We start from the raw sequence: 922746 nt of genomic DNA on the forward strand, positions 1-922746 counted from the left end.
GTCTCGGCTTCGGCGGCGTCGCCGAACTTCACCTTGTCGAGCTTGGTCACGCCATCGACCAGATGCGCTACATCGGCCCCAAACTGCGTAGTGATCTCAGCCAGAGAGGTGCGGGTGTCCTCCACCGTGTCATGAAGCAACGCGGCGACCAGCGTGGTGGTGTCCATACCGAGCTCGGCCAGGATCGTCGCCACCGCCAGCGGGTGGGTAATGTAGGGGTCGCCGCTCTTACGCAACTGCCCGCGATGACGCTCCTCCGCCAGGTCGTAACCGCGCTGCAGCAGCCGCGCATCGACCTTGGGGTGGGCGTTCTGATGAATGGCCAGCAACGGTTCGAGCACCGGCTTCACGCTGGACTGGCGCGGCGCGGCGACCAGTCGGCGAGCCAGCCGGTCGCGAACCCGTCGCCGGTACTGCGGAGTGTCGGAGGCCTTGGGTGCGGCGTTCTTGGGGGCGACCATGCGAGCCGATGCGCTGCGCGGGGAGGTGGTGTCCTCACCGCTGGGCTCGGCCGGCGGCTTCACAGCCGCCGGGGAGGCGGCCGGGGCGGTCGGCGGCCGGGTGGCCGGGGTCGAGGGAGGAGCAACCGATCGCGTCGGGGCGGGCGGCAGGACGCCTTCGGGAGCACTCGAGGGAGCACTCGAGGCCGTGGACGGAATTGTCGGCTGGGTCGTCGGCGGGGTCGCTGGAGCAGTCGATGACTTCGGCGCATTCGCAGCCTCGGCGGCATCACTCGATGGCCCGACGGCGTTCAGCGTCTCGGTGCCGGGCAGAGCAGATCCAGTTGCCGCTTCAGGTGTCAGCGTCTGCTCCTTAGATAGACCGTAATTTCAGTCTAGAAGATCGTCCTCCGGAGCGCTTGCCGGGTTCGAACCCGACGGTTCAGACCCGAAGCAGTGCCGTCACCCGGGGGCCGGACGAGCCGGACAGGCCGGACAGGGCAGCGCGGCCGTTGAGGAAGCCGATCTCCAGCAGCACTCCGGTTCCGGAGATCTCGGCACCCGCCTCAGTCAACAACTGCGTAGCAGCCGCGAGTGTTCCCCCGGTGGCCAGCACGTCATCGACGACGTACACCCGGCGGCCGTCGAGGACACCCAGCGGCACCTCCAAAACCGCCGTGCCGTACTCGAGTTGGTATTCGCGGGTCACCGTGGGCGGTGGGAGCTTTCCGGCCTTGCGAACCAGTACCAGCCCACAGTTCAGCTCGTTCGCGAGGGCGGCCGCGAGCACGAAGCCCCGAGCCTCGACGCCGGAGACCAGGTCGACGCCGCCGGCCGCCCGCGCCGCGTCAGCCAGAGCTCGGACGGCCATGCCGAAGGCCTGCGGGTCAGCCAGCAGGGGCGAGATGTCCTTGAAGAGCACACCCGGCAGCGGGAAGTCCTGAACGTCTCGCATCCCGGTGCTGACCGTGGCCGCGACCTCGGCGCCGGCATCGCCGACTGGGCCACTCATCAACGACGACGCTGCGGGCGCGCCCCGGGCTTCGGGGCCGGCATCGGTCCTGAGCCGCGTCGAGCCGCCGCGGCGGCCGCGACGGCGACCGGGGAGATCTCGACCGCCTCGTGCTTGTCACTGGCCCGCTTCGCCATCACCCGGCGCGTCAGTTGCTTGTAGGCCGGCTGCCGCTCGGTCAGGTCCACGACCAGCGGGGTGGCCAGGAAGAGTGAGGAGTACGCCCCGGACGCCAGCCCGACGAAGAGGATCAGCGCCAGGTCCTTGATGGTGCCCACACCGAGGATTCCGGCACCGACGAAGAGCAGACCGGCGACCGGGAGCAGCGAGATCAATGAAGTGTTGATCGAGCGCATGAGCGTCTGGTTGACGGCCAGGTTGGCCGCCTCGGAGAAGGTCATCCGGCTACCGGCGAGCAGGTTCTGAGAGTTCTCCGAAACCTTGTCGTAGACGACCACGGTGTCATACAGCGAGAACCCGAGAATGGTCAGCAGTCCGACCACCGTCGAGGGCGTCACCTCGAAGCCGATGAGCGAATAGATTCCGGCGGCGATGATGAGGTCGTGCAGCAGCGCAATCATCGCACCGACCGCCATCCGCCATTGGAAGCGGAACGAAATGTAGATCGAGACCACAATCAGGAACACGATCAGGGCCTGGATCGCCGACTTGGTGACGTCACGACCCCAGTCGGAACTGACCGTGGTGGCGTTGATGTCACTCTTCGGGATACCGGTCGACTTGGAGACCGAGTTCTCGACGTTGTTCAGCTCAATCGCGCCGACCGACTTCGTCTTGACGACGATCTGGCGGCTGGCACCGCTGCCGACCTCCTGGGCCGCGTCGGCCGGTGGTAGGCCGGCGGCGTTGAAGGCGTCCTCGACCTGACTGGTCGAGATCGACGAGCCGTGGGTCTGAATCTGGAACTGGCTGCCGCCGGCGAACTCCACACCGAAGTTGAAGCCACGAATCACGAACGCCAGGATGCAGATCGCGATCATGATGCCGGAAGCCAGATACCACCGCTTCCGCGAACCGATGAAGTTGTAGTTGGTCTCGCCGCGGTAAAGCTTGGTGAAGGCGCTCATCAGCTCTGGCCCTTGCTGTCGTCGTCAGATGACGTTCCGGCGTTCTGTGCCCGCAGTCGCGCTCGACGAGCAGCCGCTCGTTCGGCTGCGGTGCCCGACGCCGGGCTCACCTTGGGCGACGGCTCGGCCGCCGGCGCTGGGCTCGGTTCGGTTGCTTCGAGCGGATCTGCCTCCGAACCCACCGTCGACACCGTCGGCGCTGCGGCGGTTGGTGTGACCGCGTCGCTATCGACCGCAGTGTCGGCCTCGTCCTGATCGCCGAGCTCATCGCCGACGTTGGCCTCGGGCTCGGCGACCGCAACGGCAGTCGGCGCGGCCTTGGCCGACGGCTTGCTGAGACGGATCGATCCGGTCGGAACGCGCGGTTCGGGATCAGCCGGTGGGGCCGTCTTCGTCCGGCGCTTCACCTGCGTCGAGTCATCGGCTACGACACCGCCCGCCCGTGCCGAGTTGAGCCCGGTAAAGCCCGCGGACCCGAAGGTGGCGCTGCGCGATAGCAGTGACACCAGCGGGTGGGTGAAGAGGAAGACGACGACGAGGTCGAGGATGGTGGAGAGGCCGAGGGTGAATGCGAAGCCCTTCACGTCACCGGCAGCGAAGAAGTAGAGCACCGCCGCGGCGAGGAAGGAGACCGTATCCGCCGAGAGAATCGTGCGCCGGGCCCTAACCCAGGCGCGCGGCACCGCGACCCGCATGGATCTACCCTCGTGCACTTCGTCCTTTATTCGTTCGAAGAACACGACGAATGAGTCAGCGGTGATACCCACCGCAACGATGAAACCGGCGATACCGGCGAGGGTCAGGGTGAAACCGATCTGCCGGGAGAGGAAGACGATGCAGCCGTAGGTCAGGCCGCCGGAGACCACCAGCGATGCGATGGTGACCAAACCAAGCCCGCGGTAATACAGCAGCGAGTAGATCACGACGAGGGCCAGTCCGATGCCTCCGGCCAGCAGGCCGGCCTTCAGCTGAGCGCTGCCGAGCGTGGCACTCACGTTGGAGGCGGTCAGCGGGTCCCCGAAGTTCAGGGGCAGCGCGCCGTAACGGAGCTGGTCGGCCAGATTGGTAGCCGAGCTCTGCGTGAAGGAGCCGCTGATCTGCGTGCTGCCACCATTGATCGCCGACTGGTTGTAGGGCGAGGAGACCACCGCGCCGTCGAGGGTGAAGGCCACGAAGTTAGCGCAGGGCACGCTGCTCGTGCCGCAGCTGGTGTAGTCCGGGGTCGCAGTCGACCCACTGGTGTTGTGCTTGGTCGTGTAGTCGGCCCAGGCCGCCTGGCCGCTGCTCTTCAGATCGAGCGAGACGATCCACTGGTTGGTCGAGTTCAGCTGGGCTGAGGCATCGCTGATCTCGGTTCCGGGCACGATCACCGGGCCGAGGAAGTACACCAGCGTCGGCTTGTCGTGCGAGTCACAGGCCAGCAGGGTCTGCGCCTGCTTGGTGTCCGGCGGGCTTGACGCACAGTCGAAGTGCGACGCCGTCGCCTGCAGAAGCTGCTGCTGGGTCGAGGTGAGCTTCTCGTAGTCGGTCTCAGTGGTCGGGATCGGGAAGTCGAGAACTGAGAAGGGGTTCTCGGTCACCGTGGTGCCCGAGAGGAGCGTCTGCTGCGCCGGGGTGAGGGTGGGCGTCGCGGCCGCGGCCGCCGGAGTGCTTGCCGCCGCACTGGCCGGGGCCGCCGCCGAGGTCGGCGCGGCCGATCCGGAGGCTTGGTGCGGCGCAGCCGCCAGCTCACGAGCCGAGGCGTCCTGCGGGCTCAGTTGCCGGGACGACTCGTCCTTGGGGGCCACGCTCGACGACCCATTGGCCGACGGGCTGGTCGACGCCGCGCTGGCCGAGGCGGCCGGAGATGTCGATGCGCCTGAGCCGGACGCCGTCCCCGCGCTCGCACTGGCCGCGGAGGCCGACGCCGCGGCGGCGGCGGCCGCCGCCACCGGCTGCACGACCGGCATGATGAGCGGCCGGAAGTTCAGCTGGGCGGCGCTGCCGATACTGGCCAGCTGATCGGCGGCGTTGTGGCCGGGGATCGAGATGACGATGCGGTCACTGCCCTCGATGACGACCTGGGCCTCAGAGACACCGTAAGCGTTTACGCGCTGATCCATGATCGAGCGCGCCTCCTCCATAGAGGACTTCGACGGCGTCGAGCCGTCCGGCGTCTTCGCCTGGAAGACGACCTGTGTCCCGCCTTCGAGGTCGAGCCCGAGCTTCGGCGTGCGTGACTGGCCGGGCCAGAAGACGATCGCATAGAGGACAACAAAGATGGCGAGCAGCGCTAAGAAATAACGCCCGACGCGCAGCGTTCCGGCGGGTGGAGCCACTGGGGAAATTCTCCTATAGATGAGTGCTGGATCCGGCGCAGATTGCCGGCAGCACGAGGCCATGAAAACAGACCCGCGGGACGAATGTCGCGCAGGTCATACGACAGTATGACCGAAGGGGCAAGCAGACGCTCCCCAGGTCATCGGTCGATCGATCAGTCAGACGTCTGAGTGCCCGCCTGCGTTCCCGGTTCTGGATCCGATCCGGTCGCCTGCTCACCGACTGCCTGCTCCCCCAGACGGTACTGGGCGGGCAGGGAGGCGATGTCACGCAGGGCGGCGAAGGCCCACTTGACCTCGATGCCGGGCGCGATTCGCAGCAGCACCGTGTCCCCGTCCGGATCAATGGCGACGACCTGACCGTAGAGGCCGGAGGTGGTCATCACCTCACTACCGAGGCCGATCGTGGCCCGACGGGCGGATTCGGCGCCGGCAGCGCGCTGTTTGGCCCGCTGGGCGAAGAGGAACATCCCAGCGAGGATGAGGATGATTATGACGAGCGGAAGAATCTTCATAGCAAATCCCTAGCGGTAAATCAGACCCGGCGGTGTCGGCCGTAGCCCCGATGCGCGGCGGCCAACTGAAGAGGCAGCAGCCCAGAAGTGAGTGTCACTCCTGGAACAGGGTAGGCGCTGATGGGTCCACTCCGGCACCGAATCGTCCGCTCGCCAGGTATCCGTGGGCCGCCGAGGCCGGCGGAGTGAGACCGAGATGATGCCAGGCGGCAGGCGTCGCGACCCGCCCCCGGGAGGTTCGCGCCAGCAGCCCGGCCCGCACCAGGAATGGCTCAGCCACCTCCTCCACGGTCTCAGCCTCCTCGCCGACGGCGACGGCCAGCGTCCCGACCCCGACCGGTCCCCCGCCGAAACGCCGCACGAGCGCGTCGAGCACAGCCCGGTCTAGGCGATCCAGACCGAGCTCGTCGACGTCGTAGACGGCCAGCGCGGCGCTGGCCACTGCTTCCGTGACGACGCCATCGGCCCGAACCTCGGCGTAGTCCCGAACCCGACGCAGCAGCCGGTTGGCGATGCGGGGAGTGCCCCGCGATCGCCCGGCAATCTCCACCGCACCGTCGTCGCGCAGCGGCACGCCGAGGAGGGCGGCCGAGCGATGCAGCACCGTCTCCAGTTCCGCGACGTCGTAGAAGTCCATGTGCGCGGTGAAGCCGAATCGATCGCGCAGCGGGCCGGTGAGCAGACCGGCCCGGGTAGTGGCCCCGACCAGCGTGAAGGGTGCGAGCTCCAACGGGATGGCAGTGGCGCCCGGCCCCTTGCCCACCACGACGTCGACCCGGAAATCCTCCATCGCCATATAGAGGAGCTCCTCGGCGGGCCGGGCGATCCGATGGATCTCGTCGATGAAGAGCACCTCGCCCTCGGTCAGACTGGTCAGCAGGGCGGCCAGATCACCGGCCCGTTCGATGGCCGGACCGCTGGTAACCCGAATCGGCACGCCCAGTTCAGCCGCGATGATCATGGCCAGGCTGGTCTTGCCCAGCCCGGGCGGGCCGGAGAGCAGCACATGATCCGGCGGACGATTGCGGCGCATCGCGCTCTCGAGCACCAGTTGCAGCTGCTCGCGGACCTTCGGCTGACCGACGAACTCGTCCAGGTGCTTCGGCCGCAGGCTCGCTTCGACGTCGCGTTCGTCAGCCACTGGAAACGGCGAGGCAAGATCGGTCTCGGCGCCGGAATCGGTCGCCTGTGGGTCGTTCATGCTCACAGCTAATCACCTGCCTGAGACGACGTCGGGTGGCCCACTATCGAGTGCGACCGAGAAGTTGAATGCTGCGCCGCAGCAGCGCCGGGACGTCGGCTTCGCTCTCGCCGGCGTCGACCTCGGCCGCCAGCACCTCGATCGCCTCGCCGGCTTCGCGTGCGCTGAAACCCAAGCCCCCAAGCGCGCGGACGAGCTGTTCGCGCCACGGAGCAACTGCCGTGACGCCGAGGCTGCTGGCTCCGGCGGCTGACTCGTCGGACTGATCGATGGCCCCGATCCGATCACGCAGTTCCAGGACCACCCGCTCGGCGCTCTTTCGACCGATGCCGGGAACTTTCATCAAAGATTGCAGGTCATTCGTCGCGATCGCCCGTCGGACCTCGCGGGGCGCGTGGACCGCGAGAATCGTCTGGGCCAGCCGTGGTCCGACTCCGTTCGCAGTCTGCAGCAGTTCGAAGAGCGACCGCTCGTCGTCGTCGGCGAAACCGAAGAGGGTCAGTGAATCCTCACGGACGACCAGGCTCGTCGACAGTCGCGCCGACTCCCCCAGCCGCAGCCGGGCCAGCGTTCCGGGTGAGCAAGAGACGGCCAACCCGACACCGCCGACCTCGATGACCGCTCCATCCGGCCCGAGCGCGGCGACCAGCCCGTGCACGCTGGCGATCATGCGACCGTCCCGATCGCGCGGCGCCCGGGCGCCGGTCGGCGCGCCGCCTGCTGTGCCGCTTGCTGTGCCGCCTGCTGTGCCGCCTGCTGGGCCGCCACCAGTCGGCTCTGCGCGGCGCCGCGCCAGATGTGGCAGATGGCCAGGGCGAGCGCGTCAGCCGCATCCGCCGGCTTCGGCATCGATTCGAGGTTGAGCAACCGGGTGACCATGGTGCCGACCTGAGCCTTCCCCGCGGTACCGGATCCGGTGATCGAGGCCTTCACCTCACTCGGGGTGTGCATCACCACGGGTATCCCCTCGCGGGTGGCAGCCAGCACCGCCAATCCGGCGGCCTGCGCGGTCCCCATCACGGTGCGCACGTTGTGCTGGCTGAAGACCCGCTCCACCGCCACGACGTCGGGCTTGAACTGCCGCACCAGATGGGTCACCGCGTCGGAGATGATGACCAGACGATCACCCAACTCCGCATCGTGCGGAGTGCAGATCACGTCCACATGCAGCATCTGCAGACGCCGCCCAGCCGTCCCCTCGACGATGCCTACGCCGCATCGCGTCAGCCCGGGGTCAACGCCCAGTACCCGCACTCGTCCTCACCTCTGCCCTTTATGTTCTCGCGCCGCGACCTGTAGTCGAACGGTCGTTCGAGCTTACGACGAGCGGTTGGGGCTGCTGGGACGACACGCAGCGCGCTTGTCTCAGCTTTCCCGGCTAGCGTTACGGCATGTATTCGTTGCCGAGCCTCCCCGCTCGACGTGCCGTCCGCCCGAGCCCCGTCTTCCTGGCTTTTGTCGCTCTCACCGCATTCGGCGGGTTCCTGGCGTGGCAAGAACCCAGTCTGCTGGCCGCGCGCTTCGGGGTCTTCCTGCTGGTCCTGAGCGGGTGGGTCGTCTCGCTCTGCCTGCACGAGTTCGGCCACGCCTACTGCGCCCACCGGGCCGGCGACAGCAGCATCGAGGCGCGCGGATACCTCACGCTCAACCCGTTCAAGTACGCCCACCCGGTGCTGTCGATCGCGCTGCCGCTCTTCTTCATCCTGCAGGGCGGCTTCGGCCTGCCGGGCGGGGCGGTGTACCTGCACCCCCACACCTTCAAGTCCAAGCGTGAACGGGTCATCGCCGCCGGAATCGGACCGGCCTCCAACGTGATAATCGGTGTGCTGTTGCTGATCAGCACCGTCGGGAAGACCTACCAGGGTCCGCATCTGTACTTCTGGTCCGCGGTCGCCTTTCTCGGCTTCCTGCAGCTCACCGCGGCCGTGCTGAACCTGATGCCGCTGCCCGGACTCGACGGCTACGCGATGCTCGAGCCGTTCCTGCAGCCCAAGACCCGGCAGTCTCTCGAGCCGTTCAAGCCATGGGGAATGCTCGTCGTCTTCGCGCTGCTGAGCGTCCCGCGCCTCAACGCCTGGTTCTTCCAGTTCGTCGACGACATCTACCGGGCGACCGGGGCCGATCCGGTCCTTTACCAGTACGGCAGCCTGCTGCTGCGTTTCTGGCAGTCGCTTTAGGTATTCGGCCGATAGCTCGGCTGGCTACTCGGCCGATAGCTCGGCTGGCTACTCGGCCGATAGCTCGGCTAAGACCTCGTCGCTGGCGTCGAAGTTGGTGAAGACGTTCTGCACGTCATCGCTGTCTTCCAGGGCGTCGATCAGTCGAAGCACCTTGCGGGCACCATCGGCGTCGAGTTCGACCTGCACGCTCGGAACGAAGGAGGAGTCAGCCGAGTCGTAGTCGATTCCGGCACTCTGCAGCGCGGTGCGGACCTGCACCAGGTCGGTGGCCTCGCAGATCACCTCGAAGGACTCGCCGAGGTTGTTCACCTCTTCGGCACCGGCGTCGAGGACAGCCAGGAGCACATCGTCCTCGGTCTGGCCGGCCTCCGGCACTACGATCACACCCTTTCGGGTGAACATGTAGGAGACCGAACCCGGGTCAGCCATCGATCCGCCGTTGCGGGTCATCGCCAGGCGGACCTCTCCGGCGGCTCGGTTGCGGTTGTCGGTCAGGCACTCGATCAGCACGGCGACGCCGCTGGGGGCGTACCCCTCGTACATGATCGTCTGCCAGTCCGAGCCGCCGGCCTCGGCGCCGGAGCCGCGCTTGACGGCGCGCTCGATGTTGTCCAGCGGCACCGACGTCTTGCGGGCCTTCTGGATGGCGTCGTAGAGGGTCGGGTTGCCGTCCGGGTCACCGCCTCCGGTGCGAGCCGCGACCTCGATGTTCTTGATGAGCTTGGCGAAGAGCTTGCCACGCTTGGCGTCGACGACCGCCTTCTTGTGCTTCGTCGTCGCCCATTTGGAATGCCCACTCATGCTGAATTACCGACCCTTCTCACTTCGCTCTGCGTCTGCTCATCTGCGTCTGCTCATCTGCCCTGCCCTGCCATGCCATGCCCCGGCTCGCGAGCGGACCGCGGGCCCGCGTGGCTACCGCGTCCGCGACCATCTCACAGAAGTAGGCATGAATACGACCGTCTCCCGTCAGCTCCGGGTGAAAGGACGTAGCCAGCAGATGCTGCTGACGAACCGCCACTATCCTACCGGCGGCCGGACCCTGGGCTACGGTGGCGACCGCGGTTGCCTTCGGCCCGATGGCCTCGACCCAGGGGGCCCGGATGAAGACGGCCCGCATCGGCGCTCCGGCCACCCCGGCGACCTCGAGCTCGGCCTCGAAGGATTCCACCTGGCGGCCGAATGCGTTGCGCCGCACCGTCATGTCGATGCCACCGAAGGTCTCCTGACCGACCACACCGCCGGTGATGCGATCTGCCAGCAGGATCATGCCGGCGCACGACCCGTACGTGGGGAGTCCACCGGCGATCCGGGCCCGTAGCGGCTCCAGAAGCTCGAAGATGCGGGCCAGTTTGACGATCGTCGTCGACTCGCCACCAGGCAGCACCAGCCCGTCCACGTCGGCCAGTTCCCGCTCGCGACGTACGGCCACGGCGTTCGCCCCGGCTGCTCGCAGCGCCTGCAGGTGTTCGCGGACGTCACCCTGCAGGGCGAGGACGCCGACCGTGGGCGGCAAACGCCTTACCAGCCGCGCTCGGCCAGTCGATGTGGCTGCGGGATCTCCTCGACGTTGATGCCGACCATGGCCTCGCCGAGACCCCGGGAAACCTTGGCGATGACATCCGGGTCGTCGTAGAACGTGGTGGCCTTGACGATCGCCTCAGCCCGCTGGGCCGGGTTTCCGGACTTGAAGATGCCCGAGCCGACGAAGACGCCCTGGGCCCCGAGCTGCATCATCATCGCAGCGTCAGCCGGGGTGGCGATGCCACCGGCGGTGAAGAGCACGACCGGCAGCGCGCCGGTGCGAGCGACCTCGGCGACGAGAGCGTAGGGAGCCTGCAGCTCCTTGGCGGCGACGAAGAGTTCGTCCTCGGGCAGTGAGCTCAAGCGGCGCAGCTCGCCACGGATCTGGCGCATGTGTGTGGTGGCGTTGGAGACGTCGCCGGTGCCGGCCTCACCCTTGGAGCGGATCATCGCCGCGCCCTCGGTGATGCGGCGCAGTGCCTCTCCGAGGTTGGTGGCCCCGCAGACGAAGGGAACCGTGAAGGCCCACTTGTCGATGTGATTGGCGTAGTCCGCCGGGGTGAGCACCTCGGACTCGTCGATGTAGTCGACGCCGAGCGACTGCAGCACCTGGGCCTCGACGAAGTGGCCGATCCGGGCCTTGGCCATCACCGGGATCGAGACCGTGTTGATGATCGACTCGATCATGTCCGGGTCACTCATTCGGGATACCCCGCCCTGGGCGCGGATGTCGGCCGGCACCCGCTCCAAGGCCATGACGGCGACGGCACCGGCGTCCTCGGCGATCTTGGCCTGCTCCGCGGTGACGACGTCCATGATGACGCCGCCCTTGAGCATCTCGGCCATCCCGCGCTTGACGGCGGCGGTACCGGTGACCGGGGTCGTGCCGGCGGCGGTATCAGGCTGGTTCAGGGCAGAAGTTGACTCGACAGACATGCCCCAATCTTACGTCCCCGCGCGAGTGGAATCTGACAACCATCATCGCGCAGGGACGGACCGGGGGCCGCCGCCGGGCGCGGCGAGCCAGCCGAACTCAACGCGAGGTGAGTGGAGTCCCGTTCGTCGCCAGCACGACCCAGGCCCCACCCGGGGTGACCGAGATCGGCTTGCCGGCCGCGTCCCGGTAGGTGGTGCCGGAGTTGATCGTCGGCCGGGACCAGGTCCCGTCGATGCGGTGACCGTTGCGGAAGATCGACACCTTGCCGCTGCCGACGGAGTGCGTGTACTGCGACGGGTTGCCGTTGACGTCGATATCCCCGGGGTGCGGTGAGACCGCACAGAACTGGACGATAACGTTCGGCGTCGCGATGACCGCACCATCGGCCGCGCGCTGGATGTTGCCGTTGATCACCCGCATGTACTTCTTCAGCGAGGCGTTCCAGGTGAACCCGACCGGGGTGCCGCCGACCTTGGTGCTGAGGCTGGTCGCCACCGGCGTGGCGGCCAGACCGGCGCCGGAGGCACTCCAGACCAGGCCGATGCTCTTGGCCTTACCGGCGCCGGGCACCGAAACCTTCGACAACGGGAGCACCACGTTGATGTAGGTCGATTGTCTGCGCTGCACCCGGTAGAAGCCCTTGTCGCCCCGATCCTGGATATACGGGTGCAGGATCGATGCGTCGAGAATCTTCAGCGAATCACCACCACCGCCGGATGCCACCAGCACGATCGGGCCGTACTGGGTGAGTAGTTCGGGGTCGCTGGCCCGGGTGCTGCGGATGTAGCCGGCGATCGGCTTCTGGCTGGCGAAGACAGCCACGTCACGGGTCAGGCCGCCCTCGGCCTGCTCGATGTACACGATGTCGGCCTTGTCGATCCCGACCTGCGGGCGACCTGGGGCGGTGTCGTCGATCTTGACCGCGATCACCGGGCCGGTCGGGACGGTTCCGGTGCCGGTGAGCGGGTTCACCGGCGGGGGCGCGGCGGGCGCCGGGGTGGCGGTCGGCGTCGGTGAGGCGGTGGGTGACGGGGTTGCCGTCGCCGTGGGCGCGGCCGCCGAGGACTTCGAGGAGCCATTCGACACCAGCGCATAGGTGGCTCCGGCGCCGCCGATGACGAGCACCGCGACGAGCGCGCCGGCGATCCCCTTCTGGGCGCCACTCATCTGACCGATTCGACCTGCGATATTCACTGTGATTCCTCTACTGAGACGTCTTTGGAGCGGTACTGGACGGCCCGAACCGGATAGGTGAAGGCATCGTCGATGTCAAAGAACTGCGGAAGTTCACGATGCCCTGCCAAGTGCAGAATCCGTGGCATTCGGCGGGCCCGCAGCCCCCGCGTGTCGCGCACGGCATCGTTGTAAAAGCGACGGGCTATCACCAATCGGGCACAGGCTTCGTGCAGCTCGGCACCGGCCCGGGCGGAGACGAGTGCTGAGTTCTCCGCCAGTTCGGCGATGCTGCGCCCGACCCGGTTCTCGATGACCTCGCGCCGATCAGGGGCCGCATGCAGGGCCTCGATGGCCACCCGGGCCAGGACAGCCGGGTCGAAGCCGGCGCTCACCCCGGCTTCGTCGGCCGAAACCGACTCCGCGGCCTCCAGCAGAGCGGCCGCCCGGCGCACCAGTTGGGCGTCCAGAGCGGCAAAGGCGGCATCCACCCGGGCGTGCAGGCGGTCCAGCCGAGTCAACGTGAAGGTGATCCAGAACGTCGCCAGAACGGCGAGCAGCAGGATCGCGACCCACGCGACTACAGAGAGCATGATCGAAGAGCCTAGCGGCACCCACGGCTACGCCGTCCCAATCACCGGCCGTTCCTCAGAAATCGCGGGCCACCGCTAGAGGCGCGGCAGCTGCGAGGCGCCGGCGATGGCAATCTCGTAGACCCGCAATACCTGAGTGACGATCACTGACCAGTCATACGGGGCGACCGCCGCTGCCCCGGCCGCGACGAGCTCGGCCCGGCGCGGCGCATCGTCAAGGACCCGGCTCAGCGCAGCGGCCAGCCCGGCCGCGTCGCCGGCGGGTGCGAATTCACCCGCCGTGCCATTGCCCAGAACACGGCGGAACGCCTCTATATCACTGGCTACCACCGCGACCCGGGCCGCCATCGCCTCCAGCAGGATGATCCCGAAGCTCTCCTGGCCGGTGTTCGGCGCACTGTAGACGTCGATGCTTCGCAGCAGTTGCCTCTTGGCCGACTCGCTCACCTGCCCGAGAAGGTCCACCCGGTCGGCCAGCGCCGGTGGGAGCTGGCTGAGGAAGTCCTCGGCGTCCCCGCGGCCGGCCACCACCAGCTTCAGCTCCGGCCGTGTTGTGACCAGGATCTCCAGAGCGGAGACCAGCACGTCCATTCCCTTGCGTGGCTCGTCGTAGCGGCCGACGAAGCCGATCACTCCCCCTCGGGGCGGAGGCCCCGACGGGTCGCGAGGGTATTCGGGCAGCGGCTGGGCTGACTCGAAATGCTCCACCGAGACGCCATTCGGGATGACCACCGCGTCGGCCCCGAGGTGCTCGACGATGACCCGACGGGCCGCCTCCGACACTGCGATCCGCCCGGCCAGCTTCTCCAGAAACGGCTGCAGCACGCTGTCGAACATCGACAGCACTCTCGACTTCGGGTTGCTGGCATGGAAAGTGGCGACCAGTGGCCCGTCGCCGATCATGCAGGTGAGCAGGGAGAGGCTCGGCGGTGCCGGCTCATGCACATGCACGACGTCGAAGCCGCCGTCCTTCAGCCAGCGCCTCACCCGCGCAGCGGAGACCAGACCGAATTGCAGACGCGCCACCGAGCCGTTGTACGGGATCGGAACGGCCTTCCCGGCCGCAACCACGTAGGACGGCAGCCCCGGCATGTCCTCATCTCCGGGGGCGAGGACGCTCACGCTGTGACCGAGCTCGATGAGCGTCTCGGCCAGGTCCCGCACGTGCGACTGCACGCCCCCGGGGATGTCCCAGGAGTACGGGCAGACCAGGCCGACCTTCATCGTCGGGTCACGTCCGGGCCGAACGGGGCTTGAGATCGGCCAGCCACAGCTTCTGGAGCATGTGCCAATCGGCCGGATGGGCGGCGATGCTCTCCGCGAAGCGGTCGGCCAGCGCCTGGGTGGCCGACCGGATCTGATCCACCCGATCGCCGTCGGCCAGGGTGATCGGCGGGAAGATGCGCTGGCCCCAGCCGTCTTCGGTGTACCAGAGCGTCACCGGCAGCAGTGTCGCTCCGGTGCTGGTGGCCAGGAGGGCGGGGCCCGCGGGCATGCGCGTCGCCTCGCCGAAGAAGGTGACCTCAACACCGCGCCGGGAGAGATCGCGGTCACCCAGCAGGCAGATCACCCCGCCCTCGCGAAGCCGTTCGGAGAGCACGTCGATGGGGTTGCGCGCACCGCCGGTGAGCGGCAGGACCTGCATCCCGATGCTCTCCCGATAGGCGACGAACCGGTCGTAGAGCGACTCCGGCTTCAGCCGCTCGGCGACGGTGGTGAACGGCGAGCCCCGCTCGATCAACCAGAGCGCTGCGACGTCCCAGTTCCCGCTGTGCGGCAACGCCAGCACCACACCCTTACCGGCCGCGATCGCCGCATCCAGATGTTCGGTGCCTTCGGTGGCGGTCTTGGCCAGGACGGCCGAACGGGGCATCTTCGGCAGCCGGAAGGTCTCCATCCAGTACCGGGCGTAGGAGCGCATCGCCGCCTGGACCAGCGAATCCAACTCCTTCTTACTCGTCTCGCCCGCGGTTTCGTGTCCGATCACCCGGGCCAGATTGGCCCGCAACTGCGTCACCGCCGGGCCGCCTCGCCGAGTACCCGCGTCTGCGGCTAACTGAAATAGCCGGCGCGCCACCGGAGCCGGGAGGGCCTTCACACCGGCCCAGCCCGCCGCGTAGCCGAGGTCGGCCCCGTGCTCAGCGGTGGACGTGAGCAGCCGCTCGATCGCCGTGCGCGTCGACTGCATCGGCGAGCCGCTCATGCGGCCAGCTGACGTGACTGGGTGTGCACGGTGGCCAGCCGCTGGACCACGGTTATCGCCGAGGCGGCGACCAGCAGCCAGAGGGCGACGGCCTGGGCGAACGGGAGGCCGAGGAAGGCCCCGGAGACCCCGGTTCCCACCAGCACGATGATGAGCCGCTCCGTCCGCTCCGCGATACCGACGTTGCAGGTGAGCCCGACTCCCTCGGCCCGGGCCTTGATGTAGGAGGTGAGAGCCCCCAGGATCAGGCAGAGCAGACAGGCCAGCACCATCCACTTCTGTGGGTCGGGCCCGAAGCTGAAGTACCAGGCGATGGTCGCGAAGACGGAGGCGTCCACCAGCCGATCGGTCGTCGAGTCGAGGACGGCACCGAACTTCGTCGAGCCGACGACCCGGGCCACCGCCCCGTCGACCATGTCGAGCATCACGAAGCCCCAGATCAGCAGGGTGCCGAGAAACCACCAGCCGCGGGTGAAGAAGATGACTGCACTAGCCGTAGCGCCGATCGTCCCGAAGATCGTGATGACGTCCGGCGTGACGCCGAGGCGCGCCAGCGTGGCGGCCAGCGGGTTGACGAACCGGGAGAAGAACAGACGTAAACGGGCGGTGATCACGCCTTACGATATCGAATACCGAACCGCGGCTTACTTGCCTGGAAGCTTCAGCTTGCTGAGGTCGGGCATGTTCATCCCCGGCGGGAGCTGTGGGGGCACCGACCCGCCGAATCCGCCGCCGGGGAGGCCGCCCGGGAATCCGCCGCCGAAGCCCGAGTTGCGCGGCGGCGTCGGTCCGCGACCGGATCCGCGCCCCTTCTTCCCCTTCTTGCCCTTCGCGTTCTTGACGTTCTTGCGCCGCATTCCGGGCATGCCCATGGCGCCGCCCATCTGCTTCATCATCTTGCTGGCCTCGAAGAACCGGTCGACCAACTGGTTGACGTCGCTGACCTTGACGCCGGAGCCGTTGGCGATCCGCAGTCGTCGTGAGCCGTTGATCATCTTCGGATTGGCCCGCTCAGCCGGGGTCATACCGCGGATGATGGCCGCTGTGCGGTCGAGGTCGCGGTCATCGACCTGACTCATCGCCTCCTTCATCTGCCCCATGCCGGGCATCATGCCGAGCAGATTCGAGATGGGGCCCATTCGCCGGATCGCCTGCAACTGCTCCAGGAAGTCCTCGAGGGTGAAGTCGCCGCCGGACTGCAGCTTGCCGACCATCCGCTCGGCTTCGTCCTGGTCGAAGGTCTTCTCGGCCTGCTCGATGAGGGTGAGCACGTCACCCATACCGAGGATGCGGGAGGCCATTCGATCGGGGTGGAAGACGTCGAAGTCCTCGAGCTTCTCGCCGTTACTGGCGAACATGATCGGTTGGCCGGTGACGTAGCGGACCGATAGCGCCGCACCACCGCGGGCGTCACCGTCGAGCTTGGTGAGTACGACACCGGTGAAGCCGACCCCTTCGGCGAAGGCCTGGGCGGTGTTAACCGCATCCTGGCCAACCATTGCGTCGACCACGAAGAGAGTCTCGTTGGGCTGGACCGCGTCGCGGATGGCCGCCGCCTGATTCATCATCTCGACGTCGATACCGAGACGTCCGGCGGTGTCCACGATCACCATGTCGTGCTGAGCCCGCTGCGCGAACTCGATCGACTCGCGGGCAACGCTGACCGGGTCGCCGACGCCGTTGCCGGGCTCAGGTGCGAAGACCGCGACACCGGCCCGCTCGGCCACCACCTGGAGCTGGTTCACCGCGTTCGGACGCTGCAGGTCGCAGGCCACCAGCAGCGGCGTGTGTCCCTGCTCGCGCAGCCACCGGGCCAGCTTTCCGGCCAGGGTGGTCTTGCCCGCACCCTGCAGACCGGCCAGCATGATGACCGTCGGCGGGTTCTTCGCGAACTGCAGCCGCCGGGTCTCACCACCGAGGATCGTGACCAGTTCCTCGTTGACGATCTTGATGACCTGCTGGCCGGGGTTCAGCGCCTTGGAGACGTCCTCACCCGTGGCCCGCTCCTTGATCGCCGAGATGAACTGCCTAACCACGGGCAGTGCGACGTCGGCCTCCAGCAGCGCGATGCGGATCTCGCGGGCGGTTGCGTCGATATCGGCCGCCGAAAGGCGACCCTTGCCGCGGAGTCCGGAGAAAGCGGCGTTGAGGCGATCAGAGAGCGTGTCGAACATGACAGCAAGGGTATCTCCCAACTCCGGGCGCGAAATCCGGATGACAGCGGACTTACGGTTACTTCATGTTCACCGCACTTCGATCGCGTGATTTCCGGCTGCTCTGGATCGGACAATCGGCGAGCGTTATCGGTGACAATCTGGTTGTCGTCGCCCTCGCACTCTTCGTCACCCGACTCACCGGCCGGGCCTCGGACGTGGCCGCCGTGCTGGTCGCCTACTCGCTGCCCATGGTGGCCTTCGTCCTCGTCGGCGGCGTGTTGGCCGACCGCCTTCCCCGGCAGCGGGTCATCGTCAGCACCGACCTCATCCGCGCCGTGCTGCACGGGGTGCTGGCGCTGCTGATCGCGACCGGCACGGTGCGCGTCTGGCAGATGGTCGTCATCGGGGTCTGTTTCGCGACCGCGGAGGCCTTCTTCCGCCCGGCGTACACCGGGCTCATTCCGCAGACCGTCGCTGAGTCCGACATCCAGTCGGCGCAGGCGCTGAGCGGAATGAGCAGCTCGCTGGCCGAGTTCGCCTCGCCCGCGCTGGCGACCGCGCTGGTCCTCGGTGTCGGTGGCGCGACGGCCTTCGGGCTGGACGCGCTCACCTTCTGTGTCTCGGCGTTCTTGATCTGGCGGGTGCGGCCGCGAAGTCGCGGCGACGTGGCGGTCGAACCGGCGCCCGTGCTGCGCGAACTGCGTGAGGGCTGGCTGGCGCTACGCGAGCGCACGTGGGTCTGGGCGACGATCCTGTCGTTCTCGGTCACGCTGCTGCTGGCTCTGGCGCCGTTCTTCGTGCTCGGCGCCACCGTCTCCCGCACGCAGTACGGCGGTGAGGGGGTCTTCGGGTTGACGAACGCGTGCTGGGGCATCGGCACCGTCACCGGCGCCGTGATCGCATCCCGGTGGCGCCCGCTACATCCGATGCGCACCGGCCAGATCGCCTCGCTCTGGTGGCCGCTGGCCATCGCCGTCTACGCCGCCGGCGCCCCGCTGCCGATTACCTACCTGTCCATGACGCTGGCCGGAGTCGGGATCGGCATGTTCGGCGTCTGGTGGGAGACTGCGCTGGCTCAGCGGATTCCGCCTCATCTGCTCTCCCGGGTCTCGGCCTGGGACTGGATGGGGTCGCTGGCACTGCTGCCGCTGGGTTACCTGCTCGCCGGCTTGCTGGCCGACGTCTTCGGTGCCGTCCCGGTGATGCTCGTCGGCGGACTCGCCGGCGGTGTCTCCATGCTGCTCGGGCTGGCCCCGGCCTCGACTCGGCACCTTCGGCGCCTCGAGGAGCCGGCTCTGCCAGTGGCGGATACGCCACTGGCAGAGCTCACCTCCAGCTGAGATCGGCCTAGATCAGCCCGGCGCCACCGTCGACGTAGATGACCTGGCCGGTGACGTAACCGGCCTCCTCACCCGCGTAGAAGGCGACGGTGTTCGCGACGTCGGCGGGCAGACCGCCACGGCGCACCGGCACGGTCGACGCGACCGCCTCCCGCATCTGCTCGATCGTGCCGCCCACCCGTTCCGCGGTGGCGGCCGTCATGGCGGTCTCGATGAACCCCGGGGCGACCGCGTTCGCGGTGATCCCGAAGGGGCCGAGTTCGATGGCGAGGGTCTTGGTGAAGCCCTGTAGCCCGGCCTTGGCCGTTGCGTAGTTCGCCTGGCCCCGGTTGCCCAGCGCCGAGGTCGAGGAGAGGTTGATGATGCGTCCGTACTTCGCGGCCACCATGTGCTTCTGGGCAATCTGGCTGACCAGGAACGCACCCCGCAGGTGCACCTCCATCACCAGCGTCCAGTCGTCGTCGGTCATCTTGAAGAGCAGGTTGTCACGCAGCACACCGGCGTTGTTCACCACGATGTGCAGGGCGCCGAACTTCTCGACGACCGCGTCGACCGCGGCCTGTACCTGGTCGCGCTTGCTGACGTCCGCGGCGACGCCCAGCGCGCTGCCGCCGGCCGCGACGATCTCCGCGGCGACCGCCTCGGCGGCACCGAGGTCGAGGTCGAGTACCGCGACCTTCGCGCCGCCGGCCGCCAGCCGGCGGGCCACTTCAGCCCCGATCCCCTGAGCGGCACCCGTTACCAGTGCTACCCGATCAGCTACACCTGCCATGTTTTATTGCCCTTCTTCTTTGTTGTGTTCGGTATTTGAAGCGGCTTCCCAGCCGACTGGCTCAACTTCGCCCGCCACCGACCAGGCGGCGTACGCCAGCCAGCCAGCGGTCGGGGTCGGTGGCTTTCTGCACCCAGTACGAGGCCACCTCTGGGTGCGGAAGTATCAGGAACTTCTCCTGCTCCAGCCCGTCGACGACGGCATCGGCGACCCGTTCGGTGCTGATGATCTCGCCCGAGGCGGCCACCGTCTGGGCCGACGGGTGATTCTCCGCGAGCGGATCCATCAGCAGCGGCGTCGCCACCCCGAGCGGGCAGAGGACGCTCACGCCGATGCCCTGACCACCGTAGGTGACGGCCAGCCACTCGGCGAAGGCCACCGCCGCATGCTTGGTGACGGCATACGGTGCGTCGCCGGGTGAGGTGAGCAGGCCTGCCGCCGATGCGGTGTTCAGCAGATATCCACCGCCGTTGGCGAGCATCGTCGGTACGACCGATCGCGCGGCATGCACGTGGGCCAAGACATTGATGTCGAAAGTGCGCTGCCACTCTTCGAGGCTCGCCTCGACGCCACCGCCGGTCGTGATACCGGCGTTGGAGCAGAAGAGGTCGACCCGCCCGAAGCGGTCGATCGTGGCGGCGACCAGGGCTTGGATCTGTGCCGGATCGCTGACGTCGGTGCGGTCGGAGACCACGATTCCGGTGGGGAGGGTGTCGTTGATCGACGCCGCCACCGCGCCGGCGGCGTCGCCGTCGCGGTCACTGACCACGACCGCCTCAGCGCCGAGTGCGGCGAAGCGCCGGGCCAGTTCGGCCCCGATGCCGCTGCCGGCTCCGGTGATCACGACGACCTTGTCGGCGATCTGCATCTACTTCTCCCCTAAGGTCGCTGTGGTGGTCGCTGATGTCGCTGATGCTGTCGGTTCGGAGACGGAGCCAGGTTGCGCGGGGCCCAGCCGACGCAGCGTATCGACCAGCACCCCGGGCGAGGCGAGCTCGGGGGTCGGCAGCAGTGCGATCACCGGCGTCCGCACGCCGGCCGTGGCATAGGCCTGGACCTTCTCGCGGCACTCCTCGGGCGTGCCGTGCAGGACCAGCTCGTCGATGACGTCCTCGGGCACCGCGGCGAGCGCGCGCTTGCGATCGCCGGCCTTCCAGAGTTCACTCATCGGGGCCAGCTTCTCACCCCGTCCGAGCCAGCTGTGGAACGCGGCATAGGCCGGGACGGTGAGGTACGCGGTGATCATCATCCGGGCCAGGTTGCGGGCGAAGTCGGCGTCCTCGGTCGGGCAGACGAAGATGCGCGCGACGACATCCGACGCCGAGTTGTCGACCGCGTCCAGGCACTGTGCGACATCGGTTGCGGCGAGCCAGTTGAGGATGACCCCGTCGGCCTCGCGGCCAGCCAGTGCGAGCATCTGAGCGCGTAACGCAGCGAGCAGGACCGGCGGCGGCGACGTCGGCGCGGACTCCAGCTTGAACCGCTTGATCGTGAAGGTGTCGAAGGTGCCGTCCACCCGCTCGCCGGCCAGCGCGCTATTCACGAAGCGCAGTACGTCGCGGGTGCGTTTGAACGGCTGATCGAAGTCGAGGCCGTTCCAGTCCCGAACGATCGCTGGGCTGGAGGCACCCAGCCCGAGGCTGAACCGCCCGGGCGCGGCGGCCGCGAGAGTGGCGGCGGACATCGCGATGAGGGCCGGCCCGCGGGTATAGGTCGGCACGATCGCCGTGCCGAGCTGAAGCTGCGGCGCCCAGACCGAGGCAAGTGCGAGCGGGGTGAAGGCATCGGCCCCGTTCACCTCGGAGGACCAGACGTCGCTGTAGCCGAACGCGGGCAGCGCGCTTACCAGCTGGGCTTGATCAGCCAGTGGGATGCCAGTCAGCGGGATGGTGAGTCCCCAGCCCATCTCAGCCCGCACCGGCTGAGGTAGAACGGAATTCCTTCGGCGAGAAGCCCATCGTTGACTAACCCTTCGTCAGTTCGGCGTGCGCGGATTCCAACAATGCGGGCACGGATGCAGCGACCTCGGCGAAGCCCGGACCAACCGTCTTTCCCTGGGCAAACCGCGCGGCGATACCCTCGCCGACCACGGCGAGTTTGAAGTACCCGAAGGCGACGTACCAGCTGAGGTCCGACAGGTCTCGGCCCGACCCGGCGGCATAGCGGGCCAGTAGTTCGTCGGGGCTGAGGAATCCCGCCGAGGGCGTCATCTTCGGCATCACCGAACCGCTCTCCAGCGCCAGGCGGTGGTAGACGGCGAGCAGGCCGATGTCGGTGAGCGGGTCACCCAGCGTCGCCATCTCCCAGTCGACCACTGCGGCCACCCGCCCGAAATCCGGGTCGAAGATGACGTTGGTCATTCGGTAGTCACCGTGCACGATGGCCGGCGTCTCGGAGTCCGGGATGGAGTTGGTCAACTCGTCGACGACCTGCGCGAAGATGTCCAGCGGCCGGGTCTCGGAGGCGTCCCACTGCTTGTGCCAGCGGCTGACCTGCCGCTGCAGATAGCCGACCGGGCGACCGAAGTCCGCGAGGCCGACCTCGTTCGGGTCGATGGAGTGCAGCGCGACCAGCGTGTCGATGAGCGCCTCGCCCGCTGATGTCGCCTGGGGCGGCGTCACCGCGGCCACGTCCTGGTCGCGGTCGAGCACCACGCCGTCGACGAAGCCCATCAGGTAGAACGGGGCGCCGAGCAGCTCCGGATCGCGGCAGAGCGCGACGGGTTCGGCCACCGCGACTGACGATCCGGTGAGCGCGCTGATGACCCGGTACTCCCGAACCATGTCGTGCGCGGTGGGGAGCACGTGGGCCAGCGGCGGGCGACGCAGCGCCCAGCGATTGGCTCCATCCGTGATCCGGTAGGTCAGGTTGGACTTGCCGCCGACGATCACCTCGCCGACGAGCTCCCCCTGCCGCAGCCCCGGTTTCGCCGAATCGAGCCAGCTGGTGAGGAGATCGAGGTCGACTCCGGGCAGGGTGCGCGAACCCGGCTGTGAAACGTTTGGCAGCTCTGTCACAGTGCCCACGTTAGAGATCGCCGATCGATAGGGATAGGGCACCCCCGCAATTGACCCGACGCCCCGGCAGACTGCAGACCTGCTACAGCCCTACTGCAGGCCTACTGCGGCCCTACTACAGCCCTGCTGCGGCCCGGAAGCTAGCCGACGACAGCCCCGAAGACGGTCCCTACGCCGTAGGTCACCGCGGCCGCGATGCCACCCAGCAGCAACTGCCGGGCGCCGGCGAAGACCCACGAACGCGACGTGAATCGCGAGCTGACGGCGCCGGCGGCGAAGAGCGCCACCGAGGAGAGCAGCGCGCACAGCAGCACCGACTTCGCCCCGAGGAGGTAGGGCAGCAGCGGGATCAACGCCCCCACCGAGAAGGCGGTCAACGAGGATCCGGCCGCGACCCAGGGGCTTGGCAGGGCACCGGGTTGGACGCCGAGTTCCTCCAATGCGTGGATTTTGAGGGCCTGCTCCGGGTCACGCGACAGCTGCCGGGCCACTTGGTCAGCCAGTGCCCGGTCGACACCGCGATCCACGTACATCTGGGCCAGTTCCTCGAGTTCCGCCGCCGCGTTGACCGTCAACTCGTGGCGTTCGACGTCGATCTCGGCCCGAATCGACTCGTTCTGGCTCTGCACCGACACATATTCACCGGTCGCCATCGAGAAGGCGCCGCCGACCAGGCCGGCCAGCCCGGCCAGGGCAATCCCGGCCCGCGAGGTATCCGCCGCCGCGACCCCGGCGATCAGGGCGAAGTTCGAGACCAGGCCGTCCATCATGCCGAAGACCGTCGGACGCAGCCAGCCACCGGCGACGTCACGGTGCTGGTGGTGGATCTCCGCGCTGGCGAGGCTACTCATGACGCTGCTCGGCCGTGGCCGGGGGAACCGCCGGGGTCGGGGCCGTGGGAACCGCCGGGGTCGGGGTCGGGGGAACCGTCGGCGTATCGGCCGGATCGCCGGCAGGCTCCTCCCCTGTCGTCTCCTGACCGCCGGTTGATTCGCTCTCCTCGGCCGGTGGGGTGGCCTCAGCCGACGACGCCTCGCGTCCGTCGGTGTAGATCGGCCCCGATGGCACCGAGCGGTTGCGTAGGAACCAGATCAATGCGCCCACGAAGACGATGATCGAGGTCCAGTCGTTGAGGCGCAGTCCGAGGATGTGGTTCGCGTGATCTTCCCGCAGCGCCTCGATCCAGGCCCGACCGACCGTGTAGAGCATCACGTAGAGGGCGAAGACGTTTCCACGTCCGAGGGTCCAGCGGCGGGAGGCGTAGATGAGAAAAAAGGCCAGCGCGATGTCCCAGATCGATTCGTAGAGGAACGTCGGCTGGAAGTATCCGATCACGATGGCGTGCCCGTTGTCATCGAGCAGCGAGCTGCCGGTGACCACGTCCACCCGATGAATCGCCAGCTTCCAGGGCAGGCTCGTCGGGCCGCCGTAGAGCTCGTTGTTGAACCAGTTGCCCCAGCGTCCGATGCCCTGGGCCAGCACGATTCCCGGCGCCGCGGCGTCGGCGAAGGAGCTCAGTCGAATCCCCTTGCGCCGGCAGCCGATCCAGGCTCCGACGCCGCCGAGTGCCACCGCACCCCAGATTCCGAGGCCGCCGTCCCAGATCTTGAAGGCGTTCTGCGGGTGGGCCGCGGTGTCCGGCGGCACCGCCTTGAAGTACAGCTCGGGGTCGGTGATGACGTGGTAGACCCGGCCACCGATGATGCCGAAGACGATCGCCCAGCCGGCGACGTCCCAGATGTCTTCGTCGACTCCGCCGACGGCCCGCCAGCGGCGAATCGTCAGCCATACCGCGACGAAGATGCCCAGCACAATGCAGAGCGCGTAGGCGCGAATCGGCAACGGGCCGAGATGCCAGACGCTCTGAGAAGGACTAGGGATCGAAGCTAGAACTCGCACCAAGTAACCGTAGACGAGTCGCAGTTACTAACGTGAATGCCATGACCGAACAGACAACCGCCGTCGTCGTCAGCAGACCGGGTGGCTCCGAGGTGCTCGAAGTGCGCGAGATCGAACTCGCCGCACCGGCTCCGGAGCAGCTGCGAGTGCAGGTCTGCGCCTCCGGCGTCAACTTCGTCGATGTCTACCAGCGTGAGGGCATCTACCCGATCCCCACGCCGTTTCCCCTCGGGATGGAGGGGGCCGGCACCGTCACTGCCGTCGGCGATGCCGTAACCGACATCCAGGTGGGCGACCGGGTGGCCTGGTCGACGGCGCTGGGTTCGCACGCCGCAGCGTTGAACGTGAATGCGGCCGACGTGGTCGCCGTCCCCGACGGGCTGGAGCTGGAGATTGCCGCGGCCGCGATGCTGCAGGGCATGACGGCGCACTATCTCGCGACCTCCACCTACCCGATCCAAGCCGGTGACACCGTATTGGTGCACGCTGCGGCCGGCGGCGTCGGGCAGCTGCTGGTGCAGCTGGCCAGCCGGCGCGGGGCCCGGGTGATCGGCGTGGTCTCGACCGACGCGAAGGCCCAGAAGGCGACGGCGGCCGGGGCCGACGCGGTGCTACGCAGCGAACTCACGGCCGACCCGGCGGCCTTCGCCGCGGCAGTGCGTGACCTGAACGGCGGGGTCGGCGTGCAGGCGGTCTACGACGGTGTCGGCGCGGCCAGCTTTGACGCATCGCTGGCCTCGCTTCGCCGACGCGGGACACTGGCCATCTTCGGCGCGGCCAGCGGGCAGGTGCCACCGTTTGACGTGCAGCGGCTGAATTGGGGTGGCTCACTCTTCGTGACGCGCCCGACCCTGGCCGACTACGTCGCCACGGCCGAGGAGTTCCGCTGGCGCTCCGGGGAGATCCTCAAGGCGCTGGCGGACGGGACGCTGGCGCTGGAGATCGGTGGCCGCTACCCGCTGGCCGACACCTCCACCGCCTACGACGATCTGGAACGGCGGCGCAGCACCGGCAAGCTGATCATCACCCGCTGACGGCGGGCGTGCTGACGCTACGGCCTTCAGTCGAGTCCGGCGCGCAGCTGAGCGGTCAGCTCACCGACCGCGGCGACCCCGGCCGCGTCTGGGCTGTCGAGCAGCTTGCGCACCAGGGCCGACCCCACGATGACGCCGTCGGCGAAGCCGCCGATCTCGCGGGCCTGGCTGGCGTTCGACACCCCGAGACCGACGCAGACCGGGATGTCGCTGACCGCCCGGGTCCGGGTCACCAGCGCCCGGGCCGCGTCCGAGACGTCGGCGCGGGCTCCGGTCACGCCCATCGTCGAGGCGGCATACACGAAGCCCCGGCAACTGGCGGTGGTCGAGCGCAGCCGTGCCTCGGTCGAGGAGGGTGCGACCAGGAAGATGCGGTCGAGAGCGTGCTTGTCGGTCGCGGTGAGCCACTCCGCCGCCTCGTCCGGGATGAAGTCGGGGGTGATCGTCCCCGATCCTCCGGCCGCGGCCAGGTCGGCGCAGTAGCGATCGACCCCGTAGCGATCGATCGGGTTCCAGTAGGACATCACTACCGCCGCGGCGCCGGCGTCGCTGATCGCCCGGACCGCGCGCAGCACGTCCCGCATGGCGACCCCGGCCTCGACGGCCGGTTCGACGGCGGCCTGGATCGTCGGGCCGTCCATCCCGGGATCGCTGTAGGGCACCCCGACCTCGATCACATCGACGCCGTTGGCCACCATGGCCAGCATGGCGTCGATGGAGACCTCCACGCTCGGGAAGCCGACCGGAAGGTAGCCGATGAGGGCGGCCCGACCGCCGGCCTTGGCCTGCTGGAGCACCCGCTGGAGTGGGGTCTGGGCGATGATGTCGGCGCTCATCACTTGACCAGCCCGAAGTAGGCGGAGGCGGTCTCGACGTCCTTGTCGCCCCGGCCGGAGAGGTTCACCAGGATCACCGCATCCGGGCCCAGTTCGCGCCCGACCTTGATGGCACCGGCCAGCGCGTGCGCCGACTCGATCGCCGGGATGATCCCCTCAGTGCGGCAGAGCAGCGAGAAGGCCTCCATCGCCTCGGCGTCGGTGATGGGGCGGTACTCGGCCCGGCCGATGTCGTGCAGGTAGGAGTGCTCAGGTCCGACGCCGGGGTAGTCCAGGCCGGCTGATATCGAGTGCGACTCCACGGTCTGGCCGTTCTCGTCCTGCAGCAGGTACGAGCGCGCGCCATGGAGCACGCCGGGCGTTCCGCCGGTGATGGTGGCCGCGTGCCGACCGGTCTCGACGCCGTCGCCGCCGGCCTCGAATCCGATCAGGCGCACCGCCGGATCGTCGATGAAGGCGGCGAAGATCCCGATCGCGTTACTGCCGCCGCCGACACAGGCGGCGACGACATCGGGCAGGCGTCCGACCCGTTCGAGCACCTGAGCCCGGGCCTCATTGCCGATGACTCGGTGGAATTCACGGACCATTCGCGGAATCGGGTGCGGACCGGCCGAGGTCCCGAAGAGGTAATGGGTGTCATCGACGTTGGCCACCCAGTCCCGGAAGGCCTCGTTGATCGCGTCCTTCAATGTTCGGGATCCGGTGCGCACCGGGACGACCTCGGCGCCGAGCAGTCGCATCCGAGCGACGTTGAGCGCCTGGCGACGGGTGTCCTCCTCACCCATGTAGACGGTGCAGTCGAGGCCGAGCAGGGCCGCTGCGGTCGCCGTCGCGACACCGTGCTGGCCGGCGCCGGTCTCGGCGATAACGCGGGATTTTCCCAGGCGCTGGGTCAGCAGCGCCTGCCCGAGAACGTTGTTGATCTTGTGCGATCCGGTGTGGTTCAGATCCTCGCGCTTGAGCAGAATGCGGGCGCCGCCGGCGTGGCTGCCGAACTTCGGTGCGTCGGTGAGGATCGAGGGACGGCCGGCATAGTCGCGTAGCAGCCGGGTGAGCTCGTCGGTGAAGGTCGGATCGGCGATCGCCGCGTCGAAGGCGAGGGTGAGTTCGTCGAGGGCGGCGACCAGCGCCTCCGGGACGAAGCGCCCTCCGTAGACGCCGAAGTGGCCGGTGGGGTCGGGTACGACAGTGGTCATTGCAGGCTCCAGAAGAGGTCAGAAGGCAGATGGGTGGGGGTGACGCGACGTCACCGGTGCCATCGCCCGCTGTGATTCAGAGCCGCATTCATACCCGACAGCTTAGCGGGCGGAGTAAAGCGCAATTGCTGCGCACTAGAGTGGCGATGTGGTCTTGGCGCTGGGCAGACGTGAGTTCACCGCCAGTGATCTGCTGGTGATGGCGATCGTCAATCGCACCCCGGACTCCTTCTATGATCGCGGCGCGACCTTCGCCTTCGAGGCAGCGCTGGCTCGAGTCGACGAGGTGGTCTCCCAGGGGGCCGACATCGTGGACATCGGCGGGGTCAAGGCGGCGCCGGGCGCCGAGGTCGACACCGCCGAGGAGCTCGATCGAACGGTCAGCTTCGTCGCGGCGGTCCGCGCCCGCCATCCCGACCTGCTGATCAGTGTCGATACCTGGCGCCACGAGGTGGGGCGCGGAGTCTGCGAGGCGGGCGCCGACATCCTCAATGACGCCTGGGGCGGCCACGACCCGAAGCTCGCCGAAGTGGCGGCCGAGTTCGACACAGCGCTCGTCTGCACCCACGCCGGCGGCCTCGAGCCACGCACCCGCCCCCACCGGGTCAGTTACCCGGACGTCATGGCCGACGTACTACGTCGCACCGTCGCTCTGGCCGAACGGGCGACGGCGGCCGGGGTCGACCCTCGGCGAATCCTCATCGACCCCGGTCACGACTTCGGCAAGAACACCCGCCATTCGTTGGAGGTCACCCGTCGCCTGACCGAGATGGTCGACACCGGTTGGCCGGTGCTCGTCTCGCTATCCAACAAGGACTTCGTCGGTGAATCGCTGGACGTGGCCCTGGACGATCGCCTCGTCGGCACGCTGGCCACGACGTCGCTCTGCGCCTGGTTCGGCGCCCAGGTCTTCCGGGCCCACAATGTGGTCGAGACCCGGCAGACGCTGGACATGGTCTCGACGATCCGCGGTACCCGCCAGCCGGTGCGCAACAAGCGCGGGCTGGCCTGAACGGGTGAGCGGTCCCGGCTCGTTCTCCGCGGTACCAACGTTCCACGGCTCGCAGTGGAGCGTCACCGAACTCATCGCCGAGAAGACCGCTCAGGCGACGCGGGTCGCCGTCGTCATCCCGGCCCGCAATGAGGCAGCGACGGTCGGCGCGGTGGTGGGGCAGATTCACAGTGCGCTGATGCGCGCCGCGCCCCTGGTCGACGAGCTGATCGTGATGGATTCGCTCTCCACCGACCAGACCGCGCAGGCGGCCCGAAACGCCGGAGCCGCCGTTCACTCCGTGGCCGACGTACGCCCGGAACTCGGCGTACGCCCGGGGAAGGGCGAGGCGCTCTGGAAGTCCCTCTTCGTTACCGACGCCGAGGTGCTGGTCTTCGTCGATGCCGACCTGCTCGACTGGGGCGTCCACTTCGTCACCGGTCTGCTCGGCCCTTTGCTCAACCATCCGCGGATCGAACTGGTGAAGGGTTTCTACGATCGGCTCTTCGACGACCGTCCCGACGGCGAGGGCCGGGCGGCCAAACCGCAGGGCGGGCGGGTCACCGAACTGGTGGCCCGTCCCCTGTTGACGCTGCGCTGGCCGGAGTTGACCGGGCTGGTGCAGCCTCTGGCCGGTGAGTGGGCGATCCGCCGATCGCTCATAGAAACACTGCCCATTCCTGTCGGCTATGGCATTGAGCTAGCGACCCTCCTCGACACCGCCGCACTGCGCGGCGTCGAGGCGATCGCGCAGGTCGACCTCGGCCGACGCGCGCATCGCCATCAGACGATCCACGATCTGGGCGTGATGGCAACCGAGATCATCGCGGTTGCCGATCGGCGATCCGGCCTGCGCCAACCAGCTGGAGAGGATGAGCAGACCGTACTGCGCCAGTACGAACGGGGCAGCGACAGTCACTGGCTGCAGCGCCGGGTTCCCTTGGGCGAGAGGCCGCCGCGGGCCACCATCGACTGAAGTCAGCGCGTGGTGCGCGGCGTCGCCGGATGCGCCCCAGCGGTTACCAGTTCGGCCACTGCGGCGCGGGGGTCGGCCTTGGTGACCAGCCCCTCGCCAACCAGCACCGCGTCGGCACCGGCCGCTGCGTACTCGATGAGATCGAGCGGTCCGCGCACACCGGACTCGGCGATCTTCACGACGTGCTTGGGCAGGCCGGGAGCAATCCGTTCGAAGGTGGAGCGATCGACCTGAAGGGTGGAGAGGTTGCGTGCGTTGACTCCGATGACCTGAGCGCCGGCGTCCAGGGCACGGCTGGCCTCGTCTTCGGTGTGCACCTCGACCAGCGCGGTCATGCCCAGCGACTCGACCCGCTCCCGCAGCCCGACCAGCGTGTTCTGATCCAGCGCGGCGACGATCAGCAGCACCAGGTCGGCGCCGTTGGCCCGGGCCTCGTGCACCTGATAGGAGCCGACGACGAAGTCCTTGCGCAGCACCGGAATGTCGACCCGGGCTCGGACGGCGCGCAGATCGTCCAGGGAACCGCCGAAGCGTCGCTGCTCGGTAAGGACGCTGATGACCCGTGCTCCACCGGCGGCGTAGTCGGCCGCCAGCGAGGCGGGGTCGGCGATCGAAGCAAGCGCGCCCTTGGACGGACTACGCCGCTTTACCTCCGCAATCACCCCGACTCCAGGGCTCATCAAAGCAGCCAGGGCGTCCTTGGCCGGAGCTGCCGCTGCCGCGCGTTCCTTGAGCTCATCGAGTGACGTCAGCGCCTGACGGGCGGCTACGTCTTCACGCACTCCCGCCACGATCTCCTGCAGAACGTCGGCCATCCCAGTCACCGCCCCCAAACTAATGTGTATAACGCGATGCTAACCAGCCAGCATCGACTCACGTGCATCGGGTAGCGACGGCGGCCACATTTCATGCTGTGGGATCCTCGCCCCGGTCCAGTGATTTCCACAGCGCGAGATCACGGGCCGCCGGTGATAGTTGACCCTCCTCAGCCACCGGGGGCGCCCCCTCTGCGGCGGCGTCCGCGTCGGCGGTGAGCGAGGTACCGGAGAGGTCCTTGGGCGCTTCGTAGCGACGCGACATGGTGGTCCACCGGGGCGCCCGCACGACGACGACGATCGCGGCGAGGATCACCAGCGCACCGGCGACCACTACCAGTAGCGGCCACACGGCGTGGGTCACCACCTGCACGGACGCGTCGACACCGACACCGACACCGGAGTGCGCGGCCTTGACCAGCGCCAGCCCATGCCCGGAGGTGATGGGACGTAGCCCGACGATGCCCTGCCAGACGAGCGCTGCCCCGACCACGACCAGCAGCGCTCCGATCAACTGACGGACCCGGGCCCCGGTCGCCAGCAGCGCGATCGTGGCGGCTAGCGCCACCACGGCCAGCCCGCTCGTCGCCGGCTGTAGCGAATGGCCGCTGGCCAGCAGCACGTCGTCGCTGAGCGGGCGCGGTCGGCTGACGGTGATGCTGCGCCATACCCGGCCCGCCGCGAGCAGTGCGGTGGCCCCGCCGAGGGCCAGCAGCAGCAGTACGACCGCGAGTTCGCGGTAGCTTCCGGCCGGCTTGGCAGACGTCGTCACGAGCTCGGTGAACCGACCGGTCGAAGCGTCTGAGCCGTCGCTATCGCCTGCAGCACGGCTCGTGCTTTGCTGCGGGTCTCCTGGTCTTCGTTGGCCGGGATGCTGTCGGCGACGATGCCGGCCGAGGCCTGTACGTAGGCGATGTGATCACGGATCACGGCGGTGCGGATCGCTATCGCCAGGTCGAGATCACCGGCGGCATCGAGGTAACCGACGGCTCCTCCGTAGATGCCGCGCCGGACCGGTTCGAGCTCGTCGATCAACTCCATCGCCCGCACCTTGGGCGCGCCGGTCAGCGTCCCGGCCGGGAAGGTGGCGGTGAGTACGTCAAAGGCGTCCTTACCCTCGGCCACCTCACTCTGAACGCTGGAGACGATGTGCCAGACATGGCTGTACCGCTCGATGGCCCCGAACTCGACGACCTCGACCGAGCCCTGCTTGGAGATTCGCCCGAGGTCGTTGCGGGCCAGATCGACCAGCATGATGTGCTCGGCCTGTTCCTTCGGGTCATTCATCAGCTCGGCGGCCAGCGCGGCGTCGGCCTCAGGTGTGGTGCCCCGACGCCGGGTGCCGGCGATCGGATGCAGCACCGCCCGTCGCTCGGTGACGGTGACCAGGGCCTCTGGGCTGCAGCCGACGATGTCGAAGTCGTCGAGCTTCATGAAGTACATGTAGGGCGACGGGTTGAGCGTCCGGAGCACGCGGTAGATGTCGAAGGAATCCGCGTCGGTCGGGACCTCGAAGCGCTGCCCGATCTGGATCTGGAAGACCTCACCGGCCCGCACCGCCTCCAACGCCCGCTCGACCGCGGGCTGATAGTGACCGTCGGGCGTGCGGGAGGTCGCCGGCGGGGCGAGGACCGGCTCCGAGGTGGCGATCGTGGACTCGGCCGAGGTCGCCAGCGCCTCCTGCATCGCGTCCAGACGGGCGATCGCGTCGTCGTAGGCGGCGTCGAGCTCAGCGTCGCTCAGCTGCGGGTTGACGAACGCGTTGGCGATGAGAACGACGTTGCATTCGTGGTGGTCCACGGCTGCCAGGTCGGTCACCAGCAGCATGGTCAGCTCCGGGAAGCCGAGATCGTCGACGGCGTCTTCGGGCAGCCGCTCGATTCGCCGGACGACGTCGTAGGAGAGGTGGCCGACGAATCCGCCGGTGAGTGGAGGTAGGCCCTCCAGGCGAGGACCCTTGATCGCCCGCCACGCCGCCCCGAGCGCCTGCAGCGGATCGGCGTCTTCGCCGACCCCCTCCGGTACGAGGCCGGTCCAGCTGGCGCGGCCATCCCTGCTGCTCAGCGTGGAGACGGAGTTGACCCCGACGAAGGACCAGCGTGAAAACGATCGACCCGGTTCGGCCGACTCGAGCAGGAAGGTTCCGGTGCGCCCGGCGGCGAGTTTGCGGTACACCCCGACCGGCGTCTCGGCGTCGGCGAAGAGGGTACGGGTGATCGGGACCATCCGATGGGTCTGGGCCAGCTCGCGCAGCTCGTCCCGCTTGATGCTCACGAGCTGACCTCGAGAACGCCGGCGTCGAAGCAGGTGCGATCGCCGGTGTGGCAGGCCGCACCGATCTGATCGACCTTCACCAGCAGCGAGTCGGCGTCGCAGTCGAGCGCCACCGATTTGACGTACTGGGCATGGCCGGAGGTGGCGCCCTTGACCCAGTACTCGCCGCGGGAACGCGACCAGTAGGTGGCTCGGCCGGTGGTGAGCGTGCGGTGCAGCGCCTCGTCGTCCATCCAGCCGACCATCAGGACCTCATCGGTGTCGTACTGCTGCACGACGGCCACGACGAGGCCGGCGGCGTCGCGTTTCAGCCGGGCCGCGATCGCCGGGTCCAGGGCCGAGGGGTTGCTCATGGCACCAATTCTGCCTGCTCCGCCAAACTGTGTTTACCGCGCGGTATTCGACACCCACCGGTGACGCGTCGACTACGGCGCGACGTCCGCCGCGACGGGCAGGACGACCGTGACCAGGCTGCCGTCGGAGACGGAGCTCTCGAAGGTGACCGTGCCGTGATGCGCCTCGACGATCGAGGCGACGATCGACAGACCGAGACCGCTGCCGCCGCGGGCACGGGTACGCGCCTTGTCGGCCCGCCAGAATCGTCCGAAGACCTGCGACGCCTCCTCCGGCGGAAGGCCGGGCCCACTGTCCTTGACCTGGAAGACGGTGGAATCTCCGTCGCGCGCCGCCCGTACTGCGATGGGGCCGGCCGGGTCGGTGTGGATGGCGGCGTTGGTGATGAGGTTTCGAAGCACCCGCAGTAGCTGGTCCCGGTCGCCCACCAGCATCAACCCGGGCTGGGCCGATACGTCGATGCGACGCAACGGGTAGGCGGCGCGAGCGCCCATCACCGCATCGTCGACCAGCTCACCGGCGTCGATCAATTCCCGATGAATCACGCTGCCCCGATCGCTGCGGGCCAGGATCAGCAGATCGTCGACCAGCCGCGACATACGGGTGCCCTCCGATTCGATGCGATCCAGCGCGTCGGCGCTCGCCGCGGCACTCTCCTGCGCGCCGCTCTGGCGGCGCATCCGGGCCAGTTCGGCGTAGCCACGGATCGAGGTGAGCGGTGTGCGCAGTTCGTGTGAGGCGTCGGCCAGGAACTGGCGCATCCTGGCCTCGCTCTCGACCCGAGCTCCGAACTCCTCCTCGACTGCGCTGAGCAGCGTGTTCACCGAAGTGGCCAGCTGCCCCACCTCGGTCTCCGGTTCAGTGACGTCGACCCGGCGATTCAGGCCGCCGCCCTCGGGCGACAGCTCGGCGGTGACGGTCTGGGCGGTGCGCGTGACCTTGTGCAGTTGGCGCAGGCTGAGCCGCACGCCGTACGTGGTAAGCAGGAAGGCGATGACGATCGCACCGGCGCCGATGCTCAACTCCAGGACGATCAGCCGGTGCAGAGTGGTATCCACCTCGCCGGTCCACAGGCCGGTGATGACGATGAACCCCCGGTTCGGCACCGCCACCGCGCGCAGGCTCACGCCGTTGGTGGTGCGAACCGACTGAGGCTCATTCGGGTGCGCCAGCAGCTGCTGGGTGTCTTCGGCGCTGGTATGCAGCACAATCACGTCTGAGTCGGCCTCAGCCGTCAGGCTCACGGGTTCGCCGTTGGCCTGGTAGATCGCCAGCCACTGCTTCTGAGGGCCGTGGACTCCCGTGGTCCCGGTGAGCGGGGGGCAATGCCCGAAGGTCAAACAGTCCGCGAGTGAACTCGACGCGGGCTGGGCGACGCTCTGTAGCTGCTGATCGAGCCGATCGGTGAGGAAGATATTGAGCGCCACGTAGGTCGAGGCTCCGACCGCCATGACGATGAGGGCTACTAGGGCGACGACCCCGGTGGTGAGCCGAGCTGAGAGGGTTCGCGGCAGCAGGCGGTAGACGATGCCGCGGCGGCGAGTCGTGCCGTCTGGCGGCGGCACATTCTCGAACGGCACTGCATCGATGTGACCGGTCACGCCTTCGGGCTCGACACTCATCTCGAGTTCGCTCGGGTCAACCCATTCGGGTGCTGCTACTTCCGGGGACTTACTCCACCTCACGTCCGCGGAGCTTTGATCACGTACCCGGCGCCGCGCACGGTGTGGATGAGCTTCGGCTCAACCGCGTCGACCTTCTTGCGCAGGTACCCGATGTAGAGCTCGACGATGTTGGACTGTCCCTGGAAGTCGTACTTCCAGACCCGGTCGAGGATCTGGGCCTTGGAGAGGACGACGCGGTTGTTGCGCATCAGGTAGCGCAGCAGCTCGAACTCGGTCGCGGTGAGGTGAACCTCCTCGCCGGCCCGGGTCACCTCATGGCTGTTCTCATCCAGTTCGAGGTCGGCGATCTGAAGCACGCCCGGGCGCGCCGTATCGGGTGACGAACGACGCAACACCGCATGGACCCGGGCCAGTAGCTCTTCGACGCTGAATGGCTTGACCACGTAGTCGTCGGCTCCGGCCCGCAGCCCACCGATGCGGTCGTGCGCGGTGTCACGGGCGGTGAGGAAGATGACCGGCACCTGGGAACCGGCGCTGCGCAGGTTGGAGAGCACGCCCAGTCCGTCCATCCCGGGCATCATGACGTCCAGGACAACCAGGTCGGGGTCGCTCTCGGCCACGGCGGCTAGCGCCGAGGGCCCGCTGTCGGCGGTGACCGTGTCGAACCCGTCGAAACGTAGGGCAGAAGAGACCAGGTGGGTGACGTTCTCTTCGTCGTCCACTACAAGGACCCGACGCCTTTTTTCGGCTGCAGCGGTCACTGAGAACTCCCTAATCTTGCAGTCGCTAACTTTTGGCTGTGTCCAGCCTGAGCGTCGCGTCTGAGTTTAAGATGGTAGTTGTCTGTGATTATCCTAAGCAGACGAAACTAATCAAGTTAGCCAGATCCGGGTCGCAGCCCGTCGAAAGGTCGGTGGCTGGAAGCTAGGCGTTCGGATTGGGGTCGATCGGCGAGCCGCCCACCGACTCCAGCAGCGAAAGATCGGCCAGCGGCTCCTCAGCCGCCGGCTCAGCGGCGGCGCGGCGGGACTTGCGCCGTGACGTCACCTTGTCGTTCGCCTCCTGCTGCTCGAATCGCCAGTCGTGCACCCAGTGGTAGGACGCCGGCAGCAACCCCATCACGATCGCGCCGAAGGTGGTGATCACCAGCATCAACGGCACTTCCGGGTCACCGCTGGAGGTGTCCAGCAGAAAGTCGACCGCCACGACCAGCGACAGCAGCTGCCCGAGGAGGAAGAACCAGCGGCGACGCTGCGACAGGAACCAGCCGATACTGACGATGATCGCGACCAGGTAGACGAGCGCCACCACCCCGGCGAAGGCCTCGCCCAGGCGAGAATTGGTGATGTCCGGCGGGTCGACCGGGAAGACGGTGCCGTGCATCAGGAAGATCGCCGAGTACGTCAACAAGAACGGAATCGGGGCTACCCCACAGGCGATAGCACCGATGACGACGGGAGGAGTGTCCTTGAGGTCGTCCTCGCTAAACATGCATCCTCCTCGACCAACGTACGTAACAGTCTGTTACCTACCAGACAGTAACGTTGATTCGCCTGTAACGCACCCTCTTGCGGGCGCAATCCTCCTCGATGAAGATACGCGGTCGCCGCGACTTCAGCGCGTCGGAATTCCGCCCGCCCGCAGGGCCGCCTTCACCTCGCCGATCTTGATCTCCCCGAAATGGAAGACACTGGCCGCAAGGACCGCGTCGGCACCGGCGGCGACGGCCGGCAGGAAGTCCCCGACGTCCCCGGCGCCACCACTGGCGATCACCGGGACGCCGACCGCGGCCCGAGCCAGGGTGATGAGCTCCAGGTCATAACCGTTCTTGGTGCCGTCGGCATCCATCGAGTTCAACAAGATCTCGCCGGCGCCGAGTTCGGCCGCTCGGGTCGCCCACTCGATGGCATCGATGCCGGTGCCGCGCCGTCCGCCGTGGGTGGTCACCTCGAAGCCGCTCGGTGTCAACGCGCTCTCCTCGGTGGCGAGGACGCGACGGGCGTCGACCGAGAGCACCAGGACTTGGTTTCCGAATCGGTGGGCGATCTCGCGCAGCAGCTCCGGTCGGGCGATCGCCGCAGTGTTGACACCGACCTTGTCGGCCCCGGCCCGCAGTAACGCGTCCACGTCCTCGACTGAGCGGACACCGCCGCCGACGGTCAACGGGATGAAGACCTGCTCGGCCGTGCGGCGCACCATGTCGTAGGTCGTCTCGCGCTGCGAGGAGGACGCGGTGATGTCGAGGAACGTCAGCTCGTCGGCGCCCTCGTCGTTGTATCGGCGAGCCAGCTCAACCGGGTCCCCGGCGTCACGCAGATCAGCGAAGTTGACTCCCTTGACCACGCGACCGGCGTCGACGTCCAGACAGGGGATGACTCGTACCGCGACAGACATTCCTCAAGTCTCCCATTCGTGCTGAACTCAGAAAGGCAACCGGCGCGCGCTAGCGGACCGAATCAAGCGCTTCGGGCAGCGTGAAGGCGCCGGCGTAGAGCGCCTTCCCGACGATCGCCCCCTCGACTCCGAGGTCGGTCAGCGCAGCGATGGCCCGCAGGTCATCCAGCGAGGAGACTCCCCCGCTGGCCACGACGGGCTTGTCGGTGGCCGCGCAGACATTGCGCAGGAGCTCCAGGTTCGGGCCGGTGAGGGTGCCGTCGCGGTGCACGTCGGTCACCACGTAGCGGGCGCAGCCGTCGGCGTCCAACCGGGCCAGCGTCTCGTAGAGGTCACCACCGGACTCGGTCCACCCACGGGCGGCCAGGGTCGTCCCCCGCACATCGAGGCCGACCGCGATCTTGTCGCCGTGCTTCGCGATGGCTGAACGCACCCAATCCGGCGACTCAAGAGCAGCGGTGCCGAGATTCACCCGCGCGGCGCCAGTGGCCAGTGCGGCCTCCAGCGAAGCATCGTCACGAATTCCACCGGAGAGCTCCACCGCGACGTCCAGCTTGGCGACGACGCCGGCCAGCATCTCGCGATTGGATCCCCGCCCGAAGGCGGCGTCGAGGTCGACGAGGTGGATCCACTCGGCGCCGTCCCGCTGCCAGGTCAGGGCCGCCTCGAGCGGATCACCGTAGGAGGTTTCGCTGCCGGCCTCCCCCTGGACCAGACGGACTGCGGCTCCGTCGGCGACATCGACGGCCGGAAGTAGGACGAGACTCATGGTGGCGCCTTTCAAAACTGTTTGCGATTGACGATGAAGGCGATCAGCACCGGCGAGGCGACGACACAGATCAGCGCTACGACGAGGACCTCGCGCAGCGACCAGGTGAAGAGGTAGGTGACCAGCAGTACGCACATGAGCAGCGTGCCGAGCGCAGCCCAGCGCTCCCGGTTGCGCTTGTACTGCGAGCCATGCTGCCAGAGCCGAACTCGCCGCCACAGCAGCGCCCGCCGCTCCCGCCGGTGCCGCCGCTGCGCCTCGGCGGCCTGCTTGGCCGCCTGCTCGGCCTGCCGCTGGGCTAGCAACGCCTGCTGGGCCGCCTGACGCTGCTCACGAGTGCGGGCCCGCTCCTTACTCATGGCGGCTCATCGGCGGCTCATCGGTGTCGCGCCGTCACAGCGTGGCCAGCCAGTTGCCCAGCACCACCGCGCCAGCGTCGGCCGACTTCTCCGGGTGGAACTGGGTGGCGCTCACAACTCCGTGCTCGACCGCCGCGACGAAGTCCTCGCCGTGGTGGGCGGTGGTGACCAGCCCGTCGGTGTGGTGGACGGCGTAGGAGTGGACGAAGTAGAAGCGGGTCTGTGGATCCAGCCCGGCGAAGAGCACCGAGTCGGCCGGCGGGGTCACCGTGTTCCACCCCATGTGCGGCAGGATCGGGGCCTGCAGCAGTTCGACCCGCCCGCTGAGCACGTCCAGTCCTTCGGATTCGATCCCGTGCTCGACGCCGGCGCTGAAGAGCACTTGCATACCGACACAGATTCCGAGAACCGGACGCTCGGCGGCGACGCGCTTCTGCAGGATTTCGCGGGCATTCACGCCGTCCAGACCGGCCATGCAGGCGGCGAAGGCACCGACACCCGGCACCACCAGTCCGGCGGCCTCGATTGCGGCCCCCTCATCGGCGGTGACCGTCACCTCGGCCCCGACGCGCTGCAGCGCGCGGTAGGCCGAATGCAGATTGCCGGAACCGTAGTCGAGGACGACGACGCGCTTCAGAGCACACCCTTGGTCGAGGGAATGCCGTGCACGCGCGGGTCGGGCTCGGCGGCGGCCCGCAGGGCCCGGGCGACGGCCTTGTACTGGGCCTCGGTGATGTGGTGCCAGTCCCGCCCGCCGTGCACGGTGACGTGCAGGGCGATCGCTGCGTGGTAGGTGAATGACTCGAAGACGTGCCGGGTCAGCGTGGTGGCGTAGTCCGGGCCGATCGTCGGCGGCGCGCCGTCGGGCTCACGGTGCACGAGGTACGGACGACCGGAGAGATCGACCGCGGCCTGCACGAGCGCCTCGTCCATCGGGATCATCGCGTCACCGAAGCGTCGGATGCCGCGCTTCTCACCGGCGGCCTGGGCAAACGCCTGCCCGAGTGCGATCGCGGCATCCTCCACCGTGTGGTGGGCGTCGATGTGAGTATCACCCTCAACCTGGACCCGCAGGTCGAAGAGCCCGTGCTTTCCGAAGGAGGTGAGCATGTGGTCGTAGAAACCGACACCGGTGGAGATCTCGGTGGTGCCGGTTCCGTCGAGATTGATCTCGACCATCACCTTCGTCTCAGAGGTCGTGCGGTCGATCCGCCCGATGCGCTCGCTCACGTAGTTTCTCCTTGTTCGATAGGAAGATCCAGCACCTCGGTGAGAGCATCCCGGAAGGCGTCCATCTCGGTCGGCGTGCCGATCGAGACCCGCAGCCAGCCAGCCGGGCCGACCTCGCGAATCAGCACTTCACGATCGACGAGCTGCTGCCAGACGTCGTGCCGATCGGGGGTGAATCCGCCGAAGAGCACGAAGTTCGCGTCCGAGTCAGCGACCTGCAGCCCCATCGAACGTAGCCAGTGAGCGGTCTCATCTCGGGTGTCGCGGAGCTCGTCGACTCGGGCCAGCAGCTCCGCGCTGTTGGCCAGAGCCACCCGCGCCACCGCCTGACTCACAGCCGACAGGTGGTACGGCAACCGTACGATGCGCACCGCGTCGACGATCTCCGCACGGGCCGCGAGGTAACCCAGTCGCCCGCCGGCCAGCGCGAAGGCCTTGCTCATCGTCCGCGTCACCACCAGGTTCGGGTAGCGCGGAAGCAGTTCGAGGGCACTCGGGGTGCCGGCCCGGCGGAACTCGCCGTAGGCCTCGTCCACGACCACGATGCCGCCGACGGCGAGGGCGGCCCCGCAGATCGCCTCGATGCGCTGCAGCGGCAGCGCGGTCCCGGTCGGGTTATTGGGTGAGGCGAGCAGGATCACCGAGGGCTCCTCCCGCGCGATGAGTGCCAGCGCCGCATCCAGCTCGATGGTGAAGTCCTCGGCCCGCTGCCCGACGACCCAGCGGGTGTGCGTGTCCCGGGCGTACTCCGGATACATCGAGTACGTGGGGGTGAACGAGAGTGCGGTTCGTCCAGGGCCGCCGAAGGCCAGCAGCAGTTGCACCATCACCTCGTTCGAGCCGTTGGCCGCCCACACCTGGGTGCCGCGCAGACCGTGGCCGAGGTAGGTCGCGAGATCCTCGCGCAGCGCGACGGCATCCCGATCGGGGTAGCGATTGAGCTCGCCGGCCAGCTCGCGCACCGCATCGGCCATCTCCGCAGCGACCCGGGCCGACGGCGGGTACGGGTTCTCGTTCACATTCAGCTGCAAGGCGACGTCGAGCTGCGGGGCACCGTAGGGCGTCTCGCCGCGCAGCTCCGGGCGTAGCGGAACGTCGTAATCGCTCGGCAGGACCGGAGCCGGCGAGGTCGAATCGCTCTCGGTGAGGCGCGCCGATACCGCCGCTCCGTGGGCCGGCAGGTCCTCGGCGTTCGACAGCGCCAACACATACGGCGCTGCGGCGACCAGCGCCTCGTGGCTGTACTCGACGAGGTGGACACCCTTGAGAAAGGACTGCACCGACAACCCCGAGGCGTGCCGAGCCGTGCAGCCGGTCGGCAGCACGTGGTTGGAGCCGGCGCAGTAGTCACCCAAGGAGACCGGGGCGTCGGGGCCGACGAAGATGCAGCCGGCGTTGCGAACCCGCTCGGCCCAGTGGCGGGCGTCGCGCGTGATCACCTCCAGGTGCTCGGCCGCGTAGGCATCGACGACGGCGAGGCCCTGCTCGAGGTCACGCACCACGACGGTGGCCGACTGCTCACCCTGCAGCGCCGCGGTGATTCGGTCAGTGTGCTTGGTGAGGCCTACCTGGCGGCTCAGTTCGGCGTCGACGAGGTCGGCCAGGTGCACCGAATCGGTGACCAGGACGGAGGCGGCCAGCGGATCGTGCTCGGCCTGACTGATCAGATCGGCCGCCACGTGCACCGGGTCGGCGGTGGCGTCGGCCAGGATGGCGATCTCGGTCGGGCCGGCCTCGGCGTCGATACCGATCACCCCACGGAGCAGTCGCTTGGCCGCGGCGACGTAGATATTGCCGGGACCGGTGACCAGGTCCACCGGCTCGATCCCGAGCTCGGAGTCCCCGTAGGCGGCGACGGCGATGGCCTGGGCGCCCCCGATCGCGTACACCTCCTCGATTCCGAGCAGCGCGCAGGCGGCGAGGATCGTCGGGTGGGGCAGTCCGCCGAACTCCTTCTGTGCCGGGGAGAAGACGGCGATGGACCCGACACCGGCCACCTGTGCCGGGACGACATTCATCACGACGCTGGACGGGTAGACCGCCAAGCCGCCGGGAACGTAGAGGCCGACCCGTCCGACGGCGATCCAGCGCTCGGTGACGGTGCCGCCCGGTACGACCTGCGTGGTGACATCCTCGCGGCGCTGGGCATTGTGCCCGATCTTGGCCCGTCGGATCGACTCGACTAGAGCGTCTCGGACCTGCGGATCAAGCTGCTCGGCGGCCGAACGGAGCGCGGTGCGGGCCACCAGCGGCACCGGCACATCGACTCCGTCGAAGCGGCGAGTCGCGTCCCGGGCGGCTGAGTAGCCATGCTCACTGACCGCGTTCACCAGGGGCTCGACGACCGACATGGCGGCGGCCACATCCACTTTCGCCCTCGGCAGAACACGCCGGAGATCGGCGGGGGCGGATGAGGTCAGGTCCAATCTGCGCAGCACCCGGCCAGTTTACGGGGCGGCGCCGAGCGGAATTCGCTCAGCGAGTCTCGCCGGCGGAATCAGCACCGGAATCGACACCTGATTCGACGCCCGAGTCGATACCCGAATCGGCGCCGTATCCAGGCGGGAAACCGGTACCGGGGTCATCAGGGTCATCGGAGTCATCAGGGTCATCGGGGTCATCGGGGTCATCGGCGGATTCGCCGTCGCCGCGCCCGAGATCGGCGTGATCATTGAAGAGCACGGCCAGTGTGTAGACGACCACGGCGGCGAAGGCTTCGAAGGCGAGCATCGGCTTGGCGTGGACGGCCAACTGCATCGTGATCACGCTGTTCGGGGCGCCGGTCGCCTTGCCCGAGCCGACCGCGGTGCCGACGACCGAGGTGAGCAGTGCACCGACGAGTCCGCCGACGGCCAGGGCCAGCACCATCAGCGGTCCTCGAGTGCCCCGCCGGCTCCAGGCCACCGCGCCGAAGATCGCGCCGGCCAGCGCGGTGTACAGCGCGAACCGCCCGTCGGAGGCGATGAAGGATTCGGTCTCGTCCGGGATGATCGCGTCCTTCGAGACGACGTAGCCCAGCGGGCGTCCCGGGGCGAAGTGCGCCCAGATGAGCCCCAGGAGGGCGCCGACGACCACGAACGCGACGAGCAGAATCCCGAGCTCGATCATCTCTCGGCGCCGGCTCTGGGGTTCCAATTCGCCGGTAGCACCGCCCGCGCCACCATCGGTAGCGAGGGCTGCCTCGCCCAGCGGTTGGCCAGACGGCGGCGGATAGGCCGGGGCAGAGGATGTCACGTCACTCAGTGTGTCAGTTCTCGATTAGACGAGCATCAGCGAGCACGGCCAGCGGAGCCCGCCACGCGCCGGGCTCAACGATCGGGTCTGCGCCGAGCATGACCAGAGCCGCCGGCTCACCGACGCGCAGCAGACCCGAGCGCATCCGCATTCCGGGAGCCTGGGCCGCGAATTCGGTGGCACTGCGCAGCGCCCCCAACCGGCCGAGACCGGCGTCGGCCAGGCGATCCAGCTCTCGCGGGTCGACCCCGATCGGGGCGCCGGGACGAAGTCCGAAGTCGGTTCCATAGCGCAGCCGCACACCGGCGCGATGCAATGCCGCGGCGTTCGCCGCCGCCTCCCGTCCCTTGCCGGCCGAGAAGAAGGACTGCAGCGTGCTCACGACCGAAATGCCGGCCGCCGCGATCCGGTCGATGAGCTCCTCGGAGAGTCGTTCGGTCGGCGTGTGCGCCAGTTCGTCGACGCCGGCGTCGACCGCCCGGGTCACCATGTCGGCCCGCAGCGCATGAGCCACCACCGCCAGTCCGGTGGCGTGGGCGGCCTGGACGATCGCCTCGAGGATGGTCGGCGAGAGCACCGCGAAGCCGTCGGAGCCGTCCCCCCGATCGAGGATCACCTTGATCACGTCCGCCCCCTCGGCGGCGCACCGGCGGACGAGTTGCTGGGCGTGCCCCGCGGAGTGCACGTACTGCGCGGCCGGGTGGGCTCCCCGACTCTCACCCGGAAAGCCGTCCGGGGCGGTGAGCATCGGCCCGGAGGCGCTGACGAAGGGCAGGGCCGGGGTGGGATCACGACGCCCGGTGCGCAGCCTGGCGGCGCGGGCCGCCGACGACCCCAAGTCACGCAGGCCCAACACCCCGCTACGGGTCAGCGTGTGAAGTACAGTCGGGTCGTCCGGCAGGTGTACGTGCGCGTCACACACAGCCGGGCCGATCCAGGTCTCGCCGCCCCCGATGACCGGGAGGTCGGTGTCGAGGATCTGCGAGCCCACCGGTCCGAGGTAGGAGATCCGACCGCTCGAGTCGATGATGAGCGCTCCGTCGAATGGCTCGCTCGCGCCGCCGGCCCAGATCCGGCCGAGGAGGGTCGCGCCCCCGGCCAACGACTCGCCGACGCTCGTGGGGCGCCGAGTGCGCCGTTGGAACCGCTGCATTCGCGCCGCCACCACTGAGCCGAAGAGCCGTTCGACGCTGGAGGCCGCCGCTCGCGTGCGCAGCCCGCGCCGCTCCGGTGATGTTCGGCCAGCCATCGTGTCATCCTGCCATCTGCAAGGGGGCTCGGGTCGGATCGCCACGATTCTTCTGGCCCGGGCCGGACTGAGCCAGTTCAGCCGGACTGGCCGGATGAAGTCAAGTCAGATCAGGCTCAACCAGGAGCACCCGGGGACAATGCGAGATGCAACGCGTCCAGGTGGGCCGGGGAGACCGCTCGCTCAATCTCGAAGCGCCGCAGCCGCTGCAGCGTAGCGGCGCGTCGGCGCCGGCTGATCAGCCTGACCGCGAGCAGCGGCACCGTAAAACTGCGGCTCGGCACACCGATACGGCGTAGCTCCCGCTGCACGTCGCCCCGGCTCTCGCGCACCAGCCGGCGCATCGTCACCTCGGTCGCGCCGATCGTCTGCGCACCGGCCAGCCGCTGCAGCAGGAACTGCAGCGCGCCGCGAGTCAGCAGCAGCCCGACGGCCACGAGGCCGACCAGAACACCGAACAACTGCGCTCCGTTGACGTAGACGACGATCGACAACGCGAGGACAACCAGCCCGGCGACCAGCAGAAACTTCGCGATGTAGTCGCCGACCACCCGGCTGACCAGGTAGCGAGCCAGCATCCACTGCGACAGTTCGTTGCCCTGCCGGAACGCACCGACCTCCACGTAAGGCCCCTCGCCCGGGTTGGCATGACCAGCCGAATAGCGCCGGCCGCCGCCGTTCGGTTGGCTCGGGAGAATCTCGTAACTCATACCCCTACAACGCTCGGCCCGGCTAGATAGTTCTCACCGACGCGCTGCCGACGCCGAAATCACTCAGCAGCCCGGTGTAGGGCTTTGGATTCGGCGCCGCGAACTCGGCGTGATCTCCGGTTCGCAGCCGCATCGTCACCAGGGACTGCACGAAGAGGGTGGCGGCCGCGACCCCATCCACCACGGGAACGCCGAGAGTCTCAGTGAGCTCGCCGCAGAGATCAGCCATCCCAGCACAGCCAAGCACGATCGCATCGGCGCCGTCGGCCGCGATCGCCCGCCGACACTCGTCGAGGATGAGGCGCTTGGCCTGGGGATCGGTGTCGAGTTCGAGCACCGGGACGTCGCAGGCCCGGACATTGCGGCAGAGCGACTGCACGCCGTATCGCTGCGCGAGCTCCCAGGCCCGCCCGCGGGTGCGATCCAGCGTAGTGATGACGCTGAAGCCGCGGCCGAGGAAACTCGCGGCTCGCAGGCCGGCCTCGGCGATCCCGACCACCGGTCCGCGAGCAATCTCGCGGGCCGCATCCAGCCCCGGGTCACCGAAGCAGGCGATGACATAGCCATCGGCCCCGGCGAGTTCACCGACGGCGATCTCCTGCAGCACGCCCGGAACACTCAGTGCCTCGTCGTAGTGGCTCTCGATCGAGACGGGTCCCATCGACGGACTCACGGCTTCGACCAGTGTGCCCGGGCCGGCTACTGCCCGGGCACACTCACCGATCTTCTCCGTCATCGACCACGTGGTGTTCGGGTTGATGATCTTGATGAACATGGACGCCCTACACCGCCGAGCCGTCGAGCGCGGACTCCATCAGCGGATCCTCGGCCGGCCGCAGTGAACCGTCGGTGAATCGCGAGCGCGCCGCCAGCAGGTAGTAGACGCTCAGGCCGAGAGCCATTCCGACGAACCAGCTGTACTGAGCAGCCGTCGGCATCCAGGAGACGAGGGACTCAGGCGTCAGGACGGGGATCATCGCCACGATGGCGCCGACGGCGGTCGCGATCACCGCCGGCGGGTTGACGCCGTTGCGATAGAAGTAGCGTCCTCGCTCGGAGAGGGTGAAGAGGTCGTCGACGACCACCCGCTGCTTACGTACCAGGTAGAAGTCGGCGATCAGCACACCGAAGAGCGGACCGATGAAGGCGCCGAGAGTCTCCAGCGTGTACTTGATGACCTCCGGGCTGTTGTAGAGGTTCCACGGGGTGATGAGGACCGAGCCGACGGCGGCGATCATGCCGCCCATCCGCCAGCTGATCCGCTGCGGGCTGACATGGGAGAAGTCGAAGGCCGGCGAGATGAAGTTGGCGACGATGTTGATGCCCATGGTGGCGATGACGAAGGTGAGCGCGCCGAGCACAATCGCAAACGTGCTGTCGATCTTCGCGACGGTCTCGATCGGGTCGGTCGTCAACGTGCCGAAGACCGGGATGGTCAGCGAGGTGGTGAAGACGACGAGGAGGGAGAAGAGCAGGAAATTAACCGGCAATCCGAGGAAGTTCCCCTTCTTCACCGCCGAGAAGCTCTTTCCGTAGCGGGCGAAGTCACCGAAGTTCAGCATCGGCCCGGAGAAGTAAGAGACGACCAGCGCAATCGCACCGAGGGTCACCGACACCGCTTCCCATCCACCCTTGTGAACGCTTCCGATGTCGAGGGTGAGCTTGCTCCAGCCGGCTTTGTGGATCAAGTAGCCGAGCAGGCAGAACATCACGATGTAGACGGCCGGCCCGCAGAAGTCGATGAACTTGCGGATGGTCTCCATGCCGGTCCAGAAGATGGCCGCCTGCAGCACCCAGAGGATCGCGAAGGTCACCCAACCCAGGAGCGGCAGACCGAGGAAGCCGTAGTCCGCGGTGACGTTGTACTTGGCCAGCGAGGGGAACAGCTTGATGAGGACGACGGTGAGAGCCAGCGACGCGAGGTAGGTCTGAATGCCGTACCAGGCTACCGCGATCAATCCCCTGATAACTGCGGGCACATTGGCGCCGCGAACGCCGAAGACGCTGCGGCAGATGACCGGGTACGGGACGCCGGTGAGCTGGCTCGGCTTGGCGACGAGGTTGCAGAAGATGTTGACGATAGTGATTCCGGCGAGCAGCGCGAAGAGCACCTCCCACGGGCTTAGCCCGAGAAAGAAAAGACTTCCCGCCGTGATGTATCCACCGACGCTGTGCACATCGGACATCCAGAAGGCGAAGATGTTGTACGCGCCCCAGGTCTGCTTCTTCAGCGGCGCCAAGTCTTCGTTGGTCAGGCGCGGGTCGTAGCCCGGCTTGATGAGGCCGCCGCCGATCGGCGCGCCGGCGGCCTCGACCAGATCGTTGTGGCCGGGCGTGGATCCCGGCGGGAGGCCGCCGGCCCGGGTGGCGGCCAGCGGTTGCGCGGTGGACTGTTTAGGTGCGGCGGTGTCGGTCATCGAGGCTCCTACCCGGAACAAGCGGACGAGTCGGTATCGGGCGCCTCGCCATTGAGGGCACCTCGAAACTAACTACGCCGTGTTGCACTCCGATGACTAAAGAGATATATCCGTTGCCGCTTCGGATAAATCTGATTGCACCGCCTCCTCCGAGAACAGCCCGGTGTCACGCGGAAGCGAGGCGATCAAACCCTGCAGGCGACGGTGATGCATCTGGGAGGCGGCGATCAGGGCCTCGCCGTCGCGGCGCACGAATGCGTCCAGCATCTGCTGGTGATCCGCGTGCAGCAACGCCCGATCCGCCGGTGGCACGTAACTCATCGGCTGCAGCGGTTCGGTGATGTTCCAGGCCGAGGAGAACATGTGCAGCAGACGCTGCATTCGTGAGGGGGTGAGCAACGCCAGATGGAATCGTCGGCTCTGCCGATGGTAGGCCCGCGGATCGCCGGTTATCACGGCCTGCAGCAGCGCCTCGTGGGCCTGCAGGGCGAGCGCATCGTCCTCAGCAGTGGCGAGTTCAACCGAGCCTCGAAGGGCGGCACCTTCCAGCACTTCGCGCACCAGATAGAACTGCTGAAGCTCGTCCGGCGTCAACTGGGCGACCGTGTACCCAGCCCGTGGCCGGTGCTCGACCAGACCCTCGCCGATCAGCGTCTTCAGCGCTTCGCGCACCGGGATGCGACTGACGTCGAAGCGGTCGGCCACCTCGTCGACCGGCAGCGAGGTGCCCGGAGCGGCGTAGCCGGAGAGAATCACCTTGCGCAGGCCGTCGAGCACGGTCTCCTGCGTGCTTCCGGACGGCTCCGGCGAGAGACGAGCCAGCCATGGCGCCGGCGGTCGGGGAATTCGCATGGTCGCTCCGTCCGAGTCGCGGGGCCGATCAGCCGACGCCGGCGGTCGAACCTGGTGCCGACCTGCTCAGCCGGCGACCGCGTTCGATCCGAGGAGGGCCTTCAGATCACCCATCAATGAGGCTGAGGGGGTGACCCGGTAGTTGTCGCCGACCCTGAGCACATGATTGCGCTCGCCGTTGAGCAACTGCAGGTGTACTTCGGTGGTGCCTGGATGGGCTGAGAGTACTTCCCGGAGGCGATCCACGAGAGGGGGTGTACAGCGAGCCGGCGCGATCGAGACCAGAACGGGACCTCGGGCAACCTCGGCGCCGCCGATCTTGAGATCGGGCACAGTGAGATCACTGACGATCAGTTTCACTGTATCTTCACGGGAGTCCGTGCGACCACGCAGCACCACGACCGCGTCCTCGGCGATGTTGATACCCACCTGCGCGTAGGTGGCGGGGAAGAACATCACGTCGATGGAGCCTTCAAGATCCTCCAGCGTGGCCTGGGCCCACGGCGCTCCGGCCTTCGTCACCCGCCGGTTCACCGACGAGAGAATTCCGGCGACGGTGACGCTCTGCGGCTCATCGGTGGCCTCGGCGATCAGCGTCGCCACCGAGTGATCCGCCGCCGCCGCGAGGACATGTTCCAGCCCGAAGAGAGGATGGTCGGAGACATAGAGGCCGAGCATCTCCCGCTCGAAGGCCAGCAGCACCGACTTGTCCCACTCGATGTCGGGCACCTTGACCGCGAAGACGTCATCCAGTGGCGAGTCCGCGCCACCGTCGCCGAAGCCGAACAGGTCGAACTGCCCGACCGCCTCGGCCTTCTTGGTGTCGAGCACCGCATCGACCGCCGGCTCGAAGACGTTGACCAGGCCGCGCCGCTTGTGCCCGAGCGAGTCGAAGGCACCGGCTTTGATGAGTGCTTCGATGGTGCGCTTGTTGCAGACCACCGCGTCGACCTTGCGCAGAAAGTCGGGGAAATCAAGGAAGTCACCCTTCGCCTTGCGAGAGGCGACGATGGAGGCGACCACGTTTGCGCCGACATTGCGGACGGCGCCCATGCCGAAGCGGATGTCGGTTCCGGTGGGGGTGAAGTTTGCCTGCGAGGAGTTGACGTCCGGCGGCAGCACCTTGATTCCCATTCGGCGGCACTCGGCGAGATACACCGCCGACTTGTCTTTGTCGTCCTTGGTCGAGGTGAGCAGCGCAGCCATGTACTCGGCCGGATAGTTTGCCTTGAGATAGGCCGTCCAGTACGAGACCAGCCCATAGGCCGCCGAGTGAGCCTTGTTGAAGGCGTAGTCGGAGAAGGGCAGCAGCACGTCCCAGAGCGCCTTGATTGCGCCGGCACTGAAGCCGCGCTCCTTCATCCCGGCGCTGAAGGTCTCGTACTGGGCATCCAGCTCGGCCTTCTTCTTCTTGCCCATCGCCCGGCGCAGCAGGTCGGCCGCGCCGAGTGAATACCCGGCCACCTTCTGCGCGACTGACATGACCTGCTCCTGATAGACGATCAGGCCATAGGTCTCACCGAGAATCTCCCCCAGCGGCTCCTCGAGCTCCGGGTGAATCGCGACGACCGGTTTGCGATTGTTCTTGCGATCGGCGTACTCATTGTGCGAGTTCATGCCCATCGGGCCCGGGCGGTAGAGCGCTCCGACCGCCGAGATGTCTTCGAAGGCGTCGGGGCGCATGCTGCGCAGCAGCGCGCGCATCGGACCGCCATCGAGCTGGAAGACACCGAGCGTGTCGCCACGGGCCAGCAACGCGAAGGTGACCGGATCGTCCAGGGTGAGCGTCTCCAGCACCACCTCCTCGCCCCGGTTGGCCTTGATGTTCACCAGCGCATCGTCGAGGACGGTGAGGTTGCGCAGCCCCAGGAAGTCCATCTTGATGAGGCCGAGCTTCTCGCAGGATGGGTAGTCGAACTGGGTGATGATCGCGCCGTCCTGCTCCCGACGCATGATCGGGATCAGGTCCAGCAGCGGTTCGCTCGACATGATGACGCCGGCGGCATGGACGCCCCATTGACGCTTCAAACCCTCCAGACCGGTGGCGGTGTCGACGACCCGCTTCACCTCGGAGTCGGCGTCATAGAGGCTGCGGAACTCGCCACCCTCGTTGTAGCGCTCGTGCGTCTTGTCGAAGATCCGGCTGAGCGGGACGTCCTTGCCCATCACCGCGGCCGGCATCACCTTGGTGATGCGGTCGCCCATGGCGAACGGGTAGCCAAGCACGCGGGAGGCATCCTTGACGGCCTGCTTGGCCTTGATCGTGCCGTAGGTGACGATCTGCGCGACCCGCTCGTCGCCGTACTTCTCGCTGACGTAGCGGATCACCTCGCCGCGGCGGCGTTCGTCGAAGTCGATGTCGAAGTCAGGCATCGAGACGCGGTCAGGGTTGAGGAAGCGCTCGAAGATGAGGCCGTGCTGCAGCGGATCCAGGTCGGTGATGCGCATCGCGTACGCGGCCATCGAACCGGCTCCCGAACCGCGACCCGGTCCGACCCGGATGCCGTTCTTCTTGGCCCAGTTGATGAAGTCGGCGACCACCAGGAAGTAACCCGGGAAGCCCATCTGGACGATAACGTCGACTTCGAAGTCGGCCCGCTTGCGGACCTCGTCCGGAATACCGGCCGGGTAGCGGTAGTGCAGGCCGGTCTCGACCTCCTTGACGAACCAGCTGTGCTCGCTCTCGCCCTCCGGCACCGGGAAGCGGGGCATGTAGTTGGCGTCCTCGTTGAACGTCATGCCGCAGCGCTCGGCGATCAACAGTGTGTTGTCGCAGGACTCCCGCAGGTCGTACTTGTCGGCCCATAGCGAGCGCATCTCGGCCGGGGACTTGAGGTAGTAGGAGTTGCCGTCGAACTTGAACCGGTTCGGGTCGGCCATGGTCTTGCCGGACTGGACGCAGAGCAGCACCTCGTGGGTGTCGGAGTCCTCGGCGTGGGTGTAGTGCAGGTCGTTGGTAGCGACCATTGGCAGGTCGAGGTCCTTGGCCAGACGTAGCAGCCCGTCACGAACTCGCAGTTCGATGTCGAGCCCGTGGTCCATGAGTTCGAGAAAGTAGTTCTCCTTGCCCATGATGTCGCGGAACTCCGCGGCGCTGGCCCGAGCCTTCTCGTAGTCGCCGATGCGAAGCCAGGTCTGGATCTCACCGGACGGGCAGCCGGTGGTGCCGATCAGCCCCTCGGAGTACTCGCTGAGCAGCTCTCTGTCGGCTCGCGGCTTGTAGAAGAAGCCCTCGAGACTTGAGCGTGAGGCGAGGCGGAACAAGTTGTGCATGCCGGTGGTGTTCTCGGCCAGCAGAGTCATATGGGTGAAGGCGCCGCCACCGGAGACGTCGTCGTCGCCGCCCTCATTCCAGCGGACTCGCTTGCGGTCGTAGCGGGAGGTATCGGGTGTGAGGTAAGCCTCCATCCCGATGATGGGCTTGACGCCGGCGTCCTTGGCCTTCTTGTAGAAGTCGAAGGCGCCGAAGACGTTGCCGTGATCGGTCATGGCCAGCGCCGGCATGCCCATCCGGGCGGTCTCGGCGAAGAGTTCGGTGAGTCGGGCCGCCCCGTCGAGCATCGAATACTCGGTGTGTACGTGTAGATGAACGAAGGAATCCGAGTCGCCGTTACTCATGCCGTCACCACGTCCTTGATTGTGCCCTCTGCCTCTGACACTTCTCGACCACGGCACGCCACGAGTCTCTTAGCCTCGACCTCAGCTTGAGCCCATTCGACCATGATTCCCAGGCAGTCATAGGCTCAGCCGATGATCGCGAGCGGAGCCACACCCAGCAGTCTCGGCCACCGGTGACATTCTCCACTCTCGCCCTGATCGGGGTGATCGCGCTTCTCGGCCCGCTGCTGGCGCTGCCGGCGGGCTGGCACCTTCCGGTCGTGCTGGGCGAGCTCCTGGCCGGCCTGCTCTTCGGCGCCACGGGATTGGATCTGGTGCACAGCGGCGACGCGACCTTCACCTTCCTGGCCAGCATCGGATTCGCGCTGGTCATGTTCGTCGCGGGCTCCCGGGTGCCCGTCCGGGACGCCCGCCTTCGCGGAGCGCTGCGCGTCGGGGCGCTGCGGGCGGTCGGCGTTGGGCTGCTCAGCGCCGGCGCCGCATTCGCCATCGCGCGGTCCTTCCATACGGGCCATGCCGGTCTCTATGCCGTGCTGATCGCCTCCTCTTCGGCGGCGCTGGTCTTGCCGATCGTCGATTCGCTGCGCCTGGAGGGCTCGGACGTGCTGGCGCTCCTGGCGCAGGTCGCGATCGCTGACACGGTATGTGTGGTGGCGTTGCCGCTGGCCATCGATCCGGCGCACGCAGCGCGGGCGGCGGTCGGCGCCGTCGTAGTCCTGGCAACCTCGGGCCTGCTCTTCTGGGCACTTCGCAACCTGGACCGCTCCGGCGTCCGGCAACGAGTGCATCGCCTCTCCGAGGACCGGAAGTTCGCCCTCGAACTGCGCATAAATCTGGCGATCCTCTTCGCGCTGGCCGCCCTGGCCGTGCAGGTTCACGTCTCGATCATGCTGGCCGGGTTCTGCTTCGGGCTGGCCGTCGCCGGTGTGGGTGAGCCCCGCCGGCTGGCCCGTCAGCTCTTCGCCATCACCGACGGCTTCCTGGCGCCGCTCTTCTTCGTGTGGCTCGGGGCATCGATCGATCTGGGTGCCCTGGTCCGTCACCCCAAGTTCATCGGGCTCGGGGTCGCGCTGGGCGCGGCCGCCATCCTCTGCCATGCGCTCATGCGGCTCAGTGGCCAGCGGGTCGCACTGGGCACGCTGGCCGCGGCCCAGCTCGGTGTGCCGGTGGCGGCCGCGACATTGGGAACACAGCTGCATCTGCTCGATGCCGGCGAGTCGGCGGCGCTGCTGCTCGGCGCGGTGATCACGATCGCGGCCGCGATTCTGGGCGGCAGTCTGGCCGCTCGTTCACCCAGCCGCACCGGTGAAGCCGCGAGTTGAGCAGACGTCGGTCAGGAGCGGGTGAGGCTTGGTCAGAGCGGGTCAGGACTCCGCCCGCAGCACGTCCAGCGCATGTTGAAGGTCGTCGGGAAGTGGAGCCTCCAGCTCGATCCAATCTCCGGACGACGGGTGGGCGAATCCCAGGGTGCGGGCGTGCAGCCATTGGCGAGTCAGGCCGAGACGACGCGCGAGTGTGGGGTCGGCACCGTAGGTGAGGTCACCGACGCAGGGGTGGCGCACTGCGGCCATATGCACCCGAATCTGATGCGTCCGCCCGGTCTCCAGATGCACGTCGAGCAGTGACGCCGCCCGGAACGCCTCGACCGTGTCGTAGTGGGTGACGCTGGGTCGGCCGCTGGCCACCACTGCGAACTTCCAGTCCGACGAGGGATGGCGGTCGATCGGGGCATCGATGGTGCCACCGCTCGGATCGGGGTGGCCCTGTACCAGTGCGGAGTAACGCTTGTCGACGGTCCGCTCCTTGAAGGCGCGCTTGAGTACGGTGTAAGCCAGTTCGCTCTTCGCGACCACCATCACTCCGGTGGTACCTACATCGAGACGATGCACGATCCCCTGCCGCTCCGAGGCACCAGAGGTGGAGACCCGGTATCCGAGCGCCGCCAGCCCCTGCACCACCGTCGGGCCGGTCCAACCGACACTGGGGTGCGCGGCCACACCGACCGGTTTGTTCACCGCGACCACGTGCTCGTCGTCGTAGAGCAGCGTCATGCCCTCGGCCATCATCGGCTCGGTGGGTGGTCCGGCTGTAGGTTCTGGCATCGTCACGTCCAGGACGGCAGACGCGCTGACCTTGGCCGAGCGGGACGGGACGACGCCGTCGACCAGCACAGCCCCCTCGTCGATGAGCGCAGCGGCCGCCGTACGGGAGAAGCCGAACATCCGGGCCAGCGCCACATCGAGTCGCAGGCCGTCGAGTCCATCCGGCACCGGCATGATGCGCGCGCTCATGAACGAGACCTTCGCGGACGGGCGCCGTCCAGTTCGATGCCCCGTATGGCCAGAATAGCCGCCAAGACCGCACCGCAGACGACGGCCGAGTCGGCGATGTTGAAGATCGGCCAGACGTGACCGTCGTCGGCGAAGACGCTGATCCAGTCGACGACATGGCCCCGACCGACGCTCGGCGCGCGGAAGATTCGGTCGCCCAGATTCCCCAGCGCGCCGCCGAGGATGAGTCCCAATGAGATCGCCCAAGCCACCGACCGTAGCTTCGCGGCGAAGCGGATGATGACCGCAACGATTCCGGCCGCAACCAGGGTGAAGAGCAGAGTTGCCCCGGCGCCGACCGAGAAGGCCGCCCCGGAGTTCCGCGTGTACACCAGGTAGACCACACCGTCGAGGGTGCGCACCGGTGCGTGATTCTTCAGCTTGGCGACCACTAGCGCCTTGCTCAGCACGTCGGCCAACAGCGCCGCCACAGCCACGGCGGCAAAGACACCCAGGCGCCGGGGCCGGGCCGGGGCCGCCTGCACCGGGGTCGTCGCTGTCATCCGGACCGGTTCTTCTCGCGCTGCCGATTCAGCGTCTGCAGCAGTCATGGGTCCTATTGTCGCGCACGTCGCGGGCTCCGATGGACGCCGCCGAGCGCGACCCGGTTCCTCGACCGGCTATCGACGCTCTTCCCGCTGCTTGCAGGCCACGTCCAGCGTCGCCATCGGAAACGCCTGCAGGCGTGCCTTCGGGATCGGCTTGCCACAGCTCTCGCAGTAGCCGTAGGTGCCGGCGTCGACTCGTTCGATGGCGTGCTGAGTCTGGGTGAGCAGGTCAAGCCGGTTGGCCGCGATGCTCAACTCCTGCTCGCGTTCGAAGGTCTTGCTCCCGGCGTCGGCCTGATCGTCGCCGGCACCGTCAGCACTGGACTGCTGGTCGGTCAACTGGCGCATCGATTCGTCGTACTCGTCACGCATGCGCGCGACGTCGGCTACCAGTGCGCTCCTGATTGAAGCCAACTCAGCGTCGGAGAAGTCGACACGGGCCGTTACGGCAGGAGCCGATGAACCGGCGGTGCTAGCGGGGGCGGGGGGCTGCGTGGCGGAGGTCTTCACTTGTGCTGCTTTCTGTGCCGATGCCGTCATGTGCTCCGGTCCCTTACCTGTAACGACACCGGTTGCTGCGGCTGACTTACGAGCCACGGGCGCCGCTGTCGGGGGTTGCTTCGGGACCGCTGCAGACACTGTATTCGTTTCTCCGGCCCTCGCCACGTGCGACGCCTTTTTGGTCGGTGCGACCTTCTTCACTCCGGCCGGCGGGGCTGCCTTCGTCGACCCGACCGGCTTGGCCGGTGCCGCCTTCTTGACCGGTGCGGCCTTCTTCGCGGGCACAGCCTTCTTGGCTGGTGCGACCTTCTTGGCTGGTGCGACCTTCTTGGCTGGTGCTGCCTTCTTGGCGGGTGCGGCCTTCTTGGCTGGTGCTGCCTTCTTCACTGGTGCTGCCTGCTTGGCCACCACCTTCTTTGCGGGGGGCGCCTTCTTAGCCACCGCCTTCTTGGCTGGTGCTGCCTTAGCTGGTGCTGCCTTAGCTGGTGCTGCCTTCTTAGCTGGTGCGGCCTTTTTAGCTGGTGCTGCCTTCTTCGTCGACACCGCCTTCTTAACTGGCACGGCCTTCTTCGTCGCCGCCTTCTTAACTGGCACGGCCTTCTTGGCCGGCACCGCCTTCTTAACTGGCGCGGTCTGCTTGGCAGACGCGGCCTTCTTAGCTGGCGCCGCCTTCTTGACCGGTACCGGACGGGCCGCCGAAGGGGCGCGAGTAGCGGGTACCGCCTTCTTGACCGCCGCTTTCTTGACCGCCGCCTTCTTGACCGCCGCCTTCTTGACCGCGGCCTTCTTGACCGCGGTCTTCTTGACCGCCGCCTTCTTGACCGGCGTCGACTTCGCGGGAGGCTTCTCCCGTGTCGCCTGTTTCGCCGCGCCGGTAGTACCGACGCGTCGCAGGGCTCGTCCTAGTCGTCCGACGGCTGTCATTTTGCTTACCATCTCCTTGGCAGAGCACAGACATAACACGGAATCCCACAAAGGTGGCTAAGGATACGAGGCGCATGAATCGTTGCGCTAGTGTCCACGCCGAAGTTTTGCTATCGAATTGTTACAGCCAGCAACGAAAACGAGCGGCGGCACGCTCAAAGCGGATGCGACCTTTCATGCGCACCGGCTAAGCTGACAGCGCAGAAACGTGCAGTACCCCCGCGAAGACGAGGACAAGTAGCACCGAACGGGCCGCCGAAACGGTCATAAGGTGTCGAAATCACCTCCGAGCACCGGAAGAACGGGCTGAGCACCCAGCGTCGACACCTTCGATACTGGCAAGGCAGCCTCAGTAGAACCGGACCAGTAGTGACAACGAAGTGGACAGCACGGCCCCTGCGCCGTGAGTCAATGAGGGTGGTACCGCGGCAGCGAACAGCTGTCGTCCCTCGAGCGAAGTTCGAACTCGAGGCAAGAGGAGTACCCCGGTGACTGACCAGTCCCCCACCGTGCAGAGCGATACGACCGATCTGCGATCGGACAGTTATGCAGCCCTGCCGGCGCACGTCGATCTGGCGGCCATGGACCGCGAGGTGATCGAACTCTGGCGGGCCCGCGATGTGTTCCAGCGAAGCATCGACGCCCGCGCGGAGGGGCCTCAGTGGACCTTCTACGAAGGACCACCGACGGCCAATGGCCTGCCGGGCACCCACCATGTGGAGGCCCGGGCCTTCAAAGACGTCTTCCCGAGGTTCAAGACGATGAAGGGCTACCACGTACCGCGTATCGCCGGCTGGGACTGTCATGGGCTACCGGTCGAACTCGCCGTCGAGAAGGAGCTGGGGTTCACCGGCAAGCCCGACATCGAGCGCTACGGCATCGCCGAGTTCAACGCCCACTGCCGGGAGTCGGTGCAGCGCAACGTCAGTGCGTTCACTCAGATGAGCGAGCGGATGGGCTACTGGGCCGACTACGACCGCGCCTACTGGACGATGAGCCCGGACTACGTGGAGTCGGTCTGGTGGGCCTTGAAACAGATCTTCGACAAGGGGCTGCTCACCGAGGACTTCCGGGTCGCGCCGTACTGCCCGCGCTGCGGGACGACCTTGAGCGATCACGAGGTCGCCCAGGGATATGAGGACGTCACCGACCCATCGGTCTACGTCCGCTTCCCGCTCACCTCCGGTCCATGGGCCGGGTCGGCCGACCTGCTGGTCTGGACGACCACGCCGTGGACCCTCGTCTCCAACACTGCCGTCGCCGTGAACCCGAAGGTCAGCTACGTCGTCGCCCGCACCGACGCCGGGACCTTCGTGGTCGCCGAGCCGCTGCTGCGGCGCACGCTCGGCGAGGACGTCGAGGTGCTCGACCGGCTGCCGGGCACGGAACTTGAACGCTGGACCTACCAGCGGCCCTTCGAACTGGTCGAACTGCCCGATGCCAACTTCGTCGTCCTGGCCGACTATGTCACCACCGAGGACGGCTCCGGTCTCGTGCACCAGGCTCCGGCCTTCGGCGCCGACGACCTGGCCACCTGCCGGGCCTACGGACTGCCCGTGGTCAACCCGATCGGGCCGGACGGTCATTTCCTGGCCGATACCGGACTGGTGAGCGGGCTCTTCTTCAAGGATGCCGACGAGCCGCTGGTGGCCGAGTTGCGCAGTCGCGGGCTGCTCTTCAAGCATGTGCCCTACGAGCACGCGTACCCGCACTGCTGGCGCTGCCACACCCCCCTCATGTATTTCGCCCTCCCGTCCTGGTACATCCGCACCACGGCCATCAAGGAGCAGCTCCTCGCCGAGAACGAGGCGACGAACTGGTACCCGCCGACCATCAAGCACGGGCGGTTCGGCGACTGGCTCAACAACAACATCGACTGGGCGCTCTCCCGCGACCGTTACTGGGGTACCCCCCTGCCGGTGTGGCGCAACGATTCCGACCCGACCCAGCTCGTCTGCGTCGGCTCGCTGGCTGAGCTCGGCGAGCTGGCCGGAACCGATCTGAGCAATCTCGACCCACACCGCCCGTATGTCGATGACATCACTTTCACCCGGCCCAGCGAGGAGGGCACCTATCGCCGGGTTCCGCAGGTGATCGACGGCTGGTTCGACTCCGGCGCCATGCCGTTCGCCCAGTTCGGCGCGCCCCATCGCAACGCAGAGGCTGCCCGCGCGGCCTACCCGGCCGACTTCATCTGCGAGGCGATCGATCAGACCCGGGGCTGGTTCTACACCCTGATGGCGGTCGGCACCCTCGTCTTCGACCAGAGCTCGTACCGCAACGTCCTCTGCCTGGGACACATCCTGGCCGAGGACGGCCGGAAGATGAGCAAGCACCTCGGCAACATCCTGGAGCCGATCCCGCTGATGGACCAGCACGGCGCCGACGCGCTGCGCTGGTTCATGCTGGCCGGCGGATCGCCCTGGTCGGCCCGTCGGGTCGGGCACAAGACCTTGGAGGAGATCGCCTCCAAGGTGCTGCGCACGTACTGGTCGGTCGCCTCCTTCCAGTCGCTCTACGCCCGTGCGAACAACTGGACCCCGGCGACAGCCGGCCACTCCGGTGGGGTGGCCCCGACCGAGTTGGATCGGTGGGCCCGAAGCGAGGCGCACCGGGTCACGGCCGAAGTGGACGGGGCACTGGAGTCCTTCGACACCGCCCGCGCCGGCAAACTGCTCGCCGGATTCATCGATGACCTCTCCAACTGGTACGTGCGCCGCTCCCGGCGCCGGTTCTGGGACGGCGATCCGGCCGCGTTGCAGACGCTGCACGACTGCCTGGAGACGCTGACCCGTCTGATGAGCCCGCTGGTGCCCTTCATCACCGAGCGCGTCTGGCAGTCTCTCTTCGCCCAGACGTCCGGAATCGATTCGGTGCACCTGGCCTCCTGGCCGGTGAGTGACGCCTCGCTCGTCGACACCCGGCTGAGCGAGCAGGTGGCGCTGGTGCGCCGGCTGGTCGAACTGGGGCGGGCCGCCCGCGCCGAGTCCAGCGTGAAGACCCGCCAGCCGCTGGCCACTGCCCTCATCTCCGCACCCGGGTGGGGCGAGCTGCCGGACGAGCTTCGCGCCCAGGTGGCCGAGGAGCTCAACACGATGGCGCTGGCCAACCTCGCCGATACCGGTGAGATGGTCGAGCTATCGGTGAAGGCGAATTTCCGCGCCCTCGGCAAGCGGTTCGGTAAGCGCACCCAGCTGGTGGCCAACGCAATCGGTGGCTCCGATCCGGTAGCGCTGGTTGAGGCCTACCGTGCCGGATCGGCGCGTGTCGAGTTGGACGGAGAGACGCTGGCTCTGGAGGAGGACGACCTCATCGTCAGCGAGACTCCGCGCTCGGGTTGGGCCGTGGCCAGCTCCGGCGCCGACACCGTCGCGCTCGACCTGGAACTCACGCACGAGTTGCGCCAACTCGGCCTGCTCCGCGACATCGTCCGGCTGGTGCAGGAGGCTCGCAAGAACGCCGGCCTGGAGGTGACCGATCGGATCCGGCTGAACTGGCGGGTCGGTGGCTCGCCGGACCCGGCCGAGGCGCTCCGTGCGCACGCCGGGCAGCTGGCCGACGAAGTGCTGGCTACCGAGTTGGTCGAGGGACCGCCGGTGGAGGATGTCGAGGGCTACTTCAGCACGACCGACGACGCCCTCGGCCTGCATCTGTGGCTACGGCGCAGCTAGGAGCCGCAGAGGCCGCAGCCCGACATTCCCAGGGCTGCGGCTTCGCTGCGGGTCATCGCTACCGCGCCGTTGCCCAGCAGCGAGCAGCCGGCCCGGTGATAGCGAAGCCGCCGCTCGGTCACCCAGACCTGAGTCTCGTCGATCCCACGGCCGTCGTTGGCTGGGCGGGCCGGCGCGTCGATGGTCAGATTGAGCACTGCCGCGACGACGCCTAGCAGCGCCGACGCGGCGAAGAGGATCCAGCTGCGCTGCACGGCGCCGAGCAGGATCAGCAGCACCCCGGCAGCGAGCAACCCCACCGTCGACAGCAGCAAGAATCGACCCGGGAATGCCGAGACAGGCGGGCGATCCTCTTCAGGATCACTCCGCCTGTCTCGTTGAGTACTCGTGGTCAATTCACCACCGGTCAGGACCGAACTCAGTCCTGGCGGGCCGGCTGGTTGTTGTTCGCGTCATTGTGCCCCTGGCTCGGCGGCTCGGCCCGACCGCTGGCGTCCAAGTCACGCAGCTGCGACTCGAGGTAGCTCTTGAGGCGGGTGCGGTACTCGCGCTCGAAGGTTCGCAGCTGCTCGACCCGCCGCTCTAGGGCTTCCTTGCGCTGCTCGAACTGAGCGGTGATCGTCGCCGCACGCTGCTCGGCGTCGGAGACGGTCTGCTGGGCCTTCGCCGTGCTGTCTTCGTTGAGCTTCTTCGCCGTGGCCTGAGCCTCGGCGACGTGCTGCTCGGACTGCGCGCGAGCCGAGTTGACGGTCTGGCTGGCGTTGGCCTGCGCTTCCGAGACGAGACGTTCGGCCTCTGCCTTGGACTGGGCCAGGTGAGTGTCGGCCGTCTGCTGGGCCAGCGCGAGCATCTGGACCGCCTGCAGCGTGTGCTGCTGCTCGCCGGCCGGCTGCTCGGCGGCTGGTGCGTTCTGGGCCGCCGCGGCTGCCTGCTGCTGGGCAGCGACGGCCTGCTGCTGGGCCTCGTGGGCCGCCTGCTGCGCCGCCTGGAGCTGCTGGCGACTCTCATTGAGCTGCTGCTCGGTCTGCGCGAGCTGGTTCTGCAGCGCCACCAGCTGGTGCTGCGTCTGGTCGCTGCCCTGGGAGAGGGCGCTCTGCAGCTCGTTCACCTGCACCTTGAGCCGGTTGTTCTCGTCGTGGGCGGCGGCCAACTCGGTGGCGGAGGCACCGTCATCGCCTCGCGGTGCCTCGACCGGTGCGCTGGGGGCTCCACCGGTCGCGCGGAGGTGGTTGTTCTCTTCGATCAACCGGGCAAGCTCCTCCTCGACCTTGTCGAGGAACTCGTCAACCTCTTCCTCGTCATAGCCGCGTTTACCGATCGGCGGCTTCTTGAAGGCCACTGCGTGTACGTCAGCGGGAGTAAGCGTCATTGGTTCACCTCGTGATAATCGTCAAGCGGGAACCGGGCGGCTCCGACGCCATCTCTTTTGTTGCACGGTCGTACGAACTGCTGCTGTTGCGAATGATGCAGGTGTGACAGGGGGTGATGCAAGTATTTCCGAAACTGCACTGCTGCCAGTCTGGCCGCCATCCCCCGCTACCCGCCGAGCTGGAGCGCGAGGGATCGCAGCGCAAAGATGGCGATCAATAGAATCATGATGCTGACATCGAGACTAATCTCGCCTATCCGGATGGGCGGAATCAAGCGCCGCAGCAGACGAACCGGGGGGTCAGTGCTGACATAGACCGCCTCGACCCCGAGCGCGGCGAAGCCGGCCGGCCGCCAGCTGCGGGCGAACTGCCGGGTGGTCTCGATGACGATTCTGGCCAGGATCAGCACCAGGTAAACGTAGAGAGCCAGCGCAGCACTGGCCCAGAACACGTTCACTTGAGGGAACCTTCCGAATCGACGCCTGACAACTTTCCCCCATCATCCCACATGAGGCTGGAACGACAGTGCCCGTGCGCCGCTACGACTGGTTGAAAAAGCCACCCTCGACGATGCGCTGCTTGTCCTGGGCGGTGACGGTGACGTTGTTCGGGCTGAGCAGGAACACCTTCGCGGTGACCCGCTCCAGCCGACCGTGCAGGCCGAAGGTCAGGCCCGCTGAGAAGTCGACCAGGCGCTTGGCGTCGGCATCATCCATCTCGGAGAGGTTGACGATCACCGGTGTGCCGGCCCGGTAGTGCTCGCCGATCGTGCGGGCCTCGTTGTAGGTGCGCGGATGCAGCGTCGTGATCCGGTACGAAGGAGCGTCGAGTTCTGCGAAGTCGACGGCGTCGATCTCATCCCAGGCCGCGTGCCCCGCGGCCGGGGCGCCGCTCGTCTCGACCTCGCGGGCGTAGCCGGCACCGGCGCGGGCGTACTGCGGTGCCGCGACCGTCCGCTCCACACCGCGACCGGCGGCGCGTGGGTAGCTCTCTGCCGCTTCGCCGACGAACTCGTCCTCGTCCTCAACCAGGCCGAGATAGACGCCCATCTTGCGCATGGCTCCGGGCATGTGTTCCTCCAGTAGATCCGCTGCGTGGCTTGTCTTCAGACTCGATGTAACGGTGTTGACAACTGTCTTGTAGCTGGGGTGGAGCTGACTGACGCGCAGTGCACGGTCGTGCTGCACCAGACGCTAGCCGAAACCGGTGGTTCTATGGCCGAGCAACGCCGATCCGACACGAACATGTGTCGCGCCGTGCCGGATCGCCGCCGGGAAGTCGCCACTCATCCCGGCCGAGATGGCGGTCGCAGCCGGGTGTTCTCGCTGTAGATCCGCTGATATTCGCGCCAATTCGGCGAATGCCCGGTCGGCGTCAGCCCCGTTCGGGGCGACCGCCATCACGCCGCGCAGTCGCAGTTGGGGGCGCTGGGCGACATCGGCCGCAAGCGCGTTCAGCACACCCTCGACCACGCCACCCCGCGTCGGGCTAGCGGCCGAATCACCGTATCTATCGAGGTTTACCTGCAGAAAGACGTCGATCTCCCGCTCCGCCCGCTGGGCCGCATCCGACAGCGCCGAAGCAAGTTCCGGACGATCCACCGAGTGCACCGCATCGGCGTAGCGGGCCACGGACCTGCACTTGTTGGTCTGCAACTGCCCAATGAAATGCACCCGAACCGCACGATCAGCCAAATCGGTCGGAAGTTTCCCCCGAGCCTCCTGATCACGGCTCTCGCCGATGTCGCTCACACCGAGGCCGAGCAGCAGCTCGAGGTCCTGGACTCCGAAGCCCTTGGTCACCGCGATGAGCGTGATCTCGGCGGCGTCACGACCAGCGGCAGCCGCCGAGTCGGCGATGGCGGCCCGCACTCGCGCCAACGCGGTGACGAGCTCCGCTGCGCGCTCGGGGTCGGCCGAGCGCGCAGCGGACGGGGCGTCCATCATCGGCGAAAGTCGTTATCCGCGCAGGAAGTCCGGCACATCCAGGTCATCATCGACCGCGATGGCCCGCCGCTCCCCGGCCGACGGAAGCGGCCAGCCGCTGCCGTTACTCGACTGCGCGCCGGCCGACGTCGACGACGCGGAGGAAGACGCCGCGGATGCCGTGGTGGAGGTGCTGGGCGGGGAGACGTTCGTCGATGTGATCGACGGCTCCCGGCGAACCTCCACCTTCTTATAAGGAAGCTGTCCACTGTCGAAACCGGCAGCGATGACCGTTACCTTGACCTCGTCACCGAGCGTGTCGTCGATGACCGCACCGAAGATGATGTTGGCGTCGGGGTGGGCCGACTCGGCGACCAGAGACGCGGCGTCGTTGATCTCGAAGAGGCCCAGATCCGAACCGCCGTAGATTGAGAGCAGCACTCCGTGCGCCCCCTCCATGCTGGCCTCCAACAGCGGACTCGCGATGGCGATCTCGGCCGCGTTGCGGGCCCGGTTCTCACCGCGGGCCGAGCCAATCCCCATCAACGCAGAACCCGCCCCGCTCATGACGCTCTTCACGTCGGCGAAGTCGAGGTTGATCAGACCCGGCGTCGTGATCAGATCGGTGATGCCCTGCACACCGGAGAGCAGCACCTGGTCGGCACTGCGGAAGGCGTCCATGACGCTGACGTTGGAGTCCGAGATCTGCAGCAGCCGGTCGTTCGGGATGACGATGAGCGTGTCGCACTCTGCCCGCAGCTGCTCGATTCCCTCCTCGGCCTGGGTCGCGCGGCGCTTCCCCTCGAAGCTGAACGGGCGGGTGACCACACCGATGGTGAGGGCGCCGAGCTTGCGGGCGATGCTCGCGATCACCGGCGCTCCACCGGTGCCGGTGCCACCGCCCTCGCCTGCGGTCACGAAGACCATGTCGGCACCCTTGAGCACCTCTTCGATCTCGTCGCGGTGATCTTCAGCCGCCTTCTTGCCGACGTCAGGCTGAGCGCCGGCACCGAGGCCACGGGTGAGTTCACGTCCGACATCGAGCTTGACGTCGGCGTCGCTCATCAGCAGCGCCTGGGCGTCAGTGTTGACCGCGATGAACTCGACGCCCTTGAGACCGACCTCGATCATTCGGTTGACGGCGTTGACTCCGCCTCCGCCGACACCGACGACTTTGATAACCGCGAGGTAGTTGTGCGGTGGTGTCATGTTTGTTCGTTCCGTTCTTCCGGCGCTGCGCTTGGTAACCGTGGGTGCTGTCGACTCGTGAGGGGCGAGCCTCTCGACTCTCACCCTCAGGTAGACCGTTAACGTTATGTCAACCTGCGATGTAATTCAGGACGCTAACGAACACCCACGCCGTTTCAAGCAGGCGCGCCGTGCAACACGCCGACCGCCCGCACATTCATCGGCGATCTCACCACCCGCTCAGCCGCTGGGCGCTGCCCCGAGCACTCGGTCCAGGTATCGATTGCCGAACAACCCGGCTGGATCCAGCCGATTGCGCAGGGCCACGAACTCGTCGAAGCGCGGATACCGGAGCCGCAGCGCGGCGGCGTCCAGGTAGTGCATCTTGCCCCAGTGCGGGCGCCCGCCCACGGCGGCGGCGATCCCCTCCATCGCCTGGAAGTACTGGTCGTGGGGCACACCTACCGGCAGGTGAATCGCGATGTATGCACTCTCCCGCTGATAGGCGGTGGAGAGCGGGATGTCGTCGGCGGCCGCCACCCGGACCTCGACCGGGAACGCGATCCGCCAGCCGTTGCGTTCGATCGTGACATCGAGTTCGGTGAGCACCTGCTCGAGCGCCTCGCGGGGAACGGCGTACTCCATCTCGACGAAGCGGACCCGTCGCGGCGAGGCGAAGACCCGATAGGAGAGATCGGTGAAGTCTCGGGCCCCGAGGGCTCGGGCGGCGATGCCGTTGAAGCTGCGGACGGTCGCCGGCAGGCGACGGCCGGTGGCGATGAGCGCGCCGAAGATCGTGTTCGCCATGAACTCGTCGTCCCACCATCGCCGTCGGGTCGAGAGCGGACGAAGGCCGTCGGTCACCGGCACCCGCGTATTGCGCTTGGTCAGCGTGCGATCGGTATGCGGAAACCAGTAGAACTCGAAATGGTCGGTTCCCTCGACCAGCTCGTCCAGCTGCTCGAAGACCTCAGCCAGCCGCATCGGCCCCTCCTGGGCGCGGAGCGCGAAGAGCGGCTCAGCCTGCAGAGTGACGGTCGAGATGACCCCGAGGGCACCGAGGCCGACCCTAGCGTGTGTGAAGACGTCGGTGTTCTCAGTCGGCGTGCAGTTCAGCGTCGACCCGTCGGGCTGGACGAGTTCGAGCCCGCGGATCTGGGTGGCGATCCCACCGAAATGCAGGCCGGTGCCATGGGTTCCGGTCGAGACGGCTCCGGCTATGGTCTGGACGTCGATGTCACCGAGATTGGTCAGGGCCAAGCCCTCGGCGGCCAGATCCCCGTTCAGCTGATGCAGCGACGTGCCCGCCCGGACCCTGACCAGCCCGGTCTCGCGCTGCAGGTCGACGATGCCGGAGTAGGCGTCCATTCTGAGCTGGAGCTGCTCCGGGCGGCCGATACCGGTGAAGGAGTGCCCCGTTCCGATCGGACGGATCCGGGTGCCGGCGGCGGCGCTGCGGGCCACCGCCTCGCTGAGCTGCTCAGCGCTGCTGACGCTTACCTCGGTCACCACCTCGGCGCGCTGATTGCCCGCCCAGTTCTCCCAGGTTCGGACTGAACTCACTGATACTTCCCTTCGTCCCGTGGCTGGCTTCGGCTCAGACATCCCGAAGCATCCTCAGCGAACCGATTTGATCCGGTAGATCATCGCCGCACCGGCCAGTGTCGTCACACCGGCGGTGGCGAATAGGACCGGATACCCGCCCAGGCTCGAGATGATCAGGCTCGCAACCAGCGGAGCCAGTGCCTGCGGTCCGACTGAGCCCACGTTCATGATGCCGAGATCCTTGGCCCGCGACAACGCATCCGGCAGTACGTGGGTGATCAACGCCTGATCGACGGACATGAAGGCACCGTATCCGGCACCCAGCAACGCCGCGGCAACCATCGCCGACGGAAAGCTCGGAAAGAAGGTGAGCAGGATGCAGGCCATCGCCTGTAGCAGTGACGCCCAGAGCACGAAGATCCGCCGCCGGCCGCTGCGGTCGGAGAGGTAGCCGCCGCCGTAGGTTGCCGTGACGGTGAAGACGAGGTAGATGAGGGTGAGGATCAGCAGCCCACCATCCGGATCCTTGAGCTTGAGATCGTCCTGCAGGAAGAAGAGCAGATAGGTGGTACCGAGGGCATTGCCGATGTTCACCAGTAGGCGCCCCCCGAACCCCCAGGCAAAGTCGGGGTGTTCTCGCGGCGAGATCCACATGCCGGCGACGATCGAGCGCAGCGTCAATGGCGCCACCGCGACGGTGATGCCGGTCGACTCCCGGTAGAACCGGATGAAGGGCCACGCGGTGGCGACCAGGGCAACCGCGAGGATCGAGTAGGCGAGCAGGCCGGAGTTTCCGGTGGCCGTGATGACGACGAGCCCGAACAGCAGGCCGACCGCCTGCGGGCCGTAGATCGCGCTGGAGATGGCGCCGCGCTGCCGATCCGGAACCTCGTCGGCGATGGCCGCGGTGAGGCCGGAGGTGGCCATATTGATGCCGAGGGTCGCGAAGAGCCAGCACGCGCCGAGCGCCACCGGGCTGGTCTGAGCGCCGGTGAGGAGCAGTCCGACCGCGAAGACGGCGACGCCGGCGATAACCCATACCCGGCGCCGTCCCAACTTGGAGCGGGTCCGGTCGCAGAGGGCGCCGAAGAGCGGCAGCGTGATCAGTGCCGCGACGCCGGCGGCGCCGTTGATGGCCCCGAAGTCGCGGATCTTGTGGGCATGATCGATGACGTCGAGCTGGTTCGGCAGCAAAAGCTGGATCGGCACCAGATTGGCCATCCAGAAGCCGAACCAGAGCAGGCTGAAGCGAAGTGTCCAGCCGCGGGAGACCGGCGTCTGCGGCTCAGCTGTGAGGAGTTCCTCGGATCCGCTCATCGGACCTCGAACGGAGGTGTCTGGCCGGAGAAGTCGTAGCTGCCGTGCGAACCGGTGCGGGCCGTCCCGTGGTGAATGATGCGATACTCCCCTCCTGTCGTGCCGACTGGAATCTGCCAAGTAATACTGATGATTGAGCCCTGCTCACGGTCGCGACGGCCGGGACGCAGCGCGTTGCCGAGCCGGTGCGGCCGCCCGAGTCGGTACCGGTCTCCAGGTCGGGATCGAGATCGCTGCCACCGCAGCATGGTCTGCGGATCCCCGTCGTCCGCGACGCGCTCCCACCCGGGCTCGGCGCCGGGCTCTCGTCGCTGCACCTCCAGGAAGCGCTCGACACGTCCGACGCCGTTGTTGAGGTTCCCGCTGTGGAAGGAGACGACCACTCGGTCGCCGGGGCGGTAACGCGGGCGCGGTCCGGCGATCAGATCTCCGAAACGCCGCCCGGCATCCAGCCGGTCCAGCGGTTGCCGGTAGCTGACCCGAGGCGGCCGAGGTGCCGCCGGCGGCTGGGGCAGCAGTCCGGGCCCGGTTGGAACTCGGCGCTGAACCATCGCCTCGGCGAGCTCATGGGCAACCTGGCACATGGCCGGCAACTGCCAGCGACCGAAGAGCGTGCTCCCCCCCTCGTAGCGCTGTTCGTCGTACTCCGCGGGCGTGGTGACGTAGTGCAGGTAGCCGTTGCTGTAGCCGCAGACAAGCACGTGGTCGAGGTCGGCGCCCAGGACGCCGGCCACGGTACGACGCAACTGCAGCCCGGCGACGATCGTCACTTCGGCCGGAACCCCCAGCAAGTACAGGTCGCCGATGCGCAGCAGTTGCATCGGCGCGGCGTCGGCCACGAACGGAACCCGCCGATTCAACGTCGCGCCGCTGACCGCCACGCACTTCGGAGCCTGTCGACCGGCCAGGTCCGGCTGCAACCGATAGCGCAGCCGGTTGGTCCAGTCGCCGATCCGCCCCCGACCCTCACGAAATCCGGCGAAGCCGCGCCCGTCGGCGCCGGCGCCGGCCAGCGCCGAACTGCCGGCACATACCTGCCCGGTGCGATGTACCTCGCCATCACCGGTGAACCGCGGGGCAACCGGTAAATCCGCGAAGCGGACGTAGGACATCACCGCATCCAGGTGGACGGGCATCGGGGTGGCGGGGACCTGGGCCAGGGCCAGTGCGCTGGCCGCCTGGCGAGCGCCGATCAGCGAAGCGTTGGCGAACTCGTCGTCGGTCGGGCCGTGCCCGGGGCGCAGCGCGAGGTTCGGCGACATGTCGCCGGAGTTCGTCTGGGCGAAAGCAAAGACCGGCCCAGCACTGGCCCCAGAGCCACGCTCCGGCGGTACCGATCGTTCACAGCTGTACGCAGCGAATCCCTTGTTGTCGGAGCTGATCAGGTTGTTCTTGTTGGTCATGCTCGTGCCGTGCGTCGCGAAGAAGTGCACCGCCGCCGTCAGCTCGCCGCCCCGCTCGATCCGCAGCAGGGTGCTCAGCGGGTCCACCGCGTGCGGGAAGGGTGCCCGGTCAGCGGCCGGATTGCGTTCGAAGGAACTGCGCGATCGGTTCACGCTGGCCCCGAACAGTTCGGCCTGCGTGAGCCTGAGGATCGCATCGGCTGGGTTCTCGGTCAGGTCCCGTTCGGCCCGCCGCACCGCGGTCACGATGCCGCCGACGATCGCGTCGAAGGTGGCGGGACGGAACCCGTGTGTCGTGCTGTTGTACATCCGGTGGTGGGAGTAGCCCCCGGGTCCACAGTGGGTGTGGGTAGCGGTGATCAGCGTGTTCGTCGCGTCGTAGCCGCCGCCGCCTTCCGCGGCCAGCCGGGCCAGGACCGCCCGGTGCACGCTGTCGAAGATCAGCGGCAACTCGGCGACCACCAGCAGCACCCGTTCCACACCATCGCCCCCGGCGGCCGAGCGGGCAAAGATGAAGGCTCGGGCGTTGAGGCGCAGATGGATGCCGGCGCTGCGCTGGGTCCGCTTGCCGTAGCCGAGCATTCCGCAGTCCGCGGGCTCACCGGTGATGTCGGCCCGACCGGATCCGACCCTGAAACCGACGTTGGGCACAGTGCTCCTCTGCAGCGTCCACGGCGACGATCGGACGAACGTAGCATCACAGACGGCGCGCTGCCCGGCGCGATCACATCCCAGCGAAAGGCGAGCCTCGTGCTTGATCTGGATGCAGTAGGTACCAGCAACGGCGTCGACGGCCTGCGTGCAGCCACCGCCCACCTGCAGCCGCCCTATGCCGTGATCGATCTCGGAGCGCTGCGCCACAACGCGCTCGACATGACCCGCCGGGCGTCGGGGACGGCCATCCGGGTCGCCAGCAAGTCGATCAGGTGCCGGGCCATCGCCGACAGCGTGCTGGCCGTCGACGGGTTCCACGGCGTGCTTGCCTTCACCCTCCCGGAGGCCATCTGGCTCGCGTCGGGCGACTCGGACCTGCGTGACATCGTGGTCGGCTATCCGACCGCCGACACTGACGCGATCCGGCAGCTGGCGGCCGACGACGAGCTACGAGCCCGAATCACTCTGATGGTGGACTCAGCCGATCACCTGGATTTCCTCGCCACCGCCACCGCCACCGCCGCCGCCACTGCCACCGACACTGCCACCGACACCGCCGCCGACACCGCCGCCGACACCGCCGCCGACACCGCCGCCGACACCGCTACCGCGGCCAGTGCCGGCGCCGCGCCTCTTCGGGTGTGCCTGGACCTGGACGCCTCGCTCCGTGCCGCCGGCGGCCGAATTCACCTCGGGACCCGGCGCTCCCCCACTCACTCGCTCGACCAGGCCATCGAGCTGGCGCAGGCGATAGTCGCCCACCCCGGCGTGACGCTGGTCGGGTTGATGTCCTACGAGGGGCAGATCGCCGGCATCGGCGACAATCAGCCAGGCTCCGGGTTCAAGCGAGCGCAGATCCGTGCGATGCAGCGGATCTCGGCGGCCGAGCTGAGCCGCCGCCGCGCCGAGGTGGTGGCGGCCATCGGCCCGCTGGCCGACCTGGAGTTCGTCAACGGCGGGGGCACCGGAAGTCTGGAGCGCACCTCGGCCGAGACCGCGGTCACCGAGATCGCCGCCGGCTCCGGCCTCTTCGCGCCGGCACTCTTCGACAACTACCGAACGTTTCACCCGCTTCCGGCGGCCTACTTCGTGCTGCCGGTGGTACGGCGCCCGAGCCCCGGCATCGCCACCGTGCTCGGTGGCGGTTGGGTGGCCTCGGGTCCGGCCGGCCTGGACCGCCTCCCCACCCCGACCTGGCCCCGGGGCCTGAAGCTCTCCGCGCTCGAGGGCGCGGGCGAGGTGCAGACGCCGCTCAGCGGGGCGCCGGCCGCGCAGCTGCAAGTCGGCGACCGGGTCTGGTTCCGCCATGCCAAAGCCGGCGAGCTCTGCGAGCGGGTCAACGAACTGCATCTGGTAGACGGTGGGGAGATCGTGGCGACGGTGCCGACCTACCGGGGTGAGGGGAAAGCCTTCGCTTAGCGGGGCGCCCGACCAGGCGTCGCCAGGTGGATCAGTGGGAGTACACCAGGCTGGGATCGCTGACGTCGAAGACGGTGCCGGCGTGCTCCAACAGGGCCGGCAGCAGCGCTGCCTTCTCCGCGTTTTGTTCGGCGCGCCCCCAACGGACCCAGCGGCCGTCGGCGAGTTGCAGCGTGATCGAACTCGGGCTCTGCGAGTTGATCGACGTCAGTCTGCTGCGGATCTGGCTGGAGAGGGCGGCGGCCACGCTGGCCACTCCTTGCCCGGTCGCGTCGTCCCCCGACTGGGCGTCGGAGGGAACGCTTGGAATGAGGAACTTCGGCAGGCCGCTCGGGGCGGCCGAGACGGCGCGGAACTGCCGCCCGGTCTTGTCCACCAGCATGTACCCGTCAGAGGCGACTACGTAGCCGACCGGCTCACGTTCCTGGACGGTGATGGTGACCGTGCTGGGCAGGCGCGTGCTGACCGTCGCGCTGGCCACGTCGGGAAGTCGCTCCACCCGGTGCGCGATCGCCTCGGTGTCCAGGCGCAGCAGCGGCGCCCCGGTGCCGATTCCGGCCGCCGTCGTGATGGCCTGCCGGCTGAGCACGGAGGTGCCCTGAACCTGAACGTGCTTGGCGCCGAGAAGTGAGCTGAAGGCCAGCACCCACACCAGACCCACGACCATTAGCGCCGCCCCGCCGAGCCAGGCCAGCCGCCGCCGGGTGAGCAAGGCCGCCCGCCCGCTCACGGTCGCCCGTAGGCGCCCCGGTCGGCGATGGCGCGCAGCATCTCCGGGCAGAGCAGGTAGACGTTACCGATCCCCATGGTGATCACGATGTCACCCGGACGGGCCAGCGCCGCGATGCGCGCCGGAGTCTCGGAGAAGTTCGTTTCGTAGACGACCTGCTCGGCCGGCAGCGGGATCTGATCCGAGATGAGCGCCGCGGTGACGCCTGGGATCGGCTCCTCCCGCGCCGGAAAGATGTCCATCACCACGGCGATGTCCGCGATCGCCATCGACTCCGCGAACTCGCGGGCGAAGGTCTGCGTCCGGCTGTAGGTCCCCGGCTGGAATACCGCGATGACGCGCCCCTCACCGGCGACCGCCTTCGCCGCCGTCAGCGACGCGGCGATCTCGGTCGGGTGGTGGGCGTAGTCGTCATAGACCCGCACCCCGTTGGCGATTCCATGAAGCTCAAAACGCCGATGTACGCCGGCGAAATTCGCCCACGCGGTGCGCACCTTCTCCAGGTCGAAGCCGAACTCGGAGGCCAGGGTCAGCGCCGCGGCCGCGTTCAGGGCCATGTGATGGCCGACCAGCGCGCCGACCCGCAGTCCGGCCTCGGAGACTCCGGAGCCGAGCGCGTCGAACTCGACGGAGTCGGAGTGCTCCACCACTGAGGTGACCCGAACGTCGGCCTCGGCCGATTCGCCGTAGGTGAGGACCCGGCGTCCGATCGAGCGCGCGTACCCGGCCATTCGCACGGCCCCCGGATCGTCGGCGCAGCACAGCAGCAGGCCGTCGACATCCAACCGGTCGACGAAGATCTCGAAGGCCCGGAAGATGCCCTCAAGATCTCCGTGGTTCTCCAGATGATCTGCCTCGACGTTGGTGATGATCGCCGCCGACGGACGCAGTAGCAGGAACGATCCGTCGCTCTCGTCGGCCTCGATGATCGCCAGTTCGCCACTGCCGAGGTGCGCGTTGAGCCCAGTCTCGTAGAGATTGCCCCCGATGGCGAAGGAGGGATCGAGGCCGCAGGCCTGGGCGGCGACGGTGAGCAGCGACGTGGTCGTGGTCTTGCCGTGGGTCCCGCTTATGGCGATACAGCGCCGATCCTCGAGCACACTGGCCAGCGCCGCGGCCCGCCGGATGACCCGCTTCCCACTCCCCCGTGCGGCCACGAACTCCGGATGGGACGGGTTGATCGCGGTTGTGTAGACGAACGTGTCGGTGTTGTCGAGATGGTCGGCCGAGTGTCCGATCAGCACCTCGGCCCCGACCGCGCGCAGCGCGGTGACGGTGGATGATTCGCGGGCCTCACATCCGCTCACCGACACGCCGCGGTTGACCAGCAACCGGGCCAGTGCACTCATCCCGGCCCCGGCGATCCCCATGATGTGCACCCGGCCGAGGTCGGCCAGCGCCGGGATCTCGTCGGTGGCGGCGCTGCGCACCAGGGCGGCACCGGGCGCGGCCCAGTCCTCCGGCCGTTCAGCGGAGGCGTCTTGCGTCGGGCGGGTCACGGTGTCATTCTCCTGCATTCGGCTGGGTGGCGGGGTCAGATTCGGCGAGTTCGAGGACGGCCCGGGCGAGGACCTCATCGGCGTCCCGGACGCCGGCACCGGCCGCGGCGGCGGTGAGCCGGGCCAGGCGAGCGGGATCGACCAGCCGTGGGACCACCTCGTCGATGATCCACTGCGCGGTGAGATCGGCGTTGTCGACGAGAATGCCACCGCCGGCTGCGACCACCGGTTCGGCGTTGCGACCCTGCTCCCCGCCGCGCAACGGGAACGGCACGTAAGCCGCCGGGAGACCGACCGCACTCAACTCGGCCACCGTCATCGCACCGGAGCGGCAGAGCACGAAGTCAGCCGCGGCATACGCGTACTGCATCTCTTCGACGAACTTCACCGCGACGTAGGGGGCTGCGGTCTGCTCCATCCCCTCATCGGCAGGTTGGCCGGCATCGTTGCGCGGGCCGACGATGTGCAGCACCTGCACGTCAGCGCTGGCGAGTGCCGTGCGCGCTCCGGCGACGGCGGCGTTGATCGCCTGCGCGCCCTGCGAGCCACCGGTGACCATCAAGGTGATGAGGTCCGGTCGCAGTCCGAATCGCCGGCGGGCCTCGTCCCGCAATGCCGCCCGATCGAGGTGACTGATCTGCGGACGCAGCGGAATGCCGATCGCTGTGGCGTGCGGGAGGCGGACCCCGGTCGAGGCGGTGAAGACGTGCCGGGTCAGCCGGGCCCCGACCTTGTTGGCCACACCGGGGCGGGCGTTTGCCTCGTGAATCACGATGGGGATGCCAAGTCGGCGCGCGGCCAGGTAGGCCGGCATCGCGATGTAACCGCCGAATCCGACGACCACGTCGGCGTCGACCCGGCGCAGAATCTCGGTGGTCGCCTTCACCGCGTTGCGCACCCGCCCCGGGGTAGCCAGCAGGTCCCGGTTGAGCTTGCGGGGCAGCGGGACGGGAGGAATCAACTCCAGCGGGTACCCCCGGGCTGGGATGAGGCGGGTGTCCAGGCCGCGCACTGTACCCAGCGCGGTGATGACCGCCGCCGGATTCAAACGGCGGACGGCGTCGGCCACCGCCATAGCCGGTTCTATATGCCCGGCGGAGTGACCTCCGGCGACCACGATGCTCGGATTGGCTGAGTTCGTCATGTGCGACGGGAGTCCGATCGCCGGTTCGGGTCTGACGCCGACCTCCGGGGCCGGCCGTCGGTGCCGGTGGCGGCAAGGTTCGGTGTGCGGGGCGGACGCGCCGCCGGGCGGGCCGTGGATTTGGCTGCGGGCTTGACCGGCGGTTTGGCTGCCGGTCTCGCTGCGGGCTTTGGCGGCCGCTGCGCTTCGGCTGGCGACGTCGCCGGCCGCCGTCCTCGCGCGGGCGCCAGATAGGGCTTGGCCGCGGTGATGCGCAGCCACCGCTCGATGCGACTGCGCTGCCCGCTGGCAGTTCGAGCCTGGGCGGCCGCCACCGCCTCCGGCTCGTGGCGGGCAAACGACACCAGCATCCCGAAGACCACGAAGGTGGCCAGCAGCGAGGTGCCGCCGGCCGAGATGAACGGAAGCGGGATGCCGGTGACCGGAAGCAGACCGGTCACGTAACCGATGTTGATCAGGGCCTGGCCACAGATCCAGATCGTGGCGGCACCGGCCACCAGCCGGGCGAAGGGGTCGGCGCTGCGTCGCGAGATCCGCATGCCGGTGTAGGCGAAGAGACCGAAGAGGAGCAGCACCACCACGGTCCCGATGAGGCCGAGTTCCTCACCGATGACGGAGAAGACGTAGTCGGTGTTCGCGTTCGGGACCCAGGTGTACTTGGACGTCCCGTTACCGAGGCCGACCCCGTAGAACCCACCAGACGCGAGCGCATAGAGACCCTGCACGGTGTGGTAGCCGCTGCCCTGCTTGTCTTTGAACGGGTCGGTGAAGGTGAGCAGTCGCTGCAACCGGTAGCTCGCACTCACCGCGAGTAGGGAGACGGCCCCGGCAACGAGCAGCAGCAGGCCGGCGAAGTAGCGCAGTGGCAGGCCCAGCGTCCACAGCAGTCCGATGAGAATCATCAGCAGACATAGGGTCGTTCCGAGGTCTGGTTCGAGCATGACCAGCCCACAGACGAGCACGAAGACCGGCACCAACGGGACGAAGACGTGCCGGGCCCGGGTCAAGGTCCCCCGCTGCTGCTTGCGCACCAGCAGGTCGGCCCCCCAGAGCAGAATGGCGAGCTTCGCGAACTCCGACGGCTGAAACGGCAGCGGTCCGAGGTCGATCCAGCGGCGGGCGTTGTAGTTGAGAACACCGACACCCGGAATCAGCACCGCGGTCAGCGCCAGAAAGGCGATGAGCAGCGCCGGATAGACGATCATGCGGTACGAGCGGGGCGGCATCCGTGCGGCGACGTAGAAGATCGGCAGACCGATGGCGACGAAGAGCACCTCTTTGACCAGCTGGCTCCAGATCCCGCTGTTGATCTCGCTACCGGCCGAGATCGTCGTCGAGGCGGCCATCATGATGCCGAAGGCCAGCAGTCCCCCGCCGGCCAGAATGATCAACTGCAGGGAGGCGAAGGGACGCTCCAAGTAGCGCTGTCCCTGAGCGGCGGCGCTGCGCAGACCGTCGCGGGCGCGGACGCGCTCCCGGCGGGCTGGCGGTACCTGCGCGCTCATGAGGCACTGACGGGTGCGGCCGCCGAGCCCGATCCGGGGTCGAGCCGACCCTCGTCGAGCACCGCGGCGACGAAGGCCGCACCGCGGGCCGGGTAGCCGGTGAACATGTCGTAAGAGGCTGCGGCCGGCGCGAGCAGCACTGTGTCACCCGCCTTCGCCGCCGCCGTCGCGGCCCGCACCACCTCGATCATCGCTCCATCGTCGGTGCTGGCCACCGTGAAGACCGGCACATCCGGTGCGTGTCGCAACAACGCGGCGGCGATCACAGCGCGGTCGGCCCCGAGCAGCACCACCGCCCGCAGTCGCGGAGCGAATTCGGCCACCAACTCATCTACCGGCGCATCCTTCAACTGGCCGCCGGCGATCCAGACCACTCTTTCGTACGCGGCCAGCGAAGCCGCAGCCGCGTGCGGGTTGGTCGCCTTGCTGTCGTCGACGTACCGCACGCCGCCGCGGGTCCCCACCAGCTGGTTGCGGTGCGGGTCGGGGACGAAGCTGCGCAGACCTTCGGCGACCGCCTCGCTCGTCACACCGTAGGCGCGGGCCAGGGCGGCGGCGGCCAGGGCGTTGGCCACGTTGTGCGCACCGACCGGACGGATCTCGTCGGCCGCGATCAGGTCGATGCCGGAGCCGGAGCCACCGCCGATACCCGAGCCGGGGCCATCGGTGAAGGCCCGGTCGACGAGCACCCCGCCTCGCACTCCCAGCTGCCCGAGAGCGGGCTCGGCGAGCGTGACCGTGACGCCCCTGGTCGCCGGGCGACGCAGCAGTTTCGCGTCGAGCAACCGGCTCACCAGCGGATCGTCGGCATTGCCGATGGCGATCGGGGTGTTCCAGATCTTGGCCTTGGCCTCGGAGTACTCATCCATCGTGATGTGCCAGTCAAGATGGTCTGGGGCCAGGTTGAGCACGGCCGCCGCCGCCGGACGCAGCGTGGAGGACCAGTGCAACTGATAACTGGAGAGTTCCACGGCCAGCACATCCAAGTGCTGATCACTGGTGACGGCGTCGATGATCGAGACCCCGACGTTACCGACCGCCAGTGCCCGCAGGCCGGCCGCGCGCAGGATCGACTCGAGCATGCGGACGGTGGTCGTCTTCCCATTTGTGCCGGTGATCGCGAGCCACGTCGCGGCATTGGGCCCGCGCAGTCGCCAGGCGAACTCAACCTCGCCGAGCACCTCGATCTGCGTCTGGGCCGCGTGCACGAGCACCGGGCTACTCGGCCGGAAGCCCGGTGAGGTGACGACCAGCGACACCCCGTCCGGGACCACGTCGACCGCACCCAGAAACTCTGCACCGGCGGCGACGAGCTCATCGACGCCGGCCGGACGGGCGTCGTCGGTGAGTAGTACCCGGGCTCCGCGGCTGAGCAGCACGCGGGCCGCACTGGCTCCGGCAAAGCGAGCGCCACAGACGAGCACGGTGCGGCCGTGAAGCTGCAGCGGCGTTACGGCCGGCGCAGTCGGATCATCCATGGCCGGAGAACTCGGCATAGAACAACCCCATCCCGAACGCCACCGAGACTCCGGAGAGGATCCAGAAACGAACGATGATGGTGACCTCGTCCCACCCGGCGAGCTCGAAGTGATGGTGGATGGGAGCCATTTTGAAGACCCGCCGGCCGGTTCCGGTCCGTATCCGGGTGAACTTGAACCAGCCGGTCTGGATGATCCCGGAGAGGGTAACCATGACGAAGAGGCCACCGAGCACGATCAGCAGCAGCTCCGTACGGCTGAGGATCGCGAACCCGGCCATCAGACCTCCGAGCGCCATCGACCCGGTATCACCCATGAAAATCTGCGCCGGGGAGGCGTTCCACCACAGGAAACCGAAGCAGGCACCGACCGCTGCGGCGGCGACGATGGCGAGATCCCGGGCGTCGCGAACTTCGTAGCAGCCACCGTGGAAGGTCGGCGCGCAGGGGTTTCGAGCCTGAATGAAGGCGATCAGCGTGTAGGCGCCGAAGACCATGGCCGACGCACCGGCGGCCAGGCCGTCGAGACCATCGGTGAGATTCACCGCGTTGGAGGTCGCCGACACGATGATGTAGGCGACGACGATGAACCCGACCACGCCGAGCCCGATCTCCGGGATATCCCGGACAAAGGAGAGGTAGGTCGAGGCCGGGGCGAGACCGAGGTGGTTCTTGAAGAGCAGGGCCATACCGGCGAAGGTCACGCCGACGAAGAACTGACCGCCGAACTTGGCCCGGGCTCGCAGGCCGAGGTTGCGCTGGCGACGGAGCTTGATGAGGTCGTCGAGAAACCCGACCAGGCCCATGCCGACGAAGATGTAGAGCAGCAGCAGCCCGGAGGCCGTCGGGCCGGCACCACTGCGCAGGATCGAAACCAGGTGCGCGCAGATATAGCCGAAGGCGGTGGCGCCGACGATGACGACCCCACCCATGGTCGGCGTTCCACGCTTGACCAGGTGGCTCTGCGGGCCGTCGTCGCGAATCTCCTGGCCGAATCCGTGCCGCCGGAAGTACGCCACCACCAGCGGCGTGCAGAGAATGGAGCAGAGCAATGAGGCCACCGCAGCGGCCAGAACAGTCCTCACAGCTCTACGCCCTCCGCTCGCCCATCCGAGACATCCTCGCCCAAGGCGACCGCGATCCGTTCGAGGCCCGCCGAGCGGGACGCCTTGACCAGCAGAATGTCACCCGGACGGATCCGAGCCCGCAGTTCGGCGACCGCCGCGTCGACGTCCGCTACCCAACCGGACTCGCCGTTCCAGGAACCCTCCAACGACCCGCCGTGCGCGATGGGCTTAGCCAGCTCGCCGACCGCTAGTAGATGGGAGATGTCCAGCCGGACCGCCAGCCGTCCGAGGGCGTCGTGCTCGGCCTGCGAATCCTCGCCCAGCTCGCCCATCGGCCCCAGCACCGCCCAGGTGCTGGCCGCCCGGGCCCGTCCGACGTAGGCCAGCGCCTTCAGCGCGGCCCGCATGGATTCGGGGTTGGCGTTGTAGGCATCGTTGATGATGACCACACCGTCGGCCCGCTCGGTGAGCTCCATGCGCCAACGCGATCGGGCCGTCGCCGAACTCAAGGCGGCGGCGATCTCATGAATGTCCAGACCGCACTGCAGCGCCACCGCCGCGGCGGCGAGCGCGTTGCTGACGTGGTGCTCACCGATGAGGCGCAGCTGCACACGGGCCTCGTGCGGTCCCGCGACGATGGTGAACCCGGCCCGGCCGAAGTCGTCGAGCACGATCTCGACGGCGCGGACATCAGCGCCGGCCGACTCACCGAAGCTAACAATCCTAGCTTTGGTGCGGGCGGCCATCGCCGAGACCGCCGGATCGTCGAGATTGAGCACGGCGACTCCCCCGTCGACGGCCGCCGGCAACGATTCGACGAGTTCCCCCTTCGCCTGGGCGATCGCCTCCCGTGAGCCGAACTCACCGATGTGGGCCGAGCCGACGTTCATCACGACGCCGATCCGGGGCGGGGCGATCTCGGTGAGGTAGCGAATATGGCCGATCCCGCGGGCGCCGGTCTCCAACACCAGAAACTCAGTGGTCTCCCCGGCCTGAAGCACGGTGTACGGATGCCCCAGTTCGTTGTTGAAGTTCCCGGCCGGTGCCACCGTGGTGCCCCGTACCTGCAGCACCTGGGCCAGCAAGTCCTTGGACGAGGTCTTGCCACTCGAGCCGGTGATGGCGATCGTGATCGCGTTCAGCCGGCGCGCCACCGCCATGGCCAGTGCCGCGATCGCCGCCTGCGGATCGTCGATGACGATGGCCGGGCCGTCGACATCGTGGGTGACGAGCGCGGCCACGGCGCCCCGCGCGTGTGCGGCGCCGACGAAGTCATGGCCGTCGACGTGCTCCCCGGCGATGGCAAGGAAGAGCGACCCCTCGCCGACCTTCCGCGAGTCGTACTCCACACCGGCGGTCACCAGCGCGGTCGGGTCGGCATCGGCATTGAGGGTCCCGCCGACGATCTGGGCGACCTCACCCAGCGTCATCGCGATCACGAGGCGAGCACCGCGCGGGCGACGTCCCGGTCATCGAATGGGTGAATCTCGCCGTTGATCTCCTGCCCGGCCTCGTGGCCCTTGCCGGCGATCAGCACGGTGTCTCCGGGCTCGGCCAATCCGATGGCGTGGGCAATCGCCGCGGCCCGATCGCCGATCTCGATCACCTCGGCCGGGTGGGCATAGGGATCGACACCGGCCAGCATGGCCGCGCGAATAGTGGCCGGGTTCTCCGATCGTGGGTTGTCGTCGGTGACGATGAGGATGTCGCTGTCCCGAGCGGCGACGGCTCCCATGAGCGGACGCTTCTGCCGATCGCGGTCACCACCGCAGCCGAGCACGATGATCAGCCGACCCTGAGTGAGCGGGCGCAGCGCGGCCAACGCCCCCTGCACCGCCGCCGGCTTATGGCTGTAGTCGACGACGACCAGAAACGGTTGTCCGCTGTCGATGCGCTCCATCCGCCCCGGCACCGATGCCGCCGCCACCGCCGGCGCAGCAACCTCCAGGGAGACACCGGCATAGTGCAGAATCGCCAATGCCAGCACGGCATTCGCCACGTTGTAGCGCCCGGGCACCTGACAGCCACCCTGCCCCTGCTGCCCCGGCCCGCTGACCCGGAAGGACGTGCGGCCACTACCGTCGACGGTGATGTCGCGCGCCGTCCAGGTCGCGGGGACATCGTCGCGGGTGCTGACCGTAACGGCCCTTCCGGCAAGCTGCTCGGCCAGCCGCACTCCCCACTCGTCGTCGACCATCACGATCGGCACCAGCGTGCGCCAGTCGAAGAGGCGGGCCTTGGTCTGGAAGTAGTCCTCCATCGTCGGGTGAAACTCCAAGTGATCGTGCGAGAGGTTGGTGAAGGCGCTCACGGCGAAGTCGATTCCGTCGGCCCGGCCCAGGGCCAGCGCATGGCTGGAGACCTCCATCGCGACGCTCTGCGCGCCGCGTTCGATCATGCGGGCCAGTAGTGCCTGAAGATCGGGGGCCTCCGGGGTGGTGAACCCGGTGTGCACCGACTCGTCGCCGATCATCGTCGCCACCGTGCCGATGAGACCGCAGCCGATTCCCGCGGCCTGCAGGCCGGCTCGCACGAAGAAGGTCGTGGTCGTCTTCCCGCTCGTGCCGGTGACGCCGATCATCTGCAACGCGACACTCGGGAAGCCGTAGACCTGCGAGGAGACCGACCCCAGTCGAGCCCGGACGTCGTCGACCACGATGCCGGTGATCACGACATCGGTCGGGGTGTCGTCCACCACCTTGTCCACCAGTTCGGCCAGCAGTTGTGCGCCGGCGGCGTCGGTGAGGATCGCGACCGCGCCGCGCGAGATCGCCTCGGCCGCGAAGCGGGCCCCGTGCCCGGAGGCGCCGGGGAGCGCGGCGAAGAGGTCGCCGGGAAGAACCTGCGAGCTGCTTGCGGTGATCCCGGTGACTTCGATCTGGGCGACCTGCGCACCGTCGCGGCGAGACGGGGCCGTCTGCGAATCGAGGGGAGCCGTATCTATAGCAGCGGAATCTGTAGCAGCGGAATCGATGGCGAAGGTGACGATTTCGCCTTCGCAGACCTGGGCGATCAGGCCCAGCGACGTGTGCGTGACGGTTGCCGGGCGTGGCCTCGGCTCGGACTTCGATGCGGCTGCCACGTCAGTAGAACTTACCGTCGCGGGCAGCGCGTCCGTGCACAAGGTGCGGCCGGGGACGACTCCCGCACAGGCTCACACTCAGCACACGCCGTTGCCGTAGAAGATCCGGATCGTGTCGCTGCAGGTGAACAGCGGTACATGCTTCGACGTCGACCCGGTCGGGGCGATCTGTGCGTGCTGCACCTCGTAGGTCGCGATCTCGTGGAAAAGCGGAGCGGCGACGTCGCCGCCTTCGAGCCCGTGGGCCGGAGCGTCGACCATGATCGCAACCACGAACTGCGGATTGTCAGCCGGAACCATGCCGGCGAAGGTGTCCCAGTTCAGCGTGCTGCTGTAACGGCCGCCGTGCGCCGGATCAGGCTGCTGGGCCGTGCCGGTCTTGCCGGCCACCCGGTACCCCGCGATCGCCGCCTTCTTACCGGTGCCGCCGGCCAGGGTCACCGACTCCAGCATGGTGCGGACGGTCTGCGCGGTGCCGGGCGAGACGACGCGCACTCCAGCCGGCTGCGGTGTGACAGTGACGCCACCGTTGGCCTCGGTCACCGACTGGGTAATGCGCGGCGGGATGCGCACCCCGTTGTTGGCGATCGTCTGATACATCGAGGCCAACTGCAGGACCGTCATGGCGATTCCCTGCCCGATCGGCAGGTTGGCGAAGGAGGAGTCCGACCAGGTGTCCATCGGCGGCAGGATCCCGGCGCTCTCGCCCGGCAATTCGATGCCGGTGGTCTGGCCGATGCCGAACTTCTGCTCGTACTCGTCCCAGGTCTGGGGACCGAGCTTCTGCGCGATCTGTAGCGTGCCGACATTCGAGGACTCGGCCAGGATGCCGGTCGCGGTGAAGGGCTGGGTGGGGTGGCCCCACGCGTCGTTGACGGTGACCCCACCGGTGGTGATTCGACCAGGGACGTCGAAGACCGACGAGGGGGTGATGAGGCCCTTCTCCAGAGCTGCCGAGAAGGTGACGACCTTGTTCACCGAGCCCGGCTCGAAGACGCTCTGGATCGGGGCGTTGAGCGCGGTGCTCGAGGTGATGGTGCTCGGGTCGGCTGAGTTGAAAGTGCCGTTGCCGGCCAGCGCCAGCACCTGGCCGGTCTTGGTCAGGATCGCCACCTGGACGCCACGGGCTCCGGAGGCGGACTTGGCCGAGTCAGCGTAGCGCTGGGTTGTGAACTGTAGATCCTGATCGAGGGTGAGCTGCACGTTGGCGCCGTTGACGGCGTTCTTGCGGTCGTCCGGGCCGCTGGGGTTCATCTGCCCCTTGCCGTCAACCGAGTAGGTGAGCGAACCGTCATGTCCGGCCAGCAGCGAGTTGAACTGAGCCTCGATGCCGGCGGCCCCGGTGCCGTCGGAGTGCACCAGCCCCACGACGTTCGCCCCGGTCGTCTGCCCCGGATACTGCCGTTGCGTGGTGGCCTGCGTGTAGATCCCGTGCAGCGGCTCATCGTTGATGGTGAGGGCCTCGATCTTGTTCGCCGCGACCAGGCTCACCGCCTGGGCCAGCAGTGCGTACTGGCTCTTCACGGCCAGCGCCTTCTCGATCGTTGCGGCCGGGACACCGACCAGCGGTGCCAGCGCGGTGGCGTAGGCGCCGCGTTCGGCGGCCGAGATCTGCTCCGGATCGGCGGTGATGTCCTGGGCGTCGGTGGTGTACGCCATCGGCGTTCCGTTGCGGTCCAGGATCTCGCCGCGCAGCGCATGCAACTCGATCGTCGCCGTTCGCTCGGCGTTGGCCGCCGTCGCGTAGCCGCCGTGGTCGAGACCCTGCACCTGCACGAGGCGGGCACCGATGACCAGTAGCAGCACGCAGACCGCGGCGAATCCCCAGTGCAGCCGTCGTTCGGAGCGTCCAAGTTTCAACTCGCGCGGTGGCTTCGGTGGCTTCGGCGGACGGGCCGGCGCCGGTCGGCGGGGCTGAGCTGGTCGGCGGGGCTGAGCCGGACGCTGCCCTGACGGCCGCCCCGGGACCGGGTGTCCCTGCACCTGGCGCTGCTGTGCCGTCCGGGGCTGTGTTGCCCGAGTCTGGGCCGTCCGGGGCTGGGCCGTCCGGGGCGCGGGGCGCTGCTGCCCGGTCCGGGGGGCCTGGGTACGGGGGGCCTGGGTACGGGGGGCCTGGGTACGGGGGGCCTGGGTACGGGGGGCCTGGGTACGGGGGGCCTGGGTACGGGGGGGCTGGGTACGGGGGGCCTGGGTACGGGGGGCCTGGGCGCGGGTCTGGGTGGGGCGCGCCGGCGCATCGGTCGGCGGCCGATTCATCGGGGGGCTCCGTCGATCGGGACCGTCGTGGGGGCGGGCGTCGGTGTCGGTGTCGGCGTCGGCGCGGCGACCGCGGCCACCGGAGTACCCCGCAGCGAGACCTTGCCGTTCGGGGCGACGACCAGGAACGCGGGATTGCCGGCCGGCACCATACCCAGCTTGGTCGCCGCGGTGGCCAGCGCACCCGGGGCCTGCGCGGCCGCGACCTGCGCGCTGAGCTGCTGGACCTGGCCGACCAGATCCTGATTGGTCGCCGCCAGCTCGTGCCGGCGCAGCTCATCGGCCGCGGCCGCAGTGTTCAACGCGAGCAGGGCGCATAGGCCTCCGAGCACCAGACCCATGATCAGCAGGACGAATGGCAGCCGACGGGGAGTCGCGGCACCGGCGGCCGGGGTTGACGCGCTCATCATGCGGAGAGCCGAACTCGCTCGGCGGCCCTGAGCCGCACCGATGCCGCCCGGGAGTTCTCCTCGATCTCAGCCTCGGTGGCCGTCTCCCCCCGGGTCAGCAATCGTAGCTGCGGGCCGCTCTGGGCCAGCGTGACCGGCAGGTCGACCGGAGTCGTGTCCCGAGCCAACGCGGCGAAGTGCTGTTTGACGATGCGGTCCTCCAGCGACTGGTAGGAGAGCACCACGATTCGGCCGCCGACGCGCAGGGCCGCGGTGGCGGCCGGGATAGCGCCTTCGACGGCCTCCAACTCCGAGTTCACCTCGATACGCAGCGCCTGGAAGGTTCGCTTGGCCGGATGCCCGCCGGTTCGCCGGGTAGCCGCCGGGATCGCGTCCCGCACCAGCTCGGCCAACCGAGCGGTGGAGTCAAGCGGGGCGACCCTGCGCTCCCGGCCGATCGCCTGGGCGACCCGTAGCGCGAACCGCTCTTCGCCGTACTCGCGCAGGATGCGGGCCAGGTCCGAGACCGGGTACGTATTCAGCACCTCGGCCGCCGTGAGCCCCTGACTCTGGTCCATGCGCATATCCAGCGGCGCGTCCTGGGCGTAGGCGAAGCCACGCTGCGCCTGGTCGAGCTGCATCGACGAGACTCCGAGGTCGAAGAGAACACCGTCGACGTGCTCGAAGCCCAGTTCGGCCAGCACTGAGGGCATCTGGTCATAGACCGCGTGCACGAGATGGGTGCGGCCGATGAAGGGCGACAGCCGCTGCGCGCTGCGTGAGAGTGCATCCAGATCGCGGTCCAGGCCGACCAGCGTCAACTGCGGATGTGCGGCAAGCAGGGCTTCGGCGTGACCACCGAGGCCCAGAGTGGCATCGACGACGACGGCTGGGCGGTCAGCCAGCGCTGGTGCCAGCAGCGCCAGCACACGATCGAGCATGACCGGCACGTGGACCGCCGGTGGCGGGCTGGTAGGGCCGCTCATGCTTGCTCCGTTCTGCTGCTCAGGCCGTCGCTGTGCTGCTTGCTGCGATGTCGTGCGCTCAGGTCCCCGCCCGTCCCGTGGCTGCCCTGGCACCGGGGAAGTGGTGTCAGGGCCGAGGTCGTCGGGGACGGGAGGAGGCCTGAGCAAACGGCAATTCGGTGACGCACTGCGGTCTGGGGGTGGATTTGGGAGGAAACTTGTGGTGATGGGGCGGAGTTGCGGCGGAAAGGATTGAAGGCTGGGGCAAGGTGCGGGGGAAGGTGGGGGGAAGGTGGGGAATCTCAGAAGAGTCCGGGCAGCACCTCCTCCTCAGCCTCGGCGAAGGCCTGTTCAGTGCTGTCGAGGTAGCTCTGCCAGGCGACCGCGTCCCAGATCTCGACCCGGGTGTTGGCGCCGATCACGACGCAGTCCTTGGTGAGCCCGGCGTAGGTCCGCAGCGCCTGGGGGATGGTGATCCGGCCCTGCGCGTCCGGCACCTCGTTGGAGGCGCTGGCAAAGAAGACCCGGCTGTAGTCACGCGCGCGACGGTCGGTCATCGGCGCGGTTCGCAGCAGGTCGGTGAGACGCCCGAACTCCCCGATACCGAAGACGAAGAGGCAGCGCTCCTGCCCCTTTGTGATCACGAGGCCACTGTCCAGTTCGGAGCGGAACTTCGCCGGCAAGGCAAGGCGGCCCTTGTCGTCCAGACGCGGCGTGTGCGTGCCGAGAAACAAGACAATTCACCCGCGCCCTTCTATTCGGAAGCCACCTGATCCCCACTCTCCCCCACCGTACCCCACCATTCACCACCGTCAACTCAGAGACACGGTCGATTCGGCGGCCCATCCCCCACGTAGTGGCAGCCGTTGGCGCTTCCTGCCCTCCGCGAACGATGCTCGTGAACGCGCCCCGCGTGTCGCCGCCGCCCTCCGCTCGCCCGCAGCTCGGGCGCAATTGGCCTGGTGGCACTACAGTGCGAAAGCGGCATACTCGATGCAAGTGTCAGTTGCGCGCGCCCAGACTCACGCCCCAGACGGACGACTACATGAATGCGAGGCAACGCCGGTGAGCGTGGCAATCAACGGCTTCGACGGTTCGCCGGCCCCTGTCGATGTACAGGCGACCGCCGCCGCCATCGCCGCCAACATCGCTCGGGTCATTGAGGGGAAGCCAGAGGCGATCGAGCTCGGCTTGATCGCGCTGCTCGCCGAGGGACACCTGCTGATCGAGGACATTCCGGGCGTCGGAAAGACCACCTTCGCGAAGGCGATCGCCCGCTCGATCGACTGCACGGTGCGCCGAGTGCAGTTCACGCCCGATCTGATGCCGAGCGACCTGACCGGAGTAAGTGTCTTCAACAGCCTCACCAGCGACTTCGACTTCAAGCCCGGGCCGGTCTTCGCCAACGTCGTCATCGGCGACGAGATCAATCGCGCCTCCCCCAAGACGCAGTCCGCGCTCCTCGAATGCATGGAGGAACGACAGGTCACCGTCGACGGTCGGACGTTCACCCTCGAAGCACCGTTCTTCGTCGTCGCGACGCAGAACCCGATCGATATGGAGGGCACCTACCCACTGCCCGAGGCTCAGCGGGATCGATTCATGCTGCGTGTGTCGATGGGGTACCCAACCCACAACGCCGAGATCGCAATGCTCTCCGAACACGCCGCCGCCGACCCGATGGCCGATCTCGGTCCGGTCTGCGACGCCGAGACGATGCGCCGCCTCATCCGGGCGACCCGCGACATCTTCGTCGCCGATTCACTGAAGGCCTACGCCGTGGATATCGCAGTGGCCACCCGGCGGTCTCCGCACGTGAAGCTCGGCGCCTCTCCCCGGGCCTCGCTGCAACTCCTGCGTGCCGCGAAGGCCCGGGCCGCCGTACGGGGGCGGGGACATGTGCTTCCCGATGACCTACAGGCGATGACCATTCCGGTGCTCGCGCACCGAATCCTGCTCAGCTCGAGCGGCGCCGCGGCCGGGGTCACCACCTCGACTCTGCTCAGCACGCTGCTGAACGCGGTTCCGATACCGACCCAAGTCAACTCGGTCAACTCGGTCAACCCGGTGAACACCGGTGGCGTCGGTGCCCTGCCCGCAGCCCGCAGCCAAACCGCGGGCGCGCCTGACTACCAGGTGGGCTAACCGGCATGAAGCGGGTGCACCCAGGTTTCACCAAGCGAGCACGCTGCCTGCTCGCGGCCGGTGTCGCCGCGGTCGTCTGCGGAGCGGTGCTGAGCGAACAGGAGCTGGTTCGTGGGGGTGCCTTCGCCGCCGTCATTCCTATCGTGGCCGCGATCGTCGTCGGTCGTGAGCGGCTGACCATCTCCAGCACCCGCCGCCTGGAACCGAACCGGACCGCGGTCGGGGAGCGCGCGATCGTACAGCTGACGGTGACCAGTCGCTCCGCACTGCCGACCAGCAGTCTGATGCTCGAAGACACACTGCCCCGTCAGGCCCGAGGCCGGGCCCGCTTCGTGCTGGACCGGCTCAGTCCGCACCAGACCCGAACGGTCGGCTACCGACTACCGGAACTTCCTCGCGGTGAGCACGCTGTGGGTCCGCTGCACATCCGGCTCACCGACCCATTCGGTCTGATCGACCGCACCCGCTCGTTCACGGCGCGCTCGACACTGCTCGTCACCCCGAAGGTGGAACTGCTCCCGCGGGGTTCGACGAGTCTGGTCGCCGGATTCGGCGACGGCGTAGCCAGCGCCTACATCGGCAGCAACGGCGTCGACGATCACACGACGCGGGAGTACCGCGACGGCGACGACCTGCGCCGAATCCATTGGCGTCTGACCGCACGCGCCGGGACCTTGATGGTGCGCCAGGACGAGCAGCCGGCGCCGAGTGACATCATGCTCGCCCTCGACGTTCGATTCAGTGCCCACCCGATCTCTTCATCGGGGGCCGGCGAGCCGGCCGTCTCGGCGAGCTTCGAGTGGCTGGTGAGCGCGGCCGCCAGCATCGCAAGCCACCTCATCACCGAACATCGGCCAGTCACGATCTTGGATACGCCCCAGAACGTCGGCGGCATCCGATTCGCCGCCCGTGACGAGCTATTGACCTACCTCGCCCTCGCGCAGCCCCGTCAGGACGTGCATGCGTCGGAGATGGTCGACCGGATGGCCGCGGGCGCCGATCATTCGATGACTATCGCGCTGCTCGCCGGGCTCGACGAGGCAACGGCCCAGCGCATGGTCGACAAGGCCCGCGGCCGGGGCCGATCGCTCGCCATCGTCATCGACACCGACAGCTATGGCGAGCTCGAGGCAGATTCCCCGCCGACTGCGGCCCGACCCGGCTCCGGCGGTGCCACGGTCGAGGTCGATCAGACGGCGGCAGCCGCTGCCTCGTGGGCACCGTCGGCGGCGCTGCAGCACGCTTGCGGCCTGCTCCGGGCGGCCGGATGGACGGTGTCGATCGCCGGCCCGGGCGAGTCGGTCACGAACGTCTGGTCTCGGTTGCTGGGGCAACCGGAGTTGCTGGGAGGCCTGCGATGACCCGGCCTTCGGCCACTCTCGAGTCGGGAGGGTCGACGGCGACGGCCCCGCAGGCGCGACCACCAACGGGACGCCCCCCGACCCACCGGTCGCCGCTCGGACCACCCGCACTGGCACTCACGCCGGACACGCGGGCGACGCTGATCGTGATGGTGGCGACCTGCTGTGCGGTGGTGCCGCTGCGGGCGCTGTTCACCGATACGAACTGGATCTACTTCACCTGGCTGTCGATCGTGCTGCTGCTGGCTCCGGCCGCGGCACTGCGGATGCGATGGGAGGCGCATATCGCGCAGGTGCTTCCCGGCCTGGCATTGGTGACCCTGCTGGTCACCGCCCGCTTTCTGCCCGACCAGGCGATTGGTGGACTCCTGCCGACCCCCGGCTCGGGCGCGGCGATCTCCAGCTACGGCGCTGACCTCGGCACCTACATCCGCGATACCGTGTCGCCGGACCAGTCCATCCCGGCAGCCATCTTCGTCCTGACGGTCCTGATGGTCGCGGTCGGCGTCTTCAGTGACGCCATCGCAGTCGTCTTCCGAGCGGGTGCGCTGCTCGCCGCGCCGTATCTGCTGATCCTCACCCTCTGCGCGTCAGTTCCACGCACGCCCGTCCCGTGGTGGTCCTTCGCGGTGGTCGCCGCGGGCTACCTGCTGCTGCTCTCCGAGGGGGCGCGCGAGCAGCACCTGCGCTGGGGACCGGTGATGGCCGGTCGCAATAGTTCCGACTCCTCCCCCCGTCGGGTCTCCGTCGTCGCCGCCACCGGAATGCGAATCGGCGCCGTTGCTTTCGTGACTGCACTGGTATTGGCGGCGGTGCTGCCGAGTAATTCGCACAATCCGCTGGCCAACGCGGTCCACAACGGCGATTCGGCCACCAATGGCAGCGGCGGCAACGGCACGGCGCTCGACCCGTTCGTGTCACTGAAGGGGAACCTCAAACGCACCACCCCCATCCCATTGCTGTCCGTGCACGTCACCGGCGCGAACCCGTACTACCTGCGGCAGCTGGTACTCGACAACTTCACCGGGACGCGGTGGCAGCAGAGCCTCAACTCGCCGACCGTCGGTCTCCGGCAGGACGACCTGCCGATGATCCCGGATGACCAGCCGGCGAATGCGGTCCAGTACGACGCCAACATCACCGTCAAACAGCTTTCGGGCAACGCACCGACCCTGCAATCTCCGTCCGCTATCCACGGTCTGGCCCGAGGCACGACGTGGAACGAACGAACCGCCGTGGTCGGCGGTCCAGGTCTGCGCTCCGGCGAGCGTTATACGGTCACCGTCAGCGCTCCTCAGCCGACCAGCGCAGACCTGGCCGCCGCACCAGACCTGGTCAACCCGACGATCAGCGATGTCGCCGCAGACCTGGACACTCCAACCACCCTCCCTCCCCAGATTGCTCAGTTGACCGCGCGAATCGTGGCCGGTCTGACCGGCCCGTATGCCAAGGCCCGCGCGTTGTCGGATTACTTCACGACGCCGGCCAACGGCTTCACCTACACGCTTTCGACAAAGCTGGGCGACTCCGGCAACGATCTGCTCGACTTCCTGACGAATAAGCAGGGTTTCTGCCAGCAGTACGCGGGCGCGATGGCGGTGATGCTGCGATTGGCCGGGGTCCCGTCCCGGGTCGTCATCGGCTACACCCACGACCAGGCCGACAGCGGCGGAAACTTCGGCGTGACCACCAGCGATGCGCACGCCTGGGTGGAGGCCTACTTCACCGGATTTGGCTGGACTGCCTTTGACCCCACTCCGTTGAACGGCGCGGACGCGGCCCGGGCCCAGAGCCTGCCTTATGTGCCGGCTCCGGTCACCAACAACCAACCGGTTCCGAGTACCTCGCCCCGGGCGACGGCGGCTCCGGTCGCACCGACCAAACCCCGCAACCAGCCCTCAACTGATGCAAGTTCCGCGAACTCCAATCAGAGCGCATGGTGGTCGGGTCCGCTGGGCACCGTGAGCGCCTCAGTGTTGGGGCTGCTTGCGGTGACGCTGATCGTGCTGCTCATTCCAGTCGCGCGTCGTGCAGTGCTGCGTCAGCGAAGGATTTCGGCGGCTACCGCCGACCCGCTCTGGGACGAACTCACCGCGACCGCACGGGACCTGGGCTACGTCTGGTCACCGTCGAGATCACCGCGCCAGGTCACCGCTCTGCTCGGTGCCACTGCTGTTCAGGGCGAGGCACTGAATTCGCTCACGACCCTGTCTGATGCCGTCGAGCAGGCTCGCTACGGCCGACCGAGCAGTAGCGCGCACAGGGGTGCCGATCGGGCGCTGGTGGAGGACCTAAAGGCGGTGGAGTCGGCGCTGCGGGACAACCGCGGCAAAGCGGCACGTCTACAGGCCCGCTTCATGCCGGCGGACGGGTGGAGCGGGCTGCGACTGGTACTACGCGGAGGCTGGGGCCGCAGCAGGTCGCGAAGCAGTTCCGGAGGAGATGGCGCTGACGGCTAGTTCTCGTCGAAGCGGCGCTTGAGCCGATCTTCCATCCGACTGCGAACGCCGTCCTTGCGAGCCGTGTTGCTGTTCGCCTGGTTCGACGCCGTCGGCGGCGCCGCGTTGCGGGCGGTGAGCAGCGTGGTGGCGTAGACGCAGGACGCGACTATCAGCACAAATCCGAGAACACCCAGCACGATGAGCTTGGCCGCCAAGCCGGCGAGCACGATGGCGAGGCCACCGACAACACCGAACAGACAGAGCACCAACCATCGGCGAGCATGCGACCTGGGGCGGGCGCTGCGCACGGTTGTAGCGAACTTGGGGTCTTCGGCGTAAAGCGCCTGTTCGATCTGGTCGAGCAGTTGTTGCTCACGATCGGAGAGCGGCACTGTGCCCTCCTTAGCTTTGGGCTGATGCGAAGTAGATCTACGGGCAATTCTGAGGGGCAAATCTAACGGGCAATACTTTAGTTGTACACGTTCTGACGCGTTGTGGCTGGCATTCGTTCAAAGTTTCGCCGAACGAGTAACACACCTGTCATGTTCGAGCATACGAGCCGTTTCGGCTTGGCGAAAGCTGCAACCGAAATAGGCGGAGATCTTCTCAGGTTCATCGCCGCCGACTCGGTCATTTCGGGCGTTGACGGTTGGTTTCGGGCGCCCGTAGCAGCGAAGCCCGGCTCAGCGCCGAATCCCCGAAGCGGGCCCGTGCGGCGTCTGCCACCAGCTCCGACTTGGCCCTCGCCCGGGCGCGCGCGTCCGGCGCCGACGCGGCCAGCGGCCGGCCACTGTCGGCCGGCACCGGGTCGAGATCGAAACTGAGCTGCTGCGACGTGCTCGCTGCCTCGCGCAGGTTCTCGCACTTCACGCCGACCAGCCTGATTCGCGGGCGATCCAAGGCGAGGTGATCGTAGAGATCGGCCACCTCGGCGTGAATCGCATCGGTGGTGTCCACCCAGGTCGGCAGCGTTCGCACGCGGGTGATCGTCGTGAAGTCGGCGAAGCGGATCTTGATCCCGACGGTCCGAGCAACCAATCCGCGCGATCTCACGCGTGCGGAGACGTCGGCCGACAAGCGCAGGAGTTCGGTGTGGACCTGATCGGCCCGGGTGAGGTCTGTGTCGTAGGTCCGGTCCGAGCTGATCGAGCGCTCAGGCTCTCGCTCGGTGACGGCCCGCGAGTCACGCCCCCAGGAGAGATCGTGCAAGTGCTGTGCCGTGCTGACGCCAACCGCGCGTCGCAGGGTGTCCAGCGGAGTCGCGGCAAGGTCGGCGACGCTGCGGATGCCGAGGCGGTGCAGTGGTTCGGCGGTGCGCGCCCCCACCCCCCAGAGCACCGTCACCGGGAGCGGATGCAGGAATTGCAAGACTCCGTCCGCCGGGACGACCAGCAGGCCGTTCGGTTTGCAGCGGGCCGAGGCCAGCTTGGCCACGAACTTGCTGGTGGCCACGCCGACCGAGCAGGTGAGTCCGAGCGCGTCGAAGACGCTCCGTCGAATGCCCTCGGCGGTCTCCCGGGGCGGGCCGTTGAGTCGGCGGACGCCGGAGATGTCCAGGAAAGCCTCGTCGAGCGACAGCGGCTCGACGTGCGGCGTGACATCCCGCAGAATCGCCATGACCTGCTGGGATGCGGCGGTGTAGGCCTCCCGGTCGGGGGCAATCACCACCGCCTGCGGGCAGAGCCGAAGCGCCTGGCCGATCGGCATAGCGCTGCGGACGCCGTATCGTCGTGCGGCGTAGGACGCCGCGGCCACCACCCCGCGCACTCCCCCGCCGACGATGACCGGCTTGGAGCGCAGCTCGGGGCGGCGCCGGATCTCCACGCTGGCGAAGAAGGCGTCCATATCGACGTGCAGGATTGTGCAGCCTGCGTCGTCGGCCGAGGCATCTGAGGCGGCCCGAGGCACATCGGCGCTACGCCCCATCAGTCACCTGCCCCATCAGTCACCTGCCCCATCAGTCACCCGTCCCATCGGACATCCGGCACCGGCAGCCATGCGGCGGGTCGAACCTAGGCGGGGCGTCGGGCGAGCAGCCGCAGCCGCCCGGCGATGTCACGAAATGGCGGTAGCTGCGCCCCGAGCGATTCGAGCTCGCCGACCACTTCGGCCGCGTAGGGCAACCCGTCTATCTCGCCACCTGGGATGAGTTCGGTGAAGACGCCGACCCCGTGAACCTGCTCCACCAGTAGACCGGCAGTAACGCAGGCCGCAGTCACTTCCGCAACTCCGAGACGCAGCTGACGGGCCTGACCGGCATCGGCGCCGGCATCATGGGCGCCAGCAAGGACCCGCAACTCCTGCAGCGCCACCCCGACTTCGCCCGAGAGCACCCGGGCCAGGACCGTGGAGACGGGGTTCGCGACCAGGATGCTGATCAGCCCGCCCGGCCGAACCGAGGCCGCTAGGAATGACACCGCGCCGGCCAGGGCATCGATCGAGTCGAGCGCCTCCAGGACACCGTGCGCGACGACCAGGTCATAGCCACCCTCCGGCGCATCGCTGAGCCCGGTGGGGTCGGGTGCCTCGAGGTCGCCCTGGACCGCCTTCACGTGCGAGGAGACGCCGGCCTCCTGCGCCCGTCGGTTCAAGGTGGCGAGAGCATCGATGCTGATGTCGAGCACTGTGACCTCGGCGCCGGCCTGGGCGAGGGGGACGGCGAGCGTGCCGGTGCCGCCGCCGCAGTCGAGGACGGTCGGGGTTCGCCCAGCGACGGTGACCTCCTGCAGCGACGCGCGAACGAGGCCCCAGACCGCCGCTTGGCGGAGAGCAGAGGGGCGGCTGCCGGCTGCGCGCGGATCACCGCCGCCAATCACCGATGATCGAACGTCTGATGAATAGCGGTCGGCGGGGCCGCCGTCGTCGAGTGCCACGGTCATTGACCCTAGTCGTGATGCATACACAATTTCACTGCCTGACCATTTTGACCCTAGTTCTGCGGCGTGTTCACGGGTGACGTCGTCTATCAGCTCGCGATCGGCTCGGCGAGCAGGCCGAGTGAGCCCTCCACGATTCGCAGGAAATCGAAGGCGGCTCGTAGTTGGTCGTCGGCGTCTCGCGAGGTCACAACGTTGACCGACCCGGCCTCGATCGCCTCCCGCTTGCCGGCGCCGGAGGCGAAGTAAGCCGCCCAATCGGAGAACTCGGGCGCGGTGGAGTCGATCAGCACCCAGGCGCTTCGCAACCGACGAGGACCGGAGGCTGGACGAGCACGCTCGGCCAGCAGCGCCGCCGCGGTTCGTAGCGCGCTGAGATGGGCCAGCCGGAACCGCTCGGCCGCGCTCGGCGCGTCCACCGCTTCAGCAAGGACGCTCCGCGCGTGCGAGACGAGCGACACCGCGCTGCGGGAGACGGGCGCCGGCGGAACCCCAGTGCCGCCGGTGGAGAGAATCGAGTGAACCATGGAGAATACCCCTCTGTTCGAACTTATGTTCGATCGTATCGCATCTGCAACCGCTGTTCAAGGATCTGCCGCGACTACAGGTGAGTCGCAGAGCCCAGCGATGTCAGACGCTAGCGAGGGGGTCTGACAATTTCCGGTCCCGGAGTGCAGCTCCGAGACGCAGCGCGGATGCGCAGCAGTCTGGGGAGCCTGGCGTTCAGTCGCTCGCGGCAGTTCCGGTTGGATCGAAGAGATCAACCACCTCACCGACGATCACCACGCTGGGCGCGCTCAGGCCGGCTTCCCGAACCTGGGACGCCAGGTCGCCGAGCGTGGACCGCACCGTCTGCTGGCCGGCGAGAGTCGCTCGGTGTATCGCCGCGGCGGGAGTCTGAGCGGGGCGACCGTGCCGAATAAGCTCGCTCGTGATCTCCCCCAGGTGCTCCATGGCCATCAGCAACACGATCGTCGCCGGGCCGGTGGCCAGCGTGGCCCAATCGAAGCCCTTCGAGCCGCTGGCCGGATCGAGATGCCCCGAGACAACCGCGAAGTCGGCCGCCACCCCACGATGGGTCAGTGGAATCTGCGCGGCCGCGGGAGCGGCCAGTGCCGAGCTGATTCCGGGCACAACACTCACCGGAATACCGGCTGCCATGCAGGCCAGCATCTCCTCGGAACCGCGACCGAAGACGAATGGATCGCCACCCTTGAGACGGACCACCCGCTTCCCGGCTCCGGCCCGGGCAATCAGGATCTCGTTGATCTGCGCCTGCGTCAGGTTGTGTCGATGGGCGGACTTTCCGCAGTCGATGATCTCCACGTGATCGGGCAGATCGGCCAGCAGTTCTCTGGGAGCCAGGCGGTCGACCACGACGACATCGGCCTCCGCGACCAGGCGGCGGCCACGGACGGTGATCAGCTCGGGATGGCCGGGACCGCCACCGACCAGTGCCACCGACCCATGCTTGGCCGCGCGCACCGGGCGGGATTCGAGCGAACCGAGATCGATCGCCAAGGCGATCGCGTCCCGCAGGGCGAGCGAACGCTGCGGGTCGTCTCCGCTGGTGATTGCGACGGTGACTTCGCCGCGGCGCAGCAGAGCCGGAGTTCGGGCTGACCCACCGGGCGCGTGGTCGGAGCGAATACAGAAGACCCGCGCTCGGGCCGCGACCGACGCCACAATCTCATTGGTCCGGGCATCGTCGGTGCAGGCGCAGACGAGCCACGCGCCGTCAATGTCGCCCTCGACGAAGGTTCGCCGGGTGACGGTGAGCTGTGGGCCGGCCTGAGCGTTGAGCTCGGCGACGACCTCAGGCGCGACAACCTCGATCTGAGCCTGCGCCTCGAGCAGGCGGGTGACGCGGCGAGCCGCCACCGCACCGCCACCGACGACCAGCACCCGACGCCCGGCCAGGTCGAGCATCAGCGGGAAGTCAGTCACGGACATATGGTCGCAGGCTCCGCCGATAGGACCACCAGCGAGCCGCCGCATTGTGCTGCAGAGCTACCTCCGGCAGCGCGTGGCAGCCCAGTGTCTGACGCCGCCGCGCCCGCGACCGGCGGCATTCAGTTGGGGAATTCGGCGACCATGCCCGCCGCCACGGTCGCCCCAGAGGCGTCGTCGACGAGCAGGAAGGCACCAGTGGAACGATTCGTGGCGTAGGCATCGACGATGATCGGATCGGCCAGCCGGATGCGGACGTTCCCGATGTCATTGAGCCCGAGTTCCGTAGCGGGCTCACTCGTCACGGTCGCCACATCGAGCTTGCTGACCACCCCGTCCACGACCGCCCGCACGTCGCGGGTGGTGTGACGCAGCGAGAATCGGTCGCCCGCGCGGAGCGGACGGTCGGTCAGCCAGCAGAGGGTGGCGGTGACCTCTCGGGTGACGACCGGTCGCGGATCACGATCGACCGCGAGCAGGTCCCCGCGGGCGATGTCGATGTCGTCGGTCAGGCGCAGCACGACCGAGCGCCCGGCGGGTGCCTCAGTGAGCTCGCCGTCGGGCGTATCGATGCCTTCGACGGCGCTGCTGCGCCCGGACGGGAGCACGACGATCTTGTCGCCGACCCGTAGCGTGCCGGCCTCGACCCGACCGGCGTATCCGCGGTAGTCGGGGTATTCGGCTGAACGGGGCCGGACGACGACCTGTACCGGGAATCGGGCTGGAACATCCAGGGCCGGCCGCGACTCGACATCCTCCAGGAACTGCAGCAGGGCGGGCCCGGTGTACCAATGCATGTGGGTCGATGCATCGACGACGTTGTCGCCGGCCAGGGCCGCGATCGGGATCGGGGTGAAACTCGCAAGTTTCAAGCTGGCCGCGGCTGCCGCGAAATCGGTGACGATCTGGTCGAAGACATCCTCCGCGTAGTCGACCAGATCCATCTTGTTCACGGCGAGCACGACGTGTTCTACCCGCAGCAATTGCGCGACGGCGGCATGCCGCTTCGTCTGCTCAACCACACCGCTACGGGCGTCGACCAGAATCACCGCGACGTCAGCCGTCGATGCACCGGTGACTGTATTTCGGGTGTACTGCACATGACCCGGCGTGTCGGCCAGGATGAACGTGCGCCGGGCAGTGGCGAAGTAGCGATAGGCCACGTCGATGGTGATGCCCTGCTCGCGCTCGGCGCGTAGCCCGTCGACCAACAGCGCCAGGTCGGCGCCGTCGTAACCACGTCGTTCACTTGCAGCCTCAACGGCGGTGAGCTGATCGCTCAGCACTGCCTTCGCATCGTGCAACAGGCGGCCGACGAGGGTGGATTTGCCATCGTCGACCGAGCCGGCCGTAACGACACGCAGAAGCTGTCCTGGCATGAGGTTAGAAGTACCCCTGACGTTTCCGGTCTTCCATGGCGGCCTCGCTTGCGCGATCGTCGGCCCGCGAGGAACCCCGCTCGGAGATGGTCGAAGCTGCCGTCTCGACGAGAACAGCGGCGACATCGGTAGCAACTGAGCGGACCGCTCCGGTGCAGGTGACGTCCCCGACGGTACGGTAGCGGACCGACTCGACGCGAACCGTCTCACCATCCCGCGGCTGGGTCCAGCCGGTGACGGCGACGATCATGCCGTCGCGGTCGAAGACCTCACGCTCGTGGGCGTAGTAGATGCTGGGCACCTCGATGCCCTCACGTTCGATGTAGGCCCAGATGTCGAGCTCGGTCCAGTTGGAGAGCGGGAAGACACGGACGTGCTCACCCGGGCGGTGCCGCCCGTTGTACAGATCCCAGAGTTCGGGGCGCTGGTTACGCGGATCCCACTGGCCGAAGTCGTCACGCACCGAGAAGACGCGCTCCTTGGCCCGGGCCTTCTCCTCGTCGCGGCGCGCGCCGCCGAGCACGGCGTCGAACTTTCCGGCGGCGATGCCATCCAGCAGCGTCACCGTCTGCAGCGGGTTACGCGGCTGCCCCGGGGTCTCGTGAACGCGGCCGGTGTCGATCGACTCCTGCACGCTGGCGACGGTGAGCTTGAGGCCCATCTCGGCCAGGTGACGGTCGCGGTACTCGATGACCTCATCGAAGTTCTGCCCGGTGTCGACGTGCATCACCGCGAACGGCACCTTGCCCGGCCAGAAGGCCTTAGCTGCGAGGTGCAGCATGACGATGGAGTCCTTGCCACCGGAGAAGAGGATGACCGGGCGCTCGAACTGGCCGGCCACCTCGCGGATGATGTGCAGTGACTCATCCTCCAAGTCGGTGAGCCAGGAGCGGTTGAGCACATCGGGGCTTGTCGCATTACGCCCTAGTTGGACGCCAGCCCCGCCCACCGGACGGGTTGCAATTGCAGTCACAGGACTCTCTCCTTTTGCAGTAGAGCAACCAGCTCGTCGACGACGCCGTCGACCGTCCGATCACTCGTGTCTAGCCGAAGTTCAGGGTTTTCCGGTGCTTCGTATGATCCGTCGACGCCGGTCAGGCCGAGCAGCCCACCATTGCGCTGCTTGCCATAGAGGCCCTTCACGTCACGGGCCTCGCACACCGCGACCGGTGTGGCGATGTGAATCTCAAAGAAGCTGACTCCGGCGCCACGGTGCGCGTCCCGGACCGCATCCCGGGCCTGGGCGTACGGGGAGACAACGGAGGCAATGGTGACGACTCCGTGCGCCGACAGCCGCTGCGCAACCCAGCCGATACGGGCCACGTTTAGGTCGCGGTCCTCGCGGCTGTACCCGAGCTCCGTCGAGAGGACCGGCCGAACCGCATCGCCGTCGAGGATCTCGACGGCCACTCCCCGACCGGTCAGACGGGCGGCCAGGGCATTGGCGACGGTGGTCTTGCCGGAGCTCGGAAGGCCGGTGAGCCAGAGCGTTGCACCAGTCGTGCGCACGCCGGATGCAACCGCGCCGTCGGGCGCGAATCCGGTCTGGGCATCGAGCGACATGTTCGTCCTTCGCATGGGCTGCGCACGGCAGCGATGGCGGTCAGCTACTGGTGAGATCGACTTGACAATTGGCTACCTGAGAGTCAGCCGGGCATACGCCGGGAATCATCAGGAGCAGGATCGGTCCGTCATCGCCTACCGCAGAGGGCAGCGAGACCGCTCGGGGAACCGATCAGTCAGGACATCAGACACGCCGCGCTGGTCACGCGCTGCAGATCAACATGCAGGCGAGCGACGAGCAGGACGGTGAACATGAGCTAATCGTCTCACACGCTCGCGCAGTTGGGCCAGCGGCGTAACGTATGTAACGCTCTAGCTCGGTCACTGTCGGCTAATCCCGCTCAGATGCTTGTCTCGTCCATCCGGTGCTCATCCGCTCGGGTGCGGCCGTGGCAGTGCAGACTTAGTCGCCAGCTCAGCCGCCTGCGTCGACACGGCCGGCTTGAAATGTCGTCACAAGACTTCCACGAGAGGAACCGTTGCATGGCCGTGCGCCGAGGACAGGGTCAATGGGCGCTGGGATACCGCGAGCCACTGAATCCGAATGAGCGTAGTAAACGCGACAATGACGGGCTCCTCGTCCGCCAGCGGGTCCTCGACATCTATCAGCACACCGGCTTCGCCGGCATCGACGCAGCGGACCTGCGCGGTCGACTGCGCTGGTACGGCCTCTACACGCAGCGCCGTCCCGGGATCCCGGGTGGCCGCACCGCCATCCTCGAGCCGGAGGAGCTCGAAGACGAGTACTTCATGATGCGCATCCGCACTGACGGCGGCGCCACTACGTCGGAGCAGCTGCAGGTCATCGGCGAAATCTCCACCGAATTCGGACGCGATGTGGCGGATATCACCGACCGCCAGAACATCCAGTTGCACTGGATCCGGATCGAGGACGTGCCGGAGATCTGGCGCCGGCTGGAGGCCGTCGGGCTCAACACGACCGAGGCCTGCGGCGACACCCCCCGCGTCATGCTGGGCTGCCCGCTGGAAGGCGTGGCGCAGGATTCGGTGCTGGACGCGGGACCGCAACTGCGTGAGACCGTCGCGAAGTACGTCGGCGACCCGGCGTTCTCCAACCTCCCGCGCAAGTTCAAGACCTCGATGACCGGCTGCTCACGCCACTGCACCAACCACGAGATCAATGACGTGTCGTTCGTCGGCGTGATCGGCCCGGACGGCACGCCCGGCTTCGACCTCTGGGTCGGCGGCGGCCTCTCCACCAACCCGATGTTTGCGCAGCGCCTCGGCGTCTTCGTGCGCCCGGAGGAGGTCAGCGACGTCTGGGTCGGGGTCATCTCGATCTTCCGCGACTACGGCTACCGCCGCTCCCGCAATCACGCGCGCTTGAAGTTCCTGGTGGCCGACTGGGGTCCGGAGAAGTTCCGCGAGGTGCTGGAGACCGAGTACCTGAAGCGAGGTCTGCCCGACGGGCCGGCGCCGGGCAAGTCCCCTTCGCACCGCGATCACGTCGGCATCGAGAATCAGACGAACGGCCGGGTGAGCGTTGGCGCCACGACGAAGGCCGGGCGCACTTCGGGTACGGCCATCCAGGCGGTCGCCGCGCTTGCCAAGCGGGTTGGACTCGCCGACGGTGGCCGGGTCCGGCTTACGCCGCAGCAGGGCCTGGTCGTCCTCGACGTCGATCCGGAACAGGGTGACGCGGTCGCCGACGAACTCTCCGAGCTGGGCCTTTCGGCGCGTCCGTCGGTCTTTCACCGCGGGACGATGGCCTGCACCGGGATCGAGTTCTGCAAATTGGCTCTCGTCGAGACCAAGGGCCGGGCGGAGATCATCCGCGGCGAGCTCGAGCAGCGCCTGCCCGACTTCGACACCCCGATCACCATCAACGTCAACGGCTGCCCGAACTCCTGCGCCCGCTTCCAGATCGCCGATATCGGCTTCAAGGGCATCGTCCAGAAGGGTGACGAGGGCGACGTCGAGGCGTTCCAGGTCCACCTGGGCGGGCAGTTGGGCACCGAGGCCTCCTTCGGCCGCAAGTTCCGGGGCCTGAAGGTCACCGCCGAGCAGGCACCGGAGTACGCCGAGCGGGTGCTGCGCGGCTACGTCCAACGGCGTACCGACGACGAGTCATTCGCCAGCTACGTCGCCCGGGCTGAGGAAGACTGGTTGCTGTGACCCGGCGCGGCGCGGCCCGACTCGCCCGGTTGCGGAATGACTGAACGGGCGGCACCGTTCTACTGTCCGTACTGCGGTGACGAGGATCTGCGTCCGTTCGGCGAGAAGCACGGCGAATGGCGCTGCGGTTCCTGCCGTCGGGTTTACCGGCTCGGCTACATCGGCATCGCACGGGACTGGACGGACGACGTGCAGCCCGATCGGCCGATCGAGGATCGCACCGATGCGGCGCCGACAAGCAGTGAGGAAGGGCAATGACCGTCACCGACAGCACGAGCGGACTGAATACCACCGCCAAGCTTGCTGAGAACGCACGGCTAGCGGAGCTTGCCGCGCGCGCCGGCGAGGAGCTTGACGCCGCCCCGGCGACCGAGATCCTGGCCTGGGCCGCCGATCAGTTCGGGTCGGACTGGTGTGTCGCGTCTTCCATGGCCGACGCCGTGCTCCCCCACTTGGCTGCCTCGGTGGCGCCCGGAGTGAATGTGGTCTTCCTCGACACCGGCTATCACTTCGCCGAGACGATCGGTACCCGTGACGCCGTCGCGGCCACGATGAAGTTGAACCTGATCACCGTCAAGCCAAAGCGGACCGTGGCCGAGCAGGATGCCGAGTTCGGCCCCCGGCTCTACGAACGCGACCCCGATCTGTGCTGCGCGATGCGCAAGGTGGCCCCACTGGCCGATGCGCTGGAGCCGTACGTGGCCTGGGCCTCGGGTCTGCGTCGCGACGAGGCGAGCACTCGCAGCAACGTCCGCGTGGTGGAGTGGGACGCCAAGCGTTCGATGGTGAAGCTCAACCCCATCGCCACCTGGACCGAGGACGACGTGCAGCGCTACATCGCCGACAACGGTGTGCTGGTCAACCCGCTGCTCTCCGACGGCTACGGCTCGGTCGGGTGTGCCCCCTGCACACGGCGTCTACTGGAGGGCGAGGATGCCCGCGCGGGACGCTGGGCAGGGTTGACCAAGACCGAGTGCGGCCTGCACACGTAGCCACCGGCCGTCGCCCATCTAGGTGCATGTCAGGCGTCGATCCGCCGGTCGCCGGTCGGGCTGCCGAGGCCGGCGCCCGCCCTGGCCTATTCTGTCGGAATGGCCGAGCCTTCGAGCGCAGCACCGGCTAGTTCGCCGCGCGCCGCCCGAGTCGTTACCTGGACGCCGGAGCAGTTCGCCGGCAATGTCTACGAACTGATGGTGATCTACGCGCGGGCGATGGGGTACCCGCCGTCGGCGGCCGGCTATCGCGCCGACACCGCACGTCGACACATCGCCAACGCCGGATTCGACGTACGGGTCGCCGTCGACCCGAATGGTCGACCACTGGGATTCGGGTACGGCTACACGACGCAACCCGGCCAGTGGTGGCATGACCTGGTGCACCGGGCAGTGCGGGCCGACCTGCGGGCGGAGTGGATGGTGGATGCCTTCGAGCTCTCCGAGATGCACGTGGTTCCGGAGGCCCAGGGGCATGGGATTGGCCGTGAATTGCTGCTCGATCTCTGCCGGACGCTTCCGCAGCGATCGATCCTGCTCTCCACTCCGGATGCCAATACCCGAGCCTTCCGCCTCTACCGGTCGGTCGGCTTCGTCGACCTGGCCCGTAGCTACCTCTTCCCGGGTGACTCCCGGCCGTTCGCGGTGTTGGGGGCTCGGCTCCCACTCGTCGACGACGTCTGAGTAACCACCCGGGCAACCGACCGTCGTCGGCTGGACGGGCGGTGGTTAGCCGGCGGGAACCGACAATCCCAGGTTGCTCCAGACCTCGCGGGTGGCCGTCGAGCGGTTGAAGGTGATGAAGTGAATCCCCGGGACGCCCTCGTCGAGCAGTCGCTGCACCATCAGCGAGGTCTCGGCGATCCCCAATTCGCGAACCGCCTTCTTGTCGTCGGCGACCCGCTGGAACTTCTCGGCCAGGGCCTTCGGGAAGGGAGCGCCGGAGAGCTGCTCGGAACGGGCGATGGTGCCGATCGCGGTCACTGGCATGACCCCGGCGATGATCGGGATGTCGCAGCCGGCGGCCACCACCCGATCCCGCAGGCGCAGGTAGTCGTCGCCATCGAAGAACATCTGGGTGATCGCATAGTCAGCCCCGGCGCGGCACTTCTCGACGAACCGCCGAGTGTCCTCCTCGACCGAAGTCGACCTCGGATGCTTGAACGGGAAGGCGGCGACCCCGACACAGAAATCACCTAGCCCGCGTAGCAGCGTCACCAGCTCGTGGCCGTAGCTGAGACCCTCGGGGTGCGCGATCCAGTCACCCATCGGATCGGCACCGGGCGGGTCGCCGCGCAGCGCCAGCAGGTTCGATATTCCGGCGTCGGCGAAGCGTCCGACGATCTCCCGAAGTTGGGCGACGGAATGGTCAACCGCCGTCAGGTGCGCGACCGGAAGCAGCGTGGTGTCACTGGCGATCCGCTCGGTGATCTCGATCGTGCGGTCCCGGCTGGAGCCACCGGCGCCGTAGGTCACCGAGACGAAAGACGGCTTGAGACTCTCCAGATTGCGAATGGTGTTCCACAGCACGCGTTCATCGTCGGCCGTCTTCGGCGGAAGGAATTCAAAGGAGATCGTCGGCCCGGAAGAACTGAGCGCCTCTCGTACAGTGCGAACCATTGCGCAAGCTTAACTGCGACGGGTGGGAGGCTGGAGCCATGAGCGCCCCCATCGTCATCGTCGGTGCCGGGCTGGGCGGCTTGTCGGCTGCGCTGCATCTAGCCGGCGCCGGTCGCGAAGTCACGGTGCTCGAGCGAGCCGCAACCCCCGGCGGGCGGGCGGGCGTCATCCACGATTCCGGCTACACCTTCGACACCGGCCCCTCTGTGCTCACCATGCCGGAGCTGATCGCGGACGCCTTCGCCGCCGTCGGGGAGGAGCTCGAGGACTGGCTGAAGCTGACCCGCCTGGACCCGGCCTACCGGGCCCGCTTCCACGACGGCTCGACCATCGACGTGCTGAGCGATCCACAGCGCATGGCGGCGCAGATTGGCGAGCTCTGCTCGGCGGCCGACGCGGCCGGGTACCTGCGCTATGTCGATTTCCTGCGCCGTCTCTACCGGGTCGAGATGCCGAACTTCATCGATCGCGACGTCAGCCAGCCACGCTCGCTCATCAATCCCGGGATGATTGAACTCCTCCGGATGGGCGGGATGGGGCGGCTGGCACCAAAGGTGGCGCACTATCTACGCGACGAGCGCCTGCAGCGGCTCTTCACATTCCAGGCGCTCTACGCCGGGGTCGCCCCTACTCGTGCGCTGGCGCTGTACGCGGTCATCGGTTTCATGGACAGCGTCAACGGGGTCTACGCGCCGAGCGGTGGAATGCATGCGCTGCCGAGCGCGATGGCGGCCGCGGCGGCCAAACACGGGGTGACCCTGCGCTACCGCACTGAGGTGGCGCGGGTGGAGGTCCACCAGGGGCGGGCTACGGCGGTGATCACCGCCGCCGGCGAGCGGGTTCGCGCCTCGACCGTGCTGATCAACGCCGATCTCCCCGAGGCGTATCGCCGGCTGATTCCGTCCGGCGCACCGCGCCGGCTGGCCCGGGTCCGGTACTCCCCCTCCTGCGTCGTGCTGCACATCGGCACCCGGACACCCCCGCCGGCGACGACCACGCACCACGTGATCAGCTTCGGCGCCGCCTGGGATCGCACCTTCGACGAGATCATCACCCGCGGGGAGGTGATGAGCGATCCCTCCATCCTCATCAGCACGCCATCGCTGAGCGATCCGTCGCTGGCGCCTGAGGGGCGGCACACCCACTTCGTGCTCTTCCCAGCACCCAATCTCGACCACTCCCGCCCACTGCACTGGGACGAGCTCGCCACCGGCTACCGCGAACACATGATCGAGACCCTGCAGGCCCGCGGATTCACCGGACTCGGCGACGGCATCGAGGTCGCCCATCTGGTGACGCCCGCTGATTGGTTGCGGCAGGGGCTGGGTGCCGGCACGCCGTTCGCGGCGGCGCACACCTTCACCCAGACCGGCCCGTTCCGCTCACAGATGCAGGCTCCCGGCTACGAGAACGTGCTCTTCTGTGGCTCGAATACACAACCGGGCGTGGGGGTACCGATGGTGCTGATCTCCGGCAAGTTGGCGGCCGCGCGAATCATCAACGGCGGTGTTCTGCGACGATAGGTGCATGTTCGGCCGCGACCTAGACGCAGCTGGGGTGAGCGTGCCCATCGAACGGGCCGGTTTCGAGGAGGCGCGGCACCTCAACGCCTCGCACGGACGGACGTTCTACCTGGCCACCCTGCTGCTGCCGGCGGCCAAGCGTCCCTACGTACACGCTCTCTACGGCTTCGCCCGGTACGCCGACGACATCGTCGACGAGCTGCCACCCCAGGTCGCCGCGCCCCGCTTCGCCCGGTGGAGTTCAACCGTGCTTCGGGAGCTGGAGTGGGGCGACTCGAGTGACCCGCTTGTCCGGGCCTTGATAGTGACCATCGCACGCTGGCAGATCCCGCTGAGTTACTTCGCCGACTTCCTCGAGTCAATGCGCAACGATCTCACCGTCACCCGATACGCCGACTACGACGAACTCTCCGACTACATGTGGGGCTCGGCGGCGGTGATCGGTCTGCAGATGCTGCCGATTCTCGGACGAGCCGACTCCGGACAGCGGTGGGATGTCATCGAGCCGTTCGCCATTGACCTGGGCCTCGCCTTCCAGCTCACGAACTTCATCCGCGATGTCGGTGACGATCTCGACCGGGGACGGATCTATCTGCCCCAGGAGAGTCTGCAGCTGTTCGGCGTCGATACCGAGCGATTACGCCGGCGGCAGGTCGACGAGCCGATCCGAAATCTGCTCGCGCACGAGATCGCCCGGGCCCGTGCCCTCTATCTGCGGGCGCAGCCCGGGATCGAGCTGCTGCATCCGAGTTCGCAGGATTGTCTACGCACCGCCTACACGCTGTACTCCGAGATCCTCGATCAGATCGAGCGGGTCGACTACGACGTCTTCAGCTCTCGGGTGGCGGTGGGACTTCCTCGGCGCGCCCGGGTCGCCGTTCCGGCCGCGGCGCACGTGTTGCGCCGAGCCAGACCCAGATGGCAAGAGTTGTGAGAATCATCGAGAACCCGAAGAACAGATCCTCCACCGGCGCATAGGCGATGCGTGGTCCGAGAATCCGGTCGGCGTTGTAGCGCACCACCGGTAGGCCGGTGAGCACCGCGTTGGTCAGCAGCTGAAACAGCAGCACGATGGCGTATGCCGTCCAGAAGGCCCGTCGTCGGATGAGAATCGTCTTCAGAATCAGGCAATCCAACACCACGGCGAGCACCACCATGACGGCCGCGGCCCCGGTGTAGCTCAGGTAGCTCATCCGCCCTCCTGCCCCGGCGCGTGGCCTTCGCCGTCAACCGGCTCGTCACCGATCGGCCACTGCGGGCGGCGGGCTCGCACCGCCTCCAGCGTGAGGATCGCGCAGGTGGGAGTCACCAGGAAGAAGAGCAACTCCTCCAGCGGCAGACCTCCCGGCAGCGTCACCCCGACCAGGAAGTGCCGGTTGTAGCTCCAGTCCCGATGGGCGATGGCGAGCAGGTCCCAACCCCCGAAGATCAGCACCACCGGCAGCAGCGTGGCGAGCAGCCGCTGCCAGCGCCGGTAGACGTGCGTGTGCAGCCAGATCTCCAGCGGGGCGGTCCCGATCAGGCAGACAGCCAGTAGCCCGAGGTAGACCCAATGCGACATCGACGGTGACCGGCTGGCGCTCTGCGGGCGTTCGGGACGCTGCCGCGACTAGTAGCCGGCCGCCTGGGCCCGGCGCTTCACCTCGGTGCCCCGGTTCTCCCGCAGGGCCTGAATCGGTGTCCCGGGCAGCGAATCATCTTCGCGATGCAGCCAATCGACGATCTCGGCGTCGGAGAACTTGGCATCGCGCAGTACGTTGATCACGCCGACGACGCCCTTGACGATGACGCCGTCCTGGATGAAGGACGACGGGATCCGGCGCACGCCGTCCTCGCCCCGGATGGCGACGAGCTCGCCGTCGCGGACCAGCTGGTGAACCTGGGTGACGATGACGCCCAGTTCCTCGGCGACGTCGGGGAACCCACTCATCTCTACTGACTCGGACATGCCCATCAGCCTCCCACGTCGCCGAAAGTCGGACGCTAGTACTCCCCCGCTCGCCAAGTCTCGCCGGGAGGTTCAGCTGAACGCAGTGAATCGGCGTCGGTGAGTGGTTTGGCCTGTCCTACGAAGCGGGTCAGCTCGGTACCGGTCAAGACCTGGACCGGGAACATGGCCGCCGCGGCCGAGCGGCGCACGCTGGGCAGCGGCAGTTCGACGGTCGACGCCGCGAGGACGACGTTGCCGTAGCGCCGCCCCTTCAGCACCGCCGGGTCGCTGACCAGCAGCACATTGGGCAGTCGGGTCGCGATGGTGGCGACCACCCGACGCAGGTACGTCAGCGGCGGTCCGTCAGCCAGGTTCGCGACATAGGTGCCGCCCGGGCGCAGCACCCGAGCCACCTCGTCCACGAACTCGGCGGTGGTGAGTTCGGCCGGCACCCGGGCCCCGAGAAAGGCGTCCAGGACGATGACGTCGGCGCTGGCCGTTTTCAGCGCCGCGACACCCTCCTGGCCACCCTGCGGCCGCACCCGCACCCGGGCGTTGCGGGCGAACGGCAGCCGGGCCCGGATGAACTCGGTGAGACGCTCGTCCGGTTCGAAGACGATCTGAGGGGAGCCGGGACGGGTAGCGGCCAGGTAGCGCGGGAAGCAGAAGGCTCCGCCGCCGATATGGGTGACCGCCAGCTCGCCGGGCGGCAGCGCGTCGACGATGTCGGCCAGGTGCTGGACGTACTCGAGGTCGAGGTAGGTCGGATGGTTGAGGTCGACGTAGGACTGCCGGACCCGATCGACCAGAAGCAGCCAGCCACCAGGGCGATCGGCGTCGGCCAGTAGCTCCGCATGCCCCGATGAGACGTCGATTCCGCCCGTCGAAGAGTCATCGTCACGGGCCACAGGGCCAGCCTAGAGGCAGGCTAGAGGCAGGCTGACCACAGCCGAGCGGTCCGGTCGGAATGTCAGAGAACCTGGGGCGTCGATGAGTGTCTGGAAGTGATCGCGGCCGCTTCGAACTAGAGTGTAGGGGTGCAGAGGGCCGCAGCAGACTCAGCCGCAGCCGATCCGATAGTCGGCCGCGTACTGGAGGGTCGCTACCGAATCTTCGCCCGAATCGCCCGCGGCGGCATGTCTACGGTGTACAGCGCAATCGACGAGCGACTGGACCGACGGGTGGCCGTCAAGGTGATGTCCGGTGCGCTCTCCGCTGATCCGGCCTTCGCCGATCGCTTCGCCCGCGAGGCGCGCGCGGCGGCGAAACTCTCCCACCTCAACGTGGTCGCCGTCTACGACCAGGGCAGCGACGCCGACCACGTCTTCCTGGTGATGGAGCTCGTCCCCGGCCGCACGCTGCGCGACCTCATCACCGAGCGCGGCAAGCTGAGCGAAGCCGAGGCCGTCTCCATCATGGAGCCCGTACTCGGAGCGCTGGCCGCGGCTCACCGGGCGGGGCTGGTGCACCGCGACATCAAACCGGAGAACATCCTGCTCTCCGACGATGGCGTGGTGAAGGTCGCCGATTTCGGGCTGGCCCGAGCCGTCGACACCGATCCGTCGTCTACGCGCACCGGCTTGATGATGGGCACCGTCGCCTACTGCGCGCCGGAGCAGATCTCCCGTGGCGAGGCCGACCAGCGCTCGGACGTCTACGCCGCCGGTGTCGTCCTCTTCGAACTCCTCACCGGCGCGGTGCCCTACGTCGGTGAGAACGCTATGTCGGTGGCCTACCAGCACGTGCACAGCCGGGTGCCGGCTGCCTCATCACGGGTTCGGGGTATCGACGAGTCGCTCGACGATCTCATCATCCGGGCCACCGACAGCGATCCCTCCTTCCGCCCGGCCGACGCCGGCGTGATGCTGGCTGAACTGCACGACATCCGCGACGAGTTGAGACTTCCGGTGACGGCGGTGCCGCCTCGGACGCGACCGGCGCGGCGGGCAGCCGCCTCGTTCGACATGGCCGGCGCGAGCAGTCTCGACTCGGTCGCCACCACCGAGTACATCGCCCTCGGCGGCTCCGGGGCCGCTGGACCGAACGCGACGACCGTCGCCCCCCTCGACCAGTTCCTCGACCCCGCCGACCGCACGCGACGGGCGGCGCTCCCGCCGAACGCCGACGCGGCCGCTCGAGAGGGCAATCGGGACGCCACCGTGAGCAGGCCCTCCCGGGCCAAGGCGCCGCTCAGCCGGGCCGCGCAGGTCAAGCGGCGGCGACGTCGACGCACGTTGATCGCATTTCTGGTGCTAGCGCTACTGGGCGCCGCAGCGGGTTTCGGCGCCTGGTGGATGGTCGCCGGTCGCTACACCGCGATCCCGAACGTCCACGGCGCACCCTTCGACACCGCCAGCGCCGCGCTGCACCAGGCCGGATTCACCAACGTCGTGGAGAAGAAGGCGTTCGACGAGATAGTGCCGAAGAATTCGGTCATCTCCACATCCCCGAGCGCTGGTGATCGCCTGCTCCCGTCGAAGCCGGTCACCGTAGTGGTCTCCTCCGGTCAGGAGCGGTTCACCCTCCCCGACGTGCGCAAGGGCACCGAAGCGGGCGCCCGGGCCGCCCTGGCGAAGGTGGTGACCAGCGATGGTACGGCGGCGCTGCAGGTGGTCGTCACCCAGCAGTCGAACGACAGCGTGGCGAAGGGGCAGGTGATCGGCACCAACCCTCCGGCCGGCACCGCGGTGAAGCGGAATGACGCCGTGACGGTCATCGTCTCCAGCGGGCCACCGATCGTCGCGATCCCGGACGTCTCCGGAAAGTCGCAGGGCGACGCCAGCGCCGCACTGAAGACCGCGGGCTTCAAGGTGGCGACGGTGAGCGCCTACAGTGACACGGTCGCCGGCGGCGTGGTCATCTCACAGAGCCCGGCGGCCGGTCAGCAGGCGGTGAAGTTCAGCTCAGTAACCCTTACCGTCTCCCAGGGACCGGAGTATGTCGACGTCCCGTCGGTGGGCGGACAGCCGGCGGACTCGGCGAACCAGACACTCACCGGCGCGGGATTCAAGGTGGTCATCAACAAGGTCTACGGCGGCCACCTCGGCTTGGTGGTCGGCATGGACATCGACAAGAACGACCAGAATCCGAACGACTCCGGTCAGGCCCGGGTCGGCGCCACCATCACCCTGGACGTCGCTTGAAGGGGTCGCCGACCGAGGTAGGGCAGCGTTGATGGCACGGTCAACTCCGGCGAACCGGAGACGCTCGCTGATCGGCGCCCACGTAAGTGTCGGCAAGGGCCTGGTGAAGGGCGGTCTGGCCCGGGCCGAGGAGCTGGGAGCCGAACTTGTCCAGGTTTTTGTGGGCAATCCCCGCGGCTGGGCCGACCCGAAGGTGGACCCGGTGGCTGACGAGCTCTTCCGCGTCACCGCCGCGGATCGTGGCATTGCCGTCTTCGTGCATGCGCCCTATCTGATCAACTTCGGCTCTCCGTCGCCGCAGACCCTGCACAAGTCCTCGGCAGCGTTGGAGTTCAGCCTGCGCCGGGCGATGGCGATAGGAGCCCGCGGCGTCGTCCTGCACGCCGGTTCGGCGGTACTGGGTAATCGCTGGGAGGACGCAATGGCCCAGGTGCAGGCGGCCGTGCCCCCGCTGGTGGAGCAGACCCTCGGCAGCCAGGGCGGCACCCAGTTGCTCATCGAGCCGACGGCCGGTGGTGGCGGAGCACTGGCCTCAGACCTCCCCTCCCTCGCGGCCTACCTTGACCTGCTGGGACGCGACGAGCGCATCGGGGTCTGCCTCGACACCTGCCACCTACACGCCGCCGGCCACGACCTGTCGTCGGAGAAGCAGATGAGCAGCGTGCTGCGCTCCGCCCACAAAGTGGCCGGGGTCGGCGGTGTCGGGCTGATCCACGTCAATGACAGTCGCGATCCGGTCGGCTCCAAGCGGGATCGGCACGCCGCACTCGGGGCTGGAAGCATCGGCCTCGACGCGTTCAGCGCGCTCTTCAGCACTCCCCCCAATCGGGGCGTTCCGCTGGTCGTCGAGACGGCGGAGTGCGATCACGCCGCCGATATCGCGCTTCTGAAGAAGCTTCGCTCCGCCGCCACCGGCGCCCGCTGAGTCGTTCGTCCGTCGTTCGTCCGCCGATCGGACCGCTGCTCCGGCTACCCCTCAGTCGCAAGCCGGTGTCAGCGGCTTACGAGTGGCTCAGGAGCGGTCGAAGCACTTCGATGGCCCGGTCGACGTCGTCGTCGCCGATATCCAGATGCGTCACCAGGCGTAGAAAGGCCGGACCGAGTGCCGAGACCAGCACTCCCTGAGCCCGAGCCTGAGCGGCGACCTCAGCCGCACCCGGGGCGTGCAACACAACGATATTGGTTGGTGAAACCGCGTTCTCGCCACCGAGGGCGGTAGCCAGCCGCTGGGCCCGGGTGTGGTCCTCGGCCAGCCGTGGGATGTTGTTCGCCACCGCAAAGCGTCCGGCCGCAGCGATCAGGCCGACCTGGCGCATGCCGGCTCCGTAACGCTTTCGCCAGACTCTGGCCTGGGCGATCAGCTCACCGGAGGCCACCAGTACTGACCCGATCGGTGCCCCCAGCCCCTTGGATAGGCAGACGGAGACGGTGTCGAAACCGGCGGTCAGTTCGTGCAGTGGGGTACCGGAGGCGACGTGTGCGTTCCACAGCCGGGCGCCATCCAGGTGCAGCCCGAGCGAATTCGCCTTGGCCAGCTCCACCACGGCTTGCACCTGATCGGCCGGCTGCACTGTTCCGCCACCGAAATTATGCGTATTTTCCAGGGCAATCGCCGCGGTTGAGACGAGGTACGGGCCGGCATCCGGGGTGATCAGGTCGGCCACCGCGTCGGCGTCCAGACGGCCGCCATCGGCCCGCCAGGTCCGGAACGTGATTCCGGAGAAGACAGCGGCGGCGCCGAGTTCGGCCCGGGCCACATGGGCCAGGCTGTCGCAGACCAGTTCCTGCCCGGGTGCCACCAGCAGGCGCATCCCGAGCTGGTTGCCCAGTGATCCGGAGGCTACGAAGAGCCCGGCCTCGAAGCCGAGCAGATCGGCGACCTCGGCCTCAAGCGCGTTCGCCTCCGGATCGTCGCCGTAGACGTCGTCGCCCACCTCGGCGGCGAACATGGCCTCGCGCATCTGCTGCGTCGGACGGGTGACGGTGTCCGAACGGAGGTCAACCGGCCGTGAACCCGACGGCATCAGCCCTCACGACGGCGACGGTCGGCCACCAGCCGCTCGGCGACGCGGAAGGCCAGTTCCAGCGACTGCTCGATATTCAGGCGCGGATCGCAGGCCGTCTCGTAGCGGCGTCCGAGATCGGCGGCCGTGAGTTCGGCGGTGCCACCGATGCACTCGGTCACGTCGTCGCCGGTGAGCTCGACGTGCAGCCCACCCGGATGGGTGCCGAGATCGCTGTGCACGTCGAAGAAGCCGTCGACCTCGTCGATGATGCGGTCGAGGTGGCGCGTCTTGACGCCGTCGGCCGTCTCTTCTGTGTTGCCGTGCATCGGGTCGCACTGCCAGACGACAAGATGCCCGGTGGCCCGAACCTTCTCCACGATCGGCGGAAGCGCATCACGCACCTTGGCGTTGCTCATCCGGCTGATCAGGGTCAGGCGCCCCGGAGTGCCGTCCGGGTCCAGTCGCTCGACCAGTTCGGCGACGAACTCCGGTGTGGTGGTGGGGCCGAGCTTCACGCCGATCGGGTTGGCGATCCGGGAGATGAAGTCGATGTGCGCCCCATCCATCTGACGCGTCCGCTCGCCGACCCAGACGAAGTGACCGGAGAGGTCGTAGGCCTTGCCCTCTTCGACGCGGGTGAGGGCACGTTCGTACTCGAGGATGAGGGCCTCATGCGAGGCGTAGAGCTCGACGCTCTCCAGCGCGGCGTCGTTCACGCCACAGGCGCGCATGAAGCGCACGGCCCGGTCGATCTCACCGGCCAGCTGCTCGTAACGCGAACCGGTGTCGGTGCTGCGGGCGAAGGCGGCGTTCCAGGAGTGCACCCGGTCCAGCGAGGCCAGCCCTCCCCCGGCGTAGGCCCGGAGCAGATTCAGCGTGCTGGCCGCCGTCGAGTAGGCCCGCAGCAGCCGGCGAGCGTCGGGCGTGCGGTCGCCCTCCAGCTCGTTGACCATGTCACCGCGGTAGGAGATCTGGCCGGTGCTGTCGGTGTCCGACGAGCGGGGTTTGGCGTACTGGCCGGCGATGCGCCCGAGCTTCACCACGGGCATCGACGCGCCGTAGGTGAGCACGACGGCCATCTGCAGCAGGATGCGAACCTTGCCGGCGATGTCCGCCTGCGAACTGGTGGCGAAGGTCTCCGCGCAGTCACCGCCCTGCAGCAGGAAGGCCTCTCCCTTGGCCACCGCGGCCAACCGCTCGCGGAGCTGGTCGACCTCGCTGGCCACCACCAGCGGCGGCATTCCGGCCAGCGTGAGTGCGCTCTCACGCAGCACCAGGTCGTCGGCCCACTTCGGTTGCTGGGCCGCCGGCAGGCCGCGCCAGGCATCGATCCCCAACGGATCACCGGGGTGAGTGGGCAGCAGCAATGAGTCGTTCACGTCCCCAAGGGTAGGCGAACCGTCGAATAGTTTCTCCTACCCGCCCGCGAGGGCGGTGCCGGGCGATCGGCCGACCGCAGCGAGACCCAGATCGCACCGGGTGAGCGGCGCGCATGGATTCAGCCGCCCCGACGTGAGCGAAGCATGAGGAAGCCCCAGATGACGCCCAGTTTCGCGCCTTACCAGCCTTGAATCGAAGTCGTCCGGGCGAGCTGCGCCGGGCCGGAGTGAGGGCCTGCGGGCCCCGATCCACCCTTCGAGTAACTGGAGCACCAAAGTGGCTGACATCGTCTTCATCCTCCTGACGCTCGCAACCTTCGGGTTGCTGGGCCTCTGCGCGCGGGGGGCCGAGCGGCTGTGAGCATCGCCAATATCGCCGGCCTGGTCGTCGCGGTAGCGCTGGTCGTCTTCCTCATCGTCGCCCTGCTCTTCCCGGAGCGGTTCTGATGAGCGACACCACGGCCGGACTGATCTTCCTGGGCTCCCTGATCCTGGCCCTGGCGCTGGCGCACCGACCCCTGGGCGACTACATGGCCCGAGTCCTCACCAGCACCCGACACAGCCGCCTCGAGCGGGTGATCTACACCGGAGGCGGGATCGACCCCGAGGCCGATCAGACCTGGAGCCGTTACCTGCGCTCGGTGCTGGCCTTCAGCCTGGTGTCAGTGCTCTTCCTCTATGGCTTCCTCCGCCTGCAACACCACATCTGGCCGCCGTTCGCAGTGCCGCCGATGAGCACCGACCAGGCTTTCAACACTGCGGCCAGCTTCGTCACGAACACCAACTGGCAGAGCTACTCCGGTGAGAGCGCGCTGGGCTACCTCGTGCAGATGGCCGGCCTGGCTGTGCAGAACTTCACCTCGGCGGCGGTCGGGGTCGCCGTCGCGGTGGCCCTCGTCCGAGGATTCGCGCGGAGCAAGACCGACCGCTTGGGGAACTTCTGGGTCGATCTGACCCGGATCAGCCTGCGCATCCTGCTGCCGCTCTCGTTCGTCGCTGCGATCGTCTTCGTCGGCGCCGGGATGATCCAGAACCTGCATCACTACGTGGACGTGAACACCCTCACCGGCTCGACGCAGACGATAACCGGAGGCCCGGTGGCCAGCCAGGAGGCGATCAAGGAGATCGGCACCAACGGCGGCGGCTTCTACAACGCCAACTCAGCCCACCCGTTCGAGAACCCCACCGCCTGGACGAACTGGCTCGAGGTCTTCCTGCTGCTGGTCGTCTCGTTCTCACTGCCCCGGACGTTCGGGCGGATGGTCGGTGACCTGCGGCAGGGGCGGGCGATCGTCACCGTGATGGCGATCCTCGCGATCGGCAGCGCACTGCTCAACGTCGGCTTTCAGGGGGCGCACCACGGCACCGTCCCAACTGCCGTCGCAGCCGCCACCGAGGGAACCGAGACCCGCTTCGGCGTGGCCGACTCAGCCGTCTTCGCCTCGGCCACGACGCTCACCTCGACCGGGGCCGTAGACAGCTTCCACGACAGCTACACCAGTCTCGGTGGCGCGGTGACCCTGGTCGACATGATGCTCGGTGAAGTCGCGCCCGGCGGCACCGGCTCCGGCCTCTACGGGATGCTGATCCTGGCCGTGCTCTCCGTCTTCATCGCCGGCCTCATGGTCGGGCGAACGCCGGAGTATCTCGGCAAACGGCTCGCAGCGAGGGAGATCAAGTTCGCTTCGCTGTACATCCTGACCACCCCGGCCATCGTGCTGGTCGGCACGGCGATCGCGATGGCGATGCCGGCCCAGCGGGCCGCGATGCTCAACTCCGGACCGCACGGACTATCCGAAGTTCTCTACGCATTCACCTCGGCTGCGAACAACAACGGATCGGCCTTCGCCGGCCTCTCGGTGAACACGCATTGGTACAACACCGCGCTCGGACTGGCCATGCTGCTCGGTCGCTTCCTGCCGATGATCTTCGTTCTCGGCCTCGCCGGCTCCCTGGCCCGGCAGCGGCCGGTGCCGGAGTCAGCCGGAACACTGCCCACCCACCGACCGCTCTTCGTCGGCCTCGTCTCTGGCGTCACGATCATCGTGGTCGCCCTCACCTACTTCCCGGCGCTGGCGCTGGGACCGCTCGCAGAAGGACTGCACTGATGGTGCGCACACTCAATCGCTCGGTCAGCCACGTGACCCAGACCCACCCCGACGAACGGCAGGCGGCCAAACCCACGGGCTTCTTCAGCTCCGGTCTGCTCGACCCGGCACTGCTGCTGCGGTCGCTCCCGGACGCCCTGGTCAAGCTCGATCCACGCACGCTCTACAAGAATCCGGTGATGCTGATCGTCGAGATCGGCGCCGTCTTCACCACCGTGCAGGCCGCCGTCCAGCCCTCGGTCTTCGGCTGGCTCGTCGTCGTCTGGCTCTGGCTCACCGTGCTCTTCGCCAACCTCGCCGAGGCGGTGGCCGAGGGACGGGGCAAGGCCCAGGCCGACGCCCTGCGTCGCGCCAAGACCGACGCCGTAGCCCGCCGCCTGATCGATCCCGGCGACTTCACCGGCGCCGAGGAGCGGATCGCCGCTGCTCGGCTGCGGCAGGGCGATCGGGTCGTCTGCGAGGCGGGCGATCTGGTTCCCGGCGACGGAGATGTCATCGACGGGGTGGCCAGCGTCGACGAGAGCGCGATCACCGGCGAGAGCGCGCCCGTGATCCGTGAGAGTGGTGGGGACCGCAGCTCGGTCACCGGCGGGACGACCGTGCTGTCAGATCGGATCATCATCCAGATCACGCAGAAGCCCGGTGAGAGCTTCATCGATCGGATGATCAGCCTGGTCGAAGGCGCCACCCGGCAGAAGACTCCCAACGAGATCGCCCTCAACATCCTGCTCGCCTCGCTGACCGTGATCTTCCTGCTGGCGACGGTGACGCTGCAGCCACTGGCCATCTTCGGCAAGGCAAACGCGCCTGGCATTCCGAGTTCGGCCGCCTTGGACAACAACGGAGTCACCGGCATCGTGCTGGCGTCACTGCTGGTCTGCCTAATCCCGACCACGATCGGCGCGCTTCTCTCAGCGATCGGGATCGCCGGGATGGACCGGCTGGTGCAGCGGAACGTGCTGGCCATGAGCGGGCGGGCGGTCGAGGCGGCCGGCGACGTGAACACCCTGCTGCTCGACAAGACCGGCACGATCACCCTCGGCAACCGACAGGCGGCCCGCTTCGTCCCGCTCGGTTGCGAAGATGCCGAGTTGGCCGATGCCGCGCAACTCTCCTCGCTGGCCGACGAGACACCGGAGGGGCGCTCGGTCGTGGTGCTGGCCAAGGATGAGTACGGCCTGCGCGAACGCCAGCCCGGTGAACTCGCCCACGCCGTCTTCGTACCCTTCACCGCACAGACCCGGATGAGCGGGGTCGACCTCACCGACGCCGCGGGTCGAACGATTCGACGGGTTCGCAAGGGCGCCACCGGCTCGGTGGCTGCCTGGGTCCGCGACAACGGCGGAACGGTGCCCCCGGAGATGACCGCGATCATCGAGCAGATCAGCGCCGACGGCGGCACTCCGCTGGCGGTGGCCGACCAGCAGCAGACGCAGGCGCCGCAGGTCCTCGGCATCATCGACCTCAAGGACGTGGTCAAGCCGGGAATGGCCGAACGCTTCGCCGAACTGCGCCGGATGGGTATTCGCACAATCATGATCACCGGCGACAATCCGCTGACCGCCAAGGCGATCGCGGACGAGGCGGGAGTCGACGACTTCCTGGCCGAGGCGACGCCGGAGGAGAAGATGGCGTTGATCAAACGCGAACAGGCCGGCGGCAAGCTCGTCGCGATGACCGGCGATGGCACCAATGACGCACCCGCCCTGGCTCAGGCCGACGTCGGCGTAGCCATGAACACCGGCACCTCCGCCGCGAAAGAGGCGGGAAACATGGTGGATCTGGACTCGGACCCGACGAAACTCATCGAGATCGTGGAGATCGGCAAGCAGCTGCTGATCACCCGCGGGGCGCTGACCACCTTCTCTATAGCCAACGACGTCGCCAAGTACTTCGCCATCATCCCGGCGATGTTCGCGGCGCTATACCCGGGCCTGGACCGGCTCAACATCATGCGCCTGCATTCGCCGGAGACGGCCATCCTGTCGGCCGTCATCTTCAACGCGTTGATCATCGTGCTGCTCATTCCGTTGGCGCTACGCGGGGTGCGCTACCGCCCGAGCTCGGCCAGCCAGATGCTGCGGCGAAACCTGGCGATCTACGGCGTCGGTGGGGTCATCGCGCCGTTCCTCGGCATCAAGCTCATCGACCTTCTCATTCAGTTCATTCCAGGAATCAGGTAACCAGCCATGTCCTCCGCCTTCCGGTCGGCCTTCGCCGCCCTCCGAATGCTGCTCATCTTCACCGTCATTCTCGGCATCGCCTACCCGCTGGCCGTGACCGCGCTGGCTCAATTGCCGGGGCTCAGGCACCAGGCCGACGGCTCACTCGTCAGTCATGACGGCCGGGTCGTCGGATCCAGCCTGCTGGGGCAGAACTTCCTGGATAAGAAGGGCAATCCGCTGCCGGCCTACCTGCAGCCGCGCCCATCGGCGGCCGGTGACGGCTATGACCCGACGGCTTCCGGGGCCAGCAACCTCGGTCCGGAGTCGATCGTGGACACGCTGCCCAACCCAGCGGTCAAGGATGACTCCGGCACCCAGAGCCTGCTGACCCGGGTCTGTTCCCGCAGCCTGGCCGTCGGGCGGTTCAACGGGGTCAGCGGCGCCCGCCCGTTCTGCACCTCCGACGGCGTCGGCGCGGTGCTCGGTGTCTTCTGGTCCGGACCCGGGTACCAGGGCCACGTGACCCGAGTCGTCAGCCTCAACCAGGTCGCACCGGCAGTGCCGTTCCTTCAGCAGTACCAGGGGGTTCGCATTGAGGACGCGACCTTCGGCGCTGACTACAGCCACGCCCAGGTGATCGCGATCCGGGGTGAGGCCCCAGCCGACCCGGCGGTGCCGGCCGACGCCGTAACCGCCTCGGGCTCGGGGTTGGACCCAGAGATCAGCCCCGCCTTCGCGAAGATCCAGCTGGCCCGCATCGCCGCGACCCGCGGCATCCCCGCCAGCGAGGTCGCCCAGGTGGTACAGGCGCATACGACGGGGCGCGACCTCGGGTTCATCGGGGCGCCCAAGGTGAATGTCCTCGCGGTGAATCTGGACCTCGACCGGCGCTATCCGGTGAAGGACTGAGATGGACGGCGGCGCCGCGGCGACCCCGGTGCGGCAGACTGGGCAGATGCCCACCGAGGTGCAGTCACCGCCGGAGCGTTCACCGCAGACCGCCGGTGACCGACTGCGGGGCACGCTGCGGGTCTATCTCGGCGCCGCGCCCGGCGTGGGCAAGACCTACGCCATGCTCGAGGAGGGGAATCGCCGCCTCGAGCGGGGGGCCGACGTCGTGGTCGGCTACGTCGAGACACACGGACGGGCGCACACCCTCGATGCGATCGCAGCACTGGAGGTAGTCCCCCGCCGTCAGGTGCGCTACCGCGACCGGGTCTTCGAGGAGATGGACGTCCCGGCGATCCTGGCCCGCCATCCGGAGGTAGTACTGGTCGACGAGCTCGCGCACAGCAACGTCCCGGGCTCGGCGAACGCCAAACGCTGGCAGGACATCGAGGCTCTGCTCGCCGCCGGGATCGACGTGCTCTCCACCCTGAACATCCAGCACCTGGACAGCGTCAACGATGTCGTCGAGAAGGTGACCGGCGTACCGCAGCGGGAGACCGTTCCCGACGCCGTGGTGCGCCAGGCCGAACAGATTCAACTCGTCGACCAGACCCCAGAGGCACTGCGGCGACGGATGGCCCACGGCAATATCTACGCCGCCGAGAAGGTCGACGCCGCGCTGTCGAACTACTTCCGCGCCGGAAACCTCACCGCCCTTCGCGAGCTGGCCCTGCTCTGGGTTGCCGACCGGGTCGAGGAGGGGCTGCAGCGCTACCGCACCGAGCATGAGATCGCCGAACGCTGGGAGACCCGCGAACGGGTAGTGGTGGCGCTCTCCGGTCGCGCCGAGGATGCCGTCCTCATCCGCCGGGCGGCCCGGATCGCCGCCCGTACCGGTGGTGCCGCGCTCTCGGTCGTGCACATTGCCGGCTCCGATGGCCTGCTCGGCGCCGACCCGACGGCTCTGACCAGCCAGCGGGCGCTCGCGGAGTCACTCGGCGGCAGTTACCACGTCGTCCGCGGCGATGACCCGGCCACCTCGCTGGTCGAGTTCGCCCGGGCGGTGAACGCCACCCAGCTGGTGCTCGGCGCCTCCCGTCGCCCGCAGTTGCGAGCCCGGCTCATCGGGCCCGGTGTCGGTGCCCGGCTGGTGCAGCTCTCCGGGGACATCGACGTCCACATAGTCCCCCACAACACACCGGACTCACCCGGCGCATCTCCCCGCTTCGCCGCCCCGGGCTGGCTGGTCGCGCTGCGTCCGTCGGGCCGCCGAGCAGTCGCCGGCTCCGCCCTGGCGGCCGTTCTGCTCACCCTCTGCACGCTGCTGCTGTCTGCCGAGCGGACCCGGCTCAATCTCATCTCGGCGGTGCTCATCTTTCTGCTGGTGACGGTGGCCATCTCCACCTACGCCGGGGTGCTGGTCGCCGTGGTCTCGGCCGTGGTCGCCTCGGCACTGCTGAACTACTACTTCACCCCTCCGCTTCATCGCTTCACGATCAGTGAGCGGAACAACGCCCTGGCCCTGGCCGTCTTCGTGATCGTGGCGGTGGTGGTGGCGGTGCTGGTGGACCGGGCCGAGCGGCGCCGGCGCGAGGCGACGCGGGCCGCCGCCGAGGCCAATACGCTGGCCGCCGTCGCCGGGAGTGTCATCCGCGGCGACTCGGCGCTGACGGACCTGCTGGGTCAGTTGCGGGAGATCTTCGGGATGCGGGCGGTGGCGCTGCTGGAGCGCGTCGACGGGCAGTGGCGACCGGCCCGCTCCGTCGGGCCGCAGCCGCCGCAGACGCCCGAGGAGGCTGACGTGCTGGTGACCGCGGATGAGACGACGGCGCTGGCCATGGCCGGACCCGTGCTGCGGGCCGATGACCATCGCGTCCTGCGCGCCTTCGCGATCCAGGCCGCGGCGGCGCTGCACACCGAGCGGCTGGCCAGCGAGGCGGAGCAGACCCAGCCCCTGCGTGACCTGGACCGGACCCGCACGGCCCTGCTGGCCGCTGTCAGCCACGACCTACGCACTCCGCTGGCCGGGGCGAAGGCGGCGGTGAGCAGCCTCCGGGATCCGAGCGTCACGTTCTCCGAAGCCGATCGCCGCGAACTACTGGCCACCGCCGATGAATCGCTGGACCGGCTCAATCGACTGGTCGCCAATCTGCTGGATATGAGCCGGCTGCAGGCCGGTGCGATGGCCGTGCACCGGGTACCGGTGGAGGCCGAGGACGTGATCGCGCTGGCCCTGGACAGCGTCGGCCCCGCCGCCGACCGGGTGCGTGTCGCCGTGCCGCTGACCCTGCCGCCGGTGAGCGCCGACCCCGGCCTACTGGAGCGGGTACTCGGCAATCTGCTCGAGAATGCGCTGCGCATGGCCGGCGGCGCGACGATCGCCGCGAGTACCCGCGCGGACCGGGTCGAGCTGCGCGTCGTCGACCACGGCCCCGGTTTGCCGAAGCGGGCTCGCGAGACGGCCTTCGCCCCGTTCCAGCGCTTCGGCGACACCTCGAACGTCACCGGCGTCGGCCTCGGGCTGGCGCTGGCCCGTGGCTTCGCCGAAGCAATGGACGGGACCCTCGAGCCGGAGGAGACACCGGGGGGTGGCCTGACCATGGTGGTCACACTGCGCGCGGCCACCCGTGATCGGCTGCCGCAGGCCCCGCCCCATCTGGCTGAGGGACTACCCGGCTGATGAGGGTGCTGGTCGTCGATGACGAGCCACAGATGGTCCGTGCGCTGCTGATCAACCTGCGGGCGCGCGGCTACGAGGCCTCCGCCGCCGCCTCCGGGGCAGCGGCCCTGATCGAGGCGGCGAAGCATCCGCCGGACCTGGTGCTGCTTGATCTCGGGCTGCCGGACATGGATGGCAGCGACGTCATCACCGGGCTGCGGGGATGGACCGCGGTCCCGATCATCGTCCTCTCCGGCCGAACCGGCGGGTCGGAGAAGGTGGCGGCGCTGGATGCGGGCGCCGACGACTACGTGACGAAACCCTTCGGCATGGACGAGCTGATGGCCCGGATGCGCGCGGTCACCCGCCGGGGCACCGCCGAGCCCGGTGGCACCGGGGCCAGGGTCCGGATCGGAGACCGCCAGATCGACCTGGCGACGCATCTGGCCCAGGCCGCCGACGGAACCGAGATACGCCTCACCAAGACGGAGTGGGCGCTGTTGGAGCGACTCATCCGCAACCCCGGAAAGCTGATCACGCAGCGCCAGCTCCTCACCGAGGTGTGGGGACCGGCCTACGCCGACGAGTCGGGGTACCTGCGCTTTCACTTCGGTCAGCTGCGCCGCAAGCTCGAGGCCGACCCCGCCCGACCCCGGCACCTGATCACCGAGCCCGGCCTCGGCTATCGCTTCGCCGACTGAACCGACTGAACCGACCCGTCGGGGCTCGCGCGATCAGCCGAAGAAGACCTCAGCCTCGGCATAGAGCTCGGTCGAGACGGTCTTGAGTTCGCGGGTCGCGTCGGCCAGTGGCACCCGCTGGATGTCGGTGCCGCGCAGCGCCACCATCTTGCCCCAGTCGCCGTCCTTCGCCGCGTCGACCGCGTGCAGGCCGAATCGAGTGGCGAGCACCCGGTCGAAGGCGCTTGGGGTGCCGCCGCGCTGGATGTGCCCGAGAACGGTGGTGCGGGCCTCTTTGCCGGTGCGCGACTCGATGGCGCTGGCCAGCCACTCCCCGATTCCGCCGAGGCGAGCATGCCCGAAGGCGTCGACGCCCTTGTCCAGCACGAAGGATTCGCCCGAACTGACGTCCGGCATGGCGCCTTCGGAGACGACGAGGATCGGTGAGTAGTGCGACTGGAACCGGCTCTCCACATAGGCGCAGACCCGGTCGAGCGAGAACGGCACCTCCGGGATGAGGATGACGTTGGCCCCCCCGGCCATTCCGGCGTGCAGCGCGATCCAGCCGGCGTGGCGCCCCATCACCTCGACGATGAGCGCCCGGTGATGGGACTCGGCGGTGGTGTGCAGCCGGTCGATGGCCTCCGTCGCGATGTTGACCGCGGTGTCGAAGCCGAAGGTGTAGTCAGTTGCGTTGAGGTCGTTGTCGATCGTCTTCGGAACCCCGATGACGTTGACGCCGAGTTCGTGCAGCTGGGCCGCCACTCCGAGCGTGTCCTCGCCGCCGATGACGATGAGCGCGTCGACACCGAGGGCGTGCAGGTTCTCCCTGATCCGGTCGACACCGCCGTCGACGGCATACGGGTTGGTCCGCGACGAGCCCAGAATCGTGCCGCCGCGGGGCAGGATGCCGCGCACCTCGGGAACCCCGAGCTGCATGGTGGCATTCTCCAGCGGCCCTCTCCATCCGTCGCGGAATCCGACGAACTCGAAGCCGAAGACCCCAACGCCCTTACGCACCACGGCCCGGATGACCGCGTTCAGTCCTGGGCAGTCGCCGCCACCGGTGAGGACTCCGATTCGCATTGCTTCTCCTGGGTCGGGTTGACGGGTACAAAACGCCCCTGGCTGCGGACGATACCGGTTGGCTAACTCATTTCGGCGTTGCCCGGGCAGTCGTGACGCGAGGTTTCTCGGGAGAGCTCAGGCCCCGCTCGGCACCGGCAACGGTGGGATCGCCCGCCAGCGGGCCAGATTGTGCCGCGCGTCGGCCAGCGCATCGTGCTGATCCTCGGGCTGCTCGGGCTGGGGTGGGCGCCCCGCATCCTCCCAGCGCTGGCGAAGCTCGTGCGTGAAGCGCGGAATCTCGCGCGGCAGGGCGCGCATATCTCCCCAGAGCTGAGCCAACACGACGTGGTCATAGCCGGCGATCCAAGCCCAGAGTTCGATCGGTTCGCCGGGCTCGAGGAAGAAGGCCAGCAGGTCGTCGCGAATCTGAGCCCGGCTTCGCCATGCCTTGTCAGCCGGTGACGGCAACTTGTCCAGTACGTTGCGACGCACCCACGGAATCGCTCGATCGGGGTTGAATTCGCGTGACACGGCGTAGTACTCGCGGCCGTCCTCGGCCGCTACTCCGATGGAGACGAGGTCAATCGTGTTGCCGTCTTCGATGAATTCGCAGTCGTAGAAATAGCGCACGCAATCCCCAGGATCGTTATAGACGGGTGTCAAGAGACGTGTTGGGAATTTAGCTACCCGGCGCGCTCGGTCGGTACACGTTCGCCGACTTCCAGCACCTCAGCCTTTGAGCCTGTAGTACTGGTCGTCGCGGAGCCGGCGCCTCGAGCCGGCACCGAGCCGCTTCGGCTCGACCCGAAGGTGGCCACCGTGCCCTGCGTCTGCTTCACCTTGGCTGCGTAGAGGTCCACGTACTCCTGACCGGAGAGGAGCATCAGCTCATACATGATCTCGTCGGTCATGGACCGCTCGACGAAGCGGTCGCCGGCCATTCCCTCGTAGCGACTGAAGTCCAGCGGCTTTCCGATGCGCACGCCGGGCCTCGGGCGGAGCTTGGGCAGGACGCGACCGGTCGGCTGAATTGTGTCGGTGTCGATCATCGCGACCGGGATCACCTCGACGCCGGCCTCCAGCGCCATCCGCGCCACGCCGGTCTTGCCCCGGTAGAGCCGCCCGTCCGGCGAACGGGTGCCCTCCGGGTAGATGCCGAGGATCTTCCCGGACGCCAGCACGCGTACCCCGGTGTCGAGCGCGTCCTGCGCGGCGTCGGCGCCGGATCGATCGATCGGCACCACTCCGACACCGGCGAAGAACTGCTTGGCGAACCATCCCTTGAGCCCCGGCGTCACGAAGTACTCCGCCTTGCCCAAGAAGATCACCTTGCGGGGAACCAGCAGCGGGAGGAAGAACGAGTCGCAGAAGGAGAGGTGGTTGCTGGCCAGGATGACCGGCCGATCGGTCGGCAGGTTCTCCGCACCTTCGAGATACGGCCGCCAGATAAGCCGCAGCGGCGGCCCGATCAGGAGGTACTTGGCCAACCAGTACAACATCGGCTCTCCTCCCTATCCGCGAGACTCTTCATGGCGATCGTGAAGACCGCCTCGATAGCGACACTGCGCAATGACACGCGACGCTGGGTAATGACATTAGTGCCGTAGCCAGCTGACCTACAAGGTAGCCGCTGTCGGCTAGGCGCCAAAGACGTGCATGATTAAGGTCATTGCAGTCAACGTCACAGACATCAACGTCACGCCGTCACCAGCACAGACGTCCACATCACATCCGCTGCATCTCGAGTGGATCCCCCGGATCGAGGTCTCTCCGAATGTCACTGCTCGCGGGCTCCGAGCCCTTCTCGATCGACGGCGGCCGGATCGGCGTTCTCGTCAGCCACGGCTTCACCGGAATGCCGGCGAGCATGCGACCGTGGGCCGAACACCTGGCCGCGCAGGGTTACACCGTCCGGCTGCCGCTGCTGCCTGGGCACGGCACCAGTTGGCAGGACATGAACACGACGACCTGGCAGGACTGGTACGCGACCATCGAAGCGGCCTACGACGAGCTCGCCGCCCGCTGCGATCAGGTCTTCGTCTGCGGGTTGTCCATGGGCGGGACACTGGTGACGCGGCTGGCCGAAGAGAAGGGTGACGCGGTCGCCGGCGTCGTCCTGGTCAACCCGGCGTACGCCACCGAACGCAAGGACGCCGCGCTCGCCAAGTACATCAGTTGGCTGGTCAAGTCGATGCCGGGCATCGCCAGTGACATCAAGAAGCCCGGCGTCACCGAGCCCGGCTACGACCGGACGCCGGTCAAGGCATTCGTGTCGCTACAGCAGCTCTGGAAGACCGTACTGGCTGATCTGGGAAAGATCACCGCACCGGTGCTGCTGCTGCGAAGCCGGGAGGATCACGTGGTGGAGCCCCTCTCCGGGCGCCTGCTGCAGAGCAACGCGACCAGCACCACGGTCCGCGAGATCGTGCTGGAGAACAGCTACCACGTGGCCACCCTCGACAATGACGCACCGCTGATCTTCGATGAGAGCGTACGTTTCATCAGCGATCTGGTGCGCCCGTCGGCCGACGAACCCGCGTAGCGACACGAATCGGACTCGGGCCAGCGAGACTGTGGCGCGGACGGACGAGGTGCAGCACTATTCAAGTAGAGCGGTGCTGAGCAGAGAGGAGTCGCGAGGTGACTGACGCAGCTGCGCAGCCGGGGCAGTCCCGCGACGCGGAGCTGGCGAACGGTTTCGTGGCGACCACCTACGTTCCCCTCGGTGACGTGATCGCCGAGGATGCCGACCTCGTGTTGTCCGCGTTGACGCGCGCCCGCATCGCCGCGTACCTGCTCTCACCCCACGACGGTGTGATCAGGGTCTTCGTGGATGCCCAGGAACGGGCCGACGCTCGCTCGATCATGCACGCCACCGGTGCTCGCTCGGCTGACCCGCGCGAGGACCTGGATGCGGGCGCACTGGAAGGGGCCGACCCCCAGGCCGGCTCCGACACCGACGCGCTCTTCGCCGAGCTCACGTCCGATTGGCACGTTGACACGGTGGCCGCCATCCGCGCGGCCGAGCGGCAGCTGGCCCAGGACGAGGCCGAGCGGCTGGCCCAGCTTCCCCCGCCGATCGACAGCGAGCCCGACCCGGAAGACATCGAGCACTACGTGGCCCCACCACCGCCGCCACTGCCGCGGATCAGTGGGGCGACGATCCGGGGGCTGCTGGTGATCCTGGTCGGGATCGCGGTGCTCGCCTTCGGCGACCTGCTGCAGTTCGATCCGAACTTCACCCTGCTCCTCGGCGTGGCTGGGATTCTCCTCGGCGCCGGCATGCTGGTCATGCGGCTGCGCCCGCACTCGGACGACGACGATCCGGACGACGGAGCCGTGCTCTAACCACCCCGGGCATCACAGCTAGTCGTTGAGTTCGATCTCCACCAGCACCGGGCGATGGTCACTCGCCGCCTCCACATCGGGCGATCTCAGAACGGCCGCAGACGCCACTCTCAGCGCCGGCGGGACGAAGACCGCGTCGATCCGCCGTCGCGGATGATCCCGGGGGCCTGAGGTCGCGCCCGGCACCTCGTCGATGTCGGCACTCGCCTCCCCGGCATGCGTCAGCCCCCAGGCGTCGACCCGCTGGTCGCTGAGCGCCAGCCAGGCCGGTGAGCCCGGATCGTCGTTGACGTCGCCGGCGATGATCGTCGGGGTCTGGGCGGGCACGGTCGCCGCGATTCGGGCCTTCAGCTCCTCGACATGACGCAAGCGCGGTGCTGCGACCACATCGAGGTGCACTCCGGCGACCGCGAAATCGACGCCGCGCAGTCGGAGCTGGGCCAGGACCATCCCGCGACGATGCAGGCGGGGGTCGCGGCTGAGGGCGAAGTCAGCGGTAGCGACGACGTCCACGGCCAGCGAGGAGAGGATCAGGTTGGCCCCGGCCGACCGTCCCCCGCCGACCACCACCAGCGAGCTGTGCCGAGCCAGTTCGGCGCAGCGGGAACGCCAGCGCAGGAATCTGGGCGCCTCCTGCAGGCAGACCACGTGCGGATCGGCGTCGCGGATGATCCGGGCCACCTTGGACCCATCGTCGCGCAGGGATCTGACGTTGTAGCTGAGCAGGCGCAGGGTGGTCATTCAGGCGCCCGGGTCGGGGCCACCGCGCTGCCCGCTTGATTCCCTGCGCTGCTCGGGTCACTCCCATCGAGCACGTCCAGCCCGTCCAGTGCGCCCAGGACGTCCAGCCGAGCCAGGTCGGCCGCTCCGATCAGGCCCGCCTCCGGTCCGAGCGCCGCGGCGACGATCTGCGCCTGCGGGCGGAAACCGCGTCCGGTGAGCGAGTGGGCGAAGGTTGCCCGGGCCGGCCCGAGGAGAAGATCCCCGGCGTCGCTCACCCCACCGCCGATGATGAAGAGCGAGGGGTCGAGGGCGGCGGCCAGATTGGCCAGCCCGCGTCCTAGCCACTGCCCCATCGCGGTGTAGATCTCCACCGCCGACGGGTCACCCTCGCGGGCGGCCTGGGTAACCAGCGGGCCGGTGATGGCCGCCTGGTCGCCACCGGCCAGATGCAGCAGCCGTTCGGCCCCGATCGGTGAAATCGCAGCCAGCTCACGCGCGTCCCGGGCCAGGGCGTTGCCGGAGGCATACATCTCCCAGCATCCCCGATTGCCGCAGGCGCAGCGGCGCCCCTCGGGCACCACACTCATATGCCCGTACTCGCCACCGACACCGTAGGCACCGCGGAAGAGGCGCCCATCGAGGATCAGCGAGCCGCCGATCCCGGTACCGATCGTGACGCAGACGACCACCGACTGGCCGACCGCCGCACCGAATCGGTACTCCGCCCACGCCGCGGCATTGGCGTCGTTCTCCACGGTGACCGGGACCGTTATCCGTTCCCGCAACGCCTCGCGCAGCGGCTCGTCACGCCAGGCCAGGTGTGGTGAGAAGAGCACGGTGGCCCGGTCACTGGAGATCCAGCCGGCGGCGCCGATCCCGACGGCGACGATGTCGTGGTCTCGGCTGAGCTCCCCGACCACGTCGCAGATGACCTGTTCGGTCTGGATGACGTCATCGCCAGGAGTGGCCCGGCGCACCGAGGCAACAATGCGTCCCCGGTCGTCGACCACTCCGGCCGCCACCTTGGTTCCGCCGATATCGACGCCTATCGCCAGTGCCACGCTTACCTCGTCGCTGTCGGGTGGCGGCGGGCCGCCATCACGGTCTGTAAACACAGAGTCTGACAGGTCGCACCGCTGCCTACTCGACCGGCAACGTCAAGCAAGTTTCGGCTTGCTCACACGAATAGCTTTTCCCTACCCAGGCCGAGCCGGGTGTGGCAACGTCCTCGATCGTGGCTAACTGGGGACGCCGCGGGCACTCGCCACGCGCAAGCATCGGCGGCATGCTGTCGGCATTGCTGCTGCTGATCACCTTCGCGGTGGTGAGCCCCCGGGCCGTGGCCGGGTACACCAGCATGATTCATCAGGCTCGACACACTACGGCCGTCAACGATGTGATGAACGCGGCCACCACGCTGTCACTCTACGAACTCGACACCGAGCAGCCTGAGGATCTCAACCTCCACGTCAGCTCGACCTCGCCGCTGCCGGACGGCGGGACCCTGGTTACCAGCCCCGGCAACAGCCTGGACGTCCTCGCCATCGCCGGCACGTTCTGCGTCGCCGGGGCCGACACCGACGGACGCAAGGTGTTCTTCGATTCCCGCGTCGGACATCTCACCGACGAGCCGCTGGGTCCCACCTGCAGCGCCAGCGGGTTCACGCCGTCACTCGGACGCTGAATCCCCGAACGAGATGTGCTGCACCGGGCGCTGAGTTGTCGGCCGGGTGGTGGCCGCCTCCAGCAATGCGCGAAGCGCCTCAACTGCGGCCGTGGCCGCGGTGGCGATCTTCTCGCTGACCTCCGGACGGTCACCGCGCAGTACCGAGATCACCTGACAGATCGGGCACCAGGTGCACTCCGGGGCGCCGGTCGCGATGTGCGAGGCGTCGCCGAGATTGTGAGCGGCCCAATCCTGCATCGCCGCGAAGAGCTTGCTCGCCTCGTCAGCGACACTCCCCAGCGGCTCCGACCCGTCGGTTGTCTCACTCATCGGCTGTCTCTCCGTCTGCGGGCGCGTCGGCCCCGTTCTCAGTGGCGGTGGCGCGCGACTGCGGCTGCGTGTGCGGCTGCGGCTGCGGCTGCGGCCATGTCGCCGGGTCTGGCTCGAAGTAGACCCTTAGTTCGCCGTCCGCCACCTCGCCGCTGACGACACTGCAGCGGCGCAGCACACTGGGCAGCGTGAGGATCCGCCGATTTCCGGCCACCGTGAGCACAAGCTCATCACCGACGCGGGCCGCATCCACCACCGCTCGGCTCACCAGCGGCAGCCGCAGCCGCAGCAGGAACTGGGCACCGACCGCCTCCACACTCATCAACGGAGCGATGCCGTCGACCGCGGGGTCAGCGACCGACACCGGGTCGAGACTCTCGGCGCCCGCCAGCGAGCCGTACAGCTCGTCGGCGACCTCGCTCAGCGCGGGGACTCCGACGGGTTCCCCGCCCCGGTAGGTGATCTGCTTGATGGGCAGGCCGGCGAAGGACTCCTCGATCAGACCCATCTGCCGACGCTGCGCGACGACCCATCCCTGACGGAACGCATCCTCGCCCTCCGGAAAGAGCTTGTTGGCCACCACCATGTCGACGTTGTAGCCGTAGAGGGCGAGGGCGGTGAAGGTGCGGCGGGTCTCGGCCAGCACGACCGCCTCCGGCGTCAGCACCAGACGGACGCTGGTGACATCGGGGTCAGCCAGCATCCCCCGGACCAGGGCCAGGTCGTCGTTGAGGCGCAGCAGGGCGTCGAAGAGGTCATCCGGCGGCAGCGCATCGCCACGCCCGAGGATCGCGGCCAGCGGGCGGATGCCGCGCGCCAATCGCCGTTGTACCGGGAACACCTTCTGCAGATACCACCCCAGCGCCTCCGGAAGCGCCAGCAGTCGCAGCGTCTCGGCTGTCGGTGCACAGTCGACGATGAGCACGTCCCAGCTGCCGCTACTGGCCAGGTCGTGGACGGCTAGCAGGGCCAGCACCTCGTCGATGCCGGGCAGTACGGTCAGTTCCTGCGCGGTGATCGGATCAACCCCGCCGCGGGACAGGACCTCGAGCAGGTAGCGCTGGACGTCGGCCCAGGCGGCCTCGAAGCGGCGCTGGGTGTCGATCTGCACCGACCAGAGATTCTCGGTGACCTCGACCGGTTCGCCACCGAGTTCGACGTCCAGGGTGTCGGCCAGCGAGTGAGCGGCGTCGGTGGACAGCAGCAGAGTCTTGACCCCGCGCGCAGCGCAGCGCAGCGCGGTCGAGGCCGCCACCGTTGTTTTGCCGACACCGCCCTTTCCGGTGAGCAGAACAATGCGCATCTCAGCCATCGATCGATTCGACGCGCTTCTTCAATCCCTTGAGTGCAGTGTCGACGATGACGCGTTCGGCCTTGCGCTTCAGCATTCCGAGCACCGGAATAGCCGTATCCACGGTCAGGGCGTAGACGACCTCGGTGACCCCGGGCGCATCGGTGGAGCGCAGCACGTAGGAACCGACCTGCGCCTTCTGCATCTGGCCCTTGACCAGATGCCAGCTCACCCCGGCGTCGCCGTGCCAGTCGTACTCCAGCTCGTAGCGATCCTTGACGATGCTGGCGTCGATGGTGAACGCGACCCGGTGGGCGAGACCGTCTTCACCGACCGCCGTGATCTCGACGGACTTGATCTCGTTGACCCACTCCGGGTAGGACTCGAAATCCGAGATCACCGCCATGATCTGGGCCGGTGCCGCGGTTATGGTGATCGACTGGGTGGACTGATCAGGCATGGGGCAACGTTACCGGCCAGCGGCCTCGAGTTGATCCTTCACGGCCCAGAAGTTGCGTTTCGCACGTAACGCGTGGGATCGCTGAGCCCGACGGACCGCCCGCCGACCGAGGCGTCCGCTCGTCGAATCCAGGCGCAGGAAGTAATGCAGCACCACGCCTTCGTAGGCCGGTTCGAGCCAGATCTCCATCGAACCCGACATTCCCTGCCGACTGAAATCGGTACAGGATGTGACGAACCACTGGATACCCAGCGGCCCCCGGTCGCGGTCTATTCTCAGTGTCATTCCTGGCCACCAACGTGACCAGTTCGTCTGGTCGGCGATGACCGGCGCGACCGCCACCGGGGCGGCCGCGATCCACGTCGCGTCGACCAGATCAACCTCAGGCATCGGTACAGGATGACACTCGTCCGAAGGGGGACGTCAGTCGGCCGGCGGTCGACGGTCCCTACTATGGTGTGAAGCATTCCACACCAATGCACTTGGACGGAACAGGGCAGACAACGCTTTAGGAAAGGGCACCAGCCGTGCGCGAGATCGCCGTCCCCAGCACCAATATCGAGGCTCCCTATAGCAGCACGGCGCAGTGCGTCTTCAACAATGCTCGGGACTACCCGACGCGGGTAGCGCTACGCCGGCGCGCCGAGAGCGGCTGGTCCGACGTCACCACCACAGACTTCGCCAACCAGGTGACCGACGTCGCCAAGGGCTTGCTGAACGCCGGGATCGACGCCGGTGACCGGGTAGCGCTGATGAGCAAGACCCGGTACGAGTGGACTGTCGCCGACTTCGCCGTGCTGGCGATCGGCGCCGTCGTGGTACCGATCTACGAGACCTCCAGCGCCGAGCAGATCGAATGGATCCTCGCCGACTCCGGCGCCAAGGCAGTCTTCGTGGAGTCGCAGGTGCACGCCGGGCTGGTCGAATCGGTGCGATCGGCCGCCCCCGATCTCGCCCACGTCTGGCTCTTCGACGAAGACGCCTTCGAGGCGCTGCGGGTGCAGGGCGCCGACGTGGCTACCGAGGAGATCCAGAAGCGTCTGGAGGCGACCTCGCTCGAGGACGCGGCATCGATCATCTACACCTCCGGCACGACCGGTCGCCCGAAGGGTTGCGTGCTCCTGCACCGCAGCTTCATTGCCGAGATCACCGACGTGACGGCCAACCTCGGGGACCTCTTCGAGATCGGCTCATCGACGCTGCTGTTTCTGCCCATCGCCCACGTTTTCGGACGGGTTATCGAGATCGGCGCCATCGCGAACGGCACCGTACTCGGCCACACCGCGGACATCTCCAACCTGCTCCCCGATCTGGCGTCGTTCAAGCCGACCTTCATCCTCAGCGTTCCGCGGGTCTTTGAGAAGGTCTTCAACACCGCCAAGCAGCGCGCCCACGCCGATGGCAAGGGTTCGATCTTCGACAAGGCGACCGACGTTGCGATCAGGCACTCCGAGGCGGTCGAGACCGGCCATGTCGGCCTCCGGCTGAAGTTGACGCACGCTGTCTTCGACAAGCTCGTCTACTCCAAGCTTCGGGCTGCACTCGGTGGCGAGTGCCGCGCCGCCGTCTCCGGCGGCGCCCCGCTCGGCACCCGGCTCGGGCACTTCTTCCGCGGTGTCGGGGTAACGATCTACGAGGGGTACGGCCTCACCGAGACCACCGCCGGAATCGCGGTCAACCGCCCCGGCAACATCCGTATCGGAACCGTCGGCCAGCCGGTTCCCGGCGTATCGGCCCGAGTCGCCGACGACGGCGAACTGCTTATTCACGGCACGCTCGTCTTCGACCGGTACTGGCGCAACGAGGCGGCGACGAGCGAGGCGATCGACGCCGACGGCTGGTTCCACAGCGGCGACATCGGCGAGATCGACTCCGAGGGATACATCAAGATCACCGGTAGAAAGAAAGAGATTCTGGTGACCGCCGGCGGCAAGAACGTCGCCCCGGCGGTACTCGAGGACCGGGTCCGGGCGCACTGGTTGGTGAGTCAGTGCCTCGTCGTCGGAGACGGCCAGCCCTACATCTCCGCACTTGTCACGATCGATCCGGAGGCCTTCCCGACCTGGCTGAAGGACGCCGGTCGCTCGGAGACCACCACCCTGGCCGATGTGGTCGACGACCCGGCGCTGCGCGCGGAGATCCAGGTGGCCGTCGACGACGCCAACAAGGCCGTCAGCAAGGCTGAGGCGATTCGCAAGTTCGTCGTCCTGCCGACTGATTGGACCGAGGCCACCGGCGAGCTCACACCGTCGCTGAAGCTCAAGCGCAACGTGGTTGAGAAGCAGTGTTCGGAATTGATCTCAGGGCTCTACTCGGACGTGCAGAAGGTCTGAGGTGACCCGGCTTCTCGCCCCAGCGCTGGAGGCTCACCGATCGAGCATCTCGCGCAGGGTGGCCGCCGCGCCCTCCCATTCCCACTCCGCGACGACCCACTGACGGCCGGCCTGACCCATCGAATGGGCCAGCGCGCGGTTCTGCAGCAACTGCGCGCAGCGCTGCACGATCGCCACCTGGTCCCGACCGTCGACTAGGTAACCGGTGCTTCCGTCCAGGACCGCGTCCGGGGCACCGCCGGAGTCGCCGGCGATCACCGGCAGGCCCATCGCCGAGGCCTCCAGGTAGACGATGCCCAGGCCCTCGACGTCCAGCCCGTGACGTCGTGTTCGGCACGGCATCGCGAAGACATCCCCGGCGGCGAAGTGGGCGGGCAACTGCTGATGCGGGACGGGGCCGGTGAAGAACACATCGTCGACGACACCTTCGCGTAGAGCCAGTTCGCGGAGTGACTGCTGGTACCGCCCGTCACCGACGATGAGGAGTGCCGCATCTGGGACGAGCTCTCGCACACCGGCCAGCGCGCTGATCAACGCATCCTGACCCTTGCGCGGAACGAGCCGTGAAACGCAGACGATTGTCGGTCTGGATCCGAGTCCGAGACCGGCTCTGACCTCGCGGCCGGCCTGCGGATCGGGGGTGAAGACGGCGGTGTTGACCCCGGGAGCCAGCCGTTCAAGCCGGGCCTCGGCGCCCATCGCCGCCGCGAGGCGGATCCGGGTGTACTCCCCCAGGTACGTCACGATGTCGCACTCCCGTCCGATGCGACGCAGCATCTGGCGAGCACCCGGAAGCTTCGCCCAACCGACCTCATGTCCGTGGGTGGTCGCGACGAGTTGCTCCACGCCGGCCCGTCGTAACGCCGGTGCGAGCAGTCCGAGCGGCGCCGCGGCCCCGAACCAGACAGCCGTCGCCCTGAAGTCGCGCGCGGCGGCGGTGATGGCCCGACTGGCGGCCGGTGTTGGCAGGAGCATGCCGGTGCCGTGCCGGATGACCCGGAACGGCTGCGCCGCGTCGAATTCCGGCGCGCCCGGAAAGTTCGACGCGTAGACCAGGAGTTCGTCGGCCGGCTGCCGGGATGCCATGGCGTGCACAAATGACTGAATACCACCCTGCCGAGGTGGGAAGTCGTTGGTGACGATCAGCGTGCGCCGGGTGCGCTGCGCCACGGGGCGACTCCGTTCCTACGACTGAAGCTGGTCCGGCTAGGACGTCAGCTGAGCTGGGCCCGCAGATAGCTCGACCATTGGGTGACGAACTGCGCGGTCGATAGACCGAGGAGAGACTTTAGCGCGCCCGTGACGGCCTGGTCGGGGGTTGCCGCCGGAACGGCCTGAATGGCCGCTGCGACCGCCCGGTAGAACTTGAGCAGGCCCGCCTCGCCGGCCCGCTCGGCAATGTAGCGGCAGGCCAACCAGGACTCTTCGTAGACCGGCGCGATTCGGCTGTTCTCGCTATTGAAGTCACCGCTGGTCGGCAGTGCCTTCGGCAGCCTTGCGGCCCGGATCTCGCGGCGCAGCTCGGCGGCGGCGAAGGTAGTGGTCTGGCCGCTGCCGAGATTGGCGACGTACTCGGCGAACCCCTCGATCAGCCAGGTCGGCATCTGACTGCCGACCGTGGGACGGGTGGCGATGAGCGTGACCTCATGACGCACGACGATCTGTTCCCCGATGTCGCTGAGTTTCTCGAGATTGGCCGGATTCAGCACCACCCGTTGGCCCAGCAGCTGTCCGACTTCGGGGTTGTCCACATCGGCGACGGAGACCGCGTCGATCTGATCGAGGACCAGGTCATTTCCGATGACGGCCGACATCTCAGCCTGGGTGTCGGGAATGACGACGGCGACCTCCTGGGTCCAACCCGATCCCCAGACCGCCGTCACGGCCTTCACGGCTCGATCTACGACCCCTGCATAGGTGGTGAGGAGCCCGGCGAACTTCGGGTGCGCCAGCACGAGGCTCGACGCACCCCGGTAGGCGTCGACCTTGCCGAAGTCCCAGAGCCCATGCCAGCTCGCTCCGGCCGCGTCGGCGAGATCGGAGTCGCTGGAGATCACGGTGCGGCCGTCCCGATGGACGAAGGTGAGCCAGAGCGAGTGGAGGGTGGGGGCTGCATCGACGTCACGCAGCGCATAGGCCAGCTGCACCTTCACGATCGTTGCGTCGGCGTCAAGCCGCGCAGTCGCCGCGTCGGCCGCCTCAGTTGCGGTAACCGGTGAGTCGATGGTCTCGGCCCAGGACGCCAGCGGCACGTCCGCGATGTTGTCGAAGGCGGCCAGTTGCTCATCGCGGAAGCCGGCCGCCGCCGCCGATGAGTCGAGACCCGCCGCGAAGCGCGACCGGTCTCGAGAGATCATGGCACCGCTCTGCCGGGCCAGCAGCGCGGCGATCTCCGCCTGCGTCGGCGTGGTCTGCGGCCCGGCGGCAGGAACGTTGCCAGTGCTTGGCGAGGCCCACGCGACAACGGCGACCAAACCGAGCAGGGCGACGAGAATCTGTGTCGCGCAGGCAAGCAGTACGGTGCGTCGACGTCGGTGTTTCAGCACGCCAATCAGGTTAGCCGGGTTGCTCCGGTGTAGCCGTCTCCAGCCGAAACCGTGATCACCTTGACGTTCTCACCGCTGGTGGGCGCCGAGACGGCCAGGCCACCGCCGATGTAGATCTCCACGTGTCCGATCGGGTGGTACAGGAAGATCAGATCGCCGGGCTCGAGCTGGCCGAAGCTCACATGCGTGCCGTAGCTGTACTGCCCCTCCGCGCTGTGCGGCAGAGAGATGCCAGCTGAGGCATATGCCGCCGAAGTCAGACCGGAGCAGTCGTAGGCCCCTGGCCCACCGGCACCGAAGACGTACGGCTTGCCGACCTGGGCGAGAGCAAAGGCGACCGCCTTGCCGGCCGCGGCCGTCGGCGCGGGTGCCGTGACCGGCACTGCGGCCTTCACTGCCACAGCTGTATCGGCCACCGTGTTCGTGTTTCGGTAGGCCGTCTGCTGAACGGCGGTCAGGGTGGCGAGCAGCCCCTGGTACTTGGCGATGGACTGGGCCAGTGTGGTGCGCTGCGCGTTCAGCGAGTCACGGGTCTTCGTCGCGACGGCCAGTGCCGCGGCCGCGCTCTTCTTGGCCACGGCGGATGCCTTCGCCGCGGCGTCGAACTGGACGACGACGTCACCGCGATTGGTGGAGATGAGGTTCAGGTTGCTCACCGTGTCGAGGTACTGCTGGCCGCTGTCGCTGGTGAGCAGCGCGCCAGTCGAGCTGAAGGCCGGAGATTCGTACTGCGCGACGACAACTTCGCTGAGGCGGGCGCGGGCGGCCTTGAATGCCGCCGCCGCCTGTACGGCCTGCCGCTGGGCGAGATTCGCTGCGGACTGCTTGGCCGACACGTCAGTCTGGGCGCGGTCGTATTTTTCGGTGAGCTGGCTGCTCTGAACAGCCAAGACGTCGAGTTTCTGCTTCGTGGCAGCGACCGAAGTCGGATCGGCGCCAGCCACGACCGGCAACGCGAAACCAACACCAGCTACGAGGGAACCCGCAAGCAAAAGTCGAATGCCATTACTAAGGTTCTTCAACGCCACAGTTGGCGCAACTCCTTCTTCCCTTGACCGCCTACCGAGTTAGCTGACGGGTTCGGGCCGGAAGAAGCCCTACGGCGCTCAGTACTACCCAGTAGCGATACTCGGCAGTAGAGAGACACTGATTCACCCCAGGAACGGTTGGGTCCCCGGTTCACAGGCAAGCAGCAGAGATGGCAGCCATAAAAGCTGCACCCCCGTGCGAAGCCGTCGTCGTGATTCGGCGGTGACCAAACGGTGAATCCCGGACGGGAATCGGCTAGACGTAAGGTCTCGGAAAGATTACGGGATGATCGCGTTCCTGAGCAACGGTGACACGACCCAGTATGAGAGTCACCTTTGCACCCGGGCGCCGACTCCAGGGTTTACCTACCCCCAGGCCTGAGATTTCGCACAATTCGTGACCCACGACACAGCTGGTCTGTGACGTCGCTCATCCGGCTCGGCTACGGCGTGAAGCTTTCGCGTTAAGACCCTGTCGGGTTTCATTGGAGATCGGTGCGGCCGCCGCCGAACCACTCCCCACTGACGGACTTAGTCGCAACGGAGGAACCAGTCCACCGTCGGCCAGCGCGGCGAGGGCCGATCGTTCCTGCAGGTCGAGTTCGACCACCGCGACCTGATCGCCGCTGTCCAGCGGAGAAGTGTCGAGTTCGGACCTGGCGAGCGGCGGACTGGCCAGTAAGACGGTGATGACACAGTCGGCACAGCCGGTGTCGCGGATGGAACAGGTTCGGCAGTCGATCAACATGGTTACCTCCAGGACGTGAACCGGTCGGCGTCGGCGACGCCATAACCCATCGCCAAGGTATGGAGGGGGTCTGACAAATTCGGTTCTGACCGCTGCGCGGCGGGTCGAGAGAAATTGTCGGACCCTGTGATTAGCGTCCGATTCGTGAGTTCGACAACAGCCCCCGCGTTCATCCAGACCAGCCTCGACGATCTTGACGAGACGCTTCAGCAGACCACCTTCACCGTCGTCGATCTGGAGACCACCGGCGGCCGGGCCGGCACCGATGCCATCACCGAGTTCGGTGCCGTGCGCGTACGGGGTGGCGTCGTGCTCGGGGAGTTTCAGTCGCTGGTCGACCCCGGCATCGGTATCAGTCCGTTTGTCAGTGTGCTCACCGGCATCACCGACTCAATGGTGATCGGGGCGCCTCCGGCCGGCGAGGTACTGCTCTCCTTCCTCGAGTTCGCCCGCGGAAGCACACTGGTCGCCCACAACGCGCCGTTCGACGTCGGCTTTCTGCGCGCGGCCGCCGACGCCGGACAGATCCCCTGGCCAGCCTTTCCAGTACTCGACACAGCCGTACTGGCTCGTCGAGTGCTGACTCGGGATGAGGTACCCAACTGCAAGCTCTCCACACTGGCGGCCTACTTCCACGCAACCACGACGCCGGTTCACCGCGCGCTGGCCGACGCTCGCGCCACCGTCGACGTCCTCCACGGGCTGATCGCTCGGCTCGGGAACATCGGCGTCCAGACGCTGCCTGACCTCAAGGCCTTCACTAGCAAGGTCTCCGACGCGCAGCGCCGGAAGCGGCACCTGGCCGACGGCCTTCCTACCTCGCCTGGCGTTTACATCTTCCGCGACGAGCGCGGCGAGCCGCTCTACGTCGGGACCAGTCGAAACATTCGCTCGCGGGTGCGGCAGTACTTCCTGGCCAGCGAGACGCGAAGCCGGATGGGCGAGATGGTCGGCTTAGCGGCCCGCGTCGATCCGGTGGAGTGCAGCCATCCGCTCGAAGCCCAGGTGCGGGAACTGAGGCTGATCGCTGCCCACAAGCCGCGCTACAACCGCCGATCGAAGTTCCCGGAACGTCAGGTCTGGTTGAAGTTGACCGAGGAGGCCTACCCCCGTCTGTCCATAGTCCGCGAGGTAAGCGACGACAATGCCCGCTACCTCGGACCGCTGCGTACCCAGCGGCAGGCCGAAGCGATCCGAGACGCAATCCACGACGCGGTTCCGTTACGACAATGCAGCGACCGCCTCTCGCTGCGCCGTCGGGTGCGGGCCGCGTGCACACTGGCCGGGATAGGTCGCTGCTGCGCCCCCTGTGAAGGTGAGGTCAGCCCGGCCGGCTACGCCGAGTTGGCCGATCTGGTCGCGCTCGCCTGGTCCGGTGACGCCCGCCCGCTAATCGAGCCGCTCCAGCTGAAGGTGGAGCAACTGTCGACGGCCCAGCGTTACGAACATGCCGGTGTTGTCCGTGATCGGATGGCGATCGTGGTCCGCGCCTGTGCTCGCATGCAGCGAATCGGTTCGCTCACCCGCATAGAGCAATTAGTGGCGGCCGCCCCCGACGGCTCGGGAGGTTGGGAGCTCTGCGTCGTCAGCCACGGTCGTCTCACCGCTGCGGGGGTAGCGGTGCGGGGCAGATCACCATGGGAGGTGATCGAAGCCCTGCTAACCAACGCCGAGGCGGTACGTCCCGGGCCCGGCCCACTGCCGGCCGCCTTGGCCGAGGAGACCGAATGTGTCCTGCGCTGGCTAGAACAGCCGCTTACCCGGCTCGTGCAGACGTCGCAGGCCTGGTCTCACCCCGCGTTCGGGGCCGGATCGCTCACGCTGGCCGGCTACGCCAATGAGGGCCAGGCCAATGACCGCCGCCGACGCGAAATGGACCCCTTCGCTGACCGCCGGCGGCTTCCGTTGCTGAGCCGACCGGCGCGGTGACCCGCCCGCGCTGCCGGGATTGTCGATAGGATCGCGACCATGATCACTGCGATCGTCCTGGTCTCCGTTGAGTCCGACAGCATCCCTGAGGTTGCCCAGCAACTGGCTGACCTAGATGGCGTCAGCGAGGTCTACTCCGTCTCCGGCGACGTCGACCTGATCGTCATCGTGCGGGTGCGTGAGTTCGACGACATTGCCGCCGTGATCGCCGGCCGAATCAGCAAGGTCTCCGGTGTGCTGCACACCGATACCCACATCGCGTTTCGGGCCTATTCACAGCACGATCTCGACGCCGCCTTCTCGATCGGCTACTCCGAGTCGTGACGGCGAGATCGCCGTCGCGTCGCCGGTGGCCAAGGCAGGGTGGCGCCGTCATTCCCCGGCCGGTCGTCGGCCGCGTCAGCTAACAGCGTTAGCGGTCGCCGCTATCGCGGGCTGACGCACTGACCCGCACCCACTCCGCCAGCCGCGTTGCCGCGCAGCCGCTGTCGATCGAAGTACGGGCGACCTCGAGGCCCTGGGCCAATGCGTCTAGCAACGGCGCGCCGCCGAGCCCGTCGAATGCGGCGATCCCAGCGGCAGCATTGAGCAGGACGGCATCGCGAACCGGCCCCGGAGCACCGCCCAGCACCTCACGTACGACGGAGGCGTTGAAGATCCGGTCACCTCCGCGCAGGTCGTCCGGAGCGACGGTGGCCAGACCGAGAAGCTTTGGGTCGAGGACGCTGTGGCGCACCTCTCCGGCCTCAGCCGTCCACACCTGCGAGGTCGTGGTCGTGGTGAGCTCATCCAGCCCGTCATCACCCCGGAACACCATCGCGGTGTCGCCGCGATCGGCCAGTACCTGCGCCACCACCGGGGCCATCCGCAGATCGGCGCAGCCGATCGCCGCGGCCTCCGGGCGAGCCGGATTCGTCAACGGACCGAGCAGGTTGAAGGCTGTAGGGACGCCCATCTCCCGTCTCGGGGCACCGGCGAACCTCATTCCCGCGTGGTAAACCGGCGCAAAGCAGAATCCGATCCCCGCCTCGGCGACGGTTCGGGCCACCCCGGCCGCCGGCAGATCAATCACCACGCCAAGCTCCTCCAGCACATCCGCGGTTCCGCAGGCCGAGGAGGCCGATCGGTTCCCGTGTTTGGTGACCTGCCGCCCGGAGCCCGCGACGACCAACGCCGCCATTGTGGTTATATTCACCGTCTGCGCGAGGTCTCCCCCGGTACCGACGAGATCCACCGAACGTCCGGAAACGGTCACCGGGACGGCCCGGTCGCGCATCGTCGAGGCCAGGGCCCCCAGTTCGGCGGCGGTCTCCCCCTTAGCCCGCAGCAGCACCGCGAAGGAGGCGATCTGGACTGGCGTCGCATCACCGCCCATGATCTCGTTCATGGCCCACGAGGCGTTGGCCCCGCTCAGCTCCTCACGACGCAGCAGCGTGGCGAGGGTATTCGGCCAACTAAAGGCCGCAAAGGCCGTAGGCACATTAGTCATAGCCTCTGCGCGCCCGATCGTCGCCCGTTCACGATGTACTCAGCGAACTACGACGTCAACGAACCACGGGGATGCCGGCCAGCCGCGCGCGAAGCTGATCAGCCACCACCGTGGCCGCGGTAACCGGATCAAGTGGCGCGCTGATGACAGCGTCGGCCAGTGACCAGCTGGCCAACCAACCATCCTGAGGCCGCGCCACCAGAACGATGATCGGTGGGCAGTTGTCGATCTCATACTTGAACTGCCGGGCCAGGCCCATACCACCGGTCGGCTGCGCCTCGCCGTCCAGAATGACCAGGTCCAACTCGCCGGAATCGATCTGCGCGATCACCTGAGCGCTGGTCGAGCATTCGATCCAGTCGATCCGGGCCGAATCGGGCGATGGGCGACGCCCGATGGCCGTCCGCACCTGATCGCGCACCTCCGGTCGGTTGCTGTAGACCACAACATTGACCCGTTCGTTCTGCAGCGATGGCGACGTCATGGGAGGAGTCATGGAAGGAATCGTATCCAGACGGGCCAGCCACGATATTGACGGCTCCGCAGTCTGGCCGCAGTCGGGCCGCAGTCCGGCCGCAGTTTGGCCGCAGTTTGGCCTGAGCTCGAGCTTGTTCTGTGCCCCGATAGGCGGTGCACGGCCCCCGCTGAGGTGCTCGGATGGCCCTGGGAGACCAACTCGTCGCAGGGCTCAGGCTCAGGCCGGATATGCGGCTTATCGAACTCCAGAGCAGCCACAGACAAATCCCGGGCTATACCTCGATCCCTCCAAGCTGAGTGCCGAAAACTCAAGGTGATTGCCCAACCAGACGCGACACGCACCGTTCGGGTGACCCCAGCGTCAGCGGTGCTGGTGCGCAGGCAATAATGCGTACGTGACTTCAACCGCCACAGCGCCCGCCTTCGAATCCAGCAAGGTGCACTCCCTGACGCGGCCGAACCTCGTAAGTGTCGGCACCATCGTCTGGTTGTCCAGTGAGCTGATGTTCTTCGCCGGCCTCTTCGCCATGTATTTCACGGTGCGTGCCGCTAACGCCGGTAACTGGCCGATGAAGCTTCCGAACGGCGAATACCCCGACCTGGTGCTGTGGCACGGCATCCCGATGTACGCGCTGCCTTTCACGATCATCCTGGTGCTCTCCAGCGTCACCTGCCAGTACGGCGTCTTCGCCGCCGAGCGGGGTGACGTCTTCCTGCTGCGCCGCTGGTTCTTCCTCACCTTCCTGATGGGCTTCATCTTCGTACTCGGGCAGGCGAACGAGTACCGCCTGCAGGTCGGCGACGGCAACACGATCTCGGCCACCGGTTACGGCTCGGTCTTCTTCCTCACTACCGGCTTCCACGGGCTGCACGTCATCGGTGGCCTCATCGCCTTCATCCTCTTTCTCGCCCGAACCACTCTGGGTCGATTCACTCCGGCGCAGGCCACGGCCGCGATCGTCGTGTCCTACTACTGGCACTTCGTCGACGTGGTGTGGATCGGCCTCTTCTTCGTCATCTACCTGCTGCGCTGATGCGGACGAGCTGCCCGATAGCCGAGCAACCGACCGTATCGATATCTGAGAAGGGACGTCCGTGACCGAAGAGTTCGACGTCGACGACCTGGGGTTCACCCCCGCGGTCTCGGCCACCGGCGCGACCGAAACCGTCGCCTCGGCGACGAGCAAAAAATCACGTCAAGGTCGCAAGACCTGGCGTAAGCGGATCACCTCCGTCCTGGTGTTGGGTGCAGCGCTGGGCGCAATGGGCGGTGCGTACGCCATGTTCGCCACCTCCTCCGGCGCCGACGGCACCTCCTCCAGCCAGGCCGACATCGACGCGGGCCAGCAGCTCTTTGAATCGAGCTGCATCACCTGTCACGGCGCCAACCTGCAGGGCATCAAGGACCGCGGTCCCTCGCTCGCGGGTGTCGGCGGTGCCGCTGTCTACTTCCAGGTCAGCACCGGCCGCATGCCGGCCAGCGGCCAGGGAGCGGAGAACCTCCGCAAGACGGCCAAGTTCGATGAGCAGCAGACCGAGCAGCTCGCCGCCTTCGTGCAGTCGATCGCGGGCGGCCCCGAGGTGCCACAGGGCAACCTGCTCCTCGGTGACGACAAGCTCGCTGAGGGTGGCGAACTGTTCCGGCTCAACTGTGCTTCCTGCCACGGATCGACCGGCAAGGGCGCTCCGCTGTCGGCCGGCGCGGTCGCACCAGGGTTGAACGAGGCCACCGACCGCCAGATCTACACGGCCATGCTCACCGGACCGGAGAACATGCCGGTCTTCGGTGACAACCAGCTCACGCCGGATCAGAAGAAGGCAATCGTCACCTACGTCCGGTCGCTGCAGACGGCGAAGGATCCGGGCGGCAGCGGAATCGACCGGATCGGGCCAGTGTCTGAGGGCCTCGTTCTCTGGGTCGCAGGGGTCGGCGCTCTCGTGATCGCCGTGTTGTGGATTGGCGCGAAGTCATGAGTGACGCAGAAGTTCCCACCATCGAAGAGATCCAGACGATGACGGCCGACGAGGCGATGATCGCCGGAGCGGCCGTCGACGGTGTGACGATCGTCCATCGCCGGGACCGTTTTCCGGTGCGCGGCACGAAGGCCGAGAAGCGCCAGGAGCGACTCGTCTCCTCACTGTTTCTGCTCTCCGGGCTGGCCGGCGTTGCGTTCGTAGTCGTCTTCGTCGCCGTTCCGTTCCACTACGAGGGTCCCTTCACCGCGCAGAACTACCGGTTCTACACGCCGCTGCTCGGCAGCCTGCTGGCCGTCATGCTGGTCCTGATGGGCATCGGCTCGGTCCTCTGGGCCAAGTGGCTCATGCCCGAAGAGGAGGCCGTTCAGGATCGCCACCAGGAGCCTTCGACCGAGCAGGACAAGTTGCTCACCGCGGCCACCCTGAGCTCTGGTCTCAACGACACCGGCCTGCCCCGCCGTTCGATGCTGCTGCGCTCCTTGGTGGTCGCCGGTGGCGCCGTGGCAACCGTGCCACTGGTCGCGCTCGTCGGCGCCATGATCAAGAAGCCGGGCGACCAGCTGCACTACACGGCGTACCGGCAGGATCCGGCTGAATTCCCCAACGGCGTCCCGATCGTCTACTCCGATGGTCGCCGGGTCAGCCCGAACGACCTCGACCCCGGCGGCATCGCCACGGTCTTCCCGGGCGTTCCCGGGGCGATCAAGCTGGCCTCCTCGCCGACGCTCATCATTCGGCTTCGCCCGGGGCAGCGAGTGCACGCCCGTACGGGTCAGGAGTCAGACAACTTCGGTGACTACGTCGCCTTCTCCAAGATCTGCACCCACGCCGGATGTCCGGCCTCGCTCTACGAGCAGCAGACGACCCGCCTACTCTGCCCGTGCCACCAGTCGCAGTTCGAGGTTCTGCAGGACGCGAAGCCCGTTTTCGGGCCGGCCACCCGTCCGCTGCCGCGGCTACCGCTGGGTGTCGAAATTATCGATGGGCGGCAGTACTTTGTAGCTAAGAGCGACTTTCGGGAACCGATCGGCCCCGGCTATTGGGAGCGCAAAGCATGACGACGACAGCACCGACCAAGAGCTCCAAGAAGCCTTCCGGCACGCCCCGCACTCCGCAGGGTAAGGCCGGAGAATTTCTGGACTCCCGTCTGGTCATCGCCGGTCCGATCCGCAAGCAGCTGAACAAGGTCTTCCCTGATCACTGGTCGTTCATGCTTGGCGAGATCGCGCTCTATTCGTTCATCGTCCTGCTGCTCACGGGCACCTACCTCACCTTCTTCTTCGACGCCTCAATGGCGGACGTCGTCTACAACGGCTCTTACATCCCGCTCCGGGGTGTGACCATGTCGAAGGCCTACGAGTCGACGCTGCACATCTCCTTCGATGTGCGCGGTGGTCTGGTCGTTCGTCAGATCCACCACTGGGCCGCCTTGATGTTCGTGGCCGCGATGCTCATCCACATGCTGCGCGTCTTCTTCACCGGAGCGTTCCGCAAGCCACGTGAGTTCAACTGGATCATCGGTGTGCTGCTGCTGGTTCTCGGTGTCGTCGAAGGCTTCGCCGGTTACTCACTCCCCGACGACCTGCTCTCGGGTACCGGACTCCGCATCGCCGACGCGATCATGCTTTCGACGCCGGTGATCGGTACTTGGCTGTCGTTCCTCGTCTTCGGTGGCCCGTTCCCCGGCGACGCGATCATCGGCCGGTTCTACATCGCCCACGTATTGCTTATCCCGGCGATCCTGGCCGCACTCATCGGCGCTCATATGGCACTACTGATCCGCCAGAAACACACCGAGTTCCCCGGCCCCGGCAAGACCGAGGCAACGGTGAGCGGCGAGCGAGTCTACCCGGTTTACGCGGCGAAGGCCGGTGGCTTCTTCTTCATCGTGGCCGGCGCCATCTCCGCTCTCGGTGGCCTGGTGCAGATCAACCCGATCTGGCTCTTCGGCCCCTACAACCCGGCCCAGGTCTCGGCCGGCTCGCAGCCGGACTGGTACATGGCCATGCTGGACGGTTCGACCCGTCTCTTCCCGTCGTGGGACATCAGGCTCTTCGGCTACACCATCCCGGCCATCTTCTGGCCGACCGCTGTGCTGCCGATGATCCTGATCGGTATGGCCATCTCCTACCCGTTCCTCGAAGCGAAGATGACCAAGGACCGGGCGCATCACAACCTCCTGCAACGGCCGCGCGACGTGCCGGTCCGCACCAGCCTGGGCGCGATGGCGCTGACGTTCTGCTTCGTGCTCTTCGTATCCGGTGGAAACGACCTCATCGCCAAGGCCTTCGGCATCTCCTTGAACGCCATGACCTGGGGCGGTCGAATCGCGCTGATTGTGCTGCCGCCACTCGCCTACACCGTGTCGTACGTGCTCTGCCTGGGATTGCAGCGGCATGACCGCGAGGTGCTCGAGCACGGCATCGAGACCGGCATCATCATGCGCCTGCCCACCGGGGAGTTCATCGAAGTTCACCAGCCGCTCGGCCCGGTGGACGACCACGGTCATGGTCAGCTCAGCTACGCCGGCACGCCGGTACCGAAGCGGATGAACCGCATCGGCGCTGGATCGGCTCGCCACATCCGTGGTTTCTTCTTCCCGGTGAAGGAGAAGCCAGAGATTCAGGCGGCCCTGGACGAGGCGATCGCCGCGGAGAGTGCTCACGCTTCGGTCGGTGCCGGTGAGTCTGAGGAGCTGGTGGCTCACGTTCCCGCCGAGATCGAGGACTAGCCACTCCCCCACCCGTTGATCGCTGTCCGCAGCAGTCAAGGTTCCGGGCGCAAGCACGACTACGAAAAGCACGACTACGAAAGGGCCCGGGTCACCACGACGAACGTGGTGACCCGGGCCCTTTCACCTGTGTCCGCGGGCCGCCGCTGCCCTCGCAGACACCCAGGACCACGTCCGGGCGCACGTCCAGACGTCAGCCTGCGAGAATCCAGCAATGCCACAAGTCGACGAACCGCCAATCACGATCCGCTTGGCCAGGCCAGCTGACACGGCGGCGCTAGCCAGACTCCGGCATGGCTGGTCCGAGGAGAACGCCGGCGCCCCGATCGAAGACACTTCGTTCAATGAAGAATTTGCTCAGTGGTTTGCTGACGAAGCAGACCGTCGGGCCACCTACCTGGCCGAATCAGCGGGTCTGGCCATCGGCATGATGAACGTGGTCGTCTTCCAGCGTATGCCCCGTCCAGCGCAGCCATCGACGTGTTGGTGCTACCTCGGGAACGCCTTCGTTCTCCCCGATTACCGCAACCGTGGCACGGGTCGCCAGCTACTCGAGGCCGTGCTCGGTCATGCGCAGGCCATCAACGCGGTGCGGATCGTCCTCGCCCCGAGCGAGCGCTCAGTGCCGTTCTACGAACGTGCTGGCTTCGGGGCAGCCAGCATGCTGATGGCTATGACGCTCGCTGAATGATGCACCGGATCCGCGACCCAAGGTAGCGGTCTAGCGGAGGGGCTGCCGTCCGCCGATGTAGTACTCGAAGAGCAGCCCGCTGACGGTGGTCAGGATCAGCACGACGCCGACCAGCATCAGCCACACCTGCACCAGTGCGGCGCCCGCACCGGTCACCGTCGCCGAGAGGGCGATACCGACCGGCCAGTAGCTGCCCGGGCTGAAGAAGCCGAGCTCGCCGGCACCTTCGGCGATCTCGGCGTCGTCGAGATCCTCCGGTCGCGGGTCGATACGGCGCGAGACGAACCAGAAGAACGACCCGGCGAGCCCCATGAGCCCACCAGAGAGGATGAGCGCCGACAGACCGGCGTACTCGACGTGCCCGTCCGCCCCGTTGGTCCAGAAGCCATAGATGCCGGCGATAACGAAACAGAAGAGTGCGATAAGCAGAAAGAGTCGAGCTTCGACCTTCATTTGTGTCCGATCTCCTTCTTACGACGCGGACTTGACGTTGCGGTCGGTGTTGAACGGGTGCGTGGTGGTGGCGTATGGGGCCTGCCCGATCTCGGCCAGCGCCTTGCTCTGTCGAGCCGGATCCGTCGGGCCGATCTTGGTCAGCGCGTCAAGATACTGCCGGTAGACGTCAGGATCGACAACCCTTACTTCGAAGTTCATCTGCGAGTGGTACGTCCCGCAGAGTTCCGCGCAGCGACCGACATAACTTCCGTCGGTCGTCGGTGTGATCTCGAAGCGGTTGTCCCGCGCGGTGCTCGTGGTGCCGTACGGAATCACGTCGCGCTTGAAGAGGAACTCCGGCACCCAGAAGGCGTGGATCACGTCAGAGGAGTGCTCGACGAACTGCACCGTCTCACCGCGCGGGATCAGCAGGATCGGAATCTCCTCGCTGCTACCGACCGTCGACGGCGCCTCAGCCGGGCTGGTGCCCGGGTAGGTCAACTGGGTTCCGTGATCCTGCAGGTATTCGAACTGCCAGTTCCACTTGAAGGCGTCGACCTGAACCAGCACATCGGGATTCTTCGACAACCGGTTGACGTTGTTCTCGGTCTTCACCGTGAAGAAGAAGAGACCAGCGATGACGAAGAACGGAGCGATTGTGTAGGCCCACTCGATCACGTGGTTGTAGCGCGTCTGCTTCGGCAGTTCGTCGGACTTCTTGCGGTACCGGATGCAGGCCCAGAATATGAGCCCCCAGACGCAGACTCCGACCGTGAGGGCAGCGACGGACGACCAGGTCCAGAGGACCCGCATTTTGGTGGCCTGATCAGTCACACCGGTCGGCCAGCCGAAGCGCAGCTTGGCCTCGATGTCGTGCGCGGAGCAACCCGCGAGCGAGACCATGGCGGCAGCCGACAACAGCATGAAACGCACCGGGCGCATCCAACGCTTACGCTGCACCGATTGACCACCTCTCGAGCTTCTGCAAAGTCAATTGGGAGCCTATCGGACACCTACCTTGCGCTCCGTCAGGGGTCGGCGTGCCGCGGGTCACGTGCGTCATCGGCGATACTGGGGTGCCGGCGTCGTCGCTGCGACGTAGTCGCCGGATCGCCGGTGACGTGGTCACCGGACCGTTGGTGACGTGGTCACCGGCTGACCCCTACGTCGTCGCAGAGGAACACGGGTATAGAGACTGTGTGTGGTCTGATCGGATTTCTCTCAGCGGACGCGGGCGCCGCGAAGGCGGAGTCGCTGATCGAGGGTTCGCTCTCCTCCATGCGCCACCGGGGCCCGGACGAGGGTGGAATCTGGGCCGACGCCGACGTCGTCATCGGGTTCCGGCGTCTGTCGATCATCGACATCGACCACTCGCACCAGCCGCTGCCGTATCTCAACGGCCGCTACCACCTGATCTTCAACGGCGAGATCTACAACTACATCGAACTGCGCGAGCGGCTGGTCCGCGAGTTCGGTGCGGTCTTCGAAACCGACGGCGACGGCGAGACGATCGTCGCCGGTTACCACTACCTCGGCGAGAAGGTCGTGCGCGAGCTGCGTGGCATGTTCGTGTTCCTGATCTGGGATGCCGAGGAGCGCGTCGTCTTCGGCGCGCGGGACTGGTTCGGGATCAAGCCGATGTACACCTACTCCGACGAACGAGGAGTCTTCTTCGGCAGCGAGAAGAAGTGCCTTCTCGACGTAGCTCTACCCGGCACCACGGCGGAGGTCGACCTCACGGCCCTGCAGCACTACCTGACACTGCAGTATGCGCCCGAGCCCGGATCCATGCATCGACGAATCCGCCGCATCGAGTCCGGTACGTACTTCACGCTCCGGCCGGGCGAAGAGGTCGTAGCCCACCGTTACTTTCACCCGGACTTCGCCATCCGGCCGGTCAGCGACCCGGCAGCCCTCTACCGGCGCATCACAGCGGCGCTGGAGGAGTCGGTGGCCCTGCATATGCGGGCTGACGTGACGGTCGGTGCGTTCCTCTCCGGCGGGATCGACTCGACCGCCATCGCGGCGCTGGCCAAGCGGCACAACCCGAAGCTACTCACCTTCACCACCGGGTTCGAGCGAAGCGGGTTCTCCGAGATCGACGTCGCCGCCGAGTCGGCCGCCGCCATCGGCGTCGAGCACATCACCAAGGTGGTGAGCGCTGAGGAGATGATGCAGACGCTGCCGCTGATCATCTGGTACCTGGAGGACCCGGTCGCCGACCCGGCGCTGGTCCCGCTGTACTTCATCGCCCGTGAGGCTCGCAAGCACGTCAAGGTGGTGCTCTCCGGCGAAGGCGCCGACGAACTCTTCGGTGGGTACACGATCTATCGGGAGCCGATCTCGCTGCGCCCCTTCGAACGGGTGCCGATGCCGCTGCGCCGCCAGCTCGGGAAGCTGGGCGAGCAACTGCCGGAGGGGATGCGGGGCAAGGACCTGCTGCGTCGCGGGTCCATCGAGATCGAGCAGCGCTACTACGGCAATGCGCGCATCTTCCGCAATGACGAACTGGCCGACACCGGACTTCTCAAGACGTTCGATCCGAAGCTCTCCCATCGGGACGTCACCGATCCGCTGTATGCCCGCACCAGGCACCTCGACGGCTCGACCCGGATGCAGTACATCGACCTCTTCACCTGGCTGCGCGGCGACATTCTGGTCAAGGCCGACAAGATGACGATGGCCAACTCACTTGAGCTGCGTGTGCCGTTCCTGGACACCGGCGTCTTCGAGGTTGCCTCCACCATTCCGACCGACCTGAAGATCACGAAGGAGACGACCAAGTACGCCCTGCGCCAGGCGCTGACCGATATCGTCCCGGCGCACGTGCTGAATCGGGCCAAGCTGGGCTTCCCGGTCCCGATCCGGCATTGGCTCAAGGACGAGATGTATGACTGGGCGCGGAGCATCATCACCGACGCCCAGACCGCACACCTCATCGACCCGGCCGAGGCACTGCGGCTGTTGGATGCGCACCGGGCCGGGCCGCACGACTACTCGCGCAAGATCTGGACGCTGCTCGTCTTCATGCTCTGGCACGGCATCTTCGTCGATCAGCGGATCCATCCGGTCGTACCCGAACCGGTCTACCCGGTGAACATCTGATGGGCTCCATGTTCTCGCGGATCGCCAGTCTGTTCGGCGGGCGCTCGGGCAGCGCCTCACCGCGCAATCGCCAGCGCGCCGACTATCTCGGCGACTTCACCGGAGTGGCCCGCGCCGAGTATGCACCGAAGCCGAACGGACGGCCGGACCCGGGCGAGATCGTGTGGACCTGGGTCAGCTACGAGGACGACCCGAAGCAGGGGAAGGACCGTCCGGTCCTGCTCATCGGCCATGACAGCCGCAGCACCTCGCTGCTGGGCCTGGCGCTGACCAGCAAGGACCATCACGCCGGTGCCCGTGTCACTGGTGGCGTCACTGAGACCCGCGATGGGCGACACTGGTTCGACCTGGGATCAGGCGCCTGGGATCCCCAGGGACGCCCAAGTGAAATCCGTCTCGACCGTGTGCTGCGGATCGACCCCGCGGCGGTGCGGCGCGAGGGTGCAAGCATCGACCGGGCTCGATTCGACGCTGTGATCGCCGCCCTCAAGCAGGCGAAGGGCTGGCGCTAGCGCTCGACCGCCGCAGGGTGGCAGCTACTGCGGCCGGACGGCTAGCCAGTCTGCTACTCGGTGGCGATCGTCTTCAGGAACGGCGCGACCTCGCTGGCCGCCTCGTCTCCGTAGGACTCGGCCAGGCGATCAGCGAAGTTCTGCATGGTGACGGTGTGTTCCTGGGTCCCCACCGTCTCCAGTACCAGCGTGGCGAGCAGGCTGCCGACCTGGGCCGACCGCTCCCAGCCCAGTCCCCACGAGCGGGCGGCCAGCAGCCCGGCCCGGAAGCCGTCGCCGACCCCGGTCGGATCGACCTTCGCCCGTTCGCGGGCCACCGGCACGCGGATCGTGTCGGCGCCGCGTGCCTCGATCTCGACGCCGGAGGATCCCAGCGTGGTGATCCGGACCTCGACGCGAGCGCGGATCTCGTCATCACTGAGTCCGGTCTTGGACGCGAGCAGACTCTTCTCGTAGTCGTTGGTGAAGAGCAGGGTCGCCCCGTCGATCAATGAGATCAGCTCCTCACCCGACATTCGGGCGATCTGCTGAGAGGGATCGGCCGCGAAGGCGAACCCGAGCTGGCGGCACTCCTCGCTGTGACGGACCATCGCGGCCGGGTCGTCGGCGCTGATGACGACCAGATCGGCGCCAGTGCGCTCGACGGCGGGGGCGAGCTCAATGTTCCGGGCCTCACTCATCGCGCCGGCGTAGAACGACGCGATCTGATTCATCTCTTCGTCAGTCGTGCAGACGAAGCGCGCGGTGTGGTGCGCCTCCGAGACGTAGACGGAGTCACAGTCGACACCGTGGCGCTCCAGCCAACTGCGGTACTCCGCGAAGTCAGCCCCGACGGCGCCGACCAGCACTGGGTTCTCGCCGAGCTGCCCCATCCCGAAGGCGATGTTTGCCGCCACACCGCCACGACGGACGACGAGGTCATCGACGAGGAAGGAGAGGGACACCTTGTGCAGGTGCTCGGCCAGGAGGGAATCCGAGAACTTGCCCGGAAAGTGCATCAGATGGTCGGTTGCGATGGAACCGCTCAGGAGAACAGGCATGGTGCAGACGCTACCGAACGCGGAAGGCAGCGCCAACCATCACGGTCGGCGCTGCCTTTTGCGATCTTGCTGATGTTTGTGTATCGGGCCAGCCTTCGGCGACTAGCCGCAGAAGGAGTTACCGCAGGCACAACCGCCGGAGGCCTGCGGGTTGTCGATGGTGAAGCCCTGCTGCTCGATGGTGTCGGTGAAGTCGATCGTCGCGCCGACGAGGTACGGGCCACTCATCCGGTCGACGACGACCGGGACGCCTTCGTAGTTCAGTTCGATGTCGCCGTCGAGGGTGCGCTCGTCGAAGAACAGCTGGTACTGCAGGCCGGAGCAGCCACCGGGCTGGACGGCGACGCGCAGACGAAGGTCGTCGCGGCCCTCCTGCTCGAGCAGGACGCGGACCTTGCCGGCGGCAGCGTCGGTCAGGGTTACCGACGTGGCCGGTGCGTCGGCGGGTGCAGCGGTCAGTTCAACCTGAGTCGCGGTGTCGATTGCGGTCATTCAGTACTCCCCAAGGGATGGAAAACGGTGGTCGAGACGGTGTCGGAATCGCGATTACACGAGCTGCGAACTCTCAGAGACCAATTCAGCTCCCTGTGGGAACCATCATGGGCTCAGCCGATATTCCCATCGTAGTGGAAAAGTCCGGCAACTGAGGCTCAGCGGCGCACTTCACCGTCCACCACGGCGACCGGAATGCTGGTCAGGCCACGCGTGGCCGGTCCGGAGATGCGTTCACCGGTCGAGGTGAAGCGCGAATCGTGGCACGGGCAGACGAACCCCTCGCTGGCCGAGAGATAACTCACAGGGCACCCTTGGTGCGGACAGACCGCATCGACGGCGGTGAAGTCCCCCGGTTGCAGCTGAAGCACGAAGGCCGGATCACCGGTACTGGGGTCGGTGACCGGCAGCGCGGCGCCCACCGCTACAGCGGATGCTTGGGCCAGGACTGCCCCGCCACCCGGGGTGGGTACCGGTGTCGGCGCGACGCCGGCCTGCCGGGACCGGTGCACCGGCCGCAGCAGGGCAGCTGCGGCGGCGATCAGCAGGGTCACCGCGCCCGCCCCCGCGGCGAGGACGCTGCGGCGGCCGATCGCATTGGAGGGCGATCGGTCGCCCGACGCAGTGGGGCGGCTGAAGAGAGCGGTCACCTCGAAGACACCGCCGCTACCGGCGATCAGAATTGGTGTGAAAGCGAAGAGGTAGACCACGTCGTCACTGGTGTACCAGGGGTCGGCCCGCCAACTCACCGTCAGCCAGAGTGGCAGCACCAGCAGCATCCCGCCCAGTGCCGCGACCCGGGTGAAGAGCCCGCAGGCGAGTCCCACGCCGACCGCCAGCTCACCCAGAGCGATCAGGAGCCCGAACGCGGAGCTGTGTGACTGGACCGGCCCGAGGAATGAACCGATCGGGCTAGCGGTGCGGGCCGCTGTGACGGTGGCGTGCAGCGACAGTGCCGAATGCCCGTCGAGGAACCGCGGGTCGGCGATCTTCGAGATGCCCCCGTAGAGAAAAACGTAGGCCAGAAATGCCCGCAGTGGCAGCAGCAGCCACCCCGGTTCGCCGGCCCGGGCACGCCAACGATCGGACAGCTGGGGACTCATGTCGGCAATTCTCCCCCGTCTATCCCCCGCTTATCCCCCGCACCTGACCACCCGCCTGACCACCCGCCTGACCACGTATCCATCGCCGACCGAATCCCACCACCCAGTCATCGCCCGGTCACTCTCCGACCGACTCGACGGTCGAGCTGCCCACTCCTCCCGGCCCCGGCGAGAGCAAGCAGGCAGAATCAGCTCGAGCCATGGTCGGCGCCATCGCATTTGCGCACTATTCTCATAGGCGTGAAGATTCTGCCCCGACGCTCCACATCGGACGCCTCCGCCCAGCAGTTGGATTCGACGCCTGAGGTGAGCGCCACCTCAGGCGCCGCCGCCAAGGGTCGCCCCACGCCCAAGCGTCGAGACTCCGCGCCGCGCCGGGCCCCGGTCGTCGCGCCGCCGCAGAATCGTCGCGAGGCGATGAGCTGGCAGAAGAACCAGGCGAAGGCGGCTAAGGCCACCTCCGCTACGCGGTCCGGATCGGCCGCACCGGCCCGTGGAAGCGTGGCCTATCGAGATGCCTACCGTCGCGGCGACGAGTCAGTTCTGCCCAAGCGTGACCGCGGGGCCACCCGCCGACTAGCCCGCGATTGGGTCGATTCACATCGAATGATCAGCAACTACATGCTGATTCTGTTCCCGCTGATGCTGCTCGGCTTCCGCATCCAGTACGTGAACGTCGTCGTGCTCGCGCTGTTCATGGTGATCGTGGGCGAGTGGTTCCTCACTGGTCGCAAGGTGCTACTACTGGCCAAGAGTCGCGGCATCGAGACGCGGGAATCGCCACTGAGCATCGGTTTCTACGCCGGAAGCCGCTCCTACCTGCCCCGCCGCTGGCGTCTGCCGGCGCCGCAGGTGAACCGCGGCGACACGATCTAGTTCAGCCCGGCCTTCTCCGGCAGCGTCTAGCTAGGTTGATTAGCCAAGGACTCATCGGCGGCGGCGTCTTGGATGCCCAACGCCTCGACCAAGGGACCACCCTCGCTTGCCGGAACCGTTCGGTCCTCGTTAGCTGACTCCTCGACCAGCCCGGCCGGGGTGCGCGGCGCCGCCACCTGCCAGGATGAATCCGGGTTGGTCAGGTCGAGCATGCAGACCTCAGCGAAGTGAATGAGCTCCGCCTCAAGCTGCTCCGGCGATCGCGTACGCCCTGATCGCCACCAGTGGTGGGTTATCGCGGTCACCGCACCGATGAGCCCGATCGTGCCGATGCTGTAGTCACGCTTGATCACCTCACCCCGGCTGATCGCCCGCTGGACCTCGATATCGACGATCTGGGTCCACTTCTCGCGCTGCTTGAACCGGTAGTCCTCAACGGCCGGACTGACGCCGATGATCTCGACGTGGATTATGCGCACGTAGATCGGATCATTTACCGTCTCCCGCACATAGGTGGTGAGCCCGGCGACCGCGCGCTGCTGCATGGTCGCCTCCTCAAGCCCCATCAGCGACTCGAAGACCTTCATCCAGACCCGGTTGGTCAGTTGGCCGTGCACCTCCATGAGGAGCGCTTCGCGGCTGTCGAACTCCTCGTAGAAGTTGCGAGTCGAGACGCCGGCCCGGCTGCAGATGCGCTCGATCGGGGTGGCGGCGTATCCGTCGGTTCCGAATAGTTCAGTCGCACTCTCGACCAGGCGTGCGTGCCGGTCAGCCCGGCGCTGCTCGGCGGTGCGCCCGCCATAGGCGCGGTTACTCATATTGCCCACCTCCGGCCCTCATTCTGAAAGGAGCATAGGGCCGTAGACGAACGCACCGTCATGAAAAAGGGTGACCTGTGTGACACCTTGTTCGGCCAGCTGGGGCCACGTCTCGCCAACCCAGCTCTCGGCGTCGGACTGGCTCGGATGCACCGGATTCTCGATCTCTGCGAGCGCTGAGCGACTCGGGCCGGACTCGTTTTCACTGGCCGCGCTCTCGAGTTGCCACGTCCACGCCATGCTCATTCCACCCATCTGGTCAGCGACACGTTCACTTTCACGACATCGCCGTTGACGATATCCCGTTAGGTCCGCATACGGACAGTGCCGAATCGCTCAGATCGATGGATGGACGCGCGGAGCGCCGAGCGGCGTGTCCGTCCCACATCCGAGGAGGCAAGATAGCCCGGTGACCGACGACGAGAACCTGCTCGCTGACATCATCGACTGGCCGGACTCGGACTCGGCCCGCGCCGAGTCCGAACGCTTCGCGGTTCACCCCGGTTGGGGTCGGTTGGCCGGTCTCGCCAAATGGGCGGCGGCCGTCCAGCAGCAGTCACCGGCCCGTCGGTTCCTACGTCCTAAGCTGGTCATCTTCGCCGGCGACCACGGACTCGCCGAGGCAGACATCTCGGCCCATGAACCGGGCTACACCGCCGCGCAGCTCGCCGCCCTGCGGGACGGATCGTCGCCCATCAATCGGCTGGCTGAGCTCTCCCGGGTCGGGCTTCGGGTGGTGGACGTGAGCTCGACGCGCCGCAGCGGCGACGGGACGGCCGCCTCGCCGGACCAGTCCTGGATCCGGGACGCCAGCGGCCGGGCCGACCTGGAAGATGCGCTGGACGCCGACCAGACGCGACGCGCCCTTCAGCTCGGCGCAGACATCGCGGACGCCGAGATCGAGGCGGGCACGGACCTGCTGCTCCTCGGCGACGTCGGCCGAGGCAGCACCGCGGTCGCCGCAGTGATCGTCAGTGTGCTGGCCGGCGCCGAGCCGCTGAAGTGCATCGGACGGGGCTCTGGGGTCGATGACGAGGGGTGGATGCGCAAGATGACCGTCGTGCGCGACGCCCGGCTGCGGGCCTGGCCGCAGCGGCATGAGCCGGCCGAGCTGCTTCGGGTCACCGGCGGCGCCGACTTCGCGGCGATGACCGGCTTCCTCCATCGAGCGGCCGCCCGCCGCACCCCGGTGCTGTTGGACGGTCTGGTCAGCGCGGCGGCCGGAATGCTCGTGCAGCGGGCCGATCCGGTGGCCGTGCAGTGGTTTCATGCCGCGCAACGCTCCAGCGAAGCCGGTCACGCCCTCGCGCTGACGCGCCTCGGGCTCACCCCGATCCTGGAGCTCGGGCTGGCCACCGGTCAGGGTGCGGGCGCGCTGCTCGCCTTCGAACTGCTGCAGGCTTCGCTCTCGGTACAGCGCTAGCTAGCGCACGTGCGACGGCACGAACGGCGGCTTCACGATCACCACCGGCGACGGACGCCCCCGCACGTCCAGCACGACCTCGTCACCCTCAGCCACCCCAGCGTCAACCGAGACCAGAGCGAGCCCGATGCCGCGCTTCAAAGTCGGTGAGAACGTCCCGCTGGTGACCTCGCCGATGACGCCACCGGTGGCGTCGAGCAGCTCCATGTGAGCCCGTGGAATTCCCCGTCCGACGGCGCTGAGACCCCAGAGGACGCGCGCCGGTCCGGCCGCCTTCTCGGCCAGCAGCGCCTCGCGACCCCAGAACGTCTCTTTCTTCCAGCCGACGGCCCAGCCCGATCGAGCCTGCAATGGTGATATCTGGAGGGAGAGGTCCTGCCCGTGCAGCGGATACCCCATCTCGGTGCGCAGCGTGTCGCGGGCACCGAGGCCGGCCGGCATCCCACCGAAGCCGCTGATCACCTCGGTTAAGGCATCCCACACCTGCACGCTGGTGTCCCACTTCGGCAGGAGTTCATAACCGTGCTCGCCGGTGTAGCCGGTGCGGCAGATACGAATCGGCTCGCCGTTGAAGGTGTCGTCGATGTAGGCCATATACGGCAGGTCGTTGGCCAGATCGAGGGCAGCGAGAACGTCAGCCGATCGCGGGCCCTGCACCGCCAGGACTCCGTAGTCGCGGTGCTGCCCGCGGACCTCGATCCCATCGGGCGCGGCCGCTACCAATCGCTCGACCACCGCAGCGGTGTTCGCCGCGTTCGGCACCAGGAACACCTCGTCATCGCTGACCAGGTAGGCGATGAGATCGTCGACGACACCACCCGCCGAGTCGCAACACAGCGTGTACTGAGCCGAGCCCGGCGCAATACGCCGAAGATCATTGGTCAAACAGCTGTTGACGAACTCCGCCGCACCGGGGCCCGCCACCAGCGCCTTCCCCAAGTGTGAGACGTCGAAGATGCCGACCGCGTCACGAACCGCGGCGTGTTCCTTCAACACGCCCCCGCCGCTGGCCGTGTATTCAATCGGCATCTCCCAGCCGCCGAAGTCGGCCAGCTTCGCCCCCAGCGCGACGTGGCGGTCATAGAGCGGGGATCGCAGTAACTCAGTCATGCTGACACGCTACGACGAGGTGGCCGGTGCGCCGACAGAGGTACGTCAAACCGGGGACAGCTAGGGTGGGCGGATGGCAACAGTCTCACTGGTCGGCATCGACGCTCAGCTTCCGAAGACGGTCATCGTCGGCGTTTTAAAGGGGCCGGACGGGCCGGTCCTGGCTCCCGGCGCCAACGTGGTGACATCGGTGCTCGGGCGGAAGCTGTTGGCCGCGTTGAAAACGTTGGCCGCCACCGGCCGCGCCGAGGAGATAACGAAGGTCGCGACATTGGGCCTGGCCTCCTTCGACCTCGTGGTCGCGGTCGGACTCGGCGCACCTCAACCCGGCGGGGCGCTGGAGCCGGAGACGGTTCGCCGAGCCGTCGGGGCGGCCGTCCGTAGCCTCTCCGGCACGAACGCCGTTCACGTGGCGATCGGAACCGGCGCCGACCTTGCGATCTCGGCCGCGGCCGCCGAAGGGGCGCTGCTCGGCGGCTACAGCTTCACCGAGTTCAAGTCCTCCCCCAAACGAGCCGGTGCCACCCGCATCGGCATCGCCACGAGCGATCCCAAGAGCCGCCCCGCGGTGGCGTCACTACGCCGGGCCAAGGCGTTGGCTGACGCCGTCGTACTGACCCGCGATCTGGTGAACGCGCCGCCGAACGAGATCTACCCGGCCACCCTGGCCAAGCGGTTCAGCGATGCGGCGACGGCCGCCGGCATCGCCGTGGAGATCCTCGACGAGCGAGCCCTCAAACGCGGCGGCTACGGCGGCATCCTCGGAGTCGGGGCGGGCTCGGTCCGACCGCCGCGGTTGGTTCGGGTGAGTTACTCGGGCACTCGCGCGCGCACCCGGGTTGCCCTGGTCGGCAAGGGCATCACGTACGACTCGGGCGGCCTGAACCTGAAGCCGGGTAGCGGCATGGCCACGATGAAGTCCGACATGGGAGGGGCCGCCGCCGTGGTGGCCACCGTCGTCGCCGCGGCCAAGTTGCGACTGCCGATCGAGGTCACCGCCACCGTCTCGCTGGCCGAGAACATGGTGTCGGGGAGCTCCTACCGCCCATCGGATGTACTGACCCTGCGCAGCGGCAAGACGCTCGAGATCGCGAACACCGACGCCGAGGGTCGTATCGTGCTGGCCGACGCGATCTCGCGAGCCTGCGAAGACAGCCCGGACTACCTCATCGAGGCCTCGACCCTCACCGGCGCCCAGGTGGTCGCGCTCGGCAACCGGGTCATCGCTGCCATGGGTGAGCCGGTCTTCCGGGACCGTGTCACCGCAGCCGGCAACTCGGTCGGCGAAGCCGTCTGGTCGATGCCGCTACCCGACGATCTGCGTCCGGGACTGGAGTCGCAGGTGGCGGACCTCAGCAACCTCCCGGCCCAGGGCTGGGGCGGCATGCTCGCGGCCGGATTGTTTCTCGGCGAGTTCGTCAGTGAAGGCCTGCCCTGGGTTCACCTCGACATCGCCGGGCCGTCGTTCAACAGCAGCGCACCTCACGGCTACACGCCGAAGGGCGGCACGGGAGCGGCGGTGCGCACCCTCCTCGCGTCCCTGGAACTGCTGGCGACAGAGGGGTGAGGTAGTCGGGTCAGGTAGTGGGGCTGGAGGCTCCGGGAGGGCCGGTCTCCCCCGCCAATTTCCGCTTCTGGGTCCACTCACGCATCCGCTGCGGATACCCGACCATCGCCGCGTCGTAGAGCGGGATGGCGTTGCGCTTGGCGAAGTCGGTGGCGCCGTCAGCTCCGTCAACCCGACGGCGTGTCCACTCCCCGGATGAGGCGACCAACACAACAGTTGTCTCGGTCACCGCGGTCCGGGGCTCGAGATAGGCCTCGACGCCCTCGCGAGACGCGACGAACTCCTGCAGATGGCGGGTGTCCGCCGATGTGGCAGTGCGCAGTTCGCCCGCCCCGTCACTCTTCCGCCGGCCGAAGAAGCGCATGCCGTTCCCCTCGCATTTCCGGTGTGCCACCGCGATCGATGTTCCATGATGACACCGTCCAGCCATGCGTTGTCACAGATCCGAGCCAGGAGTGCCAAGATAGACACCGACAACCACTGCGCCGCAGCGGGCACCGTCGGAATTGGTGAACGCCGCTACGTGTTCAATCTTGGTTAAAGATCTCAATACAGCTTCTACAGGAGACATACCGTGGCAGACCACCAGGCCGATCTCGTCATCCTAGGCGCCGGAAGTGGGGGCTACGCCGCTGCGCTGCGCGCCGCCGAACTGGGCAAGTCCGTAGTGCTAGTCGAGAAGGACAAGGTCGGCGGCACCTGCCTGCACCGCGGCTGTATCCCGACCAAGGCGCTCCTGCACGCCGGCGAGGTCGCTGACGCGTCCCGGGAGGGCGCGCAATTCGGCGTCGTGGCCACCTTCGAAAGTATCGACAGCGTCGCCCTGAACGCCTACAAGGACGGGGTTGTCTCGCGCCTCTACAAGGGGCTGCAGGGCCTCATCAAGAGCCGCAACATCAACGTCGTCGAGGGCGAGGGTCGTCTCGTCGGACCGAAGACCGTTGCGGTCGGCGACGACACCTACACCGGTGCCAACGTCGTGCTGGCCACCGGCTCCTACGCTCGGACGCTGCCGGGTCTGGAGATCGACGGCACTCGCGTCATCACCAGCGACCAGGCCCTGCAACTCGATCACGTACCGGGGTCGGCCATCATTCTCGGCGGCGGGGTCATCGGCTGTGAATTCGCCAGCGCCTGGACCTCCTTCGGAACCAACGTGACCATCGTGGAGGCACTCCCGCACCTCGTGCCGCTGGAGGACGAGGCCAACTCCAAGCTGCTCGAACGCGCCTTCCGCAAGCGCAAGATCGCCTTCAAACTTGGTGTTCGCTACGAGCGCTTCGAGCACACCGACTCCGGCGTCCGGGTCTTCCTGGCCAGTGGCGAGGCGATCGAGGCCGATGTCTTGCTGGTGGCCGTGGGCCGTGGACCGACATCGGCCAACCTCGGGTACGAGGAGAACGGCATCACGCTCGACCGCGGCTTCGTCGTCGTCGATGAGTACTGCCGGACCGGTGTCGACGGCGTTTACGCTGTCGGCGACCTGATCCCGACGCTGCAGCTGGCCCACGTCGGATTCGCCGAAGGGATCCTGGTCGCTGAGCAGATCGCCGGGCTTCCGGTCGTACCGATCGACTACGCGGGTGTTCCGCGCATCACCTACTCCGAGCCGGAGGTCGCTTCGGTCGGGCTGACCGAGGCCGACGCGGTCGAGCGGCTGGGCGCCGACAAGGTGACGACGCTGACCTACGACCTCGGCGGCAACGGCAAGTCGCAGATTCTCAAGACCCAGGGCGCGGTGAAGCTGGTCGCTGAGAAGGGCGGTCCGGTCCTCGGTGTGCACATGGTCGGGGCGCGGGTCGGCGAACTGATCGCCGAAGCGCAGCTGATCTACAACTGGGAGGCGCTGCCCAGTGAAGTCGCCCAGCTGATCCATCCGCATCCGACCCAATCCGAGGCGCTTGGCGAAGCGCACCTCGCGCTGGCCGGAAAGCCGCTGCACACCCACAACTAAACGCCACTATCCGCCCGCTCCACCCCCAGCACCATCGTTCATAGCCGAAGGAGTTTTTGTAATCATGCCGGTGTCAGTAACCATGCCCCGCCTTGGTGAAAGCGTCACTGAGGGAACCGTTACCCGGTGGCTCAAGGCCGAGGGTGATCACGTCGATGCCGACGAGCCGTTACTGGAAGTCTCAACCGACAAGGTCGACACCGAGATCCCTTCGCCTGCCTCTGGAACCTTGATCTCGATCAAGGTGCAGGAGGACGAGACGGTGGAGGTCGGCGTCGAGATCGCGGTCATCTCCGACGGCGACGACGCTGGCGCAGCACCCGCTGAGACCCCCGCCGCCGAGACCCCGGCCGCCGAGACCCCGGCCGCCGAGGCCCCGGCCGCGCCCGCTGAGCCGGCACCGGTTGCGGCGGCACCGGCCGCAGCACCTGCACCGGCCCCCGCCCCCGCACCCGCACCTGTCGCAGCTGCTCCCGCCCCGGTTGCTGCCACTCCGGCTCCCGCACCCGCACCGGTTGCCACCCCTCCGGCTGCAGCGCCGGCCGCGGCCCAGGGTGCGGTCGAAACCGACGAGGACGAAGAGGGTGGCGGCACCTACGTCACCCCGCTCGTCCGCAAGCTCGCCGGCGAACACGGCGTAGATCTGGGCAGCGTCGCCGGTACCGGCGTCGGCGGCCGCATCCGCAAGTCGGACGTGCTCGCGGCGGCTGCGGCGAAGCAGTCCGCACCCACCGCTCCCGCAGCGGCGCCTGCCGCCGCACCGGCACCGGCGGCCACACCGGCGGTATCCCCGCTGCGGGGCCGCACCGAGAAGCTGACCCGCCGTCGCCAGCTCATCGCGGCCCGGATGGTGGAATCCCTGCAGGTGAGCGCGCAGCTCACCACCGTGGTCGAGGTCGACGTGACCCGGATCGCGCGGCTTCGCGAGCGGGCCAAGGCCGACTTCCTGGCGCGGGAGGGTGTGAAGCTCTCCTTCCTGCCGTTCTTCGCGGTGGCGGCGGTCGAAGCCCTCAAGTCCCACCCGGTATTGAACTCCTCGATCGACACTGAGGCCGGAACGATCACCTACCACGAGAGCGAACACCTGGGCATCGCCGTGGACACCGAGGCCGGGCTGACCGTGCCGGTGATCCACGACGCCGGTGACCTCAACCTCGCGGGCACCGCACGCAAGATCGCTGACCTGGCCGAGCGCACCCGCACCAACAAGATCAGCCCGGACGAGCTCGGTGGCGCGACGTTCACACTCACCAATACCGGTAGTCGCGGCGCCCTATTCGACACGCCGATCCTGAACCAGCCGCAGGTCGGCATCCTGGGAACCGGGACCGTGGTCAAACGCCCGGTCGTCATCGACGATGACGATCTCGGCGAGACCATCGCCGTCCGCTCGATGGTTTACCTGGCGCTGAGCTACGACCATCGAATCATCGACGGGGCCGACGCGGCGCGCTTCCTCACGACGATCAAGGACCGGCTCGAGGGCGGCAACTTCGAGCGCGCACTCGGGCTCGCCTAACCACAAAACATGAAGGTTCTCCTCGCAGGTGCCTCCGGAGCGATCGGGACCGCGCTGTCCCGATCGCTGGTGCAACACGGACACGTGATCCGAACATTGGTGCGCCGGCCGGCGAGCGGTTCGACCGAAGTGACGTGGCGGCCTGATCGGGGCGAACTCGATCAGGCCGCACTCAACGGCATCGATGCGGTCATCTGCCTCTCCGGGGCCGGAGTAGCCGAGAAGCGCTGGACCGACGAGTACAAGCAGGTCATGCGCTCCAGCCGGATCGACTCGGTCTGCACACTGGCCCGGGCCATCACCGAAACCGCTACTCCACCGAAGGTCTTCCTCAGCGCGTCCGCCGTCGGTTACTACGGGGATGCCGGCGCGGCGGCTATCGACGAGTCGGCTCCCGCCGGTGACGGATTTCTGGCTGGCCTCTGCGTGGACTGGGAGGCGGCGACCGCCCCGGCCGAGGCGGCCGGAGTCCGGGTGGCTCATCTGCGGACCGGTCTCGTGCTCGACGCCAGCACCGGACTGCTGGCGAAGCTGGCACCGTTGTACCGGTTTGGCCTGGGCGGCAAGCTCGGCAGCGGCGAACAGTACTGGCCGTGGATCTCCCTGGTGGACGAGATCGCTTCGATCGAACACCTGCTGACCAGCGAGGTGCATGGCGGGGTGAACCTCACCGGCCCGGCGCCAGTGACCAACGCTGACTTCTCAGCGACCCTCGGACGCGTTCTGCACCGTCCGGCCGTCCTCCCGGTGCCTGGCTTCGCGCTGCGGGCGGCACTCGGCGAATTCTCCTCGGATGTGCTCACCGGCCAGCGCGCACTTCCGGTCAAGTTGAAGGCTTCCGGTTTCGCCTTTCGACACTCCACCCTCACCGAAGCGCTGACGACCAGCCTCGGACGGGCTCAGACCCGGGTCTGACCCGAGATTCGGTACTGCGACCCGACCCGGCGCAGTGTCGTCCGCAGCGTCACTGCGGACTGCCCCGGGGCGCTGCTGCGTTTGGTTGTGCCGCAGACCAGCGTGGATGGCGCCAGCGACGCCGACGAGGTCACCACCAGGTCGGTGGACGTCAGCGGTGACCGGGAGAGGCGTGCTTCGGCGTGGACGTCGGCGAAGGTGGTCCGGACCCCGATCAATCGACAACCACGGGGTGCCAACGTGGCCAGTAGCGCTGCGTCCTGGTTGCGCAGCCCCGCCGAGTCGTACACCTGCCCGAGGAGACCGGGGTTGTTCGTGGCATAGGCCTGCTCCCGAAGCTCATCCAGCACGACGAGCCACTTGGCGGCCAACTCGTCCGGGGTCGATGGCCGACCTGCCTCGGCGTAGCCGGCAGCGCCGGTGGTGCGCTCACCCCGTGCGCGAGGATGGAGGCTAACTGCGGCAATTGCCAGTAGCGCGATCAGCGTGCCGAGAAGCATTGCGGCGCGCCCGGACCGACGCCGGGGCCGGGTAGTCCCCGGGCCACGCTGATCCGAATCATCAGTAAAAGGTGGACGGTCCGGCGAGCCCCGGGTAGCACGATGCACACCGCCGCCTCGCCGTCCGGAGTCTTTCAGCGCGCTGCCGAGGCCACCCTCGCTGGGTTCGTCGGGTTCGAGAATCGGTAGCAGCGGCTCGACCCTGGTGGCCCCCGGGACGGCGCCGGCATTGAGTTCGAGCGTCGACGGCCGCCCGCAGCGCCTGAGGTCAAGCGCGAACTCGGCTGCGGTGGGCCGCTGAGACGACTCGATTGAGAGGGCGCGCACGATGAGGGTGGCGAGCTCGACCCCGAACGGAGCGACCCGCCGGTCGAGGTCCGCGAGGTCGGCGGTGGCGGCCAGATGTAGCGCCTGGTCGGTGGTCGAAGCTCGCCAGAGCGCCTCGCCGGTGAGAGCATGGAGCAGCGTCGCGGCGAGCATGAAGACGTCGCTCGCCGCCGTCGGGGCGCCGCCACGGGCGACCGCGGGCTCCAGGTAAGCCGCCGTGCAGCGGACAGGATCATCGTCGACGGCTCGGACCGCACCGGCGATGCGGGCGACGCCGAGATCGGCGAGCAGCGGAGCGCCGCCAGCCGTGAAGAGCACGTTTCCCGGCGTCACGTCACCGTGAACTACGCCGTGTTGATGGGCGTAGGCCAACGCGACACCGACCGGAGCCAGTGCAGCGACCGCCTCGTCAACCGTGAGGAACCGCCGCCGACTGAGCAGATCGCGTAGCGACCCACCGACGGCGAGTTCGAGCACCAGCACCACGTGATCCTCGGTGTAGGCGAGCCTGTGCAGCCGAATCAGGTGCGGGTGATCGAGCGTCGTCAGCAGCGCGGCCTCAGTCCGCGCCGCCCGGACCTGGGCCGGGTCGCCCAGCCGAAGACGCTTGAGCGCCACCGGGCGGCCATCGTGCACCGCCCGGGCTCGCCAGACCTCGGCGGAGCCGCCGACACCGAGGCGTTCGGAGATGGCGTAGCCGTCGAGCCGCCAGGACGGCGCCGGAGACGCTCGACGGTTGCCGGGGCGCGGGGTCATGAAGAGCAGGCTAGAACAGATCGCAACTTACAGGGGAAAGTTATCCACAGGGTGGCGCCGGGTCGCCGCCGGGGCGTTGCGACGCCGCCCCGCGGGGGTTTATAGGCTGACCCAATGACTGCCGACGAACCGACGATTCTGGCGACTTCTGGGGGCATCCGGGCCGGACGCCGGGTGCGCTGGGAGTTCAATTCGCTGACCGAGTACGCCATCGAACTGGCCGGAGTCGATGGTCGCGCACCCCGCGTCTGCGGAATCGGAACCGCAGTCGGTGACGACTCGGCCTGGATCGCCGCCTTCTACGCGGCCTGCGGGGTCCGTGGCCTGGACGCGAGTCATTTGGCCTTATTTCCCATGCCGAATGTCGATGACATCACCGAACTGCTGCTCGGCCAGGACGTCATCTGGGCCACCGGTGGAAGCGTCGCGGGGCTGCTGGCGATGTGGGATCTCCACGGCGTGGGTGCAGCACTGCGGCAAGCCTGGGAGGCCGGGGTCGTGCTCACCGGAGTGTCTGCGGGTTCCATCTGCTGGCACACCGGAGGCACCACCGACTCCTTCGGCCCCGACCTACGCCCGGTGACCAACGGCCTGGGATTCGTGCCGTTCTCCAATGGAGTCCACTACGACTCCGAGGAGCAGCGCCGGCCGAAGTTCCAGGCGATGATCGCCGACGCGACCCTGCCGGCGGGCTACGCGACCGACGACGGGGCCGGCCTGCTCTACCGCGGGACCCGGTTCGTCGAGGCGGTGGCCGAACGGGACGGCGCCGGCGCGTACTACGTCGAGCGCTCGTCCGACGCGACGGCGGTGGAGACGAGACTGGATATCCGCCGCCTCCGCTGATGGCGGGCCGGAGCCGCGACTCGGGCTCATCGGCGGGCGGCGGGCCGGCACCGCGTACCGTTCGTGTTGTGCCGAACCCACAACCGCTGAACGTGCTGACCCCAGGTCTGGTCGAGTACACCGAAGCGTGGGAACTACAGCGGCAGTTGCACGACGAGCGGGTGGCCGATGCTCGTCCCGACACCGTCCTGCTGCTCGAACACCCACCGGTCTTCACGGCCGGGCGTCGCACTGAGGCCTGGGAGCGTCCCACCGACTCGACGCCGGTGATTGACGTCGATCGGGGCGGCAGAATCACCTGGCACGGCCCCGGGCAACTGGTTGGCTACCCGATCCTCAAGCTGGCCGATCCGATCGATGTGGTGGCCTACGTACGCCGGATCGAGATGATGCTCATCGGTGTCTGTGCCCAGTTCGGAGTCGCCGCCGGTCAGGTCGAAGGGCGTAGCGGTGTCTGGTTGCCGGCTGACGAGCTGAGGCAGCAGCGCAAGATCGCGGCAATCGGCATCCGTATCGCGCGAGGCGTCACCCTGCACGGCTTCGCGTTGAACTGCGATCCCGACCTCAGCGCATACGACCGGATAGTTCCCTGCGGGATCGCTGACGCCACGGTTACTTCGCTCACGGCCGAGACCGGGCGCCCGGTGACGGTGGCCGACGTTCTTCCCGCCGTCTCGGCTCGGCTCGGCGATCTCCTCGCGTTTTCCAACGATTCTGTACCGGACGAAGCAGCGGCGCCGCCAGAATCGACGACCACACCTGAGTACGCGAGCGGCGTAGCCTGACTTGGTGACCCTCGCTCCTGCCGGCTCCACGGGCCAGACCGCCAACACCACGACCAATCCAGTGAGCGCACCCGTGGAGGGCCGCAAGCTGCTGCGCATCGAGGCGCGCAACAGCGAGACCCCGATCGAGCGGAAGCCGCCGTGGATCAAGACCAGGGCCCGGATGGGCCCCGAGTACACCGCCCTGCAGTCGCTGGTACGGCGCGAAGGCCTGCACACGGTCTGCCAGGAGGCCGGCTGCCCGAACATCTACGAGTGCTGGGAAGACCGCGAGGCTACCTTCCTCATCGGCGGCAGCCAATGCACCCGCCGCTGCGACTTCTGCCAGATCGATACCGGTAAGCCGGACCCACTCGACCGTGACGAGCCGCGGCGGGTCGCCGAGAGCGTGCAGACGATGCAGCTGCGCTACGCGACCATTACCGGAGTCGCCCGCGACGACCTCGACGACGGCGGGGCCTGGCTCTACGCCGAAACGGTGCGCCAGATCCATGAGCTGAACCCGGGCACCGGGGTCGAGCTCCTGATCCCCGACTTCAACGCAGACCCCGCCCATCTGGCCGAGGTCTTCGGCAGCCGCCCGCAGGTGCTCGCCCACAACGTGGAGACGGTGCCGCGTATCTTCAAGCGCATCCGGCCGGCCTTCCGTTACGAACGGTCGCTGGAGGTGATCACCCGGGCCCGCGACGCTGAGTTGGTCACGAAATCGAATCTGATCCTCGGCATGGGCGAGACCCGGGACGAGGTGAGCCGGGCGCTACGCGATCTCTTCGAGGCCGGCTGCGAGCTGATCACGATCACCCAGTACCTGCGCCCGAGCCCCCGACACCACCCGGTCGAGCGCTGGGTCAAGCCGGAGGAGTTCGTGCAGCTGCAGCAGGAGGCCGAGGAGATCGGCTTCGCCGGAGTGCTCAGCGGTCCTCTGGTTCGCTCCTCGTATCGGGCCGGGCGGCTGTACCAGCAGGCGATGGCCGCTCGCGGCTGATCCCGCCGGCCGCTCGCGGCTGATCCGATGCCACTCGTGGAGATGACCCCCGCCGGCACCGCCTATTCTTAGAGGCATGGCAAAGAATGCGGGTGCGTCGAAACCCGCCAAATTGACGCGTGCAGAGAAGAAGGCGGCCCGAGCGGTCAAACGGGCCTCACGGAAAGAGACGTTCCGCCAGCTTCGCGAAACCTTCACCATCACCCGCAAGGCCGACTCGAAGCTGATCCCGCTTCTGATCATCGCCTTCGTGGTGACGGCTGCGGTTCTGTACGTGGTGCTGCTACTGATCTTCGGATCGGTCTGGCTGCCGATCCTCCCGGCCGTCCTCTTTGGTGTGCTGGCGGCATTCGTCCTCTTCGGTCGCCGTGCTCAGGCCTCGTTGTACGCCCAGGCCGACGGTCAGCCCGGCGCGGCGGGTTGGTTGCTGCAGAACCAGCTCAAGGGTGACTGGCGGGTGACCCCGGCGATCGTCGGGAACTCGCAACTGGATGCGGTGCACCGTCTCGTCGGGCGTCCCGGCGTGGTGCTCGTGGGCGAAGGCTCACCGGCCCGCGTCCGCGGTCTCATCGCCCAGGAGAAGAAGAAACTCTCGCGGCTCACCGGCGAAACCCCGATCTACGACATCGTCGTCGGCTCCGGTGACGGCGAGGTCTCACTGGCGAAGCTGAGCAACCATCTGCGCAAGCTGCCGCCGAACCTCTCCAAGGATCAGGTCAGCGCGCTGGATCGTCGGCTGCAGGCGATGAGCGCTACCCGTGCTCCGTTGCCGCAGGGTCCGATGCCGGCCGGCGCCAAGATGCGCAACGTGCAGCGGGCCGCCCGCCGCAAGTCCGCTACGTGACCGCAGCGCCCCACCCGAGTGCTGAGCCGAGCGTCGACCCGGCCGGACGGCAATGACCACCCCTCAGGCCTATCGAGGCGAGAAACTCGGCTTGGCTGCCGACGGACCAGGGTCGCTGGCCAGCTTCGCCACCCGCACCGGAGCCTTCATCGTGGATTCGGTGGCCGCGTTCCTGGTGGCGTCGATCTTCGTCCAACTCTTCGGACATCACACGGACGCGGCGAGTAGGTTGCCGCGCTCCTGGGTGCTCATTCCGTTCTTCGCCGACTACGTCTTCGGAATCCTCTTCGCCGGCCGCACGCTGGGGATGAACCTGCTCGGACTGCGCGTCATCCGGGTCGATGCCGACGTCGCAATCGGGCCGCTGCGGGCCATCGTCCGCACTGCTCTGCTGAGCTTGCTGGTGCCGGCGGTGATCGTCGACCGCGACGGCCGCGGACTGCATGATCGGCTCACCGACACAGCGGTGATCCACGCGCCGCGCAGCCTTCGCGGGCGGTAAAGCTAAGGCCCTTAGGCTACGGAGCTGGAGATCAGCTGAGAGTCGCCCCAAAGCGGCCCGCGTTACATGTCGGAAACATTCGAGATACCCTGCGGCAATTCGTGCTCCTTAGCATTTGCGCCGTTACCCACCACGAGTCCGGAGGACGGATGTTCACAAGCTCCGAAGAAGTCCTGAAGTACATCAAGAGTGAAGGCGTCGAGTTCATCGACATTCGCTTCACCGATCTTCCAGGCGTTCAGCAGCACTTCAACGTGCCTGCCTCGAATTTCAACGAGGGCTCCTTCACCGAAGGTCAGATGTTCGACGGTTCGTCGATTCGCGGTTTCGCCGCGATTCACAAGTCTGACCTCAAGCTGATTCCGGACCCGGCCACGGCGTACATCGACCCGTTCCGCAAGGCCAAGACCCTCAACATCAACCACTCGATCGTCGAGCCGCGCACGGGCGAGCCGTACGACCGTGACCCCCGCCAGGTCGCCACCAAGGCCGAGGAGTACCTGAAGTCCACCGGCATCGCCGACACCGTGTACTTCGGCCCGGAGGCCGAGTTCTACATCTTCGACGAGGTTCGTTACGAGTCCAAGATGAACGGCGGCATGTACTTCGTCGACTCGGTCGAAGGCGCCTGGAACACCGGCCGCGAGGAGGAGGGTGGCAACCTCGGGTACAAGACGAGCGTCAAGGGCGGCTACTTCCCGGTTCCGCCGTACGACCACTTCGCTGATCTCCGCGACGAGATCAGCACCGAACTCATGAACGCTGGGCTGAAGCTCGAGCGGGCGCACCACGAGGTGGGCACCGGCGGCCAGGCCGAGATCAACTACGAGTTCGACACGTTGACCCACGCCGCCGACCAGATCCTGCTCTTCAAGTACATCGTGAAGAACGTCGCCTGGCGCAACGGCAAGACCGCGACCTTCATGCCCAAGCCTCTCTTCGGCGACAACGGGTCGGGCATGCACTGCCACCAGTCCCTCTGGAAGGACGGCAAGCCGCTCTTCTACGACGAGACGGGCTACGCCGGGCTCTCGGACATCGCTCGCTGGTATGTCGGAGGCCTGCTCAAGCACGCCCCGTCGGCCCTGGCCTTCACCAACCCGACGGTGAACTCCTACCACCGCCTGGTTCCGGGCTACGAGGCCCCGGTCAACCTGGTCTACTCGGCCGGTAACCGCTCGGCCTGCATCCGGGTACCCATCACCGGCACCAGCCCGAAGGCCAAGCGTATCGAGTACCGCGTTCCGGACCCGTCGGCCAACCCGTACCTCGCCTTCGCGGCGATGCTGATGGCCGGTATCGACGGCATCAAGAACAAGATCGAGCCGCCGGCGCCGATCGACAAGGACCTCTACGAGCTCCCGCCGGACGAGGCCGCCTCGATTCCGCAGGTTCCGGGCTCGCTGAGCGAGGTTCTGGACGCCCTTGAGGCCGACCACGACTATCTGGTCGAGGGTGGCGTCTTCACTGAAGACCTCATCGCGACGTGGATCGACTACAAGCGCACCAACGAAGTCGACCCCATCCGGCTGCGTCCGCACCCGTACGAGTTCGACCTGTACTACAACATCTAGGTTGTCCCGCAACTAGGCACAACTCACGGTTCACCGGCGAAGGCCCCCAGAAATGGGGGCCTTCGCCGCATTGTGACCAAGTTATCGACCTATATCTCGCGTGTGCCGCAGGCCGGATTCTGGGGACTCAGCGGCGTGCTGGGCCGCCGTCGGGGCGCGCCAGGGCTGCAAATCAGAATTAGTTGATGCACGGTGTCAGTACCGAGTGAGATAGTGGAGCAATGCCTCGGCCAGACCACAACGACGACGCGCGCTCCGGCGCACCGGTCGTCGGGTTCGCCGGGCTCCTCCCAGAGCGCATGCTGCGCTACCGGCGCCCGCTCTGGTGGCAGGAACTGCTCCTCATCGCCGTCAGCTACTGGCTCTACGGCCAGGTCCGCAACGCGATACCGAATAAGCTCGCCATCGCGCAGAAGCATGCCCGCGGAGTACAGCACCTGCAGGATGTGCTGCATCTCAACTTTGAACTTTCGATCAACCAGTTCGTGGCCGCGCATGAGCCCATCGCCCAGGTGATGGACTACTATTACGCGACCCTGCACTTCGTTGTGACCATCGGCGTGCTGGTCTGGCTCTTCGTGAAGCGACCGGCGCTCTACCGCGGCGCCCGTACCGTCCTCTTCGCGACTTCCGCGGTGGCACTGGCCGGCTTCTACTTCTTCCCGCTCGCGCCGCCCCGGCTGATGCCGCAGTACGGCTACGTCGACACACTGCTGAAGTTCCACACCTGGGGATCGCTGGCCGATCCGAAGATTGCCGAGCACTCCAATCAGTTCGCGGCCATGCCGAGCCTGCACATTGGTTGGTCGCTCTGGTGCGGCATCACCATCGCCGCCTGCGCCAACCGGGCCTGGGTACGCGTTCTCGGCCTCTGCTATCCGCTCGCCACGCTGATCGTCATCGTCTCGACGGCCAACCACTACTTCCTGGATGCGGTTGGCGGAGTCATCGTGCTGGCCGCTGGCTTCGCCATCCAGTACCTGCTATCCGGCCACGGCGCCTACGTATCCCCGGTTGGTACGCCGGCCCCAATGCCGAGCCAGCAGCGCATCGAAGCCAGCTAGCCTAGAGCGGACCGTAGAAGACCCGTTCGACTACCGCGCGGGCCCGCCGGGCGTTGCGCCGATAGTCGTCGATGAACTGGCCCGGATCAAATCCCGCCGGATAGCCCAGCACCCGGCCGACACCGACCAACGACGTCCCCTGAGTCGGTAGTTGATCGGCCGGCTTGTCGCGGACCAGCATGATGGCGTTGCGGGCGCGGCTGGCCAGTCTCCAGGCGTTGGCCAGCAGTTCGGCGTCGCTCTCGGTCAGCAGGCCGGCATCACGGGCGGCCGACATCGCATCGAGGGTGCGCGGGGTCCGCAGACCCGGCACGGCATGCCCGTGCGCCAACTGCAGCAGCTGAACTGTCCACTCCACGTCAGCCAGGCCACCACGGCCCAGCTTGAGGTTCGTGCTCGCGTCGGCTCCGCGAGGGATGCGTTCGGTGTCGATCCTCGCCTTGAGTCGTCGGATCTCGATCAGGTCCGCATCGGAGACACCATTCACCGGGTAGCGCACCGGATTGATCAGCTCGGTGAAGCGCAAGCCGAGGTCCACGTCGCCGACGAAGAAGTTCGCGCGCAGCAGCGCCTGCGCCTCCCAGGCACTGGACCAGCGCGCGTAGTAGGCACCGAAGGATGCGAGCGAGCGAACCAGCGGGCCGTTGCGCCCCTCCGGGCGGAGGTCGGCGTCGAGAGTCACCGGCGGGTCGCTCGACGGCGCAGCGAGCAGCCGCCGCAACCGCTCGGCGATGGCGCTCGCCACCCGGGCCGCGACCTCCTCGGTCACCTCGGCATCGCGCGGTTCGAAGACGAACATCACGTCAGCGTCGGAGCCGTACCCGATCTCGGATCCGCCGAGGCGCCCCATGGCGATGACCGCAAAGAGGATCGGAAGCTCGCTCACTCCGAGTTCCTCGGCCACCGCCGCCGTAGCCACCTGCAGCGTCGCATCCAGGGTGGCTTGGGTCACGGCGGTCAGCGATTCGTTGACCTCCATGATGTCCCAGTTGTCGATGAGGTCGGCGAAGGCGATCCGTAGCAGCTCCTGCCGCCGTACCCCGCGGATAGCCGCGACCGCCGCCGCCGGGGAGAGCTGACGCAGCGCCGAGTCGATCATCGTCGCCCGGACGTCCTGCATCGGGCGGGGCACCAGATCCTCGTCGCCGGCCAGCATCTGCAACGCCTCCGGCGCCCGTTCCAGCATTCCGGCCACATAGCGGCTGGTGCCCAGGACGTAGCCCAGGCGCGAAGCGACGGCACCACCGTCGCGCAGCAGCCGCAGGTACCAGGGGGTCCCGCCCAGGGCCTCGGAGACCCGCCGGTAAGCCAGCAAACCGGCATCCGGGTCGGGTGCCTGGGAGAAGTATTCGAGCATCGCCGGCAGCAGCGCGCGCTGCAGGGCGGCGCGGCGCATCAGACCGACCGTCAACGCCTCGATGTGGCGCAGCGCTTCAGCGGGCTGCCCGAACCCGAGTGCGGCCAGCCGACGCTCGGCCTCCCCCGCCGTGAGGCGCAGCTGATCCCCCGGCACACGGGCCACCGCCTCCAGCAGCGGGCGGTAGAAGAGCTTCTCGTGCAAGCGGCGCACCTCCCGCACATGTAGCGACCATTCGGCGTTCCAGACCGCCCTGGCGTCGCCTCGGGCGTCCGGGCGGAACCCCATGGTGCGGGCGAGGACGCCCATCGCCTGCTCGTCGTCGGGCAGTGTGTGGGTCCGGCGCAGGCGGCGCAACTGCAGCGCATGCTCGGCCGAGCGCAGGAAGCGGTAGGCCGCGTCCAGGCTCACCGCGTCGTCCACCCCGACGTACCCGCCGTCGCGCAGCGCCCGCAGCGCCGGCAGGGTGGCGGCGACCCGCAGCGACTCGTCGCTGCGGCCGTGAACGAGTTGCAGGAGCTGGACGGCGAACTCCACGTCCCGCAGACCCCCCGGCCCGAGCTTGAGCTCCCGAGGCGCAATCGCCTTGGGCAGTAGAGCCACTACGCGACGCCGCATGGCCTGCACGTCGGCGACGAAGTTCTCCCGTTCGGCCGCCTTCCAGACCATCGGTGACACTGCGTCCAGGTAGCGCTGCCCCAGCGTGCGGTCACCGGCCGCCGGGTGCGCCTTCAGCAGTGCCTGGAACTCCCAGGTACTGGCCCATCGTCCGTAGTAGGCGATGTGGCTGGCCAGCGTGCGCACCAGCGGACCGGACTTACCTTCCGGGCGGAGCGCGGCGTCCACCTCCCAGGCGGCCGAGCCGCAGATACGCATCATGTGCCCGGCCAGGCTCGTCGCCGTCCCGAGCGCGGCGTTTTCGTCGATCTCCGCGGCCGCCGGTCCCGAGTCAGCCGGTGCGTCTGTGCCCGGTTCGTCTGTGCCCGGTTCGTCTGTGCCCGGCTCGGATTCGCCCGGTTCGGCGACGAAGACCACGTCGACATCGGAGAGGTAATTCAGCTCGTAGGCCCCGGCCTTTCCCATCGCCACGACGGCCAGCCGACACGGGGCCACGTTCGGGGGGAGGCTAGCTCGGGCCACGGCCAGACCCGCCCGCAGCATGTGGTTGGCCAGGCTGGTGAGTGCGGCCGTCGTGGTCTCCAGATCCTGCTCGCGGGCCAGGTCACGTCCGGCGATCGCCACCAACTCCCGCCGGTAGGCCAGCCGCAGCGCGGAGGCCGCGACGGCGCCGGTCACCGTGGCCGGAGTTCCGGCGGTGCCGGTGACGGGATCGTCGGGGTCGGCGCCGACGGCGAGGATCAGCCGCGCGCCGGCGGCATGCCGATCGTGCGCCCCGCCGAGCAATGCCGTCCAGTGTCCGGGGCTGGCCACCAGATGATCGCCGAGAGCGATGGAGGAGCCCAGCAGCGCGATGAGTCGGGTCCGGAAACGAACGTCGGTGGCTAGTGCCTGCCGGAGCTGCGCGGTCGGCTCCAGGTGTGCATCCATCGACTCGACGAGCGCCGCGAGGGCGGCGACACAGCCGTCCGGGTCGGCCGAGCGACCGATCGCGGCGACGATCGCCGCTGCGTCGGAGTTGGTGGGGTTGTTGCTGTCGACGTCCCAGAGCTGCAGCAGGTCACCGGTGAAGAGGTCGGCCGCCGCGAAGGGCTGTTCGAAACCGATGCGCCCCATCCGCGACGCGACACGGCGCAATGGATGCGCATCGACCGGCGGCGGAGTGCGAGGTTCGGTCGTCACCGCGCATCCGGCGGCAGGAGTTCGATCGGGACCGGACCGGAGGGGCGGGCCGCCTGCATCTGCATCGCCAGCGCCGCCCGGATCTCGGCCGGGTCGGTGATCGCATCGGCCATCTGCGTCGCCACGGTACGTACCTTCGGCACCGATGACGGGTCGAGCACCACGCCGGCGAACGCCGCCGCGAACGGTGCCCATACCTCGGCCAGGTCAGGGTGCACAGCGTCGGCTCGGGCCAGGATCCGCTCCACGTCGTAGCCGGTCAGCGCTTCGGCATCCGCCGTGGCCCAGGCCCGCACGACCTCGGGGGTGGTCTCGATGTGGAACTGGGTGCCCCAGGCCACCCGGCCGACGCGAAACGCCTGGATGTCGCAGCCCGGTGAGCTGGCCAGCTGGATGGCGCCCGGCGGTAACTCGAGGACAGCGTCAAAATGCCATTGGATGACGTCAGGTGTGATCGGCAGTGCCTTGAAGAGTGGGTCGGTGGCCGACGACGCGCGCTTGGCGATCAGCTGCGCCCCGAACTCCGGACCCTCTGGGCTTGGACCGACCTCTCCCCCGGTGGCCGAGGCCAGCAGCTGCCCGCCGAGGCAGATGCCGAGCGTCGGGACCTCGTCATCGACCGCTGCCTTCAGCAGCGCCCGCAGCTGCGGCAGCCACGGCGCCACCTGGTCGTCGTTCGCGCCCATCTCACCGCCGAGAACGAGGAGGCCGCTGTGCCCGCCTAGCGTGGCCGGCAACTGATCGAGCTCGTCGTCAAGATACGGGCGCCGCAAGTCCAGGGTGAGCCCGGCTGCGGTCAGCCAGTCGCCCAGCGGACCGAGAGGGTCGGCCGGATCGTTCTGTACGACGAGGACGGGGGAAGGCGACACCACTCAACAATACTGAGGCCGACGCCGACGACTTCGCCGAGGGAGCTGCTACAGCGAGGGAAGGTACCGCCGCAGCTCGAAGGGAGTCACCTCAGCGCGGTAATCCACCCATTCCTCCCGCTTGTTGCGCAAGAAATAGGCGAAGACATGCTCGCCGAGCGTCTCGGCCACCAACTCCGAGGACTCCATCAGCTGCAGTGCATCGGCCAGATTGTGCGGGAGTTCGCTGTAGCCCAGCGCCCGCCGGTCGGCGTCGGTCAGGGCCCAGACGTCGTCCTCGGCTCCCGGCGGGAGCTCATACCCTTCCTCGATGCCCTTCATGCCGGCCGCCAGCATCACTGCGAATGCGAGATAGGGGTTGCAGGCGGAGTCCAGCGAACGCACCTCAACCCGGGTGGAGTTCGCCTTTCCGGGTTTGTACATCGGGACCCGGACCAGAGCTGAGCGGTTCGCATGCCCCCAGCAGATGAAGGTGGGCGCCTCGACGAGTTCGCCGCGCGCGGCGTAGCCGTAGAGACGTTTGTAGGAGTTGACCCACTGATTCGTCACGGCGGTGATCTCGCCGGCGTGCCGTAGCAGCCCGGCGATGAAGGCCCGAGCCGTCTTGGAGAGGTTCAACGGGTCCGATGGATCGTGGAACGCGTTGTGGTCACCCTCGAAGAGCGACAGATGGGTGTGCATTCCGCTGCCCGGACGGTGTCTAAACGGTTTGGGCATGAAGGTCGCCTGGGCGCCGTGGGCCAGCGCCGTCTCCTTGATGATGTGCCGGAAGGTCATGATGTTGTCGGCGGTGGAGAGCGCGTCGGCGTAGCGCAGGTCGAACTCCTGCTGGCCGGGCGCCACCTCGTGGTGACTGAACTCGACCGAGATACCCAGGCCCTCCAGGGCGGACACCGCGTCGCGGCGGAAGTCGCGGGCCGGCCCCTCGGTGGTCATGTCGAAGTAACCGGCATTGTCGAAGGGCTCCGGCTCCTGCCCGTCCGTCGGCCGGTTCTTCAGCATGAAGAACTCGACCTCCGGATGGGTGTAGAAGGTGAAGCCGCGCTCGGCGGCCCGGCTGAGCGCCCGGCGCAGCACGTAGCGGGGATCGGCCCAGGACGGGGAGCCGTCCGGCATCTGAATGTCGCAGAACATCCGCGCCGAGTCGGCGACCGTGTCTCCCGCCTCAGGCAGGATCTGGAACGTCGCGGGATCAGGACGGGCGAGCATGTCGCTCTCGCTGGCCCGGGCGAAGCCCTGGATCGCCGAGCCGTCGAAGCCGATGCCCTCCTCGAAGGCTCCGTCCAACTCGGCGGGGTCGATCGCCACCGATTTCAGGTAGCCGAGAACATCGGTGAACCAGAGTCGAACGAACCGAATCTGGCGCTCTTCCAAGGTGCGAAGCACGAATTCCTGTTGCCGATCCACGGTTCTCCACTCTTGCTTCGCTCGATGACGCCTTGATTACCGCGACGTTACCTGTGTAGGCGGTATCGCGCGCGGGTCGCCGAAAAGCCCCACCGCGGCGGGCCAAACGCGATTGTCGGGCGCCGAATACAGCTCAAACGCTAAAGAACTTAGCGTCTCGACGGCTGAGTGGATCAACCGACTGGTCAGCTGAGCGCGCTGCCGGCCTTCCAGGTCGCCCATGGAACCGTCCAGTCACCGTTCTGCCACACCTGGAGCGTGCTGCCGCCGGTGTTGATCACCTTCACCACATCACCGATCTGAGCGTGCTGATAGAACCATTTCGCATTGGCCTGGTTCAGGTTGAGGCAGCCGTGCGAGAGATCCCGCGATCCCTGGGCCCAGACGGTGGTGTCGAGCTCGTGCAGGTAAACGCCGTCGGTGCTGATCCGGGTCGCCCAGTAGATGGGCTCCCGATAGCCGCCCTTGGCATTGACCGGCAGCCCGTAGGTGGAGGAGTCCATGATCACCGGGTTGCCCTGGCCGATGACGGTGTAGGTGCCGGGCTGGGTCCAGTAGGAGATGGTGAGCCCGTTGACGACCTGGCTGCCGCCCTTACCCATCGACGTCGGCATCTTGCGCTGCAGAACGTCGTTGAAGTAGACGCTGACCTGCTTGGTCTTGTCGTCGGAGATCGAAACGTGCTTGGCACCGATCGTGAAGCTGACCGACGAATCGGTCTCGCCGTAGAGCCCCGGGCCGACCTTTACACCGTAGACGTTGGCCTTGACGCTGACTTTGGTCCCCGATGCGTAGTAGTTCTGTGGGCGCCAATGGGCGTTCGAGTTGTCGGTCCAGTACCAGCTTCCGGCGACGGCCGGGGTCGTGGTGACCACCAGGGCCTTCTCAGCGGCGGCGCGGTCGGTGATCTGCTCGTCGAAGTGGGCAACGACCACGATGCCGACTCCGTAGACACCGCCCTGATTGAGCGGCTGCCCGCCGGTCGTGTTGAGGTACACCTTCGTCATGTTCCCGGGCGTGAGGGTGGTGAAGCTCGAGGTCTGCGTGGTGAGACTTCCGGCGTCGTTCACCGCGTCGGCCTTCATCCGGTAGGAGCGCGAGTACCCGAGCGGCTCGGTCGCCTTCCAGGAGGCGCTCGTCGGGTCGAGGGCACCGGCGACCACCTTGCCGGCGTCGTTGGTGACCGTCACAGCCGTCAGCTTGCCGCCGGTGACCGAGGCGGTGACCGGTGCGACCGGGCTGACGTTGGCCGCGCCGTTGGCCGGGGAGAGGGCAACCGCGGCCGGCGTGCTGCTGGGCGCGGGGGTTGCCGTCGGGGCGGGGGTGGCGCTCGGAACGTCGGCGCCGCTCACCTGGGATGCCCCGGCCGACGGCGAGCCGTCGGCCACCGTCTTGGGGTTACAGGCCGTCAGGGCAGTGGTTGCGATGACCCCGCAGACCACCAGGGCAGTGGCGCTCCAAGCCGTATGGGCTGAGCGTCGCCACCGTCGTACTGCCACCACTTTGCCTCCCAGCAAGTCGCTTGCCCCACGCGCGGCACCCTGGGGGAGATGCTCGGGAGCGAAAATTTATGCGCGACCGAGGGGGCCGCGTACTCCATTGTGCCGAATCCAGGTGGCGAATGCCTGCAGATCTGATCACGATTCGCTATCGCCAGGGATTCTGATCTGTTGCTTATTGTCTCATCCAGAACCCCTCCCGCGTGCCAAGCTCGCGGCCGGGTCGCCAGACTAGAGGCATGCGCCAACTCAGACTCGCCCTAGCTCAGGTACCGCTCATCGTCGGTGACTTCGCCGCGAACTCCCGCGCCGTGCTGGAGTGGACAGCCGCTGCGGCCGCCGGTGGGGCACAGCTTGTGCTCTTCCCCGAGATGACTCTCACCGGCTACCCGCCGGAGGATCTGGTCTTCCGGCGCTCCTTCGAGGACGCTTCGCGGGCCACCCTGGAGGCCCTGGCCCGGGCCCTGCAGGCGGCCGGCCAGGGCGAGATCGGCGTCGTCGTGGGCTTCCTGGACGAGTCGGGAGGTCCGCGCAACGCCAGCGCCTTCTGCCACCGCGGCGCGGTGACCGCGACCTACTTCAAGCACCACTTGCCCAACTACGGGGTATTCGACGAGGAGCGCTACTTCATCCCGGGAGACAGATTCAGCCTGGTGCGGTTCCGGGAGATCGACATCGCGATGACGATCTGTGAGGACATCTGGCAGGAGGGCGGCCCCTTCGCGGTGGCGGCCGAGGTGGGGGTTGACCTGGTGGTCAACATCAACGGCTCGCCGTATGAACGGAACAAGGACGACGTCCGGCTTGAGCTGGCCACCCGCCGGGCGGCCGAGGCCCGGGCCACCGTCGCCTATGTCAACCAGGTGGGCGCCCAGGACGAGCTGGTCTTCGACGGCGACTCGTTCGTCATCGCATCCGACGGGAAGCTGCTGGCCCGGGCTCCGCAGTACACCGAGGACCTCTACCTCGTCGACCTCACCTTCGACGGTGCGGCGGCGAGCCGAACATCGACTGCGACCGCGACTGCGACTGCGACTGCGTCGATGCCGCTGGACGCGGTCGACACCGGTACCGCACCCGTGCCGCCCTACCCGCCGGTGGCGGCCGACATCGCCGAGCGGATCTGCGACGAGGCCGAAGTCTGGGGCGCGCTCGTGCTGGGCACCCGCGACTACGTCCGCAAGAACGGCTTCCGCTCCGTCGTGGTCGCGATCTCCGGTGGTATCGACTCGGCCGTCGTCGCCGCGATCGCCGCCGACGCGATCGGCGGCCAGAACGTCTACGGCGTGGCCCTGCCGAGTGAGTACTCATCAGAGCATTCGGTCTCCGACGCCGTGGATCTGGCCGAGCGCATCGGTGCGCATTACCGACTGATACCGATCGCTCCCATGGTGGATGCATTCGTCGGCTCGCTCGGGCTGACCGGCGTGGCCGAGGAGAACGTCCAGGCGCGGGTTCGTGGGACCACCCTGATGGCGCTGTCGAACGCCGAAGGGCACCTCGTGCTGGCGACCGGCAATAAGAGCGAGCTGGCCGTCGGCTACTCGACGATCTACGGCGACGCGGTCGGGGGCTTCGCGCCGATCAAGGACGTCCCCAAGTCGCTGGTCTGGGCGCTGGCCCGCTGGCGCAACGCCGACGCCGCTGCCCGGGGCGAAGTCGAACCCATCCCGGCGAACTCGATCGAGAAGCCACCGTCGGCCGAATTGCGCCCGGGCCAGCTCGACAGTGATTCACTTCCCGACTACGAGCTACTCGATGAGATCCTGGCCAACTACGTCGACGGCGACAAGGGCTTCGACTCGATCGTGAAACTGGGCTTCGACCCGGAGTTGGTGACCCGGGTGGCCCGGATGGTGGATACGGCCGAGTGGAAACGCCGGCAGTACCCGATGGGGCCGAAGATCAGCTTCAAGTCGTTCGGACGTGACCGCCGGCTCCCGGTCACGAATCACTGGCGTGAACACCCCGCGCAGGGGTAGCCCGAACGACCTGTGAGTGGGTTCACAGCGACATCTACCGGACATGGGTGCAACATTATGGACGTCCACCCATATGAGCCCGGGGACCGAGCGATCGGCCTCGAGGAGAACGGGGTTTGATTGTCATGAGCGAGACCCTCTACGGCGCTGTCACGTCGCGCCGCATCACCATCCGCGACCTGCAGCAGGCGAAGGCGACCCATGAGCGCTGGACCATGCTCACCGCTTACGACTACTCCACGGCGCGCTGCTTCGACGAGGCCGGCACCCCCGCGCTGCTGGTCGGCGACTCAGCGGCGAACGTCGTGTACGGCTACGACAGCACTGTCCCGGTGACCGTCGATGAACTCCTCCCGCTGGTCCGCGGCGTCGTCCGTGGTACCAAGCGCGCACTCGTCGTTGCCGACCTTCCGTTCGGCAGCTATGAGGCCTCCGCTCAGCAGGCCCTCGAAACCGCCGTGCGGTTCATGAAGGAGGGTGGCGCCCAGGCGGTGAAGCTTGAGGGCGGCCACCGGGTGCTTCCGCAGGTGGAGGCGCTCACCAACGCCGGCATCCCGGTGATGGCTCACATCGGGCTCACCCCCCAGTCGGTCAACACGCTAGGCGGATACCGCGTTCAGGGCCGAGGGGACGAGGCGGCCCATCGGTTGCTCCTGGACGCCAAGGCGCTTCAGCACGCGGGCGCCTTCGCCGTGGTGCTCGAAGTTGTGCCCGCCGACGTAGCCCGATCGGTCACCGAGCAACTCCAGATCCCGACGGTCGGCATCGGCGCCGGCCAGGACTGCGATGCCCAGGTACTCGTCTGGCAGGACATGGCCGGACTGCGCGGCGAGCGGAAGCCGGCCAAGTTCGTCAAGGAGTTCGCCGACGTGGGGTCAATCCTGCGGGGTGCGGCCACCCAGTTCGCCGACGAAGTGCGCAGCGGCGCCTACCCGGCCGCGGAGCACACCTACAGCTGATCGGGCCGCTAGAGGCCGGTGATGCGGATGCCGGCGTGCGTCTTGTATCGACGGTTCACCGCGATGAGGTTGGCGGTGAGCGCCTCGACCTGACCGGCGTTGCGCAGCCGCCCGCCGAAGATGCCGCGCACGCCGGGCAGCAGTTCGGCCAGCGCCTGCACCGTGTCGGTCGCTGATCGCTCTTCGCCGAGCACCAGGACGTCGAGGTCCAGGTCGCTGACCGTCGGGTCGGAGAGCAGCACAGCACTCACGTGGTGGAAAGCGGCGACCACGGTGGAGTCCGGGAGCAATCGCGCTGCCTCCTCGGCTGCACTACCGTCGTCGGTCAGCAGCGGGTACGGGCCGCGTTCGTCGAAGCCCATCGGGTTCACGCAGTCGACGACGATCTTGCCCTTCAACTCGGTGACCAGCCCGGTGAGCGTCTTCTCGTGAGCCTCCCAGGGCACCGCGACGACAATCACATCGGCCGCGGAGGCTGCGCCCGCGTTGGAGGCTCCGGTGACCCGGCCGCCGGTGATTCGGCCACTGAGCTCATCTGCGGCCGTGTGAGCCCGCTCGGCGTCTCGCGACCCGATGATCACGCTGACGCCGGCGTTGGCGAATCGATAGGCCAGTCCCTGGCCCTGCCCGCCGGTGCCTCCCAGGATCGCGATGGTCAAAGCGGTGACGTCAGTCAAGGAGTTCTCCTAATGCACGGCTAGCTCGGTCCGCAGGCGCTTTCCACCGGCAGAGATCCGACGTTACGCGAAGCCGTACTGAGACTGATCAGCCGTACCTGCATCCCAGTCTTGGCGACCACTGAGATGCTGACGCGATCCGGTATGCCGTCAGGCACCGGCCGGGGCTGTGGGCTTAACGGCCGGTTCGGCGCGCTACGACCTTCTTAGCCGGAGCCTTGCGGGCGGGCGCCTTCTTCGCCGGCGCCTTGGTGGCCGGCGCCTTGCGGGCCGGAGCCTTGCGGGCCGGAGCCTTGGTGGCGGTGGTCTTCTTGACCGGTGCCTTCTTCGCGACGACCTTCTTCACGGGTGCCTTCTTGGCCACAGCCTTGGCGACGACGCTCTTGGCCGGCGCCTTCTTCGCGGGCGCCTTCTTCGCAGGTGCCTTCGCGGCCACAACCTTCTTGACCGGCGCCTTCTTCGCGACGACCTTCTTGACCGGCGCCTTCTTCGCGACGACCTTCTTCGCGACGACCTTCTTGGCGGGTGCCTTCTTGGCGGGTGCCTTCTTCGCGGGAGCCTTCGCGGCCACAACCTTTTTGACCGGCGCCTTCTTCGCCGGTGCCTTCGCGGCCACAACCTTCTTAGCGGGCGCCTTCTTCGCGGCCACCACTTTCTTCGCAGGCGCAGCTTTCTTCACTGCCGCTTTCCTAGCGGGCGCCTTCTTGGCCGGTGCGGTCATCTTGTGTTCCTCCTAGAGAGAACGAACGGTCTGAAAAAACCTTCGATAACACACAGTTGACGATGGCTAACCGCCGTCGTCAATACGCCACGCCGCATTCATGTTGCCGACGGATCGCGGTAACTCACCGCGACGAATACGCCGAACCATTCAATCCTGATCGGACTCCTCTAGTTTATAAGCCTTTTCTCGGTCGGCAATCGTCTGTAACGCGTGGGCTGCGGCATCGGCGGTTTCGAACGGCCCAATTTTATTTTCGCTGTCGACGTCTGCGAAAACCTCGACGCGATGATGGGTAACGCAGTACCAGAACGTCCCATCCTGATCCTTGGTGGAGAACATCGAATCACTCCTGTCATGGCGAACGTAGCGCTGCCCGACGTGGCAGTTGCTGCCTATCTGAGTATTCCTACCCAGATAGGCAGCGGACGAGTCGACCTATAAGCCGGGTCCTGTCCCGACGCGAACGCCGGGGGCGATCATCCATCTACGCCTACCGTCACCGGCAGGCTCTAGCGGTCTACCCGCAGACTCGGGCGAGCAGCCCTCGAACGCCTGCGCAAGCCAATGAAACATTGGCTCTTCTCGACCTTGCTCCGGGTGGGGTTTACCTAGCCGCCGCAGTTGCCCACGACGCTGGTGGTCTCTTACACCGCCGTTTCACCCTTACCCACACGCGAACGCGTGGGCGGTCTCTTCTCTGTGGCACTTTCCCGCGGGTCGCCCCGGGTTGCCGTTAACAACCACCCTGCTCTGTGGAGCCCGGACTTTCCTCGGCGAAGTCGGTAAGGACTTCGACGCGATCGCCCGGTCGGCTCGTCCGCCGCGCCGCCGATGCTACCTGGTTGCCGCCTCGATAGCCTTCGGTACGTGACGCTCCCCCATATCGCTCTCCTCCTGATCGCTGGATTCGCCGGAGGGTTCGTCAACGCGATCGCCGGTGGCGGGTCGCTCCTGGTTTTTCCGGCTCTTCTGGCGACTGGCCTCGGCACGGTCGCCGCCAACGTCACCAACTCGGTGGCCCTATGGCCGGGCTACATCGGCAACCTGGCCGGTCTCGGGCGAGCCGCCGTGGACGAGGCCCGGGCCAGGGTCGATCTCGCCCTGATCGCGGTGCTCGGCGCAGCGGTTGGCGCCGCCACTCTCCTCGTCACCCCGGAAGGCGCCTTCGATTTTGTCGTGCCGATACTGGTGATCGTCGCGTCACTGCTGGTCGGCGTCCAGCCGGTGATCGCCCGGCGGATCGGTGCCGAACAACACCGACGGCCGGTGGCTCTTCGCGTCGCCGTGGGTGTCGGCTCGTTTTATGGCGGCTACTTCGGGGGTGGCCTCGGCGTCATCCTCTTGGCCGCGATCGGTCTGACGATGGCGGCGCCACTGCGCGAGATGAATGTGCTGAAGGCCGTACTGACGATGGTCGTCTCGACGGTCTCACTCTTGACCTTCGTCTTCTTCGCTCCGGTGCACTGGGGCGACGTCGCCGTCATCGCGCCGGCCGCGCTCCTCGGCGGCGTACTCGGAGGCCGGGCCGCTCGCGTCGTCGACGAGCGTGCGCTCCGGATCGCCATCGTCACCTTCGGGCTGGGTATCGGCCTCTGGTTGGGCATCCGCGTCTACGCCTGACCACTCGATCCGCACCCACTGGAACGTCCCGCAACGGTGCCTACCACGCCCCAGCGTCGCCGAACCAGCCTAAGAAATAGGGGACTTCTCGTCCAGTCGCTCGAGGTGGCTGATGTCATTGACCAGGCGGACCGAGGCGTTTCCGTCGGCGAAGTAGTCGATGATCGAGATCGAGGCGGTATCGAGATGAATTCGGAACAGCGTCTCGTGCGGTGCGCCGAGGGCGAGCCGTAGCAGCGTCTTGATCGGGGTGACGTGGGTAACCACGACAACCGTCTGCCCGGGGTAGGCGCTGATCAGCTCGTCACGGCCACGGCGTACCCGCTGCGCCACCTGCGCGAACGACTCACCGCCGGGGGCCGGTATCTCGCCGGTGCTCGAGAACTCGGCGAACTCGACCGGCCAGCGACTCGTCACCTCCGCCATGCTCAACCCCTCCCAGGCCCCGAAGTCGAGTTCGACCAAGGCGGGAACTGCGCGCACCGGCGCCTCGCCGGCGATCACCTGAGCCGTCTGCAGACAACGCGGCAGTGGCGAGGCGACCACCGCGGCGACGCCGGGTATCCGGCGCAGTCGCGCCCGTAGCGACTCGGCCTGGGCCTCGCCGTCGGCCGAGAGCGGAAGATCATTGCGACCGGAGAAGAGCCGCTGCGGTGAGTGGGTCGTCGAGCCGTGGCGCACCAGGATCAGGCGGGTGGGAACGCTGGAACTCGGTGTCCAACTCGGCGCGGGAGTTGTCGAAGGGGCCGGAGTGCTCGCCGCAGCCGGAGCGCTCGCCGCAGCCGGGGCGCTCACCACAGCCGGAGTGCTCGCCGCAGCCGGGGGGCTCACCACAGCCGGACCGTTAGCCGCGGCCGGATCGGTGGATCGACTGGCCGGCGGCCGGGGCGAAGCCTCCGAACCGCCCGATGCGCCCGATGCGCCCCCAGCGGCCACCCGTTTGACCTTCGGTTCGATGCCCGCGGCACGATCCATCGCCTCGTTGGCCAGCCGGTCGGCATACTTGTTCCGCTCCCGCGGGATCCACCGGTAATGGATCTCCTCGAACTGCAGGGCCAGCTCCAGAGCCTCGTCTCGCAACGCCCGCATTCCTGCGTGTTTGGCCTGCCAGCTGCCCTTCATCTGCTCGACGACCAGTTTCGAGTCCATCTGGACCATGACTGAGGTAGCGCCGAGTTCGGCCGCGGCCCGCAGCCCGGCGATCAGCCCGCTGTACTCGGCCACGTTGTTCGTCTGGACGCCCAACGGTTCGTTGCGCTCGGCCAGGACCTCACCGCTGTCGGCGTCGAAGACAACGGCTCCATACGCGGCCGGACCCGGGTTACCTCGTGACCCGCCGTCGGCCTCGACGATGACGTGACGTCTCACAACCCGGACTCGGCGGTGCGGACCAGGATGATGCGGCAGTTGTCGCAGCGCAGCACCGAGTCCGGTGCCGCACTGCGTAGTGCTGAGATCTCGCTGCTCGCCAACTCCATCCGGCAGCCCTCGCAGCGCCGCTGGCGCAGCATGGCCGCACCCGTCCCGCCGTTCGGGGTACGAACCTTCTCATACAGCGCCAGTAGATCGTCGGGGATCTCAGCGGCGATCGACTCGCGCTGCTGGCTACGTTCCTGATGCGCGGCGTCAATCTCGGAGAATGCGCGGTCGCGGGCGACGAGGAGGTCGTCGCGCTCCACCTGAACGGCGCCGCGCAGGGTGAGGCGTTCGTTCTCCTGCCCCTCGAGGCCTTCGCGCTGCTCCATCACCTCGATGACGGCATCCTCGAGGGTCGCCTGGCGGCGGGCCAGCGACGTGATCTCGTGCTGCAGTCCTTCGAGGTCCTTCGCCGCAAGGCCGCCGGAGGTCATCCGCTGCTCATCGCGGGCCGCCCGCTCTCGCACTCCGTCCACCTCGCCCTCGATGCGCGTCTGCTCAGCTATGACGTCTCCGAGTTGGGTCTGGATCTCGACGATCTCCTCGTTCACCCCGGCTAGGCGCCGGTCGGCATCCTCCAGGGCGGCGAGTTCGGGCAGCGTCTTGCGCTTGTGCGCCAGCTGGGCCAGGGCGGTGTCGACGGCTTGCAGGTCGAGCAGTCGGAGCTGGGATGCGGGTTCAGCGATCACGGTGAAGACGGACTCGATTCTGGTGATGGGGCGTGCAGTGTCCATGGGTCGGTGACCTGAGTGGACACTGCAACCTTAAGGCCATCGGCGGTATCACCGAAGTGTGTGCTCAACCGCAGCGAAAGTTCGTCCAGCCAGGGCGACTCGGTGGCCCAGTGAGCGGCGTCCACCAGGGCCATCGCCGCCGGGCCCAGTTCGGTGACCGCCTCCACCGCCGGGTGGTGGCGAAGATCAGCGGTGACGTAGGCATCCGCCCCGCCGCGGCGAGCGGCTTCGATGAGTGAACCGCCCGCTCCGCCGCAGACGGCAACCGTCTCCACCCGACGCTGCGGGTCACCGGCCGCCCGCACTCCCCAGCTGGTCGCCGGCAGCGAGCGAGCGCAATGCTGGGTGAACTCGCGCAGCGACATCGCCTCGGCGAGCGTTCCGATCCGACCGGTACCGAGACGGGAGTTGACGGTGGCCTGCTCGAAGATGTCGAAGGCGGGCTCTTCATAGGGGTGCGTGGCGCGGAGGGCGGCGATCACCGGCTCACGCCGCCGGCGCGGCAGCACCATCTCCAGCCGGCTCTCGGGCACCTCGGCCCGCTCCCCCACCGTGCCGATCGTGGGATCGGCGCCCGGCAACGGTCGAAATGATCCGACCCCTTCGGAGACGAAGCTGCAACCGTCATAGTCTCCGATCGCCCCGGCCCCCGCGGCGGCGAGGGCCGCTCGGAGTTGATCGGTGACCGCGGTGGGAACGAAGACGACCAGCTTGTCCAGGGCGGGCAGCGGCAGCGGGTCGAGGGGACGCAGCGAGGAGAGGCCGAGTCGGGCCGCGAGCGCATCGGAGACCCCGGGGACGGCGACGTCGGCGTTGGTGTGCGCGACGAAATGCGCCACCCGGGAGCGGATCATCGCGTGCACCAGCCCACCCTTGGGGTCATCGGCGGCAACGCCGTGGACACCCTTCATGAGCAGCGGATGATGAGTGATCAATAGCTGCGCTCCGGAGTCAATCGCCTCCGCTACGGTGTCGGGCACGGCATCGACGGCCAGTAGCACCCGCTCGACCGGCTCACCCGGATCGCCACAGACCAGTCCGACCGCATCCCATGGCTCGGCCGTCGCCGGGTCGAACCACGACTGCATTGCCTCGATCACGTCAGCTAAAAGGACCACTGTGCAGACGTTACCGCCGCCGGCGCGGGGGTGAGAATCTGCGCTGGCGCAGCCCACCGGGCCATGGCAGAATCCGTCACTCACAGCGCGGACAACACCCGCGCTCAGGGTGGAGGGACCCTCATGATTTTTGCTGACGGAACGTTGGGACTCATCGTCTTCGGACTCTGGATCTTCTGCATCATCGACGTGATCACCACCGATGAGTCGCAGTGCCGGAACCTGCCGAAGCTGGCCTGGCTGTTCATCGTGCTCTTCCTCTTCGACATCGGTTCGATCATCTGGCTCATCGCGGGAAGCGCGCGCACCAACAAGGCCGCCAGCGGACTGCCGTACAAGGGCAACGCCGGCAATGGCAGCCGCTTCCCCGAGTACGAGCGTCAGGGCCGCATTCCGGCCACCAACCCCGACGACGACGAGGCCTTTCTGCGCCAGTGTCGGGAGCGGGCCGAGAAGCAGCGTCAGCAGCTCAAGCGAAACCAGCAGGCCCAGGAAGACGGCGCCTGAATCGCGAATTTCGGCACTTATTTCTACTCCGGTTCGCCGGGAACACAACGCCAAATCGTGTGATCACGATGACAGATCCGGGCGCCCCAAAAAGGTCTAGCGTGTGCTCTGTGCCCACGAATGGTTCACACGAATTAGTAGGGAAATGCGGGAGAATCACGCTCAGCATCCCGATCTCCGGCCCCGGCGAAGTCCTGCTCCCAGTGCGCGGCAGCAGCGAAGCATTCGCGGCATGGGCTGACGCCCCGCTGCAACGCAACACCCGCGTTGTGGTTGTCGAGCAGATATCCGCTCGCTCGGTTCACGTCACGCCGATCCCATAAACAGCCAGGCCACTCAGGCCGGCGTTCGGCCGCGACGGTTGCGAACAACCAGCGGCACTAAGGAGAAAGTCCAGATGCTTTTCTGGCATGTACCAGCCCCGAACGAAGCACTGCTCATCTCAGGCTCCAAGCGCGGTTCGGCGGAGTTGCAGTTCCGTATCGTCACCGGTCACGGCACGTTCGTCCCGCCGGTAATGCAGAAGGCGCGACTGCTGTCGCTGGCCCTGCGCGAGTCCCAGATCATCGAGGATTGCGTTACCCGCCAAGGGGTGCGCCTGACCATTCAGGCGGTGGCCGCATTCAAGGTCGGCGACGACCATCAGTCCATCGCCAACGCCGCCCGGCGATTCCTCACCGAGCAGGAGCGCCTGGAGGAACTGGTCGGACGGATCTTCGCCGGGCACCTACGCTCCATCGTCGGCGCACTCACCGTGGAGGAGTTGATCCGGGAACGCGAGCGGGTGGCACAGGAGGTGAAAGACGGCAGCCACAGCGAGATGGAGAAGCTGGGAATCGTGGTGGATGCCCTGCAGATTCAGGAGATCATCGACAAGAGCGGGTACATCACCAACCTGGCCGCACCTCACGTGGCGGCCGTCGCCAGCGCGGCCCGAATCGCGGCCGCCAAGTCCGATCAGGAGGCCTTCGAGCGAGAGCAGGAGGCGGGCGCACTGAAGGCACTCTACGAGCGCGACGCCTCGATCAAGATGGCCAGCTACGCCGCTGAGACCGAGAATGCCCGGGCCAAGGCGGCGCAGTCGGGCCCGCTGGCTCAGGCCCAGGCAACCCAGGAGGTGATCGAGCAGCAGACCGCGCTGGCACGACGCCAGGCCGAACTGGCCGCCCAGCAGCTTGAGGCTGACGTCCGGCGACCGGCCGACGCCGAGGCGTACAAGCAGCGCACGATGGCCGAGGCGCGGCGGGACCAGGCGAAGTTCGAGGCTGAGGCCGAGGCCTTCCACGCCACGACGCTGGCCGACGCCAACGCCCGCGCCGTCTCGGTCAAGGCACGGGCCGAAGCGGATGCCGATGCCTATCGCCGCACCGCCAAGGCCGACGCGAGCGCCGCGGCAATCTCGGTCGAGGCCCAGGCCGAGGCAAACGCCGAGGCGTACCGGACCACTGCGATCGCCGAGGCACGGGCCAAGGCGGTGCAACTCGAAGCCGACGCCGACGCCGAGGCCAACTCGGTACGGGCCGCGTCCTTGAGAGACGGCAATCAGCAACTAATTGCGGCCAATCATCTGATCGAAGTACTTCCGATGATGGTCGAGGCGGCCGCCAAGGGGCTGGCCGGGAGCAACCTCACAGTGCTCAACGGCGCGGAGGGACTGGGACAGATCGTCACCGGCTTGGTGGGTCAGGGCCTGGCCATCTTCGACACCCTCAAGAAGGCGACCGACCACGCCGAGACAGCCGTTCAACGCAGCGAGTCCGGTCCGGCGGTCACCGCCGGACCGGCCTCAATCGAGGCGGCCCCGACGCTGGCGGCGACTCGCAACTAGCAGGCCCGCGCCCAGCACCAGCAGCAGCAGGGCAAGGCCCGTGCTCTGCCGGGCGGAGACACCGGTGGCGGCCAACGCCCCGGTGTTCTCCGTCTTGGCGCTCGGCCGAGCCTTGGGCGGCGTGATGGTCAGCGCCTCCACCGCGAAGTGGGTGGTCGGCGAGATAACGGTCAGCTTCACCGGCAGCGAGAAGACCGAACCGGCGCCGTTGGTGAAGACGACCCGATAGAGATACCCATTCTCGCCCTTGGTCGCGACGAAGGTCAGGAGCGCGTCCCCGGACGGGTCGGCGCCGCTGATCCAGGTCCGGCCGCCGTCCTTCGACTTCTGCCAGACGTAGGTCGGCCCGGGGAAGCCGCCGGCGGTGGCCCGGAAGGTGACCACCTGTCCGGCCCGGACGCTCACCGCCTTGGGCTGAAGCAGGATCTTGGGAAGCGATGCATTGACCAGCAGGAACGACGACGAGCCGGTGGAGTCGACCGGAGGCGTGAGCACGCCGCCGCCGACCACCGGCGGAGTCGGCGCAACCAGCACGACCGGCGGTACGAGCGTCGCGATCACGTAGTAGCTGCCGGTGCTGAGGCCGGCGATGAACCCGCTCGCCACCGCGTTCCCGCTGGCGTCGGTGACCACGAGCAGTGTGATCGCGCCGCCCGGGAAGGTACCGCTGGGCGCGGTCGCGGGTGCGGTGAAGAGCACCTGCGCACCGGGTACCGGATTGCCGTACTGATCGAGCGCCGTCGCGGTGAGCGGCAGTCGGAACGGACGTCCCACGAGAGCGATCTGGAAGGTGCCCGTGGTGGCCACCACGGTGACCGCGGCGCCGGCCAGGTTGGTGAGGGCGAAGACGGCCGAAGAGACGGTCGGGGAGACCGCACCGGCGCCGGAGATGACACCGACGACGCTGTACGTGCCGGACTTGGTGCTGGCGGTCAGGATCGACGAGGTCGCCAGGCCGTCGAGGCCGGTCACCTCGGTCTCAACCGCCGTCGCATTGCCGAAGGTGGCCGTGGGGACGGTGAGGCCACGTGGCCCCACCGGTGCGGTGAAGACGACCGTGACACCGGGCTCCGGGTTTCCGTAGCTGTCGGTGACCAGGGCGGTAATCGGTGCACCGAAGGCGGTTCCAACCAGCGTCGACTGCGGTGTGCCGGCTTGAGCGGTGATATGTGCCGGGGCACCGCCACCGAGTTCGTTGGGCAGTACCACTGGCACCCGGGCCGGGGTGAGACCACAGGCGACCCCGGGGGCCGATGCGACGTTCAACGCGGCCCGGCCGGTGCGGACGTTGACGCAGAAGAGGGCGTCGACGGCGGCGTTGTCGGCCGGGTTCAGAATCGGGCCGTAGCGGTTGGCCGAACTCGGTGCGATGGTGGCGATCGGCTGGAACGGGTCGGCCGTCGAACTCGCCGGGGCCAGTGCCACCACGTTCAACACGACCGGGGTGAACCAGTTGGTCGCATCGAAGGTGACGGCGGCCAGGTTGTCGCCGCCGGCGGCGACGAAGCGACCGTCGCAGCTGCACGGGTCGTAGATCACGAAGCGGCCACCGGTGTTGATCCGGTACGTCACTGGGCCGGTCGGGGCGGCGCTGAGCCGCAGCGTCAGCTGCGAACCGACCTGATCTCCGGCGGTGACCACAAGGGCCGGCGGCGAGACGATGAGACCGCTCTTGACGGTAAGCAGATTGACCACGACCCGCAGCGGGGTCTTGAGCGCCTTCGCGTACGCCTGGTACGCCGGATCGGTGCTGGTGACGGTGTGTGTGATGACATTCTTGCCATTCGGGTCAAGCACCAGCGCCGGATTCGCTGTACCGCCAGTCGGCTGGGTTGGCGGGGGCGGGGCAAGCGTGGCGGCGACGGTGATCGTCACCGGCAGGAACCAGTTCGTGGAGTCGAAGGTGATGCTCTGGGTGGCGGCGTCGAAGCGGGCGTCCGCGCTCGTCACGGTGAGCGTCGTCGGGTCGAAGCCGAGGGCGATGGTGACCGTCGTGCCGGCGGCCGGGGCGGCGGCCAGCACCACCGTGTAGCTACCGGTGATCCCCTGGGGCGGGGTACCGGCCAGCACGCTGACTCCGCCGTCGGGTTGGGTGATGATCACACCGGGCTGCGATGCGCCGAGCAGGTTCACGTACACGTTGCGGATCGACACATGGTTGTACCGATCGTCGCCGCTCTGGCTGCTGTGGCTGATCGTCTCGACGGTCGCGCCGGGCGCGGTGACCGCGCCGGTGATCGCTCGGACGAGCACCGTCTTGGGCCCGGTCTCGCCCGCGGCGAAGACGAGAACCACGTTGTCCGACCACGTCAGGCCCCCGTCGATCGAGACCTGGGCGAACGGCGTGCCGGTTGCGAAGGCGGCCGAGATGTTCACGTACACGGTCGCCTTGGGCGGCGTGGCCAGGCGGACGGTGTAGCTGTCAGTCGCACCGTTCGTCGTTACCGCGGTCGAGCCGCCGGTCTCGGTGATGATGATGGACCCACTCCCCTGGTCGATCACCGTCACCGGTACGACCGTCGGGGTGTTCGCCTCAGCCACGGTGCCGATCGTGATCTGACCGGTGGATCCGCCGGTCGCCAGGACTCCGCTGATGATCGGGGTGAGCAGGCTCGACAGACCGGTGAGGAGGGTCGAGGCGGCAATGACGAACGGGCCACCGCCGGGCTGATGCAGGTTCTGGTAGCTGATGTTCAGTCCCTGCCCGAAGACACCGGTGGGCGTGGTGAGGATGTCGTGGGCGTCACCCACCGCCAGCACGTAGAGCTGGCTGGCTCCGGTCCCGCCGTCGACCGAGACCGGGGCGTCGATGTTGTACACCGGCACCGCGATCCGGACCGGCAGGGGCAGCAGGTTGGTGGCGAAGGTGTCCACCATCGGGCGCCCGGTGGTGGGATCGATGAGGGCGGAGGTGATGAAGGTGAAGAGGTCGTTGCCGGTGCCGGCCTCAAGCCTCAGTTCGGCCTTGTTCGAGTAGACCAGGAACGTGTCGTTCCCGGCGCCGCCGTAGATGGTGGTCGGGAACCTGTTGCCGCGGCTCAGGAAACCGATGTTGGTCTGGGTGGTCGCGAACTGGTCCTCGGGGAGCACGTACGGCGCGACCCGCGGCAGGTAGTAAAGCTGTCCGACGTCGAAGGTGTCGTTACCGTCACCGCCGTTGATGGTGGTGATCGCGCTGTTGTCGTCCATGGCGAAGAAGTCGTCGCCGCCGAGGCCGTTGACGGTGAGCCGGCTGTTGATGTGCTCGTCGTAGTTGATCCGCTCCACGTCCTGACGCTTGCGCCCGAGCACGTCGGTGTAGGTGCCGTGCAGCAGCGCCACGAAGGCCGGCGACTGGGCCTGCGGCTGGTCGGGGATGAAGGAGGAGCCGCGCATCAGGAAGACATCAGGTCCGTCGGCCCCATTGACGGTGAGCGTGTTCCGACCACCCAGCGGCCCGGTGTTGAGAACGTCGATGCGGTAATCGTGGGTGGCCGCCGCGTCGCTGCCCCAGGTGTTGACGACGTAGGTGTTGTCACCCAGTTCACCGTTGAGCATCAGGCTGTCGCGGACTAGTTGGCCGCTGTACTGGTCGCCGGAGGTGTCGACGTGCTTGCCGGTCATCGTCTGCAGCCGGTCGACCTGGAAGAAGTCGTTGCCGTCGGGGCTCAACCCGCAGTTGGTGCTGACGTTCGTCGGCGGGCAGTTGCCGGTGTTCGGCGTTGCACCGTAGACGTTGGTCTGGCCGCCGAGCAGCGTCTGGTCGAAGTAGAAGTTGTCATCGCCGCGACCACCGAAGATGTTCGTCGGGTGACCCACCACGATGCCCCGGAAATGCATGGTCGATCCGACTGCGGGGCCGGTGACCGGCTCCAGGTACTCACCGTAGATCCAGACGGTCGCGGCGAAGATGAGGCTGCTGACCGCGGTCTCCACGTCGTTGCCGACCAGCAGCCGCACCTCACCGCTGGCCGCCGCGATCAGCCCCAGAGCCAGCACGACGCTGCCGTCCAGGGTGCTACCGCTGCCGAGCAGGGTCAGGTCGGCGTCGGTGCGGCCAGTGGCGAACGGCACCCGCAGCCGCACGTCGCCGTGCACCGACTGGGCGCGCAAGACATTCAGCGCGCCGTCGGTCTCGGTGAGGTAGATGCCACCACCGGGCAGTGCCACCGCCCCGATCACGTCGCCGCCGAATCCGTCGGCGTAGGCGTAGAGGCGACCGGTGGCCGAACTGCTGGAGTTGATCCGGACATCGCCGGAGGCATCGGAGGTGTAGGTGCCGATCGAGCCGCCGTGGGCGATCAGATCGATACTGCGGGCCACGATGCTCGCCCCGGACGCGCTGTGGTTGTCCAGGATCGAGCCGGCGTCGGTGACCAGCGCGATGTCGGAGGTGAGCGAATCAGCCAGCGCCACATTCAGGTTGCCCTGGGTCTGCTCGATGAAGATGCCGGAGTTGGCCAGGGCCAGTAGCGCGCCGACGGCGGCGTTCGAGGAGTGGATCTCTAGGTAGTTGACCGTCGGGGTGACGAAGCCGATGCCACCGTGCAGGGCCAGCAGGGTGATGTTGTTGCCGGTCACCCGCGCCACGCCGTCGTCGGTCGCGGCGACGTCGAAGATCGAGGCCGGGTCGTCGGCGGCGATGAGTACGACGTCGTTGTTGGTCGAGGTGATGGTGCCGACCCGCAGGTCGCTCACCGTCTCGGTGTCGGTGATTCGCCCGTTGGTGAAGAGATCGATCTCGCCGACCTGGTCGCTCTGCGACAACTGCAGCGCCGGGTTACCCAACGCGAAGAGCGTGGCGTCGACGTTGGTGTGGGCCACGAACGTCACCTGGGTGCCGGTCGCGACGTGCCGGACGTTGATGTTGTTGCCGGCGCTGAGATCGGTGAAGTTGTAGGTGCTGTCGATCGGCGTCAGCACGTTGCCGAAGACCATCAGCACCGGGTCGTTGTCGACGAAGGGCTGATCCGGCCGGAAGAACACCCGGTAGAGACCGGTGCCGGGGAGGTTGGTGACCAGGTCCGGCGGGTTGTGCAGGTTGACCTGGATCGCCTCCGACGGCCATTGCGGCGCGTCGTTGCCCCACGCGCTGTCGTTCACGACGATGTCGATGTTGCCGCCGGCGTGGATAGGTCCGAGGGTCGGCGCGAACGGCGTCTGGTTGGCCCGCAGGATCGAGGTGATGTCCAGGACGACGTTGCCCAGCGCCTCGGCGACCAGGGAGATGAAGCGGGTCGGGTCGACGTTGTCGACGATGTAGTCGCTCTGCACCAGCAGCACCGGAATCGGAATACGGATGCTGATCCCGAAGAGGTTGAAGAGGATTCCGATCGATCCGGCCGGAGCCTCGAGCACCAGTGTGTTCGTCTCGATGAGCGGGCTGTCCGGTCCGGCGAAGATGTTTCCGCGCCCGTTGTTGACCACGGTGCTGCCGATCGGGTTGTAGATCAGCCCGTCGATGGTGACGTCGGAGTCGGCCACACTCCCGGCGAAGTTCTCGATGTCGACCGCGGTGGGTGTGAAGATCGGCGGCCCGACGTGGAAGGTGAACGGGATCTGGTTGAGCTGGACGGTGACCGTCGCGCCCGGGTTGTTCAGGTTGACGACATTGATGATGTGGGTGGTCAGCGCCCGGCTGGAGTAGTTGTAGATCTTGACGAAGTCGAAGGTGTTCTGCTGGACGAACTTCCCCTGGCTGCCGTCGATGAGGCTGGCCGGTGCGGTCGATCCGCCTTCGGTCTGGGAGACGCTGGCGTTGAAGAGCGCCGTCGCGCCGCCGTTGTTGACGATGTCCTGAACCTCGATGATGCGCCCGGACGGAATGGTGTCACCCAGGTCGTAACTGTTGCCGAGGTCGTCCTTCACCGTGATGCCGTAGAGCTTCACGATCTTGCCGCTCGAGTCGACGATCAGTTGCGGATCGGGTGTGTGCAGGTAGACGTCGGCGTTCCAGTGGATGGTGCGCTGGGCGTTGTTGTGGCTGCTGCCGTGGTTGCCGCCGCCGTCGAAGACGGCTCCGTCGTTGTCGTGATCGGTGTTCCAGTTGGTGACGTTCTGCACGACCTCGACGTCGAGGTGGCCGGTGCGGATGATCGCGGTGGCGTTGGCCGTGACGTCGGAGTCGCTGTTGTAGGTGATGTTCTCGGTGGTGTTGGTGTCACCGCCGAAGCAGCTGCAGTGGGCGTCGGTGTTGGCCGCGAAGCTGAGGTTGAGTGCGTTGGCCGCGATGCCCACCGTCTCATACCCGACGATCTTGGTGGCGCCGTCGATCTGCACCTGCTGGCCGGTGTTCGCGGTGATGGTGGCCTCGGCGTCGGACGCCGCGCCGAGGGCTGACGCGTGGGTGTGGCCGTTGTTGTGGGCGGTGATGCTGTCGGTCTGGGCGGTCAGTTGCACGTTGTCGGCGGTGAGGTGGGTGCCGGACTCGAGGTGGACGGTGGTGGTTCCGGTGACGTCCAGGTTGTTGGTTGCGTCGCCGTCGTCACCGGCGTGGGCGTCGACCCCGAGGCCACCCCCTTCGGCGCTGGTCGAGATGTTGCCGTTCACCGCGCTGTGGGCCTCGATATTGATGTTGTTGCCGGCGGTGATACTTCCGGCGATGTCGGTGAGGGTCGTGTAGTTGTCGGTCGACTTCGAGTAGGCGCTGACCCCGGCCCCGAGGCCGCCGCCGCTGGCGTTGGCCGACGAGATGGCCTGCACGAAGTTGAGCGGCGCGATCTTCACGCTGTCACCGGCGGTGAGGTTGGTGCCGGAGTCGAGCTTGACGGTGGTGTTCCCGGTGGCGGTCGCCTTGGCCTGCGCGCTGCCGACCGAGATGAGGCCGCCACCGCCGTTGGAGGAGTTCGCGCTGACGCCGGTCGAGGAGTTTGTGGTGATGGTGATGGAACCGACGGTGGTGAGCGAGGTGTTGGCGCCGACCTCGACGTTCACGTTCACCGTCTCGGTGGCGTTGGTGTTGGCGTGCGTGGAGTTGATGAAGCCACCCCCGCTGCCGGTCACCGTGGCGGTCGAGAGGACACCGCCACCGGCGGCCGGGCCGGTGATGCCGACCGGCGCCAGCTGCTGGGTGCCGCTGCTGGTCGCGGTCAGGTCGACGATGAGGTTCTGATCGCCGGTTCCGACGCCGATGGCGACCGGGGCGAGCTTGATGGTGCTGGCGCCGACTCGTCCGGTGCCGTCGAGGGTGAGCGGTGACCCATTCGGGGTCGAGGCCAGCTGGAAGGACGTGCCCGTGGCGTTGACCACGTAGTACCGGCCGCCGTCGGCCAGGCCGCCGATCGGCTGCTGACCCGGCGCGTAGAGACCCTGCTTGATCGCCGCGCCGGCGGCCGACTTGTCCGGCGTCAGCGGCAGCGCCTGCTGCGGGATGGGGTTGTTGTCACCGTCCACGCAGGTTCCGGTCGCGTGGCAGAGGGAGTCGGCGAGCTGGATCTGGTTGGCGTTGATGTTGATGACGTAGTAGGTGACGCCGTTGGTCAGACCACCGATCGGCCCGGTACCACCGTCGTAGACGACTGCGGTGCCGGTGGCCAGCCCGTGGTTGTGAATCAGGATGCGGTTGTCACTGTTGTTCTGCACCGGGTAGATCGGGTTGTTACTGCCATCGACGTTGATGCTGACCAGCGCGCTGCTGAAGACGGCGATCGGGGTGGGCGCGGTGTAGGTCACCGGGGTTCCGTTGCCGAACGGGTTGGTGGCATTGATCGTGTTTCCCGAGACATTCGCCCCGGTCAGGTTGATCACGGCGGTTGAGGAGTTGGGGTCGAAGAGCTGGATGTGCGAGTCGTCGACCACGTGCACCCGGTATAGCCCACCCGGGGTCAGGCCGGGGATCGCGCTGCCACCGGAGGGGACTTCGTAGATGACCAGGTCTCCCTCATGCAGGTTGTGGTTGAGGGGGACGAAGGTCGGTCCGACCATGCGCCCGAAGGAGATCGTGCTGGTGGCCGGATCGATGTTCGCGCCCCCGAACGTGCTGCCCAGCCGCACGCTGTTGGCGTTGACCACGAAGACGTTGTACTGCGCGTTGTTGGTGAGTCCGCCGACGTTCGGGTTCCCGGCGTTGGTGTAGGTGACGGTGTTGCCGGTGAGCAGGCCGTGCGGCGCGGTGAAGGTGATCGTGTTCGTGCCGGTGTTCACCCCGGTGCTGGCGTCGAAGAAGCCGGTGTTGCCGCTCGGCGGCGGGGCGGTGGTGTTCTGCTGGGCGGTGACGGTGATGCTGCCGCCAGAGTAGATCTGCGCGTTCGGTGCGATGTTGACGTTCACCGTCGGCGTGTTGTTGATCGTCGAGTTGTTCCCGACGATGTTCAGCAGGATCCCGGCCGACGTGCTGCGCGAAGCCGACGTGGCCACCGGCGAGGAGGCCGCCCCAAGGCTGATGTCGCCGACGGTGGTGATCACCGAACCGCTGCTGGCCAGATCCGCCTCGACGGTGGTCGTGGTGGTTGCGGTGGCCCCGGCATTGCTGACCCCGACGCCGGCGACGCTGGTGTCGCTGATGAGGGCGGTGCTGGCGTCGCTGCCGGACGCCTGCACCGAGATGGAGCCGGCACCGGGGGCGGCGTTGGTCGCGCCGTGGGCACTGCCGAGCATCTTGGCCCGGGTGATGCCGAAGTCGTTGGCCGCCGGGTTGCTCACATCGACGGTGGCCAGGCCGCCGTTGACCGAACCGCCGGAGGCGGTGGCGCTGTTGGTGGCGTTGGCGATCACGGAGATCGCGGCGCTGGGCGCGTTCAGCAGGGCGCCGGCGCCGATGACGGCCGAGGTCACGCTGGCTGCGTCGACGGTCGCCGTCGGTGAGGAGTCGTGGGCGGAGATGAAGCCTCCGCCCTGCGCCCCCGAGGTGGCCGACGCGGTGCTGGCGCCGACGGCCTTCACGATCAGCCCGGTCGCCCCGCTCAGCCGTCCGTCGAACTCGGCCGTGAAGGCGCCGGCCGTGCGGCCGATCGGGATGCTCGCGCTGCCGGCGATGAAGCCGCCGTTCACCGAGTCGCTCAGGGCGGTGGCGGTGTTGGTGCCGTTGGCCAGCACGTTGACCAGGCCGCTGGAGGCCAGCGCGCCACCACCAGTGGTGGCCGAGACGTTGGCCCCGTTGAGCACTTCGGCGTCCACCGCCGAGCCGCTGATCGAGCCGAGGCCGATGCCGATCGAGAGTGTGGTCCCCTCCACGGTGTTGGCTCCGGCCGCCTTCACGGTGGCCTGGTGGGAGGCGAGCACCGCCCCGTTGAGCTGAGCCGCGACCGCAGCGCCGACCTGCGCCTTGGCGAAGAAGATGCCACCGGTGATCAGGCCACCGCTGGTGCTGGAGACCTTGGCCGCGGCGTAGTTCTGGTGGCCCGCGCCGTCCGGGGTGAGCGTGGCCGACACGAGGACCGTTCCGGTCGAGGTGAGCGCGGTGCTCGCGGCGACGGTGGCGCTCACCCCAGCTGAGGCCAGCACCTCCGCGTCCACCGAGACGCCGGTGATGCCGACGATGCCGAAGTTCTTCACGTCGACCGTGGCGACGGCGGTGTTCTGCCCGCTGGCTGACACGGTGAAGTCACCCGAACTGGTCGTGCCGCCGGAGTAGGAGGCACTGGTCGGCGCGGCGACCTTGGCCGTCGGCAGCAGCGCGACCAGGTTGATCGCGCCGGCCGCCAGTTGGGACGGGGTGGCGGTGGCGTGATCGGTCGAGGTGGCGGTCACCGAGATGGCGCCGCTGACGTGCACCGTGGTCGCGGTCGCGGTGACCGCAGCGGTGACCGAGGCCGAGGATAGGACCTCCGCGTCGGCACCGGCACCGCCGCCGGTGATGAGGCCGATGGCGACGATCGCCGAGGTGGCGGAGGCGCTGTTGTTCCCGCCGGCACTGACCGTGAAGGAGCCGGCGCTGCCGATCGGGGCGCCGCTGCTGGCCAGGGTGGCGGCGGCGACGGTTGCGGTCGGGATGCTGACGCTGCCGGAGATGAGGCCGATGTTCGCGGCGTCGGTACTGGCGTTGGCGGTGTTGCCGGAGTTCGCGAAGACGCCGATCGCCCCGCTGGAGCTGATGCTGCGGGAGCCGATCTGGGCGCTGACCGCCGCGTCCGCGGTGACGCTCGCCGCCACCCCGGCGACCGAGATGGTGAAGAGCCCGATACCGACCGACTTGGTGCTCGCCTCGGCGTCGTTGGCACCGGCCGCCTTGACGGTGATGCCGGTCGAGGCGGTCACGGCGCCGTTGAGCGTGGCGGTGACGGCGCCGGCGACGGTTGCCGTGCCGATGTAGACCCCGGCGTCGATGAGGCCGCCGCTGGCGCTCTCCGCGCTGGCCGAGGCGAAGTTCTGGTGGCCGCTGCCGTCGGCGGTCAGAACGGCCTGGACGGTGACTGCACCGGCGGCGGTGATGGTGGCACTACTCGCGACTGAGGCGGTCACATCCGCCCGGGCCAGGATCTCGGCGTCCACGATCACGCCGGAGCCACCGGCGAGGTGGAAGCTTGCCACCTTGGCGGTGGCGATGGCGACGTTCTGCCCGTTCGCCCCGACCAGGAAGGCGCCGGAGGTGGTGACGCCACCGTTGAAGGCGGCGTTGGTGTGCGCACCGACCTTGGCCGTCGGGGTCAGCGCCGAGAGGGTGTAGCCGCCCACCGCGACCTGCGACGGGGTGGCGGTGGCGCGGTTGGTGGAGGTCGCCGTGACGGAGACCGTGCCGGCACCGGCGTTCACCGTGGTGGAGCTGTCATCGACGAGGGCGTCGACGGCGGCGGCACTGGTGATCTCGGCGTCGGATCCGGCGTAGCCGCCGACGATGAAGCCGACCTCGATGATCTCCGACGTGGCCGTCGCGTTGTTGGTGGCGGTGGCGGCGACGCTCAGACCCTGGCTCTTGAGCACATCACCGAACTCGGCGTGGGTGCGTCCGGCGATCGTGGCGATCGGGATGGTGCCACCGGCGCTGATGATCCCGACGCCGGCGGTGTCGGTGTCGGCGGTGGCGGTGTTGTGCGAGGTGGCGGAGACGGCGACCGCGCCGGACGAGGTCACCGTCCCGCCGAGGATGGTGGCATCGGTGACCGCGCTACCGGCGATGAGCGCCTGGATGCCGGAGACCGAGACCCCGAAGGCGCCGAGCGCGAAACTCTTGGTCTGGCCGTCGGCCCGGTTGCCGCCGCCGGCCGAGACCTTCACGCTGCCCGAGTTACTGACGTTGCCGTTCAGTTGCGCGGTGACGGCCGCCGCGACGATGGCCTGGGCGATGAAGACACCGATCGAGATGCCGCCGCCGGCGCCGGAGAAGATGCGAGTGCGGGCGTAGTCGGCGTTGCCGGCGGCGTCCGGCGTGGAGGCGGCGTTGACGCTGACCAGACCGGTCGAGGCGATGGTGCTGGACTTGTTCACGGTGGCCCGGATCGCGGCCTGTGAGGTCACCTCGGCGTCGGCGTCGACGCCGCTGAGGCCGCCGACGGAGATGCTGATGATGGTTGCCTCGGCGTCGGCCTGGTTCTGCCCGGCGGCGCTGACGGTGATCGAACCGGACGCGGTGATCTGCCCGTCGACGGTCGCGGTCGTCGAACCGTTGACAGTGGCGGTCGGCAGTAGCGCGCCGATCGTGATGCCGCCGGCCGTCCCACCCGGGGTGGTCGCGGTGGCGTGGTTCTGCGAGGTGGCCCCGACGGTGACCGCGCCGCCGGCGGCGATGTTCGCGAAGGTGGTGAAGCTGGCGGCGGTGGTGCGGTTCTCGGTCGCGGTTGCGATGGTGAGCCCGGCGGCAAACCCACCGGCCTTCACGTTCAGGACGAACGCGCTGACGGTATTCGTCCCACCCGCGGTAACCGAGACGCTGCCGGCGACCGGGCCGTGGCCGCCGAAGGAGGCGGCCGTGGTTCCCTCGATGGTGGTTATCGCCACGCCGGCCCCGACCCCCACCGCACCGACGCCGATCGAGTAGGCGATGGCCGGGGCGCTGATCGTCGAGTTGGCCGAGACATTCACCGCGCCGACCGGCGAGGCCGAGCCGATCGAGACGTTGCCGATGGTGGCGGTGGTATTGCCATCGATGCTGGCCACGGCGACGGCCGCCCCGACGGCGATCGCTCCGATCTGGCCACCGATCGCGCTCGGGGTGACGCTCCGGTTGCCGATCGCGGCGACGGTGACGCTTCCGCCAGCCTGCGGGATCGTCGCGTTGTCGTCGATGTGGGCGTTCTGATCGCTGTGGTCGTTGATCACCGCGATCTGGCCGCCGACCGCCACCGCACCGGCCTGGCCGCCGAAGGCGAGTCCGGAGGAGGTCTCGTTGGTCGAGGCGATGACGGCGACGTCACCGCCGGCCGAGATGCTCGCGTTCGAGCCGATCGAGGCGTCGGCGTGACTGTCGACGTTGGCGATCACCAGCGAGAGGCCGATGCCGACGAAGCCGCCCGCGGCGCTGCCGGCTAGGCCGGCGAAGCCGAAGTTCTCCAATGCGGCGACGGCGACGCTGCCGCCGGCGACGATCGTCACGCCTTGGCTGATGGCCGCCACTGTGCCTTCGGGGAGGCCGGGATTGGTGACGCCGCCGCTGATCTGGCCGGCGGTGGGCGCGTTGCTCTGGATTGAACTGGTGGCGTCAGCGGTGTGGTTCTTGATCAGCGTGTTGCTGCGACTGGTCGAGCTGCCCGAGGTCCCGCTGAGGATGCCCTGGAATCCGCCCGAGCCGGTGGCCTGGGTGTCGGCCTCGCCCTGCGGATCGCCATTGGAGGAGAGCCCGTTGGTCGATGGCCCGGGGCCGTTGCTGTAGTTCGGGTTGGGCTGGGTGCCGATCGTCCAGACCGAGACCGAACCCGCCGCCCCGACGAACCCGCCGCCGACACTCACCGCGTAGCTGGCGATGTCCTTGGCCGCGAGGGCGTACACGCCGACGTTGTTCCTGGCGTGGACGGTGGCGTAGAGGCCGAGGTAGGCCTTGGTGGTGGTGTCGACGACGCCCACGTCGACGCCGCCGGCGATGCCGACCGCTCCCCCGGCCAGCGCTCCGGCGATGGTCAGCGTCTTGGTGAAGTCGGCGGCGGAGACGTTGACCGACTGGGCCGCCCCGGCCCCGGCCTTGGTGTTGACCAGCGTCGGTGCCTGCGCGTTGCTGTCGATGAACGCGATCGTGGTGGCGTGCAGCAGCGTGATCCCGATGCCGCCGGCGACGCCGACGAAGCCACCGGCCAGGCCGAGGGTGAGACCGAAGATGTCCTCGCTGGAGCCGGCCTGGACGGCGAGGCCGTTGAACGGCGCCGTGACGAAGTTGTTTCCGTTGAGCTGGCCGGCGTAGATCGCAGCCAGGGTGACACCGGGCTGGGTGGCCAGCGCGTCGACGGTACTGCCCGCGCTGATGAAGGCCTGAGTGTCCTTCGTCGCCAGGGTGACTCCTACCCCGGCGCCGATGCCGACGATGCCACCGGCGACCCCACCGGCCACCATGATCACCTTGGTGTCGTCGCGGGCGGCGACGAGCAGGTTGTTGCCGGCGGTGATCGTGTCGCCGAAGCCGGTGTCGGCGTAGGTGTGCGTGTTCAGCGAGATCACCGAGACGGCGCCGGCGATACCGGCGATACCGCCGCCGCCGGCCAGGGCCACTGAGACGATGCTGTCCTTGGCGCTGGCGTTGACGACGATGTCCTGCGCCGCGTTGACGGTGCTCTGCGCTCCGATGTAGGCGTTGGTGTTGAGGTGGATGAGCCCGACCGAGGCGCTCGGCGCGACCCCGGCGTACAGGCCGACGGCCAGCACTCCGGAGACCATCAGCTGGTGGTAGTCGTTGCCCGCCGCAACCAGCACCGACTGGCTGGTGCTCGCGCCACTGTTGGCTGCGTTGATGGTCGCGAACTTACCGATAAACGCGTCGGTGTTGCTGGTGACGACATTGACGCTGCCGCCGACGCTCACGCTGGCCCCGGCCGAGATCGCTCCGCTGATCCCGACCCCGGAGATGTCGTCGCTGTTGCTGGCGGTGACTGCGATGCCGCGGAATCCACTTCGGCTTCCGTTGAGGACTGTGTGGATTCCGGTGACCTGCGCGGCGTTGCCCGAGGGAGTGCTCCCCGAGGGGACGATGCTGTGCGAGCGCCCAGCCCCGGCGGCCGCGGCGTTGAGTGTGATCGCCTGCTGGGCGATGCCCGAGCAGGTGCCGGTGGCCTGGCACTTCGTGGCGGCGAGCTGGATGGTGTGGGCGCCGGTGACGATCGCGTAGTACGTGTGACCGTCGACCAGCCCGCCGATCGGAGCCTCGCTCCCCGAGCCGTAGACGACCGCGTCGCCGGTGTTCAGCGTCATGTCGTAGGGCAGGTTGATCGAGTTGCCGACCACGTCCAGCGACGGGGTGAAGTAGGGCGAGCTGTTCTGCGGGGTCACCGCCGAGTTGGTGGCGACCAGTCGCTGCGACTCGCCGCCTCGGGCCGGCGCAGTGAGGGTGATGGCCGGGCCGCCGGAGGTTGCCGACAGCTGCACCTCGGTCGGGGAGATGACGTGCACGTAGTAGGGGGTGCCGCCGGTGAGACCGATGATGTTCTGGCCGCCGCCGTTGTCGTAGATGACCTGCTGCCCCTCGGTGAAGCCATGCAGGTAGCCCAGGTTCAGGGTGCGGTGATCACTCTCGACGGCGGTCGTCGGGGCAAAGCGGATGTCGGTGTACTGCTCGTCGTGGGTGCCGGTGGCGACGGTGAGGCTGGCGTCGTTGGTGGCCAGTGCGTTGACCGTGGAGTCATCGCCGATGAAGGCGGTCGTGGTCTTGTTGACGATCGGCACCGCGCCGGCCGCACCGACCGCGGCCGAGCCCGACACCGAGAGGTTGCCGGCAACGACGGCCAGCGTGAGCTGCTCATTGGCCGAGACGCGCGCGCTGCCGTGCGTATTGATCGTCGAGCGGAAGCCGGCACAGGCCGCCGGTGTCCCGGCCTCGCAGAGGCCGCCGATGAAGGCCTTCGTCACGATGGTGAAGACGGAGACGGCGGCGTTCACGCTCACCGCGACTGAACCGCCGAGGCTGACGCTGGCCGAGACCGAGGTGACCTTCTCGCTCGAGGTCGAGTCGACGGTGACGTTGCCGTTGGCGTTGGCAACGACGCCCGTCGCGATCCAGGCCTGGGTGTCCTTGCTCAGCGTCTCGACGTCGACGCCGGCTCCGATGCCGGCCGACCCACCCGCGGCCAGCGCACCGGCGATGCCGAGGATCGTCGTGGTGTCCGTGGCGGCCAGCGCGATGCCGTTGGTCGAGGAGGCGCCGCTGTTGTTGCCGTTGACGGTTACGCCGCTGTCCACGTGGGCGTGGGTCGAGTCGTCCAGGACGTCCACGGTGGCCGACCCGGCGACTCCCGCGTCACCACCCGCCGAGCCGCCGATGGCGAAGATCTTGATGCCCTCGTTCTGGCTGGCCCGGACCGACAGGCCGCTGTTGCCCTTGGCCTCGATGTCGCTGCCGGCGCCGACGTAGGCGTCGACGTAGCCGCTGCGGATGAGGATGGAGGAGGAGATCCCGACTCCGGCGCTGCCGCCGATGGTGACGTTGCCGGCGTAGAGGCCGAGGTCGGAGGCGTCGTCGGAGGCGGCCAAGGCCACGTTGCCACCGGCATGCACGATCGTCGACTGGCTACCGTTGCCCTCGATGTAGGCCCGCGTGCCTGGTGGCACATCCCCTTCACCGCTGCCCTGGTTCATCACCAGCACGATGAAGGAACCGGCCACCGCGGCTTCGGTGGAGGCGGCGGCGTCGACCGAGATCTCGGTGACCTTCTCCCCGGCCGTCGCACCGATGGCGATGTCGCCCCCAACCGTGACGTGCGCCCCCTGGCCGATGAAGGAGCGGACGTCCTTGTTGATCACGTCGACGACCAGGCCGAGCCCGACCCCGACGTCACCGCCGGAGAGGGCGACCGCACCGGCGAGGTTCACCAGGGAGGTCTGGTCGCTGGAGGTGATGGAGAGCGACTGCCCGGGCGTGGCCGGGCCGGCCTGGTTCACCAGCGCGGCGGCGGCGATGTAGGCCTGGGTCGCCAGGTTGATGACGTCCACGATCACCGAGCCGCCGATGGCGACCCCACTGGTGCCGGCCGCGCCCGCGATGGCTACCGAGCTCACCGCCGGCGGGGTGATCTTCGGGATGTCGGGCACCAGCGGGCTGATCGACTGGGCCGCGTTGAGGCTCATCGCGCCACCGGCATCGATCCGGGTGACCGCCGTCGTCGAGGAGTCGATGTAGGTGCGGGTGCTGATGTCGATGATGTTCACCGCGACCGCCGCGCCGACCCCGGCGTCGCCGCCGAGGGAGAGCGCCCCCGACGCGGCAATGTTCTGCAGGCCGAGCGGGGCGGTGGAGTTCATCGTCAGCGCGCCGGTGAGGGTGACGTGCGAGCCGCTGCCGATCGAGGCGGTGCTGTGGAAGGTGATCACCTGAACGCCGACGGAACCAGCGACGCTGGCGTCCCCGTCGCCTCCAGCCGCGGCGATCCCCCACACCACGAAGTCGTTCTCGGCCCGGTCGGGTGTCACCGCGCTGACGACCAGGCTGGAGCCGGTGATGGTGGCGCCGGTGCCGATCGAACCGCTGTTGGTGACGCTGGCGACGTTGAGCCCGACTGCGGCGCCGATGTTCGTGCTGCCGAGCTTCAGCGCGATCCCCATCGCCTTGCCGGTCGCGTCGGTCTCGTTGGTGGCGGCGACGATGACCGCCCCGGTGCTGAGGATGGAGAGGCCGGGAGCGACCGAGGCCGTGTTGGAGTCGGTGACCCAGTTGACGCTCACCGCCGCGCCGACACCGACCCCGGAGCCGCTGTTGCCCGACTGCGAACTGGCCTGGCTGTTACCGGAGGCCACGTTGTCGCTGGCGGACGGGAGCGTCCCGGTCTGCCCGCTGGTGCTCGGGGTGTTGTTGACCTGGCTGCTGGCCTGCTGGTCGGAGTTGCTGCCACTGCCCTTCTGCGAACCCTGGGCGCTGGCTGTCACGTTGGCCGCGCCCGAGTCCTGCGTCGTCGCGGTGATCGCGACCGATGCGCCGCTGAGGTTGCGGGCGGTCGCAGCCAGGGTGGTGTCGGTGACGACGTTCACCGCGATGATCGCGCCGACGGCGACGCTGTCGCTGGCCGCCTTCGCGTCGCCGGTGATCGTGCTGGAGCCGGTGTGCGTGGCCCGGATCTGGATGTCGCCGGTCGCGGCGAGCAATCCGGTGCCGGGGGCGCCGAGCCGGGCCGTGGTGACGTTGGTGGTGATGTTGATACCGACGGCCGGGCTGACCGCCACCGAGCTCCCGGCGGAGCCGGCGGTGACCTGGTTGACGACCGGCTCGGCGGAGGTCGCGAGCAGGGTGACGTTGCGGCCGCCGGTGAGGCTGGCGTTGTCCTCCACCTCGGCCCGGGTGATGTTTGTGGTGAGGACGTTGATGGCTACCGAGGCTCCGACGCCGACCTTCCCGCCGCCGCCGATGCTGGCGTCGGCCTTGGCCTTGGCGCTGTCGGAGCGAAGGTTCTGCGCGACCAGCGAGATGTCGCCGGTGCCGGCGCCAACCGTGGCCGTCGTGGTGACGAAGGCTTCGGTGCGGTCGGTGACCAGGTTCAGTGAGACGGCGCCGGCGACCCCGACGTCCTTCGATCCGGCGCCCGCGTCGGCCTCGACATCGAAGGTGTGCACCGTGTCGCCGTTGAGGTTGGTCATCGTCGACTCGGCGTCGAAGCCGTTGCTGGTGACCTTGCTGAGGCGTCCGATCGAGGCCTGGTTGGTGATGGTGACCAGGTTGATCGAGACGGCCGCACCGACACCGACGTCCTCGGCCTTCACCGCGGTGCCGTCGGACTTGACCGTCCCGTCGACGTTCTCCGACGTGCGCAGGCTGACCACGCCACCGGCGATGAGCGTGAGCGACGCGGGCAGGGTCGCGGTGGCGCTGACGTCGGCGATGTTGAGGGCGACCGCCGCGGCGACCGCGATCTTGCCGTCGGAGGTGGAGGCCGATGGGGACGCGCTGGTGCCGGTGCCGCCGCCGCCGTTGGCCGTGTCGGTGTCGGTGGCGTTGCTCCGCTCGGTCGCCACCTGACTGTCGACCCCACCCGACGGTGCACCGCTGGAGGACTTGCCCGGGGCACCGCTGGCCGACGCGCTGGCGATGGCGGAGTCGACCGAGGAACCGAAGGCGGAGAAGGCGATCGCCCCACCGGCAGTGATGTTGCGTCCGGTGGTCGAAGTGACGCTGTGCTTGAGCAGGTTGAGAGCGAGACCGACCCCGATGGAGGCAGTGCTGCCACCGGTGGCCACCGCGCCGGCGGTGGTGGCGGCCCCGGCCGTCTGGCTGGCGTTGGCCGCGAAGGCACCGCTGAGGGCGATGGTGCCATTGCCCGGCAGCGTTCCGATGGAGGTGGTCGTGGTGACCGTGGAGAGCGTGACCGCGACCGCCGGCGTGATGTCGACCTTGCCTCCGGCAGCGCCCATCTTCGCTTCGGTGGTGGCCAGATCTGCCGCCGTCGCCGTGAGCGTGAGGTTGCGGGCGCCGGTGAGCACGATCCCGTCATTGAGCTTGGACGAGGTGAGATCGGTGATGAGGTTGAGCGCGACGCTGGCCCCGATGCCGACGCTGGTCGCGGTGACCCCGCCGACGGTCGGCTCGGCGGTGGCCCTCGAGACCGCGTTACTGGCCGAGATGATTGAAGCGTCGCCGCCGGTCAGGGTGACGGTGCCGTCGATGAGGGCGGTGGTCGTCTGGTTGACGATGTTCAGGCCGAGCGCGCCGGCTACCGAGACCTTGCCACCGCCGGCACCGGCCACCGCGTCGGCGCCGTAGGTCGACTGGGTGTCCGGTGCGCCCTGCGGCCGGATGACGCTGGTCACGGTGGCGCTGACGGTGATGTCGTGGGCAGTGACGCTGTTGTTCCCGGTTGGCAGGGATGCGGTGTTGGTGACGTTGGCCAGGTTGATCGCCACCCCGGCACCGATGGTGACGGTGGTGCCCTTGGTGGCTGAGCCGTCCGCACCGGCGGCGGCATCCGTGTTGGCCGAACTGGCCAAAGTGACCAGACCGCCAGAGGTCAGCACGAGGTTGGTACCGACCAGAGTGGCCAGCGAACTCGTCGTCGCCAGGTTGACTCCGATCGCCGCGGCAACACTGACCTTCCCGCCGGAGGTCGACGCGGTCGGAGCGGTCGCCGGGCCCGACCCCTTGCCGCCGTTGGCCGTTGCAGTGGAGTCGGCATTGCTCCGCTCACTCGCGACCTGGTTATCGACACCGGAGCCCCCGCTGCCCCCACTTCCGCTGTTCTCCGGCGCACCCGCCGCCGACGCACTCGCGATCGCGTTACTGGCCGAACTCCCGAACGCGCTCAACGTCAAGTTCCCACCGGCCTTGATCGACCTCGCCGTGGTCGCCGAGACCGCATGATTCGCAATAGTCAACGCCAGGCCAACACCGACCGCAGCCGTCGACGCACCGGTCGCCGTCGCCCCGGCACTGGTCAATGCACTTGCCGTCTGACTGGCATTGGCGGCGAAGGCACCGGTGAGCGTGAGTAGCGTCCCAGTAGCGATCGTCGCGGAGGTGGTGACGTTGGAGATCGTGATCGCGACCGCGGGAGTGATGTCGACCTTGCCCCCGGCTGCGCCCATCTTCGCTGCCGTAGTCGCCAGATCGGTAGCAGCGGCGGTGAGGGTGATGTTGCGGGCGCCGGAGATCGGGATGTTGTCGACGAGGGTCGCCGACGTGGTGTCGGTGATGAGGTCGAGGGCGACGCTGGCCCCGATGCCGACGCTGGTCGCGGTAACCCCACTGACGGTCGGGAACGCGGTCACCGTCGAGGCGGCGCTGCTTCCCGCGGTCATCGTCGCGTCGCCGCCGAGCAGCGTCACCGGCGACGCCACCTGAGCGGTGGTCGTCTGGTTGACGATGTTCAGCGCCAGCGACCCGGCGACCGAGATCTTCCCGCCACCGGCACCCGCCACCGACGCCGCGCCATACGTGGACTGGGTGTCGGTTCCGACCGTGGTCTCGGTCGCGCTCACCGTCAGATCATGGGCAGTCGCCGAGTTGCCGGCCGGGAGCAGAGCAGTGTTCGTCACGTTCGCGAGGTTGATCGCGACGCCGGCGCCGATGGTGACGGTGGTGCCCTTGGTGGCTGAACCGTCCGCGCCGGCGGCGGCGTCGGTGTTGGCCGACGATGCCAGAGTGAGAATGCCACCAGAGTTCAGAACGAGGTTGGTACCGATCAGAGTGGCCAGCGAACTGGTCGTCGCCAGGTTGACTCCGATCGCCGCGGCAACACTGACCTTCCCGCCGGATGTCGACGCGCTCGGTGCAGTTGCCGGGCCCGACCCCTTGCCGCCGTTGGCCGTTGCCGTGGAGTCGGCGTTGGAGCGTTCGCTCGCGACCTGGTTGTCGACACCGGAGCCCCCGCTGCCGCCGCTGCCGCTGTTCTCCGGCGCACCCGCCGCCGAGGCGCTGGCGATCGCATTACTCGCCGAGGAACCGAATGCACCGAGCGTCAGGTTTCCACCGGCCTTGATCGACCTCGCCGTGGTCGCCGACACCGAATGATTCGCGACCGTCAGAGCCAGACCCACCCCGACTGCCGCGGTCGACGCACCGGTCGCCGTCGCCCCGGCACTGGTCAGGGCGCTGGCCGTCTGCGTCGCGTTCGCCGCAAACGCGCCGGTGAGGATCAGGACGCCATTGCCCGTCAGCAAACCAAGCGATGCGGTTGTCGTGACGTTGGAGATCGTGATCGCTACCGCCGGGGTGATGTCGACCTTGCCGCCCGCGGCACCCATCTTGGCTGCCGTGCTGGCCAGGTCGATGGCGGTGGCCCCGAGCGTGACGTTCCGCGCTCCGGTGAGCGTCACGTTGTCGGGCAGGCTGGCCGAGGTGACGTCAGTGATCAGGTCGAGCGCCACGCTGGCCCCGATCCCGACGCTGGTCGCGGTAACCCCACCGACGGTCGGGAACGCCGACACGGTCGAGGCGGCGCTGCTTGCCGCGGTGAGTGTGGCGTCGCCACCGGTGAGCGTGACCGGCCCGGCGACCAGCGCGGTCGTGGTCTGGTTGACGATGTTCAACGCCAGCGACCCGGCGACCGAGATCTTCCCGCCACCGGCACCCGCCACCGACGCCGCGCCATACGTGGACTGAGTGTCGGTTCCGACCGTGGTCTCAGTCGCGCTGACTGTCAGATCGTGGGCAAATACCTTATTGTTCCCGACCGGCAGCGATGCAGTGTTGGTGACGTTGGCGAGGTTGATTGCCACCCCGGCACCGATCGTCGCCGTCGTCCCACTGGTGGCCGAGCCGTCCGCGCCGGCCGCGGCGTCGGTGTTCGCCGATGACGCGAACGTCACCAGGGCGCCTGCCGTAAGCGTCAGCCCGGTTCCAACGAGAGTGGCCAGCGAACTGGTCGTCGCCAGGTTGACTCCGATCGCCGCGGCAACACTGACCTTCCCGCCGGAGGTCGAGGCACTTGGCGCGGTTGCCGTCCCCGATCCCTTGCCGCCGTTGGCCGTCGCCGTGGAGTCGGCGTTGGAGCGCTCGCCGGCGACCTGGTCGTCCACGCCCGATCCGCCACTGCCGCCGCTGCCACTGTTCTCCGGCGCCCCTGCGGCCGATGCACTGGCGATCGCATTGCTCGCCGAGGAACCGAACGCGCTCAGCGTCAAGTTCCCACCGGCCGTGATCGACCTCGCCGTGGTCGCTGACACCGCATGGTTCGCGATCGTGAGCGCCAGGCCAACACCGACCGCCGCCGTCGACGCACCGGTCGCCGTCGCCCCGGCACTGGTCAGGGCGCCGGCCGTCTGGCTGGCGTTCGCCGCAAACGCACCCGTCAGGGTCAGCAGCGCACCGGTCCCCACCGTCGCCTTCGTCGTGACGTTGGAGATCGTGACCGCGACCGCCGGGGTGAGTGCGACCTTCCCACCGGCCGCACCCATCTTTGCTGCATTCGTCGCGAGGTCAGTCGCTGAAGCGCTGAGGGTGATGTTGCGAGCGCCGGTGATTGGGATGTTGTCGACGAGGGTCGCCGACGTGGTGTCGGTGATCAGGCTCAGGGCGACGCTGGCCCCGATGCCGACACTCGTGGCGGTCACGCCCCCGACGGTCGGGAAGGCGGTCACCGTCGAGGCGGCGCTGCTCGCGGCGGTGAGGGTGGCGTCGCCGCCGAGCAGCGTCACCGGTGAGGCAACCAGGGCGGTCGTGGTCTGGTTGACGATGTTCAGCGCCAGCGACCCGGCGACGGAGATCTTCCCGCCGCCGGCACCCGCCACCGAGGCCGCGCCATACGTCGATTGGGTGTCGGTTCCGATCGTGGTCTCGGTCGCGCGCACCGTCAGGTCGTGAGCCTTCACAGCGTTGTTCCCGGCGGGCAGTGACGCGATGTTGGTGACGTTGGCCAGGTTGATCGCCACCCCGGCCCCGATCGTCGCCGTTGTCCCACTGGTGGCTGAACCGTCCGCGCCGGCCGCGGCGTCTGTGTTCGCCGAGCTGGCGAATGTGACCAGGCCACCAGAGGTCAGCACGAGGTTGGTACCGATCAGAGTGGCCAGCGAACTGGTCGTCGCCAGGTTGACTCCGATCGCCGCGGCGACGGAGACCTTCCCGCCGGAGGTCGAGGCGCTCGGTGTGGTTGCTGTACCCGATCCCTTGCCACCATTGGCCGTTGCCGTGGAGTCGGCATTGGAGCGTTCGCTCGCGACCTGGTTGTCGACACCGGAGCCGCCGCTGCCACCGCTTCCGCTGTTCTCCGGCGCACCGCCCGCCGAGGCGCTGGCGATCGCATTACTCGCCGAGGAACCGAATGCACCGAGCGTCAAGTTGCCACCGGCATTGATGCTGCGAGCAGTCGTCGCCGACACCGAATGATTCGCGACCGTCAGAGCCAGACCCACCCCAACTGCCGCGGTCGACGCACTGGTCGCTGTCGCCCCGGCACTGGTCAGGGCGCCGGCCGTCTGAGTCGCGTTCGCCGCAAACGCGCCGGTGAGGAGCAGGACGCCATTGCCCGTCAGCAAACCAACCGATGCGGTTGTCGTGACGTTCGAGATCGTGATCGCGACCGCCGGGGTGAGGGCGACCTTGCCGCCGGCGGCACCCATCTTCGCTGCTGTGCTGGCGAGGTCGATCGCCGTGGCTCCGAGCGTGACGTTCCGCGCTCCGGTGAGCGTCACGTTGTCAGGGAGGCTGGCCGTGGTCACGTCGGTGATCAGGTTCAACCCAACCGATGCACCGATACCGACACTGGTCGAGGTGACCCCACCGGCGGTCGGGAAAGCAGTCACCGTTGAGGCGGCGCTGCTCGCGGCGGTGAGCGTGGCGTCGCCACCGGTGAGCGTGACCGGCCCGGCGACCAGCGCGGTCGTGGTCTGGTTGACGATGTTCAGCGCCAGCGACCCGGCGACCGAGATCTTCCCGCCACCGGCACCCGCCACCGAGGCCGCGCCATAGGTGGATTGGGTGTCGGTTCCGACCGTCGTCTCAGTCGCACTCACCGTCAGATCGTGGGCAAATACCTTATTGTTTCCGACCGGCAGCGATGCGGTGTTGGTGACGTTGGCGAGGTTGATCGCCACCCCCGCCCCGATCGTCGCGGTAGTGCCGGAGGTCGCGGAACCATCGGCCTTCGCCGACGCATCCGTGTTCGCCGAGCTAGCGAGCGTGACCAGCCCACCGGATGTCATTACGAGGTTGGCACCGAGCAGGGTGGCCAGCGAGGTCGTGGTCGCCAGGTTGATGCCGACCGCGGCGGCAACACTGACCTTGCCCCCCGACGTCGACGCGCTCGGCGTCGTCCCGGTGCCAGATCCCTTGCCGCCGTTCGCGGTCGCCGTGGAATCGGCGTTGGACCGTTCCGCCGCGACCTGATTGTCAACGCCGGATCCCGAACCACCACCAGCACCGCTGTTCTCCGGAGCACCACCCGCCGACGCACTCGCCGACGCTGACGAGCTCGACGAACCGAAAGCGCTCAGAGTTAGCGCGCCACCAGCGGTGATGCTGCGAGCGGTAGTCGCTGCGACCGAATCGTTCGCAATATTGAGGGCAACACCAACACCCACCGCCGCGGTCGAGGCGCCAGTCGCCGTCGCACCCGCCGTCGTTGAGGAGGACGCGGTCTGCACCGCATTCGCCGCGAACGCACCGGTCAGCGTGAGCAGAGTTCCCGTGCCCACGGTGGCGCTCGTGGTCACGTTGCCGATCGTCACCGCGACCGCCGGAGTCAACGCGACACTGCCACCAGCCGCGCCCATCTTCGCCTCAGTGGTCGCTGAATCAGTCGCGGTCGCCGACAGGGTCACGTTCCGGGCACCAGTCAAGGCCACACCGTTGGGAATGGAGGCAGTGGTCGTATCGGTGATCAGGTTCAAACCAACCGATGCACCGATACCGACACTGGTCGACGTGACACCACCGGCGGTCGGGAACGCCGTCACAGTCGACGAAGCATTGCTGGCCGCGGTCACGACCGCATCGCCACCGGTCAGCGTCACTGTCGAACCGACCAGAGCCGACGTGGTCTGGTTGACGATGTTCAACGCCAACGATCCGGCGACCGAGATCTTCCCGCCACCCGCACCGGCCACCGAACCCGCACCATACGTCGACTGGGAGTCAGCGCCGACAGTTGTTTCCGTCGCGGAAACGGTCAGGCTCTTCGCCTTCACAGTGTCCCCGGCCGGAGCCACCGCAGAGTTAAGTACATTCGCCAGGTTGATCGCCACCCCGGCACCGATCGTCGCCGTCGTCCCACTGGTAGCCGAACCGTCCGCCTTCGCCGACGCATCGGTGTTACCCGACGACGCCAACGTCACCAGACCACCAGAGGTAAGGATCACGTTGGCACCGAGAATCGTGGCCAGCGAAGAGGTCGTCGCCAGGTTGATCCCGACCGCCGCGGCGACCGACACCTTCCCACCCGACGTGGACGCACTCGGCGTCGTCCCGGTGCCAGATCCCTTGCCGCCGTTCGCGGTCGCCGTGGAATCAGCGTTGCTTCGCTCGGCCGCGACCTGATCATCAACACCAGAGCCAGACCCACCACCAGCACCGCTGTTCTCTGGAGCACCACCCGCCGAGGCACTCGCCGACGCTGACGAGCTCGACGAACCGAACGCGCTCAGAGTCAATGCGCCACCGGCAGTGATGCTGCGAGCGGTAGTCGCAGAAACCGAATCGTTCGCAATATTGAGCGCAACACCAACACCCACCGCGGCGGTCGAGGCGCCAGTCGCGGTCGCACCAGCGGCCGTTGAGGAGGACGCGGTCTGCACCGCATTCGCCGCGAACGCACCGGTCAGCGTGAGCAGAGTTCCCGTGCCCACGGTGGCGCTCGTCGTCACGTTGCCGATCGTCACCGCGACGGCCGGCGTGAGGGCGACCTTCCCGCCGGCCGCGCCCATCTTCGCCTCAGTCGACGCCACATCCGTCGCGGTCGCCGACAACGTGACGTTGCGAGCACCAGTCAACGCAACTCCGTCGGCGATGCTGGCCGTGGTCGTATCGGTGATCAAGTTCAACCCAACCGAAGCCCCGACGCCGACGGTCGTCGACGTGACACCGCCGGCGGTCGGGAACGCCGTCACCGTCGACAACGCACTGCTGGCCGCCGTCACGATCACATCGCCACCGGTCAACGTCACCGTCGAACCGACCAGAGCCGACGTGGTCTGATTGACGATGTTCAACGCCAACGATCCGGCGACCGAGATCTTCCCGCCACCAGCACCCGCGACCGACGCCGCGCCATAAGTCGACTGGGTGTCAGCGCCGACAGTTGTTTCCGTCGCGGAAACGGTCACGCTCTTCGCCTTCACAGTGTCCCCGGCCGGAGCCACAGCGGAGTTGAGTACATTCGCCAGGTTGATCGCCACCCCAGCACCGATCGTCGCCGTCGTCCCACTGGTAGCCGAACCATCCGCCTTCGCCGACGCATCCGTATTCGCCGACGACGCCAACGTCACCAGCCCACCAGAGGTAAGGATCACGTTGGCGCCGAGAATCGTGGCCAGCGAGGTCGTGGTCGCCAGGTTGATCCCGACCGCCGCGGCGACCGACACCTTCCCACCCGACGTCGACGCCGACGGCGTAGCCGAAGTACCCGATCCCTTACCGCCGTTCGCGGTCGCCGTGGAATCAGCGTTCGACCGCTCCGCCGCGACCTGATCATCAACACCGGAACCAGACCCACCACCAGCACCACTGTTCTCCGGAGCACCACCCGCCGACGCGCTAGCCGAGGCTGCCGACCCCGACGAACCGAAAGCGCTCAGAGTCAGCGCGCCACCAGCGGTGATGCTGCGAGCGGTAGTCGCAGAAACCGCATCATTCGCAATATTCAGCGCAACACCAACACCAACCGCCGCAGTCGAGGCACCAGTCGCCGTCGCACCCGCCGTCGTCGACGACGACGCCGCCTGCACCGCATTCGCCGCGAACGCACCGGTCAGCGTGAGCAGAGTTCCGGTCCCGACTGTCGCGCTTGTGGTCACGTTGCCGATGGCGACCGCGACTGCGGGCGTCAACGCGACACTGCCACCAGCCGCACCCATCTTCGCCTCAGTCGACGCCACATCCGTCGCAATCGCACTCAACGTGACATTGCGAGCGCCGGTCAGCGCCACACCATTGGGAATGGATGCAGTGGTCGAGTCGGTGATCAAGTTCAAACCAACCGATGCACCGATACCGACACTGGTCGACGTGACCCCACCGGCGGTCGGGAACGCCGTCACCGTCGACGAAGCACTGCTGGCCGCGGTCACGACCGCATCGCCACCGGTCAGCGCCACTGTCGAACCGACCAGAGCCGACGTCGTCTGGTTCACGATGTTCAGCGCCAGCGACCCGGCGACCGAGATCTTCCCGCCACCGGCACCCGCCACCGAACCCGCACCATACGTCGACTGGGAGTCAGCGCCGACAGTTGTCTCCGCCGCCGAGACCGTCAGACTCTTCGCCTTCACAGTGTCCCCGGCCGGAGCCGCCGCGGAGTTGATGACGTTGGCCAGGTTGATCGCCACCCCGGCACCGATCGTCGCGGTAGTCCCGGAGGTGGCCGAACCATCGGCCTTCGCCGACGCATCCGTGTTCGCCGAGCTAGCGAGCGTGACCAGCCCACCGGAAGTCATTACGAGGTTGGCACCGAGCAGGGTGGCCAGCGAGGTCGTGGTCGCCAGGTTGATGCCGACCGCGGCGGCAACACTGACCTTGCCCCCCGACGTCGACGCACTCGGCGTCGTCCCGGTGCCAGATCCCTTGCCACCATTCGCCGTCGCCGTGGAATCGGCGTTGGACCGTTCCGCCGCGACCTGATTGTCAACGCCGGATCCCGAACCACCACCAGCACCGCTGTTCTCCGGAGCACCACCCGCCGACGCACTCGCCGACGCTGACGAGCTCGACGAACCGAAAGCGCTCAGAGTTAGCGCGCCACCAGCGGTGATGCTGCGAGCGGTAGTCGCAGAAACCGAGTCATTCGCAATATTCAGCGCAACACCAACACCCACCGCCGCGGTCGAGGCGCCAGTCGCCGTCGCACCCGCCGTCGTCGACGACGACGCGGTCTGCACCGCATTCGCCGCGAACGCACCCGTCACCAACAGCAACGCACCAGTGCCGACCGTCGCCTTAGTCGTCACGTTCCCGATCGTCACCGCGACCGCCGGCGTCAACGCGACACTGCCACCAGCCGCGCCCATCTTCGCCTCAGTCGACGCCGCATCCGTCGCAATCGCACTCAACGTGACATTGCGAGCGCCGGTCAGCGCCACACCGTTGGGAATGGATGCAGTGGTCGAGTCGGTGATCAGGTTCAAACCAACCGATGCACCGATACCGACACTGGTCGACGTGACACCACCGGCGGTCGGGAACGCAGTCACAGTCGACGAAGCACTGCTGGCCGCGGTCACGACCGCATCGCCACCGGTCAGCGCCGCTGTCGAACCGACCAGAGCCGACGTCGTCTGGTTCACGATGTTCAACGCCAACGAGCCGGCGACCGAGATCTTCCCGCCACCAGCACCGGCCACCGAACCCGCACCATAAGTCGACTGGGAGTCAGCGCCGACAGTTGTTTCCGTCGCGGAAACGGTCAGGCTCTTCGCCTTCACAGTGTCCCCGGCCGGAGCCACCGCAGAGTTAAGTACATTCGCCAGGTTGATCGCCACCCCGGCACCGATCGTCGCCGTCGTCCCACTGGTAGCCGAACCGTCCGCCTTCGCCGACGCATCGGTGTTACCCGAAGACGCCAACGTCACCAGACCACCAGAGGTAAGGATCAGGTTGGCACCGAGAATCGTGGCCAGCGAAGAGGTCGTCGCCAGGTTGATCCCGACCGCCGCGGCGACCGACACCTTCCCACCCGACGTGGACGCACTCGGCGTCGTCCCGGTGCCAGATCCCTTGCCGCCGTTCGCGGTCGCCGTGGAATCAGCGTTGCTTCGCTCGGCCGCGACCTGATCATCAACACCAGAGCCAGACCCACCACCAGCACCGCTGTTCTCTGGAGCACCACCCGCCGAGGCACTCGCCGAAGCTGACGAGCTCGACGAACCGAACGCGCTCAGAGTCAATGCGCCACCGGCAGTGATGCTGCGAGCGGTAGTCGCAGAAACCGAATCGTTCGCAATATTGAGCGCAACACCAACACCCACCGCGGCGGTCGAGGCACCAGTCGCGGTCGCACCAGCGGCCGTTGAGGAGGACGCGGTCTGCACCGCATTCGCCGCGAACGCACCGGTCAGCGTGAGCAGAGTTCCCGTGCCCACGGTGGCGCTCGTCGTCACGTTGCCGATCGTCACCGCGACGGCCGGCGTGAGGGCGACCTTCCCGCCGGCCGCGCCCATCTTCGCCTCAGTCGACGCCACATCCGTCGCGGTCGCCGACAACGTGACGTTGCGAGCACCAGTCAACGCAACTCCGTCGGCGATGCTGGCCGTGGTCGTATCGGTGATCAAGTTCAACCCAACCGAAGCCCCGACGCCGACGGTCGTCGACGTGACACCGCCGGCGGTCGGGAACGCCGTCACCGTCGACAACGCACTGCTGGCCGCCGTCACGATCACATCGCCACCGGTCAACGTCACCGTCGAACCGACCAGAGCCGACGTGGTCTGATTGACGATGTTCAACGCCAACGATCCGGCGACCGAGATCTTCCCGCCACCAGCACCCGCGACCGACGCCGCGCCATAAGTCGACTGGGTGTCAGCGCCGACAGTTGTTTCCGTCGCGGAAACGGTCACGCTCTTCGCCTTCACAGTGTCCCCGGCCGGAGCCACAGCGGAGTTGAGTACATTCGCCAGGTTGATCGCCACCCCAGCACCGATCGTCGCCGTCGTCCCACTGGTAGCCGAACCATCCGCCTTCGCCGACGCATCCGTATTCGCCGACGACGCCAACGTCACCAGCCCACCAGAGGTAAGGATCACGTTGGCGCCGAGAATCGTGGCCAGCGAGGTCGTGGTCGCCAGGTTGATCCCGACCGCCGCGGCGACCGACACCTTCCCACCCGACGTCGACGCCGACGGCGTAGCCGAAGTACCCGATCCCTTACCGCCGTTCGCGGTCGCCGTGGAATCAGCGTTCGACCGCTCCGCCGCGACCTGATCATCAACACCGGAACCAGACCCACCACCAGCACCACTGTTCTCCGGAGCACCACCCGCCGACGCGCTAGCCGAGGCTGCCGACCCCGACGAACCGAAAGCGCTCAGAGTCAGCGCGCCACCAGCGGTGATGCTGCGAGCGGTAGTCGCAGAAACCGCATCATTCGCAATATTCAGCGCAACACCAACACCAACCGCCGCAGTCGAGGCACCAGTCGCCGTCGCACCCGCCGTCGTCGACGACGACGCCGCCTGCACCGCATTCGCCGCGAACGCACCCGACACCAACAGCAACGCACCAGTACCAACCGTCGCCGAAGTACTGATGTTGCCGATCGTCACCGCGACCGCAGGAGTGATGGCAACCTTGCCGCCAGCCGCGCCCATCATGGCGACCGTGGTGGCGAGATCCGCACTCACCGCGGAGAGCGTCACGGCGCCGGCTCCGGTCAGGGTCGCCGCGTTACCGAGCGCCGCGACCGTGGTGTCGGTGATCAGGTTGAGCGCAACTGAGGCACCGAAGCCGAGGCTGCCGGTGGTCGTCGTCCCGCCGCCGGTCGGTAGTGCCCGGGCCGTGGCCATCGCGGTCGAGCCGGCGGTGATGGAGATGCTGCCTGCCGCCGTCACCGTCGCCGCTCCGTCGACCCGTGCTGCGGTCGTCAGGTTGACGATGTTCAGCGCCAGCGACCCCGCGACCGACACTCCCCCGCCACCGGCCCCAGAGGAGGCCAGCGCACCGAACATGTGACCGCCGGCCACCGGCTGTGGGCTGACACCCGGAGTGAGGGTCGCCGAGACGATGAGCCCGGCGGCCGAGCTGACCGAGTCACCAGCCGGCAACACGGCGGTGTTGGTGACATTGGCCAGGTTGATCGCGACGCCGGCGCCGATACCGAGCGACGCAGCGCCGGTCGCCGACCCGTCGGCCACGGCGCCGGCGGTCGTTCCGGCGCTGGATGCCAGCGTGATCACCCCGGCCGCACTGAGCGAGAGACCGGTACCGACGAGTGTCGCCGAGGAACTTGTCGTGGCCAGCGTGATCCCGATAGCGGCGGCGACCGAGACCTTCCCCTTCGAGGTTGAAGCTGAGGGCGTCGCCGTCGATCCTGTCCCACCTCCGGTTGGTGCGAAGGCGTCGGCCACGCTTCGGTCGCCGGCCACCTGACCGTCCACCCCTCCGGCCGGCGCGCCCGCTGAGCCGTCACCGGGGGCGCCTCCGGCCGAGGCGGTGGCCGACGAGATGTCAGTCGAGGAGCCGATCGCGATGAGCGCCAACGCGCCACCCGATTTGATCGACCGGGCGGCGGAGGCGAGGACGGAGTGATGAGCGAAGGTCAATGCCGTGGAGACTCCGGCCGACGCGCTGCCGGCCTGGGCCGCACCGGTCGCGGTCGTCGTCACGCTCGCCGTCTGCGTTGCCTTGGCGGCGAATGCCCCGCCGAGGGTCAGCGTGCTCGCGGCCGGCCCTCCGACACTCGTGCTCGTCGTGACGTTGGAGGTGCTGATCGCGACTACGGGTGCGAGGGCCACATCCGCGGAACTTGCGCCATTCGTGGCCTGGGTAGTCATGGCGTCGGCCGCGGTGGCCGTCAGGGTGACGCCCCGGGAGCCGATCAGCACAGCGCCGTCGCCGATTGAAGCGGCTGTTGTGTCGTTGATGATGCCGAGTGCGAAGGAGGCGCCGATGCCGGTCTCGGCGGTGCCGGGGCCGCTGTCGGCCGAGAGCGCCGAAGTCATGGTGGTCGCCGCCGAAGTTGCACTGAAGGAGGCGTCCGCGGTGCCACCGGCGAGGGTCACGCTCGGTGCCGCGGTCTTCGTCGAGACGAGGGATGCCGAAGTCGTAAGGGAGACGGTCTGGATCGCGACCGACCCGGCGACACTGATCTTGCCGCCGCCACCGGCACCGGAGGTCGCTGTCGTTGTGTAGCTGTCGGAGGAGCTGGGGGCGCCAGTTGCGTCAGTCGGGCCGACTGCGGCGATGAGGCTCAGGCCCCGGGCCGCGATCGTCGCACCGGCTGCCACGTCGGCATGGACGGAGGCGTTGGCGACGTTGATGGCCACCGCCGCTGCGATGGTCCCGGCCCCGCTCGGGGGGCCGCGAGCCGCAACTGCGCCGGAGGCGTTGGAGAGGGCCGAGGTGTTGAGGGTGGCGTGCAGGGTGAGCAGCCCGCCGGTCACGACGGAGACCCCACTGACCGAAGCATCCGCGCTGGAGTTGTGGATGTTCACCGTGACCGCGGCCGCCACCGTCACCACCCCATCAGGAGTCTGCGGGGCAGGCGGACTCGGCAACCCGCCGGTACCGCCGCCACCGCCAGCCAACGCGCCCCCGGTGGTCGGCGCCGCGGAGTCGGCGAAGGTTCGAGCGCTGGCCACCTGGGCCGCCGGGGCCGGTTGGTTGCCGTCGTCACCGGGCCCACCGGTGGCGCTGGCCGTCGCCTGGCTCCGCGTGGAGGTCGCGGCGGCGGCCAGGAAGGTCACCGCCGAGCCGGCAACCACGTTGCGCAGTGTGGTCGCCTGGACGAAATGGTTGGCGAAGGTGAGCGCGAGCACCGGTCCGACCGCCGCTCCACTGGCGTCGACCGCTCCGGTCGCGGTGGTCACGACCGGGACGGTCTGAGTCGCGGTCGCCGAAAGCGTGCCGCTGATCGTCAGTGTCGATCCGGTACCGACATTGGCCGTCGTCGTCACGTTCGAGGTGGTGATCGCGACGACCGGGGCGATGGCGATGCGACCGGCGACGGCGCCCCCCTTGGCCGTCGTAGTGGTCGGATCGACCGTGGTCGCCTGCAGCGTCAGGTTGCGGGTACCGGTCATCACCGCACCGTTGGCGATACCCGAGTTGGTCTTGTCATTGACCAGGTTCAGTGCCACCGCGGCTCCGATGCCGACGACGGTCGCACCGGTCGTTCCGGGTAGCGCCTGCACGTCGTTGTCGTTCGCCGAACTGGCCGAGAGCTGCACGTCGCCGCCGGAGATCGTGACCGGGTTGGCCGCGGCGATCGAGGCGTCGGTGGTGAGGGTCGCGACGTTGACGGCGAGCGATCCGGCGACCCCGACCCGAGTGGCCCCGCCCGCTCCCGACGTCGACATCGCGGCGAAAGCGTTGTGAGCGCCACCGGTCTTGGGCTGGGAGAGGGCCTCCACCTTCAGCGTCGTGGCCTTGACCGTGACGTTGCCGACGAAGGCACGGTCGATGACCGTGGCCAGGTTCACCGCCACCGCGTTTCCGACGCCGGCCGAACTGCCGCTCACTGCGGCGCCATCGGCGTCAGAGGTCGAGGTCCCCCCGGTGGCCGCATGCACGACGATCGGGGCGCTGCCGCCCGACCCAGTCGGGTTCGTCGCCGTGACCGTGAGGCCGGCGACCTTAGGGGCGATGAAGGCGGTCGTCGTCGGCGTCAGGTTGGTGAAGGCAAGCGCGCCGGCGATCCCCACCGCGCCGGATGGCGTGTTGGCGTATCCACCGGGCTTGGTGGCGGTCGCGGTGTTGGCGTTCGGGCTCTGCCCGTTGGCCGTCGATCCACCCGGGCTGGCCTTCGCGGTTGTGACGATCGCGTTGTTCGAGTCGGCCGCGACCAGGATGCTGCCGGCGCGAACGCCGGTCGCGCTCGTCGTGTCGATGAACGCGGCGGTGTTGGCGACGACGGTGGCCAGCGCGATGCCGGCACCGGCAGTCGCGGTCGAGGCGTCGGCGGTGGTGTTCACCGCCACGGTGTTTACCGCGAGAACCTGGAGGACCCCGGCCGCCTGGATCGAAGTTGTGCCCGATACGTGGGCGCTGGCCCGGCTGGTCACGTCGGCGCGGGCGAGGGCGGCGTCGACGGCGGTGCTGGCCCCAACGCCGTTGATGCTCACCGTCGCCTTGACCGACGAGGCGGCCCGTACCGTGACGTCACCGCTGGAGATGATCGCCGACGCGCCGGTGAGCGCGACCGTCGCGGTCGAGGAGCCGGTGGTGGAGAGGACACCCGGCACGGCGGTGACCGAGGAGGGCACGTCCGACGCGTCGGCTTCCAGGTCGACGTTCCCGGCCCGAATCGTGGCACCCAGGATCGATACCGTGGCCGCCGCCGGGTCGCTGCCCGTCTGCGAGTCTGATGCCTTGAGGGTCACCGTGCCGTCGTGCCCCGGGTTGGTCGTGTCGATGGTGACGCCGGCGTTCACCGTGATCGTCGTCGCGTCGATCTCCAGATTGACGCCATGCAGGATCAGATTGCCGATGACGACGATCGTCACGCCGCCGGCCAGATCCGAGATGGTCAGCGAGACGGTGGGAATCGCGAACGACACACTCTCCATCGAGCCGGTGGTACTGGACACTTTCAGATTTCCGGCCACGTTCGGATCGGGCCCGACCTGCAGCGTGTCACCGGCAGCGGTCCCGGTGACGACCAGGTTCGCCGTCCCGGTGATCGTGATCGGTTCGAGGCCGGCGTAGATGATCGGGCTGCCCTCGAAGACGACCGACCCCGACTGCGACCCCGAGGGGACAGAGGTGACGTCGCCGCCGACACCGTCGAGGACGAGCGTGTCGAAACCGCCGGCGCCGCCGTCGACCGAACCGCTGAGGCGGCCGCCGTGCGAGACGACGAATGTGTCCCGGTTCCCCGACGCGCCGATGAGGCTGCCGAACCCGTCGAAGCGCTGCCCGGCGACTGAGCCCGCGTTCGAGCCGTCGACGTTCCAAGTGGTGTCCGGGGCTGGTCCGCGCAGCGTGTTGTTGCCCCCGCCGGCCCGCACCGCGGATACCCCGCTGTAGGTCAGCGAGCCGAGGCCGGCGCCGGCGACCGAACCGCCGTGGGACGCGTCAACGCTCCAGTCGAGCTGCCCGGCGCCGACGGAGAGCGCATTGCTGCCGGCACCGCCGATGAAGGTGATGGGCACCGTGATCGCGCCGCCGGAGAGGTCGATGTTGAGATTCTTCGCGGTGGCCGAGGTGCCCGCGATGGAGAGCCCCGAGACACTGGCGAGCGGCCGGCTGCTCACGCTGCCGTTATCGATGACGATCAGATTCGCGCCGCTCACCCGTACCGAGATGTTGTGCACCCCGGAGCCAGTCGCCTGGTAGTTCCACGGGGTGGCCGGGGCGTCGCTGCCCGACGTCGGCGCCGGAGTTGGAGCGGGAGTCGGATCGGGGTTGGAACCCGGGGCCGGAGTAGCCGGCGCCGGAGTGGCCGGCGCGGGCGTCGGCGTTGATGTGGGGTCGCCCGGGGCCGGCGTCGGGTCCGGGCTCACGACCGGCGCCGGAGACACAACCGGTGCGGGAGTGGCCGCCGGGGTGGGGTCGGGCGTCGGCTCTTCGGTCGGCGCCGGAGTGGCCGCGGGTGTGGGTTGCGGTGTGGGAGCGGGAGTCGGATCCGGCGTGGCCACCGGAGTCGGGTCCGGCGTCGCAACCGGCGTCGGGGTGGCCGACGGCGTGGCGGCAGGTGTCGCGGCCGGCGTCGGAGTCGGGCTGGCGTGCGATGTCGGCCCGCAGGTCAACGTGCTGCTGGAGCTGCTCGAGCTCGACGAACTGGTCGTTGTCGTGCCATCGGTGGTCGTCGTCGTAGTCTGCGGTTTCGCGTCGTTCGAGTGGCTGACGCAGGACGGATTCCCGCCGATCGAGGGCGTCGTCTTGGCCGGCTTCACGGGTCGCGAGACGACCCGCAGCGTCGGCCTTGTAGCTGGCTTGGATACGACCTTTAGCTTTGCTTTCTTGACGTTCTGTCCGGACGTCGACCGATAGACGACCTTCGCAGTCGCCCGCTTCGGACTGGCTTTGGGATGGCGGGCAACCGCCGCCGCGCGCTTCGCGACGAGCGGCAGCGGCTTCGAAGTCGGCTTCGGAGTCGCCGCCGGCAGGTGCAGGTTGACGGTGACGCTCACCCGGTTCACCGGCGCCGCTGGCCCGGGCGAGGTGGTAAAGGCCGAAGCCATCGGCGCGAGTGCGAAGGCGAGCGCGAGGGACACGACGAGCGCGATGAACGACGTCACCGAACGGCGGCGATTGAGCGCACAAAGAGGACGCCGAAGGCGGCCCGCAGGCCCGCCAGCATCCCCAACCCTCATTGCCTTCGTCCCCCAGACGATCCGACAGTTGTCTCACTGCAGGAGGCAGGCGCCGGAGGAAAAATACTCTCCGGCACTATTTCGTCACCGACAAGATTGGTCACTGGATGACCTACACGACCTAGCCGGTCCAACGCGTCACAGAGCGTAACAGTGAGTGAAACGCATCACAATGCCCTGATGTCAAATAATCGTGAAAATCTTCGTTACCGGAGACGCCTCCCCCGCGCGCCCGCTACGAATGTCGCAGCCGACGTGGTAAAAGCCACACTCCGTATCAACTACCAATGGACCAACTCCTCTCCCAGGTCAACCACCAACGAGAGGAACAGAAAAGTGCGTCTCAACCGTGTCGGGGCAGCCTTCGTAGCAGTGACCGCCGCCTTCTTCGGCGCTGCACTCATCGCCGCTGCACCGGCTCAGGCCATGAACCCGTGTCTCGGCGACAACCCGCCCGAGACCTGCACCGTCCAGGACCCGGGGCCGGTGGCGATCCCACCGACTGCACCGGCCGCCCTGGCCGCCACCTCCGTCCTCCAGTCGAACGTCTATCTGCAGTGGCAGGACAAGGCGACGACCGAGACGGCTTACTCAGTCCGCCGAGTTCTCAACGGGGCGAGCACGACCTCGTCGCTGCCGGCGAACTCGACCGCTTTCGCCGATGTGGTTCCTGCCGGATCGACGGTTGACTACTACGTCAGCGCCGTCGCCTGTATCGCCAACGGACGTTGTGCGAGCAGTGCCGCGGCCCACGTGAGCGTGACCACTCATCCGGCACCGGCTAGCCCGTCGGGTCATCTGACCTCGATCGGCGTCTACAACGGGTACTTCTACCTGGCCGGTTGGGCCATCGACTGGGACACCACGGCACCCATCAATGTGGCCGTGATCCTGGACGGCGTGGTCCAGTCCTCGAATCCGGCCGCCGGTGTGGTGAGTGGGCTGAACCAGACGAATCCCGGTTACGGCGATTCCCACGGCTTCGGTTTCTACCTCAGCAAGAGCGCGGTGAAGGGCACCCACCAACTCTGCTTGCGCGCGATCAACGTCGGCGGCGGCTCGGACACCGACCTCTACTGCACGAGCTACGTGACTCCGGGCAAGCCTTCGGCAGCGAGCGACCTGACGGTGAAGAACACCGGAACGGCGATCATCGTCAGCTTTACCGACAACGCCAACGACGAGGCGGGCTACTACCTACAGCGCAGCCTGGACGCCGGCACGACCTGGCTCGAGGTTGGCAGCGAGTACGCCCCGGTCCCGGGCGTCGGCGCCAAGGGCAGCGCCACCGACGTCTCGTCACCACCGGTCGGTACCTGTTACCGCATCATGATGACGAACGCCTACGGAGACTCTCCGAGCCCCTCCACCTGCACCGCGTAACGGCGGCAGCGGGCGGCAAGATCGTCCCCCGAAACACCCGAGGAACCCGGGTGAGGCGCCGGGAGCTACCAGCACTCCCAGACCTCACCCGGGTTCGTCGGCGTCGGTGAAGAGGTCGATGCCGCGACGGGCCGCGTCGGCGACCAGCACCCGACTCACCAAATCGGCGAGGAGACCGCGGTCAGCCGACGGCAGGCGCGCCAGCATCGCGGTGACGTCCGCCTCGAACCGCGCCGACACCTCCGCCACCAGTGATCGCCCCTCGTCAGTGAGCTCGACCTGAACCGAGCGTCGATCGCGGCCCGAGGGCACCCGGACGACCAGGCCGCGCCGCTCAGCCCGGGCCACCAGCCCGGTGATACTCGATTTGTCGAGCTCCAGCAGTCGCGCCAATTCGTTCATCGTTGGTCGGCGGTCCCGCAGGACGCCGAGGAGACGGGTCTGAATCATCGACAGCTCACGCTCGGCCGCGCGTCGCTCCAGCGTGCCGTAGACGGCGAAGGAGAGTTGCGCCAGCCCATCGACGCTGGATAGTGCCCGCTCGCTTCCTGCCACGCCGCCACCCTAGCTTGCCTTAGTACGTGGCACCAACTAGATTGGTACGTGACGCCAACTAAATCGGTTGGAGCAGAAATCGGTAGCGCAAGGAGGAACCATGCCGAAGGTGAATGCCGCCGTCGTGACGTCGTTCAGCGAGCCGCCGCACTACCGGGAGTTCGACCTCCCGCAGCCGGCTGGCGATGAGGACATCCTGGTCGACGTGCTCGCCGTCGGGTTGCACCCGCGGACTCGAAGCGGTGCCGCGGGGACGCACTACACGAGCACCCAGACGCTGCCTATGATCCCCGGGATCGACGGGGTTGGCCGGCGTGCGGACGGCCGATTGATCTACTTCGTGGCCGGCGACGACGTCATCGGAACGATGGCCGAGAAGGCCGTCGCGGATCGGCGCCGCAGCATTGAGCTCCCCGCCGACGTGGACGTCAGCAAGGTCGCCGCCGCCATGAATCCCGCGATGTCGGCCTGGGTCGCGCTGCGGCGCCGGGTCCCGATTCAGAGCGGGCAGAGTGTGCTGATCCTCGGCGCAACGGGGAACGCCGGCGCGATGGCCGTCCAGGTGGCCAAACGGCTCGGGGCCGGACGCGTCGTCGGAGCGGGTCGTGACCTCTCCCGGCTCCAGTCACTGGGGGCGCGCGGGGCGGATGCCGTCGTCCAGCTCACCGATGACGCGAAAGCCACGGCCCGAACCCTCGGCGAGTCGGCCGCCGAGGTCGACATCGTCCTCGACTACCTCTGGGGCGAGCCGGCCCAGAACGCGATGATGGCGCTGCTCACCGCGCGCTCAGATCGCAGCCGGGCCCTGGATTGGGTTCAGATCGGCTCGGTCGCCGGTCCGACGATCGAGTTGCCGTCGGTCGCGTTGCGCTCAGCCAACTTCCGCCTGCTGGGCAATGGCCAGGGTGCGGTCTCGAGGAAGGTTTACCTCGCCGAACTTCCTTCGCTGGTCGAGGAGATCAGCTCCGGCGCATTGGCCGTCACGGCAGACCCCGTTCCGCTGGCCCGAGTCGAGGAGATCTGGAGGCAACCTGACGCCCCCGGCCAGCGAACGGTCCTGATCCCCTAGCCTTCTCACCGATGGGCTGTATTGCCGCGTTACCGACCGGTACGATCCGCCAGTGACGACGCTCAGGGGCCGACCGACGCGCGGTCGGAATTGGCTGCTGCGGATACTCGCGGCGGCTCTCTGCTTCGCGTTGCTCGGCGCTGAACCGGTCGCTCTGGCCGGGCCGGCGACGCCCTACTTCTCCGGTCAGGAGTCGTTCGAGAGCACCCCGGTCGGCTCCGTACCCGCGCCCTGGAAGTTCGTCGAATACACCCCGGGGGTGTCGACGGCGCAGGTGGTCAGCGGCGCGGACGGCACTCACTACCTCGAGATCACGAGCCCGAAGCCGAATCACGCACGCCTCGTCGCCACCGTCGCCGTGAAACCGAACTCGATCTACCTCTGGCACGCGATGATCAGGGCCCGCGGCGTCGACGCCGGGCATGTCGGAGCGTTGCTCAACCTGGACAACGACACCGGCGGCACCGAGCCCGTGCGCGCCGATACCTGGTCCTCGGCCGACCTCTACATCCGCACCGGAAACCAGGCCGAGCTGGGCATCACCTTCGGCCTGGGAAATTTCTATGGCGTCACCAAGGGCGTGGCCGACTTCGACTCGCTGCGATTCTCGGAGGTCTCGGCCATCCCAGCGGGCGCGTCGACGAAGAAACTCAGCACCGCGGCGGTCGCGCCAGGCGCAGCATCGCACGCCGCGCAGAACCTGGCCGCCGAACGCCTCCCGTCGAGTCCGCCCAAACCGATCTACCCGCTGCTGATCCTTCTTGTCCTGGCCATCGGCGGCGCTGTCGTGCTGCTGCGGCGAAGTGGGGCAACGGGTTCCGCGCCACCCGTGGAGTCGCCACCGGATACGGAGAAGCCAGATGTCGCGTAGGAAAGCGGCCGCCCACGTGGAGGTGGTCGACGGTCTGCGGGGCATCGCTGTGCTGCTGGTCGTTCTCTTCCACCTCTACCTGCTGTCGTTCTGGGTCATCCCCATTCCCGGAACCGGCGGCTCGCACACCTTCGAGTTCATCCAGAGCTGCGGCAACCTCGGGGTCGAACTTTTCTTCTTTCTCAGCGCGTTCTGTCTCTTCTATCCGCACGCCAAGGTGATGGTGAACGGCGCGCCGGTACCCACCATGCGGCACTACACCTATCGGCGCGCCATCAAAATCCTGCCGTCCTACTGGTTGTGCATCATCCTGATCCTGCTCTTCCTGCCGGACCTCTACCCGATCAGCTCGCGGATCGGCACGCCTAAGGACCTGCTGCTGCACTTCTTCTTCCTGCACAACCTCTTCCCGGATACCCGGTCGAGCATCAACCTCGTGCTGTGGTCACTCGGCGTCGAGGTGCAGTTCTACGTCGTCTTCCCGCTGCTGGCTCGCGCCTTCCGGTGGAAGCCGTGGCTCACCTTCGCCGGCATGCTCGCGGTGGCGATCGGGTACCGCACCTGGGTTCGTCAGCACAGCCTCACCGGTTTCGACGTGGACCACTGGAACAACCAACTCCCCGCATTCTTCGACCTCTTCGCATTCGGAATGCTCACCGCCTATCTGCTGGTCTGGGTGCGCAACCGAGGGGCGGCGACCGTCGCGCTGCGGACGCTGTTCACCGTCATCGGTGTGGCCAGCTTCGCCCTCATGCTCTACGGATTCGACTGGCTCTACGACAACCGGTTCGCCGAGAACGCCGGAACGCTCTGGCGCTCTGAGAATCGGCAGTGGCTCGCGGCGACTTTCGCCGGCATCACCCTGGGCTTCACCTTCGCGGCCACCCCGATTCGGCGACTGATCGCGAACCCGGTGCTGACGTTTCTCTCCGTCATCTCCTACAACCTGTACCTCTGGCATCAGATCGTGGGACTGGTCGTGCGCGACCACATCTACCGCGCCTCGACGCCGACTCCGACCGACGACGCGCACTGGCGGATGCCCTACTTCTGCATCTCGTTCGGGCTGTCGATCCTCACCGCGACCGTCATCACATACGGGTTCGAACGTCCGTTGCTCAACCGCGGCGTGCGCGGGGTCTACCGGCAGGTGCGGGAATTCTTCACATCGTCGCGGGGCGCAGCCGCCGGCCCGATCGAGGAACTGCAACCCGCCGCCGCCAGCGACTTTCCCTGAGCCGGGGACGGTGGCCCCAACCACCGGCCTACTGAGTTACCAACCCGAGGTGAGGGTCTGCTTTCCCCGAGGTGACACTTCAATCTCCAAGCCGCCGGCACGCCGCCGTATCGGCGGCGCCGTGGGACGCTGCCGCCGGGTCGCGGCGACAGCTGAAGTCGAATGGTAGACGCGGCGACCCCGCACGCCGGTCAGCCGAAGCCAGCGTAGGTACCCAGGCTCAGAACGAGCCCGGCCAGGGTGAACACGATGAAGGTTCGCGTAAAAGGACGCCAAGCGGCAATGATGGCTACCGCCGCCACGCACCACGGGACCAAACTCAGCCCGTAGCGGGCGAGAACTACTGGGAAGTACAGCCGGGAATCCAGGAAGACCTGGATCTGCACGATTATCGGGAAAGCCAGCAGCCCACCGATTAGGGTGGCGCCGAGCTGCCAACGATAATCGCCGCGACGGAAGATGAAAACCAGACCCAGCGTGGCCGCGCCAGTTACGAGGATGAAAGCCCTCATCCACAGGACCATCAGCTTGCCGTTCAGCACCACGGGCAGGAAATACTCGTTGGTGGGTGGGAAGCCGCTGAAGAGTGTGCTGCCCCATTCGTCGAAGGGAAGGCCGCTGATCGGGCGACCGCTTACCCCCTTGATCGGGTTGATCCAATCCGCCTGGCCGCGACCGGACTGGAAGATCGCCCAGCCCTTGTAGACGACCAGCACACCAAGTCCGATGGCAATGACGCCCATGAGGTAAGTCCTGGCCTGGGCGCCCCGGCTCTCCGCCTCGAGATTCGGCTTCCGCTCCGCCTCGACGTTCGGCTTGTCTCGGTGCTCATTCCGCCAAGCGACCACAGCCATTACCGCAAACATTGCACCCATCGCCAAGAACGGCAGCGCGTTTATGACTTTGGTAGCGGTCACCAGGGCCGCTGCCACGAACAGCGGAATGGGTCGCACCTTGCGATCAACCAGAGCTTGCGCCATGAAGTAGAGCGCGACCGCACCGCACAATGGCGCCGCGGCGTCGTTAGTGACGGTGCTGGAGGCATAGATCACTGACGGAGAGGTCGCCAGCAGAAGGCCACCGGCGATCGCGACCAACAGAGGCACCCGGAATCGGCGCAATGCGAGGTAGAGAACGAACATCGCGCCGCCCAGCCAACCGACGCCGACGAGCCGGGCCATCGTGATGAAGTGTCCCGAACCGCCATAGATCGCTGCGCCGAGTCGAGCCAAGTAGCCCGTAATCAGGTAGTACAGCGGCGGATGGCCGAAGTTGTAGTCCTGCCCGCCGGCTGGGAAGGCGCTAGCTGGTGGCACGACCCGCAGATTGCAGGGAGGCCAGGTGACAATTTTGATCGCCATGCCATGGCAGGCGGCCTCGCCACGTAGCGCGGGGGCGAGGACGCCACCTTTCGCCGGAATCTCGCCGTGGGAGATTCGCCAGACGTAGTCAATGTGGGTGGTCTCGTCGAAGGGCGAGAGCCCCGGAGAGCGATGCACACTCGTGACGACAAGTGCCGCGGCGACGCCCATGAATACCAGCAAAACGAGAAAGTGAATGAGGAGAGCTTTCCAGCTCGTACTCCGGAAACGGGCGGTTAGCCCAGTCGTTCCGGCACTCGACTCGGGCGCTTTCTCGGTCTCGCTCAAACCTTCGCTGTCGGCCGAACGGCTCGATTCGGACGAAGCGACGGGCACGGTTGAGGTTGTCGCTGGCATTCTCGCCGTGTCCTCTCGCGACGCGCTAACTTGCTGATACTGCGTCCCATCGGGATCCGGCGTGTTCGCGGGCGGACTCGTCAAAACTCTCTTCCCCCGCCTCTCGGCGTTGCACTGTTCGTTATCGACGAAGGAGAGGCTATCAGCATTGGGTGAGGCGTCGGCCCTTGCCGCACAGTCGCCTTTTACGCCGTCTCTGTGGCCTCGCCCGAAGATTCAAAGCGGCCAGATGGGTGGCGAAACATGGATATTGCGAACTGGGGTGGGCGCTGACGGGTTCGAACCGCCGACCGCTCGGGTGTAAACCGAGAGCTCTTCCGCTGAGCTAAGCGCCCCATCCAACCCGCGCCACCTCACCAGCGGCGGGGCCGTTGGCAAGGGTACCTGGCGAGTCGCCGTCGCCCACAATCGACGACGGCGGCCGACCAGCCGTCGCGGACGTGACGATCGCCGCGTCCGGGTGGTGGGTGTGCCGGCTCCACAGTCGCATTGCGTACCGTAATTGCCGTGCTCAGGACCCTGCGACAGCCTCGCTACGCCGCGCTATCGGCGTTGATGCTGCTCGTCGCCGGACTCTGCGTCTTCCTCGGCACCTGGCAGATCGCCCGGCTGGCGACCAAGCGGGATGAGAACGCCGCCCTGCGCCACAACGACCACGCCGCCACCGCTCCGATCTCCGACGTCCTGCCCCTCGCCGGCAGCGGCCCCGCACCGAGCACCGACGAGGTCGAATACCGGCGGGTCAGTGCCACCGGAACCTACGACGCCACCCAGCAGCAGCTCGTGCGGCAACGGATCGTCGGCGGCGACACCGGCTACTACGTGCTCACGCCACTGCGCACCGACGGCGGGACGGCGCTGGTGGTACGCGGGTTCATCTCGGCCACCGGAGTCGGCGCCAATGAGAAGGTCACCGCGCCCGCACCCCCCACCGGGCCGGTGAGCATCGTCGGACGCGTCCGGATGGCCGAGACCCGCGAGGACAAGGCCGACCAGCTACCGAAGGGGCAGGTCGAGTCGATCAACCCGGGTGAGCAGGCGCCGCGCCTGGGAGTGGGCGTCTACCAGGGGTGGCTCCAGCTCCCCGCCGGTCAGCCCGGCACCGAGAACCTGACTCCACTCGCCGAGCCGGATCTCTCCAACCCGGCCGGTGGGGCGATCGAGCCGCAGCATCTGGCTTACATCATCCAGTGGTATCTCTTCGCTGCCCTCGCGCTGGCCGCCCCGATCGCCATGGCGCGGGCCGATATCAAGCGCGCTGACCAGGACTTCGATGCCCGGGAGTTCGACCACCAGGATGGCGCCCTGGATTCCGAGGTTGCGGCCGTCCCGGCCGCGATGACCGAGGAGGAGCTGCGGGCGAAGAAGCTGGCCGACCGCTACGGGCGGTAGCTCAGGCGGCGGTGAGCTGCTGAATAGCCTCCCGCCAGGCGTTGGCGTCGCGTCCCTGACCCGGCGAGTTCATCTCGGCGAACCGGATGATGCCCTCCTTGTCGATCAGGAAAGTGCCACGGTTAGCCATCCCGGCCTCGGTGTTGAATACGTCGAAGGCCTGCGCGACCGCGCCGTGCGGCCAGAAATCGGCCAGCAACTGAAATTCGAAGCCCTCACGCTCGGCGAAGATCTTGTGCGAGTACGACGAGTCGACGCTGAGCGTCAGCACCTCGACGTCATCGTTCTGGAAGGAGGCCATGTCATCGCGCACGACGCCCAGCTCATTGGTGCAGATGCCGGTAAAGGCGAACGGGTAGAAGATCATCAGGACGGCCTTCTCGCCACGGAACTGCGAGAGGGTGACCTCTTCGTTGTTCTGGTCGCGGAGGGTGAAGTCCGGGGCTAGATCGCCCACGGCTAGCGGCATACTCAGCGCCTTTCGGCTGGACGGGATCGGCGGGTGGCCAGCCGGGCACCGGCCCAGTCCGGGCCGATCGAGGCCAACGACGTCTGGGAGAGCCCAGCCGTGGGGGCAGCCTCGGCGATTTCGGAGGGCTCCACATAGCCATCGCGGCCACGCTTGGGCGTCAGGAGCCAGATGAAGCCGTTGTCGGCCAGTGGGGCTATCGCGTCTACGAGCGCGTCGACCAGATCACCGTCGTCGTAGCGGTACCAGAGAACGACGACATCGACGACCTCGTCGGAGTCCTCGTCCACCATCTCTTCGCCGGTGCGCGCTTCGATCGCATCGCGTAGTTCGGGGTCAACATCGTCGTCCCAGCCAAGTTCCTGCACGATCATCCCGGGCGAGATACCTAGCCGCTCAGCTACATCTGGCGTGGACCGCGGATTCGCGCTCGTGGCCAGAGCATCGTCCCCAGAGGCGGGGGGCGTAGTCACGAAGGATTCCTCCAAGTGCTCAGTGGCGGGCGGGCGACCGCCTGTGTGTCTTAGAACCTATCCCGTGACACGCCGCTTGCTAACACCTGCCTGGGCAGCTCACCGTGTGAGGGAGGACACTTATGGGGTGACTCGTGACAGATTCAGCATCATCACAGACGGCCTACCCAGCCAATTGCCCGATATTGACGCCGATGAGACCCGGGAATGGGTCGAATCCCTAGACGCGGCGATCGACGCCGACGGGCGCCAGCGTGCACGCTTCCTCATGTTGAAGCTGCTCGAACGCGCCCGTGAACGACAGGTCGGTGTCCCCGCCCTGCGCAGCACCGACTACATCAACACAATCCCCCCCGAGCGCGAGCCCTGGTTCCCCGGCGACGAGGACATCGAGCGCCGGATCCGCGCCTACATTCGCTGGAACGCGGCCATCATGGTGAGCCGCGCGAACAAGACCGTCGGGGTCGGCGGGCACATCGCCACCTACGCCTCGGCCGCCTCGCTCTACGAGGTCGGTTTCAATCACTTCTTCCGCGGTAAGGACCTCGCCTCTGGGACGGGCGACCAGATCTACTTCCAGGGCCACGCCGCCCCTGGCATCTACGCGCGCGCCTTCCTCGAAGGGCGCCTCACCGAACAGCATCTCGACGGCTTCCGGCAGGAGAAGTCACGGGCCCCGTACGGCCTCTCCTCCTACCCGCACCCCCGTCTCATGCCCGAGTTCTGGGAGTTCCCGACCGTCTCGATGGGCCTCGGCCCGATCGGGGCCATCTACCAGGCCCGGTTCAACCGTTACCTCACCGCCCGCGGTATCGCGGACACCAGCAACTCCCACGTATGGGCCTTCCTGGGTGACGGCGAGATGGATGAGGTGGAGTCCCTCGGCGCGATTGGCGTGGCCGCTCGGGAGGAGCTGGACAACCTCACCTTCGTCATCAACTGCAACCTGCAGCGCCTGGACGGGCCGGTACGCGGCAACGGCAAGATCATCCAGGAGTTGGAGACCTACTTCCGCGGCGCCGGGTGGAACGTCATCAAGGTGATCTGGGGCCGGGACTGGGATCCACTGCTGGCCAAGGACGGCGACGGGGCGCTGGTGAACCAGATGAACACCACGCCGGACGGGCAGTTCCAGACGTACACCACCGAGAGCGGCGCGCACATCCGCGAGCACTTCTTCGGCGGCGACCCGCGGCTGCGCAAGATCGTCGAGGACATGAGCGACGACGCGCTGCGCAAGCTCTCCCGAGGCGGACACGACTACCGCAAGGTGTACGCGGCGTTCCAGGCGGCGCGGGCCCACGTCGGGCAGCCGACGGTGATCCTGGCCCACACCATCAAGGGCTGGACGCTGGAGAGCTTCGAAGGGCGCAACGCCACGCACCAGATGAAGAAGCTCAACGCGGCCGACCTCAAGGCCTTCCGCGACCGGCTCTACCTGCCGATCTCCGACGAGGCGCTCTCGGCCGACCTCCCGCCCTACTACCACCCGGGCGAGAAGAGCGACGAGATCCAGTACATGAAGGAGCGGCGAGCCGCGCTCGGCGGTGCGCTACCCAAGCGCGTGGTCCGGGCCAAGCCGCTGACCCTGCCGGGCGAGGCCGCCTACAAGGAGCTGCGGGCGGGTTCGGGCAAGCAGCAGGTGGCCACCACAATGGCGCTGGTTCGGCTGCTCAAGGACCTCATGAAGGACAAGGAGATCGGCAAGCGCTTCGTGCCGATCATCCCGGATGAGGCCCGCACCTTCGGTCTGGACGCCATCTTCCCGACGGCGAAGATCTACTCGCCGCACGGGCAGGAGTACGAGGCGGTCGACCGGGACATGCTGCTCTCCTACAAGGAGTCGAAGACCGGCCAGATCCTGCACGAGGGGATCAGCGAGGCCGGTTCGGCCGCGTCGCTCATCGCCGCCGGCAGCGCCTACGCAACCCACGGCGAGGCGATGATCCCGTTCTACATCTTCTACTCGATGTTCGGGTTCCAGCGCACCGGCGACCAGTTCTGGCAGATGGCCGATCAGCTCGGCCGGGGGTTCGTCCTCGGTGCCACCGCCGGGCGCACCACCCTCACCGGCGAGGGCCTGCAGCACGCGGATGGGCATTCGCTGCTGCTGGCCTCCTCCAACCCGGCAGTGGTGGCCTACGACCCGGCCTTCTCCTTCGAGATCGCCCACATCTTCCGCGAAGGCATGCGACGGATGTTCGGCGAAGGGGGTCCGAACGGGGTCGGCGAGGACATCTTCTACTACCTCACCATCTACAACGAGCCGATCTCCCAACCGGCGGAGCCCGAGAACGTCGACGTCGAGGGCATTCTGCGGGGTATTCACCGCTACTCCCCCGCGCTGGCGATCGACGGGCGCCCGCGAGCCCAGGTGCTGGCATCGGGAGTCTCGCTCCCCTGGGCGCTGAAGGCGCAGCAGATACTCGGCGACGAGTGGGGCGTCGATGTCGACGTCTGGTCGGTGACCTCGTGGAACGAGCTGCGGCGCGACGCCGTCGAGTGCGAGCAGGCCAACCTCCTCGAGCCGTCGGATTCGCCGCGGGTCCCGTACGTGACCACCGCCCTGCAGGGCGCGCCGGGACCGTTCGTTGCGGTCTCGGACTGGATGCGGGCGGTGCCGGATCAGATCTCACGCTGGGTTCCCGGCGAGTACACCTCGTTGGGCACTGACGGGTTCGGTTTCGCCGACACCCGCGGCGCGGCACGGCGGTTCTTCCACATCGACGCGGAGTCGATCGTGGTCTCCGTGCTCGGCGAGCTGGCCCGTCGCGGCGAGGTGAAGCGGGAGGCGCCCCGTGACGCGATCGACCGGTACAACCTGCGTGACGTCACCGCGGCCGAGGTCGGCACCGTGGGCGGCGACGCCTAAGAACCGCTGTTGCACCGCGAAGGTCCTGCGGATCGTGCGTCATAGCGCGCGATCCGCAGGACCTTTCGCATGAGCGTGAGGTAAACGCTGCCGGGGCAGCCGCACCTCGATCGTGAGCCCTCCGGTCGGGTTGGCCCGAGCCTGCGAGCTTCCCCCGTGGGCCTGAGCGACCGAACGGACGATGGTCAACCCCAGCCCAGCGCCGGTGCGGTGGTTCAGCCGATCACCGCGGGCCCGGCGGAACGGTTCGAAGAGCCCGTCCACTGACTCCTCCGCCAGGATGCCGCCGGTGTTCGAGACCCGGATAGCGGGGTCGGCCGCGACCTCAACCAGGACCGACCCGCCCCGCACGTTGTATTTGATCGCGTTCTGCACGAGATTCTCGATGAGCCGCTCCAGCAGCACGGCCTCCCCCATCACGATCCTCGGCACCGTCCTCAACTCCAGCCGGACGCCGGCCCGCTGAGCCGACGCGAGATGACGATCAACGACGTGCCTGGCTAGCTCGTCCAGGCGCTGCGGCCCCGTCTCGACCAATCCACGATCGGTCTCCGCGAGCACCAGCAGCCCCTCCATGAGCTGCTCGCTGCGTTCGTTCGTATCTAGCAATTGCCGCCGGAGCAGCTCCAACTGCTCCGTCGTGGGTTCGTTGCTCATACCGACTTCGATGAGCGCCCGCTGCACGGCCAACGGTGTCCGCAGCTCGTGTGAGGCGTTGGCCGCGAACCGCCGCTGCCCCTCGTACCCGTCCGACACCCGGTCCATCAACCCGTCGATAGCGGTGGCCAGCCGCACTACCTCGTCGCGGCGGGGCAGCATCCGATTCCGCTCGCTGAGGTTCTGTATACCCATTCGCGACACCGACTCGGTCAGCAGACGAATCGGCCGAAGCACCCAGGTGATGAGACCGACCACGGCGGCCGTGGCGATGAGCAGACCGGCGATCAGCAACTGCCAATAGCGACCCGGGTGCTGGACGTAGCAGTCGGGGTACCCGAAATCACGCCACATCCCGCTGCAGTGCACCACCGTCGATCCGCCGGCCGCGCCGGAGATATTACGCAGCAGTTGGGCCAGCCAGCTGAAGTAGAAGCATCCGAAGATACCGAACGCGAGGAGCGCGATCAGCAGGCGCCGAGTGGGGGTGAACCGCACGAGGTCGTCACCCCCAACCGGTAGCCGACGCGGGGAATGGTCTGCACGATCGCCGGATCCCCCAGCTTTCGACGCAGGGTCATCACCGCGACCCGCACCGCGTTGGTGAACGGGTCGGCATTCTCGTCCCAGGCCTGCTCCAAGAGCTCCTCGGCGGTCACGACACGTCCCTCAGCCCGGAGCAGCACTTCGAGCACGGCGAACTCCTTCGGGGTGAGGTCCAGCACCCGACCGTCGCGCAGCGCGCTGTGCCGTGGGATGTCGAGGACGAGCCCGTCCTGCTCCAGAACCGGTTGGGTCGCCGCCCGGGAGCGCCGTCCCAGCGCCTGTACCCGGGCTGCGAGCTCGGCGAATGCGAACGGCTTGGTCAGGTAGTCGTCGGCTCCGAGGCCGAGACCGTCGACCCGATCGCGGATGCCGGCGGCGGCGGTGAGTAGCAGTACTCGAGCGTCGTTGCGGGTGTCACTGAGCCAGCGGCAGAGTTCGTCGCCGCTGCGCCCGGGCATGTCTCGATCGAGGACGACGACGTCGTACCGGTGCACGCTGATCCGCTCGAATCCGGCGTCCCCGTCGTAGCAGACGTCGACGGCCATCGAGAGTCGCCGCAGACCCTCGGCCACGGTGTCGGCCAGTAGTCGTTCGTCGTCAGCCACCAGTACCCGCATCGCTCTTCCCCGCTCCCAGTCATGACTCCGCGCTGACGGCTCAGTCTCGCCGAACTTTCATAAGGCGGCGATAAGCACACGCCGAACGGCCCCGATAGCCCGCCCTGGCCAGAGTCCTTTACAGCACCGGCAGCCCGAGCCCGGTGAACGGATTGGAACGGCATGCTCGACCAGCACCCACACTCTCCAGCCCGGCGCCCGGCAGCCTCCAGGCATTGGGCTTACCGCCTGATTGCGCTGAACATGATCGTCGCTGCGCTCTTCTTTGTCCGCCTCGGCTCGCATCGCCTCGGCTTCGGCGGGTATCGCGGCGATCTGGACGTCTACCGGCTCGGCGTCGACTCCTGGCTGCACAACCGCGGGCTCTACAGCGAACTACCTCGCACCCAGCATGGCGGCCTGCTCCTCTTTACCTATCCACCCTTCGCCGCGGTGCTCATGCTTCCGCTGGCGATCGCGCCACTCACCACGGCGAATCTCGCGATCACGGCGGCTAGCATGGCCGCTCTGTGGTGGACGATCCGACGTGTGTTCAACCTCCTCGACGGCGGGCAGAACGGGACGCGTGGCGCCGTTTCCGTCGGGCGTCTGCGCATCTCATTCGGGGAGTTGGTCGCGCTCCCGTTGGCGCTGCTTCTCGAGCCCACCCGCAGCGACCTCTGCTTCGGCCAGATCAACCTGCTGCTCATGTTTCTCGTCGCGTTCGACTGCCTCGGCCCGTTGACCGTACACCGCGCCGATCGTCACCGAGGTTGGTTCGTCGGTATGGCCGCGGCCGTCAAGCTGACACCAGCGATATTCCTCTTGTTTTTCCTGGCCATCGGCGACCGTCGCGCAGCCCGCAATATGGTCGCTTCCTTCGCCACGATGAACCTGATCGCATACCTGTTGGCTCCGAGCCAGACGGAGCTCTACTGGCGCCACATCGTTTTTCAGACCGGACGTATCGGCGAGCCGATCTTCGCCGGCAACCAGTCCCTGCTCGGCCTACTGGCCCGCGCCGGACTAACCGGACCGAGCCTTTCACTGGGCTGGCTAATGCTGAGTGCGCTCGCTGCGCTTCTGGCCTGGCGAGGCATGCGCCGGATACTTCGGTCGCTCCCGCCCGATCGTGCCCGGGTCTTCGCCCTGCTGGTGAACGCGCTGGCCGGGCTGCTCATCTCGCCGATCTCCTGGACGCACCACTGGGTCTGGGGCGTGGTCGGCCTGCTGGCCCTCACGTTTGATGCTGCCAATCACGGGCGTCCTCGACACCTCGTGGTCGCGGTTTCTGGTTTGCTGCTGCTGGCTGTCGCGCCACCGTGGTGGTTGCCCAACCATGAGGGGCGCGAACTGACCTGGAACCTCAGTCAGCAGGTCCTCGGCTCGTCCTATGTGCTCGGGGCGTTTGCTGCGCTGCTCACGCTCGTCCTGCCGCGCTCGAAGCGCGAAGGTCCTGCGTATTGCGCGTCATGGCGCACAAGACGCAGGACCTTTGCGACGGTGCGGGTTAGTCGGCCGACTTCCGGCGACCCTCCCGCGTCGTGATCGCGTCGAGCATCAGCCCGACGCCGATCGCGAACATCCAGATGTCCTTGGCGACGGGAGTGCCCTGCTGGGTCGGGAGCGGACGGCCTGGCGCATGCATCCCCGGCGTGCGCCACCACATACCGAGCAGTGATCCGGAGAATCCAGCCAGACCGGCCCCGGCCAACCCGGCCGGGACGATCGGGGTGAGCAGCGCCGTACCGAGCGCGACCTCGCTCGCCGCGACCAGCTTCAGAAACTTCTTCGACTCGATGCCCGACAACGCCGGGTAGGCGCCGGCGGCCATGCCGTGGATCGCGGCCGCCGTCTGTTCATCTCCTTTGAGCTTGCCCAGGCCCGCGTTGAGAATGAACGCACCGGTGGCCAGCCGACCTGGTGCCCGCCGCAATTTCGCCGAGAGACTCATCCGATTCCTCCGTACCGCAGTGGATTAATAGCGCGCGCCGACCACCACCGACGCGAGGGCGTCCAACTCGTCGAGTTCCGATGCACTGAGCTGGACGTCCATGGCGGCGATGTTCTGCTCGAGCCACTTCACTCGCTTCGTTCCCGGGATGGCGACGATCGAAACACCGAGGCGCTCCGGCTGCGCGTAGACCCAGGCGAGGGCGACCTGCGCCGGCGCGACACCCTTGCTCGCCGCGACCCCGGCGACGGCATCGGCGATGGCCTGGTTGGCCACCCCGGCCTCGCCGGCGAAGCGCGGGTTGACGCCGCGGAAATCCTTCGAGCCGAGCGAGGCGATGTCGATGGTCGCGGTCAGGAAGCCGCGTCCCAGCGGCGAGTAAGCCACCAGCGCGACGCCGAGCTCACGCATGACGTCCACCGCCTGGGTCTCCACCTCCCGCGTCCAGAGGGAGAACTCGCTCTGCACTGCGGTGATCGGATGCACCGCGTAGGCCCGGCGCAGCAGGTCACCGTCAACCTCGGAGAGGCCCAGATGACGTACCTTTCCCGCCTGCACGAGCTCTGCCATCGCGCCGACCGTCTCTTCGATCTCGACGTCCTGCGGCGGCCGGTGGGAGTAGTAGAGGTCGATGTGGTCTACGCCTAGACGCAGCAACGACGCGTCACAAGCCCGCTTCACGTAGGCCGCCGAGCCACGAATGCGCCGATCGGCGTCGCCGCCCGAGCGGTCGATCCCGAACTTGGTGGCCAGCTGCACCTCGTCGCGTCGCCCCACGATGCCGCGACCGACCAGCACCTCGTTGTGCCCGGTTCCGTAGATGTCGGCCGTGTCGAGGAAGGTCACCCCGGCGTCCAACGCGGCGTGGATGGTGGCGATGCTGCTCTCCCAGTCGGTGTCGCCGTAGTACTCGCTCATGCCCATGCAGCCAAGGCCCTGAGCCGAAACGTTGAGTCCGGCCAGATCAATGCGGTCCAAGTTGATGCTCCCTCAATGGTGGTTTCGCGGTTCCTCCTCGAGGCTAGCCCTCTAGGAGGAACCGCCCCGCGCGATCAGAACTCGATGAGCAGGGCCTGGGCCGGGCCGATCGCCCGCATGCTCCGGCACACCGCCGCACCGCTCGAGCCACGAATCTCGGCACTGTCGCCGGCGGCCAGCGGCAGTTCGCCGAGTTCGACCGCCCCGACGGTGACATGCAGGTGCAGTCGCGACGTCACATTGATCACAGACTCGCCACCGTCCTCCAGCTCCAGCACCCGAAGCGTGGCGCCGGCCGTCAGCGCAGAGCCGTCAGCGACCACCGAGTCGAAGAGCCTGTAGCTGGGTGGACCGGGTGGCGTGCCCGGCCGCAGCAGCATCTGGATGAAGCGCAGCGGCTGTCGATCCGACGCATTCCGTTCGCTGTGCGTGATCCCGACTCCGGCCCGCTGGTACTGCAGCTGGCCGGGATGAACATCGTGCCGCCGGCCCGTGTCGTCGGCGTGCGTGAGCACGCCCTCGAGGACCCAGCTGAGGATCTCCACATCACGATGCCGATGGGCGTCGAACCCGGCACCCGGTGCGAGGTGGTGCTCGTCGTGGCCGATCAGCGCGCCGAATCCCATCCGCTGCGGATCGAAGTAGGCACCGGCCGAGAAGGCGTGCCGCGAAGTGATCCCGCTGCCGGAGCTGACGAACCGCTCCTCGCCCCGCAGGATCCGAATCATCGCGCCGAGTCGGGTGTCGGGGCGGGCTGGATGGTGGGCTGGATTGCGGGCTGGATGGTGGGGCGGTGGCTGTGGTCGGCGGCCCAGGCCAGCAGATCCTCCATGCCCCAGGCATTGACGACGCTCTCCACCGGCACCGCACAGCGGGCGGCCCGGTCGCACCCATAGGGCTGCCAATCCAGTTGCCCGGGCGCGTGGGCGTCGGTGTCGATCGAGGTCAGGCAGCCGGCCTCGACCGCCAGGCGCAGCAGCCGCTTGGGCGGGTCCTGCCGTTCGGGACGCGAGTTCACCTCGACCGCGACGCCGAACTGCCGGCAGGCGGCGAAGACTATCTCCGCCTCGAACTCCGACGGGGGCCGCAACCGCTTGCCGGTGACCATCCGGCCGGTGCAGTGACCGAGGATGTCCAGGTGTGGGTTGGAGATCGCGGCAACCATCCGCGGCGTCATCTCCGCCGAGGGCATCCGTAGCTCGCTGTGCACACTGCCGACGACAACGTCCAGCCGCCCGAGCAGCTCCGGCGTCTGGTCCAGCGTCCCGTCAACCAGGATGTCCACCTCGATGCCGGTGAGAATCCGGAATGGCGCCAATTCGCGGTTCAGCTCGGCCACCACGTCGAGTTGGCTCTCCAGACGCTCGGCGGTGAGCCCGTTGGCGACCTTCAGGCGCGGCGAATGATCGGTCAGCACCATGTATTCATGGCCGATCAGCAGCGCCGCCTCGGCCATCTCGCGAATCGGGGAGCCACCGTCGGACCAGTCCGAGTGGGTGTGGCAGTCGCCGCGCAGGGCGCCCCGCAACTCCGCACCGGCCTCGGCCAGCGGCTTCTCCCCGGTCGCCTCGACCCGGCGCAGGTACACCGGCTCCTCTCCGGCGAAGGACTCGACGATGCAGCGGGCCGTCACCTCGCCGACGCCGGCCAGCTCGCGCAGGGTTCCCGCCTCGGCCCGATCGCGCAGGTCGTCGGTGGAGAGTTCGGCGCAGACGTTGGCTGCGGTGCGGAACGCCTTGACCCGGTAACTCGGTTCGTGCGCACGCTCCAGCAGGAAGGCGATACGACGTAGATCGGCCACCGGGTCGCGTTCGGTCATATCAGTTATTCTCGCCCCAGCGGTATCCGGCGTGGGACGCTGGGCACATGGTTGCGGGAGAGTCGGTTTCTGGAAGGCTAGAGCCGTGAGACTCACCAGCGACGACGCGAGTTCGGCGGAGACGATCCGGCTCATCGAGCAGTCGGCCGGACGCATCGCCACCGTCAGCGTGGCTCGGATGGATGAGCAGCTCAGCTGGTTTCGTGCGCTGCCGGCCGATCAGCGCTCCTGGGTGGCCCTGGTGGCGCAGGCCGGCGTCGCGTCCTTCGTCGAGTGGCTGCGCTCCCCCGACGAGGTGCTGCGACTCACCGGCGAGGTCTTCGCCGCCGCCCCCCGGGCGATGGCCCGCATGGTCACGCTGCAGCAGACCGTCGAGCTGGTACGGGTCACCATCGCGGTGGCCGAGGAGCAGATTCCGCAGCTGCTCGGTGCCAGCGAGGACGCCGCCCGGTTGGAGCTACTGCGCTTCAGCCGGGAGATCGCCTTCGCAGCGGCCCGCGTCTACGCCCGGGCCGCCGAGTCGCGCGGTGCCTGGGACACCCGGCTGGAGGCGCTGCTCATCGACGGGTTGGTCCGCGACTCGGCCAGCGAGCTCTCGCCGGCCAGCCAGATCGCCGCCCTGGGGTGGCGGTCGACCGGCCCGGTGACGGCAGTTGTCGGTCCAGCACCCGATCGTCCGGTGGACGAGGTGCTGGCCGACGCGCGGAAGATAGCTAATCAGCTTAGCCTTGACGTTCTGGCCGGAGTTCTGGGCGGACGCCTCGTCATGGTGCTCGGAAGTGTGACCGATCCGCTCCTCGTCGCCACCGACATGCTCGAGGCCTTCGGCGACGGACCGGTGGTGGTCGGGCCACTGGTCGCCGACGTCAATGACGCCAGCGCCGTCACGCGCAGCGCTCTGAGCGGCCTCGCCGCCGCGCCCGCCTGGCCGGGAGCTCCGCGCCCGGTGGCCGCTGATTCGCTACTTCCGGAGCGGGCCCTCAACGGCGACGTCGATGCCCGAATCGCGCTGATCGACAGTATTTATAAGCCATTGGTGGAGGGCGGCGACGTACTGGTCGAGACGGTCGCGACGTTCCTGGCCAACGGCGCCGCCCTGGAGAGCACCGCCCGCGCCCTCTTCGTGCACACCAACACGGTGCGCTACCGGCTGCGGCGAGCGAGCGAGGTCTGCGGTGAATCTCCCACCGATCCGCGAGGCGCCTTCATCATCGCGCTCGCCCTCGCGCTCGGTCGCCTGGGCGCTCCCGTCGTATGAGACGGTGAGGTAACCGTGGGTAACGATTGGATGAATCCTCTTAGCACGGGCCGTGGATTGCCTCACTGAGAGGGTAGTCACTTAGAGGTTAGCTACAAGCACTCGCCCGATATTGCTGTGCGCGTCGCCCTGGCTCATTACCCGGCCGGGACGGCACAGTTGAGGGCATGATCGCGATTCTTGCTCCGGGACAGGGCGCGCAGACGCCCGGCATGCTTTCGCCGTGGCTCGAACTGCCCGGCGTCGCCGAGCAGGTGGAGCTCTTCAGCGACACGGCCAAGCTTGATCTGCGCCGTCTCGGCACAACGGCCGATGCCGACGAGATCAAGGACACCACCGTCACCCAGCCGCTCATCGTGGCACTGAGTCTCATCGCCGCCGGTCAGCTCGGCCTGGAGACCACGCACAGCACTTTCCTGGCCGCCGGACACTCGGTCGGCGAGGTGGCGGCCGCCGCCATCGCCGGCGTACTCAGCACCGCGGATGCCGTCGCCCTCGCCGCCCATCGGGGCGCCGCCATGGCCGCGGCCTGCGCACTCGCCCCGAGCGGGATGACCGCGCTGCTGGGTGGTGACCCGGACGAGGTGGTAGCCGCCATCGAGGCGGTCGGTCTCACGGCGGCCAACCGCAACGGAGCCGGACAGATCGTCGCCGCCGGCGCCCAGGACGGGCTAACTAAATTAGCCGCGAATCCGCCGGCCGGGGTCCGAGTCCGCCCGCTGCCGGTGGCCGGAGCGTTCCACACCGATTTCATGACCAGCGCGCAGCGCCCGCTGGCCGAGTTCACCCATGACCTGACGCTGAACGACCCGACCCATCTGCTGCTGAGCAACTATGACGGCACGGCGCTGGCCACCGCATCCCTGGTCATCTCCAACCTGATCGGGCAGCTCACCCGTTCCGTGCGCTGGGACCTGTGCCAGGCGACGATCGCCCACCTGGGGGTCAACGCCGCGATTGAGTTGGCCCCGGCCGGTGCGCTGGCCGGCCTCGCCAAACGCGAACTGCCGGAGGTCAAGGTGGTGGCCCTGAAGACGCCGAGCGACCTTCCGGCCGCCCTCGCGCTGCTGGATAACTACGGTGCGGTCAGCCAGGGTGAGCACACCCCTGACTTCCAGGTTGTCGTAACACCGGCCAAGGGCGTCTTCACCCGTCACGACGATCTGCACGAGGGGCAGCAGGTCGCCCGCGGCGCCCGAATCGGCACCATCACCACCAACCGGGACGCCCACCCGGTGATCGCACCCAGCGCCGGCGAGCTCGCCGAATGGCTCAAGCACGATGGCGACATCGTGGCCGCCGGACTCCCCGTTGCCCGTCTCCAGAGCGAAGCGTAGGTAGCAATGACCCGTCTCCTCTCCGCACCAGTCGCGCCGGCCACCCGAATCCTCGGCCTCGGGCACTACCGGCCGAGCAACGTCATCACCAACCACGATCTGGTCGCGCGCGGTGTCGACACCAACGACGAATGGATCCGCACCCGCGTCGGCGTGGTCGAGCGACGCTATGCCAATCCGGATGAGACAGTCGTCGACATGGCCGAGTCGGCCGGCAGCAAGGCGATGGCCGCCGCCGGGCTCAGCGCCGCTGACATCGACATGGTCATCGTCGCCACCTGCACGATGACCACGCCCATTCCGGCGGCGGCGCCCCATGTCGCCTCCCGCCTCGGCATCGAGGCTCCCGGCGCCTACGACATCAGCTCCGGCTGCTCCGGGTTCGTCTACTCACTCAATGCCGCCTCCAGCGCCGTCCTCACCGGACAGGCCCGCAACGTGTTGGTGATCGCCTCGGAGCGCTTCTCCGGCTGGCTCGATTTCAGTGACCGCAGCACCTGCATCATCCTCGGCGACGGAGCCGGCGCCGCCGTCGTCGGAGCGGCCCCGGAGACCGGCATCGGGCCTATCGTCTGGGGCAGCGACGGCGCCCAATTCGACGCGGTGGCCATCGACGAAGAGTCCCGCTTCTTCCGCCAGGAGGGGCAGGCGGTCTACCGCTGGGCGACCAGCGAGATCGCGCCGGTCGGAATCGAGGCCTGCCACCGGGCCGGTATCGAGCCGAAAGACCTGGCCGCCTTCATCCCGCATCAGGCCAATCTGCGGATCATCGACCAGATCGCCAAGAAGATCGGCGCCGACAACGCCGTGGTGGCCCGCGACATCGTCACCTCGGGGAACACCTCCGCCGCCACGATCCCGCTGGCCTTCTCGCGAATGGTCGAGGCCGGCGACATCTCCTCCGGCGACCCGGTCCTGCTGCTCGGCTTCGGCTCCGGCCTGAGCTACGCCGGCCAGGTCGTGCTCTGCCCGTAGCAACCCAGCCGCCGCCCGCGCGGCGCCCGCCTTTACCCGCATCAACCTGAGCAACACCAACCGAAAGGAAATGCAGTGGCATCCACCGACGAAATCCGGGCCGGCCTCGCCGAGATCCTCAACGAGGTAGCCGACGTGTCCCCCGAGGACGTGACCGACGAGAAGACCTTCTCCGACGATCTGGATGTCGACTCGCTGTCGATGGTCGAGGTCGCCATGGCGGCTGAGGAGAAGTTCGGCGCGTCGATCCCCGACGACGAACTGGCGAATCTGAAGACCGTCGGCGACGCTGTGAACTTCATCGCCAGCCACTCCTGATCACTTCGGTGATCCCCCTGTTTCACAGCGGAACCCGTTCCAGGGTCCGCTGAAGCGGTACTGAATCGAAGACGGCGAGGAACCCAATGACAATCGACGTTGTAGTCACCGGACTCGGAGCAACGACGCCACTCGGCGGGGACGTGGCGACGTACTGGGACGGTCTGATCTCAGGCCGTTCCGGCGTCGCCACGATCGAAGCCGACTGGGCCCAGTCGATCGCGGTGCAGTTCGCCGCGCAGATGACGGTGGACCCCGCTGACGTACTGCCCCGGGTTCTGTCCCGTCGACTGGACCGCAGTGAGCAGGCGGCCCTGGTCGCGGCCCGACAGGCCTGGGCGGATGCCGGATTCACCGGAAACTCCGAGGAGAACGGCCTCGACCCGACGCGGGTCGCAGTCGTCATCGGCACCGGCATCGGCGGCGTCACCAGCCTGCTCACCCAGTACGACATCATCAAGGAGAAGGGCCCGAGCCGGGTCTCTCCGCTGCTGATCCCGATGAACATGCCCAACGGTCCGGCGGCCTACGTCGGACTCGAGGTCGGGGCCCGGGCCGGTGTCCACACACCGGTGAGCGCCTGCGCCTCCGGTGCCGAGGCGATCGCCTACGGCCTCGATCTGATCCAGCTCGGACGGGCCGACATCGTCGTCGTCGGTGGCACTGAGGCCTGCGTCCACCCGCTGACCATGACCGGCTTCGCCCAGATGCGAGCGATGAGCACCCGCAACGACGAGCCCACCGCGGCCTCGCGCCCCTTCGACAAGGGACGCGACGGGTTCGTGCTCGGCGAAGGCGCCGGTGTCTTGGTGTTGGAGACCCGCGCCAGCGCCAACGCGCGCAATGCCCGCATCTACGCCTCCTTCTCCGGAGCCGGAATCACCGCAGATTCCCACGACATCGTGCAGCCCGACCCGGCCGGCAACGGTCAGCGCCGGGCCGCCCAGACCGCGCTGGACCGCTCCGGCCTGGACATCGCCGACGTCGTCCACGTGAATGCGCACGCCACCTCGACACCGGCCGGCGATGGAGCCGAAGCCGGCTGGATCGCCGACATGCTCGGCGAGCAGACGGTGGTCACCGCCACCAAGTCGATGACCGGGCACCTGCTCGGGGCAGCCGGCGCCATCGAGTCGATCGCCACCGTGCTCACCGTCTACAACGACCTCGTGCCACCGACGATCAACCTCGACGATCCGGACGACGCGGTGCGCGTGGACATCCCCCGCGAGGCCCGCAAGATGGCCGTTCCGGCCGCGATGAGCGACTCCTTCGGATTCGGCGGCCACAATGTCGCCCTCCTCTTCAGCAAAGCCTGATCCAGCTGTCTGGGTCCTCAAGAAAGGCGAGTGAGCTATGACAGCACTTGCACAGCCCGACGTGGCCGAAACGACCCTCGACCCGCGCGATCCGCTGGTCCGTCTGGGCCTGCTCCTGGATGCCGGCAGCGTCAAGATGATGCACGCCCGCGACGACAGCGGGGTGCAGTCGGTCACCGGAACCATCAGCGGTGCGCCGGTCGTGGCCTACGCCTGTGACCCCTTGAAGATGGGTGGGGCGATGGGCGAGGAAGGCTGCGTGCACATCGTCGATGCCATCGACGAGGCGCTGCGCACTCGCGTGCCGGTCATCGGACTCTGGCACAGCGGCGGCGCCCGGCTGGCCGAGGGAGTCACCGCGCTGCACGCGGTCGGCCTGGTCTTCGCCGCGATGATCCGCGCCTCCGGCCGGGTCCCGCAGATCTCCGTCGTCCTCGGCCCGGCGGCCGGTGGCGCCGCCTACGGGCCGGCGCTGACCGACCTGGTGATCATGTCCGAGGCGGGCCGGGTCTTCGTGACCGGACCCGAGGTCGTGCGCAGCGTCACCGGTGAGAGCGTCGACATGGAGTCACTCGGCGGGCGGGACACCCACGGACGGCGCAGCGGCGTCGTCCACATCACCACCGACAGCGACGCCGACGCGATCGAGGCGGCCCGCGACGTCACCGAGCTGCTTGCCCTACAAGGCAACTTCGACCTCGACCTGGTCGGCCCTGACCGTGACCTCGCCGGCCTGCTGCCGGAGAACCGCAAACGCGCCTATGACGTGCACCCGCTGATCACCGGGGTGCTCGACACCGACAGTTTCGTCGAGACCCACACCATGTGGGCGCCGAACATCGTCACCGGGCTGGGTCGGCTGGCCGGACGCACGGTCGGCGTGATCGCCAACAACCCGCTGCGTCTGGGCGGCTGCCTCGACTCGGCCAGTGCCGAGAAGGCCGCCCGCTTCGTGCGCATGGCTGACGCCTTCGGGGTGCCGCTGGTCGTGCTGGTCGATGTGCCCGGCTACCTGCCGGGAGTCGGACAGGAGTGGGACGGCGTGGTCCGCCGCGGAGCGAAGCTGCTGCATGCCTTCGGCGAGGCGGTGGTGGCCAGCGTGACGCTGGTGACCCGCAAGTCCTATGGCGGGGCCTACATCGCCATGAACGGCCGATCGCTCGGAGCGAGCGCCGTCTACGCCTGGCCCGGCGCCGAGGTGGCGGTCATGGGCTCGTCGGCCGCGGTCGGCATCCTGCACCGCAAGAAGCTGGCCGCCGCGCCGGCCGAGGAGCGGGAGGCACTGCACGCCAAGCTGGCCGCCGAGCATGAGCTCATCGCCGGCGGCGTGGCCCGAGCCATCGAGATCGGCGTCGTCGACCGGGTCATCGAACCGAACCACACCCGGGCAATTCTCGCCGAGACGCTGGCCGCGCAGCCGGCCAGTCGAGGCGCGCACGGCAATATTCCGCTCTAACCGCTCCTAGTCGGCAAATTCAAGGTAGAAAGATTCGTAGGTTTCTCACGTTCGTGCCGATTGGTGCTATCCGAGGTCAGATTCTGCCGAGGAGGAGCGACACAGATGGCTGCACCCGATGCAGGGAGCGCACGCCGTTCGGGACGTCTGATACGTGTCGTTCTTGTGGCCGTCCTGCTGGTGGTCTGCCTGCAGATCGTGCACGCGGTCGCGTTCCGGGTCTACTTCGTCCCCTCAGCGTCGATGGAGCCGACCCTCTGCGGCGGCGCGGACTGCCGACATGGCAACGACCACATCCTGGTGAACCGGATCTCGTTCCGACTGCACCCGGTGCACCGCGGAGACATCGTCGTCTTCAGTCGCCCGCCGGCCCTGGACAAGACGATCACTGAGAAGAGCGTCGTCAAGCGGGTGGTCGCGGTCGCCGGTGACAAGGTCCGCTGGGCCGGTCCGGTGCTGTGGATCAATGACAAGGTGCAGCACGAGACTTATGTGAACCCGGCCTGCGCGGCGCTCGCCCCGGATTGGAGTGGGGCGACCGTGCTCGGGGCGAATCAGGTTTTCGTGATGGGTGACAACCGCTGCAACTCCGATGACAGTCGCATCTTCGGCCCCATTTCGACCGGCACGATCATCGGCCGCGTGACCGCGATCGTCTGGCCGATCAGCCGGGCAACGTCGTTCTGAGTCAGCGCGTGCGCGCCGACGGGGCAGACTGGAGTAATGGTGCCCCCCGCGAACTCGGCTGAGCACCGCCGAATTCCACTGCGCCAGGTCATCAAGCCGGCCCTGGGCATTCTGGCCATCCTGCTGGTCTTCAACTATGTGCTGCTGCCGCAGATCGCCGGCGCCCGCAAGACCATCCATCTCCTCTCCGACGTCAACATCGCCTGGCTGACGCTGGGGATCGTGGCCGAGATCGCCTCACTGCTCGCCTACGTCCGGCTGACCCAGCGCACGCTGCGGGTGAGGTCACCCGGCTACTGGCGACTGGCCCAGATCGACCTCAGCACGATGGCGGTGAGTCATGTCGTTCCGGCCGGCGCAGTGGTCGGGGTCGGCCTGGGGTACCGGCTGCTGCTGCGGGCTGGGGTCCCGGCCCAGAAAGCCGCCACCGGCAAGACGCTGCAGACGGTCGGTTCGGCCGTCGTTCTGAACGTGATCCTCTTCGTCGGGCTCATCTTCGCCCTCACCCTGCACGGGGGAGATTCGCTCTACGGGCCGATCGCCACCCTCGGAATGCTGATGATCCTCGTCGTCGCCGTGGCCGGTGCCCTGATCGTCCGCCGCCAGGCCACGATCATCTCACTGGTCAGTGCGCTTCTGGCCCGCCTCCCGCACGTCGACCCGGAGTCCGGCGCTCGATTGATCACCGCCCTGGCTGCGACCCTGCGCGAACTCGGCTCGGACCGTCGCTTTCTGCGCCAGACCCTGATCTGGGCGACCGTGAACTGGCTTCTGGACGCCTTCTCGCTCTGGTGCAGCGTGCGGGCCTTCGGCCATTCATTGGGGCCGGTCGGGTTGATCGTGGCCTACGGCCTGGCCAACGTGGCGGCGGCACTGCCGATCACGCCGGGCGGGCTCGGCGTGGTGGAGGGGATCCTGGTGCCGACCCTGGTCGCCTTCAACGCGACGCGCGGCATCGCGATTCTCGGGGTACTGGCCTGGCGGTTGATCAGCTTCTGGATTCCGATCCCGATCGGGCTGGCCTGTTACGCACCGCTGGTGACCCACCACGACCGGCATCAACCAACCGATGAGCCCTCGACGGAACCGGCCAGCAACGACCAGTCGGACTACCCGACCAGTCGGACTACCCGACTCAGACGACTCAGCCTGCTCAGACGACCTGATGGAGCAGGGTCACCGGAGAACCGTCGCCGGCGTAGCGGTAGGGCTCCAGTTCGGCGTCCCAGGCGGTGCCCAGCAACTCCTGCAGTCCATGGGTGTAGTCATCGGCGGTACGGGCGCGAGCCAGCAGCCCACGCAGACGCTCCTCGGTGACCATCACATCCCCGTTGGCCGAGACCAGACTGCGGTGGAAGCCGCGTCCGGGAACGTAGGCCAGACGCTCGGCATCAGAGTCAGCAGTGCCCTGCTCGGTCACCTCGAAGACCAGCATCGGCCAGGCCCGCAGCGAAGCGGCGAGCCGGGTGCCCGTGCCCAGCGGCGCCATCCAGTTGGCCTCGGCCCGCAGATGTCCGGGGGCAGCGGGCTGTTCGGTCCAGCTCAGCTTGTCCGGTCGTCCCAATACACCCGCGAGCGCCCACTCGACGTGAGGAGCAATCGCGGCAGGGCAGCAGTGAATAAACACCACGCCTCGGCTTGCCGTCGCACCATGCGCACGGGAAGTCGTCATCGCACACCTCCGCTTCGTCGACGAAATCGTCTTCCCCAACGTCTCGTCTGAAAGCTAGTGGTACGCGTGCCTACCATTGTGGCGCATGTTCATGGTGTTACGCCACCCCAAACTCTGAGAAATGCCTCAGGATTGCGTCGCATCAATCAATGGCCCCGGGCGATCCACTCCGCCAGCGCCGGCGCCTCGGCCCCGATTGCGGTGTCCTCGCCGTGCCCGGTATGCACCACCGTCTCCGCCGGTAGGACCAGCAGTTTCGTGCTGATCGACTCGATGATCGTGTCGAAGCTGGAGAACGAACGTCCAGTTGCCCCGGGGCCGCCGTTGAAGAGGGTGTCTCCACTGAAGAGACAGTGCAGCGCCGGCACGTAGAAACAGACCGCGCCCGGCGAATGCCCCGGCGTATGCAGTACCTCGAGTTCGATCGAGCCGACCTGAATCCGCTGGCCGTCGGCCAACTCAGCATCCGGGGCCCGGCCCGGGTGGGTCAGTTGCCACAGCGGCGCCTCGGCCGGGTGCAGCCAGACCGGGGCGTCCTTGGCCGCGGCGACGGCGAGCGCCGCATCCACGTGGTCGTCGTGCGCGTGCGTGCAGGCCACCGCGATGAGGCGCCGGTCGCCGATGGCCGCGAGGATCTCCACCGAATCGTGGGGCGCATCGATGAGCAGGCACTCCTCGTCGTCGCCGACGATCCAGACGTTGTTGTCGACGTCCCAGGTACCGCCGTCGAGTGAGAACGTCCCCGAGGTCACCAGATGGTCGATGCGCATGCCGGGCGGCTCGCTGACCACGATCAGGCCCCGAAGACGACGACGGAGCGCAGCACGTCGCCGCGACCCATCGCCGCGAACGCCGCCTCGACGTCACCCAGGCCGATCGTCTCGGTGACGAACTTCTCCAGCGGCAGCCGGCCCTGCAGGTGCAGGTCGATGAGCATCGGGAAATCGCGGGAGGGGAGGCAGTCGCCGTACCAGGAGGACTTCAGCGCCCCGCCCCGGCTGAAGAAGTCGAGCAGCGGAAGCTCCAGCTTCATCTCGGGCGTCGGCACGCCGACCAGCACCACCGTCCCCGCCAGGTCGCGGGCGTAGAAGGCCTGCTTGTAGGTCTCCGGACGCCCGACGGCGTCGATGACGACGTCAGCGCCGTTGCCGTCGGTGAGGGCCTGGATGCCCTCGACGGGATCGCTGCCGCGCGAGTTGATGGTGTGCGTCGCGCCGAGTTCCACGGCTCCGGCGAGCTTGCGGTCATCGACGTCGACCGCGATGATCTTCGCCGCGCCGGCCAACCGTGCTCCGGCCACCGCGGCCGCCCCGACCCCGCCGCAGCCGATGACGGCGACGCTCTGCCCGCGCTTGACCGCGCCAGTGTTCATCGCCGCGCCTATTCCGGCCATCACCCCGCAGCCGAGCAGGCCGGCCACCGCCGGTGAGACGGCCGGATCCACCTTGGTGCACTGCCCCTGATGCACGAGCGTCTTCTCGGCGAAGGCTCCGATACCGAGAGCGGGGCTCAGCGGCGTGCCGTCGGCCAGCGTCATCTTCTGTTCGGCGTTGTGGGTGTTGAAGCAGTACTGCGCCTCGCCGCGTCGACAGGCCCGGCACTGGCCGCAGACCGCACGCCAATTCAGCACGACGAAGTCACCGACCTGCACATCGGTGACGCCCGACCCGATCGCCTCGACGATGCCCGAGGCCTCATGCCCGAGCAGGAAGGGGAACTCGTCGTTGATGCCCCCCTCGCGATAGTGCAGGTCAGTGTGGCAGACCCCGCAGGCCAGCACCTTGACCAGAACTTCGGCCGGTCCTGGATCGGGCACCAGAATGGTCACCAGCGACACCGGTTCGCCCTGCTTCAAGCTGACAACGCCCTGAACTTCGTGGCTCATCGACATCCGTCCTCACGGTTCGTCTTCGGTTAATTCGAAGAATCTCAGCTGGCAGAGGTGAGATGACTAGACCGTACTCATCGCCCGCAGTCCCTCCACCGAGGGCACAACGTAGTAAGCGCCGCTGAGCGCGCTCGTGTAAAGGGTGAGTGCGTCGCGGATCCCATCCTCCGCTCCGGCCATCCGACGTAGCATCCGATCCAGGCGATGCTGGTCGACGCTGAACCCGATGAACATCGTGCCGTGCTCGGAGACGGTGCCGTACGGGGAATTGCGGCGGAAGATGTCCAGCTCCTCGCCGCCCTCCTCAACCACGGTGCGGGAGACATGTGAGGTCGCCGGCTTCACGTCATCTTCGAGTTCGATGCTGGCCAGTTTCGTCCGCCCTATCACCAGCTCCTGTTCGTGCTCGTCGAGTTTCAGCCAGCTCGCCGTGTCATGCGCCCATTTCTGGACCAGCAGCACGGATCCGCCCGCGCCGGGGGCATCGTCGGGGAGGACGACCAGTTCGACCGCCTCGGTGAGCGTCGGGTTCTCGGTTCCGTCCTGGAAACCGGTGAGATCACGATTGTGCTGATAGGCCCACCCGGTCACCTCACTGCCCAGCGCGGCGACCGGGGCCAGCCCGCTGATCAGCTCGGCCGCAATGTCGAAGACGAGATCCTGCGCGGCTCCGGCGACCCAGACGAAGGCATCGTGCTGGGTGGCGGGCATGGTGAACCCGTCGACGCCGGTGATCGGCTCGGTGAATGCCCGGACGCCGGGTATCGCGTACTCATTCGCGACGGCGGCCAGTAGCTCCGGCCGCAGGCCGAGCACGATGTTGACGCCGCCGACGGTGGTTGCCGGCTCATCGAGGGCACAGACGGCCCGGACGAAGTCAGCCTCGGCCACTCCGTCGATCCGGTCGAACTCCAGATAACAGTGCGCGGAGGTTCCAATTGCGAAGATTCCTGACTGCGCAGTCGCCATTCGACCGACTCCCCCAACCGACCAACCCGTCAACTCGTCAGTACCAAGTCTGGCGAACGCCGCCATCGCGCCCGCAGGCGGGTCCGGAGAATCTGCCAATCGCTTTTAAGTAGACATATTGGCCGGGGCGGAGCAAGTTGTATATGACCGCCATTAACCCCCCGTCCACGAGGTAGCCCAAATTGTTGGTCCCACGGAGTGCCGAATGGGGGCTGCTGCAGCGCCAACTCGGTACCACCGCCGAAGGCCGGGATGTCCAGACCGCGCTACTTGTGGGCGAGGGTGGCGTCGGCAAATCGCATCTGACTTTCCAACTCACCCAGCGCGCCCGCCAGGAGGGGCACTACGCCATCGTCGGTCGCGCCGACGAGTTCGACAGCGGCGCGCCCTATGCCGTCTTCCGCGATGCCCTCTCCCAAGTAACCGGCCCTCCTCTGTCGCCGCAGGCTGCGCACGCCCTGAAGCGGGCCCGAGCGGCGATCGATGTTCCGGTGTCCGCTGTCGACGCGAAGGGCCCCACGGCTCGCCTGGAGGAGGTGATGCTCGCCTTCGCCGAATTGCTCAAGCTGCTGAGTGCCGAAGGCTCAGTGCTGCTCGCGCTGGAGGACATGCACTGCGCCGATCCGGCCTCGGTGACGTTATACGGGCTGCTGTCTCGGCAGCTGCGCGGCGTACCGATGCTGATCGTGCTCACGTTACGGCCGGGACATCCCGAACGCACTGGGGACCTGCTGCCCTTCGTGCAGCGCCTGGAGGCCGAGAACCGGGCGTCAGTGATCGAGCTGGGCGCGCTGCACAGTCGCCAGATCGCCCACCTGATCGCCAGTGAACTGAAGGCGGTCCCGTCGCAGCACCTCACGACATTCGTCACCGAGCGAAGCGGCGGCAACCCACTCTTCGCGAAGGAACTGATAGCCCAGCTGATCAATGACGAGGCGCTCGACCTCGGCACGGATCCGGTCACGCTCAAGGTGACCGAGCCCGACCAGTCCCAGCACGCCGCACAACTGCTCGGCCGTTTCTTCTCGGCCGGAGGTACCGAGGTCCAGGTCGGCAAGGCCCTGTCGATCTTCGCCCGATTCCCACTCACCCAGCTCGACATTCTGCAGCGACTGACTGGCCTCGATTCCGACCAGGTCACCTCCACCTTCGATTCCCTCGTCGCCAAGAAGCTACTCATGAAGTCGTCTGACGGCGGCTATCGCTTCGTCCACCCGATCATGAAGCAGACGCTGTACAACGCGATCGGCGACGCGGAGCGGCGGGGCATGCATGCGGCCGCGGCCGAAATGCTGGTACAGCGCAGGCACACCGGGGTCGACGTCGACATCTTCGACCTCGCCACCCACATCTGCAGCTCGATCTCAGAGCGGGATCCGGACGCGGCCGCGGTGGCGCTCGAGGCCGCCGACGCCGCCTGGTCCCGCTCGCCGCTGGTCGCGGCCGGCTGGTTACACCGAGCGGCCGGCCTCCTCCCGGAGGATTCGGACGAGCGAATCGCCATTCTGATTCGGGAGGCGGAGGGGCTGATCCTGAGCGGCCGCTCGGCCGCGGCCGCCGACCTGATGGAGGAGCTGGTCCACACCCTGCCGCCCGAGCGGCGTACCACCGAATTCGTCCGGCTCGCCTCGAGGGCCCTCTTCGACACGATGCGCCTCACCGAGGCGATCGAGGTGCTGGAGTCGGCGCACCCGGAGCCGGATGAGACCTTCGGCATCCACGCACGGCTGGCCAACATGCTCAGTCACGCCGGTCGCAGCGGCGACGCCGAGAAGCACTACGTCGCCGCGATGAACTCCTCCGACGTCCCGGTCGACATCTCCCGCACCGTCGCTGTCATTCACCTCCTTTCGTTTGCCTCGGCCACCGGACGCAGCGACGACGTCTCCGCCCTTCGCGCCACCCTGCAGACGCACTTCCAGGCCTATCCGCCGACCATTCGGGCCGAACTCAAACCGACGATCACCCAGTACGCGGCGTCCGGGCCGGCTGGGCTGGCCGCCGCCGAGGACGACTTCGCCGAGGTGCGGCGGCTGCGCGAGGGCATCGTCGGGGTCAGCTCCGGCGGTTTCGCCGAGGTGAGCGAGGTGATGATCGCCTGGTTGCGCGGCCGCTGGAGCGAGGCGCTGGCGGCGGCCCAGACGACGACCGGGATGCTGGAGACCTTCGGCACCCAGCGCCCGCTGCGGGTGATTCGCGCGATCACCACCCTGATCCTCACCGATCGCGGCGAACTCGACGAGGCCGTCGCGGTCTGCGAGAAGCTACGCGGCTCCAGCACCTTCCTGGATCCGTTGGAGGTGGTCGCCCGGGCCCGGATCGCGCGCCTGCGGGGCGACCTGGAGACAGCACAGGAGATGCTCCGCTCCTACTGCGAATTCGGGGCCCGCGCGCGGCGCTACACCTTCCTCAGCTTCGTCGCCCACGAACTCGTCGACATCCTGCTGGAGACGAACCCGACCCAGGCCGCCGTGGTCGCCAAACAGAACTTCGAACTGCTGCGTCCAGTGAGTTGGTCGCTGCTGGACGTCTACTCGCTGCGCGCGCTCGGCGCGGCGGCCGGCGACGTGCAGGCCGCACACTCGGCTGCCCTGATCGCCCAGCGCGAGGGACTGCTCTTCGAACACGCGAAGTGCTTGCTGGTGCTGGCCGAACTGGGCGCCGACGCGCAGACGAATCTGGCCGGTGCCTTCGAAGGTTTTGACGCGGTCGGTGCTACTCCCTGGCGGCAGCGCGCCGCCTCGGCCAAGAACACCAGCGACGCGGCCCGGCACATCGGCAGCCAGCCCACCGTGAATCTCACTCCGTCGGAGCGAAACATCGCCCGCTTGGTGAGTGAGGGGATGTCGAACAAGCAGGTGGCGGCCGCCCTGCACTACAGCGCCAAGACCGTCGAGGTGTACCTCTCCAGGATATATACCAAGACCGGGCACGCGGGGCGCTACGAACTGATCCGCGCTGTGTATCAGGGATCGCTGGTCCTGGAGGAGAGTCAGAACTAGCGCGGGTGGGGCAGTTCGGCGGGTCGGGCCGGTCGTTCGGAGCGCCTACGTCACCTAAGCTGGGGTGCGATGACTAACTCCGACGACGACGAGCAGATTTCCTTCGCTGAACTGGGCATCGACGAACGCGTGCTGCGCGCGCTGGTCGACGTGGGCTACGAGAGCGCCTCTCCCATTCAGGCGGCAACGATCCCCGCACTCCTCTCCGGGCGCCACGTCGTCGGCCTGGCCCAGACGGGCACCGGCAAGACCGCCGCCTTCGCCATCCCGATCCTCTCCCAGATCGACCTGACTCAGCACGAGCCGCAGGCCCTGATCCTGGCCCCGACCCGGGAGCTGGCCCTGCAGGTGTCGGAGGCGATCAGCAAGTACGCCCACCACATGCCGGGACTGAATGTGCTGGCAATCTACGGTGGTCAGAGCTATGGAATCCAGCTCGCCGGGCTGCGCCGCGGCGCGCACATCGTCGTCGGGACGCCCGGGCGGGTCATCGATCACCTGAACAAGAAGACGCTGGATCTCACCAAACTTCGCTTCCTCGTGCTCGACGAAGCCGACGAGATGCTGCAGATGGGCTTCCAGGAGGACGTCGAGACGATCCTGGCCGACACTCCCGAAGACAAGCAGGTGGCCCTCTTCTCGGCCACCATGCCGTCGCAGATCCGGCGAATCTCGAAGCGGTACCTCACCGACGCCGCCGAGATCACGGTCAAGTCCAAGACGATGACGGCGGCCAACACCCGGCAGCGCTACATCCAGGTCGCGAACCCGCAGAAACTCGACGCGCTCACCCGGGTCCTGGAGGTTGAGCCATTCGAGGCGATGATCATCTTCGTCCGCACCAAGAGCGCCACCGAGGACCTGGCCGAGCGGCTACGGGCCCGGGGCTTCGCCGCCGCCGCCATCAACGGAGACCTCGTTCAGGCCCAGAGGGAACGCACCATCGGCCAGTTGAAGACCGGTGATCTGGACATCCTGGTCGCCACCGACGTCGCCGCCCGCGGCCTCGACGTCGAGCGCATCAGTCACGTCCTCAACTACGACATCCCGCACGACAGCGAGTCCTACGTGCATCGCATCGGACGCACCGGCCGGGCCGGGCGGTCGGGCGAAGCGCTCATGTTCGTGACGCCGCGGGAGAAGCACCTGCTCGCCTCGATCGAGCGGGCCACGCGCCAGCCGGTCACCGAGATGCCGCTGCCCACCGTCGACGATGTGAACACCTCGCGCGTAGCAAAGTTCACCGATGCCATCACAGCGAGCCTCCTCTCCCCGGAAATCTCTTTGTTTCGTGGGTTGATCGAGGATTATCAGCGCGAGCACAACGTTCCGGTGGTGGACGTCGCAGCGGCCCTGGCCGTCCTCTCCCAGGAGGACTCCTTCCTCCTCAAGCCCGAGCCGCCGGCGCCGCGCCGCGCCGCGCGCGAGGGCAGCGGCGAACGAAACTTCGATCGCCCCGACCGCGGTCCGCGCTCCGACCGTCCGGATCGCCCGCGCCGTGGCGACGGCGACGATCGCGGACGCCCGCGCCGCTCCGACGTGGAGATGGCGACGTACCGCATCCGGGTCGGGCGCCGGCAGAAGGTCATGCCGGGCTCGATCGTCGGGGCCATCGCCAACGAAGGTGGGCTCGGACGGGCCGACTTCGGCGCCATCGACATCCGGGTCGACCACACGCTGGTCGAGTTGCCGAAGGATCTCTCAGCGAGCACCCTGGCCGCGCTGAAGTCGACGCGCATCTCCGGCCAACTGATCGAGCTCGCCCTCGCGAGCCCGGCCGATATGGCACCGTCGGAGGGCGGCAATCAGGGCGGCTATCAGGGCAAGCGCCCCAGCCGCCCGGGCTCGGTCGGCTCGGCCGGCGGCAAGAAGTTCGCCGACAAGCGCCCGTCCAAGGACGGGAAGGCGAAGGAGAAGAAGCCCCGCCACCCGCGGTAAACCTGGTCGAGTTTCAGTGAGCGCCGCGGCGATGGGGGTGGCAGCATGTCGGCTATGGCAGCGGGGTGGGGAGGCGCGCTGGTGGTCTGCGCCCTGACGCTTTTCATCAGCATTTCCATAAGCAAACGACGGTGGTCACGAATCCCGACGTTCGTACCAGCGGGTGGATGGGGTGCGGTCTGTGTCGATGCGCGGAGCAGATACGCGTGGCGGGGCATGCTTCTGGAGTCGTCCGGCCTGCGCCTCGTCACGGCCAAGGGAATGACCGTAGGAACGCTGAGTTGGCGCGACATCGCAGAGACTGATGTCGGCGCTGTCACGGTTGCCAATACGGTTGTTAGTCATGTCGGGCTGATCCTCACCCTGAAGACCGGCCGAACCTTGCAATTTCTCTTTCCTTCGCCGACGACGATGATGACGTACCCGAGCGGACTCGCGCTGCGCGCCGCTTCCGAGATCGACAGGCGCCGAGGCGCAGCGATCCCGTCCGACTTCGTGTGGCCGCAGGAGTAGTTGCCTGAGTAGTTGGCTGAGTAGTTGGCTGAGTAGTTGGCTGGCGGCAACCGCGGCTCGCTAGGCCGTGCCGACGAAGTAGGCCGTGCGCACAGCGACGCTGCGCAATTTGCCGGCCTCGCCGCCAACCTCGACCCGCCAGAGCGCGGCCGAGCGATTCACTCCGTCCTGATACCCCGGCCCGATCGGGCCCCAGACGTCTCCATCGTGGATGCAGGCGAAGTAGCCGACCCAGGAGGGCTGCGTGCTGCTCTGGCCCCAGGCACCTCCGTCGCGGACGGTGCATCGGTCCCCGTCGGCCAGCACTAGGCCAAGCGGCTGCGGGACTTTCGGCGGTGACGTCTTCGCGGAATTCGAGTCGGCCGTCATGCGGACCACGCCGCGCACCCAGGGGTTACGCAGGCAGAGCACCTGGGTCGTCTGCGGCGTCGGCCAGCAGGCGACGGCGTACGCGGCGGACGGCGAGCAGCCGAGGATGTTCGGGTCAACCGCGGCCACCGACGATTGAGTGCCACCCGGCGTGCAGGCCAGCGGCACGCTGGTGTCGGTGGTGACGCTGTAGCCCGCCGCCGCGCGCCCCGTTGAAGTGACCGGACGGACGACGACCCGGACCGTGGCCGGGGTGCTGCGCGGACGGGGCGTTGAACTGGGCCGTGGAGGGGGCAGCACAGTTGGTGCCACAGTTGGTGCCACAGTTGGTGCCGGAGTGGGTGCCGGAGTGGGTGCCGGGGTCGGCACCACTGTCGGTGTCGCGAGCTGGGACGTCGGAGTGACCGACGGGCCCGCCTGCACCTTCGAGGCGGTACAGGCGGTGACACTGCCTGCCGCAACGATCAACAGAACAACGATCATCCGTTCAGAAACCGTCTTCAACACCGTGGCCCTCCGCCAACATCCGACGCGTCGACTTCGGACCGAGTTGGTCCGCTCGTCTACTAGATGCCAGCGCGCCCCGATTTGATGCAGAAGACCGGTAACGAATCAATTCCAGTTGCGCCACCCCACGATCAACGCCGTCGATCTCAGTTGGAGTCCCGGAGCCGGGCCGCCGCCCGTTCGGGTGAGATGTCGTTGATCCAGACGCCGGCACCGGACTCGGAACCGGCCAGGTACTTCAGCTTTCCGGTGGCCCGTCGGATCGTGAAGATGTCGCAGGCCAGGTGCCAACCCTTCCCCCAATCGCCGACCGGGGCCTGGTCCCACCCGGCGATGTAGGGGGCGGGCGAGTCCCAGAGCCGATCGAAGCGGGTCAGCACATCCAGGTAGACCCGAGCCAGCTCGCGCCGCTCGGCCGCGTTCAGTTCGGGGAGGCTGCCCAGGTGGCGCCGGGGCACGATCCGCACCTCGTAGGGCCAGCGAGCGGCGAACGGCACGTAGGCCACCCAATGCTCCCCCGCGATCACGATTCGATCGGCGGCGGCGAGTTCGGCCTGCAGCAGGTTGCACTGCAGGCATCCGTCGCCGCCGGCGGCCGCCTGCAGGAACGAACGCCCGGTTCGGGCGATCCGGGTCGGCACGAAGGGGTAGGCGTAGATCTGGCCGTGCGGATGGGCCAGCGTCACTCCGATCTCGTCACCGCGGTTCTCGAAGCAGTACACGAAGCCGACATCCGGCCGGGCCTGCAGCTCCTCAGTGCGGTTGGTCCAGGCATCGATGACCGTCTCCACCCGACGTGGGCTGAGCGAGGCGAAGGACGCGGTGTGGTCGTCGGTGAAGACCACGACCTCACAGCGCCCGACACCGGGCCCCGAGCGGAATGGCGGCTCATCGATCACCGGCACGCTGGCCGCGGCCGAGGCGGCCAGCGACGGGAACCGGTTTTCGAAGACGACGACGTCGTAGTGATCGTCGGGCACCTCGGTCAGCATGTCCCCGCGGGTCGGGCAGAGCGGGCAGTCCGAGGTCGCCGGACGGAAGGTGCGCTGCTGCCGGTGGCCGGCGATGACCGTCCATTCCCGGGTGAGGACGTCCCACCGGGCCTGGGAGGTGATCTCGGCCGGCTCCAGCCCGCGCCGGTCGACGGCGGTGTGCTCGACGTTCGGCTCGTCGTCGAAGTAGAGGAGTTCACGCCCGTCCGAGAGCCGGGTGCGAACCGGTTCCCGCGGTACCCCGGTCGCGTCGGCGGGCCCATTCTCTCCAATCGGCTCTGCCGCCTCCCCGATCGCCTCCTCGCTCATCGGGTCCGCGCCGTGGCCGACGAGATGGGGGTCAATCGCACGGAGAAGGAGGCCGGCTCAACCCGCAGCTGGTGCTGAGGCAGCACACCGGGGCCGCAGGAGGCGGTGCCGAGCCCGTTCTGGGCCAGGTCCACGTTGACGTATACGGCGTCCCGCGGCCTCAGCTCGAAGGTGTGCCGAGCGCGCTCCAGATCGTGGCTCGTCCACCGCCGGACCGTCAGCTCGACCGTCGGCGCACCCTCGATTAGGATCCCGTCTCCCGCCGAATCGACGAGTCGGGTCCAGCGCACACCGCGACGGCTGCCGTTCTCCTGGGGGTAGACGTAGGGCGTCTGCCAATCGTCGACGCTCAGTCGGTGCCGCCCCACTCGTGCGGCGGCCCCACTGTCGCGGTACGCCTCACCCGGGCCGCCGCCGAACCATTCCACATCGGTGATCCTGCTCGGAAGCTCCAGCAGCAGACCGAGGCGGGGCAGCGGCGCCGGCCACTCGCCCTCGGGCGCGACCTCTACATCCAACCGCAGCCCATCGTCGGTCAGCGGGCTCCAGAGGTAGGTCACCAAGAGCCCGAGATCACTCGAGGAGGCGGCCACGCGGGTGCGTACCTCAAGCCGCTGCCGCTGGAAGTCGACGTCGATTGTGCGATGGCGCATCCGGTGCAGGCCGAGTCGGCGCCATACCGGCTCCATCGCGACTCCGTGCTCACCGCGATCGTTGTCAGTCGGAGCGCGCCACACATCCAACTGCGGGCCGACCACGGCCACGCCACCGATTCGCAGCAGCCGGCCGGAGCGAGCGTCGAAGGCCGATCGGTCGAGGTCATCGGTCACCGGGGCACCGGCCCGAGCCGGGGTCGCGAGCGCACCCTGTCCCCAGGTGATCTCATGGCCGGCCGGCGCCCACGGCTGGTCGGCGGCGAGGACGCCGCGGACGGTGAGCCACACCTCGCCGGCCGCACTCTGAACGGCCGCCTCCACCAGATCGGGCAGCGCAACGTTCGCCTCCCGCCCAGCGGGCACTGCTGCGACCAGCAACTCCCCCGCACCGAGCACCCAACCCTCCTCGGAGATCTCCCACACGAAGCGCAGGTCGCCGGTGTCGGCGAAGTCCCGCCCGTTGCGAATGTTGATGCCGTCGCCGGTGACGCCTATCCGCACCGGCTCGATGACCTTCTTGAACTCGATGAGGCCGGGCGAGGGGCGACGGTCGGGGAAGACGAGGCCGTCGGTGATGAAGTTGCCGTCGCTGCGCTCCTCACCGAAGTCGCCGCCGTAGGCGAAGTACTCGACACCGTCGGCGGTCTGCTGGCGCACGCCGTGGTCGATCCACTCCCAGACGAATCCACCCATGATTCGCGGATACTTCTCGAAGAGTTCCTGGTACTCGGTGAGGCCGCCGGGGCCGTTACCCATCGCGTGTGCGTACTCGCACTGCATGAAGGGGATGGCGCGCCGGTGTTCGTCGTTGGCCGGGTCGATGGTCATCGGCTCATCCCCGCGTCCGATCGCCTCCACCTCGGCGTGGGTGGCATACATCCGGCTGTACACGTCGACGTAGGCGCTGTCCCAGTCACCCTCGTAGTGAATCGGCCGGTTCGGGTCCCGGTGCCGCACCCATTCGGCCATCGAGGCCAGGTTGGCGCCGTGCCCCGACTCATTGCCCAGCGACCAGATGATGATCGAGGCGTGGTTCTTGTCCCGCTCCACCGTGCGTTCGATCCGGTCCAGCAGCGCGCCCTGCCACTTCGGGTCATCGGAGGGATTGTGCCGCCATTCATTGGGTTCGAAGCCGTGCGTCTCCAGGTCGCACTCGAGCACCACCCATAGCCCGTACTCGTCGCAGAGGTCGAGGAAATCAGGATGCGGAGGGTAGTGGCTGGTGCGCACCGCATTGATGTTGTGCTGCTTCATCAGCCGCACGTCGGCCAGCATCGTCTCGGCGTCCATGACCCGGCCGTGGTCGGGATGCCACTCATGACGGTTCACCCCGCGCAGCAGGATCGGCGAGCCGTTGACGGTGAAGACCCCGTCGACGATCGCCACACGCCGGAATCCGACCCGCACCAGCACCGACTCGCCCTCGGTAGCCACCGTCACGTCGTAGAGGTGTGGGGTCTCGGCCGTCCACGGTGTGACGCCGTCGAGCCGGTGCGCGACATCCGGGTCGACCGAATCCAGTCCCAGCTCGATGCAGCTGATCAGCGCGGGAGCACTCGTATTCACGCGCAGGGTGGCCGAGCCGGACGCCGCGTCGTAGTCGGCGTGGACGAAGACGTCATCGAGCGGGTTGAGCGCGCGCTCGATCAGCGTGACGTCGCGGAAGATGCCCGACAGCCACCACATGTCCTGATCCTCGAGGTAGCTGGCCGCCGACCACTGGTGCACGCGTACCGCGATGACGTTCGGGCCCGGGCGCAGCAACTCGCCGATCGAAAACTCGGTGGTGAGGCGGCTGCCGGTGGCGAAGCCGACCTCGACCCCGTTGCACCAGAGCGCGAAGTGCGAGTCGACGCCGTCGAAGCGGAGCACGGCGCGGCGCCAGTGGTCATCGAGCTCGGCCCCATCGAGTTCGAACGTGCGCCGGTACTCCCCGGTCGGATTCTCGTCCGGGACGAACGGCGGCTCGACCGGGAACGGGTACAGCACATTCGTGTAGTTCGGGGATCCGTACCTTCGATCGTCACCGCCCTGGAGCTGCCAATGGCCGGGAACCGCTATCTCATCCCAGGCTGTGTCGTCGAACTCCGGCCGCTCGAACCCGGTCGATGGATCGTCGGCGGTGGGGCTCCAGCGAAACCGCCAGGTGCCGGTGAGATCGAGGCGGCGCGCGTCGCTGACCAGCCGGGCGCGCGGCCGGCATCGTCCGGACCCCGGCAGGACCGAAGTCAGCGGAGCGGAGGAGTCGTGCATTCTTTGTGCCTTTCGACGACGGTTGCCGGAGGTGCCGGCGGTCGGGGGCTCGACCTGTGCCGAGTGGGCAGCGTCAACCCTTGCTGCCGCCGAGCGTCAGGCCGGCGACGAACTGCCGCTGAAGCAGCAGGTAGATGACCAGCGTCGGGATGAGGGTGATGGTGGCTCCGGCCGCCAGCAGACCGTAGTCGGTGAGGAACTGTCCCTTGAGATTGTTGATCGCCGTCGTCACGGGCAGCCGGTCTCCGGCGTTGATGAACAGCAGCGCCCAGAAGAAGTCGTTGTAGATCCAGATGACCTCCAGGGTGCCCAGGGCGGCCAGCGCCGGGCGGCAGAGCGGCATGATGATCTGCCGGTACTGACGCCACACGCCCGCGCCGTCGACCATCGCGGCCTCGGTGAGCTCCATCGGCAGCGCCTTCATGTAGTTGCTCAGCACGAAGGTGCAGAAGCCCAGTTGGAAGGCGACGTTGACCGCGATGACGCTGTAGTAGGTGTTCAGCAGGTCACCGGAGTCACTGATGCTGTACGGAATGGGCGTGTGCCGGAACATCTCGAACAACGGCGCAGCCAGCACCTGCGGCGGCAGCATGTTTCCGGCGGTGAAGACGATCAGCAGCGTTACGTTGAACTTCCAGGAGAAGCGGGCCACCGCGAAGGCCATCATCGAGGCGAAGAAGAGCGTCAGCAGCACGGCCGGAATCACGATGTAGACCGAGTTCATCACCGAGTGCGAGAAGCCGCCCTGGGTCCAGGCCTGGGTGAAGTTGTGCAGCGTCAGGGTTCGCGGCCAACTCCAGTAGCCGTACTTGTCGGTCTCCTCCTTCGGCCGCAGTGACGTGTAGAGCGTCCACAGCAGCGGGATCAGCCAGACGATCGACATCACGATGAGGAAGATGTGCACCCCGAAGTGATGCTTGGCGTGGCTGACCGGCTTCCTCGCCGCGCCGATCGGGTCCAGGTCGGCCGCCGACGGTACCTCAGTGGCGAGAGACATCAGCGCTCCTCCTTTCGGAACGTGCGGGACAAGTAGGTGACGATGGGGATGAGCGCGACGACCAGCAGGATCACGGCCAGGGCCGAGCCGACGCCGATCACCTGTCCCTCACCGACGAGGTTCTGGATGACCAGGGCGCTGATCAGCTCCAGGCCGTTGGTGCCTCCGTTGAAGACGTAGACGATGTCGAAGGCACGCAGTGACTCGATGATGGTGATGACCACGACGACGATGTTGATCGGGCGCATAGCCGGGAAGACGACCTGGAAGAACGTCTGGGTGGCACTCGCGCCGTCGATGGCCGCCGCCTCCTTGATGGAGGGATCAATCCCCTTCAGGCCGGCCAAGTACAGGATCATGATGTAGCCGACGTGCTTCCAGGTGGCAGCGATGAGGGCGGCCCAGATATTGATGCTGGAGTCGCCGAGCCAGTCGATCGCGTTCTTGTGCCCAGCCGTGCCCAGCACGCTGTTGATCAGCCCCAGATCGCGGGAGTACATCAACTGCCAGATGATGCCGACCAGCGCCAGCGACATCATGACCGGAATGAAGAAGACGGTCTGATAGATGCGGCTGCCCCGTAGCTGCTGGTCGAGCAGCACGGCCAGCAGCAGCCCGATCGGTGTCGCCACGAAGGAGAGGAACAGCAACCAGAGCAGGTTGTGCTCGATGGCCGGCCAGAACGGTGGATAGGTGCGGAAGACGAAAGTGTAGTTGCTGAAACCGGCCGATCTGATGTTGCTGAGACTCAGGCCGTTCCAGGTCGTGAAGGAGAGAAGTATCGACAGGACGGTCGGGATCCAGATCAGGACCGCTTCGATCAACACCGGGATCGACACCATGACCGCGAGCGTGATCTTGTCGCGCTTGGTCAATCGCTGGACGTGGCGGTTCTTGCGTTTGGGCGCGTCGACAGGTCGAGTATCGCTGGTCACGTGCTACTCCAAAATGGCCCGGTCGGCCGATGCCGTTCTCTCGGCGCGGCCGACCGGGACCAGGGTTGTACCGATCGACTACTGCTGGGCGTACAACGTCTTGGCCTGGGCTTCCACGTTCTTGGTGTCGAAGTTGCCGTCCTTCAGGAAGGTCTGCAGCGCCGGGATCATGGTGTTGTTGGCGAAGGCGGGGAGCGCGTCGCGGTCCAGGAACTGCGAGATGTTCTTCGCCTCGGCGATGACCTTCTGCGCCTTGGCCTGGATCGGGGTGAAGGTCGAGGTGTCGGCCTTCTTGTTGGTGGCGACATTGCTCGGGTCGAGTTTGGCGTAGGCGTTCTGCCCGTCCGCGCTGCCGAAGTATTCGAGCATTGCCTTGGCCGCGCCGTTGTCGCCGCCCTTCTTCGAGAGCATGAACCCGTCGATCGGAGCCTCGATGGCGTCCTGACCATTGGCCTCGGCCAGTGCTGGGAAGGGGAAGAAGTCGACATCGGCCAGCACCGCCGGGTCGGTGAACTGCTGGGTGACGAACGATCCGAGCAGGTACATGCCGGCCTTGCCGTTGGCGATGGAACCGGCGGCCTCCTCCCAGGTGAGCCCGAGCGCACCCGGCGACGTGTAGGGCAGGATCGCCTTCCACTCGTCGAAGACGTCTTTGACCTTCTGCTGGTCCCACGACTCCTTGTGGGCCATCAGGTCGACATGGAACTGGTAGCCGTTCAGGCGCATGTTCAGGTAGTCGAACGTACCCATCGCCGGCCAGCCGTCCTTGTCGGCGAAGGCGATCGGAATCAGCCCGTCCTTCTGCATCTTGACCGCGAGCGCCTTGTAGGCGTCCCAGGTGGTCGGCACCTCGTAGCCCTTCGCTGCGAAGACGCTCTTGCGGTAGAAGACCGCCCACGGATAGTTGTAGTTCGGCACGAAGTACTTCTTGCCGTCGTCGCCGGTAGAGGCGGCGAGGATGCCGTCGCTGAAGTTCTCGGTGCCGATCTTCTCCCAGACGTCGTCGAGCGGAGCGACCAGACCCTTGCTTGCGTAGTACTTCATCCGGTAGCCCGCGAACCAGGTGAAGCCGTCGTCCGGGCTGCCCTGCAGATAGCTGTTGATCTGGTTCTGGAAGTCGTTGTGCGCCTTGGTGTTGATGGTGACCTTGTCGCCCGAGGATGCCTCGAAGGCGCTCACCATTCCGGCGATCGCTTTCTTCGGTACGTCGTCGGAGGCACTCGATCCCAGCGTGGTCGTCTTGGAGGTCGACGAACCGGACCCGCCCGAACTGCCACCGGTGCAGGCGTCCAGCAGCGGGATGGCTCCGATGCCGGCGATGCCGGCGGCCATGCCTTTCAAGAACGTGCGGCGGCCTGGGTTGAACCCGGCCAAGTTGGGTAGTTCTCCGGACATTTGGCGCCTCCAAGGCGAACGAGCGGGCAATGTGATCTGGATCGCAACACTTCAGAACCACCCATAATTCAGCAGAAACGATCGGCAATGTCAAGCATCTGGGCCAACTTGCAACGTAGCCGCGATCAGCGCCCTGAACGCGCTACATGGCAAGTATTACTTTGCCCACGACGCATTCACGCCAGCAGCCACCGGGTCGCAGCTCATCCCTACAGCTAAACAAAACACAAACTTTATGACGGGCCTACGGTGAATATTGTTGAAATCAACATTCGCCGCTAACGTCTACCCCGATACCCCCCAAGGAGGCAGCAGTTGAGCGCGGAACTCTCGTCCCCGTCGGCGATCAGCGTGGGCAGTGACCGAGGAACCGAACTCATCCTGACCTCGGTCCCCGGTGCGCTGCCGCGAGCGGTGCGCCTCGGACCGGTCACCGCCGGGCTCACCGCGGCGGACAGCGTTCGGGCGGTCGGCCTGGCCGGCCCCTCCCCCTCGGTCCACCACGCCGCCGGCCGGGCGCTGCCGATCCTGCCGGAGGTCTCCCAGGGCTGGCTCGGCCAACCCGGGTTACGCGGGCACCGCATGACCGGTGCCGACTGGTCCAGCGCCTTCGCCGTTCGCCGGATAACCCCCGAACCGAGTCCCGAATCCGCCGCCACCCGCGGTCTGCGGGTTGAGGCTGAGGACCCGTTGCGCGGACTACGCCTGACCACCGAGGTCGAGAGCGTCGCCGGTGGCGCGATCCGTATCCGACATCGCCTGGAGAACCTTCAGGAAACCGCTTACTTTCTCGATACCCTCGACGTCTGTGTGCCGCTGCCCGACCGCACCGGCGAGATCCTCGACCTGACCGGACGCTGGGGGCGGGAGCGCTCCCCGCAGCGGCGGCCGATCGCCGACGGCGTCTGGCTGCGCGAGGGCCGCAGTGGAAAGACCGGCCCGGAGTCGGCGACGCTGCTCACCGTCGGCACCGACGGCTTCGGTTTTGGTCACGGCGAGGTCTGGGGCGTGCACCTGGCCTGGAGCGGTAATTCCCGGCATTTCGTTGAGCGTTCCTCCTCCGGCCTGACCGTTCTCGGTGCGGGTGAGCTACTGCTGCCGGGCGAGGTGATACTCGCCCAAGGCGACTCGTACAGCACTCCGTGGGTCTACTTCACCGCGTCCGGCGCGGGCCTTGACGGGCTCGCCGCCCAACTGCACGACCACCTGCGCGCGGCCAACCCGCCCTCGCCGGCCCCACGTCCGGTGACGTGCAATGTGTGGGAGGCGGTCTACTTCGACCACGACCTGACCCGGCTGACCGAGCTCGCCGATCGCGCCGCCGAGATCGGCATCGAACGCTTCGTACTCGACGACGGGTGGTTCGGCGGGCGGCGCCACGATCGGGCCGGGCTCGGCGACTGGCGCGTGTCGGAGGAGGTATGGCCGAACGGCCTCGGGCCGATCGTCGATCACGTGCGGGGCCTGGGCCTGCAGTTCGGTCTCTGGTTCGAACCCGAGATGGTGAACGCCGACTCCGATCTCTATCGGGCGCACCCCAAGTGGGTCCTCGGCGTGCCGGACCGGCCGCTGCCTGAGTTTCGCCACCAGCTGGTGCTCGATCTCGGTCGGCCAGAGGTGCAGGATCACCTCTTCGACCAGATGCACGCCGTCTTGGCCGGCTACGGCATCGGTTACGTGAAGTGGGACCACAACCGCGCGCTCGGCGACGGGGCGTCGGCCTTCCGCGGTGGTGCGGCGGGGGTCCGCCAGCAGACCCTCGGTTTCTATCGGCTCCTGGATCGGCTTCGCGACGCGCACCCCGACGTGCAGTGGGAGTCGTGCGGCTCGGGCGGTGGCCGGATAGACCTCGGCGTGCTGGAGCGCACCGACCGGGTCTGGACCTCGGACATGACCGACGCCCTCTCCCGGCAACTGATCCAGCGCTGGACCGCCCAGCTGGTCGCCCCGGAGTACCTCGGCGCGCACGTGAGCGCCTCACCCAACCATCAGACCGGTCGCGAACTGTCGCTGGACTTCCGCGCATCCACCGCATTCTTCGGCGACTTCGGCGTCGAGTGGGACATCACCACCGCGACCGAGGACGAACGCTCCCGCCTGGCCGAGTGGATCACGCTCTACAAACGGCACCGCGGCGTACTGCACGGCGGCCGGATGGTCCGCGTCGACACCGTCGACGACGCCCGCTGGATCTATGGCGTACACACCCACGACCAGACTGAGGCCGTCTTCGCATACGCGCAGTTGGACGAGTCGACGCACGACCCGGAGCCGTTTCGAGTCACCGGCCTGGATCCCACGCGCTCCTATCGGGCCAGCCAGATCGCGCCGATCCAGCGCTCCGGGCCACCCGAACGGGGCGACTATCGATGGCCGGGTGAAGGGATGGTCCTCTCCGGCGCCGCCCTTGCCGTCGTCGGCCTGCCGGCCCCGGCGCGGTGGCCGCTGAGCTCGCTGCTGATCCACCTGACCCAGGCATAATCACACCAATAGAGATTCAGAGAGGGACGACTCCATGTTGGCCAGCCAGCGCCACACAACGATCATGGATGAGATCCGCCGAACCGGTGCGGTTCGGGTGCAGGACCTGACCGCACAGCTCGGCGTCTCGGATATGACAATCCGGCGCGATCTCGAACAACTCGCCGAGCGGGGTCTGGTCCACAAGGTGCACGGCGGGGCGGTGCTGACGCTGAACTCCTCGGTGGAGCTCGGCTTCGAGACCAAGGCAAAGCTGCAACTGCCATCCAAGTCGGCCATCGCCCAGATGGCCGCGACGCTGATCCGCCCCGGCTCGGCGATTGCCCTCTCGGCCGGAACGACCACCTGGAACCTCGCCTCCCTGGTCGCGAAGATCCCCGGGCTGACGATCGTCACCAACTCGACGACCGTGGCCGACCTGATCGCCAACACTCCCGGCGCCGGCGACCAGACGCTCATTCTCACCGGTGGAGTCCGTACCCCGAGCGCCGCACTGGTCGGCCCGGTGGCTGACCTCAGCCTGCGCAGCCTGCACGTCGACCAGCTCTTCCTCGGCGCCCACGGTATGCACCCGACGGCCGGCTTCACCACCCCGAACCTGGCCGAGGCCGAGACCAACCGGGCCCTGATCGAGTGCGCCAGCCAGGTCGTTGTCTGTGCCGACTCAACCAAGTGGGGATCGGTCGGCCTCGCCTCCTTCGGCGCCCTCTCGACGGCTCACGTGCTGATCACCGACGACGGACTCAGCGACGACGCCGCGTCGCTACTTCGGGAGAAGGTCGGGAAGCTGCGGATGGCGAAGCTCTCGCACGAAGACAGCCCGACGATCGTCGGCTGATTCGTTGACGCACAGCCACGAAGAGCAGCCGGTGGTCGGGGTTGAGACGGGTGTCGGGATGGCGCCGGGGCGTATCAACCTCATCGGCGAACACACCGACTACAACGCGGGATTCGTCCTGCCCTTCGCGATCGAACAGCACTGTCTGGCCCGGATCCGGCCGACGGTTGACGCCGCCTCCGACGCGCCGCTGATCGTCCACTCCCGGCAATCCGACAGCCGCGTCGAGATTGCGCGAGGCGACGTCGTGCCGGGCGCGGCTTGGATCGACGGGCCGTCCGGCTGGGCGGCCTACGCCGCCGGGGCGCTCTGGGCCCTGGTCGACGCCGGCATCCTGCCACGCGGCGCGCTGGCCGCAGAGGTCGAGCTGGACAGCACAGTTCCGATCGGAGCCGGCCTCTCCTCCTCGGCCGCCATCGACTGTTCGGTGGTCGTCGCCGCCGACCGTCTCTTCGGGCTAGGGCTCCCGCCGGCCCAGATCGCCCAGCTGGCAACCGTCGCCGAGACCCGGTTCGTCCGTGCGCCGACCGGCGGGATGGACCAGCTCGTCTCCGTCCTCGCCGAACGTGACCACGCGCTCTTCTGCGACATGCGCAGCCTGCAGACCGAGCTGATCCACTTCGACCCATCGGCGAACGGGCTGGAGGTGCTGGTGGTTGACTCCCGGGCGCCCCATCAACTGGTGGCCGGCGAGTACCGCAACCGCCGGCTGGCCTGCGAAGCCGCGGCTCGTCAGTTCGGTGTGCCCGCGCTACGGGACATCGACGAGGAGGAGCTCCCCCGGCGGCTGGCCGGTCTCGACGACGATGTGCTGCGGCGCCGGGCTCGGCACGTTGTCACCGAGAACGCCCGGGTTCTGCAGACGGTCGAGTTGCTGCGCGGCGGGCGCATCCGAGAGATCGGCCCGCTGCTCGTCGCCTCACACGCCTCCATGCGCGACGACTTCGAGATCACCGTGGCCGAGGTCGACCTCGCCGTCGAGGTGCTCCTCGCCGGCGGGGTGCTCGGAGCCCGCATGACCGGTGGCGGCTTCGGCGGTTGCGTCATCGCGCTCGCCGAGGCCGGCACGTCGGCGGCGCTGGCCACAGCCGTCGACGAGGCCTACGCCGCGCGGGGCTTCAGCCCGCCGGCCCACTTCGTGGCCCACCCCGGTGACGGCGCCGTGGCGCTGGCTCGGTAGAGCATCGGGGTGAAGGTCATTAGAGCCTCGGGGTGAAGCTCAGTAGTGCCTCGGGGTGAAGACCGTCGTCATCTCCGGTCCCGGGAAGGCCTTGGTCCGACTGGAGCCGATGATCAGCAGGGTCCGCATGTCGACGTGCTCGGCGGTGAGTTCGCCGAGGGTGATGACGTCGATCGTCTCGACCTCGCTGCCGACCGCCCGGCCGACGACCACCGGTGTGGCCGGGTCGCGATGCTGGAGAAGCACCTCGGTCACCTCGGCGATGTGCCCGCGCCGGGTCTTCGACGCCGGGTTGTAGAGCGCCAGCACCAGATCCGCCTCGGCCGCCTTCTGCAGTCGCTGCAGGATCACCGGCCACGGCTTGAGCTGATCGGAGAGCGACAGCACGCAGTAGTCATGCCCCAGCGGTGCCCCGACCCGGCTGGCCACCGCGTTGGCCGCGGTGACGCCGGGGAGCACTCGCACCGAGACGTCGGCGTAACCCTCCTCGGCGCGCACTTCGAGCACGGCGGCGGCCATCGCGAAGACGCCCGGATCACCGGAGGAGACGACCGCGACCCGATGGCCGCGCCGCGCCAGGTCGAGGGCGAACTCGGCGCGCTGGGCCTCGACCCGGTTGTCGCTGGCGTGGCGCCGCTGGCCGGGCCGGACCGGCACCCGGTTCACGTAGGTCGAGTAGCCGATGATGTCGGTTGCCGCGGCGAGTTCGTCGCGGGCCTGCGGGGTGAGCCACTCAGCTCCGGCCGGGCCGAGTCCGACGACGACGACCTCACCGGGCGGCTGAAGCTCGACCTGAGGTTCGGACGTCTGGGCGGTGCTTGACTCAGAGATGGTCGCGCCGACTGCATCACCGGCGGCGATCGCTCCCGGCAGCACGACCGTGGCCATGTACGGGATCTCGTCCGGGTCGACGCCGGCGAAGGGCTCCACCCGCTGATCGGGATGAGAGGCCCGGCGCACGTAGAGCGCCTCATCCAGCCGCCCGCTGGACTCCAGCGCGGCCCGGATCCCGGCGGCGTTGCGGCTGACCTTCATGAAGACGGCGGCGTCGGTGCGGGCGAGCCAGCTCTTCAGGTCGTCCTCGGCCAGGGTCCCGGGCAGGATGGTGAGCACTTCGTCAGCCTCGACCAGCGGTGCCCCGGCCGCGGCGGCTGAGGCCGAGACCGAGGTGATGCCCGGCACGATGACGCACTCGAAGCGGTCCCGCAGTCGCTTGTGCATGTGCATATACGAGCTGTAGAGCGTGGGGTCGCCCTCGGCCAGCAGCACCACATTCCGACCGGCGGCCAGGTGGATGGCCAGCCGCTCGGCGCTCTCGGTGTAGAAGTCGGCGATCGCTCCGGCATACCCACCGGGGTGCTCCGTGCTCCCCCGGGTCACCGGATAGATGAGCGCCTCCTCGATCTGCCCGGCCCGCAGGTAGGGAGCGGCACAGCCCCGGGCCAGCGAGCGGCCCGGCGCGCCGCCGTGGTAGGCGACGACGTCGGCGGCAGTGATCAGCCGCGCCGCCTTCACCGTGACCAGCTCCGGATCCCCCGGGCCGACGCCGATGCCATAGAGCGTGCCGGCCGGCACTTCGGACGTGGGCATCTACTCGACCTCCGACGCGATCGCGTTCACCGCGGCGACGGCCATGGCGCTTCCGCCGCGACGCCCGTTGACCACCAGGAACGGCAGGCCGAAGGGGTTTTCGGCCAGCGCCGTCTTGGACTCGGCCGAGCCGATGAAGCCGACCGGAAGGCCGAGCACCGCCGCCGGGCGTGGCCCACCGGCGGCGATCATCTCCAGCATGTGAAAAAGGGCGGTGGGGGCGTTCCCGATCGCCACCACCGCACCGTCGATGGCCTCACCCCAGAGCTGCAGCGCGGCGGCCGAGCGGGTCGTACCGAGATCGGCCGCGAGCTCAGCGACTCCGGGTTCAGCCAGCGAGCAGCGGATCTCGTTGGCGGCCGGCAGGCGGCGGCGGGTGATGCCGCTGGCGACCATCTGCGCGTCGCAGAGGATCGGCGCGCCACTACGCAGGGCCTGCCGGGCCGCACTCACCACGTCCGGGCTGAAGGCGACATCGGCCGCCAGGTCGACCATGCCGCAGGCGTGGATCATCCGCACCACGACCTTCTCGACGTCGGCCGGGAAGCGAGCCAGATCGGACTCGGCACGAATCGTCGCGAAGGAGCGCCGGTAGATCTCGGCACCATCGCGTTCATAGCGGTAACCGACGGGCGCAGCAAGGTGCTGTGCCGGCTGCTGGGCCGACTGCTGGGCCGGCGGCTCGGCCGACTGCTGGGCTGGCTGTTGGGTGGTCGTCTCCGACACGTTCATCCGGTCTGTGCTCTCTGATCTGGCTGGTGGAGTGGCTCACTGGTGGTCAGGGCCGACGGTCCCGATTCGGAAACGGTGTAGCCGCCCGGTCCTGCAAGTACGTCGACAAAAGGTGTGTTCGGGTGACCGCAGCGGCGGCTGCAGCCACTCCAATGCACCGGAAGTCCCGGCAGCCCCACAATGTCTGCCACGTCGGGCACGCGCCGCCGGACAGCCACTGCGCGTGCGGCGTCAGCCTGGACGTCCGCATGCGATTTCGCGCAGCCTGGACGCCCTGCACAGGCGGTGAGATTGTTCCAGATCGACTCGTCACCGCAGTCCAGGCCGCCGCCGCGGATGAGTTGCACCACCCGCCCCGGCTCAGTGACGTCGGGGAGCACGATGCTGCGCCATGGGGTGATCCGAGCCGGCCGGTCACCGGTCAGCTCAACCAGCAGATCAGCCAGCAGATCAGCCTGGGACGCGCTCAGCCGCCCCAGTGGTGCCACCACGACCACCGCCGACAAGCCTGCGGGCTGAGCGATGATGCCAGCCGGCGGAAGTGCCTCGCCGCCGAATCGGACCGGGGCGGCGCCCGTCAGATCGCGGCCGACCCCGGCGCCCGATGCTTCCGCTTCCAATGCTTCCAATGCTTCCGATGCTTCCGATGCTTCCGGGTGGGCGGTGGCGAACTGTTCGGCCACCAACTCAGCGCCGTTGGCGAGGTCGCTGATGCGCCAGGCGGTCGAATCCAGCCTGTGCCGCACGTTCAGAAAGGCACCGGCCACCCCGACCATCACTCCGGCCAGCCACGCTGGATCACCGCCCGGAACCCGGAAGCCACCCGGATAGACGCTCCATCCGGTGGCGCTCTGCCGGGCCGTCACGTCGGCCCTCAGCGGCTCGACGTCCCCGCTGCCGTCGTCGAAGGCGAAGAGAAAGCGTCCGGAGAGCTCCTGCAGTTCAGTGGTGGCGCAGAGTGCCCGGTCGAGCGCGGCGACGTAGGACGCCAGCCCGGCTCCCCCGTCCCGCAGCCCAGCCAGCGGGGAGGCCACGATGTTGCGGACCCGTTCGTGGGTGGGCGACGGCAGCAGGCCCAGCTCGGCCAGGTCGTGGCCCAGGAGTTCGGAATCAGTCGCGCCGATCGAGCGGATCTGCACGTTCCCCCGCGACGTCAGCTCGAGTCGCCCGTCACCGAATCGCGAAGCCAGGGCGCTGAGGCCGCGCAGGACCCGGGGGTCGACGAACCCGCCAGGCAACCGCACGCGGGCCAGTAGCCCATCAGCCGCCTCGTGCAGGGTGAGCGCCCCGGGGCAGCGGTCAGCCTCGGCGTGCGCAGGAAGCAGGGTCACCCCGCCACCCTAACCGGGCAACACACTCGTCCAGCCACGCCAATAGGTCACCCTAAGATCGGGGCTACACGATCAGACGAATGTGACTGACGAATTCGATTTGGGGCCCGCCGCGTGATCCTGCTTCTCTCCACCTCCGACACCGACCTGCTCTGCGCCCGCACGAGCGGCCAGGCCTACCGGCTGGCGAACCCGGCCCGGGTCGCGGTCGATGAGCTGGCGCCCCTGCTCGACGGCGTCGACGCGGTGGTGCTACGACTGCTTGGGGGGCGCCGGGCCTGGGAGGAGGGCACCGACGCGCTGCTGGCCAGTGGACTACCGGTGGTCGTACTCGGCGGCGAGCAGGCGCCCGACGCCGAGCTGATGGAGCTCTCAACCGTCCCGGCCGGCATCGCCGCGCAGGCCCACGAGTACCTCTCCTACGGCGGCACGGAGAACGTCGGGCAGCTGTACCGGTTTCTCTCCGACGCGCTGCTGCTCACGGGCCTCGGCTTCGAACCACCGCTGATCACCCCGAACTGGGGCATCCTCCCCCGCCCGGAGCCGCTCCCGCTTCCCGGCGGCGCAACCCGCCCGACCGTCGCCGTGCTCTTCTACCGCGCCCAGCAACTGGCCGGCAACACCGCCTACATCGACGCCCTCGCGACGGCCATCGAGACCGCCGGTGGACGGGCCCTGCCGATCTTCTGCGCCTCACTGCGCACCGCCGAAGCGCAGTTGCTGGCGGCGCTCGCCGAGGCCGATGCCCTCATCACCACCGTGCTCGCCGCCGGTGGCAGCACGCCGGCAGCGGTTGGCGCCGGCGGCAATGATGAGGACTGGGACGTCGGTGCGCTGGCCGCGCTGGACATCCCGATCCTGCAGGCGCTGGCCCTGACCAGCTCGCGATCACAGTGGGAATCCAGCGACGACGGTCTCACCCCCCTGGACACGGCGACCCAGGTCGCGATCCCCGAGTTCGACGGACGGATCATCACGGTTCCCTTCTCCTTCAAGGAGATCGACGCGGACGGGCTGTCGGTCTACGTCCCTGACCCGGAGCGCTGTGCGCGCGTGGCCGGCATCAGCGTTGGGCACGCCCGGCTGCGGCATGTGCCCAACTCGCAGAAGCGGGTCGCGCTGATGCTGTCGGCGTACCCGACGAAGCATGCCCGTATCGGCAACGCGGTCGGCCTCGATACCCCGGCCAGCCTGGTTGCGCTACTGCGGCTAATGCGCGAAGCGGGGTATGACATCGGGCCGCTCGACGGTCCGGACGCTCTGCCGGGGGTCGAGGCGCAGGATGGTGACGCGCTGATCCACGCACTGATCGCTGCCGGCGGTCAGGACGAGGGGTGGCTCACCGCCGAGCAGTTCGAGGGGAACCCGGTGCGCATCAGCGCCGCGGACTACCGACGCTGGTACGACACGCTTCCGGCTGACCTGCGGGCGTCGATGGAACAGCACTGGGGCCCGGCCCCCGGGGAACTCTTCGTGGACCGTTCGGCCGACCCGGACGGCGAAATCGTGCTGGCCGCGCTCACCGCCGGGAACGTCGTGGTGATGGTGCAGCCGCCACGCGGATTCGGACAGAACCCCGTCGCGATCTACCACGACCCGGACCTGCCGCCGAGTCACCACTACCTGGCCGCGTACCAGTGGCTGCGCAACAGTTTCGGCGCCGACGCGATGGTTCACGTCGGAAAACACGGCAACCTGGAGTGGCTGCCCGGGAAGAACGCGGGAATGTCGGCCGCCTGCGGCCCGGACGCGGCGCTCGGTGACCTTCCACTCATCTACCCGTTCCTGGTCAACGACCCGGGTGAGGGCACGCAGGCCAAACGGCGGGTGCACGCCACCATCATCGATCACCTGGTACCGCCGATGGCCCGGGCCGAGAGTTACGGCGACATCGCCCGCCTTGAGCAGTTGCTGGATGAGTACCAGCAGATCGCGGCGATGGATCCGGGCAAGCTGCCGGCGATCCGCGCGCAGATCTGGACGCTGATGGAGGCCGCCAAACTCGACCACGACCTCGGCTTGGAGAACCGGCCGCACGACGCGGAGTTCGACGAGTTCCTGCTGCACGTCGACGGGTGGCTTTGCGAGATCAAGGACGCGCAGATCCGGGATGGACTGCACATTCTCGGGGCGGCACCGACGGGGACGGCCCGCGTCAACCTGGTGCTCGCGATGCTGCGGGCACGACAGGTCTGGGGTGGGTCGGCATCGCTTCCGGGCCTGCGTGAGGCGCTCGGTCTCGATGAGGAGGCCGGTGAGCTGGGTGCGACGGACGCCGTCGAGGCGGTGGCGCACGAACTCGTTCAGCGGATGGAGAACAGCGCCTGGGATGCCTCGGGGGTGGCGGGAATCGTCGCCGACGTGCTGGCCGATGCCCCGTTGCCGGCGCCACCGGACCGGCAGGCCGTCACCAACGTCCTTACTTTTGCAGCAAATGAGGTGATTCCGCGACTGGCCGGGACGGCCGACGAGCTGACCCGGACGCTGCACGCGCTCAATGGCGGCTATATCCCGGCTGGGCCGAGCGGCTCGCCGCTGCGGGGTCTGATCAACGTGCTGCCGACCGGACGGAACTTCTATGCGGTTGATCCGCGGGCGGTGCCGAGCCGGCTGGCCTGGGAGACCGGACAGGCGATGGCCGACTCGCTGCTGCAGCGCTACCTGGCTGACACCGGCGAGTACCCACGTTCGGTGGGGATCTCGGCCTGGGGTACGTCGGCGATGCGCACCTCGGGTGACGACATCGCCGAGGTGCTGGCGCTGATGGGCGTGCAGCCGGTGTGGGACGAGGCCTCGCGTCGGGTGAGCCGCTGTGAGCCGATTCCGCTGAGCGAGCTGGGGCGTCCGCGGATCGATGTCACCGTGCGGATCAGCGGATTCTTCCGAGACGCCTTCCCGCACGTGGTGACGATGCTCGACGATGCCGTCCGCATGGTGGCCGAACTGGAGGAGGACCCGTCGCAGAACTACGTGCGTGCGCATGCCGACGCCGATACCGCCGAGCACGGGGACCGCCGCCGGGCCACCACCCGGATCTTCGGCTCGAAGCCGGGCGCGTACGGGGCCGGCCTGCTGCCGCTCATGGACAGTGGGAACTGGCGGGATGACAAGGACCTGGCCGAGGTCTACGCGGCGTGGGGTGGCTTCGCCTATGGTCGTGACCTCAACGGCCGCGAGGCGCGGACGGAGATGGAGTCGACCTACCGGCGCATCAATGTCGCGGCGAAGAACACCGACACGCTCGAGCACGACATCGCCGACTCCGATGACTATTTCCAGTATCACGGCGGCATGATCGCCACGGTGCGCGCGCTCACCGGAAGGGCGCCGAAGGCTTACATCGGTGACTCGACCCGGCCGGAGTCGGTGAAGACACGATCGCTGAATGAGGAGATGGCCCGGGTCTTCCGGGCCCGCGTGGTGAACCCGCGGTGGATCGAGGCGATGCGGCGGCACGGGTACAAGGGGGCCTTCGAGCTCGCGGCGACGGTTGACTACCTGTTCGGATATGACGCCACCGCGGGGGTCGTCGCCGACTGGATGTACGAGTCGATCACGAAGAGCTATGTGCTCGATCCGGAGAACCGCAAGTTCTTGGCCGAGTCGAATCCGTGGGCGCTGCACGGCATCGCCGAGCGGTTGCTGGAGGCGGTGGATCGGAAGATGTGGGCTGAACCCGACGCTGAGCTGCTGGCCGAGCTGCGCGAGGTTTACCTGGAGACCGAAGGCGACATCGAGGGCCGATGAGCGATGCTCTCTTGGTCGGACGGCGAGCACGGGTGACGGCGGTGCACTTGGAGCGGGCGGTGCACGGGTGACGGCGGTGCACTTGGAGCGGGCGGTGCACGGGTGACGGCGGTGCACTTGGTGCGGCACGGTCAGTCCGATTGGAACGCGGCTCGGCGCCTCCAGGGCCAGAGTGACGAGCCGGTACTGACCGAGCTTGGGCAGATCCAGGCTGGGGAGGCGGCCGAGCGGATGCGGTCGGTCGGTGTGTCGTCCATTCTCAGCAGCGATCTGCGTCGCACTCGCCAGACCGCCGAGATCATCGGAACCCGGTTGGAGGTTCCGGTGCGCCTGGATCCGCGGCTGCGCGAGCAGTCCCTCGGAAAATTCGAGGGATTCGCGCTGCAGGCAGCCCTCGATGCCACCGAGGGGCACGACTGGACTGACGCCGATGCGGCGCTGGAGGCCGGCGAGAGCCTGCGCGATGTCGCTGTCCGGATCACCCCGCTGGTCGAGGAGATCCGCTCGGGGCTCTACGGAGACCAAGTTGTACTCGTCAGTCATGGCGACACCATCCGGGTGGCCCTGACGGTGATCGCCGCACAGGATGGCGCGCCTGATCTCGGCGGCATCCAGTACGCGAGTCCAGCCAACGGGTCAGTGACGACGGTCAACTTCACCTAGGCGACCTTCCCTCGCCCTTGATCGAATCTGCTCGCGCGTGGTCGGACTGCTCGCGCGTGGTCGGACTGCTCGCGCGTGGTCGGACTGCTCGCGCGTGGTGGCTCAGCTTGTATCCGTCGATCCGCGTCAGAACGGCGGTGGATCGTCGTCGATTGTTGGGCCATCAGCCGTTGGTCCGTCGAGAGGGGGCCCAGCATCGCGCTGGCTGCCGAGTTCGGGGTGCTGAGCGCGGGCAGGCAAGTCACCATTTGCCGGGTCACCGTTGGCCGGGTCACAGTGGGCCGACCCGCCGATCTGGACCTCACCGTTGGGGTTGTGCACCTCGCCGTCGGCCGATTCGCCTTTTACGAGTTGGTTGTTTTCGGCGTCGGCGAGCGGCGGGGTGTGGTTGCGGTAGGTGTGGCCGGTGGGTGAGGTCCACTCGTAGTAGGTGGTGCCGGTGGCGTCACGGACGGCGGTCGTGGTCCAGCCGGTCTCGTGTTTCAGGCGGTGGTGACATCGGCATTTCGGGTCGAGGTTCACCTTGTCGGTCGCCCCTTCGGGGAACGGCACTCGGTGATCGAGGTCGGCGAGTTTGGCCGAGACCGCACAGGTCGGGAACGAGCAGACCTGGTCCCGGGCTATGACGTAATCGGCGAGGTCCTGAGGTGGGGTGTACTTCGTTCGTCCATAGTCGAGAAGCTCCCCAGTGACGGAATCGGTGACCAGCCGTCGCCAGGTTCCGGTGGGGTCGGCGGCGATCCGTCGAGCGACGGCGGCCGGAACCGGTCCGTGCCCCTCCAACTCACCGGGCAGGTCATCCGCTCCCGCCAGGGTCGTCAGTGCGACAGTTACCTGCACGGTGGGTCGGGTGCCATGCTGGGTCGGGACCCGGCCCGAAGTGAGGGTGTCCGCGAAGACGGCAGTAAACGCGTCCGCGCGACGCTGATCGGCGCTGCGCGTGTCCTCCCGGCAAGTGCGAGCGGCGAGAGCGCGAACGGTGGTCATCACCGCAGCGGCATCCTCGGCCGGCAGCAGCGCCCAGATCTCGGCCATCCCATCCGGACGGGAAGTGTGCTCCACGGTCCGCTTAGCGAGCGCCTCCCGGTGCTGCCGTTCAGCACTGACCTGATCATGTCGCAGGACAGCTCGCTTCACCGACCGGGCAAAGAGCTGCGGGGTCTGATCCACCGCCCGGGTCAGCACGCTGGCCTCGATCGCGGCCAGGACAGCCGGGTCACTGACGCCGACGGTTTCGCGGGCCAGGACGCTGGTGTGTCCGTCGGTGATGACGCCCCGTTTCAACAGGTCCATCGCAGCCGGGAGCTTCGACACCAACTGCGTTGCATGGGACAGTTCGAACGCCGCGACCCGCGGCGAGATCATCAATGCGGTCGAGATCTCAGCGTTGGCGCATTCGTGACCCAACTCCAGGCTCAGTCCGCCATCGGTGACCCGCTGCGACACCACCGCGACTCCCTCCGTGCTCGCTGCGTTCAGCGCCGCGGTGTGCCGACGCAGCGCGATCAGCAGGTCGATGCGACCGGCCGGCGACAGCCCCCACGGATCCAGCGCGCTCAGCAACGAAAGATCAGCCGGATCGGGGTCGATCGTGGCGAAATGCTTCGCGAAATCATCCGGAGAAGTCAGGACATCCAAGATTGTTGTCGGTGGACCGTGCAACACTTCAGCAGACATCGAGGCGTCGTCGAGCAGGTCGGCGACGCTCTCCGCGCAGAACGGCTCACCCAGCTGGACGGCGTCTGACCCAGCGTTCTGGACGAAGTGCAAGCCATCGTCCGACGCACACGCAGCATCGGACGCACAGTCCGGCCCACCGCCGTCGTCCGGGTCGAATGATTCGCCATCCATCAGATACTCGTATATACGTTCGATACGAAGTGGAATGGATGATCCGTCTAAAAATACGGACTAAACCTCCACAAGGCCTACCTGGCGGATTGATTCGGGCGCTCTAAAGCCCCGCGACGGCGCCGATCACCGTTACCGCGGGGGGTCGGAAGCGCGACGCCTCAGCTGCGAGTTCGTCCAGACGGCAGCGGATGACCTCGACCGCGTCGCTGGCGCCATCGATGACCGTGACTGTCGGCGTCTCGGCCGGCAACTGCGCGGCGAGCAGCGCGGCCGCGATGGCCGGCATGCTCCGAACACCCATAAGAACAACCAAGGTCGCCCCGGACCGGGCCAGCGCGCCCCAGTCGACCCGCGACTCCGGATGCCCCGGCGGGACGTGACCGGAGACCACGGTGAAGGCCTGGGCCACATCCTTGTGCGTCACCGAGACGCCAGCCAGGGCCGGCAGCGAGATCGCGCTCGTCACCCCGGGCACGACCTCAACACGGATGCCGGCCGCAGCGCAGGCCCAGACCTCTTCCAGGCCGCGTCCGAAGACGAACGGGTCACCACCTTTCAAACGCACCACATTCGATCCGGCGCGGGCCTCGTCCACGAGGTGCGAGTTGATCACCTCCTGGGGCATCGAACGGCCTCCGGGAAACTTCGCGGCGTCGACGACCTTCGGGGTACGTCCAAAGGAGAGTTCCAGCTCGTCCAAAAGCTCCAGCGGCGCCAGGTGATCGGTGACCACCACATCCGCCTCGCCGAGCAACTGCCAGCCGCGGCGGGTGATCAGCCCCGGATCGCCCGGCCCTCCCCCGACGATCGCCACCCAACCCGGCGCGACCTGTTCGCCGCTACTCGTCATGCTTGTCGGTCACACCGGCGCTGTCGAAGGTGGCGACCTCGGCCAGAATCGCTGCCGCCGACTGAACAATCGGCAGTGCAAGAGCCGCCCCCGATCCCTCACCGAGCCGCATATCGAGGGTGAGGACCGGTGTCAGGCCCAGCGCGCGCAGCGCAAGATTGGCGGCGGGCTCAACCGATCGGTGACCGGCGATCAGCGCCCCGACCACCTCGGGGGCAAGCGCCTGCGCCACGAGCGCAGCCGAACCGGCGATGACACCGTCGAGGATGACCGGGACCCGGGCCGCCGCCGCACCCAACAGGAAGCCGGTAGTCGCGGCATGCTCCAGGCCGCCGAGGTCAGCCAGCACGGCTAGCGGATCATTGACGTCACTCCCGCCCCGAGCCAACGCCCGGGCGACCACCTCGACCTTGTGGGCATGCATCTCGTCGCTGATCCCGGTGCCGAAGCCAGTTACGGCGTCGGCCGACGATCCGGTGAACCTGGCCACCAGCGCGGCCGACGCGGTGGTGTTGGCGATCCCCATGTCGCCGGTAATGAGGCAGCGATTCCCTTCAGAGATAAGGTCATTCGCAATCTGGATACCGACCTCGATCGCGGCCAGCGCCTCATCCGGACTCATCGCCGCCGTGACACTGAGATCAGCCGTCGCTCGACGCACATTGCGACGGAGCAGTCCCGGCAGGTCGGCGACCACTGCCGCCGCGTCCTCGCTCATCCCCACGTCGATCACCGCTACGCTCGCCCCGGCCTGTCGAGCCAGCACGTTGATCACCGCGCCACCGGCCAGGAAGTTGGCGACCATCTGGCCGGTCACCTCCTGAGGCCAGGCGGTGACGCCCTGGGCGTGGACGCCGTGGTCGCCGACGAAGACCGCGACTGCGGCCGGCGACGGAATCGGCGCCGGCGCCTCACCGGCCAGACCGGCCAGCTGGACCGAGATGTCCTCCAGCGCGCCGAGCGAACCGCGTGGCTTGGTGAGGCGATCCTGATGGTCCCGCGCGGCGGCGACGGCCTGCGGGTCGAGGCCATGGATGGCGGCGATCGTGTCGGAGAGGAGCTGGCTGGTTGACATCACTGGATCTTTCTGTCGGGATTCTGTCGGCAAGTATGGAGGTCCGCGGCAATCGGCTGCCGCACCGGGTTCAGCTCATCGGCGAAGCTCCGGACGAACCATCGGCAGGTCAGGCGCCACGCCGACGTCCAGCAACCGGTGCAGCGCGTCGGTGTCGAGGTGCTCGACGACCAGATCAGCCAGCACGTCGAAGCGGCGCTGCCGCACGTCGGCGAATCGAACTTCGCCCTGCGGACGGTACGAGCTGCCGGTGAGCGCGGCGACCTCCTGCAGGAATGCCCGCCGAAACTGGTCGTTCTCGAGTACACCGTGCCAGGTCGTGCCCCAGACCGATCCCACCCGGCAGCCGTCCAGGAACCGATCCCCGCCGTAGACCTCAGTGATCCCATGGTGAATCTCGTACCCGAGGACCGGAAGTCCGTAGGCGGTACCGGCCGGACGTCCGAGCGTCTTGGTCTTCGCGAAGCGAACTCGGGTGGGCAGCAGGGCGAGCCCGCTGACCGTGCCGGCTCGACTCTCGACCTCGTCGACGATCTCCGCAGCGAGCATCTGATACCCACCGCAGACGCCGAGTATCGGCCCCCCGCCGGCTGACCGTCGCGCCAACGCGGTGTCCAGGCCCCGGCGCCGAAGCCACTGCAGATCCTCCACCGTCGCGCGGGTGCCCGGGATGACGACGAGGTCGGCGTCCGATAGCGCTTCAGGGCGGTCGACGAACCGCACACTGACGCCCGGTTCCACGCAGAGCGCGTCGACGTCGGTGAAGTTGCTGATCAGCGGCAACCGGATGACCGCGACCGTGAGGCTCGCCGACGGATCACCTCGCACCTCGTTAACCGCGGGCAGTCCGAGCGAGTCCTCGACATCCAATCCGAGGTCTCTCACCCAGGGCAGCACCCCGACGGTGGGACGGCCGGTGAGCCCCCGCAGCGTCTGGAGGCCGGGAGCCAGCAGAGCCGGATCACCCCGGAATTTGTTGATGATGAAGCCGGCGATGAGCGCCTGATCGGCCTCCTCGAGCAGCGCCAGGGTGCCGTACAGCGATGCGAAGACCCCACCCCGGTCGATATCGGCCACCACGACCACCGGCAGCCCAGCCGCGCGGGCCAGTCCCATGTTGGCGATGTCATCGCTGCGCAGGTTGATCTCGGTCGGACTTCCGGCGCCCTCACAGATGACCACGTCGAAGCGACTGCGCAGCTGGGCCAGCGAGTCGAGCACCGTCGTCATCAGTCGCGGTTTGAGGTCGCGGTAGCTCAACGCAGTCACCTCAGCCACCGGGTGTCCGAGGAGGACGACCTGACTGCTGCGGTCACCTCCTGGCTTCAGCAGCACCGGATTCATGATCGCCTCCGGTTCGATCCCGGCGGCCGCGGCCTGCATGACCTGGGCTCGTCCGATCTCGCAGCCATCAGCGGTGACCCCCGAGTTGAGCGACATGTTCTGCGCCTTGAACGGCGCGACCTTCACTCCCTCACGGGCCAGCCAGCGGCAGAGCGCCGCCGTGACGAGCGACTTGCCGGCGTCCGAGGTGGTGCCGGCGACCAGCAGCGCGTTCACCATCCGCCGCTCCAGCCGACGGCCGCGGCGCCCCCGAGGAGCACCACAGTGGCGCCGACCTCGATGAGGGCGCCGAAGACATCGCCGGTGACACCCCCCAGCCGCCGCACGCAGTGGCGCCGGAAGAGCGTCGCCACGAAGTGACTGAGCAGCAGGACGGCAGCCAACTCGCAGACGCCGCGCAGACTGAAGCCGGCCAGGCCCGCCGCGACGAGACAGGCGGCCAGCCCGAGCAGGCCGATGACCAGCCGGACGGGGAGTTCGGCCGTCCCGGCGACCAGTCCACCGAAGCCGCCCTCCAGTTGCGGCCGGGCGGACGGGACGGATGGCGCGGCCGCGTCGAGAGCGGCGAAGCGGCCGGTTGCCTGGGCTGCGGCCAGTAACACGAAACCCTGGGCCAGACTGCCCGCGGCGAATAGCGTGCTCAGCGAAGCCACCTGCGCGAGCAGGGTGAGAAGCAGGACGGCGACGCCGAAGGGGCCGATATCCGACTGCTTCATGATGACCAGCGCCTCCTCGGCCGGCCGCCGGCTGCCGAGACCGTCGGCGACATCGGCCAACCCGTCGAGGTGCAGTCCACGGGTCAGGGCGGCGAGCACGGCGATACCGACGACCGCCCCCAGCAGCGGCGAGCCGGCGCCGGGAATCCAGCTCACCGGGTGCCAGAAGAGACTGGCCGCCACACCGGCCGCGACACCGAGCCCGGCACCGACCAGCGGCAGCCACCGCAGCGAACGGCCGGCGACTGCACGGTTCGGATCGGGGACGAGGTGCGCCGGCACCGGCGCGACCGTGAACAGCGCCAACGCCAACCAGAGTGAGGTCATTTCAGCCGCTGCCCGATGCCCACCGTGGCGAGCCAGACTTCGTCCGAGGCGGCCGCAACCGCGGCGTTGAGACGTCCCAATTCGTCGCGGAAGCGGCGTCCGGCCGCCGTTGCCGGAACTACGCCCGAGCCGACCTCGTTCGTCACCGCCACCACGTCACGTTCGGTCATCGACCACGCCCGCAGTAGCGCCTCGATCTGCTCCGCCAGCGCTTCGGTCGCCTCTCCGCTGCCGTCCCAGAATCCGATTCGGTCCATGGTGGCGGTGAGCCAGGTGCCGAGGCAGTCCAGAAGGACCGGCACCGAGCCCGGCTCCCGCAGAACTGCCGCTACGTCGGTCGTCTCGACCGTGCGCCAGGTCGACGGACGCCGCTGCTGGTGGAGGCGAACGCGTTCGCGCCACTCGACGTCGTCGGCCGACGGGACCGGACCTGCGGCCACGTAGAGCACTTCATGGCGGGCCAGCAACCGCTGCTCGGCCAGCCGCGACTTGCCGGATCGGGCTCCGCCGGTGATGAGAACGCGCTGGTTGGTGGGTAGTTCTCGGATGGTGAAGCGTCTGAGCTGTTCGGCCACCGGTCCCTCGAGCGGGAAGCTGACGGTGAGCTCAGACGGCAGTAGCGACAGGTCGTCGGCCGTCACCCGCGCCGAGGAGGTGTGATGCAGCAGCGCGCCGGTCGAGAGAGAGACCAACCAGGCCAGGCTGCCATCCTCAATACGAATCGGACGAGCGGCCCGTGGCGGCCGTGCCCCGGTGGCCAGGCCGAGCGCCCCGATCCGCGCCTCGAACAGCGTGGTCTGCACGATCGCCGGGTCGACGTGCTGCAGGTCGTAGCCAGTGACCAGCAATACGTCGATATTTGCTAGCGAAACTCCGGCCAGCGCCGCCGACGCCGCCACCCCCTCGCCACAGTCGAGGAGGATGCGACCGGCGACCGGATCGTCCACCAGGACGCCGAAGCTCCGTCCCACGCTCAGGTTGCGGACGCTCATTCCGGCCTCGCCGATCGAGCGGCGGCGCGGGCGGCCAGCAGCGCGCTCTTGGCCGCCAGCACCCCGGCGGCAGCGAGCGCGACCCGACGCGACAGCCGAGCCGCCCGCCGGATGTCAGCGATCTGGGGCGCCGGACCGTCGCCGAGCGTGCCGCGGTCCTCAACCGCATCGCCATAGACGTTCACCCCGCCCAGGCTCACTCCGAGGGCACCGGCGAAGGCTGCCTCCGGGTGCCCGGCGTTGGGGCTCGGGTGATGCGACGCGTCCCGGCGAAGGACCCGCCAGGCACTACGCACCGAGCCGTCGGCGGTGGGGGCCAGTACGCAGGTCAGGACGGCGGTGAAGCGGGCCGGTAGCAGGTTCGCCAGATCGTCGAGCCGGGCCGCCGCCCAGCCGAAGTTCTGGTAGCGCTCGCTGCGGTAGCCGACCATTGCGTCCAGCGTGTTCACGGCCCGATAGCCGATCACCGCCGGCAGGCCGCCGAGCGCCGCCCAGAACAACGGCGCCACCACCGCGTCGGAGGTGTTCTCCGCCAGTGATTCAACGGTGGCTCGGCTGAGCTCGGCCGAATTCAGCCCGTCCGAACTACGGGCACAGAGGTAGCCCAGTCGCCCGCGAGCGGCATCAAGGTCCCCGCCGTCCAGCAGCTCAGCCATTCGCTGCCCCTCGCGAATCAGCGAAGTACCACCGAGCGTTGTCCAGGTGACCGCCGCCAGCAGAAGTCCCCGCACGGCTGGACGGCCGCGTAGTAGCCGTTCGACCAGAACCCCGGCGGCAATCGGCGGGCCCACATTGAGCGCTACGAACCGGACTCCGGCGGCGCGGGTGTCGCCGTAGAGGGAGAGTTCAGCGGCGGCGGCCATCCGCCCGAAGCCGGCCACCGGGTGCCAGCGGGCCGGGTCGGCCAGCACCGCGTCGAGGGCCACGGCGCCGACGATCGGCAGCACCGCGGCGATGGCCGCCTTCGGACCAGCGGCGATAGCCGCCTTCGGACCAGCGGCGACAGCCGCCTTCATCCCGCACCCCCAAGGGTCACGGCCAGCGCGCTGGTGAACGCGTCGACGGTGGCCCGCTCACGAACCGCGATACGCAGCCACTGCGGGCCGAGCCCGGGGAAGGTGTCACCACGACGGACGGCGAAGCCACTGCGGCGCAGCCCGAGGCGAAGCTCGTCGGCCGAGCTGTGGCGCGCCATCAGGAAGGAGGCCGAGGCCGGACGCACCGTCTCCAGCCCGAGTTCATCCAGTTGATGCTGCAGATACTCACGATCGGCAGCGAGCTCACAGGCCCAGCGGTCGGCCTCGGCTACGGCCTGGGGCTGCGAGCAGGCGGTGATCGCGGCCAGCGCCGGCGTGCTCACCGGCCACAGCGGCTGAGCCGAGGCGAGGAGGCGGATCAGCTCCGGCTCGGCGAGTAGGTAGCCACAGCGCAGCCCGGCCAGGGCCCAGGTCTTGGTGAGGCTGCGCAGCACGACCAGCCCGGGGAGGTCGCGACCCGCGGCCAATGACTCCGGCTCCCCCGGGACGCAGTCACCGAAAGCTTCGTCGACGACCACGATCCGACCCGGTCGGCAGAGCGTGGCGATCGAACCGGCGGCATGCAGAACCGACGTCGGATTCGTCGGATTACCGATCACGATCAGGTCCGCGTCAGCCGGAATCATCCGAGGATCAAAGGTGAACGGTGGCGGCAGCAGGATCCGTTCGACTTCGTGCCCGGCGGCCCGAAGCGCGGCCTCCGGCTCGGTGAACTGGGGATGCACCACGACGCAGTGCCGGGCCTTGACGGCGCGGGCAATGAGCACGAAGGCCTCGGCCGCCCCAGCGGTGAGCAGGACCTCCTCCTCGGCGCGGCCGTGCCGTTGCGCCACCGCGACTCGGGCGGCGTCCGGACGCGGGTAACCGGCGAGGTCGAGCAGCGAAGCCTCGAGGGCTGAGCGCAACCACGGCGGCATCGGCGCGTGGCGCACGTTCACGGCGAGGTCGATCAGTCCCGGGCCCACCTCGGCGTCGCCGTGATGGGTGAGATCCGGCTCCCGGAGCAGCTGATGTGAGTTCATCGCTGAGCGACCACCGACCACATCATCGGCTCGAGGCCAACTCGACCCGGGCCGCCGCTGAGACGAAGCGGGTGGCCGCGTTCGGCAGCCCGGCCCAGTGCAGGTGCAGGTAGGAGGCATGTAGCTGCCGCTGAACATGCCCCTCGACGACCTCCTGCCCGCCCGCGTCCCAGCTCCAGGCCGGCGCCGTCGAGGCCGCGGGCGCACAGGCGGTGCGATGGAACTCATGCCCGCGCACTCTCGTTCCGGCCTCGGCCAGCACCGACGAGGTGCGGGCGAGGGCATCCCGGTAGCCGATGGTCAGGCGCGGCGTCATGCTGGCGTCGGTGGCGATGACATCGCACATCGGGGCGCCGTCCAGCGTGTGAGCCAGGTAGAGCAGTCCGGCGCATTCAGCGGCCACCGCCGCACCCTGACCGATTCGCTGGGAGATGTCACGACGCAGCGGCTCATTGGCCGACAAGGCCGCCGCATGCACCTCGGGGAACCCGCCGCCGATGACGATTCCCCTTGTTCCATAAGGCAGTTCTTCATCGACGGTGGGGTCGAAGCGCTGCACTTCGGCACCGGCGGCGGTGAGCATCTCGGACGTCTCGGCGTAGGAGAAGGTGAAGGCCGGTCCGGCGGCGATCGCCACCACCGGGCGATCGCCGGCGGGCTCGGCCACCGTCGGCGACCAGGCGTCGCCGGCCAGCGGCGGGGCGCGTCGGGCGAGCGCGACCACCGCGGCCAGATCGACCGATGCGGCGACCACCCCGCCCAGGTCGGTGACGGTGCGGCGGGCCAGTTCGGAGCGCTCCGCGGCCGGGACCAACCCGAGGTGGCGCGACGGCGTCACCAGGGCGTCGTGGCGGCGAATCGCGCCGAAGACCGGCATGCCGATCTCGGCCAGCCCGTCGCGCAGGATCTGCTCGTGGCGATCACTCCCGACCCGGTTGAGGATCACCCCGCCGATGCGGAGCTCCCGGTCGAAGGAGGCGAAGCCGTGCACCAGCGCCGCCACTGATCGCCCGGCCGCGGTCGCGTCGACGACGAGCAGGACCGGTGCCTGCAGCAGCTTGGCGACGTGAGCGGTCGAGGAGAAACCGCGCTGGTCGGCGACCCCGTCGTAGAGCCCCATGACGCCCTCGATGACCGCGATGTCGGCCGGTGCCGGGGTGCGCGCACCGTGCAGGAAGAGCGGCACGATCCGCTCCTCGCCGACCAGCCACGGGTCGAGATTCCGCCCGACCCGCCCGGCGGCCAGGGCGTGATAGCCCGGGTCGATGTAGTCCGGGCCGACTTTGTGCGGGGAGACCGCCAGGCCCTGGGAGCCGAGCGCGGCGAGCAGCCCCGCGGTCACTGAAGTCTTGCCCTGGCCGCTGGCCGGGGCGGCGATGATCAGCCGTGGAACATTCACCATTCGATGCCCCGCTGCCCCTTCTGGCCGGCGTCCATCGGATGCTTGATCTTCGTCATCTCGGTAACCAGGTCGGCCGCCTCGATGAGTGCGGGATGGGCCCGACGACCGGTGATGATGACGTGCTGGTGTCCGGGTCGGTTGCGCAGTGTCTCCACTACATCCTCCACGTCCACCCAACCCCAGTCGATGGGGTAGGTGAACTCGTCGAGGACGTAACACCCGTAGGTCTGCGCGGCGAGGTCGCTCTTGATCTGCTCCCAGCCCTCCCGGGCCGCCTCGGCGTGGTCGTCGGTCGGTCCGCGCTGCAGCCACGACCACCCCTGCCCCATCTTGAACCAGTCCACCGGGGCGCCCTCGCCGGTGAGTTCATGAAGCCGTCCGAGGGCGAGCATCGCGTTCTCCTCGCCGACCTTCCATTTCGCGCTCTTGACGAACTGGAAGACCCCGACCGGCCAACCCTGATTCCAGGCTCGTAGCGCGAGCCCGAACGCGGCCGTCGACTTGCCCTTCATGTCGCCGGTGTGCACGATCAGCAGCGGCCGGTTGCGCCGCTGCCGGGTGGTGAGCCCGTCGGCCGGGACGGTCTCGACCTGCCCCTGCGGGCTCATCGGGAAACTCTCATCAGGCGGCATCCTTGATTGCGCGGACGGTGTCGGCCAGAGAGTCAGCCGCAGAGTCTCCCAGGGCGAGATCATCCAATGAAATGCAGGGCGCTTGCAGCTGGGCGGCGAGCTTGCCGGCCAGTCCGAGACGAATCCGCCCCGACTCGCAGTCGACGACCACACACGCCGCGCCGGTACCGGCCAGCAGTGCGGCCGCGGCCGTCGGCTCTGCGCCGCGGGTGTGCCGGGCGTCGGTGACGATGACGACCAGCGGGCGCCGCTGCGGATCGCGCAGTCGCTCCCGCTCCAGGGTCTGGTAAGCCAGCAGCAGCCCGTCGGCCAGCGGCGTGCGGCCGCCGGTCGGCAGTTCAGTGAGCCGGGCGGCCGCGGCCTCGACCGAGGAGGTGGCGGGGAGGGCGAGGGTCGCGGAGTCCCCGCGGAAGGTGATCAGCCCTACCTTGTCTCGTCGCTGATAGGCATCGAGCAGCAGCGAGAGCACCGCACCCTTCACGGTGGCCATCCGGCTGCGGGCGGCCATCGACCCGGATGCGTCCACGACGAAGAGGACCAGATTCCCCTCCCGCCCCTCACGCAGCCCCTCACGCAGATCACTGCGGTGCAGGATCAGGCCGGCTCCGGTTCGGCCGCGGGCACGCTGATGGGCCGCCGCCGCGAACATGGTGGCACTCAGATGCAGGTGACGGATCGGTCCGTAGGGTCGGATTGCGCGGGTCACCTGCCCGGTGTCGGTGATCGCCTTCGAGCGACGTCCGGGCGCGCCGGCTCCGACCCCCGGTACCTCCAGTCGGCGGGTGCGAAACGGCGTCGAGGGCGCGCTCAACTGGGTGGCCACCCCGGACGGGGAGTCGGCCGAGGCGTTCGCCGGTACCTCCGCGGGCTCTTGATGCGCGTGCTCCTTCTCGTGCTCCGCACCGCCCGATCCGGGCCCGTCCGGCCCGGATTCACTTTGCTGCGGCCCGGACGACTCTTCGTGTTCGGGCTCGCGGTGCGAGGAGTCCGTCGCCGTCCCCTCGGCTTCGTGCCGCGGGTCAGCCTCGTCCCCGTCCGGAGCCCCGCCATCGTTGGGCGGGTCGGGCTCCAACTCGGGCTCCTGGGAGTCGGCGAGTGCCTGCTCCAGTTGCTCCTCGTCGAGGCCGGGGGCATCGAAGGGGTTACGCCGTCGGCGGTGCGGCAGCGCCAGTCGGGCGGCCACCCGGACGTCGTCGACAGTGACCTCGTCACGCCCGGCCCAGGCGGCGTGCGCCACCGCGGCGCGCGCGGTCACGATGTCCGCCCGCAGCCCGTCCACCTCGAACGCGGCGCAGACGTAGGCGATCCGGGCCAGCATCGAGTCGGTCAGATGTACCTCGCCCAGACGGTCGCGGGCGCCCCCGATGGCGTCGGCCAGGGCCCGCTCCGCGTCGGCATAGGCGGCGGCGAACGCACGGGGATTGTCGTCGAAGCCGAGCCGGCGCCGCACCACCTCGGCCCGAAGCGCCGGTTCGCGGGGGGCGCTCACCTCGACGGTGAGGCCGAAGCGATCCAGCAGTTGCGGGCGCAGCTCCCCCTCCTCCGGGTTCATCGTCCCCACCAGCAGGAAGCGGGCGGCGTGCCGCACGGAGACCCCCTCCCGCTCGACGTAGGAGGTGCCGAGGGCGGCCGCGTCCAGCAGCAGATCCACCAGATGGTCGTGCAGCAGGTTCACCTCATCGACGTAGAGAACACCCCGATGGGCCGCGGCCAGCAGTCCGGGCTCGTAGGACTTGACGCCTTCGGTGAGCGCCTTCTCGATGTCCAACGATCCGACCAGGCGGTCCTCAGTGGCGCCGACCGGCAGCTCACGTAACTCGGCCGGGCGGTGTACCCACGGCACCGGCTGAACGTGCGGGCCGTCCGGGCAATTCAGGTCCGGCGCCTTCGGATCGCAGGAGAAGCGGCAGCCGAGCACGACATCGACACCCGGCAGCACAGCGGCCAGCGCGCGGACCGCCGTCGATTTGGCCGTACCCTTCTCGCCACGGATCAGGACGCCGCCGATGGCCGGGTGCACCGCGTTGAGGATCAGGCCCAGCCGCAGGTCGTCCATACCGACGATCGCACTGAACGGAAACTGGGGCACGGCTGGCGGCGACTCGAGGGCCGCCGGCCCCGACTGCTCGTCGGGCAAACGCTGGGGATCGTGCTTGCCGTGCGGTTCGTGCTTGCCGTGCTTGTGAGACGGGACCACCGATGTCGCTCCAACCCTCGGCGGGTGTCCGCGCCCGCCGTTCGGTACGTCCGGCCGACCAGCGGGCCAACCAGGACGGGTGGAATTTTCTGGCTCCCCGCACGCTCCGCGGTACCGGAAGGCGCCGCATCGAGCCGGGTCACAGTGGCGGGACCACCCCGGAATCGACGCCCGCGAACGACCGTAGTCACCTCGCGCGCGGCCTCACCGGTGTTCCTCCAGACCGTCACCGGCAATCATCGCATGTCCTCTGACGCCGCTCCGGCACCCCGGCCAGCCCATCGAAGCGACCGCCCGGCGGCGGATCAGGCAGACTGGGCGCGTGCCAGAACCGATCAACTCAGCTCGACCCGGCTCAGCGTCGCTGGAGCCGATCGTCGTGATCGGGATCGGCGAAGACGGTTGGGACGGGCTCTCAGCCGCGTCCCAACGACTGATCCGGGACGCTGACGTCGTGGTGGGCAGCGACCGCCAGCAGGCGCTCATCGCCGGCCATGCCCGCTCGAGCGAACTCTGGCCGTCGCCGATGACCCAGGCGCTGGCCGGGTTGCGCGACCGTCACCCCGGCGAGCGGATCGTGGTGCTGGCCAGCGGAGACCCGATGTTCTACGGGGTCGGCGCCAGCCTGGCCCGGCTCTTCGGGCCCGACGCCCTCGACATCCGCCCGTTCCCCTCCTCGGTGTCCCTGGCCTGTGCCCGGCTGGGGTGGCCCCAGGCCGATGTCGATGTGGTGAGCGCCGTCGGGCGGCCACTGAGCGCGGTCACCCGGCTGCTGCAGCCGGGGCGGCGAGTGCTCGTCCTCGTCGGCGACCAGAACGCGGCCGCCGAACTGGTGGAGCTGCTGCTGCGTAACGGGCTCGGCGGCAGCCGGGTGCACGTTCTGGAGCATCTCGGTGGGCCCGCCGAGCGGCAGCGAGAGGGCATCGCGTCTCAGTGGGCGGGGAATCCGCACGCCAAACTGGCGATCATCGCCCTCGAATGCAAGCAGTCTGACGACGCGGACAACTCAGCGGGAGCCCCCCTCGCACTCACCCCAGGTCTGCCCGACGACGCGTGGAGCAGCGACGGCGTCCTCACCAAACGCGAGGTGCGCGCAGTGACTCTCGCCCTGCTGGCTCCGATGCCCGGCCAACTGCTCTGGGACGTCGGGGCTGGAAGCGGCAGCATCGCCGTGGAGTGGATGCGTAGCCACCACACCTGCCGCGGCATCGCGGTCGAGGTCCGGGATGACCGGCGCGCCTACATCTCAGCGAACATGGAGCGGTTCGGAGTGCCGGCCCTGCAGATCGTGGCCGGCCAGGCCCCGCAGGCGCTGGACGGCCTGCCCGCACCGGACGCAATCTTCATCGGCGGGGGCGTCACCAACGACGGCGTGGTCAAGACCTGCCTGGAGGCGTTGAAGTCGGGCGGGCGGCTCGTGGCCAACGGCGTCACCATCGAGACCGAGACCGAGCTGGCCGTCTGGCAGCAGCGGGTCGGCGGCGAGCTGAGCCGCATCACCGTCTCGCACGCCGCCGCGATCGGCAGCTTCACCGCGTTCCGGCCCGCCCTCACCGTCACCCAGTGGAGTTACATCAAATGAGAAAGCGATCCCGACGATGACCGTGCACTTCATCGGGGCCGGCCCCGGCGCCGCGGACCTGATCACGCTCAGGGCCCGTGACCTGATCGCGGCCGCCCCGGTCTGTCTCTACGCCGGGAGTCTCATTCCGGCTGAGGTGCTCGCGCACGCTCCCAGCGGTGCTCGCCTGGTCGACACCGCGCAGATGACGCTCGATCAGATCATCGACGAGCTGAGCCGGGCCGACGCCACCGGCCTCGACATCGCCCGCCTCTGCTCCGGCGACCCGTCCATCTTCAGCGCGGTCGCGGAGCAGATGCGACGGCTGGATGATCTCGGCATCGACTACGACGTCTGCCCGGGAGTGCCGGCCTTTGCCGCCGCGGCGGCCTCGCTCAAGCGCGAACTCACCGTCCCGCTGGTCTCGCAGAGCATCGTCCTCACCCGCACCTCGGAGCGGGCGACGGCGATGCCGGACCGGGAGACTCTGGCCACCCTGGGCGCCTCCCGGGCGACCATGGTGCTGCACCTGGCGGTGCAGCGAATCGACGCCGTCGTCGCCGAGCTGATCCCGGTCTACGGAGCTCAGACACCGGTCGCGGTGGTCGCTTACGCCTCCCGGGCGGACGAGGTAATCCTGCGGGCCACGCTGGCCACCATCGCCGCGCAGGTGAAGGAGACCGGTCTGCGCCGAACCGCGGTCATCATCGTCGGAGACGCCCTCGGCGCCGCCAACTTCTGTGACAGTCACCTCTACTCGACGGACCGCGACCGTGCCGTCACGTCCTGAGCAGCCGCTGCGGGTCCTTCTCCTGGGCGGCACCGCAGAGGCCCGGACGCTGGCCAAGGCACTCGATGGCAGCGATGACGTCACGGTCATATCTTCGCTGGCCGGGCGGGTGCAGCGGCCGGCGCTGCCGGTCGGCGAACTGCGCGTCGGCGGCTTCGGCGGCGCCGACGGCCTGGCTGACTATCTGACCAGCGAGCGGATCGACGCGCTGGTCGATGCGACCCATCCCTTCGCCGGGTCGATTACCGGCAACGCCGTCGCCGCGGCCGACGTGGCCGGTGTGCCGCTATTGATGCTGCGCCGACCGGGCTGGCGCGAGCAGCCGGGCGACGACTGGCACCGGGTCACCGACATCACCGCGGCCGCCGAATTGGCCCGCCAGCTAGCGCCCGCCGACTCCTGGATCTTCCTCACCACCGGGCGCCGGGACCTTGCGCCTTTCACTGGTGATTCCGACCATTCCTACCTCATCCGCAGCGTCGACCCGCCGGTCGTGGAACTGCCGCCGAAGCACAGCCTGCTGCTCGACCGCGGCCCGTATACCCACCAAGGCGAGCTGGCTCTGCTACGCCGGCACGACATCCGGGTGCTGGTGAGCAAGGACAGCGGCGGCGAGATGACCTACCCCAAACTGTTGGCGGCCCGTGAGCTGAGGATTCCGGTCGTGCTCATCGATCGCCCCGCGCTACCGGATGGCGACCAGCCCGTCACCGATGACGTCGTTGCTGCCGCCGAATGGTGCCGTCAACAATCAACCCGAGGTAAGAGAGAATCATGCGCAAAATACTGGTGATCGGCATCGGTGCCGGAGACCCGGACTACGTGACGATACAGGCCGTGAAGGCGTTGAACGACGCGGACGTCTTCTTCGTCGCCAACAAGGGCAGCGCCACCGAGGAGCTGGTCCGGTTACGTCGCGAGATCTGCGAGCGGTTCATCACCGACCCGGCCTACCGGTTCGTGGAACTCCCCGATCCGGCCCGCGACCGTAAGGCCGAGGACTATGAGCGGGCCGTGGCGCAGTGGCACGTCGAGCGGGCTGAGCAGTACGAGGCGATGTTCCTCGACGAAGTCGGCGAAGACGGCTGCGGGGCGTTCCTGGTCTGGGGCGACCCGATGCTCTACGACAGCACTCTGCGGGTCATCGACCAGATCATTGCCCGCGGGCGGGTCGAGTTCACCTATCAGGTGATTCCCGGGATAACCAGCATCCAAGCCCTCGCCGCCCAGCACCGGGTACCGCTCAATCGGATCGGCGAGCCGATCCACATCACCACTGGCCGGCGGCTGCTGGAGACAATCCCGGCCAGCCCCGACATCGTCATCATGCTCGACGCGAACTTCGCCGCCAACGACGTCGACGGCCTCGACCCGGCGACGGAGATCTTCTGGGGCGCCTACCTCGGCACCGAGAGCGAGGTGCTGATCTCCGGCCGCCTCGACGAGGTTGCCGAGGAGATTCTCCGTACACGCAAGGAGATGCGGGCCGAGAAGGGCTGGATCATGGACACCTACCTGCTGCGGCAGCCAGTCTCATCGAGCAACGACTGATCGCGGCTCGCTAGCTTCCGGAGGGGCCGAACCGCTCGATGCGGATCTGCCGGCTCGGCACACCCAACTCGACGAGCAGCGAGCTGGCCGCTTCAGCGAACGGGGTGGAGCCGCAGACGAAGACGTCACGCTCGGGCCCATCGGAGGACGCTTCGGACGACAGTTCGGCCTTTGCCAGTGCCGCCACCTCGGCTGCGGTGAGCCGCCCGGCCGCCCGGTCGCCGTAGGCCTCGCGAGTGATCGCGATGAGCGCGCCCGCGGCCACCAGTTCCTCGGCGTAGGGAAGCGTCGCGAACGACCTGGACGAGACCGCCAGCCGCAGCCGGTCGGCCCTCCCGAGGTGGATCGCGTGCCGCAGCATCGCGATCAGTGGGGCCACGCCACTGCCGCCGCCGAGGGCAAGCGCGTCCGACTCGGCGTCCCAGACGAACCAACCACCGATCGGGCCGCGGATCTCCAGTGAGTCACCGACCTCAACCACGTCGGCCAGGAATGACGAGACCTCCCCGTCCTCCAACCGTTCGACGAAGAACTCCAACAACGGGTCGGACGGCGCCGACGAGACAGAATATGAACGCTGTGCCACGTAGCCGTCATCAGCCCGCAGCCGGATCACGTAGTGCTGGCCGGGCAGGTGATCGACCCGGTCAGGCACCTCCAGACGCAGCATCACCGACCGCTGCGTCGGGTGGCTCACTTCGCGCACCGTCGCGTTGCGCCAACCACCGACCGGTGCGCGCGGCGTGAAGCTCTCGGTCACCTACAGATCGCCCTGGTAGCGCTGCTCGGTCCACGGATCGCCGTGATCGTGGTACCCGTTCCGCTCCCAGAATCCCTGCTGATCGTGGTCGAGCAGGGTCAACTGATTGACCCACTTGGCGCTCTTCCAGAAGTAGAGGTGTGGGACCAGCAGGCGTACCGGACCTCCGTGCTCGGGGCTGAGCGGCTGCCCACCGAAGGTCCAGACGACCCAGGCCTTCCCATCGGTGATGTCGGCCAGCGGAAGATTGGTGGTGTATCCGGTGGTGCAGGTGGCTAGGACGAAGGCCGCCTCCGGCTTCGGCTTGGCCAGCGCCAGAAGCTCATCGACGCTCACCCCATCGAACCTGGTGTCGAACTTCGACCACGTCGTCACGCAGTGGATCGCGCCGTTGTAGCTCGACTGCGGCAGCGCGTGCATCTGATCCCAGGAGAGCGAGATCGGGTTCTCGACCAGTCCGTCGACGCTCATGCTCCACCGGTCGGTGTGGACCACCGGCGTCACCTCGGCCGTCAGTACCGGCCAGTCCGAGCCGACGTCGTACTGCCCGGGTGGCAGCCTCGGATCCCGTTCACGGTGCAACCGCCCGGTGAATCCCCGTGTGCTTACCATCGCGTGCTGCCTCCGATTCGAAGGAGATGAGGTCATCGCTGAGGCGATTACTGGCACGCTACCCGCTGGCGGTGTCGAGCGAGTTACCAGGATTGGCCGGGCCGATTCGCCGCGGCGTCGGGCGAGACCGCTCACTCTGCGCTCCGGCGCGGCGGATCCGGGAGCATCGGCATGCTCAGCCCCTCCGGCGTCCCGACCAGCACCCCGCGGGTAATCGAGGACGAGCCGTAGCGATCCCGCACTTGATCGAGCACGGCGTCGAGACTGCGTCGGTCGTGGGAGTCGAAGGGGAGTTCGAGTTGGATGGTGTCGGCATCGTCGAGGTTCGCCACGGCGATACCGATCAACGTGATCCCCTGCTCGGCGATCAGTCCGGCGCAGGCGCCCAACAACTGCCGGAGCGCGGCCAGCACCACCGCGGTGTCATCGGTCGGGGCCGGCAGCGTGTGGGACCGGGTCGCCCGGGTGAAGTCGTCGAAACGCAGGCGCAGCACAACCGTACGGCCGACCCGGTGGCCCGCGCGCAGCCGCCGGCAGACCCGATCCACCAGACTGATCAGGCGGACGTCGAGTTCGGCCGGTGAGCGGCGGCGGCGCCCCAGGGCGCTCTGTGAACCGACGGACCGACGCCGTCGCCCGGCCGTGACCGGGCGCGGATCGTGATTGTTGGCCAGTGCGTGCAGGTGCCGCCCGGAACCGGCGCCCAGCATCGACACCAACGTGCGCTCGTCGAGTTGGGCCACGTCGGCGACGGTGACGATGCCGCGGGTGAGCAACTTATCCGCGGTGATTCGCCCAACGCCCCATAGTCGCTGCACCGGGAGCGGGTGCAGGAACTGCAGTTCGCCCTCCACCGGCACGACCAGCAGCCCATCCGGCTTGGCGACGCCGCTGGCCACCTTGGCCAGAAACTTGGTTCGGGCCACCCCGACGGTGATCGGAAGCCCGACGCGCTGCAGCACCGCGGCGCGCAGCCGGGCGGCGATCTCGCTGGGCCGGCCGGCGATTTGGCGCAGCCCGCGGACGTCGATGAACGCCTCGTCGATGGAGATCGGCTCCACGATCGGTGACGTGTCGTCGAATACGGCGAAGACCGCCTTGCTGGCTGCGCTGTACGCGGTCATTCGTGGCGGCACCACGATCGCCTCCGGGCAGAGCCCGAGCGCCTGCCGTCCCCCCATCGCGGTGCGGACCCCGCGAGCCTTCGCCTCGTAACTTGCGGCCAGCACCACGCCGCCACCGACGATGACCGGTCGCCCCCGCAGTCGCGGATCGTCGCGCTGTTCGACCGATGCGTAGAACGCGTCGAGATCCGCGTGCAGGATCCCGGGCTCGTCGCTCACCGGCCCAGTATCGCACATCTGTTCGATACTGGCCGGCTATGCCGCTGCCCGCTCAGCCGATCAACGAGGGCTCACAGGGGCTCACCAGGGCGTTGACGTACTGGAGCGCACCACCAGGCTCACGTCGTAGGGCTCGGGCGAGTCGACCTCCTCGCCGCGCAGCAGTGCCCGCAGGGCCGATCCAAGCGCCTGCCCCCGGGTACGGATCGGTTGCGCGACGGTGGTCAGCGGCGGGTAGGCGTGCTGCGCCAGTGGTGAGTCGTCGAACCCGATCACAGAAAGTTGGTCCGGGACGTGCACGTCCGCCTCCTGCGCACCACGCAGGGCGCCGAGCGCGATCTGATCGCTGAGCGCCAGCAGCGCGGTCGGAGGTCTATGAGACTCCAGCAGCGTCTGCGCGGCAAGGGCACCGGCGTCCGGATCGTTCGAGGCGCACTCCAACACCGAGATCTGGTCCCAATCGAGACCGGCCGCCACCATCGCACTGCGCACCCCGCCGAGTCGCTCCCGCATGACCCGGTAGGCGATCGCCGCCTGCCGGTGCGCGTCGGCCATCCCCTGACGACCGTCTGGCAGCAACGGCATCGTCAACACCGCGATGCGGCGATGGCCGAGTTCGATCAGGTGGTTGGCCGCCAGGACCGCCCCAGCGAAGTCGTCGATGCTCACCAGTGGCACGCCGTCGAGGGCCGGCTGGTCGAGTACCACCATCGGCTTGCCCCGCGCCCGTGCCGCGGCGACGGCGAGACTCTCGTCCGGAAGCGACTGGATGACCCAGGCGTCGACTGAGGCATCGCGGATTCGCCGCAGGTCGTCCTCACCGTCGGAGGCGGCATGCACCAGGAGTCCGAAGCCGTCCAACTGCACCTCGCGGGCCAGACCGTCGAGGAATCGGACGGCCGTCGGGTCGGAGAAGGCGTAGGAGAGGCCCTGGTCGACCAGCACTCCGACCGCACCGACGCGTGCCCCGCGCAATTGCCGCCCGGCCGGATCCGGTCCGGCGAAACCCAGTTCTTCGGCCCGCTGCAGGATTCGGGCCCGCAGCGCCTTGGAGAGCTGGTCGGGGTGGTTGTAGGCGTTGGATACGGTCGCCCGCGAGACGCCGAGATCCTCAGCGAGCTTTACGAGCGTTATGCGTTGTTGTGACGTGCGCATCAGTTTTCTCCCGAGCGGCATCTAGATCGATCCAGTATCGTTGTACTAGAACGTTCTAGTAAAGCGATTCTGACAAGTTTGTTGGATCGGAAGAAGCAGTATCCAAAGAGGAGAAACACCATGGCACAGCACGCACACACCCCAGAGGTCGTCCCCGCCAGCCCGCTGTTCAGCGAGCTGCGTGAGCAGCTGGCCGAGCGTCGCGCCGCCCGTAAGGCCCGTCGCGAGCTCGAGCGCGAACTCGCCCACTACAGTAGCGCCGCCGATCGTCTCGAGCTCGATGCGATCCTTAGCCGCCACTCCATCGAAGAGACCGCCGAGATCCGCCACGTCCTCGCCGTCATCGATGCCAAGGCCGCCTGACCTCCATCACCGTTTGGTAATAACTTCAGAGCCGTAGCACGCCGAGCCGCGGACGTACTCTGAAGAATGTCTCGCACCCGCCGTTGGCTGATCTTCGCGACGGGACTGGCGTTACTGATCAGTGTGCCGGCCGCGGTCGGCACACTTCCGGTGGCCGGCAGCAGTACCCCGGCCGCTGAGCTGCTGGGCCGGATCAACAGCTCGGCCGGGGCAACATACTCCGGCTACGCCGAGTCCAACGGGGGCCTCGCCCTCCCGGTCACACAGCAATACAGCGTGCTGGCCAACCTCTTCGGCGACCAGACCCAGATGCGGGTCTGGTCGCGAGGGCCCGCCGACTGGCGCGTCGACTCGCTCTCCGTGGACGGCGAGACCGACCTGTACTCCGACACCGCGGGCACCTGGACCTGGGACTACGAGACGAATCAGGTCATCCGCACCACCTACGGGCCGAACCAATTGCGGCTGCCGGTGCCGGCCGACCTGCTCCCCTCCAACTTGGCTCGGCGCCTGCTCAGCGAGGCGACCTCCGGCGAAGTCAGCCGGCTTCCGACCCGCCGCATCGCGCAGCGCAGCGCGACCGGCCTGCGGCTTACTCCGGCTGCTTCGGCCAGCACGATCGACCGGGTGGACGTCTGGGCCGATGAGGCTACCGGGATCGCGCTCCGCGTCGAGGTCTACTCCCGGGGCGAGCAGAACCCCTCACTCACGAGCGCCTTCCTCGATTTCCGCACCGACGATCCCTCGCCCGACATCACTCGCTTCATCCCGCCGCCCAGCGCGACCGTACGGGAGACCAATCAGGCGGACATCGCCAGTGCGGTGAATCGCTTCGGCCAGCTCACGCCGCCGACCGAGCTCGCCGGGCTGCCGCGAAACACTCTCCTGCAGGGCCTGACCCGAGTCGGTACCTACGGCCGGGGCGTCACCGAACTTGCCGCGATTCCACTTCCGGTCAGCACCGCCGACGGGTTACGCGAGCAACTGAAGAAGGTGCCCGGCATCGCGACCACTTCTGACTACCAGCTCGGAGTCATCGGGCCGGTCAGCCTGCTGCTCGGCCCGGATCTGAACCGACGCGCGGCCTGGCTCCTGGTCGGCACGGTCGACCCCGACACCCTGCGCAGCGCTATCGACCGTCTCCCGACGAGCCTGCGGCGCCCCCGGTGATCAGAACAACCGGGCTGACCAAACGATTCGGCTCTTTGGTCGCCGTCGACACGGTCGATCTCGATGTGCGGGAGGGCGACATCTACGGCTTCCTCGGCGCCAACGGCTCGGGGAAGACCACGACCGTACGGATGCTTCTCGGCTTGGTCCTCGCGACCTCAGGGTCGATCGAGGTGCTCAACGAGCCGATGCCGAAAGCCGCGGGTCGGGTTCTTCCGCAGCTCGGTGCGCTCGTCGAAGGTCCAGGTTTCTATGGCCATCTCTCCGGACGGGCCAATCTGGCCACGTTCGACGCCAGCGGCCCGGGCGGTGGGCCCGCCCCTCGGCTCAGCCGTACCGAGCGCGGTCGTCGCATCGACGAGGTGCTGGAGCAGGTTGGTCTGGACGCTGTGGGCCGACGCCCGGTGCGGGCCTACTCGCTGGGGATGCGACAGCGTCTCGGGCTGGCGGCCGCTCTGCTGCGCCGGCCACGACTGCTCGTGTTGGACGAGCCGACAAACGGGCTTGATCCGCAAGGCATTCGGGAGATTCGCGAGCTACTCCTGCAGTTGCATCGCGACGGCACGACCATCTTCCTCTCCAGCCATCTGCTGGCCGAAGTGGAGCAGCTGTGCACTCGGGTCGGGGTGCTGGACCGGGGCCGGTTGGTCGTGCAGGAGGAGCTCGGCGTCTTACGTCGCCCGACCGGTAACACGGTCATCCGCACTCGGGACGTCGAAGCGACACTGGCTCTGCTCGACGGGCGGGTGCTGGAGCGGGATGGCGACCGGCTGGTTGTCGCCGACGCGAACGCTGCGGAGTTGAACGCCCACCTGGTCGCTCATGCGGTGCGGGTTGACGAGCTCGGCCCGCAGCGCCGCAGCCTCGAGGAGGTCGTGCTCGACCTCACCGATCCCAGCCGCACCGCATCGACCAACACCGCTGCACCTCAGCTGCCGCAGAAGACTTCGGCCGACGCTCTCGGGCCACATGACGGGCTCCAGCCAACCGACGGAGCAGGCCGATGATCACGGTCGAACTGGTCAAGCTCTTCCGCCGCCCGCGAACCTGGATGACGATCGCCCTGCTCGTGTCATTGCCGACCATCGTCGCGGTCCTGCTGGCGACCACGCACCTGGGGCCACGACCGGGTCAGGGGCCGGCCTTCCTCTCGGCCGTCCTCACCAACGGATCGCTCTTCAGCGTTGCCGCACTGGCCATCGTGCTGCCGCTCTTCCTGCCGGTCGCCGTCGCCGTAGTCGCCGGCGACATGGTCGCCGGCGAGGCGCAGGGTGGAACGCTGCGCTACCTGCTCATTCGACCGGTCGGGCGCACCCGGCTGCTGGTGTCCAAGCTGGTGGCGATCTTCGCCTTCGTGGCTGTGTCGGTCGTCGTGGTAGCCGGTTCGGGCTTCCTGCTGGGACGTCTCCTGCTGGGAAATCAGCCGATCGAGGCCGCCGTCACCAGCGTCTCGGGAACGCCGTTGACACCGGGAAACATCGTCATTCGCACCCTCGTCGCGGTCGCCTACGTCGCGTTCTCAATGCTGTCGGTGGCGGCGATGGCCCTCTTCCTCTCCACCCTCACCGACTCCCCCATGACGGCCAGCCTCGGCGCCCTGGCCTTCCTCATCGGCTCGTCGCTGCTGCTCACCCTTGACGCATCACGGGCGATCAAACCCTACCTACCGACCAGGTATTGGCTCTCCTTCGTCGATCTCTTCCGGGATCCGATCCTGCTCCGCAACGTAGAACGGGGTGTCGCGCTGCAGGCCGTCTACGTGCTGGTGCTGCTGGCTGCGGCCTGGGCGAACTTCTCGAGCAAGGACATCACGAGCTGAGGCGGATGCAGTCGGCGGACGACAGCGGCACGGGTGGTCCATCGGAGAGCTCCGCCAGCACCATCTTCTGAACGAGAGAGTCCGTAGGCAGGGCGGTGTGAGACACCGTCGACGTCGCACAGACGCTCTGAACGCTCATGTTCAGGGCTCCGGCGAGGACGGCGGAGTCCGGGGGTAGCACCACGCTGTCGTGGGTGGTCCAGATCGAGACGTAGCTCGGGCCGGAGGGAGTCTCGTCACCTGAGTTCAGCTCGGTGAGCAGTTCGCTTCCGGTGCCCAGCTGCTGACAGGCCAGCGGGCACTCCCCCGGCACCAATGAACCGAGATCCGCCAGCCGGGTGCCGTGCTGGGGCGAGCCGAGGGTAACCAGCCGGCGAACCAACCTAGTGCCCCCGTAGTCGCGGAGCCAGAGACGGGCAACGACACCGCCGGCCGAGTAGCCGACCACATCGAGCGATCGCGCTCCGGTTCGGGTCTGCAGGTCGGAGGCCGCCGACGCGACGGTCTGAGCCTGCTCGTTGAGATCTCCGGTTCCCCCGTCGGGCAGGTTCACCACCTGCACATCGGCTTTCCCGGCGGCCTTCAACTTCAGCAGCAGCGCATCCAGCGCGCCCGTGGAGCCGCCGTAGCCCGGGATCAGCAGCACCGGGCCAGCATCCTCCTGCGCGGGCGCGCTGGCGGCGGCGCTGCTGTGTCCTCGCAGCGCGAGGGTGAGGCCGGCGGCCGCCAGGATCACCAGCGCGGCCGCCAGGCTCAGGTACAACCGGCGACGAGCAGGCGAAAGCGAGGCGAGTAGCACCCGTCCATCATCCGCGCGAATGCTAAGTCAGTGGGGCAGAACTGCGCCTAGCGGCGGCCCTCGCGGACCGCGTCGCCGTCCATGCAGCGCTGGGCCTGTGTCCTGGTGAGTGGCTTCTCGACCAGGGCGACCTGCAAGTTCTCCGCGGCGACCGGACGCAACCCGGCGATAAGCAGCTCAAGGTGGCGCCGCCACGCCGTCGGCGCCACCGCACGCGTCATCTCGATGATGCTGCGGACTGACCAGAAGATCATCGAGATGTCGGTGCTGGTGACCTCCGGGCGAATCCGGCCGTTCTGCTGCGCGCGCTCAAGCAGCGTGGCCACAATCTCGCGGAAATCATCCATCGCGCCCAACTCGGCGTCCGAGTGACTCCAGAGCCGCTGCAGGCAGCTGGGCTGCTTCGCCTGAAACTTCCCGGCGTTGAGGAGCAGCGTCTCCAGGCCGGAGCCGTCGACGAGACCATCTGCGTTCTGGGCCAGCACCAGCAACTCTCGCCGCATACTGCCGACAAGCTCATCGATGAGGGCCTGCTTGGTCGGAAAGCGGCGATAGAGCGTCCCCATGCCAACTCCGGCGGCCCGGGCCACCTCCTCGACGCTCGCATCGAGCCCGTACTCGGCGAACACGAAACGCGCCGCATCCAGCAGCCGTTCGCGGTTCTCCGCCGCGTCGCGACGCAGCGGCCGGACGGCAACCGACGCCTCATCCGGGCAGCCCGGTTTGGCCGTAGCCGCACGCATCGTCACGCCCTGCTCACGTCCTTGCTCATGTCTCTGCTCATGTCTTGGATTACTCGGATTCGTCCCCGACGACGGTACCAGCGGCGACGAGGGCGAGCGCTGGATGTGACATGGCTGCCTGCTCCTGCTGGTGGGAGTCCCGGACCACGTTCAGCTTGGGAATGAGCAGTCCGGCGAGGGTCGCGAGCACCAGTGAGATGGCCAGCAGCGCAAAGCCCGCGGTGTAGCCCGACTCCGCCGGCAGGCCGCTCGGCAGCGTGTTCGCGGTGACGACACTGGCCACGACGGCGGCACCGATCGAACCGCCGATGGTGCGGATATTGGCGTTCATGCCGCTGGCCACACCGGTCTGGTGGGACGGGACGGCGTCCACGATGATGCTCGACATCGACGAGAAGGCCAGCCCGAAGCCAGCACCCAGCAGCGCCATGGCGAGCAGAATCTCCCAGACCTGGTCATGGGCAAAGGCCAGGATCAGGAACGGCGGAACGCTGATGGCCGATCCCGAGACGAGCACCGCCTTGGCCCCGAAACGACCCGACAACGGCCCGGAGATCGATCCGCAGATGAACATCGCCACCGTCATGGGCAGCACCAGCACGCCGGAGAGCGTGATGCTGGCGGTGAAGCCATAGCCGGCGGTGGCCGGCGTCTGGACGAACTCGGGGATGAACGCGAAGGTGCAGTAGAGACCGACACCGAAGAGGAAGGCGACCAGGTTCGTGGTCCAGACGGCCGGGATACGCATCATCTTCATGTCGATGAGCGGCTGCTCCGAATGCAGCTCGAGCGCCACCCAGGCCACAGCCAGCACGACGGCGGCGATGAGCAGTCCGATGACGGCCGGCGAACCCCAGCCCCAGGCCGGCGCCTGGCTGACGGCGACCAGCAGAGCCACCAGCCAGCCCGACATCAGGATCGCCGCGCCCCAGCTGATCCGACCCGGCGTACGCACCGGCGACTCCGGAACGACGAAGTGGGTCGTGACGGCGACCACGATGACGATCGCCGCAGGGATCCAGAAGAGCCAGTGGTAGTTCAGCGTGTTCACGATCGGGCCGGCCAGCACGAGCCCGAGCCCACCACCGACGGCCAGCAGAGCGGCGATGACACCGACCGCGCCGGCCACCTTCTCACGCGGGAACTCGTCGCGGATGATGCCGAAGGAGAGCGGGATGATGCCACCGCCCGCTCCCTGGATGGCCCGGGCGATGATCATCACGCCGATGGAGCCCGCGACCGCGGCGAGGACCGAGCCGACAGCCAGCGCCACCAGGACACCGACCAGCACCTTCTCCTTGCCCACCATGTCGCCGATACGCCCGAGGATCGGGGTGCAGATCGACGCCGACAGCAGATAGGCGGTGAGGACCCAGGTGACGTTGTTCTGCGTTGTGTGCAGATCGCTCTGCAGCAGGGGCAGCACCGGCGAGACCAGCGACTGCAGCAGCGAGTACGCCGCTACGCCGAGCGCGAGGACGACGAAGGTCACTTGGTAGCGGTTACGTTTGGCGGCGGCGGCCATCTCTTCAATCTCCAGTCGGCACAGAACCGGAGTGTGGTATCCGGAAACTTAACTGATCCTATCGAGATAAGCGGAGCTCTCCCTCCGCCTGAGCGGACTGAAAGCGGAATCACAACCCCCCGGCTGGGGTGCTGGCCTGCTCGCGGGGCGGCCTCGTCTCGAGTTTAATAGGCGACCGGGCGCTCAGAGATCACCGAGTGCTCCCAATCGGCCAGCAGCGCGCGGATCGCGGAGACCAACGCGAGTGGCTGATCGAGCATCACCGCATGCCCGGCCGTCGGGATCTCAATAACCGGGGCGATCCGGCCCAGGCGGTCATACATCGCCTCGGTGAGGTCCTCGGTTGCGAGGCCGAGCTCGGCGCGGAAGAGCGCGACCCGACATTCGAGACGGTTCAGAGTAGCCAAGCTCATAGCGGTCCGGCGGAAGACCTGCGGGTCGAATTTCCAGGCCCAGCCGCCGTCCATTGGACGCACCGAATTCTCCGCGATATGCGCCTTGACGTAGTCCAGCATGACGTCCTGGTCGGGCACCGGGCGGAACCGGGCCACGGCGGCCTCGCGGCTCGGATAGATCTTCAGGGGACCGAACGCGCCCCGGCGACGCGCAGCTTCGTCCTCCGGCGTCAAGTCCCAGACCGGTGAGTCGATGGTCATGATTCCGGCGATCTGCGAGCCGGCCAGGGTGGCGGCGGTCAGCGCCACGAAGCCGCCCATGCTGTGCCCGATGATGATCGGCTTGCTTCTGATACCGGCCTCGGCGCCGACGGCCAATACCTCACGCGCCCAGGATTCGAGGGCGTAGTCGGACCGCCGACCGCTGTCGCCGTGCCCGGAGAGGTCGATCGCCACGACCCGAAGATGCCGGCTCAGTAGTGGCGCGACGTGATCCCACCACTGGGCATGGGCCGCGCCCCCGTGAACCAGGATCAACCCTTTCGATCCGGCGGGTCCCCAGGCTCGGTAGTTGATCTCGACACCGTCGACCTGAAAGCGGCCGACCTCGGCCTCGTCGGCCAGGGCCTGGCGGAACCAGCTCGGCACCTCGTCGGCTTTTACAAAACTCATAGGTTTGTTATACCAACTGACAACGCACGGACCAGCCCCGATAGTGTCGGCAGTAGCTAGGTTCACAACGTTCGGGGAGACCGCGATGAAGTATCTCAAGCTTGGTTCGACTGGCCTCGACGTCTCGGCAATCTGCCTGGGCTGCATGAGTTTCGGCAGCGCGCAGGCCGGCAACCACGCCTGGACGCTGGACGAAGAGACGAGTCGCCCATTCATCAAGCAGGCCCTCGACGCCGGCATCAACTTCTTCGACACGGCGAACGTCTACTCGGCCGGTACGAGCGAAGAGATCGTCGGCCGAGCACTGCTCGACTACGCCGATCGCGACGAGATCGTGCTGGCGACCAAGGTCCACGGACGCATGCGCCCCGGGCCGAACGGAGCCGGCCTCTCCCGCAAGGCCATCCTGGCCGAACTCGACGCGAGCCTGCGCCGGTTGGGCACCGACTACATCGACCTGTACCAGATCCACCGCTTCGACTACGACGTGCCGCTGGAGGAGACCCTCGAAGCGCTCCACGACGTGGTGAAGTCCGGAAAGGTGCGCTACCTCGGCGCGTCGTCGATGCACGCCTGGCAATTCGCCAAGGCGCTCTACCTGGCCGACCTCAACGGCTGGACCCGGTTCTCCACCATGCAGAACCACTACAACTTGATCTACCGCGAAGAGGAGCGGGAGATGCTGCCGCTGTGCTACGAGGAGGGCATCGGGGTTATTCCGTGGAGCCCCCTGGCCCGCGGGCGGTTGACCCGTCCGTGGGATGAGACGACGGCTCGCGGCGACACCGATGAGTTCGGAAAGTCCCTCTACAGCGAAGGGGATCGCAGCATCGTCGAGCGGGTGGCCGAGGTGGCCGGTGAGCACGGTGTCACACCGGCGCAGATCGCGCTGGCCTGGGTGTCCCAGAATCCGGCGGTAACCGCGCCGATCATCGGGGCGACCAAGGTCGCACACATCGACGACGCGGTGGCGTCACTGGAGATTGAGCTCAGCGACGCCCAGACGGCCCGGCTGGAGGAGAACTACACACCCCACCAGGTGGCCGGGTTCCGCTGATCCACGATTTCAGTGGGCCTGACGGCTCATCCAATCGCTGCACTTGACGGCTCATCCAATCGCGACGAACGAGATCTTCCCTGTTCCGTAGTTGTCCACGGTGAGGTCGTAGTCGACGCGGTCGAAGTGCTGGTACATGTGCTTGACGAGCTCGGTCGGAGCCTGCGATAGCGGGAAGTACGGCTCGTTGAGGCGAACTCCCGGGTTACGCGGGTGCTCGAAGACCGCCGATACGACGTTGCAGACCTCGACCAGATTCTCGATGACGTCGATCCGGACGTCGCGCTCGGCGGCCATCTCCTTGGCCGCCAGCGGCGGAAGCAGGGCGAAGGCGCTACCGACGAACGCGGCCGCCTCCGGGCTCCACAGGATCGCCACCTGGTTCTTGGCCTGATCGTCCCAGTACGTCACGATCATGCCCCCGGCGCCGTCGACCGGCGAGATCTTGTCGACGGCCGCGATCTCGCAGTCACGACCGATCGTCGCTTCGATGACGTCTTTCACGGACTTGGCGGACGGGAGAAACATGGATCAGTCCTTTGAGGATGTACTGGATGAGCGGGTTTACGGAGGTGTGCTGAGTCGGCCAGAGTCGGCCAGAGTTAGCCGGCCTCAGACGCAGGCGGCGATGGCTTCGCGCAGATCTTCCGGGGTGAACGGCTTACCCACGAGGAAGGCGGCTCCGGCGTCGGCGGCCTGCTGGCGCATCGCGTCGGAGCGCTCGGAGGTGACGAAACCGAAGGGGACGTCCGAACCGCGGGCCCGGATGGTGCGCAGCGCCTCGATACCGGTGACGTTGGGCATGTTCCAGTCGGAGAGGACCAGGTCGGGCGAGCCGTTGATGACCAGTTCGACGAGCTCAGCGCCGTCGGAGGCCTCGGTCACTTCGCAGTCGAAGCCTCCGTGGCGGAGCGCGCGGACGACGATACGGCGCATGACGGCGGAATCGTCAGCAACGATTAGGTGCATCACAGACCTCCGAGCAGGTGGTTGGACGGAGCCGCTTCCCAGAGGGAGGCGACGATGTGGTGCTCGCCCCAGGCCATCACGGTGACGGTGCGCAGCTGGGCCGACGGGACAGCCAGCATGTGAGCGTCGATGACGACCTGCGGCAGCGAGAGCGACGAAGGCGACGGCAGCATCGACTTGACGTTGCCGCCGACGATGTTGGCCAACTCCCCGACCGCGTCGGCGAGTTCCTCGTCCGGGACCTTGTCCTCGGAGCCGAACATGGTCGAGGCCACCGCCGTGCCACAGGCGCGGGTGGTCGCGAGAATCAGCTGCCCCGACCAGCCACCCATGATCGACACGGAGGCGACGACCTCGTTGTGGGTCGGCTTCGCGGCCGCGGCCTCGTCTTCGATCGGGAGGATCTCCTCGAACATGAACGAGGTCCAGACCGCCGAGATCAGTTCAGCGAGGTCTGCTTTGTTGGGTACTTCCGCGAGGGAGGTCATGAATGTGCTCCGGCTGGAGTGAGGCCGAGAAGATCCAGCTTCTCGACGATGTCATCGGGGGTAAAGGGCTTGATCACGTACTCATGGGCACCGGCGGCGAGGGCACGCACGATCTGGCCGTGCTCACTCTCGGTGGTCACCATCATCAGGGTGACGTCGGAGTACTTCTCAATCGCACGAACGGCCTTCACGAACTCAAGACCGTTCATGTTCGGCATGTTCCAGTCGATGAGCGCCAACGTCGGCGGCTCCTCGGTGGCGTTGAGCAGGTCGAGTGCCTCCTGGCCGTCACCAGCTTCGGTGACCTCGAATCCAGCGGTCGTGAGCACTCGCCGAAGGATCATGCGCATGGCGCGTGAATCGTCGATCACCATTGCTTGCAAGACGAACTCCTGGCCTGGCTGACAACCGGGCGTTCCGGCATGCCCTCCCATCGGCCGACGGGGTGCCACCTTAAGCAAACGGCGACAATCCGATCGCAGATTCCTGCGCAGGCACCGCGCTGGCCCGGGAGAAGCGAACCTCGTCGGTGATCGACCCCTTGCGCAGCAGCTTCACGTCCCGGAAGTAGTTCTGGTACAGCCGCCACGGCGCGACCGGCCCCTGCTTCGGCCAGGCGCTCTGCGCCCGCAGCACATAGCCGGACTTGAGGTCGATGATCGGGCCGAGCTCGGCCGGGTCGAGGTTCTGTGGCGCGATCGGGGTGACGATCTGATACCCGCTGGCATCCATGTACTTCAGTAGCCGCGACACGTAGTGGGCGATGAGATCGGCCTTGAGCGTCCAGGAGGCGTTCGTGTACCCGATCGTGAGCGCGAAATTCGGTACGCCGGAGAGCATCATGCCCTTGTAGGCGAGCGTGCTGGAGAGATCGACCGGGGCCCCGTCCACGCTCAGCGTCATACCGCCGATTCCGAGCATGTTCAGGCCGGTCGCGGTGACCACGATGTCGGCCGGCAGCTCGGCACCGGACTTGAGCTTGATTCCGGTCTTGGTGAAGGCGACGATCCGGTCGGTGACGATCTCGGCGTCCCCGTGGCGGATGGCCCGGAACAGGTCACCATCCGGGACGACGCAGAGGCGCTGGTCCCACGGCTCATAGTTGGGGGCGAAGTGGGTCTGGACCGCATAGCCTTCGGGGAGCTGACGAGTCACGCCGCGGCGCAGGATCGACTTCATCAACTGCGGCCGGCGGCGGCTGAGCTGGTAGCTCAGCATGGTGACCAGGACATTCTTACGGCGGACGATTCCATAGGCCCGCTGCGGCGACAGATGCCGGCGCAGCTTATCGGCGATCGGGTCTTTCGAAGGCAGCGAGATGATGTAGGTCGGCGAGCGCTGCAGCATGGTGACGTGCGCGGCCCGCTCGGCCAGCGACGGGACCAGAGTCACCGCGGTCGCTCCGCTGCCGATGATCACCACCCGCTTGTCGGTGTAGTCGAGGTCCTCGGGCCAGTGCTGCGGGTGCACGACCTGCCCGGCGAACTCATCGACCCCGGCGAACTCAGGGGTATAGCCCTCGTCGTAGCGGTAGTAGCCGGCGCAGACCTGCAGAAACGAGCAACTGATCAGCACCGTCTCGACGCTGCCGTCGACCGTTGTGCGCTCGGCCGTCACCGTCCAGCGGGCCTCGACCGAGGACCACTCGGCGCTGATCACCCGATGCCGGTAGCGGATCTTCTCCTCGACGTCGTAGTCGGCCGCGACCTGGCGTATGTAGTTGCGGATCGACTCGCCGTCGGCGATCGCTTTGGCCTCCGTCCACGGACGGAAGTCGTAACCCAGGGTGAACATATCGGAGTCCGAACGGATACCCGGATAGCGGAAGAGGTCCCAGGTACCCCCCATCGCCTCCCGCGACTCTAGGATTGCGTAACTCTTGCCCGGGCTGTCGATCTGCAGGTGACAGGCGGCGCCGATGCCGGAGAGACCAGCCCCGACGATGAGCACATCTACCCGCTCGACTGACATGTCACTCCTTCACTCGTCAGGAAGAACCACAACGACTCGCCTGGACGGTATCAGGTACTGGCCGTCCACGGAACTGGCGTCGCGGGTCTCTGTGCCGCGCCGGTGACCGCGACGATAACTCGTCGGCGCCTCTCATATCGTCCCGAGACTGACCGATAGAAGGTGTGTCCGGCACCATCGCGTCTTGATGAGAGAGAAGTTCACGTATGTCGCAGTCATGCTCGCCCGCTGCAGAACCGCAGGCCGACCAGTACGCCCGTATGGTCACCACTCTCTCGGCTCACCGCGAACTGCTCGCCCTCAACGCGACCCTCGGCTCCTACCCGTTCCGTAGTGCGCAGTCGAGCCAGACGCCGGACACCTCGTCAACGATGAACAACGATGCGGCCCAGCTCCGCCGCCAGGGGGCCTGATGTCTTCGAACGAAGATCTCGATCTCGAGATCGTCCAGGAATTTCTGATCGAAAGCCACGAGAACCTCGATCAGCTCGACCGGGACCTCGTCTCGCTGGAGCAGACGCCGGATTCCCGCGAGCTCCTCGCCAGCATCTTCCGCACCATCCACACCATCAAGGGAACCAGCGGATTCCTCGCCTACCACCGGCTCGAGGCCGTCACCCACGCCGGTGAGAGCCTGCTGGCCAAGCTGCGCGACGGTGCCTTCCGGATGACACCGGACACCGCCGACGCGCTGCTGCGCATGGTCGACGCCGTCCGGGCGATCCTGGTCAACATCGAACAGCAGCACAACGAAGGCGACGCCGACGTCACCCCGCTGGTCGAGGAGCTGCGCGCGCTGCTGGAGAGCAAGCTGGCCGAGGCTGCGGCCGGCGAAGCCGCCCCCTCCGTTGACGCCGACGCTGAGGTCGAGGCTGTCGTTGACGCGACGGCCGAGCCGGTCGCTGCGGACGCAGCCCCCGCCGCCGGCCCGAGCGGGCTGGAGATCCTGAAGCCGAAGGCGCCGGCCAAGCCACGTGCCCCGCGAGCCAGCACCGCCAAGGCCGCCCCGAAGGCCGCTCCGGCGAAGGCCGCTCCGGCGAAGGCGATTGCGGCCAAGACCGCCGCCGTCACTCCGGTCGAGACCGCAGTCGTCGAGCCGGTCACCGCCAAGCCAGCCGCCGCGAAGGCTCCGGCCAAGGCCGCTGCGGCCAAGGCCAACCCGAACGCCGCCGCCCCGGCCGAGGCCGATGGCCGACCGGGCATCGGCGACTCGACGATTCGCGTCGACGTGACCCTGCTCGAGCAGTTGATGCGTCTGGTCGGAGAGCTCGTCCTGGCCCGCAACCAGATCGTGCAGCGGGCCAGCACCATCGAAGACGATGAGCTGGGGCGCGCCTGCCACCGGCTCAACCTGGTGGCCGGCGAGCTGCAGGAGGGTGTCATGCGCACCCGCATGCAGCCGATCGACCACGTCTGGTCGAAGCTCCCGCGAGTCGTGCGCGACCTCAGCTCACAGCTGGGGCGTACCGTCCGCCTCGAGATGGAGGGTGGCGACACCGAGCTCGACCGCACCCTGCTGGAGGCGGTCAAGGACCCGCTGACCCACCTGGTGCGCAACGCCATCGACCACGGCATCGAAGACCCCGAGACGCGCCGCGTCGCCGGCAAGGACACCACCGGTGTCCTCACGCTGCGCGCCGCCCACGAAGGCGGCCAGATCCTGGTCGAGATCAAGGACGACGGCAAGGGCCTCGACCCTGAGGTACTCGGTCGTAAGGCTGTCGAGAAGGGCATCGTCACCCAGGCCCAGCTCGACTCGATGGGCCCGAACGACATCCTTCAGCTCGTCTTCGTCCCCGGTTTCTCAACCGCCTCGGCCGTCACCAACGTCTCCGGACGAGGCGTCGGCATGGACGTGGTGCGCACCAACATCGAGCGGATCGGCGGCTCCATCGACGTCGACTCCACGGTCGGTGTCGGTACGGCCTGGCGTCTGCGCATCCCGCTGACCCTGGCGATCGTCCCCGCCCTCACCGTCGAGTGCGCCGGCCAGCGTTTCGCCATCCCGCAGGTGAACCTGCTGGAGCTGGTAAGCCTGGACGAACGCAGCTCGGCCGGCGTCGAGAACATGGCTGGAGCCGAGGTGTACCGCCTACGCGGCTCGCTGCTGCCGCTGGTCCGCCTCGACGAGGCGCTGAAGCTCAAGCGCGCCACCGACGAGGAGGTCGGCACCCTGGTGGTCGCCGTCCTGGAAGCCGATGATCGTCGATTCGGGCTGGTCGTCGACCGGGTCCTCGACACCGAGGAGATCGTCGTCAAGCCGCTGTCCAGCGCGTTGAAGGAGCTCGGCCTCTACGCCGGCGCCACCATCCTCGGTGACGGCGCGGTCTCCCTCATCCTCGATGTGCAGAGCCTGGCCCGCCGCCGGCTGCGCGCCGTCGACTCGCACGAAAGCGCACAGAGCCAGCGCAGCCGGGGTGCCGGAGCCGGCTCCTCGGAGCGTCAGCTGCTGGTGGTCGCTCTCGGCGGTGACCGTCGGGTCGCCGTTCCGCTCGACGTGGTCACCCGTCTCGAGCAGTTCCCGGCCGACAGCATCGAGCGCGTCGGCCGCCGTGATGTGGTCCGCTACCGTGGCGCGATCATGCCGCTGGTGCGCCTCTCGGAGCACCTTGGCAGTGGCTTCAACGATGACCGCGAGACCATCCCCGGCGTCGTCTACTCCGCCCACGGACGCAGCGTCGCGCTGGCCGTCGGCGAGATCGTGGACATCGTCGCGGAGAGCTCGGTCGTGCACAGCGACGTCGAGGACATCGGCCTCATCGGATCGGCGGTCATCCGTGATCGCGTCACCGAGATGCTCGACGTCCGCGCGGCGATTCTCGCCGCCGACCCGATGTTCTTCGCCGAGGACGCCACGTCCGGAGCAGCCTTCACCGGCGAGTACTTCGCCGACCAAGAGCAGTTCTCGGGCGAGAACTACGACCTGATCGGAGCCAACTGATGGCCACCCTGCTGGCGACCTTCCACCTCGGCGACTACCTCTGCGCGGTCCCCGTCGGTGAGGTTCAGGAGGTGCTGATGGAGCAGACGCGCACGCCTGCCCCGGGTGCCTCGAAGTACGTCACCGGTCTGATCAACCTGCGCGGCCAGGTCGTCACCGCGCTCGATCTGCGTCTGCGGATGGGCGTCGCCACCACGGTCGAACAGCGTCCGTCGATGAACGTCGTCGTCTGCTTCCGCAACGAGGTCTGGAGCCTGCTGGTCGACAGCATCGGCGACGTCATCGAGGTCGAGGAGTCGCAGTTCGAGGCGCCGCCGGAGACCCTGCACGGTGCACTGCGTGAGCTGATCACCGGGGCCTACAAGCTCGACGGACGACTTCTGCTCGTCCTCAACGTCGAGCGGGCGCTGGACGTCAGCACCGAACCCGCCGCCGCCTGATCGGTAGCCGCAGCGACCGCCCAGTACTCTGATCGCGACGATGAGCTACTGGATTTCATTCTTGATCATTGGTGAAGCATGACGATCTCTCTAGTGAGTGCGCCGATCATCGGCTTCGATCTGGTGCGCCACCCGCACGGGTCGGCGGTGGCTGAGATTCTGCTGCTCGGGCTGAGCCTCGAGGCGCAGGATCTGCCGCTATTTGCCACCGGCTCAGCCAGCGATCCCGGATTCGGCCTGTGGCGGGCGCGAGCGATCGCGACCGATCCGATCTCCCGCCCGCTGCGCAGCGTCCGGGACACGCGACGCTCCGGTGCAGCGGTGAGCGAAGCACGGCCGGTCCAGGCCCGGCCGGCCGATCCGCGGCCGGAGACGAACCCCTCACTGAGCGCGCAGGAGCAGTTGGCCAGCGCCATCGATGCCCTGCTGCACAGCATGATCATCGATATCGACGTGCTGGAGCAGCTGATCCGCCGCGATGTTCTGGGCTGGTGTACGCCGGGTTCGCCGTTTCCGATGGGCGAGACGGAGTCCCAGCGAGGAGTGCCGGTTGACCCCGACCACGCCCGCCTGGCCGCCAATGCCCTTGTGGATGCCATCGCCGCCGAATGGGTGGCCGACCTCGATGATGAGTTCGCCGCCCGGCTGCGCACCCCCCTCGATCGGGTTCGGGGCGGACTCCCCCACCGCGCGCCGAATGTCGGCCCCTGCGCGCTGCCGATCATGCGCATTCTGCAGGATCTTCGCCAGCTTGGCCCGGACGGCTGTATCCGGCTGCGCGGTGTGAACACCGTGCTCGGTTCGGGCGTCGAGACCTGGGCCGCGGCCGTGCACGAGACCTCCTGGGCCGTCATGACAACCGGCCGGGTGCACGCCGCGGCGACTGCGCAACTGCTCGCCGTTCAGGCCTTCGGTGAGAGTGGCCTCAACGCCGCCGACGGGGCCGAGGGAATCTGGAACATCGTGAGCGGGCACCTGCACGCGAGCGTCGTCGGTGACGTCCTGGCCGAGGAGACCAAGCAGTCGCTGGCCAAGGCCTGGGTCACTGCGCTCGCCAGCTAGCCGTCCGTCCAGATCTGTCTGCGAACGTCCTGCACATTGCGCGTCATAGCGCCCAATGTGCAGGACGTACGAACGCGGAAGCGGGGGTGGTCGCGGGCTAGCGGGGGCGGTAGACCGGAACCCGGCCGATCTGCTCGCGCACCCAGCTGTCGTCCACGCCGATCGTCGTCTCGGCGCCGCCGAGCAGCAGGTAAGCGTCCGGGCGGCAGACCGCGCGGATGCGCTGCAGGATCTCCCGCCGCGTCTCCACCGAGAAGTAGATGAGGACGTTACGCAGGAAGACCACGTCGAACTGGCCGATCGCCGGCAACGGCTGGGAGAGGTTCAGCTGGCGGAAGGAGACCATCTTGCGGATGTTCTCATTGATCTGCCAGTGCATTCCGGCCTTGCTGAAGTGCTTGACCAGCTTCATCGCCGGCAGACCGCGGTTGATCTCACCCTGCGTGTACGTGCCGCGCTGGGCCTGCGCGATGATGCCGGGCGCGATGTCGGTGGCCAGGATCTCGCAACCTGCGGCACCGGCACCCAGAATGCTGTCTTTCACGATCATTCCGATGCTGTACGGCTCCTGACCGGTCGAGCAGGCGGCCGACCAGATCCGCACATTGCGGGTTCCGTGCACACTTCGGCTGAGCTTGGGCAGGATCTCGGTCTCGAGCGCGACAAAGGGCTGGCTATCGCGAAACCAGGAAGTCTCGTTCGTGGTCAGGGCCTCGACGATGTCGTCGCGGGTACGTCGATCCGCGGTGCTACGGGTGTGTTCGACGAAGGTCGAGACATCCGACTTTCCGGAGAGCCGGGCCAGTGGAGCCAACCGGGACTCGACCAGGTACTCCTTACCTGGCTCGAGGACGATCGCCGCATCGGAACGAAGTACCGTGCAGACCCACTCGAAGGCTGCAGTGCTGATTGGCATTAGGTATTGCTCCGCCTAACTGCTACTGGTTGCGTCGCATTCACCGGTGAGGTGACTGAGTGGGACGACGCGATAGGTGAGATCCGACGCAGGATGGCGTCGGCGATGACATGTACATCAAGCAACTCTTCGGCGAGACCATCCCCGGCCACCGCGCCGGGCATTCCCCAGACCACCGAACTTGCCTGGTCCTGTGCGATTACCTGTCCGCCGGCGGCCCGAATCTCCCCTGCGCCGCGACGACCGTCGCTCCCCATACCAGTGAGGACAACCCCGAGTACTCCAGAACCGAACGCCCTCGCCGCTGAGCGGAAGAGCACGTCCACTGCAGGGCGGCAGAAGTTCTCCGGCGCCCCTCCCCCAAGTTTTGTATAGGCGTTCGGGCCGGTGACGTCGATCTCCATGTGCAGGTCACCCGGCGCAATGTAGACGCTTCCCGGCACCAGCAGTTCACCACCGGCCGACTCTCGCACGGTTAACTTGCAGACCCGATCCAGGCGCTCGGCAAGGAGCTGGGTGAAGATCGGCGGCATGTGCTGGACGATCAGAATCGGCACCGGGAAACTGGCCGGCAACAGCGGTAGGACCTGGTTCAGTGCCTCCGGGCCGCCGGTCGAGGTGCCGATGACGAGCAACTTGATGCGCGCGCCCCCGGCGGCCGAGGCCCGCTTCGGGACGGCATTCTGGTTGGCCCGCGTCCCGGAGTCGGCCACGGCGGAGGCGCTCGGCACACCCGGACGTAGGGCTACCGGCGGGAAAGTGCGCTCAGCTGGACGCGCTGGCGCAACCGCCGACGGCAGAACTGACGAGGGTGGGGCCGGGCGCGTAGTCGCGGGGGTACTCCGCGGCGACTGGCCGGGTCGGGGCGCCGGTGATGACGGGGCGGCGGCCTCTGACAGCGCTGGAGGAGTGGACGGGCGCAGGGAAGCCGGTTGAGTCGGCGACGCCAGGAGCGGCTCGGTCGCGGGCACCGGTAGCGCGGGATGGACCTGAGCGGGCTGCTCGACCTCGTCCGGGACGACGACCGCGGCCGCGACCTGGGTGGCCGCCGATCGGGACACTCCGGCGCTGTTGCCGGGCTCGGCCCACGGTGCGACGCCGGTGAGGGCAAGCACCCGCGGGATGAGGTTGATGCGGACGTTGTTGCGGGACTCCTCGATGCTGTTGGAGTGTGCGGGCTTGGTGACATAGTCGGTCGCGCCGGCCGCGAGCGCGTCAAAGGTGATGCGCGCCCCTCGCTCGGTGAGCGTGCTGAACATGATCACCGGTATGCGCCGCCCGCTGCGACGCAGCGCCCGTACGGTGTTCACGCCGTCCAGGACGGGCATCTCGATGTCGAGCACGATGACATCCACAACCGTCGTCTCAAGCGCATCCAACGCCAGCTGTCCGTTGGCCGCGGAGGCGACGATCTCGATCTGCGGATGCTCGGAGAGCGTGTCGGAGATCAGTCGGCGGATGACCGCTGAGTCATCGACCACCATCACTCTCGCGATTCGCATGAACCCCCTATCGACCACGACGGGCCGGGCATGAACGGAAAGCGGTCAGACCGCAGCCGCAGACGCAGCCGCCCGCAACTCTAGGGATTTCCCTACTCGGGTCACCGCAGCCGCGTGCACCGCACACGCCTGCCGGCACCGCCTCAGGTGAGCGGGCGGGTGGCCCCGAAGTAGCCGTAGTCCACCGCGTTCATCGGCGTGATCTTGATGACGTCGCCACTGTGCGGGGCCTGCACCACGTTGCCGCCGCCGAGGTAGATGGCGACATGCGAGATGTTGCCCGCCCCGCCGGCCGGCGACCAGAAGACCAGGTCACCCGGCATCAGGTCGGCCACCGACGGGTGCAGCGACCCGGCCTCGACGTACTGTTCGGCCGCGTTGTGGGTCAGGCTGATGTAGGGACCCCAGGCGTACATCATGAGCCCGGAGCAGTCGAAGCCGACGATGCTGCCGTCGTTGGCCGAATCGGCGTCAACGGCGACTCCGAGCGTCGGGCCGGAGATGCCTCCGCCGGCCCAGGAGTACGGCGTGCCCAGCCAGCGCAGCGCGCGGTTCACCGCGGTCTGCCCGGCGGCCGGTGTCCAGCGGCCGGTGTTCGGTGCTATCGGGACGCTCTGGGCCGAGGCCACCTGGTTCGCGTACTGCACCTGCAGCGCCCGGGCCTGCGCCGCGGTGAAGGCGGGGACCGCGGCCTGTTCGGCGGCCAGCGCCTCGGCTGCCGCCGCCTGAACGCTCTTGGCGGCGCTGAGGGCCTGGTTCAGCGACGCCTGTTCGGCTCGCGCCTTGGCCGAGGCGGCCCGAGCCGCCGCCACCGCCTGCTCAGCGGCGGTGGTCGCCGCCCGCTGGCGCTGCAAGGCGTCCTTCGCCGCCTGCTCGGCCGTCGTCACCGCGGCGAGCGCCAGGCCGAACTGGGTCAACACATTGGCCTGCTCGGCGGAGAGTTGCTGCTTGAGACCGGTCTGGTCGAGCAGAGTCTCCAGGTCGGGCGCGGAGATCATTGCGGCCACCGACGAACCCGGCACGTTGTTACCACTCTCGTAGGCCGTGATGACCATGCTCACGACCTGCGCGTGCTTCTCCTCGACGGTCTGCTGGGCGGTCCGCCGTTGCTGCTCGGCCGCGGCGGCGGCGTCGGCCGCCGTCTGTTGTAGTTCCATCTGCCTCGTGTAGCGCTGCTCAGCGACCTCAGCGGCGCCGTTGGCGGCCGCGACGCGGCCCCGAGCGGCGACGATCTTGGCGGTGAGGGCGGCCACCTGCGCGTCGGCTGCGGATTTCTGCGCCTCGGCCGTGCTGGTTGACCCCGCGGATGACGCCCCCACCGGCGCCGGATCGGCGGCGGCGCTGCGAGTGGTGGTGGTGATGCACAGCAGCAGGCAGAGCAGAACCGGCAGGGATGCGGCGAGTAACTTTCTACCGGTCTGTGCGGCGATGCCAGCCATCCGAACTGCTCCTGATCCGTCAGACGCGCACCGTCCGTGTCGCTGCTTCAGACCGTTCAGCGCGCGTTCCCGTCCGTGGGTTCACCCCTTCTCTTCGGCAGTACGGCCCTATACCTGAGCTTCCGGACTGGGCTTCCAGTTAGGGCGCCGGCTGCGACGCCGGCGCTTGAAGCAGGCGTCCCTCCCGCAGTCCGGAGGCGGTCTTCGAAGCGACCAGCAGCCAGGCCGCGACCAGCACCAGAAAGAGCAGGGCCGCGCCGTCGCCGAGCCAACCAACGTGGGTGCGTAGGGATAGCCCGGAGAGGGCAGTGACGCAGGTGCCGAGCGGAAACGTGAACGACCACCAGGTCATCGCGAAGGGCAGCCCCGGCCGGGCTGTGCGGTAGGTGATCCGGCCGGCGATGACGCTCCAGAGCAGCGCGAATCCGAGGGCCGGCACGGCGTAGCTCAGGCCGAAGGCCTGCAGCGCCGCCCCGGGGCCGGCCGACAGCAGGCGGCGAGCATCCCCGCCCAGGAGGTTGGCCGCGGTCACCGACTGCCCCAGCGGCCCGAGCACGATCCACAGCGTGGGCACCAACTGCGGCGGCGGAGGGCCGTGCCTTCCCAGGCGCAGACAGATCAGGGCGATGACGACGGCGGACCCGACCAGGGCGATGGTGAACATCGTGTAGCACCCGATCAGCAGGGCGATCCGTACCGAAGCGGTCGGGGCGTGCGGAATCAGCAGAGCGCCGGTGGAGGCCGAGACCATCGGCGGGACCACCGGCATGAGCCAACCACCGAATGCCACCTTCGCTCGACCCGCGGACGTCCGATACGGAATCCAGGCGAAGGCCATCAGACCGAGAAGCGTCCCCGCGCTCCAGAGTGTCCAGTCCACATCAAGTGCCAGCCGTGCACCGAGAATGTGCTGGCCCAGCAGGAGCGTTGCGGCGCCGACCGTCATCAGCGCCATCGGCGGAGCGCCGTAGAAGTGCCCGAGCACGGGATGCGACAGATATCCGCGGGCCGTCGCCGGGTGATGGCGCCAATGGACGGCAGTGGCGACGGTCAGTACCACCAGCAGCAGCGCGGCGATCGCCCACATCAGGATGGCGAAGGCTCGCAGGCCGGGGAACTGAACCGGCAGACCAGCGGCGGCCACGGCCACGATTCCCGTGCCCATCACGGCGGCGAACCAGTTCGGCGGAAGGTAGGCGAGGCCCGAACTGGCAGCGGCGGGAGTAGGGACAGCAGGGCCTGTGGGGGCGGTAGGGGCGGCGGCGCCGGGTCGGTCGGCAGCGAGGGAGGTCGTCACCCCATCAACGATCCGATGACCGAGGCGTCTGCGGTAGACCGCTTGAACTTGCAGCGTTACAAAGTAGATTGGTAACCGGCTACAAGCCGGTTTTGTAGCCGTAGAAGGAGGTGCCGCTTGCTCAGTCCACATGTGCCGGACCTCGCCGCGCTCGAGGTCTTCCTGGCTGTCGCCCGGACGGGCAGCCTCAACGCCGCCTCGGCCGAAGTAGGAGTCAGCCAGCAGGCGATCTCGGCCCGGATCACCTCCATCGAGTCCCAGATCGGGATCGTGCTACTCAGCCGAACTCCCCGTGGCTCAACACTCACTCCGATGGGCGTGGTGGTGGCCGAATGGGCCTCTCGTCTGCTCGTAGCGGCGGCCGAACTGGACGCCGGACTGGCCTCGCTACGCCAGGATCGTCGCGCCCGACTACGCGTGAGCGCCAGCCTGACCGTGGCCGAGCAACTGCTGCCGGCCTGGTTGGTGGCGCTCCGCGCGGGGAATGAGCAGCGCGGCGAACCGCTCACCCAGATCGAGCTCACCGCGACCAACAGTGATGCGGTCGCGGCGATGGTTCGCGACGCGGCGGCTGAGCTGGGCTTCGTCGAGGGCCCACAGGCGCCGAAGGGGCTGCGCAGCCGGGCGGTCGGGCATGACCGTCTTGTCGTGGTAGTGCCCCCCGATCATCCCTGGAGCAGGCGTCAGCGCCCCCTCACCGCGGCCGAGCTGGCGCGCAGCCCGCTGGTCACTCGTGAGATCGGCTCGGGGACGCGGGATGCGCTGGACGCGGCACTGCGCCGGGCCCTCGGCGCCGACCCCGAACTCGCGGCACCGGCACTGGCCCTCTCGACCGCCGCCGCCGTTCGATCGGCGGTCATCGCCGGAGCGGGACCAGCGGTGTTGAGCGAGCTGACGGTGGCCGATGACCTGAGCACGGGGCGGCTACGCGGGATCCAGGTCGAAGGACTGGAGCTGAGCCGGACACTGCGGGCGGTCTGGCTCGGCGGGGCGACGCCCCCGTCCGGAGCAGCTCGGGACCTGGTTGCGATCGCCGTTGCCCATCCAGCCGGCCGGCCCTGACCACAGCCACGACCACAGCCACGACCAGGCAGAGATTTCGACTGGATACCAACTGGATACAGTGCCCGCATGACCCTCAAACGACTCGGGCTATGGATGATCGGCGTCGCGGTCGCGCTCATCGCGCTCGCCGGCGCGGTGATCGTCCACACCGCGGGTCCACCGTTCGTCGACACCTTGCGCAGCCCGATCTTTCAGACCCCGATGCACAACACCCTGAATCTGCAGGCCGGCGACTATCTGGTGTATGAGAACGCAGCGAACTTCTCCGCCTCTCCACCGGATAGCGGCTCGCTGCGCGGAGTGACGATTGTCGGCCCCGACACGCAACCAATACCGCTTTCGATACCGTCGACCGTGCAGAAGCTCAACCGCGACGGCGACACCTTTTCGTCGGTGGTTGAATTCCACGCGCCGCAGGCTGGCGCGTATGTGATCACCGTCGTCTCCTCGAATGCCGCCACTGTCGTGATCGGGCGTGACCTGGGGAAGCTTGTCCTCTCCATCCTGGGTTGGGTCGCCCTCGGACTCCTCGGTGCGGCCATGCTGGTGGCCGGAGTCATCATGCTTATCGTGGCCCGGTCCAAGCGACGCCGCGAGACGGCAATAATTGCGATCTCCCCGACCGTGACAGGCTATCCGGCCGGGGCATCGAACGGCTGGCCGATACCAATCTCCGGGTCGCCGACTGGCGCACACACTCCCGCACCGGCGCCGCCACCCCGACCGGGCTGGTATCCCGACCCCGAGGCAAGGCATAAGTACCGCTGGTGGAATGGCCAGCACTGGGAAGCCCCATTGCCCGATCAGCCGGAGGAGAAGTAATTGGTTCGGACAGATAATTACTTCGACGATCGAACGATCTTGGGAAAGCCGAATGATGTCGGAATGAAAAGCGGAATGAGAGTTCCGCCGGGAGCCTCAACGTAACCCCAGTGACGCTGAGACCCCCGACGGAACATGGCAGCGGCGCGCCGTCGGATCCGACTTGCGCGCCTTAGACGAATCGTCATACTGGTCTAGACGAAACGCTGAAGTGCCCAGATTTACGAGAAACCTGAACTCCTCTTCCGTGGTCCGCATTACTCTGTGTCATTCAAGTGTGTATCCAAAACGTGAAAAGGTAAAGGCTTAGCTAGGTAGTTGCGTGATCAATTGCTTTTAGGTTGCTATCGCAGCGAATAACCGGCTTTTGCTACTCGTCAGTAATTGACTAGTAGCGCCCAGTACCGGTGCAACCGCAATTTGTCTGAACAACCCGCAGCGCGAATTGCCGGCGCGAATTGGATCACAACCACGGCGTCCCTGCGGCCGATGTCGGGGGATCCGTGTTTGATGGTCGTATGGAACCAACCCCCTTCTCGCTGGTCAGCTCGATCGCCGCCAACCCGCTCACTGCCCACCAGTTCCGCGCCGAGGTCGATCCTGAGTGGACGATCGGCGGTAAGCCCAATGGCGGCTACCTGCTGGCTATGATGGGGCGCGCGGCCGCCGCGGTGGGCCAGCACCAGCACGTCATCGCTGCCTCCGCGCACTACCTCAGCTCCCCCGACCCGGGGCCGGTAAACCTGGAGGCCGAGGTGCTGCGGGGCGGCCGATCGGCTAGCCAGGTCAGAGTTCGTATGGAGCAGGAGGGACGCCCGCGCGTCGAAGCCCTCTTCACAACCGGCACCCTCGACGTCGACACCAAGCCGTTCTGGGAGGCCGGCCTCCCACCCCGACCGGTCGCCCAACCCGATGAGTGCCTGCGGATCCCAAGCTCGTCACCCAGCGGGCTGCGGGTGGCGATCATGGATCAGGTGGATCTGCGCATCGAGCCGAGCACCCTCGGATTTGCCAACGGAGCCCCATCAGGCCGCGGCGAACTGCGCGGGTGGCTGGCCCTGCCCGCCGGCGAGGCCTTCGACCCGACCTCACTGCTCTACGCAGTCGACGCGTTTCCCCCGGCAACTTTCGAGATCGAGCTGACCGGATGGGTGCCCACGCTGGAACTCACGGTCTACGTTCGCGCGCTCCCCGCCCCCGGGCCGGTGCAGGTTCTGCAGCGGGCTCAGCTGATCGACGCGCAACGGGTCGACGAGGCCTGCTACGTCTGGGACTCCACCGGACGACTGGTGGCGCATGGAACCCAGCTGGCCGGCATCCGCCTGGGCTGAGCCCAGGTCACAGGTCGATGACCTCGAAGGAGACGGCGAAGCGGGTGCCGAGCCTGCCGCCGGTCTCCCGGGCGATCGACTCCAGAAACTCCTCCGGGTCGGCCATGGCGTGGTCGCCGAGGCCGGCCAGATAGGCCGCATGCTCCTGTAACGAGGCGATGCCCAGCTGCAGGTAGTCGGTCGTATCCACCCCATGGGCGGCTAGCGGTGAGCCGGCGACCAGCAGTCTGGTGGCGCTCCACGGCGGCAGCCCCTCATCCAGCAGTTCCCGGAAGACCCACCGGTTTCCGGCGTCGCGGACCCCGTCCAGCACCGCGCGCCCAACCGCGATGTGGTCAGCTTGATTCAGCGCCCCCGGCCCCCAGCGCTCGGAGAAGTTGCCCGTGATGACCACATCCGGCCGATGTCGGCGCACCGCCCGCGAGACGTCGCGGCGCAGCGCCAAACCGTACTCCAGCACCCCGTCCGGATACCCGAGGAACTCCACCTGCTGCACTCCGACGACGGCCGCCGACGCGATCTGCTCCCGCTCCCGCAGCGGTCCGCACTCCTCGGGAGCCAGGGAGTCGATTCCGGCCTCACCGCTGGTCGCCAGGCAGTAGACGATCCGCTTACCCTGCGCACTCCAGCGGGCGATCGCCGCCGCCGCGCCGTACTCCAGGTCATCGGGGTGCGCCACGATCGCCAACGCACTGGACCAACTCTCATCAACATGTTCCAACTCAGCACTCATTCACCCAGTCTGCGCCTGCACCGGCAGGATCTGACGGGGCAGCACCGCTCCGGCGCGGCGAGCCCGCCACTCCCGCGGATAGCCCAGCGACACCTCCTCGAAGCGCACGCCGTCGTAATACGTGGTGCGCGGAATATGCAGGTGCCCGTAGACGACGGCCGCGGTGTTGAAGCGTCGGTGCCAGTCGGCGGTCAGCTCGGTTCCGCACCACTGCGCGAACTCGGGAAAGCGCAGCACCCGCGTCGGTTCCCGGACCAGCGGCCAATGATTGACCATGATGATCGGCACCAGCGGATCACACTCGGCCAGCCGGGCTTCGCTGTAGGCGACCCGATCCCGGCACCAGGCCTCACAGCTGTCGTAGGGCTGCGGATCGAGGAAGCGTTCGTCGGTGCAGACCACCCCGGCCGCGTAGGCCCCGGCCAGTGACTCGGCCTTGTCGGCACAACCTTCGACCCGGAAGGTGTAGTCGTAGAGCAGGAAGAGCGGGGCGATCGTAACCGCACCATCCGGCCCGCTCCAGACCGGGTAGGGGTCCTCGGGGGTGAGCACTCCCAACTCGCGACAACTCTGCACCAAGTGCTCGTAGCGGGCTACGCCGGACAGTTGCACCGGGTCGGTCGGGGTCGTCCACAGCTCGTGGTTGCCCGGGGCCCACACCACCTTGGCGAAGCGCTGGGACAGGTAGTCCAGTACCTTCTCGACGGCGTCGGAGCGCTCCGCGATATCGCCGGCGACCAGCAGCCAGTCCTCATCGCTGTCCGGACGGAGATCGAGCGTCAACTCCAGGTTCTCCCGGTAGCCGATGTGCAGATCGCTCGTCGCGAATAGTTTCCCAGCCATACCTAGGTTCTACCGGGTCCGCCGCCTCAGCAGCACAGCAGCCGGGAGCAGGGAGCCGGCGACGACCGTCTGAAGCCGGCGGGGAACGGACGGAGGGCAGGCGCCGTCGAAGCCCAGGCGGGCATCGATATGTGTCGCTCTACTGGCCGGTACGACGGATTTCGCGGCTGAACTTGATTCAGCTCACATGGCCTAACGCAGTGCCGATGCTGTGGGGGTCAACTTTCCACCTGTCGTACCTCGGTTGCGAGGGCGTTTCAATATAGGACCTGCCAATGCCTGAAATCAGCACCGAATCGCGCAGCGCCGCCGCTGCGGAACCGCAGCGCCGCGGCTTCATCGGCCGGATCGCCGACCTCTCCATCTCTACCAAGGTCATCTCGTTGATCTCGGTCGGCCTCATCGGCATGGTCGCGGTCGGTGCCGTCGGACTGGTCGGGCTGTCGCGGACCAACCGCTCGGCTCAGCAACTGGTGTCGAACATCGCCGTACGGGCCAATGACTTCGGCGCCACCCGCGAAGCCTTCGCCCGGATGCGAATCAACCTCGTCCAGGGCGGCACGTTCGCCCGCCCGGCCGACATTCAGGACGGTCTGGAGACGTATGAGAAGAAGAAGGCGATCACGCTGGCCGGCCTGCAGAAGTACGCCGCCGGGCCACTGACCCTGAACCAGCGTTCGATCATGGAGAAGACGGTGACCCCCGGCATCGCGCAGATCATCTCCATCGCCGACGCCAAGCTGATCCCGCTGGCCAAGACCCCGCACACCCAGGCTGAAAACCTTGAGTTCTCCTCGATCTACGGCGATGAGGTCGGACCGATCGTCGACTCCCTGCAGGATGCCATCAACGACCTCAGCGCGGTCGACACCGCGCAGCTGCAGTCCGGGCTCCACCACATCGCCGAGACCCGTCGTAGCGCCAACACCCTGCTGCTGATCATCGTCGCGGCGGCCGCGATCGCCCTGATCGGGATCGGAATCGGCTTGGTGCGCCTGATCGCTCCGCCGATCCGCCGGGTCGAGGCTGTCCTCGCCGGCTTCGCCGATGGCGACTTCACCGGATCGGCCGGTGTCACCAGCCGCGACGAGATCGGCCGGATGGCCGCCGCCCTCGACCGGGCCCAGTCCTCGTTGCGCTCGGCCTTCCAGGCGATGAACGCATCGGCCGGCAGCCTGGCCGGCGCGGCCGAGGAACTGAGCACCGTCGGCAGCCAGGTCTTCACCAGCGCCGAGCTCACCTCGACACAGTCCACTGCGACCGCCGATGTGGCGCTCGAGGTCTCAGCGAACGTCCAGACCGTCGCCGCCGCCACCGAGCAGATGAACGCAAGTGTTCGCGAGATCGCCCAGTCGGCCGCCGGTGCGGCCGAGGTCGCCGCCAGCGCCGTCCATGAAGCGCAGACCGCCACCGACACGGTCAGCCGTCTCGGCGACTCCAGCTCGGAGGTCGGCGAGGTCATCCGGGTCATCACCAGCATCGCCAAGCAGACCAACCTGCTCGCCCTCAACGCGACCATCGAGGCCGCCCGCGCGGGCGAGGCCGGCAAGGGATTCGCCGTCGTCGCCAGCGAGGTCAAGGACCTGGCTCAGGCCACGGCGAAGGCCACCGACGACATCGCCGGGCGTCTGGAGGCCATCCAGTCCGACACCCATGACGCGGTGAGCGCCATCGGTCGAGTCTCCACCGTCATCGAGGAGATCAACCGATTCCAGCTCGTCATCGCCTCCGCGGTTGAGGAGCAGTCGGCCGCCACCGCCGAGATCGCCCGCAATGTGCACAACGCCGCCGACGGCGCGGAGGAGATTTCGCGCAACCTGACCTCAGTCGTCGAGTCGGCCCGCAGCTCCAGCGAGGGCACCGGCCAGTCGGAGCGCTCCGCCCTCGAAGTGGCCCGGCTCTCGGTCGACCTGCGTCACTCGCTGTCGGGCTTCAAAGTCTGAGCCGCGACGTCTCATCCGTGACCGGCTGATCCGGATCTACTGGCGGCCGCCAGTAGATCCGGTGATGCGGAAGATTCATCGGACCGATGAAGCCGCTCCCGGAGGTGGCGAAGCCCCCGCGGGCATAGAAGCCGAGCGCCGAGTCACGGGCGTTGGCCCAGATCCCCGTACCCACCGACGCCGCGGCCCGCTGCGCTGTGCGCAGTAGTACCGAACCGACGCCATGACGCTGGTACTGCGGATCCACCGCCATCAGCGCCAACCGCAACCCGATCTGCAGCGGATCACCCGCAAAAGGCGCCTCAATCAGCGTCAAGCATCCGATTGGCCGCCCGACCGCAAGGTCGGCCCCAGCCAGATGCAGTGTGGTTGGGAGGCCATCCTCGGGGGTCGTGGCATCCAACTCCGGATTGCCGTCACGCAGCACCGCCCGTCGCAGCGGCTCGATCTCCTCCGCCCGCGCCGGCGCGACCTCGATACCTCGCTCGAGCACCCGAAGCCGCTCACCCCACCACCGCCCGTCCAGGCTCATGACAGCGGCCACCGCTCCTGCCGCCAGGCGGCGTCCCAGAACATCCATTCATAGCGCGACGTCGTCACGAAGTGGGCCTGAGCCCGGGTCGCCTCCGTCTCACTGAGTCCCGCGCCGACTTGATCGGTCACCGCCAGCACCTCGTTCACCACCAGCGCGAACTCCTCGCCGGCGTAGGTGTCGATCCAGCGTTGAAAACGCAGGTCGGGTGAGCCCGCAGCGGCGAGCTCGGCTCCGACGCGGGCGTAGATCCAGTAGCACGGAAGCACGGCGGCCAACCCCTCGGCGAAGGTGCCGCCATAGGCGGTCGCCAACAGATAGCTGCAATACGCCCGCGTGGTCGGTGAGATGACCGCGGACTCGAGCTGCGTCGCGTCGAGTCCCAGCTCGCCGAGGAGGCGACTGTGCAGTGAGAGTTCGACCTCCACCGCACCGGCGGCGTGGCGGGCGAACATCGCGGTCTGCTCATGCGTTGCCGCCTTGGCCCCGACAATGGCCAGCGCCCGCGCGTAGTCGCGCAGGTAATGCGCGTCCTGGGCAACGTAGTAGCTGAAGGCCGCCGGGTCGAGATCGCCGTCGGTGAGACCGGTCAGGAAGGGATGACCAAGAATTGCCGGGTAAATCTCCTCGATGCCCGACCACAGTCGCGAACTCCAGGAGGAGGGCGGATCGAACGGGTCAGATGGTTGGATCACACCGGCGGCCACCCCACGATCCTGCCTTATGCTCAGATCGTGGCCTCCTGGGATGACATTCGCGAGATCGTCGCCGCGCTGCCCACCACGTCGGAGGATATCGGCGGCCCGACCCACTCCTGGCGAGCCGGCGACAAGAACCTGGTCTGGGAGCGGCCGCTGCGACGCGGCGACGTGGCCGCCCTGGAGGCGGCCGGTCAGCCGGTTCCCGCCGAGCCGATCCTGGCCGTGCGCACCGCCGACCTCGGGGTCAAGGAGGCGCTGCTGGCCGACGATCCGGATGTGTACTTCACGACGCCACACTTCGACAACTACCCCGCGGTGCTCATACAGCTGGAACGGATAGATGCCGAAGAGCTTCGGGAGCTGATCGTCGACGCGTGGCTGGCGCGGGTGCCCAAACGACGAGCGATGGAGTACCTCGAGAGCCGGCAGTGATGCCCCCGCTGGACGCGGTGGTCGTCGGATCGGGGCCGAACGGGCTGGCCGCGGCCCTGACCCTGGCCGAATCCGGTCTCAGTGTGCGGGTCATCGAGGCGTCCAGCGGCCCCGGCGGGGGTTGCCGCACGGCCGAACTCACGCTTCCAGGCTTTCGGCATGACGTCTGCTCAACGGTGCAGTCGATGGTGGAACTCTCCTCGTTCTTCACCGGTCTGAACCTCACCGACCTCGGAGTCCGGCTACTCCGCCCGCAGATCGCCTACGCACAGCCGCTCGACGGCGGCCGGGCCGCGCTCGGATTCAGCGACCTGGAGGCAACGGCGGCCGGCCTCGGCCGCGACGCCTCCGCGTGGCGGCGACTACTCGCCCCGCTGCTCCACCGGTCCGAGCAGCTCTTCCCCGAAGTACTCGGGGATCTGCGCCGGCCTCCGCGGCATCCCGTCACGCTGTGCCGCTTCGGGCTGCCGGGTCTGGTGCCGGCCACGACACTGGCCGCGGGTCTCTTCCGGGAGGAGTCGACCCGCGCCCTCTTCGCCGGTCTGGCCGCGCACAGCATGCGCAGTCTGCATGCGCCGCTCACCTCAGCCTTTGCCATGGTGCTTGCGTTGAGCGCGCATGTGGGTGGCTGGCCGGTGGTCGAGGGTGGCAGCGTGGCGATCAGCGACGCTCTGGTGCGCCGGTTGGTGGAACTCGGCGTGGAGTTCGAGTACGACCACGAGGTGACATCGCTGGCCGAGCTGCCACCCAGCCGGGTCACCCTGCTCGACCTCTCACCCCGGCAACTTCTGCGGATCGGCGCAGACCGGTTGCCACCTCGCTATCGCCGCCAACTGCAGCGTTTCCGCTACGGACCGGGAAGCTTCAAGGTCGACTACGCCCTCAGCGAGGCGGTGCCCTGGGCGAACCGTGACTGCCGGCGGGCGGGCACTCTGCACGTCGGAGGCTCGATGGCCGAGATCGCAGCCAGTGAGGGCCGGGTCGAAGCCGGCCGGCATAGTGACACCCCATACGTGCTCGTAGTGCAGCCGAGCGTGGTCGACCCAACTCGTGCGCCGGCCGGAAAGCACACTCTCTGGGCCTACTGTCACGTGCCGAACGGCTCGGCCCTTGATCGCACCGAGGCGGTGGAGCGCCAGATCGAGCGGTTCGCACCGGGCTTCCGGGATGTCGTACTGGCCCGCTCTACCCGGACGGCCGCTGAATACCAGCGGTACAACCCGAACTACGTCGGCGGCGACATCAATGCCGGGCGGGCCGGGGTGGCCGCCGCGTTCCTGGGTCCGGTTCCGGGCGGGTTACGGTACGCACCGCTGCCCCGATGGTCTCGCTATCGCACCGCCCTGCCCGGCGTCTACCTCTGTTCGGCCTCAACGCCTCCGGGCGGCGGCGTACACGGCATGTGTGGTCAGAATGCAGCCCGGGAAGCCATCGCCCGCGAGTTCGCCTGAGAGGGCTGGGTCTGCCGTTACTTCGTGCGGCGCACGAAGCTGGCCATCGCCGCGCCGTGATCGGCACAAGGATACATCACCAGTAACCCGTCGTCGGCCGCGTGCGTGTGGAAGGCGGCCTGAACAACCGTCGGCACTTCGGCCAGCACCAGCGTTCCCCGATCAGCCAGCACCCGGCGGTGCGCGGCGACCACGGTCTGCACACCGACAACGTCGATTACGGTCACGTCGGAGAGGTCCATGCGAATGAACTTTCGCCGATGACTGAGCTGCACATCGATCAGGGCCGCCACCAGTTCGGCGCTCCCACAGTCCATGCTTCCAGATACCTTGATGTATGAGCGGCCACCTTCGCTGCGCAGGGCGTCCACGCGCAGCGTCGACATCTCATCCGACGCGCTCAGAGTCGATTCCATCGTCAGTTCCTCTCCCCGCGGCCTTAGTCAGCTTCCGACAGGAGATCCACCGCAACCCTCGACCGTCCGTCGAAGCTCAATTACCCGCAGCTAGAAATTCATAAACATCCGCCTGCCCATCATCCTCTTTTCCGCCCCGAGCTCAACCCTCTGCCACCGCCGCCGATAGGGGTGCCAGCAGGTCCGACGAAAGGGACTGAGGATGGTCGCCAAGGTGATCAGTTTTGACACTCTGCGTAGCGCCGGGTCACGTCGCAGGGGCACGGTCGGTGTCGGCGGCTCCGTCGGTGCCGTGGATGGTTACGCGGATCGTTACGGGGTGGCAACCGGGCAGGCCGGGCAACCCCGGCAACTCAGGCCGCACCCTGTCATCACCGGCAGTGTGCGCGGCGGTGGCAGCGCCGAGGTCGACCTCGCCGTATCCCTGCTGCGCTCGATCACCGATGGCACTGACGTGCTGAGCCGCCTCACCGGACTCCCTTTCGCCGATGGGCATGAGCCCGACTTCCTCGCGGTTCGCCGCGGCCCGAATGTGCCGGGCGTGCTCCCGGGTGGCTTCACGACGACCGGCTGGACCGACGCGGCCGGCAACACCGTTACCTGGTTCGCCGCTGGACGGCAGCCCCACGCGTATCAGGGCGTCACCGTGCTCTACGCCGACGGCAGCACGCGGGATGATCATGCGCACCTGTGCCGGGTGGCGCTGGAGGGGCTCTCCCGGCACCTGCAGGTCGCCAGCCGCCCACGTGCGAGAAATGTTCATCCGCTGAAGCCGTCGTTGACCCCGGCCTGACCCACCGCCTCTGTCAGTATCGGTAGGTGCGCTCTCCCGATGGCCCGACCGGCCCAGACCAGGCTGGGCAGAACCTGACGGGCCCAGACCCGGCTGCGCGTCGAAGCGTCGAGTGGCTCGGCGTGCGCACCCTGGCCGTGCTCGTCCTCACCGGACTCGGCGCCGGCGCGGGCGGCGTGGGGCTCACGCTGCTGCTTCATCTCATCCAGCACCTGGCCTTCGGCTATACCGAGAACACCTTCCTCATCGGTGTCGAACATGCCTCCGGTCGACGGCGGGTCATCGCGATGACTATCGGTGGCCTCATCGTCGGACTCGGGTGGTGGGCCCAGCGAGCCCATCTGACGATCGTCACCGTTCGCGAAGCGCTGCGTGAGCGCCGGCCGCGCCTGCCCATCCCCAGCACGCTCTTCGACTCCATCCTGCAGATCACCGCGGTCGGTTTCGGCGCGTCGCTCGGACGGGAGGGAGCACCGCGGCAGCTCGGTGCCTCGATCGGCGTGTGGCTGGCCGCGCGGGCCGGCTTGTCACTCGACCAGCAGCGCACCATCATGGCCTGCGGAGCCGGAGCCGGGCTGGCGGCGGTCTACAACGTGCCGCTCGGCGGAGCGCTCTTCACGCTGGAGGTGCTGCTCGCCTCGGCGGCCCGTGCCGACATCGTCGCGGCGGTGCTGACCAGTGCCACGGCCACCGCCGTCGCCTGGCCGGTCCTCTCCAACCGCCCGACCTACACCGTCGCCGAGCTACATCTGACCGCGACGGCGTTCACCTGGGCCATCGTCTTCGGCCCCATCGCCGGCGTCGCCGGGGCGGCCTTCATGCGCCTGGCCGCCGTCGCGTTGCGCCACCAGCCCCACGGCTGGCACCTCCCGGTCTTCACCACCTTCACCTTCGCCCTGGTCGGGGTTGTCGCCATCGGGTTCCCGCAACTGCTCGGCAACGGAAAGGGCGCCGCGCAACTGGCCTTCGACGCGACCCCGACGATCGCGTTGCTGGCCACGCTGGCCCTGTTGAAACCACTGGCCACCGCCCTCTGCCTGCGCAGCGGGGCCACCGGTGGGCTGCTCACTCCGGCGCTGGCCACCGGGGCACTACTGGGGGCAGCCGCGGGCGGGGTGTGGACAATGTTCTGGCCCGGCAGCCCACTCGCCGCGTTCGCAATCATCGGGGCAGCGGCCGTGCTGGCGACGACCCAGCGGGCCCCGCTGACCGCGATCGCGCTGGTCATCGAGTTCACCCACACCGGTGAGACGCTGCTCGTCCCGATCATGATCGCGGTGGGGACAGCGACTCTGACATCCCAGCATCTGCCGGCCTGGAGCCACCTCACCAACGCCCACACCGCGACCTGATTCGGTCGCCCCAGAGCCGAAATCACCCCAGGCTAGGATGGCCGGGTTGCGCACTGGGGGGTGTGATGGGGCATATTTCGGGACCGGGCACCGTAACCAGTCGTCTGGCCGGTCTCCGTGCTGCCCGTTTCGCCGCTGCCCCGCTTCCGGTCAGCCGGGGTGACCTGGTCGGCCGGGGCAGCCCAATCGGCCTTGTCGGCCTAATCGGCCTGGTCGGCGCGCTGCTGGCCGCCGCACTCCTCACCGGCTGCACCAGCCGGGCCACACCTTCTCCGTCGGCCAGTAGCTACGTGCTCCCGGCCGTCTCGGCCGCCGACACCGCTCGTACCGCCGCATACCTGCGCGGCACCGGAGCACCCCTGCTCGGCATGCATCGCTCCGCAGCCACCGTGGCGCTCAACTACACCGACGACGGGTGCCGGGCCCTCACCGCCCTCATCTCGCCGCAGAATCAGGATCGTCTTGCCCGGGCCGCGTTCGCCGTCCCAGATGCGGTGCTCAACGAACTGGCGGTCGCCGAGATACATGCGATCGCCACCATGCGCGCCTGCAACACGAACACCTCGACGAAACAACTGGTGGCCGTCGACGGGCTGCTGGCCAAGCGCTTCGTCCAACTGGGCGTTGTCTCATGACCGGCCGGCATAACCTGAAACTGGCATCAACGACAGTCAGCGGCATGAACGGCTCGCCATCGTGAGCTGGCTCTCGGGTCGGGTGACGGCAACCCGTGCCGTGACCGCAATCGTCACGCTGACCGCGATCTTCCTAACCGCGACGCTGCTGGCGATACCCGGCTCGGGAGCGGTCGGGCACCAGATCACCATGCTGGCCGCCGGTGACTCCTTCTCCTCCGGTGAGGGACTCAGCGACTCCAGCGGTGGCTGCGCGCAGCCTTCGGCCGCCGGCTCCCAGGTCTACTCCCAGATCGCCGCGCAGAGTTCGTCGGCTGAGGTCTCGATCGCCCGGCCGGTGGTGGTACTCAGCTGCACCGGCGCCCGTTACCGGCAGCTCATCCCCTCGACCCAGAACCCGCAGGGGCAATGGATGCCCGCGATCGGACGCTTCGACCTGGTCACCTTCACCTACGGCGGCGACGATCTGGACCTCGTCGACATCATCCGCGAATGCATCGGGCTCGACGCCTCACCCGACCTGCAGAGCAGCGTCGAAGGCACCGTCGAGGCGTCCGGGGATGAACCGGATCGGCTCTGCCCAAATCAGTCCCAGATCAAGCAGGCCATCACCGACGGCATCTCGGCCGGCTACGGCGATTTCCTGACCGACGTCGGCAACGACATGGTCACCTCGGGCGGAAACGTCGTCGTCCTCGGCTATCCACAGATCGTGGAGGACCCAGCCAAATGGCAGGGATTGAGCAAGGCGATCGGGGTCTGTATGGGGCTGGGAACGGTAGATGCGGTTGAGGTGCGCTCGCTGGTGAGTGACCTCAACGCGGCCATCGCCACCGCCGTTACGAGCGCGAACGCCACGCGCCCCAACGGCGTCCACTTCACTTACCTCGATGTCAACAACGGTGGCACCGCCGGGATAGATCGCAACGATGCCCGCCTCTTCGAGCCCATGAACGGCCCGCACCACAATCTCTGTTCGGCCGACTCCTGGATGAATGGGGCAACCACCCTCGACTCCGAACGAGGCTCGTTCCACCCGAACGAGAAGGGCCACGAAGCCGAGGGCAGCCTGCTGGGCGAGGTGGTGACCAGCCATCTGGACTGGAGCACGCTCGGTCAGATCACTCCCCCACCGGTCGCGGGCACATCTGTCTCGCCGTCCCCGACCGACGTCCCGGGTCGCACCCCGCGCCCCAAGAAGGCGACACCCACGCCGCTGCCGACCACCCACACGGTTGTGGTTCCCGGGCGCGGCATCATCGTCGTGCCCGGTCCCCCGCCCGCCACGCCGGGTCCGGGTCCGGGTCCGGGTCCGGTGAAGAAGACCCCCCGCCCCGGCGCCACTCCGAGTCCGTCGACGCCGGCGCCGACTGAGGTCGTCACCCCCGAGCCGCAGCCCACCGACGTGCCGATCGAGACACCCACCGAGTCGACAGATCCGGGAGCCTGACCCAACGACGCAGGTCGAGAGGTCGTCCGACCGGCCGCTGACCACCCTACGTAGGTGAGGCCGGCCGGAGCAGTTCCGGGGACGATGCCTGAAAAGGTTGCGCCCGATCTTCGCCGCGCGCGGCACCCGCCACCATTGGAAGGCTTCTGGCATCACATATGGCCGTTCTCATTGTTCATTCGACCCTGTCGAACTCGCTTCAGCTAACCGCCATACCAGCGGGCTTTCCGGCCGCGCCGACCGACGCATCGACCTCTGACGTACCGTCGCCGTCCCCGTCCCCGTCCCCGTCGCCGTCGCCGACTCCCACGCCAGAACCCACGCCGAGCCCGACCCCAGAGGCGACCCAGACGCCGGCCACCAGTGCCGCCCCCACCACCGCCTCCGTCGCCCCGGCTTCGCCCAGCCCGACCACGTCGAACTCCTCGTCGGGTGTCAGCACGACGGCAGTGGTCATCGCGCTTCTTGTCGTGCTGGCCCTGGCTGGTTGGCTCATCTACTACTTCGCCCGTCGCAGCCGCCGGGCCGGGCCGGCCAATCCGCCTTGGGAGGCGAACCTGGCCAACGCCGCCGGTACGGCCCGCTGGATGTCCGACAGCCTCACCCCGAACATCGCCAATCGGGCCAACAGTGGGGAGCAGGCGGTCCGCATGTGGACTGAGAACAGCGCCGCCGTGAGCGATCTCGAGCGCCGCCTGTACGAGCTGGCCGGGGGTGCGACCAGCGAAGCCGACCGCACCCGCGCGCAGCAGCTGGCCAACGCCGTCTCCGATCTTCGCGGCGCCCTCGACAATGACGTACGGCTGCGCTCAGCCGACGTGGCGACCCTGGATCCGACGGCGGCGGCGATCCGCCCGTCGCTCATCCAGGATTCGGCCACCGCCATCACCACGGCCCGGGCCCGACTCAGCGAGGTACTACAACCGCCCATCCCGCCGCACTCCTGATCCGGGGCCGTACTCATCCGGGGAACTCAGTCGGTTCATCCTCTCCAGGTGATCTCTCGATCAGTGTCGTGGCTCCATCATGGAGACTCGTCGCCCAGGTCGGCAGAGGAGGTTCCATGGCCGCGGATTCCTATGAAGTAAGGGTGGTTGGCTCACTTGGTCGGGCCGCGCGAGAGGCGTTCGACGATGTCTGGATCGACACTGAGCCGACGACGACTGTGCTCAGTGGCGAGTTGGACCAGGCCGCGCTACACGGGTTACTGGACCAGGTGCGGGCGCTCGGCCTGGAGCTCGTCGACATTCGAAGAGTGGACGGAGCCTAGCTCTTCCTGCTCTCGATCCACTGCGTTGCCCGATCGTAGGCCAATCGGGTCGAGGCGCCGATCACGATGTCGGCCCGCACAATGTGCATGTCGTCGGCGGACTCGAAGCGGTCGAAGCGGCTCAGCTGCTTCCAGAGCTCGGGATCGACGCCGCTGAGGTAGAGCTGCCCGCCGCCGGCTCGCAGCCGTCGCAGGTAGTCCTCCACTACGACGACGAAGGTCGCGCCCACCATGGTCCGGCCGCGCAGGCGCAGCACCACCACCGCCGACGGCGCGAAGGCCGGGTCCGGCAACAGGGTCTGCAGCGTCCGGGCGCCGGCGTAGAAGAGGCTGCCGTAGATGTCCAGCACGGTCACCGTCTCAGCGGTGAGTCGTTTGGGGGCCGGATGCTCCTCGAAGCGCTCGAAACCCTCTAAACCCTGTCCCGCGACACCGCCGATCCCGGCCGGGACAAGCTCGACCACCCGCAGATCCAGCGCCTCCTGATTGAGCTGCAGCATCAGGGCCAGCGCCACTCCGATACCCACTGCGGCCGCCACCGGCAGGAAGAGGGTCGCCAGGAAGGTAGTGGTCATCCCGACCTTGGAGATGGTGCTGGTCAGCCAGATTGTCTCGATCTGGCTTACCCGCAGCGATGCCACGCCGGCCACGATGAGGACGCCGGCCAGCGTCGGCATCGCTACCTTGCCCACCAATTCGGCGAAGAGCAGCAGGATAAGCAGCAGCCAGAGTCCGCTGAAGATCGCGCCCCAGCGGCTGCGCGCACCGGCCGTCACGTTGAGCGACGTCTGGCCGACCGAACCACCGACCGGCTGACCCTTGAAGAGTCCGGCGGCGATGTTGCCGACGCCTTGGCCGATGAAGTCGCGGTTGGCGTCCGAGAGCGTTCCGTTCGGATTGGGCGCAGCCTCCGCCACGCCGGCGCCCTGAATCAGCACGATGGCGGTCACCGCCAGCGCCCCGGTGACGACGCTGAAGTTGAGCGCGCTGAGCGGGGGAAGGTGCGGCATTGGCAACCCCAGCGGGATCTCACCGGAGTCATGGACCCGGGGCACACTGTCCGCGCCGAGCAGGATGACCAGCAGCGTCGGAATGAGTAGCGCCAGCACCGCCGACAGCGGGGCCAGTCTGGTCCGCGAAAGACCGACCGTCAGCGCGATCGCTGACAGCCCGGTCGCCAGCGACGGAAGCTGCGACCAGTGCAGGTTCTGCAGCGTGTCAACGGTTTTGGCCAGGCTGAACGACCCATGCGCGGTGTAGCCGAGCAGGGTCGGGATCTGGCTGAGGATGATGTTCACCGAGATACCGGTGAGGAATCCGATCATCACCGAGTGCGGTACGAACCTGGTGTACCGCCCGAAGTGCAGAACCCCGGCGACGATCATCAAGACGCCCGAAAGCAGTGTGAGCAGGAAGAGCGCGTCCGGGCGATCGGCCGCCGAGACGCCGGCCAGCGCGGACCCGGCGGCCAACGCGGCGGCGCTGGTGGTGGTCACCACCATCAACTTCGTGCTGGTCGAGAAACCGCCACCGATCCGACCGGCGAAGCTCGCGTAGAGACCGTGCACCGGACTGACGCCGACCAGGACGCTGGAGGCCATTCCGTCCGGGACACTGCCGATGGCCCCGGCCAGACCGGCCAGCACGTCATCACGCCAGCTCTCTCGCGGCGGAGCGCTGTGGCGCAGTCGAGGCAGCGCGGTGGCGACCTGGACGCGCGCTCGCGCACGCCAAGTCACGTCGGTCATGTCGGGCTCGTCCGGCTCGTCGGGCACATCAACCAGGCTGACCGACCGGCGACCGGCCGGCATCATCTGAGCAGCGTGAGACGGGCCGCCGGTTCAGGTCACCCCGTCGTTCGCCTAGGACCAGTTGGAGCGGATGAACAGATCAGCGCCTATTCCGCCGGCCAGGCGGGTGGCGTCGCTCAGCGAGATGAGCAGCGGGGCGAGCAGCGTGGCGAGCGGACTGGACTCCACCTCCACCTCGAGCGCCTCCCGGCCGGCCATCCTCAGCAGCCGGGCGCCGCCGCTGCTGCTGCCGAGGTCGACCGTCGTCTCACCGACGCGCACGGTCACCTGCTGGTCGACGATGCGCCAACCGCGGATGTCCAGGATCTCGTCGTAGGCCATCCGTCGCATGCAGAGGCCATGGGGGCCGACGGTGAGCACCGACTGGTCCCAGGCGAGCAGCGTCGTCGGCGGATCGGAGGGGATGACCGCCCGGAACGCACCACGATGACTCGACCCCGAGTAGAGCCCGATTCCCATATCGTCGTGGGTGATCAGGTGCTGGGCATTCTCGACCTGCATATGCATCCGCAGCGCCTTGTGGAAACCGACGTGCGCTCGTGGCAGCCGCAGCGCGTTCAGCAGCGAGGTGTCCGTGCGGCCGGCGATCCAGTCCAGAAAGGCATAGACGAGGCCGCGTTCGCCCAGGAAGCGCTCCTCGGCGAACCCGTGCCGCCAGGAGCGGTAGCGGTGGAACTCCTCCGGATCGATGCCTCGCTGGGTGTTGGTGGGCTCCAGACGCCAGTCGTGCAGCTCACCGTCGATGTCGTAGACCGGACGAACGAGCTCATCGAGATCGCTTGGCGGCCGAACCGGTATCGCACGGGTGTACACGGTGGCGCGGAGCATCTCGGCTCCCTCACCGGCCAGCAGGCCGCCGACCTGGGACTGGTTGCGCCGCCGTTCATCATAAGAACGCAGCATTTTCTCGCCCCCAGTCAGCCGTCAGACGACTCCCACTTCATCCACCGTACTACTAACCGGCCAACCGGCAATGCCTCTTTGTGAGCGACAAATCGGGGTTTCGTCGCGCGGGGGAAGCTACCCGCTAAGCCGCTTCACTTGCCGGGTCGGGCCCGCCGGCGACCGACCGGGTCGACGACCACGGCGACCAGAATCAGCAGAAACACGAAGGCCCCGAGGACGACGAACGGGTGCCACCAGGTCTCCCCGATCCAGTACAGGTGGGTGCCGAGCCAGCCGTCCTCCGACGGGCTGGTGCCGAAGAGGTAGCGCCGCACGGTGGGGATCGCCAGTGACCCGATCGCCGCCAGCAACATCAGCGAGAGGAAGGAGATCAGCAGCATGCGCGACGCACCCCAGGCCGCGATGGCCAGGCAGTAGGTGCCGGTGATGGCCAGCAGCAGCCCCGGGAGCCCGAAGACGGCGCTCTGCTGGATCGCGGCGGCGATACCCAGGATCAGGGCTCCGGCGCCGATCATCGCCAGTCGTTTGGGGGCCGGATCGACGAGTGTGCTGGCCCGGTAGCCGGTCAGGGTGACGGTCCGCATGGACGTCAGGACGGGTCGGACCACGGATGGGATCTGCTGGACCGAACTCACCGCGGCGGTGACCGTCGCCGCGGCGTGGGTCGTCGTCCGGGTGAGTAGCGAGGTGCCGAGCTCGGTCTTGAAGGTCTCCTCGGGCACCGGGCAACTGCGCAGCTTCGCCGCCACCGCTGCCGGGAGGGCCGGCTGGATGGCATGCAGCCGGGTCACGTCCGACGCCCACTGCACTGCGGTGGGCGTGACGTTCGGCTTGGCGCCGTCGCGGGGCACGATCTTGGCCACCCGCGGGGCCTTCGGTGCTCTCGGTGCTCTCGGTGCGTTCGGGGCGGCTCCACCCAGAATGGTGGCGGCGACATTCGGCAGCTCGTCGGCCGCGACGACCTCCTGCACGGCCCGGGCCACCCACAGCGCGGTCAGTGGCAGGCTGGCCGGTGCCGGTATCGAACCGTCGTCGAGGTAGGCCAGCTCCTTCTCGATGTCGGCCCGGGTGAGTACCGAAGCCTCAGGCGCGCCGGTGTCGGAGAGACCACGGGGTGGGAGTGGGTACCCCTCAACCGGGATGGGGCCGGCGATCTGCCGATCGCTGAGCAGATCGATGAGCCAGCTCACCGCCGAGCTCGTGGGATCAGGACGTTCGCGCGACTTCATCTCGATGCGCTTGGGGTCCAGCAGCATGTGGATGAGCCAGCCGGCACCGTCGAAGCGACCCCACATCCAGTCGTTGGCCCGCCAGGATTCCTTGTAGAAAGCGCCGAAGTGATGCAGCTGCATACCGTTCAGCTTGCGCACCGCGGTCTGGCGCAGCGGGTCGAGCAGGGTGCGGGTGTCAGCGCTGACCTGGATGAATTCGACCGGCTGCTCGAGCTCGGCGTTCACCGGCAGGATCGCCCGATGGGCCGCGTGCAGGTTGAAGAGTCGAAGCGCGACCTGCAGGGCCTCATCTCCGTCGCGGCGCAGGTAGCTCAGGTAGGTGCCGACGTTGCGGGCGGCCGAGGCGCGCCGGCCGTCGGTCGACTGCGGATGCGCCTGCGGTGGCGTATCGGTCGGCGCGTCGGCGCCGGTCGGCTGGGTACGAGTACGGTCGGCCACCGGCACCCGATCGACGAAGAGGGCCAGCGTCTGCAGGGTCTGCTCATCGAAGACCGCGGCCAGCGCTGTCCAGGCACTGACCAGGATTGGCCCCGGGTCAGGATTCTGCTCGTCACAGACCCGGGACGCCAGATAGCGCTTCGTCAGCTGGTGCGCGACCGCCGGCAGTGGCGTGCTGCGCAGCGCCTCGTCCTCGGTGCACTGGGCGTCGACGAAACGCTGCACATTCAGCCTCGGATTGCTGACCAGGGCGAGCTGAAGTTCCTTTCTTTTCATAGCGATCCACACCCGGTCGGTAGCGTTGTCGACCAGGTCGTAGGCGTTGCGCAGCAGGGCCAGCGCGGCCGCTTTGGCTCCGTCGAAGGCAGGCTTACCGAAGACGGCGAGATCCTGGTAAGTCTGAGGGATCCGCGTCGTCCAGTCGGCACTGAGCCCGTCCACCGCTCCCTGCCGGCAGTCCGGCTCGCCGGTCGGGCTGGACAGCGCCTCAGCCCAGAGGGCCGGAACGACATCATTCGCCTCACTCGGCGCCTGACCGGACCTGGCGCTGGGTTTGGTGGCGGGCCAGGTGGTGATGCGGCGCAGCAGCGCGTCGATGACCGGTCCCGACGTCTGGGCGGCCTGACGTTCGACGAAGTCGTTGAGCACCTGGTCGGTGAGCAGCCCCGGCTTGGCCGGATCGAGGCGGGCACCGAGCTCGGCCAGCTGCAGACGCGCGTCCGAGCGCGCGCTGATCCGGTCGTTGTGATCCTGGATGGCGCGCAGATCACCGGTGATCGACTGGTTGGACAGGGCCACCAGATCCTTCAGCAGACCGTCGACCAACCCGAAGGGGGTGGCGAATGAGTCGCTGGGCTGGCTCAGCAGCATGTCCGGCGCGTCACCCCCGGACGGAACCACGTACAGAAGCACCCGGCGTACCACGCCGTCGGCCCCCGGACGGTCAAGAATCGCCTGCAATAGTGGGGCAATCGGGCGGTTCGCCAGCAGCCCGCCGTCGGCGACCCAATGCGATCGGGTGGTGTTGGCGAAGGAGCGCATCGCCGGACGCATCGGATGGTCCTTGCTGGCAGCGACCGCCTCCGATTCGTCGAAGGGGACGAAGGATGGCTCGAAGGCGGCGGGGAAGGAGGCGGTGCTGCGGGCGGCCAGCGCCAGGGCGGCCCGGGCCTCATCGTGGCCGTCGCCGGTGAAGTCGGAGTCGGAGAACATGAACATGCCGTGGTGTTCGACGTCCTGCACCAGCGTGCCGTAGGAGTCGGTGAAGCGACTGGTCTCCCCGTTGAGGAGAGTCGTGGTGATGAAGAGCTTCACCTCGGCCTCGTCGAGGCGCCCGCTCGGGCGCCCGACCGGTGGCATCGCCACCGCCCCCGGCATCTCGGCCAACGCCTGGGCCAGACCGCTGAACAGCTGCTTGTCGCCGTACATCAGCGACGGAATGCTGGGATCGCGGGGATCGCGCAGCAGTGTCCCCAGCGATCCGAGGCGTAGCCAGAGATCCCGTAGGCCGCCGAGATCCTTCCCGGTCGCCCGCGCGTAACCCAGCAGCGCGGCATTGATGCCGCCGGCGCTGGTGCCGGAGAGGATGTCGGTGTCGACGACGGTGTCGAGCGCCTCCAGCAGGTGCAGGTAGCGGGCTTTGATGTTCCGCTCCGGAGTTGCGCTCGCGTCCTGCACCGGCAGTTGGTCGGCGAAGGTGAGCTGGGTTCGCCACTGCGAGGCCTGGCAGAGCAGATCAATCTCTCGGACAATCCCGCCCATCCAGATCGCCAGGCTCACTCCGCCGGTCATGGTGGTGGCGATCCGGAGTACCTGAGTCGCTGGGGTCACCCGCCGGTCGGCGGTGGGGTCAACCGCCGAGGTACCGGCGGCGCCGGCGGCGCCGGTCGAGCTGGTCGGGCCGGATTCGTCACGCACCGAGTGAGTCCCCATAGCAAACCTCCGGCAGCCTCGCGGTGACGCGATCTCAAACCTATACAGACATTTGACCGGTAGTGCGGCTAAATTGGCAAGGAAACCGGCCAAATCGCCGCCCACAAGCGATTTCTCGAATGACCTGAACGTCAGGAGTGAATCATGTCGAGCAGCGCAGCAGTTTCGGGATTCACGCCGAGCGTCGACGGTTTCCCTTTCACGAACTCATTTCCACCGGCGCCGGCGGTACAGCTCGATCTCGGGCCGGCCGGCCGCGTCGGAATTGGGGATGTGAGCGGCGGCGTCTGTGGCGGGATGGTGTTCGCCGTGCGCGACTACTTCGAGACCGCCACCGCGATTCCGCAGCTCAGCCAGCCACCGGCGCCCGGAACCCCCCTCTTCGAATACATCGTCGGACGGCTACTCGACAGCTGGGACGTACCGAACGGGGTGCTGCGCTATGCCCAGTGGATGGCGCTGCCCTCCACGCATGTCCGGCTGCCGCTCATCTCCGAACCCGGCACATTCGAACTGACCGTCTCCAAAAGCTGGCCCGCCATCCGAGCCGACATCGACGCCGGCCGGCTGAGCACGCTCGGGCTGGTGACCGTGCACGGAACCGATCTCAAGCAGCTCGGCAAGAACCACCAGGTGCTGGCCTACGGCTACTCGCTCGACGACGCCGGGGCACTGACGCTGCACGTCTACGACCCGAACACCCCAACCGACTCGGCCGACGGCGTCGTCATTCAACTCGACGTCAGCGACCCCTCGACGGTGACCACCATCAGCCACAACATCAACATCGGTGAACCGACCCTGCATGGATTCTTCCGCGCTGACTATGCACGAAAGAATCCGCCGACTGATACCGGCTGATGCCACGGTCGGCCATTTGTTACCTGTCAGTAATCGGCCTGGCGCACCCGGTATATCAGTCGAAAGTCTCCGGTGAGGACAACCTGTGACTCCGATATCTACGACGCGCACGACTCGGCAGTAGCCGCTACATTCCCCTGGGGTCCTGGATAGTTACGACTGTCCAGGAAAAGTGTTTCAAAATTCTCTGGGGGAATGTTATGTCTAATTTGCTACCGCTTGTACTGTCCGTAGATCCGCAAGGCGAGATGCTCGATGCGGCCCGCGCCTGCGAGGCGGACGTCTTTCTCGAGACCTACGGCAACACCGCCGAGGAGTGGGAGGAGGAGTACGGCGCCTACGAGAGTTCTTCGATCTTCATCGCACTCGCCGAACAGGGCGGTGACGTTCTCGGCGCCGCCCGCCTGCTGCTGCCGAGTTCGGCCGGGTTCAAATCCCTGGACGATACTTCGCGACCGCCGTGGAACGTCGACGGCTATCGGGCCGCCGAGGCGGCCGGAGTCGACCTCTCCCGGACCTTCGATTTCGCGACGATCGGCGTGCGCCGTGGTCTTGAAGGCGCGGCCCGCTTCGCCTCCGCCGCGATGTTTCACGCGATCAGCAAGGTGGCACTGGCCAACGATCTGCCCAACGCCGTGATGATCATGGACGAGCACGCCAGAGCGCTCGTGACGGCGATCGGCGGGACAACGCACGTGCTACCCGGCACGCACACCGCGCCCTACCTCGGCTCGCCGGCCAGCACACCGCTCTGGTCGAATGTGCCGCAGATGCTCGACAACCAGCGACGGCTCTACCCGGACGCCTACCGTCTCATCACGCTGGGAATCGGTCTGGACGGCATTTCACTGCCGGCGCAAGCGGACTACGTGTTGTCGCGTCGCTTCGCCGAGCCCGTGCTCGAGAGCGCCTGAACGTCATCGGGGCGGGTCGCCCGGAAGTTCGGGCAACTGCACCACTGCGCGCGGTGTCGTCTCGTAGGTGATGTCGGCGAAGGTCGTCCACTCGCGCATCCAGGTCTCGACCTGCGTCGGCCGAAGCGGTCGGGAGAGGTGGTAGCCCTGCAGTACGTCGACCCCCATCGCCACCAGGTCCGCGGCGGTGGCCGAGTCCTCGACCCCCTCAGCGACGGTGCGCAGGCCGAGTGCCTTGGCCATCTGCAGCGTCGACGCGACGATCATCTGGCTGCGGGGATCGTGGCGCATCGCGGTGATGAAGGAGCTGTCGATCTTCAGTTCCTGCACCGGAAGATCGCGCAGATAGGAGAGGGAGGAGAAGCCGGTTCCGTAGTCATCGATGGAGATCTGCATGCCGTGCCTGCGGATGTCCAGCAGAACTGAACGCGCACGCTCTGGCTCGTTCAGGAACGAGTCCTCGGTTACTTCAATGACCAGGCTCGAAGCCGGTACGTCGGCCTCCTCCATCGCTTTGTAAAGCGCCGGCAGGAAGGAGCCACTCATGAGTTCCGGCGGGGCGCAGTTGATGGCGACCCGCGGATCGAGCCCACGCGTACGCCACTCGGCCAGATCGCTCAGCGCGATGCGCACCACCTCAGCCGAGAGTGCGGGCATCAGGCCGGCCCGGCGTGCGGCCGGCAGGAAGACGGCCGGCGAGAGCAGCCCCTCCTTGGGGTGCTGCCACCGCACGAGAGCCTCCAGACCGCCGATCCGCTGGGTCTCGGCGTCGATCTGAGGCTGGTACCAGAGTTCCAATTGGCCGAAGAGGATGCCCTTGCGCAACTCCTCCGCTATCTGCAACTTCTCCCGCGAGAAGTGGTCGAAGTGCGCGTCGTAGACCAGCGCACCGGCGCGGTTGACCTTCGCCTGGTACATCGCCACGTCGGCCCGACGCAGCAGCTCACCGCTCTTGGTGTCGGAGGCGGCGCTCGTCGTCACCCCGATCGAGGCGTCAGTGCCGATGCTGATGCCCTCGACGGTGAGGGGCTGGCGGAGTGCTCGCAGGATGCTCTGGGCGGCGGCCATCGCCTCGATCTGGTCGGGGCCGGGCACGACAGCGGCGAACTCGTCGCCACCCAGGCGAGCGACCATGATGCCCGGATCGAGGGCCGTGCGCATCCGATGCGCCACCAGCTGAAGCACCGCGTCACCGGCGGCGTGGCCGAGCGTGTCGTTGACGTCCTTGAAGCCGTTGAGGTCGAGGATCATCAGCGAGAACGGCTGATGCGCGGCCAGCCGTTCGGCGATCAATGCCAGCACCGCGCGGCGGTTCGGAAGACTGGTCAGATCGTCGCTTCGAGCCAGCGCATACGCCTCGGCCGCCCGGTTCGCCTCATTGAGCGCGACGACCAGGCGCCCGCCCACCGCGAGAAGAGTAATCAGCGCGACGGCGACCAAGTACTTGCCGACGGCATCAGCCGGATGAAAGACCAGGACCGCCAGCGCAGCCAAACCGGCGATGAGGAAGAAAGCCGGGCGCTGCCGACGGGGAACTACGTCCGGCACGGCAAACGGCTGCTGACACGCCTGCGTCACGAGAAGCGCGAACGCGATGCCGTAACAAGAGTCGTTGACCAGCGACGAGTCGTAGACACCGGCGGAGAGATAACCGACGAAGTGGGCATCGGCGTACGCGAAGAGCGCGAACACGAGAATAAGGACGCCCGAGTGCCGGAATCCCCCACGAGCTCGCAACATGATCTGCGCGACCACCAAGACTCCGAGCGCCACATCGATCAGCGGATAGAGCAGGGCCACCAGCAGCGGCACCCCGTCGTTGTTGAACTGCGAAGCGACCGGAGACAGCAGAACGGCGCCGGCAACACAGACCGTCGCTCCGCAGATCACGACCGTTTCAAGCCACGCTGACAGCGTCGTCCTGGTGACCCGGTGCCCGGCGTCGGTGATGAGGTACGCCGCCAGCGCAACGTAGGAGACCAGGAAAAGCCATTCACCCGGTGACGGGAATTTCGTCAGGTCCGGCTGGGTGTTCGCGTTGAGCACCGCTGATCCCGCTGCCCAGAAGGCGATGGAGACGACCAGGATTCGTAGCGAACGACGCCGCCTCGGCTGCGCGATCATCGCTATGACGATCCAACCCAGCAGTAGGACGAAGAAGGCGACAAGGCCGCCGGCAACCATCGACTGCGTAACACCCGGGTCGCTCGAGGCGATGAGGCTGACCGTCACGTAGGAGATCGCCAAGAAGGACCAGGCGACGATGCCGGCCACGCGCACGGCTCGATCCCCCACGATCGCTAGCCTATGCGTCATATCTCTCCCATCGGCGGAAGATATCGATACTTGAGGTGCCAACTTCGAGTGGACGACGACCGGGCTTCGTTAGAGCATTGAGGAAACCACCGTCCGACTTCTTTTCCTAACGCTGGTAGGCCCCCAAATACTCTCAAAATGTCAGTAACAGTCGCTGCTTTGCGCTGCCGTCAGTACTGCGATTGCTCGCGTCAGACAGATATCACGGGCTGCATCCACGCTAACAAATGTGTCCATCCTCACGTAAGGAATCCCATGCACGACCTTGCCCCCGAAATTCACCGTCAGCGTCTCGTCGTCGAAGGAATTCCGAAGCGGAACATCGAGGCCGAGGAGATCGTCAACTTTCTGTCAAAGCTCTCCGTTGAACTCGATATGGTCACCCTCATCGAGCCGGTGACCCACCAGTCCCCCAAGTTCGGCTGGGCCGGATGGATTCACTGGGAGACCTCGGGCGCGCACTTCTACGCCTGGGACGAACCGCAGCTCTTCTTCTCAGTCGACATCTACACCTGCAAGGCGTTCGACAACGACGCGGCGGTGGAGTTCACAGCCCGCTTCTTCGACACGACCACGATCGTCAGCAAGGCGTTCTGAGCCGGGCTGTACCGCGGTTCGGTACGGCCCGCGCCGCGGATCGAATCCAGTCTCAGATGGCGCGCGCACCGGGCGTGGACTTTGCGACGATCGCCGGGTCGCTCGTCACGACTGCACCCAGCGCCTCGTCGATCCGGGCCATCGCGTCGGCGTCGATCTTCACGCCGGCGGCCTTGACGTTCTCGGCTACCTGCTCCGGGCGGGATGCCCCGACCAGCGCGGCCGAGACGTTGCTGTTCTGCAGCACCCACGCCACCGCCAGCTGGGCCATCGACAGACCCAGGTCGGCCGCGATCGGCTGGAGCAGCTGAACTCGGGTCAGCACGTCGTCGTCCAGCCAGCGCTTGATCATGTTGGCGCCGCCCTTGACGTCGGTTGCGCGGGACCCCTCCGGCGCCTGCTCCCCCGGCTTGTACTTTCCGGTCAGCACGCCCTGTGCGATCGGCGACCAGACGATCTGTCCGATGCCCAGCTGCTCGCAGGTCGGGACGACCTCGCCCTCGATCACTCGCCACAGCATGGAGTACTGCGGCTGGCTCGAGACGAGTGAGATGCCGAGTTCGGTGGCCAGCGCGTGCCCGGCACGGATCTGATCGGCGGTCCACTCGCTCACCCCGATGTAGAGCGCCTTGCCGGCGCGAACCACGTCGGCGAAGGCCTGCATCGTCTCTTCCAGCGGGGTGAAGACGTCATAGCGGTGCGCTTGGTAGAGGTCGACGTAGTCCATCTGCAGCCGGCGCAGCGACCCGTCGATACCCTCCAGGATGTGCTTGCGGGACAGGCCGGTGTCGTTCTTGCCCTTCGGATCGGGGCCGACCGGCCAGTAGACCTTCGTGAAGATCTCCAAGGACTCCCGCCGCAGCCCCTTCAACGCCGTCCCGAGAACCTCCTCGGCCTTGCCGTTGGCGTAGACGTCTGCGGTGTCGAAGCTGGTGATTCCGACGTCCAGGGCCGCCTTCACACATTGGGAAGCGACGTCGTTCTCGACCTGCGAACCGTGGGTGAGCCAATTGCCGTAAGTGATCTCGGAGATCTGCATGCCGGAGTTGCCGAGGTATCTGAAGTCCATACCGTCATAATTGATGGGTATCACCGGCAATGCAAACAGCTCTGACAATTCAGCAGGAGAATCGCCGGACCCGCGAAATCGGCCCAGCGAGATGGCCCAGCGAAATCGGCCCAGCGAAATCGGGACCAACCACCGAGCACAACTCATCGGCCGCACCGGACAGAACCTCGGAGATGACGTGAGCGACGACAGCGCTCCTGCGGCTCCACCCGATGCCGCTGGCTCCGATCCCGCTGGCTCCGATCCCGCTGCCGATGCCGCTGAGGACGGGCCGGAGTCAAGCGCGGTCTCCAGCGCAGCCATCGAGCGGGCTATTCAGCTCGTCGCCGGCATCATCGCTCCAACCACGCTGCTCACCGCGCTGCTCTATTATTTCGGCTTCGTCGCCACCGACTCGTTCTACGAATACTTCGGGGTGGACGCGGCGACCGTCCAGTTCTCGACGCAGAACTATCTGCTGCGAAGTGTCGGCGCCCTCTACGTCCCGATCGGGACGATCCTCCTGCTCGCGCTGCTCTCGCTCTGGATACACCCGTGGCTCTCCGGCCGGCTCGAACGCGACGGCTCGAAACCCTGGGCCCGGTGGGCGGTACGAGCCGCGCTGGCGCTCGGCGCACTCGCGGTCTTCTACGGGGTGCTCTCCGTCTCGCTTCCGGATGACATTCCGCAGTCGAGCTTGGGCACGCCGCTGGTGCTCGCCTTCGGGATCGCCCTGCTGAGCTATATGCGATACGTGCTGAGACTCGGCCGGCTGCGCAGCGGATCCGGCGGTTCCCGCCGGCGGGTGCCGATGACCCGCCGGGACGTGGCCACCATCGGCCTGGTCCTGGCGCTGCTCGTGGTGACCGGCTTCTGGGCCGCGAACAGCTATGCCGAGGCCTACGGCCGGGGGCAGGCCATCGACCTGGGCAATCACCTCGATCGGCGCCCCGCCGTCGTCCTCGATACGCACGAGGAGCTCTTCCTGCGCATGCCGGGAGTGAGCGAGACGGCCCTGCCGAAGTCGTCGCCCGACCAGAAGTTCCTCTTCCGCTACCGGGGACTGCGGCTGCTGGCTCAGTCAGACGCGCGGATGTTCTTCGTCTCCGACGCCTGGGACCCCGAGACGGGTCAGACGCTGATGCTCATCGACGACGGAACGATTCGCCTCCAGTTCACCGGCAGCTGATCGCCCGCAGCTGATCGTCAGGAGTCAGGGCGTCGGCGACGGAGTCGGCAGTGGAGTAGGCGTCGGTTCGCTCGGGGGCGGGAGTGGCGTCAGGACCGGGCAGCCGTCGAGTTGCACGGAGGTCGACGGAAGCGGGCAGCCGGTCGATCCCCACAGTTGCGCGACGCTCTGCCACGTCACGGTCTGGGGGTGTGCGACGCTCACGGTGACGCTGTGCGGGATCTGGTTGCAGACCGGCGCCGCCCGCGTGGTGCAGGGCAATTCGGAGGTGAAGACGAGGCCGGCCGTGAAGTAGCCCTGGGCCGGGAAGTCCCGGTGGATCGGGGCCGGCCGGGTCGGTTTGAAGTTGAGGTCCACCTGGCAGGTGGTGATACCCGTGGTGTCGTCGTTGGCGCTCGCGCCGACGGTGGTGCCGGTGCAGTGATCGTCGACGATGTGGAACGGGCTCCCCGCCGGGCTCACCTTCACGCTGACGACCTTGGCCGAGTGAACGGTGGAGGAGTGCAGGTACATCGGTGCGCCCTGAGTCGGGCCGGTGTGGCCGACCGGGACGTAGCCGGTGGCGGTGGAGCGGCCCACGTAGCCCCAGTTGTTCCAGACGCCACTGTCATTGCTGCCGAGCGACGGGCCGCCCACGTGGATCGCGGACTTACCGCCGTTTCCATTGCTGCGTGATGGGCTCGGCTGGGACGTGCCCTCGGTGGCCGGTGCCGAGTGGGACTCGACGCCCACGCTGGAGAGCAGTGTCGCCGAGGCCGACGGCTGTGGGTTGGCGGCCGACGGCGTCTTCCCGCCGCAGCCAGTGAGCAGGAGCGCAGGCAGCAGCGCGGACATCAGCGCGCAGGCCAGCCCCGTCCCCGGCCCGGTTGAACGCCTCATCATCACTCCTCGCCGACCAGCCCCACCCGACTCTCCGGAGGCCCTTCCCGGGGCCTTCCCTTCCGGGTGCCGCTCCCTTTGGTGCCGCTCCCTTTGAGTGAGGTGGTATCTCCCAGTCTGATACCGCACCGGCATCCAACGGAATGCCGCGGCCGCATCCGCCGCCGGTTTGTGACTAGCCGTCGATCAGCTGAGTTCGACGGCGCTACCGCTCACCACGATCCCGCTCTTCTCGTCTGCGTCGATACCTACCGTGATCAGGCTTGGCCTCCCCATATCCACTCCCTGGTGGACGGTGATGGTCGCCGGCAACTCGACCAGCCGCATCGCCCGCAGCCACCCGCCGAGCGCCGCGGCGGCGGCACCGGTTGCCGGGTCTTCGACGATTCCGCCGGGTGGAAACGGGTTTCGAGCGTGGAAGACGTGCGCCGACTCCCGCCAGATGAGGTCGACGGTCGTCCATCGGCGAAGCGCCATCAACTCTGACAGCCGATCGAAGTCGTAGTCGAGGTCGGCCAGCCGAGCCCGGGTCGAGGTGGCGAGAATGGGATGCCAGGCACCGGCGTAACCCACACCTGGCGGCAAGCTCGGATCGAGGTCCGCCGCGCTCCAACCGAGTGCCGCCAGCAGTTCGCTCAGATCCTCGTCAGCCAGCGTCTTCGTCGCGGGGGTGACACTGGTGAGGCTCGCCGCGATCAGCCCACCGTCGTCGGCGGTCGTCGCGGTGGTGGCGGTGGTGACCGGCACCGGGCCTACTTGAGTGTCGAGGCGCAGCGTCCCGGTGCCGGCGCGTTCGGCGTACGCGACCGCCGCCGCGATGGTGGCGTGACCGCAGAACGGAACCTCGGCCAGCGGCGCGAAATACCGGACGGTGAAGCTGCGCTCCCCGTGCGGCACCAGGAACGCGGTCTCGGAGTAACCGAGGTCGGCCGCGATCTGTTGCATCTGACTCTCGGCGAGCCCGGTTGCGTCCAGTACGACGCCGGCCGGATTCCCGCCGTTGACGTCGGTCGTGAACGCCGAGTAACGCAGCACATCACCGTTGCCTGTCATGGACTCCACCGTAGCGGCGAGGCAATGACCACCCAGAGCAGACTGGGCGCATGAGCAGTCTGGGCGTATGAGCAGACTGGACGCATGAGCAGACTGGACGCATGAGCATGTCCCGGCTGGCCCGATCTTGACCGCGACCGAGTTCGTGCTGCTCGTTCTCGCCGGTGTCGGTGCCGGGCTGGCCGCGAGCGTCGCCGGCCTCGCGTCGCTGGTGAGCTACCCGGCGCTGCTCGCCGTAGGTCTGACTCCGGTCGCGGCGAACGTCACCAACACGGTCGCGATGACCCTGAACACGGTCGGATCGGTCTCCGGCTCCTACCCTGAGCTGTCGGGGCAACGCGGACGGGTGGTGCGTCTGGTCAGTGCCGCGCTCGTCGGCGGCATCATTGGCGGCGCGTTGGTGCTACTCACCCCAGCCGACGCCTTCGAGAAGGTGGTCCCCTGGCTCATAGCGTTGGCCTCAGTCTCCATGTTCGTGCCTCGACGCCGAGCCGTTCCCAGCGTCCGTCACGAGCACCCCATCGAACTCACCGTGGGCGTGGGACTGATCGGAATCTACGGAGGTTACTTCGGCGCGGCCTCCGGGGTGCTGATGCTGGCGCTGCTGCTGCGCCTTACCGACGACTCGATGCCCCGCAGCAACGCCCTGAAGAACGTCGCCCTGGGGGTCGCGAACGCGGTCGCCGCGGTCGGCTTCGCACTCTTCGGACCGGTGAATTGGGCGGTTGCCCTCCCGCTGGCGATCGGTTTCGGTATCGGTGGCCGACTCGGCCCGATCATCGCCCGGTCGGCACCCGAGACGCCACTGCGAATCGTGATCGCACTCCTCGGCCTTGGGCTGGCCCTCGATCTGGGGATACAGGCCTACGGTTGAGGCATTGACCATCGCTTGCTAGCTCTCACTGGAGGAGCACCCATGCGCGACTATCCGCAGATGATCGCAGTGAACAACTTGATCGAGCCGGTGCCGCGGCGGATCCGGGCCACTCTCGGCGGACAGGTCGTGCTGGACACCGTCGCCGCTCGGTATGTCTGGGAGTGGCCGTATTTTCCGCAGTATTACGTCCCGCTCGGGGATGTGAACTCCGACCTACTGGTCGATGAGGCGCACTCCTCCAAGCTCAGCCGCGGGACGGCTCGCAGATTCGGCCTGCAGGTCGGCGACCTCTCCCGCCCGTCGGCGCTGCGCGTCTTCAGCGGCGACGTGATCGATGAGCTCGACGGCCTCGCCCGCTTCGAGTGGGAGGCCCTGGACGCCTGGTTCGAGGAGGATGAGCAGATCTACGTCCATCCCCGCAACCCCTACGTGCGAGTGGATGCGCTTCGCTCCAACCGCAGCGTCCGGGTCGAACTGGAAGGCGTGCTGCTGGCCGAGTCGAACTCACCGGTGATGGTGTTCGAGACAGGGCTGCCGACGCGCTACTACCTCGATCGGACGGCCGTGCGCTTCGATCATCTGGAGGCGACCTCGACCGTGAGCGAGTGCCCTTACAAGGGAACAACCAGCGGCTACTGGTCGGCGCGCATCGGTGACGTCGTGCATGACGATCTCGCCTGGACGTACGCCTTCCCGACCCGGCAGTTGCTGCCGATCAGCGGGATGATCGCCTTCTACAACGAGAAGGTCGACACCTTCCTCGACGGGGTGCTTCTCGAACGTCCGGAGACGCACTTCGTCAAGCATTGACCAGCTGGGGTTTGTGCGGTGCCGCGAAGCACTACGGGCGGCTGGCGGTCACCTTCAGCGTGACGCCGTTCTCGGCCAGGATCGAGTCGGTGTAGCGGCGTGTGTTGATCCAGGTGACCAGCGCGAGCACCAGATTGCCGCCGACGACGACTGCCGTCTCCCAGTGTGCCGGTACGTGGGTGGCGCGATTCGGGTCCGGCACCTTGGCCCAGATGATCTGGCGGTTGTAGACGGCTAGGAAGGTCAGCACGTAGATCGTTGTTATGACGCCCCAGTTGAGAGCCTGACCCCAGGGCCGAGCGGCCCGCTTCTCCGGTGTGTTGTAGAGCTTCTGCAGGGCTCGCCGCGGTCCGACGTCCAGGTAGCGGTAGGCGACCAGCCACCACAGCAGGATGTAGTAGTGGAACCAGTTGATCGCCATCGCGGCGACCACCACATGCACGGTGTACTCGAAGAAGTTGCGGAAGGTCACCCAGCGACCGATGAACCACCCGAAGGACTGGGGATTGCGGTTGAGGTACGCCGCGATCGGCAGTGCCGATATGAAGAGGGCGATCCGCCCACCCCAGTACCAGAGCGGACTCTTGTGGGCGAGCGCCCACGGGCCGACGATGAAGAGATCGCCGGTGACCACCACGATGTGCAGGGTGAACATCCGGATGGCGATCTGGTTCGAGAAGAGCGGGTTCAGCAACTGGGTCGGTCGCCGATGGGCTTGATAGATCTGCCGGACGCCGACACTGAAGCCCCAGGCCAGCAGCGCGGTGTAGACGATGGTCGCGAGAACGCTCATCGGCTTACTACTTCTTCGAGGAGTGCGTCAGCTTGTGCAGCAGGGCCTTGATGAGCACCAGCGGATGGGTGATCACCAGATTGAACTTCCCGCGAAAGGAGTTCAGATCGTCGGCGACACCGAGTTGGCGCAGCGGGGAACTCAGGTCGAAATACACCTTCTCGTTGACCATCGAGTCGCCTTCGAACTCGAAGATGAGGCACATGGCGAAGTCCACCCTGCGACCAGTGGCGGGCAGGCCGCGCCAGTTGCCCAGATGAGTGCCGGTGAATCTCCCTTCGACGAGCACAGCGTCGGTCGTCGGCGAGACTCGGGTCGGGATGAACGCAAAGTCCGGGAATGCACCGTGGTTCTGGCCGAGGAAGTCCTGCACTCGCGCGGCACCGTCGTAGAGTTCGCCGTCGGCGACGATCTCGTACTTGGCGTGGCCGAAGACGCCGGTGCAGCCGGGGAAGTCGTAGGCGTTCTCCAGGCGCATGTGCTCGTTGACGATCGCCACCCGTGGGTCGACGGCGGTCATTGCTCCGCACCCCGCCGGCTCCAGAGCGCGAAGGCGTTGGGTAGATCCTGCAGGGTCGGGACGAGCTCCGGACATTGTCGGCGCAGCACGTCGAGCATGGTGTTCTGTTTTATCCACTCCATTCCCTCGGACGTATAGACCTCGTCGGTGAAGTGCGTGGTGAAGAAGCGATCACTGTTCAGCCGTCGGGAGGCCATCAGGATGAAGATGCGGAACGCCGTGTCGCTGAAGGCGAATCCCTCCGGCCGGTCCTCAGCGAACATCCCGGAGATCAGGTCGACGCTGCTCAGGTCACCGCCGTAGACGTCGCTGAGTTCGGCGGCCCACTCCTTGTTGCTGGTGATGTCGTCGAAGCTCTCCGGGACCGGAAGGTGCAGCAGCCGCCGGAATTCGCTGTAGCGGGGTACGCCCAACTCCCGGCTGCGCAGGATGTCGACCGCGGCTAGGTCCATGAGCTCTCCGTTGTCCGGTCGTTTGAAGGTCTGCAGGTATTTGGGGAAGTTGTGCAGCGTGACCAGACCCGGATTCATGGTGCCGAAGGTGTACATGAGGTCGGTGAGGGCGTTGTCGCGCAGCACGTCCGCGCCGGCTGGTCCGCTCAGCTCATCGAACTCCTTGGGACCGATGGTGGCGGCATCGTCGGTGGCCGATCGGAAGTCGAAGTGATCCGGAATCAGCGGATGCATGCGGTAGACGGCAACGAACTCCTCGGTGAGAGCAAAAGGCACGCCATAGTCCGCCGTCTGGGAGCCGGGGATCCCCGAGATCGCCTCGTCTTTGCTGAGTCGTCCGAAGACGTCATGCAGCCTCTTACCCTCCAATCCCCACCAGTTGGCGTGCAGCGCAGTGACCGCGGTCGGGTGCGCGGTGACCGCGGGCGTCCACTCGACGGTGTGGATCTTGGCGAGCAGGGCGGCATTGATGAGACGAGCGCGCTGGAAGGTCGTCTCGTCGTCCCACTCTGGGTACGCCTCACTCAACATCTCGCAGATGCTGTTGTGTTCGTGGACGAAGAGCGTCTGCAGCATCCCTAGGCCGAGCCAGAAGCCGGGCGAGAGTGTCGGGTTCTTGGTGGGGTCGTCCGGTATCGGTGGGAGGCCGTTGACCAGCTTCAATTTGCCTCCCTCGTGACTGCGGAGGAACTCCTGCTCGGCGAGGCTGTTGCCGTAGATCTGCGATCCGTCCCACCAGTGGGTGAGGATGTTGACGTGGGTCGGCGGCTGGTCTGAGTCAGGCGGCATGGTCGTGTCGACCGGGGTCCGCATGACCTGTACCGGCGGGGTCGGCCAATCGTCGCCGGCGACGGCCGGGAGCACCCACGGGTTGTCCTTCGGACTGGTGCCGTGCCGGAACCAGTCGTGGATCATGAACTGCAGCCACGCCGCGATCAGCGCGTTGCCGCCCGCGGCCGGGATGAGGTCGCCGCGGGTCATCAGCCGGCGACTCACCTCGCGGGGGTTGGGCTCAAGGATCCGGTCGGTAGTGGGCCAGGTGTCAGCGATCGGCACGTTACGCCCGAATCGGGTGCCGGCCATACCCATCTCGGGATGTTCGAGATCGTTCCAGCTGCCGTCGAAGGTGCGCTGGGTTCGGAACGCCTCGTCGAATGGCGGTGGCTCAACCGGATTGACCGCCGGCATACGGGAGGTGTCGTAGAGGTTCTTCTCCCTGAGAATATTGCGGATTCCGATCAGGTCGAGCAGTCCTAGAGCCTTGGGAAGCTTGTACCATCCGACCTTCCGGTCAACCGCCTCCGCTGCGCTGTCGTAGGCACGGGTGAAAAAACCTGGCTTCTCCGGCCGATCCGATGTGCTCTCGCCAGTGGTCTCTTCGGTGTCACTCATGACCGCTCCATTCCGCACTCACGGATAGACCTGCACTTGGGATCACTCGTCCGCATCGACGCACCGAGCCGGCGCAGCGAGGTCAGTTGGGACTCGAAGTGAGCTCGGTCACACGCAGTATCTCTCTGTGCGCTCGTCTCGTCTACGGTCAGCGGCTCCGCGACGTACCCGCGTGACAGTGCCGGCCGAGTCAAGTGAGCTCGTCGGCGAGCAGATCCATCAGCAGCGAGTCGTGCCAGCTGCCGTCGCTGTCACGTTCGTTGCGTCGCAGGATCCCGACCGGGCGGAACCCGACCTTCGAGTAGCAGCGGATCGCCGCCAGGTTGGCGACGGCCGGGTCGATCTCCAATCGGTGATGGCCATGCTCGCCGATGATGTGCCGGGCCAGCGTGCGTACGGCATCAGCGCCCAACCCCTGGCCGTGCAACGTCGGGTCGAGGTAGATGTCGATCGAGGCATGCCGGTAGTCCGGCTCGGTCTCAGCCGACCACTGGATCCAGCCGGCGACCGCTCTCCCAACGTCGATGACGAACGGCGTTGAATCGGGCTCGTCGCGATCATCCTGAACGGCGGTGACCATGTCTTCGCCGCCCCGCCAGCGCGCACGGACCTCTGGTGTCCGTCGGATCGCAGCCAGCGCCGGAACGTCAGCCGCGGTCACCGGCCGCAGACAGACTCGCTCGCCGCGCAGGATAGGGCTGCTCGCCCCCTCACTAGTGGTCACGATCCTCTCTCTGTGATTCATGGCAGACCATTCTCAATCTCGTCGGCCGGGCTCGAACTGAGGGACTGTGTGTCATTCGAGTCATCCGACCGCACGCCCGGCGGTGGCCGGCCGTCGCCGCCAGCACCGACGGGCTCGGTGCCGATCGGTATGGGGGGTGGGTGGTGTTGGGTGTTTCGGACGGGTTGTTGGGTCGGGTCGATCCAGGGTGGTGGGATCCAGTAGGGGATGCCGTCGTTGATGTAGACCTGCCAGCCCATTTTCTGGAATGTCCGGTGGTGGAATCCGCAGAGTAGGCAGGTGTTGGTCACTGCGGTGATGCCGCCGTCTTGCCAGGGTGTGACGTGGTGGGCCTGCGTCCAGGTCGCGGGCATGGTGCAGCCGGGGAAACAGCAGCCACGGTCTCGGGCGAACAACGCCAGCCGCATCGTGGGGGTGGCGCAGCGTTTCGTTCGTCCGACGTCCAGCACCCCACCGGTGCGGCTCAGGGTCGTGGTGATGATTTCGGTCTGATCAGCTAAGCCCAGCGCCTCGTCCACCGAGATCAGGTCCCCGTGCGGGGTGCTCGCGTAACCCTCGCGGGTGAGCAGTTGTTCGTCGCTCATGGTGATCAGCAGCGTCGTCGGCACCCCACCACTAGGCGGTAACCCACCGTCGGCCAGCAGCCGGAGGGAGGAGTCCAGCAAGGCGTCGTGGCGGCGTTGCGCCGGGGTCCGCCGATCCGCCTCCACCGCCCCGCCACCGACACCGCCGCTGTCGCCGGCCGCGCCGCCCGTCGTGCCGGTCTGACCGGCACCGGCACCGGTGTCGCTGGCCGGGGCGGGGGTCGCGGGGGTGGGGGCGCTGAGACAGTCGAGGACCGCTTCCAAGGCGGCGCCGCAGGCCGGGGTCAGCGCCCCGGTCGGGATGACCATCCCATCCGGGCGCCGGGCCAACGTGAACCCCCGGTTTCGCTGCTGCCGGGCATCAGACGGTGCGGTGCCGTCAGGGTCCAGATGGGCCACCACCCGGGCCGCCAACTTCGCGAGGTCTCGGGGGGTGAACCAGCGGGCCTGGGCCACCAATTCGCTCTGGACCCGGGCCCCGTGCTCAAAGTCCAGGTCCTCGCTCAACCCGTCCAGCGTGGTGGTGATGACCTTCGCATGCCCAGCCGAGATCACCCCCGTCTTCTGCACGGCCGCGGTCTCACCGAACACCGGCTCCAATACCTCCCCGGTCAGACCGGTCCGCGGACCCAAGTCCTGCGCCGCCCGCACCCGGGCCTTCGCCTCCCCCGGATCGACCCGCAACACCCCCACCAACAACGCCTGCGGGGACGCGAACCCGAACTCACCGGCCACCCCTCGTCCCATCACCGCCGACAGCAGCAGATGCTCCACCGCAACCTCACGGCGGCGGTGCGTCTCCCACCCCTGCAGCAGTTCCAGCAACTCAGTGGAGGTCAGCGACGGCAACGGGGCGTCGAGCAGGGTGTCGACCGCCGCCGTGACCGCCGCCAACAGGGCAGCCACTTTCGGTGATGCGTCGACTTCAGGCCCTCCAACCATGCCCCCGACACTACTCGAACACGTGAGCGATGACAACCCGAATCATCAATAAAACTAAGGTGATTCGCACAATCAAAGAAGGCTGGAGTGGTCCCGCCGCGAACCTACAACACCCCACCGACAATCGGCGATGGTTGTCCACAGGTAGGCGGGAGTATCCACATCTGCGCGCAGCCAGCGCCCGTCGGTTTGAATCGAGACAACCATGGGAAGGAAGCAAACGGAGGCGGCGCTCCCCCTACCGCCTCCCCAGCTTTGCCAGAAGTCGCGCGACCGGTGGAACGAGCCATCAGGAAGCAGCCGCCAAGTCACGCGACCGAGCACCGTGACTGATCGAGCGCCGTGCTGATCGAGCACGTGAATGATCGAGCACGGGGACTTAGGAGAACAGCGTGACGCAGTCGGACCAAGAGACCAGCACCCGGCTGATGCAACAGCATCGCAACGTCGTCACTCGAGCTGCCGCGCTCACCGCGGTCGGTGGCGTCCTCTTCGGCTACGACACCGGAGTCGTCGGTGGCGTACTGCCGAACATCGCTAGCCAGTTCAATCTCACCAACCCATTCCAGAAGGGGTTGGTCGTCGCGATCCTGCTGGCCGGCGCCGCCGTCGGAGCGCTTATCGCCGGACGGCTCGCCGATCAACTGGGACGGCGGCGCGCGATCCTGATCACCAGCATTGTCTTCGTCATCGGCCTGCTGCTCTCCTCGCTCGCGCCGGCACTCTGGGTGTTCTGGATCAGCCGCTTCATCATCGGGCTCGGCGTCGGCTCTACGTCATTCGTCGTCCCGCTGTACATCGGTGAGATTGCCCCACCCGAACGACGTGGGGCGCTCGTCTCGCTCAACCAATTGTCGGTGACCGTAGGCATTCTGGTGAGCCAGTTAGTGGCCTACTTCCTGGCCGGCCACGGTGATTGGCGAGTGAGCGTGGGGTTGGCCCTGCTCCCTGCGATCATCCTCGGACTCGGCGTCCTGCAGGAGCCGGAGAGCCCAGCGTGGCTGGTGCGTCAAGATCGCGAGGACGAAGCCAGAACCGTGCTCGCCACCATGCGCGACAGCGAGCAGGCGATAGACGACGAGGTGGAGAAGATCCGCGAGGTCGCCCAGGAAGAGCGGAAGGGTTCCATCGGCGAACTGCTCGACAACCGCCTCCGGCCGGCCCTCATTCTCGGCGTTTCGCTGGCCATCATCCAGCAGATCACCGGCATCAACACCGTTATCTACTTCGCGCCGACTGTACTTCAGGAGGCCGGACTGGGTAGCTCGGCTTCGCTGCTCGCGCTGGTCGTGGTCGGCGTGGTGAACGTAGTGCTGACGCTCGTCGCGATCCGCTACCTGGACCGGCTGGGCCGGCGCCCGCTGCTGATCTGGGGCATGGTTGGCATGACCGCCGGGCTGGTCGCCCTGGCCCTGGCCTTCGCGATCGGGATCCACGGTGCTGGTGCGGTCTTTGCCACTGCCGCGTTGGCCTTCTACGTGGGCGCATTCGCCGTCAGCCTTGGTCCGATCGTGTGGTTGCTGATCGCCGAGATCTTCCCGCTTCGGGTTCGCGGGCAGGCGGCGTCGATCGCGACGATGTCCAACTGGGCGGCGAACCTCGTCGTCGCCGTCTCATACCTTTCGATCATCTCGGCCATCGGGGAGACCGGAACGTTCATCAGCTATGCCGTGGTCACCGCACTGTCGCTGATCTACGTCGTGAAGAAGGTTCCGGAGACGAACGGGCTAACCCTCAGCCAGATCGAGGCTGAGCTGAATCCTTCCGGCACGGCGGCCCCCGAGACGGGAAAGGTCGGCGCCATCACCCCCAGCGGATGAAGCAGAACAGACGCCACGAGTGCAGTCTCGCCTTATGAGCCGAATGGAGGCTGCGATTCCGGGGAGGTCTCTTGGCGACAACAGGTGGCGAGGATCAGCAGCCGGCAAGCGAGCGACCGAAACGGCAACCGGAGAGCTACACCTGGCCGCTAGTAGCGATCGTCGTAGCGATCCTGCCGCAGATTCTCGTTCCGTCCCGGTACCGCGTGGGCCCGCCGGCGATCGTTCCGATCATCGAGATCGTGGCCTTCCTGGTCATGCTCGGAATCGCCGCCAAGCCCGGACCAGTGCCCCGACAGGCGCGGCCAACCATTCTGATCCTCTTCGGCCTGCTGATCGCGGCCAACACCGCCGCCGCCGCCCGCCTGGTGTGGCTCGTTCTGGACGGCGGCCAGGTGGACAGCACCCCGCTCACCGCGGCGCGACTGCTTGTCGCCGGCGTGATGGTGCTGATCGCGAACGTGATTACGTTCGGTCTGCTGTATTGGCAGCTTGACGGCGGCGGCCCAGCCGGGCGCGTCAGCGAAGACCCGCCGTACCCCGACTTCCTGTTCCCACAGACCGTGTCACCGCAGCTGTCGGCGCCCGGCTGGCGACCGAGCTTCCCCGATCACCTCTACGTGGCCTTCACCAACGTCGTCGCCTTCAGCCCGACCGATGCAGATCCACTGACTCCGCGGGCCAAAGGACTCATGGGTCTACAGGCCATGATTTCCCTCGGGGTTCTCGTGGTTGTGCTCGCCCGGGTCATCAACATACTGCCGAGCTGAGCAGCCGCTCGGCAGTATGTTGAGAGCCTCGATCAGGTCTGAGCCGGCTCCACCAGCGGTAGCCCGGCGTCCAGTTCGCGGGCCGTAGCTTCGCGATGACGCTTTCCCATCCACCAGAAGGACACACTGATCGCCAGGAAGATCACCAGCGGCACCGCCTCGGTGAAGAGATAGCTCCACTTCTCACTCTGTACCCAGTCGTCGGAGAAGCGGTAGTCATCGCCGAACCACTCATCGCCCGCTCCGGGAAAGAGGACCTGGATCGTGCAGAAGACGATTCCGGCGCAGCAGAGAATCGTGATCGCCGCCAGCATCGGCGCCCGGTACGGGCGCGTGTCGTTCGGACGTCTGCGCCGCAGCACCCAGGCCGCCGGGAAGATTCCGAGGTAGGAGATGAGGGTCGTCGAGATGGCCAGACTCAACGCGACGGAGAAGAACTTGTACGCGTTGCCGTCGGTGATGAGCGCCGTCGCGACCAGGACCGCGGTCGACACCACACCCGACAGGATATTCACCCGCAGCGGGGTGCCGAATCGAGCCGAAAACTTGCCGAGACTACGCGGTCCAGCACCGTCGTAGCAGGAGACGGCGAGCGTTCGGTCCGACCCCATGATCCAGGTCAAGCCGGAGGTGAAGGCGATGATCGCCACCAGAATTCCGGCCACCCAACCCATCACCGTTCCGAAGCCGCTCAGGGTTGCGGTCACCGTTCCGTCGCTGGCCGTCGTGACGCTTCCGCCGAAGACGGTCAGGGCCTGCTTGATGGCGTCGGGAAAGCCAGCCAAGCCGGTCGACTGGGCCGCGGGAAGAACGGTGAGAATTCCCAGCACCGGCAATCCGTAGAGCAACGCCGTGGCGAGAACCGATTTTGCGATGCCGGCTGGGACGTCATTTGCGGCGTCCTCCATCTCTTCACCGGCGGCGCTCGGCAGCTCGAACCCGACCAGGCTGAAGAGAATCAGCGGAACCAGCAGCACAAAGCTGGAATAGGTCGGCTTCAGGTATTCGTGAAGCGGCGGTCCATGGAATCCGTGCTTCGCACCGTAGGCGATGACCAGAACGGTGAAGAAGCCGAGCAGCAGGAAGCGCGCGATCGCCCCGATGGTGGCTACCCACTTGCCGACCTTGAAGGAGAGGATTGCGAAGACCACGCCGGCCCAGATGAAGATGAATCCGAAGATCAGCGTCGGCGTAGTCCCCCAGCTGTTGCCGTCATTCATAAAGACGGTCAGGCCGCCGATGGCCGTCCCGACGAGAGTCCCGCCCATCCACACCGGGTTCGTCACCCAGTAGAAGAAGTTGTTGATGGCCCCGGCGAGGTGACCGAAGGCCAGACGGACCCAGATGTACGGCCCACCCTCCTCGGTGTATGCCGCACCCAGCTCGGAGAGGATCAGCGCCGACGGAACGGCGAAGAGGACGACGGCCACGATCAGCCAGGTGAACCCGGCGCCGCCCTCGGTGGCCAGCGTTCCCAGGCCGTCCACTCCGACGAGGGTGCAGACCAGGAAGAAGAAGATATCGGCGCGGCCGAAGTGCTTCTGCAACTTGGCCTTCTCGGCCAGCGCCTCGGCTGGTTCGTCCACATCGTTGGTTGGGGGTGCGAGCGTCATGCATTCTCCTGGGGCTGGAGGGGCTGATGGGGCTGGAGGGGCTGGAGGGGTTAATGGGACTGGAAGGGCTGCGGGACTGGAAGGGCTGCGGGACTGATGAGACTGGAGGGGCTGGCGGAACTAATGAGACTGGAGGGCCTGGAGGGGCGATGGAGACAGCTGTAGGGGTTGGCGCCGCAAGTCGCGTCGTAGCCGGTTCTGACCGCGGCGTCGGGGTAGAAGTCGGACTGCGCACCGCTGCCTAATTCGGTTCGCCTCGACAGATTCAACGATTGATGTTTCACCCGGATTACACAAAGAAAGCAGCCGAAAAGCAGAACGCGGCCTCGAGCACCTAGTAGGGCTCGAAGCCGCGTTGCCGCTGCGGTGTGCGCACATGTCGTTACGTACAGGTGCAGGACTTGATCGAATCCCCCGATACGATCTCGCATCCGTCACCCAGCGTATCCAGCGGAATTCCCCAATTTCGCTGAACACTCTTCGCATTCAGGCCTCATCCCCCGAGTCAGCCTTGGTGCGAGTAACTCTGTGCTGCATTTGCCGTACCCCCCGGTACCGCGTAAGGACAATGTTTCCTCGGAAACTATTCGACGTCAAATCGAAACCGAAAGTTTTTTTCTCGCTCGGCCACACCGCTGCGGTCTTGACAACAGACGGCGCGCGTAGTGACGTGGACCACAGATGATTTGTGTGTGTCCACAACAAACGCTTCTGGAGGATCGCTGTGCCCCGATCGCGTCGCCTGCTAGCCGGAGCCGTTCCGCTCGTCTTCACCGCCGCTCTACTGGTCGCCGCCGCCCCCTCGGCCACCGCGGCCTCCCCGGCCGCCGCCCCAAACGGGCCGGGCACATCCAGCCACCAGAGCCTGGCCCGCAAGGACTGCGTGGGAACGGCGCGTAACACCGCCTCCAAGGTCTGGTTCACGGTGGCCAACGGCGTCCTCTCCGACGTCTACGCCCCAACTGTCGACACCACTCAGGTCGAGACGATGCAGTACCTGGTGACCGACGGCAAGACCTTCACCGACCTGCAGACCCGGGACATGACCTATCGCGCGGTCGCGGACCCGACCGGGATGCTCTGCACAGTGACGGCCACCGCCAAGTCCGGCGCCTACCGGCTGATCACCAACTACTTCACCGACCCGGCCCGCAGCAGCGTGGTGGTGCACACCAGCTATCTGCCACTCACCACTGCGGCCCGGGGCAACCATGTGTACGTCCGCCTGGACGCCAATGCCGGCGGCACCGGCGGCGGTGGCAGCACCAACGTCGGGGGCGATTCGGCGTTGATCGACACCTCCACCGCTACCGCGGTCCCGGTCTCCTACGACACCCAGAGCCAGACCGGCCACGCGTATGCGACACCAAGCTATCTGGCGCTGCGGGGCAACCTCCCATTCACCTCGGTCAGTAGCGGATTCGTCGGCACCAGCAGCGACGGACTCACCGAACTCGACGCCTCGCACACGCTCTCCCCGCGCTACACGACCGCGACGAACGGCAATATCGAACAGACAGCGGGAGTGCAGACCGACTCCAGTGGCGCCTTCACCCTGGCGCTCGGCTTCGGCTCCAGCCGGGTAGCTGCGGTAGGCGCTGCAACCGCCACCGCGCACGCCTCGGTCAATGCAGTGGCGGCCAGCTACGAACTCGGCTGGCTCGGCTACGACGCCGGTCTGCGGGTGCCGAGTGCGATCGTGCCCGGGCTGAGCACCACCCAGCTGATCACCGCATTCAAGGACTACTACCAATCCGCCAACGTGGTGAAGGCCTCGGAGGACAAGACCTACCCCGGTGCCATCGTCGCCGGCCTGGACGCTCCGTGGGGACAGTCGATCGCCGGCTTCTCCACCGGGTATCGCGAAGTCTTCGGACGCGACCTCTACGAGGCTTGGACCGCGCTCTACACCGACGGCGATCTCGCCACCGCGCAGGCCACCGTGCGGTATCTGCTGTTGAAGAGCCAGCTACCCGACGGATCGCAGCCACGCAATTCGACGCTGGATGGCGCCAAAGCCCCGGACTCGTTCAACATCCAGCTCGATGAAGCGGCCTACCCGCTGCTGATGGCGCTGCAGTCCGGGCTCGCTTCGGACAACGTGCTCTGGCCGCACGTGCGGGCCACCGCCAACTTCCTCATCAGCCACGGGCCGAGCTTCGGCGTCGAGCGCTGGGAGGAGCAGACCGGCTACTCCCCCTCGACGATCGCCGCGGAGATCGCCGGTCTGGTGGCTGCGGCCAGCATCGCCAAGGTGCACGGCGACGCGGCCGACGCGCGCATCTGGCTGGCCACCGCCGACCAGTACCAGCGCAGTATCAAGAGCTGGGGAGTCACCTCGACCGGCTCGCTGTCGAGTCAGCCCTACTTCATCCGCCTCTCCAAGACCGGCGACCCGAACGCCGCAATCAGCTACGGCCTCGGCAACGGCGGCCCGACCCTGGATCAGCGGAATGTGGTGGATCTCGGCTTCCTGGAGTACGTCCGCCTCGGCGAACTGTCACCGACTGACCCGACGTTGAGCAATTCGTTGGCCGTAGCCGACGCCAATCTGAAGAAGAGCACCAGTAGCGGTCCCGGATGGCTGCGCTACAACGGCGATGGCTACGGCGACTGCTACGTTCCCAGCGACACCAGTTGCACCGTGAACGGTGCCCCCTGGACGAACAACTTCTCCGGAACCGGACATCCGTGGCCGGTCCTCGGCGCGGAACGGGCCCAGCAGTACCTGGCGCAGGGCAACCGGACGGCCGCCGCCTCAATTCTGGCGACCATCAACAAGATGAACTCCGGACCGGGACTCGTCCCGGAGCAGGTCTGGGACAAGCCGAACCTCCCGGCCTCCCCTTACGGCAGTGATCCGGCCACGGCGTCGATCGGCTTCGTCAACGGTCAAGCCGACGGATCGGCCTCCCCGCTGAGTTGGGGTTCGGCTGCGCAGGTTCGACTCACCGCGGACCTGGTGGCCGGCCGCAACCTAGAGCTGCCCACCCAGACCAAGGCTCGATACGTAAGCCACCAGCAGCTGGGCACCACGCTGCAGGTGGACAGCCCGCTGGACGCGACGGCCGTCGACAAGACGATCACAGTGAGCGGAACCGCCGTCGCCGGCGCCACCATCGACGTGGCCGAGATCGCCACCGACGCCAACAACGCCACGATCACGGCCAAGGCCACCGCGAAGCTCGACGGATCCTTCTCACTGAGCTTGACCGCGGCGGCCGGTACCAACGTGCTGGTGATCAGCAGCACGGCACCGAACGGTGGTACGGCTCAGGTCGTGCGATCGGTGATCAACGACGCGGTCAACGGGACGCTGCTCTTCGAGCAGGCCGATCCCACCGGCGATGACAATGGCCCGGGAAACTATGCCTACCCGACGGCCGGTGACTTCCACGCCGGCGCCTTCGACCTCACCAACTTCCAGGTCTACGACACGGGGAGCACGGTGACGTTCAGGGTCCAGACCCGCGACCTGACGGCCACCTTCGGCTCGACCAATGGCGCCCAACTCGACGATGTCTACGTCCATGTGCCGGGAGCCGCAGCCACCTCGACCAGTCCGTCCTATCCGGGGATGAACTACCAGCTCGCCCCGGCGGCGGCCTGGAGTCGGCTCATCGAGGCGCAGGGCTTCGGCAACCAACGTTTCGTGGACAGCAGCGGCGCCACCCTCGGGGACGTGACGACGAGCGCGAACTCGATCTCGCGGTACGTCACCTTCAGCGTCGACAAAGCTGCCCTCGGCGGAACACCCGGTAGCGGATGGGGATTCACCGTCGTGCTCACCGGGCAGGACGGCACCCACGGCACTGACCAGACGCGCGGATTCTCCTCGACTCCCGGCGGCTACAACTTCGGAGTCTGCGCGACGGCAGAGGCCACGCCGATCTGTTCGGCCGATCCGAACACCGTGCCGAAGGCGGTGGATGTCCTCACCCCCACCGGCACCGCACAGTCGGATGAGCTCAACTATGTGCTGCACACTCCGGTCGTACTGCAGGACATCACTATCCCCTGAAAGTTAGTTCGCTCTTCCGTCTGACAGACCACACGTTGTGACACAATATGGCCAGACGTAACATTCGCCTTGGCCCAATACGTTCGTCGCTGCTTGGAGTTCGCATCTCGTGATGTCCTCGGCCGCCCGGTCAACCGCATCGCCCGGCGGTGCCAACCCGCCAGGACCGAGTTCCGCCCGCTTCGTCAACCTGGCCGCCCGCTGGATACTCGAGGGTCGTCGTATCGACATGCAGGGAATCGCCGACGAACTCGGCGTTTCGCGAGTCACGCTCTTCCGTAACGTCGGCAGCCGTGACGTGCTGCTCAGCGAGGCGCTCTGGGTCATCACCGAACGCACCCTCCAGCTGGCGGCCAGCCAGTGGGAGGCCGAACGCCCCGACGGCGCACTGCTGACCACCGGAACCGGTCGGAATCTCAATTCGCTGGTCACCCAGTCCCAGGGGCTGCGCCGCCTGCTCGATGATGAGCCGGCGCTGACCCTTCGCGTGCTGACCGACCCCCGGGGCCGGGTGCAGACCGGTGTCGTCGCCTTCATCGAGGCACTGCTGCGCCGGGACATGGCCGAACTCGGCTTCGTCCCGCTGATCGAACCGGGGGCACTGGCCTATGCCCTCGTGCGGATGGGCGAGTCCTTTCTCTACGCGGACGTGCTCGCCGCCCGTCAGCCCGACGTGGAGCTCGCGAACCGGTTGCAGCAGGCGCTGATCGAGGGCATTCGCCCGTAATTGCCGGCAGAGCGAACTACGGGCGGAGCGAACTACCGGCCGAGCGAACTACCGGCAGAAGGCCTAGGCCGAAACCGTGAGCTGCTCCGGGTCATCGAGCTGGCGCTTGTCCCGCTCGATGGCGGCGATCACTTTCTCCTGTGTCATGGCGGAGTTCACCGCCCAGTAGAAGATCAGCAGACTGAACCCGATGACGACGACCAGGTCCCACCACTCGGCGAGGTGGGTATGCGAGCTGACACCGTTGTGTTCACCGGTGTAGCGGCCAATGCTGCCGATTATTGTCATGCCGAGCAGCCACGGGCCGAGCCACGCTGCCGGCCGCAGCATGCTCAGCGCGTCGGTGCCGGCAACCGATATACCGATGCCGAAGAGCATCAATCCGACGAGGATGGCGCAATCGATCTTCCACATGGTCTGGAACCCGCCCCAGTAGAGCAGCAGACTGGCCGAGCAGAAGGCGGCCGGAGTCAGCACGTTGGAGTAAGGCATCTGGTACGTGCGATGACGGTGCGGGTCACGCTTCTTCAGCGCCGCCAACGAGACCGGGGCGAAGGCGTACATGATGGCGGTCGCCCCGGTGACGACGTTGACCAGCTTGTTCCAGGAAGGGAAGGGGCCAAAGGCCGCGACGCCGACCACGAAGGCCAGCAGGATCGAGACGACCGGCACTCCCCGACGGTTGGTCTGGGCGAGCGCGCTCGGCATCTCCCGCTCCTCGCCCAAGGCGTAGGAGAGGCGGGCCGAGGTTCCGACGTAGACGATTCCGGTTCCCGACGGGGAGACGACGCCGTCGATGACGATCATGGCGGCCAGCCAGGTGGCGCCGACGGCGAGCGCCAAGGTGTGCCAGGCACCCTGGTCGGTGGCCGCATTTCCGCCGAGAGGGTTGAGCCACCCGTCGGCCACGTCGGCCGGGTTGACCGCCCCGATGAAGACGACCTGTAAAAGTATATAGATTCCACCTCCGATGGCCATCGCGGTGATGATCGCCCGGGAGAGATCACGCTTGGGGTCGCGCGCCTCCCCGGCCAGCTGCACCGCCTGTTCAAAGCCCTGCAGGGCGAAGACGACACCCAGTGGGAGCGCGGCGAAGACACCGTGAATACCGAAGGGCATGAAGCTGCCGCCAGCGTGGAAATTCCCTATGTGGAAAGAGAGTGAGGCGATGACGATGATGGTGAGGACCGGGATCGCCGTCTTCCAGATGACGACGATGGCGTTGCTCTCGGCCATGAACTTCGCACCGGCCAGGTTCATGGCCGTGAAGATCACCATTGCGATGGCGGCCACCACCAGGCCGCGTTCGTTGAGCAGACCCTTGTTCGAGCCCGTCTCATTGATCATATTGAAGTGCTTCTGCACCGAGGCCAGGCTGTTGGCGTAGGCGATCGCACCGAGAATCTCGATCGGCGCGATCATCACCGCCTGCAGCCACGATGTCCAGCCGGCGACGAAGCCGGCCAGCGGACCGTGGGAGAAGTAGGGGAAGCGACCTGTTCCGCCGGCGACCGGGTAGGTCGCGCCGAGCTCGGCGTAGACGAGTGCCAGCACCGTCAGAATCACCACGGCGATCATCCACGAGATGATCGACGCCGGCCCGGCCGTCTCTGAGGCGGTGAGGGCACTCAGCAGCCAGCCCGACCCGATGATCGAGCCGAGCGAGACGAACATCAGTCCGTAGTAGCCGACAGTTCGCTGCAGCCCACCGCCTCGAGGACTCTCAGTGCTCTGAACATCGGTCATCGCGGTACATCGATCATCGCGTTGTCCTCACTGTGGACGCGCCGCGCTGAAGTGGGCGCGATTTCGGACTCTGCTACCTAAAAGCCACCGTCGTCAATACCCAACGGGCGCGCCGGGTGACTCTGGGTATTTCACCCGCGTTTCCATTGCGTTCAACTTCGTCTGCGAACCGGCGACGCATGCATCACCGCGGAGGGACTATGCAGCCGCGGGCGGTCGGGACGGCACGCGACGCGGCGAGATTCGTGTGAGTGCCACGCCGGGCGGCGCACTGGCTTGCATATTGATGCGGCGGCGAATGTTTCGGAACCTACGAGAAAATTACGTAGGGAAGAGTCGGGTATGAGCATTGAGATAGTGTCTGCAGGCATAGAGCAAACCCAGGAAACGGACCTTGATCGGGTGTCTGGCCGGCCAGACTCCCCGGACATCCTCGGACTCTTCTCCGAGGGTGCGGCAATCGATCCGCAGCGCGGGCTGACGATCGGCGCAGTGTCGCTCGACGACGTCGCACGGCGCTACGGCACCCCGGCTTATGTCGTTGACGAGGGCGCGCTGCGAGCTCGTGTTCGTCGATTCTCCGAAGCGCTGAGCGGGCAGTGGAGTAACTCGCAGGTCGTCTTCGCCTCGAAGTCCTTTCCGTGCGTCGCCGCGTATCGGCTGATGGCCGAGGAGGGTATCGGGGTTGATGTGGCCGGCCCGGGTGAGTTCGCTGCGGCCCTACGAGGTGGTGTGCCGGCGGCCAGCCTCGTCGTGCACGGCAACGCCAAGACCCAGGCCGAGATCGACACGGCAGTGGAGGCCGGTGCCGGTCTGATAGTCGTCGATAACCACGACGACATCGACCGGCTGGAACGCGCGGCCAGCGACCGGCAGGACGTCCTCGTCCGTGTGCTCCCGGACGTCAGAGCCGACACCTACGAGGCGGTGGCGACCGGAGCGAAGGGATCGAAGTTCGGCCTGCCGCCGGAACAGGCCCGACTGGCGATCAAGCGCATCCGGGCCAGCACCAACCTGAATCTGGCCGGAGTGCATACGCACATCGGCAGCCAGATCATGGATCTCGAGCCATTTACCGAGGCGGTGCGTGTGCTCGCCGATCTCGGTGAGTTCGACACCTACGACCTGGGCGGCGGCCTCGGGGTTCGCTACACCTACAGCGACGACCCGCCCGAGGTCGAGGAATGGATCGGCGCGCTCGCCGACGCGGCCCGGCGCTACCTGCCGGCGGCCTCACGCCTGCTCATCGAGCCGGGGCGCAGCCTGGTCGCCCGCTCTGGGCTCACGCTGTACCGCATCGTCGGAATCAAACGTGGCGAGCGAACCATCGTCGCCGTGGACGGCGGCATGGCCGACAACCTGGAAGTCTCCCTCTACGGCCAGCGCTTCGAGGCGGCGCTCGTCGACCGGGTGGCCGGGGCTGCCGGGGAAGAGGTCGATCTGGTCGGGCGGCACTGCGAGTCCGGGGATCGCATCAGCTCCGGGGTACGACTGCACCATCCTGCGGTGGGCGACCTGATCGCCGTCCCGGCGACCGGTGCCTACTGCTACACGATGGCCAACAACTACAACGGCGCGATGCGAGCACCGGTGGTCTTCTGTGCCGACGGGGACGCCCGAGCAGTGGTGCGCCGCGAGACGCTCGAGGACTACTTCGCCCGCGATCAGTCATGAGACCCGCTGCTGCGGAGAGACCACACCGGCTCAGCTGAGCCCCAGCCGTGCCGATAGGGCTCTCACAGGCATCCATCGATGCCCCTCAGTACGGAGTGATTCTCATGAGTGAAGTTCGGCGCCGGCCAACGTCGGTCGTGATGTCCAGCATCGCCGGTCGTCTCGTCGCGGCCTTCCTGGTGGTGACGATGGCGACCGTGGCCGTCGGACTCGTCGGGTTGCACGAGCTTGCCGCACTGAACGCAAAGGCCAAGGGCATCTATGCCGCCGGCGCGGTTCCAGCCGAGGCGGTCCGGGGTCTGGAAGGCACCTGGTTCCACTACACCACCGACTTGACGCAGAGTGGCCTCACTGCGGTGCTACCGGCGGCCGAGATCGCGGCCGTCACCGCCGACAGCAAGGTTCAGATCAAGAAGCTGACCGACGACATCGCCAGCGTGCAGAAGATGCCGCTCACCCCGGCTGCCTCGGCCGCGGTCACCACACTGGCCAGCGACGTCGCGAATTACCTGAAGGACATCACGCTGCTGCCGCAGGCCCTGGCCTCGGGTGACCGTGGCCAGACGAGCTCACTGCTGGCCGAGACCCAGGAGATCCAGAATGGGATTCCGGCCATTCTGGCCTCGGCGGCGACCGCTCAGCTCAACGGCGCCAAGGCCCAGGCCAAGGCGGCCGAATCCGCGTATACGCGCGCCCGCACGCTGATCATCGTGCTGATGATTCTCGGCTTCGGAGTGGGGGTGGCGATCGCGTTGCTGACCGCCCGCTCGCTGATCCGCCCGATCCGTCGCACCGAGGCGGTCCTGCAGCGTCTGGCCGCCGGTGACCTCACCGGCCGGGTCCAGACCAGGGGCCACGATGAGCTGGCCCGTATGGGTGAGTCGCTCAACACCAGCCTTGAGTCCGTGGCTGAGGTGGTCCGCCTGATCAACACCTCGGCCGGCGATCTCGCCGACGCCAGCGACAACCTCACGGGAGTTGCTTCCTCGATCTCGGAGTCGGCTGATGTAGCGGCCGGCAAGGCCGCATCCGTAGCCCGCTCCTCGGAGGAGGTGTCGGCGAATGTGGCCACTGTGGCGACCGGCGCCGACGAGATGTCGGTAAGCATCCGCGAGATCGCCGTCAACGCGAGCCAGGCCGCCACCGTCGCCGCCGATGCGATGGCCGTCGCCGAGACCGCCACCCAGACGATCTCCAAGCTCGGCGACTCCAGCGTCGAGATCGGCAATGTCATCAAGGTCATCACCTCGATCGCCGCCCAGACCAACCTGCTCGCCCTGAACGCGACGATCGAGGCGGCCCGGGCCGGGGAAGCCGGAAAGGGATTCGCGGTCGTGGCCAGCGAGGTCAAGGAGCTCGCTCAGGAGACGGCCCGCGCCACCGACGACATCGGCCAGCGCGTCTCGGCGATCCAAGCCGATACGGCCGGCGCCGTCGAGGCCATCGAACGGATCTCGGAGGTGATCGGCCACGTGCACGGCTTCCAGATCACCATCGCCAGCGCCGTCGAGGAGCAGAATGCCACCACCGATGAGATGGGGCGCAATGTCGGCCAGGCCGCTGTCACCTCGGCCTCCATCGCCGACGGCATCTCGGCCGTCGCCGCTGCGACCCAGACGGCCAGCGACGGCGCCCGGCGCTCGGGCGAGGCGGCCACCGAACTGGCCGGCATGAGTGCGCAGCTGCGCGGTGTCATCAGCCGCTTCACCGCCTGATCATCACCTGATCATCACTGGAGGGAATTCCAGCTCAGGGCAGCTCCATCGTCTCGGCTCGCCTGACTTCGGCCAGGGCGGCGCAGAGCACGTCGACGGTCGTGGTCGTCGCGTCAATCCGGGTCGCATCGGCGAGCAGGCTGCTCATCAGCAGCAGCGTGTGGGCCAGTTGAACGTCTGGCGAAGTGTCGGCCCGCTCCTCGGATTCGGCCATTCCGAGGGCACCGACGAGGGCCCACAGCAGCGTCTCGGCATCCAACTGCGGATACCACCCGGCCGTGGTGGTGGCGCAGCTGCGTACCGCCGCCTCGGCGCCGTCAGCGTCGAGGCCATCCGGGTTGAGCCGCTCCAGAAGATCACGCGTCACCGAGCCGATCAGGCCGTTGACCTGCTCACGGTCCAGACGCAGCAGCTCCCCGCGCGCGTCGTCGAAGGCGACGAGGTCACCGGCCCGGCTCGCCGTGACGACCGCATCGAGCGCCGCAGCGATCGATCGAGCCGGTTCGGGCCAGCGCTGATACGGGTTCATTCAGTTCCACCCGGCCGGCTGCCGCGCCGCCAACACACTGCCGGCACAGGCGATCACCAGCAGCCCGACCGCCAATCCGAGCCCGGCGGCCGCACCCACATGTAGCACCAGCAGCGCACCGGCGACCGCCCCGATGAGCATCATCGCCACCGCCAGCAGGCGCCGCAGGACGGCCGGACCGTGGCCGCCGCCGCGCAGATCCGCGGCCAGCCCGGTGATCGTCATGGTGAGGACGGTGGTGGTGAGATCGGGGACGGCCAGCTTCCGTACCACCGCGTTCTGCAGCCCCATCGCCACCGCGGCCAGAGCCGCCAACGAGTCCACGGCCACGCCGGTGAACGGCGTGCCGGCGATGATCGCGATCAGCAGGGCGGCGGTAAGCAGGAGTAGCTCCCCGGTCACGCAGGCGCGTAGCAGCGCGGCCCGCTGTGACTTGATCCGCCCGATCAGAGCGCCGCCCACCGCGGCACCGACCAGGAACCCGCCGAGGGCGAATAGCGACGCGCTGAGCGAGAAGCCGGGGGCACCGGCCAGCGCGAAGCCGACGAAGACGACGTTGCCCGTCATGTTGGCCACGAAGACCCGGCCCAGACTCAGGATGCTCACCGCGTCGACCGCGCCCGTCACGATGGTCAGCACGAGCAGCAGCGCCGGCAGCGGGCCGTGCTTCGGGTCGGCGACCAGAATCCGCAGACCGGTCGACGTCTCTTGAGTTTCAGACACGGGATAAGCAGATCACGAGGCTGACCGCGGCCGCGAGCAGGTAGGCGGCGATGGTGAGGTTGATCAGACTCAGTTGCCGGGCCACGGTGAGCCGGGTGCGATTGAGCCACCAGGCGATCGCCGGGATCACCAGGATCGCGTGCAGCGCGATGCCGTGGAACGCTTTGAGGAAGCCGGCGGTGTTGTAGGCCAGCGTCAGGTGACCGGAGTGGATGAGCTGCTCACCCCGCACGATCATCGCGATGCCCGCCGCGAGTCCAGCCATCAGGAGCAGAAACCCAGCCCGGATGGCCCGTTGCATGGGTGGCGAGGCGTTCACGCCGGCCCGCAGCGACGCAGCGGCGAAGGCTCCGAGGGTCACGATCAGGACTGCCCCACCGACGGCCAGGCTGAAGGCGACGACCTTGTCCGAGGCGTTCGCGGTGTCGAAGTGCGAGGGCACGTCTCGCCACGCCTGGATAGTCACGCCGGCCACCTCGACGACGCAGTCGAGGGCAAAGACGGAAAGTAGCGCGCCACGCAGGCGCGACGACATCGTCAGGTACGAGGTGACCCACGTGATCGAGAGGAGAACGACGCCGAAGGAGACCCCGAAGGTGATCGGTTTACGCCAGGAGAGCGGCCCGAGCCACGGGCGAGGGTAGGCCCAGAGGGCGAGGAGGTGGCTCAGCCCGACGAGGATGAGGCCTACTCCGATGCCGCAGCAGAGAACTTCAACCGCCGAGAGCCTGCGCCGGGCGCCGGGTCGCGGTGATGCTTCAAGCCGCAAATCGTTCTGCACAGAATGATTATTGCACAGAACGGTATGCAGTAGGCTGGGGCGCATGCCCGCTCCCCGATCTCGTCCGCCCGAGAGCCAGCGTGGTCCCGGCGTCGCCTTTCTGCTGGCTCAGGTCGGCGCCCGGGCCGCCGAGGAGTTCGCCAGCTCGCTCAGCGAGCTCGACATCAGCCCGGGTGTCGCCGGCATCATGCGGCTGCTCATGGCCGATGCCGCGATGACTCAGCAGCAATTGGCGCTGACCCTCGGAACCGCACCGAGCCGCGTCGTGGCCTATGTCGACGACCTCGAGCAGCGCGGCTGGATCACCCGCACCCGTGACGCCAATGATCGGCGGGCCAACATCATTTCACCGACCGCCGATGGGCGCCGGGCGTTCGCCGGTATAGCCACCACTGCGCGCCGCCACGAGCAGCGCATCACCGGCAGCCTCTCCGACGATGAGGCGGCAACCCTCCGGGAATTGTTGACCCGTATCGCCGCCAGCCTCGATCTGACCGAGGGTGTGCACCCCGGATACCGCGCCGAATAGCGCTGGGCGGCCGCCGTCGTCGACACGCCGTAGCGCCCAATTCGCTCTTCTACCGGAAGGGCCGTCGGGGCTACCATCCGCAGTGCAGGCGGATGGTCTCGCCGACCACGCCCAAATCTGGGGGCCAGATGTTTCCACAGCTGCCGAAGTCGATCAATCACCTCATTCCGAAGTTGGTCGGGCCGCTACGGGACGTCCCAGCGGTTCGTGGCCTGTTGAGCGGCCTGATCATCAACGAGTTCAGCTACTCGACGACGCTCCGGCCGCGCCCGCTGTCGTTGATGAGCGACTACACGAGCTGGGAGAGTCTCACCGACCGCAGCTACTCCGGTCGCCACCTCCCCCCGGCCAGCGATGAGACGATGGCCGCGCTACCGCCACTGGCCGACGTCGTCGCGCTGTTTCGTCGGGACGAGGAGATCAAGTCCACCGACACCAGCGTCATGTTCATGTTCTTCGCCCAGTGGTTCGTGGACAGCTTTCTGGCCACCGACATGGTGGACTTCCGCCGCAATCACTCCAACCACGAGATCGACCTCTGCGAGATCTACGGTCTCTCGCCCAGCCAGACCGACCTGCTCCGGGCCCACGAAGGCGGTCGGCTGAAGAGTCAGCTGATCGATGGCGAGGAGTACCCGCAGTTCTACTTCCAGCCGCGCGATCCCGGCGCAGCGCTCGCGGTGAAGCCGGAGTTCATCGGACTATTCGACGAGAACTTCGTCCTGAACGTCATCCTGGGTGACGCGCCGGATGACCGCAAGGACTCCTTCTTCGCCGTCGGCCTGGCCCACGGTAACTCGACCATCGGCAACACCATCATGAACATCGTCTGGCTGCGCGAGCACAACCGCCTGGCCGGACTACTCGCCGCCGAATACCCGGAGTGGGACGACGAGCGGGTCTTCCAAACCGCTCGCAACGTGACCATCGTGCTGCTGCTCAAGATCGTGGTCGAGGAGTACATCAAGCACATCGGCCCCTGGGACGTGCCGGTGGAGATGGTCAATCTGATCGCCGACGGCGAGCGGTGGAACCGAACCAACTGGGCCGCGGTGGAGTTCAACATCCTCTATCGCTGGCACATGCTGGTCCCGGACGCGATCGGTTCCGGGCCGGACGAGATCGGGCCGGACGCCGTCCGCAACAACAACCCTCTGGTGATCTCAGAAGGAATCGAAGCGTTGATGCGGCACTGCTCCAATGTGCTGGCCGGCAAGATCGGGCTCTTCAACACGCCTACTTTCCTGGTTGATCGTCACGGTGACTCCCCCTCGATCGAGGAGCGCACGGTCCAGCTGGGTCGCCAGGCGCGGCTGCGTTCCTACAACGAATATCGGGTGGCTTACGGCTACAAGGCGATGTCCAGCTACTCCGAACTCACCCACGACAAGGTGGTCCAGCAGCGGTTGGAGGCGCTCTACGGCGACATCGACAACCTGGAGTGGTACGTCGGGATCTTCGCCGAGGGGTATCCCGACTACATGATGATGGGTGAGCTGCTCACCTCGATGGTCGCCAACGACGCCTTCACCCAGGCCCTGACGAATCCGCTGCTGGCCCGGCACGTCTACTCGCCGCAGACCTTCTCCCCCCTTGGGTTGAAGACCATCGAGGAGACGACGAGCCTGCAGCAGATCGTCAAGCGCAACTCCAGGGATCCCGACAGCGTCTACGTCAGCTTCAGCTGCTCGGGCAAGTAGCCGCCTCGTCAGCGGGCGGTGAGAACATCCCACGTCCGGCTGTCGAAGGTGTCCCAGCTGACCGTAATCGGCTTGGTCACGAAGCCCCAGGTCGCCACCGTGAAGGTGACGGTGCTGCTCGTGGAGCTGAACGACTGCAGGTCGACGTAGTGGTTGGGGTAGGAGAGGCCACCCGGCGTGGGTCCGAGCAGGCTCGCGTCGATCAGCAGCACCACCGCGCCCCCGGCCTTCCGTAGCGCCTCAGCACCCGGCATGATGGCCGAGCCATAGGTGAAGGGACGCAGGATCGCGGTAGCCGTCGTGGTGTGCATCCCCGCGATGTGCGACAGCCAGTTGTCGACGTCGGCCGGCGAACTGATCCAGGCCGCGTCATCGCCGCTGGTGGCACTGGTGATCCGGGCCGTCAAATTACCCGAGTCCTTGATCGTCGCCAGGAACAGCCAGTTGGCCGCGGTGATGACGTTCCCGTTGCCGTCTGGCGTCGTGTTGGGTGGGCTGCTGCGCAGCTCGCTGCTCGCCGTGTAGGTCGTGCCGTCCGGCGTGGTGAAGGCGCCGCCGTTGGCGATCGAATGCAGCGTATCGACGAAGCGCGGCTGATCGCGGCGGACCAGTTCGAACTCGGCGGTGGCCGGGCCGCAGGCTCCGGTCGCGGCCTGGTTGATGCTTCCGCTCGGGTTGCTCAGGATTCGCACGACATCGGCCAGCGTCGCCGCCTTGCCGACGTTCGGGAAGGCCGAGGTAGCCCAGTCCGAACGGAAGGCGAGAAGCTGAGGCTGCGCCGGCAGCCAGGTCGGGATGTCGACGGTCAGTGTGCCGGTGGTGGCGGCCGCGGAGGCCGCCTTCGACGGCGAGGTCGCGACCACCGACCAGCTCACGGTCTGGTTGGCCGGCAGTCCGGTCTGGGCAATGGCGAAGCTCGTCTGGCCAGCGGCCGGTACCACTGTGCTCTGGACCGTCATCCCGGCCGATGCGGCCGTCGGCCGCGACGTACGAGTGACGAGGAAGGCCGTCTCGTCTCTGACCGTGTCGCTCCAGCTCAGCGTGGCGGCGGTCGAGCTGACGTTGGAGAGGGTGAGGCCGGTCGGCGCCGCGGTCCGCGGAGTCGGCGTCGGCCTGGGCAACGGGTCACCGCCATCGCAACTCGCCGGTGGCACCGGGCCGTTACAGGGATTGATGGCCGATGCCGACTGAGCCGGCAGCAGCGCCAGGGTGCCGGCGGCAGCCACGGCGGTGGCGGTGCTGATCAGTAGAATGCGAGCAGCTGGGCGGATCACAGAACGTCCTTTACTCCGGTGGGATATGCCGGAGTAGCAGAGCGCCGAGTGGGTCGGCTGATACCTAGCCGGCGGGCAGCATCGCTCGCAGCCGGGCGACGAGAACGTCGCGGTCACCGCCGGCGGCTACCGCTTGACCCAGCAGGAAGAGGGTGAGCGGGCCGAACCGCCGCTCGAGTGAGTGCGCTATCTCTCGGGTCAGGTCGAGAAGATCATCGGTCTTCGCGAGGGGTTCGACACCGAGGTCGGCGGCGACCCGGGCCAGCCAATCATCGCTGGTCATGTAACTCCGATCATCTGGTCCAGGCAAGGCTTCCCGTCGGGTGGCCAGACGCGGTCACCCGACGGGAAGGGAGTTCGGATCGAACTGCTGAGTTCGATCGAACTGCTGAGTTCGATCGAACTGCTACGGCAGGTAGTAGTTCGGGTTCGGCAACTTGAACGTGCGGTCGGCGCTGCCGCCGGTCAAGTCGCTGTACTGATCTCCGAAGTTGGCGACGATGTCGTACCCGAGCGACTCGATATGTGCCCTGGTCGCGGACTTGTAGTGGATCGTCGTGCAGGATCCGTTCGGGTCGTCGGCGCAGGCCTTCTTGAGGTAGTCCGGGTAGTCGGCCACGGCGGGCTTGGTGAAGAGGCCGTCCTCACCGTCATTGAGTGTCGTCGGGGCCGGGTAGCCGGCGTCGACACCGATACCGTCGGCGGTCAGGTTGCCCAGTGTCACCGCCTCCTGCGCCGCCGGGCGGCCGGTCAGGAAGAAGATCGCGTAGCCGTGCTTGGCCGCCGAGGTCGCCATCGCCACCATTCCGGGGACGGCCGGAAAGAGCTGGCCGTTGACGAAGGTGGCGTTGCTGGTGGGGTTGTAGGCCCAGTTGCTGGCGATCTCATAGTTCCAGGTGGCTAGTGATGTGTCGTCCACATCCAGCACGATCGCCTTGGTTTTATGGGAATGCGCATAGTTCAGGTAGCGGGTGCCGTCGGCCGCGACCCGGCTGGCCTCCCTGGCGTAGTTGCTGTCGGCGGCGAAGGTTCCGGTGCCGAGTGGATCTCCGTAGTAGTTGCGAATCTGCTGCCGGAGGACGTCGATGTTGGTGATCTGGTCGGCCGAGCGCGGGGTGAAGGTGTGGATCGCCGGCTGGGCGACCGCGCTGTACGCGACGCCTCCCCCGGCGGCGACCAACACCGCAGCCAGCCCCACAAGTAAGGTCTTTGTTACGCGCGACAACTGCCTGAATCGCCTGACAATACGCATGATTCTCCTTCTGCTCGAGACGTTCTATCGACGCTATCGACCGCGCAGCATTCCGTAAAGGCACTCAGCGACCACACCGGTGCGCCGGCATCGCATTGCTTCGAGAATCATCAATGTTTACAGACATATTCAACCGGTGCCACAGGGTCACGGTGGACTAATTTGTTCGTCCACCGACCGTATACAGCCCGGAGTGATCTGTGTATGTTGTGACCCACAACATATTCCTCGACACCGCTCGGCGCTACCCCCCGTGATCGAGCCGCCCATCCGTTCAGTGTTGAACAGGAGTCCCCCGTGAGCCGTCGAACCACCCCCTTCGCCATGCTCGTATGCCTCGTCGCCGCCCTGCTGGTCAGCGCCTTCTCAACCGCAGCTACCGCCCGGGCCGCAGCGACCCGCTGCCCGTGGGTCGGTTCCACCGCGCCTGTGCCGACCCGGGTGAGCCAGGTCGTGGCCGCGATGTCGCTGGGCGAGAAGATCACCCTGCTGCACGGGCAGTACGGCTCCTCCTACGCGGGGCTGACCCCCGCCATCCCGGACCTCTGCATCCCGGCCATGAACTTCCAGGACGGGCCGGCCGGTGTCGGCGACGGACTCACCGGAGTGACCCAACTCCCGGCGCCGGTGGCCGCGGCCGCCACCTGGGACCCGGTGGCCGAGCGGCAGTACGGGGCGGTCCTGGGCGCCGAGCAGGCCGGCAAGGGAACGACGATAACGCTGGCACCGACGGTAAACCTGGTGCGCGATCCACGCTGGGGACGGGCCTTCGAGTCGACCGGTGAGGACCCATACCTGGCTGGACGAACCGGTTCGGCGCTCATCCAGGGCATCCAGAGCCAGGGGGAACTCGCCCAGGTCAAACACCTCGCCGCCTACAACCAGGAGACGAACCGCAACACCGCCGCCGACAACGCGGTGGTCTCGACTCGGGCCCTGCAGGAGCTTTACCTCCCGGCCTTCGGCACCGCCGTCAAGTCGGGCGCGGTCGCCTCGGCCATGTGCTCCTACAGCACCGTCAACGGCACCCCGGCCTGCCAGAACAACTACCTCCAGAACAGCGTGCTGCGATCCCAGCTCGGCTTCAACGGCTTCGTCACGTCGGACTGGTTCGCGACCAAGTCCACCGTCGCCTCGGCCAACGGCGGTCTGAACATCGAGATGCCGGGCGACACCTACTTCGGCAGCGCTCTCTCGGCGGCGGTCGGAGCCGGCACCGTCTCGGTCGCCACGATCGACTCGATGGTCAGCGCGATTCTGACGCAGATGTTCGGCTTCGGTCTCTTCGACCGAGCGCCAACCGGCTCGCCAACCCGTGTGGTGACGACGGACGCGCACATCGCAGTCGCCCGTGCGGTGGCCGCGGAGGGGACGGTTCTGCTGAAGAACACGGCCGGCACCCTGCCGATCACCGCCGCCGCCCACACCATCGCCGTGATCGGAGACGACGCGGCCGATCATCCGCAGTACACCGGAGGGGGCAGCGCCAACGTACGGGCCGACTACCAGGTTGCGCCACTGCTCGGCATCCAACGTCGCGCCCCGGCCGGCACCTCAGTCCTCTTCGACCCGGGCCTAAGCGCGTCATCAGCGGCGGCAACCGCAGCCAAGGCCGACGTCGCCGTCGTCTTCGCCAGCAAGTACGAGACCGAGGATAGTGATCTCAGCAGCATCGACCTGGACGCGTCGTTGAACACGCTCATCAGGACCGTCGCCGCGGCCAATCGGCACACCGTTGTCGTGCTGAACACCGGATCGGCCGTCACGATGCCCTGGATCGACGAAGTAGCGGGCGTACTCGAAGCCTGGTACCCGGGGCAGGAGAACGGCACCGCCATCGCCCAAGTGCTCTTCGGCGACGTCAACCCCGCCGGCCACCTACCGGTCACCTTCCCACGGTCACTGGCCGACGTGCCGGCGCAGACCACGGCCCAGTGGCCAGGCCTCAACGGGAATGTCCAATATTCCGAGGGATTGCAGGTCGGCTACCGCTGGTATGACCAGCAGGGCATCAGCCCACTCTTCCCGTTCGGCTATGGCCTGTCCTACACCACCTTCGCCTACAGCGACCTGCGCATCTCACCCATCAACGCCGGCGGCACGGTGACCGTCGGCGCGACCATCACCAACACCGGTACCCGCAGCGGTTCGGACGTCGCGCAGCTCTACATCACCGCGCCGGCTGTGGTCGGGGAGCCGCCGAAGCAACTCAAGGGATACAAGCGGGTGACCCTCAGTCCCGGGGCCAGTACCCGGGTGTATCTACCGCTCAACCTCAAGGATCTGGCGGCCTGGTCCACGTCGGCGAACGCATTCGTCACCACGGCCGGCACCTATGGCATCTGGGTCGGCGACTCCTCCCGTGACCTACCACTGCATGCGGTCCTGCCGATAACCTCCGGCCGTCCCGGACGAACGGTATCGGTCACCAATCCCGGGCCGCTGGACGTCACCGCCGGCGTCGGCTTCACACGAGCCCTGCCGGCCACCGACTCGGCCCGGGCAACGCTGCGCTTCAGCGCGACCGGGCTCCCCGCCGGGGTGGCTATCAGTAGTTCCGGCCAGCTCTCCGGAACACCGCTGCGTGCCGGCACGAGCACGGTGGCGGTGACCGCATCCGACGCGGCCGGAGCGTCCGGGTCGGCCACGTTCATCGTCACCGTCAACCCGGCACCCGACGGCAGCGCGCTCACCGGACCGGTCACCGGACTCGGCGGCCTCTGCCTTGATGTGCGGGGGGCCTCCGACGCCGACGCCACCGCAGTGGAGGTCTTCCTCTGCAACGGCACCAACGCCCAGCAATGGACGCGGCATCCGGATGGCACCCTTCGAGCGCTCGGAAAGTGCCTCGACGTCGCCTCCGCCGGCCGGACGGACGCAACGCCGGTCCAGCTCTACACCTGCAACGGCACGGCGGCCCAGCAGTGGACGCCCAGCTCAACCTCCGCGCTGGTCAACACAGGGGCAGGACTCTGCCTGGATGTTCCGGCCGGCTTGGCCGTGCCCGGGGTTCAGCTGCAGATTTATCACTGTAACGGCACGGCAGCCCAGCGCTGGCTGCTCTCCTGACGGGCTCGAATCAGCTTCGCTCGAATCAGCTAGCTCGCAGCGTCTGCAGGAACGACTCCATCGCTTTGACCATGTCGATCTCCTGCGGGTGCAGCAGCCACTGCAACTGCAGCCCGTCCATGACCGCGATGATCTGCACCGCCGTGACTGCAAGGTCGAGATCCGCTCGCAGCACGCCGGCGGCCTGATCTCGCCGCAGCGCCTCGACGACCAGCGAGCGCATCATCGCGTAGCGATCGGTCCACCAGGCGTGGCCGGGATTTTCGGGGTCAACCCCCTCGGCCGAGAGGGTGGCGAAGAGCCGGATGAGTCCCGGCCGCTGCGCGTTCTCGGACGTGAGTTCAATGAGCGCGTCCAGATAGCTGCCTTGGAAGTCCCAGAAATTCTCCACATCCGAATCCTGCCGCCGCTCCAGAACCGCCAGCAAAAGATGGGTCTTCGTCGCGAAATAGTGCAGCAGCCCCTGCTGGGTCAGACCGGCGGTCGTCGCAATCGCCGCCATCGGCGCGCCCCGGAATCCCTTCGTGGCGAACGCTTCCTGCGCTGCATCCAGAATCTGGTCCCGCTTCGAGACAGATTCGGATTGCGTAGCGCTCGTCATGGCCCGATGGTATCGGGCGTTCTACTCCTTCGCCTGTAAAGCCACGGTGACCTCGTTCCGCGCCTAGGCGGAGTGTCGAAACCCGCCGCAGACCCCCTACCGATTACTCGGTAGGGGGTCTATGGTCCAGATCACATCGCTCTGTGCGAGTGAAGAATCCCCCTCAAGTAAGCAGGTGCAACCTATGCGTCGCCGTCGTCTTTACTCCTTAGTCGCAGCAACCGTCGCCTCCACCACCTTCGTCACGACCGCCTTCGCGGCCACCGTCACCACGGCCGGCGCGGCAACTCCGGGACCCCTCGCTCCGTCGGTGACGGCCCGGCCCTGGCTGGCCACCGACCTCACTCCGGCCCAGCGGGCGAACCTGCTGATAAAGCAGATGACCCTGCCCGAGAAGGTCGATCTGATGACCGGCAATCAGGGAGACGCTCCGTACGCCTACTACAACGCACCCATCGTCCGCCTGGGCATTCCGGCCCTGAAGATGGCCGATGCCAGCTCAGGAGTCGCACCCCGCGGCTGGTCGCTGCTCGACACAGGTCAGAACGCCACCTCGCTTCCGTCCATGCAGGCATTGGCCTCGACCTGGTCCACCACCACCGCCACCAACTACGCCAAAGTGGTCGCGGCCGAGGTGCTCGAGGCCGGGCAGAACGTGCTGCTCGGCCCCGACGCCGACATCATCCGTCAGCCATTCTGGGGACGGGCCGATGAGACCGAGAGCGAGGACCCGACCCTCAACGCGAACATCACCGGGGCCTACGTGAATGCGGTGCAGTCCCAGAACGTGATCGCCGATCTCAAGCACTACCTGGGCTACAACCAGGAGACGAACCGAGGTAGCGGCCAGAACGACGTCGTGAGCCAGCGAGCGCTGCGCGAGGTCTATGCCCTTGCCTTCGAATCCGTTGTAAAGACGGCTGATCCCGGTTCGGTCATGTGTTCGTTCAACAAGATCAACGGCGAGTACTCCTGCGACAACGCGCTAACCCTGCGGAATCTGCTCAAAGGGCAGCTCAAATTCACCGGCTTCGTGCTCACCGATTTCGGCGCTCTGCACGACACGTTGAAGGGGCTGCAGGGGGGCACCGACATGGAGACCGGCACGCTGACCGTCTATGACGGCGCGCTGTTGGCCGCGGTCAGCAACGGAACGGCCTCCGAGGCCCAGGTGGACCAGAGCGTGCTGCGCATCCTGACCACGATGTTCCGTCTGGGTGTCTTCGACCGCTCTTACACGCCGTCGGCGATTCCGGTCGCCGCTCACGACGCCGTCGCCCGCAAGACCGAGGAGTCGGCCATCACCCTGCTCAAGAACTCAGGCGGGGCACTCCCCCTCAGCCCGGCGACGAAGTCGATCGCGGTGATCGGTGCGGACGCGAACATCCTGGCCGCACCGAGCGGCGCGCCCTGGGTGAGCCCCACGCAGGAGACGCCTGTGCTCAACGGAATCCTGGCCCATGCCGGGAATGCCAGCGTCAATTGGGTCGCTGGGAACGACCCGGTCAATGCCGCGTCCATGCTGGAGGCGAGCAGTATGACCACGGTGCCGTCCTCGGTACTGACCCCGACGAACGGGATAGGCACCGGCCTGCAGGCCTACTACTGGGACAACACGTCGTTCCAGGGCTCGCCGGCAACCAGTCGGGTGGAGCAGCAGGTCAACTACGACGTCGGCTTTCTGACCACGTTCGGGTTGTGGGCCGGACAGACCTCGCAGGTTCCCGAACCCCCGGTGACATCGCCGACCGATCAGCAGTCGGTCGTCTACGACGGGAAGATCACCGCGCCGAAGACGGGCGACTACGTCCTCGACCTCACCGGGTTCGGGCAGGCCACGTTGAGCTTGGACGGCAACCAGATCATCAATATGACCGGAGCCGACGGGCGCAAGTCCAATGCCGCTTCGCCGGTGCTCTCCCTCGCGGCCGGGGTGCCGCACACGCTGCACATCACCTACCAGGCGACGCATCCGTTCGACAGCCTGGAGCCGGGGACGCTGCTGCTGCAGTGGAAGACACCGGCCAGCACCTACTCACCGGCGATCAAAGCGGCGGCCGCCGCGGCCAAGAAGGCTCAAGTCGCGATCGTCTACGTGCGCACCTACGAGGGCGAACAGCGTGACCGCGTCTCGCTGAAACTGCCGCAGAGTTCGAATGAACTGATCGCTGCGGTCCGGGCCGCCAACCCGAACACCATCGTGGTGCTGGCCAACTCCGGACCGGTCACCATGCCGTGGCTCAGCTCAGTACCCGCGGTCGTCGAGACGTACTTCGGCGGCCAGGAGCAGGGCGCCGCTCTGGCTAACGTGTTGTGGGGCGATGTGAATCCGAGCGGGAAGCTCACGGTCACTTACCCGACCAGCGACACCGCCATCCCGCCGGGGGTCACGAACCCCTGGGCCACCGCGACCAATCTCAACGTGACCTACGGCGAGGGCATCAACGTCGGCTACAAGGCTTACGACGTGGCGGGTATCAAGCCGCTCTTCCCGTTCGGCTTCGGCCTGTCATACACAACCTTCGGCTACGCCAACTTGAGGGTCACACCGGCGGTGGTGACCGCGAAGACACCAGTCAACGTGAAGTTCCAGGTCACCAACACTGGCGTCGTCTCCGGGGCCGAGGTGGCCGAGGTCTACGTCGGGCTGCCCAGCAGTACGGGTGAGCCGCCGAAGCGCCTAGTCGGCTACGCGAAGCGCACGATCGCGGCGGGCGGCGTCAGTGCCATCACGGTGACCATCGATCCGGCCGGTCCGACGAACCCGCTCAGCTACTTCAACACCACCAACGACAAGTGGCAGATCGCCGCGGGTACCTACACGCTGTACGTCGGTTCGTCGGAGCGCAATACCCCGCTGAGCACAACCTTCAACATCGCCACCGCCGTCTGAGGAAGGGAGTCCAGCTGGTCAGCGTTGAGCCGGCCCGGTCTGCTATGGACCGGGCCGGCCCGGGCTACCTCGTCGCGGTCGGTTGTCGAGATCTGCGACCAACTCATCGCCCGAGCGCATTCGCCAGGCGTCGGTGATCAGCTCCTTCAGACGATCGGCGCCGACCTGCTCCAGGCGCAGCATCACCAACGGCCAGCCGTCGTAACCCGATACGGTGAAGAACGTCTCGGGTTCTCCGAGGAGCAGGGCTTGCTTCTCCGCTTCATCACCGACGAAGAGGACGGCGATATCGGTGCGAATGATCCGGCGTCGACCCGGGATTCGCTCCGGGTAGGACCAGACGAATCCCTTCCCCAGGACACGAAAATCGAAGCCCTCGGACTCGATCTCGACCACACCCGGCAGCGCGAGCGCGACATCGCGGACGTCGGTCTGGTCAGCCATTGCGATCGCTCACCGGTTGCGCTCTGCACACGCCAACAGGCTAATCGGCAACCCTGACAGGGGTGCGCCTGAGCCTCTTGGCAAACTGTCGACAGTCGACTACGTTACGTGAAGCGGATGTGAGACTGGGGGCGCCTGGGCCTCTGGTCCACCGCCTGCCCGAGGGGTGCCATATGCAACCGTCACTGCGTCCAGCTCATCCGCGCCAATCTTCGCCTTCACGATTCCTGCGCCGCGGCGCCGTCGCCACCCTGGCCTCGGTCCTGCTCGCGGCCGCCCTCACCGCAGTGCCGGCCAGCAGCGCCAGTGCGGCGAGTCTCGTCTCGCTCGTCAGCTACGACTCGACGTCATTGGCGCAGTACAACACCAAGTGGTCGAACATCTACGGCCCGCTCGACAACGCGACCCAGAGCGTATCGAGCAAGGGTGTCTTCACCGCCAGTGACGCCCCGTTCAAGACCGGCGTCGACTACAGCGTCTTCGACCACCTCAAGTACATGGCCGTCAGCAACGAGACGTTCCCCGTGCCGAAGACCGGAACCGTCACTTTCTCGGTTGATATCAAGGCAAGTACGCCCGGCGCGGTGGCCGGGCACGTGGTGCACGGTCAGTACGGGCCGCCCGGTTCCTACGATCCGGGCAATCTCTCGGCCAAGCCGTACCAGGCATCGGTGCTGGAGGGTCAGCAGGCCGGCGTCGTGCTGAACATGATCGACTTCTGCAGTGGGCAACTCTTCGACTGGTTCATCTCGAGCAACTACGCGTTCCCGCTGATCGAGCGACTCCCCACCAGCATCACCAATAACACCACCAGCCCGAACTGCCCCGGGGCCACGACCGTCGGTCTGGACAAGGCCTACACCCAGATCATCAAGAACATCCCGATTCGGGCCGGGGTCAGCCACAACGTCGCGATCACCTACGGTCAGATCGGCTCGCTCAATTCGGTCACCTACTCGTTGGACGGCATACCGGTGGCGATCGTTACCAATGTCGGCGTTCCGCTGGATAAGCAGCACGCCGCCTTCAGCGGTACCTACCCGTCACTCGGGTCCGGGGAGCCACTCGTCGGAAAGATAAAGTCGGTCGCCATCGGCCACGGTCTGTTCAGCCTGCTCGACGCCTTCCCGTTCCAGTTCGGCTGCACCCCGCCGAGCGCCGACGGGCCTGGGGTCTGCGACCCGGCGACGTCGCCCTACAGCGTGTCGATCCCGGCGTCCGAACGAGCCTTCGGCCAGGGGGCAATCGGTTCCTTCAGTAATTTCCGGGTGCTGACGATCGGCTAGCGGTCGGTTAGCGGTCGGCCGGTAACGGCTGGCTAGGAGTCGAAGCCGAGACCGAGACGGTCCAAGGTGCGCAGAAAGACGTCGCGATGTCCTTCATTGCGATCGGCCTTGGCCAGCGATCGCCGGGTCATCTGAATTCCGGCGTACTTCACCGGCTCGGGCGGAAAGGGCAGCGGGCGGCTACGCACCATCTCCAGTTCGGTGCGTTCCGTGGCCTGGCCGGCGAGGAGGTCGAGCATGACGTTGGCCCCGAACCGGGTCGAACCGACGCCGAGGCCGGTGTAGCCGAGCACATAACTCACCTGCCCACCCAGCGCCGTGCCGTAGAAGGCGCAGAAGCGGGTGCAGGTGTCGATGGCGCCGCCCCACCGGTAGTCGAACCGAACCTCGGCCAACTGGGGGAAGGTCTCGGCGAATTGACGGGCCAGCAACTCGAACGTCGCCGACCGCTGGTCGTATCTGGGCTTCACCGAGCCGCCGAAGTAGTAGACCGCGTCGTAACCGCCCCAGAGAATGCGATTCTCCGGGGTGAGGCGGTAGTAGTGGAACTGGTTGGCGCTGTCACCGATGCCCTGCCGGTTGCGCCAGCCGATGGCCTTGAGCTGGGCCACGGTGAGCGGTTCGGTCGCCAGCACATAGTCATAGACCGGGACGATGAACGGTCGCACCCGGCGCAGCAGGTTCGGGAAGACGTTCGTGCCAAGGGCAACTCGCTTCGCCCTGACGCGCACTGACCCCGCAGCTGGTTCCACCGTCACCACCACATCGCCGCCGTCACGATCCAGAGCGGTTGCCCGGGTCGTCTCGCAGATGCGGACACCCAGTGTTTCACAGGCCTTCGCCAACCCCCAGGCGAGCCGGGCCGGGTCGAGGATGGCGGTGTTGCGGCGGTTCCAACTCCCAGCCAGGTAGGTCGGGGAGTCGACCTCGCGGCGCACCGCCTCGGCGTCCAGGAACTCGCCGTCGGCGGCCCGCAGCTGATCGACCTGGTACGGCTCGGTTGCGACGTCCAACTCTCCAGTGCGCTCCCATCCACAGTCAATGCCATAGCGGATAAGGGCTTCCTCGATCTGATCGAGATTCTCCAGCCCGAGCCGGTGCAGCGTCTCGTACTCAGTGCCGAAGCGTTCTCGCCCGTTCGACTCGCCGTGGGTCAGGCTCGCCGCGCAGAAACCCCCATTGCGTCCGGAGGCGGCCCAGCCGACTCGCTCGCCTTCGATGAGCAGGACGTCACGATCGGGGTCGCGCTCCTTGGCCAGCAGCGCCGTCCAGAGGCCGGTGAACCCACCGCCCACGACGAGGAGGTCAGTTCGGGTGTCCCGTTCCAGCGCGGGGCGAACCGGCGGTCGCTGCGAGTTGTCCAGCCACACCGAGATAGGTCGAGCAGTTCGCCAGGAGTCGAGCGCGGGACTGGTCATTTCGCCACCCTACGCAGGGGCGGTATCCAGCCGGGCCGCGGCCGCGTTCAGGTAGCGCTGTTCGGGGATGCTGTTGGTGAGGCGGGCCGCGGCGGCATAGTCACGCTGCGCCGCGCCGAACTGCCCGTCCAACTCGAGTAGATGGGCCCGCACGGCGAAGAGGCGGTGACTCTGGCGCAACTGCCGATCCTGCAGCAGCGGCTGGATGCGGGTCAGTCCGGCGCGCGGTCCGTGCACCATGGCGACCGCCACCGCGTGATTCAGGGTGACGATGGAGCTTGGCGCGATGTCGCTCAGCATCCGGTAGAGCACCTCGATCTGGGGCCAATCGGTGAGGTGGCTCGCCGCTGCTTCGGAGTGGACGGCGGCTATCGCCGCCTGCAGCTGGAACGGGCCGACTGGCCCAGCTGGAAGTGCCGTCTCGATCAGAGTCGCGCCTTCCCGAATCCGAGCCTGATCCCAGCGCGTCCGATCCTGCTCGGCGAGCGGGATCAGCTGTCCGTCGGCGTCGGTGCGGGCGGCGCGACGAGCATCGGTGAGCAGCATGAGGGCCAGCAGCCCACTGATCTCAGGGATCCGAGGAAGTCGATGATGTAGCTCACGGGTGAGACGAATCGCCTCGTTTGTAAGGGAAATGTCGAAGAGCCCGGCCCCGGAGGTGCTGCTGTGCCCCTCGGTGAAGATGAGGTACAGCACCTGGGTGACCGCCTCGACGCGCTGCGGCAGCTCATTTGGGGGCGGCGTCGTGAAGGGCGTGTCGAGCTGCCGCAGACGCGCCTTGGCCCGGCTGATCCGCTGGGCCGTCGTCGCCTCCGGCACCAGGAATCCGCGGGCGATCTGAGCAGTGGTCAGCCCGCCGACGGCCCGCAGCGTGAGTGCCACCTGAGCCGGCCGCGGAAGCGCAGGATGACAGCAGAGCAACAGAAGCAGCACCGAATCATCCACCACGGGCTGCTGATCGGCGCCCCGCGAGAGCGGCTCCCGAGTCGAGGTCTGCCGGGCGACGAGATCTTCACGCTGGGCCCTCGCCCGGTCACTCCGCCAGCCGTCGAGGAGGCGTCGGGAGGCGACGGTGATCAGCCAGGCCGTCGGGTCATCCGGGACACCGTCGCGCCGCCACTGCCTGGACGCGGCCAGCATGGCCTCCTGCAGCGCGTCCTCACTCGCCTCGAAGTCCCCGTAGCGACGCAGCAACGCAGCCAGGACTCGCGGCGCGCAGCTACGCCACAGGTCCTCCAGCCCGTCGGCGCTAGTCGTCTTCGCTGCCGAGGGTCATGACCGGCCGGAGTTCAACGCTTCCGCCCGGCTGGGCGAACTGCGCGGCGATCTCCTCGGCCCGGGCCCGAGTCTGGCAATCGATGAGGAAGAAGCCGGCCAACTGCTCCTTCGTCTCGGCGTATGGTCCGTCGGTCGCCAGGTGCCCCTGCGGACTCCACGCATAGATGGTGGACGAACTGGGGTCGCCGAGGGCCTCGGCACTCACGAACTCCCCCGACGCTGAGATCTCCTCGAGCAGCTCGCCGAACTCCGCATCCATCTTGTCGTTCAGTTCCTGAGGCAGTGCTCGCCCCTCATCGGTGTAGATGGAGGTGGGGTGCCCCCACGGATCGGGGTTGCTGTGGATCAGAATCACGTACTTCACGACGAATCTCCTTCGCGGCTGGTTGCCCGGCCGCCGGTCTGCGGCCGTTACCTACCTAGGTCGGAGCCACTAGTTCTCTCTCGACACTAGTGAACGGTTCTCGCGCCCCGATCGGAAGGACGGGCGGGCGTCAGTGGACAAACCAACAGAAAATTCATGCGCCGCGCTCTTGCCTTCGCCCGGCCGATGCGTCTAGCGTCACACTGTCGATGCCGGTACCGCCGGTACCGGCACACTCATAGCGTGCACGAACGCCCATACATTTGCGGCTTATTTGGCATGCTCGGATACATTCGGGGAGAGCCATGCGTGCTCGTTTTCTAGTTCCTGCGGTGCTGGCCCTGGCTGGTGGTATCGCCGTCGTCCCACTCGCCCAAGGAGCCTCTGCCGCCTCCTCCGTCACGGCCGGATCGGTGCCGCCGGATCAGGATCCGTTCTACGCGGCACCGGCCAACATCGACACCTACCAGCCCGGTCAGATCGTGGCCAGCCGTCCGTCGCCGATCAGCGTCTCAGGAGTGAAGGCCACCGCCGCCCAGATCTCCTACCGCAGCAATGACTCGCACAATGCGGCCATTCTCGCCGTCACCACGATCGTCGTGCCGGGTACGACCTGGACGGGTAAAGGGGCGCGCCCAGTCGTCTCGATGCAGGAACCAGAGGACAGCGTCGGGCTGAAGTGCTCACCCTCCTATGCCTACGCCTCGGGCGCGGGCGAGCCGCTGGACTCGCTGGCCGCCCTACTCGGCAAGGGATGGGCCGTCGCGATCCCCGACTTCGAGGGCCCGAAGTCGGTCTTCCTGGCCGGCCCTGAGGCTGGACACGCCATTCTGGACGGCATCCGGGCGGTGAAGCAGTTCAACACACTGGGGATCGGCGCCACCAACCCATGGGCCCTCACCGGCTACTCCGGCGGTGCTGAGGCGACGGGCTGGGCGGCACAACTGCAGCCCTCCTACGCCCCCGACGTGAAGCTGCTCGGAACGGCGGTCGGCGGGTTGCCGGCTGACCCGACCGCGGTAGCCCGATCGATCGACGGCGGCATCTTCTCCGGTTTCGAGTACGCCGTCTCCTACTCACTCGCCGTGGAGTTCCCGGAATCCGGCATCACCGGCCTGCTGAACGACCGTGGGCGAGCCGACTTCGCGGATGCCTCGAAGGGACTCTGCCTCACCGACATCCTCTCCAAGTACGCGTTCCGCAAACTGTCCGACGATGTCACGGTCGCCGACCCGCTGACGGTCCCCTCGGTGGCCGCCGTACTCAAGCTCGACACGCTCGGGGCCACGGCACCGGTGTCGAGCAACCCGATCTACGACTATCACGCGATTCCCGACGAGATCGTCCCGCTGGCCCAGGACGACGCCCTGGTGAAGAACTGGTGCAAGGGCGGAGCCGTCATCCAGACGCACCGTGACCTCTTCGCCGAGCACGCCCTGGAGGCGGTCGTTCAGCAGACCGACATGGTCAACTTCCTGGCCGCCCGCTTCGCCGGGAGCAAGCCGACCAACAACTGCTAGATCACCCTGCGGGGGTGTCAGAGAGGCCTTCACCGGTTCGGTGCGGGCCTCTCTGACGTCAGGTCAGGTGGCCCAGAAAGCGCTCGGGGGAGGCGAGAAAACCGCGCCAAGACGTAACCAGGTCCGTCTCGTCGTAGTCGACCGGCCGGATGCCGCTCTCGTCCAGTTGCAGCAGCAGGGCACCCGGCATCGCGGCGAGGATCGGTGAGTGCGTCGCCAGCACGATCTGGCTACCGGCGGCCAGCATCTGCGACATGAGCGTGAGCAGCACCAGACAGCTGTCGAAGGAGAGGGCCGACTCGGGCTCATCGAGGACATAGAGCCCCGGGTCAGAGACCATCGCGGCCAGGATCTCCAGGAATCCCTCGCCATGGCTGCGGGCGAGTACGTCGATGCCGCCCATCCGCTCCCCCCACCGACCACCGCCGCTGAACCAGTCGGCCTGAGCATGCAGACGCTCAGCTCGCAGGAAGAGGCCGCCCGTCGCGCCGCCGACGGTGTAGTGAAGACGCATCGATCGGTTCAGATCGGAGTCCTCGCGGGACGACTCGGCCGCCGCGCGCTGCAGCCAGTCACTCCGAAATGCCGTGATACGCCGGCCCCAGGCAGCGGCCAGCCCCTCGACCAGCGTCGACTTCCCGGAGCCGTTCTGCCCGATCAAGATCGTCAGCCCCGGGCTGAGATTCAGCCCCTCCTCGACGACCTGCGCGACGACCGGCATCGTGTACGGCCACGCGGAGAGGTCGGCTCGGCCGCGGTCGACGCTCACCGCCTTCACTGGGGCTCCCGGTCGGCGACTGGCCATTGGCCCATCATTTCACGCAGAAAACTGCTTCCATCTTCCGCGCCGAGTCTTAGCATCGAGGCATGGCACATGATTCTGAGTGTGATCGGATCGTGGTTGAGCTCTCGGTGGTCGAGGCGCTGATGGTGGTTGCTGCTCTGCGCCAATACATGCCGTACTGGTCCACGGCCGATGAGCTGACTCCGGCCGAACAATTGATGCGCTCGCGCCTGCACGTGGACGACGTCATCCTGAAGCTCCGCACGGCTGCCGCCTGACACCAGCCGCCGCCTGACACCAGCCGCCGGTCGATCGCGACCCAGCCCGGGCTGTCGAGTTTCGAAGGGCTCGAACGCGGGTAGAGGAAGAACGGGACACGTCAATCGGACTCTCCCAGCTCAAGGGAAGGTTCCGCTCATGTCCACCGACGCACTGGTCTTGCTCAAGGCCGATCACCGGGAGATCAAGGCCGTTTTCCGCAGTTTCGCCAGCGCCGGCGATGGCGCCCACAAGACGAAGGGCACGCTGGTCAACCGCATGATCGAACTGCTGACCGTGCACACCTACCTCGAGAACGAGCTCATCTACCCCGAGGTCCGCAGGCTCATACCGGAACTGGAAGGCGACGTCCTCGAGTCCTATGAAGAGCACCATGTGGCCGATCTGCTCTGCACGGAGCTGGCGGTCCTCAGCCCGGATGCAGAGCGATTCGACGCAAAGACGACCGTGCTCATCGAGAACGTCACCCACCACATCGACGAAGAGGAGCAGGAGTGGTTCCCGCAGGTTCGAGCCGGCCTCGGGCGCAAGCAGCTAGCCGACCTCGGCGCCCAGATGCTGGAGCTGAAGAAGACAGCGCCGCGCTCGCCCGCCCAACCGAGCGCGCTGAAGAAGGTCGTCGACGCCGTCATCCGATGAGCGAAGCGAACTCTCCGGCCGGCAATCGCGCCCCGACCAGCCGGCTCCTGCACGGCATCGACCGCCTCGCGTCGCGACCGATGCTGGCGGTCGTCGTTGTCGCGGCGGACGTGGTCTGGGTGCTCATCAGCGTCAGCATTGGCTTTCCGGCCCGGCTGGAGACCATCTTCCAGACCCTGGTCGCCGCGCTGACGTTGGCGATGGTCTTCGTCATCCAGCACACCCAGGAGCGCGACCGATCGGTCAGCAATCGCAAACTCGATGAAATACTCAGCGCGTTGCCGCACGCCGACAATGCCCTCATCGCATTTGAAGAGGCCTCTGATCAGGAGCTGGCGACGGCGCGGCACAGTCATCGCCGGCTGCGCCAGGACGCGATCGAATAGCTGCGATCAGGCCACGGACAACGACCTCAGCTGCGCGAAGGAATCGCGGAGAACCTGCGAGAGGTCAAGGTCGTCACGTTCGGTGACCCACCGCTCGAAGGCGACGCGGAAAACGGCTACCCCGGTCTCCGCGGCGAGGCTCGCCTCCGGTTCCGTTACCCCGCGGCCACGCAGTCCAGCGGCGAGGGCGACGGCCAGCGACGCCATCTTGGTCAGCTCCCGCTCGCGCAACTCTGCGTTGGCGGCGATCACCGAGTAGCGCTGGCGCGCATGTTCGTGGTGCGGGCCAAGCGCCGACGCCGCGGCACCCAGGGCCAGCGAGATCGCCTCCATCGCAGACACCGAAGCCGGCGACGCGTCCAGTGCGGAGAGGATATTCGCCTGAAAATTGCCCGAGCCCGCGAAGAGAACCTCTCGTTTGTCGGCGTAGTAGCGAAAGAAGGTGCGCGCAGTGAGGCCAGCCCGCTCGGCGATCTCGGCAACCGTCGTCTGCTCATATCCGCGCTCGATGTAAAGCTCCATCGCCGCTTGTCCCAGCCGACCAGCCGCATCCGGCTGCCATCTCACCATGGAGCGAGTCTAGGCGATGTCACGGTATGACATGAAGTGCTACGGTAGTGATGTCATCAAGTGACATCACGCTCGACGGTGAGCGAGGACCTACGGAGGAAGTCATGCGCGTATTCGTCACGGGAGCATCCGGCTGGATCGGCTCCGCCGTCGTCTCGCAACTACTTGAATCGGGCCACGAGGTGGTCGGATTGGCCCGCTCTGATGCGGCAGCGGCGACGGTGGCCGATCTTGGTGCTGAGGTCCTCCGGGGCGACCTCAACGATCTCGACCTGCTGCGATCCGGCGCCGTCGACTCCGACGGCGTGGTTCATCTCGGCTATCACCACGATTTCTCCCAGATGGCGGAGGCGGCACAGTTGGATCGGCAGGCCATCGACGCCTTCGGCGCAGTCCTGGAGGGCAGTGGTCGACCCCTGGTCATCGCCTCCGGAACGCTCGGCCTGGCTCCGGGTCGAGTCGGGACCGAAGCGGATACCCCCGACCCCGGCGTCCACCCGCGGGTTGCCAACTCATCCGCGGCACTCTCTTACGCCGATCGGGGCGTACGTTCGGCAGCCGTGCGTTTCGCACCCACCGTGCATGGTCCGGGTGATCATGGATTCATCGCCGTTCTCGTCGCCATCGCCCGCGAGAAGGGCGTGGCCGGCTATATCGACGACGGCAGCAACCGCTGGCCCGCCGTGCATCGCCTCGATGCCGCCCGCCTGGTCCGCCTCGCAGTTGAGCAGGCGCCCGCGGGCTCGGTGCTGCACGCCGTCGCCGAAGAGGGTATTCCGACGCGGACCATCGCGGAGGCGATCGGCCGTGGCCTCGGCGTTGCGGTCGAGTCCATTCCGGCCGAGAAGGCCGATGAACATTTCAACTGGATCGGACGCTTCTTCGGTGCCGACGCCCCGGCCGCAAATAAGGTGACCCGCGAACTGATGAGCTGGGAGCCCACGCAACCCGGCCTGATCGCCGACCTAGACGAAGGAAGCTACTTCCGCACCGTCGCCGGGTGAGGTGCTACCAGCCCAGTTCGTGCAGCCGTTCGTCGCCGATACCGAAGTGGTGACCCACCTCGTGGATCACGGTGCGCCGCACCTGCTCGACCACCTCCTGCTCGTTTCGGCAGACGGCGCAGATCGCGTGCCGGTAGATGGTGATCTGATCCGGCAGCACGGCTGAGTAGTGCGAGGTCCGCGCGGTCAGCGGAACGCCCCGGTAGAGCCCGAGAATGCCCAGCTGCGGCGAATCCTGGTCAACGGTGACCGCGACATTGCGCATCACCCGGCCCAGCTTCGGGGGGAGGCCGTCCAGAGCCACCGACACCATCTGCTCGAACGCGGCAGGGTCAACCAGATCCATGGGTTCATCGTCCACCCTGTCGCTATGGATTCGGGAGGGCGTCACCCGGGAACACGAGATGGGCCTGGCGCACGCCGCCATGCGGCATCTCTAGCGGCATCTCTAGCGGCATCTCTAGCGGCAATGCGGCGTCCGATGGTCTGATGTACGCATGCCTATCACCAACGGCGAGATCGCCGAACTGGCAAGACAGGTCGTTGACCAGATCGACCCCACGCTGGGGATCGTGATCTCTCCGGCTGATCCGGTCGACCCCTATCGGTGGGAATCCGGAGCCTGGACGGTGACGGCCGGACGCGCGACCAGCTATGTCACCGCCGCGATGTCCCCGGAAGAGGCTCTCGCGAAGCTGACCGAGGACCTACAGCCGGGCTGATCGAGGTGCGCACGGTTAGCTGAGACGGCGGCGAATCAACCAGAACGACAGTCCGATGAGTATCGCCGCGAGTCCGACGTAGAGCGAGAACTCGTACCACTGAAAGGTCCAGTAGCGGCCGGCCGGCTGGTAGGTGACGTGCTGCTGATAGTCGGCCAGGCAGTGACCGGTGTTCAGGCACTCCGAGTCGGGCCTGATCTCGATGCTGCTCACGCTGTGGCCGGACGCGTCGGTGACGTAGTTGGAGATGATCCAGTCCCCGGAGTGGGTCAGTCCGACCGCAGGCGTGCCTGTCTTGGGCAGAATCCCCGGCGGCGGATCGATCGGACCGACCGCGCGCAGCGGACTGCGGAAGTGTGGTCGGATGCTGGTCAGCACGAGCACCTGCATCACGATGTACCCGACCAGGGTCACCGCCATCGCCGGCAGTGTGCGACGCAGCAGAATCCCCGCACAGACGCCGAGGGCGAAGGCGAAGGCGGCATAACCGATCGGGGCAATGTTGCGCTCGTTGAAGATGTCCTCCTGGAAGCGGCTGTTGTTCACCTCGTCGATCTGGCTGTACCACCAGGTGACGACGAGGCTCGCCAGCCCGGTGATTCCGACCGCCGCGACTCCGACGATGGCCACCTTCGCAGTGAGCCAGCGAACGCGGGACACACCCTGCGTCCAGACCATCCGGAACGTGCCACTCTCCAGCTCGCCGGCAACCAGCGGCGCACCCCAGAAGACTCCGATCGCGGCCGGCAGCACCAGCAGGAGGGGCCCCAGCAGTTGTCGCACCGGCGCATAGTGGGAGAGGAAGGCGTCATAGTTGGGGCCGCCGCAGTTGGGGTTGCTCGGACAGGTCGCGAGCCCACCGACGGTATAGATATGCCGCAGGTCAAAGCCGGTGAAGGCGAGCATGATCGCGAGCGCGGCCAGCAGCGCACAGACGGCGAGCCCTTGCGTGCGGAACTGCCGCCAGGTCAGCCAGGTCATCGTCGGATCCCCAGGGTCGGGCGATCATGGATGACCCGTTCGGTGGTCGGGCTCATGTAGGCGAGCACAAGGTCCTCCAGACTGACCCGCTCCACCGTCCAGTGCGGGTCGTGGATCGGTGCTTCGGTGCGGACGAGCAGCGTGCTCTGCCGATCGGTGTGGCTGGCCGAGATGACCGTCTGATCACTCGGCAGCGTCGAGGTGTCACGACGCGCGCCGACCAGCAGGTGATGGCTGCCCAACAACTCTTCGACGTCGCCGATGAGCCGCACCCGGGAGTCGATGAGCACGATCAGGTAGTCACAGACCCGTTCCAGATCCGCGACCAGGTGCGAGGAGAGCACGATACTGACGCCATCCTCAGCGACGATCTCCATCAGTGTCTGCAGGAACTCGCGGCGGGCGAGCGGGTCGAGGCTGGCCACCGGCTCGTCCAGCAGCAGCAATTCGGGGCGCTTGGCCGTCGCCAGCGTCAGGGCCAGCTGCGCCTGCTGGCCGCCAGATAGCTTGCCGGCTCGCTGCCCGGTATCGAGATTTAGCCGAGCGATACGACGCGCCGCCACCGAGGAGTCCCAATTCGGGTTCAGCCGGGCACCCAACGTCAGGTGATCGGCGACGCTCAGCCGGGAGTAGGTCGGGGTGTCCTGGGCGACGAAGCCGACTCGCCCCAGCTGCTCAGCATTCGCCGCGGGCGGCTGGCCCAGCACACTCACCGACCCCGTTGACGGGGCGAGCAGGCCCGCGGCGAGATTGAGCAGAGTCGACTTGCCGGCACCGTTCGGGCCGACCAACCCGACCACACGTCCGTCCGGAATCTCCAGAGTGCAGTCCGACAGCGCCCACTTGCGCCGGTAGCGCTTGCCCAGCGCCGCTGCTTCGAGGACCGCGCTCACGCTACGACTTCCTCGGCGGCGTCGCGAAAGGTGGCATCGAAGAGCGCCCGGATGCTCTCCGGGTCGAGGCCGGCCAGCCGGGCCTTGGCGAGCCAGCGTTCCAGGTCGCGCCGCAGCGCCGGGTGAGCGGCCCGCCCGCCCTCACCGAGGGTGGCGGTGATGAAGGTGCCCACCCCGGGGCGGGCGCTGGCCAACCCGGCATGCTCCAGTTCGCGGTAGGCCTTCAGCACGGTGTTCGGGTTGATGGCCAGCGTCGCGACGACGTCCTTCACCGTCGGCAACTGATCGCCCTCGTCGAGCAGCCCCAGACGCATGGCCTGCCGGACCTGATGCACGAGCTGCAGATACGGCGAGACTCCGGAGTGTGTATCCAACCTGAACTCGATCATCGTGTCCCGTCCGCTCACGCCAAAAGTGGCCTGCGCTAATTAACTAGGTAACTAGCACTATGACCTTGGCTAGGCGACTCTGTCAACCCTCACCGCGGAGTCTCCGACGGGGGCAGCAGCGAGCGCCGCCTCCGCGTCCGTGGGGTCGGGGTCGCGGAGGCGGCGCCTGCCTGGGGCGTCAGCTACCGATCGGAGTGGGGTCGATCGGCAGCGGCGGCACCGGCAGCGACCCGCGGATGCGGTCCTGGGCCTGGCACTTACTGGTGCAGTTCGAGGCACCGGCGGAGAGTTCGATGGCGTCCTCGCCGAGCACGCCGCCCATCCGCCCGCCTGAGGTGACGCTCCAGCTGGTGGTGGTGCCGTCCTGGAAGGTCTTCGTGGCGACCTGTGGGCTGTCCTTGCCCAGCAGCATCTGGTGGTAGCCGGTGGCACTCTGCGCCGGTGTCACCGGATCGAGCCCGTCACCGTAATTCACCTTGCCGGTAAAGGGATTCACGAAGTAGAAGAGAGTCGGGCCGAGTACATGCACCAACGTCACGGGCGTACCGAACTCCGGCTCCATCTGGAAGATGCCCCCGGTCGGGGCGTCCTTGGCCTGTACCTTCATCTTTCCGCCCGAGGTCGAGAGGGTCGCCACCAGGCTGTCGTCCTTCACCTCGAGTTCGGAGAGCCGGGCCCCGGATCGCTGCGCGCCGGTCAGCACCGGCACCTTGGAGGCGAAGATGACCGTCGGCTTGCTGACCATGCGATCGGGCGTCGGTGCCCCGGTCAGCGAGTAGCTGTAGACGCCCAGGGTCGCCGGATCGATGTCGAAGGTGACGTTGATGCCGCGCACCGCGATACGGCCGCTGACCGCAAGGTCCTTGAACTTGACGTCCTTGCCGAGGGCCGGGTTGTAGGTGACGCCATTGACGGTGACGGCGAAGTCGCCGGTCGCGCTGGCCTTGGCATCGGCTGTGGGTGCGGTCACGAGACCGACCGAAAGCGTTGCTGCGAGCAGCGCGACGGCAGCACCGCGCACGTGGCGGGAGGGGTGGGAGGGGATCATCTCTGGCTCCGTAGGTAGTGGGGGTAGAGGAGTGGCCGCGTCGTGCGACTCCTCACTTTCTCCCGTATCGGAGGTACTAGTTCCCATACGCCGATCGCAGTAGTACCGGGCGATTGAGCAGGTCGTAGTCCGATCGGCCTATGGCGAACTGAACTCTCGGTGCGGGAGAAACGTAGTAACCCCATTGAAAGGAAAAATCATGAAACGCCCTCTGCTCATCTCGGCCTTCGCAGTCGCGGCCGCAGCGGTCGCGGCGGCCCCGGCCGTCGCCGGCCTCTCCGGCAACCCCTCATTCAGCCATCAACTTCCGGTCCGGGTGCCGGCTCAGACCCTGGCGCCACTGCTGGTTGCCCATGAGGGAGACGACACGGCGTCCCCGAGCTCGTCGCCCTCGGCTGCCCCTTCCAGCGCCGGACGCTCCGCCGCTCACCCGCCGGTTCATCCCAGCCCGTCACCCGATGCCCAGGAGCGCCATTCCGCTGCACCGGCCCGCTCACCTGAGCTCGGTGACGATCGTGGTGCCACCATCGAGCCGGGCGATGATCACGGCGGCGCCGTCACCGCCACCACTGGACCCGCCAGCACTGGATCCGTCACGAATGAGCCCGGCGACGACAGCCGCCGAGGGTCATCCTCGCCCAGTGGAGAACACGGTCGGGGTTGAGGTCTTGAGCGAGGTCCGGGAGCAGGCGAGGGACGGCACTCGCGAGTGGGTGACCCTCGTCGAAGCCACTCCCCCAGGCGCACCCGAACCGCCGGTGCAACTGCGCCGGTTGGTGCTGCCGATTGCGGCGGCCGCGATCGCCGTGGCGCTCATCGTCGCGGTGGTCGGTTCGCTGGTCAGCCGGCGGATCGCCGAAGCGCAGGCCGTCCACGACGTAGCCCAACTGACCGATGTGCTGGCCGACGGTGTCATCCAGCCGGCGCTCAGCGACCAGATGCCGACCGATCCGGCCAGGACCGCGGCCGCGCTGGATCCCTTGGTGCGCCAGCGGTTGCTGCCGGCGTCGGTGGTTCGCGTGAAGATCTGGAGCCCCTCCGGCACCGTGCTCTACTCCGACGAGCCACGGCTGGTCGGGCAGACATTTCCGCTGGAAGAGGAGGCCACCGAGGCCCTCACCGAGGCCCGCACCGACGCGGACATCAGCGACCTGAGCCGGCCGGAGAACTCCTTCGAGCGCACCCAGGGCAAGCTACTCGAGGTCTACCGTCCGATCTGGACCCCGGACGGGCATCCGCTGCTCTTCGAAACCTACTTCCGCTACGACAGTGTGGCCCAGCGCAGTCACGAACTATGGCGCGGTTTCGCCGGAGTCATGCTGAGCAGCCTGCTGGCCCTTCTGCTACTGCTGGCTCCGCTGGTCTGGTTACTGCTCAATCGGGCCCGCCGGGTCCGGGCCCGCCAGGAGGAGGTGGTGCGGCAGGCCCTGGCCGCCTCGGAGGAGGAGCGTCGACGGATCGCCGCCTCGCTGCACGACGGGGTGGTCCAGCAGTTGGCTGCCACCTCCTTCGCCGCCGCCGGATACGCCGAGCAGGCGGGCGACACACCGCTCGGCGCCGGGCTGCACTCACTCGCCGACACCGTGCGGGGCAGCATCGCCGGCCTACGCTCACTGCTGGTCGACATCTACCCGCCGAGCCTGCGCCTGTCGGGACTGACGCCGGCTCTGCGAGACCTGGCCCGCGCTGAGGCGGCGGCCGGAGTTGAAGTGCAGGCGCGCATCGATGAGGCGGCCGCCAGCACCCTGCCGGAGGCGACACAGGAGGCCATGTTTCGCGTGGCCCAGGAGGCGTTACGCAACGCCGTCCGGCACGCGCAGGCCAGCCGGGTTGAGCTGGCGCTCTTCACCGAGGGTGAGACGGTCTGCCTACTCGTGCAGGATGATGGTCACGGGTTCACGGTCGCCGAGCCGGCCGGCAGCGACCATTTCGGGCTTCGGCTCATGGGCGACGCGGCCCGTCGCTGCGGGGCCCGGTTGGCCGTCGCCAGCGACGAGCGGGGAACCGCACTGAAACTCGAGGTGGCAGCGTGATTCGCGTTCTCGTCGTGGACGATCATCAGCTGGTGCGGGCCGGCTTGGCGACACTCCTCAACGCCGCGCCCGACATCGAGGTGGTCGGAGAGGCGGCCGACGGCGCGGCTGGCGCGGACGCCGTGCTCGAGCTACTACCCGACGTCGTGCTGATGGACCTGTCGATGCCGGTGCTCGATGGCGTCGGCGCCATCCGGCGGATCAGCGCCGAGGCACCGCCGGCGCGAGTCGTCGCGCTGACCTCCTTCTCCGACCATCAGCGGGTGAGTGAGGCCCTGACGGCCGGGGCCGTCGGGTATCAGCTCAAGGACTGCACTCCGGCGCAGCTGCTGGCCGCGGTGCGTGCGGCGGCCGTCGGCCAGGTGCCACTGGACCCGCGGGTTGCCGGCGCGCTGCTGCCGACGCGACAGGCGCAGCCGGCCGAGACCCTGAGTGCCCGCGAGGTCGAGGTGCTGCGGCTGACGGCGTCGGGCTTGGCCAACAAGCAGATCGGACGGCGCCTGGGCATCAGTGAGAGCACCGTGAAGGTCCATTTGAGCAACATTTTCAAGCGGATCGGCGTGACCGACCGGACTTCGGCCGCGATGTGGGCCCGCGAGAATCTCCCGGCGGAGTAGCCCCGCCGGCCGCGGTCAGGCCGACAGCCGCCAGGCCAGCAACCCGAAGAGCACACCCAGCGCGTTGGTGGCCCAATGCAGTCCGATGCTCGGCAACAGGCTGCCGCTTCGCCGGCGCAGCTCGCCGAAGACCACACCGCCGAGAGATGTGAAGATAACCGCGCCGAGTACCGAGACGACCTGGGCGGCGCCGCTCGACCCGCCGAGCGCATTGCGAATGGCGTCGTTGCTCGCGGCCAGATTCAACGATGGCAGCACATGCCAGCATCCGAAGAGCAGAGACGTCGAGATGAGTACCCAGCGCGGCTTCAGGACCCGGCTCAGCAGTCCCCAGAGGACAGAGCGGAACGCGACCTCCTCCAGCAGCACCGTCCCGATCGGGATGCGCACGAAGGCCGTGAAGAACGCGGCCGCGGCACCGGTGTGATACCGGTCGTCGCGAAAGGCGTCACGGGTAAGCGGAATCAGCACGCCGACCAGGTAGACGAGCGCGACCAGAGCGATCAGCACGGCGGCCCAGCGCAGACCGGTACCGAGCCGGTCCCGGCCCAGCCCGAGCTCACTCCAGCTCAGCCCGATCGCGCGGGCCAGCACCAACAGCACGACGGCGGCCAGCGGGCCGAGCCAGAGGCTGCTGCCGTGCACATAGTGGTCAGCCACGTTCAGCGCGACAAGAAGGAGGATGACACCGCAGACGGCGAGCACAACGCCGCTACGCGATAGTTGCCGAGCCCCACCCTGAGGCGACGCCAACGTCATTCGAACCCGAGGAGGAAGTCCCCCGGGGCCCCGGCAGACCACACCGCAGCGCCCACGACACAGCGCACGGCACGGCGACAGGTCACCATCCGATAGTAACGGGCTGCGTTGCGGTGGCTTGGCTACGCCGCCTGCTCACTCCATGAGTCCAGGGCACCGGCCGGCTCCAGTTGCCACTGGGCGAGCGGGCGACCGAAGTAATAGCCCTGGGCGAATCCGCAGCCCAGCGCTTGGAGAGTCTCGGCCTGGTAAGCGTTCTCGACCCCCTCGGCGATGATCGTCAGTTCCAACGCGTCAGCCAGGGCCACGATCGTCTTCAGCACCGTCATCCGTTTGCCGCCGGAGGCGATGGAGGCGACGAACGACTGGTCGATCTTCAGGATGGTCGCCGGGAGATTGTCCAGCCGGCTCAGCGACGAGTAGCCGGTGCCGAAATCGTCGATGGCGATCTCCGCGCCCAATTCCCGCAACCGGCTCAGCGTGGCGATCACCTCTGGGTAGTCGGCGTCGAAGGTCGACTCGGTGACCTCGATGGTCAGGTGCTCGGCGCCGAGGCCGGTCTTGGCCAGGACCGCGGCGACGTTCTCCGCATACTGAGGATTGCGGAGCTCGTGCCCGGAGGCGTTGACGGCGATGCTGCGCGGCATTCCAGTGCGCCCCATATGAGCCGCCGTCGCTGCGCACGCCTGCTCGAGAACCCATTCGCCGAGCGGGTGGATCGCCCCACTCTTCTCGGCCTCGGGGATGAACCGGTCCGGCCCGACGAGGCCGCGGTCGGGGTGAATCCAGCGCACGAGTGCCTCATCGCCGACCACTCTGCCGGTGCGCAGGTCGACCACCGGCTGGAAGTGAACCGCGAACTCGCCGGCGGCGAGGGCACGGTAGATCTCCTCGGCCGCGCCATCGCTGACGTCGACGCCGTGCTGCGATGTGCGACCACCGCCGCGATTCTTCGAGTCGTAGAGAGCGAGGTCAGCCCGTCCGAGCAGCTTCGTGCGCGAATCGCCCTCGCGCAGTTCGGCCACGCCGACCGAACAGGCGATCTCGCCGATGACCGCCTGGCGCAGCTGGTCACCGAGCGCCGCGGCCTGATTGGCCGAATAGCCCGGAAGAATAAGCGCAAACTCGTCACCGCCCTGACGGCAGAGCAGCTGCCCAGGGGTGACGATCTGGCGCCAGGTGCCGGATACCGAGCAGAGCAGCCGGTCCCCCTCGCCGTGGCCGTGGACGTCGTTGACGGCCTTGAAGTCGTCGAGGTCGAGCAGCACGACTGAGAGCAGTTGGCCGTTTCGCTGGGCCTGAGTGATCGTCTCACTCAGTCGGGAGTCGAACTTGCGCCGGTTGGCCAGCCCGGTCAACGAGTCTCGCTCGGCGGCGGCCGCAGCCCGAGCCAGCCAGGCGACGGTGCAGGCCACCGTGAAGAGAATCGCGTGCTGAATAGCGACATCCGACAACGGAAGGCCGGCCTTGCGAAAGGCGAAGCAGGCGCAGACCTCGATGAACAGCACCTGGGGTAGCGCCTTCACCCAGGGAAAGAAGGAGGCACAGCCGACGGCCGGGAGCAGGTACAGATATGAGGTGTCCACGGTCGCACCGGGACGACCGATGTAGCGAACCGACAGGGTGACCAGGATCGTCCCGCCGAAGATCAGGATCTGATCCTGCAGGCCGCCCAATTTGAAGTGGTGTCCAAAGCGCACGATCAGGTACCCGCCGACGATGCACATCGCGGCCAGCGTCCACTCGATCCAGCGCGTGGAGGGGGCGGAGGAGCCCAGCATCAGGGTGACGGCGCCGATGCTGCCGGCCAGGATGTAGGCGCTACCGGTGAAGAGCGCGAACAAGCGGTGCGAGCCGACCGCCGGGCTGCGGGTGGCCAGGGCCCAGGTCCGCTGCGCGCTCAGCGTGACAGCTGTCTTCTGGGTGTTCTTCTGGGTGTTCTTCTGGGTGTTCGGGGCAGCTTGAAGGAGTGCTTTACCACCGTAGGTACGCACACGACACTCCATTGTCTTGACCGAACGGTTGCTGTCTCCACAACAACGCCCTCAAGTCTGCCCCGTCGCGCTCACCTTGTCGCCACGAAATGAAGCAGGCTAGGCCGATGTGTCACCGATGTGTCACCGCACGTGCGGTATCGGATACCCGCCACGCCCGCGCCGTAGCCGCCAATGGCGTCGTACGCTGGGTGGACAATTCTGATCGAGGTCGGGAGCAGGTGCCATGACAACGCTCGCCATCATCGCGCTGACGGCGTTTGCCGTCTTCGCGCTCGCCGGGGTGCTTGTGTTGAGATTCGTCTGGAGATCCCTGCGCCAGGTGCGCGCGCGGATGTTCGGGGCGCGCTCCTACGTCACCGCACCCGGGCCCCGCCGGGACGCGATCACGCTGCGTCGCCGGCTGGCCGACGAGATGCGCTCGAGTCGTCAGATGCTCACCGCGGCCCCTGAGGCTCGAATGTTTCAGGCGCAGGCCGGGCCGGTGCTCATCGACATACTCACCACCGCCGGCGGCTTGGACGCCGAGCTGGCCGAGATCGAACGCTTCGTCGATCCCGGTCAGCAGCGAGCCGCGTTGGCGCTGGTCGCCCCGCAGGTGCAGCAGCTGATCGACACCAGCTACTCCGCCCGCCAGACCATCCTGCGCACGGCGGCGGCCGACCGCGAACGGGACCTCGCCTCGCTGCGCGACACCGTCGCCAACGAAGCCGCGTCGCTGGCCTCCTATCAACGCAGCAAGGACGACCTCGCGCTCTAGTCATCCCCGGCACTCTGCCCCGCGTTGTCGGCTTGCTGTGCCACGATGACACGATGACCCGATGACCCGATGACCCGATGACCCGATGACCCGATGACCCGATGACCCGATGACCCGATGACCCGATGACCCGATGACCCGATGATCAGCAAGACGTGATGCGCCAACCTGGTGTGATGCGCCACCCAGATGTGATGCGCCATGTTGGCGACGACGAGCGTCGGGCTCGCCTGGGACGGCGGCACGCACTCGGTCCCGAGTCTGAAGTCGGTTCGCCCGAAGCCGTCACCCAGGCGATGACCGTGCTGCACTCCACCGAGCCCGCCACGGTCTATCTCTCCTGCTGGGCCCGCGGACGGTCGATCACCATCGACGATATCGACCGCGCCCTGTACGAGGACCGCAGCCTGGTGAAGCAACTGGCGATGCGACGCACCCTCTTCGTCTTCCCGCGCGAGCTTCTGCCGGCGGTCTGGCCCAGCGCATCGGCCCGGGTGGCCGGCACCGAGCGCGCGCGCATGTCCCGGGACGTGGTCAAGAGCGGTCTGGCCGCGGACGGCGACGACTGGCTCGACCGAGCCCGGGGCGAGGTCCTGGCCCTTCTCTGCGCCGCCCCATCGGGGTATCCGGCTACGGCGATCCGCCAGGGCGTGCCGATGATCGACCTGAAGGTGACCGGCTCCTCCGGCGAGGTCTGGTCGGCGTCACGGGTGCTTACCCATCTCGGTGCCACCGGCGACATCATGCGAGGAGTCAACGCCGGGCGCTGGAACACATCCCGTCCTCGCTGGACGCTGACGCGGCACTGGCTCGGCGAGCTCACCCCGGCCCTCGCTCCCGGGACGGCGGCGGCGGGGTACCGAGAGCTGGTGCGCCGCTGGCTATACACCTTCGGCCCGGGCACCGAAGCGGACATCGTCTGGTGGCTCGGAGCGACGAAGAGTGTGGTGCGGGCCGCTCTCACCGACCTCGACGCCGTACCGGTATCACTCGATGGCGGCGCAGTGGGTTGGCTGCTTGCGGACGATCTGGAGGTCGTGACCACCCCCGAGCCGTGGGCCGCGCTGCTGCCGGTACTGGATCCGGGCGTCATGGGGTGGCAGGGGCGGGACTTCTACCTCGGACCGCATCGCGAGCAGATCTTCGACACCCGGGGCAACGCCGGAACCACCGCCTGGGTGGACGGGCGGGTGGTCGGATGCTGGGTGCAGGACGAGGTGGGGGCCGTGCGCGTGCGACTGCTGGAGGCGGTCTCGGCCCGGGCCAACCGCGCGTTGCAGGACGAGGCGCGGCGTCTCACCGAATGGCTGGGCGGTGTCAGTATCGGCACCGTCTATCGCTCGGCGCTGATGAGATGAGTCCGACTCGAGCCACCGGTCAGCGGTGGTCGACCTTGCGGCAGATGCACTGCCTGGACATCGCGTTGAGTTGCGTCGCCTTACAGAATCGCTGACCGATCACATCGTGATTGGCCAGCGAGTGCTGGCAGACCGGGCAGGCTACCGTCGCTTCGGCCAAGACGTTCGTCGCGGTGCTGGGGTGGACGGATGTCATCGTGCGCCTCATCGCTGACCATGTGTCACGGTCGGCCTCGTGAATCGTCGATGGCGGCGCCGGCAATGACGGCCGGCACACGAAGGAGCATCAACACCCTTACCCTACGCGCGATTGGCTACCTCGATCAGTCGGCGAGAGTCAGATCAGCAGCGTCGGGCTCGGTGCGGCGGCGGGCTGGCTGAGGCGAGCGAGGTGCAGGGTGAGGTCGGCGCTCACCGCCACCTGGGCCGGGAGAGCCTTGAGGATCAGATCGAACACCTCCGCCCGCGCTGAGGCGGGCAGTTCGAGATAGGCCGAGATCGTCGACAGATGGCCAACGTACTCGTGAGCCGGCAGCGTGAACCGGCGCTCAATCGTGGATTGCCGCACGTCGCTGAACTGAACTGATCTCATCAACTCTGTGGCCGGCCACTGCAGCAGGCTCTGCTCCGGTGTTCCGTCCGGCGAGGGTACGTCGTCGGCGGCCACGAACCTCAGCTTGGCTGCGCGGACCGCCTGCTCAACGTCCGGGTCGGCGAGCCGGATCGGTCCGCCGAAGGAGGCGAACGTCCCGGACGGGTTGAGCAGTGCCGCGACCCGCGCCCAGCGTCGAACCGGCTCGGTCCAGTGAAGCGATGCCGCCGCGAAGACGAGATCGTAGGTGTTGATCAGCGGCGGGGTCAGCTGCGGGGTCAGCTGAGCAGTCAGCCGAGGTGTGAGCGGAAGGTCCTCGAAGGCGCCACAGATCGTCGCCACCGTCGGCGGGACGTGCTTCGCCAATTCGGTGAGCATCGCGGCGTCAGGGTCGGTTGCGGTGACGGCCACTCCGCGCCGAGCGAAGACCCGGGTGGCCTTGCCGGTGCCGGCACCGATCTCCAGTGCGGTCAGGACGGGCCGACCGGCGTAGGCCAGCACCGAGTCGACGACCTCGTCGGGATACCCGAAGCGATACTGCTCGTAGGCCGCAGCCACCGCCCCGAAGCGTCGTGCCCGTTCAGTCACTCAGCAATACTGGCATCGCCCGATGATGTCGGGCTGGTCGGTCTGTGATTAACGCAATGTTCTTCTGGACGCAGTCTCGCCGTGCGGGGACCCGAAATACGCTCTTCTGAATCAATCTAGTTGTCAGGAGAATCCGATGCGGGCTTCGGTCACCAGTACCCGACTGGCCGAGCAGTCTGTGCTCACGGTGACGGGTGACGTCGACTTCGGACTCGCGCCGTATGTGGACACTCCCCTGTTGAATGCGCTCGACCCCGAATCCGACTGCCGAGGCGTGGTCGTCGATCTGAGCGCGGTCGACTACATGGACTCGATGGGGCTGAGTGTTCTCGTCCATGCCGCGAATCTCGCCGCCCGCGAGCGACGCACCTTCTCACTCGTCCTCGATCCCAACCAGCGGGTCGAGACGCTGCTGCGGATCACCGGTCTCACCGATGTCTTCGCTGTGCACAGCACGCTGGCCGAGGCGCTCGGCGCTCCGGCCTGAGACGGCCACCTTCGGCCGCGTTAGAGTCGACCGTCATCGGCAATCGGCAATCGGCAATCGGCAATCGGCAATCGGCAATTGAGGGAGACCCCCGCATGACCAAGAGCGAAGCGGCGAGCAAGTCGCCATCCGAACTGATCGACGGAAGAATCGCCGACCTGGGCGACTGGCGCGGTGAGACGCTCAGCCTGCTCCGCGGCCTGATCAAGGAGGCCGACCCGGAGGTCGTCGAGGAGTGGAAGTGGCGGGGCGTCCCGACCTGGTATCACGACGGCATGCTCTGCACCGGGGAGAGCTACAAGGCGATCGTCAAGGTGACCTTCGCCAAGGGGGCGAAGCTCGATGATCCGGCCAAGCTCTTCAACTCCAGCCTCGAAGGCAACATCCGCCGCGCCATCGACTTCCACGAGGGCGACGCCGTGAACGAGGCCGCCTTCAAGGCGCTGGTGCGGGCCGCGGTGGATCTCAACCAGTCGAAGGCCTAGCCGGAACCAGCAGCCCCGAGACGGTTCCCGGCACTTCCCGGTAGCCTCCTCTCGGTGTGACTGTGGCGCTCCCCCGCAAGCCGGGTCGGCTTAAGGCCGGGTCGGCTCAGGCCGCACCGGGCACGATGCGCAGGTCCCGCACTGCTCCGCCGTCCAGCGCGGCCAGGGCCTGCTGATACTCAGCGCTGTCGTGGGCGCTGCGGGCCTGCTCCACCGACGCGAATTGGATGAGCACCGTGCGGGTCAGTTCGCCGGCCTCGTAGATCTGCTCGGGCAGGCCGCGGGCCAGGAAGGTGCCACCGGCTCCCACCAGCGCCGGCCCAGCCAGTTTCGCGTAAGCCGCGAGCTTGGCTTCGTCGATGATCTCCTTGTACGTGCTGATCCAGTAGGCAGTCATGACGTCCATCCTGCCGGAAGCGGCCAGCTCGCTCTGACCGGGCTAGCCGACCCCACGCAGCACACATCGCATCGTCGGTTCGGCGGCGAAGGTGGCCGCCGCCGTCCAGTCGGCGGTTCCGCCAGCCGGGACGCTGACCTTGGTCGTGGCGTAGTCCAGCACGGTGGCCGACGTGGTGGTGAAGAAGACGGTGATCGTCAGGATGACCTTCTTCCCGCCGGTGTTCACCGCCTTCCCCTTGGCCTGCCAGCCGCCTGGCTTGGCGGTGCAGCTCGTGATCGACACCTGACGGCGCAGCTTCACGTCATTGGGGATCTGCCCCGGCGACGGCAGCGGGTTCTGCACCGGAAGCGGGCTGGCCGAGGCCTTGCTCGCCGAGGTCTTCGCGGCCGAGGTCGGCGACTTGCTCGGGGGCGGTGTGGAGGTGGAGGAGGTGCAGCCGCAGAGCACCGCCGCGGTCGACAAGATGAGCAGAGCGGCGGTTACCTTTGCGAACACATGACTCCTAGTCGGACCGGACATGAAACGAGACTATTACCCATCCTCACCCCGCCTGCGGATCAGGCCGGCGCCGGTCAGCAGCGCTCCGAGGAGTATGGCCAGCAGGCCGAACGATATCGACGGGCCGAGGGCCTGGACTCCGGTCGTGGAGAGATGCGGTGGCGTCGTCGTCGTAGCGGAGCCGCCGCCGTCACCGCCGACTTCAGCACCGCCCACCGCCGCGCCGATCACAACGATTGCGGTCGCGGACGGCGAACTCACCGGGGCTCGGTCGCCGGGCGGGGTCGCGGTCGCGGTGGCCGTATTGACGATGTCGCCGGCGGCGGCCTCAGCCTGCGTTATCTCATGGGGCGCCGCCGAGCAGGTAACCGATCGAGTCGGGGCCAGCGCGGCGGCCGGGCAACTGATCGCCCCCGCCCGGGCATCGTGGACGACCAGGTTGCTCAGCGTCACGTTGCCGGTGTTGGTGACCACAAACGTCCAGAGGATGGTGTCGCCGGGGCCGGTGACACCATCGCCGTTGTTGTCGATCACCTGGGCTCGCTTGACCAGCTCCAGGCTCGGGCCGGTGGGGAGGGCGACGGTGGCGCTCGAAGGGGGCGAGATGACCTGGCTACCGCCGCTGCCGCCCGCCGTGGTCGCGATCACCGTTGCCGTGTTGTTCAGGGAGCCGGCGTCGAAGTCGGCCTGGGTGAGTATGTGTGGCTGATCGGCTGTGCAGGTCGTCGCCTCACCGGGAGGCAGGAGCGGCTGCGCGCAGGTGACCGCCCCGGCGACGCGGTCCACCACCGTCACCCGCAGTGTGAACGGCCCGGTGTTGGTGACCAGGAAGGTCCAGGACACCGCATCACCGACGTCGAGTGATCCGTTGTTGTTCGAGTCGGTCACGGTCGCCTGCTTGACCAGGCTGACCGACGGCGGTCCGACGAAGACGGGGATCAGCGCCGTCGACGGCGCTGAGGTCGTCGGCGTCCCGTCCGGATCCGTCGCGCTCGCGGTGGCGCTGTTGGAGATGACGCCGTTGTCGATGTCGGCCTGGGTGACCACGTAGTCGGCGGTGCAGGTAAGTGAGCTGCCCGGCGGGATGGACGAGGTCGGGCAGACCGGGGTGAGCGCCGGTCCAGCCGGGGCGGCGAGGGTGTCGGCGATGCTGACGTCGTCCAAGGTGACGTTGCCCGTATTGGTCACCTCGAACTCGTAGCTCACCGATTCACCGGCTTTCGACACCAAGGTATTCAGCGAGGACTTCACCACCGACAGCGCCGGCGCAGCGTTGGCCAGCACGGCCGCGGTAGACGAAGCGGAGTCGACGCTGGCGCCGGATGGGCCGATCGCACTGGCCACCGCGCTGTTGTCGATCCGTCCGTGATCCATGTCAGCTTGGGTCACCCGGTAGGTCGAGGTGCAGGTTACGGCCGCGCCCGGGGCCACCGGGGTGGCCGGGCAGAGCACGGTCGGCGGCGGGCCGGCCGGCGCGGTGAAGGTGTCGGCGACCGAAAGAGCGGTGAGCGTGACGTTGCCGGTATTGGTGACTACGAAGGTGTACGCGACGTCGGCTCCGGCCGCCACAACACTGGTCGGTGAGGCGGACTTGGCTACCGTCAACGCCGGTCCGGGTGGTACGACGACGTCGGCGGTCGAGGAGTTGGAGGCGACGTGCTGGCCGGCCGGGCCGACCACGTTGGCCACCGCCGAGTTGTCGACCCGCCCGTGGTCGACATCGGCCTGGGTCACCGTGTAGGTCGAGGTGCAGGTCGTGAAGGTGCCGGGTGCGAGGCTAGTCGCCGGACAGCTGATGGCGATGCCGGGGCCGGCCGGTGGGGCGAGGTTGTCGTCGATGGTCAGGTTGGTGACGCTGACGTTGCCGGTGTTGCTCACCACGAAGCTGTAGTCGACCGTCTGCCCGGCGGCGGTGATGGTGCTCGGGGTCGCCGACTTGGCCAGCGACACCGCCGGCGACTGGGTCGCGTTCACCGAGGCATTCGACGGGTTTGAGGTGACCGCCGATCCGGTCGGGTCAACTCCGCCGGCGGTGGCGCCATTGCCGACGCTGCCGTTGTCGAGGTCGGCCTGGGTGACCGCATAAGTTGAGGTGCAGGTCGTCGAATCGCCCGGCGCGAGGGTCGTGACCGGACACGATACCGCCAATACGGGAGCAGCCGGTGCGATCAGGGCGTCGGTGATGGCCAACTGCGAGATGGTGTCGTTGCCGGTGTTGGTGACCAGGAATTCATAGCTGATCTCATCGCCGACCGCCGACACGCTGCCCGGGCCGGCGCTCTTGACCAGCGACAGGGCCGGCGTCTGCGGAATGGTGACGGTGGCGACGCTGTCGTTCGACCGGACCGGGTCATCCGCCGGATCGGTGGCGGCGGCGTGCGCGGTGTTGCGGATCTGCCCGCTGTCCACGTCGGCCTGGGTGGCGGTGTAGCTGGCCAGACAGGTGGTGGTGCCGTGCGGGGCCAGGGTGGTCACCGGACAGGTGATCGGGGCCAGCGGCGGGGCGGCGGGCGAGTCGAAGGTGTCCTCGATAGCCAGCCCATGCAGGGTCACGTTGCCGGTGTTGGTCACCTGGAAGCTGTAGCCGACCACCGCGCCGGAGTCGGAGACCGTCGTCGGCGCCGCCGACTTGACCAGCGACAGTCCGGGGGCCGCCGGTACGGTGACCGTCGCGGTCGATGGGTCGGAGCTGACCACGGCGCCGCTGGGGGCCAGGCCGGTCGCGGTGGCCGAGTTGCCGACCGAGCCATGATCCACATCCGCCTGGGTGAGCAGATAGCTGGCCGTACAGGTGGTGCTCTGAGTCGGCGACAGGGCGGTCACCGGGCAGGAGACGGAGAGTGGCGGCCCCGCCGGAGCGGTGAGCAGGTCATCGACGGCCAGGCCGGTGATCGTGGTGTCTCCGCTGTTGGTCACCACGAAGGTGTAGTTCACCCGGTCACCGACGGCCGTCTCCGTCGTCGGGCTCGCCGACTTCTTCAGCGTCAGGGCCGGGCTCTGGCTCACCGGAACCGACGCGGTCGAGTCGAGGGAGGCGACCGGACTCCCGTCCGGTGCGGTGCCGGCCGCCGTGGCGTCGTTGTCGATCGACCCGTTGTCCACGTCGGCCTGGGTCGTCGTGTAGCTACCGGTGCAGAGCGCGGTGGCGTTGGGGGGCAGCGGCGCGGTCGGGCAGGCCACGGCCAGGGCCGGCCCGGCCGGGGCGTGCAGATGATCGGAGATGGAGAGGCCGGTCAGGGTCACGTTCCCCGTGTTGGTAAGGGCAAAGTCGTAGTCGATCGGTGCCCCCACGCCGACGACCGGGGCGGTGTAGATCGCCGACTTCACCAGCGCCAGCTCGCGGATCTGGGTGACGGCGACGGTGGCGGTGGCCTGCGCGGAACTCACCGGGCCGCCGCCGGGTGTGACCCCGTTGGCCACCGCGACATTGGTGATCTGACCGCGGTCGAGGTCGGCCTGGGTGACGGAGTAGGTCGCGGTACAGGTCGAGGTCTCACCGGGCGCAATTGTCGCCGGGGCGCAGGCAGCCGGCGCCGACGCGCTCAGCAGTGGATCGTCGATGGCCAGCGAATTGACGCTGACGTTGCCGGTGTTGCGCACCTGGAAGCTGTATTGAATCGACTGGCCGAGGCGCTCGACGCTCGTCGGATCGGCCGTCTTGGTCAGCACGAGGGAGGCCGACGGGTTGATGACGACCGTCGCGGTGGAGGGGTTGGAGGTGACCACGCCGTCGCTGGGGTCGAGGCCGGTGACAGTCGCGGTATTGCTGATGACGCCGTTGTCGGCATCCGCCTGGGTCGCCAGGTAGGTGGCGTTGCAGGTCGTGCTGGCCAGCGAGGCCAGCGTGGTCTGCGCGCAGGTCACGCTCAATTCAGGACCGGCCGGCGCGGCGAAGACGTCCTGCACCGCGAGGCCGTGGATGGTGACACTGCCTGCGTTGGTCACGATGAAGCGGTAGACGATCTGGTTCCCGGCGGTGGCGATCTGAGCCGGGGTCGCGGTCTTCTGCAGCAGCAGATCCAGGCTCGTGTTGGCGATCACGATCGCCGTCGACGGGTTGGAGGACGCCGGATTGCCTTGCGCATCAAGGCCGTTGGCCGTCGCTGTGTCGGTGATGGTGCCGGTGTCGAAGTCGGCCTGCGTCGACACATAGCTGGAGAGGCAGGTGGTCGAGGCGCCGGGGGCGAGGATGGTCACCGGGCAGACCGCGGCCGAGGCCGGCCCGGCCGGGCTCACCTGCGTGTCGAGGATCGTCAGGTCGGAGATGGTCACGTTGCCGGTGTTGGTTACCGCAAACGCGTAGGTGACCGACTGCCCGACCGTGTCGATGCTCCCCGAAAGCGCCGACTTGATCAGCAGCATCGCCGGGTTCTGGGTAGCCGTCACGATCGCGGTCGAGGGTGCGGAGGTGACGGGCTGCCCCTGCGGATCGCTACCACCGGCGGTCGCGGTGTTGTCGATACCGCCGGCGTCGATGTCGGCTTGGGTGGTGGTGTAGTCGGCCGTGCAGGTCGTCGAGGCGCCCGGTGCCAGCGACGTGACGCTGCAGGCCGGGGCGGCCGCGCCGGCGAACATCGGATCGTCGATGGCGATGGCCCCCACCGACACGTTTCCGGTGTTGGTCACGGTGAAGGTGTAGGTGAGGACCTGTCCGGGCTCGGTCACGGTGCTGCGGGAGACCGATTTGACGAGCGTCAGCTCCGCGTTCTGGGCCACCGTCACCGTGCTGGTCGACGGCGGCGACGTGATCGTCAAACCCGCCGGAGTCTGCGCGCTCGCGGTTGCGGTATTGACGATCGAGCCGTGGTCGATGTCGGTCTGGGTCGCGGTGTAGGTGGCGCTGCAGGTGATCTGCGCAGCGGGCGCGATGCTTCGCTGCGGGCAGCTCGCGATGACCGGCGGCCCGGCCGGGGCGGCCAGCGTGTCGTTGATCGACAGCAGGGACATCGTCACGTTGCCGACGTTGCTGACCACGAAGGTGTAGGTGACCGGTTGCCCGGCGGTGGTGATCGTCGCCGGCGACGCCTTCTTCTCCACGCTCAGCGCGGGGGTGGCCGGCACCGCGACGATCACGGATGAGGGCGGGGAGGTGATCGGATTCCCCGACGGGGTGAGCCCGGTCGCGGTGGCCGTGTTGGTGATCGACCCGCTGTCGATGTCGGTCTGGGTGACGACGTAGGAGGTGGTGCAGTCCGTCGCGGCCCCCGGAGCAAGGGTGGTCGCTGCGCAACTGATCCCGGCGCCGGTCGGGACGGCGGGGGGTGCGAACAGATCACCGATCGCCAGACCGCTTACCGTCACGTTGCCGGTGTTCGTGACGTGGAAGGTGTAGGCGATCGTGGAGCCCGCGGTCGTGACGGAGGTCGGGTTCGCCGTCTTTACCAGGTTGAGCAGGGGGGTCGCGTTCCCGGTCGCCGTTGCCGTCGCCGGTGGTGCCGTGACCGTGGCACCGCCGGGACCAACTCCGGACGCGGACGCAGTGTTCTGCACCGATCCCGCATCCAGGTCAGCCTGGGTCACCGCGTGGGTCGCGGTACAGGTCGTCTTGGCCGACGGGGCCAGGGTGCCCGTCGCGCAGAGCGGAGCGTTGGCGCCGGTGAACATCGGGTCGGTGACGGCAAGGCCCGCGATGGTCTGGTTGCCGTTGTTCGTCACCGTGAACGTGTACGTCAGCACTTGGCCGACGGTGTCGTAGATCGTCGGGCTGACCGTCTTGGCCAACTTCAGGGACGGGGCGGCGGCAACGGTGACGCTCGCCGTGGACGGGTCGGAGACGACCGGACTCCGAGCCGGGTCCAATGCGTTGGCGGTGGCCGAATTGTTGATCGAACCGTTGTCGATATCGGCCTGGGTGGCGGTGTAGGTCGCGCTGCAGATGGTATTCGCGCCCGGCACGAGCACGGTGACCGGACAGGCGATCGGCGCCAATTGTGGGCCCGCCGGGGCGGCGAGCGTGTCGGCGACGGCGAGGTTGGTCACCGTCACGTTGCCGGTGTTGGTCACCGCGAAGGCGTAGGTGACGCTCTGGGTGGCCGCCGTGATCGTCGCCGGCGAGGCCGACTTGGTGATGCTCAGCGAAGCCTGCTGGGTGACGCCTACGGTGGCGGTCGACGGCGGCGAAGCAACCGCATTCCCGGCTGGGTCGATGGAGTGGGCCGTCGCCGAGTTGCTGATCGAGCCGTTGTCGACGTCGAGCTGGGTGACGCTGTGGCTGGCCGTGCAGACCATCACCGCGCCCGGCGGCAGCGATGAACTGGGACAGCTCACGGACAGCGCCGGACCGGCCGGCGGGGTCAACGAATCCGTGACGCCGTTGGCGCTCAGGGTCACGTTGCCGGTGTTGCGAATCGTGAAGGTGTACTGCACGATCTGGCCGACCGCGGTGACGGTGGCCGGTGTGGCCGCCTTGAGCAGGCTCAGCGACGGCCGCGGCGGCACCGCGACGGCCACGGTGGCCGGCGGTGAGGTGATGGGTGCACCATCGGGCCCAGTTCCGCTCGCCGTCGCGCTGTTGCCGATCGTGCCGTTGTCGACGTCCGCCTGCGATGCGGTGTAGGTGGCGGTGCAGGTCAGACTGGCCCCGGGAGCCAGCGCCGTGGCCGGGCAGATCGGAGTCACCGGCGGGCCGGCGGGACTGCTGAAGGAGTCGGCGATCGAGACCCCGCTGATCGTGACGTTCCCCTGATTGGTGACCACGAAGGTGTAGACGACCTGCTCCCCGGCCCGGATCACGGTGGTCGGGGAGGACGTCTTGGCGACCGACAGCGCCGGCGACTGGTTCACCGTGACGAGGGCCGATGAGGAGTTGGAGGCCACCGAGGTGCCGGCCGGATTGGCGCCGCTGGCCACCGCGGTGTTGGCGATCGAGCCGTGGTCCACGTCGGCCTGGGACGCGGTGTAGGTCACCGTGCAGGTCGTCGTCGCCCCAGCCGCCAGCGTGGTCACCGGACAGCTCACGACGCCGGAGAGTGGCCCCGCCGGAGCGTGGTTGATGTCGGTGACGGCGAGGTGGGTGATTGTCTGGTTGCCCGAGTTGGTCACGGCGAATGAGTACGTGATGACCTGGCCGGCCTGACTGATGGTGGCCGGCGCGGCGGACTTGGAGAGCGACAGGGCGGCGTTGGTCACCGCGTTCACCGTCGCGGTGGACTGGTTGGAGGTCACCGCGGAGCCTCCCGTGGCGGTGCCGGTGGCCGTCGCGGTGTTGTTGATCGAGCCGTTGTCGAGGTCGGCGGCCGTGGTGAGGTAGGTGGCCGAGCAGCTGGTGGACCCGTTGGGCGCGAGGCTGGTGGCCGCGCAGGTGATCGGCGTCAGTTGCGGTCCGGCGGGAGCGGCGAGTGAATCGCTGATCGCGATGCCAGAGACGGTCACGTTGCCGGTGTTCACCACGGTGAACGTGTACGTAATGGTCCGGCCCGCAGTGGCGAAGGAGGAGGGGCTGGCGGCTTTGGTCAGCTGCAGCCGGGGGCTGGTGGCGGCGGTGACGGTGGCTGTGCTCGGGGCGGAGGTGACCCGGGCGCCCTGTGGGGTCGTTCCGCTCGCGGTGGCGGTATTGACGATGGAGCCGCGATCCACATCGGCCTGGGTGCTCAGGTACGAGGCGGTGCAGACCGTCGCCGCACCGGGGGCAAGGGCGGCCGCCGCGCAGGTCGGCGCATGGACGCCGGTGAACATCGGATCGTTGACGGTAATGCCGGAGATGGTCGTCTGCCCGGAGTTCGTGACGGTGAAGGTGTAGCTGACGTTCTGCCCGGGGCCGCTGATGGTGGTCGGCGATGCTGCCTTGCTCAGGGTCAGCGCTGAGGTGACGTTCACCGTCACGGCGGCGGTCGACGGCGTGGAGGAGACCGTAGCCCCGGCTGGTGTGAGCGCCCTGGCCAGCGCGGTGTTGTTGATCGAGCCGTTGTCGACGTCGGCCTGGGTCGCGGTGTACGTCGCTGTGCAGCGCACGTTCGCTCCCGGCACCAGGGTCGCCGGTGGGCAACTGACGACCAGGGCCGGCGCGGCCGGGGCGGAGAGCGTGTCGGAGACTCCCACGCTGGATAGCGTGACGTTGCCGGTGTTGGTGACCAGGAATTGGTAGCCGACCTGCTGGCCGAGGGCGGTGATGGTGGTCGGCGTCGCCGTCTTGACCAGGTTCAGCGAGGCGGTCGGGGGGATGGTGACCACCGCGGTCGAGGCCGGCGAGGTGACGGTGTTGCCCCCCGGGTCGCTGCCCTGCGCGACGGCCGAGTTCTTGATCGTGCCCTGGTCCACGTCGGCCTGGGTCGCGGTGTAGCTGGCGGTGCAGTTGGTACCCGCGCCCGGCGCCAGGGTCGTGGTGGCGCAGGTGACGGTCGGTGTCGGCCCGGCGGGCGAGGTCATCGCGTCGAGGATCGAGAGGTTGCGGATCGTGACGTTCCCGCTGTTGGTCACCGCGAAGGTGTAGGCCACCTTCTGCCCGGCCGCGGTGATCGTCGTCGGCAGCGCGGTCTTGGTCATCGTCAGCTTCGGGGACGCGCTCACCGAGACGGTGGCGGTGGACTGCGCCGAGGCGACCGCCCGCCCCTTGGTGTCGGTTGCGTTGGCGATGGCGGCGTTCTTGATCGAGCCGTTGTCGACGTCGACCTGGGTGACGGTGTACGTGGCCGTGCAGGTTGTCGCGGCGTTCGGGGCCAGCGTGCTGGTCGGACAGGTCACCGTCGGCGCCGGCCCGGCCGGCGCGCTGAACGTGTCGGTGATGGCCAGCGCGTTGAGCGTCAAGTTGCCGGTGTTGGTGACCAGGAACGAATAGGTGACCTTCTGCCCGGCGCCCGAGACGACCGTCGGCGAGGCGCTCTTGACCAGCGACAGCGATGCCCCCGGGGCCGCGGTCACACTGGCCACCGACGGGGTCGAGACGACCGCGGCGTTGGTGGGGTCCAGACCGGAGGCGGTGGCGGAGTTGGTGACCGACCCCTGATCGATGTCGGCCTGGGTGGTGGCATAGGTCGCGGTGCAGGTCGTCGAGTCATTCGGGCCCAGCGTCGTCGTCGGGCAGGTGATCACCGGAACCGGGCCCGCCGGCGCGGTGAAGGTGTCGGCGATCGAGATGCCGTGGAGGGTCACGTTTCCGGAGTTGGTCACGACGAAGGAGTAGGCGATCGACTGTCCGGCCGCGGTCACCGTCGTCGGCGCCGCCGTCTTGCGGATGGTCAGGGCCGGCGTGCGGGTGACGTTCACGGTGGCGGTGGAGGCGTTCGAGGCGACCGCTCCCCCGACGATGTCGGCGCCGTTGGCCACCGCGCTGTTCACGATGCTGCCGTTGTCCATGTCGGCCTGGGTCACCGGGTAGGTGGCGGTGCAGGTGGTCGAGGCGGTGGCGGCGAGGGTGGTGACCGGGCAGGTGATCACCGGAACCGGGCCCGCCGGCGCGGTGAGGGTGTCGGCGATCGAGATGGAGCTGATCGTCGAGTCGCCGGAGTTGGTTACCCGGAAGGAGTAGGTGACGGTCTTGCCGGCTGCGTTGACCGTCGTCGGGGTCGCCGTCTTGGCCAGGGTCAGGGCCGGACGGATGGTCGGCACCGGCACGGTCGAGGAGTTGGTCACCGTGCGGTTCAACGAATCCGCGCCGCTGACCGAAGCCGTGTTGCTGTTTCCGCTCACCGGGGCCGTCGCCGTGCAGGTGTAAGTGGTCGAGGCACCGGCCGCGAGAGTCCCGATGGCCCGGGCACAGCCGGCGGTGGTCGCGTCGGTGACCGCAACCGAGGCGAGGCTGGTGTTGCCGGTGTTGTTGACGGTGATCGTGTAGGTGACGGTCTCGCCGACGCGGTAGGCCGCCTTGTCGGCCGTCTTGCTGATGGAGATGGACGGGCTGAGGACGGTGACCACGGCCTGCCCGGCCCCGGAGAGTGCGTCGCCCTGGGCATCCGTGCCGGAGACGTTGGCGACGTTGGTGAAGGTGCTCGACCCGGCGACCCCCGTGCAGGTGTACGTCGTGGTGCCGTTGAGGTTCCCGATGTTCTTGTTGCAGGCCGGGGTCACCGGGTCGTTGACGACCACGCTGGTCGCGGTGCTGCCGACGACCGGATTGGTGACGCTGATCGTGTACGTGACCGTGTCCCCGGCATGCACCGTCGAGGGCGATGCCGTCTTGGTGATCTGCAGGACCGGGATGGGCACCGACATGACCAGTTCCTGGGCCAGGTAGGAGTCACCCGAGGTGCTGAAACTCAGGCTGGCCGCCGTGTCGCCCGGTTTGATCACGGTTGGCGCGACGGGGAATTGCTTGGCGTCGACCGAGAAGTTGTTGACCGCGGTGTTGGGGTAGGTGCTCTGCGCGAATGATGTGAAGAAGTTGGTGTTGGAGGCACCGGGACCGGCCGGGTCGGTCTGGGCCGTGCCGTTGATCGACAACTGATCACCGGTGATTCCCCAGTCACCCTCGTAGGCCACCACCCCGACCGTCGCCTGCCCGCTGACCCGGAACCCCGAGATCGATGTGGTCGTCGGCGAGTCGGTGGAGTTCTGCCGGACATGCCCGTCGTAGACGAAGACCTCCCGCTTGGTCGGCGCGTTCACCGGGTCGGCCGCGGGGTAGGAGTAGACGAGTACGAGCGACCAGCCGCCCATGCATCCGAAGCCGGCCGGCGTCCAGACATTCGCGGTGGTAATGGTCAGCGGGGTGCCCGTCGGGGCGTTGGCGAAGGAGGGCGTCACGTTCGCCGCCGCTGAGTAGAACTGGGGCTGGTTCACGGCGACGTTGCTGATCGTGTCTGCCGTGTAGCGCCCGGCGCCCACCGCGATCGTCGGGTTGGCCCCCACGGTCAGCTGCACCGGCGTGGAGGCGGCGGCACCGGGCGGCTGCACCGCGCTGGGCGAGTTGCTGGTGTTACAGCGCGATGTGACGGTGGAGTTGGTGCCGGTTCGGAAGACACCCGTGTCACCGGCCCAGAGCAGCCGCGCGTAGGCGATCGATGCCCCGGTCGGGATCGTCAGCCGGATGCTCGAGGAGTTGAACCAGTTCTTACCCGTGTCGGCGCCGGTCTGGGTCATATAGAAGTTGTCGTTGACGCCGCTGCTCTGGGTGCCGCTACGGGTTGTTGCCGAGGTGCAGGCGGTGTTGCCGGCCGGACAGGCGAGGTTGGCGTTGCCGGCCAGCAGGGCGTCGCCGTAGACCTGCTGATCGAAGGCGAGCGAGAGGGGCGCCTCGACGGCGGCCTGCGCGGCGGGCGCGAAGCCGACACCGAGGCCGACGGCCAGCGCGGTGACGAGCAACGCGGCGAGAAAGCGCCGAGAACGTGCGAACTGCACCGATGGCACCGCCTCTCCCGCCGAAGTGTGCGTTTAGGCGACTAGCCGCCGACTGTAGCGTTTCAGCCTCGCCCCGCAACGGCCTAATCCCCGGAGGGTGATTGCACTTGGGCGCCTTCCCACCCACCCGGCGGTCTCCCTCGCACCGTGAAACCCTACTGGCTAGTAGTCTTCGCTGAAACCAACCGGCTGCGCGACAGCCATGCCCCTGAGGGAGAGCCATGCCGAGGCGAATGACCGTGTCCGAGAGCATCGTGATCGCGCTGGATCCGCAGGCCATCTACCCGCATCTCAGCGATCCGACGCAGACGCCCCGCTGGAGCCCGGAGAACACCGGCGCCACCGCCGCGTCAATCGGGGCGAACGGGCTGGCAGCCGGAGCGACGTTCGTGGGACGGAACAAGCGCCACGGCTTTCGCTGGTGTACTCAGTGCACGGTCACCGCCGCTGAGCCCGGGCGGCGCTTCGCCTTCCGCGCCCACAAGATGGGGCTCGGCACGCCTCGAGTCTCGGCACCGATCGCGAGCTGGGAGTACACGCTGGAGACGGTCGAGGGGGGTACCCGGGTCACTGAGACCTGGACCGACGACCGCACGAAATGGCCCGACGTCATCGCCGCCGTCTTCGACCGCATCGTCACCCGGAAGAAGTCCTTCGCCGAGTTCAACGCCCGCAACATCCACATCACCCTGCGCAACCTCAAGACGACGCTCGAGCAACAGCACCGGGTCCCCAGCGCGGACGGCCGGGCCTAGACCAGTTCGCTGCCACCGTCGACGTAGAGAACCTGGCCGGTGACGTAGCCTGCCTCCTCCCCGGCCAGGAAGGCTGCGGCGTTGGCGATATCCGCCGGTAGCCCGCCGCGACGCACCGGCAGGGCGGCCGCGACCGACTCGCGCAGCGAATCGATTGTCATGCCGATCCGCTGCGCGGTGGCCGAGGTCATCGCCGTCTCGATGAAGCCGGGGGCGATCGCGTTCGCCGTTACCCCGTAGGGGCCAAGTTCGATGGCCAGCGTCTTGGTCAGCCCCTGCAGCCCGGCCTTGGCCGCCGAGTAATTGCTCTGCCCACGGTTGCCCAGAGCCGAGGTCGACGACATGCTGATAATGCGCCCGTAGCGCTGCTCGACCATATGCCGCTGCGCGAGCTGGCTGCAGATGAACGCACCGCCGAGATGGACGTTCATGACCGTCGACCAGTCGTCATCGCTCATCTTGAAGAGCAGGTTGTCCCGCAGAACACCGGCATTGTTCACCAGAATGTGCAGGCCGCCGAACTCACCGACCAGCTCGTCGACCACGGCCGACACCTCCTCCCGCCGGGTCACGTCGGCCCCGAAAGCACGGGCCGATCCGCCGGCGGCGACGATCTCATCGGCCGTCCGCTGCGCGAGTGCGGCATTGAGATCGAGCACACCGACCTTCGCGCCATCCGCGGCCAGACGCGATGCGACGGCGGCGCCGATGCCTTGCGCCCCACCGGTGACCAGTGCGACGCGATTATGCAGACCTGGCATGTTTTGCTCCTCTTCCAGTTTGTGACGGCCCTCAGTGAAACCGACCGCGCGTCGGCCCACCAGGGCGGGCAGCGGCGCCCTTGGACTTCTCGACAGCCTGAGAATCAGTCGCGGGCCGACTGGGCCAGCTCGCGAACCACATCGCGGAATTCAGTCAGCGTGCGTTCAAAGATCTCGGCCACCGACAGCACCTCGTCGATGCGACCGGCGACCTGGCCGAGCTGGGCCAGGCTCGACTCGAGGTCGCCTCCGTAGTACAGCGTGGTGACCTGGGCCAGCACCGAGATCACGTCCGGATCCTCCATGTTTTCCAGGCGATTGGAGAGCTCGGTGCGCAGCACCCGCATCGGCCGTCCAACGGCGCGGTTGATGAGGACGGTGTCGGTCTCGGCCGCGGCAACCACCGCCGCCTTGATGTTCTGATGCACAGCCGACTCCCGGGAGGCGAGCATGCGGGTGCCCATCTGCACTCCCTCCGCACCGAGAGCCAGCACCGACGCCAGGGAACGGCCGTCGACGATCCCTCCGGCCGCGATGACCGGGACGTTCACCCGCGAGGCCACCAGCGGCACCAGCACGGTGGTGGATACCTCACGGGGGCTCTTGAAGCCGGCCCCCTCGTTCCCTTCCACGATCAGCCCGTCCACACCGGCGGCGACGGCTTTGAGCGCGGCAACCAGCGACGGCACGACGTGATAGACGGTCAATCCGGCCGCCTTGAGCATCGGTGTGTAGGTGGCCGGCGAGCCCGCCGAGGTCGTGATGAAGCGGACACCCTCGTCGATCACCATGTCGATCACCCGCGGATCCTTGGCGAAGAGCAGCGGGACGTTGATTCCGAACGGTTTGTCCGTTCGCTCCCGCACACCGCGGATGTCGCTGCGAACCTCCTCGAGTGAGAGCGAACCCGGCACCAGACCCATACCTCCGGCCTCCGACACCGCCGCGACCAGCTCGGCCCGGGCCACCCACCCCATCGGGGCGGAGAGGATCGGAATGGAGATGCCGAGAGCGCTGGTTACCCTATTCTCAAAGTACATTCTGCGAGAATAGGGAGGCGCACCTCGTTCTCCTAGGGCGTTGCGGCCACGCGTTGTGCGATCTCACAGGCGAGTTCTCGCACGGCCGGCGCCGCACCAGCCGGTGTCAATCAGCTGGCGTCGATCAGCTGGCGTCGATCACCAGTTGGGCCAGTCGCTCGAGGTGCCGCGGCGATCCACCGAAGAGATGTCGATCGGCCGTGGAGCGTTTGAAGTACAGGTGCGCGGCATGCTCCCAGGTGAAGCCGATGCCCCCGTGTACCTGAATCGCTCCGGCCGTCACGTCGGCGGCGGTCTGCGAGCAGGCGACGTGCGCCAGGCTGGCGGCGATGCGGGTGTCGTCGACGGCGGCATCGAAGGCCCAACCGGCGTGATATGCGGCTGACCGGGCGTGCTCGACCTGCACGAGCATGTCGGCGCAGCGGTGCTTCACCGCCTGGAACGACCCGATTGGCCGACCGAACTGCAGCCGGGTCTTGGCGTATTCGACCGAGAGGTCGAGCATGCGTTCAGCCGTGCCCAGCTGCTCGGCGGCCAGCAGGGCCACCGCGCGATCGGTGCCTGATTCCACGGCTTGGCGCCCAGCCCCCGGCGCGCCGACGAGCCGGGCCGGCACCGCGGCGAAGTCGAGAACGCCTTGGCGCCGGGTCGCATCCAGCGAGCCCATCGGCGTGCGGCTCAAGCCGGGCTGCGTGACGTCGACGAGGAACAACGACTCGTCGGCCAGCACCAGCAGCTGATCGGCGTCGCAGCCGTCGAGCACATGTGCCGCGCTTCCCTCCAGGGTCCAGGCGGCAGCGTCCTGGTGAGCACTGACGCCCGACACCGCGGGCAGCCAGGCTCCGTGGCGATCGGTGGCGACTACGGCCAGCATGGACTCACCAGCGCAGACGCCGGGCAGCAACTTCTGGGCCAGAGTTACATCCCCGCTCGCCAGCAGCACCGGCACCGCTAATCCGGCCACGGCCAGAAACGGCGTCTGGGCCAGCGAGCGACCAAGCTCCTCGGCCACGAGCTGCAGTTCCACCACACCCGCACCTCCCCCGCCCAGCTCCTCCGGCACACCCAGACCGATCAGGCCGAGTTCGCCGAGTTCCCGCCAGCGCGCGCGGTCGAGTTCGGTGGCGACCGAGGCCCCCCGGGCCATCGACTCGGGCCACGACGTGGCGATCACCTTCGCGGCCAGGTCGCGCAGGGCCAGCTGCTCCGACGAGAATTCGAATTCCATAACCTTCTTCTCCTCCATCAGAACGTGCCGCCGTCCACGACTATGCGTTGATCGGTCAGGTACTGCGCACCCGATCCGACGAGAAAGCAGACGACGGCGGCGACGTCGCTCGGGGCACAGACGCGCCCGAACGGCGACTCCGCGTCGGCGTCGCGGATGTCCTCCATGCCACGCGTCGCCCGCATCATGCGCTGCCCCATGTCGGTGTCGACGAGGCCCGGAGCCACGATGTTGACGTGCACGCCCCGGTCTCGCTCCTCCATGGCTAGCGTGTGGGCCAGCGCCTCGACGGCGGCCTTCCCCATCGAATACGGTGCACCGCCGGCCATGTGATGTCGGGTGGCGATGCTGGAGATGAAGACGATGTCGGAGCGGGCGTTGCGGCGCAGATGCGGCAGCGCCGCGCGGCTGAGCTGGTGCGGCCCGACCGCGTGTACCTCCAGCAGTCGGCGCACCTCCTCGACGCTCGTGCCGGCCACGTCATGACCCCGACTGGCAATGCCCGCGTTGTGCACCAGGATGTCGAGCTGGCCGAAGTCCTCGACCACCTGGGCGATGAGGCGCTGCGCACCGTCGACGTCGGCGACATCGCTGCAGTAGGCCTTGCCGTAGGAGGGCAGCGCGGCCACGGCAGCCTCAGCCGACTTCACGTCCTTGCGGTAGGTGATCGCGACGGCCGCGCCGGCGGCCGACAACGCCTGGCTGATGCCGAGGCCGATTCCGCGCCCGGCCCCGGTGACCAGGGCGACCCGACCAGCGAGAGGAGCATCAGCCACGGGGCACCTCGCGCCACGGGATGCGAGTATCGACGCGGATGTCGCCGGGCAGACCCAGCACGCGTTCGCCGATGAGGTTGCGCAGGATCTCGGCCGATCCACCCTCGATCGTGTTCGCCCGGGCGCGAAGGTGCTTGCGCTGCAAGGGGGTCGGGTCATCGCCGTCGTCGTATTGCCGTTCGTAGGATCCGTACAGCGTCGCCTCCACACCCAGCAGCTCCATGCAGAACTCGTAGACGTGCTGGTTCAGTTCAGCGCCGTAGAGCTTGCCGATGGAGCCGCGCGGTCCGGCGTCGGCCCGGCCGTGTTCGGCGCGCTCCCGGTCACCGGAGAGGCGGTTCACCTCGGCGTCTACGAAGAGCTGGGTGAGCCGCGAACGTAGCGCCGGCGTGTGCAGCTCCGGGCGGGAACGCCACAGCTGGAACGCATCGGCGATGGTGCCGGCGTTGCGCACGCTGGAGCCGCCGCCGATCGCGTTGCGCTCGTTCATCAACGTCGTCATCGCCACCGACCAACCGGCGCCGACCTCGCCGAGGCGCCAGCCATCGGGGATGTAGGCCTGCTGCAGGTAGACCTCGTTGAATTCGGCCTCGCCGTTCATCTGGCGCAGCGGCCGCACCTCGACTCCCGGCGCCTGCATGTCGATGACGAAGTACGTCATTCCCTTATGTTTGGGCACATCCGGATCGGTACGGGCCAGCAGCAGGCCATACCGCGCCTTATGCGCCGCACTGGTCCAGACCTTCTGCCCGTCGATGAGCCAGCCATCCCCGCTCCGCACGGCCCGAGTGGCCAGACCGGCGAGGTCAGACCCCGCGCCGGGCTCGCTGAAGAGCTGACACCAGATCTCGTCGCAGATGTAGAGCGGGCGCAGCAACTTATGCTGCAGCTCCACCGACGCGTGCCCGACCAGTGTCGGGGCCGCCATGCCGTAACCCATCGGATTGAGCCAAAACACCTCCGGCCCGCCGGCCGCCTGCAGGATCGTGTCACTCACCGACTGCAGGCCGGGGGCAACACCCAGCCCACCCAACCCGACCGGGAATTGCACCCAGGCCAGTCCCGCGTCGAAGCATGCCTCGAGAAACTCGCGCTGGGAAACCTGCTCGGGTGGATACTCGGCGACCACCTGCAGTGCGGTCGAGCTCACTAACTCACGTTGATCCACGGTGCTGCCTCTCGTCATCGGGTGCCGGACACGGCGTCGGCCGGCACGGCATCCGGCACTCTGTCCGGCACGGCATCCGGCATTTTGTCCAATGCCGTACCCACCGCGTTGTTGAACAGCGCCGACCCGCTGAGTCCCTGACCACCGTCGACGATCACCTGGGCGCCGGTGACGTAGGCGGCCAGCGGCGAGCAGAGCACGACGGCCATCGCCGCTATCTCCTCCAACTCCGCGTAGCGCCCGAGCGGAACCATCGACGTCCAAGTCTCCTCCCCGGCGACGTCACCGAGGCGGCGCATACCCTCTGTCCCCGCGGTCGGTCCGGGCACGATGGAGTTGGAGCGGATGCCGTAGCGACCCCACTCCAGCGCCAGATTACGCATCAGGCTGTCGACGCCGGCTTTGGCCGCGCCGACGTGGGCCTGATAAGCGAAGGGGAGGTAAGCCTGGGCGGCGGAGACGAAGAGCAGCGCCCCACGGGTGCGACGCAACTGGTCGAAGGCGGCCCGGGAGGTGTTGAAACTCCCCAGCAGATCGATATCGACGACGGTGCGAAACCCGTTCGGGCTGAGATTCTCCGCCGCGGCCACGAAGTTGCCGGCAGCACCGCAGACGACCACGTCGGCGGGGCCGGCGCTCCGCTCGCTCGCGTCCAGGGCCGCCGCCAACTGCTCGGCATCGCGGACGTCGGCGACCTGGGTGAGCACACGATGTCCGAATCCGTTCAGCTGCTCGGCGGCACCGGCCAGCCGGTCGGCGCTGCGCCCGCAGATGGCCACGTCGGCACCGAGGGCGGCGAAGGCCGACGCGATCCCGAGATTGATACCGCTTCCGCCGCCGGTGACGAAGACGACTCGGCCGGCGAACAGGTCAAGCGGTAGGAACTTGGTTACATCCACGAAGCAGGCCTCTCTAGGGTGTATCGGTGAGCAGGGACGGGCGGGCGACCGCCAGTTTTGCCCGTACGGTTCGGGTGATCACGTCGCGTACGAGCGGGTTGCGGTAGTCCAGTGACCCCGACCGCAGTCGCTGGGCGAGCTCGGTCTCATCGGCACAGCCGATCAGCTCCAGGTCACGGTCATGGTGACGGGCCAGCTCCGGCCCGAGCGTGAGTTCGCGGCGGACGACGGCCAGCACGTTGGCCGACACCCGCACGTAGAAGCGCAGGTCGTCGTCGGCGGCCGGAAGCATCGATTCGGTAAGGAACTCCTCGACCGCGGCCAGCAGGTCGATCGCCGACGGCACGTCGTGGGGTGTCTGGCTCACGCGGTCGCCTCCAGCAGGGACCACTCGACTTCGCAGACGCGCCGACCGAGCGCGGCCAGCTCCACCGAGCGGGTGGTTCCGCGCAGGTGCCGCATCGTCTGTCCAAGGCAGATGACGCCCCAGCGCAGTGTGGCCAGCGCCTCGAACCAGTGCAGTTCCTCGACGCTGACGACCAGCCCGGTCTGGGCGGCGTAGGCATCCAGCAGCGGCTCGTACTCGCCCAGTCCGGCCACTGGCCGCGGGCCACCGAATCGCCAGCTCGAAGCGCAGAGCCATCCCAGGTCCTCGCGCGGGTCACCGGTATGGGCCAACTCCCAGTCCAGCACCGCGCGCAGCCCGGACTCGTCGACGATCAGGTTCCCGAGGCGGAAGTCGCCGTGCAGGATGACCTCCGGCACCGCAGCCGGGCGATGGTCGTCCAACCAACGCAGCCCCAGCTCGAAGGCCGGATGGGGTTGGCCATAGGAATCCAGCGCATCACGCCAGCGTGCGACCTCGTCACCGGCGGCGACCAGCGCGGCCGGCGCGTGGTCGAGGGGGATGCGGTGCAATCGGCCCAGCGCGTCGCCGAGCTGCGCCGGTAGTAGCGTGCGGGCGCGGGCGAGCTCCCGGTCGTGCAGGATGCGCTTGGGCAGCGTGCGGCCGTCGACGAACTCCATCAGCAGGAAAGGGGCGCCGAGCGTGGCGAGTCCGCTCTCCACGGCGTGTACCCGCGGAGCGCAGACGCCACCCGCGCCGGCGATCGAGAGCAGCTCGGCCTCGACATCCAGCGGGTGACCGGCTCCGAGGGTGTCGCCGTCGACTCGCAGCACATAGCGGGTCTCGGCGACCTCGACCAGGAACGTCGCCCGCGAGGCGCCGCCGGTGAGCCGGCGCAGCGTCACGTCGTCCGTCGGGTCGGCCAGACCCAGCTCCACCAACAGCTTGCCGACGGCCTGCGGCGACGGTGACGCCGCGAGGTCAGCGCTCATCGGGACGGTTCCTCGGAGCGGTTCCACGGAGCCTTGCCCTGGTCGGCCAGGATCCGGCGGGCCACCACCATGCGGTGCACCTCGTCGGGTCCGTCGTAGATACGGGCGTAGCGCGCTTCGCGATACATCAGATCAAGCGGGGTGTCCTCGGTGAGGCCGAGCGCCCCGTGCACCTGGATCGCGCGGTCGATGACGTTGTGCAGCATCCGGGCGCCCCAGAACTTGATGAGGCTGATCTCCACCGCGGCTCGTCCGTCGAGGTCGTAGGCACGGGCTGCGTCGAGCGTCATCAGCCGCGCCGCCTGGATCTCCGCCGCCGATTCGGCGATATAACGCTGGATCTCGCCCTTCTCGGCGAGGTAGGACCCGTGTGCGAAGCGGGACTTCGCCCGATCGCACATGAGCTCGAAGGCCCGCTGTGCCTGGCCGAGCCAGCGCATGCAGTGGAAGATCCGACCGGGCCCCAGCCGGCGCTGGGCCACCACGAAACCGTCGCCCCGTGCGCCGACCAGGCTGTCGACCGGCACCCGGACGTCGGTGAGGCTGATCTCGCAGTGGTCACCGAGCGTGGTGCCCATCGTCTGCAGAACACGGTCGATCTTCAGCCCCGGGGTGTCCATCGGGACGAGGATGGCCGACAGCGCGCGGTGTGCGTCGACGCCCGCGGGCTCAGTGCGGGCGAAGACGGTGGTGAATCCGGCCCGGCTGGCCCCGGTGGTGAACCACTTGTGCGCATTGACGACCCACTCGTCGCCATCCAGGCTGGCGTGGCTGCGGATCTGGGTCGGGTCGGAGCCGGCCACGTCGGGTTCCGTCATCGCGACACAGGGCAGCACGCGTCCGGCGACCATCGGGTCCAGCCACCGCTCTCGCTGGGCGGCGGTCCCGAATAGTTGCAGCATGATCGAGTCCTGCGTGGTGCTGGTTCCGGTGGCGAGCTGACCGAAGTAGGAGCGGCCGATGATCTCGTTCACCAGCACGTACTCCATGAACGGCAGGCCACCGCCACCGATCTCAGCCGGATGTCCCAGCGCCCACAGCCCGTCTCGCTGCGCGGTCCCCTGCAACTGGGCCATCGCCGCCTCGGCGGCCGGCCCTCCGGCCAGCAGCACTGATTCGGCCGGGATCACCGTCTCGTCGATGAACGCCCGCATCCTCGACTGCAGTTCGTTCATGCTCGTCGCCGCTGTTCGAAGGGCAGATTCTTCTCGGGATCGCTATCCCGGCTCAGCCCCAGCAGGCGTTCTCCGATGATGTTGCGCTGAATCTCCGACGTGCCGCCGGCGATGCTGATGGTCTTCATGGCCAGGAACTGCTGGACGGCATCCGGTGCCGGCCCACTCGTCGGCCAACCGACTATGGAGACCGGATCGATGTCACCGGCCAGCGTGCCGGCCCACTCATCGAGGTCAGCGTTGGCCAGCTTGCGTACCGACCCCTCGGCGCCGGGGGCCGAGTCCCCGGCTTCGGCGTGCGAGCGGATCGTCGTCATCTGCAGGACCTTCTCCGCCACATGCAGCCTTAGCAGTTCATCGCGCAGCACCGGTCGTTCCCAGGCTCCCGTGCGCTGGGCCAGTCCGGCCAGCGCGGCGGCCCGTCCCGGCCCGACCGACGGACGCCCGCTGATGCCGTTACGTTCGGACATCAGGGTGCTGATGGCCACCGCCCAGCCGTTGTTCAATTCGCCGAGCAGCGCCTCCGTGGGAACCACGACATCGGTGAGGAAGACCTCATTGAACTCGGCCTCCCCGGTCATCTGACGCAGCGGACGCGGCGTCACGCCGGCGGAGTGCATATCGAGCAGGAAGTAGCTGATCCCCTTGTGTTTAGGCAGGGTTGGGTCGGTGCGGGCCATCAGCAACCCGAAGTCGGAGATGTGCGCGAAGGAGCTCCAGACCTTCTGGCCGTTGACCAGCCACCCGCCCGCATCGTGCTCGACGGCCCGGGTCGACAGCGACGCCAGGTCCGATCCAGCGCCGGGTTCGCTGAAGAGCTGGCACCAGCGCTCCCGCCCCAGGGCCAACGGCGGGAGGAAGCGCTGCTTCTGCTCGTCGGTGCCCCACTGCAGAATGGTCGCGCCGGCGAGGGCCAGGCCGACGAAGTCGGATTCCGGCCGGCCGGCCCGGTGGTCGGAGAGTGCCTCGGAGACACCGGCGGCCTGCTCTGGGGTGAGACCCAATCCGCGGTATTCGATCGGCCAGGTCGGAGTCGCCAGGCCGGCCTCACCCAGTTTGACGAACCACTCGGCGCTGCGCTGCTCGTCGGCCAGGATCGCGTCGACGAGCTCCCACTGCCCCAGTTCGGAGGCCTGCAGCCAGTCCTCGGGGAGATTGCCGGCCAACCAGGCCCGAGCGATCGTGGCGATCTCGGCCGCCGACGCGGCGGCACCGATCTCGATCATGCCGATACCTCCTGCAGCAGAAAGGGTTCTAGCCGAGCTCGGTGCGCGGCCGGGTCACCCAGCAGGGCCTGGGTGGCCCGCGCGCGCCGCAGGAAGAGGTGGGCGTCGTGTTCCCAGGTGAACCCGATTCCGCCGTGCAGCTGAATCATGTCCTTCGCGGTCTGCAGGAAGGCCGGCCCGCAGTAGGCGGCGGCGACGCTCGCCCCCATCGCGGCTGCTTCGCTGCCCGGTTGCTGCCAGGCGGCCCAGTACACCGCTGAGCGGGCCAGCTCGACCCGGACCGCCATGTCGGCCAGCCGGTGCTTCACGGCTTGGAATGCCCCGATCTCGCGGCCGAACTGCCGCCGGGTGCGGGCATACTCGGCGGTGATCTCGGTGGCCCGCTCGCTGGCGCCGAGTTGCTCGGCGGCCAGGTAGATCGAGGAGTTGATCAGCATCTTCTCGATCGCCGATGCGCCGGCACCGGCGGCACCGATTCGGCGTCCGGGTGCACCGTCGAACTCCAGCGCGGCGATGGCGCGGGTCTGGTCGAGCACCGCCAGCGGGCTTCGCCGCACACCCTCGTCCGACTGGACAGCGAAGAGGGAGAGGCCGTCGGCCTCCCGCGCCGCCACGATCAGAACGTCGGCCTCGGCCCCGTCGAGCACCAGCGCCTTCGCACCCGAGATCCGTCCGCGGGCGTCAGCGGTCGCGCTCACCGCCGTGTTCAATGCCCGGTTGTCGAATCGTCCATCGGCCTCGACGACCGCCAGCGCCAGGGTCAGCTCGCCCTCGGCAACCGCCGGCAGCACCTCGTGGGCGTAGGCATCGTCATCGGCGGCCAGGATCGTCTGAACCCCGAGGACGGCCGTGGAGAGGAACGGCCCGCCGAGCAGTACCCGCCCGGTCTCCTCGGCCACGATCGCCAACTCGACCGGTGAAGCGCCGGCTCCCCCGAAGACCTCCGGGATGGCGAGGGACTGCAGCCCGGCCTGGCGGGCCAGGTCGCGCCACAGTTTCGGGTCATGACGGGTTCCGGATTCGGCGAGGTCGCGGGCGGATCTCAGGGACGCGCGCGCTTCCAGCATCCGTCGCACGCTCGATCGCAGGCTGCGTTGTTCATCGGTCCAGGCGAACTCCATGTGAATCAGCTTGGAGGAGCGGGCGTCCAGTTCCAACGCGCCGCCGCCGGGGCTTTGGACTGTTCGACAAAGGCCTGCCGTCAGGGCCTGCGGGCTCACTTGACGCCGGTTCGCCGAACAACGCACTATCGCGAAAGGTCGCCATAAACGTGGCGTCCGCGATGAAGGGAAACTCCGCCCATGATGACAGGCGAGGAATACAAGGCCTCCCTCAACGACGGTCGCAAGATCTACTTCGAAGGCCGGCTGGTGGAGAATCAGGCGACTGAGCCTGCCTTCGCGGTTGCCGTGCAGGCCACCGCCGACGGGTACGACAAGTACTACACATCCGAGCCGGGCGCGGTGAATCCGATGGTTACCGCGCCGCGCAGCCAGGACGAGCTGCGCAGCCGGATTCCGATCCTTGTCGAATTGGACCAGGCCCTCAACGTCACCTACCAGTCACTGATGACGCTGCTCGTCGCCGCGCCTCGGATCCGGCCGGTGTCGCCTGAACTCGCGGAGCGGATCGAGACGTATGTCGAGGACGCCAAGCTGCGCGACATCCGGGTCACCGAGTGCATCACCGACGCCAAGGGCGATCGCAGTCAGTCTCCGATCGGGCAGGAGGATCCCGACGCCTATGTGCGGGTGGTAGAGCGGCGCGAGGACGGCGTAGTGGTCCGTGGGGCGAAGCTGCACATCACCGCCGCCTCGCTCGGCCACGAGCTGATGGTCATGCCGACCAAGAAGATGAAGCCGGGCGAGGAGGAGTGGGCCATCGCCTGTGCCATCCCGGTGAACTCTCCGGGTGTGTCGATCATCAACACGACGAACGATCCACGCGGGCGTGACCGCCGCGACTATCCGGTCAGTGATCGGCTGGCCACCCCGGACGGTTTCGTGATTCTGGACGACGTCTTCGTCCCCTGGGACCGGGTCTTCCTGGACGGGCAGGTGGAGCATGCCGCCGTCTTCGCCCACTCCCTGGGACTGTGGGAACGTCTGGGCGGAACGTCGTTCATGTGCGAGCAGGCCGACGAACTGGTTGGCCTGGCTCACCTCATCGCCGAGGCCAACGGGCTGAGCAAGGTGTCGCACATCCGCGAGAAGATCGACGAGATGATGATCCACGCGACCATGCTGCGGGCCGGACTGGAGGCCGCACTCTCCAAGGCTCACAAGACGCCGGAGGGTTACTACTACCCGGACGAGCTGTACACCAACGCCGTGAAATACCAGGGCGCGGCGAACTTCAACATGATGGTGCGCCACCTGCACGACATCGCCGGCGGCGGAGCGATCACCGCGCCCTCCGTAGCCGACTTCGACAACCCGGCCACCGCGGCCTATGTCGAGAAGTACATGCAGGCGTACCCCGCCTTCTCCGGCCGCTATCGCACCCAGTTGTTCCATGCGATCCGCGACCTCACCGCTGACGCCCACGGCGGGTGGCACCTGGTCACCAACCTGCAGTCCGGCGGCGGCCTCTTCGCGCAGCGGCTGGTCACTCGCAAGCACTACGACATCGCGCGGGCCCGAGCGCTGGCCCTCAAGGTCGCCGGCATCAGCGGGGCCTGAGGCAGTCCGCACATCCAGCGAGCACATTTGCCCACCGGGCCGCACAATGTATCGGTGGACGGCCGGGGGCGTGCGGTAGGCGTTCGTCGCGGTCCGGTGCCGCTGTGGTCTGCGCTCGGCTTGGTGCTCGCCGCACCCGCGCTCACCTGGTGGGCGATCGGACCCATCGGCCGGCATTGGCCCGACCACGAGTTCGGGCCGTACCACGTGCCGCTCGGGCTGGAACGAACCGTCGGCGTTGCCGCCGTCGTGATCGTCGCCGCTGCGGTCGTCGGCATCGCGGGGTCCTACCGTGGCCACCGGTCTGCCGAACGAGGCCCGACACGCTCAGCAACAGCATTGCTGGCTGCGGCGGGTGCGCTCGTCGCGGCCGCGTGGCGGGAGGAGACGGCCGGAGTTGTCGGCGCCAACATCGGCGGTGGACTGCTGCTGCTGGTCGGCCCAATCGCCATAGCTGCGCTGCTGGTCGCAGCCGTCCGTCTCGAACACCGCGCCCGCGGCGTGACAATGCGCCACCCACGGCTTCTCATCTGCCTTGCGGCGCTCACCGCGCCGGTGTTGTTCGTCGTGCCCGTCGGTCTGACCTCCTACGACCAGACGATCGGCGTCATCAGCGATCACGAATACGCAACCCCGCAACCGGGCGACGCGCACAGCGAGGTCCGCGAGCGGCTCGGGCGGCCGCTGCGCGAGCCGGTTGACTGGCTCTTCGCGCCGACGCCGTCCGAAACGGCCTGCGAGTACTACGAAGGCCCGAGCTCGGGCATCGACCCGACGATCTACCAGTTCTGTTACCGCGATGAGCTTCTGGTATCCAAGCAGACCAGCCACGGCCCGCACTGACTCCCGCGGCAGATCGGCTCAGGTCTATATGTTCGGTCGGTCAGGTCGGGCTCGGTGCGCGGTGCCGCCGCTCAGGCCGGGAGGCTCTCGTGGGCGGTGTCAGCGAACTCGTTCGCCCCGAAGTAAGCCGACTCAACGCGGCCCTGCTCCTTGAGCAACTGGGCCGCACTGCCCTCGAGCACGATTCGCCCGTGGTTGAGCACGATGGCCCGATCCGAGACCGACAGTGCCAGGGCAACGTGCTGCTCGACCAGGACGACCGCGATCCCCTCGTCCTTGGCCAGATCGCGAATACCGGGAAGCATTTCCTGGACGATGATCGGGGCCAGCCCGAGGCTCATCTCGTCGATCAGCAGGATCTTCGGCTCGGCCAGCAGCGCCTTGCCGATGGCCAGCATCTGCTGCTCGCCACCGGAGAGGAGACCGGCTTTGCGGGACTGCAGATTCCGCAGCGCGGGGAAGCGATCCAGCACGAACTGCTCCCGTGTCTTGCTGGGCTTGGCCCGAGCCATCCGGAAGTGCTCCCGCACGGTTAGGTCAGCGAAGACGCCGCGGTCGTCGGGCACCAGCATCAGCCCGGCCCGCACCAGCGACGTCGTGCGCCGCGAGGTGACCTCCCGGCCGAGGGCGGTGACCGAACCACCCATCAGGTCGATCAGCCCGACCATCGACAGCAGCGAGGTCGTCTTGCCCGCACCGTTCGGTCCGAGCAGGGCGATCACCTCGCCCCGCTCGACGGTGAGGGAGAAGTCACGGATCGCGGCCACCCGGTTGTAACCGGCGGTGATCGCATCTGCCTGCAGGACAACGTCAGCCATGGTTCGCCTCAATCGGAACTCCGAGATAGGCCGCGATGACGGCCGGATCATTGCGAGCCTCGTCTGCGGTGCCCCGGAAAATCAGCTTCCCGAACTCCAGGACGTAGATCGTGTCGCAGACGCTGAGCACCAGGCCCATGTCGTGATCGATGAGCAGCGCTCCGGGACCGGTGTCGACGATGCGCCGGATACGTCCGGCGAACTCCTCGCTCTCGGCGCTATCCAGACCGGCCGCCGGTTCGTCCAGCAGCAGGGTGGAGCACCCGCCGGCCAGTGCGCGGGCGACCCCGACCAACTTCTGCTGCCCGAGCGTCAGGTCACCAGCCCGTACGCCGCCCGAACCGGGTAGTCCCACGATCTCGAGCGCTCGCTCGACCATCGCCGTTCCGGGATCGTGGCGCAGGAAGAGGTCGCGGAAGATGGTGGATGGTCGCGGTGGGCGCGCCCCGGCCAGGATGTTCTCGGCCACCGTCAGGCTGGCGAACAACTCCCCCGACTGCCAGGTGCGCGACAGCCCCGCGGCCCGGCGCTGATGCGGTCGTAGCGAATCGATCCGCCGGCCGCCCATCGAGATCTCCCCGCTGGCTTTCGCGAATCCGGTGAGCGCGTCGACGAAGCTGGTCTTCCCGGCACCGTTCGGGCCGATGAGCCCGACGATCTGCCCCGGTGGCACCGAGATCGACACGTCCTGGTTAGCGACCACGCCGCCGTAACGGACGGTGATGCCGCGGGCCTGCAGCCCGTCGGAGGAACTGGTAACCGGCTCAGTGCTGGACATGCGCGGCACTCCTCTCAGCCGGAACCGGCGTACGCACCGGCTCGGTTGGCGGACTCAGCGGTGGGTGGCTGCTGCGCTCGGACATCCACCGGCGGACCCAGTCGATCTGCCGGACGGTCTCGCCGGCGATGCCACTCGGGTTGATGATCGCGGTGAGGATCAGGGCCAGGCCGGAGATCAGCGCGTAGATGTTCCCGGTGTCCCAGATCTGGTTGATGATCGTGTAGACGATCCCGAGCGGGGCCAGGCAGCCGGCCACCGCCGCGCCGCCCCACGAGGTGATGCCGCCCAGGTAGGCGATCGCCAGCACCTGCAGGCCGACGAAGACGGTGAACGAGGCGGCCGACAGCTGCCCGTGCCCGTAGCCCAGCAGGCAGCCGGCGACCCCGGCGATGAAGGCCGAGAGCGCGAAGCCGATCAGCTTGGTGAAGCGGACGTTGATACCGGCCGACGCCGCGGCCCGCTCATTGGCCCGGACGGCCAGGAAGGCCCGCCCGAGGTCACCGGAGACGATACGGACGAAGAAGAGGACCACGATAACGGCGATGACCAGCACCATGATCGAGAAGGAGAGGCGGCTGACGTCGCGACCGGCCCGAATCGAGAAGTTGATACCGAAGAGGTGGGGATCGGCGATCGGATTCCCCTCGGCCGGAGTGAGGCTGTAGTTGTTGAAGACGAAGCGTTCGATGGCCAGCGCCGCGGCCAGCGTGACGATCGCCAACTGCGCACCGCGGATCCGTAGCGCCGGCAGCGCGACGATCACGCCCAGCGCCGAGGCGACGAGGGCCGAGAAGAGAATCGCCAGCGGGAACGGCCAATTCCAGTTCGTGGTCACCTTCGACAGGGCGAAACCGGCGGCACCGGCGAAGGCGGCCTGAGCCAGCGAGATCTGGCCGAGGTAGCCGGTGATGAGTACGTAGGAGAGCGCCAGCAGCATCATGACGATCGACGTCGTGAGCCCGAAGCGGTACACGCCGTTGGTCAGCGCCAGGCCGGCCCCGACAACGACGACCACGATCGTGGCCGGAATCGGGCGGATACGGGGAATCGTCACGTCAGGCAGCCGCATCGTCTGCAGCGAACCGCGGGAGGGCAGCCGCTTACCGATGGCGAAGAGGATGATCATGACGATGATGAACGGCACGACCTGATCGATTCCCGCGGCCGCCCACTTCGGCCACCAGGTGTAGGTGACCATGAACGTGAGGATCGACTGCAGCGCACCGAGCAGCAGACCGGCGATGGTGGCGACCACGATCGAGGACATCCGGGCGACGAGCATGACCGCCAGCGCCGGCACGACGTAGAGCGTGTAGTTGGTCGGGTTGATGCCGGTGAGCGGGCTGGCCAGGATGACACCGATGGTGCTCAACGCCGAGGCGAGCACCAGCGCGACTCCGGCCAGGCGGTCCGGCGAGAATCCCATCAGAATCGCCGCGCGCTCGTTGTCCGAGGCGGCACGAGTGGCAACGCCGGCCCGGGTGAATCGCAGGTAGGCCCAGATGAGCGCCGACAGCACCACCATGACCGCCGCCATCAGGATCTCGGCCAGGGCGATCGGTGCGCCGAAGATGATGTACGTCGTGTCCGGCATGAGGGCGGGCACCTGGACGGTGTCCGAGCCGAAACGGATGATCACCAGCGCCTGCAGGGTGATCATGAGGGCCACCGACACGACCACCTGGGCCAGCGCCGGGGCGCGGCGGACGGGACGGAAGACCAGGTAGTGGACGAGGATGCCGACGAGCACTGCGGAGGCGATACCGATGGCCATCGCCGGCGCTGTGGTCATCGGCTGGTTTCCCAGTTGGATCGAGCCGATCGGCAGCACCAGCTTGCCGTCGATACGCAGCTGGGCGTAGACGTAGCCGCCCCACATGGCGATGGCACCCATCGCGAAGTTGATGATGCCGGTCGCCCGGTAGACGAGCACGAGGCCGTTGGCCAGGCCGACGTAGATCGCGCCTAGCCCCAGTCCCAATACTGCGAACTGCAGATACGTGCCCATGTGACTCCTACCTTGTCCTCGGTACAGCGGCTTGCTCGGAACGACTAGAGAGAAAGTGCCGGAAATACTGGAGGGTGCGGCTGCCGGCGGCGGGGACGCCGGCAGCCGCACTCATCGTCAGGTGCTCGGGAGAACCGACGTGTCCAGGTCGAAGTAGCCGTCCGGCTCGCCGGGCTTGAGCGTCCCGTCCTTCTGGACGACGAAGTAGATCGCCTGGTGGCTGCACGCGGTCGGTGCACCCGGCCACTGCTTGCCGTCGCAGGTGATCTTTCCGCCGGCGAACATCTGCAGGTCCTTCACCTGGCTCATCGCGGTCGAGACCGCGCTGGCCGTGATGTCACCAGTGATTCCGTCCATGACCTGGGCCAGTGTTACCAGGCCGGCGAAGGAGTAGAGCGAACGAGCCGACTGCTCCCCCGGGTGTCCGGTGGCCTTCATCGACGCGGCGAACGCGTCGAGCTGCGCCTGAATGGCCGGCGGTGCGTAGGAACGCGAGCTCGGGATCCACAGCCGGGGCTGCGATACCGAACCGGCGGCCGACTCGCCCATCTTGGCTACGAACTGTGAGCAGGAGCCGGCGAAGATCGTGCCCTGGAAACCCTGGGCGCGAAGCGCGGTGAACAGCTTGGTGCAGCCGTCCTCGGAGAGGGCGATGATGCCGCCGACCTCGGGCTTGCTCTTCAGCTGGGCCGCGGCGGCAACCGTGTAGTTGACGCTCGTCTCGTCCAGATACTGAACCTGGACGTTGAGGCCCAGGTTCTTGGCGATCGGATTGATCAGCGAGTTCACGTAGGTGTGTGTGGCCGGCGCATCGACGATGGCCAGCGAGGCGTTCGTCTTGCCCAGCTTCTTGATGATGGTCATCGAGCCGACCGCGCTGACCGCCGTCGGGCCCGTGAGGTAGAAGCCGAGCGGGTACGGCGTGGTGTCCATCAGGCCGGAGCCGGCCAGTGTGCCGACCACCGGAATCTTGGCCGCCATCAGAATCGGCTTCTCGCCGCCCATGCTGGTGTCGTAGGCGTCGAGGACCACCGGGTAGTTCTTCGAGACGAACCCGTTGGCACAGTTGACCGAAGTCTCGGGGCTGCCGTCACCGGCGCAGAGATCCACCTTCAGCTTGTGGCCGTTGATGCCGCCAAGCACGTTGTTGATGTAGTACTCGGCAGCCTCCACGCCGTAACCGGTCTGTGGGAACGCTGCCGCGCCGTTCATCGGGGCCTGGGCGCCGATGGTGATGGTCGAGCCGGTAGCGACCTTGCCGGCCGCCAGGCTTCCGGTGGACGCCGCGTTCGAACCAGAGCTACTCGTTGACGAGCTGCTGCAGCCGCTGACGACCAGAAGTGCGGTCACCGCAGCTGCGGCCACCGCCAACGATCTCTTTCTTTTGATGCGAAGCACCGTTCCTCCATATGAGTTGTCGAGCAATGCTGGAAAGTCCCAGCAATGTCAGGTCTGCGGGCCCGCTTTCCGCCGCTGGAGGTGAGCCTCTGCGCAGTGCAATGGACTGTCAACGAAGTGACTCAGGCCTCATTGGAGCGGGCTCCAAACGAATGTGTGAGGTTCGCGCGGTACCGATGCGCAATCGACACAGGCGATACGCACAGCGATACTTGCCGACCCGCTGGCCGACCCGCTGGGCGACACATCGGCCGGCTGGGGCGGGTAGAGGCACCGCCTGCGAGCGTTCTGGTGGACCTGATCGCCGAATGCGGCGGGCGCGGAATCAACCCGGTTGGAGAAAAGCTCAACCCTTTAGGTCTTGAGGTAGCCGCCATCGAGAACGATCGACTCACCGGTGTGGAAGATCTGGGTCGGGTCGGCCAGAAAAGCGGCCACCGCTGCAAAATCCTCCGACCGGCCAAATCGACCGAGCGGCGTGCGGGCCACGATCCGCCCGCGCAGCTTCTCCGAGGCCTGGCTGGTCAGGTCAGTGTCGACCCAGCCGGGCAGCAGCACATTGGAACGTATCCCGGCGCGGGCGTATTCGATCGCGATCGTCTGCATCAACGCGACCACCGCTGCCTTGCTCGCGCTGTACGGCGCGAAGTTGCGCATGCCGTGCCGGGCGGCGATCGAGGAGACGGCCACCAGCGCACCGCCCTCACCATGCTCGAGCATGTGCGCGACCGCGGCCCGCATCGTCGCGACCACACCGTCGACGTTCACCGCCATCACCCGGTGCCACTCCTCGGTGCTCTGCTCATGGAATGGTGCGGCGACCGAGGAGATACCGGCGTTGGCGAAGACCGCGTGTATCGGGCCGGCGCGCTCGATGGCCTGGGCGAACGCCAGCGCTACCTGCGTCTCGTCGCTGACGTCGCAGGCGAAGCTGTGCACCGCCACCCCGTGGACACCCAGCCGCTGCACGGCGGCGGCACTGGCCACCTCGTCGCGGGCGAGGATCACCACCGCCGCCCCGGCTCGGGCAACGCCCTCGGCCAAGCCCAGGCCGATGCCCCGGTTCCCGCCGGTGATGACCACCGTTCGACCGCTGAGCGAGGTCATCTACGGCGACCCAGTTGCCGGCGGCTCATTCCTTCGGGCTCAACCCGGCCGCCTCACGGGCCATCGCCACCGACTCCTTCATCGGGTAGTGCTTACGGGTGACGATGCGCTGCGCATAGAGGCCGCCGCCGGACTGCACGTTCGTCACGTAGTGCCAGCCGCCGAAGGCATCGGCGACCATGTCCCGGATGGCGTGCATGATCCGCAATCGGTCCTCCCCGGAGACGTCGGGGTTTCCGGTCATGTACTGACGGATATGCCCCTCGAGTTCAGGCAGTTCGAGGTCGCCGATCGTCGGCGCGGTCAGCACCGAGCCACCCGCGATGTCGATCAGATTCCGGGCCATCGTGTTGAACTCGGCCGCCCCGTGGTACTTCGCGGCGTTCGTGTAGAGCTCATCGGGGTAGACGAACCCGTCTTCGGTGCTACGCGCGTGCGCGATGGCCGCCTCGAGCCCGGAGCGCACCAGCGTGGCGTAGATGACCAGCTCGCTGATCTTCTCCTTCACGTGCGCGACCCGCCCCAACCCGTTGGCCTCGGAGACCAATTCGGCCAGCCCGACCAGCAGGTCGGCGTCATGAGCCATCTCGGCCACCCCGCCCAATCGCTCCCAGAGCCCCAGCGAATGCGCGAAGAGAGCGGAGAACTCCGTCTGCCCATCGAGGAAGATGCGCTCGTTGGGGACGAAGACATCGTCGAAGATCACGAAGCAATCCGGCATCTGCCGCTTGCGCGACATCGGGTAGTGACGGTCATCCTCACCCCGGAACGCGTACGTGGTGTTGATCGTCGACAGTCCCGGGGCGTTAGCCGGCACGGCACAGGCGATCGCGTAGTCCTCCTCGCCCGGCCCCATCTTCTTGGTCGGCATCACGAAGAGTTCGTGGGCTAGTGATGCGCCGGTGATGTGCAGCTTGGCCCCCCGGATGACGACACCATCGGGGCGGCGCTCGACGACCCGCAGGTAGGCGTCGACGTCCTGCTGCTTGCTCGGCGAGAGCGCGCGATGGCCCTTGGCATCGGTGATGCACTCAGTCACGCGCAGGTCGTTGTCGGCCACGTAGTCCAGGTGGGCCCGTACCCGTTCGGCGTACTCCGGGTGCGCCGCCTGCAGCTGGGGCAGCACGGTGCGCAGGGTCATCACCGAGGTGAAGGTCGTGTGCGCCAGCATGTCCACCCCGCGCAGCAGACCGACGATCTCGCGCAGCGCGGCCGCCGACCGCGGTGGGGCGAGCAGCGGATTACGCGCACCCGGATCGTCTGAGTAGAACGTGTCGTAGCAGTCGGCGACCAGTCCGACGGCGATCCGGGTCGTCGGATCGGTCGTCAGGTCCTCGATCCGCCGCCCATCGATGTAGCTGACCCGACCGTCAGCAAGGGAATCCACATACTGTTTGCCACCGAGCACTGTGCTACTCCTCTAGGTCTGTGCGGCCATCATGACGAGCATTGGACGACTTCTTCCAGGGGCCGCCCGCAGCTGCTTGGAGAAACCTCCACCGCCTAAACGGCGCCGCCGCCGACGGCCGCAACCCCGGGGCTCCAGTCGGTGAGTTCGCGCTTGAGGACCTTGCCACTGGCGTTCTTCGGTAGCTCGGATACGAACCAGTACTCCGTCGGAACCTTGTACCGACCCAGATGCTCGTTGCTGTACGCGTAGAGCTCGGCGGGCGTGGTCTGGACGCCCGGCCGCACGACGACCCAGGCCCGCACCGCCTCGCCCCAGTGATCATCCGGCACGCCGACGACGGCGATCTCCGAGACGGCGGCGTGCTCGGAGAGGACGTGCTCGATCTCCAGCGGGTAGACGTTCTCGCCGCCGCGGATGATCATGTCGTTGGCCCGGCCGTTGAGCCAGAGATAACCCTCTTCGTCGAGGTAGCCGAGGTCACCGGCCCGAAACCAGCCGTCGCCGGGCAGTGACTGGGCACTGCGCTCGGGCATCGCCAGGTACCCGGACATCGTGCAGTTGTTGCGGGTCACGATCTCCCCCACCGTCCCGGTCGGCACGTCGTTGAGGTCCTCATCGCAGATGCGCATCTCGATGCCGACGCCGGGGCGACCCACCGAACCGAGCAGCCGCTCCTCCCCGGCCGCGGCCCGGCGGTGATCGGCCGGGGTGAGCCAACTGGCCGATCCGTTCTCGGTCCCGGCTCCGAAGCAGTTGGTGAAATCGCACCCGAACAGCTCCATCGCCTCACGCAGCAGAGCCGGCGGCATCGGTGCGGCCCCGTAGCTGATGATGCGCAGCTGGTCGTAGTTCGCCTCGCGGGCCCCCGGCACGTTCATCACCGTCTGCAGCATGGTCGGGACCAGGAAGACCGCGGTCGGGCCGTCGGGCCGGGCCAGCCAGGACTGCACCTCAACCGGCTCGAACTGTTCGAGGAGCAGGATCGGGACGGCGAAGTAGATGCACATCAAGGTCTGGAAGTAGCCGGCCGAGTGAAACAGCGGCGACGAGGTGAGGTACACGTCGCTGCGGCTCATCGACGTCTCGAGCAGTTGGACGATGCAGACCGAGTGGGTCATCCGGTAGGAGGTCTGCACGCCCTTCGGCATCCCGGTCGTCCCGCTGGTGAAGGCCAGAATCGCGATGTCCTCAGCTCCCGCCTGCTTGGGTGCGGGCTCGGCGTCCGGACGGCCGAGGAGCAGATCCTCGTAGAACCCGGCCTCCTCGGTCTTGCGGTCGAGACAGACGACGTGCTCGAGCGAGGCGTGCTGGTCCTGGATGCCGGCCAGCAGTTCGGTGTAGCGCCCCGAGTGGAAGAGCACCTTCGGCTCACCGCGGGAGAGCAGCACGTCGGCCTCCCGCCGGCTGAGCCGGAAATTCAGCGGCATGAAGGTGGCGCCGAGCTTCAGGGTCGCCAGCAGCACCTCGACGTGACGCAGGCCGTCGGTCGCCATCGTCGCCACCCGGTCGCCGGGCCCGATACCCTGCTCGCGCAGCAGGTCGACGAGCTGGTTCACCCGATGATTGAGCTGGTTGTAGGTCACCCGCCGGCCGTCGCCCAGGATCAGGGCCGTCGTGTCGCCGGCCCGCCGCGCCGCCAGGCGCAGCCAATCACCGGGCAGCACGTTGAACGAGGTGTAACTTCCATCGCCTTGGTAAGTCGTTATCGGTACCGATTGCACGTCAGAACTCCAATGAAAGTCGGTAAATCAGGGCTGGAGGCGAAGCTCCCGCTTGAGGATCTTGCCGCTGGCGTTGGTGGGCAGGGCGTCGACGAATCGGAATTCCGCCGGCACCTTGAACTTGGCCAGCCGGGCAACGCAGTGTTCGCGCAACTCGTCGGGCGTGACGACCACACCTTGGCGAACGGTAACGAAGGCCCGCACGATCTCCCCCCAGTGCTCGTCGGCGACGCCGATCACCGCGCTCTGCACCACCGCGGGGTGTTCGGCCAGCACGGTCTCGATCTCGCTCGGGTAGACGTTCTCACCACCGCGAATGATCATGTCCTTCTTGCGTCCGTGCAGATACAGGTAGCCGTTCTTGCCCACGTAGGCCATGTCACCGGCCCGGAACCAGCCGTCGCGGAAGGCCCGCGCCGTCTCCTCGGGCATGTCCAGGTAGCCGTCCATCAGCATGTCGCTGCGGGTGGCGATCTCGCCGACCTCGCCCACCGGGACGTCGTTCATGTCGTCATCCACCAGCCGGAACGCCACGCCGTGCGAGGGCTTGCCGATGGAACCGAGCAGCTCCGGCTCGCCGGCCATCGCCCGGCGATGGTCGGCCGCGGAGAGGACGGCCTGCAGGCCGGCCTCGGTGCCGGCGCCGAAGGCATTGATGAAGTCGCAGCCGAAGACGTCCATTGCCCGCCGCAGCAGGGTCGGTGACATGGGCGAGGCGCCATAGTAGATGCAGCGCAGGTTCCTCAGTTGCAGTCCGTCGACCTCTGGCCGCTGCAGCAGCATGCTGATCATGGTCGGCACCATGAACATCGCGGTGATCTCGTCCTTGACCAGGATCGGAAGGAGATCGTCCGGGCTGAACTGCGGCAGGATCAGCGACGTGAAGCCGTACCACACGCTGGCCAGCAGGGCGCAGACTCCGCTGATATGGAAGGTCGGGGCGGCGACGTAGCGCAGGTCGTCGGTACGCAGGTCGTAGTCGGCGATGTGCCCGGCGATCATCGCCTTGATCATCCGTTGGGACTGCACCACACCCTTGGGTAGCCCGGTCGTTCCGGAGGTGAAGGCCAATCCGATCGTGTCAGTGTCGGAGGAGACGACGGGCGGTTCGACGTCCACGCCGCAGGCCAGCAGTTGCGCATACTCGCTCTGCTCACCGTCACCGTCACCGTCGCCGTTACCGTCGAAGGCCACGTAGATCCGGATGCTCTCCACGGTGTCGGCGAAGCCGGCGAGCAGATCGGCGTAGGCGGAATCGTAGAAGAGGGCGACCGGCTGGGCTCGTTCGATGAGCACCGCGACCTCCGGCCGGGTGAGGCGGTAGTTCAGCGGCACGTAGACGGCCCCGAGTTTTAACGCGGCTAGCACAACCTCGATGTAGCAGTTGGAGTCGAGGGCGAAGACCGCGAGGCGATCCCCCTTCCCCACCCCACGGGCGGCCAGCGCTGACGCCAGTCGATTCACCCGCGAGTTGACCTCGGAGAAGGTCAGAAAAGACTGGTCCGGGAAGAGGAAGCAGGGCTTGTCGGGGTCACGGGCGGCGCTGAGGGGCAGCGCCTCACCAAGCGTGATTCGCAGGCTTGAGGCCAAGGCCGGGGTCGCCAGATACCCTCGGGCGGCATCCAAATTTTCAGTCATGATCTTCCTCCGGGAGAGGTGATGGTCTCCAGCGCCGCGGTGCCGGAAGGGCTGGGGGTGACCGCCAGCTGGCGAAGCGCGTCCTTGCGGATTTTGCCGGTGCCGTTGCGCGGGAGCGCGGCCAGCAGGTAGAAGTCGACCGGGACCTTGTAGCCGGCCAGGTGATCACGGCAGAGCAGTTCGAGGTCCAGGGGCGACGGCGGGTCACCGCGGTACTCGACGAAGGCAACCGGCAGCTCGCCCCAGTACGGGTCCGGGCGTCCGACGACGGCGGCCGCGGTCACCGAGGCCGGCCGGGAGAGTACGGTCTCGATCTCGGCCACGTAGATGTTCTCGCCGCCGCGAATGATCACGTCACGGCTGCGCCCGCCGAGCGTCAGGTACCCGTGCTCATCGAAGTAGCCGAGGTCACCGCTGAAGAACCACCCGTCCCGCAGGGCGATCCTGGTCTCTTCCGGATCGTCGAGATAGCCGCTCATCACGACGTCGGTGCGGGCGGCGATGTGGCCGACGACGCCGGCCGCCACCTCGATGCCGTCCTCGTCGAGGATGCGCAGATCGACGCCGATGATCGACTGACCGACCGTGGTGAGCAGGTCGATCTCGCCGGCCAGCGCCCGGCGGTGGTCCTCCGGACGGAGGTAGCTCTGCAGGTTCGACTCGGTCCCCGAGCCGTAGAGGTTCCAGAAATCGCACTCCGGCCAGCGGGCCAGTGCCCGCTGCAGCAGCGCCGGTGGCATCGGGGCACCGCCGTAGAGAATCTGCCGCATGCGCTCGGAGGCAGCGGCCGGCCGCTCCAGGTCGAGAATCGCGTTGATCATGGTGGGCACCAGGAAGCATCCGGTGAGCAGACCTGAGCTCATCGCCTCATCGGTGACCTGTGGATCGAACTGCTCGGTGATCAGGGAGGCGCACCCGACGGTCAGCTGGCCGAGCACGACGAAGAGGCCGGCGGCATGAAACAGTGGCGAGGCCGTGTAGCGCACCTCGCCCGGCTTCGGCAGACACTCCCAGAGCTGGGCCGCGACGGCCTTGACCATGCGGTGCGACTGCAGGACGCCCTTCGGCTGCCCGGTCGTTCCGCTGGTGAACATGATGATGAGAATGTCGTCGTCGGCCACACTGATGCGCACCTCACCCGAGTCACCCTGACTGATCAGGTCGGAGAGGTCATCGCCGAGCGATCCGTCCAGTGACAACAACTGCGGTGGGGCCGGCAGTGCTTCAACGAGGCTGCGCCCCACGGCGACGTAGCGATCGCAGACGAAGAGGAAGTCGGCATCCGCGCGCCCCATCAGGGTCTGCAGCTCCTCATCGACCAACCGGAAGTTCAGCGGGACGAAGGTCGCGCCGAGCTTGAGGCAGGCCAGGAAGAGCTCCACGTACTCAAAGGTGTCGACCGAGAGCACAGCGACCCGGGTCGCCTTGACCACCCCTCGCGCGGCGAGGGAGTTGGCCAGCCGGTTGACCCGCTCCTCGACCTCCGCGAAGGTACGACCAGACCCAGCCGGATCGAGCAGACAGGGCAGCGTCGGAAAGAGCCGGGCGGAACGGGTGATGGCCTGGCCAACTCCGAAGTCCGGACGCTGCATTCGTGCTCCCTACCCGTATGGCGGATTCTGTGTGCCCGGTCACGCTAGCGCCGCCCCCACACTTCGGCGAGAGTCCGGCCGGTGCCCGTTTGGAGTTCCATCCAAACGGTTCACCGGTCGCTGTGCCGACCCTCCAGCCCGTGCGCCCGCGCGTCCCAGCAGTCCGGCCCGATGCCCGCCTTACGCAGCTCGCCCTTCTGCACCCGTTCGGTCGGGGTGAGCGGCAGTGTCTGGAAAATCTCTATGTAACGCGGCACCATGAAGTACGGCAGTCGCTCGCGCAGGGCGGCGTGCAGGGCGGCGAGATCGAGCTTCGCCGCCGGCTCCAGCTGCAGGCAGGCCATGACCTCCTGCTCACCGTCGGGACTGTTGACCCCGACAACGGCGGCCAGCTTCACTTCGGGGTGCCGCATGATCTCCGCCTCCACCTCGACCGACGAGATGTTCTCACCGCGCCGCCGGATCGCGTCGACGTTGCGGTCGACGTAGAAGAAGCGATCCTCTTCGTCCTGGCGCACCAGGTCGCCGGAGTGCAGCCATAGATTGCGCCACTTGAGCGCCGTCGCCTCCGGGTTGTGCTGGTACTCAAGCATCGTCGACCAGGGCTCACGGGGGCGCACGATCAACTCGCCGATCTCGCCCCGTGGCACGTCCAGGTCGTTGGCGTCGACCACCCGGGCCTCGAAGTCCGGCCGCACCCGTCCGCTGCAGAACGGCAGATCCTCGCCATAGCGTGCGGCCAGGGCCAGCACCGCTTCGGTCTGACCGAGGCCGCCGGCGATCTCGACCCCGAACCGCTTCTTGAACGTCTCGTTCTCGTTGACGATCGGCGCCATCACCACCTTGCAGAGCGTGGTCTCCGCATCGTCGGGTCGCTCCGGCTGGGCCAGCACGAAGTTCACCATCGCCGCGATCATCGTCGTCTGGGTCGCGCTGAAACGACGCACGTCGTCCCAGAAACCGGTGGCCGTGAACCGCTCGACCAGCGCCGCCGCGCCGCCGACCTGAAGTGGCGCGAGCACCCCGGTCCACTGCCCGGCGATGTGGAACTGCGGCAGTGTCACCAGCACGACGTCGTCGAGGGTGGCCAGCCCCCAGTGCTCGACGCTGACGTAGCTGAAGCCCAGCCCGTGCGGCTGCACCACACCCTTGGACGGGCCAGTGGTCCCCGACGTGTACACGATCGCCGATCGATGCCAGACCTGAACCGGCTCCTCGGCTCCGCCACCGGGGCCGTCGGTGAGCACGGCGTCGAAATCCAGCACCTCGAAGCGTCCGGGGGGCAGCGCGGCACCGGTGCCGCCGCGAACAATCACCCGCCGTAGCGCGGGGACGTCGGCCTCGATGAGGGCCAGCCGCTCGCAGTACTGATCCTCGATGACCATGGTGTCGGCATCCGAGTTGTTGATGACGTGGGTTAGCAGGCCGCCACGGTAGGCGGTGTTCACCTGGGCCTGCACGCGGCCGTGGTAGTTCGCCCCCAGCCAGGTCAGCACGTGGTCCACGTGGTTGTCGAGCATCAGCAGCACGGCCTGCTGCCAGCCGATGCCCAGCTCGCGCAGCGCCGAGCCACGGCGATCGGCCTCGCCCGCCAGTTCGGCGTAGCTGACCCGGCGATGGCCATCGAGTAGTGCCGTCCGGTCGGGCCAGCGCCGCGCCCCGGCATCGAGCAGCGCGGGAATCGTGCGGTCAGTGAGGGGTACGTGCAGATCGACCGAATTCATGAGTTGAGCAGAACAGGTCGGCGCAGGTTCTGCTCAGACTTCCTCGGTCGCGTTTGTGGTAGTCGACAGCCTCGACAGGCCAGTGGCGAAGAGGCTCTGCGCCTGTAGCGCCACCGAGACAGTCAGCAGCGCATCCAGCCGTTCGGGCTCGATCGAGGAGACCTCGCGGATGCGGTTGAGGCGGTATCGCACCGTGTTCTCGTGAACCCCGAGAGTCGCCGCGGTGGCCCGGATCTGGGCCTGGCTGCCGACGAAGGCCCGCAGTGTCTCGACGAGGGCACCGGCGTTCGCCTCGTCGTGCTCCACCAGCGGGCTGAGCAGATCCTCGGCGTGCTTTAGCGCGCCCTGGATGCCGTCCCGGCGGGTGACCAGCCGGATCAGTTCCAGGTCACGGGCGAAGACCAGCCGTGATTCGGTCGCCGCGTCGCGCAGCAACCCGGCGATCTCGCGAATCTTCTCGGCCGCCGTCGGAAGTTCACCGAGTGAACGGCAGGGGTCGGAGACCACCGCGAATCGAACCCCGAAGCGTTCGTTGAGGGGTGCGAAGGCGTGACTCAGCGCCTCCGCCAGTGCGGCGCCGGCCGCCCCCGTCTCGGTCACCGGTACTTCGAGCAGCAGCAGGTCGGCACCCGGGACCCCGGTATAGGCCACGCATTTCGCGCACCCGTCGAGCGACTTGGAGACCAGCTGCGCGGCCGAGCTGCGCCGGGTGTTGCCGGTCGCGTCGATGTCGTCGAAGCCGTCGGCGTACTGCAGGCGTAGCACCACGTGGCGCCGGTCGACATCGAAGCCGAAGGACTCGGCGCGGGTGGTCAGCGACTCCAGATCGCGCCGCCCGTAGAGGATGTCGGCGAAGTACTCCTCGCGCTCCTGGCGGTAGATGTCGGCGTTGCGCTGATCGGAGAGCAGCTTGAGCGAGACCGCCATGGCGGCCTGCTCCAGGGCCTTCGAGTCGACCTGGCTGAAGGATCGCCCCAGTTCGCAGAGTTCGAGGTAGCCGACGCACTCCCGGTCGATCAGCATGCGGACCAGTAGCCGGCGGCAGCGCAGTTCGGGGGTGGCGCGCATCATCACCGTCGATCGGCCGTCATCCAACGCACCGAGCGCGTCCTGGACCCACTGCAGTTCCACCTGGGCCGGGGTGATCGCCGGACACGCCTTCATCTCCAGCGACTCCGGAGAGGCCCAGGAGAGCATCTCCAGCTTCGGCCCGTAGAGCACCACCGGCTTGCCCAGCAGTTCGACGATCAGCGACAGGATGGCGTCGATGTCGGCGCCGTCCAGTACCGCCCGAGTCACCCGGTTGTGCACGGCCGCCGACGCCCCGAGCACCTGGCGCTGCTCGTCGATGATGCGGGCCCGCTCGCCGAGTTGCTTGTAGAGCCAGCCCTGCCGCACGGCCAGCGCGCTCAGCCCGGCGAAGGCCTGCGCGAGCTTCACGTCACGGTTGGTGTACTCGTGCCGCTCGCCCTGATTGTCGACGTAGATGATTCCGATGACCTCGCCGCCCACCACGAGGGGGACGCCGAGCATGTCGAGAACTCCCCACTGGCGCATGGTGCGCTGAATGGTGCGCGGATCCTGGGTGGCGTTCTGGACGAGGACGGGAGCCGCGGTACGCACGATCTCGGCGGTGAACTGGTCGTCGTCGACGCCGGCCACCAGCCGGCTGACCCCAGCGTCGATGCGCCGCCCCACGCAGTAACCGACCTGGCCCTGGAAGCGGCCGTCGTCGCGGCGCAGGTACACCGAGCAGCGACTGACCTTCAGCAGTTCGCAGAGGCGCTGCCCGACCAGCCGAAGCACGTCGTTGATCTCGGCTGAGTCGCTGGTAGTGAGTAGCGCGACCTCCTCGAAGGCGCCCACAACCTCACCGTAGAGCTCGCCGGAACCAGCGGACTCGAGAGCGAAGAGCTCTGAAATTGTCACCGATCGCTCCTGTCCGTCCGCCATGCGGCCGCCGCGGCTGGGCCGCGCACGCTCATGACCTCTCCCACAGTGTGCACCTTCATCCCGCCCGGTCGAGTGCGTGTAAAGCGGCGGCGGCCAGAACCGAGACCTGCTCACGCTGCCATTCGACGTCAAACCCGTCGTCGCCCATGGCACCGGTCTGGTACCGCTGGTAGATGCCCTCGCTGATGCAGGTCAGGCGCCACAGGGCGAAGGCGAGGTAGTAGTCGAGGCCGTCCACGGCCCGCCCGGTTGCCCGGGCGTACAGCTCCACCAGCTCGTCCCGGCGCAGAAATCCGGGGTGGGCGGTGGGTGATTCGAGCAGCTCGACCTCGCCCGGTTCGCGCCAGGTGGCCAGCAGCCAGCCCAGGTCGGCCATCGTGTCGCCGAGGGTCGCCAGCTCCCAATCCAGGACGGCGTTCACCCGACCGTCCGGGGCCAGCAGCAGGTTGCCCGGACGGTAGTCGCCATGAACGAGCCCGGTGAATCGCTGCACCGGGATCGTCCGCGACAGGCGGCGGTGCACCTCGTCGACCATCGGCAGGTCCCGCCCGGTGGATGCGTGGAACTGATGGTGCCAGCGCTTGAGCTGGCGCTGCAGGTACTGCCCGCGGCGGGCCAGGGTGTTCAACCCGATCGCGTCCAGGTCGAGCAGGTGGATGCGGGCCAGCACGTCGATGAGCTCGGCCGACGCCGCCGCACGGGCGGGCCGCGGGTAGGCGCCGCCGTCGGAGTCGGTGGTCACCACGACACCGGGCACCAGGTTCATCACGTAGAACGGCGCCCCGATGACGTCAAGGTCCTCGCAGTGACCGAAGGTCGTCGGGACCGGCACCGGCGTATCGGCCAGCGCGCTGATGATCCGATGCTCACGCCCCATGTCGTGGGCTGACTGCAGCACCCCGCCGGTCGGTGGACGGCGCAGCACATAGCTGCGCCCGGCCGAGTCGTCGACCCGGTAGGTCAGGTTCGACCGTCCCCCGGCGATCAGGGTGAGCGTCAGCGGTGGGCTCACCGCAATCGATGCGCTCTCCAACCACTCGACCAGCCGCTGCTCGTCCATCGCACGGTCACCTCCCTGAGTGAAAACACCTTGCTTGAGCGCGATTAGAGCATCGCGGCGGCATCGCCCCCGCAGGCCGGCGACGGGCGGTTTGGAGCAATCTCCAAGCCGGCTCAATCCGCGACGTTCTCGGGTTGGACCGCGATCGCTAAGGTCAGCAGTCATGAGCGACTGGCAAGAAATAGGCAGCCACCCATTCCTCGGCGTCGGACTGCGTGACGGCGCCGCGCGCGTCGAGTTTCGCCGCCCGGCCCAGCTCAACGCCTTCGACTCCGAACTCTCGGTCGAGCTACTGCGTGTGCTGCGTGAACTGGGCGCCGACGACTCGGTGCGCAGCATCCTGATCACCGGTGCCGGACGGGCCTTCTCGGCCGGCGCCGACATCAAGAGCGAGTTCGGCGGCGAATCCGGGCCGCCCCCTGCGGGCGAGATCGAGCGGGGGCTGCGCGAAGTCAGCAACACCACGATCATGGTGCTGCGGGAGATGCCCAAGCCCGTGGTGGCGGCGGTGAACGGGGCGGCGGCCGGCATCGGCTGCTCGCTGGCACTGGCCTGCGACCTGGTGGTCGCCTCGCAGTCGGCCTTCTTCCTGCTCGCCTTCGCCAATCTCGGCCTCACCGCCGATGGCGGCGCCAGTCTGACCGTGCCGGCCCGGGTCGGCATGGGACGAGCGTTCGTGATGGCGCTGCTGGCCGAACGGGTGCCCGCCGCCGAGGCGCTGAGCTGGGGCCTGGCCGATCGGGTGGTGGCCGACGACGAACTGGTCGGGGTGACCGAGGAGCTGGCCCTGCGCCTCGCCGCCGGCCCGACGCTCTCATACGCTGCCACCAAGCAGCTGATCAACCGCAGCGCCCTCGGCGGGTTGTCCGAGCAGTTGGATCTCGAGGCCACTCTGCAGGGCAAGATGACCGCCACCGAAGACTTCGCCGCCGCGACGGTCGCCTTCACGCAGAAGCAGCGCCCGACCTTCACCGGGCGCTAGGTATACGACAAGCAAGGTTTGGGTATACGACTAGCAAGGTTTGGCCCGACGCCCGAGCCAAGTCCTTTATGCGGCGGCGCGGTTGTGCTGTGTTGATTGGTGTTCGGGGTTGGGTTGCCCTGGTGGGTCGGGCGGGCGGCTGGGGTAGCGGTGTCCGGTCGGGGTGGTGGTGATGACCTCCCCCGGGCACTCCGGGTTGAGGTTTTGGGTCCAGTCGGGGGCCTGCTTCGCGTGGTTGCAGGCTTCGCACAGCCCCTGCCCGTTGGTAACACTGGTCGGGCCGCCGTCGGCCGCCGGTTGGATGTGGTCGGCGTGGCGGATCGGGGCATCACACCACGGGGTGCGGCAGGTTTGGTCACGCAGCAACAGGAAGTGACGCTGGTTGGCGGTAAACAGCCGGGATTGGGTCTCCATCGCCGCTAACTGGTGGGTGTCAGGGTGGGTGTAGAGGCGGCGCAGGAACATCGCCGTCTCCCCGCTGGGGTCGGTGACCATCCGCCGGGCGAGCCCGGCGGGGATCGTCCCGGCCCCGATGAGGTGAGCCGGTTCGTCCGTGCCGGTGCCTGATGTGAAGAGGGCCTGGTCGGTGATGATCAGGTTCACCGCGACCGGAACATCTACGGCACGGGCTTGCCCAGTGAGACGCTCCACGAACGTATCGGCCATCACCTGACCCCGGCTGCGGTCTTCCGATCCGACCCCGACCACGGTGGAGGCATGGGAGTGAAGCGCGGCGTAAGAGGCGACACCCTGCGATACCGGCAGCAGGGCACTGACCCGGACCATGCAATCCGGCGCCGGGCGAATCGACACCCGCCGATCCTGCTCAGCCTGAGCCAACCGGCCCACATACCCGTGCGGGTCGAGACGGTAGGCGATCTTCTTGACCAGGTCCAGGGCCTGACGGTGACCCAATGGCTCCAACTGCGGCGCGACCTCCGCGTCGACGGCCGCTCGGTGTTCCGGACTCAGCCAGCTGGTCTGCCCAACGATCTGCAGCACCCTCCACTCCGGCACAGCGCCGGCCGCCAGCCGCTCGAAGGTGGCGGGGAGTTCCGTGGTGAGGGTGACCGCTTGGCTGATATAGCAGGTGGCCTGGTGGGGCGATATCCGCCGGGCCAACGCGACCTGCGCCGCCACCCCGCGTCCGGCCCGCTGCCCCGCCACTCCGGCCGCCACCCCAGCTGCGACGTGACCGGCTCGCTGCGACACCACAAACTTCGCCGTTGCCCGGGCCTGCGCAGCCGCAGCCACCGCCTTGATCTCCTCCAACAACCGGATCTGATCAATCAACTCCGCAGCAGAGTCGGCCTCGGGGGCCTCGGCGAGTGCGTCCTTGATCGCAACAAGCATCGCCGCGCGGGACGGCACTTGATGGCGGGAGAACATGCGTTTGATTATACCGCCCGTAGACGAGAAGGCAAATCCGACTAGGACAGTTTAGCCTTATTTAATATGGGAAAATTTGCGAGTCGCGCCCGGCTGATGGCTCGATGTGCTGCGTCCTGCCAGCTGCCAGCGCAGGTGGATCAGCGGCCCCGCCAGACCGGCTCTCGCTTCTCGGCGAAGGCGGTCGCCCCTTCGATTGCGTCGCTGGAGTGGGCCACCGGGTCTGCGATAGCGTCCTGCAGATCCCAGGCCTGCGAGCTTGACCAGTCGCGGGACTCGACGATGATCCGCTTGCTGGCAATGACTGCGAGCGGGCCATTGGCCGCCACCTGGCCGGCCAGCTCGAGCGCCGCAGTGAGCGCATCCCCGTCGTCGACGAGGCGGTTGACCAGTCCCAGTTCGCAGGCCCGCTCGGCACTGAAGTGATTCCCCAGCAGGGCGAACTCCATCGCCTGGTGGTACGGGATCCGCTGGGGAAGCCGGAGCAGGCCGCCGCCACCGGCGACCAGGCTGCGCCGCACCTCGGGGATGCCAAAGCTAGCCCCCTTAGCCGCGACGACGAGGTCGCAGGCGAGAACGATCTCGAAGCCCCCGGCCAGCGCGTAACCCTCGACCGCTGCGATCAATGGCTTGGCCGGCGGCCCGTTCACCAGGCCGGCGAAGCCGCGCCCTTCGACGATCGGGAGTTCGCCCCGGACAAAGGCCTTGAGATCCATGCCGGCGCAGAAGGTGCCGCCGGCGCCGGTGATGATGCCGACCCGGAGCTCGTCGTCGGACTCCAGCTCGTCCAGGGCGGTCGAGATTCCCTGCGCTACAGCCAGGTTGACCGCGTTACGAGCCTGGGGGCGGTCGATGCAGATGATCAACGCACCACCCTGGCGGGTGGCGGTGACTTCGGGCGCGTCCATGGTTCCTGCAGCTACCGTGCGGCCATGCGGATCGAGCCGTCGAGCCGGATCGTCTCGCCGTTGAGCATCGGATTGCCGATGATGTGTTCGACCAGCGAGGCGTACTCGTCCGGATAGCCGAGACGGCTCGGGTGGGGAACCTGGCGCCCCAGCGACGCCTTGGCGTCTTCCGGGAGCGAGGCCAGCAGCGGCGTCTCGAAGAGCCCGGGCGCGATGGTGACGACCCGGACCTGACGCTCGGCCAGTTCGCGGGCGATGGGCAGCGTCATGCCGACGATCCCGGCCTTGGACGCGGCGTAGGCCGCCTGCCCGATCTGGCCGTCGAAGGCCGCGACCGAAGCGGTGTTGACGATGACCCCGCGTTCCTCACCGAGCAGGTCCTGAGCCAGGATCCGCTCGGCCGCCAAGCGCAGCACATTGAAGGTGCCGATCAGGTTGACCTCGATGGTTCGGCGGAAGGAGTCCAGCGGGAAGGGACCCTTCTTGCCGACGACCTTGGCCGGCGGCCCGATACCGGCGCAGTTGACGACGATACGCAGCGGTGGCCCCTCGATCACGAGGTCGAGGGCAGCGGTGACGGCGTCCGGATCGGTGACGTCACCAGGCGCAAACAGGGCCCCACCCCCGAGCTCGTCGGCGACTTGGGCGCCGGCCGAGCTCGGCAGGTCGATGATGACGACGCGGGCGCCGGCCAGGGCCAGCCGCTTGGCGGTGGCCAGCCCCAGGCCGGAGGCTCCGCCGGTGATGAGTGCGGTCGATTCAGTGATTTGCACAGTGATCCCTTACAGGTTTTCGATGATGGTGGCGTTGGCCATACCGCCACCCTCGCACATGGTCTGCAAGCCGTAACGGCCGCCGGTCTGCTCCAGGTGGTTCACCATGGTCGTCATCAGCCTCAGCCCGGAGGCGCCCAGCGGGTGCCCGAGCGCGATCGCCCCACCGCGCGGGTTGAGCCGGGCGGGGTCGGCGTTGAACTCGTGCGCCCAGACCAGGGGCACCGGAGCGAAGGCCTCGTTGACCTCGTAGGTGTCGATGTCGTCGATGCTCAGACCGCTGCGCTGCAGCACCTTCCTCGTCGCCGGCAACACGCCGGTGAGCATGAGCAGCGGGTCGTCGCCGCTCACTCCGAACGCGGCGAAGCGGGCTCGGGGAGTGAGTCCGAGACGGGACGCGGTCTCGGCCTCCATGATCAGCGCGGCCGAGGCCCCGTCGCTGAGCGGCGAGGAGTTGCCCGGGGTTATCTGCCAGGCCAATTCGGGGAACCGCTCAGCCAGCGCGGCATCGTAGAAGGAGGACTTGAGTCCCGCCAGACCTTCGACGGTGGTACTGGGGCGGATGGTCTGGTCAACCGTGTGCCAGCTGCTCAACCCATCGGCGTCGGTGACCTCGATCGGCACGATCTCCTTGGCGAAGAGCCCGGTGGCCTGAGCCTGCGCGGCCCGGGTGTGCGAGCGCGCGGAGAACTCGTCGGACTGCTGCCGGTCCAGCTTCCACCGGGCGGCGATCAATTCGGCCGAGATTCCCTGGCTGACCAAACCATCCGGATAGCGAAGCCCCAGCCGGGAACCCCACGGGTCCTCACCGAGCATCGGAGAGAACATCGGCACCCGCGACATGGACTCCACACCACAGGCGATGACGATGTCGTAGGCGCCGGCCAGCACGCCCTGAGCAGCGAAATGGGCCGCCTGCTGGCTCGACCCGCACTGGCGGTCGATGGTGGTGGCCGGGATGGACTCGGGCAGCCCGGCGGCCAACACCGCACTGCGGGTGACGTTCATCGACTGCTGACCGGCCTGCGAGACGCAGCCACCGATGACGTCGTCGACGGTGGCCGGGTCGATGCCGGTGCGCTCCACGAGCGCGGCGAGGGTCGCGGCCAGTAGGTCCACCGGGTGCACCCCGCTGAGCGCTCCACGAGCTTTGCCGCGACCCGATGCGGTCCGGATGATGTCGACAATTACCGCGTCACGCACGGAGTCTTCCCTTCGTTGTATTGGACATTCAGCGATTGCGATACTGCGGCGGCCGCTTGGCCAGAAACGCGGCTACCGCCTCCGACTGGTCATCGGTCAACGCGGTCAGCACCTGCTGGCGATTCTCGAACTCGATCGTCGCGGCGAGATTCGCCGTGGCCATTGCGATCCACATGGCCTGCTTGGTGAGTTCGACCGAGAAGGGTGCGTTGAGCTTGATCTGCTCGGCCTTGGCCAGCGCCGCCGGTAGCAGCTGCGCCGGGGCGTGCACCTCAGTGAGCAGGCCGATGCGCAGCGCCTCGGCGGCATCGAAGCGCCGTCCGGTGAGCATCAGCTCGTGCGCGCGGCCGGCACCGACGATACGCGGCAGCAGCCACGACGTGCCGAGATCGCAGGCCGAGAAGCCGGCTCGGATGAAGGAGACCGCGAAGATCGCGCCCTCGGCCGCGATTCGGATATCGCTGCCCAGTACGAGCGCGAGCCCGCCGCCGGCGGCCGCCCCGTTCACCGCGGCGATCACCGGCTGACGCAGTGTCTGCAGCCGCAGCGTGAGGTTGGCTATCTCGCGCTGACGATCCAGGGTGCGGCGCAATTCGCCCTCGTCCTCGACCAGCTCGTCGTCGCCGTAGCCGGAGAGCTCCAGTCCGGCACAGAAGGCCCGCCCGGCGCCGGTGATGACAAGCACCCGGCAGTCCCTGTCACGCTCGACCCGCTCCAACGCGGCGGTGAGTTCGCCGACCAGCTGATGGGTGAGCGTGTTCAGCGCGTCGGGGCGGTTGAGGGTCAGCTGTAGGACCCCATCAGCCGGCGTCGAGACCTCGACCAGCGCCATACCTGTGTGCTCCGCTCTGCAGTCCGGTTTGGTGACCTTGGGCCCATCCTCGGTCACCGGTGCCGATCGTCGACAGCCCGGACCGCCCCGTCACTGGAGAAACCTCCAGAGGCGACCGCCACGGTAGGTGCTGCCACCCGGGCCGTCGACTTATCTTGCATCTATGTCTGAAGTCATGATTGTCGAAGCGGTCCGGTCAGCGGTGGGACGCCGCAATGGTGAACTCTCCACCCTGCACCCGGCCAATCTCCTCGCCGCCGTCCAAGCGGCCCTCATCGAGCGCTCCGGCGTCGACTCAGCCGAGGTCGGCCAGGTGATCGGTGGCTGCGTCAGCCAGATCGGCGAGCAGTCCACCAACGTGACCCGCACCGCGTGGCTCACCGCCGGCCTCTCCCAGCAAGTCGCGGCGACCACCATCGACGCGCAGTGCGGCTCCTCCCAGCAGGCCACCGCGCTGGCCGGTGCCCTGGTCGGCAGCGGCCTGGTCGGCTTGGCGGTCGGCTGCGGCGTCGAGAGCATGAGCCGGATTCCGATCGGTTCGGCGATGCGCGAAGAACTCGGACTGGGCTTCCCGATCCCGGCGGAGTACAGCAACCACATCGAGTTCACCTCGCAGTTCGAGGGTGCCGAGCGGATCGCCGAGAAGTGGGGCATCACCCGCGCCGACGCCGACGAGTTCGGCCTCGCCTCCCAGGAGAAGGCCAAGCGAGCCTGGCAGGAGGGGCGCTTCACCGGGCAGATAGTCCCGGTCGCCGCCCCACTGCGCAATGAAGACGGATCGGTCTCCGAGCAGACCCGCTTGGTCACCACCGACGGGGGCCTGCGCGAGACGACGCTCGAGGGGCTGGCCAAGCTAAAGCCGGTAGCTCGGCCGGATGGCGTCCACACCGCCGGCAATGCCTCGCAGATCTCCGACGGTGCCGGAGCGGTGCTGGTCGCCAGCAGCACCAGAGTCGAGGATCTGGGGCTGCGCGCACGGGCCCGGGTGGTAGACACCTGTCTGGTCGGTAGCGACCCGGTGCTGATGCTCACCGGTCCGATCCCGGCCACCGACCTGCTGCTGCAGCGCAACGGCCTGGGCGTCGATGACATCGACGTCTATGAGATCAACGAGGCCTTCGCGTCGGTCGTGCTGGCCTGGCAGCGTGAGCTCGGGGTCGACCCGGCCAAGATCAATCCCAATGGCGGAGCCATCGCACTGGGGCACCCATTGGGCGGCACCGGCGCGGTGCTCATCACCAAGGCCCTCAACGAGCTCGAGCGCATTCAGGGGCGCTACGCGCTCATTACCATGTGCTGCGGAGGCGGCCTCGGCACCGGCATGCTCATCGAGCGGGTCTGACCGGTGACCTATCAACACATCCGCTATGAGGTCACCGACCACATAGCGACGGTCACGCTGAACCGCCCAGAGCGGCTGAATGCCTTCATCTTCGAAATGGGCGACGAGATCATGGCCGCGATGGATCGCATCGACGCCGACGACGACGTCCGCGCGGTGGTCTTCACCGGCGCCGGTCGCGCCTACTGCGCCGGAGCCGACCTCGCCGGCGGCACCGAAATCTTCGAACACGACACCGCGGAGTTCTCGATGGAGCGCGACGCCGACTACGGCGGCACCCTGGCGCGTCGCTTCTACGAGAGCACCAAACCGCTCATCGCAGCCATCAACGGGCCGGCGGTGGGTATCGGCATCAGCTCGACCCTGCCGATGGATATCCGGCTGGCCTCCGAGACGGCCCGGATCGGGTTCGTCTTCACCCGTCGCGGACTCGTCCCCGAGGCCTGCTCGAGCTGGTTTCTGCCGAAGATTGTGGGCATAAGTCGGGCCGCCGAGTGGATCTACAGTGGCCGGATCATGGATGCCGACGAGGCACTGCGGGCCGGCCTGGTGCGCAGCGTGCACCCGGTCGACGAGCTCCTTCCGGCGGCCTACGCGCTGGCCCACGAGCTCACCGACGCCAGTTCCCCGGTAGCGGTGGCGATCTCGCGCCGGATGCTCTGGCGCATGCTGGGGGCGAGCACGCCGTCGTATGCCCACGAACTGGACTCACGCGGCATCTTCTCCCTCGGACGTGAGCCCGATGCCGCCGAGGGCGTCTCGTCCTTCCTGCAGAAGCGCCCAGCCGAGTTCCCGATGAGCGTCTCGACGGACCTGCCGGAGTACTTCCAGGCGTGGCGCAAGATTCCCGATCCCGAGTTCCTTTGAGTCGGGCCGGAGTAGTGATATGACCGGTCCCCTGGCCGGACTTCGAGTGGTGGAACTGGGCAGCATCGGACCGGGCCCGCACGCGGCGATGGTGCTTGCCGATCTCGGAGCCGACGTCGTGCGCATCGACCGGCCCGGCACCGACCCGTACCCGATTCCGGTCGGCGTCCCCGATCCGATGCTGCGGGGACGCCGCTCGGTCGCCCTCGATCTCAAGCAGGAACGCGATCGCGAGACTCTGCTGGAGCTGGCCGCGGTGGCCGACGTACTCATCGAGGGGTACCGCCCGGGAGTGGCCGAACGCCTCGGAGTCGGGCCGCAGGAGTGCCACGCCCGAAATTCAGGGCTCATCTACGCCCGGGTCACCGGCTGGGGTCAACAGGGCCCGCTGGCCCAGCGGGCCGGTCACGACATCAACTACCTCTCGCTCACCGGAAATCTTCAGGCGATCGGGCGCCGCGATGGGCGACCAGTGCCTCCGCTGAACCTGGTTGCCGACTTCGGCGGCGGTTCGATGCTGGCTCTGGTCGGCATCCTTGCCGCCATCTTCGAGCGAGGTCACTCCGGCCAGGGGCAGGTCGTCGACGTGGCGATGACCGACGGCGCCGGCCTGCTGGCGCAGATGATCTGGACCTACCGGGGAGTCGGCGCCTGGTCGGATGAGCGGGGGGTCAACCTCCTCGACGGCGGGGCCCCCTTCTACGACACCTACGAATGCGCTGACGGCAAGTACCTCGCGGTCGGAGCCATTGAGCCGGCCTTCTTCCGAATCCTCTGCACCGGTCTGGAACTTCCCTATGAGGAGAGCTACGACCACACTGATCGCGAGGGGTGGCCCGAGCTGCGGAGCACCCTGACCCGCACCATCGCGACCCGTCCACGCGACGAATGGGCGACCGTCTTCGCCGGCACCGACGGCTGCGTAACGCCAGTCCTCGACTTCGCCGAAGCGCCGCAGCATCCACAACTCGCTGCGCGGGAAGCCTTCATCGAACTGGGCGGGATCGTGCAGCCGGCGCCCGCGCCGCGCTTCTCCCGGACGCCGGCCGGCCGTCCCACCCTGGCCCCGGAGTCGGGTGCGCAGACCGCCGAGGTGATCACGCAGTGGCTGGGGCGCACCCCGCCGAACGTGGTGGCCGAAGCTACCGTTGCTGCAGCGAACGGTTCGGTCGGAGCTGGCTGAGCGCGACCGGCCGGGCATCCCCGCTCATCCCACCGGCCAGAGTGAAGGCGCGCACCCGTCCGTCCCCGGAGCCGATGTAGACGCTGCCGTTGACCACGGTCGGTGCGGCGAAGAAGAACGTGCCACCCGCGGTGTAGGTCCAGAGAACTCCGCCGTAGGAGGCGTCGAGGGCATAGAGCTGGTCGGAGTAGTTGGCCCCGTAGACGACACCGTGCGCGACCGTGACCGACGCCCCGACCAACCCGCTGGTGGTGGCATCCCAGACGATCGTTCCGGTGCTGGCCCGAAGCGCGTAGATGTGGCTGTTACTGGCTCCGACGTAGACCAGACCGTTGGCGACCGCCGCTGAGCCGTAGACGGTGGCGCCGAGCGCGTTCGTCCACACCACGGCACCGCTGACCGCATTCAACGCATATACCTTCGAGTCGTCGGAACCGACGTAGACGACTCCGTTGACCACAGCCGGCACGCCCTCGACGATGCCGCCGGTGAGGTAGCGCCAGTCCAGGGCCCCGGACGTCGCGTCGAGGGCGTAGACGTAATCATCGTTCGAGCCGACGTAGAGGATGCCGTTGGAGACCATCGGGGAGGAGTAGATCGCCCCGCCGGTCGCGTAGCTCCAGACCACGGCCCCAGTCGTCGCGTTCAGCGCGTAGACACTGCCGTCGTAGGAGCCGATGTAGAGGATCCCGTTGACGACCACCGGGGACGAGGAGAGACCGGTGCCGACCGAACGGCTCCACAGAAGTGCGCCGGAGGTGGAGTTCACGGCGTAGACCGTGCCGGCGGCGGAGCCGACGTAGATGACGCCCTTGGTGGCATTTGGAGTGCTGTATCCGCCCCCGGCCGCGGCGTACTTCCACTTCAGCGCACCGGTCGTGGCGTCGACCGCGGAGAGACCGTTCGATGCTGACAGGATGTAGGCGTTCCCGCCGTAGACCGTCACCGAACTCGAGATCGCCGAGCCCGGCGAGTAGGCCCAGGCCTGCCCGATGCCGCCCACATTCGAAGTATTAAGCGTGTTTTCATAAGGGTTGTACCGGCCGCCACTGGCCTTGAACCCGAGTTGCGTCCAACTCGTGCGGACCACGAACGACACCTGCGCCCCGAGGCCACTGTGGCGTCCCTCCGCGCTGATCCAACTCGTTCCCGGCTGGGCTGAAGCCGGGATGACCAGGCTGGCGTAATTGAAGTTGCCAGTGGAGTTGGTGGAGACCAACACCTGGTCGGTCAATCCGAAGTAGAGGTCGACGAGTTCGTTGGCGCCGAAGCCGGCCCCGGAGACGGTCACTGTGGTGGTCGGCGACCCGCTGGCCGCGCTCAGCACGACGCTCGTGGTCACCGTGAAGGTCCCGGCGCTGACGGTCGAACCGGAGGAGGTCACGCTCACCGCACCGGTGCTGGCGCCGACGGGAACCGGCACCGTCAATTTCGTCGCCGAGACCACCGTGGCGGTGGCGACCACACCATGGAAGGAGACCGTCGCCGGTGCGGTGAATCCGGTTCCGTTCACCGTCACCACGGTGCCCAGCCCACCCGACGTCGGCGAGATGGAGGTGACGGTCGCGGCCACGACCAGCGCCTGCGTGCTGGTGGCCTTCGCATCCGGCGCGACGGCGGTGACCACTCCGGTGGTCGCCCCGGCCGGAACTACGGCCGTGAGCTGAGTGGCCGAGACGACCTTGTAACTGAGCTTGGTCGCGTGGATCTGGACCTGGGATACCTTGCTCAGGCCGGTGCCGTTGATGGTGATGGACTTCCCGGCCGAGGTCTTGGCCGGCGACACCGAACTGATCGTCATCGAGGTCGCCGCCGCCGCCGGGACGGCTGCGACGATCGAACCGGCTACTACGACGGCGGTCGCCAGCACCACGGCGGCGATCCGGTTGAAGCTTCTCGGCACCGTGCTCATGGCAAGCCCCCAATACGACGGCCTGCGCGACGTAATTTATGCGCAATCAATCAGCCTCGTTGCCGACGGATTGAACAGCGCAGGGCCTAGGAATCGTCTGTGGGCGGAGTATGTCAAAGGGCGGCCGGCGGCTGGTCGGCGCCCCACCCCAGCTGGTCGCGGCCCCACCCCAGCTGGTCGCGGCGGCGGGTCAGGAAGGCGGTCTCAGCAGTATTGCCGGCAAGCGCAATGGCGCTGTCGTAGGCCTCCCGCGCCTGCTCACGGCGCTCCAGTCGCCGCAGCAGATCGGCCCGGGTCGCGTGGTAGGCGTGGTAGCCGGCCAACTCGCCGCCGAGGCGATCGACGGCGGCCAGCGCCACCTCTGGACCATCGAGTTCAGCAACGGCGATGGCCCGGTTGAGGGCGACGATCGGCGAGGGATCGATGCGCAGCAACTGGTCGTAGAGGGCCACGACCTGCGACCAATCGGTCGTCTGAGCTTGCCGGGCCGAGGTGTGCACCGCGTTGATGGCCGCGAGGATCTGGTAGCGCCCCGCCGCCTGCCCGGCGGCACTGGCCGCGAGTCGCTCCCGCACCAGGGCATGACCCTCAGCGATCAGTGCCGGATCCCAGCTGGCACGGTCCTGCTCACCGAGGGTCACCAGTTCCCCGCTCGCTGAGATCCGGGCCGTGCGCCGGGCGTCGGTCAGCAGCATCAACGCCAGCAGGCCGGCCACCTCTCCATCCTCCGGCCGGAGGCTGCGCAGCAGCCGGGTCAGCCTGATCGCCTCGGTGGTGAGGTCGTGACGTACCGGATCGCTGTCAGGGCCCGTCGCCAGGTATCCCTCGTTGAAGACGAGATAGAGGACGGTGAGTACTCCGCCGACGCGGCCCGGGAGATCCTCGGCCGACGGCAGCCGATAGGGAATGCGGGCGGCCTTGATCTTGGCCTTGGCGCGGGTGATCCGCTGCCCCACGGTGCTCTCCTGCACCAGGAAGGCGCGGGCGATCTCGGCGACGGTGAGACCGCCGACCATGCGTAGCGTCAGCGCGACCCGGGTCTGCAGCGCCAGCGCGGGGTGGCAGCAGGTGAAGATCAGTCGAAGCCGCTCGTCCTCGATGGCGCCGAGCGGCTCGGGCGGCTCGGGCGGCTCGTAGTAGTAGGACATCTGCGCCTCCTGCTGCTTCTCCCCCCGCTTCTTCTCCCGTCGGATGCGGTCTATGGCGCGGCGGTTGGCGGTGGTGGTCAGCCACGCGCCGGGGTTCGGCGGTACCCCGTCGGATGGCCACCGCTGCACCGCGATCGCGAACGCCTCGGCCGCCGCCTCCTCAGCGACGTCGAGGTCACCGAAGTGCCTCGTCAGCGCGGCCACCACCCGGGCCCACTCCTCGTGGTGAGCCCGGGTGATCGCCTCGTCCGCGTCGCTCTGGCTCACAGGCTCACGAACGGCCGCACCTCGACCTTTCGATTGCAGTGCTTCGACCCTTCGGTGGCGAGCTTGAGCGCCACGTCCAGGTCTGGGGCCTCGAAGATCCAGAAGCCGGCGAGGTACTCCTTCGACTCCACGAATGGCCCGTCGGTGAAGATCGCTTCTCCGTTGCGGTTGTCGATGACGGTAGCCGTGCTGGGTGCGGCCAGGCCGCCGGCGAAGACCCAGTAGCCCTCGGCCATCATCCGGTCGTTGAAGGCGTCGATGGCGGCCATCTCGGTCTCGTCGGCCAATCCGGGGATCTGATCGTGGATCACGGAAATCAGGTATTGCATCTGAAGGTCATCTCCTGTGGTCTGGGACGCGCCATTGGCGCCCGTTCACCCCTTCTACGAACGCAACCGGCTCAATCCGACACCGGCCTCGGAACTCGTTCCAGAAACGGGTCGCGGTCAGCCCGTGCTCGCCGCTGGGCGCACGGATAGGACCGGGCATTCGGCCGCGAGGATGATCTGCTGCGCATTGCTGCCCAGTAGCGCCATCCGTACCGGTGATCGTCGACGTAGTCCGACGACGATGAGGTCCGTCTGGCGCTCGGAAGCGATCTTCAAGATGGCGTCGGCGGCATTGACGGCGTCCACCACCTGGACAATCTCATGCGGGATTCCCTCGGCTACCAGCCCGCTCCGCACGTCGTCGAGATCCTTCTCATCGGCCGAGGTGACGGAGGCCGCGTTGTTGCCGGTGCGGACATTGACCACGACGAGCGACGTGCCGCGCAGCTTGGCTTCCTCGAGCCCGAGCTGGTACGCGGCCCACCCCTCAGGCGTCGGGATGTAGCTGACTAGGACACTCATCTATGGCCTCCGCGTATGCGAATGATCTGGTCAAGTCGACCGTAGCCCTCCGGCGAGCGTCAACGCTATTCGCGCATGAGCATTGCCTGAGCCTCACGTTCGAGGTCGATGTAAGGCTCTCCCGAGACGTCGACGACGACGCGCTGGATCGTGCCTCCGGTGAAGCGGTATGGGCGCTCGCCGGGGTAGTCCAGGGTGACCGGATCGCCGACGTCGCGGCCGATCGCCAGCCCCTCGCCGGCGATCATGTAGCCGCCGGGTTGGGTCTTGATCCGCCCCTCCCCGACCTTCTTGTCGCCGTAGAAAAGGGAGAGTATGCCGGTCGCGACCGGAGGAGGATCCTCGCCGTCCTTCTCGAACGAGGCCGAGAGAATCAGATCGGTACCGGTCGGTAGATCCTCGGTGGCCACGATCATCTGCTCGAACATGCCGACGAAGCTATTCACGTAGTGGAGCCGATTCTCCTTCACATACAAGGTATGCCCCCCGAATCGGGAACCTTGGGAGAAGAGCACGCCCTGCGCCCCGACCTCTAGCAGGTCAACCACCGCCCCGATGGTGAAGGAGCGGCCGCGCACCACGACCGCCTGCGCCTCCGGCACCTCAGCGTGGTTCGGGAAGTACGCATACCGCGTCCGGGGAGCCGAGAGTTGCGGCCGGGGCGAGATGAAGATCTCCAGGGCCGACCGATCATCCAGCGGGAACCCTTCGTTGGCTCCCGCCTGCGCGTACCAGAGGTTCACCATCTCCTTGAGTTTGTCGGGCATTTCCTCGGCGAGATTATGTGACTCGGAGCGGTCGACCTCGGTGTGGTAGAGCTCCCAGACGTCGTCGTTGAAGTTGCTCCAGCCGGCGAGCGTCGGATGCGTGGTGATCGCCTTCCACCCCTCGTGCCAGATTCCGCGGGACCCGAGCATCGAATAGAACTGCGTCTTCCTCGCTCCGGCCGCCTGCGCGTCGTCGAAGCTGTACCGCATGCTGACGCCGTCGAAGTGACTCTGTGCGTGTCCCTTGATCGTCTGCGGCGGCGTGACCCCCAGGACGTCGAGGATCGTCGGCATGATGTCGATTGCGTGGTGATACTGGGTTCTGATCTCGCCGCGGGCCGGTGATCCGGCCGGCCAGGAGATGACGCACGGGTCGGAGGTCCCGCCGTTGAACTCGTACCGCTTCCACATCTTGAACGGGGTGTTGAAGGCCATTGCCCAACCGTTCGGGTAGTGGTTGTAGGTCTTCGGGCCCCCCAGGTCGTCGAGCATGGCCAGGTTTGCCGTGATGTCGTCGGGGATGCCGTTCATGAACTTCATCTCGTTGACCGACCCGTCGGGACCACCCTCGCCGCTGGCGCCATTGTCGGATACCACGATGACCATCGTGTTCTCACGCTGTCCGGTCTTCTCCAGATACTCCAGCAGTCGCCCGATCTGATGATCGGCGTGAGCCAGGAAGCCGGCATAGACCTCAGCCATCCGGGCGAAGAGTCGCTTCTCGTCTTCGCTGAGATCATTCCAGGGCTTGGTCACATCCAGGGGCGGGAAGGGCTGGCCGTCCGGACCCGAGCGTGTCTCGGAAGTTCCGAGCGGGTTGATCGGCGGCAACTCGGTATCGGCGGGGACGATCCCCATCTCCTTCTGGCGGGCCAGGGTCTGCTCACGCATTACCTCGTACCCCATGTCGAACTGGCCCTTGTACTTCTCGATCCACTCCGTGGGCGCGTGGTGCGGAGCATGACAGGCACCAGGCGCGTAATACAGCAGGAACGGCTTGTCGGGTGCGACCGCCTTCGAGTCCATGATGAACTCGATCGCCTTGTCGGTGATGTCCTCGCCGAAGTGGTAGCCCTCTTCGGGAGTCTTGGGCTGGTCGACCGGGTGATTGTCGTAGGTCAGCTCGGGATACCACTGGCTCGTCTCGGCACCGAGAAAGCCGTACCAGCGCTCGAAGCCGCGGCCGGTCGGCCAGTTCCGTCGAGTCGAGGCGAGGTTCATCTCCACCGTCGGGCACAGGTGCCACTTGCCGACCATGTAGGTGTTCCAGCCCTGCTCGCCGAGAATCTCCGGCAGCATCCCGTTCTCCGGTGGGATGGTGCCGCTCGCGTTGGCGAAGCCGCTCGCGCCCTCGGTGATGCACGCCATGCTGTTGCGGGTGTGGTTGCGCCCGGTCAGCAGGCAGGATCGGGTCGGCGAACAGAGCGCGGTGGTATGCCACTGGGTGTACCGGACACCGTCTTGCGCGATCTTGTCGATATTCGGGGTGTCGATCGGGCCGCCGTAACAGGACATCGCCGAGAAGCCCACGTCATCGAGCACGATGTACACCACGCTCGGCGCGTTCTCCGGTGCCTTCGGCGGTTCGAAGGGGGACCAGTCCTCCACCGAATCACGGATATCGACATTGACCACGCCACCGAATGACTTCACTATGTTCGCTCCTCAGGGGCCTACGGTGGCCCAGGCCATCGTCTCCCGCACTGTCCTCACGGAGCATCACCTAAGCAGGATGAGGCGGCGGCGAGGCGGGCCTGTCAGGATCAGTAGCGACCTCACCGAGGCCACGAAAATGATAAGGACGAGCGGAGAGAAACGCCAGATGAATGAGAAATCATTAGCCAATTGGCGTGAGTCACCGGCCAAGCAGGCGGTGTTCGACTTCGTCGCCGCGATCACCGACCCGACCTCTCCCGACTACCTGTCACCGCCGGACCGGGTCGCGGTCTTCGACAACGACGGCACACTGTGGACCGAACAGCCGGTCTACGCACAGCTGATGTACGCCCTGGATCGAGCGGCCGAGCTGGGCCACCCGACGACGCTGCAGGAGTTGCACCAGGGTGGCATGCCCGCGTTGATGCAGCTGCTGACCCTGAGCCACACCGGCATGACGACCGACGAGTTCGACGAGGCCTGCCGGCGCTGGTTGGCGTCGGCGACGGACCCGCGATTCGGCCGGCACTACCCCGAACTGGTCTACCAGCCGATGCTCGAACTGCTCTCCTTCCTCGCCGAGAACGACTTCTCGTGCTGGATCTTCTCCGGTGGCGGCACCGATTTCATGCGTGCCTGGGCCACCGACGTCTATGGCATTCCGCCGCATCGCGTGATCGGCAGCGTCGGCGAGACTGAGCTGCGGACGGGAGCCAACGGTCCGGAACTGGTCAAGAAGGGTGTCCAGATCGTTAACGACGGCGCGCAGAAACCGAGTTCGATCCACCGTCACGTGGGACAGCGCCCCATCCTGGCCGCCGGCAACACCGACGGTGACCTGGCCATGCTGCAGTGGTCGGCAGCGCACCCCGGGCGCACCCTGCAGTTGGTCATCCAGCACACCGATGCCGAACGTGAATACAACTACGATCGGGACCCGATATTGGGTAGCGGCACGGCCGAGCTCTACGCAGCTGCGACGGCTGATGGCTGGACGCTTGTCGACATGGCGCGGGACTGGCTCACCGTTCACCCACCGGTGGCGACCTCGGCACCGGTGCGCGCCTGAGTCGGGCCCGGGTCGGGCTTCTGCCATGGCCAGCGGCCGGTGATCTCGAGTTCGAGGGAGAAGCTGAGGAAGGTTCGGATCAGCACGATGGCGGCCAGCACGGCGACGCTCTCCATCGTCGGGGTGACGGCGACCGTGCGGATGATGTCCGCGGCCACCAGCAGCTCCAACCCGAGCAGAATCGAGCGCCCCAGCTCGCGCCGGAAACCCCGATAGACGTCGGGTGCGCGGTTGAGCGTGCGGCGGGCCGCGTTGGCAGTGGCCACGATCAGACCGATGACGGTGACCGTGACTCCAGCGCCGTCCACAATCTTTCCGACGTCTTCGATAACTTCCGTGAACGTCATATTCAGTCATCCACCGATTCGTAGACCGTCGCCGCGATTGATCTGGTAACCCTAGCCGCAAGCCTCAGCCGGCGGGGAGGAGTTCGCTGATCAGCGCGATGACCCGTGTCTTGATCTCATCGCGGACGCCTCGAACCACTTCGATGTCTTGGCCGGCCGGGTCGGTGAGCTGCCAGTCTTCGTAACGTTTACCCGGGAAATACGGGCAGGTGTCGCCGCAGCCCATAGTCACGACCACATCGGCTGAAACGACGGAGTCGGTGGTCAGGATCTTCGGCACCTCGGTGCCGATGTCGATGCCGACCTCGCGCATCGCCTGGACGGCCGTCGGATTGATCTGAGCGGCCGGCTGGGAACCAGCCGAGCGGATCTCGATCTGGTCGCCGGCGAGGTCTCTCAGCCAGCCGGCAGCCATCTGCGAGCGGCCGGCGTTGTGCACGCAGACGAAAAGTACGGTGGGTTTGTTGGTCATGGGCGAGCATTCTCCGTTGGCGTGGTGACGGCGGCGGTGGTCATGGTGGTGGTGGCGGCGATGGCTGACGCGGATGGGTAGAGACCACGTACGAGCACGTACCCCAGCAGCCCGCCGACCAGCTGCATGGCAACGAACGCGGCGACCGAGGACGGTGCGATGCCGGCGAACGTATCGGAGAACATCCGGGCGACGGTGACCGCGGGGTTGGCGAAGGAGGTGGAGCTGGTGAACCAGTACGCCGCCAGGATGTAGCCGCCGACGGCGAAGGCCACCCGGTCTGAGCGGCCGGCGCGGAGGGTGCCGAAGATGACGACCAGCAGTCCGAGCGTCGCCACCACCTCACCCAGCAGCACACCACCACCCTGACGATGATGGGTGGAGATGCTCACGGCCGACAGGTCGAACATGAGATTGGCCAGGACGGCACCGACGAACCCGCCGGTGAACTGGGCCGCGATGAGCACAGCCGCGTCGCGTGTCGATACCGCTCCCAGGGCGCGCTCGACCATCGTCACGACGGGGTTGAACGCGGCCGAGACCGGCTGCAGCGCGAGTATCAGCGCGACCAGCGCGGCCCCGGTGACGATGCTGTTCTCCAGCAATTGCAGGCCGACATCATGCGGCGAGAGCCGGGTTGCGGCGATGCCGGAGCCGATGACGGCGGCGACGAGAAACGCGGTTCCGACGAACTCGGCCAATGCGCGCCGGGCCAGGTCGGTCATGCCGAGGGGTCACCGATCAGGGCGCCGAGATTCGCCAGCGCGTCAGTGCGTGCGCGGTAGTACACCCAGACGCCGCGCTTCTCCCGCTCCAGCAACCCGACCTCGTGCAGCACCTTCAGGTGATGGCTGATGGTCGGCTGGGACAGATCGAAGGCGTCGTTGAGGTCGCAGACGCAGGCCTCGCCCCCTTCGTGGGAGGCAACCAGCGACATCAACCGCAAGCGCACCGGGTCAGCGAGCGCCTTCAGCAGCGGCGCGACCTGTTCGGCCTGCGGTTGCGACAAGGGTTCCCGCGACAGCGGCGAGCAGCAGGCCACCGTCTCGACCGGGTTCAGGACCACCAATGACTTCGACACGCATCTATATTGACAGATGTCGATGCGTCAGGCAATCTTGGCCTCGTCCAATACATCGATAGCCATCGATGTCTTAGCTCTGGAGGTCTCATGTCCCGCGTCCAACTCGCTCTCAACGTCGACAACCTTGACGAAGCGATCAGCTTCTACAGCCGGTTGTTCAACACCGAACCGACCAAGACGAAACCCGGCTACGCCAACTTCGCGGTGACTGAGCCGCCACTGAAGTTGATCCTCATGGAGAACCCGGGTCAGGGTGGAAGCATCAACCATCTGGGGGTCGAGGTCGCTGACGTCGACACCGTGGACGCCGAACAGAGCCGCCTGGCCGAATCCGGGCTGGCGTCGATCGACGAGCGGGGCACCACCTGCTGCTACGCCAAGCAGGACAAGTTCTGGGTCGAAGGTGCACCCAACGGCGAACGTTGGGAGATCTACACCGTCCTGGCTGACTCCGAAACCTTCGCGGCCGAACAGCCCGATGGGGCGATCTGCTGCGAGGCCGAAGTCGGTGCCGAGCCGGCCGCATCCGCCGTCAGCTGCTGCTAGCACACGCGTCTGGATCGAGTCAGCGGCCGGTGAGCACCGGTCGGCGACTCGGCCAGAGTCGGCACTCTTCGAAGCGATCGCTACGCTGACGCGAGAACAGTCAGCCAATGCAGCACCGATGGGAGCGCGATGACGTCGAAGTCTGATTTCTCACCCGAGGAGTGGCGGCTCATCCTGGAGGCGCCACCGAGTGCCGGCCTGCTCGTCGTGGCGGCCCAACGCGGGGGGATGTTCCGCGAGACGATCGCGATGGCCAAGGCCTACGCACAGACGCGCGAGCAGCACGGGCAGAGTGAGCTACTCGATGAGATCGTCTCGGCCAAACCCAAGCGGGACCACACTCACTTTCACTCACCCGACGAGCTCAAGGAGCACACGCTGCAGCATGTGCGGGAGTCAGTCGAGGTGCTCGCCCGGAAGGCCACACCGGCCGAGGTCGAGGAGTACCGCCAGTTCATCGTCACCCTGACCCACATGGTCGCGGCAGCCCACCGCGAAGACGACCAGGACGTGAGCAAGCTGGAGCAGGCGGCGATCGAGGACATCGTGGCCGCCCTGAATACGACCGCCGCTTAACGCTGTCGATCCGTTCGACGGCGCTAGCCTGGCTGCGTGGAGCTACTTGAATCGGCGTCGGCTGAGTTCGAACGGGTCGTGCGGCAACTGCCCGTGAATTGCTGGGAATGGTCGACGCCCGTGCAGATGTCAGTGCGCGAATTGGTTGAGCACGTTGTAGTTGGCAACCGTTTCACCGTGCTGCTTCTGGCCGGCGTCCCCCGCGGCGAGGCTCAAGCCAGGCTCGCCGGTGATCAACTCGGCGCAGACCCGGTCGGGGCGGTCGTCGAGTCGGCGCAGGCGCAGCTCCGAGCATTCGCCGGCGTCCCAGCAGGGCAACTGGTCGCGGGGCCGAAGGGTGACGTCCCGGCCGTCGCCTTTCTGCGATTCCGTCTCGTTGACCTCGTGGTCCATGCGTGGGATCTGCTTCGCGCCGCACGTCTGGACGAGACACTCGACCCGCAAATCGTTGCTGCATTGGCGGAGCTTGTGCAACCCCACCTGGACGGCATGCTCGCCTACGGCGCATACGGCTCGGGCCCGAGCGGCACCGTGCCGGCGGAGGCATCACAGCAGAGCCGACTCCTCGACTGGTTCGGGCGACGCCCGTAGCGCGGAGGCCTTGACATGGCACTTGCTTTTTGCAAGCGTGGGGGTAGCCCACACGCTTCACTCCACCAAGGGAGACATGATGCCCAAGATGTTCGTCAATTTGCCGGTGACCGACCTAGATCGCGCCAAGGCGTTCTACACAGCCGTCGGCTTCACCATCAACCCGCAATTCACCGATCACAACGCGGCCTGCGTCGTGGTCGAGGATGACCACAGTTACTTCATGATCCTGCTTCGCGAGTTCTTCCAGACCTTCACCGATCTGCCCCTCGGCGACCCGGCGAAGTCACCGATCTCGGCCACGGCAATCTTTGTCGACAGCCGCGAGGAGGTCGACGTGGCCGTGGCCGCCGGCCTCGCCGCCGGTGGCACCGAGGCGCAGCCGGCTTCGGACTATGGCTTCATGTACCAGCGGCAGCTGACCGATCCTGACGGCAACATCCTCGAGTTCGGCTACATGGATCCGGTGGCCGCCGAGAAGGGACCTGAGGCGTACATGGCGCAGCAGCAGGCCTGAGGCCGATGGCCGCCCGCGACTATGGGCAGTACTGCGGCGTCACGCGGGCCTTGGAGCTTGTCGGGGAGCGCTGGGCGCTGCTGATCATCCGCGATCTGCTCGTCGGACCCCGCCGCTACGGTGAACTGGCGGCGGGGCTCCCCCGCATCCCCACCAACATCCTGGCCGCCCGGCTGAAGGAGCTGCAGGCGGCTGGTGTCATCCGCCGGGCGCCACGATCACGCGTCATCATCTACGAGTTGACGCCCTATGGCCAGGAGCTGGAACCCCTCGTGCTCGCGCTCGGAGCCTGGGGTTTCAAGGCGATGGGCGAGCCGAGGGAGGAGCAGGTCGTCACCCCCGACTCGATGACCATGGCGCTGCGCACCGCGTTCCGGCCGCAGGTGGCGGCGGCGCTGCCCGCAACCGCCTACGCAGCGCACTTCGGTCCCGCTGAGCTGCTCATCCGGGTGGACGGTCCGGCGCTGGCTGTGACGCGCGGGGACGGGCCGGTCGACCTCGCATTCGCCGCCGGTCCGGGGGTCCGCCGGCTTATCTCCGGCGAGCTCACCCCCGACCGGGCGATCGCGACCGGCGTCGTCGAGGTGCTGCGGGGCCGCGGTGAGCTGCTTGACCGCTTCGCCAACACCTTCCACCTAGCCGCCTGAACCAGGTAGCGACGCACCGCAGATTGCTCCCGAAGAAGCGTCCGCTCATTCCCGGGGCGGGGCCAGACCTTCGAGTTCAGCCTTGATCTGCACGGCCAGGAAGCGCGACTGGAAGCGGGCCTCCATCAACGCGCCGCCCATCACCCAGAACCCCGGCTGAGCGGTGCGCTGCCACATGTTGGCCATCGTCCCGTTCTCGTCGAAGCCCCAGATCGGGCCGACCTTCTCGGCCACCTCGTCACCCAGCAGCCGGCGCACCCCCTCCTGCTGGTTGGCATAGCCGGTCGCGAAGATCAGCACGTCGGCCTCGATGACCCGCCCGTCCAGGCGCAGAAGACCACCCGGCACGATCCGGTCGACCTCAGACCCCTGCTCGACGGTGATCGATCCGTCGATGATCAGGTCCGAGCAGCCGACGTTGATGTAGTAGCCACCACCACGGCGCAGGTATCGCATGTGAAAGCCAGTGCCATCCGGCTCATAGTCGGTGCGGAAGCCTGCCGCCTCGAGTCCGTCGATGAGTTCCCGGTCCAGTGTGCAGGTACGGGCCGTGAGCCATTGGTAAGTGTCACGAAGAACGTCGTACGGAATCGCCGCCGTGATCAGGTCGACGTCCTCGGCCGCGACCCCTTCGGAGTAGATCGCGTAGACCAGCGTGCCGCTCGGCTTGAGGCTCACGACACAGGTCGGGCTGCGCTGGATCAGCGTCACCGACGTGGCGCCGTTGGCGTGCAGATCCTGCGCGATGTCATGTCCGGAGTTGCCGGTGCCGAAGACGATCGCCCGCTTGCCGGCGTACTCGCGCCCGTCGGTGAACCGGCTGGAGTGCAGCACCGTACCGGTGAACTCATTCAGCCCGGTTACCTCGGGAACATAAGGCACTCCGCTGTGGCCGCCGGTGGCGAAGACGATGTGCGGCACCGTGAAGACCCGCTCAGCACCGTCGCCCCGACGCACCGTCGCCGTCCAGACACCGGCGCTCTCATCGCGCTCGGCTCCAACGAATTCGGTACCGGCCCAGACGTTCAGCTCCATCGTCTCGGCGTAGAACTCGAGCCAGTCGGCCAGCTTGTCCTTGGGCAGAAACGTCGGCCAGGTATCCGGGAACGGGACGTAGGGAAGGCTGTTTCCCCATGTCTCGTTATGCAGAGTGAGCGAGTGGTAGCGCTCGCGCCAGTTGTCACCCACACGCTCGTGCCGCTCGACGACGAGCGTGTCGGCACCCATCTGCCGCAGCCGAGCGGCGATCATCAGACCGGCTTGGCCGCCGCCGACGACGAGTACCTGCGGATCACGATCGGCGAAGGCCTGCTCGCGCTGCCGGATGTCGAGCCAGTTGTCGCCGTTGAATGTGTGCGAGTACTCCTCACCCGTCGGGCGGCGCGCCCCGAGACGCTCCTCGAATCCCCAGAGAGACTGCAGAGTCGTGAGCACGATCCAGGCCCGCCGCGGGGTCGGGTCGTCCGCGTCGTAGTTCAGCCGGACAAAGCCGGTGGCGCTGCCCAGATCAGTATCGAAGTCGAAGTAGGCCTCGATGAGTGGTCGGGAGGAGCGCTTCACCACGCGCGGCGCGTGCCGGTTCGGCGAGACCCGAAAATTACGCGGACGAGCCGTGGGGATTGAGGTCACCAGTCCTTCGACAATGCTGTCTCGCCCGGAGAAGGTGCGGTATCCCCAATGAAAGGTGAGGATATCTTTCCAAAATCCGTCCGCGTCGACGAGCTCGGCGACCGCTTCGGCGTCGGCGCGCTCGAAGGCATCGCCCAGTTCCGCGACCCAGCGCGCGAAGATCTCTGCTGGGTGCAGCGACGTCTGTTCAAGTGTCGTCATGTCCGGCTCCGTTCCTGCTGTCGACTCGTCTCGAGGAAGGCGGTTCGTGCGGCCACCGCGGTCGGGGTACCCCCGAGCCGGGCGATCGTCGTGCCTTCGTCGGCCATGTGCGCCCGCAGGGTGTCCTGCGGCGCGGATCGCAGCAATCGCTTCGTCTCGATCGCTGCGTCGCGGCCACCCTGCAGCGCGGCCCGCACCGCCTGTCGGGCCGCATCCTCCAGCTCCTCGGGGGCGACTACACGCGACACCAGTCCCCAGCGCTCAGCCTCGGTCGCATCCACGCTCCGGTTGGTCAGGAGCAGGTCCATAGCCCGCCGCTCACCGACCAGACGCGGCAGCAGCCAGGTCGTCGCGCAGTCCGGGCTCAGCCCGACGGCCGGGTAGCCGGCCTTGAAGCGAGCATGCGTCGAGGCGATCACCACATCGGCGAAGACGGCCAGACCGATACCGGCACCGGCCGCCACGCCCTGAACCTGCGCGATCACCGGCACCGGCAACTCCAGCAGCAACGCCATCGCCTCATGGCTCACGGCGGCCATCGCCTGAATGTGCGGCACAGCGCGGTCACCGTCGGTCGGGAAGTCACGCAGATCGCCGCCGACGCTGAACGCCTTTCCCTCGGCCGCAATCAGCACGCAGTCGATGCCCCCGCCGGCCACCAACTCACTCACCCCACGGGCGGCCTGTAGCAGGGCCGCCGCGAAGTCGGAGTCGATCGCATTACCGCGCTCCGGACGGGCCAACAACAGTGTGCAGGCCCGGGGTTCGGGTCCGGATCGAAGCTGGACCGCAGCCGTGACATCGACCGGGGACACCGCCAGCAACTCGGGCCTCATGTCAGAAGTTCCAGCACGGTGGCGTTAGCCTGACCGCCGCCCTCGCACATCGTCTGCAGGCCGTAGCGGGCGCCGCGACGACGCATCTCCTGCAGCATCGAGGTCATGATGCGAGCACCGCTCGCGCCGATCGGGTGCCCGAGGGCGATGGCCCCACCGTTCGGGTTGAGGTCGGCCGGGTCGACGTCGAACTCCCGCTGCCAGGCCAGGACGACCGACGCGAATGCCTCGTTCACCTCGAAGACGCCGATCTCGTCCAGGCGCAGGCCGCTTCGCTCGAGCGCGCGGTGGGTGGCTGGAATCGGGCCGGTGAGCATGAGGATCGGGTCGCTGCCGACGACGCTCATTTGGTGGACACGGGCCAGCGGAGTCAGGTTGTGCTCCTTCACTGCCCGCTCGCTGGCGACGAGGATCGCGGCCGAACCGTCGGAGATCTGGCTGGAGACGGCGGCGGTGAGACGTCCACCCGGGCTCAACGGCTTGAGCGCGGCGAGGGTCTCCGGAGTGCTCCCCCGGCGCGGTCCTTCATCGGTCTCGAAGTCACCGAAGGGGGCAATCTCCTCTTTGAACTTGCCGGCGTCGATCGCGGCAAGAGCGCGTTCGTGGCTGCGCAGCGCGTAAGCCTCCATCTCCTCGCGCCCGATCCCCCACTGCGCGGCGATCTGCTCGGCCCCGTGGAACTGCGAGACTGGAGTGTCGCCGTAGCGGTCGTGCCAGCCAATCGAGCGGGCCAACGAATCGGTTCCAAGGCCGAGCGACTCACCGGCCAGCGCGGACGATCCCATTGGAATCATCGACATGTTCTGCACGCCGGCGGCCACCACCAAATCAGCGGTGCCACTCATCACGGCCTGCGCGGCGAAGTGCACCGCCTGCTGTGACGAGCCGCACTGCCGATCCAGCGTCACCCCCGGCGTCCCCTCAGGGAGTCCGGCCGCCAGCCACGACGTGCGGGCGATGCAGCCGGCCTGCGGACCGATGTTGTCCAGGCAACCCATGATGACGTCCTCGACGGCGGCCGGGTCGACCCCGGAACGTTCCATCAACTCACGCAGCGCGAACGCCGCCAGGTCAACCGGGTGCACCTCGGCTAGCGCGCCACGGCGACGCCCCACTGCGGTCCGGACGCTCTCGACGATGTAAGCCTCAGCCACCGATTTCTCCCTTTCAATCTTTGACAGCATACCAAGCGTTTGCTTGGTAATAAAGCAGGTACCAGTCCCGACGATTTAGAGCCAGAACAGCTAGATCGAGCTAGCCGCGAGCAGGTCGGCCAGGGCTCGCAACCGAGCCGGTATGCCACCGAAGTCCTGGGCGCCGGAGAGGGCACGCTTGAAGTAAAGGTGGGCGTCGTGCTCCCAGGTGAAACCGATGCCGCCGTGCAGGTGCAGCCCCTCCCGCCCCACCAGTTCCGCCGCCTGCGAAGCGCGAATCGACGCCACCAGCGCCGCCGGCTCAATGTCCGTCGCATCCGCATCCGCATCCGAGTCGACGGCGGCCCAGAGGGCGGCGCGGGCCGACTCCAACTCCCCGTGAAGATCGGCCAATCGATGCTGAACGGCCTGGAAGCTGCCGATCGGATGGCCGAACTGCGTGCGCAGCTTCGCGTACTCGATCGTCTGGGTGAGCATAGCCGTGCTCGCGCCGATGGCCTCGGCCGCGCAGAGCAGCATCGCCTCGGTTCGCAGCTGGGCAACGAACCGTTTGGAGACTCGCCCCAGACGAGTCACCGGCACCTCGGTCAGCGTCACCCGAGCGGCAGAGCGGGTCGCGTCGACTCGCCCCAAGCGCTCCAGCTGAGCACCCCCGACGGGCAGCGGCGTCCAGCCGAGTTCCAGCCAATCCTCCTCGGCCGAGTCGAGTGTCACCAATAGTCCGTCGGCGTCGCAGGCCCACTCGACGAGCGAGACCGAACCGCTCACCCGCCAGCCATCAACCGCCTCGCAAGAAGTCAGGGATCGCCCATCGTGGGTGGACACGATAGCGGAACCATCTAGAAATGACGGGAGAATCTCAGCGTCGACGGCCGCCAGCAGCGGTGCGGTGATCGCCGCGCCCGTCGTCAGCGGTGCGGGCACGAGCGCGGCACCCGCCGCCTCAGACACCACGGCCAGGTAGGCCAAGGGCAGCGCGGCCCCTCCCCGCTCGACCGGGAGCCTAAGGCCGAGGGGCGAGAGTTCGCGGCAGAGACCAGCCCAGGCCGCTCGATCCAGCGGCGAATCGGAGGTCCGTTCCTTCGTCACCGGCAGCGGAAACCACTTCGCACAGGCCGCCGCGACACCCTCGGCCAGTTCGGCCCGGTCACTGCGGCCCAGCCGGGGCGCCACCAGCTGCCCGGTACTCACGCAGATGCGCCGAACTGGTCGCGCAGGACCCGGCGCAGCACCTTGTTGCTCGCGCTCCGCGGCAGCTCGTCGATGAAGTAGACGGCTGACGGACGCTTGTACCGAGCCAGGTACTCGGCGCAGTGAGCGATCACATCCTCTTCGGTGATCGCCGAACCCGGCTGACGGACCACGGTGGCGATCGGAGTCTGCCCCCAGCGCTCGTGCGCGATGCCGACCACGGCAACCTCGCGCACACCGTCGAGCTCGGAGATGCAGGCCTCGATCTCGGACGGGTAGACGTTCATGCCGCCGGTGACGACGAGATCGCTACGCCGCTCGGTGACATACACGTAGCCGGCGGCATCGACACTGCCCAGGTCACCGCTGTGGTACCAGCCGTCACGGAAGGTCCGAGCCGACTCCTCGGGGCGATTCCAGTAGCCGATCACCACGCTGGATGAGCGGACCACGAGCTCGCCGACCGACTCGCCATCGCGGGGCAGCTCGTTCCCGTCCTCGTCCAGGACGCGCACCACCGCCTCCAGCACCGGACGGCCGGCGGAGCTATATAGGTCGTCGGCCGCATTGCCTTCGACCACATCGGCGATATCGGTGACGGTGACCAGCGCCCCGGAGACCTCGGTCATCCCCCACCCCTCGAGGAAGCGGTGCCCTACGACCGCGGCCCAGCGCTGCAGGTCGGCCGGATTGGCCTTGGATGCCGAATGCACGAAGGTCCGGATCGTCGCCGCCTTCTCCGGGTGGGCCCGGACGAGCTCAGTCATCGGAACGATCCACGGCGACGGGATGAAGGTGAACGTCCCACGCTCCCGCTCGATCACGTCGAGGAGCTCCTCCGGCGTTACCCGCCCCGTCATGTATACGGTGCCGCAGATGTACATGTGCCCCATGATGAGCCCAAGCACGGTAGCGACGAAGGACATGTTCGAGTGGTAGATGCAGGTGCTGTATTGCGGCGTGCGGTAGCTGTGTGCGTGCTGGCGCAGCGTGTTGCGCAGCGTCCGATGAGTCACCATCGCGCCCTTGGGGCGGCCGGTGGTGCCACTGGTGTACGCGATGATGTACAGGTCGTCCTCGTCGGGCTCGGGCGGGGCCACGTCGCTGCCGCCGGCCACGAGACGCTCGAACTGACTCTCCGACGCATTCCAGTCGCCGATCGGAATGAGTGTTCGCACCGCCGGTACCGCCTCGGCCACCGCCTTGGCGCCGGCCTCTAGCTCCTCAGAGTGGAAGAGCAGGATCGCTCCGGAGTCGCGGACCTGATACGCGGCCTCGTGCTCGGTGAACATGCTGTTGATCGGCACCAGCACCAGCCCGGCTTTGGCCAGCGCGAAGTACAGCTCGAGATACTGCGGACGGGTGTCGCACCAGACGGCCACCCGGTCGCCGGGGAGGCAGCCGCTGTCGAGAATGGCGTTGGCAAGCCGAGTGGACCGAAGATCGAGCTCGCTATACGTTCGTACCAGCCCGTCGAAGGTCTTGAGTGCAGCCAACTCCGGATGCCGCATTGCTGCGCTGGAGACGATCCGCCCGATCTGATCGGCCACGTTGCACCTCTTTCTCTAAACCAAGTGCTTGCTTGGTACGAGCCTAGATCGTTCCACGGTTGTGGTCAATGTAATCCGGCGGCTTACTTGGCCGGTTCGGACGGCTGCAGTCCCAGCAGGAAGAGATCGGCCATCTCCTGCGCGAGTTGCGTCGTCGTCACCTTGCCGCTGGCCTCGAACCACCGGCCGGCGCCCGAGATCGAGCCCATGATCGTGCGGTAGGTCAGGTTCGGGTCGAGACTCGAGCGGAACTGGCCGGACTTGGCTCCGTTGCGCAGTTGAGTGGTCCAGATGCGCCGGATCGTCACCATGTTCTCTTCGAGGTAGGGCAGCACGCCGGTGAGGTAGGCCCAGTCGTTGAGGATCATCCGGACGGCGTACTCGTGCTTCTCGAGCATGAGGATCGACGCGCCGAGGAGCTCGCGGACCGTCTCCGTCGGCTCCTTCTTCGACGCGACGATCTTGTCGTACATGCTCAGCAGCTCGTTCCAGTAGGACTTGAGCAGCTCGTCGGCGATCGACTCCTTCGACGAGAAGTGATAGTAGAGACTTCCGGAGAGAATGTTCGCCGCGTCGGCGATGTCGCGGATGGTCGTCGCGAGAAAGCCGCGCTCGGCGAAGAGCGCCCCGGCGATCTGGACGATCTCGTCGTAGCGCGCCTGGCCGTTGCCGTTGGTGCGTTTGGACGGCGCTGGTGCGCGCCGGCCCGTCTTGGTGCTGCCGGTCTGTGCCATAGGTCCTCCCGACCTGATATTGGTGTCAACCAGACGCTAGCTTGTTACGGCCGCATCCGGGGAAGTGGCGCGTTATCCGGCGCCAATTGTGAGTAATCTGTGCTGTGCCTCGGCGTCGGCTGCTAGTTCCTTGGTGGTTGATGCGTGGACGATCCGCCCCGTCTCCAGCACGTAGACCCGGTCGCTGAGCTCGATTACAAAATCCAGATTCTGCTCAGCCAGCAGCACCGAGACGCCGAAGTTCCGAGGCAGCGTAGCGATCGCCGACGCCAGTTCATCGACTACCAATGGCGCCAGTCCCTCGGTCGGCTCGTCGAGCAGTAGCACCCGTGGGCGCGGGACGAGAGCACGGGCCACCGCCACCAGTTGCTGCTCTCCCCCGCTGAGGTGGTTGCCCTGCTTGCCGAGCAACGGACCCAGCAGCGGTAGCGCATCGGCTAGTTCGTCAACCGTGACGAGGCCTCGACCGTTGGCCGCGAAGCGGGCCAGTTCGATGTTCTCGCGAACGGTGAGCCCGGGGAAGATACGGCGATCCTCCGGCACCCAGCTCACTCCGAGCCGGGCGATCGCGTCGGTGGACATCCCGTCGAGCGAACGCCCGACGGCCGAGATGAGTCCGCGTCGGCGTACTTCGAGGCCCATGATCGCGTTGAAAGTGGAGCTCTTGCCGGCACCGTTTCGTCCAAGCAGCCCGACCACCTCGCCCTCGCCGACGGAGAGGCTCACCCCGAAGAGCGCCTGCGCCGAGCGGTACCAGGCATCGACGCTCTCCAGGCTGAGCATCGTCTCGACGCTCTCGCTCTGCACCGCTTCGTCGCTCATGCTTGCACCGTGCCCTTCTGCCGACCGAGGTAGAGCTCACGAGTGGTTTCATGCGCCGCGACCTCAGCCGGTGTCCCCTCCAGCACGACCCGTCCCCGGGCCATCAGCACGACGCGCCGGGCGACCCGGTGGATCACGTCCATGTCGTGCGCAGTGAGCACGATCGTGAGTTCCGGACGGGCATCCAGTAGTTCGTTGAGCAGGGTCACCGCCGAGCGGGCGTCGTCGTAGGACATGCCGGCGGTCGGCTCGTCCAGCAGCAGGACACGGGGTTCCTGCGCGATGGCCATGATGAGCTCCAGACTCTTGCGGGCTCCTTGAGCCAGGGTCGCCGTGCCTGAGTCGGCCAGCGCCTCCAGGCCGGTCTGAGCCAGCAATTCGTCGACCGTCTTCTCGGCGCGACGATGGCGGGAGAACGCGTCCCAGGCGTGCGGCCGGCGGCGGGCCGAGAGCGCGGCAACCATCATGTTCTCGCGCACCGACATCGAGTCGAAGAGGCGAGCCACCTGAAAGGTACGGCTGATTCCGGCCGTACTGCGTCGCGAGGGAACCCACCCGGTGACGTCCCGCCCTCCGAAGAGCACCCGTCCGCTGGTCGGGCGGTGCTCGCCGGCCATCATGCCGAAGAGGGTCGACTTGCCGGCACCGTTGGGTCCGATGATGGCCAAGCGTTCACCGGCCCGTACCTCCAGGTCGACGTCGGAGACCGCGGGCACACCTCGGTAGCTCTTCGAGACCGTAGCCAGCTGTAGCAGAACGTCGGTCATGACACGCTCTCCCGCTCTACCTGGACACGGGGAGATCCGGCGATCGAACCGGGGGTAGCCGGAGGCGATGCGGCGGGAGAGCGCGATCCATGGCGCCGTCCCGTCCAGGCGGCGCGCCAGCGGGCGGGCAGCGAGGTGAGCCCGGACGGCAGGGCCAGCACGATGATCAAGAGGAAAACGCCGACGAAGACGGTCGAGTCGGTGGTGACCCCACTGAGAGCCTGCTCGGCCAGAATCAGCACTACGGCCCCAACGATCGGGCCACCGAAGATGCGCAGGCCGCCGACGAGGCAGGCCACCAACACCTCACCGGAGATGGTCAGCGAGAGCACGGACGGGCTGACCACGCCCTGCTGCTGCGCGAGCAGTCCACCGGCAACGGCGGAGCCGGCCGCCCCGATGGCGAAGGCGAGGACCTGCACCCGGCGAACCCGGATGCCTAGCGCGGCGGCCCGATGGGCATCGTCGCGGACCGCTCGCATCGCGGTGCCCAGCGTCGATCCGTGCAGCAGCCACAGCAGCCATGCACAGACCATCGCGATCATCACGATGTAGTACCAGATGTCGAGGTCGGACAGCAGCGTCGTTCCGCCCACCTTGATGTCGGTGAGGCCGGCGAACCCGTCGTCGCCGTGCAGTCCGGCGACCCGGTAGGTCAGCAGCCAGAAGACCTGGGCCAGAACCAGGGTCAGCACGGCGAATTCGGCGCCGCTGCTGCGGAGCGCCATCAACGCGAAGACCGCGCCGATGATCGCGGCCACCGCCGCGGCGATGACCAGCAACACCAGGGCATCCACCCCGGGTGCCTTCTCGTGGACGACGGCCAGGGTATAGGCCCCGAGCCCGAAGAAGGCCGTCTGCCCGAACGACAGCAGGCCCGACCATCCGAAAAGCACATTGGTGGAGAGGGCGAAGACGGCCCAGATCATGGCGGTGGCCCAGGTGAAGAGATACGTACCGGTCGCCAGGTGGGGCACGACGACCGCCAGCACGATGAAGCCGGCCAGGACGTGCAGTCCGCCGACGCGGCCCATTCGGTAGGCCGTTGATTGCGTCAACGCACGCACTGCGCTGCCGCGAGCCTGCTCTGGCATGAGAGTCACCGTGCAATCTGGGTTGTACGAGAGGTGCGGCCAAAGAGTCCCTGTGGCCGGACCATCAGGATCACCGCAACGAGGAGGTAGTAGCTGAAGCCTCCGAGAGCGGGGACGTAGCGGAAGAGCAGGCTGTCGATGACGCCCAGGGCGACCGCTGCCACCAGCGCCCCGGGAACCGAACCGAGGCCGCCGACGATCACGACGATGAACGCCGGGATCAGGTAGGAGGCGCTGAGGCTGGTGTCGATAGAGGTGACCGGCGTGATGAGGGCTCCGGCGATACCGGCCAGGAAGGAACCGATGGCGAAGACAAGCGTGCCGACGCGCGGGGCCCGGATGCCCAGCGCCGAGGCCATGGCCCGGTCATGTGAGAGGGCCCGGACCCGGACCCCGATGGAGGTGTGGGTGAGCAACCCCCAGAGGGCTACCGCAATGAGCAGCCCGACTCCGACCACGACCAAGTCGTAGACGGCGATGCGGGACCCGGCGATCGAGATGGAGCCCCCCAGCCCGTCGGGGTAGGCGACCGTACGGGGATTGTTGCCCCAGATATGGACCGCCAGCCCGCCGATGGTCAGGAAGAGGGCGAATGCCCCGAGGAAACCGACGAGTGGGCCCGCCTTGTAGAGGCGGCGGAAGACGACCACTTCGCAGACTATGCCGACGGCCATCACCACCACACCCGCGATGAGAGCCGCCAGAAAGAAAGCCCACATGCTGCTACCGCGCAACACCGTCGTCACCACGTAGGCACCGACGAGGAAGAAGGCACCGTGGGCGAAGTTGAGCACGTGCATCACCCCGTAGATCAGGGTCAACCCGCTTGCGATCACGAAGATCGGGACCCCTTGGGCGGTGCCGGCCACAATGGCCGGTAACAAGGCATTCATCTGGCGACTCCCATCGCTTAGTGCGTTACTTGATGGCTGAACTGAGGACCGTCTTGCAGTCCGTGACCGACACGTTCTCCGGCGCACTGGTGTCGCCCGACAGCAGCGCCGTGGTGATCGGACCGTCCGCGTGGTGGCTGGTGCCGTCCATCGTCATGGTCTCTCCGGTCGGCGTCATGGCCGAGATGCCCGGCATGGCCTTCCCGACCGCGGTCGGGTCGCCGCTGCCGGCCTTGGCGATGGCCGCGGAGAGCATCTCGATGGCCATGTAGCCCTGGTAGGCACCCGTGTCCGGCAGCTGTCCGGCCACCTTCTTGAAGTCGGCGATGAAGGCCGTGTTCGTCGGGTTGTTCTGGCAGCTGTAGAAGTACTCGTGCACGTCGTAGATCGGCGGCGCGGTCCCCTTCAGCGACACAGCGGTGCTCCAGTAGACGCCGGTCTGGGCCATGACCGCGTAGTCGTCGAGGAGACCGAGCGGACGGGCCTGCTGGATGAAGCTCGTGGTTCCGGCGCCGTAGACGCCGAGGAAGAGGCCGCGGGTCTCCTTGGTGCCGGTCTGGCTGCTGGCGATGGCCGAGAGCTGAGTCTTGAAGTCGGTGGCCGTTGCGGGCACATACACCTCTTTATTGGTGACGACCTCCTTGCCGGTCACCTTGGAGATCTCGTCCCGCGTCTGGGTCCAGAAGCCACGGGTCACGGACTGGTCGTAGGCGAAGACATCCCACGTCTGGACGTTCGGGAAGAGCGCGGCGAGCGCCTGCCCGTTGGCCCGAGTGAGGTCGGTGTCGAGTTGGCCGGTCATCCAGAAGTTGGGCGAGACGGGCGGGTTCACCAGCGTCTTAGATGTGCAGTGGGCCCCGATGAAGATGATGCCGAAGCGATTGGCCGCCTGCGCCTCCGCCTTGCAGAGGTCACTGGTCTGCCCACCCACCGCGAGCTTCACGCCCTTGGAGTTGAGGTCGCGCATGACAGTCGCGGCCTGGGTCGCGCTCAGCTGGTCGTCGGCCTTGACCATCTCCAGCTTCTGACCCTTGATGCCACCCTTGGCATTGATCTCGTCGATCGCCGTCTGCACGCCCTGGCCCTCGAGGCCGGCGATCGTGGCCTGAACCCCGGAGAACGGAAGGACGACGCCGACCTTGATCGTGCCACTGCTGGAGCCTGAGCCGCCGGATGAGCTACTGCTCTTGTCGCTAGCACAAGCTGAGATTGTCAGGACGATCGCGGCCACTCCGGCAACGACCGTCAGACTACGAGAGCGTTTCTTCATGCTGCACCCTTCTTGGTTGTAAAACTCGCGAGAATCGCGGAGAGGCGATCCGGGTCGGATACCGGCCAGCCGAAGTACGAGGTGACCCGCCCAACCCGGTCACCGAGGTGCGCACGGGCTAGGTCGGGCATCTGTTCCGGAGTTCCGGAGATGGAAAACAGATCGATGAGTTCGTCATCGACCAGGTCTGTCATGTCGCTCCAGCGCCCCTCTTTGGACAGCTTCGTGAGTTCCGGCTGGAGGCCGTCGTAGCCGGCCAGTTCGAGCACGGGACGGTAGGCGGGAGTCGAGGCGTAGAAGGCAAGCTGGCGAGCCACATCCGCCCGCATGGCCGACAGCTCCTCCTCGGTGTCCCCCATCGCCATGAAGAGCGGGATGGAGAGCTGCAGCGCGAGCGGGTCGCGACCGGCCGTCTGGCTCCCAGCCGCGATCGCCGGGTAGGCGACCTTCTCGAGATACTGCGGCGTGGTGAAGGTGTGCAGCAGCACCCCGTCGGCCACCTCGCCGGCCATCTGCATCATCCGCGGGCCGACCGCCGCGAGCAGGATCGGAATCTCGTACTCGTGCGGGGCCGGCACCCAGAACGGGCTCATCAGCGTGTGCCGGTAGAACTCGCCCTCGAAGTTCAGGCGCTCGCCGGTGCGCCATGAGCTGAAGATCGCGCGGGTGGCCAGCACGAACTCGCGCATCTGGGCGGTCGGGTTGATCCACGGCATCGAGTAGCGACGTTCGATGTGGGCCTTCACCTGGCTGCCCAATCCCAGGGCGAACCGCCCCTGCGAGGCGTGGGCCAGGCCCCAGGCGCTGTAGGCCACAGTCATCGGGGTGCGGGCCAGAGCCACCGCGATCGCCGTGCCGACCTGCAGCTTCTCCGTCGAGCGGACCGCTTCGTAGGCCTGCAGGAACGGGTCGACGCCGGCTTCGGTGCACCAGACCCCGGAGTGCCCGGCCGCCTCGGCACCCGCCGCGAGCTCACCGGCTCGGCGCAGGTCCTTCTCCATAAGCGTCACGTCGATGTGCATTGAAGTCCGATCTATTAACCAAGCAAGTGCTTGTTTTGTGAGTATGGTCAGGCACCCATGTGATGTCAAGCACAAGGTGTGAATCGTTACGTCAGAGCGGCTTCTCATACATGCCGTGCTCCGACACCAGGAAGATGGGCGACGCCGAAACATCAACGAAATTCGACTCATCCTCGACGAGTCGACGGGCTGCGGCACGCCCCTTCGGGGTCGAGAACGTGCGCTCCACCGCTTCGACACTCTCGAACCAGAGCTCGACCACACCGTCATAGGCCGGCGGGGCGCTTCGCGACGCCTGCAGCGCATCGTTCAGCGGCGCGGAGAGCGTGTGCGACTGCACGTACCGGATGAAGCCGAGGTCATCAGCCAGCTCCACCCCGAGTTTCCCATGGCTCCCTTGCCAATACTCCTGAAACTCCTCGCGGGTCAGGTCAGCCCGGCGACGCAGGCAGAAGAGCAGCTTCACCTGAGCGGTTCCGCTCGCTGCGCTCATCGCAGGACCGCGAGCTCGTACTCGGCGCCGCCTTCGAAGACGCTCCCCTTTCCGACGCAGAGAACGCGATTCAGCCACGCGTAGTCCGGGTGCGCCGTCTCGAAGACGGGCGTGGAGAAGACGGGTGCGCTCATCACGCCGCCCGACCAGTCGGCCCGACCGAGGTAGCTCATGAAGAGGCGGGCGCCGTCGTCGGTGCGGAATGCGATCCGCACGTCGATGAAGGTGGTTCCGTCCGGACCCATCACCAGCCAGTCGGCGGCTGAGGTCCCGGCCTGGGTGGCGTGAAATCTATCGCCGGTGAGTTCGGCCCGAACGATCGGCCCGATGAGGCGGCGACCCCGTGGCGTGTCAGCCACCATCTCCGGTCGATTCAAGTAGGCGGTGAAACGGCAAAGCGGTTCGAGATCCACGCTGATCCTTTCGATGATGCTATCGACAGCCAAGCGCTTGCTTGGGTAGGGTAACCCCATTCGACGACCAGAACAACGACTTCTTACGGACGGATCAGATGCGCCCGAAGTACAGCGAACTTCCCCTCCTACCCGACACCGATCTGCGGCACGCGTGGGACTACTTCGGCGACGGCGATGCACTCGGCACCCTCAACCTGCTCACCGAGCAGCGGCGGCGTGCGGCTGCCACACTCGCCCGCCAGGGGAGGACGGTGAACCTCTCGCTCCCCCTCACTGAACCGGCCGCGGCCCCCTTCGGACGACTGGCCCTGCAGCACGAGGTGTTCCGTACCAGCAGCTTCAGCTGGGATGACCGCATCACCCGTCTGGACATGCAGGCCTCGAGCCAGTGGGACGGCCTGCTGCACGTTCAGCACCGCACCTACGGCTTCTACGGCGGACGCCAGTCCGGGCCGGAACCCTTTGACAAATTGGGGATTCAACGCTGGGTTGAGCACGGCATCGTCGGCCGCGGCGTCCTGCTCGACCTGGAGACGTACTACCGCGAGGCCGGGGAAGAGTTCGACCCACTGCAGCCGACCGCTGTTCCGCCCGAGGATCTCCTGCGGGTAGCCGAGGCGCAGGGCGTCGAGCTACGCGAAGGGGACATCCTCTGCCTGCGCTTCGGCTGGCTGGCTGCCCACGCCCGGGCCGACCAGTCCAGTGCTGACGGCACCGGCAGCGCGGAGAGCGCCGACATGGCAACTTCTACAGATGCCGCCAGCAGCTCCGCCGGGACGGCCGAGGCGCACGGCGCCGGGCTCCACGCCGGAGTCGAGACGGCCCGCTTCCTCTGGGACCTGGGCGTGGCCGCGGTTGCCTGCGACAACCCGGCGGTCGAGGTCCAGCCGGGAAGCCGGGACGTCGGCTATCTGCACCACCGACTACTCACGATGCTCGGCATGCCGCTGGGCGAGCTCTTCGCACTCGACGAGCTGGCCGACGAGTGCCGGGCCAGCGGAAACTGGGACTTCCTCTTCATGTCCGCACCGCTCAACGTCCCCGGGGCCATTGGCTCCCCAGCCAACGCGCTGGCCCTGCTGTGAACGCCCCGAGCGCCTCCGATCGCGAGGAGTTCACCTATGAACACTGAAGAACTCAGCGATCGCGAGGAACTGCGCGATCTCGTCCAGGCCTACTGCCAGAGCATCGACCGCGGGGACGCCGAGGCGGTAGGCGAACTCTTCGTCGGCGATGGAGTCTTCGTCACCTCCACCGGACGCAACGGCACGGCGACCGGGCGGCCGGCCATCGTTGCCCGGGTCGAACTGCTCATCTCAACCTTCGCCGCGACCAGCCATCACGTGACGTCAACCAGTTTCGTGTTCACCGGTAAGGACATCGTCGAGTTGGAGTCGTATCTCTACGCGTGGCATCGGTTCCGGGAGCAGCGTCCCGACGGCTATCTCTGGGCTCGCTACGTCGACACCGCGGTGCGCACGACCGCAGGCTGGCGCCTGCAGTCGCGCACACTCAAGGTGGTCGGCGAGGTGGACTTCCCGTTCGGCTGGGTGCCCTACCGCAGCGAGTAGATGTCGTAGCGGACGCCACCGTCGGCCAGACCGCCCTTGCCGACGAACTGCACCTTGTTCATCCAGGCATAGCGCTCGTCCTCGATCTCGAAGCCGACCGAGATGTAGACCGGCGCCGAGCCCGATCCGGCCGACCAGTCGGCCCGCCCGTGGTATTCGACGTAGACGAAGGCGCCGTCGTCTGTGCGCAGTGACATCCGGACGTTGGGGCTGGCGGTGCCGTCGGGCGCCATCAGCAGCCAGTCGGCCGCTGATTCGCCGCGCTGCCCGGCCTGGAAGCCGGCGCCCTCCCAGCGCGCATCGCGAATGCCGACGATCATGCGCGTGCCGGCTGGGGTGTCCCCGACGAAGTCGGGCTTGAGAACGGAGGCCGTGTAGGTGCAGAACGGTACTAGTTCCATTGGGTTTCTACCTTTCGAAGACATGGGCACAGGAGACGGCGGTGCTGGCCCGGATCAGGCCACCACCGCACTGGGCGAAGGCACGCTGAGCGCCGGCGACCTGACGGGCGCCGGCGTCCCCGCGCAACTGCTGGACGACCTCATAGACCTGGGCCATCCCGGTTGCCCCGATCGGATGCCCCCGGGCCACGAGTCCACCGGACGGGTTCACCGGCATCGCGCCGCCGAGTGCTGTGTGGTTGGTGAGGGCCCACTTCTGCTCCTCGCCCGGCGGGCAGAGTCCGGACTCGGCCCAGGAGACGATCTCGCCCGGTGAGGTGGCGTCATGCACCTCGGCGAAGTCGATGTCCTGCGGACCGAGACCGGCCTGCTCGAAGGCGGCGCGAGCCGACAGTTCGTGTGAATCGGAGGGCCCGTGCGTCTGGGCCGGCAGCGAGCGCAGTTGCGAGGCCAGGATCGCGACGTCGCGCTCCCCGCCGCGGCCACGGACCGCGGTGACCACGGCGGCCGCCGCGCCGTCACCGATCGGTGAGCACATGAGGACGGTCAGCGGGCCGAGCACCGAACGGGAGGCCATGATCTCCGCCACCGTGCGCGGGGTCCGGCGCTGGGCCATCGGGTTGAGGACGCCATTGGCGTGAGCCTTCGCCGCCACCGTCGCGAAGGCCTCCGGAGTGACGCCCCGTTCGTTGATCAGCAGGTCGGCGACCTTGGCGTATCGATCGATAAAGGGGCTGCGGGTGACACCGGCCCCCTCTCCGAAGTCCTGGAAGTCGATGTCCATGCCGCCCATGAAGGCCATGAAGCTCTTCGTCTTGTCCTCGAAGAAGAGCTTCTCCGCCCCGACTGCGAGGACAGTGTCGTACTGGCCACCGGCCACGCTGCTCCAGGCCAGGTGCAGCGCATTGGCGCCTGAGGCGCAGGCGTTCTCCACGTTGTTCACCGGCAGCGCGCCGGCGCCCATGTGGTGCATGACGGTCTCGCCACGGATGCACTCCTGGCCGGTGGTTACACCGGCGGTGGCATTGCCGAAGAAGACAGCCTGAATGTCGTCCAGCCCGACCTCTGCGTCGGCCAGAGCTGCGTTGATCGCCTCACTGGCCAGGTCTTTGATGCTGCGGTCGGGGTAACGCCCGAACGGGGTCATTCCGACCCCACTCACCACTGTTTTCCGCATCGTCCCTCGTCTCTTTCGGTTCGTATGGGGCTTGGCTTCGGCTTCGGTAGTACGGCGCCCAGCTGAACGCCTTCAATCAGTCGCGGGCCTGGTAGCGCCGCTCATAGCTGCCGTCGGCCGTCCGCCCGCCGTCGACCACCAGCACCTGTCCGGTGATGAAGGCGGCGTCGTCGGAGGCCAGGAAGGCCGCCGCCGCGGCGGCCTCCTCCGGTCGACCCTGGCGGCGCATCGGCTGCATGAGGTCGCGTCGGTGGCTGAGCACGGGATCATCACCGAAGTCGCGGCGCACCATCGTCGAGTCGATGACACCGAGGGAGAGCGCGTTGGAGCGGATTCCCCGTTCGGCGTAGCGCACCCCGAAATGCCGGGAGACCGCGATGAGGGAGGCCTTGGAGGCTTCGTAGGAGAGCGACGAGCCGCTGCAGATCATGCCGGCGATCGACGTGACGAAGACGAAGGCGCCGTGGCCGCGCTCCAGCATCGCCGGCAAGGCCCCCTGGGCGACGAGCCAGTGCGACCGGACGTTGACGTCGTTGATGAGCGCCCAGTCCTCGACCGTCTGCGTGCGGGCCGGGAGCGAACCGGTGATGCCGACGTTGCAGATCACCACGTCCAGCGGGCCGATCGCCTCGGCCGCTGCGCGCGCCAGTGCGGCCGACTCCTCGATCGATCCGGCGTCAGCTCGCAGTGCCACGCCCCGCGACTCCTCGAGCGCGTCGACGGTGGCCTGCGCCCGGTCCAGGTCGCGGTCGGAGACGGCCACCCGAGCTCCCTCGGCGGCCAGGCGCAGTGCGATGGCGCGCCCGTTGCCCATGGGCGCGTCCGCGCCGACGCTCCCCTCGGAGCCGCCGCCGACCACCAGGACGTTGCGCCCCTCGAATCGTCTTCCCAGCTGCATGGGTCTCCCTTCTTTACCAAGCAAGCGCTAGGCTAGCACGATCAGCCACGAGTGAGGAGCCCATCGATGAACATCGATCTGGAGACTTTCTGCCAGCAGGCCGAGGAGTTCATCTCGGCGCACTATCCACGCCGCTCCGCACGGGCGGGGAGCGAGCACGCCGCGGTGGCGGTGATCCCGGAGCGGAGCGCCGCGCAGGAGGCAGCCGAGCTTCCGGAGGCGATCCAGTGGCGCAAGACGACGTTCGACGCGGGCTTCGGCTGGATCGACGGGCCGGCCGAGTTCGGCGGACGGGGCCTGCCGCCGAGCTACGCCGACGCCTACCGGCAACTGGAGCGGCGATACGCGGTGCCCGACGAGGGGTACACCCGTTTCAGCGTCGGCATCCTCTGCCCGACGCTGCTCGCCCACGGCGGCCCCGAATTGAACGGACGGTATCTGCGGGCGCTTCGCCGGGCCGACATCGTCTCCTGCCAGCTCTTCTCCGAGCCCGACGCCGGGTCTGACCTCGCGTCGGTGCGGACCCGGGCCGGGCGAGACGGTGAGTCGGGTGACTCATGGCGGATCAACGGGCAGAAGGTCTGGACGTCCGGAGCGCACTACAGCGAGGTCGGCATGTTGCTGGCCCGTACCGAGCCGGGCAGTCGCCGCAACGCCGGCCTGTCGGTGTTCATGATCGAGATGGACCAGCCCGGCGTGGAAGTCCGCCCGATCCAACAGCTCACCGGCGGCAAATCGTTCAGTGAGGTGTTCCTCGATGACGCGCGGGTGTCGGCGCAGTCGCTGGTCGGCGAGATCGGGCGCGGCTGGGACGTCATCAACACAACCCTTCGCCACGAGCGGGCGGTCATCGGCAGTGACGGCGCGGTGGATCTGGCCCTGGTGCCCCGGCTCATCGACTTGGCCAGGCGTCACGGCTGCTGGGACGACCCAGTGGTCCGCGAGGCCACCGCCGACATCTACGCACGGGCTCAGGCCGACTCGCTTATGACCTTGGACTTCCTTGATCGGGCCGAGGGTGGGATGCCCGGTGCGGAGATGTCGCTCTCCAAACTCCGCCTGACCGACAACCTGCAGCGCATCTCCGCGCTCGCCCAGCGCATCCTCGGGGGATCCTTCGTCACCGAACTGGACGATGACTTCGGCTGGAGCCAACTCGCGCTGACGCTGGCCGGTCTGCGGATCGGCGGCGGCACGGACGAGGTACTGCGCACCATCGTCGCGCAGCGAGTGCTGAGCCTCCCCCGCAGCTAACCGCGCGGGCTACTGGGCCGTCGTCTGGGCGTGTTCCGATAGCGGCGGCCCTTCGACGGCAGTCGGATGAAACCGAAGAACGCCAGTACTGCGACACAGACCGCGACCACACCGGCAATGATCCCCACCAGCGGCAGCGCCATCTCCGGACCCATCCGAATGTCGGCGACGTTGCCGGCCGGATCGCGGGGGTCGTAGACCACAGTTGGTCGCTGGCCGACTTTCGGCTCCGGGCTAAATTTGAAGTTGCCCACGTCGGCCCGCACCTCACCCTTCGGCCCCTGGAAGACAAGAGTGACGAAGGAGGTTGACGGCTTGGCGCCGTCGTGGACCGCGACGATGCGCGCTTCTGCCCGTACCCCGTGATCGCGTAACGCCTGCGCGTCATCGAGCGCGTTGAGAGACAGCAGGATGACGAAGACACCGACCAGCAGGAGGAGCACCTGCGCTGCGGTCTCTCCAGTGAGTGGCTTGAGCGACCCTCTCAGGCTTCTCGCCACACGTCGCCGCACGGACGGATTCTGGCACGACAGAGCGGCACTCGCACGCCGTGAGAGCGCGTCGAGTCGTCCACCAAGGACGACGAAGAGTTCAGAGCGCGGAGTCGGGGACGTTCATGATGTCGAGCGACCCGGCCAGCACCAGGCTGCACTCCGCCGGCACGAGGGCCAGTCGCTCAGCCGCGAAGAACGCCGACACGGCGACCTTGCCCGAGTAGAAGTCAACGTCAGCGGCCGACCGATCCAGTGCCGCCGCCGCCACGTCTGCGCTCCAGGCCAGCAGCCAGCCGACCAGCAGTTCGCCGAGGGTCATCAGCAGGCGCGTTGCCTGCAGCCCGACCCGGTACAGCTCGGTCGGTTCAGTGACGGCAGCCCGCTGCCACTCCCGCATCCGCTCGACTGCGCCACGGAAGGCCTCGACAGCCGCAGCCAGTTCACTCTTGGAGCCGGCCCCGGGCACGGTGCAGAACGTCTCGATCCCGGTGAGCAGACGGCCGAGGGCCTGGCCGTCATCCCGGACGATCTTGCGGAAGAAGAGGTCCAGGCCCTGGATCGCGGTCGTCCCCTCATAGACCGTGTCGATCTTCGCGTCGCGGATGTACTGCTCGATCGGGTAGTCCTGCAGGTAACCCGACCCGCCGAAGACCTGCAGCGAATCGGCCAGCAGGGCATAGGCCCGCTCGGAGGAGAAGCCCTTCACCACCGGCAGCAGCAGGTCGTTCAGCTCAGTCGCTTCGCCGGCGTCCCGCCCCTCCGCCAGCGCCCGGACGCGCTCGTCCTGAACCGAGGCCGAGTAGAGCACGAGCGCCCGAAGTCCCTCGGCGTACGCCTTCTGCTGGAAGAGACTGCGCCGCACGTCGGGGTGGCCGATGATCGGGATGTCGGGGGCGTTGCGGTCGCCGCGACGGCTCAGGTCCGGACTCTGCCGGCGCAGCTTGGCGTAGTTCAGGGCGTTCAGATACCCGGTGGAGAGGGTCGCCATCGCCTTCACACCGACCAGCATGCGGGCGTACTCGACAACGTGGAACATCTGCGCGATGCCGTCATGGGTCTCGCCGAGCAGGTACCCGATGGCGGGCTCGCCCGCACCGAAGGTGACCTCGCAGGTCGAGGAGACGCGCAGCCCCATCTTGTGCTCGACGTTGGTGACTCGGGCGCCGTTGCGCCGGGTCAGCTCACCGGTCTGCGGGTCGGTGAGGAGCTTGGGGACGACGAAGAGGCTGAGCCCCTTGGTGCCCGGGCCACCAGCCCCCGGCGTATCCACCGGACGGGCCAGCACGAAATGCACGATGTTCTCGGTGAGATCGTGCTCGGCGCTGGTGATGAATCGCTTGACCCCCTCGATGTGCCAGGTGCCGTCGGCCTGTGGGACCGCTCGGGTGCGCCCCGACCCCACGGCCGACCCGGCATCCGGCTCGGTGAGGACCATGGTCGCCCCCCAGGCCCGGTCGACCATCGTCCGGGCCAGCTCTTGCTGCTCAGTCGTGCCGAGTTCGTAGAGCACCTGGGCGTGCGTCCACCCAGCGGCATAGATGAAGAGCGCCGGGTTGGCGCCGAGAGTGAACTCGGCCATCGCCCAGCGCAGCGACGGCGGGGCGGCTATGCCCCCTAGCTCCGGCTCGATATCGAGACGCCACCACTCCGCCGCCACGTACTCCCGCCAGGCCGCTCCGAAGTTCTTCGGCAGCTTCACCTCGGCGGCGACCGGGTCGAAGGTCATCTCGGAGAGGTCACCGTCGGGGAAGGACTCGGCGAAGCGCTCGACGGCCAGTTCCTCGGCGGCGGTCAGCATCGTCCGGGCCGTCTGCTCGTCCAGGTCAGCCCAGTCGCCGGTGCCCAGAACAGCGCCGCGGTTCAGCAGTTCGAAGAGAACGAACTCGACGTCACGCCGATTAGCCTGATAGTGACTCATGATTCTCCTCGCTCGTTCCCAATCGATTTCCGTCTAGAGTCTAGTACACCAAGCACTTGCTTGGTAACGTACGCAGCACTATCGCGAAAGGAATTCGGATGCAGGTATCGATGCACGACCGCGTTGCCCTGGTCACCGGGGCTGGACGGGGATTGGGGCGAGCCTATGCCCTGGACCTGGCTCGTCACGGAGCAACCGTGGTGGTGAACGACGTGGGCGGCAGCCTGCGCGGTGACGGCACCGACCCGGACGAGCCGCCGGCGGCCGATCAGGTCGTCGCCGAGATCGTCGCCCTGGGCGGCAGCGCGATCGCCAACTACGACTCGGTGGCGTCCCCTGAGGGCGGCGAGGCGATGGTCGAGCTGGCGATGTCGACGTACGGCCGTCTCGACGCGGTGATCAACAATGCCGGCATCCTGCGCGACCGCACCATGGGCAAGCTCGATTGGGACGATGTCGGCGCGGTACTTGACGTGCACCTGCGCGGCGCGTTCCACGTGACCCAGCCCGCCTTCCGCGAGATGCGCAAGGCCGGCTACGGCCGACTCGTCTTCACCTCCTCCAACGCCGGCACCTTCGGAAACTTCGGGCAGTCCGTCTACGGCGCGGCCAAGGCGGCGCTGGTCGGCCTCTCCGGGGCCACCGCCATCGAGGGCGAGCGCTACGGAATCCGGAGCAATGTCGTCTGCCCTATCGCCCGGACCCGGATGACCGAGTCGATGCTCGGACCGCTGGCCGCGGCCCTGGACCCCGAGCAGGTCGCTCCGCTGGTGACGTATCTCTGCAGCGAAGATTGCGAGCGCACGCACGCCGTCTACTCGGCCGGCGGCGGCCATTTCGCCCGGGTCTTCACCGACCTCACCAGCGGCTGGCAAGCTCCGTCCGCCCCGACGGCCGACATGATCGCCGACGCGCTCGGCGAGATCGAAGCCGACGGCGAGTTGCTGCGACCCGAGTCAGCCACCGACGAACTCACCGCGCTGGCCACCCACCTGCGCAGCGCCGCGGGGAGCCTCTGACTCGTGCCAGTGCCCGCGCCTGCGTCCCACGCGACCCGACCGACTTTTGGAGAGAACCTATGACGGCCACCGAGCTGACCGAACTCATCGACATCGATTCGACCCTCTCAGAGGATGAACGACTTATTCGCAAGACGGTCCGGGAGTTCGTCAGCCGTCGAGTTCGTCCTTATATTGCCGAGTGGTTCGAGGAGGGCATCTCTCCCAAGGAGCTCGCCACCGAGCTCGGCGGTCTCGGCCTGCTCGGCATGCACCTCACCGGCTACGGCTGTGCCGGAACCAGCGCGGTGAGCTACGGCCTGGCTTGCCTGGAGCTGGAGGCCGGTGACAGCGGACTACGCAGTTTCGTGTCGGTACAGGGTTCGCTGTCGATGTTCTCGATCTGGAAGTACGGCTCGGAGGAGCAGAAGCAGGAGTGGCTACCCCGACTGGCCGCCGGCGAGGCGATCGGTTGCTTCGGCCTGACGGAGCCGGACTTCGGCTCGAATCCGGCCGGGATGCGCACTCGCGCCGTTCGGGACGGTTCGGATTGGCGCCTCACCGGCACCAAGATGTGGATCACCAACGGCAGCCTGGCCGATGTCGCGACGGTCTGGGCCCGCACTGACGATGGGATTCGTGGCTTCCTGGTGCAGCGCGACACCCCCGGCTTCACCACCAGCGACGTCCACCACAAGCTCTCACTGCGGGCGTCGACGACCTCCGAACTGGTCCTCGACGACGTGCGTCTGCCCGAGTCGGCGATGCTCCCCGAGGCCCGCGGGCTCTCCGGTCCGCTGGGCTGCCTGAACGAGGCCCGGTTCGGGATCGTCTTCGGCGCACTGGGTGCGGCCCGGGACTGTCTCGAATCGACGCTGGCCTACGCCGGCGCCCGCGAACAATTCGATCGCCCTATCGCCGGGTTCCAGCTGACCCAGGCGAAACTGGCCGACACCGCGCTCGAGTATTACAAGGGACTGCTGCTCGCGTTGCACCTCGGGCGGAAGAAGGACGCCGGTACCCTGCGCCCGGAACAGGTGAGCCTCGGCAAGCTGAACAACGTCCGCGAGGCTATCGCCATCGCCCGCACCTGCCGCACCATTCTGGGCGGATCCGGCATCACCACCGAGTACCCGGTGCTGCGCCACGCCAACAATCTCGAGTCGGTATTGACCTACGAAGGAACCAGCGAGGTGCACCAGCTGGCGATCGGCCAGGCGCTCACCGGAATCTCGGCCTACCGGTGAATCCGCGGCTACAGTGTCGCATCGGGAGCAGGGGCGTGCGTTGAGCGGCGCCATCGGTGAACAGACGCTGGCCATTCTCGGCGGGACCGGGGACCAGGGGCGTGGGCTGGCCTATCGCTTCGCGAGCGCCGGAATGCGGGTGCTGATCGGCTCCCGCGATCCGGAACGGGCCGCCGTCACCGCCGCCGAACTCTCGGCCATGATCACCGCCGGATCCGTGCGGGGCGGGACGAACTCCGATGTCGCCTCCGACGCCGATCTCGCGATCATCGCCGTCCCGTGGGGCGCGCACGCAGCGACGCTGGCCCCACTGGCCGCTGACCTGGCCGGGAAGATCGTCATCGACTGCGTCAACCCGATTGGCTTCGACGAGCGCGGCCCGCACCGGCTCGAATGTGCCGAGGGGAGCGCCGCCGAGCAAGCCGCGCAGCTGCTGCCCGAGTCAAGGGTGACGGCCGCCTTTCATCATGTGAGCGCGGTGCTTCTGGCTGACCCGGCGGTCGCCGACCTCGACCTCGATGTGATGGTGCTCGGCGATGACCGAGATGCCACCGACACGGTGGCCGCACTGGCCGAACTGCTGCCCGGGGTACGCGGAATCTTCGCCGGACGGCTACGCAATGCCGGCCAGGTGGAGGCGCTAACGGCCAACCTCATCGCTGCAAACCGGCGTTACAAGACGCACGCCGGCATTCGGATCACCGGAATCTAAACGAGATTCACCCATCTCCGCGCAAGCCGGGATCAGCGTCCGTAAGTTCGTTCAGGGTTTGCTGGGATCTGGAGGGAGTGAGATCGAAGTCCCCGGCGTATTGCTGGAGGGCGGCCGGTGCGCCCGCGCGCTGGTCGGTGCCCCCGATTCCGGTCACTCTCGCAGAGCCGGTGTCGGGATTGGGATTGACGTCAAATAATGGGGATAGCCGCCAGCGGCCTGCTGGTGCAGGAAGCTACGGAACTCTGCTGCCGCTCTGGTGCCGGTCGAACCGCTCCAACAACAGGACGGAGCGGTCATCGATCTGTGTGAGCGTGTTCCGGAGCACGCGGATGCCCGCCAACTCCGCCAGGTCGAGGGTGGTCTTCTCCCACGCCATGACGTCCCACCCGTCGTCGCGATGTGGAAATTTGGCAATGAGCAACTGTCGCCGTCACGGACGGACGCTTTCGGAGGGGGTCAAGTTAGGTCCGTTCCATCGACTCGACGCCGAGATGGGTGCACTGCTGCGCGAACCCGTGGCTCTCAAGTTCCTCAGGCTCTCCGTGGGCGACGACGGCTGACCAGCTTCGCGGCCAGGATCGCCACCCGGGCCAGCAATCGATGCCCCAGGCGACGACGGGCATCGCGCTAGGAAGCGCGCGAACGCACGTAGTCCTCGAGCGCGTGCCGAGCCAGTGCAGAAAGACTGACACCCTCGTCCTCGGCGACTCGCTCTGCCTGCGCGCGCAACTCCTCCGGCACCCTGAACTGCACGCGCGGGGAATGCACCGAGCCGCCCGATAAGGACTTGCCGCCCGGGATCAGGTTTCGACGGCGTACCTCGGCCAACATCTCGTTGGCGATCTCATCCGCAAGCTCGTTCGTCAGCCGGCGGCCATCCTTGAGGATGAACTCTTCCTCGTCCAGGCCGAGGTCAGGTCCGACCACGTACTCAGTTTTCGTCTTCCTCGCCATCACCCTGCCCCTTTCTAAACTCGGACTGATCGCCGACCTGAATCGGATCCACCGAGTTCATCACCGCCACAATGTGCGCGACTCCGATCTTGTGTCGACGACCGGAACGCACAACCCGTATCCCAGTCATGTCGAGTATGTCATACATGCTCGAAGGTTCGCCACGTCAGAGCCGATCCCCACGGGCCCCGAGCCGGTGCGCGTCACGGGCCCGGCCGTCCGCGGCAGACGCGGCGTAGCGCCCGACCATCTCCCGCGACCGCCAACCCCCCCAGCCGCATCAGGTCGTGCTCCTGCCCACCGGTCGCCAGCCAGTCGTGGGCGAACGTATGCCGAACTGGTGCGGGTGCACGGGCGGAACCCCCGCGTCTACGCACCGCCGTTCAAGCATCTGACGTACCCCTGAGTCGGTCATGCGCCCCTTATCGCCGAGCCAGAACGGCGAGGAGTCCGCAGCGGCGTGACGACCACGGAAACGCAAATATCGGCGCAGAGGGTCGGCGGTCTTCGACCCGAACGGGCAGGCACGGTTGCGCCCGCCCTTGCCGACAACGAGCGCGACTTGATGCTCGAAGTCGACGTCCTCGACGCGCAGTACGCACAGCTCCCCCGCCCGCATCCCGGTGTCGAGCAGCAACCGGATCATCGCAGTGTCACGACGGTTCTCGAAGGTGTTGCCCTTGCACGTAACCAGCAATGCCGACAGCGCCGCATCGTCAGAATCGGCACCGGTTGCTCGGGAACCGACGGCGGGCTCATCCGCTCCATCGGCGAGCGCGGGATCTCGCCGTGCTCGCGAGCGATCGTCCCCGCCCCGTCTGACATCCCGTTGGCGGCGAGATAGTCGGTGAACGACTCCCCCACCGACAGGTATAACGCAATGGTGGCGAGCGACCGCCCACAGGCCCGCCGCGAGATCCGTCAGTCGGGCAGTAGCCCGACGAGAGGCGCCACAGCGGGCGATTTCACCTTCGGCATGCGACGAGTGTAATCGTCCGTAATGCCTGTGTGGGATTTCGAACCTCTGTTGATGAGCGTAGAGGCCTTATATTTACAGGGATTGTGGGGCGGGTCGGGCTCGAACCGACGACCCAGGGATTATGAGTCCCTTGCTCTAACCAGCTGAGCTACCGCCCCGCGCGAGTCGGCCGGCAAATCACCTGCGCACCCACGGTCGCGCGTCGGATCCTCGCGCGAACATCCAAACTCTAGTGTGCGGTAGCCCAGCGCGGCGCGTCGGGGCAAAATCTGACAAATCGCCCAGTGTCAACGCCACAGACAGCGACTTGGGGGGTTTTTGTCCCGGATTCCGGGAAGAAAACTCCCCAAGTCGCGAGAGATCAGGTGACGACCCGGATCGTCCAGAAGTCAGACGCCAGGCCATTGTCGGTCAGGTAGGCGTACGGCATGTGGAAGTACCCCTTGTCGCCCCAACCAGTCCCCCACGAATTGCGGACGATGAAGCGCTGCGCCGAGTCGTCGTATCCGACGGCCATCACCGCGTGACCGCCGATCACCGACTCATTCGGCGACGGCATCGGCACGATTCCCGTCTTCGCCACCGCCGCACTCTCGAAGCTCTGGTACACCGTGAAACCGAAGACGAACGGGTAGCCGGCGGCCAGACAGCCGCGCAACTGCTGCTCGGTCGCCACCACCCGCTGGTAGCTGGTCGCCCGGTTCTTCAGGGCGGCGGTGTAGCACTTGGCCGGCGGCTTCTTCCCCGCCGGGTCGCCGGCCGGCCAGGTTCCGTCCGGCTTGGCCGGCGTCCCGTCGTAGGGCCAGTCGGGTTCGGGACAGACACCGAGCTTGTGGACGCTCTTGATGCCGTCGCGGATCTGGGCACCGGCGTCGCTGCCGATGTTGTGCTCCATCGCCCGCTCGTTGTAGTAAATGAACAGCCGCGACGGCATGAAGTCCGTCAGCTTCTGCTTCAGCAGCTCGAACTCGAAGGCGCCGCCGATAGCGTTCGCCGTGCAGCTGCCGATCTGTTCCTGGTCATAGACCGGCGGACACTGCGGCCGCAGGTCCACCTTGGGTGGGACAACGATGGTGCTGATCCGGGGCGCGGTGAAGATGTGGTCGCGTGCATCCGGTAGATCGCGTACCCAACCCAAGCGGGCAGCGGTGTTGGACGAAGTCGCCATTGGTCTCTCCTCGTTTCGGCTGCTCACGACTCCGTCCCCCGGATTCCGTGAGTCGCTCTCGATTAGGTCTGTCACCGTCGCAGAGGAGCCGCCGATCCCCCTGATACATGCGACGACTTCCGACGACCGGCGCCGCCATCGATCCCCAACGCTGCGGAGCCACCGGTACCAGCCGCCCGATGGTGGTGAACTTACGCCGAAATGCTCCGTGGGACCATGCCCCCTGCGGCCGGGCCGGAATCATCCATCATTTGCGACAGATTGACCGCGACCCACATCCAACGACGAGGCCCGACACAGCGCGCGGGGGCTGGTTACCGGGCCCCACTAGGATCAGGCAGTGCCCATGACGCCCGTGCCTGCCCACCCAGCCACCGTCGCGTGATCGACGCATCCCCACCCAGCGACGAGCTGCTCACCAGCTTCTGGGCCTACGAACACGACCTGATCTCCAACCACGTGACGGCACTGGCCAACTGGTTCCTCGATTCGGCCACGGCGATCCGCAGCGACCCGACGGCACTGCTCTCCGGCCGCGGCGACATCGCCGAGTTCCGACGCCTACGCCCACCACCCGGCGTCCGCACGGTCGAACGACTGCACCACCGCCGCATCAGCGCCGATGCAGCGGCGCTCATCGCCGAGACGCGCACTCCGAGCGGCACCGGTTCCACACAGCTCCAGCTCTGGCAGCTAACAGTGGATGGCTGGCGGATCGCCGTCGCGCAGGTGATGCCGACGCCCGCTGCGCCGGTGCCGACCCCGATACCGGCCGCGGATCGGACGGTCTGGCGCGAGCACGGGACGCCGCTGCTGCCCAGCACCGCTGACGGCTCGCTCAGCGGCACCCGGATCGCGGTGAAGGATCTCTTCGCACTGCCGGGCCACCGCGTAGGAGCCGGAAATCCCGACTGGTTGGCCGACGCGCCCGTGGAGACGAACGCCGCGACGGCGGTAGACGATCTGCTGAACGCCGGTGCCGAGGTCGCCGGAATCACGCAGACCGACGAACTCGCCTTCGCCCTGGCCGGGGCCAACGCCCACTACGGCACGCCGCCGAACCCGCGAGCGCCGGGACGGATACCCGGCGGTTCAACCAGCGGATCGGCCGCAGCGGTCGCCTCCGGTGCCGCCGAGATTGGCCTCGGCACCGACACCGCCGGCTCCATCCGGGTCCCGGCCTCCTACTGCGGCCTCTACGGTCTTCGGACAACGCATGGCGTCGTGTCGCGAGCCGGGCTCACCGGCCTGGCTTCTTCCTTTGACACCGTCGGGTTTCTCACCCGAGAGGTGGCGACGCTGCGCGCAGTCGCCCGGGCCGCAAGACTCCCCGAGCCGGCGCAGCCGGTGCGCACCCTGCTCGTGGTCAGCGAATTCGTCGGGTTGGCCGACCTGGAGGTGCAGGAGTCGTTCCAGGCCGCGGTGCTGGCACTCTCCGGCCGCAAGAGGCTGCCGGTTCGCGTGATCGCCTCCCTCTCCGATGGCGCTCTGGACACGTGGTTAGAGGCATTTCGCACTATGCAGGCCATCGAGGCCTGGCAGCTGCACGCCGACTGGCTGAAGACGCACCCAACGTCGCTCGGCCCGGCCGTCCAGGCGCGTTTCGACATCGGGGCGGCGGTCACTCCGGCTCAGCGGGAAGCCGTCGAAAGTATCGCTGCCGAGGCCCGAGCCCGGATCATCGAGGCCGTCCCCCCGGGAACCGCACTGCTGCTCCCAGCGACCAGCGGGCCGGCCCCGGTGCGAGACCTCGATCCCGCAGCTATGGAGGCAGTGCGGACGGCGACGCTGAAACTCACCTTCCTGGCTTCGGTCTCCGGACTACCGGCGATCAGCGCGCCGCTGCTGGCCCGGGGGCCATTGCCGGTCGGGCTCTCGGCGATCGGGGCGAGCGGAACCGACGCCGATCTCATCGAACTCGTCGCACCGTAGCGGGCTGAGGTTGGTCGGCTAGGCGACGGCCGGTTTGTTGCGGCGAGTCGCGTCGGCCGGCAGGTGCCGCACGGCCGTACGACGGCGGTGGATCGAGTTCGCCGGCAGGTCCTGCTGATATGGCGCGGGCCGGCCGAAGTAGTAGCCCTGCGCATGCGAGCAGCCGAGTTCGGCCAGCACCTGCGCCTGCCGGGCTGTCTCCACCCCTTCGGCGACGATCTTGAGGTTCAGCGCGATCGCCATAGACACGATCGCCCGGAGCACGGGAACGTCTCCCCCGCTCTCGGGAATGGCGGCGACGAAAGACTGGTCGATCTTCAGCACGTTGGCGGGCAGGTTCTCCAACCGGTTCAGCGAGGAGTAGCCGGTCCCGAAGTCGTCGATCGCGATCCGCACACCCAGTTCCCGCAGGTTGCGGAGCACAGCGAGGACGCGCTGATGGTCGGCATCGAAGGTCGACTCGGTCACCTCGATGATCAGCAACGACGGTTCCAGCCCGGTTTCGGCCAGCACCGTGGCGACGTTCGCGGCGTAGTCAGGGTTGGTCAGCTCGTGCCCGGAAGCGTTGACCGAGATGCTGCGAGATCTCCCGGTCTGCTGGTTGTGGCCGACCGTCTGTTCGCAGGCCGCGCGCAGGATCCAGGCGCCGATCGCGTGAATCGCACCGACGCTCTCGGCGAGCGGGATGAAGTCCAGCGGCGAGACCATGCCGCGGGTCGGGTGATTCCACCGGATGAGGGCCTCGTCGCCGGTGACCTCGCCGATGCTCAGATCGAGGATCGGCTGGAAATACACCTCGAACTCGCCGTCCGCCAGAGCCCGATAGAACTCAGTCGACGTCGATCCGTCGTCGGTCACGCCGTACTGGCAGGTCTGACCACCACCTCCGCTCTTGGAGTTGTAGAGCGCCACGTCGGCCCGGCCGAGCAGCATCGACTGCGAGTCGTCGGCGCGGAGTTCGGCGACGCCGGCCGAGAACGACGTCTCGTGACGCACCAGTGCCCGCAACTCGTCGGCGACTGCAGCGGCCCGATTGGCCGTGAATCCCGGCAGGATCAGGGCGAACTCGTCGCCGCCTTGACGGCACATGGTCAGGCCCGGGGCGAGGTTGCGCCCCCAGATCTGCGCGATGGCGGCCAGCAGTCGGTCACCCTCCCCGTGCCCGGAGAGGTCGTTGACCGACTTGAAGTCGTCAAGGTCGATGACCACCACCGCGAGCGACTGGTCGTCCCGCTGAGCGTCTGCGATCGCCCGCCCCAGGTGGAGGTCGAAGCCTCTGCGGTTGTAGAGCCCCGTGAGGGCATCCCGGTCAGCCGCGGCGGCGGCGCGAGTCAGCCACGCTACGGCGACTGCGACGAAGACGAGGATCGCCTGCAAGTAGGCGATCTCGCCTTCGTAGAGCCCGCAGAACTGTGCGGCGATATACATGCAGATCTCAGCCGCGATGACGTGAATGGCCGCCGACACCAGATCGAAGTAATAGGCACATCCCACGGTGATGGCCAGGAACATCATCCCGTCATCCACCGCGGCCGGCGGGTAGTCACTGATCAGGCTGACGGCGATGGTCATCAACAGAGTGCCGGCGGCCAGGATCAGATGAAGCGTTCGATGGGGAACCAGGTGACCGATCAGCACGGTCAGCGTGCCGCCGCTAACGGCCAGCGCCGCGATCAAGCTCAGCAGCGCAGCGTGCTTCAGCGAGACCGGGGCGGTGGCCAGCACCACGAAACCGATCAGGCCGGCTAGGACATAGGAGCCGCCGGTGGTCAGGGCGAAGGTGCGACGAGAGGCGACGGCCGGCTTGCGGCGGGCCAGAGCCCACAGGTCGCGGGCCCGGGCGCGAGGCGTCGAGTCGGCGCGGCGAATAGCCACATCCGTCATCTGCGCTCGCAGGTCAGTACTCACCGGACACTCCGTGTCTAAACGCTGGCTGTTCATCCGCAACAGCCTGGAACAGCAGTTTCCCTCACAAAGCGCCTCGCCGCACGCTGGAGCATTCAATGACCGGGCGGTCGCAGGCCTGGGCGTTCAGGCGACGGGGCAGGCCAGGCCGATGAGGATCGGCGGAGAATCGGGCACGGGCAAGCAACGGAGCCCGGAAATGACGAGAGGCCCCGCGCTGCGAGGCCTCTAGCTCCCCCACCTGGACTCGAACCAGGAACATTCCGATTAACAGTCGAACGCTCTGCCAATTGAGCTATAGGGGATCAAAACATCGCCGTCCATATTACTACTGGCTGTAAGAAGGCAACCGTTGAAGGATAGCCCATCCACGGAGGTCCGCGCGCCAGGGTTACGCTTGGGTGAACGGAGCAACCAGCGCCACGGGTGTCGAGGATCGACACCACGGACTTCTAGCTGACGGAGAACCACCAGATGAGGCTTTCGCTTCTTGTCGGCGTCGCTATCGGATACATCCTCGGGGCCCGGGCCGGCCGGGAACGCTACGAGCAGATCGCCCGGGTCGGGCGCAAGGTCCGGGGCAGCCAGACCGTGCAGTCAACCGCCGGCGTGCTGCACGCCCAGGTCGACGGCCTACGCAGCAAGGCAGTCGGACGGGTGACGGAGAAGCTGAACTCGGCACCGACATCACAGCCGGCCGGCGTCTCCACCAACGGCTACCACCCCTGACCGGCGGGCGCCCAGGCATAATCCGACGGCGTCGAGGCACAATCCGACGGGGGTCGAGGACCTACTCCGACGGCGTCCAGGCCGCCCGCAGGCGCTCCAACCGCAGCGTGACCGCCTCCCGCAGCGGCGGGTTGTCGGTGGCCCCACCCTCCAGCCGGGCCCACCAGCTGAGACCGTCCTGGCCGGGCACTCGCCGCCCGACGAACCGCACCGACCCGTCTTCCACGGATGCCGTCTCGGAGTAGACGACGCTCGCCTCGACGCGCTGCCGCACCTTCTCCGGCAGATCCTTGGGCTCAGCCAGCGTCAGGCTCACCGGCGGCCGATCGACGAGTAGCAGGTCATCCACCAGCTCAGCCTCGGTGACGATGAGCCGCGAATCGCGCCACACCGCCTTGCTGACCAGATGCCAGCCGATCAGTCGTGGGCCGTCCGGCTCCGGCCACCAGAGACCGCGCGGCGTGGCGACGACCGCGGTCGGCTCCTCAACCCCCACGACGGGCGCCCAGGACACCACCCGTTCGTCCTTCTCCAGTCGCGCCAGCATCTCCGCCGGGGGCCGGGGGCGGCGCGACAGCAGGGCCACTACTCGTCCCCGATCGCGCGCTCACGCATGGCCCGCCGCTGGCTCTCCAGCGAGATCAGCTCACCGAAGAGCCGGGTGTGCTCCTCGGCCGCGTCGACCGGGTTGATGCGCTGCAGCTTGGACTTCAACGCGGCCACCCGCCGGGAGATCGCCATCTCCTGCAGCCGGGCCATCACCGCGGCCGCGTAACGCTCCTGCGAGTCCCTGCCGGAGTGCAGCGGCTCCACGGCCAGCGCGTGCACGATGGTGCGAGCCCGATCATCCGGCAGCCCGGATTCGATGACCCCAGCCCAGCCCGGGCCACTCACCGCCTCCGCGGTGCCCCCGGAGGCGGCAATCGCGCTGCGCAGCTGCCGGTGTGCCAGCACCATGAAGGCGTCCTCGGGCAGCGAGTCGAAGGTCGGGCCGGCGACGCCGGGCAGCTGCAGCGCGACCTTCAGAACCTCCCGCTCGACGAAGGCGACCTGCTCATCGACGACCGGTTCGGCCGAACGTTGCTGCGTCTGCACCGCCGCCGGGGACTGCGCCGGCTGGCCGGAGCCACCGCGGTCTCGTCGCGGCTCCGCACCGCGCCCACCCGGCCCGGCGTTGCTCTGACCGCCGGAACCAGCCGACATGCGCCGGCGCACGTCCTCCCGCACCCGGGTCAGCACCCGATCCGGGTCATCGACGCCGATCATCCGGGCCAGGCTCTGCGAGTACTCCACCCGCAGCCCGGTGTCCTTGATCTGGGCGACCAGCGGCACGCCGAGGTCGAGCGCCCGCGAGCGCCCCTCAGCGGTGTCCAGATCGAACCGGGAGACGGTCTGGCGCAGCACGAACTCGACCAGCGGCACCCGCCGGGCTACCAGGTCGCGCACCGCCGCGTCACCAGCGGATTGACGCAGTTCGCACGGGTCCTTGCCGTTCGGCTCGACCGCGATGAAGGTCTGACTCATGAACTTCTGATCATCGGAGAAGGCCCGCTCGGCCGCCTTCTGCCCGGCCGCGTCGCCGTCGAAGGTGAAGATGACCTCACCGGTGTAAGCGTCGGAGTCCATCAGCAGGCGGCGCAGCACCCCGATGTGCTCACTGCCGAAGGCGGTGCCGCAGGTGGCGACCGCGGTCTGTACCCCGGCCAGGTGACAGGCCATCACGTCGGTATACCCCTCGACGATGACGGCCCGGTGCTGGCGGGCGATCTCCTTGCGGGCCAGATCCATCCCGTAGAGGAGCTGGCTCTTCTTGTAGATCGGCGTCTCGGGGCTGTTGACGTACTTCGCCTCGATCTTGTCGTCGTCGAAGAGGCGGCGGGCCCCGAAGCCCACGACGCTGCCACCGACGTCCCGGATCGGCCAGAGCAGCCGGCGATGGAAACGGTCGATGAGCGAGCCGCGCTGCGACTCCCGGGCCAGGCCGCCGGCGGTGAGTTCGGCTGAGGTGAAGCCCTGGGCCTGCAGGTGCTTGGTCAGCGAGTCCCAGCCACCGGGGGCGAACCCGCAGCCGTAGGTGCTGGCGGCGGCGTCATCGAAGCCACGCTCGGCCAGGAAGGCCCGGGCCGGCGCCGCCTCCGGGGTGCGCAGCTGCTCGGCGTAGAACTTGGCGGCGGCGGCATGCGCCTCGATGAGCCGGGTGTGCTGACCGCGTGAGGGCTTGCCACCGGTGCTCCCCTCGAGGTAGCGAAGCTGAATGCCGGCCCGGGCCGCGAGCTGTTCGACCGACTCGCTGAAGCTGAGGTGCTCGATGCGCTCGACGAACCGGATCACATCGCCGCCGGCCCCACAGCCGAAACAGTGGAAGAGGCCGCGAGCCGGTGACACCGACAACGAAGGAGACTTCTCGTCGTGGAAGGGGCAGATGCCCTTGAGGTTGCCGCCGCCGGCGTTGCGCAGCTGGACGTGCTCGCCGATGATCTCGTCGATGGGCGTCTTCGCGCGAACCTCGGCGATGTCTTCGTCTCTGATTCGGCCCGCCACCGGTCCATCTTATGCGCGCGGCAGGGGCCGCTCAGCCGCGGCTGAACCCGCTGCCGCGGCGCCTACCCGCGGCTGAAAACGCCCGGAGCGAACGCCCCGGCTCCCAGTAGCTGTCGCTGCAGCGGCTTCACCGCGTTGATCAGGTGCAGCGTCCTCTCCGGCCCGAGCTGCTCCCACGGAGCCAGGTCCAGCTCGTTGGTCTTCGCCTCGATCTCCAGCCGCAGCAGGCCGCCCGCCTCGGTGAGGGACCCGTCGGCGGTGAGCAGCCCCGCCGCCTGCAGGTCGGCGACGCAGTTGGACCACTCCTCATCCGACCAGCCCCGGGTGGCCTTCGCCGCCTCTTCGGTGAAGCCGAAGCCGGTAGCGGTGTGCGTCACGAGGGCCTCGATCCCGGTGAGGCCGCTGGCGACCAGCGCCGCGATGTGCCCGTCGCCGCGGTACTCGCGCAGCAGGGTTATGCCGTGCCAGAGCTGCAGCAGCGGCGACTGCGGCCAGTCGAGATCGGCGTGGGCGGCATAGAGCGGGCGCCCGGCCACCTCGCAGGCGGTGGTCGCCTCGCGGACCAGCTCAGCCGTCTCGGCCACCACGTCGGCGTCGGCCAGCTCGCCGAGCAGCCGCTGCAGCCCGCGGTCGACGGCGACCAGGCGACCCTCGATCACCTGCTCGGGCGTGGTGAGCGTCCAGACGCGGGGCATCAGGTGCCCGATCAGGCTCGGGCTGAAGTTGTAGAAGGTGGCGGCGACCGTACCCGGACCGACCGCTCCCATCGGCGCCGAGCGACCGGCGAAGTAGACCATCCGCCCCGGCTTCAGCCCGAGCACGGCCAGCTCCTCCTGCAGCTCCGGGGCGAAGTAGATGAAGGCGTGCAGCGGCTCCAGGCGGCTGTGCGCGCGGGCGGCCAGGGTGGTGAGTTCAGCGAGGTCGTCGTCAGCCATCCGCCCACCCTAGCCCGGTGTCTCACCCGCTTCGGGTGAGACACCGGGAGTCCGTGCCAAGCAGAGTTGTCGACTAGGTGGGCTCATCCTGGAGTCCAGGTGGTTCGGAGGTCGTAGTGAGCGATGTACAGCGTCAAGTTCTGCCGATAGCTGATGCCAAGCACATCGGGTTGACGACGTACGTCACAACCGACCCGGATACGTCCTACCCTCCGATCGCGCCGCTGCGACCTCCGACCGGCGCCCCCAACGTGCTTGTGGTGCTGTTGGACGACGTGGGGTTCGGTGCCGCGAGCGCCTTCGGTGGTCCCTGCGAGACGCCGACGGCCGACCGGCTGGCGGCCGAAGGCCTGAAGTACAACCGCTTTCACACCACGGCACTCTGCTCGCCGACCCGAGCCGCTCTGCTCTCGGGGCGAAATCATCACTCGGTGGGGATGGGTGCGATCACCGAGATGGCCACCTCCGCCCCGGGCTACAACTCGCTGCGCCCGAACACCTGCGCGCCGCTGGCCGAGATGCTGAGGCTCAACGGGTATTCGACGGCACAGTTTGGCAAGTGCCACGAAGTGCCCGTCTTCGAGTCCAGTCCGATCGGTCCCTTCGACCACTGGCCACACCCCGGCGGTGGCTTCGAGTACTTCTACGGGTTCATCGGCGGCGAGAACAACCAGTGGTATCCGGCGCTCTACGAGCAGACCACGCCGGTCGAGCCCTGGGGCGGTCCGGAGGACGGCTACCACCTGATGGACGACCTAGCCGACAAGACCATCGGCTGGATGCGGCAGCAGAAGTCGATGGCTCCCGACCGTCCGTTCTTCGCCTACCTCGCCCCGGGCGCCACCCACGCCCCTCACCACGTGCCGCAGGATTGGATCGAGAAATACAAGGGAAAGTTCGACCAGGGTTGGGACGCGGTGCGCGAGGCGACCTTTGCCCGGCAGAAGGAACTCGGCGTCATCCCGGCCGACGCTGAGCTGACGGCCCGCCCCGAGGAGATCCCGGCGTGGGAGGAGATGGACGAGGCACTACGGCCCGTGCTGGCTCGTCAGATGGAGGTCTACGCCGCTTTTCTCTCCTACGCCGACCACCACGTGGGTCGCGTCGTCGACGCGCTGGCTGACATGGGACTGCTCGAAGACACCTTGATCTACTACATCATCGGCGACAACGGCGCCTCGGGCGAGGGCACCGTCCTCGGCACCACCAATGAACTGATGGTCTCCGAAGCCCCCGATCTGGCGACACCGGAGTGGCTCATCGAGCACATCGACGACCTCGGCACGCCACGGGCCTACAACCACTACGCAGTGGGGTGGGCCCACGCGATGGACACGCCCTTCCAGTGGACGAAGCAGATCGCCTCGCATTGGGGTGGCACCCGCAACGGCACGATCGTGCACTGGCCGTCTCGCATTGCGGCCAAGGGTGAAGTTCGCAGCCAGTTCCACCACGTGGTGGACTTTGCCCCGACCATCATGGAGGCCGCGAACCTGCCGTTCCCGACGAGTGTGAACGGCATCGCCCAGGAGCCGTTCCACGGGGTCTCGATGGCCTACTCCTTCGACGACCCGTCAGCGCCGGAGCGCCGCGAGACGCAGTACTTCGAGATGATGTGCAACCGCGGGATTTACCACAAGGGATGGACGGCCGTGACCAAGCACGCTGTCCCGTGGGTCTTCAGCGGTCGAAGCGAAGATGTCGAGGCCGACGTGTGGGAGCTGTACAACACCAACGTCGACTGGACCCAGGCCAACGATCTGGCCGACGAGATGCCCGAGAAACTCGCCGAGTTGCAGCGGCTCTTCCTGATCGAAGCGACGAAGTACAACGTGCTGCCGCTGGAGCCACGCTTCGCCGAACGCTTCAACCCTGACCTAGCTGGACGCCCTAACCCCGTCGCCGGCAGCACTCAGTTGCTCTTCGGCGGTATGCATCGGCTGCAGGAGAACGTCGTCATCAACGTCAAGAACAAGACGCACTCCGTCACGGCCGAGGTGGAGATCCGCGACAGCGGTGCGCGGGGAGTGATCATCGCCCAGGGCGGCAGCACCGGGGGGTGGAGCCTCTACGTCCACGAAGGCAAACTGCGCTACGGGTACAACTTCGTCGGGGCCAAGCAGTACTACGTAGGTACCGACGACCCACTGCCGACCGGCACCCATCAGGTGCGGATGGAGTTCGCCTACGACGGCGGCGGCATCGGCAAGGGCGGAACGGTCAGCCTCTTCCTGGACGGCGCCAAGGTCGGCGAAGGGCGGGTCGAACGGACCCACTGGGGGATCTTCTCGATGGATGAGACGACGGAGGTAGGTTCGGACGCCGGAACTCCCGTGGTGCCCGACTACGGGCCGACCGGCAATGACTTCAACGGCCGCGTCGCCTGGGTTCAGATCGACATCGACGCGGCGGCCGCCGACCAGGACCACCTCATCAACCCAGAGGAGCGCTACCGAATCGCGGTCGCCAAGCAGTAGCCGCAACTATCGGCAGAGGCGGGTGTGCCAGCTCTGGGCCGACGTGTCGGTCAGCTGGGCCACCTGGTCGATGACCACGCGCAGCCGAGCGGCATCGGAGTCAGCCGCGTGCCAGGCCGGCTGCAGCGGCACGTCCAACCGCCCCGGTGACGCCGCGACGAGGGCCGCGACGAGCTCGGTGAGCAGTACCCGCTGGTCGTGCTGGCGCTCCAAGACGCCGGGGCGGCTCATCACGTACTGAGCCGCCACCGCCTTCAGCAGGGCACACTCGGCCGCGGTTTGCGAGGGCACGACGAGGTCGCCGTCGTAGCGGCGCATGGGCGCTGGACCGTAGGTCTGTCGGGTCGCACTCACGGCGGCCGAGACGAACCGCCCGGTCAGTTCGCTGGTCGCCCGCTTGGCCGCCGTCTGGGCCAGGTACGAACGGTCGTAGCCGCTCAGGTCGCGCAGCGTCGGCAGCTCGAGCAGTGCATCCAGTACCGGCGCCAACTCCCCCGCCGAGAGTGGCGAATAGGTCGCGGCGGCCAGCTCGCAGAGAGACTCACGGGCCGAATCATCAATGTTCTCAAGGCGAATGTGCCCGGCGTGCACCCCATCCTCGACGTCGTGCACCGAGTAGGCGACATCGTCGGCCCAGTCCATCACCTGGGCCTCCAGACAGCGGGTACCCGCCGGCGCGCCCGCGCGAACCCACTCGAAGGCGGGGCGGTCATCGGCGTAGACACCGAACTTGGGGGTGCCCGCCCGCTGCGACCAGGGGTACTTGCAGACCGCGTCGAGGGTGGCCCGGGTGAGGTTGAGCCCGGCCGGCTGCCCCTGCGAGTTGAGCACCTTCGCCTCCAGCCGGGTCAGGATGCGCAGCGTCTGGGCATTCCCCTCGAAGCCGCCGATCTCGGCCGCCGCCAGGTTCAGGGCCAGCTCGCCGTTGTGCCCGAAGGGTGGATGCCCGAGGTCGTGGGCCAGCCCGGCGGTATCCACCACGTCCGGGTCGCACCCCAGCGCCGCTCCCATCTCACGGCCGATCTGCGCCACCTCCAGCGAGTGGGTCAGCCGGGTGCGCGGAAAGTCGTCCGAACCCGGAACCACAACCTGGGTCTTGTCGGCTAGCCGCCGGAAGGCGTAAGAGTGCAGCACCCGCGCCCGGTCGCGCTCGAACTGGCTGCGCATCTCTCCGCCCCGGTCGGCGTCGGCCCGTTTTGCGGGCTCGACTTCACGCCGCGCCGCCGCATGGGCGTCGTAACCACGGCCCATCTCAGGTGGCAGATTCAGGCAGTGATCGGCTCACTGTTCACCGACCCAGACCTGCTCCTCGACCCAGGTCGCGAAGCGCACCAGCGTCTCGATCCAGACCCCGATCGTGTATGTCAACTGCGCGCGGGTGACCCCGACTTCGAAGTCGTAGCACTGTTCGGCGCAGATCCCGACGTACCCGTCGTCGGGAAGCACGGTGTAGGCCTTCGGGAAGAGTTTCGTCCGGTTCCAGTCGTCCAGCGCCAGCGCCACTGCCGCCCGCGACTCCACCTCGAAGCGCCGATCCAGGTAGAGCCGGGCCTGCAGCACCTCGCGCTGCTTTCCGTAGTGGAAGAAGTAGATGCTGAAGTTCTTCCAGCGCACCGTCAGGTCACCGTCGGCGTCTACGAAGTGGCGCAGTTCATGGTCGTCGAGCACCTGCTGCAGAAACTCTGTGGTGGGCAATACCACCGTCTCGTCGAGCGTCGAGGCGGACGAGCCGAAGCGGGTGCCGGCGACCAGCGCACTCCCCAGCCGATGGGGAGAGGGCAGCGGAACACCGGTCATCCCGGAGGAGCGCCCGCCGTTGAGGCCCACGAGCGCCCGCAGGCGTTGCACAAGCATGCTCTTGAAGTTACTCGTCGCCGGTGACAGCGGCCGACCCAGCCGGAGGCGGTCGGCTCAGCCGGAGGCGCGGCCGGCTTCGAGGCGGGCCACCGGCACCCGGAACGGTGAGCAGGAGACGTAGTCGAGTCCGACCATGTCGAAGAAGTGCACCGAATCCGGGTCGCCGCCGTGCTCGCCGCAGACGCCGAGCTTCAGTCCCGGGCGCATCAGGCGGCCCTTCTCGACGCCGATGCGGACCAGCTCGCCGACCCCCTCCCGGTCGATCGACTCGAAGGGCGAGACACCGAAGATGCCCTTCTCCAGGTAGGCCGAGAAGAAGGCCGCCTCGACGTCGTCGCGGGAGAAGCCCCAGGTCGTCTGGGTGAGGTCGTTCGTGCCGAAGGAGAAGAACTCGGCCGCCTCGGCGATCTGATCAGCCGTCAGTGCGGCGCGCGGCAGCTCGATCATCGTGCCGACCAGGAAGTCGAGGAAGACGCCGGTCTCGGCCCGCACGTCGCGGGCGACCTGGATGATGTCCTGCTTGACCGTCTCGAACTCCTGCACGGCACCGACCAGCGGCACCATGATCTCCACCTGCGGGTCACCGCCGGCTTTCGCCCGCTCGGCGGCCGCCTCCAGGATCGCGCGGGACTGCATCGCGAAGAGCCCGGGGATGACCACCCCGAGACGCACCCCACGCAGGCCGAGCATCGGGTTCTGCTCGTGCAGGCGGCTCACCGCCTGCAGCATCCGCAGGTCACCCTCGCGCTCCTCGCCCCGGGCCTCGGCCACCGCGACGCGCACCGACAGCTCCGTGATGTCCGGGAGGAACTCGTGCAGCGGCGGGTCGAGGAGGCGGATCGTCACCGGCAGCCCGTCCATCGCCTCCAGGATGGCGACGAAGTCGGCCCGCTGCAGCGGCAGCAACTCGGCCAGGCGGGAGTCCCGCTCCTCGTCGGTGTCGGCCAGGATAAGGTCCTCCACCAGCTGACGACGCTCGCCGAGGAACATGTGCTCGGTGCGGCACAGCCCGATGCCCTGCGCGCCGAAGCGACGAGCCCGCTCCGAGTCCTCGGCGTTGTCGGCGTTGGTGCGCACCGCCATCCGGCGCTTGCTGTCGGCGTGCTCCATGATCCGGGCCACGGCCGCCACCAGCTCGTCACCGACGGCCGTCTCGTCCCCTTCGAAGAAGCGCACCACCGGCGAGGCGACCACGGGCACTTCGCCCAGGTAAACCTTGCCCGAGGTCCCGTCGATGGAGATGACGTCGCCCTCCTGCACGACCACGCCACCCGGCGCGCGCATGACCCGGCTCTTGGTGTCGACGTCGATCGAGTCGACGCCACAGACGCAGGTCTTGCCCATGCCACGGGCCACGACAGCGGCGTGCGAGGTCTTCCCACCGCGGCTGGTCAGGATGCCCTCGGCCGCGATCATGCCGTTGAGATCGTCCGGGTTGGTCTCGCGACGGACCAGGATCACCTTCTCACCCGACCGGGACCACTTCACGGCGGTGTAGGAGTCGAAGACGACCCGCCCGACCGCTGCCCCCGGAGAGGCATTCATGCCCTTGGCGATCTGCTTCATGCCGCTGGACTCGTCGAATCGCGGGAACATCAGCTGCGCCAGCTGAGCGCCGGTTACCCGCTGGATCGCCTCGTCCATGTCGATGAGGCCCTGGTCGACCAGTTGTGTGGCGATGCGGAAGGCGGCCGCGGCGGTGCGCTTGCCGACCCGGGTCTGCAGCATCCAAAGCTTGCCGCGCTCGACGGTGAACTCGATGTCGCAGAGGTCCTTGTAGTGCCCCTCGAGGGTGGACATGATGTTCATGAGCTCGTCGTAGGAGGTCTTGTCGATCTCCTCCAGGTCGGCCAGCGGGATGGTGTTACGGATGCCGGCGACGACATCCTCGCCCTGTGCGTTCTGCAGGTAGTCGCCGTAGACACCCTTGGCGCCGGAGGCCGGGTCACGGGTGAAGGCGACTCCGGTGCCCGAGGTCATGTCCAGGTTGCCGAAGACCATCGAACAGATGTTGACGGCGGTGCCGAGGTCACCCGGGATGCGCTCCTGGCGGCGGTAAATCACCGCGCGGTCGGTGTTCCAGGATTCGAAGACCGCCTTCACGGCCAGATCCATCTGCTCCCGCGGCTCCTGCGGGAACTCACGGCCGGCGTGCTTGATCACGACGTCCTTGTACGTCTCGACCAGCGAGCGCAGGTCCTCGGCGTCCAGATCGAGATCATTGGTGGTGCCCTTGGCGTGCTTCGCGGCGTCGATGGCCTCTTCGAAGTACTCACCGTGGATGCCCAGCACGGTCTTTCCGAACATCTGGATGAGGCGACGGTAGGAGTCGAAGGCGAACCGCTCGTTACCGGCCTGCGCCGCGAGCCCGCGCACCGACTGGTCGTTCAGACCGATGTTGAGGACGGTCTCCATCATGCCCGGCATCGAGAACTTGGCCCCGGAGCGGACCGAGACGAGCAGCGGGTTGTCCGACTGGCCGAGCTTCTTGCCCATCCGGGCCTCGAGCGCCTCGAGATGGGTGCTGACCTCTTCGCTCAGGCCCTCCGGCTCGCGGCCGCTCTTCAGGAAAGCGTGGCAGGCCTCGGTGGTGATGGTGAAGCCGGGCGGAACCGGCAGGCCGAGATTGGTCATCTCGGCGAGGTTGGCTCCCTTGCCTCCCAGCAGGTCCTTCATATCCCGGTTGCCTTCGGCAAAGTCGAACACGAACTTCGTCATGGCGGACACCTGTTTCGTCGAGTCTTGATCGAATGAACGGTCGTAAAACCAAAGTTCTCGACGCTTACCCGGGCACTGACCCTCGGAGGATTCGGTCAGGCGCTGCGTGAGGTCGAGATTTCGAAAGACTAGATGACGAGAACGCTTACAACCGGGATCCGCCGATAAATGGGATGTATCTAACCCCCTTACTTACGCGTTCTAGTTAGGCCTCCCGGCGACTGTTGCCGGCGCACTTTCAGCCGCCTGAGTCGGCCAGTTCCGCATCGCGCGGGACGCTGCGATCCGAGCGCGAGCTGAGCCACCCCTGCGGCAGCGAGACGGCCCGGCCGCCGGTGGTGCGCCCCCGGGGCTGCCCGAGCACCGCGGTCGGGAAGGGCTGCTGTAGGTCGAGCAGATCCAGCAGCGAGCGCAGCTCGACCAGGGTGTGCACGCTGGCCAGGGCGGTTCGCAACTCGCCACCGACCGAGAATCCCTTGAGATACCAGGCCACATGCTTGCGGAAATCAGCCAGCCCGCGATCCTCGCCGATGAAATCGGCCAGCAGCTCGGCGTGGCGAAACATCGTAGCCGCGACCTGCTCCAAGCCCGGTCGGCTGCGCTGCGGGCTGCCCGCGAAGGCCGCCGCCAGATCGGCGAAGAGCCACGGACGTCCCAGACAACCGCGCCCGACCACGACCCCGGCGCAGCCGGTCTCACGCACCATTCGCAGCGCGTCGTCGGCCTCCCAGATGTCGCCGTTGCCCAGCACCGGAATGTCCAGCAGCTGCACCAGTTCGGCGATTCGATCCCAGTCGGCCTGGCCGCCGTAGAACTGCGCCGCGGTGCGCCCGTGCAGCGCCACATGCGCGGCGCCGGCGTCCTGGGCCCGGAGGCCGGCCTCGCGGAAGGTGATGTGCTCGTCGTCGATCCCGACCCGCATCTTCACCGTCACCGGGACCGCTCCGTCGGCCGCCTTCACCGTTGCTTCGACGATGTCGCTGAAGAGGTCGGTGTGCCAGGGCAGGGCCGCTCCCCCGCCCTTGCGGGTGACCTTGGGGACCGGGCAGCCGAAGTTGAGGTCGATGTGGTCGGCCCAGTCGTTCTCCACGATGCGCCGCGCGGCCTGCCCGACGATCACCGGGTCGACCCCGTAGAGCTGGATACTGCGGGGCTGCTCCTCGGCGCCGAAGCGGATGAGACGCATGGTCTTCTCGTTCCCCTCGACCAGCGCCCGAGAGGTGATCATCTCGCTGACGAAGAGGGCACCGCTGCGCTCGCCGAGCTGGGTGGCGGTCGCCTCGCGGGCCAGCCGGCGGAATGCGATGTTGGTGATCCCGGCCATCGGCGCGAGCACCACCGGCGGGTCGACGACCACCTTCGACGACAGCGTCAGCGGCTTCGGCAGCGTCTGGAGTGTCATCAGCAGCCGATCAGGCGCGCCGCCAGGTAGGACTCGACCTGATCGATGGCGATCCGCTCCTGGGCCATCGAGTCACGCTCGCGGATCGTCACCGCGTTGTCCTCCAGCGTCTCGAAGTCGACGGTGACGCAGAACGGCGTGCCGATCTCGTCCTGGCGCCGGTACCGCTTGCCGATCGCCTGGGCGTCGTCGAACTCGATGTTCCAGTGCTGGCGCAGCGTGGCGGCGAGTTCGCGGGCCTTCGGCGAGAGGTCGGCGTTGCGCGACAGCGGCAGCACGGCCACCTTCACCGGGGCCAGTCGCCGGTCGAGCTTGAGCACGGTCCGCTTCTCCATGACGCCCTTGGCGTTCGGCGCCTCGTCCTCGGTGTAGGCGTCGAGCAGGAAGGCGAGCACAGCGCGGGTCAGGCCGGCCGCCGGCTCGATGACATACGGCGTCCAGCGCTCGTTGGTCTCGGTGTCGAGGTAGCTCAGGTCGGTGCCAGAGTGCTCGGAGTGCGTCTTGAGGTCGAAGTCGGTGCGGTTGGCTATGCCCTCTAGCTCGGCGAACTCCGAGCCGCCGAACTGGAAGCGGTACTCGATGTCGACGGTGCGCGTCGAGTAGTGGCTGAGCTTCTCCTTCGGGTGCTCGAAGTAGCGCAGGTTGTCGGGGTTGATGCCCAGGCCGAGGTACCAGTTCCAGCGCTCCTCGAGCCAGTACTCGTGCCACTTCTCATCGGTGCCGGGCTCGACGAAGAACTCCATCTCCATCTGCTCGAACTCGCGGGTGCGGAAGATGAAGTTGCCCGGGGTGATCTCGTTGCGGAAGCTCTTGCCGGTCTGGGCGATGCCGAACGGCGGCTTCTTGCGAGCCGTGCGCGAGATGTTCTTGAAGTTCAGGAAGATGCCCTGGGCGGTCTCCGGGCGCAGGTAGTGCACACCGGACTCGTCCTCGATCGGGCCGAGGAAGGTCTTGAGCATCCCGGAGAAGGGACGCGGCTCGGTCCAGGTGTTGCGGTTGCCGCAGTTCGGGCACGGGATGTCGGCCAGTCCGTTCTCCGGCAGCCGGCCCTTGCGCGCCTCGTACTCCTCCTCGAGATGGTCGGCCCGGTATCGCTTGTGACAGTGGGTGCACTCGGTGAGCGGATCGGTGAAGGTCTCCAGGTGGCCGGAGGCCTTCCAGACGTCGGTGGAGAGGATGACCGCGGAGTCCAGGCCGACGACGTCTTCGCGCGAGGTGACCATCGCCTTCCACCACTGCCGGCGGACGTTCTCCTTCAGCTCCACACCGAGCGGGCCGTAGTCCCAGGCTGAGCGAGTTCCGCCGTAGATCTCGCTGGACGGGAAGACAAAACCCCGCTTCTTGGCGAGGTTGACTACGTTGTCGTTGCGATCGGCGGGCACAGCTTCTCCATCAGTGGCGGTGATGCGTTGGTAGACGACTCAAGGATATCGGGCGCTGCCAACTCATCAGCTGCTCAGGCAGGGTCGGCGACCACGGCGTTGGCCGCAGCTCAGGCCCGGTCGCTGCGCCGCAGCGTCACCTGCTGGTCGGCGTCGATGAGCACCAGTTGCTCGAACGAGCTGGGCTGATCGATCGCCTGGGCAAGCAGCGGTGTGGCCAGCATCTTCACTTCGAAGCCGCCGAGCGCGCGCCGGTAGGAGCCGACGTCGGCCCATTCGGTGACGATGATCCACTGCCCGTCGTCGTCGGTGGAGCGTCCGAGGCTGCCGCCCAGGTAGCCGGGGCGGGCGGCCAGGGCGGCGAGTGCGGCCTGAGCCCGCTCGGCGAAGCTCAGGTCGTCACCGGCGTCGAAGTGGGTCACCGAGATCACGGGTTGATCCCGTCGGCCGCGTCGGTGTTGATCGCCTCGACCGGCCCGGCGGCGCCGAAGCGGCGGTCGCGGGAAGCGTAGTCCAGGCAGGCCTGCCAGAGGTGGCGACGGTCGAAGGCCGGCCACGGGGTGTCGACGAAGGCCAGCTCGGCGTAGGCCGACTGCCAGAGCAGGAAGTTGGAGGTGCGCTGCTCGCCGCTGGTGCGGATGAAGAGGTCCACGTCGCCGAGGTCGGGCTCGTACAGATGCTCGCTGATCGTCCGCTCGTCGATCTTGGCCGGGTTGAGCTTGCCTGCGGCGGCCTGCCGGCTGATCTCCCGGACGGCGTCGACGATCTCGGCCCGGCCACCGTAGTTCACGCAGAACTGCAGGGTGAGGCGGTCGTTGCCGCGGGTCACCTGCTCGGCGTCCTCAAGCTGGTCGATCACCGAGCGCCAGAGCCGCGGGCGGCGGCCGGCCCAGCGGATGTGCACGCCGAGCGCATTCAACTCATCCCGGCGGCGGCGGATTACGTCCTTGTTGAACCCCATCAGGAAGCGCACCTCCTCCGGCGAGCGGCGCCAGTTCTCGGTGGAGAAGGCGTAGGCCGAGACGGTGGAGATACCGACCTGCATCGCGCCGTGCAGTACGTCGAGCAGGGCCGCCTCGCCGGCCTTGTGCCCCTCGGTCCGGGGGAGTCCGCGCTGCTGAGCCCAGCGACCGTTGCCGTCCATCACGACGGCCACGTGCTTGGGGACGAACTGCTGGGGGATGTCGGGCGGGGTGGCGCCGGAGGGGTGTGGCGGCGGATCGGGCCAGCGGCTGGTCCGTGACGATCGTCGGTCGGTGCTGGAGGAGTTCGCGGCCACGTCAATCACCGTAGTTCACTAGGAATGGCGACCACATCCCGCGACCTGGTGAACGCTCCGGCCTTTTGGGCCCCAGCCTAGAAATAGCAGGCACGATAGGAGCGAATGTCCTGCGATCTGGGGGCTATAGCCCTCCATTCGCAGAACCTTCGGGAGTTCGGCCGAGTGGGCTACCGGTCGACGAGGGGCAGCGAGCGCAGCCCCCGCTCGAGGTGCCACTGCAGGTGAGCCGCGATCAGCCCGCTGGCCTCCCGGCGCGGTGAACTCTCGCTGAGGTCGGCGATCGCCCAGTTGCCGGACAGGAGCGCAACCATCAGCTCGATGGTGGCCGGCTGAGGGCGGGCCGAACCGGTCGGGCGGCAGTCGTTGCAGACCGCCCCGCCTGCCTGCACGTTGAACCAGCTGTGCGGCCCCGGCGCGGAGCAGACGGCGCACTCACGCAGCGCCGGCTCCCATCCCGCGTTCGCCATCGCCCGGATGAAGAAGGCGTCCAGGATCAGGCTGGGATCGTGCTCGCGCTCCACCAGCGCCCGCAGCGCGCCGACGACCAGCAGGTAGAGGCGTAGCGCCGGTTCACCCTCCTCGGTGAGCCGTTCGGTGGTCTCACAGATCGCCGACGCCGCCGTCCACCGTGGGTAGTCGTTGGCCAGCTGTGCCCCGAATGCTGCGATGGACTCGGTCTGGGTCACCAAGTCGAGGCCACGCGAGGAGTGACCGGAGACGGCCTGCTCGGGGTTGTGCCGGGTATGGAACTGCACGTCGACGTGGCTTCCGGGCTCCAGACGCGCCCCGAAGCGCGAACTGGTGCGGCGCACACCCTTGCCGACCGCCCGGACCCGACCGTGACGGCGAGTGAGCAGCGTGACGATGCGGTCGGCTTCGCCCAGCTTGTGGACGCGCAGCACGACCGCCTCATCTCGGTAGAGCGGCACGGCACGATCCTCCCATCAGGGTCGGACAAAACTCCGCAGGCGCCGCTCAGGTCGGCAGCGCGGCCGCATCAGCCGCGTCACCGGGCAGCGGCGCCCCGCGCAGCATCGAGTACACCGCGAAGGCGGCCACCGCCTCGACCAGCCCGCAGGCGATGGCGACGCTGAAGGCCGGGCGGGCACCGTGGGTGTCGGCGATACGCCCGACGACGCCGGCGAAGAGCCCATAGCCAAGGCTCAACCCCGTGGTCATCCAGGCCATTCCCTCGGTGAGCACCCGGTCCGGGACGATCCGTTCGACCAGCCCGAACGCGGTGATCAGCAGCGGCGCGGTGGCCAGCCCGACCACGAAGGAGATGAGCGCCAGCATCGGGATGGTGGTGGCGAAGAGCAGCAGCACCGGCATCGAGCCGAAGAGGATGCTCTGCCACCAGAAGCGCTGCAGCAGCGGCGGTCCCCAGTGGCGGGCGCCGTAGACGAAGCCGGATGAGGCGCTGCCCAGCGAGAGGCAGGCCAGCACCGCACCGCTGACGCCGGCCGAACCGCGCTCGCCGCAGAACGCGATGATGGTGATCTCGGCGCTGGCGAAGAAGCCACCGGTGCAGATCATGGCCGCGAAGACCAGCGGGACCCCACGGAAGCGCAGCGCGGAGCGGGTCCGCTCACTCCCCTGCGGGTGCGGCGGCGGGGCACTGCCGGTCAGCCGGGAGAGCCAGATGGCGCCACCCCCGACGACCAGGCAGCCGAGCACCGGCACCAGCGTCGGATCGAGCTGGGTGGCGATCACCGTCGCGATGACCGGCCCGAGCACGAAGATCAACTCGTCCAACGTCGCTTCGAGGGAGTAGGCGGTCGTCAACTCCGCCTGATTCTTCAGCACGTAGGACCAGCGAGCACGGACCAGCGAACCGACCGCCAAGTAGAAGAAGCCACCGATCGCGGTGGGTGGGATCAGCGTCCAGTCCGGTGCGTTGAGCTCAGCCAGCAGAGCCATGGTGCCGATCGCGGCAACGTGGATCGCGGTGAACGGCAGCAGCAACCGGGTCTGCCCGTAGCGGTCGACATAGCGGCCGAGCACCGGGTTGCCGGCACCGGAGGAGATGACGTAGATCCCCGAGAGGAGACCGGCGAAACTGTAGTGCCCGGTGCGCAGAGAGATCAGCAGCACCAGCCCGAGCGGGTAGAGCGCGATCGCGCTGCGCATGACGAAGGCCGCCGCGCAGAACGCAGCACTGCCAGGAGTACGGAAGACCGTACGGTAGTTGTCGAGCATCGCAGTTGCTTAGAAGCCCAGCCGATCGAGTTTCTTCGGGTCACGCTGCCATTCGGCCATCACGGCGATGTGCAGGTCCAGATGCACCTTGCTGCCGATGAGCTCCTCGATGCCCTTGCGAGAGGTGATCCCGATCTGCTTCAGCCGGGCCCCCTTGTGCCCGATCATGATGCCCTTCTGGCTGTCGCGCTCCAGATGAATGGTCGCGAAGATCTCGGTGATATTCGGGTTGCCGGCCCGTGGGCGCATCTCCTCGATGGTCACCGCGATGGAGTGTGGAAGCTCGTCGAAGACCCCGTCCAGCGCGGCCTCCCGGATCAGCTCCGCCATCCGGGATTCATCCTCGGAGTCGGTGAGCACATCGTCCGGGTAGAGAGCCGGCCCCTCGGGCAGCCGGGCGGCGAAGAGGCTGGCAAGCAGTTCCACCTGCTCGCCCGCGACAGCCGAGACGGGCACTATCTCGGCGAAGTCACCGAGCTGGCTCACGGCGAGCAGCTGCGCGCCGATCTCGTCCTTCTTGGCAACGTCGGTCTTGGTGATGACGGCGATGACGGTCTTGTTCAGCTTCGCCAACTCGGCCGCGATGTAACGGTCACCGGGGCCGATCTTCTCGTTGGCCGGCAGGCAGAAACCAATCACGTCGACGTCGGCCAGGGTGTCGTGCACAACATCGTTGAGCCGCTGTCCGAGCAGCGTCCGCGGCCGGTGCAACCCGGGGGTGTCCACCACGATGAGCTGCGCGTCCGGGAGGTTGACGATCCCCCGCACGGCGTGGCGGGTGGTCTGCGGCTTGTCGCTGGTGATGACGATCTTGCTGCCGACCAGGGCATTCGTCAGGGTGGACTTCCCCGCATTTGGGCGTCCTACGAAGCAGCAGAAACCGGAACGAAAACTTGACACGTGCCCCAGTCTCCCACGCCCGCGGCCCCGGACGGGACCGCTGGAAGAGAATGGTGGGATGAGCGCCGCCACCCCGACCGCCGTCAGCAAGCACAGCTATGGCGATGAGCCGTCCCAGTTCGGCGAGCTGTACCTCCCCGCCGGGGAGCGACGCCCGGGAACCGTGGTCGTCATCCACGGCGGTTTCTGGCGCAGCCGCTACAACCTGGGGCTCGGACGCCCGCTCGCCCTCGACCTGGCGGCGCGGGGCTGGGCCGCCTGGAATCTGGAGTACCGGCGGGTCGGCGGTGGCACTGGTGGGGGCGGCGGCTGGCCGCAGACCTTCGACGACGTCGCCGCCGGCATCGACCGGTTGGCTGACCTGGCCGGGGAGTTCCAGCTCGATCTGAGCCGGGTCGCCGCGGTCGGGCACTCGGCCGGCGGCCACCTGGCGGTCTGGGCCGCGGGGCGGGCGACGCTGCCCGCCGGTGTCCCCGGCGCGCAGCCCCGAGTTCAGGTCACCGCGGCCGTCGCCCAGGCCGGGGTGCTCTGCCTGGCCGAGGCGGCGGGCAGCGTGGTCGGAGACGGCGCGGTGCTCGACCTGCTCGGCGGGACGCCGGAGGAGGTACCGCAGCGCTACGCGGTGGCCGACCCGGTTCAGCTGTTGCCGACCGGCGCGCGGGTGCTCTGCGTGCACGGGCACGGTGATGACGACGTGCCGTTTCAGCAGAGCGAGCATTACGTCCGGGCGGCCCGGCAGGCTGGCGACGAGGCGACGCTGGCCGACCTGGCGGGCGGACACATGGAGCTCATCGACGTCTCCGATCCGGCGTGGCAGACGGTCCTCGATGCCCTCCCCGAACTCCTCAGCTGAGCGGTACAGACGCGCTCGACTAGGCGGGAGCCACTGCTCCGGACGGGTCGGCGGTGAAGATCACGATGTTCGGGGCCAGCTCACGGGCCGCGGCCATCCCCGGTTCGTCGGTGGTCCACTCACCGAGGATGACCGCCGCCTCCAGCTTGTTCACGCCCGACGAGGCGGCCATGGCCACCGCCAGCTGCAGGGCCGACAGTGAGAGCGACGGCAGCCAGACGGTGGAGGCCACATAAGTGCGGCCGTCCGAATCCCGGACGGCCGCTCCCTGGTCGGCCCGGCTGCGGGCCCGGGCCGATCTGGCCAGCGTCACCAGTTTCGCGTCCTCGGCTGACAGCTCAGTCACTTTCGCTCACCTTTTCCTGAAGAATTCGAGACCTTGTCGTCGTCGCGCCGGCGTTCCTCCCGGCTGCCACGATCCTCCCGGCCCGAGCGCGGCGTTGTCGAATCGGGGTCGTCGGCGCCCGCCGCCGGCGTCTCGACGCGACGCACCAGCACTGTATCGATGCGATTGCGGCGGCCGCCGACGCTCTCCGCGGTGAGCTCCAGACCCCGGATCGTCGCCGTCGAACCCGGGATCGGCACCGTGCCGAGGCTCTCGGCCAGCAGTCCCCCGACCGTTTCGACGTCATCGCGATCGGGGAGGTCGACGTTGAAGAGCGAGGCCAGATCCTCCACCGCGAGACGGGCGGTGACCCGCGCGGTGTCGGCGTCGATCCGCTCGATCGGCGGTCGCTCGTTGTCGTACTCGTCGGCGATCTCCCCGACGATCTCCTCCAGGATGTCCTCGATAGTGACCAGCCCGGCGGTGCCGCCGTACTCGTCGATGACGATCGAGATGTGCGTGCGGTGCGCCTGCATCTCCCGGAGAAGCTCATCCACCGGCTTGGATTCCGGGACGTAGACGGGGACGCGCATCACCTCGTCGACGGTGGTGATGCGGGCCCGGTCGGCGTCCTGGGCCCGGCGAGCCAGGTCTTTGAGGTAGACGACGCCGATGATGTCGTCGATGTTCTCGTCGGTGACCGGGATGCGGGAGAAGCCGCTGCGCAGCGCGAGGGCCAGCGCCTGGGGCACGGTCTTGGTGCGTTCGATGTAGACGAGCTCGGTGCGCGGCACCATGACTTCGCGGGCGATGGTGTCGCCCAGTTCGAAGACGGACTGGATCATCTCGCGCTCGTCGTGCTCGACCACGCCGCGGCTCTCGGCCATGTCGACGAGTTCCCGCAGCTCGACCTCAGATGAGAAGGGACCCTCGCGGAACCCCTTGCCCGGGGTCACCGCATTGCCGAGGACGATGAGCAGCGAGGCGAGCGGGCCGAAGACCCGTCCGAGCAGGTGCACGGCGCCGGCCGAGACGAGCGCCACCCGGTAGGGGTGCTGCCGCCCGATGGTGCGCGGCCCGACCCCGACAAGCACGTAGGTGGCGACCACCATCACGGCGATGGTCAGCACGGTCACCGGCCAGTGCGGGCCGAACTGCGCGCGCGCGACGATCGTCACCAGCACCGTCGAGGTGAGCTCGCAGGTCATCCGCAGCAGCAGCAACAGGTTCGTGTAGCGGGCCCGGTCGGCCACAACCAGGGCCAGCGTCTTGGCCCCGCGGCGTCGCTCCCGGGCGAACTCGTCGACGCGGGCCACCGACACCCGGGCCAGTGCCGAATCGACGCAGGCCAGGCCACCGGCCAGCGGGACCAGCAGGATCGCCCCGATGAGGACGATCACGTCCGATTGGCTCATGTCGGATCGGACTGGGCCTCGGAATGAGCCTCCGAATGAGCCTCCGAATGAGCCCAGGCCCGGACCTCGCCCGCGGTGCCGGGCAGCGGAGCGTTGATCGGCCCGTGTCCGGAGCTGGCCGACCAGGCGGCGAGGAGTTCGGTCTGGCGGGCGAACATCTCCCGCTCCTCCTCCGGGTCGCCGTGGTCATACCCCAGCAGGTGCAGGATGCCGTGGGTGGTCAGCAGGTGCAGCTCGGCCGCGGTGCTGTGACCGGCGGCCTTGGCCTGCGTGGCCGCGACCTCCGGGCAGAGCACGACGTCGCCCAGCAGCGTCTCGACCTGCTGCTGCGGCGCCGAGGCGCGTGGCCCGGAGAGGTCGCTGTGATCCGGCGGCGAGTCGGAGCCGTCCATCGGGAAGGACATCACGTCCGTCGGGCCTGGTATGTCCATCCACTGCACGTGCAGGGCGGCCATCGATTCGGAGTCCATCAGGACGATGGAGAGCTCGGCCAGCGGGTCGATACCGAGGCGGTCCAGCACGAAACGGCTCAGCTCACGCAGGACGAGCTCGTCGACCTCGATACCCGATTCGTTGTTGACCTCGATGCTCATCGGGCACACGGCTCTTCGCTGGCGCTCATCGCTGGATTCGCTCCGGTCCTCACTCGTACCTCGCTGCGATCCTCACTCATCGGGCACACGGCTCTTCGCTGGCGCTCATCGCTGGATTCGCTCCGGTCCTCACTCGTACCTCGCTGCGATCCTCACTCATCGGGCACACGGCTCTTCGCTGGCGCTCATCGCTGGGCAGCGCGGTGGGCGCTGGCCGGCGCGGCGATCGCGTTGCTGGAGTCGTAACGCTCATAAGCGTCGACGATCTCACCGACCAGCCGGTGACGAACCACATCCGCACTGGAGAGCTTCGCGAAGTGCACGTCATTGATGTCGGTGAGGATCTCCCGCACCACCTTCAAGCCACTCGCCCCGCCCGGCAGGTCAACCTGGGTGACGTCGCCGGTGACCACCATCTTGGAGCCGAACCCGAGCCGGGTCAGGAACATCTTCATCTGCTCCGGCGTGGTGTTCTGGGCCTCGTCGAGAATGATGAACGCATCGTTGAGCGTCCGCCCGCGCATGTAGGCCAGCGGCGCCACCTCGATCGTGCCGGCCGCAGTGAGGCGCGGGATCGACTCGGGGTCGAGCATGTCGTGCAGCGCGTCCAGCAGCGGCCGCAGGTACGGGTCGATCTTGTCGTAGAGGGTGCCGGGCAGAAATCCGAGACGCTCGCCGGCTTCGACGGCCGGGCGGGTCAGGATGATCCGGCTCACCTGCTTAGCCTGCAGCGCCTGGACGGCCTTCGCCACGGCGAGGTACGTCTTCCCGGTGCCGGCCGGACCGATGCCGAAGACGACGGTGTTCTTGTCGATCGCATCGACGTAGTTCTTCTGGTTCACCGTCTTGGGACGGATGTTCTTGCCGCGCCGGGAGAGGATGTTGAGGCTCAGCACCTCGGCGGGGCGATCGCCGTTGTCCGCGGTGAGCATCGCCAGGGAGCGACTGACCGCGTCCGGCGTGAGGTGATTTCCACCGGTGACCAGGGCGACCAGCTCGTCGAAGAGCCGGGCCGCGATGGCGTTGTTCCCGGGCTCGCCGGTGATGGTGATCTCGTTGCCGCGAACATGGACATCGCTGTCGAGGCTTCGTTCGATCACCCGTAGGAGCTCGTCTCCGGAGCCGAGGAGCGCCACCATCGCAACGTCAGTCGGAACCACGTAGGTCGTGGAGACCGGGTCAGCAGTTACAGCTGAGCCGGCCGGTGAACTGACAGCGGAGCTGACAGAAGACCGAGGACTGGCAGGACTCGAGGTGCTGGACGTCGACGTCAAGTACGGTTCACTGCTTTCGTTGGCGGCTGATGCTCTGATTCTAGCCGGGAACACCGACATCGAGCAGGCGCTTTATCTGCCGCCGGTGCTGGCCGCTAGCCGGGTGGCCACCCCATGGGGCGGCCGGAGAGCAGATGTGCGTGCACGTGAAAGACGCTCTGCCCAACCTCGGCACCGGTGTTGAAGACGGTCCGGAACGCGGTGAGACCCAGCTCAGCTGCCGTGGCGCGCACCCCGGCCACGAACGCCCCGGCCAGCTGCGGGTCCTGTCCGAGCTCGACGATGTCGCGCACGTGCGTCCTCGGTACGACCAGCAGATGAGTCGGAGCCTGCGGGTTCAGGTCCTCGAAGGCGATCACCGAGTCGTCACGGAAGCGGATGGTGGCCGGAATTTCACCGGCGACGATCTTGCAGAAGAGGCAGTCATCGGTCACCGTTCGAGCCTAACCGGAGCCCACCGAGAACCCGGCCGCCGTGACCGCTGAAGTTGGACCTACCAGCGCTTCAGTCGTAGCGAGAGGGCGGCCAGCGCCGCCGCGCCGGCAGTGGAGGTTCGCAGCACTTCGCTGCCCAGACGGATCGCGCTGGCCCCGGCGTCGGCGAAGGCGGCGAGCTCGTCCGGGCTGATGCCCCCCTCCGGCCCGACCACCAGCAGCACGTCGCCCGCGGTCGACAACGGCGCCGCGGAGATCCCGACCGAGGCATCTTCGTGGAGTATCAGTGCAGTGGTCGCCGCGCGCAGCCGGCCGGCGACGGCTGCGGTGGAGGCGAGCGCGCTCACCGACGGGATGAAGGATCGGCGGCTCTGCTTGGCCGCCTCACGTGCCGTGCTGCGCCAGCGCTGCAGTGCCTTCTCCCCCCGCGCGCCGTGCCACTGCACGATCGAGCGGGACGCCGACCAGGGGACGATCTCATCCACGCCGAGCTCGGTCATCACCTCGACGGCGAGCTCGGCCCGCTCCCCCTTCGGCAACGCCTGGATCACCACCAGGCGCGGCGATGCGGCCGGGTGCACCCGCACGGCGAGCACGCTGAGTACGACCTCGTCCGAGCCGACCCGCTGCACCTCGCATTCGACGACGAGGCCACGCCCGTCTCCGACGAGGACCGCCTCGCCGGCCGTCATCCGTTTCACCCGTGCCGCGTGCCGCCCCTCGTCACCACTGAGGGTGAGCAGCGCGCCCACGGCGACTCCGGGCGGAAGCTCGGGGAGTAGGAAGAGCGGTGGCGTCATTAGATTTGGCTTACCCGGAAAGGGTGTTAGCGGCCGCCGAATGCCTCGCGCACCTTGCCGAAGATGCCGGTATGCGCGCTGGCCACCGAGACCTCCTCGGCCCGCAGTGCGGCCAGTTCACGAAGCAGTCGCTCTTGTGCCTCGTCCAGCTTGGTCGGCGTCCGGACCTCGACGTGCACGTGCAGATCGCCCCGGACGCTGCTGCGCAGACGGGGAACGCCCTTGCCGCGCAGCGTCACCACGGCGCCGTTCTGGGTGCCTGGTCGCAGGTCGAGCTTCTCCTCACCGTCGAGGGTCTCCAGCGCGATGTCGGTCCCGAGCGCCGCGGCGGTCATCGGAACGGCGACGGTGCAGTGCAGGTCCGAACCCTCCCGGGTGAAGACGTCATGCTGAGCCTCGGTCACCTCGACGTAGAGGTCGCCGGCCGGACCGCCGCCGGGGCCGACCTCACCCTGGCCGGAGAGCCGGATGCGCATTCCGTCCTCGATCCCGGCGGGGACGTCGATGGTGATGGTGCGACGGGCCCGGACCCGGCCCTCGGTGCCACAGGTCGGGCAGGGCGACGGGATCTGCTCACCGGTGCCCCCACAGGCCGAGCAGGCGCGCGTGGTCATCACCTGACCGAGGAAGGATCGCTGGACGGTCTGGATCTCACCCCGTCCGGCGCAGACGTCGCAGGTGCGGGGCGAGGTGCCGGCCGCGCAGCCGGTGCCCGTGCAGGTCTCGCAGACGACCGCCGTCTCGACGGCGATCTCGCGTCGAACACCGAAGGCCGCCTCGGCCAGCGTCACCTCGATACGCAGCAGCGCATCAGCCCCGCCGCGAACCCGGCTACGCGGGCCGCGACCGGAGCCGCCACCGGCCGCGTTGCCGAAGAACGCCTCGAAGACGTCGCCGAAACCACCGAAACCACCGAAGGGGTTTCCCTGGCCGCCGCCGCCACCGGAGGAGAGCGGGTCGCCGCCGAGGTCGACCATGCGCCGCTTCTCGTCGTCGGAGAGCACCTCGTAGGCCGCGGTGACCGCCTTGAACTTCTCCTGCGCCGCCGGATCGGGGTTCACATCGGGGTGCAGCTCACGAGCCAGCTTGCGGTAAGCGCGTTTGATCTCCTCTGCGGTGGCGTCCTTGGAGACGCCGAGGATCGCGTAGTAGTCGCGCGGTGCTTGTGCCACTTGGTCGTTCTGCCTTCTCGAGTGCTAGACGGTCACGGGCGCCCACCCAGACGGTGCTCGCCAGCTGGCACTCGCGTCAGCCAAGTGCCAGATCTAGTGTACGGACGTTCCGCTGGGGCGGGATCAGAGCTGGGGTCAACCGCACTTGGCGTCGTTGACCGTCGTCGTCATGGGGCGGACCAGGGGCTGTTCAAGCAGCGTCGGCGCGCCGCTGCCGGCGGGCTCGACGAGCTTGAGCACGATGGTCTTGGTGGCTCCGGCCGGGATCTCCAGGTCCATGAAGTAGGTCGGGTGCCCCAGCTCGGAAGCCGGGATCACCACCGATGGCTTCCCATCGACCGTCACACTGGCCAACCCGCCGCCCGAGGTTCCGTAGTAGACGGCCTGCAGACGCTGGTCACCCGGGGGCTTCCCGGCGGCGTTGGTGTCGTATCGGGTGGTCACGTATCGGGGCAGGCCCGACTTCGGGGCACCGTTGGTGAGCTTGATGGTGACCGTCACGTCCCGCGTCGAGCCGCAGCCGGTTCGGGTCCAGGTGAGGCTGCGGTCGAGGTAGTAGTCCAACTTGTCGGCGGCACCGTTGGTGACCACCAACCCGGCGTAGGGGTTGGGCGTCGTCGGGATGACTCCGGCGAACGAGGTGGTCTGAAGTACCTTCTCCGCGGCCGGGTCGGCGCTCCAGATCAGCAGTCGTCGCTCGTCGGCCGCCTTGAAGGCCGCCTTGACCAGATCGGCGGCCCGGCTCTGGCTCTGCAGGATGTGCCCGTCGACCGCCGAGGCGATGTCGAGCAGGTAGGCCTTGCGGTCGGCCTGGTCGTAGAAGCCGAACTTGGAGTAGAGCGTCGACTGGGTCAGGGCCACGATGTTGTCGCTGCCGACCTTCATCCCGTCCGGCGCGGTGGCCGGACCGGTGACATCCAGGAAGTAGCTCAGCGCGGTGGGGTCGACGGCGATGGCACCGTCGATGTGCTGTCCGGTGGCCTTCTCCCAGGTGGCGGCCCAGATCTGCCCGACATACGGAAAGTTCGGGCTGATCGTGCTGTTGAGGAAGAACTTGGTGCTGTCGGAGTTGGCGTAGCGCTCGTCGTACTCGGCGCCGAGTTTCACTCCTGAGTCGACGTTCTTCAACTCGTCGTCGCTGCCGTAGTGGTCGAAGGAGGCGACGCCGTTGTTGAAGGTGGCGATGACGAAGGCGCCGGGAATCCCGCCGAGCCCGCGCGACTCCGCCTCGTTCATGATTCCGATGAAGTAGCGCTTCTCGCCCTTCTGGCCGAGCATCGACGGCATGATCGAGGTCGCCCGGTCGAGTCCGGCCAGGCCACCGTGCAGGCTGTCGAGCGAAGTGATGACACTGGCCCGGGCGTCGTCGACGGACGACAGCCACGTCTTGGGCGGCAGCGCGTTCACCCGATTGGACGCATCCTGCAGCAGCAGCACGCTGCGGTGTACCAGCGGCGCCGCGGCCGCCACCTTCGCCACGTTGATCCCGCTGGCGCCGGAGCGCAGCTGATTCGGGTCGAGTTCGTTCGAGGCCTCGATCAGGTCCGGGAGCACGCTGCGCCCGAGCTGGTCGGCGACCTCGGTGAGCGCCTGCACGGATTTGAACGGCGAACCGACGTAGGGGATGGCGCCGGTGATCGACCAGACCGGGCCGGCGGTGAGTTGCGCGGCGCGATGGGCGTGCGCGGCGAGATCGTTGGCCGTCGCCTTCGCCGAATCCACATCACCAGCGCTGACCGACGACCGCAGCGTGGTCATGTCGGCCTTGATCGCGGTGACCTCTTTGCGGGCCAGCAGCGCACTGACCGCAAGCCAGGCGAGCGAGACGAGGAGCAGCGTGCCGAAGCCGAGGATCACCAGCCGGCGACCCCAGCGGCGCATCTTGCGTCGCCGGGCTTCGTCGGCCGCCCCGTCTAGTGCGTCCTCGGCCGTCTGGTCTGCCGTGTCGTCCTGCGCCCCGACGGCCGGTGACTCCGAAGCATCTTCAGAATCCGCGCCGCCGGGTTCGATGCCCGTCAAGAGATGTGTCGCCTAATGGTGTTGATGGTCGGTGGTGTGGAGGTCGGTGGTGTTGATGGTCAGGATGCAGCGAACTTCGGTTGGCTCAGCTGTGCTGCGAGCGACGTCGTCCGCTGTACATGAAGACCAGCCCGGCAATCAGAAGCACGACCGCGACACCGAGGATCGAGAGCACGGCGACACCGGTGGAGGCCAGGCCAGAGCTGCCCGAACCACTCGAGTCGTTGAGCGAGAGCGCGTCGACGCCGCTGCCGCCGGTCTGGTTGGCGTTGGTGCTGTCGACGCCGCTGCCGCCGGTGGTCGGCGCTGCGGTGCTGGCACCCGGATCAGTCGAGGCCGGCGCGCTCGGCGCGATGCTGTGCAGCCCCACGCAGACGGCGTCCGCAGCCACGAATGGCGCGACGTCGTTGGACGCGGGCGACGCGGCTGAGGTGGTAGAACATGGTGGTGGCACAGCTTCGGTGCTGTTGCTGTGCGGTGCCGCCGAAGCGTGCATTGAACCGAGCGCTAGAAACACGACGAACATCGCCGCTACGCTGCCGAGTACGATCGAGAACCGACGTACAAACTCCCCCGAGATTGTCATCCCCTTAGCGTACTAACACATCCGCTTCACGGAAAGTTGAAGCGCGATTAGCCACAGGATGTATCAGGAACGGCGAAAATTTGTCCCAAAGGTCGGGCTTGACGTTACCTTTACATGCCAAACGGTATCTTCCCGAACTTGCCGACCGGGAGACCCCTTATTCCACCTGAGATTTTCGGGCGAGGTCGGGGTCAGCAGGTGCGCTGCAGCAGCAGCGCCTTGAGCATGGCCATGCTCTGGTAGGGCACTCGGGCGATCACACTAAGTGAGCTTGACGGTGATTCGACCATCCGAAGATCTCCCTCCCAACAGCGGGAGAAACGCAGTCGCGCTCGCAGGAGCTGGTCGGCGCTGGTCACCACAGCGATCGAGCTCGCCCCGCGCTCGCGGGCCAGTGCGGTGACATAGCGGGCTTCGCCGCGGGTCGTCGCCGGGTCAGCCCGGAAGCAGATCACCTCGAACTGGGGCAGATAGGTCTTCCACGGGCAGACCGACGGGTCCTCCAGCGAGAACATCAGGATCGTCCCCGGGCGCAGTCCGGCCACATCGATTCCGAGTTGCTTGCGCGAAGTGAAGTCCCCGCCGCCGAGCACCGCGACCACATCGACCGCCGCCGGCTTCGACGACGGTGGCTTCACGAAGACGACGAACTCCGCGACCAGCAGCGCGGCGAACACCACCCCGATCGCGACGAGCAGCCGCACACGCTGCGAGCGCAACAGCAGACTCAGCGCTCGGCGAGGATGTCGCCCATGTAGCGGGCCACCGCAGCCACTCGCGCCATCGTCTGGGCGTAGTCCATACGCCGCGGACCGAGCACGCCGACCGCACCCACCGTCGCCCCGCCCAGACCGTAGCTGCCCGTGACCACCGAGGTGGTCTGCAGCCCTTCGTAGGTGTGCTCGTTGCCGATACGCACGACGATCTGGTTGGAGAGCAGCGACTGGTCGAGCAATCGGAGCAGCACCACCTGCTCCTCCAACGCCTCGAGCACCGGGCGAATAGCCGGGAAATCAAGGCCATGCTCGGTCAGGTTGGCCGTCCCACCGAGCAGAATCCGCTCACTGCTCTGCTCGACCAGCGTCTCCAACAGCACCGAGACGAGCGTCGTCACCAGGCCCCGCAACTGCGGCGCGACGCTGGCCGGCAGCTCGCTGACGATCTCAGGTGTCTCGGTGAGCAGGCGGTCGCGTAGGCGCCCGTTGAGGGTGGCCCGCAGCTCGGCCACCGACTCGTCGGAGACCGCAGCCGGAAGCTCGACAACCCGCTGCTCGACTCGCCCGGTGTCGGTGATGAGCACCAGCATCAACCGGGAGGTGCTCAGCGAGACGATCTCGATGTGCCGGACCCGGCTGCGCGACAGCGAGGGGTAGCGCACCACCGCGACGTTGCGGGTGAGTTGAGCCAGTGCCTTCACCGCCCGGTGCAGCACGTCGTCCAGGTCGACGGCGTTGTCGAGGAAGGTGGAGATGGCGCGCTTCTCAGCCCCCGAGAGCGGCTTCACCGAGGCGAGTCGATCGACGAAGAGGCGATAGCCGGCATCGGTCGGCACCCGGCCGGCGCTGGTGTGCGGCTGGGCGATCAGCCCCTCGTCCTCCAGTGCGGCCATATCGTTGCGGATCGTCGCCGGCGAGACGCCGAGATTGTGCCGTTCGGAGAGGGTCTTACTGCCGACCGGTTCGCTGGTGGCGATGAAGTCCTCGATGATCGCGCGCAGAACCTCGAGCTTGCGCTCCTCCACGCTCACCTTCGCTTCGCCCCCATGCTGGATTGGTTCTGCCCGACGACCACAAGTATCCGCCCTATCATCCGCCACAGCTTAGGAGAACTCGCAAGCATCTGTGAGAATGCGGCCTGAGCGGGTCACGTAACGTTAGGCGAACGTAACTGCGAGAACCGCTGAGGGGGCGCTGTGATCTTCAAATCCGTTCGCGACGGGCGGCCCTACCCCGACCACGGCTTCTCCACCCGAGACTGGGCCAACGTGCCGCCGCGCGCGGTGCGGCTGGATCAGCTGATCGCAACCAAGAAAGTGCTCGAACTCGACAAGCTGCTGGCCGAGGATTCGACCTTCTACGGCGACCTCTTCCCGCACGCCGTGCAGTGGGACGGCGAGATCTATCTGGAGGTGGGCATCCATCGCGCGCTTCGCGCGGCGCTGCAGCAGCGAAACGTGCTGCACGTGCGGGTGCTCGACCTGGATCAGCTCAAGCCGGCCGACAACTCCGGCCACTGATAACTCGCCCCGCCGACTCTGGCGGCGACCACCGCTGCGTAGGTCTCCTCCCAGCGATGGGCATTCCCCTGGATGGTTCGACCGGCGGCCCACTCACGGGCTCGCTCCCCGACCTCAGCCCGCAACTGCGGGTCGTTGACGAGCATCCGCAGGTACTTGCTCCACTCGTGATCCTGATTCACCAGGAAGCCGGTACGTCCGTGCTCGATACGGGAGTACGGGCCGTAGTCGGCGGCAACGGTGGGGATACCGAGAGCGGAGAACTCGATCAGCTTCAGATCACTCTTGCTGCGGTTGAAGCGATGCCATGAGAGTGGGATGACGGCGATGTCGAAGTCGATGCTTCGGTGGTAATCGCCAGCGGCGGCGAAGTCAGTTCGGCGGGCGTCCGGGCGGTTCAGCAGCGCGCGATAGTCCCCACCCACCAGGTGCAGGTCGACGGTCGGAGTCTTGGCGAAGAAGGCGGCGAGCGGCCGGCGCGCGCTGGCCCAGTCGGCATCGTGGCACGCCGAACCGGCCCAGCCAATCGTCACCCGATCGCGCTGCGGGCGCTGCCAGTGCAGGAGTGACCCATCGACGGTGTTCTCGAGGACGAAGACGTTGGGGTTGTACCGCGACACCACCTCGGCCAGCGGCTCCGTGCTCACGGTGACGGCGGTGGCCACCTCAAGGTTGGCCGCGACCCGGGCCAAAGCCTGCGGGGTGTATGCCGAGTACGGGCCGACATTGGCCGGGTCGATGTCGAAGAGATTGTCGTCGAGGTCGTAGATCAGGGTCCGCCCCTCGGCGGCGAGGCGCTGCCACTCGACGGAGCTGGTCTCCTGCCACACACGGATGCCGACCACGACATCGACGTCGTCGGTCAGCGGGACACCCCAGCCACCATCGATCTGATGACCGCGTCGAGCCAGCTCGACGCTGGGAAGGACGCAGCGAACGTGGGCGCAGCCGCCACCCTCATCGATCAGATAATGGATCCTCACCTGCGGACGATCGGCACCAAAACCCTCGACTTGAGCGTCCGGCCAGTCAGGTTCTATGGAACCCGGTCACAGCGTCGATTCGCGCAAGCTCGTCAGGGCGTCAGCTCCCGCACGACGGCGTCGGCCATCAGCCGGCCGCGCTGGGTCAGCACGACCCGCCCGGCATCGAAGTACTTGGTCTCGACCAGCCCCCACGAGACGAGCTGCGGCACCTTCTGCTGCGCCTGTTCATCGAGATCCAGCATCGACAGTCCCTCACCGAGCCGGACGCCGAGCATGATCTTCTCGGTATGGCGAGCGGCGGCGTCGAGCGTCTCGCGCCCGATGGCCGGACTGCCACCGGTCTCCAGCATCGAGCTGTAGCGCACCGGATGCTTGACGTTCCACCAACGCACCCCGTCGATGTGGCTGTGCGCACCCGGGCCCACGCCCCACCAGTTGGCGTCGCGCCAGTAGAGGATGTTGTGCCGGCAGATCGCGTCGGCGTTCTTGGCCCAGTTGGATACCTCGTACCAGTGGTAGCCGGCGGCGGCCATCGCCTGATCGGCCTGTAGGTACCGGTCGGCCATGGCGTCGTCGTCCGGGGCTGGGACCACCCCCTGAGCGATCTGGCGGGCCAGTGCCGTCCCCTCCTCGACGATGAGGGAGTACGCGCTGATGTGGTCCGGGTCGGCCCCGATGGCCGCGTCCAGGCTGGCCTGCCAGTCGGCGTCGGTCTCATACGGCGCGCCATAGATGAGGTCGAGGTTCACGTGCTCGAAGCCGGCGGCCCGCGCTTCGGCGACCGCCTCCTCCGGGCGCCCCGAGCGGTGCTTGCGGTCCAGTACCTCGAGCACCTTGGGTACGGCCGACTGCATCCCCAATGAAACACGGGTGAATCCTGCTTCCCGTAGCTTCTCGAAGTATTTCGGCGTGACCGACTCCGGGTTCGCTTCGGTGGTGACCTCGGCGTCGGGAACCAGCCCGAAGAGCTCGTCGATCTCGCGCAGGATCAACCCGAGGTGTTCGGCCGGCAGCAGCGTCGGCGTGCCACCGCCGAAGAAGACCGTTGAGACGGCCGGCAGATTTCCGTCCAGCACCTGCCGCGCCAGTCGCAGTTCGGAGAGCACGGTGTCGGCGTAGCTGCCCCGGCTGACGCCGGGGCCGAGTTCGGCCGCGGTGTAGGTGTTGAAGTCGCAGTAGCCGCAGCGAGTCTGACAGAACGGGATATGGACGTAGACGCCGAACGGGGTGATCCGCAGGTTCTGCAGCGACTCGCGGGGCAATCGTCCGTCCCTGGGGGGTGTGTCGCCTTGGGGTTGCACAGCCATACCCCGAGTTTATGCAGGGTGAAGAGCTAGAGCGGTTCCACCGCGCCCGGCAGGGAGGTGCCGTCGATGACGTTCTCTCCCCCGCGCCGACGCCCACCGGGAACCCGCCCGGCCAGCCGCCCCAGCGGCTCGACCGATTGTCCGATCGCCTTGGCCGACTCGTGCAGCTCGCCGACGCTGCTCTGCAGCGCGTCCAGCATCGGGTCCAGGTGGGAGAGCACGGCACCCAGCGAGGCGACCTGCGCCTCGATGGCGCCCATCTGGCCGGCCAGCTCGGGCAGCGACTCCAGCGAGGTGACCAGGGACGAGAGCATCGGCAGCAGCTCGGCGAGCTGGTCGACCGGGCCGCCGGCGACGATCAGCTTCTCGATCCCGCCCCCTTGCGCGAAGAGCAGCTCCAAGGTTCCGCCGGGCTCGAAGAGCTTGTCCAATGGGCCGTCGTCGGCCAGCAGCCGGCTGATCGTGCCGTCGTTTCCCAGCGCGCGGCCGAGCGCGGTGTCGTCGGCGGTGAGCAGGGCCAGCTGCTCCAGACGGGCCAGAGGACCGGTCGGGCTGGCCAGCCGGGCGAGCTGCTCCAGGACGCCGCCGTCGGCCAGGATCACCTTCAGGCGTTCGCCGTATCCGCCCGGACGGCGCAGTGGGCCGTCGGGGACGATCAGGTCGCGAGTCGCGAAGAGCACATCGACCGAGGCCGAGGCGATCCGAAACGGCAAGGTGACCACCGAGAGAACGCCCATGAGCCGGACTGTAACGAATGCGGCGGGAGTAGGCCATCCGGGCGTCTCCGACGGGCTGGAGGACGCCGCGCGACGCCGCTACGGGCCGGCTGGTTCGATGCGCACCGCGAGCGGACGGTACCCCTCACTGCTCTGCTCCTGAGCCTTGCGCAGCACTCGCTCGATGCCGGCTCGATCCTGCTCGGGCAGTTCGGAGGCGACCTGCCAGAGCAGGCGCACCGGCCCGTCCGGAAGCCAGCTCAGGTCTCGCAGCACATCGGCCAGCCCGTCGAGATTCGGGCTGGCCCACTCCGGGGCCTGTAAGGCCCGATAGATGGCGCCGATCGCCGCCCGCTTGTCACTGGCCGGCGCAACGACGCGTAAGTACCCGGTCATGAGGTGATGTCCACCGCAACGAAGCTCTCGTAGTGATCGTCGGTGTAGTAGTACTCCCCGCCGGCGCCGTGGATGATCCGGCGGGCTCCCCGATCACTCGAGCCGGGCGTCGGCACGGTGTATTCGTGGTAGTAGCCAGTCGGCTGCTCGGGGAGCAGCTTCTCGTTGTTGTTGAAGACGACGCCGTCCTGGCTGTACGGGAACGGGCCGTCGTGCTGGATGAGGGCGACGGTGGCGGCGGCCTCGCTCGGCAGCGAGGAGAGCGGCGCCGGCGAATGCTTCTCAGCCGCCGACTTCGACGTGGCGGCTGTGGCCGTCGGTGTCGCGGTCGTGGTCTTGGTCGTCGGCGAACTGTCGTGTCGCACCGCGCTGACGGTGTACCCGATAACCAGCGCGGCCAGCAGCAGGATCAGCGCAATCTGCGGCCGGCGGAGACGAGTCACATCGGCTCACTCTAACGGCCCCCGCTAAGGTTCGACTCATGCGAGCTGCCTACGCCACCACGGCCACACCCGACAACCCTCTCGCCGGTCTCGTCGTTGGAGAACGGCCGGATCCGGTCGCCCTGGAGGGGTGGACGACGGTACAGGTGAAGGCGGCCAGCCTGAACCACCATGACCTCTGGACGCTGCGCGGCGTCGGGATCAGCGCCGACCGCTTCCCGATGACCCTCGGCTGTGACGCCGCCGGAATCGACGAGTCGACCGGGGCGGAGGTGGTGGTGCACAGCGTCATCAGCTCCGAGGACTGGAGCGGTGACGAGACCCTCGACCCGGGCCGATCGCTGCTGTCGGAGAAGCATCAGGGCAGCCTGGCCGAACGCGTGATCGTCCCGAAGCGCAACGTGGTGCCGAAACCGGTCGAGCTCTCCTTCGAGGAGGCGGCCTGCCTGCCGACCGCGTGGCTCACCGCGTACCGGATGCTCTTCGTCAACTCCGAGCTGCGCCCCGGTCAGACCGTGCTCGTCCAGGGGGCGTCGGGCGGTGTGGCGACAGCCTGCATCACGCTGGCCCGGGCGGCCGGAATCCGGGTCTGGGCGACGGCCCGAAGCGAGGCCAAGCAGGCCCGGGCTCTGGAGATCGGCGCTCATGCCAGTTTCGCCTCCGGGGCACGGCTGCCGGAGAAGGTCGACGCGGTGATGGAGACGATCGGCGAGGCGACCTGGGGGCACTCGACCCGCTCCCTGCGTCCCGGCGGGCGCATCGTCATCTCGGGTGCGACGACGGGCTCCAACCCGCCGGCCGACCTCTCCCGCATCTTCTTCCTGCAGCTGCAGGTGGTCGGCTCGACGATGGGGACCAAGCAGGAACTGCACGACCTGGTCGGTTTCATGCGCGCCACCGGGATCCGCCCGCTCATCGACCGGGTGATCCCGCTGGAGCAGATCGCCGATGGTCTGGCCGCCATGGAGTCCGGCGACCTGGTCGGCAAGATCGTCATCACTCTCTAGCCGCGCTGGTTTGCTGGCCGCCCGTGGGTTGCTACGCCACTGCGGAGGCCAGCCCATCGACGACTTCCGCGCCGGGCAGGTCGGTGAGTGCCGCCGCCGGAAGCGCGATCTTGGAGCGGCGCAGACCGCTGCCGATCACCACGACCTCGCGTTCCAGTACTGCGGCGTCGATGAGGATGGGCCATTCGGCAGGGAGGCCGATCGGGGTGATCCCGCCGAACTCCATCCCCGAGAGCGCCACCGCGTCGGCCATGGGCGCGAAGGAGGCCTTCCGGGCGTCTAGGCGACGACGAACGACGCCGTTCACGTCGGCCCGGGTTGTGGCCAGCACCACGCAGGCCGCGTAGCGGGTGCTCTCCCCGCGGCGGCCGGCGATCACGACACAGTTCGCCGAGTCGGCCAGTTCGACCTGGTATTTCTCGCAGAACGCCGCGGTGTCTGCCAGGTCCGGATCGATGGGCGCCACCAGTACGTCGGCGCCCCGGCTCCAGCCGCTGACCGCGGCCGCCACTGGATCGGCGACCAACTCCGACGAGATGCCCTGCCAGCTGAGATTCCCGGGACCGACCATGGCTACAGACACTACTGTGAGAACGTGATCGATTCGGAGAATGCCCAGCAAATGCTGGAGCAGCGTCGAGCCGAGACGATCGAGCGTATAGGGCGGCTGGCCGACGAGATCGCCTCGCTGGTTGCCGCATCGGCCGACAGCAACGCCGACGACGAACACGATCCGGAGGGGTCGACGATCGCCTTCGAACGGGCACAGGCCCAGGCGTTCCTCGACGAGGCACGGGCGACGGTCGTTGACCTCGACGCCGCGTTGATCCGCCTGGCTGACGGGGACTACGGCCGCTGCACGAGCTGCGGCGCGACGATCTCAGCGGCGCGGCTGGCCGCGCGGCCGGCGGCGCGAACCTGCATCGACTGCGCCACCGGGCGACGCTGATCCGCCTACTTCTTGGCGGTGTCCCCGGTCTCACCGGTTGAGAGGGCGGCGATGAAGGCCTCCTGCGGAACCTCGACCCGGCCCACCATCTTCATCCGCTTCTTCCCCTCCTTCTGCTTCTCCAGCAGCTTGCGCTTACGGGTGATGTCACCGCCGTAGCACTTGGCCAGCACGTCCTTTCGGATCGCCCGGATCGACTCGCGGGCGATGATGCGGGCCCCGACGGCCGCCTGGATCGGCACCTCGAACTGCTGGCGCGGGATGAGCTCGCGCAGCTTGGAGGTCATCGACGTCCCGTAGCCGTAGGCCTTGTCCTTGTGCACGATCGCGGAGAAGGCATCGACCGCCTCGCCCTGCAGCAGAATGTCGACCTTCACCAGGTCGCCGAGCTGTTCGCCGGCCACCTCGTAGTCCAGCGACGCATAACCGCGGGTGCGGGACTTCAGACTGTCGAAGAAATCGAAGATGATCTCGCCCATCGGCAGCGTGTACCGCAGCTCAACCCGGGTCTCGGAGAGGTAGTCCATCCCCTGCAGAATCCCGCGCTTGCCCTGGCAGAGCTCCATGATCGCGCCGATGTATTCGCTGGGCGCGATGATCATCGCCTTTGCCACCGGCTCCCAGATCTCGGCGATCTTGCGCCCGGCCGGCCAGTCGGAGGGGTTGGTGACGATGTACTCGCCCTGCTTGTCCTCCAGCACGACCCGGTAGACCACGTTCGGCGCGGTCGAGATGAGATCGAGGTCGAACTCGCGCTCCAACCGCTCCCGGACGATCTCCAGATGCAGCAGCCCGAGGAAGCCGCAGCGGAAGCCGAAGCCCAGCGCGGCCGAGGACTCCGGTTCGTAGACCAGCGCCGCGTCGTTGAGTTGCAGTTTGTCCAGCGCGTCGCGCAGCAGCGGGTAGTCCGAGCCGTCGAGCGGGTAGAGGCCGGAGTAGACCATCGGGCGCGGGTCGCGGTAGCCGCCGAGTGACTCGGTGGCCGGCTTGTTCGCCGTGGTCACCGTGTCACCGACCCGCGACTGCCGCACGTCCTTCACACCGGTGATGAGGTAGCCCACCTCGCCGACGCTGAGTCCCTGGGTCGGCTTGGGCTCGGGCGAGATGACGCCGACCTCGAGGAGCTCGTGGGTCACGCCGTTGGACATCATCTTGATGCGCTGACGGGGCAGGATCTCCCCGTCGATGACCCGGATGTAGGTGATGACGCCGCGGTAGATGTCATAGACGGAGTCGAAGATCATCGCCCGCGGCGGCGAATCAGCCTCCCCGATCGGGGCCGGGACCTGGGTGCAGATTACGTCGAGCAGATCCTCCACGCCGAGCCCGGTCTTGGCGCTCACCCGCAGCACGTCGTCCGGGTCGCAGCCGATGATGTGGGCGATCTCCTCGGCGTAGCGATCGGGCTGCGCGGCCGGGAGGTCGATCTTGTTCAGCACCGGGATGATCTGCAGATCGTTCTCCAGTGCCATGTACAGGTTGGCCAGCGTCTGCGCCTCAATGCCCTGCGCAGCGTCGACCAGCAGCACGGCACCCTCGCAGGCGGCCAGCGAACGGGAGACCTCGTAGCTGAAGTCGACGTGGCCCGGGGTGTCGATCATGTCGAGGACGTACTCGACGCCGTCCAGACGGGAGGTCCAGGGCATCCGGACGTTCTGCGACTTGATGGTGATGCCGCGCTCGCGCTCGATGTCCATCCGGTCGAGGTACTGGGCCCGCATCTGCCGCGCGTCGACGACACCGGTCAACTGCAGCATCCGGTCGGCCAGCGTCGACTTGCCGTGGTCGATGTGGGCGATGATGCAGAAGTTACGGATGATGGCCGGATCGGTGCGGTTCCGGTCGGTGCCGCTGCCGGTGTTCCGATCGGAACCGGTGGGGCCAGAGGGTGCGCTCATGCGTGGGTATGGGGTCTTTCGCTAGCTGGTGGGAGCGTTCGACGCCCTCGATGACGGGCAGGCGCTGCGGCTCGGACTCCTCCATGGTCCCACGTCCGACCGGGCCTGTCTGGCACGAGCAACCCGGGGACTCGTGGAATGATGTCCGGATGAGTTCCCTGCCGGATCCCCGGACCGCCGTTGAATACCGCATTCCCGCCGCCGAACTGGTGGTCGGTGACCTCGTGAACACCCAGCCCGGTGCCGGGGACGACTGGCAGCAGGTGCTGGGCGTCTACCCGGGCGTCGAGTCGCTGGCCGGCGCCACCGAGGAGGTCACCGAGCTGGTGAAGAGCCTGGACGGCCGTTACGTACTCGTCCAGCTCAGCGACCTGGCGCCGGTCGACGCCGCCGTCTACTTCGTCGACGGGACGGCGCTCACGGTGGGCGAGACGGACTCCGACGACCAGCCGGTGCTCGACCAGATCAGCACCGAAGACGGCGAGCGGCTGTACCTGTACACCAAGCACGAACTGGTGCACATCCGCGCGACCTCCTGAGGCGAGCCAGCTCCGCGCGAGCAGGGATTTGGGTCCCCGGCGCCGCGCTGGTAACCTGGGATGGTTGCCGTCTCGGCGGCAATCCAGTTCTGTCCTTACCACTGCTAAATTTTTGAGGCTCCTTCGTGGCGAACATCAAGTCCCAGATCAAGCGGATCCAGACCAACGAGAAGGCCCGCTTGCGCAACAAGAGCGTTAAGTCGGCGCTGAAGACGTCTGTGCGTCGCTTCCGTGAGGCTGCCGAGGCTGGCGACAAAGAGGCGACCATCGTCGCCTTCCGCGACGCTTCCCGCGCCCTCGACAAGGCCGCCAGCAAGGGCGTTATCCACGCCAACCAGGCCGCCAACAAGAAGTCGGCCCTGGCGAAGAGCGTCAACGCTCTCTAACTCCAGCTACTGACGCTGCCCGTTCGGGCAGCCCAGTCGAGCCCGCAGACGATCCTCACCGGATCCGTCGGCGGGCTCTTTGGCGTTCGCGCCGACTAGCGCAGCAGTTCGGGGTCGTGCCGAAGCACGCGCTGCTCCAGCTGCAGCAACTCCGGTCCCGGGTCGACTCCCAATTCGGAGTTCAGCAGGGTTCGGGCTCGCCCCAGTGCAGCGAGCGCATCGCGCTGTCAGATCCAGCCGAGCACCGATGCGTACCTCCTCAGCCAACCCATGCAACTCGCCGAGGCGGGTTCGGGCGATCTCGGCCTCCGGCCAGCACTCGATGTGACGATCGTGGGCGGCGAGGTCAGCTACCTGCGCTGGGGCTCGCCTCAGCGGCTGCCGCGGGCCGCGGTGACGTGACGGATGGTGCGTTCGATGGCGTAGTTGGGGTCAGCCGCCGCACCCTTGACGTCGGCGTTGAGCGAAGCGACGAGACCCAACGCCTCACGCAGGCCAGCTTCGCTCCAACCGCGCACCTGACCCTGAACCCGATTCACCTTCCAGGGCGGCATACCCAGCTTCTGGGCCAGGTCGTACTGGTTTCCCCGGCCGGCGGCGGCGACCCGGGCCACCGCCTCCACCCCTTGGGCGAGCGCGTCGGCGATGACGACATGCGGCACCCCGTCGGCCAGGGCCCAGCGCAGTGACTCCAGCGCTCCGGTCGAATCCCCGGTTACGACCTTGTCGGAAATCTCGAAGCCCTTCACCTCGGCCCGTCCCTGGTGGTACCGCGACACCATGTCGGTGTCGATCCGGCCACCGGAGTCGCTGACCAGCTGCGCCGAGACTGCGGCGAGCTCGCGCAGATCGGTACCGACGGCGTCCACCAGCAGCTGGGCCGCGTCCGGCGCGATACTGCCGCCGGCCCGGCGCACTTCAGCCTTGATGAAGTCCAGTCGCTCGCCCGGTTTCGTCAGCTTGGCGCAGGTGATCGTGGATGCACCGGCCTTCTTCGCCGCATCCAACAGCGCCTTCCCCTTCGCCCCGCCGAGATGCTGCAGCACGATGGTGACATCGTCACTGGGGGCGGCCAGGAAAGGCTTCAGGGCGTCGAGGAGTGCGACTCGTATGTCCTGGGCCGAGCGAAACACGACGACGCGGCGCCCCCCGAAGAGCGAGGGACTGAGGGCCTCATAGATCTCGGCCGCCTCGACCTCGCTGGCCTGATATTCGCGGACGTCTGCGTCCGGGTCAGCCTTGATGGCGGCCAGCGATATCTGTTCGATGGCCCGGGTGACGAGCAGCTCCTCGTCGCCGACGACCAGTATCAGCGCCGGGATCGGGGTCGGGCTCGATTCGGGCATCATCCGTCCATCGTCTCAGGTCGCTCGGACAGTGGCGAGCACCGCCCGAATCGACTCCAGGGACGGCGGCGCGGTATCCCCCATGCCGATGAGGATGTTTCGGGCCAGCGGCACCAGCACCAGCTCGATCCCGTCCCCATCCGGACCGAAGAAGCCGGCGATCTCCAGCAACACGTACCCGTGCATCGCGCTCCAGAGCTGCAGCGCCGCCGACATCGGGTCACCCTGGTGGATCCGGCCCGATGCCATCACCCGAGTCACGCCGTCGAGCAGGTGACCGAAGGCGGCCGCCCCCTCCGGCCCGGCCGCGCCCATCTGGCCGGCGGTGAAGTCGACGGCGGCCGGGGACTTGCCGGGGCTGAGCCCGAACATGAGCCGATAGAGGTTGGCGTTGTTCAGCGCGAAATCCCGGTAGGCCAGTGCGATGGAGAAGAGGTGGACCAGGCTGTCGTCGTGGGGCGGCACGGCGGCCAGCCCCGCACCGAACTCGACGAAACCCTGGACCGCAACCGCCTCGACCAGCTGCCCCATGCCACCGAAATGCGTGTAGACGGCCATCGTCGAGGCGCCGATCTCGGCCGCAACGCGCCGCGCCTGCAGCGCGTCCGGCCCCTCATCGGCCAGTAGACGCAGCGCGGCGGCTAGTAGCCGATCGCGGGGGCTCTCCGAGTTCATCCTTGCCATCATTCCATAACCTTGTTATAACATGATCCATAATCATGTTATGCCGAGAGGGTGGATCACCATGGTCAATGCATATCTGAGCCAGAACCTAGCCCCGGTGCGCGAGGAGCAGACGCTCACCACGCTGGAAGTCACCGGCACCATCCCGCCCCATCTGGACGGCCGCTACCTTCGCAACGGCCCGAACCCGGCGTCGGCGATCGATGAGGACGCCTACCACTGGTTCATGGGCGACGGGATGGTGCACGGCATTCGGCTGCGCGACGGACGGGCCGAGTGGTACCGAAATCGCTGGGTCCGCACTCCTGAGCTGGCCCATCGCTTCGGCGAGGCACTGAGCAGCACCCGTCGGGCCGCGCCGATCGAGTTCGTTGGCGCGAACACCAATGTGATCTCTCACGCCGGCCGGACGCTGGCTCTCATCGAGGGCGGCTCCGCCTGTCACGAATTGACCGACGAACTCGACACGATCGGTCCCTGCGACTTCGACGGCACCATAACCGGTGGCTACACCGCACATCCGAAGCTGGACCCGCAGACCGGTGAGCTGCATGCGGTCTCCTACTTCTTCGCCCGTCCGAACAGCGCCCAGTACTCGGTGATCGGGGTGGACGGGCGGGCCCGTCGCGTGATCGACATCCCGGTCAGCGGCGGACCGATGATGCACGACTTCTCGTTGACTGAGAAATACGTTGTCTTCTATGACCTTCCGGTCACCTTCGATGTGAAGCAGGCCGTTGCGGCGACAGTGCCGAAGTTCATGCGGGCGCCGGCCCGCCTGACCATGTCGGCCCTGCTCGGCCGGGTCCATGTCCCCGATCCGGTCGCTGCCTCGCTCGGGCGTAAGACACCGGCCAACGGCGGGATGCCCTACCGCTGGAACCCGGAGCATCCGGCCCGCGTCGGGGTGATGGCGCGTGAGGGCGACGGCACCCAGGTGCGATGGTTCGATGTCGACCCCTGCTATGTCTTTCACCCGCTCAATGCCTACGACGACGGCGACACGATCGTGCTCGACCTGGTGCGGCACCCCAAGATGTTCGACACCGATCTGCACGGACCCGGCGAAGGCGCGCCGACGCTCGATCGCTGGATCGTCGACCTCAATGCCGGGAAGGTGCAGGAATCGCGGCTGGACGATCGTGCGCAGGAGTTCCCCCGGATCGACGAGCGCCTCGTCGGCCGACGGCACCGCTTCGGCTATTCGATGGACCTGGCGCGGCATGTGGAGCCCTCCGATGCCGTGCTGAAGCACGACCTGGTCAGCGGGTCCACGCAGGCGCATCACTTCGGTGCTGGGAAGCAGTCGAGTGAGTTCGTCTTCGTCCCCAACTCCGCAGATTCCGCCGAGGACGACGGGGTGTTGATGGGCTTCGTCTTCGACCCGTCCGTGCAGCGCAGTGAACTGGCACTGCTGGATGCCGCGACGATGGAGAGCATAGCCACCGTCGCCCTGCCAGTGCGGGTGCCGGCTGGGTTTCACGGCAACTGGGTACCGGCGCGGTAGGAGCAGCCGCGCGAACCTCACCAGATACGGTGGTGCTTCGCGAGGGGAGCGCAGATGGCAGATTTCGTCGGGGCGGTCGACCAGGGCACCACCAGCACCCGGTTCATGGTCTTCGACCACGGGGGCAACGAGGTCGGACGCCACCAGCTCGAGCACGAGCAGATCCTGCCGCAGGCCGGTTGGGTGGAACACAGCCCGATCGAGATCTGGGAGCGGACCAGTTCGGTCCTGCAGACCACAGCGAACCTCCTCGGCCTCGGGCCGTCGGATCTGGCGGCCATCGGAATCACCAACCAGCGCGAGACGACGGTTGTCTGGAATCGCCGCACCGGACGTCCGTATTACAACGCCATCGTCTGGCAGGACACCCGCACCGATCGGATCGCGAGCGCTCTGGAGCGCGGTGGGCAGGGCGAGGTGATCCGGCGCAAGACCGGTCTCCCCCCGGCCACGTACTTCTCCGGCGGGAAGATCCAGTGGATTCTGGAGAATGTCCCCGAGGCTCGCGCCGATGCCGAGAAGGGCGAGGCGATCTTCGGCAACACCGACTCCTGGTTGATGTGGAACCTCACCGGCGGGGTCAACGGCGGCATCCACATCACCGATGTGACCAACGCCAGCCGCACCATGCTGATGGATCTGCAGACGCTCGCCTGGGACGACGAACTCCTGGGATTCTTTGACATTCCTCGAGCGATGTTGCCCGAGATTCGGCCGTCTTCCGACCCGCGCGGCTATGGCGAGACGGCCATCCCGCACGGGCTGGAGGGAGTGCCGCTGACCGGCATCCTCGGCGATCAGCAGGCCGCGATGTTCGGCCAGGTCTGCTTCGCACCGGGCGAGGCCAAGAACACCTACGGCACCGGAAACTTCATGCTGCTGAACACCGGCGAGGAGCTGGTTCGCAGCAGCAACGGCCTGCTCACCACCGTCTGTTACCAGATCGGGGAGGCCAAACCGGTCTACGCGCTGGAGGGATCGATCGCGGTGACCGGCTCGGCTGTGCAGTGGCTGCGAGATCAGCTGGGCATCATCTCTGGCGCCAGCGAGATCGAAGGACTGGCCGCCGGGGTGAGCGACAACGGGGGTGTCTACTTCGTGCCCGCCTTCTCGGGCCTCTTCGCGCCTTATTGGCGAAGTGACGCCCGCGGGGCGATCGTCGGGCTCTCCCGATTCAACACGAACGCCCACGTGGCGCGAGCGACCCTTGAGGCGATCTGTTACCAGAGTCGCGACGTGGCCGAGGCGATGGAGGCCGACTCCGGCGTGCACCTGGACGTGCTCAAGGTGGACGGCGGGGTGACCGCGAACAATCTCTGTATGCAGCTTCAGGCTGACATCCTCGGCGTTCCGGTGAGTCGGCCGGTGGTGGCCGAGACGACGGCCCTGGGGGCAGCCTATGCAGCCGGCCTCGGCGTCGGCTTCTGGTCGGACACCGATGAGCTTCGCGATAACTGGAACGAGTCGACGAACTGGAAGCCGACATGGAGCGATGAGCAGCGCCGCGACGGGTATGCCGGCTGGCAGAAGGCGGTACAGCGCACGCTGGGCTGGGTCGAAGTCGAGTAGGTCGACACGTCTCAGGCCACGCACCGGCTAAGCCGCTTCACTCGCGGCGACGCCTCGGATCACCGTCTTCAGCTGGCCGTTGGTGACGGTAACCGCGATGTCTCCGTCCTGGTCGGTCCGCAGGATTGGAATCGACAACCTTTGCAGTTCGGACAGCAGCACGGCCGATGGCAGGCCGTAGTCGTTGTGGGCGCCCACACTGATGATCGCCACCTTCGCATGCACCGCGGCCAGCAGCGCCGGTACCGAGTAGGCACTCCCGTGGTGCGCAACCTTCAGGATGTCGGCGGTCAGGTCAACGTGGTCGTCCAGAAGGGCCTGCTGCGCCTCGACCTCGGCGTCGCCCATCAGCAGGATCCGTTTCCCGGCGACGGTGGCCCGCATGACCAGTGAGGAGTTGTTCGGATCCGAGCGTGTGCCGCGGTAAGCGGTCGGCGGCCCGAGGACCTGCAGCAGCACCGCCCCGTCGGCAAAGGACTCACCGGGCTGAGCCCGGCCCAGCGTCAACCCGTGGGCGTCGAGGGTCTTCTGCACCTGCTCCACTCCGGACTGCGGCTCGTCCAGCGGCCCGGTTACCACCGCCGCGACCCGGCGGTCATGAAATACCCCGGCAAGACCACCGATGTGGTCCAGGTGGAAGTGGGTGAGCACAACGAGCGGGATGTCGGTGATCCCGAGATCGTGCAGGCAGCGGTCCATCGCCACCGGTTCGGGACCGGTATCCACCACGATGGCGCGACCGGGTGCGGTTGGCAGCACCAGGCCATCACCCTGCCCGACATCGCAAGCCACCAGAACGCTCGAGACGGCCGGCCACCCGGCGACGGCGGAGCGCACCGGGAGCTGCACCAACAGCCCGACGACGGTTGCCGCAATGAGCATTCGCCGCAGTAAACCGTGCCGGGCCAGCGCGACGGCACCCGCGGCCGCGCAGACAAGCAGCATCGCCCCCACTGCGCCCGCCGGCCAGGGCAGCGAGGCCCCGTCCAGGCCGCCGAAGAAGTCCGCCACCCAGACCAGCCAGCGGCACGGCCACCCCGCCAGCTGCGCGAGGGTTGCCCCGAGGCCGAGCGAGATCGGCGCCGTGAGGGCCGCCGCGAAGCCGACGATCGTCGCCATCGAGACCACCGGCTCAGCCAGCACGTTAGCCGGGATCGCCACGACACTGATGTGTCCGGTCATTGCCGCGATGACCGGCGCCGTCACCACGTGCGCCGCGGAGGCGACCGCAATCGCCTCGGCCAGCACCGGCGGGACATGGCGTCGCCGCAGCGCCTGCGCCCAGCGCGGGCTCAGTAGCACGAGCGCAGCGGTCGCGATGACCGACAGCGTGAAACCAACGTCATTGGCCAGGTCCGGCTGGTAGAGCAACAGCAGCAGCACCGCGGCCGACAGAGTTGGAAGCGCCGCCCTCGGTCGCCCGAGAGCCAGCGCAACCAGAACGATCACTCCCATCACGGCCGCCCGAAGCACGCTCGGTGATGGGCGAGCGATGACCACGAAGCCGGCCAGCACGACGGCGGAGATGAAGGCTGTGGTGACCGGGCCCAGTCTGAAGCGGCGCATCACCAGCAGTGCGGCGCCGACCAGAATCGAGCAGTTCGTTCCCGAGACGGCGACCAGGTGGGTGAGACCAGCGACTCGGAAGTGCTCGGCCAGAATCGGATCGAGCTGCGAGGTGTCGCCGTCGACGAGTCCCGGTAGCAGCCCCCGGACACTCGTCGGAAGCCCGGCCGACGCGTCGCGCAGTGAGGAGCGGACTACACCCGCGGCGCGCTGCCACCACGGCGGGTGCCCCAGCAGCGTCGGCGCGGACTCCCCGACCAGTGCCGCGACGCGCAGCGGATCGCCCCGCGCAGGCTGCAGGCGGGCATCCAGGCGAATTCGCTGGCCGGGAAGCAGCTGCGCCCAATCCGCGGCGGCCCCGAAGACCAGGACGGCGCCCCGGGCAGCGACTTGACTCGTACCGACCCGAATCGACAGCAGCGTGGCGTCGACGATGACCCGCGGACCTCCGCCCCCGACTCCGGCACCGGCCAACGGGTGCGGGTCGCCGGTGATTCGCAGCTGGGCAGTGACGGCCGTGTGCGCCGCCGCGAGACTGGTGACCGGCGATTGACGTACTCGTTCCATTCGGGCCGACAATGGTGCGAGTGTCAGCAGCAGCACCGCCCCGACCAGCGCCACGCCACAACTCACCCGAATCGTAAGGTCCTCGTGCTGGTCGTGTCCGGCCACCACCCGATGACGGGCCAGCCAAGCCGCGAGACCGGCGACGAACAGCGCGGCGGCGGCAAGCTTGGCCACGGTGGCTGGCGAACACCCAAGACCGATCAGCGTCGCGACCCACGCGGCCGCCGCGCCGACCGCCAGCCGGAGGTCGACGGGTGGGGTCTGTTCTCCATCGGCGCCGCGGAGAACTCGTCGAAGGGCGGTATCGACGCCGCTCGCCCCAAACCCTCTCAAGCCGAAGCTGGCCAAGCCGGCATCATCCGGCCCAGGCGCGCCGAAACCGGGCATGCGGACACCGCTCATACCGTGACGGCGCCTTTGAGGGTGGCGAACTTGGCCGGACCGATTCCGGTGACTTCGCGCAATTGGTCGATGGTGTCGAACCTGCCGTGGGCCGTACGCCACTCGACGATGTTCTTCGCCAGCACCGGCCCGACCCCGGGCAGCGTGTCCAGCTGTTCGGCGCTGGCGGTGTTCAGATCGACCAGGCCCGCCCCTGAGGCCGATGCGGCGGTGGAGGCGACGGGCGGCGCCGATCCGGCGCCCGGCACGCCGACCGCGATCTGCTGGCCGTCGGCCACCAGGCTCGCCAGATTCAATCCACTCAAGTCGACCCCGGGCAGCGCTCCCCCGGCCGCCTTGATCGCGTCGTTCACGCGAGATCCGGGCGGCAAGCGGTACACACCCTGGTGCCGCACCCGTCCAGCGACATCGACAACCAGGTTGCTCGGCGCGGAGGGCATGGGAGCACTGCTCCCCGTCGGGATCGGAGGGGACGAGAGACTTGCGGGGAGATTGCTCGTCATCGCGGTCGCCGAAGAGACCGCCGTAGAGGCCGCGGCCGAGACCGTCCTCGTCGAGACCGCAAGTGATTGCGGCCGGTCGTTGCTGACCCACCAGATGCAGATCACCGCCACCACCAGTGCGACCACTCCCACCGCGGCCGCCGATCGGCGACCGGGGTCGACGCGCGCGCGATGCTGTCGCTGGGGCACTGAAGTGGGCCCGGTAGAGGGCAGCGCAGGGAGGGCCGGCACCGGCACCGGCTCCGAGGCCGGCCGGCGATCACCCGGCGGCTCACCGACGTCGAGCAGCGCCCGGACCCGTTCTGCGATGGCGCTGCGCTCAGCGCTGTTGCTCAGTACCCGCATGCCTCAAAGCTAGAGCCGCAACGGCCGCACCGGGACACACCGAGGACAGTTGTGGATACCGCCGACGCCTGTGGATATCCCTATTTCTTAAGGGATTTCGAGATCACGGTACCCAGACCGCCGGGCCCGAGATGCGCTCCGACGACCGGGCTCAGTTCGGCGATGTGCAGTTCCTGCAGGTACGGGATCTGGGCGCGCAACTGATCGGCCGTCGCATTGGCCCGCTCCGGCGCCCCGAGATGCTGCACCGCTACATCGACGTCCGCGGTGCCGGCCGCGGCCACTGTGAGCTGCACGAGTCGCGCGATCGCCTTGGATGAAGTACGCACCTTCTCCAGCGGCACGATCTGCCCATCCAGCATGTGCAGCAACGGCTTCACCGAAAGGGAGGTGGCCATCATCGCGGCCGCCGCACCGACCCGCCCACCGCGCCGCAGAAACTCCAGGGTGTCCACATAGAAGTAGGTGCGGGTGCGATCCACCGTCCGGACCGCGGCGTCCTGGACCTCGGCCGGAGTGCCGCCACCCTCGGCACACAGCTGCGCCGCCCGCACCGCGAACCCGAGCGCCGCGCCGGTCGAGCGCGAGTCGACCACCCGGATCACGCCGTGACCGAAGTCCTGCGCGGCCAGCACGGCCGACTCCCACGTCCCCGAGAGACGGGACGAGAGGTGCACCGAGACCACGTTGTCGGCGCCGGCGTCGAGCGCCGTCCGGAACGCGGCGGCGAACTCGGCCGGTGAGGGGCGGGAGGTCGTCACTGCCTCCTTACGGTGCAGCGCCTCCACAACCTGCGCGGAGGTGATCTCTCCATCGGGTCCGGTTCGTTCGCCGATGGTCACCTGCAGCGGTATGACCGTCACGCCCTGCATCGCGCCGGGCAGGTAGGCCGTCGAATCAGTGAATACCGCTACTCTTACTGCCTTCCTGCGCACCGCACGCCTCTCAGACGACGAAGTTGACGAGGCGTCCGGGCACGACGATGACCCGCTTGGGTTCCTTACCGTCGAGCGCCGCGATCACCTTCTCATCCGAGCTGGCGGCTGCCTGCAAAGCGTCCTTCTCCAGACCTGCCGCCACGGTGAGGACGGTGCGGACCTTGCCGTTCACCTGCACCGGGATTGAGACGCTGTCATCGACCAGCAGTGCCTCGTCGGCGACCGGGAAGTCGGTCCAGGCCAGTGAAGTCTCGTGCCCGAGTCGAGCCCAGAGTTCCTCGGCCGCGTGCGGAGCCAACGGAGCCAGCATCAGCACCAGCGGTTCGATCACCGCCCGGGGCGCTCCGCCGTCGGGGAAGTTCTGTGTCAGCGTGTTGGTCAGCTCGGTGATCCGGGCGATCGAAGTGTTGAAACGCAGCGCGACGAAGCCGTCCCGGACCGCGGCGATCGTCTTGTGCAGCTGGCGATTCAGCTCCTCGTCGGGGGCGTCGTCGCTGACATGCGGCGCACCGGTCTGCTCGTCCAGTACCACTCGCCAGATGCGCTGCAGCAGCCGGAACGATCCGACGACGGCCTTGGTGTCCCACGGCCGGGACTGCTCCAAGGGGCCGGTGAACATCTCGAAGAGACGCAGGGTGTCCGCCCCGTAGGCGGCATACATCTCGTCCGGAGTGGTCACGTTCTTCAGCGACTTCCCCATCTTGCCGTTGAGACGCGTGACTGCCTTCCCCTCGAAGAAGTACTCGCCGTCCTTCTCCTCCACCTGCGCGGCCTCGACGTACATTCCGCGCTCGTCCTGGTAGGCGTAGGCCTCGACATACCCCTGGTTCACCAGCCGGTGGAACGGCTCGCGGCTGGAGACATGCCCCAGGTCGAAGAGCACTTTGTGCCAGAAGCGGGCGTAGAGCAGGTGCAGCACCGCGTGCTCGACGCCACCGACGTAGAGGTCGACGCCGCCCATCGGGCGGTTCGCGTCCGGACCCATCCAGTACTGCTCGACCTCGGGATCGACCAGTTTCTCGTCGTTGGTCGGGTCGAGGTAGCGCAGCTCATACCAGCAGGAGCCGGCCCAGTTCGGCATGGTGTTCGTCTCGCGCCGGTACTGCTTCGGACCGTCGCCCAGGTCCAGACTGACGGAGACCCAGTCGGTCAGCCGTCCCAGTGGCGGAGCGGGCAGCGAGTCGACGTCGTTCGGTTCGAAGGACGTCGGCGAGAAGTCGTCGGTGTCAGGGAGTTCGACCGGCAGCATCGACTCCGGTAGCGCGATCGGCAATCCCGTCTCGTCGTAGACGATCGGGAATGGTTCGCCCCAGTAACGCTGACGGGAGAAGAGCCAGTCCCGCAGCCGGTACGTCGTTGCGCCGCGGCCGCGTCCGCGCGACTGCAACCATTCGATGGTGGCTTCCTTGGCCTCGTCGACCTGCAGACCGTTGATGTCCAGGCCGTCGTCGTTGGCCGAGTTCATCACCGCGCCAGGGCCGACGTACAGCCCCTCCTCATGCCCCGGCGGAGCCTGGACGGTCTGTACCACCGGCAGCTCGAAGGCCTGGGCGAAGTCCCAGTCACGTTCGTCGTGCGCCGGCACCGCCATGATGGCACCGGTGCCGTAGCCGGTCAGGACGTAGTCGGCGATGAAGATCGGGACCTTCACCCCGTTCACCGGGTTGGTCGCGAAGGAGCCGGTGAAGACACCGGTCTTGGTCTTGGACTCAGCGCGCCGGTCAAGCTCGGTCTTGGCTGCGGCGCCGGCCTGGTACTGGGCGACGGCGTCGGACGGGGAGCCGGCGTAGGCCGTCCAGACCGGGGTGGTCTCCTCCGGCCAGCTGGACGCGGTGAGACGGGAGACAAGCTCGTGCTCAGGCGCCAGGACGAGGTAGGTGGCGCCGAAGAGCGTATCCGGACGGGTCGTGAAAACCTCGATGTCGCCGGCGTCCGACTCGAACTTCACGTGCGCACCGGTCGAACGTCCGATCCAGTTCCGCTGCATTGCCCGGACCTTGTCGGGCCAGTCGATGCCGTCCAGGTCGTTGACCAGGCGGTCGGCGTAGGCGGTGATGCGCATCATCCACTGGGCCAGCGGCTTGCGGAAGACCGGGAAGTTGCCCCGCTCGCTGCGCATGTCGGCGGTGACCTCTTCGTTGGCCAGCACCGTGCCCAGGCCCGGACACCAGTTGACCGTCGATTCGGTGCGGTAGGCCAGCCGGTAACCGTCGACGACCTCACGACGTTGCAGTTCACTCAGCTGCGGCCACTCGCCCGCCTCCGGCACCCGGGTACCGGCCTCGAACTCGGCGACGAGCTCGCTGATGGGACGGGCCCGATCAAGTTCGGTGTCATAGAAGGAGTTGAAGATCTGCAGGAAGATCCACTGCGTCCAGCGGTAGTAGGCCTTGTCGGTGGTGGCGATGGCCCGCCGCTTGTCGTGCCCCAGGCCCATCCGGCGCAGCTGCCGGGAGAAGACCTCGATGTTGGCGTACGTCGTGGTCGCCGGGTGCGTGCCGGTCTGGACGGCGTACTGCTCAGCCGGCAGCCCGAAGGCGTCGAAGCCCATCGTGTGGAGGACGTTCGCTCCGGTCATCCGCAGATAACGGGCGTAGACGTCGGTGCCGATGAAGCCGAGCGGGTGTCCCACGTGCAGTCCGGCCCCGGACGGATACGGAAACATGTCCATCACGAACGCGTGCGGGCGGATCGCGACCTCGCCGAAACCGTCACTCAGCGGCCCGGCCGGGTTGGGCGCGTTGAACGTGCCCTCAGTCTCCCAGCGGTCCTGCCAACCGGTCTCGATCTGCTCGGCGAGGGCAGCCGTGTACCGAAACGGGGGAATGTCATTGGGCTGTTGCGTTGAGGATGTCATTTGAGCGAAATCCTATCGCGGGGAAATTCACCGCGGATCAGTGCTTGACGGCGACCTCTTCGGGCCACTTAGCAGCAATTAGTGCTCGCCCCACGTCCGCCGTCCGTCGCCGCCGGACGCGGGGGCACCTGTCAAGGAGCTTAAGTCCGCACCAGGGGTGTCGCAACCGCTTGCAGGGTGTGTCCTCGGTTACTTTCTTCCGACATAGTTGAGAACCGCTCCATCTGCGGGGCTTTAACGAGATTTAACACCGCTAATTCGGCTACTCGTGCCTTGCCCGGCCGCCACGAGAGTCCGCTCAGGCCTCGGCGTCCGGCGCGTTGTCGCCGTCATCCTCAACCTTGAGGCGCGGAATCACCGGTCCCGGCGAGCCTACGTTGTGGGCCCGCAGCCGCCAGTGCTCCTCTTCGAAGCGCAGTTCGGACCAGTGGCAATTGGCCAGCGGACCGAGAACGTGAAGTTTCTGGGACATTCCGAGAATGTCCGAACAGAGAGCCATCGCCGTTGCACTGTGTGTAACCAGAACTATGGTCTCTAAATCGGGCAATTCATCGAAGAGCTCACGGGCGCGCATAGCCACTTCGGCCCGGCTTTCACCTCCACGACGGCTCACATCCCGCCCGGCCAACCAGTCGGCGAATTCGTCCGGGTAGCGCTCCTGGACCTCCTCCCTCGACAGCCCCTCCCAGTGGCCCAGCGAGCGTTCCCGCAGCCGTGCGTCGGCCTGGACGCTCAGCCCGGTGACCTCACCGATCGGTGCGGCGGTCTGGCTCGCCCGTTGCGCGTCAGAGCTGATGATCAGTTTCGGCTCGAAGGCCGCGACGAGCCCGGCGACTTCGTAGGCCTGCGCGCGCCCGACATCGTCCAATGGCGGGTCGGCCTGCCCCTGGAAACGTCGCTGCGCGTTCCAGGCCGTGCGGCCATGGCGAAGCAGCAGCACCCGCAGCACGATCAGATCTCTTCGAAGTCGTCTGAACTGATGGCCAGGTCGGCGTCATCCTCGACGGCGGCATCGATCGCGACGACGCGGGGGCTGGAGTTGTTGGAAGGGTTCTGCGGACCCTCGGGCGTGAACGGAATGACCGGGCAGTCCTTCCAGAGCCGCTCCAGGGAGTAGAAGACGCGCTCCTCGGCCTGCTGCACGTGAATCACGACGTCGGAGTAGTCCAGCAGCACCCAGCGACCGTCACGGTGTCCTTCGCGGCGTAGCGGCTTGGAGCCCTTCGCCCGCAGCGCCTCCTCGACGGCGTCGACGATGGCCGAGACCTGCCGGTCGTTGTTTCCGGTGACGATCACGAAAATGTCGGTAATTGCCAGTCGTTCGCTGACGTCGATGAGGACGATGTCAGTACCTAGCTTCTCGGATGCGGCGGCCGCGGCGGCGAGCGCGAGGTCCTGGGCGAAATCTGTAGCAGTCACGGAGACCGAGCTTACGCTTACGCCGACTCGCGGTAGAGCCGATGCTTGGCGATGTACTGCACGACTCCGTCCGGGACGAGGTACCAGACCGGGCGGCCCGCATGCACCCGTTCCCGGCAGGCGGTCGATGAGATAGCCATCGCCGGCACGTCGACCAGGGTGGCCGAGTTCGGCGGCAGATGAGCGTCGGAGAGCTCGTAACCGGGGCGGGTTACACCGATGAACTTGGCCAGTTGCAGCGACCGATCCGTGTCCTTCCAGGTGAGGATCTGTCCCAGCGCATCGGCGCCGGTGATGAAGAAGAGCTCAGCACCCGGACGGATCTTCGCTATGTCACTGATCGTGTCCACCGTGTAGGTCGGGCCGTCCCGATCAATGTCAGCCCGGCTCACCAGGAAACGCGGGTTCGATGCGGTCGCGATGACCGTCATCAGATAGCGGTGCTCGGCCGCGCTGACCTGGCGGCTGGACTTCTGCCAGGGGGCCCCGGTCGGCACGAAGATCACCTCGTCCAACTCGAACAGCTGCGCCACCTCGCTGGCTGCGACCAGGTGTCCGTGGTGGATCGGGTCGAAGGTTCCACCCATGATTCCCACCCGGCGGGGTCGCCGGCCACCGTCGCGCTCGCCTCGGCCGAGGTCGCTATCGCTGTCGCTGTCGCTGTCGCTGTCGTTGGGGCGTGTCACCGTCAGCGGGTCTGTCCGTCGCCGTACACGATCCATTTCGTCGAGGTGAGCTCAGTGAGACCCATCGGACCCCGGGCATGCATCTTCTGGGTGGAGATGCCGATCTCGGCGCCGAACCCGAACTCGGCCCCGTCGGTGAAGCGGGTCGAGGCGTTCACCATGACGGCGGCGCTGTCAACGCGTTCGACGAATCTGCGGGCCGCCCGCAGATCACGGGTGATGATCGCTTCGGTGTGACCGGAGGAGTAGCGACGGATGTGGGCCAGCGCCTCGTCGGTGCTGGCGACGACACGGGCGGAGATGTCGAGACTGAGGTACTCGGTGCCCCAGTCATCGTCGGTCGCGGGTTCGGCCCCGGCGGCGACGAAGGCCTCGTCACCGTGCACGGTGACGCCGTTGCTGCGCAGATCATCCATGATTTTCGGGATGAACTCGTCGGCGATCGCCTCATGGACGAGGATCGTCTCGGCCGAGTTGCAGACGCTGGGGCGCGACACCTTGGCGTTGACGATGATGCGCTCGGCCATCTCTTGATCGGCCGAGGCGTCCACATAGATGTGCACGACGCCGACACCGGTTTCGATCACCGGCACCGTCGAGTTCTCCACGACGTAGTTGATGAGCCCGGCGCCGCCCCGCGGGATCACCAGGTCCACCAGTCCACGAGCGTGCAGCAGATGGGCGACGCTGGCCCGGTCGGTGCCCGGCACGAGCTGGATGCTGTCGCGCGGTAGGCCGGCCTTCTCGGCGGCCGAGGCGAGCACCTCGACCAGCGCGCTGTTGGAGTGGTAGGCCGAGCCGGAGCCACGCAGCAGCGCGGCGTTGCCGCTCTTGATGGCGAGCGCGGCGGCATCGACCGTCACATTGGGACGAGCCTCGTAGATCATCGCGAGCACGCCGAAGGGCACCCGTACCTGCTTCATCTCAAGGCCGTTGGGCTGGTTGTAGCCGCGCAGCACCTCCCCCACCGGGTCGGGGAGGTAGGCCACATCGCGCAGTCCGGCGCTCATCGCGGCTATGCGCTCCCGATTGAGGGCGAGCCGGTCGATCAGCGACTCCGACATGCCGGCCTCCCGACCGGCGGCCACGTCTTTCGCATTCGCCGCGAGTATGTCCTCCACCGCGCCGTCGAGGGCGTAGGCCATCGCATGCAGAGCGACGTCCTTGGCCGCGCGTCCGAGGGGTGCCAGTTCCGCGGCGGCTTCCTTGGCCCGCGCGGCAACCGCCCGGACTTCCGCCTCTGAGGTCTCCGAAGTCACCCCGTGATCCTAGGCGCAGAGCTCAGAGCAGGACCAGTTCTTTGCCCGCTGTGCTCAGAGCAACACGAGATCGTCGCGGTGCACGACCTCGCGCCGGAACTCGGCCGGAAGGTCATTGGTGCGGCGTCCGAGCATGCCGGGCAGGTCGGCCGAGTCGAAGCTGACCAGGCCCCGGGCCACCACCTGGCTCGAGACTCCGACGATCTCGACCGCGTCGCCGGACTCGAACTCCCCCTGCACGTCGACGATCCCGGCCGCGAGCAGTGAGGCGCCCTTGCTGGTGAGGGCCGTCACCGCACCGTCGTCGATGACCAACGTGCCACGGGGTGTCGAGGCGTGCTGCAGCCAGAAGAGTCGGGATGTGGTGTGGTCGCTGACCGGATGGAAGAGGGTGCCACCTTCGCCGCGCAGCGCGCTGGAGACGTAGGAGGCACCGGCTAACAGGACGGCGATGCCGGAGCCGGTGGCGATGGCCGCTGCCTCGATCTTGGTCGTCATTCCACCGGTGCCGACGCTGCTGCCGGTACCGCCGATACTGACCTCCCGCAGATCCTGCGGACCGAACACATCGTTGATGAGCTTGGAGTCGGGGCGACGCGGATCACCGGTGTAGAGGCCGTCGACGTCAGAGAGGAGCACCAGCGCGTCGGCGTGGACCAGATGCGCCACCAGCGCGGCGAGCCGATCGTTGTCGCCGAAGCGGATCTCGTGGGTGGCTACGGTGTCGTTCTCGTTGACGATCGGGATGACCCCGAGCGCGAGCAGCCGCTCCAGAGTGCGGCTGGCATTGCGGTAGTGGCCGCGCCGGTGCAGGTCGTCGGCGGTGAGCAGCACCTGTCCGACCTGCAGCCCATGTCGGGCGAAGGATGCGGCGTAACGCTCGACGAGCAGTAGTTGACCGACGCTGGCCGCGGCCTGCTGAGTGGCCAGGTCGCGGGGGCGGCTGCGCAGTCCGAGCGGCGCGATGCCGGCGGCGATCGCACCGGAGGAGACGAGGACGACCTGCTGTCCGCTAGCGCGGCGCGCGGCCAGGGCATCCACCAGCGCGTCAAGCCGGCTCGGTTCCAGGCGACCGGCCGAGGTCAGTGAGGAGGAGCCCACCTTGACGACGCTGCGCGCCGCGGCAGCGATCCCTTCGCGACTCATTCCTACTCCGTGACCTCATCGTCGTTGGCGGCATCGTCGTTGGCGGCATCGTCATTGGCGGCATCGTCATTGGCGGCATCGTCGTTGGCGGCATCGTCGTTGGCCGCGTCGCTGAGGGATTCAGCGGTGACGGTCTCGTCCGTCTCGATCGTGTCCGTCTCGATCGTGTCCGTCTCGATCGTGTCCGCCTCGATCTCGTCCGTCTCGATCTCGTCGTCGTAGATCGGGAGGCCCTCCTCGTCCCACTCGCCGTAGAAGACGTCGTCGCCCCGCTGCCGGCGCGCCTTCTTCGAGGCCAGCCGCTCGTCCGCGCGCGGGCGGGTGTCGGTGGCCAGTCGCTCGTCGGTTCCGCGCCGGGTCGGGCTGTACTCCGAATCGGCCATGCCGAGCGTCGGCTCGAAGTCGAAGGTGACGAGCCCGATGGTGACCGCAGCGCCGGGAACAGCTCCCTGCTTGCCGAGTTCGGCTTCGACGCCGAGGCGGGCCAGGCGGTCGGCCAAGAAGCCGATCGCCTCTTCGTTGCCGAAGTCGGTCTGGCGGATCCAACGCTCGGGCTTCTCGCCGCGGACGATGAAGGCACCCTCTTCGGCCGGGTTCGGCGTGACGGTGAAGCCCGCCTCGCCGTAGGCGCGCGGGGCGATAACGATGCGGGCGGGTTCCGGTTCGGGGCGAGCCAACCGATCCGCGGCGACCGCGGCGGCGAGCGCGAATCCCAGTTCACGCAGGCCGGCGTGGCTGGTCGCCGAAACTTCGAAGACCTTCAGGCCGCGGGCCTCGAGGTCGGGGCGGACAAGTTCGGCTAGTTCCTTCGCCTCTGGGAGATCGACCTTGTTGAGTGCGACCAGGCGCGGACGTTCAAGCAGATCACCCAGCGACCCCTCGTACTGCGCGAGCTCGGCCTCGAGGAGGTCGAGGTCGGTGAGCGGGTCGCGTCCGGGGTCGAGGGTGCCACAGTCGAGAACGTGCAGCAGGACGGCGCAGCGTTCGATGTGCCGCAGGAATTCCAGGCCGAGGCCCTTGCCCTGGGCCGCGCCCGGGATCAGGCCCGGGACGTCGGCCATGGTGAAGACTTCGCTGCCCGCGCTGACGACCCCTAGGTTGGGGACGAGTGTGGTGAACGGGTAGTCGGCGATCTTCGGGCGCGCGGCGGACATCGCCGCGATCAGCGACGACTTCCCAGCCGAGGGGAAGCCGACCAGACCCACGTCGGCGACGCTCTTCAGCTCCAGGATGACGTCACGCGGTTCGCCCGGCTCGCCGAGAAGCGCGAATCCGGGGGCCTTGCGCCGGGTGTTGGCCAGCGCGGCGTTGCCGAGGCCGCCACGTCCGCCGCGGGCGGCGACGAAGCGGGTGCCGCTGCCGAAGAGGTCGGCCAGCACGTTGCCGTCAGGGTCGTGCACAACGGTTCCGTTGGGGACACGGAGGATCACGTCGTCGGCGCTCGCACCGTTCTTGTGGCTTCCGGCGCCGCCCTTGCCGTTGCCGGCTTTCTGGTGCGGGTGGTGGTGGAAGTCAAGCAGCGTGTGGACGTTCGGGTCGACCTCGAGGATGACGTCGCCGCCCTTGCCGCCGTTGCCGCCGTCCGGGCCGCCGAGCGGCTTGAACTTCTCGCGGTGGATGGAGGCCACACCGTGACCGCCATTGCCACCGGTGACGTGTAGTACGACCCGATCAACGAATGACGCCACGAGTACTCCTCGACTGTTGTGCCGACCTTGTCGGCGGGAACTGCGGCACTGATGAACTGCAGTAATTCTCGGGTGAAACGCGAGAAGCGGGCTCCGGGATTACCCGGGGCCCGCTTCTCATGAGCTTGTAGTGGATCAGCTGATGCGCTCAGGCCTCGACGAGGACCGGCGGAACGATGCTGACCGTCTTGCGGCCGCGACGGCGACCGAAGAGGACGCTTCCCTCAACGAGCGCGAAGAGCGTGTCATCGCTGCCGCGACCAACGCCGTCACCGGGGTGGAACTTGGTGCCACGCTGGCGGATGAGGATCTCGCCGGCGTTGACCGTCTGGCCACCGAAGCGCTTAACGCCCAGGTACTGGGGGTTTGAATCGCGACCGTTGCGCGAGCTGGACGCGCCCTTTTTGTGTGCCATGTCGTTACTTCTTTCCGGAGGATGCGTCGATACCGGTGACCTTGAGCTCGGTCAGCTTCTGACGGTGGCCCATACGCTTGTGGTAGCCGGTCTTGTTCTTGTACTTGTGGATCTTGATCTTCGGGCCCTTGACCTGGGCGACAACCTCAGCCGTGACGGCCACGCTGGCGAGCTTGTCGGCCTCGTGAGTGACGCTCTCACCATCGACGAGCAGGGTCGCCAGCAGGGCAACCTCTTCGCCGGCAGAGGCGTCGAGCTTCTCGACCTGGACGACATCGCCGACGGCGACCTTGTACTGCTTGCCGCCGGTCTTGACGATCGCGTACATCGAGAACTTCCATTCTTTGGGTCTATGAGCAAGTTCTGCGGCGCTGCCTCGCACTCGGCCGATTTTACCGGCCGCGCTGACTGACGCACGCAAAATGAGGACCCTCTCACGAGGGCCGTTGTCCAGAGTACGTTATCCGGCACTGGCAATGCAAAACAGTGCCAACCATCGGGCAACGCTGGGCACCTCCAGAGTAACCGTCAGGTGGTCGTTGGGGCGTCGGCCGGTGAGTAGGCGTTGTGCCGGACGCTGGATCGTCCGAAGAGCCACCCCATCGCCACCGGAATCTCCTCGGAGCAGTGCAGCATCAGGCTGGACTGGTCCGGCGCGATCGTGATGTGGAAGTCGACGCTCTGGCGCTCCGGATCACGACGGATGTAGGCGTCCAGGGCGGTGTCCGTACTGCTCTGACTGAGCGCTTTATCCGGTTTGCCGGTCTCTCTCAGGTCGGCCAGATCTGGACGCACGACTGCTAGTGAGGCGGAGTCGCAGAGACTCTGCAGGCCCTGCTGGTCGATAGCCGCGTCACCGGCGGCGATGGAGCCGGCCACCACGAGCAGGGCCAGCACGAAGAAGCCGACGATCAACGGGATGGTCGATCCCCGGTCATCGCCGCCGAGACACGCGGATCGCGTCACGGGGTGGGTTCGGGGATGAGTTGGCCACGTTGTTGGGTGACGGTGATGTTGGTGGTCGTGGGTTTGGCGGTGATCGGTGTGGTGATGGTGTTGGTCGGGCCATTGTCGACGGAGTAGGCGGCGGTCCAGGTTGCCGTGGCGGTGACGGTGGCGGGTCCGGATCGGCTGGTGTCGGTGTAGATGTGTCCGAAGAAGCCGGGACATTGCGGGGTGGAGCAGCGGTCGCTGGCGGTGTATTCGCGGCCGGGCGTGGTTGTCGTGGCGGTGTGGCCGTCGCCGAAGTTCCAGGTGACGCCGTGGAGATGGATAGTGATGCGGACCTGATGGCCGAGCAGGGTGACGGTGGCGAGGGTGCGGTCGGCTGGGGTGTCGAGCCAGAAGATGGTCTGGATATTGACGAGAGTGGTGCCGCCGGCCGGGGTGACACCCAGCGGTGTGGTGGGCAGGAATTTGGTGACGCTGGCCAGCACCATCGCGTCGGTGACCTGCGGGGTCGCCGGTGCAGTTGCTGCGTTGGCGGCCACGCAGCGCATCCCGGCGTATGTCCACTCAGAGTTTGCGGGGTTCGTGGGGCGCGAGTAGGTCACAACCGCACGTTCCGGATTCGCGGCGTCAGCGGTAGCGCAGGTACTCGCAAGTTCACAGCCGTGTTCGGTAAGCGTCGTTGGCGTCGTCGTCGTCGCGACCGACCCTCCAGCCGGCAATGCCGCCGTCGTGCCATTGCAAGGTACGGTCACAGTCTCGAACGGAGGCGGGGTTACGGTGCTCCCAGGCGATCCGCCGCCGCCGTGCGACCCCGCGGTGCCTGCGCACGCTACGGCCCCGCCAATGGTCGCGCCGTCATCTGCGCTCGTTCCGAACCAACTGCCGCTAGTGCTCGGGTTCGGAGTGCATTTCGGTTCGGCGCGCGCCGTTGTTGTAAACGAAAGGCCCGACCACGCCAGGCCGGCGGCGACCAGCCATATTCCCAAACTCCGGATCATCTCAGTGCCTAATCGCAGCCATCATCCAGTGGCCGCCCTGCCACTTGAGATAGAACTGGTAGACGCCCGAAGCACCGGTTGCGGTGCGAATGACGGACCCGGCCGATGAGACAAGTGACTCGTCAGCGATGTTGAGGTGGGCGCGGATGACTTCGGTGGCACCGTTAGTTCCGTCGTTCTGGTCCAGCACCCGAAAGGTGATTTGGCTGTGCGAGCCCATCCAGTGACGGTTCTGCGCAGCATCGTGGTCGATCTCGGCAATGAGGTTCTCTTGGCAGGTCTTGCACGCAGTCAGTGAGAGTTGCTTCAGGGCAGCTGAGTTCATCGACTTCGAAGCCCAGTCAATAGCGGCCACGTAAAAGTCGGCAAAGGCAAACGCGCCAGCGGGGGTGTTTGTCTGGCCTACTGCGGCGAGGGTTGGCGGGGTTTCACCTGGCTTGATGTCCGGGCCGGTGGTCGGGAAGGTCGGCAGCGCGGCCGCCGTCGGTGCCGCTGACGTAGTCGGCGCGGGCGATGACTTCACCGGTTCCGGCGAGTTCTTCTTCGAGCACCCGGCACCCATCAATACAAGCGTCAGCGCCGTCGCTAAGAACGCGACCTTCCTCCCCATGCCGGATACCCTCTCATGACCAGCATCAGCTCGGCATCAGCTTTCGCCAGACTGTGGATAACGTCTCTCCGGCGAGCCCGCTTATCTCCCGAAATCACCGCTTGGAGCGGCCCAGACCGATCAATCCGGGTGAAAAGCGAACGTCAGCGGACGCCAGCGGGCACCAACGGGCACCACGAAACGGGCACACTGCGGCCGACGACGACTTGGTGCGGGCGAACAGGCACGACGACGAGCCCGCAGGCGAGACGAGACTGCCCCAGCAGCCGAGACGGTTGCTGGGGCAGTACTACGAAACGCGCGCGCCGTGCAGAGATCAGCTAGATGAGGTCGGCGGTCCAGCCGGACGGCTCGCAGCCCGTCGACGAGGGCGGCGTCCGGCCGGCGCTGCCACCGGCACAACGATCGGCTCGACGACGGCAGCGGCTGACTCGGAGTCGGTCGACTCACTCGCCGAACCACTGAGGTGTTCCAGAGCGACGGTCGTGCCAAGATCAGCCGTCGAATCACTGACCCAATCGACGGCCACATTGAAGCTGGAGCCGGTTGGGCCGGAGTCGGAACCACCGTTGACGCCGTGGCCGTTCAGTTCGTGCTCGTAGCCATTCGCGGCTGAGTCGCTTCCCACTGGCTCGATGTCTTCGGCCGCGGCCGCGTCGACGTCTAACGACGCCTCGTAGGAGACCGCGTCGCCACCATCGAGGATCTCGTCGGCCAGCGTCGACTCATCGGATGAGCCGATCTGGGCCGAGATCGGCTCAATCTCGAGCGAATCATCGAAATCATCAGCGGATTCAGCGTGATCGTGTCCGTGATCGGCAGTTCCACCGGCGTTGAGCACACCGGCCATCGCGGCCATTGCGGTCGCGGCGGCGCGGCGCTGCTCCTCGGTCATCGGCTCGGGCAGCTCGATCGACTCGGCGGCGGCGGCACCCTTGCCTCGGCTACGGCGGCTCTTGCGCTTCGATCCACCCTCGTCGACGGCCTCGACCGCGGCCGAGGAGATACCGACCGGCTCGCTGTGCACGATCACACCGCGTCCCTTGCAGTGCTCGCAGGGCTCGCTGAACGCTTCGAGCAGGCCCTCGCCAACCCGCTTGCGGGTCATCTGAACCAACCCAAGCGAGGTGACTTCGGCGACCTGATGCTTCGTCCGGTCACGACCGAGGCATTCGGTCAGGCGTCGCAACACCAGATCGCGGTTGCTCTCCAACACCATGTCGATGAAGTCGATGACCACGATGCCGCCGACGTCACGCAGGCGCAACTGGCGCACGATCTCCTCGGCCGCTTCAAGGTTGTTGCGGGTGACCGTCTGCTCGAGGTTTCCGCCGGCCCCGACGAACTTGCCGGTGTTGACGTCGACGACTGTCATGGCCTCGGTACGGTCGATGACCAGCGAGCCACCAGACGGCAGGTACACCTTGCGGTCGAGTGCCTTCGTCAACTGCTCGTCAACCCGCAGGTCTCCGAAGAGATCACCGGTTCCCACGTACTTGCTGGCCCGCTCGGCGAGATCCGGAGCGACGTCGTTGACGTAGCCCGAGATCTCCGACCAGGCGCGGTCACCCTGCACCACGAGACGGTTGAAGTCCTCGTTGAAGACGTCTCGCACGACCCGGATCGCCAGATCGGGCTCACCGTAGAGCAGAGTCGGGGCCGACTTTGGTGAGGCGGCCTTCGCCTGAATCGCCTCCCACTGCGCCTTCAGACGTTCGACATCGTGGGTGAGGTCGGCTTCACTTGCCCCTTCGGCGGCGGTGCGGACGATGACGCCGGCATCCTCGGGGACGATCTTCTTCAGGATCGACTTCAGGCGAGTGCGCTCGACGTCGGGAAGTTTGCGGCTGATGCCGGTCATCGCACCATTCGGCACGTAGACCAGGAAGCGGCCCGGCAGCGAGATCTGGCTCGTCAGGCGAGCGCCCTTCTGGCCGACCGGATCCTTGGTGACCTGCACGAGCACCGTGTCACCGGAGCTCAGCGCATTCTCGATCGCCCGGGACTTGCCGTCGATTCCGGCCGCGTCCCAGTTGACCTCGCCGGCGTAGAGCACGCCATTGCGCGTCTTGCCGATGTCGATGAATGCGGCCTCCATGCTTGGCAGCACGTTCTGCACGCGACCGAGATACACGTTGCCGGCGTAAGCGGTGCTGGAGGCGCGAGTGACGTAGTGCTCGACCAGGATGTTGTCTTCGAGGACGGCGATCTGAGTACGGTCGCCGAGTTCACGCACGGCCATCACCCGGTCCACCGACTCACGGCGAGCCAGGAATTCGGATTCGGTCAGGATCGGCGGCCGACGACGACTGGTGTCCCGGCCGTCACGACGGCGCTGCCGCTTGGCCTCTAGCCGCGTCGAACCCTTGACGCCCCGCACGCCATCGTCGTCGGAGGCGTTGTTGTTGCCACCGCCACGGGTGTTGCGGACGTGCACCACTGTGTTCGGCGGGTCGTCGGTGTCGCTGGCCTCCGCCGAGTCATTGGAGCCATCGGCCGAACGGCGGCGACGGCGACGGCGACGCGACGACGTGCTGCCGCCGCCCTCGTCACTCTGCTCGTCGCCCCCAGTTGAATCGGTCGCCTCGGAGGGGGCGTCGCTCTGCGACGTCACATCGGCGTCACCGTCCGTGCCCTCGACACTGTTGTCATCGCTACTGCCCTCGGCACCGGCCTCGGCCCCATTGCGTCCGCCACGGCCACGACGTCCACGACGGCGACGGCGACGGGCTCCGGTCGCCTCTTCAGCCGCGACCTCGCGGGCCTCTTCGGCGTCGAGGACCTCGACGGCTTCGAGGCCACCGGCGGCGTCAAGCGCCTCGATGAGTTCCTCTTCGGAGAGTTCCTCGTCGACGTCGGTGGGCGGAATCGGGTGCTCGGCCGCCGGGGAGGTAGCGGCGGAACTGCTGCGGCGACGGGTGCGGGGGGCCGGAGCGATCGCCTCGGACGGCGGCACGAAGAGCACCGACGGAGCTACGAAGGCCGGTGCGGCGACGGCTGGCGGCAGACTGTCTGCGGCATCAGTGTCTGAAGCTTCAGTGGAGGTCGAGGCGCCAGCCGCCCTGGATGACCGGCGGCGAGGCGGCCGAGTAGCTGCGGCGGGTGCGGCCGGTGCAGCGTCGGCTGGGGCGTCCGGAGTGACATCGACGGCGCTGGAGACATCAGCCGAAGTCTCGGCCTCGGGTGCCTTCTTGGACGTCCGGCGGCGCGGCGTCTTCACCGGCGCGGTCGGGGCGGTCGGGGCGTCGGATGCCGACTCGGCGCTGCCGGTGTCAGCAGGAGCCGACTCGACAAGCTCGGGCTGGGCGGCCTTCTTCGGTGAGCTCTTGCGGGCCTTCTTGACCGGCGGGGCAGTCACCTCAGCCCCGGACGATTCAGCAGTGGGCTCAGCCGAAGTTGCGGCGGCCTTGCGCGGGGTGGACTTGCGGGGGGCCTTCCGCGGTGCGGGGGCCGTCGTCTCCAACGAGTCTGAAGCGCTTGCGGTCGACTCTGTGGGGTTTTCTGGTTCGGACATTTACTTGTGTCACTCCTTCTCACCCCCGGGCGCAGGCACTCGCACAAGCGAATACTCGCGGCCGCACGGAGGCGGTTCTGGCAACCGGTCCAGTTGGGCCGACTGCAAAGTCTGCGGGCGATCTTCCCGTGGGTTCGCGGGTAGATCGTTCAAATCAAAAAGCTACGAATCTGACTGTCGCGCTGCTCGGTCTGCGGCGAGCGGATCGCCGATCACACCTGATTCATCGAGTGGTCCCTGCGCCAGCCGAACCGCCAACGGCGGCAGAGCAAGGGCGAGACCCGCGACGGATCGCAAGGCGGCAAGTACATCATCGGGGCGCACGGCAGGGGTTTCCTGTCGTACTACCAGTGCCAGTATCGCACGGTTCTCGTCGTCCGGCTCCGCAGGCGCGCCATGCACGGTCGCAGCGAGCACGGCTCCTCGAGCATCGATAGTGCGTCGACCGTCTTTTGTGAGGCGCTCCACGGGCACCTCGGACTCGGCCAGAAACGCCTCCACCGCCGCACGGGCCTGCGTCTGGGTCACCCCGGGGAGTTGAATCTCCCAGCTCGAGGCCTGCATCTGCTCAGCCAGTGAGCCACCGGCGGACTCGACGGCCTCGACGATGTCCAGGCCGTCCGGCAGCGCCTCGTCGATGCGGGTGCGGACCTCCTCAACCTCCATGCGGGTGGAGAGACCGATCTCCAGGTACTCCGCTTCACTGGCCACGCCGGTCGGCGCGGCGCCGAGGTAACTGATCTTGGGATGCGGCGAGAAACCGGCAGAGTAGGCCATTGGGACATTTCCCCGCCGGAGCGCACGTTCAAATGCTCGCGCGAAGTCCCGATGCGAGGTGAACCGCAGCCGACCTCGCTTGGCGTAGCGCAATCGCACTCGCTGCACGATCGGCGGTGGCGGCGGACCCTCTGGGACGCGACGAGCCATATTGTCAGCCTGTCCCTAGAGTTCGCTGAACTTCGCGGTGCGCCGCACGGTGACCGGCGCGGTGTTGTCGGCCGATCGGGTGGTCGAAGGCATTTGGCAAGTCTCGCAGCACCCACACCGATACCTCCAGAGGGGTCAACGGCGCGGGTGCCGCGCTCGACTTGCCGCGCTAGTGCGCGAACTGGGTGATGGCGAAGATGACGGCTACTGCGGCGGCCACGGCGGCCAGGATCGCCAACGGCTCCCGGGCTCGAAAAGCCCGAGCCGTGAGCAGAACCGGCAGCACGCCGAGTACAGCGATGTGCGCTTCGACCGCGAGGAATGCATAGACCGCGCAGACTGCCAGCGTGATGGCGGTGAACTTGTTCCGCTGCAGCAGTCCGGTCGCGCTCTGCTGTGCATAGTTCTGCTGCGCGGAGGTCGCGACCGGCGGCGCGTAGAACCCGCTCTGCTGCGGTTGGGCGGGCTGCTCAGAGAAGATCTGCTCGCCGTAGACCGGCTGTCCACCGTAAGTGGGTTGGACTCCGTAGGTCGACTGCTGGACATGGGGCGCGCCCTGCAACGGACGAGTGGAGTCACTCCACTTGCCGCCGTCCCACCAGCGCGCTGCCGGCGCTCCGGCCGGATCCGGGTACCAACCGGGCACTATGTTCGTCACTATTTCTTCCTCCCTTTGCTTCGACGCACTCGAAGCAGTCTCGCGATCGTACGGGCGACCCGGAGCGACGTCGCGGCGATTTAGGTCACACGGTCGAGGGCGTTCCCTCACCCCCCGACAGCCCTTCCCGACGCGCCGAAGTCAACTTGACATTGTCGAACAGGCATTCGAATATTGAGGGGTGCTGGATGTCGCGATTCGCAGAGTAGACGGCGAGACCGTCATCGATCTGGGCTCGCGCGCCGCTCCCCCGTTACCGGTACTTCCGGCTCTGGCCCCTCTGCTCCCGAACGGTCTCCGACGCGGCAGCACCGTCAGTATCACCGGTTCGGTCTCCCTGCTCCTCGCCGTGATGGGGGCGGCCTCGGCCGACGGGGCCTGGTGTGCGCTGGTCGGCATGCCGCACATCAGCGCCGAAGCGGCCAGCGAATACGGCATCGAACTCTCCCGTCTGGCGTTCGTGCCCTCCCCCGGAAAAGGCTGGACCACAGCGGTCGGGGCGCTGCTGGATGCGGTCGACGTGGTGGCCACTCGCGTGCCGAATCGAGTCGCCGACGGCGATATCCGCCGTCTCAGTGCTCGTGTCCGCACCCGAGAGGCCGTCCTCCTCCCGTTCGGCACCACTGCGAGTCGCCCGGCCGGCCAGCCCGGGGCGGGCAGCTCACAGTGGCCCGGAGCTGATCTCCGACTAACCGCAGAGGGGAGCGAGTGGCTCGGGATCGGCGAGGGGTACGGACGGTTGAGGCAGCGACAGCTCGCGGTCACGGTCCAGGGACGGGGCCAGGCCGCTCAACCTCGTACTACAACGCTTTGGCTACCCGCTCGGGGCGGCGGTGCCGAGGCTGGTTCCTCCACGCCGACCCCTCTCCCGCTGCCCGTCGGGGTCACCGCGGCCCCGCTACCGGCTCAGGCCAGTTGAGATGGCCGTCGATGTCATCTCTGCAACCAGGATGATCGCCATCTGGTGCCCCGACTGGCCGGTCACCGCCGCTCAGTTGGCGGCCGCCGACGCCCGGCGGCCCACACTGGCGGTCGATCCGACGGAGGTGCCAGCGGCCGTCTTCACCGCAAACCGAGTGGTGGCCTGTTCGCACTCGGCTCGGGAGGCGGGTGTACGCCGGGGGTTGCGCCGGCGCGAAGCCCAGGCCCGCTGCCCAGAATTGACTGTGCTCACCCGCAACGAGGCCGCCGAGGCGCGTGCCTTCGAGCCGGTGGTGCTGGCTCTGGAGTCACTGGCTCCCGGTGTCGAGGTCACCCGTCCTGGCCTGGCGGCGATCGGCGTCCGTGGTCCCACGCGCTACTTCGGCGGCGAGGCCCAAGTTTTGCATGTGCTCTCCCGCTCCGTCGCTGAACTGCAGCAGGCGAACGCCGGCATTGGTGTCGGTGCAAATCTACTGCTGGGCGTGGCCGACGGATCCTTCGCCGCCGAACAGGCCGCCCGCCGCGCGCTCATCGTGCCAGCCGGAGAATCTGCTGATTTTCTCGCACCATTGTCGGTACGCACTCTCGATCCATCCGGCACATCCGCCTTGGTCGACCTTCTGTTGCGGCTGGGCCTGCGCACTCTCGGTGCCTTCGCCGCACTACCGCCTCGGGAGGTGCTGGCCCGCTTCGGGTCAGACGGCGCCTGGGCCCATCGCCAGGCCGGCGGCCGGGACGACCGTCCGGTGGCCGGACGACGGCCGCCAGCCGAGTTCACCGTCACCCTCGACTTCGAGCCCGCCGTGGACCGGGTCGACACGGTGGCCTTCAGCGCCCGAGCCAGCACCGAGAAGTTCGTTGCCGACCTCGCCGACAATGGGCTGGCCTGCACCTGCTTCGAGCTGCAGGTGTTGACCGAGAACGGCACCGAGGCGGTTCGCCGGTGGCGTCACGCCGGTGTATTGAGCTCAATAGACGTACTGGACCGGATACGTTGGCAGCTCGAAGGCTGGATGAGCACGCATGGCCCGAACTCCGGCGGTGTGACCCGCCTCTGCCTCGTCCCGCTCGAGACGGTTCCCACTGGCGCTCATCAGCAAGCGCTCTGGGGAGGCTCAGGAGCAAACGACGAGCGAGCGCACCGCGCGCTGGCCCGAGTGCAGACACTGCTGGGGCATGGGTCCGTACTCACCGCCGTGGTCCAAGGCGGGCGAGATCCCCTGCAGCGCACCGGGATGACTGCTTGGGGCGATGAACCCACGCCACTACGTTCCCCGGAGCAGCCCTGGCCCGGGCACCTTCCGGCTCCCGCTCCCTCTGTTCTCTTCGACCCGCCACGTCCGGCGCAGGTCCTTGACGTCACCGGGCGCCCAGTCACGATCACTCCACGCGGCACCGTCCCCAGTCCTCCGGCGCATTTGGTCATAGAGAAGAGGACTGTTGCGGTGACCTCGTGGGCCGGGCCCTGGCCGGTGGATGAGCGCTGGTGGAGCAATGAATCGGGTCGTCAGCTGGCCCGATTCCAACTGGTCGACGTGCACGGGCGGGCCTACCTGGTTGGCTGCGAAATGCTCAGCACTCGGCCCAGCAATGGTCTCGACGCTGCTCCCCGGAGTGGCTCCGACGGCGTTCGCGGTGCGGGCACCACTGGTGGCGTCAGTAGCACCAACGATGGCGCGAGACCCGGCGGCGGCCGTAGTTCAGATCGGATCGAAGCCGGAGGTGGCGAGGAGTTCACGGCACGCTGGAGCTTGCACGCCACCTATGACTAGCCAGAACGATCGTGATTCGCCAGAACAATCGGTGACAGCCAGAACAATCGCGTGATAGCCGGAAGGAGCGGTCCGAGGACTCGCACGGGATCGAATCGGATATGCATTTTAATCTCCTTCGGCGTGTCGTCGCGAGTTACGTATGGGGCAGTTAGATACTTGTGAGTTCTGTGATGCACTTGTGGTCTAGTGGGACTTGATTTACGTTTGGGGCGGTCGATCGGTACAGACGTCGATCCCCTCAGACCAAAGAGGCACAGTTTTGTCGCAGCTACTTGGCCCCACCAGCAGCCTGTCGTTCTTCGGACGCACCAACGAAGACGAGGACTCTCTTGAGCAGCAGTTGCTCATCGAAGAGGCTGGCGAGCCCGTCCCCGCCGTGAAGCGCTGGCGACGCCCGCGCCGCATTGCCGCGATCGTGGCGCTCGCGACTGCTTCAATCGCACTGGTTCCACTCACATCCGCCTCGGCTGACCCGTCGGCAAATGCTTGGTACCGGTTGCGCATGTGCGAGTCGAGCAATCGATATGACATCAACACCGGCAACAGCCACTACGGCGCATACCAGTTCGATCTCTCGACCTGGCGCAGCGTGGGCGGGAACGGCTACCCCAACCTCGCCTCGCCGGCCGAGCAGGACAAGCGTGCCCTGATGCTCTACCGCAAGCGCGGCTGGCAGCCATGGCAGTGCGCCCGCATCATTGGACTTACCAATGACTCAGATGCCCGGAGCGGACGCACCAGCGACATCACCGTAGCCAGCGACGGCAGCGTCGCGATTCCGGCCAAGAGCAAGGCGCCGGCTTGGCGAGGAACTCGCAACTACAACATCGGTGACTACAACTCCGTGATCGCGGCCTGGCAGGTTCAGATGGGCAAGCGGGGTGCACCGCTCGTTGGAACCGGCCAGTTCGGACCCAAGACTGTTGCTGCCGCCAAGCGACTGCAGGCACGAAATGGGCTACCCGTCACTGGCATCATCGGACCCAACACCTGGGCGCTCGCCTGGAACGGCAAGTACTAGCCCCTCCCCCCTCACTTGCCGAGTAGTCGAGCGCCCAGGGTTGTTCCTCTATCGGACCGGTGCCGGCCCATATAGAGGTTGACGTCCAGGTTTCTGCGCGCAATTCTCTTGCCAGGGTAACCGGCCGCGCGCATCCGGCCAGACGATCTGAAGCGCCTCCTCGCACGCTCCATAGATCTCGCGAACATAGATCAGGTCCATCGTGTCGGTCATCTGTATCACCTCGAAGATGACATCTGCCTTATCAACCAAGCCTGTCAGTCGACTACCGGCGGCAATCGGACATCCGGCGACGATCCCGTCTCCGATCGCGTTAAGAATCCGACTGGAAACCTCGGTCGACAGGCCATAGATCGCCAGCTCCGGATGCCCGAACGTCGTCAACCCAACGGTGTAGGCAAACGGCGGTCCGGGGTCGCCCGGACTTTCGGTTACACCGACGAGCGCCCAGCCGGTCGCGTCGATCTTCGACAGCAACCCCAGCATCGCCGTGTTCGCGTCGGCACCCTCGCACATCGTGCACATCTCAACTCCCTTGTTTTTAAAGTCTGTTACGGCAATCGGATGCGCCTCCCGCTCCGACCAACTGAACGTAGAGCGATGGTCTGACAAGAACGGGGTTGGCGAGTCGCGTCAGCCCGCCGCTGTGGATAACGCTGGGCGAAGCTCCTTCGCTGTGGATAGGCCGGGTGAATTGTCGGTGGGATGTTGTAGGTTCGCGGCGGGACCACTCCAGCCTTCTTTGATTGTGCGAATCACCTTATTTTTGTTGATGATTCGGGTTGTCATCGCTCACGTGTTCGAGTAGTGTCGGGGGCATGGTTGGAGGGCCTGAAGTCGACGCATCACCGAAAGTGGCTGCCCTGTTGGAGGCGGTCACGGCGGCGGTCGACACCCTGCTCGACGCCCCGTTGCCGTCGCTGACCTCCACCGAGCTGCTGGAACTGGTGCAGGGCTGGGAGACGCACCGCCGCCGGGAGGTCGCGGTGGAGCATCTGCTGCTGTCGGCGGTGATGGGACGAGGGGTGGCCGGTGAGTTCGGGTTCGCGTCCCCGCAGGCGTTGTTGGTGGGGGTGTTGCGGGTCGATCCAGGGGAGGCGAAGGCCCGGGTCAGAGCGGCGCAGGACCTCGGTCCGCGGACCGGTCTGACCGGGGAACAACTGGAACCGGTGTTCGGTGAGACCGCGGCCGCGCAGAAGACGGGGGTGATCTCGGCCGGGCATGCGAAGGTCATCACCACCACGCTGGACGGGTTGAGCGAGGACCTGGACTTCGCCCACGGGGCCCGGGTCCAGGCCGAGCTGGTGGCCCAGGCCCGCTGGTTCACCCCCCGAGACCTCGCGAAACTCGCCACCCGGATCGTGGCCCATCTCGACCCTGACGGCACCGAACCGTCTGACACCCGGCAGCAGCAGAACCGGGGGTTCACGTTGGCCCGGCGCCCGGATGGGATGGTCATCCCGACCGGGGCACTGACCCCGGCCTGCGGCGCTGCGTTGGAAGCTGTCCTCGACTGTCTCAGCGCACCCACCCCCGCGACCCCCGCCCCGGCCAGCGACACCGATGCCGGTGCCGGCCAGACCGGCACGACGGGCGGCGCGGCCGGCGACAGCGGCGGTGTCGGTGACGGGGTGGTGGAACGTGACTCCCGGACCCCGGCGCAACGCCGTCATGACGCGTTGCTGGACTCCTCCCTCCGACTGCTGGCCGACGGTGGGCTCCCACCCAGCGGTGGGGTACCGACCACGTTGTTGATCACGATGAGCGACGAGCAGTTCCGCACCCAGACCGGGTACGCCACCACCAGCCACGGCGACCTCATCAGCATCCCGGAAGCCATGACAGTGGCTGAGGAAGCCGACGTCGTGTCGGTGCTGCTCAACCCGACCGGTGGGGTCATCAGCCACGGCCGGCAACGACGATTGGCATCTCCTGCTCAACGGCTCGCGTTGTATGCCAGGGACCAGGGGTGTTGTTTCCCCGGCTGCACCATCCCGGTCCAGTGGACCCAGGTCCACCACCAGATCCCCTGGCACCGCGGCGGGAAGACCTCAATTCACACGATGGCCCTGCTCTGCGGGCATCACCACCGCACCTTCGAGCAACTCGGCTGGACCCTCACCATGACCAACGGCATCCCCTACTGGATCCCACCACCCTGGATCGACCCGACCCAACAACCCACCCGAAACACCCAACACCACCCACCCCCCATACCGATCGATGCTGCGCCGATCCGCGCGGATCGCGACTGCGACCTCGGCGGCGACGGCCCCCCACCGCAACAGGGATCCAGCCCCTAAAGGAGGCTGGCCGCGACAGTCGCGCCCAAGTCCCAGCAGGCGTCCAGGTCGGCCTTGGATGGCGCGCCGACCGTCAGCACCGGCTCGTGAACCTCTCTCCAGCCGAGGCCCTTCGCGATTGCCTGCACCCCACGCAGGGCGCCGGCGGTGTCGTTATTGCCATGAATGAAGCATCCGTACGGCGCGCCCACCTTCTCGGCCAGGGTCGGATAGTAGATCTGATCGAAGAAATGTTTCAGCGCGCCAGACATATAGCCGATATTTGCGGGTGTTCCGAGCAGAAACGCATCTGCCGCAAGCACGTCGACCGCCGTTGCCGCCAGCGCGGCCCGAACCGCTACGTCGACACCTTCGATCCCCTCCGCTGCGGTACCGCTGAGCACCGATTCGAGCATCCCGGCCATTGCGGGTGAGGTGGTGTGATGAACGACGAGCAGCAGTGGATTGGGCACAGGGCCAAATTAGCTCACGCCAGGCGCGTTGCCAGCGTCGATGCCGATGACCTAGCCTTCGACTTAACCTGGGGGTTATCGATCATGACATCCGTCCGATCTTCGTGACATCCGTCCGAACTTCATGACGCATCCGCAGCGTCAGCTAGCCGGTAAAGGGATGCGTCAGTACCGCAACTGCGGTGGCCCTTCTCCTGGCGGCAGTCTCCTGCAGCACGGTCTCAGGACTTCGTCGTCGGCGACTTCAACCCACGCTCCAGGCCGGTCAAGTCCAGTTACGCATCAAACCCGACCAGGACCGAACTGCGCTGGTGACGGCGACGCGGCCGACTAACCACCACCGAGTAACCACAACCGAGTAACCACCGCCGACCAACCACTCTTAGGGACAGCCGCGGAGCAGCGGGGCACCGAGACGAGCGCTAACGCTAGCGCCTTTAGTTGGGGATCCAGTTGAACTCGTCCGGGTTCGGGCCAGTGCGCTCATCCTTGTTCAGCGCCGAGATGAGACCGACCTCGGCCGGAGTCAGCTCGAAGTCGAAGATCTCGAAGTTCTCCTGAATACGAGCGGGCGTGACCGACTTCGGGAAGACGATGCTGCCCAATTCGATGTGCCAGCGCAGCACCACCTGGGCCGGCGACTTACCGTGATCGCGGGCGATGGCGGTGATCGTCGGGTCATTCAACACCAGACCCTGCGCGATCGGCGACCACGCCTCGGTAGCGATACCGTGTTCAGCGTCGAACGCGAGCAGTTCCTGCTGAGTCAGGTAGGGATGCACCTCGATCTGATTCACGGCCGGGGTTATCTCGGTCTCTTCGTGCAGCCGACGAAGGTGATGCGGATGGAAGTTCGAGACGCCGATCGCGCGGGCGCGACCCTCGGAGTAGATACGCTCCAATGCCTTCCAGGTCTCGACGAAGTTCCCGACCTTCGGCAACGGCCAGTGAATCAGGAAGAGGTCAATCTTCTCCAGCTGCAGGTCGGCCAGCGTCCGGTCGAAGGCCTTCAGCGCGCTGTCAAAGCCGTGGAAACCGTTGTTCAGCTTGCTGGTGATGAAGACGTCAGCCGGCTCAAGATCCGACTGCGCCAGCGCCTGCCCGACCTCCTTCTCGTTCCCGTACATCTGCGCTGTGTCGATGTGCCGGTAGCCGACCTTGAAGGCGGCCGTGACAGCCTCGACGGTCTCAGTGGGCTTCACCTGGTACACACCGAATCCCAGCTGGGGGATCTCGACACCATTGTTGAGCGTTACATTGGGGACAGACATGTTTCTCCTAGTTGATAAGGGGAATTGTGGACTACGAAAGCCAGGGGCGATACGTCAGCTGCCGATGCGCAGTGAGGGCCAGAATGCGCCCACGGCCAACCCGATGATGAACAGCCAGCCGAAGGCTCGGTTGTGCACCAGACACACCCGGTGGTACCAGAGCGGCCAGCCGACGTAGCCCTCCGGCGCCTGGGCCGGTGCCGGTCGAGACATCACCGAGAGTGCGCGCAGCGCCCGCGGGGCCGCCACCAAAACAACGGCCAGGAACGGGCTCAGCGCTCCGAGCAGGATCGCCACCGCGGTGAAGACGTACATCAGCACAACGACCGATTCGTTGAGCCGCCGGGCACCCCGCTCCCCCAGCAACACCGGCAGCGTGCGCTGATCCTGGGAGGTGTCGAAGGCCCGCTGGTCGATGTGCTTGCCGATCAGGATGGAGGCGACACCGAGTCCATAGGGGATGCTGGCCAGGAACGCATCACCCGACCAGTGACCGGTGATGACGAAGTAACCCCCGCCGATCATCAGCGGACCCCAGACGACGAACGCGGCCACCTCGCCCAGTCCGAGTTCCTTCAACGCTCGCGGAGCGGCGTCGTAGGCATAGAGCAGCAACCCGCCGACCAGCGCCAGCACCAGCGCCGCCACCCCGCGCAGCGCAACAAAGTACACACCGATCGCCACCGCCACCGCGGCCAGCAGGATCAGCCCGGTGGCCAGGAACCGCATCGTGAAGGCGCCGCTGGAGATGGGGTGAAGCGTGTAGCGGCGTCGCGGCGAATCCTCGGTGTCGTGTCCCCGGCGGTAACCGAAGTAGTCGTTGGAGAGATTGCTGATGCCGTGCAGCACCACGTACCCGACGAAGACCAGGATGAACGGCACGACCTGGAAACGACGGTCGGTCGCGGCCAGCAACCCGGCGATCGCCGCCGCCTGGGCGGAGATCACCAGAATCACGCTGCGTGCGGCGTACAGGAACCGGGTTACCGGATCCAGCCCCTCCAGCTCGCTGGCCTGCGCCGGATAAAACCCGGTGAAGGCCTTGGCCCAGGCGAAGGGACCCCGGGATGGACGGTTACCAAGTGCCGGCGTTGCTCCAGACACGTTTCGATCCTCTCTCTCCAGTTACACCGTACGTCGCTGTGCGGTGCGGAACGCGAGAGTGGGTCAAGCCGTGGGCGAAGACTCCAGGAATGGGTAATCGGTGTAGCCAGCGGCGTCGCCACCGTAGAAGGTGGACTGATCCGGCTTGTTCAGCGGCGCACCCTGCTTCCAGCGCTGCACCAGATCCGGGTTGGAGATGAAATTGCGTCCGACCGCGACCAGATCGCCGAGGTCTTCGTCGATGAAGCGCTGCGCCGTGGCCAGATCGGTCACCGACCCGAACCCGTCGTTGACGATAACCGCGCCGTCGAACTTGGCACGCAGGCTGCGCACCAGCTCGCTGCTCGGGTCGGCCAGGATGTGCAGGTAGGCCAGTCCGAGCGGCGCGATCGCCTCGACGAGGGTCGTGTACGTCTCGGCCGTCTCAACCGGATCCGTCTCGATGGCCCCCTGGACGTTGTGCGACGGCGAGATGCGGATACCGACCCGCTCCGGCCCGATCGCCTCCGCCACCGCCGTGGTCACCGCGATCGCAAACTGAGCTCGGGCCTGCGGCGAGCCACCGAAGGCGTCGCTGCGCTGGTTGGCCGACGGGGCGAGGAACTGATGGACGAGATAGCCGTTGGCGGCGTGGATCTCCACACCGTCCAGGCCGGCTTCGATGGCCGAGCGGGCTGCGTGGACGAACTCGGCGACCACATCGGCGATCTCCTCGGTCTCGAGCGCGCGGGGAACCACGTGCGGCTGAGGACCGGTGGCGGTGACGATCTCGCCTTCGAGCGGGATTGCGCTCGGCGCGACCGACTCCAGGCCGTTCTTGTTCTCCGGGTGGGCGATACGTCCGGCGTGCATCAGCTGGACGACGATCTGGCCGCCGGCCGCGTGCACCGCGTCCGCGACGTTGCGCCAACCCTCGATCTGAGCCGGGGTGTGGATGCCGGGCGTGTTCAGGTAGCCCTGGCCGACGGCGCTGGGCTGCGTTCCCTCGGTGATGATGAGTCCGGCGCCCGCGCGCTGCCCGTAATAGGTCGCGGCGATGTCTCGCGGAACCTGTCCGGAGCCGGCGCGGTTTCGGGTCAGCGGGGCCATCACAACCCGGTTGGCCAGGTTCAGCTTCCCCACGTTCACTGGTTCGAAAAGGTCTGGCATCGTCACGTTCCTCGCGTCATCGTCGGTCAGGTTGCCATCGATCAGTCATCGATAGCTGCGGCTGCCGCAGTGGACAGCTCACAGGAGGCAACCCGCCGCGACGCCGATCAGATTCCGATCCGGGCAATTTCGAGAGCTTCGCCACGATCCCGTTAGATAGTTGGCCGCTCAGGTTACGAGGCGGGGATCGTCGCGACGTCGATGACGAAGCGATAACGCACCTGGCTGGCCAGAATCCGCTCATAGGCCTCCGAGACCTGAGTGGCATCGATGAGTTCGATGTCAGCCGTGATGCCGTGCTCGGCGCAGAAGTCCAACATCTCCTGGGTCTCGGCGATACCGCCGACGTTCGAGCCGGTGATACTGCGCCGGGAGCCGACCACCAGCCCGGCGCTGAAGGTGTCGGGCTTGGCGGGGATGCCGAGGTTGACGATCGCGCCGCCGATGCGCAGTAGCCGCAGGTAATTGTTCACGTCCAGGTTCACCGAGACGGTGTTGAGGATGACGTCGAACTGCTTTGAGAGCTGCTTGAAGGTGGCCGGATCACTGGTCGCGTAGTACGCGCCCGCACCGTAGGCCAGCCCGTCCGCCTGCTTGGCGAGCGTCTGGGAGAGGACGGTCACGTCGGCCCCCATCGCATGGGCGATCTTGATGGCTACATGCCCTAGCCCACCCATACCGACGATCGCGACCTTCTTCGTCGCCGCGTCGTAGCGCTTCAACGGACTGAAGACGGTGATGCCGGCGCAGAGCAGCGGGGCCGCCGCGTCCAGGGGGAGTGAATCCGGGATACGGACCACGAAGCGATCGGTGACGACGATGGCCTGGCTGTATCCGCCATAGGTCGGCTCGCCGTCATACCCGCGGGAGTTGTAGGTGGAGACGACGCCCTTGACGCAGAACTGCTCCTCCCCGGCCAGGCAGTACTCGCACTCGGCGCAGGAGTCGACGAAGCACCCCACCCCGACCCGATCCCCGACGGCGAACTTGGTCACCTGCGCACCGACGGCCGACACGACGCCGGCGATCTCGTGGCCGGGGACCATAGGGAAGGTGCCGCGGCCCCAGTCACCGTTGACCTGGTGGATGTCGGTGTGGCAGATACCCACAAACTTGATGTCGATCGCCACGTCGTGCGGCCCGACGGCTCGGCGGTCGATGCTGGTGGGGCGGGCCGCTTCACCGACGGCGGGGACCGCGAGGGCCCAGGTTGAGATCGCATTCGATGGCATCAGAAGTCTCGTCTCTATGCACGCGGGGCCGGTGCGGCGTCGCTACTTCCCTACCCTAGACAGCTGGCACCGGCCGTACGCCGGCCCCTGCCCGCGTCGTAGGCTGGGGTATGAAATTTCGCAGCACCCTTGAGTTGCACGGCAAAACAGCAACTGGCCTGGTCGTTCCGGACGAGGTGGTCGCGACGCTCGGCGGCAGCAAACGCCCGGCCGTGCAGGTGACGATCAACGGCTTCACCTACCCGAGCACGGTGGCGGCTCGGGGTGGCCAGTTTCTGATTCCGGTGAGCGCCGAGGTGCGCAAGAGCGCCGGTATCGCGGCCGGCGACGAGCTGGAGGTCGAGGTCGAACTCGACACCCAGGTCAGGACGCTCGAGGTCCCGGATGATCTGGCGGCGGGGCTGGCTGAGGACCCGGTCGCCGCTGAGTTCTTCGCCGGCTTGTCGCTGAGCCGCCGACGCGGCTACGTCGACTGGATCCTGCAGGCCAAGAAGGAGGAGACCCGACAGCGCCGGGTTGCGCAAGCGGTGTCGATGCTGCGCGAGGGTCGTGCCGACCGCTGAATCAGGCTGACTGGGACTGGCTGAGCAGCAGGATGAGCCAGGTGACCGCGGCGTCGTTGGTGAGTGCGCGGTCGGCCGCGGTGAGCAGGCGCAGCGGGTCGGCGATGCCGGAGTCGGTGAAGGTCGTCTGGGGTGACCGCTGATCGGCGTAGGGAGCCAACTTCGCCGCGCGGCGCGGGGCAATCTCGGTGACTACAGAATCCATCAACGCGGTCATTGGCAACTCCTGCTCAATCGGCGGAAAGGTCCGTGCCCAGCGGCACCCTCTGGTGGGGGTGTCCTGAACCACATCGGCCGTCAGAGCCAGGTCTTAAGGAAGTCGAACGATCTTATTTCCGAACGATCCCGCTCGCTGCAAAATGGGCTCCGCCTGGACGACAGAAGGCTCCGCCTGGACGACAGAAGGCTCCGCCTGGACGACAGCCGTCCGGGCGAAGCCTTCTGCGTTGGAGCTACCTACTTCTGCTTACTTGGCGTTGTCGTTACTTGGCGTTGTCGCTGAACTGGAAGCGTCCGACCAGGGTGTCGAGCTGGGCCGACATCTCCGAGAGGTTGCGGGCAGCCGCATTGGTCTCGGCGACGACGGAAGCCGTCTGCTGGGTGGCCGCAGCGATGTCGCTGATGTTGCTGGCGATCTGACCGGACTGGTTGGCCGTCGAGTTCAGCGTCGAGTTGATCGCATCCGTCGTCGCGCTCTGCTCCTCCACCGCCGATGCGATGGTCAGCTGGAACCGGTTGATGTTCTCGATGATCTCGCCGATCTCAGCGATCGCCTGGACGGCACCGGTGGTGTCGGCCTGAATCGCCTGCACCCGGCGGGTGATGTCCTCGGTGGCCTTGGCGGTCTCCCGGGCCAGGTCCTTCACCTCACCGGCGACGACCGCGAAGCCCTTGCCGGCGTCACCGGCCCGTGCGGCCTCGATGGTGGCGTTGAGGGCCAGCAGGTTGGTCTGGGCGGCGATCGTGGTGATCACCTTGACGACGTCGCCGATCTGCGACGAGGAGACGCCCAGGCGGGTAACGGTCGCGTTGGTCGACTCCACTACCTCGACCGCGTGCGAGGCGAACTGGGTGGCCTCCGAGGAGTTGGTGCTGATCTCCCGGATCGAGGCCGCCATCTGCTCACCGGCGGTGGCGATGGTGTGCACATCACTGGAGACGGCCTGCGCGTTCTCCGCGACCTGCTCGTACTTCACTGAGGCCTCTTCGACCGACCCGGCCGCGGTGGCGGCGACGGAGATCAGGCGCCCGGAAGCGGCGGAGAGATCACGAGCGTTCGACGCGACCAGCGAGAAGTCCTGCTGCAACTGCACGCCGGCCTTGTCCAGCGCCTTGGCCATGGTGCCGACCTCGTCCTTGCAGTCCAGGCCGGTGCGCTTGGTGAGGTCACCGGCGGCCAGCGCGTCTACCACGACGCCGAGGGCGCCGAGGTTGCGGCGGGTCCGCGAGGCGACCAACCAGGCCAGGCCCAGCGAGACGATCGCCGACGCGATCAGGGCCAGCAGCACGTTGCGAATCGCCCGGTTCTGGGCGTCCTTGCTCTGCTTGGTGGTGTCGGCGATGAGCTTGGCGACGTAGTCCTTGGTGGCCTGGGCCGCCGCGTGCTGCTTAGCCACCAGGTCGTTGTACTCGACCACGATGGCCTGACCCTCGGCTGCCGACTTGGGGGCGTGCGTCTCGTTGTTGAAGGCGACCGAGTCCTTCCAGGAAGCGGCCAGCTGGGCGGCCACCGACTCGCCGGGAGTGCCGGCCATGATGTTGGTCAGCTTGACGACCGCGTCCGAGGCGGCCTTGAGGTCCACCACCATCGACGACTTGCCCGCGTTTGAGTAGGCCGGGATCTGCGCGGCGAGCGAATCGCCGGTCACCCCGACGGCAGCCGCCTGGAAGTCGGCCAGCGCCCCCTGCGCACTGAGCGCCACGTTGGCCGCGTGCTGGGAGGTGGTGCGGATCGACTTCATCGACGCCACCGAGATCCAGGTGATTCCAACCGTGGCGATCAGCGAGACCACGACGGCCGAGAGGATCTTGACCGGTAGGGACCGGTCATCGAGCAGGGCGCCGATGCGATTGTTGCGGGCAGACATCTATGTATTCCTTCCGGAGGTCATTACCGGTTTCATTCGGCTGCGCGAGGCCGAACCTGAGACGCCGGTCAGATCCTCCGGGCGGCGCCCCCTCCCGGTTTGACATTTCGAACTTACGTTCGACAATGGGTGGATGGGATTCCAGAATCCGCCGATCCCCTGGCGCGAGCTGGAGCGGCGCCTCTCCGGCCGGAGTGACGGGCGCTCCGCTGAGCCTCGTCCGGGCGATCCACACTTCGACGATGTGCCGGGGGACGGCGGTGACTCTCCGGCCTGGTCGCGCAAGCGCGAGGCCTACATCCCGGGCCCCGAGCGCCTGGCACCTGAGCCAAATCGGACTCCCTACGCCGAGCTGCACGCGCACTCCTCCTTCAGCTTCCTCGATGGTGCGAGCTCGCCGGAGGAGATGGCCGAGGAGGCGGTGCGGCTCGGGCTGCAGGGGCTGGCCCTCACCGACCACGACGGGGTCTATGGCATCGTCCGATACGCCGAGGCGGCCGACGCGCTGGGCCTGCCCACCATCTTCGGGGCCGAGCTGAGCCTGGACGTCGAGATTCCCCGCACCCAGTCGGAGCGGATGATCGCCGCCCGGGCCGGTATTCCCGACCCGCCCGGGCGGCATCTGCTCGTGCTGGCCCGCGACCCGATCGGATACGCCTCGCTCTGCCGGACGATGAGCGCCGCCCACCGCCGAGGCGGGGTCAAGGGACGGCCGGTCTATGACCTGGAGGAACTCACCGCCGACGCCGACGGGCACTGGCTGATTCTCACCGGCTGCCGCAAGGGCAGTGTCCGGGGGGCGCTGGAGAGCCCGTCGAGGTACGGCACCTTTGCCCTTGACCCGGCCCGCGCCGCCCTGGACGAACTGGTCGCCCGCTTCGGCCGGGAGAGCGTCGTCGTGGAATTGACCCACAGTCTCGATCCGCTGGCCGACGACCGCTACGACGCCCTCGCGCTGCTGGCCGAAGAGGCCCGGCTGCCGATGATCGCCAGTACCGCGGCGCACTACCACGCACCGGTACGACGTCCCCTGGCCACCGCGATGGCCGCCGTCCGGGCCCGCAGCACGCTGGACGACATGGACGGCTGGCTGCCGGGCTGGTCGGATCAGCACCTGCGTAGCGGTGATGAGATGGCGGCCCGCTTCAGCCGCTGGCGCAACTGCGGCCTCAGCGGGTCGGCCGCCGGCGCCAGCCTCACCGACACGGCAACCGGGCTGGCTACCGAGCTCGCCTTCAAGCTGAAACTCATCGCACCCGAGTTGCCGCCCTTCCCAGTGCCGGCGGGTCACAACGAGATGACCTACCTGCGCGAGCTCGCGTTGAACGGGGCCGAGCAGCGTTACGGCGCCCGCTCGGCTGAGACGGAGCCGGCCTACCAGCAGATCGAGCATGAGCTGCGGATCATCAATCAGCTCAACTTTCCCGGCTACTTCCTGGTCGTCTGGGGCATCACCCAGTTCTGTCACTCACGAGGCATCCTCTGCCAGGGCCGGGGATCGGCGGCCAACTCGGCCGTCTGCTTCGCCATCGGCATCACCGCCGTCGACCCGGTGAGGTACGGGCTGCTCTTCGAACGCTTCCTCTCCCCCGACCGCGACGGGCCGCCGGACATCGACGTCGACATCGAGTCCGACCGCCGAGAGGAGGCGATCCAATTCGTCTACCAGCGCTACGACCGCGACCATGCAGCCCAGGTGGCCAACGTGATCAGCTACCGCCCCAAGTCGGCGCTGCGGGACGTGGCCAAGGCACTCGGCTACTCCGCCGGGCAGCAGGATGCCTGGAGCAAGGAGATCGACCTGAGCTACTACTGGACCCCGGACACCTTCGCAACAGTCGAATCAAGTCCAGAGTCACAGTCACAGTCGGAGTCACAGTCGAAGTCACAGTCAGAGTCAGAGTCGGAGTCACAGTCGGAGGCACAGGTCCCGCAGCGGGTTCTCGACCTGGCCGTCGAACTGCAGAACGCCCCGCGCCACCTCGGCATCCACTCGGGGGGCATGGTGATCTGCGATCGTCCGATCGTCGAGGTCTGCCCGGTGGAGTGGGGGCGGATGCCGAACCGCACTGTGCTGCAGTGGGACAAGGACGACTGCGCCTCGATCGGGCTGGTCAAGTTCGACCTGCTCGGCCTGGGGATGCTCTCGGCGCTGAAGTACTGCTTCGACTTCGTCGAAGAGTTCCACGGCAAGCGGTACGGCCTGCACGAGGTGCCGGCTGAGGATCCGCTGGTCTACGACATGCTCTGCGAAGCCGACACCGTCGGCGTCTTCCAGATCGAGTCACGGGCCCAGATGGGCACGCTGCCCCGACTGCGCCCCCGCGAGTTCTACGACCTGGTGATCGAGATCGCGCTGATCCGCCCGGGGCCGATCCAGGGCGAGTCGGTGCACCCGTACATCCGCCGCCGGAAGGGGTTGGAGGAGATCACCTACCCGCACCCGAAGTTGAAGAAACACCTTAAAAAGACGCTGGGTATTCCGCTCTTCCAGGAGCAGTTGATGCAGCTGGCCATCGATGCGGCCGGCTGCTCGCCGAGCGAGGCGGATGCGGTGCGACGCGCGATGGGCTCCAAGCGCTCCCACGAGAAGATGGAGGCGCTGCGGCAGCGGCTCTACGACGGGATGGCGGCCAACGGGATCGTCGGCGAGGTGGCCGATGGCATCTTCACCAAGATCAAGGCCTTCGCCGCCTTCGGCTTCGCCGAGAGCCACTCGATCAGCTTCGCGTTTCTGGTCTACGCCTCCTCCTGGCTGAAGCTGTACCACCCGGCGGCCTTCTGCGCCTCGCTGCTCAACGCACAGCCGATGGGTTTCTACTCACCGCAGTCGCTGGTGCATGACGCCAAGCGCCACGGCGTCACCGTGCTCGGGCCGAGCATCAACATCTCCCTCGCTGCGGCCAACCTGGAGTGGTTGCCCGCTTCTGACGCGAATCTCCTGCATTCTGAGGGCCATGGTGCCCATAGTGCAGGAGGGTTCGCCGAGGCTCCGTACTCCGGGCCCGGGCCGGTGCAGCCCGCGGTCCGGCTGGGGCTGAGCAGCGTGCGCAGCATCAGCGACGCCCACGCCGAGCGGATCGTGGCCGAGCGGGAGAGCAACGGCCCCTTCACCTCGATGGGGGATCTGGCCCGCCGCGTCGGGCTGAGCACCGACCAGGTGGAGGCGCTGGCCACCGCGGGTGCCTTCACCAGTTTCGAGATCGGGCGCCGGGACGCACTCTGGATCGCCGGCGCCGTCTCCTCCTCGCGACCGGGGCAGCTCGATGTCCGCACCTTTGACGAGACGAGCGTCCCCGACCTGCCGGCGATGACCGAACCCGAGCAGCTGATGGCCGACCTCTGGGCCACCGGGATATCGCGTGAGCACTACCCGACCGCGCTGATCCGGCCCCGGCTGGATGCACTGGGAGTGATCCCGTCGGCCCAGCTGAAGCGAATCAGCAACGGAACACGGGTGATTATCGGGGGGATCGTCACCCATCGGCAGCGCCCGGCCACGGCCCGCGGGGTCACCTTCATCAACCTCGAGGACGAGACCGGCATGGTTAACGTCATCTGCGACCCGATCGTCTGGACCCGCTATCGCAAGGTGGCCCGGATGTCCGGCGGGCTGCTCATCCGCGGCATGCTGGAGCGGGCGGACGGGGTGACCAACGTCAGTGCCGAACGGATCGAGCGACTACCGCTCGGGCTCCGCTCGACGTCGCGCGATTTCCGTTGACGTACCCGACCGTTTTTGGCTTCGGCGCTTTCGCTCGGAATTGCCGATTTTCGCGCGGAAACCGGTGATTCCATGTGAAAAGCGGGGGCTCGACGGTCAGCGGAGTTTGTAGACGGTCCAGCTGTCGTTGCTGTAGACCTTGTTCAGCTTGGCCAGCCCCGCCGGGTCGGTGGTGCCCGGAGCCTCGTTACTGCCGACCACCAGATAATCCGGCTTGTACTTGGCGACGTTCGGGTCGGTGAGATCGCCCCGCATCAGTGCGGCCAGCGCGGCGTCGCGCCCGGTGGTGTCCAGGTTGTAGTTGAAGAGCCACCCCGGATACGCCTGCAGCAGATTGCGACCGGCCACCGTACCGGCCGCCTCCCCGGTGGACGGGGTGCCGGCGAAGATCGCGTTGATCGAGGTGTTCGCCTTGACCCAGTCGGCCAACGCCAAGTCATCGGCCGACGCGAACTGGTATTTGAGCTGGTACTCCCGCACGATCGTCAATGCGCCGCCGGTTCCGATCACGGCGAAGGCCACCACCACGGCGACGGTTCGCAGCCCGCCGGTGGCCCAGGACGTGGGCAGCTTGATACGCATGATCAAGGCTCCGAGGAAGAGCATGGCCAGCATGAAGACGTAGAAGAAAAGCTTCAGGTTGTCATAGGCCAGCGGCTGCACGCTGTAGAGCTGGGCCAGCACGAAGAGGATCAGGAACGGGATGTACCAGGGGCGGTACAGCCGCCAGCCCGGACGGAAGAGCAGCGCGATGATCACCAGCAGAACGATGAGCAGGAACCCGAAGTTGCGCCACTCGAAGGAGAGGATCGGATCTCCGGCGACCCGCACCCAGCCGTGTGTGACGTGCCCGCCGGTGCCGTTCTCGACGGCGAACTGCTGCCAGGCCAACTGCGGCAGCGCGATGACGATGGCCACTGCGGCGGCGATGAGCCACGTCTTCATCTCGGCCCGCCGGTGGATGACCACCCAGACGAAGAGCCCGGCGAAGAGCACCGCGGCGCAGATGAAGGAGTGGGCGTGCGTCATCGGCATGAGGCCGAAGAGCACGGCACCGCTGAAGAGCGCCCGCCGACCGGTCGCATCGAGCGGCACCTCGGCCGGTTGGGTCACCACGACCGGCGCCTTGACGCTGCTGCGGGCCGCCGCCTTGGTGCCGGCTCGGGCCGGTCGCGAAGTCTGCGACTTGGCTGAACGGCTACCCGGATCGATGGCCGACCCGGCGGCCGAGCCCGACCCATCCAGATCGCCGAGCGGCACCGGCATGCCGGCGTCGCCGACGAAGCTGCGGTGCCAGAGGATCGCGATCACCAGCCAGATGCCGAGGCCGAAGAGGAAGGCCCGCTGCGGCAGCAGCAGGTCGGCGACCGGATTGAAGAACGGCGCATTGTGCTCCCAGGAGCCCGCGAAGCCGTCTGGAAGATTGCCGAGCCATTTGGTCAGGCTCTTGCCGCTGTCGGAGTAGCTGTGCCAGGCCAGCGTGATGCCGATGAAGGAGCCGCCGGCCAGCGTCAGTACGCACCCGACGACGGCGCCGGCGAAGCTGCCGAAGAGGCGGCGACCGAAACCGAGGATGAGCTGGGTGATCGACCAGCAGAGCAGCGTGCCGGGAATGGCCAGGGCCAGGTGCAGGCTCCACCCGCCCTTGAGGAAGAGAGCCGAGAGGAAGTCGATCAGGAAGGGGTACGTCATGTTGGTGCCGCTGGCGATCGGGAGATTGCCCGGGAGCCGATCGGCGTAGGCCTGATGGGTCGCGATGTTGGCGTGCAGGCCGAAGTCGGCCCAGGTCGAGCCGGCCGACATCAGCGTCCCGTTGACCGGATTCAGGTCGTGCGTCCAGCTCAGCGTGGCCCAGAAGAGCAGCGACAGCGCCGCGATCACCGACCAGGCGATGAGCATCCGCCGGCTGAGCGGTTCGAAGCCGCGCCACCGCCCGCGCAGCCACAGCAGCACGCCGAGCGCGACCACCAACAGCGCCCCGAGCGGGAGGGCAACCGAGTAGGGAAAGACGATGCAGGGCAGCAGCATGATCCAGGTGAAGCCGAAGCTGCCGACCACGATAGATGCCGCGGCGAACTCAAATACGTTAAGGCGCAGACCCACCCACCGAGTCGCGCTCACACCGAACGCAAGGCTGATAATCAGGTAGAGCAGCGCGGTCATACTGGCCGCTCAGACATTCGATCACCCTAACATTTCGCTATCACTTGGCGTCGAAAGTAATAGCAGCTACGCTTCGGTAACTATGAGCCAGCTCACCTCTCTCAGCCTCTTCTTTCCGGTCTACAACGAGGTCGCCTTGTTGGAGCAGACCACGACGGACGCTGCCAAAGCCATTGCCCAGATCGGTATCTCGGACTTCGAGATCATCCTGGTCGACGACGGCTCCAGCGACGGTTCGAGCGAGCTCGCCGACCGACTGGCCGACGAGGTCGCCGGGGTCCGGGTCGTGCACCACGCGGTCAACGGAGGCTACGGAGCGGCTCTGCGCACCGGCTTCACCTCGGCTACCAAAGAGTGGGTGCTCTTCACTGACAGTGACGGCCAATTCGACGTGGGCGACCTGGCCCGCTTCCTGCCGAGCACGGAGAAGTTCGACGTGGTCCTCGGCTTCCGCGAGGGGCGCAAAGACCACTTCGGCCGCAAGGTCAACGCGAAGCTCTGGGCGCTTCTGGTTCGGATGGTGCTCAACGTCGGCGTCAAGGACCTCGACTGCGCCTTCAAGCTGATCCGTCGCACCGCGCTCGAGGACATCATGCCGCTGGAGTCCGACGGTGCCGTCATCTCGGCCGAGCTGCTCTGCAAGCTCAAGCGAGCCGATCACCCGTTCGCCCAGGTCGGCGTCCAGCACTTCGAGCGCACCGCCGGCGAGGCGACCGGTGCCAGCCTCAAGGTCGTCGCCAAGGCCTTCGTTGAACTGGTCGCGCTGCGGGTCAAGATTCACCGCGTCGAGCGGGTCAAGCGCTCCGCGAAGTCCAAGGTCTCGCACTAGTCACTACCGCGCTTCGGTTGGCGCTGAGCACAGGGCAGTGCCGACCACATAGACGATGAGAACCCCGCCGGCCTCAGGCTGACGGGGTTCTCTCGTTCCTGCAGGTAACCGGCTACCGCCACTTGTTCAGCAGCATCCGCAGGTCGAGACCGCCCGAGGAGAGCTGCCAGCCGTAGGTGAGCGGGGCGATGAAGAGGAAGCCGAGCAGCATCACGACGAAGATCGTGACGTAGAGCCAGTCGCGCTTCCACTCCCAGTTCGACCAGAAGTGCTCATCCGATTCGCGGTTCCAGTTCATCAGCACGCCGAGACCGAGCACGGCGAACATGATGCTGTAGAGCAGAGCGAAGAGATAGTGGTAGAGGAACATGACGCGGTGGATGCGCTCGAAGGGCAGCCAGTTCGCCAGATAACCCACGCCAAGCAGGCAGAGGGCGAAGATGTAACCGGCGAAGCGGCGCAGCTGGAAGAGCATGTTCGACGCGACGGCGATCATCCCGATGACCGCGCCCCACCAGACCATCGGATTGCCGATGAGGTAGATGTTGCCCTGTTCGCCCCCGACCGACGGCCCGGCCCAGTAGTAGATGGAGCGGTTCATCAGCGGCCACTGATTCCAGCGCGAGCCGTACGGGTGGCCGATCTTGGTGACTTCCTTCTCGTACAGCGTCGACGCGTGATAGGTGTCCCAGAACTTGCCCCAAAACGTCATGTGATAGTTCGGGTCGTAGTTCGGGTTACCGATCAGGGTGCGCTGGAAGCGGGCCGACATATAGGCGTCGCCCGGCCCGGTGTGGGTCAGCAGCGCGAAGTGGATCCAGAAGGCGGCGAAGTACAGCAGCGGCGGCAGTACCAGGAAGATGGCGGCGACCCCGGCCACCCGCCACCAACTGCGGTCGATTCCACGCTTGGCCCGAATGACGTCCCCGTAGAACTTGACGACGACGTCGTAGAGCCAGATGAGAGCGATGAGGGCCAGCGCGGTGGCCCCGGTCCACTTGGTGGCGAACGCCGCGCCGCCCAGGAGCGCAGCCAGGACCACGAAGGCCCAGAAGCGCCAGCCGGTGCGGGTCCGGGTGGCCAGGTAGGCGGCGATGGCGCCGACGCCGAACGCGACGAGCATCGAGTCGGTGAGGACGAAGCGTGACTCGACGATCAGCGCGTTATCCAGCAGCACCGCGGTCGCGCCCAGCGCCGCCACCCGCCGACTGGCCTTGAGCTGACGCAGGATGATCCAGACGATCGGCACCAGCATGGCGCCGGCGAAGGCCGGCAGGTAGCGAACGGCGGTGTCGGCCTCGGTGCTGCTGGCCACTACGTTCGGGTTCTGCCCGGCCACCCACGACCAGAGCGAGATAAGCAGCTTGGAGAGCGGCGGGTGGGGGTCGAAGAAGTACTGGTGCGTGCGGTAGTCACCGGCGGCGGTCTTGAAGTACACCTCGTCGAAGACGACCGCAGCCGGCTTGGTCACCCCGACCAGGCGAGTGATGAGCGCGAAGAGGGTCAGGATGACCAGCTCGGGACGGTGGGTCAGCCGGTCGCGCCCCCAGCCCTGCACGCGGGCCAGCGAACCACTGCCCGTCGTCTTCGAACCGTCGGACCCGCGAGGGTCGACAGTCGCATCGTCGGCACTGGCTTTGCTGGACGACTTCACACGCGCCTTCGTCGGGACTCGGGCGGAGGCGGGATTCGGCGACATCACTGGCGCAGAATAACGCAGTAAGCATTGAGAGGTGAGGCTCTGCCGAGAGTTGCCGCACAACTGGCACCAAGCCGGGGTGGCGTGGGCGCCCGGATCGTAGCGCTCGATGAAGGTTGTTTAGTCGACTCACAAACGGCGCTTTCAACAGGGCACTCTGTGTAATTCTCGGTTAACCTGACCCCATGTATCAGTCGTTGGCGCCTGTGCTAGAGAAGCTGATCGAGCGCGGGGCACATGAGCCTGCGATCGATCAGGCGATCGCCAGCGCGCACGCCAGCGGCCGAGAGCTCCGCGACGTACTGGTCAACGACCACGTCATCACCGAGGCCGACCTCGCCGAGGCGACGGCCGAGGCCTACGGCCTGCGAGTCATCGACCTGGTGACCCATGACCTCAACAATGAGGCCGCCCAGAAGGTGCCACTGGCGCTGGCTCGCCGACACACCGTGCTCGGCGTCGGGATCGAACTGGGCGAACTGATCGTCGCCATGAGCGACCCCAACGACGTACTGGCCCTGGACGACCTGCGGGCATCCACCGGGATGTCGATCCGTCCGGTGGTGGCCGCGCGCGACGACCTGCTCAAGGCCATCGAGCGACTGCAGCGCGAGGACAACGACCTCGGCGAGGTGGCGGCCGCTCTGGGGTCACCGACCCAGAACACCAACGCCGACCTGCAGGCCAGCGGCGAGGACGCCCCGATCGTTCGCTACGTCAACTCGCTCATCGAGCAGGCGATCGCCAACCGCGCCTCCGACCTCCACCTGGAGCCGACCGAGAGTGATCTGCGGGTCCGCTACCGCATCGATGGCGTGCTGCACGAGATCGACACCGTGCCGCACGCGGTGCAGTCCGCGCTCATCTCGCGCATCAAAATCATGTCGGCGCTGGACATCACCGAACGGCGAGTGCCCCAGAACGGCCGCATGACCGTCAACCTCGGGTCACGTTCAGTAGACCTTCGTAGCGCTACGCTACCGACGGTCTGGGGCGAGAAGGTCGTCCTGCGAGTACTCGACACCGGCGGTATCGACCTCGATCTGCGCAAGCTCGGCTTCACCGATGACAACTACGCACGCTTCTCGGAGTCATTCACCAAGCCGCACGGAATGCTTCTGGTTACCGGGCCGACGGGCTCCGGGAAGTCGACCACTCTCTACGCCACGCTGAGCAAGATAAGCACGCCAGAGGTCAACATCATCACCGTCGAAGATCCGGTCGAGTACCGCCTACCTGGGATCAATCAGGTACAGGTGAACATCAAAGCCGGCCTCACCTTCGCCGCTGTATTGCCGGCCATTCTGCGGTCTGACCCCGACGTCGCGCTGGTCGGTGAGATCCGGGACAAGGTGACGGCGCAGCTCGCCGTCGAGGCCTCGCTCACTGGCCACCTCGTCCTCTCCACCCTGCACACCAACGATGCACCCAGCGCAATTACTCGCCTGATCGAGATGGGGATCGAGCCCTTCCTGGTCGGTTCGTCGGTTGACTGCATCCTGGCCCAGCGCCTGGCCCGCCGCCTCTGCGAGTGGTGCCGCGAGTCCTACCGTCCGGAGGAGGTCGATCTGCTGGCCTCGCGCTGGCCGGTGGATCTCATCGAATTACCGAAGGAACTCTGGCATCCGGTCGGCTGCCGATCCTGCGCCGGTACCGGGTATCGCGGTCGGGTCGCGCTGCACGAGGTAATGACCGTCAGCGAGCAGGTGGAGCGGTTGGCGGTGGAGCGCGCATCGGCCAACGAGATCCGCAAAGTCGCCACCGCCGAAGGCATGCACAGCCTCCGCACGGACGGCCTGCGCAAGGCGGCCGATGGGCTTACGACCGTCGCAGAAGTTCTTCGAGTAGCTGTCTAGCAAAGTTAGTTTGACGTAAAGTCAAGTTATCCACGCATTCTCGGGAAACTAATTTCCGTTCCAAATTGCGAGTCACCCGGATCACCCCTACCGTTAGCCCACGGCGCGTTAAGCGTTCGTAAAGGATTTCAGGCCACGGAAGGGCTAAGGGTGCACTGGTGACCAGTCACACCGTCGGAGACGTCTCGCAGCGTTCGCACGGATCGGTCGATCTGAGCGAGGAACGCGCTGCCCTGGACACGATGCTCACCGAGCTCGTCCAGGCCAAGGGCTCCGACCTGCACCTGGGCGCCGGCGTCGCGCCGAAGCTGCGCGTCAGCGGCGATCTCTACGACATGCACGGCTATCCCGAGCTCACCGCCACCGACATCGCGATGCTCATCCGCTCGATCGTCACCGACGGCCAATGGGAGCGATTCGAGCGCACCCAGGAACTGGACCTGGCCCACGACGTACCCGGCATCTCCCGCTTCCGAGTCAACGTCTTCTGCGAACGGGGTGGCTACGGCGCGGTCTTCCGGGCCATCCCGCACGAGATTCGTTCGCTGGCCGAGCTGGAGATGCCTTCAGTTCTCGGCGACTTCGGCAACCTGCACCGCGGCCTGGTGCTGGTGACCGGTCCGACCGGCTCGGGCAAGACGACCACGCTGGCCGCCCTGCTGGACGAGATCAACCGCCGCCGGTCAGGACACATCCTCACCATCGAGGACCCGATCGAGTTCGTGCACCACGGCCGCAAGAGCAAGATCACCCAGCGCGAGGTGGGCAGTGACACCGCCTCCTTCGCGATCGCGCTGAAGGCCGCTCTTCGTCAGGATCCGGACGTGATTCTGGTCGGGGAAATGCGAGACATCGAGACCGCCGCCGTCGCCATCACCGCGGCCGAGACCGGTCACCTCGTGCTGGCCACGCTGCACACCTCGAGCGCGGCCCAGACGATCGACCGTCTCATCGACATGTTCCCGCACGAGCAGCAGAACACGATCCGCGCTCAGCTGGCCAACACGCTGCAGGGCATCGTCACCCAGGCTCTGGTCCGCCGCATCGACCGGCCGGGGCGCGTCGCCGTCACCGAGGTGCTGGTCGCCACGTCGGCCATCCGCAACCTGGTGCGCGAGGGAAAGATCCACCAGATCCCGTCTTTCATGCAGTCCTCCAGCCTCAACGGCATGCACACCTTCGACTCGTCACTGGCCTCGCAGGTGCGGGCCGGCGCGATCGACGAACGCACCGCTCGCGGGCTGGCCCACTCCCCCGAGGACTTCGACCGGCTCTTTGGACGGCGGTAAAGAACCATGACCATGACGTTCGACTACGAGACCATCTCCCCCGACGGTAGTCGCGCAAAGGGCAAGATCGAGGCCAAGTCACAGGCCGCGGCCGCGGCAACCCTGGAGCAGCAAGGCCTCACCCCCCTGAAGATCGCCGAAGCCGGCACCGGCATGCAGAAGGAGATCGCGATCCCCGGCCTCGGTGGCCGGATCAAGACCCGCGACCTCGCCGTGCTGGCCCGCCAGTTCGCAACGATGACCTCCTCAGGCATGTCGCTGATCCGCTCGCTGGCCATCCTGGAAGAGCAGAACGAGAAGCCGAAGCTGCGCGAGGCACTTCGTGACGTGCGCACCGACGTTGAGGGCGGCGCCCAGCTGTCCAGCGCCCTGGCCAAGCACGACCGGATCTTTCCGCAGCTCATGGTCGCGATGATCCGGGCCGGTGAGACCGGCGGTTTCCTCGACGGCGCCCTGGACGGAATCGCCACCACCCTGGAGAAGGAGGCGGCGCTCAAGGGCAAGGTGAAGAGCGCCCTGACCTACCCGGTGATCGTGCTCGCCTTCAGCCTCATCATGATCGTCGGCGTCATCGTCTTCATCGTTCCGGTCTTCGAGAAGATGTTCAAATCTCTCGGCGGGCAGCTGCCGCTGCCGACCCGCATCCTGGTCGTCACCAGTCACCAGATGTGGTGGGCGTTCCCGCTGGTGGCCGGCACGACGATCGCGGGCACGATGCTCTTCCGCCGTGAATTGCGGAACAAGCCCAGCGTCCGGCTCGCCTTCGACGCCTTCAAACTTCGACTTCCGGTATTCGGGAAACTGCTGCAGAAGATCGCGATCTCCCGCTTCACCCGCAACCTCGGCACGCTGCTCTCGGTGGGCGTGCCGGTGATCCAGGCGCTGGAAGTCGTCGGTGACACCACGGGGAACTCGGTGATCACCGAAGCAACCAAGGATATTCAGCAGGCTGTCCGCGACGGGCAGCCGATGACCACACCACTGCGTAAGCACGCAATCTTTCCGGCGATGGTGACCCAGATGATCGAGGTCGGCGAGCAGACCGGCCAGATCAGCACCATGCTCGACAAGGTTGCCGACTTCTACGACCAGGAAGTCGAGGACGCCACCGAAGCTCTCACGGCGTCAATTGAACCGATCATGGTTGTCTTCATGGGCGTCATCGTCGGCTCGATGGTGATCTGCCTATACCTCCCAATGTTTACCATCTACCAGCATGTTCAGGGGACATCGTGAAAAGGTCGATTACGCGCAGAGCCCGGTACGCAGTCGCGGCCGGAGTCGCAGTAGCAGTCATCAGCGTCAGCGTTCCGATGGTCCCGGCCAGTGCCGCGACGCCCACCGGAACGTCCTACTCGGCGGCGGTGAAGACCGGCCCCGGCCTGCTCAAGCCGACCATCACCTCAACCGGCCTGCTCAGCTTCCTGCAGCCCATTCTCAACGCCGTGGTGAACCCGTTGATCCAGGGCGTGGCCGCGATGCCGACCGAGATCGTCAACGCGATCACGAATGCGATCCTCGGTAAGTACAAGGCCACCACCCCCACCTCTTCGGTCTCCATGCCGGCCGGTGGCGCCTTCCCGTCCTGCACCTCCCCGGGATTCAGCTCGGTGAACTGCTACAACACCGGCTTCAGCGCCGGCGTCCCGAACCTGATCAGCTTCTCGGCCAGCGGCCCGGTCGGCTTCACCACCGCCGACGCCACGGCCTACAGCGCCAAGGCCCAGTCCTACAGCTCGAGCCTGAGTGCCTTTGGTTTCAACCTCTTCTCCAACGCAGGCCCGACCTCCGGCGTCTCCTGCCCGGTCACCGGCACAGCCGGTTCGCCGGCCGCCACCTGGACGATGGCCACCACCAGCCTGCTCGGCGGCCTCATCACCACCCAGACGGCGAGCAGCAGCAGCTCCGCTCCGTTCAGCGCGTCGATGGGTGGCAAGACGATCAGCACCGCCCCGGTCGGCGGCACGCTGGGCGACGCCAACGGCACGCACTTCACCGCGACCGTCACCAACCAGGGTCTCTACGTGCAGCTCGCGCTGAACCCGGGGCAGCTCACCACCAGCTCCGGCCTGGGCAGCTCGTTCTTCGCCGATCAGGGCACCAGCCCGGTCACCGCCGCGATCCAGCTCACCATCCACATCGGTCCGGGCGGCGTCACCACCACCAACTCCGCCGAGGCCTGGGGGCTGGCCATCGGCCTCGACCTGGCCTTCAACTTCGGCTTCAACATCATGGGTAGCGGTCTCTACATCAGTGCCCCGAGCGGCCTCTCCGGAACGAACTTCGGAAACCTCCTCGATCTGAAGTACGCCTACACCAACTGCGGAACCGGAACGGCACTGCCGGGTGCGACCTCCGCTCCGACTCCGACGCCTACCGGCACCGGTGGCAACAACCTGCCGGGCTCGACGCCGACTCCGACGCCGACCTCCTCCCCGGTGGCCACGCCGGTTCCGACGGCGACCCCGACCGGCGGCGCCACGCCGACGCCGGCACCGGGTGGAACCCAGTGGATCCCGCCGAACTTGAACTAATTGCTCGCTGAACGAGCTAACTACCCAGGCACAACTGCCGATAGGAGTTTCGTGCAGTAGCTGCACGGATCGAACGGTCACCGAGCTTGGTGGCTGGCCCAACAAGACGCCGGACCCCAGCCCGGTGAATACCATCCCCCAATCAGGAGAACCCCATGCTCGGATCACTGCTCACCAAGCTCAAGACGATTCGTGAAGAGCGCGCCGAAGGCGACCGCGGCTTCACCCTCATCGAGCTCCTCGTGGTTGTCGTCATCATCGGCATCCTCATCGCCATCGCCATCCCGCTCTACAGCAACTACAAGAAGGGCGCCGAGAACAAGTCGGCCAAGTCCGACGTTCGCAACGCCATCCCGGTCATCGAGCAGTGCTACACCGACAACGGCAACAAGTACCCGACCACCACCCAGGCGCCGGCCGAGAGCGCCAACCTGACGTTCGGCGCCGAGTGCCCGAACGGCACGATCACCGTATCGACCGGTAACACGCTCAAGTACACCTGGGACTCCGCTGCCACCGCGTACACCATCACTGCGAAGAACACCGACGGTGGAACCCTTTACAGCTACACCAGCGGCACTGCCACCGGCGCTGGCAAGATCAACCCGTAATTACCTGAAGGATCGTCGCGTGCGGCGCTCGTGGACGAGCGCCGCACCCGGCAGCAGTACCGCTGTACCACCATCAATATCGCATCGCGCCTCTAGGACCCCCGCCTACTCGCGCGGACATCACCTCACCACCCTGTCACCCCCGTACACAGGAGAACGAAATGCTCGCATCACTACTCACCAAGCTCAAGACGATCCGTGAAGAGCGCGCCGAAGGCGACCGCGGCTTCACCCTCATCGAGCTCCTCGTGGTTGTCGTCATCATCGGCATCCTCATCGCCATCGCGATCCCGCTCTACAGCAACTACAAGAAGGGCGCCGAGAACAAATCGGCCCAGTCGGACGTCCGCAACGCGATCCCCGTCATCGAGCAGTACCAGGCCGACAACAGCGCCTACCCGCTGGCAGCGGCTGTCACCGTCGACGCGACCAGCGGTGTCATGTCATTCGTGTCGGTCGACGGTGCCACGACCACCAAGGCCAACGCATCGACGGATGTCACGCTTGTCTACAAGCCGCTGGCAAGCCCCGCTGGCTACATGGTCTGCGCCATGCAGAAGGACGGCGGCCAGTGGTACACGTACAGCACGGTCACCGGAAAGCTCGACAAGAGCGCGACGAACGTCAACGACTGCGCCTAGTTCACTGGCCAATCCTCTTTGCCGAGCGAGCGAACCTCGGCGCTCGGCAAAGAGGGCAACCCGGTAGGCGCCTAGCGACGCACGCGGTTCGTCGAGCCGCACGACCCAACAGGAGGTGTCCGATGACCACAGCGAAACTCTTTGCTGCCGTCACTGGGCACCTCCGTCGTGCGTTGAACACGCAGAGCGACAACGCCACAACTGAACGATCAGAGGGCGGCTTCACCCTCATCGAGGTCGTCGTCTCCTTTACTTTATTGATTATTATCGGCAGCACCGTGATGGTGGGAATCGGCAACGGCATCCACGCCTCGAACGCCACCCGGGTGCGTACCACCGCGAGCAACGTCGCCCGCGATTACATCGAGCAGGCCCGGAGCATGTCGCCGGCTCAAGTGACCGCGATCTCGCCGACCTCGGTCAAGGTCGGTGCCCAGACCTTCACCGTCACCCGTTCGGTGAGCGTCGGCCAACCCGGTCTGACCTTCGCCGCAGGTGTCACCTGCGCCACCGCTCCCAACCAGACCGGGCTGTACAACTCGCTGCTGCCGCTGATGCTCTACATCACGGTGACGGTCAGCTGGAACGGTGCGTCCGCACCGGCCCGCTCGGACACGGCACTGGCCTGCGTGAGCGCATGATGGCGGCCAAGCGAATCCTCCGGGCAGTACGGCACCGCGCCCTCGGCCAGTCCGGCGCCGAGTCGGGCATGACGCTCATGGAACTAGTCGTCTCAATGGGCTTGGCCACCCTGCTCGGTGCGATGACGCTGGCCTTCTTCATCTCCTCGAACACCGCGGCCAGTCGCACCGTCACCGCCAACATCTCCAGCGCCTCGGCCCGCGACGCGCTTGACTCCTGGACGCAGCTCATCCGGGTCGCCGACACCCCGGCCTACGACCCGACGCACGTCGTGCTCAACAGTGTGGCCCAGGACGTCGACGCCCGTCAGGGTGATTCGATCGTCTACCTCGACGCGACCAACCTGGTTTTCTACGCAAATGTCGGCAATCGCGGGTCCACCACCGGCAGCCGGGCCAGCAGCACCAAGATGTGGTTGGCCCTTGAAAACGGGTCACTGATCGAGCGCTCCTACCCCGACACCCCGGCCAACGCCGGCGGCTATGACGCCTCCGGCGCGCCAGCGGTGGGTGGAGCGACCACGACCCGCGTACTGGCCACCAACGTGACCCTCGGCGCACAGGCCGGCTGTGGCACTTCGCAGTCGACCATCAATCAGCTCTTCATTCCGTGCTCGGCCGCCGGCGCCCAGCTGGCGATGAGCGCCTCCGACGCCGGGTCACCCGGACTCTCGGTGATGAAGACCGCCTGCAACGACGCTGACACCTCGACCTACTGGTGTGGATCCGGAAACCCAACGGTGCCGACGACGGTGCCGGCCAGCAGCATCGTCATCGCCTTCACTGTGACAACGACGACGAGCGACGGCGTCGCCACCAACCAGTCCTACATCTCAGCGGCGGCGATGACCGGTGCCGCATCCGTTCCTGGAGGTAACTCATGAAGAGGGCGCGCCGGGCGTTTCTGGCCCGAATGGCGAGAGTTCGGGGAACGGGTGTCGAGGCGGTCGAGTCCGGCTTCGCACTGATCTACACCTTGGTCGTCACCACCATCGTCCTCATCTCCGCCACCTCCATGCTCGTCGTAACCGCCAACGGAATCGTTCCGGCCAAGACCAGCCAGGACGCTTCACGCGCAGTCGCGGCGGCCGAGGCCGGCGTCCAGTACTACCAGGCCTGGTTGAACATTCGCTGTAGCACGCTCAGCTCCTCCACCCCGTGCCCGTCTCTCTCAACCAGCACCGCCGGGGCGGGCCTGCTCGCGGTGAACGCGCCGGGCACGACGATAACCATCCCCGGCTCGGGCGCTGCCGGTCTGGCGGCGACGTTCACCGTCGACACACTCAACCTGGCCAACAACCTGTACATCAGCCAGCACAAGATCCGGATCAAGTCGACCGGCACGGTGGGCAAAGTTTCCCGGAGCATCGTCGCCGACATCACCCCGGCCCAGTCGACGCTCGACCTCGCCTACTCCTCGACCTACGAGACCGTCGGCAGCCAGCTCATCGCCCAGCAGAACCCGAAGCGCACCATTGCCCTGCCGAGTTCGTCGGTGCTCAACAGCGTCCTCTCCGGTGTCACCGGCCTGACCAGCATCCTTGGTGCGGGCTTGGGTTCGGGCTCGTCGGTGACCTGGAACGGCAACCCGCCGGCCACCTGGTGCGACAACCTCTACTACCCGACCGACGAACACGACCCGTCGACCGGCGCCCTCTACGACCCGGGGATGGGCGGTTCGATCACCGGCCAGACCTACGGCCGCCAGCAGCTGCGGTCATCGATCAACCCGGCCCCGGCCACTGGCTATGACTGGACCGAAGGCGGAAACCTCGCGCTGGTCAGCCTCCTCGGTATCCCGATCTCGCTGGGCGCCCTCACCGCGCAGCAGCACAGCGGACTCTGCGCGGTCGCCATGACCTCCGGCCAGACCTTCACCGGCCCGGTCTACTCCAAGGACGCGCTCTACCTCTCCAAGGTGACGAACACCGGTCTCGGGCCGCAGTTCCTGGAGGGGGCGAGCACCGGTTGGACGGCCGACAAGGGCGCGCCGAGCCTGCCCTACGTCCAGTTCCAGGAGGACCTCCTCCAGACGCTCAAGTCGAACGTGGTGAGCGATCCGGTGGACCGCCCGCAGCTGCCGGCCGAGGCGGAGCCGGCGACCCCGACCTGCATCTACTACGGGCCGACCCGGATCGTCGTGAACGGCGCCACGGCGACGGTAACGAGCCCGGAGACGCTGGCCTCCCCCAGCGCTTCCGCACCCTGCTACAACTCCGCCCCCGGCCTGTCGGTGAGCAGCCCGCCGCGAGTCTGGGATCCCGCGCAGAACGAGCCGGTTACCGGGACCGGCGTGGCCGGCGCGACGATCTCATCGACCGCGGCCATTGTGGTCAAGAACGCCGGCGACAATGACCGGACCAAGTGGCCGGCCTCGACCGGGTCGCCGGCCGGAAGCTATCTGGCGACCGGCGGGAAGACGTCGGCGGGACAGGTGATCAGCAGCAACCCGATCTTCAAGGTGAGCTCCGGGGCAGTCTCCCAGGCCGCCGATACCGGACCCACTCAGGTCAGCGCGCTCTTCACAGCGAAATGGGCCAACCAGAACCTTCCGCCGTGCGTCCTGCTCTGCTCTGGGACCAGTCTGAACAGCCAGTCGACCTTCGACTCGGAGGTGCCGACCTACGCATCGCTGCAGGCCACGGTCCAGTCGAGCAGTGATCCGATCGGCACTCTGACGAATACCCTCACCACCAAAGCCGACACCACCCACGGGGCACCGGCGCCATCGGGTCAGAGCGACCACCGCTACGTCGTAGTCGCCGGTTCGCCGACCACGACGACGACCGCGGTGGCAACCAGCCCCACGACCTACTCACCGTCGTTCTCCGACGCGCTGATGCAGAACAGCGACGGTACCTACCGGCAGAACGGCACCAAGACTGACAGCAAGACCGTCTACTCGGTCTACCGCGAGAACGCGGTCTGCTCGGTCTTGAATGTCCTCGGCGCCTGCATCGGCACCTGGAGTTGGAGCGCGCCGGCATCGTCGCCGCTGGCGTTCACAGTCACCAACAGCTCAACCTCCACCAAGTACACGGCGCCGACGATCATCTCGTCCCCTACCTCGAATTTCCCGGTCTCGGCGGACCGCACGGTGTACAACACCTACACGACCGACGGCAAGTATGGACCGGGTGACGCCTACATCGAGGGATCCAACTCCGGCAAGCTCAGCGTCATCGCTGAGGACGACATCATCGACACCGGGACGCTGACCAACGGTGGCAGCGCGGCCCAGAGCTACAAGAACGGTACCGGCGCGACCGCGCTCACGGCCTGGAACAACGTGCGCATCTACCACCCGGTGGCCTGCAAGCTGCAGACCACGACCTACCTGGCCGCGACCGACGCGGGCTTCTGCCCGAACGACACCACCGGCCTCTACACCTACAACACCCTGAAGGCGTTGCTCGGCAGCAACCACCCCTCGGCGCAGTACGTAGAAGTGCGGCCGGACCTCAGCAAGATCGACATCAACGCGGCGATCTTCGCCCTCGGCTCGACGCTGTCCAGTTCCGGTATGGAGGGCTCCTTCACCACCGACAACCCGGACAAGGGCAGTTTCGGCGCCAACGGCGGATCAGCCAACGTCTTCGGCGGTGTCTACCAACTGCACCGTGGTACCAACGGCACCCAGTGGGAGCGCACCACTACCACTGACAACACCCCGCCTTCGGGCTACGACGTCAGCTACAACTACGTCGACCTCTCCAACTCGGGACTGCCCTGGATCCCCACCAAGGAAGACCAGTCGACCAGCTGGAGCGTCGGCACGCTCTCCTCCCCCACCGGGAACTGACATGGCCGTCATCGTCGCGCTCTTCGCGGTATTGGGATTGGCCATCGGGTCGTTCCTGAACGTGGTGATCTACCGGGTTCCGCGCGGTGAGTCGCTGCTCTTTCCCAGCTCGCACTGCCCGTCCTGCGATTCGCCCATAAAGAATCGGCACAATGTGCCGGTGCTCGGCTGGCTGGTGCTCCGCGGCCGCTGCGCGAGCTGCCGGGAACCGATCAGCCCGCGCTACCCCCTGGTCGAGGCCGCCACCGGACTGCTCTTCGCCGCGATGACCGCCCACTTCGGGCTCACCGTCGAACTGCCGGCCTATCTCTACCTGAGCGCGCTGGTCGTCACGCTGACCATGATCGACATCGACACCAAGCGGTTGCCGAACGCCATCGTGCTCCCCTCTTACGCCGTCGGCGTTGCGCTGCTGGTGCTGGCCGCGATCGTCAATCACGACTGGACACCGGCGCTACGAGCAGTGGGAGCGATGGCCGCACTCTGGTCGATCTTCTTCGCGATCGTGATGATCCAACCCGGCGGTATGGGCTTCGGCGACGTGAAACTGGCCGGGCTGCTCGGGCTGTTCCTGGGCTCCATCTCGTGGTCGGCGGTGATCGTGGCCGGCTTCGGAGGCTTCGTACTCGGTGGCGTGGTCGGGGTGGCCCTGCTGCTCAGCCACCGCGCCGGTCGCAAGAGTGCCATTCCCTTCGGCCCGTTCATGCTCACCGCGGCGGTGCTGGCCATGTTCGTCTCGACGCCAATCGCCAGCTGGTACGGCACGCTGGCCGGAATCGGCTAGCAATCCGAAGGCGCAGTAACTCAAGTCTCCCCCCTGATTACCGATCAGTTAGCTAACGTCTCCGCTCTCCCCCAAGCGAAGGATCTCGCAATGGCAGCACTGGCCCTCACCGGTCTCGATATCGGATCGACCTCGATCCGGGCCATCGAGGCGACGCGCACCAAGGATCAGCCGATCGTCACCAACTTCGGCCAGCTTCCGCTGCCCGAAGGTGCGGTCGTGGCCGGAGTCGTGCAGGACGAGGACACCATCACCAACGCACTGCGGCTGATGTGGAACACCCAGAACTTCAAGAGCAAGCAGGTCGTGCTCGGCGTGAACAACCAGCAGATCGTCGTCCGCGAGATCGATCTGCCGAACCTCAGCGCCAAGGAGCGCCGCCTCGCGCTGCCCTTCCAGGTACGTGACATCGTGCCCTTCTCGGTCGAGGACGCGCTGCTGGACTTCTACCCGCTCGAGCAGGTCGAGGGCGCTGAGCTCATGCACGGCCTGCTGATCGCGGTACCCAAGGCGGGTGTGCTGGCCTCGGTACGCGCGGTTGAGAAGGCCGGCCTCACGGTCAACCGGGTCGACCTCGCCTCCTTCGCCGCTCTGCGCGCCTCGACCGCCGCCGGCCCGTCGGCGCAGGCCGTCGTCGACCTCGGCGCGCATGCCACCAACCTCATCGTCTACAGCGAGTTCGCACCCCGCGTGGTACGCACCATCCCGCGTGGCGCCGCCGAGATCACCTCGATGATTGCGGCTCGTCTGGGCGCGAACATCGAGGAGGCGGAGTCGCTGAAGCGACGCGTCGGCCTGGACGCCACCGAGGGACCGGAGACCGCTGATGTGGTAGCCGAGGCCCTGCGCCCGCTGGTCAACGAGATCCGCAGCTCCTTCGCCTACTTCCGCTCCACCCGTCCGACCGACCCGGTGTCGCGACTGGCCCTCTTCGGCGGCGGCGCCCAGCTGCCCGGTCTGGCCGAACTGCTCACCCGTGAGTTGAAGGTCGAAACCTACGTCGCGGACCCACTGGTCCGGGTCCAGGATGCTCGCCGGGTCGGTCGCCATGACGCGATGAGCCGGTTCGAATCCGCCGCCGCGGTGTCGGTCGGCCTCACCCTCGGAGCTGCGTGATGTCCATGCTCACCCGACAGGCGCCCGATTCCGGGCCGGCCCAGCTGCCGGTCCCCGGCCCGATGACCATGATCAACGTCTGCGCCGACCTGCTGCCGCGGGAGATCGTCGAGGCCCGCCAGGGCAAGAAGGCCAAGAAGATGGCCATCATGGCGCTCGCCGGGCTGCTGGTCGTCATCATCGGCTGGGACGTCATCGCCCGCATCCAGACTTCCAGCGCGCAGAGCGACATCGACGCCGCGAACGCGCAGACCACGGCACTGACGTTGAAGCAACACTCCTACGGCGAACTCAGCCAGGTTCAGTCGCAGTCGAAGCAGATCACCGCTTCGCTGAATTCGCTGCTCTCCGGCGACCTGCAGTGGGGTGATCTGATCGCGGCGGTCCGCCACAGCGTTCCCCAGGGCCTGAGCATCCAGACGCTCAGCGGCAGCCTGGACGCCTCCAGCACGAAGACGACTACGGCCGGCGGCACGGCGCTGCTGAACACCAGCGGGCTGGCCGAGGTCGGCACGCTGACCGTCACCGGCATGGCGTCGAGCCCGAACACCGTGGCTGCCTTCGTGGACGCGGTGAGCAAGGTACCCGGCGTCACCGCCCCGGTGCCCTCCAGCATCCTGCAGGCCGATGGGGGCATCGCCTTCAGCGCCGCCTTCGTCCTCACCACCAAGCTGCTCACCGGCGGACGCTTCAGTTCAAGCGCCGCGAGCGGCTCGACGTCGGGAGCGGGTAAATGACGAAGAACGAACGATCCACCATCATTCTCGGCGTTCTCGGCGGCGTTCTGCTGTTGATGCTCGGCTACTTCTTCCTGATCAGCCCGCAGAACGGTGACACCGCGTCGCTGAACTCGCAGAAGGAGAGCGTCACCCGCACGAATCAGCGCCTGCAGGAACAGATCAACGTGCTGAAGATGGACAGCTCCAAGCTGGACGAGTTCAAGGCCCAGCTGGAGACGGAGGAGCAGGCCCTTCCGACCAGTGCTGAACTCACCACCTTTGTCCGTAACATCGTCTCCTCGGCCTCGAGCGCTCCGGTCAACCTCACCTCGATGACGGTTGGCTCCCCCGTCTCGAACGCGACCGTCGGCGCCGCAGTCGCCACCGGCACCACCAGCAGCACTGGCACCACCGCCGCCGCGCCTGCCGCCGGTCTCTACTCGATTCCGATCGGCGTGACGACGGTGGGCAGCGCCGACCAACTGCAGGCCTTCCTGGCTCAGCTGCAGAAGATTCAGCCCCGGGCCACGCTGATCAACCAGACCGATCTGCAGGCCGGCACCGACGCCAAATCGATCAACTCCCAGTCGATCATGAAGCTCTCGGTCTCCGTCTTCGTCTCCCCGTCAACCGCGGCCGAGCAGCTGCACCCGGCTGGAAAGTAGTAGCAATCATGTCCTCATTCACCCGTACCTTCGCCACCCTGGCCGCGGCCGGAGTGGCCGTTGTGAGCGTCGCCGGCTGCACCTCCGCGGCCAAAGTCACGCCGGCCGGCGGAGCCACCTCCAGCAACAAGCCGGTGATCCCCACCCGATGGTGGTCTGACGCTGCGGGTTCCGCTGGCAGCAAGATCGACATCTCCAACCCGACCGCCGCGGCGGCGGCGTTGAAGCCGGACAGCAAGACCTACTGCTCGGTCCTCTCCGACACACTCTCCTCGGGCAAGTCCGTCTTCTCCGGAGCGGCCTCAACCGACCCGGGGATCGCAACGTCGACCAAGGCCTGGATCGCTGAGCTGACGGCCCTCTCCCCGACCGAACTGCACGCCTCCTGGAACACCTTCGGTGATGCCCTCACCGCGCTGCTGGTCTCGGCCTCCAAGGCCTCCGGGGCGGCACTGCCCAAGCAGTCACAGAGCGAGCAGAACGCGGTCTCCGCGGCCACCGCGGCGATCGGCTCGCAGGCCCGCTCGGTCTGCAACGTGGATCTCTTCCCCGGCGTCTCCGCGGCGCCGACGTCACCCTCCAGCAAATAGCTGGATCTAGAGCCTGCGGTTGGTAGTTCGGCGGATTCAGGCGTTCGCCCGAGCACCAGCCGTATGGATGAGGTAGTTCCGACTCGGCGGAGGGGTCGGGTCGGAGCTACCTCCACATACTCTGTGTATCGACGGTCACCGCTCAGGCTTGCGGGTTGATCCGTCCGTTGCGTCGGTCGCTGTCACGCTCGATGAGCTGGTTCAGCAACTGCTGCTGCTGCGAGGAGTTCGGCAGGTTGTGCAGCGTCTCCTGGCCGTGCTCGCCGGCCGACTCGATGGTGACGGAGCCGGCCCGCACGATGCGATCCAGCAGCGACTGGGTGAAGGAGACATCGCTGATGCGCTGCAGCGAGATGTCACGGCCGGTGTGCCGGGCGATTCCGCGGCGGATCAACACCCGGTGCGTGGTGAAGACGTAGTGCGAGGAGCGCCAGGTGATGAGCGGCCGCAGCACCAGGTAGCCGAAGAGGCCGAGCGCGACCACGATGATGATGATCATCACCGCGTTGTGGGTGGCGCCGTCCGGGAGGTTGCCCAGACCGATGCCGACGAAGACACAGATGACCAGGAACCACGCCGTCGCTGGGACGAGGGTGATCCAGTGCGGATGCAGATGCTCGACGACCGTCTCGTCCTCGGCTAGCAGTTTCTCCGGATACCCCATCTAACTAATGCCCTTCTCTGGCCGATTTCCTCACAGGCTATCGCCGATCGCTCGCAGATGGTGCACATCGCCCGCGCCGATCGCCAACTCGTCGTTGCCCTTCGTGCGCAGCAGCAGTCGCCCGTCGGCGTCGATGCCGGTCGCCGTCCCTTCATGGGCGCCGCCACCCGCGTGCTCGACGGTGACCGCGCGGCCGAGGGTGCTGCAGTGCGCGCGGTACTCGTCGGCCAGTCCGCTGCGCTGGGCGTCGCCGCCGGCGGCCTCCCAGTCGAGGTACCGGGTGCCCAGCTTGGCGAGCAGGCTCAGGAGCAATTCAGTGCGGTCCAGCTTCGCCGCACCGCTGAGCTCCAGGGACGTCGCGGCCGGAATCGGTAACTCTTCTCGGGTGTTCGTCACGTTCACGCCGATTCCGATGACCACTGCCGTGCCGCTGACCTGGGCCAGGATGCCGGCCGCCTTCTGCTCGTCCGGGCCGATCAGCAGGTCGTTGGGCCACTTGAGCGCGGCCGCGACGTCGAGTTCGGCCACCGCCTCGCGGAGGGCGACGCCGGCCAGCAGGGCGAGCCATCCCCAGCGGGCGAGGTCCACCGCGGGACGCAGCAGCACCGACACGGTGAGACTGGAGCGGGCCGGCGATTCCCACTGCCGTCCGAGCCGCCCGAGGCCGGCCGTCTGATGTTCGGCGACCAGGACGGCACCCGAGGGGGCGCTGTCGGCGACGGTGATGAGGTCGGTGTTGGTGGAGGGCGACTCGGCCACGACCCGGATCTCGTGCCACGGAGCGGCGATCGCGTCCGTCGCGTGCAGGCGGTCAGGGTCCAGTGGTGGCCGCTCGGGCAGGCTCATACCGCTAGCCTAGCCAGCCACCGTCCGGCCAGTTGTCCCCGCCTCGGCAGGTGCCGCTCTGTCCGTCGAAGTCCCGATATCCGCCCCGGAGGCGCAACTTCCAAGGACAAAGCGAGGGTTAGGTGCGCTTCGCGGCCACCACCGCGTCGAAGACGAGCCGCTTGGCCACACCACGCTCCTTGGCCACCTCGGCGATCGCCTCCTTACGGGGCTGCCCGGCGCTCTCTCGCAGCGCGACCTCGTCGGCCAGCTGCTGCGGCGTGAGTTCCGCCGTCACCGGGGACGCGCCGGCCACGACCAGGGTGATCTCGCCACGAACCTCCCCCGTTGCCCACTGCAGCAGTTCCGCCAAGGTTCCGCGGCGCACCTCCTCGTAGGTCTTGGTGAGCTCACGGCAGCAGGCAGCCGGACGGTCGGCGCCGAACAGATCGACCATGTCGCTCAGCAGCTCAGCCAGCCGATGCGGCGCCTCGAAGAGGACCATGGTGCGCGGTTCGGCCACCAGCAACTCCAGCGCCCGGCGCCGCTCCCCCTGCTTGCGCGGCAGAAAACCCTCGAAGCAGAACCGGTCCACAGCGAGACCGGAGAGCGCGAGTGCCGTGGTCACCGCCGACGGCCCCGGGAGCACGGTGATCGGTAGGCCGGCCGCGACCGCGGCCACCACCAGCCGATATCCCGGGTCGGAGACCGAGGGCATGCCCGCGTCGGTGACGACCAGCACGTCGCTGCCGTCGACCAGCGCGTCGACCAGCTGCGGCACCCGGGACGTCTCGTTCGCTTCGAAGAAGGAGACGATCCGTCCGGACGGGGTGACCTGGAGATCGGCGCAGAGACGTCGCAGCCGGCGCGTGTCCTCGGCCGCGATGATCGGGGCCTGCGCGAGCGCCGCGATCAGCCGGGCCGAGGCGTCACCCGGGTTGCCGAGCGGCGTCGCCGCGAGCAGTACCCGACCGGTTCGGGGGGTCGAACCGGAGGCTGCGGCAACCGGCTCGGTGCCCGGATCGGTGCCCTGGTCAGAGCCGCTCCCGGGGTTGCCCACGGCTAGACCCTACGATCGACAGCGTGACGGCGACAGTGGAGGACCCCATCCGGGACGACACCACCCCCATCGCCGAGTCGGCCGCCGTATCCGCTACCGACCCCGCGGCAGACCCTGCTGCCGACGCTGCCGACGCCGAATCCGGGCCCGTTGCGCTGGAGCTGCCGCCGGTCGAGCCAGTGGCTCCGTCGCTACAGCCCTGGCATGACCCGCACCCCTGGCACGGCATCTTCCTCGCCACCGGTATCGGCCTGCTCGCCTTCGTGATCCGGGTCTGGAACGTCGGCCACCCGCGCGGGAAGGTCTTCGACGAGGTCTACTACGCCACCGAGGGGAGGGAGCTGATCCGCTTCGGCTACGAGGACAACCGTGGCTACATGTTCGTGGTGCATCCACCGCTCGGGAAGTGGCTCATCGGCCTCAGCACCGCGTTCGCCGAGCGGATGGGGTGGAGCGCGGAGGTCGGCTGGCGGCTGGCCCCGGCGATCGCCGGAACCATCGCCGTCATCCTCCTCACCCGGGTCGCCCGGCGGATGTTCCGCTCCAACTTCTTCGGCGCGGTGGCCGGGCTGCTGCTGGCCCTGGAGGGGCTCTCGATCGTCCTCTCCCGCACCGCGCTGCTCGACATCTTCCTGCAGCCGTTCCTCATCGCGGCCTTCGGCGCGCTGCTCTACGACCGGGAGCGGATGCGGGCCCGGCTGGCCTCGCTGGTCGAGGCCGGGGTGCCGCTGCGCGACGGGATCCCCCGCCTCGGGCCGCGTCCCTGGCGGCTGGTCGCCGGGGTCATGCTCGGGCTGGCCGGCGGAGTCAAGTGGTCAGCCCTCTCCTTCTACGTCGCGATGCTGCTCCTGAGCCTGGTCTGGGACCGGTACGCCCTGCGGGCGGCCGGGGTGCGCTCGTCGTGGCGCTGGGCGGTGCGTCGCAGCTGGCTCTACGCGATCGGCTCGCTCTTCCTGGTGCCGCTGGGGACGTATGTGCTGGTCTGGACCGGGTGGATCGCCGGCAACAACGGCTGGAACCGGCACTGGGCCGACACGCATTCGCCGTCGGCGACGCTGCGCCTGCCGCTGGGGGTGCGTATCCCGTTCAACTGGGGGTTCCTGCCCAACGCGATCCGCTCGCTGGGCGACTACCACTACCACGCGTACACCTTCCACGAAGGCCTCTACTCGCCGCATCCGTTCAGCTCGAAGCCGTGGGGCTGGCTGGTGCTGGGGCGCCCGGTCGACTTCTACTACGACGGCAACGGGACGTCCTGCGGGGCCACGCACTGCTCGTCCGAGCTGCTGCTGATCGGAACGCCGCTGCTCTGGTGGGCCTTCACGCCGGCCCTCATCTGGGTCATCTGGCACTACGTGACCACCCGTGACTGGCGGGCCGGAGTCGTGCTGGTGATGTTCGCCGCCGGCTGGTTGGTCTGGTTCCAGGACCCGAAGCGGACCATGTTCATCTTCTACATGGCCCCGCTCATCCCGTTCCTGGTGCTGGGACTGACGCTGGCCCTCGGGGCCCTGCTCGGGCCGGCCGGGGCGGAACTCCCCTCGCTGCGCGAGACCGGGCGGTCCTTCGCCGCGCTCCGGGAACGGGCCTACCTCTTCGCCGAGGACCGGCGGCGCTTCTGGGGTTCGCTGGCCCTGACCTTCTACCTGGCCGTGGTCATCGTGGACTTCCTCTGGATGTGGCCGCTCTTCCGTGGGGCGCCGATGCCGACCAACGTCTGGCAGGCCCACATGTGGCTCCCCAGCTGGATCTGACGACGCAGCAGGCACCCCGGAACTATGGTGTTACCCAGCTCACTCGGGTGTAATCAGCTGCACAGGTACCGCGAAAGGACGTCCGCGCCGTGTTCTTCCCACTCACCGTCCGCGACTTCATAGACCGCGCCGAACTGGTCTACCCCGACCGCATCGGCCTCATCGACGAGCCTGACCAGCCCGCGGCCAGCCTCGGGGCCCTCACTTACCGCGAAGTGGCCCGCCGAGCCCGCGCCCAGGCGGCCCAGCTGGATCGTCTGGGCGTACCGGTCGGTGGCCGGGTCGCGGTCATCTCGCAGAACTCGGCCCGGCTCTTCACCTCATTCTTCGGCGTCTGCGGCTGGGGTCGAATCCTGGTGCCGATCAACTTCCGTCTCGCGCCGGCCGAGATCCGCTACATCGTCGAGCACAGCGGAGCCGACGTCGTCTACGCCGATCCGGCCCTCAAGGACGTGCTGGACTCCCTCGACGTCACCCACAAATTCGTCCTCGGCGAAGACGACGACCTCTACGACTTCGACGCGCAGCCGCAGGATTGGGCCACCCCGGATGAGGGTGCCACCGCCACCATCAACTACACCTCCGGCACCACCGCCCGTCCCAAGGGCGTCCAGTTGACCCACCGTAACCTCTGGCTCAACGCGACGGTCTTCGGGCTGCACACCGGCATCAGCGACCGAGACGTGCTGCTGCACACGCTGCCGATGTTCCACTGCAACGGTTGGGGCATGCCCTACGGCGTGACCGGCGTCGGTGGTCAGCACATCGTGCTTAGGCAGGTAGACGGTGCCGAGATCCTGCGCCGGGTCGAGACGCATGGGGTAACGCTGATGTGCGCGGCACCGGCCGTCGTCAACGCGGCGCTGGACGCCGCCGGCAGCTGGGACGGCCCGATCCCCGGACGGGACCGGGTGCGGATCGTGGTCGCCGGCGCCCCACCGCCGACCCGCACCATCGAACGCGTCCTCAGCGATCTCGGCTGGGAGTTCATCCAGATCTACGGCCTCACCGAGACGGCGCCGCTACTCACCATCAACCGCCAGCGGGCCGAGTTCGACGATCTCGACGCCCACGGCCGGGCCCGCCGGCTGGTGCGGGCCGGAGCGCCGGCTCTGGGGGTGCGGGTCAAGGTCGACGACGAGGGTGAGGTGCTCGCACAGTCCAACCACAACCTGGACGGCTACTGGGAGCAGCCCGAGGCGACGGCCGAGGCGCTGGCCGGCAACTGGTTCCACACCGGCGACGGCGGATACATCGACGAGGATTCGTACCTGGTGATCTCTGACCGCAAGAAGGACGTGATCATCACCGGCGGTGAGAACGTCTCCTCGATCGAGGTCGAAGATGTCCTGAATTCGCATCCGGCGGTCCGCGAGGTGGCCGTCGTCGGCCTGCCGGACGAGCGCTGGGGCGAACTGGTGACGGCCCTGGTGATCACCGACGGCAGTGACGTCAGCGCCGAGGAGGTCATCGCGCATTGCCGTGCCTCGCTGGCCGGCTTCAAGTGCCCGAAGCGCGTCGACTTCGTCACCGAACTACCCAGGACGGCCACCGGCAAGCTTCAGAAGTTCAAGCTGCGCCAGCAGTACGGCGGCTGACCCGGTGGCGCAGGAGCAGTTACTCGCATCCTGGCTGGATACCCCGACGCGCCAGGCGATCGTGACATTCATCGCCGACATCACCACCACCGGCGACACCTTCGTGCCGGAGCCGGAGCGGGTGGCCGTCTTCGACAACCACGGCACGCTCTGGACCGAGAAGCCGATCCCGATCCAGCTCGACTTCACCTAGGCCCGGATGGCCGAACAGGCCAAGGCCGACCCGACGCTGGCCCAGCGTCAGCCCTACCAGGCCGCGGTCGCGCATGACCTGCATTGGCTGGGCGCGGCGATGGTCAAGCACTACCGGGGCGACGACGCCGACCTCAAGCTGCTGATGGGGGCGGTGGAGTCGGCCTTCGTCGGCATGAGCATCGACGACTTCACCGCCGAGGTGGGCAACTGGCTGGCCACCTCGACGCATCCGGTGTTGAGACGCCCCTATCTGAACTCCAACGGTGACGTGCAGATGCTTCGCTTCGCCCGTTCCCACGACCGGGCCGGGCTGCGACTGCTCGTCGATCACGACGACGCCGACCGGGAGTTCGCGTACCCCGACGGGGCCGAGGAAGCGATGAATCGGGCCACCGAACGCGGCTGGACGGTGGTAAGCATGAAGAGCGACTGGAGTCGCATCTTCAACTAGCTGAGAACGCAATTGTTGACATAGCTGAAATATTCACCGATCCCAGGCAACGTCAACGATCACATTCACACGCTTAGATCACAGGTTCTCGTATCAGGAGGTTGGCTCGATGACAGTGGTACGCGCAGCGATCACCCAGGTCGCCTGGACGGGTGAGAAGCAGTCCATGATCGATCGTCACGAGGAGCTCGCCCGCGAGGCGAGCCGCCAGGGCGCCGGCATCATCGGGTTCCAGGAACTGTTCTACGGCCCCTACTTCGGGGCCACCCAGGACCCCAAGTACTACCGCTACGTCGAATCGATACCCGGCCCCACGGTCGAGCGGTTCCAGGCCCTGGCCGCCGAACTGCACCTGGTGATCGTGTTGCCGATCTATGAGGTCGAGAACGAAGGCGAGTACTACAACACCGCCGCGGTCATCGATGCCGACGGGACGCTGCTGGGCAAGTACCGCAAGCACCACATCCCCAATCTCCCGGCATTCTGGGAGAAGTTCTACTTCCGCCCCGGCAACCTGGGGTATCCGGTGTTCCATACGGCGGTCGGGCGGGTCGGCGTCTACATCTGCTACGACCGGCACTTTCCGGAGGGTTGGCGCGAACTCGGGCTGAACAACGCCCAGATCGTCTTCAACCCATCGGCCACCAAGCCGGGCCTCTCCAACCGGCTGTGGGAACTCGAACAGCCGGCGGCCGCGGTGGCCAACCAGTACTTCATCGCCGCCAACAACCGCATCGGCCAGGAGATCGACGAGTTCGGCCCCGACGCCCCGCATTTCTATGGTTCCTCCTACTTCGTCGATCCGCGGGGCAACTACGTCGGCGACGTCGCCTCGCAGGACAAGGAGGAACTCGTGATCCGCGACCTCGACCTCGACGAGATCACCCAGGTGCGGCAGGACTGGCAGTTCTATCGCGACCGCCGTCCCGAGAGCTACCAGAAGATCACCGCCCCGTAGGAGGACGACCCCATGACGACAACGTTCATCCACGGCGGCACGGTCGTCTCCAGCACCGGCTCCCAGCCACTGGACGTCCTCATCGACGGTGAGACGATCGTGGCGGTTCTGCAGCCCGGCTCGACCACGCTCGGCGGCGATCTCAAAGCAAGCGCCGACGCCACCATCGACGCCACCGGCAGGTACGTGATCCCCGGCGGCGTCGACGGCCACACCCACATGCAGATGCCCTTCGGCGGCACCGAAGCATCGGACACCTTCGCCACCGGCACGGCGGCCGCGGCCTGGGGCGGAACCACCTCGATCGTCGACTTCGTCGTCCAGACGCCCGGCGAGCGACTGCAGGACACGCTCGCCGCCTGGCACGGCAAGGCGGCCGGGGAGTGTGCCATCGACTACGGCTTCCACCAGATCATCGGCGGGGTCGACGAAGACGCGCTCAAGGCGATGACCGAACTCATCGACGAGGGCGTCACCAGCTTCAAGCTCTTCATGGCTTACCCCGGCGTCTTCTACTCCACCGACGGGCAGATCCTGCGAGCCATGCAGACGGCGGCCGAGACCGGCTCGCTGCTGATGATGCACGCCGAGAACGGCATCGCCATCGATGTGCTGGTCGCCCAGGCCCTGGCCCGGGGCGACACCGCCCCTTATTTTCACGGCACATCCCGGGCCTGGCAGCTCGAGGAGGAGGCGACGCACCGCGCGATCATGCTGGCCAACGTCACCGGCGCACCGCTCTACGTCGTGCACGTATCGGCCAAGCAGGCGCTGGAGCAGATCGCCACCGCCCGCGGCCGTGGCCAGAACGTCTTCGCCGAGACCTGCCCGCAGTACCTCTACCTCTCGCTGGAGGAGCAGTTGGGCGCGCAGGGCAGCGAGTGGGGGGCCTTCGAAGGGGCGAAATGGGTCTGCTCGACACCGCTGCGGTCACGGGCCGAGGGGCATCAGGACGAGCTCTGGCGCTACATCCGCACCGGAGACGTGACGACGGTCAGCACCGACCACTGCCCGTTCTGCATGAAGGGGCAGAAGGACATGGGGATCGGCAACTTCGCCAAGATCCCCAACGGCATCGGCTCAGTCGAGCACCGGATGGATCTCATGTTCCAGGGCGTCAAGTCGGGCGAGATCTCGCTGGAGCGCTGGGTGGACGTCTGCTGCACGACCCCGGCCCGCATGTTCGGCATGTATCCACGCAAGGGCATCATCTCCCCCGGCGCCGACGCCGACGTGGTGATCTACGACCCGAACGGGCACACCAGCATCGGCGTCGGGAAGACCCACCACATGAACATGGACTACTCGGCCTACGAGGGATTCGAGATCGACGGGCACGTCGACACGGTGCTCTCGCGCGGCTCGGTGGTGATCTCCGAGGGCACCTTCCACGGACGGGCCGGCCATGGGCAGTTCATCAGGCGTGGCCTGTCTCAGAACCTGATCTGAAGGGATTTCACAGATGGACTTCGGGGTAGTTCTGCAGTGCAATCCACCCGCCTCCAAGGTCGTCGACCTGGCCCGGCAGGCCGAGAACGAGGGGTTCACCCACGTCTGGACCTTCGACTCGCACCTGCTCTGGCAGGAGCCGTACGTCATCTACAGCCAGATCCTCAATGAAACCCGGAAGGTTCTGGTCGGCCCGATGGTCACCAATCCGGCCACCCGGGACTGGACGGTGACCGCCTCCACCTACGCCACCCTCAATGACATGTACGGCAACCGCACCATCTGCGGCATCGGGCGGGGCGACTCGGCGGTACGCACCCTCAACGGCAAGCCGTCGAACCTGAAGACACTGCGCGAGGCGGTGCACGTCATCCGCGAACTGGCCAACGGGCGGACGGCCGAGATCGGCGGCACCACCATTCGCTTCCCCTGGGGTAGCGCGTCCCGGCTGGACGTCTGGGTCGCCGCCTACGGGCCGATGGCCCTGGACCTGGCCGGTGAGATCGGTGACGGCTTCATCCTGCAACTCGGTGACACCGACATCGCGGCGTGGATGATCGCCCGGGTACGGGCCTCGGCCGAGCGGGCCGGTCGTGATCCGCTGTCGGTGAAGTTCTGCGTCGCCGCGCCGGCCTACGTCACGGCCGGCGACTCCGAAGCAGAACTGGCGCACGCCCGCGAGCAGTGCCGCTGGTTCGGCGGGATGGTCGGCAATCACGTCGCCGATATCGTCGCAAAATACGGCGAGTCCGGCGACGTGCCCGAGGCTCTGACCGCCTACATCGCCGGCCGAGAGGGCTACGACTACAACGAGCACGGGCGAGCCGGCAACACGCACACCCAGTTCGTCCCGGACGAGATCGTCGACCGTTTCTGCGTCCTCGGACCGCCGGAGGTCCACATCCAGCGGATGCGTGAACTGGAGGCACTCGGCGCCGACCAGTTCGCCGTCTACCTGCAGCACGACGCCAAGGCGGCGACCCTGGAGGCCTACGGCGAGACGATCATCCCGGCACTGAAGCACTCCGCTCTGGCCACCGGCGCCATATAGGTGAATGGCGCGGACCGGGTCGCCCTTTGGCGATATTCGAATGCGGGCGGTAATCGATTACTAACTGAATGGTGGCAATAGCGGATCGGCGTGCCTATCGCGGCAAATTTCTCGTAGTGCGCAGTTTCGCGTTAACCGGAGTCTGGTTCAATGCACGCCATAAGCGGCCATTCGCCTTATCGCCCCTTTCGAACCGGAGCTCACATGAAGCTGCTGCATATCGTCGCGTCGCCGCGCGGCGAGAAGTCCACCTCGGTCCAGGTCGCCGACGCCTTTCTGGAGGGCCTGCAGGAACGCGGTGACGTAGAGGTGGAGGTCATAGACCTGTACAACCAGGAGCTCCCAGCGGTGGCCGGAGACAACATCGAAGTCAAGTACACGCTCATGGTCGGGCAGCCGATCGACCGCGCGCATCTCGAGTCATGGCGCCAAATCGAGGCGCTGATCCAGCATTTCCTCTCGGCCGACGCCTACCTGATTTCCGTGCCGATGTGGAACCTCGGCATTCCGTACGCGCTGAAGTACTACATCGACTGCATTGTGCAGCCGGGCTATGCATTCCGATACGACGATGTCGGCCAGCTGGTGCCCCTTGTACTGGGCAAGAAGATGCTCTGCATAACCTCACGCGGCGGTGACTACTCGCCCGGCGGGCATCTGAACGCCTTCGATTTCCAGGAACCCTATCTGCGGGCGATCTTCGGGCTCATTGGGATCACTGACCTCACCTTCATAACGGCCGAGGGCATGGACATGCCACCGACCCGCCCCGGCAACCTCGCCGCAGCTCTGGAGGCCGCCCGCACGCTGGCCGCCGGCGACAGCTGGCTCCCGCCACTCGCCGCGAGCGTCTAGTAAAGCGCCCGCTGGCCGTGGCAGATAATGGTCGCCGGAACCCAATCGATAGGGGACAACTCGATGTCTACTCGTGAGTCGGTTGGTACCAGTCGAGGGCTGGCACTCACCGCGATGATCTTCGCGGTCGCGATGACCTTCATCGACCAGACCATCGTCTCGGTTGCCGCGCCGAGCATCCAGAGCGAACTGGGGCTGACCAGCACCGGCATCCAGTGGGCCATCAACGCCTACCTGCTCGCCCTGGCCGCGTTCTTCGCCTACGGCGGACGGCTGGCCGACACGATGGGGCATCGCCGGATGGTCACCTTCGGGATCGTCGTCTTCACCGCCGCCTCGGCGCTCTGCGGGCTGACCCCGACCGGCGGTCTGGCCGAGTCCTGGCTGGTGACGTTCCGCGCGGTCCAGGGTTTCGGCGGTGCCCTGATGTATCCGGCCGCGCTGGCGATCGTCATCAACGCCTATGAACTCAAGGAGCGCGGCAAGGCGCTGGCCCTCTTCTTCGGGATCGCCGGAGGCCTCACCGCAGTCGGTCCGGCGCTCGGCGGCTACCTGACCCTCTGGACCTGGCGGGCGATCTTCTGGGTCAACATCCCGGTGGCGATCATCGCGCTGGTCCTGGTTGTGATCGCCAAGCCGGCGAACGAACGCCGCCCTGCTCCGATGGACTATCGGGGCCTGGCCCTCATCGTCCCCGGGGTCGCGCTGAGCGTCTTCGGCTTCCAGCAGGCTGCGCAGTGGGGCTGGAGCAACCCGCTTACCGCGCTCTGCATCCTGGCCGGGGTGGTGCTGCTCGTCATCTTCGTGCGGGTCGAGCGGCACACGACCTCACCCCTCATGGACGTGACCATCTTCCGCGATCGGATCTTCCTGGCCCAGAACGTGATCCTGGCCGTCGCGATGATGGTCTTCGTCCCGATCTTCTTCTTCGCCAGCGAATACTCCCAGATCGCCCTGCGCTTCGAGGCATCGAAAGCGAGCCTGACTCTGCTGTACTTCTTCATCGGCTTCGTCGTCGCCGCTCAGATCGGCGGACGGATGCTCGACCGACGCGGCGCGAGGCGGCCGATCGTCCTCGGCTGCGCGTTGGCCTGTGTCGGACTCGTGCTCTGGGCCGGGCGGGTGACGACGCTGCAGATGGGGCAGCAGATCTGGTGCATCGTGCTGGCCGGCGCCGGGATGGGGCTGATGCTCGGACAGTCCAACACCGATGCCCTCAACCAGGCGCCGAGCACCTCCTACGGCGAGGCGACCGGGATAACGCAGACGGTGCGCAACTACGGGGCAAGCCTGGGACTGGCCATCCTCGGCACGATCCAGGTGAGCGTGTTCCAGGCCCAGGTGGCGACGTCGCTCATCGCCCAGGGCGTCCCGTCCGGCCGGGCGCACAGCACGGCGACCCAGATCTCCCAGCTCAACGGCGGCGGATCGGTGAAGAGTATCCCGCCCTTCATCCAGCTCGACTTCGCCGAAGCAACCCGGACCGTCCTCTACGTAATGGCCGGGATCATGGGCTTCGCCGGACTGCTGGCGCTGCGCTGGCTGCCCCGGCACCGCACTCCAGCCTGACCGTGCAGGGTAGGCACCCCACCTCGTGCACGCTCGAACGCTCAGCAGCTGCAGTGCCCGGGCGGGCAGCCACACGCCATCACGGTCGGGGCAACGTCCAAGGTCGGGTTTCGGTCGAAGAAACCGAAGGGTTTGAGCCAGAAGGAGATGACGTCGGCCGGCATCACCGGCCAGTCCTCGACGCGCGGGATGTGGTGGATGCCGCCGACGTACCAGAGCACCACGTCGGTGTTCTCGATCGACCGATTCGCGGCCGTCCAGACGGGCAGGCCGACATCCGCCCCACTCTGATTGACGAACTCGCCGCTGGGCCAGCGCTCGTCCCGGTCGAACGGCGTCACCCACAGGGTGTGCCCGATCACCTGAGAACGCCGAAAGATCGGTGACGAAGGGTCGAACATCGGGGGGATCGCCGTCCCCGGCACCAGCTTGTAGGCGACCGGCGCCCCGACGTGGTTGGTGACGTTTGGGTTGATCACCTTCCAGGCTCGCTGGGTGGCCCAGTCGACGTCCTGGATGCCTTCGGACTCCGTTCGCAGTGGCGTCGAGCGAACGGTCAGGCCCAGACCGTGCGGGTTCTCGGGCCCGACCGGCAGCTGCACCGTCTCGGTCGCCACGACCGTGTTCTGCGGGCCGTCCACCTCCAGGTCGAGGCGAGCCACAATGAAATGCTGGTGAATCGGCGCGTAGGTGTTGGTGTCGACCACCGTGCCGTACGGCGGCGGGTCACCCTCGAAGGGGGTCGTCACCATGATTCCGGTGGCCCGCACCTCACACTCGATGTTGCCGTCCTGGTACAGCCGCCAGTAGACCAGGTACTCGTAGTTGGCCACCGTCATGTGCGCGGAGATGACCATCCGGCGCATCCGGCGCACCTCAGCCCCACTATCGGAGACGTGCTTCCAGAGCACCGCGTTGTCCTCTTCGTGCAGGCAGATGGCATTGCTGATCGTGTAGGGCTCACCGGCGGTGTCGTGCAGCACCGCGTCCAGGTAGCGGATCTCGCCGAGACAGTCACACCCCAACTCCAATGAGGTGGTCATGAAACCCAGGCCCCACTCACCGACGTCGAAGGCCGTGCGACGGAAGTGATCCGGCGTCGGGTCACGGTAGGGCACCACCATCTCGGCGATGGAGAGGCGGTGGGCCACCGAGCGGCGGCGCCCGACCAGAACGTCGTCGTAGGCCAGTTGGTGCAGGACCAGACCCTCCCGGTAATTGAAGCCGATGCGCAGGCTCCATCCCTGCCAGGTGAGCCCGTACCCGTCGAGCTGGAAGGAGACGCCTTCGGGCTGGGTGACCTCCAACGGCTTCAGATCGTCGCGGACCCGCAGCCCCGGCACCAGGGCCGGTTCGTACTCCCCCATCACCTGGGCGTTCGGAGCGCCGCCGTGATCCTCGATCTCGACGACCTCCATCGTGTTCAGATCGAGGATCGGCTTCAGGCCACTGAGCAGGTGGGCGTAGGCGCTGCCGCCGGGCTGGTCGCGCAGCCAGAGATCCGACCACCCCATCCGCCGGTGCTGATACTGCTCGGGCAGCACATGCTCGCCGAAGGTCCAGGTGTCGACCAGCACCAGCGACGGGTCGGTCACCCCGCGTTCGGCGAGCTTGGCCAGCACCGCGGGGTCGGCGATGACCGCGTGCGCTGCCTCGTGGAACTCGTCCACGGTGGCGTTCGGCTGGGCACCGGGATGAGCGGTCCAGGTCAGTACCTGCTCGTCAGTCAGCGAGAGAATAGCCTTGTAGGTAAGCCCATCGGCTCGATTCCAGCAGACCACGATGGCCTCGCGGGTGATCGCGTCGCCCGGGGTGAAGGCGCGCACCACCTCCTTGGCCGGTTCGCGGAGCTCGACGGAGGCTATCCGCCACCCGGGGCCGATCCGCCCGTCTCGGCGCAGCAGCGCCGTGGCGGCCCGGATCTCCCCTTCGTCGAGGGGATCTAGTGGATGGCGGGGCTCTGGCGGCGCGGTCACCTTCGTCAGCCTAGGTGCTGTGGCGGCAACGCGGCGGACCCGGCAGCGGGGCGGCGGCGGGGGCGGTGGCGCACCATGGACTCATGACGCACCACGGGAAGTATCGAGCGACCGTCACGAACAACCTCGATCCGCTGAGCCAGGGTCGGCTGCAGATCGACTGCCCGCTGGTCGCGGTGTCAGGGGTCTGGGCCGAAGCGTGTATCCCCAACACCGATCCGTCCCACGGGGTGCTGACCCTGCCCGCGATCGGCGCGGAGATCTGGATCGAATTCGAAGCGGGCCGTGTCGACTACCCGATCTGGACCGGCGTTCGATGGCCGGCCGCCGCGGCGTCGGACCTGGTACTACTGACCACCAGTGGCGCCACCCTGTCGCTACTGGCGAACGGCAGTGTCGAGATCACCTCGGCGGGCAAGGTGGCGGTCACCGCAGCCACGGTCGAGGTGACGGCGGCGACAGTGAACCTGCACACCCCGATCGCCAAGTTCGACGGGGTGCTCGAGTGCGATGCCCTCATCGCCGCCAGCAGCGTCACCTCGCCGGTCTACTCCCCCGGCGTCGGGAACGTCTGGTGAGCTACCCGGACCTGGACGGCGAGCGGGGCGTCGCCGTGAGCGCAGACGGCACCTCGATCGGCTTCGTCACCGCGGGTTCGGGGCCGGCCCTGCTGCTCGTACACGGAGGCATGAGCAGTTCCCGAGCCTGGGGCCCGATCTGGCCGCAGCTGACCGAGTGTTTCAGAGTGACCGCGATGGATAGACGGGGCCGAGTCACGAGCGGCGACGGCCCCCGGTACCAGATAGAGATGGAGTTCGACGACATCGCCGCCGTCGCCGCCGCGATCGTTGAGGAGTCGGCACCGGCGGTTGATGTGGTCGCGCACAGCTATGGCGCCACCTGCGCCGTCGGCGCAGCGGCCGGTGCCGGTGCCGGTGCCGGTCGCAGAGCGATCGGAAGCCTGCTCCTCTACGAACCGCCGGGACCGGCCACCGTCCCGCCCGCCTGGGTCGAGGCGATCACCCAGTACGTCGATGACGGGCAGGCGGGACGGGCGATGATGACCTTCCTGACCCAGATCATCGATCTCACGCCGGAGCAACTCGACGCGATGCGACGCTCGGACGCCGAACCCGACTGGGAGCAGATAGTCCTTAAGACGATGCCGCGGGAGGCGGCCGCGCTGCTTCGGTTCGACCCCGCGACCCTGGGCGGCGCGGTTCAGGTCCCGACCCGGTTACTTCTCGGAAGTCAGAGCCCCCAGTGGGCCCGGCAGATCAGCGATGACCTGCTGCGCAGCGTCGGCGGGAGCGACTTGAGAACGCTTCCCGAACAGGGACACCTGGCACTCACCGATGCGCCCGAGCTGATCGTTCGGGAGATCCTGGAGTACCTCCCACGGTCGGGCTGAACGGCGTGTCGCGATTTCCCCTATATCTGTCAGGCGATCAGCCAATAGGCTTCGGCGATGCTCGCGAATCGGATGTTCATGCTGGAGTTCGGTAAGGAACTCGTCCACAAGTCCCTCTCCGTGCTGGGCGGCGGTGAGCACGTGATCACCACGCCGATCTACGGGGCACTCGTCGAGACCGCCGATGGTTTGGTGTTGCTGGACACCGGCATCAGTGGCGCCGCGCTGAACGACCCGGAGGCCCTCACTGAGATCTACGGCGAGGGAATGCACGCCACCGGGCCGGCCGGTGAACCACTAGAGGTCGCGCTGGCCGGCCTCGGCTTCAGCGTCACCGACATCACTCTGGCCGCGGTCAGCCACCTCCACCTCGACCACACCGGCGGGGTGCCGCTGCTGGCGGCGGCCGGGGTGCCGATCGTGATCGCGCAGGCCGAGCTCGACTACGGCCAGCAGCGCGCGGCGCAGGGCACCGAGCGCGCGGTCGCCTTCTACCGCCGCGACTACACCGCAGCGTCGATCAAGTGGCAGACGGTCACCGGCGACGAGCAGATCGCGCCGGGAGTGCATATCGTCGCCACCCCCGGGCACACGCCGGGGCACAACTCCTTCCGAGTCGACCTGCCCGAGACGGGGCGCTGGTTGCTCGCCGCGGACGCCGCCGATCTGGGCGAGAACCTGCTGGAGCGGATTCCCTGCGGCTCGACCTGCGAGACCGAGGACGTGCCGAAGGCGCTGGCGTCGGTGAATCGACTGATGGACGAGGGGGATCGATTGGATGCCCGAGTCATCCCCGGGCATGACTCGGTCTTCTGGCGAGCGGTCTGGCACCCCCGCGACGGGCACCGCTGAGCCCGCTCGCCGGCTTGAGTCATCGAAGGGTGGCCATCCGTTGAGCGTCAGTCTGATTGGGAATGACCTGTATTCGGCGTCGACATCTTCCGCAAATTGTGGATTCCACCTAACAGAAACTAAGCGGCGGTCGACACGCTGCAGACTATTGCGCTTACTGACCGTCAGTGTTTGAGTCGGCTGGTCCGAACCTTTCGATCACTCACTAACGGGATGACGAAGATGCGACTCAGCTCCGCGAAGACCGGTACCGCCCTGATTGCCACCATTGCGTTGGGAGGAGCCGCTCTCGTCGCGGTGGTCTTCGCGCCATCGGCTGACGCCGCCAGCGGCGCCCAGAAGGCCGGCAGCCAGAACGTCATCGTGCTGCTGCGAGATCAGCATTCGGAGAAACCCGCCACCAAAGCCGGGATGAGTCAGCGGACCGCAGTGGTCGGCGCCGACCAGGCCCCGCTGCGCCAGCGCATCGGCAAACTCGGCGGCAAGACGACCAAGTCCTACAAGACCCTCAACGCAGTCGCGGCCACGCTGCCCAGCAGCGCCGTCGCCGCGCTGCGTAGCGACCCGTCCGTGGCTGAGGTGGTCCCCGATCTGCAGTGGAAGCTCTCCTCGGCCGGCGAGAAGGCGGTCAAGGCGGCGTCCGGCACCGCCACCCCGTCGCAGAGCATCTGCCCGACGGACCCGGCGAAGCCCCTGCTGGAGCCGGAGGCACTGGCCCTCACCCACACCGCCTCCGACGACGCCAACACCCCCACCGCCCGGTCGCTGGGGTATGACGGATCAGGCGTGAAGGTCGGCTTCATCGCCGACGGCCTCGACATCGATCAGCCCGACTTCATCCGGGCCGACGGCTCGCACGTCATCACCGACTACCAGGACTTCTCCGGCGACGGCACCACCTCACCCACCTCCGGCGGCGAGGCGTTCGGCGACGCCAGTTCGATCGCGGCCCAGGGACGGCAGACCTACGACATCTCGACCTTCATGAACCGGCTCACCCACTCCCGGCCGGCTGCACGATCCGCGTCGAGGGGATGGCTCCCGGCTCGTCGATGGTGGCGCTGAAGGTCTTCTCGAATGCGCTGCTGACCGCTCCGACGTCCACGATCATCCAGGCCATCGACTGGGCGGTGAACGTCGACCACGTCGATATCCTCAACGAATCATTCGGCTCGAACCCGTACCCGGACAACGCGACCGACCCGATCAGCGCCTTCAACCACGACGCGGTGGACGCCGGAGTGACAGTAGTGGCCAGCACCGGCGACGCGGGCGGCGGCAGCACCCTCGGCACCGCCTCCACCGATCCCTGGGTGATCGGCGTCGGAGCCAGCACGTCCGAGCAGGTCTACGCCCAGCAGAGCGCGTACGGCTTCCAGTTGGGCAACGGCAAGTACACCAGCAACCAGCTCTCCTCGCTCTCCTCCGGCGGCATCTCGCAGACGCAGCGGGTTCAGGACCTCACCGCCCCCGGTGACCTGAACTGGTCGCTCTGCTCGGACCGGCAGTTGCCCTCGGGCGACCAGCAGTACGGCTGCTTCGACAACAAGGGCGACCCGAGCAACCTGGAGGTGTTCGGCGGAACCAGCGAGTCGGCTCCGCTCGCCGCCGGCGCGGCGGCACTGGTCGTGCAGGCCTACCGTAAGACCCACCAAGGCGCCTCGCCGACGCCGCAGCAGGTGCGGCAGGTACTGGACAGCAGCGCCGACGACCTCGGTCTTCCGGCCGATCTGCAGGGCGCCGGGCTGCTCAACAGCTACCGGGCCGTGCAGCTCGCGGCCAGCCTCGGTGCGGCACCGAACACCGGGCAGAACCTGCTCCTCGACCAGACCCAGGTCAAGGGCGTGGCCGGCCCGGAAGGCACGATCACCAAGCAGATCAAGGTAACCAACGACGGAGCCGGCACCCAGCGCGTCAGTGCAGTGCTGCGAAACGTGAGCACCCAGACCGCCTCCCAGCAGAAGACGGTCAACCTCTCGGCCTCGGCGCCGACGCATACCTTCGTCGACGCGATCGGGGTCACCCGCTCGTATGTGACCACGACATTCAAGGTGGCGCCCGGAGTGGACCGGCTGGCCTCGACGATCAGCTGGGACGGCCCCGGGCAGATCGTGCGACTCAGCCTCCTCGACCCGCAGGGGACCTTCAGCGGCTACTCGCTGCCCCAGGGCGCCGGGAACTTCGGCCGGGTCGAACTGCACTCACCGGCGGCCGGCACCTGGACGGCCATCATCTGGACCTCGGCCACCTCGGCCGGCTACACCGGCCCGGCGACGCTGACGACCACCTCCTACGAAGCGGCCTCGGGCGGCGGCTGGGTGAGCCCGGCCAGTTTCACCCTGGCCGCCGGTCAGACGCGCACGCTGACCATCACCACCCACACACCGCGAACCACCACGGCGGCCTCATCCATCGTGCTCACCGGCGCCTTCGGTCAGACCACGACCGCGTCGATCGTGACGCGCACCGTGCTCTCGCTGCAGCCGGGTCGAGGCACCACGTTTACCGGCACATTCTCCACGGCGAACGGCCGGGACTACTCGCCCGGGCAGACGAAGACATATTTCTTCAGCGTGCCCCGCGGGGCGGCTGGTCTGGACTTCCGGATCACGCTGCCCGGTGCCACCGCGAACGAGGTGGTGGCCCACCTCTCCGATCCGTCGGGCGAGCCACTCTCCACCGTGCTGAACGAGACCCCAGACGGAGTCATCGGTACCGGAATTGAAGTCACCCGGGCCAACCCGACCGCCGGCATCTGGCAGCTCACCCTCGAGTTGGTGAACCCAGTGCTGGGCACCAGGCTCCCGGAGGATTACTCCGGTGTCGCGAGACTCTCGACCACTCCGGTGAACGCCGCCGGAGTGCCCAACAGCGCCGGCTCGGTGATCAGCAAGCACAACGGCTCCACGCAGACGATCACCATTCACAACACCGGTCCGCAGGCGCAGACCTACTTCCTCGACCCCCGTGGGCAGTCGGAGCAGACGTATCCGTTGGTGGCGGCCGAGGCGGCGACGACCGACCCGTTCACCGCGAGCATCGCGCTGCCGCTGCCGAGTGAGAGCGTGCCGGGCTGGCTGGTGCCGACCGAGGGGTCGAAGCTGGTCGTCGGAGCCTCGGCGACCGATCCGATCACCTTCGACATCATGCCGCTGGATAGCCCGACCGCCCTGAACGCACCGAGCAGCCCGGATATCGAGTCGAGCACCGGCACCGGGGCGACGGCGGTTCACACCGCCTCGCCGATCGCTTCGGCGCTCTGGGCGGCCTTCCCGTCGCTGATCGGCCCGGCACCGGCTGACGGTTCAGCTCCCGGTAGCGTCAGCATGCAGGCGACCATCAAGGCCCGGACGTTCTACGCCGACTACACCTCGAGCACCGGCGACCCGCTGCTGGCCACCGTCTCGGCCTCGCCTCCGGCCGCGGCGCCGGTGACGGTACCAGCGGGCGGGAGCGCAACGGTGACGCTGCACCTCAACCCGACGGCAACCGTCGGGTCGATCGAGCGGGGGACGATCTTCGTCGACACCCTGCAGCCCTTCGCCGCTGTTGGGACCTCCGGCTACGCCGATGAGGTTGCCTCCGTACCGTTCACCTTCCGGGTGGGTGTCTAGGCACCCGACATGGGCTCGGGTGCCGGCTCGTTTCACCTGACGTCGCAGCAGCGCCACTTGGCCTGGGACAACTCGCTGCCGCCGGCGCTGGTCGTCGAGGCGGGTGACGAGCTGACACTCGAACTCGGCGACTCCTCCGGCGGCCAGCTGGTTGAGACCGACGATGCGTCGGCGCTGGCCCGCTTCGACATGAGCCGGGTCAACCCCTGCACCGGGCCCGTCCGGGTGGAGGGCCTGCTGGCCGGTGACGACCTCGTGGTGTCCATCCTGGCGATCGAGCCGCGGGAGTGGGCCTGGACGGCGAACATCCCCGGATTCGGGTTGCTCAGTGACGACTTCCCCGACCCCCATCTCTGGATCTCGAAGGTGCACGACTCAGTGGTGTCGCTGCCGATCGGGGTGGAACTGCCGGCGCGGCCGATGATCGGCACGATCGGCGTTGCCCCGAAGGCCGCCGGCACCTCGCCGCTGCTCGTGCCGACCGAGGCCGGGGGCAACATGGACATTGCGCAGCTCGGCGCCGGGACGGTGCTGCACCTGCCGGCGCAGGTCGACGGCGGCCTGCTCTCGGCCGGCGACGCGCATGCGGTCCAGGGTGACGGCGAGGTCTGCGGCACCGGGGCTGAACTGGCCGCCACACTAACGGTCCGGGTGGAGGTCGGCGCCCAGGGGCGGACGCTGCAGTCGCCGTGGTTCGCGCATTCGGCTCCCCCCGCGGCGGCGGCGTGGATCGCCACGACCGGGATCGCGCCGAACCTCTTCGAGGCGTCGCGGGCCGCCACCCGTCGCGCCGTGGATCTGGTGGTGAAAGGAACCGGCCTCGCCCCGGTCGAGGCTTACCTGCTGCTGAGCCTCACCGGTGAGCTGCGGATCTCGGAGATCGTCGATGTGCCGAATTGGGTCGTGAGCATGCATGTTCCGGCCGATATCGCCGGCTGGACCGGATAGGCTCGCAGCCCGACCCCGAACGGAGACGAAGCGCAATGGTGAGTATCGCCAAGTTCGATCCGGGCGATCGAACCGAGTGGGAGCGACTCTTCGTGGCCTACAACGTCTTCTACGAGCAGAGCTACGAGCCGTCGATGTACGACCGAGCCTGGGCGCTCTTCCAGCAGGACAGCGTCATGCACGCGTACGGTGCGACGGTTGACGGGAAGTTGGTCGGCTTCACCCACTTCCTCGTCCACGCCAGCACGACGGCACCCGACGTCTGTTACCTGGAGGATCTCTACACCGACCCCACCATTCGCGGACGCGGCGTCGGGCGGGCCCTGATCGAGGCCGTCACCGAGTGGGCCCGCGCTCGCCAATGTAGCCGCGTCTACTGGCTAACCCGGGAGACGAACAGCACGGCCCGCCGGCTCTACGATCAGGTCGCCGATAACTCCGGCTTCATCGTCTACGAGATTCCGCTGTAATTCGCCGGTATTCCGCTGCCGGTCTTGACAGCTATCGAGACTGGGGCAATACTTAGGCATGTGCCTAAGTATGAAGCACAACTCGATCTGCTCTTCCGGGCTCTCGGCGACGCGACCCGGCGGGCGATCGTCGAGCGGCTGGCCCGCGGACCGGCATCGGTCAGCGATCTGGCTCGCCCCTTCGACATGGCACTGCCCACCGTCGTTCAGCACCTAGGCGTGCTGGAGACGGCCGGGGTCGTCACCTCGAGCAAAGTCGGGCGGGTACGCACTTATCAGCTCTCGGTGGCGGCATTGACCCCAGCCGCCGAATGGATGGGGCGGCAGCGCCTGCTGGCCGAACAGCGACTGGACCGTCTCGGTCAACTACTTGATCCAAGCGATAACCCTGAGAAATAAAGGAGAATGAAGTGAGCGACACCATCACCCCCAGCCAGGCCCACGCGACCTTCGTCATCGAGCGGAACTATCCGGCCCCGGTCGCCAAGGTCTGGGCCGCCCTCTCGGAGAACGACGCCCGTGACCAGTGGTTCGGCGGCGGAGACGCCTTCGATGTCAAGGCCAAGTCCCACGAGTTCCGGGTCGGCGGTCACGCCGTCGAAGAGGGCCAGTGGCACGGCGGCCCGAGGTCGAAGTTCGCCTCGACCTACACCGACATCGTCGAGCTGAATCGAATCGTCTTCACCTACGACATGTGGATCGACGGGCAGCATCTCTCCACGTCACTCACCACCATCGCGGTCGAACCGGACGGCGACGGCACCCGACTCACCTACACCGAGCAGGGCGTGCACTTCGACGGCCTGGACACCTTCGAGACCCGCGAAGAGGGCAGCCGCGGCATCCTCGACCAGCTCGGCGCGTACCTGGCCAAGTCCTGACTCGAAATCCTGTGACAGGGACACGACCGTCGGGCACGATCGAGGTATGCCGCCAACCGATGGACTAACCCTCCGGCAATTCGTCCTGGACAGCACCGACGCCCGCGGACTGGCCGAGTTCTACCGCCTTCTACTGGGCATTCCCTACCGCGAGGGGGATGAGCGACCCGACGGCGCCGAGTCCAGCGAGAACGGCGAGGACTTCATCGTTCTGATGAATCCGGCCGGCGGTGCGCGACTTGCCTTCCAGCAGGTCGAGCAGTTGCCGGAGCCGACCTGGCCGGAGGGACCCATCCCACAGATGGGGCATCTGGATCTGCAGGTCAGCAGCCGGGAGGCGCTCGATGCCGCCCACCGACGAGCGACCTCGCTCGGCGCTCGGCTACTTCGCGACCTGGCCGACGATCCGCAGGAACCGATCCGGATCTACGCCGATCTCTCCGGTCACCCCTTCTGCATCTTCCTGGCGTCGGACTAACCGGCCGCCGGGCTTGGATGCCGTCAATTTTCCCAACAAGGCGACGCTCTCAGACGCCGCCGCTCGTCGGGGCGGTCTGCGTCCGAGCTGAGATCACGATGGCCCCGCCAAGCAGCAGCGCGCCGGCGTAACCGGCCGGCGAGAGTCGTTCGCCGAGAAGCGCGATGGACAGCAGCGTGCCGGTCAGCGGCTCCAACAGCGCCACCACCGTGGCGGTGGAGGCCGCGACCGTTCGCAGCCCGCGGAAGAACAGGGTGTACGCCAGCGCGGTCGGCGCGATGGCCAGTAGCGTCAGTAGTCCGAGATTCTCGGGTGAAACCGTGAAGCCGAGACCTCCGCTGAGGGCAGCGACCGGCGCCAGCAGCAGACCACCGAGGCCGAACCCGTAGCCGGTCACGCCACGCTCGTCGACACCGACCAGGGGTCGACGTCCGAGGAGGGTGAAGGCGGCGAAGGTGAGACCGGAGAAGGCGGCCAGCCCGGCGCAGGCCAACTCCTTCGGCATGCTCTGCCCTCCGGCCGGCACACCGACCAGCATCGTCAGCCCGATCAGCGCCAGCACCACGACCATAGTCGCGCGTCGCTGCGGAAGTCGCCGGTGCCGGACGCTTTCGTAGAGCAGCACGAAGACGGGCGAGGATCCGATCGCCACCAGGGTGGCGACGCTGACCGTGCCGACCGCCACCGCCGAGAAGTACGCGGCCTGGAAGACCGCGGCCAACACCGCCACGGCGAGAATCCTCCGCCAGGCCGCCGCCCCTCGGGGTGGTCGCTGCCCGGTCGCGAGCAGCGAGATAACGACCAGCGCACCCCCCACTCCGAGGCGGTAGGCCGCGACAGCGATCGGCGACAGGTGCGCGGAGTCGGCCAGCGCCCTTCCGGTGATGCCGCCGGTGCCCCAGAGCAGGCCGGCGATGACGAGTGAGAGAAGACCCGATGAGACACGGGATGATGGGCCCAGACGTGCTTCTGAAGTGCTCGGTCCTTCTGTAGTGCCCAGTGGTTCTGTGGTGCCCAGTGGTTGCATTGAATAGCTCCTGCGACGAGATGGAAGGTGGTCGCGTGGAGCGGAGGGTTACGCCTCAGCAGGCCAGCCGGCCGGCCGAATCGAGGCTCGCTGATCCGACCCGTGACGCCGAACTTCAGAAGCCGTTAGGCGACGAAAGCGCGCACGGGTCAGCGCCACACTCCGCTCAGGAGCTGGGTGGTGGGGTGATGATCGCGAGCCGATGCATACCGGCGAGACTAACAGGCAACTGCGCGGCTACGGCAGCAGCAGGCAGGAGTCGCCGAACTCGTGCCACAGATAGCGGTGAGCCACCGCGGCGTCGTAGGCGAGCTGGGTCAGGCGGGCACCGGCCACCGACTCGACGAGCAGCAGGTGCGAGGCCTCCGGGTTGTGCAGACCCGTAATCAGTCCGGTGACGACCCGAGCCGGATTCTCGCCGCCGACGATGTGCTCGGTCCAGCCCGAGCAGGGCTGCACTTCGCCGGCGTCGTCCGCGGCCGACTCCAGCGCCCGGGTCACCGTCGTTCCGACCGCGACCACCCGCCCGCCGGCCCGTCTGGTCTGGTTCACCAACCGTGCCGTCGACGCGCCGACCTCGAACCGCTCCGGCTGCGGCGGCTCCCCCGCGTCCTGCGACGAGACCCCGGTATGCAGCGTGATCGGTGCGAGACCGACGCCACGACTCACCAGTTCGGTGACCAGTTCGGTGGTGAACGGACGGCCGGCGCTCGGCATCTCAGCACTCCCGGGTTCCCGCGAGAAGACCGTCTGATAGTCCCGCAGTGGCCAGTGCCGGCGCAGGTAGCCGTAGCTGATCGGGCGTCCGTAGCGGGCGAGATACACCGCCACCGCCACCGCAGAGTCGACCTCGGCCCGCCAGAGACGATTCCCCTCCCCCGTCGGCGACGCGGCGATACCGCCGTAGGCCTCGATGAGGCGAAGCGTCAGCTGCTGCGGCAGCCGGACTACCTCACCCGCGGTAGCGGTGAGGACCGGCGCAGCCCCGTCCGGGGCGCTTCGTAACTCCACCACCCAGGTGCCGTCGTCCAGGCCGGTCGCGAAGTGCACGATGACCGGTTCGGAGTGCCGCCAACTCCCTTCGATCTCACCGGCCAGCGTCTCGGAGTTGTTCACCACCAGCAGGTCCCCGGCCCCGAGAAAGTCGGGTAGCTCCCGGAAGCGGTGGTGCGAAATGTGCTCCAGTTGGTCGGGCCGGTGCTGGGCCACGAGCAGGCGAACACCGTCGCGGGACAGGCCGCGCTGCTCCGGCGGCTCGGCCGCGGTCAGGTCGTCGGTGAGGCGGAAGATCGTCGTGGGCGTCGGGAGGAGTGCGGTCATCGAGCGGTTTCCTTTGAATTAGCGGATGAATTTATCGGATGAAGCAGGGTGAGCCAGGTCAGCCGCCCGGTAGCGACCGCTGGGCAGTTCAGCGCCCGATTCCGGATCGAGCAGCCCCAGCAGTTGGGGCACCACCGACTCCGGCCGCGGACGGTCGGAGATGTCCTCGCCCGGGAAGGCCGCCTGATGCATCTCGGTGCGCATGTCACCGGGGTCGATGGCGTACCAATAATGGGAGCCGTCCTCGGCGGCCAGCGTGCGGGTCAGGTGATCGAGCGCGGCCTTCGCGGCCCCGTAGGCTCCCCAGCCGGGGTAGGCCTCGACTGCGGCATCGGAGGAGATGTTCACAATCACCGCGTCGCGCCGAAGGCTGCTGCGCAACTGCTGAATCAGGGCCAGCGGCGCGAGCAGGTTCGTCTCCAGCACCGCCCGGAAGGCCGGCAGATCCAGATCGTGCAGCGGTGGCAGCGGGGTCGGCCCGAGGGTGCTCGCGTTGTTCACCAGCAGGTCGAGACGCCCCGCTTCGGCGACCGCGGCGACGAGCTGATCGCGATGGGCGAGGTCGACGACGCTCCCCTCGATGGCCCAGACGGTGCGGCGCGGCCGGTCAGCATAGGCCTGAAGCGCCGCCGCCACCCGTCCGAGCCGTTCGGGGTGGCGCGCGTCGATGATCAGCCGCCAACCACGGGCAGCCAGGGCGTCGGCCAGGGCCCGCCCCAGTCCGGCCGAGGCGCCGGTGATCAGCGCCACGCGGTTCTCTTCTGAATTGGCCATGCCACCATCGTTAAACTTGAAGTGAACTTTAAGTCAAGTAGAATGGTCAGATGAAGACGACTGATTCGCTCACCGTCGCCGAGGTGTCGCACCGCAGCGGCTTCGCCGCCTCCGCGCTTCGCTACTACGAACGCGAGGGGCTCATCCCGGCCACCCGCACCGGCGGCGGTCAGCGCCGCTATGAACGCAGCGTGCTACGCCGGCTGGCCTTCATCCGGGCGGCGCGCAATGTCGGCCTGAGCCTGGACGAGGTACGGGCCGAACTGGCCCGCCTCCCCGAAGGCCGGACCCCGACCAAGGCCGACTGGGGGCGCATCTCCCGCGATTGGCGTGAACGTCTGGATGAACAGATCGCCGCCTTGGAGGCACTCCGGGACGGGCTACAGAGCTGCATCGGCTGTGGTTGCCTGTCCATGCAACGCTGCGCCGTCTCCAACCCCGGCGACATGATCGCCGCCGCGGTCCCGGCCGGGGGGGCGGCGTACCTGCCGCCGCTACTGCGCGCCCAACGGGATGAGAGGGTCGACTGATGAGGCTGATGGACGCGACGGACCCCGACTTCACCCAGTTCTGGAGCGAACGGGCACTGAGTAGCCTGACCACGATTCGCCCGGACGGCACTCCCCATGTCGTTCCGGTTGGCGTGACGGTGGACCCGGCCGCCGGCACCGCGTGGGTGATCACCTCGGGCACCTCGCAGAAGGCCAGGCTGGTGGCCGCCGCCGGCGGTGATGGCCTGGCCGCCGCCGCCTGCCAGGTCGACGGGCGACGCTGGTCCACCCTGGAGGGGCGCGCCTTTCTCCGTGATGACCCGGCGACCGTCGCTGAGGCCGTCCGGCGCTACGCCCTGCGCTACAAGCAGCCCCGGGAGAACCCGCGCCGAGTGGTTCTGGAGATCGTCGTCTCCCGCGTGCTGGGCAACGTCTAGCGATGGAGATTCTCTGGTTGGCCGCATTCGCCGACGTCCCCGCGTCAGAGCTGGCCGAAGTGGTCGCCTTCTGGGAAGCGGTGACCCGGACCCGCGCCGGCACGGCACAGGGGCGCCACGGCCAATTCGTTCCGCTGGCCGGCACCGGGGAGTCCCCGCACCTGTGGATCCAACGGGTGGAGCGTCCAGCCGGCGCCGTGAGCTGGCACCCCGACCTCTACGTCGACGACCTCGAGGAGGCCGCCATCCGCGCCGCCGACCTCGGGGCGCAGACAACCCGGTCGGTTCCGAATCTGGTCACGCTGAGCTCCCCGGCCGGCCAGCAGTTCTGCCTGGTCAGCGCGGACCTCAGCGCCGATGGACCATACCTGCGGGCGCAGCCTCGGGTCTGGCCTGATGGTCAGCGCAGTCTCCTTGACCAGCTCAGCCTGGATATCCCGATCGCCGCGTTCGCGAGCGAGACACGCTTCTGGAGCCTGCTCACCGGGTGGGAGCAGCATTCCGGCTCGCTCGCCGAGTTCGATTACCTGCAGCGCCCACCGCACATCCCGCTGCGTCTGCTGCTGCAACGGCTGGGGGTCGAAGACGACGACGGCGTCGATGACCTGGAGCCACCGCACGCCCACGTCGACTTCGCCTGCGACGACTTCGAGGAGGAGCGGCGCCGCCACGAGCGGCTGGGCGCCACGACCATCCGCACCACCAAATATTGGGTGACGCTGCGAGATCCGGTCGGCCTGCTCTACTGCATCACCAGCCGCAACCCCGAGGAGAGCTGATGCCCTTACTTGATAAGCGGAAACCGGTCGGCGTCGGGGCCGAGGGCGGCCCGATCCGCCGCTGAGAGCTCGCTGCGTCCCGACCCGATGCGGGCCCAGGTCAGGTCATCCCAGGTGGATGGCGCCGGGTGGCCGAGCAGCCCGTCCAGGGTGCGCCGGATCGTCGCCAGCACGCGGGCGTTCGGCCCCGGACGATCCAGCTCGGTCAGCAGGTCCAGGTGATGCAGTCCGGCCTCAACGGTCAGGGTGTCGATGAGGTCACCGACCTGAAGGGCGTGCCCCTGTGTGGCGACCACGCTCTCGGAGTCCGAGCGTTCAGCGAGGGTGAGGACGGCTCTGGTCGTCTCGGCGTAGGTGGCGGCCAGGTACTCCAGCCGCCAGGCCGCGGCCATCGTGCGGACTGATCGCAGGCCGCGCGACTCCGGATCCTCCTGGCCCGGAGAGTCGATCCAGTAACTGCTGGCGGTTCGATCAGCCGGCCGGTCAGCCGGCGTGGCCAGCGCGACCAGCGCCCGCTGCGCGTCGCCCAGCAGATGCACGAAGAGGTCGCGGACCGACCAGCCGGGGCAGCCCGTGCCGCACCAGGAGTCCCGCTCACTAAGCGAGAGCGCTACCACGCCGAGGTCGGAGTACGCGAAGCGGAGCGGGGCCAATTCAGGTCGCACAGCCTTACCCAATCACAGGGTGGCCGGCGGCCAAACCGACCCGCGGTCGCAGCGAGATCATGTGGGCTGACGGCTAGGCTGCCTGGGATGGCCGCCGATCGCAGGACGCTCTACGTCTCCGATCTCGACGGGACCCTGCTGCGGCCGGACGGCACCCTGGGTGACTTCACCGCCGCGGTCGTCAATGAACTGGTCGCCGGCGGCGGCCTCTTCACCTACGCCACCGCCCGCTCCCCGTACCGGGCCGCCCTCCTCACCCAATCGTTGAACCTCCAACTGCCGCTGATCACCTACGGCGGAGCCGTGATCACCGACCCGGTCACCAGTCGGACGCTGCGAACGGCGACGCCCCCGGCCGCCGCTGTGCGAACGCTCATCACGGCGGCCGCGCGGCGCGGTCTGCAGCCGCTCGTCTTCGTCCAGCACGCGGGCCGGGATCGGCTCTGCTGGATCGACGGGCCGCTGAACTGGGGCACCGGCGACTTCCTCCGGCGTCGCACCGACGATCCGCGCCTGCTGCCGCTGGCCAGTTGGTCACAGGTGAGCCTTGAGCAGGTCTTCTACATCTCGCTCATCGGACCACTCACCGACCTCGAAGAGTGCCGCAGCGACCTGGTGGAGGAGCTGGCCGACTGCGACGTGCTCATCTCCGAGGATGTCTACGTTCCCGGGCAATTCATCCTCGATCTCACCTCAGCGGCCGGGACGAAGGCGGCGGCGCTGCAGCAGGTGGCGGCGGAGGTGAAGGCCGATGAGGTGGTCTGCTTCGGCGACAACGTCAATGATCTAGGCATGTTCGGCGCTGCCGATCGCTCTTACGCGGTGGCCAACGCCGTAGCTGAGGCGAGGCGAGTCGCCACCGCGGTGATCGGCAGCAATGCCGTCGAGGGTGTCGCCCGCTGGCTGCGCGAGCACGCGGCATGATGAGACGGTGACTGACTCGACCGATTCGACAGGTTCGGCACCTTCGACTTGGACCGCGCCGACGCCTCCCCCGCTGATCGACTCCCCCCTCGTCGGCGCGGAACGTCCTATCCTCGAAGGGTTTCTGGCCGAGCAGCGACACCGGCTGCTGAGCATCTGCGCCGGGCTCACCGGGGAGCAACTGGCGATGCGATCGGTGCCGCCGTCGAACCTCTCGCTGCTCGGGTTGATCCGGCATATGGCCAAGGTCGAGCGCATCTGGTTTCGGCAGCGCGTGGCCGCAGAGGCGGTCGAGTCCCCCTACGCCGGCTCCAGCGACTACGACGCCGACTTCAACGAGCTGGACCCCGCTCGGGCCGAGGAGGACTACGCGCGGCTGGTGGAGGAGTTCACGCTGGCCGACCGGGCCGCGGCGACGGCTTACCTGGACTCGACCTTCTCCCACCGCGGCCAACTCCATTCGCTGCGGGTGGTCTATGTGCACATGGTCGAGGAGTACGCGCAGCACAACGGCCACGCGGATCTGCTCCGGGAGTGCATCGACGGCCGCACCGGCTTGGAGTGAACCAGACTGACCGGGCGTGAATGGGAGTGGCCCAGTGGCCCAGCAGGAGTCAGCGCAGCCCTTCGACCGCCGCGGCGACGATCCGCTGCGCCTCATCGGCCCCGACCCCGACGTCGCGCGCCAACTGGGCGAATTGCTGGGCCGCCTGCTGCAGCCGGCGCCGGGCCTGGTCGCCGCCGGCTGTCACGACAGTGCCGCCGCGCCCCCTGGTCTCCACGACCCCAGCGCTCTCCAACTCGCGGTACGTCCGCGCCACCGTGTTGACGGCCAGCCCGAGCGTTTCGGCGAGTTGGCGCACCGGTGGCAGCCGGAACCCGGCGGGGAGCAGCCCATCGCTCACCTGGGCGGCTATCTGGGCTCGGACCTGCTCGTACGGCGGGATTGCCGAGGCAGGATCCACCTCGAGGTGCAGTTCGCTGGCCGACGGCATGGTCTGAGCAAATCACACGGTTTACGGTGGAGGGGCGCGAACCCGCGCGACGACGACTGGACGGCATGCGCAAGACACTGCTGGCTATCACCGTAACGGCCCTGCTCGCCGTCGCGGGAGTGGCCTATGCCCGGCACTCGTCGACGTCCCAGGCGGCCGGTTCACGCCCGTCGGCGGCCTCGGTGGCGCCGCAGCTACCCGTGAAGGCGCTCCTGGCCCAGCACGCCGGCCTCCCGAGACCGACGCCGACACCGCGTCCGCCCCACGATGTCGTCCCCTCGGCGGTGCCGACCAGCTTCGAGATCGCCGGACCGGCCTTCGACGTGAAGGCGAAGGTGTGTCAGATGCCCTACATCCGGCCGCTCGATCCGCCGGGCGACCAGAGGCACACAGTCTGCTGGGTGAAGAGCGATTTCGGGGTGGCTCCCGGTAGCAACTCCGGTGGGACGAGCTACATCCTCGGGCACTCGTGGTCGAAGGCGCCACTGGTCTTCAACCCGCTCTCGGAGCTGGCTATGAAGCAGGTTCCCACGGTGAAACCCCTCCTGCAGAACGGAATACCGACGTACCCGGTGACGTCGATGAACGGTTACCGAATCACGCTGAAGACAACGACCGGGACCCTGACCTACCAGGTCACCCGGGCCTTCGCCGTGTCGAAGGAGCAGGCCGGCAACGTCAAGTCGCTGATGGCCAACACGCCCAATCGAGTCGTCCTCATCACCTGCGCGGTAAACGGCGGGGTGGATGCCGACTACAACATCGTGGTCGACGCTTATCTGAGTTCGTCTAAGGTCGATTGACGGACGCGTTACAGATCTGACCAGAGGACGATGGCTTGAAGAAGCGACTGAGCGCCAGCTACGCCGCCCTGCTCGCCGTTGTGGCGGCGCTGCTCGTAGCCCTCAGCTACTCCCCCGTGCCGGCTCAGGCATCGACCGTCGACCTCGCCGTGGGGCAGGCCAGTCGGTACGGCACGGCGTCCGGCTTGCGCAACGCGATCGCGGTCTATGACAGGGCTAGCGGCACCTACTGGGGCGCCGGCGACACTGAGCGAGTCTACGGATCGGCATCGGTGATGAAGGTCTTCATCGCCACCTATCTGCTGCTGAGCGGGCAGATGAAGGGCACCGTCGCCGCTCAGGCCTACGACATGATCGTGCGTTCCAATGACGCCGATGCCACGGCACTCTGGCCCAGGGCGCTCGGTACCCGGTTGGAGCCATGGATTGCCCGCCACTACGGCATCAGCGATCTGGGCTCACCGAATACTCGAGCCGGGACCTGGGGCAACACGCACATCACCGCTCACGGCATGGTGCTCTTCTACGCTGCGGTCAAGGCTGACCCGAAAGTCGCGCCGTGGCTGCTGAACGCGATGCGGCACGCGCAACCGGTGGCCGCGGACGGCACCCATCAGTTCTTCGGGATCCCGTCCGCCACCAGCAGCTACGCGGTCAAGCAGGGCTGGGCCGACGGCTCGGCCGACCGGGCCCGTACCACCACGGTGAACACGACCGGCTTCGTCGGCTCCGACCGCTACATCGTCGTCGTCCTCTCCGAAGCGGCCGCCAACGGTTCGGTGAATGCGCAGGGTCTCAACACCGCCCAGGCCGCCGTGGTCACCCGCATGGCCCAGATGGTCATGCCCAATGGGGCTATCGACAATCCGCTCAGCCATGACCCGGTGGGTAGCTTCGATGCCTCGACGGTGAGCCACGATCAGGTGTCGCTCGCCGGTTGGGCGGAGGACCCGGACGCTCCTTCGACGTCGATTCGGGTAGATGTTTACTCCGATGGCAAGGGAATCGCCTCGCTGACCACCAACGTGAACCGTCCCGATGTGAACAGGGCCTTCGGCATCACCGGCACCCACGGATTCCAGACGACCGTCGCGCTGCCCAACGGCACGCATAGCGTCTGCATCTACGCGATCAATGTCAGCAGCGGAACCGGAAACTCGATGCTGAACTGCCGGACCGTTGTCGTCCGCACGGCACCGATCGGATCCCTGGACCAGGTCCAAGTGGTGGGGAACACGAATCAGGTCCACATCGCGGGATGGGCCTACGACCCCGACGCGAGTGACGCCTCCTCCTCAGTCGCGGTCTACGTTGACGGCAAGGGCGTAGATCTATCGGTGCCGACCACTTTCCCCCGGCCCGACGTTAACGCCCACTACGCGATCACCGGACTCCACGGCTTTGATCTGACGGTGACGCTGCCGGATGGCACTCATTCGGTCTGCGTCTACGCCCTCAACGTGGGAGCCGGGAGCGGAAACCCGGGCCTCGGCTGCCAACCGGTGGCCATTCACATGAGGGTTCCGATCGGCTCGCTGGACATCGCGCAGGTGCTGGGACGGACTGGACTGGTCTCGCTGCGCGGGTGGGCGCTCGATCCGGATGCTCCGACCTCGGTGAGCCAGGTCGCCGCGTATGACGACAACGCCGGTGCGCCCGCCTATGGCCTGACGACGACCCTGCGGACGGACGTCAACCGGGTCTACGCCACTTCCGGGACCCACGGATACGATCTGAGCGTGCCGATTCCGGCCGGCGTCCATCGGGTCTGTGTCTACGCGATCAACATCGGCGCTGCGACCGGGAACCCGGCGATCGGCTGCGCGACGGTAAACGTGCCTGCGGCCGCACCGGTCGGCGCCTTCGACACGGTGACCGCTCTCGGCACAGACGGCACGGTACAGATCTCGGGGTGGGCCTTCGACCCCGATCTGCCGGCCAGCAGCGTTCAGATCGCGGCCTACGACGGTTCCCATGGGATCGGGTGGCTGCCGGCAACGAGCGTCACTCGCTCGGACGTCAACCGCATCTACGGCATCACCGGAGCGCACGGATTCGTCGACACCCTCAACCTGGCGCCGGGGTCGCACAGCGTCTGCCTCTACGCCATCAACATCGGCGCGGCCCGCGCCAACACGTTCCTGGGGTGCCGCCCCGTATCCGTCGCGGCCCCTGGGGCGGTGACCGCCGTTCCAGCCGTGCCTCGGGAGACTGCTCCGATCGCGCCGGTCAGCGCGTCACCGAACCCGTCGCCAACATCCACCGCACCCACCCCGACGCCGACAGTGACGCCGGTCCCCGCCGATCGGCCGGTGGTCACACCGACACCGGTGACGGGAGCAGCGACGTCCACGGCTGCGACCTCAACCGGCTGAGCGCAGCAGCCAACTACCGCCCACCGCCAGCGCCGCCCCGGCACTGGCCAGGAACGCCAACACCCAGATAATTCCCGGGATCCTGGTGAGGCGAGCCAGCATGTCGGCGTCCGAACTGCGAGCCTGCCCCCGCCGCCTCAGCGCCTGCAGTTCGAGTACCGGCCGGGGCGCGGCCAGCAGCAGGAACCAGGTGCCGGCGTAGGCGAAGCTCGACTGCACCACCGCACTGCCCCACCACGACACCGCGAAGACACCGACACTGCTGATGAGCACCGACCAGAGTCCGAACCAGTTGCGGATCTGAATCAGCAGCAGCGCCAGCAGGAGCAGAGCCAACCAGAGCAGCCCGACCGGGTGGCCCAACCAGAGCAGATAGGCGCCGCCCAGTCCGAGCAGGGCCGGGCCCACGTAGCCGGCGAAGGCGGTGAGGACCATCCCCGGGCCGCTGCGACGTCCACGGGAGAGGGTGAGGCCGGAGGTGTCAGAGTGCAGTCGAATCCCCTCCAGCCTCCGCCCGCTGATCAGCGCGGCGACGCCGTGCGCCGCCTCGTGGGCGATGGTGACCAGATGACGGGTGTAGCGCCAGCTGAGCGGGAGGGCGACCAGGAGCAGGGCGAGGATGCCGGTGCCGACGACCAGCCCTAGTGAGGGAGCGGGCTGGCTGCTGGTGGCGCGGTCCCAGACCTCACCGATGATGCTGCCGCCGTCGCTCACCGCGCTCACTCTGCCAAACGCAGCTGTAGGGCCCCGATGAGAATCGATCGAGGCCCTACAGCTTGGTTGTACTGCTCGTTACTACCGGACCGTGACCGCGAAGTTCGCGCTCACTCCGGCGTCGGCCCGCGCGTCGCCGGCCGAGATGACCCGCAGTGTCTGCCGGCCGATCGGCAGACCGGTCACCGAGACTGCGACCGTTCCGTTGGCCGCCGTAGTGGCGGAGCCGAGGTCCACCCACGAGGTGCCGACCAGGCGTTGAACGGTGACGCCGATGGCCCGCGGGGCGAGCACCGAAACCTTCACCACGGCCGGTGCTGTGTGCAGCGCGACCGCAGCGACGGTGGCCGCTACCTTGGTCGTCACGCTGAGCGAGACAGCCGAGGAGATCGCCTCCGTGTAACCGGTCACCGCCGCCACCTTGGCGACCAGCGTGCCGTTCTCCTGGGCGTAGGTCCTCACCGCGTAGGCACCGGCCGCGTTCGTGGTGACCGACCCGACGAGCAGGCTGGCCCCGGCCGGGGTCTGCAGGTAGACCTTCACCGCCAGGCCGGGAGCCGGGATGGTGCTACCGGCGTAGCTGCGGGTGGCAGTTCCGGTGACCGTATTGAGCAGCCCGGCGACCTGGGTGGTGGCCGCGGCGACACTCACCGCGGTGCTCCAGGTGCCGACGTCGATCGCGCCAACGGTGGCGGAGGCCGCCGGAAGGCCGGCCGCGCCCAGGAACACAGCGCTGATCGTGCCAGCCGTCTTCGGAAGTGCGGTCGCCTTCCAGGTGCCGTCCTTGGCCACCGCTGCGGCGGCCAGGGCGATGACCGCGCCCGTCGACAGCGTCTCGCGGACGCTGATCGTCCCGGCGGTGGCGCCGGTGACGACCCCGCCGGCGTTACGGGTCAGCGTCCCGGTGACGAGCACCGGCCCGGCGTAGCCCACCTGGGTGCGGTCGGCACTCGCGCTGAGCGAGGTCGTCGGGATGCTGACGACCAGCGTTGTGGCGACCGCGCTGGTTGCGTTCCACGCCGCGCCGCCGGCCAGGCTGACCGTGATCGTGCCGGAGACGGTCGGGTGCACGACGGCGGTGTAGGAGCCGTCGGTCGCGACGACCGCCGACCCGAGCGAGGTGACCTTGCCGTTGATCGGCTCGGTGATCGCCACCGTGGCGCCGGCCAACGGGATGCTCTGCGAGGCGACCGGGCGGGTCAGCGTGCCGGTGATGGTGACCGCGTCCCCGTAGTAGGAGGCGCTCTTGTCGGCGGAGGCGGTAACCGTCGGCGAGCACTTCGAAGCCACCAGCAGCATGTTGCTACCGGCCATTGCGCTGAAGGCACCGACCGCGACGCTGCGCAGTGACACGGTGAGCGTCATCGCGGTGGTGGCGACGATGGAACCGGCGGCCACACCGTCGGCGTTGGTCAGAGCCGACCCGGCCGTCGCCAGCGCGGCCGTCCCGTTCTTCTTGGTGAAGGTGACGGTGACGCCCTTGACCGGGGCACCGGTGGCGGTGTCGGTGACGACGGCCCGCATGACCGCACCCGCGCCCGTGCAGACGCTCGCGCTGCTGCCGGACTGCGACGCGACACTGAAGGCGACTGAGAGAGCGCGCTTCACGGTCGGGATGCTGAAGGTGATCGCCGAGGTGACGACCTTCGTGGCGCCGGCGGTGTCGGTGACGGTCACGGTGATGCTGCTGGTCGTCGCCAGCGCCGCATTGCAGGTGAGGGTCGTCTGGGCCGAGGTCGCTGAAGCGAAGGTGCAGTCGGCGCGGGCCGACTTCCAGGCGATCGTCGCCACCGCGTCACCGGCCGGCAGCGATGGAGTCATCGTCACCGTGGTGCCGAGACCCGGGGTGAGCGGGTTGCTCACCGACACCGACGCACCGAGCTTGGTGATCGGGCCGACGACCCCGCTGGCGCTGAAGGAGTTGGCCGTGTTCGGGGTACCGAGACCGGTCGGGCCATCCCAGCCGGTGACGGAGCTGCAGAGCTGGTGCACGGTGCAGGTTCCGTTGGTGCCGGAGGTGACGTCGTTCAGGTCACCGGTGTGCAGGTAGGGGTAGGTGTTCGGGTAGTCGCTGGCGCCCGGCGTGCCGGCCAGCGCGTAGACCGAGGCGATGATCGGCGAGGAGGCGCTGGTGCCGCCGTAGACACCCCAGCCACCGTTGTAGACGGCGACACCGGTGTTCGGGTTGGCCACCGCGGAGACGTCGGCCACGGCGCGCTTGGCGCATCCGGTGGCGACGCCGATCTGGAAGGTGGGCTGGTTGGCCACCGTCGAGCAGCCACTGCCGGCGCCGGCCCAGGCCGTCTCGGTGAAGCCACGGGGCGTCGAGGCGATGCTCAGCGAGGTGCCGCCGACGGCGGTGACGTACGGGGAGCTGGCCGGGTAGCTGACGCCATAGCCGTTGTCACCGGTGCTGGCCGTGATGGCCACGCCCGGGTGGTTGTAGTAGGAGTCATATCCGCTGGTGTCGCCGCCGCCGTAACTATTGGAGACGAACTTGGCGCCGAGGGAGACCGCGGTGTTCACGGCCGTACCTAGGTCGGAGAGGTAGGAGCTGTTGGCCTCCAGAAGCAGGATGTTGCACTGCGGGCAGATGGCCGAGACCATGTCGACGTCGAGGGCGATCTCGCCGGCCCAGCCGCTGTTGGTGGCCGGAAGGGGGGACGCGGCGCCGTTCTGGTTGACCTTTCGGAAGCAGCCGTTGGCCGTGGTGCAGGCGGGCAGGCCGTACTGCGCGCGGTAGACGGCCAGGTCGGACTCTGCGTTCGGGTTGTTGTAGGCGTCGACGATGGCGACGGTCTGACCGCTACCCCGTGAGGCGTCCAATCCGTAGGCCGCGACGAGGCTGGCCGGACCGAAGCCGGAGGGCGAGCTCATCGGGACGACCTGACCGGGGGCGGCGGCGGCAAGTGCCGCAGTCTGCTGCACATCCGTGCGCCGGACGCTGAGGCAGGTCGCCTGCCCAGGCGCCGGGGCGGGGCAGTTGGCGACGACGTCGGTCGTCGGGGGGCTCACCGTGGCCGCTTGGGCGACCGAGCTCTGCAGGCTGACCGAGATCAGGCCGGCAACTAGGGAGACAACGCCGAGTATTGCGATACGTCGGCGGTTGCGCGGAGCGGCAGCGGTGTCTGGTACAGCGACGCGGCCGATGGCGGGGGGATTCATCGCGACTCCATGTCTGAAAGCAAGCCGTCGATCCTTCGACAGCCGTGTAGCTAACAGCAACCTAACAGCGTTTCCCGGTACTCGCAGGCTGAACTGAGAAGAATTCTCCTTGCGCGACGGCAGGTCCGGCGCGAAAGTTAGCGGTACTCGAATTTCCGCTAAATACAAGCGGTACTAACCGGGCGCAGTGCGAGTCAGAGCGAATCCAGCGGGATCGACACGTCCGCCAAACGTTGGGGTTCCTGCCGTTCGCCGGCGCTGATGATCGCCTTGATCGGTTCGACGACGTCCCAGACGTTCACGTTCATGCCGGCCAGCACGCGACCATCCAGCAGCCAGAATGCGACGAACTCCCTGGCCGCGGCGTCACCCCGGAAGATCACCTCGTCGTACTTGCCGGGTTCGACGTAGCCGACGTACTCCATCCCGAGGTCGTACTGATCCGTATAGAAATACGGGAGATCGCGATAGCTGGCTGCCTCACCGCGCATCGCGGCGGCAGCGACCTTGGGCTGCTTCAGCGCGTTCGCCCAGTGCTCGACCCGGATTCGCCTTTGCAACAAGGGGTGAAAAGCGTTGGCGACGTCTCCCGCCGCGAAGATGTCCGGGTCGCTGCTGCGCAGCGCGTCATCGACGAGTACCCCGTTGTCGACCTCCAGGCCGGCCTGTTCGGCCAGGCTGACGTTCGGCACGACGCCGACGCCGATCAGCACCGCGTCGGCGCTGATCAGGCTCCCATCGCCCAGCCTCACCCCGGTCGCCCGTCCGTCAGCGGTGGTGATCTCCTGCAGTTGGACCCCCAGCCGCAGGTCCACCCCGTGAGCTCGGTGCAGATCGGCGAAGACGCTGGCGACCTGTGGGCCGAGAACCCGCAGCAGCGGCAGTTCGGCCGACTCGACAACCGACACCTCGACGCCGGCCGCACGTGCGGCGGCGGCCGCCTCGAGCCCGATCCAACCGGCGCCGATCACCACCAACCGCTTCGCCGTGGCGAGAACCCGCCCCAGCGATTCGGAGTCGTCCAGGGTGCGCAGATAGTGGACCCCGGCGGCGTCGCTGCCGGGGAGCGACAGCGGTCGGGGACGGGCACCGGTGGTCAGGAGCAGCCGGTCATAGCGGATCGACTCGTCGTCGGCCAGCACGATCTGATGCCGCGACCGGTCGATGCCGGTAACCGTGGTGGCCACCTGTAGCTCGACGTTCTGCTCGCTGTACCAGTTGGCCGGGTGCACGAAGACGGAGTCCCGTTCGGCCTTTCCGGTCAGGTATCCCTTGGAGAGCGGCGGACGCTCGTACGGACGGTGAACCTCGTCCCCGAGCAGGATCACCCGGCCGTCGAAGCCCTGCTCGCGCAGCGCCTCGGCCGCCTTGGCGCCGGCCAGACTTGCTCCGACGATCACGAAAGTCTCGTTGCTGGGCATCAGTGTCCCCTTCTGAACGGCAGCGCTTCTTGAACGGCAGCGCTCATTTGTGCGCGGTGGCAGCTCGCGGTGGCAGCTCGCAGGCACCGCTCCTCACCCTGCCGTGTCGGGGCCTGGGAGCGCAAGCAGCCGGCGGCCGGAGAGGCCCAGCTCAGGCGGAAGGCTCAGGCGGAGGGCGCGGCCGTCTCCGGCGACACCTCGGGCAGGATGGCCCGCTGCGGCTTCTGCCGCCAGTCATAGATCGCCGACGTCCGCAGCACCACGTCCTGCACCGAGCGGTTGGAGCGGCTCACGGCGGCCCAGAAGAGTCCGATGGGGAACGACACGCAGAACACGGCTCGCAGCGCAGCGATCGGGAACCGCATCAACTCGCCCTGAAAATTCACCACGCGCAGCCCGAGCAGCGACGCCCCATAGCTGCGTCCGGTGGTCCCCCAGGCCAGCGTGAGATAGATGACCGAAACCACGTAGCCGATGGCAACCATGCTCAACCCGATGTGATCGGGCCATTGGAAGCTGCGCGGGTCGAGCACGAAGGAGATGCCGGCGATGCCCCCGTAGATCCCGGCCACGATGATGACCACCACCAGCAGGTCCACCGACGCGCAGAGTGTGCGCGTGACGATGCCGGCCCGATGACCCTGATAGGGGCGGGCGGGCAGCGGGACGGTCGAGGGGTGGTCAGTCGGTGGCATTTCGCTCCTCCGCCTGCTTCTGGGATTTCGGGGCGGCCGAGTTGCGCCCATTGCGACGCAGCATCAGCCGATCGACGATCCGGTTCACTCGCTCATCGGCCTCGATGCCGCGCATCCGCACGCCCACCACCGTCTCGGAGGCAACGGCTCCGGTCGAGTCACGGATGATCTCGGGGAGGTCGACCCCGTCGATGACGTCCTGGGCGATACCGAGGATGTCGACGCGGCCGATGATCGCGTCGAGGTCGATCTTGGCGGCGATGCCATCTATGTCGACCCGGGCGATCACCGGTGCGATGTCCACCGACGCGACGATCTCATCGATATCCACCCGGTCAATTACCCGGTCGATCGGCACCCGGTCGACGATTGCATCGAGGTCGACGGTGGCGACGATCGCATCCAGATCCACGTTGTCGACGATTCGCTCGATCTGTACCCGGTCGAGAACGAGCTGCGTCAGATCCAGGCGATCCAGCACCATGTTCACCACAACCGGAACGATCTCGTTGAGCAGTTCCTCGCTCTGCCGCTCACGGGCGGTACGGATCTCACGACCTCGCTCGGCCATCGCCGCCAGCCGGGTCTGCGGCCAGTACCGCGGTGCGATCAGCGGCGGCCTCAGCAGCACTCCCACCAGCGGGCGGGTCACCCGCAGTCCGGTGCGGGTGACGGCCAGCGCCGTTCGGGTCACCCCGGCGGCGACGTCGATACCGATGTCGACCACCGCCGGCACCTGCACCTCGCGACGGTTTCGGCGCACGACAACCGACCCAGTCGGCGACCCGTCGTCGTCACCGGCCGCTCTGTAGGCGTCTGCCGTCACGTCGCCACGCTAGTCGTCGACACGGTCGCAAGCCTCATCCATAGAGCATGGTCAGCGCAAGCGGGACTCGCCGTCGGCCGCTGGTTCGCCGGACGCCGGCCTTTAGGATGTCGAGGGACTACAGAACCAGCAGAAGAGAGGCCGGTGGCCTGCCTTGTCCGACGCGCTCGACAGCTCGGAGCGGCCGGAATCGCTCTCCCGCCAGATCTATTCGATCCTGCGCGAGGGGATCATCACCGGCCGGTATCCGCAGGGTGCCCGGCTCGCCGAGCAGCGTCTGGCCGAAGAACTCGACGTCTCCCGGGTGCCGCTACGCGAGGCCATCCCGCAGTTGGAGGTGGATGGCTTCGTCCGCACAGTCCCCCGCCGGGGTGCCGTCGTCAGTACCTGGAGCGTGAAGGCGGCCAACGACCTCTTCGACCTGCGGCTCTGCCTGGAGGTGGGCGCAGCCGGGTATGCGGCCCGGCAGGTGTCCAACGGCGCCAGCGCCGGCCAACTGAAGGCGGTACTCGACCGCGGCCGCGGCGTCATGGCCAGCCACGACGCATATCGCATCGCGCAGGAGAGCACCCGGTTCCACGAGACGATCGTGGACATGACCGAGAACGCGTTGATGCGCTCGCTGATGCGCTCGGTCTCCGGCCGGATGATGTGGCTCTTCTTCCTCACCACCGAGCTTGACCCGTTCGACGCCTACGACGGGCACCTGGAGATCTACCGGTCGATCGCGTCGGGGAACCAGCGGGTTGCCGAGGCGGTCGCCTATGCGCACATCGAGCGCGACCGCGACGAGTCGCTCGGCTTCCTCGATCAGCTCGGCGGCGGGGAGAGCTGCCGGAACGCCGAATAGATATGCCGCGGCTGGGTGAACCAGACCTCGGCGCTGTGCGCAGTCAGATGCTGCAGCGCCCGGGTCAGCCTCCGCAGCCGAAACGGCGCACCGGAGATGAACGAGTGCACAACGATGCTCATCACCAGCGGCTGCTCCTGGGCCGCCAGCAGCAACTCATCGAACTCGTCGACGATCATCTCGGCGAACTCGCCGGCCGAGGCACCCCGTCCGATGATCGTCGAGCTGTCGTTGAGCTCCAGCGCGTACGGAATCGTCAGTAGCGGGCGCGAACCGGTAGACAGCCACACCGGCTGATCATCCATCCGCAGGTCGAGCACGTACTCGTAGCCGGCTGCGACCAATGAATCAAGGGTGTTCGGAGTATGGGTCAACCACGGACTCGACCAGCCGAGCGGGGGCACGCCCTCCTCCGCCGCGATCCGAGACGCGACCGCCCGAAGGTAGGCGAGTTCCTCATTCGGCGCGAAGTCGGCCAGCGAGTCGGAGTTGGAGAGCCCATGCCCGACGACCTCGCTGCCGTGCCGCCGCGCGGCCGCCGTCACCGCAGCCGCCTCGTCGTACACATCGGTGTTGAGCAGCATCGTCGAGGGGATGCCGAGTTCGGCCAGGCGATCGAGCAGCCGGAACGCGCCGACCCGATTGCCGTAGTCGCGCCACGACGTGTTCATCACGTCGGGCTCCCCGGAGCTCGGCAGCAGGTTCTCGGTTAGCCCGTCGCCGAAACGGTAGGACTCCACGCCGAGCGCGACGTAGACCGCGAGCTTCTTTCCGCCGGGCCAGTGTCCGGCCGGTCGCTCGATGATCGGTGAGTAGCCGTACGGACTGCGATACCCAGCCGCCGCGGCGCTGCTCGCCGGTCGATCGCTCATCAGCCGGTCACCCAGCGGTTCATCCCGACGTCGGTGGTACGGGCCCGATTGACCATCGCCTGGTAGTTCGGCAGCACTCGCTGCACGTCCTGGTAGGCCCCGGCTCGGGCACGCCGGGTCTTGGCGAAGAGCGCCCGGGCCTCATCCAGCAACGCCGGCTCATCCACGGTGACGATCTGCCCCTCCTCGAAGACGATCCGGCCGGCCACCATGGTCAGCACCACCGACTCGCCGGAGTGGCAGTAGACGAGCTGCTTCTCGATGTCGTTGAGCGGGGTAAAGGGCAGGGTATGCAGATCGAGCAACGCCAGATCGGCCAGATAGCCGGGGTGGATGGCCCCCAGTTGATGGGACTGCAGCAGCGCCCGGGCTCCCCCGTCGAAGAGGCAGTTCAACACCTCTCCGGCGGTTGGCCACTGGTCACTCTCCAGGCCGCTGATGTTGTGGATCAGCCCGGCCATCTTCAGCACCGGCCACATGTTCACCGAGTCGTCGCAGATCGCCTCGTCCACGCCGAGGCAGATCGGGATACCCCGCTCGGCGACCCGGCGAAAGGGCATCACCCCGCTGCCCAGGCGCAGGTTGCTGATCGGATTGTGCGCGACGGTGGCCCCGGCGGCGGCGATCAGGTCAAGATCGGCGTCATCCACCCAGACGGCGTGGATGACGTTCATCCGGTTACTGAGCAGGCCGTGGTCGGCGGTGTACCGGACCAGGGAATGCCCGCCCATCCGTGGCAGTTCGCGGGCCAGCGTCCGCTGCAGCTTGGTCTCCAGCATGTGCGCGAACAACGGCAGATTGTGCCGGCGGCTGAGGTCGTCAATGGCTTCGAAGTATCCGACCGAGACGCGCTGCGGCGCCGAGACCGAGACGGCCGCGGTCAACCGTCCGGACTCCGCGCCGTGCCAGTTGCTGATCAGATGGTCATACATCTTCAGCAACTCCCGGCTGTTCATCGGCGCGGGCGCGGTGAGAGCGCGCTGGAACTCCCGGTCGCCGGACATCACCGGCAGCTTCTCCGCTTCGGGTAGCTCCGGCTGGTCGAGCGCGACGCTGGCCCGGATTCCGGCGTCGGCATAGGCCTGCATCACCGCGTCGATGATCTCTGGCTCTGGGTACGGCATCAGGAAGGCATCGTCCTGCACCGCGGTGGTGCCGGTGCGCAGCATCTGCAGAATCGCCAGCATCGTGCGTAGATACGCCTCGCGCGGCGTAGCCCGGAACTCTGCTCCGGCTGGCGACTCCATGAGCATGAACAGCTCCAACGGCAGGCTGTCGAAGGAGCCCTTCAGGTGGTTGGCCGGCGAGTGGAAATGCGCGTTGATGAGCCCGGGTATCAGCAGGTGATGGCCGTGACCTTCGATGATCCGAGTGGATTCGCTGATCCACCGCCGGGCCTCAGCACCGATGGCCGCGACGCGCTCGTCGTCGACCAGCACGTCCGTCGCCGCGGTGATGCTCCCGGCCACCGAGGCGTCGTAGACGAGCACGTCGCGGAACAGGATGCTCGACGAGCCACCGGTCACGCCCGTCATAGTTTCGGCTCCAGTTTCGGCTCCAGCCGCGACGGGCGGGCGAAAGTATTCGCCCGTGATGTCGTGAGTCCCTGGGCGAGCAACCCCTCCACCATCGTTACCGCGGCCAGCACGCCGTCGATCACCGGCACTCCCAAGCGATGCCGCAAAGGGGCTACCAGGTCGGTGAGTCCGGAGCAGCCGAGCACGATGGCCTCGGCGTCGTCGTCGGCGATCGCGGCCCGCGCCTCGTCGGCGAAGAGCTCGAGAAACTCCGTGGACCCCTCCTCCACCTCGGCGACGGCAACCTCGACGGCCCGCACGCTGCAGCGATGATCCAATCCGAGCGTTCGGAGCACCCGATCGGACTGCTCCATCGTGCGGCGCGGCATGGTCACGATGCTGAACCGGTGGGCCAGCAGCGCGGCCGTCATCAGGGCCGCCTCCGTCATGCCGACGACCGGGCCGGTGGCTACTTCGCGGGCCGCCGGAACGCCGGTGTCACCGAAGCAGGCGACGACGTAGCCGTCCACGCCCAGTTCCTCGCCGCGGCGAATCTCCTCCAGCACTCCGACGGCACCCCATACCTCGTCGACGTGGCTCTCGACCGAGCTGACTCCTTTGGTCGGCGTCGCGCCCAGCAGTTCGGTGCCGGGGGCGGCGACGGATGCGGCGGCGGCCACCACCGCGTCGGTCATGGCCCGCGTCGTGTTCGGGTTCACGACCATGATCCGACGACTCACGCAGGCTCCTCGAACGACGGGCAGGCTAAGCGGGGAAGCTAAGCCGACAGGCTCGACCGGCGGCGAGACGCTGGGGGCAAACGGTATACCGTTTCGTGTTTCCGGCGTGTGTCAGTTCGCGGGGCGCCGACAGGAGCAGCGCGGCTAGACCTCGACCTGCGATCCCATGATGACGGTCTGGTCCTCCGGCAGATCGAAGAAGCCGACCGGGTTCGCCGCGTTTCGGGCCAGCGTGATGAACAGCTTCTTGCGCCATCGCATCATGCCCGGCGCGCGGGTGACGCTGAGGCTGGCCCGCGAGACGAAGTACGACGTGCGCTCAGGGTCCAACTCGAACTCCGGGTCGCCGGGCGTGCCGTAGCGGCCCAGCACCTCGGGGATGTTCGGCTCGTCGAAGAAGCCGTAGCGCATCGTCACGTGGACGATTCCATCGGTCGGTGACCCCAGATGATCGATCGTCACCTGATCGGTGGGATCGATATGCGGCACGTTCCGTGGCTCGGCCGAGAAGATGATGACGGTCTTGTGCAGCACCCCGTTGTGGGTGACGTTCGCCCGCAGGGCCAGCGGTGTGGTCTCCTTCGACGGATGCGGGAAGACCGCCGTCCCGGGGATCCGCAGCACCTTCTGCTCCTTCATCTCATCGATGAAGGACAGCAGCGGACCCTCCGAGGAGATCCGGTTGTCGGTGACGATGTCGCGTCCCCGTCGCCACGTCGTCATGACGGTGAAGACCAGCGCGGCGATCAGTAGCGGCAGCCAACCGCCGTGGCCGATCTTGGTCAGGTTGGCCGCGAAGAAGGTGAACTCGGTGCCGCCGAAGACCACCGCCATCAGCACCAGCTTCCAGGTGGCCCAGTGCCAGCGTCCGCGGGCGACGTAGAGCAGTAACACGGTGTCGATGAGTAGCGCCCCGGTGACCGACACCCCGTAGGCGGTGGCCAACCGAGCCGAGCTGCGGAAGAGCAGCATCAATACCAGAACACCCACGAAAAGCACGGCGTTGACCACCGGCAGGTACACCTGGCCGGCCGAGGCGTCGGAGGTCTGACGCACCGTCAACGGCGGCAGCAGCCCGAGTTGGCTGGCCTGCCGCGACACCGAGAAGGCGCCGGAGATGACGGCCTGAGAGGCGATCACGGTGGCCCCCGTCGCGAGGATCACCATCGGCAGCCGGGCCCACCCCGGCAGCAGCAGGAAGAACGGGTTGGAGACCGCCGACGGATCGTGCAGGATCAGACCCCCCTGCCCGAGATACTGCAGGGTAAGCGCGGGGAAGACGATGAAGAACCAGGCCCGGCGGATCGGCGGCCGTCCGAAGTGCCCCATGTCGGCGTAGAGGGCCTCGGCCCCGGTGATGCACAGGACGATCGCCCCCATGGCGATGAAAGTGGTCTTGGGGTGGCTGGTTATGAAGGCGAAGGCGTAGGTCGGCGAGATACCGCGGATGACGCTCGGCTCATGCGCCACCCCGCGCAGACCGGAGAGGGCCAGACAGGTGAACCAGACCAGCATGACCGGCCCGAAGAGGGCGCCGACCTTGTGGGTGCCGAAGCGCTGTACGGCGAAGAGGACCGTCAGGATGGTGATCGCGATCGGCAGCACCCAGTCGTGGAGGCTCGGTTGAACGACGGTGACACCCTCGACCGCGGAGAGCACCGAGATGGCCGGCGTGATCACCGAGTCCCCGTAGAAGAGACTGGCCCCGATCACCGCCAGCAGCAGCACCTTCACCGTGCGCTTCGAATCGATACCGAAGGCGCGGCGGGCCAGTGCGGCCAGCGCCATCACCCCGCCCTCGCCGTCGTTGTCGGCGCGCATCACGATCATGACGTACTTGATCGACACGATCAGGGTCACTGACCAGAAGACCATCGAGATGACGCCGAAGACGTCATCCGGGGTCGGCCGGACGGCGTGGTTGTCGATCGAGAAGACGGTCTGCAGGCCGTAGAGCGGGCTGGTGCCGATGTCGCCGAAGACGACGCCGAGGGCGGCCAGGGTGATCCCGGCCTGCATCTTGGAGCGCCGCCGGGACGGGTGCAGGGCGACTTCGGACGAGGCCTTGGTCACTGTCTCCCCGGCCGGTGGCGCGGTCTCCGAACCAAAGACCGGCCCGTGATCACCAGCGCCGGTACTCGATCCATCGGCACCGGGCTGCACTGCGCTCTCGTCCACGTGCCTATCCTGCACCCTCGCCTGCGGATAGGTGCTCAGGGTCAACGGCGAACTGACGTGTTGTTTCGGCGCTAGGGCTGCGGGGTAAACAACACAGCAGCAGGCTGGGCATGGGCGTCACCGGTACCGAGGTGCGCTCGCCAGCAGGGGACACCAAATCGATGAGGCAACCGCGATGACCCAAGTTCGTGAATCCTTCACGGCGGCACACCGTGCCACCTCCAGTGTGGCCGATAGTGCCGCCGACAGCCGGACGATGACCGGGTTGGCGCGCTTCGGTCTCGTCGCCCACGGCTTCATCTACCTGCTCGTGGGCTGGATCGCCGCGCAGATCGCGCTCGGCCACGGTGGTCAGGAGGCCGATCAGCATGGGGCACTGGCCGAGGTGGCCAAGCACTCCTTCGGCATCGCACTGCTCTGGCTGCTGGCCGTCGGATTCGCCGCGTATGCCATCTGGCGCATCAGTGAGGCCATCTCGGGGAGCGGGGTCGACGGCGACAAGACCAAGGGCCGGCTGAAGTCGGCCGGTCGGGGTGTGATCTACGGAATTCTCTGCGTCTCCACGGTCACGTTCATCCTCGGTAGCTCCCGCCAGTCCCAGGATCAGAAGCACGCGACCCTGACGGCGCGGGTCATGCAGCACGACCTCGGCCGCTGGCTGGTCGGAGTGGTCGGGCTGGTGTTGATCGTCGCGGGCATCGTCATGGTGGTCGGCGGCCTGAAGAAGAAGTTCGAGAAGGAACTGCGCCTGGACGAACTCACCGGCGCCACCCGCACCTGGGTGCTGCGACTCGGCCTGGTGGGAACCGTCGCCCGTGGGGTCGTCTTCGTGATCACTGGCCTGCTGGTGCTCGACGCGGCGATCAGTTTCGACCCGAAGAAGGCAACCGGAATGGACGGGGCCCTGCGCACACTGGCCGATCGACCGTTCGGGGCCTGGCTGCTGGGCCTGGTCGCGCTAGGCCTGATCGCCTTCGGGCTCTTCGGTTTCGCTCAGGCCCGCTGGGCCAAGACCAGCCGGAGTGAGCCCATCGGCCGATAAACCGCTGGATTCTCCGCCGACCCCGAGCCGGCGGATGAGGTGCTCACCGAGCTGGTTAGCTCGCACGTCGGCCCAGAAAGCGGTGTGGAACTGGGTCGGCGGGGGCGCCTGATCGAGATTGTGGGCGATCGTCACCGGGTCCCAGCAGGGCTGATCGACCTCCGGGCTGACGACGCTGAAATCTGGACGTGGCACCGGCGTGAACGGCTGGAAGATCCACGACCCGATGTAATCGGTACGGCGGACCAGGTTCTTCCAGCGCGACTCGGCGGCACCCGCTCCAGAACCTGCGACGCCGAGGTGCGCGTTCAGCGTGCGGAGCTGAGACTCCCTGAAATAGGCGGGGAATGCCCTACCGTAGAGGCGTCGGGCCGGGCAGGCCAGCGTCATCAGCGACACCCGTTCCATCGTCTGCGCGGGCAGCTGCGCGATGACGGCGGGCGCGATGATCGAGCCCTGGCTGTACCCGGTGAGCAGTACCGTCCGGGCCGGGACGGTGGGCCCGATCGGCGGCTGCGCCTCGTTCTGCAGGTGGTCCTGCACCTGCCAGGTAGCCGGGTCGAGCTGCCCCTCCAGCGTGTTGATATTCGGCACCGTCTCGGTGAGGATGCGAATCCGGTCCACCAGTTCCGGGATGGCCCGCTCGGCATAGCAGGGTGGGGCGAACGGGTGCGTGGCCCGTGGCCAGAAGGTGGCCACGTCCCAGATGGCACCGATACTCTTGCGGCTCGATTCGCTCTTGAAATCGGCGCGGAGCATGGCGACCACCACCCCGGCCAGGAAGAGTCCGATGAGGCTCTCCGCGACCGCCAGGCCATGCAGGTGCGACCCAAACGGCGAGTCGCCCGCGGCGCCGGCGATCTCACCGATGAGCGTCGCCAGAACGCCTCCGATCACCGCGCAGACGCCGACCACCCCGGCCTGATCGACCAGCAGGCCGATGGCCCACGACTTGGCGGTCTGGGTCTTGTTGTCGCTGTGCCCGGAGTCGTCGACCCAGCTCATCGGTGCGTCGAGGGCAGGCTCAGCGGTCGGCGCCACCGGCAGATGCGACTCGTAGAAGTCGGCGATCGCGGAGTACCTGGCCCGCTCGTTGCGCTTCGGCACCCGGTCGAAGGTCTTCCAATTACTCACGTACGTCCGCCAGACCCAGACGATCGCGATGAGGACCCCGATGAGGACCCCGATCGGCTCCAGCGCAAATGCGTAGATCGGCCACGGAATCTGCAGCGGATTGGTGGCACCGCTCGTCGCAGCGCCTCCGCTCGGAAGCGGGGTGCCCACGAGCCGGGTCGCGAAGAGCGTCACCAGCGCGCTGAAGGTGCCGCCGAGGCAGACGGCCAGGGTGGCGAAGACGGTGGCGAGATGGCCGTAGGCGAAGGGGCCGGTGAGTTGCCGACGCTCCGGCCCGTCGGTGCCGATCGGGCGTCCGAGCAGCCGCGGCCAGAAGGGATCCGAACCGGACGGCCGCCGCGTGCCCAGCACCGGTGCCGCCCGCTTCACCAGCACCACGACCACCCCGAGGACGACCAGCAGTCCGAGTTGCACCAGCAGCACGATGAGGCAGATGTTGGTGAGGCCGGGCAGCGTCGCCGCCTGAGTCGGCTCGTTCAGACTCGGCCAGCCAGTGGTGAAGACCGAGGCCAGCAGGGCCAGCGCGGCGGCCCCCAATAGCGTGCGGCAGACCCAGGTGGCCGGCGCGGCCTGGCTCCACTTGGTCACCGGCCGGTCGAAGGTGAGCGTCTCGGAGTGACGGTCGGCCAGGTTGAGGCAGAGCGTCACACTCACCGCGAGCAGTACGGCACCGGCGAAGAGGCAGACGAAGATGCGATAGCCACCCGGGCTGTGGGCGAAGGTCGGGCGCGCGGCGATGAGTGCGGTGCTGGCCGCGGCCGCAGCGGCGTGCAGGCTGCGCTGCCGGCGGACCAGTTCCAGGCCGTTCCAGAACCGGGTCTGGGATAGCAGCCAGTTGGACCGGACCTCCGATTGGTTCTCGGTGGTCCGCCGTTCGTAGGAGTGGGCGGTCTTCACACTGATGAGCCAGAGCAGCACGATCACCACGGCCACCGCGGCCAGCGCCGCGGCCATGCGCTCACCCACCGTCCAGCGGGTGAACCATCCCAGCCACGACGGGAAGTGAGCCAGTCGGGCCTGAAAGGCGAATGAATTGAGGAAGATCGCGGCCACCGCGACGATGAACTCGACCGTGGCGGTGAGGGCCAGCAGGCGAAGCAGGGTCTGGGCCACCGCATGCTTGCCGTCGCGGCTGAGCCGCTGCGCCGGCGGCGGCACCGTCGGGTCGGCCTTGGTGGTCACCTCAGCGACGTACTCCTTGGCCGGCGGGAGCGCGAAGTGGGCCAGGTTGTAGAGCATGAACGGTGCGAGCAGGATCCAGGAGGCCGAGGCCAGCGGTGATTCGGTGAGCCCGCCCCAGGAGTAGGCCTCCAACTTCCACGGCACGCTGAGACCGGCCGTCCGGCTCGGGCCGCTGCCGCTGGGCGACCAGCGCCGGTAGAACATCGTGGTGGCGTCGCCGCCGACCTGAAGCGCGTGCGGATGTTCAAGGATTGTCGGGCCATCCGAGCCGGAGACCCCGTGGATGCGCAGTTCGGTGACGTTGTTGAGCCCATCGGTGAAGGTGCCGGCATCCGGCAGTGACCCGGCGAGTCCGGCCTTCACCGGGCTTGTCCGATCTGACTTGCTGAAGCCCCAGGCCCCACCCAGGCCCAGGTCGATGGGTCGCTCGACCGATGGGCCGGTGATCGGGACGACCGGTTGGTCGTCGCCCCGTAGTGAATGCGTCATCGAGTCTCCCGGTCAGCGCAGCGGCTCTCCGCCGGCCGTCGATACGAGCCCGCTGTCGCTACTTCACGTCTGCGCTGTCGATACTTGTCCTGTATCGAGATGAGGGTCAACACCCGCAGCCAAATACCGATTCATCGCACTGGAACTCGTGCGGCAATTTCGGTGGCCCGGGCCCGGTAGCGGAGTACCTTATGGCAATGGCCGATCAGCCGGACCGGGAGTGGCAGGCCCTCTCACGCGAGGGGCGCAGCGTCTTCGAGTGGGCCGCTGCCGCCAGCCGTGACCAGCCGATCGGTACTAGAGCCATACTCGTCGGAATTCTGCAGGTCGGCGACCACAAGGGCGTGGCCGACGATCTGCTGCGACGCTTCGACGCGTCAGCTCGCGACGTCCTCGATGTACTCGAGCGCAGTGAGGCACCGCTCGACGTCGCCCCCTCCGGCCCGCTATCGCTTACGAGCGAGCCGGAGCTCACCGGTGGGGCACATCGTATCCTCATCGACGCCGGCGGGCTGCGCGCCGAAACCAATCGCCCGCAGATCGACCTGGAGTGCCTGTTTGGAGCGGTTCTCCGTACCGAGAGCACTGCGCGCAGTCTACTGATGCACGCGCTACCCAACGTAAATCTGGACGATATCGCCGAGCACTACCGGCATTGGCTGGCCGAAGGTCAGGGTAGCTACGCCAAGGCCCTCGACCGCGACTTCCCGAATCTCTCACCCCAGCCTGCCGTCCCGGTGCCCAGCGGCTCCGGCAGTTCCTCCCCGACGCCACCGACACCGACGCCACCGACGCCACCGACGCCACCGACGCCACCGACGCCATCGGCTCCCCCCGACCCTGATTCACCGGGGTGGGGTTTCTTGGCAATCGTCAACCGGCACGGTCGGCGCACGACTTCGCCGTTCCAGAGAGCCGGGCTCGGGTTCGTCGCCAGCGACGGCACGATCGTGACGACCGTATCGCCGTCGATGATCACCGACATCTCACTGGGCGAAGAGAGCTTCGTCGTGCTGGAGGGAGGTGTTGACTTCGTACGGACCGTCGGCACCATGGTCGCCGCTCGTCTGACTCCGGCTCCCGACCACGACGCAGCGCTGACACCGCCGATCGCGACCGCTGAGCCAGGTAGCCGCGTGCAGTTCGTCGCAGTCTCCGAAGGCTCCGTGAAGATCATGGCCTACCTGAGTGGAACGGTCGCCGAATCGGAACTCGGTACCAACCGCTCCTTCACCGTCGTACTGGACGTTCCTCAACCTGACGACATGGTGTCGAACGGCTCCCCCATCGTCGACGCCGATGGTCAGGTCGTGGGGATTGTCGCGGCCCTTGACTTGCAGGACTCAGCTGGACTCTTCGCGTTAGGTGCAGACGTCATCACCGAGGTCCTCACCGGTAGCCCCCCGGCGCCGGATGAGCCCGACCCCTCGACCGCAGAAGCATCGCCCACGCCCCCGCTGCTCACCGTCGGGAACTCGATCGGCGCGCGAAACGATACCGTCTCCGACGAGGATCAGCTGGGCTTCCAGGTCTACGTGGATGCATTCGCGTCACTGATCATGTCCAAGGATGTCAGACCTCCTTTGACGATCGGCATCTTCGGCTCCTGGGGCATGGGTAAGTCGTTCCTGCTGGAGCACATCCGAACCACCATCGAAGAGCGCCAGCGCGAGTCGCAGCCCGGGCCCAGGATCCACAGCGTCCGGTTCAACGCTTGGGAGTACTCCTCGGCCGCGGCGATCTGGCCGGCGCTGGTGCGAAAGATCGTGAAGGAACTCGACGATCTCAGTAGCTGGCCACGGCGGAAGCGGATCTGGGCACGGATCAAGTGGAACCTTGCCCGGGAATGGCATTCGGCCCGGATCAAGATCGCCTCTGCCGCTCTGGCTCTGGGCGCGGCGTTGGCCTTCGCCGTCGGCGGTAGCGGCGTCCGGGCCGGCGTACTGAGCTTCGTCGGCCTGCTCGGCATCGGCACCGTCATCAAGGCGGCCAACGATCCGATCGCCAAATGGATCACCGCACTCTTCGCCGACAGCGACTACGGGGCCGGCCTCCCGCTGATGGCCGAGATCAAACACGATTTGGATGAGTTGCAGCGACGTCTCTACGCGCCCGCAAACGGTGCGGATCACGAGCCTGAGCAGGTGGGGCGGATCCTGGTCATAATCGACGACCTCGATCGCTGCGAGCCGGAGAAGGCAGTCGAGGTCCTGCAGGCGGTCAACCTGTTGCTGAACTTCGAGAGCTTCATCGTCTGCCTGGGCATCGACGCCCGAATCATCACCGCCGCCGTCGAGAAGCACTACGCGGGGCTACTGGGTAAGGCCGGTGCCTCCGGCTACGAATACCTCGACAAGATCGTCCAGATCCCGTTCCGAATTCCCGAACCCAACACCGAAGAGATCCAGGCGTTCCTTCGAAGTCAGCTAGCGGTAGTCGCCGAGGCCCGGCCCGAGGGGTCGACGGGCGCCGAAGGCACGCCGCCGCCGGGGACGGGCACGTTCGTCCGTTCACCGGCTCCTCCGTTGCGGCGCGGCGCCACGTCATCAGCCCAGCCGGACCGCGACGCGAACCCGGAGTCGCCCCCGGTCGCCCGCAGCGATCCCGGAGGCGGCTCGGGAACCGACTATGCCGCGCCGCCGGCCGTCTCCTTTACCGCCGACGAGCTAGCCGCGTTCGAGCTCTTCAGCGTCTACCTGCGTCCGAACCCACGTCATCTCAAACGCCTGATCAACGTCTATCGTCTGGTGCGAACACTCGGATTCGCCAAGCGGCAATCGCTTTTTCGGGAGCACCCGGCTGCGGTGATTCGCTGGCTCATCATGTGGGGCCAGTGGCCGTACACGTCTCTGACGATGCTGCGCGAGCTGGATCGCTGCAGCAGCGACGAGCGGAAGGCGATGGATGCGGCCGAGATCGATCCGATGTTGACGCTGCTGGCTCGGGTGTCGGGGTCGATCGACAAGTCGCTGGTGGGGGCCCATGACGACGACCTGGAGAAGTTGCGCGGGCTACTCAGCGTCGACGGGTGCCGTCTCTCGCTGGCCGAGATCGGGAAGGTCCGTGACTACACGCTGAACTTCAACCCGGCGGTCGAGGAGCAACTCGGCCGTGAGAGCGGACTGGCTCCGGTTGGCGACCAGATGATCTCGCCCGCGTAACACGCCTGAAACCGAAGCTTCCGAGCTTCGAAACCGAACCGCCGTTGACTAGAGGTCGACCCATTCGATCATGACTGGGGCGCGTCTAGGGTTCCGTCGCTCACGCGGGTCTGGTCCGAGAGACGCACGCACGCCGCACTCGGGGTGCGCCACGGCGGGAGAAAAGCCCGGGAGATTCGACCTCCCGGTCCGAAGCACCGGACCGGGAGCCAGACGAATTGGATGGCGCATGAGCACACTCAGTAACTTCCAGGCGATACCGGTGGTCGACGTCTCCGGCCTCTACGGAAGCACCGAAGAGCAACTGGCGGTCGCCGCCGAGCTGAGCACGGTGGCCCGCGAGGTCGGCTTCCTCTATGTCACCGGCAGTGGCGTCAGTCAGGAGCTCTTCGACGACCTGCTCGCGGTGACGAAGGAGTTCTTCGCCCTCCCACTGGAGGAGAAGATGAGGACCTATATCGGCAACTCCTCCAACCACCGCGGCTACGTGCCGACCGGCGAGGAGGGTGGCTACGACGAGGCCACGAGTGAGGCCGAGCAGAAACCGGCCGACCTCAAAGAGGCTTTCGACCTCAGCCTCGACCTGCCGGTCGACGACCCGGACTACCTGGCCGGCAACCCGATGGTCGGTCCGAACCAGTGGCCGGAACTGCCTGAGATGGCCGAGACGGTCAACCGCTACTACAACGCCGTGCTGGCCTTCGGCAAGGTACTGCTGCGCGGCTTCGCCCTCGCCCTGGGCGAGGCGCCGGAGACCTTCGACGCCATGGTCACCAAGGCGCCCAGCCAACTACGCCTCATCCACTACCCCTTTGACCCGTCCGCGGTCGACTCCCAGGGCATCGGCGCGCACACCGACTTCGAGGTCTTCACCCTCCTGAAGCCGACCAAGCCCGGCCTGGAGGTCCTCAACGGAGCCGGTGAGTGGATCGACGCGCCACCGATGGACGGCGCCTTCATAGTCAACATCGCCGACATGCTCGAGATCTGGACCAACGGCGCCTTCATCTCCACCACCCACCGGGTGCGCAAAGTCGCCGAAGAACGTTACTCATTCCCGCTCTTCTTCAACGTCGACTACGACACGCTGGTCGCCCCGCTGGAGCGCTTCCAGCGGGCCGACGGCACCAACAAGCTGCCGCTGAAAGCGGGCGAACACCTCTATGCCCAGACGGTGCAGGTCTTCGCCTACCTGCGCAAGCGCCTGGCCGCCGGGGAGATCTCGATGCCCGACGTGTGGCTTGAGACCGGCTCCTTCGGGCGCGAGGCCGACCTCAACCGGGGGGCCACCGGCGCCGCCGACCCAACCCTGGTCAGCGCCGCCGCGACGAACGGATGATCCCGGCCGAACTGACCGGCGGTTGGGTGCGCAACGGCATCGCCATCGACGGCGCCGACCCGATCGAGACCACGGTCGTCTGGTGGCTGCAGGCACCCTCCAAGCACTGCGACCTGCGCGTTCCCCAGGTCGGTACCGAGGGGGTGATGTCCTTTGCCGGCACCACGACCTGGGACGATCCGGTCCTCACCTGGCACCCGGAGATCGAGTTGGATCCGAGCATCTTTGAAGACATCGGCGTGATCAGCTGGGACGGCGAGGACATGATGGAGACCGGCTCCTTCGCCGAAGGTGGCCGGGATGTCAGCTACGTCGAACGCTGGCAGCGGCTGCCGGGCAGCGAGGGAGAGCAGTGGGCCCTCAGCTGCGCCAACGGGCGCCTGGTCCGCACCGGTTCGTATGCGCTGACCATCGTCGACGCTCGGCCGGAAGGCGGCGGTTTCGCCGCGGTCGCCTGGACGCTCGGCGGCGGCACGGACGGAATCGCCGGCTGGGCACCGCATCACAGTTGGCCGGCGCAGGCGACGCTGCCACCGCCGCCGATCACCATTGCCGACGGCGAGACGAGCGTTCTCTTGGCCGACGGCATCCTCTGGAACATTGACGAGCACCGGAAGGCAGCTGGTATCAGTGGCTGAGAAATCGCAGGCTGACAAGTTTCATCTGGCCTGGTTCCTGAACTTCGTCACCGACGACTGGAACGGAACCTGGGGCAACGGCGGGCAGGACATGTCCGGCGACTTCTATGTGGAGATGGCGAAGGATCTGGAGCGGGCCTGCTTCGACTACGTCATCATCGAGGACAAGCTGATGGTCTCGACGGCCTGGGGCGGCACGATGGAGGCCGACCTCAAGCACGGCGTGAATCCGAAGCACGACCCGGTGCCGCTGGCCGTGCTGATGGCCGCCGGCACATCCCGTCTGGGTGTGGTGCCGACGATGTCGACGTCCTTCTACCCGCCATTCCTGCTGGCCCGGCTCGCCGCCACCATCGACCACATCGCCCGTGGCCGCTTCGGCTGGAACATCGTCACCTCGGCTGAGGACCGTTCGGCCCAGAACTTCGGTATGGAGAAGCTCTACGAGCACGACGAGCGATACGCAATGGCCAATGAATACCTGGAACTCGTCACCGCCCTCTGGGACTCATGGGAGCCGGACGCCATTGTCCGCGACCGGGATACCGGCACCTTCGCCGACCACAACAAGGTGCACACCATCGACTTCGAAGGCAAGTACTACAAGTCGCGGGGTCCGCTGAACACCGTCCGCTCGCCGCAGGGGCATCCAGTGCTCTGCCAGGCCGGCGCCTCCGCGCCCGGACGGGCCTTCGCCTCGCGCTTCGCCGACACCATCGTCGCGACGGCCAACACGCCGGAGCGGATGAAGGCGTTCCGCGACGACATCCGCGCCCGACTGGTCGAGCAGGGACGAAAGCCCGATGACTGCAAGGTGCTCTTCCTCATCGCGCCGATCGTGGCCGACACCGTCGAGGAGGCGCAGGCCAAGAAGCTGCGCTGGATGTCCGACCCGATGTTCATCGAGTTGGTGCTGACCACGATGGCCTCGATCACCGAGATCGACTTCTCCGTCTTCGATCTGGATCAGCCGCTGCCCCCGGTGACCACCAATGGCGAGCGGGGTTTCCTGGAGGCGTTCGCCAAACGGGCCGAGGGGAAGACGCTGCGGCAGGCCGTTATCGACGACGGTATGGGTGGGGCCAACGACTTCGTCGGCACGCCGGAGACCGTCGCCGACAAGATGGCCGAGTTCATGGCCGAGGTGGGCGGGGACGGGTTTCTCATCACCAGCCCGGAGAAGAAGCTGAATCGCCGCTACGTCACCGAGATAACCGATGGCCTGGTCCCGGAGTTGCAGCGGCGCGGGCTGGTGCGAACGTCCTACACCCATGAGCAGTTCCGTGAGAATCTGTTGGAGTTCTGAGTAAGGTGCGGGCCTGCGTCGTAGTCGGCAATCCGAAGCTGGGGTCGCGGACGGCCGCCGCGGGTACAACCGTCGCCGCCGCGGTCCTGGAGTCGCTGGAGTCGCTTGACGTCGACGTAGATGTCGGCCTCGGGGTCTCGGTCATCGAGCTCGCCGAGCTGGGATCGTCCCTGTTTTCGTGGGGTGATCCCGGCATCGCCGCGGCCAAGTCGACGGTGCTCGGCAGCGATCTGATCGTCTTCGCCTCGCCGGTCTACAAGGCGTCCTACACCGGGTTGCTGAAGGCCTTCCTCGATCAATTCGGTCGCGACGAACTCGCCGCGCGGGCTGTGGTCCCGCTGATGGTCGGGGCGTCGCCCGCTCATTCACTGGCCGTCGAGACCCAGCTACGACCGGTGCTGGTGGAGATCGGGGCCAGCTGCCCGACCCGGGGCCTGTACCTGCTGGAGTCGCAGATCGAGGATCTCGCCCCGATCATCGACGATTGGCTCGCGCTCTGGGGCGGCGCGCTCAGGGCGGTAGTCTCCGCCGCGAGCTGAGGTCGTGTATCAATCGGAGCGTTACGCTCTCTGAGGCAGCAGGACCCGATCCGGGTCTTGATGTCGACCGATCGCGGAGCAGGGATGACGGCACTTCCGTCACATCGATTTGCCATGGCACCAGTGGCTGGCCTGCTGGCGCTGGGTGTCGCTGTGCTTCTGATCGCCGGATGCAGTTCACCCGCTCCGAGGAGCAACTCGAATCGGCGCACCTTCACCTCGACCTCGGTCGCCTCGCTCAGCGCCGACCCGAGTAGCTCGGCCGCCGCCACGGAGACGGCGTCCAGACACACCGCGATCCCGCTCTCTCCCACTCCGGCGGGGACGACCACGCCGGCGGCCTCCCCGTCCCGGGGAGCCTCGACGAGCACCCCGCCGACCGGCCGGCGGTCGGCCGCCGCCACCCCGAAGCCGCCGCGCCACACCTCCGGCCCCGCCGTCGAGACCGGCTTCGCCCCGCCCGCCCGCGAACCGTCGCGGGTCGTCAACAAGCCGCACGGCGGTGCCTCATCGGTTACCGTTCTCGCCGGCCCGACCCTGCAGAACGACTACCCACGGACGTGGGGCTTCATCGAGACCGAGCCGCCCGATCCGGCCCGGCAGTGCGCCGAGGTCAGCAACAGCGGCACCCCGCTCCCGGTGCGCCTGACGTTGACGATCGTGAACAGTGGCAGCACGTCGGATGCGAACAAGTTCAGTCTCTGGGACCCGTCCAGCGCCGACTTCAGCAACTCGCTGACCCCGGTCTGGGACTGCTACCTTGGCTCCACCTTCACCTTGACCCAGCCCGCCTCCTGCCGCAGTGGGGTGACGCTGCCCGCCGCCTCCGCTGGGCGCCCAACAGCCTGTCTGCTCGGTATTCAGACGAGCGCGGCGGCCGGAACCGACGCCGAGGCGGCGCTGCGCTACAACCTGCAGGTCACCTGCACCGGCAAGCAGGTGAGCCCCTGTGATCAGGCCGCAGTGGTGGCCCCGTCGCCGAGCCATCCGGTGGTGGTCAGTTGGACGCATCAGGTGAAGCTGCAGGCCTGCTTCGCCGCGGTGCCCACGATCGCCGACTGCCCGGCCCGGCACACCGTGCCGTGACCCCGACTCGGGCCGCCGGAACCCGCCGGCACGTCACGAATGCACCCGCGGCTGAGGACGGGCCGCCACCGCTGAGCGTGATCCTGCGCAAGGTCGCCGGTGTCATCGCCCCGACGACGCTGGTGGCGGCCCTGCTCTACTACTTCGGCTACGTCACCACCTACGCTCGCTACGCCTACTTCAACGTCGACATCTCCTCGCTGAACTTCTCCAACCAGGAACTGGCGCTGCAGAGTGTGGGGGCGCTCTACGTGCCGGCCGCGGCGCTCGCCGTCGGGGCGCTGCTGGCCTACATGGCCCGCGATGCCGTCCGGGCGGCGATCGAGAGCGAGACCCACCGACGGGCGGTCCGGTCCGCCGGGTACGCGCTGCAGCTTGCCGGTCTGCTGCTGCTGGTACGCGCCGTCGTCGGCATCCTCAGCCCGGCGCTGGCCGAACGGGAGCCGATCGGTACGACGCCGGCCTGCCTGGGATTGGGTCCGGTACTGCTGCTGGTCGGGATCCGCCTCGTTCTGGGGGCCCGGGGACGCCCGGTGCCGCCGCTGGCCGAGCGGTACCTGCGGGCCACCGCGTTCTTCGTGGTGACGGTCGCGGTGCTCAGCCTCTTCTGGCTCACCAACAGCTTCGCCGGGTACTACGGCAAGGGGCAGGCCGAGGATCTCAGCCTGCACCTGAGCCGTCGCCCGAGCGTCGTGCTGGACACGGTGGAGCCGCTCTGGTTGCACGATTCAGGCGTCGTCGAGACGCAGCTGCCCCCGTCGGCCGGGCAGCAGTTCAGGTTTCGCTACCGCGGTCTGCGGCTGCTCGTCGAGGCCGATTCGAAGCTGTTCCTCATCCCGGATCAGTGGCGATCCGGGGGGACGGTGCTGGTGCTGCCACACGACGGGTCGGTGCGTGTTCAGTTCGACACGTGAGCAATCAGACGCCGGTCGTGACTGGGCGGCCCGGCCGTTGGAGAATTGATCCGTGCGCAGGAGAGATCAGGGCTTCGAGAACATGGCCACGGTGCTGGTGAACCCAGCCGTGCTCAATGATCTGGAGCTGGCCCTGATGGCCCTGGACTTCCGGCTCTGGCGCGTCCACACGGTCGAGACGTTCGCCGACGCGCCGCAGGCCGCCTTCCAGATCCGCCGCAATCTCATCGAGTGGAGCAACGGCCGCTGGGAGATCGCCGCCGAGTGGACGCTGGTCTGGATCACCTTCGGGGAGAGCTGGCTGGATGGCGAAAATCCCATACCGTGGCCGGCTCATGCCGCTCTGTGGGATGAACTGGCCAAGTACTCGGAGCACGTCCGCTACAACCTGGGGCTGGGCGGCGTACCCAAGCTAGGCGTGCCCCGGGAGCCCTAGCGTCGTCGCGGCCCGCTTTGTCTCCCGAAGTTCCGCCTGCTCGCCAGATCTCGGATGCTCGAAGGACAAAGCGGGGGCAGGCGGGTACTTAGGACAGTGCTGCGGTCCGGGACACGCCGCCAGGCGGGTCAGCGCTTGATCGTGATCGAGACTCGGGGCGAGGTGGAGGCCAGGATCCCGGCCTTGGCCCGCACCACCGCGGTGAGGGTGGCCTGCTGCCGCAGCGCCACCTTCGCGGCGAAGGTGCCGTTGGCCGCGGTCACCACCGTCGTCAGATAAACGTTCTGCCCCTTGGAATTGCGGCCGTAGATGGCCACCGAGACCCCAGCGGCCGGCCGCACCACGCTGCCGTACCGCTTTGTCACCGAGCCGGTGTAGAGGCTGCGGACGCCGGCGGCCACCTGGGTGTGCTGAGCCTTCAGTTTGGCCGCGGTGCTCCAATTGCCGACGATCAGCGAGCCCAGCGACACCGCCGCCGCCGGTTGGGCCGTCACGCCGGCGTAGCGCGCGGTCAGGCTCATCGACGCGGTTCCGGTCAGGCTCACCGACCAGGCCCCGGTTCCGTGGACGATCGTGGTGGCCACGACCCGGGCCGCGGCGTGGGGCGGCGTTCCGTAGATGTTGACTCGGGAGGCCGGAAGGGCAGTCAGGACGCCTCCGAGCGATCGCTGTAGGTACCCGGAGAAGGTGACCACCGTGCCGTAGCCGACGTTGTGCGAACTGATGCCGGCGGTCATCCGGGTCAGGATCGGGTTCACCGTCACCGCCGTCGCCGCCGAATGGGCGGCCGTCCACGAAGCGGTCGCCGGCAGCGCTGCCGACAGCGTCCCACTGGCCTTCGGGGTGACGTTCACGCTGAAAGCGCCGGTTGCCGAGCTGATCGCGGTGGCCAGCACCGTCGCGTGACCGGCCACCGTCGCGATGATCTGCACACTGGCGACGGGAAGCGGGACACTCCCGTTGGCGCCGGCCCGGGTGACCACCCCGCTCACCGTGACCGCGACGCCGGGATTGACGACCACCCGGCTGACACTCGACGTCAATGTGGGCGCGCACAGCACGGCGGTGGCGTTGACGCTGGTGCTGCCGGCGGCGAAGGCGCCGGTTGCTTGCACATCGGCCGCGTAGATTACCGAGACGGCGCTGGTCGACGATGTGGCGGCAACACCGTCCGCCCCGGTGAGCAGGACCGAGGAGATGTCGGTCGCGGCGTCCAGGCCGATCTGCTGGCTAAAGCTCATCGCCACCCCGCGCACCGGTGTGCCGGTCAGGTGGTCGGTCACGGTGGCCCGCAGGGCGGTCGGGGCGGAGAGGCAGATCGACTGGTCGGCACCAGTCTGCCCGGCCGCGGAGAGCGTGACGTCGACGTCTCGCGGTATCGAGGGCTGGTCGAAGGCCACCGTGGCGGAGGCGGTCACGCTCGACCCGTTGCGGTCGTTGACCTGAGCCGTGATCACCGGGTCGGCCGATCCCGCGTTGCAGGTGAGCGTCGTGCTGGCCACGGTCGGCGAGCTGAACTGGCAGCCGGCATTGTCGGCGGTCCAGCGAATCGAGGTGACTGTGTCCCCGGACGGCAGGGTGACGGCGACCGAAACATCACTCGGCAGTCCGGCGACCGGCGTCCCGCTCACCGTGACCGAGGCGCTCAGCGGCACCGGGGTCGGCGTTGGAACCGGGGTTGGCGTTGGAACCGGGGTCGGCGTCGGCACGACACTGCTGCTGAAACCGGCGCTGCCATTGGGTGAACCGAGCCCGGTCGGCCCGTCCCAGCCGGTGGTCGCGGTGCAGAGCTGCGAGCCGCCGCAGCTGCCGTTGTTGCCCGACGTGACGTCGTAGAAGTTGGTGCTGTGGGCGTATGGGTAGGCATTGGCGTAGTCCGAGGCGGCGGGGGGACCGGCCAGCGCGTAGACCGCGGCAACGATCGGGGACGCGACGCTGGTCCCTCCGAAGACCCCCCATCCCCCGTAATACACGGCGACTCCGGTTGCCGGGTTCGCGACGGCCGAGACATCGGCGACGGCCCGTCCGGTGCAGCCGGTGGCGATGCCGGACTGGAACGTGGGCTTGGCCTCGTAGAGGGTGCAGCCGCTGCCGGCCCCCGACCAGGCCGACTCGCCCCAGCCCCGAGCGGAGTTCGCCGTGGTCAGGGTGGTGCCGCCGACTGCGGTGACATAGGCAGAACTGGCCGGATAATTCGTCTCGTAGCCGTCGTCACCGGTGCTGGCGGTGATCACGACACCCGCCTGCTTGTAGAAGTTGGTGTCGTAGTAGGAATCGGAGCCGGAGTCCGGACCGCCGTAGCTGTTCGAGACGTACTTCGCCCCCAACCGGACGGCGGTCTTCACTCCCGCACCCAGGCTGCTGATGTAGGAATCATTGGCCTCGACCAGGAGAATCTTGCAGTTCGGGCAGACCGCCGAGACCATCTGCACGTCGAGGGTCGTCTCCTGGGCCCAACCGCTGTCGGCGGCCGGCAGCGGAGTGGCGACACCAGTCTGGTTCACCTTCTTGAAGCAGCCATTGGCCGTCGTGCAGGCCGGCAGGCCGTACTGCGCGCGGTAGACCGCAAGGTCGGACTCGACATAGGGAGCGTCGTAGGCGTCGATGAGCGCTACCGTCTGGCCGGTTCCGCTGGTCGAGTTCAGGTTGTAGGCCGACGCGAGATCGGCCGGGCTCAGGCCGCCCGGGGCACTGGCCGGCTGCGCACTCGCAGCCGGTTGGGTGCCGTCGACCCGCACGCTCAGGCAGCGGGCCTGCCCCGGAGATGAGGCGATGGCACAGTTCGGCGTCGTCGGGACGTCGGCGACCGGCCGAGCCGGCGCGGTCAGGGCGCCCGTCGCCGAGTTGTGAGCGGGTGCAGGCGCCGGGGTGGGGTGAGCGGCCGCCGGCTGCGGCGCCGAACTGAGAGCGGGGCTGGCTTTCGGCGCTGCCGTTACGGCGGACGGCGAGGTCTCGGTCGAGCCCGACGTTGCGGTTGTCGCGGGTGGATCGGAGCTCGTCGATCCGGCAGCCGCCGTGGTCTTCGTCGGTTTCGTAGGCCCGGGGCCAAAACCGCTAGCCACGACCGATACGAGCGCGGCAACGGCGATCAGGACGATGACAGCGCGCCGCGTACGGGACGGTGCTGAGATGAATCGCAACAAGATCGAGGGCTCCTGCCGGGTTATCCGCCGATCCTCGGCGGATGAGACGACGCTAAATTATCAGGATTCTGGGCGTACATCGACTTGAAAACGGGTCATTCGACGGTCGTATGAGTTCTCTCGGGACCTCAGCTCACCGCGACCTGAGTCACTTGAGCTCGTTTCCGTGGACCGGACGCCGATTGGCAGGTGCCGGCCACTCCGATCAGAGAGCAGTTGACCACCCAGTGACCACGCTGCTGCTAGTCGCCGCCATCACCGCGTTCGTCGTCGGCGCCATGCGTTTTCTCCTCAAGGACGCCTACCGGCAGGCGGCCGCCGTGATCGACGACGCCAGAAGAGACACCGGCGAGGCGGAGTGGGAGGCGACGGCCAGCGAGGTGTCTGCCCTCACCCACGATATTGGCGCCGAGCCAGACCGGGCGCCGTTCCTCGGCTGGACCGAGATCGACGACCTTCAACTTGAACGACTGCTTCGCCAGAACAAGCCCTGACGGGTATTTATCCGCCATACCTACCGGACGGTAGGTATGGCGTTCGGAAATGTCGGATCGCCTGCTACAGTGCCCGAGCCGATCTACTTAAGGAACTCACATCAATGGCTCGTCGGGTTACGCACGGTGCACGATCTCTCCTAGTTTTGCTGGTGTCAGCGGCTGTTGCCGTGGTGGGGCTGGGCGCACCTAGCCCGGCTGGCGCTTCGGTGCCGAGTGTTCTGAGCGCCGGTCAGAGCCTCGCTACGGGAGCCTCCTTGGGCTCCCCGAACGGGGCCTACACCGCGACGATGCAGACCGACGGAAACTTCGTCGTCTACGCCGGCACCAAAGCGCTGTGGTCCACCCACACCAAAGCCACCAACGCCAGCCTCAGCATGCAGACCGACGGCAACCTCGTCATCTACAACGCCGGCAAAGCCCTCTGGTCGACCCACACCACCGGCACCTCAGCCACCCTCACCATCCAAAACGACGGCAACCTCGTCATCTACGTCGCCGGCAAAGCCCTCTGGTCCTGGCGCACCGGCCTCATCGCCCCACCCACACCCGCATCCCTCACCGCCGGGCACACACTGCCCCGCGGCGGATCACTCCTGTCGCCCAACCACGCCTACCGCACCACAATCCAGACCGACGGAAACTTCGTCGTCTACGCCGGCACCAAAGCGCTGTGGTCCACCCACACTAAAGCCACCAACGCCAGCCTCAGCATGCAGACCGACGGCAACCTCGTCATCTACAACGCCGGCAAAGCCCTCTGGTCGACCCACACCACCGGCACCTCAGCCACCCTCACCATCCAAAACGACGGCAACCTCGTCATCTACGTCGCCGGCAAAGCCCTCTGGTCCTGGCGCACCGGCCTCATCGCCCCACCCACACCCGCATCCCTCACCGCCGGGCACACACTGCCCCGCGGCGGATCACTCCTGTCGCCCAACCACGCCTACCGCACCACCATCCAGACCGACGGAAACTTCGTCGTCTACGCCGGCACCAAAGCGCTGTGGTCCAGCCACACCAAAGCCACCAACGCCAGCCTCAGCATGCAGACCGACGGCAACCTCGTCATCTACAACGCCGGCAAAGCCCTCTGGTCGACCCACACCACCGGCACCTCAGCCACCCTCACCATCCAAAACGACGGCAACCTCGTCATCTACGTCGCCGGCAAAGCCCTCTGGTCCTGGCGCACCGGCCTCATCCCACCGCCGGTCCTGACCGCGAAACCCCTAGCTTCAGCTGCGATCGTGTACACCGACGAGACCACCATCGTCGTCGCGTGGCTGCTGCGGACCGGGGTCACCAGCGGCCAGGTGATGGTCCGCCGAGCAGTCGGCGCGGTCGCCCCGACCAGCCCGACATCGGGCACTCTTATCGGCGATGTAACGGCGACCGAGGGGTACGTCACCGACACCTCAGTCGCCCATAACGTCACCTACTCCTACGCCCTCTTCCCGCACGACGCGAGCGGATACGCAGCACGCTCCACCGTCACCGGCACCACAGCACTGAGCTGGAACCAGACCGCAACGATGTATCCGGATAACTACAACGACATCTCCTGCCCGTCCACCACGCTCTGCGTCGGCGTCGACACCAAGGGTTCAGCCGCGACCACCACCGACAACGGCGTCACCTGGTCGACCCCGGTCCAGGTCGACTCCAACGACGGCGGCCTCAGCTCCGTCTCCTGCGCCACCACCACGTTCTGCGTTGCCGTCGATTTCTACGGCAACGCCTTCATCTACAACGGAACCAACTGGAGCGGCGCCCAGGACATCGACGGCGACAACGCGATCAGTAGCGTCTCCTGCCCGACGACAACGTTCTGCCAGGTTGTGGACTTCAACAGCAACGCCGTCGTGTACCACAGCGGCACCTGGTCGAGCCCGACACTTATCTCGGCAAACAAGAGTTTCATCACCGTCTCCTGCGCTACTGCCAGCTTCTGCGCGGCGGTCGACTACACCGGCGACGCAACGATCTACAACGGCTCCGCCTGGGGCACCCTCAAGAACATCGATGGAACCCACCGCGTCACCACCGTCTCCTGCACGACGGATCTCTTCTGCGCCGCGGTCGACGACTCCGGGAATGCGATTATCTACAAGAGCGGTCAGTGGGGTCAGGTGACCGACGTCGAAGGCCCGTCACGCCCGAACTACGAGATCTACGAGGTTTCCTGCAAGAGCTCGACGTTCTGTGTCGGCATCGACTTCGATGGCAGCCCCTACGATTCGAGCACGGCCTGGGCCTTCAACGGCACCACGTGGACGAACGCGGGTAGCGGGCTGACCTTGGACGGCGCCACCACCATCGACTGCGCGTCGACGACGTCCTGTATCGCGTCGGACTACAAGGGGCACACCGCGACTTACAATGGCGCCTCGTGGTCAGCGGCCCATCTCGCCTGGATGCCATCGGCCCCGCAGCGAGGGGTAACCGATATTTCCTGCTCGTCAGCCGCGTTCTGCATGGCGGTAGACGACACCACCACCGCCTACACCTTCGTCAACGGCCACCTCGATGGATCCACGACGGCTCCTACGGCGGACGGTCTCACGTCCGTCTCGTGCAAGTCAGCGACCTTCTGCCTCGCCATCACCGGCACGATCTCGAGCCCAATGTCGACGATCTACAACGGCAGCACATGGAGCACTCCGGTGTCCGTCGGAAACACCTCGGACGATTCGGTCTCCTGTGTCTCGACATCCTTCTGTGTCGCGGCCGGTCCGAACCAGACAGATATCCGGGTCTTCAACGGCAGTAGCTGGGCGAATGTGCCGGGCTACACCGGCAGCCCGGTTTCATGCGTCTCGTCGACGTTCTGCGCCACCGTGACGTCGGGCGACGTCGGCTTCTACATCGACGGGACCTGGTACGGCGGCAACGTCGATGGATCCAATCTCACCGGAATCTCCTGTGCCTCCGCAACGTTCTGCGTCGCGGTCGACCAAGAGGGGAACGCCCTTGCGTTCAACGGCGATTCGTGGAGCAGCCAGGAGGTCACCGGCGACCAGAGCGTCGCGTTGGTGTCCGTCTCCTGCGCATCAACCACGTTCTGCTCGGCGGTCGACGGCAGCGGAGCGGTCTACGGCTTTAACGGAACGTACTGGGTTAGCTACGCGGACGTCTCCTACGGCCTGACCGTTAAGGCAATCTCGTGCCCGTCACCGACGTTCTGCGCGATGGCCGACACGGCCGGGAACTTCTACATCGGCAACTAACCGCTGCCCCTCCGTCCCGCGACGGCGTGCCCGCTCAGAGCACGCCCCGCGGTCGGAACTGCACGCTGATCCGCGGACCGATGGGGCGGGTCGTCTTCGGGACGGCATGCTCCCAGGTGCGCTGGCAACTGCCGCCCATCACCACCAGATCGCCGTGCCCGACCTCGTAGCGACGCGACGCCCCACCCCCGCAGGGACGCAGCATGAGCGCCCGGGGCGCGCCGAGCGACAGGATCGCCACCATGGTGTCCTCGGTGTTGCCCCGGCCGATCCGGTCGCCGTGCCAGGCCACGCTGTCCCGCCCGTCCCGGTAGAGGCAGAGGCCGGCAGTGCGGAACGGCTCCCCCAGTTCGGCGATGTAGTGCTCGTCGAGAACGCACTTCGCCAGGTTCAGCGACTCGTCCGGCAATGCGTCATCCTCGCCGAAGAAGGCCAGCAGTCGCGGCACATCCACGACCCGCTCGTACATGACCCGACGCTCCTCGTGCCACTCCACGTCGCGCCGGAGCCGTTCGAAGAGCAGGTCGGCCCCACCCAGCCAGGAGCGCCGAATATCAAGCCAGGCGCCATTGCCGAGCTGGTCGCGCTCGACGGCCCGACCCAGCGCCCGCACACTGACCTCCTCCTCGCCGCCGAAGAGGGAGCTCTGAAAGCACTCAGCCGCTGCCGTCATGCCGGTAGCCTACCGCAGATCTAGCACGTACGTTCGAAATGTTGGGCGGGTGTGTCGCTGACCGACCTCAGTTCTCGGTGAAGGTGAGTTGCGCTCCGGTCGTCGCGGTGATGGTCGCCGGCGCGCTGGCCGGCGTGAAGGTCTTCCCCGACAGCGTCGGAGTGACCGTGTAGGTGCCGGCCGAGAGCGCCGAGAAGGCATAGTTTCCATGCACATTCGTGGTAGCCGTCGATGTGATCGGTCCGCTCGCGGTGACCGTCGCCGTCGTCACCTCCACGCCCCCCGGCCCCACCAGCTTGACCGTGATGTAGGGCGCCTTAACCAGGAAGAAACTGTCGGAGGTGACGGCGGTCGCGGCGATGTTCGTCGTGTACGACGCCGGCGCCGAGGCCGCATATCCGCTCAGCGCCGCCGTCATGGTGTACGCACCCGCGGTGGTGGCCGGGACGGCGTAGTAACCGAGCGAGTTGCTCGTCACCGTGACCGTCGGCAGCCCACCGCCGGCCCGGGTGATGGTCGCCCCGGCCAGGGCCGCCCCGGCGGAGCTGATCTTGCCGCCGATGATCACGCCCGTGTAGCCGATGATCGACTGGCTGCCGATCGACTTGCCGGCCACCGTCACCGGCACCGAAGCCGGTAGATAGGTACGTCCGAGACCGGAAGGGGTCAGCGTGTACGAACCCGAGACCGCGTTCGGTATCGAGTACGTCCCATCGGCCGCCGTCGTCACCGCGACCGTGGGCTGGTTGTTGCCGGTGCGGGTGACCGTGGCTCCGGAGACGGCCGCGCCGGCCTGGTCGCGCACGGTGCCGGTGATGGAGAAGGTGTCGATCGGATCCAGGTAGCCGTAGGCGTAACTGCTGTACGGCGCGACGCCGACCGGTGACGGATTCTCCAGCAGCAGCCCGAAGTACTTGGTCGCGCTGGCCGTGTGATCACCCTTGACCGTCGTCGAGACCGTCGCGCTGGTCTGGCCCGGGGCGAAGGTGAGCGAGCCGGTAATCGGCGCGTAGTCCTTCCCGGCGATCGCCGACTCGTCGACCGTGCGGTAGTCCACGGTGACCGGCACCAGCTGCGCCGGGATCAGGGAGACCTTGAACGTCATGGTGGTCGAGCCCGAGGTGCCGCGGACCACTGACTTGTCGGCACCCGAGGTGATGACACCACCCGGCTGCGGGTCGAGGATCACCCCGTAGCCGTAGGAGCGTTGCAGGGTAACCGGGCCGCTGGTCTGCGAGACCCCGAGCGTGAAACTCTGCGGGGCCGACGCGTACTGCTGCGCCAACACCGGCACGGTCACCGTCTTACTCGTCTGGCCGGGGGTGAAGGTGAGCGTTCCCCGTACCGGTGTGTAGTCGTGCTCGGCGAGCGCACTCGAGTCCGCGGTGGCGTAGGACATGGTCACGGTGCTGGTGGCGGCCGGCAGCAGCGAGACGGTGAAGGTGGCCGTCGTCGTGCCACTCACCGGCGCGATCACCGTCGCGTCGCTCACCGTCGCGTAGGAGAGGCCGCTGGTCGGAGCCACCGTGTCGACGATCTCGCCGTAGCCGGTTGCGCGCAGAATGCTGGCGTTCACCGCGGATCCCAGGCTGAAGTAGTAGTAGCGATCGGCCGTGCTGGACGCATTCGCCGTGATCGGCACGGTGACCGTCTGGCTGGTCGTGCCGGGGGCGAAGGTGAGCGTTCCGGAGGTCGCAGTGAAGTCGGTGCCGGCGACCGCGCTGCCGTTGCTCGTCGAGTAGTTGACCGTCACGGTGGTCGTACTGGCCGGCGAGAGGGTCACGGTGTACGTCGCGTTCTTGGTGCCGGTCGCCTGCCGGGTCACCGTCGAGTCGCCGACCGAGAGCTGCGGCGTGACCGCCTGGTAGAGGATCGTGGCGGTGGATGTAGCGCGGCCGACGTAGGCATTTGTCGGCGTGTTCAGTGAGAGGTAGAAATACGACGACCCGACCGAGACGGTATTCGCCGCGACCGGCACCGAGACGGTGAGACTGGTGACGCCGGCTGCGAAGGTGGCGATGCCGCTGGTCGCGGTGTAGTCGGTGCCGCTGACCGCGCTGCCGTTCGAGGTCGCGTACTTCACCGTCACGGCGTTGCTGTTCGGGGCCCCCAGACCGATGGTGAAGACGGCGTTGGTCGCGGCCGCCGAGGCGACCACCGCGGTGTCAGTCACCGAGACCACGGGCACCACCGTGTTACTGATGATGTAGCCGTAACCGTAGTTGTTCGACAGCAGCGCATTGGTGGCTGAGGAGATGTTCAAGTAGAAGTAGAGCTGCGCGGAGTAGACGGCCAACTTCGGGATCGACACCTTCACGCTCGCCGTCGTGGCCCCGGCGGGGATGGTCAGGGTGCCGCTGGCCGCGGTGTAGTCGGTGCCGGCGACGGCCGAACCGTTGGAGGTCGAGTAGGTGACGACAACCGGATTCACCGACGGAGCCGAGAGGGTGATCGGGAAGGTCATCGTCGCCGTACCGAGGGCTGAGCGGTAGGCCGACGCGTCACCGATGGCCAGCACCGGCGGGTAGTTCTGGTTGCGAATGGTGCCGTAGGCCGAGGCGGTGTCGATCCGGCTGTTGGTCGGCGACGAGATGGTGAGCCCGAATGACTTGTCCGCGCCTGGCAACTTGCTGGCGATGAGCGGAACGCTGATCACCTTCGAGGTCTCCCCCGGGGCGAAGGTCAGCGTGCCGGCCTGGGCGGTGTAGTCGGTGCCGGCGACCGCGGAGTTGTTGAAGGTCGCGTACTGGACGGTGGCCGTGCTGCCACTGGCCGGCGACAGCGTGACCGTGTAGTTCATCGTGGCGCTGCCAGTGGACGGGAGAATCGCACTGGAGGTGTTGACCGACAACCACGGCGACTGCTGGCTGGCGGCGGCCGCCTCGATGACGCCCTTGTTGTAGCTGTTGGTCAGCGTCCCCGCTGAGTTGTTGCTGATGTTCAGGTAGAAGAACGGGTCACCGGTCGGGATCTGGTTGCCAAGCACCGGGACGGTGACGGTGGTCGAGGTCGCACCGGCGGCGATGGTCGCCGTTCCCGAGGTCGCCGTGTAGTCGGTGCCGGCGATCGCCGAGCTGTTCGAGGTCGCGTAGGACATGGTGAGGGCGGTCGTGGGGGCAGGCTGCGCGGTGATGGTGAAGCTCATCGTCGCGGTCCCGCTGGTCGGCTTGATGATGCCGGCCGCACGCACCGCGATCTGCGGCGTCGACGCACCGGGGCTCACGATCGTCACGTAGGCGTTGGCCAGTACCGCCGCCCCGGCTGACGGGTTGTTGATGTTCACCGAGAAGTACTTCGGAGTGCTCGTCGTCGCGTTGCCGTTGATCGTCACCGGGATAGTGGCGCTGGTGACCCCGGCGGCGAAGGTGATGGTGCCACGGGTGCCGACGTAGTCCGTCCCGGCGACGGCGCTGCCGTCGGAGGTGTAGTAGTCGAAGGTCGCAGCCACCGTGGAGGCGGTGATGAGGCGCACCGGCACCGAGACGACCGAGGTACCCGAGGCCGGCTTGCTGACGCCGACGTTGTCGACGACCGCCTGGGCGACCCGGTCCGGGTTGGTGATGTAGCCGTAGCCCGTCCCGTCCAGCACGGTGGCGTTGGTCGGCGAGCTGAGCCCGAGACTCAAGTACCAGGACTGCTCCGGCGGCACGTGCCCGAGCAGCGCCACGCTGACCACCTGGCTCGTGGTGCCGGGGCTGAAGGAGAGCGTCCCGTTCTGCGCGGTGTACTCGAGCCCGGCCCGCGCGTTTCCGTTCGCGGTGCGGTAGCGGACGGTCACGATATTGGTGCTGGCCTGGCTCAGAGTGACGGTGAACGTGATCGAGCCCGCCGCGCCGGTCGCGTTGTTGGCCGCCGTGTCGGCCACGCTGACGAACGGGGCGGGGGTGTCGTCGATGATCGTGCCGTAGGCGGTGCCGCGGATGATCGTGCCGTAGGAGGCGCTGGTCAGCTGGAAATTGAAGTAGCGATTGCCGCTGGCGATCGCGTTGCCGGTGATGGTCACCGTCACGACGGAACTGACGACGCCCGGCGAGAAGCTCGCGACCCCGGTCCGGGCGGTGTAGTCCCGTCCGGCGATGGCGGTGCCGTCAGCGGTCGCCCAGTTCACCGTGACGGTGTTGGTGGAGGGGTGAGTCAGCCGGATGGTGAACGCGACCGTGGTGGTACCCGTCGTGGGCTTCAGCACGCCGGTGTCGGCGACCGTCACCTGCACCGGCGAGTCGGCGCCGGCCGGCGTCGTCCCGGCGAAGAGGGGCAGTAGCAACGCGACAACGGCGGTGAGCAGGAACGAGAGGCGCGTGAATCTCTTCGACGAGCGGCGGGACGAACGGTGGCGCGACATGACAGGACCCCTGACCTAGAACATGAGAGCAGAACATGAGAGCAGAACATGAGAGTTCGGAACGAATGGCGCGCTGGGCGCGCGGAAGTATGGCGAGTCCGGCGAGGACCGGAAATCGTTTAGCGTATGGAGCGCGCGTTGGGGGTTACGCACCAGGATGCACGCGGTCGCGGGGTGGAGATCGAATCCATTCGCATGGCGACTGCGAAACGCAACATCTCACGAATAGCACCTGCGCACAAGGCATGAATTAAATACCATCGCGTCGAGTGGATTCCGCGACGCCGGGAATTCCGGCCACGATTTCAACAATTTGTTAAGTCTGTGTTATGACGAAATTGGCGGACGAAATTTACGTCCCTTTAACGACGCGCCCTCGAATCACTTGCAGTGATCGCCCATCTCTATGGGTAGTTGAGCGCTAGACCACTTACCCTCGCACAAGCGGACGTACCGCTGTGACTAAGAACGCCCGGCGTGGGGCATTGCCTAATCAAGTAAGCCAAATCATCAGTGGCGAGATTGCGGAAGCTTGATCGTCTTCTTTGCGCCGCGAGCCGCTGACGGTGGTGGCACCATCGGCCCGATATCGCCGTCCGGTGCCTCATCCAGGTCGACGATCACCGGCGCGTGGTCACTCGGCCCGGTCCCCTTGCGGGCCTGCCGGTCGATCCAGGCCGCCACGGTCCGTCCGGCGACCGGGGGTGAGGCCAGAACCAGGTCGATGCGCATTCCCAAGTTCTGATGGAACATTCCAGCCCGGTAATCCCAGTAGCTAAAGACCTTCTCGTCCGGCCAGCGCTCGCGCACGACGTCATGCAGGCCCAGCTTCAGCAGTTCTCCCAGCGCTGCCCGCTCCGGTGCGGTGACATGGGTCTGGTCGACGTAGGCCCCCGGGTCGAAGACGTCGGCATCGGTCGGAGCGATGTTCATGTCGCCGCAGACGAGTGCAGCATCAGGACCCTCCGCAACGTCCTCCCGCAGAGCCGCGAGCCAGGCCAGCTTGTACTCGTAGTGATCGGAGCCGACGCTGCGACCGTTCGGAACGTAGAGCGAATGCACGCGGATGCCGCCGCAGGTGCCGGAGATGGCCCGGGCCTCCGGATCGGGGAAACCCGGCGCGCCGGGGATGCCACGGACGACGTCATCGAGGCCGACCTTGGACAGCAGCGCCACGCCGTTCCACTGCGCCTGCCCGTAGTAGGCGCCCTGATAGCCGCGAGCGGCCAGCTCGTCGTCGAGGAGCTCCGCGATTGCTGCGTCGTTCAGCTTCGTCTCCTGCAGGCAGACGATGTCCGGCTGCCGTTCGTCCAGCCACGGCAGGAATCTCGGCATGCGCTGTTTGATCGAGTTGACGTTCCAGGTCGCTATCCGCACCAATCCAACCTAGTCCGACCGCCGTCGCCACGACCCCGGGGACGCACCCACTACGTTGGACACCGTGCCCGAACTACCTGAGGTCGAGTCCGCCCGCAGCGTCATCGAACGGGCCGCGTTGCATCGCGTGATCGTCGACGTGGACGATTCGGACACCTACGAATGCCGCCCGCACTCGCCGGGAGAGATCCGCAGCGCGCTCCTGGGCCGCAGCCTGACGGTCGCCCATCGCCAAGGCAAGAGCATGTGGTGTGACACCTCCGGCGTCGGCCGGTCGAAGTCGCCCGGTCCGACCTTGGGGATCCACCTCGGCATGTCGGGCAAGATCGTCATCGCCGACGGCCAGGGCAGCGAGGTCGACGGAGGCGACTACTGGGAGCGCGGACGGGCGGCCGGCGACTACCGATTCTCCCGCTTTTCATTGGCGTTCGCCGACGGTGGCCGACTGCTACTCATCGACCCGCGCCGCCTGGGACGGGTTCGTCTCGATCCACCCGTCGAGCGCCTCGGACCGGACGCCCGCCAGATCACCGGCCCGCAGTTTCGCGCCATGCTGGCTCGGGGCAGCGCGCCGGTGAAGGCGCGGCTGCTCGATCAGGAGGCGGTCGCCGGCATCGGCAACCTGCTGGCCGATCAGGCCCTCTGGCTGGCCAAGCTCAACCCGTCCCGTCCGGTGAACACGCTGGATCGTTCCGAGACCGACCGTCTCTACCGGGCGGTGCGTCGCGCAGTTGGTGCGGCCATCGACGGCGGCGGCGTGCACACACTCTCGATCATTCCGTTCCGCACGCATGATGCGCACTGCCCGCGGTGCGGATCGGTCATGAAACGCGGGACGGTGGGCGGCCGCACCACCTGGTGGTGTGCCCGCGAGCAGGCGTGAGCTAGGCCTTCGGGGGTTTCTTACGCCCGCTGCGCGACGACGAGCAGGTACTCCCACTCCATGACTCCACTGGCGGCTCCGAAGCGCTCGGCGAGTTCGATCAGGGCTCGATCCAGGTCGGCTGTGCGCTGCGGGTCGTCGGCGACGTTGCGATAGGCGGCGATGGTCGGACCGTAGAAGGTCGCGAAGAACTCTCGGAATATCGCGGCGGAGGCGAAGCGGTCGACTCTCAGCACCCGCCGCTCGGCCTGCAGATCAGTGGCCTCCGCACCCAGTAGCGACCGGATATGCTCCTCGTCGCCCCACAGCGGGCCCGGCGTGGCACCCGGAGGCGGGGCCGCCGCGAAGGGCTTCAGGGCGGCGAACATCTGACCGATGAAGCCGCTGGGCGTCCAGTTGATCAGCCCGATCCGGCCACCGGGACGGCAGACCCGAAGGAGCTCGTCGGCCACCGGCTGGTGGAACGGCGCGAACATGACTCCGAGGCAGGAGAGCACCACGTCGAACGCGGCGTCTTCGAATGGCAGGTGTTCGGCGTCGGCCTCCTGCCACTGCACCGGCAACGAAAGTCCGGCGGCGCGTTCCCGTCCGATCTGCAGTAGTTCCGGGGTGAGGTCGGTTGCCAGCACCTGAGCCCCGGCCCGGGCCGCGGGAAGGCTGGCGTTGCCGGAACCGGCCGCGACATCCAACACCGTCTCGCCCGGTTGCACCGCGGCTGACTCGACGAGGACACCGCCGAGCTCACCGACCACCTCGGTGGCTACCCGGTCGTAGTCCCCCATTGCCCACATTGCCCGGTGCTTGGCCTTGATCGGGTCCAGCACCATTGCCGCCTGCTCCATCGTCGTACTCCTCAGCTCGAATCCGGCCGCCGATCGGCGACGTATCCGAACGCTAAGGCTGGGGCAGGCACCCATACATCGGTGTCACTACGCATCTTCCGTCACGCTCGGCGCCTCAGTTGGCGGTCAACGCGTAGTGCTTACCGGGTGTGTCCCATTTGTTTGGGACTGCGGTGGCCGGCGTCGACGGCATCGTAGGCCGCATGCCGTACTCAAATGACCTGACAGACGAGCAGTGGGCGCTGCTGGAACCGGTGTTCAACACGCCTGGCAAGCGCGGGCCTCAGCACGCACCGGACCTGCGGCGGGTGGTGGACGCGCGGTGCCTCCAACGGCGGGCTCACCTTCCACGCCCGAGGATGCCCCTACGGCCGCACGAAGGGCGCCAAGCGCCTCGTGGCGGTCGAGGCGCACTCCCTGCCGCAGCGTGACTGCGCACGGAATGCGGCAGAAGAGTGCGTTGGCTGTGCTATGACTGAAGGTGGATCTGGCGGTCCGCATGATCCGGCGAAGGATGATGGCGAAGGATCGCCGATCTCCATCCCCCGCATGCAACAGCCCACTGTTCAGCCCTCGCGAAAGAGACCACATCATGGCCTTCAAGGACCAGCCTTCATACATCATCAAGATGCGCGCGAAGCCCGGAAAGGGCGACCGCCTATTCGAACTGGCGACCATCGGCATGACGAAGTCGGACTCGTCCGACCGGTTCATCATGCTTCGCGAGGACGCCGACCCCGACGTGCTCTGGAACATCGAGGTATTCCGCTCCGTCGAAGCCAAAGACGCTTACGAGTCCAGCGACATGGCCGACGAACTTCGCGACGAGATCATCGACCTGCTCGCCGAGCCGCCGGTCCGGATCGAAGCACACCCATACGCGGCCATCCCGGCCCTGCCGGGCGACACCGAGTAGGCGATACCGGCGGACCTGCCCGAGTCCGCACACGCTCATCGGCATGAGAGTGCGTTTGGGCTTCATGGCCCGAGCCGGTCCCGAAATGGGACACGCCCAGTTAGCCCCCACTCGCCTCGGTGCGTGCGCTATCGGTGCGCTGGCCTCGCGCTGTCGTTGCCCTGTCCTCGCGCTGTCGTTCAGACCGGCGTGAGCAGGCGGGCGGCGGCGATGCGGGCCGAGCGGCCCTGGAGACCGAGCTTGCCGTAGATGTTCTGCAGGTGCCGCTCCACGGTGCGCCGGCTCAACTGCAGGGCGACCGCAATCTCCTCGTTCTCCCGCCCGTCGGCCACCAACCGCAGCACGTCAAGTTCGCGAGGCGACAGGAGGGAGTCAACCGAGCCGTTGAGTGGCGGACGCCGTTCACGGCCGCTGTCGCCCGCCCTGCTACCCATCCCGCCGTCCACCCGGTCGACCACCCCGTCGGCGGCCAGGAACTGGCGAACCTCCGCCACGAAGACCGGCCACGCCGCATCCTCCTCGAGCACGATGTGGTTCTCCCCCTCCAGCGCGACCAGTCTCGCTCCGGCGATGCTGGCCGCCAGGTGCCGGCCGTACTCGAAGGAGTTCATCCGGTCCCCGACCGAGTGCAGGATCAGTGTCGGCAACGACAACTGCGGTAACAGCGCGTCGGCGTCGGCCGCGAAGCGTTGCTGCCGGGCTGTATAGGCAGTGCCGGCCGAGACCGCGACCCGCTGCAGGTCATCCAGCCAGCACATCTGCTCCTCGGTTGCCCCGGGAATCATCAGCGAGGTGAAGACGCGGCGGAAGGTCGAATCGGGGCGCGCCCATCCGACCTTGATCAGCTGCCCGAAGGTGTCCTCGAGGGCGAAGTCCTCGGCGCTCAGTCCCTGGGATGCACTGGAGTAGCTGCCGTAGAAGATCAGGCGCGACACCCGCTCGGGATGGCGTGCCGTGTAGCTGATGGCGACCGGGCCGCCCTGAGCCATCGCCATCAAGGCGAACGTCGGGAAGCCGGCGGCGTCGGCCACCGCCTCGAGGTCACCGATGCGTGCCTGAAGGCTGTGGTCGGTGACGTCCCAATCGGATAGGCCATGCCCGCGCTCGTCGAAGCGGATGACAGTGGCGAACTGGCCGAGATCGCGCAGGAAATGCCGCCAGACCGGGCTCTCCCAGTCGAACTGGAGGTGGCTCAGCCAGCAGGTGGAGATCAGCAGGGGCGGCCCCTGGCCGTGAACGGCGTAGGCGATCCGCACCCCGTCCGGTGCCTGACAGAACTGCACCTGCTGCTGCGGCAAGTGCGACCGGCCCTGGCTCGCCATACAGAAATCCTAACGCCGAACTCGCCGCTGCTGCGCCTGCGTCGTCGAGCGGCGCGACGCCGTCCAGCTCCGGTGTCGATGCGCTCGCCCAGACGGCGGACCCGGGTCCCTCAAGCGCCGACGAGCAGCCGCTGGCCGCCACCGGCGGCGACGAAGCGATGACAGCAATTATCGGGGCATTGCTGCTGGCTGCGGGCGGGTTGGCGGTGCTGGCGGCTCGGCGGTTCAAGGCGCGGTGAGACTTCGCTTCGCTCGGGCTGCGCTCAGCGAAGCGAAATCTCCGGCATTCTCAGGGCGATCTCCATCGGCAGGCCGAGATCAGCGGCCAGATCGCTGGTGATCCCACCCAGGCGCGGCAGCCGGGTGGTGAGCTGTGCCCGGGGATCCTCGCTATTGCGCGGACGTCCCAGCCGCTCGATGGCCGGCACGTGCCCCGGATGCCGCACCGGAGCCCGCTTGGGCAATCCACCGCGCTCCCGGGCGATGCGCACCGCGTCGCGCAGCCCACCGAGCTCGTCGACCAGCCCCACGTCCAAGGCGTCGGCGCCGGTCCACACCCGCCCACGAGCCAGGCCTTCGATCTCGGCCGCCGGACGCCTGCGCCCGGAGGCCACCTTGGCGACGAAGTCGTCGTAGATGCCGTCGATCATCGCGGCCAGCCGCTCCAGTTCGGCGTCACTGAAGCGGCGTCGGCTGGAGAACATCAATGACCGGTCTCCGTGCTGCACCGAGTCAGAGGTCAGGCCGATACGCTCCCTCAGCTCCCGGGTGACGAACTTGCCGCCGAAGACACCGATGGAGCCGGTGAGCGTGGCGGGCTGAGCGACGATCACATCGGCCGGGCAGGCGATGTAGTAGCCACCCGACGCGGCGGCCTCCCCCATCGAGACGATCACCGGTTTGCCCGCGTCGCCAAGCAGGCAGACCTCCCGCCAGATCACCTCAGACGCCACCGCCGACCCGCCCGGGGAATCGACCCGCAGCACGACGGCCTTCGCCTGCTCGTCGCGGGCCGCTGAACGCAGCGCCATGGCGATCGAATCGCTACCGGTCTGGCGCCCCATCGGCGAGCGGCGCGAGCGCCCGGAGGCGATGCCACCGCGCACCTCGACCAGCGCCACGTGTCCCCGGCGCCGTCCGGGCAGCGTCGGCGGACGACGCCGGGGACGCCACCGGTCGGCGAAGAGCAGCTCAGCGTCCGCCCCCGCCTGCGACCGGATCGCGGCGTACGCCTCGTCGCGGTAGCCGAGGCGATCGACCAGACCGGCGTCGCGGGCCTCCGGCGCGGTCCGGGGTCCGCCGTCGATCAGCCGGCGCAACTCGTCCGCGCCGACCGAGCGATCGGCGGCGATCGCCTCCAGCGCGGTGTCGAAGATCGACTCGGCCAGTCGGTCCAGCGCCAGGCGATGCTCGTCGGTGTAGCCGGTTCGCATGATCCGGTCGGCGGCGTTCTTGAACTCGTAGCGCTGCTCGAGCTGGGGCTCCACCCCGAGCCGGTCGAGGAGCCCGCGAACGAAGGTCGTCTCGATGCCGACCCCGAGCAGGCCCAGGCCACCGCCGGGTTGTAGCCAGACCTCCCCGCAGGCCGCGGCCAGCATGTAGGCGGCCATGTCGGCACCGTCGGCGAAGCTCTCAGCCCAGGCCAGCGTCGGCTTGCCGCTGCTGACGAACCGGCGAACGCCCTGTCGCAGCTCGTGCGCCATCGCCCAGGGCAGCCGTCCTCCGACCTTGACGATCAGTCCGCCGACTCGCGGGTCCTCCCCCGCCTCATGCAGTGCACGCAGGGTCGGCGAGAGCAAAGGCCGTCCCCGCAGCAGCAGCCCGGCCAGCCGATCCCCCGGTTCCGGTGAGGCCGGTGGCGAGGTGAGGTCGAGTTCCAGGATGAGCGACGCGCGGTGGGTGAAGCCGGCCAGTGGGCCGGGAAGGGCAGGCAGCGAAGGCATGCACCTCACGGTAGGCCCCGGCCGCACTTGCCGTCGATTGGGGAGTTGAATGCCCGGATTCCGGGCATTTAACTCCCCAGACGCGTGGATCGCGCCGATTCTGGGAAGGAACTCTGCATGGCCGATCCCATTCCCGGCGCCCGCGCCGATCTCGATGCCGACTTCTTCGCCTATCGCAGTCTGCTGGAGAAGGAGGAGATCGAACGGCTGGAGACGCTGCGGGGGTGGCTGGAGCGCGAACTCGCACCGATCGCCGACGAGCAGTGGGCCCAGGCCGAGTTTCCGTTCCAACTCATCCCCGGGTTCGCCGCGCTCGACCTCGCGAGCGTCCCGTATGACCTCCCGGGTAGCCCCGGCGCGGGACGGCTGCTAGCCGGATTCATCAGTCTTGAGCTCTCCCGCATCGACCCGTCTTTCTCATCTTTCTATGGCATTCACAGCGGGCTGGCGATGGGGAGCATCTACCACTGCGGCTCGGACGAGCAGCGCGACCGCTGGCTGCCGGCGATGCGACGTTTCGAGAAGATCGGCGCCTTCGGGCTAACCGAACCGCACGGCGGCTCGGACGTGGCCGGCGGCTTGGAGACGACGGCCCGCCGTGACGGTGACGATTGGGTGCTCGACGGCGCGAAGCGCTGGATCGGCAATGGGACCTTCGCCGACCTGATCATCGTCTGGGCCCGCGACGTCGCCGACGACTCGGTGAAGGGCTTCGTCGTAGAGAAGGAGATGCCGGGCTTCACGGCGACCAAGATGGAGGGGAAGCTTGCGTTGCGGACGGTGCAGAACGCCGACCTTGGCTTCGAGGGCGTCCGGGTGCCGGAGGCGAACCGCCTGCAGCATGCGGACTCCTTCGCCGACACCAACACCGTGCTACGTCAGACTCGCGGCGGGGTGGCCTGGGGCGCCGTCGGGGCCATGATGGCCGTCTACGAGATCGCCGTGCAGTACGCGCAGGACCGCGAACAGTTCGGCAAGCCGATCGCCAGCTTCGAGCTGATCCAGGACCTGCTGTCGCGGATGCTGGGCAATCTCACCGCGTCCTTCGGGATGGCGGTACGGGTGGCTCAGCTGCAGGACCAGGGTGTGTTCCAGGACGAGCAGGGGGCGCTGGCCAAGTCCTATTGCACGACCCGGCTGCGCGAGTCGGTGGCCTGGGCCCGCGAGCTCCTGGGAGGTAACGGGATTCTCCTCGAATACGGGATCGCCCGCTTCTTCAACGACGCCGAAGCGCTGTATTCCTATGAGGGAACTCGCGACATCAACTCATTGATGGTCGGCCGCTCCATCACCGGCATCAGTGCCTTCACCTGATGCCGGAAGAGGCCGGAAGAGGCCGGAAGACGGCGAACCTCCTGCAGTATGTGCGTCGGAGTGCACATACTGCAGGAGGTTCGGGCCCGACTCGTGCGCTAGAGGATGAAGAGCATCTCCTGGTAAGTGGGCAGCGGCCAGAGGTCATCAGCCACGATGCCTTCCAGCTGGTCGGCGGCGGCCCGAACCGCCGCCATCGCCGGAAGCAGCTCCTTCTGGGCGTGGGTGGCCTCCTCCAGCGGAGCCAATCCGGAGCCTTCGACCAGCGCCGCCTTCAGCGAGTCAAGCCCGTTGCGCAGGTCGGTCACCAGGGCCGAGACGTCCTCCAGCGGGCCCTTGTCGACATGCAGGCCGGCCCCCTTGAGCGCCTTCAAGTTCAGCGCCATCTCGGTCTGATAACGCACCGCCGCCGGGAGAACGGCCGTGTTCCCCATCTCGAGCGTTGTGCGCGCCTCGACGGAGATGTTCTGCGCGTACTGTTCGAGGCCGATCTCGTAGCGGCTGTGCATCTCGCGGTGGCTGAAGACGCCGTACTTGGAGAAGAGCTCCATAGCGTCTTCGGAGATCAGCTCCGGCAGGGCGTCGATCGTGGTCCGCAGGTTCGGCAGGCCGCGAGCCTCAGCCTCGACCTGCCAGTCGTCGGAGTACCCGTTGCCCCCGAAGACGGCGGCACCGTGGTTGGTGATGATCTCGCCGAGAATGCTCTGCACGGCGACGTTGAACTCGGTGCCGCTGGCCACGTCGGCCTCCAGCACCGAGGCGATGTAGTCCAGTGCCTCAGCCATGATGGTGTTGATGGTGACCATCGGGCCGGCCACTGACTGCAGCGAGCCCGGTGCGCGGAACTCGAAGCGGTTGCCGGTAAAGGCGAACGGACTGGTGCGGTTACGATCACCCGGGTCGGTCGGCAGCACGGGCAGGGTGTCGACGCCGATCATCAGCGTCCCCTTCTCCTTCGACGACGTAGCCCCGCCCTTGGCGATCTGGTCGAAGACGTCGGAGAGCTGATCACCCAGGAAAATCGAGATGATCGCCGGCGGGGCCTCGTTGGCGCCCAGGCGGTGATCGTTGCTGGCCGAGGCTACCGACGCCCGCAGCAGGCCACCGTACTTGTGCACGGCGCGGATGACCGCGGCACAGAAGACGAGGAACTGGGCATTCTCGTGCGGGGTGTCACCCGGCAGCAGCAGGTTGCCCTCGGTCGAGTTGCCGAGCGAGAAGTTGACGTGCTTGCCCGAGCCGTTGACGCCCTCGAACGGCTTCTCGTGGAAGAGGCACTCCATGCCGTGCTTGTTGGCCAGCCGCTTGAGCGTGGTCATGATCAGCTGCTGGTGGTCGGCGGCCTGGTTGGCCCGCTCGAACATCGGGGCCAGTTCGAACTGTCCGGGTGCGACCTCCTGGTGGCGAGTCTTGGCCGGGATGCCGAGTTTGAACAGCTCCCGCTCGCAATCCATCATGTAGCCCAGGACGCGCTCCGGAATGGCGCCGAAGTAGTGGTCGTCGAACTCCTGCCCCTTCGGCGGCTTCGCGCCGAAGAGCGTGCGGCCGGAGTTGAGCAGGTCAGGACGGGCCAGGAAGAAGTGCCGGTCGACCAGGAAGTACTCCTGCTCGGCGCCACAGAAGGAGACGACGTGGTCCGGGTTCTCGTGACCGAAGAGACGCAGCACCCGCTCGGCGTGCTTGGCCATCGACTGCTGGGAGCGCAGCAGCGGGGTCTTGTGGTCGAGGGCGTCACCGAACATGGAGACGAAGACGGTCGGAATACAGAGCGTCTTGCCGTTCGGGTTGTCGAGAATGTAGGCGGGGCTGGTCGGGTCCCAGCCGGTGTAGCCACGGGCCTCGAAGGTGTTGCGCAGGCCGCCACTCGGGAAGCTGGAACCGTCGGACTCGCCCTGGGCCAGAGTCTTGCCGGCGAATTCGGCCAGTGAGAGGCCGCCGCCGGCCGGCTCGAAGAAGCTGTCGTGCTTCTCGGCGGTGAGGCCGGTGAGCGGGTAGAAGACGTGCGAGTAGTGGGTCGCACCCTTCTCCATTGCCCAGTCTTTCATTGCTGATGCGACGGCATCGGCCACCATCGGGTCGAGCGGCTCGGAGTGTTCGATCGTCGCGACGATGGACTTGTAGACGAGCTTCGGCAGTCGCTTCTGCATGACCGCGAGGCTGAAGACATTCTCGCCGAAGACTGAACCCGGCGCCTCTTCCGTTACGTAGGAGGGCGCTGGCGGGACGTAGGCCTGGACGTCCTTGATCGCCTGGAGTCGAACGTTGTTTCCACTCATGTGAGTCCCCATTCAACGGCGGATGTGCCGTGTCAGCCGGGAGCTGACGTCTCCTGGCCGAACGACCGTAGCGGCGAACCCCACCCTGGGCGTTACGCGAAGATGAACGCAGCAATGCGCGGCGTGTCGTCGAACGCTCTTGACGACAGGTATTGCGAGGGGACGCGTAGCGCTTCGTACCGCTTATTACCAGCGAGCCTCCCGGGCCTGCCCACCGGGTCAATAGCCAAGAGGAGATCCCAGCACTCAAGTTACCGAGGGGTTGTCAACGGTGAGTAATCGTGATGAGATATTTGAGTAACTATTGTAATCAGATCTAACAGGGATCTGAGAAAGCTACTGGCTTTCAGCGACACAAAGGAGAACTGCATGAAGACCGTTTCTCGGCCTGCGGGCACCAAGCGTCGGACTCGTCTGGCGGTCGCAACCGTCGCACTGGGCGCCGCCGTAGTCGCCCCACTGGTGGCGGCTACCCCCGCGCATGCAGCCCAGCCGAACCAGCTGTGCCGCACCAACAGCGTCGCCCCGCTATACACCAGTCCGACCACGATCGTCTTCTACATCCCGGCCGGCGCACTGGTTCGCGTCCTCGACTACGCGGATTCGTATCACTACCTAGCCCGTTACAGCGGCACCGTCGGCCAGGTCGAGCGCAGCCGTATCGACCAGGGGAGTTGCTACTACTCGTAGCCCGCAATAACTACCTGAGGCGTGCCGTGGGCTGCGACCCAGTCAGAGCCCACGGCACGTCCTCCCCCACCGACGGCGATGCGCAATGACCCTGTTGTCTGCTTCGTTAGCCGGCCGGCTCCAGGCAGGCGGCCGGCAGATCGAACCAGCGCAGATGATCGAAATCGTCGGAGACCACCCCGCCGCCGGTCGCGTCGCCGTCCGCCGCCGTCGCGGCCGCGAAGATTCGAGCCGCCTCCTGGAGATAGACGGCGAGTTCGGACTCAGCGGCGGTGTCGTCACGATCGGGGTACTGCATCGAGCCGTCCGGGCCGTACCCGACCTGACTCAGCCGCAGCGGCGGCTCGACCAACCCGTCCCGGTGGCGCCAGAGACCGCTGGCCGGGTCGAAGGTGTAGTCGGTGAGCAGCGCGACTCCGTGGCGAGCCACCATCCGCACCGCTTCGATGATGTAGTCGAAGACCGTGTCGGAGATGAAGTAGTTGAAGTTGACCCGCACCCAACCCGGCTTGATCCCCTCGCAGCCATGGGCAATCTCGCGTTCGAACTCGTGCGAACGCTCCAGGTCGATGCCGAGCAGTCGATGCCCGTACGGCCCCGCGCAGGAACAGCCGCCACGGGATTGGATGCCGAAGAGGTCGTTCAGCAGCGAAACGACGTAGTTGTGATGCAGATACCGACCGCTCGGCGCCTTGACGACGAAGGAGACGATGGACAGCCGCTCGGCATCCAGGTTGCCGAGGATCTCGATGCCCGGTTCCTGCTGCCACGCAGCCACCGCGCGTCGCAGGAAGCCCTCCTCGCGGGCCCGGATGAGGTCGATGCCGACCGCCTCCTTCAACTGGAACACCAACCCGGCCCGGATTGAGCCGATGATCTCCGGCGTTCCGCCCTCCTCGCGCTGCACCGGGTCGGCGAGGTAGCGATGATCGGTCGGGTTGACGTAGGCCACCGTGCCACCCCCGGGAACATCCGGCACGCGATTTCGCATCAGCTCGCGACGCAGCACCAGGATGCCCGGGGTACTCGGGCCGCCGATGAACTTGTGCGGGCTCAGGAAGATCGCGTCCTTGTAGGCCAGCGGGTCATGGTCGGCACGGTTGGGGTCGTCGTACATCTGGATCTCGACGTACGGCGCGGCGGCGGCGAAGTCCCAGAAGGAGAGGGCCCCGTGACGGTGCAGCAGCGCCGAGATCCGATGGGTGTCGCTGACGATCCCCGTCACATTGCTGGCCGCGGAGAATGAGCCTATCTTTACGGCACGATCTGCGTAGTTGCCCAGCTCGCGCTCCAGTTCTGCCGCGTCGATGTGACCGTCGACGTCCTGCGGGATGACGACGACGTCGGCGATCGACTCACGCCACGGCAGTTCGTTCGAGTGGTGCTCGAACGGGCCGATGAAGATCACCGGCCGCTCGACGCTCGGGATCTTCTCGCTCAGGTGATAGCGATCGTCGAGCCCGGCCGGGATTCGCAGTCCCAGGATGCCGATCAGCTTGTCGATCGCACCGGTACACCCCGAGCCTGCGAAGATGACGACGGTGTCGTCGTCCCCGCCCACGGCGTCGCGGATGATCGTGCGAGCGTCTTCGCGCAGCCGGCTGGTCTGCAGACCGGTTCCGCTGGACTCGGTGTGTGTGTTGGCGTAGCGAGGCAGCACCTCGTCGCGGAGGAACTCCTCCAGAAAGCTGAGCGCGCGGCCGGAGGCGGTGTAGTCGGCGTAGGTGACGCGGCGGCGGCCGTAGGGGCCAGGCATCACCTGGTCGTCGCCGATGACCGAGGCCCGGATGCGTTCGAGGAGGGCGGTCTGCTGCTTCGCTTCACTACTCACTGCCGAAGGCTCCTATCGCGCAAGCCGTCTCTGCTGATCGAGATCGTGCCCCTTCGAGCTTCCCACGCCTATCGGCTGGCTGCCTAACCTCAGGTGGCAGAGCGTTCGCTGGCGGCCTTCAGCTGCCGTCCGAACTCCGGATTCTCCCGTTTCGGACGGGTCGCCCCGCGCCCCTCCCGCAGCAGCTCCCGCCAGTCCTCCTGGCTGAATTCGGTCGGCTTGGTGGTCGAGACGAAGTCCTCCAGTAGCTGGGTGAAGCGGATCGGGTCGGAGCGGAACGGAAAGTGCCCGGCCCCCTCGAAGATCTCCAACCGGCTGCCGGGCATCGCGGCCTGCGCGGTGTACGCGTGCCCGATCGGCAGCACACTGTCGCGCGAACCCCACATGAGTTGGGTTGGCATACCGGCCACCAGATAGCAGCGGTCGAGCATCGTGACGACCTGGCCCCGCCAGTCCACCACCGCGCGCAGGGTCCGGATGAACGCCGCCCGCGCGGTGGCGTCCGGGAGCGCGTCGACGACCCGACGCAGATCACCGGCGTCGACTCCGAGGCCGGTGTCCAGGCGCTGCAGAATCCCGACTCCGGCCGACACGATGCTCCGGGTGCCCGGGAACCGCAGCGATGAGAGCGCCCATTCGGCCCCCGGAAGGGTGGCCGCCCGCAGCACCGGCGAGACGCTCTGGCCCAATCCGCCGCTGGCCACGAGCACCAGGCGCTCAGTGCGCTCCGGGTACTGGTAGGCGAATTGCATGGCTACGCCGCCACCCAGCGAATGCCCGACCAGGGTGACCGAATCGATGCCGAGGACGCCCAGAAGGTCACGCATTCCGTTGGCGTAGGCGGGGACGGAGTAGTCGGCTCGGGGCTTGGCCGACTGACCGTGGCCGAGCAGATCCGGGGCGATGACCAGGTGATTTCGGGCGAGGGCCGGTATGACCGCCTCCCAGGTACGGCTGCTGTCACCGATCCCGTGGATCAACAGCAACGGTGGCCCAGAACCGGCGATCCGGTAGACGCGGCGGTATCCATGGATGACGTGGGAAGCCACCTCGACCACCGGATCTCGTCGCGCGCCGATGCGGGTCGGTTGACGCTCTCGTCGGGGCACGGCGCTCCTCGGTGTATCCGTCGGCTACCTCCGCGTCGACCGAGTTCCCTTGACGGGCTGTCTCAGTCAACGGAACCGCAGAATACGACCGCTACGAGACAACGATGTTTCGTGATCCGTCGCTGCGGGATTCCCGGCCAAATGGCCAGAAGCGGAGAGTCAGCGCTCGGAGACGTCCCAGAGTTGCTCGGCCGCCTGCGGGTCGAGTGCGAACGGGGCCACCCCGGCAGCGTCCGTCCCGCAGGCACCGGGGTCGCCCACGACCGCCTGCTGACTGTTCTCGAAGTAGCGGCCGCCGATCCCGTCCAACTGCGGGGCGGTCGCGACGAAGACACTGGTGGCCGCCCCCTGCTGCAGCGTCTTGAAGGTGTACCGCCCGGACGCCCGAAGTGCGTCCAGTACTCCCGGTTCGTAGTGACGGGAGAGGTTGGAGTCGGCGATCGCACCCGGATGCAGAGCATTGACGAAGATCCCATCCTCGGCCCAGCGACGAGTCGCGCCAACGGCGAAGAGAACATTGGCCGTCTTCGACTGCGCGTAGGCCAGGGCGGCGTCGTAGGGGCGGTGCGCGAAGTCGATATCGTCGAAGACGACCGGGGAATTCAGGTGCGCCCGCGAGCTGACCGACACCACCCGGGCCCCCTGCGCCGCCCGGAGCGCCGGCAGCAGCGCGACGGTAAGGCGGAAATGCCCGAGGTGATTGGTCGCGAACTGCTGCTCATGCCCCTCCGGACTCAGCCGCAGCTCCGGCAGCGCCATGACACCCGCGTTGTTGACCAGGATGTGCAGCGCGCCGGTGACCTCGGCGGCCAGCCGATCCACACTGGTGCGATCAAGCAGGTCGAGTTGGGCGTTCTGCACGTCCGGATTTCCGGTGGTGGCCCGGATGTCGACGGCGGTCCGTTCAGCGGCGTCATGGTCGCGAGCCGCGATGATCACGCTCGCACCGGCGGCGGCCATTGCCCGAGCCGTCTCGACGCCGATCCCGCTGGCCGCGCCGGTGACCAGCGCCCGGCGCCCGCTCAGGTCGAGGCCGGCGACGACGTCGGCCGCCGTGCTGTGGAAGTCGAAGGGTGATGCGACGCGTGTACTCATGAGCTCTTCTCTCGTGGGTTGATGGCCCGGATGACCGGGCCGAGTTCGGCCGCGATCTCTGCTGCCGCCGCCAGGTCTCGCCGCTCGCGCGCGTCCCAGTAGCGAACCTTCAGGGCCAGGTAGGTCTGCCGCAGTTGCAGGGCTGCGAGCTCCGACTCGAGCTTCTGGGCATGCGCTTGAAACAACGCCCGCTGCTCGGCCGCCGCCTCGTCTCCACGGTGATGCTGAGCGAGGTAGACCCGCATGTCCTCGATACTCAGGCCAACGGCGCGGAGATTGGCCAGCGTCTCCAGCAGCGTGACCTCCTCCGGGGAGTAGCGGCGGTGGCCACTGGACTCCTCGCGCTGGACGGGTCGCAGTAGCCCGATGCGCTCCCAATAGCGCAGCGTGCTCTCCGGCAGGCCCGAGCGTGCGGCCGCAGCGGAAATTGTCAGATCAGGCACTCCATGAGTATGGAGAACTTGAAGCGCTTCAAGTCAAGGCGGCGACACCGAGCGCCGCGGTGTTGGGTTAGGGTCAGCTACTGCCCCGACCCAGAAGGCACCGCCAGTGGAAACAGATCGACTTGCCCGCCTCCGCCAGACGGCCCAGCAGCGCGCGATCAGACTCGAGGCGGGACGACGGACCGGCTTGTTTGTCGCAATCGGGCGACGCTTCGTCGAGATCGACGGTGCCACCTACGGCGCGCTGATGGCCATCGAGCTCTTCACCACCGTGCTCCCGCTGATGATCCTCAGCTTCGGGTACTTCAGTGACTTCGCCAGCGACGCCAGCATCGGTAACCTGGTCGACCGGCAGCTCGATCTCACCGGAGCGACCGAGGAGAACGTCAGGCAAGCCTTCGGCAGCGCCGACGCTCTGCGCTCCACCTGGACCGTCCTCGGGTTGGCCGGATTCCTGATCTGGGGCATCCCGATGGCGATCACCGTCGCCGGCATGTTCGCCAAAGCGTGGCGGCGGGAGCAGTACTCGATTCTGGAGCGCCTCTGGCGCGGGGCCATCTGGTTCGTGGTGTACCTGTCGATGCTGATCGTCCGCGAGCGGATCAGCTTCGGAATCAACCACAAGGGCCTGCTGGAACCAGTCTTCTTCGCACTCTCGCTAGTGCCCGTGTGGCTCTTCTGGACGCTGACTCCGGTGCTGCTCGTGCGCGACGGCGCCCGCGGTAAGCGAGTCCTGGCCGAGGCGGGACTAGCCGGAGTGTTGATCGACGGAGTGGTGCTGGCCCTGGCGACCCGCCTCATCTTCCCCTACCTGCTCGCCGGTTGGACCAGCTTCGGCCCGATCGGGGTTGCGATGGGACTGATGACCTGGTGTGCGGTCCTCGGCTACGGGTGGGTCACCATCGCCTGCTTCAGCGGCGTGGTCTGGGAGCGCTCCGCGCCGCTCCCGACGGTTATGCAGACGCAGACGGACGAGGGTTAAAACCGGCCGCAGAGCGCTCCTATAACGTCATGACTCGTGGAGACGAGGACCGACGTTCGCACCGACCTGGATTTCGCTAGCAGCACGCTGGCCGTAGCCGCGCCCGGCGCCGGCGACGGCTACTGGGCCGGCGGTCCAAGCGCGATCCAGGGCGGCGATGCGATCTACCTGGCCTACCGCCTGCGCCGTCCGGTCAATGAGGGGCGTGGCTACGCCAACGTCGTCGCCCGTTCCGTCGACGGAGTTCGGTTCGAGACGCTCTGCACGCTGACCCGAGACGACCTCGTCTGCGCGTCACTGGAGCGCCCGGCGCTGGTGCGGCGCCCGGACGGCGGTTGGCGCATCTACGTCAGCCTCTCGACGCCGGGCTCCAAGCACTGGTGGATCGACGCCTTCGACGCCGAAGACCCGGCCGATCTCGCCGACGGTCAGCGGGTCACCGCCTGGCCGGGCGACGCGTTGACCGCGGTGAAGGATCCGGTCGTGATCGTCGACGCGGACGGTAACTGGCACGCCTGGATCTGCTGCCATCCACTGGACGAGGCGGGCGCGGAGGATCGCATGACCACCCGCTACGCGTCAAGCATCGACGGGCTCACCTGGACCTGGGGCGATGTCGTGCTTTCGCCACCGAGGACGGGGTGGGATCGGCGCGGCCGACGGGTCGCCGCGATCCTTCCCCGCGCCGACGGCTCGGTGACCGGTTTCTACGACGGCCGCGCCGACGCCAGTGAGAACTGGTACGAGCGGACGAGCACCCTCACCGGCCCGTCGATCGGCGCCGCCCTCACGGCATCGTCAGCTGAGATCGCCGAGTCTCCGCATGGACGGCACACGCTGCGCTACGCCAGCGTCGTCGACCTCGGCGACGGAACCGGCCGGGCCTACTTCGAAGCCGCATCCGACGACGGCTCGAACCAGATCCGTACGCAACTGATCAGCCTGTAACTCAGCCCCGCCAGCGCTGGCTGAACTCGCCCCGGCCGGCGTCGCTGCGCCAGTCGTCGAAGGAGCGTCCCAGCACGTCCTCCAGTAACCCGATGTCATCGGCGAATCGGGTGAGCGCATCCCGCCGCTGTTCGACCGTCAGCTGCGGGCGGCGACCACCGCCGGCGTGTAGCGCCGACCGTAGCGGCCCTTCGACGCTGCGCCAGATCTGCGGGGGCGCGTAGGAGCCGACGGCGGCTCCGGCTCGAATCGTGGAGCTCAGGAGTCGCTGCCGGATGCCCGGCGATACGTAGGGATGCACGTTGTCCGGCTTCGACTTGGCGGCTGGATGCTGTTTGACGCCGAGGAAGTCGCAGACCGCGGCTATCGTCCGGTCCGGCTCCTCAGCCAGCTCGCGGTAGCGCAGCACAAGCACCTGCTCCCGTGGGAAGAGCTCGTACAGATTCTTCAACTGCGCGCCGTAGTGCCCCACCCGGGCGTAGTGCCAGAACGGTGCGTAGCCCGCCGCGACGCGCGAATCCTCCTTCGCGAGCGCCTCGTTGAAGTCGGCGACCGGTTCCAGGCCGTCGGACCACAGGTGCGTCCAGTTGCTGTAGGCCCGGTCGACCGGGTCGCGGATCACGGCGATGAGGCGGGCATCCGGAGTCGTCGTCGCGATGCGCCGCTGGGCATCCTGGTCGTAGAGGTAGAAGGGCGTGGACTCACCGGTCAGCGTGCCGGCCGGCGCGTCGGCGAATAGCCGCAGGTAGTCCGATTCACGCCACACCCACTCCCGGGCACTGTGCGCATCACCGGGGCCGACCTGATTCGATCGAGCCGGTCGCCGGCCGTCGCAGAGGAAGAATTTCGGCTCTTTGACCGACGATAGGTAGAGCTGCGGGTGACCGACCAGGGCCGAGTGCAGCGCCGTCGTACCACCCTTGGGGGTGCCGATGAGAAAGAAGTCTGGCCAGCTCATCCGGGGAGTCTACCTAACTATTTCTGTCTACGGAGTAGAGATTACGTTCAGGCCACTTGAGCGGTTTCGGGAACCTGCACGCCGACGAACGTCGTGCTGCGACGGAGACGGAAGCCGAGCGACTCGTAGAGCCGGATCGCGTTGACATTGCTGGCCGCGGCGTGCATGAAGGGGGTCTCACCGCGGTCGCGGATTCCGGCCGCGACGGCCAGCACCAGCCGTGAGGCCAGCCCCTGTCCGCGGTAGTCGGCATCGGTGCATACGGCGCTGATCTCGGTCCAGCCGGGCGGGTGCAGTCGCTCGCCGGCCATGGCGATGAGGGCACCGTTTCGCCGGATCCCCAGATAGGTGCCGAGCTCCACCGTGCGCTGGAGGAAGGGTCCCGGCTTGGTGCGCTCGACCAGAGCCAGCATCTCGGGAACGTCGGCCGCAGTGAGACGAACCGCCTCGTCGTCGAAGGCCGGGGTGATCCCGTCATCGACCAACTGCACTCCCGCGCCGCGCGACACGACGTTCCAATCCTCGGGCGGTGCGACGGAGAGGCCGGCGACCGGAAAGATGCCCCCCGGGCCGACCAGGTCAGCGACGTCCCGCCAGTCCTGATCGGTCGGCTCGTCGGGCAGGGCGAGGAAGGGGCTCACGTCGACCGGATAGCGCAGCACCTCCCCGCGCCGTTCGGCGAAGTGCGCATGCGGGCCGAGGAGCGCGGCTCGGGCCGGATTGTCCAGCAGATGGGCCAGCTCTGGGGCAGCCGGATGGGACATGTATTGCTCCAGTTCAATGGGTTGGTCGGGCGAGCTGAGGAGTTCAGCGCGGCCCGAGGGCGAAGCGGGCGATCCCGGGTTTGCCGTCGATCAGATCGGCGGCCAGTTCGCCGATCACCGAGCCGAACTTGAAGCCATGACCGGAGAAGCCGGCCAGCACCGTGATCGGGCCCTGACGGTCGATGACGAAGTTGTGATCGGGAGTGGTGGTGTACAGGCAGGTGAGGCCCTCGGCGCTGGCGGCGTCGACGCCCGGTAGCCAGCGTTCGGCGTAGGCCTGCAGCTGGGCCAATGCGGCCGGGTCGATGCTCCGGTCCCGGAGGTAGGCATCCTCGACCACCGGCCCGACCGCGTGGAAGCCGACCTTGACGCCATCGTCGCTGCCGAGCCCGTACACGCCACCGGCGACACCGAACCCCGCCCCCGGATGATGAATGAAACTCGGCCAGTCCAGAGCGTCCGCGGCCGTGAAGTGAGCGGGCTGCTCCTGCGTGACCCGCAGCGCCGGCAGGCCGTTGACCAGCGGGGCGGCCGTCTGCGGGGCCCAGCCTCCGACGGCCACCACCGCCGCGTCGGCGATGAGCACCTCCTGCTCGCGGGTCACGATCTGCACGCGGTCGGTCTCGGTGGTCGAGATGTGATTGACCTGCACGCCGTGCTGGATCGAGGCTCCGTGTAGCTCGGCCGCCGTCTGCAGCGCCTCGACGGCACGGTCGGCGTGCAGCCGCCCGGCATCGGGGTGGAAGAGTGCGGTCGAGTCGATCCGTAGTCCGGGCCACCGTTCGGCTGCCTCGGCCGCGCCGAGTTGGTAGGAGCGAGCGCCGGCCGCGGAGAGTTCGTCATGCAGCGCCCCGGTGGCCTCGGCCGGCCCGTGGTCGACGGCGCCGGTCAGGGTGAGGAGCGAGGTGTTGGTCTGCTCCTCCAGGGTGCGCCACAGCGGCAGGGCGCGCTGGGCCAGACCGACGTAGAGGTCGTCGGGGTAGGCCAGCCGGAAAATGCGCGAGCTTCCGTGGGAACTGCCCCGGTCATGGCCGGGCGGGTACTGCTCCAGCAGCGTCACGTCGGCACCCCGGGCGGCGAGATGCCACGCCGCCGAGGAGCCCATGACTCCGCCGCCCACCACCGCTACTCGTAACGCCATGGGGTACTTTCCCTTCATTCCGTGGGTGGTGGGGGCGACGCTGCTGGCCGCCCCCACCCTGTTCTGCAGCTACCGTCAGGAGTTGGTCAGCGGCAGTCCCGGCGGGTTGACCTCGGAGGTCGTGACGGCCTCGTTCGACAGACCCCAGGCCGCGAGCCACTTCGTATACTGCCCGTTCTTGATGAGGTAGTTGATCGCGTCGGCGATGGGCTTGGCCAGCCCACTGCCCTTCTTCGTAGTCGCCGCGATCAATCCCTGCAACGTGGTGCCGGCACCTGAGTACTTGCCGGCACTGCGGGTCGGGCTCGGCGTGTTCGCCGTCTGAGTGATGTGGTACGCGATGGACGGGTTCGGCGTGAAGTACGCATCGATCTTGCCCGAGCTCAGGGCGAGGTAGGTGGTGTTCTGGTCCGGGAAATACTTGACGGTCAGGGTCTTGCCCTCCCCCTTGAGCTGGGTCTGCCACTGCAGCAGGATCTTCTCCTGGTTGGTTCCGGACCCCACGGCGACCGTCTTACCGGCCAGGTTCTCGTAGTTGCCGTCGAAGTTCCAGCTGCTCGACTTGAGCACCTCGAAACCGAGGTTGTCCTCGCGGTAGGAGGCGAAGTCGTACTTGGTCTTGCGCTGCTCGGTGTCGGTGATGTTGGAGAAGCCGGCATCGGTCTTTCCCGAGTCGATACCGACGAAGAGGTTGTCCCAGGTTGCGTTGTCGAGCACCGGCTTCAGGCCGAAGACGGCCGCGACCAGCCGGCCCAGATCCGCCTCGGAGCCGGTCAGCGTCTTCTGATCAGACCCGATGTAGCCCAACGGTGGAGCACCGGAGGGCAGCAGTCCGAGACCGATGACCAGCTGGCCCCGGCCGAGAACGGCAGCCGGGACCTCGGAGCGGATCGAGTCGACCTGGTCGACCTTCAGGTCGACCTCCGTCGCGGCTCCGTTGGAGAGCGCCCCAACGGCGACGGTGGTGCCCGACCCACCGGTGGTGGAGGTGTCCGCCGCATTGGTGGATGCCGACGAACCGCTTGAGCAGGCGCTGAGGCCCGCCGCGAGAGCGACCAGTGCGGTACCGGTCGCGATAGCTCTCGTCAGGTTGGTCGTGAACTTCGATGTTGCCGTGGACATGCTTCTCCTAATTGATATAGCGGAAGGGTGGATCGATCCGGCGTTACGGGCCGGTGGCCGAGACGAACTGCTGGCTGGTCAGAGGACCCTGCTCAGAAACTCCTTGGTGCGCGGGTGCTGCGGGCGGTCCAGAACCTCTTCGGGCGGCCCCTGCTCGACGATGCGGCCGGAGTCCAGGAAGACGACCTGATTGGCAACCTCGCGCGCGAATCCGATCTCATGGGTCACGACGACGAGCGTCGTGCCGGTCGAGGTCAGGTCCTTGATCACCGCGAGGACCTCGCCGACCAGTTCAGGGTCGAGCGCCGAGGTGGGCTCATCGAAGAGGATGACTCCGGGGTGCAGGGCCAGGGCCCGGGCGATCGCGACCCGTTGTTGCTGGCCACCGGAGAGCTGCCGTGGGTAGGCATCGGCCTTGTCGGCCAGCCCAACCCGATCGAGCAGGGAACGAGCCGTCTCGGTCGCCTCGACCTTCGACGCCCGTCCGGTCGCGATCGGTGCCGCGGAGACGTTCTCCAGCGCGGTGAGGTGCGGGAAGAGGTTGAAGCTCTGGAAAACAAAGCCGATCTTCTCCCGCTGACGCAGAATCGTGCGCTCGCTCAGCTCTTTCAAGCGGGCGCCGTGGCGCCGCACCCCGATCAGCTCGCCGTTGATGCTGACGTAGCCGACATCCAGTTTCTCCAGGTGGTTGATGGCGCGCAGCAGCGTCGATTTGCCGGAGCCCGATCGCCCCAGGATCACCGTCACCTGCCCGGCCGGGATCGTCAGGTCGACGCCGTCGAGGACGCGATGGTTTCCGTACCACTTGTGCGCGTCGTGGATCTCTACCACCGCCGGCTGAACCGTCGTGATCGCCGCGGTTCGACCGGCTTCCGTCGTGACGCTCATCGTCCCATCCCGATCTCCAGGCGCGAATCGCTGTTGGTGACTGCGCGTCGTAGCTTCTGCAGTGGTGTCAGCGGCATCGTCCGCAGCGCGCCCCGCGAGTAATACCGCTCGACGTAGAACTGCGCGATCGATACGACGCTGGTCAGAATCACGTACCAGACGGTGGCCACCAGTAGCAGCGGGACGACGTCGCCGGGGTAGGTACTGCCCATGCTCTGAACCTCTCCGAAGAGATCGAGGAGCGAAACGTAGAAGACCAGCGAGCTTGCCTTGATCAGACCGATGAGCTGGTTGACGTAGGCCGGCACGATCGCGCGCAGCGCCTGGGGAAGCACGATCCGACGAAATTGAAAGCCCTTCGGCAACCCCAGCGCGGCGGCCGCCTCCTGCTGACCCTGATCAACGGAGAGAATCCCGGCTCGCACCACCTCGGCGGCGTAGGCCGCCTCGCTCAGGCTCAGACCGATGACCGCGATGACCATGTCGCTGGCCAGGTGGGACTCCTGGAATCGCAGGAAGGACGGCCCAAAGGGCACTCCGACGCTCATCGTCTTGTAAAGGGCACCAAAGTTGTAAAGGATCAGCAGGACGACGATCAGTGGAATCGAGCGGAAGAGCCAGATGTAGATCCAGCTGACCGCGCGCAGCACCGGGCTCTTCGAGAGTCGCCCGAGTGCGAGGACGATACCGCCGAGCAACCCGAAGACCGCGCTCCAGGCGGTCACCTTCAGAGTGATCACCAGTCCGCGCAGGATGACGGGGCGCAGGAACCAGTACTGGAAGCGATCCCACTGGTAGAACGGATTGGTAACGAGCCCGTGCACGACCTGGGCCAATACCACCAGCACGACGATCGTCGCGATCCAGCGGAACGGATGACGTAGCGGGATCACCCGTTGCGCCGCGAGTGGGCGCGGTGGCGATTCCTGCGTCGACGACGGCGGGGGCACCGAGGTCGTCGGGGCGAGGGAATTGGTCATGGATTACTCCTACAGAGTCGCGAGCGCCCGATGGCAGCGCACGGTCAGACTTCAACAAGATGTGGATGATTGGTGGCAGCACTCAGCCTCAGCTCTGCCATCCAGCGCAACTGACTAGCGCTAGCTGGTCCTGGCTCGAAGCGTGGAGCGGACTGGCAACTACGAGGGAGACGGAGCTACCGGCGACACAGCGCGCTGGCGACGCGCGCAAGGTCGATGTGTCGCCGCTCAATGAGGCAACCAAGAGAATGCGGCTGGGCCTGGCCAGCGGCAAGCTTCTCGCTTCGCACGAGTTATCTCCTTGATCGTCAGTCGCACTTGTCGAAACATCTTTGTTTTGACCTGGTCGTCACCCGGGGCACCCCACCGCGACGCGAGGGTTGCCAGCCAGCAAGCCGGGGCTATCTACTGGCGTTCATGACCGTGAGAAGAAGCTATCACCTTTAGTTGCAAAGAGAAAGACTCTATTGTCTACTTCACACATAGACATTGATCCATTGCTTGGCAATGGGCGCTAGCCGGTGACGCAGGGCGATGCCGGGCCGCCGGCATCGTCCGGCTCGAGCCAACTCGGGAGCTCTCTCGGATCGGGCGACGGAGCCAGATAGCCATTGATTCGTTCATAAGTCCAGGCCGGGCCGTCGGCTCGCAGCTGGGCCAGGGCCGAGATGAGCCGATCGATGTCGGCTAACCGGGAGCCCAGACCAACACTGGCCCGCACCGCCCCGTCGGTGGCATTGAATCGGGTTAGAAGCGGGTGAGCACAGAACTTTCCATCCCGGACTCCGATGCCGTGTTCGGCTGATAGGTATTGGGCGACCAGCTCAGCGGTGAAGCCAGGGAGTACGAAAGTCACTACGGCGATTCGCTCCGTCTCCGCCGCCCAGAGTCGCAGGGGGACTGCCCCCACTGCGGCAAGCCCCTCGTCCAGCCGGCGCAGCAGCGCCTCCTCGTGGCGTTCTACGGCGTCGGCCGGGAGCTCCCGCACCGCCCGGCAGGCTGCGGCCAGTGCCACCGCGCCGACGACGTTGGGGGTCCCGGCCTCGTGCCGAGCCGGCGCGTCGGTCCAGACGGTTGCCTCGAGACTTACGCTGCGCACCGCTCCGCCACCGGCCAGGTGAGGCGCAGCGGCGTCCAACCAGTCCCGCCGGCCGACGAGTACGCCCGCGCCGAACGGCGCGTAGATCTTGTGCCCGGAGAAGGCGAGATAGTCGATGCCTGCGGCTTCGATGTCGACGCGGCGATGCGGCACCAACTGCGCTCCGTCGACGGCGATTCGGGCGCCGTAGCGGTGAGCCAGGTCGGCTAGCTCGGCCAGCGGCAGCAGTTCGCCGGTGACGTTCGAGGCCCCGGTGACTGCGAGCAGCGCGGCCGGCGATCGGGCGAGTTCGACCTCCAACGCGGCGACGGTCTGCGCCAGCGTCTCCCGGGCCGGCACCACCCGCCCGTCCCGGGCCTGCCATGGAAGGAGGTTGGCGTGGTGTTCGATGTCCAGGTAGACAACGGCCGAAGTCGGCGTCTCCGGGATCGCCGACGCGAGGAGGTTGAGCGCGTCCGTGGTGTTACGGGTGAAGATCACCACGTCGCCCTCCCTCGCTCCCACGAAGTCGGCCACCGTGCTGCGGGCCGCCTCGTAGGCGGCGGTACAGACCTGCGAGGCGTATCCGGCCCCGCGGTGGACGCTCGAATAGAGCGGGAGGATGGCGCTCACCTGGTCGGCAACGACCTGCAGCGACGGCGCGCTCGCGGCGTAGTCGAGGTTGGCGTAGCGGACCCGCGGCCCGTCTATGAGCGGGACCAGCTGATCGGCCCCGACCAGTGCCGCCAGCGCGGCCTCTGCGTCGGCGCCGGTCGGCGCGGGGTGACTAGTGGGGTCGAGAAGTGTCGTCATTCCGAGGTGCTCCAGATACTCAGGGGATCTGAAGTCAGATCCTGCGCTTGCCGGCTCCGATTGGGGTCGGCCTTGTCGTCACCCGGGGCACCCCACCGCGGAGGAGGGTTGCCGGCCAGCTAGCCGGGGCTTGACGCTGGCGCTCGTGACAGCAGAGAAACTATCAAGTTTTGGCGGAGTTCGCCTGATGACTTGCCGCTAGGCGGCCGCCCGGTCGCGGATTGTGACCGGACGACCGCGAGAGGGCTTACTTTCGTTCGTTCGGGATCTTCTCGCCGGCTTCGACCGCCACGGGCAGCCGGTTCTCAGCTGGCGGAAGTGGGCAGGTGGCCAGATCCGTATATGCGCAAGGCAGATTCGCCGCCCGGTTGAAGTCCAACTGGACAACCCCGTCAGAATCCGGACGATCGACCGAGAGCGAGCGGTTGGCCGCGTAGGTGGTCACCCCGGACGTGGCGTCGGTGAAGAGCACGTGCAGGCTCCCGGGGGCCTTGCCGTTGAACGCCGTCAGCGTCAGTGACTGGCCATCGAGCTCGAACTCGATCTGTCCCGATGCGTCGTACACATGCTGCAACCCCTCGACCGCGGCACCGACCGTCGTCGGACGGGGCTCATCGAAGGGCACGAAGCGACCCGGTACCACCCAGCGTGGGCTCGGCGCGTAGGCCGGCGTCTCGACGAACTCGGTGCGCAGCCGGTTGCCCGGATGGCGTGGACGCAGAATGTCATGGCCGCCCCGTTTGGCGACCTCGACAACCGCATCACCGAAGGCCGGATAGAGACTGTCACGCTCGGCGATCACTCCGAAGTCGTGCTCTCCGGTGATGGTGACGCCATCGAGCTCGAGGCTCTCGCCGGCGGCAAGTGTGACCCGGACGCCGTCTTCTCCGGTGCTCCACTCACCGGGCGCGTCGGGGAATCGCTGGGGCGACTCCTCCAGCCAGTGCAGGTTCGTGATGGCCAGGAATCCATGGGGGTCAGCCAGTGCCTTCTCATGCGCGGCGTGCCAATCGCGCCACTGCTGGGCGAAGGCCGTCTCCTCCGATGGGCCGGGCTGGATCTCGGTGATCTCTTGAATGGTCATGTCATCTCCTTCTCGGGACGTTCGCGAACGCCCGGGTCGACGCTACGGGAATTGGTGGCTAGAAGGTGGGCGTCGGATTGACCTCCGACTTTGTGATCCCCGAACCTTCGAGTACTCCCCACTTGGTGAGGATCTTGGTGTAGTCGCCGTTGGCGATCAGTTCGTTGACCGCGTCGCTGAGCGCCTTGGCCGTCGGTGAACCCTTAGCCGTGACGAAGCCGACCACCGTCGAGCTGATCTGTCCGAGGTACTTGGTGTTCGGCACGTGCGTCGCGTCGTACTGCAGGCTCAGGGTCGGACCGAAGTAGACGTCGACCTTGCCGTTGGCCAGGCCGAGGAAGATCGGCGCGGAGTCGGCGAAGTACTGCACCTTGAAGTCCGGCTTGCCGGCCGCGGCGCACTTCCCGGCCGCTCCGGTGAGGATCTGCTGGAAGGTCGAGCCGGGGCTCGTGGCCACCGTGAGCCCGCAGATGTCGGTGATGTCGGTGACCTTGTCGACCTTCACGCTCGACGAGCCGAGGAAGGACTGGCCGTCGGTGAGGTAGCTGGCGAAGTCGACTACCTTCTCACGGGCTTTGGTGGCGCCGAAGTTGTCCTGGCCGACGTCGTACTTTCCGTTCTGCACCCCGGGAATGATCGTGGCGAAGGTTCCGTTCTGGACGGCAAATGTCACCCCTAGGACCTTGGCGACGGCGTTGCGCAGATCGACGTCCAGGCCGATGTAGTTGCCGTCCACCTGGCCTCCGTGCGGCAACCCCGACACCCCGGGGGCCAGCGTCGTGCCCAGGGTGAGCTTTCCACTGGCCTGGGTGGCATCCGACAGCTCAGCCTTCAGCTTGGGGTCTGCCGCAATGCCGGAGACCACATCCTGGGTCGGAATCGCCGTCGAGGCCGCCGTCCCGGCCGCGGTCTTCGCGGAGTTCTCCGTCGCCGATGTGGAGCTGCAGGCGGCCAGCGAGAGGGCCACGGCGGCGGCGAGAGCCACCCCACCGCCGACGCGGGTCAGCGAGCGGGCGACACGGGAGTGCAGGCGGGCGCTAGCTTCGTCGCTAGCGTCGGGTCCGTCGGTGTTCACAACTGTTCCTTTCGAGGTGGTCGACCCCTGTGGTCGAACCTGGTTGAGAGAGCAAGTACGGATGAGTTCGCTGCCGTGGGGCCAGCGCACGGCGGCGAGATTCAGAGAACGGCCGCTAAGAATGCGCGGGCCCGCTCGTTGCGCGGGTTGCTCAGCACTTCGCTGGGCGGACCCGACTCGACGATCTGTCCGCCGTCGAGAAAGACGACGGTGTCCGCCACCTCTCGGGCGAACCCGATCTCGTGGGTGACGACGATCATCGTCATGCCGTCATTGGCGAGATCCTTCATGACCGCGAGCACCTCGCCGACGAGTTCCGGATCGAGTGCACTGGTCGGCTCGTCGAAGAGGAGTAACTCGGGCTCCATCGCCAGCGCGCGGGCGATGGCCACCCGCTGCTGCTGCCCTCCGGAGAGCTGACGCGGATACGACTTCTCCCGGCCGGCCAGGCCGACGCGCTCCAGCAGCTCATGGGCTCGTCCGACTGCATCGCGCTTTGGTTTGCCCTTGACCGCGACCGGCGCCTCGATGATGTTCTCCAGCACGGTGAGGTGCGGGAAGAGATTGAACTGCTGGAACACCATTCCGACCTTTGTGCGCTGGCGGGTAACCGACTTCGCCGGCAGTTCGTGCAGGCTGCCGCCGCGAAAGCGGTAGCCGACTACTTCGCCGTCGAGCTCCACGAACCCCGCATCGGGCTTCTCCAGGTGATTGACGCAGCGCAGCAGGGTCGATTTCCCGGAGCCGGATGGCCCGAGCAGCACAGCCACCTCGCCCTGCCTCACATCGAGATTGACGCCGTCGAGAACCAGATTGGTACCGAAACTCTTACGCAGTCCCCGGATCCGCACGAGTGGACGACTCCGCTCGTCACTCAGGACCTCGCCGGCGCTAAGGACGTCGCTCAGGGCCTCGCTCATGACAGTCCCGCCAGATCGGTGCGGGTCCGCCCGAAGAGCGGCAGGTTACTGCGGGCCAGCTCCCAGAGGCCACGGTCAGCGTGCCGCTTGCTGCCGCGCGCGTAGTGACGTTCGACGTAGTACTGCCCGATTGACAGCAGCGTCGTCAGGATGATGTACCAGATGGTGGCTACCAGCAGCAGCGGCATGATCAGGTAGTTCTGGTTGTAGATCAGCTGCACGGAGTAGAGCAGGTCGGTGACCGCGATGACACTCACGATCGAGGTCGCCTTCAACATACCGATGAGCAGGTTTCCCGAGGCCGGAATGATCGCCGGCATGGCCTGGGGCAGCACGATGCGCCGGAAGATTCGGCCCCGGCCCAGACCCAGTGCCTGCGCGGCCTCGGTCTGGCCAGGTTCCACGGCCAGGATCCCACCGCGCACGATCTCGGCCGAGAATGCGGCGACGTCCAGGGTGAGGGCGACGAACGCCGCCAGCAGCCCGGTGAAGAGATGAGCCGTCTTTACCGTCACAAACTCGTGTCCGAACGGGATCCCCAAGGACAGCGTCGGGTAGAGCGACGCCAGCTCGTACCAGAAGAGCAGTTGCACCAGCGGCGGGACCGAGCGGACGAGCCACACGTATCCGAAGCTCAGAGTGCGCAGGATGGGGTTCGTCGACAGACGCATCGCGGCCAGCCCGATGCCGAGCAGGTAGCCGCAGACCATGACCGAAGCGGTGAGCCAGAGCGTCAGCAGCAGGCCGTGCAGGATCGAAGCCTGGGTGAAGTAGTCACCGACAACGTCCCATTGAAAGCGGTGATTGGTCAGCAGGGTGTGCACCAGCATGGCGAAGAGCACCAGCACGATCGCCGCGGAGATCCACTGACCGGGGCGCCGCAGCGGCACCAGCTTCGCCGCCAGGAGTTGATCATCGTCGCCACGTCGATCAAGGCTGGTCAGCGATCGGGCATACGCCGGCGATGCAACGGCGTCGTCAGGTTCGACAGCGGGATAGGCGGTGGCGATGCTGGCGATGGGGGGCGAATGAGTCATCTATGTCGTCTCCGTGGTGGGTGCGTACGGATGGGCTGAACCGGGATCTGCGGCTGTGTTCGGCGGCGGAATACCCATGCGGCTAGGCCAGTTCGCGTTCTGATCAGGCTGTTTCGGCGAGCGTTGAACCGGCAACCGGGTGCGACGGCAGGACTAGCTGTGAGGGCAGCGCGCAGCTTCCGAGCGACTAGCGGGCCGGACAGAGCGCGCTGCTGACCCGCTGCAGATCGACGTGGCGTCGGGCGACCCACCGGACTACCGGGAGCCGGAGCGAGCCACACGTGAAGCAGTGCCCACTACTCTGGGGCGACGTCATGTTCTGTTCCACCTTGAGATGTTCGGCCGTGTACGGCCTCGCGCTTACGCCGACGATTGTCGATGTCCGGTCGTCACCTGGAGCACCCCACCGCGCGGAGGGTTGCCGGTCAGCAAGCCAGGGCTTGATGCTGACGCTCATAACCAGAACCCACCGTAGCCGACGAACTTCTTGTTCGCAATCTCTATGGTCCCGATAGGGATAGTGCTTGCCGTCACGTCGTTCGGAATGGAAGATGAATACGGCCTGTTGAGGAGAGATCCAGGGAGTTTCGCCCCGACAACACAGCCACACATCGCAATACCTGTCACCCAGAACGCGATACCTGTCACCGTCGGCGACAGTGCTCCCGTCCCCTTGCTGAACCGGGAGGCACTGGCGGATATCGGCTCATCCCGAGACGGCCGCGGCTCAGGTCCAGCTCGAAAAGCTATGTCGATCACATCTGTAGGGATTGCATGAATTGCTGAGATCGAGTTAGAGTCGAGAAAGGTTATGAGCGTCAGCGACAAGCCCTGGCTTGCTGACCGGCAACCCTCCTCCACTGGCGGGGTGCTCCAGGTGACGACCAGGCGGGCTGATCACGGCCCGCAAGCGTGGACGTCGGTGCAGCTACGCCTGTCCGACCCGAAGAAGGAGAGAAGCGTGCGGCCAGCTCTGCAGATGCGTCGAAGCCGTCCCATGGCTGGTCCGCCGGCCCTCCTCCCCCGCTACCGCGCCTACTCCCGGCGCCACATCGACCTGCAGCGCGTCTGCGCCGCACTCTGTCCCGCCTGCCGCTAAGCCCGCCGCGGGTTTCCCGCGGTCCCACGCAATGCCCCCGGTCTCCTCCGAGACTGTGAACACCATCCAACCCGTAGAGAGTTGATATTTCGTCATGCCCGAACCAGTCGTACCCGTCCATCTCGCCGCCGCCCTCGACGGAGCCGGCTGGCACCCGGCCGCCTGGCGTGAGCCGAACGCCCGCCCAACCGAGCTTCTCGACGCCCGCTACTGGGCCGATCTGGCGGGCGAGGCCGAACGGGGTCTGCTTGACTTCATTACCCTGGAAGACTCCTTGGGTCTGCAGACCGGTCGCTACCTGGAGCCCGACCGGCGCACCGACCAGGTACGCGGACGTCTGGACGCGGTGCTCACCGCGGCCCGGATTGCGCCACTGAGCAAGCACATCGGCATCATTGCGACGGCACTCGTCACGCATACGGAGCCGTTTCATCTCTCCAAGGCGATCGCCACCCTGGACTACGTCAGCACCGGCCGGGCCGGGGTACAGGTGAAGGTCTCGGGTCGGGCCGACGAGGCGGCGCTCTTCGGGCGGCGGGAGATCCCGGCCATCCGCTTCGAGGACTTCCAGCAGCCAGCGGCCCAGCGCCTGATCGCGGAACTCTTCGACGAGGCCGAGGACTACGTCGAGGTGCTGCGCCGGCTCTGGGACAGCTGGGAGGACGACGCGGAGATCCGCGATGTCGCCACTGGTCGGTTCGTTGACCGCGAAAAGCTGCATTACATCGACTTCGCCGGGCGTCGCTTCAGCGTCAAGGGGCCCTCGATCACGCCGCGTCCACCGCAGGGGCAGCCGATCGTGAGTGCCCTGGCCCACCAGGAGCGCCCGTACCAACTGGTCGCCACCTCGGCCGACATCGGCTATATCACGCCGACCGACGCGGCGGATGCCGCCCGGATCGTCAAGCACATCCGTTCGCTGCAGGTCGCCGCTGGGCGTGAGCATGAGACGGTCCACGTCTTCGCCGATCTGGTGGTCTTCCTCGACGGCGACTCCGAGACCGGGTCCAATCGGCGCGAGCGCCTGGACGCCGCCGCCGGCGAGGAGTACCGAAGCGATGCCCAGATCTTCACCGGCTCCGCGGCCCAGCTGGCCGACCTCGTGGCTGAGTGGCAGCAGGCCGGCATCGCCGGGTTCCGGCTGCGGCCGGCGGTCCTTCCCGACGATCTGGAATCGATTGGGCGCCGCCTGGTTCCCGAACTACAGCGCCGCGGCCTCTTCCGCACCGAGTATCAGGGCAGCAGCCTGCGTGACCTCCTCGGTCTACCCCGCGCCGCCAATCGCTACGCCGCGTAGCCAAGCCCGACCACCAGCCTGAACCAGATAAGGACCACGAGACAATGAGCAAGCCTGTCAAGCAGATCCACCTCGCCGCCCACTTCCCCGGCGTCAACAACACCACCGTCTGGAGCGACCCGGCAGCCGGAAGCCACATAGATTTCAGCTCCTTCGCCCACCTGGCGCAGACCGCCGAGCGGGCCAAGTTCGACTTCCTGTTCCTGGCCGAGGGGCTGCGTCTACGTGAGCAGAACGGCAAGATCTACGACCTCGACGTGGTCGGGCGCCCGGACACCTTCACCGTGCTGGCCGCGCTGGCTGCGGTCACCGAGCGCCTGGGATTGGCCGGAACGATCAACTCGACGTTCAACGAGCCTTACGAGGTGGCCCGGCAGTTTGCCAGCCTGGACCACCTCTCGGCCGGACGCGCCGCCTGGAACGTCGTCACGTCCTGGGATGCCTTCACCGGCGAGAACTTCCGCCGGGGCGGGTTCCTGGCTCAGGAGGATCGATACTCCCGGGCCGAGCAATTCATGCGCACCACCTGGGAGCTCTTCGACTCCTGGCGCGGCGATGAGATTCTCGCCGACAAGGCCAGCGGGCAGTTCCTCGGCGACCCGGATGCCGGCGCCTTCAGCCACCAGGACGAGCACTTCGACATCACCGGCCAGTTCAACGTCCCGCGCAGCCCACAGGGGCGGCCGGTCATCTTCCAGGCCGGCGACTCCGACCAGGGACGCGAGTTCGCCGCCTCCTCGGCCGACGCGATCTTCAGCCGGCACGGCACGTTCGACGACGGGCAGGCGTTCTACGCCGACGTGAAGCGACGCCTCTCCCGCTATGGGCGCCGCTCTGAGCAGCTTCTCATCCTGCCGGCGGCCACCTTCGCCCTGGGAGATACCGACGCCGAGGCCCAGGACCTGGCCCACGAGGTGCGGCTGCAGCAGGTGAGCGGCCAGACCGCGATCAACTTCCTCGAGCAGCTCTGGAACCGCGACCTCTCCGACTACGACCCCGACGGCCCGCTGCCGGAGATCGACCCGGAGCTGGGCGATCCCAAGATCGCCCGCGGCACCGCGCGGGCCCGGCAGTTCACCGACCGGCTGGCCACCGCCAACGAATGGCGCGAGCTGGCCACGGCCAAGAAGCTATCCATCCGGGAGCTGATGATCGAGCTCACCGGGCGGCAGGCCTTCATCGGCTCGGCCCAAACAATCGCCAATGAAATCAACCGATTCGTCCAGGAGGATGCCAGCGACGGCTTCATCCTGGTCCCGCACATCACCCCGGGCGGCCTGGACGGCTTCGCCGACTCGGTCGTCCCGCTGCTACAGGAGCAGGGCGTCTTCCGTGCCGACTACGAGGGAACGACGCTGCGCGATCACCTCGGCCTGGAGCAGCCGGCGCGGGTCGACACCACCCAGGCTCGGGCCGCCTCGTGAAGTTCCTGGCGATCACCCTGATCGTCCATGCCCCGGACCCGCTGACCGGCATCCAGAAGCCGACCTACGATCGCTTCCAGGAGGTCATCGCCAACGCGGTCCTGGCCGAGGAGCTCGGTTTCGACGGATTCGGGGTCGGCGAGCGACACGAGCGTCCGTTCATCTCCTCCTCGCCCCCGGTCGTGCTCAGCCATATCGCAGCGCTCACCACGACCATCCGTCTCTTCACCGCCGTGACGACGCTGAGCCTGCTCGACCCGGTGCGGGCCTTCGAGGACTACGCGACGCTCGACAACCTCTCCGATGGGCGGCTGGAGCTGATCATCGGCAAGGGCAACGGCTCCGCCCAGCGTGAGCTCTTCCACGTCACACCGGAGGATCAGTGGGCACGCAATGCCGAGAGCTACGAGCTCTTCCGGCAGCTCTGGCGCAACAACAAGATCACCGCGACGCCGCAGTTCCGTCCGGCCCTCAACGAGGCGGAGGTCTGGCCGCAGCCGCTACAGACCCCGATCCGGATCTGGCACGGCAGCGCCACGAGTGGGGAGTCGGTTGATCTGGCCGCGCGCTACGGTGACCCGCTCTTCTCGGCCAATGTCACCAATCCGATCGAGCCCTACGCCGAGCTGATCCGCTACTACCGCGAACGCTGGGCCCACTACGGCAACGACCCGGCTGAGGCCGTCGTCGGGGCCGGAACGGCCGGCTACTACGCCGCGCGCAACTCTCAGGATGCGATCAACACCTATCGCCCCATCTTCGAAGGGCAACTGGCGTTCCAGAAGAGGCTCGGCCTCGAGCCGGTCTTCCACACCCTCGAGGACTACATCGAACGTAGCTCGGCGCTCATCGGCAGCCCGGCGCAGATCATCGAGAAGGTGCACCGCTACCACGAGCAGTTCGGACATTCGGTGCTGCACCTGCACGCGGACGGCGGCGGCCTCACCGACGATCAGCATCGCCAGGCCCTGGAGCTCTTCCAGTCCGACATTGCCCCAGTGCTGCGCCGGGACATCCCCGATCCGCCGTGGGGGGCAAACCTCCCCATCGGTCACTCCGCGACCACTCGTAGCGTCCCCGCAACCGTCTGAGAAGGACATCCCGATGACCAACACCCCACTCACCGTGCTCGACCTCGTCCCGATCTCCTCCGGCTCGAACGCGACCGAGGCCCTGCGCAACAGCATCAACCTCGCCCAGGAGACCGAACGTCTCGGCTACGCCCGCTACTGGTTCGCCGAGCACCACCTCAACCCGGGCGTCGCCGGAACGTCCCCGGCCGTGGTCCTGGCACTGACCGCAGCGGCCACCTCAACCATTCGGCTCGGAGCCGGAGCAGTGCAGCTGGGGCACCGCACGGCTCTCTCGACCGTGGAGGAGTTCGGGCTGCTCGACGCGCTGCACCCGGGACGCTTCGACCTGGGTCTGGGTCGCTCCGGAGCCCGCGGCGCCAAACCGGCCAAGGTTCCGGAGCTCGTCGGTGCCGGCGCGGTGGATGACGGGCGAGCCCCGAACGGCCTGCGAATTCCGAAGAAGTTCTCCTTCGAGCACCTGATCGGCTCACCGCGTTTCGCGTTGCAGCTGAAGCTGCTCACCCAGCACAACGCCGAACCCCAGGACTACACCGAGCAGATCGGTGACATCCTCTCGCTCATCGCCGGTACCTACCGCTCCGCCGACGGCGTCGAGGCGCACGTCATACCGGGCGAGCACGCCGATCTGCAGGTCTGGATCCTCGGCAGCAGTGGCGGCGAGAGCGCGCAGGTCGCCGGGAGCAACGGCCTGCGTTTTGCGGCGAATTATCACGTCAGCCCGGCGACCGTGCTGGAGGCGGCCGAGGGCTACCGGGCTGCCTTCGTACAGTCGGCCGAACTCGACCGGCCGCACGTCAGCGTGTCGGCCGACGTCGTCGTCGCCGAGGATGAGGCGACCGCGCGCGAGCTCTCCACCGGCTATGGCCTGTGGGTTCGCAGCATCCGTACGGCCGAGGGGGCGATCCAGTTCCCGACTCCGGCCGAGGCTCGCGCGCACGCCTGGACGGAGGCCGATCGAGCCCTGGTCGACGACCGAGTCGAGACGCAGTTCGTGGGGTCGGCTCGCCAAGTCGCCGATCAGCTGGAGCAGCTGCGCGACGCCACGGGCGCCGACGAGCTGATCATCACCACGATTACCCACGACCACGCCGATCGGGTTCGCTCCTACGCGCTGCTGGCCGAAGAGTGGTCCCGACGGTAGCCGGCAACCGTTAGGGGGCACCAGGTTCGGCCAGCGTTTGCCGGGGATTCACCCACCGGCCGCGTAACGATGAGAGCGTGCACATCAACGCCACATCGAACGAAAACGGGTGCTCAACATGACTGTCGACCGACGTACGATCCTGGCCGCCTCCGGGTTGGGCCTGATGGGGGCCGGATTGGCGGCGGCATTCCCAACCTCGGCCGAGGCAACGACCGCGCCGGCCGTGCTGGCCGTCCCGGCCGACCCGTTCGGTGGCGCCCCAGCGATCGACGGCTACGGTCCGCTGTCGCCGGCCGGTCCGGACCTGGCGCTGCCCAGGGGGTTCAGCTACCGCAGCTTCGGCGCGGCCGGAACTCGGATGAGCGACGGTCTGCCGACGCCCGGGTGCCACGACGGACAGGGTCTCTTCTCCGCGGGCGGCAGCCGCTACCGGTTGATCCGCAACCACGAGCTGGACCTCGACATCCCCAAGATCACGCAGCGTTCCCTCACAACCGCCTACGCCTACGATCGGGCGGCGCCGGCTGGCTGCACCTCCTCCCTCTACGACGTCGGCAGCGGCCGGCTGCTGGAGAGCTTCCTGGTCCTCAACGGAACGCTGGACAACTGCAGCGGGGCGGCAACGCCGTGGGGATCCTGGCTCACCTGCGAGGAGACCACCGATGGCGTCGCTGCCGGTTACGAGAAGCCGCACGGCTACGTCTTCGAGATTCCGTCCCAGGCCCGGGGCCTCATCGAGTCGGTTCCGCTGAAGGCGATGGGGCGGTTCGAGCACGAAACGGCGCCAGTCGACCCTAAGACCGGAGTCGTCTACATGACCGAGGACAACGGTGATCCGGGTGACGGCTTCTACCGCTTCCTGCCGAATCGACCCGGACGCCTCGCGGCCGGCGGCCGGCTGCAGATGCTCGCGGTGAGCGGCGACCGGGAGTACGACACGGCGACCGGGCAGCGCGTCGGCGAGATCCTCGACGCCCACTGGGTCGACATCGACGAGCCCGACCCGAGCGACGCCGAGGAGAACCCCGGATCGGTCTACTCACAGGGACGGGCCAAGGGCGGTGCCCGGTTCTACGGGCTGGAGGGTTCGTCCTGGTCACACGGTGGAGTGACGTTCGTGGCCAGCGAGGCCGGTGACAGCGAGAACGGTCAGGTCTGGCGTTACGAGCCGACCGGCCACGACACCGGACGCCTGCGACTGCTCTTCGAGTCGCCGAACCCGAAGACGCTCAACCAACCGGACTCGATCACGGTCAGCGCGGGCGGGCAGGTCATCATGGCCGAGGATGGCGACGGGGAGGACATAGACGGCGGCGACAACTGGATCCGCATCCTCACTCCAGCCGGTGGTATAGCCAACCTGGCCCGCATCATCGCACCACTGGACCTGCACTACTGGGATCCGGAAGACTTTCCGACCCCGGGCCCGATCGGGGCCAGCGAGGCGGCCGGGCCGGTCTTCACCCCAGACGGTAAACACCTGTTCGTCAACGTGCAGTACCCCGGTCTGACCTGCGTCATCACCGGACCGTGGGGGCGGCTGTAATACACCGCCCCCGGCTCGATCAGGCGAACTGGGGGTAGAGCGCGGTGACCCCGCCGGAGAGGCCGGCTCGCAGCTGAGTGCTGGTCGCGTCGGCCAGGATCTCGACCTCGCCGGACTCGACGCCGTCCAGGGCGATCTTGGCGATCACGCCCGGATCGGACTTCTCGACGTTGAGGCCGGCCGTCATGTCGGTGTCCATGTAGCCGACATGCAGTGCCGAGACTCGCGTTCCCTGCCCGGCCAGCCACACCCGAAGTGCGTTGGTGAGTGACCACTCGGCCGACTTCGCAGCGGCGTACGGCGCGAAGTCGGGCGCGGTGAACCAAGAGAGGGCGGATAGGACGTTGAGGACGGCGCTGCCCCGGGGCGCGAGCGCGAGCTGAGGCGCGAAGGCCCTGGTGACGGCGAGCGTGCCGAAGTAGTGAACCTCCATCTCGGTGCGGATGTCGGCCTCCGATCCGGTGGCCAGCGACGCCCCGGTCGAGGAGCCGGCATTGTTGATCAGCAGCGAAACATTGCCGGTTGCCGCCACCGCCGCGGCGATCGAGGCGGGATCGGTGACGTCCAGCGCGATCGGGATCGCCCCGGGGAGGTCGACCGAGTCTGGGTTACGAGCCGCGGCGTAGACGGTCGCTCCGCGGGCTAGCAGTTGCTCGGCAAAGTGCCGGCCCAAGCCACGGTTGGCTCCGGTTACCAGGGCGACGCTTCCAGACAGTTCCATGATTTGCTCCGAACGTGAAGGCTGAGTTGATATTTGCAACCTAGCTGGCTGGATACAGAAACGCAAGTTAGGTAAGGTAGAAGGATGGACGGCTCCAAGATCCCCGACACCAGCTGCTCGATTCACCGCACCCTCGGTGTGCTCGGTGAGCGCTGGACGTTCCTGATCCTGCGCGAAGCATTGGGCGGTGCGACTCGCTTCGCCGAGTTCCGCGACGCGCTGGACGTCGCGCCCAACCTGCTCACCGACCGCCTCAACACCCTCGTCGAGTACGGCGTCATGACCCGCGAGCCGTATCAGGAACCGGGCCGCCGGCAACGTTTCTCCTATCACCTGACACCGGCCGGGCGGGAGCTGCAGATCGTGCTCGGCGCGCTCCTGCAGTGGGGCGACAAGTGGCTACCGCGTCCGGACGGACCATCGGTGCTGCTGCGCAGCGACTCCGATGCGCCGCTGCACGTCGCCTTCCTCGATCCCGAAGGTCAGGAGATCGCACCCGAGGAGGTCAACGCGATCCGGACGGCGGCCTACGGCCTCTGATCCGAGGCGGCCGCCTTCTCGTACTGATAGTCAAAACCGCTCCGGGACAGTGATGTCACAAGCGCCAGTTTCACCCTGACTCCCCGGCCGTTGCCCGCCGGGCTGAGGCGCGTTCAGGTCTCGCAGTAGCTCGCACACGGCCCGTGTCATCGCGTCACGACCTGGTCCCAGATACTTACGCGGATCGACCAGCGCATCATCGGCCAGCACGAACCGGATCGCGGTGGTGAGGGCGATGTTCAACGCCGTGCCGACGTTGACCTTCGTGATCCCGGCCGCGACGATGTGGGGCAGATCGGCCGCCGGGACACCGGACGATCCATGAAGCACGAGTGGCACGGCAAGGCGCGCATGTAGCCGGCTGACGAGGTCGAGGTCGATCGACGCGCTGCGGTTCGTCATCGCATGTGAACTGCCGACGGCCACTGCCAGTGCGTCCACCCCAGTGGCCGAGACGTACCGCGCGGCCTCCTCGGGATCGGTGCGGACTCCAGCCGAGTGCGCACTCTGCACCTGATCCGGCTTGCCGCCGACATAGCCGAGTTCCGCCTCGATCCAGAGACCGGCCTCGTGCGCGGCCTGGGCAACCCGCCGGGTCCGCGCCACGTTCTCCGCATAGGGCAGCGCACCGGCGTCGTACATGATGGAACTGAAGACCGAGCCCAGCGCCGCATCCGCCAGCGCCTCGTCGGTGACGTGGTCGAGGTGCAGCGAGACCGGGACCGAAGCCTGCCGGGCCAGTGCCGCCGTCGCCAGCGCTATCGGTTCCAGCCTCCCACCGTGGTAACGCACCGCATTCTCACTGATCTGCATGATCACCGGCACACCGGCGGCGGAGGCGGCGTCGGCAATCGCCTCGGCATGCTCCAGCGTGATCACGTTGATCGCGGCCAGACCGACCCGTCGCGCAACGGCGTCGGCCACCAGTTCCCGAGTCGTCGCGATGCTCATCGCTGCCCCGCCAGCTCGACGATCGAGACCGATCGTTGCTGCTCCCGGTAGGCCGCGAGATCGACCTCGCCGGCGACGGGCGAGAGCACCGACGCGGCCGAGAGGGCGACAGCATCGACCACGAATCTAGGTGGTTCCGTGCCGCCTCCATCCAGGCTGGTCGCCAGATCCGTCGACCCGCCGGCCGCTCGACGATCGGCCAGCCCGATGGCCAACCCCGCGACCAGCGCGTCACCGGCGCCGGTCGGGTTGCCGCTCAGCGCATGGCCGGGACGCACGGACCAGGTCCGCGACGGTGACGCCGCGATCACCCCAACCGGACCGAGTGAGGCGACGACGACCGTACCGAAGGCGGCGGCGACGCGACCGGCGGCTCGCGGGGCATCGGAATCGTCTGTCAGCAGCCGGAGTTCCTCGGCATTCGGCTTCACCATCGTCGGGACGGCGGCCAGCGCCGGGCGAAGACCGGGTTCGCTCGTGTCCACCAGCACCGGGCGAGCGAGGTCGTGACAGCGCCCGACCAGCGTGGCGATGGCGGTCTCCGGCACACCGGCCGGCAGGGCGCCGCTGACCACCACCGCGTCGGCCCGCACGATCTCGGCCGACGCCACCCGAAGCAGTTCATCCCAGCAGTCGATCGACGCCGCCTCGGAGAATACCGTTGCATCTCCTAGTGATTCGTCGAAGACGGTGACCGTGCGGCGGGTGCCGCAGCTCGTTTCGACCAGTAGGGCCGGGATGTCGAGGTCGTCCAGATCGGCGGCGAACCGGGCCCCGTCCCCACCCCCGATCGGCGCCACCACCTGCACGCCGGCACCCAGCTGCTGCAGGATTCGTGCCACGTTGATCGCCTTACCGCCGGGCCGCTGCGTCACCGCGGTAACCCGGTTGGTGCCACCCGTCTGGAGCCGGGACACCCGATAGGTGACGTCCAGCGCCGGGCTCAAGCAGATGCAGAGGATCATGCCGTCCGATCAGCTTCGACCAGCATGACCGACCGGGTGAGCTGCCGGGGCCGGTCCGGATCGAGGCCGGAGCGGCTGGCCAGCTGCAGGGCCAGCAGTTGAGCCCGGATGAGATCGACCAGCGGGTCGAGGTCATCGTCCACCAGAAGCGCGCCGGTCACCCGGACATCGGCGCAGATTCCCTCGACCGGACGGCCGAGAATCCATACCACACGCCCGGGCTCGGCGATGGCGATCGGGCCGTGCCGGTACTCCATCTGCAGGTACGACTCGGTCCAGAGCTGGGCCGCTTCCCGTAACTTCAGTCCCGCTTCCAGCGCCAGACCGTAGGCCCAACCCTGTCCGAGAAAGGTGATCTGACTGGCCTCCGCGACGCCGGCCGGCAATGCCGATGCCCCATTGAGCACCCCGGTAGCCTCGGCGATCAACGCCTCGGCCGGCAATCCGAGGCCGCCCCGCAGCAGCATGAGAGCCGTCGTGGCAAAGAGCGTCTGCACCACCGACTCCTCATCGGCGAAGTCGAGCAGGATCGTCTCGTCGGCGGCCACGGCCACCGGCGAGTCCGGCAACGCGGTGATCACGGTTACCGGCACGGCGCTCACCTCGATGGCCCGCACCACCTCGGTCGTCGTGCCGGAGCGGGAGATGGCGACGACCCGGTCATAGCTGCGCCCGGCGGGAAATTCGCTGGCCGCAAAGGGATCCGTCTCGCCGTGTCCCAGGCTCTCGCGGAGGCTGGCGTAGGCCGCGGCCATGAACCATGAGGTCCCACAGCCGATCACGGCGACCCGTTCGCCCGGCTGCGGTAGGCCGGCCACCGTTCGGCCGAGCTCGTCGGCCCGTCGCCAGGACTCTGGTTGACGGCGAATCTCCCGTTCGATGTGGGAGATCGTCGCCTTCACTTCAGTGCTCATCGGTCGTTGCTCATCGGTCGTTCAAACCCTTCTCGCTGATCAGTTCCTGACGATTCGGCTGGCCGGCGGTTCCGCCGACCGCGGCCACAGATCGCCCCCCGGCGTAGCCCGCCCGCTCCAGGCAGCTCGACAGGTCGAGGCCGTCGAGCCAGGAGTCAAGGAAGGCCGCATTGAAGCTGTCACCGGCCCCGGTGGTGTCAATAGCTGCAACGGGCACCGCGGGCACGCCTACCGTCTCGCCATCCGGTGCCACTGCAAACGCCCCGTCGCTACCGTTCTTCACGACCACCAGCGGGCCACGACGGGCCAGGCCGGCGGCGGCCAACCGGGGGTCGGGTTCGCGGCCCAGCGCCATTACCTCGCTGCGGTTGGGCAGCAGCAGGTCCAGGTGCGGCAGCAACGCATCGATCTCCCACTGCCGGGCGGGATCGTCGTTGGTGTCGAGGGAGATGGTGAGGCCCCGGCCGCGCAGTTCGGCCAGCGCGTCGGGCAGTGACGCGACGAGCGTCGGCTGCAAGTAGAGCGAGGAGATGTGCACATGACCCAGCGCATCGGACGCCAGCGCATCGGAAGCCAACGCATCGGAAGCCAGCGCGGCGGCCGCGGCGAGCATCTCGGTCGCGGTGAGGCTGGCGATCGTGCCGGGCAGAGTCAGGATGGCCCGATCGTCTGGCCCGGAGAGGACCACGGTCAGCCCCGTCGGCTGGCCGGTCCGGCGCAGGACCGGCGAGATGTCGACGCCGGCGCCCACCAATCGCCGGCAGATCTCCTCGCCGTAGAGGTCAACGCCCACGGCACCGACCAGCGAGACGGGACGCTCGAGACGGGCCAGCCCGTGCGCAGTGATCGCGGCCGAACCACCGATGACCAGGCTTGCCTCGTCCAGAAGTTGCTCGCTCTGGCCGAAGCGCGGCACGACATCGCCGCGAAGAATGAGGTCCGGATTGATGTCGCCGACGACGAGCACGCGCGAGGCGTGGCCGGAGGCGGTATCCATGTTCACATCATGACCGATCTGCGCAGCTTCTGTCCAGAACTGCGCATTGCTTCTGCTCACTCTTGCTCGTTTTTCTCAGGCGTGGGATTCTCGACCGGTGACCACTGTCTGTTTCGTCGGGGCCGGCTCGGCCGAGTTCACCCGGCAACTGCTGCGTGACCTGCTCAGCTATGAAGATCTCACCGACGCCTCCGAGCTGACCCTCGTGATGCACGACATCGATCCCCGGCGCCTGCGCCTGGCAGAAGGGTTGGCCCGCATCGCCGTCGAGCGACACGGTCGCCCGGCCACCGTTCGGGTCGAGGCGGACCGGCGCCGCGCCCTGGCCGGAGCCGACTTCGTCATCAACGCGGTGAACATCGGCGGCCACGCCGCCACTGTCATCGACTTCGAGATTCCGGCACGGTATGGCCTGCGGCAGACGATCGCCGACACGCTCGGCACCGGCGGAGTCTTCCGCGGGCTGCGCACCTTCGGCTTCCTGGACGAGCTGGCCAACGATATGCGGAGCGTCTGCCCCGAGGCCTGGCTGCTGAACTACACCAACCCGATGGCGATGAACATCCAGTATCTGTCGCTGAACCACCCCGATATCCGGGTGCTCGGCCTCTGCCATTCGGTGTACTGGACGGTGCACGACCTCTGCGAGCTGGTCGACGTACCACTTGAACAGGTGCAGTTCCACAGCGCCGGGGTGAACCATCAGGCCTGGATCCTGCGCTGGGAACACGAGGGCAGGAGCCTCTATCCGCTGCTCGACGAGCGCATCGCGTCTGACCCACAACTGCGGCGCCGGGTGCGGGTCGACATGTATCGGCGGCTCGGCTACTACCCCACCGAGACCAGCGAGCACTCCAGCGAGTATGTCCCCTGGTACCTGCACGACCCAGCCGAGATCGAACGCTTACGCATCCCGGTCGGTGACTACCTGCAGATCAGCCAGAGCAATGTCGACGACATCGAGCGGCTGATCCCCCAGGTCGAGGCCGGACACTACAGCGAGCCCGAGGAGGAGGCCGCGGAGTACGCGCCGCAGGTCATCCACAGCCTGGTCACCGGCGCGCGTCGAATCATTCAGGTGAACGTCGCCAATGCCGGGCTGATCCCGAATCTCCCGGCCGGATCGGCCGTCGAAGTGCCTTGCCTCCTCGACGGCACGGGGGTACACCCGCAGACGGTCGAGGCCTTGCCGCCGCAGTGCGCGGCGCTGAACCAGCACTTCACCTCCGTCGTCGACCTCACCGTGCGGGCCGCCAGCGAGGCGCGTCCGGAGTTCGTCCGGCAGGCCCTGATGTGCGATCCGAACACCGCGGCGACAATGTCGGTCGACAGCATCTGGCGGATGGCCGACGAGATGGTTACCGCCCACTCGGCGCTGCTGCCCGAGTCACTGCGTGCCCGGCTACTCGACTAGCGAGCCGACGGTCCTCAGCTCACCTCGACGACGTGCACCTGGGGGCCGGACCGCCTTAGTTCCTCGAGGTCTTTGGCCGACGCGCCGGAGTCGGTGACGATGTCCGACGCGGTGGCGATATCGGCGATCCGGGCGAAGCTGCGCTTTCCGATCTTGCTCGAGTCGGCTACCACGATCACCCGCTCGGCGGCGTTGACCAATGCGCGGTTGGTGTGCGCCTCGACCTCGTGATGGGTGGTGAAGCCGGCGCCGGCGCTCACGCCGTCCACCCCGATGATGGCGATGTCGAGGTTGATGTTGGCCAGCGTCATCTCAGCCAGCGGCCCGACCAGCTCATAGGACTCCGTCCGGGCGCTCCCGCCACAGACCACCAGCTCGATGTTGGCCCGCACCGCGAGTTCGGAGGCGATATTGAGGGCGTTGGTGACTACTCGCAGACCGGTCCTTGAGGCCAGGGCGCGGCCGACCTCGGTCGTCGTCGAGCCGCCGTTGAGTCCGACCGAGGTGACGTCGGCCGGGATCAGCGCGACCGCGGCTTCGGCGATGGCACGCTTCTCGGCGTAGTGCTGACCGCCGCGATAGCGCATCGGCAGCTCGTAGAGCACCCCGGAGGCGACCGCCCCGCCATGCGTGCGAGTGAGCAATTTCTGCTGTTCCAGCAGGTGCAGATCACGGCGCACCGAGGCGGCCGAGACGTTCAGCTGGGTCGACAAGCCGACGACACCGACGGATCCGTGCTCGTTCAGCTCATGCAGGATCAACCCGAGTCTGTCTTCTTGGCGCATAACGTGCACATTACGCGCACATGAAGGACGCAGAAGGGTTGACCGCCGCGGAAACTGCGTGCAAAACTGATCATCAGAAACGATTGATTGTGCTCGAATGTCCCTCGATGCCATCCAGGAGTTCATCATGACCCGAGCCCGCCGGAGCAATCTCCGAAGTGTTGTGGCGGGCGCGACCGTCACGCTCGTAGCCGTCGGCGCTCTGGTCGCCTGCAGTAGCAGCGGAGGCGGCGGGGCCTCGTCGGGCGGAACCACCATCACCCTGACCCATGGCTACACCGACGCCGAGGCCACCGAGCTGACCGCATTGGCCAAACAGTGGAACACCGCGAACCCGGACGCCAAGGTCGTTCTGGCCTTCAACGGCGGCAACGACAGTGCCCTGCAGAAGACGGTGGCCGGATTCGCTGCCGGCAACTACCCGGACATCGCCTACGAATACGGCTCGTCGAGCGCGCAGCTGGCCACCCAGCCGAAACTGGTCGACCTGACCGAGAAGGTGAAGGCGAGCGGCTTCAACTGGGACGACTTCTACCCCTCCGAACAGCAGGCGGCCAGCGTCAACGGCAAGGTAGTCGGCATTCCGGCCTTGGTCGACAATCTGAGCCTGGTCTACAACAAGAAACTCTTCACAGCGGCCGGATTGGCACCGCCGACCAACGACTGGACCTGGCAGGACTTCCGCACCGCCGCGGCGAAACTCACCAACGCCGGGCAGCACCAATACGGCTGGAGCTACGTAAACGACGGCAGTGAGGACACGGTCTGGCGCTACCTGGCCATGCTCTGGCAGGCCGGCGGTGACCTGCTCACCTCCGACAACAGCAAGCCCGCCTTCGACTCCCCCGCGGGCCTGGCCGCCCTGCAGCAACTGCACGACATGGCGGTCACCGACAAGTCCGTCTACCTAGACACCGGGAACCAGAACTACCTGAACCTCTTCAACGGCGGCAAGATCGCGATGCTCTGGACCGGGCCTTGGGACCTCTCCAGCATCAACAGCGACGTGCAGTACGGCGTCGCCTACCTCCCGTCCGACAACGGCGATCACGAGACGATCTCCGGCCCCGACCTCTATATGCTCTTCGACCGCTCGGCGGCCCGCACCGACACCGCGGTCAAGTTCATCACCTGGCTGACCTCGCCGACCATCCATCTACAGTTCGCCACCGCGACCGGCGACCTGCCGGTGCGCAAGTCGGAGACGACGCTGCCCGGCTACAAGACGTTCCTGACCAAGTACCCGGCCGAGCAGGTCTTCGTCGACAACCTGGACAACGTCAAGCACGTCCGTCCGAACATCCCGCAGTACGCGCAGGTCTCCACCGCGGTGGGACAGATGGTGCAGTCGGTCCTCCTCGGTCAGGCCACCCCGGAGGCCGCGATCAAGTCGGGGGCCAGCGCGGTGACGGCGGCCCTGGCCGGATCGTGACCCAGCAGGTTGTGGCTGCCAAGGCACGGACCCGGCGCCCGGCCACGATCCTGCCGCGGAATCAGCAAGAATCGGGCAAGCGGGTGCGCCGGAGCCGTCTGCGGGGCGGCCGACGGACAGGGCGCCGGGGCGACGCGCTGATCGGCTGGACGATGATCGCCCCGAGCGTGCTGCTCATCGGGATCTTCGGGCTGATCCCGGTGATCTGGTCGTTCGCCCTCTCATTTCAGAAGAACGACCTACAGACGCCCGGTCAGTGGATCGGCTTCAAGAATTACCGAAAACTGGTGCATGATCCAGTCTTCGTTGACTCGATCCGGCACACGATCGTCTACACGCTGCTCTTCGTGCCGATCACCCTGGTGCTGTCGCTGCTGGTCGCCGCGGCGCTGAACCGCCGGATCCGTGGCATGACGGTCTACCGGCTCGCCGTCTTCATCCCGGTGGTCACCTCCACCATCGCCACCGGCGTAATCTTCACCTGGCTGATGGATCCGAACTTCGGCCTTATAAACGTGGTGCTTCACAAGCTTCATCTGCCGACGTTCGGCTTCTTCGCCGACCCCAACCAGGCGCTCTACTCGATCGTGATCATGACCGTCTGGGGCTGGGTCGGTTTCGGGGCGCTTATCTTCCTGGCCGGTCTGCAGAGCATTCCGCAGGACCTGGTGGAGGCGGCGCAGATCGACGGTTGCTCGAAGCGCGGCGCCTTCTGGCGGATTCAGGTTCCACTGATGCGCCCGGTCAGCGGGTTCCTGCTGGTCTGGCTGACGATCAATGCGCTGCAACTCTTCGACGAGGTCTACGCCACCACCAAGGGCGGACCGCTGCAGTCGACGATGGTCGTCGTGTATTACCTGTACACCCAGGCCTTCCAGTATTTCCATGCCGGCTATGCGGCGGCGATCGCCGTGCTGCTCTTCCTGGCGATCATCGTCATCTCCGTCATTCAGTTGCGAATCACTCGTGATCCGCTGACTGCGGGCGAGCAATGACGGCTACTGCAGAAGGGGTGCAGGTCCGCCGCCGATGGTTGCGCCGCCCGTCCGGGTGGCATCTCGTACTTATCCCGCTGGCCGTGCTGATGGCCATGCCACTGATCTGGATGCTGATCACCAGCCTCTCGTCGCTGGCCGACACCCATCGCTACCCGCCGAGCTTGCCGTCGACGCTGCATTGGGAGAACTACCGCACGGCCTGGACCGATTCGCCCTTCGCCCGCTGGATGTGGAACAGCACGATCGTGTCGATGACCTGCGTCGTGAGCAACCTGGTGCTCTGCAGCCTGGCCGGATACGCCTTTGCCCGGCTGCGGTTTCCCGGTCAGCGGATCGTCTTCCTCGCCATCCTCACCACGCTCATGGTGCCGTTTCAAGTGGTGATGATCCCGACACTGATCATCATCAAGCACCTCGGGCTGGTCGACACGCTACCGGCCCTGATCGTCCCCAACCTCGTTACCCCGTTCGGCATCTACCTGCTCAGGCAGTTCTTCCTGTCGCTACCAGTCGAGCTTGAGGAGGCCGCCCTCATCGACGGCGCCGGGCGGGTGCGGATCCTCTTCAGCATCCTGCTGCCGCTGATGGGGCCGCCATTGAGCACAGTCGCGGTGCTCACTTTCCTGTCGGTCTGGAACGATTTCCTGTGGCCCCTGGTCGCCACCCTGTCGCCGGACAAGATGACCGTTCAACTCGGGCTGGCCACGTTCCAGAGCGCGCACTTCACCAACTGGCCGGTACTCATGGCCGGAACGGTGATGAGCCAACTACCGGTGCTCATTCTCTTCGTCGTCGGACAGCGATTCTTCGTCAGCTCGATCGCCACCACCGGCATCAAGTAGCACACCCGACGACGCGCCGACACGCAGGCTGGTCTTGACTGATTCAAGATTAGGCGACGATACTCGGGGTTGTGCCCACCAGGTCAGAAGTCGAGCACCTGCTGCGCGGGGCCGAGCTTAGAGTGACCCGACCCCGGGTCGCCGTACTGACCGCGGTGTATGAAAATCCGCATGCCGATACTGATCAACTTCTGAGTTTCGCCCGTAAAGATCTGGGTGATGTCTCCCATCAGGCCGTCTATGACGTGTTGCGGGCGCTCACCACAGCCGGCCTGGTGCGACGCATCGAACCGGCCGGCTCGGCGGCCCGCTACGAGTCTCGGGTGGCCGACAACCATCACCATCTGGTCTGCCGCTCCTGTGGGGTGGTCGCCGACGTGGACTGCGCGGTCGGCGAGACACCCTGCCTCACCGCCGCGGACAGCCAAGGCTTCGAGATCGACGAGGCCGAGGTCATCTACTGGGGTCTCTGCCCCGGCTGCACCGCCTCTGCCGGTGCGCCCGCTCTCGCGGTCACCGCTGTCAGTTCCACCGCATCTGTCTCCTGAGTACCTAGTTTCTGAGCACGATTACATCTGGAAGGGTTTCCATGTCTGAGCATCCTGATGCTGTAGTACGCGAAATGAATGAGCCGGAGGCGAGCGACGAGGCGAAATGCCCAGTCGCCTCCGGCCGTCGGCCATACCCGGTCGAGGGCGGGAGTAACCGCGACTGGTGGCCCAAGCAGCTCAACCTCAAGATCCTGCGTAAGCATTCGGCGGTGGCCAATCCCCTCGACGACGACTTCGACTACGGGGCCGCCTTCCAGACCGTCGACCTGGCGGCCCTGCGGGCCGACATCGACGAGGTCATGACGACGTCGCAGAACTGGTGGCCGGCCGACTTCGGGCACTACGGCCCGCTCTTCATCCGGATGGCCTGGCACAGTGCGGGCACCTACCGCATCCACGACGGCCGCGGCGGCGCCGGGGCCGGTATGCAGCGCTTCGCGCCGCTCAACAGCTGGCCTGACAACGGCAACCTGGACAAGGCCCGCCGGCTGCTCTGGCCGGTAAAGAAGAAGTACGGCCAGTCGCTGTCGTGGGCCGACCTGATGGTCTTCGCCGGCAACTGCGCCCTCGAGTCAATGGGCTTCAAAACGTTCGGGTTCGCCGGCGGGCGTCCAGACGTCTGGGAGCCGGACGAGGACGTCTACTGGGGCCCGGAGGAGACTTGGCTCGGCGACGACCGCTACACCGGTGACCGCGAGCTGGAGAATCCGCTGGCCGCAGTCCAGATGGGTCTGATCTACGTCAATCCGGAGGGCCCGAACGCCAACCCGGACCCGCTGGCCTCGGCCCGCGACATCCGCGAGACGTTCCACCGGATGGCGATGAACGACGAGGAGACGGTCGCGCTGATCGCCGGCGGTCACACCTTCGGCAAGACACACGGCGCCGGCGACCCGGACCTGTACGTCGGCCCGGAGCCAGAGGGTGCCCCGCTGGAGGAGCAGGGTCTCGGCTGGAAGCAGAGCCTCGGCAGCGGCAAGGGACGCAACGTCATCACCAGCGGCCTGGAGGTCACCTGGACCCCGACACCGACGAAGTGGGACAACACCTTCTTCGAGGTGCTCTTCGGTTACGAATGGGAGCTGGCCAAGAGCCCGGCCGGAGCGAACCAGTGGCAGCCCAAGGACGGCGCCGGGGCCAACACGGTCCCCGACCCCGAAGACGGCAGCCTAGTGCGGCCGCCGACGATGCTCACCACCGACCTGGCGCTGCGGATCGACCCGGTCTACGAGCAGATCTCCCGCCGTTTCCTGGAGAATCCCGATCAGTTCGCGGACGCCTTCGCCCGCGCCTGGTACAAGTTGACCCACCGCGACATGGGCCCGATCGTTCGCTACCTCGGGGCCCTGGTGCCGCAGGAGGAGCTGCTCTGGCAGGACCCGATTCCGGCGGTGACGCACGAACTGGTGGACGCCGCCGATGTCGCTTCGCTCAAGCAGCAGATCCTCGCCTCGGGCCTCACCGTCTCGCAGCTCGTCTCGACCGCGTGGGCCTCAGCGTCCACGTTCCGCGGCAGCGACAAGCGCGGTGGCGCGAATGGTGCCCGGATCCGCCTCGAACCGCAGAGCGGCTGGGAGGTCAACAACCCGGACGAGCTGGCGACGGTGCTGCGCACCCTGGAGGGGATCCAGTCGTCGTTCAACGCCGGGTCGTCCAAGCAGATCTCGCTGGCCGACCTGATCGTGCTGGGCGGGGCGGCGGCGATCGAGCACGCCGCGTCACAGGGCGGGACGCCGGTCGAGGTTCCGTTCACGCCGGGTCGGGGCGACGCGTCGCAGGAGCAGACGGACGTTGAGTCCTTCGCCGCCCTCGAGCCGGGGGCGGACGGCTTCCGTAACTACCTCGGCAAGGGTCAGCGACTGCCCGCCGAGTATCTGCTCATCGACAAGGCGAACCTGCTGAACCTGAGCGCACCCGAGCTGACCGTCCTGGTCGGTGGCCTGCGGGTGCTGGGGGCAAACACCGGCGGCTCGTCAACCGGTGTGCTGACTTCCGCGCCGGGAACCCTGACCAATGATTTCTTCGTGAATCTCCTGGATCTGGGTACCACCTGGAGTGCGACGGCTTCGGACTCCACGGCCTTCGAAGGCCGGGACTCCTCGGGTGCGGTCAAGTGGACCGGCAGCCGGGTCGACCTGGTCTTCGGCTCGAACTCCGAACTTCGGGCGCTGGCAGAGGTCTATGCCAGTGACGACGCCAAGGCGAAGTTCGTCAGCGACTTCGTCGCGGCCTGGGACAAGGTGATGAACGCCGATCGCTTTGATCTCGGCTGAGTAGCCTGACGCCTTGAGAGTCCGGGTCGGCCGTCCATCGGCCGGCCCGGACTCTGCCTATTCTTTAGTCTTTGTCTTGTTTGGCGACGACTTCCAAACCTCGGCGATCTCGCCGCCGGTGGCACAGACTCCGAAGCACTGCCGCATCGTGGCCAGCGTGGCCGCGGTCGTCTCAGCGTCGGCACCGCCGGTCAGGTCTTCTCCGAAGACGACGTAATAGTCGAGAAAGTATGCATGACGGGCCGTGGAGTCGACGCAGACATGGGTCGCGACGCCGGTGATGACGACCGTCCGAATTTCCCTCGCCTGCAGAATGGCGTGCAGATCAGTCTCAAAGAATGCGTCGAAGCGATGTTTGATGACGACCGGCTCCCCCGGCAATGGTTCGAAGCCGGGGTAAGGCTCAAAGCCCTGGGTGCCGTGTTGGCAGTAGGGTTCCCGCCCATGCCGCACTAAACGCTCCCACATCGGCCCGCTCATATGCTGCGGTGCGTAGTCGGCGTGTACGTGCGCGACCATCACTCCGGCGTCGCGGGCGGCAGTGAGCAGATCACCCAGCCGCGACGCCACCCCTGCGGCGTCGGAGATGTTCTGCCCGATCCGATCGGAGAAGAAGCCGGGGAGCGTGAACTCCTGCTGCATGTCGATGACGATCACCGCCGTGTGGCGCGGGTCGAGCTTCTCCTCGGCGGTCAGTAACAGGTCGCGCGGCGCAGTCACGGTCGGTTCCTCTCTGCGTCTGGTGTCTCGCGTCTGGTGTCGTACGTCTGGACAGCCATGGCAGGCTGGTTCTCGCGAGGTGCTCGTCACTGCTAGCCATGACGATCCACGATACGGACAGGAGTCCAGGCATGCCGCATGTTGTCGTCACCGGTGGATCCGGAAAGCTCGGCCGCGCCTGCGTGGCCGACCTGGTCCAGCACGGCTGGCAGGTCATTGTCTTCGACCGCCTACGATCCCCGGAGTTGAGCGAGGGCGTTATCCTCACGCCGGTCGACCTGACCGACTACGCCGCCGTCCTGGACGGGATGCTCGGCGTCGAAGAGCGCTTCGACCACGTGGATGCCGTTGTGCACCTCGCGGCGATTCCCGCTCCGGGCATCGTCGGTGATCATGCGACTTTCGCCAACAATATGAACGCATCCTTCAACGTGATCTCCGCGGCGCGGCGGGCCGGCGTCAAGAACATCGTCTGGGCCTCCAGTGAGACGGTGTTGGGGCTGCCCTTCGACGCTCCCCCGCCCTACCTGCCGGTCGACGAGGAGTACGCGCCGCGGCCGGAGAGCACCTACTCGCTGACGAAGACTCTCGAAGAGGCGATGGCGGTGCAGCTGTGCCGATGGGACCCGACCCTGAAGATGATCGGACTGCGCTTCTCGAATGTGATGGAACCCGAGGACTACGAGTTGTTCCCGTCGTATGACCTGGACGCGTCGCTGCGCAAGTGGAATCTCTGGGGCTATATCGACGCTCGCGACGGTGCTCAGGCGATCCGCCGAGCCTTGGAGTATGAGCGCCCCGGAGCGGAGGTCTTCATCATCGCGAACGCCGACACCGTGATGAGCCGCTCTAACGCGTCGCTCGTTGCCGAGGTGTTCCCGGACGTCGAGATCCGCGGAGACCTCGGTGAGCACGACACGTTGCTGTCGATCGAGAAGGCACGACGCGTGTTGGGCTACCAGCCGCAACACAGCTGGCGCGCACGTACTGGCGGCTGAGCTGGCGCGCGTTCACCATGAGCTGAATCATCCGGGTTTTGTTCGGTTTTGCCTCTGGATTGATCGGTTGATCGATCTTTTTGTCGTACCTCACCGCTACGGTTCTGGGTATGGGAGGAACACCGCGCGACGAGACGGATGATGGGGCTGCTGTGCGGGTTCCGTCGTTTGCCGATGCGGTGATGTTTCCCGATGGTGTGGCTGCGTGGTTGGCCTCGCATGAGCCGGGTCCTGAGACGGGGGCGTTGTTGGGGGTGCTGGACCCGGAACGGCTGACCCATGCTGGGCGGGTGGACCTGTTGGTCGCGGTCCGCCGTCAGCAGGCCTGGTTCGCCGCGACCGAAGCCGGCCTGTTGGCGTCGATCAGTGCTCATGCGGCGGAGCTATCCCCGGTGCCGGAGTTGGCGTTCGAAGCCGCGGAGGCGGACGTGTCGTGTGCGCTGCAGATCCCGCCGCGGACAGCCGGATTCGCGTTGGACCACGCCGTGACCCTGGTCAACCGGATCCCGACCACGCATCGGTTGCTGTTGGAGGGGCGGACGACACTGCGGCACGCGATGACCCTCACGGTGCCATCACCAACATCAGCGACGACCGGATCGCCTCCCAGGTCGAGGACGCGGTGCTACCGCAGGTGGGGCATCAGACGCCGACCCAGTTCACCGGCACCGTCCGCCGCGCCGTCGCCAAGTTCAACCCGACCACAGATCAGAAACGCCACGAAGACGCGGTGAAGGAGCGCCGGGTCGCCAGGTTCGCTCATGACGACGGGATGGCCGCGATCTGGGCCTACCTCCCCGCCGACGCCGCGGACGCGGTGCTGGTCGCCGTCAACGCCGTCGCCGACCAGTCGAAAGCTCAGGCCCCCGGTGATGGGCGGACCGCCGACCAACGCCGAGCTGATGCGTTCCTGAACATCGCCCTGCGGGCGTTGAACGATCCGGGGCTGCCGAAAGCCCACGGCCTGCGACCCAGCGTTCACGTCACCGTCTCCGCAACCACCCTGTTGGGCTTGGATGAGTTGCCGGGGGACCTCGACGGGTACGGCCCGATCCCCGCCGCCCTGGCCCGACGCATCGCCGCCGACCCCACCGGCACCTGGCGCCGCCTGATCACCGACCCACTGTCCGGCACCCTCCTCGACCGCGGCCGCAGCACCTACACACCACCCCGCGACCTCACCGAACACGTCATCACCCGAGACCGGACCTGCGCCTTCCCCACCTGCACCCGACCCGCTCGCCGCTGCGATCTCGACCACCGCATCCCGTATCCCACCGGCTGCACAAGCGCCTGCAACCTCAACGCCCTCTGCCGCCGACACCACCGCCTCAAACACCAACTCGGCTGGAACATCACCCACCGCGACACCCACGGCAACTACCACTGGAGCACCCCAACCGGCCACCACTACAAATCCATCACCCCACCGCTGAGCGACCCCGACCCACCCGACCCACCCGACGACCCCGACGCACCCGACGCACCCGACGCACCCGACGCACCCGACGATGCGGACCCGGGCCCTAGCAACTCCAGGCCGCCGGAGAGTCCGACAACCGACCAGACATAGGCGCCCGACCAGTCATAAGAATGGGGATCGAAGCTGGCGGGGTGGGTCACGCTCTACTGTGACCTCACCAGGCTCGGTTGGCTTCCGTTGGCCGCAGGGCGGATCGCGACTCCAGCGGCTGCGGTCGCTAGGCTCACGGCATGATCGCTCGGAACGGGGGCGCACTCCGCCTAGGGCTGATCGCGCCCGCCGATCTGATCGACGTCTTCGTCTACGTCACGGTGCTCAACCTGGCCGCCGAGTTCGTGCCCAACGTGATCGCGGAGAGCTTCTCGGTCTCCCTGCTCACCGCGGTCATGCTGAAACTTGTACTCGAAGTCGTGGTCTGGGTGAAGAGCCGCGTGAAGCGGCGCATCCGCCAGGCCGACACACCACTGGGCAAGGTCGCCGGCGGCGTAGCACTCTGGGTGGTCCTGGTCGGTAGCAAGTTCGTCGTGCTGGAATTGGAGAGCCTCATCTTCGGCGACGCGGTGAGTCTCGGTGGATTCTTCTCGGTGACGCTGCTGATCCTGACGCTGCTCATTTCCCGCGCAGGGGTTCGTCTCCTGCTGGCGATCGACGATCCGGCGAAATAGGTGGAGCAGTGGAGAAGATGGATCGATGTCGGTTCGGCCATTCGCCACTGAGAGCTGAGAACATGATGTTGGGCGTGCCAATCGGCGAGACGAACCCCGCCCGACATTGTTCCGCCCGACATTGTTCCGCCCGACATGATCCCGCCGACGCGATCGTGCCGAGGCGAAACCGAGGAGAGCACGTGACGAGAAGCGGGTACACGCAGCCACTCATCACCGCCGTCGTCATCGACGACCATCCATTCTTCCGCGACGGGGTCACCCGTGGGCTCACTCAGAGCGGTCGGATCAAGGTCCTCGGTGAGGCCGACGGCGGGCGGTCCGGGCTCGAGCTCATCCGACGTGAGACCCCGGACGTGGCCGTCGTCGACTACCAGATGCCCGACCTCAACGGGATCGAAGTCGTCCGCATCGCCGCCCGAGATTCCCTCGTGACCCGCATCCTGCTCCTGTCGGCGGTCACCGACCCGGCCGTCGTCTACGAGGCCGTCCAGGAAGGAGCCGCGGGATATCTGAGCAAAGACGCCAAGCGCTCCGAGATCGTCGAAGCGGTTACACGCGTCGCCGCCGGCGACACCGTCGTCCCACCAGAATTGGCAGCCGGACTCGTCAACCAGATCCGGATGCGCAAAAGCAGCGATGTCCCGGTCCTGAGCGAACGCGAACGGCAGGTGCTGGAAGGCTTCGCCCGCGGTCTGTCGATTCCGCAGCTCGCGGCTGAGCTCTACATCGGCGTCAGCACGGTGAAGACCCATACGCAGCGCCTCTACCAGAAACTCGGTGTCTCCGATCGGGCCGCAGCCGTCGCCGCCGCCATGCGCCTCGGCCTTCTCGACTAGAAACATGGACGACCGCTCCGCGCTGAGTCGCCTGGCCGGCCAGCGCGACCTGCACGACATCCTCCTCGAACACGCCCTGCGCGGACTGCGCATCCAAGTACTCCTACGCATCGTCCTCGCCCTCTTCGTCGTGCTCGTCGTGGTCATCGAACCGCCGGCCAATGACGCCGCCGCGTGCTATCTCATCGCCGCGCTCTACGCCGTCTGGGCCGGCGCCGGCCTACTGGTCGTCGGTCACGGCGGCGAAGGTACCGCGCGTTTCGCCTGGCTCGCCCTCTTCGTCGACCTCATCGCCATCGGCACCCTGACCGTCGTGGCCAGCGACTCAGACCAGCAGAGCTGGACGGCCGACATCCTGGTCAACGGCCTGATCCTGATACCGCTGCTCGCCGCCACCCAACTTCGGCCGATGGTCTGTGCGCTCGTGGCCGGACCGACGGTGCTGGTCTACCTCGGGGCCAGCGCCGCCGCGAGGCAAGCCAACACTGAGCCATGGGCCTCCGTGCTGCTCCGCACGCTGGTCGTCGCCGGGCTGGCCGCCGGCTGCGTGCTTCTCTCCCGCGTGCAGCGCTCCCGCGTGCTGACGATCGGTGCACTCGCCACCGATCGGGCCCGGCTGCTGTCGGAGGTTATGCAGATCGAGGAGCGGAACCGACGCGAACTCGCCGAGAACCTGCACGACGGAGTGCTGCAGTACCTGCTCGCCGCTCGTCAGGACCTCGAGGAGGCACAAGGCAGCGGCGACGACGAATCCTTCGAACGGGTCGAGTGGGCTCTCACCGAGTCTTCCCGGCTGCTGCGCTCGACCATGACCGAACTCCATCCAGCCGTGCTGAAGCAGGCCGGGCTACCGTCGGCACTGCGCGAACTGGCCCAGACGATCGGCTCGCGGGGCGGTATCGAGGTCACCGTGGACACCAGTGAATGGCCGATAACGCAGGATCCCGCGGTCGACGCCGTGCTCTTCACCGCCGCTCGCGAACTGCTGACCAACGTCGTCAAGCACGCCCGGGCCACCCGAGCGAGCGTCGCCATCGCGGCCGAGGAGGGGAGCGCGCGTCTGGAGGTCACCGACGACGGCCAAGGAGTTCAGTCGGCCCAACTAGCGCAGAGCCTGGCCGACGGGCACATCGGGGTCGCCTCGCAGCGCGCCCGAATCGAAGCGCTCGGGGGCCGCTTCACCCTGCGGCCGGCCGACTCGCGGGGAACCATCGCCGAGGTAGAGATCCCACTGCCACCTCGTTGACCGAGCGCATCGGAAGCCTGCGGTGTCCCCCAATCGGGGGAACGGCACATCAACCACTCCATCCTCCAGCTGGCCGACCTTAAGCCCGCCGGCTTGCGACGAAGCTACTGAGTAGCAAACATTCGCGCAGACAAAGGAGAAAGCCATGACCCCCACCGACCTTCTCGTGGTAGCCGCCCTCGTCGGATACGCCATCTACCGACAGACCCGTATCAACGAGATCACCGGCCACAGCCGCTTCAAGCTCGCCATCATCTACAGCGTCATCGGCATCTGCCTGGGTGTGCACGTCGCCCACACACCGGCCGCCGTCGGCCTGCTTCTCGTCGGCCTGGCGGCCAGCCTCGGCATCGGATACCTGCGCGGCCGTAAGACGCGGATGTGGTCGATCGGCGCGAAGACGTATAGCCAGGGCACCACGCTCACGGTCGGCCTCTTCCTCGGTCTGGTCGCCTTCAAGTTCCTCCTCGGCACGGTCGCCTACCTGACGCACACGCCGTACGAGAGCGGAATCGGCAGCATTCTGTTGATGATCGGCCTGATGCTCGCCGTGCAGGCCGAGCTGATCTGGCGCCGCGCGCAGGCCATACAGACTGAACCGGCTCTGGTCTTCGCCGCCGCCCACTGACCGCCATCGCCGTGCGCCCCGGACGACTCACGTCTCCGGGGCGCAGGGCGCATATCCTTCCTACATAATGGATAGCCCCTTGGTCGAGACCAAGCTCCACATTCCGCAGTCGAGGCCGACGACAGTGCCTCGGCCCCACCTGCTGGAGCGATTGAGTCACGGCGCCGAGTCGCGGCTGATCCTGATCTCGGCTCCCGCGGGCTTCGGAAAGACGACACTCCTCGCCGAATGGATGACCGACCGCACTGATCTCCGCGTGGCCTGGGTATCGCTCGAGGCGAATGACCAGCACGAGCCTGAGTTCTGGTCCTACGTCGTCACCGCCCTTCACCGCGCGGTCCCAGTGGTGGGTTCTACATCGCTTGCCCTACTGAAGTCAGGCGCATCGCTCGAGGCCGTCCTCACCACGCTGGTCAATGAACTCAGCACGGCACCGGAGCAGATCATCCTGGTCCTCGACGACTACCACCTCGTCGATGGGCCGGATCTCCAAGTCGGCATGGCATTTCTGCTTGATCATCTCCCGGCCCAGGCGCACCTGGTGATCAGCTCCCGGGCCGATCCGGCGCTGCCGCTGGCTCGCCTCCGGGCCCGCGGTGAGCTGCTGGAGGTACGGGCGGCCGACCTGCGCTTCACCCTCGACGAGGTATCGGCATACCTCAACGAGATCATCGGACTCGACCTCTCCGCAGATGCGATAGCGACGCTGGAAGGGCGGACCGAAGGGTGGATCGCTGCCCTCCAACTGGCGGCCATCTCACTACAGGGACGAAGCGATGTCACGGATTTCATCGCTGGATTCGCCGGCGACGATCGCTTCGTGGTCGACTACCTCGCCGAGGAGGTACTGGAACGTCAACCCGATCAGGTACGAGCCTTTCTCCTCCAGACGTCGATTCTGGACCGGCTGAACGGCTCGCTCTGCGACGCCGTCACCGGCCGGTCGGGTGGCAAGGTGATGCTGGAGGCGCTGGACCACGCGAACCTCTTCGTCATCGGACTCGACGACAACCGTCGCTGGTACCGCTACCACCACCTCTTCGCCGATGTCCTGCACGCGTACCTGCTGGACGAGCATGCGGCCGAGGTGGCCGAACTGCACAGCCGAGCCAGCCGTTGGTATGCCGAGAATGATCAACAATCTCTAGCGATTCGCCACGCCGTGGCCGCCGGTGACGTCGACCGCGCCGCGGCGCTGATCGAGTTGGCGCTACCGGCGCTTCGCCGTGACCGGCATGAGTCGACGGTCCTGAGCTGGCTCGACGACATTCCCGACGACGTGGTGCGTCTGCGCCCAGTGCTGGCGGTCGGCTTTATCGGCGCGTTGATGGCCGGCAACCAGTTCGACGACATTGACCGCAGGCTGCAGGAGGTCGAGGAATGCCTGCAGACGCCACCGGCGGGAACGGTCGTGGTTGATCAAGCCGAACTGGTCCGGCTTCCGGGAGCCATCGAGACCTTTCGGGCCGCGCTATCGCTCGGAAGGGGCGATCCGATCGCCACCGTCCGTCACGCGCGTCTGGGCATCGAGCGGGCGGCCGACGGCGACCACCTCATTCGGGCCGCGGCATCGGGCATTCTCGGACTCGCGCTCTGGAGCGGCGGCGACCTGGAGGGCGCACACCAGGCCTACTCCGTCTGCGTCGAAGGTCTGCAGCGAGCCGGGCACATCTCCGATATCTTCGGCTGCTCCATCACGCTGGCCGACATTCGCCTCACTCAGGGTCGGCTCGGCGACGCGCAGCGCAGCTACGAATGGGCGCTGCAGTTGTCGCCTCCCGGCGGCGGATCCGTTCTCCGCGGAACGGCCGACATGTACGTCGGGCTGAGCCAGATTGCCGTCGAGCGTGATGATCTGCCCGCCGCCGCCGCCCAGCTAGCCCGAGCTGAGGAGCTGGGCGAGCAGGGTGGACTGCCTCAGAACGCGTATCGCTTTCGGGCCGCGCTGGCTCGTCTGCGTCACGCCGAAGGCGACCTCGCCGGTGCGCTAACGCTGCTCGAAGCGGCTGAGCGCGTCTACGTCGGAGACTTCTCCCCCAATGTGCGACCGCTCGCGGCCTCGAAGGCGCGCGTCCTGGCGGAGCTCGGGAGAGTCGACGAAGCCCACACCTGGGCTCGCGAGCACGCAGTCACAGCTGGGGACGATCTCGCGTACGCGCGCGAATTCGAGCACATCACCCTGGCTCGCGTGCTGCTGAGCCCGTCCCCGTGGCAGTCTCCGCAGCAGCGGCCAGCGGCAGACGAAGCCGTCGCTCTACTCGACCGTCTCGCCGAAGAGGCCGCCACTGGCGGGCGAACCGGCAACCTCATCGAGATCCGTGTACTGCAGGCCATCGCCCACCAGGCCATGCAGGATCTACCCACTGCTCTCCTACGTCTGGAGCAGGCGCTTTCGCTGGCCGAACCGGAGGGATACGTACGCGTCTTCGCCGACGAGGGGGCGTCGATGACTCTGCTTCTGAAGGCGATCGCAAAGCGGCGCCCTCACGCCGGTTATGTCCGTCGACTCCTCGAATCTCACGCTGGGGGTGTCCCCGCCAAACTGTCGAGCACCCTCGTGGATCCACTGAGCGACCGCGAACTCGACATCCTCCGTCTCCTCACGAGCGACCTCACCGGCCCCGACATAGCCCGTCACCTCAGCATTTCGCTCAACACCGTCCGAACGCACACCAGGAACATCTTCACCAAACTCGGGGTGACCAGCCGCCGAGCCGCAGTACGACGGGCGTCTGAGCTCGGCCTGCTGTCGCGCCACCCAACGTAGGCGTCGCGGCGGTCTGGAATAGCAGAATAGCTACGGAAATCACCAGATGTGGTGAGGACCGCTCACCATCTTTGCTCCTAGCTTTCAGTCATGAGCGAGACATCTGATGCAACCGGCACCAGCAGCGGCACCGGCAGCGATGGCGGGCAGTACGACATCCACCTCCGAGGCCATCTCGACTCCCGCTGGAGCGCGTGGTTCGACGGGCTGACGCTGACCCAGTTGCCTGACGGCAGCACGGTCATCCAGGCGGACCTACCCGACCAGGCGGCCCTGCACGGCCTGCTTCGACGGGTCAACGACCTCGGTGTGCCGCTCATCGCAGTGACTCGGGCTCAGACCGGCAATTCAAGCCCAGCAACCACCACAAGCCCAGCAACCACCACAACAAAAAGGAGCACCCGATGACAAGCACCACGACCCTCCGGCCTGTCGGCCGGCTACGACGCATGTCCAGCCTGCGCAGAATCTCGTTGGCCGGCGGACTGCTCTACTTGATCACCTTCATCGCCTCGCTGCCGGCGTTGAAGCTCTATGCCGACGTCGTCAACCAGAATGATTACATCAGCACGGCTGGCAGTAACACGCCGCTGCTGTGGGGCGCCTGGCTGGAGATCATCACCGCGATCGCCGGCATCGGAACCGCTGTCGTGCTCTACCCGGTCACCAAACGGGTTAGCGCGACCGCGGCGATCGGATTTGTGACCTCCCGAGTGGTCGAGGCGGCCCTCATCGGTGTCGGAGTGGTCAGCCTGCTGGCCATCGTCACGCTGCGACACGAGTTCGCCGCGTCCACGGGAGCGCAGCGAGATGCGCTTGAGGTAACGGGTCGGGCGTTGGTCGCCGTGCGGCAGTGGACCTTCCTGGTCGGGCCGGGCCTCATCGCCGGTGTGAACGGTCTCTTCCTCGGCTACGTCATGTACCGCTCGCGCCTCGTCCCGCGGATCATCCCGACGATCGGACTCATCGGCGCGCCGCTCATCCTCGTCTCCGCTACCGCGACCATCTTCGGAGTCTGGGATCAGCTCTCCGTGGCCGGGGCAGTGTTCGGCTTCCCAGTCGCCGCTTGGGAGCTCAGCTTGGGAATGTGGCTGACTTTCAAGGGATTCCGGCCGACGACGCTAACCCTCGACACCGTGGTTGCGCCGGACACGTTCGGCTCGGTCATCGACTCCGCTCCCGAGGCGATAGCCATCGGTTGATCGGCGCCGGCCGACGGATTCACCCGTAGTCTGGGGTCAACCCCAATGCACCACCAACCGCAGTAGGAGCCAGATGTCAAAACCAACGATTGTCCTCGTCCACGGAGCATGGGCGGACGGGTCCAGCTGGAACGCCGTCGCCTCAGAACTGCAGAGCCAGGGATTCACGGTTCTCACCCCGCCGAACCTGCTGCGCGGTGCCTCTGACGCCGACTACATCTCCTCGTTCCTGGCTCAGCGAACGAGCGGTCCAGTCGTACTCGTCGGCCACTCCTACGGTGGTTTCGTGATCACCAACGCCGCCGCCGGCGGCGGTGACGTGAAGGCCCTGGTCTTCGTCGACGCCTTCATCCCCGAGGTCGGCGAGATCGTCTTCCAGATCCTCGGTGGCTCCGGATCGGCGTTGGACGTCCCGGATCCAACGGCTGTCCTCGACGTCGTCGGCTACCCGGGCGGCCCGGAGGGTGACGCCGAGGCGTTCCTCAAGCCGGAGACCGTGCACAACTCCTTTGCCCAGGACCTACCGGAGGCTGACCGCTGGCTGATCGTGCAGAGCCAGCGGCCGATCACGCTGAGCGCCAATACGACACCGTCGGCCACCGCAGCCTGGAAGACGCTGCCCAGCTGGGCCGTCGTCGGCACCGAGGACAAGGTGATCCCGCCGGCCACCCAGCGCAGCATGGCCGAGCGGGCCGGCGCGACGATCACCGAGGTCGCCGGATCGCACGTCTCGATGGTCTCGCACCCGCAGGCAACAATCGACGCCATCCTGGCCGCGGTGGCCGCGACCAGCGACTAGCCCGTTCTCTTTCAGCTGCGCGGCGGCCCGACTTCGTTCGGGCGCCGTGCAGCTAGGAGGACTTCGCGGCCAGAACGTCATGCAGAATGTTGATCCTTCGCTGCAGATAGCGCGTCTGCGACGCAAACCACGCCGGTGCCCAGAACCAGGTGGTGAAGATACCGACGCGGGTCGGGGAACCGACCAGGCTATGCGCGGAGTTCACTCGCTTCGCGGTACGGGCCAACCCAATCAACCGTAAATCGGGACTAGCTGCGACCACCACTGGCCATCGGCCGGCACCTCGGCTCGCAGCACCGCCCCGAGTTCTTTGTTGATCCGCGAGTACCACACGCAGTAGTAGATACCGAACGTGTTGATGGCCAACCACCAGAGGCCCCACGCTCCCTGTTTGCGAACGGTCGCCGCGCTTGCCCCCGCGCTTTGCTGAGCTCCAGCCGACGCAGCGAACGGCGGGGCAGCAAAGTTTCTAACCTTCGGTCAGACGAGCGCTCACGAGAGTCGGCCCGGCCGCGTTTATCAGGGCCGTGACGTCGCCACAATGCATGAACGGTTTCAGCGTTGCCTTGCCGGTCAACCCGGCCGCTTCAGCCCCGTGCAACGTCAGTGCCGCCGGCGCGGCGGACTGACAAGTCTGCGGGTTCGATAGCAACGGCAAGATTCCGAGCAGCCGCAGTGACGTGATGGTCGCGGAGACCGGTGCGCTCACTGACCACACGCCACCCGTGACGTTGCCGGTGGGAGCGCCGATGCCGAGTTTGGCGCTACCGGTGAGTGGAATGAAGCCGAAGAGTGAGTAGCTGAAATTGAATGACGCCGAAGTGGCGGATCCACTGACGCTGCCAGCACCCGTGGTCTTGAGAATCGTCACGGCGGTGGGCAACGAAGTTGACTGACCGCCCAGCCCAACCGTGACCCGAACGGCGAACGTGTGTAGGCCGGCCGTCGGCGTGGGAGTCGGTGTCGGTGTCGGTGTCGGCGTCGGTGTCGGCGTCGGTGTCGGTGTCGGCGTGGGTGTCGGTGTCGGCGTGGGTGTCGGTGTCGGCGTGGGTGTCGGTGTCGGTGTCGGCGTGGGTGTCGGTGTGGGAGTTCCACCGCAGCCCGGGGTCAGCCCCGTGTCGATAACACTGATCGCATCGACCAACGGCCCGCGAATACCCGGCGTGGTGCTGGCCAACGTCAGCCGCGAAGGGCCCGGGGTGCAGACGGTCGTCGCCACCGATTCGGCGGTCCAGGCGAGCGCGCCACTACTGGTGCGCGCCGCCGTCACCGAGAAGGGGCTCGTCTGGCCGCCGAAGTCGACATCCATCGTCTTCACCAGCGGATCGCCGTTGGGATTGCCGGCCAACTCGAATCGCACCAAGTACGTATGGCCGATCTGAGTGGTGATGTCCTGGTACAGCGAGGTCTGCGTGGTGTCGGTGTTGTCATTTCCTTCCAGGTCGAGGAACTGCGTCCCCTCAGCCGCCGCATCAGCGCTCGGGCCGACGACGTCCACGCTGCTGCCGTCGTTCATGTGCCAGTTCAGGCCGAGTTCGGCGACATCGACCGCGTCGACGGTCTGGAAGGAGCTGACCTGCAGCGCGGTCGGCGGCTCGAAGCCGCCGCCGGAGACCAGCGTGCCGGCCGGCAGCGTCACCGGCCCGATGGGGCCAGCGGCATAGGTGTAGCGATCAGCCGGCACCGTCAGCGAGCGGCCGGTGGGATTGACGGCGGTGACATCGACGGTGCCACTGCCACCAGGAGCGGTGACGGTGCACTGGGTCGTCGAACAGGAACCCGACGTTGCGGCGGTGGCGCCGAAATCGACCTCGGTCACGTCGGCGAGCCCGAATCCGGTGATCGTCACGATCGTCTTGCCGGCGGCTGGCCCGCTCTGCGGGCTCACGGTGCTCACGACCGGGACGGCAGCCACGAAGGTGAAGCGATCCGCGCTGCTGGCGACCGAGGTGCCGGCCCCGGTGGTGACAGTGACGTCGACGGCTCCGCTACCACCCGGCGAGGTGGCGGTGCAGGAGGTCGCGCTACAGGTGAAGGAGTCGGCCGGCGTGCCACCGAAGGACACGGCGGTGGCGCCGCTGAAGTTGGTCCCGCTGATCGTCACCGCGGTACCGCCGCCGGCCGGTCCAGTGGCCGGACTGACGCCGGTTACCGCCGGCGGCGTGGCGCTGAGAATCGCGGAGTATCCGGCGATGTCATCGGCAACAGTGGCCGGAAGGGCTGACATCACCCGCGGCAGCAGTGGCCCGCTGTTGGCCGCCGGATCGACTTGCAGCGCTTCGCCGGCGACCTGGGCGATGGTGTCGTCCGAGGCGCCGATCTTCTTCAGATAGGCCGCGACCCCTGGGTCGATTCCGGAATCGGCCACCGCGTCCTGCGCGTCGGAGAGCTGGGCGGCGGTGAGGGCGGGGTTGAAGCCGGCGTGTTGCAGCGCGGCGATGGCCGCCGCCCGCTTCGCCGCGTCCTGCTTCAGCAGCTCGACGATGGCATCGATGTCAGCGTTGGCCGCATCCAACTGCTTGACCCGCCAGCTCTCGACGCCCGCATCGGCCGCCCCGCTGGCCCGGTCGATCGACATGCTGAACGCGTTGGTGTATCCGAGCTCCGCGCCGAGCAGCGAGAGGTAGGCGTTGACGGCCGCCACGTCGGCCGGGTCGGTCATGGCCCCACCGACGGCGAGCTGTCCGACGTCGACCGCCGCGGTCGATGGAAGCTCCGTGTAGTTGGGATCAGGGGGGTCGGCGCTGACGTTGCCCCATTGCGCCGCCATGATCCCGGCTGAGCCGCCGAGCACGCCGTAGAGCAGTCCAACGCTCACCGCACCCGCGAGACCGCCCGAGCCGACGAGGATGATTCCGGCTGCAGCGACTGCCGCGGCGATCGTGAGTACACCGGTGATCGTCCAGAATTCATTGGAGATTTTCGCGGCGGCGGCCTTCTGGTCCGGGGTCAGCTGCGGCGTCTTGGGCGGGGCGATGACCGCGAAGACCAACGTCGGCGAGTTGACGACCGTGTTTCCCAGCCCGTCACTGGACCACTCGACGTAGGCGCTGTAGGTCCCGGAGGCGGTGACCGGAACGTGGAACACCGCGGTGTGATTCGAGGTGCCGGCCGGGTAGTCGGCCTGCCCCAACGGGTTCCCGGGTCCGTCAATATGCAGGATCGCCTCGGCGAAGCTCTTCGGAGGCGTGAAGTGAGCGGACGCCACAATGGTGACCTCGATGCCGTGTCCGCCGGCCTGGGCGAAGGGGCCATTCACAATTGGCTTCTTCGGATCGATGACCAATCCGGCCGCGCTGCTCACCGACACTCCGCTGAGCACGATTGCGGTCGCGAGACCGAGAACGAGTGCTGTCGACTTGAACGCCACTGGACCTCCAGCAGTAGCTAGTTCCGAGATCTGAAGCAGGTACGAGGCGCGAACGACGGTGGTTCGCCTCGCGTTCTTGAACGGATGCAGGCGATCTGGGGGCACGACAGCCGATCAGATAATAGCGAGCCTGGCGGCCGCTGTGAAGAGCCGTAGCGCCGGTCGCCGGGCAATGCCCCGCAAGGAGGTCAGTTGCGCTCAACTCTTGGACGAAGCCGCCGATGGGTCGTTAAAGACTGGAATGTCCAGACGCGGACCGAAATAGGGGCAGTGATGGCACCGGCGACGACCTGCAGGTTCTTGTGGGAACGCGCCTGCGCCTAACCGGCGGCGATGAAGTAGGTCGTCATAGCTTCAGCCGTCCACGCCCCAATCGCCTGGGAGTACTGCGCGGTAGCCCGCTCGTCGCTGCGTCTCGCGCGATGGCTGCACTCGCTCTGCTGCTGCCGTTCTTGGTCGCCTCGACCTTCGCCAGCTGGACGGCGTCCAACTCGAGTCCCACCAACACACTCGCCACCGGCAGCTGGCTGCTCTCCAGTTGGGGGACGTCGAATCTCGGCCAGACCGGTCTAGTCAGCGTCAACTCCGGGTCCAATTCGACGATCCCGATCGCGCTCCCCGGCCCTGAGACCTGGGCCTCGATCTCGACCGGCCATCAGGACACGTGCGCAATCACCGATGCCCAGGCGCTCTACTGCTGGGGTTACAACGGCCTCGGCCAGCTCGGAGACGGCACCGTCGGCGACGAATTCGATCCCGAGCTGATCGCCGGGTCGTGGTCGAGCATCTCGGCCGGCTACGACGGAACCTGCGGCATCAAGACCGACCAGACGCTCTGGTGCTGGGGTTACAACGTGCACGGCAGTGTGGGCGACTCGACCACGGCCGACAAGCACGCCCCGACGGCGGCGACGGTGAGCGGCACGACGACCTGGCTGAGCGTGTCGGTGGGGCAGTACTTCGCGTGTGGGCTAAAGACCGACCACACCCTCTGGTGCTGGGGCAACAACGGCAACGGGGAACTCGGGATCGGCTCGACGACGGACGCCACCCTTCCGACGCAGGTCGGCGCCACCACCTGGTCGGCGGTCGGAACCGGCTATGACCACGCCTGCGCGGTGAAGAGCTCGGACAGTTCGCTCTGGTGTTGGGGTTACAACGCCCAGGGGCAACTCGGCGATGCCAGCACCACGCAGCGCACCAGCCCGGTGGCGGTGGCCGGCGGCGGCACCTGGACCGCGGTCTCCGGTGGAATCCTGCACACCTGCGCTACCCGGGTCAGCGGGGCCATGTACTGCTGGGGCTACAACGCCTACGGCCAGGTCGGTGACGGAACGACGACGACGCCCCGCTCCTCCCCAACCCTGGTGACGACTTCCGGAGTCACCACCTGGTCGACGGTCACGTTGGGGCAGAACACCTCCTGTGGGCTGAAGACCGACAACACTCTCTGGTGCTGGGGCCACAACGACCTCGGGATGCTCGGCAACGGCAACACAACTGACCAACCGACGCCGGTCTCTCCCGGGACCAGCACTTACAACACGATCTCCGGCGGGTTCCAGCACGTCTGCGGAATCCGGAGCGGCGGGACGATCTGGTGCCAGGGTTATGACGGCTACGGCATCGCCGGACAGACCAAGGATTATGGGGTATTTGCTCCCTCCCAGCTGCCGCTGACCGCATCGGCCTGGGCGTCGGGGGCGCAAGCCACCACCGACGGGTGCGGGGTCAAGTCCGACGGGACGATCTGGTGCTGGGGCAACAACGCCTACGGTCAAGACGGTGACTCCACCGTCACGGTGAACCTCGCCCCGGACCGGGCCGGCAGCGGCACGAACTGGAGCACGGTGTCGATGGGCCACTACACGACCTGCGGCCTGACCACAGCCGGCAGCAACAACCTCTTGTGCTGGGGTTACGGCGGCTCAAACCAGTTCGGCACTGGAAGTACCACCGACCAGCACGCCCCCACCGCCGGCCCCGCTGGTTCGTGGTCCTCGGTCAGCGTCGGTGATACCCATACGTGCGCGATCAACACCGCACACTCCCTGTATTGCTGGGGCACCAACGACCAGGGACAGGTCGGCAATGGCACCACCACCCTCGCCACCACCCCGGTGGCGATCACCGCCTCCGGAGTAAGCGGCTGGGCCTCGGTCTCGGCCGGCGTGGCGAACACCTGTGCCATCAGTACCGCGGCGAGCACCAACAGCAGTGCCCTCTACTGCTGGGGGTACAACGGACACGGCCAGGACGGAAAGGGCGGCGCAGCCGGCTCTCCAGCCAACTACCAGTCCCCGCAACTTCTCTCCACCGGATGGCAGAGTGTCGGCGTCGGGTTCTACAACACCTGCGCAGTGAAGACGACCGGGACGCTCTGGTGCTTTGGATACAACAATGACGGTCAACTCGGCAATGGATCATCCGGCGCCGACGTCACGTCGCCGGCTCAGATCGGAGCCGTCACAACGTGGAGTACCGCCGCCTCCGGAGACGGCTTCTCCTGTGCCACCCGAACCGACCGGACCCTCTGGTGCTGGGGCACCGACACCAGCGGCCAGCTCGGAGACCGTAACAAGATGCAGCAGAACAGCCCGCAGCTCGTGCCGAACGTCAAGTTCAGCTACCTCGACGGGCACGGCAACGTCGACGGCATGATCGCCTGGGGCTGACGGGTCCCACCACACCGTCGGGGGACATCACCGCATCGGCAAACGACGGCACCCGCGTGGAGACAGAAGCCTCCTCGCGGCCCTCGTACGGTGTTCCCTCCATGCCCAGACTCGTACGGGCCCGGGGCTTAGAGGGTGAATTGGTTCGAGATCAGATCCAGCTCCGAGCTGAGCCCGGCCAGCTCGACGCTGGCGACCTGCACTCCGTCGATGGCCTGACGGGTCGACGACGCAGTGACAACGACGGCGCCGACGTTCTCGGCGATGAGGTTGGCGTTGCCGGAGACCTCGTCGATCCAGCGGGACATGTCCGCCGTGGTCGCCGTCTGCTCCTCCACCGCGCTGGCGATGGTGGTCTGGAAGTCGCTGATCTGGCCGATCACCGAATCGATCTCGCCGATCGCGTTGACGGCCTGCTTGGCATCGTGCTGGATCGCGGTGACCCGTCCGGCGATGTCGTTGGTGGCCTGTTCGGTCTTCTGCGCCAGGGCCTTCACCTCGTTCGCGACGACGGCGAAGCCCTTCCCCAGCTCGCCGGCCCGGGCCGCCTCGATGGTGGCGTTGAGGGCGAGGAGGTTGGTCTGGGCGGCGATCGCGTTGATGAGTTTCACGACCGCACCGATCTCGTCCGAGGACTCGTCCAGGCCGGTCATCGTCTGCGCGGTCCGGCTGGTCAGTTCGACGGCGCTGGCGGCGACCCGGGCCGCTTCGGCCGTGTTGCGGGAGATCTCGCTGATCGCGGCGTGCATCTCCTCGCCACCGACCGACAGCGCGTTGACCGCGGTGGTCACCTGACCGGCATTGACGTCGGCTCGTCCGGACTCGCGCGTCGCATCGTCAGCGGCGGCAATGACACTGGTCGAGCTACTGGTCAGGGAAGCAGAGGTGCGTGACAGTTGCTCGGCGGTACGGGTGATCCCGCTGACGGCGGTGGCGGTGGCGTCGACGCTTCGGTTCAGCGCCTCGGCCAGGTCGGTGACCTCGTCATGGCCGACAACTTCGGCCCGAACGGTGAGGTCGCCGGCGGCAACTGAGCGCAGCGTCGCGACACAGCGCTTGAGGGGGGCGACGATGGAGCGAGTGACCAGGAAGGCCGCGCCGATCGCGACGGCCAGCGCGGCGAGGGTCACCGCCAGCGTGATCGTGCGAACCCGCGCGGTGTCGGCGTGGATCGTCTTCTGCAGAGCGGCGCTCCGCTTGGCGATGGAGGCTTGGATGTCGTCGGTCGCGGTGACCACCTGCGAATACTGCTCGCTGTTGAAGCCGGTGTTCATCGCGGCGGTGGCCGCCTGGAAGGAGGCTGGTGTCCCCTGCCTCCAGAGGGCCTCGACCTTCGGAACGGTGGCGAAGTAGCTATCCCAGGCCGTCTTCAGGGCGGCGAAGGACTTAGCTTCGGAGGCGCTCATCGCGCCGCTGTGCCAGGACGTGAGCAGCGCGTTGATCGCCTTCTCGTCGTCGGCGAAGCCCTGCACATTCACGTCATCGGCTGCGAGTGCCTTCACGGGGCCGTAGGCGGCCACATCCATGGCTTCGTAGGACTGCCAGCCGGTCTCGTCGGCGACGTAGAACTTCATCGAGGCCGCGTCATTGGAGAGGGTGTGGATAGCAATGAGCTGGTCTGAGAGGCGGGACTGGTGGCGCAGGCCCCAGAGCCCGACGCCGGCGCACGTGACACAGAGCGCACAGACGAGGGCGAAAGCTATCGCCAACCTCGTGCCGATCTTCCAACTGGTCCAGACGCGCTGCATTCAAACTCCTCAATGATGACTGCTGACCTTGGCCTATCGGCCGCCCCGCGGCTGTCCTGAGGGGCCACCGACGCCGGCTCAAGATCGCCCCGGAGCGGTCGATAGACAGTCATGCGTATTGACCGGTCGTCGTCAACGCCGCTCAGCGCTGACGCGGGGCAGGCGAGATGCTGACATCCCCCCACGAGCAGCGACGCGTCGCTGCGCTGCACGCGTACAACGTTCTCGACACCGAGCCCGAGCCGTCCTTCGACGCGATCACCCGACTCGCCGCGCAGTTGGCCGACGCCCCAATGGCGCTGGTCGGCCTCATCGACGAGTCCCGGCAATGGTTCAAATCCAAGCAGGGCATGACTGGCTGCGAGACTCCGCGCGACGACACGTTCTGCCGCTATGCCCTGCACAGCAGCGACATTCTCGTCATCCCCGACGCCCAGCTCGATCCTCGCTTCGCCGCGAATCCGCAGGTCACCGGCGCACCGTTCATCCGGTTCTACGCCGGGGTACCGCTGGTCTCCGACGACGGCTACGTGCTCGGCACCCTCTGCGTGCTCGACACAGCTCCCCGCGAACTCACCGAAGTGCAGTACGACCAGCTACGAGCCTTAGCCAGTCAGGTGATGGCGCAGTTACTGCTACGTAAGCACACCTACACGCTGGCGGCCGAGGTTGCTGCTCGCCAGGCCGCCGAGCAGGCGGCCCGGGACTCGGAGACGCGGTGGCGCACGCTGGTCGAGGCCTCGCCGGTGGGCATTGCACTGTCAGACGAGCACGGGCGCTACCTCACCGCGAACGCGGCCCTCTGTTCGATCCTCGGACGCCGCCACGACCAATTGATCGGTCGGACCTCCGCGAGTTTCACCCACAAGGATGATCTGGAGAGCTACAACGCGACTGGCGAGACGATCGTCGCCCACGGCGGCGTGGCGCGAGTCGAGCGGCGCTGCTACCGGCCGGACGGGGACCTGCGCTGGCTCTGGCTGACGCTGACCCATACGCCGGGCCCGCAGGGGCAGACGTGGACGCTGGCCCACGCCGAGGACATCACCGACCGGAAGTTGTCGGAGCAGGCGCTGCGGGAGTCCGAGGCCGATTTGGCCGCCGTCGCCCAGGTGGTGCGCAAGATCCAGAGCGGCGCGGATGCGCGCGAGAGCGTGGTGCAGGCCGGTCTGCGGCTCGCCTCGGCCAGCTATGTCAGCCTCGTCGAGCCGAGTGGGGACGGTTCGACGCTGACCGTCACCGCCGCCACCGAACCGGCCCTGGTCGGCGCATCGGTGGCGATCGACCCCTCCTCGGCCACTTCGCGAACCTTTCTGACCGGAGAAGCCTTCTTCTCCGCCCATACGGCCGGACACCCGCTCATCTCGGCGGCATTGCTGGAGCTGACCGGGGCCCGCACGGTCTACATCGTGCCGGTCTACTCAGCCGAGGCGATCAGTGCGGTCCTCATCGTCGCCTGGAGCCACGAGCTCTCCAGCATGGACGACCGGCGAGCCCGGGTCGTGGCCCTGCTGGCCGACAACGCCGGCGTCGCGCTGCGCCAAGCCGGTCTTCTCGCCGAACTGCACACGCTCGCATCGACCGATCCACTGACCGGTCTGGCCAACCGCCGTAGCTGGGACCAGCGTCTCGAATCGCTGATGGAGCGCGCCCACGAGGACGGCACACCACTCACCATCGCGGTCGCCGACCTCGACCACTTCAAGAAGTTCAACGACCGGCACGGCCATCTCGCCGGCGACCGGATGCTGCGTGACTTCGCCGACTCGATGCTGAGCCAGCTGCGCACCGGGGACTTCGCCGCCCGTTGGGGCGGGGAGGAGTTCACCGTCGCCCTCCCCAACTGCGCGCAGTCGGAGGCGATTCGGGTGCTGAACCGGGTTCGGCTGTCGGTGCCGCACGACTCGACCTGCAGCATCGGGCTCGCCACCTGGGACGACCGTGAGGACGCGGACGCGCTACTGCGCCGAGCCGACGCCGCCCTCTACGCGGCGAAACAGGCTGGCCGAAACCAGACACTCGCCGCCTAGTTTTTTAAGACATCGGCGACACCAACCTACGACCGACTACGACCGACTAGCCTGCGGCTGACTACTACCGATTCAAGGCCAGCTTGGTGAGCAATCCGAGACTCTTGCGGGGCGGCGGGGCCGGGGCGGCGAGCCGCTCGCGCGGCACCCGGACCCGGAGGGCGGCCGGCCAGATCTGACAGCGTACGGGCGTCGGCAGCATCAGCGACTCCCCGTCCACGCCGACCGGGATCTCAGCCGCATCCGACTCCACCACGACCTCAATCGCATCGAAGCGCTGCAGAGTGCGGCCGCTACGGACCCGCACCAGCGCGGCGGCCTGCGCGGCACTGTGCACTGAGACGGCGATGACCCCCAGCTTGCCACCGTCGATTCGAGCTCGACGCCCCAGTCCGGCAGGGTCTGACATTTCGTAGGGGTTGTTGCTGATCAGCAGCGCCGTCGGGGCATCGATGGTGTCGTCGCCGATGCGAGCGGTGAGTCGTGGGCCACTATCCCCGGAGAGGAGATCTGGCAGCATTTTCAAGGTGGTTCCACGCTTGTCGGCGCGGTACGCCGGACTCTCCACGATCGCGGCGTAGGCGCCGAAGGAGGCGTTGTTGACGAAGGTACGACCGCCCACCAGGCCCAGGTCGAGGGTGACCTCGACGCCGTCGGTGAGCGCGGCGAGCCCGGACTCCGGCCGCTCCCGGTCCAGTCCCAGATCCAGCGCGAAGTGGTTTCGGGTCCCGGCCGAGAGGACCAGGAACGGAATGTCATGCTCGGCGGCGATCGCCGCCACCAGCGCTTGGGTGCCATCGCCCCCGGCTACACCGAGCAGGTCGGCCCCAGCGGCGACCGCGGCCCGCGCCATCGCCGCGACGTCGACCTGGCCGGGTCCATCGATCAGGGCCACGTTCGCGCCCAGCGCAGCCGCCTTCTTATCGAGTTGGAACTTGGTGACCTTCCCGCCTCCGGAGCGCGGATTCATGATGAAATACGGGCGTTTGGGCGGCGGGGTCAGCCGCTCGGGCATCCGCGAACCCGAACTCGCTCGCGACAGCGCCGCCCGACCCAGGCCGCCGGCGATGAGCAGCAGGACGATGACCCCCAGGGCGGGCAGCAGCAGATTCCGTGAGATGTAAACCGCAATCACCACGACCGGCGCCGCGATGGCCAGGAATGCCGCGACCCAGCGGATGAGGCTGCGATTGCTCAGGAACCACCAGGCGGCGGCGAGGAAGACGACAACGCCGACGACTGCAACCACAAGCACGGCGACGGTCTTGGTTCCCGCGGCCAGCAGCAGGACGATCGCGGCGACAACCGCCAGCCAGGCTCCGCGGGCCAGCCACCGCGCGGCCGGCGTCGCCCCGGCCGACGCCGGATCGGGTTGAGTCATTGGGGATCCTCTCGTCCGGGAGTTTCGTCAATCGCCGCCCACTGGGCCCCTGACGTGACGCGGAAGGCGGCGACCGCCGATTCGATCGTCGGGAAGAACTGCCCGGCGTCGATGTGTCGGGTAAGCCCGTAACGCTCGATCTTGCGGCGCACCGGGTCCTTGAGTTCCGCGAACACGATGAGAATGCCGGCCGAAGCCAACGCCTCGTCCAGGTCCTCCAAGACGTCGGCGGCGGTGGTATCCACATCGGTGATCGGCTCGGCGGCCACCACGATCCACGACGGGGCCGGCTCGGACTTGGCCAGTCGGCGGACAGCGTCGCGGAAAGTCTTGGCGTTGGCGAAGATCAGCGGCGCGTCGAAGCGCAGGATGACCAGACCGGGCAGGTGCTCGGCCTGCGGGTAGGAGCGCAGGTCGTGGTAGCCCCCGAGACCCTCGACCCGACCGAGCTCAGTCTGGTACGGCCACCACGTCCGCCGGAATACATTGAGGATCGACAGCCCGACGGCGATCGCGATTCCGGCCAGCACCCCAATCAGTGCGACGCCGAGGAAGGCGGCGATCGAGAGCAGGCACTCCGTCCGACGCTGACGCCACAACCGCACCGTGCCGGGGATGTCGGCCAGCGATAGCGACGCGGTGATGACGATCGCGGCGAGAGCAGGTTGGGGCAGATCGCGAAACAGGCCCGGCAGCAGGACGATCATCAGAATTATCAGCGCAGCGCCGATTACCCCGGTGAACTGCGTCTTCGCTCCTGAGCGTTCGGCTACCGCCGTACGTGAGCCGCTGGTGCTGACCGGGAACCCTTGGAAGAGGCCGGCCGCCAGGTTGGCCGCGCCGATGCCGACCATCTCCTGATTGCCGTGTATCTCCTGGCCGGTACGTTCGGCGAACGACGAGGCGGTCGAGATCGTGTCGGCCAACGACACCAGGGCGATGCCGAGGGCGCCGATCACAATCGGGCCGACGTCGGAGAGGCGCACGGTGGGGACCGTCAGGGGCGGGAAGCCCTTCGGAAGCGTGCCGACCAGGCTGACCCCGTGCTCGGCGAGATCGAAGATCACGGCCGCGGCGATCGCCAGCACGACGAGGGTGAGAACGGCCGGCACCTTCGGCGCCCAGCGTTGCAGGGCCAGAATCAGCACAACTCCCGCGACTCCGACGACAGCTGCTGCGGTCACGGCGTCTCCGTCGGCCAGCCCCCGGAAGAAACCGGTGATCTCCCCCCACAGGTTGTCCGCGCTCACCTTGAAACCAAACAACTTCGGCAGCTGTCCGACCAGGATGGTCAGCGCCAGGCCGTTCATGTAGCCGATCATCGTCGGGTGTGACAGCAGGTCGGCGATGAAGCCCAGTTTGGCGGCTGCGGCCAGCAGCATGACCGCTGACACGCAGATCGCCAGCAGCGATGCGATGGCGATGGCCCGCGCCGGGTCGCCGCCCGAGCCTACGAGGGGCAGGATCACCGCAGCGATCATCGGACCGAGGGAGGAGTCCGGACCGAGGACGAGGATTCGGGACGGGCCGAAGATCGCGTACGCCAGCAGGCACATGATCGAGGTGTAGAGCCCGGTGATCGGCGGCAAGCCGGCCAGCTCTGCGTAAGCCATCCCCTGTGGAACCAGGAGAGTCGTCAATACGACGCCGGCGACGACGTCCTTGAACAGCCACTCGCGACGATATGACGAAGCCGCCCGTAGACCGGGTAGGGCACTCAGTACCGACACGATCACCTCTGCACGGCTGGGCGGCGCGGCCGCGTCGAGCGACGCGCTACGTCAGAACTTCACGTCAGAACTCCGCGGCACGCAGTGAGCCACTGAAGCCACTGAAGCCACTGAACCATCGGCACGAAGCTGTCCTGATCGTCGCGGCTAACCCGGCATCGGCCATCACCCGTACGGGATGAAACCGCCGCCGGTTCAGTCCTGCTCGAGGGCGTCGTCGACGTCGAACCCGATTGCCAGCGCCAGCGCCGATGCATCGGCCACTACGCGCGAGACGCCGATCGCGGGCGCGATGGCGATCAGCACGCCGACGATCTCATCGACGCTGGTGCCGGCGGCGACGGCGATCGCGACGGCCGAGGAATAGGAGGCGGTTGCGGAGTTGAGCGCCAGCAGGGCCGCGACCCGAACGAGTGCGTGGGTGCGGGCGTCCAGCGTCGACAGCTCGAGATTGGCGTCATGGGAGTTCAGCACAGAGTCGATCAACCCGTCGTCATTCAACGCAAGACGGACGAGCATCTCCTGGTAATTCAGCGGTGTTGGCCCGCTGGCAGCGCCGGACCTCATAGCTTGAATTCAAGCGTGAGGACGCCCGAGCGGCGTCATCCCAACGTGATGAAACGGCTACGATTCGAGCAATCCGCACGCGGTCGCGACTCGCAACGCCTCCGACCGACTGGAGACGCCGAGCTTGCGATAGATCGAAATGGCCTGACTTTTCACCGTGTTGGGCGAGACGAAGAGGCGCTGCGAAATCTCACGGAAGGTCAGGTGCGTCGGCAGGTAGGCCAAGACGCGAAGTTCCGCCGTGGAGAGTGTCATGGTGCCGGCGATGGTGTCCGTGGTTCTGGCCCGCAGTTCGCTGTCCAATCCGCCGAGACGCTGGTTGAGCGTGCCCAGGTCTGGCCGGCGACGCTGGATCTCCTGCGCGTCCTTCACCACGGTCCTGGCGCCGGCGAGATCCCCCAGCGCCTGATGAACCCGGGCCATGACGATCCGGGCCTGAACACCCAGCCAGGGCAGCGTGATGGTCGAGTCGGAGCGCAGCACGTGCGCGTGGGCCAGCGCTTCCCGGGAGCGTCGCGGATCGCCATTGTGGATCCCGAGTTCTGCCACCAGCGCGAAGGTCAGGATCTGGCTCGCGTCGTCGGAGATCTGAGCCGACAGCGCCGTGGCCCGGGCGAGCGCAGCGTGTTCAGCCGCCTCATCCCACTCGCCCGCTTCGGTGGCCAGCAGCCCCAGTTCGGCCTGGGCAACGCAGACCGACGGGGCGCGGTCACTGCCCGCTCCATCGATTACCTGCTCGAAGCCGTCGCGGGCCTCCGCCGTTCGCCCGGCTAGCAGCAGAGCAATGGACCTGCTCACCAGCGCGCCGCTGTACCACGGACTCGCCGCCGATTCGGCCATCAGGCAGTCGGTCGCGTCCGTCAGCATCTGGTTGACACCATGCGGCGCCAGCAGAGCCCGAGCGAAGGAGATCATCGACGAGAACGAGGCGGCATCCCCCGGCATCGGACCGTCGAACTTCACCTGCTCCGCGCGCTGCAACCAGCTGACGGCAGCCGGATCGCCGAGGAAGGCGAGGGTCACCGCGGTGTACACCGCGAGCGGCGGATAGGCCCGGATCGCGTCGTCATCGAAGGCCTCCAGCAATCGGACAACGCTGTGTATCCGCCCGCGAGCGATGTACGGCGCAACCAGATCACAGACGAGTTCACCGGCGACGGAGGTTGCCCCAGCGGCGTGGGCATGCTCGATCGCCTCCTCGACCCGTCCGTGCTGCTGCAGCCAGCAAGCCGCGCGCAGATGCAGCGATGGGAGCTCGTCGGGCTCGCGGCGGGCAAGTTCGGCCAGCAAGGCGTGCCGGAAGGGCGCGTGATATCGATACGACCTAGTCGCGGCATCGATCGGCACCACGAAGCGATTGCCGGTTGCCAGCTGCGCCAGAACGGCAGCGCTGTCAGACGTGCCGACGACGGCATCGCAGAGCGCCGGTGACGGCCGCTCCAGGATCGCCGACCGGGTGAGAAACCGGACCCGGGAATCCGGCAGCCCGGCCAGGATCTCTTCGCGCACGTAGTCGGTGACCAACTCATCGGCCGCGCCGAGCGAACCGGCGGCGATCGCGCGGTCGGATCGCTTGCGCAGGGCGAGGGCGGCGAGGTAGAGCCCGGCCGGCCACCCCTCGGCCCAATCGTTGAGGCCGCTCGCCACATCCGCAGAGACGTTCAGACCAGCGTTACGCAGTAGCAGCAACGCCTCGGCATCGTCCATCGCAAGTTCGGGCACCCCGAGCTCCACGAGCCGCCCGGCGACCCGGGGCCGGGCCAGCGGGATGGGGGGCATGGCTCGGGCCGAGATCACGAGCTGGGCGTTGAGCGGCAACTGCAGAGCCATCATCGCCAGGATGTCGGTGGCCACCGGATCGCGGAGCAGGTGCGCGTCATCCAGGACGAGGGCGAACGAGGTCTCACTCGCTTCGACCGACCGCAGGAACGCGCGCACGTTGGTGGCCGGCAGGCCCGAGCCGGCGGAGCTCATTCGCCGATTCAGGGTGCCGCCCAACTCCAGGGCGTTGTCGACGGCGAAGGCAATGTCGGCGAGCAGGACGGCCGCATCGTTGTCCGTCTCGTCCAGGCAGATCCAGGCAATCCGGCGTTGTTGGCGCGCTGCCCACGCGGCGAGCAGCGTCGTCTTCCCGTCGCCCGGCGGCGCAATGACGGTCGCAATTGAGGATTCCGAGGTCGTGAGATGGGCGATCAGCCGTTCGCGGATGATGACATGCGCACCGACCGGGGGAACCACGAACTTCCGCTGCGCTGGCGGGTTGGGGCGATCTCCGAACCGGCGCTGCCAGTCGTGTCGGCTCTGCCGTGACGGCGCGGGGAGAGCACCGGCAGCACCGGCATCCCCGAGCGGCAACCCCTTGCTCGTCTCAAGCGTCGTCACCGACGGGATAGAGGCCAACGGGGTAGAGGCCGACGGGGTAGAGGCCAACGGGGTAGAGGCCGCAAGGAGGCCGAGGTCCGCGTCGAGGCCAGCGTCTGGCACATTTTTCAACGCTGTCACATTGAGCTCCCAACTACCGATTTGGAACCGCCGGGTCTACTCCGGGTAGGGCCTCGAACAGGACGACGCAGAAATACTATGGTACCGAACTGCACCGGCGATAGATTTCTTCCGTCTCGATTTCGCAGCATTTCAATTTCCGGTCCGAGACCGCTTCTCGCCACCAATTCCGGGGCCGTCGGCGGCATCCGAGCATCGACCAGAAACAATGCGACCGACTAACTGTTGCACGAACAACCGTTCCTTGCTCAACCTCGTGCGCTCCAAATACACAGCAGGCGGGCCGCGGCTAGACCAGCAAACACGGGAGTAGATGGTGCTGGCCGGGCTAGTGGCCGAAAACGAAAGGCGCCGGAATTCCCGGCATACGAAGAAAGGCGCCATTAATGAATTGGTGACACTGCTGTCGCTTTCGGTTGCCCCCTTGGCGAACAAACGCGCAATTCACGCGTGCCGGATCCTTGAATCACCCTGAGAGGGTGAGGCCAATTGCCCTTCGCATCCTCTTCGCTCGGTCAATGCCACGGATCGACTTCGCAATACCGGCCGGTAACAAGTGCCTATTCGGGCCACCCGCCGGGCGATCGGCCGCGCTGGCCGCCACCCGGAACGGAGGGGTGCAACTCATCCGCTTCGGATGACGCTGCCCGGAGCGCGGCGGAGCAGGATGCCTAGATGGAATCCGCGTCCGCAGGAAGGCACCGCCGGTGACGAGTACCAACGAGCCGGAGGTCTCAGACGAGCCGGAGGCGTCCGAGACGTCCGAGACGTCCGGCATCGACACCGATCGGGCTGTCACCACCGCCGACAACAATCGGGCGATCACCACCACCGACACCGATCAAGCCGACACCGATCAGACGGTCACCGATCAGCCGGTCACCGATGCGCCGATCCGTCGCAGCTGGCGCCGTGCGCTGGTCACTTACACGCTTCCGGGGTGTTGGCTCGGGCTCATCTTCGCCTGTCTTTCGTTCACGCCGTCGCTGCTGCCTCGCGGTGGGGTCGTCCAGGGCCTGGTGGTCGGTATCAACGCCGCCATCGGCTACGGGCTCGGGGTGATGGCCGCCTCGATCTGGCGTGCGTTCGCTGATCGCGGGCCGCGTCCGGCCCGGCGCTGGGCCTGGCGGGCCTTCTTCATCGCCGGCGCCACCCTCTTCGTCGTGATGTTCGCGCTGGGACAGTACTGGCAGCACGAGATTCGACAGTTGATGGGGGTTACCGAATACAGCATTCCCTACGTCATTCTCTCGCCGTTCATCGCCGCCGCGACCTTCATCGGGCTCGTGCTCATCGGGCGGGGTGTGCGCGGGATCTATCGCTGGGCGGCCCGGGTGCTGCGGCGTTGGATCGGTCCGCGCGCGGCGTCGGTGGTCGGTTGGATACTGGCCGCCGGGGTCACCTATCTGGTCATCACCGGACTGCTGCTGGACGGGCTGGTCGGGCTAGCCAACGACGCCTTCTCGGTGAAGGACACCACGACCGACGAGGGCGTCCATCAGCCGACCACCAGCCTGCGTTCGGGCGGCCCCGAGTCACTGGTCCCCTGGGATTCACTGGGGCGCCAGGGACGGAAGTTCACCGGTCTCGGGCCCACGGCCAGTCAGATCACCGAGGTCACCCACCAGCCGGCCCAGGAACCGATCCGCATCTACGCCGGTCTGCAGTCGGCCGACGACGCGGAGGCTCGGGCCACCCTGGCCGTCCAGGACCTCGAACGCGCCGGCGGCTTCAAGCGCAAGAACCTACTCATCGTGACCACGACCGGTAGCGGCTGGGTCGACCCGGCCTCAGTCGACACCTTCGAATATCTCAGCGACGGCGACTCCGCGTCGGTGGCCATCCAGTACTCGTATCTGCCGTCGTGGATCTCGTATCTGGTCGATCAGTCGAAGGCCCGTGAAGCGGGGCGGAGTCTCTTCGACGCGGTCTATGACCAGTGGTCGAAGCTGCCCGAGAACGCCCGCCCCCGGCTCTTCGTCGCCGGCGAGAGCTTGGGCTCCTTCGGCGGCGAGGCCGCCTTCAGCGGCGAATACGACCTGCGCAACCGCACCAACGGCACCCTCTTCGCCGGACCGCCGAACTTCAACACGCTGTTTCGGGAGTTCAGCGACCACCGAGACGCCAGCAGTCCCGAGGTCGAGCCGGTGTACAAGAACGGGCGGACGGTGCGATTCGCGAACGACCCGAGCGTCTCGATACCGCCGACCGATCAGCCCTGGGACGGCACCCGGGTGCTGTACCTGATGCACCCGTCTGACCCGATCGTGTGGTGGAGCCCGAACCTGATCCTGCACAAGCCGGATTGGATCAGCCAGACGCCCGGAAGCGACGTGCTCAAGGGGATCGTCTGGATGCCCTTCGTGACGTTCTGGCAGATCACCGCCGATCTGCCGTTCTCCACCGGCGTCCCGGGCGGCCACGGACACAAGTACACGACCGAGTACGTGGACGGCTGGAACGCGGTCCTGCAACCCACCGGCATCACCTCAGCAGACCTCGACAAGCTGAAGGAAGTGATCAGCTCCGGGAACTGACGGCGTGACCGTAGGCGAGACAGAGACCAGACCGGCCAGGAGGTAGCGCATGACACCGTCCGGCGATGACACCCCGGGGCGACACCGGATGCAGCCAATCATCGAGGCGGTGTACGCACCAGGCCGCTACGGACTGGTCGTGCTGCTGATCCTGCTGACCTACGCCCTCTCCGTCTCACTGACGCAGTCGTGGGGGGCCTCGGTGGTGCTCGCAGTGCAGATCGCAACCGTGTGGCTGATCCTCCGTACCTCCGAGGCCCGAAGAGGCTTACAACTGGTGGCCGACATTGCCCTCGTCATCGCAATCGTCGCAGCGATTCTGGGTCTATTTCTGCACCGCGAGACCAGCCAGCGAATCCTTCCGGCGATCAGCGGGATGCTCTACGTGGTCGCCCCCTTCTCGATCGGGCGGCATCTGGTGCGCCGCCGCACGATCGACGGCGAGACGGTGCTGGGCGCGCTGGCGACCTACCTCCTCATCGGAATGTCCTTTGCGTTCATCTATCGAACGGTGGGCGCCAACCAGTCCGGGCCCTTCTTCGGATCGCAGGGCGAAGGTTCCGTCCCGGAGGATCTGTTCTTCTCCTTCACCACCCTCACCACAACCGGCTACGGCAACCTCGTGCCGGCCGACAATCCCGGTCAGAGCCTCGCCGTCGCCGAGATGCTCATCGGCCAGCTCTTCCTGGTCACTGCGGTGGCCAAAGTGGTCAACTCCTTCCGACCGGCACGACGACCAGGCAACCCGCCAGAATCGGACGACACACCATGAGCACTGAAGGCCGAGCGGCGGCTCCCGCCGAGAGCACCGCCAGCCCACGGCTGGCCGTGCTGCTGGCCGCCGCGATGTTCGTCCTCGTCGTCGACACGTCTTTCATGAACGTCTCGATCTCGGCGGTGGTTCGGGATCTGGACACGACGGCCAGCGGCCTGCAGTCAGCCATTGCCCTGGAGGCGCTCGTCTCGGCCGCCTTCATCCTGATCAACTCCAAGGTCGGCGACCTCATCGGGCGCAAGCGTGCCTATGTCATCGGGCTGGTGGCGTATGCCATCGGCGCGACCGCGATGACGCTCACCCAGAGCCTCGGGCCGGTCATCTTCTTCTGGGCGATCATCGGCGGCCTCGGGGCGTCTCTCCTGTTACCGGCGATGCAGTCGCTCATCCACGGCAATTTCACCGGCGCGGCCCAGAAGAAGACGTATGCGCTGGTGGGCGCCTCCGCCGCCATCGCGGCCGCCATCGGCCCGCTTCTCGGCGGATTCGTGACAACGTACCTCTCCTGGCGGGTCGGTTTCGGGCTGGAGGTCGTCATCATCCTGGTCGTCCTGTCGCAGATCCGCCTGGTGAAGGATGTGCCTTACACCGGGCCCCGTCACGTCGATCTGGTCGGCGCCGTCCTCTCCGTGGTCGGTATGGGCGGGGTCGTACTGGCGATTCTGGTCTGGCAGGAGGGTGGCGGCTACGTCGGCCTCATCATCGCCGTCGGTGTCGTCAGCCTGGGCGCCTTCGCCTACTGGCTGGTTATCCGTAAGCGTCAGGGAAAGCCCACCCTGTTGGACCCAGCACTCTTCAAACACCTGGCCTTCCGGATCGGCGTCACCCAGCAGATGCTGCAGCAGATCACCCTGGGCGGGGCGATGATCGCCCTGCCGCTGTTCCTGCAGATGACGTTGGAGTACAACGCAATGCAGGCCGGGTTGGCGCTCGCCCCACTCTCGCTCTCCATGTTCGGGGTGGCGATGCTCGCCGGTCGCAAGGCCGGAAACCGCCGCCCGGCCAACATCGTGCTGGCCGGCTTCGCCATGTGCACCGTCGGCATCGCGGTCATCATTCCGCTGGTACCGCGGGTGAACTCGGGCTGGTACCTGGCGATCCCGCTGGTGGTCACCGGCGCCGGGCTCGGTCTGCTCGTCTCTCAGCTCAACAACTTCACGCTGGCCCCGATCGCCGAGGAACGGGTCAGCGAAGCCGCGGGGGTGAACTCCGCCGCCGGGTCGTTCGGCCTCTCCTTCGGGCTGGCCGTGGCCGGCGGGCTGATGCTGTGGATCCTGGCGGTGAGCTTCACCCACCTGACCTATGCCAGTCCGACGATCCCGGCGGCCCAGCAGCACCAGATCGCGGACAAACTCGAGACCGACGCCCAGGTCATGAGTAACACCGAACTGCAGCACCAGATCGCCGACGAACCCCAGGAGATCCAGGACGCGGTTCTCTCGATCAACACCGACGCCCGCAACCGTTCACTGCAGATCGCGCTCATCGTTCCGGCCGCCGCCAGCTTGCTTGGTCTGGGCAACTCGCTGCGCATGCGCCGCCTCCCCGACCCCAAGCCATCGGCCGCCCGGGAGGGTCTCGACTTCGGATGAGTGAGCTCAGCCCCGACGACTCCGGTGAAACCGACCGGGCTGCCGCGGCGTCTGCTCACAGTCGTGGGCGGAGCAGCGCGGCCCAGCGAACCATCCTGTATGAGTTCGTGCTGGAGATGGGCCGCGCGCTGAGCCTCGCCGGCACCGCGGTGAGCGAGACCCAGGACCGGCTCCTGCAGATCGCCGCGGCCAACGGGGTGCGCGATGCGCAGGTGGTCGTCCTCCCGACGACTCTCATGGTCGCGCTCGGACACGCGCGACGGGCCACGGTGGAGGTGATCCCTCAGCGCACCGGCGCCTTACGTCTGGATCAGATCTCCGCGCTCTACGAAATCGTCAAGCGGGCCGAGGCCGGAACGGTCACTCCCGAGGACGGCTTGGAGCAGCTACGAGCCGTGGACGCGATGAGACCGCGCTTCGGCCCGGTGATCACCATCTTCGGCCACACCCTGATGACGGTCGCGCTCTGCCTGCTGCTCAAGCCCACCCTTCCCGATGTAGCGGCCGCCGCGGTCTTCGGGGTGCTCGTCGGCGTGCTGGCCCTGGTCTCCCGCGGCCGCCACACGCTGACCGTCCTCATTCCGATAGTCGCCGCGCTCGTCGTCTCCGCGCTGACGTTTCTGGCCATCCAGCACGGGGTGGCCGACCTCGGCCTGCCGGTGCTGATCGCTCCGCTGGTGACCTTCCTCCCCGGCGCGGCCCTCACCACCGCCACCGTCGAGCTCGCCTCTGGCGAGATGGTCGCCGGATCCAGCCGGTTGGTCTTCGGCGGCCTGCAACTGCTGCTGCTGGCCTTCGGGATCGTCGCCGGCGCCGAGATCGCCGGGCCGGTCGGGGCCGACGCGTTGCACAGCCCGGATCGTCACATGCTCGGCTCCTGGGCCCCCTGGCTCGGTGTGCTTGTCTTCGGCCTCGCTGCGGCGGTGTACTTCTCGGCGCCGCGCGGCGCTACCCGCTGGCTGCTGCTGGTTCTCTTCGTGGCCTGGGGCGGTCAACTCGCCGGTGACCACCTCATCGGCTCGAGCGCGAGCGGATTCTGTGGTGCGCTGGCGATGACCCCGGTCGCGCTCGCCGTGGCTCGCTTACCGAGTGGTCCACCGTCGCAGGTCACCTTCCTCCCCGCCTTCTGGATGCTCGTCCCCGGTGCGCTGGGGCTGATCAGCACGACCGAGCTGCTCGGGAATGTCTCGACCCTCTCCCCGACCGCTTTGATCCAGCCGGTCGTATCAATCGTCGCGATCGCCCTCGGTGTCCTCTGCGGTGTCTCGCTCTACCGAGCCGGGGCGACCGGCGCTACGCGCATCCCGGAGTGGCAGCGGGCGATCGTCGAGACCTCCAAGCGACGCCCACCGCCGGGTGGCTAGCCGGCACTGACTGTTAGCCGGCACTGACTGTTAGCCGGCACTGACTGTTAGCCAGCACTGACTCGCTGACGCTTCAGGAGACGATGTGCATTTCGTGGCTGGTGTTGTTCAGGCGCCGGCCCCCGGTTTCGGTGACCGTGACGATGTCCTCGATCCGCACGCCGAAGCGCCCGGGCAGGTAGATGCCCGGCTCGATCGAGAAGCACATGCCGGGTTCGAGTTCGCGGGCCTCGCCCTCCACCATGTACGGCGGTTCGTGGGTGGTGAGGCCGATCCCGTGGCCCGTCCGGTGGATGAAGTATTCGCCGTACCCGGCGTCGGTGATGACCTTCCGAGCCGCCCGGTCGATCTCCTGGCACCCGACGCCCGGGCGAACGGCCTCAAAGCCGGCCTGCTGAGCCTCCCGGACGATGTCGAATACTTCCCGCTCCTGCGGTGTCGGATCTCCGACGTGCACGGTGCGGGTGGTGTCCGATCCGTAACCGTCCTTCAATCCCCCGAAGTCGAGCACCACCATGTCGCCGGGCTGGATGACCCGGTCGCTCACCTCGTGGTGCGGGTTCGCACCGTTGGGACCGGACCCGACCACGGTGAAGTCGACCTGAGAATGTCCATACTTTCTCAGTCGGTTCGCCAGTTCGTCGCCCAGTTCGCGCTCGGTGCGCCCGGCGAAGGAGACCCCGACGATCTCCTCGAAGGTGGCGTCGGCCGCGGCCCCGGCGGAGGCCAGCCGGGCCAGCTCGTCATCGTCCTTGATCGCGCGCAGCATAGGCAGCGTCTCGGTCATCGAGGTGTAGGTCGACTTGGGCAGGTGGGCCTGCAGCCCGAGCAGATGCATCGCCCACGCGCTGTCGGAGATGGCGTACCGCCCACCCGGCTCCAGCAGTTGCGCGGCGGCGGCGTAGGGGTCACTGCCGTCGGTCCAGTCGGTGAGGCTGGTGACCGCGACCCCCGGTGCCCCTTCAGCGTCCGGACGCTCCAGGATCGGGACGAGGAGAGCCGGATCGTGGCTCTGCTGGAGCACCAGCATGGTGATCCGCTCGGTGATGGCGGTCGGCTGATAGCCCGTGAAATACACCAGATCGGGTCCCGGGGTGACCAGCACGCCGGTGAGCCCGGCCCGCGTCGCGTCGCTGACCGCTCGCTGCATCCGCTGCGCGAAATCGGCTGTGGTGAAGGGCTGCATCAGGCACCGGTCCGGGCGTAGCGCTCGAGGAAGAGGGCCTCGGCGAGGGCGGCGTGCTCGATCTCGCTCGGGTTGACGCTCTCGTTCGGGGCGTGGATCAGGCAGAGCGGCTCCTCCACCCCCATAAGGAAGATCTCGGCGTCCGGGAAGGTGTCGGCGAAGACATTGCACAGCGGGATCGAGCCGCCCTGCCCGGCGGTGGCCAACGGCCGACCGTAGGACTCCTCCAGGGCGCTCTTGAGCGCGTCGAACCCCCGTCCCTGCAGCGTCCCGACGAACGGATCTCCGACCGCCACCCGATCGATCGTGCAGCGCAGGCTCCACGGCACCCGCCTCTGCAGATGAGCGATCAGGGCATCCTGGGCCGCCTTCCCGTCGGCTCCCGGCGGAACGCGAAGACTCACTCGCGCCGAGGCTGACGCCTGCACCACCGACGCCGACCCGATCACCGGCGGGATATCGATGCCGAGAATGGTCACCGCCGGCCGGGCCCAGAGCAGGTCGGCCACCGAGCCACTGCCGATGAGCTCGACTCCGTCCAGGACGTTGGCGTCGATGCGGAACTGGTCGGGTGGGTACTCGACGCCCTCCCATCGCTGGGTGTTCTCCAGGCCGTCGATGATCGTGTTTCCCTCGGTGTCCCGCAGCGAGGCGAGAATGGCCACCAGCGCGGCGACCGGGTCGGGGGCGGGGCCGCCGAACATGCCGGAGTGCATCGGGCTGCCCAGGGCCTCGAGCTTGATGTCGATGTTGGTCATGCCACGCAGCGTCGTCGTGAGGGTGGGAACACCGACGGCGAAGTTGCCGGTGTCGCAGACGAGGATCGCGTCGGCCCGCAGCAGCTCCGGGTTCTTGGGGACGAACTCCTCCAGGCCGCCGGTGCCCTGCTCCTCCGAACCTTCGCTGATCAGCTTGATCGCGCAGCGGAAATCGCCGTACACCTGCTTCAGCGCGCGCAGTGCCGTCAGGTGCATGACGATGTTGCCCTTGCAGTCGGCCGAGCCGCGTCCGTACCACCGGCCATCCTTCTCGGTGAGTTCGAAGACCGGCGTGTGCCAATTCTCCTCGCCCAGCGGCGGTTGGACATCGTAGTGGCAGTACAGCAGCACCGTCGGCACGTCCGGAGCGTCGCCACCAGCGGGGGTGGGTGCGGGGGTGGGTGCGGAAGTGGGTGCGGGGGCATTGCCGTGCACCGCCATGCTGCCGTCCGGTGTCGCCGACATGCTCATCTCCTGCAGTCCCACCTCCGCAAACGCGTCGATGAGCCACTGCGCGGTGCGGGTGCATTCTTCCTGTGGATAGAGCTTCGGGTCGGCCACCGATTTGTAGGCGACGAGTTGGGCGAGGTCTTCTCGCGCGCGCCCCATCAGGCCGGCGACTGCTTCGCGGAGTTCGGCGGACATTGGTCTTCCCTTCGTTTTGCCCAGCTGCTGCTTGCGCTACGGCGCTACACCGAGGCCGCTGACGCGCTGGCCGGGGTGGGGATCGTCGTGGTGGCGGCCGCCGCGGCCGCAGCCCGGTCGATGGGGCGAGGCGGAGCGGGGCGATGCCGCACCGCGGCCACCACAGCCAGCAGCACGCCACCGAGGCACATGATCGCCATCAGCAGACAGGCGCGGGCCAGCCCCGTCGCCAGCGCATCGCCGCCCGATGCCCCGCCGCTCAGGTGGTTGGCGGTCACGCTCGAGTAGACGGCGCCCACCCCGGCCACGGCCAGCGACCCGCCGACATAGCGGGCCATGTTCGAGATACCGGAGGCCTGGCCGACCTCCTCTGGCGCCACCACCGCGGTAGAGGCGGCCGACGCCGGCCCGTTGGAGAGGCCGAGCCCGGCCGAGGCGATCAGCAGGGGCACTACCAGGGCGCCGTAGGTCCAGGAGGCGTGGACGAACGACAACGCCACCAGACCTACGGTGGCGGCGATGAAGCCGATTCCGATCGCCGCCCGAGCCCCGATCTTCACCGCGATCGGGGTGATCAACGGGGTGATCGCGATCAGCGCACCAGCGGCCGGCAGGGTTGCCAGCCCCGCCTCGAGCGCGGTCATCCCGAAGGCCGTCGGGTCCTGGAAGTACAGGCTGAGGACGTACATGAGCCCGTTGAGCACACCGGCCACGATCAGAATCGCCAGGGTTGCCCCGACGAGAGCGCGGTTGGCGAACAACTGCAGATCGACGAGCGGTGCGGCCACCCTGCCCTCCACCAGCACGAAGGCGACCACACTCGCCGCGGAGAGGATCAGGCACCCGATGGTCGCCAACGACGTCCAACCCCACTGGCTTCCCTCGCTCAGCGCCAGCACCACCGGCACCAGGATCGCCGCGATCAGCACCGTGCCGTAGACGTCGATGGAGTGCGAGCGATCCGGGTCGCGGGACTCGCTGACGGTCATGATCGTCAGCGGAATGCAGGCGGCGGCGATCAGCGCGTCGATCCAGAACAATCCCTGCCAGCCGGTCGAACTGACGAGGACTCCTCCCAACAGCGGCCCGAGCGCGGCCCCGGCCGCCGAGGCGGCGCCCCAGAGCGTGATCGCTCTCATCTGCGCTGCCCCCGATGCCGCGACCGAGAGCAGACTCATCCCGCAGGCCAGAATCGTGGAGCCGGCGGCGCCTTGGATCATCCGCCCGATGATCACTCCCGCGGAGTTGGTCGACAGGGCGATGAGCGCACATGAGGCGACGAAGAGGATGAGGCCGCCGAGGAAGATGCGACGGCGACCGAATACGTCGCCCAGGGCGCCTGAGGTGACGATCACCGCGGCACCGACGAGCATGTAGCCGGTGACGGCCCACTGCAGGGTAGAGATGGGAGCATTCAGATCGTCACTGATGGCCGGCAGCAGAATCGTCACGGCCGAGGTGTTGGCGTTCACCACCAGCGCCGAGACACACGCGGCGGTGAGCACTCCCCAATGAGCCGCGGTGCCGGCCTCTGCGGTAGGGCTGGCAGCGGTCACTTCTGCCTAATCACGTCGGCGGTCTTGAGCTTGTCGATGGTGTCCTGATACTTGTCCAGCTTCTCCGGGCAGTAGGTCTGCAGGATCAGCGCCTCGCCCTGCAGGACCCGGCGGTCGACGATCACCGGTCGCTGCCCGACGAAGGACGCGCCGTTGCTCAGGAGGGAGAAGAGCGTTGCCTTACCGAGTGAGTTGGCCGGGTTGTCACAGACCGCTCCCCCGTCAGTGCCGAATGTCCTTACCAGCACCTCCTCGTCCGGGGAGGTCAGGCCGGCCGAGGAGAGCTTCTGCGACAGGGTGTGGGCCTTGTCCTTGGCCTCCTGGTCGGTCTTGGCCCCGTTGAAGGCGACGAGCCCGATGACGGCCAGGATCACCACGACAATCCCGACGACCCAGTACAGCCAGCGGTTGCTGGAATCAGAGACCTCGGGCGCCGGTGCACCCGCTTCGGCGGTGGTCATGACGTCACCGCCGCGTCAGTAGATTCCTCCGTCTTCCAGCTGGGTTTGCGCAACTTCAGGAACAGCCATGGCGGGATCAGCCCGATCAGAACCGTTCCGGCCAGGATCACTCCCACGTAGGTGCCGGCGTTGCCGCTCTCGAACTGCGACGGCGGGACGAAGCCGATCACGATCGCGGCGGCGGAGGCCAGGAACCCGACGGCGCAGAGGAAGCCCAGCATCGGGGCCCGATAGCCTCGCTCGACATCGGGCTGGGTCCTTCGTAGTCGCACGGCGGCTACGAACATCAGCAGATACACGATGAGATACACCTGCGTGGTCATCACGCTCAGGATCCAGTACGCGCTGGAGACCGACGGGATGAGCGCGTAGAACAAGGCGATTATTGTGGTCACCCCGCCCTGCGCCACCAGGATGTTCACCGGCACACCATTGGAGTTGGTGCGCTGGAACATCGGCGGGAGGTACCCCTCCTGATTTGCGATAAGCACCAGGCCCTTGGACGGGCCGGCCAACCAGGTCAGCATCCCGCCGGCTGAGGCGCAGACCAGTGCTATCGCCACGATCGGCACCAGCCGGGTGATGTGGAAGTAGGCGAAGAACTCCGAGAAGGCCTGCATCACGCCGGCGGTGAGGCTGAGCTGGTCGGCCGGAACGACCCAGCTGATAGCCAGAGCCGGCAGGATGAAGATGAGCAGCACCAGCCCACAGGCGAAGAACATCGCCTTCGGAAACTCCTTACGCGGGTTGCGTAGGGAGGAGACGTGTACCGCGTTCATCTCCATACCGGAGTAGGAGAGGAAGTTGTTCACGATCAACACCAGGCTGGCGATACCGGTCCACGCCGGAAGGAGGTGAGCCGAATCCATCGGCGCCGCCGAGGCGTTGCCCTGGAACAGATAGATGAGGCCAAGAACCACGAGAATCGCGCCCGGGACGAGCGTTCCGATGATCAGGCCGCTGGAGGCCAGTTTCGCGATCCCACCGGTGCCGCCGCGGGCCGACATGAAGACGCCGGCCCAGAAGACCGTGACGATCACGATGCCGGTGTAGACACCGTTGGACGCAAGCTCCGGATTGAAGACGTAGGCGAGTGTGCTCGCGACGAAGCCCAGCAGTGTCGGATAGTAGAAGATCGTCATGGCGAACTGACACCAGACGGCCAGCAGACCCCACGGGCCCGAGAGACCCTCGCTCACCCACCGAAACACCCCGCCTGACCAGCCCGAGGCCAGCTCGGCGGCGACCAGCGACTGCGGCAGCAGGAAGACGATCGCAGGAACCACATAGAGGAAGACGCAAGCCAACCCGTAGACCGCCATCGTCGGCGCCGACCGCAGGCTCGCGACCGATGCGGTGGTCATGAACGCCAGCGAAAGCCAGGTGATCTTGTTCGGTTTCGGGATCGCCACGGCCTTCGCGGTCTTCGACCCAACCACTCTCGACTTAGCGGTCAGGTCATTGGCTGGAACATCCATCGCGGACATGAACTCTCCCTTGAGCCATCACTCACGCGCACAACTATTTGCCAGGTTCGTTGACCGGCAGGGACCGCCGAACGACAATCACGTCGACGGTTAGCCAGCCAACGGCATCGAAACTCTGAATAGAGCTTTCGCAACTTGCAACGGACCCGCATCATCCGTTTCGAATGAAAGCTGATCAAACTGCCGGCGAAACTCGCGGCTTCCAATGGTTCGCCGGCGCTGCCTTAACGAACCTTCGTCACTCGGCAATCTCTTTACCGTGGGCGGCCAGCGCCCAGATGACGACGACGCTGAGAGCGATGATGAGGATGGCCCAGACCGGGTAGTACGGCAGCCACAGGAAGTTCGTGATCGCGATGGCGGCGGCGAAGATGACGCCGAGGATCCGCGCCCACAGGAAACCGCTGAGCAAGCCGATTCCGGCGGCCAGCGTGAGCAGGCCGAGAACCAGGTGGATCCAGCCCCAGGTTGCTACGTTGACCTTGTAGACGTAGTCCGGGCTGATCACGTAGTAATGCTGGCGAATAATTGCGGCCAGGCCCTGCAAGATGTCAAAACCGCCAAGGACCATCATCGTGATGGCGGCAAACAGCGTCAGGCCGACCGCAGTATTGCTTCTGGTTGTGGTCATCGTTTCTCCCTCTTGCGAATGCGCCGCCACTGTCATGGCCGACCGCTGCTGCTATTTCCTTCTACCGCGATATTTCGTTTGGCCGATCAGCTCGGCCCACCCATGAAGTGAAATCCGACGCCGGCCTTGCCCGGTCATCCTCGAAGCATGAAATCGAGGGGGACCACTGACCGGGCAGGCACGGCGTCGTCAATTGCGTCCGACTAGCCAATCGGGACCGACTAGTCAATCGGGACCGACTAGGAGAGCGCCTTGGCCTTAGCCTGCTGGAACTCGGCGTCGGTGAGCACGCCCTGCTTGCGGAGGTCATCCAGCCGTGCGATCTCCTCAGCTGCTCCCGGGGTGTCCTTACTGACCGTCTGGACGTACTGGCGGAACTGGGCCTCGCGCTGCTGGGCGTCCGCCTGGGCGTGAGCACCCATCTTCGAGCCGCGAGCGATCAGGTAGACGAAGACACCCAGGTACGGAAGGACGATGATGAAGATCGTCCACAGGGCCTTGCTCCAGCCCCCGAGGTCCGGACTCCGGAAGATGTCGCCGAAGACCACGATCAGCATCCAGATCCAAATGAAGAAGAGGAAGAACCACAGCATGGACCAGAAGACCTGTCCGGTGCCGAAGTCGCTTGCTTCGATCAGTTGATGCGCTTTGATCATTTGGTAGTGCCTCTCGAGTAGGTTATTCGTGTTGATAGTTGCTCCCCTGGGGCGGGCGGCCATCATCCGTACCGGATGAACTGTCGGCGGCGGCGGTGGTTGAGGGCTCACTCAGTCCGACGGCGGCCCGCGTGGTTAAATCTGCAAGTGGAGGAGGTTCAGGAAGCGGATTTTCAGCGGGACGTGCTCTCCCTCGTGGACACCTCCCTCGACGCGCTCGACGTCGATGACCTGCTGACCCATCTCCTGGAGCGAGTACGCGGCATCCTCGACGCTGACACCGCCGCCGTGCTGATGCGGGCCGACGGCGCGGACGTGCTGATCGCCCGGGCCGCCTGTGGCCTGGAGGAGGAGGTCCGCCAGGGCGTGCGGATCCCGATCGGTACAGGCTTTGCCGGGGTGATCGCCGCCACCGGGCAGCCGCTGCTGCTGGAACGAATCGACGCCACCACCGTCCACAACCCGATCCTGTGGGAGAAGGGCATCCAGATGATGCTCGGCGTTCCGCTGCTCAGCGGGGACGAAGTGCTCGGCGTGATCCACGTCGGCCGCCTTGAGGACCGGACCTTCACCGAAGCCGACACCCAACTTCTCGAAGTTGTGGCCGCCCGCGTCACCACCGCCGTCCAGGCCCGACAGCTGGCCATCGAGACGGCGGCCGCGCGCCTGCTGGAGCGCAGCCTGCAGCCCGCTGAACTGCCACGAATCCCGGGCCTGGAGTTCGCCGCCCGCTACGTACCGGCTGAGGGGCGCGCCGTCGGCGGCGACTGGTACGACGCCTTCATATCCCCCTCGGGTCAGCTCTGGCTGGTCACCGGTGATGTCGCCGGCCACGGGCTCAATGCCGCCGTCGTGATGGGCCGGATGAAGAGTGCCTTCCGCTCCTTCACCCTCGTCAACGACGACCCGGCCGAAGTCCTGACCCTCACCGATCGCAAGTTGCAGCACTTCGAGCCCGGCGCGATGCTGACCATCGTCTGTGCCGCGCTGCGACCGCCCTACGACGAGATCCGTATCAGCTCGGCCGGACACCTGCCACCGGTCATCCTGCAGCGCGGCCAAGCGGCCGAGCTTGCCCCGATCGCGGTCGGGCCCCCGCTGGGCGTCAGACTGGCCACCCGCCGACTGACGACGACCCATGAGTTCCCGCCCGGATCAGAACTGGTCCTCTATACCGACGGCCTCATCGAACGGCGCGACGAGCCGATTGACGAGGGTCTGCTACGACTTCGCCGCGCCATGGTCGATGCCCATCCGGAGGCGCTCTGCCAGCAACTGATGCACCATCTCGTCGGCGGCGCGCCTCTGCAGGACGACACAGCGCTGCTAGTCGTTCGCCGCCGCTAGTCGGCCGATAGTCGGCTGCCCAGCTTCGCCCGGGCTTCCAAAACCACTTAGCGCTTACCCGCCATCACCGCCGCCGGCCGACTCGCCGCGGCCGCCCGCGCTGACAGTGCGTACCGAAGCAGCACCACGTCACCGATCTGACGGACCTCGAGCAGGTTCGCACGATCGGTCTCGTTCCACCGGAAATGCCCGTCGTTGACGAAGCGGCGGGCCCGGGAATCGCCGACGAACAGCGGCGCCACGACCAGCTGCAACTCATCGGCCAGGGCGGCGGCGAGAAACTGCGTGAGGATGGTCCCGCCCCCCTCGACCATCAGCCGCGTTACTCCACGGCTCAGGAGATCCGCGCTGACCGCGCGCAGGTCCACATCCGGTCCGCAGCCGCCGTCGACGACGGTGGCGACCGATCCGAACCGGTCGCGAGCCTGGCCGAGCACCGCACGCGGGCAGTAGACGAGCTTCTCGACATCGCCGCAGGTGAAGAAGTTCGAGGCGGGGTCGAGTTCGGCGCTGCGGGTGAGCGTGACCTTCAGCGGCGACGCGGAGAGGCCGCGGGCAACCCGCTCGGCGCGCCGGGCCGGCGACCGGACGAGGAGCCGGCAATTGTCGTTTCGGACCGTCGTCGCCCCGACGAGAATCGCATCGGAGCGCGCACGGACCTCATCGACGCGGTCCAGATCGGCCTCATTGGAGAGGGTCAGCCGCTTGACGGTGGCCGAATCGAGGTACCCGTCAATGGATACCCCGCAGCTGAGAAGGATGTAGGGACGCTCAGTCACGATCGGCCCCTGCCAGTGCCGGAACACTCCGCGGCCGACGAACGGGCCGACGAATCGGCGGACGGACCGTCGGTGCGGCGGACCGACGCTGGTCGCGATGCACAGCCCCGGCGATCAGCACGACTGCGCCGGGGAGGGTGGCGACGAAGGCCATCGCCCCATACGCGGTGGCGGTTGCGATTCCGTGCTCGACTCCCAGCCCAGCCGCACCGAAGACCCACGCGGTGGCCCCCTCCCGCGGACCCCAGCCACCGATGCTGAGGGGAATCGACATAGCCAGCAGGGCCAGCATCGTGAGCGGAAGCAGCCGCTGCGCCGCGACGTCGGTGCCGGTGAGCCGGGCCGCGAGGATGAAGATGGCGGCGTGCCCGGCGACGACCACGACTGATGAGACGGCGACCGTGGGCCACGCCCGCCGGTCGAGCAGACTCCGTCGGACGTCTGCTCCGATCAGCTGCCGCAGCCGCGCCAGACGCAGTGAACGGCCGGCGGGTAGCCGGCGAACGGCGAGCGACACGACCGCCGCACCGGCCAGGGCCAAGGCCAGGACGAGCGCGAGGAGCAACGGCATCCGTGAGCGAACCGGTGACGCCAACGCAAGGAGGATGACCATCGCGAGCCCCGTCTGCACCACCTGCCCGGCCGTCCGGTCCAGCGCAACCGCACGCAGCCCGCGCCCGACGTCATCGACGTCGCGCCCATGGCGCACACCGCGGTGGAGATCGCCCAGCACACCTCCGGGGAGCGCGCTGTTGAGAAACTGCGACCGGTAGTACGCCGCAACGGCCCGACGCAGCGGCAGCGGCGAACCCAGCGCGGTGGCAATCACCCGCCACCGCCAGGCCGAGGCGAGCGTCGTCACGGCCGTGACGGCGACGGCAGCGAGCAGCGCGCCGCCGCTGAGCGCGCTCAGGCCGTCGAGAAAGGGGCCCCTCCCGATCCGCCAGCCGAGGCCCACGAGGATGGCGGCGCCGATGACCGGACGCCACCAGGTAGATCTTGCGGCGGCTCTGGGATCCATCGCGCTCAGCCTCCCTAACGCTGTCCTACAGACATACGACCACGCGAGCGAACCGGTTCAACCGGGTGCGAGCCGATCTCGGTGAGTACCTGTGCCATCACGGCGGCGGTCTCCTCCCAGCGGGCCAGCGTCGGGCGCACCTGCCGGGCCAGCCCGCGCAGCGAAGCGCGCAACCGGCCGTCGCTCAGCCAGCGCCGCAGCGCCGCGCTGAGGGCTGCCGGGTCCTGCGCCGGTACGAGCAGCCCCGGCCGGCCACCGGCCCGGGTCAGCCCCATCGCCTCGGGGATTCCACCAACGGATGAGGCGATCACCGGGATGCCCCGGGCCAGCGCCTCGCTGATCACCATGCCGTAGGCCTCGAACCTCGACGCGACGACGAGCACGTCTGCGCGGTCATAGAGCCGATCCAGCTCGGCGCCCACCCTCGGGCCGAGAAGGCTCAGCCGATCTTCGATCCCACTCGCAGCACTCTGCGCCATCAGTTTCCGGACGAAGTCCGGTTCGCAGTCCAGCATCCCGACGCAGTCACACCGCCAGTGTTGGTCCGGCAGCTGCGACAACGCAGTGAGCAGCACGTCCTGCCCCTTGTGCGCGGCGACCGTACCCACGCAGAGCAGCCGGCTTCCGTCGCGACTGCCCGGCGCGAGCCCAGCTGCATCGACACCGGGCGGTACCACGAAGACTCGTCTCGGGCCGAGCGGGTAGAGCTCGAGAAGGCGGTCACGGGTCCAGCGGCTGGTCGTCACCACGGCGTGGGTAGCCGCCAACGCGGCGCCCTCGCCCCGGCGAGCGGCGGGGAGATGGCCAGCCGGTGAAGCGAGGCCGAGTGGCATATGCATCATGACGACGATCCGCAGCCGCCGCGCGTGGGGCTGCAACAGCGCGGGGACGGCGGAGGCGATCAGCCCGTCGATGAGGATGGCGGCACCGTCAGGCATGGCGGCGAGGATTGAGCGCAGTTCAGCCATTGCGGCCGGTTCTGGAACCGGCCAGTTCCCGGCGAGGGCGTGCAGGCGCACGTCCCACCCCGCGGCGACCAGCCCGTCGCGGAGCCGGCGGTGGTAGACGTTGCCGCCAGTGGGACGGGCCGGGTCGTCGATTCCGTCCACGACCACCAGCTCGACGCTGGTCACAGCGGTCGCTCGTAGGTCGCCCAGGCGACGTGCGACTCGTGCAGCGTCACGCAGAGACCGACCAGGCCCCGAGCCGCTGCTCCGAACTCCCCGGCCTGGATGCGGTCGGCCATACGGTCGGCGATCACCTTGGCCAGCATCTCCGTCGAGGTGTTGACTCCGGCGAACTCCGGTTCGTCGTCGAGGTTGCGGTAGCTGAGCTGCGCGAGAATGCGGTGCAGCTCCTCAGCCGCCCGTCCGATGTCGACCACGATGCCGTCGGCGTCGAGATCGGGGCGGCGCAGCGTCGCATCGACGATGTACGTCGCACCGTGCAGGCGCTGGGCCGGACCGAAGACTTCACCCCGGAAACTATGGGCGATCATGATGTGGTCGCGGACGGTCACGCTGAACATCAGGCGGGCTCGGCTTCGTCGAGTACGTCGTAGCTCACGCTGTGGCAGAGGCCGGGCGTGGCGGCCAGCTCGGGCAGCACCACGGGGAGCTGCTCAAAGGGCGACGACCCGTCCAGCAGCGCGTCGAAGGCGTCGTCGGCCAGCAGCTCGAGGGCGAGACCGAGGCGGTCGCGCAGCGAGCGGGTGGCTCGCCGAGCCGCCGCGACCGCACCCACCTGGCTGGCCCGGATACCGAGGCGCCGGGAGTGGAAGGCCTCGCCGAGAGACAGCGTGACGTCGGTGTCGCCGTACCAGCTGAGGTCGATCACCTCCGCGTCCGCCGCGAGCAGGCCCAGTGCCAGTTGCAGGCCGGCGGCGGTGGCGCTGGTGTGGAACACCAGATCCTGCTCCCCCGCGGCCTCGGTCGGCAGAGCGAACTCCACCCCCAGCTGCGTGGCCGTCTTGGCCCGCGCCGCCTCCACGTCGATGAGGGTCACCCGGGTGCCGGGGACCCGGGCCAACAGTCGGGCGACGCTGCAGCCGACCATGCCCGCGCCGACCACCGAGACCCGGTCGCCCAACCGTGGCGGCGCGTCCCAGAGCGCGTTGACCGCGGTCTCCACCGTTCCGGCCAGCACCGCCCGCTCGGGCGGGACACCGTCGGGAAGCGGAATGACCGACCGGGACGGGACCACGTATGCGGTCTGGTGCGGGTAGAGGCAGAACACGCTCCGGCCGAGCAGCTCGGGCGCCCCGCCGGTGACGACTCCGACGTTGAGGTAGCCGTACTTGACCGGTCCGCGGAAGTCACCGTCCTGGAACGGCGCGCGCATGGTCGTGTGTTGGCTGGTCGGCACCCGGCCACGAAAGACGAGGGATTCGGTGCCCCGGCTGATCGCTGATCGCACGGTCTGCACGAGCACGTCATCCGGGCCAGGCTCGGGAAGCGGCACGGAACGAATCTCGCCGACTCCCGGGGCGGTGATCCAGAACGCGCGAGCGGTACGCGTCATCGGCCCCAGCCTCCTTCGGAAGTGAACCGAGCCGAAGTGAACCGAGCGACGGCACACTCCGTATCAACGGTATACACCACTAATACGGAGGTGCGGCCGCAATGGTTCGAGCAGCCCTGAGCTTCGGTTTCACCGCGGATCTCGTGGTGCTGACCGGGGTGGCCATGACCGTCGGGTTGGCGCCGGCGGGCTGGCTCACCGGACTCATCGTCGGGCTCGCGGTAAACCTGCTGCTCGTGCGGGGGCTGGCGCGGGCCGGCCGGCGGGTCGGGCCGGCCGATCAGGTGACGCTGCTACGGGCGGCACTGGTCGGGGGCGTGGCCGCGCTGACGGTCGACTCGTTCCTGGCACCGGTGTCGATCCCCGTCCGCGCCGCCGCCGCCCCGGTCCCTGTCCCGGTCAGCGTGCTCGTCGTACTGGCTTCGATCGCCCTCGCGCTGGACGCGGTCGATGGTCCGGTCGCGCGGGGCACCGGCACGATGTCCGCCGTCGGCGCCCGTTTCGACATGGAGACCGACGCGCTCCTGATCCTGGTCCTGAGCTGCTACGACGCCCGCCTCTTCGGCTGGTGGGTGTTGACGATCGGGCTGCTGCGCTACGCCTTCGTGGCGGCTGGAGTGGCCTGGGCCTGGCTGCGAGCCCCGTCCCCGCCCCGCCACTGGTGCAAGGTCGTCGCCGCCGTCCAGGGCATCGTGCTCACCGCGGTCGCGCCCGCACTGCTCCCCTCAGCCGTCGCTGTGGGCTTGATCCTGATCTCGTTGGCGTTGCTGACGGAGTCGTTCGGTCGAGAAGTGCTCTGGCTGGGCCGGCACCGCGGCGTGACGCAGCCGCCGATCCTGGTCGGAGCCGGGGTCAATGCCTGACGACAGCAGGACTAGGCCTTCCGAGCGAGCCGAACGCTCGGGGCGAGCCGAACGCTCGGGGCCAGCCGAACGCTCGGGGCGGTGGGCGGTCCTCGTTGCCCGGGCGCTGACCGTGGCCGCATTCCTGACCGTGTGGTTCGCCCTGATCCTGCCCGACCGGCTCGAGCAGATCACCACCGCCGCGGCGCTGCAGATCCCGGTCGAGGGGCTCGTCCTGGTCGCCCTCGCAGTGCTCCTTCCAGCCCGCGGCCGACGGGTCATCTCGGTCGTCGCCGGTGCGCTGCTCGGTCTGCTGGTCGTCGTCAAGGTTCTCGACATCGGCTTCTATACCGAGCTCGATCGTCCATTCAATCCGGTCATCGACTGGAGCAGCATCGGCCCGGCCATCGGCGTAGTGCGGGACTCCGTCGGAGCCACTCGGGCCGACGCGGCGGTCATCCTAGCCGTGCTGCTCTTGATCGCCGTCGTGGCGCTGGTGACGCTGTCGGTGATACGGCTGGCTACGGTCACCGCCCGGCACCCCAGACCGGCGGCCCGGGTGGCCGCGGCGTTCGCCGGAGTCTGGATACTCTGCACCGCCTTCAACGTCAGTCTCGTCTCCGGAGTGCCGGTCGCCGCGCACAGCGTGAGCCGGCTGGCCGTGGACCAGGTACGGGATGCCGGTTCGGCGGTGCAGGATCAACAGCGGTTCGAATCCCTGCTCCGATCCCACGACGAATTCAGCTCAGTGCCCGGAGCATCGCTGCTCACCGGGCTGCAGGGCAAGGACGTGATCTTTGCCTTTGTCGAGAGTTACGGGCAGGTCGCCGTTCAAGGGAGCACATTCTCACCGGCCATCGACGACCTTCTCCGCTCCGGCAACACGCAATTGAGCTCCGCCGGATTCTCGTCGCGGAGCGCATTCCTGACGTCGCCGACCTTCGGTGGCATCAGTTGGCTGGCCCATTCAACGCTGCAGTCGGGGTTATGGATCAACAACCAGCAGCGCTACAACCAACTCGTCGACAGTGATCGTCTCACCCTCGCCACTGCCTTCAAACGCTCCGGTTGGCGGACGGTGGGTGACGTGCCGTCGAACGGCGGTGACTGGCCTCAGGGCAAGTCGTTCTATCACTACGACCAGCTCTACGACGAACGCAACGTCGGCTACGCCGGACCGAAGTTCTCCTACGCGTCAATGCCTGATCAGTACACGCTGTCGGCGTTGCAGCGGCTGGAGCTAAAGCCGGGGCATACGCCGGTGATGGCTGAGATCGATCTGGTCTCCTCGCACACGCCGTGGACGCCGCTGCCCCGCCTGGTCGGGTGGAGCGCCGTCGGTGACGGCTCGATCTACGACGGAATGCCAGCCCATGGCTTGGCCCCCAGCACCGTCTGGCCGAACGCGGGCCGGGTGCAGAAGGCCTACGGCGAGTCGGTGCAGTACTCGCTCAATGCCTTGATCTCCTGGGTCACTCAGCTGCACGACGACAATCTCGTGCTCGTCATGCTCGGCGACCACCAGCCGGCGACGATCGTGAGTGGCCCCGGAGCCAACCACGAGGTGCCGATCTCGATCATCGCGCACGACCCCAGCGTCCTGGCTCGGATCTCGTCCTGGGGTTGGCAGGACGGTCTGCTGCCCTCGCCGCAGGCTGTGGTGTGGCCGATGGACGCGTTTCGGAACCGGTTTCTCAACGCCTATGGAGCACAACCGGTTGGCCCTACGACCAATGCGGCGACCGGTCAGCATTGAGGCCGACTAGCTCCGCCGAGGCCTAGGCCGCTCGATAGGTCTGCACTGGAGCCGGTTCCGCTGACGTCGTCAGCTTCGACCGGTCGAGCTGGTTGACCCGAATTCGATTCGGATTCGCTACCGGCACCGAGCGCCGCATCGACAGATCAAGCTTCTTTCGCATCGCGCACCACCAGATCCTCAGGGGTCAGCTACGCACTCAGCTTGGTCGGCCACGATTGCCAGGTCATTTCAGACTCGAGAACTCTCGGCGACAGCCGGTCGTCCCGCCCACCCCGTATCGCTTGACCAACGGCGTTCACCGTCGATGCTGGTTCAGTCGGGCGGCCTGGCGGGTCTGGTGATCACGTTCGGCCAGGTTCGGCGCGTTGTGAGCCGCTTCGGCGTAGAGGTGGGCCGCCAGCTCCAGATCACCATTCTTTTCATGCAGATACGCCGCAACCGCCGCCCGTCGTGGCACGCCTTCGGCAACGCCGGCCAGTGCCGCCAACCCGGCCGGGGCACCGTCGGCTTCGCCGATCGCGACCGCTCGATTGAGCCGGACGACCGGGGTGTCGGCGAATCGCAGCAACTCGTCGTACCACTCCACGATCTGCACCCAGTCGGTCTCCTCGACCCGCGGCGCGTCGGCATGCAGGGCGGCGATCGCCGCCTGCGCCTGATACTCCCCGAGTTGATCGCGGGCGAGTGCCGCCTGGGTGATGGCGATTCCCTCGGTGATCAGAGCGGTGTCCCATTGGCTGCGATCCTGATCGGCCAGCGGCACGATGCTGCCGTCGGCGGTGCTACGGCTGCTGCGGCGAGCCTGGTGCAGCAGCATCAGCGCGAGCAGTCCGTGCGCCTCAGGGGCGTCGGCCAGCGCCGACAACTGGCGGGTGAGGCGGATCGCTTCGGCGGCCAGGTCGACATCGCCGGAGTAACCCTCATTGAAGACGAGGTACAGCACCCGCATGACTGTGCCCACGTTGCCGGGATGCTCGACGCCGGCCCGGCTGACGACGCGCTTGGCTCGACTGATCCGCTGAGCCATGGTCGGTTCCGGCACGAGGTACGCGCGCGCGATCTGACCGGTGGTGAGACCGCCGACCGCGCGCAGGGTCAACGCCACCGCTGAGGACGGCGTCAGGTCGGGGTGGGCGCAGAGGAAGTAGAGCTGGAGCGTGTCGTCGACATTCGGGATCGCGCCCGGCGGCGGTTCGGTGTCGAAGCGCAGCTCGCGGTGACGACGCGAGGCCTCCGAACGGGCGAGGTCGAGGAAGATTCGCCAGGCGACCGTGATGAGCCAACCGGTGCGGTCGGCCGGCGTCTCCTCCGCCCAGGCCGACAGGGCCCGGATCAGCGCCTCCTGCACGGCGTCCTCGGCCGTCGCGAAGTCAGCTCCGCGACGGACGAGGACGTTCAGCACCTGCGGAACGAGCTCACGAGGTTCGACCTCGTTCGCGGTCACTCGGTGACGGTGGGCGGCGCGGTCAGAAACGGGCGAACCTCCAACCATTCGTGGATCGGCCGCCCGCCGGCCCCGGGGGCGGCGGAGAGTTCACCGGCGAGCTCGACGGCTCGCTCGTGGCTGTCGACGTCGATCACATACCAGCCGGCGATCAGATCCTTCGTCTCGGCGAACGGACCGTCGGTGACCGGCGGCCGACCCTCACCGTCATAGCGCACCCAGGCGCCGACCGGAGCCAGCGCCTGCCCGTCGACGAACTCGCCGTTGCGCTCCAGGCGAGCGGCGAAGTCGTTCATGAACCCCATGTGGGCCCCCACCTCGTCGGGCGTCCACTGATCCATCGGCACACCGTTGACTGGTGCCGGCGCGCCCCGGTAATGCTTGAGCAGCAGATATTTGGCCATGGATTTCTCCTCGCGTGACGTCGGCCCCGTCGGCCGAATGCCCCCTGGGACGGAGCCGGCGGAGCATTCTCGACATCCCTCACGGAAAAGTTTTGCACGAATTTCGAAGCCTGAACCTAGCCGTTGCTCGGCCGCCAGCCGAGAGCCGGACCGAGCCGCGTGGAGATGTCGGTGAGGATCTGGACGTAGTCGTCATGAGCGAAGCTGAACGGCAGCGCGAACGCGACCTCATCGATCTCCCGGAACGCCGGGTTGGCGTAGAGCCGCTCGGCGATCTGCTCCGACGAACCCACAAGATCGACGGCGAACATCATCCGTCCCGGACCCTGCGGCGCGGTGGTACGCGGCGTGCGTGACTGCACGTAGGCCTCGTAACGCGCTCGCTGTTCGGCCGTCGCCCCGTCGGTCGGGATGACGACCAACCCCTGCGAGACACGCGCGGCGGCGCCGTCGGGGTGCCGTTCCCGAAACGCCCGCACATGTGAGAGCTGGATCTCGGCGAAGTTCTCGGACTGCTCGGCCCGGACCACACTGCTGGTCAGGAAGTTCATACCGTGCTCGCCCGCCCACTGAGCGGAACGCAGGCTCGCTCCTCCGTACCAGAGCCGTCGAGCCAGCCCCGGCGAATGCGGCTCAACCCGCTCGGAGAACTCCTCGATGCCCTCGGTGCCACGGAAGGCGCTCGCGGCCTCGCCGCGGACGAACCGCAGCAGTCGCTCGACCCGGGCGTAGCTGAAGTCCTCGGCGTCGGCGGTATCGGGATACAGCGCCGGCCGGACATCATCCCAACGCATCGGCGGACCAACGCTGAGGCCCGGGTTCAACCGGCCGCCGGAGAGAAGGTCGACGGTAGCGAGATCCTCGGCCAGCCGAAGTGGGTTCTCCCAGCCCAGCGGGATGACCGCCGTGCCGAGCTCGATCCGAGACGTCCGCTGCGTCGCCGCCGCCAGCACCGCCACCGGCGAGGAGATGCCGTACTGCAGATGCCGATGCCGCACCCAGGCACTGTCGAAGCCGAGCTGCTCACCGAGCTCGATGATCGCCAACGTCGACTCGTGACCGCGCGCCGGGTCGTCGCGGTCGAAGAGGCCGATGGTCAGAAACCCGAGTTTGCGCAGCGGGGCGGAGGGGTCAGGCATGACCACGATGCTGCCATCACCACTCGCCGACACCACCCCGAGCCCACCGCCGGCCACCCGAGGCCACCGCACGCCACGGTCGCCGGTTAGTACCTCGGGATTCGTGGGGACGCTGAGAAGACCCCGGAAAACAGCCAGACCAGGAGAACCTATGAGCTCAATGTCGAGCCGCGCCGCCCGACCGAGATTTACCACCGTCGACAATCTTGACACCCGTCCGGCGCCCGGCTGGGCCACCGCGATGGCTCTGGAGGCGCAGTCGGCCGGCGAATCCGTCTCCACCGCCCTCGCCATCTGCGAGAAGTTCGGCGCCGATCTCCCGGTGCCGGGATACGGCCAGACGGCGATGCGCTGGAAGCTCCTCGCCATCGCCGGTGAGGCCAACCTGACAGTGGCCCGGGTCTTGGAGGCGCACACGGACGCGCTGGCGATTCTCAACGAAGCGGGCCAGACCGGCCAGCTCCCCACCGCCGACGTTGCGGGGTGGGGAGTGTTTGCCGCCGAGGCACCGGGGCAGGAGCTGTCGGCCGCGTCGGGGCCGGACGGCTGGACGCTGACCGGCACCAAGCCATGGTGCTCACTCGGCGGTTCCCTCGGCCGCGCGCTGGTCACCGCCCGGGTCGCGGACACAACCGAGCCCGACGTTCGGCAGTTGTTCGCCGCCCCGCTGCAGCACCCAACCGTGCGGGCCGAACCGGCGGCGGTGTGGGTCTCGCGGGGGCTGCGCACTGTCACCAGCGGCCCAGTGCACTTCAGCGCCACCCCGGCGACGCCGATCGGCGCGCCCGGCTGGTACCTGCGGCGACCCGGCTTCGCGTGGGGCGGCATCGGCGTCGCCGCCTGCTGGTTCGGCGGGGCGCTGGGCCTGGCCGAGACGCTACGCCGCCGGGTCGCCGATCGGCGCGACGAGCTCTCCCGGCTGAGCCTCGGTTCGGTGGAGGTGGCCCTGCACATGGCCGCCGCGACGCTGAGTCAGGCGGCCCAGCTCGTCGACGACGGGGCCGCCGATGGGGCCGCGGGCGTTCTGCTCGCCCTTCGGGTGCGCGCAGCAGTGGCCCAGGCCGTCGAGCTGACTCTGACCCAGACCGCGCATACCCTCGGCCCGGCGCCACTGGCCTTCGACGAGGAGCACGCGCGACGGGTGGCCGATCTGGAGATCTACGTGCGACAACACCATGCTGAACGGGACTTAGCGAGCCTGGGGCAGCTGCTGCTCACGGAGCCGGCATGACCACGACCTTCACCCACCTCGATCTCGGTACACCCGAGGAGCAGTGGGATTCAGACTTCACCCTGGCCGCGGCACCGCCGGCCGTCCTGCCCGCCGGCTGCACCAAGCTAGTCGTATTAGCCGCCCATCCGGATGACGAGACTCTCGGCGCCGGAGGACTCATCTCCGTCGCCGCGGCTAGTGGGCTGCGGGTCGAGGTGGTGATCGCCACCGACGGCGAGGCGTCACACCCGCGATCCACGAGCCACTCCGCGCACCGGCTGGCGCAACTGCGGCGGGCCGAGGCGGCCGCCGCGCTGCGCTGCCTGGCCCCGACCGCCAGCATCAGCTTCCTCGGCCTGCCCGACGGCGCCCTCGAAGCGGAGTTGCCGACACTGCGAAGCTGCCTGCGCGACCGCATCGGCGCCGACGTCCTGGTCGTCACGCCGTGGTCGGGCGACCGCCACCCCGACCACGCCGCCTGCGCGAGGGCGGTGCGCGACCTGCGGGCGGCCAGGCCCACAATCATGCAGTGGCAGTACCCGATCTGGGCCTGGCATTGGGCGCAGAGCGCAGCCGAGTTTCCCGGCCCGGCGATGCGCCGCCTCGACCTTCCCGAGCTGGCCCAGCGCCGCAAGACGGCGGCCATCGGGGAGTTCCGCACCCAGAACGAACCGCTCTCCGCACGGCCGGGCGACGAGCCCGTCCTCTCGCCGCAGATGCTCGCCCACTTCCGGCGACCGTACGAGATCTACATCGTCGATCCCTCCGACGCCGGTCTGGATGTCAGCTACTTCGACGAGCTGTATGCCGAGGACGACGACCCGTGGGGCCTGCAGGACCGGTTTTACGAGCAGCGCAAGCGAGATCTACTGATCGCCTCGCTGCCCCGTCGCCGATTCCGGCGCGCCTTTGAGCCGGGCTGCGCGATCGGCCTGCTCACCGAACGGCTGGCGCAGCGCTGCGACAGCGTGACGGCCTGGGACTTCGCCCGACGTGCCCTCGATCTGGCTGCGGAAAACCTGGACGAACACCCGAACGTCGAACTAGCCCAGGGCACCGTCCCGGATCAGTGGCCGGAGGGCGAATTCGATCTCATCGTGCTCAGCGAGGTCGGCTACTACTGCCTCGATCTGGACGTGCTCGCCGCCCGGGTTCGCGCGTCCCTGAGCGCGGACGGCGTGCTGCTCGCCTGCCATTGGCGACACCCGGCCGCCGATCACCCACACACCGCCGAGGCCGTCCACGCCGCGGTCGGTCGTGGGATGCACCCCCTGCTGTGCCACACCGAGGCTGACTTCCGGCTCGAGGTCTGGTCGGCGACACCGGCCTCGGTGGCCCAAGCCGAAGGGATCGTGCCGTGATCACCTCGGTCGGGGTGGTCGTGCCGGCGGCCAACGAGCAGGGGCACATCAGCGTCTGCCTGGCCGCGATCCTGGCCGCCCGCCGGCACGCGATCGAGGTCTCGTCCCGGCCGATCGCGGTCCGCGTCATCGTCGTCCTCGACTCCTGCGACGACGACACCGCCGCGCTGGTCAGCGCCCACCCGGAGATCGAGTCGATCTCCTGCGCGTTCGGAAACGTCGGCGCCAGCCGGGGGGCGGGCGTCGCCCACCTGCTCGCCACGACCGATTGGGGCATGGGCGGATCGCCCGAGCAGATCTGGGTCGCGAACACCGACGCCGACTCGGCGGTACCGAAGACGTGGCTCACCCAGATGCTGCGCCACGCCGACGATGGAGCCGATCTGGTGCTCGGAACGGTCATTCCGGACGGCCATCTGCTGGGAAGCGTCCGCCAACACTGGCTCCGACGGCACATGGCGATTGAGGAGCACCCGCACGTGCACGGGGCCAACTTCGGTATCCGGGGCTCGGCCTATGTCCGCCTCGGCGGCTGGCCTCTGCTCGCCACCGGCGAGGACGTCGAACTGGCGGCGCGGGCCGTCGAGTGCCGGTTGAGCCGGGTCGTGCGCACCGCTTCCCTGCCGGTGGTCACCAGTTCACGCAGCACCGGCCGAGCGCCCCTGGGATTCGCTCATTACCTGGGACGACTGGCCGTGGAGGTCGCCGGCACCTGATCAGGTCTTCAGCAACCGGCGCACTGCCCGCTCCAGCCTCTCCTGCCGCTGCGGGTCTCGCTCTCCCAGTTTCTCGATGCGAGGCAGGGACGCCGCGATGGTCTGACCGTCGGCGTAGAGGTCGATCAGGCGCGGATCGACGTAGGCCGATCGCGCGACCGCGGGCGTGTTTCCCAGATGATCGGCAACGTCGCGCATCGCCGAGGCGATTGCGCGCTTGCGCTTGGTCGGGGTATCCGCTGGCGTCTGCCGGGCCAACGCGACGGCCGCGTACACCGTGCCGTGCCAGGTCCGGAAGTCCTTGGCCGTCATCTCGTCCCCGAGCAGTTCCTTCAGGTATTCATTGACGTCCGGGGCCTCTAGCGGTTGCCAGCCCTTCGACGCCTGATAGGCCAGCAGCGGCGCCGTGCGGCGTCGATGCCGGGTCATCGTGCGGACAGCGGCCAGCGCCGCCGGATCGGTGATCTCGATGTGCTGGGAGATGCCCGACTTCGCCGCGAACTCGAAGACAATCGTGGCGCCGTGTCGCTGGACGTGCCGAATCTCCAGTGTTGTCAGGCCGTAGGAGCCGTTGCTCGTCACATAGCTATCGCTGCCGATGCGGAAGTATCCGAGGTCGAGCAGCCGGAAAGCGGCGGCCAGGGCCCGTTCTCGCGGCATGCCCTGGCCGGTGAGCGAGGCGGCGACCTCGAGGCGGGCGGCCGGGAGACGGGCGGCAACCTTCAAGACCCGGTCGTGCTTGGCGGCATCACGCCGCACCCGCCACTGCGGGTGGTAGATGTACTGTCGGCGCCTTCGTGCGTCGGTTCCGATGGCCTGAATGTGCCCATTGGGCTGGGCACAGATCCAGACGTCCGCCCACGCCGGCGGGATGACCAGCGCCTTGACGCGCTGGACCTCTTCGGCCCTCAGGGCGGAGCCGTCCGCGTCGAAGTACCGGAATCCACGGCCTGATCTTCGCCGCGACCAGCCCGGTTCGGTCGGTGAGACAGTGCGCAGCCGGGTCATCTGGCCGACACCGCCGGACCTCTAGCGTCCGTACCAACGCCCGCTGTCGGCTCCGCGGAACAGGAATCCGACGAGCCAGACCACCGCCAGGATCACCGCCAGCACCCAGAGCAGATGGAGTGCGAAGCCGCCCAGACCGAGCAGGATTACCAGCAGCAGGACAAGCAGAATCAACGCCATGATGTCGACCTCCGGGCAGACGCCACCACCGTTGGTGACGCTTGACTTAGCAATTACCCGAAGTCCGCGGCAATGAAACACCATCGATGACTGTCGTTGGGATAGGGGATGCGGGCAGGCGGGTACACCGAGGGCAGAACGCACCGGAAGAACGCAACCGGACCCCCTGCCGTTTCGCGAGGAGCAAACCCATGACCACGCAATTTCCCGCAAGTAGCGACCAGACGAATGCCTCGACCGGCGAACTCGTCTCCCGGATCACCGAGCAGATGACGACGTTGGTGCGCGACGAGTTCAAGCTCGCGCAGTTGGAGATGAACAGCAAGGCCAAGCGGGTCGGCCTCGGCACCGGGCTCTTCGGTGGCGCCGGGGTGGTCGCCTGGTTCGGCCTGGGAGCCCTGGTCGCCGCGGCGATTCTCGGGCTCTCCAACGCGGTGAGTCCGTGGCTGGCCGCGGTGATCGTCGGCGCCGTCCTGCTGGTCGTCGCGGGCCTGCTCGCCCTCTCCGGCAAGCGCGAGATCGCGCAGGCCACCCCACCATTGCCGGAGCAGGCGATAAGCGGTGTCGAAACCGACGTCGCCATCGTGAAGGAGGCTGTTCACCGATGACCGATGACGAGTTGACCACCCTCACCGAGGAGATCGATCGCACCCGGGCTGATCTTGCCGCGTCCGTGACGCAACTGAGCGAGAAGTTCGACGTGAAAGCTCAGGTCTCCTCCCGATTCCATCGGGCCACCCAGTCGGCGGCCCCGGCCATCGAGCTGGCCCGCCGTAATCGCACCGTGCTGCTGGCCGGCGCCGCGGCGCTGCTCGCCGTGACGCTGATCGCTCGCCGCGACCGGGGAGGGAAGGCATGACGTTTCTCTACAAGCCGCTGGGCCTGCTCATCGGAATCCTCAGCGGAATGATCGCCACCGCCGCGTTCGAGCGGGTGTGGCGGCTCGCCTCGGGTGGTCAGCAGAAGCCGGACGCGACCGACCCGAACAGCACCTGGACCGAGATCGCCCTCGCCGCGGCGCTGCAGGGCGCCATCTTCGCCGGCGTCAAGGCCATCACCAACCGCGCTGGGGCCAAAGGGTATGAGAAGGCGACCGGAACCTGGCCGGCATGAGAGCTGGCACCCGTTTCTGGCACCCGTTTCCAGCTCCAATTTCCGGCTCCGATTTCCGGCTCCAATTTCCGGGGCCAAATGTCAGCACGGCAGAGCATGATGAAGCTGGAGGTTGAGTCGCTGTGACTAAGGCCAGTTTGGTGGTGGCCTCGAACCGGGGCCCGGTATCGATATCGGTTGGGTCCGACGGTGAGGAAGAGACCGTCCGCGGCGGTGGCGGCCTGGTGAGCGGCATGCAGGTCGCCCTCGACTCGGCGGGAGATGCCGTCTGGGTCTGCGCGTCGATGACCGATCGGGAGCGCTCGGTGGCGCGCCGCTCCGCGGGACGGCCGCTGGAGTTCTCCGCTGGTGACGCGGGCGGCGGCGACTTCGACGTGGTGATGATTCCGATCGATGGTGTGACCTTCCGGCAGGCCTACAACGGCATCGCCAACGCGACCCTCTGGTTTGTGCTGCACATGCTCTTCGAACCGACGCGGCGCCCGCTCTTCGACGCTGCCTGGCGCCGCCAGTGGGCGGCCTACCAGCGGTACAACCAGAGCTTCGCCGACGCGGTGGACCGGCTGGCCGAATCCGGTGCCACGGTGATGGTGCAGGACTACCACCTCTTCCTGCTGCCCGCCTTGCTGCGGGAGCGGCGGCCGGATCTGAAGATCGGGTTCTTCACCCACACGCCTTGGGTCTCCCCGGACTACTTCGGCCTGCTTCCCGACGACGTCGCCCACGACATCCTCTCCGGCATGCTCGGCGCCGATGTCGTCGGCTTTCACACCTGGCGCTGGGCCGAACAGTTCCAGCAGTGCTGCCAGGCCGTCTTCGGCAAGGTCCCCGACGACCAACTGAAGGTGTACGGGCTGACCGCGGATCTCGACGAAATGAACAGCCGCGGCCAGCAGGCCGATGTGCGGAGCGCGGCCCGGGAACTGCGTGAGGAGATCGGTGACCGGTTGGTGATCGGACGGGTCGACCGCGCTGAGCTGTCCAAGAACGTGTATCGCGGGCTGCTGGCCTACCGGGAGCTGCTGCACCGGTGGCCGCACTGGCAGGGTCGCGTGGTCCATGCGGTCTTCGACAACCCGTCGCGCGAGGATATCCCCGAGTATCGCGAATACACCGCGGCGGTCGAGCGGCTCGGACGGGAGATCGACGAGGAGTTCGGAACCGACGACTGGACGCCGCTGCTGCTCACCATCGAGCAGGACTACCCCAGCGCCTTGGCCGCGCTGACGCTGACCGATGTCGTCTTCATCAACTCCGTCCGCGACGGCATGAACCTGGTGGCCTTCGAGGCGGTGCTGCTCTCGGAGCGGGATCCGGTGATGGTGCTCTCCCGGGAGACCGGCGCCGCGGACGTCCTGGGCGCTGATGCGATCCTGGTGAATCCCTACGACGTGGGGCAGACCGCGGAGGCGCTGAATCAGGCCCTCGTCACGGCGCTGGGCGACCGCGAGGGGTCCGACGACTCGGCCGCCCGCCGCACGGCACGATTGCGGGAGGCCGCGACCCAGCTGCCTCCGGCGAAGTGGTTCGACGAGCAGCTCCGCCAGGTACGGTCAGCCGCCGAGCAGACCTCGTAACAAGCTCAGCAACCCCGCTGGCCCATCCACCACCGCGTCAACCCTACTGTCGTCGGCCGGCATCCAGGTGACCTCAGTCGAGCCCACCCCGACCGCCCAGGCCCGTCGGCCCGCTTCGCGCAGCTGCTGCACCACCGCGAAGGCCGGCAGGTCGCCGACATCGTCTCCGGCGTACAGCAGTTGCCGATCGGAGGCGTCACCGAACGCGTCGACGAACTCGCGGAGTGCGCGTCCCTTGTCGAAGCCGGCCAGGCGCAGTTCCAGTACTTGCCGCCCGGCGTGCACCTCAAGCCCCCCCTCGCTGCTCAGCGACTGGGCCAGTTTCTCGACCGAGGGGCGCAGGGCGTCGATCGCCGCATCGGGTTCGTCGACACCGCGGGCGTGCACGACCAGCGACAACCCCTTGTCCTCAATCCACAGCTCGGACGAGACGGCCCGGACCAGCTCGGGGAGGGCGGAGCGGGCACGGGTGAGTTCCGGCGGCGGAGGCGTCGTGGCCAGCCGGCCGCCGCGCCACACCTGCGCGCCGTAGAGTCCGGCGACGGCGAGCCCCGGGAGGTCGGCCAACCCGCTGAGGTCCAGCACCGTCTCGGCGTCCCGGCCGGTGATGATCGCGACCGACGCGCCCCGCGCCACGAGCAACCGCAGCACCTGGTCGGCACCGTCGATCAACCGTGCGTCGGCCGGGCGGCTGACGATGGGGGCCAGCGTCCCGTCGAAGTCCAGTGCGATCAGAGTCCTGGGCAGATTCGGGCGAACCTCGCTCACCACCAGGGCGGCGCGGTCGGCGGTGGCCGGCCGGAGCTCAGCTGGATTCGACGACATCGATGAGGACCTTCCCGGTGACCGAGTCCTGCACGGCCTGGTGAGCCGCGGCGGTGTCGGCCAGCGAGAAGTGGTGCAGCGGCGCCCCGACGGACTCGCCGACCGCCACCGCGCCGTCCAGGATTGCCGCGGAGATGTCGTCGATCGCCTGGCCCTTGGCCCGCGCGGGCGCAGTGTAGACCAGCACGAACTGCCACCTTGCATTGGGGGCCATCAGGGGCCGAATGGGGAGGGTGAACTCGTCGCCGCCGTTGTTGGCATAGATGGCGACCGACCCCAGCGGCGCGACCACCGCCGCATCGATCTCGGCGTTGGCGGCGGCCGAGACCTCGACGATTGTGTCGACACCGCGGGGGCTGATCCGGCCCACCTCGGTGATCACGTCCTGCTGGCGGTAGTTGATGACGTGATCGGCGCCGGCCGCCGCGGCCAGTTGCGCCTTGGCCGGGCTGCTGACGGTGGCGAGCACGGTCGCGTCCGACCAGCGGGCGAGCTGGATCGCGGCGTTACCCACCGCGCCGGCACCCCCGGCGACGAGGACAACCCGGCCGGCCATGGTGCCGGGACCGAGCCGCCGCGGCCCCTCCTCGGTGACGGTCAGGCAGCGATGCGCGGTGATGAACGGGATGCCGAGACTGGCGCCGAGGTCGAAGGAGGCCGAGTCGGGGAGCATCACCAACTGCCGAGCCGGCACGATCGCGAACTGCTGCGCCGTTCCCTCGCTGCGCTTGTAGGCCGCCTCCCAGATCCAGACCCGGAGTCCGAGCAGGGCCACCTCGACACCGGCACCGACGGCGTCGACGACACCGGCTCCGTCCTGGTTGGGCACCTGGGCCGGCGTCACCGGCCGCGAATCGGCTCCACCCTGCCGGGCCTTCCAGTCGGTCGGATTGACGCCGGAGCGGTGCACCCTGACTCGAACCTCTCCGGGGCCGGGAGCGAGTAGCGGTTTCTCCACCAATTGCAGGACATCCGGGCCACCGGTGCGCTCGTAGACGACGGCGGTGGCCGCTGCCGGATCTGGCTTCTGCATGGGTCTCTCCTATTCGCTTGCCGGACGCGCGGTCAGGAACCCCCGCCGCGCAGCGATCGTCTGACCGCTCGCTGGGTCTCGTCCGCACGCTGCCAGAGCAGTCCGAAGGTGAAGCCGTTCTCGTCGGCCCGTCCGGCCGTCGCGGTGGCCCAGGTGCGTAGCAGTTGCTTCGCGACGACGGCGTCCTGGAAATTCCCGAGCGTCTCCTGAAGCCGCTTGAACTGGCGAACCCGGCGTTTGGCGCCGGCGGGGGCGGCGGCCTCGTAGGCGTAACGGGCCCGCTTGGCCGACTTCCGGGCCCGGTGCAGGGCGGCGTCGTCGTCGGGCGAGCGCAGCGCGGCCCGCAGCCGCCGGTCGAACTTCCGGTCGGCCTTCTCGACCAGCTTCTGGACCTGCTTGCGCCTTCGGCCCTTGATCGTCAGCTGCCGCTCGACCAGCTCCTGGACGGAATCGAGGAGGGCGAAGTAACGGGTGCTCTCCATCGCGCTGCGGAGCCTCGTGAACCCGTCACGCTCCAGCTCGTCCAGCCCCATCGAGATTCTCGCCGCGACCGGTCCGAGCTCCAGCTCAATCGGGACGTCGGCGAGGGCGTGCCGAAAGTGCTCGCGCATGACCTGCACGTCGCGCACCTCGCCCAGCAGTGCCGCGTACCAGGCCACCTCGGCGTCCAGGGCCGGGTCGACGTCAACCAGGACCGGGGCGAAGACCCGCAATGTGCTGCGGATTCGACGGCACGCGACGCGGGTCGGGTGGACCGCGTTCCTCTCGGCTCGCAGATCGAGATCACCGGCGACCAGGTCACGGTACTGCTGGGCGAGGTAGCCGGTGATCGGGTCGGTTGCCGGTTGCGGTGCGATGCCTTGCTGTATGACGGCTGGCGGTGCGGCATCGCCGTCGGCGCCCAATGCTCGGGCCAACTTGGAGGACCCGAGCCGAGGCGTGGCCCCGGCCCGTTCCAGCGCCTTACCGACGCGACGCAGCAGCTTCTCCGGTCGGTGCTTCAGTTCCACCTCGACTTCACGCCAGGCCCGGATCTCGGCTGAATCGCCGATCGCCGTGGAGTGAACCGTGTCGTCGGCCAGCTCCAGCAACAGGATGCCGAACTCGTCGTGAATGCTGTGCACGATCCGCTCGGTGCGCACGATCGCGATAGGTCGGAGCTCTCGCCCGCGCTGGAGACCGGCCAGCAGGCCGGTGATCGCAGCGGGCGGCGTCACGTCCTCATCGTGCGCAGTGTGCAGCGGTTCGGTGATCTCGATGCGGCTTCCGGTCCGGCTGGCTAGCTTGGCCTGCCAGCCGGTGTCCGTGTCGCCGGTGCGGCGGCGCAGGGAGACATCCGCCTCGAGCAGGTCGCGGCGCGGTGTGTCGAAGTAGGTGCTGGAGAGATGGACCCGCTCGGTTCGTAGCGTCGCCCGAGCCGGCAATACCGCACCCAGGTCGGGTATTGCGAAGCCGACCGGCACGTCCCATTTCTCTTCGCGCTCAATATTGCGGTTACTCACCTCTGCTTCATACCAGACGCCGCACCGCCTTAACTCCGATCTCGCATCATCAAGTCACCGCGACCACCGCGTGGGGAATTCCGGCGTATGCGGAATATTGACTCCGAAAAGTTCGTGCTCAATGACGCAAATCGGAGTAAGACTGAAGGTATTGGGTGGCTCTAGCTGCCACACGCAGCCGGACACCCGTACCAGTCCAGACAAGTCCAGACAGGGGTGAACCAGATGTCTCAGACACATTCACACGCTGCGACGCCGATGGCCACGGAGTCACTCAATCCCATGACCAGCATGCCGGCCATGGCGCCGGCGATCGCCGATCCCGGGCCATTGGGGCTAGCGGGCTTCGCGATGACCACCTTCATGCTGAGCGTCTTCAACACGAACATGGTCTCAGCCACGCTTACCGCCGGCGTCCTCGGTGTTGCCCTCTTCTACGGCGGCGCAGTGCAGCTACTGGCCGGTATGTGGGAGTTCCGCAACGGCAACACATTCGGCGCGCTGGCCTTCAGCTCGTTCGGGGCCTTCTGGCTGGCCTACTGGTACTACGTCGACCACGTAGCCGCCAAGCTTCCGGTCACCGAAGTGCACAAGGCGACCGGGCTATTTCTACTGAGTTGGGCGATCTTCACCGCGTACATGACCATCGCCAGCCTGCGTACCACCGTGGCGATCGCGGCCGTCTTCGTCGCGCTGACCGTGACCTTCGTGCTGCTGACGATCGGCGCGTTCGGCGACCACCTGAGTATGACCAAGGCCGGTGGCTGGGCCGGACTCGTCACCGCGGCGCTGGCCTGGTACGCCTCCTTCGCCGGCGTCACGAACGCGACCTTCAAGCGCACGATCCTCCCAACCCATCCGCTGAGCTAGGCCGGCGAATCTGGCATGGCCGCTGAGGCTGAACTCTCCGCACTGCTCACCGAGAGCCGCCGCTTCCCGCCGCCGGCCGACTTCGCCCGCGACAGCAACGCCCAGCCGGAGATCTACGAGCGGGCCCACCTGGACCGGCTGAAGTTCTGGTCGGAGCAGGCGTCGCGCCTGAAGTGGGACGAGCCGTGGGATCAGGTGCTGGACTGGCAGGCGCCCTTCGCCCGCTGGTTCGTCGGCGGAAAGCTGAACGCGTCGGTGAACTGCGTAGACCGGCACGTCGAGGCCGGCAACGGCGAACGGATCGCCTACCACTGGATCGGAGAACCCGAGGGCGAGACTCGCGACATCAGTTACGCCCAACTGAAGGACATGGTGTGCCAGGCCGCCAATGCCCTCACCGAACTCGGCGTGGCCAAGGGCGACCGGGTCGCCATCTACATGCCGATGATCCCGGAGACGGTGGTGGCGATGCTCGCCTGTGCCCGCATCGGCGCGCCGCACACCGTTGTCTTCGCCGGGTTCTCCGCCGACGCACTACGCAATCGGATCATCGACTGCGACGCCCGGCTGGTCATCACCGCCGACGGCGGCTTCCGCCGTGGAACGGCGACCGCACTGAAGCCGGCCGTGGACAACGCAGTGGCCGGCCTCGACGGCGTCCGCAACGTGCTGGTGGTCCGCCGCACCGGTCAGCCGGTCGACTGGGACGACGCGCGGGACCGCTGGTGGCACGACGTCGTAGCTGGCCAGAGCACCGAACACACGGCGCCGGCGCACGACAGCGAACATCCGCTCTACGTCATGTACACGTCAGGAACCACCGCCAAACCAAAGGGGATTCTGCACACCACCGGCGGCTACCTGACGCACGTATCGGCGACCCACCGGTTGGTCTTCGACATCAAGCCGGAGAGCGACGTCTTCTGGACGGCGGCCGATATCGGCTGGGTCACCGGCCACAGCTACATCGTCTACGGGCCGCTGGCCAACGGCACCACCTCGGTGCTCTACGAGGGAACCCCGGACGCCGGTGGCCGTGACCGGTGGTGGCGCATCGTGGAGGAGAAGCAGGTCAGCATCCTGTACACTGCCCCGACCACGATCCGCACGTTCATGAAGTGGGGCGAGCAGTTCCCCGGCGCCCATGACCTGAGCTCGCTTCGGCTCCTCGGCTCGGTCGGTGAGCCGATCAATCCGGAGGCCTGGATCTGGTATCGCAAGCACATCGGCGGCGATCGCTGCCCGGTGGTCGACACTTGGTGGCAGACCGAGACCGGCGGCATCATGATCACGCCGCTGCCCGGTATCACCGCGACCAAACCCGGTTCAGCGATGACCGCCTTCCCCGGCATCAGCGTGGACGTGCTCGACAACGGGGGCAAGCCGGTCGACAACGGGGGCGGCGGAGTGCTGGTCGTCACCGAACCGTGGCCAGGCATGCTGCGTGGCATCTGGGGCGACGACGAGCGCTATCGGCAGACCTACTGGTCGCGCTTCGACGAGCTGTACTTCGCCGGCGACGGAGCCAAGCGTGACGTCGACGGAGACATCTGGCTCCTCGGGCGGGTCGATGACGTGATGAACGTGTCCGGGCATCGGATCTCGACGACCGAGGTCGAGTCGGCGCTGGTGTCACACCCATCGGTCGCCGAGGCCGCCGTCGTCGGCGCCACTGACGCGATCACCGGGCAGGGCATCGTCGCCTTCGTCACCGTCAAGGGTGACGCGGCGCTCGACTCGAAGGCGGGCGAGCAGCTGATCGCCGACCTCCGCGAGCATGTCGCCGAGCAGATCGGCAAGATCGCCCGGCCCCGTCAGATCCTGTTGACTCCCGAGCTGCCGAAGACCCGTTCGGGCAAGATCATGCGCCGCCTGCTGCGCGATGTGGCCGAGCACCGCGAGCTCGGGGACGTGACGACGCTGGCCGATCCCACGGTCGTGAACATGATCGACGAGATGATGGCGACGACGACCCACCCGGAGGAGTGAAATCAGGTCAGGACAATCACAGCTAACCGCCGTAGAATCAACGTGCATGACGAACCTTCGCCGGTGGCGCCACCGGGTAACCCGGGCCTACCAGTTGAGCTGCGCCCGCCAGGATGCGCGCAGCCGCAACATGGTCACGCCGCTCGGCGTCTGGGCTTGCCAGCACTGCCCGCACGTAAGTCTCACGCTCTTCGCCTTCCGAACCCACATCTCGAGTCTGCACACCGCGTAGTCGGCTCCATCCCGGTCCATACTGAGAGCATGCTCCGTGACAGCCGCGCGTTCAGCGGATTCTCCGTCGACGACATCCGCGCCGCCAAGGCGTTCTACGCCGACGTCCTCGGCCTGGACGTGACCGAAGAACACTGCATGCTGACCCTTCACCTCAACGGCGAACGGCCAACATTCGTCTACCCGAAGGACGGCCACGTGCCGGCGACCTACACGATCCTGAATTTTCCGGTCGAGAACATCGATACCGCCGTGGACGAGCTGACAGCGCGGGGAGTCGAGTTCGTCCGCTACCCGGATCTGCCGCAGGACGAGAAGGGTGTGGCCCGCGGGCTGGCCCATAACCGGGGCCCCGACATCGCCTGGTTCACCGATCCGGCCGGCAACATCTTCTCCGTGCTCCAAGAAGCCTGAACCTCACGGCCGGCACCCGAACCCGCGTCGGGAGGGGGTCAGGCGTACACGTCGACCGTTGCATCGCTGGCCGCTACCGACCCTGAAGCTGAGTTGGGCGCGGCGCTCGCCGGCGTCTGGGTGCTGGCCGGCTTCGTCGCGTCCGGCAGCTTGGCCTGCTGCTGTGCGGCGGCGATCTGGGCGTTGTCCAGGGCCACCTTGGCCTCGTCCGCGGCGATGATCTTGGAGTCGGCCTTGGCCTTGACATCGGCCGTGAGCGTCTTCTGGTCCGCCTTGAGCTGAGCCTGCAGCGCGGCCAGAGCTGATGAAGAAGCACTACTGACATTCATAGGTTGCCAATTCCCTTCCACAGCGTCGGAGCGTTCACTGCACCCATCGACCAGGCGCCGGCGATCGGAAGCGAACCGGCCCGATTTGGGCCGATACTTAACTCGCTACCAGGTTGGCTGAGGTTGGCCGAGGTTGGCTGATGTTGGCCGAGCTAGCTGCCGGAGGAGGTCCACTCCTCGAAGAACGGCGGCAGTTGCGAGGCAGTCGAAGTGAAGGCCGGCGGGCGTTTGCCGCGGAATGCGGCCACGCCCTCCTTGCCGTCGCCGATGCTCGTGTAGAACATCGCGAGCGACTCGATTCGATGCGCTTCAATCGGCAACGGCTGTGCACTGTTGCGGTACATCATCTGGCGAATCAGGGCCGTACCCACCGCCGACCGGTTGTCGGTGAAGGAGTGGGCCAGGGCGTAGGCAGCATCGAGCAGCTCATCGTCGGGGTACACCTGCTTGACCAGCCCAGCGGTAGCGGCGGCCTGCGCCCCGATGATCTCCGCGCTGAACGCCCACTCCAGTGCCTGTGAGATTCCGACGATTCGCGGTAGGAACCAGCTCGAGCAGGCCTCGGTGACGATGCCCAGGCGGCCGAAGACGAAACCGATCCGAGCCGACGCCGACGCCAGCCGAACATCCATCGCCAGCGTCATCGTCGCCCCGATGCCAACTGCGGGGCCGTTGATGGCAGCGATTACCGGCTTCGTGCAGGCGAAGATGGCCAGAGTCACGCGGCCGCCGGTGTCGCGCACCCCCGCGGCGATCGCGGGGTCGTCAAACCGGTCTCCGAGGTCCGCCAGCGACGGCTCGAGACTCTCGTCCAGGCCGAAGACGTTCCCCTCGGCTGAGAGGTCCATCCCGGCGCAGAAGGCTCGTCCCGAACCGGTGACGACGATCGCCGCGACGTCGTCATCGCTGCTGGCTCGGATAAATGCCGCCTCGAGCTCATTGGCCATCGTCGGCGTGAACGAATTCAGCTGATCGGGACGGTTTAGACGGATGGTGAGGACGCCATCGGCGACGAGGTATTCGATGGTTTCGTAGCTGGTCATGTCTGCTAGTTCATCACACGCCCGCTTGCCCCCACCGCCGCCCGACCAGCGCGAGCTCGGCTCCTTTCACCCCGTGAGGATGACTTGATCATCGGTGACGCTGCGATGCTTGAGCGATGAGCGCTGAAGCTGCGGCTGTGAACGCGCGAACAACCCCCGCCGGCTCCTCAGATCAGCATCGCGGAGCGACCAGACCTCCGACTAGTTAGGACGGATCGATGTCCGATTCAGTGACGCACTCGCCCCGACCAGGGGTCAGCGTCGGCAGCACGAGTGAGTTCAGCCTGTTTTTCCACGTGAAGCCCGGTCAGGGGGCCGCTCTGCGCACGGCGTTGCTCGACCTGCAGCAGACCCCTGGGTACCGTCCGGGAGACTACGGGATGGCGGTCGGGACGATTCATGAGGCGAGGTTCGTTCTCTTCGACGACGACACACGCCTGGCCTTCGTGACAAGCTTCGACGGCCCGTGGGACGCCTACATGGAGGACTTCTTCACCTCTGGTCCGACGCTGGAGCTCTTCGACGTCATCTTCAAGCACACCGAGGGCTACGACGGCCTGCCTGATCTGACGGCGTTGAAAGCCTTCATCCTGAGTGCCCAGCAGACTGCGGGTGCGTATGCGCGCAACTACGGCGGCACGGTGCACGAGATCCGCAAGGCCCAGCGTGTCAACGCAGCGTTCCAGCAGGTGCTCGACCAGCCGGGGGCGGCCGAAGCACTCCAGCATCCGGCGCTGAAGGCGCTGCTGGAAGAGGCTGCGGACTAGCCCGCAGCGTCTTCAAAACAGCGGCGATCGGGTACGGAGGACAGCTATGTCGGATCACATCTCAGGGCCCCGCGCCCTGGCGGAGCCAATCGCCGACATCACTGATTTCTATGCCTTTCCGAGTCCGCAGCGGCCCGGCCACCTCGTCCTGGTGATGAACACGATGCCCTTCGCGGGACCGTCCGACGTCCTCTCTGACGGCCTGGTTTACCGCTTTCGGCTGCGCCCGCTCACCGCGACGGCGGCCGACCAGCCTGACCAGACTCACTTTCAAGCGCCCTTCCAGGCCGGTGCGCCGGAGTACGTGTTCGACTGTGTCTTCTCGCCGGCATCCGGCGGTGCCACGACCGGCGGTGCCGCTACCGGCGATGTCACCCAGGACGGCGAGTGCTCCACTCCTGACGGCCAGAGAGTCTCGTTCCGCACGAATGACCCGGACGGCGGCTCGGGCTCCGGGGTTCGGGTCTTCGCGGGTCCACGCTGGGATCCCTTCATCATGGACGCGCGGGCGGCGGTGCAGACGATCGCATCGGAGAAGCTCGCGTTCACCGACTCCGGCTCGATCTTCCTCGACGGCAAGAACGTCCTCAGTCTCGTGGTCGAGATCGACTGCGGACTGCTGGGCGGCGACGCGACTCTGGTCGGCGTGGTCGCGGAGACCCGAACCCGCGGCGCGGTCAGCGTCCGGCTGGAGCGCGTCGGGCGCCCTGAGGTGAAGAACATGCTGCTGGCACCGAAGCAGTTCGACCCGGTCAACCGCGATCTCGAGATCCGCGACCTCTACAACATGGAGGACGCGTTCCATCTCGGCGGGTCTTACGCCGGGGCGTACCGGGCCCGGTTGAACGCGAATCTGGCCTTCTGGGATGGTCTCGACGGGAAGGTCGACTGGCCTCTGAACGACGCCGGAAGCCATCCGTTGACCGAACTCGTGCTCAGCGACTTCCTCGTCGTCGACGTCACGAAGCCCTATCTGGAGCGGGGTTCCTTTCTCGAGGTCGAGTTGGCGGCTCGGCGGGGCGTGCCGCACACGACCTGTGGCGGTCGCGCGCTGAACGACGATGTGATGGACACGCTCTTCACCCAGTGGGTGAACGCCGGCACCGGGCCCACCATCAGCGACGGAGTCGACCAGGCGAGCCGGCCGGCGTCCCGCACCTTCCCCTACCTCGCGGCGCCCAACCCGGACCCGCCTGAGCGCCCCGAGCATCTCTAACCATGGAGCAAGCAGTGGACGTGACCGACGGGGAGCCGACCCCGCTCGACCTCGACGACATCCAGTGGGGGGCGCTGAATGAACGACCATCGCCTTATGTCGGAAGCTACCTGCTACTACGCATCGACGACCCGGTCGCCGGTCGCGAACTCGTCCGCCGGCTGGCGCGGTTCGTCGATAGCGGACCACCGGCCACCGATCCGTCCAGCGGTGCGTGGCTGACGGTCGCCTTCAGCTATCAGGGCCTGAAGGCGCTGGGTGTCCCGCCGGAGTCGCTCGACAGCTTCGCACCCGAGTTTCGGGAGGGTATGAAGGCGCGAGCGGCCGAACTGGGCGACGTCGGCGAGAGCAGTCCGGAAAACTGGGAAGCACCGCTCGGGAGCAGCGACGTGCATGTCGCTTTGGCTGCCCTCTCCCCCGACCGCGCATCCCTGGAGGCCATCCTCGAGAAGGCGCGCAACGCCCATCAGGAACTCCCCGGCGTACAGCTGATCTGGCAGCAGGACTGCTACCAACTTCCCACCGGCCGGACCTCCTTCGGGTTCAAGGACGGGATCGGCCAGCCCTCCGTCGAAGGCAGCGGGCGACCGGCGTCGAACCCGAAGGAGAAACCGCTGAAGGCCGGCGAGATCATCCTGGGCTACCCCGACGAGACCGGCGAACTGGCGCCGATGCCCACTCCGGACGTGCTCGGCCGAAACGGCACCTACGTCGTCTTCCGCAAGCTCCACACTCGGGTCGCGGCGTACCGGCAATACCTGCGGGCCAACGCGGCCAGCCGTCAGGAGGAGGCGCTGCTCGGGGCGAAGCTGCTCGGCCGTTGGCCCAGCGGCGCCCCACTCGCGGTCTCCCCGGAGCGAGACGACCCCGAGCTCGGAGGCGACCCCGGTCGCAACAACGATTTCCTCTACGGTGACGACCGGCGCGGATTCAAATGTCCGGCCGGCGCTCATGCGCGACGCGCGAATCCGCGGGACTCCCTCGATGATCAGGGCAGCGTGGACGTTCGCCTGCATCGCATGATCCGGCGGGGAACCAGCTACGGGTCGATGCTTCCCGAGGGCGTCCTGGAAGACGACGGTGTGGATCGCGGCATCATGTTCATCTTCGCCGGGGCGCACCTCAAACGGCAGTTCGAGTTCGTCAAGACCCAGTGGCTGAACGACGGCATCTTCCTCGGCGCCCCGCAGGAGAAGGATCCGCTCGTCGGCGCGAATGACGGCAGCGGCACCTTCACCATTCCGCAGCGGCCGATCCGTCGACGGCTGCAGCAACTGCCTCCCTTCGTCGTCACCCGGGGTGGCGAGTACTGCTTCGCTCCTGGCATACGGGGACTTAAGTGGTTGGCCGAACTCGACTCATGACGAGCCGTCGAGACGCAGGAGGAGACATGGAGATCAGCCCAGGTACGGATCGGTGGCAGTCGCTCGACTTCGGCCCACCGCCCTCCGACCTCGCCGAACCCGACTCATCGGTGCTGCTGAACTACGGCCCCGATGAGCGAATCGCGGTGATCACCCTGAACCGGCCGAACGCGGACAACGCCATCACAACCGAGATGGGGGCCCGGCTGACCGAGGTCCTGGAGACGATCGCCGTGCAGACGGCGGTGCGGGTGGTGATCCTCACTGGTGCCGGTGACCGGGCCTTCTCCGTCGGCAGTGATCTGCGCCAGCGCCACAACATGACCAAAGAGGACTGGCTTCGCCAGCGACAGGACTTCGACCGCACCCTGTACACGCTGCGGCAACTCCGCAAGCCGATCTTCGCCGCCGTGAACGGCATCGCCTACGGTGGCGGGTCGGAACTGGCGCAGAGCACCGACTTCATCATCGCCTCGGAGAACGCGACCTTCGGCCAGCCGGAGGCGATGATCGGCCTGGCGGCCGGCGGCGGGTCACCGGCGCTGCTGCCCCGGCTGCTGCCCCCGGGGAAGGCTCTGCAGATGCTGCTGACCGGTGACCCGATCACCGCGCAGGAGGCGCATCGGCTCGGCATGGTCAACGAGATCCACCCTCAGCCCCAGTTGATGGATGCGGCGACCCGGATCGCCGAGAAGATCGCCAGCAATTCACCGACCGCGGCGCAGGCGGTCAAGCGGGCCGTGCAGCTGGGCGAGGGGCAGCCGCTCGAGCAGGCCATCGCGATCATGATGGAGTCCCACTGGCGCTCGGCCGTGCACCCGGACCGGGTCGAGGGCATCAGCGCGTTCAACGAGAACCGCGACCCGACCTTCCGGGACTCCGACTACTGATGCGGTAGCCGCCCGGCTCACGCAGCGAACCCCTAGGAGGCAATGAATGACAATCGCAGACGAGCTCGACCCGGGCCGCGCCTCGCTCCAGATGATCAACCCGGATCCGTTCAACGCCGAGGCACCGCCGGACGCCCTGACCGGAGCGATCACCCCGAACGAGTTCCATTACGTCCGCAGCAACTTCGACGTGCCGGCGCACGACGGCACGCTTGAGATCGGCGGGGCGGTCGACAACCCGCTGACGCTGACCGTGGCGGATCTGCGGGCGCTGCCTGCGGTCGATCGGGCGGTCACGCTCGAGTGCGCGGGCAATGGGCGTCTGGCGATGAAGCCACTGCCCGCCGGTGAACCCTGGGGCGACTATGCCGTCTCGACCGCGCGCTGGACCGGCGCGCTGCTACACGAGGTGCTGGCCCTGGCGCGCCCGACCACCGCCGGCGTCGACGTCCGCTTCGAGGGTGCCGATCACGGCACCTACCACCTCCGCCCGATCCTCCCCGATTCCGACCGGGACAACATGACCTTCGTTCGGGCGCTGCCACTGTCGCACGTCGTCGATCCGGCGGCCGAGATCCTCATCGCCTACGAGATGAACGGTAAGCCGCTGCCACCCGATCACGGGGCCCCGTTCCGCATCGTCGTGCCGCACTGGTACGCCGTCGCGTCGGTCAAGTGGCTCAAACGCATCGATGTACTGACCGAGCCCTACCAGGGTGAGTTCCAGACCGGTCATTACATGTACCAGTGGTCGGATAGACCCGATGAGCCCGTCACGCTGATGCGGGTGCGCTCGCGCATTACCGACCCGGCTCCCGGATCGGTGGTCGATCGAGGGACCTACACAGTGCGCGGGAAGGCCTGGTCGGGGACCGGGCCGGTGACGGCGGTCGAGGTGAGCCTCACCGGCGATGGCGACTGGCTTCCGGCCGAGCTCGAGCCACCCAAAGGCCCGTACCAGTGGCAGGACTGGACCTTCAATTGGGCCGCCAAGGACGTCGGACGCCACACCCTGCGGGCTCGGGCAACTGACGCGGCCGGCAACGTCCAGCCCCACCTCCCGCCGTGGAACCGCCTCGGCTACGGCAGCAACGCGATCGAAGTGATCTTCATCGACGTCAAATAGGTCATCTCGGTGCCGCTGAGGGAGGGATCTCGACCGCCACCATCGTCCACCGATCGTCGTGGATGCCGTTGGTGGTAAGTGTGCTCGTGGCGGCGGTGGTCGGCTCCTCCATCGTCTGGGTCCAGAACGAGTCGCGAATCCGCCCGTCCACGAAAGTGTGCACCAGAGACTGACCGGGCGGTGGCGTCGGCCGCTGCGAGTGCGTCCAGTCATGGCCGACGGCCCAGACCAGCGAACCGCAGGTCGGCGTGCTCAGGGTGTCCGTCGGTGTTCCGGTGGTTCCCGCGGCCGCCGCGGTCGTGCCGATGCTGGCGGCGGAGTGCGCGAATGAGGCGAGCGTGATCATGCCGTCGAACCCGGCGTTGGCCAACTGCGCCACAACCCTGACGTTCTTCAGTTTCGTCGGCGCGTAGGCCTGCCAAACCTCGGTCGTGCCCCAGGTGGAGTTGGAGCGCGTGGCCAGCGTCCAGGTCAGTCCCCCGCCGCTCACCCTGGTGATCTGCTGGTTCGGCGCCCGCGGCCCGTCGGCGGCGACGAACGCCAGAATCAACTCGTTGGGTTCATTCGTGCTGAATGGATCGGAGCGCAACTTCCGCGCGGCGGTCCGCTGATCGGTCGATGCCGTCGTGTCGAGAGTCGGCGCGGTGTTCGCACAGCTCGTCGACGCCGGGTTCACCGCTATCGTGACTGTCGCCGCCGAGCTGGTCAGCTGGCCGTCATTCGCCGTGAAAGTAAAGGAATCGGTGCCGGAGTAGCCCGGCGCCGGTGTGTAGATGACACTCGGCCCGGCGCCGGTCAGGCTGCCATGCAGCGGCCCGCTGGTGACGCTGTATGTGAGCTGATCATCGTCTGGATCGGTCGCGGAGAGAGTGATTGGCAGCGCGCCTCCGGCGGTCACCGTGACGGACTGCCCGGTCGCCGTCGGGGCGTGATTCACGGGTGTGGGATTCGGTGTCGGTGTCGTTGTCGGCGTGGGAGTCGGTGTCGGTGTCGGTGTGGGAGTCGGTGTCGGCGTGGGAGTCGGTGTCGGTGTCGGTGTGGGAGTCGGTGTCGGTGTGGGAGTCGGCGTGGGAGTCGGTGTCGGTGTGGGAGTCGGTGTCGGTGTCGGTGTGGGAGTCGGTGTCGGCGTCGGAGTCGGCGTCGGAGTCGGAGTCGGCGTCGGAGTCGGCGTCGGAGTCGGCGTCGGAGTCGGAGTCGGCGTCGGAGTCGGCGTCGGAGTCGGCGTCGGCGTCGGCGTCGGTGTCGGCGTCGGTGTGGGAGTCGGTGTCGGTGCTGCGGTGACCGTGACCGCCGCGCTCGGCCCGGAGGGTGTGACGGTGAGGGCACCGGCGTTCGCGTCGTCCGAGCTGGAGTACGTGCCCGGAACCTGTGAGGCCTTGACGGTGAACCGTTCGGTGCCCGCGGTCACCGCATCCAGTACGAAGGGCCCGCTCCAGGTGAGAGTCCTCCCAGCCACCTCCGGATCGTTGCTGGTGAGTCCGGACGACGTGCCGCTCTGATAGCTGAACCCGGCCGGCAACGTCACCGAGACGCTATTGACGCTTGTCGAGGTCCGGGCCTGATTCGAGATGCTCGCCGTGTACTGCAACGCCGCTCCCGCGACCACCGTGTCGGTTGAGGCAGACAGGCTGGCCGACAGCGTTCCCACCGGACGCACCGCGCCGTGCATCGTGTACACGACGTCGTTGAAGTCCCGGTCGCCACCGCCGTAGAGATCCTCGAAACCGAACTCGGTCAGCTGACCAGCCGCGTTGCTGTACCCCTCCATGTGATCGGTGCTGTCCGAGTTGGCCGAGGTGATCGAGAAGAACGCCTGGTTCTGCCAGCTCGGAATTGCCGGTAGGTCGGTCAGTGAAGCGGAGACGATGAAGAACGCGAGGTACGTCCCGGCCGGATAAGGCACCGTGACGTTCGGGCTGAAGGCATTCGATCCGCCCGGGAAGATCGTCTGCGACCGGCTCAGGACCCCGTCGTACCAGGCCTTCGTCCCCGGCCGAGCACCGTCGATCGTGCCAAGTGCATCGTCCACATTGAAGGCGACTAACTCGTTACTGTTGCTCGCGTCGCGGTCGATCCAATCGAAGGTGACGTCCACCGCGCCGGAGCCGGTGACCTGCCAGGTCTGCACATCGGGCAGGCGGGTGTAGGCGCGACACTGAGGTACCAAGGGATCGTTCACGTCGTCCTGGTCGCCGCAGAACGGTAACTGCAGGTCGGCGGCGTCAGTGGCGTCGAGGGTGATGGTTGTGGTGTCCGAATGACCCGCCGTATCGGTCACGGTCAGGGTCCCGGTGAGCGCTCCCGGTGTCGACAGCAGGTGCGAGGTGGTTGCCGCCGTGCTCGTGAACCCGTCGCTCAGGCTCCACCGGTAGCTGACGATCGTGCCGCTGGCGGCGATGGAATCGCTCGCGTCCAGCGTTGATCCCATCGGCACGAAGCCGTGGGCCGGGTCGACGTGAGCGACCGCGGTCGGATAGCCATCGCGGTGCACCACCGTGATTCCGACGACTTCAGTCACCGGTTCGCTGTTGCCGTCACTGACGTCGTAGGTGAAACTCGTGCTCCCCTCGAAACCGGCGTCGGGGGTGAAGATGCAGGTCCCGTCAGCCGCGCAGTTGGCGGTGCCGGACTGGGCGGCGCCGTTGCCGGTGACGGTCAACGGGTCACCATCAGGATCGACGTCGTTCTCCAGCACCGGAATCGTCACCGCAGTGCCCTTGTCGGTCGTGACGTTCTCAGGCTCCGGCTGGGGTTGGTGGTTGGCGGCCGGGTACACGGTCACGACCAGCTTGTCGGTCCCGGTCGCACCGTGGTCATCGGTGGCAGTCACGGTCAGCTGATACTGCCCCGGTTTCTGATAGGTGTGGTTCACCGTCGTACCGGTCGCGGTGCCACCGTCGCCGAACGTCCAGGCGACGGCCTCCACGCTGGAATCGGGATCATTCGCGTTGGCCGAGAACGGCATCTCCAGCTGGGCGATGCCCGTCGTGGTGTTGCCGGCCAGACTAACGGTCGGCGGCAGATTCCCCTTTGTGGTAACGGCGATAATGGTGCTGGCCATCGCGCTGCGACCGTGCTCGTCGCTCACCGTGACGGTCGCGATGAACTGCCCCACCTTCGTGTAGGTGTGGCTGGCTGTGGCCCCACTGCCGGTGGCACCATCACCGAAGTCCCATTCGTAAGAGGTGATCGTGCCGTCCTCGTCGATGGAGGACGACGCGTCGAACAGCACGAAGAGTGGTCCGTCACCGCTCTGGGTGGAGGCGGACAGACCAGCGCTCGGACCGACGAAGGCGGAGGCCCCGACGTGGACCACAACTTGTGCGGTGGCAGTCGCGCCGGCCGGATCGGCAATCGTGTAAGTGAAGACGTCGGTGCCGGTCACCGATCCCGGGGTGTAGACGCAGGTTGCCGCTCCACAGGTGACGGGGCCTCCCGAGCCGTCGGTCGAGGAGACGATTCGCAGCGTGTCGCCGTCGGGGTCGGAGTCATTGCCCAGCACGTCGATCGTCACTGCGTGATTGCTCGTCGTCGACACGTCATCGCGGACCGCGACCGGCGCCCGGTTGGGCTTGGGACCGACGGCGATCAACTGATTGCTTGAGTTGGACCGGGTGGCCTCGGAGACGGTGTGGGTGACTGGGTAGTAGCCGTCGTCTGTGAAGGTGTGAATCACGGAGGCGCCCGACGCGGTCTCGCCGTCGCCGAAATCCCAGTCGCGGGACACGATGCTATCGCCGTCGGTCGAAGCCCCGGTCGATTGGAAGTTGTAGGTTCGGCCGCTGACCAGGGTCGCGGTGAAACCCGCGGTCGGGGGGACGTCGAGACGCCCGGCCTCGACCAGGGCGCTCGTCGCGAAGGCTTGAATCGGATCGATCTCGGTTTCGAGCTGGTCGGCCAGCGTGCGCAACGCCTCAGGGAAGGGCTCGGTCGCTCCGGCCGCGCCGATGTCCTGGCCGAAGTGGGTGCGGATCGCCGCGATCTGGGTGTCGGTGTAGCCGAAGGAATGGAAGTTGGCCGTCTCGGCGGCGGTGAACCCACTGGCGGTGATCCGTTGGTAGAGCGTGTTCAGATCGTCGAACTCACTCGGCTCGATGGCCGGCTTGGAGAGCTCGGGGTCAGCCGCGGCGACGTCGGCGTAGGCCCGCAGCCGCTGTGCGCTGGTCTCCAACTCGCGGGCCAGATCGGTGCCGAACTGCCCGGTGGCGTTCAGTTGCCGGCGCTGGCCGGCTACGTTATCGGCGGCCTCGGCGCCCTGGAAACGTTCATAGCCATGCAGCATCGCGATACCGAATGCCCTTTGCCTATCAACTGATTGCAGCAGATCGTTCAGGGTGGACGGGCTACTTGACGGAATGGTCGCGAAGACCGGCGCAGCCACCGCGGCGAAGCCCGCGTCCGGCGGATCGTTGGCGATGTCCTGGTACATCTTCGCCGTCTGGCAGGAGAGATCCTTGAGAATGTCCAGTGCCTTGTTGATGTTGGCGGTGAATGGATCCTCGATGGTGAAGGCGACTCCGAACCCGATGCCGGTGACGACAGTTCCCACGAACGGAAGGTCGGTGTAGACGACCTTCGGAGCCTTGATGTCCTTGGAGAATCCGCGCATGCCAGTTGCTTTGCCGGCGACCTTCTCGAGCAGTCCGTTGATCGTGCACATGCCGTTCATGTCGAAATTCAATTGCGCGGCGGCGGCCTTCGCGTCGGCCACGACGCTGTCAGCGAGCGCGGTCGAGCAGGTGTCCCCACAAGATTCGACGGAGAAGACCTCACTCGCTTCGAGCGGAACGTCCTGGCTGTTCTCGACGCCGATCCGGAACTGCCCGATCGGTAGGTACGGTCCCTGAAGCAGGTCCCACTGGGTTCCGATGCCGATGAGGTGAGTGGCCCGCTTCCAGCCCGGTGCCGGCGAATCACAACTCCAGTCATCGCCGGTGGCGGCAATAACGCAGGCCCGTCCGCCCGCGGTGTCGGATCGGACGTAGACGAAGAGCGCGTTGTTGTCGGTGAAGTCGAGGGTCGGGTCGCCCCCCTCGTCGGAGGGGACCGGTCCGTACAGTCCGGCTGAGGACCGCGGCGCGTGCACCACCTGCGCGGTGAACATCGCGGCCACCAGCGAGAGACAGGTGATCACTGCCAGCGTGCGCTTGGATACGCAGACGTGCCTGTTCAGCAAGCGCATATGAAGTCCCCCGACCCTGGCGCATCCGCTATACGGTGGTCGCACGCTAACACCGGGACTTAACGTTGCCAAGGGTTAGTTAAGAATCTCCGACGAATCAGTTAAGACATAGACCGGGGTAATCGGTCTTCCGCGCTCTACCGGCCAGCCTTCTTCGGAGCAGAGGCCTTGGTCGGAGCAGTGGCCTTGGTCGGAGCGGCGGCCGTGTCGCGTTTCGTCGTGGTGGTCGGCCGGTAGTGGTGGTAGCCGAGGAACATGTCCACACCGCTGGTGATGAGAGCATCGGTCGTTGCCCGACTCAACGAATCGCCGTACGCACTGTGGACCAGGTGCGGGTACAGCACGAGCGCGTAGAGCTGAATACAGGCGAGCTCGATGTCGGGCATCTGCAGCCGACCCTGGTCGATGAGCCGCTGAAAGGTGGCCGCGAGTGCGGGCTGGGCTCGATCAGGTCCGTTCCCCCGCCAAGCCGCACCCAGTTCAGGGAATCGGCGCACCTCACTGACGACGAGATGGCGAAGGGCGAGCACGTCAGGCCTGGTCATGCCCTCTACCCACGCCTGCGCCGTCCAGATCAGACTCTCGCGCAGATCATCGGAACTATTTAGCCGGGCTTGTGTTCCGGCGACGGCACCCCCGAGCGCCTCGGAGAGCGCGTCGCCGATCACAGCCAGGAAGAGCCCCTCCTTGCTGCCGAAATGGTTATAGATAGTCACCTTGGAGACGCCGGCCTCGGCAGCGATGAGGTCGATGCCGGCTTCGAAACCGTCCCGGATGAAGACGTCGTGCGCGGCTTGCACGATCGCCTGTCGCTTTCGCTCGGCGCGGTCACCGGCTGGAATCCGCGGTACGGCCTGCCTCGTCATGGCCCGAATCTACCAGGAAAATGAACTGTACCGTTGAGTTCATCTGAACTATAAAGTACAGTTCAGATGTGGCGGCGGGAGAGCCCGCTGCCCCGGCGAAAGGGACACCGAGATGACCCGGACTATCACCACTCAGCGGGCGGGAATGGCCACGCCCTTCGGCCTTGACACACTGGCGCTACCCATTCACACCGCGGCCCAGAGCTGGATTCCCACCGGTGACGGAAAGTCGTTCAAACCATTGCGCTTCGATGCTGACGGCTGGTCAGAACTGATGCGCCTGGAACCAGGAACCATCGTCAACCGGCACCGTCACACCGGGGACGTGCACGCCTTCAACCTCGTCGGCACGAGAAGGATCCTGAACACCGATGAACTCATCGGCCCCGGCGACTACGTCTACGAACCGACCGGCAATGTCGATTCGTGGCAAGCGGTGGGCGACACCCACTGCATTGTGCACATCAAGATCACCGGCGCGGTGGAGTACCTCGACGCCGACGGAGCCGTGATTGGCGGCGCCGACTCCGCCTCCCAATACCGCTTGTATCTCGACTGGTGCCGTGACCATGGCGTCGACCCCTTGCCGCAGCTATGCCGTGGGGTATAGCTGTGCGCACGCTATCAACCAGCGGTCTGTGAAGTCTCTCTAATGGTCTAGGCAGCGCCGCCGAACCAGAGGCGCAACTGCCGGCTCAGGTCCTGCTGGTCGGCGCCGGTCCAGACCACGTGTCCATCGGGTCGCAGCAGCACGGCCGGCTGCTCCAACTCGTCGCTGACGTCGACGACGTGGTCGACCCGGTCCGCCCAACCCCCAGCCGAGAGCCCTCCGGTCTGATCGAGCAGCAGGCCGCGACCGCGGTGCATCAGCTGGTAGAGGCGACCGCGAGACAGCGCGATATCGCGCAGCCGCCGGCCGACGAGCCGCTGACCGGGACCGGTTCCGGCACCGGCACCGGCACCGGCACCGGCACCGAAGTCGTAGCGCACACCGATCGCGGTGACCTTCTCGATCAGGTGCCGGTTCACGTCATCGAACTCCATCAGGTCGCTGAGTAGCCGACGTACCGCCTGCGGTCCGGGTTCCGGGTCGATCAATTCGGACTGGGCCCGGGTGGTGTTCAGCACGTCGGCGGCGACCGGGCGACGCTCGGCCGGGTAGCTGTCCAGCAGCGCCGGCGGAGCCCAGCCGTTCACCTCGGCGGCCAGCTTCCAGCCGAGGTTGAACGCGTCCTGGATACCGAGGTTGAGCCCCTGCCCGCCCAGCGGCGGGTGGACGTGCGCCGCGTCGCCGGCCAGGAACACCCGGCCGCTGCGGTACCGCTCGGCCAGCCGCGTCGCGTCGGTGAACCGGGAGAGCCAGCGTGGGGAGTGCACACCGAAGTCGGTGCCCGCGTAAGCCCGAAGCTGCGTCTTGAACTCGGCCAACGTCGGTTCCGACGTGCGATCCTCGGCTACGCTCGCGGCCGGCACGACGGCCCGGTAGAGCCCATCTCCGGCCGGCCCGACACCGAAACCCCGGTGAATCTTGCGGACTTCATCCACGACTGACGCCAACTCCGCGGGCGGGGTCGTCACCTCCAACTCCGCGAGCAGCCACTCCGTTCGAGCGGGTTCACCCGGAAACTCAACACCGAGCAGTCGACGCACCAAGCTACGGCCACCATCGCAGCCGACGAGCCACCGCGAGCGCAGCCGCTGTCCATCGGCCAACTCGACCGTCACCGCGTCCTCGTCCTGCTCGAAGCCGGTCACCTCCTGGCCGCGTCGGATATTAGCGCCGAGTTCTACCGCACGGTCAGCCAGCAGGCGATCGGTAACCGGCTGGGGAATTCCGAGGATGTATCCGTGCGCGGTGTCCAGGTGCGCCGGCCACGGCTTGTCGATCCCGGCGAATCGGGTCGCGCCCGGATACTGCCGACCCTGGGCCAGGAACCGATCCAGCAGCCCGCGCTGACCCATGATCTCGACGCTGCGCGGATGCAGCCCCAGCGAGCGGACCAGTTCCGTCGGTTCGGCATCCCGCTCCAGCACCAGCACGTCCACGTCGTGCAGGCGCAGTTCACTGGCCAGCATCATCCCGGTCGGGCCGCCCCCGCTGATGATCACGTCCGGCATGAAACCCCCAGAACACCCGTCGCCATTGACAGTTCCCGATGGTACGGACGACCACGCACCTCGGGCCGAAGGTCGGCCGGCGAACCGGCGCTTACAGGCGCTTACAGGCGCTTACAGGCGCTTACAGGCGCTTACAGGCGCTGCTCCCCCAGCCAGGTCAGGCAGGCAGTAGCGACCTCACGCCACCCGCCGTCGATGGTCAGCGAGTGGCCCCGACCTTCGAACTCCACCAGTTCGGTGACCGCGGCCGAATGCCGGTACTGCTTCAATGTGGACTTCGTGATCGCCTCGGGAACAGTGTGGTCCTGACCGCCCATGATCAGCAGGAGCGGGCCGCGCTTCTCATTGCCCGTCTCCACCTTGGCCGGCGAGTGCAGCGAGAAGTTCGCGGCGGCCGCCTCGAATAGTGGCCGCCCCGGCGCGGCGATCACCCACTTTTCATAGAGCGCGTCTGACTCCTCCTCGGTGAGGGCGTTGCCGAAGCTGTAGCGAAACTGCTCAGCGGAGAGGGTGACGGCCTTGTGCTTGTTGGCCGGATTCTTGAAGACCGGCAGCGTCGAGCGCAGCGCCGACAGCGGCAGCGGAAGCACCCCCTTGATCTGGGCGGCGTCGATGGCGATCGCGGCCGCCGCGTAGTCCTCGCCGAGTAGTTTCTCGGCGATCATGCCTCCGAAGGAGTGTCCGATGAGGATCGGCTTCTCTTCGAGTTGATCGATGAACGCGCGGTAGTGGGCGGTCACGTCCTCGATGCCGAAGTTGGCGACGCTGTCAGGGGTGGCTCGAGTCTCGGCGACGGTGACCTGATCGCCCGGCCAGCCCGGCGCACTAGGCCGGTAGCCAGAATCGGCGAATAGTTGCACCCAGGGGTCCCACGCGGCGCTGTGCAGCCAGAGGCCGTGGATGAAGACGACAGGAGTTGCCGAGTCGGTCATGAGCGAGTCCAATCCGAATTTGTCTGCACTTACGAAGGAATCCTCTTCGAGACCGGGTCGGAGCGCTTGCGTCAGGTGACTGAAGTCGGAGCGGGGAGTGACGGCCTAGCGTCAATCCCCATAGCGAAGTTCGCCGCCCCGGGCGGTCCCCCCAATGGAGAGAAGAACTCAAATGCCTGAAAAGAAGCCACTTCACCATCGACGACGGTTGACCACACTCGCACTTGGCGTAGCCACGGCCGCCGGGCTGGTTGCGTTGACCACCGGCGGCGCCGACGCCCATCCCACCCCACGCAAGCCCAAGCCGACCGTCGTCCTGGTTCACGGGGCCTGGGCCGACAGCTCCAGTTGGGACGGTGTGGTGGGACGCCTGCAGTCTGACGGGTACGAGGTCGATGTCTTCCCGACCCCCCTTCGCAGTCTCACCGATGATGCGGCCTACCTGCGCGTCTACCTCACCGCGATCAGCGGCCCAATCGTGCTCGTGGGTCACTCCTACGGGGGCGCGGTGATCACCGACGCCGCCACCGGCAACGGAAACGTCAAGGAATTGGTGTACATCGACGCCTTCGCACCCGACGAGGGGCAGGCGGTGAACCAACTCGTCGGGGCGACCTCGGTCGTGGCAAACCCCGATCCGACCAAGGTGTTCTCCTTCGTCCCGGCGACATCGCCGAATCCCGATCTTTACGTACTGCCCAGCGTTTTCGTAAGCTCGGTGGCCAATGATCTGCCGGCCCGGCAGGCGAGAGTATTGGCCGCAACGCAACGGCCGATCGCCGCCGATGCGCTGAAGACGGCGTCGACGACACCTGCGTGGCGCAGCATTCCGTCCTGGTACGAGGTCGGCACCATCGACAAGGTCATTCCACCCGAAGCCCAACTCGCGATGGCGGCGACCGCCCACTCTCACGTCGTGAAGGTCCGGAGCTCGCACCTGCCGATGATCTCGCAGCCCAAGGCGGTCACCCGCACGATTGAGGCGGCGGCCGCCAGCCTCGACTAGGCAATCAGAGGGCAATCAAAGGGCAACCGAGAACGAGAGCCAAAGGAGACGAGAGATGCCGACCATGCAAGCGATCCGAGCGCACTCGCGGGGAGGGGCTGAGAATCTTCACCTGGAGTCCGCACCGGTACCGGAGCCGCAGGATGACGAGGTACTCATCGCCGTCCACGCCACGGCGATCACCTACGACGAGCTGCTGTGGGACGAGTCGTGGACACGCAACGGCATTGACCGAACGCCGATCATCCCGTCGCATGAGGTCTCCGGAACGGTGGCCGGCATCGGAGCAGCCGTCTTCGACTTGGCGGTTGGAGACGACGTCTACGGCTTGATCGAGTTCGACCGGGACGGCGCCGCGGCGCAGTACGTCACCGTCCCGGCGGCTGATCTGGCCCGGAAGCCGGCCAGCATCGACCACGTGCAATCCGCGGCACTTCCGTTGGCTGCGCTCACCGCGTGGCAGGCGTTGGTCGACCACGCGAAGCTCGTGGTCGGTGAGTCGGTGCTCGTCACCGGAGGGGCCGGTGGCGTCGGGGCCTACGTCGTGCAGCTCGCGCACCACTTCGGCGCCCAGGTGAGCGCCACCATCAGCAATGGTGACGCAGACGAGTACGTCTGGGAGCTGGGTGCCGATGAGGTGTTCGTCCTGGAGGCGCTGGGCACCTTCGACGTCGTCATCGACACCGTGGGCGGCGCCGCGCTGGCGGCGGCCTACTCCCACCTGCGGGACGGCGGCCGGCTGATCACGCTCTCGGCGCCCCCGGCGCCAGAGCTGAAGCAAGGGCGCAATGTACGGGATGAGTTCTTCGTCGTCCGCCCGAACCGCGCGCAGCTGGAGAAGATCGCCGCCCTCGTCGACGCCGGAACGCTGAAGTCGCTCGTCGGCGAGACCTTCCCGTTGGCCGAGACGGCCACCGCCTATGCCGATCGCGGCCGCCACGGTGGCCCGGGTAAGACAGTGCTCATTGTTCGGTGATCTGAGCCCGGCTCTACCGGCTGTCGCTGTGGAGATACAGCTCGTCCAGCCGCGCAGCGATCTGCCCACGGGTTGAGATCCCGAGCTTGGGAAAGATCCGATAAAGGTGGGAACTCACGGTGCGGGGTGAGATATAGAGCTGCTGACCGATCTCTCGATTGCTCATCCCTTGCGAAGCGAGGCGAGCCACCTTCGACTCCTGCACCGACAGCAGGCTATGCGGCGACCCCGTATTACTGCCCGGCTCGTCGGCAGCGCCTGAGGCCTCCAACTCATCGAGCGCCTCCGCCGCCCATTTCACAGCGCCCAGCCGCTGAAGGGTCGTCAACGCCGACCGCAGCGGCTCACGCGACTGGCTCACGCGTTGTTGGCGTCGCAGCCATCGACCGTATGCCAGTTGAACGCGGGCCCGCTGCCACGGCAGGCTGGCCGCCTCTGAGGCCAGGCAGGCCAAGAACAGCTTCTCCGCCGTGTCGTCGGACGCGAGCACTGCTCGGCCGTAGGCGAGGTGCATCTGCAACAGCGGCGATCCGCTGCGATCAGCGACCAGCTGCAGATCATCGAGCATCTTTCGAGCCTGAGCCTGCTGCCCGGTGTGAGCTGCCGCCTCAGCGAGGTAGGAGACCGCGTCGAACTGCTCACGGAAATGATGGCTGGGATCCATCGGGTCGAAGACCCGCCGTAGGGCTGCGTAGGTCTCCCCATGCTTGTCGGCCGAGATACCGACAATCCCCCGCACGATCTGCGCTCGAGCCAGATAGCGGCTTCCGCTGCGGGCGGCCGGCGAGTGTTCGGTATCGGAGACGAGTTCCAAGGCGGCGGCGGTCTCTCCGCGCAGAGCCGCGATCTTCGCGGTCGTCGCCATGGCGGCAGCCCGATGGCTCACCGACATCGACGCTACCGACAGCCGCGCGAACTCGGCCAATGCCGCGGCGGCGCGATCCCAGTCGCCGACCTCGAGCTGCAGATCCGCCACCACACAGAGCGCACGGGCCAGCGGCCCCAAGAGGCCTCGCTCCCGCAGTAAGACCTCGGCCCGGTCGAGGAACCTCACCGCCGCGGTGTAGTCCCCGACGGCCCGGGCGGCCACGGCGTAGGCGCTCAGCTCCTCCCCGTCGGTGATCCCCCGCTCGTCGACGGCCTCCAGCGCCGAAATCACTTCCCGGCCGTGGGCCACCGGATCGGCCAGCGCGAGGACGGCGACGCACCGTGCCTCACTAGACCCCCGCCACAGGCCCTGGGCCAGGGAGATCATGTCGGCGAGCGCGGGCGCCTCGACCGGGGCCGCGCACCGGCGCCGGACGGCCGCGTCAGCCAGCTCGACGGCCAACGAACGCTCCCCCTCGGCGGTAGCGCGGCGAGCCAGGGCGCAGAGATGAGTGACCCTCAAGCTGTCCGTGATCACGACGCCGCCGACGTTCTCGTGCAGCAGCTCCGCGCGAACACGGTCGAACTCCGACAGTTCGCTGTTGACGACGCCCTGCAGCAACCGATCCACCTCGTCCGGACGGCCGAGGCGTGCGGCCTGCCGAGCGGCCAGAAGCAGCCGGCGACCGCGCTCGGCCGGCGACACACTCAACTGCGCAGCTCGCTCCAGCGCCAGGATGGCCGCTCCGGCCCGCCCGCTCTTGATGCTGGCGGCGGTTGTCGCCTCGAGCTCAGCGGCGATCACGTCGTCGTAGCTGGATGTCCCGAAGGCCCGGTGCCACGCTCGCCGAAGAGAACTGACAGTGATAACCGCACCTAGGGCTCGGTGGGCGGACTGCCGACGGCTGATCGACTCCTTCTGCACCACCGCCGCCTTCACCAGCGGGTGGCTGAAAATCACCTGATTCTCATCAAACGAGAGCAGGCCGAGCTGCTGCGCGGGCTCTAGAACCTCGGGGCCGACGCGCCCGCCGCTCATCCGCGCAGTGGCCGCCAGGATCTCCGGCAGGCTGGCGTCGGAGGCGACCGCCGCGACCAGCAGCACGTCCCGTCCGCTCTGCGGTAGCTCGTGATGGCGTCCGGCGAAGGCCCGCTCCAGCTGCGGGCTCAGCGAAATGCGGGCCGGGATCGGGCAATCCTTGGTGGTCAGAGTGGGAGGCGCTGCGGCGAGTTCGATCAACGCGAGTGGGTTGCCCCTCGCGAGGTCGGCTACCGCCTGGCGTTGGCCGGGGTCAAGTCCGGGGGCAAGGCGAGTGAGCAGTCGATGCGCCTCGGCAACATCCAGACGGTTCAGGCGCAATTCGCGGAATCCGTCGCCCAATTCGCGCAGCTGCGGTAGCGATGTGGCGGCCGCCACGAAGACGACCCGGGTACCCAGCCGGCGGGCGACGAACGCGAGAACGTGACGGGTCTGCTCGTCGAGCCACTGAACGTCATCCGCGATGATCACCAACGGATGTCGCGCGGACATTTGGCTAAGCAGATTCACCGTAGCGATCGAGACGACGAACCGATCACCGGCTGCGCCATCGTGCATACCGAAGGCGTCGAGCAGAGCGCGACGTTGAACGTCGGGCAACGTTGCCGTCGAGGCGAGTATCGGACGTAGCAACCGGTGCAATCCGGCGAACGGCAGCTGCCGCTCCGCTTCACTGCCGACGGTGCGCAGCAGCGGGTACCCGGCGTCCTGGGCCAGCGCGGCGACCGCGGTCAGGCAGGCGGTCTTACCGATGCCGGCCTCGCCGACGAGCAGAATCGCGTCGCCGCGCTCACCGGCCGCCGAGACCGCTTCGAAGAGGTCGGCCAGCACCCGGTCACGGCCCACCAGTTCGTGGGTACGCATCGGCCTCCCATCACGCCGCAACGTTCGCTGCTTCCAGGCGGATCTCCGACCGGCCGGCAGCCCAGACGTCGGGGCCTCTCTGATTGAGACTACGGCTCAGGCGGCGGTTGGACATCAGTAATGTGACTGTGCAGAGTTCCTACTCGGCAATGCGATCGGCGAGCTGGGCCCGCGACGTGATACCCAGCTTGGGGAAGATGCGATACAGGTGAGAACCGATCGTGCGCGGCGACAGATAGAGCTGCTCTCCGATCTCTCGGTTCGACAGTCCATCGGCGGCGAGTCGGGCGATCTGCATCTCCTGCGCCGTGAGTCTCGCCGCCGACGTCTCGACAGCCACCGCCTGAGTCCGTTCGCCGGCCGCGCGCAGGCCCTCACGAGCCTGCCTCCCCCACTCAACAGCGCCGATGGCATCGAAGGTCGCGACGGCTGACCGAAGCGGAACCCGCGATTCGACCAGCCGGCGGTTACGTCTGAGCCAGGTTCCGTAGGCGAGTTCGATCCGGGCTCTGGGCCAGGGCCAGCGCGTCAAATCCTGCCGCAGCCCGTCGAGGAAGAGCTGCTCGGCATGCGCGTTGTCGGCCAGCAGCGGCCTCGCGTAGAGCAGGTGGACATCGAGAATCGGCGAAGGCGTCGTCACCACCAAACGCTCGAGGCACTCCACCAGATCGCGAGCCTCGTCCTCCTCGCCGCAGCCGACCGCAGCCTCGACGAGGAACATCACGGCACTTAACTGTTCGCGGGGGTGATAGCAGCGCTGCGCGGGATCGAACATGGGCACGAGAGCGCGATAGGCATCGGCGTGACGTCCGGACGAGAGGTGGGCGATGCCACGAGAAAGCTGGACCAGGGATAGGAAGTCGCCCGCCGCCTGCCCCGCGCAGGCCGCCTCGATCTCGTCCGCCAAGCCCAGGGCGACGTCGATGTTGCCGGTGAGGCTCTCGAAGACCGCCCCAACGATGGCCGTTCCGGTGCGCCACGTCGACTGCCCGGTCTCCTGCGACAGTTGCCGCCCCTCGGCCAGACTCTCGCCGGCGCGCCGCCAGCTGCCGAGGTCCAGATACACCGCGGCCTGCACGGCCAGCAGGTGGGACAGCAGCCCGAGCTGCCCGCGCTCTCGTAGTTTGGACTCCACCCCGCCGAAGTAGTCCGCCGCCTGCGCCTCAGCACCGATGGCCCGAGCCGCCATGCCGAGCTGGCGCATCTGATGCACGTCCGAGAGGCCGAAGACGGTGGTTGCCTCCAGGCGGGCCAGCGTCGTGCGGACATGCCCGAGCGGGTCGGCGACCGCGACCGCGTAGGTGCGGCGGGCGTCGTCCCGGGTGCTCAACGTGGACGCGACACCGGCCACGTGTTCCCGATCGCCGGCGTCGCCGACGGCCCACCAACAGCGCAGCGCCGCGCTGGCGACGAGGTCGAAGGCCAGGTCGCTCTCGCCCATCGCCGCCGATCTGGTCGCCAGCGTGCACAGCTCACGCACCCGCGCGGAGTCGCCGAGAGTGCCCTCGCTGAACAACTCGCGCAACCATTCGGCCCGGACCCGGTCCAGTTCGGATAGGTCATTGAGTTCGGCCGCCTCGACGAGGCGGGTCACGAGGTCCGCGCGCCCCAGGCCGAAGGCGTGCTGGGCGGCCAGCAGCAGCCGCCGCGCCCGGGTACCCGAGGTGCTGGTCAACTCAGCCGAACGCTCCAATGCCGCGATCGCGCTCAGAACGGATCCTCGACCGATGCACTCGAGGTGGCTGGCGTCCAGGAGGTCCGCGACGGCGTCGTCCGGCGCCTCAACCGACTGCGCCCGGTGCCAGACCCGCCGATACTCCTCGGCGACGAGCACACCGCTCATCGCCGCGTGGGCCGCCTGACGGCGGGGCAACGGTTCCACGTGCAGCACAGCCGAGCGAACCAACGGATGCCGGAAGCGGAGGGTCACCTGATCGAATTCGACCAGTCGGGCCGCCGCCGCCGGCTCCACACTCTCCATCAGCACACCGTGGCCGCACAGCAGCGATGCCCCGGCCAGCACCTCGGCCAGATTCTCCTCGGCGTTCACGGCGGCAATCAGCAGCACATCACGGGTGATCGACGGCAAGTCGGTGATCCGTGAGGCGAAGGCCTGCTGCAGCCGAGTGGTCAGCGGAACGGTCGCCGACGCCGACGACAGGATGTCGACTCCCGCTGATCGCCAGACCGCCGGCAGTTCCACCAAGGCGAGCGGGTTTCCGCGCGCCTGGTCCAGCAACGCGCGCTGGTCGGCGATCGTGAGGCCATCGGCCACCCGCGCGAGGAGTTGCTGGGACGACGCGGTATCCAGTCCGTGGAGGTCGATCTCGAGCGAGCCGGCCGACGCCATCGCAACTGGGTGGCCGTCACGCACGCCGCAGATCATGATGACCGGGTCATCGCTGAGACGGCGTGAGATGAAGGCCAGCACGTCGTTGGTTGGGCCGTCCAGCCACTGCAGGTCGTCCACCACCACCACGAGCGGCTCAGACGCAGCCGCATCGACGATCAGCGTCAACGCGGCCAACGCGGTGAGGAAGAGCTCGGGAGGGGGGCCACCTCGCTCACCGAGGGCAGCCATCAGGGCCCGACGCTGGGCCGCCGGCAACGTTGCCGCGGCGGTCATCAGGGGTCGCAGCAGTTGGCCAAGACCGGCGAACGGCAGCATCGCCTCCGACTCGACGCCGGACGCCGAGAGTACGAGCGCCTCATTTTCCCGGGCGATCTCCGCGGCTACCCGAAGAATGCTCGACTTGCCCACGCCAGGTTGGCCCCGGACCAGGACCGCAGCGCCCTCGGCCTTGACGTTGGCGATGAGTCGGCGCAGGACGTCGAGTTCGGCGTCGCGTCCGATCAGCTCATGCGTGCTCATCTATCACCCCCGGCTGATCCGGGAGCTGCACCGTCGAGCCCCTGCAGTGCGAGTTTCGCGCGTCGGCTCCAGCGCGCCGCACCGATACGCTCGAAGGTCGCAAGGGCGGCGTCGAGATGAGCGACGGCATCGGTCGATCGGCCGACCTGGGCCAACCACCGGCCAAAGGCCAACTGCAGGCGCGATCGTATCCACGGCCAACGCGTCAAGTCCTGTGCCAATGCCTGCTCATAACGAGCTTCCCGCACCTCTTCCGGGGCGAGAACCGCCTGCGCATACAGCAGGTTGACCTTCAGCAGTGGCGATGGCGTGAGGACGGCCACCGTCTGCAACGTGCGCACGATCGCCCGCGCTTCATTCAACTCCCCGCAGTCCACAGCGGCCTCGGCCATCAGGGCGACCCCGGCGAATGACTCGCGCAGGTGGTAACCCGGATCGGCCGGATCGAATTGACGCTTCAAACAGGCGAAGGCTGCTGCGGGCTGCTCCGCGCTGAGCAGTGCCGCCCCCCGCGCCTGGTAGCCGAAACAGATCCGGTCGTTGATGCGCAGCCGCATCGCGTCTGACTCCGCATCGAGCATCGCCGCCAGCGCGCCTTCCCAATCACCTCGAAGCGCAGTTCCGCGGGCCTCGACGAGCACGTTGTTCTCGGCGAATAGTCCCTGTCCGGTCTCCTTCGAGATCGTGGCCACCTCCTTGCCGGCCGAGACCGCGCCGGACCAGTCACCGAGGTCCAGGCGGATACTCAGCTGGAGGGCGAGTACCACCGGAAGCATGCCCAGCCGGCCGTTGGCCCGGAAGAAATCCTCCGCCCGGTCAAGCAGGTCGGTCGTGCGGACGAAGTCGCCGACGGCGTAGGACGCCAAGGCATAGACGCGTAGCGAGTCCCCATCAGTCACATCCGCAAGCGCAACCGACTCCAGAACTCTGAGCACCTCAGACCCGCGCAACACCGGCTCAGCGATCGCGAGCGCGGCGAGATGCCGTGGGTCGTCGGCCGCGTGCGCGAGTTGATCGACTACCCGAACCACCTCGGCCTGGTCATCGGCGCCACTGTCGGCCCACCAGCAGCGCAGCGCCGCCGCCAGCAGGAGATTCAGGGCGAGGCCGGTGTCATCGAGCGCGCTGGCCCGCCGGGCGGCATCACACAATTGACGCACCAGCTTGGAGTTGGCCCGGATGTCACCGTTCAGTGCTTCGGTAAACCAGGCGACGCGCAGTTCGTCGAGCTCCGTCAGGTCCACACCGGAGGCTTCACGAAGCAGTCGGCCCACGACGTCGGGTCGTCCCGAGGCGAATGCATGCTCGGCGGCCACCATGAGCCAGCTACCCCGCCGGGCCGATGAGCTCGTCAGCTGAGCCGCGCGTTCGAGGCTCGAGACCGCGGACATCACGGCCCCTCTGCGTAGCGAGTCGGGCACGGTCGCCGCCAGCTCGGCGGCGACATCGTCGTCTGGGCCGACGATCGACCAGGCTCGGTGCCAGCTGCGCCGGTAACTGTCGGCAATAAGCACGTCGGCCACCGCAGCGTGCGCGGCGTGCCGTCTGGCCATCGTCTCCCGCTGGAGCACTCCCGACCGCACCAGCGGGTGCCGGAAATTGATGTGGGACCGATCGTTGATGAGCAGACCGGCGGCCACGGCCGGTTCGAAGAGCCCCCGAGAGGGGCTGGGCACTCCGAAGGCGGAGAGCGCCGCGAGGATCTCATCAGTGTCGCTGGACGATCCGATGGCCGCGATCAGCAACGAATCCCGGGTTGCCTGAGGCAGCTCCATGATCCGTCCGGCAAAGGCCTGTTCCAACCGGGTCGACACCGCGAGCGGATGACCGTCGGTCGGACGCCCGTCCCCCCAGGAACGCGGCAGTTCCAACAGTGCCAACGGGTTTCCCTGCGCCTCCTCCCGAATTCTGCGCAGATCGGTCGCGTTGATTCCGCCAGCATGTGAGCTCAACAGGCGTTCGGCCGTCACGTCATCGACACCGCTGACGCGCAACTGCGGAAAGCCGGCGTTGGGGAACGGGCCCGGATGTCCAGGGCGGATCGCGCCGACCAGAACCAGGCCGACCGTGACACTTCGGTGGGCCAGGAAGGTCAGAATCTGGTGGGACTGCGGGTCCAGCCACTGCACGTCGTCGACCACGATGATGACTGGTCCCTCCGCCCGCTCGCGGGTCAGCAACGCCAACGCGGCTTCGGCGATGAGGAAGAGGTCGGGGGTCGCACCGTCGGCCAGCCCGAGGGCAGCGGCGAGCGCAACACGCTGCCCCTCGGGAAGGTCGGTCAGGTGTCGCATGAGCGGAGTGAGCGTCTGATGCAGGCCGCCGAACGGCAGGTGCATCTCGCTGTCCATTCCCGCGGCCTGTAGGACGGTGAATCCGGTTTGCCGGGCCTCGGCCCGGGCTACGTCCAGCAGAGCCGACTTACCGATGCCCGGTTCACCGAGGACCACGAGGGCCGAGCCCTGCTCGACGCCGGCCGCGACCAACGCGGTCAGTACGCCGATCTCGCGCTCCCGCCCGAGGATCTGCCCGTCTCTCATGTCTGTCATCGAGCCGACACCGCCATCGCGAGCACGAGACCTCCTGAGCGGGAATGGAACGACCCTACTCTGACGCGGCATTTCAGCGCCTCGGTCAGATGACCTAAGTCAGCCGCCGGCAGTCATCTGACCGAAGCTCGGCGGACGTGGGCCGGCTTAGGTTCAGCTGGCGCTGGGGCTCGCCAAATCGCATCCCAAATATCGCATCGCAATGTCGCATTGCCAATATCGAGAGGACATGTCATGAATCGTGTACCGGACACTGAGTTGGTCAAGATCCCGGGCGGCACCCTGCTGACGGACTCACCGGAGGAGGGGCGAGCGTTGGCTTTCGCCATCGCCCGGCATACCGTGCACAACATCCAGCCCGACCTCGATGTCCTCGTGGCCGGACGCCCGAAGTACGCCACCACGCCGGAAAGTCTCATCGCGGCGAGTCAGGTGGTTGCCATCGAATTCCAGACCATCGCCGCGGCCAACAACTACTGGCGCTCGTAGCAGCGACCGACCCGATAACTCATCGGTGCGCTCGGCGGCCAAGTGGGTGAGACTTAGGCGAGGCCCACACCACTGGAGGAGAGAATGAGCGGCACCGACGCAGCGGGTGAAGCACCGAGCGATGCTCAAGCGGCACCGGCGATCGAGCTGAGACTTGAGGTCGTCGTCCTACCGGTCGGCGACGTCGACCGGGCGAAGCAGTTCTATCTGCGGTTGGGGTGGCGCCTGGACGCCGACGTCTCCGGGGAGAACGGTTTCCGGGTCGTGCAGGTGACGCCGCCTGGTTCGCCCTGCTCGATCATCTTCGGGTCCCACGTCACGGCGGCCGTGGCCGGATCGAGCGAGAGTCTCATGCTTGTCGTCACCGACATCGAGTCGGCGCGGGCCGACTTGCTCGCTCGCGGCGCCGAGGTCAGCGAGATCTTCCACGACGCCGGGGGCGTCTTCCATCACGCCGGCACCGAGGCGCGGGTTCCCGGCCTCGATCCCGAACGTCGTTCCTACTCATCCTTCGCCTCGTTCAGTGATCCGGACGGCAACGGCTGGCTGCTGCAGGAGATCGTCACTCGTCTGCCCGGCCGGTGACCGGGTATGGACGTCGCGAAGCTGGCTGAGCTGCTCCACGAGACCGCCGAACATCATGGCCCGTTCGAGGAGTCCGCACCGCCGCACAACTGGTGGGACTGGTATGCGCCCTACCTCGACGCCCGCCTGTCGGGCCGGACGCCGGAGGAGGCTTCGCGCGCCGCGGCACGGCACATGGAACCGATCCTCCACGGCGGGGGCTGACCTAGAGGTCAAGCACTACGTCGCTCTGCGGGCGACTGCAGCACAGGAGCACCTGGCCGGCCTCTGGTTCGGTCAGCGGCGTCGGTGAGTAGGTGACATCCCCGGACAGCAGTGGCGTCGTGCAGGTATGGCAGACGCCGGTGCGACACGACCAGCGGGTCGGGACATCGCAGGCCTCAGCCAGTTCCAGCAGGCTGCCCTGGTCGTCGCCGAAAGCGGTGGCGATGCCGACGCGGGCGAAGGTCACCATGGGGCCGCTGCCCACCCGGGCCGGAGCATGCGGCGCCGGTCGGCCACCGGCGACGACGACGCCGGGGTTGATGGCCGATCGCGATGCGAATGCCTCGGTGTGGATATGGCTGGAGGGTAGGCCGAGATCGGCCAGCGCCCGCGTCATGTCGTCCATGAATCCGGTCGGGCCGCAGACGTAGGCCTGCGCGGTTGCCGGCAGATTGAGCCCGGCCAGGACGGAGCGATCCGGGCGACCGTAGGTGACGCCGGCGTCGGGCACCTCGACCGGCGATGCGGCGTCGGCGGTGTAGAACACCTGGCCGCGGGCTTTGGGCAGCGCCGCGAGTAGCTGGCGAGCCTCGGCCGCGAGCGCGTACGTGGCCGGTCCGCCGGTCGTGTGCAGCCACCAGATGACCCGCGAACTGCGTTGTGCAGCCAGCGCCTGCAGCATGGCCAGCACCGGGGTCACTCCGATTCCCGCCGAGAGCAACACGATCGGCTCGTCGCCGCCTTGGAGGAGAAACTCACCCCTCGGCGCCGCCACCTCGATGTCATCACCGACGGCCAGCGTTGCGGCGATGTAGGCACTCGCCGCTCCGTGTGCTTCCCGCTTCACGCTGATGCGGTAGAAGTCGCCGCCCGATGCCGAGAGCGAGTAGCTCCGCACCGCGGGCGTCTGGCCGGTGGACGCTATCCGAAGCGTCAGGTATTGGCCGGGCTTCGGCGGCGGCAGCGCACCGCCGTCGGCGGAGCGGAGGTAGACCGATGTCACCAGGTCCGTCTCGCGCACCAGACGCGCCACCCGCAGAAGTCGGAACCCTGGCCAGTACGGCTTGGACGGCTCGACCCGCACGCGTTGCGGGTGATCGGCCTGCTCGATCAGATCGTGAAACGACCCGCTCCACCCGGGGCTGAGAGCGGGCACATTGAGCAGCCGGCGCATCGTGTCAACATCGCCATCGGGCAGGTAAAGCAACGCGTCGGTGGACGATACGGTGATCGCTTCCGGGCCCGTCGCAGTCTTGACGATCTCGTCGCCGGCCTGGACCGAGCCCTCCCGCAGCACGCGGAGGTAGAAGCCGGGGCGACGGTGCGAGACGAGTAGCGCGGCCATCTGTGGCACGCCCAATCGCAGCCCCACCCGGTAGCAGGTGGTTCGGGGTTGGGTCACCTCGAACTCGGCCTCGCCGATGCGATACCGGTCGCCGATGCACACCTCGTCGTCGGCCAGACCGTCCACGGTGAAGTTCTCGCCGAAGATGCCCATCGTGAGGTCCCGCCGGACGAGCTCGCGCTCCCAGTAGGCGTAAGACTCGCTCTGGTACACCATGACCGCCCGCTGCTCGCCGCCATGGCCGGCCAGGTCTCCCTGCCCGTCCCCGTCCAGATTCAGGCGACGAGCCATCACCCTTCCCGCCACCGGCTCCTTCCAGATCCCGGTGTGGACCAGGCGGCCGTTCCAGGCGACATCGCGAGGACGTCCAACGTTCACTGAAAGCAGAGTCGGCATGCATCACTCCTCACCCGAAGCGGCGACCCCGTCGCCGAGCATGACCGGAAGTCGACTAGCCGGTCGTGACAACCCGGCCGGGGCGCAGTGTCACCGTATTGCGGTCCTCGAGCAGACCGTCGAAGGATTGAAGATCTGTTCCGTAGGCTTCGAGAACTCTGGTCAGAGTGATGAGATCGGGGTCGGGTTCGATCGTCACATCACCGCGAATCTCCAGCGTTCGATAGGGATTGGTCGGATCCAACACGAAGATGGTCGCCTGCGGATGGGCTCGGAGGTTCTTCAGCTTCTGCCTCGCGCCGGCCAACGATGACACGACGGTGTCGCCATCTCGGATGACCCAGATCGCGGTCACCTGGGGATAGCCAGCTGCTCCAACCGTCGCCAGCGCGGCCGGGATGGCGGCATCGAGGAGGTCGCGATGCGACTCGGGGATACGTATCTCACTCATCGTCTGATCATCTGCTGCGCGCCGCGAGCAGTGCAAGCAGCTTGAGGATCGAAATGTACAGCCAGACCAGGGTGACCATCAGTCCGAAAGCGAGATACCACTCCAGCTCCTTCGGCGCCCCGGCCTGCACGCCGGCTTCGATGGTGCCGAAGTCCAAGACCAGGCTGGCCGCCGCGAGAACGATCGCGATCAGCGTGACCACCAGACCCACGCTGCGGAAGCTCTCGCTGTAGAGCCAATCCCAGTTGAAGATCGAGAGAACGAAGACGAAGAAGTAGAGCAGTACGAGGCCGCCCATGCCGGCGGCCACCGCAAACGCGAGCCGCTGTGTCGGCTTGACGATGCGGGTGACGTACAGCAGGAGCGAGACGAGGAAGACGCATCCGGTGGAGAGCACCGCGGCGCCGACTATGCCGTCGGTCTGGGCGTCGAAAGCCGCTGAGATCGCCCCGAGGCAGTATCCCTCGCAGATCGCGTAGAGCGCACCGAAGAGGGCGGCCCGCCGCGGCTGGATGGCGATGAATATGCCGAAGAAGAGCGCCGCGAAGCTCGCCAGCCAGAAGCCGCCGGGGATGGTGACCGTGGTGTTCGCGTAGCCCCGGCCGATGTCGGTCGCGACCGGCGTGGTGGCCGAGGCCCAGCCCCAGGCGCCGCCGGCGACCAGGACGGCGAGCTGCACGAAGGTTTTGATGCCCACGCCGGCCACGGTCATCCGGCGCGCGGTCGACGCGATCAGCTGGGTATCAATGAATTTCTCGCTCAGCGCAGGATTCCCCGAGCGGGGTCGCGCCGATACGCTTGCCTGTGTCATGGCCCCCCAAAGTGGCGCGTTGTCTCAGTCCGTGGATGCTTTCACGAGCTAACCCCACCCGACAACCCGTCCGCCCTACCGGCCATCTACCGACGGCGGGCCTGCGGCCGCAGTTCAGCCGCACCGTAGCTGTTGTCCTTGGCGTTCAGCGTGACACCGGGCGGCACCAGTTCGTCGATGCGATCCAGGATCTCCGTGCTCAGCGTGACGTCGGCCGAGGGAAGCTGAGACTGGAGTTGCTCCATCGTGCGTGGGCCGATGATCGCCGATGTCACGCCCGGGTGGTTCATCGCCCAGGCCAGCGCGAGATCGATCATCGTCAGCCCGGACTGCTCGGCCAGCAGCGCGATCTCCTCGACGATGTCGAGCTTGCGCTGGTTCGCCGGCAGTGCCATGTCGAACCGGACACTCGGACGGGCCGCTGACGTCGGAGCGCTCGGGGCGCCCTTGCGCCAGCGCCCGGTGAGCCACCCTCCGGAGAGCGGGCTGTAGACCAGCGTCCCCATGCCGTAGCGCTGGGTGGTAGGCAGGATGTCCTCCTCGATGCCGCGGACCAGGATCGAGTACGGCGGCTGCTCGGTGACGAACCGGGCCAGATTCCGATCGCGGGAAGCCCACTGCGCCTCGACGATCTGACTCCCCGAGAACGACGACGACCCGATGTAACGGACCTTTCCCTGGTGCACCAGATCGGTCAGCGCACCGAGAGTCTCCTCGATGTCGGTCGTCGGGCTGGGGCGATGCACCTGGTACAGGTCGATGTAGTCCGTCCTGAGCCGGCGCAGCGAGTTCTCGACCTCGGCGATGATCCACCGTCGGGAGCCGCCGCTGTGGTTGGGTTGGTTGTCCATCGGCATGAAGAACTTCGTCGCCAGCACCACGTCGTCGCGTCTACCCTGCAGCGCGTCACCCACGATCTCCTCCGACACCCCACCGGAGTACACGTCGGCGGTATCGACGAAGTTGATCCCCGCGTCCAGGGCGTGGTGGATGACCCGGATCGCGTCAGCTCGGTCATCGTTGCCCCACGGGCCGAACATCATCGTGCCCAGGCAGAGCGGGCTGACCGAAACCCCGGTCCGTCCCAGCAGCCGGTACTCCATATTTCTTCTCCTAAGTCTCAGTCGGTCAGCGGTGGGAGCTACATCCCCGCCGCGCGGTGCGCCGTCGTGTACTGCTCGTCGGTGACCGGTTCGAGCCAGCTGGTGGCCTCCCCCGCGCCCGCGGTGTCCAGAATCGCGTAGTGGCACATCATGTTCTCGGCTGTGCCACCGTGAAAGTGCTCCTCCCCCGCCGGAGTCCACACGCTCTCGCCAGCCCGCAGCATCACCGTCTTCCCGTCCCGGGTGCCGACCAACCCGACGCCGTCGGTACAGACCAGCAGCTGCCCATTCGCATGGCTATGCCAATTGGTACGGGCCCCCGGTGTGAACCGCACCAGAGCGCAGGTAAGGAGTGAGTCGCCATCACCGGCGAAGACCGGGGTCATCCACACGTCACCGGTGAAGTTCGACGCCGGGGTCTTCACCGTCGCATTGGTCGGATTCTTGTCCATGTCCCGTCCTTCTCATCATCGAGTCGCTGGTCGCTGGTCGCTCCTGAGTACCAGTTAACGCGCGGGTGTCCGCCGGTGGGAGTACCGCCTGCCTCCGGCCGATGCTCTTGGTCAAAGCTCCAAGAGCAAATTTCGCGACCCTTGGCGCGGTGAGGTGGGTCACCTAGCGTCGGTCACACATACTCAGATCGGAGCCATCCATGATCACGATCTATGACCCCAAGGCCGAGCCCGGCGTCCCTGTCGATGACTACACGCTGGCCATCGATCCACGCCGGTCGGGGTTGACCATCGGCCTGATCTCGAACGGGTTTCCCGACGCCACCAATCTCCTGGAGGCGGTGGGTCGAGGCTTGCAACTGCGGTTGGACCAGCCCATCGTCAAGTTGTTCGCCCGCAACGACGCCACCGTCACCATAGCGACGGAGATGCTCGAGGAGGTGGTCGGGCAGTGCGACGCCGTGGTGTCGGCGATGGGCCAGTGCGGTAGTTGCACCTCGAGCGCGGTGCGCGACGCGGTGCTCTGCTCCCGGCGCGGCGTCGCGTCCGTGGCACTGATGACCGAGAAATTCTACGAATCCGGTCAGTTCGTCGCTCGATCGGTTGGGCTTCCCGACGTCCCTCGAGTCCAGCTTCCACATCCAACCGCAGGCACCGGCCATGACCGCATCGCGGAGATCGCTGACTCGGTGGCCGACTCGATCGTGGCCCGTCTGAGCGGCATTCATGTCTGAGGCTCTGCTGGTCTCCTCGGAGGTTTCTCTCGCGAACGAGGACGAGCTGCTCGATTGGTTGCACAGCAATCGCCGCACGGACGGCCTTCCGGTTGTGTTGCCGACTCGGGAGCGAGTCGAATCGATGCTCTTTGCCGCCGCGCTGGTCGGTCTCGATCGCGATGTGATCATCGGTTCGGTTCCCCCCAACCAGGGCGAGGCCACGGTGGAGAAGATCGCCATCAACGCGGTCATGGCCGGCTGCGCGCCCGAGCACTTCTGCGTGGTCGTCGCCGCGGTGCGCGCCGTGTGTGACATCCGGCTGGATCTGGCCGAGGTGCAGGCCACTACGCACGAGTTGACTCCGCTGATCATCGTCAATGGGCCGGTAATCTCAGAAGCCGGCCTGGCCAGCGGCTACGGCGTCCTCGGCTACGGACATCGCGCCAACCTCAGCATCGGCCGGGCAGTCCGGCTCTGCCTGATCAACCTCGGCGGCGGATGGCCGGGCGCGTCGGACATGACCGTGATCGGCCACCCGGGAAAGCTCGCTTTCTGCCTGGCCGAAGATGAGGCGAACAGCCCTTTCCCACCGCTGCACACCTCCTTTGGGTTCGGAGTCGAAGAGAGCGCGGTGACGGTGATGTGTGTCGGTGCGCCCCATTCGGTGCTGGCCTTCCCCGACGCCGATGACCCGCTGGAGGCCGAGCGCGTCCTCGAACTGCTCGCCCGCACCATCGCCGGAGTCGGCAACAACAACTCGGTGCTGGGTAAGGGAACGGTGGTGGTCTGCCTCAACCCGGACCACGCCCGGATCCTCTCCGACGCCGGTTACACCCGGTCTGACATACAGCATCAGCTGTGCCAGCGGGCGACGAATCCGCGAAGGCTTGTCGAGTACCTACGCCGCGGCGCCAACGCGCCCACGGACATCGATCCGGGCGAACTCGTGCCGGCGGTCGAGTCTCCCGACTCGATAGTGGTCGTGGTGGCCGGTGGTTCGGGCTTCTACTCCGCCGTCATGCTGCCCTGGACCGGCGGCCCGCACGCGAACACGCACATCACCGTCGAGGTCGTCACCAGCGATGCGTGCGAGGTTCCAGTCGTCGCCTGAGCCGGCCGAGAGCTCTGGGCTGCCAGATCGCCGCCCGCTGGGCCAAGATGGTTCCATGACAGCGAGTGAGACCCGCGACGGTGTCGCCCTGACGAACCTCGACGAGGCGCTCTTCGACGGTGCGGAGACGACCAAGCGCGATCTCGTCGAGTACCTGGATGCGCTTCATGCGCAGTTGATCGAGGCGCTGCGGGATCGGCCCTTGTCGGTCATCCGGGCCCTCCGCGGTCAGAAGCCGTTCATGCAGAAGAACGTGCCTAAATACACGCCGGATTGGGTCCCCACCGCGCCGGTCTGGTCGGCGGCGACGAAGCGGGAGATCGCCTACGCCCTCTGCAATGACCGGCGCACGTTACTGTGGCTCGCCAATCAACGCTGCATCGAATTCCATCCGACCCTCTACCGGATTCCCGAGACCGACGCCCCGACCCATTTGGTGCTCGACCTCGACCCACCCGAGGGCAGCGACTTCGGCTGCGTCGTCGCGACGGCCGAGCTGGTCCGCCAGGCGCTGGCCGATATTGGGTTGGCCGGTGCGGTGAAGACCAGCGGATCCAAAGGCGTGCACATCTTCGTACCCGTGATTGCGGCGAGCACCGAGGAGGTCGCGCTGGCCACCCGGGCGCTGGCCGTCCGGGCCGAGGCACTCGACCCCAACCTCGCTACCACCGCGTTCATCAAGACTGACCGCGACGGAAAGGTCTTCCTCGATTCGACGCGGGCCGGCGGGGGCAGCGTCGCCGCCGTCTACAGCCCACGACTTCGGCCGGGGACGCCGGTCTCCTTCCCCGTCGCGTGGTCCGACCTGGCCGATGTCTCCCCGGCCGACTTCACGCTGCGCACTGCGCCGGCCCTGCTTGGTGACTCGGACCCTTGGACGACGCTGATGCCGCCACCCCAGTCGCTGCCGGCAGAACTCGTCGAGCAGGGGCGGAGCATCCCGGCGGCCCGCGCTCAAGCACTGCACCCGGAACTGCGGCGCCACCATCGTGGGGAGAGCCGCTGATCCAGCCCTGACTGCGTCTTCACCACACGTTCCTGTCACCTTCCGAACGTGGACGGACCGCACGGACGGCCACGGCATGCGGTCGGTGACCGCATTAACAAGCCTTCCGGGCGTAGTCGACTTGATCCTGGCGATAGAGGGATCGCGAGCGGCGTCGGCAAAGGCGTCCGGGAGGCGATCCATCAGTGATCGCGCACGTTCAATAGCCACATCTACCGGCACGCCGAGTTCCTCGCTGACGTGAGGCCACATCGCCGACGAACTCGACGTCATCAGGTAGGAGCCGCCGAACTTCATCGCGAGACGCAGCTTCTGCATAGGCATATCTGAGTACGGAAGCGCGGAACGGTGCCAGGCCGCGTCGTCGCTTCGGATACGTCATCGACCGCCTGTTCCACGGGAGCGTAGGGGGCGAGGTGTCAGTAGCCGCTCAGCAGCACTTGAAGGCGCGCGAGGTCAGGCTGAGACAGATGACTGCGGACCTGTCCGTGACGATCAGGTCGTCGCCCCCAGATGAAGACGTGACGGTCCGTCGCGTCGATGTCGATGCTGGGTTCGTCGATGTCGTCCTCGGCCCAGGCCAGCGCCGCCGTGGCCGCGTCGACGAGCACACGCAGATCCCGGTGTCCCGCACTGCGTAGACGTACCCGAAAGTCGATGTCCGGGTCCGGGTCACGTTGGCGCCCGGCGACGAGCAAGATCTGCCCGAGTTCACCGACGGAGTGATCGACGAGGTCCTCGGCGCCCAGCAACCGTCTGCTGATGTCATCGTCGCCCGCGACGTCCCAGCGGTGCAGAGCGTGCTCGTTGCGCAAGTGCGGGATGAACTTGGCTACCGCCATACGACGACCGGTCCAAGGGATGACAGCGTCCGGCTCGCGGTCAAGGACGTCGGCCACCAGAGCACGCATCCTCGATTCCTCAGCAACGAACCGCCGAAGTAGAGCCGCGTGGCCAATCACCCGCAACGTGGCCTCACGCTCTTCGAAGCCGCGCGTCTTCGGGACTGGGTCACCCTGCAAGTAGGGCTCCAGATGGCGGCTAACCTCCACTGCGATACCGGTAACGTGAGCGACGATCTCATGGGTCGTCCAGCCCTCACACGCACTCACCGCGTCCGGTGCGGCGGCGTCCACCGTGGCAAGAAAGGCGTCTGCTTCGGCACTTCGCTCAATCGTCATTCGCTGCTGCTCCACTCTGCTCGACTCATCACCATCCACGGTAACCGCACGAGCGTTCGGGCTGTCCCTGCGGGCACGCCGCAATCGGGCTGTTGCCGGCAAGGAGGGTCAGGACCAGTTGACGATGACCTGACCGTTGACCGACGTTTTGACCGTGTCGTAGGTACGGCTGAGGGTCGGAACGCCGGCCGGCGCCGTCTTGGTGTTGGAGATCCAGGTTCCGCCGACGCCGCCACCGCCGCCGAGATTGACAACGTTGTACGTACCCCCGCCACCGCCGACCCAGCCCGCGCCGCCGCCGGCCGCACCGTCGCCGTTCCCACCACCGCCGGGGTCACCCGAGGCGACGCCGTTGGTCGTGGTGACGCCACCGGCCGAACCGCCGACGCCGCTGGCGCTGCCGGCATTGCCGTCGCAGCCGTATCCGACGAGGGGGCTGGTGGTCAGGGTCGCCGAGCACGCCGCCCCACCGTCGCCACCGCTGTTGCCGCTCGAGCCACCGGCGGTCCCGCCTCCGGCGCCGACAACCATCAGCATCGTTGGAGAGCTGCATGCGGTTGTGGCGCACAGAGCCACCGCGGTGGCACCGCCACCCCCACCCCCACCGCTGCTGCTGCTGGTCGCGCCTGCTCCGCCTGAGGCGTAGCCGACACCTCCCGCGCCTCCGGACGTCCCGGATCCGTTGCCCCCGGCGCAGCCAGCCCAGATCTCAAGCCGCTGGCCAGGGCTCACTGCGAAGGAGATGTTCGTCGTGTTGGCCTTCGCCACGGTCGCGGGGAGGGTACCGACGGTGCGGCCGGCGTTGAATGCGCTGCTGTTGCCAGCGCCGAAGCCTCCAGATCCGGCGGCTGCGGCGATCGAGACAGTGACGGCCGGATAGGCCACGTCTATCGTCTGCACGCCGGCCTGGCAGGTGAAGGTGGTAGGTCCGGCCAGCGAGAATGAGGTCGACGTCGACAATGTGTTTGCGTTGTTACTGTTCGCCGCGGTCCAGGCGCCGTGCGTCGAGTCGGTGAAGGTGCTGGCGAGGGCCAACAAGACCAGCACAGCGCATGCCAGATACCGGCGGGTGGTCCGCCGCTGGGTGCCGCGCAAAGTCAGCCAGTGCATCTTCAGGTCGCCCAAGTCCTAGATTCGATCGTTTCGTGCGGGCAGCGAGAAGTCGCAGCAGCTCATGATTTGTCATCGGTCACGTGTGCGGAAACTTGAGCGATTCCCCGAGATTACTGGCTGCAATCGGATGACTTCGCCCCTCTCGACTATCAAGGGCGTGCGTCCCACGTCGCGGGTCCGATCGCCGCGTAGGACGCAACACCAGCTACCGCACGGGTGAGCTGGAAGCCGCTGAGGCGATCGAGCTGCCGCCGCAGTTGCCGTCTTCACCAAGGAACTGGGCATATGGACGGCGACCCGGTGTCCTGCACCCGCACGTCCCCGTCGAGTCCGCCAAGCTCTACGTGGACCTCATCGGCGCCGACGCGATCCCGGAAGAAGGTAAGCGGGCCATCGGTGACGGTGACTACCGGTGGCGGCGGAGATATCGCACGAGTGAACATCCACCTACGCATCGACTTCTCATTCACCTACCTCGGACAGACTTGGACCGTCTGGGTCAAGCGGGGTGTACTCGCGACCGGCAAGATCACCGGAACCTGCCAACCGCAGCACCGTCATCAGGAATTCCTGCGGTTCCTCAAGCAGGTCGCCAAGGCCTACCCCGACCAGGAGCTGCACCTGGTCATGGACAACTACGCCGCCCACAAACGCGTCGAGATCCGCGACTGGCTGACGGCGAACCCGAGGATCACGGTGCACTTCACCCCGACATCAGCGTCGTGGATGAACCTCGTCGAAGTCTGGTTCGGCATCATCGAACGACAAGCCATCCACCGCGGCACCTCCGGATCAGTCAGCGACCTCACCACCAAGATCCGCGCCTTCATCAACGGCTGGAACGACCGATCCCACCCCTTCGCCTGGACCAAAACCGCCGACCAAATCCTCACCAAAGCCAACCGACAAACCACTTCAAAAACAGGCCACTAGAGCCCGGGTCAGCGCTCCGATCTAGCTTGAGCCAAGTCAATACGCATCACTCGTTCCCAGTTGAGTTGTCTAGACGTATCCTGAGTCATCGGCCGGCGACTTCACCTGCGACCAGCGACTGAACTGTCAAGCAAGGACGATCCGTTCTATTGAAATCGAATCAATTGGCGGGGGGACCAACTCGAATGAGGTTCAGCTATGACGCTATTTCATCTCAGCGAAGGTGGTGGCACCAGATCCGGCCATCCGTGGTCAACCGTAGCTGCACTAGCCGGTCGCGTTCCGGACGAGCAATTGCTGCGAATGAGATTGGCGATCTACAACGCGCGCCCGAAGTCCGCGGTACTTGAGATCGCTGAGGCAGTCCAGGCCGGTCGGCTATCGATCAGCAAGGCGGAGCGATTCAACCTGAGCCGATTGGCCCGGGCCTATCGAATCGACCCGGCTCCCTTCAATTCGGTCCATCCGATCAGCCTAGAGGCGATCGACTACGGTTTTTTTGCGCCATGTCTGGACAACCAGTGGGGAGACGCCGGCGACGACATCGCCGTCCTGGCCGCGGCAGGTGCAACTGTCGATCGGCGTGGATTCCGGGCGGCCGCCCCATCGTACGTCCTGCCGGACGGCCCCCTGCAGGTCCGTGCTCTGTGGCGCGTCGCCCGCGCCCTTGCGTGGCCAGCATCGGACGTATCAGAGGTGCGGCTCATCGAGCTTCGGCAAGACGCAGATCCAATCGCTGCGACTGTTGCCGTTTCGGAGGCCCTGATCAGGCACGGGGACCCGGCACCGGCCGTAGAGGTCTTCGTGGAAAACGACTTACTCACTCAGTATCAGCGAGCCGCAATGGCTTGCGCAGTGAAGATCTGGGCTGCCGGCTAGCTCGCGGGGTTAGACGCTCGCGCGCAGCCGGGCCAACTCATCCTCCGGGCCGACCGGCGCCGCTACGGCTGTTCGCTCGCGAACCAGAGCGGGCCGATTCGCAGTCGCATCCATTGATCTTGACCAGCAGGTCCCGGCGACCGCCGAAGCGGAAGGCGCGCTCCCCGGTTCGTTCCACATAGTGATCCATCCTCCATGTCACCTGACTTGCGCCCGCTCCCGGCTTAGCACCACGCGTAGGGCGGGCGAGCCGGGGGAACGAACTTCGAGCAGTCGCTCAGCAATAGGCGACTGTTGCGGTCGCGTACCAGCGCTATCCTCGAACTGCACGTCCTCGCAGAGAACCCAGTCGGAGTGCCTGCGGCCGCCCAGTCGCGTGGCCACTGCGCCAGTCTCCGTTGAGCCAAAGATCTCGATCAGGCGCTGGTTTGCGCTAAATCCATCGACGAGTTGAGTTCCGACAGCCGGCAGTACTGCGGTGCTGTGCAGGAAAGTCACCCGCTCCGGCACGCTCCAGCCGATGCGTGAATTGAGGAGCAACGCAAAGGTCGAAGGTATCGCGGCAATGAGTTGATGTTCGTCCACGTTGTCGATCGGCAGTCGCTCACCCGGTGCGACGTAGGTGACGGGAATACGCAGATACGCCGGAAGAACAGCAGTGGCCATCACCCCGTAGAGATGCGATGGCGGCGCAAAGGAGAGCATCGATTGTGGTCGGTCCCCATCCGTCGCCTCGGCGATGACGCGGGCGACGACCTCCGCCTCGGCCCAGATCTGCCGCGGCGTACGAAGCCAGCCGATCGGCTCCCCCGTCGTTCCGGATGTCGTAAAGCGCACATCTTCAGTGACGAGGCACGAAAGTCCCGTCTCGGTTCCCCCTCCTCGCAGTGGCCCCAGTCGAGAGTCCAGGACGTGGTGGATACCGGCGGACGCATGCAGGAGAGTGTGGCGCTCCCCCGCAGTGAGTCGAAGATCGCCGCCGGATCAAGAACGGGAAACGATGCAGGCATGCCTCTGCCTTCGGCGAGCCCCACACGAACGTCGAAATCGGCATATGCTCCGAGGTATCGGTGCCACCAACCAGTACGGCATCGTCATTCCACCGTCACACCCAAGAACGTTTTGGTCAACCGTTCAACCAAATTGTTGTTCGGCACTCTCGCCCCTTTGCACGATCGCCAACTTGGCCTTCTCGTCGAAAAGAAATTCAACAACGGATTGATGCCGAATCTGATTCCACGTCACCAAGCCGTTGGCTAGGAATCGGGCCTACACCACGGATTCAAAGGAATGCAGATCGTCGCGTCTGCGCTAGCGGCAGAGTCATCCGGCCGCACGTACCGGTTCCTCGACGCCGGCCGCCGGATGGACACCGACATCCAGACGGTGGTGGCGCGCTCATCGAGACCGGCGCGATTGCCGCTGCGGCTCTCAATGCGATGCATTTCTTACAAGGCAGGTTCGATGGTCGTCAGCTAGCTGGCGATGCGGACACCGGCACCGGAGTGGGGAAGCAACATGGCAACGGGCCGTGCTGCACTCCAGCCCCTTTCGCGTCGGCGGGGAGGACGAGTATCCAGCCCGATTCGATGTCGTTCACATCAGTCAGCGCAGCACCATCCGGTTGCAATCGCCCCTTGTTCAGAGCGAATATCTCGCCTAGCCGGTCACCATCTCCGAGGAACCGGTCGGCAATCTCAAAGAGAAATTCCTGCTGCCCCTGGTAGGCGTCCCTAACGATGTAGTAAGTGGAGACCGGCCCTGGGCCCTGAGGAATGCTGTCGTCTGAAGTACTCGGTGCTGCACTGGAGTGACTGGGCGTATTCGACGGGTTCGTCCCGGACGTCGTCGCATGCGACGAATTACTCCCCTCGGCTATAGGCGACCTTCCCGAGCCGCGACCTGGACCGAGAACAATCACCAGAAGGACCACGGCGACCAACGCTCCCAGAACCGTCAGGAGCACTGCGCGCGACGACCAGCGCGTGGCCGGGGACGAGGAGAGCGCCGAAGAACCCGAAAGGGTCGCGGACATCGACGCGGTCGCGATGGAGCCGGTCACGGCCGGATCTGCGGCAAGATCAGCGGCTCCGAGCGCGACGGCCGTATCTGGTTGGTCAACGACTTCGACCGGGCATTCGACGGTGTCCTCAATCGCGGTGAGCAGCAGCGGAATCCGGGCGGACCCGCCTACCAGCAGCACGGCATCAAGCTGCTCGATTCCGGCAGAACGTATTGCCTCAGTCAAAACCTGCACGCTCGATCGCACCAGCGGTCGGACCAGCTCCTCGAACTCGCCTCGTGAGATCTGCCGACCATCAGGCAACGTGGACTGTTGCACGCGGCTCAACTCATGTTTCACGGCCCGAAGCTGCTCGGGTGTCGACCCGCTCAAGTGTTGTCCCAACACCTTGTCGAACGCGTCCCCGCCGACACGATCGGAACCGACCGGCACTCCGACAATCTCCGGCACGGCACCGTGCACCCCGGAGCGCAGCACCACTGCCTCGACCGCACCTCCGCCGACGTCGAAAATCGCGATGTGCCGACCCGCAACGGTGCCCTGCGCCGAGAACCACCGGCGCGCCACTGCTTGCGCGTCGCTAACTACGACGCAGCCACCAACACCCGCCAACACCAGAACATCATCGAATCGCTCCCGTCGAAACGCCCCCCACGAAACCGGACATGTGACAACGACTCGTTCGGGGCGTTCTCCGACCAACTGCTCGGCATCATCCAGACAGGCGACCAGGACCGCCGCCAACAACGTCTCGACCGAATAGGGTGCTGAATCTATGAGAATCGGACTCGGCTCACCCAAACCCCCCCGAAAATTGCGGACCAGCCTCTCGGGCCGATGTACACCTGCCCGCTCGGCGACGGCGCCGCAGAGCAACGATCCGTCATCAGCGACAAACACCGATACGGGCACCGGGACGGCCACCACTTCAGCTCCGTCACCACGACTCACGGCGACTTTGCACAACGTCGACCCGATATCCACGCCAGCAGCAACCACCACTACGCTCCCCGTCTGTATGCGTCCACGCCACTGGTGGGTGTGCCCGCCCGACTTACGCTCAAAGACAGTGTAGTTTCCGAAGAAGCCACTGCCCCACCGTCCTTTCTCAAACCTCTGCGAGTACTAGCCGATTTGCTGACAGACCTACTCATAGTCGCCGGTGAGATCGACTGGTCCAGCGAGGATCCACCCGATCTCACCGGATTGCTGCGTGCCGTGCTCGCCGAAGTGGACTGCGACGATGGCGTGCTCACCTTGACGGTCGACAATGAATCACTCGCCGCGGTGCCGAAACAGCATTGTTGGAGCGTCAAAGGGTCGCTTTCGATGTACGAATCCGACGGCTCAACGACGCCGCCAGCCGGGCCCACGCTGTCGATTCCCGGTGGGTTCATCGTGGCCGCGGGTGCCGGGCGGCGCGACCGTGCTCGGCTAGTCGATCTCATCGATCTACTCAGCCCGGTGTGGCAGTTGGCCCGATCAACCCTCCAGACGCTCGCGTCCCGCGCAAAGTATGAGGAACACGCTAGCGAGATCGGCCGTGTGCGACTGGAAGCCGCCGCCGGGATGGATCTCCTTCGCCTACACCTCGAACGCGATTTGCACGACGGCGCACAGAACGAATTGGTCGCGCTGACGATGCGGGCATCCCTGTTGGCCGAGGATATCCACGACGAGCGTTGGCCAGAGGCCCAAGCGCGCGTATCTCAGCTGGCTGAGCATTTGGAGGAGTCGCAACGCACCCTGGCGCGGGCCGTGTCTGGAGTCAGCCCGGATGCGCTGCGGGAGAACGGACTGCTGGCCGCCCTGCGAGCCGCTGGTCTGCCGACGCAGCGACTGACCTTTGCCGAGCCTGATGGCGAACCACGCCGCTACCCGGCGGTAATCGAGGTGACTGCGCACTACATCGCGTTGGAAGCGATCACCAACGCGCTGAAGCACGCGGTGGGTACCACGGTGCGGGTCACGGTGACCGACGCCTACGGCGGTCTGGAGTTCGAGGTGTCAGATTCGGGGCCGGGCATCGCTGATGTCGCGGGCTCGGCGTCGCTGCGGTTCCTGCGGGAACGCGCCGAAGCGGTCGGCGGGCGCCTCGAAGTGCAGTCAGCGTCCTCGGGCACCGTGATCCGGGCTGAATTTCCGCTCTAGGGAGTGTTGCGCCGTAATTGCTCGGCGTCTCCTCGCCGGCCTGAGGTGCGGACTGAGCGATCGGCGACCCGTTGACCCTCGCGTTACTCACCTGAACGGGGAAGCTATTGATGCCGCCGTTGTAAGACTCGACCGCGACCGCGGCGACGTAGCCGGAGAACCCACTGGACGCCTGAACGGTGGTGTTGTCCCACCAGTTCTGGGTTTCGTTGACAAGGTCCTCCCAGCAGGTGCCGGTGGTAGGACACGACACCGAGGCATGGATCAGGTCGCCGGGCTGCACAGGGTCGAGAAGGTAGATCCAATTGCCCTGCAGATCGGCATGCATTGCGTAATACTCGGGTTGACCTTGCGGCAGCCGAGAGCAAAACCGGTCTGGACAATCGCCGCGGTGTCTCCACCGTTGTCACCTTGAATGCCTACCCAGTACGCATCTGCCATCCCCCCACTTTGCCCGGGCGAGCAGACCCCGATCGGCACGATAAAGTCCGCCGCCGCCGACGAGTACGGCCCTCCCCAAGCCTGGTAGCCGCTCCAGCCGCTCGGGTTGGCCGATGCAGTGTCGGCGGCCGCGTTCAATCCGGGTGTGCAACGATCCGGTCGAACTCCGTGCGACACCAGCAGGTGACGCCAGGCGAACAGGGAGGCTAGCGCCACGCCCGCGCTCAGGGCGCGATCGGCGCTGAATTTCCGCTGCAGCATCCGGCGAGAAGCGGAGCAGACGTACCGACTCAATCGGCCCGCCAACCGCGGCTGCGCCCACTTCGTATCACCACGCCAACGACCCCGACCAGGACCGCCCCGAAGGCCATACTCAGGACCGAGAGCAGCACCGGCCCCACCTTGGCCCGGGACTGCGTCTCGAGCGGCGGTACCTTCAGAGGGGGCAGCGATGCCTGCGATGGCGACGGCTGGCCCGGACCGGGCGGCACGCCGAGGACCGCGGCCTCTGGATCAACGAGTCCGGCTCCCACGAGCGCGGGCGACACTCCAGATGCGAGCGGGGTGGCTGTCGACACCAATCGTGACGCGACCGCGGCGGGGGTCAGGCCAGGACGGTAACTCAGCATCAGCGCCGCTACCCCGGCCACGTAGCCGACGGCCAGTGATTCGCCCGAGCCGGTGATGGTGCCGGCACCGGTTGGGGGAACGCTCGTCAGGTCCGCTGCGGGGGCACAGACGGTCGGATTGATCTTGGACAGCGTGCTGACCAAGGGGGTGCCGGTCGCGTCAATTCCGGCAACCCGAAGTACCTCGGGGGAGGCTCCCGGTTCGGCGATGTCACCGCTCTGATTGCGGGCGGTATGCGCCGGCGCGATCACGAGAACCCCGTCTCTCTGGGCGCGCGCCATCGCGCCGGTCAGTGCCGGTGAGCCGTAAGGCGCGGTCGCGGGCGTTGCAATAATCGCTGCCTGCGCGTCAAGGGCTGCGTTGATCCCGGCGGCAAGGAGATCGGGGGGCACATCTTCGTTCGCCCCGTCTTGGGTGGCGACGACCCGGATGGGCAGGATGCGGGCGTCCGGGGCGACACCGTGGAACGCCGAGCCGTTCTCGGGGCGGCCAGCGATCAATCCGGCCACGAAGGTGCCGTGCCCCATACAGTCGCTCCTAGCCGAGCCCGATCCCGTGACATCAACCCCAGGCAGAACTCGTCCGGCGAGAGCGGGCGTTGTCGAGGAGACACCCGTATCGAGGACGGCAACCGTGACCCCGACCCCGGTGGTCATAGGCCAGACCCGGTCGACGTCGAGCCGGGCTTGTGCCCACGGGATCGACTGCACAGCAACGTCATTGGGTGGCTGACAGACGGGCACCGCCTCCGCCGGGGCGACGCGTGCCGTCAGGCCAACCAGGGACGTTGTGCCGAAGCCGACAACGAGCAGGACTGCCCTGAGAGTCCGCCTCATGTCCGGTCCTCGGCGGCCGCGGACCAGCCTACCTGCAGGAGGGTGCAGGACCGTCGAGTCACCAGTTGGCCACGACCCGGTGGAAGAATCCGCGGGCGCTGACCATTGAGCATCGGCCCCTCCGATGGCGGGCAGGAGAGCACGAGATCGGGCGTGTTCGACTCCTGGAGTCTGCGCACGACGCCGTCGGACGCCGCCCGGCTTGCCACCGCAGCGGCGCGCGTCAAGACCACGTGCAGGCCTACGTCAGATGCGACGGCGAGCAACGGAAGCAGCGCGTCCAGCGGTCCACTCGACCCGTAGCCACCGAGCAGAAGGTCATAGTCGTCGACGAGGACGTAGTACTCGGGGCCGCTCCACCAGCTACGCTGCGCCATCTGCTGCGGGCTCACGTCGGAACCAGGCAAGCGGGCAGTCAACTCGTCGGCCAACCGTCCGATCATGTCAGCGAGCGCGGGGCTGGAGTAGGCGATTTCATACCGGTGGGACTCCGGGATGGAATCAACCAGCGTGCGCCGAGCGTCATAGAGAACCATCCGTGCATCGCCCGCCGGATAGGCCGAGACGACGGCGTTGGCGACCAGCCGGAGGGTCGCGCTCTTGCCACTGCCGGTGTCCCCGAGCACGGTCAGGTGCGGATGGTCGGAGAAGTCGTGCCACACCGGCTCAAGGTCGGACTCCGACCATCCGAGAGGCACTCGCATTCGTCCCTGCGCGGCCGGCAACCGCTCTATCGGGAGCATCGCCGGCAGTAGGCGGACTGGGGGCGCGGTCGGGCCGTACCAATTGTCGGCGACCGCATCGACCAGCGATTGGGTCGCCTCCCGCAGATCGGACGTGCCAGAGTCTCCGTCGATACGCGGAACGGCGGCGAGGTAGTGCAACTTCTCCATCGTCAACCCGCGTCCGGGAATGCGCGGCACCTTCGCGGCGGCCCGGATGTCGATCATCGAATCGATCGAGTCACCGAGGCGTAGCTCGATGCGGCTGCCGAGGAGATCACGCAGCGAACTGTGAATATCTGACCAGCGACCGGTGGTCAGCATGACGTGGATGCCGTAGGCCAGTCCGCGGGCAGCCAGCTGGCGAATGGCCGACTCCTCATGTTCGAAATCAGTCCGCACCGAGGCCCAACCATCCACGACCAGGAACACATCGCCAAACGGATCATCGATAGCTCCGGCGGCGCGCATCGTCCGGAAGGCGGCCATTCCCTCAATCTCGTGATCGGCGAAGAGCCGTTCCCGCAGGGCGAGGATCTGGCACACCTCGGCCACCGTCCGGCTTACCCGTTCGGCATCCATTCGACCGGCGACGCCGCCGACGTGCGGCAGTTCGCCCAGTACCCCGAGCGATCCACCGCCGAAGTCTAGGCAGTAGAACTGCACCTCGTCCGGTGTGTGGGTGAGCGCGAGCCCGCAGACGATCGAGCGCAGCAAGGTGCTCTTGCCTGCCTGCGGGCCGCCGGCGATCCCGACATGACCGCCACCACCGGAGACGTCGAGCATGTACAGATCACGTATCTGTTCATAGGGCTTGTCTATGAGCCCGATCGGCACGATGAGGCCGCCGCGCCCCGACCATCCGGCTGGGCAGAGACCGAGGGCCGGTTCTGGAACGAGCGGCAGCAGCAACTGGTCGAGCGAAGGCGGAGCAACCAGCGGCGGGAGCCATACTTGGTGGGCGGGCGGACCCTGGTCACGCAGGCGGTCGACCACGACGCTCATCACCGATTGGCTCGGCGCGGTCGCCTCGGGGGTAGCCGCATCCGCGGGACCGCTCGGTTCGGCCTCGACGGTGGAACCCTCACTCGTTGACTGAGTTTCATTCGGGTTGAGGACTTCGATCCGGCCAGACCCAAAGGGAACTATCTGCCGGCTCACCTCAGCCTGTCGCTGCTCTCGGGTGCGCCGCTGGTACTGGCCGGAGACGTACGCAGCTTTAAACCGGATAAGATTCGAGACATCCAACCGCATGAATCCGTTGCCGGGAGCGGCCGGCAGGTGGTAGGCGTCTGGCACACCGATAACCGATCTGCTCTCCATGGCCGACAGTGTCTTCAGCGAAATGCGATAGGAGAGGTGGCTCTCGAGCTTGTGCATCCGCCCGTCCTCAATGCGCTGACTGGCCAGCAGCAGGTGGACCCCGAGCGAACGCCCGAGGCGCCCGATCATCACGAACAATTCACCGAAGTCGGGGTGACTCGCGAGCAGTTCGCTGAACTCGTCGACAACGACGAAGAGCGTCGGCAGCGGATCGAGCGCTGCCCCAGCACGGCGAGCTGTCTCATAGTCGAGCAGCGAGCTGTAGTTGCCGGCGCGGCGGAGAAGCTCCTGCCGACGGTTCATCTCGCCTTCCAACGCGTCCTGCATGCGCTCGACGAGTGACTCTTCATCGGCCAGGTTGGTGATGACGGCCGAGGTGTGCGGAAGCTTGTCGAGCCCGAGGAACGTCGCTCCCCCCTTGAAGTCAGTGAGAACGAAGTTCAGCACCTCGGATGAGTTGGTCATTGCGAGCGCGAGGACGAGGGTCCGAAGCAACTCACTCTTGCCGGAGCCAGTAGCGCCGATGAGTAATCCGTGCGGCCCGACGCCTCCCTGTGCAGCCTCTTTGATGTCGAGCTCGACCTTCGAACCGTCCTCCGCGATACCGATGGGCACACGAAACCGCTCAGCGGGCGCGGCCGCACGGTCCCACAATTGCCGCGGGTTGAGTGCACCCACATCGGCAATCCCTAGCAGCGCTGCGAGGTCGAAGTCGGTAATCATAGGTTCGACGATGTCGGTAGAGGCGGCCAATCGAAAGGGCGACATGACTCGGGCCAGCGCCGACGCGCGCGCAACGCTGAGGCGGTCGGGGCAACCCAGCGGCGCACGGATCTCCTTCCCGATCCGATCGGTGCGGACCATCTCCAGGGTCTCTTCGCTAAGGTCCAGACGCAGGCTGGTCGGCCCGTCGGGGATCGCATCGGCCTCGCCTCCGACGACGATGACCACTGAGTTGGCGAATCCAGTGCCGGCCAGCCGCGACTCGGAGGGTATGTCCGGGCCGTCGACGATCACCACGACATAGGGCTGTTCGTGCGATGGCGTGGCGCCTGGTTCGAAGCGAGCGCGATCGTGCAGCTCACCGGCGAGCAGTGATTCGATCTGGCTCATCGAATCACCGACATACCGTGCGCTCCCCGCACCGTCCTGAACGAAGTCGTTCTGGGCGTGGGGCAGCCACTTCACCCAATCCCACTCAGCACGCTGGGCGTCCTCAACGCAGATGGCGATCTTGAGGTCTTCCGGCGAGTGAAAGGTAACGAGCTGGGCCACTAGGGCCCGCAGTGTGTCCCGCGCCAGATCATCGTTGCCACGCAGCGAAATGTGTGAGAATGCCCGGAGAAATACGGCAGAGGGTAGATCTCCGACGGTGTTGTAGGCGGCAATGAAACGGCGCAGCGCCCGGGCACTCAGCGGTTCCAGGTCTTCGATCGGCTTGGTCTTCATCGGCTTCAGCGTCAGGGCAAGCTTCTGTGGCCCGCGAGCGATCCGAACCTCAGCGAAGTCCTCATGTGCCGCATGGCGCTCCCACAACCGACCACTCATCGCCACCGACCAGAGAGCGGTGGGATCGGGGTGGCGCCACGCCAACGCCGAACGCTGGTCCATGGCCGCCTTGCGTACCTGTACCCGAACCTGGGACAGATAGCGAAGATAGTCGCGCCGATCGCCCCGCATCTTGCCTCGCCGATCGCCGCCGCGGGACACATTCATGAACAGCATCGACAGCATCATCAGACCCATCCCTATCGGGGCCAGAGACAACCCGACCGAACCTCCACCGCCCAGGCCACCGATTAACATCGGCCCGCCGACAATGAGCAGCATCGCGAGGCCGCCGACCACCATCGGCAGGAACGACATCAGGCCGCCGCCGACGTACTCACTCACGACCGGCGGCTCCTGCAGCGCAAGCTCGCCGGTCGGCATCTCGGGAGGTTTGCGACGGGTCGGGCGATGGAAAACGATGACGCTCACGACGGTCTCCTTGGTGGCGATAGCGGACTGCGCGGACTGCACGCCACACACGGGCGACGCCGCCGATGTGGATCAGTCGATCAGCGACCTACCCACACCTCGACGCAGCGAAAGAGCCCATTGTTTCCTCGCTGAACCATCTACCCTGCTGCGAGCGTGGATGCAGCATGACAACCACTTCGGCCGCCGGCGGCGACATCTGCCGGCTCACCGTATTCGGCCCCGACTCGCGAGCCGAACTCGCGGTTCCCGTGCACGTTCCGCTGGCGGACCTGCTGCCGACGCTGCTCATCCACCTAGACCAGCGTCTAGCCACTACCGGCCTCGAACACGGCGGCTGGGTTCTGCAGCGTCTCGGCGAGCCACCGCTGGACGAAGACCTCGGCACCGCGGCGCTCGGCCTCTACGACGGGGACATCGTTCACCTACGACCTCGCGACGAGCAGCTGCCCCCGATCGACTTCGACGACATCGTCGACGGTGTGGCCACCGCCATCTCTGAGCGGGCGGACCGCTGGCGTCCTGAGTTCGGACGGCGGCTCGCGCTCGGGTTCGCAGGGTTGACTGGGCTATTCGGCCTGTCACTGCTCGCCACCGCACGCTCGGTGGCGGCATACGAGGTCTCGGCCGGACTTGCCCTGGTGCTGCTGCTCGCCGGCATCGTGGCGTCACGGGCCTTCGGCAACCGCACATCGGGTGGGCTACTAAACTGCCTCGCGATGGCGTTCGTCATCGCGGTCGGATTCTCCCGTGGATTCTCAGGTCCCAATGTCCAAGCGGGCGCCCCGGCGCTGACGCTGCTCGCGACCGCCGGCTATCTCTGCGCCGCTGCGCTCATCGTCCGGTTCACTACGACAACATGGCAGATCCGCTGGGAGGCGGTCGCCGCCGGTTCGGCCGTGATCGCGGTCTCGTCCCTGGCCGACGTCACGTTCGACATCGGGGCGTGGGGCACCTGTGCCCTTCTTATTCCAGTACTCCTTGTCTTCGGCTATTTCGCGACGTCGCTATCGGCGGCGCTGGTGGGTATCAAGGTGCCCCCCCTGCCCACCACTCCCGATGAGTTCCAAGACGGCCTGGAGCCCGAGCCGAGCGCGTCGCTGCTGCATCGAGCCGCCGAGGCGGACCGGTATCTCACGGCAATCTATACAGTTATAGCCGTCATCGCCGCAGGCTGTCTCGGTGTCATCGCGGCGAAGGGTGGGACCGCTGCGTCTCTTTTCGTCATCGGAGTGAGCACGGTCTTCCTGCTCCATTGCCGCGAACTCGTAAGTACTCGCCAGCGCCTCGCCATGCTGCTGCCTCCTACGGTCGGACTGACCGCGCTGTCCTTCGCGGTCCTCTGGTCCGAACCGGAGGCGGCCAGGGTGCTGGCTGCCGTCGCCCTCGTGGCCGTCGTGCTACTTGCCTGCGGTGCGGCCGACGTACTCCCGGGGCGCCGTCTGATACCCCACTGGGGTCTGGCCGGCGACATCACCCATTGGCTGGCTGCCGCCGCGATCCTGCCCCTCGCCCTGCAGATCGCCGGAGTATTCAGCGCAGCACATCAGATGCGGTCATGACCGAGTGGAGGGCGGACGGCCGCTATGCACAGTCGACGTGATCAGGTAGAAGCCCATACATTCGTGGCCAATCGCCTGCGAGCCGCTATGTTGAGCGCGCAACCCGACCTACCCCGGACGCCACTGCGGCGGACGCCGACGGGACTTGCCATCGGCCTGGTCCTCGCCCTGCTGGTCACTGGAGTGGTCGTTCTGCTCGGGATGCTCCGTCCGACGACCAGCCCGGCCTGGCGCAAGCCTGGAACACTAATCGTCGAGAAGGGCACAGGATCCCGCTTCCTTTTCATCGGCGGGACGCTTCACCCGGTTCTGAACTACGCCTCGGCGCGGCTACTGATCGGCGCCAAGATGGCCACCGCTGAGGCGGGCTCCGCCACGCTGGACCGAATGCCAATCGGCTCACCGCTCGGAACACCCTGGGCGCCCGACAGCCTGCCACCCCACCAACCAACGGCCTCCTCGAACTGGCTCACTTGCCTTGGCCCGGCCTCGATCGTCGATACTGGCCCCCGCCCCGTCTCGCTGCTGCTCAACCCTGCACTCTCCACGCGAGCGCTGCCGTCGGACGCGGCAATCGTGGCGGCTGCGCCAGACGGAGGCAAGTATCTGATCGAGGGCGGCCGTCGAATGCGCGTCACGGCCGACTGGGTATTGCGAGCTCTCGGAGCCGACAATACGAATGCCGTGAACGTACGCAGTGCCTGGCTCGACACACTGCCGGCCGGCCCTGATCTGGTCGCGCTGCCCAGCGACGGCGCTGGGGCGCCGGGGCCGACGCTCGACGGGCACGCGACCGCGGTGGGTCAAGTGTTGGTGGCACAGATGGGCGCCAACGGAACCCACCACTACCTGGTTACCTCGGGCGGATTGATGTCCATCAGTGCCACCGCAGCTGAGCTGGCGCTCGGTGCGCCGACGGCTGAGCTCGCCTACCGAGGCCAGAACGCGCAACCGATCGAGGTGTCGGCCCCCGCGGTAGCCGCGCAGCCGATCACACCGACACCACCACAGCTGTCCGGGATGGCGGCGCCACCACAGTTCGCCGCGATCGACGACGCAGACGTGCCGTGCGTGCAGACCACGAGTAACGGCGGCACCTTCCAGACCACATTGGTCACCGCACAGGTAAACCAGATCGAAGCATCGGGGCAGACCGTTCAGTCGTCAACCGCACTAGGACTGGCCAACACTGACCGCACCGCTGACCATGTCGCGGTGCCGCCCAACGACGGGTTACTGGCCCGGACTACTCCGGTGCCCGGCGACTCGTCGGGAAGCATGTTCCTGGTCACTTCAATGGGCGCGAAGTATCCGATCGCGAACGATGACGCGGCGGTCGCGCTCGGCTACGCAGCAGCCGACGTGGTACCGGTTCCCCCCGAAATTCTTGACCTGCTGCCAACCGGTCCTAGGCTAGCCCGTCCTGAAGGAGGTGGCGCCTAGCGGGAACCCTAGCCAAGCCGAGAGCCTTGAACCGAATAACTAACAAAAGTAAGGAGAACAGCATGTCGTCACCTCTCTACGGTCTCAAACCAGACCAGGCTCAGAACATCGTCAACGCAACCAACGGCTACCTGCAACTCATGAGCGACGCTGCAAAGAAGGTGGACGCGGTATCGCAGGACGTTCCCTTGCACTGCAAGTCGACGGCCGGAACCCGACTCAACCAGCGCATCAACGACTGGATCGCCGACTTCTATGCGGTCCAGGCCGGCATCAAGGACCTCAACGAGAACGCGAGCGCCCTCATCCAAACGGGCGTCAATACGGCAACCGGGGCCGTGGGCGCGGCGTAGCCGAGCCGCATCAAATCATCCTAAAAGAAAGGAACATCATGAGCGACGAATTCCAGGTCGATCTGGCCGCCCTCGACGGCGACGTACAGGTCCTAACGGGAATCAACCAAAATACGCTGGAGCCGATCGTGAACGACATGGTCGGACTGCTCAAGGGGATCGCAGACGCCGCCATCGGCCCCGCGGCCGACCAGTGGCATCAGCGGCAGTCCGTATGGGCTCAGAAGTACACGGACAATCAGAACGCGCTCAACGATGTGCAGGCGCGCCTCGCCGAAGTCCACCAGATCTACCATGCCGGCAACCAGCAGACCGTCCGCATCATGGGCTGAGGCTCCAGCCTCCGGACTGCTCAGCAGTCCGGAGACCGCGAGTCATCGAGAAAGGATGAAACATGACAACATCGGCAAACAACCTTCCGGCCGGGCAAATCGTCAAGTTTGACAAGGCGTCGTACCTGAAGCTCATAGCCTTCGTAGACGGTGTCAACAACGACGCTGACACCAGGTTCCTGCGAGCGACAGCCGGCATGTCGCTCGACGACACGCTGAGCAGTCGTCTGCACCCCGGATCGCCGGCGTGGGACCAGGCCAGTCGAGTGTTGACGGCTTCGGATATCTTCGGCACCTCCGTCAACACTCAAATTGGGACCTGGGTCTCAAACGGTAGGGCTTGGGTGAATGCTCTGAACAAGGCCACCGACGTCTTCGAGAACACGGACGACCTTGCTGCGTATTCGGCCGACACCTTCGTGTCGGCCTACCCAGGAGTGGGGACGAGCAGCGGTTCGCCCAGCGCCCTCGCCGGAACCTCGGGCGGAACCTCGGGCGGAACCACAGGCAACGCCGGAACGTCAGGCAAGGGCGGAACCACAGGCAACGCCGGAACCTCAGGCAAGGGCGGAACCACAGGCGGAACCACAGGCAACGCCGGAACCCACCCGGGATAGCCCGCCTCGGGCGCGCAGATCGCGAGACGATCCGTCTTGTGATCCGCGCGCCCGTTTCACGCCAGTTCCAGAATCCCAACCGACCACGCTCACCCACTGAGGACCAGCCATGGCCGCCGCACCTACTGCCGCCCCAACCTTCGCCGCAGCGCTGTACGACGTGACCGGCGTTCTGATCGACCTCCGTCCCCTCAGCCAGGCCAACTGGTTCGTCCCGTTGACGAACCCCGCGGGGACCCCAGATCACCTAGATAGTTCGACCGCCGGCATCAGCTATGGCGCGCTCGGCGGTGACTACCTCGACGTCGCGGTGAACTCCGGAGCGATCGCCATCTTTGAGACTGCGGCGGATGAGCTCCAACCAATCGTCGACGGTGTGCGAGCGGGAACGTGCGGCGCGCTGACTGCGTCCACACTGAGCGACTTGGGACAGTCAACGCTCCAGTTCGAAGTATGGCTCGACCAGACCAGCGGCGATCTTCTGCGCTGGTGCAGCGAACTCGAGTCCGGCGCATCGCACTTTCAGGGCAGCGCCGCCAGTCTTATCGGTGGCCGCCTAGCCACCGACGCAGCCCAGCTTCAGACCCTGCGGGCGAAACTGATCGTCTCAGGGGCGACGATGTCCTCGATCATCAATGACGCGCTCGCTGAGCTCTCGGCGTTGGGCTCGGCTACTGCCCAAGCCTGGACCACAGCCTGTGCGGCTGGGCTGCGCGACAACATCCGCATCGCGGTCGGCCAGCATATCGATGACATCGTGGCCTGGCTTACGACGCACGGCATTGTGGCCGGATCGGCCGGCTACACCCTCGACGACGGCAACCCAGCAACGCACCCAGGCTCCACCCAGACACCAAGCCAATACCACGCCGCCGCGGACGCGAAGGTTCAAGCCGCACTGGCCACCTATCCCAAGGGAGATCTGCGCTCAGCCACGACGTGGAGCGCGATAAATGCCGAGATAACCGCGACCGTCTCTGGGCTACTCGACGACCTCGACCGCACGGAGTCAACCGCTCTGCAGGGCCTGGTTGCGGCCTACAGCAGTCTCGCGAACGCCTTTGAAACCTGGGGCGACAACCCTCCTGGCCACGTATCTGCATCCGCCGGAAAGGCCACTCCCAGCGGGATGGGTTCGGACACCTCCCCGCCTCCCGCCGCCGCCGCGGTGGTCCAACCGGGAAGCCAGCCGGGACAGTCCAAACAGCCGTCCGGGAACGCTCCACTCGGGGACGGGGCCGCCGGCGGCGTCGGAGGCGTCGGAGGCAGCACGTCACCCGCTATTGCCGCCTTGGAAGCGAACACCGCCGCCGACCGCCCAACTGCTGCCAACGACGGGGCCCAAGCGGGACCCGACGACGTCGGGGTGGGAGCGCCATTCGACTCGTCAATGCCACCCGCTGGGTTCGCCGGACCGATCGACGGCACGGCTGCTGGATTCCCTCTCGGACCGGGAACAGTCGGCGGATTCGGAGTGCCGAATGCTTTCGGTGTCACCACGCCCAGGGGCGCACGGCGCGGACGCCGTCAGGATGAGTCCTCTTCATTCGCCGATGCGTACTCGCCACAGCTGTCATCGGGAGATGGAGCTACCTCCATCCCGCCCGCCCTCAGCTCCACTTACGCGCTCGACGGATCGCCCGGTGGTCCACCTGGTGTCGTTGGCCGCCCGGCGTCCCCGGTTCCTGGCCCAGCAGCAGGGCTTGCTCCGTCGTTCGCGGCGTCGGCAAACAGCCCCGGAGCCTCAGCGGCTCCGCTTGCGATCTCTGCGCCTTCAGTGCCAACGCGTTCGGCGGCGTTGAGCGGGCCGTCGATGTCTCCGCTTTTCCAAGCTGGTTGTGGTCAAACCAAACGGCCGCGCAGATCGTCGCTCAATGAGGAGGAGGGCGCGTCGTGGGGTACCGACTCCGACGCAGGCAACGGAATAGTTGGGTCGTCTGATGCCAGGCCGGTACCAGAAGGTCGAACAGCGTCCGTGCCGCCATTTGCACCCGCTGGCTCTGCCGTCGGACGCCGAGGTGAACTGTCGAGCACGCCGTAGCCGTGTGGATGGTGTCGCCTCGCTACGAGAGAATGGGAGCAGGAAGTGAGTTCGCCTTCGAGTAGCAGCGGATCAAGTAGCAGCGGATCAAGTAGCAGCGGATCAAGTAGCAGCGGATCAAGCACCCCGCCTGCCCTGGACGTGACCGCCAACGCGCCTGACCTACCTGCAACCGATGACTGGCGTCAGTGGCACGCAGAACAGCTTCTGCAGGCGCTCACTGGAGAGTTCACTGATCTTCGCGGCATAATAACCGGCCACGCCTGGTTCGACTTCAGACCTGATGCCGGGACTAAGACCTACACCGCCGGCCAGCCGTACACGCCGATGTCCGACATCAACTACTACGGCTACGGCAAGCAATACTACGGTGCGAACCTCAACCCGGGGGCCATCGTCGACGTCGCCCGATACTGGGACGCGATCACCCCGGTCATCCATGACATCGCGCAGGGCTACCGCGGTACCTACGACATTTCGACCCTGGAGACGTTCGCATCGCTGGTGTTGGCGCTGCGGGGCTGGGTCAGCAGCGAGTCCGGCGACTACAATACCTGGGCGCAGGATCTGGCCTCAAAAGACGCCAATTTCCAGGGCATGGCGGCAGCGGTGATCCTGCAGCGTATCGAATCCGATCGAGATGCTCTGGCGGATTGGTTCGACCAACTCGGAGAGCACGGCCAACCACTCGACTTGGCCCTGAGCGACGCTGCAGCCAAGGGACGGGCCATGGGGACGGCCCTTCAAGCGACCCATGCGGAGTTCGCACTATTCGGGATCTTCGCCAACCTGAACCGTACCGTCCTGGCCATCGAAAAGGCCATCTACGACTGGCTGGTGACATCCGGACTCATTCACGGCGTCCCCGGGTACCAGCTTGACAACGTCTACAAGACTGGTGGCCCCACCTCAGGGGGCACGATGAACATCCCGCTGCTAGGTGCCGAGACGATGGTCGAGTGGACAATCACGCAGGCACTCACCAAAGCGCAACTTGGATATCCGGTGAACGCCACCGTCGATCTGACCACCCAGGCCGGTTGGACGGCCATCAACGACAACCTCACCGCGCTGCTTAACAAGGATCTCGATGACTTGGACGCAGCCTTCCGCCTGGCCATCGGGCCCTACAACGATGCCTTGGTCGTGCTCAACAAAGCCTTGAATCCGCTTACCGATCCGCCGGCCAGCACGGCAGGTTCTGGCACCTCGGGAGGAGGTGTAGCCGGGCTTGACCCAACCTTGACAGACCCGCGCTTGCAGGATGTACCCGGCGACGGAAGCGGTACGGTACCGGATGCATCCTCGCTTGGCCTCGGCGACGGAAGCGCTACGGCACCGGGCGCATCCTCGCTTGGCCTTGGCGACGGATCAGGTAACGCTGGCCTGCCAACTACCCTCACGCCCGATGGCGGATCTACCAGCTCCCTTGGCCCGAACGATGCGCTGAGCAGCGGCAACCCGGGTGTGGCGTTGCCCGCGACACTCCCCGGAGTCGGCGGCAGCGGTGCAACGTCCGCCCTGGGCGGCGCCGACGGTACGAAGCTAGGCAGCCTCGGACAACTGCTCAACCCGGACGGCACCCCGGTACTCGGGCCAAACGGCGAGCTCCTCGGCGCCAATGGCAAACCTCTGACTGATGCCGCTGGCAACCTGCTCGGCGCCGACGGCAAACCGCTCTCTGGTATCGGCGGCACATTGAGTTCTGGACTGCGCGACAGCACCACCCCTACCGCGGGCACGCTCGGCGATGGCAACGGCGGTAGCGGCCAGGGCACCAGCGGCGGCGCATCCAGCGGCAGCAACTTCGGCGGCGAGCCTCCTACCACTACCAGCAGCGCCGGTGGCATGCCATACATGCCGCCGATGGGTGGCATGGGCGGCAACCAGGGCAAGAAGGAACGCGAACGACAGACCTGGATCAACGAAGACGAAGCCGTCTGGGGCACGTCCACCGCAGCGGGCTTCGGAGTCATCGGCCGGTGCAATGACGAGGAGGAATCTGCCATCGAGGACTTGGGGATGCCTCATCGTCCTGGCCAGGTTCCCGGTTGGAAGCGCCGTACCACTTCCCGCTCCACCACGCGTCCGACGACTCACGCCAGCACCCAACCGGCAGAACCCTCGACGGACGATCCCGACATCGACGTCGACATCGAAGCCCATACCGGAACACCCACCCAGTAGGAGATTGCTATGACAACACCGCTGCAAGGCCAGCTGGAGGCAGCATTGTCGAACTTCACCTCTCAGCGTGACACATTGCGCTCCCTCGAGAAGCGCCTGAACGAGATGACCGCTACCGCCCACGCGAAAAATCGGATGGTCACGGCAACGGTCGACCGCTCCGGCCGGCTCACCGAACTAAGCTTCGAGGGCAACCGCTTCCGTTCCATGCCGCCCAAGGAATTGGCCGCCACGATCCTCACCACCATCCAGAACGCCCAACAAGACGCGATGCGTCAGGGTCTGGACGCGGCCCAGGAACTCGTGCCGAGCATGTTCGACCTGCTAGATCTCGATAGCATGCGCCCGAGCGAGACGCCACCCGATACCTCAAAACGTAAGGGCAAACAACCCACAGCAGCGCCACGACCACCTATGGACCTGGATCACATCTTCGAGGCCGCAACACGCCTGCTCGACCACCCGGCCCTTGACAACCGGCCCGGCACATCACCGACGCAGACCAAGGAGCAGCGATGAGCGACCAGAACAACGACGCCGTGTACGCCCTGAATCCGGAGGCGCTCAAGGCTGCCGGGGTGAATTTGGGCGACGTACCTGACGTCTTTGCAAAACTGGACGGGTTGTTGCAGGATTTCCAGGCCGGCGCAGATACCGCCTTTGGCGGCTCGAATGACTACATCGGCGGCCAGGCCTACGCCGCCGTCGGGCCGATCCTCGACAGCTGCCAGCAAGTCTGCACCGGGCTAACCGGTGTTGTGGCCGGGCACGCGGCCACGACGGTTAACGCAGCCAACCTCGGTGCGCACGTCAACGCCGGCGCAACAACGGTGGTCGCGGGGGCCCACCACGTGTAACCGTCAACGGCGGCCAGATCGTGGAGGCCCCGGAATCCGCAAAGACGGATTGAACGATGGAACGGCTCGGCGACGTAAGTGTGATGAAGATCCGATGGCCCGCGACGCGGGCCCCGTGGAACTCAGAGCGGAGACCGAAGTGGCCAGAACACGACCGGCTGGGGTGTCACGGTGGGCTAAACGAGCGATAGCGGCGTCGTTGACTTTCGCCGGCGTAGCGATTGGCGCAGGTGCGGGTAGCGCCCACGCTGATCCCATGTCGATCTACTCCGGCGGTTGGAGCGGCTTCGTGGCGCGGGGAGGGTCGTACTCCTCTGCGGCGGCGGACTTTATCGTCCCTGTCGGCGTCTGCTCGCCGGCGCAGAGTCAAGGGATCGCGGATGCCTACTGGGTAGGCATCCAAGGTGACAACGGCGGCCCTGCCGCGATTGTTCAGACGGGTTTTGCGCTGGGCTGCGTCAACGGCCAGGCCGTGTACTATGCGCTGCATGCTGACCTGCAGGGCAACTGGATCTATCTTCCGGAGCATGTGCAGCCCGGAGACCTGATAGATGCTTCAGTGTCGTGTGACGCCACCGGCCTCTGCGGAGAGAGCCTCGTCGACGAAACCCAGGGCTGGTCGGATACCAGTGCCCTTCAGGCGCAGGTTGGGTACGCCGGCTATCTCGCGGCTGTCGCGGCCGAATCGTACAACGGTGGAGTCAATGACTTCCCGGCACAGGTTAGCAACGCGATATTCAACGGCGCACCGATCGCTCAGTTCGGACCTCAGGCTAACGAGGAGACGCCAAGTGCTTACGGCGGGACCGCTGGGTTGGATCCCAGCCCGCTCGACTCGACCGGTATGGGCTTCTACTTCTACTGGAATGGCGTGCCGGGGCTGCTCCCGGGTGCTAGCCCAATCCAGTACTCCGCACCCCGGAGCGGCGGGCTGCCGCCCTCTTGATGCGGCTACCACTGCCGACTCTTCAGTGATCATCGACGGTCACCCGCTCCGCGACGTGTAACTGATTTCGACGCCCTACGCCAATGGCACGGGGTCGAGTCTTCGAGGGTGACCCACGCGACCGTCGCCCGGAGATCGGGGCTGCCGCACGACTCCTTCGTGACTACTGCGGTACGCGTCGTCCGTGATGGCCAAGCGCGAGGTGGCAGGCGCGAGGTGGCCAGGCGCAAGGTGGCCAGGTGCGTGGTGGCGAGGCGCGCGGTGCGGATTCCGCCGTGCCGACGCCGGAGCGTTCCACCACTCAGGTGCTTGAGTAGGGCCGGTGGTCCTGCGCGCCGCTCATCTCGACGTCGCTGTCTGGGTCGCCGGCGCCGGATGCCCACGAGCCCGATACCGCGTACCGGCGCCGCTTCGGCGCTCCGCCGCTCGGGAAACGCTCGCTCGGGGTGCGGTCTCGACGTCGCCGCACCGTCGCGGCCTCGACGGCGCCGGAGCCGCTACCGCTCGCTGCGAGCCAGGCCGCATGGGGAAGGCCGTCGATCCCCGCGATACGGATGTGGTGATGGCCGGACCCGTTGCGGGTGGTCATCTGGCCTGGCTGGCGTGCGTCGTCGTCGATGGCTGGCTCCGGGCTATGGCTGCGGGACGCGTACAGGTCGTCGCCACTGTCGTGCGATCGAGCAAGGCGTTGGTGGTAGATGTCGATACGCAGGTCTGCGAGGTGGGCCAGGCCGTCGGGCAGCACCGCGGCCTGCAGCTCGCTCCAGCCCGGTGCGGCGAGCCGGTCGAAGAGGGACTCCCCCGGAGGGGCGCTGCGATACGCCTCGTAAATGCCTTCCAGCAACGTTCCCGCCGGTTCGAGCCGTCCTTCGTTGACTGCGGTGGTCAGCAGCTCCAGCCGGGCGGCGACGGCGACGCGGATGGCTCCCGTCGTGGAGATTGCGGGGTCCACGGTGATGTCGAGCAGTTGGGCCAAGAAGCCGGGGGTCAGCAGATTGGCGACCGCCTCGTCCCAGCTGTATAGCCGCTCTGTTGACTCGTATATGTCGAGGACGGTCCCGGAGATAGTGCGTGACGTAGTGCCGCCCGGTCGGGTGGCCACGGCCGCGATCGTGCGCCGGTCGATGGTGTTCTCGGCCCCCACTTGCGCCATGACGGCGTCGATGCGGGCGGTCTCGATGGTGATCCCGGATCGGTGAACGGTCCACTGACCGTTGGGGTCGGTGCGATCCGGCGTGCGAGTCTCGACGGATCCGTCATGCAGGACGGAGACTAGCGCCGCGCCGCCCTCGGCGGCGTCGACGACCGGCACGAACACACCGTCTAGTTCGACGCCCATCTGATCAGGTCCCTCCGAGACGAACAGAGTGTTCTCCGGTGCCACGACGACGGCCAGGGTGACGCTGCCCAGTGGCGCGAGGATGCCGCCTGCGGCGATGTCAGAGCGGGCCGCCTCGGCCACTGCTCGTTGGCCGGATACGCCGGGCGCGAGTACACCGGCCCTGGCCAGGGCTGGAAGTCTCGACGCGTCGGGCTGCACGCCGGACTCATCGCTACTAGCCCCATGATCGTAAAGGTCGTCCTGACTGTCGCTCCTGTCCCCCGACGCGGTGTCAGCATTGTCCGCCACGGCGTCGGCATCGTCCGCCACCACAGTCGAGTCGCCGAGCCGTGCGTTGTCGACCAGGTAGTCGAAAGTGTCATCACTGGTCGCCCCGACGGGCCGGCGAGCCTCCGCGGTCGCCGACGTACGGTCGATCGCCATCGAACGGGTGGACAGCAGTGGGAGCAGGTCGGCGTGGTTGGCTGGATGCGCAATCCACTCCGGGTCATCTTCGCCAATGACCCAGGTGCGTCCGCCGGGTTCCACGGCGAGCATCACACTCTCGCCGGCCCGGAACTCTCGGCTCAGGCCTTCGAGCTGCACCCTGGCCCTTACCGTGGAGTCGGCTCCGGCCGGGACCACGCCGCTTCCGGCGGCAGCCGGGAAGGTCGGAGCAGCCGCAGCGGCACCGGACCGAGGGGCAGGGTTTTTCAATCTGACCCCGCTTTGGGTGCGGGCGCGGGGGGGCTCCGGAGTTTGTTGCCCTGTCTGTCCCGTCGACAAGGGCGCGGGCGGTGTTGGTGACCGCGGCGAGGTCGGGGGTGGTGGGTCCTTGGAGCCGACCGTTGGTGAAGGTGACGGCGCGGGCTGTGGCATAGGCGTGCAGGGTGTGGCCGGCGACCTGTGATGCAGCGGCGGTAGTGGTGTAGGCGGTGATGGTGTTGGTGTCGGGGTGCTGGCGAAATTCGGTAATGGTGCTGTCGCGCGCGTTGCGGAGGGCGACGTAGACGTGCGGCCGGTCATCCGGGTTGGTTGTGCTGGTAGCGATCAGCAGCGTGACGGTGGTCTGCTCGGGAGCGGGCGTCGGGCTGTCGACGAGTAACGTGCGCCAGTCGATGGGAGGGCCGGCGTGTTCGAGGACGGCGTCGGGGGCGGTGGTGGTGACCGGCGCGATGAAGCCGTAGTGGCGGAGAATGGCTGTGCCGGCCGTGAGGCATGCCTGTTGGGTGGCGTTCCGCCTGGTGACGGTGTTGCCGGGCAAGTCGGTGGAGCGGGCCTGAGCAGTGACCTGCTCAGCGATCTTGAGCGGTAACCGCTACGCCGTGCTGGGTCGCGGCGCCGAGCGCCGCCGCGGTTGCTGCGGCGGGCGGCGGGAGCTGAAGTAGATGCTGGACTGTGCCCCTGTTCTTTACGGGATCCTTCGCGGTCACCTTCCACTGCGGTCGGGCTTTGGCGCCGTCGGCGTTGAAAACACTGAGCCGCCATGGTTTCTGCGCACTCTGTCGATAGAGCTGGACGCGGACCGGAGTGTTCGCCGGAAGCGGCGACAGCCCGAGTGATTCCGAGCCGGGGATAGGTAGCCGCCCTTCATCGTCGGTGGTAACAAATCGAATTGGGTTGGAGATCGGATTGTGGATCCTCCCGCCCAGGGTTGCGCCCGCAGGCGCGTCCTGCGCGGGTCCGGTAGCCACAACCGCTTCCTCTGCCTGTGCTTGGGGCTGGTCCGGAACCGACCTGGGTGCCTGTGCTTCGGCCGGCACCTGGGTCGATTCCGGCGCGGGTGCGGATTCCGGCGCGGTCAGGCTGGTTACCGCGTCGTTTACGATGCGATGCCCTTGATCTGACATGGTTCCGCGGGCAATCACCTCCAGCGTCGCTCCCTGCTGCAAGGCGATATTGCGACGTAGATACGAAGTGAGCGACTCTAGGGTCGCCAAGACCGGGGTCCCATTCAGATACAGCAGCGGCAGACCGTCGTACAAATCGAGGAGGACCGTCTGCCGCTCCGGATCCATGACGCGAGCCACGTCCTGATGAGAGGGATCGGCAAACGCGATGACGCCATCGCCACGCTTGATTCGGAGATAGCCCGCATCGTCCAGCGTCGCCGGTTCGGTCGGCTCGTCGTGGCGCTGTTCCGCCATCGCCTCGTTGCGCCGATTCAATTGGCGGGCGGCCGTGAATGCGGCACCCGCAATGGACCAAGCCACCCCGGCGAATCCCCAAATGAGCACGTTGATACGCGACGTTCCGCCGTTCGATCGAGTCGACCCACCCGGGCCAGCGAGAAGAAGTTCAACGCCTGAGTAGAGCGATCCGACTACCTCGAACGAGATGTTTTCGTCAGCACGCCGCAGCTCGACCTCTGCATCCGATTCTCCGCCACCCAACACATCGGTATGAAGCTCAAGCTTTGGACCGGGCATACGTTGACCTTGACTGAGGTCGCGACCAACCACGTTCTGCAGCAGCGCGGCTCCATACTCCGGCGGGAACTGCAGCACGATCGATCTGGTGCTGTGTCCAGGGCCGAGCAGGCCGGTACTAACCAGCGGTTGACTACCCATCTTGATGGTGGTCGATGCGTAGAACCAGCCTTTGTTGGTCACCTGCAGCCGAACGGTGAACTGCGGATCGGCATGCAGCGCAGAGGCCGCGTTGGCCGCCCACTTCCATGGGGTGCGTCCGCCGCCCGGGTTGGCGTTGAAGTATTCCCAACCGAACAGGCCCCCCATCGTCGGGAAGAGCACGCGTAGTGCCCGCACCGCATCGGTGAGCGGCCCCGCCTTCAGATAGCCCGCCGCTCCATGCTTCGGGCTCGTCAGAACGCCCGCAACCACCTTCTCCGGCGGAAATATGCCCTTGTAGCGGCCCGTACCCCTGACCGCAGCTACGTAGTTGGGCAGATCGTCCAAACCTGACCGATCTCCGTGGAACTGAACATTCAGGAATGTGATGTCGTTCGCGTGACTGGCCCAGAGTTCACTGTAGGAGACCCGGCTAAATGTTGGACCAAACAGATCCTGAAAGTGCGGCGACAGAATGATGTTGAAGTCAGGACCGAAGTCAGCGCGTAGTTGCGTGACCAGCTTCCCAACAAATACCGCGTCAACCTGCTCTCTGATGTTGAGGTCAACGCCATCCAAACCATGCCGCCTGATCACATCGCGCAGATTCGGATAGTGAATGTCGAATCGTTCCCTCAGCTGAACGAACGCGTCCCCGGTGGTCCCGACCATTAGCGACACCCGCACCCCGCGGCGCTGCATCGCCGCCACATCGCTCCAGAGCCGCTGCAGCCGTGGCGCATCGATCGGATCGTGGTTCAGCACAACGGTCTCCGGCGACGACTCCGGATGCACCGGCGGCCGCGCCGGGTCCGTCGACGCCGCCGCCCACGGGCCTTCGACGATCCTCCCCGGACGCGCCCCCACAGCCTCATCAAGCGGCTCAGTAGTCGACAGCGATCCGGCCCCTAGGACCTCCGATCGCGCCTGCGGTCGACGAGCCGTCTCCCACCGCACCCGCTTTGGGTCAGCGCCAGGTGGCAGCCTAGACCGATCGTGCCAAGGCGTGAAATTGAAACGCGCCGCGCCGATGATCAAGTCCGTCAGCCCGTTCTCCGCGAGCGGTAGCGGCGATACGTACTCGTTGCCGTCGAAGATGCTCTGGTGATACATCACGACACGGCCCGGAATCGTCGCCCCGGCTCGCCGGGCTCCCGGGGGCGACACGACGTTCGACGCCATCGATGCCGCCTCAGCCACCCACGGCCCGTGGACGGCCATCGCGGCGAATCCCAACTTCGCAACCCGAGCCAGGCTCGACCAACTGTTACCTGCCCGAGCCGATGACCGTGGGGCCCGGCCCGTCCGCGGCGACTGGGCGACCCGGGCACGTTTTGGCGTTGGTGGAGGCGTCCGCTCGTCGTTGCGCGGCCGGCCCGACGGGGCAGCGGGGCTGACAGCGGTTGTGGCGGGTACGGAGTGCGCGGTGACGGCGAGCCACGCAGCATGGTGGGCATCGTGTTCGCGGACGAGTCGGATATGGTTTCGGCCACCGTGGTTGACGATGGCGAGCTCAGCCGCATGCGCAGCGGCGTCGCTGATTGTCTCGACGTGGTAGGTGTCGCTCCGCAGATTCGCTCGGTGAGCCAGTAGCCCGGGAAGTACCTGTTCGTGTTGGGGCGACCATCCTGGGGCTCGCAGTTGGGCGATCAGCGTCTCGACGTTCGGGGCGGCGAGGTAGGCCGCATGCGCCGCTCGCAGTGCGGGGTCGGCGGGATCCAGGAGTCTCCTGTCCAGAGCTTCCATCGTCGCCATGAAACTATCCATGAGCGTTCGTCGCACGGCGCTTACGCCGGCACGAGTCGTGTCGATGCCAAGAGCACGGAGGAACTCGGGCCTGAGGGCATGAGCAACAGCCTCGTCCCATTCAAATCCCTCGATGGTTGACTCGTAGACAGCAAACGTCGCGCCGGCGATCACCCTCGGCGTCGGGGTCAGGTTCGTTGGCGGCGTCGCCAGTGCGTCGGGGAGTCGTTGGTCGAGCACCCCATCGAGCTGCGCCACCGTTGCGACCTCGTTCGGCGTGAGTCGGTCGGCCGGACGCACAACGTTCCACGGACCATTCGGGTCGCGACGATCCGGAGTACGTATCTCGACCGAGCCGTCACCCCAGACCGACAACAACCCCGAGCCACCACCGACGGAGGCGCTCCGATCGTCCCCCAAATCGAAGGAGTAGCTGCCGAGCTCGACACGAACTCGACCGTCGGCCCCGGCCTCGGAAGTCACCGGGAAAGTAACGGCTCCTCGCGGAACCAGCTGACGCACAACCCGCTCCACATCAGCAACCGCCGCTGCCGTTACCGCCACAACGCCCGGCTGGCCGGGAGCCAACAACGGGACATCGAACGGCACCAGGGCCTCCATCGGCTCCTCATGATTTACGTCATCGCCTGTCGTGGCTGGATTGTGAACGGGACCTGCAGCAAGCGAGATGTGGTCGATGGCGTTGGGGTATCGACGCAGCAATGGCAGCAGGTCGGGCCGCGGCACAGATAGCCGCTGCCACCGGTCGTCCCTCTCGCGGCGCACCGACAGGACTCCATCGTCGTTGATCGACACCATGACGGTGTCACCGACCTCGAACGATGGCTCGATAGACGTCAGATTCACGGCACCCCGATGACCGTCGTGGCGAAACACGACCTGCAATCGCTCATGGGGCTCGCCGTCAACTTCGTGCACCGTGCGATACAACGTCCGGGCAAGACTAACGCTGCCGCGGGGGGCGAGGGAGTAGTCACCAATCTCGGCCTGAGCCTCAGCCCGCAGCATGAGATCTCGACGGTCAACGTGAGCGAGCACGCCGGCGATCGCCGCAGGGGAGTACCGGACGCGAGCGCTGTCGCTAGACCACGCGACTTTCGCCTGCAGCGCGCTGAAGAACCTCACGGCACCCCGCGAAGGGCCGGCGACTGTGACTTCCACACGCATGCGTACACCCCCGAACCCGGCTCCGAAATTCAGCGAACGACCGTCGACGGTGTGCCGCCGGAATCGACCGTTAACGTCGAGTGCGAAGTCGAACACGCGGTGGTTCGGACCAGTCGTCGGCTGCTCAGCCGACAGGCCGCTCTGCACGTTCTCCAGATTGGGCAAGGCTGTAGTGCCCGAGGGGTCATCCCGGACCTGCAGGTCTTGAACTGTCTTAGCCGGCCTACGTCGAGCCGCAGACGGCAGCTGCGCACCGTTGGCGCGGTCGATTGCGTGCGGGGCGGACGCGATCAACCTCCGGCGGAGGGCGCTCCACAAGACCAACGGATTCTGAGCACCGAAGAGTCGCCCAGCATCGTCGCGAACGACGATTCGCACTCCATGCCGCCCTGGGTAGGTAGTGATGAATACGTGCCCGGAACGTGGCGCCCTACCCCGCCCGGGCACGGGAATCGCCGGGCCTTGATCTACGCGGTAGATGGGGCGCTCATCCTCGAGCTGGATTGGCTCGGCCACCGTCCAACCATCCTCCGGCGCCAGCCGTCGGTCGTTCTCCCCGACAATCCGTCCTTCGGCTCGTTTGGCCTCGAATTCCATCGCCAACTTGACCTCGAGGAGAACAGACGAATTCAGGCGCTCCGGTAGGTCAAACGACCAAGTGGGAACTCGATCGTCGTAGAGGCGGCCCCGCCCGGTTGCCTTCTCAACCCACAACCACACCGTTGCCGGGAGTTCGTCCTGGACGGTGAAGAGGACGAGCTCACTGCCGACGTTGACCTGTGTCATGTCCGTAACTGTTCGCGGCAAAAGGTAGTGCTCAGCGCTATCCATGGGCGCGAGGTGCTCGCCATAACGAGCACCGCGCGGGATCACCACTCCGTTTGTCTTGTACCGGCCGCCGCCGATGTCCCGGTTGCGCGCCGCAGCGACGAATTCGTCGGTGCGTCCGGTCACCTTGTCAATGGCTCGAAGTGAACCAATATCGCCTCCGCTGTCCCGGAACCAGTTCTCCTGAATTTCATGATGGGCCAATCTCGTACTGGTCACCCATGGCACCGCCGCGGAGTCGCCCAGCGGCCGGTCCGTGCCCGCGCGGTCGATGAGACGGAAGGAGATCAGCGGATCGCCCGGATGCATGCTTACCGCAACCAGTTCACCCGCCTGCCGGTCCGTGAACTGAAACAATTCTCTACGGGCGCCGTGCCCGTTCGAGCCAATGGTCGCGGTGGCAACCCCTCGCGTGGTGGTGAGCCGAAGCACCTTGGTGTACGCGCCCTCGGGAGCGAACGTGACATCAGAACGGATCGACTCACGGACCCGGTACAGCTCGGCTACACCGCCTGGTTTGACGTCCTTCCCCTCGGTGTGGGTGGTGACCCTCGTGAGAGCTGCTGCGGTGACTGGGCGTTCCAGCGGGACGGTCCAGATCGCGGCGACGCCCTGTTCGACCCCGTTGAAGAGGACAACGCCGTGGGTACGGGGGTTGGCTTGAACTCTCAGTACCCTGTCCACCCAGCTGAGCGGCACCTGCAGTCGAAGTGGTTGGTGCTGGCCGGGTAGGTATATCGACCGATCCGCGCCGACCTTTATCTCGAAGATCGGGTCGGTGTCGTTCAAGGCGATGACCTGACCGGTAGCGTTCGCCGGCCGCTCCACGGCAGGGCCGCGCCCCGAATCCTCGGTCCCGATGTTCATGGTCGCCGACCCACCCAGCGGCCACGCGGCATGGAAAGTCCAGGTGAACTCCGGCCCTACGAAACGGAGTAGGTCTACGGTTGGTGCATCGGCCTGGTCGGAGTCGACGACTTCAAGTTGCGTCACGTCGCCACCGATTCTGATATTCACGCCGAGAAGATGCGCCGCGCGGCCGAGCAACTGATCGAGGTCGGAGCTCGCGTCGTCCGGGACGGGCATCAACTCGGCTTGGCCTGAAACGAGCTCCGGGCTTTCCCAGGAATCCATCACCGCCAGCGGGTCGAGGTCCGGGCTTTCCCAGGAATCCCCCATCCCAGTCGAGAGCATCGTCCAATCGTCGTCAGCCGCCAGTGACCCTGCGTCAGCGTCAGCGTCAGCGTCAGCGTCAGCGTCAGCGTCAGCGTCAGCGTCAGCGTCAGCAATACGCTCGCGGATCGCTGCAGCGATTTCGGTCCGGGTTGCCTCGTCACCGAAGTCCACGCCATGGGCTCGCAGATGCTGCACGCTAAGTAGGTCGGCAAACGCGCCTGCGGGGTCGAGGTCCTCCTCGTTGGCCTGCAGGACGGCGTACCGACGTCCGCTCGTTGGCTGAACATACGTTGATATCCCGCTGGTCGGCACACCATTCAGTGCGCTGTGATCGATCACCCCCGGATGTTCTTTTAGCCACGCCTGTTGCTCGGCGCTGAAAGTAGCGGTCTGCCTGACCTCGCTACCGTCAGCATTCTTGATCGCATCACCGCTCCAGGTGCGGAACCGGATGCTCACGGTAGAGGCGTTCTCAGGCAGAGTGAGGAACGCGATGTCCCAATCAGCGCCGGCCGCCACGCGCCCTATCTTCAGCCGCTGGTTGCGGTCGCCCTGCCGGCCAAACTGGAGTGTCTCACTGCTTGGGCGCAGCATCATCAGGGTGTGGGCGCCGCGGGGTGCCATACCGTCGTTGGTCAGCGCCAATGCCCGCAGGACGTGGAGACCAGGGTCGACCAGCCAAATGGACCACAGCGGTTCCCCGTTGCCCCATAGTCCCCGCACTTGTGGGTCACGGGGATCGTCGGCGCCGTATCCAACGACGCTGCCGTCAGGCCGCTTCTGAACCTGAAGATAGCGAATTTTCTTGTCGCTGATCTTCACCGGTTTCCCGTCGCTGAGCACGGGTTGCCCATTTGCGGTGTCGACGAGCACTCCGTCGGTGTTTCGTTCCACGTAGAACGTCGGATGTTCAGCAGACGACAGCATGGGAATAAGACGCGCTGACGCGCCCTTCGGTCGAGTCGGGCGGGCGGGGTCGTTCGCGACCGTATCGACATGGCCTCGCAGGAAGGCGAGCTGCCGTGGCCCAACCCCCTGGGTTGGAACCCAGGCCATGCTTTCGTCCTCGTCGGCGCCATCGGTGAGAGCGCGGGTTTGGGTTGCTCCGTTGCCGGCGTGTGCCGCCAGGATCACCGTTTGATCGACGGCGAACGGCCCCTGGCCGACGAGCCCGACGTCCACCGCGTCCAGGCCCAGATCCACGACGAGTTTCTCACCTATCGCCCTGATCGTGCGAGTCAAGCTCAGATGCAACTTAGGCGTCAACGACTCGTCGCCCGCGCTGAGCCGATCCCGCAAGGCCATCGTGGCTTCGGCCCGTGCCGCCCGGCCACGTACATCGACTAGCTCAGCATCTGAGACACGTACGTTCACCGACGGGACTGACCACAACGGCAATCCGGTCACCGGGTCGTCATGTTCGCTGAATACCATCACCGTCCCGTCAGCCGCCATAAACTGCACGCGCACCGCGGAGTACCTGAATTCCCGACCGAGCTGAATCGCCCCGGGCTGCTCCACGTCTCCGAGGCGACGCCCCACTTCGAGGTACCCGGCGAAATCGGCGGTCGCAGTGATCACCGGGTTCGTGATCTCATCCGGGTCGAGAGCAACCGCCACATCGTGGGCACCGTAGGGCTTGCCCACCACAGACTCGCTCTGAGAAGACTCGCCTTCCAGCCCAACATTGCCGCGACGCGCCCCGCGGGTGGCGGATGCGCTGGTATTCGCAGCGGTCCCGGTGTCGGCGAGGTGCCGGAACCCGGTGACGAGCGGGACGTGTCCGACCAGCGTTTCCCACCGATGATCCGCCGCCGCATCCAGGTCGGAGTGCTGGGTCCCGAACCTCCGGATGTCGATCGGCAGTATCGGCCCCATCGCCTTGATCGCCGGGTCGCCCTGTTCCTCAGCAGCCGGTTCGCCGCGAAGCCAATCACCGGGATCATCAACCGAGGGCAGGACGTATCCAGTATCAGTAGTGTGCGGCGCGGCCGCGACGCCTTGCAGCTGCTTCAGACCTTCCCCGGTGAACGCCCAGACCTGACTCCTCGGTGCAGCCACGAACCGTCCCAGCGACCGGGTGAGCTCACCGAGCATGCTCGCGCTGTCACAGGCGAGGGTGACCACCGGGCGAGTACCGGCCGGATCGACCTCAGAAACCAACGCCGCGACCGAGGCCGCGTCAAGAACTCGATTCGCATCGACCCGCACCCCACCCGGGGTGCCGACACCGATCACCGTGAACTCATCCGCACCCATCCCAACCCGCGCCAACAGATACGCCCGCGCAACGTCCACCAAGGACGGATCATGCTTCGCCCCGACCACAACCGCGATCGCGGTATCCGCGCCGCGGATCACCTGCACATCACCACTACCCAGCAATGCAGGGATATCCGCCGGCCGCAGCGTCAATTGGGAGGCAACCATCTGGCTACCATCAGCGACTGACCGGACCCCGGACGGCCGCACCTGGCCTGACCACTTCGCACGTTTAGCGACCGGCGGCGGTGTCCCCTCGTCGTCGCGCTGCCGACCGGGCAACGTCATCCGCGTAGCACCTGACCGAGCAGGTGCAGTGTCATCCGTAGCGACCAACCACGCAGCATGATGGGAGTCAAGTTCACGGACAAGACGGATCTGGTGGCGGCCGCCGTCATTCACGGTCAACAGCTCTGACAAGGCGGTCTCGCTGTCGACAGCTGCACCGACGGCGAGGATACCGGCGCGGTAGGTGTCGACGCGTAGATCCAGCAGATAGGCCAGCAACCCCGGCAGCACCCGCTCCTGCAGCGGTGACCACCCCTCCGCCCGGAGTTGAGCCATCAACGTGTCCACGTTCGCCGCAGCGAAATACGCCTCAACCACCGGTTGCAACACAGGATCCGCCGGGTCGATCAACCGCTGATCCACAACCTGCATCACCGGCAAAAAGCGGTCGATGACCCAGCTCCGCACCGCCGAGACACCACCGCTGACATCAATGCCATGAGCGAGCAGGAACCCCCGAGTGAGGACACCAACAACAGCCTCGTCCCACTCATACCCCGCAGTGGCAGATTCGACAACATCCAGCACATCGCCAGCAATCACCGATCTGCTCCACACCACCTGCGACGGGCGGCCCGCCTCAGCCAACGGCAACCGCCGGTCGAGCGCCCCGTCACGCCGCGTCAATGCGTCGATGGCATTGCGAGCGATGCGAACGTCAGACCGCTCCACATTCCACCGACCGTACGGATCACCCCGATCCGGGGTACGCACCACGACCGCACCGTCCGGCCACACCGACACCAACCCGGCACTACCCACCAACACGTCGCCGGCCAACGGGACGACATGATCGCCGACCACGACAGCGACCCCAGCCTGCTCAACGGTGAACGGGAACGTGACCGCACCGAACGGCACCAGCAGTCGCACCACGCCCGCATCATCAGCAGACACCGCCGACCTCACGGCGTCAAACGCCAACTGACCCGAAGCCAACAACCCCACCGACGGCGGTCCACCCCCACCATCGCCCGTCGACTCATCGTTCGTCGGGCCGTCGGCGGCCACCAGGTCTTCATCCGGCACGATGGCGTCATCCGCCTCGATGCCTTCGTCCGGTGAGGTCCCTTCTTCGAGTACAACCGGGTTCGGAACCTGGCTCGAAGTTGGGGCGATGTGGTTGATGGCGTCTAGTCGTCGGCGCAGGATAGACAGCAGATCCATACGCGGCTTGCGTGCTCGGACCCGCTGCCAACCACTATCTTCACCACGCACGGACACCGTACCTTCGTCGGTGATAGACACCATCACGGTGTCGCCCGCTCTGTAGCCGAGCGTAGTGACAGTCACGCTCTGCTGGCCATCACCGGGATTGAATCTGACATAGAGCTGCGGCTGGGCGGAACTGTCAGCGCGAGCGGTGCGCCCCTCCACGGTTGCCGCAACCGCCACAGTGTTCAGGGGTGCGAAGGCGTAGTCGCCCTGCGCTGCCAGCATCCTCGCTCGGGCCGTGAGGTCGTGGCGGGCGGTACGAGTTTGAGTCCGGGCGATTGCCTTGTCGGAGAAGGCGAATCCGCTGCGCGCTGACCAGGGGATGCTTGCTCCGGTCGCGCTGAAAAGCGCGACATCGCCCCTGCCGGGTCCGGTCAGTCTCACCTCAACGATCACCGTCACGTACGCGAACGTCGTTCCGAAATCCGGCACACGCGTGCGCGTGCGGGATACGTTCTGTCTCGCGAAGGCACGACCCCGCGCGTCGAGAGTGTGCTCGAATACGAGGTGATCCTCATCGTGGGTCGGCCGTTCGGCTTCGTCACCGGTCCGTACCCCCTCCAGTAGAGGCACTGCCGTCTCATCGGACGGGTTAAGCCGGACAGGTCGATCCTGCCAATCCGGTGCCGTCTGCTCGAAGTCCGTGCCGCCGGTGTGGTCAATCACTGCCGGGTGAGTCGCTAACCACTTCCGGACGGACGGGTCCCATGGAATAAGCGGGTCGTTGACGCCGAAGAGTCGTCCGTCATCATCGCGGCCGATGACACGTACTCCGGTCCTCCAGGGATAGGCGGTTATGAACACGTGTCCAGACGTGAGTCCATCCGGTGCCAACATCTGGGGTGTGTGGTGGCGATCCACGCTGTACGCCACCCTGCTGCCGTCTGCCCGGACCGCTCGGGCCAGTGTCCAACTGTCGCCGAGGGCCAAGCGCGGGTCCCCGATGGCGAGGGCTCGTCCGGCTTCGTTTTCGGATTCGGATTTGACTGTGTTCAGCGCCGCGGCGGACAGCGGCGTCTGCACGTCATATGACCAGGTGGGGGTGCTGCGAGCGTCGTAGATCCGCGCCTGCTTGGTCTGCTTGTCCACCCACAGCCACACCGTCCTTGGCAGGTCGTCCAGGGCCAAGAAGGTCAACGTCGTCCCCGCGTTGACTTGAACGCCACGCATCACCGTTCGTGGCACCAAGTAGTGTTCGGCGCTGTCCATCGGCACCAACTGGCTACCGTAACGCGCGCCGGGTGGGACCGTCACACCGTTCACCCTCCGCCGGCCGTCGCCGAGGTCACGGTCGGCGCCCGCCGAGGCGATCTGCTCCGGGCTGCGTCCTGTTACCTTGTCGATGCCGGCGAGCGAACCAGGTTCGCCGTCGCGGAACCAGTTCTGCCGTGCCTGGTGATGGAGCAAGGTCCTGCTGGTCAACCACAGCTCGGTCGCTGCATCGGCCGCCCGCTTCGGGTCCGGGAGTAGGCGGAAGGTGATCCACGGGTCGTTCGGGATCATGCTTACGGCGACGTACTCACCGATCCTCCGTTCAGCGAACCGGAAGACCTTTTCCCGTGCTTCATCGGAGCGGTAGCCGACCTTCACGACGGCGAACCCGCCCGCCCCTGTCAGGCGGACCACCGCGGTGTAGGCGCCGTCCGGGGCAACGGTGTCGTCGTCACGGGCCCGCTCGCGCACCCGATACAGCTCGACGTCCGACTTGATCGCTTCGATCAGCGCCGCGGTAATCGGGCGGTCCAGCGGGACCGTCCAGACCGGCGCCCAGCCCTGGTCAACGCCATTGAAGACGACGACACCGTAGGTCTCGAGATTCACATGGACCCGGACCCGCCTCCCCACCCAGCTCGGCGGCACCTGCAGCTGAGCGAACTCGGGCACACCGGGAAGACTGATCCACCCGCCCATGCCAATCGTGATTTCGGTGGTGGGACCGGCATCATCTAGCGTGATGATGTGGGCCGAAGCATTCGCCGGTCGATCCGCGGCTTCCGCCGGGGCCAGCACTGGCCCGACGGTCCTCGCCTCAGTCACCGGCCACGCGGCCCGGAAAGACCATCCGAGCTCCGGTCTGAAGACGCGAAGAATGTGGACGGTGGAGGCACCGACTAGGCCTGCGTCGGCGACGCTCACCGTCATGTCACCGTCGACGAGGATGTTCACCCCGAGAACACGCGCAGCTCGGCGGAAGTACAGGTCGGGGCCAACGCTATCGTCCTCACCAGGCTGGTTCTCGCCATCCGGTTCGGGCGTGAGGAAGGCATCCGCACCCACCACCGCGTCACCGGCCTCGGCCTCGGGTTCGGCAGCATCGATGCGTGTACGGATCGCCGCAGCGATGTCGGCCCGGGTCGCGTCGTCGCCAACCTCCACGCCACGCGCTCGCAGATACTGCACCGTGAACAAGTCAGCCAGCGGACCGCCGATATCGGAGTCGTGCCCGTCAACGTTTCGATGGACATAGCGACGTCCGGTCACCGCATCCGCAAAGGTGGATGTCTCCTCAGCCGGAGCTGCTATCAGCCCACTCCGGTCGATCACCCCGTCATATTCCCTCAGCCACGCCGTCTGGTTGTCGTTGAGTGCGCTCGTATGCACTTGCGGACTGCCGTCTCGCCCCTTGATCGCCTCACCGGTCCAGTCGCGGAATTGGATACTCATCGTCGAATCGCCCGCGGGGAGCGTGAGGAAGGCGACGTCCCACATCAATCCGGACTCCAGGGTGAGGGTCAGTCGTTTGCGATCGTTCGGAGGGCCGAAACTAAGGACCGTGCTGGCCGGTCGGGGCAGCATCAGGGTGTGGGCGCCGCGGGGAGCTAGCTCATCGTCGGTAGCGGCACGTTCCCGCAGCGCAGCGAGACGGTTGTCGACTAGCCACATCGACCAGAACGGTTCGTTGTTGCCCCACCGACCATGCTGGGCGGGGTCGCCCGGGTCGGCGGCGCTGTACCCGATGACGCTTCCGTCCGGGCGGGGCTGCACCTCCAGATAGCGAACCCGTAGGTCGGAGATCTGCGGCTCGGTGAGCTGCAACAGCTTCCCATTGATAGGCATTGCTTCACCTGTCGTGGGATCGAGCAGGCGCCCATCGTGCGCGGATCGCACAACATATGTCGGGTACTCGTCCGTGGACAGCATCGGGATGAGAGCCTTTGACGCTGACTCCGGAATGTTCGGTGTAACAAGATCGTCTCCGATCGTGTCGTCTCGTGCCCGCAGCAGCGCGATCTCAGACGCCCCGACCCCCGACACCTCGACCCACCCCCGGTTAGCCATCCCCTGTAGACCTACCGCTCTGGTCTTGCGGGCCCACGTCGTTCCGTCACCGGTATGCACAGCCAGCATCACCGTCTCACTGTCGGTGAAATAGCTACCGTCGACGGCATGGGCCGCCTCGACCCGTACAGCTGTCGGTCCGAGATCGACGACGAGGTCCGCTCCCTCGGTCCGCACCGTACGGGCCACGATCAGATATCCAGACGGAGACCACGACCTATCCCCCCTAGCCAACCACCCCCGCACCAACTGGGTCACAAGAGCGCGCGTGTTCTGGCCGTAGGCCTCGACCAGATCCGCGTCTGAAACCCGCACATTCACCGACGGGACCGACCACAACGGCAACCCCGTGTCCGGGTGATCGTGTTCGCTGAACACCACCACCGTCCGTTCAAGTGCCATCAGTTGCACCCTCACAGACGATTCGCCGAACTCCGGGCCGAGCAGGATCCGCCCCGGCTTGCCCGGGTCACCGAGCCGACGCCCAACCTGTACATACCCGTCCCCGTCAACGGGTACCGTCATCACCGGGTTGTTGACGCGATCCGGGTTGAACTTCATCGCTACGTCATGAGCACCGTAGGGCCGGCGAAACCCACCCACGGTCGGGGAAGTCTCGGCCGCAGAGGTAGCAACCGCACCCCCACGCCCACTTGTGCCACGACCTCCGCGACCTCCTCCGGTCCCGCTCGCTGTGGCCTCGTGACTCGGCGCGGAGCCGTCCGCCGTAGCCGCCCGACCGGCGGCCCGCCTAGCCCTGGATGGGCGGGCACCGACTTTGAACGTCTCGGTCGGGTCGAACAAGGCCCGCAGCGACGGCTTCACCCCAACCACAAGATCTCGTGCTGGTGCGACCAACTGCCCGTCTCGCCACACTCGAGCGCGGGCTTCGCTAAGCAATACCAAAGGATCTCCAATTCCTTGGCCTAGGCGGGCGGTCGCGAGTAGGTGTGCATCCCGCACCTCGGCCACCACACCATCACGACCGCGTCCATCGATGGGCGACCCAAAGTCGACCGCGTGCACAGCTTCAGCAGTAGAAACCAGCACAAGCACGTGTTCCAGCTCCGCAGCACGCGGACTCGGCGCGATCACCAACGCGACCGCGCCTTCGCTCCCGGGGCGACCGAGTTCTTCAACCAAGTCCCGCCAATCCCCCGTTGCATTCCAGGTGCCGTCGCGGCGGTCCAGTGACGTGCCGATCACGATGTCATCGGCGGCCACACCTAACCCCATTCGACGCACGAACTCGGACGCACCGGTCAGACACACTTCCGTCGCAGCCTGATCGCTGCTGTCAACGCCGGCTTGAGTCGCCGGACCATGTATCCGGACCCACGCCGCTACCCGATCGGCCAGGGCCTGGATCTCAGGCGTCGACATTGCAGCCACGTCAACCGGGCGCATAGCCGACAGGTGCGCAGCTTCGATTGCTGGGCCGCTCTGGCTAGGGCTCGGGCTCGATGTTCTAGTGATGGCCGGGCTGGGAAGCGGTGCAGGGTTGGTATGTTCGCGAATGAGCGCGGGCAGCGTTGTGACTTGGCCAGCTCCGCGGCGGGCGAAGAGTTGGCTGAGCCTGAGGGACACCTCGGCCGCCACTTCGCGACGCAGGCGTAGCCCGTGCCACGTGTCCAGCAGAGTCGCGACACCGGTCGAACGGGCTGCGCCAACAGCAACGATCGGGCGGTGCACGACCTGAAGGTCGCCACTAGGATTCGTCGGAAAATACCTGCGATTGTCAGGGCCGAAGGCGATGCCGGGTGAACTCAACCTAAAGCGATCCCCTCGTTCAGAGGCGAAAAGTTCAAGGAGGCTGTCCGAACCGTCGACTAGCTGCGCGGTAATCGGCATCGTTGCACCCCCGAACCGGTACATCCACTCATCGCCAACCGCAAACCGCGCCTCGACCGACTCTGGCGTCCGTGGCACGGTCGATGCTGGCGTCCGCAATCCAGCCGTCGGCCGCGTCGCGTGGAGGCCACCAAGGCGGTGCATGCGCGCGTCCGGCCCGAAGACCTCACTGACGCTGACAATCTGAATGCCATACTGCATGGCCCAACGGAACATCTCGATCAGCTGCTGTTGATCTGCATCCGCTTCATCAGTGCTACGAATGGCATCGACCTGATCGCGGGAAATGTCGCTTCCGAGCACAACTCCGATCCCGTCAAGACGAGCCTGCTCGGCAATAGCGGTTATGTTCTCCCGCTCGCCCCTACCACCGTCCGCCGAGAGCACCTCGTTGCCGATCGGAACAAATATGACCTTGGGAATGCGACGCAACTTCAACCCGAAACCACTCGAACGATGGGTGAACCCACCCGTGACCACCGAATCCGGACGCGCCTCCAAATTCTCAAGCGAGAGCGGACGTCCCGACCACGCGGAGACAAGATCAACGCGGTCCACGAACGACCTCACCTGATTCGCCCGCACCCGTAGACTGGCCCTGGCCACCGACACAGCCGGACCCGCCACTAAAGCCGGCCCAGCCGCACCGGCCGATGCAAGCGGCCGAGCCATCGGAGGCCGAGCCGTCGCACGCGTCGGCGCCGCTGGTCGAGCAACCGGCTCATGTGCAGGCGCAGTCGACGGACCCGCGGCCACCACCGGCCCCACCACCGACATAGCCGTAGGCATCGCTCCAATCACGGCGGACAACTCCATCGCCCCCGGGACCACCCCGATCCCGATCGCATGATCTGCATCGACTTCGGGCGCTTGTGTCGGGCTGTGCAGCGGTGCGAACCCTGAAGCAGTGTCGCCATCGATAGACCCGCGATCCGTTCCAATGCTCGGCCCGCGATCATCGGTGCCCTCCGCCAGCATGTCCTCGACGGTCGCGTCGACATCCACGTCCGCGAGTTCCTCCTCGCCATGGACGGACCCCGGTCCGAGGACCCGGCGCACCTCGTCGCTGTACGAGGGCACAACTTCAGTCGCCATTGGCGGCGTCTCGCCACCGCCCAGACGGCGCCCGGGACCAGTGCGATCATCCTCAGAATCGGAGTAGCCGCGGTACAGTTCGTCGTCTACCGCGTGACCCTGCATGGCGCGCGACGGTGCCAGCGACCCCGTCGGAATGGCTGCGATTTCGGCGGCCTCATTCATGTCTGGGAGGGAACCAGTATGTTCCCCGACCCGTAGCGCGTCAGCGGATCCTGGTCTGGAGGTGTCCCGCCCACCAATCGCCGAAGAGACGTCGGGCCGATCCCGTTCCGTAGCGATCTCATCGTGCGGCGCAGCTGCATCGTGCATTGATTCCGCGTCCGAACGCTGTGACAGCGCCGGGCTACGAAACGGTGTGTGGCCAGGCGGCGCGTAGTGATGATGCGTCGCGGCGACGCTGGAGCCAGACGGGGATTCGGTTTGTATCGATGACGCTTGCGTGGCAAATGGTGTGGGAGGTCGATCAGCATAGTGATGCCGGGTGCGCGTGGGCGAGTCGAAGAAGGCTGCGCTCTGCACAGCAGCTTCGGTCGGGTCCAGTACCGCTTCGGGGCCCATCTCCACGCCCATAGCAACACTTCGCGTACTACGCGTTTCTCCCGCGGACCCCGTCGCCGATGGCGAGCCCGGCTGAACCGCTGGCCCCCCGGCGTCGGCACCCTGAGTCGTGTCGCGGCTGTACGTGGACTGAACGTCCAAGCCATCGGCCTGCGCGGGGCTGCCGCGAAGTCCGGAGTCCGGCCCGGCGGCGCGATGGTCTGCGAGGTCACCATCCACCGCAGACGGTCCGGCCGCCGACGCCTCTCTCGCCGCATCGCTTCGACTCGCCGCGCCGGCATGGGAATTATCGCGGAACAGCGGAGGGAGCATCGGGCCGGACTCGTCGTCGTTCGCGGGGTCGAAGAGTGCGGACTCGGTGGCTGCGGCATAGTCCGGAAAATTCTGCGGCTCGAGCGGGTCCAACCGGCGCCGTGCGATGTCGTTGTTGGCTGGGCGGGAGGTAGGTGAGGGGTGTTCCCGAAGGAGGGCGGGGAGTGATACGACCCGGCCGGCTCCCGGGCGGGCAAAGAGTCGCCGGAGTCTGAGGGAGACCTCGGCCGCCAACTCACGCTCCGTCCGGTACCCGTACGAGGCCTCGAGCAGAGTGGCAGCGCCGGCCGAACGGGCGGCGCCCGCAGTGACGATCGGGCGTGTGACTACAACAACGTCACCGGTCCGCCTCGTTCCACCCCCGTAGCCCTCGTTGCTGAAGGCGATACCCGGTGTCGCCAACCTGAAGCGATCGCCCCCCCCGGACGGGAAGATGGGGAGGAGGCTCCCATCGGGGTCGACCAACTGGGACGTCATCGGAATCGTCGCACCCCCGAACCGATAGACCACCTCGTCACCCACGGTCCACCGGCCCTCGACCTCGGCCGCCGTTCCCCGCATAGCCCCAGCACGCGCACGATGCACTCGCCCAAGACGATGCATAGGCGCAGCGTGTCCGAACACCTCCCCGACGCTGACCACCCGAATTCCGCTCTGCTGCGCCCACGTGAGCATGTCGAGCAACCGTCGCTGAACCTCATCCGGCTCCGTTGCGTCCCGCGCAGCATGCACCTGCTCACGCGTCGCTTCGCTCCACAGAACGACACGAATCCCTTCAACGCGAGCCCGCGCAGCGATCGCCCCGATGTTTGCCCGCTCGCCCGTACCGTCATCGGCACGAAGCAATTCGTAACCAACCGGAATGGATATGACCTTTGGAGTACGGCGCAGCTTCAACCCAACACCACTCGACCGCCGAGTAAACCCACCCGCCACCACCGAACCCGGTCGAGCCTCCAGGCCGTCAAGCAACACAGACCGACCCGAGGAAGCAGTAACAAGATCGACTCGGTCCAAGAACGACCACACCTGATTCGCCCGCACCCGCACACTCGCCTCAGCCACCGACATAACCGGGTGAAGCCCACCCGCTGACACAACCGACACAACCGGAGCCACGTGCCCTAGCGCAGTCGATGGACCCGCCACCACCGGACCTGCCACCGACACAGCCGTAGGCATCGCTCCAACCGCAGCGGGCCTCTCCGCCGCCCTCGGGTCCACCGCAATCGCCATCGCATCGCCACGTGCGGGCCGGGATGCGTCCAACGGATCAACAGGCGAGCTATCGCCTGACCCGACCGCTTCCGTCCCGGTCGGTACTACCTGAACTGCGTCACCGCTGTACACGGACGCGGCATCGACGTCGTCGGTCCACTCCGGCCGTCGAAGTCCGGGGAACCCACCTCGACGGGTTTGGTGACCCCACATCGAAGACCGCGGCTCAAAGGTTGGGTCACTGTGGGCGTCACTGTGGGAGTCACTGTGGGCGTCACTCTGGGCGTCACTGTGGGCGTCACTCTGGGCGTCACTGTCCGCGGCGCCATCCTCGACATGACCTACCGCACGCGCCGGACGGGCATGAGCGTCCTCATCGAGGCCGACCTGCATGGCACGACGACGACGCGGGGGCGGCGTGGCGCTGCGAACGGGCTGACGGCCCCGCTGCGGTCGGTCAGTGTCATCGCCGGAATCAGCGACATGGCCGTGGGGCACAGGGTCAGCCGGCCTGTTCGGACCGAGTAGGGGTCGCGGCGGACCCTGATAGGGCGTCGGCGGGCGCTCGACTTCACCCGTGTTCAGCCCACCAAGCGGCATTGGTATCCCATAAACATATGCGGCGGCCTCAAGTTCGATGCCGTGTCGCTTCGCGATCTCCGTCCGGGTCGACGGGGTGAGCTCCGTTTGGATGTCCGACGTAGCATCCAGAAACGAGAGCCGCACTCTGCGGTCGTCCGTGGCCGGCAACAGCGTGATCACCCCCTCTAGGGCATCGCGTATGCCTGCGGCACCGAGCGCGTCCGGACTAATCGCAATCTGGATACCGTCCAGAGAGACATCGCTCGGGAGTGGTGGCGGCGGAAGAGCCTCCTCGTCGGCCGCAACGATGTGCACGACGCCGAAAGGATCGGTGCGAGCAACAAGATTGCCGTCCAGGACGACCCCTTCGGATGGAATCAGCGGCAGCGAATTGCCTGCTTCGATCTCCTCACGGAGCGCGTCATCGGCCGTTATGGCGTGGACGAATAAGTTCGTAGCACTTGGGCCATCGGCGTCGTTGGCATCGTCCAGTCGCAGAGAACTTCGAATCGCCTGGACGACGTCGATCGCTTCGCGGTCCAGCCCACGACTGGGAAAGCCGACCTGTAGGACTAGGCCGTCGGGGCGGGATCGCAGGGTGTGGATCAGCCGACCGCCCGGTAGGTCGATGCGAGCATCGTCCATATTGTGGGCATGCAGACCGGACTGGGTAACCACGACCTTCCAGCCGGGAAAACCAGCGATATGCCACACCGTCTCGTCTGCGGTAGCCACCAGGCAGGACTCCTCGGACTGCCACGTTTCGGCTGGGCGGATCTCCAGTGTGGGGATCTGCTGCCGCTCGGCGAGAAAGACGTCTGGGCGCACGTCCTGCACGATGTCCGACACGGAGTCGTCGGCCGGCGCATCCGGGCGGTGGTGGTAGGTGATCCGGGTGGCTATCGGTTGTATTCCTGGCGTGCCGTCCCGCTTTGGCACTGCCGGGAAACGCAGCGAGTAACCACCGTCCTCCGCACGGCCCGGCGCGGCGTGCGCCTCACCAGTTACGGCAGGCGATTTACCAGCTGTCCGCTGGCCAAAGGTTCTGCGTCCGTTCAACGCGCGAACCGTCGGGCGCAAGCCGGACAGGGGCGTCCGGTCGACCAAGGCCTGCCCTAGGGGCACCGGGGCATGGGCACCCGGGTGATCCATGATGATGATTCGATCGGGCTCGGTCGAGACGGGGAGACCGGTTTGATAAGTGTCTTGGTCAACGTATCGCATCGGGGTCGCGCCACCGCCAACGACCAGGGCCATCCGGTTGGTCGCCGGGCCCGCCGGGTACGAGTCGGTGACAACAGTCGACGCTTCATCGGATTCGTATCGGCTCCACAGCCCTGCATCGATCGGTGTGCCCACAACGTCGGCAACGCGAGGATTCCCATATACAATAAGCGATTTCCAGTCGTCAGGGTTCGGAAGCAACTGTGGAATGCCGCTTAGCTTCGCCGTCGTCTCAGCTGCGTTGTGGCTGACTCGGATCAGGGCTCCCCACCCGACGCGAAGCGATGGTGAACCATGTGCGGTGTGGACTCGCCAGACCACGTCCGGCGCAATGAGGTGCGAACGCACTGCGATGCCGTCAACCATCGGCAGGTGTTTCAGGACGATGGAATGGATGTAGTTCGCTCCTGACCCTAGCGTCCTGGTCACCCGATGCACTCCGTACCGCATCGGATTGATGTCCAGCAAGGTGCCGATCAGACCAGTCTTCTTCGCTGCCGGCTGTTTGATGGCGTCCTTCAAGCTACTTTCAGTCTCCGTCGATCGTTTCATCACCGGAGGGGTGTCCGGATGTCCGTCGCTTCGAACCTGATTCTGGCCAGAGCCTCCTGACGTCTTGAACCGAAAGATGCCGCGGAGGCCGAAGTTTCTGGCCCGTGTGCGACCGATCGTCGTGGTCGCCTTCCGGTTGGACTGCATCTGGTGGTCCATACCGAATTCCCAGTTGTCTGCTACATGCAGGTCTTTCACGGGGGCGATGAAATCGACGGTCACAGATGCGTCCATGAACTCCAGCTGAAGCCCGTGCAGGGCTTGCTTCACCCTGAATTCGTGGCCACCGACGGAGGCAGTGGTCACTCCCTCACCGTGCCCATGCATGAACGACATGAGCGCGCGCAGCCCACCCGACGACGCGATGAAGTCGATGAGTTGCTCTCCTGGCGTCCCCGCGGCGATAACCGGATTGATGCCCGCAGCACCAGTCCGTATCCACTGGCTGAGCTGCGGGTTCGAAATTCTGTCCGACCAATCGTGGGCTACCGCAGCCTCGGAGCTAGGCGTCAGATCCGCAACGGCCGGCAGTTTTGCGCCCCTGGACAGCGCATAGCGCAAGAAGGCCCGTACATCGGGTACGTTGCCGACCGAATCGACGGAATGCGGGCGAGGCAGCCGCAGAAACTTCTCGCCGGCTGTCCACACGATGTCCCGTCCCTCTGGGTCAAGGACTGCCGGCGCGGTAGCTCGCGCCGGGAGCGACACGGGACGGTCGGAGACAAGGCCCTCAGGCACGAGGAGAGTGACCCCGTTTGGAACCGTCACCGGGCGCGGGACAACGACTCTTCCCGCGGTGTCGAACAGGAGGCTTCGCTGGGCGCTGATGGCCGGACTGCGCCCGATCGGAACACCGCGCACTTTGGTGAGCTTCACGTGGTAGGTCATATCTACGTCGAAGCGATGCGATTTCCGCGGCCCAATGGTGATCTTGTTGGTAAGCGGCGTCTCGCCGCTGTCACCCGCACGCGACTCTGCCCCGATCGTGCGCCCAGCCCATGTACCGGCGCCGGCACGGGCGATTGCCTTGTTGGCGATGTTGCCAAAGAATGAGAACGCCCCACCGAAGAGTGTCGAGGCGTTGCGAACCCAGTTCCCGAACATGGCGCGAGACGCTTCGCTGGACGTCTCCAGCCGCATCTTGTCGTCGAAACCTCGGTAGCGAGCACCGTCAAGATCCGGCACTGCACTGATGTCGAGGCGGTACAGGTCCCGCCCGGTCGCCGGATCGCCGATCTGAATGGGGACGCTGGCCTGGACGATCTCGGTGAAATGCGTCTGCACCCCGGCGCGGCTGATCACGGTGTACGCATTCGTCAATGCATCAGTAATCGCCGCCGAATCGCGGGCCCTCTGAGCGTCCGAGGTAGTCGCGGAGTCTTCGAGTCCATATACCGCACGCAGTTGCCGTTCGACTTCGTCGTGGACCGCGCCGAGTGGCGCTACATCCTCGACGACGACGTGCCCAACCAGCTTGCCTATCCACCGTGGAAGCCAGCGTAGGCGTGACGGTTTGATAGTCACTGGCACACGGTTCGCAACCCGAGGCGTCCCGCCGCTGTGGTCGATCTCGAGGGGTTCTCCGTTTACATCCACAGCCGGAAAGTGACGCGGCCGGTGGGCGCTGGATCTAGCGTCATCGGTCGCGCCTGCGTGGTGCGCAGTAGGTCTTTCGACGAGTTGCGAAGCCGGGGCAGCTGTACTTGGACCTGGTTCAGGTTCTGTGCCGGGCGCCGCTTCACTCTGCATCGTCGGCGTGTTCGGCTCGGGAACCTCATCCGCGGCACCGACGTCGCTCGATGAGCCTGGCCTCATGAGAGATGCGAGATAGTCCTCAACCTTGACGTGTTCGTCTTCGGGTATGCGGAAGTAGATGCCGTCGTGGACGCGCGCGGTCCGAACCACTGGACGGGCCGGGACCTTTTGGTTCGGTTGGGTCACCCAACTCAAAATCGTCCACGTGATGTCGGAGGTATACACATTGGTGCGGCCGCCCTGAAAGAACGCGACTGAGGTGATGCTCCCGGCGGTGCCGGTGCTCGTCGAGTGCGTTGCACTGTTGTCACGTCCGGCATTGGGGCCACTGCTGATTCGAACTGGTCCGGGCTGGGCTACGGCTGAGGCTTGGACGGAATCGGTGAGATCAACGCCGCTGGCTTCCGTACTGGTGGCCTGCGACGTCCCGACTGCGGCGATGTCGATCATTGCCTTTTCGCCGACGTACTCCGGACGTATCCGCGGTGCCTCCACCTTGGCATGTAGGACCACTGTTGCAAGGACGTCGCCCTTACCCTTGCTGCCAACGATTCGCACAATCAGGCCAGTGTCGTGAATTACGTCAAAGTGGCTTCGGAGGAACTCAGGCGACACGACGCCGGCGAGCATGTCGCGTCCATCGCTTGATTCGTCGGTCAGATAGGTTTCGCCAATCGGTATAGGTGCTTTGTCGACGAGGGTCGTGCCGGAGACGTCACTTTCGTCGCCGGAATCGATCGCCGCGATCGTCTCGGCATCAGACTCCGCCCGGGCCGCCACGGCCGGGGTCCCACCTTCGACCTCCGCGCCTTCAGAGACCTCCGCGGCTGCTTCGGCTGCGAAGTAGAGAGCAGAGTCAGGCGCGGGGGCGGATTCAACGGTGGGGACGGGGTGAAGGTTCGGCTCCCCCGCACCGACGCTGAGTTCATCGTCTTCGTTCGGAAAGCTGCCAGGTACGGGGAAGTCTGCAGGATCCACGAGTTCCTCGTGGTCAAACACCCTGACCGCGTCGTCAACGGTACGCGTCGCCGCTTCCAAAATGCTCGGAACATCTACCACGGCCGTCACGGCATGCCGTGACGGAATCCGGAATCCCGGATCTGAATTGAGCAGACCTCGCGCTGATTGCGTCGCTAGCCTAGACGCCGAGATGGTCGTGGCGGGCCTCGCCGGAAGCAGTTCAGCGGCCTCAGCGTGCGGTCCATGTGGTTCGACGAATCGAGTGAATTCGATATATGGAAAGTCTTCATTGTCAGTTGCCCAGTCATAGGTCGTGTCGGTCACCTCTGTCTCTGGTGAGTGCGGATCAATCAGCCCGGTAATGCCGAGGTTCTCGACGTGCAGACGCAGGTGGTCGCGTGCGCCCCGCGCAAAGTTTTGTGCGGAGACCGAGTCCCGCCTCACCCGGTCGGCCAATCTTCGCAGTTCATCGACGGCCGACGAGAGGTCGGGACGGTGGAGCGCCGCTGAGCCAAGCGCAACTAGGCCCGCCGCGCGGTCACTTGCTTCGTCTACCTGATCGCCCAGTCGCCGAAGCAATTGCTGCGCCGTTTGCAACGACAAGAGCGCGCCTGCATGTCGGAGATTGGCACGCGACGCGGTCTCGGCAGCGGCCAAGATCGCGCCCTCCAATTCGCTGATAGTGCCAGTCGACAGATTCGCGACACGAGACGGTCGAGCAACTCCGGTCTGCTGACTGACCAGGACGGCGTGCGCTGCGGAGTCTCGTGCTAGCTCGAGAGTCAGGCTCAGCTGACCAAGGTGATCAGTGATCCGGTCGTGCTCGTGGGACTCGGCAATGGCCTCAGCGAGTTCGTCCTGAAGGCGTTCTCGTCTACCGATCGAGTCGCCCAGCCGAGCTCGGATTTCGGCGTGCCGGTCTGCTTCACGGGCCGCTTGCTCGTGAGCGGAAGCCCGGCCAGCCGTGCCGGTCTGCGGGTCAAGGACCTGCATAGCCTCCAATCGCGCCGGGGTTCGTGGCAGTTGACGTTCCAAGGCGCCGACCTCAGCGGTGGCCGCTTCGATGGCCCGCCTAAGTCGTTCCAATGCGCCAGGCGTCACAGCCGGAGTCGTTTCGACGGACTCGACCGCGGCGATCAAGCGGTCGAAGCCCTCGGTGCCGCGTGGGACAGTTCTTCGTTCAATCGAATCCGGTGTGTCCACGCTATTGAGCAAGGTGTGCGCGGCCTGGCGGTATCGAGCGGCAGCAAGGTTGGCTCGGGCCAGACGGAGAGCGTCTTGTGCGGCGCCCACCGAAGCGCCCGCATCGTCGGCGGCCGACTTGGCGCGACGGTATGCCGTCTGGCCGCGCAACACGTCGGTGTGGCCGTTGTTAGTGTCAACGCCCGCCTGGGTCTCGATGTCACCTGTCGCGATCTCTTGGTACAGCACTGGATCGGGGGCTCGGGTCGTCAGGCTCTGCGGAACGTAGTACCTAACCGCGCCCGACCCCATTTCGAGCCGCTCGGTGCTCCACTGCTTCGAAGGCTTGATCGGGCCAACCCGTCCCCCGCTGGCATCGGCAAGCGCGTGAGTCGCCCGCTCGATGTTTGGGTCGGATCTGCTCACCAGCAGGACCGAGACCGTATATTCGAGTTCAAAGTCGAACTCCGCCATCGGTTCCGGCGTCGTTGCGTTTCGCGAGATTTTGCTAACTATGCCTGTGTGCATAGTGTTCGTGTCTGTCCAACCCCAGTGCTGGCCACCTCCGAGGTCAATCGTGCGCAGACCGACATTGTGCAACCCGATGCGGGCGGGGATTTTGTACGCGATGCCTCGCGTCTTGCGCATCGCGTAGGCCGCGAGAGCATGCCTCTGCGCCATCAGGAAGAGTCGCGTCCGTAGATCGCCACGTATCCGGTTGAACTTCGGCTTGCCCATGCGCGCCTCGACGAACGCAAACAGGTCGCGTCCCCCGTCAGCCGAGATCAGCCGGGCGCTAAGGCGAGCTCCAAGCATCCCCTCGAGACGTGCATGCGGCCCACCCTTCAGCAGCTTGCCTATCAGCTGGTTAAGGTTCGCTTGGCGGATGCCGCCTGACGTCCCGTCCTGGGTGCGCCAGGAGGGGTGAACCGTCCCCGGGCCCGTCAGAACGTCATCAACGTGCGCTAGCGGAGATCCATCGGCATCGAACGTCGTCTTCCCGTGCCGCGTAGTGACCACCATCGAACGATCGGTACCCCACTCGACGTCACGCGTGATCCGGCCGGCAGGGTCCAGAAACTGCACCCTGACCGGTGTGCCGTCGGCCCCGACGGTGGTTCGCGAAACCGGGACGTCATCGAGCATGCGGCGAACCTCGACACGCCGACGCCCCTGTTCATCCGGGCTGATTTCGCGAGACACGGTTGGGTCGGCAGCTGTTGGGGGTTCCAGATCTCTCGCCGCCGCCCGCAACTCCGCCTGCCAGTCGGGCGGCAGGAAATGATCCACGCCTATTCCGCGTGCCGCGGCAACGTTGGCAATTTGTTTGATGAGCGATTCGGCAACTGCCTGCGAGCCTCGTACTGCAGCTGCGAAGCCTTCACCGAGCGTTCGCCCGTCTGACATGTAGTCCGGTTCAATCCGCACGCCCGGCAGGAAGGTCTCAGCTTCCTTCGCCCGGCGCTCGGTATCCTCGGGGATCAATAAATCGGCCTCAGCGCGATCCAGAATTCCCGACTCGATGAGGTCGTCCCGAGCGAAGCGTGCGAGAACCGACGGCCCGTCGTCTACGGTGCTGGTCAATGTCTTCGTCACTTCGCCCGCATCCGTCGGGAAGTATTTGTTGACGTCGTAAGGGACTCCCGGAACGATGTCGGCCCGATGTACCTGCTTTACGGTGATGTGGTAGCGGACGTTCGCGATGAAGAGGCCAGTCTCCCCTTCGTATCGATGGAACCGAGCCGCTAGCGCAGCACCACCTTGCTCATCGTGAACGTCGGTACCGCTGGCGACATCGACTGGGACCGAGCCTCCGAGCGATGCATACTCGCCCAGATTGCTGCTGCTGCCGTAGTCCTTCGCGACGTCAAGGCTGCCGGAGACGTCACCGCGAGCCAGGCCCGAAGCCCCAACATTGGTCACGGCGTTGATCTGAGAGCGGGTGATGTTCTCCATGGCAATTGTGCGGGCTTGGCTTACGAACCGCAGGCCAGTCACCTCGGCCCGAACGCTGATCAGTGATCGTGTTCCAGATCCGAATCCAGCGTCCCGTGGGTCCTCGGAGTAGACCTCCAAGACCCAGGGAGTTCCATCGAGAGTTTCCTGTCCACTCGCGCGCAGACCCTCGTGACTGTAGTGCGAAAACACAGCGGCCCGGCCCGAGGTACCGACCTGCTGAAGCTCAGGCTGAAGCATTTCGATAATGCGATTCTGCAACGGTGCGAGACTGGTCGCGTCCTCAATCGTCCTGAACTTTGGCAGGTTCGTTATCGGCACGCCGAGATGGCGGCTGCGGACGGTCGCCTCAGCCACACCTCTCAGGGAGTTCGCTCTAACCTCGGCTTCACGATCGCTGTCTGTCTCGGAGTCCTCTCGCCCTGGGATCCCGACAGATCGCTGATCATCGCCACCACGGGCCGAAGGACCCGCCTCCGGTACTTTCAACCGGCCGGCTGCGTCGCTGCTCGAACGGTAGTGTCGTGGCCGAAAGGGAGTCGGTGTGGGGAGCGCGGGTGCTGGAACAGTCGAACTTCGCGGGAGGACCAACATGACGCCCTGAGGTTCGTCGATGGAGACTTTGGCTTCGCTGGAACCATCACGCCAGCGAACGGCTACCGACCAGGAAGCGTCGAATCCGAATAGATCACCGACATCCAAGCTCTTCGCATTCAGCGCGGTGTGGTCGCGTTGGCCAGTGTTCATCGAGCCACTGACGCCACCCTGAGCCGTCGCATCGGCACCTACGTTCGCCGATTTGAATGACATGAATTTTGGTAGCGACAGGTTTAGCGTCCCGCCGAGGCCGAGCTTCCATGATCGCGACGAAGCGAACAGAACCTGCGTCAGACGCGCTCGCCATTCCTGAAGGGTGTTGTCCGGACGAACCGGATCAGGCGTCTTGTAGTGAATGGGATTGCTGAGAAGTGCGCGAAGGTCGATTTCGATCGAGCCGTAGGAATCCGTTGGCACGATCAATACGTCGCCGGCGATCAACGCCGGCATCGCCCCACGGAATGCGTCTGAGGTAACGAGGGTGTCGACGTGTTTGGCTGCCTCCTTCCAGACCTTCGCCGGCAGAGCGTTGCGTATCGCAGCCTTGATCCGACTGATTCCGGCCACGTCGAATGCAGCCATCTGTCCTAGAAGGTCGACGTTGTCCTCGTCGATCCATGTAGGCAGCTTCCGCAGCAGGGAGGGATCGCGCTCCGGTTCGAGGGGCAGGACGGTGTCGTGGTGCGGGCCGGTGAACCGACCAGATGTCCCCAGCCTCGAGGCGCCGTTCGGATCGTGGTCGGCGGCATCGCGAGCCACCGGATCGACCAGGTGCGTGTCGCGCGACGCCATGGAGGGCGATCGCATTGACCCGCTAGCTCGGCGTGCCGATGCGCTTCGTGTGAACGCCGAGTGACTTCTGCTGCGTCGAGGACCAAGGGCGGAGTGGCTCGCTCGACGCGCCGGGTCACCCAAACGCGAGGGGTCGTCAGGGTACGAGTCCACGTCGGCGAGGTGTCGGAGTCCGGTGGTGGTGTGGATGTGGGGGGCCCAGGTGTTCCAGTTGTGGTCGGCGGTGGGGTGTCCGTGGGTGGTTTTTCGGGGGTTGTGGGTGGTGATGTGGGTGGGGAGGAGGGGGCCGAGGGTGTCGGTTCGTGGGGTGCGGAGGGTGCGGTGGACGGCGCGGTTCCAGGTGCCGGGTTCGGCGACGGTCCCAATCCCGATCCCGGTGGGGGTAGTGGTGGGTGTGGTGGTGGGGGTGGTGGTGGGGAGGAGGTGTCCGGTGGGGGTGGTGTGGAGGGTGGCGGCGAGGCCTTGGAGTTGTTCGGGGCCTTCGCCGGTGAAGGCCCAGACTTGGCCGTGGGGGGCGGCGGTGGTGCGGCGTAGGGATTGGGTGAGGGGTTCGGCCAGGTGCGCGGTGTCGCAGGCCAGTAGCACGATCGGGAGGGTGGTGGGGTTGATGTGGGTGATCAACGCGGCGAGGTGGGGTGCGGTGAGGATGGTGTCGTTGTCCAGTCGGATCCCGCCGTGGGCGCCGATACCGACGACGGTGAACTCCTCAGCGCCCATCCGGGTCCGGTCCTCGGTGTGCGCGTCGGCCACCTCGATCAGGGACGGGTCGTGCCTGGCCCCGACGACCAGGGTCCGCCCACCCCCGACGATTTGTAGGTCACCGCTTTGCAACAACCCACGGATACCGGCCCGCACCGACGCCGTATCCCCGACCAACACCCCCGCCCGCCCCGACCCCACATGACCCGGATTGATATGCCCCGGATTGTGGGGTGAGGGCCCCGCATGACCCGGCCCAGCATGACCCGACCCCACATGACCCGGCCCCGCATGACCTGGCCCAGCATGTCCCGGCCCCGCATGTCCCGGCCCAGCATGTCCCGGCCCAGCATGACCCGGGTTGTGGGGTGCGGGGTTGGTGTGGGGTGGTGGTGCGTCTGACCGCGGGGTCGTCGTCAGTGGTGGGCCTGCTGGTGGTGTCGTGTTTGTCGTGGTGGTGGTGGTGTCGGGGGTGGTGGGTCGGGAGGTGTAGGCGGGGGGTGGGGTGCTGGCCCGGCTCGACGGGCCGCTTCCCGGCCCGGTGACCGCATCCGGGGCGACCGGGCCCGGGGTGACCTCATCCGCGGGAACGGGTGTGGGGGTGGTGGGTCGGGTGGTGTAGTCGGGGGGCAGGGTGCTGGCCCGGCTCAGGCTCGGCTCCCCACCGAGGGTGGTGGTGGGGTCGGGTTCGATGCCGGGGTTGGTGTTGGTGATGGTGGCGTTGGGCAGGGCGGTGCTGCTGGTGACCAGACTGCCGGTCACACCACCACCAGTCACACCGTTGCCAGGGGAAGTGCCGGTGCCGGTGGTGTCGTGTCCGTGTCTGTGTCCGTGTCCGGTGGTGGCGTCGATGAGAGTGGGGTGGGGTAGGAGCAGCCCGTGGGTGTGGAGGTGGTGCAGCAGAGATTCGGAGGTGAGACCGGCTAACGCACCGAACCCGCCGGAAGTGAAGTCGTAGCCGTTGGCCTGAGGCTGCCCGGTAGCGATGGTGGCACCGAGACCGGTGAGGAACTCATGCACCCCTTCCGCGACGAAACGGTAAACCGCGGCCCGTAACCCGGCCGAGACCGCCCCCCCACCATGAAACAGAATCCCCTCCGCGATCTGGGCCGCGGCCTGCTTCACACCGGCCACATCAAAACGAGCCGGGACCGGCACCCCGGCCATCACCTTCGCCACCACCCCATCCACCTGCCCCACCCCCAACCCCGCCCCCTCCTGCGAGACGGGCAACCCCGCCTTCTGCGAACCAGGCAACCCAGCCTCCTGCGAGACGACAGCGGGAGAGGTGAGATCCTTCTCCAACAACTCCTTCTCCGGCAACACCTCCGGCAACTTCTCCGGCAACTCCTTCTCCGGCAATGTGTGGGGCAGTGTCTCCGGCAGTGTCTCCGGCAACACCTTCTCCGGCAGTGTGTGGGGCAGTTTCTCCGGCAGTGTGTGGGGCAGTTTCTCCGGCAACACCTTCTCCGGCAGTGTGTCGGGTAGGTGGGGGTGGAGGTGGGGGGCGTGGTCGGTGTCGGCGAGGTAGGTGCGTAACAGCGCCGCGATTCTGTGGCCGAGTTTCTCCCACATCTTCTCCAACGGCAGGTGCAGCAACCCCCCGACCGTGCCGACCACCACCGCCATCACGGTGGACTGGTTGTTCCAGTGGGTGCGGTGATCAGCGAACTGGATCACCTGCACCAACGCGTCGAGACTGTTCTGCAACGCGATCCCCGTCACCACCGCCGTCGCGATATGACCAGCAGTGGAGACCAACAACTCCCGCAGCGTCTGCCCAGCCGCTTCCTTCGCCAACGTGATGATCGCCGCCGCCACATCAAGACCGATCAACCACGCCCACGTCAACGCCCACGCGATCGTGCTGATCAACAACAAGATCTCCATGATCGAAATCAACTTGACGTACTGCACCTGCAACCCGGTGTCCAACGTCAAATCCGCTAACCCGACCAACCCATCCGACAACAACGGCAGATACGCCTGATCACCCTGCACATACTGCGCTAACGCAACCCCCAACCGCCGCTGCGCCTGACCCGACCACGACGCATTAATCCGCGCCACCGCCGCCCGGATCTGCGGCACCGCCGCCAACACATCCCCCGAACCCGCACGCAACCCATCCGCCCACCCAAACAACAACTGCTCATTACCCGCCGGCCACTGCTCACCGGTCAACACCAAAAACAACCCACGCCACGCCGGCGGCACCACCAACTCATCCACACCCACCACCCCCAACCCACACCCACACCCACACCCAACAAACCCACTCCCCACACCCACGCCCAACACCACCCCCCACGTTCACCAACCACCCACCCACCACCAACCCGATGAACCCACCACCCCACCCAGCCGTGGCTAAGAAGACGAACAACCCCACACAGCCACCAGACGGGCAGGAGACAGACCATGACCAACACACCCACCGGCGCGACCACAACCGCTGAAGAAGCGGTCGCCCAACCCGGGGTCACCGAACTACAGCCCCGGCCGCGCCCGACTTCGACCGCGGATCTGTGGCAGACCGTCAGCGAGCTTGCCGGGCGCATCCCAGACGACGGCCTGCTGATGATGCGCATGGCCATCGACAGCGGCGAACCAATGACCGCGCTGACGATGATCGCCGAAGTCGTAGCGTCCGGACACCTGACGATCACCGCTCGAGAACAAGCCCGACTCAGCCGCCTTGCCCGGGCCTACCGGACCGACCCAGCACCCTACGACAAGGCGCAGCCCGTCGAACTCACGCCGCTGCCTTATGAGTTCGACGCGCCGGACTTGCAAGACGACTGGGCCGACTCAGCCGACGACCTTGCCATCCTGGCCGCCGCCGGCGCCGGACAGTTGCAGGGCGAAGACGGAGACGAGCCAACTCTCGTCCTACCCGACGGCCCGCTCACCGTCCGCGCACTCTGGCGCGTCACCCGCACTTCATCGCGCACCAGCACAGATATACGGCTCATCGAGGTCTCAACTGGTTCGGATCGAATCGCCGCAACCGCAGCCGCCATCACTGCCCTGGCCGACTACGGCGTACTGGTCCCCCGCGTCGAAGTCTTCGGCGAACACGACCAACTGACCCGCTACCAGCAGGCCGCTATGGCCGGCGCCGCCCTCGTCTGGATCGCCGAAGAACCGACACCGCCCACCCTCGCTCCAGTCTTCGACGGAGCCCACGACGGGGTCGGCTACTTCGACCCAGAACACACCACACTCACCGAAGACGACCAAGCCGCCGTCCTGCATTACATGCGCTCAGCAGACACCCTGCTAGCCGGCCCAGGCCGCCTCGATGACGTCATCACCGGCGATCCCAATTGTGTTCCGACTGACTACCGCACCGACGGCCAGTGGATCTGGTCCGCAGCCAGCGAGTACTACCTCGAACGACACGGCTTCGCACCCGACCTCGCGCTCACCAACCACGCCACCTCAGCGACACCCGCACCGACAAGTCGCCTTCAACGCCACATCGCCATGGAGACACTGCTAAACGCCGCCCGAGCAGCCCAGCCTCCGATCAGCGAAGCCACGGAAGACGAAACGCCGTCGTGAGCAAAGGCACGAACACACGCGATCACCAATGATTCCAACGCATTCGACTTCGTGACCGACGTGCCGAACTGGGACGCGAACCGTTCGGTCGTGCCCCATAGCTTCGGCCGCTCCAGCGCCATCGAGCGGGCCGTCGTCTGGATCGTCGCCTACCAATAGCCGTTGCGTGCCCCGGCCCGAGCCTCAGGCACCGCGGCTGCCGGCTGGTAGCGGGCTAGACCGTGGAACACCTCAACCACTGCCGCGACCGCGGTCTGGATGTCAACCGGCCGCCCAGGCGAGCCACGTCCTCGATGATCTCGGCCAGCTCACGCTGGCCATCGAACAGGGCATTGATCTCGCGTCGGATAGGTCGGCGGGAGGGTACTCGTGAAGACACGGGCGCAGCCCGTCCTGTCGCCGAGTTGGTAGGTCTTGAAGGAGCTTACGTCCGTCGTCGTTTACACCACGGCTGGGACGCGACGCCTGACGACCGGCAAGGTAAGCGCAATTCAAACTCCAACACCGTCTACCCCCGTTCCCTCAAGCAATCTGTTGCCAGACGGGCACAGGTACCCGATGGGAGCTGGACGTCCGCGGCCTCACCCGCGGCAGCGCACTGGCGCTCTCTTCCAGTTCGTCGGACCTAGTGCGTGGCCCCTGCGGCATGACGCCGTGGGTGAAGTTGGTCGGTTTGTCTAGTAAAGCGTTGGTGGTTGAGGTACCGGCTGTGGTGGGGTGCAGGGTGCCGTTGACTGTGACGATTTGGGCGTGCGCGTGGGCGAGCGGTAGGTGACGGAAGCGAGCGTCGGCAGGGTCGGGTTCGCGATCGCGCAGGCTGTTGACCCGCACCAATTCGTAGCGGTCGCCCGCGTCGTGGGCCAAGTGCAAGTCTCCGTTGATGTTGATCATCGTGACGGCGTGGCCTGGCCCGGCGGCCCGGGATAGAACAACTCGCGCCATCGACAGGTGCTGAGCTGCCTCGAGGTCCAGCGCGAGTTGGCGCCAGGATCTGATCGGTGTCCAGGGTGCGGTCGAGCCGCCGCGCCGGGTAGTGACCGCTGCATCGTCGCGGGTGGTTGCCGTTTGAACACCACCCGGGTGCAGCGTGTCGAAGATGTAGGCCTGCATGGCCAAGCATCGTTGGTTTGCGAGGTCGTTCTCACGCTGATCGGCGACAGCACGGCTGAGATACTCGCCATGCAGTTGCCGAGCCTCCTCGAACGCATTCCGCACAACGTCTTCGAAACTATGAATGGTCAATGATTGCAGCAGAATCGAGACCGGCGGCGACCCGATCACCAAATGTGGCGCCCGCGCCGAACCAGGTGCCGCTGCGGTCGACGGCTGGGGCCAAGTAGCGCTGGATCTGGCGGGCCGGGAAGGTGACAGTGCGGGGCTCGGAAGCTGGAGGGCAGAGATCTCTACAGTCAGCCGAGGTCCAGTGGACGCCGCCAGGTCGGGTGTCGCCGGGGCCGGCTGGCTCACGGCGTCGTTGCGCTCGACCGCTTGCGGAGCCTCTGTTTGGAGACGCAGCCGGGCCAGACGCTGCCCGTCGGGATCATGGTGACGGACAGCCTTTACCACGCGGGCACCGTCGGTCGCTGAAGTAACGCTCACTATCCATTCGCGGTTCACCCACGCCTGCACGGGCGTAGCCGCTTCGCTGCCGCTTCTCTTCGGCGAGTCCTCATGGAACAGCCGCCACATGCCCCGGTCATCGCTGAGCCTCATCACCTGGACCGCGTCCGGCAGCGCAGGTTCACCTGCGTCAAGGCGGGCGTTGGCGTCGGCCAGGACCAGATCGACGGGTAGCCGATCGAATTGGAAAGCGTCCATTTTATAGGAGAAAAGTTGGAGGATCGGCCGACCCTCGTGATCATCGACGGAGATCAACAGGCGTTTGCCGTCCATCCATGCGAGAACCGGCACATCGGGTAGTCCGAGGTCTATTGAATTCCACCGCGACGTCGGCGCCGGGCGCCAGATTCCATTTCTGTCTGTTCGGTTTGTCAGCGGGATTGCGTGTGGCAGCGGAGGTCGATTGTTCTCAACTTGATGCTGGGCTCTTGCCAGCAGACCGGCGCTCGCCCGGTGTTCCATCAGGCCCTCCGGCGGTACCGGGTTCGGATACAGCTCCACATGGGTTTCACCATCGGCTCCCTCGACGGCAGTGACCATATACCTGCCGTCGAACCAGAGCCGCACCCGGCGCCGAGGCTGATCAGTTGCCGAGGGCTCCCAATCCATGTCCGGGTCTAGGCGCCACTCTCCCTTTTCATTGGTCAGTGTGGACATCTCGATGGAGTTGTCGAATGGCGCACGTCCTTGCCGGACTCGGTCTCGGGCACGATTGAGCCCCGCTCCTTCGTCGTTAAGCGCGCGCCGTAGATCGGGGGAGGGCGAGTAGTCGGTGACGGCGACGTGACTGAGACCTGATGGGTGGGTGTAGGCGTGGGCCAAGTGAGTGCCATCGAGCCAGACCGTGACCAACCGAAGCGCCTGCCCACTTCCCGAGCGCCACTCACGCCCCTTGGAATACAACTGCCAAGTGCCGCCCTCGTCGGTGCGGCGGGTGACTACAAGTGCGTTGGATAGCGCTTCCTCGCCCGCGGCCACTCTCGCCCGCACGACAGCCGTCAACAGTCCATTTCGCTCGACCCCGATGAGGCGCTCGGCATCGGCCAGCCACGCTAGGTCCGCGGTAGCGGTTGCGGTAGTAGCGACAGAAAAGGGGCGCAATCCTTCCTTGACCTGAGCTTCGACGGTCTGCTGATGCCACCACTGCAGCAACGCGACAGGATCGCGATCGAGGCGCAGATTGTCGCTGTCCAGCAGAATGCGGGGAATTACTTTTCCCTGGACCGCAGCAGACGGATCTTGGGGGCGGGGCTCGAGGGGGTCCTGACTGATGTCCGGGTCTTGGTCGAGCGGCGCACGTTGCCCGTGGGGGTCGAAGACCCAGCTGACGTGAGGCGCGCCGGGAGAGGTGCGCCCTCGGGAAACCGTACGGAGGTAAGCGACAGCGACCACCGTCTGGAAGTAGCTGACCGCGGCCGGCAGCGCGCTGCCGTTCTCATCGACCTGGCCGGTCTGGACGCTCATCTGCGTGGCGATGTCATGGAGCAACCGCGCGCTCTGTTCGCCGAGACGTCCCAGACTCTTGACCGCGAGCACCAGTGCGCGGGCTTCCAGACTGGAAATGACCTGCTTCAGCGCCGCACGGTGATGCGCCGGTACCTCACCAACCTGCTCGTGTACCGGCAGGAACCCGAACGTTCCGCTCTCCCAGGCGATCGGCTTGGGTTTTGGCGAGGCCGGCGGCCCCGAGGTGACAGCAGACGCTGGGACAGCGACCGACTCCACTAGCGCATTCGGATTGTCGTACTTGCCGGATCGTAGGGTCACGAACGCCTTGTCCCGTGACTTCATGAACTCGTCGTGCAAGACCGCGCGTTCGACGTGCTGGCGTGCCGCGTCGTCGTTGAGTACCACATGCCGATGCCACAGCCCAGCTGAATTGGCCGACTGACCTATGAGCGCCGCCTCCATTCCTACTGTGGCGATGACAATCGTCTCGAGCGAGGGGACACCACCGGCACCGATGTCCCGATTCGTGCTGGCGATTGCAACTCCGTCGACCGCTACCGAACCGTCCGGCGTGACCGTCGCTGTGGTGATGTGCGTCGGCCACCCGGGCAGTCCGAACGGTCCCACCTCGCCCGGGCCAGGCTGGTACGCCGAGGCTGGGATTGTCGTCATGATGTCAGCGGCCCATCGCAGGCCGAAGAGCCTGAAGAGCTCCACGACCCGGGGTTGCGTGAACTGAACTTGCCCAGCCTCAACTTGGGCCAGTCGTTCCTCCAGATTGATCGTCACCTCCGGCTTGGAAGGGTCGATCCTGATCGACGAGAGGTCCGTGGCTGCCGTCGGGGCGTCGAGGTCGTCGTTGGCCTCCCGCCATACGCGTACGGCCTGCTCCACCTCCTGACCCAAGCCGGAGCGGGTTTCGGTCGGGGCGGGCACCTCGCTGTCTGAGAGTCCATCGGTCGGCGGCCCGAGAAGGTCCTGGACTTCGCTGACCCATACTGCAGACTTGGCTTGCATGTAGGGGTTGCGCTCGTGCGCCGGAAGACTGTCCTGAACAATCAGCGTCTTCAACCGGGCCGCATGCCGGCTCAACCGGCCCAGTTCTGATATCGCTACGTTTGCCTGCAACTTCGTCTGTCGCAGCTGGGTCAGACGCTCTATCCAATCCGGGAGATCTGCTGCCGTTACTCCGGCCGGCAACGGCAGCCGGTCCCCCACAGGACCAAGCGTGGATGATGTCTCCCGAAGTTGGTTCAGCACCTGCTGTGCCCGCCTTCGCAGCTCGACGACGTCCGTCTGGTGGCGCCGGATTCGACCTCGAAGCCACCCACTGGTGTCGCGCCGCTCGAGCGCCCGCACGCGGCGTAGCGCGTTCCTGTGGGCTCCCGAAAGATAGTCCGCACGCTGAACGGTAGTAAGTACAGGGGTGGTATCCCGATCGACCGTAAGAAACAGTCGCAGATGCTCAACCCACAGCAGCATCCGCTGGTACCCGTCCGGATCCATGGGGCTGGTATAGCTCAGAGCGGCCGTGACCCAGGCGGGCCGGAGGGTGTCGTCATGCCGGTACACGTGGATGGTCGCGGCCTGACCGGGGTTACGTTCGAAGGTGATCCAGCCGGGAGTGTGGAACGCAATGGTTACGCCCAGGATGTGCGCGGTGCGGTCGATGACGACGTCGTAGAGATCGCTCTTCCATGTTTGCTCGCTACCGCCGAAGCGGATGGAACGGTCGACTATGGCGGTAGCCGTGACGTCATCAGGAAATGTGCTTCGGTGCGCCGTCAACGCCACTGCCAGGCTGGCATAGAACGCGTCGGGTGCAGCTCCAGCCTGCTGGTCCAGCTGACTGCCCGGCGCGGGAGGAGCAAGGTCATTACGCAGAAGATGCTCGATGTGAGGCAAGAACCAGTCGGCCAGCACGGCACGGACACCGGCGATCGCAACGTGGGTGTCCAGGGTGTCCCCTAGCGACACCCCATGGGCGGACAACACCTGGGCCAGGAACTGAGCAGAGAGCGTCGAGACGAGTGTCTCCGGCCAGCGGTCACCGACACGCTGAACATCGCCGACCAGCAATCCGACTGCCGGCCGAGGCTCGGTCCGCAGCTCAGGAGGTGGAGCAGCCCGCGCACCGCTGACGGTCTGAGGATCGCTGGTCGGAATTGCTGCGGCGCGTGAAGGTCCGGGGGTGGGTTGGGACGCGCCGTGGGTGGGGTTGGTGGGGTGGTCGAGCTGGTTGGTGACGGGGTTGGTGGTATTGGTGACGGGGTGGGAGACGTGGTCTGGGGTGATGATGCGGGCGGATGCGTTGTAGGCGAGAGATAGGTGGGTGAAGCGGTGGTCGTGAAGGTCCGGTTCATTGTCGAGTAGGTCGTTGACTGGGACGTGTTCGGGGTGGGTCCCCCTGTCGTGGATGAGGTGGATGTTGTTGTGGTAGTTGAGTAGGCCGAGTGCGTGGCCTGGGCCGGTGGGTCGTGAGATGAGGACTTCGGCGAGGGAGCCGTGGCCGGCGGCGTGGAGGTTCTTGGCGAGGGCGTGCCAGGACGTGATGGGCGTGGTGCCGTCGCTGGGGCGGGGGGTAAGGGCGGTGTCGTCGCGGGTGATGAGGGTGCGGACACCGTCGGGGTGCAGGTGGTTGGTGATGTTGGCGAGCATCGCCAGGCAGCGTTGAGCGTCGGGGTCTTTCTCTTTCTGATATTCGGCAGGGAGTTGCAGGTACTGCCTATGTTGATTCACGGCTCGTTCAAACGCGGAGTTCACGATCCGGGTTAACTCCGCCGCCCCTGCTGCCTCATCCACTGGTTCCGGTGTCTGCTCTGGGTTTGCGAGACGGCGGCGTTTCGGTGCCGGTGCGCGCGTGTCGGAGTCAGACTCCGACCCGGAGTCAGACTCTGCCCCAAGGTCAGACTCTGAGTCTGGGCCTGTGCTCGTGTTGGTGGCGAGCCAGGCGGCGTGGTGGGTGTTGGTGATGGTGTCGTGGACGATCCGGATGTGGTTGTGGGCGCCGGGATTGAGGGTGCTGAGCTCACTCAGGTCAGTGTCGCTGTCACCGTCGTTGATGGTGTCTCTGTGGCCCTCACCGATGGCGCCGGTGGTGGTGTAGGTGTCGGTGTTGAGGTCGAGCAGGTAGGCCAGCAGTGGCGGGAGAATCTGTTCGTGGTCGGCTGACCACCCAGGCCCACGAAGGCGGGTGAGTAGGGCGGCCGGATCCGGAGAGGAGAGGTAGTGCTCGTACACCGGTTTTAGGAGAGGGGTGAGGGTGAGCTGGGCGTGGTCGAGGGCGGGGGTGACGGTCATCAGCTGGTCAGCGGCCCAGGCCCGGATCGCGCCGACTCTGGAGCGGTCGATGCCGTGAGCGTCGAGGAACTGCGGGGTGAGCAGCCTGGTAATCGCCTGGTCCCACTCGTAGCCTTCCACCACGGAGAGGTATACAGCCAGTTCGTCACCGGCCAGGACGGTACGGGTCGGGGTGAACCCCGACGCTGGTTCGCCGAGGACGGTTAGGCGGTGATCGATCGCGTGGGGGTAGCCGGCGAGCACCTCGATCTCCTCCGCGGTGACCCGTTGCGACGGGTGGTTCTTAATCCACGGCCCGTTCGGGTCACGCCGATCAGGCATACGAATCTGTACCGATCCATCCGGCCACGCCGACACCAGCACGGTGTCGCCCTCGCTCACGTCACCGTCGCCCAACCCAAAGACCCGCGTCCCGACCACCACACTCACACCCGCAGCCCCAAGACGCTCCACAGTCACTGGGACACTCACCGCCCCGACCAATGGCAGCCCACTAGCCTTGAGCGAGCCGCCACCCATCATCGCCGGGTCCGGGCCCACATTTGGGCCATCACCCACCTCCGCATCACCCACCTCAGCATCACCCACCACAGTGACGTCACCGACGGCCGCAGGCCGACCTTCGGACAACGCCGGCGACAGCTGGTCAATGACCTCTGGGTGCCCCCGCAGCACCTCGATGAAGTCCACCCGCGCCTGTGACAGCACCCGCCACGCGGCGTCGGACGCACTGCGCACCGATACAACACCGGACGCGGAAACGGACAACATCACCGCGTCACCGTGCTCATAGACCAAGCCGAGCTCCGTGAGAGGGACGCTTCGCGACTTCCCGCCGGCAGAGAACGTGACCCGAAGCTTCTTGCCGTACTTGGTGGTCAGCTGAGTCACGTTCACGGCAAGTGACACGCTGTTGGCGGGCGCCAGCGAGTAGTCATTCATTGCCAGACGAGATTTCGCGAGCTGGGTAAGGGAACGGCGCCCAAGGAGATTACGTAAGGCCGCAATGGCCATACTTGAGTAGGAGACCCGAGTTGCTGACGCCGACCAGGGTGTCTTGGCTCCAGGTGCGCTGAAGAACCTGACAGCGCCCGCGTCGGGGCCATCGGCGGTGACCTCGACCAGTATCAGCACGCCGGCGAACGCCGCTCCGAAAGTCGGCTCTCGCGAGCCGGAGGACGAGCCGGCCTGGAACTGAGCGTCCGAATCGAGGGTGTGCTCGAACACGACGTGACTGCGATCGCGGCGCGGCTGCTCAGCGGCCTCTCCTACCTGAACGGTCGCCAGCTTGGGCACGGTTACCTCGCCCGCCGGGTCGAGACGGACCTCCCGGGCGCGAATCGGTCGCACCGGTCGGTTGCGATACGGTCGGTTCTGCCCGTCGGGTGCCGTCGGCTGGAAAGCCGCGGCGGGGGTAGGGTCGTGGACTCCCTGGCCGTTCTTGATGGAATCTCGCGCAGCGTCGTCCAAGTAGTCCGGTGTGCTGTCGGATACGAATACGCGCCCATTGGCGTCCCGGGCGACGATGCGGACAGCGGTTCGGCCTGGAAAGTTGGTGACGAAGACATGCCCGGACTTCGGCCCATCCCGGCCACCCGGCGCTGCCCGAGAGCGGCTATCGCCCAGAAAATAGACAGCAGTCGTCCCAATGAGCCGAATCGGTTGGGCCATCGTCTGACCGCCAGCGGGCCCTAGCCGGGGATCGCTTTCGGCAAGTCGTTGTCCCGCGTATCGTTCTGCCTCCTGCTTGACCTTGTTCCGCTCAGCGGGGCTCAGCGAAGGGGCTTTCAGGTGCGGAGTGTTCAGCGGATCCTGCAGGTCGAGCGACCAGGTGGGCGTAGCGTCGCGGTCGTAGAGACGGGTCTCGCCAGTGGCCACGGAGACCCACAGCCAGACCCTTCCCGATACATTGTCCAGTGCCGAGAAGGAGACGGAGTGGCCAGCACCGACACTGACGTCCCGCTCCTTACTGACGGGTCGTGGTATCAGGTAGTGCTCGGCGCTGTCGATCGGGGCCAGTCGGTCACCGAAGCGCGCGCCGGATGGGACCACCACACCATCCACCATCCACCGGCCGCCACCGATGTCGCGAGTTCGCGCGGCAGTGAGTTGACCCTGGGTACGCCCCGACACCTTGTCGATGCCGGCGAGGGTGCCGCCTACGCCGTCACGAAACCATTTCAGCTGGATGTCGGGATGCGTCAATTTTCGGCTGGTCGACCACGGTGTTGTCGCGAGTTCAAGCCTTGGGTTGACATTGAGCTCGCGGATTCGGATATGCGCCTCGCCAGGTGTCATGGTTACCGCAACGTAGTCGCCGGGCTGACGGTCGGCGAAGTTGAAGTGCTGCTCGTATGCCTTCTCCTCAGGCCTCATGCCGATTCTCATCGCGGCGCCAACCCCGCTACTTCTGGTCAGGCGGACGACAGCGGTGTACGCGTTTTCGGGAGCGATGTCGCGATCGGAGCGGATCGCCTCGCGCAGGCGATATAGCTCGGCCAACCCGCCTGCCTTGACGGTCCCGTCTTCCGCAACATCCGTAGTGAGTGCGGTGATCGTGGCCGGGTCGATCGGGTGATCCAGCGGAATCGTCCAGATCGGCTCGATGCCCTGGTCGACACCGTTGAAGATGATGATTCCGTGGGTCTCTGGGTCGATCTTGGCGCGGACGCGTTTGCCCTCCCAGCCGGGCTTGCCGAACAACTGAGCAAAGCGGCGCCGCCCCGGCAGATGGATCCACCCACGCTCACGGATCGTGAGTTCGATGGTGGGATGGGCGTCGTTCAATGCGATGGGGCTCGGCGTCGTGTTCAACGGTCGGTGTGCGGTGGCCAGTGAGTCAGGCACCGACCAGGCAGCCTGAAAGCGACGACCGCCCCGGTCGAGGATGTGCACAGTTGGGGCACCGGGCAGATCTAGGTTCTCGTCCACGATCAGGAGTTCGTTCTCGTCGATATCGAAGACATAGGTATTGATCCCGAGAACGCGTGCGGCCCGCGTGATGAATAAGACGTCGGCGACCACGTCCTCGCCGTCCGCGCGAATCGCTGCGGACGGGTCGATGATCTCGTGATCACCCACCCTCACGCTCGTCGTGGTGGCAGCGGCGGCGACGTGTTCACGGAGACCGGTGGCGATGGCTGCGCGGGTTCCGTCTCCCGTCAGCACTCCTCGTGCCTGCAGCCAGTGCACATTCAGGAGGTCAGCGAACACGCTGGCCGGATCTGCGGGCCCCTCGTGGTTATGCGTGACATATCGGCTACCGCCGCCTGGAGTCAGATCCGCAGTGGTCGCCTCAACCGGAACGCTGTTCAGCGGACTGCGGTCGATCACATCACTGTGGGTTGTCAGCCAGGTCTTCTCTTCGTCATTGAGGGTGCTGGTCTTGACGATGTCGCTGCCCTTGAAATCGGTAACGGGCGTGCCGTCACTAGTGAGGAATCGGATGCTCACCGTGTCCTCACCCGCACGGAGGCTCACGGCCGCCGCGTCCCACGCCAGGTCAGTCACCGGCCGGAGGTTCAGCGGGCGATTGCCGGCACCAAGACGCAGTGTCTTGGTATTAGGCCGCGGCAGTATCAGGGTGTGCGCGCCAGGCAAAGCCAGGCTGTCATCGGTGAGGGCCCGGTCCCGCAGCGACTCGACGCGGCGGTCGACCAGCCAGATTGACCAGAGCGGTTCGCCGTTGCCCCACGCCCCCATTCTCGGGTCGTGAGGGTCGCCGGTGCTGTAGCCGACGACACTGCCGTCGGGACGGGTCTGCAACTGAAGCCCGCTGATCTGCGAATCGCTGATTCGCACTGTTTGTTGCCCGTCGATGGTCACGGGCAGACCAGTCGATATGTCGGTGAGCACGCCCTCCGAGTCCGGCTTCGCGTAGACGGTGGGATGCTCGCTGGTCGACAACATCGGCGTGAAATCGGCCGATGCTGCTTTCGGTCTGACCGGTGCAGTGACGTGGTTGCCGATCGCGTTCACGTCACGGCGCAGGAAATCGACCTGCCGGGAGCCGACGCCCTGCGTAGGAACCCACGTGGAGGCCCCGATCAAGTCAGTGTCGCCGACGGTCGCCTTACGCGCCTGGGTGGTTCCGTCTGCGGCGTCCACTGCCAGTATCACCGTGTCACCCACGCTGAACCGACCGTCGCCGACCGTACCGATCCGCACCGTGTCCAGGCCGCCGTCGATTCCGAAGCCCATACTGAGGTCCAAGACGAGGTCTGGACCGTCGGCGCGTACTGTCCGGGCCACGCTCAGATGCCCGCTCGGTGTCCAGGACTCGTCGCCGGAGTCAAGCCGGTTCTGTGCGAGTTCGATCGCTTCGATACGCGCCCGTCGACCTCTGACATCAACGAGATCAGCATCCGAGACCCGGACATTCACCGATGGGACCGCCCACAGCGGGATTCCGGTCGCCGGGTCGTCGTGCTCACTGAACACCACCACCATCCGCTCAGCCGACATCAACTGCAGCCGTACCGAGGAGTGGCTGAACTCCCGGCCGAGCAGGATGCGCCCCTGTACGCCAGGGTCACCGAGGCGACGACCCACCGCAACATATCCGTCGTGATCGACGGTCGCGTTGATCACCGGACCCATATGTGGGTCCAAACGCACCGCCTCCTCATGAGCCCCAGTTGGCCTGCTCGCGCCCGCCACTGCCGGGGAAGACTCCGGGTTGGCACCAGCAATAACCTCGTGGCCGTGCCCGGCGCCGCGGCCACGTCCCGGGACGCGTCGCCCAGCGCTAGCACGAGTCGCTCCGGCGCCCCTACCCCGTCGAGCGCGCTCGCTCGTACCATCCCGGCCACCACCGTTCGGGCGGTCTGCGCTACTGGCGTTGTCAGCGAGGTGTCGGAATCCGATGACAGTGGGGACGTGGTTTGCCCATGTTTTCCAGGCGTGTTCGGCGGCGGCTTCTCCGTTCACCGATATGTTCGGGTCAAAGGTGGCGACGTCGACTGGGAGGATCGGTCCAACCAGTTCGGGTGTTGGGTCATCGCCGTTCTCGGGTAGTGCGCGGGCCCAGTTGCTAGGTATGTCGGCGGCGGGCAGGACGTGGCCGGTGTCGGTGGTCCTGGTCCCGGCGGCGAGGCCCTGTAGCTGCTGAGGGCCTTTGACGGTGAAGGCCCAGACCTTTCCTTCGGGCGCGGCGGCGACCCGATCCAGCAATCTTGCTACGGGTTTCGTCAGGGGGGCGGTCTCGCACGCCAGTAGCACCACCGGCCGGGAAGCACGCGGGTCAGCTCTCTGCACCAGCGCGACGATCTCGTCAGTGCCTAAGACGGTGTCGCCGTCCAGACGGATTCCGCCGCGAGTGCCGATACCGACGATCGTGAACTCATCGGCGCCCATATCTACGCGAGCCCGGGTGTAGACCCGAGCTAGATCGGTCAGAGACTGGTCATGGTTGGCGCCGACGACGAGAGTGCGCCCACCGTCGACCAGTCGTAGGCCGCCGCTGCGGATCAGAGCGCGGAAGCGCTCGGCGGTTATCTTCAGCGGCGGGCGCCGCTCGGCCACCGAGCCACCATGTGAACGGGCTGCGCCCCTTGGCTCATCCTTTCCTACCCGGCGGCGTTTCGGTGCGGGTGCCGCGGAAGAAGTACCGGCTGGTCGATGGCCGGGTTGTGGTGCGGATGGTCCGCCCGCGACCAGCGGGTTGGCGTCTACTGTCAGGGTAGCGACAGCGGTTGTGTCGGCTAGCCAAGCTGCATAGTGCTTGGTGTTGTCGGCGACGATCCGGATGTGGTGGTGTCCGTGACCGTTGAGGATGCTGACGTCTGAGTTGGTGGCGGAGATGTCGAAGGTGTCGATGCGCAGGTCGAGCAGATACGCGGCCAGCGCCGGCAGGACGATCGCATGATCCTGAGTCCACCCTCCACTGCTTAGCTTTGCAGGCAGTGCGATCGGATCGGGGTGCGTGAGGTAGTGCTCGTAGACCGCTTTGAGTACGTTCCCACGGGGGTCGATGCGCAGTTCGTCGATGGCCCGCATCAGCGGCAGAAAACGTTGGCTCAGTGCGGCACGGAGAGCGGACTGGCCACCGGCGACGATGTCGATGCCGTGGGCGAAGAGGAACTCGACAGTAAGGGCACGGGTCATCGCCTCGTCCCACCGGAACGTTCGCCGACCTGTCCGGTATACGTCCAGTACCGTACCAGCGAAATCCATCCGGGTCGCGTGCGCCCGTTGCGGCCGAGCGGCGAGCGCGGGGGGGCGTCGCAGGTCGATGGCACCCTCGCGGGTGGCGGACAGTACCTCGACTCGGTTCGGCTCGACTCGCGCAGCGGACCGGTCGATCCGCCAGAGCCCGTACGGGTTCGCGGGGTTAGGCGTGCGGACTTCGATCGTGCCGTCACCGTGCACCGACATCAACCCAGCGCGACCCACGGCCGCATGGATCATGTCCACGAACACACCGTCAATAAGCGCACCAACACCAACACCGACGCCGGTGGGACCGGCGGCTTCAGCGGTGACTGGGAAGCTGACCGCCCCCAGCGGCGCCAACACCCGCACCGCCGTAGCCCCGGTCACCTCGGCTAGGGCGACGTCGGCAGCGGCAGCGGCGGCGACGGCGTCGAACCCCCGAGCCCCGGTGGCCAATAGGCCCACCCCCGACGGGAACACCGCAGCACGGCGACTGCGTTCGAGGATCTCTTTGGCGGCATGGGTCATCTGCACTGCGGTCGAGTTCGCCGCGGCCGCAGCCAACGTGATGTCCCTGGTACCGGGGCCGGACCAGTACGGTCGGCCGGTGGCAGGGTTATCGTCGGCACTGAAATAGGTGACCGCGCCGTTGTCGTTCGGTTCGCCATGATGGACGGGTTCGCTGATATTGACTTGCACCCGTATCACGGTGTGGGCGAACGCCGGGCCGAAGGAGTCCGTCGCAACGCCCGCCGGGTTGACGAACCGGCCGTGCTCGTCCAGGGTTTGCTCGAACACGAGATGCTTGCCGTCACCCACCGGCGACTCAACCCCGGACGCGGTCTTTACTACACTCAACATCGGCAAGATCGCCGGCGGATGCGGGATGCGTTTAGGCCGGTCCGGTGCGGTTTTGGTCAAGTCGGCGCCACCGGTGCGGTCGATCCGATCCGGGTGGGTCGCGATCCGTCGGCGCTGCTCAAAACTCTCGCCGACCACCGGGTCGGTGGCGACGAAGGATCTCCCGCCGTCATCGCGTCCCACGAGACGGATAGTGGTCTGGTCAGGAAAGGTCGTTACTGACACGACGCCTGTCCCCTGAGGGTCGCTCCCTCCGGGTGCCGGTCGCAATGGATCGTCGTCGGTAAGGGAGAAGCGCCCAACCCCGTCGACGGTGACCACCGGCCGCATAACCGTCCAGCCTCCGTTAGGAGCAAATCGCGGATCATTCAATGCTGCCTGGTGCCCAATGCCGCCTCCGACCCTGTCGATGGCCGCCAAGGACAACAGGTACCCCTTCCGTATCCAGGTCTGTTGCCCCACCGGATCGCTCAAGTGATCGTGCGACCTCCACGCAGCAGAGACTCCCGTCACCACACCCGCGTCGTCCTCTTGCACGTCTAGCCCCGTGAAAGTGACCACCGAGCTGCCCGGGGCCACGCTCACCACCACGTACTGCCCGACCTCGCGCCCTGGGAAGGAATACCTCTGAATACGGCCGCTTTGACCGCCAAGACCGATCCGAGGTGGATCGTCGCGCTCACCGTCGAGACGGGCGACGGCGGTGTAGGCACCTGGCGGCGACAGCACTCGGTCAGCAACGAGTAACTCGCGGATACCCATTGGCCGCAAGTCGACCTTCTGTAGCTCAGCGAGTAGGTGTGCGGTGATCGGACGATCCAATGGCACCGTCCAGACCGGATCGTGCCCCTGGTCGATGCCGTTGAACACCACCACACCGTGCGTTGCCGGATTGACCTGCAACCGCACCCTCTTTCCTACCCAACTCTCGGGCACATCCAGCTGGGCGAACCCTTGGACCGCGAGTATGTGGATCCAGCCACGCTTGCCGATCGTGACCTCGATGGTCGGGTGGACCTTCGAGAGATGCACCAGTCCAGCCGACGCGCCTGTCGGCCGCTGACCACCAACCGAATCCGTCGTGGTCGCTGCCGAATCCACCTCACTGCGGTCGATCACATCGTCGTGGTCGATCAACCATTCTCTCTGCTCAGCATTGAAGGTGCTTGATTTGACGATCTCGGTGCCGTCAGCTCCCGTCACGATCTGGCCGGCATCGTCGCCGAGTCGGAAGCGGATGGTGACAGTTGATTGCCCGAACGGAAGCGTGACGATGGCGAAGTCCCAGGCCTCTGCATCGACCACGAATCGATGCCGTGGCCCACCCGGCGCCGTCAACGTCAGATGGGAATCGTCACCAACCCTCGGGATTATGAGGGTGTGAGCCCCGGGTCGAGCCAGCGTGTCATCGAATGGGGCTCGTTCCTTTAAGGCCGCCAGACGGTTGTCGACCAGCCACATCGACCAGTGGGGATCATCGTTGGCCCAGCGGTTCCTGCTATAGCCGACGACGCTGCCGTCCGGGCGATTCTGGATCTCAAGGAGAAATGCCTTCGGCCCAAACGGCACGGATTCGGACCGGTCGCGCACGTGAACTCTGCCGTCTGCGCCGGAGACCTCCTCATAGATCGGGTAACGTGCAATATCCGCCGTCGGGATGACACGAGTCGATGCTTTGGTTGGTTTGGAATTCGTGGCTGCGGCCCGGTTCGCGATGGCGCTTCCGTTTCCTCGCAGGAAACTGACCTCGCGTTGTCCGACGGCAGCAGCCTTCTGCCAGGTCGCAACGTCATCAAGGCGGCGGACTTGGGCGACCCCCGTGGTGACCTCCACCGCCAGTAGGGCCTCGTCGCCAGCCCGAAAGGATCCAGCGACGCCACCGGTTTCGTCGTGCTGGACCGACCCGATCCGCACCGGGCTTTCGCCCAGGTTCACGACCAGCTCGTCCCCGCGTGTCCGTACTATCCTGGCGATAGCCAGATGCCCGAACGGGATTACCTCATCATCATCATCGTCGAGCTGGGACCGGGCCATGGCCGCCACGCGATCATCCCGCACCTGATGTCGTGTGTCTGCGATCATCGTGGCCGTCACCCTGATATTGCCTGAGGGATGTGACCACTCCGGCAAGCCGCTGCTATCGACGCGGTCGCGAGCACTGAACAACGTGATCGTATTGTCGGCCGAATTTAGCTGGAGGCGCATCGGCATCCTCGCGAACGGTTTTCCCACTTGGAGACGGCCGACGACGTCTTCGTCGCCGAAGCGATGGCCGAAGACCAGTACCCCGTTGCCGTCCGTTGCCGCAGTAATGACAGGGTTCGTCTCGCGATCAGGGTGGATCGACAGCGTCTGGTCGTGCGCACCATCCGGTCCACCAATAGGCCGGGTCGTGCCACCCATCTGAACGCCACCGACCGATTGGTGTGAGGATGGTCCGATCGTGGTCGCCGCCGACGCGGCCTCGCCGGACCGGTTGACGACGTCACGGTGGGTGGTCAGCCATACCTTCTGGTCCTCATTGAAGGTGCTCCGTTTGACAAGCTCGCGGCGATCCGCGCCGATCACGGGTACCTCTGCGCCGTCGCCCGTCCGAAAGCGGACCGTGGCCTGCAACGTGTTCACTGGAAGTGTCACCAAGGCAAAATCCCAGCCGCCCACAGGAATGTCCATCAGCTGGAGTCCGCGTTGCTCGGCGCCGGGCGCGGCCAACGTCAACCTGCGACCATCACCGACCCTGCTGATGATGAGGGTATGGGCTCCGAGTGGAGCGAGTGTGTTGTCGGTGGAGGCCTGCGTCAGCAACGTCTGAAGGCGGTTGTCGATCAGCCACATCGACCAGTGCGGGTCGCCGTTGGCCCAGCCGTCTTCGCTGTAGCCGACGACGCTGCCGTCCGGACGTGTCTGAGCCCGAACCGGTCGGTTCGCCCGTCCCAATGGTATCGGGGTCGGGTAGCCAGGAACCTTGAGCGCGCCGCCGGAGTCGGTGACCAGCGACTGAATCGGGTGGTGCTGGCCGTCCAGCATCGGGATGACATGGGTGGATGCCTTCGGCGGTCGGGACGGCACCGTCGCTGGACGGTTCGCGATGGCATCTGGGCGCTCACTCAAGAATTTGACGACCTGCTGTCCCACACCGGCGCCTGGGTACCAGACCGCACCTTCATCGATGCGGCGAACCTGGGTGGTTCCCCGGGCAGTGTGCACCGCCAGCAGCACGATGTCGCCAGCCCCAGGACGGTCACCCGCGTCGACCGTTTGACCGTCGTTGACCCGTCCGATCCGCACTGTGTGGCCACCCAGATCCACCACGAGCTCGTCCCCTCGTGTTCGGACGACCCGGGCGATAGCCCGGTGCCCGATCGGGGTAACCGTGTCATCGTTATCCGCGAAGCGTGATCGGGCCATGCCCGCCTCGAAATCGTCTCGTACTCGGTTCCGATCCCGGGCCAGAGCAAAGTCCATCTGCGTGGCCCGAATTCCAACCGCTGAGCGCGACCACTCCGGTAGACCGCTTCCGTCGGTGCGATCGTTGAGGCTGAACAGGGTAATCGTCTTAGCCCCCGCGTTCAACTGCACCCGCACCGGCGTCCTCGCGAAGTGCGCACCCAGCTCAACCCGCCCGACGACTCGATGATCGCCTCGGGAAGCGGTTCCGTAGTGCAGCGTGCCGTTGGCGTCCGTCGTAGCGACAATGACCGGGTTTCTTGATACATCAGGCTTCATCGCCATGGTTCGCTCGTGGGCGCCATCCGGCCTTCGCGGCGCTTCCGCACCGTCTCTCGTACCCACTCTCGCACTGGACTCGCCCCCCGTGTTCAGCACGGTGTTGTTGCTGCGGCTGGGGTTGTTGGCGGGGTCGGCGAGGTGTCGGAGTCCGGTGGTGGTGTGGATGTGGGGGGCCCAGGTGTTCCAGTTGTGGTCGGCGGTGGGGTGTCCGTGGGTGGTTTTTCGGGGGTTGTGGGTGGTGATGTGGGTGGGGAGGAGGGGGCCGAGGGTGTCGGTTCGTGGGGTGCGGAGGGTGCGGTGGACGGCGCGGTTCCAGGTGCCGGGTTCGGCGACGGTCCCAATCCCGATCCCGGTGGGGGTAGTGGTGGGTGTGGTGGTGGGGGTGGTGGTGGGGAGGAGGTGTCCGGTGGGGGTGGTGTGGAGGGTGGCGGCGAGGCCTTGGAGTTGTTCGGGGCCTTCGCCGGTGAAGGCCCAGACTTGGCCGTGGGGGGCGGCGGTGGTGCGGCGTAGGGATTGGGTGAGGGGTTCGGCCAGGTGCGCGGTGTCGCAGGCCAGTAGCACGATCGGGAGGGTGGTGGGGTTGATGTGGGTGATCAACGCGGCGAGGTGGGGTGCGGTGAGGATGGTGTCGTTGTCCAGTCGGATCCCGCCGTGGGCGCCGATACCGACGACGGTGAACTCCTCAGCGCCCATCCGGGTCCGGTCCTCGGTGTGCGCGTCGGCCACCTCGATCAGGGACGGGTCGTGCCTGGCCCCGACGACCAGGGTCCGCCCACCCCCGACGATTTGTAGGTCACCGCTTTGCAACAACCCACGGATACCGGCCCGCACCGACGCCGTATCCCCGACCAACACCCCCGCCCGCCCCGACCCCACATGACCCGGATTGATATGCCCCGGATTGTGGGGTGAGGGCCCCGCATGACCCGGCCCAGCATGACCCGACCCCACATGACCCGGCCCCGCATGACCTGGCCCAGCATGTCCCGGCCCCGCATGTCCCGGCCCAGCATGTCCCGGCCCAGCATGACCCGGGTTGTGGGGTGCGGGGTTGGTGTGGGGTGGTGGTGCGTCTGACCGCGGGGTCGTCGTCAGTGGTGGGCCTGCTGGTGGTGTCGTGTTTGTCGTGGTGGTGGTGGTGTCGGGGGTGGTGGGTCGGGAGGTGTAGGCGGGGGGTGGGGTGCTGGCCCGGCTCGACGGGCCGCTTCCCGGCCCGGTGACCGCATCCGGGGCGACCGGGCCCGGGGTGACCTCATCCGCGGGAACGGGTGTGGGGGTGGTGGGTCGGGTGGTGTAGTCGGGGGGCAGGGTGCTGGCCCGGCTCAGGCTCGGCTCCCCACCGAGGGTGGTGGTGGGGTCGGGTTCGATGCCGGGGTTGGTGTTGGTGATGGTGGCGTTGGGCAGGGCGGTGCTGCTGGTGACCAGACTGCCGGTCACACCACCACCAGTCACACCGTTGCCAGGGGAAGTGCCGGTGCCGGTGGTGTCGTGTCCGTGTCTGTGTCCGTGTCCGGTGGTGGCGTCGATGAGAGTGGGGTGGGGTAGGAGCAGCCCGTGGGTGTGGAGGTGGTGCAGCAGAGATTCGGAGGTGAGACCGGCTAACGCACCGAACCCGCCGGAAGTGAAGTCGTAGCCGTTGGCCTGAGGCTGCCCGGTAGCGATGGTGGCACCGAGACCGGTGAGGAACTCATGCACCCCTTCCGCGACGAAACGGTAAACCGCGGCCCGTAACCCGGCCGAGACCGCCCCCCCACCATGAAACAGAATCCCCTCCGCGATCTGGGCCGCGGCCTGCTTCACACCGGCCACATCAAAACGAGCCGGGACCGGCACCCCGGCCATCACCTTCGCCACCACCCCATCCACCTGCCCCACCCCCAACCCCGCCCCCTCCTGCGAGACGGGCAACCCCGCCTTCTGCGAACCAGGCAACCCAGCCTCCTGCGAGACGACAGCGGGAGAGGTGAGATCCTTCTCCAACAACTCCTTCTCCGGCAACACCTCCGGCAACTTCTCCGGCAACTCCTTCTCCGGCAATGTGTGGGGCAGTGTCTCCGGCAGTGTCTCCGGCAACACCTTCTCCGGCAGTGTGTCGGGTAGGTGGGGGTGGAGGTGGGGGGCGTGGTCGGTGTCGGCGAGGTAGGTGCGTAACAGCGCCGCGATTCTGTGGCCGAGTTTCTCCCACATCTTCTCCAACGGCAGGTGCAGCAACCCCCCGACCGTGCCGACCACCACCGCCATCACGGTGGACTGGTTGTTCCAGTGGGTGCGGTGATCAGCGAACTGGATCACCTGCACCAACGCGTCGAGACTGTTCTGCAACGCGATCCCCGTCACCACCGCCGTCGCGATATGACCAGCAGTGGAGACCAACAACTCCCGCAGCGTCTGCCCAGCCGCTTCCTTCGCCAACGTGATGATCGCCGCCGCCACATCAAGACCGATCAACCACGCCCACGTCAACGCCCACGCGATCGTGCTGATCAACAACAAGATCTCCATGATCGAAATCAACTTGACGTACTGCACCTGCAACCCGGTGTCCAACGTCAAATCCGCTAACCCGACCAACCCATCCGACAACAACGGCAGATACGCCTGATCACCCTGCACATACTGCGCTAACGCAACCCCCAACCGCCGCTGCGCCTGACCCGACCACGACGCATTAATCCGCGCCACCGCCGCCCGGATCTGCGGCGCCGCCGCCAACACATCCCCCGAACCCGCACGCAACCCATCCGCCCACCCAAACAACAACTGCTCATTACCCGCCGGCCACTGCTCACCGGTCAACACCAAAAACAACCCACGCCACGCCGGCGGCACCACCAACTCATCCACACCCACCACCCCCAACCCACACCCACACCCACACCCACACCCAACAAACCCACTCCCCACACCCACGCCCAACACCACCCCCCACGTTCACCAACCACCCACCCCCACCAACCCGATGAACCCACGGAGCCTGACCCGCTTTCCCCGACACTTGTTCTGAGGCAACGATCGTCTCGGGAAGGAGTCCGTCGCGAAGGACTCGGGATTAGCGAGTCATGTTTGCGTCGCTGGATGGTGATCGACGATGTCGAGTCCGGGCGTAAGGAGGGCATCAGCAGCGACGAGCGTAGGGAGCTGGTGGAGCTGCGTCGCAGCAGTCGGGCGCTGGAGATGGAAACCGAGATCCTCAAGCGTGCGGGCGCCTACTTCGCTCGGGAGAACGTACTCCCAAAATGGGGTTCCGGCTGGTCTGTGAGTTCGCTGCCGACGGGATCGACGTCGCGGTAGCCTCCCGGTTCTGAGGATCTCATGCTCGGGCTGTTTCGAGTGGTGCGCCACCGGCGCGACCACAACCGCTAAACAAGCGGTCGCCCAACCCGGGGTCACCGAACTACAGCCCCGGCCGCGCCCGACTTCGACCGCGGATCTGTGGCAGACCGTCAGCGAGCTAGCCAGGCGCATCCCAGACGACGGCCTGCTCTTGATGCGCATGGCCATCGACAGCGGCGAGCCAATGACCGCGCTGACGACGATCGCCGAAGTCGTAGCGTCCGGAGGCAGGACGAAGCCACGGAAGGCGACACTCCGTCGTGAGCAAAGGTCGGAAATTTGACCCCAAATGCCGGCGGGCACAAGCGAAGGAATCACACTGCAACTGATTTCCAAATGAAACTACACTTGCCCGTAGCTACAGGGAATCCGGCGCGGAATCACCGGCCGAGCACGGGGAATTGGGAGATCGAATGATCGCCGCTGGAGTGGATATCGGTTCGACATGTTGCAAGGTGGCGGTGAGTCGCGGCACTGGTAGCGGGGAGGTCATCGCAGCAAGTCTTCCTGTCGCCGTATATGTGAACGACCATGGCTCGCTGCTCTGTGGCGAGGCTGCGGTACAAGCGGGCGTCCAGCGCCCGTCGCGGATCTCTCGAAATTTTCGGGGTGGTCTGGGCGATCCGAGTCCGGTAGTCATCGATTCAGCGCCCTATTCGGCCGAGACTTTGTTGTCCGCGTTGTTGGCCGAGTGCCTAGGAGTCGTCGAGCGGGTGGTGGGAGAGCGCCCCGAGCAGGTGGTACTGACCTGCCCCGTGACGTGGGGAACATTTCGACGGGAACTCTTTGACGATGTTCCGGTGCTAGCCGGAGTTGGTAGCTGCGTGGTGGTCAGCGACGCGCAGATGGTGGCACGTCGCTGGTTCGCCGGTCAGGGCCTGGAGGGCACTGGCTTCGTTGCCGTATTTGACTTGGGTGGAGGCGCCGTGGAGGCGGCGGTGCTTCGATCTGGGATCGGCGAGAAGCTTCCTGATGTCGTCGGGATACCGGTCGGATCGGATCGGGTTGGCGGGGATGCATTTGACGCAGCGTTGAGCCAGCGGTTTCCGCTCATGGACGCTGAGCGCGTGCGGGCGCTGAAACATCAGCTGAGTGAGTCAGAGCAAGTTCGGTTGGAGAATGGGTCGAGTTTTTCGCGAGGTGACTTCGAGGATCTGATCAGGCCGCTCATTCGGTCGGGACTGCAAGTGCTCGGTGAGGCAATTCGGTCCGCCGGAGATGTGCAGTTGGAAGCGGTACTGCTGGTCGGCGGGTCGGCCCGGATTCCGTTGCTATTCACAGCGGTGCAGGACGCGGTCAACTGCCCCGTCGAGCTGGTCACCGATGCCGCTGTCGCGCTGGGGGCCGCCGAGTTCGCGGCGGAGCTCGCCACCGGCCCAGGCGCCGCCGCCTCACGCCACGGGTCAGCAGAGGCGGTCCGAAACGCTCTCGTCGCCACTGGAACGGACACCGCGCTGGCGCAGCGCCCGAGCTGGCGGTCCTCGGCGCTGCTGATCGGGTTGGTTGCCGTACTGGCCGTAGCCCTCGTCGTCCTACTGCTGCACAACGCCACTAGAGGTGACGAGAAGCTCGCGGATCGCAGCGCCAGCAGGTCCCCCAGCTCGGCGGCTGGAATCCCCCGAGGTCCAGGTCCAGTCTCGACTTTTTACGTCGTGCAGACCGGATACCACGGTCAGCCCGAGTACCTCTACGAAATTGCCCAGAGATTCCTGACAAGTGGCGACCGACTACAAGAGATCGTTGCGTTCAACAAGGGTCGACTGCAGCCCGACGGAGGAGCCCTCACCGACCCCAACAAGATTGCGGCTGGGTGGATCCTGATCCTGCCGTCCGACGCAAAGGGCGCAGGTGTGCAGCACGCTCCCCTGCCCTGCTGCTTCCCCACACAGAGCTCATCCGCGACCCCCTAGCCGACCAACTGACCCGAGGATCGACCGGCACTGGTGCTCTAGAGCGACGACCCGAAGCCGTGACCGAGCCCCCTCAGGCAGCTGCGCAGACAATCTGAGCAGGGCAGTGAGCGGACCGTCCGGCGAATGCTTTCTCAGGCCGAAGACACCGATATCGAAATGCCCAGAGTCTGGCGGTCCAACCGACCAGCTGATCGAACTGGCCGGAACGCCCTCGGGCCGAAGCAGCAGGCCACGCGGAAGCACGTCGAGCCGCCATCCGACCAGCAGCCGATAACTGGCCGGACTCGGCATCGTGAGCCCCGGAGCCGGAGCAGTCCAACGCTCAACCTGCGGAGGATGTCCAGGGCGATACACCGCCTCCAGCGCCACGACCTGCCAGGTACGGCTCCAGTTCGTGTCAATCATCGACGCTGTCTTGTCGCCGGGTAAGCCGAAGCGCACATGGATAGGTTGGCCTAACAGGTCGGCGATGCGCTGGGCGTCGATTGCAGTCAGCAGGACGAGGTCGGGCCGAGGCTCAAAGCCGCGCAGTAGATGTACAACTTCCTCAGGGAGTGGACCCAACTGACCGGGTGCTCCGACGACGACCGTGAAGCGATCGAACTGCCGTGCACTGGCGAGAAGGGCGTCAGGTAGTTCGGCCTGACGTCCGCGAACGAGCCACACTCCATTGGGAATCTGATGGGCGGTCGACACGGCGGCTGCGTAGCCGGCCAACACGGAGTCAGATGACTTAGACGATCCGGAGTCCATTGTCGGTTCCCTCGGGTTCTCGTAGTTCGCGGTTGTGCCTTGCTGATCGGGGGATTTGCTGGGCACACAGCCGCAATCGCCGGAGTCTGTGAGGAGATCCAGACCCACCGATGGCTGTTCTGGACTGCTCTGACCGACCGCGCCACACCGACCAACGAGTCCGGCAAAGCGCGCAGCTCTCGCGTGATGAGTCGCGACGGGCCAGAGCACATCCAATCGGTGTAGGGCATCGCGTCCGGCTGCACCGTCGACCATCGGTCCGCTCGAACTCCTTGGCGGCACCGTGCAACCCGGTGGTGTCGTAGTGGTTTCAACGGTGGCATGCACAGCAGGTACACGGCTGGTGACGAGCGGATGGGTCATCCCACCGGTCAGCTCAGCAGAACGGCACCTCTGAACCGGAAGCTGACGTCGCACGTGACTTCTGATGCCGGGTCCGCACACCACCAGACCAGTACGAACACGAGGAGGACACATGACGATGATCTATCCGAATGCGGGGGGCGCCCATGCGGAGATCGACGCGATGCCAATCATCGAACGGGTCGGGCACTGCGTGGTCGTACACAACAACACTGACTTTCTGGAGCGGGTCAGGCCGGCCGACGGTATCCCAGTCGAGAACGGGCGTGTTCCACTGGTCGTCGATCCAGCCGCATTGGACGACCTTCTGCAGCTGTCCCCTCGAGTTTTGGCCGCTCTTTCCCGTCAACTACCACTCGGGTCCGTGGGGCGCCGGGGGGCGATCAGACTCCTGCTCAGCAATACCGGCAACGCCAAACCGGGGACGTTCGCCTTCGCGGCCGAGCTCTCCTTACGGCTAGATGTCGACGTACTGGCGCCCGAAGGTCCGCTGATGCTGCCACGCCGCGGCCAGATGTTCTGCACCGGTCCCTCAGGAGCTTGGCGTCAGTTCGTCGGCGGACGACCCGCCGGCCGGGAGGGGCCGCGGTTTCCGGCACCGGAGTGGCAGGATCTGCTCGCGCCTGACCTGCGTTCTCTGGGCACCGAACGAGTTTCCGTCACGTCCCTGCCCGCCGGGCTCTGGCTGCGATCTTCGCAGACGGTCGGTGCTACCACCGAGACGGACGCCGACTACGCAGCGGATTATGCCTATTGGGTGCCACAGTCGGACCGGTACATCGCGCTTCTCGTCGGGCGACCGGGTGAGGTCAGCCCCTCCCCACAGGAGGTGTGTGAAGTCATTGATGGTCTTCCCTCGGCATTGCGAAGCCGAGCACTGCTGCTGCCCTATGGCCCGCTGGCCGAGGGCATGTCGCTGGCGCAGCAAATAGCCGACTGGTCGATCGGTTCAATCCTCGCCGCGCACGTCCTGCCCGTTGAGACTCAGCGCTCCATGGTCGAATTCGTCGCCTACGACGACACCGGCACACCCACCTGGCGGCCCTATGTCACCATCAGCCGCTACCGCCGCGGACATGATCCGCAGCCGTACATCTGGACATCACCGGTGGCGGACCTAGCCGAGGCCGACCACGGCGTCTACGAGATCGCCGATGGCTGGGCCCTCGAAGTGATCGCCTCAGGTATGTTCGTTCGACCGATGCAAGGCGCAGTCGACGCGAGTGCTCGCCACCGTCCCATACGAGCGGATCGCATCGAACTGGCGATCGCGCCAGCGGCCGGGAGTACGGATCCAATTCCGACGCAGGTGCTGCAGGCAGTTGCCACACTGCTCGATCGACTGCCAACCGACGACCGACGTCGCATTGACCTGATCTCCCGCAGCGCGCATCAGAGTGCTCAGCTCCGCGAGTTCGCCCATCAAATGGGCGTTCGTGAAGAAGGCCCAATCGCTCCATCGGGGCCCGATGGAGGTCCGGGCCTGGCTGCGGTCCCCGCACCTGAGGGGGAAGCGGTCACGGCACCGCGCGAGTCACCGATCCGTCCCCATGGTCCAGCACCAGCGACGGCCACGGCCCGATCGAGGGCCTCTGGCCGACAGAATGCGCAGGCAATTGCTGGCGATTCCGCTTCGCCCATGCTCCCGTCCAGGCCAATGACCCCAACCGCCGTGACCATAGCGAGCCCTGTTCCACCAGCCCCGCTGACCCGAACAGCCAGCCCGGCTCGCACCGGACCGATCGGCGAGCCGAACCCGCCTATCGGCGAGAACGAGGACGTCCCCACCGATATAGATGAGGCTGTCGCTGCCATCGACTACGAAACGGACAATGACACCCACTTGTACGACACCGACTCGTACGACACCGACCACTACGACGATGACTATGAAGAAGACTATGAAGAAGACGATGACTACTACTACGACGACGACTACGACGACGTCGGGGTTCCGCCCATCAGCGTCCACCCGGCCGAACTGCCACCCGCCGACGTTGAGACCACTGATGAGATCAAGAACGAATGGCTCCCCGTGCCCGCCGAAACATCAGCTGAGGCGTCTATGGAGCAGGCGCTTCCCGACACGCTAGTCGCCGCCATGCCGCAGGCCAGACTCTCGGCGTTTGCCCGCTGCACGCCGTGGAAGTCACCATTCGCCGACCCCAGTGAGGTTGATGACGTACATGAACTGCGACGCCGGTTCGGATGGCAGTTCGATGCAGCGACCAATTTCGTGACGCAGCTACTCTCCGAGCGCCCTGGACTGCGTGGGCACGGTCGCGGCGAGGAGACCTCAGCTGACCTGGCGGTTGTTCGGCTCTTCGCCTCCGGGGCCGACCTCGGACTCACGGATGCGATCAGGGCCGGAATGGTTCCGGAGTCTGAACGCTCGACGCTTCGCTGGCTGGTGGCCGGCCTACATCGACTGCCATCCCTGACCGGACCGGTCCTGCTCGGAATGCCAGAAGGTATCGACGCCGCAGCTGCATACGAGCCCGGAGAGGTGCTGGTCGAACCAGCGCCAATGCGAGCCGTTGTCGATCCGAATACCCCACTCACTGGCCCGACAGAGTGCATCATCTGGTCGGCAACCGGGCGCAGGCTCGACGGCCTGGTCGATGCCGATCAACCGGCTCAAGTGATCTTCCTGCCAAACACCACCTTCGAGGTCAT

General features: G+C 67.2%; 743 protein-coding genes, 3 tRNA genes, 1 other RNA gene, 4 pseudogenes and 7 riboswitches (2 of these 758 running past the window's edge). Of the genes and pseudogenes, 304 read left to right on the plus strand and 447 right to left on the minus strand.

Features of this window, described 5'->3' with window-relative positions; all coding sequences use genetic code 11:
• Positions 1–461: the start of a bifunctional (p)ppGpp synthetase/guanosine-3',5'-bis(diphosphate) 3'-pyrophosphohydrolase gene (locus CPH63_RS17045; RefSeq protein WP_096304011.1), read on the minus strand. Its footprint begins 1843 nt before the window's first position; 461 of the gene's 2304 nt are visible here — the first part of the coding sequence; it begins with the start codon at positions 459–461; the stop codon falls past the left edge of the window.
• Here CPH63_RS17045 and CPH63_RS23530 point away from each other — a divergent pair.
• Positions 460–828, plus strand: a complete 369-nt coding sequence (locus tag CPH63_RS23530; protein WP_096304012.1) for a hypothetical protein — start codon at positions 460–462, stop codon at positions 826–828. The genes CPH63_RS17045 and CPH63_RS23530 overlap by 2 nt on opposite strands.
• Before the next feature lie 54 nt (positions 829–882).
• Here the strand turns inward: CPH63_RS23530 and CPH63_RS17055 are convergent, their stop codons facing one another.
• The 7 genes from CPH63_RS17055 to ruvC all read right to left on the minus strand — a co-directional run bounded on the left by CPH63_RS17055 (position 883) and on the right by ruvC (position 7828).
• The gene (locus CPH63_RS17055; protein WP_096304013.1) at positions 883–1452 is read right to left on the minus strand and encodes an adenine phosphoribosyltransferase; all 570 of its coding nucleotides are present in this window, start codon (positions 1450–1452) and stop codon (positions 883–885) included.
• On the minus strand, positions 1452–2540 hold the full coding sequence (secF, locus tag CPH63_RS17060) for a protein translocase subunit SecF (protein ID WP_096304014.1): 1089 nt from the start codon (positions 2538–2540) through the stop codon (positions 1452–1454). Before secF ends, CPH63_RS17055 begins: the two co-directional genes overlap by 1 nt.
• A complete protein-coding gene (gene secD, locus CPH63_RS17065) occupies positions 2540–4858 on the minus strand; it encodes a protein translocase subunit SecD (RefSeq protein ID WP_157749619.1) in 2319 nt (772 codons plus the stop codon). The genes secF and secD overlap by 1 nt, the downstream gene beginning before the upstream one ends.
• Before the next feature lie 155 nt (positions 4859–5013).
• Positions 5014–5373, minus strand: coding sequence for a preprotein translocase subunit YajC (yajC, locus tag CPH63_RS17070; RefSeq protein WP_096304016.1), 360 nt, complete (start codon positions 5371–5373; stop codon positions 5014–5016).
• Between the two features lie 94 nt (positions 5374–5467).
• Positions 5468–6574, minus strand: a complete 1107-nt coding sequence (gene ruvB, locus CPH63_RS17075; protein WP_096304017.1) for a Holliday junction branch migration DNA helicase RuvB — start codon at positions 6572–6574, stop codon at positions 5468–5470.
• Between the two features lie 43 nt (positions 6575–6617).
• Positions 6618–7244, minus strand: a complete 627-nt coding sequence (ruvA, locus tag CPH63_RS17080; RefSeq protein ID WP_096304018.1) for a Holliday junction branch migration protein RuvA — start codon at positions 7242–7244, stop codon at positions 6618–6620.
• A complete protein-coding gene (ruvC, locus tag CPH63_RS17085; RefSeq protein WP_096304019.1) occupies positions 7241–7828 on the minus strand; it encodes a crossover junction endodeoxyribonuclease RuvC in 588 nt (195 codons plus the stop codon). Before ruvC ends, ruvA begins: the two co-directional genes overlap by 4 nt.
• A gap of 137 nt (positions 7829–7965) precedes the next feature.
• On the opposite strand from ruvC, the gene CPH63_RS17090 reads away from it, so the two are divergent.
• On the plus strand, positions 7966–8751 hold the full coding sequence (locus tag CPH63_RS17090; RefSeq protein WP_096304020.1) for a site-2 protease family protein: 786 nt from the start codon (positions 7966–7968) through the stop codon (positions 8749–8751).
• 48 nt (positions 8752–8799) lie between these two features.
• On the opposite strand, the gene CPH63_RS17095 is transcribed toward CPH63_RS17090, so the two are convergent.
• The 9 genes from CPH63_RS17095 to ffh all read right to left on the minus strand — a co-directional run bounded on the left by CPH63_RS17095 (position 8800) and on the right by ffh (position 17358).
• On the minus strand, positions 8800–9555 hold the full coding sequence (locus tag CPH63_RS17095) for a YebC/PmpR family DNA-binding transcriptional regulator (protein ID WP_096304021.1): 756 nt from the start codon (positions 9553–9555) through the stop codon (positions 8800–8802).
• 19 nt (positions 9556–9574) lie between these two features.
• Positions 9575–10270, minus strand: a complete 696-nt coding sequence (gene pdxT, locus CPH63_RS17100) for a pyridoxal 5'-phosphate synthase glutaminase subunit PdxT (protein ID WP_096304022.1) — start codon at positions 10268–10270, stop codon at positions 9575–9577.
• Between the two features lie 5 nt (positions 10271–10275).
• Positions 10276–11214: a pyridoxal 5'-phosphate synthase lyase subunit PdxS gene (gene pdxS / locus CPH63_RS17105; RefSeq protein WP_096304023.1), complete on the minus strand. Its 939-nt coding sequence runs from the start codon at positions 11212–11214 to the stop codon at positions 10276–10278.
• A 97-nt stretch (positions 11215–11311) separates the two neighbouring features.
• Positions 11312–12382: a DUF3048 domain-containing protein gene (locus CPH63_RS17110; protein ID WP_096304024.1), complete on the minus strand. Its 1071-nt coding sequence runs from the start codon at positions 12380–12382 to the stop codon at positions 11312–11314.
• 23 nt (positions 12383–12405) lie between these two features.
• Positions 12406–12981 carry a hypothetical protein gene (locus tag CPH63_RS17115; RefSeq protein ID WP_096304025.1) on the minus strand — a complete coding sequence of 192 codons (576 nt, stop codon included), beginning with the start codon at positions 12979–12981 and terminating at the stop codon, positions 12406–12408.
• 75 nt (positions 12982–13056) lie between these two features.
• Positions 13057–14205 (minus strand): glycosyltransferase family 4 protein, encoded by a 1149-nt coding sequence (locus CPH63_RS17120; RefSeq protein WP_096304026.1) that lies wholly within the window; start codon positions 14203–14205, stop codon positions 13057–13059.
• Positions 14206–14212: 7 nt separating this feature from the next.
• The gene (locus CPH63_RS17125; protein WP_241895710.1) at positions 14213–15184 is read right to left on the minus strand and encodes a phosphatidylinositol mannoside acyltransferase; all 972 of its coding nucleotides are present in this window, start codon (positions 15182–15184) and stop codon (positions 14213–14215) included.
• Positions 15181–15798: a phosphatidylinositol phosphate synthase gene (pgsA, locus tag CPH63_RS17130; RefSeq protein ID WP_096304027.1), complete on the minus strand. Its 618-nt coding sequence runs from the start codon at positions 15796–15798 to the stop codon at positions 15181–15183. The genes CPH63_RS17125 and pgsA overlap by 4 nt, the downstream gene beginning before the upstream one ends.
• A 30-nt stretch (positions 15799–15828) precedes the next feature.
• Positions 15829–17358 (minus strand): signal recognition particle protein, encoded by a 1530-nt coding sequence (gene ffh, locus CPH63_RS17135; protein ID WP_096304028.1) that lies wholly within the window; start codon positions 17356–17358, stop codon positions 15829–15831.
• 65 nt (positions 17359–17423) lie between these two features.
• Between ffh and CPH63_RS17140 the strand changes: the two genes are divergently transcribed.
• Positions 17424–18680: an MFS transporter gene (locus CPH63_RS17140; RefSeq protein ID WP_096304029.1), complete on the plus strand. Its 1257-nt coding sequence runs from the start codon at positions 17424–17426 to the stop codon at positions 18678–18680.
• A gap of 7 nt (positions 18681–18687) precedes the next feature.
• On the opposite strand, the gene fabG is transcribed toward CPH63_RS17140, so the two are convergent.
• The 6 genes from fabG to lgt all read right to left on the minus strand — a co-directional run bounded on the left by fabG (position 18688) and on the right by lgt (position 24368).
• Entirely contained in the window at positions 18688–19452 is a 765-nt protein-coding gene (fabG, locus tag CPH63_RS17145; RefSeq protein WP_096304030.1) for a 3-oxoacyl-ACP reductase FabG, read from the minus strand.
• 61 nt (positions 19453–19513) lie between these two features.
• Positions 19514–20320 carry an SDR family oxidoreductase gene (locus tag CPH63_RS17150; RefSeq protein ID WP_096304031.1) on the minus strand — a complete coding sequence of 269 codons (807 nt, stop codon included), beginning with the start codon at positions 20318–20320 and terminating at the stop codon, positions 19514–19516.
• Entirely contained in the window at positions 20321–21358 is a 1038-nt protein-coding gene (locus tag CPH63_RS17155; RefSeq protein WP_096305237.1) for an LLM class F420-dependent oxidoreductase, read from the minus strand.
• 58 nt (positions 21359–21416) lie between these two features.
• Positions 21417–22469, minus strand: coding sequence for a phosphotransferase family protein (locus tag CPH63_RS17160; protein WP_241895711.1), 1053 nt, complete (start codon positions 22467–22469; stop codon positions 21417–21419).
• Between the two features lie 140 nt (positions 22470–22609).
• Positions 22610–23320 (minus strand): VIT1/CCC1 transporter family protein, encoded by a 711-nt coding sequence (locus CPH63_RS17165; RefSeq protein ID WP_096304032.1) that lies wholly within the window; start codon positions 23318–23320, stop codon positions 22610–22612.
• The gene (lgt, locus tag CPH63_RS17170; protein ID WP_241895712.1) at positions 23313–24368 is read right to left on the minus strand and encodes a prolipoprotein diacylglyceryl transferase; all 1056 of its coding nucleotides are present in this window, start codon (positions 24366–24368) and stop codon (positions 23313–23315) included. Before lgt ends, CPH63_RS17165 begins: the two co-directional genes overlap by 8 nt.
• A gap of 41 nt (positions 24369–24409) precedes the next feature.
• On the opposite strand from lgt, the gene CPH63_RS17175 reads away from it, so the two are divergent.
• Positions 24410–25402 (plus strand): quinone oxidoreductase, encoded by a 993-nt coding sequence (locus CPH63_RS17175; RefSeq protein ID WP_096304034.1) that lies wholly within the window; start codon positions 24410–24412, stop codon positions 25400–25402.
• Positions 25403–25428: 26 nt separating this feature from the next.
• Here the strand turns inward: CPH63_RS17175 and trpA are convergent, their stop codons facing one another.
• Positions 25429–26238: a tryptophan synthase subunit alpha gene (gene trpA / locus CPH63_RS17180; RefSeq protein ID WP_096304035.1), complete on the minus strand. Its 810-nt coding sequence runs from the start codon at positions 26236–26238 to the stop codon at positions 25429–25431.
• On the minus strand, positions 26238–27434 hold the full coding sequence (gene trpB, locus CPH63_RS17185; protein ID WP_096304036.1) for a tryptophan synthase subunit beta: 1197 nt from the start codon (positions 27432–27434) through the stop codon (positions 26238–26240). Before trpB ends, trpA begins: the two co-directional genes overlap by 1 nt.
• 199 nt (positions 27435–27633) lie before the next feature.
• Here trpB and folP point away from each other — a divergent pair, with 199 nt between their 5' ends.
• Both folP and CPH63_RS17195 read left to right on the plus strand, forming a co-directional pair.
• Positions 27634–28446, plus strand: coding sequence for a dihydropteroate synthase (folP, locus tag CPH63_RS17190; RefSeq protein ID WP_096305239.1), 813 nt, complete (start codon positions 27634–27636; stop codon positions 28444–28446).
• Between the two features lie 4 nt (positions 28447–28450).
• A complete protein-coding gene (locus CPH63_RS17195; RefSeq protein ID WP_197704408.1) occupies positions 28451–29401 on the plus strand; it encodes a glucosyl-3-phosphoglycerate synthase in 951 nt (316 codons plus the stop codon).
• 2 nt (positions 29402–29403) lie between these two features.
• On the opposite strand, the gene trpC is transcribed toward CPH63_RS17195, so the two are convergent.
• The 21 genes and pseudogenes from trpC to dnaE all read right to left on the minus strand — a co-directional run bounded on the left by trpC (position 29404) and on the right by dnaE (position 51301).
• Positions 29404–30216 (minus strand): indole-3-glycerol phosphate synthase TrpC, encoded by an 813-nt coding sequence (gene trpC, locus CPH63_RS17200; protein ID WP_096304038.1) that lies wholly within the window; start codon positions 30214–30216, stop codon positions 29404–29406.
• Between the two features lie 91 nt (positions 30217–30307).
• Positions 30308–30988, minus strand: coding sequence for a Trp biosynthesis-associated membrane protein (locus CPH63_RS17205; protein WP_096304039.1), 681 nt, complete (start codon positions 30986–30988; stop codon positions 30308–30310).
• Entirely contained in the window at positions 30985–32442 is a 1458-nt protein-coding gene (locus tag CPH63_RS17210) for an anthranilate synthase component I (protein ID WP_371365008.1), read from the minus strand. Before CPH63_RS17210 ends, CPH63_RS17205 begins: the two co-directional genes overlap by 4 nt.
• 44 nt (positions 32443–32486) lie before the next feature.
• Positions 32487–32843, minus strand: coding sequence for a phosphoribosyl-AMP cyclohydrolase (gene hisI / locus CPH63_RS17215; RefSeq protein ID WP_096304041.1), 357 nt, complete (start codon positions 32841–32843; stop codon positions 32487–32489).
• Between the two features lie 72 nt (positions 32844–32915).
• Positions 32916–34466 (minus strand): cell wall metabolism sensor histidine kinase WalK, encoded by a 1551-nt coding sequence (locus tag CPH63_RS17220; RefSeq protein WP_096304042.1) that lies wholly within the window; start codon positions 34464–34466, stop codon positions 32916–32918.
• 59 nt (positions 34467–34525) lie between these two features.
• The gene (locus CPH63_RS17225) at positions 34526–35191 is read right to left on the minus strand and encodes a response regulator transcription factor (protein ID WP_305778084.1); all 666 of its coding nucleotides are present in this window, start codon (positions 35189–35191) and stop codon (positions 34526–34528) included.
• Between the two features lie 202 nt (positions 35192–35393).
• Positions 35394–35960, minus strand: coding sequence for a hypothetical protein (locus CPH63_RS17230; RefSeq protein WP_096304044.1), 567 nt, complete (start codon positions 35958–35960; stop codon positions 35394–35396).
• Between the two features lie 123 nt (positions 35961–36083).
• Positions 36084–36863, minus strand: a complete 780-nt coding sequence (gene hisF / locus CPH63_RS17235; RefSeq protein ID WP_096304045.1) for an imidazole glycerol phosphate synthase subunit HisF — start codon at positions 36861–36863, stop codon at positions 36084–36086.
• Positions 36864–36912: 49 nt separating this feature from the next.
• Positions 36913–37632: a bifunctional 1-(5-phosphoribosyl)-5-((5-phosphoribosylamino)methylideneamino)imidazole-4-carboxamide isomerase/phosphoribosylanthranilate isomerase PriA gene (gene priA, locus CPH63_RS17240; RefSeq protein ID WP_096304046.1), complete on the minus strand. Its 720-nt coding sequence runs from the start codon at positions 37630–37632 to the stop codon at positions 36913–36915.
• A gap of 11 nt (positions 37633–37643) precedes the next feature.
• Positions 37644–37991 (minus strand): hypothetical protein, encoded by a 348-nt coding sequence (locus tag CPH63_RS17245; RefSeq protein ID WP_096304047.1) that lies wholly within the window; start codon positions 37989–37991, stop codon positions 37644–37646.
• Positions 37992–38025: 34 nt separating this feature from the next.
• Entirely contained in the window at positions 38026–38628 is a 603-nt protein-coding gene (gene hisH, locus CPH63_RS17250; protein ID WP_096304048.1) for an imidazole glycerol phosphate synthase subunit HisH, read from the minus strand.
• Complete coding sequence (gene hisB / locus CPH63_RS17255; protein WP_157749746.1) at positions 38625–39170, minus strand: imidazoleglycerol-phosphate dehydratase HisB; 546 nt, start codon at positions 39168–39170, stop codon at positions 38625–38627. The genes hisH and hisB overlap by 4 nt, the downstream gene beginning before the upstream one ends.
• Before the next feature lie 47 nt (positions 39171–39217).
• Positions 39218–40333 (minus strand): histidinol-phosphate transaminase, encoded by a 1116-nt coding sequence (locus tag CPH63_RS23790; protein ID WP_172892325.1) that lies wholly within the window; start codon positions 40331–40333, stop codon positions 39218–39220.
• Positions 40334–40351: 18 nt separating this feature from the next.
• Positions 40352–41659 (minus strand): annotated as a pseudogene (gene hisD, locus CPH63_RS23795) (histidinol dehydrogenase); the annotation flags it as partial.
• Between the two features lie 37 nt (positions 41660–41696).
• The gene (locus CPH63_RS17265; RefSeq protein WP_157749621.1) at positions 41697–42455 is read right to left on the minus strand and encodes a DUF2567 domain-containing protein; all 759 of its coding nucleotides are present in this window, start codon (positions 42453–42455) and stop codon (positions 41697–41699) included.
• Between the two features lie 13 nt (positions 42456–42468).
• Positions 42469–43704 carry an amidohydrolase family protein gene (locus CPH63_RS17270; RefSeq protein ID WP_096304052.1) on the minus strand — a complete coding sequence of 412 codons (1236 nt, stop codon included), beginning with the start codon at positions 43702–43704 and terminating at the stop codon, positions 42469–42471.
• Between the two features lie 116 nt (positions 43705–43820).
• Complete coding sequence (locus tag CPH63_RS17275) at positions 43821–44414, minus strand: hypothetical protein (protein WP_096304053.1); 594 nt, start codon at positions 44412–44414, stop codon at positions 43821–43823.
• 22 nt (positions 44415–44436) lie between these two features.
• Positions 44437–45189 carry an aspartate/glutamate racemase family protein gene (locus CPH63_RS17280; protein WP_096304054.1) on the minus strand — a complete coding sequence of 251 codons (753 nt, stop codon included), beginning with the start codon at positions 45187–45189 and terminating at the stop codon, positions 44437–44439.
• 7 nt (positions 45190–45196) lie between these two features.
• Positions 45197–46831: an NCS1 family nucleobase:cation symporter-1 gene (locus CPH63_RS17285; RefSeq protein ID WP_096304055.1), complete on the minus strand. Its 1635-nt coding sequence runs from the start codon at positions 46829–46831 to the stop codon at positions 45197–45199.
• A gap of 96 nt (positions 46832–46927) precedes the next feature.
• Positions 46928–47683, minus strand: a complete 756-nt coding sequence (locus CPH63_RS17290) for a GntR family transcriptional regulator (RefSeq protein WP_096304056.1) — start codon at positions 47681–47683, stop codon at positions 46928–46930.
• A gap of 66 nt (positions 47684–47749) precedes the next feature.
• The gene (gene dnaE / locus CPH63_RS17295; protein WP_096304057.1) at positions 47750–51301 is read right to left on the minus strand and encodes a DNA polymerase III subunit alpha; all 3552 of its coding nucleotides are present in this window, start codon (positions 51299–51301) and stop codon (positions 47750–47752) included.
• 173 nt (positions 51302–51474) lie between these two features.
• Here dnaE and CPH63_RS17300 point away from each other — a divergent pair, with 173 nt between their 5' ends.
• On the plus strand, positions 51475–52623 hold the full coding sequence (locus CPH63_RS17300) for a cation:proton antiporter (protein WP_096304058.1): 1149 nt from the start codon (positions 51475–51477) through the stop codon (positions 52621–52623).
• A gap of 42 nt (positions 52624–52665) precedes the next feature.
• On the opposite strand, the gene CPH63_RS17305 is transcribed toward CPH63_RS17300, so the two are convergent.
• The 3 genes from CPH63_RS17305 to CPH63_RS22410 all read right to left on the minus strand — a co-directional run bounded on the left by CPH63_RS17305 (position 52666) and on the right by CPH63_RS22410 (position 55604).
• On the minus strand, positions 52666–53577 hold the full coding sequence (locus CPH63_RS17305) for an RluA family pseudouridine synthase (RefSeq protein ID WP_096305240.1): 912 nt from the start codon (positions 53575–53577) through the stop codon (positions 52666–52668).
• Positions 53578–53588: 11 nt separating this feature from the next.
• Positions 53589–54182: a signal peptidase II gene (gene lspA, locus CPH63_RS22405; protein ID WP_157749622.1), complete on the minus strand. Its 594-nt coding sequence runs from the start codon at positions 54180–54182 to the stop codon at positions 53589–53591.
• Positions 54183–54251: 69 nt separating this feature from the next.
• Positions 54252–55604, minus strand: a complete 1353-nt coding sequence (locus tag CPH63_RS22410; protein ID WP_197704410.1) for a TraR/DksA C4-type zinc finger protein — start codon at positions 55602–55604, stop codon at positions 54252–54254.
• 554 nt (positions 55605–56158) lie between these two features.
• Between CPH63_RS22410 and ileS the strand changes: the two genes are divergently transcribed.
• Positions 56159–59275 carry an isoleucine--tRNA ligase gene (ileS, locus tag CPH63_RS17315; protein ID WP_096305241.1) on the plus strand — a complete coding sequence of 1039 codons (3117 nt, stop codon included), beginning with the start codon at positions 56159–56161 and terminating at the stop codon, positions 59273–59275.
• Here ileS and CPH63_RS17320 read toward each other — a convergent pair.
• The 9 genes from CPH63_RS17320 to CPH63_RS17360 form a co-directional block, all read right to left on the minus strand.
• Positions 59272–59574 carry a hypothetical protein gene (locus tag CPH63_RS17320; RefSeq protein ID WP_157749623.1) on the minus strand — a complete coding sequence of 101 codons (303 nt, stop codon included), beginning with the start codon at positions 59572–59574 and terminating at the stop codon, positions 59272–59274. The genes ileS and CPH63_RS17320 overlap by 4 nt on opposite strands.
• Positions 59575–59693: 119 nt before the next feature.
• Positions 59694–60644, minus strand: coding sequence for a DivIVA domain-containing protein (locus CPH63_RS17325; RefSeq protein WP_096304060.1), 951 nt, complete (start codon positions 60642–60644; stop codon positions 59694–59696).
• 167 nt (positions 60645–60811) lie between these two features.
• Positions 60812–61102 (minus strand): YggT family protein, encoded by a 291-nt coding sequence (locus tag CPH63_RS17330; protein WP_096304061.1) that lies wholly within the window; start codon positions 61100–61102, stop codon positions 60812–60814.
• Between the two features lie 82 nt (positions 61103–61184).
• Complete coding sequence (locus CPH63_RS23800) at positions 61185–61715, minus strand: cell division protein SepF (RefSeq protein ID WP_096305242.1); 531 nt, start codon at positions 61713–61715, stop codon at positions 61185–61187.
• A 123-nt stretch (positions 61716–61838) separates the two neighbouring features.
• Positions 61839–62591, minus strand: a complete 753-nt coding sequence (locus CPH63_RS17340; RefSeq protein WP_096304062.1) for a YggS family pyridoxal phosphate-dependent enzyme — start codon at positions 62589–62591, stop codon at positions 61839–61841.
• 12 nt (positions 62592–62603) lie between these two features.
• A complete protein-coding gene (gene ftsZ, locus CPH63_RS17345; RefSeq protein WP_096304063.1) occupies positions 62604–63779 on the minus strand; it encodes a cell division protein FtsZ in 1176 nt (391 codons plus the stop codon).
• Positions 63780–63998: 219 nt separating this feature from the next.
• Positions 63999–65363, minus strand: coding sequence for a D-arabinono-1,4-lactone oxidase (locus CPH63_RS17350; protein ID WP_096304064.1), 1365 nt, complete (start codon positions 65361–65363; stop codon positions 63999–64001).
• Positions 65364–65375: 12 nt separating this feature from the next.
• Positions 65376–66620, minus strand: coding sequence for an MFS transporter (locus CPH63_RS17355; protein WP_096304065.1), 1245 nt, complete (start codon positions 66618–66620; stop codon positions 65376–65378).
• Complete coding sequence (locus tag CPH63_RS17360; RefSeq protein ID WP_197704411.1) at positions 66617–68674, minus strand: neutral/alkaline non-lysosomal ceramidase N-terminal domain-containing protein; 2058 nt, start codon at positions 68672–68674, stop codon at positions 66617–66619. The genes CPH63_RS17355 and CPH63_RS17360 overlap by 4 nt, the downstream gene beginning before the upstream one ends.
• Before the next feature lie 99 nt (positions 68675–68773).
• On the opposite strand from CPH63_RS17360, the gene CPH63_RS17365 reads away from it, so the two are divergent.
• Positions 68774–70096: an amino acid deaminase/aldolase gene (locus CPH63_RS17365; protein WP_241895716.1), complete on the plus strand. Its 1323-nt coding sequence runs from the start codon at positions 68774–68776 to the stop codon at positions 70094–70096.
• Between the two features lie 31 nt (positions 70097–70127).
• On the opposite strand, the gene CPH63_RS17370 is transcribed toward CPH63_RS17365, so the two are convergent.
• From CPH63_RS17370 to mraZ, 12 genes are all read right to left on the minus strand, one after another.
• Complete coding sequence (locus CPH63_RS17370) at positions 70128–70826, minus strand: cell division protein FtsQ/DivIB (RefSeq protein WP_096304066.1); 699 nt, start codon at positions 70824–70826, stop codon at positions 70128–70130.
• Complete coding sequence (murC, locus tag CPH63_RS17375) at positions 70823–72196, minus strand: UDP-N-acetylmuramate--L-alanine ligase (protein ID WP_371365014.1); 1374 nt, start codon at positions 72194–72196, stop codon at positions 70823–70825. Before murC ends, CPH63_RS17370 begins: the two co-directional genes overlap by 4 nt.
• 133 nt (positions 72197–72329) lie before the next feature.
• Positions 72330–73469, minus strand: coding sequence for a glycosyltransferase (locus CPH63_RS17380; RefSeq protein ID WP_096304068.1), 1140 nt, complete (start codon positions 73467–73469; stop codon positions 72330–72332).
• Positions 73466–74974 carry a putative lipid II flippase FtsW gene (ftsW, locus tag CPH63_RS17385; RefSeq protein ID WP_096304069.1) on the minus strand — a complete coding sequence of 503 codons (1509 nt, stop codon included), beginning with the start codon at positions 74972–74974 and terminating at the stop codon, positions 73466–73468. Before ftsW ends, CPH63_RS17380 begins: the two co-directional genes overlap by 4 nt.
• A complete protein-coding gene (gene murD / locus CPH63_RS17390; RefSeq protein WP_096304070.1) occupies positions 74971–76452 on the minus strand; it encodes a UDP-N-acetylmuramoyl-L-alanine--D-glutamate ligase in 1482 nt (493 codons plus the stop codon). Before murD ends, ftsW begins: the two co-directional genes overlap by 4 nt.
• On the minus strand, positions 76445–77536 hold the full coding sequence (mraY, locus tag CPH63_RS17395; protein WP_096304071.1) for a phospho-N-acetylmuramoyl-pentapeptide-transferase: 1092 nt from the start codon (positions 77534–77536) through the stop codon (positions 76445–76447). The genes murD and mraY overlap by 8 nt, the downstream gene beginning before the upstream one ends.
• Positions 77533–78957 carry a UDP-N-acetylmuramoyl-tripeptide--D-alanyl-D-alanine ligase gene (gene murF / locus CPH63_RS17400; RefSeq protein WP_096304072.1) on the minus strand — a complete coding sequence of 475 codons (1425 nt, stop codon included), beginning with the start codon at positions 78955–78957 and terminating at the stop codon, positions 77533–77535. Before murF ends, mraY begins: the two co-directional genes overlap by 4 nt.
• Positions 78954–80600, minus strand: coding sequence for a UDP-N-acetylmuramoyl-L-alanyl-D-glutamate--2,6-diaminopimelate ligase (locus CPH63_RS17405; protein ID WP_206745578.1), 1647 nt, complete (start codon positions 80598–80600; stop codon positions 78954–78956). Before CPH63_RS17405 ends, murF begins: the two co-directional genes overlap by 4 nt.
• A gap of 78 nt (positions 80601–80678) precedes the next feature.
• Complete coding sequence (locus CPH63_RS17410) at positions 80679–82856, minus strand: penicillin-binding protein 2 (protein ID WP_157749624.1); 2178 nt, start codon at positions 82854–82856, stop codon at positions 80679–80681.
• The gene (locus CPH63_RS17415; RefSeq protein WP_157749625.1) at positions 82853–83266 is read right to left on the minus strand and encodes a cell division protein FtsL; all 414 of its coding nucleotides are present in this window, start codon (positions 83264–83266) and stop codon (positions 82853–82855) included. Before CPH63_RS17415 ends, CPH63_RS17410 begins: the two co-directional genes overlap by 4 nt.
• Positions 83263–84231 carry a 16S rRNA (cytosine(1402)-N(4))-methyltransferase RsmH gene (gene rsmH, locus CPH63_RS17420; protein WP_096304075.1) on the minus strand — a complete coding sequence of 323 codons (969 nt, stop codon included), beginning with the start codon at positions 84229–84231 and terminating at the stop codon, positions 83263–83265. Before rsmH ends, CPH63_RS17415 begins: the two co-directional genes overlap by 4 nt.
• A 281-nt stretch (positions 84232–84512) precedes the next feature.
• Complete coding sequence (mraZ, locus tag CPH63_RS17425) at positions 84513–84944, minus strand: division/cell wall cluster transcriptional repressor MraZ (RefSeq protein ID WP_096304076.1); 432 nt, start codon at positions 84942–84944, stop codon at positions 84513–84515.
• A gap of 331 nt (positions 84945–85275) precedes the next feature.
• Between mraZ and CPH63_RS17430 the strand changes: the two genes are divergently transcribed.
• From CPH63_RS17430 to CPH63_RS17440, 3 genes are read left to right on the plus strand one after another with little or no spacing between them, the layout of a single operon-like run.
• Entirely contained in the window at positions 85276–86355 is a 1080-nt protein-coding gene (locus CPH63_RS17430) for a MoxR family ATPase (RefSeq protein WP_241895717.1), read from the plus strand.
• 5 nt (positions 86356–86360) lie between these two features.
• Positions 86361–87716 (plus strand): DUF58 domain-containing protein, encoded by a 1356-nt coding sequence (locus tag CPH63_RS17435; RefSeq protein ID WP_096304078.1) that lies wholly within the window; start codon positions 86361–86363, stop codon positions 87714–87716.
• Complete coding sequence (locus CPH63_RS17440) at positions 87713–90175, plus strand: DUF3488 and transglutaminase-like domain-containing protein (protein WP_157749626.1); 2463 nt, start codon at positions 87713–87715, stop codon at positions 90173–90175. Before CPH63_RS17435 ends, CPH63_RS17440 begins: the two co-directional genes overlap by 4 nt.
• Here the strand turns inward: CPH63_RS17440 and CPH63_RS17445 are convergent.
• The 9 genes from CPH63_RS17445 to CPH63_RS23805 all read right to left on the minus strand — a co-directional run bounded on the left by CPH63_RS17445 (position 90172) and on the right by CPH63_RS23805 (position 98179).
• Complete coding sequence (locus CPH63_RS17445; RefSeq protein WP_157749627.1) at positions 90172–90549, minus strand: DUF3040 domain-containing protein; 378 nt, start codon at positions 90547–90549, stop codon at positions 90172–90174. The genes CPH63_RS17440 and CPH63_RS17445 overlap by 4 nt on opposite strands.
• Before the next feature lie 238 nt (positions 90550–90787).
• A complete protein-coding gene (gene dinB, locus CPH63_RS17450; RefSeq protein WP_096304081.1) occupies positions 90788–92083 on the minus strand; it encodes a DNA polymerase IV in 1296 nt (431 codons plus the stop codon).
• Positions 92084–92169: 86 nt separating this feature from the next.
• Entirely contained in the window at positions 92170–93030 is an 861-nt protein-coding gene (locus CPH63_RS17455; protein ID WP_197704412.1) for a bifunctional 2-polyprenyl-6-hydroxyphenol methylase/3-demethylubiquinol 3-O-methyltransferase UbiG, read from the minus strand.
• A 92-nt stretch (positions 93031–93122) separates the two neighbouring features.
• On the minus strand, positions 93123–93560 hold the full coding sequence (locus CPH63_RS17460) for an SAV_6107 family HEPN domain-containing protein (protein WP_096304083.1): 438 nt from the start codon (positions 93558–93560) through the stop codon (positions 93123–93125).
• A 196-nt stretch (positions 93561–93756) separates the two neighbouring features.
• The gene (gene cobA / locus CPH63_RS17465; protein ID WP_096304084.1) at positions 93757–94986 is read right to left on the minus strand and encodes a uroporphyrinogen-III C-methyltransferase; all 1230 of its coding nucleotides are present in this window, start codon (positions 94984–94986) and stop codon (positions 93757–93759) included.
• Between the two features lie 119 nt (positions 94987–95105).
• Entirely contained in the window at positions 95106–96362 is a 1257-nt protein-coding gene (locus CPH63_RS17470; RefSeq protein ID WP_096304085.1) for a sulfate adenylyltransferase subunit 1, read from the minus strand.
• 4 nt (positions 96363–96366) lie between these two features.
• Positions 96367–97263: a sulfate adenylyltransferase subunit CysD gene (cysD, locus tag CPH63_RS17475; RefSeq protein WP_096304086.1), complete on the minus strand. Its 897-nt coding sequence runs from the start codon at positions 97261–97263 to the stop codon at positions 96367–96369.
• A gap of 68 nt (positions 97264–97331) precedes the next feature.
• A complete protein-coding gene (gene cysC, locus CPH63_RS17480; RefSeq protein ID WP_096304087.1) occupies positions 97332–97925 on the minus strand; it encodes an adenylyl-sulfate kinase in 594 nt (197 codons plus the stop codon).
• 176 nt (positions 97926–98101) lie between these two features.
• Complete coding sequence (locus CPH63_RS23805) at positions 98102–98179, minus strand: putative leader peptide (protein WP_371365018.1); 78 nt, start codon at positions 98177–98179, stop codon at positions 98102–98104.
• A gap of 229 nt (positions 98180–98408) precedes the next feature.
• Here CPH63_RS23805 and CPH63_RS17485 point away from each other — a divergent pair, with 229 nt between their 5' ends.
• The 4 genes from CPH63_RS17485 (at position 98409) to CPH63_RS17500 (ending at position 101737) form a co-directional block, all read left to right on the plus strand.
• On the plus strand, positions 98409–100061 hold the full coding sequence (locus CPH63_RS17485; RefSeq protein ID WP_096304088.1) for a nitrite/sulfite reductase: 1653 nt from the start codon (positions 98409–98411) through the stop codon (positions 100059–100061).
• Between the two features lie 36 nt (positions 100062–100097).
• Positions 100098–100319, plus strand: coding sequence for a hypothetical protein (locus tag CPH63_RS22415; protein ID WP_157749628.1), 222 nt, complete (start codon positions 100098–100100; stop codon positions 100317–100319).
• Positions 100316–101053, plus strand: a complete 738-nt coding sequence (locus tag CPH63_RS17495; protein ID WP_096304089.1) for a phosphoadenylyl-sulfate reductase — start codon at positions 100316–100318, stop codon at positions 101051–101053. Before CPH63_RS22415 ends, CPH63_RS17495 begins: the two co-directional genes overlap by 4 nt.
• A 99-nt stretch (positions 101054–101152) precedes the next feature.
• Positions 101153–101737 (plus strand): GNAT family N-acetyltransferase, encoded by a 585-nt coding sequence (locus CPH63_RS17500; RefSeq protein WP_096304090.1) that lies wholly within the window; start codon positions 101153–101155, stop codon positions 101735–101737.
• A 45-nt stretch (positions 101738–101782) separates the two neighbouring features.
• On the opposite strand, the gene metF is transcribed toward CPH63_RS17500, so the two are convergent.
• Positions 101783–102673: a methylenetetrahydrofolate reductase [NAD(P)H] gene (gene metF, locus CPH63_RS17505; protein WP_096304091.1), complete on the minus strand. Its 891-nt coding sequence runs from the start codon at positions 102671–102673 to the stop codon at positions 101783–101785.
• 38 nt (positions 102674–102711) lie between these two features.
• On the opposite strand from metF, the gene crtI reads away from it, so the two are divergent.
• The gene (crtI, locus tag CPH63_RS17510) at positions 102712–104196 is read left to right on the plus strand and encodes a phytoene desaturase family protein (protein WP_096304092.1); all 1485 of its coding nucleotides are present in this window, start codon (positions 102712–102714) and stop codon (positions 104194–104196) included.
• A 34-nt stretch (positions 104197–104230) separates the two neighbouring features.
• Complete coding sequence (locus tag CPH63_RS17515; protein ID WP_206745579.1) at positions 104231–105130, plus strand: phytoene/squalene synthase family protein; 900 nt, start codon at positions 104231–104233, stop codon at positions 105128–105130.
• Here CPH63_RS17515 and CPH63_RS17520 read toward each other — a convergent pair.
• The 4 genes from CPH63_RS17520 to CPH63_RS17535 are packed head-to-tail and all read right to left on the minus strand — an operon-like array spanning position 105027 to position 107034.
• Positions 105027–105389, minus strand: coding sequence for a lycopene cyclase domain-containing protein (locus CPH63_RS17520; protein WP_206745580.1), 363 nt, complete (start codon positions 105387–105389; stop codon positions 105027–105029). The two genes, CPH63_RS17515 and CPH63_RS17520, sit on opposite strands and share 104 nt — an antisense overlap.
• Positions 105386–105757 (minus strand): lycopene cyclase domain-containing protein, encoded by a 372-nt coding sequence (locus tag CPH63_RS17525; protein ID WP_096304094.1) that lies wholly within the window; start codon positions 105755–105757, stop codon positions 105386–105388. The genes CPH63_RS17520 and CPH63_RS17525 overlap by 4 nt, the downstream gene beginning before the upstream one ends.
• 48 nt (positions 105758–105805) lie before the next feature.
• Positions 105806–106144, minus strand: a complete 339-nt coding sequence (locus tag CPH63_RS17530) for an Rv2175c family DNA-binding protein (RefSeq protein WP_172892230.1) — start codon at positions 106142–106144, stop codon at positions 105806–105808.
• A gap of 35 nt (positions 106145–106179) precedes the next feature.
• Positions 106180–107034, minus strand: coding sequence for a spermidine synthase (locus CPH63_RS17535; RefSeq protein WP_096304096.1), 855 nt, complete (start codon positions 107032–107034; stop codon positions 106180–106182).
• 129 nt (positions 107035–107163) lie between these two features.
• On the opposite strand from CPH63_RS17535, the gene pknB reads away from it, so the two are divergent.
• Complete coding sequence (gene pknB / locus CPH63_RS17540; RefSeq protein ID WP_096304097.1) at positions 107164–109269, plus strand: Stk1 family PASTA domain-containing Ser/Thr kinase; 2106 nt, start codon at positions 107164–107166, stop codon at positions 109267–109269.
• A gap of 31 nt (positions 109270–109300) precedes the next feature.
• Positions 109301–110194: a deoxyribonuclease IV gene (locus tag CPH63_RS17545; protein ID WP_096304098.1), complete on the plus strand. Its 894-nt coding sequence runs from the start codon at positions 109301–109303 to the stop codon at positions 110192–110194.
• A gap of 76 nt (positions 110195–110270) precedes the next feature.
• On the opposite strand, the gene CPH63_RS17550 is transcribed toward CPH63_RS17545, so the two are convergent.
• Together CPH63_RS17550 and CPH63_RS17555 are read right to left on the minus strand one after the other, a co-directional pair.
• Positions 110271–111293, minus strand: coding sequence for a low specificity L-threonine aldolase (locus CPH63_RS17550; RefSeq protein ID WP_096304099.1), 1023 nt, complete (start codon positions 111291–111293; stop codon positions 110271–110273).
• Complete coding sequence (locus tag CPH63_RS17555; protein WP_197704415.1) at positions 111293–112654, minus strand: class II 3-deoxy-7-phosphoheptulonate synthase; 1362 nt, start codon at positions 112652–112654, stop codon at positions 111293–111295. The genes CPH63_RS17550 and CPH63_RS17555 overlap by 1 nt, the downstream gene beginning before the upstream one ends.
• Positions 112655–113011: 357 nt before the next feature.
• Here CPH63_RS17555 and kdpF point away from each other — a divergent pair, with 357 nt between their 5' ends.
• Genes kdpF through CPH63_RS17585 form a run of 6 tightly spaced genes read left to right on the plus strand, consistent with a single transcriptional unit; the run spans position 113012 to position 121175 of the window.
• Positions 113012–113101 carry a K(+)-transporting ATPase subunit F gene (gene kdpF / locus CPH63_RS17560; RefSeq protein WP_157749629.1) on the plus strand — a complete coding sequence of 30 codons (90 nt, stop codon included), beginning with the start codon at positions 113012–113014 and terminating at the stop codon, positions 113099–113101.
• Positions 113101–114762 (plus strand): potassium-transporting ATPase subunit KdpA, encoded by a 1662-nt coding sequence (kdpA, locus tag CPH63_RS17565; RefSeq protein WP_096304101.1) that lies wholly within the window; start codon positions 113101–113103, stop codon positions 114760–114762. Before kdpF ends, kdpA begins: the two co-directional genes overlap by 1 nt.
• On the plus strand, positions 114762–116945 hold the full coding sequence (gene kdpB / locus CPH63_RS17570; protein WP_096304102.1) for a potassium-transporting ATPase subunit KdpB: 2184 nt from the start codon (positions 114762–114764) through the stop codon (positions 116943–116945). The genes kdpA and kdpB overlap by 1 nt, the downstream gene beginning before the upstream one ends.
• A gap of 6 nt (positions 116946–116951) precedes the next feature.
• Positions 116952–117836, plus strand: a complete 885-nt coding sequence (locus tag CPH63_RS17575; RefSeq protein ID WP_096304103.1) for a potassium-transporting ATPase subunit C — start codon at positions 116952–116954, stop codon at positions 117834–117836.
• 1 nt (position 117837) lies between these two features.
• A complete protein-coding gene (locus tag CPH63_RS17580) occupies positions 117838–120495 on the plus strand; it encodes a DUF4118 domain-containing protein (RefSeq protein ID WP_206745581.1) in 2658 nt (885 codons plus the stop codon).
• A complete protein-coding gene (locus CPH63_RS17585) occupies positions 120492–121175 on the plus strand; it encodes a response regulator (protein WP_096304104.1) in 684 nt (227 codons plus the stop codon). The genes CPH63_RS17580 and CPH63_RS17585 overlap by 4 nt, the downstream gene beginning before the upstream one ends.
• A gap of 33 nt (positions 121176–121208) precedes the next feature.
• On the opposite strand, the gene CPH63_RS17590 is transcribed toward CPH63_RS17585, so the two are convergent.
• From CPH63_RS17590 to CPH63_RS17600, 3 genes are all read right to left on the minus strand, one after another.
• Positions 121209–122240 (minus strand): 6-phosphofructokinase, encoded by a 1032-nt coding sequence (locus tag CPH63_RS17590; protein ID WP_096304105.1) that lies wholly within the window; start codon positions 122238–122240, stop codon positions 121209–121211.
• Between the two features lie 117 nt (positions 122241–122357).
• Positions 122358–122852 carry a polyadenylate-specific 3'-exoribonuclease AS gene (locus tag CPH63_RS17595; protein WP_096304106.1) on the minus strand — a complete coding sequence of 165 codons (495 nt, stop codon included), beginning with the start codon at positions 122850–122852 and terminating at the stop codon, positions 122358–122360.
• A gap of 53 nt (positions 122853–122905) precedes the next feature.
• Positions 122906–123721, minus strand: coding sequence for a 1-acyl-sn-glycerol-3-phosphate acyltransferase (locus CPH63_RS17600; RefSeq protein ID WP_096304107.1), 816 nt, complete (start codon positions 123719–123721; stop codon positions 122906–122908).
• A 275-nt stretch (positions 123722–123996) separates the two neighbouring features.
• Between CPH63_RS17600 and CPH63_RS17605 the strand changes: the two genes are divergently transcribed.
• The gene (locus CPH63_RS17605) at positions 123997–124764 is read left to right on the plus strand and encodes a carboxylesterase (RefSeq protein ID WP_096304108.1); all 768 of its coding nucleotides are present in this window, start codon (positions 123997–123999) and stop codon (positions 124762–124764) included.
• 98 nt (positions 124765–124862) lie between these two features.
• Positions 124863–125570 carry a hypothetical protein gene (locus CPH63_RS17610; RefSeq protein ID WP_096304109.1) on the plus strand — a complete coding sequence of 236 codons (708 nt, stop codon included), beginning with the start codon at positions 124863–124865 and terminating at the stop codon, positions 125568–125570.
• 18 nt (positions 125571–125588) lie between these two features.
• On the opposite strand, the gene CPH63_RS17615 is transcribed toward CPH63_RS17610, so the two are convergent.
• Positions 125589–126311 carry an endonuclease/exonuclease/phosphatase family protein gene (locus CPH63_RS17615; protein WP_096304110.1) on the minus strand — a complete coding sequence of 241 codons (723 nt, stop codon included), beginning with the start codon at positions 126309–126311 and terminating at the stop codon, positions 125589–125591.
• Positions 126308–127354, minus strand: coding sequence for an ROK family glucokinase (locus tag CPH63_RS17620; RefSeq protein WP_206745582.1), 1047 nt, complete (start codon positions 127352–127354; stop codon positions 126308–126310). Before CPH63_RS17620 ends, CPH63_RS17615 begins: the two co-directional genes overlap by 4 nt.
• A gap of 224 nt (positions 127355–127578) precedes the next feature.
• Between CPH63_RS17620 and CPH63_RS17625 the strand changes: the two genes are divergently transcribed.
• Positions 127579–127977 (plus strand): hypothetical protein, encoded by a 399-nt coding sequence (locus tag CPH63_RS17625; protein WP_096304112.1) that lies wholly within the window; start codon positions 127579–127581, stop codon positions 127975–127977.
• Here the strand turns inward: CPH63_RS17625 and CPH63_RS17630 are convergent.
• From CPH63_RS17630 to CPH63_RS17645, 4 genes are read right to left on the minus strand one after another with little or no spacing between them, the layout of a single operon-like run.
• The gene (locus CPH63_RS17630; protein ID WP_096304113.1) at positions 127963–128289 is read right to left on the minus strand and encodes a hypothetical protein; all 327 of its coding nucleotides are present in this window, start codon (positions 128287–128289) and stop codon (positions 127963–127965) included. The genes CPH63_RS17625 and CPH63_RS17630 overlap by 15 nt on opposite strands.
• Positions 128282–129601: an ArsA family ATPase gene (locus tag CPH63_RS17635; protein WP_197704416.1), complete on the minus strand. Its 1320-nt coding sequence runs from the start codon at positions 129599–129601 to the stop codon at positions 128282–128284. The genes CPH63_RS17630 and CPH63_RS17635 overlap by 8 nt, the downstream gene beginning before the upstream one ends.
• Positions 129594–130040, minus strand: coding sequence for an SRPBCC family protein (locus tag CPH63_RS17640; RefSeq protein WP_096304114.1), 447 nt, complete (start codon positions 130038–130040; stop codon positions 129594–129596). The genes CPH63_RS17635 and CPH63_RS17640 overlap by 8 nt, the downstream gene beginning before the upstream one ends.
• Positions 130041–130049: 9 nt before the next feature.
• The gene (locus CPH63_RS17645) at positions 130050–130430 is read right to left on the minus strand and encodes a polyketide cyclase / dehydrase and lipid transport (RefSeq protein WP_096304115.1); all 381 of its coding nucleotides are present in this window, start codon (positions 130428–130430) and stop codon (positions 130050–130052) included.
• 137 nt (positions 130431–130567) lie between these two features.
• Between CPH63_RS17645 and CPH63_RS17650 the strand changes: the two genes are divergently transcribed.
• A complete protein-coding gene (locus CPH63_RS17650; protein WP_096304116.1) occupies positions 130568–132373 on the plus strand; it encodes a long-chain fatty acid--CoA ligase in 1806 nt (601 codons plus the stop codon).
• 33 nt (positions 132374–132406) lie between these two features.
• Here the strand turns inward: CPH63_RS17650 and CPH63_RS17655 are convergent, their stop codons facing one another.
• From CPH63_RS17655 to CPH63_RS17670, 4 genes are all read right to left on the minus strand, one after another.
• A complete protein-coding gene (locus CPH63_RS17655; protein WP_197704417.1) occupies positions 132407–133543 on the minus strand; it encodes a glycosyltransferase family 4 protein in 1137 nt (378 codons plus the stop codon).
• A 44-nt stretch (positions 133544–133587) separates the two neighbouring features.
• A complete protein-coding gene (locus CPH63_RS17660) occupies positions 133588–134919 on the minus strand; it encodes a hypothetical protein (RefSeq protein WP_096304117.1) in 1332 nt (443 codons plus the stop codon).
• Between the two features lie 5 nt (positions 134920–134924).
• Positions 134925–135809 (minus strand): NlpC/P60 family protein, encoded by an 885-nt coding sequence (locus CPH63_RS17665; protein WP_157749630.1) that lies wholly within the window; start codon positions 135807–135809, stop codon positions 134925–134927.
• 151 nt (positions 135810–135960) lie between these two features.
• Positions 135961–136133: riboswitch (cyclic di-AMP (ydaO/yuaA leader) on the minus strand.
• Between the two features lie 244 nt (positions 136134–136377).
• Complete coding sequence (locus CPH63_RS17670; RefSeq protein ID WP_241895719.1) at positions 136378–136695, minus strand: hypothetical protein; 318 nt, start codon at positions 136693–136695, stop codon at positions 136378–136380.
• Positions 136696–136839: 144 nt separating this feature from the next.
• On the opposite strand from CPH63_RS17670, the gene CPH63_RS17675 reads away from it, so the two are divergent.
• A complete protein-coding gene (locus CPH63_RS17675) occupies positions 136840–138624 on the plus strand; it encodes a DEDD exonuclease domain-containing protein (RefSeq protein WP_172892231.1) in 1785 nt (594 codons plus the stop codon).
• Between the two features lie 39 nt (positions 138625–138663).
• A complete protein-coding gene (locus CPH63_RS17680) occupies positions 138664–138948 on the plus strand; it encodes an Lrp/AsnC family transcriptional regulator (protein ID WP_096304120.1) in 285 nt (94 codons plus the stop codon).
• An 88-nt stretch (positions 138949–139036) separates the two neighbouring features.
• On the opposite strand, the gene trpD is transcribed toward CPH63_RS17680, so the two are convergent.
• Together trpD and CPH63_RS17690 are read right to left on the minus strand one after the other, a co-directional pair.
• The gene (gene trpD / locus CPH63_RS17685; RefSeq protein WP_096304121.1) at positions 139037–140113 is read right to left on the minus strand and encodes an anthranilate phosphoribosyltransferase; all 1077 of its coding nucleotides are present in this window, start codon (positions 140111–140113) and stop codon (positions 139037–139039) included.
• 55 nt (positions 140114–140168) lie between these two features.
• Positions 140169–140609, minus strand: a complete 441-nt coding sequence (locus tag CPH63_RS17690; RefSeq protein WP_241895720.1) for a hypothetical protein — start codon at positions 140607–140609, stop codon at positions 140169–140171.
• Positions 140610–140985: 376 nt separating this feature from the next.
• Here CPH63_RS17690 and CPH63_RS17695 point away from each other — a divergent pair, with 376 nt between their 5' ends.
• From CPH63_RS17695 to CPH63_RS17715, 5 genes are all read left to right on the plus strand, one after another.
• Positions 140986–141624 (plus strand): heme-copper oxidase subunit III, encoded by a 639-nt coding sequence (locus CPH63_RS17695; RefSeq protein WP_096304123.1) that lies wholly within the window; start codon positions 140986–140988, stop codon positions 141622–141624.
• An 88-nt stretch (positions 141625–141712) separates the two neighbouring features.
• Entirely contained in the window at positions 141713–142564 is an 852-nt protein-coding gene (locus CPH63_RS17700) for a c-type cytochrome (RefSeq protein ID WP_371365021.1), read from the plus strand.
• Positions 142561–143625, plus strand: coding sequence for a ubiquinol-cytochrome c reductase iron-sulfur subunit (locus CPH63_RS17705; protein WP_096304124.1), 1065 nt, complete (start codon positions 142561–142563; stop codon positions 143623–143625). Before CPH63_RS17700 ends, CPH63_RS17705 begins: the two co-directional genes overlap by 4 nt.
• On the plus strand, positions 143622–145298 hold the full coding sequence (locus CPH63_RS17710; protein WP_096304125.1) for a cytochrome bc complex cytochrome b subunit: 1677 nt from the start codon (positions 143622–143624) through the stop codon (positions 145296–145298). The genes CPH63_RS17705 and CPH63_RS17710 overlap by 4 nt, the downstream gene beginning before the upstream one ends.
• Before the next feature lie 214 nt (positions 145299–145512).
• A complete protein-coding gene (locus CPH63_RS17715) occupies positions 145513–145989 on the plus strand; it encodes a GNAT family N-acetyltransferase (RefSeq protein ID WP_096304126.1) in 477 nt (158 codons plus the stop codon).
• Between the two features lie 30 nt (positions 145990–146019).
• Here CPH63_RS17715 and CPH63_RS17720 read toward each other — a convergent pair whose 3' ends face one another.
• Together CPH63_RS17720 and CPH63_RS17725 are read right to left on the minus strand one after the other, a co-directional pair.
• On the minus strand, positions 146020–146442 hold the full coding sequence (locus CPH63_RS17720) for a cytochrome c oxidase subunit 4 (protein ID WP_096304127.1): 423 nt from the start codon (positions 146440–146442) through the stop codon (positions 146020–146022).
• 18 nt (positions 146443–146460) lie between these two features.
• A complete protein-coding gene (locus CPH63_RS17725) occupies positions 146461–147384 on the minus strand; it encodes a cytochrome c oxidase subunit II (RefSeq protein ID WP_197704419.1) in 924 nt (307 codons plus the stop codon).
• A gap of 237 nt (positions 147385–147621) precedes the next feature.
• Between CPH63_RS17725 and asnB the strand changes: the two genes are divergently transcribed.
• Complete coding sequence (asnB, locus tag CPH63_RS17730) at positions 147622–149529, plus strand: asparagine synthase (glutamine-hydrolyzing) (RefSeq protein WP_096304129.1); 1908 nt, start codon at positions 147622–147624, stop codon at positions 149527–149529.
• 8 nt (positions 149530–149537) lie between these two features.
• On the plus strand, positions 149538–150041 hold the full coding sequence (locus tag CPH63_RS17735) for a type II toxin-antitoxin system PemK/MazF family toxin (RefSeq protein ID WP_197704420.1): 504 nt from the start codon (positions 149538–149540) through the stop codon (positions 150039–150041).
• 53 nt (positions 150042–150094) lie between these two features.
• Here CPH63_RS17735 and CPH63_RS17740 read toward each other — a convergent pair whose 3' ends face one another.
• The 3 genes from CPH63_RS17740 to CPH63_RS17750 all read right to left on the minus strand — a co-directional run bounded on the left by CPH63_RS17740 (position 150095) and on the right by CPH63_RS17750 (position 152676).
• Positions 150095–151081, minus strand: coding sequence for a carbohydrate kinase family protein (locus CPH63_RS17740; protein ID WP_096304131.1), 987 nt, complete (start codon positions 151079–151081; stop codon positions 150095–150097).
• A 102-nt stretch (positions 151082–151183) separates the two neighbouring features.
• Positions 151184–151573 (minus strand): iron-sulfur cluster insertion protein ErpA, encoded by a 390-nt coding sequence (gene erpA, locus CPH63_RS17745; protein WP_096304132.1) that lies wholly within the window; start codon positions 151571–151573, stop codon positions 151184–151186.
• Between the two features lie 158 nt (positions 151574–151731).
• Positions 151732–152676, minus strand: coding sequence for a Rieske 2Fe-2S domain-containing protein (locus tag CPH63_RS17750; RefSeq protein WP_096304133.1), 945 nt, complete (start codon positions 152674–152676; stop codon positions 151732–151734).
• 240 nt (positions 152677–152916) lie between these two features.
• Between CPH63_RS17750 and CPH63_RS22420 the strand changes: the two genes are divergently transcribed.
• Entirely contained in the window at positions 152917–153552 is a 636-nt protein-coding gene (locus tag CPH63_RS22420; RefSeq protein WP_157749631.1) for a DUF3043 domain-containing protein, read from the plus strand.
• Positions 153553–153578: 26 nt separating this feature from the next.
• On the opposite strand, the gene CPH63_RS17760 is transcribed toward CPH63_RS22420, so the two are convergent.
• Positions 153579–154370: a TetR/AcrR family transcriptional regulator gene (locus tag CPH63_RS17760; RefSeq protein WP_096304134.1), complete on the minus strand. Its 792-nt coding sequence runs from the start codon at positions 154368–154370 to the stop codon at positions 153579–153581.
• A 409-nt stretch (positions 154371–154779) separates the two neighbouring features.
• Here CPH63_RS17760 and CPH63_RS17770 point away from each other — a divergent pair, with 409 nt between their 5' ends.
• On the plus strand, positions 154780–155793 hold the full coding sequence (locus tag CPH63_RS17770) for a nicotinate-nucleotide--dimethylbenzimidazole phosphoribosyltransferase (protein ID WP_157749632.1): 1014 nt from the start codon (positions 154780–154782) through the stop codon (positions 155791–155793).
• Here CPH63_RS17770 and gcvT read toward each other — a convergent pair whose 3' ends face one another.
• On the minus strand, positions 155794–156903 hold the full coding sequence (gcvT, locus tag CPH63_RS17775) for a glycine cleavage system aminomethyltransferase GcvT (RefSeq protein ID WP_096304136.1): 1110 nt from the start codon (positions 156901–156903) through the stop codon (positions 155794–155796).
• 73 nt (positions 156904–156976) lie between these two features.
• On the opposite strand from gcvT, the gene CPH63_RS17780 reads away from it, so the two are divergent.
• Positions 156977–158470 (plus strand): leucyl aminopeptidase, encoded by a 1494-nt coding sequence (locus CPH63_RS17780; RefSeq protein WP_096304137.1) that lies wholly within the window; start codon positions 156977–156979, stop codon positions 158468–158470.
• A 10-nt stretch (positions 158471–158480) separates the two neighbouring features.
• On the opposite strand, the gene CPH63_RS17785 is transcribed toward CPH63_RS17780, so the two are convergent.
• A complete protein-coding gene (locus CPH63_RS17785) occupies positions 158481–158834 on the minus strand; it encodes an oxidoreductase (RefSeq protein WP_096304138.1) in 354 nt (117 codons plus the stop codon).
• A gap of 210 nt (positions 158835–159044) precedes the next feature.
• On the opposite strand from CPH63_RS17785, the gene lpdA reads away from it, so the two are divergent.
• The 3 genes from lpdA (at position 159045) to CPH63_RS17800 (ending at position 162858) form a co-directional block, all read left to right on the plus strand.
• A complete protein-coding gene (gene lpdA, locus CPH63_RS17790) occupies positions 159045–160424 on the plus strand; it encodes a dihydrolipoyl dehydrogenase (RefSeq protein ID WP_096304139.1) in 1380 nt (459 codons plus the stop codon).
• A 64-nt stretch (positions 160425–160488) separates the two neighbouring features.
• Positions 160489–161943: a 2-oxoglutarate dehydrogenase, E2 component, dihydrolipoamide succinyltransferase gene (gene sucB, locus CPH63_RS17795; RefSeq protein ID WP_096304140.1), complete on the plus strand. Its 1455-nt coding sequence runs from the start codon at positions 160489–160491 to the stop codon at positions 161941–161943.
• 9 nt (positions 161944–161952) lie between these two features.
• Entirely contained in the window at positions 161953–162858 is a 906-nt protein-coding gene (locus CPH63_RS17800; protein ID WP_096304141.1) for a TIGR01777 family oxidoreductase, read from the plus strand.
• On the opposite strand, the gene CPH63_RS17805 is transcribed toward CPH63_RS17800, so the two are convergent.
• Positions 162843–164441, minus strand: coding sequence for a serine/threonine-protein kinase (locus CPH63_RS17805; RefSeq protein ID WP_096304142.1), 1599 nt, complete (start codon positions 164439–164441; stop codon positions 162843–162845). The genes CPH63_RS17800 and CPH63_RS17805 overlap by 16 nt on opposite strands.
• Positions 164442–164555: 114 nt before the next feature.
• On the opposite strand from CPH63_RS17805, the gene CPH63_RS17810 reads away from it, so the two are divergent.
• The 7 genes from CPH63_RS17810 (at position 164556) to CPH63_RS17840 (ending at position 171041) form a co-directional block, all read left to right on the plus strand.
• On the plus strand, positions 164556–165287 hold the full coding sequence (locus CPH63_RS17810) for a peptidase E (protein WP_096304143.1): 732 nt from the start codon (positions 164556–164558) through the stop codon (positions 165285–165287).
• Positions 165288–165355: 68 nt separating this feature from the next.
• Positions 165356–166072 (plus strand): lipoyl(octanoyl) transferase LipB, encoded by a 717-nt coding sequence (gene lipB / locus CPH63_RS17815; RefSeq protein ID WP_241895721.1) that lies wholly within the window; start codon positions 165356–165358, stop codon positions 166070–166072.
• 4 nt (positions 166073–166076) lie between these two features.
• Positions 166077–167057, plus strand: coding sequence for a lipoyl synthase (gene lipA, locus CPH63_RS17820; protein ID WP_241895722.1), 981 nt, complete (start codon positions 166077–166079; stop codon positions 167055–167057).
• A gap of 76 nt (positions 167058–167133) precedes the next feature.
• Complete coding sequence (locus CPH63_RS17825; RefSeq protein WP_096304145.1) at positions 167134–167901, plus strand: DUF4191 domain-containing protein; 768 nt, start codon at positions 167134–167136, stop codon at positions 167899–167901.
• A 52-nt stretch (positions 167902–167953) separates the two neighbouring features.
• Positions 167954–168403 carry an RDD family protein gene (locus CPH63_RS17830; protein WP_096304146.1) on the plus strand — a complete coding sequence of 150 codons (450 nt, stop codon included), beginning with the start codon at positions 167954–167956 and terminating at the stop codon, positions 168401–168403.
• A gap of 149 nt (positions 168404–168552) precedes the next feature.
• Positions 168553–169977: a type I glutamate--ammonia ligase gene (gene glnA / locus CPH63_RS17835; protein WP_096304147.1), complete on the plus strand. Its 1425-nt coding sequence runs from the start codon at positions 168553–168555 to the stop codon at positions 169975–169977.
• A gap of 221 nt (positions 169978–170198) precedes the next feature.
• Positions 170199–171041 carry a phosphatase PAP2 family protein gene (locus CPH63_RS17840; RefSeq protein ID WP_096304148.1) on the plus strand — a complete coding sequence of 281 codons (843 nt, stop codon included), beginning with the start codon at positions 170199–170201 and terminating at the stop codon, positions 171039–171041.
• A gap of 1 nt (position 171042) precedes the next feature.
• Here the strand turns inward: CPH63_RS17840 and CPH63_RS17845 are convergent, their stop codons facing one another.
• From CPH63_RS17845 to CPH63_RS17860, 4 genes are all read right to left on the minus strand, one after another.
• Positions 171043–174198: a bifunctional [glutamine synthetase] adenylyltransferase/[glutamine synthetase]-adenylyl-L-tyrosine phosphorylase gene (locus CPH63_RS17845; protein WP_241895723.1), complete on the minus strand. Its 3156-nt coding sequence runs from the start codon at positions 174196–174198 to the stop codon at positions 171043–171045.
• Entirely contained in the window at positions 174195–175067 is an 873-nt protein-coding gene (locus tag CPH63_RS17850; protein ID WP_197704422.1) for a type 1 glutamine amidotransferase, read from the minus strand. The genes CPH63_RS17845 and CPH63_RS17850 overlap by 4 nt, the downstream gene beginning before the upstream one ends.
• A 48-nt stretch (positions 175068–175115) precedes the next feature.
• Complete coding sequence (locus CPH63_RS17855; protein ID WP_096304150.1) at positions 175116–176474, minus strand: glutamine synthetase family protein; 1359 nt, start codon at positions 176472–176474, stop codon at positions 175116–175118.
• Positions 176475–176659: 185 nt separating this feature from the next.
• Positions 176660–177976: an Ig-like domain-containing protein gene (locus CPH63_RS17860; RefSeq protein ID WP_197704423.1), complete on the minus strand. Its 1317-nt coding sequence runs from the start codon at positions 177974–177976 to the stop codon at positions 176660–176662.
• Between the two features lie 236 nt (positions 177977–178212).
• Here CPH63_RS17860 and CPH63_RS17865 point away from each other — a divergent pair, with 236 nt between their 5' ends.
• Entirely contained in the window at positions 178213–179955 is a 1743-nt protein-coding gene (locus CPH63_RS17865) for an NAD+ synthase (RefSeq protein ID WP_096304151.1), read from the plus strand.
• 125 nt (positions 179956–180080) lie between these two features.
• A complete protein-coding gene (gene panB, locus CPH63_RS17870; RefSeq protein WP_096304152.1) occupies positions 180081–180914 on the plus strand; it encodes a 3-methyl-2-oxobutanoate hydroxymethyltransferase in 834 nt (277 codons plus the stop codon).
• Between the two features lie 8 nt (positions 180915–180922).
• Here the strand turns inward: panB and npdG (CPH63_RS17875) are convergent, their stop codons facing one another.
• The 4 genes from npdG (CPH63_RS17875) to rnpB form a co-directional block, all read right to left on the minus strand.
• Positions 180923–181591 (minus strand): NADPH-dependent F420 reductase, encoded by a 669-nt coding sequence (npdG, locus tag CPH63_RS17875; protein WP_096304153.1) that lies wholly within the window; start codon positions 181589–181591, stop codon positions 180923–180925.
• Positions 181592–181766: 175 nt separating this feature from the next.
• Positions 181767–182312, minus strand: a complete 546-nt coding sequence (locus tag CPH63_RS17880; RefSeq protein WP_096304154.1) for a histone H1-like repetitive region-containing protein — start codon at positions 182310–182312, stop codon at positions 181767–181769.
• Between the two features lie 150 nt (positions 182313–182462).
• A complete protein-coding gene (locus CPH63_RS22425; protein ID WP_157749633.1) occupies positions 182463–182654 on the minus strand; it encodes a hypothetical protein in 192 nt (63 codons plus the stop codon).
• Between the two features lie 83 nt (positions 182655–182737).
• Positions 182738–183131, minus strand: an RNA gene (gene rnpB / locus CPH63_RS17885) — RNase P RNA component class A.
• Positions 183132–183182: 51 nt separating this feature from the next.
• Here rnpB and CPH63_RS17890 point away from each other — a divergent pair.
• A complete protein-coding gene (locus CPH63_RS17890) occupies positions 183183–183935 on the plus strand; it encodes a sulfite exporter TauE/SafE family protein (RefSeq protein ID WP_197704424.1) in 753 nt (250 codons plus the stop codon).
• A gap of 69 nt (positions 183936–184004) precedes the next feature.
• Here CPH63_RS17890 and CPH63_RS17895 read toward each other — a convergent pair whose 3' ends face one another.
• From CPH63_RS17895 to CPH63_RS17905, 3 genes are read right to left on the minus strand one after another with little or no spacing between them, the layout of a single operon-like run.
• Positions 184005–185303: a bifunctional RNase H/acid phosphatase gene (locus CPH63_RS17895; protein WP_096304155.1), complete on the minus strand. Its 1299-nt coding sequence runs from the start codon at positions 185301–185303 to the stop codon at positions 184005–184007.
• A complete protein-coding gene (locus tag CPH63_RS17900) occupies positions 185300–186085 on the minus strand; it encodes a zinc ribbon domain-containing protein (protein WP_197704425.1) in 786 nt (261 codons plus the stop codon). Before CPH63_RS17900 ends, CPH63_RS17895 begins: the two co-directional genes overlap by 4 nt.
• Complete coding sequence (locus CPH63_RS17905) at positions 186037–187203, minus strand: Nif3-like dinuclear metal center hexameric protein (RefSeq protein WP_096304156.1); 1167 nt, start codon at positions 187201–187203, stop codon at positions 186037–186039. The genes CPH63_RS17900 and CPH63_RS17905 overlap by 49 nt, the downstream gene beginning before the upstream one ends.
• A gap of 123 nt (positions 187204–187326) precedes the next feature.
• Between CPH63_RS17905 and CPH63_RS17910 the strand changes: the two genes are divergently transcribed.
• Both CPH63_RS17910 and CPH63_RS17915 read left to right on the plus strand, forming a co-directional pair.
• A complete protein-coding gene (locus CPH63_RS17910) occupies positions 187327–187710 on the plus strand; it encodes a PLD nuclease N-terminal domain-containing protein (RefSeq protein WP_096305258.1) in 384 nt (127 codons plus the stop codon).
• 397 nt (positions 187711–188107) lie between these two features.
• Positions 188108–189538 (plus strand): flotillin family protein, encoded by a 1431-nt coding sequence (locus tag CPH63_RS17915; RefSeq protein ID WP_096304157.1) that lies wholly within the window; start codon positions 188108–188110, stop codon positions 189536–189538.
• Here the strand turns inward: CPH63_RS17915 and CPH63_RS17920 are convergent.
• On the minus strand, positions 189497–225046 hold the full coding sequence (locus CPH63_RS17920; RefSeq protein ID WP_157749634.1) for an immunoglobulin domain-containing protein: 35550 nt from the start codon (positions 225044–225046) through the stop codon (positions 189497–189499). The two genes, CPH63_RS17915 and CPH63_RS17920, sit on opposite strands and share 42 nt — an antisense overlap.
• Before the next feature lie 411 nt (positions 225047–225457).
• Here CPH63_RS17920 and CPH63_RS17935 point away from each other — a divergent pair, with 411 nt between their 5' ends.
• A complete protein-coding gene (locus tag CPH63_RS17935; protein ID WP_096304161.1) occupies positions 225458–226504 on the plus strand; it encodes a hypothetical protein in 1047 nt (348 codons plus the stop codon).
• Between the two features lie 84 nt (positions 226505–226588).
• Here the strand turns inward: CPH63_RS17935 and CPH63_RS17940 are convergent, their stop codons facing one another.
• Positions 226589–227059 (minus strand): MarR family winged helix-turn-helix transcriptional regulator, encoded by a 471-nt coding sequence (locus tag CPH63_RS17940; protein WP_197704426.1) that lies wholly within the window; start codon positions 227057–227059, stop codon positions 226589–226591.
• A 100-nt stretch (positions 227060–227159) separates the two neighbouring features.
• Between CPH63_RS17940 and CPH63_RS17945 the strand changes: the two genes are divergently transcribed.
• From CPH63_RS17945 to CPH63_RS17955, 3 genes are read left to right on the plus strand one after another with little or no spacing between them, the layout of a single operon-like run.
• Entirely contained in the window at positions 227160–228128 is a 969-nt protein-coding gene (locus CPH63_RS17945; protein ID WP_096304162.1) for a zinc-binding alcohol dehydrogenase family protein, read from the plus strand.
• Positions 228129–228180: 52 nt separating this feature from the next.
• Positions 228181–228999 carry a hypothetical protein gene (locus CPH63_RS17950; protein ID WP_096304163.1) on the plus strand — a complete coding sequence of 273 codons (819 nt, stop codon included), beginning with the start codon at positions 228181–228183 and terminating at the stop codon, positions 228997–228999.
• Positions 228989–230236: an acyltransferase gene (locus CPH63_RS17955; protein ID WP_096304164.1), complete on the plus strand. Its 1248-nt coding sequence runs from the start codon at positions 228989–228991 to the stop codon at positions 230234–230236. Before CPH63_RS17950 ends, CPH63_RS17955 begins: the two co-directional genes overlap by 11 nt.
• A 191-nt stretch (positions 230237–230427) precedes the next feature.
• Here CPH63_RS17955 and CPH63_RS17960 read toward each other — a convergent pair whose 3' ends face one another.
• Entirely contained in the window at positions 230428–231933 is a 1506-nt protein-coding gene (locus CPH63_RS17960; protein ID WP_206745583.1) for a glycosyltransferase family 39 protein, read from the minus strand.
• A 284-nt stretch (positions 231934–232217) separates the two neighbouring features.
• Positions 232218–232289, minus strand: a tRNA-Val gene (locus tag CPH63_RS17965).
• Positions 232290–232461: 172 nt separating this feature from the next.
• Between CPH63_RS17965 and CPH63_RS17970 the strand changes: the two genes are divergently transcribed.
• Entirely contained in the window at positions 232462–233346 is an 885-nt protein-coding gene (locus CPH63_RS17970) for an SURF1 family protein (protein ID WP_157749635.1), read from the plus strand.
• 1 nt (position 233347) lies between these two features.
• Here the strand turns inward: CPH63_RS17970 and CPH63_RS17975 are convergent, their stop codons facing one another.
• Positions 233348–233815 carry a peroxiredoxin gene (locus CPH63_RS17975; RefSeq protein ID WP_096304167.1) on the minus strand — a complete coding sequence of 156 codons (468 nt, stop codon included), beginning with the start codon at positions 233813–233815 and terminating at the stop codon, positions 233348–233350.
• 2 nt (positions 233816–233817) lie between these two features.
• Positions 233818–234189, minus strand: a complete 372-nt coding sequence (locus CPH63_RS17980; RefSeq protein ID WP_206745714.1) for a DUF3052 domain-containing protein — start codon at positions 234187–234189, stop codon at positions 233818–233820.
• 226 nt (positions 234190–234415) lie between these two features.
• Between CPH63_RS17980 and aceE the strand changes: the two genes are divergently transcribed.
• On the plus strand, positions 234416–237160 hold the full coding sequence (aceE, locus tag CPH63_RS17985) for a pyruvate dehydrogenase (acetyl-transferring), homodimeric type (RefSeq protein WP_096304168.1): 2745 nt from the start codon (positions 234416–234418) through the stop codon (positions 237158–237160).
• A gap of 39 nt (positions 237161–237199) precedes the next feature.
• On the opposite strand, the gene CPH63_RS17990 is transcribed toward aceE, so the two are convergent.
• Both CPH63_RS17990 and CPH63_RS17995 read right to left on the minus strand, forming a co-directional pair.
• On the minus strand, positions 237200–238315 hold the full coding sequence (locus tag CPH63_RS17990; protein ID WP_096304169.1) for a HAMP domain-containing sensor histidine kinase: 1116 nt from the start codon (positions 238313–238315) through the stop codon (positions 237200–237202).
• Positions 238285–238980, minus strand: coding sequence for a response regulator transcription factor (locus tag CPH63_RS17995; RefSeq protein WP_096304170.1), 696 nt, complete (start codon positions 238978–238980; stop codon positions 238285–238287). The genes CPH63_RS17990 and CPH63_RS17995 overlap by 31 nt, the downstream gene beginning before the upstream one ends.
• A 243-nt stretch (positions 238981–239223) precedes the next feature.
• Here CPH63_RS17995 and CPH63_RS18000 point away from each other — a divergent pair, with 243 nt between their 5' ends.
• Positions 239224–240507, plus strand: a complete 1284-nt coding sequence (locus CPH63_RS18000) for a glycosyltransferase 87 family protein (protein WP_157749636.1) — start codon at positions 239224–239226, stop codon at positions 240505–240507.
• Here CPH63_RS18000 and CPH63_RS18005 read toward each other — a convergent pair.
• From CPH63_RS18005 to CPH63_RS18020, 4 genes are all read right to left on the minus strand, one after another.
• Positions 240470–240913 carry a hypothetical protein gene (locus tag CPH63_RS18005; RefSeq protein ID WP_096304172.1) on the minus strand — a complete coding sequence of 148 codons (444 nt, stop codon included), beginning with the start codon at positions 240911–240913 and terminating at the stop codon, positions 240470–240472. The two genes, CPH63_RS18000 and CPH63_RS18005, sit on opposite strands and share 38 nt — an antisense overlap.
• 24 nt (positions 240914–240937) lie before the next feature.
• Positions 240938–241837, minus strand: a complete 900-nt coding sequence (locus CPH63_RS18010; RefSeq protein ID WP_096304173.1) for an aldo/keto reductase — start codon at positions 241835–241837, stop codon at positions 240938–240940.
• Positions 241838–241965: 128 nt separating this feature from the next.
• The gene (locus CPH63_RS18015; RefSeq protein ID WP_096304174.1) at positions 241966–242619 is read right to left on the minus strand and encodes a pirin family protein; all 654 of its coding nucleotides are present in this window, start codon (positions 242617–242619) and stop codon (positions 241966–241968) included.
• On the minus strand, positions 242616–243710 hold the full coding sequence (locus tag CPH63_RS18020; RefSeq protein ID WP_096304175.1) for a PHP domain-containing protein: 1095 nt from the start codon (positions 243708–243710) through the stop codon (positions 242616–242618). The genes CPH63_RS18015 and CPH63_RS18020 overlap by 4 nt, the downstream gene beginning before the upstream one ends.
• Before the next feature lie 85 nt (positions 243711–243795).
• On the opposite strand from CPH63_RS18020, the gene CPH63_RS23260 reads away from it, so the two are divergent.
• The 8 genes and pseudogenes from CPH63_RS23260 to CPH63_RS23265 all read left to right on the plus strand — a co-directional run.
• Positions 243796–244968, plus strand: coding sequence for a CdaR family transcriptional regulator (locus tag CPH63_RS23260; protein WP_197704428.1), 1173 nt, complete (start codon positions 243796–243798; stop codon positions 244966–244968).
• A 167-nt stretch (positions 244969–245135) separates the two neighbouring features.
• On the plus strand, positions 245136–246305 hold the full coding sequence (locus CPH63_RS18030) for an acyltransferase domain-containing protein (RefSeq protein WP_096304176.1): 1170 nt from the start codon (positions 245136–245138) through the stop codon (positions 246303–246305).
• A gap of 6 nt (positions 246306–246311) precedes the next feature.
• The gene (locus CPH63_RS18035) at positions 246312–247280 is read left to right on the plus strand and encodes a beta-ketoacyl-ACP synthase III (protein ID WP_096304177.1); all 969 of its coding nucleotides are present in this window, start codon (positions 246312–246314) and stop codon (positions 247278–247280) included.
• Between the two features lie 75 nt (positions 247281–247355).
• A complete protein-coding gene (locus CPH63_RS18040; RefSeq protein WP_096304178.1) occupies positions 247356–247598 on the plus strand; it encodes an acyl carrier protein in 243 nt (80 codons plus the stop codon).
• A gap of 86 nt (positions 247599–247684) precedes the next feature.
• The gene (locus tag CPH63_RS18045) at positions 247685–248917 is read left to right on the plus strand and encodes a beta-ketoacyl synthase (protein WP_096304179.1); all 1233 of its coding nucleotides are present in this window, start codon (positions 247685–247687) and stop codon (positions 248915–248917) included.
• A gap of 37 nt (positions 248918–248954) precedes the next feature.
• Positions 248955–250373, plus strand: coding sequence for an acyl-CoA carboxylase subunit beta (locus CPH63_RS18050; RefSeq protein WP_096304180.1), 1419 nt, complete (start codon positions 248955–248957; stop codon positions 250371–250373).
• A 105-nt stretch (positions 250374–250478) separates the two neighbouring features.
• Entirely contained in the window at positions 250479–251060 is a 582-nt protein-coding gene (lepB, locus tag CPH63_RS18055) for a signal peptidase I (RefSeq protein WP_096304181.1), read from the plus strand.
• A 36-nt stretch (positions 251061–251096) separates the two neighbouring features.
• Positions 251097–252074 (plus strand): annotated as a pseudogene (locus tag CPH63_RS23265) (YbhN family protein); the annotation flags it as partial.
• 139 nt (positions 252075–252213) lie between these two features.
• Here CPH63_RS23265 and CPH63_RS18065 read toward each other — a convergent pair.
• From CPH63_RS18065 to CPH63_RS18080, 4 genes are all read right to left on the minus strand, one after another.
• Complete coding sequence (locus tag CPH63_RS18065) at positions 252214–252732, minus strand: DUF3145 domain-containing protein (protein ID WP_096304183.1); 519 nt, start codon at positions 252730–252732, stop codon at positions 252214–252216.
• A gap of 146 nt (positions 252733–252878) precedes the next feature.
• Positions 252879–253502 (minus strand): MBL fold metallo-hydrolase, encoded by a 624-nt coding sequence (locus CPH63_RS18070; protein ID WP_096305262.1) that lies wholly within the window; start codon positions 253500–253502, stop codon positions 252879–252881.
• Between the two features lie 23 nt (positions 253503–253525).
• Positions 253526–254617 (minus strand): S-(hydroxymethyl)mycothiol dehydrogenase, encoded by a 1092-nt coding sequence (locus CPH63_RS18075; RefSeq protein ID WP_096305263.1) that lies wholly within the window; start codon positions 254615–254617, stop codon positions 253526–253528.
• Between the two features lie 66 nt (positions 254618–254683).
• Positions 254684–255589, minus strand: a complete 906-nt coding sequence (locus CPH63_RS18080) for a Dyp-type peroxidase (RefSeq protein ID WP_096304184.1) — start codon at positions 255587–255589, stop codon at positions 254684–254686.
• A gap of 182 nt (positions 255590–255771) precedes the next feature.
• Here CPH63_RS18080 and CPH63_RS18085 point away from each other — a divergent pair, with 182 nt between their 5' ends.
• The 3 genes from CPH63_RS18085 (at position 255772) to CPH63_RS22430 (ending at position 261042) form a co-directional block, all read left to right on the plus strand.
• Positions 255772–258591, plus strand: coding sequence for a LuxR family transcriptional regulator (locus CPH63_RS18085; protein WP_096304185.1), 2820 nt, complete (start codon positions 255772–255774; stop codon positions 258589–258591).
• 69 nt (positions 258592–258660) lie between these two features.
• A complete protein-coding gene (locus tag CPH63_RS18090) occupies positions 258661–260529 on the plus strand; it encodes a DEAD/DEAH box helicase (protein WP_096304186.1) in 1869 nt (622 codons plus the stop codon).
• A 54-nt stretch (positions 260530–260583) separates the two neighbouring features.
• Positions 260584–261042: a hypothetical protein gene (locus CPH63_RS22430; protein WP_157749637.1), complete on the plus strand. Its 459-nt coding sequence runs from the start codon at positions 260584–260586 to the stop codon at positions 261040–261042.
• Positions 261043–261102: 60 nt separating this feature from the next.
• On the opposite strand, the gene CPH63_RS22830 is transcribed toward CPH63_RS22430, so the two are convergent.
• The 6 genes from CPH63_RS22830 to CPH63_RS18125 form a co-directional block, all read right to left on the minus strand.
• On the minus strand, positions 261103–261894 hold the full coding sequence (locus CPH63_RS22830; protein ID WP_197704429.1) for a hypothetical protein: 792 nt from the start codon (positions 261892–261894) through the stop codon (positions 261103–261105).
• Positions 261895–262064: 170 nt separating this feature from the next.
• Complete coding sequence (gene galT / locus CPH63_RS18105) at positions 262065–263219, minus strand: galactose-1-phosphate uridylyltransferase (RefSeq protein WP_096304188.1); 1155 nt, start codon at positions 263217–263219, stop codon at positions 262065–262067.
• Positions 263216–266128 carry a glycoside hydrolase family 2 TIM barrel-domain containing protein gene (locus CPH63_RS18110; RefSeq protein WP_096304189.1) on the minus strand — a complete coding sequence of 971 codons (2913 nt, stop codon included), beginning with the start codon at positions 266126–266128 and terminating at the stop codon, positions 263216–263218. The genes galT and CPH63_RS18110 overlap by 4 nt, the downstream gene beginning before the upstream one ends.
• Positions 266129–266201: 73 nt before the next feature.
• Positions 266202–267125, minus strand: coding sequence for a carbohydrate ABC transporter permease (locus CPH63_RS18115; RefSeq protein WP_096304190.1), 924 nt, complete (start codon positions 267123–267125; stop codon positions 266202–266204).
• Positions 267125–268060: a carbohydrate ABC transporter permease gene (locus CPH63_RS18120; protein WP_197704430.1), complete on the minus strand. Its 936-nt coding sequence runs from the start codon at positions 268058–268060 to the stop codon at positions 267125–267127. The genes CPH63_RS18115 and CPH63_RS18120 overlap by 1 nt, the downstream gene beginning before the upstream one ends.
• A gap of 78 nt (positions 268061–268138) precedes the next feature.
• Positions 268139–269455, minus strand: coding sequence for an ABC transporter substrate-binding protein (locus CPH63_RS18125; RefSeq protein ID WP_096304191.1), 1317 nt, complete (start codon positions 269453–269455; stop codon positions 268139–268141).
• A 315-nt stretch (positions 269456–269770) separates the two neighbouring features.
• On the opposite strand from CPH63_RS18125, the gene CPH63_RS18130 reads away from it, so the two are divergent.
• The 3 genes from CPH63_RS18130 to galK are packed head-to-tail and all read left to right on the plus strand — an operon-like array spanning position 269771 to position 273954.
• Positions 269771–271936 carry an alpha-galactosidase gene (locus CPH63_RS18130; protein ID WP_096304192.1) on the plus strand — a complete coding sequence of 722 codons (2166 nt, stop codon included), beginning with the start codon at positions 269771–269773 and terminating at the stop codon, positions 271934–271936.
• A gap of 34 nt (positions 271937–271970) precedes the next feature.
• Entirely contained in the window at positions 271971–272774 is an 804-nt protein-coding gene (locus CPH63_RS18135) for a DeoR/GlpR family DNA-binding transcription regulator (RefSeq protein ID WP_096304193.1), read from the plus strand.
• Between the two features lie 4 nt (positions 272775–272778).
• Positions 272779–273954: a galactokinase gene (galK, locus tag CPH63_RS18140; protein ID WP_197704431.1), complete on the plus strand. Its 1176-nt coding sequence runs from the start codon at positions 272779–272781 to the stop codon at positions 273952–273954.
• 39 nt (positions 273955–273993) lie between these two features.
• On the opposite strand, the gene cobJ is transcribed toward galK, so the two are convergent.
• Genes cobJ through CPH63_RS18155 form a run of 3 tightly spaced genes read right to left on the minus strand, consistent with a single transcriptional unit; the run spans position 273994 to position 277607 of the window.
• Positions 273994–275544 (minus strand): precorrin-3B C(17)-methyltransferase, encoded by a 1551-nt coding sequence (cobJ, locus tag CPH63_RS18145; protein ID WP_096304194.1) that lies wholly within the window; start codon positions 275542–275544, stop codon positions 273994–273996.
• Positions 275545–276276 carry a precorrin-8X methylmutase gene (locus CPH63_RS18150; RefSeq protein ID WP_096304195.1) on the minus strand — a complete coding sequence of 244 codons (732 nt, stop codon included), beginning with the start codon at positions 276274–276276 and terminating at the stop codon, positions 275545–275547. It lies immediately after the preceding gene.
• Entirely contained in the window at positions 276273–277607 is a 1335-nt protein-coding gene (locus tag CPH63_RS18155) for a precorrin-3B synthase (RefSeq protein ID WP_206745585.1), read from the minus strand. Before CPH63_RS18155 ends, CPH63_RS18150 begins: the two co-directional genes overlap by 4 nt.
• A gap of 114 nt (positions 277608–277721) precedes the next feature.
• Here CPH63_RS18155 and cobN point away from each other — a divergent pair, with 114 nt between their 5' ends.
• Both cobN and CPH63_RS18165 read left to right on the plus strand, forming a co-directional pair.
• Complete coding sequence (gene cobN, locus CPH63_RS18160) at positions 277722–281354, plus strand: cobaltochelatase subunit CobN (protein WP_096304196.1); 3633 nt, start codon at positions 277722–277724, stop codon at positions 281352–281354.
• Between the two features lie 102 nt (positions 281355–281456).
• A complete protein-coding gene (locus tag CPH63_RS18165) occupies positions 281457–282017 on the plus strand; it encodes a histidine phosphatase family protein (protein WP_096304197.1) in 561 nt (186 codons plus the stop codon).
• Positions 282018–282143: 126 nt separating this feature from the next.
• Here the strand turns inward: CPH63_RS18165 and CPH63_RS18170 are convergent, their stop codons facing one another.
• From CPH63_RS18170 to CPH63_RS18220, 11 genes are all read right to left on the minus strand, one after another.
• Positions 282144–283868, minus strand: coding sequence for an HNH endonuclease signature motif containing protein (locus tag CPH63_RS18170; protein WP_096304198.1), 1725 nt, complete (start codon positions 283866–283868; stop codon positions 282144–282146).
• A 103-nt stretch (positions 283869–283971) separates the two neighbouring features.
• On the minus strand, positions 283972–284721 hold the full coding sequence (cobA, locus tag CPH63_RS18175) for a uroporphyrinogen-III C-methyltransferase (protein WP_096304199.1): 750 nt from the start codon (positions 284719–284721) through the stop codon (positions 283972–283974).
• Positions 284711–285796, minus strand: coding sequence for a nicotinate-nucleotide--dimethylbenzimidazole phosphoribosyltransferase (gene cobT, locus CPH63_RS18180; RefSeq protein ID WP_096304200.1), 1086 nt, complete (start codon positions 285794–285796; stop codon positions 284711–284713). Before cobT ends, cobA (CPH63_RS18175) begins: the two co-directional genes overlap by 11 nt.
• A 75-nt stretch (positions 285797–285871) precedes the next feature.
• Positions 285872–287359: a cobyric acid synthase gene (locus tag CPH63_RS18185; RefSeq protein ID WP_096304201.1), complete on the minus strand. Its 1488-nt coding sequence runs from the start codon at positions 287357–287359 to the stop codon at positions 285872–285874.
• Complete coding sequence (locus tag CPH63_RS18190; RefSeq protein WP_096304202.1) at positions 287353–288183, minus strand: adenosylcobinamide-GDP ribazoletransferase; 831 nt, start codon at positions 288181–288183, stop codon at positions 287353–287355. Before CPH63_RS18190 ends, CPH63_RS18185 begins: the two co-directional genes overlap by 7 nt.
• A complete protein-coding gene (cobU, locus tag CPH63_RS18195; RefSeq protein WP_096304203.1) occupies positions 288180–289175 on the minus strand; it encodes a bifunctional adenosylcobinamide kinase/adenosylcobinamide-phosphate guanylyltransferase in 996 nt (331 codons plus the stop codon). The genes CPH63_RS18190 and cobU overlap by 4 nt, the downstream gene beginning before the upstream one ends.
• The gene (locus tag CPH63_RS18200) at positions 289172–290191 is read right to left on the minus strand and encodes a cobalamin biosynthesis protein (RefSeq protein ID WP_096304204.1); all 1020 of its coding nucleotides are present in this window, start codon (positions 290189–290191) and stop codon (positions 289172–289174) included. The genes cobU and CPH63_RS18200 overlap by 4 nt, the downstream gene beginning before the upstream one ends.
• On the minus strand, positions 290188–291234 hold the full coding sequence (gene cobC, locus CPH63_RS18205; RefSeq protein WP_096305267.1) for an Rv2231c family pyridoxal phosphate-dependent protein CobC: 1047 nt from the start codon (positions 291232–291234) through the stop codon (positions 290188–290190). The genes CPH63_RS18200 and cobC overlap by 4 nt, the downstream gene beginning before the upstream one ends.
• A gap of 22 nt (positions 291235–291256) precedes the next feature.
• Positions 291257–292636 carry a cobyrinate a,c-diamide synthase gene (locus tag CPH63_RS18210; RefSeq protein WP_096304205.1) on the minus strand — a complete coding sequence of 460 codons (1380 nt, stop codon included), beginning with the start codon at positions 292634–292636 and terminating at the stop codon, positions 291257–291259.
• The gene (gene cobO, locus CPH63_RS18215; RefSeq protein ID WP_096305268.1) at positions 292630–293244 is read right to left on the minus strand and encodes a cob(I)yrinic acid a,c-diamide adenosyltransferase; all 615 of its coding nucleotides are present in this window, start codon (positions 293242–293244) and stop codon (positions 292630–292632) included. The genes CPH63_RS18210 and cobO overlap by 7 nt, the downstream gene beginning before the upstream one ends.
• Before the next feature lie 13 nt (positions 293245–293257).
• Positions 293258–295324 (minus strand): VWA domain-containing protein, encoded by a 2067-nt coding sequence (locus CPH63_RS18220; RefSeq protein WP_096305269.1) that lies wholly within the window; start codon positions 295322–295324, stop codon positions 293258–293260.
• 223 nt (positions 295325–295547) lie between these two features.
• Positions 295548–295684, minus strand: a riboswitch (cobalamin riboswitch).
• Positions 295685–295787: 103 nt separating this feature from the next.
• Here CPH63_RS18220 and cbiE point away from each other — a divergent pair.
• Genes cbiE through cobF form a run of 4 tightly spaced genes read left to right on the plus strand, consistent with a single transcriptional unit; the run spans position 295788 to position 299367 of the window.
• Positions 295788–297047, plus strand: a complete 1260-nt coding sequence (gene cbiE, locus CPH63_RS18225) for a precorrin-6y C5,15-methyltransferase (decarboxylating) subunit CbiE (protein WP_197704432.1) — start codon at positions 295788–295790, stop codon at positions 297045–297047.
• A gap of 16 nt (positions 297048–297063) precedes the next feature.
• A complete protein-coding gene (gene cobM / locus CPH63_RS18230) occupies positions 297064–297816 on the plus strand; it encodes a precorrin-4 C(11)-methyltransferase (RefSeq protein ID WP_096304206.1) in 753 nt (250 codons plus the stop codon).
• The gene (locus tag CPH63_RS18235; RefSeq protein WP_241895726.1) at positions 297800–298609 is read left to right on the plus strand and encodes a cobalt-precorrin-6A reductase; all 810 of its coding nucleotides are present in this window, start codon (positions 297800–297802) and stop codon (positions 298607–298609) included. The genes cobM and CPH63_RS18235 overlap by 17 nt, the downstream gene beginning before the upstream one ends.
• Complete coding sequence (cobF, locus tag CPH63_RS18240; RefSeq protein WP_096304207.1) at positions 298591–299367, plus strand: precorrin-6A synthase (deacetylating); 777 nt, start codon at positions 298591–298593, stop codon at positions 299365–299367. The genes CPH63_RS18235 and cobF overlap by 19 nt, the downstream gene beginning before the upstream one ends.
• Positions 299368–299377: 10 nt before the next feature.
• On the opposite strand, the gene CPH63_RS18245 is transcribed toward cobF, so the two are convergent.
• The 4 genes from CPH63_RS18245 to CPH63_RS18260 form a co-directional block, all read right to left on the minus strand.
• A complete protein-coding gene (locus tag CPH63_RS18245; RefSeq protein ID WP_197704433.1) occupies positions 299378–300127 on the minus strand; it encodes an FAD-binding oxidoreductase in 750 nt (249 codons plus the stop codon).
• Positions 300128–300739: a sulfite oxidase-like oxidoreductase gene (locus CPH63_RS18250; protein ID WP_096304208.1), complete on the minus strand. Its 612-nt coding sequence runs from the start codon at positions 300737–300739 to the stop codon at positions 300128–300130. It lies immediately after the preceding gene.
• 131 nt (positions 300740–300870) lie between these two features.
• Positions 300871–302082, minus strand: coding sequence for a DNA polymerase IV (dinB, locus tag CPH63_RS18255; protein ID WP_241895727.1), 1212 nt, complete (start codon positions 302080–302082; stop codon positions 300871–300873).
• 81 nt (positions 302083–302163) lie between these two features.
• Positions 302164–303237: a LacI family DNA-binding transcriptional regulator gene (locus CPH63_RS18260; protein WP_172892232.1), complete on the minus strand. Its 1074-nt coding sequence runs from the start codon at positions 303235–303237 to the stop codon at positions 302164–302166.
• 120 nt (positions 303238–303357) lie between these two features.
• On the opposite strand from CPH63_RS18260, the gene CPH63_RS18265 reads away from it, so the two are divergent.
• From CPH63_RS18265 to CPH63_RS18280, 4 genes are all read left to right on the plus strand, one after another.
• Positions 303358–303600, plus strand: coding sequence for a hypothetical protein (locus tag CPH63_RS18265; RefSeq protein ID WP_197704434.1), 243 nt, complete (start codon positions 303358–303360; stop codon positions 303598–303600).
• Positions 303601–303666: 66 nt separating this feature from the next.
• A complete protein-coding gene (locus CPH63_RS18270; protein ID WP_096304211.1) occupies positions 303667–304770 on the plus strand; it encodes a transcriptional regulator in 1104 nt (367 codons plus the stop codon).
• A complete protein-coding gene (locus tag CPH63_RS18275; RefSeq protein WP_096304212.1) occupies positions 304767–305777 on the plus strand; it encodes an ABC transporter ATP-binding protein in 1011 nt (336 codons plus the stop codon). The genes CPH63_RS18270 and CPH63_RS18275 overlap by 4 nt, the downstream gene beginning before the upstream one ends.
• Positions 305774–306589, plus strand: a complete 816-nt coding sequence (locus tag CPH63_RS18280) for an ABC transporter permease (RefSeq protein ID WP_096304213.1) — start codon at positions 305774–305776, stop codon at positions 306587–306589. The genes CPH63_RS18275 and CPH63_RS18280 overlap by 4 nt, the downstream gene beginning before the upstream one ends.
• Here CPH63_RS18280 and CPH63_RS18285 read toward each other — a convergent pair.
• From CPH63_RS18285 to CPH63_RS18300, 4 genes are all read right to left on the minus strand, one after another.
• The gene (locus tag CPH63_RS18285; RefSeq protein ID WP_096304214.1) at positions 306579–307388 is read right to left on the minus strand and encodes an alpha/beta fold hydrolase; all 810 of its coding nucleotides are present in this window, start codon (positions 307386–307388) and stop codon (positions 306579–306581) included. The genes CPH63_RS18280 and CPH63_RS18285 overlap by 11 nt on opposite strands.
• Before the next feature lie 47 nt (positions 307389–307435).
• Positions 307436–308131, minus strand: a complete 696-nt coding sequence (locus CPH63_RS18290; protein WP_096304215.1) for a TetR/AcrR family transcriptional regulator — start codon at positions 308129–308131, stop codon at positions 307436–307438.
• Between the two features lie 49 nt (positions 308132–308180).
• Complete coding sequence (locus tag CPH63_RS18295) at positions 308181–309656, minus strand: MFS transporter (RefSeq protein WP_096304216.1); 1476 nt, start codon at positions 309654–309656, stop codon at positions 308181–308183.
• A gap of 164 nt (positions 309657–309820) precedes the next feature.
• Positions 309821–310723 carry an alpha/beta fold hydrolase gene (locus CPH63_RS18300; RefSeq protein WP_096304217.1) on the minus strand — a complete coding sequence of 301 codons (903 nt, stop codon included), beginning with the start codon at positions 310721–310723 and terminating at the stop codon, positions 309821–309823.
• 85 nt (positions 310724–310808) lie between these two features.
• Between CPH63_RS18300 and CPH63_RS18305 the strand changes: the two genes are divergently transcribed.
• Positions 310809–311780 (plus strand): aldo/keto reductase, encoded by a 972-nt coding sequence (locus CPH63_RS18305; RefSeq protein ID WP_096304218.1) that lies wholly within the window; start codon positions 310809–310811, stop codon positions 311778–311780.
• 51 nt (positions 311781–311831) lie between these two features.
• Here CPH63_RS18305 and CPH63_RS18310 read toward each other — a convergent pair whose 3' ends face one another.
• The 5 genes from CPH63_RS18310 to CPH63_RS18330 form a co-directional block, all read right to left on the minus strand.
• On the minus strand, positions 311832–312308 hold the full coding sequence (locus CPH63_RS18310; protein ID WP_096304219.1) for a hypothetical protein: 477 nt from the start codon (positions 312306–312308) through the stop codon (positions 311832–311834).
• Positions 312309–312392: 84 nt separating this feature from the next.
• A complete protein-coding gene (locus CPH63_RS18315; protein WP_096304220.1) occupies positions 312393–312749 on the minus strand; it encodes a response regulator in 357 nt (118 codons plus the stop codon).
• Positions 312749–313237 carry a chemotaxis protein CheX gene (locus tag CPH63_RS18320; RefSeq protein WP_197704436.1) on the minus strand — a complete coding sequence of 163 codons (489 nt, stop codon included), beginning with the start codon at positions 313235–313237 and terminating at the stop codon, positions 312749–312751. The genes CPH63_RS18315 and CPH63_RS18320 overlap by 1 nt, the downstream gene beginning before the upstream one ends.
• Complete coding sequence (locus CPH63_RS18325) at positions 313234–313620, minus strand: PleD family two-component system response regulator (protein WP_172892233.1); 387 nt, start codon at positions 313618–313620, stop codon at positions 313234–313236. Before CPH63_RS18325 ends, CPH63_RS18320 begins: the two co-directional genes overlap by 4 nt.
• Positions 313621–313690: 70 nt before the next feature.
• A complete protein-coding gene (locus CPH63_RS18330; protein ID WP_096304222.1) occupies positions 313691–315208 on the minus strand; it encodes an NAD(P)/FAD-dependent oxidoreductase in 1518 nt (505 codons plus the stop codon).
• 206 nt (positions 315209–315414) lie between these two features.
• Between CPH63_RS18330 and CPH63_RS18335 the strand changes: the two genes are divergently transcribed.
• The 4 genes from CPH63_RS18335 (at position 315415) to CPH63_RS18350 (ending at position 319651) form a co-directional block, all read left to right on the plus strand.
• A complete protein-coding gene (locus CPH63_RS18335) occupies positions 315415–315621 on the plus strand; it encodes a hypothetical protein (RefSeq protein WP_096304223.1) in 207 nt (68 codons plus the stop codon).
• Complete coding sequence (locus CPH63_RS18340; RefSeq protein WP_096304224.1) at positions 315621–318149, plus strand: chemotaxis protein CheW; 2529 nt, start codon at positions 315621–315623, stop codon at positions 318147–318149. The genes CPH63_RS18335 and CPH63_RS18340 overlap by 1 nt, the downstream gene beginning before the upstream one ends.
• Positions 318149–318589 carry a chemotaxis protein CheW gene (locus tag CPH63_RS18345; protein WP_096304225.1) on the plus strand — a complete coding sequence of 147 codons (441 nt, stop codon included), beginning with the start codon at positions 318149–318151 and terminating at the stop codon, positions 318587–318589. The genes CPH63_RS18340 and CPH63_RS18345 overlap by 1 nt, the downstream gene beginning before the upstream one ends.
• A gap of 78 nt (positions 318590–318667) precedes the next feature.
• Positions 318668–319651 carry a hypothetical protein gene (locus CPH63_RS18350; protein WP_157749639.1) on the plus strand — a complete coding sequence of 328 codons (984 nt, stop codon included), beginning with the start codon at positions 318668–318670 and terminating at the stop codon, positions 319649–319651.
• Positions 319652–319748: 97 nt separating this feature from the next.
• Here CPH63_RS18350 and CPH63_RS18355 read toward each other — a convergent pair whose 3' ends face one another.
• From CPH63_RS18355 to CPH63_RS18370, 4 genes are all read right to left on the minus strand, one after another.
• On the minus strand, positions 319749–320567 hold the full coding sequence (locus CPH63_RS18355) for a protein-glutamate O-methyltransferase CheR (RefSeq protein WP_096304227.1): 819 nt from the start codon (positions 320565–320567) through the stop codon (positions 319749–319751).
• On the minus strand, positions 320567–322069 hold the full coding sequence (cheB, locus tag CPH63_RS18360; protein ID WP_096304228.1) for a chemotaxis response regulator protein-glutamate methylesterase: 1503 nt from the start codon (positions 322067–322069) through the stop codon (positions 320567–320569). Before cheB ends, CPH63_RS18355 begins: the two co-directional genes overlap by 1 nt.
• A gap of 143 nt (positions 322070–322212) precedes the next feature.
• Entirely contained in the window at positions 322213–323508 is a 1296-nt protein-coding gene (locus CPH63_RS23540) for a C40 family peptidase (protein ID WP_096304229.1), read from the minus strand.
• Between the two features lie 139 nt (positions 323509–323647).
• The gene (locus CPH63_RS18370) at positions 323648–324805 is read right to left on the minus strand and encodes a TDT family transporter (protein ID WP_197704437.1); all 1158 of its coding nucleotides are present in this window, start codon (positions 324803–324805) and stop codon (positions 323648–323650) included.
• 117 nt (positions 324806–324922) lie between these two features.
• Here CPH63_RS18370 and CPH63_RS18375 point away from each other — a divergent pair, with 117 nt between their 5' ends.
• The 3 genes from CPH63_RS18375 to CPH63_RS18385 all read left to right on the plus strand — a co-directional run bounded on the left by CPH63_RS18375 (position 324923) and on the right by CPH63_RS18385 (position 328023).
• Entirely contained in the window at positions 324923–325867 is a 945-nt protein-coding gene (locus CPH63_RS18375; RefSeq protein ID WP_197704438.1) for a LysR family transcriptional regulator, read from the plus strand.
• A gap of 69 nt (positions 325868–325936) precedes the next feature.
• Entirely contained in the window at positions 325937–326692 is a 756-nt protein-coding gene (locus CPH63_RS18380; RefSeq protein WP_096304232.1) for a DUF2510 domain-containing protein, read from the plus strand.
• Positions 326693–327210: 518 nt separating this feature from the next.
• Positions 327211–328023: a thioesterase family protein gene (locus CPH63_RS18385; protein WP_096304233.1), complete on the plus strand. Its 813-nt coding sequence runs from the start codon at positions 327211–327213 to the stop codon at positions 328021–328023.
• Between the two features lie 7 nt (positions 328024–328030).
• Here CPH63_RS18385 and CPH63_RS18390 read toward each other — a convergent pair whose 3' ends face one another.
• Both CPH63_RS18390 and CPH63_RS18395 read right to left on the minus strand, forming a co-directional pair.
• Positions 328031–328756: a PIG-L deacetylase family protein gene (locus CPH63_RS18390; protein WP_096304234.1), complete on the minus strand. Its 726-nt coding sequence runs from the start codon at positions 328754–328756 to the stop codon at positions 328031–328033.
• Positions 328757–329599, minus strand: a complete 843-nt coding sequence (locus tag CPH63_RS18395) for a metallophosphoesterase (protein ID WP_096304235.1) — start codon at positions 329597–329599, stop codon at positions 328757–328759.
• Positions 329600–329874: 275 nt separating this feature from the next.
• Here CPH63_RS18395 and CPH63_RS18400 point away from each other — a divergent pair, with 275 nt between their 5' ends.
• On the plus strand, positions 329875–331542 hold the full coding sequence (locus CPH63_RS18400; RefSeq protein ID WP_096304236.1) for a methyl-accepting chemotaxis protein: 1668 nt from the start codon (positions 329875–329877) through the stop codon (positions 331540–331542).
• On the opposite strand, the gene CPH63_RS18405 is transcribed toward CPH63_RS18400, so the two are convergent.
• Positions 331532–332086: a GNAT family N-acetyltransferase gene (locus CPH63_RS18405; RefSeq protein ID WP_157749640.1), complete on the minus strand. Its 555-nt coding sequence runs from the start codon at positions 332084–332086 to the stop codon at positions 331532–331534. The genes CPH63_RS18400 and CPH63_RS18405 overlap by 11 nt on opposite strands.
• Positions 332071–332769, minus strand: a complete 699-nt coding sequence (gene tenA, locus CPH63_RS18410; RefSeq protein WP_096305275.1) for a thiaminase II — start codon at positions 332767–332769, stop codon at positions 332071–332073. Before tenA ends, CPH63_RS18405 begins: the two co-directional genes overlap by 16 nt.
• A gap of 39 nt (positions 332770–332808) precedes the next feature.
• Here tenA and CPH63_RS18415 point away from each other — a divergent pair, with 39 nt between their 5' ends.
• Entirely contained in the window at positions 332809–333207 is a 399-nt protein-coding gene (locus CPH63_RS18415; RefSeq protein WP_096304238.1) for an MmcQ/YjbR family DNA-binding protein, read from the plus strand.
• Entirely contained in the window at positions 333207–334658 is a 1452-nt protein-coding gene (locus CPH63_RS18420; RefSeq protein ID WP_096304239.1) for an NAD(P)/FAD-dependent oxidoreductase, read from the plus strand. Before CPH63_RS18415 ends, CPH63_RS18420 begins: the two co-directional genes overlap by 1 nt.
• Before the next feature lie 17 nt (positions 334659–334675).
• Here CPH63_RS18420 and CPH63_RS18425 read toward each other — a convergent pair whose 3' ends face one another.
• On the minus strand, positions 334676–335074 hold the full coding sequence (locus CPH63_RS18425; protein WP_096304240.1) for an STAS domain-containing protein: 399 nt from the start codon (positions 335072–335074) through the stop codon (positions 334676–334678).
• Between the two features lie 214 nt (positions 335075–335288).
• On the opposite strand from CPH63_RS18425, the gene CPH63_RS18430 reads away from it, so the two are divergent.
• From CPH63_RS18430 to CPH63_RS18445, 4 genes are all read left to right on the plus strand, one after another.
• On the plus strand, positions 335289–335867 hold the full coding sequence (locus CPH63_RS18430) for a hypothetical protein (protein WP_172892234.1): 579 nt from the start codon (positions 335289–335291) through the stop codon (positions 335865–335867).
• A gap of 26 nt (positions 335868–335893) precedes the next feature.
• A complete protein-coding gene (locus CPH63_RS18435; protein ID WP_197704439.1) occupies positions 335894–337219 on the plus strand; it encodes a chloride channel protein in 1326 nt (441 codons plus the stop codon).
• Positions 337220–337284: 65 nt separating this feature from the next.
• Positions 337285–337854 (plus strand): hypothetical protein, encoded by a 570-nt coding sequence (locus tag CPH63_RS18440; protein ID WP_096304243.1) that lies wholly within the window; start codon positions 337285–337287, stop codon positions 337852–337854.
• Between the two features lie 61 nt (positions 337855–337915).
• Positions 337916–339304, plus strand: coding sequence for a hypothetical protein (locus tag CPH63_RS18445; protein WP_096304244.1), 1389 nt, complete (start codon positions 337916–337918; stop codon positions 339302–339304).
• A 199-nt stretch (positions 339305–339503) separates the two neighbouring features.
• Here the strand turns inward: CPH63_RS18445 and CPH63_RS22435 are convergent, their stop codons facing one another.
• On the minus strand, positions 339504–339761 hold the full coding sequence (locus tag CPH63_RS22435; RefSeq protein WP_157749641.1) for a hypothetical protein: 258 nt from the start codon (positions 339759–339761) through the stop codon (positions 339504–339506).
• On the opposite strand from CPH63_RS22435, the gene CPH63_RS22440 reads away from it, so the two are divergent.
• Together CPH63_RS22440 and CPH63_RS18455 are read left to right on the plus strand one after the other, a co-directional pair.
• Positions 339754–340251, plus strand: coding sequence for a hypothetical protein (locus CPH63_RS22440; protein ID WP_157749642.1), 498 nt, complete (start codon positions 339754–339756; stop codon positions 340249–340251). The genes CPH63_RS22435 and CPH63_RS22440 overlap by 8 nt on opposite strands.
• A 116-nt stretch (positions 340252–340367) precedes the next feature.
• Positions 340368–340574 (plus strand): hypothetical protein, encoded by a 207-nt coding sequence (locus CPH63_RS18455; protein ID WP_096304246.1) that lies wholly within the window; start codon positions 340368–340370, stop codon positions 340572–340574.
• Here CPH63_RS18455 and CPH63_RS18460 read toward each other — a convergent pair.
• The 3 genes from CPH63_RS18460 to CPH63_RS18470 all read right to left on the minus strand — a co-directional run bounded on the left by CPH63_RS18460 (position 340571) and on the right by CPH63_RS18470 (position 346878).
• Positions 340571–342388: a SulP family inorganic anion transporter gene (locus CPH63_RS18460; protein ID WP_197704440.1), complete on the minus strand. Its 1818-nt coding sequence runs from the start codon at positions 342386–342388 to the stop codon at positions 340571–340573. The two genes, CPH63_RS18455 and CPH63_RS18460, sit on opposite strands and share 4 nt — an antisense overlap.
• 48 nt (positions 342389–342436) lie before the next feature.
• Entirely contained in the window at positions 342437–343288 is an 852-nt protein-coding gene (locus tag CPH63_RS18465; protein ID WP_096304247.1) for a hypothetical protein, read from the minus strand.
• Positions 343289–343422: 134 nt separating this feature from the next.
• Complete coding sequence (locus CPH63_RS18470) at positions 343423–346878, minus strand: patatin-like protein (RefSeq protein ID WP_157749643.1); 3456 nt, start codon at positions 346876–346878, stop codon at positions 343423–343425.
• A gap of 159 nt (positions 346879–347037) precedes the next feature.
• Between CPH63_RS18470 and CPH63_RS18475 the strand changes: the two genes are divergently transcribed.
• Together CPH63_RS18475 and CPH63_RS18480 are read left to right on the plus strand one after the other, a co-directional pair.
• On the plus strand, positions 347038–347754 hold the full coding sequence (locus tag CPH63_RS18475) for a hypothetical protein (protein ID WP_096304249.1): 717 nt from the start codon (positions 347038–347040) through the stop codon (positions 347752–347754).
• Between the two features lie 248 nt (positions 347755–348002).
• The gene (locus CPH63_RS18480; protein ID WP_096304250.1) at positions 348003–348668 is read left to right on the plus strand and encodes a hypothetical protein; all 666 of its coding nucleotides are present in this window, start codon (positions 348003–348005) and stop codon (positions 348666–348668) included.
• Between the two features lie 3 nt (positions 348669–348671).
• Here CPH63_RS18480 and CPH63_RS18485 read toward each other — a convergent pair whose 3' ends face one another.
• Entirely contained in the window at positions 348672–350963 is a 2292-nt protein-coding gene (locus CPH63_RS18485) for a bifunctional diguanylate cyclase/phosphodiesterase (protein WP_172892235.1), read from the minus strand.
• Positions 350964–351239: 276 nt separating this feature from the next.
• On the opposite strand from CPH63_RS18485, the gene CPH63_RS18490 reads away from it, so the two are divergent.
• Complete coding sequence (locus CPH63_RS18490) at positions 351240–351581, plus strand: S-adenosylmethionine decarboxylase (protein WP_096304252.1); 342 nt, start codon at positions 351240–351242, stop codon at positions 351579–351581.
• Between the two features lie 52 nt (positions 351582–351633).
• Here the strand turns inward: CPH63_RS18490 and CPH63_RS18495 are convergent, their stop codons facing one another.
• Positions 351634–352650: an aldo/keto reductase family protein gene (locus tag CPH63_RS18495; protein ID WP_096304253.1), complete on the minus strand. Its 1017-nt coding sequence runs from the start codon at positions 352648–352650 to the stop codon at positions 351634–351636.
• 178 nt (positions 352651–352828) lie between these two features.
• Between CPH63_RS18495 and CPH63_RS18500 the strand changes: the two genes are divergently transcribed.
• Entirely contained in the window at positions 352829–353818 is a 990-nt protein-coding gene (locus CPH63_RS18500) for a hypothetical protein (protein WP_157749644.1), read from the plus strand.
• Positions 353819–353842: 24 nt separating this feature from the next.
• Here the strand turns inward: CPH63_RS18500 and CPH63_RS18505 are convergent, their stop codons facing one another.
• The gene (locus tag CPH63_RS18505; RefSeq protein ID WP_157749645.1) at positions 353843–354700 is read right to left on the minus strand and encodes a hypothetical protein; all 858 of its coding nucleotides are present in this window, start codon (positions 354698–354700) and stop codon (positions 353843–353845) included.
• 183 nt (positions 354701–354883) lie between these two features.
• Entirely contained in the window at positions 354884–355750 is an 867-nt protein-coding gene (locus CPH63_RS18510) for a PhzF family phenazine biosynthesis protein (protein ID WP_096304256.1), read from the minus strand.
• A 127-nt stretch (positions 355751–355877) separates the two neighbouring features.
• Here CPH63_RS18510 and CPH63_RS18515 point away from each other — a divergent pair, with 127 nt between their 5' ends.
• Together CPH63_RS18515 and CPH63_RS18520 are read left to right on the plus strand one after the other, a co-directional pair.
• Positions 355878–356624 carry a sulfite exporter TauE/SafE family protein gene (locus CPH63_RS18515; protein WP_096304257.1) on the plus strand — a complete coding sequence of 249 codons (747 nt, stop codon included), beginning with the start codon at positions 355878–355880 and terminating at the stop codon, positions 356622–356624.
• A 42-nt stretch (positions 356625–356666) separates the two neighbouring features.
• Positions 356667–357437 carry a DUF427 domain-containing protein gene (locus tag CPH63_RS18520; RefSeq protein ID WP_096304258.1) on the plus strand — a complete coding sequence of 257 codons (771 nt, stop codon included), beginning with the start codon at positions 356667–356669 and terminating at the stop codon, positions 357435–357437.
• 31 nt (positions 357438–357468) lie between these two features.
• Here the strand turns inward: CPH63_RS18520 and CPH63_RS18525 are convergent, their stop codons facing one another.
• The 5 genes from CPH63_RS18525 to CPH63_RS18545 form a co-directional block, all read right to left on the minus strand.
• Entirely contained in the window at positions 357469–358230 is a 762-nt protein-coding gene (locus CPH63_RS18525) for a hypothetical protein (RefSeq protein WP_096304259.1), read from the minus strand.
• A gap of 7 nt (positions 358231–358237) precedes the next feature.
• Positions 358238–358750, minus strand: a complete 513-nt coding sequence (locus CPH63_RS18530; RefSeq protein ID WP_157749646.1) for an ester cyclase — start codon at positions 358748–358750, stop codon at positions 358238–358240.
• A complete protein-coding gene (locus tag CPH63_RS18535) occupies positions 358747–360594 on the minus strand; it encodes a peroxidase family protein (protein ID WP_096305277.1) in 1848 nt (615 codons plus the stop codon). The genes CPH63_RS18530 and CPH63_RS18535 overlap by 4 nt, the downstream gene beginning before the upstream one ends.
• 190 nt (positions 360595–360784) lie before the next feature.
• The gene (locus CPH63_RS18540; RefSeq protein ID WP_096305278.1) at positions 360785–361288 is read right to left on the minus strand and encodes a GNAT family N-acetyltransferase; all 504 of its coding nucleotides are present in this window, start codon (positions 361286–361288) and stop codon (positions 360785–360787) included.
• Between the two features lie 47 nt (positions 361289–361335).
• Positions 361336–362865 (minus strand): HNH endonuclease signature motif containing protein, encoded by a 1530-nt coding sequence (locus tag CPH63_RS18545; RefSeq protein WP_096304261.1) that lies wholly within the window; start codon positions 362863–362865, stop codon positions 361336–361338.
• A 392-nt stretch (positions 362866–363257) separates the two neighbouring features.
• Here CPH63_RS18545 and CPH63_RS18550 point away from each other — a divergent pair, with 392 nt between their 5' ends.
• Positions 363258–364685 carry a sugar porter family MFS transporter gene (locus tag CPH63_RS18550; protein ID WP_096304262.1) on the plus strand — a complete coding sequence of 476 codons (1428 nt, stop codon included), beginning with the start codon at positions 363258–363260 and terminating at the stop codon, positions 364683–364685.
• Positions 364686–364756: 71 nt separating this feature from the next.
• Positions 364757–365455: a hypothetical protein gene (locus CPH63_RS18555; protein ID WP_096304263.1), complete on the plus strand. Its 699-nt coding sequence runs from the start codon at positions 364757–364759 to the stop codon at positions 365453–365455.
• A 32-nt stretch (positions 365456–365487) separates the two neighbouring features.
• Here the strand turns inward: CPH63_RS18555 and CPH63_RS18560 are convergent, their stop codons facing one another.
• Positions 365488–367068, minus strand: a complete 1581-nt coding sequence (locus tag CPH63_RS18560; RefSeq protein ID WP_096304264.1) for an APC family permease — start codon at positions 367066–367068, stop codon at positions 365488–365490.
• Positions 367069–367792: 724 nt separating this feature from the next.
• On the opposite strand from CPH63_RS18560, the gene CPH63_RS18565 reads away from it, so the two are divergent.
• Both CPH63_RS18565 and CPH63_RS18570 read left to right on the plus strand, forming a co-directional pair.
• Positions 367793–371089 (plus strand): glucodextranase DOMON-like domain-containing protein, encoded by a 3297-nt coding sequence (locus tag CPH63_RS18565; RefSeq protein WP_172892237.1) that lies wholly within the window; start codon positions 367793–367795, stop codon positions 371087–371089.
• Positions 371090–371201: 112 nt separating this feature from the next.
• Positions 371202–371816, plus strand: a complete 615-nt coding sequence (locus CPH63_RS18570; RefSeq protein ID WP_172892238.1) for a QsdR family transcriptional regulator — start codon at positions 371202–371204, stop codon at positions 371814–371816.
• A 63-nt stretch (positions 371817–371879) separates the two neighbouring features.
• Here the strand turns inward: CPH63_RS18570 and CPH63_RS18575 are convergent, their stop codons facing one another.
• On the minus strand, positions 371880–373562 hold the full coding sequence (locus CPH63_RS18575; RefSeq protein WP_096304266.1) for an APC family permease: 1683 nt from the start codon (positions 373560–373562) through the stop codon (positions 371880–371882).
• A gap of 402 nt (positions 373563–373964) precedes the next feature.
• Here CPH63_RS18575 and lysA point away from each other — a divergent pair, with 402 nt between their 5' ends.
• Together lysA and CPH63_RS18585 are read left to right on the plus strand one after the other, a co-directional pair.
• A complete protein-coding gene (lysA, locus tag CPH63_RS18580) occupies positions 373965–375236 on the plus strand; it encodes a diaminopimelate decarboxylase (RefSeq protein ID WP_197704441.1) in 1272 nt (423 codons plus the stop codon).
• 104 nt (positions 375237–375340) lie between these two features.
• Entirely contained in the window at positions 375341–376951 is a 1611-nt protein-coding gene (locus CPH63_RS18585; RefSeq protein WP_096304268.1) for a methyl-accepting chemotaxis protein, read from the plus strand.
• 34 nt (positions 376952–376985) lie between these two features.
• On the opposite strand, the gene CPH63_RS18590 is transcribed toward CPH63_RS18585, so the two are convergent.
• From CPH63_RS18590 to CPH63_RS18600, 3 genes are read right to left on the minus strand one after another with little or no spacing between them, the layout of a single operon-like run.
• On the minus strand, positions 376986–377480 hold the full coding sequence (locus CPH63_RS18590; protein WP_096304269.1) for a hypothetical protein: 495 nt from the start codon (positions 377478–377480) through the stop codon (positions 376986–376988).
• On the minus strand, positions 377481–378203 hold the full coding sequence (locus CPH63_RS18595) for a YoaK family protein (protein ID WP_096304270.1): 723 nt from the start codon (positions 378201–378203) through the stop codon (positions 377481–377483).
• Positions 378196–378984, minus strand: a complete 789-nt coding sequence (locus tag CPH63_RS18600; protein WP_096304271.1) for a hypothetical protein — start codon at positions 378982–378984, stop codon at positions 378196–378198. Before CPH63_RS18600 ends, CPH63_RS18595 begins: the two co-directional genes overlap by 8 nt.
• A 43-nt stretch (positions 378985–379027) precedes the next feature.
• Here CPH63_RS18600 and CPH63_RS18605 point away from each other — a divergent pair, with 43 nt between their 5' ends.
• Positions 379028–379513: a MarR family winged helix-turn-helix transcriptional regulator gene (locus tag CPH63_RS18605; protein WP_096304272.1), complete on the plus strand. Its 486-nt coding sequence runs from the start codon at positions 379028–379030 to the stop codon at positions 379511–379513.
• A gap of 128 nt (positions 379514–379641) precedes the next feature.
• On the plus strand, positions 379642–381213 hold the full coding sequence (locus CPH63_RS18610) for a peroxidase family protein (RefSeq protein ID WP_096304273.1): 1572 nt from the start codon (positions 379642–379644) through the stop codon (positions 381211–381213).
• Between the two features lie 8 nt (positions 381214–381221).
• Here CPH63_RS18610 and CPH63_RS18615 read toward each other — a convergent pair whose 3' ends face one another.
• From CPH63_RS18615 to CPH63_RS18630, 3 genes are all read right to left on the minus strand, one after another.
• The gene (locus CPH63_RS18615; protein WP_157749647.1) at positions 381222–382487 is read right to left on the minus strand and encodes a hypothetical protein; all 1266 of its coding nucleotides are present in this window, start codon (positions 382485–382487) and stop codon (positions 381222–381224) included.
• Positions 382488–382551: 64 nt separating this feature from the next.
• Positions 382552–382770 (minus strand): DUF6457 domain-containing protein, encoded by a 219-nt coding sequence (locus CPH63_RS18625; RefSeq protein WP_096304276.1) that lies wholly within the window; start codon positions 382768–382770, stop codon positions 382552–382554.
• 123 nt (positions 382771–382893) lie between these two features.
• Positions 382894–383685, minus strand: coding sequence for an HAD family acid phosphatase (locus tag CPH63_RS18630; RefSeq protein WP_197704442.1), 792 nt, complete (start codon positions 383683–383685; stop codon positions 382894–382896).
• 351 nt (positions 383686–384036) lie between these two features.
• Here CPH63_RS18630 and CPH63_RS18635 point away from each other — a divergent pair, with 351 nt between their 5' ends.
• Positions 384037–386808 carry a glycoside hydrolase family 3 C-terminal domain-containing protein gene (locus tag CPH63_RS18635; RefSeq protein ID WP_197704443.1) on the plus strand — a complete coding sequence of 924 codons (2772 nt, stop codon included), beginning with the start codon at positions 384037–384039 and terminating at the stop codon, positions 386806–386808.
• 25 nt (positions 386809–386833) lie between these two features.
• On the opposite strand, the gene CPH63_RS18640 is transcribed toward CPH63_RS18635, so the two are convergent.
• Complete coding sequence (locus CPH63_RS18640) at positions 386834–387409, minus strand: TetR/AcrR family transcriptional regulator (protein ID WP_096304278.1); 576 nt, start codon at positions 387407–387409, stop codon at positions 386834–386836.
• Positions 387410–387593: 184 nt separating this feature from the next.
• Here CPH63_RS18640 and CPH63_RS18645 point away from each other — a divergent pair, with 184 nt between their 5' ends.
• Positions 387594–390302, plus strand: a complete 2709-nt coding sequence (locus CPH63_RS18645; RefSeq protein ID WP_172892239.1) for a glycoside hydrolase family 3 protein — start codon at positions 387594–387596, stop codon at positions 390300–390302.
• A gap of 42 nt (positions 390303–390344) precedes the next feature.
• Here CPH63_RS18645 and CPH63_RS18650 read toward each other — a convergent pair whose 3' ends face one another.
• Positions 390345–390746 carry an MmcQ/YjbR family DNA-binding protein gene (locus CPH63_RS18650; protein WP_096304280.1) on the minus strand — a complete coding sequence of 134 codons (402 nt, stop codon included), beginning with the start codon at positions 390744–390746 and terminating at the stop codon, positions 390345–390347.
• Positions 390747–390919: 173 nt separating this feature from the next.
• Here CPH63_RS18650 and CPH63_RS18655 point away from each other — a divergent pair, with 173 nt between their 5' ends.
• Positions 390920–392032 carry a DUF6081 family protein gene (locus CPH63_RS18655; RefSeq protein WP_096304281.1) on the plus strand — a complete coding sequence of 371 codons (1113 nt, stop codon included), beginning with the start codon at positions 390920–390922 and terminating at the stop codon, positions 392030–392032.
• A 32-nt stretch (positions 392033–392064) separates the two neighbouring features.
• Here the strand turns inward: CPH63_RS18655 and CPH63_RS18660 are convergent, their stop codons facing one another.
• Genes CPH63_RS18660 through CPH63_RS18670 form a run of 3 tightly spaced genes read right to left on the minus strand, consistent with a single transcriptional unit; the run spans position 392065 to position 395092 of the window.
• Entirely contained in the window at positions 392065–393450 is a 1386-nt protein-coding gene (locus CPH63_RS18660; RefSeq protein WP_096304282.1) for an FAD-binding oxidoreductase, read from the minus strand.
• Between the two features lie 9 nt (positions 393451–393459).
• Complete coding sequence (locus tag CPH63_RS18665; protein WP_096304283.1) at positions 393460–394689, minus strand: RNA polymerase sigma factor; 1230 nt, start codon at positions 394687–394689, stop codon at positions 393460–393462.
• 10 nt (positions 394690–394699) lie between these two features.
• Positions 394700–395092, minus strand: a complete 393-nt coding sequence (locus tag CPH63_RS18670; protein WP_096304284.1) for a YciI family protein — start codon at positions 395090–395092, stop codon at positions 394700–394702.
• A gap of 305 nt (positions 395093–395397) precedes the next feature.
• Here CPH63_RS18670 and CPH63_RS18675 point away from each other — a divergent pair, with 305 nt between their 5' ends.
• Positions 395398–396612: a lipase family protein gene (locus tag CPH63_RS18675; protein WP_096304285.1), complete on the plus strand. Its 1215-nt coding sequence runs from the start codon at positions 395398–395400 to the stop codon at positions 396610–396612.
• A 58-nt stretch (positions 396613–396670) separates the two neighbouring features.
• Here the strand turns inward: CPH63_RS18675 and CPH63_RS18680 are convergent, their stop codons facing one another.
• Positions 396671–397417, minus strand: coding sequence for an AAA family ATPase (locus CPH63_RS18680; RefSeq protein ID WP_096304286.1), 747 nt, complete (start codon positions 397415–397417; stop codon positions 396671–396673).
• Between the two features lie 62 nt (positions 397418–397479).
• Between CPH63_RS18680 and CPH63_RS18685 the strand changes: the two genes are divergently transcribed.
• From CPH63_RS18685 to CPH63_RS18695, 3 genes are all read left to right on the plus strand, one after another.
• A complete protein-coding gene (locus CPH63_RS18685) occupies positions 397480–397674 on the plus strand; it encodes a hypothetical protein (RefSeq protein WP_096304287.1) in 195 nt (64 codons plus the stop codon).
• A 139-nt stretch (positions 397675–397813) separates the two neighbouring features.
• Positions 397814–398314: a hemerythrin domain-containing protein gene (locus CPH63_RS18690; protein ID WP_096304288.1), complete on the plus strand. Its 501-nt coding sequence runs from the start codon at positions 397814–397816 to the stop codon at positions 398312–398314.
• A complete protein-coding gene (locus tag CPH63_RS18695) occupies positions 398311–398700 on the plus strand; it encodes a low affinity iron permease family protein (protein WP_096304289.1) in 390 nt (129 codons plus the stop codon). The genes CPH63_RS18690 and CPH63_RS18695 overlap by 4 nt, the downstream gene beginning before the upstream one ends.
• Positions 398701–398706: 6 nt before the next feature.
• On the opposite strand, the gene CPH63_RS18700 is transcribed toward CPH63_RS18695, so the two are convergent.
• The gene (locus CPH63_RS18700) at positions 398707–399270 is read right to left on the minus strand and encodes a TetR family transcriptional regulator (RefSeq protein WP_096304290.1); all 564 of its coding nucleotides are present in this window, start codon (positions 399268–399270) and stop codon (positions 398707–398709) included.
• A gap of 104 nt (positions 399271–399374) precedes the next feature.
• Here CPH63_RS18700 and CPH63_RS18705 point away from each other — a divergent pair, with 104 nt between their 5' ends.
• Complete coding sequence (locus tag CPH63_RS18705) at positions 399375–400274, plus strand: SDR family oxidoreductase (RefSeq protein WP_096305281.1); 900 nt, start codon at positions 399375–399377, stop codon at positions 400272–400274.
• Positions 400275–400278: 4 nt separating this feature from the next.
• On the opposite strand, the gene CPH63_RS18710 is transcribed toward CPH63_RS18705, so the two are convergent.
• The gene (locus tag CPH63_RS18710) at positions 400279–400620 is read right to left on the minus strand and encodes a metallopeptidase family protein (RefSeq protein WP_096305282.1); all 342 of its coding nucleotides are present in this window, start codon (positions 400618–400620) and stop codon (positions 400279–400281) included.
• 151 nt (positions 400621–400771) lie between these two features.
• Between CPH63_RS18710 and CPH63_RS18715 the strand changes: the two genes are divergently transcribed.
• Entirely contained in the window at positions 400772–400996 is a 225-nt protein-coding gene (locus CPH63_RS18715) for a hypothetical protein (RefSeq protein ID WP_096304291.1), read from the plus strand.
• Positions 400997–401011: 15 nt separating this feature from the next.
• On the opposite strand, the gene CPH63_RS18720 is transcribed toward CPH63_RS18715, so the two are convergent.
• The 4 genes from CPH63_RS18720 to CPH63_RS18735 form a co-directional block, all read right to left on the minus strand.
• Complete coding sequence (locus CPH63_RS18720; protein WP_096304292.1) at positions 401012–401977, minus strand: ABC transporter permease; 966 nt, start codon at positions 401975–401977, stop codon at positions 401012–401014.
• Positions 401974–402870 (minus strand): ABC transporter ATP-binding protein, encoded by an 897-nt coding sequence (locus tag CPH63_RS18725; RefSeq protein ID WP_096304293.1) that lies wholly within the window; start codon positions 402868–402870, stop codon positions 401974–401976. The genes CPH63_RS18720 and CPH63_RS18725 overlap by 4 nt, the downstream gene beginning before the upstream one ends.
• Positions 402867–403259: a GntR family transcriptional regulator gene (locus CPH63_RS18730; RefSeq protein ID WP_096304294.1), complete on the minus strand. Its 393-nt coding sequence runs from the start codon at positions 403257–403259 to the stop codon at positions 402867–402869. The genes CPH63_RS18725 and CPH63_RS18730 overlap by 4 nt, the downstream gene beginning before the upstream one ends.
• Positions 403260–403437: 178 nt before the next feature.
• On the minus strand, positions 403438–404307 hold the full coding sequence (locus tag CPH63_RS18735) for a hypothetical protein (protein ID WP_157749648.1): 870 nt from the start codon (positions 404305–404307) through the stop codon (positions 403438–403440).
• A gap of 199 nt (positions 404308–404506) precedes the next feature.
• Here CPH63_RS18735 and CPH63_RS22445 point away from each other — a divergent pair, with 199 nt between their 5' ends.
• From CPH63_RS22445 to CPH63_RS18745, 3 genes are read left to right on the plus strand one after another with little or no spacing between them, the layout of a single operon-like run.
• Positions 404507–404971, plus strand: coding sequence for a hypothetical protein (locus CPH63_RS22445; protein ID WP_157749649.1), 465 nt, complete (start codon positions 404507–404509; stop codon positions 404969–404971).
• Positions 404949–406340 carry a sensor histidine kinase gene (locus tag CPH63_RS18740; protein WP_157749650.1) on the plus strand — a complete coding sequence of 464 codons (1392 nt, stop codon included), beginning with the start codon at positions 404949–404951 and terminating at the stop codon, positions 406338–406340. Before CPH63_RS22445 ends, CPH63_RS18740 begins: the two co-directional genes overlap by 23 nt.
• Positions 406337–406957, plus strand: coding sequence for a response regulator transcription factor (locus tag CPH63_RS18745; RefSeq protein ID WP_096304297.1), 621 nt, complete (start codon positions 406337–406339; stop codon positions 406955–406957). The genes CPH63_RS18740 and CPH63_RS18745 overlap by 4 nt, the downstream gene beginning before the upstream one ends.
• A gap of 15 nt (positions 406958–406972) precedes the next feature.
• On the opposite strand, the gene CPH63_RS18750 is transcribed toward CPH63_RS18745, so the two are convergent.
• Together CPH63_RS18750 and CPH63_RS18755 are read right to left on the minus strand one after the other, a co-directional pair.
• Positions 406973–407716, minus strand: a complete 744-nt coding sequence (locus CPH63_RS18750; RefSeq protein WP_096304298.1) for a CPBP family intramembrane glutamic endopeptidase — start codon at positions 407714–407716, stop codon at positions 406973–406975.
• Between the two features lie 122 nt (positions 407717–407838).
• Entirely contained in the window at positions 407839–409710 is a 1872-nt protein-coding gene (locus CPH63_RS18755; RefSeq protein WP_172892240.1) for a bifunctional diguanylate cyclase/phosphodiesterase, read from the minus strand.
• Between the two features lie 226 nt (positions 409711–409936).
• On the opposite strand from CPH63_RS18755, the gene CPH63_RS18760 reads away from it, so the two are divergent.
• Together CPH63_RS18760 and CPH63_RS18770 are read left to right on the plus strand one after the other, a co-directional pair.
• Positions 409937–410470 carry a hypothetical protein gene (locus tag CPH63_RS18760; RefSeq protein ID WP_096304300.1) on the plus strand — a complete coding sequence of 178 codons (534 nt, stop codon included), beginning with the start codon at positions 409937–409939 and terminating at the stop codon, positions 410468–410470.
• Between the two features lie 194 nt (positions 410471–410664).
• A complete protein-coding gene (locus CPH63_RS18770; RefSeq protein WP_096304302.1) occupies positions 410665–411828 on the plus strand; it encodes a winged helix DNA-binding domain-containing protein in 1164 nt (387 codons plus the stop codon).
• Between the two features lie 19 nt (positions 411829–411847).
• On the opposite strand, the gene CPH63_RS22450 is transcribed toward CPH63_RS18770, so the two are convergent.
• Together CPH63_RS22450 and CPH63_RS18775 are read right to left on the minus strand one after the other, a co-directional pair.
• Entirely contained in the window at positions 411848–412024 is a 177-nt protein-coding gene (locus CPH63_RS22450; RefSeq protein WP_157749651.1) for an RGCVC family protein, read from the minus strand.
• A 141-nt stretch (positions 412025–412165) separates the two neighbouring features.
• Positions 412166–413008, minus strand: coding sequence for a trans-aconitate 2-methyltransferase (locus tag CPH63_RS18775; protein WP_096304303.1), 843 nt, complete (start codon positions 413006–413008; stop codon positions 412166–412168).
• 136 nt (positions 413009–413144) lie between these two features.
• On the opposite strand from CPH63_RS18775, the gene CPH63_RS18780 reads away from it, so the two are divergent.
• Entirely contained in the window at positions 413145–413495 is a 351-nt protein-coding gene (locus CPH63_RS18780) for an STAS domain-containing protein (RefSeq protein WP_096304304.1), read from the plus strand.
• Positions 413496–413590: 95 nt separating this feature from the next.
• The gene (locus tag CPH63_RS18785) at positions 413591–413980 is read left to right on the plus strand and encodes a DUF1801 domain-containing protein (protein WP_096304305.1); all 390 of its coding nucleotides are present in this window, start codon (positions 413591–413593) and stop codon (positions 413978–413980) included.
• 106 nt (positions 413981–414086) lie between these two features.
• Here CPH63_RS18785 and CPH63_RS18790 read toward each other — a convergent pair whose 3' ends face one another.
• From CPH63_RS18790 to CPH63_RS18800, 3 genes are read right to left on the minus strand one after another with little or no spacing between them, the layout of a single operon-like run.
• Entirely contained in the window at positions 414087–414377 is a 291-nt protein-coding gene (locus tag CPH63_RS18790; RefSeq protein ID WP_096305283.1) for a DUF1330 domain-containing protein, read from the minus strand.
• A gap of 42 nt (positions 414378–414419) precedes the next feature.
• The gene (locus tag CPH63_RS18795; RefSeq protein WP_096304306.1) at positions 414420–414875 is read right to left on the minus strand and encodes a hypothetical protein; all 456 of its coding nucleotides are present in this window, start codon (positions 414873–414875) and stop codon (positions 414420–414422) included.
• Between the two features lie 36 nt (positions 414876–414911).
• Positions 414912–426149: a DUF11 domain-containing protein gene (locus tag CPH63_RS18800; protein ID WP_157749652.1), complete on the minus strand. Its 11238-nt coding sequence runs from the start codon at positions 426147–426149 to the stop codon at positions 414912–414914.
• 221 nt (positions 426150–426370) lie between these two features.
• On the opposite strand from CPH63_RS18800, the gene CPH63_RS18805 reads away from it, so the two are divergent.
• Positions 426371–426904 (plus strand): SRPBCC family protein, encoded by a 534-nt coding sequence (locus tag CPH63_RS18805; protein WP_096304308.1) that lies wholly within the window; start codon positions 426371–426373, stop codon positions 426902–426904.
• Here CPH63_RS18805 and CPH63_RS18810 read toward each other — a convergent pair.
• From CPH63_RS18810 to CPH63_RS18860, 11 genes are all read right to left on the minus strand, one after another.
• Entirely contained in the window at positions 426901–427665 is a 765-nt protein-coding gene (locus CPH63_RS18810) for an SDR family NAD(P)-dependent oxidoreductase (protein ID WP_096304309.1), read from the minus strand. The genes CPH63_RS18805 and CPH63_RS18810 overlap by 4 nt on opposite strands.
• Positions 427666–427769: 104 nt before the next feature.
• Positions 427770–428705, minus strand: coding sequence for a nitronate monooxygenase family protein (locus CPH63_RS18815; protein WP_096304310.1), 936 nt, complete (start codon positions 428703–428705; stop codon positions 427770–427772).
• A 124-nt stretch (positions 428706–428829) separates the two neighbouring features.
• Positions 428830–429933: an acyl-CoA dehydrogenase family protein gene (locus CPH63_RS18820; protein WP_172892241.1), complete on the minus strand. Its 1104-nt coding sequence runs from the start codon at positions 429931–429933 to the stop codon at positions 428830–428832.
• Between the two features lie 17 nt (positions 429934–429950).
• The gene (locus CPH63_RS18825; RefSeq protein ID WP_197704445.1) at positions 429951–430709 is read right to left on the minus strand and encodes an SDR family NAD(P)-dependent oxidoreductase; all 759 of its coding nucleotides are present in this window, start codon (positions 430707–430709) and stop codon (positions 429951–429953) included.
• On the minus strand, positions 430702–431895 hold the full coding sequence (locus CPH63_RS22835; protein WP_096304313.1) for an acyl-CoA dehydrogenase family protein: 1194 nt from the start codon (positions 431893–431895) through the stop codon (positions 430702–430704). The genes CPH63_RS18825 and CPH63_RS22835 overlap by 8 nt, the downstream gene beginning before the upstream one ends.
• On the minus strand, positions 431892–432776 hold the full coding sequence (locus CPH63_RS18835) for an SDR family oxidoreductase (RefSeq protein ID WP_096304314.1): 885 nt from the start codon (positions 432774–432776) through the stop codon (positions 431892–431894). Before CPH63_RS18835 ends, CPH63_RS22835 begins: the two co-directional genes overlap by 4 nt.
• A 13-nt stretch (positions 432777–432789) precedes the next feature.
• A complete protein-coding gene (locus CPH63_RS18840) occupies positions 432790–433143 on the minus strand; it encodes a DUF6285 domain-containing protein (protein ID WP_096304315.1) in 354 nt (117 codons plus the stop codon).
• Positions 433140–434114, minus strand: coding sequence for a phosphotransferase family protein (locus CPH63_RS18845; protein WP_096305284.1), 975 nt, complete (start codon positions 434112–434114; stop codon positions 433140–433142). Before CPH63_RS18845 ends, CPH63_RS18840 begins: the two co-directional genes overlap by 4 nt.
• Positions 434111–435289, minus strand: coding sequence for an acyl-CoA dehydrogenase family protein (locus CPH63_RS18850; protein WP_096304316.1), 1179 nt, complete (start codon positions 435287–435289; stop codon positions 434111–434113). The genes CPH63_RS18845 and CPH63_RS18850 overlap by 4 nt, the downstream gene beginning before the upstream one ends.
• Positions 435286–436515, minus strand: coding sequence for an acyl-CoA dehydrogenase family protein (locus CPH63_RS18855; RefSeq protein ID WP_096304317.1), 1230 nt, complete (start codon positions 436513–436515; stop codon positions 435286–435288). Before CPH63_RS18855 ends, CPH63_RS18850 begins: the two co-directional genes overlap by 4 nt.
• Complete coding sequence (locus CPH63_RS18860; RefSeq protein WP_206745589.1) at positions 436512–437672, minus strand: acyl-CoA dehydrogenase family protein; 1161 nt, start codon at positions 437670–437672, stop codon at positions 436512–436514. The genes CPH63_RS18855 and CPH63_RS18860 overlap by 4 nt, the downstream gene beginning before the upstream one ends.
• Before the next feature lie 144 nt (positions 437673–437816).
• Here CPH63_RS18860 and CPH63_RS18865 point away from each other — a divergent pair, with 144 nt between their 5' ends.
• The gene (locus CPH63_RS18865; protein ID WP_096304318.1) at positions 437817–439196 is read left to right on the plus strand and encodes a 4-hydroxyphenylacetate 3-hydroxylase N-terminal domain-containing protein; all 1380 of its coding nucleotides are present in this window, start codon (positions 437817–437819) and stop codon (positions 439194–439196) included.
• Positions 439197–439250: 54 nt separating this feature from the next.
• Positions 439251–440039 carry a hypothetical protein gene (locus tag CPH63_RS18870; RefSeq protein WP_157749653.1) on the plus strand — a complete coding sequence of 263 codons (789 nt, stop codon included), beginning with the start codon at positions 439251–439253 and terminating at the stop codon, positions 440037–440039.
• A 71-nt stretch (positions 440040–440110) separates the two neighbouring features.
• Here the strand turns inward: CPH63_RS18870 and CPH63_RS18875 are convergent, their stop codons facing one another.
• From CPH63_RS18875 to CPH63_RS18930, 12 genes are all read right to left on the minus strand, one after another.
• A complete protein-coding gene (locus CPH63_RS18875) occupies positions 440111–440857 on the minus strand; it encodes an ABC transporter ATP-binding protein (RefSeq protein WP_096304320.1) in 747 nt (248 codons plus the stop codon).
• The gene (locus CPH63_RS18880) at positions 440850–441635 is read right to left on the minus strand and encodes an ABC transporter ATP-binding protein (RefSeq protein ID WP_096304321.1); all 786 of its coding nucleotides are present in this window, start codon (positions 441633–441635) and stop codon (positions 440850–440852) included. The genes CPH63_RS18875 and CPH63_RS18880 overlap by 8 nt, the downstream gene beginning before the upstream one ends.
• Complete coding sequence (locus CPH63_RS18885) at positions 441622–443646, minus strand: ABC transporter permease (protein ID WP_096304322.1); 2025 nt, start codon at positions 443644–443646, stop codon at positions 441622–441624. The genes CPH63_RS18880 and CPH63_RS18885 overlap by 14 nt, the downstream gene beginning before the upstream one ends.
• 117 nt (positions 443647–443763) lie before the next feature.
• Positions 443764–444996: an ABC transporter substrate-binding protein gene (locus CPH63_RS18890; protein ID WP_157749654.1), complete on the minus strand. Its 1233-nt coding sequence runs from the start codon at positions 444994–444996 to the stop codon at positions 443764–443766.
• Between the two features lie 402 nt (positions 444997–445398).
• Positions 445399–446151, minus strand: a complete 753-nt coding sequence (locus CPH63_RS18895; RefSeq protein ID WP_096304324.1) for an SDR family NAD(P)-dependent oxidoreductase — start codon at positions 446149–446151, stop codon at positions 445399–445401.
• A 25-nt stretch (positions 446152–446176) separates the two neighbouring features.
• Positions 446177–447538 (minus strand): 4-hydroxyphenylacetate 3-hydroxylase N-terminal domain-containing protein, encoded by a 1362-nt coding sequence (locus CPH63_RS18900; protein ID WP_197704446.1) that lies wholly within the window; start codon positions 447536–447538, stop codon positions 446177–446179.
• Between the two features lie 116 nt (positions 447539–447654).
• Entirely contained in the window at positions 447655–449283 is a 1629-nt protein-coding gene (locus tag CPH63_RS18905; protein WP_096304326.1) for a class I adenylate-forming enzyme family protein, read from the minus strand.
• Between the two features lie 27 nt (positions 449284–449310).
• Entirely contained in the window at positions 449311–450921 is a 1611-nt protein-coding gene (locus CPH63_RS18910) for a class I adenylate-forming enzyme family protein (RefSeq protein ID WP_096304327.1), read from the minus strand.
• A complete protein-coding gene (locus tag CPH63_RS18915; RefSeq protein ID WP_096304328.1) occupies positions 450918–452513 on the minus strand; it encodes a class I adenylate-forming enzyme family protein in 1596 nt (531 codons plus the stop codon). The genes CPH63_RS18910 and CPH63_RS18915 overlap by 4 nt, the downstream gene beginning before the upstream one ends.
• A gap of 110 nt (positions 452514–452623) precedes the next feature.
• Positions 452624–454237: an AMP-binding protein gene (locus CPH63_RS18920; protein ID WP_096304329.1), complete on the minus strand. Its 1614-nt coding sequence runs from the start codon at positions 454235–454237 to the stop codon at positions 452624–452626.
• A 33-nt stretch (positions 454238–454270) separates the two neighbouring features.
• Positions 454271–456166, minus strand: coding sequence for a GAF domain-containing protein (locus tag CPH63_RS18925; RefSeq protein ID WP_172892242.1), 1896 nt, complete (start codon positions 456164–456166; stop codon positions 454271–454273).
• A gap of 79 nt (positions 456167–456245) precedes the next feature.
• Entirely contained in the window at positions 456246–457250 is a 1005-nt protein-coding gene (locus CPH63_RS18930; RefSeq protein ID WP_096304331.1) for a phosphotransferase family protein, read from the minus strand.
• Between the two features lie 163 nt (positions 457251–457413).
• Between CPH63_RS18930 and CPH63_RS18935 the strand changes: the two genes are divergently transcribed.
• Positions 457414–458232, plus strand: coding sequence for an enoyl-CoA hydratase-related protein (locus CPH63_RS18935; RefSeq protein ID WP_096304332.1), 819 nt, complete (start codon positions 457414–457416; stop codon positions 458230–458232).
• A gap of 66 nt (positions 458233–458298) precedes the next feature.
• Here CPH63_RS18935 and CPH63_RS18940 read toward each other — a convergent pair whose 3' ends face one another.
• The 5 genes from CPH63_RS18940 to CPH63_RS18960 form a co-directional block, all read right to left on the minus strand.
• Positions 458299–459621, minus strand: a complete 1323-nt coding sequence (locus tag CPH63_RS18940) for an HNH endonuclease signature motif containing protein (RefSeq protein WP_197704447.1) — start codon at positions 459619–459621, stop codon at positions 458299–458301.
• 140 nt (positions 459622–459761) lie between these two features.
• Entirely contained in the window at positions 459762–460529 is a 768-nt protein-coding gene (locus CPH63_RS18945) for a crotonase/enoyl-CoA hydratase family protein (RefSeq protein WP_096304333.1), read from the minus strand.
• 11 nt (positions 460530–460540) lie between these two features.
• Positions 460541–461302: a 3-hydroxyacyl-CoA dehydrogenase gene (locus CPH63_RS18950; RefSeq protein WP_096304334.1), complete on the minus strand. Its 762-nt coding sequence runs from the start codon at positions 461300–461302 to the stop codon at positions 460541–460543.
• A 9-nt stretch (positions 461303–461311) separates the two neighbouring features.
• Positions 461312–462505: a thiolase family protein gene (locus CPH63_RS18955; RefSeq protein ID WP_096304335.1), complete on the minus strand. Its 1194-nt coding sequence runs from the start codon at positions 462503–462505 to the stop codon at positions 461312–461314.
• Between the two features lie 28 nt (positions 462506–462533).
• Entirely contained in the window at positions 462534–463337 is an 804-nt protein-coding gene (locus CPH63_RS18960; protein ID WP_096304336.1) for an enoyl-CoA hydratase/isomerase family protein, read from the minus strand.
• 163 nt (positions 463338–463500) lie between these two features.
• Here CPH63_RS18960 and CPH63_RS18965 point away from each other — a divergent pair, with 163 nt between their 5' ends.
• From CPH63_RS18965 to CPH63_RS18975, 3 genes are read left to right on the plus strand one after another with little or no spacing between them, the layout of a single operon-like run.
• On the plus strand, positions 463501–464679 hold the full coding sequence (locus CPH63_RS18965) for a steroid 3-ketoacyl-CoA thiolase (RefSeq protein WP_096304337.1): 1179 nt from the start codon (positions 463501–463503) through the stop codon (positions 464677–464679).
• A gap of 3 nt (positions 464680–464682) precedes the next feature.
• Positions 464683–465546 (plus strand): crotonase/enoyl-CoA hydratase family protein, encoded by an 864-nt coding sequence (locus CPH63_RS18970; RefSeq protein ID WP_096304338.1) that lies wholly within the window; start codon positions 464683–464685, stop codon positions 465544–465546.
• Positions 465547–465565: 19 nt separating this feature from the next.
• The gene (locus CPH63_RS18975; protein ID WP_096304339.1) at positions 465566–466729 is read left to right on the plus strand and encodes a CaiB/BaiF CoA-transferase family protein; all 1164 of its coding nucleotides are present in this window, start codon (positions 465566–465568) and stop codon (positions 466727–466729) included.
• On the opposite strand, the gene CPH63_RS18980 is transcribed toward CPH63_RS18975, so the two are convergent.
• The 5 genes from CPH63_RS18980 to CPH63_RS19000 form a co-directional block, all read right to left on the minus strand.
• Positions 466689–468641, minus strand: a complete 1953-nt coding sequence (locus CPH63_RS18980; RefSeq protein ID WP_096304340.1) for a PQQ-binding-like beta-propeller repeat protein — start codon at positions 468639–468641, stop codon at positions 466689–466691. The two genes, CPH63_RS18975 and CPH63_RS18980, sit on opposite strands and share 41 nt — an antisense overlap.
• A gap of 113 nt (positions 468642–468754) precedes the next feature.
• Complete coding sequence (locus CPH63_RS18985) at positions 468755–470056, minus strand: RNA polymerase sigma factor (protein WP_096304341.1); 1302 nt, start codon at positions 470054–470056, stop codon at positions 468755–468757.
• Positions 470053–470385, minus strand: coding sequence for a YciI family protein (locus CPH63_RS18990; protein WP_096304342.1), 333 nt, complete (start codon positions 470383–470385; stop codon positions 470053–470055). The genes CPH63_RS18985 and CPH63_RS18990 overlap by 4 nt, the downstream gene beginning before the upstream one ends.
• 117 nt (positions 470386–470502) lie before the next feature.
• Positions 470503–470907: a universal stress protein gene (locus tag CPH63_RS18995; protein WP_096304343.1), complete on the minus strand. Its 405-nt coding sequence runs from the start codon at positions 470905–470907 to the stop codon at positions 470503–470505.
• 65 nt (positions 470908–470972) lie between these two features.
• Entirely contained in the window at positions 470973–473330 is a 2358-nt protein-coding gene (locus CPH63_RS19000; RefSeq protein ID WP_096304344.1) for an arylsulfatase, read from the minus strand.
• A 166-nt stretch (positions 473331–473496) separates the two neighbouring features.
• Here CPH63_RS19000 and CPH63_RS19005 point away from each other — a divergent pair, with 166 nt between their 5' ends.
• Positions 473497–474399 carry an HAD family phosphatase gene (locus CPH63_RS19005; protein WP_197704448.1) on the plus strand — a complete coding sequence of 301 codons (903 nt, stop codon included), beginning with the start codon at positions 473497–473499 and terminating at the stop codon, positions 474397–474399.
• Here the strand turns inward: CPH63_RS19005 and CPH63_RS19010 are convergent.
• The 4 genes from CPH63_RS19010 to CPH63_RS19025 all read right to left on the minus strand — a co-directional run bounded on the left by CPH63_RS19010 (position 474360) and on the right by CPH63_RS19025 (position 476299).
• Positions 474360–474746: a DUF1622 domain-containing protein gene (locus tag CPH63_RS19010; RefSeq protein ID WP_096304345.1), complete on the minus strand. Its 387-nt coding sequence runs from the start codon at positions 474744–474746 to the stop codon at positions 474360–474362. The two genes, CPH63_RS19005 and CPH63_RS19010, sit on opposite strands and share 40 nt — an antisense overlap.
• A 64-nt stretch (positions 474747–474810) precedes the next feature.
• Positions 474811–475218, minus strand: coding sequence for an arsenate reductase ArsC (locus CPH63_RS19015; RefSeq protein ID WP_096304346.1), 408 nt, complete (start codon positions 475216–475218; stop codon positions 474811–474813).
• On the minus strand, positions 475215–475943 hold the full coding sequence (locus CPH63_RS19020) for an aquaporin (RefSeq protein WP_096304347.1): 729 nt from the start codon (positions 475941–475943) through the stop codon (positions 475215–475217). Before CPH63_RS19020 ends, CPH63_RS19015 begins: the two co-directional genes overlap by 4 nt.
• A complete protein-coding gene (locus CPH63_RS19025; protein ID WP_197704449.1) occupies positions 475940–476299 on the minus strand; it encodes a metalloregulator ArsR/SmtB family transcription factor in 360 nt (119 codons plus the stop codon). The genes CPH63_RS19020 and CPH63_RS19025 overlap by 4 nt, the downstream gene beginning before the upstream one ends.
• A gap of 90 nt (positions 476300–476389) precedes the next feature.
• On the opposite strand from CPH63_RS19025, the gene CPH63_RS19030 reads away from it, so the two are divergent.
• The 5 genes from CPH63_RS19030 (at position 476390) to CPH63_RS19050 (ending at position 479179) form a co-directional block, all read left to right on the plus strand.
• A complete protein-coding gene (locus tag CPH63_RS19030; protein ID WP_096304348.1) occupies positions 476390–476848 on the plus strand; it encodes an ArsI/CadI family heavy metal resistance metalloenzyme in 459 nt (152 codons plus the stop codon).
• A 129-nt stretch (positions 476849–476977) separates the two neighbouring features.
• Positions 476978–477424, plus strand: a complete 447-nt coding sequence (locus tag CPH63_RS19035; RefSeq protein ID WP_096304349.1) for a hypothetical protein — start codon at positions 476978–476980, stop codon at positions 477422–477424.
• Positions 477425–477460: 36 nt separating this feature from the next.
• Positions 477461–478015 carry a TIGR03086 family metal-binding protein gene (locus tag CPH63_RS19040; RefSeq protein ID WP_096304350.1) on the plus strand — a complete coding sequence of 185 codons (555 nt, stop codon included), beginning with the start codon at positions 477461–477463 and terminating at the stop codon, positions 478013–478015.
• 79 nt (positions 478016–478094) lie between these two features.
• Positions 478095–478532, plus strand: a complete 438-nt coding sequence (locus tag CPH63_RS19045) for a VOC family protein (RefSeq protein WP_096305289.1) — start codon at positions 478095–478097, stop codon at positions 478530–478532.
• A gap of 5 nt (positions 478533–478537) precedes the next feature.
• Positions 478538–479179 carry a helix-turn-helix domain-containing protein gene (locus tag CPH63_RS19050; protein ID WP_096304351.1) on the plus strand — a complete coding sequence of 214 codons (642 nt, stop codon included), beginning with the start codon at positions 478538–478540 and terminating at the stop codon, positions 479177–479179.
• Between the two features lie 45 nt (positions 479180–479224).
• On the opposite strand, the gene CPH63_RS19055 is transcribed toward CPH63_RS19050, so the two are convergent.
• The 14 genes from CPH63_RS19055 to CPH63_RS19120 form a co-directional block, all read right to left on the minus strand.
• The gene (locus CPH63_RS19055) at positions 479225–481009 is read right to left on the minus strand and encodes an NAD(P)/FAD-dependent oxidoreductase (protein ID WP_096304352.1); all 1785 of its coding nucleotides are present in this window, start codon (positions 481007–481009) and stop codon (positions 479225–479227) included.
• Positions 481006–481845 (minus strand): enoyl-CoA hydratase/isomerase family protein, encoded by an 840-nt coding sequence (locus CPH63_RS19060; protein WP_096304353.1) that lies wholly within the window; start codon positions 481843–481845, stop codon positions 481006–481008. Before CPH63_RS19060 ends, CPH63_RS19055 begins: the two co-directional genes overlap by 4 nt.
• Positions 481842–482999: an acetyl-CoA C-acetyltransferase gene (locus tag CPH63_RS19065; protein WP_096304354.1), complete on the minus strand. Its 1158-nt coding sequence runs from the start codon at positions 482997–482999 to the stop codon at positions 481842–481844. Before CPH63_RS19065 ends, CPH63_RS19060 begins: the two co-directional genes overlap by 4 nt.
• A gap of 90 nt (positions 483000–483089) precedes the next feature.
• Positions 483090–484190 carry an acyl-CoA dehydrogenase family protein gene (locus tag CPH63_RS19070; RefSeq protein ID WP_096304355.1) on the minus strand — a complete coding sequence of 367 codons (1101 nt, stop codon included), beginning with the start codon at positions 484188–484190 and terminating at the stop codon, positions 483090–483092.
• Positions 484187–485740, minus strand: coding sequence for an AMP-binding protein (locus CPH63_RS19075; RefSeq protein WP_096304356.1), 1554 nt, complete (start codon positions 485738–485740; stop codon positions 484187–484189). The genes CPH63_RS19070 and CPH63_RS19075 overlap by 4 nt, the downstream gene beginning before the upstream one ends.
• A gap of 83 nt (positions 485741–485823) precedes the next feature.
• Positions 485824–486474: a TetR/AcrR family transcriptional regulator gene (locus CPH63_RS19080; RefSeq protein WP_096304357.1), complete on the minus strand. Its 651-nt coding sequence runs from the start codon at positions 486472–486474 to the stop codon at positions 485824–485826.
• Positions 486475–486546: 72 nt separating this feature from the next.
• Positions 486547–487296: an ABC transporter ATP-binding protein gene (locus CPH63_RS19085; RefSeq protein ID WP_096304358.1), complete on the minus strand. Its 750-nt coding sequence runs from the start codon at positions 487294–487296 to the stop codon at positions 486547–486549.
• Complete coding sequence (locus CPH63_RS19090; RefSeq protein ID WP_096304359.1) at positions 487293–488063, minus strand: ABC transporter ATP-binding protein; 771 nt, start codon at positions 488061–488063, stop codon at positions 487293–487295. The genes CPH63_RS19085 and CPH63_RS19090 overlap by 4 nt, the downstream gene beginning before the upstream one ends.
• Positions 488060–489157, minus strand: coding sequence for a branched-chain amino acid ABC transporter permease (locus tag CPH63_RS19095; RefSeq protein ID WP_096304360.1), 1098 nt, complete (start codon positions 489155–489157; stop codon positions 488060–488062). The genes CPH63_RS19090 and CPH63_RS19095 overlap by 4 nt, the downstream gene beginning before the upstream one ends.
• A 5-nt stretch (positions 489158–489162) precedes the next feature.
• Positions 489163–490050 carry a branched-chain amino acid ABC transporter permease gene (locus tag CPH63_RS19100; protein ID WP_096304361.1) on the minus strand — a complete coding sequence of 296 codons (888 nt, stop codon included), beginning with the start codon at positions 490048–490050 and terminating at the stop codon, positions 489163–489165.
• Between the two features lie 25 nt (positions 490051–490075).
• Positions 490076–491320, minus strand: coding sequence for an ABC transporter substrate-binding protein (locus tag CPH63_RS19105; RefSeq protein WP_096304362.1), 1245 nt, complete (start codon positions 491318–491320; stop codon positions 490076–490078).
• Complete coding sequence (locus tag CPH63_RS19110; protein WP_157749655.1) at positions 491317–492342, minus strand: TIGR03617 family F420-dependent LLM class oxidoreductase; 1026 nt, start codon at positions 492340–492342, stop codon at positions 491317–491319. The genes CPH63_RS19105 and CPH63_RS19110 overlap by 4 nt, the downstream gene beginning before the upstream one ends.
• Positions 492343–492433: 91 nt before the next feature.
• Positions 492434–492835 (minus strand): EthD domain-containing protein, encoded by a 402-nt coding sequence (locus CPH63_RS19115; protein ID WP_096304364.1) that lies wholly within the window; start codon positions 492833–492835, stop codon positions 492434–492436.
• Positions 492832–493248, minus strand: a complete 417-nt coding sequence (locus tag CPH63_RS19120) for a DUF3237 domain-containing protein (protein WP_157749656.1) — start codon at positions 493246–493248, stop codon at positions 492832–492834. Before CPH63_RS19120 ends, CPH63_RS19115 begins: the two co-directional genes overlap by 4 nt.
• A gap of 98 nt (positions 493249–493346) precedes the next feature.
• Here CPH63_RS19120 and CPH63_RS19125 point away from each other — a divergent pair, with 98 nt between their 5' ends.
• Together CPH63_RS19125 and CPH63_RS19130 are read left to right on the plus strand one after the other, a co-directional pair.
• Positions 493347–494336, plus strand: coding sequence for a cyclase family protein (locus tag CPH63_RS19125; RefSeq protein ID WP_096304366.1), 990 nt, complete (start codon positions 493347–493349; stop codon positions 494334–494336).
• Positions 494337–494372: 36 nt separating this feature from the next.
• Entirely contained in the window at positions 494373–494822 is a 450-nt protein-coding gene (locus CPH63_RS19130) for a nuclear transport factor 2 family protein (RefSeq protein WP_096304367.1), read from the plus strand.
• Here CPH63_RS19130 and CPH63_RS19135 read toward each other — a convergent pair.
• The 3 genes from CPH63_RS19135 to CPH63_RS19145 all read right to left on the minus strand — a co-directional run bounded on the left by CPH63_RS19135 (position 494807) and on the right by CPH63_RS19145 (position 497298).
• Positions 494807–495223 carry a DUF3237 domain-containing protein gene (locus CPH63_RS19135; protein WP_157749657.1) on the minus strand — a complete coding sequence of 139 codons (417 nt, stop codon included), beginning with the start codon at positions 495221–495223 and terminating at the stop codon, positions 494807–494809. The two genes, CPH63_RS19130 and CPH63_RS19135, sit on opposite strands and share 16 nt — an antisense overlap.
• A gap of 7 nt (positions 495224–495230) precedes the next feature.
• Positions 495231–496400 (minus strand): thiolase family protein, encoded by a 1170-nt coding sequence (locus tag CPH63_RS19140; RefSeq protein ID WP_096304369.1) that lies wholly within the window; start codon positions 496398–496400, stop codon positions 495231–495233.
• 76 nt (positions 496401–496476) lie between these two features.
• Entirely contained in the window at positions 496477–497298 is an 822-nt protein-coding gene (locus tag CPH63_RS19145; protein WP_096304370.1) for an SDR family NAD(P)-dependent oxidoreductase, read from the minus strand.
• Between the two features lie 66 nt (positions 497299–497364).
• On the opposite strand from CPH63_RS19145, the gene CPH63_RS19150 reads away from it, so the two are divergent.
• Positions 497365–498552, plus strand: a complete 1188-nt coding sequence (locus CPH63_RS19150) for an acyl-CoA dehydrogenase family protein (protein ID WP_096304371.1) — start codon at positions 497365–497367, stop codon at positions 498550–498552.
• Here CPH63_RS19150 and CPH63_RS19155 read toward each other — a convergent pair.
• Both CPH63_RS19155 and CPH63_RS19160 read right to left on the minus strand, forming a co-directional pair.
• A complete protein-coding gene (locus CPH63_RS19155) occupies positions 498549–499064 on the minus strand; it encodes a DUF3592 domain-containing protein (RefSeq protein ID WP_157749658.1) in 516 nt (171 codons plus the stop codon). The genes CPH63_RS19150 and CPH63_RS19155 overlap by 4 nt on opposite strands.
• A 79-nt stretch (positions 499065–499143) precedes the next feature.
• Entirely contained in the window at positions 499144–500964 is a 1821-nt protein-coding gene (locus CPH63_RS19160; RefSeq protein WP_096304373.1) for an acyl-CoA dehydrogenase, read from the minus strand.
• Between the two features lie 98 nt (positions 500965–501062).
• Here CPH63_RS19160 and CPH63_RS19165 point away from each other — a divergent pair, with 98 nt between their 5' ends.
• From CPH63_RS19165 to npdG (CPH63_RS19175), 3 genes are read left to right on the plus strand one after another with little or no spacing between them, the layout of a single operon-like run.
• Positions 501063–501983 (plus strand): SDR family NAD(P)-dependent oxidoreductase, encoded by a 921-nt coding sequence (locus CPH63_RS19165; RefSeq protein ID WP_096304374.1) that lies wholly within the window; start codon positions 501063–501065, stop codon positions 501981–501983.
• Positions 501984–502042: 59 nt separating this feature from the next.
• A complete protein-coding gene (locus CPH63_RS19170) occupies positions 502043–503209 on the plus strand; it encodes an acyl-CoA dehydrogenase family protein (RefSeq protein WP_096304375.1) in 1167 nt (388 codons plus the stop codon).
• Between the two features lie 40 nt (positions 503210–503249).
• Positions 503250–503921 (plus strand): NADPH-dependent F420 reductase, encoded by a 672-nt coding sequence (gene npdG / locus CPH63_RS19175; RefSeq protein ID WP_096305290.1) that lies wholly within the window; start codon positions 503250–503252, stop codon positions 503919–503921.
• 235 nt (positions 503922–504156) lie between these two features.
• On the opposite strand, the gene CPH63_RS22840 is transcribed toward npdG (CPH63_RS19175), so the two are convergent.
• From CPH63_RS22840 to CPH63_RS19200, 6 genes are all read right to left on the minus strand, one after another.
• Positions 504157–504345, minus strand: a complete 189-nt coding sequence (locus tag CPH63_RS22840) for a HipA domain-containing protein (RefSeq protein WP_197704452.1) — start codon at positions 504343–504345, stop codon at positions 504157–504159.
• Between the two features lie 206 nt (positions 504346–504551).
• On the minus strand, positions 504552–504851 hold the full coding sequence (locus CPH63_RS19185; protein WP_157749659.1) for a hypothetical protein: 300 nt from the start codon (positions 504849–504851) through the stop codon (positions 504552–504554).
• A 4-nt stretch (positions 504852–504855) separates the two neighbouring features.
• Positions 504856–505026: a hypothetical protein gene (locus tag CPH63_RS22455; RefSeq protein ID WP_157749660.1), complete on the minus strand. Its 171-nt coding sequence runs from the start codon at positions 505024–505026 to the stop codon at positions 504856–504858.
• Positions 505027–505158: 132 nt separating this feature from the next.
• Positions 505159–505524 (minus strand): tyrosine-type recombinase/integrase, encoded by a 366-nt coding sequence (locus tag CPH63_RS23810; protein WP_371363536.1) that lies wholly within the window; start codon positions 505522–505524, stop codon positions 505159–505161.
• A gap of 417 nt (positions 505525–505941) precedes the next feature.
• A tRNA-Ile gene (locus tag CPH63_RS19195) sits at positions 505942–506015 on the minus strand.
• 203 nt (positions 506016–506218) lie between these two features.
• Positions 506219–507025: a C1 family peptidase gene (locus CPH63_RS19200; RefSeq protein WP_096304377.1), complete on the minus strand. Its 807-nt coding sequence runs from the start codon at positions 507023–507025 to the stop codon at positions 506219–506221.
• 381 nt (positions 507026–507406) lie between these two features.
• On the opposite strand from CPH63_RS19200, the gene CPH63_RS19205 reads away from it, so the two are divergent.
• Positions 507407–508957: an AtzH-like domain-containing protein gene (locus CPH63_RS19205; protein ID WP_197704453.1), complete on the plus strand. Its 1551-nt coding sequence runs from the start codon at positions 507407–507409 to the stop codon at positions 508955–508957.
• Positions 508958–508975: 18 nt separating this feature from the next.
• On the opposite strand, the gene CPH63_RS19210 is transcribed toward CPH63_RS19205, so the two are convergent.
• On the minus strand, positions 508976–510865 hold the full coding sequence (locus CPH63_RS19210; protein WP_172892243.1) for a bifunctional diguanylate cyclase/phosphodiesterase: 1890 nt from the start codon (positions 510863–510865) through the stop codon (positions 508976–508978).
• Between the two features lie 229 nt (positions 510866–511094).
• Positions 511095–511167 (minus strand) — tRNA-Asn (locus CPH63_RS19215).
• A gap of 169 nt (positions 511168–511336) precedes the next feature.
• Here CPH63_RS19215 and CPH63_RS19220 point away from each other — a divergent pair.
• Positions 511337–511591 (plus strand): hypothetical protein, encoded by a 255-nt coding sequence (locus CPH63_RS19220; RefSeq protein ID WP_096304379.1) that lies wholly within the window; start codon positions 511337–511339, stop codon positions 511589–511591.
• Between the two features lie 61 nt (positions 511592–511652).
• On the opposite strand, the gene CPH63_RS19225 is transcribed toward CPH63_RS19220, so the two are convergent.
• From CPH63_RS19225 to CPH63_RS19235, 3 genes are all read right to left on the minus strand, one after another.
• Positions 511653–512177 carry a hypothetical protein gene (locus tag CPH63_RS19225; protein WP_096304380.1) on the minus strand — a complete coding sequence of 175 codons (525 nt, stop codon included), beginning with the start codon at positions 512175–512177 and terminating at the stop codon, positions 511653–511655.
• A complete protein-coding gene (dnaG, locus tag CPH63_RS19230) occupies positions 512177–514132 on the minus strand; it encodes a DNA primase (protein WP_096304381.1) in 1956 nt (651 codons plus the stop codon). The genes CPH63_RS19225 and dnaG overlap by 1 nt, the downstream gene beginning before the upstream one ends.
• A 62-nt stretch (positions 514133–514194) precedes the next feature.
• Complete coding sequence (locus tag CPH63_RS19235; RefSeq protein ID WP_096304382.1) at positions 514195–515067, minus strand: hypothetical protein; 873 nt, start codon at positions 515065–515067, stop codon at positions 514195–514197.
• A 116-nt stretch (positions 515068–515183) separates the two neighbouring features.
• Here CPH63_RS19235 and CPH63_RS19240 point away from each other — a divergent pair, with 116 nt between their 5' ends.
• The gene (locus CPH63_RS19240) at positions 515184–517544 is read left to right on the plus strand and encodes an arylsulfatase (RefSeq protein ID WP_096304383.1); all 2361 of its coding nucleotides are present in this window, start codon (positions 515184–515186) and stop codon (positions 517542–517544) included.
• A 6-nt stretch (positions 517545–517550) separates the two neighbouring features.
• Here CPH63_RS19240 and CPH63_RS19245 read toward each other — a convergent pair whose 3' ends face one another.
• The 10 genes from CPH63_RS19245 to era all read right to left on the minus strand — a co-directional run bounded on the left by CPH63_RS19245 (position 517551) and on the right by era (position 529284).
• A complete protein-coding gene (locus tag CPH63_RS19245; protein WP_096304384.1) occupies positions 517551–518795 on the minus strand; it encodes a deoxyguanosinetriphosphate triphosphohydrolase in 1245 nt (414 codons plus the stop codon).
• A gap of 30 nt (positions 518796–518825) precedes the next feature.
• Entirely contained in the window at positions 518826–519398 is a 573-nt protein-coding gene (locus CPH63_RS19250; protein ID WP_096304385.1) for a YbjN domain-containing protein, read from the minus strand.
• A 57-nt stretch (positions 519399–519455) separates the two neighbouring features.
• Complete coding sequence (gene ppdK / locus CPH63_RS19255) at positions 519456–522119, minus strand: pyruvate, phosphate dikinase (RefSeq protein WP_096304386.1); 2664 nt, start codon at positions 522117–522119, stop codon at positions 519456–519458.
• Positions 522120–522357: 238 nt separating this feature from the next.
• Positions 522358–523527 carry a tRNA dihydrouridine synthase DusB gene (dusB, locus tag CPH63_RS19260; RefSeq protein ID WP_172892332.1) on the minus strand — a complete coding sequence of 390 codons (1170 nt, stop codon included), beginning with the start codon at positions 523525–523527 and terminating at the stop codon, positions 522358–522360.
• Complete coding sequence (locus CPH63_RS19265; RefSeq protein ID WP_096304388.1) at positions 523521–524903, minus strand: glycine--tRNA ligase; 1383 nt, start codon at positions 524901–524903, stop codon at positions 523521–523523. The genes dusB and CPH63_RS19265 overlap by 7 nt, the downstream gene beginning before the upstream one ends.
• 110 nt (positions 524904–525013) lie before the next feature.
• Positions 525014–525334 (minus strand): antibiotic biosynthesis monooxygenase, encoded by a 321-nt coding sequence (locus CPH63_RS19270; protein ID WP_096304389.1) that lies wholly within the window; start codon positions 525332–525334, stop codon positions 525014–525016.
• Positions 525331–526182 carry an isoprenyl transferase gene (locus CPH63_RS19275; protein ID WP_096305292.1) on the minus strand — a complete coding sequence of 284 codons (852 nt, stop codon included), beginning with the start codon at positions 526180–526182 and terminating at the stop codon, positions 525331–525333. Before CPH63_RS19275 ends, CPH63_RS19270 begins: the two co-directional genes overlap by 4 nt.
• 170 nt (positions 526183–526352) lie before the next feature.
• Positions 526353–527114 (minus strand): DNA repair protein RecO, encoded by a 762-nt coding sequence (gene recO, locus CPH63_RS19280; protein ID WP_096304390.1) that lies wholly within the window; start codon positions 527112–527114, stop codon positions 526353–526355.
• A 46-nt stretch (positions 527115–527160) separates the two neighbouring features.
• On the minus strand, positions 527161–528384 hold the full coding sequence (locus CPH63_RS19285) for an MFS transporter (protein WP_096304391.1): 1224 nt from the start codon (positions 528382–528384) through the stop codon (positions 527161–527163).
• A 9-nt stretch (positions 528385–528393) separates the two neighbouring features.
• A complete protein-coding gene (era, locus tag CPH63_RS19290) occupies positions 528394–529284 on the minus strand; it encodes a GTPase Era (RefSeq protein ID WP_096304392.1) in 891 nt (296 codons plus the stop codon).
• A gap of 58 nt (positions 529285–529342) precedes the next feature.
• Here era and CPH63_RS19295 point away from each other — a divergent pair, with 58 nt between their 5' ends.
• Positions 529343–530137 (plus strand): S9 family peptidase, encoded by a 795-nt coding sequence (locus CPH63_RS19295; protein WP_096304393.1) that lies wholly within the window; start codon positions 529343–529345, stop codon positions 530135–530137.
• A gap of 19 nt (positions 530138–530156) precedes the next feature.
• On the opposite strand, the gene CPH63_RS19300 is transcribed toward CPH63_RS19295, so the two are convergent.
• The 11 genes from CPH63_RS19300 to hrcA all read right to left on the minus strand — a co-directional run bounded on the left by CPH63_RS19300 (position 530157) and on the right by hrcA (position 540496).
• On the minus strand, positions 530157–530483 hold the full coding sequence (locus CPH63_RS19300; RefSeq protein WP_096304394.1) for a cytidine deaminase: 327 nt from the start codon (positions 530481–530483) through the stop codon (positions 530157–530159).
• On the minus strand, positions 530480–531877 hold the full coding sequence (locus CPH63_RS19305; protein WP_096304395.1) for a hemolysin family protein: 1398 nt from the start codon (positions 531875–531877) through the stop codon (positions 530480–530482). The genes CPH63_RS19300 and CPH63_RS19305 overlap by 4 nt, the downstream gene beginning before the upstream one ends.
• The gene (ybeY, locus tag CPH63_RS19310; RefSeq protein WP_096304396.1) at positions 531874–532470 is read right to left on the minus strand and encodes an rRNA maturation RNase YbeY; all 597 of its coding nucleotides are present in this window, start codon (positions 532468–532470) and stop codon (positions 531874–531876) included. The genes CPH63_RS19305 and ybeY overlap by 4 nt, the downstream gene beginning before the upstream one ends.
• Positions 532471–532655: 185 nt before the next feature.
• Positions 532656–533744 (minus strand): PhoH family protein, encoded by a 1089-nt coding sequence (locus CPH63_RS19315; RefSeq protein WP_371363546.1) that lies wholly within the window; start codon positions 533742–533744, stop codon positions 532656–532658.
• 95 nt (positions 533745–533839) lie between these two features.
• Entirely contained in the window at positions 533840–534178 is a 339-nt protein-coding gene (locus tag CPH63_RS19320) for a histidine triad nucleotide-binding protein (protein WP_096304397.1), read from the minus strand.
• Positions 534179–534237: 59 nt separating this feature from the next.
• On the minus strand, positions 534238–534978 hold the full coding sequence (locus CPH63_RS19325) for a 16S rRNA (uracil(1498)-N(3))-methyltransferase (RefSeq protein WP_096304398.1): 741 nt from the start codon (positions 534976–534978) through the stop codon (positions 534238–534240).
• A 26-nt stretch (positions 534979–535004) separates the two neighbouring features.
• Positions 535005–536150, minus strand: a complete 1146-nt coding sequence (gene dnaJ, locus CPH63_RS19330; protein ID WP_096304399.1) for a molecular chaperone DnaJ — start codon at positions 536148–536150, stop codon at positions 535005–535007.
• Between the two features lie 135 nt (positions 536151–536285).
• Positions 536286–538169, minus strand: a complete 1884-nt coding sequence (locus CPH63_RS19335; RefSeq protein WP_096304400.1) for a DUF4012 domain-containing protein — start codon at positions 538167–538169, stop codon at positions 536286–536288.
• An 85-nt stretch (positions 538170–538254) separates the two neighbouring features.
• On the minus strand, positions 538255–538560 hold the full coding sequence (locus CPH63_RS22460) for a hypothetical protein (protein WP_157749661.1): 306 nt from the start codon (positions 538558–538560) through the stop codon (positions 538255–538257).
• A 386-nt stretch (positions 538561–538946) separates the two neighbouring features.
• The gene (locus CPH63_RS19345; RefSeq protein WP_096304402.1) at positions 538947–539474 is read right to left on the minus strand and encodes a YdcF family protein; all 528 of its coding nucleotides are present in this window, start codon (positions 539472–539474) and stop codon (positions 538947–538949) included.
• Positions 539475–539482: 8 nt separating this feature from the next.
• Positions 539483–540496, minus strand: coding sequence for a heat-inducible transcriptional repressor HrcA (gene hrcA, locus CPH63_RS19350; RefSeq protein WP_096304403.1), 1014 nt, complete (start codon positions 540494–540496; stop codon positions 539483–539485).
• Positions 540497–540667: 171 nt separating this feature from the next.
• Here hrcA and CPH63_RS19355 point away from each other — a divergent pair, with 171 nt between their 5' ends.
• On the plus strand, positions 540668–540991 hold the full coding sequence (locus tag CPH63_RS19355; protein WP_096304404.1) for a type II toxin-antitoxin system VapB family antitoxin: 324 nt from the start codon (positions 540668–540670) through the stop codon (positions 540989–540991).
• On the opposite strand, the gene CPH63_RS19360 is transcribed toward CPH63_RS19355, so the two are convergent.
• The 5 genes from CPH63_RS19360 to CPH63_RS19380 form a co-directional block, all read right to left on the minus strand.
• Positions 540958–541974: a glycosyltransferase gene (locus CPH63_RS19360; protein ID WP_096304405.1), complete on the minus strand. Its 1017-nt coding sequence runs from the start codon at positions 541972–541974 to the stop codon at positions 540958–540960. The two genes, CPH63_RS19355 and CPH63_RS19360, sit on opposite strands and share 34 nt — an antisense overlap.
• 92 nt (positions 541975–542066) lie before the next feature.
• Positions 542067–543284 (minus strand): radical SAM family heme chaperone HemW, encoded by a 1218-nt coding sequence (hemW, locus tag CPH63_RS19365; RefSeq protein WP_096304406.1) that lies wholly within the window; start codon positions 543282–543284, stop codon positions 542067–542069.
• 26 nt (positions 543285–543310) lie between these two features.
• Positions 543311–544021, minus strand: coding sequence for a hypothetical protein (locus tag CPH63_RS19370; RefSeq protein WP_096304407.1), 711 nt, complete (start codon positions 544019–544021; stop codon positions 543311–543313).
• 78 nt (positions 544022–544099) lie between these two features.
• The gene (locus CPH63_RS19375; protein WP_096304408.1) at positions 544100–544396 is read right to left on the minus strand and encodes a barstar family protein; all 297 of its coding nucleotides are present in this window, start codon (positions 544394–544396) and stop codon (positions 544100–544102) included.
• On the minus strand, positions 544393–544839 hold the full coding sequence (locus CPH63_RS19380) for a ribonuclease domain-containing protein (RefSeq protein WP_096304409.1): 447 nt from the start codon (positions 544837–544839) through the stop codon (positions 544393–544395). The genes CPH63_RS19375 and CPH63_RS19380 overlap by 4 nt, the downstream gene beginning before the upstream one ends.
• Positions 544840–544877: 38 nt before the next feature.
• Between CPH63_RS19380 and CPH63_RS19385 the strand changes: the two genes are divergently transcribed.
• Entirely contained in the window at positions 544878–545846 is a 969-nt protein-coding gene (locus tag CPH63_RS19385; protein WP_096304410.1) for a zinc-binding dehydrogenase, read from the plus strand.
• Positions 545847–545877: 31 nt separating this feature from the next.
• Here the strand turns inward: CPH63_RS19385 and CPH63_RS19390 are convergent, their stop codons facing one another.
• Positions 545878–546417, minus strand: coding sequence for a YbaK/EbsC family protein (locus CPH63_RS19390; protein WP_096304411.1), 540 nt, complete (start codon positions 546415–546417; stop codon positions 545878–545880).
• A 24-nt stretch (positions 546418–546441) separates the two neighbouring features.
• On the opposite strand from CPH63_RS19390, the gene CPH63_RS19395 reads away from it, so the two are divergent.
• Positions 546442–546795, plus strand: a complete 354-nt coding sequence (locus CPH63_RS19395; protein WP_206745591.1) for a TraR/DksA C4-type zinc finger protein — start codon at positions 546442–546444, stop codon at positions 546793–546795.
• Between the two features lie 5 nt (positions 546796–546800).
• Here CPH63_RS19395 and lepA read toward each other — a convergent pair whose 3' ends face one another.
• Complete coding sequence (lepA, locus tag CPH63_RS19400; protein ID WP_096304413.1) at positions 546801–548693, minus strand: translation elongation factor 4; 1893 nt, start codon at positions 548691–548693, stop codon at positions 546801–546803.
• A 149-nt stretch (positions 548694–548842) separates the two neighbouring features.
• Between lepA and CPH63_RS19405 the strand changes: the two genes are divergently transcribed.
• Positions 548843–549232 (plus strand): hypothetical protein, encoded by a 390-nt coding sequence (locus CPH63_RS19405; RefSeq protein WP_096304414.1) that lies wholly within the window; start codon positions 548843–548845, stop codon positions 549230–549232.
• 125 nt (positions 549233–549357) lie between these two features.
• Complete coding sequence (gene rpsT, locus CPH63_RS19410; protein ID WP_096304415.1) at positions 549358–549618, plus strand: 30S ribosomal protein S20; 261 nt, start codon at positions 549358–549360, stop codon at positions 549616–549618.
• Positions 549619–549713: 95 nt separating this feature from the next.
• Here rpsT and CPH63_RS23815 read toward each other — a convergent pair whose 3' ends face one another.
• Positions 549714–549824: a hypothetical protein gene (locus CPH63_RS23815; RefSeq protein ID WP_096305294.1), complete on the minus strand. Its 111-nt coding sequence runs from the start codon at positions 549822–549824 to the stop codon at positions 549714–549716.
• Positions 549825–549888: 64 nt separating this feature from the next.
• Between CPH63_RS23815 and CPH63_RS23445 the strand changes: the two genes are divergently transcribed.
• A complete protein-coding gene (locus tag CPH63_RS23445; RefSeq protein WP_256385799.1) occupies positions 549889–550020 on the plus strand; it encodes a hypothetical protein in 132 nt (43 codons plus the stop codon).
• On the opposite strand, the gene holA is transcribed toward CPH63_RS23445, so the two are convergent.
• Positions 549990–550964, minus strand: coding sequence for a DNA polymerase III subunit delta (gene holA, locus CPH63_RS19420; protein WP_096305295.1), 975 nt, complete (start codon positions 550962–550964; stop codon positions 549990–549992). The genes CPH63_RS23445 and holA overlap by 31 nt on opposite strands.
• Before the next feature lie 15 nt (positions 550965–550979).
• Positions 550980–551639 carry a TetR-like C-terminal domain-containing protein gene (locus CPH63_RS19425; RefSeq protein ID WP_172892244.1) on the minus strand — a complete coding sequence of 220 codons (660 nt, stop codon included), beginning with the start codon at positions 551637–551639 and terminating at the stop codon, positions 550980–550982.
• A 70-nt stretch (positions 551640–551709) separates the two neighbouring features.
• On the opposite strand from CPH63_RS19425, the gene CPH63_RS19430 reads away from it, so the two are divergent.
• Positions 551710–553155 (plus strand): carotenoid oxygenase family protein, encoded by a 1446-nt coding sequence (locus CPH63_RS19430; RefSeq protein ID WP_096304417.1) that lies wholly within the window; start codon positions 551710–551712, stop codon positions 553153–553155.
• 54 nt (positions 553156–553209) lie between these two features.
• Positions 553210–554724, plus strand: coding sequence for a glycerol kinase GlpK (glpK, locus tag CPH63_RS19435; RefSeq protein ID WP_096304418.1), 1515 nt, complete (start codon positions 553210–553212; stop codon positions 554722–554724).
• A gap of 27 nt (positions 554725–554751) precedes the next feature.
• On the opposite strand, the gene CPH63_RS19440 is transcribed toward glpK, so the two are convergent.
• From CPH63_RS19440 to CPH63_RS19530, 18 genes and pseudogenes are all read right to left on the minus strand, one after another.
• Entirely contained in the window at positions 554752–557259 is a 2508-nt protein-coding gene (locus CPH63_RS19440) for a ComEC/Rec2 family competence protein (protein WP_096304419.1), read from the minus strand.
• Entirely contained in the window at positions 557256–558107 is an 852-nt protein-coding gene (locus CPH63_RS23295) for a ComEA family DNA-binding protein (RefSeq protein WP_241895739.1), read from the minus strand. The genes CPH63_RS19440 and CPH63_RS23295 overlap by 4 nt, the downstream gene beginning before the upstream one ends.
• A gap of 80 nt (positions 558108–558187) precedes the next feature.
• Positions 558188–559042, minus strand: coding sequence for a DegV family protein (locus CPH63_RS19450; RefSeq protein WP_241895740.1), 855 nt, complete (start codon positions 559040–559042; stop codon positions 558188–558190).
• Positions 559043–559052: 10 nt separating this feature from the next.
• Positions 559053–561902: a leucine--tRNA ligase gene (gene leuS / locus CPH63_RS19455; RefSeq protein WP_096304421.1), complete on the minus strand. Its 2850-nt coding sequence runs from the start codon at positions 561900–561902 to the stop codon at positions 559053–559055.
• A 298-nt stretch (positions 561903–562200) separates the two neighbouring features.
• Positions 562201–562842, minus strand: coding sequence for a histidine phosphatase family protein (locus tag CPH63_RS19460; protein WP_157749662.1), 642 nt, complete (start codon positions 562840–562842; stop codon positions 562201–562203).
• An 11-nt stretch (positions 562843–562853) separates the two neighbouring features.
• Positions 562854–563321: a ribosome silencing factor gene (rsfS, locus tag CPH63_RS19465; protein WP_096304423.1), complete on the minus strand. Its 468-nt coding sequence runs from the start codon at positions 563319–563321 to the stop codon at positions 562854–562856.
• Between the two features lie 17 nt (positions 563322–563338).
• A complete protein-coding gene (gene nadD / locus CPH63_RS19470; protein WP_371365035.1) occupies positions 563339–563908 on the minus strand; it encodes a nicotinate-nucleotide adenylyltransferase in 570 nt (189 codons plus the stop codon).
• A 101-nt stretch (positions 563909–564009) separates the two neighbouring features.
• Entirely contained in the window at positions 564010–565266 is a 1257-nt protein-coding gene (locus CPH63_RS19475; RefSeq protein ID WP_096304425.1) for a glutamate-5-semialdehyde dehydrogenase, read from the minus strand.
• Positions 565267–565320: 54 nt separating this feature from the next.
• Complete coding sequence (gene proB, locus CPH63_RS19480; protein ID WP_096304426.1) at positions 565321–566412, minus strand: glutamate 5-kinase; 1092 nt, start codon at positions 566410–566412, stop codon at positions 565321–565323.
• Positions 566413–566585: 173 nt separating this feature from the next.
• Positions 566586–568100: pseudogene (gene obgE, locus CPH63_RS19490) on the minus strand (GTPase ObgE); the annotation flags it as partial.
• Between the two features lie 148 nt (positions 568101–568248).
• The gene (gene rpmA, locus CPH63_RS19495) at positions 568249–568515 is read right to left on the minus strand and encodes a 50S ribosomal protein L27 (protein WP_091355519.1); all 267 of its coding nucleotides are present in this window, start codon (positions 568513–568515) and stop codon (positions 568249–568251) included.
• Between the two features lie 4 nt (positions 568516–568519).
• Positions 568520–568843: a 50S ribosomal protein L21 gene (rplU, locus tag CPH63_RS19500; RefSeq protein ID WP_096304427.1), complete on the minus strand. Its 324-nt coding sequence runs from the start codon at positions 568841–568843 to the stop codon at positions 568520–568522.
• A 200-nt stretch (positions 568844–569043) separates the two neighbouring features.
• Complete coding sequence (locus CPH63_RS19505) at positions 569044–569481, minus strand: Tad domain-containing protein (protein WP_096304428.1); 438 nt, start codon at positions 569479–569481, stop codon at positions 569044–569046.
• Positions 569478–570005 (minus strand): hypothetical protein, encoded by a 528-nt coding sequence (locus tag CPH63_RS19510; RefSeq protein WP_157749663.1) that lies wholly within the window; start codon positions 570003–570005, stop codon positions 569478–569480. The genes CPH63_RS19505 and CPH63_RS19510 overlap by 4 nt, the downstream gene beginning before the upstream one ends.
• A 460-nt stretch (positions 570006–570465) precedes the next feature.
• Positions 570466–571074 carry a DUF6318 family protein gene (locus CPH63_RS22465; RefSeq protein ID WP_157749664.1) on the minus strand — a complete coding sequence of 203 codons (609 nt, stop codon included), beginning with the start codon at positions 571072–571074 and terminating at the stop codon, positions 570466–570468.
• Between the two features lie 316 nt (positions 571075–571390).
• Entirely contained in the window at positions 571391–574588 is a 3198-nt protein-coding gene (locus CPH63_RS19520; protein WP_096304431.1) for a ribonuclease E/G, read from the minus strand.
• 162 nt (positions 574589–574750) lie between these two features.
• Positions 574751–575515 (minus strand): TIGR03936 family radical SAM-associated protein, encoded by a 765-nt coding sequence (locus CPH63_RS19525; protein WP_096304432.1) that lies wholly within the window; start codon positions 575513–575515, stop codon positions 574751–574753.
• A gap of 169 nt (positions 575516–575684) precedes the next feature.
• Positions 575685–576173 (minus strand): DUF2510 domain-containing protein, encoded by a 489-nt coding sequence (locus CPH63_RS19530; RefSeq protein ID WP_096304433.1) that lies wholly within the window; start codon positions 576171–576173, stop codon positions 575685–575687.
• Between the two features lie 181 nt (positions 576174–576354).
• On the opposite strand from CPH63_RS19530, the gene CPH63_RS19535 reads away from it, so the two are divergent.
• The 3 genes from CPH63_RS19535 (at position 576355) to CPH63_RS19545 (ending at position 579890) form a co-directional block, all read left to right on the plus strand.
• Positions 576355–577092 carry a hypothetical protein gene (locus CPH63_RS19535; protein WP_096304434.1) on the plus strand — a complete coding sequence of 246 codons (738 nt, stop codon included), beginning with the start codon at positions 576355–576357 and terminating at the stop codon, positions 577090–577092.
• A gap of 16 nt (positions 577093–577108) precedes the next feature.
• On the plus strand, positions 577109–578866 hold the full coding sequence (locus CPH63_RS19540) for a DNA polymerase Y family protein (RefSeq protein WP_371365038.1): 1758 nt from the start codon (positions 577109–577111) through the stop codon (positions 578864–578866).
• A gap of 262 nt (positions 578867–579128) precedes the next feature.
• Positions 579129–579890, plus strand: a complete 762-nt coding sequence (locus CPH63_RS19545) for a transglycosylase family protein (protein WP_197704454.1) — start codon at positions 579129–579131, stop codon at positions 579888–579890.
• 48 nt (positions 579891–579938) lie between these two features.
• On the opposite strand, the gene CPH63_RS19550 is transcribed toward CPH63_RS19545, so the two are convergent.
• Entirely contained in the window at positions 579939–580415 is a 477-nt protein-coding gene (locus CPH63_RS19550; protein ID WP_096304436.1) for a DUF4262 domain-containing protein, read from the minus strand.
• 293 nt (positions 580416–580708) lie between these two features.
• Between CPH63_RS19550 and CPH63_RS19555 the strand changes: the two genes are divergently transcribed.
• On the plus strand, positions 580709–582193 hold the full coding sequence (locus CPH63_RS19555) for an HNH endonuclease signature motif containing protein (protein WP_096304437.1): 1485 nt from the start codon (positions 580709–580711) through the stop codon (positions 582191–582193).
• Here CPH63_RS19555 and CPH63_RS19560 read toward each other — a convergent pair.
• From CPH63_RS19560 to CPH63_RS19580, 5 genes are all read right to left on the minus strand, one after another.
• Positions 582190–582597, minus strand: a complete 408-nt coding sequence (locus tag CPH63_RS19560; protein ID WP_096305298.1) for an NAD(P)H-dependent oxidoreductase — start codon at positions 582595–582597, stop codon at positions 582190–582192. The two genes, CPH63_RS19555 and CPH63_RS19560, sit on opposite strands and share 4 nt — an antisense overlap.
• Positions 582598–583082: 485 nt before the next feature.
• Positions 583083–583916: an aldo/keto reductase gene (locus CPH63_RS19565; protein WP_096304438.1), complete on the minus strand. Its 834-nt coding sequence runs from the start codon at positions 583914–583916 to the stop codon at positions 583083–583085.
• 54 nt (positions 583917–583970) lie between these two features.
• Positions 583971–585020, minus strand: a complete 1050-nt coding sequence (locus CPH63_RS19570; RefSeq protein WP_157749665.1) for a prenyltransferase — start codon at positions 585018–585020, stop codon at positions 583971–583973.
• Between the two features lie 63 nt (positions 585021–585083).
• On the minus strand, positions 585084–586169 hold the full coding sequence (locus CPH63_RS19575; RefSeq protein WP_096305299.1) for an alkene reductase: 1086 nt from the start codon (positions 586167–586169) through the stop codon (positions 585084–585086).
• Between the two features lie 173 nt (positions 586170–586342).
• Complete coding sequence (locus tag CPH63_RS19580) at positions 586343–587401, minus strand: NAD(P)-dependent alcohol dehydrogenase (RefSeq protein WP_096304440.1); 1059 nt, start codon at positions 587399–587401, stop codon at positions 586343–586345.
• A gap of 110 nt (positions 587402–587511) precedes the next feature.
• Here CPH63_RS19580 and CPH63_RS19585 point away from each other — a divergent pair, with 110 nt between their 5' ends.
• Positions 587512–587964, plus strand: a complete 453-nt coding sequence (locus CPH63_RS19585) for a YdeI/OmpD-associated family protein (RefSeq protein WP_096304441.1) — start codon at positions 587512–587514, stop codon at positions 587962–587964.
• A gap of 1 nt (position 587965) precedes the next feature.
• On the opposite strand, the gene CPH63_RS19590 is transcribed toward CPH63_RS19585, so the two are convergent.
• Both CPH63_RS19590 and CPH63_RS19595 read right to left on the minus strand, forming a co-directional pair.
• On the minus strand, positions 587966–588181 hold the full coding sequence (locus CPH63_RS19590; protein WP_096304442.1) for a hypothetical protein: 216 nt from the start codon (positions 588179–588181) through the stop codon (positions 587966–587968).
• A gap of 265 nt (positions 588182–588446) precedes the next feature.
• A complete protein-coding gene (locus CPH63_RS19595) occupies positions 588447–590051 on the minus strand; it encodes a methyl-accepting chemotaxis protein (RefSeq protein ID WP_096304443.1) in 1605 nt (534 codons plus the stop codon).
• Positions 590052–590184: 133 nt separating this feature from the next.
• Between CPH63_RS19595 and CPH63_RS19600 the strand changes: the two genes are divergently transcribed.
• The gene (locus CPH63_RS19600; RefSeq protein WP_096304444.1) at positions 590185–593775 is read left to right on the plus strand and encodes an error-prone DNA polymerase; all 3591 of its coding nucleotides are present in this window, start codon (positions 590185–590187) and stop codon (positions 593773–593775) included.
• Between the two features lie 96 nt (positions 593776–593871).
• Here CPH63_RS19600 and CPH63_RS19605 read toward each other — a convergent pair whose 3' ends face one another.
• Positions 593872–595896: a hypothetical protein gene (locus tag CPH63_RS19605; protein ID WP_157749666.1), complete on the minus strand. Its 2025-nt coding sequence runs from the start codon at positions 595894–595896 to the stop codon at positions 593872–593874.
• 124 nt (positions 595897–596020) lie between these two features.
• Between CPH63_RS19605 and CPH63_RS19610 the strand changes: the two genes are divergently transcribed.
• A complete protein-coding gene (locus CPH63_RS19610) occupies positions 596021–596767 on the plus strand; it encodes a glycosyltransferase family 2 protein (RefSeq protein ID WP_096304446.1) in 747 nt (248 codons plus the stop codon).
• A 112-nt stretch (positions 596768–596879) separates the two neighbouring features.
• Here CPH63_RS19610 and CPH63_RS19615 read toward each other — a convergent pair whose 3' ends face one another.
• Positions 596880–598466, minus strand: coding sequence for a phospholipid carrier-dependent glycosyltransferase (locus tag CPH63_RS19615; RefSeq protein ID WP_096304447.1), 1587 nt, complete (start codon positions 598464–598466; stop codon positions 596880–596882).
• A 185-nt stretch (positions 598467–598651) separates the two neighbouring features.
• On the opposite strand from CPH63_RS19615, the gene CPH63_RS19620 reads away from it, so the two are divergent.
• The 14 genes from CPH63_RS19620 (at position 598652) to CPH63_RS19685 (ending at position 613714) form a co-directional block, all read left to right on the plus strand.
• Entirely contained in the window at positions 598652–600322 is a 1671-nt protein-coding gene (locus CPH63_RS19620; RefSeq protein WP_096304448.1) for a GspE/PulE family protein, read from the plus strand.
• 158 nt (positions 600323–600480) lie between these two features.
• Complete coding sequence (locus CPH63_RS19625) at positions 600481–601611, plus strand: type IV pilus twitching motility protein PilT (protein ID WP_197704455.1); 1131 nt, start codon at positions 600481–600483, stop codon at positions 601609–601611.
• A 12-nt stretch (positions 601612–601623) separates the two neighbouring features.
• Entirely contained in the window at positions 601624–602847 is a 1224-nt protein-coding gene (locus CPH63_RS19630; RefSeq protein ID WP_197704456.1) for a type II secretion system F family protein, read from the plus strand.
• Entirely contained in the window at positions 602844–604145 is a 1302-nt protein-coding gene (locus tag CPH63_RS23545; RefSeq protein WP_206745592.1) for a hypothetical protein, read from the plus strand. Before CPH63_RS19630 ends, CPH63_RS23545 begins: the two co-directional genes overlap by 4 nt.
• Positions 604146–604300: 155 nt before the next feature.
• On the plus strand, positions 604301–604756 hold the full coding sequence (locus CPH63_RS23550) for a prepilin-type N-terminal cleavage/methylation domain-containing protein (RefSeq protein ID WP_096304451.1): 456 nt from the start codon (positions 604301–604303) through the stop codon (positions 604754–604756).
• A gap of 161 nt (positions 604757–604917) precedes the next feature.
• Positions 604918–605397, plus strand: coding sequence for a prepilin-type N-terminal cleavage/methylation domain-containing protein (locus CPH63_RS23820; protein ID WP_096304452.1), 480 nt, complete (start codon positions 604918–604920; stop codon positions 605395–605397).
• Positions 605398–605519: 122 nt separating this feature from the next.
• Positions 605520–606038, plus strand: coding sequence for a type II secretion system protein (locus tag CPH63_RS19650; protein WP_096304453.1), 519 nt, complete (start codon positions 605520–605522; stop codon positions 606036–606038).
• Positions 606035–606922 carry a hypothetical protein gene (locus tag CPH63_RS19655; protein WP_157749667.1) on the plus strand — a complete coding sequence of 296 codons (888 nt, stop codon included), beginning with the start codon at positions 606035–606037 and terminating at the stop codon, positions 606920–606922. Before CPH63_RS19650 ends, CPH63_RS19655 begins: the two co-directional genes overlap by 4 nt.
• Complete coding sequence (locus CPH63_RS19660) at positions 606919–609840, plus strand: hypothetical protein (protein WP_157749668.1); 2922 nt, start codon at positions 606919–606921, stop codon at positions 609838–609840. The genes CPH63_RS19655 and CPH63_RS19660 overlap by 4 nt, the downstream gene beginning before the upstream one ends.
• A 1-nt stretch (position 609841) precedes the next feature.
• Positions 609842–610624, plus strand: a complete 783-nt coding sequence (locus tag CPH63_RS19665; RefSeq protein WP_096304456.1) for an A24 family peptidase — start codon at positions 609842–609844, stop codon at positions 610622–610624.
• A gap of 90 nt (positions 610625–610714) precedes the next feature.
• Positions 610715–611740: a type IV pilus assembly protein PilM gene (pilM, locus tag CPH63_RS19670; protein ID WP_096304457.1), complete on the plus strand. Its 1026-nt coding sequence runs from the start codon at positions 610715–610717 to the stop codon at positions 611738–611740.
• Positions 611740–612477, plus strand: coding sequence for a PilN domain-containing protein (locus CPH63_RS19675; protein WP_096304458.1), 738 nt, complete (start codon positions 611740–611742; stop codon positions 612475–612477). The genes pilM and CPH63_RS19675 overlap by 1 nt, the downstream gene beginning before the upstream one ends.
• Positions 612474–613124 carry a GspMb/PilO family protein gene (locus tag CPH63_RS19680; protein WP_096304459.1) on the plus strand — a complete coding sequence of 217 codons (651 nt, stop codon included), beginning with the start codon at positions 612474–612476 and terminating at the stop codon, positions 613122–613124. Before CPH63_RS19675 ends, CPH63_RS19680 begins: the two co-directional genes overlap by 4 nt.
• An 8-nt stretch (positions 613125–613132) precedes the next feature.
• Complete coding sequence (locus tag CPH63_RS19685; protein WP_096304460.1) at positions 613133–613714, plus strand: hypothetical protein; 582 nt, start codon at positions 613133–613135, stop codon at positions 613712–613714.
• 142 nt (positions 613715–613856) lie between these two features.
• Here CPH63_RS19685 and CPH63_RS19690 read toward each other — a convergent pair whose 3' ends face one another.
• From CPH63_RS19690 to rsmI, 3 genes are all read right to left on the minus strand, one after another.
• Complete coding sequence (locus tag CPH63_RS19690) at positions 613857–614378, minus strand: PH domain-containing protein (protein WP_096304461.1); 522 nt, start codon at positions 614376–614378, stop codon at positions 613857–613859.
• A 30-nt stretch (positions 614379–614408) separates the two neighbouring features.
• Positions 614409–615224: a biotin--[acetyl-CoA-carboxylase] ligase gene (locus tag CPH63_RS19695; RefSeq protein ID WP_096304462.1), complete on the minus strand. Its 816-nt coding sequence runs from the start codon at positions 615222–615224 to the stop codon at positions 614409–614411.
• A 118-nt stretch (positions 615225–615342) separates the two neighbouring features.
• The gene (gene rsmI / locus CPH63_RS19700; RefSeq protein WP_197704766.1) at positions 615343–616167 is read right to left on the minus strand and encodes a 16S rRNA (cytidine(1402)-2'-O)-methyltransferase; all 825 of its coding nucleotides are present in this window, start codon (positions 616165–616167) and stop codon (positions 615343–615345) included.
• A 119-nt stretch (positions 616168–616286) separates the two neighbouring features.
• Here rsmI and CPH63_RS19705 point away from each other — a divergent pair, with 119 nt between their 5' ends.
• The 8 genes and pseudogenes from CPH63_RS19705 (at position 616287) to CPH63_RS19740 (ending at position 626143) form a co-directional block, all read left to right on the plus strand.
• On the plus strand, positions 616287–618017 hold the full coding sequence (locus CPH63_RS19705; RefSeq protein ID WP_096304464.1) for a dolichyl-phosphate-mannose--protein mannosyltransferase: 1731 nt from the start codon (positions 616287–616289) through the stop codon (positions 618015–618017).
• A gap of 89 nt (positions 618018–618106) precedes the next feature.
• Positions 618107–619615 carry an AMP-binding protein gene (locus CPH63_RS19710; RefSeq protein ID WP_096304465.1) on the plus strand — a complete coding sequence of 503 codons (1509 nt, stop codon included), beginning with the start codon at positions 618107–618109 and terminating at the stop codon, positions 619613–619615.
• A gap of 4 nt (positions 619616–619619) precedes the next feature.
• Positions 619620–620261, plus strand: a pseudogene (locus CPH63_RS19715) (hypothetical protein).
• Between the two features lie 109 nt (positions 620262–620370).
• Positions 620371–621219, plus strand: a complete 849-nt coding sequence (locus CPH63_RS19720; protein ID WP_096304466.1) for a nitrilase-related carbon-nitrogen hydrolase — start codon at positions 620371–620373, stop codon at positions 621217–621219.
• A 12-nt stretch (positions 621220–621231) separates the two neighbouring features.
• A complete protein-coding gene (gene hydA, locus CPH63_RS19725; RefSeq protein WP_096304467.1) occupies positions 621232–622668 on the plus strand; it encodes a dihydropyrimidinase in 1437 nt (478 codons plus the stop codon).
• A gap of 13 nt (positions 622669–622681) precedes the next feature.
• Complete coding sequence (locus CPH63_RS19730; protein ID WP_096304468.1) at positions 622682–623719, plus strand: TIGR03842 family LLM class F420-dependent oxidoreductase; 1038 nt, start codon at positions 622682–622684, stop codon at positions 623717–623719.
• A 204-nt stretch (positions 623720–623923) separates the two neighbouring features.
• Positions 623924–624574: an FMN-dependent NADH-azoreductase gene (locus CPH63_RS19735; protein ID WP_096304469.1), complete on the plus strand. Its 651-nt coding sequence runs from the start codon at positions 623924–623926 to the stop codon at positions 624572–624574.
• A 63-nt stretch (positions 624575–624637) separates the two neighbouring features.
• A complete protein-coding gene (locus tag CPH63_RS19740; protein ID WP_096304470.1) occupies positions 624638–626143 on the plus strand; it encodes an MFS transporter in 1506 nt (501 codons plus the stop codon).
• A 41-nt stretch (positions 626144–626184) separates the two neighbouring features.
• On the opposite strand, the gene CPH63_RS19745 is transcribed toward CPH63_RS19740, so the two are convergent.
• Positions 626185–628119, minus strand: a complete 1935-nt coding sequence (locus tag CPH63_RS19745; RefSeq protein WP_096304471.1) for a primary-amine oxidase — start codon at positions 628117–628119, stop codon at positions 626185–626187.
• Between the two features lie 83 nt (positions 628120–628202).
• On the opposite strand from CPH63_RS19745, the gene CPH63_RS22470 reads away from it, so the two are divergent.
• From CPH63_RS22470 to CPH63_RS19790, 10 genes are all read left to right on the plus strand, one after another.
• Positions 628203–628697, plus strand: a complete 495-nt coding sequence (locus CPH63_RS22470) for a phage baseplate assembly protein V (protein WP_157749669.1) — start codon at positions 628203–628205, stop codon at positions 628695–628697.
• Entirely contained in the window at positions 628694–629530 is an 837-nt protein-coding gene (locus tag CPH63_RS19750) for an alpha/beta fold hydrolase (RefSeq protein ID WP_157749670.1), read from the plus strand. Before CPH63_RS22470 ends, CPH63_RS19750 begins: the two co-directional genes overlap by 4 nt.
• 57 nt (positions 629531–629587) lie before the next feature.
• The gene (locus CPH63_RS19755; protein ID WP_096304473.1) at positions 629588–630382 is read left to right on the plus strand and encodes an N-acyl homoserine lactonase family protein; all 795 of its coding nucleotides are present in this window, start codon (positions 629588–629590) and stop codon (positions 630380–630382) included.
• 213 nt (positions 630383–630595) lie between these two features.
• Positions 630596–631447: a protease inhibitor I9 family protein gene (locus tag CPH63_RS19760; protein ID WP_096304474.1), complete on the plus strand. Its 852-nt coding sequence runs from the start codon at positions 630596–630598 to the stop codon at positions 631445–631447.
• The gene (locus tag CPH63_RS19765; RefSeq protein ID WP_096304475.1) at positions 631417–633996 is read left to right on the plus strand and encodes a S8 family serine peptidase; all 2580 of its coding nucleotides are present in this window, start codon (positions 631417–631419) and stop codon (positions 633994–633996) included. Before CPH63_RS19760 ends, CPH63_RS19765 begins: the two co-directional genes overlap by 31 nt.
• Before the next feature lie 9 nt (positions 633997–634005).
• The gene (locus tag CPH63_RS19770; protein WP_096304476.1) at positions 634006–634944 is read left to right on the plus strand and encodes an acetamidase/formamidase family protein; all 939 of its coding nucleotides are present in this window, start codon (positions 634006–634008) and stop codon (positions 634942–634944) included.
• 35 nt (positions 634945–634979) lie between these two features.
• Positions 634980–635414, plus strand: a complete 435-nt coding sequence (locus CPH63_RS19775; RefSeq protein WP_096304477.1) for a GNAT family N-acetyltransferase — start codon at positions 634980–634982, stop codon at positions 635412–635414.
• A gap of 60 nt (positions 635415–635474) precedes the next feature.
• Positions 635475–635813 carry a helix-turn-helix transcriptional regulator gene (locus CPH63_RS19780; RefSeq protein WP_096304478.1) on the plus strand — a complete coding sequence of 113 codons (339 nt, stop codon included), beginning with the start codon at positions 635475–635477 and terminating at the stop codon, positions 635811–635813.
• A gap of 11 nt (positions 635814–635824) precedes the next feature.
• Positions 635825–636295: an SRPBCC family protein gene (locus CPH63_RS19785; protein WP_197704459.1), complete on the plus strand. Its 471-nt coding sequence runs from the start codon at positions 635825–635827 to the stop codon at positions 636293–636295.
• A gap of 46 nt (positions 636296–636341) precedes the next feature.
• Entirely contained in the window at positions 636342–636773 is a 432-nt protein-coding gene (locus tag CPH63_RS19790; protein WP_096304479.1) for a VOC family protein, read from the plus strand.
• A gap of 49 nt (positions 636774–636822) precedes the next feature.
• Here CPH63_RS19790 and CPH63_RS19795 read toward each other — a convergent pair whose 3' ends face one another.
• The 3 genes from CPH63_RS19795 to CPH63_RS19805 all read right to left on the minus strand — a co-directional run bounded on the left by CPH63_RS19795 (position 636823) and on the right by CPH63_RS19805 (position 639894).
• Entirely contained in the window at positions 636823–637800 is a 978-nt protein-coding gene (locus CPH63_RS19795; RefSeq protein ID WP_096304480.1) for a DMT family transporter, read from the minus strand.
• 237 nt (positions 637801–638037) lie between these two features.
• A complete protein-coding gene (locus CPH63_RS19800) occupies positions 638038–639120 on the minus strand; it encodes an S-adenosylmethionine:tRNA ribosyltransferase-isomerase (protein WP_096304481.1) in 1083 nt (360 codons plus the stop codon).
• Positions 639121–639138: 18 nt separating this feature from the next.
• Positions 639139–639894, minus strand: a complete 756-nt coding sequence (locus tag CPH63_RS19805) for an SDR family NAD(P)-dependent oxidoreductase (protein WP_096304482.1) — start codon at positions 639892–639894, stop codon at positions 639139–639141.
• A 50-nt stretch (positions 639895–639944) separates the two neighbouring features.
• On the opposite strand from CPH63_RS19805, the gene soxR reads away from it, so the two are divergent.
• Genes soxR through CPH63_RS19820 form a run of 3 tightly spaced genes read left to right on the plus strand, consistent with a single transcriptional unit; the run spans position 639945 to position 641601 of the window.
• Entirely contained in the window at positions 639945–640424 is a 480-nt protein-coding gene (gene soxR, locus CPH63_RS19810; protein WP_096304483.1) for a redox-sensitive transcriptional activator SoxR, read from the plus strand.
• Positions 640424–640822 carry a pyridoxamine 5'-phosphate oxidase family protein gene (locus CPH63_RS19815; RefSeq protein ID WP_096304484.1) on the plus strand — a complete coding sequence of 133 codons (399 nt, stop codon included), beginning with the start codon at positions 640424–640426 and terminating at the stop codon, positions 640820–640822. The genes soxR and CPH63_RS19815 overlap by 1 nt, the downstream gene beginning before the upstream one ends.
• Positions 640823–640824: 2 nt before the next feature.
• Positions 640825–641601: a VOC family protein gene (locus tag CPH63_RS19820; protein ID WP_096304485.1), complete on the plus strand. Its 777-nt coding sequence runs from the start codon at positions 640825–640827 to the stop codon at positions 641599–641601.
• A gap of 5 nt (positions 641602–641606) precedes the next feature.
• On the opposite strand, the gene CPH63_RS19825 is transcribed toward CPH63_RS19820, so the two are convergent.
• On the minus strand, positions 641607–642266 hold the full coding sequence (locus CPH63_RS19825) for a maleylpyruvate isomerase N-terminal domain-containing protein (protein ID WP_157749671.1): 660 nt from the start codon (positions 642264–642266) through the stop codon (positions 641607–641609).
• A gap of 87 nt (positions 642267–642353) precedes the next feature.
• On the opposite strand from CPH63_RS19825, the gene CPH63_RS19830 reads away from it, so the two are divergent.
• Together CPH63_RS19830 and CPH63_RS19835 are read left to right on the plus strand one after the other, a co-directional pair.
• On the plus strand, positions 642354–643190 hold the full coding sequence (locus tag CPH63_RS19830) for an HAD hydrolase family protein (protein WP_157749672.1): 837 nt from the start codon (positions 642354–642356) through the stop codon (positions 643188–643190).
• A gap of 7 nt (positions 643191–643197) precedes the next feature.
• Positions 643198–643755: a DinB family protein gene (locus tag CPH63_RS19835; RefSeq protein ID WP_206745593.1), complete on the plus strand. Its 558-nt coding sequence runs from the start codon at positions 643198–643200 to the stop codon at positions 643753–643755.
• 49 nt (positions 643756–643804) lie between these two features.
• On the opposite strand, the gene CPH63_RS19840 is transcribed toward CPH63_RS19835, so the two are convergent.
• The gene (locus tag CPH63_RS19840) at positions 643805–644185 is read right to left on the minus strand and encodes a GntR family transcriptional regulator (protein WP_096304488.1); all 381 of its coding nucleotides are present in this window, start codon (positions 644183–644185) and stop codon (positions 643805–643807) included.
• A 65-nt stretch (positions 644186–644250) separates the two neighbouring features.
• On the opposite strand from CPH63_RS19840, the gene CPH63_RS19845 reads away from it, so the two are divergent.
• Positions 644251–644988 carry a sortase domain-bontaining protein gene (locus tag CPH63_RS19845; protein ID WP_096304489.1) on the plus strand — a complete coding sequence of 246 codons (738 nt, stop codon included), beginning with the start codon at positions 644251–644253 and terminating at the stop codon, positions 644986–644988.
• A gap of 35 nt (positions 644989–645023) precedes the next feature.
• The gene (locus CPH63_RS19850) at positions 645024–647363 is read left to right on the plus strand and encodes a hypothetical protein (RefSeq protein ID WP_096304490.1); all 2340 of its coding nucleotides are present in this window, start codon (positions 645024–645026) and stop codon (positions 647361–647363) included.
• Here the strand turns inward: CPH63_RS19850 and CPH63_RS19855 are convergent.
• The 5 genes from CPH63_RS19855 to CPH63_RS19875 form a co-directional block, all read right to left on the minus strand.
• Positions 647352–648086 carry a M50 family metallopeptidase gene (locus CPH63_RS19855; protein ID WP_371363582.1) on the minus strand — a complete coding sequence of 245 codons (735 nt, stop codon included), beginning with the start codon at positions 648084–648086 and terminating at the stop codon, positions 647352–647354. The two genes, CPH63_RS19850 and CPH63_RS19855, sit on opposite strands and share 12 nt — an antisense overlap.
• Before the next feature lie 72 nt (positions 648087–648158).
• Positions 648159–651242, minus strand: coding sequence for a hypothetical protein (locus CPH63_RS19860; protein WP_096304491.1), 3084 nt, complete (start codon positions 651240–651242; stop codon positions 648159–648161).
• A gap of 194 nt (positions 651243–651436) precedes the next feature.
• On the minus strand, positions 651437–652663 hold the full coding sequence (locus tag CPH63_RS19865) for an NAD(P)/FAD-dependent oxidoreductase (protein ID WP_096304492.1): 1227 nt from the start codon (positions 652661–652663) through the stop codon (positions 651437–651439).
• A gap of 164 nt (positions 652664–652827) precedes the next feature.
• Positions 652828–653358, minus strand: a complete 531-nt coding sequence (locus CPH63_RS19870; protein WP_157749673.1) for an RDD family protein — start codon at positions 653356–653358, stop codon at positions 652828–652830.
• Positions 653345–654184 (minus strand): hypothetical protein, encoded by an 840-nt coding sequence (locus CPH63_RS19875; RefSeq protein WP_096304494.1) that lies wholly within the window; start codon positions 654182–654184, stop codon positions 653345–653347. Before CPH63_RS19875 ends, CPH63_RS19870 begins: the two co-directional genes overlap by 14 nt.
• A 154-nt stretch (positions 654185–654338) precedes the next feature.
• Between CPH63_RS19875 and CPH63_RS19880 the strand changes: the two genes are divergently transcribed.
• Entirely contained in the window at positions 654339–655034 is a 696-nt protein-coding gene (locus tag CPH63_RS19880; RefSeq protein WP_096304495.1) for a GntR family transcriptional regulator, read from the plus strand.
• On the opposite strand, the gene CPH63_RS19885 is transcribed toward CPH63_RS19880, so the two are convergent.
• The 4 genes from CPH63_RS19885 to CPH63_RS19900 form a co-directional block, all read right to left on the minus strand.
• A complete protein-coding gene (locus CPH63_RS19885; protein WP_157749674.1) occupies positions 654995–655906 on the minus strand; it encodes a polysaccharide deacetylase family protein in 912 nt (303 codons plus the stop codon). The genes CPH63_RS19880 and CPH63_RS19885 overlap by 40 nt on opposite strands.
• The gene (locus CPH63_RS19890) at positions 655906–657441 is read right to left on the minus strand and encodes an amidohydrolase family protein (RefSeq protein ID WP_096304496.1); all 1536 of its coding nucleotides are present in this window, start codon (positions 657439–657441) and stop codon (positions 655906–655908) included. The genes CPH63_RS19885 and CPH63_RS19890 overlap by 1 nt, the downstream gene beginning before the upstream one ends.
• On the minus strand, positions 657438–658163 hold the full coding sequence (locus CPH63_RS19895) for an aspartate/glutamate racemase family protein (RefSeq protein WP_206745595.1): 726 nt from the start codon (positions 658161–658163) through the stop codon (positions 657438–657440). The genes CPH63_RS19890 and CPH63_RS19895 overlap by 4 nt, the downstream gene beginning before the upstream one ends.
• Positions 658164–658307: 144 nt before the next feature.
• Positions 658308–660182, minus strand: a complete 1875-nt coding sequence (locus CPH63_RS19900) for a potassium transporter Kup (protein WP_096305305.1) — start codon at positions 660180–660182, stop codon at positions 658308–658310.
• A 334-nt stretch (positions 660183–660516) separates the two neighbouring features.
• Here CPH63_RS19900 and CPH63_RS19905 point away from each other — a divergent pair, with 334 nt between their 5' ends.
• Positions 660517–661383 (plus strand): DUF1206 domain-containing protein, encoded by an 867-nt coding sequence (locus tag CPH63_RS19905; RefSeq protein WP_096304498.1) that lies wholly within the window; start codon positions 660517–660519, stop codon positions 661381–661383.
• Here the strand turns inward: CPH63_RS19905 and CPH63_RS19910 are convergent.
• Positions 661300–664188: a hypothetical protein gene (locus CPH63_RS19910; RefSeq protein ID WP_096304499.1), complete on the minus strand. Its 2889-nt coding sequence runs from the start codon at positions 664186–664188 to the stop codon at positions 661300–661302. The two genes, CPH63_RS19905 and CPH63_RS19910, sit on opposite strands and share 84 nt — an antisense overlap.
• Before the next feature lie 197 nt (positions 664189–664385).
• On the opposite strand from CPH63_RS19910, the gene CPH63_RS19915 reads away from it, so the two are divergent.
• From CPH63_RS19915 to CPH63_RS19950, 8 genes are all read left to right on the plus strand, one after another.
• Positions 664386–667349 (plus strand): P-loop NTPase fold protein, encoded by a 2964-nt coding sequence (locus tag CPH63_RS19915; RefSeq protein WP_157749675.1) that lies wholly within the window; start codon positions 664386–664388, stop codon positions 667347–667349.
• Between the two features lie 74 nt (positions 667350–667423).
• Positions 667424–667525: riboswitch (guanidine-I (ykkC/yxkD leader) on the plus strand.
• A 53-nt stretch (positions 667526–667578) separates the two neighbouring features.
• Entirely contained in the window at positions 667579–668688 is a 1110-nt protein-coding gene (locus tag CPH63_RS19920) for an isopenicillin N synthase family oxygenase (RefSeq protein WP_096304501.1), read from the plus strand.
• On the plus strand, positions 668685–669326 hold the full coding sequence (locus tag CPH63_RS19925) for a hypothetical protein (protein ID WP_096304502.1): 642 nt from the start codon (positions 668685–668687) through the stop codon (positions 669324–669326). Before CPH63_RS19920 ends, CPH63_RS19925 begins: the two co-directional genes overlap by 4 nt.
• Positions 669319–670632, plus strand: coding sequence for an NtaA/DmoA family FMN-dependent monooxygenase (locus CPH63_RS19930; RefSeq protein WP_096304503.1), 1314 nt, complete (start codon positions 669319–669321; stop codon positions 670630–670632). The genes CPH63_RS19925 and CPH63_RS19930 overlap by 8 nt, the downstream gene beginning before the upstream one ends.
• A 5-nt stretch (positions 670633–670637) precedes the next feature.
• A complete protein-coding gene (locus tag CPH63_RS19935; protein WP_197704460.1) occupies positions 670638–671171 on the plus strand; it encodes an NADPH-dependent FMN reductase in 534 nt (177 codons plus the stop codon).
• Between the two features lie 114 nt (positions 671172–671285).
• Positions 671286–672257, plus strand: a complete 972-nt coding sequence (locus tag CPH63_RS19940; protein ID WP_157749676.1) for a hypothetical protein — start codon at positions 671286–671288, stop codon at positions 672255–672257.
• A complete protein-coding gene (locus CPH63_RS19945; RefSeq protein ID WP_096304506.1) occupies positions 672254–673171 on the plus strand; it encodes a hypothetical protein in 918 nt (305 codons plus the stop codon). The genes CPH63_RS19940 and CPH63_RS19945 overlap by 4 nt, the downstream gene beginning before the upstream one ends.
• Before the next feature lie 52 nt (positions 673172–673223).
• A complete protein-coding gene (locus CPH63_RS19950) occupies positions 673224–673607 on the plus strand; it encodes a hypothetical protein (protein WP_197704461.1) in 384 nt (127 codons plus the stop codon).
• A gap of 128 nt (positions 673608–673735) precedes the next feature.
• Here CPH63_RS19950 and CPH63_RS22855 read toward each other — a convergent pair whose 3' ends face one another.
• On the minus strand, positions 673736–676669 hold the full coding sequence (locus CPH63_RS22855; RefSeq protein WP_206745596.1) for a S53 family peptidase: 2934 nt from the start codon (positions 676667–676669) through the stop codon (positions 673736–673738).
• A gap of 308 nt (positions 676670–676977) precedes the next feature.
• On the opposite strand from CPH63_RS22855, the gene CPH63_RS19960 reads away from it, so the two are divergent.
• A complete protein-coding gene (locus CPH63_RS19960; protein ID WP_096304508.1) occupies positions 676978–677244 on the plus strand; it encodes a hypothetical protein in 267 nt (88 codons plus the stop codon).
• A gap of 257 nt (positions 677245–677501) precedes the next feature.
• Positions 677502–680477 carry a hypothetical protein gene (locus tag CPH63_RS19965; RefSeq protein WP_172892246.1) on the plus strand — a complete coding sequence of 992 codons (2976 nt, stop codon included), beginning with the start codon at positions 677502–677504 and terminating at the stop codon, positions 680475–680477.
• Positions 680478–680511: 34 nt separating this feature from the next.
• Here the strand turns inward: CPH63_RS19965 and CPH63_RS19970 are convergent, their stop codons facing one another.
• From CPH63_RS19970 to CPH63_RS19980, 3 genes are all read right to left on the minus strand, one after another.
• The gene (locus CPH63_RS19970) at positions 680512–681150 is read right to left on the minus strand and encodes an alpha-ketoglutarate-dependent dioxygenase AlkB (protein ID WP_096304510.1); all 639 of its coding nucleotides are present in this window, start codon (positions 681148–681150) and stop codon (positions 680512–680514) included.
• A 67-nt stretch (positions 681151–681217) separates the two neighbouring features.
• Positions 681218–685492: an S-layer family protein gene (locus tag CPH63_RS19975; protein WP_096304511.1), complete on the minus strand. Its 4275-nt coding sequence runs from the start codon at positions 685490–685492 to the stop codon at positions 681218–681220.
• Between the two features lie 510 nt (positions 685493–686002).
• A complete protein-coding gene (locus CPH63_RS19980) occupies positions 686003–686869 on the minus strand; it encodes an exodeoxyribonuclease III (protein ID WP_096304512.1) in 867 nt (288 codons plus the stop codon).
• Positions 686870–686933: 64 nt separating this feature from the next.
• Between CPH63_RS19980 and CPH63_RS19985 the strand changes: the two genes are divergently transcribed.
• The gene (locus CPH63_RS19985) at positions 686934–687752 is read left to right on the plus strand and encodes a DNA-formamidopyrimidine glycosylase family protein (RefSeq protein WP_096304513.1); all 819 of its coding nucleotides are present in this window, start codon (positions 686934–686936) and stop codon (positions 687750–687752) included.
• A 20-nt stretch (positions 687753–687772) separates the two neighbouring features.
• Here CPH63_RS19985 and CPH63_RS19990 read toward each other — a convergent pair whose 3' ends face one another.
• A complete protein-coding gene (locus CPH63_RS19990; RefSeq protein ID WP_096304514.1) occupies positions 687773–688594 on the minus strand; it encodes a class I SAM-dependent methyltransferase in 822 nt (273 codons plus the stop codon).
• 592 nt (positions 688595–689186) lie between these two features.
• Here CPH63_RS19990 and CPH63_RS20000 point away from each other — a divergent pair.
• Positions 689187–689510: a putative quinol monooxygenase gene (locus CPH63_RS20000; RefSeq protein WP_096304516.1), complete on the plus strand. Its 324-nt coding sequence runs from the start codon at positions 689187–689189 to the stop codon at positions 689508–689510.
• Between the two features lie 179 nt (positions 689511–689689).
• Here the strand turns inward: CPH63_RS20000 and CPH63_RS22985 are convergent, their stop codons facing one another.
• Entirely contained in the window at positions 689690–690832 is a 1143-nt protein-coding gene (locus CPH63_RS22985) for an alpha/beta fold hydrolase (RefSeq protein ID WP_096304517.1), read from the minus strand.
• Positions 690833–691095: 263 nt separating this feature from the next.
• Entirely contained in the window at positions 691096–692775 is a 1680-nt protein-coding gene (gene sppA, locus CPH63_RS20010; protein ID WP_096304518.1) for a signal peptide peptidase SppA, read from the minus strand.
• A 117-nt stretch (positions 692776–692892) separates the two neighbouring features.
• Here sppA and CPH63_RS20015 point away from each other — a divergent pair, with 117 nt between their 5' ends.
• Complete coding sequence (locus CPH63_RS20015; RefSeq protein ID WP_096305306.1) at positions 692893–694089, plus strand: acyl-CoA dehydrogenase family protein; 1197 nt, start codon at positions 692893–692895, stop codon at positions 694087–694089.
• 98 nt (positions 694090–694187) lie between these two features.
• Here the strand turns inward: CPH63_RS20015 and CPH63_RS20020 are convergent, their stop codons facing one another.
• A complete protein-coding gene (locus CPH63_RS20020) occupies positions 694188–696365 on the minus strand; it encodes a glutamine synthetase III (protein ID WP_096304519.1) in 2178 nt (725 codons plus the stop codon).
• A gap of 369 nt (positions 696366–696734) precedes the next feature.
• Between CPH63_RS20020 and CPH63_RS20025 the strand changes: the two genes are divergently transcribed.
• Entirely contained in the window at positions 696735–697055 is a 321-nt protein-coding gene (locus CPH63_RS20025; RefSeq protein WP_096304520.1) for a hypothetical protein, read from the plus strand.
• A gap of 106 nt (positions 697056–697161) precedes the next feature.
• On the opposite strand, the gene CPH63_RS20030 is transcribed toward CPH63_RS20025, so the two are convergent.
• The 4 genes from CPH63_RS20030 to CPH63_RS20045 all read right to left on the minus strand — a co-directional run bounded on the left by CPH63_RS20030 (position 697162) and on the right by CPH63_RS20045 (position 701533).
• Positions 697162–698811 carry an aminotransferase class V-fold PLP-dependent enzyme gene (locus CPH63_RS20030; RefSeq protein WP_096305307.1) on the minus strand — a complete coding sequence of 550 codons (1650 nt, stop codon included), beginning with the start codon at positions 698809–698811 and terminating at the stop codon, positions 697162–697164.
• 164 nt (positions 698812–698975) lie between these two features.
• Entirely contained in the window at positions 698976–699995 is a 1020-nt protein-coding gene (locus tag CPH63_RS20035) for an alpha/beta fold hydrolase (RefSeq protein ID WP_096304521.1), read from the minus strand.
• Between the two features lie 159 nt (positions 699996–700154).
• Positions 700155–701090, minus strand: a complete 936-nt coding sequence (locus CPH63_RS20040) for an SDR family NAD(P)-dependent oxidoreductase (protein ID WP_096304522.1) — start codon at positions 701088–701090, stop codon at positions 700155–700157.
• Complete coding sequence (locus CPH63_RS20045) at positions 701087–701533, minus strand: MerR family transcriptional regulator (RefSeq protein WP_096304523.1); 447 nt, start codon at positions 701531–701533, stop codon at positions 701087–701089. Before CPH63_RS20045 ends, CPH63_RS20040 begins: the two co-directional genes overlap by 4 nt.
• 187 nt (positions 701534–701720) lie before the next feature.
• Here CPH63_RS20045 and CPH63_RS20050 point away from each other — a divergent pair, with 187 nt between their 5' ends.
• Positions 701721–702515: a hypothetical protein gene (locus CPH63_RS20050; protein ID WP_096304524.1), complete on the plus strand. Its 795-nt coding sequence runs from the start codon at positions 701721–701723 to the stop codon at positions 702513–702515.
• A gap of 36 nt (positions 702516–702551) precedes the next feature.
• Complete coding sequence (locus tag CPH63_RS20055) at positions 702552–703463, plus strand: hypothetical protein (protein ID WP_096304525.1); 912 nt, start codon at positions 702552–702554, stop codon at positions 703461–703463.
• 1 nt (position 703464) lies between these two features.
• Here the strand turns inward: CPH63_RS20055 and CPH63_RS20060 are convergent, their stop codons facing one another.
• From CPH63_RS20060 to CPH63_RS23830, 13 genes are all read right to left on the minus strand, one after another.
• On the minus strand, positions 703465–704421 hold the full coding sequence (locus tag CPH63_RS20060) for a sulfotransferase (RefSeq protein ID WP_096304526.1): 957 nt from the start codon (positions 704419–704421) through the stop codon (positions 703465–703467).
• Between the two features lie 47 nt (positions 704422–704468).
• Positions 704469–705185 (minus strand): GNAT family N-acetyltransferase, encoded by a 717-nt coding sequence (locus CPH63_RS20065; protein ID WP_096304527.1) that lies wholly within the window; start codon positions 705183–705185, stop codon positions 704469–704471.
• 43 nt (positions 705186–705228) lie between these two features.
• A complete protein-coding gene (locus tag CPH63_RS20070; protein ID WP_096305308.1) occupies positions 705229–706326 on the minus strand; it encodes an FAD-dependent oxidoreductase in 1098 nt (365 codons plus the stop codon).
• Between the two features lie 75 nt (positions 706327–706401).
• A complete protein-coding gene (locus tag CPH63_RS20075) occupies positions 706402–707448 on the minus strand; it encodes a transporter substrate-binding domain-containing protein (RefSeq protein WP_096304528.1) in 1047 nt (348 codons plus the stop codon).
• Positions 707449–707526: 78 nt separating this feature from the next.
• Complete coding sequence (locus tag CPH63_RS20080; RefSeq protein WP_096304529.1) at positions 707527–708336, minus strand: amino acid ABC transporter ATP-binding protein; 810 nt, start codon at positions 708334–708336, stop codon at positions 707527–707529.
• A complete protein-coding gene (locus CPH63_RS20085) occupies positions 708333–709316 on the minus strand; it encodes an amino acid ABC transporter permease (RefSeq protein ID WP_096304530.1) in 984 nt (327 codons plus the stop codon). Before CPH63_RS20085 ends, CPH63_RS20080 begins: the two co-directional genes overlap by 4 nt.
• Positions 709317–709492: 176 nt before the next feature.
• A complete protein-coding gene (locus CPH63_RS23825; RefSeq protein WP_371363597.1) occupies positions 709493–709606 on the minus strand; it encodes a putative leader peptide in 114 nt (37 codons plus the stop codon).
• Positions 709607–709625: 19 nt separating this feature from the next.
• Positions 709626–709739: riboswitch (SAM riboswitch) on the minus strand.
• 91 nt (positions 709740–709830) lie between these two features.
• On the minus strand, positions 709831–711207 hold the full coding sequence (locus tag CPH63_RS20090; RefSeq protein ID WP_096304531.1) for an aminotransferase class V-fold PLP-dependent enzyme: 1377 nt from the start codon (positions 711205–711207) through the stop codon (positions 709831–709833).
• 38 nt (positions 711208–711245) lie between these two features.
• A riboswitch (SAM riboswitch) is annotated at positions 711246–711358 on the minus strand.
• A 96-nt stretch (positions 711359–711454) separates the two neighbouring features.
• Positions 711455–712291: a DUF1684 domain-containing protein gene (locus CPH63_RS20095; protein WP_096304532.1), complete on the minus strand. Its 837-nt coding sequence runs from the start codon at positions 712289–712291 to the stop codon at positions 711455–711457.
• A gap of 58 nt (positions 712292–712349) precedes the next feature.
• Positions 712350–713366 (minus strand): transporter substrate-binding domain-containing protein, encoded by a 1017-nt coding sequence (locus tag CPH63_RS20100; protein ID WP_197704464.1) that lies wholly within the window; start codon positions 713364–713366, stop codon positions 712350–712352.
• Between the two features lie 101 nt (positions 713367–713467).
• Positions 713468–714286, minus strand: coding sequence for an amino acid ABC transporter ATP-binding protein (locus tag CPH63_RS20105; protein WP_096304533.1), 819 nt, complete (start codon positions 714284–714286; stop codon positions 713468–713470).
• On the minus strand, positions 714283–715323 hold the full coding sequence (locus CPH63_RS20110) for an amino acid ABC transporter permease (RefSeq protein ID WP_096304534.1): 1041 nt from the start codon (positions 715321–715323) through the stop codon (positions 714283–714285). The genes CPH63_RS20105 and CPH63_RS20110 overlap by 4 nt, the downstream gene beginning before the upstream one ends.
• A gap of 187 nt (positions 715324–715510) precedes the next feature.
• Complete coding sequence (locus tag CPH63_RS23830; protein WP_371363600.1) at positions 715511–715639, minus strand: putative leader peptide; 129 nt, start codon at positions 715637–715639, stop codon at positions 715511–715513.
• Between the two features lie 35 nt (positions 715640–715674).
• Positions 715675–715784: riboswitch (SAM riboswitch) on the minus strand.
• Between the two features lie 346 nt (positions 715785–716130).
• Positions 716131–716242, plus strand: a riboswitch (SAM riboswitch).
• Between the two features lie 274 nt (positions 716243–716516).
• Here CPH63_RS23830 and CPH63_RS20120 point away from each other — a divergent pair.
• The 5 genes from CPH63_RS20120 to CPH63_RS20140 all read left to right on the plus strand — a co-directional run bounded on the left by CPH63_RS20120 (position 716517) and on the right by CPH63_RS20140 (position 722927).
• Positions 716517–717719, plus strand: a complete 1203-nt coding sequence (locus CPH63_RS20120; protein WP_096304536.1) for an LLM class flavin-dependent oxidoreductase — start codon at positions 716517–716519, stop codon at positions 717717–717719.
• A gap of 44 nt (positions 717720–717763) precedes the next feature.
• A complete protein-coding gene (locus CPH63_RS20125) occupies positions 717764–719143 on the plus strand; it encodes an NtaA/DmoA family FMN-dependent monooxygenase (RefSeq protein ID WP_096304537.1) in 1380 nt (459 codons plus the stop codon).
• Positions 719140–720234 carry an LLM class flavin-dependent oxidoreductase gene (locus CPH63_RS20130; protein WP_096304538.1) on the plus strand — a complete coding sequence of 365 codons (1095 nt, stop codon included), beginning with the start codon at positions 719140–719142 and terminating at the stop codon, positions 720232–720234. Before CPH63_RS20125 ends, CPH63_RS20130 begins: the two co-directional genes overlap by 4 nt.
• A 13-nt stretch (positions 720235–720247) precedes the next feature.
• Complete coding sequence (locus CPH63_RS20135; protein WP_096304539.1) at positions 720248–721378, plus strand: LLM class flavin-dependent oxidoreductase; 1131 nt, start codon at positions 720248–720250, stop codon at positions 721376–721378.
• A gap of 118 nt (positions 721379–721496) precedes the next feature.
• Positions 721497–722927: an alkaline phosphatase PhoX gene (locus CPH63_RS20140; RefSeq protein ID WP_096305310.1), complete on the plus strand. Its 1431-nt coding sequence runs from the start codon at positions 721497–721499 to the stop codon at positions 722925–722927.
• A gap of 19 nt (positions 722928–722946) precedes the next feature.
• Here CPH63_RS20140 and CPH63_RS20145 read toward each other — a convergent pair whose 3' ends face one another.
• A complete protein-coding gene (locus CPH63_RS20145; RefSeq protein ID WP_096304540.1) occupies positions 722947–723648 on the minus strand; it encodes an SDR family oxidoreductase in 702 nt (233 codons plus the stop codon).
• 84 nt (positions 723649–723732) lie between these two features.
• Here CPH63_RS20145 and CPH63_RS20150 point away from each other — a divergent pair, with 84 nt between their 5' ends.
• A complete protein-coding gene (locus CPH63_RS20150; protein WP_096304541.1) occupies positions 723733–724188 on the plus strand; it encodes a helix-turn-helix domain-containing protein in 456 nt (151 codons plus the stop codon).
• A gap of 30 nt (positions 724189–724218) precedes the next feature.
• Here the strand turns inward: CPH63_RS20150 and CPH63_RS20155 are convergent, their stop codons facing one another.
• The 4 genes from CPH63_RS20155 to CPH63_RS20170 are packed head-to-tail and all read right to left on the minus strand — an operon-like array spanning position 724219 to position 728075.
• Positions 724219–725139 (minus strand): class II fructose-bisphosphate aldolase, encoded by a 921-nt coding sequence (locus tag CPH63_RS20155; RefSeq protein ID WP_096304542.1) that lies wholly within the window; start codon positions 725137–725139, stop codon positions 724219–724221.
• Entirely contained in the window at positions 725136–726104 is a 969-nt protein-coding gene (locus CPH63_RS20160; protein WP_096304543.1) for a 1-phosphofructokinase family hexose kinase, read from the minus strand. The genes CPH63_RS20155 and CPH63_RS20160 overlap by 4 nt, the downstream gene beginning before the upstream one ends.
• Positions 726101–727018, minus strand: coding sequence for an SIS domain-containing protein (locus tag CPH63_RS20165; RefSeq protein ID WP_172892247.1), 918 nt, complete (start codon positions 727016–727018; stop codon positions 726101–726103). Before CPH63_RS20165 ends, CPH63_RS20160 begins: the two co-directional genes overlap by 4 nt.
• Before the next feature lie 10 nt (positions 727019–727028).
• Entirely contained in the window at positions 727029–728075 is a 1047-nt protein-coding gene (locus tag CPH63_RS20170; protein ID WP_206745597.1) for a carbohydrate kinase family protein, read from the minus strand.
• A gap of 37 nt (positions 728076–728112) precedes the next feature.
• Between CPH63_RS20170 and melA the strand changes: the two genes are divergently transcribed.
• Positions 728113–729429 carry an alpha-galactosidase gene (gene melA, locus CPH63_RS20175; protein WP_096304545.1) on the plus strand — a complete coding sequence of 439 codons (1317 nt, stop codon included), beginning with the start codon at positions 728113–728115 and terminating at the stop codon, positions 729427–729429.
• A 14-nt stretch (positions 729430–729443) separates the two neighbouring features.
• Here the strand turns inward: melA and CPH63_RS20180 are convergent, their stop codons facing one another.
• Positions 729444–730214 carry a DeoR/GlpR family DNA-binding transcription regulator gene (locus tag CPH63_RS20180; RefSeq protein WP_096304546.1) on the minus strand — a complete coding sequence of 257 codons (771 nt, stop codon included), beginning with the start codon at positions 730212–730214 and terminating at the stop codon, positions 729444–729446.
• A 97-nt stretch (positions 730215–730311) separates the two neighbouring features.
• Here CPH63_RS20180 and CPH63_RS20185 point away from each other — a divergent pair, with 97 nt between their 5' ends.
• The 5 genes from CPH63_RS20185 (at position 730312) to katG (ending at position 736310) form a co-directional block, all read left to right on the plus strand.
• On the plus strand, positions 730312–731646 hold the full coding sequence (locus tag CPH63_RS20185) for an ABC transporter substrate-binding protein (protein ID WP_096304547.1): 1335 nt from the start codon (positions 730312–730314) through the stop codon (positions 731644–731646).
• A gap of 11 nt (positions 731647–731657) precedes the next feature.
• Positions 731658–732641 (plus strand): carbohydrate ABC transporter permease, encoded by a 984-nt coding sequence (locus CPH63_RS20190; protein ID WP_206745598.1) that lies wholly within the window; start codon positions 731658–731660, stop codon positions 732639–732641.
• Entirely contained in the window at positions 732638–733486 is an 849-nt protein-coding gene (locus CPH63_RS20195; protein ID WP_096304548.1) for a carbohydrate ABC transporter permease, read from the plus strand. The genes CPH63_RS20190 and CPH63_RS20195 overlap by 4 nt, the downstream gene beginning before the upstream one ends.
• 71 nt (positions 733487–733557) lie before the next feature.
• Positions 733558–734034 (plus strand): Fur family transcriptional regulator, encoded by a 477-nt coding sequence (locus tag CPH63_RS20200; RefSeq protein WP_096304549.1) that lies wholly within the window; start codon positions 733558–733560, stop codon positions 734032–734034.
• A 41-nt stretch (positions 734035–734075) separates the two neighbouring features.
• Positions 734076–736310: a catalase/peroxidase HPI gene (katG, locus tag CPH63_RS20205; protein ID WP_096304550.1), complete on the plus strand. Its 2235-nt coding sequence runs from the start codon at positions 734076–734078 to the stop codon at positions 736308–736310.
• Positions 736311–736367: 57 nt separating this feature from the next.
• Here the strand turns inward: katG and CPH63_RS20210 are convergent, their stop codons facing one another.
• The gene (locus CPH63_RS20210) at positions 736368–737030 is read right to left on the minus strand and encodes a cysteine hydrolase family protein (protein WP_096304551.1); all 663 of its coding nucleotides are present in this window, start codon (positions 737028–737030) and stop codon (positions 736368–736370) included.
• 131 nt (positions 737031–737161) lie between these two features.
• On the opposite strand from CPH63_RS20210, the gene CPH63_RS20215 reads away from it, so the two are divergent.
• The 11 genes from CPH63_RS20215 (at position 737162) to CPH63_RS20260 (ending at position 747657) form a co-directional block, all read left to right on the plus strand.
• Positions 737162–738028: an NAD(P)-dependent oxidoreductase gene (locus tag CPH63_RS20215; protein WP_096304552.1), complete on the plus strand. Its 867-nt coding sequence runs from the start codon at positions 737162–737164 to the stop codon at positions 738026–738028.
• Positions 738029–738138: 110 nt separating this feature from the next.
• A complete protein-coding gene (locus tag CPH63_RS22635; RefSeq protein ID WP_172892248.1) occupies positions 738139–738762 on the plus strand; it encodes a hypothetical protein in 624 nt (207 codons plus the stop codon).
• Positions 738663–739601, plus strand: coding sequence for an HNH endonuclease signature motif containing protein (locus tag CPH63_RS22640; RefSeq protein WP_172892249.1), 939 nt, complete (start codon positions 738663–738665; stop codon positions 739599–739601). The genes CPH63_RS22635 and CPH63_RS22640 overlap by 100 nt, the downstream gene beginning before the upstream one ends.
• A gap of 140 nt (positions 739602–739741) precedes the next feature.
• Positions 739742–740176 carry a hypothetical protein gene (locus tag CPH63_RS20225; RefSeq protein ID WP_096304554.1) on the plus strand — a complete coding sequence of 145 codons (435 nt, stop codon included), beginning with the start codon at positions 739742–739744 and terminating at the stop codon, positions 740174–740176.
• 182 nt (positions 740177–740358) lie between these two features.
• On the plus strand, positions 740359–741015 hold the full coding sequence (locus CPH63_RS20230; protein WP_241895745.1) for a response regulator transcription factor: 657 nt from the start codon (positions 740359–740361) through the stop codon (positions 741013–741015).
• 4 nt (positions 741016–741019) lie between these two features.
• Entirely contained in the window at positions 741020–742261 is a 1242-nt protein-coding gene (locus tag CPH63_RS20235) for a sensor histidine kinase (protein ID WP_096304556.1), read from the plus strand.
• Positions 742262–742406: 145 nt separating this feature from the next.
• Entirely contained in the window at positions 742407–742889 is a 483-nt protein-coding gene (locus CPH63_RS20240) for a DUF1453 domain-containing protein (protein WP_096304557.1), read from the plus strand.
• 67 nt (positions 742890–742956) lie between these two features.
• Entirely contained in the window at positions 742957–745656 is a 2700-nt protein-coding gene (locus tag CPH63_RS20245) for a LuxR C-terminal-related transcriptional regulator (protein ID WP_096304558.1), read from the plus strand.
• A 90-nt stretch (positions 745657–745746) separates the two neighbouring features.
• Positions 745747–746064, plus strand: coding sequence for a hypothetical protein (locus CPH63_RS20250; protein ID WP_096304559.1), 318 nt, complete (start codon positions 745747–745749; stop codon positions 746062–746064).
• A complete protein-coding gene (locus tag CPH63_RS20255; protein WP_197704465.1) occupies positions 746061–746858 on the plus strand; it encodes a DUF4386 domain-containing protein in 798 nt (265 codons plus the stop codon). The genes CPH63_RS20250 and CPH63_RS20255 overlap by 4 nt, the downstream gene beginning before the upstream one ends.
• Positions 746859–746931: 73 nt before the next feature.
• Positions 746932–747657 (plus strand): alpha/beta fold hydrolase, encoded by a 726-nt coding sequence (locus CPH63_RS20260; RefSeq protein ID WP_096304561.1) that lies wholly within the window; start codon positions 746932–746934, stop codon positions 747655–747657.
• Positions 747658–747709: 52 nt separating this feature from the next.
• Here the strand turns inward: CPH63_RS20260 and CPH63_RS22475 are convergent, their stop codons facing one another.
• Both CPH63_RS22475 and CPH63_RS20265 read right to left on the minus strand, forming a co-directional pair.
• Entirely contained in the window at positions 747710–747862 is a 153-nt protein-coding gene (locus CPH63_RS22475; protein ID WP_157749678.1) for a hypothetical protein, read from the minus strand.
• Between the two features lie 264 nt (positions 747863–748126).
• Entirely contained in the window at positions 748127–751027 is a 2901-nt protein-coding gene (locus tag CPH63_RS20265; RefSeq protein ID WP_096304562.1) for an IPT/TIG domain-containing protein, read from the minus strand.
• Positions 751028–751449: 422 nt separating this feature from the next.
• Between CPH63_RS20265 and CPH63_RS20270 the strand changes: the two genes are divergently transcribed.
• Positions 751450–753702: a hypothetical protein gene (locus tag CPH63_RS20270; protein WP_096304563.1), complete on the plus strand. Its 2253-nt coding sequence runs from the start codon at positions 751450–751452 to the stop codon at positions 753700–753702.
• Between the two features lie 128 nt (positions 753703–753830).
• On the opposite strand, the gene CPH63_RS20275 is transcribed toward CPH63_RS20270, so the two are convergent.
• Positions 753831–755450: a methyl-accepting chemotaxis protein gene (locus CPH63_RS20275; protein WP_096304564.1), complete on the minus strand. Its 1620-nt coding sequence runs from the start codon at positions 755448–755450 to the stop codon at positions 753831–753833.
• A 167-nt stretch (positions 755451–755617) separates the two neighbouring features.
• Between CPH63_RS20275 and CPH63_RS20280 the strand changes: the two genes are divergently transcribed.
• Complete coding sequence (locus tag CPH63_RS20280; RefSeq protein ID WP_096304565.1) at positions 755618–757480, plus strand: diguanylate cyclase domain-containing protein; 1863 nt, start codon at positions 755618–755620, stop codon at positions 757478–757480.
• 64 nt (positions 757481–757544) lie between these two features.
• Here the strand turns inward: CPH63_RS20280 and CPH63_RS20285 are convergent, their stop codons facing one another.
• From CPH63_RS20285 to CPH63_RS20300, 4 genes are all read right to left on the minus strand, one after another.
• On the minus strand, positions 757545–758861 hold the full coding sequence (locus CPH63_RS20285) for a diacylglycerol kinase family protein (RefSeq protein WP_096304566.1): 1317 nt from the start codon (positions 758859–758861) through the stop codon (positions 757545–757547).
• Positions 758858–760594 (minus strand): SulP family inorganic anion transporter, encoded by a 1737-nt coding sequence (locus CPH63_RS20290; RefSeq protein ID WP_371365044.1) that lies wholly within the window; start codon positions 760592–760594, stop codon positions 758858–758860. The genes CPH63_RS20285 and CPH63_RS20290 overlap by 4 nt, the downstream gene beginning before the upstream one ends.
• Positions 760595–760786: 192 nt before the next feature.
• A complete protein-coding gene (locus CPH63_RS20295; RefSeq protein ID WP_157749679.1) occupies positions 760787–761158 on the minus strand; it encodes a carboxymuconolactone decarboxylase family protein in 372 nt (123 codons plus the stop codon).
• A 57-nt stretch (positions 761159–761215) separates the two neighbouring features.
• Complete coding sequence (locus CPH63_RS20300; protein ID WP_197704467.1) at positions 761216–763660, minus strand: LuxR family transcriptional regulator; 2445 nt, start codon at positions 763658–763660, stop codon at positions 761216–761218.
• A gap of 707 nt (positions 763661–764367) precedes the next feature.
• Here CPH63_RS20300 and CPH63_RS20305 point away from each other — a divergent pair.
• Genes CPH63_RS20305 through CPH63_RS20320 form a run of 4 tightly spaced genes read left to right on the plus strand, consistent with a single transcriptional unit; the run spans position 764368 to position 769928 of the window.
• Positions 764368–766197: an alpha/beta-hydrolase family protein gene (locus CPH63_RS20305; protein WP_197704468.1), complete on the plus strand. Its 1830-nt coding sequence runs from the start codon at positions 764368–764370 to the stop codon at positions 766195–766197.
• A 49-nt stretch (positions 766198–766246) separates the two neighbouring features.
• A complete protein-coding gene (locus CPH63_RS20310; protein ID WP_096304569.1) occupies positions 766247–766969 on the plus strand; it encodes an ion channel in 723 nt (240 codons plus the stop codon).
• Positions 766966–768564 carry an MFS transporter gene (locus tag CPH63_RS20315; protein WP_096304570.1) on the plus strand — a complete coding sequence of 533 codons (1599 nt, stop codon included), beginning with the start codon at positions 766966–766968 and terminating at the stop codon, positions 768562–768564. The genes CPH63_RS20310 and CPH63_RS20315 overlap by 4 nt, the downstream gene beginning before the upstream one ends.
• Positions 768561–769928: a threonine/serine exporter ThrE family protein gene (locus tag CPH63_RS20320; protein WP_096304571.1), complete on the plus strand. Its 1368-nt coding sequence runs from the start codon at positions 768561–768563 to the stop codon at positions 769926–769928. The genes CPH63_RS20315 and CPH63_RS20320 overlap by 4 nt, the downstream gene beginning before the upstream one ends.
• Before the next feature lie 73 nt (positions 769929–770001).
• Here CPH63_RS20320 and CPH63_RS20325 read toward each other — a convergent pair whose 3' ends face one another.
• The 7 genes from CPH63_RS20325 to CPH63_RS20355 all read right to left on the minus strand — a co-directional run bounded on the left by CPH63_RS20325 (position 770002) and on the right by CPH63_RS20355 (position 777308).
• On the minus strand, positions 770002–771114 hold the full coding sequence (locus tag CPH63_RS20325; protein ID WP_096304572.1) for an aminopeptidase P family protein: 1113 nt from the start codon (positions 771112–771114) through the stop codon (positions 770002–770004).
• Positions 771114–772517 carry a dipeptidase gene (locus CPH63_RS20330; RefSeq protein WP_096304573.1) on the minus strand — a complete coding sequence of 468 codons (1404 nt, stop codon included), beginning with the start codon at positions 772515–772517 and terminating at the stop codon, positions 771114–771116. The genes CPH63_RS20325 and CPH63_RS20330 overlap by 1 nt, the downstream gene beginning before the upstream one ends.
• Positions 772518–772561: 44 nt before the next feature.
• Positions 772562–774073 carry an MFS transporter gene (locus CPH63_RS20335; RefSeq protein WP_197704469.1) on the minus strand — a complete coding sequence of 504 codons (1512 nt, stop codon included), beginning with the start codon at positions 774071–774073 and terminating at the stop codon, positions 772562–772564.
• Positions 774070–774534, minus strand: a complete 465-nt coding sequence (locus CPH63_RS20340; protein WP_096304574.1) for a hypothetical protein — start codon at positions 774532–774534, stop codon at positions 774070–774072. Before CPH63_RS20340 ends, CPH63_RS20335 begins: the two co-directional genes overlap by 4 nt.
• Positions 774531–776021 carry an APC family permease gene (locus CPH63_RS20345; RefSeq protein WP_096304575.1) on the minus strand — a complete coding sequence of 497 codons (1491 nt, stop codon included), beginning with the start codon at positions 776019–776021 and terminating at the stop codon, positions 774531–774533. The genes CPH63_RS20340 and CPH63_RS20345 overlap by 4 nt, the downstream gene beginning before the upstream one ends.
• 238 nt (positions 776022–776259) lie before the next feature.
• Positions 776260–776652, minus strand: a complete 393-nt coding sequence (locus CPH63_RS20350; RefSeq protein WP_096304576.1) for a hypothetical protein — start codon at positions 776650–776652, stop codon at positions 776260–776262.
• A 239-nt stretch (positions 776653–776891) separates the two neighbouring features.
• Positions 776892–777308, minus strand: a complete 417-nt coding sequence (locus CPH63_RS20355) for an SHOCT domain-containing protein (protein WP_197704470.1) — start codon at positions 777306–777308, stop codon at positions 776892–776894.
• Positions 777309–777455: 147 nt separating this feature from the next.
• Between CPH63_RS20355 and CPH63_RS20360 the strand changes: the two genes are divergently transcribed.
• A complete protein-coding gene (locus tag CPH63_RS20360; protein ID WP_197704471.1) occupies positions 777456–778655 on the plus strand; it encodes a PP2C family protein-serine/threonine phosphatase in 1200 nt (399 codons plus the stop codon).
• A 47-nt stretch (positions 778656–778702) separates the two neighbouring features.
• Here CPH63_RS20360 and CPH63_RS20365 read toward each other — a convergent pair whose 3' ends face one another.
• From CPH63_RS20365 to CPH63_RS20385, 5 genes are read right to left on the minus strand one after another with little or no spacing between them, the layout of a single operon-like run.
• Positions 778703–779434 (minus strand): dihydrofolate reductase family protein, encoded by a 732-nt coding sequence (locus tag CPH63_RS20365; protein ID WP_096305317.1) that lies wholly within the window; start codon positions 779432–779434, stop codon positions 778703–778705.
• A complete protein-coding gene (locus CPH63_RS20370; RefSeq protein ID WP_096304578.1) occupies positions 779427–780455 on the minus strand; it encodes a lysylphosphatidylglycerol synthase transmembrane domain-containing protein in 1029 nt (342 codons plus the stop codon). Before CPH63_RS20370 ends, CPH63_RS20365 begins: the two co-directional genes overlap by 8 nt.
• 14 nt (positions 780456–780469) lie before the next feature.
• Positions 780470–781588, minus strand: a complete 1119-nt coding sequence (locus CPH63_RS20375; RefSeq protein ID WP_096304579.1) for a glycosyltransferase family 4 protein — start codon at positions 781586–781588, stop codon at positions 780470–780472.
• Complete coding sequence (locus tag CPH63_RS20380) at positions 781585–781983, minus strand: 6-carboxytetrahydropterin synthase (protein ID WP_096304580.1); 399 nt, start codon at positions 781981–781983, stop codon at positions 781585–781587. The genes CPH63_RS20375 and CPH63_RS20380 overlap by 4 nt, the downstream gene beginning before the upstream one ends.
• Positions 781983–782975 (minus strand): zinc-binding alcohol dehydrogenase, encoded by a 993-nt coding sequence (locus CPH63_RS20385; protein ID WP_096304581.1) that lies wholly within the window; start codon positions 782973–782975, stop codon positions 781983–781985. The genes CPH63_RS20380 and CPH63_RS20385 overlap by 1 nt, the downstream gene beginning before the upstream one ends.
• Before the next feature lie 101 nt (positions 782976–783076).
• Between CPH63_RS20385 and CPH63_RS22865 the strand changes: the two genes are divergently transcribed.
• A complete protein-coding gene (locus CPH63_RS22865; protein ID WP_197704472.1) occupies positions 783077–783838 on the plus strand; it encodes a CDP-alcohol phosphatidyltransferase family protein in 762 nt (253 codons plus the stop codon).
• A complete protein-coding gene (locus tag CPH63_RS20390) occupies positions 783831–785573 on the plus strand; it encodes a hypothetical protein (protein ID WP_197704473.1) in 1743 nt (580 codons plus the stop codon). Before CPH63_RS22865 ends, CPH63_RS20390 begins: the two co-directional genes overlap by 8 nt.
• 298 nt (positions 785574–785871) lie before the next feature.
• Here CPH63_RS20390 and CPH63_RS20395 read toward each other — a convergent pair whose 3' ends face one another.
• From CPH63_RS20395 to CPH63_RS20405, 3 genes are all read right to left on the minus strand, one after another.
• Entirely contained in the window at positions 785872–787068 is a 1197-nt protein-coding gene (locus CPH63_RS20395; RefSeq protein WP_096304582.1) for a DUF6596 domain-containing protein, read from the minus strand.
• Positions 787017–787424, minus strand: a complete 408-nt coding sequence (locus CPH63_RS20400; RefSeq protein ID WP_096304583.1) for a YciI family protein — start codon at positions 787422–787424, stop codon at positions 787017–787019. Before CPH63_RS20400 ends, CPH63_RS20395 begins: the two co-directional genes overlap by 52 nt.
• A 116-nt stretch (positions 787425–787540) precedes the next feature.
• Positions 787541–788563 carry an LLM class flavin-dependent oxidoreductase gene (locus CPH63_RS20405; RefSeq protein ID WP_096305318.1) on the minus strand — a complete coding sequence of 341 codons (1023 nt, stop codon included), beginning with the start codon at positions 788561–788563 and terminating at the stop codon, positions 787541–787543.
• A 151-nt stretch (positions 788564–788714) separates the two neighbouring features.
• Between CPH63_RS20405 and CPH63_RS20410 the strand changes: the two genes are divergently transcribed.
• From CPH63_RS20410 to CPH63_RS20420, 3 genes are read left to right on the plus strand one after another with little or no spacing between them, the layout of a single operon-like run.
• A complete protein-coding gene (locus CPH63_RS20410; protein ID WP_157749680.1) occupies positions 788715–789794 on the plus strand; it encodes an acyl-CoA/acyl-ACP dehydrogenase in 1080 nt (359 codons plus the stop codon).
• Positions 789791–791137, plus strand: a complete 1347-nt coding sequence (locus tag CPH63_RS20415; protein ID WP_096304585.1) for a PIG-L family deacetylase — start codon at positions 789791–789793, stop codon at positions 791135–791137. Before CPH63_RS20410 ends, CPH63_RS20415 begins: the two co-directional genes overlap by 4 nt.
• Positions 791134–791853 carry a glycosyltransferase family 2 protein gene (locus CPH63_RS20420; RefSeq protein WP_157749681.1) on the plus strand — a complete coding sequence of 240 codons (720 nt, stop codon included), beginning with the start codon at positions 791134–791136 and terminating at the stop codon, positions 791851–791853. Before CPH63_RS20415 ends, CPH63_RS20420 begins: the two co-directional genes overlap by 4 nt.
• Here CPH63_RS20420 and CPH63_RS20425 read toward each other — a convergent pair whose 3' ends face one another.
• Together CPH63_RS20425 and CPH63_RS20430 are read right to left on the minus strand one after the other, a co-directional pair.
• The gene (locus CPH63_RS20425) at positions 791854–792861 is read right to left on the minus strand and encodes a DNA topoisomerase IB (RefSeq protein ID WP_096304587.1); all 1008 of its coding nucleotides are present in this window, start codon (positions 792859–792861) and stop codon (positions 791854–791856) included. It lies immediately after the preceding gene.
• A gap of 21 nt (positions 792862–792882) precedes the next feature.
• Positions 792883–793041 carry a hydrophobic protein gene (locus CPH63_RS20430; RefSeq protein ID WP_096304588.1) on the minus strand — a complete coding sequence of 53 codons (159 nt, stop codon included), beginning with the start codon at positions 793039–793041 and terminating at the stop codon, positions 792883–792885.
• Between the two features lie 191 nt (positions 793042–793232).
• Here CPH63_RS20430 and CPH63_RS20435 point away from each other — a divergent pair, with 191 nt between their 5' ends.
• The 4 genes from CPH63_RS20435 (at position 793233) to CPH63_RS20450 (ending at position 795731) form a co-directional block, all read left to right on the plus strand.
• Positions 793233–793649 carry a phage holin family protein gene (locus tag CPH63_RS20435; RefSeq protein WP_096304589.1) on the plus strand — a complete coding sequence of 139 codons (417 nt, stop codon included), beginning with the start codon at positions 793233–793235 and terminating at the stop codon, positions 793647–793649.
• Entirely contained in the window at positions 793646–793900 is a 255-nt protein-coding gene (locus tag CPH63_RS20440) for a DUF3618 domain-containing protein (protein ID WP_096304590.1), read from the plus strand. The genes CPH63_RS20435 and CPH63_RS20440 overlap by 4 nt, the downstream gene beginning before the upstream one ends.
• Entirely contained in the window at positions 793897–794154 is a 258-nt protein-coding gene (locus CPH63_RS20445) for a DUF4235 domain-containing protein (RefSeq protein ID WP_096304591.1), read from the plus strand. Before CPH63_RS20440 ends, CPH63_RS20445 begins: the two co-directional genes overlap by 4 nt.
• A gap of 122 nt (positions 794155–794276) precedes the next feature.
• Positions 794277–795731 (plus strand): trehalose-6-phosphate synthase, encoded by a 1455-nt coding sequence (locus CPH63_RS20450; RefSeq protein WP_206745599.1) that lies wholly within the window; start codon positions 794277–794279, stop codon positions 795729–795731.
• On the opposite strand, the gene otsB is transcribed toward CPH63_RS20450, so the two are convergent.
• The 3 genes from otsB to CPH63_RS20465 are packed head-to-tail and all read right to left on the minus strand — an operon-like array spanning position 795708 to position 799091.
• A complete protein-coding gene (otsB, locus tag CPH63_RS20455) occupies positions 795708–796556 on the minus strand; it encodes a trehalose-phosphatase (protein WP_096304592.1) in 849 nt (282 codons plus the stop codon). The two genes, CPH63_RS20450 and otsB, sit on opposite strands and share 24 nt — an antisense overlap.
• Positions 796537–797589, minus strand: coding sequence for an NADPH:quinone reductase (locus tag CPH63_RS20460; protein ID WP_096304593.1), 1053 nt, complete (start codon positions 797587–797589; stop codon positions 796537–796539). The genes otsB and CPH63_RS20460 overlap by 20 nt, the downstream gene beginning before the upstream one ends.
• 32 nt (positions 797590–797621) lie before the next feature.
• Entirely contained in the window at positions 797622–799091 is a 1470-nt protein-coding gene (locus CPH63_RS20465; protein WP_096304594.1) for a CYTH and CHAD domain-containing protein, read from the minus strand.
• A gap of 282 nt (positions 799092–799373) precedes the next feature.
• On the opposite strand from CPH63_RS20465, the gene CPH63_RS20470 reads away from it, so the two are divergent.
• Genes CPH63_RS20470 through CPH63_RS20480 form a run of 4 tightly spaced genes read left to right on the plus strand, consistent with a single transcriptional unit; the run spans position 799374 to position 802595 of the window.
• A complete protein-coding gene (locus CPH63_RS20470) occupies positions 799374–799961 on the plus strand; it encodes an acetate uptake transporter family protein (protein ID WP_096305320.1) in 588 nt (195 codons plus the stop codon).
• Between the two features lie 15 nt (positions 799962–799976).
• Entirely contained in the window at positions 799977–801950 is a 1974-nt protein-coding gene (gene acs, locus CPH63_RS20475; RefSeq protein ID WP_096304595.1) for an acetate--CoA ligase, read from the plus strand.
• 46 nt (positions 801951–801996) lie between these two features.
• Positions 801997–802182: a hypothetical protein gene (locus CPH63_RS22480; RefSeq protein ID WP_157749682.1), complete on the plus strand. Its 186-nt coding sequence runs from the start codon at positions 801997–801999 to the stop codon at positions 802180–802182.
• A gap of 29 nt (positions 802183–802211) precedes the next feature.
• Positions 802212–802595, plus strand: a complete 384-nt coding sequence (locus CPH63_RS20480) for a VOC family protein (RefSeq protein WP_096304596.1) — start codon at positions 802212–802214, stop codon at positions 802593–802595.
• 38 nt (positions 802596–802633) lie between these two features.
• Here CPH63_RS20480 and CPH63_RS20485 read toward each other — a convergent pair whose 3' ends face one another.
• Together CPH63_RS20485 and CPH63_RS20490 are read right to left on the minus strand one after the other, a co-directional pair.
• Entirely contained in the window at positions 802634–802924 is a 291-nt protein-coding gene (locus CPH63_RS20485; RefSeq protein WP_096304597.1) for a hypothetical protein, read from the minus strand.
• A gap of 152 nt (positions 802925–803076) precedes the next feature.
• Positions 803077–803967: a crotonase/enoyl-CoA hydratase family protein gene (locus tag CPH63_RS20490; protein WP_096304598.1), complete on the minus strand. Its 891-nt coding sequence runs from the start codon at positions 803965–803967 to the stop codon at positions 803077–803079.
• 218 nt (positions 803968–804185) lie between these two features.
• Between CPH63_RS20490 and CPH63_RS20495 the strand changes: the two genes are divergently transcribed.
• Genes CPH63_RS20495 through CPH63_RS20515 form a run of 5 tightly spaced genes read left to right on the plus strand, consistent with a single transcriptional unit; the run spans position 804186 to position 809330 of the window.
• On the plus strand, positions 804186–804734 hold the full coding sequence (locus tag CPH63_RS20495; protein WP_096304599.1) for a hypothetical protein: 549 nt from the start codon (positions 804186–804188) through the stop codon (positions 804732–804734).
• A 46-nt stretch (positions 804735–804780) separates the two neighbouring features.
• Positions 804781–805950, plus strand: a complete 1170-nt coding sequence (locus tag CPH63_RS20500) for a DUF4331 family protein (RefSeq protein ID WP_096304600.1) — start codon at positions 804781–804783, stop codon at positions 805948–805950.
• A 2-nt stretch (positions 805951–805952) separates the two neighbouring features.
• Complete coding sequence (locus CPH63_RS20505) at positions 805953–807314, plus strand: Dyp-type peroxidase (RefSeq protein ID WP_096304601.1); 1362 nt, start codon at positions 805953–805955, stop codon at positions 807312–807314.
• A gap of 26 nt (positions 807315–807340) precedes the next feature.
• Positions 807341–808204 (plus strand): enoyl-CoA hydratase/isomerase family protein, encoded by an 864-nt coding sequence (locus CPH63_RS20510; RefSeq protein ID WP_157749683.1) that lies wholly within the window; start codon positions 807341–807343, stop codon positions 808202–808204.
• A 46-nt stretch (positions 808205–808250) separates the two neighbouring features.
• Entirely contained in the window at positions 808251–809330 is a 1080-nt protein-coding gene (locus CPH63_RS20515) for a sulfite oxidase (protein ID WP_096304603.1), read from the plus strand.
• A gap of 1 nt (position 809331) precedes the next feature.
• Here CPH63_RS20515 and CPH63_RS22645 read toward each other — a convergent pair whose 3' ends face one another.
• Positions 809332–814512 (minus strand): PKD domain-containing protein, encoded by a 5181-nt coding sequence (locus CPH63_RS22645; protein ID WP_172892250.1) that lies wholly within the window; start codon positions 814510–814512, stop codon positions 809332–809334.
• Positions 814513–814649: 137 nt separating this feature from the next.
• Positions 814650–815378 (minus strand): TetR/AcrR family transcriptional regulator, encoded by a 729-nt coding sequence (locus CPH63_RS20550; RefSeq protein ID WP_096304604.1) that lies wholly within the window; start codon positions 815376–815378, stop codon positions 814650–814652.
• Between the two features lie 112 nt (positions 815379–815490).
• Here CPH63_RS20550 and CPH63_RS20555 point away from each other — a divergent pair, with 112 nt between their 5' ends.
• On the plus strand, positions 815491–815988 hold the full coding sequence (locus CPH63_RS20555) for a cupin domain-containing protein (protein WP_197704474.1): 498 nt from the start codon (positions 815491–815493) through the stop codon (positions 815986–815988).
• A 47-nt stretch (positions 815989–816035) separates the two neighbouring features.
• Here CPH63_RS20555 and rox read toward each other — a convergent pair whose 3' ends face one another.
• The gene (gene rox, locus CPH63_RS20560) at positions 816036–817496 is read right to left on the minus strand and encodes a rifampin monooxygenase (RefSeq protein WP_096304605.1); all 1461 of its coding nucleotides are present in this window, start codon (positions 817494–817496) and stop codon (positions 816036–816038) included.
• Positions 817497–817627: 131 nt separating this feature from the next.
• Complete coding sequence (locus CPH63_RS20565) at positions 817628–818428, minus strand: alpha/beta hydrolase (protein ID WP_096305323.1); 801 nt, start codon at positions 818426–818428, stop codon at positions 817628–817630.
• A gap of 208 nt (positions 818429–818636) precedes the next feature.
• On the opposite strand from CPH63_RS20565, the gene CPH63_RS20570 reads away from it, so the two are divergent.
• Together CPH63_RS20570 and CPH63_RS20575 are read left to right on the plus strand one after the other, a co-directional pair.
• Positions 818637–819434, plus strand: coding sequence for an alpha/beta fold hydrolase (locus CPH63_RS20570; RefSeq protein WP_241895748.1), 798 nt, complete (start codon positions 818637–818639; stop codon positions 819432–819434).
• Between the two features lie 64 nt (positions 819435–819498).
• On the plus strand, positions 819499–820410 hold the full coding sequence (locus tag CPH63_RS20575) for an NADP-dependent oxidoreductase (RefSeq protein ID WP_096305324.1): 912 nt from the start codon (positions 819499–819501) through the stop codon (positions 820408–820410).
• A 13-nt stretch (positions 820411–820423) separates the two neighbouring features.
• Here the strand turns inward: CPH63_RS20575 and CPH63_RS20580 are convergent, their stop codons facing one another.
• The 3 genes from CPH63_RS20580 to CPH63_RS20590 form a co-directional block, all read right to left on the minus strand.
• Positions 820424–823180 carry a LuxR family transcriptional regulator gene (locus CPH63_RS20580; RefSeq protein ID WP_096304607.1) on the minus strand — a complete coding sequence of 919 codons (2757 nt, stop codon included), beginning with the start codon at positions 823178–823180 and terminating at the stop codon, positions 820424–820426.
• Positions 823181–823319: 139 nt separating this feature from the next.
• On the minus strand, positions 823320–826052 hold the full coding sequence (locus CPH63_RS20585) for an AAA family ATPase (protein ID WP_096304608.1): 2733 nt from the start codon (positions 826050–826052) through the stop codon (positions 823320–823322).
• The gene (locus CPH63_RS20590) at positions 826049–828601 is read right to left on the minus strand and encodes an AAA family ATPase (protein ID WP_172892251.1); all 2553 of its coding nucleotides are present in this window, start codon (positions 828599–828601) and stop codon (positions 826049–826051) included. Before CPH63_RS20590 ends, CPH63_RS20585 begins: the two co-directional genes overlap by 4 nt.
• Before the next feature lie 234 nt (positions 828602–828835).
• On the opposite strand from CPH63_RS20590, the gene CPH63_RS20595 reads away from it, so the two are divergent.
• From CPH63_RS20595 to CPH63_RS22875, 3 genes are all read left to right on the plus strand, one after another.
• Positions 828836–829090, plus strand: coding sequence for a hexameric tyrosine-coordinated heme protein (locus CPH63_RS20595; RefSeq protein WP_096304610.1), 255 nt, complete (start codon positions 828836–828838; stop codon positions 829088–829090).
• Between the two features lie 84 nt (positions 829091–829174).
• The gene (locus tag CPH63_RS22870) at positions 829175–829675 is read left to right on the plus strand and encodes a VOC family protein (protein ID WP_241895749.1); all 501 of its coding nucleotides are present in this window, start codon (positions 829175–829177) and stop codon (positions 829673–829675) included.
• A gap of 6 nt (positions 829676–829681) precedes the next feature.
• Complete coding sequence (locus CPH63_RS22875) at positions 829682–829879, plus strand: bleomycin resistance protein (RefSeq protein ID WP_197704476.1); 198 nt, start codon at positions 829682–829684, stop codon at positions 829877–829879.
• A gap of 1 nt (position 829880) precedes the next feature.
• On the opposite strand, the gene CPH63_RS20605 is transcribed toward CPH63_RS22875, so the two are convergent.
• The 5 genes from CPH63_RS20605 to CPH63_RS20625 all read right to left on the minus strand — a co-directional run bounded on the left by CPH63_RS20605 (position 829881) and on the right by CPH63_RS20625 (position 834437).
• On the minus strand, positions 829881–831620 hold the full coding sequence (locus CPH63_RS20605) for an MOSC and FAD-binding oxidoreductase domain-containing protein (RefSeq protein ID WP_096304611.1): 1740 nt from the start codon (positions 831618–831620) through the stop codon (positions 829881–829883).
• A gap of 55 nt (positions 831621–831675) precedes the next feature.
• Positions 831676–832071, minus strand: coding sequence for a PPOX class F420-dependent oxidoreductase (locus tag CPH63_RS20610; RefSeq protein WP_096304612.1), 396 nt, complete (start codon positions 832069–832071; stop codon positions 831676–831678).
• Between the two features lie 7 nt (positions 832072–832078).
• Positions 832079–832882: a Bax inhibitor-1/YccA family protein gene (locus tag CPH63_RS20615; RefSeq protein ID WP_096304613.1), complete on the minus strand. Its 804-nt coding sequence runs from the start codon at positions 832880–832882 to the stop codon at positions 832079–832081.
• An 86-nt stretch (positions 832883–832968) separates the two neighbouring features.
• Positions 832969–833985: an aldo/keto reductase gene (locus tag CPH63_RS20620; protein WP_096304614.1), complete on the minus strand. Its 1017-nt coding sequence runs from the start codon at positions 833983–833985 to the stop codon at positions 832969–832971.
• Positions 833986–834023: 38 nt separating this feature from the next.
• Entirely contained in the window at positions 834024–834437 is a 414-nt protein-coding gene (locus tag CPH63_RS20625) for a cupin domain-containing protein (RefSeq protein WP_096304615.1), read from the minus strand.
• A 200-nt stretch (positions 834438–834637) separates the two neighbouring features.
• Between CPH63_RS20625 and CPH63_RS22485 the strand changes: the two genes are divergently transcribed.
• Genes CPH63_RS22485 through CPH63_RS20640 form a run of 3 tightly spaced genes read left to right on the plus strand, consistent with a single transcriptional unit; the run spans position 834638 to position 837270 of the window.
• Positions 834638–835171: a hypothetical protein gene (locus tag CPH63_RS22485; protein WP_157749684.1), complete on the plus strand. Its 534-nt coding sequence runs from the start codon at positions 834638–834640 to the stop codon at positions 835169–835171.
• Entirely contained in the window at positions 835164–836264 is a 1101-nt protein-coding gene (locus CPH63_RS20635; RefSeq protein ID WP_096304616.1) for a hypothetical protein, read from the plus strand. The genes CPH63_RS22485 and CPH63_RS20635 overlap by 8 nt, the downstream gene beginning before the upstream one ends.
• A gap of 55 nt (positions 836265–836319) precedes the next feature.
• Complete coding sequence (locus CPH63_RS20640; protein ID WP_096304617.1) at positions 836320–837270, plus strand: DNA polymerase domain-containing protein; 951 nt, start codon at positions 836320–836322, stop codon at positions 837268–837270.
• A 419-nt stretch (positions 837271–837689) separates the two neighbouring features.
• Here the strand turns inward: CPH63_RS20640 and CPH63_RS20645 are convergent, their stop codons facing one another.
• Entirely contained in the window at positions 837690–838451 is a 762-nt protein-coding gene (locus CPH63_RS20645) for a maleylpyruvate isomerase N-terminal domain-containing protein (protein ID WP_157749685.1), read from the minus strand.
• Positions 838452–838559: 108 nt separating this feature from the next.
• Positions 838560–839576, minus strand: coding sequence for a hypothetical protein (locus tag CPH63_RS20650; RefSeq protein WP_096304619.1), 1017 nt, complete (start codon positions 839574–839576; stop codon positions 838560–838562).
• 384 nt (positions 839577–839960) lie between these two features.
• On the opposite strand from CPH63_RS20650, the gene CPH63_RS20655 reads away from it, so the two are divergent.
• Together CPH63_RS20655 and CPH63_RS20660 are read left to right on the plus strand one after the other, a co-directional pair.
• A complete protein-coding gene (locus CPH63_RS20655) occupies positions 839961–840497 on the plus strand; it encodes an IS630 family transposase (protein WP_197704477.1) in 537 nt (178 codons plus the stop codon).
• Positions 840498–840695: 198 nt separating this feature from the next.
• Positions 840696–841376: a hypothetical protein gene (locus tag CPH63_RS20660; protein WP_157749686.1), complete on the plus strand. Its 681-nt coding sequence runs from the start codon at positions 840696–840698 to the stop codon at positions 841374–841376.
• Between the two features lie 198 nt (positions 841377–841574).
• Here CPH63_RS20660 and CPH63_RS20665 read toward each other — a convergent pair whose 3' ends face one another.
• Together CPH63_RS20665 and CPH63_RS20675 are read right to left on the minus strand one after the other, a co-directional pair.
• A complete protein-coding gene (locus CPH63_RS20665) occupies positions 841575–842213 on the minus strand; it encodes an AMP-binding protein (protein WP_157749687.1) in 639 nt (212 codons plus the stop codon).
• 634 nt (positions 842214–842847) lie between these two features.
• Complete coding sequence (locus tag CPH63_RS20675; protein ID WP_371363636.1) at positions 842848–844401, minus strand: Hsp70 family protein; 1554 nt, start codon at positions 844399–844401, stop codon at positions 842848–842850.
• A gap of 132 nt (positions 844402–844533) precedes the next feature.
• Here CPH63_RS20675 and CPH63_RS20680 point away from each other — a divergent pair, with 132 nt between their 5' ends.
• Positions 844534–845550: a sensor histidine kinase gene (locus CPH63_RS20680; protein WP_172892253.1), complete on the plus strand. Its 1017-nt coding sequence runs from the start codon at positions 844534–844536 to the stop codon at positions 845548–845550.
• Between the two features lie 264 nt (positions 845551–845814).
• Here the strand turns inward: CPH63_RS20680 and CPH63_RS20685 are convergent, their stop codons facing one another.
• The 3 genes from CPH63_RS20685 to eccCa are packed head-to-tail and all read right to left on the minus strand — an operon-like array spanning position 845815 to position 851482.
• A complete protein-coding gene (locus CPH63_RS20685; RefSeq protein WP_096304624.1) occupies positions 845815–846252 on the minus strand; it encodes a G1 family glutamic endopeptidase in 438 nt (145 codons plus the stop codon).
• A 29-nt stretch (positions 846253–846281) separates the two neighbouring features.
• Positions 846282–847457, minus strand: a complete 1176-nt coding sequence (locus CPH63_RS20690; protein WP_096304625.1) for a S8 family serine peptidase — start codon at positions 847455–847457, stop codon at positions 846282–846284.
• Positions 847454–851482 carry a type VII secretion protein EccCa gene (gene eccCa / locus CPH63_RS20695; protein ID WP_096305327.1) on the minus strand — a complete coding sequence of 1343 codons (4029 nt, stop codon included), beginning with the start codon at positions 851480–851482 and terminating at the stop codon, positions 847454–847456. Before eccCa ends, CPH63_RS20690 begins: the two co-directional genes overlap by 4 nt.
• 167 nt (positions 851483–851649) lie before the next feature.
• On the opposite strand from eccCa, the gene eccD reads away from it, so the two are divergent.
• From eccD to CPH63_RS20745, 10 genes are all read left to right on the plus strand, one after another.
• Complete coding sequence (gene eccD / locus CPH63_RS20700; RefSeq protein WP_157749689.1) at positions 851650–853044, plus strand: type VII secretion integral membrane protein EccD; 1395 nt, start codon at positions 851650–851652, stop codon at positions 853042–853044.
• 24 nt (positions 853045–853068) lie between these two features.
• Positions 853069–854487: a type VII secretion protein EccB gene (gene eccB, locus CPH63_RS20705; protein ID WP_096304627.1), complete on the plus strand. Its 1419-nt coding sequence runs from the start codon at positions 853069–853071 to the stop codon at positions 854485–854487.
• 62 nt (positions 854488–854549) lie between these two features.
• On the plus strand, positions 854550–854840 hold the full coding sequence (locus CPH63_RS20710) for a hypothetical protein (RefSeq protein WP_096304628.1): 291 nt from the start codon (positions 854550–854552) through the stop codon (positions 854838–854840).
• A 38-nt stretch (positions 854841–854878) separates the two neighbouring features.
• Positions 854879–855172, plus strand: coding sequence for a WXG100 family type VII secretion target (locus CPH63_RS20715; RefSeq protein ID WP_096304629.1), 294 nt, complete (start codon positions 854879–854881; stop codon positions 855170–855172).
• 62 nt (positions 855173–855234) lie between these two features.
• Positions 855235–855789 carry a hypothetical protein gene (locus CPH63_RS20720; protein WP_096304630.1) on the plus strand — a complete coding sequence of 185 codons (555 nt, stop codon included), beginning with the start codon at positions 855235–855237 and terminating at the stop codon, positions 855787–855789.
• A gap of 109 nt (positions 855790–855898) precedes the next feature.
• On the plus strand, positions 855899–857830 hold the full coding sequence (locus tag CPH63_RS20725) for a hypothetical protein (protein ID WP_096304631.1): 1932 nt from the start codon (positions 855899–855901) through the stop codon (positions 857828–857830).
• Positions 857831–857971: 141 nt separating this feature from the next.
• A complete protein-coding gene (locus tag CPH63_RS20730; RefSeq protein ID WP_096304632.1) occupies positions 857972–860017 on the plus strand; it encodes a hypothetical protein in 2046 nt (681 codons plus the stop codon).
• A gap of 9 nt (positions 860018–860026) precedes the next feature.
• The gene (locus CPH63_RS20735; protein WP_096304633.1) at positions 860027–860536 is read left to right on the plus strand and encodes a YbaB/EbfC family nucleoid-associated protein; all 510 of its coding nucleotides are present in this window, start codon (positions 860027–860029) and stop codon (positions 860534–860536) included.
• Positions 860533–860874 carry a hypothetical protein gene (locus CPH63_RS20740; RefSeq protein ID WP_096304634.1) on the plus strand — a complete coding sequence of 114 codons (342 nt, stop codon included), beginning with the start codon at positions 860533–860535 and terminating at the stop codon, positions 860872–860874. The genes CPH63_RS20735 and CPH63_RS20740 overlap by 4 nt, the downstream gene beginning before the upstream one ends.
• 256 nt (positions 860875–861130) lie before the next feature.
• Complete coding sequence (locus CPH63_RS20745) at positions 861131–861820, plus strand: G1 family glutamic endopeptidase (protein WP_096304635.1); 690 nt, start codon at positions 861131–861133, stop codon at positions 861818–861820.
• A 301-nt stretch (positions 861821–862121) separates the two neighbouring features.
• Here the strand turns inward: CPH63_RS20745 and CPH63_RS20750 are convergent, their stop codons facing one another.
• Positions 862122–863747: a hypothetical protein gene (locus tag CPH63_RS20750; protein WP_096304636.1), complete on the minus strand. Its 1626-nt coding sequence runs from the start codon at positions 863745–863747 to the stop codon at positions 862122–862124.
• 689 nt (positions 863748–864436) lie between these two features.
• The gene (locus CPH63_RS20760) at positions 864437–895261 is read right to left on the minus strand and encodes a hypothetical protein (protein WP_157749692.1); all 30825 of its coding nucleotides are present in this window, start codon (positions 895259–895261) and stop codon (positions 864437–864439) included.
• Positions 895262–895450: 189 nt separating this feature from the next.
• Between CPH63_RS20760 and CPH63_RS20770 the strand changes: the two genes are divergently transcribed.
• Complete coding sequence (locus CPH63_RS20770) at positions 895451–896596, plus strand: hypothetical protein (RefSeq protein WP_096304640.1); 1146 nt, start codon at positions 895451–895453, stop codon at positions 896594–896596.
• Positions 896597–897118: 522 nt separating this feature from the next.
• On the opposite strand, the gene CPH63_RS20775 is transcribed toward CPH63_RS20770, so the two are convergent.
• Positions 897119–916552, minus strand: a complete 19434-nt coding sequence (locus tag CPH63_RS20775; RefSeq protein ID WP_157749693.1) for a hypothetical protein — start codon at positions 916550–916552, stop codon at positions 897119–897121.
• 231 nt (positions 916553–916783) lie between these two features.
• Between CPH63_RS20775 and CPH63_RS20785 the strand changes: the two genes are divergently transcribed.
• The 3 genes from CPH63_RS20785 to CPH63_RS20800 form a co-directional block, all read left to right on the plus strand.
• Positions 916784–916999 (plus strand): hypothetical protein, encoded by a 216-nt coding sequence (locus tag CPH63_RS20785; RefSeq protein WP_096304642.1) that lies wholly within the window; start codon positions 916784–916786, stop codon positions 916997–916999.
• Positions 917000–917502: 503 nt separating this feature from the next.
• Entirely contained in the window at positions 917503–918951 is a 1449-nt protein-coding gene (locus CPH63_RS20790) for an Hsp70 family protein (protein WP_172892254.1), read from the plus strand.
• Between the two features lie 1231 nt (positions 918952–920182).
• Positions 920183–922746: the 5' portion of a hypothetical protein gene (locus CPH63_RS20800; RefSeq protein WP_096304645.1), read on the plus strand. 259 nt of this gene lie beyond the right edge of the window; only the first 2564 of its 2823 coding nucleotides appear in the window; the start codon lies at positions 920183–920185; the stop codon falls past the right edge of the window.

It is taken from the genome of Jatrophihabitans sp. GAS493 (assembly GCF_900230215.1).
GTDB lineage: Bacteria > Actinomycetota > Actinomycetes > Mycobacteriales > Jatrophihabitantaceae > MT45.

Coding starts and splice junctions, on each gene's coding strand:
- CPH63_RS19770 (WP_096304476.1), top strand. CDS start 634,006: ATGGGCTCGGGTGCCGGCTCGTTTCACCTGACGTCGCAGCAGCGCCAC.
- fabG (WP_096304030.1), bottom strand. CDS start 19,452: ATGGCAGGTGTAGCTGATCGGGTAGCACTGGTAACGGGTGCCGCTCAG.
- CPH63_RS17715 (WP_096304126.1), top strand. CDS start 145,513: ATGCCACAAGTCGACGAACCGCCAATCACGATCCGCTTGGCCAGGCCA.
- CPH63_RS18535 (WP_096305277.1), bottom strand. CDS start 360,594: ATGAGTGACACCGAAGAGACCACTGGCGAGAGCACATCGGATCGGCCG.
- CPH63_RS17580 (WP_206745581.1), top strand. CDS start 117,838: ATGGACGGCGGCGCCGCGGCGACCCCGGTGCGGCAGACTGGGCAGATG.
- CPH63_RS19160 (WP_096304373.1), bottom strand. CDS start 500,964: ATGAGTCACTATCAGGCTAATCGGCGTGACGTCGAGTTCGTTCTCTTC.
- CPH63_RS19755 (WP_096304473.1), top strand. CDS start 629,588: ATGCTCGCGAATCGGATGTTCATGCTGGAGTTCGGTAAGGAACTCGTC.
- CPH63_RS17520 (WP_206745580.1), bottom strand. CDS start 105,389: ATGAGCTACCTGAGCTACACCGGGGCCGCGGCCGTCATGGTGGTGCTC.
- CPH63_RS19560 (WP_096305298.1), bottom strand. CDS start 582,597: ATGGCCGGGATGCTCGAATCGGTGCTCAGCGGTACCGCAGCGGAGGGG.
- CPH63_RS22645 (WP_172892250.1), bottom strand. CDS start 814,512: ATGCGCTTGCTGAACAGGCACGTCTGCGTATCCAAGCGCACGCTGGCA.
- dnaE (WP_096304057.1), bottom strand. CDS start 51,301: ATGAGTAACGGCGACTCGGATTCCTTCGTTCATCTACACGTACACACC.
- CPH63_RS20415 (WP_096304585.1), top strand. CDS start 789,791: ATGACCACGACCTTCACCCACCTCGATCTCGGTACACCCGAGGAGCAG.
- CPH63_RS18695 (WP_096304289.1), top strand. CDS start 398,311: ATGAGCGAAGCGAACTCTCCGGCCGGCAATCGCGCCCCGACCAGCCGG.
- glpK (WP_096304418.1), top strand. CDS start 553,210: ATGGCAGATTTCGTCGGGGCGGTCGACCAGGGCACCACCAGCACCCGG.
- CPH63_RS17275 (WP_096304053.1), bottom strand. CDS start 44,414: ATGAGTTACGAGATTCTCCCGAGCCAACCGAACGGCGGCGGCCGGCGC.
- CPH63_RS18880 (WP_096304321.1), bottom strand. CDS start 441,635: ATGTCCAGCACTGAGCCGGTTACCAGTTCCTCCGACGGGCTGCAGGCC.
- CPH63_RS18805 (WP_096304308.1), top strand. CDS start 426,371: ATGCCGAGGCGAATGACCGTGTCCGAGAGCATCGTGATCGCGCTGGAT.
- CPH63_RS19170 (WP_096304375.1), top strand. CDS start 502,043: ATGACGGCCACCGAGCTGACCGAACTCATCGACATCGATTCGACCCTC.
- CPH63_RS19015 (WP_096304346.1), bottom strand. CDS start 475,218: ATGACCAACAAACCCACCGTACTTTTCGTCTGCGTGCACAACGCCGGC.
- CPH63_RS17165 (WP_096304032.1), bottom strand. CDS start 23,320: ATGAGTAGCCTCGCCAGCGCGGAGATCCACCACCAGCACCGTGACGTC.
- CPH63_RS20725 (WP_096304631.1), top strand. CDS start 855,899: ATGGCCGCCGCACCTACTGCCGCCCCAACCTTCGCCGCAGCGCTGTAC.
- erpA (WP_096304132.1), bottom strand. CDS start 151,573: ATGACCGCAATCGACACCGCGACTCAGGTTGAACTGACCGCTGCACCC.
- murC (WP_371365014.1), bottom strand. CDS start 72,196: ATGGGGATCGCCGGGGCCGGGATGAGTGCACTGGCCCGGTTGCTGGTC.
- CPH63_RS19020 (WP_096304347.1), bottom strand. CDS start 475,943: ATGACCGACCTGGCCCGGCGCGCATTGGCCGAGTTCGTCGGAACCGCG.
- CPH63_RS20685 (WP_096304624.1), bottom strand. CDS start 846,252: ATGCTGCAGCGGAAATTCAGCGCCGATCGCGCCCTGAGCGCGGGCGTG.
- CPH63_RS17800 (WP_096304141.1), top strand. CDS start 161,953: ATGAAGGTTCTCCTCGCAGGTGCCTCCGGAGCGATCGGGACCGCGCTG.
- CPH63_RS20505 (WP_096304601.1), top strand. CDS start 805,953: ATGGAGCAAGCAGTGGACGTGACCGACGGGGAGCCGACCCCGCTCGAC.
- CPH63_RS19010 (WP_096304345.1), bottom strand. CDS start 474,746: ATGACGTTCACGGAAGTTATCGAAGACGTCGGAAAGATTGTGGACGGC.
- CPH63_RS17115 (WP_096304025.1), bottom strand. CDS start 12,981: ATGCTCTCTGTAGTCGCGTGGGTCGCGATCCTGCTGCTCGCCGTTCTG.
- CPH63_RS18075 (WP_096305263.1), bottom strand. CDS start 254,617: ATGAGCCACGAAGTTCAGGGCGTTGTCAGCTTGAAGCAGGGCGAACCG.
- CPH63_RS20485 (WP_096304597.1), bottom strand. CDS start 802,924: ATGAATGTCAGTAGTGCTTCTTCATCAGCTCTGGCCGCGCTGCAGGCT.
- rplU (WP_096304427.1), bottom strand. CDS start 568,843: ATGTACGCGATCGTCAAGACCGGCGGCAAGCAGTACAAGGTCGCCGTC.
- CPH63_RS19840 (WP_096304488.1), bottom strand. CDS start 644,185: ATGCCGTCGGCCAGCGAACTGCACCTCGAGGTGGATCCTGCCTCGGCA.
- CPH63_RS23810 (WP_371363536.1), bottom strand. CDS start 505,524: ATGATCCGGTTGCTGCTCGACACCGGGATGCGGGCGGGGGAGCTGTGC.
- CPH63_RS20710 (WP_096304628.1), top strand. CDS start 854,550: ATGTCGTCACCTCTCTACGGTCTCAAACCAGACCAGGCTCAGAACATC.
- CPH63_RS19100 (WP_096304361.1), bottom strand. CDS start 490,050: ATGAATGCCTTGTTACCGGCCATTGTGGCCGGCACCGCCCAAGGGGTC.
- CPH63_RS19055 (WP_096304352.1), bottom strand. CDS start 481,009: ATGACGACACTTGAACAGACGTCGCTGCACCCAGCAGAGATCTTCGCG.
- CPH63_RS20325 (WP_096304572.1), bottom strand. CDS start 771,114: ATGCAGCCCTTCACCACAGCCGATTTCGCGCAGCGGATGCAGCGAGCG.
- CPH63_RS19615 (WP_096304447.1), bottom strand. CDS start 598,466: ATGTCGCCGAATCCCGCCTCCGCCCGAGTCCCGACGAAGGCGCGTGTG.
- CPH63_RS18720 (WP_096304292.1), bottom strand. CDS start 401,977: ATGACCTGGCTGACCTGGCGGCAGTTCCGCACGCAAGGGCTCGCCGTC.
- CPH63_RS19860 (WP_096304491.1), bottom strand. CDS start 651,242: ATGAATCCCCCCGCCATCGGCCGCGTCGCTGTACCAGACACCGCTGCC.
- CPH63_RS18560 (WP_096304264.1), bottom strand. CDS start 367,068: ATGACGCTCGCACCCCCAACCAACGATGTGGACGAACCAGCCGAGGCG.
- CPH63_RS18585 (WP_096304268.1), top strand. CDS start 375,341: ATGAGTGAAGTTCGGCGCCGGCCAACGTCGGTCGTGATGTCCAGCATC.
- eccB (WP_096304627.1), top strand. CDS start 853,069: ATGCACAGTCGACGTGATCAGGTAGAAGCCCATACATTCGTGGCCAAT.
- CPH63_RS18605 (WP_096304272.1), top strand. CDS start 379,028: ATGCCCGCTCCCCGATCTCGTCCGCCCGAGAGCCAGCGTGGTCCCGGC.
- CPH63_RS20280 (WP_096304565.1), top strand. CDS start 755,618: ATGCTGACATCCCCCCACGAGCAGCGACGCGTCGCTGCGCTGCACGCG.
- CPH63_RS19550 (WP_096304436.1), bottom strand. CDS start 580,415: ATGTGCACGATGTGCGAGGGTGCCGACGCGAACACGGCGATGCTGGGG.
- sucB (WP_096304140.1), top strand. CDS start 160,489: ATGCCGGTGTCAGTAACCATGCCCCGCCTTGGTGAAAGCGTCACTGAG.
- trpC (WP_096304038.1), bottom strand. CDS start 30,216: ATGGCCGACGTTCTGCAGGAGATCGTGGCGGGAGTGCGTGAAGACGTA.
- CPH63_RS18030 (WP_096304176.1), top strand. CDS start 245,136: ATGATCGCGATTCTTGCTCCGGGACAGGGCGCGCAGACGCCCGGCATG.
- CPH63_RS18960 (WP_096304336.1), bottom strand. CDS start 463,337: ATGGCGCTGGTCGAGGTCTCGACGCCGGCTGATGGGGTCCTACAGCTG.
- CPH63_RS20740 (WP_096304634.1), top strand. CDS start 860,533: ATGAGCGACCAGAACAACGACGCCGTGTACGCCCTGAATCCGGAGGCG.
- CPH63_RS19555 (WP_096304437.1), top strand. CDS start 580,709: ATGGTTGGAGGGCCTGAAGTCGACGCATCACCGAAAGTGGCTGCCCTG.
- CPH63_RS17615 (WP_096304110.1), bottom strand. CDS start 126,311: ATGACCACCCTGCGCCTGCTCAGCTACAACGTCAGATCCCTGCGCGAC.
- CPH63_RS17635 (WP_197704416.1), bottom strand. CDS start 129,601: ATGGCTGAGATGCGCATTGTTCTGCTCACCGGAAAGGGCGGTGTCGGC.
- CPH63_RS20165 (WP_172892247.1), bottom strand. CDS start 727,018: ATGAGCACTGAAGTGAAGGCGACGATCTCCCACATCGAACGGGAGATT.
- CPH63_RS18460 (WP_197704440.1), bottom strand. CDS start 342,388: ATGATGCCGGCCGGTCGCCGGTCGGTCAGCCTGGTTGATGTGCCCGAC.
- CPH63_RS20275 (WP_096304564.1), bottom strand. CDS start 755,450: ATGCAGCGCGTCTGGACCAGTTGGAAGATCGGCACGAGGTTGGCGATA.
- CPH63_RS19295 (WP_096304393.1), top strand. CDS start 529,343: ATGAGCGCCGCCACCCCGACCGCCGTCAGCAAGCACAGCTATGGCGAT.
- cobF (WP_096304207.1), top strand. CDS start 298,591: ATGCGCAAAATACTGGTGATCGGCATCGGTGCCGGAGACCCGGACTAC.
- CPH63_RS17140 (WP_096304029.1), top strand. CDS start 17,424: ATGTTCACCGCACTTCGATCGCGTGATTTCCGGCTGCTCTGGATCGGA.
- galT (WP_096304188.1), bottom strand. CDS start 263,219: ATGAGCGAGGAGGCGATCGGGGAGGCGGCAGAGCCGATTGGAGAGAAT.
- CPH63_RS20580 (WP_096304607.1), bottom strand. CDS start 823,180: ATGCGTACCCACGAACTGGTGGGCCGTGACCGGGTGCTGGCCGACCTC.
- CPH63_RS23550 (WP_096304451.1), top strand. CDS start 604,301: ATGCTCGGATCACTGCTCACCAAGCTCAAGACGATTCGTGAAGAGCGC.
- CPH63_RS17125 (WP_241895710.1), bottom strand. CDS start 15,184: ATGAGCGGCTCGCCGATGCAGTCGACGCGCACGGCGATCGAGCGGCTG.
- CPH63_RS20235 (WP_096304556.1), top strand. CDS start 741,020: ATGGACGACCGCTCCGCGCTGAGTCGCCTGGCCGGCCAGCGCGACCTG.
- CPH63_RS19220 (WP_096304379.1), top strand. CDS start 511,337: ATGAGGCTTTCGCTTCTTGTCGGCGTCGCTATCGGATACATCCTCGGG.
- CPH63_RS19375 (WP_096304408.1), bottom strand. CDS start 544,396: ATGACCGGGTACTTACGCGTCGTTGCGCCGGCCAGTGACAAGCGGGCG.
- CPH63_RS17440 (WP_157749626.1), top strand. CDS start 87,713: ATGACCCGGCCTTCGGCCACTCTCGAGTCGGGAGGGTCGACGGCGACG.
- CPH63_RS18910 (WP_096304327.1), bottom strand. CDS start 450,921: ATGACTGAAAATTTGGATGCCGCCCGAGGGTATCTGGCGACCCCGGCC.
- CPH63_RS20470 (WP_096305320.1), top strand. CDS start 799,374: ATGACCAGCATGCCGGCCATGGCGCCGGCGATCGCCGATCCCGGGCCA.
- trpB (WP_096304036.1), bottom strand. CDS start 27,434: ATGACCACTGTCGTACCCGACCCCACCGGCCACTTCGGCGTCTACGGA.
- CPH63_RS20110 (WP_096304534.1), bottom strand. CDS start 715,323: ATGACTCATTCGCCCCCCATCGCCAGCATCGCCACCGCCTATCCCGCT.
- CPH63_RS18655 (WP_096304281.1), top strand. CDS start 390,920: ATGCAACCGTCACTGCGTCCAGCTCATCCGCGCCAATCTTCGCCTTCA.
- CPH63_RS17840 (WP_096304148.1), top strand. CDS start 170,199: ATGCCTCGGCCAGACCACAACGACGACGCGCGCTCCGGCGCACCGGTC.
- CPH63_RS20735 (WP_096304633.1), top strand. CDS start 860,027: ATGACAACACCGCTGCAAGGCCAGCTGGAGGCAGCATTGTCGAACTTC.
- metF (WP_096304091.1), bottom strand. CDS start 102,673: ATGGTTCGCACTGTACGAGAGGCGCTCAGTTCTTCCGGGCCGACGATC.
- CPH63_RS17805 (WP_096304142.1), bottom strand. CDS start 164,441: ATGACCCCGCGCCCCGGCAACCGTCGAGCGTCTCCGGCGCCGTCCTGG.
- eccD (WP_157749689.1), top strand. CDS start 851,650: ATGACAACCACTTCGGCCGCCGGCGGCGACATCTGCCGGCTCACCGTA.
- CPH63_RS19425 (WP_172892244.1), bottom strand. CDS start 551,639: ATGAACTCGGAGAGCCCCCGCGATCGGCTACTAGCCGCCGCGCTGCGT.
- CPH63_RS19585 (WP_096304441.1), top strand. CDS start 587,512: ATGAAATTTCGCAGCACCCTTGAGTTGCACGGCAAAACAGCAACTGGC.
- CPH63_RS17735 (WP_197704420.1), top strand. CDS start 149,538: ATGTTCTCGCGGATCGCCAGTCTGTTCGGCGGGCGCTCGGGCAGCGCC.
- CPH63_RS20145 (WP_096304540.1), bottom strand. CDS start 723,648: ATGGAACTGTCTGGAAGCGTCGCCCTGGTAACCGGAGCCAACCGTGGC.
- CPH63_RS19030 (WP_096304348.1), top strand. CDS start 476,390: ATGTCCCGCGTCCAACTCGCTCTCAACGTCGACAACCTTGACGAAGCG.
- CPH63_RS17690 (WP_241895720.1), bottom strand. CDS start 140,609: ATGACTCCTCCCATGACGTCGCCATCGCTGCAGAACGAACGGGTCAAT.
- CPH63_RS18270 (WP_096304211.1), top strand. CDS start 303,667: ATGTCTCGCACCCGCCGTTGGCTGATCTTCGCGACGGGACTGGCGTTA.
- CPH63_RS20225 (WP_096304554.1), top strand. CDS start 739,742: ATGATCGCTCGGAACGGGGGCGCACTCCGCCTAGGGCTGATCGCGCCC.
- CPH63_RS20070 (WP_096305308.1), bottom strand. CDS start 706,326: ATGGCGTTACGAGTAGCGGTGGTGGGCGGCGGAGTCATGGGCTCCTCG.
- kdpB (WP_096304102.1), top strand. CDS start 114,762: ATGGTGCGCACACTCAATCGCTCGGTCAGCCACGTGACCCAGACCCAC.
- CPH63_RS20605 (WP_096304611.1), bottom strand. CDS start 831,620: ATGCCGACTCTGCTTTCAGTGAACGTTGGACGTCCTCGCGATGTCGCC.
- CPH63_RS20720 (WP_096304630.1), top strand. CDS start 855,235: ATGACAACATCGGCAAACAACCTTCCGGCCGGGCAAATCGTCAAGTTT.
- CPH63_RS22480 (WP_157749682.1), top strand. CDS start 801,997: ATGACGAACCTTCGCCGGTGGCGCCACCGGGTAACCCGGGCCTACCAG.
- CPH63_RS20515 (WP_096304603.1), top strand. CDS start 808,251: ATGACAATCGCAGACGAGCTCGACCCGGGCCGCGCCTCGCTCCAGATG.
- CPH63_RS18530 (WP_157749646.1), bottom strand. CDS start 358,750: ATGACCGCCGTCGACCCACGGGTGGCGATCGTCAACGAGCACATGCGC.
- CPH63_RS19975 (WP_096304511.1), bottom strand. CDS start 685,492: ATGTCGCGCCACCGTTCGTCCCGCCGCTCGTCGAAGAGATTCACGCGC.
- CPH63_RS19735 (WP_096304469.1), top strand. CDS start 623,924: ATGAAGCTGCTGCATATCGTCGCGTCGCCGCGCGGCGAGAAGTCCACC.
- CPH63_RS18885 (WP_096304322.1), bottom strand. CDS start 443,646: ATGGGCACGTATCTGCAGTTCGCAGTATTGGGACTGGGGCTAGGCGCG.
- CPH63_RS20745 (WP_096304635.1), top strand. CDS start 861,131: ATGTCGATCTACTCCGGCGGTTGGAGCGGCTTCGTGGCGCGGGGAGGG.
- cobO (WP_096305268.1), bottom strand. CDS start 293,244: ATGAGCCCGCAGGGGCAGGTCGAGACCGTCCCGGCCGACGGGCTCACC.
- CPH63_RS18780 (WP_096304304.1), top strand. CDS start 413,145: ATGCGGGCTTCGGTCACCAGTACCCGACTGGCCGAGCAGTCTGTGCTC.
- CPH63_RS20635 (WP_096304616.1), top strand. CDS start 835,164: ATGTCTGAGGCTCTGCTGGTCTCCTCGGAGGTTTCTCTCGCGAACGAG.
- CPH63_RS20445 (WP_096304591.1), top strand. CDS start 793,897: ATGACGTTTCTCTACAAGCCGCTGGGCCTGCTCATCGGAATCCTCAGC.
- CPH63_RS18760 (WP_096304300.1), top strand. CDS start 409,937: ATGACAACGCTCGCCATCATCGCGCTGACGGCGTTTGCCGTCTTCGCG.
- CPH63_RS20270 (WP_096304563.1), top strand. CDS start 751,450: ATGGCTGCACTCGCTCTGCTGCTGCCGTTCTTGGTCGCCTCGACCTTC.
- CPH63_RS19590 (WP_096304442.1), bottom strand. CDS start 588,181: ATGACCGCGTTGATGGATTCTGTAGTCACCGAGATTGCCCCGCGCCGC.
- CPH63_RS18045 (WP_096304179.1), top strand. CDS start 247,685: ATGACAATCGACGTTGTAGTCACCGGACTCGGAGCAACGACGCCACTC.
- CPH63_RS18810 (WP_096304309.1), bottom strand. CDS start 427,665: ATGCCAGGTCTGCATAATCGCGTCGCACTGGTCACCGGTGGGGCGCAA.
- CPH63_RS20435 (WP_096304589.1), top strand. CDS start 793,233: ATGACCACGCAATTTCCCGCAAGTAGCGACCAGACGAATGCCTCGACC.
- CPH63_RS18735 (WP_157749648.1), bottom strand. CDS start 404,307: ATGATCCCCTCCCACCCCTCCCGCCACGTGCGCGGTGCTGCCGTCGCG.
- CPH63_RS17230 (WP_096304044.1), bottom strand. CDS start 35,960: ATGTTTAGCGAGGACGACCTCAAGGACACTCCTCCCGTCGTCATCGGT.
- CPH63_RS18300 (WP_096304217.1), bottom strand. CDS start 310,723: ATGAGTTTTGTAAAAGCCGACGAGGTGCCGAGCTGGTTCCGCCAGGCC.
- CPH63_RS19200 (WP_096304377.1), bottom strand. CDS start 507,025: ATGGCGACTTCGTCCAACACCGCTGCCCGCTTGGGTTGGGTACGCGAT.
- CPH63_RS20215 (WP_096304552.1), top strand. CDS start 737,162: ATGCCGCATGTTGTCGTCACCGGTGGATCCGGAAAGCTCGGCCGCGCC.
- CPH63_RS20105 (WP_096304533.1), bottom strand. CDS start 714,286: ATGAGCGAGGCCCTGAGCGACGTCCTTAGCGCCGGCGAGGTCCTGAGT.
- CPH63_RS18940 (WP_197704447.1), bottom strand. CDS start 459,621: ATGTTCTCCCGCCATCAAGTGCCGTCCCGCGCGGCGATGCTTGTTGCG.
- CPH63_RS18345 (WP_096304225.1), top strand. CDS start 318,149: ATGGCCACCCTGCTGGCGACCTTCCACCTCGGCGACTACCTCTGCGCG.
- CPH63_RS17530 (WP_172892230.1), bottom strand. CDS start 106,144: ATGTCCGAGTCAGTAGAGATGAGTGGGTTCCCCGACGTCGCCGAGGAA.
- CPH63_RS17525 (WP_096304094.1), bottom strand. CDS start 105,757: ATGTCGCATTGGGTCTACCTCGGGCTACTGGCTGTCTGCCTGATCGGG.
- CPH63_RS18690 (WP_096304288.1), top strand. CDS start 397,814: ATGTCCACCGACGCACTGGTCTTGCTCAAGGCCGATCACCGGGAGATC.
- CPH63_RS18050 (WP_096304180.1), top strand. CDS start 248,955: ATGACAGCACTTGCACAGCCCGACGTGGCCGAAACGACCCTCGACCCG.
- CPH63_RS19730 (WP_096304468.1), top strand. CDS start 622,682: ATGGACTTCGGGGTAGTTCTGCAGTGCAATCCACCCGCCTCCAAGGTC.
- cheB (WP_096304228.1), bottom strand. CDS start 322,069: ATGCGAATCGCGAGAGTGATGGTGGTCGATGACTCAGCGGTCATCCGC.
- CPH63_RS20480 (WP_096304596.1), top strand. CDS start 802,212: ATGCTCCGTGACAGCCGCGCGTTCAGCGGATTCTCCGTCGACGACATC.
- CPH63_RS23540 (WP_096304229.1), bottom strand. CDS start 323,508: ATGGCTGGCATCGCCGCACAGACCGGTAGAAAGTTACTCGCCGCATCC.
- cobA (WP_096304084.1), bottom strand. CDS start 94,986: ATGTCCGTGACTGACTTCCCGCTGATGCTCGACCTGGCCGGGCGTCGG.
- CPH63_RS20770 (WP_096304640.1), top strand. CDS start 895,451: ATGACCAACACACCCACCGGCGCGACCACAACCGCTGAAGAAGCGGTC.
- CPH63_RS19630 (WP_197704456.1), top strand. CDS start 601,624: ATGACGTTCGACTACGAGACCATCTCCCCCGACGGTAGTCGCGCAAAG.
- CPH63_RS17460 (WP_096304083.1), bottom strand. CDS start 93,560: ATGGTTCACTCGATTCTCTCCACCGGCGGCACTGGGGTTCCGCCGGCG.
- CPH63_RS17325 (WP_096304060.1), bottom strand. CDS start 60,644: ATGACGCTTACTCCCGCTGACGTACACGCAGTGGCCTTCAAGAAGCCG.
- CPH63_RS18125 (WP_096304191.1), bottom strand. CDS start 269,455: ATGTCCGGAGAACTACCCAACTTGGCCGGGTTCAACCCAGGCCGCCGC.
- kdpA (WP_096304101.1), top strand. CDS start 113,101: ATGAGCGACACCACGGCCGGACTGATCTTCCTGGGCTCCCTGATCCTG.
- CPH63_RS19765 (WP_096304475.1), top strand. CDS start 631,417: ATGGCTCCCGGCTCGTCGATGGTGGCGCTGAAGGTCTTCTCGAATGCG.
- CPH63_RS20255 (WP_197704465.1), top strand. CDS start 746,061: ATGACAAGCACCACGACCCTCCGGCCTGTCGGCCGGCTACGACGCATG.
- CPH63_RS20315 (WP_096304570.1), top strand. CDS start 766,966: ATGAGCACTGAAGGCCGAGCGGCGGCTCCCGCCGAGAGCACCGCCAGC.
- CPH63_RS18310 (WP_096304219.1), bottom strand. CDS start 312,308: ATGTTTCTCCCGTCCGCCAAGTCCGTGAAAGACGTCATCGAAGCGACG.
- CPH63_RS20410 (WP_157749680.1), top strand. CDS start 788,715: ATGAGCTCAATGTCGAGCCGCGCCGCCCGACCGAGATTTACCACCGTC.
- CPH63_RS18395 (WP_096304235.1), bottom strand. CDS start 329,599: ATGGCTGGGAAACTATTCGCGACGAGCGATCTGCACATCGGCTACCGG.
- CPH63_RS19665 (WP_096304456.1), top strand. CDS start 609,842: ATGGCCGTCATCGTCGCGCTCTTCGCGGTATTGGGATTGGCCATCGGG.
- CPH63_RS19045 (WP_096305289.1), top strand. CDS start 478,095: ATGCCCAAGATGTTCGTCAATTTGCCGGTGACCGACCTAGATCGCGCC.
- CPH63_RS20460 (WP_096304593.1), bottom strand. CDS start 797,589: ATGCAGAAGCCAGATCCGGCAGCGGCCACCGCCGTCGTCTACGAGCGC.
- CPH63_RS20245 (WP_096304558.1), top strand. CDS start 742,957: ATGGATAGCCCCTTGGTCGAGACCAAGCTCCACATTCCGCAGTCGAGG.
- CPH63_RS17290 (WP_096304056.1), bottom strand. CDS start 47,683: ATGCGAATTCCCCGACCGCCGGCGCCATGGCTGGCTCGTCTCTCGCCG.
- CPH63_RS19325 (WP_096304398.1), bottom strand. CDS start 534,978: ATGACGCCACCGCTCTTCCTACTCCCCGAGCTTCCGCCCGGAGTCGCC.
- CPH63_RS19675 (WP_096304458.1), top strand. CDS start 611,740: ATGTCCATGCTCACCCGACAGGCGCCCGATTCCGGGCCGGCCCAGCTG.
- CPH63_RS22470 (WP_157749669.1), top strand. CDS start 628,203: ATGACGCACCACGGGAAGTATCGAGCGACCGTCACGAACAACCTCGAT.
- CPH63_RS19845 (WP_096304489.1), top strand. CDS start 644,251: ATGCGCAAGACACTGCTGGCTATCACCGTAACGGCCCTGCTCGCCGTC.
- CPH63_RS20405 (WP_096305318.1), bottom strand. CDS start 788,563: ATGCCTGACCCCTCCGCCCCGCTGCGCAAACTCGGGTTTCTGACCATC.
- CPH63_RS20075 (WP_096304528.1), bottom strand. CDS start 707,448: ATGTCCACGGCAACATCGAAGTTCACGACCAACCTGACGAGAGCTATC.
- CPH63_RS22410 (WP_197704410.1), bottom strand. CDS start 55,604: ATGACAGCCGTCGGACGACTAGGACGAGCCCTGCGACGCGTCGGTACT.
- CPH63_RS19870 (WP_157749673.1), bottom strand. CDS start 653,358: ATGCCACCGACTGACCACCCCTCGACCGTCCCGCTGCCCGCCCGCCCC.
- CPH63_RS17910 (WP_096305258.1), top strand. CDS start 187,327: ATGATTTTTGCTGACGGAACGTTGGGACTCATCGTCTTCGGACTCTGG.
- CPH63_RS19600 (WP_096304444.1), top strand. CDS start 590,185: ATGGGATTCCAGAATCCGCCGATCCCCTGGCGCGAGCTGGAGCGGCGC.
- CPH63_RS18320 (WP_197704436.1), bottom strand. CDS start 313,237: ATGACCTCCCTCGCGGAAGTACCCAACAAAGCAGACCTCGCTGAACTG.
- rox (WP_096304605.1), bottom strand. CDS start 817,496: ATGCCGGACGTGATCATCAGCGGGGGCGGCCCGACCGGGATGATGCTG.
- CPH63_RS19695 (WP_096304462.1), bottom strand. CDS start 615,224: ATGAGCCTGCCCGAGCGGCCACCACTGGACCCTGACCGCCTGCACGCG.
- priA (WP_096304046.1), bottom strand. CDS start 37,632: ATGAGTCTCGTCCTACTTCCGGCCGTCGATGTCGCCGACGGAGCCGCA.
- CPH63_RS22835 (WP_096304313.1), bottom strand. CDS start 431,895: ATGACGAGAGGCAGCACCGTGGATCAACGTGAGTTAGTGAGCTCGACC.
- hisB (WP_157749746.1), bottom strand. CDS start 39,170: ATGGTCGAGATCAATCTCGACGGAACCGGCACCACCGAGATCTCCACC.
- CPH63_RS22870 (WP_241895749.1), top strand. CDS start 829,175: ATGAGCGGCACCGACGCAGCGGGTGAAGCACCGAGCGATGCTCAAGCG.
- CPH63_RS17720 (WP_096304127.1), bottom strand. CDS start 146,442: ATGAAGGTCGAAGCTCGACTCTTTCTGCTTATCGCACTCTTCTGTTTC.
- CPH63_RS20340 (WP_096304574.1), bottom strand. CDS start 774,534: ATGACCACCGCCGAAGCGGGTGCACCGGCGCCCGAGGTCTCTGATTCC.
- CPH63_RS18845 (WP_096305284.1), bottom strand. CDS start 434,114: ATGAGCGCTGACCTCGCGGCGTCACCGTCGCCGCAGGCCGTCGGCAAG.
- CPH63_RS18340 (WP_096304224.1), top strand. CDS start 315,621: ATGTCTTCGAACGAAGATCTCGATCTCGAGATCGTCCAGGAATTTCTG.
- CPH63_RS18700 (WP_096304290.1), bottom strand. CDS start 399,270: ATGGTGAGATGGCAGCCGGATGCGGCTGGTCGGCTGGGACAAGCGGCG.
- ftsW (WP_096304069.1), bottom strand. CDS start 74,974: ATGAGCGCGCAGGTACCGCCAGCCCGCCGGGAGCGCGTCCGCGCCCGC.
- CPH63_RS19305 (WP_096304395.1), bottom strand. CDS start 531,877: ATGAGCCAATCGGACGTGATCGTCCTCATCGGGGCGATCCTGCTGGTC.
- CPH63_RS19135 (WP_157749657.1), bottom strand. CDS start 495,223: ATGGAACTAGTACCGTTCTGCACCTACACGGCCTCCGTTCTCAAGCCC.
- CPH63_RS18335 (WP_096304223.1), top strand. CDS start 315,415: ATGTCGCAGTCATGCTCGCCCGCTGCAGAACCGCAGGCCGACCAGTAC.
- rsmH (WP_096304075.1), bottom strand. CDS start 84,231: ATGAGCGGCCCTACCAGCCCGCCACCGGCGGTCCACGTGCCGGTCATG.
- CPH63_RS18975 (WP_096304339.1), top strand. CDS start 465,566: ATGACCGGTCCCCTGGCCGGACTTCGAGTGGTGGAACTGGGCAGCATC.
- CPH63_RS19150 (WP_096304371.1), top strand. CDS start 497,365: ATGAACATCGATCTGGAGACTTTCTGCCAGCAGGCCGAGGAGTTCATC.
- CPH63_RS19285 (WP_096304391.1), bottom strand. CDS start 528,384: ATGCTCGACAACTACCGTACGGTCTTCCGTACTCCTGGCAGTGCTGCG.
- CPH63_RS20060 (WP_096304526.1), bottom strand. CDS start 704,421: ATGAGCTGGCCAGACTTCTTTCTCATCGGCACCCCCAAGGGTGGTACG.
- CPH63_RS18855 (WP_096304317.1), bottom strand. CDS start 436,515: ATGATCGAGATCGGTGCCGCCGCGTCGGCGGCCGAGATCGCCACGATC.
- CPH63_RS18660 (WP_096304282.1), bottom strand. CDS start 393,450: ATGACCAGTCCCGCGCTCGACTCCTGGCGAACTGCTCGACCTATCTCG.
- CPH63_RS18915 (WP_096304328.1), bottom strand. CDS start 452,513: ATGCAGCGTCCGGACTTCGGAGTTGGCCAGGCCATCACCCGTTCCGCC.
- murD (WP_096304070.1), bottom strand. CDS start 76,452: ATGGATGATCCGACTGCGCCGGCCGTAACGCCGCTGCAGCTTCACGGC.
- CPH63_RS18385 (WP_096304233.1), top strand. CDS start 327,211: ATGGAACCAACCCCCTTCTCGCTGGTCAGCTCGATCGCCGCCAACCCG.
- CPH63_RS17470 (WP_096304085.1), bottom strand. CDS start 96,362: ATGCCAGGACAGCTTCTGCGTGTCGTTACGGCCGGCTCGGTCGACGAT.
- CPH63_RS23820 (WP_096304452.1), top strand. CDS start 604,918: ATGCTCGCATCACTACTCACCAAGCTCAAGACGATCCGTGAAGAGCGC.
- CPH63_RS18440 (WP_096304243.1), top strand. CDS start 337,285: ATGGGGCATATTTCGGGACCGGGCACCGTAACCAGTCGTCTGGCCGGT.
- CPH63_RS20150 (WP_096304541.1), top strand. CDS start 723,733: ATGGACGGCTCCAAGATCCCCGACACCAGCTGCTCGATTCACCGCACC.
- CPH63_RS19130 (WP_096304367.1), top strand. CDS start 494,373: ATGAACACTGAAGAACTCAGCGATCGCGAGGAACTGCGCGATCTCGTC.
- CPH63_RS18315 (WP_096304220.1), bottom strand. CDS start 312,749: ATGCACCTAATCGTTGCTGACGATTCCGCCGTCATGCGCCGTATCGTC.
- CPH63_RS19940 (WP_157749676.1), top strand. CDS start 671,286: ATGGCACCAGTGGCTGGCCTGCTGGCGCTGGGTGTCGCTGTGCTTCTG.
- CPH63_RS20125 (WP_096304537.1), top strand. CDS start 717,764: ATGAGCAAGCCTGTCAAGCAGATCCACCTCGCCGCCCACTTCCCCGGC.
- CPH63_RS17670 (WP_241895719.1), bottom strand. CDS start 136,695: ATGTTGATCGACTGCCGAACCTGTTCCATCCGCGACACCGGCTGTGCC.
- CPH63_RS19740 (WP_096304470.1), top strand. CDS start 624,638: ATGTCTACTCGTGAGTCGGTTGGTACCAGTCGAGGGCTGGCACTCACC.
- CPH63_RS18685 (WP_096304287.1), top strand. CDS start 397,480: ATGGCACATGATTCTGAGTGTGATCGGATCGTGGTTGAGCTCTCGGTG.
- CPH63_RS18390 (WP_096304234.1), bottom strand. CDS start 328,756: ATGAGTGCTGAGTTGGAACATGTTGATGAGAGTTGGTCCAGTGCGTTG.
- hisF (WP_096304045.1), bottom strand. CDS start 36,863: ATGTCTGTCGCGGTACGAGTCATCCCCTGTCTGGACGTCGACGCCGGT.
- CPH63_RS17740 (WP_096304131.1), bottom strand. CDS start 151,081: ATGCCTGTTCTCCTGAGCGGTTCCATCGCAACCGACCATCTGATGCAC.
- CPH63_RS19145 (WP_096304370.1), bottom strand. CDS start 497,298: ATGCAGCTGGGAAGACGATTCGAGGGGCGCAACGTCCTGGTGGTCGGC.
- CPH63_RS20345 (WP_096304575.1), bottom strand. CDS start 776,021: ATGTCCGCGATGGATGTTCCAGCCAATGACCTGACCGCTAAGTCGAGA.
- CPH63_RS20260 (WP_096304561.1), top strand. CDS start 746,932: ATGTCAAAACCAACGATTGTCCTCGTCCACGGAGCATGGGCGGACGGG.
- CPH63_RS17355 (WP_096304065.1), bottom strand. CDS start 66,620: ATGAGCGGATCCGAGGAACTCCTCACAGCTGAGCCGCAGACGCCGGTC.
- CPH63_RS17245 (WP_096304047.1), bottom strand. CDS start 37,991: ATGAGTAAGGAGCGGGCCCGCACTCGTGAGCAGCGTCAGGCGGCCCAG.
- CPH63_RS19595 (WP_096304443.1), bottom strand. CDS start 590,051: ATGTCTGCCCGCAACAATCGCATCGGCGCCCTGCTCGATGACCGGTCC.
- CPH63_RS18820 (WP_172892241.1), bottom strand. CDS start 429,933: ATGGAATTCGAATTCTCGTCGGAGCAGCTGGCCCTGCGCGACCTGGCC.
- CPH63_RS20660 (WP_157749686.1), top strand. CDS start 840,696: ATGACGCTATTTCATCTCAGCGAAGGTGGTGGCACCAGATCCGGCCAT.
- ruvB (WP_096304017.1), bottom strand. CDS start 6,574: ATGAACGACCCACAGGCGACCGATTCCGGCGCCGAGACCGATCTTGCC.
- proB (WP_096304426.1), bottom strand. CDS start 566,412: ATGAGTCGCGAAGGGATCGCTGCCGCGGCGCGCAGCGTCGTCAAGGTG.
- CPH63_RS19005 (WP_197704448.1), top strand. CDS start 473,497: ATGAATGAGAAATCATTAGCCAATTGGCGTGAGTCACCGGCCAAGCAG.
- CPH63_RS18705 (WP_096305281.1), top strand. CDS start 399,375: ATGCGCGTATTCGTCACGGGAGCATCCGGCTGGATCGGCTCCGCCGTC.
- CPH63_RS17705 (WP_096304124.1), top strand. CDS start 142,561: ATGAGTGACGCAGAAGTTCCCACCATCGAAGAGATCCAGACGATGACG.
- CPH63_RS18330 (WP_096304222.1), bottom strand. CDS start 315,208: ATGTCAGTCGAGCGGGTAGATGTGCTCATCGTCGGGGCTGGTCTCTCC.
- CPH63_RS18640 (WP_096304278.1), bottom strand. CDS start 387,409: ATGACGAGCGCTACGCAATCCGAATCTGTCTCGAAGCGGGACCAGATT.
- CPH63_RS23830 (WP_371363600.1), bottom strand. CDS start 715,639: ATGACGTCGCCCCAGAGTAGTGGGCACTGCTTCACGTGTGGCTCGCTC.
- dinB (WP_096304081.1), bottom strand. CDS start 92,083: ATGGGGCGTAGCGCCGATGTGCCTCGGGCCGCCTCAGATGCCTCGGCC.
- CPH63_RS17830 (WP_096304146.1), top strand. CDS start 167,954: ATGACCACCCCTCAGGCCTATCGAGGCGAGAAACTCGGCTTGGCTGCC.
- CPH63_RS20370 (WP_096304578.1), bottom strand. CDS start 780,455: ATGGATCCCAGAGCCGCCGCAAGATCTACCTGGTGGCGTCCGGTCATC.
- CPH63_RS19685 (WP_096304460.1), top strand. CDS start 613,133: ATGTCCTCATTCACCCGTACCTTCGCCACCCTGGCCGCGGCCGGAGTG.
- CPH63_RS23800 (WP_096305242.1), bottom strand. CDS start 61,715: ATGCCCGGAGCCATGCGCAAGATGGGCGTCTATCTCGGCCTGGTTGAG.
- CPH63_RS19575 (WP_096305299.1), bottom strand. CDS start 586,169: ATGCCAGACCTTTTCGAACCAGTGAACGTGGGGAAGCTGAACCTGGCC.
- CPH63_RS19440 (WP_096304419.1), bottom strand. CDS start 557,259: ATGAGCGGTGTCCGCATGCCCGGTTTCGGCGCGCCTGGGCCGGATGAT.
- CPH63_RS18520 (WP_096304258.1), top strand. CDS start 356,667: ATGCGCGACTATCCGCAGATGATCGCAGTGAACAACTTGATCGAGCCG.
- CPH63_RS17090 (WP_096304020.1), top strand. CDS start 7,966: ATGTATTCGTTGCCGAGCCTCCCCGCTCGACGTGCCGTCCGCCCGAGC.
- CPH63_RS19140 (WP_096304369.1), bottom strand. CDS start 496,400: ATGCGGAAAACAGTGGTGAGTGGGGTCGGAATGACCCCGTTCGGGCGT.
- CPH63_RS22985 (WP_096304517.1), bottom strand. CDS start 690,832: ATGGCGAGCCAGGGCCGGTCGCACTTGCCGCAGCAGCAGGTGCAGTTC.
- CPH63_RS17210 (WP_371365008.1), bottom strand. CDS start 32,442: ATGGTCCCGATCACCCGTACCCTCTTCGCCGACGCCGAGACGCCGGTC.
- CPH63_RS18570 (WP_172892238.1), top strand. CDS start 371,202: ATGTCCTCGGCCGCCCGGTCAACCGCATCGCCCGGCGGTGCCAACCCG.
- CPH63_RS20620 (WP_096304614.1), bottom strand. CDS start 833,985: ATGGAGTACCGGCTGCTGGGACGGACCGGGGTTTCGGTCAGCCCGCTC.
- CPH63_RS20140 (WP_096305310.1), top strand. CDS start 721,497: ATGACTGTCGACCGACGTACGATCCTGGCCGCCTCCGGGTTGGGCCTG.
- CPH63_RS20090 (WP_096304531.1), bottom strand. CDS start 711,207: ATGACGACACTTCTCGACCCCACTAGTCACCCCGCGCCGACCGGCGCC.
- CPH63_RS20610 (WP_096304612.1), bottom strand. CDS start 832,071: ATGAGTGAGATACGTATCCCCGAGTCGCATCGCGACCTCCTCGATGCC.
- CPH63_RS22485 (WP_157749684.1), top strand. CDS start 834,638: ATGATCACGATCTATGACCCCAAGGCCGAGCCCGGCGTCCCTGTCGAT.
- CPH63_RS17175 (WP_096304034.1), top strand. CDS start 24,410: ATGACCGAACAGACAACCGCCGTCGTCGTCAGCAGACCGGGTGGCTCC.
- CPH63_RS18730 (WP_096304294.1), bottom strand. CDS start 403,259: ATGATCGAGTTCAGGTTGGATACACACTCCGGAGTCTCGCCGTATCTG.
- CPH63_RS18425 (WP_096304240.1), bottom strand. CDS start 335,074: ATGGAATCGACTCTGAGCGCGTCGGATGAGATGTCGACGCTGCGCGTG.
- CPH63_RS17810 (WP_096304143.1), top strand. CDS start 164,556: ATGACTGCCGACGAACCGACGATTCTGGCGACTTCTGGGGGCATCCGG.
- CPH63_RS20590 (WP_172892251.1), bottom strand. CDS start 828,601: ATGACAGACATGAGAGACGGGCAGATCCTCGGGCGGGAGCGCGAGATC.
- CPH63_RS19390 (WP_096304411.1), bottom strand. CDS start 546,417: ATGGTCGGTCCCGGGAATCTCAGCTGGCAGGGCATCTCGTCGGAGTTG.
- CPH63_RS19885 (WP_157749674.1), bottom strand. CDS start 655,906: ATGAGCGATCGACCGGCGAGCAGCGCCGCGGCGGCTGGGTATCGCAGT.
- CPH63_RS19385 (WP_096304410.1), top strand. CDS start 544,878: ATGCGAGCTGCCTACGCCACCACGGCCACACCCGACAACCCTCTCGCC.
- folP (WP_096305239.1), top strand. CDS start 27,634: ATGGCGATCGTCAATCGCACCCCGGACTCCTTCTATGATCGCGGCGCG.
- CPH63_RS19245 (WP_096304384.1), bottom strand. CDS start 518,795: ATGGGCCGTGGTTACGACGCCCATGCGGCGGCGCGGCGTGAAGTCGAG.
- cysC (WP_096304087.1), bottom strand. CDS start 97,925: ATGTCGCTCGATGCCCAGACCGGATTCGCGCCCGACGGCGCGGTTGCA.
- cobJ (WP_096304194.1), bottom strand. CDS start 275,544: ATGCCCACGTCCGAAGTGCCGGCCGGCACGCTCTATGGCATCGGCGTC.
- CPH63_RS17945 (WP_096304162.1), top strand. CDS start 227,160: ATGCCGAAGGTGAATGCCGCCGTCGTGACGTCGTTCAGCGAGCCGCCG.
- CPH63_RS18790 (WP_096305283.1), bottom strand. CDS start 414,377: ATGACTGCCTACTGGATCAGCACGTACAAGGAGATCATCGACGAAGCC.
- CPH63_RS17955 (WP_096304164.1), top strand. CDS start 228,989: ATGTCGCGTAGGAAAGCGGCCGCCCACGTGGAGGTGGTCGACGGTCTG.
- CPH63_RS19105 (WP_096304362.1), bottom strand. CDS start 491,320: ATGAAGAAACGCTCTCGTAGTCTGACGGTCGTTGCCGGAGTGGCCGCG.
- CPH63_RS22425 (WP_157749633.1), bottom strand. CDS start 182,654: ATGTTCTCCACCAAGGATCAGGATGGGACGTTCTGGTACTGCGTTACC.
- CPH63_RS18115 (WP_096304190.1), bottom strand. CDS start 267,125: ATGTCTCTCGCCACTGAGGTACCGTCGGCGGCCGACCTGGACCCGATC.
- CPH63_RS18785 (WP_096304305.1), top strand. CDS start 413,591: ATGACCAAGAGCGAAGCGGCGAGCAAGTCGCCATCCGAACTGATCGAC.
- acs (WP_096304595.1), top strand. CDS start 799,977: ATGGCCGCTGAGGCTGAACTCTCCGCACTGCTCACCGAGAGCCGCCGC.
- CPH63_RS17340 (WP_096304062.1), bottom strand. CDS start 62,591: ATGATGGACGCCCCGTCCGCTGCGCGCTCGGCCGACCCCGAGCGCGCA.
- CPH63_RS19790 (WP_096304479.1), top strand. CDS start 636,342: ATGCCGCCAACCGATGGACTAACCCTCCGGCAATTCGTCCTGGACAGC.
- CPH63_RS17710 (WP_096304125.1), top strand. CDS start 143,622: ATGACGACGACAGCACCGACCAAGAGCTCCAAGAAGCCTTCCGGCACG.
- CPH63_RS18065 (WP_096304183.1), bottom strand. CDS start 252,732: ATGACGACTTCCCGTGCGCATGGTGCGACGGCAAGCCGAGGCGTGGTG.
- CPH63_RS20025 (WP_096304520.1), top strand. CDS start 696,735: ATGAAGACCGTTTCTCGGCCTGCGGGCACCAAGCGTCGGACTCGTCTG.
- lepA (WP_096304413.1), bottom strand. CDS start 548,693: ATGAGCGCACCCTCTGGCCCCACCGGTTCCGATCGGAACACCGGCAGC.
- ybeY (WP_096304396.1), bottom strand. CDS start 532,470: ATGAGCATCGAGGTCAACAACGAATCGGGTATCGAGGTCGACGAGCTC.
- CPH63_RS19690 (WP_096304461.1), bottom strand. CDS start 614,378: ATGGGGTATCCGGAGAAACTGCTAGCCGAGGACGAGACGGTCGTCGAG.
- CPH63_RS20550 (WP_096304604.1), bottom strand. CDS start 815,378: ATGACGAGGCAGGCCGTACCGCGGATTCCAGCCGGTGACCGCGCCGAG.
- CPH63_RS18475 (WP_096304249.1), top strand. CDS start 347,038: ATGTCGAGCAGCGCAGCAGTTTCGGGATTCACGCCGAGCGTCGACGGT.
- CPH63_RS17380 (WP_096304068.1), bottom strand. CDS start 73,469: ATGACGAACTCAGCCAATCCGAGCATCGTGGTCGCCGGAGGTCACTCC.
- CPH63_RS20065 (WP_096304527.1), bottom strand. CDS start 705,185: ATGTCCCATCCGGCTGCCCCAGAGCTGGCCCATCTGCTGGACAATCCG.
- panB (WP_096304152.1), top strand. CDS start 180,081: ATGAGCGAGACCCTCTACGGCGCTGTCACGTCGCGCCGCATCACCATC.
- CPH63_RS20395 (WP_096304582.1), bottom strand. CDS start 787,068: ATGGTTGGAGGTTCGCCCGTTTCTGACCGCGCCGCCCACCGTCACCGA.
- CPH63_RS20585 (WP_096304608.1), bottom strand. CDS start 826,052: ATGAGCACGCATGAGCTGATCGGACGCGACGCCGAACTCGACGTCCTG.
- CPH63_RS20085 (WP_096304530.1), bottom strand. CDS start 709,316: ATGACCAATTCCCTCGCCCCGACGACCTCGGTGCCCCCGCCGTCGTCG.
- CPH63_RS20030 (WP_096305307.1), bottom strand. CDS start 698,811: ATGCCTGGCCCCTACGGCCGCCGCCGCGTCACCTACGCCGACTACACC.
- CPH63_RS17285 (WP_096304055.1), bottom strand. CDS start 46,831: ATGACCGACACCGCCGCACCTAAACAGTCCACCGCGCAACCGCTGGCC.
- CPH63_RS19580 (WP_096304440.1), bottom strand. CDS start 587,401: ATGCCATCGAATGCGATCTCAACCTGGGCCCTCGCGGTCCCCGCCGTC.
- CPH63_RS22450 (WP_157749651.1), bottom strand. CDS start 412,024: ATGACATCCGTCCACCCCAGCACCGCGACGAACGTCTTGGCCGAAGCG.
- pilM (WP_096304457.1), top strand. CDS start 610,715: ATGGCAGCACTGGCCCTCACCGGTCTCGATATCGGATCGACCTCGATC.
- CPH63_RS20095 (WP_096304532.1), bottom strand. CDS start 712,291: ATGACCATTCAAGAGATCACCGAGATCCAGCCCGGCCCATCGGAGGAG.
- CPH63_RS18995 (WP_096304343.1), bottom strand. CDS start 470,907: ATGAGTGTCCTAGTCAGCTACATCCCGACGCCTGAGGGGTGGGCCGCG.
- CPH63_RS19890 (WP_096304496.1), bottom strand. CDS start 657,441: ATGACGGGCGTGACCGGTGGCTCGTCGAGCATCCTGTTCCGCGACGTG.
- CPH63_RS17270 (WP_096304052.1), bottom strand. CDS start 43,704: ATGGCTGGCCGAACATCACCGGAGCGGCGCGGGCTGCGCACGCGAGCG.
- CPH63_RS19610 (WP_096304446.1), top strand. CDS start 596,021: ATGAGCCAGCTCACCTCTCTCAGCCTCTTCTTTCCGGTCTACAACGAG.
- CPH63_RS17865 (WP_096304151.1), top strand. CDS start 178,213: ATGCGCCAACTCAGACTCGCCCTAGCTCAGGTACCGCTCATCGTCGGT.
- CPH63_RS23445 (WP_256385799.1), top strand. CDS start 549,889: ATGCAACTCGCCGAGGCGGGTTCGGGCGATCTCGGCCTCCGGCCAGCA.
- CPH63_RS20080 (WP_096304529.1), bottom strand. CDS start 708,336: ATGAGCGTCACGACGGAAGCCGGTCGAACCGCGGCGATCACGACGGTT.
- CPH63_RS19080 (WP_096304357.1), bottom strand. CDS start 486,474: ATGGCACAGACCGGCAGCACCAAGACGGGCCGGCGCGCACCAGCGCCG.
- CPH63_RS18850 (WP_096304316.1), bottom strand. CDS start 435,289: ATGAACGAACTGCAGTCGAGGATGCGGGCGTTCATCGACGAGACGGTG.
- CPH63_RS17120 (WP_096304026.1), bottom strand. CDS start 14,205: ATGAAGGTCGGCCTGGTCTGCCCGTACTCCTGGGACATCCCCGGGGGC.
- CPH63_RS19805 (WP_096304482.1), bottom strand. CDS start 639,894: ATGGCCAATTCAGAAGAGAACCGCGTGGCGCTGATCACCGGCGCCTCG.
- CPH63_RS18875 (WP_096304320.1), bottom strand. CDS start 440,857: ATGGCTGACGTTGTCCTGCAGGCAGATGCGATCACCGCCGGTTACAAC.
- CPH63_RS19235 (WP_096304382.1), bottom strand. CDS start 515,067: ATGGCTGACGACGACCTCGCTGAACTCACCACCCTGGCCGCCCGCGCG.
- CPH63_RS19760 (WP_096304474.1), top strand. CDS start 630,596: ATGACGAAGATGCGACTCAGCTCCGCGAAGACCGGTACCGCCCTGATT.
- CPH63_RS22635 (WP_172892248.1), top strand. CDS start 738,139: ATGGGAGGAACACCGCGCGACGAGACGGATGATGGGGCTGCTGTGCGG.
- CPH63_RS20385 (WP_096304581.1), bottom strand. CDS start 782,975: ATGACGCGTACCGCTCGCGCGTTCTGGATCACCGCCCCGGGAGTCGGC.
- hisI (WP_096304041.1), bottom strand. CDS start 32,843: ATGAGCAACCCCTCGGCCCTGGACCCGGCGATCGCGGCCCGGCTGAAA.
- CPH63_RS18945 (WP_096304333.1), bottom strand. CDS start 460,529: ATGGACGCGCCCGAAGTCACCGCCACCCGCCAGGGTGGTGCGTTGATC.
- CPH63_RS20495 (WP_096304599.1), top strand. CDS start 804,186: ATGTCCGATTCAGTGACGCACTCGCCCCGACCAGGGGTCAGCGTCGGC.
- CPH63_RS17350 (WP_096304064.1), bottom strand. CDS start 65,363: ATGTCTGAGCCGAAGCCAGCCACGGGACGAAGGGAAGTATCAGTGAGT.
- CPH63_RS17760 (WP_096304134.1), bottom strand. CDS start 154,370: ATGAGTAACCGCGCCTATGGCGGGCGCACCGCCGAGCAGCGCCGGGCT.
- CPH63_RS17485 (WP_096304088.1), top strand. CDS start 98,409: ATGGCCGTGCGCCGAGGACAGGGTCAATGGGCGCTGGGATACCGCGAG.
- CPH63_RS17155 (WP_096305237.1), bottom strand. CDS start 21,358: ATGGGCTGGGGACTCACCATCCCGCTGACTGGCATCCCACTGGCTGAT.
- CPH63_RS18290 (WP_096304215.1), bottom strand. CDS start 308,131: ATGCGTGCGGCTACGGCCAAACCGGGCTGCCCGGATGAGGCGTCGGTT.
- CPH63_RS18015 (WP_096304174.1), bottom strand. CDS start 242,619: ATGATTCGGATCCTGCGGGGCGAGGAGCGGTTCGTCAGCTCCGGCAGC.
- CPH63_RS17605 (WP_096304108.1), top strand. CDS start 123,997: ATGTCACTGCTCGCGGGCTCCGAGCCCTTCTCGATCGACGGCGGCCGG.
- CPH63_RS17680 (WP_096304120.1), top strand. CDS start 138,664: ATGATCACTGCGATCGTCCTGGTCTCCGTTGAGTCCGACAGCATCCCT.
- CPH63_RS19250 (WP_096304385.1), bottom strand. CDS start 519,398: ATGCTTGTGCAACGCCTGCGGGCGCTCGTGGGCCTCAACGGCGGGCGC.
- CPH63_RS18490 (WP_096304252.1), top strand. CDS start 351,240: ATGCACGACCTTGCCCCCGAAATTCACCGTCAGCGTCTCGTCGTCGAA.
- CPH63_RS17750 (WP_096304133.1), bottom strand. CDS start 152,676: ATGAGTCCCCAGCTGTCCGATCGTTGGCGTGCCCGGGCCGGCGAACCG.
- CPH63_RS20430 (WP_096304588.1), bottom strand. CDS start 793,041: ATGGCGTTGATTCTGCTTGTCCTGCTGCTGGTAATCCTGCTCGGTCTG.
- pdxS (WP_096304023.1), bottom strand. CDS start 11,214: ATGTCTGTCGAGTCAACTTCTGCCCTGAACCAGCCTGATACCGCCGCC.
- CPH63_RS18965 (WP_096304337.1), top strand. CDS start 463,501: ATGTCTGAAGTCATGATTGTCGAAGCGGTCCGGTCAGCGGTGGGACGC.
- leuS (WP_096304421.1), bottom strand. CDS start 561,902: ATGACATCCTCAACGCAACAGCCCAATGACATTCCCCCGTTTCGGTAC.
- CPH63_RS19800 (WP_096304481.1), bottom strand. CDS start 639,120: ATGACCGCACTCCTCCCGACGCCCACGACGATCTTCCGCCTCACCGAC.
- CPH63_RS18005 (WP_096304172.1), bottom strand. CDS start 240,913: ATGAGTCTCTCGGCGAAATTGCGGCGGGCACCAGGTCGGCTGGCCACC.
- CPH63_RS19830 (WP_157749672.1), top strand. CDS start 642,354: ATGGCCGCCGATCGCAGGACGCTCTACGTCTCCGATCTCGACGGGACC.
- CPH63_RS18505 (WP_157749645.1), bottom strand. CDS start 354,700: ATGATGAGGCGTTCAACCGGGCCGGGGACGGGGCTGGCCTGCGCGCTG.
- CPH63_RS17110 (WP_096304024.1), bottom strand. CDS start 12,382: ATGAGTGGCGCCCAGAAGGGGATCGCCGGCGCGCTCGTCGCGGTGCTC.
- CPH63_RS20020 (WP_096304519.1), bottom strand. CDS start 696,365: ATGAGTGGAAACAACGTTCGACTCCAGGCGATCAAGGACGTCCAGGCC.
- CPH63_RS18920 (WP_096304329.1), bottom strand. CDS start 454,237: ATGAATTCGGTCGATCTGCACGTACCCCTCACTGACCGCACGATTCCC.
- CPH63_RS19115 (WP_096304364.1), bottom strand. CDS start 492,835: ATGAGCGCAGCGAGCGGAACCGCTCAGGTGAAGCTGCTCTTCTGCCTG.
- CPH63_RS20565 (WP_096305323.1), bottom strand. CDS start 818,428: ATGACCGACTCGGCAACTCCTGTCGTCTTCATCCACGGCCTCTGGCTG.
- CPH63_RS22455 (WP_157749660.1), bottom strand. CDS start 505,026: ATGTATGACATACTCGACATGACTGGGATACGGGTTGTGCGTTCCGGT.
- CPH63_RS18710 (WP_096305282.1), bottom strand. CDS start 400,620: ATGGATCTGGTTGACCCTGCCGCGTTCGAGCAGATGGTGTCGGTGGCT.
- CPH63_RS18455 (WP_096304246.1), top strand. CDS start 340,368: ATGGCCGCGGATTCCTATGAAGTAAGGGTGGTTGGCTCACTTGGTCGG.
- CPH63_RS18480 (WP_096304250.1), top strand. CDS start 348,003: ATGCTCGATGCGGCCCGCGCCTGCGAGGCGGACGTCTTTCTCGAGACC.
- CPH63_RS18000 (WP_157749636.1), top strand. CDS start 239,224: ATGATCGTCGCTGCGCTCTTCTTTGTCCGCCTCGGCTCGCATCGCCTC.
- CPH63_RS18980 (WP_096304340.1), bottom strand. CDS start 468,641: ATGAGCACGGTGCCGAGAAGCTTCAACCGGATCGCCGCCGTGGTGCTG.
- CPH63_RS17825 (WP_096304145.1), top strand. CDS start 167,134: ATGGCAAAGAATGCGGGTGCGTCGAAACCCGCCAAATTGACGCGTGCA.
- CPH63_RS23805 (WP_371365018.1), bottom strand. CDS start 98,179: ATGTTCACCGTCCTGCTCGTCGCTCGCCTGCATGTTGATCTGCAGCGC.
- CPH63_RS17550 (WP_096304099.1), bottom strand. CDS start 111,293: ATGCCGTCGGGTTCACGGCCGGTTGACCTCCGTTCGGACACCGTCACC.
- CPH63_RS19655 (WP_157749667.1), top strand. CDS start 606,035: ATGATGGCGGCCAAGCGAATCCTCCGGGCAGTACGGCACCGCGCCCTC.
- CPH63_RS20500 (WP_096304600.1), top strand. CDS start 804,781: ATGTCGGATCACATCTCAGGGCCCCGCGCCCTGGCGGAGCCAATCGCC.
- CPH63_RS18675 (WP_096304285.1), top strand. CDS start 395,398: ATGCGTGCTCGTTTTCTAGTTCCTGCGGTGCTGGCCCTGGCTGGTGGT.
- CPH63_RS18495 (WP_096304253.1), bottom strand. CDS start 352,650: ATGGACTTCAGATACCTCGGCAACTCCGGCATGCAGATCTCCGAGATC.
- soxR (WP_096304483.1), top strand. CDS start 639,945: ATGAAGACGACTGATTCGCTCACCGTCGCCGAGGTGTCGCACCGCAGC.
- hemW (WP_096304406.1), bottom strand. CDS start 543,284: ATGGCTGTGCAACCCCAAGGCGACACACCCCCCAGGGACGGACGATTG.
- CPH63_RS17055 (WP_096304013.1), bottom strand. CDS start 1,452: ATGAGTGGCCCAGTCGGCGATGCCGGCGCCGAGGTCGCGGCCACGGTC.
- CPH63_RS20250 (WP_096304559.1), top strand. CDS start 745,747: ATGAGCGAGACATCTGATGCAACCGGCACCAGCAGCGGCACCGGCAGC.
- CPH63_RS17495 (WP_096304089.1), top strand. CDS start 100,316: ATGACCGTCACCGACAGCACGAGCGGACTGAATACCACCGCCAAGCTT.
- CPH63_RS18110 (WP_096304189.1), bottom strand. CDS start 266,128: ATGCACGACTCCTCCGCTCCGCTGACTTCGGTCCTGCCGGGGTCCGGA.
- otsB (WP_096304592.1), bottom strand. CDS start 796,556: ATGTCGTCGAATCCAGCTGAGCTCCGGCCGGCCACCGCCGACCGCGCC.
- CPH63_RS20135 (WP_096304539.1), top strand. CDS start 720,248: ATGACCAACACCCCACTCACCGTGCTCGACCTCGTCCCGATCTCCTCC.
- CPH63_RS17645 (WP_096304115.1), bottom strand. CDS start 130,430: ATGCCTGAGGTTGATCTGGTCGACGCGACGTGGATCGCGGCCGCCCCG.
- CPH63_RS18525 (WP_096304259.1), bottom strand. CDS start 358,230: ATGAGCGTTCTCGCGACCATCGTCTACACCGCGCTGCTGGCCTGGGGC.
- CPH63_RS19915 (WP_157749675.1), top strand. CDS start 664,386: ATGGCCGATCAGCCGGACCGGGAGTGGCAGGCCCTCTCACGCGAGGGG.
- CPH63_RS18465 (WP_096304247.1), bottom strand. CDS start 343,288: ATGCTGCGTTCTTATGATGAACGGCGGCGCAACCAGTCCCAGGTCGGC.
- CPH63_RS20625 (WP_096304615.1), bottom strand. CDS start 834,437: ATGGACAAGAATCCGACCAATGCGACGGTGAAGACCCCGGCGTCGAAC.
- CPH63_RS18935 (WP_096304332.1), top strand. CDS start 457,414: ATGAGCGACTGGCAAGAAATAGGCAGCCACCCATTCCTCGGCGTCGGA.
- CPH63_RS17435 (WP_096304078.1), top strand. CDS start 86,361: ATGAAGCGGGTGCACCCAGGTTTCACCAAGCGAGCACGCTGCCTGCTC.
- CPH63_RS19970 (WP_096304510.1), bottom strand. CDS start 681,150: ATGACGGCAGCGGCTGAGTGCTTTCAGAGCTCCCTCTTCGGCGGCGAG.
- CPH63_RS20555 (WP_197704474.1), top strand. CDS start 815,491: ATGACCCGGACTATCACCACTCAGCGGGCGGGAATGGCCACGCCCTTC.
- CPH63_RS20640 (WP_096304617.1), top strand. CDS start 836,320: ATGACAGCGAGTGAGACCCGCGACGGTGTCGCCCTGACGAACCTCGAC.
- CPH63_RS18400 (WP_096304236.1), top strand. CDS start 329,875: ATGCCTGAAATCAGCACCGAATCGCGCAGCGCCGCCGCTGCGGAACCG.
- CPH63_RS19910 (WP_096304499.1), bottom strand. CDS start 664,188: ATGACGCATTCACTACGGGGCGACGACCAACCGGTCGTCCCGATCACC.
- CPH63_RS18350 (WP_157749639.1), top strand. CDS start 318,668: ATGACGATCTCTCTAGTGAGTGCGCCGATCATCGGCTTCGATCTGGTG.
- CPH63_RS17415 (WP_157749625.1), bottom strand. CDS start 83,266: ATGATGAGCGCGTCAACCCCGGCCGCCGGTGCCGCGACTCCCCGTCGG.
- cobM (WP_096304206.1), top strand. CDS start 297,064: ATGACCGTGCACTTCATCGGGGCCGGCCCCGGCGCCGCGGACCTGATC.
- CPH63_RS18750 (WP_096304298.1), bottom strand. CDS start 407,716: ATGACGTTGGCGTCGCCTCAGGGTGGGGCTCGGCAACTATCGCGTAGC.
- CPH63_RS17280 (WP_096304054.1), bottom strand. CDS start 45,189: ATGTTCATCAAGATCATCAACCCGAACACCACGTGGTCGATGACGGAG.
- CPH63_RS20490 (WP_096304598.1), bottom strand. CDS start 803,967: ATGACCAGCTACGAAACCATCGAATACCTCGTCGCCGATGGCGTCCTC.
- CPH63_RS22445 (WP_157749649.1), top strand. CDS start 404,507: ATGAAACGCCCTCTGCTCATCTCGGCCTTCGCAGTCGCGGCCGCAGCG.
- CPH63_RS20310 (WP_096304569.1), top strand. CDS start 766,247: ATGACACCGTCCGGCGATGACACCCCGGGGCGACACCGGATGCAGCCA.
- CPH63_RS22830 (WP_197704429.1), bottom strand. CDS start 261,894: ATGATCGTTGTTCTGTTGATCGTTGCGGCAGGCAGTGTCACCGCCTGT.
- CPH63_RS19520 (WP_096304431.1), bottom strand. CDS start 574,588: ATGTCCGAACCAGAAAACCCCACAGAGTCGACCGCAAGCGCTTCAGAC.
- CPH63_RS19720 (WP_096304466.1), top strand. CDS start 620,371: ATGACAGTGGTACGCGCAGCGATCACCCAGGTCGCCTGGACGGGTGAG.
- CPH63_RS20195 (WP_096304548.1), top strand. CDS start 732,638: ATGACGGCTACTGCAGAAGGGGTGCAGGTCCGCCGCCGATGGTTGCGC.
- CPH63_RS18265 (WP_197704434.1), top strand. CDS start 303,358: ATGGCACAGCACGCACACACCCCAGAGGTCGTCCCCGCCAGCCCGCTG.
- CPH63_RS18575 (WP_096304266.1), bottom strand. CDS start 373,562: ATGACCGATGTTCAGAGCACTGAGAGTCCTCGAGGCGGTGGGCTGCAG.
- CPH63_RS20785 (WP_096304642.1), top strand. CDS start 916,784: ATGGTGATCGACGATGTCGAGTCCGGGCGTAAGGAGGGCATCAGCAGC.
- CPH63_RS17900 (WP_197704425.1), bottom strand. CDS start 186,085: ATGGACACTGCACGCCCCATCACCAGAATCGAGTCCGTCTTCACCGTG.
- CPH63_RS20185 (WP_096304547.1), top strand. CDS start 730,312: ATGTCCCTCGATGCCATCCAGGAGTTCATCATGACCCGAGCCCGCCGG.
- trpD (WP_096304121.1), bottom strand. CDS start 140,113: ATGACTAATGTGCCTACGGCCTTTGCGGCCTTTAGTTGGCCGAATACC.
- CPH63_RS20285 (WP_096304566.1), bottom strand. CDS start 758,861: ATGACTCAACCCGATCCGGCGTCGGCCGGGGCGACGCCGGCCGCGCGG.
- CPH63_RS18815 (WP_096304310.1), bottom strand. CDS start 428,705: ATGTACTTTGAGAATAGGGTAACCAGCGCTCTCGGCATCTCCATTCCG.
- CPH63_RS18135 (WP_096304193.1), top strand. CDS start 271,971: ATGTTGGCCAGCCAGCGCCACACAACGATCATGGATGAGATCCGCCGA.
- CPH63_RS17575 (WP_096304103.1), top strand. CDS start 116,952: ATGTCCTCCGCCTTCCGGTCGGCCTTCGCCGCCCTCCGAATGCTGCTC.
- cobU (WP_096304203.1), bottom strand. CDS start 289,175: ATGAGCGTCCGCAACCTGAGCGTGGGACGGAGCTTCGGCGTCCTGGTG.
- ruvA (WP_096304018.1), bottom strand. CDS start 7,244: ATGATCGCCAGCGTGCACGGGCTGGTCGCCGCGCTCGGGCCGGATGGA.
- CPH63_RS20295 (WP_157749679.1), bottom strand. CDS start 761,158: ATGAGGTCCGGCGCTGCCAGCGGGCCAACACCGCTGAATTACCAGGAG.
- CPH63_RS19110 (WP_157749655.1), bottom strand. CDS start 492,342: ATGCACATCGACGTGACGCTTATGGAGAAGGACCTGCGCCGAGCCGGT.
- CPH63_RS18355 (WP_096304227.1), bottom strand. CDS start 320,567: ATGCCAATCAGCACTGCAGCCTTCGAGTGGGTCTGCACGGTACTTCGT.
- CPH63_RS22435 (WP_157749641.1), bottom strand. CDS start 339,761: ATGACCACTGCCGTCGTGCTGACACCCGACGAGGAGTTCGACGTGGTC.
- CPH63_RS20000 (WP_096304516.1), top strand. CDS start 689,187: ATGGCCTTCAAGGACCAGCCTTCATACATCATCAAGATGCGCGCGAAG.
- CPH63_RS20425 (WP_096304587.1), bottom strand. CDS start 792,861: ATGACCCGGCTGCGCACTGTCTCACCGACCGAACCGGGCTGGTCGCGG.
- CPH63_RS17785 (WP_096304138.1), bottom strand. CDS start 158,834: ATGCGCTTCTTCGGCCGGCGGAAGAGTGACGGGGCGGGCGAACTGCGC.
- CPH63_RS17220 (WP_096304042.1), bottom strand. CDS start 34,466: ATGAGTGTCGAGCCCGAAGGCGTGACCGGTCACATCGATGCAGTGCCG.
- CPH63_RS18220 (WP_096305269.1), bottom strand. CDS start 295,324: ATGGACGACCTGCGGCTGGGCCTGATCCTCAACGCGGTGCACCCGGCC.
- CPH63_RS19050 (WP_096304351.1), top strand. CDS start 478,538: ATGGCCGCCCGCGACTATGGGCAGTACTGCGGCGTCACGCGGGCCTTG.
- CPH63_RS18510 (WP_096304256.1), bottom strand. CDS start 355,750: ATGACAGGCAACGGTGATGTGCTGCGTTACTCGGCGTTCACGACCGAC.
- CPH63_RS18170 (WP_096304198.1), bottom strand. CDS start 283,868: ATGGATGGCGAATCATTCGACCCGGACGACGGCGGTGGGCCGGACTGT.
- CPH63_RS17150 (WP_096304031.1), bottom strand. CDS start 20,320: ATGCAGATCGCCGACAAGGTCGTCGTGATCACCGGAGCCGGCAGCGGC.
- CPH63_RS19095 (WP_096304360.1), bottom strand. CDS start 489,157: ATGCCAGAGCAGGCTCGCGGCAGCGCAGTGCGTGCGTTGACGCAATCA.
- CPH63_RS23295 (WP_241895739.1), bottom strand. CDS start 558,107: ATGCGGGTACTGAGCAACAGCGCTGAGCGCAGCGCCATCGCAGAACGG.
- CPH63_RS17545 (WP_096304098.1), top strand. CDS start 109,301: ATGGCACGGTCAACTCCGGCGAACCGGAGACGCTCGCTGATCGGCGCC.
- CPH63_RS17995 (WP_096304170.1), bottom strand. CDS start 238,980: ATGCGGGTACTGGTGGCTGACGACGAACGACTACTGGCCGACACCGTG.
- lspA (WP_157749622.1), bottom strand. CDS start 54,182: ATGACTGCTGCAGACGCTGAATCGGCAGCGCGAGAAGAACCGGTCCGG.
- glnA (WP_096304147.1), top strand. CDS start 168,553: ATGTTCACAAGCTCCGAAGAAGTCCTGAAGTACATCAAGAGTGAAGGC.
- CPH63_RS18090 (WP_096304186.1), top strand. CDS start 258,661: ATGACTAACTCCGACGACGACGAGCAGATTTCCTTCGCTGAACTGGGC.
- CPH63_RS20690 (WP_096304625.1), bottom strand. CDS start 847,457: ATGAGGCGGACTCTCAGGGCAGTCCTGCTCGTTGTCGGCTTCGGCACA.
- yajC (WP_096304016.1), bottom strand. CDS start 5,373: ATGAAGATTCTTCCGCTCGTCATAATCATCCTCATCCTCGCTGGGATG.
- CPH63_RS19090 (WP_096304359.1), bottom strand. CDS start 488,063: ATGACCGACGTTCTGCTACAGCTGGCTACGGTCTCGAAGAGCTACCGA.
- CPH63_RS22430 (WP_157749637.1), top strand. CDS start 260,584: ATGGCAGCGGGGTGGGGAGGCGCGCTGGTGGTCTGCGCCCTGACGCTT.
- CPH63_RS22415 (WP_157749628.1), top strand. CDS start 100,098: ATGACTGAACGGGCGGCACCGTTCTACTGTCCGTACTGCGGTGACGAG.
- CPH63_RS19650 (WP_096304453.1), top strand. CDS start 605,520: ATGACCACAGCGAAACTCTTTGCTGCCGTCACTGGGCACCTCCGTCGT.
- CPH63_RS19525 (WP_096304432.1), bottom strand. CDS start 575,515: ATGGCTCGTCGCGTCCCAGAGGGTCCGCCGCCACCGCCGATCGTGCAG.
- CPH63_RS18545 (WP_096304261.1), bottom strand. CDS start 362,865: ATGGTTGGAGGGCCTGAAGTCGACGCATCACCGAAAGTGGCTGCCCTG.
- CPH63_RS17915 (WP_096304157.1), top strand. CDS start 188,108: ATGCTTTTCTGGCATGTACCAGCCCCGAACGAAGCACTGCTCATCTCA.
- CPH63_RS18645 (WP_172892239.1), top strand. CDS start 387,594: ATGCGTCGCCGTCGTCTTTACTCCTTAGTCGCAGCAACCGTCGCCTCC.
- CPH63_RS19620 (WP_096304448.1), top strand. CDS start 598,652: ATGTATCAGTCGTTGGCGCCTGTGCTAGAGAAGCTGATCGAGCGCGGG.
- CPH63_RS20575 (WP_096305324.1), top strand. CDS start 819,499: ATGCAAGCGATCCGAGCGCACTCGCGGGGAGGGGCTGAGAATCTTCAC.
- CPH63_RS20715 (WP_096304629.1), top strand. CDS start 854,879: ATGAGCGACGAATTCCAGGTCGATCTGGCCGCCCTCGACGGCGACGTA.
- holA (WP_096305295.1), bottom strand. CDS start 550,964: ATGCCCGAATCGAGCCCGACCCCGATCCCGGCGCTGATACTGGTCGTC.
- CPH63_RS18305 (WP_096304218.1), top strand. CDS start 310,809: ATGAAGTATCTCAAGCTTGGTTCGACTGGCCTCGACGTCTCGGCAATC.
- CPH63_RS20400 (WP_096304583.1), bottom strand. CDS start 787,424: ATGGCCAAATATCTGCTGCTCAAGCATTACCGGGGCGCGCCGGCACCA.
- CPH63_RS18930 (WP_096304331.1), bottom strand. CDS start 457,250: ATGGACGAGCAGCGGCTGGTCGAGTGGTTGGAGAGCGCATCGATTGCG.
- katG (WP_096304550.1), top strand. CDS start 734,076: ATGTCTGAGCATCCTGATGCTGTAGTACGCGAAATGAATGAGCCGGAG.
- CPH63_RS17980 (WP_206745714.1), bottom strand. CDS start 234,189: ATGATCGTGCAGGAACTTGGCTGGGACGACGATGTTGACCCCGAACTA.
- nadD (WP_371365035.1), bottom strand. CDS start 563,908: ATGGGTGGAACCTTCGACCCGATCCACCACGGACACCTGGTCGCAGCC.
- hydA (WP_096304467.1), top strand. CDS start 621,232: ATGACGACAACGTTCATCCACGGCGGCACGGTCGTCTCCAGCACCGGC.
- CPH63_RS19060 (WP_096304353.1), bottom strand. CDS start 481,845: ATGAGGCCCGAGTTGCTGGCGGTGTCCCCGGTCGATGTCACGGCTGCG.
- CPH63_RS17625 (WP_096304112.1), top strand. CDS start 127,579: ATGCTGTCGGCATTGCTGCTGCTGATCACCTTCGCGGTGGTGAGCCCC.
- CPH63_RS22875 (WP_197704476.1), top strand. CDS start 829,682: ATGGACGTCGCGAAGCTGGCTGAGCTGCTCCACGAGACCGCCGAACAT.
- CPH63_RS19865 (WP_096304492.1), bottom strand. CDS start 652,663: ATGCCCAGCAACGAGACTTTCGTGATCGTCGGAGCAAGTCTGGCCGGC.
- CPH63_RS20320 (WP_096304571.1), top strand. CDS start 768,561: ATGAGTGAGCTCAGCCCCGACGACTCCGGTGAAACCGACCGGGCTGCC.
- CPH63_RS18010 (WP_096304173.1), bottom strand. CDS start 241,837: ATGGGCATGAGCGAGTACTACGGCGACACCGACTGGGAGAGCAGCATC.
- CPH63_RS17880 (WP_096304154.1), bottom strand. CDS start 182,312: ATGACCGCACCGGCCAAGAAGGCGCCCGCTAGGAAAGCGGCAGTGAAG.
- CPH63_RS20390 (WP_197704473.1), top strand. CDS start 783,831: ATGCCTGACGACAGCAGGACTAGGCCTTCCGAGCGAGCCGAACGCTCG.
- CPH63_RS19165 (WP_096304374.1), top strand. CDS start 501,063: ATGCAGGTATCGATGCACGACCGCGTTGCCCTGGTCACCGGGGCTGGA.
- CPH63_RS18260 (WP_172892232.1), bottom strand. CDS start 303,237: ATGCGCACGTCACAACAACGCATAACGCTCGTAAAGCTCGCTGAGGAT.
- crtI (WP_096304092.1), top strand. CDS start 102,712: ATGAGCGCCCCCATCGTCATCGTCGGTGCCGGGCTGGGCGGCTTGTCG.
- CPH63_RS19990 (WP_096304514.1), bottom strand. CDS start 688,594: ATGGAGCAGGCGGCAATGGTGCTGGACCCGATCAAGGCCAAGCACCGG.
- CPH63_RS18080 (WP_096304184.1), bottom strand. CDS start 255,589: ATGGCGACTGCGCAGTCAGGAATCTTCGCAATTGGAACCTCCGCGCAC.
- CPH63_RS19125 (WP_096304366.1), top strand. CDS start 493,347: ATGCGCCCGAAGTACAGCGAACTTCCCCTCCTACCCGACACCGATCTG.
- cobC (WP_096305267.1), bottom strand. CDS start 291,234: ATGAACTCACATCAGCTGCTCCGGGAGCCGGATCTCACCCATCACGGC.
- CPH63_RS20645 (WP_157749685.1), bottom strand. CDS start 838,451: ATGACGATTGAGCGAAGTGCCGAAGCAGACGCCTTTCTTGCCACGGTG.
- CPH63_RS20240 (WP_096304557.1), top strand. CDS start 742,407: ATGACCCCCACCGACCTTCTCGTGGTAGCCGCCCTCGTCGGATACGCC.
- cobT (WP_096304200.1), bottom strand. CDS start 285,796: ATGTCAACCAGCCAGCTCCTCTCCGACACGATCGCCGCCATCCATGGC.
- CPH63_RS22465 (WP_157749664.1), bottom strand. CDS start 571,074: ATGGGGAGGAAGGTCGCGTTCTTAGCGACGGCGCTGACGCTTGTATTG.
- CPH63_RS20440 (WP_096304590.1), top strand. CDS start 793,646: ATGACCGATGACGAGTTGACCACCCTCACCGAGGAGATCGATCGCACC.
- CPH63_RS18035 (WP_096304177.1), top strand. CDS start 246,312: ATGACCCGTCTCCTCTCCGCACCAGTCGCGCCGGCCACCCGAATCCTC.
- CPH63_RS18070 (WP_096305262.1), bottom strand. CDS start 253,502: ATGCGCATCGACCATCTGGTGACCTCGGGGACGTTCTCACTCGACGGC.
- CPH63_RS17410 (WP_157749624.1), bottom strand. CDS start 82,856: ATGAATCGGCCGCCGACCGATGCGCCGGCGCGCCCCACCCAGACCCGC.
- CPH63_RS19900 (WP_096305305.1), bottom strand. CDS start 660,182: ATGCAGGCCGGGATCACCCTGGCCGCCCTCGGCGTCGTCTTCGGCGAC.
- trpA (WP_096304035.1), bottom strand. CDS start 26,238: ATGAGCGCCGACATCATCGCCCAGACCCCACTCCAGCGGGTGCTCCAG.
- CPH63_RS19905 (WP_096304498.1), top strand. CDS start 660,517: ATGACCCAAGTTCGTGAATCCTTCACGGCGGCACACCGTGCCACCTCC.
- CPH63_RS20615 (WP_096304613.1), bottom strand. CDS start 832,882: ATGACACAGGCAAGCGTATCGGCGCGACCCCGCTCGGGGAATCCTGCG.
- CPH63_RS17095 (WP_096304021.1), bottom strand. CDS start 9,555: ATGAGTGGGCATTCCAAATGGGCGACGACGAAGCACAAGAAGGCGGTC.
- CPH63_RS18650 (WP_096304280.1), bottom strand. CDS start 390,746: ATGGCTGACCAGACCGACGTCCGCGATGTCGCGCTCGCGCTGCCGGGT.
- sppA (WP_096304518.1), bottom strand. CDS start 692,775: ATGCCTTCGCTGCCTGCCCTTCCCGGCCCACTGGCCGGCTTCACCCAC.
- CPH63_RS19920 (WP_096304501.1), top strand. CDS start 667,579: ATGAGCACACTCAGTAACTTCCAGGCGATACCGGTGGTCGACGTCTCC.
- CPH63_RS19775 (WP_096304477.1), top strand. CDS start 634,980: ATGGTGAGTATCGCCAAGTTCGATCCGGGCGATCGAACCGAGTGGGAG.
- CPH63_RS20155 (WP_096304542.1), bottom strand. CDS start 725,139: ATGAGCATCGCGACGACTCGGGAACTGGTGGCCGACGCCGTTGCGCGA.
- CPH63_RS18420 (WP_096304239.1), top strand. CDS start 333,207: ATGCCCCCGCTGGACGCGGTGGTCGTCGGATCGGGGCCGAACGGGCTG.
- CPH63_RS18770 (WP_096304302.1), top strand. CDS start 410,665: ATGCGCCATGTTGGCGACGACGAGCGTCGGGCTCGCCTGGGACGGCGG.
- CPH63_RS20015 (WP_096305306.1), top strand. CDS start 692,893: ATGGCCGATCCCATTCCCGGCGCCCGCGCCGATCTCGATGCCGACTTC.
- CPH63_RS19820 (WP_096304485.1), top strand. CDS start 640,825: ATGGAGATTCTCTGGTTGGCCGCATTCGCCGACGTCCCCGCGTCAGAG.
- ftsZ (WP_096304063.1), bottom strand. CDS start 63,779: ATGACACCACCGCACAACTACCTCGCGGTTATCAAAGTCGTCGGTGTC.
- CPH63_RS17630 (WP_096304113.1), bottom strand. CDS start 128,289: ATGAGTGAGACAACCGACGGGTCGGAGCCGCTGGGGAGTGTCGCTGAC.
- CPH63_RS19680 (WP_096304459.1), top strand. CDS start 612,474: ATGACGAAGAACGAACGATCCACCATCATTCTCGGCGTTCTCGGCGGC.
- CPH63_RS18715 (WP_096304291.1), top strand. CDS start 400,772: ATGCCTATCACCAACGGCGAGATCGCCGAACTGGCAAGACAGGTCGTT.
- CPH63_RS18610 (WP_096304273.1), top strand. CDS start 379,642: ATGTTTCCACAGCTGCCGAAGTCGATCAATCACCTCATTCCGAAGTTG.
- CPH63_RS17975 (WP_096304167.1), bottom strand. CDS start 233,815: ATGCCGCTAGCCGTGGGCGATCTAGCCCCGGACTTCACCCTCCGCGAC.
- CPH63_RS19565 (WP_096304438.1), bottom strand. CDS start 583,916: ATGTCTGTCCCCAATGTAACGCTCAACAATGGTGTCGAGATCCCCCAG.
- secF (WP_096304014.1), bottom strand. CDS start 2,540: ATGAGCGCCTTCACCAAGCTTTACCGCGGCGAGACCAACTACAACTTC.
- CPH63_RS19370 (WP_096304407.1), bottom strand. CDS start 544,021: ATGGGCGTTCTCTCGGTGGTCACCTTGCCGTTTCGGATCGCCTCGGCC.
- CPH63_RS18210 (WP_096304205.1), bottom strand. CDS start 292,636: ATGGTGAATGTTCCACGGCTGATCATCGCCGCCCCGGCCAGCGGCCAG.
- CPH63_RS19430 (WP_096304417.1), top strand. CDS start 551,710: ATGGTCAATGCATATCTGAGCCAGAACCTAGCCCCGGTGCGCGAGGAG.
- CPH63_RS18895 (WP_096304324.1), bottom strand. CDS start 446,151: ATGACCTCGCTCAGCGGTCGAACGGTGGTCATCACCGGCGGGAACCGG.
- CPH63_RS19795 (WP_096304480.1), bottom strand. CDS start 637,800: ATGCAACCACTGGGCACCACAGAACCACTGGGCACTACAGAAGGACCG.
- CPH63_RS18250 (WP_096304208.1), bottom strand. CDS start 300,739: ATGGTAAGCACACGGGGATTCACCGGGCGGTTGCACCGTGAACGGGAT.
- CPH63_RS20180 (WP_096304546.1), bottom strand. CDS start 730,214: ATGCGCCAAGAAGACAGACTCGGGTTGATCCTGCATGAGCTGAACGAG.
- rpmA (WP_091355519.1), bottom strand. CDS start 568,515: ATGGCACACAAAAAGGGCGCGTCCAGCTCGCGCAACGGTCGCGATTCA.
- CPH63_RS18200 (WP_096304204.1), bottom strand. CDS start 290,191: ATGAAGGCGGCTGTCGCCGCTGGTCCGAAGGCGGCTATCGCCGCTGGT.
- CPH63_RS18185 (WP_096304201.1), bottom strand. CDS start 287,359: ATGGTGAACGCGCTGCTGGTCGCCGGCACCACCTCGGACGCCGGCAAG.
- CPH63_RS18680 (WP_096304286.1), bottom strand. CDS start 397,417: ATGGCCAGTCGCCGACCGGGAGCCCCAGTGAAGGCGGTGAGCGTCGAC.
- CPH63_RS18280 (WP_096304213.1), top strand. CDS start 305,774: ATGATCACGGTCGAACTGGTCAAGCTCTTCCGCCGCCCGCGAACCTGG.
- CPH63_RS19925 (WP_096304502.1), top strand. CDS start 668,685: ATGATCCCGGCCGAACTGACCGGCGGTTGGGTGCGCAACGGCATCGCC.
- CPH63_RS17780 (WP_096304137.1), top strand. CDS start 156,977: ATGGCAACAGTCTCACTGGTCGGCATCGACGCTCAGCTTCCGAAGACG.
- CPH63_RS18625 (WP_096304276.1), bottom strand. CDS start 382,770: ATGACCAGCGATGATTGGCTGGCCCGGGTCGCCGCCGACCTCGGTGTC.
- CPH63_RS22865 (WP_197704472.1), top strand. CDS start 783,077: ATGGTTCGAGCAGCCCTGAGCTTCGGTTTCACCGCGGATCTCGTGGTG.
- lepB (WP_096304181.1), top strand. CDS start 250,479: ATGGCTGCACCCGATGCAGGGAGCGCACGCCGTTCGGGACGTCTGATA.
- CPH63_RS19085 (WP_096304358.1), bottom strand. CDS start 487,296: ATGAGCGACGAAGCGGTGCAGAGCGAGAGCGTCGAGACGATGCTCAGC.
- CPH63_RS17640 (WP_096304114.1), bottom strand. CDS start 130,040: ATGCCTGATCAGTCCACCCAGTCGATCACCATAACCGCGGCACCGGCC.
- CPH63_RS18865 (WP_096304318.1), top strand. CDS start 437,817: ATGATGACAGGCGAGGAATACAAGGCCTCCCTCAACGACGGTCGCAAG.
- CPH63_RS17590 (WP_096304105.1), bottom strand. CDS start 122,240: ATGCGAATCGGAGTCCTCACCGGTGGCGGCGACTGCCCAGGACTGAAC.
- CPH63_RS23530 (WP_096304012.1), top strand. CDS start 460: ATGCGAGCCGATGCGCTGCGCGGGGAGGTGGTGTCCTCACCGCTGGGC.
- CPH63_RS20040 (WP_096304522.1), bottom strand. CDS start 701,090: ATGAGTACACGCGTCGCATCACCCTTCGACTTCCACAGCACGGCGGCC.
- CPH63_RS19035 (WP_096304349.1), top strand. CDS start 476,978: ATGACGTCGAAGTCTGATTTCTCACCCGAGGAGTGGCGGCTCATCCTG.
- CPH63_RS20330 (WP_096304573.1), bottom strand. CDS start 772,517: ATGTCCGCCGAACTCCGCGAAGCAGTCGCCGGCCTGATGGGGCGCGCG.
- CPH63_RS18150 (WP_096304195.1), bottom strand. CDS start 276,276: ATGAACGTGTCGGAGACGACCACCCAACAGCCAGCCCAGCAGTCGGCC.
- CPH63_RS18020 (WP_096304175.1), bottom strand. CDS start 243,710: ATGACCGAACGCGACCCGGTGGCCGATCTACGTCGTATCGCCTTCCTG.
- CPH63_RS18380 (WP_096304232.1), top strand. CDS start 325,937: ATGACCCTCAAACGACTCGGGCTATGGATGATCGGCGTCGCGGTCGCG.
- CPH63_RS20510 (WP_157749683.1), top strand. CDS start 807,341: ATGGAGATCAGCCCAGGTACGGATCGGTGGCAGTCGCTCGACTTCGGC.
- CPH63_RS20160 (WP_096304543.1), bottom strand. CDS start 726,104: ATGATCCTCTGCATCTGCTTGAGCCCGGCGCTGGACGTCACCTATCGG.
- CPH63_RS18295 (WP_096304216.1), bottom strand. CDS start 309,656: ATGGCCGCCGCCGCCAAACGTAACCGCTACCAAGTGACCTTCGTCGTC.
- ffh (WP_096304028.1), bottom strand. CDS start 17,358: ATGTTCGACACGCTCTCTGATCGCCTCAACGCCGCTTTCTCCGGACTC.
- CPH63_RS17600 (WP_096304107.1), bottom strand. CDS start 123,721: ATGTTGTACTGGTTGGCCAAGTACCTCCTGATCGGGCCGCCGCTGCGG.
- CPH63_RS18190 (WP_096304202.1), bottom strand. CDS start 288,183: ATGACCTCACTCTGGTTGGCGTTGGCGCTGTTCACGGTCGCGCCGGTG.
- CPH63_RS18990 (WP_096304342.1), bottom strand. CDS start 470,385: ATGCAATACCTGATTTCCGTGATCCACGATCAGATCCCCGGATTGGCC.
- cobA (WP_096304199.1), bottom strand. CDS start 284,721: ATGACGAGTAGCGGCGAACAGGTCGCGCCGGGTTGGGTGGCGATCGTC.
- CPH63_RS17305 (WP_096305240.1), bottom strand. CDS start 53,577: ATGCCGGTGCCGGATGGACTCGACGGCCTGCGACTCGATGTGGCGCTG.
- CPH63_RS19405 (WP_096304414.1), top strand. CDS start 548,843: ATGAGTTCCCTGCCGGATCCCCGGACCGCCGTTGAATACCGCATTCCC.
- gcvT (WP_096304136.1), bottom strand. CDS start 156,903: ATGACTGAGTTACTGCGATCCCCGCTCTATGACCGCCACGTCGCGCTG.
- CPH63_RS20595 (WP_096304610.1), top strand. CDS start 828,836: ATGAATCGTGTACCGGACACTGAGTTGGTCAAGATCCCGGGCGGCACC.
- ppdK (WP_096304386.1), bottom strand. CDS start 522,119: ATGACGAAGTTCGTGTTCGACTTTGCCGAAGGCAACCGGGATATGAAG.
- CPH63_RS20350 (WP_096304576.1), bottom strand. CDS start 776,652: ATGACCACAACCAGAAGCAATACTGCGGTCGGCCTGACGCTGTTTGCC.
- CPH63_RS19815 (WP_096304484.1), top strand. CDS start 640,424: ATGAGGCTGATGGACGCGACGGACCCCGACTTCACCCAGTTCTGGAGC.
- CPH63_RS19660 (WP_157749668.1), top strand. CDS start 606,919: ATGAAGAGGGCGCGCCGGGCGTTTCTGGCCCGAATGGCGAGAGTTCGG.
- CPH63_RS18590 (WP_096304269.1), bottom strand. CDS start 377,480: ATGAACCCGTATCAGCGCTGGCCCGAACCGGCTCGATCGATCGCTGCG.
- CPH63_RS20355 (WP_197704470.1), bottom strand. CDS start 777,308: ATGATCAAAGCGCATCAACTGATCGAAGCAAGCGACTTCGGCACCGGA.
- CPH63_RS17500 (WP_096304090.1), top strand. CDS start 101,153: ATGGCCGAGCCTTCGAGCGCAGCACCGGCTAGTTCGCCGCGCGCCGCC.
- CPH63_RS20120 (WP_096304536.1), top strand. CDS start 716,517: ATGCCCGAACCAGTCGTACCCGTCCATCTCGCCGCCGCCCTCGACGGA.
- CPH63_RS20380 (WP_096304580.1), bottom strand. CDS start 781,983: ATGTTCAGCGTGACCGTCCGCGACCACATCATGATCGCCCATAGTTTC.